Below are 922,746 nucleotides of genomic sequence, written 5' to 3'. Positions count from 1 at the left end.
CAGCGTCTTCGTCGTACACGGCCTCAACGACTGGAACGTGAAGACCGAGCACTTCGCCGGCTGGTGGGACCAGCTCGCCAAGCGCGACGTACCCCGCAAGATCTGGCTGCACCAGGGCGGGCACGGCGGCCCCGGCAGCAGCGCCTCGGTGACCCTGCCCAGCGGGCAGACCTGGACGTACAAGCAGACCGAGAACCGCTGGTTCGACTACTGGCTGTGGAACGTGCGCAACGGCATCATGGACGAGCCGACCGCCGTGCTCCAGCGCGAGGACCGGGCCTACACCACGTACGCCAACTGGCCCGACCCCGCCGTCCGTGAGGTGGGCCTGCGGTTCGCCGCCACCGACGCCACCACCCCGGGTGCCCTCACCACCGGTAAGCCGCCGAAGGCCAAGGTCGAGCAGAGCTTCGTCGACCAGGGCCGGACCATCCACCCGGACACCCTGGTGTCCAACCCGGACACCGCGAGCGCGAACCGCCTCGCGTACCGCTCCCCCGAGCTGACGCAGAGCGTACGCATCTCCGGGCGGCCGGAGATGCGACTGCGGATGGCGATCGACAACAAGCCGGACGCGAACCTGACCGCGTACCTGGTCGACTATGGTCCGGCCGGGTCGACCGCCGCGCCGACGGTGGTGACCCGGGGTTGGATGGATCCGCAGAACCGCACCGGCGACGCCCGGACGACGCCGGTCAAGCAGGGCAAGATGTACGACTACCGGTGGACCATGGAACCGAAGGACTACATCTTCCCGGCGGGTCACCGGATCGGCGTGGTCGTGTTCTCCAGCGACCAGGAGTACACCCTGCTGCCGTTGGGCGGCACCGAGTTGCGGGTCGCGCCGAACGACAGCGAACTGCGGCTTCCCGTGGTCGGCGGGCGGACCGTCCTCGGCTTCTGATCCCGTCGCTCACGCACGCGGGTGGGGCAGTCCGAGATGTTGCGGTCTGCCCCACCAGCACGTCAGCCCCACCCCGGCACGCCTGCGCCGCGCCGCGGGCGCGGCGCGGCCAAGATTCGCGCAACTTCCGGGAAGGTGCTGCCTCACGGTGCCACGAGGCAGCAGTTTCGGGGATAGTGCGACATCGCCGAGCATGCGGTCGGATACGCCGACCTTCCGCGTCTCGTCGCGGGTGCCTGCGGCGGCGAGTCCGCGTGATCGACGCAAATGGTGCGATACGGCGCGTGCTGGTCGTGATCCACTCCGTTTCGCCGAACTCGGGGTATCCCCGGCACCCGGACACCGCGATATCGCCGAACCGGAGTGGATCAAGGCGGTGGTGGTCGTTGGCTGGGGCATTTCGCCGGGGCGGGTGCGTGGCAGCGCGGCTGCCGGCGGGGGCGGCCGGGCTCCTAGGCGACGTTCGCGCCGTACGTGAGGTTTGTCCAGGCAGCAGCAGCGGCAGGTCGGGGGCGAGCGCCGAGGTGGTGGCGGGGGTCACCCGGCTGGTGGAATCGGGGACCGGGCGGGGTCGTTTACCTGGCACGCCACCGCGACTGTCGGTCGTTGGTGCAGGGCATCCGCGGGAACACCGGCCGGACCGTCCGGGTTACATCCCCAAGCGCCACGGGCCGGGAGCCCGGCGGAATGATCCGCCGCCCCAGCCGGTTACATCCCTGGCTCGCCGGCCAAGCACCCGGCCGACCACCGGTGGAATGATCCGCCACCCCGGACCGTTGTGGTCTGTCCCGACGCCGACCCCACCGGGTCGCCGGGAACTGAACTTCCCCCGCATGGCCGTCCCCCGTGCGTCGTGCGGTGTCCCCCGATGAAGCAGAGGAGCACGCCATCATGCGTACCGATCTGATTCGTAAGACCGCCCTGACCGCTGCTGGTCTCGCGTTCACCGGTGGTGCCATCGCCGGCCCCGTGACCGCGGCGTATGCGATGTCGGATGCCAAGCCCACCACGCAGACGCAGGATCGTAAGAGTGGTGAGCGGGAGTTGGGTGTGCGCTACGAGGCCCAGCCGAACTTCTACTACTGCGGCCCCGCCGCCGCCCGTAACGCCCTGAGCGTGCAGGGCAAGGACATCAGCGTGGACGCCATGGCCAAGGAGATGGGCACCACCGAGGCCGGCACCAACTCCATCAACGACATCACCCCGGTGCTGAACAAGGAGACCGGCAAGAACGACGCCTACCACTCCGTCGAGATCAGCACCCCGAAGGCCGACGACAAGCAGACCGACAAGCTGCGCGCCGACATCGTCCGCACCGTCGACGACGGCCGGGCCGTGGTCGCCAACATCGCCGGCACCACCACTGACACCGACGGTGGTATCCACTCCTTCGAGGGTGGGCACTACATCAGCGTGGTCGGCTACCGCGACAACGGCGACATCGTCAAGATCGCCGACTCCGCCGACCCGAACACCGCCTCCTACGAGGTCACCGTCGAGCACCTCGCCGACTGGATCGCCACCCGCGGCTACGCCACCAGCTAAGCCGTAGACACACCGAAGGGCCGGACCCCACCACGGGGCCCGGCCCTTCGGCGTCTTTTCCATCAGGTGCCGGACGCATTGACAAGAGTCGACATATGGGTGACGCTGGGACCAAGAGAGCGCTCTCTCTTCTCGGGCTCACCAAGCCACCACCATGTCTGGCCAGGACACACTCCGCTGTCTTCGGCGGCGGCGCCGGAGCTGTCCCTGACCCGTCCTCTCGACAGGAGTCACACGATGGACAGGGCCGCACCCCTCTCCGGCATGCCCCGCCGACTGCGCCTCGCCACGGCGATCGGCGCACTACTGGTGCTCCTCGGCACGTACCTGGTCTCCGCCACCGACCGGGCCGACGCCGCCCCGGCCAGAGCCGACGCCGCACCCGGGCAGGCCGGTGGTGACTTCGGCACCAACGTCATCCGGGTCGCCGAGTTCCCCGCCGACTGCACCTACAGCCACCGACTGCCGGACGACCCGATCATCTTCCCCGGGCTGCCCGGAGCCTCGCACATGCACAGCTTCTTCGGCAGCACGGTGACGAACGCCGGCACCACGCTCCCCGACCTGGTCAACTCCCCCACCACCTGCAACCCGCGAGTGGACGTCTCGTCCTACTGGGTGCCGACCCTGTACCGGGACAACGTGCCGGTGGAGCCGGCGATCGCCACGTTCTACTACCTGGGCGAGGGCGTACGCTCCGACGTCGTCGCGAACACCCAACCGTTCCCGCTGGGGCTGCGTCTGGTCGCCGGCAACGCGAAGGCCACCGGGCCGAACGACAGCATCGCCCGTTGGTCGTGCCTGCACGCCGGGCACGTGCCGCCGTCGAAGGACTTCGTGAACTGCCCGTCCGGCACGATGCTGGAGTCGTACCTGGACTTCCCGCAGTGTTGGAACGGCCGGGACCTGGACTCGCCGGACCACAAGAGCCACCTCGCGTACCCGGTGAACCAGGCCTGCCCGAGCACCCACCCCGTGCACGTGCCGAAGTTGCGGCAGGTGCTGCGCTACCCGGTCACCGGCGACCCGTCGCGGTTCCGGCTGGCTTCCGGGCCGGGCTACACGATGCACGGTGACTTCTTCAACGCGTGGCCGGTGGCGGAGATGGCCCGCCGGGTCCAGGACTGCATCCGCCCCGTCATCAAGTGCGGTCACGACGGCCGACCGATCTGAGCGACAGGTCCGGCGGGCCCGGTGACGCGGGCCCGCCGCCCTGGCGGAAGGAGGTCGGATGCTCCGGTCGACAGCGTCCACGGTGCTCGTCGGCGTCCTGCTCGTCGCCGGCTGCGCCGCCGGGCCACCCGGCCCGTCCCGCACCACCACACCGACCCCGCCACCGGCGGTCACGCCGACATCGACCGAGCCACCGGCGGTCGACCTCGCACCGACCCGGCCACCGGCGACGGTCGCGCCGGCACCGACGGGACCGTTCAGCCCCACCGACATCGCCTGGCTCCAGTTGACGGCGGCGATGGCCGAACGCCTGCTGCCCGTACTCGAACTCGTGCCGGCCCGGACCACGGACCCGGGTTGGCGACATCTGGCCGCTCAGGTCGAGGCCACCGAGCGCGCCGACCTGCACCGGGCTCTCCGGCTGTTGGACGATGCCGGCGCGCCGACGACCAACCCGCACGAGGGTCACGACATGCCGGGCATGGTCACCGCCGAGCAGGTGACCGCACTGCGGGCGGCCACCGGGACACCGTTCCACCGGCTGCTCGCCGGGCACCTGCGCGCGCACCTCACGCAGGCGGCCCGGGTCGCCGTGGCGGAGCAACGCGCCGGGGCCCACCCGGCGGCCACGGCGATGGCCCAGGCCGTGGTCCGGGACGGCAACGCCCACCTCGCGCGGCTCGACCGGCTCGACCCGACGACGTCGGCCGGCGCACCGGCGACCGCGACCGCCCGCTGACCTCCGAAGGCACCACCAGCTCACGCGACCGCAGCCAGCCCGGTGACTCCGACCGCACCACCAGCCCACGCGACTGCGACCAGCCCGGTGACCGGCGACCGGTGCGCTCAGACGGCGTAGCGTGCGGCCAGATCGACGACACGCTGGGCGGCGGCCACCATCGCCCGGTCCGCGAACCGGCCGTCGGGCAGGACCACGGTCCCCGAGTCCCGCAGTTCCGCGTCCGCCACCGCGGCCAGCAGCTCGGCGGCGCGGGCCACCTCCCGCTCGGCCGGACGGAACGCCTCCACGATCACCGGAAGCTGGCGCGGGTGGATCGCCGTGCGGCCGAGGAATCCGAGCCGCCGCCCGACCGCACACGACGCGGCCAGACCGGCGAGGTCCACCACGTCGGCGTACACCGACATCGCCGGTGGGGTCAGACCGGCCGCGCGGGCCGCGACCACCACCCGGCCGCGCGCCCAGAGCAGGCCGTCGTCGTCGCTCACCCCGAGGTCCGAGCGCAGGTCGGCCTCACCGAGGCCGATCGAGGCCACCGCCGGGTGGGCCACGGCGATGGGGTACGCGGACTCCAGCCCGAGCGCCGACTCGATCAGCGGGTGCACTGGTACGTCGACGCGCTCGGCGAGGGCGGTCACCGTCGCGGCCGACTCGACCTTCGGCAGCCGTAGCCCGCTCAACCCGGGCCGGTCGGCCACCGCCGTCAGGTCGGCGTCGACGTCCGGGCCGGTCAGCTCGTTGACCCGGACCTGCACCGGCACCGGGTGCGGGTCGGCGAGGAACTCGGCGACGGCCTCGCGGGCGTACGCCTTGCGCCCGGCGACCACGGCGTCCTCCAGGTCGAGGATGACCGCGTCGGCGCCCGAGGCGACCGCCTTGGCGAACCGGTCCGGGCGGTCGCCGGGCACGTAGAGCCAGCTCAGCAGCATCAGAGCACGCCCCGTTCGCGCAGCGCCGCCAACTCCTCGTCGGTCAGGCCGAGCGCCCCGAACACCGCGTCGGTGTCCTGACCGTGCCGCCGTCCGGCGTGCCGGATCTCGCCCGGCGTGTCGGTGAGCCGGAACGGCACGTTCTGCATCCGCACCTCGCCCAACTCCTCGTCCGGCACTGTGCGTACGGTGCCGAGTGCCGCGTACTGCGGGTCGGCGAGGATGTCGCGTACGTCGTAGACGGGCGCGACGGCCGCCTGTGCCTCCTCGAAGGCGGCCACCACCTCGTCGCGGTCGCGCTGTGCCACCCAGGCGCCCACCGCGGCGTCCAACTCGTCGGCGTGCGCGGCCCGGCCGCTGCCGGTGCCGAACCACGGCTCGTCGACCAGCTCGGGTCGTCCCACCAGCCGCAGTACCCGCTCGGCGATGCTTTGCGCGCTGGTGGAGACCGCCACCCAGCGCCCGTCCGCGCACCGGTAGGTGTTGCGCGGGGCGTTGTTGTTGGACCGGTTGCCCAGCCGGGGCTGGACGTAGCCGATCTGGTCGTACCAGGTGATCTGCGGCCCGAGCATCGCCATGATCGGCTCGATGATGGCGAGGTCCACGACCTGCCCGGTGCCGGTGACGTCCCGGGCGCGCAGGGCGAGCATCACCGCGTACGCGGCGGCGAGCGCGGTCACCGAGTCGGCCAGGCCGAACGGTGGCAGGGTGGGCGGGCCGTCCGGTTCCCCGGTGGCCGCCGCGAAGCCGCTCATCGCCTCGGCGAGTGTGCCGAACCCGGGTCGGCGGGCGTACGGGCCGACCTGTCCGAACCCGCTGATCCGGGTGATGACCAGGCGGGGGTTGACGGCGTGCAGCTCGGCCGGGCCGAGCCCCCACCGCTCCAGGGTGCCCGGGCGGAAGTTCTCCACCAGCACGTCGGCGTCGGCGAGCAGTCGACGCAGCAACGCGGCACCGTCCGGGTCGGACAGGTTCAGGGTGACGGTGCGCTTGTTGCGGCCGAGGACTTTCCACCAGAGCCCCACGCCGTCCCGGGCCGGGCCGTGCCCCCGGGACGGGTCCGGCTTGACCGGGTGCTCCACCTTGATCACGTCGGCGCCGAAGTCGCCGAGGAACGCCGCCGCGAGCGGCCCGGCGAAGAGGGTCGCCAGGTCGACGACCTTCACCCCGTCCAGTGGCGCGGTCACCGGATCACCTCCGTGGTCCCCGGCAGATCCGTGGTCTCGGGCAGATCCGTGGTCTCGGGCAGATCCGTGGTCTCGGGCAGGTCCGTGGTCTCGGGCAGGTCGGCCGCGCAGCGGAAACCGACCTGGTCGGAGCGGGTGAGACCGGCGCCGGTGAGCAGCAACTTCACCGAGACGTCCGCCGGTTGCGGGCCGCCGTCGAGATACCAGTCGGAGCCCTCCGCCCGGTAGGCGGCACCACCCTTGAGGATGGCGAAACGGGTACGACCGTCGGAGTGCTCGCTGTCGGTCAGGTTCCACACCAACGGCTCACCCCTAACGAGCAGCCCCGCCTCGGCGGCGACCTGCCACTCGTCCTCGGTGGGCAGCCGCAGCCCGGCCCACTGGGCGTACGCCCGCGCGTCGGCCAACTCCACCCCGGTCACCGGGGCGTCGGCCGGTCCGCTCCCCGCCGTGAACCGTTCGGGGCGCACCGGGCGGTAGCCGCTGGCGCGCAGGAACTCGGCGTACTCGGAGTGGGTGACCTCGCGGACGGCGATGGCGAACCGGCCGAGTCGCACGCTGCGCCGCAGTGTGCCGGGGTGGTGCAGTCGGGGCGGCAACGGCTTCCACTCGTCGACGTAGGGCGCCTCGCCGTACAGCCCGGTCTCCCGCACCCGGTGCCGGACGACGAGGTCCCGTCGGCCGCCCTCGACGGCGACCATGCCCGGCGGCACCTGCGACCGGGGCGCCCACGGGGTGCGCACGCGTACCGCCTCGCGGGCCGGGAAGGCCGGGTCGCCGGTCGGCGGCTCGTGCTGGTGCGCGGCGGCGACACCGGGCGTCACGGCCGCTATCGCGCCGGCCGGCAGTGGACCGCCCACCGCGAGCCGACCGTCGGCGGTCTCGGTGACGGTCAGCTCGACACCGGTGACCAGGTCGACGAAACGTCGCCCGGCGTCCGGGTCGACGACCAGCCAGGGGCCGTCGTGGTCGGCGCCCCGGTTCACCACGGTCCACAGGGGTCGGTCGTCGTGCGTCCAGCGGGACGCGTACACCTGGCAGTGGCCGGGGTGGTCGGCCAGCGGCACCCAGTCCTCGGCGCGCAGCCACGCGGCGTGGCTGCTCTGCACCCGGCGCATCGCCCGCAGGACCGCCCGGTCCCGCTCGTTCCAGCCGACCCAGACGCCGAAGACGCTCTCCCAGACCAGTACGCCGACGCCGTTGAGCCAGGCGGAGTGCAGCTCGTCGAGGTGGTCGCGGTGCCAGCGCCGGGTGTGGTGCAGCACGTGCCGCCGCTCGAACCACTTGGCCCGCAGCACACCGGGCACCTCGGAGTCGGCGAACCACTGCGCCCACGACATCGCGTGGTCGGCGATGCGGGCCAACGGAACCCGGCTCTCGCCCTCCAGGATCATGCCGGGGCGGACCGCGTCCAGCGCGGCGCGCAGCTCGCCGGCGCCCTCCTTGAGGGTGTCCAGGAAGACCCCGTCGACGCCGAGCTTGCCGGCCAGCGCGGCGACCTCCTCGGCGTCGGTGCCCGCCTCGCGCCGGGTGCCGGTGTCCCACGGGTTGTAGTCGACGAAGACCCGCACCCCCCGTTCCTGGAACGCGCGGACCACCTCGGGCAGCTCCGGCACGTCCCGGTACCAGTCGAACTGGTTACGGTCGTCCAGGCCGATCACCGGGTACGCGTGCCAGAGCACCACCCCGTCGAAACCGCCGAAGTCCCGTCCGGCCGCGTCGAGGAACGCGTCGACGGTGAAGACGCCGCGCTCGTGGTCGTAGAGTGCCTCGTCCCAGAGCCAGGCCAGGCAGACGCTGAAGCAGTCGCCGGTGATCTCGTCGTAGTGCTCGCCGACGTAGCCGATCCGGTCCCGGGCGTCGGCCCGCCAGCGGGTGATCTGCTCCCGCCAGGCCGGCCAGTCCGCCGGGTCACCCGGCGCGGCGAAGATCTTCGCCTCGTCCAGGGTGCTCAGGTCGGCGTGCCCGCCCAACGGCACCTCGGTGGGCCGGTCGATCGGGCGCGGGACGTACGGGTTGAAGCTCACGTGGCACCTCGGTAGGTCGCGTCGTAGAGGGCGTCGATGGCCGGCCGGTCGGGCAGGGCGGTGGACGCCCCGGGCCGCTGGGCGCAGGCCGCGCCCGCGGCGCAGGCCCAGCGCAGGCTCGCCGTGACGGTGTCCTCGCTGACGGCGCCGCCACGCTCGGCCCAGCCCACGGCGAGCGCGCCGGTGAACGCGTCCCCCGAGGCGGTGGTGTCCACCGCGTCGATCTGTGGCGCCGGGACCGCGAGACGCAGGCCGCGCCGGTCGGCGTACGCGGCGCCGCGTGCGCCGAGGGTCAGCACCACCCGGGGCACCAGCTTCAGCAGCGCGTCGAGCAGCACCGGCGGGTCGTCGGAGGAGATCCCGGCGACGACGGCGGCCTCGTGTTCGTTGACCACCAGCACGTCGACCAGGTCGAGCAGTTCGGTGGGCAGCGCCGCGGCCGGGGCGGCGTTCAGCACCACCGTGGTGCCGTCGGCGCGGGCCCACTGTGCCGCCTGGGTCACTGCGGTCAGCGGCACCTCCAGTTGGAGCAGCAGCACGTCCGCCGCCGCGATCGTCGCCCGGTCGTCCGCGTCCAGCTCGGTAAGTGTGCCGTTGGCCCCGGGCGCGACGATGATGAAGTTCTCCGCCGCCCGGTCGACGCCGATCAGCGCGACACCGGAGGGGCCGGCGACGGTCCGCAGACCACGCACGTCCACGCCCGCGCCGACCAGGCTCGTCCGCAGCCGCGTACCGAACTCGTCGTCGCCGACCGCGCCCACGAAGTCGCAGGCCGCACCGGCCCGCGCGGCGGCGACCGCCTGGTTGGCGCCCTTGCCGCCGGGCACAGTCCGGAAGTCCTCGCCGAGCACCGTCTCGCCGGGGCGGGGCAGCCGCGACGCCGTGACCACCAGGTCCAGGTTGCTGCTGCCCACCACCGCCACGCGCGCGCTCATGCCACGCTCCCTTCCGGTCCACGCTGCCGTGCCAGGGCGAGGGTCCGTCGGGCCAGCTCGTCGAAGCCGATCCCGTCGAAGCCGCCGATGCTGCTGGCCAGCCGGTTGCGCAGCGGCGCGATCCAGCGGGCCGGCAGTCCGGACGCGCCGGTGAGGGCACCGGTCACCGCACCGACCGTGGCGCCGGTCGAGTCGGTGTCCCAGCCGCCGCTGACCACCGCCGTGATGGACCGCTCCAGGTCACCCCGGCCGTACGCCAACGCGGCGGCCACCAGCGCGGCGTTGTTGCGCACGTGCACCCAGTGCAGGTGGCCGTGCCGGGCGTACAGCTCGTCCACCACGGCCTCCCAGTCGTCGGCCCCCGCGCCGAGGGCCCGGGCCTCGCGGACCGTGGCCGCGAACCGGCTGCGCGGCGGCAGGACCGACTCGGCGGCGTCCAGCACCTCGTCCACGGTGTCCGCGACCACTGCCGCCGCGGCCAGGGCGGCGGCCCAGATCGCCCCGTGCACCCCGCCCCGGACGTGACTGACCGCCGCGTCGCGCAACGCCAGCTCGGCGGCGTGGTCCGGCCGACCGGGGTTGACCCAGCCGTACACGTCGGTGCGGATCTGCGCCCCGATCCACTCCCGGAACGGGTTGTGCCGGCGGGCGCTGCGCGGCGGCGCGTACCCGAGGAGCAGGTTGCGGTACGCGACCCGCTCGGCGGTGAAGACCCGCCCGCCGGGCAGCCAGTCCAGCCACGCCTGCGCCACGTCGGCGCTGGTGAAGCCCCGGCCGTGCGTCTCCAGCACCCGAAGCGCCAGCAGCGGGTAGTTCAGGTCGTCGTCCTCGGGCATCCCGTCGATGTTCTCGGCGAGGCTGGTCGGCGCGCTGCGCCGGTTCCACGGCCAGCGGGCGGCGACCTCGGCCGGGAGGCCCTTCGCGGTGAACCAGTCGCGCAGCGGCCACCTGTCGGTCGCGACCAGGATCTCCCGGATCCCGTCGCGCGGGATCTTCTCCACCGGCTTGCCGAGCAGGCAGCCGGCCGCGCGGCCCAGCCAGGCGCCGTGCAGCCGGTCGTGGTCCACCTCGGTCGGCAGCGACCAGCCGGTCGGCCAGCCGGCACGCAGCGTGGCCAGGTCGTCCGGCTCGTCGGCGGCGTCGACGCTGGGCAGCGCGTCGGCGGCGTCCAGCAACTCCACCGCGAGCGCCCGCAGCTCCGGCGCCGCCGGGGTCGGCGACGCCCCGCTGACCGGCGGAGTCAGGTCCCCGCCGGCCGCCGCCCAGCGCGCGGCGAGCGCGGTCACGTCGCGTCCCTCGTCCCGGCTGGCCGCCAACTCGTGCGGCAACAGGTCCTCCGGCTGCACCCAGGTGATCCTCACCGGGTCGACTCCCCCGCCAGCGCGGCGAAGCGGTCGGCCCGCCGGGCGAACCGCGCCCGGTCGCGCTCGAAGACCTCACCGGCCACCGCCGCGAGGACCCGGGCGGGCTCCACCAGGTCGGTCTTCGACGCGGTCGCGACCACCTCGGACCACTCCGTCGGCACCGCGTCCGCACCGCCCAGCGCCCCGGCGATGGCCGCGGCCATGGTGGCTGTCGAGTCGGCGTCCCGGCCGTAGTTGACCGACCCGAGCACCGCCGCCCGGAAGTCGCCGCCCGCCACCACGAGCATGCCGAGGGCCACCGGCAGTTCCTCGATGGCGTGCAGGCGGCTGGGCCGCCGTGCACCCAGCCCGGGGCTGCGGTACTCCTCCCCCACCGTGTCGAAGGGGGCGACCGCGGCCCGCAGCGCCGGGATCGCCTGCTTCCAGTCGCGGTGGCCGCGGGCCTCCTTGACCACCGCGTCGACGGCCGCGCGGGTGCCGTCGCGGGCCAGGTCCAGGGCCGCGGCGACGACGTCCTCGACGCCCGCGCCGGGGGCCGCCGCCGCCGCGACCGCTGCCGCGAAGACGGCAGCGGCCTCCCGCCCGTAGCTGTGCTGGTGCGCGCCGGCGATCTCCACCGCCTCGGCGTACGCCCCGGCGGGGTCGCCCGCGTTGACGATGCCGACCGGCGCCATGTACATGGCCGCGCCACAGTTCACGATGTTGCCGACCCCGGCCTCACGCGGGTCCGCGTGGGCGTGGTGCAGACGGGTGACCAGCCACCGCTCGGCAGCGGCGAGCCGGTGGAAGGTCACCCCGTCGCGCTCCAGGTCGGGGATGTACACCACCCGCTCGATCAGGTCGGGAACCAGCAGATCCACCACGTCGTACGCGTCGAGGTGGTCCCGTTTGGCCGCGTACGCGCGGACCAGGGCGTGGGTCATCAACGTGTCGTCGGTGAGGTGCCCGTCGCCCTTGTGGTACGGCGCGAGCGGTCGCGCGGTGGCCCAGTCGGCGTGGTACGGGGGCACGATGCCCTCGACCCAGCCGCCGAAGCGGGCGCGGATCTGCTCCGGCAACGCCGTCTCGGTGGCCCCACCCAGGGCGTCTCCGACCGCGGCGCCGACCAGGCAACCGACCGATGTGTCGAGCAAGAGTGACATGTCGTTACCTCGAAACCTGCTTGCCACCGTCGACCAGCTGAGTGCCGAGCTGGTCGATGGTGATCTTGTTGGCGAAGTACTGCTGGAGGGCCGGGGTGGCGTACTTGGTCTTCCACTCCGGGTAGCCGTCGGCCTGCTGGAACGGGGCGACGGTCAGGTCCTTGGCGCTGGCCGCCGCGACGTCCCAGCCCTGCTTGCCGGCGGTCAGCTTCACCAGCTCCTCGTTGGCCTGCTCGCCGGTCGGCACCAGCCAGTCACCCTTGGCCAGCGCGGCCATGTTGGTCGGGTTCAGGAAGTACTCGAGGAACTGCGCGGCCTGCTTCTTGTGCTTGCTGTCCGCGGAGACCGACAGCGTCTGCGGGTTGGCGGCCTGCTTGGCGGAGAGCCCCTTGAGCGGCGGCAGGGTGACCCACTCGAAGCCGGCCGGCGCCTGCTCGACCATCTGCTGACGCAGCGACACCGAGCCGGGCAGCATCGCGTACTTGCCGCCGAAGAAGCCGGGCAGGGTGTCCGCGCCGCTCATGCCCAGCGCCTCCGGGGAGGCCGACTTGGCGGTGTAGAGCATGTCGTGGATCCGCTTCGGGACCTCCTTCTCCCCGTCACCGACCTTGACCTCGGCGCGCCGGCCGTCGCCGTAGAAGAACTTGCCGTCGTAGTTGAGCGCCAGGTTGAGCACCCGGTTGGTCGGCGACTTCAGCGCCCAGGCCGCGCCGTACTGGCCGGGCTTGGTGAGCTTCTGCGCGTTGGTCTGGAACTCGTCCCAGGTCCATCCGCCGTCGGCCGGTGGCACCGCGACACCGGCGGCGTCGAGCAGCTTCTTGTTGGCGATGACGACCTGCGACTCCAGCAGGAACGGCACACCGGTGACCTTGCCGTCGGTGGTGACGGTGTCCCAGATGCCCTTGTCGATCTGGCCCTTCAGGTCGTCGGAGACCAGGTCGGACAGGTCGGCCAGGTAGCCCTGCTTGCTGAACTCGCCGATCGAGGACGCCTCGTAGTGCACGATGTCCGGCGCGTCGCCCCCCTCGAACGACGTGAGGAGCTGGTCGTGCACCGAGTTCCAGTCACCCTGGACGTACTCCACCTGGATGTCCGGGTGTTCGGCGTTCCACTTGGCGACCAGGTCCTTGTTGACCTGGAGCGACTCCTTCTGCCAGGCGAGGCTGAGGAACCGCAGCTTGGCTGGACCGGACGCGTCCTCGTCGCCGCCGCCGTCGCCGCACGCGGTGAGCGCGCCGAGGCCGACGACCGCGACCGCGGCAGCCGCCGCGAGCCGGCGGAATCGGGTACGGAGCATGGGGTTTACCTCCTTGGTGATGGTGGGTGGGGGACGTCTCAGCCCTTGACCGCGCCGGCGAGCGACCCGGACGAGAGCCGGCGCTGCATGAACGCGAAGAAGATCAGGCTGGGCAGTGTGGCGAGCAGTGAACCGGCGGCCAGTGGTCCCAGTCGGGCGGTGCCCTCGATGCCGACGAACCGGGCCAACGCCACCGGCAGGGTGGCCAACTCCGGGGTCTTGATCAGCACCAGGGCGAAGAAGAACTCGTTCCAGGCCGAGATGAAGGAGAACAGCGCGGTCGCGACCAGGCCCGGGGCGAGCAGCGGGAAGACCACCCGCCGCAGGACCTGCACCCGGCTCGCGCCGTCGACCGACGCGGCCTCCTCCAACTCGCGGGGGATGTTGCGGACGAAGCCCTGCAACATCCACAGCGCGAACGGCAGCGCCCAGACCACGTAGATCAGCACCAGGCCGGCGTGCGTGTTGGCCAGGCCGACCTGCCGCAGCACCAGGAAGATCGGGATGATCAGCAGCACGAACGGGAAGAGCTGGGACAGCAGCACCCAGCCCAGCGCGGCGGTGCCGAGCTTCGAGCGGAACCGGGCCAGCGCGTACGACGCCGGCATGGCGACCAGCACGGTCAGCACCGCCGAGGCGAGCGAGACCTGGAGGCTGTTGAGCGCCGCCCGGCCCAGCTCCTGCTCGGTGAAGGCCTGGACGAAGTTCTGCAGTGTCGGGTTGTCCGGGATCAGCGTCGGGTGCAGGCGGACCAGCTCACGTGGCGGTTTGAGCGCCGTGGAGAGCAGCCAGACCAGCGGGAACCCGAGGAAGATCAGGTAGCCGGCGAGAGCCAGGTACTGCAACGTCCGGCTGGTGCGGCTCGGTTTTCCGAACATGTCAGTTCGCCTCCCTGAGCCGACGACGGAGATAGACGGCGAGCAGCGCGATGATGAGCACGACCATCACGTTGCCGAGCGCGGCGGCGTAGCCGTAGTTGCCGTAGCGGAACGCCTCCTCGTAGGCGAAGAGCATCGGCAGCATCGTCTTGCCGCCCGGCCCACCGGCGGTGAGCACGTAGACCAGGCCGAACGAGTTGAAGTTCCAGATGAAGTCCAGCGAGGTGATGGCCACGATCACCGGCGCCAGGGCGGGCAGCGTGACGTGCCGGAACCGGTGCCAGGTGCTGGCCCCGTCCACCGCCGCCGCCTCGTGCAACTCACGACCCACGCCCTGCAGACCGGCGAGCAGAACGACGGTGGTCTGCGGCATGCCCGCCCAGACCCCGACGATGATCACCGCAGGGAGGGCGGTGCTGAAATCGCCGAGCCAGTTGGTCCGCAGCCCGTCCGCGCCGACGCGGTGGAAGAACTCGTTGATCAGGCCGGCGTCGGGGTGGTAGACGAGCTTCCAGAGGATGCCGACCACCACCGGCGGCATCGCCCACGGCACGACGGCCAGCACCCGGGCCACACCGCGGAACCGCAGTTGCTGGTTGAGCAGCAGGGCCAGCCCGAGGGCGAGCAGGAACTGCAGGACGGTCACCCCGACCGCCCAGAGCAGGCCGATCTTGAACGAGTTCCAGAACAGCTCGTCACCGAGCAGTTCCCGGTAGTTGGCCAGGCCGGTGAAGCTGACCTCGACGTTGCGCCCGGCCCGGGCGTCGGTGAAGCCGAGGTAGATGCCCCGCAGCAGCGGGAACACCGACAGCACCAGGATCGGCAGCAGCGACGGCAGGAGCAGTAGGTAGATGGTGGTGCGGTCGGACCGGAACCGGTTCGGCCGGCGGGCCGGCTCGGCCCGCTCGACGTCCGGCCGTTCGGTCAGGGTGGTCATGCGGTCACCCCTTCGCTGGACGGGTGGGTGGTCGGTGGGGTGCCCGGCGCGGCGGAACGGGGTGCCGGCAGCGACGCGGCGCTGGACGCGCGGACGGTGAGACTGGGTGGCACCTGCTCGCGGCGCGGCGGCAGGGTCGCGTCGGCGATGCGTTGCAGGAGGAGTTCGGCGGCGCGGCGACCACGCTCGGCCGAACCGAGCGAGACGCTGGAGAGCTGGGGGAACATCATCCGGGCCAGTTCGGTGTCGTCCATGCCGACCACCGCGACGTCCTGCGGCACCCGGCGACCGGCGGCCAGCAGGGCGTGCAGCGCACCGACGGCGATCAGGTCGTTGGCGCACACCAGCGCGTCCGGGTCGGTGCGGGCGAGAAGCCGTTCGGTGGCCGCCCGGCCGGCGGCGTACTGGAAGTCACCGACCTCGACCAGTTCCTCGTCGAGCACGATGCCGTGCCCGGCCAGGGCGGTCCGGAACCCGGCGTCACGCGCGGCGCCGGGAACGGTGTCGAGCGGGCCGTTGACGAAGCCGATGCGACGTCGGCCGGTGGCGACGAGATGGTCCACGGCCAGCGCCACACCCTGCCGGGAGTCGGTACGCACGTTGTCCACAGCGGCGTCCGCGCCGAGCTGCCCGACGACCACCACCGGCACCGGGCTGTCCACCAGCGCGGCCAGGTGGTCGTCGGTGACCCGGATCGGCGAGACGATCATCCCGTCCACGTAGCGGTTGGCCAGCCGCCGCAGCAGGGCGGTCTCGTTGTCGATCCGCCCGCCGGTGGCGTGCACCAGCAGTTGCCGTCCGGAGGACGCGACCACCGCCTCGATGGCGCGCATCATCTCCACGTACACCGGGTTGCCGATGTCCTCGACGGCGAGCGCGATCAGGCCGGTGCGCTGCGACTGCAACGAACGGGCGATCGCGTTGGGCACGTAGCCCACCTCGGCCGCCGCCTCGCGGACCTTGCGGATCGTCTCCGGGCTGCCACCGACGCCGTTGAGCACCCGCGAGGCGGACGCGATGGACACGCCGGCGCGGGCGGCGACGGTGTGCACCGTGGGCCGGCCGTCAGCCGGCTCCTGTAAACGTTTACGACCCACGTCCGGCACCTCCACCCGATAGCTGTAAACGTTTCCGGGGAGTCTGCTCCGCCGATGGCGGAGAGGTCAACCCCCCGTTACGAAAACGTTTCCAACCCCCCGGACCAGCAAACCCATCCCTCCCACCCTCCCGCGCTCCCCACCCCGGGACTCCCGCCGTCAGCTCCGGTGATCAAGAGGTTTGCGTCACGACACGCCGGGCGGAATGACGCAAACCTCTTGATCACCGAGGCGGGGGCGGGGGCGCGGGGGGGTGGGGAGGGTGGGGGCGTGGGGGGCAGGGTCAGTTTTCGGCCGGGCCAGCGGGAGCGGAGTCGCCGGTCGTGGCTCGCGACGACGACCGCGCCGGGGCCGGTGCTCAGGGCCTCCTCCAACTCGTCACAGAGCGTCGGCGAGAGGTGGTTGGTGGGCTCGTCCAACAGGAGCAGATCCGGCGGGTCGGCGACGAGCACCGCGAGCGCGAGCCGCCGACGCTGACCCACCGACAGGTCGACGACGGGGCGGTCGAGGTCCGGCGACGCGAGCAGCCCGAGCGACGACAGGGGCACGATCTCGGCCCGTTCCGCCCCGACGACGTCGGCGTAGATGTCGCGGGCCGTCCGCTGTGGACGGTCGAAGACGGTGTCCTGCGTGAGCAGCCCGACGCGCAGATTCGGCCGTCGCCACAGGGTTCCGTCGCCGGGCAGCCGGCCGGCGAGGACGGCGAGCAGAGTCGACTTTCCCGCGCCGTTCGGACCACTGACCAGCAGCCGGTCGCCGGCCGTCACGTCGAGGTGGTCCACCCGCAGTCGACCGGGGACCTCCAGCAACCGGACCGCGACCAACAACCGGACCGCGTCGACCGGCTCGCCGCCGCAGACGTCTCCGGCGAGCACGGGCGCAGGCGCACACGCAGGCACGGACGCAGACTGAGCCGCAGGCAGGGATGCCGACGCGGACGCCGGCGGGTGGAAGCGCAACGGCGCCGGTGGCGCGGCGATCTGGTGCCGTTCCAGCACCTCCAGGCGACGGGCGGCGTCCCGGACCCGGCGGGAGATCTGGTTCTGCACCCGGCCGGCGGTGTGCCCGTACCCCATCTTCTCGCTGTCGCGGGGAGTCCGCCCGTGGGCGACCTGATGCCCGGTCAGCGCGGCGGCCTCGCGCAGTTCGGCGAGCTGCGCCTGCTCCTCGTCGTAGCGGCGGCGCCAGCGCTGCGCCTCGGCCCGCTTGGCGGTGAGGTAGGCGGTGTAGCCGCCGCCGTGCCGAACCGGCCCGTCGACCGCCGGGTCCAGGTCGACGACATCGGTGCAGACCGCGTCCAGGAACGCACGGTCGTGGCTGGCCAGCACGACCACCCCGGGCATGGCCCGCAGTTGGTCCTCGCAGTACGCGGCCGCCGCGTCGTCGAGGTGGTTGGTGGGCTCGTCGAGCAGCAGCGCGCCCGGCCGGCGGATCAGCATCGCGGCGAGGGCGAGGCGGCCACGTTGCCCACCGGAGAGCGCGGCGAGCGTCCGGTCGTGGGGTAGTCCACCGAGGCCGAGGCCGTCGAGCACGCTCCGGGCACGTCGGTCGGCGTCCCAGGCGTCGCGGTCCTGCGCCCGTTCCAGAACCTCGCCGTACGCGGCCAGCAGCCGGTCGTGGTCCTCGCCGTCCTCCGGCGCGGTGGCGAGTGCGGTGCTGATCCGGTCCAGCTCGGCGAGGTCGGCTCGGGCCTCGCGGAGCGCGTCGTCGAGGACCGTGGCGATCGTCGCGGACGGGGTGAAGGGCATCTCCTGGTGCAGGAAGCCGACGTCCGACGGGCGGGTGACGGTGCCGGCGTCGGGCTCGTCGGCACCGGCCAGGATCCGCAGCAGGGTCGTCTTGCCGGTGCCGTTCTCACCGATCAGGCCGATCCGACGGCCGGGCGCCGCGGTCAGCGACACTCCGTCGAGCACCCGGCGGGTGCCGCGGACGCGTACCAGGTCATGGGCGATGAGGGCTGGTCGAACAGACATGGGGACCTCGGGGAAGGGAGATCCGGGGGCACACCCGGGTGGCCCGGCGGGAGCGGGGCATGACGACGAGGGCCGCGGCGACTGCGGCGCGATCACGCGCCGGTCGGCGGCCGGTCCGGGTTCTCACCCGGAGATGTCGTCGTCACCCGCCACGGCTGCTCCGATCTCCGGCGATTCGGCCGCAAGGATAGCCGCCCCTGCCCGGTGCCGCTCGCGCTCAGCCGGTCACCAGCAGCCGGGCGATCGTCGCGGGTTCCGCCAGGTGCGGGAAGTGGCCGCCGGGCAGCACCGTCACCTCGATCTCCGGCAGCGCTTCGGTCAGCCAGGCCAGGTAGGGGGCCCGTGGCTCCGACGAGGCCACCCAGCGGTAGGGGATGTTCCGCTCGCCGATGGAGCGCAGGTCGCGGAACCGGTCGGCGGCGACCTCCTCGTCGGACCCGTGCAGGATCTCGCCCCAGTAGCCCAGCAGCAGGTCCGGCCGGGGATCGGTCGCGGTTGCGACGAGCTCGCGCGCCTCGGCCGGCAACGACTCGATGCCCATCCTGGCCAGCATGCGGTCCCACACCTCCCGCCACTGCGGGCCGCGCAGGGTCGGCTCGGCCTGGCGTACGGCCACACCGAACGGGCCGGGCAGCAGGATCTGGTCCAGGTTCACCACACCGCGTACGGGATAGCGGGCCGCGTACGCCGTGGCGACCACCGCGCCGACCGAGTGCCCCACCACGATCGGCGTGTCGAGACCGGCCCCGGTCACCTGGGCGTGCACGACCTCGGCGACCTCCGTCATCCGGTAGGACGCCCGCCGGGGTGAGTCGCCGTGACCGGGCAGGTCGAGGGCGAGGACCTGCCGGTCCGCATCGATCGCCGCGAGCTCACGCCGGACCGGCCCCCACTGCCGACTGTCGTACGTCAGGCCGTGCAGCAGGACCAGCGGTGGCCGGTCGTCGTCGTTTCCCCGGGTCATGGTCATCGCAGTGGCCTGCCTCGCAGCGAGTCGATGGTGAGGTCGAGGGCCGCCTCCAGGTGGTCGATCTTGCCGGTGGAGAGCAGCAGCAGTACGCCGCCCTGGATGCCGGCCAGCAGCGCCGCCGCCGCGCGGTCGGCGTCCACCTCGGGGGCGATGTCCCCGGTCGACTGCATGTGCCGGACACCCTCGGCGATCTTGTCCTGCCACCGCCACATGAGCCCGGTCACGATCGCCTGCGCTCCCGGCGCGCGTCGTCCGGTCTGACCGAGCAGACCGTTGAGCGGGCACTTCACGCCCTGGGCGAGGTAGCGCTCGATCAGCCGGTTGCGCCAGGCCATCCAGTTCGGCCAGGAGGTCAGGTTGCTGAGCATCGGCTCCTGGTCGGTGAGCACCTGGTCGGCCTCGTGCTGGGCCACCGCGAGCAGCAATTCCTCCTTCCCGTCCGGGAAGTAGTGGAAGAGTTGACCCTTGCTGGTGCCGGTGTGCTCCATCACGTCCTCGAGGCGCACCTCGTCGACGCCGCGCTCGCGGATCTCCGCGGCCGCGCCCGCGACGATCCGCGCCCGGGTCGCCTCGCCCTTGCGGGTCAACGCGCGTGTCATGCGACCTCCGTCACCGGTATCCGTTCCCGACTGCCGGTCCAAGCCTACCCGCGGTTTTGGACTTGCAGGTCCATTTTTGCCGAGCAAAGGTCTGGCAAGCGGTCCGATCGGGGGCCGACACATGATCGGAAGGCGCAACGATGAACCACTACTACCTGCTCGGTCGGTCGGGTCTGCGGGTCAGCCGGCTGGCGCTGGGCACCATGAACTTCGGCGTCGACGGGTTCCATGCCGCGTACGGCAAGACCGAGGAGGAGTCCGAGCCGATCTTCCGCCGGTATCTGGAGTCGGGCGGGAACTTCATCGACACGGCGGACTTCTACACCGCCGGGGAGAGCGAGAAGATCCTCGGTCGGCTGATCGACCGGGCCGGTGTCCGCGAACGACTCGTGCTGACCAGCAAGTTCACCAACACCGTCGACCCGAGCGACCCGAACGCGAGCGGCAACGGCCGTAAGCACATCATGCGGGCCGTGGAGGCGTCGCTGAGCCGACTCGGCACCGACTACATCGACCTGTACCTGCTGCACACCTGGGACCGGATCACCCCGGTCGAGGAGGTCGTGCACACCCTCGACGACCTGGTCCGCACTGGCAAGATCCGCTACGCCGGCCTCTCCGACGTACCCGCCTGGTACGCGGCCCGCGCGCAGAGCTACGCCGAGGCGCACGGACTGGCCCCGCTGATCAACCTGCAACTGCCGTACTCCCTGGTCAACCGGGGCGTCGAGGCGGAGTTCGTGTCGATGGCGCAGAACGTGGGCATGGGGCTCACCGCGTGGAGCCCGATCGCCGGCGGCCTGCTCACCGGCAAGTACCGACGCAGTGGCGACGGCCTGAGCGGGACCGGCCGGCTGACCACTCCCAACGCCGGGGGCCGGGAGATCAGCCCCAGCGACTGGCAGGTCATCGACGCCCTGGAAAGCGTCGCCGCCGAGCTGGGCCGCAGCATGGCACAGGTCGCGATCAACTGGGTCGCCACCCAGCCCGCCGTCGCCTCGGTGATCATCGGGGCGAGCAGCGCCGAGCAGGTCTCCAGCAACTTCGAGGCGCTCGACTTCGAGATCCCGGCCGACGCCCGCCGCCGGCTCGACGAGGCCAGCGCCCCGAACCTCGGGCTGCCGTACGGCATGTTCACCCCGCAGTACCAGTCCTGGGTGGTCAGCCCCGGCCTGACCATCGGCGACAAGCCGGCCGGCTACGCGCCACCGGTGCTCAACGCCGCCGCCCAGCCAGCCGAGTGACATGCCGTTGAGCGGTATACCTCAGAGTCATAAATATGACTCTGAGGTATACCGCTCGTTGGCGCATGCGCCCCCGGGCCGCCGGCCGAGCCAGGGCCAGGACCAGGGCCCACTCACCCAGATCACCGCGACCGCTCCGGCGACGGCATCACCGACCGAGTGACACGTCTGTCGCCGGGGCCGTCGCGCCTTCGTAGAGCGCGACGTACCGCCGTCGCCACTCGTCGCCGTCGGCACCGAGGTTGAGGGTGTTGTGTTCGACGCCCAGCGCCTCGGGCAGGGTGCACACCCGCAGCGGCACCGCGTTCGCGTCGGCGATCCGGCGCGGCACGTCGACTGCCGCGGCGAGGTCCACCACGCCGTCGAGTGGGCTGATCGCCACCGCCACGCTCCGCAACGCGCCCCGTCGAGGCGGACGCGGCAGGGTGCGGGCGATCGTCAGGTACTGGGTGACGGCGGCGAGGGAGTATCCGCGTGACGCGGTCGCGCAGGACGCGACGCCCGTACAGCAGGAGGAGGGGTCGGACCAGGTACGCCGGCGCCTGTCGCGGACTCGGACCGAAGAACGGCGACAGCAGGAGCAGTCGGCGTACGGCGGCGCCGGGCACCTGGGCCAGCCAGGTGGCGAGCACGGCACCGCCGGAGATCCCCACGACGCCCACCTCGTCGCCCAGGGCCGCGGCGATGGCCCAGGCCCGCGCGGCGTACGTCGTCAGCTCCTCGGCCTCGACCCGGTGGTGGGCCTGCCGGTCGACGGTCCCGTGCTGCGGGGCGCGCGGCACCCAGACGTTGTAGCCCCGGTCGAAGAACTCCTGGGCCAGGTCGTCGTACTGCTCCGGCGCGAGGGTGTATCCGTGCAGCAGCAGGACGGCCCGGTCGGTACGCGAGCCGTGGCTGAGCAGACGGCTGCGCGACTCCGGGCGGACCGCCGGGTCCGTCGTCTCGCCCGCGACGTGAGCCTCGGCGGCCTGGACGGCGGTGTCGAAGTCGAGCGGCTGCGCGGGCGCGAGACGGCGGCCCGGACGCCGTACGGGCCAGAGCCAGAGCCCGCCGACGACCACTACGACCAGCGCCAATCCGCCGACGACGAACGCGATGATCTCCGGCATGGGCAGATGGTGGCACTGACGGCGGCCGACGGCGGCCCAGGGGTGCGCCCCGGTGACAGGGCGCACCCCTTTCGGCTATTCCGGGGTGTTCGGCGGTGCGAAGGTGACCCGGGTGCGCAGTTGCCGGAACCCGGTCCGTTCCAGCTCCGCCAGCACCGCCACGCGGTGTGCCGCGACGTCGGCGATGACCTCCCGGGCACCGTCGGCGACGAGCATCCGGACCGCCTCGGCCAGCAGTTCGGGACGGGCCGCCTCGTCGAGCAGGCCGAGATAGGCCAGGAGCGGGTAGCAGGCGTCCCCGGCGGTGCCGGCCAGGCCCACCGGTCGGCCGTCCTCCAGCACGACCCGCCATCCCCGCACCGCGTCCCCGAGCCACCCGAGGGGGTCGGTGGCCAGGTCGACGCCGCCGACCACCCGTGCGATCTCGACGCCGGTCAGCACGTCCGGCTCGGCGACCCGGGCGACCAGGGCGTTGATCTCCGCCGCGTCGGCGGGGGTGCGGAAGTCGTAGCGTCCGGAGGACGCCGGCAGCGGTGTGCCGGTCCAGGAAAACCGGATCCGTTCCTCCCGCTCGACCAGCCCGGCGAGCTGGGCGGCGGCCATCGGTGCACGCACCACCGCCAGCACCTCGGGTCGACGCCGCCAGTGCGCCGGCAGGGCGGCGTAGTACAGACCGGGACCGCCGAGTGCTTCGTGGGCGGCGCGCAACAGCTCCGCCCCCACCTCCGGTTCGGCGTCCAGATCGAACCGGTCCAGCCAGGGGGCGCCGACGCCGCCCGGTGGGAGGAGCCAGGCGGCTCGGGCGACCACCCGGCCGCCGCGCAATGCGATCCAGGTGGTCTCGGGGCGGTAGCCGCCACCGGCGACCCCGTCGGCGTACGCGACCTGGCGCAGTTGGGGCAGCGGGTCGGGCATGGAGTCGAACACGTGTTCCTCGCCCGCGACGAGCGGACGGATGACCAGATCTGTCATGGCGTGGTCCTTCGGGAAACGGACGCCCCGGTCAGATCCGCGCGGACGCCGGAGCGCGGAGGGGGCGCAGAACATCGGACATCGTTCTGACCTCCTCCCGGCTCGACGGCGTGCCGACGACCCTACGGGTGACGGTCGGCGGCCCGCAAGGGACGGTCACAGTGTCGGGTTGCTCTCCGGCGATCCACGCTGGTGGGCTCGCTGGTCGAAGACGGTGATGCCGGCCAGGATCACCGCCACGGTGACCGCCACGGCGACCGGCGGGAGCAGCACCATGGGCAGCGCCCCGACGATCAGCGCTACCACGCCGACGAACAATGCCGGGCAACGCGGCGTGGCGCGGCTGCCCTTCTCCAGGAAGCCGCGCCCGATCAGGAACAGCACCGGGCCACCGAAGACGATGACCACCAGGGCCCAGTCGATCGGCGGGTGGGGATCCTCGATGATCTGCCCGAACCCGACGGCGGTGCAGATGATGCCACCGACGATGAGCAGCAGACTGTAGCTGGCCCACCGGGACAGTTCGATCCCCTCCCCGCTCGGAGACGAGGCGTTCCCAGAACGGGCGTGGTAGAAGTAGATCCGCCAGAACGCGACGACCGCCACGAACGAGGCGACGAGGGTGATGGTCCCGTCTCGGGAGAAGCCCGGGAAGCTGACCGCGGCACCGGCTTCGAGCACCACCTCGGCGAGCGCGATCATGAAGAACTGGTTGTAGCGCTCGGCGAGGTGCGTCTGCGAGACGGTGACGCCCAGGGAGTTGAGCTGCCGTCCGCCCACCCGGGGCAGCGGGTAGGTGATGGCGGCGCCGATCAACTCGATGGCGAGCGCGATGGTCCAGAAGACGCCCCGACCGAGGCCGCCGCTGATGCCACCGCTGATCCAGAGCACACCCGAAGCCGAGTGCCAGGTCAGGATCCGGATCGAGAACCCCTGTACCGGGTGACCCCGCAGGGCGAACGCGAGGAAGAGCGGTCGACCGACCTGGATGATCACGTAGGTGACGGAGAAGACGACGCCGCGTTGCCCGAAGGCCTGCGGCAGGGAGACCGCCAGCACCAGTGTGCCGAACATCGTCGCCAGCAGGAAGGCCTGGAGTTCGGGACGGCGCGGGTCGTAGGTGCTGGACAGCAGCGCGTTGAGTGACCAGATCATCCACATCGCGGCGAAGAAGAGGACCGTCTGGCCCGCCTCGGACAGCAACGTGTGCCGGACGATGGTGAGGTCGTCCGCGACCCGCCCGGCGAGGCGGGCGAGCGCGAAGACGTAGACGATGTCGAACAGCAGCTCCAGGACGGTCGCCGAGTTCGGGCTCCGGGTGTCCCCGAGGCCCCGGAACACGCCACTCGGCGACACGGACGGCGGGACCGCTCAGCCGGCCGGAGCCGCCGACACGGGCACACCGAGGTGACGACGGTGCTCGGTGATCCGCCCCGCTGCCATCGCTCCGGGCCTCCTCACCGACCGGTCCCACCTGACCACCGTGAGTATGTTATCTATCTTCGGCCCGATTTGGCGGCTTATGGCCGGATGGGTGATCGGAGGTGCGGTCAGACCGCTCGGGCGGCGCGGATCGCTGACCGGCTCGTCGGCGTCGCGGTTTCGGCGAAACTGTTATCCAGGTACGGCTGGCGAGTCTCCTGATGTGGGGCGTTGGCGGGATCCTCCCGCCGACGCGGCATCGAGTAGCGATGCGAGCACACGAAGGAGTCGAGACGATGCGCGCAACCGGCCCGGGAGAAGCGGACGCCGCGAGGGGCGGTCGGGGCGTCCACGCGGAACCCCGACGCGGGTCACCCGGCCGCCTTCCGATCGGTGTACGGCGTCTGCTGTGGCCGCTCGCCGTGGCCGCCGTGGTCGCCGTACTGGTCAGTGGTGTGGTCGTCGTGATGCAACCGACCGGGCCGACGCCCGCCCCGGCCGCGACGCAGGCGCTCGACGCCCCGCCGTCCACCGGTCCGGAGCCCGACTCGTCCACCGGGACCACGCCCTCCGCCACGGCGAGCCCGACGGCGGTGAGCCCGTCGGCGACGCCGTCGGTGAAGCCGACGACCGGGCGTCCGGTCGCCCCGGCGGCACCGGCGGTGACCTCGAAGCGCAAGGGCGTCGGGGTGTGGACCTTCGACGGGGTCAGCCAGGCGCTCGCCAACTCCGGCGCGAGTTGGTATTACACCTGGGACGTGAAGCACCAGGGCGTCACCAGCCCGAAGGGCGCCGAGTTCGTCCCGATGATCTGGGGGGCGAAGAGCGTCACCGCCACCAACCTGCAACAGGCCAAGAAGAACGGCAAGTACCTGCTCGGGTTCAACGAGCCGGACCTGAAGGGTCAGGCGGAGATGACCGTGGAGCAGGCGTTGGACCTGTGGCCGCAGTTGCAGGCCACCGGCCTTCCGCTGGGCAGCCCGGCGGTGGCCTGGGGTGGTGACCGGCCGGGCGAGTGGCTCGACCGCTTCATGGCCGGGGCGAAGCAGCGCGGCTACCGCGTCGACTTCATCGCCCTGCACTGGTACGGCGGCGACTTCACCACCGCCAACGCCGTCAACCAGCTCAAGTCGTACCTCCAGGGCGTACACGACCGCTACCGGCTGCCGATCTGGCTCACCGAGTTCGCCCTGATCGACTTCTCCAACGGCGTCCGCTTCCCGACCCAGGCGCAGCAGGCCGCGTTCCTCACCGCGGCGACGAAGATGCTGGGCGGCCTGTCCTGGCTCCAGCGGTACGCGTGGTTCGGCCTGCCCGCCACGGACAAGGACCAGACCGGGCTGTTCCGCACCGGCAGCGAGGCGACCGCCGTCGGCCGTGCCTACCAGGCGGCTCGCTGAGCGCGCCGACACCGCTGGCGCGGCGGCGGTGACGTGACCATACTCAGCCGACATGGAGAAGGTCCGTTCCGAGCTGGGTCGGGACCTGGCGCACGCGCTGCGTACGGGTCCGTTCTCGGCGGCCCTCCACCTCGCCATCGAGGACCGCGGCATGCGGCTGGAGGAGATCCAGGAGAAGCTGTCGGCGGCCGGCGTCAGCGTCAGCCTCACCACGCTGAGCTACTGGCGACGCGGTCGCAGCCGGCCGGAACGCCCGGAGTCGATCAAGGCGGTCCGGCTCCTCGAGGCGATCCTGTCGCTGCCGGCCGAGTCGTTGATCGTCCAACTCGGCCCGCGCCGACCTCGGGGCCGCTGGCTGAGCCAGCCACCCGGGACGATCGAGATCGACCGCCTCTTCAGTGACGGCACCAGCGTCGCCAAGATGGTCGCCGAGGTCGACCGGTGGCTGTACCACGAGCTGACCAGGCTCAGTCTGCACGACCTCTACGTGGTGGGCGATCGACGCCAGGAGATCAGCTTGACCTGCCGGCAGGTGCTGCGGGCCAACACCGACCGGGTCTCGCGGACGGTCGGCATCTTCCGCACCGACGACGTGACCGCCTCGACGCGGATCAATGCCGTCCGCAACTGCCGGCTCGGCCGGGTGCGCTCGGAGCACGGCTCTGGCCTACTCGTCGCGGAGATCATCTTCGACCGGATGCTGGCCCAGGGCGACACCGTGGTGATCGAGTACGAGTTCCTGAGCACCTCGCAGCTGCCGACGGACAACTACTACCGGGGGTTCTCCACCCCGGTCAGCGAATACGTGCTCCAGGTGCAGTTCGACCACGACGCCGTACCGGCCCGCTGTCACCGCTTCGAGCGACGTGGCCTGCACGCGCCCGACCAGGGTGTGTGGGAGGCGTGGATCGGGTCCACCCACGGCGCCCACCTGATCGCCTCGGACGTCCCCCCGGGGATCGTCGGCATGCGCTGGGAATGGGAGTGAGCGGCCCCCGGTCCCGGGGAGCCGCTCACTCCGGTTCTTGTTCTCGTGCTCCGGTCAGCTCGCGCTGATCGTCACGTCGTCGATCACGAAGCTGGTCTGGTACGACCAGTCCTCCACGCCGTTGAACGTCAGCGTGGCGGTCTGCCCGGCGAACTGGCCCACGTTGATTACTTTCTCGACGTACCCGTTGGTCTTGTCCAGGTTGGTGTAGCTGGCCAGGGTCGTGCCGCCGAGCGTGACGGTCAACCGGTCGTAGGCCAGGTTCTCGTACTCGGCGGTGGTGATCCGGATCCAGAACCGCAGCGTCGCGTTGGCGCATCCTGCCGGGATCGTCACCGACTGCGACAGGGTGTCGGTCTGTACCCGGCCGCCACCGTTGAGCCAGGCGTTCCGACTGCCGGAGCGCGCGGGATACTGCGACCAGGCGCCGATCACGTTCGCCGTCGCCGTCCACGGCGAGGTGCCAGTCTCGAAGCCGGGGTTGCCGACGACCTGCGTCGGCGTGCAGCCACCGCCGCCACTGGTGACCGTCCAGGTGAAGGTCGCCTGGGCGGTCCGGCCCGCCGCATCGGTGAGGGTCACCGTCACGTTCGAGGTGCCCGCCGTGGTGGCGCTGCCGGTGATCCGCCCGGTGGACGCGCCGATGGAGAGCCCGGCCGGCAACCCCGAGGCGCTCCAGGTGTACGGGGTGGTACCGCCGCTGCCCTGCACCTGCACGTCGACGGCCTGGCCGACAGCCGAGATGCGGTTACCCGGGTTGGTCACCGACGGGCTGCCCGGGCCGGGGTCGGTGCCACCGATGAACGCGGTGTAGAGCAGGACGTTCGGCGAGCCGCTACCCGGACTGGTGATCTTGCCGGTGGTGCCGTTGTTCACCAGCGCGTTCCGGACCTCGGCAGGTGTCGCGCTGGGGTTGGCGCCCAGGTAAAGTGCCGCCGCACCGGCCGTGTGCGGTGACGCCATCGAGGTGCCCGTCATCGTGGCGCTGCCGTTGTTGCTGGCGTACGACGCCGAGACGATGCTCGTGCCGGGGGCGAAGATGTCCAGGCAGGAGCCGTAGTTGCTGCTGCTGTTGCGCCCGTCGGAGCTGGTGCTGTTGCCGACCGTGATGGCCGCGGTGACCGCCTGGGGGCTGTAGTAGCAGGCGTCGTCCGAGGAGTTGCCGGCTGCCTGCACGAACTGCACACCCGAGTTGATCAGGCTGGTGACGGCGCTGTCCATCGCCTGGCTCGTGCACCGGCTGCCGCAGCCGATGCTGTAGTTGACCACCGCCGGCTTCTGCGCGTTGGCGCGTACCCAGTTGATGCCCGCGATCAGATCGTCGTTCGTGCCGCTGCCCTGGCAGTTCAGCACCCGTACGGCGACCACGCCGGCCTTCTTCGCGATGCCGTACGTGGTGCCCACCGCCGTGCCCGCGACGTGCGTGCCGTGCCCGTGGCAGTCCTGCGGGGTACTGTCGTTGTCCACCATGTCGGTGCCCTGCCGCACGCGGCCGGTGAACTCGTTGTGGTTGGCGTTGATGCCGGTGTCGAGGACGTAGACGGTGACCCCCTGGCCCGGGTTGGCCGGGTAGGTGAAGGTCTGGTTCAACGGCAGGTTGCGCTGGTCGATCCGATCATCCCCCCAGTTCGGCGGGTTGGTCTGGGTGTCCAGTACGCCGATGCGCTGGACCTGCTCGACCGACGCGACGGACGGGTCGGCGGCCAGCCGTTCCGCCTGCTTAACGGACATGTTCACCGAGAAGCCGGGCAGGGCCGACGCGTAGACGTGCCGGGTCTGGCCACCGAAGCGGCCGGTCAGCTCACGGGCCTTGCTGTCGACGGCGGTGGCCACCAACGCGGTGGACCTGAGCGTGACGATGTAGCGGTCGGCCACCGCGTTCGGGCCGTCCGCGTACCTGATGGTGCCGGTCGGCTCAGCCTGGGCGGGCCCACCGACGCCGATGGCCCCGGCCAGCGCCAGAACGAGCGCGAAGCCAGCGGCTGGGAGTCGTTGCAACACGGGTGATCTCCTCCAAGGTGCCGACTCCGCGATCCGCGTCCGGGTGACGCCGAATTCGGAGGGCTGCGCCGAAAGGTAGGAGGAGACGCGGCAGCGCGAACAGCCCGGTTAACAACGATCGATGTTTCGTAACGTCAAAACTGTTTATGGGCTTCGGCGCGTCAACGGCCCGGGTCGACGTGGTCCCGCCATGAGTGCTGCGGCTCGTAACCGAGCACCCGTCGCGCCTTGTCGATGCTGAGCAGGGTCTCGTGCTCGCCGAGATCCTTCCGGATCTCCACACCCGGGTAGACCTCGGCCATCAGACTGGCACTGGACCGGCTCATCACGGTGTCGGCGTTGGCGATGACGAACACGTCGGCGCCGGGCCGGTCGTGGGCGAGCGCGCGCTCGACCGCCTGCGCGCCGTCGCGGGCATCGATGTAGCCCCACAGGTTCCACCGGCGTAGCTGCGGGTCCGCGTCGAACGAGGGGAACGGGGCGTAGTCCTCGACGTCCATCACGTTGGAGAAGCGCAGGCCCACCATGACCAGCTCCGGGTCCCAGCGGCAGAAGTGCCGGGCCATCTCCTCCTCAAGGGCCTTGTTCAGGGAGTACGTCGACTCGGGGCGCGGCGCGTACTCCTCGTCGACGGGCGCGTACGGCGGCGGGGTGTCGAACGGCAGCCCGAGCACCGTCTCGCTGGACGCCCAGACGATCCGCTTGATCCCGGCCGCCCGGGCCGCGGCGAACACGTTGTACGTGGCGGCGGAGTTGTTGGCGAACGTGGTCGCGTTCGACATCAGCCCGGGGGCCGGGACTGCCGCCAGGTGCACGATCGCGTCGACGCCACCCGCGTGTTCGTCGGCGCCCCCGGTGAACGCCTCCACCACCTGCCCGTAGTCGGTCAGGTCGACCAGGAGGAACTCGCCGTTCACGTCGCGGGGGTCGCGGCCACCGGCGCGGTCCACCGCCAGCACGTCGACGCCGACCGCGCGGAGGTGGGCGACCACGGCGCGGCCGAGCTTGCCGGTGGCGCCGGTGACTACGACACGCCTGGGCAGTGCAGGGTTGCTCATGACTCCATCTTCACCGGGGGCGAACGCGGACCCACACGCGGGTATGCGGTACCCCTAGGGTGCAGGCCGGCGACGCCAAGGGACGCCTCCTCATGCGCGACGGCCGCTGGCTCGGCTGACCGCGCGAGGTACCCGCGCGTACCACCATGATCGGGCCTTCGGGTGCGTAACGTGCAGGGGGTAAACGTTGTCGCGACGAGGAGACCTCATGTCCAAGCCACCGCTTCCCGAGGCCGCGGTCGAGATGCTGCGCAAGCCGAACCCGGCCGTCATGACCACGCTTCGCAACGGTGGTCAGCCGGTCTCCGCCGCCACCTGGTACCTGTGGGAGGACGGCCGGATCCTGGTGAACATGGACGAGAGCCGCCGCCGGTTGGAGCACGTCCGCAACGACCCCCGGGTGTCGCTCACCGTCCTGGACGAGGCCGGCTGGTACACCCACGTCAGCATCATCGGGCACGTCGCCGAGCTGCGCGCCGACGAGGACTTCACGGACATCGACCGGTTGGCCAAGCACTACACCGGCAACGCGTACCCCCGGCGTGACCGTGGCCGGGTCAGCGCCCTGATCGAGATCGACCGCTGGCACGGCTGGGGCTCACTGAAGGACAACAGCCAGATCGGCTGACCTCCGCCACCCCCCTGTCGCCGCCGACCGCAGCCGTCGGCGGCGACAGAACACCGGTGGTCAGGGCGTCGGCGTCGCGGCGGACCGGGTGCGGGCGCGGGTCACCAGGTAGCCGAAGGCCGCCGCGGTGAAGAACATGACGATGCCGTAGACGGCCCCCGGGATCGCCATCTGGGTACTGTCGAGCAACGCCGGGCTGAGCGCGATGGTGATGGCCAGGGTGCTGTTGTGGATGCCGATCTCGAACCCGGCGGCCGTCGCGGCGCTCCGGTCGACCCCGGCGAGCCGCGGCACCCCGTACCCGATGGCGAGGCTGAGCAGGTTGAACGCGAGCACGGCCAGGCCGACCGCGACGAAGTAGTCGGCGATGTTCTCCCGTTCGCCGAGCACCGCCCCGGCGATGACGGCGACGAGCACCACGACGGAGAGGACCCGCACCGGGCGGTTCAGCCGTTCGGCGACGTGCGGCATGCGGGCGCGGATCAGCATGCCGATCGCGACCGGGACGAGCACGATGGCGAAGACCTGCACCACCTTGTCGAACTGGAGTCCGAGGCTTCGCCCGTCGGGTAGGAAGTACGCCGCCGACAGGTTGACCAGGATCGGCAGGGTGAACACGGCGAGCACCGAGTTGATGGCGGTCAGGGTGATGTTCAGGGCCACGTGCCCACCGAACAGGTGACTGTAGAGGTTGGCCGTCGTGCCGCCCGGCGAGGCGGCCAGCAGCATCATGCCCACGGCCGACTCCGGTGCCAGGTCGAACGCGAGGACGAGGCAGAAGCAGAGCGCCGGCAGCACCAGCACCTGACACACCAGGGCGATGACGGCGGCTCGCGGGTACTGGGCCACCCGGCGGAAGTCGGCGATGGTCAGTCCGAGACCCAGACCGAGCATGATGACGCCGAGGGCGATGGGCAGTCCGATCAATGTCAGGGCGGAGTCCATGGCACAACATCGTTACCAGCGGGTAACGACGTCACAATCCCCCATGTGGCTGGACGGCTCTTGACCGTGGACGGTGACCGGCTTAACTTCATCAATCAGATAAGTCTCTTTACTATTCTGTTTGATGTCGTGGGAGTGTGCCGATGCGACCATTCCGCCACCGCCGTCTCACCGCCGTCGTCACACTGGCGGCTCTGCTGATCACCGCCGCACCGCCCGCCGCCGCCAGCGCGGGCGACGACAAGCAGCACCGCAGCGGCTACCACCGGGTCGGCTACTTCACCCAGTGGGGCATCTACGGCCGGGCATTCCCGGTGAAGAAGCTCGACACCTCCGGGGCGGCGAGCCGCCTCACCCACATCAACTACGCCTTCGGCAACGTCAGTGAGGACGGCCGCTGCTACGTCGACGGCGGGCCGGGCGAGGGCGACGCCTGGGCCGATTACCAGCGACCGGTTCCCGCCGAGGAGAGCGTCGACGGCGTCGCCGACGCACCGGGTCAGGCCCTCAACGGCAACTTCAACCAGCTCGCCAAGCTCAAGGCCAAGCACCCGAAACTCCAGGTGCTGATCTCGCTCGGTGGCTGGAGCTGGTCGACGTACTTCTCGAACGCCGCCCGCACCGACGCCTCCCGCAAGGCGTTCGTCGCGTCCTGCATCGACCTCTACCTCAAGGGCAACCTTCCGGGCAGCCCGGGCGCCGGGGCCGGCGTCTTCGACGGCATCGACCTCGACTGGGAGTGGCCCAACTGGGACGGTGAGCCGGGCAACGTGATCCGCCCGGAGGACCGGGAGAACTTCACCAAGCTGCTCGCCGAGTTCCGCCGGCAACTCGACGCCCACGGACGCAAGACCCGCACGCACCACCCGCTGACCGCCTTCCTGCCGGCCAACCCCGCGACGATGGACGCCGGCTACGAGGGTCGCAAGATCTTCACGTACCTGGACTTCGCCACCGTGCAGGGGTACGACTTCCACGGCGGCTGGGACGCGAAGACCAACCAACAGTCCGCGCTGCGCGTGCCGACCGGCTCGCCGGACAACCCGGACTTCTCCGTCGAGGTGGCGGTCGACGGGTGGATCGCCCGGGGCGCTCCCCGGGGCAAGCTGGTGCTCGGCATCCCGTACTACGGTCGCGGCTGGACCGGCATCACCGGCGGCGGTAACGGTCTCTTCCAGCCGGCCACCGGGCCCGCGCCGGCCACCTTCGAGGCCGGCAACGAGGACTACAAGAAGCTCAAGACCCTGGCCGGTAACGGGTTCACCGTGCACCGCGACCTGCGCGCCGGGCACGCCTGGCTGTTCGACGGTACGACGTTGTGGACGTACGACGACCCGGCTGTCGTGTTGCAGAAGACGCTCTACATCCGCCGGGCCGGTCTGGGCGGCGCGATGGTCTGGTCGCTCGACGGCGACGACGACAACGCCACGCTGACCAGGACGATCGACCTCGGCCTGACCACCTGGTAGGCGACTCTTCCGGCGGCTCCCTTGATCATGCGGCGAGGACCTGAGTCAGGACCTCCGCTCACGTGCTCAGGGGAGCCGCTCCTCCTGCGTGGTGACCGCGCGCACCGTCGCCTCGACGAACGCGGTCACCTGGTCCATGTCCCGAGCCTGGTGCACGTCCAGCTCGGCCGACCAGCCCGGACGGCCGAGCTGGACCGTCACGTCCTCGCGACGGTGGGCCAGCCAGTCGGCGATCGCCTGCACCAGCACCATGGCGGGGCCCGCGCCGCCGACCGCCACCCGCAGCACATCGGCGCCGTCGGTCGACGTCCCGTCGGCGGGCGTGGTGGTCACCGCCTCGCGGAGCCGGTCATCGGCGCGCAGCCAGGACGTCAGCGAGCGCCGCGCGTCGGCGGAGGAGGAATCTGGATGGACCGAGAGTGTGATCATCTGCGGCAACGTCTCCACCTTCCAGCCAGGCATCGACAACGCTCTCATCCTGCCAGCCCGTCAGCGCGTCGGCATCCCGGCCGGTCGTCGAAGTCGATCAGACCTTGACCATGGTGTCGGCCGGTTCATAGGCTCCGGCCACTGCGAGGCTCTTCCCGAGAAGGGAACCCGAGACATGGCCCCATCGTCGCGTCCGTTCTGGACGGTCCCTCCGAAACGGCTGGCAGGTGCCGCCACCGTCGCGCTCCTGCTCGGCATGGCTCCCCTGGTCAGCGGCACGTCGACAGCGAGCGCCGCCCCACCGTCGCGGTGCGGCAGTGACCCGAACGCCCGGCTGGGCACCGTGCCGAGCCCGGAGTCCGTGCTCGGCTTCCCCCTCGGCACGGGGCAGGAACGGGTCGTCACCAACGACGAGATCCGGACGTACCTCGGGGCCGTCGACAGCGCCTCTGACAGTGAGGATGTAGGAGCGGATCACCCGGCTGGTCTGACTCAGCCTCTGACTGACGTTGGCGTCTTCTAGCGGATTCGTCGGCCTGTCCGGGTGACCCGTTCCTGCACTCACCTGCGGGGCGTTCGTGACCTGATAGGAGCCTGTGCAAGAGGTCCCATCACTGTCCTGTCCGCCCGTCCCGGCGGTGCGTGCCGACCCTGTTCGGTGCAAGCGAGAGGGACGACGGTTTCAGCATGGCAGCCAGGAAGCGTCAGGTCACAGGCGGAGTCGATACCCACGGCAAGACTCATCACGCGGCGGCGGTTGATCAGGCCGGCCGGATTCTGGGTGATCAGGAGTTCCCGGCTACCACCGCCGGCTACCAGCTCCTGCTGGCCTGGCTGCGGGGGTTCGGTGCGGTGGTGAAGGTAGGCGTGGAAGGCACCGGCACCTACGGCGCCGGACTTGCCCGCTTCCTCACCGCTCGTGGCATCGCCCTGGTCGAGGTCGACCGCCCCGATCGGCGGGCCCGCCGCGCCAAAGGTAAGTCCGACCCCTTGGACGCGCTCGCCGCTGCCCGCGCGGCCCTGTCCGGGCAGGCCAACGGCACACCCAAGACCCGCACCGGCCCCGTCGAAGCCATCCGCGCCCTGCGGGTCGCCCGACGCGGAGCGGTCAAGGCCCGCACCGCTGCCCTCAACCAGCTGCACGGGCTGATCGCCTCCGCGCCCGACACGCTGCGCCAAGAACTCAACGGTCCGGCAACGACACTCGTCAACCGATGCGCCGCACTGCCCGTCAACGAGACCCGGCTCACCGACCCTGTGGAAGCCACCAAGGCGGCCCTGGCCGTGATCGCCACCCGGATCCAGACCCTGACCACCGAGATCAACCAGGCCGATCGCCGGCTACGACCCGTCGTCGCCCGCACCGCCCCACACCTGAGCGCCGTCTATGGCGTCGGCCCCGACGTCGCCGGACAGCTCCTGACCACCGCCGGCGACAACCCCGACCGGCTGCGTTCCGACGCCGCCCTGGCCCACCTCTGCGGAGCCGCACCCATCCCCGCCAGCAGCGGACGCACCGATCGGCACCGCCTCAACCGCGGCGGCGATAGAGCCGCCAACTCAGCCCTGCACACCATCGCCCTGGTCCGCATGCGCTACGACCCCCGCACCCGCGCCTACGTCGACAAACGCACCAAACAAGGACTCAACAAAAAAGAGATCATGCGCTGCCTCAAGCGCTACATCGTCCGCGAGGTCCACACCGCCCTCCTCGCCGACTTCACCGCCCTCAACACCCCTTGACTTCTATAGGAGCATCCGGGTCGTCACGGGAGTGATGACCACCAGCGTCCTCGGCCGGCCGCTGCCGTACGCGGTGGTGTCCAACGAGCGCAACGTGCGGCCCGCCGCCCTGCGGAAGATCGCCGACGACGTACGGGACCTGCGCGACCCGCGCCGGACCACCGCGCGGACGGCCGCCCGTACCGCGAAGAACAGCCCGGCCATCGTCTGGGTCACCGCCAACGTGCACGGCGGCGAGAAGAGCGGCACCGACGCGGCGCTCAAGACCCTGTACGAGTTGGCGGCGGGCCTGTCCTGCGAGGTCGCACGGCGCAACGACAACCTGGTCACCATCATCGTCCCCACCCAGAACCCGGACGGCCGGGACGCGACGCGGCGGCAGAACGAGTTCGGCTTCGACCTGAACCGGGACTGGTTCGCCCGCACCCAGCAGGAGACCGACGGCAAGCTCGACCTGCTGCGTCGCTACCCGCCACAGGTGTTCGTCGACGCCCACGAGATGGGCGGCCGGCAGTACTTCTTCCCGCCCAACGCCGACCCGATCCACCACGAGATCGCCGGCGAGGCGGTGGACTGGATCAACCGGATCGGCGAGGCCAACAAGGCCGGCTTCGGTTTCAACGGCGCCTGCGACGACACCGTCATCACCGAGTGCTACTTCAACTACGACACGTACGACATGTTCTTCATGGGGTACGGCGACACCGTGCCGACCACCGGCTTCGGTGCGGCCGGCATGACGTACGAGAAGGGCAGCGCCTCGGCGGTGGCCGACCGCGTGCAGCAGCAGTTCCACACCCAGTGGTCGACGCTGGGCTGGGCCGCCGCCAACAAGCGTGAGGTGCTGGACGGCTACTACGACGTCTGGACCGACGCGCTCGCCCAGGGCCGGGCGGGCACGCTGGAGCCGAACGAGGTGGTGCAGCCCACCAACGAGGTCCAGTTCCCGGTGCCGGACGTCACGATCCGCTCGTACTTCCTGCTGCCCGACCGGCAGCTCGCCGACGTCCGCCGGCTCGTCGAGCGGCTCCGCCGGATGGACGTCGAGGTGTACGAGGTGCGCAAACCGACCCGGGTGCCCACCGCACGGGTCTTCGGCGGGCGCAGCGCCACCGACGTGACGGTGCCCAAGGGGGCGTACTGGATCCCGATGGACCAGCCGCAGAAGCACTGGATCCAGGCCGTCATGGGCGAGGACCCGTACGTGCCGTTCCCGTACTTCTACGACGTGTCGTCCTGGAGCAACCCGCTGCTGATGGGCGTCTCGGCCATCTACACCGGCGACACCGTCAAGCCGAACGCCGAGCTGGTCCGGAAGATCGCCGGTGGTCGCACCGGCCCGGCCTGGCCGTGGGGTTCGTACACGTACCCGCTGGACTCGGCCGCCGCCGCCGAGTTCACCTTCACCCTGCTCGACCGCGGTGTCCCGCTGGTCCGCGACCTGGCGAGCAGCCGGGTCGCCATCCCGACGGCCACCGTCAGCCGGACCGTCGACGAGCTGGCCAGGTCGCTCGGGGTGACGCTCACGCCGGGCGGTCGACCGACCGGCACCCGCCTCGACCTGCCCGACGTCGGGCTCTTCCAGGGCACCGGAATCTCCACCACGTCGGGCTCGCACGGCGAGGCGCGCTACGTGCTCGGCAAGCGGTGGGGGCTCGACCTGAAGCCGGTCACCACCGCCGACATCAACGACAACACCGCCGCGTTCACCGGGCGTACCGTGCTGGTGGTGCCGGACGGCAGCAGCCCCACCGGCGGTCTGACCGCCGCCGGTCAGGCCAACCTGCGCGAGTGGATCGCCCAGGGCCACACCTACGTGGGGCTGCGCAACGAGGGCACCCGGCTGGCTCGCGCGGCTGGGCTCACCTCGACCACCGAGAAGACCAAGCCCGCCGACTACCTGGTGATCGGCTCGCACCTGCGCGTCGACGTGGACGTCTCCAGCCCGGTGGCGTCGGGTCGCCCGGCGGAGGACTTCGAGTTCAACAACAGCGACCCGATCCTCACCCCGAGCACCACCGGGACGAACGTGCTCACCTACCCGACCGGTGACACGTTCTGGGCCAACGGCTACACCGTCGGCGCGGACACCCTCAAGGGCACGGCGGCGGTCGTGGACGAGCCGACCGGGGCCGGTCGGGCGGTGCTGTTCGCGTTCAATCCGCTCTTCCGGGCGTACAACGAGAATGGTCTGCACCTGGTGGCCAACGCGCTGCTCTACCCGGCGGGCGCGACGCCGGACGCCCGGCGCACGGCCGCCGTCGACGCGGCGCGCGCCAGCGCCGCCGCCGCGCCGGTGACACCGGACCTGGGCGGCGGTTGGCGACCGATCACCATCGAGGTCGCGGCGGCGGACCTGCCGCGCGCCCAGGCGATCGTCGAACGCTTCACCACCGACGCGAAGGCGTCCGCGAAGAACGATTCGGCGTACGTCGTGATCCCGAACCCGCGCGGACTCCAGGCCGACGAACACCCGTTCGCGAAGGATCTGGTACGCGCGTTGCGCGACGCGCGGGTGCCGTTGCGGTCGGTGGTGGGCTGACGTAGCTCCGCACGGCGAAGCGCCCGTCCCCAGGTGTGGGGCGGGCGCTTCGGCGTTCTGGTGACTACGACCGCCGGGGAACCTCGGCGACGAACGCCCGCCAGGCCACCGGCCCGAAGACCAACGCCGGCCCCTGCGGATCCTTCGAGTCCCGCACGCCGACGACGCCGGGGAGGTTGTCCGCGACCTCGACGCAGTCGCCACCGCTGGAGCCGCTGCGGGTGGACTTGCGCCACACCGCGTCGATCAGGTCCATGCCGTCACCACTTCCTTCATCAGGTCAGTTGACTGCCGCCGAGGCAGGGCCTCGTTGCGAACGGTCTCCCACTTCGACAGAAGCGTAGCCACGTCATCGTCGTTGTCGATGACCGCCCCGCCGAGCTGGTTCTCCAACTGACCGACCCATTTGCCGTCCGCAGCCCGAGCCAGGATGAACGGACCCGTCAGCCCGGCATGCATGCTCACGTCGACCGGAATGATGTGGATGCTGATGTTCGGTCGTTCAATCATGGCCAACAAATGCGTGATCTGGCCGACCATGATTGCCCGAAAGTCCTCACCCGCCCGTCGCAGCACCTCCTCCCCGATGACCGCAACGAATTGCGGCGCCTTGGGCTGGGTGAGAATCAACTGTCGATCGAGCCGAGCCGCAAGCCCTTTGTCGACCTCTTCATCGCTGAGCGTGTCGTCGCAGCGAATCACCGCTCGGGCGTAGTGCTCGGTCTGAAGCAGGCCGGGGACCAGGGACGGCTGCCACGACCGGAGCTGGGTCGCGACGCGTTCGGCATCCAACCACGGCAGGAACCAGGAGGGCACCCCCAGCTTCGCGACCATGCGCTCGAAGAGGCCGCCGTTCTTGAATGCGCGGTCTGCGCCCTTGATGAAGTCCATCGTCAGTGCCCGGGTCTCGCTCTCCACGGCGCTGACATGGGAGGCGCTGAAACCCGCGCCCCTCCCGAAGGACTCCTGGGTCATCCCGGCGGCCCCTCGGGCGCGGCGGATCTCACCCACGATGAACGCAGCGAGGGGGTGGGGCAGGTCAGCCATTCAACGCTCCCAACCGGAGGATCGACTACTCGCGCCACCACCGGCGCGGCCTGCGTCACCAGCGCGGCTCGCGCCGGTGAAACGCCTTCCGAGCGTAGTCACCTCCACAGCGGAGTGTCACCACCGGCGCGCGCTGTCGTGCTCCAACCAACTGATCGCAGCACCCCATCGCAGATCCGCAGAGATCTTGGACAGTTTCCGTTACGCGCGAACGGAAACTGTCCAAGATCTCGCGAAAACCGCACGCGGAGCCCCACGCGAAACCGAGCGCAGAGCCCGACGCGAAACCGGGCGCAGAGCCCGACGCCAAAACCGGGCGCGGAGCCCGACGCCAAAACCGGGCGCGGAGCCCCGTACGCCGCGCCGGGCGCGGCCCAAGAGCGGTACCGCTCGGCTCGCCGGCGGTTCGACCGTCGGATGACTCGTCTGTGTTATCAGCTCCAAAGCGAGCTGAAAGCGTGGAGAACGGCCGGAGGCCGGCCTGCCACTCCTTCGGCGTCAGCCCTCGGCCGTTCCGCCTTCGAAGGGCGTCACGGTTTGCGGGCGACGCCGCTGTAGCCGGTGCGGGCGACCTGCGGGTCCGCGGTGACCGGTGGCTCGGCGTGCGGCCACATGTTGACCAACCCCGGCGGTTCGAGGAGGAAGTCACCGAAGAAGCGGGAGATGTCCGCGTGGCTCCGCGGTACGAATGGGCTGTTCGCGCGCGCGTAGATCGCCGAGATGCGGGCCATCAGGTCGGGGTGTACGTCGGTGCCGGCGTGCGACAGTGCCAGGTAGCTGCCGGGGGCGAGCGCGTCACGGTAGGTAGTGAGGATCCGCTGTGGATCCTGCTCGTCGGGCACCAGGTGGAGCACGAACATCATCAGCACCGCGACCGGGCTACCGAGGTCGATCGCGTCGCCGATCGCCGGGTGGCCGAGGACCTGCTCCGGGTCGGTCAGGTCGGCCTGGACCACCGACACCGTCTTCGAGTCGGCGAGCAGCGCGCGTCCGTGTGCGCAGACCACCGGGTCGTTGTCGACGTAGACGACCCGCACGTCCGGATCGATGCGGTGCGCGATCTCGTGGACGTTGTCCTGGGTCGGCAGGCCGGACCCGAGGTCCAGGATCTGTCGGATGCCCTTCTCCTCGACGAGGTGTCGAACCGTTCGGGAGATCAGCTCGCGGCCCTGCCGGGCAGCCTCGGGCATCCACGGCGCCACCTGCAACACCATCTCGGCTGCCGCCCGGTCGGCGGCGAAGTTGTCCTTGCCGCCGAGGTAGTAGTCGAACATCCTCGCCGCGTTCGGCCTGTCCGGTTGCAAGCCGGTCCCGGGTTGTGACTGCGTCATGATCGACCACCTCTCCCCCGTCCGGTCCCGCAGCATAACGTCCACCATGGTCGATCACCGGACCCGCGGGTCGGGTGCACCGGCTGGCGCGGTCAACGCGTCAGCCGGTGCGCCCGACGGTCGCGTCAGCCGGTGGCGCACACCGTTCCGTTGAGAGTGAACGCCGTGGGCAGCACGTTCGGCCCGCTGTACGCGCCGACGAACCCGGCGCTCACGCTGCCACCGGCGGCGATCTGCCGGTTGTCGTCGGTGGGCGTGACCCGCACGGCGGTGCCGATTTGTTCCCAGGTGGCGCTCCACCCGCTGCTCACCTGCTGCCAGCCGGTGGGCCAGGTCCAGGTGAGTGTCCAGCCGTCGATCGGGCCGGTGCCGTTGTTGACGATCTCGACGCCGCCGATGTAGCCGTTGCCCCAGTCGTTGGCGGTGGTGAAGCGGACGGTGCACGCGCTGGTGGTCGGGCTGCCGGTGGCGAAGGTGAGCGGCGGTGACGCCCAGGAGACCCGTCCGGCGATGTCGCGGGCCAACACGTTGACCGTGTACCTGCTGCCCGGCACGAGGTTGGCGACAGTGAACGAGGTGGTCGGCGTCTCGCCGAGCTGCTCGCTGACCGCGCCGTTCTGCCGGTACACCTCGTACTTGGCGATCGGGCTGGCGCCCGGGGTGGACGCCGGCCAGGAGATCGTCGCGGCACGGTCGGTGACGCCGCTGACGGTCGGCCGGCCCGGGGCCGAGGGCCGCCCGGCGGTCGCGCCGGCCGGTCGCAACACGAGCGTGGTCAACGAGTACGCCGGCAGCGTCCGGCTGGTCGCGGAGCCGGACTGGCTGGTCGCGATGCCGGTGGCGCCGTTGGTGAGGGTGGACACCGTCGGTGCGACCGCCGACGGGGTGAACCCGGCGTAGTCGATGGTGACCGGGCGGTCGTTGTCCGGGTCCTTGTTGAGCAGCAGCAGCGCGAGGTCGCCGTTGCCCCGCCGGACGGCGTGGGCCGTGACCAGCGGCTCGTCGGTGCCCGCGCGGACGAACTGGTCACCGGTCTTCGCGAAGAGCTTCATCATGGCGAGCCCGTGGTACGGCGCGAACGGTGTGTTCAGTGGCGGCTCGCAGACCGAGCCGTCCTCGCTGCAGGTGCCGCTGGAGAGCATGCCGAAGTCGTTGTAGTCGGTCTGCCCGGCCACCTGCGACACCGCGCCGATCCCGTTGTGCACGTTCCACCAGTGGGCGGTGAAGATGCCGTTCGCCAGGAGCGCGCTGTACGCGTCGGCCAGGAAGAGCGCGGCCGGCTGCGTGTTCCGTCCGGCGTCGACGTTCAGCTCGGTGAAGCTGATGCCGATGCGGTCGGCGTTCGGGCCCGCGTACCGGGTGAGCTGCTGTCGCAGCAGGTAGATCGCGTCGGGCAGGTGATTGGTGCGGGCCAGCGAATCGGCGGCGGAGCCACCCGGGTACCAGTGCACGTCCACGAAATCGATCTTCGGACCGGCGATGGAGAGCACCGTCTGGTTCCACGGACCCGGGTCACTGCCGGCGGTGATGCCGTCCGGCCAGTTGCCCGGCATGGTCAGCACCGCGCCGACCTTGATGCTCGGGTCGACCGCCTTCATCGCGTCGGCGTACTCGACGACCAGCCTCGCGTACTGTGTCGCGCTCTTGTCCGGGTGGTCGTCGGCCTCCCACGCGGACCCGTAGTGGCCGTTGCCGTAGTTCTCGTTGCCGATCGTCCAGTACCGTGCGCCGTAGCGCTTGGTGACGTTCGCGTACCGCACCCAGTCGGCTGCTTCGGCAGGCGTGCCGGTGCCGTAGTTCGCGATGATCATCGGCTGCGCGCCGGCCCGCCGGACGGCCGCCATGAAGGTGTCGAAGTCGGTCCCCGGTGCGACGTAGCCGCCGGGCGCGGTGTGGTCCTTCCAGTGGTAGATGTCGGCGTACGAGCCGCCCGGGTAGCGCATCATCTGCACACCGGCGTCGCGGAGCAGGTCCGACGTCTCGGCGGTGCCGAGGTTCTGGTCCCAGATGGCGTGGTTGACGCCCAGCGCGGTGGCGGGCACGGTGGCCATGCCCGCGCGGGCGTCGACGGTGACGGCGACCGGGTCGGGTGCCGCGCTGGCGGTCGGGGCGTCGACGCCGGACAGCGCGGTCGCGGCGAGCAGCAGACTCGCCAGGAGGGACGCGCGTCTCTTCTGTTGGATGCGCATGGGCTGGGATCCTTTACGGACTGGGGGGACGGCGGACCTCGGTGGTCCGCCGCTCGTGTCACCCGTCCCCCCGGATCCGTACCGGACCCCGGTTGCCCATCGGACGGTCGTCAGCCCCGCGCGCACGTCATGTCATCGACGCACAAGAATGCCATGGGCGGATCGCGGATCTCAAGGGCCGCGGCGTGGTCAGCGCGGGGGCGCGGCGCTGTCGCGGACGATCAACTCGGTGGCGAGTTCGACCCTTGGGCTCTCGGTCTTCTCGCCGCCGGCGAGGCGCAGGACGGTCCGGGCGGCCAGCATGCCCATCTCGGCCAGGGGTTGACGGACGGTGGTCAGCGGCGGGGAGCACCACCGGAGCTCCGGCAGGTCGTCGAAGCCGACCACGCTGACATCGTCGGGCACCCGTAGGCCGCGTTTGCGGACCGCCTCGTAGACGCCCAGTGCCATCTGGTCGCTGGAGGCGAAGATGGCGGTGGGTGGGTCGGGCAGGGCCAGCAACTGCGTACCCGCGCTGAAACCGGACTCGTGGTAGAAGTTGCCCGGTCGGATGAGCGCGTCGTCGACGGGGATGTCGGCGGCGCCGAGCGCGGCCCGGTAGCCGTCCATCCGGGCCCGGCTGCACATCAGGTGCGGTGGGCCGGCGATGAAGCCGATCCGCCGGTGCCCCAGGCTGATCAGGTACTGGTTGGCGCTCAGGCTGCCCGCCCAGTTGGTGGCGCCGATGGTTGGTGACTCCTGCGGGTCCACGCCGGCCGGGTCGATGATGACGACCGGCAGGTGCAGCCGGCGCAACTCGGCCTGCAACGGTGGGTTCACCATCGAGGTCACGAAGATGACGCCCTCGGTGGAGCGCGTCCGCATGTTGTCGAGCCACTGTTTGGCCGAGGAGATGCGCCAGTGGATGGCCGAGACGACGGTGCCGACGCCGCTGGTCTGGCCGACGTCCTCCACCCCGCGGATGATCTCCACGGCCCACGGGCTGTCCAGGTCGTTGAAGACCAGGTCGATGAGGGCCGCGTCGGTACGCCGGGCCGGTGACCGGCGGCGGTAGCCGTGCCGGTTGAGCAGCGCCTCGACGCGCTCCCGGGTGTCGGGAGCGACGTCGGAGCGGCCGTTGATGACCCGAGAGACCGTGGGTACGGAGACACCCGCCAACCGCGCGATCATGGCGATGGTGACGTTTCGGCCGTTCTCCGCGCCCACGGTCCCCCCTCGTCGTGCCGGAAGCTTCAGGTCTGCTCGCGGTGCTGCGATGTCATCCCTTGACGCTGCCGGTCAGGCCGCCGATGAGTTGGCGTTCGGCGACCGCGTAGAAGCCGAGGGCCGGCAGCATGGACAGCACGACATAGGCGAGCACCCGTGCGGTGTCGTCGGCGTACTGACCCTGGAACGCCTGGACCCCGACCGGGAGGGTCCACCAACTCTGGTCGCTGAAGACGACCAGCGGGAGCATGAAGTTGTTCCAGCTGGTGACGATCGCCAGCACCGAGACGGTGGCCAGGGCGGGGCGCGCCATCGGCAGGAGGACCTTCCAGAAGAAGCCGAAGGCGCTGCACCCGTCGAGGACGGCTGCCTCCTCGACCTCGGCCGGGATGGTCCGGAAGAACTGGCGCAGGATGATGATGGTGATCGGCAGCCCGAAGGCGGCCTGGGGCAGGATGACACCGAGCGGGTTGTCCAGCAGGCCGACGCCGCGCAGCAGCACGAACAGCGGCAGGATGGCCACCGCGAACGGGAACATCAGGCCGATCGCGAACAACGTCACCAGGAACTCGCGGCCCCGGAAGGCGTAACGAGCGAAGACGAACGCGGCCATCGCCGCCGCGCCGACGACGATCAGGGTGCTGCTCACGGCGATGAGGAGACTGTTGCCGAGCTGCCGCCAGAACACCCCGTTGCCCAGGATCTCGAAGTAGTTCGGCACCCACGGGTCGGGCCAGCCCAGCGGGTTGGTGGACAACTGGCCGTTGTCCTTGAAACCGCCGAGCACACCGAAGTACACCGGCACGACGATGAGCACGCCGACGGCGATGCAGACGAGGTGCAGCACGACGCTGCGGGTCCGCTGGACGCGACTCGCCGTGGCGGTCATCGCTGGCCTCCCTGGGTGGTGATCGCACCCGCCGTGTCACGACGCAGGACGATGCGTTGGTAGAACAGGGCGAAGACGAGGCTCAGCAGGAACATCACGATGCTGATGGCGCTCGCGTACCCGACCTCGAAGCGACGGAAGCCGAACTGGTACATCGTGACCGCGAGGGTCTCCGAGGAGTGGATCGGCCCACCACCGGTGAGCACCCACACCATGTCGAACAGTTGGATGGTGCCGATGACCGACAGGAAGATGCTGATGCGGATCGTCGGGCCGAGCAGTGGCAGGGTGACGTGTCGGAACGCCTGCCAGCCGGTGGCGCCGTCGGTGACCGCCGCCTCGTGCAGCTCCTTCGGGATGCCCTGCCGCGCCGCCAGGAAGAGCATCATGTAGAGGCCGAAGTACTTCCAGGACACCACCAGGAAGACGGCGTACAGCACGGTGTCCGGGTCGGCGAAGATGGTGCCCGCGTCGGCGCCCAGCCACCGGGCGACCCCCTCGCCCAGCCCTCGGTTGGGTGAGAACACCAGGGTGAACAGGACGGCCGTGGTGACCTCGGAGAGCACGTACGGGGCGAAGAAGATCAGCCGATAGACGGCCCGCCCGCGAAGTGGCTGGTTGAGCAGCATGGCCAGGGCCAGCGCGACGGGCAGCTGCACGACCAGGGACAGCACCACCAGCACCAGGCCACGCCACAGGTCGCCGCGGAACGTCGGGTCGCCGAAGGCACGGGTGTAGTTGTCCAACCCGATGAAGTTCTCCGGCAGGCCGAAGCCGTTCCACTTGAAGAAGCTGGCGTACCCGGCCACCACGATGGGGGCGAGGACCAGCAGCACGAACAGCGCCAGGGCAGGCGCCAGGAACACGGCGAGGACGCCACCCCGGCCCGGCCGGGGCTGGCGGCCACGCTTGCGCGCGGTGCCCGGCCCCGGTGCCGGCGGATCGGTCGCCGTGTCGCCGCGCCTCAGGTCGGACACGGTCGATGGCCTGGTCATTCCTGCTCCACTCGGGTTCTACGGCCGGCTACGAACGGGTGACGGGTCACGATCAGACGGTCTTCGCCACCTGCGTGATGTCCTTGACGATCGCCGCCGGGGACTTCTTGCCGGCGATGATCTCCGCGACGCTGTCGTTGATCTGCTGCCCGAGCGCGGGCGCGTACGCCTGGTCGAGGTAGAGCTGGAAGCCGGTGTTCTTGGCCAGGGCCTCCGCGACGGCCTTGTTGTTGGGGTCGCTGATGGCCGAGGTGGCCTCGGTGACCGTCGGGTTCACCGCGCCGGTCTGCGCGGAGCGCTTCTGGTTCTCGACGCTGAGCAGGAACTTCAGGAAGTCGATGGTGGCGGCCGGCGCGTCCTTACCGACGGCGAAGCCGTTGCCACCGCCGAAGACCTCGGTCGCGGCACCCTTACCGCCGTCCACGGAGGGGAACGGGAAGAAGCCGAGCTTGTCGCCGAGGCCCTTCTTGCTGGTGGAGCTGGACGCCTGCACCGCCGGTGCCCACTGCCCCATCAGTTCCATACCGGCGTTGCCGTTGCCCATGGTGGCGGCCTGACCGTCGGGTGAACCGAACTCCGCGCCGAGGAAGCCCTTCTGGAACGGCTGCAGGTCGACGAGTTCCTTGAGCCGCTCACCCGCGGCGACGAGGTCGGGGGTGTCGAAGTTCTTGCTGTCGACGGCCTTCTGCAGCGCGTCGACACCACCGATGCGCATCGCGAGGTAGGACCAGTAGAAGTGGGCCGGCCACTTGTCCTTGCCGGCCAGCGCGACCGGAGTGATGCCGGCGGCCTTGAGCTTGCGGACCGCGTCGAGCACGCCGGTCCAGGTGGTGGGGGTCTCGGTGATGCCGGCGCGGGTGAAGAGCTCCTTGTTGTACCAGAACCCGACCATGCCGATGTCGAACGGAATGCCGTAGATCTTGCCGTCGATCGTGTACGGCTCCATGGCCGCGGGCAGGATGCCCTTGACCAGGTCCTTGACGTCGTCGGTGAGGTCCTTGACCAGGCCCGCGTCCACCTGCTGCTTCAGCACGCCACCGCCCCAGGACTGGAACAGGTCCGGCGGGTCGCCCGCCTGGGTGGCGGTGGTGAGCTTGGCCTTGAACGCCTCGTTCTCCAGGGGCTGGATGGTGAACGTGACGTTGCTGTGCGCGGACTTGTACTCGTTGGCCATCGCCTGCCAGACCGGGAGCATCGGGTCGGTGTTCTGGATGTGCCACCAGTTGATGGTCTGCGGGGCGTTCGGGTCGCTGGACTCGCCGTCACCGCTACAGGCGCTCAGCAGGTACGCGCCGGCGCCGGCACCGGCGAGGCCGAGCAGCGTTCGGCGGGAAAGGTGCGAGGTCATGATCCATCCCTTCGGTAACTCACGGGGTGCTCGGTTGCCGGCCGGGCCGGCGTGGTGGGAACCTATGGATCTCCGGAACTTTCAAAAGCTTCGCCGGTATTACCGGTCGATGGCGGGCACGCTACGAGCTGTTTCCGCAACGGTCAAGCCCTCTGTCCTATCGCGAAAAGACCGGCTAGCGTAGGCAGGACTTTCAGCGATCCGGGACCGCAAGTTTCCGGAAGTTCCAGACAGCCCGTCCAGAGGAGCCCTTCGTGTCGACCGACATCGCTAACGTGGCGACCGCTACCCGGTCGATCCGCAACCCCGTCCTCGCCGGATTCCACCCGGATCCGTCGATCCTGCGGGTCGACGACGACTACTACCTGGCTACCTCGACCTTCGAGTGGTATCCGGGCGTGCGTGTGCACCATTCGCGTGATCTCGTGAACTGGCGCACTTTGAGCGGGGTCATCACCGACCGCCGCCTGCTCGACCTGCGTGGCTGCGGTGACTCCAACGGCGTGTGGGCACCCGACCTGACCTACCACGACGGTCTGTTCTACCTCGTCTACAGCGACGTGGCCAGCTTCGCCAGCGGTTACTGGGATCCGCAGAACTTCCTGGTCACCGCCGAGGACATCGCCGGCCCCTGGTCGGACCCGGTGAAACTGCACGGGCGTGGCTTCGACGCGGCGCTGTTCCACGACGAGGACGGCACCAGTTGGCTGCTGAGCATGAGCGCGGACTGGCGACCCGGCCGGGACCGCTTCGGCGGCATCGAGATCCAGCAGTACGACCGGGCCGAGCGTCGGCTGGTCGGCAGCCCGCGCATGCTGTTCACCGGCACCGCGGTCGGCCTCACCGAGGGCCCGCACATCTACCGCCACGACGGGTGGTACTGGCTGATCACCGCCGAGGGCGGCACCAGTTGGGAGCACCAGGTCACCGTGGCGCGGTCCCGGGAGCTGTTCGGGCCGTACGAGGTCGATCCGGACGGGCCGCTGCTGACCTCCGTCGGTCGCCCTGACCTGCGGTTGCAGAAGGCCGGTCACGGCAGCCTGGTTCGCACCCAGACCGACGAGTGGTACCTGGCCCACCTGGTGGGCCGCCCCTACTCCCCGCTGGGCAGTTGCGTGCTCGGCCGGGAGACCGCGATCCAGCGGGTCGAGTGGCCGTCGGGTGAGTGGCCGAAGATCGCCGGAGGGGTCCCGGCGGACGAGGTCGTCGCACCCGACCTGCCCGCGCACCCGTGGCCGGCGGAGCCCGAGACCGACCACTTCGACGCCCCCGAGCTGGGCCTGTGCTGGTCGACGCTGCGCCGACCGGCCACCACCGACTGGGTCGACCTGCACGCCCGCCCGTCGTACCTGCGGATCCACGGCGGGCAGTCGCCGGTCGGGCGGCAGGCCCCGAGCCTGGTCGCGCGACGCGTCGAGGCGATGCACTGCTCGCTGGAGACCGTGGTGGAGTTCGACCCCGCCGACCACCGGCAGCTCGCCGGGATCACGGCGTACTACAACACCCTGAACTGGCACCACCTCTACGTGACCCGCGACGACGACGGGCGGACGGTGCTGGAGTTGCTCAGCTCCGACAACGGGAGGCGCACCCCGTACCCGGATCTGACCGTTGACGTCGGCGGCGTCACCCGGGTCGGCCTGCGGGCCGTGTTCGACGGGCCGGTGGTGCGTTTCGACTACGACCTCGGCGCCGGTTGGCAGCCCGCGGGCGTCGACCTGGACGCGACGATCCTGTCCGACGAGCACGCCGCGCTGATCATCGACGGTGAGCCGGCGGCGTGGGGCTTCACCGGGTCGTTCCTCGGCCTGTGGGTGCAGGATCTCGGCGGCGACGGCGCGTACGCCGACTTCGACCTGGCCACCTACCGGGAGCAGTGAGCACGCGGACGGCACCCGGCGGGTGCCGTCCGCGTTCCAGCAGTGCTATTCGACCTGGGCGGCGACGGCGCGGAGTTGGCCGAGGGTGGTGCGGAAGCCGTGGCCCGACGCGGCCGGGTCCTCGGTGACCAGGCCGCTGACCGCCATGGCCTGCGAGCGGGACGCCGCGACCGCGTCGTCACCGGCCCCGGTCACGTCGAACACGCCGAAGTCCCCGCTGAGCGTGCGGAACGTCGGGGCGGCCGGGTCCTCGGCGAGGTAGAGCACCGCGACCTGACCCGGTTCCAGCGCGGACATGTGGGCCATGTCCGGCACGCCTCCGGGCAGGCCGGCGAGCGTGATGTGCGCTCCGGCCCGCACGGTCGATCCGGCGGCCGCGCGCAGCACCTCGTCGACCCGGAAACCGGTCGGCTCGACCTCACCCCGTACCACCAGGTCCGCGGTCTCGGTGAGTTGCCGGACCGTGCCGTACCCGCGCAGCTTGCCCTTGACCGGCGGGGCCGCCGCGTCCATCGGCGCGGCGGCGCTGCTCGCGGCGGGCGCGCCGACCGGGTCGGCGCCGTCAGGGCCGCCGCAGGCGGACAGCGCCGCCACGGCGAGCACGGCGGCGGCCGTGGCCCGGAGCGGCCGGGTACGGCGGGGGTCGACTGCCATGGAGCACTCCTTGCGTCTCGGTGCCGTCCCAGGTCGGTTCGCTCGGGACGCGGCACTGCTGACGACATCTAACTGTGGGGTCCGGGCATCGAGTTCTCGGGTAGCCGTCAACGAGGTGAACATGCCTCGTCACGGACGGCTGACGTCGATTGACGGCCCACCGACGTACTGATATCTGTTAATACAGTTTCCTGTTGCTCGCGGTGCCCGCCGGGGCCGATGGGCCGCGCCGGGCCACCGACCGGCCGGCGGCGCGCCGCCCCTTCCCCGAGGACCCCCATGGTGCACAGAAGAACAGCCGCCTATGTCGCCGGCACCCTGCTGATCGGTGTCGCCGCCGTCGGCTACGGCCTGCCGTCGGCGAGCGCCGCCACCGCCGGCCCGATCACCGGCCTCGCCGGCAAGTGCGTCGACGTGGCCGGCGCCAACTCGGCCAACGGCACGGCCGTCCAGCTCTACGACTGCAACGGCAGCGCGGCCCAGACGTGGACCGTCGGCAACACCGACACCTCGATCCGCGCGCTCGGCAAGTGCCTCGACGTCACCGCCGCGTCGACCGCCAACGGTGCCAAGATCCAGCTGTACGACTGCAACGGCACCGCCGCGCAGAAGTGGACCGCCAGCAACGGCGCTCTCGTCAACTCCGGCTCCGGTAAGTGCCTCGACGTCACCGACCGCAGCACCGCCAACGGCGCCCGGTTGCAGATCTGGACCTGCGGCGGCACCTCCAACCAGCAGTGGACCCTGCCCGGCGGCGGCAGCACCCCGCCGCCCACCACCCCGGCCGGGACCAACCTCGACGACCCGACGAAGAAGGACGTCGCCATGCAGCTCGTCTCGGCGGCGGAGAACTCCTCCCTCGACTGGCGTGCCCAGTTCTCCTACATCGAGGACATCGGCGACGGACGCGGTTACACCGCCGGCATCATCGGCTTCTGCTCCGGCACCGGCGACATGCTCGAACTGGTCCAGGCGTACACGAACACCAAGCCGGGCAACGTGCTGGCCGGCTACCTGCCCGCGCTGCGCGCCGTCAACGGCACCCCCTCGCACTCGGGCCTCGACCCGAACTTCCCCCGCGACTGGCGCACGGCGGCCGACGACTCGGTCTTCCGGGCCGCCCAGGAGGCCGAGCGGGACCGCGTCTACTTCAACCCGTCGGTCCGTGACGGCAAGAACGACCAGGTCCGGGCGCTCGGCCAGTTCGCCTACTACGACGCGGCCGTCATGCACGGGTACGAGGGCATGCGTCAGATCCGCAACCGCGCCCTCGCCCGGGCGAAGCCCCCGGCCCAGGGCGGCGACGAGCGGACCTGGCTCAACGCGTTCCTCGACGAGCGGGTCATCGAGATGAAGAAGGAGGAGGCCCACTCCGACACCTCCCGCGTCGACACCGCCCAGCGGGTGTTCCTCAACAACGGCAACTTCAACCTGAACACGCCGCTGGTCTTCGCCGTCTACGGCGACCAGTTCCGCATCGGTTGACGCACGCACGCTCAGGGCGCCGCTTCGGCGGCGCCCCGAGTCGTGCTCGGGGCCGGGAGCAGTCTTGCCTTGACGCTGACGACAAGGTTTAGCCTGGTCGCGGCAGGCTGGTCGAGGAGGTCTGATGCTGATCGGCGAGCTGGCGGAACGGACCGGCACGAGCACCCGGACGCTGCGTTACTACGAAGCCCACGGGTTGGTACACCCGCAGCGCTCGGCGAACGGATACCGCGTCTACGACGAGGCGGAGCTACGGGTCGTCCAGGAGATCCGCGCGCTGCTCGACGTCGGCTTCGGCCTCGACGACGTCCGTCCGTTCGTCGCCTGCCTGCGGGCGGGCAACGCGTCCGGCGACGTCTGTCCCGATTCCGTGCTGGTGCTGCGACGCAAGCTCGCCGAGGTCGACGACTACCTCGATCGGCTCGGAGCGGTCCGTCAGCAGTTGCACACCCAGCTCACCCACGCCATCGCGCACCGGGAGGACACATGCCCCAGGAAACGAGCGTCAGCTCCCTGATCACCGTCACCGACGACACGTTCGCCGAGCTGGTGCTGACCAGCGACCGGCCCGTCGTGGTCGACTTCTGGGCGGAGTGGTGCCCGCCGTGCAAGATGATCGAGAAGAGTCTCGTCGAGCTGGCGCAGGAGTTCGGCGACCGGATGGTCATCGCCAAGCTCAACTCCGACGACAACCCGCAGGCCACCCGGCGATACGGGGTCATGTCCCTGCCGACGCTGCTGGTGTTCCGTGGGGGCGAGGTCGTCGGTTCGATCGTCGGGTCCCGGCCGAAACTCCACCTGCGGCAGAGCCTGACCATGCACGCCGGCCTGTGACCGTCACCGCCGGCCGAGTGGCAATGGCGACGCACCCACCCCAATCTGTCGATCACCGCACCCGCGATTCCGTCGACCACGTCATCGCCTGACAACACCCCTCAGGGACCTCTGCTCCCCCGCCTGGCGGCGATCGATCTTGATGACTGAAGTTTGTCGTACACCTGTTCTAGTCTCTGGTCATGGTCGAGGAGTTGGCGCAGGCAGACGACGCGGTCGCCGCCTGCGTCGACGCGGCCGCCTGGCCTCTCACCGAGCATGAACTGATCGCCGCGCTCGACGCCGCGCACCGCCTGCAGCAACGCCTCGCCGCCGTCACCCTGACCCTGGTCCGTGAGATCGACGGCCGCGGCACCGCCCGCGCCCACGGCGCCTCCACCACCGCCGTGTGGCTACGCGAACGACTGCGCATGACCGTTCCCGCCGCCCGCCGCCTGGTCGACCTCGCCACCACCCTGGACACCGGCAACCCCGCCATCCGACACGCGCTGGCCGACGGCGCCGTCACCCAGGGGCAGGCGCGGGTCATCGCCGACACGGCCACCACCGTGACGGTGACGGCGGGCGCCGAGGTGGCCGACAAGGCCGTCGGCGTGCTGGTCGAGTGGGCCGGGCAGTTCGACCCCACCCTGCTGCGTCGGATGGGCACCCGCATCCTCGACCACGTCGCCCCCGATCTCGCCGACGCCGCTGCCAAAGCTGCCCTCGCCGCCGAGGACGCCCGCGCCACCCGCGACCGACACCTCACCCTGTCCGAGCAGACCGACGGGCGGCTGCGGCTCACCGGCATCCTCGACGCGGAGGCCGCCGGTCTGCTGCGCGCCGCGATCGACCCACTCAGCGCACCCGCCGGACCCGACGACGCCCGCAGCCCGGGGCAACGCCGCCACGACGCCCTCGCCGACGTCTGCCGACTCGCGCTGCGCACCGGCGAGCTGCCCGACAGCGGCGGCGACCCCACCCAGATCGTCGTGACCACCAGCTTCGACGCGCTGACCCGGCAGCTGGGCGCCGGCGCCCTCGACATCGGCCTCCACCTCACCCCCGACACGGTGCGCCGGCTCGCCTGCGACGCCACCATTCTGCCCGCCGTCCTCGGCGGCGCCGGCCAGGTCCTCGACGTGGGTCGACAACGCCGACTCATCACCGGCCCGCTGCGACGAGCCCTCGTGCTACGCGACGGCGGCTGCGCGTTCCCCGGCTGCGACCGACCACCACGCTGGTGCGCCGCCCACCACATTCGCCACTGGGCCGACGGCGGCCCCACCAACCTCACCAACGCCGTCCTGCTCTGCGGCCACCACCACCGACACGTCCACCACAGCCAGTGGACAGTGCGCCTCGGCGACGATGGGCGGCCCGAGTTCGTGCCACCGGCCTGGCTCGACCCCGACCAGCTTCCCCGCCGCAACCACTACCACCGACGAACGTAGGAGGGCGCGCGACGACTGGCAGCCTGCCGGGTCGACAGACCAGTCCGTCCGGACCAGCGCTGTCGCGGATTCAGGACCCACGGTCAGTGGCTGAAAGTCTGGCGGCCCCAGGGGCCTGCTGCATAAGACTTGGTCGGCCTCCCTTATGAAGAGGCCTATTGCTTCAGGAAGTCAGTCACCGCTCGACGGAAATCGTCCGGTTTCTCGACCCACGGATGGTGGCTGGCTCCGGCGAGGCTCACTCGTCGGCTGTTCACCAACGCGTGGTGCAACGAGTCGACGGCCCAGCGGGGACGAATGTCCTCGGTGCCGCAGATGATCAGCACGGGCAGTTCCAGCGCCCGACACTGCCGGACCATGTCGGAATTGCGGAGTTCCTGCTTGACTTCCCTGTTGAGGGCCTGGTTGCACTCGCGGTTGATGCCCAGCCATGGCGTGGCCATCCTCTCCGCGTGGTCGAGTGCTGTGCGCTGCTCGGCGAAGTCGGCCGACCACTGGAGGACCGCCTGCTCACGTTCCTCCGCAGGCGTACGGGCGTGGGCGCTGAGGGCCTCCCACCGGTCCAGTTGAGGCCCGAGCCGCAGCCTCAGGTTCCGCTTGTAGTGCGGGTGCCAGCCGTTATCGGGGTCGATGCCGGTCCCGGAGACGTAGATCAGATGGCTGACTCGCTCGGGATGTTCGATGGCGTACCGCAACGCGAGGTGTGCGCCCCAGGAGTGACCCAGGAGAGCCGTTCGCGGCCCGGCCACCTGGTCTCGTACCGCGTCGAGGTCGGCGACGAAGCGGTCGAGACGGTACGGTCCGCGCCGCTGCGAGCGTCCGCAGCCGCGCTGGTCCCAGCGGATGATACGAGCGTTCTCGTCGAGCAGCCGGGCTACCGGGCCGAGATAGTCCCACAGGCCTGGGCCGCCGTGACAGAACACCAGCGGCGACCCCGCTCCGGCCTGTTCGACCCACAGGCGGCATCCGTCGTCGCCGCGCACGTCCACGACCGACAGTATGGCGGCTCGGGTGAGGCCGTTTGCCTGCGCGCATCGGTCGGGTCGGAGGTCGGAGCGCATCCCCGCCCGTCGAAATGACTTGACCTCAAGCTCGGGTGAGGTCCTAGCCTGCGATATCGGAGGTAATGCATGAGCATGGAAGTTACCGCGTGGATGTCTCTGCACCACGCGATGAACGCGCAGGACGAGCGTCCGCTGTCCCGCGCGACGTTGAAGCGCATCGCGCGGTTCGCGCGACCACACCGTGGGTTGATCGTCAGGTTCCTGCTGTTGAGTGTGGTGACGGCGGTGCTCACGGTCGCGGCGCCGGTCCTCGCCGGGCGGGTGGTCGACGCGATAGTGGACGGCGCCGACAGCGGTGTCGTGATCCGGCTGGCGGTGCTGATCGCCCTGATCGCGCTCGCCGAGGCCGGCCTGGGTCTGGTGACGCGGTTCCTCTCCGCGAGCATCGGCGAGGGACTGATCGTGCAGCTCCGGACGGCGGTCTTCGACCACGTCCAGCGCATGCCGGTGGCGTTCTTCACCCGCACCCGCACCGGTGCGCTGGTCAGTCGGTTGAACAACGACGTGATCGGCGCGCAGCGGGCCTTCAGCGACACCCTGTCGAGCGTGGTCGGCAACACCGTCACGCTGATCCTGACGTTGGCCGTGATGCTCACCTTCTCGTGGCAGATCACGGTGCTGGCGCTCGTCCTGCTGCCGATCTTCGTGCTTCCCGCCAGGCGGATGGGGTCGAAGCTCGCCCGGTTGCAGCGGGAGGCGGCCGAGCACAACGCGGCCATGAGCACCCGCATGACGGAACGCTTCTCCGCGCCCGGGGCCACGCTGGTCAAGCTGTACGGGCGGCCGACCGAGGAGTCCGCCGAGTTCGCGGCACGGGCCCGACGGGTGCGCGACATCGGCGTGCGTACCGCGATGCTCCAGTGGGTCTTCATCACCGCGCTCACCGTTGTCGGCTCGCTGGCGCTGGCCCTGGTGTACGGGTTGGGCGGCCTCTTCGCCCTACGGGGCAGCCTCGACGCCGGGACCGTGGTCGCCCTCGCACTGCTCCTGTCGCGCCTCTACGCGCCGTTGACGTCGCTGGCCAGCGCCCGGGTCGAGGTGATGAGTGCGCTGGTGAGCTTCGAGCGGGTGTTCGAGGTCCTCGACCTCAAGCCGTTGATCCTCGACAAGGCCGACGCCCGGCCCCTCCCGGACGGGCCGGTCGCCGTGGAGTTCGAGGGCGTACGGTTCGGCTACCCCTCGGCGGACAAGGTGTCGCTGGCGTCCCTGGAGGACGTGGCGAAGCTCGACACGCGCGGCGGCGAGGACGTGCTGCACGGTGTGTCGTTCCGCGCCGAGGCGGGGCAGATGGTCGCGCTCGTCGGTTCCTCCGGGGCGGGCAAGTCGACCATCGCGCAGCTCGTGCCACGCCTGTACGACGTCGAGGACGGAGCGGTGAAACTCGCCGACGTCGACGTGCGCGACCTGTCGTCCGAGTCGATCCGGACGGCGTTGGGTGTGGTGACCCAGGACGGGCACCTCTTCCACGAGAGCATCCGCGCCAACCTGGCGTTCGCCCGCCCGGACGCGACCGAGGACGAGATGTGGGACGTGCTGGGCCGGGCCCGGCTCGACGAGCTGATCCGCTCACTCCCGGACGGGCTCGACACCGTCGTCGGGGAACGCGGTTACCGATTGTCGGGCGGGGAGCGGCAACGGCTCACCATCGCGCGGCTGCTGCTGGCCCGCCCCCGCGTGGTCATCCTCGACGAGGCGACCGCGCATCTCGACTCCACCTCGGAGGCGGCGGTCCAGGACGCTCTCGCCGAAGCCCTGACCGGCCGGACGAGCGTGGTCATCGCACACCGGCTCTCCACCATCCGGGCGGCCGATCAGATTCTCGTCGTCGAGGACGGGCAGATCGTCGAACGAGGGCGGCACAGTGATCTGCTCGCCGCCGGTGGCCGTTACCAGGAGCTGTACCGCACCCAGTTCGCCCAGGACCAGCCATCCGCCCAGGATCAGCCGGCCGTCCAGGAGCAACGCGTCGCCGTCTGAGTCGGCCCCGAACCCTGCCGCCGCCCCGCCCGGAGAAAGCCCGGACGGGCGGCGGCACCAAACGATCAGGCGCCTACCCGCAGGAACCCCGGCCGGGGCGGCACCGGACGATCAGCCGCCCGCCCGAAGGAGACCCGAGCGGGCGGCAGCGGACGATCAGTCGTCGTCGTCCTTGTCGTCCGCTTCGTCGTCCTTGTCATCGTCGTCGTCGACCGGCTCCTGCTCGGCCTTGACCACCGAGCCGTTGTCCCGGTCGACGTCCACCTCGTGCTCGGTGTCGCCCGCGACGATCTCGACGCTCCACACCGGACGGCCGTTCTCGTCCTCGGCCTCGACCTCGACGATCTGACCGCCACCGGCCTTGGCGAGCGCGATCTCACCGGCGCGCTGCTGGTCGACCGCACTGCCCGCCGGAGCGCCGCCCGTGGACGGAGCGCCGCTCGACGGCGTACCCGATGGGGTGCCGGCCGACGGCGTGCCGCTGGCCGACGGCGCGTCCGTGGGCGTCGGCGCGACGGTCGCCGCGGCGAGGGTCGTGCCGCCCGACCGCGAGTCGTTCGCGGCGTTGACGCCCAGCGCGACCCCGGCCGCCGCCAGCACCGCCGACCCGCCGACCGTCGCCAGAAGCAGATTGGTGCGCTTCATCGTGGTTTCCACCTTTCCTCGGTTGTCGACTCCGAGGATCGGCGATACCGGGATAGCACCGCACTGTCCGAACGCTAAGGCCGGGTTAAGCAGGGGAACCAGGCGAGCCAGCGAACCGGGCGGACCATCGACATGAGCCCGGTGCCGAGCTCCCGGGCTTCGCCTGACCGAACGGGTCAGAGCGCCATCCGCATGAAGACGTCGGCGCGGGCGTACGGCGGGAGCGGGACCTGCTCGGGGCTGACGTGCTGGAAACCGGCGGTCTCGTAGAGGTGCACGGCGTTCGGAAGCTTGGTGCTGCTGCCCAGGAACAGGGTGGCCGCGCCGAGCTGGCGGGCGCGTTCGATCGCCGCCTCGATGAGCTGTCGGCCGAGGCCCTTGCCGCGCACCGCCGGGGTCACCGCCATCTTCGACAGTTCGAACACGTCGTCCGAACTGCGGACCACTGCGACACAGCCGATGATCTTCCCGTTGTCGCGGACGATCAGCACGTCGCCGCCCGGTTCGACGATGGCGGCGAACGGGTCGTCGAGCGTCTTGCGGTCCGACTCCTCGATCGTGAAGAAGTGGGAGATCCATTCTTCGTTCAACGTCCGGAATGCCTCCGCCTCCTCGGCGGTGGTCATGGACGTGACGGTCAGCGCGCTCGGGTTCATCGCCCGATTCTGCGGCCGTCCCTGCTCGAACGTCCAATGTTTTGAGCCGCGCGCGCGGGGCGCGCTGACCTGCTCGGCGCGAGGGGCTAGCCGCGGCGGTTGAGTTCCGCCTCCAGCCGCTGGACCAGCGTCTTGCGGTCCTTGCCGGCGCGCTCGTTGCGCAGGGCGGTCTTGAGCTGGCGGGTGTCGAGGCCACGAACGAGCTTGACCGCGTCGGTGACCGACATCTCCGTCATCCGCCCGGCCGTGGTGGCGTCTCGACGCGCCCGTTTGGCCGGCCCGGTGTTGGCCACGTACTGCTTGCCGGTCCGGGACGCTTCGCGCTTCTTGGTGTCGGTCGCGCGCTTCTGGCTCTCCGACATCTCGTCCCAGGCCTTCTTGGGCAGATAACGGCTCGTCGTGCCGCCCTGGCGGGCTCGGGTGTCGCCCTCCTTCGTCTGCCACTTCTCGTTGCCCCAGCGCTGCAGAGCCTTCTGCCGGTCGTCCTTTGGGCCCAGGAAGCCCCCGCCGCGCCTCTTGTACTCCTGCGTGACCAGTTGCGACTTGCGGGCCGACCACTGCCCCGGCCTGCCGCCCTTGTCGGAAGCCTTGATCTCTTCCTTGATCTGCTCTCTGAGCTCGGGTTTCGTATACCGCGCCATGACTGGCAGCTACCCGGCAACGCAGCGGCTATGCCTCCGGCAACGACGCCGGAGGCAACGACGTCGGCGGCCCGAGCCGCAGCAGCACCTGGGTCCCGCCACCCACACCGGCGCGCACGTCGAGGCGACCACCGGCTGACTGCGCGGCGCGGCGGGCGATGTCCAGACCGAGGCCCGTCGAACCGGCAGCGCTCGCGCCCCGCCGGACCGCGCCGGCCGGCATACCCGGACCCTCGTCGGTGACGCTGAGGACCACGTCCCCGGCGTCGCGGGCGAGCCGGACGGCGAACGGCGTGCCGTCGGCCGTGTGCGCGAAGACGTTGCCGAGCAGCGCGTCCACCGCCGCCGTCAGATGGTCGGCGGCCACACCGACCGGGAGGGGGCCGGACGCCAGGTCGAGGGTGACGGCCCGACCGGTGTCCTCGGCCAGCACCGACCAGAACGCGACCCGGTCGGCGACGATCGCGGCGGCGTCCGAGACGGCCGGTTGCGCGGCCGGTGAGTGACGCCACCGGGCCTGCCGGATCAGCCCGGTGACCGCGCGTTCGAGACCGTCGGCCGCGGCGGTGATCCGGGCGGCGTCGTCCGGGTCGCGCAACGACTCCGCTTCCAGCCGCAACGCCGTCAGCGGGGTACGCAACTGGTGCGACAGGTCGGCGACCTGTTCGCGCTCCTGGACCAGGAGCACCTGGATGCGGGTGGCGAGATGGTTGAGCGCGCCGGCCACCTCGCGCAGCTCGGCCGGACCGGCGGGGGTGACCCGGGCGTCCAACTCGGCGTTGGCCAGCCGGTGGGAGACGGCGGAGAGGTCGCTGATCGGGCGGACCAGGGTGCGCGCCAACCGGTCGGCGACCAGCAACCCGATCACGACGAGGATCACGCCGAGCAGCGCCAGTACCAGCCACGCCCTGGTGACCCCGGCGGTCAGTTCGTGCTGCGGCACCGCGATCCGGATCACGCCGGTGCCGTCCGTCCGACCCTGCACGGCGATCACCACCTCACGGCCGTCCGCCGACTCCCCGGTGAGGCTCTGCCCGCGCGCGGCCAGGGCCACCGCCGGGGTACGGGGGGTCTGCGCGCCGAGTACCGTCCCGTCCGGCAGGAAGACGCTCACCGGCCGTCCGGACTCCGCCGCGAGCTGCTCCACGGTGAGCCGGATGGTCGCCGCGTCGGCGGTGCCGACGACCGGCACCAGGCTCTGCGCGTCGGCGGTGGCCCGGACGGTGGCCCGGTCCTCCGCGACGGTACGGACCAGCAACGCCAGCGGCACCAGGAACGCGACGAGGGTGAGCACGCTGACCGCGGCGACCAGCAGCGCGAGACGTGCCCTCACGGCTGCGCCGCCGGCGCTTCGAGGCGGACCCCGACCCCGCGCACGGTGTGCAGGTAGCGCGGCTGCTGGGCGTTCTCCCCCAACTTGCGACGCAACCAGGACAGGTGCACGTCGACGGTCTTGTCCGCGCCGCCGTACGGGATCTGCCAGACCTCAGTGAGCAGCTCACGTTTGGTGACCACCTGGCCGGGGCGGCCGGCCAAATGGTGCAGCAGGTCGAACTCACGGGGGGTCAGCTCGACAGCCACCCCGTCCAGGGTGACCTGCCGGGCCCGGGGGTCCACGCGCAGCCCACCGACCACGAGTGCCGGATCCGGTGCGTCGGCACCCGAGGGGCCCCGGCGCAGCACCGCACGGGCGCGGGCGTCGAGCTGCGCCGCGGTGAACGGCTTGACCACGTAGTCGTCGGCACCCGCGTCGAGCACCCGCACGATCTCGGTCTCGTCGTCGCGGGCGGTGGCCACGATGACCGGCACCGAGCTGACCGCGCGCAGCATCCGCAGCAGTTCGCGCCCGTCCAGGTCGGGCAGGCCCAGGTCGAGCACGACGAGGTCGGGCCGGTCCTCCAGCGCGTCGCGGAGCCCGGCCATCGCGGTCGAGGCCGCGGCCACCGCGTGGCCGCGTTCCCGAAGGGCACGGATCAGCGGGGTACGGATGGTCAGGTCGTCCTCGATCAGCAGCAGGCGGGCCACAGGTGGCAGGCTAACCGCTGCCGCCGCCGACGAGACGCACGTTAACCGTGCCTTAGCCTCCGGATGTGCCGACGACAACGATGGATCGGGGATAGTCGGAGCATGGGCCGTCGTTCGATCCTCGTCGCCACCGGGTGGGTGGCGACCGCCGCCGTGGCGACCCTGATCGGGGTGGGCGCGATCCGGTTGGTGGGCGAGAGCATCACCGGCACGCCGGGTGGGGTGCGCAGCGAGGCCGAGATCGAGCGGGCGCTCGCCGCACCGGAGCCGACGCCCACCGGCACGACGGGCACCGCCCCGACCGCACCGGGCACGAGCGCCGCGCCGAGCGCCGGGGTCCGCCGGGGGTTCGCCACCGACGGCGGCACGGCGGTGGTCGAGTGCGGCACCGGCGGCGTACGCCTCGTGTCCTGGGCGCCGGCGCAGGGCTACCGGGTCCGCGACGTGGACCGGGGGCCGGACGACGACGTCGAGGTCACGTTCGAGGGACCGAACCGGGAGTACGAGTTGAAGGTGCGCTGCATCGGCTCGGAGCCGGTGTCCGTCGCCGACGACTGAATGCCGCCGAGCAATCGGTGTGCGGGCGGCGGGCTACCGGCGTTGCAGGGCGTCCACCAACCTGCGGATCGTCGCGCGTGCGTCCTCGAGATCGCTGAGGCTGAGGCCGGCCCGGTCGACGGCCTCCCGCCGATCGGCGTCTGAGCGTCGCAGTAGGCCGGTGAGCGTGTTCCGGCCCGCTTCGGTGAGTGTCACGAGTGGCGCGCGGCGATGATCGGGGTTGTCGTGCAACTCCACCATCGCGGCACGGGCCAGGTCGTCGACCACCCGCTGCACGCTCTGTCGAGCCAGGCCGAGTCTGCGCGCCGCGCTCGCGACGGTGCGGGAGCCGTCGGAGAGCACGCTCATCACGTGCCATCGCGCGGCGGTTTGCCCCTCTTCGCGGGCGAGCTCCTCACTCGAGCGCCGGGACTCGCCCGCCAGCTCGTACACGTCCGCCATCAGCAGCCGGTACGCGTCGATCCGTTCCCGTTCCGTCATCAACAGCATGGTACCGGCTATTGACAGCCCACTACGCTAACGACAGCATGCTGTCATGATTCTTCGACTGTGGAGCGGATGGACGGGGCCCGCACTTGCTGACGCCTACGAGCGGCTGCTGACGCAGGACATCGCACCCACGATCCTCGCCCGGGGCGTGGACGGGCTTCGCGAGCTTCGGGTGCTGCGTCGCTGCCCGCAGGAGCTGGACCCCACCGAGGGCAGCGAGTTTCTCACCGCCATGACATTCACGGACTTCGCCGCGGTGTCCGCCTTCACCGGCGGAGATCCGTCGACCTCGGTCGTCCCGCCTGCCGCCCGTGAGCTGCTCGCACGCTTCGACCGGCAGTCCCGGCACTATGTCAGCCGAGCGGTGTTCCGCGACGGTGATGGACAGCCGCCAGGCACCGGGTGAGCAGCCTCCCACCTCACCTACCCAGCGGCTGCCCACGGTCGGCGTATGGCGACCATGCGCAGAAGGCGCCAAGCCGCTCGTCGACGCCTGGCAGCCCGCTGCTCACCACCAGCGGCCCGCCGGGGCGGACCACGCGCAGGGCCGCTCCGTGATCAGTTGATGACAAATAGTCGTCAGGGGACCAGCGGAACTACTTTTCATCACATGATCAAGGCGAGTCCGCCCCCACCGCCCAATCGACGGTGGGGGCGGACTCCGGTGGTGGTTCAGCTGGTGTACGCCTCCACCTCCCAGAGCGAGTGGCCGTAGCCGGTGCCCCGGGCAGTGCCGTTGATCCGCAGGTAGCGACCGTTGGCGTTGAGCGCGGTGTGTTCGTCCACCCCGCCGTCGCCGCCGGTCACCGACTTCACTGTGGTCCAGGTGGTGCCGTCGTTCGAGGTCTGGATCTGGTACGCGCTGCTGTACGCCGCCTCCCAGCTCAGCTTGACCCGACCGATGGCGGTGGGGCTGCCGAGGTCGACGCGGATCCACTGCGGGTCGGAGAAGGTGCTCGACCAGCGGGTGGTGAGGTTGCCGTCGACCGCCTGGGCGCCGGTCACGTCGGCTCCCTCGTTGCTGGACGTCGTCGTCGGCTTGTTCAGGAGCAGGTTGCCGGTCGGTCCGGTCGGGCCGCCGGTGCCGCCGTACACCTCGAACTCGAACAGCGAGTAGCCCCAGGCGGTGCCCCGGGTGGTGCCGAGGAGTCGGACGTACCGGCCGGAGCCGGTGAGCCCGGTCAGGTCGTCCACTCCGCCGTCGCCGCCGGTCACCGTGCGGATCGTGGTGAAGGTGACGCCGTCCGCTGAGGTCTGGATCTGGTAGCCGCTGCCGTACGCCGCCTCCCAGGTCAGCTTGACCCGGTTGATCGCGTAGCTGGCACCGAGGTCCACGTCGATCCACTGCGGATCACTGAACGCGCTGCCCCAGCGGGTGCCGGCCACGCCGTCGAACGCGTTGGCCGCGGTGAAGGCGCCCTCGAAGCTGGACGCTCGCGCCGGCTTGCCCCGGGCCAGGTTCGCGCCCGGCTCGGGATCCGGGTCGGGGTCCGGGTCCGGCCCCGGTCCACCGGGGCTGGTGGAGAGGGTGAACTCGTCGATGTCGAAGTACGGGCCGGTGCCCTTGAAGACCAGGAACAGGGTCCGGGTGCCGGTGAGGGCGGTGACCCCTCCGGTGACGGTGGCGAAGGTGGCGTACCCGCCGGTGGGTGTGACGGTGGCCGAACCGACCAGTGGGCCGGTGGGCGAGTCGACCCGCAACTCCAACGTGCCACCGCCGCCGGCCGGTGCGCCGACCCGGGCGCTGAACGACTGGACGCCGGTCAGGTTGTAGGGGCGGAACGAGATCCAGTCGTTGTTGTCGATGTAGCCGACCGCCGCGCCGCCGTGCCCGGCCGCACCTGCCACGATCTGGACGCCGGACGAGTCACCGAAGTGCTCGGCCTGACGTACCCGGGGTTGCAGGACGGCCTGGGTGTGCGTGGTCAGCGCGGGTTGACCACCGCCGCCCAGGTCGGTGTACTCGGCGTCGATGATGCCGAAGATATTCGCCGCGGTGTCATGCTCGCCGTCGGCCGAGGTCTGGATGACACCGGAGCAGCCCTGCACACTGCCGAGCTGGTGCCCGTGCGAGTCGTGGCCGAGGACGTAGTTCACCTTCACCCGGGCGCAGTTGATCGCACCGTCCTGGGCGTCGGTGACGGTGACGGTGAACGGGACCGCGTCCCCGAAGGCGAAGGTCTGCCCGTTCAACGGGGTGTTCACGGTGACCACCGGGGCGCTGTTGCCGACCGTGACCACCACGCTCGCGGTCGCCGTCTTGCCGGTGGTGTCCCGGACCGTCAACGTCGGGCTGCGGGTCCCGTTCGTGGTGTACGTGAAGCTGGGGTTCGCCGCCGTCGAGTCGGTGGTGCCGTTGTTGTCGAAGTCCCAGGCGTAGGTGAACGGGTCCCCGTCCGGGTCGAGCGTGCCGGCCGACGAGAAGGCCACGGTCAGCGGCGCGGTGCCGCTGGTCGGGGTGGCGGACACCTTGGCGACGGGCGCCCGGCCCTCGCGGGCGTACTCGATGCGGTAGAGCGCCGAGTTCGCGTCGCCGTTGAACCAGCCGGTGCCGTAGTCGAGGACGTAGAGCGCGCCGTCGGGGCCGAACTCCATGTCCATGACCTGGGTGCCGGTCCACGGGAACGGGTTGATCTTCAATGGTTGGCCGGTCGAGTCGAGCTTGATGTTCTTGATCCAGCGGCGGCCGAACTCACCGGCGAAGTAGGTCCCGTCGTAGTACTCGGGGAACGCCACGGGCGAGGTGCTGGTGCGGTCGTACCGGTAGACCGGCCCGCCCATCGGCGACAGACCGCCGCCGGTGAACTCGGGCGGCGAGCCGGAGCCGCCGTACGGCAGCCAGGCCGGGATCGCCGGGGGCAACTGGGTGATGCCGGAGTTGTTGGGCGAGTTGTTCACCGGCCCGCCCGCGCAGTCGAACTTCGGCCCGGACGGCCCGGACGGGAAGGTGTAGTCGTTGTAGGCGTCGTTACGGGCGGTGCAGTAGGGCCAGCCGTAGAAGCCGGGCCGGTCGATCCGGGCGAACTCGACGTTGCCCGCCGGTCCCCGGTTGGGGTCGGCGGTGCCCGCGTCCGGACCGTAGTCGCCGAGGTAGACGACGCCGGTGGCCTTGTCCACGCTCATCCGGAACGGGTTGCGGAAACCCATGGCGTAGATCTCCGGACGGGTCCGCGCGGTGCCCGGGGCGAACATGTTGCCGGCCGGGATGGTGTAACCACCGGCCGCGCTCGGCTTGATCCGGAGCACCTTGCCGCGCAGGTCGTTGCTGTTCGCCGAGGTGCGCTGCGCGTCGAACGCCGGGTTGCGCCCGGCGCGCTCGTCGATCGGGGTGAAGCCGGCCGAGTCGAACGGGTTGGTGTCGTCGCCGGTGGACAGGTAGAGGTTGCCCGCCGCGTCGAAGTCCATGTCGCCGCCGACGTGGCAGCACATGCCCCGGCTGGTCGGCACGTTGAGGATCAACGTCTCGCTGGCCAGGTTGATGGTGTTGTCCGCGTTCACGGTGAACCGGGCCAGCCGGTTGACGCCGTCCCAGACCGCGAAGTCGGCCGGGGTGCCGGTGGCCGGCGCACCACCACCGGGGGTGCTCAGTGGTGGGGCGTAGAACGCGTACACCCAGCGGTTGGTGGCGAAGTTGGGGTCGGCCTTGATGCCCTGCAGACCTTCCTCGTCCCCGGTGTAGACCGGCAGGGTGGCGGCGATCTTGGTGTTGCCGTTGGCGTCGGTGTGCCGGATCACGCCGTTGCGGGAGGTGTGCAGCACACCCCGGTCGGGCAGGACGGTGAGACTCATCGGCTCACCGGTCTCGGCCGCGCCCTTGGCCAGCTCCACCTGTTGGAAGCTGCTGGTGACGGTGCCACCGCAGTCGGCGTCGACCTCCCCCGCCGCGGTCCTGATGCCGCCGAGCAGGTGCTGGCGGAAACTCGCCTCGCTGTACGACGCGTCGGTGTGCCCCAGGCCGGTGTACCAGGCCCGACCGCCGGAGTAGTTCTGGCACCAGGAGATCGGGTGGTCGGCTCCCATGCTTCCGCCGGTGTAGGTGGTCTCGTCCAATGTGGCCAGGACGTGCACGTTGCCCCGGGGGTTGGTGCGGTAGTTGTACAGCTCGTCGAACCGGCTCCACCGCTGCGGCAGCCCAGCCGTGGAGGGGTGCACCTGGTCGGCGACCTTGACGGTGACGGTCTGCTCGGCCGGGTGCGAGGCGAAGTACGCCCCGACCAACCCGCCGTACCACGGCCAGTCGTACTCGGTGTCGGAGGCGGAGTGCACGCCGACGTACCCGCCGCCGCCGGTGATGTAGCGCTCGAACGCGGCCTGCTGGGCGGCGTTGAGCACATCCCCGGTGGTGGACAGCCAGATCACCGCGGCGAACCGGTCCAGGTTGGCGTCGGTGAACTGCGCGGCGTCCTCGGTGGCCTCGACGGTGAACCCGTTGGCCGCGCCGAGCTGCTGGATGGCGGCGATGCCGGGGGTGATGGATCCGTGCCGGAACCCGGCGGTCTTGCTGAAGACCAGGACGGTGAACGGTGCGGCGCTGGCCGTGGGTGGCGCGGCGACGATGCCGCCCGCCACGAGGATCGTGCTCAGCGCGAGGCCGAGCCACGATCTCAGGGATCTGCGCACAGTGGGGTCCTTTCGCGGTGCGGGGACGGCGTGCGCCGATCACGCCAGGCGGGTGGTGGGACGAGACATGTGAATGCATCGTTGCGTCCCGGTTGCGGGCGCGTCAAGCACTCTTCCACCATCCGTGAGAGCGTTATCTCCGCAGGTCAGCGACGACCGCGTCAGGCAAGATCGAATAACGCTTTTCGGGGCCGCGATCCGCGCGTGGAGGGCCCCGGAGCCATCGGACCCCTCCACACGGTCGCCCCGTCCGCGTTCAGCGCGAGTAGTACTCGACGACGAGTTGCTCGTCGCAGACGACCGGAACCTCCGACCGCAGCGGGAGCCGGACCAGCCGGACGGTCAGGTCGGACAGGGTGACGTCGAGATAGGGGGCGGGCCGCTCCGGAGCGTGCGCCCCGGCCGCCGCGACGACGAAGGGAGCCTTGCCCCGGCTGCGTTCCGCCACGGCGATGACGTCACCGGGTTGCAACCGCGCGGACGGCCGGTCCACGCGGCGGCCGTTCACGGTGACGTGCTGGTGGGTGACGACCTGGCGCGCCTGGTAGATGGTGCGGGCCAGACCGGCGCGCAACACCAGGGCGTCCAACCGGCTCTCCAACTCGACGATCAGCTCTTCGCCGGTCTTTCCCGGCCGACGCACGGCCCTGTCGAACGCACGCCGCAACTGCCCCTCGTGCAGGTCGTACTGCGCCTTGAGTCGCTGCTTCTCCAGCAGCCGGACCTTGTAGTCGCTGGTGGTGCGCCGAGCACGGCCGTGCTGTCCCGGCGGGAACGGGCGGCGCTCGAAGTAGCGCACACATTTCGGGGTCAGCGCGATGCCCAGGGCACGGGAGCGCTTGACCTTGGGGCGGGTCTGATTCATCCTTCACCTCTCAACTAAGGTAAGGCTAACCTTATTAGGAGATGATCGCCTTGAGCAAGCTCCCGACCAGCACGGCGGACTCCACCGACGACGCGGCCGTGCGACTCCGGTCGATGCTCGTCGCCACCGACTCGCTCACCCTGCGCGTCCCGGGCATCGAGGCGTACGTCGGCGGACGGCACGCCGTGACGGGTGACGGGCGGTTGCGGGTGGAACTACCGGCCCGGAGCCACCTGACCGACCACCTCACGCACCAGCGGGAGACCGTGGCAATGGTCGAGGTGACCGACCTGGCACCCACTCCGGTCCGCGACCGGGTACGTGGGCGCGGCACGCTCACCGGCTGGCTGGTGACCGAGGCGGTCCTGACCGCAGGGGATCAGGAACCGGTGGCGGTCCTCGACCTCGCCACCGCCGAGTTGACGGTCGACGGCCGCTCCACACACGTCGATCCGGACGCGTTCGCGACCGCCCGGCCCGATCCGCTGGCCGCCTCCGAAGCCGACCTGCTGTGCCACCTCGACCACCACCACCCGCAAACCGTCGAGCGGCTGTGCCGCCTGGTACCCGCCCGGCAACTGCAGGGCGTCCGCCGGGTCCGGCCGGTCCGACTGGACCGCCACGGGCTCGTACTCCGGCTGGAACTGACCGCTGGTGACCGGGACGTCCGGCTGAGGTTCCGCACGCCGCTGCGGCATCCGGACCATCTCGGCCTCGAGATCGAGGCACTGCTGCAGCAAGCTCACGGCTGCCGATCCCGACGCGCCCGCTGACGGGCGCCTCCGCAGGGGTTAGGTAAGGCTGCCCTAGGCAAAATATCCTGAGAAAGTGCGAATTGTCCTGTCGGTGCCGGGTACTGGAGTGACCCTGCACCACCGACGGAAGCGAGATCGCCGATGACCGACATGCTGGAGATGCCGCGGGTCCACGAGTGCACAGTCACCGACTGCGGCTACAACCACGACGGCTGCCACGCGTTCGCCATCACCATCGGGCAGCAGAACGCCAACTGCGCCACGTTCATCGACACCTCGGCGAAGGGCGGGCTCGACCGCGTCATCGCCCAGGTCGGGGCCTGCAAGCGCAGCGACTGCCGACACAACGCCGAGTTGGAGTGCCACGCACCGTCCATCCGGGTGGGCCCGGGCCAGGACATCGCCGACTGCCAGACGTACCAACCAGGCTGAGCGCGTATCGACGGGGGCGGCCGTGACGGTCGCCCCCGTCGCGTCCCCGGTCAGCGACCACCCGCGGCCAGTTCGGCGATCATCCCCTCGCAGCTCCGGACGACGACCTGCGCGCCGCGCCGCTGCGCCAGCGGAAGCAGCGGACCCTCGGCCCGGTCCCGCCACCGCCACTGCGCGTCGGAGGCGACCTCCCAGAGCCGCTGCGCGGTCGCCTCGTGCTCGACACCGAGCCGGGCGGCGAGACCCACCCCGTTGCCCCCGACCAGCCGCTGCGCCTCGTCGGCCAACGCCGCGTCGAACCCGAGCCGGGTGTTGCGCAACGCCACCAGCAGGCGCAGCTCCCGGAACTCGTGCGCGCCGGCGAGGATCTGCTCGACCGCGCCGACCAACTCGTCGGACCCCCGGGCCGGCTCGGCCCGCAGCACCGCCTCCACGGCGGCCAGCGCGGACCGGGCCTTCAGCGCGTCACGGCGGTCGATGAAGCAGCGGGTCACCGACTCGCGCAGCTCGGTGAGACCGCTGCGCCGGATCAGCTCGGCGGAGAGCTTCACCCGACTGTCGAACCCACTTCGGACCAACGTGGCCGCGAGCCGGACGCCGAAGATCCCGAACCGGTTCAGCAGTGCGGCGCGCACCTCGGTGTCCAGGTGAACCGGCAACTCGCCTCGGAGGAAACGATCGGTGGAGATCAGGTGGGCGTCCAACTCCGCACGGGGTACGCGGGCCAGGGCCGCCAGCGCCGCGAAGTCCGACTCGCCGAGCATCCTGCCCGCCAGGCCGAGCATCCCACTGCACGCCACGACGTTCACGCTGAGCGCGCTCACCCGCGGATCGCGGTGGTGCCGTCGAGCGAGCTGGCGGGCGGTCAGCAGGCCGTCGATCCGGCCTCCCCCGGTCTCGTCCGCCCGGGACAGCACCATGAGCACGTTGACCGGGGCGGCCTGCCCGACGGCGCCGTCCCGGGCCGCCTCCAGCACCCGCAGGTCGCTGTCGCGTCCGTCGCGGGTCAGGTACAACACCGCGTCCGAGTCCCGCAGCACCCGCTCCAACACCGACGCCCGGCCCTGCTCGACGTCACCGTTGACCGCCGGGGTGTCGATGAGCGTGATCTGCCGCAGCGCCCGCGTGGGCCACTGCACGACGATGTCGCGCAGGTCGCCGGTGTCCCAACCGAGGTCCACCCGCAGCCCGGTCGCCGACTTCACCACCGCCAACTCCTGCGGAGGCTGACCGGCCGGGTACGCGGTGGCGCGTGGCACCGGACCGTCCTCGTACCAGGTGAAGACGCCCTCGGCCCGCTCGACCGGAGCGACCTCCTCCCCCATCAACGCGTTGAGCACCGTCGACTTACCGGCCCGCCACGGGCCCGCCACCGCGATGCGCAGTGGTTGCTCCAACCGGGCCACCTGGTTGCGCAACTGCCCCACCACCCGCGGGTTGTCCTGGTAGAGGCCGATGGCCTGGTGCAGCAGCCCCCAGGCCGCCTCGTCCAACCGCAACCCCACCGTCATGTCTGCGGCTCCAACAGCAGCGGGGCGGACCGAGCGCCGGTCAACTGCTGCGACTGCTCGTAGAGGGCAGCCAGTCGGGTCATCTTCAGCCGGATCTCGCGCTGTCGCTGCTCACGCAGCGAGGCGTCGGTGTCGGCCTCCTGCTTCGCGCTGCGGAACGACTGGACGATGGCCTCCTGCAACTCCTCGGTCAACCCCGTGAAGTGGTCCCGCAGCATCCGTTGCACCTGACGGACGGCGTCGCGGCAGTCCCGGCTGATGCGGACGAAGACGTCGTCGACGTGACGTTGGATGCTGGCCTTGACGGTCGCCTGACGGCGACGGAGCAGCTGCTTGCCCTCGTCGCGGATGCTCTTGCCACCGAAGAGCGCCCCGATGCCCACCGAGACCGGGTTGATCATCGGCATGCCGGCCAGGGTGGTCGCCAGACCGAACATCAGCATGCCGCCGTACGAGCCCTTCATGCCGGTGAACAACTTCTGGCCGGTGGTGAACCTGTCGATCGTCGGCCGTTGCAGCTCCGGTATCCGCTCACCGATGTCGTCCGGCATGGACATCGACCACGGCGGCAGCACGTCGTAGCCGTACCGGTTGAAGTTGGCGGCGACCCGGCGGGCGATCCAGTCGCAGCGCTGGACCAGCCACTCGCGGTTCGCCTCGGCCGCATCGACCAGGCTCCTCTCCAGCCAGTCCTCGAAGGTGTCCCAGGCCACCAGCGGGTCGGCGGTGTCGAACGCCTCGTCCACAGTGCGCAGGATCTCCCGCGTCCGGTCACGAAGGTCGTACTCGATGTCGGAGAGCAGGTCGCCGATCTCGTCGTTCAGGGTGTTCTGCCAACGGGTGGAACACCGGCGCAGCTCGTCGACCTCGCGCTGCGCCGCGTGCAACCGGGAGATGGGCCCGGACTGTTCCTCGGTCTCCTGGGTGGCCAACTCGGCGCGCAGCGGAGCGGCCAACTGCTCCACGACCGTCCGGGCCACCGCCTGCACGGACGCCCGGGCCAGGTGGTCCGCCTTGCCGGCCAGGTCCCGTTGCAGTCGGGCGATCAGCTCGGGAAAGCCGGACTCGGCGTTGAGAGCACGGTCGTCGGCCGCGGCGGCGCGTAGTCGCAGCGCCGCCGACACCGGTATCAGCGTCGCCGGGACGCCGGCCTCGACCAGGTGTCGCCGGTTGCGCTCGGCCACCGCGCGCCAGTCGGCCACCAGGTCGGTCTTGCTCTGCACCACCACCACGTTCGGATGGGACCGCATCACGTGCAGCACCATGTTCAGCTCGGCGACCGACAGTTCCCGGGTGGAGTCGGAGACCAGCAGCACGATGTCCGCGCGGGCCGGAGCAGCGATCGGGGCGAAACCGCCGACACCGGCGACCTCGTCGGTGCCGGGAGTGTCCACCAGCACCATCCCCGCACGGAGCAGGGCGCGTGGCACCCCGATCTCGACGTACGCCGGGCCGCCGCCCGCCCGACGACCGACGGTTCCGGCCACGCCCGCCGCTACCTGGTTGAGTGCCACCGGCGTTCGCTCGACGGTCACCGCGTCGGCGGTGCCGGCGGAACGGCCCGAGGCGGGTGCCGGGGCCTGCGCCACCGCCGCGGACGGGGCGTCGGCGTGCCGCACGACGGTCGGCAGGACGGTTGTGCGGCCGTCACCGACCGGGCAGGCCGGGGCATTGATGATCGCATTGATGAGCTGACTCTTGCCCTGGTTCGGTTCGCCGATGACCAGGACGCGCAGCGTCGGGTCCAGCAGTTGGGCACGCTTCTGCCGCACCGTCTGGAGCAGGTCGGCACGACCGTGTGCACTGCACGTGCGGGCGATCTCGTCCAGCACGTCCAACCAGATCCCGGCCATCACCGCACCAAGTGTGCGGATTTCGGCTCAATTATCAAGAGGGACCGGATGGGGAACCCGAGAGGGCCGGACCGTCCGAGACGGTCCGGCCCCCCGCTCCGACCGGAGATCCGGGTCAGAGCAGACCGCCGGTGATACCCAGCAGCCCGTGATCGGACGAGGCTTGCGAGTCGCCGCCGAGCACACCGTCGGTGACCCCGCCGGTCACGTCACCGACCGTGTCGGTGACACCGGGGAGGATGCTGTCCACCTGGTGCGTCACGCCGCCCACCGTCGACGGCACGTCGAGCGGCGGGACCACGCCGCCGACGACACCGTCGCCGTGCCCGAGGCCCAGCCCACTGAGGGTGTCGTCGACACCGAGGGAGCTGACGACCCCGCCGATCTGACCATGGGTGCCGGAGAGGACACCATCGGTCAGATCGCCGCCGATCAGGTTCGAGTCGGTGACACCGAGCAGACCGCCCGGGTCCCCGACGGTGCCGGTGACGTCCCCGAGGACCGGGTCCGCGATGGCGTCCACCGGCTGCACGACATCGGCGTCGAGGGTGTACGCCACGTCGCCGACACCGGCCAGGTCGGTGTCGAGCCCGTTCGGGCCGACGCCCAGGCCGACGCCCGGCAGCACGGTGATCCCGGCGGCGGCGGTCGACGGGTCGACCGCGATGGCGCCGAGCACGCCGGCCTTGACGTCCACACCGGTGGGCGAACTGGTGACGCTGATCTGCTGCGCCACGCTCTGCAACTGGCCCACCACGTCGGTGGCGTCGGTGACCAGCGGTTCCAGCCCGAGCTGCCCGACGACCGGGGCGATCGGCCCGAGGCCCTGCCCCGGCGCGTAGTCGACGACCAGCGGCACCACGTCCTGCACGTCGGCGGCGGTGATGTCGGTCAGGCCGGCACCCCGCAGCGCACCCTCGGGATCGAGGTCGAAGGCCGACCGCGCGTCGGGGTTCGTCAGCAGGTCGAGCACGAAGTCGTGGAGGGTCTGGTGCGAGTCCATGTGCTGGTTCTCCTCGGATCTGGCGTCGGCGACGTGTCGTACGTCGACAACGACGCTATGGCCGGGGGCACCCCCCGGGCATCGGGGCTCAGCCCGAATCCGGGGCGGTTGAACTAGGGACTTCGCCGCCTCGTACGTTAGGGGGACAGGGGGAAACCGTCCCGGCGAGATTAGGGTCCCGACCAGGGGCTGATCTCTGGTACGAACGTAGGAGCCCGCGGGTTTCGCCGGGGGTGGGTCGTCGGCAGCACCGACGCCATCGCCACCGGCGGCCACCTCACGGGGGGAGAAGAAGCGATGCCGTACGTCCTGGGGATAGACATCGGGAGCACCAACACCGCCGCCGCCGTCGCACGGCTGCACGGCACCACCTGGACCCGTCCCGAGGCCGTTCCGCTGCACGTCGACTCCACTGTCGTACCGTCGGTGCTGTGCCTGTCCGAGGACGGCTCGCTGCACGTCGGCGAGCCCGTGACCGACGACGGCAGCCGCACCACACGCGACTTCGTCCACCGCATCGGCGACGACGTGCCGGTGCTGCTCGGCGGCGAGTCGTGTGCGCCGCAGACCCTCACCGCGGAGCTCGCGGCGTGGGTGGTGGAGCGGGTCCACGCCCAGGAGGGTGGGCCGGCCGAGGCGATCGTGCTCAGCCACCCGGCGGGGTGGCGCCCGTACCGGCGGGAGGTGCTGCATCGGGCCCTGTCCGGCTTCGGCCTGCGCAACGTGACGTTGTTGCCCCGAACGGTCACGGTGGCCGAGAGCCACGCGGCCCGCGGGTTCGCGGGCACCACCGCTGTCGTCTACGCCCTGGGTGGCAACAGCTTCGAGGCCGCGTTGGTGCGTCGCACCTCGCGTGGCACCTACGAGACGTTCGGCACTCCACAGGGGCTCGACTCGCTCGGCGGCGCCGACTTCGACGAGGCGCTGGCCGAGCACACCCGTACCGCGCTGGCCCGGGAGTTGGCCGCCGGCGCACGCCGCGGCACCCAGGCCGCGTTGCGCGGGCTGCGCGCGGAGTGCGACCGGGTCAAGCGGGTGCTGACCGTCGACCTGACGGCGGATGTGGTGCTGGCCCTACCGAACGGCCCGGCCCGGATACCGGTGACCCGGGCCCAGTTCGAAGAGATGATCCGCCCGACGGTGCAGGTCACCGTCGACCTCCTCCTGCGGGCCGTGCGCAGCGCCGACCTGACACCGGAGCAGCTCGACGGCGTCCTGCTGGCGGGTGGTTCGACACGGGTCCCGCTCGTCACCGAGCTGATCAGCGCGGCCCTCCCGGTCCCCGTCGAGGTCGAACCGGACTCCCAGCTGACCGCCGCCACCGGGGCGGCGATGGCCGCCTGTCAGGTGGTGTCGCCGCGCGCCCGTCGACACCCACCGGTACGCGAGGCGGCGCCGGTCAGCGGCGCCGGTCGGGCCACCCTCCCGGCACCCCGCCACCCCCACCACGACACCACCGTTCCGGGTGATCCGCCACCGCGGCCCCCGGTCCGGGTCCTCCCACTGGACCTGCCGAAACCGTCCCGCCTGGCGTTGGCCCGCAGCCGGGGACGCGAAGGATGACCCCAATGATCATGAACGACATCGCCGAATCCGGGTTGACGCTGGACCGGGGGCCGCAGGTCCTGCTGGACACTGTCGCGCAGGATCCGGCCGGGCCGCTCAGCGTCGGCATCGCCGGCCCGGGCGGTCACGGGAAGACCGCGCTGCTGGCGGAGCTGGCACGGGTCCACCGGCGGGCCGGGATCGCCGTCCGCACCGTCGCCCCCCAGCCGGGCGAAGCCGTCGACCCCGACACTGTGGTGCTCGTCGACGACGCGCACCTGCTCGACGACGCACGGGTCGAGGTGCTGCTGCGCCTGGTCGCCACCCGCCGACACCGGCTGGTCGTCGCCCACCGTCCGTGGCCCCGGTCGGCGGCCCTCAGCGAACTGGTCGACGCGTTGCGCCGCGACGGGCAGGCCGTGCTCCTCACGCCGTTCACCCGGGAGCAGACCGCGGCATACCTCGCCCACAGCCCGGATCTGGGCCGCCGTGACGACCTGGTGGACTTCGTCCACACCCAGACCGGCGGCGTACCCCGGGACGTCGAGCGGCTGGCCCGGGGCCTGGCCGGGGCCGACACCCGGACCGGCGCGCTGGTCAACCCACCCCGGTCGGTGGTCGCGGAGTTCGGGCCGGACCTGGACGTGCAGCCGGCCACCGTACGACGGCTGTTGCTCGCCGTCGCAGCGGGCGGGACGCTGCCGGTGAGCATGCTCGGCGCGCTCGTCGACCTGGAGCCGGCGGCGGTGGACGACCTGATCGCCACGACCAGGGCGGCCGGGCTGATCGGTGCCGACGGCCGGCTGGCGCCGATCGTGCGGCGGGCCGTCACGACGCTCAGCCCCACCACCGATCGGGCGGCGGTCTGGCGTCGGCTCACCGAGTTGCAGCTCGCCCGGGGTGGTGCGGTGCTGCCGTTGGTCCGGTCGCTGCTCGCGGTCGGCGCGCTCGGCGACTGCCCGGTCACGACATTGACCGCCGCGGCGAACGAGGCACTGGCCGACGAGCCGGCGTTCGCCGCCGAACTCTTCGCCGCCGCCACGGCGGCCGGGCGACCGGCCGGCGCCGAGCAGGCGCTCGCCGCCGCGCTCGCCGGCAACCTCGACGACGCCCTCCGGCTGGCGGACCGACTGCTGGCCACTGCCGCCCCGCCCGACCGCCGCGGAGCGGCAGTGGTGGCCGCGACCGCCCTGGCCCACCGTGGTCACGTCGGGCGCAGCGTGGAGCTGTACCGGTGGGCGGGCACCGCCTCGGCGACGGCCTTCGCCGCCGTCGGCGCGATCGCCAGCGGAGACCTGGGCGGTCCGGCCGAGCCGCCGACGGGCGACCCCACCGGCGAACCCCCGACCATGCACGCCAGCGCCGCCCGGCTGATGGCCACCGGTGTACGGGACAGCGTGTCCGGCCCGCCGACCGCCGCGCTCTCCGTCCTCGTCCAGGCCGCCGCGCTGCTGGAACCGGACGGGCGGGCGGCGCTCCTACCGGACAGCCCGGCGGCGCTCGCCGCGTTGACCGCTGTGCACTGCGGTGAGCTGGACATCGCCGAGCGGGTGCTGCACCGGGCCCTGGCCGCCGGTGTCGGTGGCCCGCTGATGGCGCGTCGCCACCGGCTGTTGCAGGCGTGGATCCTGATGGTCCGGGGCGACACGCACGCCGCGACCGAACGCCTCGCCACGGTCACGCTCGACGGACGGCAACTGGAGTCCCGGGACCTGCTCTTCGCCGCCGCGATCCGGATGGGCATCAGCCGGCGCAACAGCGACCTCGGTGCTCTCAAGCGTGGCTGGGGGCAGGCGTTGGAGGCGGTGGTCCGGCACCCGGTCGACCTGTTCACCCTGTTGCCGCTGGGTGAGCTGGCCATCGCGGGCGCGCGGCTCGGTGACCTGGCCCGACTGGAGCCGTACCTGCTCCAGGGGCGCGCGTTGCTGGGCCGACTCGGCGATCCCCCACTGTGGAGCGTGCCGCTGCGGTGGAGCGGTCTGCACGCGGCGATCCTGACCGCCGAACCGGCGGTCGCCGACGAACACGTCGCCGCGCTGCTCGCCGCCGCCGACCACAGCCGGTACGCCGCGGTGGTCGCCGCCGCCGCGGAGAGCTGGGTGGAGGTGCTGCGCGGCGACGTCGACCCGATCCGGGTGGAGGCCGCCGCCCGCGGGCTGCACGACACCGGGTTCTGCTGGGACGGCGCGCGCCTCGCCGGTCAGGCGGCCATCCGCACCGCGGACCGCCGGGCGATGACCACACTGCTCGAATGCGCCCGCGCACTCCAGGGACGACCGTCCGGCGGGTCGACACCGGCGACCGGCGCGACCACCGCTCGGGCCACCGGCCCCACCCAACAGGGGCTCAGCGACCGCGAGTACGAGGTCGCCGAGCTGGTGCTGGCCGGGTTGACCTATCGGGAGATCGGCGACCGGCTCTTCATCTCGGCCAAGACGGTGGAGCACCACGTGGCGCGGATGCGTAACCGGCTCAACTGCGCCAACCGCACCGAGCTGCTGGCCCTGCTGCGCACCATGGTCGCCGACCGGGCCAGCGACACGGCGGGGCAGCCGTGGCCACAGCGGGCCGTCCGATGAGGCGCCCGCGCACCTGCCGAGCGAGCGGGGCGGAACGTGACGCGTGACGAGATGCGACTGATCCGGGTCAGACTCGTCGTGCTGGCCGCCGTGCTGGTCTCACTCTGGTCGTACGCGGCCTATGTGGCCGGTCAGGACGCGATGGACCTGCTGCGGGTGCGCGCCCTGGCCGACACCCTGGGCCAACCCGTGGACCGCCTGATCCTGGGCTTGCAGACCGAACGCCGGCTGACGGCCGAGACGGTCACCGGAGCCGCGCCCGTGGCGGCGCCGCTCGTCGGAGCGCGCGAGGGCACCGACCGGGCCACCGCCGAGATCCGCGAGTTCGCCGAGGGCCACGACCTCCGCCTGCTCAGCGCCGGTGACGTCCGGGACCGGGCCGGGGAGCTGGTCCGGCGGCTCGACGGTCTGAGCACGGTCCGCTCCCGGGTGGACGCCGGGCGTCTCGACCCGGCCCAGGCGGTCGACGCGTACGACCAGGTCATCGACGTCGCCTTCCGGGTGTACGGCCCGGAGTGGGGCGCGTACGAGAGCGCGTTGGCCGCCGACACCCGCGCGGTGATCGCGCTGGCCCGCGCCCGGGAGTTGCTCGCCCGGGAGGACACCCTGGTCAGCGCGGCCCTGATCACCGGGCGGCTCGAAGCCGACCAGCGGCGCGGACTGACCGACCTCGTCAGCAGCCAGCGGTACGCACGCGGCGAGGCGGCGGCCGGGTTGCCCGCCGACGGCCAGGGCGAATACCAGCGACTGGTGGGCGGCCCCGACTTCGCGAACCTGCTCGCTCTGGAGGACCTGCTGTTCCGGGGCGACGGCGGCACCGCTCTGACCGGGATCACCGTCCCGGCCTGGCGGGCCGCCGCGGACACCGCGCTCGGCGCGTTGCAGACACTCGTGACGACCACCGCCCGCAGCAGTGCCGAGCGGGCGGCGCCGGGGGCGGCCGCCGTGGTCGCGCGTACCGGCGCGGTGGTGGGGCTCGGCCTCATCGTCGTGGTCGTGCTGCTGCTGGGCTGGGTGAGCACCGTCCGCCGCCTGACCGTCGGCCCGGCCAGGCCGGACGAGGCCCCCGTCCCGGTCCCGCCGTCCGCGCCCGCTGGGACGGCACCGGGTGGCGGCGTCGACGACCTGTTCCTGCGGCTCACCCGGCGCAACCAGGCCCTGCTGCGCGACCAACTCAGCCTGCTGGACGGGATGCAACGCCGGGAGCGGTCCGCCGAGGAGACCAGCGAGCTGTTCCACCTCGACCACCTCACCACCCGGGTCCGGCGCAACGTGGAGAAGCTGATCACCCTCGCCGGTGCGACGCCCGCCCGCCGTTGGCGGCGACCGGTGCCCCTGCTGGACGTGGCGCGCGGCGCGGTCGCCGAGGTGCCGGAGTACCACCGGGTTCTGATCGCGCCGCACTGGCCGTGGTCGCTGGCGGGTCCCGCCGTCACCGACGTCGTCCACCTGCTGTCGGAGCTGATCGAGAACGCGGTCACCCACTCGGCGGCGGACACCACGGTCCGCGTCGCGGGCGAGCACCGACCGCAGGGCTGCGCCGTCCTGGTCATCGACGACGGGCCCGGCCTGGAGGCGTCCGCGCTGGCCGAGGCGAACCACCTGCTCGACGACCCGCCGCCGGACGGCCCTCCCCCGGGTCTCGCGGGCCTGTACGCGGCCGCCGTGCTGGCCGACAGGTGCGGCGCCCACGTCTCGTTGCGTCCCAGCCGACGCGGTGGGACGGCGGCGATCGTGCTCCTCCCGGCCGGGCTGGTCACGTCCCACGGCAACGGCCCTGGTGCGGCCGCCGCAGCGCCCGACCCCACCCACCCGCCCACCCGCGACGCCGCCGATCCGCCCGCCCCGAACGGCGACGGTGCGCTGCCGACACGGGTTCGCCACGCCGGGCCGTCCGGCTTCGAAAACGACAGGACCAGCCTCGACACGGTCGAGATACCGATCGCCAGAACAGCAAGGAGACATCCATGACGTCCGCAGTGGTCACCAACGAGGGTCTGACCGGTGCCCTGGACCGCCTGGTCGACCGAGTGCACGGCGCGGAGTTCGCCGTGGTGCTCTCCCCCGACGGGCTGCCCCTCGGCGGCTCCCGGCAGGTGGGGGCGGAGCTTATCGAGCAGATCTCCGGTGTGGTCGCCGGTCTGATCGGGTTGGGGTTGGCCGCCACCCGGGTCTGCGAGGGAGGTGCGCTACGTCAGGTCGTGGTGCAGATGTCGCGGGCGTTCCTCTTCATCGCCACCATCCCGAACGGCACCATCCTCACCGTGCGGATCGCCGGTGACGACGTCGAGGTCGGCGACATGGCCTACGAGGTGGCGCTGTTCGTCGGGCAGGCCGAGCGGCACCTGCCGATCCGTCTGGGGCCGGCCTCCTCGGTGACGATCGGGGAGACAGGTGCGCAGCACCGGCACCGCTGACGAGGCGTGGTACGACGACGACGCGGGGCCGGTGGCCCGGCCGTACACGATGACCGGCGGGCGCACCGCGCCCACGGGCGGCCAGTTCGACCTGATCGCGCTGGTCGTCGCCCGTCGAGGGGCCACGCCGTCCACGCCACTCTTCCCTGAACAGGCGCGGCTCGTCGAGCTGTGCCACCATCCAGTGTCGGTGGCCGAGGTCGGCGCGGAGCTGGACCTTCCGTTGGGGACCGTCCGGGTGCTGCTCGGCGATCTGCTCACGGCCGGGCTGATCGAGACACACGACCCGCCGATGCTGTCGGAGCTGCCGACCGAGGACCTGCTGGAGGCGATCCTCGTCGGGCTTCGCGGTCTGTGACAGGGCCGGTGCCGGCCGCGATCCGCACGGATCCCGGTCGCGCATCCGGCGACGAACCGAAGGGGAGACAGGTAGTGCCGGCAACACCACCCCAACCACGCCGTACCGTGGCGATCATCCTGCTGGACCGGATCGTGGCTCTCGCCACGGCCACCCGGCGGGTGCTCACCGGTCGGGACGACGTCTCGCGGGCCACCTGGGTGGCCGCTGTCGCGGCGCTCGGGGTGCTGGCCGTGACGGTCGTCTCCGTCGTCGGGCTGCTGCGGACGCCGGAGAAGCTGACGCCGGTGACCCTCGACGCGCCGCCGTCCGCCGAGCAGGTGGGCACCCCGTCGCCGGACACCCCCCGGGCGCAGGCGCAGCCGGCCGCGAGCAGCCCGGCGGTGCCCGCTCCCCCACCGACCGCGTCGGCCACCGCTGTCGCACCGACGGTCGACGCGTCGACCCGACCCACCCCGACCGGTACGACCGCCTCGCCCACGCCCGCCGCCCTGAACGCCGACTTCTCCATCGCGGACAACGCGTTGCTCAGCTACGGCGCGGCCGTGACGATCACCAACCCCGGGTCGGTGGCGGTTCCGCAGTGGACGCTCACCGTGACCCTGCCCCGTGAGACGCTGCGCGTCAGCGCGGTCGAGGGTGCCCGGGCCAGCCGCGACGGCGCGGTGTGGACGTTCGTGCCGGACGGGGGCGCCGGCCAGGTACCGGGCAGCGCGTCGGTCCGGGTGACGTTCCGGGTCAACGGCTCACCGGCCGGTGCCGCCCCCGAGGCGTGCACCATCGACGGGACCGCCTGCACCGGCCTGACGCACTGACGGACCGGGCCGGGGTCGACGGGGGTCGAGAGCGGTACACCGAGCGTTCCGTCGGCGGCAACGCCTCATTGATCATGAGTTCGGGGCCGCTTCGTACCGTTCCGACCATGACTGTCCAACCCGTACCATCGTCGCTCGATCGCACCGGGTCGAGGTCCGGCGCCCTGCGTACCCGGGTCGCCGCCACCGTCGCCGCGCTCGCCGTCACCGGCGCCGCCGGTGCGGTCGCCCTCGCGACCTCGTCGCCCGCCACCGCCGGACCGGGCAGCGTCGTCGTCTCGGAGAACTTCTCGTCGGGGTCGCTGCCCGCTGGTTGGAACGCGGTCGACGGCACCTGGAAGGTCGAGAACGGCCGGCTGTACGGAACCTCCGCCGGCTCCGGCGACAACAACAAGATCACCTTTGGTCGGCACCTGAACGACTTCCGCCTCGAGGCGACGATGCGCTTCGAGACGGTCTCCGCGGCGACCCGGTGGGCCTCGCTCGGCATCGACGTCCCCGCCGACGGCGCGACCCCGTGGTGGATCGCCACCATGCGCAGCGGCACCACCGCCGCCAACGGCCTCGAATTCGCCCAGCGCACCACGGCCAACGCCTGGGTCGTGACGAACACCGCCTCCGCCCCGTACGCCGCCGGCACCGGTCGGGACGTCCGGGTGGCGGTCGAGGTGCACGGCAACCAGGCCCGCTGGATCTTCGACGGCCGGGAGGCGATGCGGACGAACAGTCTCCAGCGCTCCGCCGACGGTGTGCAGGGGCTCTTCGTCAACGGTGCGACGGTGTCGTACGACGACGTCACGGTCACCGAGCTGGCGGCCAACGGCTACCTGCGACCCGAGGGCAGCCCGTTCACTGTGATCGCCCACCGCGGCGCGTCCGCCGCAGCACCGGAGAACACGCTCGTCGCGCAGGAGATCGCCCGTCGCGGCGGTGCGGACTGGATCGAGAACGACGTCCAGCCGAGCAAGGACGGCGTCCCGTTCATCCTGCACGACTCCACCGTCGACCGGACCACCGACGGCACCGGCGCCATCCGGGACCTGACCGCCGCGCAGATCAAGGCGCTCGACGCCGGCTCCTGGTTCGGCCCGCAGTACGTCGGCGAGCGGGTGCCCACCCTCGCCGAGCAGTTGGCGGACCTACGGACCCGGGGCGGCAACCTGCTTCTGGAGATCAAGGGCAAGCACACCCGCGACGAGGTCGCCACCATCATCGAGGTGATCCGCGACGAGCAGATGACGAGCCGGGTCTTCGTCCAGAGCTTCGAGGTCGACGCGCTGCGCTACACCCACGAACTCGCCCCCGAACTGCCGCTGGGTCTGCTTCGCAGCACCCTGGACGCCGACCCGGTGGCCATCGCGAAGGAGCTGCACCTGACCGCGTACAACCCGGACGGCAACGCGTTGCTGGCCAAGCCGGAGGTCGTCGCCCCGCTGCACGCGGCCGGGGTCGCCGTGATGGCCTGGACGATGGACTCAGCCGGCCTGTGGCAGCGGTTGGAGCGGATCGGCACCGACGCGATCATCACCAACCGTGCGGCCGAGCTGGTCGGCTGGAACTCGGCGTTCCTGCAGCGGCCTTCCGTCGACCCGACCGTGGAGATCACCTCGCCGGTCGACGGTGCTCGGCTCGACCGCGCGCAGTCCCCGGTGATCGCGGTCGCCGCGACCAACGCGGACACGCTCACCGTCACGCTCGACGGCAAGAAGTCGGCCGTCGGGCGCAAGCTCGACCCGGCCAGGCTGACCGCGGGTCGGCACACCATCTCCGCCCAGGTGACCGGGCCCGAGGGTGCCGCCACCGCGACGAGCACCTTCACCGTGACGGTGAGCCAGGCCGGTCTCGGCTACCTGATCCTCACCTCCGGAGCCGATCCTGGCGCGGTCACGGCGATGACCACCAAGTTGGTCCACGCCCAGTACGCCGAGCTGGCCACCTACGCCGACCGGCAGGCCGGCAAGCTGGTGCCGGCCGAGATCGCCGGCGTCATCGCCGGTGACGCCCGCACCCTCGCCCTCAGGTAGTCCAGCGAGGTGGTCCCCGCCGTCGGCCCGGACGGCGGGGACCAGCGCTTTTCAGCCGACCGGTCCGGCGATCAGGAAGAGCGCAGCGCGTGCTCCGCCTCAGGCACGCCAGACGGTCTGGGAGCCGGCCAGAGCGGCCTCCTGGTAGGGCGTTCGCGCAGAACCCACGGCGACGACCTCCACCGGCCACTTCTGCCCCAGCGACACCCACAGCGTCGACATCACGCCCGAGTACGTCGACAGCTCGTCCGTGCCCTCGGCCACCTGCAACACGTACGTCCACGCCGCCCCGTCGGGTGCGCCGTCGAGCGGGATACGCCAGGCGCGGTGCAGGCCGAGGCCGTGTCGGCGCGGGGCGTCGGCGGCGAGCAGGGCGTCGGCCGGGGCCGGATCCGGGGCGTCCGCCGGGCCGTCGGGCACGAACCGGTACGACGGTGGCGGCACCTGCGCCACGACGGGCACCTCGGCCAGGTCCGGCCCGTCGGGTTCGCCGAGGAAGGTGCGCATCAGGTCGCGTTCCGCTTCGGTGACGCCGACGCCCTGGTACGCCAGGCTGAGCAGGAGGGTGGCGTCGGCCAGGTCCAGCTCGCCCGCGGCGTACTGCTCCCGGACGGTGCCGAGAACGTCGTCGGAGAGCCGGCCCGCGAGCCGTCGGCACACCTCGGCGACCGCCGCGTACGTCTTCGTGTCCATGGTGTTCATTTCTTCTTGTAGTCGCCGAGCTCGGTCCGCGTGACGTTGCCCTGGTCGTCCTCGACCACTCTGATGATCTTGTTGCCCTTCGGGCCCTCCCAGGTCCAGCTCCCGTCGCCGCCGACGTCGGGATTACTGTATCGGGGCGGGTTGCCCATCGGGATTCCCTGCGGCGCGGGGTTCGGCGCCGGCGGGTTGCTGATCACACCCGGGTCGGTCTTGTCCGGCGGGTAGGCGGTGCGGATCTCCCCGTCGGCGAGCACCGTCGTCTTGACCTGCACGCCGTCGACGACACCGACGTAGTCGTAGGCCCACGCCGGGTTGCCGTCCGCGTCCTTGGTCGGGTACGGCCCCTTGGCCGGCGGCCCCTGCTGCGTCACCCGGTGCGCGGCGTCGAGGATCTTCGCCTCGTCCCAGCTCTTCGGGAACTCCGTCTTGTTGGAGAAGCCGGTGCCCGCGAGGTGACCGCCCTGCCGACCACCGTCGCCCTCGATGATGTGCTTCCGGGACGCGTCGCTGTGGTGGATGCCGCCGGCCGGCGGCGGCGTGGTCGGCGCGGGAGGCGGGGTCGGCTTCGCGGGCTTGGTGGAGCCCGACCCCGGGCCGACACCGGGTGGGTGGCCCTGCTGCGTCGCCTGGCCGGTGGCCTGCTGGGCACTGGTGATGCCCTTCGCGGCGTTGATTCCGCCGTAGCTCTTCGGGGGTTTGCCCGCCCCGCCACCGGCACCCGTGCCGCCGCTGCCGCCGCCGGGTTTTCCGGGCTTCGCCATGGACGCCTTATCCGTTCAGGATGCGGGTGAGGTTGGTCAGGCTGGTGATCAGCGCGCCCACGTACATGAGGATGCGCCCCGCCCACTTGACGACGGCGGCCGTGATCTGCGCGGCGATGACCGGGATCGTGACGACGAAGATGGCCTCGACAGCCCAGACGACCACGCGCGCCACCAGGTCGGCGATGAGGTCGCGCACGATGTCACGGGTGAAGGCCACCAGGTTGCCCGCGCCCTCGGTGGCCGCCGCCAGCGCGGCGGAGACCGCGCCGAGCCCGCCGAGGGCCTCGACGTTGTGGTCCATCAGATTGTGGTACGCCACAGCGGCCTGCCCATACCACTCGGGCAGGTCACCGTCCAGGTGCGACCGCAGGTCGTTGGCCATGCCGTGCAGCTCGGCGGCCATGTTGTTCCAGGTCGCGGCGTGCGAGGCGACCACGTCGGGCATGCCGGTGAGCTTGTCGAGCATGTCCCGCAGCGGCTCGAAGTATTCCATCGCCCAGCCCAGACCGTTGGCCAGCAACGCGCTGAACGGATCCAGCACGGTCACCGCCGCGTCCAGCCCGAACGCGGCGCCCGCGAGCAGGTCGTCGACCCAGCCCTCGCTCCGGATCGCGTCGACCAGGCCCTCGACACTGTCGGCCAGGGAGGCGCCCGTCCAGACCTCGCGGGTGGAGGTGACGTCGGCGACCAGCGACATGTCGGTCATCGCGTAGCCCTCACGGGGTCAACTGCTTCCCGACGTTGGTGATCAGGCCGGCGTTGTCGACGTCGACCGCGTCGTAGTCGTCGGCGGTGCGACGCAGCCCGGTGGCGGCCAGCGTCAGGTTCTCCTCGACGCCGGCGAACAACTCGTCCTGCCGAACGTGTTTGCTCTCCAGGACCCCGGCGATCCACCCGCACAGCAACCCGTACGCCGAGTCGTTCTGCGCGATGTGGGCGCTTGCCGCCTTCACCGCCGCGAAGCGTGCGGCCAACGCGTCGATGTTACGCGCGTGGGCGCGGATCTCCTCCGCGTCGACAGCGAAGCCGTCCTCCATCACCAATCACCGCCAGCTTCGGTGGTCGTCGCCGCGCCCCCCGCACCATGATCATCAGGGCAGGAGTCTAACAAGCACCGTCCATCCGGGTGACCCCGTGCCAGGCCCGCCGAACGGGCTCACCGGTCGGCGATGAGGGGGGCGTAGTCGGCGCGGGTGAGCGGTGCGGCGGACAGGGAACCGTCGGCCCGGGGCACACCGAGGGCTCTGCCGTCGCGCAGGAAGGCCACGGTGGTCACGTCCCCCCGGCTGGTCAGGGTGCACACGATCTGCCCGAAGGCGAGGACCTCGTCACTGCGGCCGGCGTCGTCGGCGGGCGCGTCCACGGACACCAGTGCCGTGCTCCCCGACGCCGAGGTCGTCTGGACCCTGGTGGCCGAGCACGGCTGGAGCGGTTCTCCGTTCGCCACCGGGCCGCACCACTGCCCGCCGTGCAGCTTTCGGCCCCCACCGCGCGGCGGTGACGGGTCGTGCGACGACCACGGTCCCGGCGGCATCCTCGGCATCGACCACCTGGACGACGTGACGGTCATCGCCGCCACCGGCGACATCGACATCGACAGCGGCGACACGCTGCGCACCGCCCTGCGGCACGGGGCCGAGGTGGGCAGGCACGTCGTCGTCGACCTGAGCCGGGTGCACCTCACAGGGGGACCAACGCACCCCCGCCACTCCTAACGTATATCGCATTGGGGGGCTTGCGGCAAGACCCCGTTTATGACGCAAAATCGTCGGCCGAAGCCAGATTCGGCCGAAATGGAAGTCATGAATTGGATTCTTTGCCTACCTCCGTGTTCGACCTCCCCGACTCCCTCTCCCCCAAGGCCGACCCGGCACTCATAGCCCGCGACGAGCAGCACTTCGCGGCCATGGCGGAGAACCTCGCGCAGGTGACCGCCGACCTGACCGACCGCCTCGACACCGCGCGCCGGGCCCCCGGCGGCAAGGGTCGGCAGGCGGTGGACCGGGACGACGAGATCCGCCGGCTGAGCGCCCGTCTGCGGGCGCTCAGCCGCTACGGACTGGACCTGTGCCTCGGCCACGTGGTCGAGGCGGGCAACCCCGATCCGGTGTACGTCGGGCGTCGCGGTCTCACCGACAGCGAGGGGCGACGGTTGCTGCTCGACTGGCGGTCCCCCGCTGCCGAACCGTTCTTCGGCGCGACCCACGCCAACCCGATGGGTCTGGCGAGCCGCCGCCGGTACCGCTGGACGCGTGGCCGGATCAGCGACTACTGGGACGAGGTCTTCACCCCGGACGGGTTCGTGGGACACGCCGCCGCGCTCGACGACCAGTCCGCGTTCATCGCCAGCCTGGGCAGCGCCCGGTCGAGCCGGATGCGCGACGTGCTCAGCACCATCCAGGCCGACCAGGACGCCATCATCCGCGCGGGGTCGGCGGGTGCCCTCGTCGTGGACGGCGGTCCGGGCACCGGGAAGACCGTCGTCGCCCTGCACCGCACCGCCTACCTGCTCTACTCCGACCCGCGTCTCGGTCACCGCCGGGGTGGGGTGCTCTTCGTCGGGCCGCACCAGCCCTACCTGGCGTACGTGGCGGACGTCCTGCCCAGCCTCGGTGAGGAGGACGTGCAGACCTGCACCCTGACCGATCTCGTTCCCGAGGGGGCCACGGCGACCGTCGACACCGATCCGGAGGTGGCCCGGTTGAAGTCCTCCGCCCGCCTGGTCGAGGTGATCGACGCGGCGGTCAGGTTCTACGAGGACCCGCCGGGCACACCGATGACGATCACGACCGAGGACGCAGACATCCGGTTGACCGCCGACGACTGGGCCGACGCGTTCGAGGCGCCGGGGCCGGGCACACCGCACAACGAGGCACGCGACGAGATCTGGGAGGAGCTGCTCACGATCCTCGTCGACAGGTACGACGGCGAGATGCCGGACGACGCGCTGCGGGCCTCACTGCTGCGCGACCAGGCGCTGCGGGCGGCCGTCAACAGTGCCTGGCCGGTGCTCGACCCGGCCGACGTCGTCGGCGACCTGTGGTCGGTGCCCGCGTACCTGCGTCGGTGCGCGCCGTGGCTCAGCCCGGAGGAGGTCCGCACGCTGCAACGTGACGACCCCCGCGCCTGGACCGTGTCCGACCTGCCGTTCCTGGACGCGGCACGGCAACGCCTCGGCGACCCGGAAGGGGCGGGGCGCAAGGGTCGGCGCGACCCAGCCGCCGCCGTGGAACGGGACCACATGGCCCGGGTCGTCGACGAGCTGCTCGCCGCCGACGCCTACGACGACGGTGAGGGCCTGCTGGCGATGCTGCGCCAACCGGACCTGCACGAGGTCCTGGTCGACGACTCGGCGCTGCCGGACACCGACCCGGATCTGCTCGCCGGCCCGTTCGCGCACATCGTCGTGGACGAGGCGCAGGAACTGACCGACGCCCAGTGGCAGATGCTGCTGTCGCGCTGCCCGTCGCGCAGTTTCACGATCGTCGGCGACCGCGCCCAGGCCCGGCACGGGTTCACCGAGTCGTGGGAGGAACGCCTCCGCCGGGTCGGGCTGGACCGGATCACCATGGCCTCGTTGACCATCAACTACCGGACGCCGTCGGAGGTCATGGCGGAGGCCGAGCCGGTCATCCGGGCCGTGCTGCCGGACGCCAACGTGCCGACCTCGATCCGCGGCAACGGGCTGCCCGTCGTTCGGGGGCCGGTGTCGGAGTTGAGGTCGATCCTCGACACCTGGCTCGCCGATCACGCCGACGGGATCGCCTGCGTCGTCGGCGACCCGACGTTCCCGCCGACGTCGCGCGTGCGGTCGCTGAGCCCGGAGCGGGCCAAGGGCCTGGAGTTCGACCTGGTCGTCCTCGTCGACCCGGACTCGTTCGGCACCGGCATCGAAGGGGCTGTCGACCGCTATGTGGCCATGACCCGGGCCACTCAGCGACTCGTGATCCTGACCGGTCGCTGACGCGCTGTCGCTGTCGACGGTGATGCCACCGGGGCATCTTGATGCCTCGGTGGCATCAGGCTCGATCTCGGGTGCGCTCGGTCAGCCCGCGTGTATCGTCGTGCTCTTCGGCCGCCGAGCGCGGCCGGAGGCCACGAAGGCCCCGCTCAACCGCCCTGCAACGACTCCCGCACGTGCCGGCGAGCGTGATGGATCCGGGACTTCAGCGTGCCTACCGGGATGCCCAGTTGCCCGGCGATCTCCTGGTAGTCGAGCTGACACATGTCGCGCAGCACGAGAGCCGTCACCAGCTCCGGCCGATGGGCCTCCAGCCGGTCCAGCGCGTCGAGGAGATCGAGGCGGGATCCGGCGATGACGCTCGTCGTACGGGGATCGACCACGTCGACGGGCAGCGACGCGCTCGGCACCTCGGCGGCGCGTCGCCGCAACGACCGGTAGGTCTGCCGGGCGCAGTTGGCGACCACGGTGTGCAACCAGGTCGAGAACAACGACCGACCCTCGAACCGCTCGATGTGCCGGGCGACCTGCATCAACGCGTCCTGCGCGGCCTCCTCGGCGTCCTGCCGGCAGGGCAGGAAGCGGCCACACTGTTCAAGGACCCGCGGACCGATCGCGGCCAGCAGCTCGTCGAGGGCGGCGCGGTCGCCGGCCGCCGACCGCCGGGCCAGCTCCTCGGTGTCGAATCCGATCCCCACCAGCGCTCCCCCGTTCATGGGCGTCACCGGTGTCCCGGTCGTCGGATAATACGGTCGTGTCCATCCCGCCACAGGTCGGTCGCTACCGCATCGCGCACCCGGTCGGCGCCGGCGCGTTCGCCACCGTCTGGTTGGCGTACGACGACGAGCTGCGGTCGCCGGTGGCGGTGAAGGTGCTCGCCGACAACTGGTCGCAGCGGGCCGACATCCGGGGGCGCTTCCGCCAGGAGGCCCGGTTCATGCGGCAGGTCGACTCGGACCATCTGGTCCGGGTGCTGGACGTCGGTGAGCTGCCCGACGGCCGGCCGTACCTGGTGATGACGTACGCCGCGGGCGGCAGTCTCGCCGACCGACTGGACGACGGGCCGATGCCGGTGCGCGAGGCACTGCGCGTCGCCGCCGACATCGCGCGGGCGGTGGCCGTCCTGCATGACAACGGTGTACTGCACCGCGACCTCAAACCCTCCAACGTCCTGTTCGACACCACCGCGGCCGGGGATCGGGTGCTGGTCGCCGACCTGGGGTTGGCCAAGACCCTCGCGCACGCCTCCGGGTTCACCGTGCTCGCCGGCACTCCCGCCTACATGGCGCCCGAGCAGCTCGTCCCCGGCGGTGGGCTCGACGTGCGCGCCGACGTGTACGCGATCGGCGCCCTGACGCATCACATGCTCACCGGGTCGCCGCCGGGGCGACCGGCGACACCGCGCGCGTCCGCCGCCGTCGAGCGGGTCGTCCGCCGGGCACTGCACCGCGACCCGGACCGCCGTTGGCCGACCGCCGCCGCGTACGCGGAGGCGCTGGAAGGTCTGCTCGCCACGCGGCAGGTCACGGTCCGACCACCCCCGCACCGGGTCCGCCGGTCCGTCGCCGCCGTCGGCGTCGTGGCCGCTGCGCTGGTCATGGCGGGGTCCGCCGACCCTCCCACCGCGCCGCATGGCTGGGCGCGGGTGGGCGACGCGACCGGCACCGTCTCGGTGGCCGTGCCGGACGGCTGGGCGAGGCACCTGCGCGACAGGGGTTGGAACCCTGCGGTGATCGGTCTGACCGAGGTACGCCGTCCGGGCCTGCTCGTCGGGGCGGATCTCACCGAGTGGTCCGACGTCGACAGCGCGGCACCCGGCGTCTTCGTCGGAGTGAGCCGTGCGCTGCCCACCACGGACCGGCCGACGCTGCCCGACCACAGCGAATGCACCGATGCCTCCGGGCGAGCGGTCACCGTCGGCGCCCTCAGCGGAACCGTGCGGCACTGGGCGCGCTGCGGAGGCACCGAGAGGTCCTTCAGCGAGGTCACCCTGGCCGGCGCGGGAGGCTCCTTCGGCGTGTACGTCCAGGTCAAACAGACCGACGGCGTCGACCGCACCGACGAGGTCCTCGACACGCTGCGGCTGGACGATCCGCTGCTCCCGCAAGGCTAGAACCGTTCCCAGTTGCCGGCGTAGTCCATCATGCGCCACCGGCGGGTCTCGGTGCCGCCGTCGAGCTTGCGGACGGTGGCCTCCACGTGGAAATCCACGATCCGGTACGAGACGAACGTCATCACTCGGTCGCCGGACGGGCTCGGGTCGTCCCCCTTGATGACCGGCCGCGCGAACCGCTCCTTGCCGTCGTAGGCGAGTTGGACGGGCACCAGCGCCTGCCGCCGTGCCGCGCCGGGGTTGCCCAGTTCGACGAGGACGAGGGCGTCCTCGGTCGCCGGGGCGTCCGCCGGCTCCTCGCCGATGAAGTCGGCGTACGCGGGGCGCGCGCCTCCGGGCAGGATCCGGCAGGGCACGTCCAGGCCGTTCGAACCGTTGCGGAACCTCACGAACTCGTCGGACTCGCCGCAGAAGTCCAGACTGCGGATCACCGCGTTGGGCCAGTCCGTCCGCCTCATCTCGCTCAGAGAACCGGCCGGTTTGGTGGTGCGGGTGACCGGAGCGCCCGGGGTGGACGTGCGGGTGACCGGAGCGCTCGGAGACGAGCCGGGGGTCGTCGGAGCGCTCGACGCCGACGGGCTCGCGGTGGCCGACGGAGAGCCGGCGGGTGCCGCGTCACCGCCGACCCGTTCGACGGGTGCGCTGCACCCGGCGACGACCATGGGGATGAGCAGCATCCCGGCAAGCAGCTTGGCGCGCATGGTTGGTCCTCTCCTCTGCGGGCTCTGTCACAGGGTTGGATGCACCGGCACGGGCAGTGGTTCACGCGAACGGACACACTGCCCTCCTCCTCAGGTCGTAAACGCAATGCCGTCCTGCGCCAGATGGTTCGGGCCGATCGCTCGAACAGGCTGGGACCAGGCACCGGGTGACGCCGCACGGACCTGCTCCGGACACCCGTTGCGCCTGGGAAGGCACTGCAGACCATGCGCTCTCGCACTGTTCCGCGATCCCGCTCACCCCGACCCGCACGACTGGTCGCCCGACTCGGGGCGGTGCTGACGGCCGTGGTGGTCGTCGCCGTGACCACCGCGGGCTGCGGCGCGTCGCCCGGCGACCCGGCCCCGTCCGCCGGCATCCCGGCCGCTCCGGCCGCCGCGAACGGGACGGACCCCGCGCTGACCGGCGCCGACGTCACCGCCTGGCTTGACGGCCTGCTGCCGGCCGCGCTCGACCGGACCGGCATCGCGGGGGCCACTGTCGCCGTCGTGCACGACGGCACAATCGTCACAACCCGGGGGTACGGGTACGCCGACACCGGTGACGGCGGCACGGGGGCCGTACCCGTCGACCCGGACCGGCACCTCTTCCGGATGGGGTCGGTGTCGAAGCTCGTCACCGCCACCGCCGTCCTGCAACTCGTGCAGGACGGGAAGCTCGACCTCGACGCCGACGTCGAGACGTACCTCGACTTCGACCTTCCGCGCAGCTACGAGCGGGCGGTGACCCTGCGGCACCTGCTGACCCACACCGCCGGCTTCGAGGAGCGGATCGCGGGCCTCATCGGCACCGACGGCGGCACCGTCGACCTGCGCAAGGCCCTGGTGACCGACCCACCGGAGCAGATCTACGAGCCGGGCACCGTCCCGGCGTACTCCAACTACGGCAACGCCCTCGCGGGCTACATCGTCGAACGGGTCAGCGGGACGCGCTTCGAGGAGTACGTCCAGCGCAACGTGCTCGACCGGGCGGGCATGCCGTCGTCGACCTTCGAGCAGCCCCTACCGGCGGCGCTGCGCGACCGGATGTCCGAGGGGTACGACACCTCCACCGCACCCGCCGCGCCGTTCGAGATCGTCGGTACGCCCCCGCCCGGCGCGTTGACCGCGCCGGCGACGGACATGGCGCGGTTCATGCTCGCCCAGCTCGGCGAGCCGGTGGGCTTCGCGCCCCTGCTGGACCGGGCGACCCGGGAGCTGATGCAGCGTCCGGCACTCGACGCGACGGCGCTGGGCACCCTGGCCGACGGGCCCCGGATGACCCTCGGCTTCTTCGAGGAGGACCGCAACGGCCACCGGATCCTCGGCCACGGCGGCGACACCAAGTACTTCCACTCCCACCTGCAGATCTACCCCGACGACCGGGCCGGCATCTTCCTCGCCCTCAACAGCAACGGTTCCGGCGCCCTCGACAGCCACGAGCTTCGTGAGGCGGTCGTACACGGCTTCGCCGACCGCTACTTCCCCGCCCGCACCGGGCAACCGGGCACGGGCGTCGACGCGGCCACCACCGCCCGGCACGCCGAGTCGGCCGCCGGCACGTACGAGTCCTCGCGGGCGATGCGGAGCACCTTCCTGACGGCGATCGGCCTGGTCGGTCGGACGACGGTCAGCGTCGCCGACGGTCACCGCCTGCGGTTCGAGCCGGGTCCGCTGTCGGACTCCCCCGCCCTCTACGAGGAGGTGGCGCCGTGGGTCTGGCAGGAGGTCGGCGGGCAGCGCACCATCGCCATGCGGGCCACCGGCGACCGGGTCGAGGCGATCAGTTTCGACTCCGCGTTCACGTTGTTGCCGGTCGAGCCCGCCCGCGCCTCCGGAGTCGCCATCCCGGTGCTGGCCCTGTCGACCGTCGTGCTGCTCCTCACCGTTTTGGCCTGGCCGGTCGGCGCGATCGTCCGCCGTCGGCTCGGCGGCGCACCTCGCGAGCGGGCCGGGCGTACCGCGCGGATCCTGAGCCGCGTCGCCGTCGCCGGCACGCTGCTCGCGTTCGCCGGTTGGGTGCTCAGCATCGGCAGCATCATGAGCCTGCAGGACGTACCCGGGCCCGCCCTGCGCGGCATCCAGGCGCTGCAACTCGTCGGTCTGCTCGGCGTGCTGCCCGCCGGGGTCCGGTTGGCCGACGACGTCCGACGCCACGTCGGCTGGCGACGGATCGTCGGCAGCGGCCTGATCCTGGTCGCCCTCGTCGGGGCGGGCTGGTTCGCCGTGGAGTTCCGGCTGCTCGCGCCTAGCATCTCCTACTGAACGCCCGACCCGGAACGATCCGGAGCAAGGACGCGAACCGCATGAGCGACCACACCGGCACCGAACCCGGCACACCACGACTGACGAGGTGGCTCGACGGTCGGCTCACCCGACTCGGGGTGACCGGCGTGTTCGCCCGCGACTGCCTGCTGGCGGCGGTCCTGACCGTTCTGACGTTCGTGCTGCTGACGGTGCTGTTCCGGTTCGTGGCACCGGGGGACGGGGTGTCGTTCGACCCGACGCGGGCCTGGCTGGTCATCGCCGTCTGCTGCGCGCAGGCGATGCTGCTGTGCCTGCGTCGGGTCCGGCCACTGCTCTGCCTCGCGCTCGTCGTCGGCCTTCAGCTGCCCATCAACGGCCTCTCCCTGCCGGAGGTGACCATCCGGGGCATCGCGCCGTTCGTCGTGGCGTACACCGTCGGTTCCTCGTTGTCGGTGCGGCGCGCGTTGCCGGCCGTCGGCGTGGCCGTGCTGGCGGAGTCGGTCGGGGCCGCCGTCGTGGTGACCCCCGACCTGCTGACCGGCGTCGCGTACGTCTCGGCGAGCGCCCTGACCTATGCCGGCGCGACGTTCGTCGGCAGCTACGTGGCCACCTACCGGCGCTACGTCGACCTGGTGCGGCTGCGGGCCGACGAGGCGATCCGGGAGCAGCGCACGAAGGTCCAGGCGGCCATCGGCGCGGAGCGCTCCCGGATGGCCCGGGAACTGCACGACGTGGCCGCCCACCACCTGTCCGGTGTGGTCGTGCAGGCGGCGGCGGTGGAGCGGCTGATCGACCGCGACCCGGCGGCCGCGAAGGCGGGGGTGGCGTGGATCCGCAGTCAGGGCAAGGAGACCCTGGACAACCTGCGGCTGGTCGTCGGTGTGCTGCGCGGGCGTCCGGGGCACGAGGACGGCGACGGCGCCACCCCGGTGCCCGGGCTGGACACGCTCGACGAACTGGTCGACACCGCGGGCGGCCTCTCCGGGCCGGTCGAACTCGTCCGGGAGGGGCAGCCACGTGCGGTGTCGCCGATCGCCGACGTGGCGCTCTACCGGATCGCGCAGGAGTCGCTCAGCAACGCCCGTCAGCACGCGCCCGAGGCGCCGGTACGGGTGGCACTCCGCTTCCTGCCCCGCTCGGTGACGCTGGAGGTGGTGAACGAACCGGCCAGCCCACGATCCGGACCGACCACCCGGACCGGCGGCGTCGGCCTGGTGGGCATGCGCGAACGCGCGCAACTGATCGGGGCGTCGTTCGCGGCCGGCCCGACCCCGGCCGGCGGATGGTCGGTCACCACGACGCTGCCGACGAACGGTCCCGTCGCGTCACACTTGAGGGAAGAGGCAACCAATTGATCAGGGTGATGCTCGTCGACGACCAGGCGATCGTCCGCGCCGGCTTCCGGGTGATCCTGGAGGACGCGGGAGACATCGAGGTCGTCGCGGAGGCGTCGAGCGGGTCCGCCGCCGTCGAGCTGGCCCGCCGACTGCAACCGGACGTCATCTGCATGGACGTCCGGATGCCGCACGGCGACGGGCTGAGCGCGACCCGGCAGATCCTCGCCGACGCGTCCGGTACGCCGCCCGCGGTGCTCGTCGTGACGACGTTCGACCTCGACGAGTACGTCTTCGGCGCGCTGGAGTCCGGCGCCAGCGGGTTCATCCTCAAGGACTGCGAACCGGAGGACCTCGTCGAGGCGATCCGTCGACTCGCCGGCGGGTACGGGCTCGTCGACCAGGCCGTCACCCACCGGGTCATCTCGGAGTTCGCGAGACGCACCCCCGCTCCGGCGTCGGACGCCGCGGCGGCACACCAGCTCACCGCGCGGGAGACCGAGATCGTGGAGCTGCTCGCGCAAGGTCTGTCCAATGTCGAGATCGCCGATCGGCTGTTCATCGAGACGAGCACCGTCAAGTCGCACCTCGGGCGCGCCATGGCGAAGATCGGCGTACGGGATCGGTTGCAGACCGTGGTGTGGGCGTACCAGAACGGGGTGGTCCGACGGTGACGGCCGCCGGCGCCTTCCACCTGGCGTCGACAGTGGACACCCGGGGAGTACGATCCCGCTCACACCTCAGTGTGGTGACCTCCAGCTCTCGACCCCTCGATAGGAGCCTGGCATGGCCGGTCCGGACCCCGAACTCGCCGCGAAGCTTCAGCCCGACGTGCCGCACGCGGCGCGGATCTGGAACTACTGGATGGGCGGGAAGGACAACTTCCAGTCCGACCGGGCGGCCGGCGACGCCGTGGCCGAGGTCTACCCGGAGATCGTCGTCATGGCGCAGCAGTCCCGCGTGTTCCTGGTACGGGCCGTCCGGTACCTCGCCGCCGAGGCGGGTATCCGGCAGTTCCTCGACATCGGCACCGGCCTGCCCACCATGCAGAACACCCACGCGGTCGCCCAGGGGATCGCGCCGGACTCCCGGATCGTCTACGTCGACAACGACCCGATGGTGCTGGTGCACGCGCGGGCACTGCTGGCCAACACGACCACCGAGGGTGTCACCACCTACGTGCCCGCCGACTACCACGACCCGGAGAAGATCCTCGCCGAGGCCGCGCAGACGCTCGACTTCGACCAGCCCGTCGCCGTGATGTTCATGGGCGTACTGGGCTACGAGCCCGACCTCGACGTGGTGCGCTCGATCGTCGAGCGGACGATGGCCGCGATGCCGTCCGGCAGCCACCTGGTGCTCTGGGACGGCACCGACACCAGTCCGGAGGTGGTCTCCGGGGCCGAACGGCTGGCGCAGAGCGGCGGCGTCCCGTACATCCTGCGCAGCCCGGCGGACCTCGACACCTGCTTCGCCGGGCTGACCAAGGTGGAGCCCGGCCTGGTGCCGATCCCCCTGTGGCGGCCGGAGGACCCCGACGCCAGCGGTATCGACGCGTACGGCGCCGTGGCCCGCAAGCCCTGACCGCCGCGACTCCGCCCCGCCTCCGCCGTCAGGGCGGGAGCGGGGCGGAGTCGTCTCAGCGGGCGCAGCTCAACGTCAACTCGTCCGGCACCGCACCGGCCGCCACGAGCACACCGAACGTCGTCGACCCGTCCAGCGCCAGCGCCCCGTTGTACGAGGCGTTGCGGACCGTGACGTCGACACCGACGGTCTCGGCCACGCCACCCCAGACCGACTGGACACGCTCGTCACCGGACCACCGCCAGGACACCCGCCACCGGTCCAGTGGTTCACTCCCGGTGTTGCGGACCGTGACCGTGGCGACGAAGCCGCCACCCCAGCGCGCGTCGATGGTCGCCGTCGCGCGGCAGGAGGTCAGCGGAGCGGTCCGCGCCGACCCGATCATGTACGGGTCCCGTCGGCCCTCGACGTCGGTGAACCGGTACCAGTACTCCGTGGCCGGCGCCAGCCGGTCGATGGTGACAGTGCCGTTGCGCTCCGCCGTCCCGGAGGTCGCCGAGGCGACCGGCGCCCGCCACTGCTGGGCGTCCTCGCGGTCGGCGAAGAGGCTGACTGTCATCGGCGGGTCGTAGCCGCAGGGCGGACGGAAGAAGATCCAGTAGGAGATGGTCACGCTCGTGGTGGTGACCCCGCTGACGTTCGCCGTGATCGGCAACGCGGGCGGGCACGCGACCGTCGGCGTGGGCATCGGTGACGTCGTGGTCAAGGGTGTGGCCCCTGTCGGCTCTGTGGCCCCTGTGGCGGCGTTCGCCCCACCCAGGACGGCGAGCGCCACGGTCGTGACGGCGAGGAACATGCGAAGCATCGGAACCTCCGGTGGTTACCGGGCACCGATGACCGAGGTGGTAGCCGGTGCCGCGCTCGGGTCGCCGGTCGCCGACCAGGACCGCCCGGCACGGGTGACTGACCACCTCGTGCGTCCCGTGGACCGGAGAAGGTGTGGTGCGCGCTGGCTCCCGAGCACGACCGAACCACAGCATGTCAGTCGACGAACATCGATGCAAGGCGGTCGCGTCAGCCGCGCGGGAAGGCCGGTGGGGTCATCTCGGCACAGGCTGACGGCACCACGACGCAACCCTCGTGATGGTGTAATGCGTCGGTCCCGCTCGCCCAAGCGAATCAGAGGGTGGCCCCGTGCGCCAACAGCAGCCGACAACCGCCGGAATCGTCGTCGGCATGCTCCTCGCCGCCTTCCTGATCGGCACGCCGGCGCCGGCTCACAGCGCCGGTCCGGCACCGGCGGCGGCGATGCCGCTCACGCAGCACGTCAACCCGTTCATCGGCACCGGTATGAGCAACGCGCCGGAACCCGTGCCCGGCGGCGCCGGTGGCAGCACGGTGCCGGGGCCGGTGCTGCCGTTCGGGATGGTGCAGTTCAGCCCGGACACGCCCCTCGCCTCGCCGTCCGGCTACCGGGACACCGACACCACCGTCGAGGAGTTCAGCCTCACCCACTTCAACGGTGCCGGGTGCGCCAACAACGAGGACATCGGCATCCTGCCGATCACCGGACGGGTGACTACCTCGCCCGGCACCACGTGGACGTCGTACGCCGGGAAGTACAGCAAGGCCAACGAGGTGGCGGCACCGGGGTACTACCGGACCGTCCTGGACAACTACGGCGCGACCCAGGTCGAACTCTCCTCCACCCGCCGGAGCGCGGCGATGCGGCTGACCTATCCGTCATCGGAGAAGAACGCGCAGGTCCTGTTGAACACGAGTCGCAACGCGACCGGTCAACGCAGCGGCTCGATCAACATCACTGGTCGCACGGTGACCGGCACGTTCACCGGTGGCGGTTTCTGCCACTCCACGAAGACGTACCAGATCTTCTACTGGATGGAGTTCGACCGCACCCCGACGGCCTCCGGCACCTGGCTTGACAACACGGTCTCGCCGGGTTCGACCGGGACCAGCGGCGTCCGCTCCGGCGGCTACCTCACGTTCGACGCCACCACGAGCCGGGTCGTCCAGGTGAAGATCGGGATCTCGTTCGTCAGCCTGGCCGGGGCACAGGCCAACCTCGCAGCGGAGCATCCCGGCTTCGCGTTCGACACGGTACGCGCGAACGCCGACAGCGAGTGGAACGCCATCCTCAACCGGGTCCAGGTGGCCGGCGGAAGCGCGGTCGACCTGCAGAAGTTCTACACGGCGCTGTATCACGTGCTGGTCAACCCCAACCTGGCCAGCGACGTCGACGGAAAGTACCGCGGCTTCGACGACCAGATACACAGCGCGAGCCATCCGGTGTACCAGAACTTCTCCGGCTGGGACATCTACCGGTCGTGGGCCGCGCTGATCGCGCTGGTCGCGCCCGTCGAGGCGAGCGACATGGCCAAGTCGATGGTGCTCGCCGGACAGCACGGCGGCCTACTGCCCAAGTGGTCGCAGAACAACAACGAGCACGCCGTGATGATGGGCGATCCGGGCCCGATCGTCGTGTCCAGCATGTACGCGTTCGGTGCCCGGAACTTCGACACCGGGGCGGCGCTGACCCTCATGGACCGCAGTTCGTACGGCGGCACGATGCAGGGAATTCCGCTCCGCGCCCGGCAGGAGGGCTACGTCGCGCGGCAGTACGTCCACGAGAACGCCGCCGACTCGCTGGAGTATTCGGCATCCGACTTCGCCGTCGCGCAGTTCGCCCGCGCGCTGGGCGACACCGCGAGATACAACGCGTACATCCGGCGGTCGCAGTGGTGGCGCAACCTCTACTACCCGCCGTCCGGCTACCTTCAGGACCGCAACGGGGACGGCACCTGGCCAACGCCACTCGATCCGGTCAGCCAGACGGGGTACGCGGAGGGCAACGCGACCCAGTACACGTGGATGGTCCCGCACAACTACCGCGGGCTGATCGAGCTGATGGGCGGCCGGCAGACCGCCGTGCAACGGCTCGACCACCATTTCACACAGCTCAACGGCGGCCTGGGCAGCCCGTACTTCTACATCGGCAACGAACCCGAGCACGGCGTGCCGTGGATCTACCACTTCGCCGGCGTACCCGCCAAGACCAGCGCCGTGGTGCGGCGGGTGGTGACCGAGTCGTTCACCACCGGCACCGGCGGTCTGCCCGGAAACGACGACCTCGGCGCCACGTCGTCCTGGTTCGTGTGGGCGGCGCTCGGCATGTACCCGACGACGCCGGGCAGCGACACGCTGGCCCTGCACGGCCCGTTGTTCCCCTCGATCCTCATCGACCGGCCCACCGGCGACATCCGGATCGACGCCACGAACGCCGGGAAGGACAACCCGTACGTGCAGGGGTTGTCCGTCGACGGGACCGGGACCTCCCGTCCATGGTTGCGGTACGCGGACATCGGCGCCGGAGCGACGCTGAGCTACACGATGGGCGGGAGCCCGTCGAACTGGGGGACGGACCCCGACGACGCGCCGCCGTCGCTCGATGACGGGTTCAGCCCGCCGCCCGCGCCCGACCTCGGCCCGAACCTCGCCGCCGGACGTCTCGCGACCGGATCAACACCCTGCGCGCCTGACGAGGCCCCGGCCATGGCGTTCGACGGCGACCTGGGCACCAAGTGGTGCACCCTCGCGGCCGAACCCAAGGTGCTCCAGGTGGACCTCGGCACGACGCAGGACGTCACCGGGTTCGTGCTGAAGAACGCCGGTCTGGCCGGCGAGTCGACGGACCTGAACACCCAGAAGTACACCATCTCGACCTCGACCGACGGGACGACCTGGTCCACGAAGGTCAACCCGCTCTTCCGGCTGCGGGTGAGTCGCAGCTACTACCCGATCGCCACCACACCGGCACGGCACGTGCGCCTCACCATCACGGAGGCCAACAGTGTCGGGGGCGCCGCCGCCCGCATCCCGGAATTCGAGGTGTACGGAACCGGCGGCGGCCCGACGAACCTGGCGCGCGGTGGCGCGGTCACGGCCGCCCCCTCCTGCACCGCCGACGAAGGTCCGGAAAAGGCGGTCAATGGCACGGTCGACGGCGGTGTGACGGACAAGTGGTGCGCGTCCGGCACGGACAGGTGGCTGAGTGTGGACCTGGGCGCCGCCCGCCCGCTGACCACGATCACCGTGCGGCACGCCGGAGCCGGTGCCGAGACGCCGGCCTGGAACACCCGCGACTACGACCTACGGGTGTCCGAGGACGGTGACACCTGGACGACTGTCGCCCAGGTGCGTGGCAACACGGCGAGCGTGACCCGGCACGGCATCGCGGTCAGCGGCCGCTACGTCCGGCTCGATGTGCTGGTGCCTGCCCAGAACACCGATGCCTCGGCGCGCATCTACGAGCTGGAGGTCTACGGCCTCAGGTGATCGAGTTGTAGACCGGGACCCAGCCCAGGCTCTGCCCGGTGGAGGAGAAAACTTCGATCTTGCGGACCACCGAGCCCGGCGTGCTGGCCGCGACACTGTTGCCGACCCCGATCCCGCCGACGGCGATGAGCTTGCCCTCGGTACGGATCTGGCCCGCGCCGCTGCGCCGGATGATGACAGTGTCGGCCGGGGCCTGGTAGGGGACGGCCGCCTCCACGGCGTTCCACGCCAGCGTGACGTCGACCGAGGCGATGTCCACGAAGATCGCCGGGTGTGACGGGTGCGCCTGACGCAGATGGTTGCCCACCACGACCGCCTTGGTGGAGCCCTGGTGCACGGCGACGCAGCTCACCGCCCGGCTCGCGTTCGGGTTCTCCACCCGGTTGCCGACCACTGTGACGTCCCGGGCGGACAGCACGTTGATGTGGCCGATGCAGTTGGTCGCCACGTTGCCGGTGATCGAGACGCCGACGGCTTGACCCGACCGCGGCAGAGAACCGCGCGCGCTACCGTCGACCTCGATGGCCCGCAGTTGGCAGCCGATCACGGTGTTGTCCGCGACCACCAGGTTCGTCACCTGCTGCGTGTAGACACCGGCCTGGCCACACTCGGTGATGGTGTTGCCGGAGATGACGGTGCGATCGGCGCCGAACCACACGTTGATGCCGTCGTAGTACTTCGACTCCGCGCGCCAGACGCCGCCCCAGTCCTCGGCTTCCTGCGACGACAGCCAGTCCATCGCCACGTGGTTGTCGGTGATCCGCACGTCGTGACCGTTGCTGGCGATGCCGAGCCGGACATCCTCGGTGGTGCAGTTCGTGATGAGGATGTCGTTGGACGTGCCGGGGGTGTTGTCCCACACGCTGATGCCGGTGTGCCGGAACCCGCGCGACACCACGCCGTCGACCACGACGCCGGTCGACGCGGTGATGACCAGACCGCTGTACCAGTACGTGGCGGCGTTGTCGACGAGGTTGAGCCCGAGCACCTTCAGGCGGTGACAGCCCTGGATCTGGAGCACACCGCGGACCTGGTCCTTCACCGTCACCGGGGTGGCGTCGACCAGGACCAGGGTGGCCCCGTAGCCCCGCAACGCGGTGTCGGTCAGCCCGGAGAGCGTCACCCGGTCACTGACCCGGTAGGTCCGGCCTGCCGGAAACACCACGCCCTTGTTCGGCGTGGCCGCCCGGGCGGCGTCGAACGCCGCCTGGATCGCCGCGGTGTCGTCGGTGACCCCGTCGCCAACAGCGCCATGCGCGAGAACGGAGATCCACCCGTCGTCCGTGACGGGTATCGCCGCCTCAGCCGGCTTGGCCACCAACACGGCCCCACCCGCGAGGGTCGTGGCCGCCAGGCCGGCGCGCAGAGCCGTACGTCGTCCCATCAACGTCATGTGATCGCCTCCCGTGAAACGTGCCCAATCACCATCGCCGCGGACCCTATCCGTCTTGTCTCGACCTGTGGGGGCACGCGTTTCCGGGAGGGCGTCCCACCCGGGAGGAGAGGCCGTGCGCAGGCCGGTCGAGCATCGTCCTCCTCCTCTTCGCCGGACGGACACGCACTGGGCGCCCACACCGACGATGATCCATCGTTGTCTATCACTTCGGACGTGGGAGCACACCATGCTCGACAGAAGCAGCAGGACCCGGCGACCCCGGACGACGAGGGCATTGATCGCGGCAGCCGCCACCGCAGCGTTGGCCGCCCCCGTTCTCACCGCGCCGACGCCGGCCGCAGCCGCCGTCAGCCGGGCCGAACTGGCCCTTCGCTGGGCACCGATCCACTACCAGGACGTCGACGCCACCGGGAGCCACGCGCTGGGTGGCCGATCCGACTACATCAGCAGAGTCGACTTCGACGGTGACCTCGACGGTCGCAACAACTGGGACCGGGCCGGCCAGGCGGGCACCACACTCGCCGCCCACGCCTACTACTCGGTGGTGGAGACGAGCACCCACTGGTACATCACGTACCTCTTCTTCCACCCCCGCGACTGGACGGACCACCCGTTCTTCGAGACCGAGCACGAGAACGACGGCGAGGGCGCGCTGTTCGCCATCGAGCGCGACGGCTCCACCTACGGCGTCCTCCGTTCGGCCGTCACCGTCGCGCACAGCGACTTCTTCTCGTACACGCCAGCCGGCAGCACCTGGACCAGTGGCCGGGAGAGCATCGACGGCACCCTGCAGTTCCAGGCGTCACCGCACGACGCGTTCCAGCATCCGGTGACGGCACAGGAGGCTCAGGGCCATGGCCTGAAGGCGTACCCGCAGTACGCCATCAACGGCGACGGGCTCATCTACTACCCGTCGACGGTCGCCGAGACGCCGAGCAGCAGCAACGACCGGGACGTGCGGTATCAGCTGATCGACATCTTCGCCGACGGCGGGCTGTGGGCGCAGCGGTCCAATCCGAGCCTGTTCGCCGGCCTCGGCACGTTCGCCGGCGACACGTCCGGCGACTGCGGCGTCGGCACCTGGAGTTGTTCGACCAACTCGGCGAACGCGCCCTGGGGCTGGGACGACGGCAACGACATCCCGGCGCGCGGGGAGATCGCCGGCGACCCGGCGAAACTGTCCGCGGAGTACTTCACGGTGCCGGCGGGCCTGGCGCGCACCTACACCTACAACCCGTACGCCACCGCGGCGGCGGCACTCGCCGAGGCGGCGAGGACGGCACCGCCGACGATCGACTGACGCCTCCGTCGCCCCGGTGACGGGCATTCCGCACGCTTCACCGGGGCGACGAGGCCACCCGGACCCGGTCGCTCTCGTTGTCGGAGAGGAACAACGCCAGCGCGTGCCCCTGCTCCTCCACGGCCGTGCGGTGGGACCGGCTGAGGTCGGTCAGCGGAACGACGGTCACGGTGCCCGCCTCGACGGTCCAGGTCGCGGCGACCCGGCCGTCGACGAGCACCACGCGTTCGCCGGCCACCGAGAGGAGGCGGTGCGCGTCGTCGATGATCCGGCTGCGGTCGTCGTAGCCGAGGATGGCGTTGTCGAACGCCGGCAGGAACCGCACCGGCGCGGGGGTCTCCGGGTCGGGGCGCGGCGCGTCGGGCAGATCGATCAGCGTCCGGCCACGCTCGTCACGAAAGGTCACCAACTCGTCGCGCATCCCGGCGACGGCGGCGGGCAGACCGGCGAGGCCGCACCAGGCGCGCAGGTCGGCGGTGGCGGCCGGCCCGAACGCGGCCAGATAGCGGCGGACGAGCACCCGCCCGACCGGATCCGACCCCTCCGGGGCCGACGGGTCGACCTCCCGGCCCACCCACGCGGAGAGCAGAACGTGTCGCACACCCCCCTTCGCACGCCACACGCCGCGCGGCGGTAGCTGGACCAACGGGAGGAGCGCGACGGCCATCTCGCCCAACGCCCGTGGCTCCGCCGCCGCCCAGCGCTCGGCGAGCGCCCGCCCGATCTCCGGCATCGAGCGCGGCTCGCCGTCGGCCAGCACCTTTCGGGCCGCTACGGCGAGGTCGTCGAGGTCGACGCCGTTCAGCTCGCCCCGGTAGGCCCCGAGCACCCGTTGGCGCAGCATGGCGTCGTGACGGGACCGCCAGGCCACGGCGTCGTCGGCGACGACCAGGTGGACGGTGCGACGCATCAGGTGGGTGCGCACCACGTGTCGCTCGGTCAGCAGGTGCGACAGCACCGCCGGGTCGAAGGCCTCCAGCCGCGACCAGAGCCCGACGAACGGCTCCTGCGGCTCCTGCGCCTGGAGACCGCCGAGGTGCGCGACGGCGTCGAGGACCGGCATCTCGGCGCGATCGAGGAGCAACTGCCGGGCGAGCGTCGCGCGGTTGAGCGCCCGCGAGTCGAGAACGGTCACTCCGTCATTCTCCGCGCCGGGGCGACAATTTCCGCCCAGGCGGTTCGGCACGACAGGTGCCGACTTGATCAACTGCCGGAGCCGGCGCCTGGGTGCCAAAAACTTTTGTGCGGTTCCTACAACTGAGCGACTGTTGGTTCGGTGGTTGCGCCATAGCGCTGGCCGTCGCCAGCCGGAAAGGTGATCACTGCTGGGAGCCGTCGTCTCGCGGCACGCAGTTCAAGGTCTAGCTAAGGGGTCAGTCGGGTGTTCAACCGTGTCGCCATCGTCAACCGTGGTGAAGCCGCCATGCGGCTCATCCACGCGGTCCGCGAGTTGGCCGCGGAGACCGGCATCCAGCTCGAAACCGTCGCGCTCTACACCGACGTCGACCGCACCGCCACCTTCGTCCGAGAAGCGGACATCGCGTACGACCTCGGTCCGGCGTCCGCCCGCCCGTACCTCAACCTCCAGGTGCTGGAACGCGCCCTGATCGAGACCGGGGCGGACGCCGCCTGGGTCGGCTGGGGTTTCGTCGCCGAGGATCCGGCGTTCGCCGAACTGTGCGAGAAGATCGGCGTCACCTTCGTCGGGCCGAGCCCGGACGCCATGCGCCAACTCGGTGACAAGATCGGCTCCAAGCTGATCGCCGAGGAGGTCGGCGTACCGGTCGCGCCGTGGAGCCGCGGCGCGGTCGAGACCCTGGCCGCCGCCCGGACGGCGGCGGCCGAGATCGGTTACCCGCTGATGCTCAAGGCGACCGCGGGCGGCGGCGGGCGCGGCATCCGGGTGATCCGCAACGAGGCCGAGCTGGACGACGCGTACGAGCGGACCAGCCAGGAGGCGGCGCGGGCGTTCGGCAGCGGCATCGTGTTCCTGGAGCGCCTGGTCACCGGGGCTCGGCACGTCGAGGTCCAGGTGATCGCCGACGGGCAGGGCACCGCCTGGGCGCTCGGCGTCCGCGACTGCTCGGTGCAGCGACGCAACCAGAAGGTCATCGAGGAGTCGGCGTCGCCGGTGCTCGACCCGGCGCAGGCCGCCGAGTTGAAGGCGTCGGCCGAGCGGCTGGCCGTGGCGGTCGGCTACCGCGGCGCGGCGACGGTGGAGTTCCTCTACCACCCCGGGGACCGGCTCTTCGCGTTCCTGGAGGTCAACACCCGCCTCCAGGTGGAGCACCCGATCACCGAGATGACCACCGGGTTCGACCTGGTCAAGGCGCAGCTGCACGTCGCCTCCGGCGGACGGCTGGAAGGCACGCCGCCGGTGGAGCGCGGCCACGCCATCGAGGCCCGGCTGAACGCCGAGGACCCCGACCGTGACTTCGCCCCGTCGCCGGGGCGGATCGCGCGGCTCGACCTTCCCAGCGGCCCCGGCATCCGGGTGGACACCGGCGTCAGCGAGGGCGACACCATCCCCGCCGACTTCGACTCCATGATCGCGAAGATCATCGCGTATGGCCGCGATCGCGACGAGGCGCTCGGCAGGCTGCGGCGGGCCATGGCGAACACCACGGTGATCATCGAGGGCGGCGCGACGAACAAGAGCTTCGTGCTCGACCTGCTCGACCAGCCCGAGGTGATCGACGCGAGCGCGGACACCGGCTGGATCGACCGGGTCCGCGGCGAGGGCCGACTCGTCACCCACCGCCACAGCGCGGTCGCCCTGGCCGCCGCCGCCATCGAGGCGTACGAGGAGGAGGAGCGCGTCGAGCGGCAGCGGCTGCTGTCGACGGCTGCCGGCGGACGCCCCCAGGTGCAGCACGCCAGCGGCCGACCGCTCGACCTCAAGCTGCGCGGCGTCGGCTACCGCACCCGGGTGGCGCGGGTCGGCCCGCACCGGTTCCGGGTCGGTATCGAGGCGGGCGCCGTCGTCCGCACCGCCGATGTCGAACTCGACCGGTTCGACCGGCACACCGGCCAGATCGTCGTCAACGGCATCCGCTACCGCCTGCTCACCGGCACGTACGGGCCGACCCACCTGGTCGAGGTCGACGGTGTGACGCACCGGGTCAGCCGCGACGAGGGTGGCGTCCTGCGCTCCCCGATGCCGGCGCTCGTCGTCGCCACGCCCCTGGAGATCGGTGCCGAGGTCGAGGCGGGCGCGCCGGTGCTGGTGCTGGAAGCGATGAAGATGGAGACGGTGCTGCGGGCGCCGTTCAAGGCGCGGCTCAAGGAGTGCGCCGTCTCGGTGGGCAGCCAGGTGGAGGCGGGTGCGCCGCTGCTGCGCCTGGAGCCGTTGGCGGACGAGGCCGAGGCGGCCACGGACGGCCCGACCGGCGAGACCGTCGAGCTGGACCTGCCGAGCGCCACCGAGGACGTCCCGGCGGACGAGCGCGTCCGGCGCGGTCAGGAGGACCTGCGGGGGCTGCTGCTCGGCTTCGACGTCGACCCGCACGACGACAGTCGGGTGCTCGACGGGTACCTCGCCGCGCGGCGGCAGGCCACCGAAGCGGGTCAGCGGTCCGGGGCCGGTCAGCGGCCGCTCGCCGCCGAACTCGACCTCATCGAGGTGTTCGCCGATCTCGCCGAGTTGAGCCGTAACCGGCCGACCGGTGAGGACGGCGGCGGCGCGCACGTGCACAGCGCCCGGGAGTACTTCCACACGTACCTGCAGAGCCTCGACGTCGAGCGGGCCGGGCTGCCGGACGCCTTCCAGACCAGGCTCGCCAAGGCGCTCGGCCGGTACGGCGTCACCGACCTGGAGCGCTCCCCCGCCCTCGAAGCGGCCGTGTTCCGGATCTTCCTCGCCCAGCAGCGCGCGTCCGCCGAGGCCACCGTCGTCGCGGCCCTGCTGCGCGCCTGGCTGCGGGAGACCCCGCCGGACGAGTCGTTGCGCGAGCCCGCCGGCCTGGCGTTGGAGCGACTGATCGCCGCGACACAGGTGCGTTTCCCCGTGGTCGCCGACCTCGCCCGTGGGGTGGTGTTCGCCTGGTTCGCCCAGCCGCTGCTGCGGCGCAACCGGGCCCGGGTCTACGCCGAGGTCCGCGGGCACCTGCGGCACCTGGACGCGCAGCCGGACGCGGCGGACCGCGCCGAGCGCATCGCCGAGATGGTCCGCAGCACCGAGCCCCTGGTCCGGCTGCTCGGGCAGCGGCTCGTCCGCGACCACCTCGACAACGCGGTGATGCTGGAGGTGCTGACCCGGCGGTACTACGGCAACAAGGCGCTGACCAGCGTGCGTAGCCGGGAGGTCGCGGGCTGCACGTTCGTGGTCGCCGAGCGGGCCGATTCGAGCGTGGTCTCCGCCGCGGTGCGCTTCGACACGTTGGGCAGCGCGTTGCGGGGCCTGGCCGAGCTGGCCGGCGACGGGGAGTCCGTCGACGCCGACATCTACCTCGGTTGGGAGAACCAGCCGGAGGACTTCGACGCGATGGCGGCGGCGCTGGCCGAGGTGATGACCGCGCATCCGCTGCCGCCTCAGGTCCGCCGGGTCACCACCACCGTCGCGGGTCGCGGCGGAGCGGTGATGCACCACCACTTCACCTTCCGCCCCTCCGACAGCGGGTTGACCGAGGACCGGCTGATCCGTGGCCTGCACCCGTACATCGCGCAGCGGATGCAGTTGGAGCGGCTGCACAAGTTCGACCTGACCCGCCTGCCGTCGTCGGACGAGGAGGTCTACCTCTTCCAGTGCGTGGCGCGGGACAACCGGGCCGACGAGCGTCTCGTCGCGTTCGCGCAGGTGCGGGACCTGACCGAGCTTCGTGAGCAGGACGGCCGCCTGGTCGCCCTGCCGACCACCGAGGACGCCATCGCCGCCTGCCTCGACTCGATCCGCCGCGCCCAGTCGCTGCGGCCGTCGAAGACGCGCTTCAACACCAACCGCATCGTGGTCTACGTGTGGCCGCCGAGCGAGCTGACCCGCGAGGAGATGGAGATGATCGCCGGGCGCGTGCGCCCGACGACAGCGGGCGCCGGATTGGAGGAGATCCTGTTCATCGCGCGGCAGCGCGACCGCCGGACCGGCGAACTGACCAAGATCGCCGTACGGATCTCGTTCGACGCCGCGGGCGGGGCGGAGCTGGCCGTCGGTGAGCCGCCGGTCGAGCCGATCGAGCCGCTCGACGAGTACCGGCTCAAGGTGCTGCGCGCGAGCAGCCGCAACACCGTGTACCCGTACGAGTTGACCGGCCGGCTCGGTGACTTCGTCGAGCACGACCTCGACGACGATCACGTGCTGGTGCCGGTGGACCGGCCGAAGGGCCGCAACAGCGCCGCGATCGTCGCCGGGGTGGTCACCACGCCCACCGAGCGGCACCCGCAGGGTGTCACCCGGGTGGTGCTGCTCGGCGACCCGACGAAGTCGCTGGGCGCGCTGTCGGAGCCGGAGTGCCGACGGGTGATCGCCGCCCTGGACCTGGCCGAGCGGATGCGGGTGCCGGTGGAGTGGTGGGCGCTGTCCGCCGGAGCCCGGATCTCGATGACCTCGGGCACCGAGAACATGGACTGGGTGGCCGCCGCGCTCAAGCGGATCGTCGAGTTCACCCAGGCCGGCGGTGAGATCAACATCGTGGTGGCCGGCATCAACGTGGGCGCGCAGCCGTACTGGAACGCCGAGGCCACGATGCTCATGCACACCAAGGGCATCCTGGTGATGACCCCGGACTCGGCCATGGTGCTCACCGGCAAGCAGTCGCTCGACTTCTCCGGTGGTGTGTCCGCCGAGGACAACTTCGGTATCGGTGGCTACGACCGGGTGATGGGCCCGAACGGGCAGGCGCAGTACTGGGCGCCGAACCTGACGGCGGCCCGGGACGTGGTGATGGCGCACTACGACCACGCGTACGTCGCCCCCGGCGAGGACGCGCCCCGGCGGGCGGTCACCGCCGACCCCGCCGACCGGGACATCTCCGACTTCCCGCACGACGTGGCGGGCAGCGCGTTCCGCACCGTCGGGGAGATCTTCTCCATCGAGGCGAACCCGGACCGCAAGAAGCCGTTCGACATCCGTACGGTCATGCGGGCCCTCTCCGACCAGGACCACCCGGTCCTGGAGCGGTGGGCGGGCATGGCGGACGCGGACACCGCCGTCGTGCAGGACGTCCACCTCGGCGGCATTCCGGTCTGCCTGCTCGGCATCGAGTCCCGGTCGGTGCCCCGGCACGGCTTCCCGCCCACCGACGGCCCGGACACCTACACGGCGGGCACGCTGTTCCCCCGCTCGTCGAAGAAGGCCGCCCGGGCGATCAACGCGGCCAGCGGCAACCGGCCGCTCGTCGTGCTGGCGAACCTGTCCGGCTTCGACGGCTCACCGGAGTCGATGCGCAAGCTGCAACTGGAGTACGGCGCCGAGATCGGTCGGGCCATCGTGAACTTCGACGGGCCGATCGTCTTCTGCGTGATCTCGCGTTACCACGGCGGGGCGTTCGTGGTGTTCTCGAAGGCGCTGAACCCGAACATGACGGTGCTCGCGCTGGAGGGCTCGTTCGCCTCGGTGCTCGGTGGCGCACCCGCCGCCGCCGTGGTGTTCTCCGCCGACGTCAACGCCCGCACGGCGGCCGACCCGCGCGTGCGGGACCTGCAGGCCCGCGTCGCGGCCGCCACCGGCACCGAGCGCGCCGCGCTGACCGCGGAACTCGACGAGCTGCGCTCGTCGGTGCGGGCGGAGAAGCTCGGCGAGGTGGCCGCCGAGTTCGACCGGGTGCACGACATCCACCGCGCGGTCGAGGTCGGCTCGGTGGACGCGGTCATCCGCGCCGCCGAGCTGCGTCCGCGCATCATCGAGGCCATCGAGGCCCGCCTGGGCTAGCCGCTCGCGGTACGACGTCAGCGCCACCGGTCGACGGCCGGTGGCGCTGACGCGTGGCGGGGGTCGGTCAGGTGGCGTGCCGCAACAGCTCGTGGAGGTGGGTGACCACCTCGTCGGGGGCGAGGTCCATGGCGTTCTCACCGATGCTGACCTCGAACGAGCACCGGTCCGGATCCGGCGCGGACCGGACCCGGCCGAACAACTCCATCCCGGTGGCGGCGCGCAGGGCGTCGGCTGCCCGCATCGCGGCGTCCGGCCCGATCGGCAGGTGGACGTGGAACAGAGGCGTCTGCGGTGGATCGGGGAACGCGCGGGCCACGCCGTCGGCGTTGATGGCCGCCGCGATCGCCACCGCATGTTCCCGGTGCGCCGGTAGCCGGGGCAGCACCGTGTCCAGCCCGTGCAGACCGGCCAGCGCCAGCGGCCACGCGTCGTAGACGTCCCCACCGAGGCGGCGACGCCACACCCGGGCCTCGGCGATGACGTCGGCCTCGGCGGCGAGCACGGCCCCGCCGGTGCCCTGCAACCCCTTGTAGAGCGAGACGTACACGCTGTCGAACAGGGCGGTGACCTCGGCGAACGGCAGGCGGTAGTAGGTCTGGGCCTCCCAGAGGCGCGCCCCGTCGAGATGGACGGCGGCACCGCGGGAGCGCATCGCCGCGGTCTGCGCGACGAGGTCGTCCCACTCCGGCAGAAGGCCGCCGATGTCCCGCTGGGGCAGCTCCCAGACCGCCGCCGCGAGCGGCTCCGCCACGCTCGACAGGTCGGCCAGCGTCATCAGTCGGTGCCGGTCGCCGACCGGGTGGCAGCGCAACCCGTGCACGACGCTGTATCCCCGGTGCTCCCAGACCTCCAGATGACTCTGCGGGTGGGCGGCGAAGGCCCGGCGACCACGTCGGTCGGCGTGGATCCGCAGCGCGACCTGCTGGGCCATCGTCCCGGACGGGAAGAACAGCGCGTCGGGCTTGCCGAGCACTGACGCCATCCGCCGTTCCAGGACGGCCACCGGCCCGTCCGGCCCGTGCGGAGGTGTGTCGGGGTCGACCTGGGCCAGCATCGACCGCAGCATGTCGTACGGCCGGCGACGCAGATCCGAGTGCAGGAACAGAGAGCGCCTCACATTCATTGCGGCAGTATCCACCTCAGCCGGTTCGGCGCTCCCCGCTCGGGTCCGCGCCGGCCTGCCAGGCCGCGGCGAGATCCTCGCGGGCCCGGGCTACCCGGGACCGGATCGTGCCGACCGGGCACTGGCAGATCTCCGCCGCCTCGGCGTACGACAGGCCGAGCACCTGGGTGGCGACGAACGCCTCACGGCGCTCCCGGGCCAGGCCGGCGATCAGCTGGTGCACTGTCACGCTCTCGTCGGCACCGGCGGTGATCGCCCCGGCCGCCTCGGCCGCCGCCTGCCAGTCCGGCACGGACGCCGTCCTCGGCCGGGCCACCGCCGTACGCACGTGGTCGACGGCGACCCGCCGGGCGATGGTGAACACCCACGTCCGGGCCGACGAGCGGCCGGCGAAGCCGGGTAGGTTGCGGAAGGCCCGCAGGAACGTCTCCTGGGTCAGGTCGTCGGCCTCACCCGGCCCGGCGAGGTGCGACAGGAACCGCCAGACCTGGTCCTGAAGGGCGCGGATGAACGCCGTGGCGGCCTGCCGGTCGCCCTGGCCCGCATCCTGCGCCCACCGGGTGACCTGGGCGTCGTCAACGCCGCCGGTCCGCACAGACCACCGTCCTGTGTGCCACTGGCGCTCCTTCTCGGCCGAGCGGCCGTCGTCGGGACGCCGCCGGTCAGCCGCGCATACTGGTTGTCGCGGGCCGGTCCGGAAAAGTTCCCGAGGCTTGCCCATCGGGGTGGTCCGGGATCCGTTCGGTGCTCTCCCGGGCGGGTGGCACCGGGTCGGGCGTACGCCAGGAGCGCCACAGGTGGCTGTAGGCGCCACCGGCCGCCAGCAACTCGGCGTGCGTACCGTGTTCGGCGACGCGCCCCTGGTCCAGGACGACGACGCGGTCCGCGGTGGCCGCCTGGCTGAGCCGGTGGGCGACGACCAACGTGGTACGCCCCTCGGTGGCCGCCACGGCGGCCCGGTCGAGGTCCCGGGCGCCCGCGCTGCCCGCCTCGGCGGTGGCCTCGTCGAGGACGGCGACGGCGGGGTCGGCGAGTACGAGGCGGGCCAGGGCGAGTTGCTGGGCCTGCGCCGCGGTGAGCTGCCGACCGCCCTCCCCCACCGCGGTCGCCAGACCGTCCGGGAGGGTACGCACCCACCCGGTGGCGCCGACGAGGTCGAGGGCGCCTGTCAACTCGGCGTCGGTGGCGTCCGGGTCGGCCAGGCGCAGGTCCTCGGCGAGCGGCCCGGCGAACACGTGCACCTCCTGGCTGACCAGGGCGATCTCGCGCCGGAGGCGGTGTTCACCGAGGTCGGTCAGCGGCACGCCGCGCAGGCGCACCGCACCCTGGCTGGGCTCGACGATGCCGGCGATGATCCCGGCGAGCGTGCTCTTGCCCGCGCCGCTCGCGCCCACCAACGCCACGCGTTCCCCGGGTGCGAGGCGGAGGTCGATGTCCCGCAGCACGACGGGCCCGTCGTCGTAGCGGTGCTGCGCGACAGCCACCTCCAGCGCCGCCGGTTCGGCGCGATCGGGGCGGGTCGGCTCGGTGCCGACGGGGCGCGCGGTGTTCGGCAGTGTGGTCACCCCGACGAGCCGGGCGAGGCTCGCCCCGGCCTGGAGCACCGAGTCCGATTCGAACAGCAGCAGGCCGATGGGGTTGAAGAGGCGGTGGAAGTAGAGGGCGGCGGTGGTCGCCGCGCCGACGGTGGCCAGGTCCTCGCGGACCAGCAGGAAGCCGACGAGCAGCACGGCGGCCAGCCCCACGAACTCGGCCCTGTTGATGCGCAGCCCGAACCGGGTGAACAGGCCGAAGATCTCCAGCGACAGGTCGCGGGCGACGCCGGAGCGAGCGGCGATCCGCGCGACGTGGGCGTCCTCGGTGCGGTAGGCGCGTACGGTCGCCGCGCCGCGCAGCGCCTCGGCCGTCGCCTGCGTCCGCTCGCCCGTCGCCACCCGCTCCCGGGCGTAGTACGGGACCGACCGTTCGAGGTACCAGCGCAGCGCCAGCGCGTACGCGGGTGCGGCGGCCAGCCCGGCGAGGCCGAGGCGCCAGTCGAGGGCGAAGAGCCCCAGCGCGGTCAGCACGACGGACAGCGTCGCGCCGAGGAAGGCGGGGCCGCTGGTGGCGATCACGTTCGTCACCACTGCCACGTCGTCGCCGGCCCGGGCCACCAGGTCGCCGGTCCCGGCCCGTTCCAGGGCGGCCGACGGCAGGTGCAGGGCACGGTCGAGGACCCGCTCCCGGAGCCGGGCCAGCACGGTCTCGCCGAGGCGTGCGGCGACCGCGGCTCCGGCCGCGGTGAGGAGCCCCGCGAGCACCGCCGCGCCCGCGATCACGCCCGCCCATCGCACGACCTGCGATGTGTCGGTCCCGGCGATCACGTCGTCGACGAGGCGACCGAGCACCCAGGGGGCGACGAGCCCGGTCGCGGACGCGGCGACCAGCAATGTGGCGGCGACGGCGCTGAGCAGCGGCAGGCGGGCCAACTCGGCACGGAGGGCGGCCCAGGTCTGTCGGCCGGTGGCCGTCGGGAGCAGGTGCCGGGGCTCGACGCCACCGTCGGTCGTCGGGTCGGTCATCGCAGGACCTCCTCCCGGTAGCGGGCGTCGTCGGCGAGCAACCGCCCGTGCGGTCCTTCGGCGACGACCCGACCCCTGTCGATCACGGTGACCCGGTGCGTGACGTTCAGCAGGGCCGGGCTGGTGGTGATCAGCACCGTGCCGCGGGTCGCCGCCGCGCGTGCCTCGGCCAGCCCTTCGGCGAGCAGCGCCTCGGTCACCGCGTCGACAGCGGTGGTGGGGTTGTGCAGCACCAGCACCGGCGGGTCGGCGACGAGCGCCCGGGCGAGCCCGATCCGCTGCCGTTGACCGCCGGACAGGTTCGCGCCCCGCTCGGTGAGCCGGCGGTCGAATCCGTCCGGGTGTGCGGTGAGGACGTCCTCGGCGGCGGCAGCCCGCACTGCGGCCCGTAGGACCGTGTCGTCGACCTGGGCGCCGGCGCTGAGGTTGGCGCGCAGGGTGCCCTCGAACAGCGCCACGTCGTGCGGCTCCACCAGGACCACGGCGCGCACGGCGTCGACGTGCAGGTCCTCGGCGGGTACGCCGTCGACGTACAGCGTCCCCCGGTGGTTCGCGCGGGGCACCCGGCCGGCCAGCAGCGCGACGAGCGCCTCGGCGTCGCTCGGGTCGTAGGCGAGCACGCCAAGGATCTCACCAGCGCGGACGTGCAGGCTGACGGTGTCGAGGCCCGCGTGGGAGACCGCGTCGAGGGCGAGCCGGGACGGGCTCGGCTCGGGTGGCCCGGCGTCACCGGGCGCGAGGACCGGTGCCGCGCCGAGGACCCGGGCGACCCGTGCCGCCGACGCCCGGGCGGTGGCGAACAGCTGTACGCAGTACCCGAGGGTCTGCACCGGCTCGGCGATGAACTGGGCGAGCCCGACGACGGCGACGAGTTCGCCGACGGTGAGCCGCCCCTGCAGCGCGAGCCAGCCCGCGACTCCGGCGACCGTCGCGAGGAAGAGGCCGTTGACCGTGGTGGTGAGGCCGAGGTGCAGGCCCTTGGTGGTGGCGGCGCGGAGGGTCACGTCGAGGGCGTGCCGGCTGGCGCCCGCGTACCGTCGGGCGGCGTGGTCCTGCGCGCCGATGCCGCGCAGCACGCGCAGGCCGGTGACCAGGTCGACGGCGAGCGCGGTCGTGGCCGCGAGGGCCTCCTGCTGCGACGTGCTGCGCCGGGTGAGCAGCGGTGCCATCCGCTGGAGGGCGACGACCAGCAGCGGTACGCCGACGAGCACGCCGAGCCCGAGGGGGACGTCGACGACGAGCAGCGCGACGGCCGCCACCACGATCGCGGTGAGCGCCGCGGCGGTGAGCCCAGCGACGCGCACGACCAGCGCGGACAACTCGGCGTCGGAGGCGGTGACGGACAGCAGCTCCCCGTCGCGCATGCCGGAGCGGTGTCCGCGCGGGTCGAGGGCGCTCCGGACGATCTCGACACGTGTCGTGTGCGCCTCGTGTTCGACGGCGGCGTAGGCCAGCCGGGCGCCGGTCCGGTAGGCGAAGGCGAGGGCGGTGAACAGGGCGGCGAGACCGGCGAGGGAGAGCAGCAGCGCGCCGACGTCCCCGGTGGCCACCGCCCGGTCGATGACCACGCCGATGGCGACCGGGACGAGGGCCTCGGTGGCCTGGTGGGCGCAGAGCAGCACGATGCCGAGCACCACCCGGCGGCGCTGTCGGCGCAGGCCGCGGCGCAGCACCACGCTCCCGCTGATCTCGGCGACTGTCATGCTCGGATCGATGGGGGCATGGCGGGGACTCCAGTAGGTGAGGGCAGGCTAACCTAACATGCCCTCGACTACCGCTCCCCCACCGGCGTCCAGACGGGCAGGCCGAGCCGCCGGACGGCTATCGCGACCAGGGCTCGCGGCGGGAGCGAGACGTCGAGCACGAGCACCGACTCGTCCGGCTCGGCCGGTTCCAGCGTGGCGAGCTGGGAGTCGAGCAGGCTCGCCGGCATGTAGTGCCCCTCGCGTCGCGCCATCCGCTCCCGGATGACCTCGGCTGGCCCGTGCAGGTGCACGAAGTCCACCTGCGGCGCGCCCCGGCGGAGCACGTCGCGGTACGACCGTTTCAGGGCCGAGCAGGCCAGCGCCGTCGAGCGTCCCTCGGCCGCGCGGTCGGCGATCCACCCGGCGATGTCGGCCAGCCAGGGCCGGCGGTTGCCGTCGTCCAGGGGTACGCCGGAGCGCATCAGTGCCACGTTCTCCGGGGAGTGGAACTCGTCCGCCTCGACGAACGTCAGCCCGGTCACCGCGCTGATCCCGCGCGCCACAGTGGTCTTGCCGGACCCGGAGACGCCCATCACCACGACGTGCCGGCCACGCGGCTCACCAGTCATGGACCGTGCCGTCCTTGAGTCGGTTGAAGGGCAGGTAGGCCGGCTCGTACGGGAACCGGGCCGCCGCCTCCTCGTCCAACTCCACCCCGAGCCCCGGCTGGTCGCCCGGGTGCAGGTAGCCGTCGGTGAACGTGAACGACTGCCGGAACACCTCGTTGGCCAACGGGGTGTGCTTCATGTACTCCTGGATCCCGAAGTTGTGGATGGCCAGGTCCAGGTGCAGCGCCGCGGCCATGCCCACCGGGGAGATGTCGGTGGGACCGTGGATGCCGGACTTGATCTGGTACTGGGCGGCGAAGTCGAGCAGCTTGCGCATGGCGGTGATGCCGCCGGTGTGGGTGACCGCGGACCGGACGTAGTCGATGAGCTGCTCGCGGATCAGGGTCTGGTAGTCCCAGACCGTGTTGAAGACCTCGCCGATGGCCAGCGGGGTGGTGGTGTGCTGCCGGACCAGCCGCAACGCCTCCTGGTTCTCGGCCGGGGTGCAGTCCTCCAACCAGAACAGGTCGTACGGTTCGAGGGACTTGCCGAGCTTCGCGGCCTGGATCGGGGTCATCCGGTGGTGACCGTCGTGCAGCAGCGGCAGCTCCGGGCCGAACTCGGCACGGACCGCCTCGAACACCGTGGGCAGGTGGCGCAGATACGCGCGGGTGTCCCAGTCCTCCTCGGCGGGCAGTGGGGTGCGCTGCGCGGGTTCGTAGTCGTAGCGCTGGCCGGTGGCGCTGGGCTGCGCGGCCACCCCGTAGACGGCGTTGATCCCCGGCACCGACGTCTGCACCCGGATCGACCGGAAGCCCTCGTCGAGGTGGCGGCGGATCGAGTCGAACAGCTCGGGGATGTCCCGCCCCGACGCGTGCCCGTACGCCATGATGCCGGTGCGGGACGCGCCGCCCAGCAGCTGGTACAGCGGCATGCCGGCGGCCTTGGCCTTGATGTCCCACAGCGCGACGTCGACGGCGGCGATGGCGGCCATGGTGACCGGCCCCCGCCGCCAGTACGCCGAGCGGTAGAGGAACTGCCAGGTGTCCTCGATTCGGTGCGCGTCGCGCCCCATCAGCAGCGGGGCCACGTGGTCGCGCAGGTACGAGGCGACGGACAGCTCACGACCGTTGAGCGTGGCGTCGCCCAGACCGGTGATGCCGTCGTCGGTGGTGATCTTCAGCGTGACGAAGTTCCGGTCGGGGCTGGACACGATGATGTCCGCGGCGACGATCTTCACGGGGCGCCTTTCCGTCAGTGCCGGTCGGGGGGTGGTCTGTGTGGTGGTCACCGGCCATCGGGGGAGGTTACGCCGTCTCCCGCTCGGGATGAAGTCACTGTGGAGCAGAGACCACACCAGATGTTGATCTTGGCAAAACCTCGTCCCTAAGGTCCCTCGGTGTTGCGGCAGCGGCGACTGCCGCGCTGACCGCGAGCGGCGGGCGGACCATACGCTCGTCGGCTCGTCCGGGCTCCTGCCTGCGCACCAACCACGCCGGCTACCCCGGCACCGGGTTCGTGGTTTGCCTGAAGACACCGAACAGTGGGGTACGGTTCACCGCCCCGGTCACCGGCGACTACCTGGTGCGGGTCCGGTACGGCAACGCGATGGCTGCCAGCCAGACCATGACCCTGATCGACATGGCCCTGACCAAGAAGGGCCCGCGGCTCATCACCGTCGACAGCGTCTCCACGGTGGCCTGAGCGCCCTCGTTGCAGATCCCGCCCGGTGCCTGACCGTCGGCCCGCCGCGTCGGGTGGTCGGGGTCGTGACTCGTCTACGGCATCAGGTCGATAGGACGCCCGCGCGATATCCGCTGCTGTCCCGGCTTCGAAGGCGACAGCAGCGACCCCGAGCGGGGCCGCTGCTGTCGCGCTTGACGCATGCCAGGTCTCAGCGCACCACACCCAGGCCGGTGAACGACCTGTCGTACTCGGTGAAGGACTGGTTGGTGTACGGCGCGTAGATCCACGTTCGCAGCGAATTGGCCGCGGTGTCGACCTCGACGAGGCGTACTGGATTGGTGGTGTTGGAGTGGAACGTCTGGAGGAATGAATAGATCTTGTTGCCGTTGACGCCGGTGTCGACCCGGTTGGCGGCGACCCCGACGTGGCCGGAGAAGACGAACCGGATGTTGGCGTACTGCTTGATCAGGTTGTCGAAGAGGTACTGCGGGCTGGTCGCGCCGTAGGAGGCGCTCTGCTCGATGGCGCCGTTGCCGTCGATGTAGTCGTGCGTGACGACGATGACGTTGTGCCGGGGGTTGGCCGCGACGACGTTCCTGGCCCAGTTCACGGCCTCGACCCGAGGCCACAGTTCCAGGGTGAGCACCAGCCACTGCACGCCGCCGGCCTCGAAGGTCGAGTACGAGTTGTCGAGCTTGCCGGCCTCGAACTGCCCCCTCACCGCGCCGTATTGACCAGCAGTGAAGTACCTGTTGAACACCGTGGTATCGCGGACGAGTTCCCTGGTACGGGCGGGGTCGCGGGCCGAGCCGCCGACACCGGTGGCCTGGGTGTCGTGGTTGCCGATCGCCAACGAGTACGGCAGACCAGCGGCCTCGATCGGGCGCATCGCGTCCCGGGCGATCACGTACTGCGAATGGTCCGCGGTGTCCCAGTTGACCACGTCACCGGAGTGCGTCACGTAGCGCAGGTCCAGCGCCGAGCGGTTCTGCACCAGCCAGTTGGTGCGGTTGCGGAATCGGGTGTCACCGCTGTTCAGCACCTCCTGCTGGGTGTCCGGCAGGACGGCGAAGCTGAACTTCGTGTCGGTGACGCCCACGGTCTCCATCCGGGCGTAGCCGATGTGGACATTGCGGTCGCAGGCGTCGGTCCGGAAGTCGTTGACGAGCTGGACCTGCACGGTGTGCTGCCCCGCGCCGACCGCCGCGCCGACCGGATAGGTGCCGTAACTGGTCGCACTCACGATGGTGGTCTGGCCGACGCTGACACCGTCGACAGTCACCCGGACGGTCGGCCAGCCCTGGCAGTTGTCACCGATGGCCCCGATCAGCACCCGACCGGAGCCGCTGACGCTGGTCGTGGCGTAGCTGGTGTTGCCCCAGAGCGAGGCGTGCGTGCCGGAGGCCGGCACCGGGGTACCGGTCGCCGTGCGGATCGCGCCGTCCACGACGGTGAACTGGGACGGCTCGGCGGCGTTCGCCGTACTACCGGTCAGCGCTCCCCCGACGAGGGCGACCACCGTCGTCACCGCCGTCGCGATCAACCTGGACCTGGATCTCCTGAAACGCACCGCTGATCCTCCCCTGCCGACGGAAGCCCGAAGACCGGGCATTCGGAGCGTAGGAACGATCGGGACAACACATGTGAATGCCTTACGACCGCCCCGGGTACGCCGAATGTCTTCTCCGGATCAGTCGGCCGGCCACCGGCGACGTCATCGACCACAGGTCGGGCAGCGCTGAGCGACGGTACGGGCCGGTTCGAGCGCGGGCACGCTGAAAGGCGCCCGTCGACGAGCCGCGACGGCGGCTCCCAGGCTCCCGGCCGCCCCGACGACGACGGCCACGGCGGTCCCGGCGATGACCGCGAGGGTGGAGGGGGCGGAGCCGATCAGGTCACGGGCCATCGCGCTCAGGACGTAGAGGCCGAGGAGACCCACCGGGGCGAGCAGGACGAGGGTGGCCCACAGCCCTCGGGTGTCCCCGCGCAACGAGAGCACCGCCGCGACCAGGACCGCCGTCACCAGCAGCGCCAGCCCCGCATAGCCGTATTCTTCATCACTTGATCATGGGCACGGCAGGTCCCTGTCCTGCCGGGAGGGGCGTCGCCCCGCCCGGGCGGCGGGAGTCGCGGGACCCTAGCGGCGGGAGTCGCCCCGGCGACCCGGGCCGGTGGCGGAGGGGCGGTGGCCGATGCGGGGGGCGCGCACCGCCGACGAGGTGCCAGAGCCGGGCCGAAAGTCCCGGGCGGCAGCGGCCACGGTCTCGTCGGGATCGCGGCTGAGTGCCTCCCGGACGTGCGGTGGGACCATCTCCGAGGTCGCCATCGCCAGTCGGACCTGCACCGAGCGGTCGTCGACCAGACGTTCCAGGTCCTCCTCGTCCAGCTCGAGGGCGCGGACCAGCGCGGCCCGGACGTCGACCACCGGGTCCGCGGCGAGCGCGCTGCGCTGGTCGGCGGTGGTCCGCGGGTTGCGGGCGAGCCCCTTGCGTACGCGGGCGGTGCGATCGGCCAGCAGGGTAGTGATCACGTCGGGGTCGTGGGTGTGGGTGGCGAGCCGTTCGCGCACCTCGGGTGAGGGGTCGTCGGTCAGCTTGGCGGCCAACTCCGGCTCCAGTCGCCGGCTCTCGGCGAGCAGACCGCGTAGCTCCTTGTCCGACGCCTCGGACATGATCCGGCGGATCGACTCGTCACACGCCGGGTTGCCGGCGACCGCCCAGCGCACCCAGCGGTCGGCGTCCTTGACCAGGCGGGTGAGGTTGCCGATCGAGGCGGACGGGTTCCTCGCCACGGCCTCGCGGACCTGGCGATCGTGGTCCCGGGTCAGCGGTCGCAGGGCCTGCGCGGGGGCGTCGGGCCTGGCGGCGACCGTCTTGCGGACCGCTGCCGACGGGTCGGAGGCCAGGTCGATCAGGGTCATCTGCGGCGTGGTGGGGTCCTGCGCGAGGGCGAGCCGAGCGTCGGCGTCGCCACCGATCGGACGGTGGGCGGTGGTGCCGGACCCGCTGTGCCGGTCGGCCGCGCCGACGTCCTGCTGATTCCCCATCGCGCAATCATGTCACGCACCCGGTCCGCCACCGGCGGGCGCGGGTAGCCGCAGGCCGGACATGCCACCGTCCACCGCCAGCGACGTGCCGGTCACCGAGCCGGTCGCGGGCGACGCGAGATAGACGACGGCGGCGGCGACCTCGTCGGCGGTCACCAGGCGGCCGGTCGGCTGACGGGCGGCGAGCCGGCGCTTCTCCGCCGTCGGATCCTCCGCCCCGGCGAGCAGGCGGGCCACCCACGGGGTGTCGACGGTGCCGGGGGCGACACTGTTGACCCGAACCCCCTCGGTGACCAGGTCGGCGGCCATGGCGAGGGTGAGGGCGTGCACGGCGCCCTTCGACGCCGAGTACAGGGCACGTCGGGGCAGGCCGACGGTCGCCGCGATCGAGGAGATGTTGACGATCGCGGCGGACGACGACCGGCGCAGGTACGGCAGGACGACGGCGCTGGCGCGGGCCACGCCGGAGACGTTGACGTCGAGCACCCGGCTCCACTGTTCGTCGTCGTCCTCCTCCACGGTGCCCACCGCCGAGATGCCGGCGTTGTTCACCAGGATGTCGACGCCCCCGAACGCCTCGGCGACCGAGGCGATGGCCGCGCGCAGCGAGGACCGGTCGGCCACGTCGGCCCGTACGCCGTGGATACGAGGGTCCTCGGGCAGGCCGGACACGTCCAGGTCGAGGACACCGACCCGGGCGCCGGCGTCCAGGAAAGCCCGTACGCAGGCGTCCCCGATACCCGAGCCACCGCCGGTCACCACCGCCACGAGGCCGTCACACCGCATGCTTCCCTCCCCTGCCATCAGGCGTTCGCGAGCGTGCTGCGCTGCCGGCCGAGGCCCTCGATCTCGACCTCCATCACGTCGCCGGCGGCCAGGTACGGGAACCGGCCGGAGAGCGCCACCCCCTCCGGGGTGCCGGTGTTGATGACGTCGCCCGGGTCCAGGACCGTGTACTGCGACAGGTGCCAGACCAGGTGAGCCACGTCGAAGATCATGTCTTTGGTGCTGGAATCCTGCCGGGGCTCGCCGTTGACCCAGGAGCGCAGCCGAAGCGCCTGCGGGTCGTCGACCTCGTCGGCGGTGACCAGCCAGGGCCCGAGCGGTTGGAACGTCTCGCAGGACTTGCCCTTCGACCACTGGCCGCCGGAGACGGAGAGTTGGAAGTCGCGCTCGGACACGTCGTTGGAGAGCGCGTACCCGGCGATGTGGTCGAGGGCGTCCGCCGGTGAGGCGAGGTAGCGGGCCCGCCGCCCGATCACCACCGCCAGCTCCACCTCCCAGTCGGTCTTCGTGGAACCGCGCGGGATCAGGACCTCGTCGTACGGTCCGACGACCGTGTTGGGTGCCTTGTAGAAGATGATCGGCGCGGTCGGTGGTTCGGCGCCCGACTCGGCGGCGTGCGCGGCGTAGTTCTGCCCGACGCAGAGCACCACCCCGGGCCGGGCGAGCGGCGCGCCGACCCGCCGGCCGGTCACGTCGATCTCCGGCAGGTCGGTGGCCGCACGGACCCGTTGGACGCCGTCACCGGCGAGGAACTCCCCGTCGATGTCGTCGGTGACCGACGAGAGGTCGAAGTGCCGACCGTCGGCGTACAGCACGGGATGCTCCTGCCCGACGGGCCCGACGCGCATGAACTTCACGAACCAACCTCCAGAGCAAGTACGCCTATTTCCTATAGGATGCTGCCTGTGCTGGTGTACCGGCTCACAGGAGCGCAGTCAAGGGGTTGCTGAGGAGACGAGATGGCCCGGCAGGAGACTCGCGAGGGCCGACTCCGTCCCGCCCGTCGACTCACCCTCGCCGAGGACGTCTACGAGTCGATCAAGACCCTGGTCATGGACCACATCCTGCCGCCCGGCGAGCGGGTCAACATCGACGCTCTCGCCCGGGAGCTGGACGTCTCCCCCACTCCGGTGCGCGAGGCGCTCGCCCGCTTGGAAGCCGACGGACTGGTCCGCAAACGCCCGCTCTCCGGCTACACCACCACGCCGCTGCTGACCCGCGCCGAGTTCGACGACCTGTTCGAGGTCCGGCTGCTGTTGGAGGGGGCCACCGCCGGTCGGGCCGCCGCCCACGCCTGCACCGAGGAGCGGCAGCGGATCGGCGTCGAGGCGGCGGCGAGCATCGACGTGGAGGCCGGCGACGGATACCGCCGACACGCCGCGTTCACCGCGCTGGACGCCAGGTTCCACGACCTGATCGCCGAGGCCTCCGGCAGCCCACTGCTGCGCGACAGCATCACGCGGCTGCACTCCCACCTGCACCTGCACCGGCTGTACTTCCCGGTCACCGGCGCGCCGGACACCAACACCGAGCACCAACGCATCGCCGCCGCCATCGCCGCCGGTGACCCCGACGCCGCCACCGAGGCGATGCGGGCCCACCTGATCGCCGCCCGGGAACGCCACCTGCCCGCCTTCGACCGGCTTCCCGCACCCGGGGCACCCCGCGACCCGGCGTGAACCACCCCCGACCCCGTCCGAGGAGCCGCCGTGCGCATCGCCCTCTTCATCACCTGCGTCAACGACGTCGCGTACCCGGCCACCGGCATCGCGGTCACCCGCATCCTGCGGCGGCTCGGCCACACCGTCGAGTTCCCCGACCGGCAGACCTGTTGCGGGCAGATGCACGCGAACACCGGCTACCGGGCCGAGGCGATGCCGATGGTGCGCAACTACGTCGACGTGTTCGACGGCTACGACGCCGTCGTCGCGCCGTCCGGGTCGTGCACCGCGATGATCCGCGACCAGTACCCGCGCCTGCACCCACCCGCCGTGTCGGTGGCGGCGCGCACCTACGAGTTGTCCGAGCTGCTCGTCGACGTCCTCGGCGTCACCGACGTCGGTGCGGAGTTCCCGGAGACGGTCACCTACCACCCCACCTGCCACGGTCTGCGCATGCTCCGGTTGGGCGACCGGCCGCTGACGCTGCTGCGCCGGGTCCGTGGGATCGACCTCGTGGAGCTGGGCGACGCCGAGGAGTGCTGCGGCTTCGGCGGCACGTTCGCGCTGAAGAACCCCGACGTCTCCACCGCGATGCTCACCGACAAGTGCGCCCGGGTCGGTGAGACCGGCGCGCGGGTGCTCGCCGCCGCCGACAACTCCTGCCTGGCTCACATCGGGGGCGGCCTGGACCGGCACCGCTCCGGCGTACGGGCCATGCACTACGCGGAGATCCTCGCCTCGACGGGGGCGACCTCGTGAACCCCCCGATCGCACCGACCACCGGCGACGGACGCATCCGCACGCCGCTGCCCTTCCCCACCGCGGCCAGACCGGCGGTCGCCGACACACAACTGCGCGCCAACCTGCACCGGGCCACTCGCACCATCCGCGGCAAGCGCTCCCGCGTCGTCGACGAGGTGCCCGACTGGGCGGCGCTGCGCGACGCCGGCGCCGCGATCAAGGCGGACGTCCAACGCCGGTTGCCGGAGCTGTTGGAGCAGTTCGAGGCGTCCGCCACCGCCGCCGGTGCCACCGTGCACTGGGCCCGGGACGCGGCCGAGGCGTGCCGGATCGTCGTCGAGCTGACCCGGGCGGCCGGTGCCGACGAGGTCGTGAAGGTCAAGTCGATGGCGACCCAGGAGATCGAGCTGAACGAGGCCCTGGAGGCGGCCGGGATCGCCGCGTACGAGACCGACCTGGCGGAGCTGATCGTGCAGCTCGGCGACGACACCCCCTCGCACATCCTGGTGCCGGCGATCCACTACAACCGCGCACAGATCCGGGAGATCTTCCAGCGCCGGATGCCGGACGTCCCGGCCGACCTGACCGACGAGCCCTCCGCGCTGGCCGAGGCGGCCCGCGTCCACCTGCGACGACGTTTCCTCTCGGCCCGGGTCGCCGTGTCCGGCGCCAACTTCGCCATCGCCGACACCGGCACGCTCGTCGTCGTGGAGTCCGAGGGCAACGGGCGGATGTGCCTCACCCTCCCGGAGACGCTGATCAGCGTCGTCGGCGTCGAGAAGCTGCTGCCGACCTTCGGTGACCTGGAGGTCTTCCTGCAACTGCTGCCGCGCTCCTCGACCGGCGAGCGGATGAACCCGTACACCTCGATGTGGACCGGCGTCACTCCCGGCGACGGCCCGCAGGACGTGCACGTCGTGCTCGTCGACAATGGCCGGTCCGCGGTGCTGGCCGACCCGGTCGGGCGGCCGGCGTTGTCCTGCATCCGCTGCTCCGCCTGCCTCAACGTCTGCCCGGTGTACGAGCGGGCGGGCGGGCACGCGTACGGGTCGGTGTATCCGGGGCCGATCGGCGCGATCCTGTCGCCCCAGCTGACCGGCGTGGCCGACAACGCCTCCCTGCCGTACGCGTCGACCCTCTGCGGCGCCTGTTACGACGTCTGCCCAGTGAAGATCAATATTCCGGAGATCCTCGTACACCTCCGGCAGGAGGCACCGCACCCACCGGCGGAACGAGCCGCCATGCGCGTCCTGTCCTGGGTGATGCGCAGCCCTCGGCGCTGGGCCGCCGCCCTGCGCCTGGCCCGGACCGGCGCGGGTCCGCTCGGCGCGTACCGCGAGCGGCGCACCGGTGCCCGTACGCTGCGTAAACTGCCCTGGCCCGCCTCGGCGTGGACCCGGTCGCGGGACGTGCCGCTGCCCGCGCCGCAGACCTTCCGTGAATGGTGGAACCAGCAGTGAGCGCACGCGACGAGATCCTGGCGCGGCTCCGCACGGCCCTGGCCGACGACCCGCCGCCGGTGCCGGTGCCCCGCGAGTACCGCCGCGTCGACGACCGCTCCGACCTGGTCGCGGTCCTCGTGGACCGGTTGGAGGACTACCGGGCGGTCGTCCACCACGGCATCGACGCCCTGCCCGGGCTGCTGGCGGAGGTGGGTCGACTCGCCGTCCCCACCGACGTCCCCGCCGACTGGCTGGCCGGGCACACCGGGCAGGTACGCCGCGACGCTCCCCCGCTGTCACCGGCCGAGTTGGACGAGACGGACGCGGTCCTGACCGGTTGCGCCGTGGCGATCGCCGAGTCGGGCACCATCGTTCTCGACGCCGGCCCGGCGCAGGGCCGGCGGGCGCTCACCCTGGTGCCGGACCGGCACATCTGCGTCGTCCGCGCCGACCAGGTCGTCGGGCTCCTGCCGGAGGCGTTGACCCGGCTGGACGCGCGTGCGCCGCTGACCTGGATCTCCGGCCCGTCCGCGACCAGCGACATCGAACTCGACCGGGTCGAGGGTGTGCACGGCCCACGCCGACTGGACGTCGTAGTGGCCTGATCTCAGGAGGACGACACCTGCTCGCCCGACGGGGCGGTCTCGCGCAGCGGGACGCCCCGCAGGTTGAGCAGCATCACGATGCCCACACCGACGACCAACGCGATGTCGGCGACGTTGCCGACGAAGAACCCGGCGTAGTCGATGAAGTCCACCACGTGCCCGCGGGCGAAACCCGGCTCGCGGAAGAGCCGGTCCAGCAGGTGGGTCGTCGCGCCGCCGAGCACCAGGCCCAACGCCACCGCCCACGGACGCGACGTGACCCGCCGCGCCACGACCGTCACCGCGACCACGGCCGCCGCCGCGAAGACCGCGAAGATCCAGGTGTACGCGGACCCGATCGAGAAGGCGGCGCCCGGGTTGTAGACGAGCCGCAGGGACAGCAGGTCACCCACGATGGAGATGGTCTGCCCGTCCGACAGCGCGGACTCGGCCCAGTACTTCGTGGCCTGATCCGAGGCGAGAACCACGGCAGCGATCAACACGACGGCGCGAAACACAGCGGAACCCTAGCCGGTCACTCCCGGCCCCCACCACCGGCGGCCGCTCTGCCCACCGTCGCTCAGGTGGCGGTGAGGAGGTGGATCGCGGCGACCGTGACGAGGCCCGCGCCGACCAGCGTGATGCCGCTCGCGGCGAGGACGGGCGCCACCCGGGTGGCCAGACCGAGGACGGCGTGGGATCGCGCGCCCCGGGTGACCAGTGAGCTACCGGCGACCGCGAGGACCCCGACGCCGAAGAGGACGACGGCCATGCCGAGGCCGAACGTCAGGACCAGCAGCAGGGCGAAGCCGGCGCGACCGATGAACAGCCCGGTCGCCAGCACGAGGAACGCGGCCGGGGACGGGGTCAGCCCGCCGGAGATGCCCAGCAGGAACAGGCCGGGGCGCTTGCCGTGCTCGTGCGTGTGGCTGTGGCTGTGGCCGTGCGTGTGCTCGTGGTTGTGGCCGGCGGCGTGCAGGTGCCGGCGCACCATCCACAGACCGGTGGCCAGGACGATCAGCCCGGCGCCGAGTTGCAGCCAGCTCGTGAGTTCCTGCATCCGGATCACCTCGGACAGGGACAGGAACGTCCACGCCACCCCGATCACCAGGACCGACAGCGTGTGCATGACAGCCACCGAACCGCCCAGCCAGGCGGCGTCCCGGATCCGGCCGCGCGAGCCGGCGAGGTAGGCGGCGGCCAGGCTCTTGCCGTGCCCCGGGGCCACCGCGTGACCCGCACCGGCGGCGAAGGCCAACACGAACGCGAGCGGGGGTACGCCCGGCGAGTGGACGATGTCCTGCAGCCGATCCGAGAGGGACGCGGAGAGGACTGCGGTCGCGGTCATGCCACGGCTCGCCGTCGCAGCCGCCGCCACACCAGCAGCGCGCCAACCGCTACCAGCAGCGCACCACCGCCGACGGCGGCGAGCTGGATGGCGGCACTACGGCCGGTGCTGGCGCTGACGCTAGTCGGCGCACCACCGGCGAGGGTCCAGTCGTGGGAGTCCTCGCCGGAGCCGTACACCGCGCGTTGCCCACCGGGGCCGGTGGCCATCGCCCGGTACGCCGGGTTGAGGTCGGTGAGTATCCGCACCGCGACGGTGACGGTGTCGACCGGCCCCGGGCAGGTGTAGTCGACCGTCGCGCCGGTCCGCGCCAGCGCCTTCAGCGGCGCGACGACGCCGAGGCACTGCCGCCCCCCGTCGGCGACGGTGATCTGCTTGAGCAGGTACGCGGGGAACTGCTCGGACGAGGCGAGCACGGCGGGATCGGTCGTCCGGTAGTCGACGGCACCGTCGAGCAGGACGCGGTCGGCCGGCAGCAGGCCGAGCGAGACGCCGAGCAGGGTGAGGTCGTCGGGGCCGCCGACCCGCCACCGCACCCGCACGACGTCGGGCCGCTGCTCGTCGGGCGTGATGGACACGGTCTGCGGATCACCGAACGGGTGCGCCGCCGCCGGGGACGGCAGGGCCAGGACGGCTGCGGCGACGGAGAGGGCCACCAGCGGGATCACCCTCGCCGCGCTTCGTCGTCGTTGCAGGGACAAGTAATGCTCCAGGGATTGCGCTGACACATCCGCGGCAACCCTGCTGACTTCCGGGAAACGCGCAGGTCCGGGCCGGTGTGTGAGACGAAACGGCGACGTGAACAGTTAGTTGATCAACGCGCTTCGACCGACCCGGGCACTCGGGCCTCGTGTTCATGATGCAGGTAACTCGCAATTGCCAATGAGTTGCAACTGTGCCACCGTGATCATCAACTGTGGCGGCTGCACCTGCACGTCCACGCCCCGTTCCCCACACCACAGGAGAGCTCCGTGACCCGGATCCGTCCGACCTTCCGACGCCTCGCGGCGTCGACCGCAGCGGCCGGGATGCTCGTCCTCGCCGGCTGCGCGGCCCCGACCACCCCGGACAGTGCAGCCGGCGGCGCGACGCTCGTCGTGGCCACCTCCGACGAGCCCGACGCCCTGAACCCGGTGCTCAACTTCGGCGTCGACGGCGCCGCGCTGATCTTCGACGGGCTCGTCGCCCGCGACGCTGACAACCGCCTCGTCCCCGGTCTCGCCGAAGCCCTGCCGACCGTGTCGGCCGATGGGCGCACCGTGACCGCCAAGCTGCGCGACGGCGTGCGGTTCCACGACGGCACCACGCTGAGCGCGCCGGACGTCGTCTTCACGTACCAGGCGGTGCTGGACCCGAAGGTCGACTCCACGCTGCGCTCCGACCTCGACATGGTGGAGTCGGTGACCGCGCCCGACGCGTCCACAGTCGTGTTCACGCTGCGCTACCCGTACGCGCCGTTCCTGCAGCGGCTCACCCTCGGCATCGTGCCGTCGAAGCTGCTCAGCGGGCAGGACATCAACACCACCGGGTTCAACCGCAAGCCGATCGGGACCGGGCCGTACCGGGTCGAGTCCTGGACGCCGGGCGACCGGCTGGTGCTCACCGCCAACGAGCGCTACTTCGGTGGGCGACCGGCGAACAACCGGGTGGTGGTGGCGTTCGTCGCCGACGACAACGTCCGCGCCCAGCGGATGCGGGCCGGCGAGTTCGACGCCGCCGAGTTGCCGCCGAAGCTGGCCTCCGGGTTCGACTCCGACACGGCGTACCGGGTGCAGCGGGTGCCGACCGCCGACTACCGGGGCGTGATGCTGCCGATGGGCAACCCGGTCCTCGCCGACCCGGCGGTCCGCCGGGCGCTGAACGTCGCCGTCGACCGCGCCGCGATGGTGTCCGGCATCCTGGGCGGCGCGGGCGAGCCGGCGTTCGGGCCGGTCCCCCCGACCTCCGAGTTCGCCGAGCCCTCGGTGGTCGGCGCGCCGACCGCCGACCCGACGGCGGCGGGTGCGCTGCTCGACGCGGCCGGCTGGAAGCCCGGCGCGGGCGGGGTACGCGTCAAGGACGGCCGCCCGGCCCGGTTCACGCTGATGTACCCGGCGACCGACACCCTGCGCAAGGACCTGGCCCTGGCGGTCACCGCCGACGCGAAGAAGGTCGGCATCGAAGTCACCCCGGCCGGGCTCACCTGGGACGCCATCGACCCCCGGATGAAATCCGACGCCCTGCTGATGGGCTACGGCACGCCGTACGACCCGGACTTCGTCTCGTACAAGCTGTTCGGCTCCCGGTTCGCGGGGCAGGGCTACTTCAACCCCGGCTCGTACCGCTCGGAGACGGTGGACCGCGCCCTGCAGGAGGGCCGCGACCAGATCGACCCGACCCGCCGCAAGGCCGCGTACGCGCGGTTCCAGAAGCAGCTCAACGCCGACGTGCCGTGGCTGTTCCTCACCTACCTGCGGCACACCTACGTGCTCAAGTCCTCGGTGCGGGGCGTGACCCCCCGGGTCGAGGCGCACGAGCACGGGGTGGCGAACAGCCTGTGGTGGAACATCAACACCTGGACGCGCTCGTGACCCGCCCCGGTCGACTCGCCGGGGCGGGGGCGGTGGTCCGACGCCGGCTCCTGGTCGCCGTGCCGGTGCTCGCCGCGACCAGCATCGGGATGTTCGCCCTCGGCGCCGCATCGCCCGTGGACCCGGCGAAGCAGTACGCGGGCGCGGCGGCCTTCACCGCCAGCGAGGAGAACCTGGCGCAGATCCGCGCCAACTGGGGGGTCGACGACCCGCTGCCGGTGCAGTACCTGCGGTGGATCGGCAATCTGGTCCAGGGCGACCTGGGCTGGTCGACGAGTCGACACGAGCCGGTCGCCTCGGTGCTCTCCGCCCGGGCCGGCTGGACGCTGTTGCTGATCGGTGTGACTCTCGCCCTGGTCCTGGTCGCGAGTCTGCTGCTGGGTGCGCTGGCCGCGTACCGCCGGGGTGGGTTGTTCGACCGGGGCTTGCGGGCGGCGGCCTACGCGGTCGAGTCGATGCCGGTCTTCTGGCTGGGGCTGGCCGCGATCGCGGTGTTCGCGCTGGCGCTCGCCTGGGTGCCGGCCGGCGGTCTCACCGACGTCACCGCGACCGGCACGTCCTGGGCCGACGTGGCGCACCACCTGATCCTGCCGGTGGGAGTGCTGGCCGTGTCCCAGGCGCCGTGGTTCGTGCTGTTCGTCCGCGACGCGGTCGCGGAGAGCATGCGCGACGACCACGTGCTCGCCGCGAAGGCGCGCGGTTTGCCGGGGCGGACGGTGCTGTTCGGGCACGCGCTGCGGACCGCGCTGCTGCCGTTCCTCACGTTGGTCGGCACCCACCTGCCGGAGTTGGTCGGCGGGGCGGTGCTGGTCGAGACGGTCTTCTCGCTCCCCGGCCTCGGCGCCGTCACGGTCGCTGCCGCGCTGGGCAGCGACTTCCCGCTGCTGGCGGCGATCACGCTGGTCACCACCGCGGTGGTGCTGGCCGCGAACCTCACGACCGACCTCGCGTACGCCGCCGCCGACCCGAGGGTGCGACTCGATGGCTGATCTGGCTACCCGACCGCCGCTGCTGCGTTCGGCCCGGTCCCGACTGCGACTGCGACCCGGCCAGACCGGTGTCGCCGTCGCCGGTCTCGTCCTCGTCGTCGCGGTCGTCGGCTCGCTCCTGGCCCCGCTCGTCTGGCCGCTCGACCAGAGCGCGGTGGCCCTGGACCAGACCCGCCTGGCACCGTCCTGGACCCACCTCGCCGGCACCGACGACCTCGGGCGGGACGTGGCGCACCGCGCCGTCTACGGGCTGCGGGTGTCGCTGCTCGTCGGTGCGGTCGCCGCGCTCGTCGCCACCGTCCTCGGCGGCGTCGTCGGCGGAATCGCCGGCACGCTCGGCGGCCGGGTGGACCGGATCCTGATGCGGATCGTGGACACCATCGCCGCGATGCCACACCTGCTGCTGGGCATCTTCATCGTCGCCATGCTGCGGCCCAGCCTCGGCGCGGTGATCGCCTCCGTCGGGCTCACCCACTGGCTATCCACCGCGCGCATCGTCCGGTCCGAGTTGCTCAGCCTTCGTACCCGGCCGTTCGTCGACGCCGCCATCAGCGGAGGGGCCGGTCGGGGCCGGGTCCTGACCCGCCACCTGCTGCCCCACGTGCTGCCCCGGTTGGCGCTGGCCACCACCCTGATGATCCCGCACGCGGTGTGGCACGAGACGGCGCTGTCCTTCCTCGGCCTCGGCCTGCCGCCGCACCTCGCCTCGCTGGGCAACATGATCAACGACGGCCAGGGGTCGCTGCTGACCGGCGCCTGGTGGGCCAGCCTGGCACCGGGCGCGGTCATCGTCGTCGTCACTCTCGCCATCGCGGTCCTCGCCGCCCGCTGGCGTGACCGCCTCGATCCCCGGGTCCGAGCGGAGCTGCACCTGTGACCACCACCGAACGCGTCACCGCCGAAACGCCCGGCCGCACCGCCGTGGGTCGCCCGCTGCTCGCCGTGGACGGCCTCGGCGTCGAGTTCCGGCTGCGCGACACGACGGTGCACGCCGTCACCGATCTCAACCTGACCGTACGGGCCGGTGAACTGCTGGCCGTCGTCGGCGAGTCCGGCTGCGGCAAGTCCGTCCTGGCCCACGCGCTGCTCGGCCTGTTGCCGGGCAACGCCACGATCACCGGCCACGCCGTCCTGCACCACCCGGACGGCGACCCGGTCGACCTGGTCACCTGCGGTCAGCGTCACCTGGCCCGCCGGGTACGCGGCCGCCGGGTCGGGCTGGTCCCGCAGAGCCCGGCCACCGCGCTGAACCCGGTCCGCACCGGACGGCGACTGCTCGCCGAGACGCTGCGGGCGCACGGTCGGGACCGGGCGGACGCCGAGCGGCTCGCCCTCGACGTCGGGCTCGACCCCGCCGACCTGGACCGCTACCCGCACGAACTCTCCGGCGGCATGGCCCAGCGGCTGGTCACCGCCCTCGCCCTGGCACCGGACCCGTCACTGCTCATCGCCGACGAACCCACCACCGGCCTCGACCGGCCGCTGGTGGACCACACCCTCGACCTGCTGCGCCGCCGCTGCGACAACGGCTCGGCAGTCGTGCTCATCACGCACGACCTGGCCGCCGCGCAACGGGTCGCCGACACCGTCGCCGTCATGTACGCCAGCCGCATCGTGGAACACACCGACGCCGACAGGCTCTTCGCCGCGCCCACCCACCCGTACGCCGCGGCGCTCCTCGATGCCCTACCGGACCGCGCCTTCCGGCCGGTGCCGGGCGACCCGCCGATGCTCACCGCGCTGCCTCCGGGCTGCGCGTTCGCGCCCCGCTGCCCGCACCGCACCGACACCTGCGCGAGCCAGCCACCGCTGACGCCGATCGCCGGTGACGGCACTGTCGCCTGCCACCACCCGATCCGCCACGGAGCCGTCACGTGACCAGCCCCCAGCACCTGCTCGCCGACGACGTCACCGTCGGGTACGGCCGTCAGGTCGTCCTCGACGGCGTCACACTGCGGGTCGGCCGGGACGAGACGGTCGGGCTTCGCGGCCCGTCCGGGTGCGGCAAGTCGACACTGGTCCGGGTCCTGGCCCTCCTGCACCGCCCGGACCACGGCCGGGTCAGCATCGACGGCACGGCGGTCCACGGGGTCCGGTACGCCGTGCCAGTCGACCTGCGGACCCGCGTCGCCGTGCTGTTCCAGAGCCCGCGCGCCGCCGCCGACCCCCGGCTGAGCCTGGACGACCTGATCGCCGAACCGCTGCGCGCCGTCCGCACGCCCGAGTCGACGGTCCGGGAGCGGGTGGCCGAACTCGCCGACCTCGTCGGCCTCACCGCCGATCTGCGCAGCCGACGGCCCCACGCGGTGTCCGACGGGCAACTGCAACGCGCCTGCCTCGCCCGGGCCCTCGTCCACCGCCCGGACTACCTGCTCTGCGACGAGGCCACGGCGATGCTGGACGCCTCCACCCAGGCGCACGTCGCCGCCGTCATCCGCGACTACCAGCGGGCCCAGCGGGCCGGTGTCCTGGTCATCAGCCACGACCAGAGCCTGCTGGACCGCTGGGCCGACCGGATCGTCGACCTGGACAGCACGGTGCCGGCCCAGACCTGAAGACGCCGTCGGGCGGGCTGTGCGGACCGTGCGACCCGTCATGATCCGCGCAACTGCCCGGATACTGCTGCCTCCGACGTGCGGGAGGCAGCAACAACCCTGATATTGCGCGGATCTTGGCGACGAGCGCTCGGCGCGGCGTCAGCTAGAGTCTCGCCGTGCTCGCCTGGCTCGTCGACCACCTTCCACTTCGGCTGTGGAGTCCCGGCAACCTGCGCATAGGCGGTCGCCTGCACTTCTGCGTAGGGGATTCATTCGAGCGGACGATTGAGTGGAACGGCACGCATCTCTTCGGTGGTCGACCGTTTGGCGCACAGGCCGTCTTCGACCGCTTCGGATCAGCGGGTTGAGAGCGGACCGGAGCGGATGTGGACCCCCGGTGGGCAACCCAATGGCCAGGAGTACGCGACAACATGCCCGGCGGCACGTCACCCAGGCCCCGAGACCGATCTGTCACGGACTTCTTGCGACGTGAGGTTATTCGGCTTCGATGCCGGCGGCCCGCAAGATCTGCCGGACCCGCTCGCGGGAGTACCCCGTCCGTCTGACCAGATCCACCTGCCGCGCCCCGGCCCGATATTCCGCCGCCATGGCCTGGTGAAGTTCGGCGCGGGCCTGCTCGACCCGGGCGCGGGCATCGGCCTTGATCTGCCGGGCGGCCAGCACGGCCTGTTCTTCCGCCTGGGGTAGCGCATCCTCGGCGGCCTTCAGTCTGCGCATAGCCCCATCGAGATCCACTTGGCCATCTTGACTGCGGGGTTCACCACCGCCACAGCCCCGATGACACGGGACGTGGAGCGCCGGTGCGGGTTCGTGCACGTCTTCCCCACCGGAGCGTTGGCGGCGCAGGACCAGCACCCTCGGTGGTGTGGCCGCGACGGGTGCGACCGGCGCGGGGAACACCGGTCGAACGTCTCGAACGTGGACACCAACCGGCCCGAAGCGTCCATCATCACTGTGGCGTTGGTGCAGACGACCGATGCGGTGACCGAAGCCATGGTGGTGTTGAGTGCGACCGACGGCGTGGCGTCTGACCGGGTGGTGATGTCCATCGGCCAGGACCGCGGCCGGCGCTACCGACTCGGCGGCCTCCTCGACGCGGCAGGACAGGCCCTAAGCCACACCTGTCGTGCTCGGACTGTCCGTCACCGGTCGCCAGGACCGCAGCCACGGACAGTCCGAGCATGTCTCAGCCCTCGTCGGCGCCGTCGAGCAGCGCCCGCCGCAACGCCAGCCGGTGCTCGCGGCGGATCTCCGCTTCCCGGTAGCGACGACGGTCCCCGTCGGTCTCGGGTAGCAGCGGCGGCACTGTCCTCGGCTGTCCGTCGTCGTCGATGGCGACCATGACCAGGTGGGCGGTGGCCACGTCGGTGGGCGGAACGGCCCGGTCCCACCGGTCGGCGGTGACCTTGACCGCGACCTCCATCGAGCTGCGTCCGGCCCAGGTGATCCGGGCGTCGACGTGCACGACGTCGCCGACCCGCACCGCGCGCAGGAACGCCGTCTCGTCGATCGCGGCGGTCACCGCCGGGCCGTCGGAGTGGCGGGCGGCGACCACCCCGGCGACCGAGTCGATGAGGTTGAGGATCCGGCCGCCGTGCACCGTACCCATCAGGTTGGTGTGGTGCTGGTCCATGATCTGCGACAGGGTCAGGTGCGACGCCGACGGCGCTCGGCCGGCGATCGTGGCGGTGTCGTGCACAGCGGTAGTCCGTCCCTCGGGAAACCACACCACCGGTACGCGGACACGCAGACGAGGACCCGCCGACAAACGGCAGGTCACCCGCTCAGCCCACCCGCGAGGCCGACGGCGGCGCACACGGTCGTGTACGCAGCGCAGGCAGGTCTTCGGACTCGCGGGCCGGACCGGTCGTGCCGGTCTCCTACCGGCCGTCGCTTCCCAGGCCGGCGGCCCAGTGCTGTTGACGGCGTTCGTTCCCACTCACCGCTGCGGGGCAGCCCCGGACTTTCACCGGGTTCCCTCTTACGACGCCCCGACGGTCACGACGGGGCGAACCAGCGCCGCCCGCAGCATAGCTGGCCAGGCAAGTCGCGGCACCGGGGGCGCGGCGCGGAGGCAGCGCCGGGGCTTCGTCGCTTTTGCCATGTGAGGAAAAAGATCGCCAGCTCTTGAAAAAAGCCTCACTCGGGTCAGGATATTCAGATGCGTCGTCTCCCTCAGACTCCGGGGCGGGTGCTCTCGGGCGTCCTCGCGCTCCTCCTCGCCTCGGCGGTCGCTCTCCTCGCGTCCGCCCGACCCGCCTCGGCTCACGGGACTCTCGCCATGTCCACGCCGGCGAGTGGGGCCACGGTGAGCGAGCCGTTGACGGCGGTGCAGCTCTTCTTCACCGAGAAGGCCGCGCCCAACGCGTTCTTCACGGTCACCGCCCCGGGCGGCGTCCGGGTCGACAACGGCTGGTCGTACGGGGAGCCGAAGCCGTTGGACCAGCCGGTGCGGGAGTACTTCCTGGTCAACGGGCAGTTCGAGCCACGGGAGTACACGACCGGGTTCCCCGCGATGGTGGCCGTCACCCACCTGCCGGCCAAGGGCCAGTACTCGGTGAGCTACCTGTCGGTCGCCTCGGACGGCGACACCGTGCGGGGGACGCTCACGTTCCGCTACAACGGGCGGGTGACCGCGGCACCCAAGGGGTGGAGCCCGCCGACGACCCAGCCCGACCCGGCGTTGGTGGCCGCCACCGAGCAGCATGGGTCGTCCGGGCAGGCGTCGGCGGTGCCGACCACCTCGGCCCAGCCGGTGATCCCGCCGTCCGGGGCTGCGGCGGCCCCGCCGACCGAATCAGCCGACGAGAGCGGCTCCGGAGCGCTGGCCTGGGCCGGTTGGGCGGCGGCGATCGCGGCGGCCGTCGCGGCGGCCGGTTTCGTCGTCTGGCGTCGTCGGACGGCGTCCACCGGTAGACCCACCGGCCGGGGCCGTACCGCACCGGGAACGTCCGGTCGACGCGGCGGCGGTGCTCGTACCACGAACCGGCCGTCGGCCGGCAAGACCAGCGGGACCAGGGCCGCCGCCGGAAAGACAGCCGCTGCCAAGTCCTCCGCCGGCAGGACGGCCGGCGCGGTGAGCGGTGTCGGTACGAAGCCCACGGGTGGTAAACGGCGACCGGCCACCGTGCCGGCGGCGCGGACGGGCGACGCGGTCGTCACAGCCCGCACGGGCGTCGCCGTCGACCCGACGCCCGCCGACCAGAAGGCGAAGATTCTCACCTCCACCGACCAGGAGGCGAAGGCCCCCTCCACCACCCACCAGGAGGCGAAGGCCCCCTCCACCACCGACCAGAGGGCGACGGTCGCCGCAAGCACCGACGAGGCGTCGACAGTCGAGGCCGGTTCCCGGCCGGGCCCGGACCTCGTCGCCGCGGCACCCGGGTCCCGGTTGAGCAACGGCCATCTGGCGCTGCTCGTCGGCGGGTTGGTGGTCGCCCTGCTGGCCGGGTTCGGGCTGGCCCGCATCGGCACCGGCGACCAGAGCCCCGCCGGCAACGCCCGGAAGCCGGCGGGCGGCCCGCCCGCCTCCGGGCAGGCGGTGTCCGCGACCGACGGCCACCAACACCCGGCGGGCACCGGCCCGCACACGCACCGGGGTGACGGCGCGACGGGCGAGACGCTGGCGACCGGGACGACGGTCAGCGCCGGTGGCTACACCCTGCAACCGCTGGAGCGGTCCCAACCCGCCGGGGTACGCGCCGACTACCGCTTCCGGATCGTCGGGACCGACCGGCAGCCGGCGACCCGCTTCGCGGTCGTCCACGACAAGCCGTTGCACATGATCGTGGTGGGCCGCGACCTGACCGGTTACCAGCACGTACACCCGACGATGGCCGCCGACGGCACCTGGAGTGTCCCCCTGACGCTGGCCCGACCGGGCGGTTATCGCGTCTACGCCGACTTCTCGGTGACCGCGCCCAACGGCGCGCAGGTGCCTCTCGTGCTGGGCGTCGACCACACCGTGCCCGGGGCGCACACCCCCGCCGCGCTGCCGCCTGCGCAGGCACAGGCGACGGCCGGGCCGTACGCGGTGTCGATGAGCGGCACCCCGACGGTGGGGGTGACGGCGCCGATGCAGTTCCAGGTCCAGCGCACCGACGCGGCCGCGCCCGTGCAGTTGGAGCGTTACCTGGGCGCGTACGGGCACCTGGTCGTCGTCCGCGAGGGCGACCTCGGCTACGTGCACGTCCACCCGGAGCAGGAGCTGGTCGACGGGACGGTCCAGTTCTGGCTGACCGCGCCCAGCTCGGGCCGGTACCGGGCCTTCTTCGACTTCCAGGCCGAGGGGAAGGTGCACACCGCCGAGTACACGATCAACGTGCCCTGAGCCCGGAACTTTCTCCCTGCTGCGGCCGACCATTCAGCCAGCAGCAACCATCGGAGGAAGAACACATGCTCAGCACCAGCCCGCTCGGTCGCGCCGCCGCTCGGCCGCCGTCCTCGCCGCCGCGATCCTGGCGGTCGGCACCGCCGGATGCGGATCGTCCGACTCCCCGTCGACCGGGCAGGCGAACCCGTCCGCCTCGACCTCGGCCGACCCGGACGCCGGGGTGCTCGGCATCCGTGACCCGTGGGTGAAGGCGGCCGACAAGGGGATGACGGCGGCCTTCGGGACCCTGGTCAACGACGGCGACACGGATGTCACGGTGACCGGGGCCGCGACCTCGGTGTCGCCGATGGAGCTGCACGAGATGACCATGAAGGACGGCAAGATGGTCATGCAGGCCAAGCAGGGCGGCATCGTGATCAAGGCGAAGAGCACGCACGCGTTGGAGCCCGGCGGTGACCACCTGATGCTGATGAACCTCACCAAGCCGGTGCAGGCCGGCGACGAGTTGACGTTCACCCTGACATTCGCAGACGGTAAGACCCAGCAGTTCACCGCGGTGGCCAAACCGTTCACCGGCGCGCAGGAGAGCTACGCCCCCGGGCACGGCCAGCCCATGCCCGGCACGAGCGCCACGCCGGAGATGAGCATGAGCCCGGCATCGTGACCGACACGTCACCCACCCGGCCGGTGAGCAGGCGCGGCCTGCTCACCGGCGGGGCCCTGGCCGCCGGAGGAGCCCTCGCCGGGGGTGCGGCCATCGCCGCTACCCGCACCGACAGCGGGCAGCCACCGGCCGCCGCCGACACCACGCCGGTGGCGAGCGTCGGCGCGCTGGTCGAGCCGTTCCACGGCGTCCGGCAGGCCGGCGTGACCACCGAACCGCAGGCCCACGCGGCGTTCGTCGCATTCACGCTGCGCCCCGGCACGGACCGGGCCGCGCTGGGCCGGTTGCTGCGGCTGCTCACCGACGACGCCGCCCGCCTCACCCAGGGCAAGCCGGCCCTCGCCGACACCGAGGCTGAACTCGGGCTGCTGCCCGCCCGGCTGACCGTGACCTTCGGCTTCGGGTCCGGCCTCTACCGGGCCGGAGGCGTCGACGACCGTAGGCCGGCCTCGGTGGCCGACCTGCCGCCGTTCCGCGTCGATCGGCTCCAACCGGCCTGGACCGGCGGCGACCTGCTGCTGCAGATCTGCGCCGACGACCCGGTCAGCGTCGCCCACGCCCAACGGGTCCTGATCAAGGACAGCCGACCGTTCGCCACCGTCCGGTGGGTGCAGCAGGGCTTCCGGCGCAGCCCCGGCGTCGAGCCGGGCGGCCACACCCAACGCAACCTGTTCGGTCAGCTCGACGGCACCGCCAACCCCCGACCCGGGATGCCGATGGACTCCGCCGTCTGGGTGCCGGACGGGCCCGCGTGGCTGCGCGACAGCACCACACTCGTCGTACGCCGGATCAGCATGAACATGGAGACCTGGGACCTGCTCGGCCGCACCGACCGGGAACTCGCCGTCGGCCGGCGGCTCGACACCGGCGCACCCCTGACCGGCGTCGCCGAGCACGACGAGCCCGACTTCGCCGCGACCGACGAGCACGGTCTCACCGTCATCCCCGACTTCTCCCACCTGACCCGCGCGCACGTCACCGACGACCGGCTGAAAATCCTGCGTCGGCCGTACAACTACGACGGTGTGCCGACCACCGAGGGCCACGCGGACAGCGGTTTGGTCTTCACGTCGTACCAGGCGGACATCGCCCGGCAGTTCCTGCCGATCCAGCGTCGGCTGGCCGAGCGGGACCTGCTCAACGAGTGGACCACGCCGATCGGGTCGGCGGTCTTCGCCATCCCTCCCGGCTGCCGACCGGGCGGGTGGATCGGCGAGCAGGTGCTCGGATGAGCCCGCGACTCGGCGCGACGGTGCTCGCCGTCCTCGTCGCGTTGCTCGTCCCGGCCGCCCCGGCCTGGGCCCACAACTCGCTGCGGGCGGCCACGCCGGTGCAGCAGTCGACGGTGACCAGCGCACCGACGGAGATCGTGCTCGAATTCATGTCTCGGCTCGACCCCACGTTCACCACCATCGTGCTCACCGACGCCGCCAAGCGGAAGGTCGTCACCGGCGAGCCGGTGGTCGCCGGGGCGAAGAGCACGGTCCAGGTGACCGACACCCTGCCGAACGGGACGTACACGGTGGCCTACCGGGTCGTCTCCGCCGACGGGCACCCGGTGCAGGGGTCGTACCCGTTCACCGTCGCCGACCCCACGTCCAGCGCCGCGCCGGTCGTCGAGCCCGCCGTGTCGACCACACCGTCCACCGCCGCGGCGGTTCGACCCGACGGGGGCCCGAATGGTGGCGTACTCGTCGCGGGTGTGGCACTCGTCGCGGTGGCGGCGGCGCTGCTGTGGCGGCGGGCGGCCCGCCGCCGATCGGATTCGCTGACGCCCTGAGCATCAGTGGGAACCAATCGCTCCCGCTGTCCGACTACCACGTCAGGGCCGGAACCGATGCGACACCACCACCGGGCGACCACGTCAGTACGGGAGACACCCCCAGGGGTTTCTCTCGACTATCCCGATCGGATCACCATGTCTCTCACCGAGTTGTCCGGCGCGGCGACGCCGGAGCCCTCCACCAGCGCCGAAACCCCGGCCCGACCGCTCCGGCGCACGTCGCCGTTCGGGGCGCTGCTGCTGCGGCTGCACTTCTACGCCGGCATCCTCGTCGCGCCCTTCCTGGTGACCGCCGCCCTGACCGGACTGGCGTTCACCATCACCCCGCAACTCGACCAGTTCCTCTACGGCGACCAGTTGACGGTCGCGCAGGTGGGTGACCGTCCCGTCTCCCTGGCCGAGCAGGTCGGGGCCGCCCGCAACGCCCATCCCGAGGGCAGCATCACCGCCGTACAGCCCGGCGAGGGCGACCAGACCACCCGGGTGACGTTCTCCCTGCCGGAACTCGGCGAGAACCAGCACACCGTCTACATCAACCCGTACACCGCCGAGTCGCAGGGGCAGCTCACCACCTGGTTCGGCTCCACCCCCGCCACCACCTGGCTCGACGACCTGCACCGCCACCTGCACCTCGGCGCGGTGGGCGAGCACTACTCCGAGCTGGCCGCGAGCTGGCTCTGGGTGCTCGCCCTCGGCGGGGTGGTCCTGTGGTGGCGTCGCCGCAGCGCCGCCCGCGCCACCGCCCGCCACCTGCTCGTGCCGGACCTGTCCGCCGGCAAGGGTGTACGGCGCACCCGGGGATGGCACGCCACGACCGGCATCTGGCTCACCGTCGGCCTGCTCTTCCTCTCCGCGACCGGGCTGACCTGGTCCCGCTACGCCGGGGCGAACTTCAGCGCGGGCCTCGACGCGCTCGAGGCGCGTACCCCGGTCATCTCCACCAGCCTCGACGGCGCACCGCCCGCCACCGGGGGCGGCCACCACGGCTCCCCGGGCGGCGGCGGGTTGGTCGAGTCGGCGGCCTTCGACCGGGTGGTGACGGCCGCGCGGGGCGCCGGTCTCGACGGTCCGGTCGAGATCGCCCCGGCCGCCGAGCCCGGCTCGGCGTGGACCGTCACCCAGGTCGACAACACCTGGCCGGTCGCGAAGGACCGGGTCGCCGTCGACCCCGCCGGGGGTACGATCACCGCCCGCAGCGACTTCGCCGACTGGCCCCTGCTGGCCAAGCTCAGCGGCCTGGGCATCCAGGCGCACATGGGCATCCTCTTCGGACCGGTCAACCAGATCCTGCTCGCGGCGATCGCCCTCGGGCTGCTCTGCGTCATCGTCTGGGGCTACCGCATGTGGTGGCAGCGGCGTCCCACCCGCACCGACCGACGTGCCCTCGCCGGCACCCCACCGGCCCGTGGTGGCGTCCGTGGTCTGCCGCTCTGGGCACTGCTGATCGGCGTACCGGTGGTGGTGGCGGTCGGCTGGGCACTGCCGTTGTTCGGGCTCACCCTGCTGGCCTTCCTCGTCATCGACGTCGTCGTCGGCGCGGTGTCCCGACGCCGACGACCTGTCGAGGCGCCCACGTCTCCGGCACCCGCCGGTTCCTGATCCACCGGTCCGGCCGCCCGTCCGGCGACGGGCGGCCGGATGCCGTGACCGACCAGGTCGTCAGGACCGGACGGGCGGCCGCGCGAGAACCGGTCACCGCGGTCAGATCACCGTTTGTTTGGTCGCCGGCAGCGCGTCGACCAGGGACTTCTGCACGTTGATCGTGTCGGCGATGACCTCGTGGGGCGTGTTCGCCATCCACTGCATCACCGAGATGTCCTCGAACCGCGGATGCCGGAACATCTCCAGGAACACCAGCGGCTCGTCGCCGGTGTTCTCGATGTAGTGGCCGTAGGCGAAGGGCACGTACCCCACGTCGCCGGCCTGGAAGTCGAACGTCCGGGCGGCGGCCTGCGAGGCGAAGACGCCCATCCGCCCGGTGCCGGAGATGTAGTACTGCCACTCGTCGGTGGTGGGATGCCAGTGCAGCTCGCGCATCCCGCCCGGCTCGACCTCCACCAGGGCGGCGGCGGTGGTCACCGACGCGGCGAAGTTGGTCGAGTCGGTGACCCGGACCGTCCCGCCCCGGAAACGCTGTGGGGTCTGCGCGAGCATCCGGTGCTTGAAGCTTCGCGGGATGTCGCCGGTGGGGCTGACCACCCGGTCCTGTTGCAGCGGCGGCGGCACGTCGCCCTGGAAGATGTACTTCTCCCGCTCGGGCAGGTTCTCCATCTGCTCCGTCGTCCAGCCGAAGTTCTTGGCCAGGACGTGACGGGGCGTGTGGGCGAAGAAGTCACTGAGCAGGAACGTGTTGTTCTCCGAGAACGCGCCGTCGTCGAAGACCAGCAGGAACTGGCAGCCGTCCTCGAGGGCCTGGATGTTGTGCGGGATGCCCTGCGGAAAGAACCACAGGTCGCCCTCCTTCACGTCCTCGATGAAGTTGCGTCCCTCGTGGTCGACGGCGCTGATCCGGCAACTGCCGCTGAGCACGTACGCCCACTCGGACTGCTGATGCCAGTGGATCTCCCGGTACGCGCCCGGCTCCAACCCGAACTGGACGCCGGACAGTTGGGTGGCGATCGGCAGGTCGCGGTTGGTGACCTCACGGGTCCAGCCGCCCTTCTCCACCCGCGTGTGCGCCTGGGAGAACGAGAACTTCAGATTGGGCACCAGCCGGCTGTCCGTGGTCGGTGGCACCAACAGGTCGGGGTTCTGCCGTTCGAGTTCGACGTTGCGGCCCGCGAACGGCGGGGCGCCCTGATCGCCGCGCCGCGGCTGAGGATCGCTGTTCACCATGATCGCTGACTCCCTCACTCGGGTTGATCGGACTGGGCGTGGGAACCGAGTCGTCCCGCCGTCGTAGCCGGGGTGACAGCCCCAGCAGGGCGCGCACCCCGGTCCAGCCGTACTGGGCCGCGATCGCGACCGGAATCGCCGCCGCGGTCGCCACCAGCACCAGACGGGTCCACAGCGGGGCCTGACCACCGGCCCCGGCGAAGAGCACGAACATCAGCAGTACGACGCGGAGCCGGTGCAGGCCGGGACATTCGGTCGAGTGGGCCATACCTTTGATGGTCGGCGGCCGGACGTCGTCGTCGCATCACGTGATCGCGCCATTGCGGCACGCCGAATCCCGGACGCCGTGGGCGAATCAGCGCACTCCCGCCGCTTCGTCGATCTGGGCGCCCGCCCCTGCCGCCGTCGCTAGGCTCGGTCGCAGGACGGCAATTCGACGCGCCGGGTAACAACCGGGGAGAACGCCATTGTCCGGATCACCCTTCGACGCCGGCACGTACCCGGCCGACCACGACGACGCCGAGCGACGACGCCTTCAGGTGTTCGCCACGGCCGATCAGCTGCGACTCGGCGGACGCGGAGCGGCGGCGCTCGACGTCCTGACGGCGGAACTCGCCGGGAACCGGCACGGCGAGCGCCACCGTACCCGTCTGCTCGGTCATCTCACGCGGGCCATGGCGCTGGAGCAGCCCACTGTCGCTCTCGCCGGTCTGCGCGCGGCGCTCGACCGACCGCTGGACGCCCGCAGCCGCAGCACCCTGCTCGCCCTGGTCGCCACGGTCGCCGCCCGGGTGGGCCATCCGGACACCGACGCGATGCTCCGCGACGCGGGGACCGCGCACGCCGCGTCCGGGGACCACTGGTCCGCTCGCCACCTCGCCCTCGGGCGGGCCGCCCGCTCGCTGTCGCACGGCGATCTGCCGGGCGCCCACGCCGTGCTGGCGGCTCTGGACCCGGATTCGCCGGGGGCCCGAGGCGATGCTCCGTCCATCCGGGCCGAACGAATCCTCGTGCAGCTCGGCCTGGGCCGGCACCAGGACGCGTGGACCGCGACCCACCCGACGCCGAACGAATCCGGTTCCCTGTTCAGCAGCGGGCTGATCGCGTTGGACTGCCTGCGGATGGTCGCCGTGGGAGAGCTGCCCGAGGCGGCGGCCCTCGCGGTCACGACGCTCAGCTCCGGCCCGGTGGATCTCAGCCCGCAGGTGCGTGCGCTGTTCGTCGCGGTGATCGGCGAGGTCCGCTACCGCCGTGGTGAGCACGACGACGCCCGCGCCGTCCTCCGCCCGTGCCTCGCGGAGAGCCGCTGGCCCGACAGCGCGCTGTGGACACCCGCCTTCTGCGTCGCCGTCCGCGACAGAAACCTGAGCGTGGCGGCGAACCTGCTCACCCGGGTCGTCGCCGACCTGCACCGGTCGGTGCGGTCGCTCCTGCCCGTGCCGCACTTCGGCCCCCGGCTGGTACGCGCCGCGGTGGCCGCCGGCGACACCCCGGCCTCCCGTCGGGTCACCGAACTGGTCGAGTCGGTAGCCACGCGCACGCCGGTACCGCTGTGGCGCGCACTCGCCGACCAGACCAGAGGGCTGCGCGACAGCGACCCGGACGCACTGCGGGCGGCGGTCGACGGTCTGCGTACCACCGCCGCCTGGCCGGCGCTCGCCGACGCGTTGCTGGACCTGGCGAACAGCCCGGCGGTGCGGGCCGCGCAGGCACGCGACGCCGCGCACGAGGCGGCGGCCCTCTACGCCCGGATCGGGGCTCCGGGCGACCAGGCGACGGCCGACCGCCGGTGCGCCGAGCTCGGCACCACCCCGCGTCACCGGCCGTCGGGTGACGAGGCGGTGCGGACGGGCATCGAGGCGCTCACCCCGGCCGAGGAGCGGGTGGCCGAAATGCTCGCCTCGGGCGCCACGAAGAAGGAGGCGGCCAGAAGCCTCTTCGTCTCCTTCCACACCGTCGACACGCAGCTCCGATCGATCTATCACAAGCTGGGGATCCACAACCGGATGCAGTTGGTACGGGCCTGGGACAGCAGCAGACGGTGATCACCGGCGCGGACCGACCAACATGAAGATCATGTTCATCGGTGCTAACGTCATTGGTCGATGCCTAATCACGTCGTCACACGATCGTCAGGCTCCGCCGGCCGGCACCGCACGCAGAGGTGAGGATGCCTCTCCACTTCGGCCTGCTCGGGCCGCTGACGGTCTCCCGTGACGGCCGGCCGGTCGCCCTCGGCTCGACGAAACAGCAGCTCGTGCTGGCCGCCCTGCTGCTGCGACCGGGTGTGGCGATCTCCGCCAACGAACTGACGGCCATGGTGTGGGGCGGCCAGCCGCCCGCCTCGGCCGCCGCCAACCTACGCGCCTATTTGCGCGGGCTACGCCAGGCGCTCGGCGACGGCACGGGCGTCGACCGCCGGATCCGCACCACGACTGGCGGCTACCTGCTGCGGGTGGAGCCGGGCGAACGCGACCTCGACCGCTTCGACGTCGCGGCGACCCGGGGACGGGCCGCCCTGGCCGCCGGCGACCCGGAGACCGCGCACACCGAGTTGGCCGCCGCGTTGGGAATGTGGCGCGGCCCCGCCCTCGCCGGGCTGCCGTTGCCCCGGCTCCTCGCCGGCCGGGTCGCGCGGATGGAGGAACGTCGGCTGCTCGCCGAGGAGGACCACGCCGCCGCGCGACTCGCGCTCGGCGCGGCAGCCCAGGTGATCCCACGGTTGCGGGCGCTACTCGACCGCCACCCGCTGCGCCAACGCGCCTGGGCCCAGCTCATGACCGGCCTCTACCAGATCGGCGACGTCGCCGGGGCGCTGGCGGCCTTCCAGCAGGCCAGACGGTCGCTGGCCGAGCAGACCGGGATGGACCCCGGCCCTGAGTTGCTGCGGCTGCACGACGACATCCTGCACCACCGACTCGGGCAGCAACCCGCCACGACCGGCCTGGCGGACGAGGCGCAGCCCAGGACGACGGCCCGTCCACAGCAGTTGCCGCTCGCGCTGCCCGGCTTCGTCGGACGCACCGAGGAGCTGGCCGTCCTCGACGCTGCCCTCGGCGTCCGGCCCGAACGGCCGGGGACGGTGGACATCGTCACGATCAGCGGAATGGCCGGCGTGGGCAAGACGACGCTGGCCCTGCACTGGGCCCACCGGGCGGTCGACCGCTTCCCCGACGGGCAGTTGTACGTGAACCTCCGGGGCTACGACGACGCCGACGCGGTGTCCCCCGCCGATGCCCTGGTCGACTTCCTCGACGCGCTCGGCGCACCGATCGGCCGGATCCCGAGCAGCGTCGACGCCAGGGCCGCGCTGTACCGCAGCCTGCTGGCCTCGCGCCGGATGCTCGTCGTGCTCGACAACTCACGAGATGCCGAACAGGTACGCCCGCTGCTGCCCGGCGCGGGCCAGTGCGCGGTCCTGGTGACCAGCCGCGACCAGCTCAGCAGCCTCACCGTGGCCCAGGGCGCCCGACCGGTGACCCTCGAGGTGCTGACGGCAGCCGAGTCGACGAGGCTGCTGCGCAGCCGGCTGGGTGACGACCGGGTCGCCGCGGAGCCGGAGGCGACCACCGAGATGATCGAGTCCACCGGTCGCCTTCCGCTCGCCCTGTCCATCGTGGCGGCCCGGCTGACCGCTCGGCCCACCTTTCCGATCGAGGCCGTCGCGGCCCAGTTGCGCCCTTCCGAATCCCGGCTGGAGCTGCTGGCCGACGGAGACGTCCGCCGGGTCTTCTCCTGGTCCTACCGGGCGCTGAGCACCGAGGCCGCCCGCCTGCTGCGCCTCCTCGGTCTGCATCCGGGGCCCGACCTCACCGCGGACGCCGCCGCCGTGCTGCTGGGCCGACCCCGGGCGGCGGTCACCCCGCTGCTGCAGGAGCTGACCCGTCTGCACCTGCTGACGGAGCACCTGCCCGAACGGTTCGCGCTGCACGACCTGCTCCGCTCGTACGCCGCCGAGCTGGCGCAGGCGTCCGACCGGGCCGAGGAACGGCAGGCCGCCGCCCGCCGGATGTACGACCACTACCTGCACAGCGCGCACCCCGGCGCCATGCTGCTCCAGCCGACCTGGACACCCATCGACACGGAACCTCCGCTGCCGACCAACGTCCACGTGCCGATGCCCGACCGGGTCGCCGCCGCGGCCTGGTTCCACGCCGAGCACCCGGTGCTGCTGCGGGTGCTGCGCCAGGCCGCGGAGACGGGCTTCGAGCGGTACGCCTGGCAGCTCGCCTGGGCCCTGGCCGCGTACCTCGCGCCCCGGGGCATGTTCCAGGAGCAGCTCGCGGCCCAGCAGGCGGCCCTCGCCGCGGCCCAGCGGAGCGGCGACGCCAACGCGCAGGCGCAGGCCCACCGGATGCTCGCCCGCGCGCTCATGCGGCTCGGCGACCAGGAGGCCGCCGAGCACCACGTCCAACGGGCCCTCGAACTGTACGAGCAGCTCGACGACCTGGACAGCCTCGCGCTGATCCTTCGTCAGTACACCGAGCACTGCACCCAGTACGGCCGGCTGGACGAGGCGCTCAAGCACAGTGTCGAGGCGCTGCGCGTCTCGCGGCTCGTCGGCAACCGGTACGCCGAGGCCCGCGCGCTCAACGTCAAGGGCTACCTGCACGCGCTGACCGGGGACTACCACCAGGCGGTCGTCGACTGCGCCGAGGCGCTGGCCGAGCAGGAGGCGATCGACGACCGCGTGGGGCAGGCCGCGACGCTGGACAGCCTCGGCTTCGCGTACCACCGGCTCGGCGACCCGGCCCGGGCCGCGGTCTGTTACGAGCAGTCCGTCAAACGTTTCCAGGAATCCGCGAACACATATCACGAGGGGTTGACGTTGATCCGGCTCGGTGAGGCGCGCGAGGCGATGGCCGACCCGCCCGCCGCCGCGCGGGCCTGGCAGCGGGCGATCCGGATCTACGACGACCTGGGCGACCCGGCGGCCGATGAGGTTCGGCAACTGCTGGCCCGCGTCGACCCGGCCTCGTAACCAGCTCCTATGGCGTCCGGGTGGACTGAAGCTGGTCGCGGATCAGCGCCTCGTAATAGCGTCCGTGTGCGATCAACTCCTCGTGGGTGCCCTGTTCCACCAGCCGCCCCTCCTCCATAACCCCGATCAGGTCGGCGTTGAGCACGGTGCTCAACCGGTGTGCGATGACGATCCTGGTGCAGGACAACGCGGACAGGACCTCGTCCACCCGGCGTTCGGTGACCACGTCCAGGTGACTCGTCGCCTCGTCGAGCAGCAGCAGCGGCGGGTTGTGCACCAGGGCACGCGCGAGGGCCAGTCGTTGCCGTTGGCCGCCGGACAGCCCTCCCCCGCCCTCGGTGAGCCGCGTCTCGTACGCCATCGGCATCGCCATGATCTCGTCGTGGATCTGCGCGCGCTCGGCGGCCAGGACCACCTCGTCGTAGGTCGCCGCCGGGTGTCCGAGAGAGATGTTGTCGCGGACCGACCCGGCGAACAGGGCCGGTTCCTGGGTGACCATGCCGCACCAGCGGCGCAGCTCACGGAAGTCGAGGTCCTGCAGGAGCCGCCCGTCGAAGCGGACCTCGCCCTCGGTGGGCACGTACAGCCCGATGAGCGTCTTGGCGAGTGTCGTCTTGCCCGAACCGGTCCGTCCGACCAGCGCGACCTTCGCTCCGGCGGGGATGGTCAGGTCGATGCCGCGCACGGCCCAGTCGGCGTTGGCGCTGTAGCGCATGCCGACGCCGGTCAGCGTCACCTCGCCGGAGATGCGCCCGGGTGGCTCGGACACCGACCGGTCCTGCTCGGCGGCCTCGTCCATGACGTCCCGGATCCGCTCCAGGTGGGTGCCGACCGTCTGGAGTTGCCGGGCCGTGTTGACCAGGCCCATCAGCGGGGTGAGGACGGCCGCGGCGAGTGCGTTGAGCGCCAGCATGGTGCCCAGCGACATCCGACCGCCGACGACCTGGTGGGCGCCGACCCACAGCAGCAGCAGTGGCGACCCCATCCGGAACGCCCCGAGCACCGCCTCCAGGCCGGTCTCCAGCTGACGGCGATGCAGCGAGGCGAACTGCCGGGTCTGGAACAGCCCCGACCAGCGGCCGAGGACCTGCTGCTCGGCGCCCATCGCCTTCACGGTTTCGGCACCGGCCAACACCTCCACCGCGTAGTTCTGCTCCTCGGCCTGCGCGGCGATGTCGCGGTGCGTGCGCTCCCGCATGGCCCGGTACGTCGCCACGATCGCGGCGAGTTGCAGCAGGCCAAGGCCGAGCACCAGCCAGGCGTAGAGCGGGGTGAACGCCAGGAGCATGCCGATGTAGACGACGACGAACAGGCCGTCCAGGACGAGCGACATGGTCTGGCTGGTGACCAGGTCGCGGATGACGGTGTTGCTGGACATCCGCATCAGCAGGTCACCGCTGCTGCGCAGTTGGAAGTACGAGTACGGGAGCGCGAGCAGGTGGTCGAAGAAGCGTCGCATCATGGTGTCGTCCATGCGGGCGTGCAGCACGTTGAGGGCCACGCCCCGGGCGTAGCTGCCCACCGCCTGGGTGCCCAGCAGCAGGACCATCCCCAGCCCGAGGACCGTCAGGGCGTCGACCTGCCCCTTCCCGATCACCGTGTCGACAGCGAACTTGGTGATCAGTGCCGGCAGCAGAACCGCCAGTTGGAGCAGCAGCGAGACGACCAGGACCAGGCCGAGCAGCGGGCGCGAGAAGGTCAGCATGCTGCGCGCGAACCGCAGCGAGGCCAGTTTTCCGGGACCGGGGCGGCGTTCGAACTCCGCACCCGGGGTGAGTTCGATGGCGATACCGGTGAACCCCTCACCGAACTCGTCGCGGCTCAACCGCCGCCGGCCCATCCCGGGGTCCACGACGACGGCACCGCGCCGGTCCCACCGTTCGAGCACCAGGTAGTGCCGGAAGTTCCAGTGCACGATCGCGGGCAACCGCAGCTGCGGCAGGCCGTCGAGGTCGACGCTGACGCCCCGGGCCCGCATGCCCGTCCGGCGGGCGAGTTGGGCCATCTGCAACGCGGTGGCACCGTCGCGACCGATGCCGAGCTGTGCCCGGCACTCGGCGACGGAGGTCCATCGCCGGTAGGCGCTGAAGACCATGGCGAGGCAGGCGGCACCGCACTCGGTGGCGCTCATCTGCAGCATGATCGGCACCCGACGGTGCGGCCGTAGCCAACTGAGCGTCATCTACAGAACCCCCTCAAGGCCCGGCACCAGCTCCAGCAGGGTGGGGTTGGCGACCACGAGACTGAGGCGGCCGAAACTCCGCGACGCGTTCCCGGACAGCAGGACGACGGTCACCGGCCGGGCCACCTCCGCGGGAATGTTCCACCGTCGCGCGGCGGCGTCGTCGACCACGACCTCGGCCCGGACGACCCGCAGTGTCGTCCGGCCGTCCGCCTGGGCCAGGGTGACAGCCGTGCCCTGCGCCGGCTGCGGGTCGAGACGGCCGGCGAACAGGGAGACCAGATACGACCCGTCGGCGCCGATCACGGCGCCCTCGACGGCCTGCGGCACCCGCATGACCGCCGCGAAGCCCAGGCAGACCACCAACAGCGCGGCCAGCGCGACCAGTGGCCGGCGGGAGGACCGGATCGGGCTGCGCGCCGGGCCGTCGTGCAGGCCACCGCGGTAGCTCGTCAACGCCTGCGGACGGTACGGCCAGACCTGCTCCTCAGCCACGCGCCTCACCATCCGCAGTGGAGTACGGGGGCTCGACCAGCAGGATCGACGGCACCCGCTCCGGCAGTGCCAGACGCAGCAGGTTGTAGCCGATGCCGGCGATGCCACTCATCAGGCCGGGAGTCTCCGCGCCGAGCGGCACCCCGCACAACCAGCCGTCCCCGTCGATGTAGTCGAGGATGCTCGCCGCCACCAACTCGGCCTGCCGGGCGGCGTCCTCGTCACCGCGCACCCGGGCGGCCGCCAGCAGTGCCTCGGTGTTGCCGAGGTCGCCGTGGCAGATGCTGTGGTTGCCGGTGCCCGTGATGACCTCGCCGGTCAGACCGAACCGCAGCATGCCGGTGGCGGCGTCGGCCAGGTCGCGGTCGAGCAGCTCGTGGTCGTCGACGTAGTCGGCGAGGTCGGCGCGGGCGAGCGCGATGCCCGGCCCGCCGTGGCACCACGCGACCATCGAGTACCGTTCCGGCGTGGTGTCCCGCAGGTCCAGCCAGCACATGTGCTCCGGGTCGAAGGCGGAACGCTCGTAGCGCAACGCGCCCTCGACCAGCGGCAGGTGGTCCCGGTTGCCGAGCGCCCGGTCGAGCCGGGCCAGGGCCACCGCGATGCCGGACCCCCCGTGCGAGAAACCGGCGAGTGGACGGCTGGGGTTCACCGCGCCCGCCCAACCCATCCCGTCGCCCACCGGCTCGGCGGTGTCCTCGAGGATCCGGGCGAACGTGCGGGCCGCGTCGAGGAGCTGCTCCGACGGCCGCGCGGCGTGCAACGCCAGCAGCGCGAGGATCGCTCCGGCCGCCCCGCTGATCACGTCGTACGCCTCGTCCTGCGGCGCGAGGTGCAACAGGACGGGCACGACGCGTTCGGCGGCGTCCAACAGGTCGTCGCGCTCCCACAGCGCGCCGAGGTGGCTCAGCGCGTACAGCGGCCCGCCCAGCTCGTTGAAGGCGCCGACGGTGAAGTTCTCCAGGGTCTCCGCCGGGGTCTCGTCGAGCAGGTCGATCTGCCGCACCAGCATCCCCGCAGCGACCTCGGCCGCGCCGCGGAAACGCTGCTCGCCGCCGACCTCGCCGAGATAGCCGAGGAACAACGCGATCCCGGACAGCCCGCTGTACAGGTCGATACCGACCGGGCCGAGCTGCCAGATCCGGTCGGCCACCAGGGTGTGCCCGAGCCAGGCGATCGAGTCCTCCCCGGTGTCCGCGGTCAGCAGCAGCCGGTCGCCGGCGGCGCACGCGGCGGCGACGAACCGGTCCACTCCGGCCGGGACGGTGGCCGCGGTCACCTGGTACTCCGACCACTGACCCTGACTCTCGACCCCCATCGTCAGCGCCGCGAGCGAGCTGCGCAGGATCCAGGTCTGCTGTGCCAGGTGGGCGTCGGAGAGAGCCTCGATGCGGTGCCGCGACCGCTCCAGGCCACTGGTGGGCAACACCCCGGCGACGACCGAGCCGTCTCCGGCGACGAAGTCGTGCGAGGCGGGGGTCGTACTGAAGAAGGGAATGTCGCCGCGGCTGAGCTGCGCCTGCTCGGCTGCGGCGATACGCGCCTCGGCGCCGGGCCACTCCTCCTGCAACCACAGGAAGCTGAAGAAGCGCTCCCGGTCCAGCGCGTTGCGCAGCAGGTCCGGGTGGCGGCTCTCCTGCAACAGCTTGCCGTAGGTGCGGGTGGCGCGCAGGATCACGCGTACCTCGTCGCCGGCGAAGGCCGCCACCGGCCCGTCCGGGGCCAGCAGCTCGTCGCGGTGGCGGTGCAGCAGCCGGTAGGTCTGCTCGAACCCGGCGATGATGTCGGCGCTGAAGTCGAGCGTGTGGTGCGCCCCATCGTCCAGGCTGGGCAGGTTCTGCCCGCCGCCCATCTCGATCCGCTTACGGACCAGGCGCATCTCGTCGGTGCCGGACTCCTCCCAGGTGGCGACCGGGGTGGGCGTGAGCTGACCGGCCGAACCGGCCAGGCCGCTGAAGTCGACACCACCGACCCCGTCGTCGTCCTGGTAGATGATGGGCCGGGGCAGGAGACCGACCTCCAGCACCGATTCCCGCATCGTCCGGAACGACTCCGCCGAGACGCCGATCTGCCGGTCCGCCTGCTCGCCCTGCGGGTGGAAGAGCGCTTCGAGGTCGACGAGCATCGGATGCTCACCGGCGGCGATGATGTTCTCCAGGTGGAAGTCCACGGCCGCGAGGCTGTGCAGCAGGGCGAGGTAACCGCCCTGACGGGTGTAGAAGCGGCGCAGCGCCTCGTGGTCGGTGCACGGTCCGGCGCTAACGAACTCCGACCAGCCGTACTCGCCGCGGTCGAGCACCCACATGGTGCGCAACGGCGGCTGCGCGCCGCGCGTGTTGAGCCAGTCGAGCAGTTGCTGGAAGTGGAGCTCGACCTGCAACCCTCGGGGCTTGTAGACGGCCCGGGCACCGTTGGCGAAGCGGACGAACCCGACCGAGCGTCCGCCCCGGTGCGAGTCACCGGCCCCGAACGACACCTCCGCCACGGTGCCGAGCTGCGCCGGGTCGCCCAGCTTGGTCGTCAACGCGGTCGCGTCGGCGACGAGACGTCGGGCGAACTCGACCCGGGCGTCCACCCAGTTGTCGATCAGGATCGTCGCGTCCCGGGCCAGCACCGGGTATTCCATCAGGATCTCGAGGGCGTACTTCGGGTCGTGCAGGCGTCGGGCGAAGTCCTGGAAGCGTTGCTGCGGGGTCTCCCCCTCCAACTGCCCCTGCATCCGCAGGACGTTGAGCTCCAGCACGAGCACCCGACCGACGAGCAGGTTGATCGCGCCGTACGGCGGCTCCGCGAGTTGGTCGGCGAGCAGGTCGGCGTCGACCTGCGGTCCGGGCGTGCCCGCGCAGGCCGCGTGCACCGCCGCGCGCACCCGGCGTACGCCGTCGTCCACCAGCGGGCGCACCAGCTCGACGAACGCGGCGTGCGGATGCGGATCGTGGTCGTGGTCGTGGTCGTGATCGTGATCGTGGTCTCGGTCGTGGTGCTCGACGGCCTCGCCCGGACGGTACTCCCGCCAGGCCCGCTCGATGGTGCGCACGTAGTCCGGGACGTCGTCGAACCTGCTGCGGACCGTCTCCGGCGTCTCGCCGAGCACAGCGGTCAGGGTGGGCTCGTCGAGGTCGAGGGCGCGCAGCCAGCTCTCGAACAGCTCCGTGTCACCGGCGAAGACCGGCTCGTTCTTCCACCGTTCGAGCCGGAGCCGCCCCCGGTCCTCGTCCACCGAGCCCGTCGGCGCCGCGACGCCGAGCCTCTCCGGCAGCGAGTACGCCAGGTACCAGCAGGGGTTCGAAACGTCCACCGGGTCAGGGCCGGGCTGGTGCGACTGCGTCATCGGGGGTGCTCTCTCTCGCGCAGCGGTCGGGTCTGGCGGGGGACGGTGCCCGGACACCTCGGGCGTCCGGGCACCGCCGATGGAGCGGGTGGATCAGGCGGTGCACAGACCGCAGGTCGACTGCGTCTGGCAGGTGCCACAGGTGGTTCCGCCGCACGTCGCGCCGCAGGAACCGCACGGGGTCTCGCGGGCGGTGAAGCCGCCGCAGCAGCCGAGGGTCCAGAGGCCCTCGGTGCGCGCGCCGGCGATGTGCGCGAGGACGTCGTCGCCGAGCTCGACCACGCCGCACGGGTGCTCCGGCAGCGCCGCCAACTGCTCGGCGGAGAGGCTCGCCCGGTACTCGGGGTCCTTCCAGGCTTGCACGATGTTCATGAAGGGCTCTCCTCAGGGGATTGGGGATGCACTGGCGAGAGGACACAGGTGTGGAGGACGGGCCGTGTCCTCCCGCCGGGTGGATCGGTCAGCCGCAGCAGCCGGCGGTGAACGCCGCGCAGGTGCCGTTGCAGAAGGTGCCGTTGAAGGAGAAGCAGCCGGCGGCCCCGGTGACCACGGTGATCGTGGGAGTCGGGGTCCACGTGCCGCCGTCGGCCCCGTCGAGCTCCTGGTCGTTCAGCTCGACGATGCCGGCCGGGTTCGCCGGCAGGCCGGCACGCTCTTCGGCACTGAGAGACGCCCGGTAGACCGGGTCCTTCCACGCCCTGATGTAGTCCATGTACAACTCCGATCTATAGGTGAAGCGCGATACCTGGATGGGCCTCCACGGGCGGAACCGTAGGACCGCGCTATGGCAGATCGATGGCACCGCGATGGTCGGTCGGCGGTTGCAGCAGCAGCACCGACGGCACGCGTGCCGGATCGGCCCAGCGCAGGAGGGCGTAGCCGATACCGGCCAGGCCGCTCATCAGGCCCGGCGTCTCGACGCCCCGGGGCACGCCGCACCGCCAGTCGCGGTTCTCCACGTCGACCACGGCGGCGACGGCGATCTCCGCGGCCCGCCGGGCCGCGCTGTCGTCACCGAGGACCCGTGCCGCGGCCAGCGCCGCCTCGGCGTTGCCGAGATCCCCGTGACAGATCGAGTGGTTGTGCAGGAGGCTGCCGGGATCGAGGGTCGTCGTGAGCGCACGCCGCAGGTCCTCGCGCAGCGACCCGTCGTCGGTGGCGTAGCCGGACAGCTCGGCCCGTGCCAACGCGACGCCGGCCGCGCCGTGGCACCAGGCGACCATCGGAGCACCCTCGGGCGTGTCCGGTCGAAGGTCGCGCCAGTTGCCGGTCGCCTCGTCGTAGACGGTGCGTTCGTAGCGCAGCGCCGCGTCCACCGGATCGCGATGCTCGGGTGCCCCGTTGTGCCGGTCCCACCTGGCCAGCGCCGTCGCGATACCCGACGCACCGTGGGAGAAGCCCGCCAGCGGCGCCTCGGTGTAGAGCGTGCCGCACCAGCCGACGCCGGGGCCGGCCGGTTGCGCGCCGTCGCGCAGGTGCCGGGCCAGCATTCGGGCACCGTCGAGCAGACCGGGGTCGCGGGTGACCCGGTGCAGCGACAGCAGGGCGAGCAGCCCGCCGGCACTGCCGCTGATGATGTCGTACTCGCGGGAGTCGGCCGCGTGCGCGACCATCGACGCGGCCAGCCCCGCGGCCGTGTCGACCAGGTCCGCGCGGTCCAGGACGGAGGCGAGGTGGCTCAGGGCGTACACCGAACCACCGAGGTGGTCGAAGCCGCCGACGCCGACGGCGGCCTCGGATGGGCCGGTGAGCCAACTCCGCGCCTCACGGAGCATCATCGTCGCCGAGCGGTCGGCGGCCTGCCGGTAGGCCGCGTCGCCGGTGACCTCGGCCAGCCGGGCGAGGAACAACGCGATGCCGCTGATGCCGTTGTAGAGGTCCATGGCGCTCGGTCCGAGCATCCACACCTTGTCGGCGATCAGGCTCAGGCCCAGCCAGGAGATCCGGTCGTCCTCGGTGAGCGCGATCGCCAGCAGGCGGTCGCCGATGACGCGCGCCGCGTCGACGAAGCGCTCGGGCACGATCTCCGACGGCCGGACCGTCGACGGCACGGTCGGTGGTGGGAGCAGCGCGACATTCGGCCGGTTCCGCGTACGCCACCGCGACGGATCACCCATGATCAACGCCGTGAGGGAGGCGTCGATGATCCAGCTCTGCTGGGCCAGGTGGTCCTCGGACATGCCCCGCAGGCGGTCGTGGACGGCCTCCAGCCCGGTGCGCCGCAGTGCGCCGGCCAACACGGTCCCGTCCCCACCGACGAGATCGGTCGACGACGGTGTGGTGACGAAGATCGGGACGTCACCGGCGTACATCTGGGTCAGTTCCGCCGCGATGAGGCGGTCCCGGTGCTCGCGCCCGTCGTGGCCCGCCCACAGGTTCTCGAAGTACCGGTCCCGGTCCAGCGCGTCGTGCAGCAGGTCCGGGTGCTGCGCCTCGGCGAGCAACCGGACGTACGACGCGGTGGCGCGCAGGACCACGCGTACCTCGTCGTGCGCGAACGCGGCCAACGGGCCGGTCGGCGCCACCAGGTCGTCCCGGTGTTCCAGCAGGGTCCGGTAGAGCGTGCGGTATCCGTCGCCGATCTCGGCCGCGAACTCCGTCACGTCCGGACGCCGCTCGGCGAGGGTGGGCAGGTTCCCCGAGCCGGGCATCGTCACCCGTCGCCGGTCCAGGCGCATCTCGTCGGTGCCGAAGCCGTCCCAGACGGTGACGGGTCGGGCGGTCAGTTGGCCACCCGCGCCGGACATCCCACTCATGTCGAACCGGTTGACCTGGTTGCCCTCGGCCCAGAGCACGGGCGAGGGCAGTAGCCCCACGGTGACGACCGACCTGCTCATCAACTCGACCGCGACGCTCTGCAGATAGCCCGCCTGATCGCCGACGCGTCGTTCCCACTGCCAGTTGTGCAGCATCGCCTCCAGGTCGATGAGCATCGGGTGCTCGCCGGAGGCGATGACGTTCTCCAGGTGGAAGTCGGTCGCGCCGAGAGCCTGGAGCAGGGCCAGCAGTGCGCCCTGCCGTCGGTAGAACCGGCCGAGGGCGTCGCGGTCCGCGCAGGGTCCGCTCTCGACGAACTCGGTCCAGCCGTACCCGCCCCGCTCGATCAACCAGAAGGTACGCAGCGTGGGATGCGTACCGCGCTCGTTGAGCCAGGCCAGTAGATGGTGGAAGTGGCCGTCGACGGACAGCCGCCGGGGCTTGTACATCACCTTCGCGCCGGTCGCGAAGCGGACGACCGCCACCGAGCGACCGCCCCGGTGGTTGTCGCCCGCACCGAAGCTCACGTCGGCCAGGTCGCCGAGCGAGTCCGGGCCACCGCAGCGCTCGGCCAGTTCCGCGTAGTCGGCGACGACGCGCTCGGCGAACTCCAGGCGGCTGGCCTCCCAGTCGTCCACGGTCCGCACCAGGTCACGGGCGAGCACCGGGTGGTCGCGCAGGACGCCCAACGCGTGCTGCGGTTGCCGGAGCCGGTGCAGGAAGGTGTGGAAACGCTCGTGCGGGGTGTCGCCGGCCAACTCACCCTGGATGCGCAGGACGTTGAGCTCCAACGCCATCGTCCGGGCCACCAGCATGTTGACGGTGTCCACCGGGCCGCCGCCCAGCCTGGTGATCAGCGCCTCGGCGGTCAGGTGCCGGTGGCTGCCGACCAGCTCGCGCACCCGTGCGGCCAGCCGTTCGAGTGCTTCGGCGATCAGCGGCGCGACGACGACCGCGAACCCGGTGGACTCGTCGGACCCGGCTGAGTGGTCGTGCCCGGCCGCCTCGTCGTGGCCGGCCGCATGGTCGTGACCGGCCGTGTGGTCGGGACCGGCCGTGTGGTCGGGACCGGCCGTGTGGTCCGGGTGTCGGCGCCAGGCGTCGACCAACCGGCGGGCGTAGTCCGGGGCCTCGTCGAACCGGGATCGGACCGTGTCCGGCCGCTCACCCAGGATCCGGACCAGCTCACCCTCGTCGAGGCCGTGCTGCGCCAACCGCTGCGCGAACAGCTCCGGCCGTCTGCTGTGGACGGGCTCGTCCAACCACATCTTCAGCCGGATGCGGCCGAGATCCTCGTCGACGGCGCCCAGCGGCTCCGCGCCGGTCAGCCGCTCCCTCAGGGAGTGACCCAGAAACCATGCGGCATCCCCCGACTGCACCGGGGCAGGGCCGTCGTCCATCTACTTCCGCCTCACTGCGCGGCGTCGCCGCGCTCACGTGGTGGTGGCCGCCCGCGCGCGGGCATGTCCTTCCGCAGGGCCGCCGGGCATCGGGGGCAGGCCCAGGGCTCCGTGCAACATCGAGGTGTACGCGGCGACCAGCGCCGGGGTCGGTTCGACGCCCAACTCGGTGGCCAGACGGGTCCGGAACGCGCTGAAGACATCCATCGCCTCACCCTGCCGACCGGCCTGGTACAGGGCGGCCATCAGCATGATCGTCAGCCGTTCCCGCAGGGGGTACTCCGCCTGCAACGCGACCAGCGCGGGAATGGCCCGACGGCTGTCTCCGAGCCGCAGATGGAGTTCCAGCCGGTGTTCCAGGCAGACGATGCGGCGTTCGAGCAGGTGTTGGCGGCGACTCTGGGCGTACGGCCCGGTCAGGCCGGCCAACGGTTCGCCCGCCCAGTTCCGTTCGGCCTCGGCCAGCAGCTCGGCGGCGCCCGCGAGGTCCCCGGCCCGCTCGGCCGCCGCGGCCCGGTCGACCGCCTCGTCGAAGTCCGCCACGTCGGTACCGGCCGACCCGAGACGCAACCGGTAGCCGATGCGCAGGCTGTCGATCGCCGGGCCGTCGTGGCCGACGCCTGCCGCCTGCAGGGTGCGCCGGAGCCGGTAGATGTACGGCGGGATCACCTTCGCGCCGGTCGGCGGGGTCTGTTCGCCCCAGACGCCCTGCAGGATCGTCGCCGGAGTGACCACCCGGTCCGCGTTGAACAGCAGGATCGCGAACACCGCCTGTTGCCGGACGGGACCGAGATCGAGCAACGTCCTGCCCACCTCGGCGTGCAGTGGGCCCAGGGCGAGGAACCGTACCCGCGTCACGGCATCGCACCGCCCGCACCAGGACTCGTCATCGAGGTCTCCTCCCTATCGGCGGCCGGGGCGACCGCGCACAGGCGACGAGGTACGGCACGTCCACCGACTTCGGCTCTGAGGCCGGGTCCGCCGCATTGATGGAGATCATCGCGTCCGGGGATGGTACGGCCCTCGGCGTACAACCCGTGTACATCGCGCGTACGAACGGTGTGCGAGGTGCGGCGACATGTGCAGACGCCGATGCCGGTGAGTCATCGGGATGACCCACCGGCATCGCGCCGATCGACGGGGAGGAGCCGAAACTTACTCGGGCAGCTTGGCTCCCGACTGTTCGCTGACCATGTACGTCGCGTACCAGTCGGGCCAGTTCTCGTCCCGCTGCCCGGTGCGCTCCTCGTGCTCACCGTGGGCGGCGGCAGCGCGCCGCAGTGCGCCGGCCAGGTCGCTCGCCGAGCCGAACGACGTCAGCCCGCCCTCGATGCGCCCCGGCAGCCTGGTCGTGATCTCCTGCATGAGCCAGGTGTTGCCGTCCGGGTCGCGGAAGATGGCGCGCGAGACGTAGCTGCGCCGCTCCGGGTCCAGCCCGTCGACCGGCCCGTCCGGGGTGACGTGGAAGAGCCCGCCCACCTCGACACCGGCGGCGACCAGGGCGTTGCGGGTCGCTTCGAGGTCGGACACGACCAGGTACGCCATGGCCGAGCCGGGCGCCGCCGGGGTGAGCCCCGGGCCGAACTGTACGGAACATCCGGAGCCGCGCGGCGTCAACTGCACGATGCCGGGCGGTGTCTGGTCGAGCCGCCACCCGAGGCGTCGGTAGAACTCCTTCGCCCTGTCCACATCGGACACCGGAATGACGATCACCTCGACTTTGACGTCGACGTTCTCGATTCCGGCGTCCCCCTGGGCGCTCTTCGGGCTCATCGCGTTCCCCTCCCGGTCGCTGCTGCTGGCTGACTGGTCCTCGTGGCCCTGCGCACCCCGAACAGGGCGATCAGGGCGAGCAGGATGACGGCGACGGAGTATTCGTCGGCGGTCTGCGGCAGGCCACCGGCGTAGACCACGAGGAAGCCGGCGATCACCGTCGGGAGGCCGAACCCGACATAGCAGACGATGTAGAGCAGGGACAGCACGCTGGCGCGTTCGTGCGCCTCCACCAGGGGCGTGATCGTCTTGAGGCTGCCCTGGAAGCCGCCGCCGAAGCCGATGCCGCCGAGCGCGAGGCCGACGAAGAATCCCGGGACGGACTCCGCCATGACCGACACCAACGTCACGACCATGCCCAGGACGAGGGCGACGATCCCGACCAGGATCACCGTCCGGGCGGCGGTGTTGCGCATCAGCAGGACGGCGACCGACCCGAAGACCGCGAAGACGAAGAGGACCAGGCCGCCGACCACGATCGACGTGTTCATGAGGCTGCGCACCAGCGCCGGGCCGAGCGCCCCGAAGAAGCCGGCCAGCGCCCAGACCGCGAACAGCACCGGGACGACGACCAGCAACGGTTCGCGTACGGCGCGCGGCAGTTTGATCTCCGGTCGGAGGCTGCGTCGTGCACCCGCCATCGGCGTGACCGTCTCCGGCATCAGCGCGATCCCGACGAGCTGGATCAGGAGGATCACCAGGAGGACGACGTACACGAGCCGCGTCGGCGCGGGCAGGAAGTCGATCAGCAGCGCCGAGAGCAGGGCGCCGCTCCCGGTGCCGATGCCGGGGGCGATGGAGTTCGCGAGCGTGCCCCGGGCGCGGTCGATGTCGAGCATCCCGGCCCCGACGGCGCCGGTGGCGGCACCGGCCGCGAGACCCTGGAGCAGGCGGGCGACGAGCAGTGTGGGTACGCCGTTGGCGAAGATGAAGACGACGAGCGAGAGCATCTGCACGGCGATCGCCACGGCCAGGACCGGGCGGCGACCCACGTGGTCCGAAAGCTTGCCGAACGTGAGCAGCGACGCCAGCACGGCGAGCGCGTAGACGGCGAACACCACGGTGGTCGTGACCGGTGAGAAGTGCCAGCGCTCCTGGTAGATGCCGTAGAGGGGCGTCGGGGCGGCCGACGCGGCCAGGAACGACACGAGGATCGACGCCAACAGCAGCAGGGAGACCCTCGGCGAGAGTCGGGCCCTCCCGGCGATCGGCATGTCGATGCTCCTCGGGCTGCGCTGACGACGGTGGAACCCGGGGGTTCCGCTGGTGAGCGACGGCCGGGTACCCGCTCTGCGCCGTCACATGCCGACGCGACGGGCCGCCCCCCTGCTCAGCCCTCGGTGTCGGGACCGGTGGCCGGGAGGGCCGTCACGCCATGGCCCAGTGCGCTCCGGAAGGCCCGGTACTGCTCGACGCCGAGCGTGTCGGAGAGTTCCTGCTCGATCTGGCCCACGATGCCGTCGCTGAGGTCGATGAAGTCGCGGCCCCGGTCCGTCGGCACGATCAGCTTCGCCCGGCGGTCGGCGGGGTCGGGCGTACGCCGGACGTATCCCAGCCGCTCCAGCTCGTCGAGGATCGCGCCCATCGTCTGCTTGTTGCGCCCGGCCAGCCGGGCCAGTTCGCCGGGACGGGTGCCCTCGACGTCGAGGTAGGCGAGCACCGCCCCGTGCCGGGGCCGGACGTCGTCGAACCCGTGCTCCGCCGACCGCCGGAAGATCTCCCGCTGAACACGCGCGGAGAGCTGCACGGCCAGGATGCCGAGGTCCGGGTCCTGCTCCTTGAGTGTGCTGCGCTTCATAAAGTGGTCCAATCATTGGACTGTACAAGTTTTGGACTATAACGTGGCGGGCGTCGACCAGCGGCCAGCCCGACCGCGGTCCACCCCACCGGAGGACGACATGACCATTCTGATCACCGGAGCCAACGGCACCGTCTCGCGGGAGGTGCTGCGCGAACTCGCGGGAGCGCAGTCGGTGCGCGCCCTCGTGCGCGACCCCGCCCGCGCTCCCCGACTCGACGGCGTCGACGTCGTCGTCGGCGACCTCGACCGCCCCCGCACGCTCACCCCGGCGTTCGAGGGCGTGACGACGCTCTGGCTGCTGACCCCGATGGGCCCGATGGCACCGAGCCAGAGCATGAACGCGGTGTGGGCCGCCCGGCAGGCCGGAGTGCGGCACATCGTCCGGCTCTCGGCGATCGGCGCCGCGCACGACGCGCCCACCCGCAACGGCCGCCTGCACGCGCTCTCCGACGCCGAGGTGCGGGAGTCCGGCATCCGCTGGACGATCCTGCGCCCGAGTCACTTCATGCAGAACCTGCTCGCCGCCAAGGCCGGTGAACACCTCTACGGGCTCTTCGGCGAGGCCAAGGTCGGCCTGATCGACGCCCGGGACATCGCCGCGGCCGGTGCGGCGATCCTCGCCGCGCCCGAGCGGCACGAGGGCAGGATCTACACGCCCACCGGTCCGGAGAGCATCACCCTGCACCAGGCCGCCGAGGACATCGCCCGCGCCACCCGCAAGCCGGTGCGGTACGTGCCGCAGAGCCCGGACGAGGCGCGCGACGGCCTGCTCCACGCCGGCCTCGACGAGTGGTCGGCGGAGGTCCTCGCCGAGTACCGGGTGGCCTACGGCTCCGGCTGGGGCGACTTCACCAACGACCACGTCGAGCAGGTCGTCGGCCGGGCACCGCGAAGTTTCGCCGAGTTCGCCGACGACCACCGCGAGCACTTCGCCACCGTCTGACCGGCGTCGTTCGGGGAAGGGCCCGCCAGAGCCCTTCCCCGAACCCGGCTACCAGCCGCACCGACGTCATCTCGGCCCGGCCGGCACGCGGCCGTCGCGCCGCCGCTCGTACGGGAGGGGGCCGACGTCCGACCGGCGACCGGGGCGCAACGCCGCGTGCCGCTGCCCGGGACCGGCGCCGTCGCGAGCGGCGAGCGCGTCCGCCACCGCTCCGGTGGCGAACGCGTAGATGGACTTGTGCAACACGTCGATGGCGAGTTCCCCGCGAGGCCAGGTCAGCGGCGGTGCCCCCACACCCGTGGCGTTCTCCAGGATCTGGTCGTTGGCCAGTCGCAGCGCCGTGAACACGCTGGACGCCCAGACGCCCCGCAGCCCGGCCTGGGCCATCACGCTGCGCAGCACGCCGACCACCGCGCCCTGGCCGTAGTGCATCGCCAGGTTCTGCCAGCGGGGTTGCTGCCCGGAGGATTCCGGCAGACCGGCCAGCCGCGCCAGCACCTGGGCCGGCACGTACGAGTCGGGCCGGCCGGTCACCCGCTGCTCCACCTTCTCCGCGACGGTCATCACCGCCGCGCCGGCCAGACCCGCCGCCAACCCCTGCCACACCGCTCGTTTCAGCATGGTGAGGCCGTACCCCTCGGGCGAGCGCCCATACCCGAGGCGTCATCCCGACGGCCTGGTTTGCGACGGTCCGCGACGGGTAGGACGCCCCGACTGCCGCTGGTCGCAGTAGCTTGCACGTCATGGCCACGAGCGTCGACGTGCGTCGAGACCTCGCCGACCTCGCCGACCCAGGTCGCGCCGAGGCGTCGAGGCGATACCTGCAGATGGGCCCCGGCGGCTACGGCGAGGGCGACCGGGCCATCGGCGTCACAGTGCCGGACCAGCGTCGGGTCGCCGCCCGGTACTGGCGCGACCTCTCCCTGGAGGAGACGACCGACCTGCTGCACGGTGAGGTGCACGAGGAGCGGCTGACGTCGCTGCTCATCCTGGTCCGCAAGTTCGCCGAGGGCGACGAGCGGCAACGGGGCGAGATCTTCCGCCTCGTCCTGGCCAACACCGGCCGCCTCAACAACTGGGACCTGGTGGACTCGTCGGCGCCGTACATCGTCGGCCCCTGGCTCGCCGACAAGGAGCGCGACGTCCTGGATCGGCTGGCCGGGTCGAGCCTGGTGTGGGACCGGCGCATCGCCATCATGGCGACCTTCGCCTTCATCCGGGCCGACGACTTCCACTGGACCTTCCACCTCAGCGACCGGCTCCTGAACGACCCGCACGACCTCGTCCGGAAGGCGGTGGGCTGGATGCTGCGCGAGGTGGGCAACCGGGACCGAGCGGCGGAGGAGGAGTTCCTGCTCCGCCGCTACCGCGTCATGCCCCGGGTGATGCTGCGGTACGCGATCGAGAAGTTCGAACCGCAGCGACGCCGGGACTACCTGTCCGGCGCGCTCTAGCCTGCCGGTGGGATCGGGAAGTTGCGGTTGAAGACGTTGTCCGGGTCGTAGGTGGCCTTGATGGCGCGCAGTCGACCCAGGGTGGGCTCGGGCCAGGCGTCCAACAGCCGCGCCGGGTCCGTGTCGGACTCGAAGCTGAGATACATGCCGTCGAGGTGCGGGTACAGCTCGGCCCACAGCTTGTCGAGCTGGGGCCTGCGGTCCTCGACAGTGGCGGCGAGCACCGAGAAGTTCTGGTCCCGGTGCGGGTAGGCGGTCGCGTCGCGGGCGACGTCGTTGACCGCGCCGCCGACGGACCGGAACTGCATGATCATCACATCACCGGAGTTGATCATGTGGGCCATGAGGTCGGCCGCCTCGGGGGTGATGTGGTGCGCCAGGCCGCTTCGGGTGTCCCGCAGCCCCTGACCTCGATGCTGGTTGCCGGGCGGAACGACGATCGCCGGGTACGGCACGAGCTGCGCCTGCTGATCGAGGATCGGGCCGATCTCCAGGAACGGGCTCAGGACGGACTGGGCCGCCTCGACGTCGTCACCGGCGTAGACCAGGGTGACCTGGGCCATCGGCGGGTCACCCCGGCGCCCCGGGAAGAGGGACAGGAAGCTCGTCAGCTCCCGCGGCGCGTCCTCGACGAGTCGACCCCACCGGCGGAGCAACTGCGCGGCGTCGCTCGCGTCGACGACGAGCTGGGCGAAGACGACGGTGTCGACCTCGTACGCCTCCAGTTCGAGGGCGGTGACCACGCCGACGTTGCCGCCCGCGCCCCGGACGGCCCAGAACAGGTCGGGGTGATGCTCGTCGTCCAGGCGCAGCAGGCTGCCGTCCGCGGTGACGATCTCGGCGGCGACGACGTGGTCGATCGTCAGACCGTGCTTACGCGCCAGGTATCCGATGCCGGCGGTGGTGGCGAGACCACCGACGCCCACGTCGCCGTAGTCGCCCGAGCTCATCGCCAGGCCGTACGGAGCGAGTGCCTGGGCCACCTGCCCCCAGCGGGCACCCGGCTCCAACCGGATCCGACGGGTCGTCCGGTCGAGCACCTCCACCCGGTTCATCCTGGACAGGTCGATGACGATCCCGCCGTCGTTCGTCGACCGGCCGCTGATGCCGTGCCCGCCACTGCGCACCGACAACGGGACGTCCTGGGTCCGCGCGTACGACACGGCGTCGGCGACCTCGGCGGCGCTCTCCGGTCGGATCACCAGCGCCGGCGCCCCCTTATAGCTGTAGCTGTGGCGGACACCCTCGTACTCCCGGTCGCCGGGCTCGACGGTCCGGGCGGCCAGCGATGCCGGCAGCGCCGCACGGTCCAGGCCCGGACGACGCTCGGACCGGACGGTGACAGCGCCGGTCCGTCCGGTGTCGGGCCCGTTCGACGTACGCTCCCTGGCGACCGCCTCGCGCAGCGCGGGGGCGATCTCCTGCCCGAGAGCCTGGATCAGTCGCGGGTCGTCGCGGCCGATCAGGAAGGTGCTGAAACCCTCCTCGAGGACCAGCGGGAGGAGTTGGTCGACCCACTGCTCCGGTGGCCCCTGAAGGAAGCCACGACTTCGCGACGACACGTCGACGGTGAACAGGTTGAGCAGCCGCCGGATCTGCCGTGGGTCGCGTCCCGCCGCGACCGCCGCCTCGTCGATGAGCCGGTTGGCGGTCACCCGGTCCGGGGACCGCAGGTACTCCAGCGTCGGCAGCCAGCCGTCCGCCTTCTGACCGGTCAAGGCGAGCATCTTCGGCTGGTACGCGCCGAGCCAGATGTCGATGTCGTGTGCCGGCGCAGGGCCGCGCCGCATGCCGGGGATCGGGTAGTACCTCCCGTCGCGGCGCAGCGGCCCGGGTGCGGTGTCGTCCCACACCCCGCGCAGGACGTCGATCGCCTCGCGCAGCGCCTCGACGCCCTGCCCCGCCGTGAGCCGACGGGCGCCCATGCCCTCGACACCGTCCCAGAACGCGCCCGCGCCGAGCCCCAGCTCGAACCGGCCGTGGGACAACCGGTCCAGGCTCGCCGCGGCCCTGGCCAGGACGGCCGGCGGGCGCAACGGGAGGCTGAGGACGTTCCCCGAGATCCGCAACCGCTGGGTACGGGCGGCGACCCAGCTCAGCAGGGTCCAGGTGTCGAGGTAGTCGGCGTTGTACGGGTGGTCCTGGAAGGTGGCGAGATCCAGGCCCGCCGCCTCGGTCAGCTCGGCGAGCGCCACCACGTGATCCGGGTCCTGGGCCGCGGGTGTCAGGAACGTCCCGAACTGGATTTCGTGACCGTAATCAGGCATCGCGTCAGCATCTCCGTGGTCATGTTGCCAGAATATGATCTGTTCGGCAGATCGTATGTCCCACAACGTAGTTGCCGACCAACGCATTCCGGCCGCGTCGGGGAACGTCGCTTCGATCACCACCTCGCCTGTTAGCGTCCGGTGCATGTCCGCCACCGACCCGTGCGAACTGCCGGCCGACCGCAAGCGCGGTTCGACCTTCGGCTGGTCCCTGGGCGTGGTGCTACGCCGCTGGCACGAGTACGTCGAGGAGGTGCTGGACGACCTGCCGCACGGCAGCCGGGGCTACCACATCCTGGCCGTCGTCGTACACGAGGACGTGCCCACGCAGGGTGCCCTGGCGACCCGCCTGGCCATCGACCGCAGCGTCCTGACCTACGTGATCGACGACCTGGAGAACGCCGGTCTCATCGAACGGAGACTCGACCCCCAGGACCGGCGCGCCCGCCGGGTGGTGGCCACCGACCGGGGGCGTGCGGCACTCGCCGAGGCGGAGCGGCGGGTCGCGCACGCCGAGGACCACGTGCTGGGCGGGCTGCCCGAGGACCAACGCGACACCTTCCGCGACTTCGCCGCCCGCGCCGCCGACGCGATCCACGCCGCCGCGCCGGCGACGGACCCCTGCGTCGCGGTGCGCAGCGTCCTGCCGCCGACCGAGCACGGGGCCGGGTAGCTCGGGCCCCGGCGGTCCACGTGCGGGGCCACGGGTTGACTGGCTCAGCATGCTGGAACCAGAAGCCCTCCTCCCCGTAGCCGCGAGGTCCAGCCATGCGAAAGCCAGTCAAGACCGCTGCCGTCCTGGTCGGACTCGGTGTCGGTGCGGCCGTCGGGCCGTCCCTCGGGACGGCCGCCCTGTGGTCCGGGATAGCGGTGGCCGTGCTCGGGATCGGCCTCTCCCTGGTCGGCGAGAGCGAGCCCGACCTGGTGGCCGACGGCATGGTGGACCGCGACGGGAAGGGCACGAGCGCGGACACCTCGGCCGAATCGCGGAGGCAACTGTATGAACGACCCACCCTCACCGGCCTGGCCCCCCGGGTGGAACAGATCCTCAGGCTCGCCGAGGAGCAGGCGAACGACCACCGCGCCGAAGCGCAACGCGAGTGCGAGGAGATGGTGGCTGCCGCCCGCCAGGAGGCGGAGACCATCCTGAATCGAGCCCACGGCCGGGCCGCCGGGACCACCGGCACCGACCAGGGCCGGGATTCCGGCCCGGCCACCTGAGTCCCTCCCGCGAGGGAGGGCCCTCCCCTGTCGGCGGGAACCGACCGCACCCCGACGCCGCGACGATCTGAAGGCATGACGACATCGGCTCCGATCGTCGGCCGGGCCGGCCACGGCCTGACGTACGCAGTGCTCGGCTGGGCCGTGGCATACGGGGGCGTGCGTCTGACGTGGACGGTGGGCGAGGCACCGGACGCCGGGCGGTTCGGGTCGGACCTGCTCGGCTTCACCGGCTGGCGGTCGGTGGCGATGTGCGTGGCAGCGGGTGTGGTGGCGGTCGCTCTGGACCGGCAGCGCACCTGGCGGCCGGTGCTCGCGGGGGTCGCCTGGACGACTGCCGCGGCACTGGTCGCCGCAGCCGCGATCCTGCTACCCGAGGTGGTGGGTCTCCTGCTGCTCGCCGTCGGCCCGCACGTCGACCCGGTCGGGTTCGCCAGCCGGCTCGGCTGTGTCACCGGGGCGGTCCTGCTCGCGCTGGCCACCGCCCGCTACCAGCGGCGCACCCGAGGCGACTGCCCGGCGTGCTGCCGCACGACCCGCCCCGGACCGCCACGCAGGACCCCCGCGCGGTGGGCACGCTGGGCCGCGTACGCCGCGGTGGTCGGCCTCGTCGCCCGCTTCGCCGCCCAGGCCGTCGTGGGATTCGACGGCCTCACCGAGGACGCCTCGGTGATCGGCCTGGAGGCCGGCCTGGTGCTGGCCGGTGCGCTCCTACCGCTGGCGCTGGTGCACAGGTGGGGCGAGGTCTGGCCGGGCTGGGTACCGCTGCTCGCCGGTCACCGGATTCCCCGCCTGCTGTTGCTGGTGCCCGGCTTCGGTCTCGGGACGGGCATCGTGGCCTACTTCGGCATGGGGCTGGCGCAGGTGGCGACGGGATCGGACAGCGAGTTCTCCGACGCGTTCCTCTGGGCGGCGATGTCGGCGTACTGCGTCATCGGGCTCGGCCTGGTCACCGCGTCCAGCGACTATCACCTGCGCACCCGCCGCGCGTGCGGGACCTGCGGCCGGTAGCCGGTCCCCGGCGAGGTGCCCGCCGACCCGATGGTCGGCGGGCACCTTCCGCACGGAGCAGAGCTACGCCCCGACGCCCCGGACCGCCTCGATGATGGACTCGGCGACCTCGCCGGGCTGGGACATCGTCATCGCGTGGGAGGCTCCGGCGACCTCGCGGGTGCCCCGGGCGCCGGCGCGTTCGGCCATGAAGCGGTGCGCGGCGACCGGGATGTTGCGGTCCGCGTCGCCGAAGACGAACCAACTGGGCAACGACTTCCACGGCGGCTCGGACGTCGAGAGCCCGTCGCTGAGCGCCTGCTCGGTGATCGGCCGCTGGGTCCGCGCCATCAACGCCGCGGTGTCCTCGGAGACGTCCGCGACGAACTGTCGGTGGTAGGCGTCCTGGGCGATGGTCACCTCGTTCCCACCGGTCGCCACCGGCTGGGAGACCAGGGTGTCGGCGAGCGTGCTGCCGGGGAACTTGGCGTTCAGCGACATCGCCGACTCACCCGTGTCGGCGGCGAGCGCATTGACGTAGACCAGGCCGCGCACCATCGGCTCGCCCGCGGCGGCCTCGGTGATGACCATGCCGCCGTACGAGTGGCCGACGAGCACGACCGGCCCGCCGACCGCCCGCACCACGTCCCGGACGTAGGTGGTGTCCCCGGCGAGGCTGCGGAGCGGGTTGGCGGCGGCGACCACGGAGTAGCCGTAGCCCAGCCGCTCGATCACTCCGTTCCAGCTCGCCGATTCGGCGAACGCGCCGTGAACGAGGACGACGGTGATGTTCTGATCTGACACGGCCATCGGCTCCTTGGCGTGAGGGGTGTGCACCCCGTACGGACTGGGTGGGCGCGGCTGATTACCCACCGTGCGCACGGGAAACGTCGGGGCGCGGGCGGCCCTGTTTCTTCACCCCGATGTCACCGACCGATCCCGTCGACGACGTGTTGCTGTTCGTCCGCACGGGTTGGCTCCGACTCGTCGCACTTGTCCTGACCAGGAGCTGATCACGTGCCTTCCTCTCGTCGTACCTTCCTCGCCGGTGGCGCCGCCGCCGGTGTGGGCCTCGCCGTCGCCGGCGGCCTGCCGTCGCTGGCGCAGGCCAGCCCGGGGCGCCCGCACCCGCCGGTCACGTCCGGCCACGTGCCGTTCCCGCCGCTGGTGGACGACCCCAAGGGCGTCCTCGCCCTGCCGGAGGGCTTCAGCTACACGGTGGTCACCCGGACCGGTGTCACCCGGCTGGACCGTGGTCAGGGCATGACCCCGGCCGACCACGACGGCATGGCCGTCTACGACGCCGGCCACGGCCGTTACACCCTGATCCAGAACCACGAGATCGACCCGGGCGCCGAGTTCGGCGTGCCGCACGCCAAGGGGACGGTGTACGACCCGGGCGCCGTCGACGCCGGTGGCTGCACCGTGATCAAGACCGACCGTGCGGGCCGGAACCTCGGTGAGTTCGTCGCCCTCTCCGGCACCATCTCCAACTGCGCCGGCGGACCGACCCCCTGGGGTACCTGGCTGACCTGCGAGGAGACCGAGGACCGCGCCGGTGACGAGTGGGAAGAGGGCGACCGGACCGGCACGTACCAGAAGGACCACGGCTACGTCTTCGAGGTCTGGGCCGACGGCAGCGCGGACCCGCGGCCGATCAAGTGCCTGGGCCGCTACTCCCACGAGGCCCTCGCGATCGACAAGGACCGCACCCACATCTACCTCTCCGAGGACGCCGACGAGCCCAACGGCCTCTTCTACCGCTGGTCGGCGCCGCGCGGCGTCAAGCTCGGCCCCGGCGTGCTGACCCGTCTCGCGCCGAACGCGGGCGTCCTCGCCGCCATGCAGATCATCATGGACGACGGGTCGGTGCTGCCGGACGTCGCCTACCTGACCTCCGCCCAACTGGGCCGCCCCTTCCCCGTCCGGTGGATCGAGGTGCCGGACCGCGACGCGCGGCACACGTCCGTGCGCGAGCAGTTCGCCGACGGCCAGGTCACCCGCGGACGCAAGTTCGAGGGCGTGTGGAGCACCGACGAGGGCGTGTACGTCGTCAACTCCTACGCCTGGGACGAGGGTGACCTGCCGTCCGACGCCGCGCCGCACGACGGCATGGTGTGGTTCTACAACTTCAAGGACCAGACCATCCAGCTGGTCACGTACTTCCCGCACCAGACCTCCTCCGAGGAGGGGACGCCGGTCAAGTACACCGACATCACCTTCGACGGCCCGGACAACGTGACGGTCACCCCGTGGGGGAGCCTGGTGCTCGCCGAGGACGGCAAGGGCGCCTCCCACGTGCTGAGCACCATCCCGGGCGGCCCGACGTACGCGATCGCCCGCAACATGCTCAACGACTCGGAGTTCTGCGGGCCGACCTTCAGCGCCGACGGCAGGGTGCTCTTCGTCAACATGCAGGACCCGGGCCTCACGCTGGCCATCACCGGCCCGTGGGAGAAGTACCTGGGCTGACCGGATCGGGCGGTGGGGTCGGGCGGATCGCCCGGTCCTACCGCCCGCCGGGCTCGTCCTCCGTCCGCATTCCGTGCAGGTCGTAACTGAACTCGCCGGCTTCCAGCCGGGCCCGCAATCCGACCTCCCTGGCCGTCCGGCTCCTCGTCGCGGCGACCACGGCGTCCACGCTCGTCCGCCGCACCACCACGGCCCCGTCGGCGTCGAGCACCACGATGTCCCCCGGCTCGACCGTCGCACCGCCCACCGACACCGGCATGTCGAGCGAGCCCCGCTCGCGTTTGGTGGCTCCGCGCACCCGACACCAGCGGGCCCAGACCGGCAGGCCGAGTGCCCGGAGTTCGTCCACGTCCCGTACCGCCGCGTCGACCAGCACACCGGCCGCGCCGGCGACCTTGGCCTGCGTGGCCAGCAGCTCACCGATCAGCGCGACGGGAGCCGGCTCGGGCATGGTGAGCACCAGCACCTCCCCCGGACGCACGAGCGTCATGGCCTCGTGCACGGCCCGGTTGTCATCCTGGCCACACACGACGGTCCGGGCGGCGCCGGCGACCCGGGAACCCGGCACGACCTGCACGAGGTCCACATCGATCAGGCCACGGCGGCCGGCGGCCTCGTAGACCGTGGCCACCCCCGCAGCGGACAGTGCCTCGATCATCGTGGGGTCGACGTCGGCCGCGTCACGGGCGGAGTTCACAGCGCCGCCACGACATTCGGGATCAACCGTTGGAACGCCTCCGCCTGCCGGATGGCCGCGTCACCGGTGACCCGGCGGGCGTGGTTGCCCCGATGGTCGGCGCGCTGGGTGTAGTACTCGCGCAGGTAGCCCTGAGCCGCCATCGCCGCCATCGCCTCCCGCTTGGCCGGCATCACCTCGGTGATGTCGACGAAGACGGTGGGAACGAACCCGCAGAGTTCCGGCTGGTGGGGTTCGAAGGCCAGGAACTCCGAGGGCGGGGCGGTCCGGAAGCCGCTGGACACTCCGGCGCCCGCGGTGAGCTGCCGGGCGGTCGCCACCGCGGCGTGCGCCGCCGGGTGGTCCGGGTTGAACGGGTCGCGCTCGGGGTGGGTGAGCACCACGTGTGGGACGTACTCGCGCATCAGCGTCGCCAGCCGGTCGATGTCCTCGTCGCGGATCCGGAGCGGGTAGTCGCCCAGGTCGAACGCCTCGAACCGGGCGCCGACCGCGGCGGCGGCTCGTTCCGCCTCGGCGTGCCGCAGTCGTTTGACGTTCTCCACCGTCTGCTGCGGGTCCTTCCACAGCTCACCGGATTCGCCTCGTTCACCGTAGGAGAGCGCCAACACGAGGGCCTCACCGCCGGCCCGCGTGTGCGTCGCGATGGCTCCGGCGGCCCGCCAGACGAAGTCCGCGGAGTGGGCGCCCACCACCAGCATCCGCCGCCCGCTCATACCGGCGTCACCAGCCGGCGCGAGTTGACCACCGCCATGACGTGGATCTCCTCTTCGGTGAAGCCGGCGTCGAACAGGCGGTCGGCGAAGAGCGCCAGACCGTCCTCCACCGGCGGGTTGAACGGTTGCCCCAGATCGCTGGAGAGGACGGAGTGCGCCACGCCGACCGACCGGATGGTGGCGAACAGGTCCGCCCAGTCGACCTTGCCCGAGTGCGGGGTCGTGAAGCAGCGCTCCAGGAGGGCGCCCGCCTCGGCCAGCTCGCGCTGCCGTTCGGGCGTCAGCCGCTGCGAGGTGAACTCGGGGTGGGTGACCACGATCCGGCGTACCCCCTCCTCTCCTGCGGCCCGGACCACGGCGGCGATCTCGGCACCGCTCAGGTGGCCGGTGGCGAGCGTGATGTCGTGCCGGGCGATCACCCGCAGCACCTGGCGTACGCGGTCGAGGACCCGGCCCTCGGCGTCGACGACCTCGACCGGGTCCGGCACGATGCCCTGGCTGTGCAGGTCGGCTTGGAAGGCTCCCCACATCGCCGGTGTGGCACCCGGCAGATCGGTGGCGGTGCTGCGCCGCTGGTTTCCGGAGTCCACCGTCGGCATCCAGACGATCCGCGCACCCTGGCGCGCGGCGACCTCGACCGCGACCGGGTTCATCCCGCCCATCGCGCCGTTGAGGGTGACGGCGCCGAGGACGTCGACGCCGGGCACCACCTTACGAACCACCGCGGCCCGCTCGGCCGTCGCCACGTAGTGGGACTTGAGGACGAAGCCGGCCAGCCCGACCTCGGCGCAGCGGTGTGCCAGGTCGACGTCGTCGATGCGCCGGGCCATCACGTCGGGGGCCACGTGCACGTGCGTGTCGTAGGCGTCGCGGACCACGGCGCGCGCACGGGCGGAGGGAACCGGGTGGTCAGGCATCGCGCTCCTCGATGAGCCCTGGAACCGAGGTCGTGCGGGCGCACTCGGCCGAGCGCGCGGCGGTCACGGGCCGGGAGCCGCCGCGGGTAAGCATATCGGCGATCATTCTGGCTCTGCGGACCCCGCGCAGCCCGCATCCACTGTGGACGGCGGACGGAATTCGTTGCGTGGCAACACCGTCGGCGGATCGGGACTGACGGACGGCACCCGCCTGATCTAAAATCGTCCATCGATGCCGATCCCGCGTCGGCGGGCCGATCCACGGTTGGGCCGACCGTCGCGAGCCCGAAAGCTGGAGGCACCGCATGGGTAAGCGCTTCTACACGCTCGTGGCGGCCTGGCTGACCGTGGCGCTCGCCGCCGGAGGCTGTGGCGGCACCGACGGCGGCGGCGACCCGCCCGACGGCGGCACCGACAAGGTCTCCTACATCACCGCGTTCGGGGCGGTGGGCCGGGACGCCTTCGCCTGGGTCGCCAAGGAGAAGGGCTACTTCGCGGAGGTCGGCATCGAGGTCGACATCAAGGAGGGCGCCGGCAACCAGCAGAACCTGACGGCGCTCAAGTCGGGGCAGGTCCAGTTCGGGGCCCTCGACCTGACCGGTGCCGTCATCCAGGCGGGCAAGGGCGAGTTCACCGACTGGCGGGCTGTCGCCGCCGTGCACCAGCAGACGTTGATCTCGGTGATGACCACCGAGGACACCGACATCACCACCCCGAAGGACCTCCGGGGCAAGACGATGGCGACCGGCACCGGCTCCGTGACCGAGTTGCTCTTCCCGGCGTACGCGCGGCTGGCCGGGCTCGATCCGTCGACGGTGAAGATCGAGGGCGTGCAGCCCACCGCCCTCAACGGGCTCATGGCGAGCCGTCGGGTCGACGCACTGGGCACGTTCCTGCTCAGCCGCGGCGCCCTGCAGACGGCCGCCCGCAAGGACGTCGTGGTCCTGCCCTACAGCGACTACCTGCCGGACCTGTTCGGCAACGCGATCATCACCACTCCGTCGCTCATCAAGGACGACCCCGACCTCGTGCAGCGGTTCACCAAGGCCGCGCTCAAGGGCTTGGCGTACACCATCGAGCACCCGGACGAGGCGGCGACGATCCTCAACAAGGCGAAGCCCACCTACACGGTGGCGGCGGGCAAGGGCGAGATCGAGGCGATGACCCCGCACGTCCGTCCCACCGACGGAGCCCCGATCGGGTTCCTGGACGAGGCGCGGGTGGCGCAGACCATTGCCGTCCTCGAACGCGCCGACCTGATCCCGTCGGGCCTGACGCCGGCGGCCGTCATGGACCCGACCTTCGTCAAGAAGTCGTGACCGGCGACTCCCGGGCACGACGACGCTGGCAGACCCTCGGGCTGCCGGCCCTGGGCGCGGTGCTCGCGACCGGGCTCTGGTGGCTGTCCACCTGGGCCTTCGACATCGAACCGTTCTTCCTGCCGGCACCACCGGACGTCGTCGACGCGTTCCTGCGGCTGCCCGGTCACCTCGCCCAGCAGACCTGGATCACCTTCCTGGAGACGATCATCGGGTTCGGGATCGCCGCGGCGGGCGGGCTCCTGCTCGCCGTCCTGCTCGCCGCGTCGCGGACCGTCGAGCGGATGGTCCTCCCGATGATCGCCGGCATCAACGCGGTGCCGAAGGTGGCGCTCGCGCCGCTGCTCCTGGTCTGGATCGGCTTCGGCTACGAGGCCAAGATCGTGATGGTGGTGCTGCTCTGCTTCTTTCCGATCCTGATCTCGACCATGGCCGGCCTGACCTCGACACCGAACGACCTCGCTGAGCTGGCCCGCTCCCTGTCCGCCTCATGGTGGCAGACCTTCCTCAAGGTCCGACTCCCGTGGGCCCTGCCGCAGATCTTCGTCGGCCTGAAGGTGGCGACCTCACTGGCCATCATCGGCGCGATCATCGGCGAAGTGATCAACCCACAGGCCGGGCTGGGCGCGGTGATCGCCAGCTCCGGTCAGTCCGCCGACACCCCGCTCGCGTTCGCGGCGCTGATCCTGCTCGCCCTCATGGGCGCGCTGCTCTTCTACCTGATGGCCGGGCTCGAACGACTCCTCGTGCCGTGGGCGCGAGCGATCTCCTCCTGAGTCGGAGATCGCTCGCGGCTGCCGAGCCCTCCCCGCGCACTCGCGCCGGTGCGCCACCCTCCTCCTCCCCGCGACCCGAGCCGGGCCGCGTCGTGGTCAGTGCGAGTGCCGGGGCACGTCGCTGCCGCTGCTGCCGACCAGGAAGTCCAGATCCGCGCCCTGGTCGGCCTGCAGGACGTGCTCGCTGTACAGGCGCACCCATCCCCGGTCGGCGACCGGCGGTGGTGGTTGCCAGGCGGCGCGGCGCTGGGCGATCTCCGCGTCGTCGACGAGCAGGTCCAGGGACCGCGTCGCCACGTCGACGCGGACCAGGTCGCCGGTGCGCACCAACGCGAGCGGGCCGCCCACCGACGCCTCCGGGGCCACGTGCAGGATGCAGGTGCCGTACCCGGTGCCGCTCATCCTGGCGTCGGAGATCCGCACCATGTCGGTGATGCCGTCGGCGAGCAGCCGTCGTGGCATGGGGACGTTGCCCACCTCCGGGAACCCGGGATAGCCACGTGGCCCGGCGTTGCGCACCACGATCACCGTGTCCGGGGTGACGTCGAGGTCCGGGTCGTCGGCCGCGACGACGTACTCCTCGATCCGGTCGAAGACGAGCGCCGGCCCGGTGTGCGTGAGCAGGTGGGCGGAGGCCGCGGAGACCTTCAACACCGCCCCGGACGGCGCGAGTGACCCGCGCAGCACCACGGTGCCCGAGCCGGCGGGCTGGAACGGCTCCGCCATGGTGGCGATGACGTCCCGGTTCCAGCACTGCACGCCCTCGACGTTGTCGGCCACGCTCTTTCCGCTGACGGTCACGTGGTCCATGTGCAGCAGCGGAGCGATCTCCGCCATCACCGCCGGGACGCCGCCCGCGTAGGCGAAGTCCTCCATGAGGTACGCCCCGGAGGGCATGAGGTTGACCAGCATGGGCACGTCGGCGGTGAGGGCGTCGAAGTCCTCCAGCGACAGCGGGACACCGAGGCGTCCGGCCACCGCGAGCAGGTGGACGACGGCGTTCGTCGAACCGCCGATCGCGGCGTTGACGCGTACCGCGTTCTCGAACGCCTCCCTGGTGAGCACCGTCGACAACCGTTGGTCCTGCTCGACCATGGCTACGATCCGGCGTCCGGCGGCGTGCGCGAGCGCGTACCGCCGGGAGTCGACAGCCGGCACGGCGGCGGCCCCCGGGAGCTGCACGCCCAACGCCTCGGTCACACAGGCCATCGTGGAGGCGGTCCCCATGGTCATGCAGTGCCCCCGACTGCGGGACATGCCGACCTCCGCCTCCGCGCAGTCGGCCGCGCTCATCCGGCCCGCCCGCATCTCCTCGGTGAAGCGCCAGACGACCGTGCCCGACCCGATGTCCTGCCCCCGGAACTTGCCGTTGAGCATCGGGCCACCGGTCAGCATCAAAGTCGGCAGGTCGACGCTCGCCGCTCCCATCAGCAGGCCGGGGGTGGTCTTGTCGCAGCCGGAGAGCAGGACGACCGCGTCGAGCGGGTTGGCTCGGACCGACTCCTCCAACTCCATCGCCAACAGGTTGCGGTAGAGCATGGTGGTGGGCCGCATGAGGGGTTCACCCAGGCTCATCGCCGGAAACTCCAGCGGCAGGCCGCCGCTCTCCCACACGCCCCGCTTCACCGACTCGGCCAGGTCCCGCAGGTGGGCGTTGCAGGGGGTCAGCTCCGACCAGGTGGTGGCGATGCCGATCACCGGGCGCCCGTCGAAGACGTCGTCCGCGAACCCCTGGTTGCGCATCCAGGACCGATGGATGAACCCGTTGCGGCCCTCCGCACCGAACCACTGCGCGCTGCGCAGCGGTCGATTCGTCGTCGACATCAGCACACTCCTCTGTCATCAGTGCGCGCCGCGGGGGTTCGCGGCGATCGTTGAGCGGGTGGTGCGGTGGCTGGTGTAACTAGCGGAGCCCTCCGACGGACAGTCCGCCGCGCCAGTGTCGTTGCAGGCTGAAGAACGCGATGATCAGCGGAATCACCGACACGAGCGAGCCCAGGATGATGAGGCTCCACAGCGAGGTGCCACCCGCGTTGTTCGCCGACGCGATCCCCTGCCACAGGCCGAGACCGACGGTGACCGGGAAGAGCCGGTTGTCGGAGAGCATCGCCAGGGGCAGGAAGTAGTTGTTCCAGGACGCCACCGCCGACAGGAGCAGCACGGTGACCACCGCGGGCCGCATCATCGGAAGGGCGATCTGGAGGAACGTCCGCACCTCCCCCGCACCGTCCACCCGGGCCGCGTCCAGGAGCTCGTCGGGGACCGCGTCGCGCGCGTAGACGTGCATCAGGTAGACCCCGAACGGGTTGAGCAGCGACGGGAGGATCACCGCCCAGACCGTGTTCGTCAGGCCGAGCTGGGAGAACATGATGAAGGTCGGGATGACCAGCGCGGTGGCGGGGACCATCAACGCACCGAGCACGACGGCGAAGCTGAACCGCCGGGCCGCGAACCGGTACTTGGCGAACCCGTACCCGGCCATCACCGCCAGGATCGTGGCGCCGACACCACCGGCGACGGCGTACAGCGTGGAGTTGAGGATCCACCTGAGGTAGATGCCCCCGTCGTGGGTGAACAGCTGCTTCAGGTTGCCGAGGTAGTCGACCTGGTCGGCGAACCACAGGGTGTTGTCGCCGCCGAACAGGCCGGCCGCGTCCTTGGAGCTGTTGACGATGATCCACCAGAACGGCACGAGGAAATAGATCACCAGGAAGCCGAGGAGGATCTGCATGGGGAGATAGCGCTGCGGCCGACGGGGGCCGGAGCGGGCGCTCGTGGGGGCGGTCATCAGAGGAAACTCCTCCGCTTGCGGGTGAAGAACAGGAAGACGTAGACGCAGATGAAGACGACGCCGCCGAGGGCGAACGAGATCGCCGACCCGTAGTTGAAGTTGGCCAGCGAGAACGCCTGCTCGTACGCGTACATGTTGGGGGTGAAGTCCGTCCTGATCGTGCCCGCGGCGAGGTATCGCAGGATCTGTGGTTCGTTGAAGAACTGCAGGGTGCCGATGAGCGAGAAGACCAGGATCAGGATCAGCGCGGGCGCGATCAACGGGATCTTGATCCGCGTCGCGATCTGCCACCGCCCGGCGCCGTCCATCCGGGCGGCCTCGTAGAGGGTGGGGTCGACGCCCTGCAACGCCGCGTACAAGATGATCATGTAATAGCCGGCCCACTGCCAGGTGACGACGTTGAGCAGGCCATAGAAGATCAGGTCACTGCTCAGGAAGTCCGGGGCGGTGGCGCCGAACAGCCCGAAGATGTCGGTGAGCGGGCCGAAGCCCTTGCTGTAGAGGAACCCCCACATCACGGCTCCGATGACTGTCGGAATCGCGTACGGCAGGAAGATCATCAGGCGGGAGAAGCGAGCGAACAGCGTGGTCACCGCGTCCAGGATGAGCGCCATCGCGAGCGCGAGGACGATCTGGACCGGAATGGAGACGAGCGAGAAGCGGATGACGAACCACGCCCCGGACAGGAAGCTCGGGTCGGTGAACGCCTTCACGTAGTTGTCGAAGAGGACGAAGCTGGTCCCGCCGATCAGCTTCTTCTGGAAGAGACTGAGATACAACGCGTACGCGAGCGGCGCGATGAGGAACGCCAGGAAGACGATCCCGAACGGTCCGACGAAGAGCCAGCCCATCAGGTGCTCGCGGAGGTGTACCTTGCCACGGATCTTGCGTGCCTCGTTGCGAGCACCCGGTGCGCGCTTCTCGGTCAGGAGTGTCATTGTGGTCTCCGGGACGTGGACGCCGAGGGGTCGAGGGTGGGCCGCCCGCCCGCTGACGGCGCGGCCCACCCGTCCGGTCACTGAACGGTGAAGCCTTGTTCCTTGGCGTACTTCGCCACGTCCTCCTGGAGCCGGTCCGCGGCCTGCGATCCGGTGATGGAGCCCTTGATGACCTCGCTGACCTGCTTCGTCATGGCGTCGAGGTAGTACTGACCGAAGGGGGCGTACTGCACGCCCTTGTAGGCGTCGGCGGCGGGGACGTAGACCTCCTTGTTCGCCTGCTGGCCGTCGAAGAACGCCACCTTCAGGTCGATGAAGGCGGGGTCCTTGAGTGCCGTCAGGTTCAGCGGGAAGATGATCTGGTTGGTCCAGCCGTCGGTGAGCGACTCCTTGTCGGCGTAGAGCCCGTAGGCGACCTTCGCCGCCAACTCCGGCTTCTTGGCCTGCTTGGTCACCGAGAACGCCGACCCGCCCCAGTTCACCTGCACCGGGTTGGCCGGGTCCCACTGCGGCAGCGGTGCCACCGCGAACTTGCCGGTGTCCTGGCCCTTGCCGACGCCCGCGCCGGTGAGGTAGCCGGGCGCCCACGCCGCCGAGATGTAGGTCGCGTAGTTGCCATTGATCACGCCGGAGATGTACTCCGGGGTGAACTGGTCCTGCGTCCCGACCAGGCCCTTCTTGACGAGGCCACCCCAGTAGTCCAGCACGTCCTTGGACGCCTGGTCGTTGAGCTTCACGCCGATCGACTTCGGCTGCGCCGGATCGAAGGTGAAGGGTGAGGCGCCCTTCTGGATCTGGAGCGCCATCAGGACCGCCGGGACGTTCGCGCCGAGGTCCCCGAACAGCGGGCCACCGGCGTCCTTCACCTTCTGCGCGGTCTGCTCGTACTCGGCCCAGGTCTTCGGCGGGGTGATCTTGTACTTGTCGAAGATGTCCTTGCGGTAGATCATGCCCATCGGCCCACCGTCGACCGGGACGCCGTAGACCGCGTCACCGACCGACACGTCCTTCCAGGCACCCTCGCTGTAGTTGGCCTTGACCGCGTCGTAGCCGTACTTCTTGATGTCGACGAGCGCGCCCTGGATCTGGAAGGTCGGGATGCGGTCCGCCTCGACCATGATCACGTCCGGTGCGCCGGTGCCCGCCGAGATGGCGGTCTGGAACTTGTCGTACTCGTCACCGCCCTGCCCGACGTTGGTCCAGCAGACCTGCACCTCGTTGTTCTGCTTGTTGAAGTTGTCGACGACGAGTTGGGTGTTGGGGTACCAACCCCACATCGTCACGACCGGCAGTTCCTTCTTCGTGATGGTGTTCGTGCAGTTGCTCGCGTCACTTCCGCCCTCGTCGGAGGAGCACGCGACGAGGCCGGTCCCGACCGCGAGCATGGCAACCGTGGCGAGTATCCGTCTTCTCTTCATTGAGGTGGTTCCCTTCGGGGTGGCGGTGCGGTGGCATCCGTGCGCTGGCGGGCGCCACCGGGGCAGGAATCCTGCTCCCGGTGGCGTCGCCGGCGACGGCTCCTAGCGCTTGAACAGACGCGGCGCCAGGTCGATGAGGTTCTTCTGCCACACGTCCCAGCCGTGCGGCCCGGGGGTCACCCCGTCGAACTCGTAGCGGATACCGAGGTTGTCCAACGTGGTCAGCGACGTCATGAAGCTCGGATACACGAAGTCGGTCTGGTCACCCACGTACAGGCGCAGCATCGTGGTGCCGCTGTTGATCGCCTCCACGTCGACCCCGGTGCCGCTGCCGAACCCGGCCGAGAACGCCGCGACGTAGGCGAACTCACCGGGGTACGACCGCAGCACCCCGAACGCCTGCCCGCCGCCCATCGACAGGCCGGCGAGAGCCTGCTGCGACGACTCGCTGGAGACGTGGTAGCGGGCCCGTGCCGTGGGGACGATGTTCTCCAACAACTCGCGGTTGAAGTCGGACGAGTTGCCGTTGCCCATCACGACCACCATGGGCACCAGGTCGCCGTCGAGGAACTGGTTGTCGAGGATCTGCTTGGCGCGGCCCATCTCGACCCAGTCCGTGTAGTTCTGCCCCCCGCCGTGCTGGAGGTAGAGGACGGGGTACGGCTCGGCGCGGCCCGGGTCGTACCCGGGTGGGGTCCACACCAGCGCCGTGCGGTCCTGGCCCGCCACGGTGCTGGCGTAGGTCATGCTCTCGACCTTTCCGCCCTGGCCGGCGGGGACGTCCGACAGCAGGCGGGCCTCCGGACCCGGGATGAGGAAGGTGCTCCACATCGGTTCGGTGGTCACCTTCGTGGGGTTCGAGGTGTCCTTGAACGGGACCCGGTCGACGATCAACCGGTAGTAGTAGAACCAGGGCTGAAGCGGCCCCACCGTCGCCCGCCACCGGTCACCGTCACGGGCCAGCGGCACGCGCAACCAACTGCCGCCCGGAGCGATGTTCGCCCACACCGTGACGTGCTGGGCGTCGGCGAACTCGGTGGTCGTCTCGAAGGTGACGAAGCCGTCCTCGGTGACGAAGGGCGTCGGGGTGGTGCCCGCCGGCGGCGGGTTGAACTCGCCCTTCAGCTGACCGTGACCGGGGCTCGGCCCGCGGTCCGACACGTGCTGGAACAGCCGCGGCACGAAGTCGACCAGATTCTCCTGCCAGGTGTCCCAGTTCGCGCCACCGTCCGGGTTGACCCCGTCGGACTCGAACCTGACGTCGGCCCGGCCCAACGCCTTCGCCAGCCGGTAGGTGGCGTTGTACGCCGGGTCGGTCACGTTGCCCGTGTAGAGGCGCAGCACCTTGACGGTGCGGTTGACCGCCTTGGCGTCCTTCCGGTCGACGTCCGGCACGGACCGGCCGGAGAACCAGCCGACGTAGCCGAACTGACCCGGCTTGGCCAGCGCTGCCCGCACCGCGAGCGTCGCCCCGTCGGACACGCCGGCGACCGCCTGGTGTGCCGGATCGCGCAGGACCCGGTAGGTGCGGGCGACCGCCCCGCGCAGGTCCTTCAGCTCCTTGTCGCCGGAGTCGTCGGTGATCACGACCACCATCGGTCGCATCGCGCCCGCGGCCGAGAGGTTGTCGAGGATCTGCTTGGTCCGCCCGAGATCGAGCCAGTCGGTGGCCGCCACACCGTCACCCGACCGCAGGTAGAGCGCCGGGTAACCCTTCGGGCCCTTGGCCGCGTAACCGGGTGGTGTCCAGACCACTGCCGACCGCTGCCCGGCCTTGGTCCGGTAGGTCAGCGTCGTGACCTGACCACCGGTGCCGGCCGGCGCGTCGACCAACCAGCGTGCCGAGTCGCCCGCGACGAAGAAGGTGCTCAGCAGCGGGTCGGACGCCACGCGGGTGTCGTTCGTCGGGTCCTTGATGCTCTTGGTGTCGTCGGCGGTGAGCTGGTAGTGGTACAGGCCGGGCTCAAGCGCGCCGAGAACGCCGGACCACACGTCGCCACGGCGGGTCAGGCCGAACTCCGCCGTGGCCGAGGACGGGCCGAAGTTGCCCTCCACCACGACCTGCGACACCGTGCCCAGGTGCTCCTGGACGTAGGCGGCCGGGACGGCGAACGAGGCGTAGCGGTCGGGGGAGACGGTCAGCCACGGGGTCTCCGCCGCGGCGGCCGGTTGCGGTGCGAGCAGGACCGCCGCGACGGCGATGACCCCGGCGGTGAAGGCCGCCGCGAGCCGACGCACGCCCGACCTGCGTAAGCGCCCATGGTACGGTTCGGTTGTCACGCTCCACTCCTCTCTGCGCCGGCAGCGGATGCGACCCGACTGGCCGGCTCGATTCACTGGTGGATCTGGCCGTGGTTCTGCGTCGACACCTCCTTCACCTCATGCCAAGGGCACGCCGGACGTGATCGCTCGGTGTGGCACGGCCTCCGGCACGGCCGGGCGGTCTCGTCGGCGAATGCGCATCACGGTCATCCCGCGCTCTTCGGTGGCGCGGTCGAGTCGCGGACCACGAGGCTGGTCGGCAGCACCATCCGCCGTGGCCCCTCCCACTCGCCGGTCACCAGTGACTTCAGCATGCGCGCGGCTTCGTAGCCGAGCTGGTACATCGACTGGTCCACGGTGGTGAGACCGGGCGCGGTCGACGCCGACTCCGGGATGTTGTCGAACCCGACGACGGACAGGTCCGTCGGGACGGCGATGCCCAGCTCCCGCGCGACCTCCAGGACCTTGAGGGCCATCCCGTCGCTCGCCGCGAAGATCGCCGTCGGCGGGTCGGCCTGTTGCAGGAGGGCCCGCGCCAGCGGCACCGCCGACTCGGGGTTGAAGTCCCCCCGGCCGATCAACGTCGGGTCGACCGGGACGCCGGCGCCGGCCAGCGCGGCCCGGAAGCCCTCCTCGCGGGACCAGGCCGCCTCCAGGCTGGAGCGACCCGCGATGAAGCCGATGCGCCGGTGGCCCAGGGCGAGCAGATGCTCCACGGCGACGGTGGCGCCCGCGAGGTTGTCGGCCATGACCGAGGGCCCGGTGGAGCCCCGCGCCGGGTCGATGGCGACCACCGGCGTGCGGCTCTGCACCTCACCCCACGGCGTCACCACGATGCACCCGTCGGTCAGCGTGCCGGACAGGCGGGTCAGGTGCCGCCGCTCCCAGCCTTCCGAGTAGGACCCGTAGAGGTCGCTGTTGGCGTAGACGATCAGGTCGAAGCCCGAGCGGCTCAGCGCCTTCATCGCCCCCTTGAGCACCTCCGCCGTGTACGACTGGAAGCTGTGGGTCACCAGGCCGAGGACGTTCTTGCGGCTGCGCCGGAGGCTCGTGGCGACGAGACTCGACTCGTAGCCGAGTTGCTCGATCGTCGACCGGACATGGGCCACCGTGTTGGCGCTGACGCCGTAATGCCCGTTGACCACGCGCGAAACGGTCGCGGTGGAAACGCCGGCGACCCGAGCGACATCACTCATTGTCACTGGCGCATTGACCTCGGTCATGCCGCTCCCTCTGGACTGCAATCGTTATCGGTTACGTTTCCAGGGTGTTGCCAACGTAACCGACAAGTATTACGAACACAAGAGCCTTTCATCCTTGCGCGAACCGTCCTACCAGGACGGCCGCGCGGCCGCCCACTGTCCTTTGTCGCCGTCGTGGGCACGCTAACAACGAACCGCCTGCGATGACCGACGGACCGCGTCGGGACGAGGGGGAATCGCCGGCCCAGCGGCACGTATCGAGATTCATCTGTCGCACTCTCCCGACTCTCCGGGTCGGTCGGGCAGGCCGCGAACCTCGGCCGTCCCCGTGAAGACCTTCGGCGTCGGCGACCGGTCCGCGTCCGCGCTGATGACGAACCTGCCGGCCAGAGTGCGGTCCTGCGCCGAGAAGCCCACGTACACCTCTATCTGCCCGGGCTCGACCGTGTAGTCCAGGCGCCGGTCGTAGAAGCCGAGCTGGCCCGTCGGCAGGTCGAACCGCACGGCCACCCGCTGCCCAGCGGCGGCCGAGACCCGGACGAAACCCTTCAACTCGAGTACGGGTCTGGTGACCGACGCCTGCGGATCGCGGACGTAGAGCTGCACGACCTCCTCGCCCGCCCGACGGCCGGCGTTGGTCACCACCACGTCGACACCGACCGAGTCGCCGGCGCGCACCTGCGGGTGTCGCACCGTGGCCTCCTCGACGATGAACGAGGAGTATCCGAGGCCGTGCCCGAAGCAGTATCGGGGCGTCACCGGTGAGTCGACGTAGTCGCCGTGCCAGTGCGACCGGCCGCCGGACACCTTGTGGCCGTAGAAGACGGGGAGCTGGCCCACGCTGCGGGGATACGAGATCGGCAACCGCCCGCTCGGGTTCACCTCACCGAGGAGCACCTCGGCGATCGCCTGCGCCCCGGTCTCGCCGGGCAACCAGGCCATCAGCACCGCCGCAGCGTGCTCGTGCAGGAAGTCGCTGCCGACGGGTCGTCCGGCGACGAGCACCACCACGACCGGGGTGCCGGTGGCCACGACGGCGCGGACCAGGTCCTCCTGGACACCGGGCAGGTCCAGGCTGGAACGGTCCCGGGACTCACCGGTGGTCGCCCGTGGTGTCAGCCCCGAACGGTCCCCCAGGACCAGCACTGCGACATCCGCCGCGGCGGCCACCGCGACCGCCTCGTCGAACCCGTCGGTGGAGGGGTCGAGCACGTCGCACCCCGACGCGTAACGCACCCGGTCCCCCAGGCGGGCCGTGAGTTCGTCGCGCACCGTGGGCACCCCGTCGGTGCTCTCCTCGATCTCCAGATCGTCCGGGATGGTCATCATCTCGCCGAGCAGGCCCCGCCGCTCGCGCGCCTCGGTCAGCGCCTCGATGTGCGCCGCGAACGAGTAGTCGCCCAGCAGGTGCCGGGCGTCGTCGGCGTTCGGCCCGATGAGGGCGACCGATCCGGCCTCCGCGAGCAGCGGCAGGACGCCGTCGTTCTTGAGCAGGACGAGACTGCGGCGGGCGATCTCCAGCGCGACGGTCCGGTGCCGCTGCGCGTTCACCGCGACGGCGACCGCGTCCTCGTCCACGTACGGTGCTTCGAAGAGCCCGAGTTCGAACTTGTGCCGCAGCACGCGTGCGACCGCCTCGTCGAGCCGAGCCTCGCTGACGTCACCGGCGTCCAGCGCCCGCGTGAGGGCTACCGCGTACACGTCCGTGGCCGGAAGCTCGACGTCGACACCGGCACCGAGGGCCAGCGTCGCGGCCTGCTGCTTGTCCTGTGCGAAGTGGTGGTACGAGTGCAGGTCGTTGACGGCGAAGTAGTCGGAAACCACGCTGCCGGTGAAGCCCCACTGCCGGCGGAGGACGTCGGCGAGGAGGTCGTCGTTGGCGTGGCACGGGATCCCGTCCAGCTCGTGGTAGCCGGCCATCACCGACCGCAGGCCGCCCTCGCGGACCGCCGCCTCGAACGGGTACAGGTAGACCTCGCGCAGCAACCGCGGGGGCAGGTGGGCGGGCGCCCAGTTCAGCCCACCCTCGGACGCCCCGTACCCGACGAAGTGCTTGGCCGTCGCGATGACGCCGTCGGTCAGGTCGACGCCCTGGAGGCCCCTGACGAACGCGACGCCCATCCGGGACACCAGATAGGGATCCTCGCCGTAGGTCTCCTCCGTCCGACCCCACCGGGGGTCGCGCACCACGTCCAGGACCGGAGACAGCCCCTGGTGGCCGCCCATGGCGCGCATCTGCGCGCGAACGGCGTCCGCCAACTGCCCGTTCAGCTCCGGAGCCCACGTGCTCGCGACCCCGATCGCCTGCGGGAAGATCGTCGCGTCCCGCGCCATCACTCCCGAACAGACCTCCTCGTGGACGATCGCCGGGATCCCCAGTCGGGTCTCGGTCACCAGGTACCGCTGGATCGCGTTGGCGACCCGCGCCACCTGCGCGGCCTTCAGGCTGGTGGCACCGGCGACGCGGGTCACGTGCCCCAGGCCGTGGCCGAGGATCGGTCGGGCTCGGCGTACGGAGAACCGACCGCCCTCCAGCACCGCGAACGCCCAGGTGCTGCCCAGTTGGGCGATCTTCTCCTCGCGGGTCATCCGCGCCAGCAGGTCGGACACCCGTTCCGAGACGGGCGCCGTCGCGTCGGCGTAGGTCGCCCCGGTCTCCGGCTGCACAGTGGTCATCTGGTCACCCCAATCACCGCCACGGCCTGCCCCGTCCGCCTCGTCGGCCCTGCTCTGCGCTGGCTCGGAACGTGGTGACGGGCGATGGATTCCCAAACGTAAACGTGATCGGTAACGTTTACATCGATCAAGAACGTAATCCGCGATCATCATGTTGTCCAGAGCTCGCAGCGACCCCACCACCCCCGGGTCCGCGTCGCGACGTCCACGTCGACGGCGGGACCCCGCACGAAGGGAGCCAGCCCTGAACGCCCACCTCGACGAAGCGCCGGAGCACTCGACCGGCGCGGACAGTCCACTCCCCTACCGCCTCAGCCTCGACCCACGCCGACGCGTCGCACCGGTGCCCCGCCGGCTCTTCGGCTCGTTCGTGGAGCACCTGGGCCGGTGTGTCTACACCGGCCTCTACGAGCCGGGGCATCCGACGGCCGACGCGGACGGCTTCCGGGGCGACGTTCTCGCACTCGTACGGGAGTTGGGCGTCACCACCGTCCGCTATCCGGGCGGCAACTTCGTCTCCTCCTACCGGTGGGAGGACGGCGTCGGCCCGGTCGACGAACGACCCGCCCGGCTGGACCTCGCCTGGCACAGCCTGGAGACCAACGAGTTCGGGCTGGACGAGTTCATGCGCTGGGTCGGCAAGGCGGACGTCGACCCGATCATGGCGGTCAACCTGGGCACCCGCGGCACCGCCGAGGCCGTCGACCTGCTCGAGTACGCCAACCACCGCGCCGGCAGTCACCTCGCCGACCAACGCCGCGACAACGGCGCTCCCGACCCGTACGGGATCAGGCTGTGGTGCCTCGGTAACGAGATGGACGGCCCGTGGCAGGTGGGCCAACGCAGCGCCACCGAGTACGGGCGTCTCGCGTCGCAGACCGCGAAGGCCATGCGTCGCTTCGACCCCGACCTCGAACTCGTCGCCTGCGGCTCGTCACACCTCGGCATGCCGACCTTCGGCGCCTGGGAACGGGACGTGCTCACCGAGGCGTACGACGACGTCGACCTGATCTCGTTGCACGCCTACTACCAGCCGGTCGGCGACGATCTGGCCAGCTTCCTCGCCTCCGCCGAGGACATGGACCGCTACATCGACGCGGTCACCGCCATCGCCGACTCCGTCGGGGCGATCCGCAGGTCGACCAAGAAGATCATGATCGCGTTCGACGAGTGGAACGTCTGGTACCAGTCCGCGGCTCCGTCCAACCCGCCGAGCGGCGAGGACTGGCCGGTCGCCCCGCGCCTGCTGGAGGACCACTACAGCGTGGCCGACGCCGTCGTGGTCGGCGGTCTGCTGATCAGCCTGCTGCGGCACAGCGACCGGGTGACGGCGGCCTGCCAGGCCCAACTGGTCAACGTGATCGCACCGATCATGACCGAACCGGGCGGCGCGGCCTGGCGACAGACCATCTTCCACCCCTTCGCCCGGACCGCCCGGCATGCCCAGGGTGCGGTGCTCGACGTGCTCCGCGAGGGCAGCACGACGTCCACCGACCGCTTCGGCGAGATCGACGCGGTCGACGCGGTCTCCACCTGGGACGACGACACCGGCGAGATGACGGTCTTCCTCGTCAACCGCGTCACCACCGCCCCGGCCGAGGTGACTGTCGACGTCACCGGAGCCCGGCTGGCCGGCGTCATCGAGTGCGTCACCATCGGCGGCGCCGACCTGCACGCCAAGAACACGGCCGACGGTCCGGACCACGCCGAGCCGCGCCCCAACGGCACGGCACGCGGCGTCGACACCGGCGTCCGGCTGACCCTCCCGCCCGCGTCCTGGACCATGCTGCGGGTCCAGGCCACCGACGTGACCCCCTGACCGGTCGACCGAACCACCCCGGCCGCGTACACCCTGGGTTCACCAGGGGTACGCGGCCGGGGCTTCCCCACCACAGGGAGTTCGGCGTCGCGCCTGGGTCTACCGGGTGTCGACCGGTGGGCTCCCGGGTCCGGCCGTGAGGTGAACGGACACCGGAATCGGGAGATGCCGCTCTGCGAGCGCTAACATCTGGCCCTGCCCAGAAACACAGACACGAAGTGCGATGACGGTCAACGATGTATTTACCGGCCGGGCACGGAACAATTTCGGGCACCTTTCTGCAGCACCGGGGCGGCCGGCGCGCGAATCCATCCGGATCAATTCGCGGGAAATGCTCGCCGACCGACCCGGCGCCACCGGGAAAACGATGCCGCAGCGACCTCTGTCGCGATTATTCGGTGGCCGCTTCCAACCTCCCGTCCACTCGGCGGGGAATGGCGGCGTACTCGTCTCGAAGCTCCTCGGGCAGGACCCACTCCGGGGCGTCCTGCCACGCCAGCGGGCGAAGGAACCGCCGGATCGCCGTGGCGCCCACCGAGGTGTGTACGGCGTTCGTCGACGGCCAGGGCCCTCCGTGGTGCTGGGCCCAGGACACCCGGACACCGGTGGGGTAACCGTCGAAGACGATGCGACCGGCGCGGGCGGCGAACACGTCGACCAGCCGACGCACCACCTCGGCCTCATCGCTCGGTCCACGGTGGACGGCCCCGGTCAGCGACGGCGGGACGGTCACCAGGGCCGCGTCGAGGTCGCTGACGCCGCCATACCTGACCACGATCAGCAGCGGGCCGAAGCACTCGTCGGCGATCTCGGCCGTCAGGTCCGGCAGACCGACCTCCAGGAGCGTCGGCGCGACGGTGAAGCCCTCGCCCGGGTCCACCCGGGGTCGCGCCGAAACCCGGGCCCCGGCCCGTTCGAACGCCGCCGCCTGGGTCTCGTACGCGTCCCGGATGCGCTCGTTCAGCAGGACCGCGCCCCCCGCCGAGCCGACCCGCTCCCGCAGCGCGTCGACCAGCCGGTCACCGGCCGGGTCGGACGGGACGAACGCCAGGCCGGGCTTGGTGCACAGCTGACCGCCGGACGCCGTGAAGGAGGTGAACAGGCCCTCGGCGATCCGGTCGCTCCGGTCCACGGCCGCGCCGGGCAGGATGACGATCGGGTTCACGCTGCTCAGCTCGGCGTAGAGGGGAATCGGATCGGGCCGTTCGTCGATGGCGGCCTGGATGGCACGGGCGGCCCCGACGGAACCCGTCAGGGCGGCGGCGCGGATCGCTGGGTGACGCACCAGCGACCGGCCCGCCTGCTCCCCGTACACGATGCCGACCACGCCCTCGGGGCCACCCAGGTCGCGGATGGCAGACTCGATCGCGTCGGCGGAGGCGTGCGACGTCAGCGGGTGCGACGGGTGGGCCTTCAGGACGGCGGGACAACCCGCGGCGAGCGCGGCGGCGGTATCACCCCCGGCGACCGAGAAGGCGAACGGGAAGTTGCTGGCCCCGAACACGGCGACCGGTCCGAGGGGTACGAGCATCCGGCGCAGGTCCGGACCGGGCCCGAGGGGGGTGTCGGCGGCGTGGTCGATGGCCGCCTCGACGTACGCCCCGTCGCGCACCACGTCGCCGAACATCCGGAACTGGAGTGCCGCCCGGGTGAGTTCCCCGTCGAGCCGCGCGGTGCTGAGCCCGGTCTCCGCCTCGGCGGCCGCGACCAGTTCCGCGCGCCGGGCCTCCAGGGACGCGGCGATGCGGTCGAGCATCTCCGCCCTACCGACTCTGCCCAGCCCGGACAGCCACTGCGCCGCTCGGGACGCCTGGTCGGCGATCACCTCCAACCGGGACTCGTCGGTCTCGCTGAGGTCCGTCGAGCGCCGCCGGCCGTCGCGTGGGTCGACAGTGATGACCACGTTCACAGCAGTCCTCTCCTCACCAGATTGCCCATCAGATCGCGGACGCCGAAGTGCCAGGGCTCGCACTCCTCCGCGTGCCACACCCGGTTGACCAGGGTGCCGAGCGCCGGGCAGCTGATCCGCACCACGTCGTCCACCTTGTGGGTGAAGCCCTCACCGGGGCGGTCCCGGTCTTGGATCGGCGCGAACATGGTGCCGAGCATCAGGGCGGCACCGTCCGGATAGTGGTGGTGCGGGCCGATCAACTGCCGGACCAACTCCTCCGGGTCACGCGACATCCGCGTCATCTCCGAGACCGCCTCCAGCAGGAAGCCGTCCACACCGCTGACCTGCAGGCTGACAGCGAGTTCGCGTACCTGGGCCATCCCGAACCGCTCGTCGAAGAGCCGGATCAGGGGCCCGAGGGCGCAGGAGGCGTTGTTGTCCTTCGCCAGTGGAAGCAGCAACGCCGAACGACCCTCGACGTCCCGCAGGTTCACGTCGTTGCCGAGGGTGGCGCCGACGATCCGCCCGGTGGACGCGACGATGAGGGTGACCTCGGGTTCCGGGTTGTTCCAGGTCGACGCGGCGAGCACCCCGACCGGAACGGCGGTGCCGACGGCGGAGAGGACCTGGCCCTTGGTGAAGATCTCGGCGTCCGGCCCGATCCCCACCTCCAGGTACTGACTCCACATGCCCTCGGCTACCAACAGACTCTTGAGCCGGTCGGCCTCCGCCGAGCCCGGAGCCAGGCTGTGCAGGTCGACGCCGACGTCGGCGAGCATCCGGTGGCGGATGTCCGCCGCGAGCGCGAGGTCTCCACGCGCCCGTTCCTCGATGACGCGTTCGATCATCGAGATGGGGAAGGTCACCCCGGCGGCCTTGAGCACCTGGAGGTCGACCGGGGCGAGCAACCAGGGCCGGGAACGGTCCCGGGTCGCGGCCTCGGTGTTGGCCAGGATCTCCCCGAAGTCGCCGACCGTCGGCCCGTCGAGCCCGGCGACCACCGCGGCGGGGTCGGACAGTTCGCAGATGTCCCGGACGGTCGGGAACCGACGGCTGAGGTCGATGACCATGCCGTCGCGGACGGTCACCGGTGTCGGGCCGTCGACCGACGGATCCCAGACGCGGCCGATGAGGACACTGTCGCCGGCGTCCGGCAGCGCCTCGGCGGCGGTGCCGGACCACCCCGCGCCCGGAGCCGCTCCCCGGGGCCGTGGCACCGTCATGAGCCGCTCTCCAGGTTGAAGAAGGACCGCTCGTCCCGAGGACGGATGTCGTAGACGGCGTCCTCGAACATGCGCAGCGGATGCGGTGTGAACGGATGCTGCTCGATCGCGGCGAGGTCCAGCTCGATGCCCAGCCCGACCCCGGTCGGGATCAGCACGTCGCCGTCGGCGGTCAGCACCAGCCGCTCGTTGGTGATCTCGGGACGCCAGGGGACGTCCGTCGCCATGATCTCCAGGTACCGGAAGTTGGGCAGGGTCGCCCCGAGTTGCAACGTCGCGGCCGTGCTGAGCGGGCCGCTGGGGTTGTGCGGTGCGAACCCGACGTAGCTGGTCGCGGCGAGCGTCGAGATGAAGGCCAGCTCGGCGATCCCGCCGGCGTGCGTCACGTCCGGCTGGACGAAGTCGACAGCCTGGCGGGCCAGCGCCGGAGCGAAACCCTGCCGGCCGTACCACCGCTCCCCCGCCGCGATCGGCACGGGCGACGACCGGCGGATGTCGACCAGGGCGTCGAGGTTGTCCGGCGGGCAGGGCTCCTCGAACCACACCGGGTCGAACTGGGCGATCTCCTTCGCCACCATGACGGCGTGCCGGACGTCGAAGCGCCCGTGCCCCTCCACGAACAGCTCGACGTCACGGCCCACCGCGGCACGTACCGCGTCGATCTGGGCGAGCACCCGGTCCAGTTGCCGGGTGCTGATGGTGAGGTCGTAGTTCTCGAACGGGTCCCACTTGAGGCCGCGGAAACCGGACTCCACGGTCCGACGCGCCGCCGCCGCGTAGTCCTCCGGCGTGACGGCCCCGGAGAACCAGCCGTTCGCGTACGCCCGCACCCGGTCCCTGGTCGCGCCGCCGAGGAGTCGGGAGACCGGAACGCCGAGGTCGCGCGCCGAGATGTCCCACAGGGCCATCTCGAACGAACTCAGCGCGGTCATGACGACCGGTCCGCCGCGCCAGTACCAGTTCCGGGCCAGCTCGTAGAGGTTCTTCGAGATGCTGGTGGGGTCCAGGCCCACGACCGCTTCGGCCAGCTCGGCGATCGCGCCCTGGACGGCCCGTTCCTTGCCTTCCAGGGTGGCCTCACCGAGCCCGACGATCCCCTCGTCGGTGTGCACCCGCACGATGACGAGGTTCGTGCGGTAGAAGTCGACGACCACCGTGTCGACGGAGACGATTTTCATGTTTCGGCTCAACCCTTCACCGCACCGGCGGTCATGCCGGAAACCACGTACTTCTGGACCAGGAGGTAGAACGCGACGGCCGGCAACGTGAACAGGAAGGCTACGGCCATCACCGTCTGGATCGGGGTACCCAGTTCACCGATGAAGTTCGCGATACCGACGGACGCCGGTTGCAGGTCCGGGTTGAAGATGAACGTCACCGCGAAGACGTACTCGTTCCAGGCGTGGAAGAAGGCGATGACCGCGGTCGCCGCGATCGACGGCGCGATCAACGGCACGTTGATGCGGGTCAGGGTGGTGAAGGGCCGCGCGCCGTCGGCGCGGGCCGCCTCCTCCAACTCCTTCGGGATGCCGTCGATCGCGCCCTTGAGGATCAGCGCGACGATCGGCAGGACGAAGGCGGAGTTCACCAGGACGAGGCCGGTCAGCGAGTCGAGCAGGTCGAAGCGGCGGAACAGCGCGAACAACGGCACGACCATGAGCGCCTCGGGGAGCATCTGGGTGAACAGCAGCACGACGGTCAGCGCGGCCTTGCCCCAGAACGAGAACCGGGACAGCGCGTACCCGAGCGGGATCCCCAGACCGACGGAGAGGACCATCGTGCCCAGGGCGATCACCAGGCTGTTCAGCAGCCACCCGGCCGCCTTGCCCTCGGCCAGCGCGTCGACGAACACCCCGAATTGGCCGAGGTCCGGCGTGAGCCGGGGCCGGTCGGCGAAGAGGTCCCCGTTGCTGGACAGCGCCGTGACGAACATCCAGTACAGCGGGAACACCGCGATGCCCAGCACGACGAGTACGGCCACGATCCGCGCGGTGACCCCGAACCGGAAGCGCCTCATCGGACGTCCCCCTTCTCCACAGCACGCGCGACCAGTCGGCTGCCGATGATGACGATGAGCGAGATGACGACGCCGACCATTCCGATGGCCGCCGCCGACCCGAGTTCCTTGGAGTCGAACGCCTGCGAGTAGAGGTCGATGACGAGCGTCTCGGTCGCGCCGACCGGGCCACCCTTGGTCATCAGCCAGATGAGTTCGAAGCGGCGCAGCGACCAGATCGTCATCAGCAGGGCCAGCAGCCCCACGGTCGGCTTGATGACCTGCCAGGTGACGGCACGGAAGGTCGCCCAACGTCCGGCGCCGTCCACGCTGGCGGCCTCGTTGAGTTCCTGGGGTACGGACTGCAGTGCGGAGAGCAGCACCACCGAGGTGAAGGGGAACAGCTGCCAGATGGTCGTCGCGAGCACCGCCGGGAGCGCGTAGCGGGGGCTGTCCAGAATGGCCCCGCCCGGCACGCCGAGGCCCACCGCGTCGAGGAAGCGGTTCACGATCCCGTACTGCGCGTTCAGCATCCAGGTGGCGATGAGGGCGACGGCGATGCCCGGTGCGGCCCAGGGGACGGTCACCAGGGCCCGCGCCACACCACGGCCCCGGAAGTTCCTGTTGAGCAGGAGCGCCACGCCGAGCCCGGCGCCGATGGCGCCGACCACGCAGGCGATGACGTAGACGAAGGTGATCAGCAGGGTTCGGTGGAAGTCGGGGTCACCGAAGATCCGGTTGAAGTTCTCCAGGCCGACCCACTCGCTGCGGGTGGGGTTGAGCAGCCTCGTCCTGGTGAAGCTGAGGTACACCTCCTGGACGAGTGGTACCGCCTGGAAGACGAATATGAACAGCGCGGCGGGCGCCAGGAACAGGTACGGCGTCCACTTGCTGCCCAGTGGGCTGGGGCCACGCCGCGCCCCGGGTCGGCGGGATGTCTTCGGTGCCCCGGTCTGCTCGAGCACGGTCATCGGATTTCGATCCTTCTGGGAGAGGACGCTGCCGGCGCACGGCCCTTCGCGCCGGCAGCGTCGCCTTGTCGACCGGTCAGCGGACCAGCTCGGTCGCCTGCTGCTGGGCGCGGTCCAGCGCCGACTTCAGGTCGGCCTTGCCCTGCAACGCCGCGATCACGTTCTGCACGACCACCTTGCGGATGTCCGGCGTCTTGGCTTCGAAACCCAGGACGATCTGCGGCAGGCTGGTCTCGGTGAGCCCGTCGAACACGGGGAGGAACGGGGTCGCCTTGAGCGACTCGGCGCTGCGCTGCGTGGTGGTGGCGACGCTGCTCGCGCCCAGGATCTCCTGCAGCTTGATTTGGTTCTGCGGCTCCAACGCCCACTTGATGAAGGTGGCCGCCTCGTCCTGGCTCTCGCTCGCCTCGTTGATCACGATCGGTGCCAGGATCGCGCCCTGCTTGCGGACCGGGAACGGGATGGGCGCGACGGTGAAGTTCAGCTTCGCGTTCTGGCCGCGGGTGGCGGTCACGTAGCCACCGTTGTTGAGTTCCATCCCGACCTTGCCCTCGGCGAACATCCGCCGGAAGGTCGCGGCGTCGGCACCACGCGGGATGACGTTGGCGTCGTAGAGGTCCTTGTACGCCTGCAGGCCCTTGAGGTTCTCCGGCGAGTTGATGGTCAGGTTCTTGCCGTCGGACCACGCGCCGCCGAAGCCGTAGACGTAGTTGAAGATGTCCTGCCACACGCCGGCCTCTTCGGCCTCCGTCTGCCGGAACGCCAGGCCGTAGACGTCACCCTTGGTGAGCGACTTCGCCGTGGAGGCGAACTGCTCGTAGGTGGACGGCGGCGTCGGGATCAGGTCCGCGTTGTAGAACATCGCGTAGTTCGACGCCTCGAAGATGAAGCCGTGCCGCACGCCGTCGTGGACCATGAACTGGTCCGGCTGCTTGAGCAGGTCGTACTTGCCGGCGTCGACGAGCTTGTCGAGCGGCGCGACGAGACCGGCGTCCGAGGCGGCCTCGAACTCGGGCATGTCGAAGCGGACCAGGTCCGGCCCCTTGCCACTGCCCATCTGGGTCAGCACCGTCTGGCCGAAGGTCGGGTACGGCACGGCGGCGGCCGACACCTGGACCTTGTCCTGGCTGCTGTTGAACTCGTCGAGCCACTTCGTCAACTGCGGCCCGCGGCCCGGGTCGCCGAAGGTCGACGCGGCGAAGGTCAGTTTGGTGACGCCGTCACTTGAGCCACCGTCGGAGCCGCAGCCGGTCAAGAGGGCGGCAACCAGGCCGAGGGCACATGTCGCACCGGCAACGAATCGAGCGCGTTGATTACCCATAGTTACTCCACTGTTACGCATCAGCGTCGTACCGATTAAATTGCAACGATCGTAGCGCCATGTGCAACGGTGTCAAGTAGCGATTGCGCATCGCGTGAACTATATTGCGCATTACGCAATGGCAGCGACGGCGTACCGCCGCCGCACCGAGGGGAGACAGTGCCTTGGCGCAATCGATTCGCCGCGCGATCGACCTCATCCGTCGATCTGCGGAGCACCCGCTGTCCCTCACCGAGGCGGCGGACGTGCTCGGCGTCCACAAGTCCACGGCCCTGCGGATCCTGCAGACACTGGAGGCCGCCCGCTTCGTACGCCGCACCGGCGCGGGCACCTACGTGCTCGGTAGCGGAGTCATCGAACTGTCCGAACTCGCGCTCGGCTCGATGGACCTACGCCAGTTCGCCGCCGCACACCTGCGGGCGCTGCAACGCGAGACCAGCCACACCGTGCACCTGGCACAGCTGACCGGCGACGAGATCATCTATATCGACAAGGTGGACAGCCCGGCGTTCGACGCCGTCAAACTGCCGTCCCGCGTGGGGCGCGCGGTCTCGATCTACGCCAGCGCCGTCGGTAAGACGATCCTGGCCTACCTGCCGTCGGGGGAGCGCGACCGTCTCCTCTCCCACGTCGTGTTCGAGAAGTTCACCGACACCACCTTCGCCGACCACGGATCGCTCGAAGCCGAACTGGCCCGCATCCGCGAGCAGGGTTGGGCCACCGACAACGGCGAACACGACGCCTACGTCAGATGCGTCGCCGCACCCATCAGGGACTCACGAGGACAGGTCATCGCCGCCGCCTCGATGACCGCCATCGAGGTCATCGCGAGCCTCGACAGGTTGAAGCAGGCCCTTCCCCTCCTACTGGAGACCGCGAACCAGATCTCGTCCGAGCTGGGATACACACAGTCAGCCGACGCGGGTGACGGCGAGCGACTACTCGGCTCACCCCACTGACGCGCCACCGGCCGGAGGTGCTGTCGATCGCTGGCCGACGGTCCGGCCGCGCCTCGCAATCGGGTTGTCCTGGCTCGGCACGCGGGTGACCATGGTCGGTATGGCGGGAAACCGGGTGTGAGATCCCCACTTCAGGGCGGCATGCCACGCAGGGACGCGGTGGTCGGTGCCGTCGTGGAGATCGCCTGCGACGAGTCCGGGTTCTCGGGCACCAACCTGCTGCGCTCGACCGCCCCGGTGATCACGCACGCGAGTGTCGACCTGACCGTCGAGGAGGCCGTCGCGCTCATCACCACACTGCGCTCGGGCTTCCGGTTCTCGCCACACGAGCTGAAGTCCGGGCGGTTCCTGCGCGGCTCGGGTGCGGACGAGGCCCTGGGATGGCTCCGGACGGCGCTGACCGGTCGCGCCCACGTCCACGTGATCGACAAGGAGTTCTTCCTCGTCACCCGGATCGTCGATCTCCTGCTGGCCGAGCCGACGTACGCGGCCGGCACCCGCCTGGCCACTGAGCACCGCCCGGCCGCTCTCGCCCTTCACGACGCCGGACATTCGGCCGGAGGCGACTGGGACGCCTTCCTGACCGCGTTCGTCGACTGTGTCCGGATGAAGCGGAGGCTTCCGGTCGACCACACGGTGCGGCGGTTCTTCGAGGCCCGCGACGCCCTGCTGGAGCGCCACCTCGGACCCGCGGCCGACGACGTCCTGCGCGGGCTCAGCCCGAGCCACGTACGAGCCGTGCTGTCCAGGCTCGACAACGACGACCGGTCCGTCCCGCCACCGCTGGAGCCGCTGCTGCCGGCGCTGGCGGAGACGGTCCTGTCCTGGAGCGGTGGACGGCGGCAGGTGCTGGTGACCCATGACGAGCAGAGTGCCCTGACGGCCGATCGGTTGACCCGCCTGCAGCGGATGTTGGCCGACCGCAGCACCTGGGCGGCAGGGACCGACCCGGCCGGGGCGTTACCGGACGGAGTGTCACCGCTGGCCGGGCTGGTGATGGTCGACTCCCGCGACGACCCGCGCGTCCAGGTCGCGGACCTTCTCGCCGGGGTGGCCCGGCGGATGCCGGGAATCATCGACGACGCCCTGCGCCAGCCGCCTCCGACGCCACCACGCACCGAACGGTGACCCGCGCCGCTCACCCGCGAGCGGCGAAACCGTTCACGGCGGGGCCACACATATCGACGAGAGGTGTAGTCCGCGTTCCCCGGGGGCAAGAACCCGCGCATGGAACGAACGGCGGGAGGCGGGGAGCGACTGCTCGGCCAACGGCACCGGCCCGGGAGATCGACCCGGGAAGCGTTGGCGACACGACGGCCCGCAGACCTCACGCGATGCGCCTGACGCTCAGCCTGCCCGCGGTGGCGCTCGGCGCGGTGGCACTCGGTGCGGCAGTGGGTGCCGACCCCGCCCACGCGTATCAGCCGTCGCCGAGCGGTCTCCGCCCGGCGGATGCCGCCACGTCTCCCACCATGGTCTCGGCGTTGCTGCCGCACGTGGTCGAGTCACCCCTGACCGTCGCCCTACCGCTGCCATCCGCCGTCCCGCTGCCGCTACCGTCCGACATCCCCCTGCCGTTGCCCTCGGCAGTCCCCCTGCCGTCGTCCGTCCGGCTGCCGCTACCGACGGTTCCGCTGCCCTCGACGTCGGTCGAACCCTCCGATGTGACTCCCGAGTTGCCGCCTCGAGCGCCCACGCCGGCTTCGCCCAGCGCCCGCGCGGCGTCCCGCTCGACCTCCCCGACTGCCCGACCGACCCGGTCGTCGTCACCGTCGCCGTCGCCGTCACCGTCACACTTGCCGCCAGCGACGGTGACGCGCGGCGGCTTCCACGACACCGTCGGCGGCCGAACCCGGCCGGGAGGCCGGGCGCGAGCGGCGATGGTCGCCGCCGCGGCGTCGACGCCGGGCCCGCCCGCGCGCCCCGATCCGGGGCCACCGGCATTCGTGTTGGCGCTGGCCACCGCACCGAGCGGCCCCGGCGCCAACGGTGTCGACGCGCCGACGTCGGCTGCCGAACCCCCACCGCCCATCCCGCCTCCCTCCCGAGGGTTCACCGTGGCCGCCGTCGACCTGCGCGCCACGAGCCGGCCGGTGGAGCGCGGGCCGCCACCGCCCCAACGACTCCTGATCACTCAGCCGCGTCCACGACGTTGATCAGGAGAGGTCATGGAAATAGCCGTCATCTGGATCCCCGCGGACATCGAGCCGTCGGAGCCCGCCGTCGCAGTGTGTCTCTCGCACCTTCGGCAACACGACTACCGGTTGAAAGGAATCGTCCGGGCACCCTGGGAGACCGTCGAGCAGAAGATGGTCGATGGTGAAGTGGACGTGGTCGTCATCGCCGACCTCGCCCACCTTCCACCGGACCGGTCACCCCGGATCGAGGTAGCCGGCGCCCCGACGTCGACGTCCGAATCCGACTGACACCGACCATGCGCCCCGTCCACCCGTGGACGGGGCGCATCGCGTCCCGGCACCGGCGAAAGTCCGGCGACATCGGCGGCCGTCCCCGCCAGGATTGTCGGTATGGACGAGGTCGAAGTCGTCGTCGCCCACCGGCAGCGGGCGACGCTCCGCGTCGGCGACGTGTTCCTCAAGGTCGATGGGAACCCGGCGCACGCCGACGTCGAGATACGGGCGATGGCCATGGCACCGATTCCGACCCCGGCGATCCTCTGGCACGAGCCGCCCGTGCTCGCCATCGCCGCCGCGCCCGGCCGGGCGCTCGGCCTCCTCGGCGAACCGTCGCCCGCGTCGCCCGCGGCGTGGGCTGCGGTGGGTGCCGCCGTACGGAGGCTGCACGACGCGCCGCTGCCGCCCTGGCCGGGACGCCGGCTCGACGACGTGGCAGCCGAGCTCGACAGCGAGTGCGCGTGGCTGCTCGCCAACGCCGTGCTGCCCGCCGAGGTGATCCGTCGCAACCGCGAGATCGCCGAGGTCGCGCTGCGGCCGTGGAACCCGGTTTTCGTCCACGGCGATCTGCAGATCACCCACGTGTTCGTCGACGGCGACGAGGTCACCGGCGTCATCGACTGGTCCGAGGCGGCCCCCGGTGATGGCATGTTCGACCTCGCCACCCTGACGCTCGGACACGAGGAACGCCTGGACGACCTGCTTGCCGGCTACGGCGCCGGCGCGGACCGGGAGGTGATCCGCGCCTGGTGGTCACTGCGCAGCCTGGTGGCGTCGCGCTGGCTGATCGGGCACGGCTTCGATCCGGATGCGCCGGGGTGCGAATTCGACGTGCTGAGATCCCGGATGCGGGATCGGTAGAGGAGTCACGTCAGGCCTGTGGGCGGGGTCGCCTCGAACCGCGTCACCCACTATGGTCAGTTCCATTATGAGACTTACTGCTTTCTGGCGCTGGTGGGGCGCCAGCACGACGAGTCACCTCGGCTCGGCGGTCGGCGGGGTGGCCCTGCCGCTGACCGCACTGACCGTCCTGGACGCGTCGGCTTTCGAGATGGGTCTGATCACGGCGGCCGGCTACCTCGCGTACCTTCTGATCAGCCTGCCGGCCGGGGTGGTCGTGCAGCGGGTACCGCTGCGCGGCATGCAGGTGGCGCTGGACCTGGTCCGGGCCCTGGCCGTCGCGTCCGTCCCCCTGGCCTGGTGGTTCGACGCCCTGACGGTGACCCAACTGATCGCGGTCGCCCTGGTCGTGAGCTTCGCCAACGTGCTGTTCGACGTGGCCAACCAGACCTTCCTGCCGGAGATCGTGCCCGCGACGCAGTTGCAGGCGCGCAACAGCCTCAACTCCGGAACGCACGCCGTCACCCAGCTCGGCGGGCCCTCGATGGGCGGCCTCGCGGTGCAGGTGCTGGGTGCCGCGCCGACGCTGTTCGTGGACGCCGTCAGCTACGTGATCTCCGCCGTCCTGCTGCGCACCCTCCCCGCCCGACGGGTGCAGCGACCGGCCGAGCGTCCGCCGATGGTCACGATGATCCGGGAGGGCTGGCACTACGTGCTCCGCCACCCGATCATCGGACCGGCCATGTGGGACGCCACCGCGACGAACTTCGTCAACGGCGCGATGCTCGCGCTCTTCCCGTTCTACCTGGTGCGTGAGCTGCACGCATCGCCGCTGCTGGTCGGGCTGCTCCTCGCCGCCGACGGCCTCGGCACGCTCATCGGCGCCGCGGTGACGACCCGGTTCACGCACCGGGTGGGCACCGCACGCGGCCTGATCATCGCGGCCTTCGTCGGCGTACCCGGCGCGCTCATCATTCCGCTCGGCACCGGCACCGCCGGCTACCTCGCCTTCGCCGCCGGCAACATCATCCTCGCCGTCTCCTCGGTGGTGCTCAGCGTGACCACCCGCACCTACCGGATGATCGCCAGCCCACCGGAACTCCTGTCCCGGGTGATCGCCACCGTCAAGTTCGTCTCCTGGGGCGCCATCCCCCTCGGGGGCCTGCTGGCCGGCATCCTGGCCGGGCCACTCGGTGCTCGTACCACCCTGCTGCTCTTCGGGGCGCTCACCGTGCTGTCCCCGATCATCTACCTGTCGACCCCGATCCGCCGGATGCGCGACCTGCCGCTCGACGCGGCTCCGAAGCCGGTCGAGGCCCCGGTGTGAGCCGCCCGTTCGTCGACACCTCGGTCACGAGCCGTCCGGAGATGCGGTCGGCTGAAGGCCCGGCCAGAACGGCCATTCCTCGAACGCCCGGCACCGCCCGTCCTCGGCGAACCGCATGATCCACAGGTCGCGGTACTCCTGGTCGACCGGGTCGCCGTAGCGGACCTCCTGACGCGACACCGCGGTGTCGCCCTCGACCGCGACGATGTCGGTGGTCATCTGGAACACCTCGTCGGGGCCCTTGCGCTGCTTCTCCCACAGCTGCGCGATGGCCGGCAGGCCGACGACGGGCGTCCAGTACGGCCCCTGCTGGTAGCTCGCATCCTCGGTGAAGAGGGTGACCAGGTCGTTGGTGCCCGGCGTCCGCCACACCCGCTCGTAGGCGGCGAGCCACTCGCTGACGTACTTCCTGTCCATGGACATCACTGTGCCATTCGGCGGACGGCGGACCAGCCGGAACCGACAGGCAGCCCGGAACCGACAAGCCGCAGGTCACCGGGGGCCGACTCCGACGTAAGCTGCTCTGGTGACCGCGACGACGCCCATCGACCCGGTGGCGGCCGAGGTGATGGCCGAACTGGCCGCACTGGAGGACCCCCGCACGCGCGAGGTGAACGCGAAACACGGTGACGATCACGGTGTGCACCTCGGCAAGCTTCGTGCGCTCGCGAAGCGGCTGAAGACGCAACAGGAACTCGCGTGCCGGCTCTGGAAGACCGACGACACCGCGGCGAGACTGCTGTCGATCCTGATCTGCCGCCCCAGGGCGTTCGGGCGTGCCGAGCTGGACACGATGCTGCGCGAGGCACGCGCGCCCAAGGTGCACGACTGGCTCGTGAACTACGTGGTGAAGAAGAGCCCGCACTCCGAGGAGCTGCGCCTGGCCTGGTGTGCTGATCCGGATCCGGTGGTCGCGAGCGCCGGCTGGGCGCTGACCACGGAGCGCGTGACGAAGAAGCCCGAGAGCCTCGACCTCCCGGGACTACTCGACGTCATCGAGAGCGAGATGAGGGACGCGCCGGATCGCCTCCAGTGGGCGATGAACCACTGCCTGGCCCAGATCGGGATCGAACACGCCGCGTACCGCGCCCGCGCGATCGACATCGGCGAACGCCTGGCGGTCCTCAAGGACTACCCGACCTCCCCGGGGTGCACATCCCCGTACGCGCCAGTCTGGATCAACGAAATGGTACGTCGAGCGCACGCCTGAGCAGGGCCTCCTCCGGGTGCACGATGGCGTAGAGCCCCGTCGAGGCCTTGACACACATCGATGTTAACGCGAACATTGGTTCGCCACCTCGACGTAACACCATCGTCATGTCTCCCTCGCCCACTCACGCTTCTTCCTGGCGGGATGCCGTCGGTCGACCGTCCCCGGGTGGCGTCGTTCGGACGCTCACCAACCGCACGGAGGACAGATGTCGCTGCCACTCCCCCGCACCGGTCCGGTCCTCCGCCCAGCAGTTCGTTCCGCGCCAGCCGGCCGCTGCTCCCGCCGGCTACGGTCGGTGGTGGTGGCCGCGCTGGTGGTGCTCGCCGTGACGGCCGGGCTGCCGGTCGGCGGACCGGCGCAGGCCGCACCGGCCGTGAACTACACCAACCCCCTGGTCAACCAGCGGGCCGATCCGCACATCTTCCGGCACACCGACGGCTACTACTACCTGACCGCGACAGTGCCGCAGTACGACCGGATCGTGCTGCGCCGGGCGACCACCCTGCAGGGGCTGGCGACGGCGGCCGAGACGACGATCTGGACCCGGCACACCAGCGGGGAGATGGGCGCCCACATCTGGGCTCCGGAGATCCACTTTATAAACAACAGGTGGTACGTCTACTTCGCCGCGGGACGCACCGACGACGTGTGGCGGATCCGGATGTACGTGCTGGAGAACGCCAACGCGAATCCGCTGAACGGGTCGTGGACCGAACGCGGCCGGATCACGACACCCTGGGACACCTTCAGCCTCGACGCCTCGACCTTCGTCGTCAACGGGGTGCGCTACCTGACCTGGGCACAGCAGGAGCCGGGCATCTCCACCAACTCCAACGTCTACCTCGCCCGGATGGGCGCCAACCCCTGGCAGATCACCGGCACGGTGACCCGGCTCGTCGTGCCGACGTACGACTGGGAGACCCGCGGCTACCGGGTCGCCGAGGGGCCGGCGGTGATCCAGCGCAACGGCCGCGTCTTCCTGACCTACTCGGCCAGCGCCACCGACGCCAACTACTGCCTGGGGATGCTGACCGCCTCCGCCACCGCGAACCTGCTCGACGCCGCCTCGTGGAGCAAGAGCCCCGCCCCGGTGTTCGCCAGCAACGCGGCCACCAGCCAGTACGGCCCCGGCCACAACTCGTTCACCGTCTCCGAGGACGGGCAGAGCGACATCCTCGTCTACCACGACCGCAGCTACCGGGACATCAGCGGCGATCCACTGAACGACCCGAACCGGCGGACCAGACTGCAGAAGCTGTACTGGAACGCGGACGGCACCCCGAACTTCGGCATCCCGGTGCCCGACGGGGCCACCCCGGTCCGGCTGCGGGCACACGACCTGAACGGCAGCTTCGTACGGCACTACGACTACCGGGCCCGCATCGAGCCGAACGTCACCAACCTGGCCGACTCCCAGTTCCGCATCGTCAACGGCCTCGCCGGCGGCGGCTCGGTGTCGTTGGAGTCGACCAACTTCCCCGGCTACTACCTGCGTCACCGGGGCTATGCGCTGTACGTCGAGAGGAGCGACGGGTCGTCGCTCTTCGGCAACGACGCCAGCTTCCAACGGCGACCCGGCCTGGCCGCGAGCGACGGCCTCTCCCTGGAGTCGCAGAACTTCCCCGGGCGGTACGTGCGCCACCGCGACGGGATGCTCTACCTGGAGCCGGTGAGCTCGACAGCCGAGCGTGGCTCCGCCACCTTCCACCTCGAATAGCCACCCACCAGGCAGGAGAACCCATGCCTCTCTTCACCAGAAGGCCGTCCACCGCTGAGCCGGTCCGCCGTGCGGGGCGTACCGGCCTGGTGCTGGCCATGATCACCGCGCTGGTCGGCGCGGCCGCCGCCGTGCTGGTCGCCGCGCCGCCGGCAGCGGCGGCGACCATCGACACCAACGCCTACTACGTCCTGGTCAACCGGCACAGCGGCAAGGTGCTCGACGTCCGGGACACCTCGACGGCGGACGGCGCGGTGATCCAGCAGTGGTCCCGTAACGACGGCGCGTGGCAGCAGTTCCAGTTCGTCTCCTCCGGGAGCGGCTATTACCGCCTCAAGGCCCGGCACAGCGGGAAGGTCGTCGACCTCTGGGAGTGGAACACCGCCGACGGCGCCGAGTACCGGCAGTGGCCCGACACCAACGGCACCAACCAGCAGTTCCAGGTCCTCGACTCGGACGGCGGCTCCGTCCGGCTCATCAACCGCCACTCCGCCAAGGCACTGGAGGTCTGGGAGCGGTCCACCGCCGACGGCGGCCGGGTCAGTCAGTACGCCGACCTCAACGGCCCGAACCAGCAGTGGCAACTGGTCGCGGTGGGCGGCGGCAGCACACCGCCGACCACCGGCTGCGGCAGCGGATCGACGAACGCCGAGGCCGTCCTGAACGGGAGCACCTGGACCGCCCGCAACGGCTCGTCGACCGTCTACTCGGGTTCGGACATGTTGTCGGCCATGCAGGCGGCGGTCAACTCGCTGTCGGCGGGTCGGACGTCGAAGCAGCGGGTGGTGGTGCGCGGCTCCGGGTCGGTGAGCGCGGGTTCGCGGTTGTCGCTGCCGTCGTACACGACCCTGGCGGTGTGCGGCACGATCAACGTGACCGGCTCGGGGTCGGGAGACCAGGCGCCGGTCTACTCGCGCGGCACCACCGACGTCGAGGTGCAGAACCTGACGCTGACCGGGTCGCCGCTGTACGGGATCTTCATGCGCAACGTGAACAACCTGACCCTCGGGCAGATCGACATGCGGCTCTCCTCGGGCCTGGGCATCCGCATCGACAACCACGGTGGGGACCGGGCGGTCAAGGTGCGCAACATCCGCATCGACACCGTCTACGTGTCGGGGACCGGCACCCACGGTGTGGAGACGTACGGGGTGGACGGCCTGACCATCGGCACGGTCACGGCACGGAACACCAGGGACTCCGGCCTGCTGCTCAACGACACGATCAACGCCACGGTGGGCACCGTCGACGCGCAGAACGCCGGGGCCGGCACCGGCTACGCCGCGTTCCGGATGGCCAACCGCAACGGTCGGGTGGGCAGCTCGTACCCGACCAACATCCGGGTCGGGACCGTGATCGCGTCCGGGGGTGGCCGGGGGATCTTCTGTGTGTCCGAGTCCGGTGGCGCGGTCATCGACCGGGTGACCATCTCGAACACGGGGAACAACTCGATCCTGGTGGAGAACTGCTACAACGTCGTCATCGCCGGGGTGTCCGGCACGGTGACGGGTGGCGGCGAGGTGAGGATCGCGTCGCGGACGGAGTTCCCGATCTCCTCCGGCATCCGGTTCCAGAACCTGACCGTCAGCGGCACCAACATCACCCAGAACCCCTGCGGTGGCGCCAACAACACGATCAGCAACGTCACGCGGATCAACTCGACGCTGACCTGGTGTTGACGCCCACCGGCGTGCCGCCCGCCGCGGATCCGCGGCGGGCGGCGCGGGCGGCTGGTGGCCTCAGGAGACGACCACGTCGCGGTAGTAGTAGCGCAGGATCGCCTGGTAGGTCCGGCCCTCGTTGGCGAGGTCACGGGAGCCGTACTGGGACAGCCAGTCCCCGTCCACCCAACCACCGCAGGCGGTGGTCGTCGCGCAGTAGTGCGCCCGCAGGATGTTGCCGCTCCGGTTCAGCCGGGTCGACCAGGTGCGGTCCACCGCGGAGGACGTCGAGGCCTGCGCCGACGACGGCCGGTAGACCTGGTCCCCGGTGTCGTCACGGACGTCGTAGCACTGTCCGCCGGGGGTCTTGCGGGTCGAGTGCAACGCCCAGTACCAGGCGTAGCTCTTGACGGCCACGGCCCCGGCGTCCAGCGAGGCGTTCGGCCAGCTCGTGATCCACTCGTTCGGGAGGACGTTCTTGACGTACGTCTTGAAGTCGACCCGGTCGACGCGGCCGAGCCCGACCCGGTAGACCAGGATGGTGCTCGGCAGCTTGCTGTTGGTGCCGTCGGTGCTGCATCCCGTCGGTCCGCTCAGCAGTTCGTGCGAGGCGTTGTTGTTCTTCAGCGTGGCGTTGAGGTTGCCTTTCGCCCCGGACGCGAAGTCCTGGCTCGCACCGGCGAAGTTGCTGTTGAAGTAGACCCGCACGGTCCTACCGGTCCGGTTCCACACCGACGCGGCGTTGTTCTTCACGCACAGGCCCTTGCCGTTGCCCGCGCCCTTGAAGTCGTAGCAGGTCGGTTGGGTCGTGCCGTAGTCGTCCAGGGAGTCGGTGAAGTCGGAGACCGACCCGGCCTGGTTGCTGTTGTAGTAGTAGCAGAACTCGCCGCTGTCGCAGGTTCCGTCCCGTGCGGCTGCCGCTGCCGGCGAGGCGACACTCAGGATGGAGGTGGACACGGCGAGGACGGCGCCGACGGCGGCGAGGCCCTTGCGGAGATTCACGGTGGCCTACTTCTCGTTGTAGCCCTGGGAGTTCCAGAACGCGGTCGGGTCGGCGTTGTCCAGGGTGGGGTCGCCGACGCTGACGGCCGCGTGGGTCTGCCGGCCGGCCCGGACCTCGACGTGGGTGTGCGCGGCCGAGCTGGAGGACACCCCGTGCCACGACTCGTCGGCGATGATCTGGCCCTTGCTGATGGCGTCGCCCACGCCCACCCCGGACCTCGGCGCGGTGTGCAGGTAGATCACCGTCTTGTTGAGCGAGGAGTTGTAGACGGAGATCGTGGACAGGCCGCCGCTGCCGGTGTTGCCCCGCGCGACGTAGGTGACCGTTCCGGAGACCAGGGCACGCACGTCCGACCCGACGCTGCGGGCGATGTCGATGCCCTCGTGCCGCCCGGGCGTGGTGGTGTACCCGTCGAAGGCGCAGGTGACCACGCCGCCGCTGGCCTGGTACAGGGCGTACGACAGGTTCGTGCGCGTCGACGGCGAGAACTGGTGGGAGGCGTTGTTGTTCTTCAGCGTGGCGTTGAGGTTTCCCTTCGCGCCGGCCGCGAAGTCCTGGTACGAACCGGCGTATCCGCTGTTGTAGTAGACGCGTACGGTCTTGGTGCTGCGGTTCCAGACCGAGGCGGCCTCGTTCTTGATGCACAGGCCCTTGCCGGCGCCGGCGCCCTTGAAGTCGTAGCAGGTGGGCTGCTCGGTGCCGTAGTCGTCGAGCGATCCGGTGAAGTCCGAGATCGATCCGGCGTTGCCGCTGTTGTAGTAGTAGCAGAATTCGCCGCTGTCGCAGACCCCGTCACGGGCCGCCGCCGACGCGGGCGATGCGACGCTGAGGATCGAGGTGGTCGCGGCCAGCGCGACGCCGGCGGCGGCGAGGCTCTTACGGATGTTCATGGTGTCCTCTCGTGGACGGTTCGCGTCGGTTGACGCAGGTGATCGGGTGCGGGTCACTGCCCGCGCTGGTACTGCTCCCAGGTCCTGATCGGGATCCGGGGGCCGTCGTCGGGGCCCTGGTTGGCCAGGCCGTTCAGGCCGAGGTAGTAGTCCCCGACCTGGTGCTGCGCCTGGCTGGACAGGTCCGTGTCGTTGATCGCCGTGGCGTGGATGTGCCACGGCCAGTCGCCCTGACTCGGGTTGCGCACCCAGGCGGCGAAGCCGACCTGGCGGAGGGCTCGGGCCACGGCGGTGCGCTCGGCGGCGGTCATGCCGGTGACCGCGATGTCCACCACACCACCGCCGTCGTGGGTGCCGGCCGAGGTCGGATCACCCCCGGGGTTGTACGAGCCCTGTTCGAGCACCAGGGCGTACCCGAGCAGACGTTGGGCCTCGGCCAGCATCGCCTGCGTACGGGCGTTGACGACGTACCCGTCGCGCTGGACCTTGGCACCCGGGCCGATCGGGTTGCCGACGGTGTACCGGTTCTGCCCGAGCTTGGTCAGCGACGTCCTGCCGGGCAGCCCGTTCGCGGCGAGGCCGGTGTAACCGAGCGACCGCTGGTAGGCGGCGTACGCCGAGATGGTGACGGTGCCGAAGTAGCCGTCGACCCACTGCGCGTCGAGCAGGTTCCGGGCCTGGAGCGCCTGCTCGACGGCGAGCACGGAACTCTTCGCGCCCGGGGTCAGCGTGTCGTCGGCGCGGCGCGGGTCGATCTGGGCGGCCAGGACGGTGGCCTCCATGTTCACCACCGGCAGCGCCGCGGTGGTGACGGCCCGCTGGGCGGTGGCGTCGGGTGTCGCGGCCGATGCGTGGGCCGGGACGCTCGCCGCCACACAGAGCGCGGCGAGCCCGACGGTCAACCAGGGACGGCGCACTGTCGATCCTCCTCGTAGGTGATGAGTCGCGTTGGGACGGACATCACAGTGCGAGGAGGCACCTGCTGTTCGGTACCCCGTTGGCCTGTCAGATTCGTCAGGCCGTCGCCGACCTGGATGAATGCGGTGTTGTCAGCTTGCGGGCGCCCGGGACTGACAGTGCGGGGGTCGCCCCCTGACGCCGCTCGCGGGCGCGCTCAGGCCGTGACGGTGACCATGAAGTACACCGGTCGGCGGGTGGGGAAGAACTCCTGCCCGTTCTCGTCGACCATCTTCCAGCTGACCCAGCACTTCCCGGGACGGCTCGGAGCGGTGACCGGAACGCTGATCATCACCTGCTCACCGGGCGGCGTGTCGCCGATCGCGACCCGTTCCGGCACCTGGCAACCGTCGGCGTCGGCGGTCGGGTTCGTCCGCGCCAGGTAACGGTTGTGCCAGACGACCTTCCCCACGTTCGCGAGGGCCCACACCTTCACGAACGTGGTGTTCACCTTCACTCGCGTGCCGTCGGGGATGGTGACGTCCGCGACGAACTTGCTCGAGTCGCCGGCGATCAACGAGTCCGAGAACGCCGACGACGACGGCGACAGCGACGAGGCCGACGACGCCGACGCGGCAGGGGTGCCCCAGCCGTCGCGCGACGAGAGGTCCCGCAGGGTCACGCCCAGGACGGCGACGATCGCCACCACCATGACCACCGCCGCGGCGGCCAGCCACGGCGAACGGCTCCGGCGCGCTCCGGCCTCCTCCTCGACCGGCGGGTAGTCGCCGATCCGCAGGTCGCTCGCATACTCCGCCGACGACGGGGCGTCACCCGTCATCGATCGCCCGTGGATCGTCGACGGCTCCGGGTCGCCGGCGGTCTCGGCGCCGGTCCCGGTGGGCTCGGCTCCCACGTCGGCCGCCGACGCGGATCCGTCCGACGCGGGGTCGTCGGCCGGGATGCCGTGGGCCGAGGCCGGTCGCTGCGCCTCCTCCCACCTGCGTCGCCACAGGGCCTCGTCCGCCTCACAGGCTCGGACGAACTCCCGGGTGGTCTCCCAGGAGGGGAACCTGGTCCCGGCAGCGGCCTCGTGCAACGTGGTGTGCGAGATCCGGCCCGACCGACCGGCCATCTTGCGGAAGGACGGGTCGCCGGCCGCGGATCGCAGTGCCCGCAACTGTTCGGCGAACCTACCGGCGGCCGATCGGTCCTGGACTCCATCCGTTGCGGCACGCTGGGCCTTCATCCACTCCCCCATGTCAGACGGCGTCGTCAGGCGTTGTCAGAGCGTGTCAGAGGCTACCGAACGGGCGATGGCCGCGATCAATGTGGTGCATCGACGACACCGGGCTCCACGGTCCCGGTGCATTGAAGGAGGTCACCGATGAAGAAGCTCTCCCGACGTGGTGTGCGCATCCTCGCGGCGGTCGGGCTGGCGGTGCCCGCGACGCTGGCGTTCGCCGGACCGGCCCACGCCGAGACCAACCCGCGCTGTGTGGGCTCGGTGCAGATCGGCGCGACCGCGTACGTCACCGTGGGCGGCCAGACCGCCGCTTCGGTCAAGCAGTACAAGGGCTGCGGCAAGAACTACGCGTACACGTACGTGTGGCAGCAGTATCGGGAAACCCACGGCTCGTACCAGGTCTGCACCTCGATCGTGACCGGAAGCACCCTCCGCGACCTGCAGTGTTCGAGCGGCAAGGAGGTCTGGTCCCTGGGCGCCGACACCCTGTCGGTGTGCACCCGGGCGCTCGGCGGGATCTCGGACGTCGCGCAGAAGGAGACCGAGGTGCGCTGCTGACCGCCGTACCACTGCGGGTCGGGTGACCGGCCGAACGCGGCCCGGCGGTCCCCCCGCCGGGCCGCGCGCCGTCCCCCGGTCAGGCGGTGATCACCGGCCAGGCGTACGCGAGCAGGGCGCACGCGGCACCCAGGAGCGCGAGCGAGACACCCCGGGTGGGCAGCGGCAGGGCCGCGAGCACGATCAGGATGACGGCGAGGATGTAGAGAAAGGCCTGGGCGGACATATGGGTCTCCTCGATCAGGGGATCACTGGCGGATGTGGAACTCGCCCGCCGAGATGCCCCCGACCGTGATCGCGGAAACCTGCCGCCGATCCTCAGCAGGTCCACAGTGGTCGGCACGGCATCTGCCGTGCGCCGCCTACGCCCCGAGGAGCAGCGCTTCGGCTCCGACCGGTCGAAACCCGGCCGCCTGGAAGGCGCGCACACTGCGCGAGTTGCCGGCGGCCTGCTGGGACCAGAGCGGCTGACCGTCCGGTACCAGGTGTCGCGCGGCGGTCGCCAGCACCCTCCCCAGGCCCCGGTGGCGACGCTCGTCGTCGACCTCGATCGCCACCTCCCAGCGGCCGGCCACCCCCCGGCCGAGAACGATCACCCCACCATCGGCTGCCCAGAGGCGCACGTCGGTACGGCGGCGACGTGCCCTGGCCTCGCGGGGATGATCGGTGTCGGTGAGTTCGGTGAGCCGCAGGGGCGGGTCCCCGGCGAGGCCGCTCGCCACGGTCAGCAGGTCGATCGTGTCCATCGACCGCCCGGTGCGGTCGAGCAGCGCGGCCAGGAAACGCGGATTCATGGTGGCCGCCAGAGGGTCGCAGGCGACAGCGGCCAACGTACGACGTACCCATCGGGGGTCTTCGTCGGTGAACACCACCGAGTGGCCGGTGAAGGCGATGACTCCGGCGTCGCGGCGACAAGGCTGCGGCACCACGGTGGTCCCGCCGTCCGGCGGCGGGAAGGCGCCGTGCGCCGCCGCCTCCAGGATGTCTGCCAGCGTGCGCTGCATGTGATCTGCTCCTCGGTCCCCGATGCGGCGTCTCGGCTCGGCCGCTTCCGAAGCGGGTCGATGATATGCGGCTCCGCCGCTACGGTCGCGCCGTGCGGTCTCGTCGGCGTTGTCCGGATAATGAGGTCCCGATCGCCTGAGCTGGAGGTCCGCGTGCGAGTCATCCGCATTCTGCCCAACCTTCCGGTGGCCGACGTCAGCACCGCGAAGGGCTTCTACACCGACTTCCTCGGCTTGAGCACCGAGGAGTTCAACCTGGGCTGGGTGGCCCGCTACACGTCGCCCGACTCCGACGTGGCCGTGCAGCTCGTCTCCGGCGACGCGTCCGCGCCCGAAGACTCGGTCATCAGCGCGCAGGTGGACGACGTGGACGGCGCCTACGCGGAGGCGCAGCGACTCGGTTACGAGATCGTGCACCCGCTGACCACCGAGCCGTGGGGCGTGCGCAGGTTCTTCGTCCGCGCCCCGGACGGCAGCGTCATCAACGTCGCGGCGCACCACTCCTGAGGCGGGCCGGACGACCGGGTGGGGCGAAGCCCGAGACGGCCGACGCGTTCGCCCGTCGCCGCCGCACACCCGGCAAGACGATCATTCAGGTCGCGGAGAACCAGTGAGGGTACGCGGTCGGCGGCACCTCAGCCGATCGTCAGCGGGTGGGCCGGGCGACGGCGGCCTTCCCGCTCGGGCGGGACGTGGCTCACCCGCGTGGGGGACGTGACGCGACCCGGCGACCGCGATGGTGGGTTCTGTGACCAGAGGCGCCCGTACAGGTTGGCGAACGGGCCGGGGATCAGCCTGGCTGTCGTACGGCGCTGCGGCGTGGACGGCGGCGTACGCGGTTGTCCACGCCGTATGGGCGAGCCGCGGCGCTCCACGATTCACCGAACCGGGCGAGTCGTTCCTGCCGGAGGGATGGTTTCCGGTGGCGGTCTCGGTGCTCGCGACAGCGACCGTCCTGCTCGTCGGGTCGGGAGCCGACCGTCGTCGCCGGACGGCTCTCCGATGGCTGGTGGCAGCGCTGGGCTGGATATCGGGGGTGTCGCTGCTGCTCTACTCGTTCATGTTCCCGCTGACCCTCCTGATGGTCCTCGGCGGCGTGTTCGGCATGGAGGTCCTGCCGGCCTACACCGTGTGGGGTGTCGGGCTGTTGATCGCCGCAGGCTCGTACTTCGGTCTGACCAAGCCCACCTGCGCCCTCACTTACGGCAAAGCGCCCCGATCCGTCGTCAGGTGCGGGCACGATGAGAGGACCAGGCGGCGCCCCTGAACGCCCCGGCCAAGATCGCCAACGTGTTCGACGGCGGCTGAGTACGCCGGGTCCTCGCGAGGGACTCCGAAAGGGTGCGGGCGGCCGTCAGCCTGTGGGGGCGAGCTGTGCGCGGCGCGTCCGCAGGTGGACACGTTCGGTCTCGTTGGTGACCAGCGCCAGGGCCTGGTCGTACGCGGCTCGGGCTTCGGCGTCACGGCCGAGCCGGGTCAGCAACTCCGCGCGGGTGGCGGGCAACCGGTGGTAGCCGGGAAGGTGCACCTCCTCCAGCGCGGCCAGGGCCGCCGCCGGCCCGTACACCTCGGCGACGGCGACCGCCCGGTTGAGCGCGACGACCGGGGTCGGCGTGAGCGCGAGAAGCTGGTCGTACAGTGCCAGGACCTGCCGCCAGTCGGTGGTGGCGCCGTCGGTGTGCACCGCGTTGATCGCGGCCTGGATCTGGTACGGCCCGGGCCGGTCGACCCGCAGGCATCGGCGGACCAGGTCGTGGCCCTCGGCGATGAGTCTCCGGTCCCACCGGGACCGGTCCTGGTCCGCCAGCAGCACCAGGTCGCCGGTCGGGCCGACCCGGGCCGCACGGCGTGCCTCGGTCAGCAGCAGCAGGGCGAGCAGGCCCAGGACCTCCGGCTCGTCGGGCATCAGCACGGCCAGCTCGCGGGCGAGCCGGATCGCCTCGGTGCACAGGTAGGGTCTGATCAGCGGCCCATCGGTGGCCGTGTAGCCCTCGTTGAACATCAGATAGAGCACGGTGAGCACCGGCGGCAGCCGTTCCGGTAACTCGTGTTCGGTGGGCACCCGGTAGGGGATGGCGGCGTCGCGGATCTTCCTCTTGGCACGCACGATCCGCTGCGCGACTGTCGCTTCCCGAATCAGGTAGGCCCGGGCGATCTCCGCCACCTGTAGACCGCCGAGCAGGCGGAGCGTGAGAGCGGTGCGCGCGTCGGGGGCGAGAGCCGGGTGGCAGCAGGTGAAGATGAGTCGCAGCTGATCGTCGTTCACCGGCCCCACCTCCCGGGGCTCGTCCTGGTGGCTCAGCAGGAGCGCCTGGGCGTGCCGGGCCTCGCGGGTCGACTCCCGGCGAAGCCTGTCCACGGCCCGGTTGCGGGCGGTGGTCACGATCCAGGCGCCGGGGTTGGGCGGCGGGGCGTGCCATTTCTGCACGGCCGTGGCGAAGGCGTCCTGGACCGCCTCCTCGGCGAGGTCGATGTCGCCGAGCACGCGGGTCAGGGTGGCGACGCAGCGCCCGTACTCCGCGCGGTAGATGTCTTCCAGGTCCATGTCGTCACCCGCCTCCTCGTCTGTGGTGCAGCCAACCGGGAGATCTGATCCTCTCGCAGAGGGCTGACGGTCTGCGGCGTGAGGGCCGACGGCTCGCCGGGTTTCGGCGTCCGTCCCTTCCGGGTAGCGCACGGGTCATGAACCGCGATCTCGTCAAGGCTCTGCAGGTTGCTTGGGGCGTGCCGGAATTCCGCGACGGCGTGCGTCACATCGTCGACCTCGACGAGGTGGCGGTGCTGCTGGCCGCGCTGTCCGATCCGGACCACGACCGCGAGGTCGAGCGCAGCCTGGTGGGCCTACTGCGGTCCGGTCTCGACACCACCGAGATCCGGGACGCGGTGCTGCTGTTGTTGGAACGGGACGAGGTACGCCGGCCACTCGTCGCGGCGATGGCCGAACCCCTCGCGGACCGACCGGGTCAGGCTGCCGCCATCGCCTCGGCCGCCGAGGATCCTGCGGCACGGCGCGAGCTGCGGGCGGTGCTGGACAACGCGCGAGCGCGCGAGCTGATCTGGCAGGCTGTCGACGACCAGGTGAACGACGATCGCGTCGGGCTGATCCATCGGGCGGCGGTGCTGTTCCTGCGGCACCGCAGCGTCCGGCGCCTCGTGTGGGCGCTGCGCCGGCACGGTGTGTTGCGCGAGCTACGCCGCCGGGCGGAGGATCCCTCCCCGACCGGCTGAGGGCGGAGTGGACCCTCGAAGACGGTGACCAGGAACGGGGGTGTCCATGACGCCGGAGGTGTCGCCCCGCCGGGCCAGAGCCGTGCTCGCCGCGCTCTCGCTCGGCGCGTTCGCTTTCATCACCACCGAGTTGCTGCCCGTCGGTCTGTTGACGCACATCGCTCCCGATCTCGACCGCAGCCGTTCGCAGGTGGGTCTGCTGGTCAGCGGGTACGCCATCGTGGTCGTGCTGGCCTCGGTGCCGTTGGCCCGGCTCACCCAGCGGATTCCCCGGCGTCACCTGCTCGGCGTCACGATGCTTCTGTTCGCCGCCGGCAACGTCACCGCCGCGCTCGCGCCGACGTACGCCGTCCTCGCCGGCTCCCGTCTCCTGACAGCCCTCGCGCAGGCGCTCTTCTGGTCCGTCGCCACGGCGACGGTGACCGGGCACTTTCCCGTCGCGGTGCGCGGCCGGGTGGTGGCGCTGTTCGCCGCCGGGGCGACACTCGCCCCGGTTCTCGGCGTACCCCTGGGCACCTGGCTCGGGCAGCAGGCCGGGTGGCGGGTGGCGTTCGCGGTGCTGGCCGCGGTCGGTCTTACCACCGCCGCAGCGGTTTGCGTCCTTCTCCCCTCCTATCCCCCGGCCGCCGGTGGCGCGGCGCGGGGGACGGCACCGGACCGGCGACGCTTCATCCTGTTGCTGGCCGCGACCGCGCTCGGCATCGGCGGCTTCATGACCCTGCAGACGTACGTCACACCGTTCCTGCTCGACGTGAGCCGCTTCGCCGACGCGATGCTGGCGCCGTTGCTGTTCGTCTCCGGCGCGGCCGGCGTCGTCGGCACCCTGGCGGCGGCGCGGACCCTGGACCGCTGGCCGATCGTCTCCCTGCTGACGCCGCTGAGCATCGGCACCGCCTCGCTGTTCGGCCTGTACGCGATCGGCGCGCTCCAACCCGGCGTGGCGGCTCTCCTGGCCGGGGTCGGCCTCGGTTACGCCGCGTTCGGCTCCGCCGTGCAGAACCGGATGCTGCACCTGGCTCCGGGTAGCACCGACATCGCGTCGGCCGGTGTCAGTACCGCGTTCAACGCCGGTATCTGCGGCGGCTCGCTACTCGGCGGGGCGCTTCTGTCCACCTCGGGAGCGCGCCCGCTGGCCCTCGTCGGCGGCCTGCTGACGCTTGTCGCTCTCGGGCTGCTCGCCGTCGACGGGCGGCGAGGCCACACCGAGCCGTCGCCGACCACCGCCCGTCCCCCCACCGACCTCGCCGCGCCCCGGCACGCGTAACGGGTCACCGGCGTCGTTTCTCCCGGTCGACGGAGGAGTCGCGACCCCACCCGGTCGCCTCAGCGTCGGCCCACGTCGTGTGCCCACCGGTCGAGACACGGCGACGGCTCAGTGGCCGCGGAACGCCTCCTCCAGCCACCACGACCCCCGCGCGGCGCAGACCTTGGCGTCGACCACGAGTGGCCGGGTACGGGGACCAGCGAGCCACTCGCGTACCGGCCCTAGGTCGTCGACGCCGCGGACGGTCACCCCGTCGCAGCCGTAGCCACGGGCTATCGCGGCCAGGTCGGTGTCGGGGAAGGTGACGGTCTCCAACGGGTGACCGTCCGGGCCGAAGTGGTGCACCTCGGCACCGTACGCAGCGTCGTCGTAGATCACCACGAGGAGAGGCAGCGCGAGCCGGACGGCGGTCACCAGCTCGGTGGCGGACATGACGAACCCGCCGTCGCCGAGCGCGGCGACGGTGAGCCGGTCCGGCCGGGCGACCGCCGCGCCGAGCGCGCCGGCCAGGCCGAGCCCGACCGACTGGAACGCCTGGGTGAAGCAGAACCCGGCCACGTCCGGCACGTCGAGCCACATCGACGGGTAACCCATGAAGTTGCCGGAGTCGACCACCACCGTGCGGTCGGGCGGCAGCAGGTCGTCCAGGGCGGCCGAGAGGGTCCTCGGGTCGATCGTCGCCGCGTCGCCCTCATCCTGGTACGGGACCGTCCGCCACCGGCCGTGGTCGCGGATCCGCCGCGCCAGCTCCGGTGTCCGCCAACCGCTGACGCCCGTCGGGTCTTCGTCGAGCCGGTCGAGCAGCGCCTCGGCGACGGCGGTCACCTCGCCGAGCACCGTCAGGTCGACCGGACGGTTCACCCCGAACGCGGCCGGGTCCTGATCCACCTGGACGACGACGGCGGTGGGCGGGATCAACTCGCCGTGCCGGGTGGTCCACATGTTGAGTGTGCTGCCCCACGCGACCACCAGGTCCGCCGCGCCGATCAGCTCGACGGCGAGCGGGGTGGCGAAGCCGCCGGCCACGTCGAGGTACCACGGATCGCCGGCGAACAGTCCCTTCGCGGCAGCCGACACCGCGAGCAGCGCCCCACACCCGTCGGCGAGCCGGGTCAACGGTTCGCGCGCCGACCGGGCGCCCCGACCCGCGATGAAGACCGGCCGACGAGCGGCCCCGAGCGCGGCCAGCAGCGGCTCGACCTGCGGCGCGGCGGACGGGGTCGACACGACCGCGGGAAGTGGGCCGGACCACGGTTCGACAGCCGCGCCCTGCACCTCCAACGGGAGGCCCAAGACCACCGTCGCACCCCGGGCGGCGGTCCGGTACGCCGCGCCCGCGTCCTCGGCCGCGTGCGTCGTGCGTACCCGATGGAAGTCGGCCCCGACCGCGGCGGCGAGCCCCGGCAGGTCGATGAAGAAGTTCGACCGGGGCGCGGTCGCCTCCGGGGCCAGGACCACCATCGGGGTACGACTCTTCGCGGCCTCGGTGAGACCGGTCAACGCGTTGGTGACACCCGGACCCTGGTGCACCGAGAGCAGGCCGACCGTGCCGGAGGTGCGGGCGTACCCGTCCGCCATGCTCGCCGCGCCCCCCTCGTGGGCCGCCGCCACGAACCGGGCGCCCGCCGCCACCAGCGCGTTGGTGACGTGGAAGTTGCCGCTGCCGACCACCCCGAAGACGTACCGTGCGCCGTGGGCGTGGAGAACCCGCCCGACCACCTCGGCTACCCGCATCGGTGGGCCGGTCCTACCGCTCGACGAGCGCGAGGACCCGGCACGGGCTGCCGGATCCGGAGACGATCGGCAGTGGTCCGGCGATCACCACCGCGCCGGTCGCCGGCAACAGCGCCAGGTTACGGAGCTGGGTCAGGCCGTACTTCTCCTGGCCGAGCAGGAACGAGTGACACGGGAACGGCGGGTCGAACGAGTGCGCGGCGCCCGCGTCGGTGCCGACCGTCTCCACCCCGACCCCCTGGATCGGCGACTCCTCGGCCAGCCAGCGGGCACACTCGACGGAGATGCCCGGGGTACGGCCCGCGTTGGCGTACCGCTGCGGGTCGTCGCCGTACGCGTCCCATCCCGTGCGGTAGAGCAACCAGCCACCGGCGGGCAGCGCACCGTGGTCGGCCTCCCACGCCTTGACGTGCTCGACCTCCAGCAGGAAGTCAGGATCAGCGGCGGCGTCGGCGGTATGGTCGATCACCACCGCCGGGGCGATCAACTGGCTCACCGGGACCTGCGACACGTCCGCGCCCTGCTGACCGGTGACCCAGTGCACCGGGGCGTCGAAGTGGGTGCCGGTGTGCTCACCGGTGGAGAAGTTGTTCCAGTACCAGGCCGGACCACGGTCGTCGTACCGGCTGATCTCGCTGAGCTGGAACGGCCAGGTCTGGCCGAACTGCTCCGGCAGACCCAGGATCGGGGTCTGGTCCGAGAGCGGGGCGGTGAGGTCGACAACCTCGATCCGGCCGCTGGATAGAGCGGCGACAAACTCCTGCAGCACCGTCATGCGGCGACGGTACACCGCCGCTTCCTCCACGATGGACGTCCGAAAGCAGTGTGTCGACGGCGCCAACCGCCGATCCGGGTCGGTGAGTGTCTGCGGACCGTGGGCCACGCGAAATTGCGCGTCGATGTGGGGCCGCTGTCGCTACCGTACGTGGATGAGCGCTACCCAGACGGCCGGGCTGCGGCTGCGGTTCTTCACCGACCCCGAAGAGTTCCTGGCCGCAGCGGACGACTACCTGCGTGCCGATCCGGTCGGCTGCACCATCGTCACCACCCACACGCACCGGCTGTTGGCGCAGCGTAATGCGGGCATCCCGTACTCGAACCGCGACTGGTGGCTGGCGGTCGTCGACGACTCCGGCGCCGTGGTCGGCGCCGGAATGCGCACGACGCCCTACGCCCCCTATCCGCCGTACCTGCTGCCCATGCCCGACGAGGCGGCCGTCGCGCTGGCCCACGCGTTGCACGGGCGCGACGAGGAGGTGCTCGCGGTCAACGGGGCCCTGCCCGCGGCCGACCTGTTCGCCACCGAACTGACCCGGCTCCTCGGGGGTCGAGCCCAGGTCGCGCAGCACATGCGGCTGCACCAACTCGGCGAGCTGACCTGCCCGCCACCCGTGCCCGGCCGTCTGGTGGTCGCGACCGAGGACGACGTGGAACTGGTCACGCGGTGGTACATCGCGTTCACGGGCGACGCCGACGAACAGGCGGGGCGACCGCGCGGCACCAGTGCGCACGATGCGCCGGAGCGCGACGAGCTGCTGCGCCGGCTCCGCGCCGGACGGCTGTGGTTCTGGGTCGACGAGACCGGGCAGCCGGTGCACCTCACCGGCGCCAACCCGCCGTCGTTCGGGGTGGCACGCGTGGGCCCGGTGTACACGCCGCCGAACCAGCGCGGGCGTGGTTGGGCCAGCAACGCGGTCGCCGAGGTTTCCCGGCAGATCCAGGCGGAGGGCGCGCGGGTCTGCCTGTTCACCGACCAGGCCAACCCGACCTCGAACAAGATCTACGCTGCCCTCGGCTACCGACCGGTCGTCGACATGGCCAACCTCGTCATCGTCCGCTGACACCGGGAGGGTGCGGACGATCACTGACCGGGGGTCAGGAGCTCCTCGACGCTGAGCACGAGGCACCCGAACAGGTCGCCGAGGACCGCTCGTTGATGCGCCGTGCGCGGGTCGACGAACACCACGACACCGACGCCAGGGGCCCGACACGGCTGGGCGACCTCACCCGGCGGTGTGATCGTGCCGGACGTCGCCCTGCTTACGGCGTAGGCCTTCAGGGGTGAAGGAGAACGAGTCGGCGAACGTCCCTGGGCGATGACGTACGGCGAGGAGCGTCGGTTCGGGGTGTACGCCGCGTAGCTCCTTTACCGGTTCGATTGCTGCCACGACGTTCCACTGGTGAAAACAGATCAGACCGAGGTCGGGATCAGCCGCGGCGTAGGCAAGCGTCTTGGGGTAGAACACGTTGGTTCCGCCGATCCACAGCCACGGTGGTCCCCACATCTCGATGACGTCGGGCAGGGTGCGATCCTGTGTCACCCACGCGTCGAGGTCCATGCTCATCTGCTGGAACTCCGCGTCCGACAGCACCCGGTCGACGTGGAGCCAGCCAAGGCGGTGGGCTATCTCGGCGTACACGGAGGCTGTGGCATCACGCAACGACTCTTGCGGCAGGACGGTGCGGTAGGCGCCGACGACGCCCGTCGGAGCGAACGAACCTCGTTCGCGTAGCCACTCGAACTCTGCCTGCCAACGGGTCAAGCAATCGTCCACTGCGGCCATGGACTCCAGCGACAGCCGTTCGGCGACCTCGCTACCGCCATACATCCCAGGACGACGCAGCACCGCGTTCACCTGCGCCAGGTGATGCCGACGCGCCGCAGCGAGGACGAGATCCGCCCCGCGACGGCTGGTCATCACCACCAGATCATGACACTTCAGCGAGTTTCCTGGTGGAGTCGGTTGCTGCGGTGTTCAGCGGATGTGGTGCTCGAAGACCACGCGCGGCTCGATCACGTACGTCGCGTCCGCCAGATACTGCACGTGATGCCCGGCGGCGAGGTGACCGGCGTACGCCGTGTTGCCCGCCGCAGCCTGGGCCTGCATGAAGTCGACCATCGCGTGGAGCCTGGCGACCACCGTGTCGATGAGTTCAGCACGTCGGGCGTCGTCGAGCCCGTACTCGTCGCAGAACGTCCGGAGCCGGGTCGCCTGACCCCCCGTGTCGCCGAAACCGTCGGCGTTGCCGGGGGCAGTCATCGGGACCCAGCGGTACGCCGCATAGGCGATGTCCCACAGCCGAGGTCCAGGCTGCGCGTGGTCGAAGTCGATGATGCCGACCACCCGGTCGCCGTCGAGGACGCAGTTGTGGGGAGCGTAGTCGCCGTGGCAGATGACCTCGACGGGTTCGGTGGCAGCGACCTGCCAGCCGTCGCGTGGCGCGCTACGTGCGTACCCGACGGTGGCGTCGTGGTACGCGCGGAGCAGCCGGGCTGCCGTCGTCAGCGCCTTCGCCGAGGCCGCGGCCGGGGTGGCCGGATAGTCGGAGACGTCGCCGGGCAGGAAGTCGAGGACCTCGTAACCGTTACCGGTCACCCGATGGAAGCGAGGCGCGCCGCGGAAGCCCTTCGCGGCCAGGTGTCGCAGCAGGTCGTGCACCTGGGGCGACCACGGTCCGGTGGGCCGTCGTACCGTCTCGCCGAGGCGGACCACCTCGTTGACGCCCCCGCCGGTCAACACCTCCTGATCGGTCACTACCGTCCGCCTCCCGTCCAACGAAGATCCGAGCAACATCCCGGATGTTGCTGCCTCTGCCACCCACGAGACACCAATATCAGGGGTACTGCTCGGATCTTGCGACGACCCGCCCGCCCGACGGCCGCCGTGCCCGGGCGGGGGCGGTCACCGCGTCGCCTCGTTCGGGAGTTGGTGGCGGCGGATCAGGCGCTGCCCGATGAAGGTCCGCCAGACCCGGTCGGCGACCGTGGGTTCGACGATCCAGAGTCGACGCTGCGCCTCGGCGAGGGTCAGCGGCGCGGTGAAGAGATCCAGGAACAGTCGGCTGCTGCGGTTGAGCGCGTACACCTGGCCGTCGGCCCGGCGGAACAGGTGCCGGTCCGCCGGCAGGTCGCCCGGGACGCCGTCCTGGTCGTCGGAGCGCATCCGCCGGTACGCCTCCCAGACCTGCTCGTCGTCACGGTCCACGAAGGTGCCGTTGGCGAGGAACCGGGTGTGCTCGTCGGTGTCGTGCCGGACCCGGTCGTGGGCGAGTACGCCGCGTACCGCCGTGCCGTAGCGGTCGTGGTAGAAGAAGGTGTGCGGGGTGTCGGTGCTGCCCAGCCACGGACGGTGGAAGTGCCCGGGGTTGAGACCGGCCTTGGCCTGGGCGACCTCCTCCTGCGCCGCCTCGGTCACCGGCTCGTCGTACGTCAGCATCCGGACGATGTCGGAGCCCTCCACCGGCCGCACGTTGGTGATGCCGAACCGCTCCGGCTCCTTCGCGACGATGGCGCCCGGGGTCAGCATGAAGTCGCCGAGCCCGCCGAGGGTCCACAGGTCCGGGTTGTCGCGCAGGAACGTGACGCTGTCCAGCGCCTCCTCGCGGGTCTCGGTGGGGAAGCCGGTGAAGCCCATCATCTGTACGCCGATGTTGGCCTTGGTCATCGCGGTCATGGTGCGGCGTACCTGCTCCGGCTTGGTGCCCTTGTCGATCAGGTCGAGGATGCGCTGGTTCCCGGACTCGAAGCCGACCGAGACGGCCACGCAGCCGCTGCGGCGCAACAGTTCGCACCGTTCGTCGGACCAGTACTTCTCCAACCGGATCTCGGCGCCCCAGCGGAAGTCCAACCCCTTCTCGACGGCACGCTCGGCGAACCGCAGGATCGTCGCGGGCGCGAGCACGTCCACCGAGAAGTAGATGAACTTGGCGAACTTCGACAGCTCGGTGACGTCCGCGATCATCGTGTCCACGGTGTCCTGCCGCCACGGGCTGGTGGGTCCGTCGGTGTTCAGGCCGTAGTCGCAGAACGTGCACTTGTTCCAGTAGCAGCCTCGGGTCGGCGAGTAGTAGACGAACCTCTCCGGGCTGAGGTAGAGATCCCAGGGCAGGCCGGAGAAGTCCGGGACGGGCACCTGCGCCAGGCGTTCGTAGCGCAGCGGCAGTTGACGTTGGCGGCCGTACCTGGGGTGCAGGCGGACGTTGGGATGCCCGGCGGGCAGGGTGCCGGTCGCCACCGCGTCCAGGATCTCCGTGTACGCGCTCTCCCCCTCGCCGACCACTATCGCGTCGAAGTCGGCGAGCACCTGGAAGACGTACTCCGGTTTGCTGGCGCACTTCCAGACGTCGGAGATCTCCGTGCCGCCGGCGATGAGGAAGACGTCCGGGCAGGCCTTCCGGACGAGTCGGGCGATCCAGAGCGCGAACGGCAGTTGCCACTGGTAGGTGGCGCTGATCCCGATCACCTGGTTGCCGCCGGCGGCGAGCCGCGGGATCAGCACGTCCTCGTAGTACGGCTGAAAGGGCCGGTTGAGTCTCCCGAGCAGCGCCTCGTCGGTCAGCGCGGCCACCGAGCCGATCGAGATCATCGGCGGTGGGTGCAGCCGGAAGCCTGCGTGGAACTGCCCGGGGAACCCGACCGCGCCGAGGGTGTCCATCCAGGAGATGACGCCCTCGACGGCGTCCTGGTAGTGCCGGTAGTCGTAGAACAGGGTGGGGTCTTGGAGCACCCCGATCGACCGGCGCAGCCGCTCCGGGTCGGGTTCGGGCAGGTTGAGCAGGTTCGCCCGGGCCATCAGCGCGTCCGGACCGCTGAGGTCGTCGACCGAGAGGCGGGACAGCTCCCGTTGCAACCACTCGTACGCCGACGGGGTGTACGAGTGGTGGAACGCCTCGATGTTCGCGTCGATGATCTCTGCCGGCCGGTGCCCCTGCGCGCGGGCGTACGAGTCGAGGTAGTTCAGGGAGTGGTATCCCGAGGTGGGATCGGTCAGTGGGGGGTAGATCAGTGCCGCCTTGACGGTGCCGCTCATCGACTCCTCCTCAGCCGACCCGGGCCGCGGAACCGGCCAGGGTGTCCTCCGGCGCGTGCTGCGCCACCTCCGGCAGCCGGGGAGCGCCGAACGCCTTGACGTACGCCACGAGTGGTTCGGCGGCGTACCGGAACGCCATCAGGTCGACGAAGCCCCGGTCCCATGCCGCCGCCTCCAGCCCGTCGGTGTCGCAGCCCCACAGCGCGGCGAAGCACGCGTCGACGACACCGGTCCGGAAGTGCAGCCGGCCACCCGGTCGACGGTGCCCGGTCTTCCGGGGCAGGGTCTCGTTCAGCGCCGCCGCGGTGGCCGCGACCTGCCGTGCCGCGGCGAGCAGTGCGGGGGTACGCAGCGGCGCCGCGACCATCCACAGCGCCAGGCTGCGGTGTGGGGTGGTGCCGAACGCCCGCACCAACACCCGCAGCACCGCCTCGCGGTCGTCGAGGCCCCGTTCGGAGTCGGTCAGCCAGTCGTGCCCGGTCGGCAGGACGGTGGTCAGTCCTCGCCCACGCGCCACCTCGTACGCGCGTTCCTCGGCGGTCGGGTCGGCGATGTCGACTCCGGCCAGCCCGGCCAGCACCTCCCGTCGGTGCCAGGCGGGCTCCTCGGGGTGCAGCAGCATGAGCACCGCCGCGGCCTCCCGGTCGCTGACCCAGTGCCCGCCGATCGACTCCCCGGCGAAGCGGGATCGCCAGCTGTCCAGGAAGCGGGTGTGCAGGTTGTCGATCGGTTGGTCGCCGCCGTGCGCCGGGGACAGCTCGGGGGCGTCGTCCGCCGCCATCGACAGCAGCAGCCGGGCGTCGGCGCTCTTGGCGTCCCAGGGGTTGCGCCGGTGCCAGGTCACGAAGCGGTCCACCACGGCCGCCAGCTCGGGTGGCGCGGTGCGCTCCAACGCGCGGTACGACCGCCGTCGGAACGGCAACCCCCGAGCGCTGTCCAGCAGCAGCGCGGCCTCGGCGTCGCTGAGCACTCCGGCGGCGACGGCGCGACGCAGCTGGACCCGGAGGTTCACCAGGGGCTCGCTCAGCGTGCGGTGACCCTCCTCGGCGGGCCCGTGCACCACCGCCACCTCGTCGTCGCCGGTGACGACGCCGTCGCGGTAGAGCTGGAACACCTCGCCCACGCCCCGCATCCCGAACGGCCACAGCTCCGCGGCGCGCAGCGCGCCCATGCTCGCGGCGCCGGCCACTGCGACCCCACGGTCGAGCAGGTCGAGGATCTCCCGGTGGCGGACCGGCGGGTGTTGCAGGAAGAACCCGTCGATGACGAGGACCCGGTCGCCGGGGACGACGTCCAGGCGGAGCAGGTCGCCGTGCGCGACGGGCGGCAGCACCACCGCGTCGGGCAGCAACCGGCGGACCTCGTCGATCGGCAGGCTCGGACCGATGAAGACGACGTCAGTCACGGGGCACTCCTGGTCGGGTACTCAGGGCCCGCTCGTCGAACATGCGCAGGCCGGGGGCGAACACCTTGCTCACCGCGATGCCGATGTCGTCGTGCGTCAGGTCGACGCTGAACGGCTCGACGCCGGTGATCCGCTGCACGCGGGACGCCAACTCGCGGAGCACCTCGGTCACGTCGCCGGTGGGCGGGAGGTCCCGGCGGACCGGCTGGACGGGCCGGTCGACGGTCGGGGGCGGCACCGGCGCGGCACCCACGTCGTGGTACGCGGTGGCGTCGATGTCGTCGCGTGCTCCGGAGACCATGACCAGCCGGGACTGGGCTGCCTCCGACATGGCCCGGCCGACGGCGATCTGCGGGTCCACGTGGCAGCCGAAGCCGCCGAAGGTGACCGGCAGGTCCTCCGACCAGATCGAGGCGGCGTAGCAGGGCACACCGATCGCGTTGGTGATGTCGCAGACCTCCACCCAGCAGCCCGCCTGCAGCAACGCGTCGTGCACCGTGCGGGTCATCGGGTTCGTGGCGGTGCCCGGGTCGGCGTAGGTGCGCTCGGCCAACGGGGAGGTGCAGTACGGGGCGATGCAGTCGCGTTCGACGACCTCCAGCAGGGCGTGCAGGCTGGCCTCGGCGAACGTGTTGCCGGTGGCCAGGCCGTTGCTGCTGGGGGTGAACAGCGCGCGGTCCCAGCCCCGTCGGACGGTGAAGTCGAGTTCGATCGTGGCGCGCGGCACCAGGCACTGCGCACCGGTCACCAGCCCACGGCCGGCCACCCAGTCCAACTCGACGGCGGGGGTCAGCGGCGACCGCTCGGCCAGGTGTAGCCACCGAACGTCGTACGGCAGGTCGAGCGCCGCGGCCGGGGACCGCACGACGGTCCCCGGCCGGAGGTTCTCGGCATGCCAGGACTCGATGCTCTCCATGACCGCGCTGACCCGGGACTGCGTCGCCGTGGCGCCGGTGCCGACGCTCACCGCCATGGTGGCTCCGACCGGCCGGTAGGCGACGTGCACCGGTAGGCCGATCTCGTCGAGTCGGGTGATGTCCGCGACCCGGGTGATCCGGAATCGGTCGAGCATCACGCCGACCCGTTCCCAGGTCTGCTCCACGCTCGCCGTCCGGTAGGTGCCGGACCGGAAAGCGATGGTTTCGGTCGTGTCAGTCATCGAGGCTCCCGGCGGTGGTAAGGGAACTCAGAGGATGAGGACCGCGATGATGTTGACGTTGTTGTCGGCGATCGGGGCGACGCCACCGGCGACCGTCTCCAACTCGGCCTCGGTCAGCTCGTTGAGGTCGACCAGCGGCACCTCGGGCACGTGCAGGATGTGCAGGCCCGGCGTGCCGGCCCAGTCGGCGACGATCTGCTCCTTGGTGTAGAGCGTGGCGGGCTGGGCGCGGTCGACCTCGACCCGGGCACCGGGCTCGACCGGCAGGCCGGCCGCCGTGGCGTAGGCGGTCGGGTCGGCGAGGAGGCGTTGCAGTTCCTCGTCGCTGCGCCACACCGCGGTAACCAGCTCCGAATACTTCGTCACGAACCTCGCGCCGAATTCCTGTCCGTCGTTGCTCATCGTTTGGGTCCTCTCCTGGGGAACGCTCCGGGGTGGGCGGTCGATTTCTGTGTGGAGAACGCTAAAAAGATCGAGGTTCGGCAATCAAGCATTTCCTGTCACTGCCACCAGAATGTGCCGCACAGGCCGACCGGCGGCAGACATCGGTGTCAGGTGCAGCAGCACGGGCAGCAGCAGGCGCAGCTGGAGTCCAGGCCGGCGACGACGCTGTCCAACTCGTCCTCCGCCAACTCCGCCTGGGCCACCGGCAGCAGCGACGGCACGAAGAGCACGAAGGCGCCGGTGGTGGCCGCCGACTCCCACGACTCGACCTGCACCTCCAGGTCGGGGTCGGCGTCGGCGACGTCCCGGACCACCCGCACCTGCACGTCCTCGGGCAGCTCCAGCCCGTATCCGGCGAGGAACCCGCGCGGGTCCTCGTCGAGCGCCCGCTCCTTGACCGGGTCGGCCCAGACCTCGGCGACCAACCGGCTGTACGCGGCCACGAAGACCGCTCGATCGACAGGTGTCACACCCCTGCTCCCTTCGATGCTCGGCAGCCGGCGGCGACGCCGCGGCGGCGACCGGCAGCGCGGGATTTCCGGGCCGCCGGTTTCGCTTCATCGTGGGCCACCGGCCGATCCGGTCCGCGTCGCGAGCGGGGATTTCATCGAATGTGGCCGCGAATAGGCCACCCTGCGGCGAAAGCCGGGTAATTGGGATTCAGCGGCGTTCGGCGGATTGCGATTCTAGAGACTGTCATCAGTGTGAACAAGTAGTAATTCCTCGTCTGTTACCACTCGGTGTGCGCACCTAGGCTGCGATCAACGGACCGCCCGTGCTGAGAGCGGTTCGACGGGGTGCCATGTTCCGCCACCGATCGCTGCCGGAGGCCACCGTGACCATCGACCAGGTGACGACGACGCCCGGCGGCCCGGCCGGGTACAGCGTGGAGGAACTCGCCCGCAAGGTCGGGATGTCGCCTCGCAACATCCGCGCGCACCAGGCTCGGCGGCTGCTGCCTCCGCCGGTGCGCCACGGTCGGGCCGCCTACTACGACGACTCCCACGTCCGCCGACTGGACGCGATCCTCGCCCTGCAACGGCAGGGCTTCAACCTGGTCTCCATCGAGGCGATGCTCGGGGTCCGGGCCAGTGACGACGCGCCCGACGGGCTGACCGCGATGCTGCAACGGCTCACCGCCGACCGCCCCGCGCTGGCCCACGCGCTGACCCGCCACGGCGTGATCGGCCGGACCACCGACGGCACCGTCCGCACCGTGCGGCCGCGCCCGCTGCGCGCCGCCCTGGACCTGCATCGGGTACGGGTGGGCACGGTGCCGGCGCTGCAGACCCTCAGTGAGGTGCTGGACAGCCTCCGGCCGGTCGCCGACGAGCTGGTCGCCGCCGTCACCGCCCGACTGCTGGCGCTCGCGCCGGAGCTGGTGCGCAACGGCGCCGGGGCGTCCTGGGCCGACCTCGACCGGGAAACCCTGTTGCTGACCCAGGGTGTGGTCAACGTGCTCACCGAGGCGTTCCGGCTCGCCGCGGAGAACCAGGCCGAGACGCACGTGGCGGAGCTGTTGGAGAACCACCTCGACACGGACGTCTGCCTGGAGGACGGCACGGTCATCGACAACGGCTGAGCCGACGGTCAGCCCGTCGCGGGCTGCCCCTCCGACTGCCGGCTCTGCGCGGCGGCGTCGGACCGGTCCGGCTCGGTCAACAGTTGTCGCCGCGCCAGCCGGTGGAACAGCCCCTCGGGTTGGTCCATCAACTCGTCGTAGGTGCCGCGCTGGACGATCCGCCCCGCGTCGAGGACGACGATGGTGTCCGCGGCACGGACCGTGGACAGCCGGTGGGCGATGACCAACCGGGTCGCGGCCATGCTCGCCGTGCTCCGGGTCACCACCTCCTGGGTCCGGTTGTCCAGGGCGCTGGTCGCCTCGTCGAGGAAGATGATCCGGGGCCGGGGAGCCAGCGCGCGGGCGATCAGCACCCGCTGGCGCTGCCCGACGGAGAGCGTCCCGCCGCCGAAGGGCACCATCGTGCTCATCCCCATCGGCAGGGCCTCCAGATCGTCGGCGAGGCCGGCCATCCGCGCCGCCTCCCAGACCTGGTCGAGCGGGAAGCTGCCGGCTCCGCAGATGTTGTCCCGTACCGAGCCGGCGAAGAGCTGGCCGTCCTGCAGGACCACCCCGCACTGCCGGCGGACCGCGTGCACGTCGAGTTCGGAGAGGTCCTGACCGTCGTAGAGCACCGCACCCTGCTGCTGGCGCTCGAAACCGAGTAGCAGCCGCAGCAGGGTGGACTTTCCGCAGCCGCTCGGTCCGACGATGGCGACGAACTCACCCGGACGGACGTGCAGGTCGATGTCGACGAGCACCGGCGGCTCGTCCGGCTGGTAGGCGAAGGTGACCCGGTGCAGCGCGATCTCGCCACGCAGCTCGCCCGGATCCACCCGGTCCGGCCGCGCCTCGGGGTCGGCGCGCAGGATGTCGTTCAGGCTGCGCAGCCGGGGCACTGCCGCGATCACCTCGACCCCGGCCGACACCAGCACCAGCAGCGCGCCGAGCAGCATCGCGAAGCCGACGTTGAGGATGAAGAAGTCGGCCGGTGCGATCCGGCCGGAGAGCGGCCCCATCAGCACGGCGAACAGGACCAGTTGACCGGCGATCGGCAGCACGGTGGCGAAGGCGACCAGACCCGCCTGGCTCTGCCGGACCCGTTGCAGCGCCGCCCGTGCCGAGGCGGCCACCTCCGACCAGCGGGCGTGGGCACGTGCTTCCGCGGCCGCCACTTTGATCTTGATGATGCCGCCGAGCAACTGGTTGGTCATCGCCGCCGCCCGGTGCTCCGCCGGCAGCGCGGACCGTTGCCGGCGGACGATCAACACGGCGAACGCGCCGAAGGTCAGCAGTGTGACGGCGACGATCCCCGCCCCCCACAGCCCGAGCACGGGCTCGACCACGAGGAGCATGCCGAGGGTCACCGCGACGGTCGCCGCCGCCGAGACGAGTTGCGGCAGCAGCGCGCTCAGCGCCTCACCGACGAACGAGATTCCCAGCATCGAGTTGGCGATCTCACCGCTGCTGCGACCGGTGAAGAACCGGGCCGGCAGGCGCAGGAGGCGGTCCCAGATCGCCAGCTGCGCGCCGGACTGCAACCGGCCGTCCAACCGCAGCAGCCGTAGGTTCTGCACCACTCCGACCAGCCCGGCCACCACCGCGGCGCTGAGCATCAGCGCGACGAAACCGAACAGGCCGTCCACCTCACCCTGGCGGGCCAACTGACCGAGCACCTCGCCGGTGGCCAGCGGCACCCCCAGGCCGAGCAGCGCCACGCAGGCGGCGGCGAACAGCAGACCCCGTACGTCGCGGCCCGCGCCGACGAACCCGGCCCGCAGCAGGTGACGCATCCGGGCGACCGGCGGCAGTGGCGCCTGCACCTGGGTCGCCTCGGTGGCGAACGTCGCCGCCACCGTCGCGCTGATCGGGCTACGCGCGCGGGTGTCCGGGTCGACCTGGTGGTAGCGACCTCGCCGGAACACCAGCGGCACCGCGACCGCGCGCTCCGGGTCGTCACCTGCCCGCCACCCCACCAACGACCCGAGGTCCCGCCGCCACCACCGCTCCGGCAGGCGCACCTCACGCAGGAACAGGCTGGACGCGCTGGACACCGCCCGCACCGCGGCCCGATCGCCCAGCGGCGCGCGACCGCGGTCGGCCGGCTCGTTGATCGGGCTGCCCATCCCCTCGGTGACCACCTCGAGCACCGAGGCCGCCCGCCCGTACCTGTCGAAGCCGGCCTCGACGTCCGGCACCGGAACCGCACCACTCGCGCCGATCACCCCGATCGAGCGGCGGGCCGCCGCGGCGAGCACCGCGGCGTCGACCTGCCGACGCCGCCGCACGGCGCTCAGCAACGCGGCGTCGGCCTCCTCGATCCGGCTCTCCACCATGCGCAGGAGCCGGGCCACGTGCTGGTCGACAGCCGACCGGAGTTGACCGGCGACCAACAGGTCCCAGCTGCCGTGGCTCTCCACCGCGCACGCCGACTCGGCCACCACCCAGTCGCGTTCCGCGATCAGCAGCAGCTCGTGCTCCCCCGACATCTCCACCGGGCCACCGTCGTTGCGGCGCAGCTGCCCGCCGGCGCTGCGCAGCCACCAGGCACCCCCGGTGGAGGTGAGCGCGCTGCCCTGCGCCAGCGAGACGATCTCGCGCCCACTCAGGGTCGACGCCTCCCGGGGCGCCTGCCCGTGGCGCAGCGCGTCGGCGATGGTGACCAACACCAGGTCCACGGCCGCGACCAGCTCCGTAGCCGCGGTCCGCGCCCGATGCGACGGCCCCTCGTCCGCCGGCCGGCCGAGCCGGACGTGCCGCTCCAGCAGGGACAGGTGTCGCTGGGACAACCCGCGCAACTCCGCGCCGGGCAACGGCACCAGGATCAACTGCCACGCACCGATCGCGGTGGACGTCGGCACCAGGCCCCCCGCCGGCAACCGGGCCACATGGTGACGGCGCGACGGGCTCATCCCGGTCCGCCGCACCGCGAACAGGTCGGCCTCCCCGCCGGTCACCAGCCAGCCGGCCACCGGGCCGTCCAGCCGGCAGACCTGGCGTACGCCGTCGGCGCAGAATCCGATCAGGTCGCCGGTCGGGGGCTCCTCCACCGCGCCGCTCATCGGTGTCTCCTCGGCTCGTCGTCGGTCACTGGTCCCGGACCAGTCGCGCGTACGCCCCGTTCCGGGCGACAAGTTGCTCGTGGGTGCCGCGCTCCACCTCCCGACCGCCGTCCAGCACGACGATCAGGTCGCAGTCGCGGACCGTGGACAGGCGGTGGGCGACGATGAGGCAGGTCGCCCCCCGCCGACGCAGATGCGTGTCGATCCGACGTTCGGTCTCGGCGTCCAGCGCGCTGGTGGCCTCGTCGAGCACCAGCACCCGGGGGTTGCGCACGAGCGCACGGGCGATCTCGAGGCGCTGCCGTTGGCCACCCGAGAAGTTGCGGGCGTTCTCCCGTACCGGACTGCCCAGGCCGCCCGGGCGCGCCGCCACCTCGTCGTAGAGGCACGCGTCCGTCAGCGCGGTGACGACGTCCTCGTCGGCGACGGTGAGGTCCCACATGGTGACGTTGTCCCGGACCGTTCCCTCGAACAGCCGTTGGTCCTGGTCCACCATGGCGACGGTGGCCGCCCAGAGGCCGTCGTCGGTGCCCGGACGGTCGAGGCCGTCCACCGTGACCTGGCCGGTCCACGGACGGTAGAGCCCGGCGACCAACCGGCCCACCGTCGACTTGCCGCTGCCCGACCGCCCGACCAGCGCCACCCGGGCGCCGGGCGGCAGGTCCAGACTGAAGTCCTCCAGCAGTGGGCGACCCAGCGGGTTGTAGCCGAAGGTCACCTTCTCGATGCGCAGATGCCCCTCCATCGCCGTCAGCGGTCGGGCAGGTCGATCCCCGGCGGACGGCAGTGGGTAGCGCTCCACGTCGCGGAGCCGGTTGAGGTCGGCGCTCATGTCCTGCAACCGCGAACCCAGCGCGGTCAGGTTGCCCAACGGTCTGTTCATCGCGACGGCCAGGCTCTGCATGGCGACCAGCACGCCCACGGTCATCGCCTCCGCCACGACCTGCCGACTGCCCAACCCGAGCAGCACCGCGGTGGTCCCGGAGGCGAGGAACGCCGGCAGCACGGAGAGCACGGCGGTGGGCACCCCCAGCCGCTGTTGCCGGCTGGCGACGGTGGCGTGCCGCGCCGCGAACCGGGCCACCGCCCGCTCCTCCTCGCCGCCGGCCTTCACCGTCTCGATCAACTGGACCGTGGTGTACACGGTCGTCACCAGCTTGCTGCGGTCCGCCTGGAGTCCGGCGACGGCGGTCGACCGGGTCGAGGCGACGTAGCGCAGCACGCTGACGTTGAGCCCGGCGAGGACCACCGCGCACAGTCCGAGCAGGAGGTCGTACTGGCAGAGCAGAGCCCCGTACGCCAGCACCAGGCCGGTGTCGACGACGGTGGTGGCCGCGCGGCGGGTGAGCACCTCGGCGACCACGTCGTTGCCGCGGACCCGCTGGCCGAGGTCGGCGGCCTGACGCTGGTCGAAGAACGACGGAGGCAGCCGCAACAGATGCCGGAAGAACCGGGCGGCGCTGGCGAGGGCGAGCGCCGTCTCCGCGCGTACGGTCAGGCGTTGCTGGAGCAGGCCGGCCAGGAAGGTCAGCACGGTGGCCACCGCCACCGCCGCCACCAGGCCGGCGAACGCGGCCCGGTCCTCCTGCAACAGCACCCGGTCGACGAAGACCTGGGCCATCACCGGAATGGTCAGACCGACCACGGCGATCAACAGCCCGAGCAGCAGCATCTGTGCGATCGCCGAGCCGGGACCACGCCACCGTTGGGCCAGCGCCCGGACCAGCCGGTAACGGGTGCCGCCCCTGTGGAACTCCGGCCCCGGTTCCATGGTGAGCACGATGCCGGTGAAGGCGCCGTCGAACTCCTCCCAGCTCACCGCCCGGGGGCCGGTCGCCGGGTCGTTGAGAAAGACCTTCTTCCGGCCGAGCCCTTCCAACACCACGAAGTGCTCGAACCGCCAGAACAGCACCGCCGGCAGCGCCACGGTGGCCAGGCCGGCCAGGTCCATCTGGAAGCCCTTGGCGACCATCCCGTAGCGGCGGGCGCCCTTGAGCACGGTGGCCGCGGTCGAGCCGTCCCGGCTCACTCCGCACACCCGACGCAACTCCTCCAGCGGCACGTGCCGGCCGTGGTGGGCGAGCAGGATCCCGAGCGCGGCGGCGCCGCACTCCACCGCCTCCATCTGGATGAGAGTGGGCGTACGGACCCGTCGACGCCGGATCCGGGGCAGCTCCGGCGCGTTCGGGACCGTCGTCGACGGCGCGCTCATCGCCGCAGCAACCAGTCGATCGGGTGTTCCTCGTCCACCGTGAACCAGGCGGTGACCTCGCTGGCCGAGTTGAGCTGGAACGGCGGCGGGGTCTTCGTCCAGCGCAGACCGCCCGGAGCGGCCGGGTCCGGGACCAGGGCGACGGTCACCCGGATCACGCTGCCGTGCGCCAGCAGCCGCCGGACGTCCGGACCGGTGCCCAGGAAGGCCCGTAGCGACGCCTCGGTCTCCGGGAACGCGCCGACGGTGGCCACCTGACCGGCCAGGGTGCCGAACACGTTGCGTGGTGCCGCCGCGGCGGCCACCTCGACGGGTACACCTGGTTGCAGCAGCGGAGCGGCGACGGCCGGCGCGTACACGACGGCCTGCAACGCGTCCCCCGCGGTGTCGAGCCGTTCCAGATCGGCCAGGTGCGTGCCCGGGGTGACGATCTCCCCCTCCGACACCAGCCACACCACGACGTACGCGTCACCCGGCGCGTTCTCCACCACCACCTTGCCGTCCAGCGTGCGCAGGCTGTAGAGCGGAGTGCCCTTGGTGACCCGCTGGTGGGGGGACGCCCAGACCTTGGTGACCTGACCGCTTTCGATCGCGTCGAGGGCGGAGATCCCGTTGGAGTGGATCAGCACCCCGGCCGCCTCGACGGTGCGGGGCACCACGGTGCGTACCGACCAGACGCCCGCGGCGACCACGACGATGACCAGTGCGGCGGTGGCCAGCCAGTGCGGCACGGTGGTCAGCCGGACCGCCCGGTCCAGTTGCTCGGGTGCCTCCAACTGGCGCAGTGCCTGCCGTCGGAACTTCATGGCCGGCCCCCCGTCCCGGGTGGACCGGCGGCGCGGCGCGAGCCGAGCAGGAAGTCCGCCACGCTCGGTTCGACCAGCGGATCGAGCCCGGACAACTCGGCGAAGGCCTGCGAGTCCCCGGCGCCGAGGGCGCACGGCGCCAACTCCATGGCGGTGGCGACGAGGTACATCTGCTGGGTCAGCACTCCCGCGTCCTTGAGGATCATGGCGTAGCTCATCCCTTCGTACTTCCACATCAGCCGCTGGACCCGGGCGGTGACCACCAGGACCGTCTGCGGTGGCCGAGGCATGGCGCCGGCCGCCCGGGCGTACGCCAGCAACCGGTCGGCGGCCGCCCCCCAACCGGCGACCGGCTCGAGCCGGTGCCCGACCGCGTCGTAGTGGTAGAGCCCCGGGTCGAGCCCGTCGCACCGCGCGACCAGCGGATAGATCTCCAGCTCGTAGACCCCGCCGCCACCCGGGTAGGGCCGGTGACCGACCTCCTGACCACCGGCCTCGCCGACGGCGCTGGTGTGCTGCGAGCGGTACAGGAACTCGGCCAGCCGCTCCACCGGCAGCGGCGCTGAGTCGTCGTGTTCGCGCACGCTGCGCCGCTCCGCCACGACCTGACTGAAGGCGGGCTCCACCTTGGCGATCGTGGCCAGATCCGGCAGCGGCAACTCGATCGCGCGAGCCCCGTCGTAGGGACGGCGCAACGGTTGTGGCTCGAACCGCTCCCGCATCCGGTAGGTGCCCCCGACCGGCAGCGCGTGCCGACCGGCCCGGGAGCGGTGGTGCAGACGCAGTTCCTCGGGTGACCAGTAGGCCAGCGGCGCCTCGTCGCACTCCGCCTCGAACTCGGCCTCGGTGACCAGGATCCGGGCGGTGGCCAGCTCGTCGAGCACCCGGCCGGCGGCCGCCGGCCGCACCCCGAGCGTGCGCGCCACCGTGTCCGGTCCGACGCCCGGCACGGCGGCGACCAGGACCGCACCGAGCGCGACGTCGGCGCAGCCGACAGCGAGGGTGCTCAGCGGCGACGTGGCCACCAGCCGACCCCGTTCGTGGGCGAGGGTGGCGAAGCGGGAGAGCCGGTGACGGACCCCGGGTGGGTGCGGGCGGCTCTCCGGCAGGCTGCCCCGCCCGAGTCCGGTGGGCACCAGGTCGAGCAGCGCCCGGTCGTCGACCTGGAGGCGGCGTTCCAGCCAGGAGTGGGCGAGCAACCGGCGCAGGAGCAGCTGCGCGGCCAGCACCCTGCTCTCCCCCTCCAGACCGCTGATCAGCCGACCGACCTCGACGTCGCTGACCCAGTCGGCGGCGAGTTGCAGCAGCAGTGCCCGCCGACCCATGCCCGGTCGTTCCAGGGTGAGCTGGAAGCGGGTCTGCCGCAGGGTCAGTGAACCGTCCTCGCCGAGCCGCAGCTCCGCGTCGCGGCGCAGCCGGTACGACTCCTGAATCAGCGGACCGCCGACGGAGCCGCTCACGACGACCGCCGACCGGCCGGTCCCACCACCGTGGTCATCTGCGCACCCCTCGCTAGAAGAAGACGTTCAGCGGGTTGGCCGCCGTCTCGTCGGCGGCCAGCGGACCCCGGCCGAGCCGGGCCGGCACGTCCCACAGCCGCCCGGGACCGAGCCGACGCCAGAAGTGCCGCAGGCCCGGCACCACGACCTTCACCACCGACAGGTCGACGTCCGGACGGGACTGGTCGACGACGATCACCTCCAGGCCGGCCAGCTCCGCCCGGCGTACGCACTGCCGCACGTCGTCCCCGACGTCCCCGGTGGTCAGCGGCGGGTGGTCGGCGGCGGTGCGGGGCGCTCGGGTGGCGTCCGGGGTCAGCCACCGCTGATCGGCCACCCGTACCGTGCCGAACCAGCGGGCGGTGTCCGGATCGTCGACGCCGTACCGGTTGCGCGCCGAGGTCGGCCCGGGAACGGCGGGCAGGAACTGGTTGACCTCGGTCAACGCCCGGGTCAGGGCGACCCGCGCGTCCAGGTGCGCGCCGAAGCCGACCAGGACGTCCTCCGGCCCGCCGTCGGCCCGCCGGGACACCGCGGCGAACGTGGGTACGCCGAGGTCGGCGGTCAGGTCGAGGGCCCACAGCTCGCGGCCCAGGACGGTGGCGTGATGGTCGACGCAGGCGGCCGTCCACGGGTCGGCGAACGAGGCGAGGTCCACCCCGGGCATCCGTGAACGGTGGTACCACCACAGGGCGACGCTGTCCCGCTCCACGAGTTCGCAGAAGCCCTGCAGGATCGCCTCGGACAGGTTGCCGCCCGCCGCGCAGCCGTTCGAGTCGGCCGAGCACACCCCGAGCCCGGTCAACTCCGGATGCCCGTACCAGCAGTAGGCGGCGGGCAGCTCGCGTGGCGTCCGCCGGGTCAGCGACCAGCCGGTGGTCCAGTCCAGCTCCACCTCGTCAGCCAGCGGGCGGGGGATGCGGTGCAGGTGGCCCAGGTCGCCGTTGAGCCGGTCCCGCTCGGCGTACTGCCGGGGCGAGAACAGCAGCACCTCCCGCAGGTGCACCGCGCGGTCCGGGCCGAGCTGCCGGTACGTCGCCCGGTGCACCGGACGGTCCCCGCGCCACACCCCGCAGTAGCGTTCCACCGCCTCCCCGATCGCGCTCATCCGCGCCTGGAGGTCGGTGCGACCCTTGCCGCCGCTCTGCCCGCGCAGGTTGCGGCGCAACCCGGCGAGCTGGCGGGGCTGGGCGAAGTTGTGCCCGGCCGAGTAGGTGTGGGTGACACCGTTGTCGGTCGTCTCCAACGGGGTCAGTCGACTCACCACCCCCAGGTACCGGCTGACGTGGTGGGCGAGGGCGGCGTACGCCTCGGCCGGATCCCGGGAGCGGGAGTCCTCGGCCCGGCAGGGCTGGACGCCGCTCGGCGGCAGGTCGATCCGTGGTTCGGCCTTGCCGACGAGGTCCGGGTCGCCGCAGGCGGCGCACTGCGGTTGGCGTACGAGTTGGTGGCTCTCCGTGCTCAGGTCCCGGGTGTCCAGGGCGACCATCCGACCGGTGAGGCGGGGGGACGAACCCCGGACGGCGAGCACGGCGAGTTCGGTGGCGAGCAGCCCGGCGGCCGTGGTGGCCAGGCCGGGTAGGACCGCCCGGCCGGGCTGCGGCAGCGGACCGGCCAGGTCCTGCCCGTCGAGGAAGGCGTTGACCTGTTCGTTCTCCTGCCACCGTTGCCGCAGGCAGGCCCAGCAGCCGGTGCGCCCCGGCACCAGGTGCGGGCCGAGGAGGATGACGTTGCCGTGTGGCCGGGCCAGGGTCCACGCACGACCGGCGGCCAGGTGGCGGTCGTTGATCGGCGCCAGTCGGGAATCGAGCATGGACGACGGCAGCACCAGCACCTGAGCGGCGGCCGGATCGTCGTCCGTCTCGTCCGGCCCGACCACCGTGACGGCGAGCCCGAGGGCGCGCAGCGCGTCGGCGGTCTCCGCCACCCGGGGTGCCCCGAGGTCCACGATGGTGACCGCTCCCCGCGCCATCCACCGGTGCCCGGCCTCGGGCGGGACACCCCGGGCGTCCCATCCGGCGGCCTCGGCCGTCGAGGTGCCCGCCGGACCGGACACCAGCAGGCCGTGGTCGCGCAGCCGGGCGAGAGCGGAGGCGACGGCGGTGACCGGGTGCCGGGTGGCCAGCCGGGTCACCACGTCGGCCAACGGCTCGACGCCGTCGAGCTGGTCGGCCAGGTCCGCCGCGACCGGGTCGTCGATGAGCAGGCTGCGGGTCTCCCCCAGCACCACCAGCGGACCGTCGGGCAGGCGTACCTGCGCGTAGTCCGATCGGAAGCGCGGACGCCACATGGTTCCTCCCGAGCCTGGTGGCCGCACCGCCGGCCCCGCCGGCGATCACGACTGCTGCCATCGTCGCGGTCCACCGGTGTCCGATCCGAGTGATGCCACCGGTTTCTGCCGTCGGCGGCGACCGGGGCGGCCGATGGTCGGGTCAGCCGGCGGTGACGGTGAGCGCGGTGTCGTTGAGTCCCAGCACCGACGTGCCGGTGACCTGCGTCGGTACGAGCAGCAGGAACGTCTCCACCCGGTTCACCCGGATCGATTTTCCGCTGATCGTCTGGCGGTGGCCGGTGGCGATCAGATCCGGGCTCTGCGGCACCATCTGGACGGTGGCCGGACCGCCGGGTGCCGGGCGCAGGGTGTCGGTGGCGTGGATCGTCAGGAAGGTCAGCGTGCCGGTCGGCACCGCGACCGCGCAGTCGGACCATTCGGCCCGGTCCATCGTCCGCTGCGCCGCCGCGCCGGCACCGGCGAGCTGCTGGCCGTAGATCTCCCAGCCGCCGGCGAACTGGCCGTCGAGCAACGGACTCGACGCGACGAGGGAACGGTTGCTCGTGGTGGACCCGATGCTGCGGGCGAAGACCTCGGCGGCGAGAGCCCGACGGCTGGTCTCGTCCAATGCCGTACCACCCTGCGTGGCGGGTCGGCCGTCGATGCTCCGCGCGACCACCAGCGAGGGTTGGGTGACCTGGACGTTGTGGCTGAGCTTCCACTGGCCGTCGTCGCCGAGCACGAACTGGCTGACGTCGGTGGGCGCCAGTTCCGCGCCGCTCAGCTTGAGGGTGGCCGTGACCAGGAAGCAGGCCGGGTCTCCGGGCGGCACCGCGAACGCCGGGTTGATGTGCTGGAACGACGGTTGCGGACGCTGGTTGTAGGTGGCCCGGCGGACCGCGGCGATGCTGAGGTCCAGCGAGGGCGGAACCTCCTGGGTCCGCAGCGCCTCGACGTCTCCGGCCACCGAGGCGGCCGAGTCGGCCTGGTCGAAGGCGGTGAGCACCAGCGCCGCCCGCTCCCGACCGAACGTGGCCGGACCCTCGGTCGCGGGGGCGGCCGCGTCCACCGGCTCACCACCACAGCCGGCCAGCACGAGGAGCGCCGTCACGGCGGCGGCCACCGGCACCGGCGCGGCGAGGGTACGCGGGCTCCTGACGGATCTTCTGCCCAGCATCTCGTCCTCCATCCACCACCGGTCGACGGGAATCGCGCCCGATGGAGTCGAGTATGTGAGCGGCTGTCGGGTCCCGCCGGGGGCGGCGCGGCCTCGTGCTGCCCGGCCTCGCGGCGTTGCACCGAACGACGTCATCGGGCCGGGATCGCGGTCACCGATCGGTGTCATCGAGCCGGGCGACCCAGGCGACCAGCCCCGACCGGGAGGCGACACCTGCCTTGCGGTAGATCCGGGTCAGGTGCGCCTCCACCGTGCGGGGGCTGATGTTCAACTGCCGCCCGATCAGTCGGCTGGTGGCTCCGGTCGCCGCCAGCCGGGCGATGTGCCATTCCCGGTCGGTCAGGGCGGCCACCTCGACCGGGCCGACCGGGCGGGCCAGCCGAAGGCCGACCCGTTCCGTCCCGCACCACCCGGCCAGTTCCAGAGCCCGGCGGCGGGCCCGCGCCGCCCGGCCCGCCTGGCCCTCGGCCTCGGCGGCCCGCGCCAGGGAGGCCAGCGCGAGACTGCGCCGCAACGCCATCCCACCGGCGCGGAACAGGTCGGCCGCGCTCTCCAGGTGCCGCAACGCGGCGGACACCTCACCCCGGGCGAGCAGCACCTCGCCGTACGCCGACTCGGCGAAGCCCCGCTGCCCGGCGAGGCCGCTCTGCTCCGCCTCGGTCATCGCCTGTCGCGCCTGCCGCTCGGCCTCGGTCACCTCACCGGCGGCGAGCGCGGCGGCGCAGAGCAGCTCGAACCACATCGGCCGGAGGGTGGTCTGCAGGCGGCTCAGCCGGTTGTCACCGCCGGCCGAGCGCACCAGCTCGGCACAGGTCGCCGGATCACCGGACAGCAGTGCCGCCGTGGCCAGCGCCAGTACGGCGGTACGGCCACACCAGGTGGCGAGGTCGGTGGCGATTCCGACGGCGCTGCGGGCCAGCGCCACCGCCCGGTCGTCGTCGCGGGGGCCACCACGCCAGGCCGTCGCCTCCGCCTCGAACGCCAGGGCGAAGCTGAGCAGGTGATGGCTGCCGATGCGCCGGGCGACGATGCCCGCCTCGGTGGCCAGCCCGATGGCCGTGGTCAGCTGACCGCCGTGGTAGGCGACCTGACTGCGACCGAGCAGCAGTTGGCAGAGCCCGTCGTCGCGGTGCGAGGCCCGCACGAGGGTCAGCCCTCGGTCGAGGTGCCGCGCCGCGTCGGCCTGCCGTTCGAGGTACAACTCGGTCAGCCCGAGCGCGGTGAGGCAGTCGGGGTGGTCGCGGACGTCCCGGTCCGGCAAGGCGTCGACGATCCGGACGCCCGCGTCGAGCAGGCCCCGCGCGTCGTCGAGTGCGCCGTCGTGCACGGCGGCGAGGCTGCGGACGGCGAGCAGGCCGGCCCGGTCGGCGGCGGGGCCGTCGCGGTCTCCGGTGAGCGCGTCGGGCAGACCTACGGCGGGTCGGCGGCCGCCCAGGATGCCGGCGACGCCGATCTCGGTGGCGAGTCGGTAGCCGACACCGGGTGCGGTGTCGGCGGGCAGGGCGGCCAGCTCGCGCCGGCTGATCGCCGCCGCCTCCGGGTAGTTGCCGAGCAGGCGTTCCACTCGCGCCCAGAGCGCGACCGCCTGCGCCCGTCGTCCCTGCGGGTCGGCGGGGAACAGCGGCACGATCTCCTGGAGCAGGGCCCTGCTCTCGGCCAGGTCGCCCGCCTCCCCGGTGATCTGGGCGAGCGCGAGGGCCACGTCTCGGCGACGCTGCGTCGAGCCGGCCGTCGGCCGCAGCGCCCGCAACGCCAACCGCAGCCAGCGGATGGCCAGGTCCGGTGTCTCGCGGCGGATCTCCTGGGCGGCCTGGCAGAGCACGTCGACGCAGCGTTCGGCCCAGCGGCCGTTCGGCAGGGCGAGCAGGCGTTCGGCGTAGCGGGCCTGGTCGGCGGGGGGCGCGCCCAGCTCGACGAGCGCGGTGAGCGCCCGCGCGGAGGCATCGGCCCGCCACGCCGGGTCGGTGTCCTGTGCGACGGCCATCCGCAGCACCGGGTGCCGGAAGGCGAATCGTCCGGTGCCGGGGACGCGGCGGATCAGGTCGAGTCGGACCAACCGCCAGCCGGCCTCCACCGCACGTGGCGTCGGCACCTGCGCGATCGCGGCGAGCAGGTCGGCGGCGAAGGGCGCGTCGACGACCGCTCCGGCCCGCAGACAGGCCAGCTCGACGGGCGGCAGGCCCGACCACTCGCGGCGCAGCACGGCCACCACGGCGTCGGACAACCAGGCGCCCTGCGCCTCCCGGATCGGGTCGGTGTGGTCTGGTGCGGGGCCGCCCGGCAGCGCCGTCAGGTAACCGGGATTGCCGCCGGTCACGTCGTACCGTGCCCGCAGCTCCACCTGGTCGGCGTGTGGGTGCAGAGGCGCCATCTCGGCGAGGCTGAGCGGGCTGAGCTCGATCCGGTCGTGTGAGGCCGGCTCCGCGTCGGCCTGCTCGCGCGAATCCGGTGGCCCGAACGGCATCGGCGTCGCCATCTGCCGCGGGCGGTAGACGAGCACGAGCAGCAGGGGGGCGGGCACCGGGTAGCGCAGGAGGTGGGCGATCAGGCCGGCGGAGGAGGCGTCCGCCCAGTGCAGGTCGTCGAGGACCAGCGTCAGACCGTCCCGCGCCGCCAGGCCGATCAGCCGACGGGCCAGTTGGTTGGTGCGGAACCGTTGGGCGTCCGACGCCCGCGCCGGCCCCGGTGGCGCCGCGCCGGACTCCATCCAGGTCTCCCCGGTGAACCGCCCGAGGCGTAGCCCGCGTCGGTGTGGCTGCCCCGTCGTGAAGGCCTGTCGGAAGACGTGGAAGGGAACCCCTCGTTCGTCCGGCGCGCACGTGCCGACCGCCCACGGAACGGTGGGAACGCATCGTCGCAGTGCCTCGTGGACGAACCGGGTCTTGCCGATGCCCGGCTCACCGACCACCTCGCAAACCATCTGCCGGCCACGACTCAGCGCAGCGGCCTGGGCTCTCTCGATACGCGCCAACTGTGGTTGCCGCCCGACGAAGCGCGGGCCCGTTGACGCATTTTCCAGCCCAGATGTCATCACGCAGATCAAACGCTTTCCGGCGCACTCAAGGGGAATGGTCACTATACCGGAGGGCCATCGAATTTCGAAGATGTCCACTCCCATTCCAACACCCGACGTCGGGGTGCAGGTTATTTGCGAGCTTGCCCCTTGAACCGTAGAAAGGGACCGGTCGGAATCCCCGAAAACCAATAAACCACCCCGGATCCACCGGGCCGGGACACACACGACCAAGTCGAGGTGGGGATAGGAATCCCACGCGGGTCAGGGCGGAATCTCGACCGATCGCGCCCGTCCAGATATCACCAAAACCATGAGCGCCTATGCAAAACGACCGAATCTGCCATGTCCACATCGAGTCCTCGCGCCGGATGCGGCAGCCCTTGGAAGAACCGTCCGCAAGGATTTGTCAACCGCCGAAGGACTTGAATCAGAACGCCTTCTGCCTGCCTCCGACCGACCTTCACGGCACGATGCCGACCCGACCGGCAGCCGATAGGCGACTTGAGAAAAGCGCGTGGCCGAACAACCGGAGCGCCACCCCGGGCAAACCCAGCCCCGCTCGGGATGGCGCCGGCGGCGCGGTGACCGCCACCGTCGCGCGGCGACGTTCACCGGCCCGCGCGTTACGTCAGGCCCCGACCAGTCGGACCAGGAACTGACAGCCCTCAGGGGTGTTGCGTACCTCGACCCGACCGCCGTGCGCCTCCACCAGGCCGTGGACGATGGCCAGACCGAGCCCTCCGGAGGCTCCGCCGTCGCCGGGGCCCGGGGTGCGGGCCGGTTCACCGCGGAAGGCGATGTCGAACACCCGGGGAAGGTCACCCGGCGGGATGCCGCCACAGGTGTCGGCGACCGACAGCCAGGCGTCGTCCTCGTCGCGGCCGGCTTCGATGCGTACCGTGCCGTCCTCCGGGGTGTAGCGCACCGCGTTGAGCAGCAGGTTGGTCACCACGCGCGCCAACTCCGGCTCGCTCGCGGCGACCGTCGGCCACCCCGACTCGCTGGCGACCAGCTTGATCCGGCGGGCGTCGGCCAACGGGAACGTGGTGGCCAGCGCGTCCGACACCACCTCGCCGAGCGGCACCGCCGTCAACGACAACCGCAGCGCCCCCGCGTTGATCCGGGACAGCTCGAACAGGTCGTCGACCAGTCGGGTCATCCGGTCGGTCTCCAGCCGGATCCGTCGGTGGTAGTCCTCGACCGTGTCCGGGTCCCGGACCACCCGGTCCTCCAACGCCTCGGCCATCGCCCGGATGCCGGCGAGCGGCGTACGCAGGTCGTGGGAGACCCAGGCGACCAGGTCACGCCGACCCTTCTCCAGGTGCCGTTCCCGCTCGCGGGCCTGGTCACGCCACACCGCCGCGCGTGCCAGTCGGCGACCGAAGTGCCCGCCGACGGCGAGGCTGACCACCGCAGCCGCCGAAACGGTGATCAGGACGACCTCGAGGTCGTGTGGGGAGAGGAACATCGCCTCCGCGACCGCCATCACCCCGACGGCGACGGCGACCACGGTGGTGACGAGCAGCACGCTGAGGTGCACGGTGATCGACCTGCGCCGCAGTGCGCGGAGCAGGGCCGCGCCGACGAGGCCGATGCCCAGCGCCGCGCCGAGGGCGATCGCGAAGATCAGCAGCAGGTCACGCATGGGCCGGCTCGTAGCGGTAGCCGACGCCCCAGACGGTCACGATCCGCTGCGGATCGGCCGGGTCCGCCTCGATCTTCTCGCGCAGCCGGCGTACGTGCACGGTCACCGTCGAGTGGTCCCCGAAGTTCCATCCCCAGACCTGCTCCAGCAGCTCGGCGCGGCCGAACACCGTGGACGGGTGCCGCATGAGGTGGACGAGCAGGTCGAATTCGCGCAGCGTCAGGGCCAGCTCCCGGCCGGCGAGGTGAGCGGTTCGGGAGGTGGTGTGCACCACCAGGCCGCCGTCGGTGAGCGCCTCCGGCCGTTCGGTCGTCGACCCGCCGGCGGCGCGACGGAGCACCGAACGAACCCGCAGCACCAGTTCCCGGGGGGAGAAGGGCTTGGTCAGGTAGTCGTCCGCGCCGAGCTGCAGACCGAGGATCCGGTCGGACTCGTCTCCGCGGGCGGTCAGCATGACGATCGGCACGCCGTCCGGCCGTACCCGCAGCTGCCGGCACACCTGCAGACCGCTGATCCGGGGCAGCATCAGGTCGAGCACGACCAGGTGCGGCGTCTCCCGCTCCACCGCCGCCAGCGCCTCCTCGCCATCCGCCGCCAGGCTCACCTGGAAGCCGTCGTTCTCCAGGTAACGGCGAATGACGTCACTCACGGTCTGGTCGTCGTCGACCACCAGCACCCGCTGTGTCACGTGCCTCCCCCGTTCCGGCGCGTCCCTTCCATCGACCCAGCGTAGCCACGCGCCGCGGCACGCCCCCACCACGCAGATCTTGTGAGGTTCTTACGGTTGCGCGCGCACCCCGACCGGGGCGTACGCGGGGTCATACGGTGACCGGAATGCGGATCCTTGTCACCGGTGCGGCCGGGTTCATCGGCTCACACGTCGCCGACCTGCTGATCGAACACGGGCACGAGGTGGTGGCCGTCGACGCGCTCCTGCCGGAGGCGCACGGTGCCGTCGCGCCGCCCTGGACCGATCGGCACGGTCTCGTGCTCGGCGACGTACGTGACGTCGACCTGCTGACCCGGCTACTGGCGGGGGTCGACGCGGTCTGCCATCAGGCGGCCATGGTCGGCCACGGCGTCGACCCGGCCGACGCCCCCCGGTACACCGCGCACAACGACCTCGGCACGGCCACCCTCCTGGCGGCGATGCACGCCACCGGGGTACGCCACCTCGTGCTGGCCAGCTCGATGGTGGTCTACGGCGAGGGCCGCTACCACTGCAAGACCCACGGAGTCGTCCGGCCCTCCGGCCGCCGGGCCGCCGACCTTGCCGAGGGCCGGTACGAGCCGACCTGCCCTCGCTGTGACCGGACGCTCTCCCCCGGTCTCATTCCGGAGGACGCGCCGTTGGAGCCGCACAGCACGTACGCCGCCACCAAACTGGCCCAGGAACACCTCGCCGGCGCGTGGGCCCGGCAGACCGGCGGATCGGTCTGGGCCCTGCGCTACCACAACGTGTACGGGCCACGGATGCCCCGCGACACCCCGTACGCCGGGGTCGCGTCGATCTTCCGGTCGGCGCTGGCGGCCGGGCAGCCGCCCCGGGTGCTGGAGGACGGCCGGCAGCGGCGCGACTTCGTGCACGTGACGGACGTCGCCGTGGCGAACCTGCTGGCCCTGACGACACCGGCACCGGATCCTCTGACCCCGGTCAACGTCTGCTCGGGTGAGCCGCACACCGTCGGCGAGTTGGCCCACGAGTTGGCCGCGGCGATGGACGGGCCGCTGCCGGTCACGGTCGGGGGCGGGCGGGCGGCGGACGTGCGGCACGTCGTGGCCGACCCGGCCCGCGCCACCCGGCTGCTCGGTTTCACCGCCCGGATCGGTTTCGCCGCCGGCATCGCCGACTTCACCACCGCCGTGATGAGGGAACCGGCTACGGTCAGGACACCGTCCACAGTAGGTGGTTGACGGCGAGAGCCGTGCCGGCCTGAGCCGCCAACCACCACCGGCGGTGCCCGGCGGGCAGGTGCGCGGTGGCGACCAGCAGCCAGACGGTGAACGGTAGCCAGATCCGCTCGACCTCGGCTTTGCTGAGCCCGGAGAGGTCCGCCGCGAGCACCGCCACCGCCGCCGCGACGGGCAGCCACACCGTGGGGCCCGCGCCGACGGCCCGCTCTCGAAGGGCCGCCGCGAACGACCGATGCGGCGGCCGGGCCGACCCGGCGGGCACCGCCCGCCGGATCGACAGGGACGCCACCGCCCGCCGTAGCGCCGGCCCCACCACCGGGCCGGCCGAGAGCAGCAGGGCGGCCAGGTTGGCCCAGACCCAGTAGCCGTACGGGCGATCCGCCGCCCAGCCCTGGTAGTAACGACGGGTCACCAACTGGTAGCCGTCCGGCCACCAGAAACCGGACGCCGTGAACGCGGCGACGACCACCGCGCCCGCCGTCGCCGCGACCAGGAGGACGGCGAGGCGGTCCCGCGCCCGGAGCAGCACCACGGTCAGCGCGAGCAGCCCGACCAGGACGAAGCCGTACGACAGGTAGAGCGCGAACCCGAGCAGCAACCCGCCGGGCACGGCAGCGGGTCGGCCGCCCACCGCCACCAGCGCCAGCCCGCCCGCGACCACCGCGGCGAAGATCCCGTCCGCCGACACCCCCACCCAGACCGCCCCCGGGAACAGGACCAGGAACGGCCAGACCGCCCGAGCCGCATCCGCTGCCCCGAGTGCCCGCAACGTCACCGGAACCGACACCGACACCGTGGCCCCCAGCAGCACACAGGCGAGCCCGGCGGCGGCCCCGCCGCCCAGGCCGATCCGGTCCAACCCGACGAAGAACAGCAGCGCACCCGGCGGGTGAGCGGCGGTGTGGGTCGACCACGAGTTCGGTTGGAAGTCGAGGATCCGGTCGGCGAAGCCGGACAGCATCAGGCCGACATCCGTCACCCGGGGCACCTCGTGCAGGTACTCGGCCTGCACGGTGAGCCGCTCGGTCACGCCGGCCGACCAGCCGTCCACCAGCGCCAGGGAGAGCGTCCAGAGCACCGAGGCGAGGTAGCCGACGACCAGCAGCCGCGGCCAGCGCGTGTCGGCCGCCCAGCGCGTACCGCGCCAGACGAACAGCGCCCCGACGAGCAGCGCGACCGGGGTGCCGAAGCCCAGATGGGGCCGCCAGGTGGCATAGAGCGGGGCGGCGTCGGCGTGCAGCCGCACGCCCCGGTGGTTGAGCAGTGCGCCGATGCCGACGGCGGCGGCGAGCACTGCCACCTCGACGCCGAGGACGATCAGGTCGGCGTACCGGGATCGTCCCGGCCGGGTCATCATGGTCATGGTGACGGCCGACGATACGACCCGCGACCAGGGCTTCGACAGCCGAACGACGGGGACGTCAGGGACTCGTAAGATCCGTTGCCGCGTAAGCGATTCGTAAGACGGCACGACGGTCCGGGCGGTCCGTCGCGGGCCTAGCGTCGCCGATATGCGCACAACGATCGACGTGGTGCTGCCGTGTCTGGACGAGGCGGCCGCACTGCCTGCCGTACTGAACGGGCTGCCGCCCGGCTACCGCGCCGTCGTGGTCGACAACGGCTCCACGGACGGCTCGCCGGTGATCGCGGCCGAGCACGGGGCCCGGGTCGTCCACGAGCCACGACGCGGCTACGGCGCGGCGGTGCACGCCGGCCTGCTGGCGGCGGACGCCGAGTTGGTCTGCGTACTCGACGCGGACGGCTCGTTCGACCCGGCCGAGTTGCCCAGGCTCGTCGCGGCGGTGCTCGACGGTAGGGCGGATCTCGCCGTCGGGCGGCGTCGGCCGGTCTCGGCGGACGCCTGGCCGTGGCACGCCCGGACCGGAAACGCGTTGGTCGCCGCGCTGCTGCGCCGCCGTGGCGTACCGGTGTACGACGTCAGCCCGATCCGGGTGGCCCACCGGGCGGCGCTGTTGGGACTCGGCGTCGACGACCGCGCGTTCGGCTACCCGTTGGAACTGCTGCTCCGGGCGTCCCGGGCGGGCTGGCGGATCCTCGAACTGGACGTCGCCTACGCTCCCCGGGCCGCCGGCACCAGGTCGAAGGTCTCCGGGTCGGTCCGGGGCATGGTGCGGGCGGCCCGGGACTTCGCCGGAGTGCTCCGCGCCGACGCCGGTGGTGGCCGGTGAACGTCCTGCTCGTGGTCGCCAAGGCACCGGTCCCAGGGCTGGCCAAGACGCGGCTCTGCCCGCCGGCGAGTCCCACCCAGGCCGCCCGGATCGCGGCGGCGGCGTTGTTGGACACCCTCGCGGCGGTGCGCGCCACCCCGTCGACGATCCCCGTGCTGGCGTACACCGGCCGGTTCGCCGATGCCGAGCACGTCGCGGAGCTGACCGCCGCGTTGGCGGGTTGGCATCTCCTTCCGCAGCGCGGTGACACGTTCGCCGACCGTCTCGCGAACGCGCACGCCGACACCGCCGTTGGTTTCCCCGGCCGCCCGGTGCTGCAGATCGGCATGGACACGCCGCAGATCCGCCCGGCCCTGCTCACCAGCGCGCTGGAACGGCTCGCCGACCACGAGGCGGTGTTCGGACCGGCGCTCGACGGCGGATGGTGGGCGCTCGGGCTACGCGACCCGGCGGGCGCGCGGGTGTTACGCGACGTGCCCATGTCGTCCCAGGACACCGGTCGACGGACTCTCGCCGCGCTTCGCGACCACGGCACACACCCGGCGATCCTGCCCGTGCAACGGGACGTCGACGACTGGTCGACCGCGCTGGCGGTCGCCGTCGACCTGCCCGGCACCCGGTTCGCGGACGCCGTCGAGTCGGTCGGTGGCCACCTGACGAGCGGACGCCTCCGGTGACCTCGACGATCACCCGTGACGGTTTCGACCTCGTCTGGGGCGGGCTCGACAGCCGGGCCACCGCCCAGGACGCCTGCGGCCCGCCACCTCCGGCCGACCACTGGCTCGTGCACACCGACGGGCGACGTGACCCGTTGCCGGTGCGGCGCTGGCACGGCCCACCCGAACCGGCGATCACATCCATCGCCGCACGCTGCAGCGGCCCCACGATCGATCTCGGTTGCGGCCCCGGCCGACTGACCAGGGCACTCGCCCAGCAGGGTCTCGTCGCGTTGGGAGTGGACATCTCCGCCGAGGCGGTACGGCTGACCCAGGGCCGAGGGGTGGTCGCCCTGCGACGCGACATCTTCGAACCACTTCCCGGCGAGGGCCGATGGGCACACGCCCTGCTCGTCGACGGCAACATCGGTATCGGCGGTGACCCGGTCCGACTGCTGCGCCGGTGCGGCGCGCTGCTCGCGGCGGACGGAACGCTCGTGGTCGAGGTCGAACCCCCGGGAGCCGGGCTGTGGCAGGGGCAGGCATACGTCCTGTCCGGCTCCACCGGCGACGAAGCGCGACAGGGCCCGACGTTCCGATGGGCGCGGGTCGGGGCGGAGGCGGTGGCCGACGCCGCTACCGCTGCCGGCCTGCGGGTCGCGACGACGTTCCGCCTCGGTCCACGCTGGTTCGCCGAGTTGGTGAGCGCATGACCCGCCGCCCACGCGTCCCCGCCCCCGAGGACTTCACCGCGCCGTCGCACTCACCGCTGGTCGCCGCCCGGCTCGGTCTCTGGCTCGGGGTGGCGTTCGGGCTGTGCTTCGTCACCGGTGTCCTCAGCCACCTCATCCAGCACCCGCCCGGCTGGTTCACCTGGCCGAGCCGCCCGGTCAACCTCTACCGGATCACCCAGGGCACCCATGTGCTCTCCGGGATCGCCGCGATCCCGTTGCTGCTGGCCAAACTGTGGAGCGTCTACCCCCGGCTGTTCGTCCGTCCACCGGTGCGCCACCCGATCCGGCTGTCCGCACACGGCCTGGAACGGATCTCCGTCCTGGTCCTGGTCTGCGCCGCGTTCTTCGAGCTGGTCACCGGCCTGTTCAACGTCGCCCAGTCGTACCCGTGGGGGTTCTTCTTCCCGGCGGCGCACTACGCGGTCGCCTGGCTGCTGGCGGGCGGGGTGCTGCTGCACCTCGCGGTGAAACTGCCGATCGTCCGCGCGGCGCTGAGCTCACCGCTGCGACGCGACGATCGAGACTCGTCCGGACGGCGGGCGTTCCTGCGTACGTCGGCGGGCGTCGCGGGCGTGGCGGTGCTGGCCACCGCCGGGGTGACCGTGCCGTGGTTGCGTCGGGTGTCTCCGCTGGCGTGGCGCTCGGCGGCCGGACCGCAGGGGGTACCGATCAACCGGACGGCGGCGGCCGCCCGCATCACCGTTCCGGCGGACTGGCGGCTGGAGATCGTCTGGGCGGGTGGAAGGGCCGCCTTCTCCCTTACCGAACTGGCCGCCCTGCCCCAACGGACGGCGAACCTGCCGATCGCCTGCGTCGAGGGCTGGAGCGCCTCCGCCGACTGGACCGGCGTACCCGTCGTCGACCTGCTGCGGCTCGTCGGCGCGCCAACCACCCGACCGGTGCGGGTCTCCTCACTGGAGACCGAGGGCCTGTACGCCGCCAGCACCCTCCCGGCGACCCACGTCGCTGACCCGCTCACCCTGCTCGCGCTGAGGATCAACGGTGCGGAGCTGTCCCCGGACCACGGTTACCCCTGCCGCCTCATCGCCCCGAGTCGGCCGGGGGTGCTCCAGACCAAGTGGGTGGCCCGGTTGGAGGTGCTGCGGTGAGAACGGTACGGCTGCTTCTGCTCGTGCTCGGTGTGGCGGCGACGGCGTACGGCGGTTGGCTGCTCCGAGGTCAACTCGACACCACGGTGCCGTGGCTGATCGGCGGGCCGGTGTTGCACGACCTCCTGGTGGCCCCGCTGGTCGGGCTGGCCGGGCTGGCGCTGGGCCGACTGGTGACGAACCGGCGGCGGCGGGCCTGGATCACCGCCGGGCTGGCGGCGAGCGCCACGTTGCTGCTGGTCGCGGTGCCGCTGCTGTGGCGACCGCCATCGGCACCGCCGAACCCGGGCCTACCGGACCGCGACTATCCGCTGGGGCTCACCGCCGGGCTGACCGTCCTCTGGGCCGTCGTCGCGATCGCGCTGGTCGTCGACACCATCGCCGATCACCGCGACCCGGCCCGGCGATCCGAGCAACCCGCAGACCACGCAGAACGGAGAAGTCCCCATGTCTGAACGAGGAGACGGTCGCCCGCCGGTCGGGGTGATCGGCGGGTCCGGATTCTACGAGTTCCTCGACGACGTCGCCGAGGTCGCCGTCGACACTCCGTACGGACCGCCGAGCGACTCCCTCTCCATCGGGAGCCTCGCCGGGCGGACGGTGGCCTTCCTGCCCCGTCACGGTCGTCGGCACACCCTGCCCCCGCACCGCATCAACTACCGGGCCAACCTGTGGGCGTTGCGAGCAGTGGGCGTCCGCCAGGTGCTCGCACCGGGTGCCGTCGGTGGCCTGCGACCGGAGCTGGGCCCCGGCACGCTCGTCGTACCGGATCAACTGGTCGACCGGACCACCGGCCGCGAGCAGACCTACTACGACGGGAGGGTACGCCCGGACGGGCAGGTCCCCCGGGTCGTCCATGTGCCGTTCGCCGACCCCTACTGCCCGGTCGGGCGGGCCACGGTCCTCGACGCCGCCCGCGCCGACGGCTGGCAGCCGGTCGACGGTGGGACGATGGTCGTCATCGAGGGCCCGCGGTTCTCCACCCGCGCCGAATCACTGTGGTACGGCCAGGCGGGCTGGTCGACGGTCGGCATGACCGGTCACCCCGAAGCGGTGCTGGCCCGCGAACTGGCGGTGTGCTACACCGCGCTGTCCCTGGTGACCGACCTCGACTCGGGTGTCGAGGTCGGTCACGGCGTGACCCAGCAGGAGGTGTTCACCGTCTTCGCCGGGAACATCGACCGCCTCCGTGTCCTGCTCGGCGACGCGGTGCAGGCGTTGCCACCGGACCAGGGAGACTGCCCGTGCGGGCACGCTCTGGCGGGTACGGACAGCGGCATCACGCTGCCATGACGCCGGCCGGTTGACGTCGTAAGGGTTCCGAAAGGGTTCGGGACCGGTTCGACCGCGGTGGCCGCCGTACGCTGTGCGGGTGGGTAAATGGATTCTCCGGTCGCGCCTGGCACGGGCCGGTATCGCCGCCGCTGTCGTCGTGGCCGTCTTGGGCCTCTACTGGTTCCAACCGTGGAAGCTGTTCACCGACACGTACGTCGACGACGCGCTGCCCCCCGCCGCGACGACACCGGTGACCTCCGCTCCCGCGTCGGCTCCGGCGTCGGCTTCCCCGAGCACGGCGGCCACACCGGCGGCGAACGAGATCCTGGCCTCCGGCGATTTCGTCACCCACGAGCACGAGACGACCGGCAGCGCCGAGATCCGTCGGCTCGCCGACGGGCGTCACCAGCTCGTCATCCGCGACCTGAACACGTCGAACGGCCCGGACCTGCGGGTGTGGCTGACCGACCAGCCGGTCATCCGAGGCACGGCCGGCTGGAAGGTGTTCGACGACGGGAAGTGGGTCGAGCTGGCCCGGCTCAAGGGCAACAAGGGCAATCAGGTGTACGAGCTACCGGCGTCGGCTGATCCAGCCGACTTCCGCAGCGTCTCCATCTGGTGCAAGCGATTCGCGGTCTCCTTCGGCGCGGCCGATCTCACGACCACCTGACCAGGGCCTATGCCTGCCACTCCTCGGCGGGCGTGTGCGGGACCGGCGCGGGCCGCCGCGCCGTCGTCGTCAGCTCGATCCGCCGGCCCTCGGCTGCCGAGCGGAGCAGGGTGGTCATCGTTTCGAGCACGTGCAACGCGACGTCACCACCGGCCCGCGGCGGACGCTGACCGTCGGCCCGGACCAGGTCGATCAGACCGACGCCGCGCGAGCTTCCGGCGTAACCGGCCTGCGGTTCGAGGACCCGCCAGTCGTCGCCGCCGAGCGCGAAGAGTCGGACGTCCCCGTCGAAGTAGTTCGGGTCGGGTACGGCGAGCGTGCCGGTCTCCCCGTGCACCTCGATCGGAGCGGCGGTCGTCGTGACGCCGTCGAAGCTGGTGGTGATCGTGGACAGAGCGCCGTTGACGTGTTCGAGCACGCCTGTCACGTGGCTGTCCACCTCGACCGGGATCCGCTGACCGGCGCGCGGGCCGGCGCCGATGACGCGTTCGGCGCGCAGGCGGCTGGCGGCTCCGGTCACCGCGCGAACCGGCCCGAGCAGGTGGACGAGCGCGGAGATGTAGTACGGACCCATGTCCAGCAACGGGCCCCCACCCGGGGCGTAGTAGAAGTCGGGGTGGGGATGCCAACGCTCGTGCCCCGCCGTGACCATGACCGCCGAGCCGGACATCGGTCGCCCGATGAGGCCGCCGTCGATCGCCGCACGGGCCGTCTGCGTACCCGTGCCCAGGACGGTGTCCGGCGCACACCCGACGAGGACGCCCGCCGACGCGGCCCGCTCCACGATCGAGCGGCCGTCCTCCAGGGTCACCGCGAGCGGCTTCTCGACGTACACGTTCTTGCCCGCGTCGATCGCGGCGAGCGAGAGGTCGGCGTGGGCGGCGGGGATCGTGAGGTTGAGCACCGTCTGCACGTCCGGGCGGGCGAGCAGGCTCTCGACGCTCACCGCCTCGGCGTCGGGAATCTTGGCTGCGGCCTCGGCCGACCGGGTGGCGTCGAGGTCGGCCAGCGCGACGATGCTCACCGCGGGGTGGTTCGCCAGGGTGTCCAGGTACGCGCGGGAGATGACTCCGAGACCTACGATGCCGACGCGGTGCGAGTCGCCCACAGCATCCCCCTCTCGATCACGGTACGGACGCTCGGGTGCTCCAGCACGTCGACGCTGTGCCCCGGGGTCGTCACCACGACGCGCCCGGCACCCCACTGTCGGGTCCAGATCGCCGGCGACGTGACCGGCCGGTGCCACGGGTGCCACTCCCGCGTGGGGTGGGTGGTGACGGCCAGTACGTCGATCAGGTCGTCGTGCAGCACCCAGTACTGCTCGGTGACCAGGTCGAAGTCCTCGATCCCCGTGGTGACCGGGTGCTCCCGGCCGAGGTCCGTGACGTGCACGGTGTGCGGCAGGAAGTTGTCCTCCGCCGCACCGTGGCGCTCGCACGGCTCCTTGCCCGGGTGCGTCGCGAACTGACCGCCCACCAGGTGCAGGTAGTCCGACGACGCGCGGAACGAGTCGACGATGCCACCGTGCCACCCGGTGAAGCCCGTGCCGGCGACGACCGCGGCGCTCAGGCCCGCCACCTCGGCCGAGGTGATCTGCGACATCGTCACGCACTGCACGACCAGGTCGGTGTCGGCCATCTCGGCCGCGTCGGCGTAGACCTCCGTCGACTCCTCGACCCGTACGGCATAGCCGCTGCCTTCGAGGAAGGGGATGAACAGCTCCGTCGCCTCGACCGGCTGGTGCCCCTCCCATCCGCCTCGAACCACCAGTGCCTTCGGCTGGGTCACCCGCGCTCCCTCCCACGATCCGTCGCCACCGGACTGGCGGTTCCCGCCGCGGCGGGGGGCCACCGACACCGGTGCTTGTCGATCACCGAAACCGTACTAGGTCGGCGGCGGACCCGGCACCGGTCGGGTCGCGGGGCGGTCGCTCAGACGGTCGTACGCGACCACTGCTGGTTGGCGCCGGTGTTACAGGTGTACTGCTTGAGGACCACGCCGTCCGTGGTCGACGCCGCCGGAACGTCCACGCACTTGCCGCTGTGCCGGGCCCGGAGTTGGAAGTAGCCACCGTCGGTGACCATCTGGAACTGCTGGTTGGTGCCGGTGCCGCAGGTGTACTGGATGAGTTCGGCGCCGTCGGCCGTCGACACGTTCACCACGTCGAGGCACTTGCCGCTGTGCCGGCTGACAATGCGCCAGTAGCCGCTGCCGGCGTCCTGGAACTGCCACTGCTGCCACGCGCTGCCGCCGTAGGTGTACTGGCCGACGCGTGCGCCGTTGTCGGTGTTGGGCTGCTGGACGTCCATGGCCTTGCCGCTGTGCCGCACGGTGACCCGGTAGAACGTCCCCGTCGCCGGTGGAGGCGTCGTGGGGTCGGTCCCGACGGTGTCGCCCCACGCGTACCGGATCCGGTCGGCGCCGGAGGTGTTGCGAATGCTCAGGTCGAGGTTCGTGCCGCTGCCACCGAGGGAGAACATCGAGTACCAGTCGTAACCGATGGTGCCCGGCTTGCCGCCGAGGGCGGGCCAGTACGTGCCGCCCATCTGGTTGTCGCGCATGACCTGCGCCATGGCTCGGATGTGGCGGACGAAGTTGTCGGTGCTGTTCGCGTCGGCGTAGTTGCGGCCGTCGTTCATGGGCGCGCCGAACTCGGTCGCGACCGCCCGGGAGGCGCAGTCGCCGAGCCGGGTCTGGATGTGGCTGCGGAAGGCGTCGTAGGTCATCGCGCCGTAGAAGAAGGCGTAGTGGTGGAAGGACAGCAGTGTCGAGGTGAAGCGGGTGTCGTTGCAGATGTCGCGCAGGTCCTGGCTGAAGCCGGTGCCGCCGATGAGCACCCGGCCGGGCACCGCCGAGTAGTGGTAGCTGAGCCAGTTCGCCGCCACGTTGCGCCACTCCGCAGAGCTGTAACCATGCGGCTCGTTCATCGGCTCGAAGTAGACGTTGGCGTTCCCGCCGTACGTGTTGGTCACCGTGGACCACATCGCGTTCCAGGCGGCGAGGTTCGTGATCCTGCCGCCGGAGGCGGCACCGTCCTCCCAGTACGCCAGGATCACCTTGAAGCCCCGCGCGGTGGCCGCGTCGATGGCCCCCCGGTACGCCTCCCACCAGGCCGTCCCCACGGTGTGGGTGTTGATGGGCAGCCGGACGGTGTTGACGCCCATGGTGGCGGACATGTCGTCGTAGAGGGCGTTCGCCTTCGCCCGCACCGTCGCGTTGCTGTCCGACGAGCTGAGGCCCTGCACGACGAGCGGGCCGGTGCTGAAGTTGTCGCCCAGCACCGCCCAGTTCATGCCGCGGAACTGGTTGGTGGCGGCGGTGGCCGGCGACGACGCGACGACGATGACGCCGGCCATCGCGGTCAGCGCGGTCACCACCGTGATCAGCAGCCGGCGCGGTTTCCGCCTACTCCACGACGCGTTCGTATTCATGAGATGTCCAATCGGTGCGGAGGTCGGGCTCAGCTGGTCACCCGGAACGTCGCGTCGGCACGGCTCTGGGCGTCGGTCACCGGATCGAGCCGGAGCAGGTAGCCGTAGTGCCGGATGTGGCGGTCCGGGTGGCTGTAGGACTGGAACGACGTCCAGGAGGAGTCGGCCAGACCGGCGACCTGCCGGAAGGTCGCGTCGGCGGCGAAGGTGGCGCTGCCGTCGTCGGCTTCCAACCGGAAGTCGAACCCGTAGTGCCGCAGGTAGTGGCCCGGGTAGTTGACCGACTGGATGGAGACCGTTCCGGAGCCGGCCAGACCGGGCACGAGCCGCCACTGGCCGTCCTGCGCCGGGCTGACATTCGGGTCGATGCGGGCGTCGTAGTCGGCGTGCCGCACGTACCGGTCCGGGAAGTTGTACGACTGGATGCGGTTGACCGCGGTGTTGGGCCAGCGCGCGAGCACCCGACTCTGCTCGGCCGCGGTCAGGTTGAGGATCGTGCCGTGCCGTTTCTTGGTGCCACCCATGGTGTACGAGCCGGACGCCGGCAGCCGGTAGGCGCCCGGGCTCGACGGGTTGGTGGTCAGCACGGGCAGGTATCCGCGCCCGCTCGAATACTGGTCCAGGTAGAGCACCCACTCGTTGCGGCCGTTGAACGGCATCCACATCGGGCCTTCGACCTGCGCGCCGGTCAGCCCGATGCCGGACAGGTTGCCCAGCGTGGTCCAGGTTCCGAGGATGGAGTTGCTGCCCTCGATGGTGATCTGACCGTCCCGGGACGCCCGCACGTAGCGGTAGGCGCCGACGCCGGCCGGCACCTCGACGATCTGGGTGTCGATGATCTCCTGGTTGCCGGGCCGGTTGATGTACGACTGGGGCGTGGTGATGCTGCGGAAGTTCGACGTGCGGGCGTAGTAGATGCGGTGCTTGGTGGCCCCGTTGAGCGGGACGTTCGTCGCCCAGTAGAGGACGTAGTCGCCGGTGGCCGGGTTCCAGATCGCCTCCGGTGCCCAGGCGTTGCGTCCGTCCGGGATCGCCCCGGCGACGTTCAGCAACCACGGCGTCGACCAGTTGACCAGGTCGGTGGACTCCCACACGACGAGGTTGCGGCTGCCGTTGTTGATGGCGGCCGACCAGTCCTGGCCGCAGCCGATGCACAGGTCCGTGGCGATGATCCAGTACCTGTCGCCGGCGGGCGAACGGACCAGGGCGGGGTCGCGGACACCACGGGTGCCGACCGGGGAACGCAGGACGAGGCCGCCGTTGTTGAGGTCCGTCCAGCGGAGGCCGTCGGCGCTGTGGGCCAGGTAGATCTGCTGGTCTGTCGACGACTCGCCGGTGAAGTGCGCCATCAGGTACCCGACGGTCGGGTCGAGCGCGGCGGCCGGCTTCGGCGTGGCCGCCGACCAGGTGGTGAAGAGCAGGCACGCGGCGACGGCCACCGCACAGAGCCGGGAGAGGGCTCTCGACATGGGTCTGTCTCCTTCGCGCAGGGGCGGTAGGCGATCCGTCATCCGCGAGGAAGCCACGATCCGGGCCCCCTCTACCAGAGGTCATCTATGTTAGCGCTAACAAGATCAATCCGTACGCGGCGCGCTCTTTTCAGCCGTGGACGCGGTGATGTGCTGTCTCGAGCACTGCCGATGCGGCGCTCGCGAGCAGCGGGGGCGGATGTTTTCTGCTCGTTAACGTCGCGTTGCGGACAGTGTTAGCGATAGCATCGACGGGTGTCAAGGAATCGAGGGTCCGGGACCCCCCGCCCCCACGGAGGTGCGCCCGTCCACTCCTGCGCGCCGGCGACACGGCCAGTCGGCGCCGGGTGCGTTCGCCGGCCCGCAACCGGCCGGACACAGCATTGACATACTTCACTGCCTGATCTAGCGTCGGGCCGAATCGATTCGACGACCACCTGGTCCCGCTCGGGCGGCGAGGTCGGTGGCGGGATCGGGTGCCGACGAGCCGGCCGGGCGCCGTGGCACGTCATGTCTCCCCGAGGTGTCGCCCGCGGTGTCGGCAGGGGTCAGCCGGCAACCGCGCGTGCAGTCACCGCGGTCTCTTCCAGCTACATCAATCCGTGCCGAGTGGCGGGAGCCCCAGCATGACAAGACGCAGACCGATCCTTGCCTCACTCGCGACGGCAGCCGTCGTCGTGGCCGCGGGCGCGGCCGCACTGACCGGTGGCCTGAGCACCACCGCGTCGGCCGCGGACGTCGCCCCGGCCGCGGCGACCGCCGGCTGCGGTAAGGCCCCGACGTTGACCAGCGGCCAACGGTCCATCCAGAGCAGCGGCCAGAACCGCAGCTTCATCCTGCGGATCCCGGACAACTACGACCGCAACCACCCGTACCGATTGATCTTCGGTTTCCACTGGAACGGCGGCACCGCCGGCGACGTCGACGGCGGTGGGTCGGACGGGGCTGCCTGGTCCTACTACGGGCTGCGGCAGCAGGCGAACAACAGCACCATCTTCGTCGCCCCCCAGGGCAACGGGAACGGCTGGGCCAACCCCGGCGGCCAGGACGTCACCTTCGTCGACAACATGATCAGCCTGATCGAGGCCGACCTCTGTGTCGACACGACGCAGCGCTTCGCGCTCGGCTTCAGCTACGGCGGAGGCATGAGTTACTCGCTGGCCTGCTCCCGGGCCGGTGTCTTCCGCGCCGTCGCGGTCTACGCCGGCGGGCAGCTCAGCGGTTGCAGCGACGGCAGCCAGCCGATCGCGTACATGGGCATCCACGGCATCGGGGACTCGGTGCTCAACATCTCCGCCGGACGGTCCCTGCGGGACAGGTTCGTCCGCAACAACGGCTGCACCGCCCAGAACCCGCCCGAGCCGAGGTCCGGCAGCCTGACGCACATCACCACCACCTACTCCGGCTGCCGGTCCGGCTACCCGGTGGTGTGGGCCGCCTTCGACGGCGGGCACACCCCCGGCCCGGTGGACGGCGGCGGGGACAGCGGCGCCAGGACCTGGACCAAGGGCGAGGTGTGGCGGTTCTTCACCCAGTTCGGCAGCACCGACCCGACCACCCCACCGACCACGCCGCCGCCGACCACCCCGCCGCCGGGCGGCACGTCGCCGCTGCGCAACGCGTCCTCCGGACGGTGCCTGGACGTCAACGGCGCATCGCAGTCCAACGGCTCGGCGGCGATCATCTGGGACTGCCACGGGCAGAGCAACCAGAGCTGGACGTCGACCTCGGCTCAGGAACTGCGTGTCTTCGGCGGCAAGTGTCTCGACGTGAACGGCGCCGCCACCGCCAACGGCAGCTCGGTGATCATCTGGGACTGCAACGGCCAGTCCAACCAGAAGTGGCGGCTCAACTCCGACGGCTCGATCACCGGAGTCGGTTCGGGCCGCTGCCTGGACACGGTCGGCACCGGCACGGCCAACGGCACCCGCGTCCAGATCTGGGACTGCAACGGCGCGGCCGGCCAACGATGGAGCCGGAGTTGAGTTCGGCGAACGCAGAAGGAGGCTCAACCATGCGACTTCGCAAACCGTCCACCCCCTGGCTGGGGGCGGCCATGGCGGTCATGGTCCTGTTCGCCATCGGGGCGTACGTCCTCACGACCGTCACCTCGGCGGCCGCGGCCACCACCGCCGGCTGCGGCAAGGCACCCGGACTGAGCAGCGGCACCCACACCATCCAGAGCAGTGGGAAGAGCCGCAGCTTCATCCTTCGGCTGCCCGACAGCTACAACAACACCTACGCCCACCGGCTGGCCTTCGGCTTCCACTGGTTGGGCGGCACCGCCACCCAGGTCGCGTCGGGCGGGACCGACGGAGCCGCTTGGGCCTACTACGGCATGCTCTCGCAGTCCGACAACACCACGATCTTCGTCGCCCCGCAGGGCCTCAACAACGGCTGGGGCAACTCCAACGGTGAGGACGTGACCTTCACCGACGACATGATCCGTACGATCGAGAACGCCCTCTGCGTCGACACGACCCAACGTTTCTCGGTCGGGTTCAGCTACGGCGGGGCGATGAGCTATTCCCTGGCCTGCTCCCGGCCCACGGTGTTCCGAGCGGTCGCGGCGATCGCCGCCCCCGGGCCGATCAGCGGATGCAGCGGGGGCACCCAGCCGGTCGCGTACCTGGGGATCCACGGCATCAACGACAACATCCCCAGCGGGCGCTCGCTGCGCGACAGGTTCGTCCGCAACAACGGTTGTGCCGCGCAGAACCCGCCCGAGCCGAGGGCGGGCAGCCTGACCCACATCACCACCGCCTACTCGTGCCAGCCCGGATATCCGGTCCTCTGGGCCGCGTTCGACGGCGGCCACCAGCAAGGCCCGGTGGACGGGTGTGCCGGCTGTGAGAGCGGCGCGCGGAGTTGGGTCAAGCAGGAGGTGTGGCGGTTCTTCAGCCAGTTCGGGTCCACCGTGCCGCCCACCACTCCCCCGCCGACGACGCCGCCGTCGGGCCAGCAGAACGTGATGATCGCGGGTAGCCAGTCCGGCCGGTGCCTCGACATCCCCAACTCCAGCACCAGCAACGGGACCCGCCCGCAACTGTGGGACTGTCACGGCGGCGCCAACCAGCGCTTCACCCACACCACCAACCGCGCCCTGACCGTCTACGGCAACAAGTGCCTGGACGCCAGCGGAGGCGGCAGCAGCAACGGCACGGCAGTCATCATCTGGGACTGCAACGGCCAGGCCAACCAGCAGTGGAACCTGAACTCCAACGGCACCATCACCGGAGCCCAGTCCGGGCTCTGCCTCGACGCCGTCGGCTCCGGCACCACCAACGGGACGCAGTTGCACCTGTGGGCCTGCCACGGCGGGGCCAACCAGCGGTGGAGCACGCGCAGCTAGGGCTTGCCTGCGCCGATCCAGGAGACGCCGCCGCCCGGGTCCTGTCCCGGGCGGCGCGCGTCACCACCCGGTCAGCTAGTACTCCGGAACGGAGACGTGGGCGGTGACGATCCGCCAGCCGACGGGCAGGCGTACCCAGGTCTGGGTCTGCCGCCCGGTCGCGGCGGCGCCGGCGTACCCGAATCGGGTCGTCACGACCGCCAGGTCCGGGCCGAAGGTGGTGATGACGGGGTCCACCAGCCGACGACCGGCCGGCAGTGGTGGCTGGGCGGCCCGCCACTTGCGCTGCTCGTCCAGCCCGTACTGATGGTCGGCGAGGCCGAACCGCACGGTCCGCTCGGAATCCCAGAAGTACCCGCAGATCCGGTCGGCGTCGCCGTCGGCCAGAGCCCGCTCGTAGTCGGCGAAGGCCGCCGTCACCTCGGCGACCACGTCGGTCCGGTCGATGTCCATGCGGTCGTCCCTCCGATCCGTCGGGTCCGGAACTGGTGGGCCCGGTCGGAGCCCTGGCGCCCCGACCGGGCCCGTCGGCTCAGCCGCTCAGGGCCGACGTCCGCTGCTCACCGTCGGATCGGTCAGCGGCCGGGTCAGCTCGATCCTCGTCGTCCTCACCGGGGTCGGGTTCCCGGGGAGCGGGACGGCCGAGCGCGAAGACCGCGCAGATCGCCGCGACGAAGAGGTAGCCGAGCGCGACCTGGCCGTTGGCGTTCCACTCGATCCGCTCGCCGTGGATCAGCCCGACGAACGACAGCAGCGCGCCCGAGCCGGCGAAGATCGCGGCCCGGACGAACCGTTTGTCGATGATGAAGACCACCACCGCGCCGAGTACCAGGCCGGCGAGGATCGCGCCCTGACCGAGCACCAGCAGCCCGTCGTAGACCACGCCGGCACCGTTGAGCGCCTCGTCGCCGACCGCGGCGGCCGTCGTACCGGCCGCTGCCAACGCGTTGTCGATCTGCCCGGTCGCCCAGGCCGCGATGTTCGGGATCAGCGCGGCGACCACCGCGGCGGCGTGCGCCCGGGGCGTCGCCTGGAACGCCTGTGCCCCGATCAGCAGTCCGATGTAGAGCAGGATCGGCACGATGGCCGCCGTCGGGAAGATCGCCCCGAGCAGACCGAACATGCCCAGGAAGCAGAGCACCGCGATCACCACGCCGGTCGCCATCGAGTAGCCGCTGCGTCCACCCGCCGCCTTCCAGCCCGGGTGTCCGACGTAGACCGCCGGTGGGAACGGCGAGCCGAGAGCCGCGCCGATCACCGCGCCCGTGCCGTCGGCGAGCAGCACGCTGCGCAGGTTGTAGTTGTCCCCCGCCGTGGCGGCGCTCTCCACGTTCGTCATTCCCTCGGTGAAGTTGTAGACGCCGAGCGGGATCGCCGTCGCCAACAGCGGTGCCATGTCGGCCAGCCCGGCGGCGAGCAGGTCGATCTTGAAGGAGGGTACGGCGATGGCGATGTCCCGGGCCGCCGCCGTGACGTCCGGCACCGACATCGCTCCGCCGGCCCAGCCGATCGCGGTGCCGAGCAGCAGCGCGGCGAGCCCGATCGGAAAGTTGAACGGCAGCTTCACGTCGGTGAGCAGGCCGATCAGCAGCAGGGCGAAGACGGGCAGGGCGACCCAGGCCAGCCGCCACATCTGCCCGGCCGGGTTCATCGAGATGAACGTGATGGAGATTCCCGCGAGGGTGCCGAGCAGCGCGGCCCGGGGCGCGTACCGGCGGATGTAGGGCCCCACGAACGCGCCGATCAACACGATCACACCGATGATGAAGGCCCACGCCAGCCCGGCCTCCCAGGCGCGCACGGGGTCCTGGGTACGCAGGTAGATCGGAAGCATGATGACGAAGATGACGATGAACATGTGTGGCACGCTCGGCCCGTACGGCAGGGCCGTCACGTCGCTGCGGTTCTCTCGTCGGGCCAACCGGCGGGCCAGGTAGGTGTAGTAGATGTTCCCGGCGACCAGGGCGATGCCGAGCGCCGGCAGGATGGTGCCGAACACCTCCCCCTCGGGGAGGTTCACCACGGCGAGGCAGAGCCCGGTCAGGGTGAGCACGTTGACCAGGACGTTGACGCCGAAGCCGAAGAACGCGTTGGTGTCGCCGCGTACCCAGTAGGGCAGCGGGGCGACTGAGGGTCTGGTGGAGGCCATGACTGCTCCCGGTCAGGAGGAGGGCTGCAACACGGGGGTGGTGGGCAGCGCGGCGCGGACCTGCGCCGAGTCGGCGACCCAGCCGAAGATCCCGCCCTGGGCGGCGATCATGTCGAGCCCCACCCGCTGGAACTCCGGGAAGTAGGACCCGACGCAGTCGGCGAGCACGAGGCACTCGTACCCGCGGTCGTTGGCCTCCCGGACGGTGGTGTGCACGCACACCTCGGTGGTGACCCCGGTGACCAGAAGGCTACGGATGCCCCGCTCGGCGAGCAGGGCGTCCAGGTCGGTGGCGTGGAAGGCGCCCTTGCCCGGCTTGTCGACGACCGGCTCGCCCGGCAGCGGCGTCAGCTCGTCGACGATGTCGTGGCCGTACTCGCCGCGGATCAGGATCCGACCGTTCGGCCCGGGGTCACCGATCCGTTTGCTGGGCGTACCGCGACTCAGCTTGGCCGGCGGGCAGTCGGACAGGTCCGGCAGGTGCCCCTCGCGGGTGTGCACGACGGTCAGGCCCACGGCGCGGGCGTCGGCCAGCAGCGCCGCGAGCGGGGCGATGGTGCGGCGGAGCTGACCGACGTCGTTGCCCAGGCTCTCCCCGAACCCGCCGGGTTCCAGGAAGTCGCGCTGCATGTCGATGACGAGCAACGCCGTGGTCGAGAGGTCGAAGGTGTACGGGGTGGGCCGCGCGGCGGCGATGGTCAACATGTACACCTCACGTGGTCGTGGCGGCGATGACGTCGTCGGAGGTGGTGACGCAACCGAAGACGCCGCCCTGCATGGTGACCATGTGCAGTGCCGCGTCGTGGTTGGCCTTGTCGGTGGCGCCGGTGCAGTCGGAGAGGATCAGGCACTCGTACCCCCGGTCGTTCGCCTCGCGCATGGTGGTGTGCACGCAGACGTCGGTGGTGATGCCGGTGAGGATCAGGTGGGTGATGCCCCGGGTGCGCAGCACCAGGTCGAGGTTGGTGGCGTAGAAGGCGCCCTTGCCCGGCTTGTCGATGACCACCTCGCCGGGGGCCGGTGCGACCTCGGGCACGATCTCCCATCCCGGCTCGCCGCGGACCAGGATCCGACCGGCCGGGCCGGACGAACCGATCTCGGCACCGATGCGCGCCGACCGCCAGCGCTTGTTCGCCGGCAGGTCGGACAACTCCGGGTCGTGTCCCTCCCGGGTGTGCACGACGAGCATCCCGAGTGAACGGGCGTGCTCCAGCAGTCGGGCGGTGGCCGGCAGGCCCGCCCGGGTGAGGCCGATGTCGTAGCCCATCGCATCCACGTAGCCGCCCGGTCCGCAGAAGTCGGTCTGCCAGTCGATGCAGAGCAGTGCGGTGTGCGCGGTGTCCGCCGTACCGTCGTACGGCCACGGGTAGGGGTTGGCCGGTACCGGCCCGATGCTGCCCATCTTCTCGCCTCCTGTCGTTCCTCGCTGGTGCCTGCCGCCCTACCTCCCGGCGGCGGCCTGACGGTGGGCCCGCCACCCACCGGCGGCGCTGATGTCCACGGCCGGCGGGCCGGCGGCGTACGCCTCGCAGAGAAAGCCGAGCACGTCCCGCCCGTCGTGCAGCCGAACCCAGCCGAGCGAGAGCGGAGCCGGCACTCCGGCCAGCAGCTCGCCGACGGCGGCCGACGGCAGACTCCAGAGCTCGACCTCGATCGGCTGACCCTGCGGGTCGGCCGGGGGCACCCGGACCAGGCCGGGCAGCCCCTCACCGTCCGGGGTCTCCATCCGGTAGAGCCGATACAGCGGCGCGGTCCGTGCCGCGCCGACGAGAGTGGCCCCACGCCCGGTCAGTTCACCGTTGCGGGACTCGCCGTTCAGATGTCGGCCGACGACGGCGATCAGCGTCCGCGCCGCGGTCGGCAGCGCGTCGGCCGCCGTCGCAGCCGGCGACGCCTCACCGCCGGCGACGAGCGCGGCGGCGAGGCGGGCCACTGTGAGGTCGCTGAACGCCGGGCCGAGCAGGGTCAGGCTCGCCGGTTGGCCGCCGTCGGTGAAACCGTTGGGTACGGTCACCGCGGCCAGATCGAGCAGGTTGGCGAACTGGGTGTAGCGGCCGAGCATGGCGTTGCGCCCGATGGGATCCTCGGCGATCTCGTCGAGGGTGAACGTGGTGCCGACGGTGGGCACCACCAGCACGTCGATCTCGCGCCAGAGCCGGTCGACCCGGGCGCGCAGTTCGCGGAGCCGGTGCTGACCCCGGAAGGCGTCGACCGCGTCGTAGCGCCACCCGGTCTCCAGCACGGTCCGGGTGACCGGGAGCACCGAGTCGGGGTGCCCCCGCAGGAACTCGCCCAGCCCGACGAGCCGCTCGGCGACCCAGGGCCCCTGGTAGAGCAGGTCCCCCGCCGCGAAGAAGTCGTCGAGTGGCACCGGCCGGGTGGCGGCGACCAGGGTGCTCAGTCGTCGTACGCCGGCGGTGAACCTCTCGTTCTGTCCCTCGTCGCCGAAGAACTCCAGGCCCTCCGCGCGAGGCACCCCGAGGCGGAGCGTCCCCGGCGAGCGGCCACTCGCTCGTTCGGCCGGCAGCGCACGCCCCCACGGGTCGGCCTCCGACACGCCCCGGGCGGCATGCAGCACCTCGACGGCGTCCGCGACGTCCGTGGCGAAGACCGATACGCAGTCCAGTGAGCGGCAGGCCGGGACCACACCGGCCGTGCTGAGCAGTCCCCGGGTGGGCTTGAGGCCGACGATCCCGTTCAGGGCCGCCGGGACTCGGCCGGAGCCGGCGGTGTCGGTACCCAGGGCGAAGCCGACCTGGCCCGAGGCCACCGCGACGGCCGAGCCGGAGCTGGACCCGCCGGAGACGAGCCCGCCGCCGAAGACGCTCTCGCAGCTGCCGTACGGCGAGCGGGCGCCGGTCAGACCGGTGGCGAACTGGTCGAGGTTGGTCTTGCCGACGAGCAGGGCACCGGCGTCGAGCAGTCGGCGAACCACCGGCGCGTCCTCCGCGGCACGGTACGCGAAGTCGGGGCAGCCGGCTGTGGTGACCATACCGGCGACGTCGATGTTGTCCTTGACCGCGAAGGGGATCCCGTACAGCGGCAGGTCGGCCGGGTCGCGGTGGCGGGTCAGCCACGCGGCGTGGGCCCGTAGGTCGTCGGCGGTGACGGTGCTGATCCAGACCGGCCCGCCGTCTCGGCCGGAGAGCCCGGCCAGGACACGTTCGACCTGTTCGACGGGGGTCGTCGCGCCGCTCAGGTACGCCGACCGCAGGACCGAAAAGGGACCAACGGGCTCTGACATACTGTCGATTGTCGACAGTCCTGTTACGAACAGCGGCGCGATTGGTAACGAGCCCGTGTCGGGCCGACCGTGGTGGCTAGCCGAGGTACGAGCGCGCGCCGTGCGCGGAGAGCACGGCCAGCACCTCCTCCGGGTCTCCCCCCGCGACGGCCTCGAACAACCGCTCGTGCCGGTGGACGCCGTCCAGCGGCTGCGCCAACTCGGCCTCCCGACGCAGGTTGATCGCCATGTAGAGCTGCAACTTCACCAGAATCGAGTCGTACACCATGGACAGCTGACGGTTGTCGGCGAGCGCCACCAACGCGACGTGGAACGCGCGGTGCGATTCGGCGACCTCCATCCGATCGCCGAGGCGGACCGCCTCCCCCATCCGGTCCAGAGCGGCCCGCAGGCCGACCAGGTCGCTCTCCCGGCCCACCGGGATTCCCGCGCGCACCGCGAAACGCTCCAACACGTCCCGCAGCTCGTACAGCTCCCGCACGTCCCGCTCGGAGAGCGTGGCGACGCGGACCCCGCGCCGTGGCACGTGCTCGACCAGCCCTCGCTGGGCCAGCAGCCGCAGCGCCTCGCGCAACGGCGCCCGGCTGATCCCCAACCGCCGGGTCAGCTGCTCCTCCACGAGGCGTTCACCCGGGTCACTCCTGCCGCTGAGGATCTCGCGGGTGAGCCGGGTGACGGCGAGGTCCACCAGGCTGACACTTTCCAGCTCACCATCCATCGGCGATGCGGCCACGTCGTTCACCCCGCCGAGTCTGCCACCTGCCGCACGACGACCGACGCGGACGCGGTCCCCTCGGTCCGGCGCGGAACCAGCGAGTCGTCGCACCCGAGGTTGGCTGAACCGTTTCCGGTCGCCAGGGCGGCCCGGCCGGTGGTGCGGCCGCCGCGCCCACGGAGGGCGCGGCGGGCCCATGATCAAGTGATGAAAGCAGCTCCCCCGGCCCTCCCGGACCCACTTCTCATCATTTGATCATCGTGCGTCGCCGGTGGCCGCCTGACCGACCCCGGCAGCAGCGGCCCCGGCGAGCGCGACCAGGACAGCGCAGCACTGACGCTGGTCGATGTTGCCAGAACGCCTTCAGACGTGTTGGAATGGCTCATATCGCCGCAGCGCGGGGGCAACCGCGCTGGGAACGGCAAGCACGGGAGCATCGCAGTGCCGGCAGCGCGCCGCCTGGGCAGGCGCTCGCCTGCCGCATCGCCGGGCCATCTCACGACGACGGGCGTCCTGCCGACCGGCGGCCTCGCCCGCCGCGCGTGTCCCCCGGTACGCGTCCCCGGCGGCCGAAGCGCCACCTGCCCCGCCCGCCGGGGGCGTCCGAATCGGCCTGCCAGCACGGCAGAACCGGCGACGAGGTGAGAAGCGGTAATGATTTCCCGAGAGAGTTTCGCTGGGTGGTACCGACACCGCCTGGTGTGGGTTGCGGTGATCCTGCTGGTGACGTCGGCCGGTGCGGCCGTACTGGTCAACCGCTTCGGCTCGGAGGCGGAGCCGGCGGATCTACAGGCGCAGATCGTGGCCCGGATGCGGACGACGCTCGAACGCGTGGACCCGGGGCAGCACAACCACGCCGGGCACGGCGCGCAGCAGGTGGCCGCCGGGGAGGAGAAGCCGCCGGTGATCTGCGGCGTGCGCGTCTACGGCTACGAGCCGGCCGAGGTGACCACGCTCGCCGAGGTGCAGACGGTCTACGGCTTCCACCTCTGCGGGATTGCCGAGCGCAAGCGCCCCTGGGACGTGGCCGTCAAACTCGCCGGTCCGGTGATCATGGACATGTCCACCGAGCCGCCGGGCATCCAGGTGGTCGAGGCGACCGAGGACGTCAGGTTCATCGACCGTCTGCGGCAGATGTTCCCGGCCAAGTACGCCGCGTTGGCGCAGGAGGAGGCGCTGACCGCCGCGGAGATGGCCGACCAGCGTCGCCGGTACGACGCCGCAGCCGGGCTGTGACCGCACCGGGCAGGGGGTCGCTCCCGCACCCGACGGGCCCTCGGATGCGAGGCCGCCAGGCAGCGCGTTGACCATCCGCGCCACCGGGCGCGCCCGGTCCGGGCACCGTGGTCGATGCCGTCACCCCGCGGTCGATGGGCCGCGGCCGCGCCGCAGCGCGCCGTGCGCAGACCCGTCATTGATCCGACGATTGCGGACAGCTCGATCCACATCCGACTATAGACAGATCAACATTGATATTTACATTTATTGATGCAACAGTGGCCTTGGGAGCGTTCCCACCCCCCGCACCAACGAACGGAGGATGAACAGTGCGTTCACACCAGTTAGGTCAATCCGGCGGACCGGCCCGGTCAACCATCCGTCGGTCGCTCCAAGCGCTCGTCCTGCTGTTCGCGATGGTGGTCGGCACGCTGCCGTTCACCGGCGCCGCCCAGGCCCACGGCACGATCATCAACCCGGCGAGTCGGGCCTACCAGTGCTGGAAGACCTGGGGCAACCAGCACATGAACCCGGCCATGCAGCAGCAGGACCCGATGTGTTACCAGGCCTTCCAGTCCAACCCCGACACCATGTGGAACTGGATGAGCCAGCTGCGCGACGGTCTCGCCGGCCAGTTCCAGGCCCGCACCCCGGACGGGCAGCTCTGCAGCAACGGCCTCTCCCGGAACAACTCCCTCAACCAGCTGGGAGCCTGGAAGGCGACCACCGTCAGCAGCAACTTCACGGTGCAGCTGTACGACCAGGCCAGCCATGGGGCTGACTACTTCCGGGTGTACGTCACCAAGCAGGGCTTCAACCCGGCCACGCAGCAGCTCGGCTGGGGCAACCTCGACCTGGTCGCGACGACCGGGCGGTACGCGCCGGCGCAGAACATCTCGTTCAACGTCTCGGCGTCCGGACGCAGCGGGAACCACATCCTGTTCGTGATCTGGAAGGCGTCGCACATGGACCAGACCTACATGTGGTGCAGCGACATCAGGATCGCCTGACCGGCGACACGGCACTGCTCCGGCCCAGGGCGTGAACGCCCTGGGCCGGCGTGTCTCCGGCGGTGACGCGGTGGCCGACAGCCGCCGACAGCCGCCCGACCGACCATCAGCAAGACCGACGCCTGACCACGCTTGAGGAGGTCAGGCGTTCCTGGTCTTCGACAACCGGCGGTCGGACCCGCGACAGGTCATCGCAACAACCCCGAAACTACCGGTTGATATCCCTGGAATTTTCTGCCAGCCTGAAGGCCATCGATGAGTGTGAACGTTAACATGATCGTTTTCGCCGCCGGAGGTGCCTCACCGACCGCAACCCACCCATCTGCCAGGTGGCAGCGCACCACCACCCAGCGAGCCCAGCGCCCGCGACCATTCCCCGCCAGGCCACCGGTCCACTCTCACTACTGGAGGATCACCATGGTTCCCCGGACCCGTCCCACCCGTCGCATCAGAGCACGAACACTCACACTTTCCGGAACTGTCGCGATAGTTGCGGCCCTCGTCGTGTCGCTGCTACCCAACCTCGCCCAGGCCGCCGAGACGACACTCGGTGCGGCCGCGGCCCAGTCCGGCCGGTACTTCGGTGCCGCCGTCGCCGCGAACAAGCTCGGTGACAGCGCCTACACGACGATCCTGAACCGGGAGTTCAACAGCGTCACTCCCGAGAACGAGATGAAGATCGACGCGACCGAGCCGCAGCAGAACAACTTCACCTTCGGCAACGCGGACCGGATCGTGAACCACGCACTCTCCCGTGGTTGGAAGGTCCGCGGCCACACCCTGGCCTGGTATTCGCAGCAGCCCGGCTGGATGCAGAGCATGGAGGGCTCCGCGCTGCGCAGCGCGATGCTCAACCACGTCAGCCGCGTGGCCGGCTACTACCGGGGCAAGATCCACTCCTGGGACGTGGTGAACGAGGCGTTCGAGGACGGCAACAGCGGCGCCCGTCGTAACTCGAACCTCCAGCGCACCGGCAACGACTGGATCGAGGCCGCGTTCCGCGCCGCCGACGCGGCGGACCCGGACGCGAAGCTCTGCTACAACGACTACAACACCGACAACTGGACCTGGGCCAAGACCCAGGCGGTCTACAACATGGTGCGCGACTTCAAGTCCCGTGGCGTGCCGATCGACTGCGTCGGGTTCCAGTCGCACTTCAACGCCAACTCGCCGTACAACAGCAACTACCGCACGACGCTGTCCAGCTTCGCCGCCCTCGGGGTGGACGTGCAGATCACCGAACTGGACATCGAGGGCTCCGGCACGACGCAGGCCAACACCTACCGCAACGTGGTCAACGACTGTCTCGCCGTGGCTCGCTGCAACGGCATCACCGTCTGGGGCGTGCGCGACTGTGACTCGTGGCGTTCCGGCGGCACTCCGCTGCTCTTCGAGTGCAACGGCAACAAGAAGGCCGCCTACACGGCCACCCTGGACGCCCTGAACAGCGCGGGCCCCGGCCCCACCCCCACGCCCACCACGCCGGGCCCCACCCCCACCGTCCCACCGGGCTCGGCCAACGAGATCGTCGGCACCCAGTCCGGCCGGTGCGTCGACGTACCGAACGCGGCGACCACCAACGGCACCCGGGTGCAGCTCTACGACTGCAACAAGCAGACCAACCAGGCCTGGACCTACACCTCGACCAAACAACTCCAGGTGTACGGGAACATGTGCCTCGACGCGGCAGGGTCGGGCAACGGGGCGGCGGTGCAGATCTACAGCTGCCACAGCCAGACCAACCAACAGTGGAACGTCAACTCCAACGGCACCATCAGCGGCGTGCAGTCCGGACGATGCCTGGACGTCTGGAGCACCGCCAACGGCGCCCAGATCCAGCTCTACGACTGCCACGGCCAGACCAACCAACAATTCCGGCTCAACTCCCTCGGCGGCACCACGCCGCCCACCACCACCCCGCCCACCACCACGCCGCCGCCCACCACCACGTGTGACCTCCCGTCGTCGTACCGGTGGTCGTCGACTGGCGCGCTGGCGCAGCCGAGGTCGGGTTGGGTGTCGTTGAAGGACTTCACCGTCGCGCCGTACAACGGCCAGCAGCTCGTCTACGCCACCACCCACGACACCGGCACCACGTGGGGTTCGATGAACTTCGGCCTCTTCAGCAACTACTCCCAGATGGGCTCGGCCAGCCAGAACGCGATGAACAACGCGACCGTGGCGCCGTCGCTGTTCTACTTCGCGCCGCGCAACATCTGGGTGCTCGCCTACCAGTGGGGCGGCCCGGCGTTCTCGTACCGGACCTCCAGCGACCCGACCAACCCGAACGGGTGGTCGTCGCCGCAGACGCTGTTCAGCGGCAGCATCTCCAACTCCAACACCGGCCCGATCGACCAGGCCCTCATCGGCGACGACCAGAACATGTACCTGTTCTTCGCCGGCGACAACGGTCGGATCTACCGGGCCAGCATGCCGATCGGGAACTTCCCCGGCAGCTTCGGCTCCAACTACACCACGATCATGACCGACACCACGAACAACCTGTTCGAGGCCGTCCAGGTCTACAAGCTCCAGGGCCTGAACAAGTACCTCATGATCGTCGAGGCCATCGGCGCGAACGGGCGGTACTTCCGCTCGTTCACCGCCAGCAGCCTGGGTGGCACGTGGACGCCGCAGGCCACCAGCGAGAGCAACCCGTTCGCCGGCAAGGCCAACAGCGGCGCCACCTGGACCAACGACATCAGCCACGGTGAGCTGCTGCGCACCAACGCCGACCAGACCATGACCGTGAACGCCTGCAACCTGCAACTGCTCTACCAGGGTCGTTCCCCCAGCTCCGGCGGCGACTACGGCCTCCTGCCGTACCGCCCGGGTCTGCTGACCCTGCAACGCTGACCATCGGAAAACGCCGGGGGGCGGGCGGGCTCGGCACACGACGAGCCCGCCCGCCCCTCGTTCCCCCACCACCACCCAGGAGGTACCGACAGTGCGACGACCCGTAGACCACCCGCCACCCGCGGGGAACACCCCTGCCGACCGGGTGACACCCGGCCGTCGGGGACGACTGTTCAAGCTCGCCGCGGCCGGGATCGCCGCCGCGGTCGGACTGCTCACCATCACCGTGGCGACCGGCTCGGCGTCGGCGGCCGACAACCCGTACCAGCGCGGCCCGGACCCCACCCGGACCAGCGTCACCGCCGTGAACGGCCCCTTCGCCAACACGTCGGTCAGCGTCCCGACCGGGTACGGCTTCAACGGCGGCCGGATCTACTACCCGACCGACACCAGCCAGGGCACCTTCGGGGCCATCGCGATCTCGCCGGGTTACACGGCGTTGTTCTCCGCCGAACTGGCCTGGATGGGGCCGTGGCTGGCCTCCCACGGGTTCGTGGTGATCGGCATCGAGACCAACAGCCGCAACGACTTCGACACCGCCCGGGGCACCCAGTTGCTCGCCGCACTGGACTACCTCACCCAGCAGAGCCCGGTACGCGACCGGGTCGACCCCACCCGGTTGGCGGTCGCCGGTCACTCCATGGGCGGCGGTGGCGCCCTGAGCGCGGCCATCCGACGCTCGTCGCTCAAGGCGGTGGTCGGAATCGCGCCGTACTCGCCGTCGTCGAACCTGGCCAACGACCGGGTGCCCACAATGATCATCTCCGGACAGGCCGACACGGTGGTCACCCCGTCCTACGCCACCGGCCTGTACAACAGCCTCCCGAGCACCACCGAGAGCGTCTACCTGGAGGTCGCGGGGGCCGATCACGGGTTCATGGTCGGACGGTCGAACCCGGTGATGGTCCGGACCATGCTGCCCTTCGTCAAGATGTTCGTCGACAACGACGCCCGGTACAGCCAGTTCCTCTGCCCGCTGCTGGACAACAGCGGTGTGGTCACCTATCGCAGCACCTGCCCGTTGCTGCCCTCGACGCCGCCCACGCCGACGCCGACCCCCACGGATCCGCCGACGCCGACCCCCACCCCGACCGTCCCACCCGGCTCCGCCAGCCAGATCGTCGGCACCCAGTCCGGCCGGTGCATCGACGTACCCAACGCCTCACGCACCAACGGCACCCGGGTCCACCTCTACGACTGCCACGGCCAGACCAACCAGCAGTGGACCTACACCTCGAACAGACAACTCCAGGTGTACGGGAACATGTGCCTCGACGCGGCAGGGTCGGGCAACGGGGCGGCGGTGCAGATCTACAGCTGCCACAGCCAGACCAACCAACAGTGGAACGTCAATTCCAACGGCACCATCAGCGGTGTGCAGTCCGGACGATGCCTGGACGTCTGGAGCACCGCCAACGGCGCCCAGATCCAGCTCTACGACTGCCACGGCCAGACCAACCAGCAGTTCCGGCTCACCGCGCTCTCGCGATGAGCACGGCGAACTGAAAGGGGCGGGCTCGGCGTGACGCCGGGCCCGCCCCTAGTCCGTCGTCCTCGGCGGGCGCCTAGCCGGCGATCGCGCGGGCGGCGGTGTCGACGAAATCGGCGACCTTGTCGGGTTGGGAGACCGCCACGGCGTGGGACCCGTCGACCTCGACCGTGGTGGATTTGGCCCGGTCGGCCATGAAGCGTTGCAGGTCCGGCGGAATGCCCTTGTCCTGCTTGCTGATCAGGGTCCACGACGGGATGGACTTCCAGGCGGTCTTGGTCACGGATCCCGTCTGGGCGCTCTCCGCGGCGGGCCGCTGCGTGACCGCCATCAACGCGGCGAGGTCGGGGTCGACGTCGGCGGCGAACACCGCCGGGAACTTCTCCTGTTCGATGTACTGCTCCATGGCCATCGACCCGTCGGGGAGGCGGCACGGAACCATCCTGATGGAGGTACCGAGTTCACTCCCGGGATACTTGGAGATCAGGTCGAGCACGCTTTCGCCGACGTCCGGGCTGACGCTGGCGACGTACACCAGAGCCTTCACATTGGCGGCGCCGTCCGCGGCCTCGGTTATCACGATTCCGCCGTAGGAATGAGCGACCATGACGACCGGACCATCGATGTTGTCCACGACGGAACGGACGTAGGCGGCGTCCCCCTGCACGTCACGCAGCGGGTTGGCGAGGGCCATGGCCGGGTAGCCCCGACGCTTGAGGTTGGCGATGACCCCGTTCCAGCTCGACGAATCGGCGAACGCCCCATGGACGAACACAACAGTGGGCAGCATTCGGCATCACCTTTCGGAAGTCCTGCCGCTGACGTCACCGCACGGGTCTAGGCGGCGGGAACGTCGACGGGGTGTTTCACTCGCAGCCCCGTGCCGGCCCGGGATCCGAGCCCCGGAGGGCGGTACAGCACCAATATCCAGCACGGATGAGACCTGCGTCAGCGAAATCCGAAAGCCGCCCGGCGGGCCGCTGACCAGAGGCGGAGCGCTACCCCTGCGACGAACCGTCGGCCGTGGCGGCGCGCATCTCCTTGAGCACGTACGTGGCGGCCTGCTCGACGACGCGAACGCCCGCTTCCTGGCTCGCGTGATGGTCGGAGAGTACGGCGATCAGCCAGTCGTGGCGTGCCTCGACGATCCGTCCGATGCTGTTGACGATCCAGCGACCGCCGTCGACATCGGCGGTGTCCCAGCCGTTCTTGACGTAGACGGACCGGTTGCCCGGCTCCCCGGCGGCGGTGACCCCCCATCGCTGCTCGGGGATCACCTTCTTCATCAGACCCAGGACGAAGGTACGGTCCTGCGGGGTCAACGGTCCCGTCGGCGACGTCAACGCGGCCAGCAGACGGAGCTGGTCGGCAGCAGTGGTCGTGGTGAGGCCCCAGTGCGAATTGGGCTTGGTCTCCCGCAGACCGAGTGCGCGGTTCGCGGCGGTGAGTCCGCGCGAGCCGTCGATCCGCTGCCACAGCGCCACCGCCGCATCGTTGTCACTGGACATGATCATGTCTTCGGCCAACCGCCTGGTGCCGGAACTCAGGGCCTTGCCCGCCGGTTTCTGCCTCAGCAGCAGGGCCGCGAGGATGTCGACCTTCACGATGCTGGCCGTCTCGAACCGTTTGACGCCGGCCGTCACCGCCGCCGTTCCCTGCCGATCCAGTGCCGCCACCGCCAGGTGACCGTCGTACCGCTCCACGTAGGTCTCGATGCGCTTCCTCGCCTCGGCGACCAGGTCGACGGCGGGTGTCGTGGGAATCGGCCGGGCCGGAGACGGACCGTGCGACGGGCCGGCTCCCCCGCCGTCGAGAGCGCGGGTGGCACCGAAGGCGGCCGTCGCAACACCCGCCAGAGACATGGTGACCGCGGAGACCACCCAGCGGCGTGTCAGCTGTCGACCCTCCCGCTCAGCCAAGACGGGCCACCGCCTTCGCCGCGATCGAGTCCACCGTGGCCCGGCTGCCCGGATCCGGAAGGCTGACCGTCGAGACCGTCTCGCCTCGTTTCAGCATCACGAAGTACCTCACGCTGTGCGGGATGCCGGCACGCTCGATCCGGCCTCGGATGAGAAGACCTTCGCCCCCCAGGTAGTGCGGGTCGACGACGGCGAAGGAGACCTGCGACCCGTGCACCGGGTAGCTCGCGCACCGCAGCAGAACCCGACGGACGTCGTCGACGTTCCGCTCGGCCCACCCGGGTTCGTACGTCTCCACCACGTGATGGGCGGGTGACGAGCCGTCAGACGGCTGGTAGTAGCGCTCCACCGCGGCGCGGCGGTGGGATTTCGCCGGGTAGTCGGCGCTCCGGTAGTCGGGGCAGTCGACCTGCTCCCACGGCCAGGGCGGCAGACCGCTACGGGCCTCGTCCTCGTGCCAGCCCGAACCCAGGTCGGCCGCGCGCAGCAGGGTGCCCGGACCGCTCGGCTCCGCGTCGACGGCGCGCCGCTCGTCGGGGCCGACGCCGGGCTCCGGCCGATGGCACCCGGCGGCCATCACCACCAACGCCGACAGGACCACCGGCAGGACAGCGAACGAACCGCTGCCTCTGCCGCGAATCCGGCCTCGGCACGTCCTGCCGCTCCACACCGACACCGAACCTCCCCGACGCAGACAGTTAACGCCGGGGTCCGCCACGCCCCGACCGCAGACAGGACCGGTCAATGCCGCTCCTCGGCGAACAGCTCGGAACGGCTCTCGCCGAGCAGTTCGCGCAGGCGGCCCAGGGAGCGCATGCTCTGGCTCTTGACGACGGCGATGGAGACGCCCACCACCTCGGCGGTCGTCTCCACGCTCAGGTCGTCCCAGTAACGCAGGACGATGATCGCTCGATCCCGCAGCGGCAGGGTGGCGACCGCGTCCAGCAACGTCATCCGCAGCTCGGTCGGATGTTCCTCGCCCCGATCGGGCGGCACCGACATCGCCAACTCGCGGCTGGAGCGGCGCCGCTGCTGGTCGATCATGCAGCGCAGCAGTACCTTGCGGGCGTACGCGTGGGGGTCGTCGGCCCGGCGGACCCGCTTCCAGTTGGCGTACACCTTGGCCAGCGTCGTCTGGGTGAGGTCCTGGGCGAGGTGCCAGTCGCGGCACATCAGAAACGCGGCGTCGCGCAGGCGACCAGCGGCCGCCTGCGCGAACTCCACGAAGTCCTCGTCAGCCATTCGACCGGGCCAGCGAAGCGAAGTTCTTGGCGCCGCTTTTGACGAGCTCGGCCGGCAGTCTCGTCCCCCAGGTCGGGTTCGCGGCGATCGCGATCGCCTCGTCCACGGAGAGGGCGGGCGGTGCCGGCGAGGTGCCCTTGCCCTCCCAGAACAGGCAGGTGGAGATCAGCACATCGACCTGGAGGCCATCGCGGTGGTAGACGGTGACCATCTCGTTCTGCACGCAGTTGTCGGGAACCTCGGTCAGCTCCACCGTCCCCGGTGCCGGGTTGTCACCGAGGCGGTCCTGGTAGATGGAGAGCCGCAGCATGCCCGGCCCTTCGCCCCGGTCGAGGTGGAGCTGGACGTACGGCATGCCGGGGCCCGCACCGCTGCTCTGCAGGCTCGCGTACCCGCCGGTCTTCCCCTTGGGCAGGAGCCGGGTCAACAGTTCCAGGGCGCCCTCGGGTGTGGCGGTCAGCAGCTCACCGCCCGGCCCCGCCCCGATCCGCACGGTGTCGATCACCGTGGTCGACGGGGTCGGCGACGTCGCCGGGTTGGGGGCTCCTCCCGGCCTTCCACCGGCGTCGTCGACGAACCCGTCCGTGGTCCCCGCCGGGGACGGCGTGGTCGTGTCGACCCGCCCACCCAGCGAACCCACGTTCATTCCATCGGGCGGACCGTCGTCACCTGTCCCGACGCCGAGCGGCCCGCCGACCAGACCGATCACGACCAGCATCACCAACGCCGACCCGCCGGCGCCGACCTGCGCCAGGCGGCGCCGACGGCGCAGTCGGCGGCCCTGCACCACCGACCGCTCCACCAGGTCACCCAACGGTGGGGCGGGGTGGCGGGCCAGATCGTCCCTGAAACGTCCACGGACGTCACCCATGTCCCGTACCCCTCCTCGACCCGGCCGCCCTGCGCGGCGATCCGTCTCCTACCTGACGGGTTGGCGGGCCGATTTGGTTACCGTCTTCCGGCGCGGATTTTCCGCCGCCCCTGCCGGCCGGCACGGCGCTGTCAGCACGTGCGCGGCCACCTTCGGAGAGTCACATCTCCGCTGCCGGCAGTGCCGCTGCGCGACCGGCCGGTGACGGCGGGAGACCTCGGTGGAGCTTTCTGCGTCGGCGTCACCATCGCGCAGTCGCACGGATCACAATGTGTAGGGCCTCCTAGGAGGTTAGGTTGTTGCCGCGGAGGTGGTCCAACTCGGCGAGGTACATCGCCTGCATGTGGTCGTAGTGCCGGACGAGCAGCGTGACCTCGTCGACGCTGTAGCCCTCGATGAGCCGCTCAGTCCACTCGGCGAAGCGCTCGTACGGTCGCTTCAACTCGGCGGCCCGCTCCGGCCGCAGGGTGACGATCACCCGCCGCCGGTCCGCCGGATCGCGCTCGGCCGTCACGTAGCCCGCCTGCTGGAGCCGACGGAGCATGCTGGTCACCGCCCCGGTGGTGAGGTTGGTCCGCTCGGCGACCTGCCCCGCCGTGGCGGATCCGGCGTCCGCCAGGTAGTCCAGGCACTCCAGGTCGCTCACGGTGAGGCCCAGCCGCTCCGCGACGGCGTACCGGAACACCATCGACAGCCGCGACATCTCCCGCCCGGCGTGCATGAGGTCGGCGATGGCGGACGCACGGGTCGGGTCGTCGGACATGCCGGCAATCATGCCTCCGGCACGGTCACCCGGTGCAGCCGAGGTAACACGCGGGTCAGCACCCAGTGCGGTGCGGCCGCTCCCCCGGTGAGGCGGCGCATCAGCCCGGCGGCGGTGTCGACGGCGCGGAAGGCGTAGGGCACCATCTCGTCCTGGTAGTCGGCGATCGCCTGCTCCACCGGCGTGCCGTTCGCCCGCGCCTGGACCAGCCTGCGGCCGAGCAGGGCGGCGTCGCGGAGCGCCGTGTTGCCGCCGTGAGCGCCGAACGGCGGCATGACGTGCACGGCGTCGCCCATCATCGTCGCCCGGGGCACCGCCCACCGGCGCGGACGCCGGCCGGCGGCGAAGAGGTTGAGCACCGTGGCGTCCAGTTCGGCCGTGGCGACCAGCCGCCGGACGACCGGGTGGAAGTCCGCACTCATCCGGGCGGCCAGTCGCCACAGCGCCAGCAGGTCTCCGCGTACGCCGGTGGGCACCTCCTCCTGCCGGAGCAGCAGTCCCCACATGACGTAGTCGTAGCCGGTGGGCGCGTAGCTGCCCGGGGCCAGGCGCGCGAACGCCTCCTGCGGGCTCTCGCCGAACCGCATGGGGGTGAAGAAGAAGGCGCGGCCCGGCTGGTCGGCGATGGCCAGGACCCCACTGGTCCGCAACGCGTCCGGGATGACGCTCTCGCCGTTGCGCAGCAGGGGCGACCGGCCGTAGATGCCCGCCATCGGGGTGTTCGCCGGGTCCGCGTCCGGCATGAGCTGCGCGCGTAGCGCCGAGCCGACGCCGTCCGCGCCCACGACGACGGTCGCCCCGGCGGCCCCGCCGTCGGAGAACCGCAGTCGGAGCTTTGACGGGCCGCCGCCGTCCACCGCGACGGCCTCCTTGCCGTAGTGGATGCGCCCGTTCAGCCCGGACTGCAGGATCGACCGCAGGGTCAGCCGGTCGACCTGACGGGTCGCGTTTGGCTCGTCCTTGAAGGTGATGGTGAAGGCGTCCCGCAGTCGGCTGTCGGTGAAGCGGAGGTGCCCGCCGGGTTCGTCGCCGGTGGCCAGCGCCAGGTTGTACAGCTGGCGGGGCAGGCTCTCGCGCAGCGCCGCCAGCCCGTACCGGTCGAGGATGATCCGGTAGCCCTGTCGCCGGACGAAGGGGCCCGGGTCCCGTTCGTAGACGTGCACCTCGATGCCGGCGCGCATCAGGTACTGGGCGAGGCAGAGGCCGGAGAGGCCGGCACCGGCGATCGCCACCGAGAAGTCCGTCGATAGCCGCATGCATTTATCTTAATGACTAAGATGATTTGGGCAAGGGCACCGACGCACGTCGCCCGACCGGCGTGAGCCTCCCGCTTCATCGCTCCGTTGCCGGCGTAGCATCGGCCGTTCGCGCGCCACATCTCGTGGATGTCACCGCCGGTAACGCCAGCCCGGCCCGACCGCCGCGCACGCCGCCTTCGCTCCGCGCCCGCCCCCTGCTCAGCGGGGTCCCGCCCGCCGGACCCACCCACCAGGCCCGCCCCCTTTGCTCTGCACCCATCCAGGCACCACGCACGTTCCGTAACCGTCGCCTCAATGGGTGCAGAGCAAAGGGCGAAGCAAGGGTCCTGCGCCTGACGGCGGCAGCAATGCCGGTCGGCTCCCCGCGGACCTCGTCCCCAGGACTCGCGGCGACTCCACAATCGATAATGCCGGCGTGCCTGATGAGTTGGTTCGCAGACTGGTCGAGGCCAAGCGACGGGAAGAAGAGATCGACTGGTCCGACCCGCACGCCGCCGGGATCGCCTCAGAGGAGGTCGCGGCCGCCGAGCGTGCTCTCGCAGCAGCCCGCGACGAGCAGTACGCCGAAGTGATCGACATCGGCTTCCTGACCCGGCGTCTCAGTGCCCGGTGCTATGCGCCGTCAACCCGACCGGAGTCGCTGCCAGACGGCTGTCCTCGGTAGTGCTCGTCGAACGAGGCCGGATCCGTGGTCAGGGGTGGAAGGCGGCGAGGATCAGAGCCGCGTAGCGACGCCAGACGGCCGGATCGCGTTCGTCCAAGGCGATGAGTTGGCGGACCACGCCGCACAGCACGACGCGCACGTCCGGGGTGCCGACGTCGGAGCGGATCGGCCCCGATGCCTTCGCCGCCTGGAGCAGCCGGCCGATCAGGTCGACGAGTTCCGCGGCGGGCAGCAGACGGCCTTCGAAGAAGACCGCCGCCAGGCCGCGGTCGCGGGCGAGATGGTCGAGCAGGTCCGGCACGTAGTCGAGCAACGCCCGGTAGGCGTCGTCGGCGGCAAGGGCGGCCAGGGTACGCGCGTGCAGCGAGCGGAAGCTCTCCTGCGCGACCGCCAGCACCAGCTCATCCTTGGTCGGGTAACTACGGTAGACGGTGGCCCGCCCGACCCCGGCGCGCGCCGCCACCTCGGGCACTGTGACGTCCAGGCCGCGTTCTGCGAACAGGTCACGGGCCGCCGCGACGACCCGCTCGTGGTTGCGCAGCGCGTCCGCGCGCCGAAGAGCGTTCACCCTCGGTCTGCTTCGGGCAGAGGCAGCCCCGGCCCCGGGTCGACGTCGAAGCCGCTCTCGTGGACCCGCTGGAACCGACCGTCCTCGGCCAGCGTGGCGAAGTAGTACATCTCCCGGTGGACGACCGTTCCGTCGGTCATGGTCATCGTGTACCGGTGCCGCTCGGCGTAGTTCAGGCCGTCGTACAGCTCGTCGAGCACGGTCACCGCGCCCTCGGCGACTCTGCTGCGGATCCCGGCGACCATCTCCGCGAACTCGGCGCGGTCGCGCGTCCGACCGTCGCCGGTGTGCACGAGGTCGGGGGCGTAGTACCTGTCCAGGGCCTCTTCCAGGCTGAGGCGGGGCTCGAAGGCCACGTCGCGGATGGCGTCGCTGATGCGTACGGGTGTCATCGGGTTGTCCTCTCGATTTTCCGGACTCCCGAGTCCGGATAGCCCGACAGTACCGGACTCAGGAGTCCGCTACCAGTGAGGGGTAGGCTCGACCTCACATCCACGTGAGGTAAGACGGGAGGCAGGAATGAGCACCACCATCCGGATCGGTGAGCTCGCGGCCCGTACCGGGGTCAGCGTGCGATCCCTGCGCTACTACGAGGAGCAGGGTCTGCTCGCCAGCCTGCGCAGCCCGAGCGGTCACCGCCGCTACGTCGAGGGCCAGGTCGAGCGGATCATCCTCATTCAGCGGCTCTTCTCCGCCGGCCTGAACAGTCGCACCATCGTCGACCTCCTGCCCTGCGTCGAGTCCCCGAGTACGGCCACCTCCGAGGCGGCCTTCGAGCGGATGCGCCAGGAGCGGGACCGGATCGATCGGCACATCGAAGACCTGATCAAGACCCGCGCGGTCCTCGACGAGCTGATCATCGCCAACCGCGCTTACCGTAGGGAACTCGCCAGCGCATGAGCCGGTGCGGCCGACTCGGGCGGAGAACGATGCCGATCAGGGTGCCCGGCCGCCTCGTCCATGCGTTCCAGGTATAGCTTCGGTGGATGGACATCGTCGCCGCGTGTCGGGCCTTCGTCGCCGTCAGCGGCCACGGCAGCTTCACCTCGGGCGCCGCGGCGGTGGGAATACCCCAGTCCGTGGCCAGCCGCCGCATCGCCGCCCTGGAGGAGCACTTCGGGTCGCGGCTGTTCGACCGGAGCTCCCGCGCGGTCCGGTTGACCCCGTTCGGGCAGGACATGCTGCCGACGGCGCGACGCCTCGTCGACCTCGCCGACGCGATGGCCGACGACGCCGAGCGGGCCCGGTTGCGGCCGCTGCGGGTCGCCGTACCCGAGATCTGCCCGCCGCACCGCCTCGCCGCCCTGGTGGTCGCGGCCCGACGGCAGCGAGTCCAGTTGGAGGTACGGCCGGCCGGTCCGCAGGAGCGCGAACGGCTCTGCCAGACCCTCGAGGTCGATACCGCGATCGTGGCGGTTCCGGAGGCGACCGCACTCTGGCGGGTGCCGCTCGGGCTGGCCGCCCGGACTCCCTTCCCGGCGCCGACGGTGTTCCTGGAGACGCTACGCACCGGCCGAGCCCGCACCCAGGCACGCCGCCGGATCCTGATCCAGCCCGAGGACGACGTCGCGCACCTGCGGGATCCGCTGACCCGCGCCGGCCAGTCGGCCGGCCTGGCACCGGCCCAGGTGGCGATCGCGCCGTCCCTCGTCGACGCCGCGGCGGCGGCCCTCGGCTCCCCCGACCTCCTCCTGTGCTCCCGCCAGCAGGCCGAGGACTTCGCCCTGCACTGGTGCCCCCTCGCCGGCCCGCGGCTCCTGCGGGGTTACGACGTCGCCGCCGGCGCACGCGAGGACCTCGACCAGCTCCGCACCGTCCTGTACACGGACGTCGCACGATCCCTGGGTGCCGCCGGGGACGCGCAGCCGGTGACCGACCGAGAGGAGCCACGGAATGAGCGCCACCGCCGTCGTCCGCAGCGCACGTGACCTGCTCGACGAGGCGGGACTGCGCGGCGCCTTCCTCGTCCGCGACCTCGACAACGGCCAGGAGATCGGCTTCGACGCCGACACCCCGTACCCGTCGGCGTCGCTGGTCAAGGTGCCGCTGGCGGTCGCCGTCCTGGAACGGGTCGCGCGCGGGGAACTCGACCCGGCGACACCTGTCGACCTCGTGCCCGGTCGGATCACCACGCCCGGCCCGACCGGGCTCAGCCGCTTCCGCCATCCCGCCCGGATCTCCGTGGACGACCTGCTCTACCTGAGCACCTCCGTCAGCGACGGGGTCGCCGCCGACGCCCTGTTCGACCTCGTCCCGCCGACCGCGGTCGCCGCCGAGCTGCGGCGACTGCGGATCGAGGGCATCTCCGTGCGGCACCGGGTCGCCGACCTCGCCGAGACCCCGGCGGAACGCCTCGGCCCCGACGAGGTGCACCTGGCCCACTCCCTCGCCATCGGCGCGGCGACCCCCGGTCAGGGCCATCCGGTCGCCCAACTCGACGTCACCCGTGCCAACGCCGGGTCGGCGCGAGCCTTCGTCGACCTGCTACACGCCCTCTGGCGGCCCTCGGCGATCAACGAGAGCACCGCCGCCCGCGTACGCGCTCTGTTGGCGGACAACCTGCACCGGCAGCGGCTCGCCCCCGACTTCACCTCCGACGCGTCCCGTTGGTCGTCCAAGACCGGCACCCTGCTGCACCTGCGCCACGAGATCGGGGTGGTGGATCATGCTGACGGGCAGTCGTACGCGATCGCCGCGCTCACCGCCTCCCGGGTGCCAGCCGTCGCGCAGCCCGGCAGCGAGGCGACGATGGCCCAGGTCGCCCGGAACCTGCACGACCACCTGCGGACGGGCACCCTGCCCTGGTGGGGTTAGGGCGTGTGTCAAAGCCCCTGGCCGGCCTGCGGCGGGCCCAGACGACGCCCGGCTGCGTTGAAGATGGGCCCGGATACAACACCGGTATCCGAGCCCATCTCCGCCTTGCCGGATCGCCGCCTGGACTCCGCCTCGGCTCGACCGAGGACTTTGACACACGCCTAGGGCCGCAGGCGCCGCTCACGCAGCCAGACCAGCACCACCATGGCGATGTTGACGGCGCCGAGGATCAACAGGGCCGCGTCACCGGAGTCGGTGGACCGGTCGATCGCGTAGGGCTCCCCGTCCGCCATCACCGTGTTGACGATCCCGAACAGAACGTTGTTGGCGACGTGGAAGGCGACCGGCGCCTCGATGCCGCGACTGACGACGGCCATCAGGCCGGTGCTGACACCGATGACCGTGTAGTAGCCGAACAGCCAGGGGTCGGCCGACCCGTGGACCACGGCGAAGCCGAGGCCGGAGACGACAAGCCCGACGACCAGGGCCGGGCGCACCGCGCGTACCCAGGACGCGGCGGCGGGCAGCACGGCGCTCCGGAACATCAACTCCTCGCCGGCGGACTGGATCGGGGTAGTCAGGACGGTGACCGCCAGCACGCCGATCGTCGTGCCGGTGACACCGAAGGCGGTCCAGCCCGGGGAGTCCGGCGCGACCAGCGCCACGACACCGATCCCGGCACCCACCAGCAGCGCCGCTCCGATCAGGTAATGGGCCAGGCGGCGGGCGTCGAAGGCCCGGGGGAAGCTGATCAGGCTCCGCCACGGCACCTTGGCGATCCACACCAGGAGCAGGATCGCCAGGACGCCCGCCGCGCCGATGCTGATGTTGACGGCCACCAACTTCAACGGCGTGAGCGTGGCCGACATCGGGTCGTCGCTGCCCTCGATGACGCCCACGACCTGGTAGAGCAGCACCTGCAGGAGCAGCATCACCAGCGGCGGCACGAGGATGACCACGAGCGGCTTCCACCAGCTCATGCGCAGGTGGGCGCCGAAGGGCCGGGAGCTGTCGACGGCCGGCCCGGATCGCTCCGACGTCGTACGGCGCGAGCCTCTCGCGTCAGAGGCGCCTGGGCGCTCCGCCCCTACCCAGGGTCCGTCGGATCGTGGCGCGCTCATCGGGGATTCCTCTCGACGCTGCTGGACGCCCCATTCCAGCGCGGACCGCGTCCGACGTGCAGTGCCACCGCGTCACCACTCCACCGTGACATTTCGAGGTACGCGTCCCGACCGCCTCACCCGGCGAGAGCCGCCGGCGCGGGCGGGAAGCCGACGCGCGGCTTGCCGTGCATCGCCGCCGCCAGGGTCTCGTAGACCGGCGGATTGATGCCGTCGCGCTGCTGGTGCCGCATCTTCACGGTGGTCTGCGGCCAGTCCGGGTCGGTCAGGATCCCGGCCACCGCGTACTGCTTCGTCATCGCCACCATGGAGGCGTAGTTCTCCGCGTCGGTGGTGCCGGTCTTACCGGCGACCGGAGCGTCCACCGCGGCCTTCACCTGCGCGGCCGTGCGACTGCCGCCGCACCGGCTGGTCGCGGAGTCGTCACCGACCGGGCAGCGGGCGACGTCGACCCTACGTAGCGGCATTCTGGGCGACCTCGATCCACGTCGTGCAGCAGGCGAGCTGGTGTCGGCCCGCCCTCGGGGGGCGGGCCGGCAAGCCGTCACATCGCGGCGATCACGATCTCGGTCGCTCGGGCGATCAGGGCGTTGTCGTAGTCGGCGTCCTTCTGGTCGCGGCTGGACAGCACCGCGAGGACGATCGGCGCGCGGTCCGGAGGCCAGATCACTGCGATGTCGTTGCGGGTGCCGTAGCCACCGGCGCCGGTCTTGTCCCCCACGGTCCAGCCGTCGGGCACACCGGCGCGGATCAGCTCGGCGCCGGTCGTGTTGCCCTTCAACCAACCGGTGAGGATGTCGCGGTCCGCCGGTTCGAGGGCGTCTTCCACGGCGTACGCCCGCAGGTCCTCGGCCAGGGCCGCCGCGGTGCTGGTGTCCCGCCGGTCACCCGGCCTCGCCTCGTTGAGTTCGGTCTCGTACCGCGCCGGATCGGTGACCTCGTCCCCCACCTCGCGCAGTTCCTTCTCGAACTTCTGCGGCCCACCGAGCTGACGCAGAAGCAGGTTCCCGGCGGTGTTGTCGCTGTACCGCACGGCCGCGTCGGCGATCGCGCGCAGCGTCATGCCCTCGGCGACGTGCTGCTCCGTGATCGGCGAGTAGGTCACCAGGTCGTCCGCCGAGTACCGCACCACCCGGTCCAACTCGGCGTCGGTGGTCCCGTCGAGGACCTCGGCGGCGGCCAACGCCTTGAACGTCGAGGCGTACGCGAACCGCTCGTCGGCCCGGTACCGCACCGTGCCACCGGTGCCGGTGTCGATCGCGTAGACCCCCAGCCGCGCGTCGAAGTCCTCCTCCAGTCGCCGGAACTCATGGTCCCGGTCGGTGGCGGTGGGCACGGTGACCGTTACCGCACCGTCTCTCGGCCCCTGTTCGGCGGCATCGGCGGGGCCGCACGCGGCCAGGGACACCGCCGCCATCGCGGCCACCAGACGGTGTGTCGCAAAATTCATCATCGCTCCTTGTCGGTGCCGTCGGTCCGGCGCGGGCGGCACCGGTCGGACAGGACTCGACAGTGGCAGGGATCCGGCATGCGGTCGAAGACGGACCTGGCGGTGTTCATGCTGATTCGGCATCGCCGAGGGAGCGTGTCGAGTTCGACCGCCGCGTTGGTGTGGGATGGACGCGCCCGCGAGGAGAGGCCGGGCCGGTCACAGCCAGTCGTGTTCGCGGGCGTAGCGGGCCGCTTCGTGGCGGGTCCGGGTCTGGGTCTTGCGCATCGCGTTGGAGAGGTAGTTGCGGACGGTGCCGGGCGCGAGATGCAGGCGTGCGGCGATGTCGGCGACCGAGTAGCCCTCACCGGTGACCCGCAGCACGTCGGCCTCACGGTCGGTGAGGGGGTTGTCCTCGGTGACGGCGAGCGCGGACACGTCCGGGTCGATCCAGCGTTTGCCCGCGTGCAGGGTGGCGATGACGGAGGAGATGTGCGCCGGCTCGGCGGACTTGCTGACGAAGCCCTGGACACCGAGCTTCAACGCCTTACGCAGCACGCCGGGGCGGGCGTGCCGGGTCAGCATGAGGACCACCTGCTCCGGGCGCGTACGCCGGATCTCGGCGACCGCGCCCAGGCCGTCCACGCCCGGCATCTCCAGGTCGATGACCAACACGTCGGGCTCGTGCCGCACGGTGGCCTCGACGGCCGTCCGGCCGTCCTGCGCCTCGGCGAGAACGGTGATGTCGCCCTCCATCGGCAGCAGCGCGGCCAGGGCCGTACGCAGCAGCGCCTCGTCGTCGGCGAGCACGATCGTGGTCATCGACCGGCACCCCGGTCCGCGCCGGCGCGCACGACGGGGAACGTCGCCGCCGTCCGAAAGCGTCCCTGCTGCTGTTCCACGGTCAGCTCCCCTCCGTCGCCGGCCACCCGTTGCCGGAGTGCCGCCAGCCCCCGCAGCTCGGGGGGCGAGGTGGCGGTCACGCCGTCGTTGACGATGGTGATGCTCGATTCGGAGAGCGTGATCTGCACCTGGGTGGCCTGCGCGTGCCGCAGGATGTTGGTCGTGGTCTCGCGAAGCACCTGACCGAGCAGTTCGCCGACGCGGGCGTCGACCTCGGCCTCCCGGGTCACCCGCACCCGGATGCCGGCGGCCTCGAACAGGTTCTTCGCGTTCTCGATCTCCGCGGTGAGGTTGAGTCGCCGTTGCGCGTACGCCAGTTCCTTGGTCTGCGCGATGGTGTCGCTGACCAGCGCGTACGTCTCCCGCAGTTCCTTCTCCGCGCGGGCGCTGTCGCGCAGCAGCAGCCGCTGCGCCAGGGCGATCTTCAGCTTCACCACGTGCAGGGTGTGGCCCTGGATGTCGTGCAGGTCGCTGGCGAAGCGGACGCGTTCGCGGATCACCGCGAGTTCCGCTTCCCGCTCCCGGGTCTGTTCGAGTTCGCGGATGAGGTCGAAGAACCGCTCGCCCAGGATGGTGAAGACCGTCACGATGACGGTGAGGACGGTCGGGATGAGAACGTAGGTGACCAGGACGTGACCGATGTCGTCCCGCTGCACCAGCAGCCGCGCCGCGCCGACGGCGGCGACGTAGGCGAAGAGCCCGGTCAGCGCCAGTCTCCGGTGCCGCCGGACCTCGCGCATGGCGAGCGAACCCACCGCGCAGAACCCCCAGTAGGCGTTGGGGCTGCCGGTCACCAGGACCCCCAGCGGCCACACCGCTCCCGCCACGACCAGGCAGGGCAGCGCCACCCGGGCCAGGTCGTTGGCCGTCCACCGTTCGAAGGCCACCAGGGCCGCCACGGCTCCCGGCGCCAGGACGACGACGTGCCACCAGGTACGCGCGTCGGTGTGGACCAGGACGACCGCGGCGAACACCACCGGCGGCAGTGACGTGGCGAGGTTGAGCCGGCGCAGCCTTCCCTGCGTCGACTCGGTGAAGCGCGGCGGCCTGGCGGTCACCAGACCAGTATCGGGCAGCCGGAGGCGGCGACCAGTGACACCGCGTCACATGGGGTGGTGACATGGCGCCACTGACGGAACGGCCGCGCCCGCGCTGTCATTGGTGCATGTCCACCACACCAGTCATCGAAGTCGAACGGCTGAACCTCACCTACGGCGACTTCCACGCCGTGAAGGACCTCTCCTTCGAGGTACGGCCCGGAGAGCTCTACGCGCTGCTGGGCACCAACGGCGCCGGGAAGACCTCGACCCTGGAGGTCGTCGAGGGGCACCGGAAGCCGACGTCGGGCACGGTACGCGTCTTCGGGCACAGCCCCGCCGACCGCCGGGCGGTACGTCCCCGGATGGGCGTGATGCTCCAGGAGAGCGGATTCTCCCCTGACCTCACCGTGCGGGAGTCCGTCGGCCTGGTCGGCCGGCTCACCCGACGTGCCGACGACGTCGACCGGGTGCTCGACGTGGTCGACCTCACCGGTCGTGCCGGCCGCAAGGTGGCCCAGCTGTCCGGCGGGGAGAAGCGGCGGCTGGACTTCGCCACCGCGGTCTACGGCACCCCGGAGCTGATCTTCCTGGACGAGCCGACGACCGGCCTCGACATCCAGTCCCGCGACGCCGTCTGGGCGACCGTGGACCGGCTGCGGGAGAACGGTTCCACGATCGTGCTCACCACGCACTACCTGGAGGAGGCGCAGCAGCGCGCCGACCGGATCGGGCTCATGCACGAGGGCACCCTGCACCGCGAGGGCACCGTCTCCGAGCTGACCCGCACCCTGCCCGGCGTGATCCGCTTCTCCCTCGCCGCGCCGGTCCCGCCGCTACCGCTGCAGGCGGTCGTCGACGCCGACGGGAAGGTCACCGTCGAGTCCTTCGAACTGCAGAAGGACCTGCACCTCCTGCTCGGCTGGGCGCAAGACCACGCCGTGGAACTGCGCGACCTGGCGGCGGGACCGACCCGGCTCGACGACGTGTTCCGCGCCATCAACAGTTGATTCGTTCTTCCGAGAGGCCCGTCACCGTGTTGTCCATCGCGTCCAGCGAACTGATCCAGATCTTCCGCAACCGGCTGGTGCTGATCACCAGCCTCATCATCCCGGCGGCGGTGTCCGCGTTCTTCGTCCGTCAGCACGAGACCTACGCCGCCATCGGGAGCCTCGGGTACATCGCCGCGATCGTGCTGTTCACCGTGGCCGCCTTCGGGCTCTACGCCACGGCCGTCACCACCCTGGCGTCCCGCCGTCAGAACCTCTTCCTCAAGCGGCTGCGGTCCACCGCCGAAGGTGACGCCGGCATCCTCGCCGGTCTGCTGCTGCCCGTACTCCTGCTGACCGTGGTGCAGGTGTCCGCGATCCTGATCGCCCTGGCCGTGGTCGCCGGCGGGCCGGACAACGTCGCCCTGCTGGTGGTGGCGGTCCTCGCGACCGTGGCCATGATGATCGGGTTGGCGCTGGCCACGGCCGGGCTGACGAACTCCCCCGAGCACGCCCAGGTCACCACCCTGCCCGTCACCCTCGGTGTGATCGCCGTGGCCAGCTGGGTCGGCATCTCCGGCACCGAGAACCTCGCCTGGCTCAAGCGACTGCTGCCCGGCGGAGCGGCCACCGAGCTGACGATGAACGCCTGGAACGGCGGCGTCGCCGTGATCGACTCCCTGCTCCTGCTCGCGCCCACGCTGGGCTGGGTCGTCATCGCCGTCGCCCTCGCCACCCGACTCTTCCGCTGGGAGCCCCGCCGATGACCACCGAACCCCGGTCGGACGCCCCGACCCTCGTCGAAGACCTCCTCCTGCTCCTGTTCCAACCCGCATCCGGGACCATCGCCGGCGAGAACACCCTCTTCTACGTCCTCGGCGGCGCCGTCCTCGCGGACCTCGCCCTCGGCGAGCACCTGACCACGACGGACCGGCAGCGGGTCAGCAGCGTCGCCGGTCACCCGCCGTCGGACGACCTCCTGCGCCGGGCGTGGGACTACCTCGCCGAGAAACCCCGAGGGGTGCAGACGGCACTGGCCGCGATCGGTCCCACCCTGCGAGAGCCGGTTCTGCAGCGGCTCGTCGCGCGGGGCGACATCGACCAGGAGCCCCGTAAGGTGCTCGGCCTGTTCCGGACGACGGCGCTGCGCGACGGCCGGACCGAACGCCGCTCCCGCCTGCTCGCCGACGTCCGGCGGGTCCTCGTGGACGGTGCGGAGCCGCAGGCCCGGGTCGCCGCGCTCGCGGCGCTGCTCTCGGCGAGCGGGACCCTCCCGCAGTTCCACCGCGAGATCCCGTGGACGTCACCGGTGATCAGCCGAGCCAAGGAGCTCGAGCGGGGCGACTGGGGCGCCGAGGCAGCGGGGGCAGCCGTGACCCGCACCGTGACCGCCACCGTCGTCAACAGCGCCGTCGTGGCCATCTCCGTGCTTCCCCGGGGCTGAGGCCCTGGTGCACAGGAACCGGCCAGGACATCCGTCCGACGTGGATCCCGTACCGCAGAGGAGGCCCGCGTGACCGCACCGCCGCACCCGCCGCGTCGTCCACGACGACGATGGCTCCGGATCGTCTCCGGCATCTTCGTCACCGTCGTGGCCGCCGTCAGCGTCGGCGTCGCCGGTCTTCAACTCGGCCTGCCCTGGCAGCTGGGCGAGGGCGACCGCAACCACGTCTACAACGGCGCTGCGGGGTCGCAGCGCTACCAAGTCCACGTTCCGCCCCAACAGGACGAAAAAGCCGGGTTGCCGGTCGTCATGGCGATCCACGGCTGCGCGATGACCGGCTACGGGTGGAACTCCATGAAGTCCACGACGCAGTTCAACCGCCTGGCCGACCGGGAGGGCTTCATCGTCGTCTATCCCACGCAACTGATCTCCCGCAACGTGATCGCCTGCTGGAACTCCGCCGATCCCCGGGACCAACAGCGGCACACCGGCGAACCCGCGCTGCTCGCCGGTGTCGCCCGCCAGGTGGTCGAGGAGTACGACGCGGATCCCGCGCGGGTGCACGTGGCCGGAGCCTCGTCGGGCGCGGGGACAGCCGTCATCCTCGCCGCGACCCACCCCGACGTCTTCGCCACGGTGACCTCGGTGGCCGGCGGAGAGTACGGCCTCAACCAGGTCGACCCGGACGACCCGGACGCGACGCCACCGCTGGACACGGCACGTCAGGCCTGGGCCCAGATGGGTGAGCGGGCTCGCCGGGTGCCGTTGCTGATCATCCAGGGTGAGCGGGACGAGGTCGTGCCGCCCCTGGTCGCCACCCGCCTCGTCGCCCACTGGACCGCGGTCGGCGATCTCGTCGACGACGGGCTGCCCAACGGAAGCCTCGCCCCGACCGAGGAGACCGTGTCCGTGCCGGCCACCGAGGGACGGCACGCGTACACGCACTCGACGATCACGGCACCGGACGGTTCGTCGGTCGTCGAGGCGTACCGCGTCCAGGACATGGGGCACGCGTGGCCGGGCCCGGACGGCGACGGCCGCTACACCGATCACGCCGGCCCCGACGCCAGCGCGATCGTGTGGGAGTTCGCCGAGCGCCACCCGATGCGATGAGGCCGGCCACCGGGGCTACCGCGCGGCCGTCCCGGGCGGTGCCGCGGGGCGGCTGATGGCGGCCTCGACCGCGGTGCCGATGCGCGTCAACGTTGCCAGCTCGTGCGGTTCGAGTTGGTCGATCAGGTATTCCCGAACCGCCGCGACGTGCCCCGGCGCCGCAGCCACGACCGCCTGGTAGCCGACGTCGGTGAGCACGGCGTTGGTGCGTCTGCCGGGGCCGGGGACCCGGGCCCGGGCGAGCAGCCCGCGCCTCTCCAGCCGCTCGACGACGTGTGACAGGCGGGACAGCGACGCGGCCGTACGAGCGGCGAGGCGGCTCATCTGCATGGTGCGCTCCGGTTCCTCGGAGAGAACCGAGAGCACCATGTACTCGAAGAAGGTCAGCTGGGACTCGCGTTGCATCCGTGCGTCCAGGGCGGCCGGCAGGCTGATCATGATCGCCGAGTTGGCCAGCCACGCCGCCCGCTCGTCGTCGCTCAACCACCGGGATTCGGCAACGGGGCCGCTGGGCCTTTCCGCCTCCTTCTTCGTCATGTGGATCACAATACAAGCTATTTGTTGACGCTTCAAGTTGAAGGGAGTAGAACTTGAAGCGTCAAGTTTGCCTGAGCGTGCCTCCTCGGCGGCACGAACCGGCCGCCGATCCACGGAAGGACCACCTGATGCACACCACCTCGCTGGGCGGCCTCGAGGTCTCCCGCATCGGCCTCGGTGCCATGGGAATGTCGGCCTACTACACCGGCGCCGGCCACGACGAAGCCGGGTCGATCCGCACCATCCAGCGCGCTCTGGACCTCGGCGTCACGCACCTGGACACCGCCGAGGTGTACGGGCCGTACGTCAACGAGGAGGTGGTGGGTCGCGCGATCAGGGGCCGCCGGGACGAGGTGGCCCTGGCCACCAAGTTCGGTCTCGTCTCGCACACCGGCAGACCGGGTCCGGACAGCAGTCCGGCCACCATCCGCGCCGCTGTGGACGGTTCGCTGCGACGACTCGGCACCGACCACATCGACCTCTACTACCAGCACCGGGTGGACCGCCAGACCCCCATCGAGGAGACGGTGGGAGCGTTGCGCGACCTCGTCACCGCGGGCAAGGTGCGCTACATCGGCCTCTCCGAGGCGTCCGCGACGACGATCCGGCGGGCCCACGCGGTCCATCCGGTAGCCGCCGTCCAGACGGAATACTCGCTGTGGACTCGCGACCCCGAGGCGGACGTGCTGCCCACGCTGCGGGAACTCGGCATCGGCCTGGTGCCCTACTCGCCGCTCGGGCACGGCTTCCTCACCGGCGACATCCGCTCGCTCGACGGCCTGGACGCAGACGACTGGCGGCGTACCAACCCCCGGTTCATCGGTGACAACCTCACGCGCAACCTGCGCATCGTCGACGAGGTCCGCGACATCGCCGGCGAGGCCGGTGCGACTCCCGCGCAGGTCGCCCTGGCCTGGCTCCTCGCGCAGGGCGAAGGCATAGCGCCTATTCCGGGCACCCGGCGTGTCGACCGGCTGGAGGAGAACTGCGCCGCAGACGGGACCCGACTCACCGCCGGCCAGATCGCCCGGCTGGACGACCTGACGCCGGCGTCCGGCGAGCGCCACGCCGAGCCCGACATGGACGCGATCGACGATTGAGAACGCAGAACACCACGCAGCGGCCGGTCCCGGTCGCACCTCATCGAACGGAGCCGCACGTCATGCAGAACAAGGTGATTCGGGTCGGCATCATCGGCGCGGACACGAAGGCGAGCTGGGCCGGCGCATCGCACATCCCCGCGCTGGCAGCACAGCCGCAGTTCGTCCTGGCCGCCGTAGCAACCCGTCGCGAGGAGAGTGCTCGCGCGGCCGCGAAAGCCTTCGGCGCGGAACGCTGGTACGCCGACCCGCTCGACCTCATCAACGATCCGTCGATCGACCTCGTCACCGTGGCCGTCAAGGTCCCGGCCCACCGCGACCTCGTGCTTCCAGCCCTCGCCGCGAACAAGGCGGTGTATTCCGAGTCACCACTGGGAGCCAGCGTCGCGCAGACCGAGGAGATGGCCGAAGCCGCCGGAGGGCTGCACACCGCGATCGGCCTCCAGGGCCGGCTCAACCCCTCGGTGCGCCGAGCGGCGGAGATCATCGAGGCCGGGCGCCTCGGGCGGCTGTTGTCGGCGCGAGTAGCCGCGACGACCTTCGGGAACGGCCCCGAGTCGGTGAGCGCGTACGAGTACTTCGACAAGGCCGCGGCGGGCGCCGGCTTCCTGACGATCGCGGCGGGTCACGTCCTGGACGTGGTCGAGGCTGTCCTCGGCGACATCACCGAGATCGACGCGCGCACGGAGATCCTGTGGCCGGAGGTGAAGCTGGTGGACACCGGCGCCGTCACCACCCGGGAGGTGCCGGACCACCTCGACGCCATCGTCAAGACCTCGTCGGGCCCCAGCGTGGGGGTGCAGATCCTGGCCGGCGTACCCCCGACGGACGCCGCTTTCAGTCTGGAGGTCCGCGGCTCGGACGGCTGGCTGAGACTGACCGGCAACCACCCTGCGGGCGTTCAGGTCGGCGACCTCACGCTGTCGTCGAGCGTCGACTTCACCGCGCCCGACCGTCCCGTCGCCACCGGCACCGGCCCGACCGCCGCGGAGATCTGGAACGGCGCTTCCATCAACGTGGGCGAGGTGTACGCCAGCCTGGCACGCGACATCGCCAACGGCACCCACCACACCCCGGGCTTCGGGCACGCCGCCCACAACAGCCGATTGGTCGCCGCAGTCGAGCGCGCCGCCCGAACCGGCACCCGCCAGTAGCGGTTCCGGGAGTGGGGGTCGAGCACGTGCCGCCGCACCGAGCGCACGTGCGCGGGCACGGCGAGCTCACGGTGGAGCAGTTCCGCAGACGGATGGGTGACCGGTCCCCCATCTGGACCATGATCGGTGTCGCGGCTCGGGCCGCGCCGAAGATGCGCGTCGAGATCCGGGTGACCGCCGTCGTCGGCCGCTCCTGACCGCACCGAAGACCCCAACGGGTGGCCTGCCCTCCCTCCTCAGGTGAGGAGGGCAGGCCACCCTGCGACGTGCTCGCGGTCGGGAAGCAGGCCCCCTCCGCGTGGCCGCGCACCTGCCGCAACGGTCAGTGACCCCGGCCCCGGTCGAGGAAGCACGACAGCAGGTGCCGGAACTCGTGCGGGTGCTCGATCGCCGGCACGTGCCCGCATCGGCCGAACACGTGCAGACGGACGTCGGCCAGGTGCTCCAGCAGGGGCTGGGCTGCCGTCCCGAGCGGGGTGACTCGGTCCTGGGCGCCGTGCACGAGCAGCACGGGCGCGCGGATCGCGGCCAGCGTCCGCGCCGAGAGGGTGAGGTCGTCGTTCCAACGGGTCCGGGGCGGCGGGAACAACGAGGCGAACGCGGCCTCCCCCGCTCGCATCGCGGTCGCCCGGGCGTCGACGGCCGCATCGGTGACGAGCGCCTGGTCGAGGACGAGGCGACTCAGCATGTCTCGTGCCCCGAGCGGGCCGGCGGGGGCGGCCCAGATCGCGTCGAGGTCGGCGGAGAGCGGTGCCCCGGGGGCGCCCATCGTGGAGACCGCCACGACACGGGTGACCTGCTGGGGGCGCGCCGCGGCCAACGCCAGCGCGACGGCACCGCCCATCGAGTGACCCACCACGGCGTAGCGCTGCACACCGAGGGCGTCCATCAGGCCGGCGGCCTGCTCCGTCCACAGCCGTAGCCCACCCCTGGAGCCCGCCGGGACCGGTGTGCGGCCGAACCCCGCCTGGTCGGGAGCCACCAGGCGCCAGGACGGGCCGAGCGCCTGCGCGGTCGCCGCCCAGGCTCCGGACCCGGTCGTGCCGGGTCCGGAGCCGTGCAGCATCAGCACCGCCGGCCCGGTGCCGCACTCCAGGACGTGGACGGGGGAACCGTCGACCACGACGGTCCGACGTGTCGTCACCGGGGCAGACCAGCTGCGCTCATGCCGATGCGGGACTGACGGACTTCGAGAAGACCTCCATCATCGCCCGGCCGAACTGCGGCATGTCGGGCCAGCCCCGGCAGGAGACGAGGTTGCCGTCCACGACGTCGGGAGCGTCGATGACCGTCGCGCCCGCGTTCTCCATGTCACCGGTGATGGGCGGGAAGCACGCCGTCTTCCGGCCCTTGAGCAGCCCGTAGACCGCCGGCACCTGCGCGCCGTGGCACACCAGCGCGATGGGGAGGTTGCGCGCGAAGAAGTGCTCGGTGATGCGCCTGACGTCGGCGTCGACCCGAATCCACTCCGGAGCACGTCCGCCGGGGATGATCAGGGCGTCGTAGCGTTCGACGTCGACGTCGGCCCAGGGCACGTCGACCGGCAGCTTCCGGCCGTTCTTCTCCACGTAGGCGTCGGAGTTGGGGTCGAACTCGTGGATGACCAGTTGCACGTCACGCATCGTCCGGGACGAGACGTCGACGTCCCAGCCGCCCTCCTGCACGCGGTAGTAGGGATACATGGTGTCGAGTTCTTCGGCGGCGTCGCCGGTCAGGAGCAGCGCTCTGGGCACCTGCTTCTCCTCGCATCTGGGACGGGTGGGAGGATTCGATCAGATCCGATCTGATCCGATCGCGTTAGCATCGCTCGACCCGGCCGACCCGTCAAGCCTCTACCGCCACTCCATTCACCTCGGTGACCTCATCGAACAATCGGCGGAAACGTTCGCCGGAGCGCAGGATGTGCCGGCGCATCGCGTAGGCGGCGGCGTCGGGGTCACGCGCGGCGATCGCCGCCACCACGTCCTCGTGCTCGGCCATGGCCAGGTGGGTGACCTGGGTGTCGTGGTGCAGCCGGAAGAGGTGCACGTGGCTGTGCAGGCGCGCGAGCGCCTCCCGGATGACCTGGTTCTCCGCGCTCAGGGCGACGAGATCGTGGAAAGCGGCGTCGCGCAGCCCGAAGGCACCGTACGCCGCGGGCCCGCTGCCCCCCTCCAACTCCGCCATCTCCTCCAGCATCCGCCGCAGACCGGCCACCTGCTCGACGGATGCGCGTTCGGCGGATCGGCGTGCCGCTGCCGGTTCGAGGAGCAGGCGGACCTCGAGCATGTCCTCGAACCGGTGCCGGGTGATCTGGGGAGGGATGCGGTAGCCGGCGTGCGGCACACGCACGACCAGACCCTCGGCCTCCATGCGGTTCAGGGCGTCCCGGATCGGCGTCTGCGAGACCCCGAGCTCTCGCGCCAGGACGTCGATCGTGACGCGGGAGCCCGGTTCGATCCGTAGCGACATCAGCTGTCCGAGCAGCGTGTCGTACACCTCGTCGGCAAGCCGGCCGCCGGCTCTCGCCGGCGACGTCCCGTTCGTCACGGCCCTCCGGCCCCGCGGGGTCATCGCTTCGTCGTCCATTGAGACCTGAGGTCCTCTCTTACGCCTTCGGGAACCTGTTGACATCAGTCACCACACTGCGACATGCTGACGCCCCCACCGGATCGTATAGGAAAAGCGACCGGCGTCCGCCATCCTGCACCATCGCGGAAGCTCCCGCCATCGCCCCACTTCGATCACGTGCAGCTCCATGATCATGCTCGACACGCTGCTCGGTCCCGCACCTGGCAGCGGGGACCACGGGTCTTCCCGGCAGCGGGAGGACCCGGCACATCGCGGCGCACCCGTGACGCCGCTGCGCGGGTCATTCCCGCGCCGGCCCGGCGGCACACCCGAACAACCAGCAACTGCTCGGCGAAGCACATAGCGAGGCCTAGAAGTCCGAACCCAGAAGGCAGGCTTGACGATGCGATATCTGAAGCGAACAGGACGGACATCCCTTCGCGGTCGAAAGGTCCAACTCGCGACGGCAGCCATGCTGCTGGTGGCCACGACCGTGACCGCGTGTGGCGACAGCAAGGACGACGGCGGGAAGGCCAGCGCCCCGAAGGCACCGGCGACCGTCCCGGAGCTCACCAAGGACCCGCTGACCCTCAGCTTCATCTGGTTCGACTGGCCGCCCGCCAAGGCGCTGGAGGACTTCGCGAACGCGGAGTACAAGAAGGAGCGGCCGAACACCACCATCAAGGTCAACACCGTGCCGAACGCGAACTGGCACGACGCGATGTTCACCCAGTTCGCCGCGCGCAAGACCGACTTCGACATCGCGATCCTGGACTCGCAGCACATCGGCGAAGCGGTGACGAACGGCAACATCCTCGACCTCACCGACTTCGTCAAGAGCAACATCGAGGTCGCCGCCTACGACCCGTACCTCCTGGCGGCCTACGGCCAGTTCCCGCAGGCGGAGACCGGCAAGCGCGACGAGAACGCCAGCCTGTACGGGCTGCCGCTGCTCGGCGACACCTGGACGATGATCTACCGCAAGGACCTGATCGGCGACAAGCCACCGCAGACCTGGGACGAGATGATCTCAGTCGCCGCGAAGTGCCAGACGGACAACCCCGGCGTCAGCGGCCTGGCCTTCCACCAGGCCAACGGCTCCGACGCCGCGGCCGTCACCTACAACACGGTCAACGGCGTCTACGGCGGCAACCTCTGGGACGCCAAGACGCGCAAGATCGACGGCGTTCTCAACGACGCCGCCGGCCAGGAGGCGATGGACGTCCTGGTCAACAAGATGAAGCCGCTGACCGCCAAGGGCTCCGGCAACTGGTTCATCGACGAGGTGAACGCGGCGGTCGCCCAGGGCAAGGCGTGCATCGCGTTCAACTGGATCGCCGCGAGCGGCGGTCTGCTCGATCCGAAGCAGTCGACGCTCGGCACCACCCGGGAGCAGATCCTCGACAAGCTGGGCTTCGCCACCCTGCCGAGCCAGAAGACGAACCTGGTCCCGCTCGGCGGCATGGGAATGCACGTGTCGGCCTACTCCGCCAGCGCGAACCAGGCCGAGGCCCTCAACTTCATGAAGTGGTTCGAGCAGGCCGACATCCAGAAGAAGTGGGCCGCGGCCGGTGGGGTGCCGTCGCGTACGGACGCGATCCAGTCACCCGAGTTCCTCAACGCCGGGCCGTTCAACAAGGTGTACGCCGACTCGGTGCCCCGGATGCGGGACATGTGGAACGTGCCCGAGTACGCGCGTCTGGTCGACATCGAGAACACCAACGTCAACGCGGCTCTCAACGGCGCGAAGAAGCCGAAGGAAGCGCTCGACGACATCGCCAAGGAGCAGCAGGCGGTGCTCGACTCCAGCAACCGCAAGGGTGGCGGCGGGCTGTGAAAGACCCCGTACCTGTGGAAACCGATCAGCTCGGGCGGGTGGCGTCGGCGACGTCACCCGCGCCGGGTCGGTCCCTGCGGCTGAGTGACCGCTGGCTCGCCGTGCTCTTCATCTCCCCCGCACTGCTGCTGTTGCTCGGCATGTCGGTGTTCCCGCTGCTGTGGTCGCTGTACCTGTCCTTCACCGACTACTCGGCCACCCGTGGCGGGCCCGCCGAGTTCATCGGGTTCGGGAACTACACCGCCATCCTGACGTCGGCGCAGGTCCACCAGCGGGCCCTGACGACGCTGATCTACGTGATCGGCGCGGTCGGCCTGCAGACCGTGCTCGGCTTCACCATCGCCTACCTGATCTCCCGGCGGACGCACGGGCGCGGAGTGTTGACCACGCTCTTCCTCATTCCGATGATGCTGTCGCCGGTCGTGGTCGGGCTGTTCTGGCGCTTCATGCTCGACGCGCAGTTCGGCGTGGTCAACAGCATGCTCGGCTCGCTCGGCCTGGGCCAGGTGGAGTGGCTCACCCGGCAGCGGACGGCGTTGGTGTCCCTGATCGTGGTCGACACCTGGCAGTGGACGCCGTTCATCATGCTCATCGCGCTGGCCGGCCTCAGTGCGGTGCCCAAGTACCTGTACGAGGCCGCCTCGATCGACCGGGCGTCGGAGTGGTTCAAGTTCCGCACGATCACCCTTCCGCTGGTGTGGCCGCTGCTCCTCATCGCCGTGATGTTCCGGGGCATCGAGGCCTTCCGGTTGTTCGACCTCGTCTACATCCTGACCAACGGCGGCCCGGGTGTCTCCACCGAGACGTTGTCGTTCCACGTCTACAAGGTCGCGTTCCTGGGCTTCAACACCGGTACCGCCTCGGCGTACGGAATCCTCATGATCCTCGTCGTCATCGTCCTCACGCAGCTCTACCTGCGCTACCTGAACAAGCTCAAGGAGGGCTGATGGCCGTCTCCGTCGACGAGGCCGTGTCCACAGGTCCTACCCGGGACCACACGCCCCCCGCACGCCGCCTGGGCGGCCGGGGCCGCTCCGGGGTGGAGGTCGCGCTGCTGGTCCTGCTGGCGGTGGTGATGCTCTTTCCGGTGCTGTGGATGATCGAGACGTCCATCAAGGAGAACCGGGACGTCTACGCCATCCCCGCCAAGTTCTTCGGCTTCACGGTCACCCTCGAGCATTTCAAGGACGTGTTCGTCGCACCCGGCGGCGGTCGCTCGGCGCTTTCCGTCGCGTTCCTCAACTCCGCCGTGGTCGCCGGGGTCTCCACGGTGTTGGCCACCGTCCTGGGCGTCCCGGCGGCCTGGGCCTACTCACGCTTCGCCGTGAAGGCCAAGAAGGACCAGTTGTTCTTCATCCTCTCCACCCGCTTCATGCCGCCCGTGGTGGTGGTGATCCCGATCTTCCTGATGTACCGCCAGGTCGGGCTCATCGACAGCAAACTCGGCCTGATCCTCATCTACGCCGCGTTCAACGTCCCGTTCACGATCTGGATGATGAAGGGCTTCGTCGACGAGGTGCCCGCGGAGTACGAGGACGCCGCCATGCTCGACGGCTACACCCGCCTCCAGGCGTTCTGGCGGTTCACCCTTCCCCTGCTCGTGCCCGGCATCGCCGCGACGGCGGTGTTCGCCCTCATCTTCTCGTGGAACGAGTTCGTGTTCGCCATCTTCCTCACCTCAAGCGACGGCGTGCGGACGGCGCCACCCGCCATCGCCGGGCTCATCGGGGGCACCACCACGGACTGGGGCCTCGTCGCCGCCGCCTCCGTGGTGTTCGCCCTGCCGGTGCTCGTCTTCGCCTATCTGGTCCGCAAACACCTCATCGCCGGTGTGACGCTCGGGGCGGTGCGACGCTGATGGCGGGCATCGAGGTGACCGCGCTGCACAAGCGCTACCCGGACGGGACGGTCGCGGTCGAGCACGTGGACCTGTCCATCGGCGACGGCGAGCTGTTCGTGATGCTCGGCCCCTCCGGGTGCGGCAAGACGACCACCCTGCGGGCCATCGCCGGCCTGGAGCGGCAGACGTCGGGCGACATCCGCATCGGTGACACGCTGGTCAACGACCTGCCGCCCGCCGAGCGCGACATCGCCATGGTGTTCCAGTTCTACGCCCTCTACCCGCACCTGAAGACCCGCGACAACCTGGCGTTCCCGCTGCGGGCCGAGGGACTGCCCAAGGCGGAGGTGCAGGAGCGGGTCGCCGAGGCCGCCCGGCTGATGCGGCTCGGTCCGCTGCTGGACCGGCGACCGCGCCAACTCTCCGGCGGGGAGCAGCAGCGCGTCGCGCTCGCTCGCGCCCTGGTGCGACGACCCCGCGCATTCCTGATGGACGAACCCCTCACCAACCTGGACGCGGAGCTGAGGGCGGACATGCGCACCGAGATCAAGCACCTGCAGGGAGAGTTGGGGGCGACGATGGTCTACGTCACCCACGACCAGATCGAGGCGATGTCGCTCGGTCACCGGATCGCCATCCTCAACAAGGGCCGCGTCGAGCAGATCGGCACCCCGCTGGAGGTCTACGACCGCCCGGCGAGCCTCTTCTGCGCCGCGTTCATCGGCTCCCCGCCGATGAACCTCATCGACGTCGAGGTGGCCGACGGGAAGCTGCGGGGGCAGGGCGGGCTGGTCCTCACCCCGCCGCCGGGCCTTTCGCGCGACCGCCGCCTGGTGGCGGGCGTCCGGCCGGAGTCGCTGGAGGTCACCGCACCCGGGGCGGAGCGCTCGGTCGCTGCCCGGGTGGTCTCGGCGGAGTGGCTGGGCGACGAGATCATCTATGTGGTCGACCACGGCGGCGGGCGCGACCTTCGGGTTCGGATGCCACCGACGGTCCGGTTCACCGCTGACGCATCGGTCGGACTACGGCACACCGGCGGCACCCCGGTGGTCTACGACGTGAGCACGGAAGAGCTGGTGGCCTGATGGGAACCGTGGCAGTGCAGGGGCTGTGCAAGTCCTTCGGCAAGGTCCAGGCCCTGGACGGGGTGACGCTTGACGTGCCGGACGGCTCGTTCTTCGTCGTGCTCGGGCCCTCCGGGGCAGGCAAGACGACGACCCTGCGCGCGATCGCCGGCCTGGAGAAGCTCGACGCCGGGTCGGTGCACCTCGACGGGCGGGATGCGACAGCTGACACCCCGGCCGCACGTGACCTGGCCATGGTCTTCCAGAACTACGCGCTCTATCCGCGGCACACGGTGTACGAGAACATCGCGTCGCCGCTGCGGGCCCGCCGCTGTTCGTCGACCGAGATCGCCGCCGCCGTCGAGCGGATGTCGAAGCTGCTGCACATCGAACGTCTGCTGCAGCGTCGCCCCGCGCAGTTGTCGGGCGGTGAGATGCAGCGCGTCGCCCTGGCCCGGGCGCTGGTCCGCAGTCCGCGGGCGTTCCTCATGGACGAGCCGCTGACCAACCTCGACCTCAAGCTCCGCGTCGAGATGCGCACCGAGCTCACCCGCATCCACCGCAGCCTCGGCGCGACCTTCGTCTACGTGACGAACGACCAGGTCGAGGCGCTGTCCATGGCCGACCAGGTGGCGATCCTCAAGGAGGGGACCGTGCAACAGGTCGGAACACCGACCGAGGTGTACGAGCGTCCCGCCAACCAGTGGGTCGCGGGATTCGTCGGGAGCCCGCCGATCAGCCTGCTCGCCTGCCGCGCCGAGGGAGATCGTCTGGTCGGTGCGGAGGGCTGGACACTGCCGCGGCCCCGGTGGACCACGGCTGAGGACGGTCGTGCGCTGCTGCTGGGTCTGCGCGCGGAGGACCTGTCCGTCGAGCAGCGGGGGGACGCGTCGTTGCCGGGAGAGCTCTACGGGCTCGAACCGCTCGGTGACCGCACGGTGGTCGACGTCCGGGTGGGGACGACGATCCTCAAGGTCAAGGCACGACCCACAGTCACCGGTACGCCGGGCGAACGGCTGCAGGTCACCGTCGACCTGGACCGCGCGCACCTCTTCGACGCGGACACCGGGTTGTCGCTGTCCGAGGCTGGGCGGTAGCCGCGCCGGGCGGTGACGGTGCGCTGCGCCCGCAGGTGGCCCGAGAAGACGGTCGGTGGGCGGGGCGTCGTCCTGCCCATCACCGAGAAGATCGCAGGAGGCGACGCAATGAGTGACCCGATGGACGTCCTGCCCCCCGAGTACCGGCGGCTCCGGATCGGCGACGCCTGGCGCGACGCCGCGAGCGGCGCCACCTTCGCCGTCGAGGACCCGGGGACCGGCAAGACCATCGCCGAGGTGGCGGACGCCGACGTCGTCGACGGGCTCGCCGCCCTGGACGCGGCGAGCACGGCGATGCCGGGGTGGGCGGCGACCCCGCCACGGAGACGGTCGGAGTTGTTGACCGCGACGTACCGGGCGCTGACCGAGCGATCCGAGGAGATCGCCCGGCTGATCACGCTCGAGATGGGAAAGCCGCTCGCCGAGGCGCGGGGCGAGGTCGCCTACGGCGCCGAGTTCTTCCGCTGGTTCGCCGAGGAGGCGGTACGTGTCGAGGGGCGCTACAGCACCGCCCCCGCCGGTGGATACCGCATCCTCACCGTGCCGAAGCCGGTCGGGCCGTGCGTCTTCGTGACGCCCTGGAACTTCCCGTTGGCGATGGGTGCCCGCAAGATCGCTCCCGCGCTGGCCGCGGGCTGCACGACGATCACCAAGCCGGCGGGCCAGACGCCACTCACCATGCTGCTCCTGGCCCGCATCATGGAGGAGGTCGGCGTCCCCCCGGGTGTCGTCAACGTGGTCACCACCAAGCGTTCCGGCGACGTGGTCTCCGCACTGCTCGCCGACGCTCGGACCCGCAAGCTCTCGTTCACCGGGTCGACCGAGGTCGGGCGCGTGCTGCTCCGGCAGGCCGCGGACACCGTACTGCGTACCTCGATGGAACTGGGCGGCAACGCGGCCCTGATCGTGTGTGCGGACGCCGACCTGGACGTCGCGGTCGACGGCGCCATGGTGGCCAAGATGCGCAACATCGGGGAGTCCTGCATCGCGGCCAACCGGATCTACGTCGAGGAACCGGTGCGCGAGGAGTTCACGGCGCGCTTCGCCGAGCGGATGGCCGCGCTGTCGGTGGGCCACGGTCTCGACGACGGCGTGGACGTCGGGGCGTTGATCGACGAGGCCTCGGTCACCACGATCGGCGAACTCGTCGCCGACGCGGTCGATCGCGGCGCCCGGGTCCTGGTGGGCGGCGAACGTCCGGACGGGCCGGGCCACTTCTACCCGCCCACCGTCCTCGTCGACGTGCCCGACGACGCGCGGATGCTGCGGGCGGAGATCTTCGGCCCGGTGGCGCCGATCATCCCGTTCACGTCCGACGACGAGGTGCTGGCGAAGGCCAACGACACCGAGCACGGCCTGGTCGGCTACGTCTTCACCCGTGACCTGCAGCGGGCGATCCGGTTCACCGAGGGGCTGGAGACGGGGATGGTCGGCGTCAACCGTGGCCTGATCTCGGACCCGTCAGCTCCGTTCGGCGGCGTGAAGCAGTCCGGGATCGGCAAGGAGGGGTCGCACGAGGGGATCCTCGAATACCTCGACCTCACCTACGCGGCGATCGACCTACCGTGACCGGCCTGCCGCTCCGAGCACCCGCCCACCACATCGCCGCCGACGTTCCGAAAGAGGCACCGACATGCTTGAGACCGTCCGCGGACCACGCCAACTGATCGTGGGCGAAGGGGTCTCGCAGAACATCCCGCGAGTGGTGGCCGAGAGTGGCTCACGGGTCCTCATCGTGACCGACAAGGTTCTTCTGGGGCAGCCGGGCGTGGCCGAGATCGTGGCCGCCGTGCGGGAGAAGGTCGACGTCGTCGGGGTGTTCTCCGACGCGACTCCGGACGTGCCACTCACCGACGTCGCCCTGGCCGTCTCGGCCGCCGCCGAGGTGGACGCCGACGTGATCCTCGCCGTCGGGGGTGGCACGGTGATCGACCTGGCCAAGATCGTCGGGGTCATCCGGCGCCACGGCGGGACGCCGCGCGACTTCTACGGCGAGTCGAGGGTGCCGGGCCCGACGATTCCGCTCGTCGCGGTCCCGACGACGTCCGGCACCGGCTCCGAGCTCACACCCGTCTCGGTGTTGACCGACCCGGACCGCGAGCTGAAGGTGGGGGTCTCCAGCGTCCACATCGTGCCCGACTTCGCGATCGTCGACCCCGAACTCACGTACACCTGCCCCGCGACGGTCACCGCCCACTCCGGCATCGACGCGTTCTGTCACGCGGTGGAGAGCTACACCGCGCGACCCCGGGCCCACGGCCCGCGCGACCCGGTGGAGCAGGTGTTCCTCGGCCGCAACCCGATCACCGACCACTACGCGCTCCTGGCCGCGGAGCGGATCGCCCGTAGCCTACGTCGGGCTGTCGCCGACGGCGGCGACACGGAGGCACGCGCGGACATGTCCTACGGGTCCATGCTCGCCGGGCTCGCCTTCTCCCACGCGGGCAACGCGGCCCCACACGCCCTCCAGTACCCCATCGGCGCAGCCACGCACACGCCGCACGGCCTGGGCGTCGGGCTGCTCCTGCCGTACGCGCTGGACGCGGCCAGGGACGCCATCGCCGACCGGTTGGCCATCCTCGCCGGAGTGTGCGGGCTCGACGTCGGCGACGCCTCGGACGCCGAGGCCGCGGACGCGTTCCTCACCTGGCTCGACGGGCTCCTCGTCGACATCGGCATCCCGCCCACCCTGGCGGACATCGGCGTGGCACGCGCCGACCTCCCGCGCTTCGCGGAGATGGCCAGTGGCGTCACCCGCCTGATCCAGAACCACCCGGGCCCGACCGACACCGCCAGCCTGACCGCGATCCTCGAGGCGGCCTGGACCGGGGACCGGACCCGACACGTCCCGACCGCGAGCCGGGGTCGGTGACCGGCGCGCGGTGACGCTTCGGCGTACCTCCGCGATGTCGGCCACTACAGTGGCCCCTCATGACCACACGTCCGCCTCTCGCCGAGCAATTCGACCTGCAGCCGCATCCCGAAGGCGGATGGTTCAGGGAGACCTACCGGTCCGCTGTCACGTTCGAGCCTGATGGCTACCCGGGCAGCCGGGCCACCGCGACGGCGATCCTCTTCCTTCTCGAGCCGGGTGAGTCGTCGGCCTGGCACACCGTGCGGTCGGACGAGATGTGGTTCTGGCATTCGGGTGGGCCGCTGGCGCTGACCGTGGGAAGGGACAGTCGGCCGATGATCCTGAGTGCCGAGCGCCCGCAGATCCTGGTCCCGGCGGGCGAGTGGCAGTCGGCGAAACCGGCGGGCGACGAGCACGTCCTCGTCAGTTGCGTGGTGACTCCCGGCTTCGACTTCGCCGACTTCACCATGCCGTGAGGACCCTCCAGGGCGTCCGCCGGGCCCTTCTGTCTCAGTCGCTTACGCCTGCCGGTCGGCCCGGCCGTGCACCGAATCTCCCGGTGTGAGCAACCCTGTTGCCTAACGTGGTAGCTAACAGCGTTAGCCAGGTGAGACGGAGCGAGCCATGAGCACGACCATCAGCACCACGATCGACATCGCCGCCAGTCCGCAAACCGTGTGGGAGGTCCTCACCGACTTCGCCGCCTACCCGGACTGGAACCCGTTCATGCGCCGCATCGAGGGCACCCCTCAGGTCGGCACCAAGCTCGTCGTGCACCTGAGCCCACCCGGGGGAGGCGGCATGACCTTCAAGCCCACCGTTCTGGTTGCTGACCCGGGCCAGGAACTGCGCTGGCTCGGCAAGCTCGGCTTCGGTGGACTGTTCGACGGGGAACACTCGTTCGTCCTCACCGCCAACGCCGACGGGACCACCCACCTGGTCCACGGCGAACGCTTCTCGGGAATCCTCGTCGCCCTGTTCAAGGGCACACTGAAGAACACACACGCCGGGTTCGATGCCTTCAACGACGCACTCAAGCAGCGTGTCGAGTCGGCCCACCCCCCTCGATGACGGCGGTCACGCCGGACCTGCTCCTGAAGGATCCGATCCTCGACCTGCCTGCTGAGCTTCGGGCACCGCGGGCGTCCACAGAAGGGGGCATCGACGCATTTCGTTGACCCGACGGCACCCCCGTAGTTAGCGTTAACACGCCCGAAACCCGTCCCGGTCAAGGAGGATCCATTGAGACTGCGACAGCGGAGACCACGCCTCGGGCCGAGTCGGAAGGGTAGCGGTGTCGCGGTCCTGGCACTCGGTGCGCTCCTCTCGGTCTCGTTCGCGGCGACGCCCTCGTACGCTGCGGAGGAGCAGCTCGACGAGGGCCTGGTGCACCACTTCGCCCTCGACGAGACCAGTGGGACGACGTTGGTCAACTCGGGTAGCGCGGGCGCGGCGGCGAACGCCACGCTCGTCAATCCCGAGAAGGCGACCTTGACCGGCGAAGGGGTCAGATTCAACCCCGACTCCTACGAGGGCGCCCTCGACGGCGCTTACGTGGCGCTGCCGAACGACATCACCGCCGGCATGTCCAACCTCACGGTCGACTACGACGTGTGGGTCGACCCGGCGAACGTCGGCGAGCACCAGATGTGGGGTTTCGGCCGTAAGTCCGGCTCGTGCGACGTCGACACCGGCGCCGAGGGCTCCATCTTCGCGTCGAACACCCAGCGGTTCCGCGTCGCGGTGGGTCCGGCGAACCTCCAGCAGAACCGGGTCCGCATGCGCGAGGGAGCGTGGACCCATGTCACCTACACCCAGTCACTGAACTCGGACGGAACGAGCTGGACCGGCCGGCTCTACCTCGACGGTGTGCCGCACGCGACGTCGACGAACCTGACCACGGCGCCGTCGGTGAACGCCGCGGGGACCAACTGCAACTTCCTCGGCCGCTCGCAGACATCGGGCCACTACTCGTTCCGCGGAACGATCCGCGACTTCCGGGTGTACGACCGGGCGGTCGGTCTCGACGAGACACTCACCCTGGCGGAGAAGACCGTCTCCGACGGCGTTCGCGCCGACGCCGCGGCCATCGACCTCGGCCGGACCAGTGCGGTGGTACGCGACATCGTCCTGCCCAAGGTGGGCTCCGTGGCCGGCTCGGCGATCACCTGGACGAGTTCGGACCCGTCGGTCGTCGAGGTCGACACCCCGCCGGCCGTCCCCAGCGCACGCAAGGTCGCGGTGACCGGCAGGATCACCCGGCCCGCGCAGGGGCAGCCGGACGCGACAGCCACGCTCACGGCGACCGTCCGCAAGGGCGCCCAGGAGGTCACCACACGGGAGATCCCCGTGGTGGTGAAGGCCGAGTTCGACGATGCGCAGTCGGTCGACCGGGACGCCTTCGACCTGACCCTGGATGCCACCGACGACGTACGCGGAAACCTCGACCTCACCGCCGAGGGCGAGTTCGGATCCACGATCACCTGGAAGTCGACCACCCGCCTCATCACCCCGACGGGTGAGGTCACCCGCCCGGCCTTCGGCCGCGCTGATGTCGCCGCCACCCTGACGGCGACCGTCACCAAGGGCAAGGCGTCGCAGAAGAAGTCGTTCCCGGTGACCATCGCCGCCATGCCGCGTTCGGAAGAGTACGAGCGGTACTTCATGGGGTACTTCAAGGGAGAGGGCATCGCCGACGGCGAGCAGATCATGTTCGCCACATCCAACGGCAACACCGCTCTGGACTGGACCGGTCTGACCGGAGGACGGCCGTCCCTCATCTCCCAACTGGGCGACCAGGGGCTTCGCGACCCGCACATCGTCCGCTCCCCCGACGGCGACACGTTCTACATGATCGCCACCGACCTGAACTGGTACGACCAGGGCGGGTACGCCATCAACGACACCCAGTACATCGAGGTGTTCGAGTCGCACGACCTGGTGAACTGGACCCCTCAGCGGCACGTGAAGGTCGCGCCCGACAACGCGGGCAACGCCTTCGCACCGGAGTCGCTGTGGGTCGAGGAACTCGGCGCGTACGTCGTGTTCTGGGCCCAGTCGCTGTGGGACGACCCGGTGAACCGCACCGGTCAGGGGAACGCGCAGATGTGGTACGCCACGACGCGAGACTTCAAGACGTTCTCCGCTCCCCAGGTCTGGCAGGATCCCGCCCCGCTGTCGCGCATCGACACGACCGCGATCCGGGTCGGCGACCACTACTACCGGGTGACCAAGAACGAGGCCGGCAACCAGGGCTCGGACATCTTCTCGGAGAAGCACACCGACTTCCTGGACAGCGACATCGACAACTGGACGCTGGTCGCGCCGGCTCTGGGCCGCACGACCTGGGTCGCCAACCAGGGGTACGAGGGGCCGGTCATCTTCGAGGCCAACCCCGGTGACACCGCCTGCCCCGGCCAGTTCTACCTCTGGGGCGACCGGTACACGAACGGTGGGGGGTACCAGGCCGCCTGTCACGAGAACATCGAGGCTCCGACGTGGAACGCCAAGGCGATCACGATGACCAACGCGGGTGTCGTCCGTCCGCGTCACGGCACCGTGATCCCGCTGACCGTTCGCGAGTGGAACGACATCCGCGGTATCCCGAACAGTGATGTCACCACCACCACCGAGGTGGCCGTCGAGCCGTACGCGAGGGGGGCCCAGACGACCAGGGCCACCGTGACGGTCGCGGCAGCGGACGGGTTCGAGACCGGCGGTCAGGTACGGGTCAGCGTCGGCTCGTGGTCGAAGCTCGCCTACCTGAACGACGGCGCGGCGACCGTCACGCTGCCGACGGGTCTGCCCGCGGGTGCCCGGACGGTGACGGCCGAATACCTCGGCTTCGACTACCTGAAGGCGTCGGAGGGTACGGCGTCGTTCGAGGTGCCCTCCGGCCCGGCCGCCGTCAAGGTCAAGGCGAAGGCCTCGCCGGCGTCGGTCGTCCGCGGGGACACGTTCAGGTTGACCGTGACCGTCGGGCCGGCGGGCGGGCGGAAGCACGCTCCGACCCCGACCGGCGAAGTCACCGTCACCTTCGGCGGCACCGCGCACGTCGTGCCACTGGCACACGGTAAGGCGGTCGTCGAACTGCAGACCGCCGATCTGCGGCCGGGGGCCTACCGGGTCCACGTCGCCTACTCCGGCAACCCGACCTACCGGCCCCACGCCGCCGACTACCAGACGTTGACGGTACGGAAGGCGGGATAGGCACCCGAGGAGACGCGTGGCAGTAGTGGGCGGGCGAGATCGATCTCGCCCGCCCACTGTGTCAGTGAGGCGGCGTCGGCGGCCCCGGCTCGTCAGGGCAGGCTGCGGCGCAGGATGTAGTTGAGGCCGAACTCCGTCTCGGTGGAGCGGACGTCGACGTAGCCGAGCCGACGGTAGAAGTCGTGCCCGGTGATGCTCGCTCCGGTCTCCATGTGGTCGTAGCCGTCGATCGCCGCCAGCGCCTCGACGTGGCGCATGAGGAGCCGCCCGATGCCGCGACCGGCGACCCGTGGGTGCACGAACATGGTGTAGACCTTGTCGCCGTCGCGGGAGACGGTGCCGACGATCCCGTCTTCCTCTGCGACGAACATCTGCCGTCGGATCGCGAGTTCCCTGATGCGTTGCTCGGTGAAGTGGTCGCACATCCGCTCGATGACCTCGCTCGGATAGTCGCGACTGTTGACCTCACGCAGGCAGCGTTCGATGAGGCCCGCCACAGCCGGGGCATCGGCGCTGTCGAACGGTCTGATCGTCGCCATCGATCCATCCTGCCTGCGGTCGGCGTCGTCGGCGGATGTGTGCCGAACAACGTCACGTCCACCCGTTACCTGTGCACCGCCAGGGCGGTCAGCGGCAGATGAGGATGCCTACCCGTTCAGCTCAGGCAGCGTCGAACCATGGCTTGCCGGCCGCCCAGTGCCGAACCCACCCGACGAACCCCGACGCCCCGGTGGTGTGGCCGAACTCCGCCCCGAAGGGCATCGCCCCCTCGCCGCTGATGTTCCAGATGTGCCCGCGATGCGGTCCGGTCACGACGAGATGCCAGTACATCCCGCAGCCGTCTGTGCCGAGCACGACCGAGCCGTGGTCGAAGACGGCATCGAACAGCGGCTCGATCTCCTCCGACGGGCGGGTGTCCTCCTCCCACAGCCACGCCTGAGTCAGCGGAAACGGAGCCGCCAACTCGCGCACCGGGCGGTCGTCACCCCAGTCATCGGGCATCTCGGCCACCCCGAGAAGACCGAAGTCCGGTGGCCCGGAGAACGACCCGTCGGTGATCTCCGCGACGAAGGTCCGGTACGGCTCCGGCAGCACGATCCCGTGCTCCGCTTCGAAGGCGTACACGCCTGGCCAACCCAGGGCCGACTCACCGGCGTCGTCCACCAGGAAGACGGCGCGAAGGTCGGCGAGATCGGAGTCGGTGTTCGCGTTCATGACGCGTAGTCGTACCACGATGGATCCGGCGGTGCGCGGTAGGCCCGGCCCGACCGCCGGCACAGGTGGCCCACCAGCGCGGACAGTGGCCGAATCGGGCTGCCGGTACTACTGGCCGACATCACCAGTAGTGGCTGGGAGAGCGCGATTCGGCAAGCCGACGATGTCAGCCGGCTCATCGACCACATCGAAGCGGGCACATTCGAGTTCACTTTCGAGGATTAGCGGACGTCGGCGGGGGGTGTGTTCGCCATCGACGGAACCCGCAACGGCAGCCTCGATGCCGTCCACGACATCCGCCGCAGTGGCTTCGGCACCATCTGCCCATCCTGTGCTCCGACCACGGACGGATCCGCAAGTGACGTTCCAGCGGCTAGAGCGCGGAGATGGCGGTGAGGGCTCGTTCTTGCCGAGCTAGCGCGCGTATCACGTTCAGGGATCCGTGTCGCCAGGCCGCGAGGCTGCTCAGCAGCTGGATCGTCGCTTCAGTCGCTGTCGCCGGCATCGGTGGCGTCGGCAAGCCGAGGCTGACTGCCAGGTCGTCGGTGTGTACGACCAGCTCCATGACCCGGGTCAGCAGGAAGTCATCGACCTTCAGGCCCCAGTCGCCGAGGTCCACGATGCGGTCGGGTGATTGCGCTGCCACAGTGGCGCGCAACTCGGCTATCGCGGCATCGACCGCGTCCGCCAGCTCCCTGGGGGTCGTCACTGCAGCTGTCTGCTCGCTGCGGCGCCGGATGTCGATGTTGTCGGCACTATCCACGCCTGAGGTCACCCAGGCGTTGCCGGTGAAGTGCTCCAACACCGGGATCGCCGATTCTCCTGCCGGCGCGGCGAGGAACGTCACGGTCTGAGTGACCTGGTTGGCCAGATGGCGGGCGAGGCCAGCGGTGGAGAAGTCCGGCAGTGCGCTCGGCGAGGACCATCGGGCGGTCAGCATCGGATCGCGCAGCAGGGCCGTCGCGGCCTCGGCGGCGCCCAGGAACGCGGGTCGGATCATCGAGTGCACGATATGCGCGCACAGGAAGCCTTGTCACCTCCGCACCCGTCGGCGAGGAGCGGCTCACGGTGCGAGTGCGTGGTCATCACCGGCAGATCAGGATGGCGGCTTGCGCTGGCGGCCGGGGAACATGGAGGCCATGGGGCACAGGTCCGCCAGGTGGGCATGGTCGAAGGTCAGCACGATTCACGGTGTCCGTGATGGGGACGCTGTCACCTGTGCCGGCGTGATCTTCTCCTACCGGTACCGGCTCTACGCGCCCTCCGACAGGCTCTACGAGCGCTGCGTCGGCCTGGCGTGGTGCTCGAGCTGCCGCGAGTACTCCGCTGCCACGGTGTTCGTGCCGCGGAACGAGGATCTCTGGGAGCCGCTTGCCGAGCTGCCGACGCCCGAGCGTGAGAGGCTGGTTCGCAGCGAGGTGAAGCTGCTCGACCACCTCGATCGCCTCGTCCGGCGAGGAATCCGACCGGCAGACCAGCCGTGAGCGAGCCGGGCGCATACCGGGTCGGAGGCTGCGCGGTCGTCCGGCAGACGCAAGGTGCTGACGTTCTCCTGTGGTTACGCTTTCGGGTCCCAGTCCGCGAGCCGCTCCATCGGCTCGGTGTCGCCGGTGGTCGCCAGGTCGTCCAGCGGAAGGCGCTCGTAGAAGTAGAGGACCAGGTCGCTTGCGGTGCCCCGCATCGCCATGTCACCCGGCTCCGCGTCGGCGGCGAGGTCGTCGCAGCGGACACCCTCGGCGTTGAAGGTCAGACGCCATCCGTCGGACGAACACGTCGGCGGCCGGTCGGAGCGCGGGCTGTCGCGGACCTGGATCCTGCTCCCCTCGGGGGCGGTCTCGACCGCACCCGCTAAGGGGGCCGATCAGTGACTGTGTCGCAGACCCGTGCCTGGTCGCCCGACCGGCTGGCGAGCATCGCTGTGACGGCCTGCCGGCATCGCGTGCCACCGATCTCGGCGTACGAACCGCTAACTACGTAATTCTCGCCGATGGTGAGCCCTCGCCGTCTTGGCACGATCGCTTCTGCCGGGTGTGGATCGATCAGCTCGCTCATGCCCGGCGTTCCGATCGTCAGTGACCGCAGGAGGGCTTCACGATGGAGAACATGACGGACGCCGACGAGGCCGGCATCGTGTCGGCACCGGTGGTCAGCCGCCACAGCGTCACGGTGACCGCGTCGATGGACACCGTGTGGCGGATCCTCCCGGACATCGAGCGCACCGCCGAAGGGGCGACCGCCTCATGAAGAACAGTATGGTTGCCGCCGCGACGGCAGTGGTCGTGGCCGGCCTCGTGGGTGCCGCAGGTGCACCGGCTGGGGCCGAGGCCAGGCGCGATGGCGGCTCCGACCGCGCGACGGTGCGATGTGCGGGAAGGACCGTCGACACCACGGCGAAGATTCGCTACCGGACTGAGACGACGATCGACGCTCCGCTACGGACCATCTGGAACATCCAGACCGACGTGGAACGCTGGCCGTCGTGGCAGAGGCCGGTCCTCTCCAGCAAGCGGCTCGATCGCGGTCCACTGCGTCCCGGTTCATCGTTTCGATGGTCGACCTCGGTGCCCGAGACCGCGTTGAATCCCGCCACGACCCTCGTCGTCACGTCCACCGTCCGTCAGCTACAGCACCAGAAGTGCCTTCGGTGGGACGGCCCGGCGATCGGTGCGGGGCTGCGCATCGACGAGGGCGTTCACGTGTGGACGTTCACCGAGGTCGACGGTCGGGTTCTGGTGCGTACCGAGGAGACGTGGCGCGGTGACCAGGTGGAGCAGGACGTCGACTTCTCGACCGCGGCTCTCGCCGACGGTCTGAAGACGTGGCTGACGGAGCTGAAGACGCGGGCCGAACGGGAGTGTGAGCGGTCCCGGCGCTGACGCGATTCGACGGCCCCGCCGGTCTCGTGCCGCCGGGGCCGTTCGTCGCTCGGTCGGCCCGGCTTCGGTTGGTCGGCCCGATCGATGGTTTCGACAGCAGTGCACCGATCGGGTCGACCGCCACCGGGTCCGAAGTGGCACGCTTCTACGCGCGCAACTCGAACAGTTCGAGCTGGATGCCGTCTGGGTCACGTAGATAGAGGATCTTGGTTCCGGCCAGCGCCCCCGCTTCGACACCGTCGCCGTCCTGGAGCACGACCGGATCGGCGTTGACGTGCACGCCCCGCTCCACCAGGTCGCGGTGCGCCGCGTCGAGGTCGTCGACCTCGAAACACAGGTGCATCACCCCGACGTCGCAGTTGCGCCCGGTGAAGGGCCTCGGCTGCGGGTTGTCGTACTGGATGAGTTCCAAAAGCACGTTGTCACCGGCCAGCGCGAACGACGCTCGCATGGACGCGCTCTCGACCTCGACAACCGCACCGATCGCCGGGTTCGTCGCCGAGATCGTCACGCCATTCGGCGCGATGCCGAGGACGTCCTCGTACCACCGCACCGACCGCGCCAGATCACTGACCGGCACTCCGATGTGATTCATCCTGGTCACTCTGCTCATGATCCCCATCCTCAGGGGCAGCGCCACCACCGTGGAAGGCACAGATCTTCCGCGTACCGCTGGTACCACCCAGCTCTTCCGACATCGATGGCGGATCATGTTATTCATGAATGACCTCGGAGCGGCGCTGCGGGCCTGGCGGGATCGCACGGACCCGGCCGCGGTCGGTCTCACGAACGTCTCACCTCGCCGCGTCGCCGGGCTACGACGTGGCGAGCTGGCAGCACTGGCCGGTATCTCCCCCGAATACGTGGCACGCCTCGAACAGGGCCGGGCCGCCACACCATCGGCGCAGGTGTGCACCTCCCTGGCCCGCGCGCTACGACTCTCCGACGACGAGGAGGCGCACCTGATGCGCCTTGCCGGCTTCGCCGCGGCCCCGGACCGGATCCCCCGCCTGATCCCCAGCAGCCTGCACCGCGTCATCGACCACCTCGGCGACACCCCCGTCGCCGTCTACGACGCCGTCTGGCGGCTGCTGCACTGCAACCGGCTGTTCGCGGCCGTCTTCGGCGACCCCGCGGGCGCCACCGCCGACGACCGCAACGCCCTGATCGTCCAGTTCGAATCCCGAAACCCCCGAGTCCGTCAGACCGACACCGAGCGTGCCTACTTCGAGCAGTCGCTGGTGGCCGATCTACGCGCCACCAGCGCCCGCTATCCGAACGACCCCGACGTGGCGGCACTGGTCACGCGCATGGCCGGGAACGACAGGTTCTGCCACCTGTGGGCCCTCCGCGCGGTGGCCCATCACGAGAGCGCGCACAAGACCGCCGTACATCCGGACGTGGGCGCCATCCCACTGGACGCCAACGTCCTGACCACCCAGAACACCGACCTGCGCCTCGTCGTCCTCACTCCTCGGCCCGACACCGCCGCTCGCGAGCGGCTGGATCGACTGGTGTGACGACGCTGATCCGCGCCGAATCAGGGGTGTCCTAGAGCGCTGACCGGCACAGCCGACCCCAGTGCCGGGTCACGAGCCTCATCCACCTCAGCGCCCGGTCCGGCGTTGCTACCCGGTCACCGGCGGCCCGCGCCACTCCCGGCGAGGGCTGTCTCGCTAACGCAGACCTCTCTGCTGCCGGCGGGGGCCGACCCGGTCGCTTCCCCGGCCGGTCCGTCCTGGTGTGCGGCGAGTGGGGCGAGAGCATCGGGGTCGACGTCGACAGACCCCGCCTGCCGCGCTCCTGGCGGAGACACGAGCAGGCGGGGTCTGTCGTGGGCGACTATGCGGGCCGGGCACCCCGCCGCTGGGCAGGTCCGTCCGTCAGCACGAGTGGAACCACTTGTGGGAGTCGTAGTCGTTGTCGTTCATCCCGGCGTCGTACGTCTCGCCGGGTTGAACGCAGATGGACGGGCTCACGTAGTCGACGTCGTAGTAGACCCACACGTTGTCGGGAACTGTGGTACTCGATCGGGCGTTGTTGAAGACGGAGTCGGCGTCGTCGTGCATGCCATAGTCGCCCCACCTCGGGTAGCTCCCATACCAGTAGGCCCAGGGGCCGGTGAACCGGTCCTCGGCCCAGGCGCAAAAGGCGCTTCGGGGGCAGTCGCCCAAGTCGGCGCCGGCGCTGGTCGGGGCTGCCACCAGGGCCGCCGCCATGATGGGCAGCCCGATGACGATGTTCCTCAGAGCCTTGATCATCAAATTGTCCTTTCGGCTTCTCTCCGGTCGGTGCTGCGGTGCTAGGCGTTGGCCAGGGTCTTCCTGGCCCGGGGAACGGCTTCCCGCTCGAATGACCTCAGTGCGTCGAGCTCGCGTGCGAACCTCCTCTCGATCTCCGGTCGGTACCTCCGCTCAAGAGCATCGATGGTCTGGGAGAGTCCGGAGGAGGTCGCGCACTCGGCCTCAGCCTCGGCCGCATCGACCTCCCGTTCCCGGGCCTGCTCGCCGACGGACTCCGGAGCCTCGGCAGCGACGATTTCGCGCAGTTCACGCGGGGACGACGCGGCATACCCACGCTGGCGCACACACGAGGCCCAGACGGAGAGCCCGGTTCGGTATTCAAGGGCTCCGGTCACCTTGCCGGCGACGTAGCTGCCGACGTGATCAGCGATCCGCCGCACCCGGTACCAGCCGGCCAGGTCCCGGTAAAGGGTGAGTCGCGCATCGGCGGTGCAGCCGTTGTCGGGCGCGGACATCCGGCCGAGGTCGGGAAGGTCCACGGTGAGCTCACGTCCGGACCCCAGAAGCGTCCGCTGCCAGTCCCGCTGCCGTTCAGTCGACAGCTTCTCCAGGTTGACGGAGTTGGCATCCTGGTCCCAGGCGCCGGGTCTGCCGAGCAGGGCGCCGTACCCGTGCTCACGGGCCCAACCGACATCGTCGAGCACGTAGCGGAAGTCCTGCCCGGCCGACGAGGGCGGCGGCTGTTCGGTGTACGTGAAGCCGTGCCGGGCCATGCAGCGGGCGATCAGCCGCTCCGAGGCCCGATGGAGCAGCTCGTCATCGGTGGCGTCCACTGGTCGACCGCCGGAGGTCGGGGCGTTGACGGCAGCACCTGTTCCGGTGCTGACGACCGCCCACGCGGCCATGACGCTGAGGGCGATGCCGGCGGCGATGCGGATGAGCGTCGGGCCGCGCCGCCTCGTACCGCTGTCCGGGGTACGGGTCGCACCGCCCGGAGGCCCGGGATCATGCTGGGGCTGTCGAGTCATGCGAGTACTCCTGGGTGCCGGTGTCGCCGACGCGTTCGCGTTCGCCGAGCCAGAATCGTGGTAGCCGGCTTCACATCCGCTTCAGAAGCGCTTCACCGCTGCTCAGGTCGAGGTCGGTTGCTCAACCGGTGCGCCCGTCGCGCTGCCGGTACGACCACACGTCGGTCCCGGTAGCCGTCCGCGCCAGGATTTCGGCACGGCTGCCGAGGAATCCGGACATGTTCGAGCAGGAGCCGTCCCGGAGCGCTGGTGCACCACGAGGATCGATGCATGACAGATGCAGGGTTTCCACGAAGGGCGAGGTCGGTCGGTCCGTGGGCGACCTCGTCGGCGTTCGTCGCCGTGGTGAGTGTCGTCCCGGCGCTCGCGCTGGTCAGGCCCAGGACGGAGTCTTCCGGACCCGGCATCGCCACGGTGGCCGGCAACCGGCGAGTCCGCGGGGAGCGGCTGTGGCCGCGCTGACGGTGGGTGTTCTGGGGCCACTTCTGGTCGATCTCGACGGTAGGTCGGTGCCGCTGACCATGAATCGTCTGCGATGCCTGCTGGTCGGGTTGGCGTTGTCGCCAGAACGATCGGTGCCGGTCGAGCAGCTCACGGCCATCGTCTGGAATGGCGATCTTCCGGCTCACCCTCGGCGGAGTCTGCAGACCTATGTGGCGAGGTTGCGTGCCGTTCTCGGGGCGGACCGCATCAGGACCGAACCCGCTGGGTACGCGCTGAAAGTCCCCGCCGATGGGGTGGACGCGTTGCGGTTCGAAGGGGTCCTCTCCGAGTCGACCCGCACCCCGGATGTCGCCAGGGAGCGGGCACTGTTGGACAAGGCACTGGGGTTGTGGCGGGGCGAGCCGTTCCAGGGCGTCGACTCCGAGTGGTTGACGCGTACCGAGTATCCACGGTTGCTCGAGCGGCATCTGGCGGCTGTCGAACGCCTCGTAGACATCGATCTCGAGGACGGTCGGTACCACGAGTCGCTGTTGGCAGTCGAGGGGTTGATCGCGCGGCATCCGCTGCGTGAGTCGTTGTGGCTGCGCCTCCTGAAGGCCTTGCACCGGCTGGGCCGGCCGGCCGAGGCGCTGCAACGTTACGAGCAGGTCAGGCGGCGGATCGCCGAGGAGCTCGGGGTGGACCCGTCAGCCGAGTTGCAGAAGGCCTACACCGATCTGCTCAACGGAGGACGAGGGGTGTTCACGGTCGGTTTCGGGTCAGGACCCGGATCCGCCGAGGCCACGAGCAGGCAGTTGCCGCGGCTGAACCTGATGGACCCGCGGTCCTCGTCGAGTTCGGCGGGCACCTTGCGCCCCCTGTGTGAGACCAGTTGCCTGAGGTAGCGGAGGAACGGTCGGTGACGACGCGTGCGGTCGAGTAGAGCATCTGATGCCTTTCCGGCAGTCGTGACGCAGGAGTTGGTGGGTGCACCGATCAGGCAGCGACGACCGCGTCGGCCGGGCGGCTGTCCCGGGTCGGGCTCTCCTGGTCGGAAGAGCCACGGAGCGCCGCCTCGACCCGGCGGTTGCTGGTCATGGTCGACGTGACGGCGGTCATGGCGAGGAGGAGACCGCCGGCGGCGTAGAGCGGAGTGCGTACGTCGAAGGTGGTGGCCAGCCAGCCGCCGAGGAACGCCCCGAACGGGGCGGCGCACATGGCCAGCATGCGGGAGGTGGAGGTGACACGGCCCATCAGGGGGGCTGGGACGATCGCCTGCCGCAGGGAGGGTGCGAGAACCATCGTTGCGCCCATGCCGGTTCCACAGACCGCGAGCGCCAACCCCGCCACGTACGGGTTCGGGGCCGCGGCCAGGCCCAGGACGGCAAGCCCTTCGGCGGCGGCTGTGCAGGTCAGTGCGGTGCCGGTGCCGAGTCGCCGGCCGAGGTGTGCGGCGATGCCCGCACCGAGCAGGCCGCCGGTGGCTTCTGCCGTGAGGAGCAGGCCGAAGCCGTAGGTGTCGATGCCGAGACGGTCGTGCGCGAAGAGGGCGAGGACGGTCCCCACCGCGACGAAGGCGACGTTCCCGACCGCCGGGCGCAACGCGAGCCCGAGCAGCAACCGGTCCCGGAAGACGTACGAGGCTCCGGCCCGCGCCTGCCGAAGCAGCGACTCGCGGGCCTCCGGCACGGGCCGGGACACGGCGGGCAACGACCGTACGAGCAGTGCGGAAAGCGCGAACGACACCGCGTCGGCGAGCAGCGGAACCGCCCGCCCGAGCGCGAGCAGCGCACTGCCCGCGGGCGGCCCCGCGAAGCCGGACATGGCGGTCTGGGCCCCGCGGAGTCGAGAGTTCGCTCGCTCCAGGAGTGCGGGGTCGCGGCCGAGCAGATCCGGCAGATAGGCGGTGGCGGCGGTGTCGAAGAGGAGTCCGCCGAGGCCGAGCAGAAAGGCGACGGCCGCGAGCACCGGAATGCTCAGTACGTCGAACGCGGCTGCCGCCGCCGGTATCAGGAGCGACACCGCACGTGCCGCGTCCGTGACCCACATCGTGCGCCGGCGGTCCCAACGGTCCACCAGCGCACCGCCGAGCACCCCGAACAGCAGCCACGGCAGTGTCCCGGCGGCCGTGACGACGGCGAGCGCCATCGGATCCCGCGTCACCATCAACGCGAGCAGCGGCAGCGCGGCGTGCGACACCCCGTCGCCGAGCGAGGACACCGTCTGCGCAGCCCACAGGCGCCGGAATCCGACCGGCAACCGTCGCGGGTCTGAGGTCATCCGGCACCTCCCTCGACCCGCTGGCGCGGTGCCGGGTGGAACAGGGCGATCGGCGCCGGTCCCCGCACCCCCCGCGTCCGTACCACAGTCACGACGCCGGCCCGTTCGAGCAGCCGTACGCGACAGCCGGCACTCCCCCGCTCATCGGCGGCGCGCCGAACCAGCGCGAGAGCGCGTCTCGCAACGTCGCCCCGGCGGTGGCGGTGGGTTCGTCGAGCGTCGCGGCCCAGGCGACGTGCGCGTCGGGGCGGATCAGGAGGGCGTCTGCTGGCCGGGTATCCGTCTTCGCGGTACGGATGTCGACGCGATCGATCCAGTCTCCGGCGATCTGACGCAGCTCGGGGCGGTCGGCAAGGTCGAGCAGGACGGGCCGTGCGGTGTGCATGAGCTCCGCGACGCTGGTGACGCCCCGCTCGGTGTACAGGGTGAGGTCGGGTGCGAAGGTGCCGGCCAAGGGGTGGTGTCCGGCACCCGGCATCGGGTAGCGGATGTCGGCATGAGCGACGAGTGCTCCCATCCGGCGCAGCGCCGGCTCGTCGACGACCAGTTCCTGGAAGACCTGCCGGAGCGCTTCGGCGGCCGGGTCGTGTCCGCGCCTCATGGCCGCCTGGGCTCGGGTCTGCAGCCGTGCGCGTGCGCCGGCGAGGTGACGCTCGTCGTGGTACGTGTCCAGCAGGCCGGCCGGCGCCCAGCCGTTTATGTCGGCGCCCAGCTTCCAGGCGAGGTTGACCGTGTCGAGCATGCCGACGGTGAGTGCCGTACCGGTGGCGGGGAACAGGTGGGCTGCGTCGCCGGCCAGCAGGATCCGCCCGTGGCGGTATCGTTCGGCCTGCCGATCCTTGAACGTGTAGCGCGACAGCCGGATCGGTTCCCCCAGCGGGAGGTCCGCGCCGAGCACACGTCGAGCACTCTCCGCGAGTTCGGTCAGGGTCAGCGGTTCGTCGTCGTCGTACTCGGTGGTTTCGTCCTCGGTGATCTGCACGAACAGGACGCCGGAGGTGATCGCGAACGCGAACACACCGCGGTCCGTCCGCGTGAACCCCGCGCGGATCCGGCCCAGCCCGGGAACGTCGATGTCGCCGTTGTCGAGCACCGTCACCGAGTCGGGCACGGTGACCTGGCCCAGCCTGTTGACCTCCGGGAAGGTCACGCCGGGGAACGCGATCCCCGCGAGGTCGCGGATCCGGCTGCGCCCACCGTCGCAACCGACCAGATACCGAGCGGTGACCCGAGCGGGCCCGTCCGGTCCACGCACGTCTGCGGTCACCGTGGCCTGGTCCTGGGTCACCCCGACCACGTCGTGTCCGCGGCGGACCTCGGCGCCGAGTTCCCGCGCGCGTTCCTCGAGCAGTCGCTCGACCTCCCGCTGCGGGATCGGCATCGCCCGCATCGGCGGGTCCGCCAGGTGTGTGAAGTCCAGGTGCATGGTGCCGAACGGGAATCGAGGGGCCACCTGAGGATCGCTGCTGGCCTCCTCGAATCGCTGCAGAATTCCGCGGTGGCGCAGCAGGTCCAGGATCCGCCCGCCGAGGCCGTTGGCCTTCGGGATGTCTCGCGGCTGTGGGTGGCGCTCCAGCACCACCGTTCGGGCTCCGGCCAGGCGCAATTCCCCGGCCAACATCAAGCCCGCCGGACCGGCGCCCACGATGATTACGTCAGTCTCCATCACTCGTCATTCCCCTCTGATTTCTCTTCGCCCTTGGCACCGCCGTCGCGGCAGGTGCCGGTGTCAGCGGTCCTCTCGCTGAGTTGTTCCACCTGGCCGGCACGTAGCTGTAGGTGCGTGGCGGCGAACCGAGCCCGCATCCGGCGGTCGTGGGTGACGACGACCACCGCGCCCGGGTAGTCGACCAGCGCCTGCTCCAACTCCTCGACCAGAGCAGGGCTGAGGTGATTGGTCGGCTCGTCCAGGAGCAGCAGGTCGACCGGCTTGCTGACCAGACGGGCAACCTCGAGCCTGCGGAGTTGGCCGTACGACAGTTCTCTCACCCGCAACCGCAGGTCAGTCGGCCGAAACAGGCCCAGCGACAGCAGTTCGTCCGGGTCACCGGCCGGCCCGCCGGCGAACGCTTCCAACACGGTCAGGTGCGGCGGCCACGGCGTCATCTGCTGCCGCAGGTGACCGATCCGGCCCTGTGTCCGTACCGTTCCAGCGTCCGGGCACAGTTCTCCCGCCAGGACCCGGATGAGGGTGGACTTGCCCGCCCCGTTGGGCCCGGTGACCAGAAGCCGGTCCGTGCCGCCGATCCGCAGTGACGGCACGTACAGCCGGTCGGTGACGCGAACCTCGGTGAGCTCGGCAACCGTCTCCGGGGCGTCGTTGTCGACGCCGGTGATGCCGGCCGAGAACACCAGCGGGTCGGGTGGCGGCGCGACCGGATTCGCCGTGAGACGCTCGATGCGCTCCTTGGCGTTGCGGATGCGTCCCATCGCACCGTGATCACGGCCGCGGGCACGGAAGGCGCCGTGCCCGAACTTCGCCATCGGTGCCTTGCGCGGGATCGCTCCCAGACGGAACGCGTTGGCGGAAGCGAGCTTACGGTTACGGACCAGCTGATGGCGCCAGTCTTCGTACTCCTGTAGGCGACGGCGGCGTTCGGCGGCCGTGGCGACCACGTACCCGTCGTAGCCGTCGCCGTGGCGTTTCACAGTGCCCTGACCGACGTCCAGGATCGTGTCGGTGACCCGGCTGAGGAACTCCCGGTCATGGGTCACCGCGAGCAGCGTGCCGCGGTGCTGCCGGAGGCGCGCCTCCAGCCAGCCCACGGCCTGATCATCGAGGTCGTTGGTCGGCTCATCGAGTAAGAGCAACTCCGGCTGGGAGGCCAGCGTGGCGGCCAGCGCGAGTCGGGAACGCTCCCCACCGGACAGGGTGCCGAGCGCCCGCGTACGGTCCAGATTCGGCAGGCCGAGCCGGTGCAACGCCTTCTCGACCCGGGTGTCCGCCCCGTACCCGCCCCGTGCTTCGTAACGGGAGACCAGCCCGGCGTAGTGCTCCAGGCCGGCGACGAGTTCAGCCCTCGACAGACCACTCAGCCGGGCCTCGGCGTTCATGATCAGCGACTCGATCTCTCGGAGGTCGGCCAGAGAGAGGTCGATCGCGTCCTGGACCGAGGCACGTGGCGGCAGCGCCAGCGATTGGGCCAGGTAGCCGACACCGCCCGGGGCGATCACCGTCAGTTCCCCGTTGTCGGGTCGGTCCACCCCGGCGATCAGGCGTAACAGGGTCGACTTCCCGGCGCCGTTGTCGCCGATGATGCCGACCTTCTCACCCGGTTTGACGCTGAAGGACACCCCGGCCAACACGATGCGCTCGTCGTAGCGGCGGATGATGTGGTGCAGCGAGAGTTGCGACGTGAGCAAGACGGCCCCTGATCTGGCTGATTGACACGGACATGCCGGTGACGGCCGTTCGGCCGCGACGGCCAGGTGCCGAGCGCGGGCGCTCTCGACCCGTTACGGCGCCGCCTCGTCGGGCTCGTTCGCCGAGGTCCATGCCCGTGGACTTCTCCGCGAGTACGTGTCCGACCAGGCCGGTTACCGAGGTCAGGGCGATGGGCCCAGCGGCGGCGATCACCGGGTGGGTCTCGGCTCCCGACCGGGACGGCGGACGCCAGGGGGCGGATAGGATGTTTCATGACAAACCTCTCTTCACGGCACGAGTCGACCCGGGTGCGCCGCTGGATTTGGAGTCAGGGCCGCCGGTTACGGCAGGGTGAGTTCGTAGCGGAGACGCCGCCCGAGAGGGCGGAAGCCGAGGTGTCGACGCAGGGCGCGCAGGCCGGCCTCGTCGTGACCGGTTCGGGTTTCGATCTCCTCGACATGTGGGTGGATCGCGCGCAGTCGCGTGAGCAGAGCGGCGTTGACCCACAGTCCCAGCCCCCGTCCGCGATGACCGACGAGCACGGCCGGGCCGTACTGGCGGGCGCGACTCTGCGGCAGTGCACCCGTCATCGCCAGGACATAGGCGACCACGCCGCCGTCCGCCTCGGCGGCGCTCACCACCGCCTCACCGGGCCGGCTCGGATGCCGGAGCAGTTGCTCGACGCTGGTCGCGCCGCACGGATCCCCGGTCCAGTGACGCAGTCGGTATCCGGGGTGCTCGACGTCGACCAACTCACCCAGCCAGGCTTGGTGGACATCGCAGTAGGTGAGCAGATCGTGGCTCCTGGATCCGGTGCGCCGGAATCCGTGCCGCTCACAGAACGACTGCGCGGCGGAACCCGGGCCGGCCTCCATGATCAACCGCTGCCCCACGGCGTACGCACCGACGGCGGCCAGCAGCCGCGAACCGATCCCTCGACGACGCCACTGCGGCTGCACGTACAGGTTCAGCTCGAGAGCGCCCGGCCGCAGGGCGGTCGGCGGTGGCGGTTCGTACTCGAACGGCATGACCGGACGTAGATCGGCGACCCCGGCCACCGAACCGGGCGACGTCACCGCGTGCCAGCGTGGGGTCCCGAGATGATCCGGCGCCGCCACGACGTCGATCACGCTTTCGCTCATGCGTCCACCATCGCCCGGCCGCCCCGGCCGAACAACGCAGAAGATCGCATCGCCGCATTAGCCACTGGTGATCGATCGACGACCGAATCTGCGAAGGCCGGCGGTCCGAGCACGCTCGTGCAGCCCGCTCCCGTCGCGGCCGTAGACTGCCCAGTTCGAGGTCGTGATGATCGGAGATAGGGCCATCTGGTGGAACTGCGCGATATCGAGATCTTTCTGACGCTGACCGAAGAGCTTCACTTCGGTCGCACGGCCGAGCGTCTGCACGTGTCCCAGTCGCGGGTCAGTCAGTCGATCAAACAGCAGGAACGCCGGATCGGCGGGGGCCTCTTCGAGCGTACGAGTCGTGCCGTTCGGCTCACCCCACTCGGCGAGCGGTTACGCGACCGCCTGCGCGCCGGTTACCGCGAGATCATCTCCGGCATCGAGGAGGCCACCGCTACCGCCCGCGGCCAGGCCGGCACGCTGACCATCGGCACGATGGCCACCCACTACCAGTCGGTCGAGGCCGTCCTCGATCTGTTCCGGCAGCGGCACCCGCAGTGCGAGCTGCGCCTGCGCGAGGTACTGCCGACCGATCCGCTCGGGCCGCTGCGGGCCGGTTCGGTCGACATCGGGATTGTCTGGCTACCCATCCGTGAGCCTGACCTCACGGTCGGGCCGGTCCTGCACCGCGAGGAGCTGGTGTTGGCGGTGGCCGCCGGTCATCCGCTGGCCGGTCAGGGCAGCGTCGAGCTGGAGGACCTCGGCGATCATCCGGTGGTCTACCCCGAGGGACCCATTCCCGACTACGTGTGGGAGGCGCACACCCCGTCCACCACCCCGGCCGGGCGGCCCGTCCGGCGCGGACTGGGCATCGTCACCCTCGAGGAGGCCTTCCGCGCGATCGCCAGCGGTAGCGTCGTGTCTCCGATCGGATCGGACGTGGCATCCACCCGGCAGCGAGGCGACATCACCTTCCTGCCCATCACCGACGGACCGGTGCTGCACTACGCGCCGGTGTGGCGCAACGGCGGAGAGAACGCGCTGATACGCGCCTTCGTTCAAGCCGTCACCGAGGTGCGGCGAACGACGTAGCCGCTGTGGGCGGTCCCAGGCTTGCACCGGGTCACACCGCCCCGGCGGCCCACCATCCATCACCAGGTTGACAGACGTCCCCCCACCGCACACTGAGGGAAGGTCATGACGAGCAGGTTCACCGAGCTGACCTTTGACTGCCGCGATCCGGCGAGACTCGCGGCCTTCTGGTGCGAGGTCCTGGACCTCAAGGTGATCGACCGGACCGAGGGCAAGGTCGAGATCGGCTCCTGGGTGCCGACCGTCGAGGATGTCCGGGCCCGTCAGATGCCGCCCACTCTGCTGTTCATCCGGGTACCTGAGGGCAGGACGGTGAAAAACCGACTTCACCTCGACATCAGCCCGATCGACGGCAGCACCGAGGACGAGGTGACCAGATTGCTCGACCTCGGCGCTACCAAGACGGATGTGGGCCAGGGGGAAGGCCGAAGTTGGGTGGTCATGGCGGACCCCGAGGGCAATGAGTTCTGCGTCCTGCGCACGCTGGCACCGCAGACCTAGACTGCCATCGGACATCCTCACCCTGCGACGTAGGGAGTGCCCTCCGTTAAGCCGAAGACGCTGAGGGTCTGTCCGTCGCGGGGTGGTCGGCGGCGGTGCCGCCTCGATCGGCACCGCCGGCCACACGTTCAGCCAGTCGAATGGGGCCGACGACGTGCCGCCACCTCATGCGGTGCCGGACGGGCGTTCGCCGACCCTCTCGGCGATCGCCCGGCCCAGCTCCGCCGTCGTGCCGGTGCCGTGTAGGTCGGGGGTCAGTGGTGCCTGTTCGGGCCCGTACGCCAGGACGTCCTCGACCGCGCCGAGCAGGTGGGCGGCGGCCTCCGGGTGACCGAGGTGTTCCAGCATCATCGAGCCGCACCAGATCTGGCCGATCGGGTTGGCGATGCCTTTGCCGGCGATGTCGGGTGCGGAGCCGTGCACAGGCTCGAACAGGCTCGGATGCTCACGTTCAGGGTTGATGTTGGCGCTCGGTGCGATGCCGAGTGTGCCGGTGCAGGCCGGGCCGAGGTCGGAGAGGATGTCGCCGAACAGGTTGCTGGCCACGACCACGTCGAACCACTCCGGATGGAGGACGAACTGCGCCGCGAGCGCGTCGATGTGGAACTTGTCGAGGCGGACGTCGGGGAACCGCTCGCCCATCGCGGCCACCCGCTCGTCCCAGTACGGCATGGAGATGGAGATGCCGTTGCTCTTGGTGGCGGACGTCAGGTGCCGTTTCGGGCGACGGTCGGCCTGCTCGAAGGCGAAGCGCAGGACGCGGTCGACGCCGACGCGGGTCATGATCGTCTCCTGTAGGACGGTTTCCCGGTCGGTGCCCTCGAAGATCCGTCCACCCACGCTGGAGTACTCGCCCTCGGTGTTCTCCCGGACGACGACGAAGTCGATGTCGCCGGGGAGCCGGCCGGCCAGGGGGCTGCGGACGCCGGGCATGAGCCGGCAGGGGCGCAGGTTCACGTACTGGTCGAAGACCCGCCGGAACTGCAGGAGGCTGCCCCAGAGCGAGACATGGTCGGGTACGACCTCCGGCCAGCCCACCGCGCCGAAGTAGATGGCGTCGTAGCCACGCAGCGTCTGTTCCCAGTCGGGCGGCAGCATCGCGCCGTGCCGCTGCCAGTAGTCGGCGCTGGCGAAGTCGAAGCTGTCGAAGGTGAGCGTCAGGTCGAAACGACGTGCCGTGGCGTGCAGCGCGTCGAGGCCGGCCGGGACGACCTCCTTACCGATGCCGTCACCGGGAATGACGGCGATCCGGTGGGTGGTCACGGCGCCTCCCGAAGCGCTGCGAGACCGCCCTGTGAGTCCTCGAGTGCGATGCGCTCCGCGGCGGCGGAGTCGCCCGCGCGTAGCGCCCGGACCAGGGCCCGGTGGCTGCCGTATCGCTCCAGACCGAACGTGTCGTCCTCCGCCACCCGTTGCAGGAGCAGCTCGCGGCGCTGCGGGCGGGAGAACACGCGGCTCTGCTCGAGCATCCGGACCAGCACCGGGTTGTGCGCGCAGGCACTGACCGTGTCGTTGAACTGCTGCATGGTGTCGAGCAGTTCGGTGAGGTGCCGCTCGACCGGCCCGCCCTGCGCGGACCGCTCCTTGAGGAGGATCAGCAGGTCGTCGGCGCGGTCGAGAATGGCGTCGAGCGCGTCGAGCTGCTCGGCGGTGGCGTGTCGGGCGGCGAAGCGGGCGACGAGGCCACGCAGGCCGACCTCCACCTCCGCGAGGTCGTCGATGGCGGCGTCGCGGATGGCGGCGACCAGCACGGTACGCGGCCCGATCCGCTCGATCAGCCCGTCGAGCTCCAGCCGGCGCAGGGCCTCGCGGACCGGTGTGGGGCTGACCGCGAGCCGCTCGGCCATGCCGCGCTCGGTCACCTTCTCTCCCGGCGCGAGTTCGCCGGTGGCGATCGCGGTGCGAACTTGTCGGTACGCCTGATCGGCGAGCGTCCCGGCTGTCGTCATGACCGCACTCTAGCGCATGACATAGCAACTTCGTTTGCAACTGTTGACGAGTTTGCTACAGCAATTTAACGTGACCGGGGACACAAGGAGGTGGACGTGTGTCCAACCGACGGATCACGTTCTTCATCGCCCTCGCACTCTTCGCCCAGGAGTCGACCTGGAACTTCTATGACAATCAGGTGCCCGTCCTGCTGCGCGAGCACGTGACGAGCACGGCGCTCGTGGGCGCGCTGATGGGGATGGACAACCTGCTGGGAATCTTCGTCCAGCCCTGGATCGGCAACCGGTCCGACAACACCCGGACCCGGTGGGGGCGGCGGATCCCGTACCTCGCGGTGGGCATGCCCCTGGCCGCGCTGGTCTTCGTCCTCCTGCCGTGGACCACGTCGCTGACCACGCTGGTGGTGGTGATGTTCTGTTACGCGCTGATCGCCAACACCACCCGACCGCTGGCGGAGTCGTTGGTGCCCGATTTCCTGCCCCCGCAACGACGCAGCCGGGCGAACGCCGTCGTGAAGATCGCGACCGCACTGACCATCATCGTCGCGTCGCTGATCAGCCTGCTCGTGGTGGACGAGCATCCGAGGGCAGCCTTCGTCATCCCGTCGGTGATCATGTTGGCCGCCACGTTCGTGCTGCTGGCCAACGTGCGCGACAGCCGGTCGGCGGCCTACCGGGCCGCGGTGGCCGAGGAGTCCTCCGCCGGTCCCGCCGCGGTCAGCCAACCGCTGCGGCAGATCGTCGCCGGCCTGTTCACCGACCAGGATCGCCGCCGGCTCCTGCTGCTGCTGACCGTCCTGCTCTTCGGCGGGGCATGGTTCGCCTCGCGGTCGCTGATCACCCCGTACGGCATGGAGGCGCTGGGCCTGAGCCGCGGCGACGCGGGCGGGCTCACCCTGCCCAGCGGCATCGTCTACGTGGCCGCCGCCTATCCGGCCGCGCTGCTGGCCGAGCGCTTCGGACGGCTGCGGATCATCCTCGTGGGCATCGGCGTCTTCGCCGTCGCGCTGGCGGCCGGCGCCGTCGTGCAGACCGCCACCGGCACTGTCGTCGCGTTCTGTGTTGCCTCGGCCGGCGCCGCCGCGTTCACGATCAACGCGGCGGTGGCGCTGTGGAACCTGGCGCCGTCCAGCCGGGTGTTCGGCGCCTACACCGGCCTGTACGCGGTCACCTGGTACCTGGGTGGCTTCGGCGGCCCCGCCCTGGTCGGCGCGGTGATCGACCTGGTCGGCTGGGACGGGATGCTGCTCTACATCGCCGTGCTCGCCGTACTCGCCGTGCTCGTCGTCGTACGTCTCGAACGCCTGCACCGTGTGCACCGGGCCGACCGGGCCGTCACCCTCACCGGAAGCGAATGATGCCGACCATCCTCATCACCACCGACTACCTCGCCCCGGGCGACGAGGTGGACGCCTACCTGACCGGGCTCGGCTTCACGACGCGGCACGACCCCATGCGGGGACCACGCCGGCCGGAGCAGCTGATCGCGGCCCTGGCCGGCGTCGAGGGGGCGCTGATCGCCAACGAGCCGATGACCGCGGAGGTGCTGCGCCAGGCATCGGACCTGCGCGCCGTCGTGCGTACCGGAGTCGGGTACGACTCCGTCGACGTGGCCGCCGCCGGTCGGCTCGGGATCAGCGTGAGCAACCTGCCCGGGATCAACGCCAACGCGGTGGCCGAGTACACCATGGGGTTGCTGCTCGCCCAGGCCCGGTGCCTGGTGCCGATGGCCGCCGGGGTGGCCGCCGGCGGCTGGCCCCGCACCGACGGCCACGAGCTGCGCGGCAAGACGCTCGGCCTGATCGGGCGGGGCGCGGTGGCCCAGCAGGTGGCGCCGCTGGCCGCCGCCTTCGGTATGACGGTGCTGTGCACCGGCAGCCTGCCCGCGCCGGTCACCCGGGTGACGCTCGACGAGTTGCTGCGCGACGCCGACTTCGTGTCGGTCCACACCGCACTGACCCCGCTCACGCGCCATCTCATCGACACCGCCGCGTTGGCCCGGATGAAGCCGGGCGCGCACCTGATCAACACTGCACGCGGGCCGCTCGTGGACGAGGCCGCCCTGGTCGAGGCGGTCCGGTCCGGCCGGCTGGCGGGCGCAGCCCTCGACGTGGTGGACGTGGAGCCGCTGCCCGCCGACAGCGTCCTGCGCGGCGTGGCGGGCATCACTGTCTACTCGCACATGGCCGGGCAGACTGCCGAGGCCCGGCTGGCCGCGGGGATGGAGGGCGCCAGGGAACTCGTCGCCGCCCTCGACGGCCGGCCCGCCCACTCGCTCACCGAATCGAAGGAGCCGGCATGACCACCAGGACAGCGGACGCGGACGTGATGGTGATCGGCGCGGGCCTCGCCGGACTGGTGGCCACCGCCGAACTCGTCACCGCCGGCCGATCCGTCCTGCTGCTCGACCAGGAGCCTGAGCAGAGCCTCGGCGGCCAGGCGTTCTGGTCGTTCGGCGGGCTGTTCCTGGTCGACTCGCCCGAGCAGCGCCGGATGGGCATCCGCGACTCGACCGAACTCGCCTGGCAGGACTGGCTAGGCAGCGCCGGGTTCGACCGTCCCGAGGACGCGTGGCCACGGCGCTGGGCCGAGGCGTACGTCGACTTCGCCGCCGGCGAGAAACGCGCGTGGCTGCGGGGCCTCGGCGTCAAGATGTTCCCCATCGTCGGCTGGGCCGAGCGCGGCGGCTACGACGCCACCGGACACGGCAACTCGGTGCCCCGCTTCCACGTCACCTGGGGTACCGGGCCGGGGCTGCTCGAACCGTTCATCGCGATCGTGCGGGAGGCCGCGGGACGCGGCCTCGTCCGGTTCGCCTTCCGGCACCGGGTCGACGCGCTGACCGTCAGCGACGGCGCGGTGGTGGGCGCCACGGGCCGGGTCCTGGAGCCCAGCGACGCCGCCCGCGGCGTCGCCAGCTCGCGGGAAGCGATCGGCGACTTCGACTACACCGCGCAGGCCGTCATCGTCACCTCCGGCGGCATCGGCGGCAACCACGACCTGGTCCGCCGCAACTGGCCCACACGGCTCGGCACTCCGCCCACCCACATGATCAGCGGCGTGCCCGCCCATGTGGACGGCCGCATGTTGACCATCACGCAGGACGCCGGCGGCGCCGTGATCAACCCCGACCGGATGTGGCACTACGTCGAGGGCATCCAGAACTGGAACCCGATCTGGGAGGCGCACGGCATCCGGATTCTGCCCGGGCCGTCCTCCGTCTGGCTCGATGCGCGCGGACGACGACTGCCGGTGCCGCTCTACCCCGGATTCGACACCCTCGGCACGCTCGCCCACCTGCGCACCACCGGCCACGACCACAGCTGGTTCATTCTCACCCAGAAGATCATCGAGAAGGAGTTCGCGCTCTCCGGCTCGGAGCAGAACCCGGACCTGACCGGTCGCAGCGTCAAACAGGTGCTCGGGCGCCTCCGTGCCGGCGCGCCGGCACCGGTGGAGGCGTTCAAGCGACACGGCGCCGACTTCGTCGTGGCCGACCGGCTGCACGAGCTGGTGAAGGGCATGAACGCGCTCACCGACGAGCCCCTGCTGGACCCGCTCGACATCCAGCGCACGATCGAGGCCCGCGACCGGGAACTGACCAACAGCTTCACCAAGGACATGCAGATCGCCGCCATCCGCAACTTCCGGAACTACCGGGGCGACCGGCTCATGCGGACCGCGGCGCCGCACCGGATCCTCGACCCGAAGGCCGGGCCGCTGATCGCCGTGCGCCTGCATGTGCTCACCCGCAAGACCCTGGGCGGCCTGCACACCGACCTCGACGGTCGGGTGCTGGACGGCGCCGACCAGCCGGTGCCCGGGCTCTACGCCGCCGGCGAGGCCAGCGGGTTCGGCGGTGGCGGCATGCACGGCTACCGCGCGCTGGAAGGCACCTTCCTGGGCGGCTGTCTCTTCTCCGGCCGCCAGGCCGGCCGCGCCGTGGCCACCACCGTCGGATGACCGGCTCGTACCCGCGAAATGAGGAAACCGTGACCCGCGACTGCGTACGCATTCTCGTGCCCTCCGGCATGCTCGGCTCGGGATTCCCGCCCGAGATCGTCGACCGTGGACTGGAACTCGGCGCCGATGTCATCGCCCTGGACGGAGGGTCCACCGACTCCGGCCCGTACTATCTGGGCACCGGCACCGCCAAGACCACCGCCGCGGCCGTGGCCCGCGACCTGCGCCTGCTGCTCCGGGCGGCGGCGAAGGCGCGCATTCCGCTGATCGTCGGGTCGTGCGGCACCAGCGGCACCGACTCCGGCGTGGACTGGGTCGCCGGGATCGCCCGTGGCATCCTGGCCGAGGAAGGGCTGGACCTGCGGGTGGCCACCATCTACAGCGAGCAGCGGGCCACCGACCTCAAGGACCATCTCGACAAGGGGCGAATCCACCCGCTTCCGCCGGCCGGCGACCTCGACCCGGCGACGTTGGACAGCTGCCGGCACATCGTCGCGATGATGGGCCACGAGCCGATCGCCGAGGCGCTGGCGGGCGGGGCCGACGTGGTACTGGCCGGGCGGGCCACCGACACCGCCCTGGCCGCCGCCTTCCCGCTGATGGCCGGCATGCCCGCCGGCCCGACCTGGCACGCTGCCAAGATCATCGAGTGTGGCGCGCAGTGCACCACGAACCCGCGCTCCAGCGGGGTCTTCGCCACCATCGACGCCACCGGCTTCACGATCGAGCCGCTCGACCCGGCCGTCGCCTGCACGCCCACCTCGGTCGCGGCGCACATGCTCTACGAGACCGCCGACCCGTTCTCGATGCGGGAACCGGCCGGCACGCTGATGGTCGCCGACGCCACCTACCGGGCCCTGGACGAGCGGCGGGTACGGGTGGAGGGCTCCCGGTTCGAGCCGGCCCCGTACACGAACAAGCTCGAGGGGGCGCGGATCACCGGCTATGAGACGATGTCGTTCACCGCCATCCGCGACCCGCACATCCTCGGCCAGATCACCACCTGGGCCGAGCTGCTGCGCCGGGTCACCGCGGATCGGGTCGCCCAGACGCTCGGGCTCAGCGCCGACGACTACGCCTTCGACATCCGCCTGTACGGCTACGACGCCGTGCTGGAGGCGAAGGACCCGGACACCCGGACACCCCGCGAGGTGGGCGTGATGCTCCTGGTCAGCGCCGCGGATCAGCAGACGGCCACCGCCGTCGCGAAGATCGCCAATCCGCTCATGCTGCACCTGCCCACGCCCGACATGGACTACCTGCCCAGCCTCGCGTTCCCCTACTCCCCCGCCGAGACCGAGCGCGGGGCGGCGTACGAGTTCGTCCTCAACCACGTCGTCGACGTGGACTCGCCCACCAGCCTCTTCCGCATCCACCTCCCGGAGGACAGCGATGTCCGGTAACGCCCACCCCCGCACCGTCGCCGACCTCGCGCTGGAGGTTCGGTCGAAGAACGCCGGCCCGTTCTGGGTGACGATGGAGCTGTTCATGCGCGACACCGCCGGGTACGCCGTGGTGGCCGACCCGGGCTTCCTGGACGCGCCGCTGATCGCCCGCCTCTACGGCGTACCGGCCGACGCCATCCGCATCTTCCGGATACCGGCGCTGAACGTCGTCAAGATTTCGTTCCCGCGCCCGGTCGCGCAGGGCAGCCTGCGCGACCGTGACATCCACGCCGGGCAGCACCACGTGCCCCTGGCCATGCTCCCGCTGCCGGAGTCGCTTTGAGACCGGTGCCGACCGGGTCAGCGGGAGCCTCCCGAGAAGCTCGCTGATCCCGCTTCACGGGCTGGGCTCAGGTACAGGACGGACTCTGCGGGCGCTGGTCGTGAGCCGCTCGGCGAGCGCGGTGACGAGCCCGCGGAGTTCGTCCGGCCGCTCGATGACGAACGGCCGGTCGAGCGCCGCGAGCACCGGGGGCAGCCAGTCGAGCCGCTCCGCCCGCAGTTCGACGCGCAGCCAGCCCTCCGTGTCGAGATCTGCGTCTGCCGCCTCCACGCTCGCGATGCTGGCCGGAAGTCGGGTACGGATCTGCTCCACCGTCGCCTGGATCCGCAGGGTCACTTCATACCGGTACGGCGCCTTGGCGAGCGCCGAAAGGACGCGCTGCGCCGGATCGGGTCCGACGGGTGGCTCGAAGGAGCCGGGAAGGGCCCTCGCGTCCGTGATCCGATCAAGCCGCAACGTCCGGTCCTCGCCGATCCCAGGGTCCGCACCCGTGACGTACCACCGGCCCGAATGGGCGACGAGGCCGTACGGGTGCAGCGTCCGTGCACTGCGCCGGCCGTCGGCACTGGTGTATCTGATCGACAACGGCTGGTGATGGCGCACCGCATCGGCGACAGTGAGGAGAACCCCAGTCTGCGGGGCGCCGAATTCGCCGGGCGGAGCCGTGAAGGCGAGGGCCTCGAGCACGGTGCCGAGTCTGCGGGCGAGGCGCTCGGGCAGTACCCGACGGATCTTGGCCGCTGCCGTCTCACTCGCCGTGTCGGACGTCGTCGCCAGCCCTGTCCTGCGACCCGCGACCAGGCCGAGCAGCACGGCGAGGGCTTCGTCGTCGCTGAGCATGAGCGGCGGCATGCGGTACCCGGGCGCGAGTCGGTACCCGCCGTGACGACCGCGTACCGACTCGACGGGCACGTCGAGGTCGATCAGGTGACCCACGTACCGCCGCACGGTGCGCTCGTCGACGCCCAGACGGTGGGCGAGTTCGGCCATCGTCCGGATGCCGCCTGACTGCAGGAGCTCCAACAGGGTAAGGACCTGAGCGGTAGGTCGAGCCACCTGCCGAAGTTACCGCGAATACTGGACCGATTCTGTCCGGTATTCGTTCTAGCGTGGCCGTGCCACCTGGCTCCACCCGATCTAGGAGATCACATGAACCTCGTCTCGGTCCGGATCATCACTGGTGATGTCGCACGCCTCGTCGACTTCTACGAACGGGTCACGGGAGTGCAGGCGGACTGGGCCACCGAGGACTTCGCTGAGCTGCGGACCGCCTCCGGCACTCTCGCGATCGGCAGCACTCGCACCGTCGCACTGTTCGCGCCCGGGTCCGCTCAACCGGCGGACAACCGCAGCCTGATCATCGAGTTCCTCGTCGACGACGTGGACAGCGTGCATCAGAACCTGACCAGCGTCGTCGAAGACTTCGTCAACGAGCCCACCACGCTGCCCTGGGGCAACCGGTCACTGCTGTTCCGTGACCCCGACGGCAACCTCGTCAACGTCTTCACTCCGGTCACCCCGGCCGCCATCGAAAAATTCGCGCGCTGAGGCCTCGGCCTCCGGCTTGCGGCCGGCTTCCGTACCCGGCCACCAGCTCAGGAACCGGGCGTAGGCGTCGGTTCCGCCTACGCCCGGGGAGCTTTCAATCCTTACGCCTGCTCGATGTCCGAGAACAGCCCCTTGAACGGGACCTGCGTTCCCACGAGGGTGCCGAAGACATCAGCGGCAACGGTTGTCGCGACGGCAGCGGAGGCGTCTTCGTAGCTGTCGAAGTAGAGGTCGAGCGTCCGGTACGCGGGGGTGGCGGTGCCATCCTCCTTCGGCCACACCTTCGCGGACTCGAGTCGCCGCAACTTCGGGAACGTCGCCGCGGCAGCCTTCACGTCCGCGTAGGCCCGCTCGAAGTCGTCCGGGCTCGCAGGGTTGTCGATGATGATTGTGATCTTGGTGGGCATGAGACTCTCCTCGAAGTTAAGACGGAACTAGTGCTGCGGATCTGAATTCAGCGGCCGTAGGTCTCCAACAGCCGCAGCCACACCTCACTGACGGTCGGGTAGGCCGGAACCGCGTGCCACAGCCGGTCGAGCGGGACCTCGCCGACGATCGCGATGGTCGCGGCATGGATCAGTTCCGCGACGTCCGGGCCTGCCAGAGTGAAGCCGACGATCACCTTTCGGTCCTCGTCGACGACCATGCGGGCGTGTCCCCGGTAGCCATCGGCGTGCAGGGAGGCTCCGGCGACGGCCCCGAGGTCGTAGTCCACGACGCGGGTCCGCAGCCCAGCCGCCTCGGCCGCAGCCGCGGTCAGGCCCACCGACGCGATCTCCGGGTCGGTGAAGACCACCTGCGGAACCGCACGTTCGTCGGCCGTCGCCACGTGCCGGCCCCACCGGCCGTCCTCGACCTTCTCGCCCTTCGCCCGGGCCACGATCACGTCGCCCACCGCCCGCGCCTGGTACTTGCCCTGATGGGTCAGCAGCACCCGCCGGTTCAGATCGCCCGCCGCATAGAGCCACTCACCGCCGCCGACGACGCGCAGGGTGTCGTCGACCGCCAGCCAGGCACCCGGCGCCAGCCCGACCCGGTCGAGGCCGATGTCCTGAGTGTTGGGTGTGCGACCGACCGCCACCAGCACCTCGTCGGCCTCGACCCGCTCGCCGGAGGCGGTCCTGATGTGGACGGCTCCGCTGTCGTCGCGATGGACGGCGACGGCCTCCGCGCCGAGGCGTACCGACACGCCGGCTTCGCGCAACGACTCCGTGACCAGTTCGCCGGCGAACGGCTCGGCCGACGGCAACACACCATCGCGAGCCAGCACCGTCACCGACGACCCGAGTGCGGCGAACGCGGTCGCCATCTCGGCCGCCACCACGCCACCGCCGATGATGGCGAGCCGACGGGGAACCGAACTGGCCGAAGCGGCCTCGCGGCTGGACCACGGCGCCGCCTCGCGCAGCCCCGGGATATCCGGCAACAGGGCGCTGCTGCCGGTCGCGACGACCACCGCGTGCCGCGCGGTCAGCGTCGTCGTGACACCGTCGACGCCGGTCACCTCGACGACGCGGGCGGAAGTGATCCGACCCTGACCGCGGTGCAGCGCGATGCCTGCCGACGCCAGCCAGGACACCTGACCGTCGTCCTGCCAATGGGACGCGAAGGAGTCCCGCCGGCCCAGCACCGCAGCCGCGTCCAGGTCTCCCGTCACCGCCTCTCGCGCACCCGGCAGTTGCCGAGCCGCCCGCAACGCGGACGCGCTGCGCAGCAACGCCTTGGTCGGCATGCAGGCCCAGTACGAGCACTCACCGCCGACCAACTCCCGCTCGACGATCGCGGCGGTCAGCCCGCCCTGCACGACCCGATCGGCCACGTTCTCCCCGACCGGACCGGCACCGATCACGACGACGTCGTACTCGATGGTTGTCATGTCAGTTGCCCTTCGCGGTACGGCCGAGGCGGATCGCCGCGATGAGGAAGAAGATGGCGCCGGGAATGGCGTAGCCGGCCGCGTTGGTCAGCGACGGGTCGGCCGCGGAAGCACCGGCGATGAAGGACGCGCCGGCCAGCGTCGAGATGCCGCCGCTGATGATCATCGGCCACTGCCCGCCCATCTTCCGACGGGTGACGCCCACGACCAACTGAACCAGACCAGCCACGACCGCCCATGCGCCCCACACTCGCAGGACAGCGGGCACACCGGACGCGCCTGCGACACCGACACCGACGGCCGTGACCAGGCTTACCGCGATGTTCACGTACAGCAGGCTCGGCGAGCCGGTGGCCCGCGACGAACGGAGGTCGTAGATGGCGGCGCCAACGTCGAACAACGGGTAGAGGACGAACAGCGCCACCGCGAGCGGACCGATCTCCTTGGCGGTGGCGATCGTCACGCCGGCCCAGACGATGGCGAAGGCGAAGCGGACGAAGTACAGCCGCCGCAGCGCGGAGGCCGTCTGGGAGATACCGGGCGAAGCAGCAATGGTGGTCACGGGTGACCTTTCAGCGGAGGGATTGGGGAGAACGATCGTTCTGTCTTGTCCAGCATGACAGACGCACGCCGCATCGTCAAGACCGAACGTTCTACTCCTGCCGTGGCCATGCATCTCCACGCAACGCCTCTACTGACGGTCACGAGCGCCAGCCGACCGAATCCAGGCCCTGGTACGCCAGTCAGCAGAGTCGGTGGCCTCGGCCCTGCAGTGGCCCGGCGTGGCCGAGGGCCCAGCCTGCGGTGGTGAGGTCGCCGACGGGGTGGGAGTCGGTGCCGCTGGTGGTGCCGGAAGCCTGCTGTCCGGGCGCACGGTCGAGCGCGGCAGCCCTCGTGGACCGCCGGTCGGCACCGACTGGCCTTGATCGTCTCCACATCGCCGAGGTGGGGGTGACACCGTGCGGGGATGCCGCCATATCGGCGACATGGAGTGGATCAAGCACCCGGTGGCGGCGTCCCGGCACGCCCATTCCGTCGATCATGAGGTTGACGGGTCCGACGGAGATCGAACCGCCCGCCAACCTCATGATCGACGGGGATGTCGGGGTGATCGACTCGGATTTAGGTCGGCTTGGTACCGACGCTCTCGGCTGGGGCGCTGCGGAAGCGGCCAGGTGCCTGCCCATGGGCGCGAGTGAAGGCGCGGCTGAAGGCCGGCACCGAGAGGTAGCCCACAGAGGCGGCGACCGCCTCGACCGATCCAGAGCCGCTCCGCAGGCGGGCGGCGGCGAGGTCCATCCGCCACTGGGTCAGGTAGGCGACCGGGCTCTGGCCGATGGCGGCCGGGAAACGCCGGGCAAGCGTCGCCCGCGACACCGCGAGGGTGGCGGCCAGCTTCGCGGTCGTCCAAGGGTGCGCGGGATCAGCGTGGAGGTGCTGGAGGGCTCGATGGACGATCGGGTCGGTCAGCATGCCGAGCCAGGTGCCGCGCTGGTCGCCGGGCCGGCCGGGCAGCCATGCGCGTAGCAACTGGATCAGCATGATGTCGACGAGGCCGTCGAGCACCGCTGTGCCGGCGAACCGGGGGTGGGCCAGCTCCCGGGTGAGAAGGCGAACTATGTCGCCGACCCCTTCGGTGCCGTCGCCACCGGGGATGTGCAGCAGGTCCGGCAGGGTAGGGAGAACCTGGGTCCGCGCGGTGTGGTCGCAGTCGTAGAAGATGGTGACCAAGCGCGTCCGGACGGGTGGCGTGCCGAGCCGGATCACCCTGCCGGGCTCTGGGACTTCGAATTCCGCCGTGGGAGCGCCGTACTCATCGGCCGAGTCACTGAGGCGATGTTCGAGGCCGGCCCCCAGCAGTACGACATCGCCGGCTGCCAGCTCGACCGGCTCGCGCCCAGGGACCGTGACCCGCGCGCGTCCGGTGATGGCCACGTGCAGGGCCGCACCGGGAAAGTCGTCCAGGGCCATCGCCCAGCGCCCGCCCGCCTCGATCTGGGCACCGAGGCTCCCACGGACGCCGGACATTCGTAACACCTCGCTGACCACATCCATTCGTTGAGACTACCGCCCACGACCTTCAGTGAGGCAAGCGGCAACTTTTCTGAGCTTCTGCGGCATCGACTGATGCATAACGTGATGCATACAGTGCAGGTGAAGAATTGTTGAGCAGAAGGAGACAACGATGCGACTGCACGGAGCGACCGCCCTCATCACTGGAGCCGGCAGCGGCCTCGGCCGGGAGCTGGCCGCGGACCTGCTACGGCGGGGCGCGAACGTCTACGCAACCGCCCGTCGGCCCGAGCTGATCACCCTGGACGGTGTGCGGACTCTCGAGCTCGACATCACCGATCCCGCTTCCGTCGCCGCAGCCGCAGCCGTCGCCGCCGACGTCGACCTGCTGATCAACAATGCCGGCGTCTCCTTCGGCGCCCCGCTCGTGTACGGGGACCTCGACCAGATCCGGCGGACCTTCGACACCCACCTCTGGGGCACGCTGACCGTGATCCGGGCGTTCGCCCCGGTACTCGCCGCCAACGGCGGCGGCGGCATCCTGAACATGCTGTCCGCGGTGGGGTGGGCGCCGTTCCCCGGCAACCTCGCCTATTCGACGGCCAAGGCGGCGCAGTGGGGACTGACCAACGCCGTCCGGCTCGAACTCGCCGAGCAGGGCACTCTGGTCAGCGGGGTGGTGCTGGGGCCGACGGCAACCGAGGCGATGACATCCTTCGCGGCCCGGATGGACGGCGGTGACGCGTTGCTCAGCCTCATGAACGCTCCGGCCGACATCGCCCGCATCGCTCTCGACGGCCTCGAGGCGGGAAAGACCGAGATCATCGCGGACACCGCGAGTGCGACCACCAAGGCGTCGCTGATGGGCGAGCCGCAGGCCTTCGGCTTGGGGATGCTGACGACCCGCTGACGCGCACCCGACCAAGCCCAACGTTGCCCCAGCTTCGACCTCACGGCCGGATTTGCCTACAGCTATTAGGTAATTGCATAATGGTCTTAGGCAAGCAGGGGGCGTGATGGACAGACCAGGACTGACGCCGGAGCGTCTGACCCGAGCGGGGGCGGAACTGGCCGACGAGGTCGGCTTCGACCAGGTCACCGTCTCGGCGCTCGCTCGGCGGTTCGACGTCAAGGTCCCGAGCCTGTACTCGCACCTGAAGAACTCGCAGGACCTCAGAATGCGCATCGCGCTGTTCGCGCTGAACGAACTCGCCGACCGCGTCGCCGATGCCGTCGCCGGTCGGGCCGGCAGGGACGCTCTAGCCGCGTTCGCTGACGCCTACCGCGACTACGCCAGGGAGCACCCGGGCCGCTATGCCGCCGCCCGACTCCGGCTCGATCCGGAAACGGCGGCCGCCAGTGCCGGTGTCCGGCACGCGCAGATGGCTCGGGCGATCTTGCGGGGCTACGGGTTGGACGAGCCGGACGCGACTCATGCGGTCCGGATGCTGGGCAGCGTCTTCCACGGCTACGTCAGCTTGGAGCTAGCCGGTGGTTTCGAACACAGCGCTCCCGACGCGCTGGAATCCTGGGAATGGATCGTGGATTCGCTCGACGCGGTGTTACGCAACCGCAGCACTCGCTGACCCGACGACGGCCGCACCACCGCCAGCGGTTCGTAGCGCGGAGCGCAGACGGACATCGAGATCTCGATCGAGAGGCTTGAGGCAATGCCGACCGAACACCAGTGGATCACCACCTCGGTCACCGCGGACCTCCTGCGTGGCCTTGTCGACCTGGAGGCGACCGCGCGCGGTCTACTGCCTCATCGGCTGACCGCCCAGGCGCGCCGGCAGATCCCCGACGACCAACTGGCCATGGCCGAGGCCCAGCCCTCCGGCGTGCGACTGGCTTTCCGCACCCGGGCCACCACCATCGAACTGGACACGCTGCCCACCAAGCGGGTCTACCAAGGCTTCCCGCCCCCGCCGGACGGCGTCTACGACCTGCTGGTCAACGGCCGCCTGGCCGCACAGGCCTCGGTGCCCGACGGCAACGTCCGGACGGTCACCGACATGTTCACTCAAACCTCTGTGCTGGCCGAAGGGCCGTCCGGCACAGCCCGCTTCGCGGGTCTGCCGGAGGGTGCGAAGGACATCGAGATCTGGCTTCCGCACACGGAGATCACCGAGTTGATCGCGCTGCGCACCGACGCGCCCGTCGAGCACACCCCGCCCAGCGGACACCGGACGTGGCTGCACCACGGCAGTTCCATCAGCCACGGCTCGAACGCCGGTCATCCCACCGCCATCTGGCCTGCCCTGGCCGCGGCCGAGGGCGGCGTGGAGCTGGTCAACCTGGGGTTCGGCGGGAGCGCGTTGCTCGACCCGTTCACCGCCCGCGCCATGCGGGACATCCCTGCGGACCTGATCAGTGTCAAGATCGGCATCAACATCGTCAACAGCGACGTGATGCGACTACGCGCCTTCACCCCTGCGGTCCACGGCTTCCTCGACACTGTCCGCGAAGGGCACCCGACCACACCACTGCTGGTCGTGTCCGCCATCCTGTGCCCGGTTCAAGAGGACACGCCCGGCCCTCTCGCGCCGGACTTCGAGGGCGGGACTCTGCGGTTCAAGGCCACGGGCGATCCGGCCGAGCGCCGCGCCGGCCGGCTGACCCTCAACGTCATCCGTGACGAACTCGCCCGGATCGTCGAACAGCGCTCGGCCGATGACCCGAACCTGCACTACCTCGACGGACGCGACCTGTACGGCGAGGCGGACTACGCCGAACTCCCACTTCCCGACGAGGTGCATCCCGACCCGGCCGGACATCGCCGTATCGCCGACAACTTCGCGCGGCTCGCGTTCGGTGACGGCGGTCCCTTCGCCACCAAGACCGGCTGACCCCCTGGGGTACGCCGCGCAGCGACGGTCCAACCGATCCAGTCCGGCCCCTGAAGAACGACAGCGGCCTGGCCGATGGTCGTCGCTCCGGCGTACCCATCCCGCTGGAGGAAGCGTCCCCGGCACCACGCGAGGTTCTGACAAACCCCTGCGTCACCCCGCCATCGAGTACCGGAACCGGGCGTGGCTGGCCGCATCGGCCCACAATCGAGCCCTGGGACAACTGATCATCGCCCCCGCGAGACCTGGGCAGCCGATTCAGGCCACGGGTAGCCATTCGAGCGACGTCGTCATCTCGGCGAGGATCTCCGGCACCGGAGCCACGCCGATGCCGATGCCGTCGGGCACGGCGAGGTGTCCGTCGTCCAGGACGAACGGCTCGGTCAGATCCGTTCGGTAGTAACGGCCGGAGGCGGAGGTGTCCCCCGGCAAGGTGAAGTTCGGCAACGCCGCGAGCGCCACGTTGGCCGCTCGACCGATACCGGTCTCGAGCATGCCGCCGCACCACACCGGTACACCATGGGCCGCGCAGACGTCGTGAATGCGTCTGGCCTCGAGATAGCCACCGACCCGACCCGGCTTGACGTTGACGATCCGGCACGCGCCGAGGCGGATCGCATCCGCGGCGGCCCGCGCCGAGACGATCGACTCATCGAGGCAGATGGGGGTACGCACCTGCCGCGCCAGCGTCGCGTGACCCAGGATGTCCTCCTCGTCGAGCGGCTGCTCGATCAGCAACAGCCCGAACGGGTCGAGCGCGGCCAGCAGCGCGACATCCCCGAGCGTGTACGCGGTGTTCGCGTCGACCTGCAGGAGTACGTCGTCGCCGAAGCGTTCCCGCACCGCGCGGACCGGCTCGACGTCCCAGCCGGGCTGGATCTTCAGCTTGATCCGGAGGTAGCCCTCGTCGAGGTAGCCCTCCACATCGGACAAGAGTCTGTCGACCGAGTCCATGATGCCGACCGAGACGCCGGCGGGAACCCTGTCCCGCACCGCACCGAGCTCACGAGCCAGGCTCCGGCGACCGGCCCGCAGTTCCGCGTCGAGCACCGCCGTCTCCAACGCCGCCTTCGCCATGCGGTGTCCCTTGAACCGATGCAGCGTCGGGCCGACAGCCGTCGCGTCGGCAGGTGGCCGGTCAGCGAGGGCGGGGATCAGATACCGACGCAGGACATCCGCGGCGGCCTCGACGTATTCGCTGGAGTAGAGCGGGTCGGCCATCGCCACGCACTCTCCCCAGCCTTCCGCCTCGTCCGTGACCGCGCGAACCAACAGGATGTCTCGGTCGTGTTCGACGCCGAACGAGGTCCGAAACGGTGCCACCAACGGCATGCGGACACGGCGCAACTCGATGCCGGTGAGTTTCATCCATCTCTCCTCGTCGCACTGTCACGCGTCAGCAGGTACCACCCTGCCCGGTCGAATCCGAGGACCGTCGCGTCTTCGGCCAGCAATGAGCCCAGGACCTCCCGCAGTGCCCGGCGCCACTGGCGGGCGGTTGCCGGGTCGGTCACCCGTAGCTTCTCGATGTCCTCAGGGGTGGCCACGAGCACGTCGTCGCCGGTGATGCTGCCGATCACCGGCGCACCGTCGGCATCCCGGTCGAGGGCCACCGCCGCACCGGCTCGCCGCCGTGCCGCGGCGTCCCATCGGCGTACGCTGCCAGCCGACGCCTGCCGTACCTCAGGCTCGGTGAGATTCCAGTGCAGAAGCAGGCGATCGGTGTCGTCGTCGCCGTTGATCCGGTCATGCATGCTGCCGTAGAAGTTCGTCAGGTAACGCGTCGGCGTCGCCGCCAGCTTCACCAGATTGAAGTACGCGTTACGGCCGACGAGCGGATCGAACGTCCACGCGATCGTGGTCGCGCCCTGCTGCAGCGCCCAGGCCCGCTGGTGCAGCTTGAGAGCGTGTCCCACCCCGCGGCCCAGGACGGTGGCCGAGACTCCGGCGATGTGACTGTGCAGTTCGCGGCGCTCCGGGGCGGCGAAGAAGCCCACGCACGCCCCGACGAGCTCACTGCCGTCGAACGCGCCGGCCACGTAGTTGCCCGCCAGGCTGAGAGCGCGCAGAAGCTCGGGCGTCGTCGGTGGATTGTCCGGAGCCGGTTGCCAGATGCTGATCAGCAGCCGATGCACGGCGCGCAGGTCGTCGAGCTCGGTCAGTACCGCGACGCGGACCCGGGCCGCCGCCGCGGAGGCCGAGGCGTCCTCCCCGGGGGTGCTGGTCAGCGCAACGGCCGCACTCACGGCTGCTCCAGTAGTGCCCTGGTGAGCGCGGCCACCAACGCCGCCCGGTGCGGGATCTCCGCGACCACGACGTGCTCGGAGTCGGCGTGGGCCCCGCCGCCCACCGCTCCGAGCCCGTCCAGCGTGGGCGTGCCCACGCCGGCGGTGAGATTCCCGTCCGACGCGCCCCCGACGGCGGCCCGCCCCGGGACCGGCAGACCGAGGTCGCGCGCCGCTGCTGCAGCCCGTTCGTACAGCGCCTCGGACGCCGAAGACGGCAGCGGAGGTCGGTTCGGCCCGCCCTCGACGTTCAGCCGGGTGCCCGGAACGACCGGCTGTAGCTTCCGCAGGGCGAGATCGACCCGTCGCTGCTCGTCGATGTCATGCACGCGCACGTCCACGACGAACGTACCGTTCGCCGGAACGGTGTTGCCCGCGCTTCCGGCGGACATCGTGGTCGGCACCACGCTCGTACCTCGGCTCGGATCGGCCAGGGCGAGAACGGCGAGGATCTGGTGGGCGACCTCGACCCCGGCGTTGATACCGCGTTCCGGTTCCAGGCCGGCGTGCGCGGCGAGTCCCTCGACGTGCACGACGTAGCGGGACATGCCCTTGCGGGCGGTCTTGAGAGCGCCACGGGCGGCGGAAGCCTCCAACACCAGAGCTGCGGCGGCTCCCGCCGCCTCCTGTTCGATGAGTGATCGGGAGCTGGGCGATCCCAGCTCCTCGTCGCCGGTCACGAGAAGCGTCACGCCGTCACGGTCGTCCAGCTCGGCAACCGCATGCAGTGCCTGGACGATGCCGACCTTCATGTCGAAGCACCCCGGACCGCGCAGGATCCCGTCCGTCACCTCGTACGGTCGGTCTCGAAGGGAACCGATCGGCCAGACCGTGTCGTGGTGACCCAGCAGCAGCACCGTCGGCGGCCCGGAACCGAAGCGCCACCGCAGGTGGGTGTGCCCGTCGAGAACGATCCTCTCCGGTGGCACGCCGAGCCGCCGCTGCCCGACGGCAGCCAGGACGTCGGCGCTTCGGGCCACGGCGGCGAGGTCGGCCGATGGCGACTCGCACTCGACCAGCTCCGCGATGTCCTCCAGCATGTGCGGCAGACGACGGGTGAGGCGTTCCCGCAGGCTCATCTCACGTCACCTTCGGCGTGGCGCGGACGCCGAGATGCAGGTACCGCTCCCCCGTGGGCAGCCGGTAGAACGTCACCGGCGTCCAGGAGTCCCGGTCCGGCAGACGGATCGCGAACAGATCCGGGCCGACCGCGATCAGAGCCAGTTCCTGGACGGGATCGGGCGTCAGCTCGGCGAGCGGGCCGGTCACGGTCATCCGCAGCACCGGGCCGTCCGCACCGTCGAGAACCTCCAGCCGAGTGCTCGCTCGCTCGTACGTGCCCAGGTGCGGTGTCACGTCCACCGACACCGGCTCGGCGGGCGGCGTGAACGGTGGTGGCATCGTCACACCGGCGATGTCGGCGAAGATCTCCCGGTACAGGTCGCGGTAGAGGTCCCCGGCGCTCCCACCGTTGGTCAGCAGCGCCACCGCCGTGTTCTGCTCCGGCAGCAACCGCAGAAAAGCCGACTGCCCGATGGTGTTGCCGTCGTGGCCGATGAGCCGCCGCCCGTCCCAGCCGAAGCGGATCCAGCCCAGACCCCACGAGTCGCCGAGGGTGTACCGGTCGGGCAGGTCGACCTCGTGTGCCGCCATCGCGGCGGTGCTGCGCTCGCTGAGCACGCGGGTGCCGTCCTCCGCCACACCCCCGGTGAGGTGCATCCGGGCGAAGCGCAGCAGGTCCGCGACACTGGCGTTGATGAGGCCGGCCGGCCCGAGCGCACGCGGGAGCATCCACTGCGCGACCCGTTCCGGGCCCTCGGCGCTGTCGGTGTGCCCGCACGCCGTCCGTTCCAACAGGGCCTCCTCGGGCAGCGTGCTGGTACGCGCCAACCCGAGCGGCTCGGTAAGCCGGGTCCGGACAGCGGCGTCCCAGGTCATCCCGGTGAGCTTCTCGATGACGAGGCCGGCCAGCACGAACCCGGAGTTGCAGTACGACCAGGTGGCACCGAGCGGGTGGTTCTGCGCCTCGTCGCGCAGCGCCGCCACGTACTTCTGCAGACAATCGTCGCCGCGGCCGGTGTCGGTGAAGACGTCGCCGTCGATGCCGCTGGTGTGCGCGAGCAGGTGACGCATCGTCACCGCGGCGGCCACCGTCGGGTCCGACAGGGCGAGTTCCGGCAGCACCCGGACCACCGGCTCGTCGAGATCGAGTAGCCCCTCATCCACCAACTGCATCGCGAGGGTCGCGGTCCACACCTTGCTGACGGAGCCGATCTGGAACACCGAATCGGTGGTCGTCTCGACCCCGGTGTTCACATTGAGAACGCCGTACGCGGCCTCGACGAGTTCGTCCGGTCCGTCCGGGCGCAGTCGCAGGATGCCGAGCGTGGCGCCGGGAACGCGGTGTTGTTCGGCGAGCGCGGCCAGCCGACGCTGCCAGAGTTCAACGTTGATGTCCGTCGACCTTTCTTTCCGGGTGGCGGTGCGGCCAGTCGGCGACACCACGGCACTCTCCTGGCGTCGGGGACCTCTGGTACGAAGCTTGCCGGTCACCGCGATCGCTGTCTTGGTGCGACGGCACGAGACGGGCACGCCGCTCTCGTCCGGACGACCAAGATCGGCTGTCAGAGACCGAACACGCGCAGCTGGAGCATCACGCCGAAGCGTGCGTGCGGATCGGTCAGATCCAGGCCGCCCAGCTCGGCGAGGCGCCGCAGCCGGTACCGGAAGGTGTTGGGATGCACGTGCAACGCCGCTGCCGCCGCGACCACGTCACCGAACGCGTCCAGCCAGGCCGACAGCGTCTCGACGAGGCTGGACTGGTGCTCCGCGTCGTACGCGATCAACCGCGCCACCACGCCGCTGGGTGCGTCCCCACGGGCCGCGATGGCGTCGCCCATGTCGAGCAGCAGCGACTCGGTGTACACGTCGGCGAGGTGAGCGACCCGGCGCGAACCGCCCCGCCCGGCGCACAGCACGCGAAGCGCCCGGTCCGCGCTGGTGCGGGCGGCGGGCAGGTCGGTGGGTGTGTTCGCCACCGGGCTCACACCGGCCATCGCCGGCAGTCGGGTGCCGATCCGATCGAGGAACCCGGAGGCCACCCGGGCCGCCTGCTTCGCCGGCGCGTCGCGGCCGACCGGCAACAGCCCGTACGTCACATCGCCGAGCAGGGCGACCGCACTGGCTGGATGCACCGTGCCCAGATGCATCGCCAGCGCGTCTCCGAGGCGTTGGCGTTGCGCGACGACCCCGGATCGGTCATCGACGCCCGAGGTGATCCGCTCGGTCGGCGCGAGCGCGAGCACCACCAGCGGCTGATCGGTGAGCCCCAGCCGGGCCAGGGCCTCCCGAGCGCCCGAGCCTCCCTCCAGCGCCGTGCTGACCAGGTCGGTCCGCAACCGCCGTGCGACGTCCGCGCCGGCCCGTAGCCGCAGCAGGTGCAGGGCGACCAGTTTCGCCGCGTCGCTGAAGGCCCGGGACCGGTCCGGGCTCAGCGGCTTGCGTACGGCTGCCCAGATGGAGCCGAGGAACTCGTCGCCCGCGCGGACCGCCACGGCGACGCGCGGCACCAGGAAGGTGGGCAGGCTGGGCAGCGGTGCCACGAACACCGGTTGTTCGCTGTGGCGCACGTCGTGGATGACTCCGGATTCGGTCAACAGTCGGGCGTACCGTTCCGGCACCTGCCGACCGAGGATCGTCTCCACCCGGGACTCGTCGGCCTCCTCCTGACGCCCGGAGAACGCCAGCACCCGGGAGTCCGGGTCCTCGATGGTGACCGGCGCATCGACCAGGGCCGCGACCGCGTTGGCCACCGCGAACAGATCCCCGGAGGGCATCCCGCCGAGAGTCTCCGGTCCGGCGTCGCCGACGTCGCCCTGACCGAGCATGGACCGCAGCAGGGCGGTGAGCTGCGCCCAGGATGCGCCGCGGGTCAGCGCGAGCAGCGCCACCCCGGACTCCTGGGAGGCTGATCGCAGGCTGTCGGAGTCGGCCAGGGGACCCCGGACCACGAGACCGGCGGCGCCGTGCGTGCCGAGCGCACGCAGCAGGTCGGCGATCTCGTGGACTTCCCGCAGGCCGACGCCGAGCACCAGGGCGTGCGGCGGCAGAACGACCTCGTCCAACGGGTCGTGGATCGAGACGCCGCCGATCGGTGCGCCGGTGTGCGAGTCGCCGTGGACCAGATCGAGCAACGTGGCGCCGAGGTCGTCGAGGATCCGGCCCAGGCTCGCCCGAGGCTGCATCGAGTGACCGCCGTCCTGTCTCGGCCGGGGCCTACACCCCGGCGTGTGGAATCGCGGCGAGCAGGTCGCGGGTGTACGGGTCCCGCGGATCCGTCAGCACGTCGTCCACCGGGCCGTACTCGACGATCCGGCCCTGGTGCATGACCGCCACGAAGTCGCTGACGTAGCGCACCACCGCGAGGTTGTGCGAGATGAACAGCATTGTCAACCGCATCCGCCGCTGCAGGTCCCGGACCATGTTGAGCACGGCACCCTGAATGGAGACGTCCAGCGCGGAGGTGATCTCGTCGGCCACCAGGACCTCGGGTTGCCCGGCGAGCGCCCGCGCGAGCGCGACCCGCTGCCGTTGACCGCCGGACAGTTGATCCGGGCCGGCGGTGGACATCTCGGGCGGCAGGTCGACGAGGCCGAGCAGCCGCGCGACCTCGGCACGGCGCTGCGCCGTGGTGCTGCCGCGGGGCACGGCCTCGGCGATCGACGCGCCGATCGCCATCCGGGGATCGAGTGCGGAGTACGGGTCCTGGAAGACCATCTGCAGCGGACGTCGTCCGCGCGCCCGAACCGCGTCCAGCGGTTGCCCGTCGAGCAGGATCCGGCCGCCGGTGACGGGCGTCAGCCCGGCCGCGGCGCGGGCCAGTGTGGACTTGCCCGAGCCGGACTCGCCGACCAGGCCGACGACCGCTCCGGCCGGCACCGTCAGGTTCACACTGTCGACCGCCACCGTCCCGCGTCGGCGGGTGCCGAACCGTACGGTGACGTCCTCGAAGACAAGCTCGGGCACGTCGGCCTCACCCGATCCGGGGTGTGGCGCGGGCGCCGAAGTGAACGTAGCGTTCCCCGCTCTCGATCTGGTAGAACGTGGCGGCCATCCAGTTGCCGGTCGTCGGGTCCTGGCAGACGAACAGGTCCGGAGCGACCGCGACCATGCGGTAGTCGACGTTCTGGTCCTTGAGCACCTCCGCGAGCGGCCCGGTCACGGATACCCGCAGGATCGGGCCGTCCCCGCCGGTGAGCACCTCCTGCCGGATGCTGGCCCGCTCGTAGAGCCCCGCGTACGGGGTCACGTCCATCGCCACCGGCTCGTCCGGTGGTCCGAGTGGGTGCGGCACGGCCACGTCGGCGATCTCGGCGAAGATCTCCCGGTACAGCTCCTCGTACAGTTTCGAAGCGTTACCGCCGTTGGTGAGCAGTGCCACGGCGATATCGCGCTCGGGCAGCAGGCGCAGGAAGGCGGCCTGGCCGATGGTGTTGCCGTCGTGACCGATGACCCGGTGGCCGTCCCAGGCCGTCCGCTCCCAGCCGAGCCCCCAGGAGTCACCGACAGTGTGCTTGTCGGGCAGTTCCACCTGGTGGGCGGCCATCGCGGTGGTCGCGGCGGCGCTGAGCACCGCGGTGCCGGCGGCGGATCTGCCACCGTTCAGATGCATGCGGGCGAAGCGGAGGACGTCGGCGACGGTGGCGGTGACGCCGCCGGCCGGGCCGGCGGATCGGGGGATGCCCCACTGCGACGCCGGTTCCGGCTTCCCGTCGGTGCCGGGCAGATGGCCGACCGCCGTACGGAACAGCAGCGCCTCCTCCGGCAACGTGACGGTGTGTGTCAGCCCGAGCGGTCGGAACAGCAGCTCCCGCAGTGCCGCGTCCCAGGTGTCGCCGGTCAGCTTCTCGATCACCCTGCCGGCCAGCGAGTACCCCGAGTTCGAGTACGACCAGGTGGCGCCGAGCGGGTGGGTCAGGGCGGCGTCGCCCAGCAGTGCGACGTACTTCTCGAGGCAGTCGTCGCCGCGGCCGGTGTCGGTGAAGATGTCACCGTCGATGCCGCTGGTGTGCGTCAGCAGATGGCGCATGGTCAGCTTCCCGGTCACGTCGGCGTCGCGGAGCAGCAGCTCCGGGAGCACGTCGACCAGCGGCGCGTCGAGATCCAGCAGCCCGTCGTCGACCAGCCGCATGACCACGGTCGCGGTCCACACCTTGGTGATCGACCCGATCTGGAACAGCGAGTCGGTGGTGGCGGCCACGCCGGTCGCCCGGTTCAGGACACCGTAGGCGGCTTCGGTGACGGTGTCACCGTGCAGGATGCCCACGGCGGCGCCGGGGACGCCGTGACGTTCTGCGATGGTGGCGAGCCGCTGTTCGAGGTTCATCTCAGGTCTCCTTCCGAAACGGTGACGGGTGCCACCGCCGGTGCGAGATCGGCGTGCCAGCACGCGACGCGGTGCGCGGTGCCGTACTCGGCCAGTGGCGGGTTCTGCTCGTGGCACTGTTCGGTGGCCAGCGGGCAGCGGGGGGCGAACGGGCAGCCGGCGGCTGGTCGGCGCGGATCAGCCGGGCGGCCGGGGATCACGGCGAGTGGTTGTTCCCGGTCGGTCTCCATGGTGGGCACGGCGGCGGCCAGTGCCCGGGTGTACGGGTGCCGCGCGTCGTGGAGCAGCGCCGCGCTGGGCAGATCCTCGACGATGTGACCGGCATACATGACCAGCACCCGCACGCACACCTCGGCGACGACGGTGATGTCGTGGCTGATGAACAGGAGGGCGGCCTGGTTGCCGCCGCGCACCTCGGCCAGGAGTTCCAGCACCTGCCGTTGCACTGTCACGTCGAGCGCCGTGGTCGGCTCGTCGGCGATGATCAACGAGGGCTGGGCCATGATGCCCATGCCGATCATCGCCCGCTGGCGCATGCCGCCGGACAACTCGTGCGGCAGTTGCCGGGCGCGCCGGGCAGCCGCGGGAATGCGTACGGCATCGAGCCGCTCCACCGCCCGGTCCCAGGCCCTGCGTCGGTTCATCCGCTGGTGCCGTTCGGCCACCTCGGCGAGCTGACGGCCGATTCGCTGGATCGGGTTCAACGACGTCATCGGGTCCTGGAAGACCATCGCGAGCGAGGTGCCGAGCAGGCCGCGCACCGAGCGGGAGTCTGCGGCCCGCAGGTCGGTGCCGAGGAAGTCGAGCCGGTCGGCCCGCACCAGGCCCGGACTCTCCACGAGCCGGGCGATCGCCAGCGCGGTCAGGCTCTTGCCGGAACCGGATTCGCCGACGATGCCGACCGACTCACCCCGTCGTAGTGTCATGCTGACTCCGCGTACGGGAGTGACGAACCCCTCGTCGGCCGGGAAGGAGACGCTGAGGTTCTCCACGGCCAGCACCGTCGGTTCCCCCATCGGTACGACGGGAGCCGGTTCCGACCCGGGTGACCGCCGGAGACCGTGCCGGGCGTCCTGCGAGCTGAGCGCCCGAGCCGCGACCTCCCCGGCGAGGTTGAACGCCAACGCCGCGACGACGACGGCGAGCCCTGCCGCGAGCGCCCCCGCGGGATGGATGTAGATCTGTGTCAGGCCCTCGCCGAGCAGCCGTCCCCAGTCGTAGGACGGTGCCTGCACACCCAGCCCGAGGAACGACAGGCCGGCGAACGCCAGCAGCGCGCCGCCGGCGGCCGAGGTGGCGGTGACCACGAGGGGCTCGGCGATGTTGGGCAGCACGTGCCGGAAGAGGATCCGGACCCGGCCCACTCCGGCGATGCGGGCGGCGGCGATGAAGTCGCGCCCGGAGACAGCCGCGGCGAGCGTCTGGGTGAGCCGGGCGAAGCCCGGTGCGGTCGCGAACCCGATGGCCAGTACCGCGCCCTTCGCCCCGACCCCGAAGATCACCGCGAAGAACAGCGCCAGCAGCAGATTCGGGAACGCCACCGCGATGTTGACGAGCGTGCCGATCCAGCGTCCGAACCGCTTTCCGGCCAGCGCTGTGGCCGCGCCGAACAGCAGGCCGATGGCCACGCCGATGCCGGTGGCGGCGAGCGCCAGGCCGACTGACAGCCGGGTCGCCACCAGCACCCGGGCCAGGATGTCCCGGCCGAGCAGGTCGGTTCCGGCCGGGTGCCGGGCGGACGGACCCTGCAGGATCTCCGCCGGCACCACCGTGTGCGCGCGGGCGTGCCACAGCGGGTACGCCAGCACGGTGAGGCCGAGCACCACCGTCAACAGCACCACGGCGAGGATGCCCAGCGGACTGCGCAGCACCGCTACCCACCGTCGCGCCGTCGCTCCCGCCATGGTTCAGCCCTCCCGGATCGCGGAGCGCGGGTCGAGCACGGCGAGGACCACGTCGACGGCGAGGTTGACCAGCAGCACACCGGCCCCGTAGACGAGGACCACGCCCTGCACGGTCGGATAGTCCTTGGCGAGGATGGACGCGACGATCGTGCCACCCAGCCCCGGCCACGCGAAGATGTTCTCCACCAGCACGGTCCCGGCCACCAGTGAACCCAACAGGAGGCCGCCGATGGTCAGGGCAGCGGTCAGCGCATTCGGCAGCGCGTGCCGCAGGTAGAGCAGCCACGGTGGCAACCGCTTCGCCCGGGCGGTGCGGATGTAGTCGGCGCGCAGCACTGTCAGCAGTTCCACGCGGATGATGCGGGCCAGCACGAACGCCGGCCCGACGGCCAGTGCCACCACGGGCAGCACGTAGGAGCCGACCCCGGATCGTCCGGCCACCGGCGCCCAGCCGAGCTGCACGCCGAACACGAACACCAGGCCGACCGCCAGGAGGAACTCCGGGATGGTGGCGGCCACGATGCCGGCCGACGTGAAGAGCCCGTCGGCCGCGCGACGCCCACTTCGGGCCAGCACCGCCATCACCAGTCCCAGCGGTATCGCGACGAGCAGCGCCACGGAGAACGCCAGCGCCGCCATGGTGACGGTGGAGCCGATCCGGTCCCCGATGACGTCGGCGACCGGCAGGCCCGAGGTCATCGACGTCCCCAGGTCCCCGGTGATCAGACGGCCGAGGAAGTGCGCGTACTGCAGCGCGAGCGGATCGTCCAGGCCCATCTGCGCGCGCCGCTGCTCGACCAGTGCGCTCGGAGCGGTGGGGCCCAACGCGGCTCGGACCGGGTCGCCGGGCAGCGCATGGATCATGAGGAACGCGGCGCTCACCAGGACCCACAGCGACAGCAGCAGTCTTCCGGAGCGGCGCAGCGCGAACCGGATCCACTGGTTCTCGGCCAGGGCGGTCACGGTCGTCGCGGTCACGCTGGTGATCCTCAGCCGAGCATCCGGATGGACGCCGGGTCGACGTCGCCCGTGGAGAGGTCCAACTGCGATCCCCGGGCGTACACCGGCACGTTGGAGTTGGCGAACGGCACCAGGTCGAGGTGTTGCAGCAGGGCCTTCTCCGCCGCGGCCCACTGATCGCATCCACCGTCACCGGGGGTCTTGGCGGCGGCGGTCACCGCGGCCACGTAGGCGTCGTTGCGGACACTGGCGAAGTTGCTGCCGTTCGGGGGCGTGGGCCCGGAGAAGAACGGCACCAGCTGACTGGGCAGCGACACGCCGATCGGGAACATCGCCACGTCCCAGGCGAACTGGCCGGACGCGATCTGGCCGATCTGCGTCTCGGTCACCGACGTCAGTTCCACCTGTACGCCGACGGCGGCCCACTGTTGCTGCACGAGCTCGGCGGCGGCCTGCGCACCCGGACCGGACGACGTGTCGAACGCGACGGTCAGCTTGACGGGCTTGCCGTTCGTGGCCGCCGCCACGGCCGTCTTCGCGCCGTCGGCGTCGAATGTCGGAAGGTTACCGGTGACGGTGTCCTGCTTGCAGGGGCTGGTGGCGGGGACGACCAGCCCGGTCGGTGGGCCGCCGCGCCCGCTCACGAACACCTGCCGAAGCTGAGCGAGGTCGAGGGCCTGCACCAGCGCTCGGCGCAGGTCCAGTGCCGCGGTGGGCAGGCCGGGCTTCTGGTTGAACCACATCTCGCCGGTCGGTGCCATGATGTCGCGCTTGAGGTACGCGGCGCCCTGCAACCGCTGGCCGTCCGGCCCGGTGAAGCGGGCCGCGTTCACCTCACCGGAGAGCATCAGGTTGGCGGTGGTGGCCTCGTTCGCGACGACCCGCAGGACCACCTTGTCGGGCAGTCCGGCCTGGTCCGCCTTGAAATCGCCGGGCCCCCACGCGTATTCCTTGCGCCGGGTCAGCGTGTAGTGGTCGTCGGGAACCGCCTCGGTGAGCGTGAACATGCCGGAGCCCAGCGCGTTCTGCTTGAGCTTGGCGCGGTCCTTGAGCCCGCCGTCGCAGACGATCGGCAGGCCGCCCAGATTGCGGTCCAGGAACGCGTCCGGGGCGGGCACCGTCACGGCGACGGTTCCGGCGCTGTCGTCCGGCGTGGCCTTGGCGCCGGCCGGGACGTATGTGCCGATCCGCGTCGAGGCGTTCTTGACATCGCCGACGAAGTTGATGTTCGCGGCCACGGTGCTCGCGGTCAGCGGGCTGCCGTCGGAGCAGGTGATGTTCTTGCGCAACGTGAACGTCGCCGTGGTGCCCGTCGACTCCCACGACGCGGCGAGACCGGGCAGCAACCGTCCGTCCGGAGCGAACCCGAGCAGCGAGTCGTACAGGAATCGGCCGACCTGGCCGGTGACCGACAGAGAGGTGAAATGTGGATCGAGGTTGCCGGGGTCGCCAGGCAGCGCCATGACGAAGGTCTTGCCGTTGACCAGGTCGGTTCCGCCGCTGTCACCGGAACCGCCACCACACGCACTCATCGTCAGAACGGCCGCGCCGAGCACCGCCGTCAACCCAAGAGCCTTCATCGCGCCGCCTCCACCCACCTACGTGTGCGGCAAGACTGCCGAGCGCCGCGACCGGTTGTCTTCGGTGCTCCCGACAACACGGCGCCTGCCGATTCGTCGTCGGCGACGACATCGACCGCTACCCGACGAGGTGGTGGAAGGGTGGACAGGAATCCACGCCCGGTCTCGTCGCACCGCACGAAGACACCTGTGGTCTCCGGCGGCACGATGGCTCGAGGCAGGCGAGCCACCGGGGTCAGCCGTGACCCCGGCCGACGTCGCCGAACAGCCGACGGTGAGGAGCTGATTACATGTCCGTGGTCGACGCCGCTCTGCGTGCCATGCCGGTGATCGACGGGCACAACGACCTGCCGTTGGCGTTGCGGGCCCGGACCGGCTATCGGGTGACCGGCCTGCGTGAGCGGCCCGAGTTGCAGACCGATCTGAACCGGCTGCGCGCCGGTGGGGTGGGCGGGCAGTTCTGGTCCGTGTACGTACCGTCTGACCTCAGTGAACCGGACGCGGTCGTGGCGACGATGGAGCAGGTCGACGCCGTGTACCGCCTGACCGCCGAGTATCCGGAGGAGCTGGCGATCGCGTATTCGGCCCGCGACGTGGAGCGGGCCCTGAGCGCCGGCCGGATCGCCTCCCTGATCGGCATCGAGGGCGGACACAGCCTGGCCTCCTCGCTCGGGGTGCTGCGCTCGTTCGCCCGGCTGGGTGTGCGTTACGTGACCCTGACCCACAACGACAACACCTCCTGGGCGGACTCCGCGACCGACCGACCCGGCGTCGGGGGCCTGAACGACGAGGGCCGGGCGATCGTCGCCGAGATGCAGCGCATCGGGGTGCTCGTCGACCTGTCGCACGTGGCGGAAACGACGATGCACGCGGCCCTGGCCGTCGCCACCGCTCCGGTGATCTTCAGCCACTCGTCGGCCAGGCAGCTCACCGGACACAGCCGCAACGTGCCCGACGACGTCCTCGTCCGACTGCGGGACAACGGCGGCGTGTGCATGCTCTGCTTCGCTCCGCCGTTCGTCTCCGACCAGGTCGCCGAGTGGCTCGCGGCGGCGACCGAGCAGTGGCAACGGCTGGGCCTGCCGCCGGCCACGGACGAATGGACACGCGCGCCGCGCCCCGGCGAACACCTGCCGTCGTCCCTTCCCGCCGCACCCGCGACGTCTGCCTTCGGACTGCCCGGCGTCCCGGCCGACGCCCCTGAACCCTTCCGGGCCTGGCTGACCGCGCATCCCCGACCGGAAGCCACCATCGCCCAGGTCGCCGACCACGTCGACCACGTCCGCGAGGTCACCGGGATCGACCACGTCGGGCTCGGGGGCGACTACGACGGTTGCGATCGCCAGCCGATCGGCCTCGAGGACGTGTCCGGCTACCCGCGGCTGCTGAATGAACTCGGGCAGCGCGGCTGGTCACAGGCCGACCTGGAGAAGCTGACCGGCCGGAACATCCTCCGGGTCCTTCAGGCGGCCGAGGACGCCGCCGACGAGATCCTCTGGCCCCGCTCCCCCGCCGGCTGAGGCACCGGGTCGCGACGACCCGCTGAGTCGCCAGCCGGACCAGCGCAGAGTCTGTTCAGATCTGCCAGGGCTCGCGCTGTGCGGCGGCAGATCGGCCGGCGCACCGGCGCGAGCGGAGGACGCGTACGCCGGCACCCGACCGCTCCGTAGAGTATTTCCGCAGTGGTCACGTCAGATGACGTCGGGAGCCGAGGGGACGTGGTGATTCGGATGCTCGTCGGCGTCGTCGTACACCCGACCAGGCCGCAGGCCGCCGAGACGGCGGACATGGTGTCGCGGATCTGCGCCGAGCACGGCGCTACGGCGCGGACCCTGGACGTCTGGCGGGACGAGCAGAGCCCCGCCGACGTGCTGGCCGACCTTCCGCAACGACCGCAGCTCGTCGTCACCATCGGCGGCGACGGCACTCTCCTGCGCGGACTGGCCGTCGCGGTCGAGGCCGACGCACCCGTTCTCGGCGTGAAGGCCGGACGGGTCGGCTTCCTCACCCCGTTCGCCGCGACGGACCTGCCGAGGGTGCTGGGCGCCGCCCTGACCGGCCGCGCGACCATCCAGCAACGGATGCTGCTCACCCTGCGGGCGTCGCGTCCGCTGCAGGTCCCACCGGAGCTTCGGACCCTGCTGCGCTACGGCCGCGGCCCCGCGCCCGCCCCGCCCATTCCCCGGCCGAGCACGCCCGACCAGGTGGGCTGGGGTGTCCCGCTGGGCCTCAACGGCCTCAACGACGTCGTGTTCGAAAAGCTCGGCCGGGACCGGCAGACCAGCGTGGCGGTGTACCTGTCCGGGCGGCTGTTCGCCACCTACTCCGCCGACGGCGTCATGGTCGCCTCACCGACGGGCTCCACCGCCTACTCCTTCGCCGCAGGCGGACCGGTCCTGTCACCGCGCCTCAACGCCCTCGTCTTCACCCCGGTCGCCCCGCACATGGCGTTCAACCGAAGCATGGTCACCGCCCCGGACGAGCCCGTCGGTGTCCAGGTGCTGCCTCGCTCGGGTCAGGTCACCGTCGTCGTCGACGGACGCGTACACGGAATCCTCGACCCCGGTGACTGGGTCGCCGTCTACCCCGCCCGACGCCGCGCGAAGCTCATCGTCGGCGACGTCGACGACTTCTTCGGCCGACTCCGGGACCAGTTCTCACTCGCCGATGCCCCCGCGGCCCGCGCCGACACCGACAGCCGGCCCCCACTGCTGATCTACCGGCCGGACCTACCGATACCGGAGGACCTCAAACACCTGCACCTGCCGGCAGAGGGGTCTGATGCCGGCTGAGCCGCACGTCCCAAGCCGCCAGAGGCGGTAGTGGAAAAACGACCGTCCGAACAACGGAATGACGGTGCGGGCCGCCTCTGGGCGGCCCGCACCGTCACCGAACGCCGGGCACGTCACGCCCGTCTGCCGGATCGCTGCTGGGTGGGATTTCCCGGCCTACAGGTCGACCTTCGTCACGCGGGAGGATTCGTACGTCGTGGAGGCCGGGGGGAGGCCGGGCACGGTGGAGACGTCCTTGACCAGCATGCCGGTCGTGGCGTCGATGGTCAGCACCTCGCTGCCCTCGCCGCCGAACACCTCGGGGCCGGCGGTGATGGTCAGCGTGGCCTTGCCGTGGGTGGTCGAGTTCTCGACGCTGACCGCGGAGATGGTGGACAGCAGGCGCAGCACACCGGCCCGGACCTGCGTGTTGCCGTTGCCAGCGGACAGCGCTTGGGTGCTGTACGTCCACAGGGCGTTGTCGAAGTGCCGCTCAACGGCCTGAGGGCTGTATGGTTTCGGCTCGGCGTTGCCGCCCTTCTGCTTGATGATGACCTGGACGTCCGCCTGCTGCTTGTCCCACACGGCCTTCTGCGCTGCGGGGTCGAGGCCCACCAGCGGGTCCTTGGCTGCCTTGAGCATCCGGGTCCGGCCGTCGGCCGGGCTGCTGTCCGCCGCGGCGACGGCTGCCTTGAGGAGCGGAGCATAGCCGCCGTCCGTCATCTGGTCCTGGTGACGGGCGATCGCACGCTTGATGTCCTGCACGCTGTTGCCCGTATAGATCGCGTGACCGTCGGTGTACAGCGTGTAGACGACCTGCATGGTCTTGGTGCCGTGGATCTGCGTCGCCTTCACCAGCCACGCGTCGCCCGCCGCCGGGGTGACCGTCGTGATGGACCCGGCCAGGGTCATCAGCGGCGCGCGCTCGGCCGACCCGTCGACGGTGGTCGAGCCCGGGGTGGCGGCTGACGAATCCTTACCGGCCTTGCCGGCCTCCATGCCTCCCGGCGCCGACGAGCTGAGCGCCACAGCGACGACCGCCGCCGCGGCGGCAACCCCCACCCCGGCGCCGATGCCCAGTCGACCCGCGATACCGATCCCGCGGCGTTGAGGCGCCGGGCTGGATTCGTGGTCCCGCGTGGTTGTCGTCGTTGTCGTCGTTTCCATTGTTGAAGACGTCTCCATAGTCGTGTCCTCCGCTGATGTCGCGCCGAGCAGCCGCACGGTTCCGGGGTCGGCCATCGCCGCCCGCAGCACCGCCCGTGCCCGCTGATACGCCTCCGGGCGTAGTGGTTCTGCGCTGCCCAAGGCACCGATCAGATCGAGCTCGTCGGTCATCGGTGTCTCTCCTTCGCGCTGTTGCGGTCCTTCAGAAGCGCGGACACCCCCGGGGCGTCGCGTAATGCCGTCCTGGCCTGGCTCAGCAGCCGCCGCGCGGTGCCGGCCGGTATGCCGAGTGCCCGCGCGGCGTCGGCTGCGGTCAGGTCCTCCCAGGCGACGAGCCTCAGGACCTCCCGCTCCTCGGGTTTGAGCCGTGTCAGGGCCGACCGGAGTACCGCCCGGGCGTCCACGCCGAGGTCCACCGCCGACCACGGATCCCATCCAGTGGCCACGTCCGGCACATCGGCGACCAGGTCCTCGGCCGGCCGGGACCGCCAGTAACGCCGTAGGCGATTCAGCGCCACCCCGTACAGCCACGGCCGCGCATCGTTGTACGACCGGTCGTACGATCGCCGCGACTCGAACGCCGCAACCCAGACCTCGCCCAGGAGGTCCTCAGCCGCATCCCGCCCCACCCGGCGAACGAGGTACGAACCGACGGCGGCCTCGTGACGCTCGACCACCTCCACGAAGGCGTCGACATCGCCACCCAGTGACCGGCCGATCAAATCCGCATCCGAAGCCATGGCCCTCCTCGGCAAAGTCCGCGCTTCACCCTGACATTGCCGATCAGCCGGGAAAGTGTTCAGGCGCGGAGGTCCGAGCCCGAGGGTCGCAGAGCGTTACGGCCCCGGTATGGATCGGAAACAGTGCCGGGCAAGCATCGGACTGGTGAGCGCATCGTCTGCGATCGATACGCACTGCCCCTACTGCGCCATGCAGTGTGGGGTGTCCCTGACGATCGGCGACGGGCCGCCTCTGCTGGCGCCCACCGAATTCCCGGTCAACAGGGGCGGTCTGTGCGCCAAGGGATGGACGGCTGCCGACCTTCTCGACCACGGCGACCGGCTACTGAGCCCTCTCGTCCGTAAGGATCCCGGCGATCGCACCAGCCCGTTGCGACCGGCGGATTGGGACGAGGCGCTCGACCGTATCGTCGACGCCATCCGTACCAGCCAACACCGGTACGGCCCCGACAGCGTCGGGGCCTTCGGTGGCGGCGGGCTGACCAACGAGAAGGCGTACGCGTTGGGCAAGTTCGTCAGGGTGGCGCTGCGCTCGGCGTCGATCGACTACAACGGCCGGTTCTGCATGTCGTCCGCGGCGACCGCTTCGAACCGCTCGCTCGGGATCGACCGTGGCCTGCCGTTCCCTCTGGCCGACATCGCCCAGGCGCAGGCCGTGCTGTTGGTCGGCGCGAATCCGGCCGATGTGCTACCGCCGTCCATGCAGTACTTCGACGCCGGACGAGCCGCCGGCGCACGGCACATCGTCGTCGACCCCCGCCGTACGACCACCGCGGGAGGAGCTGACCTCCACCTGCAGCCACTGCCGGGCACGGACCTCGCACTGGCGAACGGGCTGCTGCACGTCGCGATTCGCGAGGGCCTGGTCGACGAGACGTACGTGCGCGACCGCACGAGCGGCTTCGACGCGGTCCGGGCCACCGTTGCGGCGTACTGGCCGGACCGGGTGGAGCGGATGACCGGCGTACCGGAACGGGACCTGCGGGAGACGGTACGGCTGCTGGCGGCCGCCACGTCGGCGATGGTGCTCACCGCCCGCGGCGCCGAGCAGCACAGCAACGGCACTGACACGGCGCAGGCGTACCTCAATCTGGCCCTCGCCCTGGGCCTGCCCGGGCGGCCCTTCTCCGGCTACGGCACGATCACCGGGCAGGGTAACGGGCAGGGTGGGCGCGAGCATGGGCAGAAGGCCGACCAACTGCCCGGCTACCGGCGCCTGGACGACCCTGCGGCGCGAGCCCACGTCGCGGCCGTCTGGGGCATCGACCCGGACGAGCTGCCCCGGCCGGGCCGGTCGGCCTGGGAGATGCTCGACCGGCTCGGGACCGACGACGGGGTACGCGTGCTGCTCGTGCTGGCCAGCAACATCGCCGTGTCGGCGCCGCACGCCAACCGGGTGAGCGACCGGCTGCAGGCGCTGGACCTGCTCGTCGTCTCCGACATCTTCCTCTCCGAGACCGCAGCCATGGCCGACGTGGTGCTGCCCACGACACAGTGGGCGGAGGAGGACGGCACGATGACGAATCTGGAGGGACGCGTCATCCGCCGCAAGCGGGTCATGTCACCGCCGCCGCAGGTCCGCACTGACCTGCGGATGCTCGCCGACCTCGCCGGCCGGCTCGGCCGCGGCCGCTACTTCGACGACGATCCGCGCCGCGTCTTCGACGAGTTGCGCCGAGCCAGCGCCGGCGGGACAGCCGACTACGCCGGCATCAGCTACGAACGCATCGAGGCTGAGCAGGGGGTGTTCTGGCCATGCCCGAGCGAGGACCATCCGGGTACGCCGCGGCTGTTCACCGACCGGTTCCCGACCACCGATGGGCGGGCGAGGTTCTTCCGGGTGGAGCACCGCGATCCGGCGGAACCGCCCGACGCCGACTACCCGTATGTGCTGACCACCGGCCGCAACATGCAGCAGTACCAGAGCGGCAACCAGACCCGCCGGGTCGGTGCCCTGACCATGGCGCTGCCCGACGCTCGGGCGGAGCTGCACCCGGACCTCGCCCACCGGCACGGCATCGCCGACAACGACGTGGTGGAACTGCGCAGCCGACGCGGGCGGGCCTTCTTCCGGGCGCGCCTCACCGACGGCATCCGCCGCGACACCGTTTTCGCACCGTTCCACTGGGGTGGCAGCTCCGCCGTGAACGCGCTGACCGACCCGGCGCTGGACCGCCATTCGCGGATGCCGGCCTTCAAGGCCTGCGCGGTGTCGATCGCGCGCGCAGGCGGCCCGGACGACGCCGACCTGCTGACCACCCGACCGCCCAACCCAGCGCCTCAATGATCAAGGGAGCATCGCTGTGCACACCACTCCCCGTTTCCTGCAAGGCGTCTACAGCTTCGAGGGCAAGGGCCTCGACCGGCCCGGCCTCGTCGACGGCACGCTCAGCTACGTGGTGCCGGGCGGCGTCGTGGCCCAGCCGGTCTATTTCCGCGGCGGCAATGCCAGTGCTGAGCTGATCTGTGTCCTGCTCGTGCGCGACGGCCAACCGATGCGGTACTTCCCGATCGGCGCCAAGTCCGACGTCCACGTGCCGCTGCGGGTGGTCGAGGACCTCGACGCCGGCACCAGTATCGAGGTGCACGTGGCGGCGCCCGCCGGGGTGTCCGGCACCGTTATCGTCGATCTGGGTCTGGTCGAGGTCTGATGGACGCCGTCGACCAGCGCCGACGCCTCGTCGTGGTGGGTAACGGGATGGCCGGCGCCCGCACGGTCGAGGAGATCCTCGAACGCGGCGGGGGCGACCGGTTCGCCATCACGATGTTCGGCGAGGAGCCGTACGGCAACTACAACCGCATCCTGCTCTCCAACGTGCTCGCCGGGGCCGACGACGAGGCGGGCATCTTCCTCAACGACATGTCCTGGTACGCCGAGAACGGCATCACCCTGCACGCCGGCACCCGGGTCACCCGCATCGACCGCTTCGCCCGACGGATCTACGCGGACGACGGCACCGCGACGCCGTACGACAAGCTGATCATCGCCACCGGCAGCCGGGCGTTCGTCCCGCCGATTGCCGGCATCCACCGCCCTGGGCGCGGCTACCACCAGGGCGTGTTCGCGTTCCGCACCATCGACGACACCCGCAACATGGTCCGGTACGCCCGCGAGCACGAGCGCGCGGTGGTGATCGGCGGCGGCCTGCTCGGTCTGGAGGCCGCGCGTGGCCTGCAGAATCATCTGCCCCACGTGACCCTGGTACACGCCGCCGGCCATCTGATGAACGCCCAGTTGAACGCCCAGGCGGGCGCCATCCTGCGGCGCAGCATCGAGCGACTCGGCATCGAGGTCGTCCTCGGCGCGCACACCACCGAGGTGCTCGGCAAGCACGCCGTGACCGGGGTCAAACTCAAGGACGGCCGGACCATCGCCTGCGACGTCGTCGTCGTGGCCGCCGGCATCCGGGCGAACGCCGAGCTTGCCGCGACCAGCGGCCTGCCGGTGGAGCGGGGCATCGTCGTGGACGACCAGATGCGCGTGCAGGACGAGGTCGACATCTACTCGGTCGGCGAGTGTGCCCAACACCGCGGCGAGACGTACGGCCTGGTGGCTCCGCTGTGGGAGCAGGCGCGGGTGCTCGCCGACCACATCACCGGAACGAACCCGAACGCGGCGTACCACGGCTCTCGACTGGCCACGAAGCTCAAGGTGGCGGGCGTGGACGTCGCGTCGATGGGCCTGAAGGAGGCGGAACGCGACGACGACGAGACGATCGTCTTCGCCGAGCCGCGCAAGGGCGTCTACAAGAGCATCGTCATCCGCGACGACCGGCTTGTCGGCGCGACTCTCCTCGGCGACGTGAAGAAGGTCGCGTTCCTCGTGCAGGCCTTCGACCGTGGGCTCGCCCTGCCGAAGGAGCGGGTCGAGATGTTGTTCGACCTCGGCGCGCCGTCGGCCGACGTGAGTGCCGCGGAGCTCGGCGACGACGTGCAGGTGTGCAACTGCAACGGCGTCACCAAGCGGGCGTTGGTCGGCACCGTGCGGGGCGGCGTGAAGACGCTCACCGGTGTCATGGACGCCACCCGTGCCGGCAAGGGCTGCGGCTCGTGCAAGGGCCTGGTCGCCCAGATCGTCGAGTGGGCCGCTGACGGCAAGGTCGAGGACGACCCGGCCGCGAGTTGGTACGTCCCCGGTGTGCCGATGCCCAAGTCGGAGCTGATGGCGGTGATCCGCGAACACGGCCTGAAATCCGTCTCCGCGGTGTTCGCCACCCTCGTGCCCGGCGGCGCGGAGGACGCCAAGAGCAAGATGGGCCTGGCCTCGTTGTTGAAGATGATGTGGGGCGACGAGTACGTCGACGAGCGCGACGCCCGCTTCATCAACGACCGGGTGCACGCCAACATCCAGCGAGACGGCACCTTCTCGGTCGTCCCCCAGATCAAGGGCGGCGTGACCACACCGGCGCAGCTCAGGCGGATCGCCGAGGTGGCCGAGAAGTACTCCGTACCGCTGGTCAAGATCACCGGGGGCCAGCGCCTCGACCTGCTCGGCATCCGCAAGGAGGACCTGCCCGGGGTGTGGGCGGACCTCGACATGCCGTCCGGGTACGCCTACGGCAAGAGCTTCCGTACGGTGAAGACCTGCGTCGGCTCCGACTTCTGCCGCTTCGGCGTCGGCGACTCCACCGCTCTCGGCATCGCGATCGAGGATCGGTTCAAGGGCATCGAGGGCCCCGGCAAGATGAAGCTCGCCGTCACCGGCTGCCCCCGCAACTGCGCCGAGGCGTACGTCAAGGATCTCGGTGTCGTCGCCATCGACGGCGGCAGGTGGGAGATCTACGTCGGCGGGGCCGCCGGCGCCCACGTACGCAAGGGGGACCTGCTCGCCGTCGTCGACTCGCCCGACGAGGTCATCACGCTGACCGGCCGGTTCCTGCAGTACTACCGGGAGAGCGCGAACTGGTTGGAACGCACGTACGCGTGGGTGCCCCGGCTCGGCATCGACCACATCCGGGCCGTGGTCGTCGACGACAGCGACGGCATCGCGGCGCGGCTCGATGCGACCATGGACGCCTCCGTCGCCGCCTACCGCGACCCGTGGCTGGAGCGGCGCGACCCGGTCACTCCAGGGCAGTTCCGCACTTCCCTGCCGTTGGCGGTCCTGCCCCAGGTGCCGGTCCGCGAAGCCGTACCGGTCTCCGTTCCGGGGCCGGTGGTGCCGTCGATCGGCTCCGCCGTATCGGGGCCGGGCCCGGTGACGGACGGCTCGGCCGGCAACGGGCACGGCGGCAAGGGGCACGGCGGCAGCGGCCACCAGGGCGACGGCGCCGGCTCGGCATCCGCGAGGCGGCCGTGATGGCCAAGCTCGTCGCCGTGGAACACCGGCTCGGGCCGGTCGACGAGATCCCCCACGGGGAGGGGCGTGCCTACGCCGTGGGGGCCGAGATGATCGCCGTCTTCCGGCTGCGTGACGGCAGCCTGCGCGCGGTGTCGGCGCTCTGCCCGCACGCCGGCGGGCCGCTCGCGGACGGCCTGGTGGATACGAAAGTCGTCGTCTGCCCTCTGCACCAGAACACCTTCGAGCTGGCGACCGGCTGTTCGACCACCGGGCAGTCCCCACTCACTGTGTACCCGGTCCGTGCCGACGCCGACGGACGCCTGGTGGTGGGCCTGCCGCCCACCTGATGAGCGAATCGATCACGGTGTCGAGCCGACCGACGACTTTCCTTGGGAGGAACCATGACCACGGCGGTAACCGGCAACATCGAGCAGGACCGGCGCAGCCTGACCCTCCGCGGACACTGGATCGACGACTGGCGACCCGAGGACCCCCTCTTCTGGGAACGCCGGGGGTCCCGTATCGCCCGACGCAATCTGATCTTCTCCATCTACTCCGAACACATCGGCTTCTCCATCTGGACGATGTGGTCGGTACTGGTGCTGTTCCTCGGGCCGCAGTACGGCATCGACCCGGCCGGGAAATTCCTGCTCACCGCCGTGCCCGCACTGGTCGGGTCGGTACTGCGGATCCCGTACACCCTCGCCGTGGCCCGGTTCGGCGGCCGCAACTGGACGATCATCAGTGCGGCGCTGCTGCTGATCCCGAGCCTGCTCGGCGCGCTCCTGATCCAGCCCGGCGTCTCGTACTCGACGCTGATGCTCATCGCCGCGCTGGCCGGCGTCGGTGGCGGGAACTTCGCCTCCTCGATGGCGAACATCAACGCCTTCTACCCAGACCGGCTCAAGGGCTGGGCGCTCGGCATCAACGCCGGCGGCGGCAACCTCGGCGTCGCCGCGGTCCAACTCGTCGGCCTGTTCGTGCTGGCAGTCCTGGGGGCGGACAATCCCGGCATCGTCGCCGGCATCTACGTTCCGGCGATCGTGCTGGCCGCACTCGGATCCGCGCTGTTCATGGACAACCTCACCCACGCCCGCAACGAGAAGCGGGCCATGCGCGACGTCACCCGCGAACCGCACACCTGGATCATGTCTCTGCTCTACATCGGCACGTTCGGGTCGTTCATCGGCTTCGGGTTCGCCTTCGGCCAGGTGCTCCAGGTGCAGTTCGCCGACACCTTCGACACCCCGGTGAAGGCCGCATACCTGACGTTCCTCGGACCGCTGCTCGGCTCGCTCATCCGTCCCGTGGGCGGTGTCCTGGCCGACCGGCTCGGCGGGGCCCGGGTCACCTTCGTGAACTTCGTGGCGATGGCGGTCGGCGCGTCGATCGTCCTGCTCGCCTCCCAGCAACGCTCGCTGCCGTTGTACCTGGTCGGCTTCATCGCACTCTTCGTGTTCAGCGGCGTCGGCAACGGCTCGACGTACAAGATGATCCCGGCGATCTTCCGGGCCAAGTGCGGTGTGCAGGTGACCGCCGCCGGCGCGGCCGACCCGCACGACCGGGCGGCGGAGCACGAGGCACGGCGCCTCTCCGGCGCGCTCATCGGCGTCGCCGGTGCCATCGGCGCGTTCGGCGGAGTCCTCGTCAATCTGGCCTTCCGGCAGTCGTTCCTCACCTACCAGACCGCGGATGCGGCCTACATCGCCTTCATCGTCTTCTACGCGATCTGCTTCGTCATCACCTGGTTCGTGTACCTACGCCCGTCGTCCGCTCGACTCGAGGGCGTCTGACAGCAGTGACCGCGGCCACAGCGCGGGCCGGCCGACACACGTGGGCGCCGGGCTTGCGGACTCCTCCGCTCCGGACGCCCTACGCCGATGACCCGACCCGTACCGGCCGGCGGACCCGGGCCGGCGGGCGGGCAGAGCCCTGCGGTCGACCTTGCCGTTGGCGGTGGCGGGCAACTCGGGCAGCACGACGTGGCGCAGCGGCACCATGTGGTCGGGAAGCAGCTCGGCCAGCGCTCGTCGCATCGACGCTGATCATTCCGGCCGCCGACCGCAGCGCTGTCACGCTGGTTCGGGAGCCGGCCCCGGCCTCCACGACCTGACGCCGCCGAGGCCGAGGGCGCCCTCCAACCGCAGGTTTCCCGGAGGGTTCGATGCGCAGATGCGCCGGCCACGGGCTCGGCGGTCCGGATTCAACGCGAACGCAGGTCTGCGGTCAACGGCCCCACTCAGTCACCGGAGATCCAGAGATATCCGCGTGCCCGGGTCGCCTCCTCGATGAGCGTCCCCAGTGCCTGCACGTCGACCCGGAGCTCCGGTCTGCGGCTCGCGATCTCGTCCAGCTCCGCGGTCAGCTGCGGCAGCTGGATCAGGTTGATCATGGTGTCGCCGTAGGAATCGATCCTCGACACCAGGTGGTGCCGCTCCCGGTCGCTCGCCGCCACCAGGCGTTGCAGCGAGGAGCCCGCTTCCACGCCGGCATAGCGTCGCTCGTGCACCTGGTTCTCGACATACACCCCGAACCCCACCGCCGCGCCTCCTCCACGAAATGGCCGGCCAGGGCATGGCACACCCCGGCCGGCCAACCTTACGGTCGTCGGCGCTCAGTCCTTGCAGGGAATCGGGTACATCGTTCGCACGCCGCCCCACCTGTCCTGAACCACCATGTAACAACTCGTGATCTGTGCGCCACTGTCCTTCGACGTCCGACCGACCGGCTGGTCGGCCTTCGCCTCACGCTCGTAGTGGCCGTCCTTGTTCGGTCCGTTGCACGGGCACTTGTTCGCCTCGTCGACGAGATCGTCGAGATCCACCGTGTTGTCGAAGACGCCCTTGCTGTCCTCGACCTTCGGCCCGCCCTGCACGTGCTTCTCCTTGACGTACTTCTCGGAGGACTCGTCGAGCATCGCCGGGACGCAGTTGGCGTTGTGCACCAGCAGCGGCGTGTTGCCGGCCGCCACGTAGTAGGTGTGCATGTCGGCCACGGTGAGGTTGAAGACGGTGGTCACCTCGTCCCGCGCCGCCAGCGCGGTGATCGTGACCGGCTTGCCGGCCCCGTTCTCCACGGTCGAGCCGGCCACCAGGTCACCGGCGTTGACCCACGCCTTCGAGGCCGGTACCCAGAACGGGTGGCCGTCGGTGGCGGTGATGACGGTCGGTGCCGTGTCGGCGTCGTGGTCCTGGTCGACGGATATGTCGATCAGATGTTTGACGCCGGTGCCACGGATCAGTGTGGTCACCGTCCGGACCCCGGTGCGCCCGGCGATCGGATCGGTGGCCACCACCTTTTCGCCGGCCTCGACGTCCTCGATGTCCCGGAAGCGCCCGTTGGCGAGCAGCACGCGGGTGCCGGCCACGAAGCTGTTGCAGTCCACCGCCGGTCGTCGGAGCTTGTCGAGGATCTTCTGGACGTTACGGAACCGGTCTGAGTTCTTCCACGCCTTGGCCCCGGTCGCCAGCCAGCCCGCGACCGGGATGGCCGAGCCCAGCGACAGCAGGCCGCCGAGCCAGTCGCCGCGGCCGAACGACACCGCCGCGTCGATGCCGTCGCAGACCTCGCCCGCGCCCGGGATCAGACCGCAGGCCATCAGGGTGAACTGCAGGATGTCGAGGAGGATGTCCTTGTTCTCCGCGACGAACTGCTTGAGGTCGCCCAACATCGAGCACCCGGTGATGTCCTTGTTGGCCGGCGCGGCGCACTTGGCCGGGTTGATCAGGGCGTCGGCGAAGTCCTTGAAGACCGTCAGGCACTCCTTGGACAGGTTCGACGGGTCCAGCGACAGACAGCCCCACGTCTTGTGGGCGTCGGCCGCGGTGCCCTCCCCACCCGGACCGCTGCCGGGCACGGTGCTGCGCCGGTCCTTCTCGGCCTGCTTGAGGCGCTCGGCGTAGAGGTCGGACGCTTCCTTCGCGGCCCGGGCCGCCGCGGCGGCGTCCGCCCCGGCCGCGTCGGCGGCCGCGCGGGCGTCCCGCTTGGCCGCCAGCGCCGCGGCGGCGTCGTTGCGCGCACGCTGCGCGGCCGCGGTCGCGGTGGCTGCTGACCGGGAGGCCGCGGCGGCGCTGGCCTGGGCCCGGTTGGACGCGTCGCGGGCGGTCACGGCCGACTGCGCCGCCTGGTCGGCCGACCGCTTGGCGTCCTGGGCCGAAGCCTGGGCCTGGTTGGAGAAGGTGATCGCCTGGGCCGCGGCTGCGTCCGCGCGGGCCTTGGCCGCGTTCGCCTCGCTGGCGTAGCCCTGCGCCCGCTTGGCCGCCTCCATCGCCCGGTTGGCGTCCTCGACCGACTTCTGCGCGTACTGCTGGGCCTCGGCGATCAGCTTGTGCACGGTCTGGATGTGCGCCGCCTGCTCGAGGTCACGCTGGGCCGCGTCGTACCGGCCGCTGGCCAGGAAGTACGACAGGTACGAGGCCGGGCCGTTCAGGGCCACCTCGCCGGCCGCCTTGACCTCGGGACCGCCGGCGTCGATCACGCGGTAGATCTCGATGCGGTCATCGGCAGCCCGGGCCGGGTATTGCCCCGTGCGGATGAACTGGTGCAACTGGGCCGAGGTGCCGGCCAGCGCCGCGTTGGCCGCCGCGGTCAGGTTCGGCCCGGCGCCGGGGAGCATCGCGTAGACCGTCTGGCGGTCCTTGGTCACCTTGCCGGCGTAGTTGCGCGTCCGCAGGAACGTCTCCACGGCCGCGTCGTCGCCGCCGAGCGCGGTCTGCGCCGCGGTCTTCTCGTTGCCGTCGGGCAGCGTGTCGATCAGCCGCCAGGTCCGGGCCCGGTCGTCCTGCCCGACCGCGGCCCGCCGGCCCTCGGTCAGCCAGAGCAGGACCTCGGCGTCGGTGCCGGCCAGGGCGTCTTGGGCCGCGTCCTTGGTCCACTCGCCACCGGTGGTGAGCAGCGCGACGGCCGCCCGGCGACCCCGGTCGACCGCCACCGCAGGCGAGGTGCCGGCTGCGGTCGCTTCGTTGAGCAGGGCCCGGGTGGCCGCGTCGACGCGGTCCTCCTCGGCTGTGTCCCACAGCAGCGAGCGGTTCCAGGCGTTCAGCTCACCGCCCTCGGCGATGGCCTCCTGCTCGGCCAGCAGCGCGTCCTGGGCGGCATGGATGCCCTGCTCTTTCCACTCGGCCAGGCGGTCCACGTCCTCCTGCCGGGCCAGCGCCTCGAGCTCCACCGCCTGGTTGGCCGCGTTCACCGCGACGTTCGCGGCGTCCACCGCGGCCGCCGCGTGCGTGGCCGCCTCGGCCGCGGACAGCTGACCGCGTTCGGCCGCGTCGGCCGCCGCGATCGCCTGCGTGACGGCGTTGTCGGCGTGCTGCGCGGCCGACTTGGCGTACGCGAACGCCTCCTCGGAAGCCTCCCGCGCCTGCCGCGCGAGGGCCTCGGCCCGATCGGCCGCCCGGTCCGCGGTCGCCGCCGCGCGGCGCGCCTGCGCGGCCGCGTTGCGGGCCCGCTGCGCCTGCTGCTGCGACACCCCCGACTGCCGGCTCGCCTGGTCCGCGGCGACACCCGCGGCATCCGCGTTCTGGCTGGCCAGTTTGGCCGACGCCGACGCGGCGCCGGCCTGGGCCAGGGCCCGGTCCCGCTCCGCGCGGACCTGCTCCAGCTCCTTCGCCTTGGCCGCCGCGTCGCGGGCGGCCTCGGCCGCCTCGCGGGCCAGCCGGGCGTCGCCGGCGTTCAGCCGAGCCGCCGAGGCGGCCCGCTGCGCCTTGGCCGCCGCCTGCGCGGTCAGCGCGGCCGCGGTGGTCGCCTTGCGGGACGCGTCGGCGGCCACCCTGGCCGCGCGCATCGCCGCGTTCGAGGCCGCGATCGCCTCCCGCGCCGCGCTGGCCGCGCCCTCCGCCGCGTCCGCGGCCCGGCCGGCCGCGGCCGACGCCTTCTTCGCGTCACCGCCGGCCGCGCGCGCCTCGGCCTCGGCCGCCTGCGCCGCCTTCTTGGCCTCGGCGGCCGCGTTGCCGGCCCGGGTCGACGACTCCTCGGCCAGGTTGGCCTCGCGCGACGTGGTCTCGCCGGCCTGCTTGGCCTGCTCGGTGAGACTCTTGATGGACGCCAGCTCGGCGTCACGGGCCCGGGCCACGAACTGACCCCAGCGCAGGAACTCCCGCAGATCCTCGGGGGTGCCGTTGAGCGCCGTCGACGCGGCCGCGTTGAGCACCGGGCCGCTGGCGTTGGGGGCGCCGGTCAGCATGCGGGTCGCCGCCAGCCGGTCGTCGGCGTGCTCGGCGGCGTCCAGGCCGTCGGACAGGAACGACGCCACCGTCTCGGTGCCGCCCTCGATCGCACGCTGGGCCGCAGCTCGCACCGTGGGACCACCGGACTCGATCAGGCGGTATGCCCGCAGGCGCTCGTCCGCGTTCCAGGCCGAGGTCCAGCCACCCTGCACGAAGGACTCGATCTCAGACGGGGAGCCGTTCAGCACGTTGAGCGCGGCGGCCCGCATCGACGGGCCGTCCATGGCGGCCAGCGACTGCGCGGCGGCCCGCTGGTCGGCCTGCTGGGCCGCGGTGAAGCCGGTGTCGTAGTAGGTGCGCAGGTCCTGGTCGGTCCCCAGCAGCGCGGTCTCGGCGGCCCGGCGGATCGACGGCGTACCCTTGATCGCGTCGAGCACGACGACGCCGCGGATGGCGGTGATCGACATGTCGGTCGAGGCCGCCTGGGCGGCCACGCCGGAGCCGGCGGTCTGGACGATCAGAGCGAGGACGACGAACGCCCATAGGGCGCGCAGCCCCAAGCGAAAACGCGCAGCAGAAGCCGCAGGCATTATTCCCCCGTAGATAGGTCGAAAATCGACTGCAGCGGCAGGATAGCGGCAGTCATGGATTCCCGTCCGCCCCGCACTGGCCGGCCTCGATCGCTCCGTCGTGAATCACTCGCCGGTTACGCGGTGGCTGGGGTCATGTACCTGAGCACTGGGCCGTTACGACGACACGGCACGAGAACGGCCAGCACCGACGATGCGGCCATCATCGCTCCATGAGGATGGACCAGCTGCGCTCAGGGATGTCTCGTAACCCTGGCGTCTGTCTGTTGAGGATGGTCGGGAGGGATGCCTGGGTGTAGGTGATCACCGGAGCGCACCCCGCGTGAATCCTCCCGCTCACCGTCGCCGGCGACCCACCGGTCCGGCCGTCATCTCGCGGATCGTCGCCTCGGTCGGTGGCCGCGCTCTCGACATCTCGACCGGCGGGTTGCTGGACACGATCTCGGAGGCCGGCCGCCTACGGCTACCGACGCGTGGACGCCGGCCCTCGTCCGAACGCCGCGGCTTGGGCGCTGGGTCGCCGGCTTGGCCGTCCACGCCCGGCATCCCAGGTCGATGACCAGCGCCGTCGACCACCCGGCCGGGCCGCTCCCGAAGCTCAGGGTTGTTTTCCCCTTCGGGGGGTACGCCGTTCCGCCACGCGGGTGCCGTCGGATCAGCCGAGCGGGATGTGTGGCCGCGGACGCGCCGGGGGCCGGTACGGGATGGATCAGCGAGAGGTGGGCGGGCGCGCCGGGGATGTCGGTGTGGTGGAGCTCCGGGTGCACGGAGTGTCCGCCATCGGCCCGGCTGAGCTGCTGGAGCGGCCGCACGTGCGCCAGGTGGCGGGCGACCACCGGGGTGGCTTCTACCGGCCCCGACCCGAATGTCGCGAGGGTGGCGAGGCGGACGGGGTGACGCTGGAGGCCTACCGCTGGAACAATCTGCCGGCCGGCAACGCGGTGCGAACGCTGTCGATGGTGATCCTGCTGCCCTTCATGCTGATCAACCTCGCCATCTGGATGCGTCCGACGGGAGCCGGCTCCGACCCGGTGATCAAGGCCCTGTGCCGGTTGCTGGCGCTCACCCTGACCGCGATGTACGTGCTGAGCATCGTCGGGATCGCGCTGGACGTGATCGCCTGGAAGTGCATGTCCTCGCCGGAGTGCCTGGCCGGACGGAGTTGGCTCTCCTGGCTCGGAGGACGCCCGGCCGGACTGCGACTTGCGGTGCTCGCACTCGCGCCGGTAGCGGCGATCGCCCTGGTGTGGGGGATCACCGCCCGCCCGGCACTCCCGCCCCACGTTCCCCGTTCGGCCGACCCGCTCACTTCGGCGCACCGGCTCACCGCCGTCGGCCGGTGGGACACCGAGCCGCTGGTCGGTCGGTTGCGCTCCATTCACGTCGCGGCGGCGTTCGCCACGCTGGACCTCAGTCTGCTCGGCGCGCGGGCGGCACAGGGTCGGTCGATCGTCACTGTCGCGCTGGCGGCAGTGGGCGTACTTCTGCTGACCGCGTGTGCGGTTCTGCTCTGCACTCCGCCCCGGTCCGCGCCGACGGAACGGCGGCTCGACCGGCTGGTCGGCGTGCTGCGCACCATCGCGCTCGGCCTGACCGCGCTGGTCTGGATCTACGTTCTGACCAGTTCGGCTCCCTGGCCGGAGAGGAACGGACTGCCCGGCTACGACCTGACCGTCGTCGGGTTGTTCATCGGTCAGATGATGCTGCTGGTCGTCCTGGGAGTGGCGTTGTTCTGGCACCGGGACCGACAGCCGGATGTCGCCTTCTCGCTCGGGCTCGGCGCCCTGGCGGCCTCCGTCGCCGCGATCAGTCTGGCGCTCACGTTCTCCGCAGAACTGGTCTACCGGGTCGCCGACATCCTGAACCGAGACGCACCGACCGCGGAGGCCTCGATCACCAGCCCTCCGCGGGCCTGCGTCTGGGCGATTCTCGGCTTCTCGCTGGCGGTGCTGGTGACACTGGCCGCCGCCGGCGTGAAGGCGCTGGCGTCCCGGCCGGGACGGATCCGCGCCGCGTCGGCAATCGTCGCCCGTGACTTCCCCGACGCCCCCGCCGATGCCACGCCCCGACTGCGCCAGGTGTGCAAGACCATCGCCCGTGCCCGGTTCACCGAGAAGCTGGTGCCGCTCGCGGTGTTCTACGCCTGCCTTGCCGGGATCGGCATCGCAGCGGTCACGCTCGGCCTGATGCCGACACCTCCAGACGAACTGATCCAACGCTACGTGGGCCTACCGGCCGGCTTCGTCAACTTCAGCATCGGTGCGGGCAGTTACCTGATCGCCGCCCTCTTCCTCGGCCTGATCATCGGCGGGATCTTCGCCTACCGCACCCCCGGGTTCCGCCGGTACGTGGGCGTGCTGTGGGACCTGGGGACCTTCTGGCCCAGGGCCGCGCACCCGTTCGCGCCACCCTGCTACGCCGAACGGGCCCTTCCCGAACTGACCTGCCGGATCACCCACCTCGTCGACTCCGGCAACGCGGTGGTGCTCACCGGGCACAGCCACGGCTCCGTCCTGCTCGCCGCGACAGTGCTCCAACTGCCACCACGGGTCACCGACCGGATCGCCCTGCTGACCCACGGCTCGCCGCTGCGCCGGTTGTACGCCCGACTCTTCCCCGCCTACCTCAACGACGAGGTCATCCGCGAGATCGCCGAACGGGTCGACTGGCGGTGGGTCAATCTGTGGCGCGACACCGACCCGATCGGCGGCCGCGTCCTCCCACCCCAGCAGCCCGGCGCGTTCGACCGAACGCCGCCGGTGGACCGACGGCTACGCGACCCAGCCGACATCACCGCTGCGCCCGGAGACATCTTTCCGCCACCGATCAGGGGACACAGCCCCTGCGAGGCCGACCGGGTGTTCGACGAAGCCGTGCGTGACCTCGCCGAACGCCTCCTTTGAGCGAGCGGTCGCGAGCAGGCCCGCTCGCCGTCGTCGCCTCGACGATCAGCTGCGAGCGCCCCTGACTCGAGTCGAGAACCCGTCCCGGGTGCTGGGTGGTCGGTGGGTGGGGACGGCGCGGGACCGCCGCCGACCACGGGGAACGAGGTCGGCGGCGGTCCGGCGATGAAGCGTTGCGCCAGGTCAGCCGGCGAGCTGTCGGCGTACCGTGTCGGCGTCCATCAGGTACCACATGTTCTTGAACCTGCCGTCCTGCACCTCGTAGAAGGCGGTCTCGGCGAATTCCACAGACGCCCCGGTGGGTGCCAGGCCGTTCCACTGTGCGATCGGCGTGCCCGTGTCGATCAGGCGGGCGGCCACCCGGTTTCCCTCGATGAGGAGGTCCTTGACCTCCCAGTGGAAGTCCGGCACGGCGTCGGTGTGCTTGTGGAACTCGGCGACCATGTCGTCGCGCTTGACCGGGTTGCCGTTGAGGATCACCTCATCGTGGGCGAACTCGGCCATGCGGTGGAACTCGCGCTTGTTCGCCAGCTCGATGTACCGCAGGTAGAAGTCACGCAGTTCCTCTACGGTCATGGTCGTATCGGAAGTCTTCGTGTCGGAGCTCATATTCCTGTGTCCGTTTCTTCTCGGTGTCGGCCCAGGAGCCTGTCGACTCGGGTTGATCATTCGGCCCGATCGGACCCCCGGCTTTTTGTACCGCTCGGTTGTCAGCAACCGTAACAGGTTTTGTATCGATCGGTAGGTGAGTCACGTCACCATTTGTACCGAGCGGTATAGTTGGCTCATGAGCACCGAGAATCCGAGCATCGGACGCCCGCGGGCATTCGACGAGCAGACGGTCCTCGACCGCGCCACCGAGGTCTTCTGGCGGCACGGCTACGAGGGCGCGTCGATGACCGCCCTCACCACGGCGATGGGCATCAACCGACCGAGCCTGTACGCCACGTTCGGCAGCAAGGAGCAGTTGTTCGAGCGCGCCTTCGCCCACTACCGCGAAACCCAGCTGGCCAAGGTCCGCGCCGCTCTCGAACAACCCACCGCGTACGCCGCCATCGAGGCTTTCCTGCGCTCCAGCGCCGACGGCCTCACCGACACCGACCACCCACTGGGCTGCCTCTCCATCCAGGGGGGCCTGGCCTGCTCACCAGCCAACGCCCGAGTTTCCGAGGTCTTGGCCGCCGGCCGGGCCGCCAACGAGGACGCCGTCGCACAACGGCTGTCCCGTGCGATGCGGGAAGGAGACCTCCCCCCCGACGTCGACCACCGGGCACTGGCACGATTCGCGGTTGCGCTGAGCGAAGGACTCGCCGTGCACGCCGCAGCCGGCACCAGCCGGGAAGACCTCCAAGCCTCCGTCACCATCGCCATGCGAGCCCTCGCCCCACGCCGCCCCTGACCGAGCCGCTCGATGACCAGCAACAGGACGGTCGGAGCAAGCGCTACACCGCCTGACCCGGACGGACGCCGGACACCGCGTCGAGGAACCAGCGGACCAACCCGAGGTGATCGGCAAACCCGCCGGCACAGCTCGATCCGGCAGGCCGGACACAGATCCAGCCGCGTATCAGAGCCCTGCTTGGATGCCCGGCCGTCGACCAGATTGGCGGTGGGGATGCCCCGCGAACACTGGCTGTGGCGGCGATCGAGGTGCGGTGCGGGTGCACCTGCTCATCGAGACCCGATCGGTCAGGTGGGATCGGCAAGGCGGCGCGCGGCGGCGACGACGTCCGCGCGCCGCTGCGCGATCTCGTCCCGGCGTTCGGCCGCCGTGCCGGTGACCATGCGTGCGACCTGCGGCATCACCGTCCAGTAGGCAGCGATCGCGAGAAGGATGACGTGGAGTACCTCCGGAGCGAACGCCGACGTCACGCGACCGGCCGCCTGCCCCGCTTCGATGGTGGCCGACCTGCGCTGGTACGCATTGCGCCGGTGATCCTCGTCGGGAACCTCGCCGGTGTGCGACAGCGCTTCCCACATGAGGAGGCGGACGAACTCCGGGTGCTCGCGACTGTAGTCGTAGAGCCGCCCGGCGAACTCACCGACGGCGTCGGGATCTGTCGCGTCAAGTGGTACGGCCTCCGCGGTCGCCGCGAACCGCTCCCGCAGCACCACGGCGAACAGTTGAGACTTGCTGCCGTAGTAGTTGTAGACGCGCTCCTTGTTGACGCCGGCCCGCTTGGCGATCCGCTCGATCGTCGTGCCGTCCGGGCCGTGGGCGACGAACTCCACGGTTGCGGCTTCGAAGATCTTGCGCTTGGTTCCCTCGACGTCCTTGACCACAGGCCGATCCTCGCTGTCGTCCAACGCAAACGTTGCCTTCTGGCCGTCACGCTACTACAGTCGGAACAACGCCAACGTTGGCGTTGTTATGTGCTCGTGGAGGCAAGCCCGTCTCCGTTCCGGCCCAGGAGGGAGAGCACCTCATGCCCCCACAGGTGGAGGTCCGCCGCCGTCACGGTCTCTCCGGGGGTGCCACCTTTCTATTCGCTCTCGCCGCAGGCGCGGCCGTCGGTAATCTCTACTGGTCACAGCCTGTCCTCGGCGTCATCGCCGACGGCTTCGGCATCACGGTGGAAACGGCCGGCCTCCTCGTCACCGTGACGCAGATCGGCTACGCGGTCGGCGTGTTCTTTCTCGTACCGCTCGGCGACATCATCGATCGCAAGGTGATGATCCCGGCATTCATGCTGCTCTCAGCGGTCATGCTCGGCGTCAGCGCATTCGCTCCCAGCTTCCCGGTGCTGCTGGTCACCCTCGCACTGGTCGGCGCGAGCACCGTGTCCGGGCAACTGCTCGCACCGCTGGCGGGCGATCTCGCGACCGACGAGCAGCGCGGACGTGCGGTCAGCGCCGTGGTGTCCGGTGTGCTACTCGGCATCCTGGTCGCCCGAGCCGTCAGCGGCATCGTGACCGATCTCATCGGCTGGCGGGCGCTGTACGCAGTCGTCGCCGCCGGCATGCTCGTCCTGGCGATCGCGACGTATCGGCATCTGCCGCAGCTCGAACCACGCGCCCGCCTCTGCTACGGCACCCTCCTGGCCTCCGCGGTCCGCACCTACCTGACGAATGCGACCGCCCGCTGGCTCGGGCTTATCGGCGCTGCCGCGATGGCCACGTTCACGCTGTACTGGACCGGTCTGACCCTCCTGCTCTCGGGTGAGCCGTTCGACCTGTCGACTACGCAGATCGGCCTGCTCGGCCTTGTCGCGGTCGCGGGCGCCATCGCGGCCCAGCAGGTCGGGCGTCTCTACGACCGCGGCCTGGCAACACCGACGATCGGCATCGGCCTCGCCGTGGCGACCGTCGCCTTCGTGATCTCGGGCCTCGCCCCGTACTCGATCGTTGCCGTCATCGTCTCGACCGCGCTGTACTCCATCGGCGTGCAGCCCGTGCTGGCCCTGCTCCAGACCCGCGTGATGTCCATCGACCCGGCTGCACGCAGCCGCTTCAACACGATGTTCGTCGTCGGGAACTTCATCGGCGGCACCATCGGATCCGCGCTCGCCGCCGCTCTGTGGACCCTCGGCGGCTGGCCCGTCATCATGCTCGCCGCCAGCCTCCTCCTGCTGCCCGCGCTGCTCATCTGGACCACGCAGCGCGGGAGGTCCTTGGCCGCATGACAGCGAAGGAGAGTCGATCGCCACCTCGACGCCACACCTTCTCGCACCAGCCCTGCACATTCGACAGTCCGGCAACCGCTCAAGGAGACACCATGACCACCGACTCGACCCCTCCCAGCTCCACCGGCCAGCCGGACCGTTTGCTGGTCCGCAGTGCGGTGGACCGGTTTTTCGCCGCGCGGCTCGCCGGAGCCTCGCCTGAGGAGTTGGCCGAACACTTCCACGAGAACGTCGACTGGTACATCCAGGGTGACACCAAGACCGTGCCCTGGATCGGCCGCAAAACCGGCCGGGCCGGAATCGTCGAACACTTCACCCAGCTCGCGCAGAACGTCAGGGCCGAGGCATTCGAGATCGACACGACCATGGCGCACGGCAACCGCGCCGTCGTACTGGGCACCTTCCGCGCCCGGATGGTCGCCACCGAGCGCGTCGTCGACAGCGAGTACGTCTTCGACATCGCAGTCGACGACACCGGCCTGATCACCCGCTACCACATGCTCGAGGACAGCTGGGCCATCTCGGAAGCCAACCGGTCCTAGCCGATTCGTTCCGACCCGCTGACATCTGGGCCGGGGGGTGGAGGCGGACCTCGTCCCCACCCCCCCGGCCCGTGATTCCTCGGCCTGCCGATCGCCCTCTGCGGACGCGCCACGCGGGGTGTACGTGTTCACGCGGGCCTGTCTCGCTAAGGGTGTTTCCGGCGATCTTGGTTAGTAGGTTTCAGCGGCTGGGAAGCGGTCGCTGAAGGTGATGGCGAAGGCGTTCAGGGCGGGTTTCCAGCGCATCGTCCATCGGGTTCTGCCTGCTCCGGTGGGGTCCAACGATCGGGTCACCAGGTACAGACACTTCAACGCGGCCTGTTCGTTGGGGAAGTGGCCGCGGGCTTTCACGGCCCGGCGGTAGCGGGCGTTGAGCGACTCGATCGCGTTGGTCGAGCAGATCACCCGCCGGATTTCGACGTCGTAGTCGAGGAACGGGATGAACTCCGCCCACGCGTTGTCCCACAAGCGGATCACCGCCGGATACCGGCCGCCCCACTTCTCGGCCAGGTCCTCGAACGCCGCCCGGGCCGCGGTGGCGTTGACAGCGGTGTAGATCGGCTTGATGTCGTGCTTGAGCGCGTCCCAGTACTTGCGGGAGGTGAGCCGGAACGTGTTACGGATCAGATGGATGATGCACGTCTGCACGATCGTAGCCGGCCACACGTTCGTCACCACCTCCGGCAGGCCCTTCAGGCCGTCGCAGACGAGGAAGAACACGTCCTTCACGCCCCGGTTACGCAGGTCGGTCAGCACACTCATCCAGAACTTCGCACCCTCACCACCCGAGCCGGCCCACAACCCGAGGATGTCCTTCTCCCCGTCGAGCGTGACCCCGATCGCGGCGTAGAAGGGCCGGTTGGCGACCTGCCCGTCGCGGACCTTGACCACGATCGCGTCGATGAACACGGCGGCGTAGATCTCATCCAGGGGCCGGTGCGACCAGTCGGTCATCTCCTCGATCACCTTGTCGGTGATCCGCGAGATCGTCTCCTTCGACACCGAAGCCCCGTAGATCTCCGCGAAATGCGCCGAGATCTCCCCCGTGGTCAAACCCTTGGCATACAACGACAACACGACTTCGTCGACCCCGGACAGGCGCCGCTGCCTCTTCCGGACGATCTGCGGCTCGAACGTGCCGGCCCGGTCCCGCGGCACGTCGATCTGCACCGGCCCCGACGCGTCGGTCAACACCGTCTTCGCCCTGGTGCCGTTGCGGACGTTGCCCGACTCCACCCCAGCCGACTCATGTTTCTCATAGCCGAGGTGCTCGGTCATCTCCTCGTTCAACGCGGTCTCCAGGACCGTCTTGGTCAACTGCTTGAGCAACCCGTCCGGGCCGGTCAACGACAGCCCTTGCTCCTTCGCGGCCCGGACCAGCTCCGCAGCGGCCTTCGCCTCCGCCGACGGCTCCGCCCGCTTCTTACGTCCGCTCTGGTCGTTCAGTGTCGCGGTCATCACGGCACCCTCCTCACCAGGCACAACGCCCGATGGGTCAGGCCGGAAACACCGTTAGATCCACAGACCCGTTCACGCCGCCGGGTCACAAGCAGAAGCACGGGGTTGGACAGTGCGTACTGCTGGTATCCGTTGTATCGGCGCGAGGGCTCATCGAGCAGGCCGATCCGATGGTAGTGCCGGACCGCGTTAACCGTGGTGCGGCGGGCTCCCGGGTGCTCCAGGCCACGTCAGTTCCTCCCCCCTTGTACGTTTGCTGCCCCACGCTCGCGCAGGGGGCGGCGTTCGCGTCGGTGAACGCCCTCACGTAGTGAGGGCCGGTAGAACCTGGGTACCAACGGCGGGCCGGAGAATTCGACTGGGGTACCAGGGTGGGGGCTGCGCCCGGACCTAGCGTGGTGAGCATGATTCAGGTACGCGAAGTAACCAAGCGATACGGCCCGAAGACGGTCGTCGACCAACTGTCGTTCACCGCGAAGCCCGGACAGGTCACCGGCTTCCTCGGCCCCAACGGCGCCGGCAAGTCGACGACCATGCGGATGATCGTCGGTCTCGACGCGCCGACCTCGGGTGACGTGCTGGTCAACGGCAAGCCCTACGCGTCGTCGACAGCGCCATTGCGCGAGATCGGCGTGTTGCTCGAAGCCAAGGCCGTGCACCCGGGGCGCACTGCGGTCAGCCACCTGCTGGCCATGGCTCGCACGAACGGCATTCCGCGCTCCCGCGTCGACCAGGTGCTCGACCTGGTCGGTCTCTCGGCCGTCGCCCACAAGCGGGTCGGCGCCTTCTCCCTCGGCATGGGCCAGCGGCTCGGCATCGCCGCGGCGCTGCTCGGCGACCCGGCCGTGGTGATGCTCGACGAGCCGGTCAACGGCCTCGACCCCGAGGGTGTCCTCTGGGTGCGCAACCTGCTCACCGGCCTGGCCGCCGAGGGCCGCACCGTGATGCTCTCGTCGCACCTGATGAGCGAGGTCTCGCTGATCGCGGACCACCTGGTAATCATCGGGCAGGGCAGGCTGCTGGCCGACACCACCGTGGCCGATTTCGTGACCGCCGAAGGCGTCCGGGTCGTCACCGCGGACCCGGATGCGCTGCGCACCCTGATCGCAGGTCCAGGTGTCACGGTCACCTCGACCGGTGCCGAGGAGTTGCTGGTAGAGGGCACCTCCGCCCGCAAGATCGGCCTGGCCGCGGCCAGGCGCGGCATCCCGCTGTTCGAACTCACCCCGCAGAACACCTCGCTGGAAGAGGCGTTCATGGAACTGACCCGCAACGCTGTCGAATATGAGGCCTCCCGATGAAGATCACCCCTGGCGGCGTCATCGCCGCCGAATGGACCAAGTTCTCCTCACTGCGCTCCACCTGGATCACCACCGGCATCTCCGTCTTCCTCCTGATCGCCTTCGGCATGATCGCTTCGGCTTCCTTCTCGGGCGACGGCATGACGGCGATCGACCTGGCCCTGTCCGGCAGCGTCCTGGCCGCCTTGTCCGTCGGCGTGCTCGGCGCACTGCTGGGAGCGAGTGAGTACACCACCGGCATGATCCGGGCGACCCTGACCGCAGTGCCACGCCGGTTGCCGGTGCTGTGGTCGAAAAGCCTCGTGGCGGGGTCGGCGGCCTTCGTCACAATGACAGCTGGCGCCTTCGCCGCTTTCGCAGCGGGATCGGCCGTACTCAACGACAAGATCAGCGGCCTGCGTCTCGGCGACGACGGCGTGCTGCGGGCCCTGCTCGGCGCCGGCCTCTATCTCGGCCTGGTCGCGGTGCTCGGCGTCGCGCTCGGCATGCTCGTCCGCTCCAGCGCCGGAGCCATCGCGATCCTGGCCGGTCTGCTGCTGATCGTCCCCAGTCTGGCCCCGCTGCTGCCAGACTCGATCTCCGAGGCCATCACCCCATACCTGCCCAGCAACGCCGGCGGCGCCGTGATGGCACTGACCCACGGCGAGGGCACCCTGGCCCCATGGGCCGGCCTGGCCGTCTTCGCCGGGTACGTGGCCGTGACGCTCGCCGCCGCCGTCTATCGGCTCAAGAAGACCGACGCGTAAGGGAGACTCGGGCGATGAGCACGCAGGGATGGCTCGTGGACCGGCAGGCACGGCTGCGGGCGTTCGACCGGCGCCACCCGTGGGTCACGGACACTCTGGTAGCCGTTCCGATCGTGCTCTTCAGCATCCCGAACATCATCGAGAAGCCCCTGTCGGCGACCATCGCGACAGTGGTGCTCCTGCCACCGCTCTACTGGCGGCGGCGGTACCCGTTCCCGGCGTTCCTGGCCACCGTAGCCACCGACCTGCTCCTGAGCGGGCTGGGCATCGGCGTCGGCGCCGGGGTGATCCTGCTGGTGATGCTCTTCGGGGTGGCCTCCCGAGGGGCCTGGCGGTCGCTGGCCTGGGCCTCCGCGATCACCGTGGTCCAGCTACTCGCGGAGATCTACCTGTTCGGGTCGGTCACCGAGAACCGCACCCTCACGTCGTTGCTGGCCCTCGGGGCGACAGTGGCGGCGATCGCGTCCGGCGTCGCGGTGCGCACCCGCCGGGCGTACCTCATCGCCCTGGAGGACCGCGCCGCCCGCCTCGAGATCGAACGGGACCAGCAGGCTCGCCTGGCCGTCGCTGAGGAGCGGGCCCGGGTGGCCCGCGAGATGCACGACATCGTCGGCCATCACGTGTCGGTGATCGTCGGCCTCGCCGACGGCAGCGCCGCCCTCGCCAGATCGCGGCAGGAGCAGACCGCCGAGCCGCTCCGGCTGATCGGCGAAACCGGCCGCCAGGCGCTCGCGGAGCTGCGCCGGGTGCTGGGCGTGCTGCGCGGGGAGGCCAGCGATCCGCAGCTGAGGCCGCAGCCCGGCATCGACGATCTCGACCGGCTGCTGCCGAGCGTGCGGGCGGCCGGGCTGCCAGTCACCTACTCGACCTCGGGTGAGCTGCACACCCTCGGCCGGGGCGTGCAGCTCGCGGTCTACCGCATCGTCCAGGAAGCGCTCACCAACACCCTCAAACATGCCGGACGGGGCGCGACCGCTGACGTGAGTCTCAGTGTGTCCGAAGGCGAGGTACGGGTCCGCGTACGCGACAACGGCCGTGGCGCCCCCGCCGCCCCCAGCCACGGTCTGCTCGGCATGCGTGAACGCGGGGCCATGTACGGCGGGGTGGTGACCGCCGGTCCGGCTGGGAACGGCTGGGTCGTCGATGTCGTCCTCAAGGAGCCAGCATGACAACGGTGTTGATCGCCGACGACCAGCCGCTGCAGCGCATGGGTTTCAAGATGCTGCTCGACGGCACCCCCGGCATCACCGTTGTGGGTGAGGCCCCCACCGGCGCCGAGGCAGTGCGGAAAGTCGATCAGACCCGGCCCGATGTGGTCCTGATGGACGTACGCATGCCCGGCATGGACGGCATCGAGGCCACCCGCCGCATAACCGCTGCCGGATCGCGCACCCGCGTGCTGATCCTGACCACATTCGACCTGGACGAATACGTTTATGCCGGGCTGCGGGCCGGAGCGAGCGGCTTCCTGCTCAAGGACGCACGCCCGGAGGAGCTCATCGCGGCCATCCGGGCCGTGGCCGGTGGCGACTCGGTGGTCGCCCCCAGCCTGACTCGCAAGCTGATGGACGCCTACCTTCAGGAGCCGGTGCCGAGCACACCTACGGACCCTCGCCTGAACACACTGAGCGAGCGGGAGCGCGAGGTGCTCGAGGCGATCGGCCAGGGCGCCACCAACACGGAGATCGCCGAACGCTTCACGCTGACCGAGTCGACCGTGAAGAAGCACGTCGGACGGGTCCTGTTCAAGATCGGTGCCCGCGACCGGATCCAGGCGGTGATCTTCGCGTACGACAACGGCCTGGTCCACCCTCACTGACGGACGGAGGGACAGGAGTTTTCCCATCGACCCGGTCTCCCGGCACCACCGCCGCACATTGCCGATCTTCACCCTGTCGCCAGCAGGGCATCCAACGCGCTCATGACCTGACGGGTGGTCACACCGGGCGAGGCCCGGACCGCTGGCTGCAGCCGCTCGTGTTCGCGGGAGTAGCGGACCGCCTCGTGGCCGGTCCGGGTCTGCGTCTTGTCCCGTGTCAACGGCTCGTACGCCGCAACGCCGGCCCGTTGGCGGAAAGAAACTCCCGCAGCGTACGCGCCGGCCTTCCGGCGACGTGTGCGACGGTGTCGGTCACCTCGGCGAAGCCGCCGGCGCGTACGCGTTCGAACGTCAGCACGTTGAGGTCGCGCTCGAAGCCCTCGGTCCCGGCTACGGCCTCGTCGACGGTCAGGTCCCGGTGAATCACGGGGTGCCCCGCCGCAGCGGAGAGCAACTCCGCAGTGCGCGGCAACGACAATGCCTCCGGGCCGGAGAGCTGGTACGTCCGACCGGCGTGACCATCCTCGACGAGCGCCCGCTCGGCGACCGCGGCGATGTCGCGCGCATCGATCCAGGAGATCTCGGCGCCGCCACCAGGGAACGGCAACTCGCCCGCGTCGGCGATCTGACTCTGGTAGAAGCGCGGGTCGGTGAAGACCTGCATGAACCAGCCCGGCCGCAGGACCGTCCAGGGGCGGCCACTGTCGCGTACCACGCGCTCGACGCTCGGTGCCCAGCCGGCAGGGTAGTCGGAGCCCGGGTGGTCGCCGTCCCTGTCGGACAGCAGGACCACCTGGGTCCGCGGCGAAGTCCCAGCCAGCAGTTCCCCGATGAGTGCCGGCGCGTCCGCGCGATCTGGCCGGACCACGTACACGGCGTCGACGCCGTCGGTCGCCGCCGTCCACCCCGAAGGCTCATCCCAGGAGAAGGCGATGGGATGGACGCCGTCGATGCCGACGCTGGACGGATCACTGCTGCCGCCGAGCACCTCGACGCCCTGCCGTGCCACGAGCAACTCAGCCAGCGGTAGGCCCGTCTTGCCGCGGACCCCGGTCACCAGCACCCGAGTCACGTCGCCCCCGGTCGAGTCACCTGCCGCATCATGAACTTCCTTTGATTCAGTGGCTGAGGCCGCTCGTACCAGCGTACGACCGGATGGCCCGGGCAGGCGGACTCAGTGCCGCACAGGCGGTGGCGAACCACCCACCGACGGCGTCGCTGCCGCGGCACTCTGGCCCGCGACCAGTTGTGCCGGAAAGGGCACGCGAGTGCGGCAGCTTAACGTTCACGTGTTCCCAGTGGTTCTCCTTCGGTGATGTGCCCGTAGGGATATTCCGAACGACTACCATCCCTCTATCGCGTGACGAGCGATGTGGACGCGTTACGTCGGCCCACAGTTCGGCGGCCAGGTAGGAGCCGCCGGCCTGCCCACCCCGAGCCCGCCCGTGGCCGGCCGGCCTGTGGGCCGGCACACCATTGCCTTGACCGTGTTCCTGGAACACAGGTTGCACTGGGTGGAGATCCCACCGTCGTACGAACAGGGAGAGCCACATGAGCGTGGAGTTTCTGCACCCCGAAGGATTGCTCAAGCAGACCGACTACTCGCCGGTCGCCGTGGGAACCGGAACCCGGACGATCCTGCTGGCCGGACAGGCCGGCGTCACCCCCGACTTCAAACCCGCCGCACCGGATCTGGCCGGCCAGGTCGAGGCCGCACTGCGCAACATCATCATCGGTGTACGGGGCGCCGGCGGGGACGCCGGCGATCTGGCTCGGCTGACCTTTTACATCGTCGACTGGTCCGCGGACAAGTGGGACGACGTGCTGGCCGGCATCACCCGCGTCCAGCAGGACGAGGGACTGCCGAACCCGGCCCCGCCCATCACCATCATCGGCATCCAGGCCCTGTTCACGCCCGACTTCGTGGTCGAGATCGAGGCCACCGCCATCCTCAACTGAAACGTGACGTCGAGAATGATGAGCTGCGACGCATAGGCGAAGCCACCGAACCTCAGATCGGCTCGGGCCGCGCCGACGGCAGTTCAGCCTGTACGTCACGATCTGGGTCGTCCGAGCTCTCGGTGGTGCTCAGCCGGCGCGGCGCAGGGCAATGGATTGGATCAGGGTCGAGCGCAGACCGGGCAGCTCCCGGTCGACCTGGTCGTTCAGCTCGCTCACGGCAGCTTTGTGCCCCCACAGGTCGCGCCATCCGAACACCGTGCTCACGTTGCCGTCGATCGCCAGGGCGGCCAGCACGGCCTCGCCGACGGGCGGCGGCACGAGTCCGGGTTCGCGTTGCGCGGCCAGGCGTACCCGGTCGCGGAGCGCCCGCACCCAGCCGGGGTCGGTCAGCGTGATCTGCTTCGCCGGGATGATGCCCAGAACCCGGCGCTGCTCGACGGTGACGACCCCAGCCGCGACGAGCTGCGCCTGAACGAATTGCTCGGCCTCCTGCCACCGCTGTTCCAGCAAGTCGAACCAGCCGCGCGGCCGATCCGCCGGGACATCGGCGAGCACCTGGGCCAGGAAGGGGTCGAGGGCGGTCGTGGTGGTCGCATTCCCGCGCTCCACCTTGCCGGCGTTGTCGCGCAGCAGACCGGTCAGGCGCAGCTCAGCCACCGCGGAGCAGCGGAGCAGCGATCCTCGGACGGCCTCGCTGTCGTCGTCGAGCCGGCCCTTCTCCGGCTGATGGCTCAGGAGGTAGAGCTGGTGCGGCAGGGGCAAGGTCGGCATGCACCCAGTGGAAACGGTGTTCCCGCAACAAGGTCAACCGGCCGGGAAACATCATCCCCACATGGCGGACCCGTCGTGGCTCGTGCAGCGACTCACCGCGTTCGACGGCATCTGACAGTGCCTCACGCCTCCTCCTCGACGTCCGTCTCAGGCGCCGGAGGCAGGAGTTTCTGCGCGAGGACGCTGGCCCGCCCGAGCACGTCGACCTGAGCGGCGTTGTACAGCGCGACCACCGCCTCGACGACCGTCTGCCGGATGACCTGTTCGCCGGCCGACACATGCGAAGCGGGATCGCTCAACCAGGGATAGTCGATGATGTGTTTCGCGAGAATCGGTGCGAGCCTTCCCGCCAGGTCCCGGCGGGTTGCCTCGTCAGCGTCGGCCGGCAACCCGTCGAACTCCTGATCGACGGGGCCGTTGTCGGCCTCCACCATGGTCCGCAGGTCCTGCATCGCGGCGTCGTCGTACAGCTTTGAATAGATGTGCAACATCGAGGTGTCGGCCGAGGTCAGCCGGGCCGCGACGACTCCGAAGCCGGCCGGCGCGTCGGCCAGCGCGCCGTCACGCAGGATGGCGGCGATGTCGGAACGGGCCTGGCGCAACCGGTCCAGTTCGGCGGCCAACTCGGCGTCGACCCGACGCAGCACGTCGGACCCCGGGCCGCCGTCGGCGACGAGCTCGTCGATCTGGGCGAGAGGCACACCGAGGCCGACGAGCCGCCGCACGCGCAGCAGACAGACGAGATGGTGGACGCCGTACTGCTTGTAGCCGTTGGACCGGCGCTCCGGCTCCTCGAGCAGGCCGAGGCGGTGGTAGTGCCGGATCGTGTTCACCGTCGTGCCGGCTAGCTCGGCCAACTCGCGGGTGCTCCAGGCCATGTCGGCCCCTTCCTGATCGCGACCGGGCGGCAATCGGCGTGGCCGGTAGCTGAGGTCGTATCTTCACCCGCAGCCGACACCATGTCGTAACCACAGTCAAGGTGACCACGATCAGAGCGACGAGAGGGCTGCTTCCGATCAGTCACCTGCTCTCAGGGCACTGAGCACGGCCGTCACCTCGGGGCGTGACGCCGCCGGTCGCCGGACCCCGGCGGTGATGCGTCGGGTCAGCGGCGGGCTCAGCGGTCGGGTCACCACCCGGTATCGCGGGTCCACCGCCAGCTTCGGCAGCATGGTGATCGAGTGGCCGTTCTCCACGTGCTGCAGCGCCAGCATGTAGTTGTTGAACCGACAGATCACCACGGGCTCGAAACCGGCCTCCCGACACAGCCGGGTGGACAGCTCGGACATGTACGAGCCGGCGACGTCGAACGTCCAGCGCTGCTGCGCGCACGCCTCCAGTGCGACCGACTCGGCGCTGGTCAGCGGATGCTCCGGGGGCAGCACGAGCACGATCGGGTCGGTGGCGAGCGGCACCAGGTGGATCTCCGGGGAGAGCTCGGCGCCGGCGAAGTCGGCCGTCGTGATGATCAGGTCGACGTCGCCGCGGCGCAGGGCCGGCATGCTCTCGTGCGGCTCCAGCTCCAGCAACACCACGCTCACGTCCGGGTGTCGGGCCGCGAGACGGACAAGCGCCGGTTCGGCGAGGGCTTGCACCGCACTCTGGAACGCGGCCACGGTGACCGTGCCGGCCGGCTCGTCGGCGAGGCGGCGCAGCTCCGCCTCGGCCGCGTCCATCGCTGCGAGGATCTCCCGAGCCCGGCCGGCGAGCAACATTCCGGCCGCAGTGAGCCGCACCCGCCGCCCGGTGCGTTCCAGCAGCGCCGTCCGGGTCTCCCGTTCCAGCGTGGCCAGCTGCTGCGACACCGCCGACGGGCTCAGGTTGCCGCGCTGCGCAACGCCCCGGACGGTGCCGTAGGTCGCCAGGTCGGCGAGCAGGCGCAGCCGCCACGGATTCAGTGTCATGACCGCCGACTGTACGGCCTTGCTTAACAGCGACAGCGGAAATGTGCGATGGACGTGTCTGTCCGGGCTGCCTAGCGTCGGTCCATGGCTGATTCCTTCTGGTCCGACGCCGATCGTCACCTGGTCCGCTACATCGGCGCAGGCGGTTTCGTACGTGAGATCATCGACCGTGCCGAGGGCAGCTTCGTCTTCACCGCCGACGGCCGCCGCCTGCTCGACTTCACGTCGGGGCAGATGAGCGCGATCCTCGGCCACTCTCACCCGGCCGTCGTAGCCACGATCCAGCGGCAGGCGGCCACTCTCGACCACCTGTTCAGTGGCATGCTGAGCCGGCCCGTGGTCGAGCTGGCACGCCGCCTCGCCGGCTCGCTGCCCGCGCCGCTGGACAAGGTCCTGCTGCTCACCACCGGCGCGGAGTCCAACGAGGCGGCGATCCGGATGGCGAAGCTGGTCACCGGCCGGCACGAAATCATCTCGTTCGCCCGGTCCTGGCACGGGATGACGCAGGCGGCGGCGAGCGCCACCTACAGCTCGGGCCGCAAGGGGTACGGGCCCGCGGCGCCCGGCAACTTCGCCATCCCCACGCCGAACGCGTACCGGCCCGACTTCACCTCACCCAACGGCGAGCTGGACTGGCGGCGTCAGCTGGAGTTCGCGTTCGAGCTGTTCGACGCCCAGTCGGTGGGCAGCCTGGCGGCGTGCATCGTCGAGCCGATCCTCAGCTCCGGCGGAGTGATCGACCTGCCGCCGGGATACCTCCTGGCCCTGCGCGACAAGGTGCACGAGCGGGGCGGGCTGTTGATCCTCGACGAGGCGCAGACCGGTCTGTGCCGCACCGGAGAGTGGTACGCGTTCCAGCGTGACGGCGTCGTGCCGGACATCCTGACCCTGTCCAAGACGCTCGGCGCCGGCCTGCCGCTGGCCGCCGTGGTGACCAGCCCGGAGATCGAGCAGACCGCACACGAGCGCGGCTTCCTCTTCTTCACCACGCACGTCTCGGACCCGCTGGTGGCCGCGGTCGGCAACACGGTCCTGGACGTGCTGGAGGCCGACCGGCTCGACGAACAGGCGGCGCAACTGGGCTCGTACCTGCGGAAGGGCCTTCAGGAGATCAGCCAGCGGCACCCGGTAGTCGGCGACGTGCGCGGCCGCGGGCTGTTGGTCGGGCTCGAGCTGGTCAGCGACCGGGAGTCGAAACGACCGGCCGACGCTCTGGGCGCCGCAGTGACAGGGCGTTGCCTGGAGCTGGGCCTGCACATGAACGTGGTGCAGCTGCCGGGCATGGGCGGCGTCTTCCGCATCGCGCCAGCGCTCACCTCCAGCCACGCGGAGCTGGACCTGGGCCTGGAAATCCTCGACCATGCACTCGCCGACGTGACGCCGCAGTTCAGACCCTGATACCAGCCGGTGATCATGTTGCCGGTTGATCGAATGACCTACCTGCCCGATCACGACGCCGACGTCACGGCCCGGGAAGAGCTTGCCGATATCGGGAGCCGGACGGCGGCTACGGATCCCGGCGACCTGTCGGCTGTTCTGGGGTCGCCGCTGACCCTGCGGTGCGAGCATCGAGGTGGCGTCTCACCGTGATCGCTGTCCGTTGGATCTCAGGAAGCAACCCTATGCGTACACCGACCGACCCTGACTCCCCACCGCGGCTGATCGAGGTGGAGGAGTTCTTCTCGGACCCGGCCTTCGCCAACCCCTCGATCTCGCCGGACGGAACGCGGATCGCCTACCTCGCGCCGGCCCACGGCCGGCGGAACGTGTGGGTACGAGGGATCGATCAGGGGCATGAGGACGCGGTCTGCCTCACCCACGATGCGAGGCGTGGCATCACGACCTACTACTGGCCCGGTGACTCGCGCTGGCTGCTCTACCTGCAGGACACCGATGGCAACGAGGACTGGCATCTGTACCGGGTGGACCTCGAAACGCCCGATCAGGACGCGGTCGACCTGACTCCGCTTTCGCCGGGTTCGCGGGTGTTCGGAGCCGACCCGCTGCCCTCCCATCCCGGCAGCGTGCTGGTCGCGATGAACAAGCGCCCCTTCGCCATCGACCTGTTCCGGATCGATGTCGCTAGCGGCGAGACGATTCTGCACCATGAACAGGCCGACCCGACCGAGAGCGTTCTGCTGGACCAGACCGGCGCACCGGCGTTCGCGTCCCGGCTCGCCGAGGACGGAGCTGTCGAGCTCTACGCGATCGACCGTGCAGGGACCGAGCGTCGACTGCTACGCCGCCTCGGCGGGGCCGAGTATCCCGTCGGTGTGCAACCACAAGTGGTGACCGCCGACGGATCGGGCCTGCTGATCGGCGCCTACACCGACTCCGACGACCTGCGCCTGATCCGCTTGGACGCCAAGACCGGTGACGAGACTCTCGTGGCCGCCGTTCCCGGGCACAGCCTCGACATCCTCGGCACGATGGCGCCGGGCGTCCTGCCGCCCACGGTGTTCACCAGCCGCCGCACGGGTGAGGTCATCGCGGCCCGGTTCGTCGACGCCAAGCCGCGCATCGAGGTGGTGGACGACCATTTCGCCGAGGTCTACGACGAATTGTCGAAGCTCAGTGACGGAGTTCTCGGCACCCTGTCCTCGGACGACTCCGAACAACGGTGGGTCGCCACCTTCGTCCATGACCGCGACCCGGCGGTCACCTGGTTCTACGACCACGCCACGCACGAGAGCCGGGTCCTGTTCCGCCCCTATCCGCATCTGGATCCGTCCGACCTCGCCGCGATGAGCCCGGTCACGTTCGCCGCGCGGGACGGTCTGCCCCTGAACGGCTTCCTGACGCTGCCGACCGGGGTCGCGCCGGAAGGGCTGGCTCTGGTCCTCCTCGTGCACGGCGGACCCTGGCTGCACGACACCTGGGGCTACAACCCACAGGTCCAACTCCTGGCGAATCGTGGCTACGCCGTGCTGCAGGTCAATTTTCGCGGCTCCACAGGCTACGGAAAACGACACACCACTGCTGCGATCGGGGAATTCGCCCGAGCCATGCACACCGACCTGATCGATGCCGTCGACTGGGCCGTTGCGCGGGGCTATGCCGACCCGGGGCGGATCGGCATCATGGGCGGCTCCTACGGCGGTTACGCCGCACTGGTCGGAACGGCGCTGGCTCCCGGCTACTTCGCCGCGGCGGTCGACTACGTCGGGGTCTCCGACCTCGCCAACTTCCTGCGGACCCTGCCTCCCTTCACCCGGCCGTACAACGTCAACAGCTGGTACGCCTACGTGGGTGACCCCGATGATCCCGCGGCTGAGGCGGACATGCTCTCGCGGTCACCCATCACCATGATCGACCGAATCGTCACGCCCCTGCTGGTCGCCCAGGGTGCCAATGACGCCCGAGTGGTCCAGTCCGAGTCCGACAACGTCGTCGCACCACTTCGCGAGCGCGGCGTCCCGATCGAATACCTGCTTGCGGCCGACGAGGGCCACGGCTTCGACAACCCTGAGAACCAGATTCGGCTGCACCAGGCGATCGAGCGTCATTTCGTCCGTTATCTGGGCACCGGCCGAGCTTGCCACTGACAGCGGGCCGTTCGCCGACGAGGCGAGCAGCGTGGTTCCCGGCTTGACCCTGTTGTCGGCACACATGATCGGCTGTCGACTCGTGGTTGACCGACAGCCTATGGAGGAATCCGTGAAACCTGTCCGCACGGTCGTGGGGTCGGCCGTTGTTCTGATCGCCGTCTCCACGCTGATCGGTACGTTGGTGAGCGCCCACGCGGCCGAGAAGCCTGCGGTGGCGACCGCGACCGACCCGGTCACCCACGAGGAGAACGAGCGGGTGCCAGAGGGTGCGGCCTGGACCCAGCACTACTTCCCGTCCTCGGACCGGTCAGGCGTCGAGTTGCACGCCGACGTTCTGCTGCCCGAGAACCTGCCGTTGGGGAAGAAGGTGCCCGTCATCCTGTCCGTCGGCCCGTACTTCGGGCACGCGGGGGAAACCTCCCCGGAGGATCACGAGCACACCGGTCCGTCGGCCCGCTTCTCCGACCTCATCGAGGGCGGCCGACTGCTCGAGCGGGGCTACGCCCTCGTCATGGTTGATCTGCGGGGCTATGGTGGCTCGACCGGTTGTTTCGACTGGAACGGCCCGGGCGAGCAGGCCGACGTCCGCGCGGCGATCGACTGGGCAGCCGGCCGGCCGTGGTCGAGCGGCGCCGTCGGGATGTACGGCAAGTCGTACGACGCGATCACCGGCCTCATCGGCAACGCGCTCGATCAGCCGGCGCTCAAGGCCGTCGTCGCGCAGGAACCGGCCTGGAACCCCTACCATGCCGCCCACACCAACGACATTCCGCGACTGAATTCGTTGCTGCTGCAGGGTTCCTACCCGGCGATCGCCCAGATGCCGCCGATGCCGGACGACGACGCCAGGTACAAGGCCAACGCCGTGTACGAGGCGACGCATCCGCAGTGCGCCGACTCCTACACCGCCGGGCTGCTGGTCAACGAGCAGGACTCGGCGCATTGGAGGGCACGCGACCTGCCCCGACTGGCCCGAGGCAGCGACACACCGCTGTTCCTCACCCAAGGCTTCATCGAGGACAACACCAAACCCGAGGATTTGCAGCGGTATCTGGCCGGCCACCGCGGGCCGAAGCGGGCCTGGCTGGGGCAGTGGGACCACGTACGCGGCAACGACCGGGACGAGAGCGGGCGGTTGAAGATGGGCCGCGACGGCTGGTTCGACGAGGTGATGTCCTTCTACGACCAGTACCTCAAGGGCATCGCACCGGCCACGACGTATCCGGCGTTCGCGATCCAGGACAGCACCGGCGAGTGGCGCGCCCAGGACCGCTGGCCGGGCGCCGTCGAAACGGCCCGGATCGATCTGGGCGGCGGCACGTACGTCGATGACGGCGGCGCTGACGCGTACACCGCGCTGGTCGAAGCCGGCCACCCGGTGCCGCCGCCGCCCGTTCCGGTCCCGGGCGAGGGCGGCGACGGTGGTGCGGGCGCGTTGGAGCCGACCATTCCCAAGCAGCTGGCCGCAGTGCAGCTCAAGCGTATCCAGCAGGGTCGCCCGACCTCGGCGTACTACAAGTTCTCCGCCCCGGTGGCCCGAGCGACCCGTCTGGTCGGCACGCCCGAGATCACCGTCGCCGCTCGAGGCCGGGGCAACATCATGGTCAAGCTGTACGATGTCGCCCCCGGCGGCACGGCCGTGATCATCAACGAGAACGTGGCGGTGCTCGACCCTGCGCGCACCCGCTTCGAACTCAAGTCGACCGACTGGACGCTGGCCCCCGGCCACGTGCTGGGGGTCGAGATCGGGGCTGTGCAGACCGGTTCCTGGTACGACCTGCCGTCCGGCGAGATGATCAAGGTCGGGGACGCCCGGCTGACTCTGCCCTTGGGCAATCCGGCCCGCGACGAGACCATCCAGGGAGGTCCCGCCCCCTTCACGGCGACGTATCGGGAGCGTCACCAGGTGAACGTGACCGCCGTCGGGCGACCGTCGTTCACCGTGCCGAGCCTCCGCTGATCTCACTCTCCGTGCGCGGCGGTGTCTCTTCGGTCCATCGGGACGCCGCCGCGCCTGGTCTTCCGGCGTCGGCATCGTCGGCCGCAGCGCACGAGGGGTCCTGCCGCCGAGGGCATGCCGGGAGGGCATGGTGCTATCGGCTCGAAGCATTGGACGGCCCGAAATCGGCGCAGTGTCATGGGATCCGTAGCCGGGCAACGGAGGGACATCATGGCGGGAAAAGCAGTCGTCACGGGCGGCACGGGGGGCATCGGCTTCCACGTGGCCATGCAGTTGCAGCAATCGGGCTTCGCCGTCACCGTCGTCGGCCGAGACCAGACCCATGGGGAGGAAGCGGTTCAGGCTCTGGGCGCTGACGCTCGCTTCATCCAGGCCGACCTGTCCTCCTTGAAACAGGTCCGGGAACTGGGCGCTCGCCTAGCCGCGGAAGGTCCCTTGCAATTGCTGGTGAACAACGTCGGTGGCATGTGGTCGCGGCGCTGGGTGACCGTCGACGGGATCGAAGCCAGCTTCGCGGTCAACCACCTCACTCCGGTCGTGCTGACCCGGGAGCTGCTGGACGCGCTTCGAGCCGGCGCGCCCAGCCGGGTCGTCGACGTCACCTCTTCGTCCATCACCGTCGCGGCGGTCGCCGGCGAGCTGACTTTCGAGGAGGTGGAGCAGGATGGGGAATACTTCGGCATGGCGGTCGCCGGCCGGGCCAAGCTCGCCCACCTCGCCCACAACCAGGACCTGGCCGAGGCGTTGCGGGGCAGTGGTGTCACCGTGCTCGCGGCCGATCCTCTTGGCCCGGCCGCGGCGGCGACACCGAATGCCGCGGAGATGACACCGGAAATCCTGCCGCCGCCGGTTCGTCACCTGTGGGATCAGATCCAGGCGGGGCTTCGCCCGGCGTCCGACGTTGCGCGACCGATCGTTGTCGCGGCGACCGACCCGGCCCTTGCAGGCGCGGCCGGCGTGGTCATCGGCCCCGACGCGGCACCCTCGGACGAGCTGCTCACGTACCTGAGCTCGGAGGCCTCCGCCTCCGCCCGCGCGCTGACGCGGCGGGTGCTGGCCGAGGTCGAAGGCTCGTGAGGCAGCCGGGCGCCGCACTCTGAGCCAGTGGTAGTTCGACAGCTGCCGGGCGACGACGGGGGCGTACTTCTGGCCGCGGCCCTTGATTGATCATTCATCTCGTCCAGGGAAGAAGATCGGGATCAAGGGCTGCGGCCGCTCGCCTCATCGCCGCTGGGCACTGCCGGCCCCGGCGACCTGGCGATGCTCAATCGCTCACGGAGGCCGACAACGTCACCGGAGCGGACCTGCGCCAGTCGTCACTCACCTGTGCGGTGTGCCGGACAAAGCGGGCGACGTCGCGCGAGGTCGCGTCCCGCGACCAAACGATGCGCAATTCGCTCGGAGAGATGTCGGCCACCGGGACCACGCTGATGCCGGTCAGCACCATCTCCGGCAACAGATCGGCGGCGAGGAATCCGACGGCGCTGCCGAGCCGGATGACGCCACCGTACTGAGCCGCGTCCGACACGGTCGGGCCCGCCCGCCAATCGTGCCGCACCAGGTCGGTTGCCGTCCAGAAGGCGGTCTGTTCCGGGGTGTGGCCCGCCCACAGCGGGATCGTCTCGCCGGCGAGCTCGGCCCGTTCGATCATCCGCCGGGTCGCGAGGGGATGAGCGTCCGGCAGCAGCGCGACTCGCGGGTCGCTGCGGATCAGGTCGCTGTCGAGGCCGGAGAAATCGTCCGGTGAACGGACCAGGGTCGCAGCCGTTCTGCCGTCGCGAACCTCGTCCACGTGCTCACTGGCGTTCACGACCGCACCCCTGGCCTCGAGATGATCGCCGCGCGCCGAGTTGTAGGACGTGACGAGGTGCTCGAGGGTGCCGACGTCGCAGCCGCGTGCGGTGAGTCGAAGATGCGGCCTGTCCATGCCCGACGGGCCGTTGCGAGAAAGGGCTGCGCGGGCCGCCTCGTCCAAGGCTCGGGCGTCGTCGCGAAACGTCCGGCCGGCGGCGGTCAGGACCGCCCCTTGACGCCCACGCTCGAACAGGGCCGTGCCGACAACCTCCTCGAGGTCGCGGATCGCCCGGGACAGAGCCGGCTGGGTCATGCCCAGCCGTGCGGCGGCGCCGGTGAAGGTGCCCGCCTCCGCCACAGCCAGCATGTAGCGGAAATGCCTCAACTCGATGCTCCGGTCCATGACGCCAGCATGACACCGGCGTCCATGCCTGGTAGGCATGGGTCGATTGCGCGAGGGCATTGAACGACCCGGAGTCGTCGCCGTGTGACGGACTCGGAGTCGTCGCCGTGTGACGGACCCGGCGAAGCGCGGGGACCTTGCCGTCGCCACTCCAGCATGCGGCACCTGAGGGCCACGATCAGTGACACCACGTCACATGCGGCGATGACACCGTGCCACTGACGGGAAGGTGGCGCCCGCGGTGTCATGGGTGCATGTCCACCGCACCCGTCATCGACGTCGAACGGCTGAACCTCACATACGGCGACGTCCACGCCGTCAGGGACCACTTCTTCCCCGTGTTGGGCGGAGAACCCGCGTGACCTCGGCGCCGCCCCCACCTGCAGGATCTCGACCTGGCCTTGACCCTGTGCCTGGAACAGGGTGTTGCGTCGGCACATGGACGACGATCCGGCAGCTAGCTCGTACCGGCATGCCGCGTCCTCTCTCCAGGCGCAGGGAGAAGGCGGCGCGACTGACATGACCCGACATAGTCATCCGCTATCTTGAGGGCCGATTCATGTTTCGATTCCCACACCCCGCGACCGCGGTCGCCACGGCGGCACTCATGCTGCTCGCCGCCTGCACATCCGCTTCCCCTCCACCCGGTGCCAGCGCTACCGCCGACCTCAGCGCCTACCACGGTCAGAAACTCACCTGGGTCACATGCAAGGACACCGCGAGAACCGGTGCGGACGCCAAGCTGTTCGCGAACCCGGCGCTCGAGTGCGGATCGGTCGAGGTCCCGCTCGACTACCAGAAGCCGAAAGGCGACAGGGCACAGATCGCGCTGACCCGCCTGCCCGCCGCGGGCAAGGCCGAGGGCTCAGTACTGGTCAACCCGGGCGGGCCCGGAGGGTCCGGCACCAGCTTCATCGCGACCCTGCTGCCGCTGTGGCAGGCCAGCGCCGTCGCCAAGCGCTTCGACATCGTCGGCTTCGATCCGCGCGGGATCGGGTCGTCGACCCCGGCTTTCGACTGCTACACCGACGAAGAGTACGACGCGGGCGACGTGCCGCGCTTCGGCGCGGTGTACGACGTCAAGAGCGCCGAGGAGGCGGCCGAGGTCGCCAAGCGCTGCGCGGACGGGTCCGGAGGCGTCGCGAACCTGGTCAACGCCGGGTCCACCAACGTCGTGCGCGACATGGAGATCCTGCGAAACGTACTCGGTGACGACAAGCTCACCTATCTCGGCTACAGCTACGGCTCTGAACTCGGCGCCATGTACGCCAAGACCTATCCCGAGAAGGTACGCGCCATCGTGCTCGACGGGGCCGTCTCGCCCGACTTGACGGCCCGCGAATTCCGCCTCTCCCAATTCGCCGGCCTACAGGCACGGTTCAACGACCTCGCCGCACTCTGCGCAGAGTCGGCTGACTGCGTACTCGGCACCGACCCCGCGGCTGCGAACGACCGCCTGCACGAGATCGTCCAGCCGCTCGTCGACAAACCAGCGACCGTCGACGGCCGGAACGTGAGCGTCTGGGACGTCTACCTCGGTATCAGCATCGGACTGTACGCCGAGAGGAAGTGGCCCGATGTCATTTCTGCCCTGACCGCGCTCAAGGCAGGAAACGCGGAGAAGATGCTCGTCCTGCGCGACACCTTCTACGGCCGCACGCCGGACGGTGCCTACAGCCAGGACAATGACACGAACATCGCCGTTCGCTGCATGGACTGGCCTCGCCTGACGCCGCAGGAGCAGACCGCGTTGGCCCGCCAGGTCGCACCCATGTTCGACATCGACGTGTTCACGGCGCAGAACTACCACAGCGAATGCGAGGCGTGGCCCGCGCCGCCGACACGCGACGAGCCCTGGCTCGCCGAGGTTGCAGGCCAACCCAAGACGCTCGTCGTGTCGGTCACCGGCGATCCGGCGACCCCGCACAAGGGCGGCATCGCGATGGCGGAAGCGCTGGGCGCAAGCCTGCTCACAGTCGACGGCAAACAGCACGGTGCTTACCTGCTCGGCGGTAGCAGTTGCGTCGACGACGTGGTCAGCGATTATCTGCTCGACCTGAAGGTCCCTCCCACCGACGCCCGTTGCAGCCTGTGACACGCTCGCGTCCGGCGTGCGTGTCACCGTGTCACCGTGACATTTCGAGGTACGCGTCCCGACTGCCTCAGTGGGCGGCCCCGACTACCAGCCATCGATCTGCGCGCGCACCGGGGCGGCGATGCGGGCCAGCGCGGCAGCGAGGTGGCGTTGCTGTGCGGTGGTCAGCGGGTCGAACACCAACTGCCTGACCCGCTCGACGTGCGCCGGGGCGCTGTCCGCGACCTTCATCAGGCCGGCGTCTGTCAGCGTCGCGAGGGTGTAACGGCCGTTCTCCGGGTCGGGGCGCCGGGTGATCCACCCGTGCCGCTCGAAACGAACCATCACCTTGGACAGCCGCGGTAGCGTGCTGTTGCATTGCAGCGCCAGATCGCTGAGCCGCATCGTGCCCGTCTCGGTCATCGACAGCCGCGCCAGGACGCTGTACTCGAAGTTCGATATGCCCTCGTCCCGCTGTAGCTGACGATCCAGCAGCGTAGGAAGAGCGATAACCACGGTGAGCAGGTCCTGCCACAGCTTCTGCTGCTCGTCGTCGAGCCATTGAGCGGTGCCGGTCATGACGCGCAGCTTACTTGACCGGGCAACTCCCATTCCCAGCGTGAAACTTCGGCCTGATTGCTGCGGGCTGTCGGTCAGGTCCATCCGTCAACGGTGCTCACCGCGGTGTAACGGACGTCATGAACCGACCTGTTGACTTGCCCAGGCAAGTCAACGAGACTGGGTTTAACTTGCCCAGGCAAGTTAGGAGAATCCCACCGCAGTTGCCTCGTCAAGTGCGACGGTGCCCAGGCGGCGCCCAGAAGCGGTTCTCCCGTTCGCCACAGACCGCACCCCACGAACGCCATCAGGAGAGTGCCGTGAAGGTCATTCGATACCACGAGTTCGGCAGCATCGAGGTACTGCGCCACGAGGAGGTACAACGTCCAGTGCCCGACGCCGGCCAGGTACTGGTCAAAGTGGCCGCTACCTCGTTCAACCCCGTCGACGACCACGTCCGGCTCGGTGTGCTCGCCGAGATGATCCCCACCCCGCTACCGATCACCCCGGGACTGGACGTCGCCGGCACCGTCGCCGAACTCGGCGCCGACGTGCACGGACTGCAGGTCGGTGATCAGGTCGTCGCCATGCTCCCCCTCGACATGCACGGAGGGGCTGCCGAGTACGCGGTCGTAGCAGCGGACCTGGTGGCCGTCGCTCCCCGCACCGTCGCTCTGACCGAGGCCGCCGCACTACCCCTGACCGGGCTGGCCGCCCGCCAAGCGGTCATCGAACTCGCCGGCGTGCAGGCCGGCGAGACCGTTCTCGTCAACGGCGCAGGCGGAGCGGTCGGCGGCATCGTGGTTCAGCTCGCCGTCGGCGCGAACGCGAGGGTCACCGCCGTAGACGGAGACCACCATGCTGACCGCCTGCGCAGCTACGGCGCCGACAAGGTCGTCGGTCCATTGGATCTCGACGCGGGCCCGGCAGCCATCGGTGGGCCCTTCGACGTCGTGGTGAACCACGTACGTCTGGCCCCCGAGGACCTGGCGAAGCTGACCGCCTACGTGGCCGACGGTGGGATCGTCGTCAGCTCCGCCGGCCCCGTGCCAGCCGATGAGGCCCGTTCCGTGAGCACGGCCAGCGTATGGGTCAGTCCCAACGCCTCCCACCTGGCCGATCTCGTCTCCCGAGTAGACAACGGCCTGCTCCGGCTGCACATCGCCGACCGCCGCCCCCTGGAGGAACTGCCAACCGTGCACCAGGACGCGAGCACCGGCAAGCTGCTCGGCAAGACAATCATCATCGTCGACTGACGATCCACCACGTCTCCGCCCATCCGGGAATGCTCTCTGGTGGGCGAGGCCGATGCGCCGACCGCGAACGCCGCGGGATTTTGCGGTCAACCGCGCGGCGCTCGGTCCGCAGGAGCGTCGCGACGCCGAGCTGCACGGCTCAGCGGCGCGGGGATGGTGCCGTCAGTACGAGTCGTGGCCGCCGCAGTCGCAGCCGCAGCCTTGGATGTGCGGCGGTGGAGCGTGAGAGTCATGACCAGCACGACCAACGCTCCGACGATCAGCCCGAGGATCGCGCTGGCCACCGTGTTGACGAGCCAGCCGACGAGCCCGCCGAGAACACCCGTGGCGTCGTGGGCGGCGACCTCCACGTGGTGCACGGCGTCGTACAGGAAGTGCAGGTTCAGCTCGTTCGTGCCCAGCAGCAGGATGTGCCCGCCCACCCACAGCATCGCCGCGGTGCCGACCACCGTCAGCACGGTGAGAACCGTCGGCATCGCCCGCACCAGACCGCGGCCGAACGTGGCGACGGCGCCGGAACGTTGCGACAGGCGCAGCCCGGCGTCGTCCATCTTCACGATCAGGGCCACCACGCCGTAAACCAGGACGGTTATGACGACGGCGACGACAGCCAGGATCGCCAGGCGGGACCAGAACGGCTCATCGATCACCTCGTTGAGGCTGATGACCATGATCTCCGCCGAGAGGATCAGGTCGGTTCGTACCGCCCCGGACACCAGTGTCGTCTCGTCCTGCACCGTCTCCTCGCCCGCGCCGGAGGCATCGCGATGGGCGATCTTGGCCCACACCTTCTCCGCGCCTTCGTAACAGAGGTAGGCGCCGCCGAGCATGAGGATCGGAGTGAGCAGCCAGGGCACGAACTGACTGAGCAGCAGCACCGCCGGCAGGATGATGAGGAACTTGTTGCGCAGCGACCCCATGGCGATGCGCTTGATGATCGGCAACTCGCGCTCGGCCGCCAGGCTCCGCACGTACTGCGGCGTGACGGCAGCATCGTCGACGACGACGCCCGCAGCCTTGGCGCCGGCCTTCGCGGCGGCCGCCCCGACGTCATCGATCGACGCGGCAGCGGCCCGGGCCAGCACCGCCACGTCATCCAGCAGGGCTACGAGTCCACCGGCCAAGGGAGGGTCCTTCCAGGGTTGCGCAGAGTTCGAACCGGCCTATTCTCGCTCAGGTCCCGGTGCGCGGCACGCCACCGCCCGGTCGTATTTCGGGCGAGAACTCAAGGTGCGCGGCTATCGCGCCCGGCCGACGACCCGCCACCACCGCGCCCGGGTCATCACCTGGCGCCAGCCCAGGCCGAACCCGTCCGCCGCAGTCACCGTCAGCCAGGGTCGGCGTAGATGGCGAGGGTGGTGTGTCGTCACAAGAGGTCGCCCCGCCGGGATGACGGACTCCAGAATCAACGCCGGTGAAGTCGGATCAGTCCTCGCGGGCGATGTCGATGCGGAGGGCGACTGGTGTGCCATCGACGTCCACGTCCAGGTGGGCAGGGAAGAAGCCGTCACCGACTGAGGTCATCGCCATCAGGATGTCCCTGGATCACGCCGACCTCGTGTTCAGAGGCCCTAACCAGACCCATCACCTGCCAGTGATGCGAGTGCGGGCGGAAGTCGAACGCGAATCTCGGTCCGCCGGGCTCCTTTCTCCGCGTCTCGATGGCCAGCCCTCGCTGGTATGCCTCCGCGATCGGCAGATCCACCCACCCGTACTCGACGTCGGCAGTGTCACCGAGCCGGGGCGCGCCGAACTCGGCAGCGACCTCTTCCTGGTCGCGACCCCAGAGGACCAGGTCGGCCAGCCCGTCCAACGGCCTGACGTGCTCCCACGAGCTCAGCGCGTCCGCGCCGGCGAACACGAACCGCGCATTGTCGACCCCCAGCTCACCGAACACCCAAGAGTCGGCCACCGGCGCGTCACCGAACTCGATCCGCATGGACTGCCAGCCGTATTCGCCGGGGACGGCGGTGACACGCAGCGGGCGATCAGCCGGCACCTCGATCGGCAGCACCGGAACCCCCAGGACGACGAATCCGGGTTCCCGGGCCGTGACCGCGTGCCGGACGCGTTCCCGGTGCGGGACCTGCTGCTCGAACGCGCGCAGGCTTGCGCCGTGTCCATGCTCGCGCAGTGTTCGTCGAACGTGGCGGTGAACTCGGCGACCGCGTGGGCGGGGATGTCGTACAGCCGGGTTCCGGTCTGCCGGTCGAAGGAGTCCGCCGCGGCCTCGGCGTCCGGCCCCACGATCGCGAAGTCGGTTGCCGGGCGCTCCTCGTCGTCCGGCACCCGGTCGCCGGACCACAGTTCGAGGTAACCACCGTCCATGATCACCAACTGCCCGGATGGACACGTCACCTCGCCGAGCACCACTTCGACCGCCATGATCATGGAGTGTAGGTTCGGCGTATGAGCATCAGTGTCATGTGGCGCCTCATGACACTTCAGGCCAGGAGTTCGCGGGCCAGGGCCTCCGTCCACCAGCACTCGACTCGATCGGGTTGCCAGCCGCGTTCGCCGGTCAGTGTGGTGTAGACGTCGATGTTGCAGATCGCCGCATAGATGTCGACGGCCGACCGCATGTCCAGTCCTTGGCGGAGAACGCCGCCCGGCCACGACGAGAACACCTGGATCCTGGTCTCGTCCCCCCGCTGACGGCCGTCGCGGTAGACGTTCGCCAGGGCAGGCTCGGTGCGGCCCGCCTCGCGTACGAGCGCGATGATGTCACCGGCACGCTCGAAGAGCCGCCGGTCGTAGCCGGCCATCGCCGCGAGCTGCCGCACCGGATCGTTCTCGGCCTCTTCCAGTTCGGCGAGCGACTGCGATGGAGTTGCGGCGATGTCTGCCGCGTCGGCCAGGGCCTGGATCAGCCCGGTCTTGTTTCCGTACACCGCGTAGACGGTCGGCACCGAGACCCCTGCCTCCCGTGCCACGTCACGTACCGTGGTCGCCGCCCAGCCGCGGGAGACGAACAGTCGACGAGCGGCGCCGGCGATCTCACCCCTCGTCTCTGCCGCTTGCGCCACCCGGCGCAGTGATTCGTACTTCCGCCTGCCTGTCTCCGCGGTCAATGGCTTGCCCCCTTCACCTTTCGGGACTTATATTGGATATATGTTGCGTAAACTCGGCGTCGCAAGCACCTGGACGTTCTCGCGGATCGCCGGACTCGCCGGACTCGGCTTCGCCATCCTGATCGCCTCCACCAACGCCTTCCTGGTGCCGGCCGGCCTGCCCCACACCGGCGCCGAGACCAACGACGTCGTCCAGTTTTTCACCACCCGACAGGACACCGTCGGCCTCGCGTCAGCACTCGCCCCGATCGCCTGGGTGCTGGCCACACTGTTCGGCGCCGGTGCGGTCGCCGTGGTGTGGCGTTCCGAGCAAGGCACCGCCTGGTCCCTGGTCGGGTTCGCCGGGGTGATCATGCAGAACATCACCTTCACCGGCGTGATGGCCACCCGGCTCGCGCTGGCGTCGACGACCGCGCAGGACAGCAGCACGATCGCCGGACTCTGGGCACTACACAACGCGCTGTTCGTCTTCAACGGCACCTTCCTGGCACTGGCCATGACCGGCCTGTCGATCAGCGGCCGACGCGCCGGCCTGATCCGCCGCTGGCACAGCGGGATCGGGTTGCTTGCCGCCGCACTCCAGTTCGGCTCGGCCGTGCTGAGCCCTCTGGCCATCGACGACCCCGGTACGGTCGGTCTCCTCGGCCTTGTCGGCTGGCTGATCTGGGTCGTGTGGGTGGTCGCCTACGGCATCACCCTGATCCGCCCGACATCCGTTCCCACCAGGCGAGCCGTGGCATCGGCCGGCGGCAGCCATCCTGGGAGCAGCAGAGCAGCGGCAGATCCGCGCGTACGCGAATCGCGGCTGGTAGCCAGTGATGAGTGAGCAGCTTGCCACGGTGCTGTCGATCGATCGGTCGAGCCCCGACTCGCCTCACCCTGCGGAGTCCGGCGTCGCTCGCCGCGCCCTCGAAGCGAAGGACCCGAGCTTGACGGATAGGTCGACCATCTGCTTATGTTGATGACGTGACTAGGCCCTCCGCGCCGATGCGCGAACCCACATATTTCATCCTCGCCGCGTTGCAGGACGAACCGTTGCACGGCTACGCCATCGTCAAGCGCGCGCAGGAGTTGTCCGGCGGGCGAGTGCGGTTGACGACCGGCACGCTGTACGCCGCGCTGGACCGGCTCACCGGCGAGGAGATGGTGCGGGTGGCCGAGGAGACGGTGGTCAACGGTCGCGCCCGTCGCACATATGAGCTGACCGAGCGTGGGTTGTCCGCACTGCGCGAGGAGGCGGCGCGGATGGTCGCTGCAGCTCGGGTCGTTCGAGACCGCTCCGTACGGTCGACGGCCGCGACGGCTCGGACGGCGCCAGCATGACCGGCCTGGAGCGCCGCTACCGGTGGCTGTTGCGCGCGTACCCTCGGGCCTACCGGCAGTACCGTGCCGACGAAATGCTGGAAACGCTGCTGGTCGCAGGCGAGACGGACCGGAGGCACCCGAGGCTTCGGGAGTCCCTCGCACTCGTGGTGGGAGGCCTGCGGGCCCGCACCGGCGTAGACCAGCTCCGATCCCGGGACACCTTGCGATACTCCGCCCTGCGATCGACCGCACTGTCCCTGCTCATATGCGGCGTTGCCCTTACGGCCCTGCCCCTCACGTGGCGCTTATGGCTGCTGTTGCCGGGTAATTCCGCCGGCTTTCTGCATGAAAAAAGCTCGGTCACGCCCGCATTGCTGCTTCTCGCGCTGGCCGCCACAGTGTGGGCTCGCTACCGCCTCGCACTTCCCATAACCATCGGCGCCTTCGGCTGGGAAATCTGGTACTCCGCAGCGAATGACCTGAGGTACGCGGTAGAGCCATGGGCAAGGTACGACGCCACCTTGGGGCTCCGGACAGGCCTCTACCTGATCATGCAGATTTCTACGTGGGTTTGCTTGTTAGCCGTGTTGATAACGGTGCCACTACTTCGAGCGCGCCAACCACGGGTCACGAGACCATGGACCTGGCTTGTCGGCGCCACGATGTTTATAACGGTCATAACACCCAATCCGCTCAACGGCTGGACAGACGGTCTGACCCTACCGGTCATCATGGCCGCCGGGCTGGTGGCGGCCCTCGTGGGCGCGGCGTTTGATGTGCGGGTGTCGATCGCGGCCAGCGCGGTCCTTCTGGCGCTCATGCTGCCTATGCTGGCCTATCAGCCGACCAACTGGACGCTCTACGGTTGGACCTCAAGCCCGCAAAACTTGCTACTCGAAGCCGTGGTCGGAGTTTTCGCGATCAACGTCACGGTCAGCAGAATGGCCGCCCGCCGGCAAGTCACACTCTGACGGTGTAGTGGCTCTACGAAGATCCAAGACGAAGGGTCACCGGGCGACCGTCCCACGCCGTCGCCAAATTCGTGACCGTTGGATACGGCGGCCAACACGGCGACAATCGCACCGGCGTGGCGGCACGTGACGAGGCGCACGCGCATGACGCGCACTCGCGCGGCAGGGATCGATATGGGCATTGCCGACTACGGGGCCGATGGGCCGTACCCGCGCTTCGCCCATCGCGCCGGTCCGGTGCGCGGGGAAGGCAGCCATCAATGCTCGCCTCGGCCCGGTACCCTCGGGCCTTGTGATATCCGACCTGGCGGACGTCGTAGCGGCATGCGGGTCCGCGATCGCGGTTGTCGTGACAGTCGTATTCGCGGTACGCCAACTGCGCTCGGCGCAGACCGCCAACCAGACCCTGGTTGCGATCGAGCTACTGACCCGAGACCGATCCAGCGACGAGTTCACACGCGCGGAGGACTTCGTCCTCAACGAGCTTGCCAGCCGACACCCGCCACCCGGTATCAGCGTCAGCGCCCTACCGGTCGAGGCCCGCCACCACGTGGTCCGACTGTCTCTCTACTACAACGGTCTGGGCCAGATGCTGGCGTTCGAGGCGGTCGATCCAAGGCTTTTGATGGGCACTGTCAGCTACCGCTCCCGGCAGGCGTGGCGCATCCTGGAGCCCTACATCCTCGCGGAGCGGGCCGAGCGCGGCGAGACGTACCTGTCCCATTTCGAGCACCTCGTCCACACGGCCACGCACAACCCGTGGGCCACGGCCGTACGCAAGTTCGACCTGAAGCACTTCACCAGCTACCCCGCCGACCTCGGCATGAACGACAGTGCGACGAAAGCGAAATCACGCGAGCACGAGATCGCCTAGCCTCGGCCCTTCGGTAAGCGCTGGGTCTGTGGATCTAACGGTGTTTCCGGCCTGACCTGCCGGGCGTTGTGCCTGGTGAGGAGGGTGCCGTGATGACAGCGGCGGCGAGTCGGCGCGGGGCCGCCGGCACCCGGGCAGCGGCGCACGGGGTCGGCAGGGGCCACGGTGGAGCACTCGCCGAACCAGCGGCACGAGCGCACCGCGACCGGATCAGCCGGCACCGAGCGCGACCACAGCCGGTCGAAGGCGGCCCGGGAGGGGCGGGTAAACCGCCAGGGTACGGCCTGATCCTCGGTCACCCTCCTCCCCCGCGCTCGTCGGCTGCCGGCAGCACATGCCGTACAGCCGGCAGAGAGGTGTCCAGATGGCCGTTGCGAGAACTTCCTGATCGGCGGCGCCGATGGGTGGCGGGTTGGCCATCGCGGTAGCGCAGCAGCGCATCGGTCACGGCGACGGCGCGGGCGTGATCGACTGTCGAGCATCGGTGTGATGGGCTGCCGGCGTTGCGCGCCGCCCTTCTCGCGTAGCCGGATGAGCGCGTAGTCGGCGTCCAGGTCGGTCAGGCACCTGCCCGGGAATCGACCTGGGGCACCTGGTGGAGGAGATACACCGAGTGGCAGGCCGGCCTCACCGACACCCTGGCCCGGATCCACCTGCCTGCCACCGCAGAAGCGGTCAGTCCGACCGAGGGGTGTACTGCGACCACAGGAGGGAAGCGGCGCCGCCAGCGCTGAGGTCTTCCCAGATTGCCTCCCTGTCGAACTCGCCGTCGACGATAAGCCCGGGGCGCAGTGCGTCCGCATAGGTGGCGACAGGATGCGACCCGACGAAGGCGCTGGGTTCGCCGACGGCGACGCCGTCCAGCGACCGACGAAAATCCATGACGAAGGCGTCGAGTACCAACGCGATCGGGGTGTGCGTACGACCGTGGACAACGAGCCGGCCGCCGGGGTCGCCGCAGTCGCCGAGTACGCCCTCGTCTGCCACCAAATTCCCGCTGATGACCACTTCCGGCCCTGCGGTGACTCCGCCGAGCGTCACCGCCCGGGCCTCCACATCGCCACAGACCAGGAAGAACGAGGAGCGGTCGTCGGTCACCCAGGTCAGCTCGCTGACGTGAGTCAGGTTGCCGTCGATGATGACGTGGTACGGCGGCCGGGTGAAGTCGAATGCCGACATCAGGTCCCCGTCGACCGTCCAATCGCCCTCGAACAGCCGAATCTCCTGCTGGTCGGCAGGGTCGGCGTAGGGATAACCAACATGTACGGACAACGAGAACCGCCGCTCGGCCTCACCGGGATCGATCAACCGGTACGCCTCGTAGTCCCACTCCATGCGCGGCACCCTATCCCCGATGATGCGCGCCGGCATGGCCCGCTCGGGGGTGCCGGCCGACGTGCGGGCCGGTGCCGGGTTCAGCGTTTCAGGTTCACGCGTGGCACGACGCTCGGCGCCGCCAGCCGGCTGACGTTCCAGGCGGCGATGACGACGGCGATGACGAGCGACATTGCTGCGGCGCACCCGTTGTCATGACTGGAGCGAACGCAGCATCAGTGACAGGTAGCGCTGAGAATCCGCTGCGGCGTCGGGGCCGGCGGCCAGGACGACGCCGTGGTGGGCGGCGATCAGTAGCCGGAAGTCGGCGACGGTCAGATCGGCCCGGACGGTCCCGGCCGCCTGCGCCTGTTCCAGGAGCCGGGCGATGACGCGTTCGGTCTCCTGCCGCTCGTGGTCGAGCCCGTGCCCGGCGACCACCGCATCGACGTACGCCCTGGTGAAACCCCGGTCCCGCAACTGGTACGCGCAGAGCGTTCGGATCAGCTCCCGCAGCGCACGCGCCGGATCGGGGTCACGCAGGGCTGCGGCGTGCATGGTCGCGCAGTCGTTCCACTGATCGGCGTAAGCGTCGGCGATGAGGCGGTCGCGGGTGGGGAAACGCCGGTAGACGGTGGCGACGGACACGCCGGCATCGCGCGCGATCCGAGCCACCGTGACGTCCGCACCCTTCTCGGCGAAGGCGCGCCGTGCCGCGGCCAGGATCCGCTGTCGCTTCTCCTCGGCGTCCCAGCGCATCGGACGAGCGTACGCGCGCAGCCCTCCCCGGCGGGCGGAAGTGCGGCAACCGGACGTTGTCTTCTCTCACTGCGTTGCGGCTCGGCCAACCGGGGCCGGATGGTCGGTCCGGTCGCCCGATACGAGGAGCAGGAGACAAAAGTTGAGAACGATGGATGGCACTACCAGTCTTGTCACCGGCGCGAGCCGGGGCATCGGTCGCGCGATCGCCAAGCGTCTCGCCGGGGACGGATCACTGGTCGCAGTGCACTACGGCACGGACGGGTCGGGTGCCGAGGAAACCGTTGCGCAGATCACCGAGGCGGGCGGCGCGGCGTTCGCGGTCGGCGCGCGGCTTGGCGTCGCCGGTGACGCGGATCGGCTCTGGGCGGGTGTGGAGGCCGGTCTGGCCGAGCGTGGCGTACGGCCTGGCGTCGACGTGCTGGTGAACAACGCGGCGATCGGCGGGGCCACGCCGACGTTGGCCACCGCGCGGCCGGACGATTTCGACGAGTTGTTCGCGATCAACGTCAAGGCGCCGTTCTTCGTGGTTCAGCATGGCGTGGACCGGCTTCGGGACGGCGGCCGGATCGTCAACGTCTCGTCGGTCGCCACCCGGATCGCGATACCGGACACGCTTGTGTACGCCATGACGAAGGGCGCGATCAACACGTTCAGCGTCACGTTGGCGCAGGAACTCGGCGCCCGGGGTATCACGGTGAACGCGGTGATGCCCGGCACCACCGCCACCGAGGTCAACGCGGCGTGGTTCGACGCCCAGCCGGCGCTCCGCGAGGCCGTGACCGGCCTGTCGGCCCTGCGCCGTGTTGGAGAACCGGAGGATGTCGCGGAGGTGGTCGCCTTCCTCGCCTCTCCGGCGGCCCGCTGGGTGACGGGCCAGGTGATCGACGCCTCCGGAGGGGCCCATCTCGGCTTCTCCGTCGGCCAGGGGCCACCGGAGACAGTGTGACTGCTTCAGCTACGGCGTGGGTCGGGCCGGCGGAGGCCGTCCCGTTATCGTCGTGGCATGCCCCGCGAGACCATTGATTCTGTTGCTCGCTCCCGCGCCATCACCGCAGCGGCGGTTCTGCAGCAACTGGTCGATCTACGTGCCTACCCGCACCGGCACCTTGCCGTGGCCGCCAATGCCCTCGGCGGGGCCGGCATCAGTCAGGCACTCGCCGCCGCCGACTACCTCAGCCACATGGGGTGGGAACTCATTGATGTGACGGAGGTGGGGAGCAGCAGGACGCTGCACGCGATCATGCGACGCAGGTGAGTCAGCGGATGTCAGGCCCCATCGGCACGTCAGCGGTTGACCTGACTGCCTAGCCTGAAGGCATAGGCGAACTTCCACATCATGCTTGTACGGGAGGAAAGCAGAGTGGACGCATCTCCGACAACAATCGTCACCACGCCCCACACGACCACCACGATCGTCGCCATCGCCTCCGACGACACCTACGCACACGTCTACTCCGACGTACGGCACATGATCGAGGATGGGTTCGGTGATACCGACACCCGTCGAGGGCCCCTGGAATTCTTCAACGCGGCAGGCTCACAACTGGTGCCGGTGTTCGGACCGACCTGGCAACTGGTCGACCTACAAGATAGCCGTGACGCGCCCGACGCCGACCGACTGCGCCAGCGTCTCGCGGCCGTATTGGATCACGTCGCGGCATACCTCAGGAAGCATCCCGAGTTCGTCGAGGCAAGCGGGCTGACCCTCGATGAGGCACTTCTGCAGTTACCCCGACCGGCGGAGCAGGATCTCGCCCACGTTCTGGCCCTCTTCCCGCACGACCTCGACGACGGCAAGACCGTCCAGCCGCTCAGTCGAGGAGGCTGGTTCCACAACAGCCTTCACGCCGCCGGCTGGACGCACTGAGCGCGACCACGGCGCCTCCGCCAGCTGCGCGGACGCGCTTCCACTGTGATCCGCTCGCAAGCCTTCAAAGATCGTCGGGCCACCAGTGTGGGTCAAGGCTTTTGCCGTGGCCTCGCGGGCATCGTCCGTAGCCAGTACTGGAGACGTTCCAATGGTGGTAGCAGTACGGAGCGTCGCACTGGCCGCAGAATCCGGCGTCGTCGTAGAAGCCCGCGGAGGCGACGGCGGCGTACCGGTACGGCTGGGTGAAGGCGTCAGCGATTCGTTGTGCCTCTGCCAGGTCCACCGGCCTGCCGGATCCGTTGCCCGCCACGATCCCGGAGAACAGCAGCCACCACTGCTGGCCGTCGCGGCGCTCTCGTGCAGCGGTGTAGGCGTCGCGCTGCTGCGGTGACCAGCGCTGCCAGTCCGCCGGCCGGCTAGCGGGTGCGACGAGTTCGACGTGTGCTGCCGGTCGCCCACACACCGCGCACGATGGTTCCGCTACGAAGGCCTGAAGCATGACTCATCCTCTCCCTTGTCAGGCAACGGCAGCCAGCTCGTGTCGTACTCGATTCTGGCCAGGTCAACTCCGCAAGGCCGAGCGGATCCCGCTCACCGTCCCGGCATTCACGTCAGGGCGTCACCGAAGACGTCGGCGCGGCGATGCGACCTCGCCGTGGATTGGCGACGTGTCGAGGACACGCGGTGGGCGGGGTCAACCTCCCCGCCCACCGCGTGTCGCGATCGATCAGTGCGCTGCCGTGGCCGCCGACTCCGATGGGCTGGCCCCGGTCGGCGTCGCCGACCTGGGCTATGGCGGCCAGCCGAGCAGTCGAGCGCCGAGAACGGCTGTCTGCAGTGTGAAGCGTTGGGTCGGCTCGCCGGGGTGGTAGCCGGTCAGGTCCCGGATGCGCTCGAGTCGGTAGGTGATCGCGCGGACAGACAGGTGCAGCTGCCGGGCGGCCGCGGTCTGGTTGCCCTGGTTTTCGAAGAGCACGGTCAGGGTCTCCAGGTACGATTCGGCACCGCCCCGAGCCGTGGTCAGTGGCCCGAGGACCGTGGTCACCAGGTCGGTGATGGCGTCCCGGTCACGCAACAGCACCGGGAACACCAGCAGGTCGGCGGCATTGAGTATGGGCGTGGTGAAGCCGAGCCGGACGGCGTAGTCGAGGGTGTGGCGGGCCTCGTCGAGAGACGTGGCCAGGCCGTGCACCCCCGGGTGGGTGCGGCCGACGGCGATCTGCCAGTTCCCAGCGCCGAGTTCGGTCAGGAGCAGGTGGGCGAGTTCGGCCGCGATGCCGCGTAGGCCGCCGGCGCTGATGCAGACCACGTCGCCGTCGCGAAGGGTGGTGAGGGTGTTGCCCTCGCCGAACCTGGAGGCCAGCGCGGCATCGATGCGGTGCGCGATGCCGGGAGTCAGGCCGGCCGCACGGGCGATGAGGACGGTGTGGGTGGCCGACAGGCGGATGCCGTAACGGTGTGCGCGCTCGGCCAGACCGCCCGGGTCGGCGCGGCCGGTGAGTAGGTCGTTGACGAAATCGGCACGATCGTTGTCGTGGCGATCCAGTTCGGCACGGTTCTGCCGGTTGTAGCCGTCGATAGCTGCGGTGAGCAGCGCACGGGCGGTGTCCAACAGAGCCCCGGCGCGGGAGTGCACGGCGGCGGCCGCGTCGGCCGGCTCGGCCGGGGTGGCGCTCCAGCGGGCATTCGTGGCATCCAGCAGAGCGATAACGAGCTCGCGTAGCGTCAACCCCTCATCTGCTGCGCGGGCACCCAGGTTGATCGCTGCCTGACGCCGGGCACTGGCCGCGACGTACAGCAGATCCTGGCAGTTGGCCACCAGCCAATTGGCGTCGTTCACGGGCTGTTCCTCGTCGGCGTGCTGATGGCGGCCGGTGCACGGCGGCCGACAGCCTCAGGTCTACACACCGATATCGCGGCGATCGAACACGGTGACTCCGGCGATCGTGGTTGCGGCGCCGAGGAGCACGAGGGTGAGAAGCTCGGTCGGGTGCCAGCCGGTGTGCAGCGGGTCGGTGCCGATGAAGTAGTGGAACGGTGAGAGCCAGCGCACCCAGTGCCACCCGTCGAGCATGCCGCCGATGGCGTTGGCCATGTAGGTGGCCACGGCAAGGCCGCCGGTGATCGCGAGGACGGCGGCCCGTCTTCCGGTGGCGGCGCCAACGAGGAAGGCGACGCCGGCGAAGCTCCACACCAGGGCGACCAGGCCGGCGGACGCGGCGGCGACGTTGGACAGAGCGATGTCCATGCCGATCCAGGGAACGATGATCATCAACAGCAGCCCGGGGATGGCGGCGATCCCGGTGACCGCGCTCCCGGAGGCGGCCACCCGTTGCCAGGCGAAAGCGGCGCGCGAAACCGGGTTCGCCAGCATCAACTCCATGCCACCGTCCTCCTCCGGTCGAGCGATCGTGCGGGCCGCCAGCGTGATGGCGCACATCAGGACCAGCAGGGGGCCGACCAGGCTGAAGATGGTCGCCTGCAGATAGCCGGCCGGTGACAGCATGTCCGCGATGCCGAGGAAGTCCAACATGCCCTGGGGCAGCGCGTCCTGCTTCAGCTCCGCGGCTCCCTGGAACTGGCTGTAGAACGAGGTGTAGATGGCGGTGAAAGCGGCGACGCCGCCGGCCCACCCGATCAATGCCAGGCGGTCGTCCCGCCAGGTCTTACGCACCAGCGCGGGAAGCATCGCCGGCTCCTTCCCCGTGGTAGTAGAACGACAGGAACGTCTCTTCCAGGTCGGGTTCGGCCGACAACATGTCCACGACATCGTGACGAGCCGCCGCCTTGATCAGCGGGTCGATACGGCCGTCGACAGTGCATTTCAGCACCGGCCCGGACACCACCACGTCACTGACTCCGGGCAGGACGCTGAACTCCGCCGGGTCCACAGGGTCATCGAAATGAATCTCGACGGCACGGACCGCCCGCTTTCCCAGCGACTCAACCCGCTCGACCGCGGCCAACTGGCCGTCCCGCACAATGGCGACCCGGTCGGCCGCCTGCTGCACCTCGGCGAGCACGTGAGAGGACATGAAGACGGTCTGCCCAGCACCACTGGCGTCGCGGACCATGGCCAGGAACTCCTGCTGCATGAGTGGATCCAGCCCACTGGTCGGCTCATCCAGGACCAGCACCGCCGGCCGATGCATGAACGCCTGCACCAACCCGACCTTCTGTTTGTTGCCCTTACTCATCGTCCGTACCGATCGCGAGAGGTCCAGCTCGAGCCGCTCCGCGAGGTCGGTCACCTGCGACCAGGGCACGCCACCGCGAGCCGCGGCGAAGAACCGCAGCAGGTCTTCCGCCTTGTCCCGCCCGGAAAACACAAGCTCGCCGGGCAGGTAGCCGATCTGACGGTGCAAGGCGGCCTTGTCCCTGCGCGGATCGAGCCCGAGCACAGTGGCGTATCCGCGAGTGGGACGCAGGAAGTCCAACAGCAGCCGGATCGTGGTGGTCTTACCTGCACCGTTCGGACCAAGGAATCCCACCACCTCCCCGGTGCGAACCTCCAGGCTGAGCCCCTCGATGCCGCGGCGCTGACCGTAGAACTTGGTCAGGTCCTCGGTGAGGAGGGCGATGTCGCTTGTCATACCCCCATCGTCGTCGGCATTCCTGTCCGGCATCCAGGTCAGCGTCCGGCTGACATGACGCCGAGACCGTTGCCGAACATCGGAAGCGGTAACCCGTTCGTCAGCCCCGGCCGCCGCCACGCCGCGACCGCCGGGATTGCCCCCGAGTCAGGTGCGCCGGCAGGTCATGCCGTGCGGGCGTCTGGAGGGGTCCGAGGGACCCTTGCCGCACACGTCGTCCACGACGACGGCCCAGGTGTCGCGCGCTGATGGGAGGACGTCGTAGAAGTCACCGAGGACCTCGGCGGTGCCACCGGCGCCGCGGCGGGACCGCACGGCTATGTCGACGCCGGGCACATGTGGCAGATGCGGGGGCAGGAGGCTGGTCGATCGGCTCCAGGGTGCGACATCGGTCATGGCCCGAGCGTCACGCCAAGCCCGATCCGCTGAACTGCGAAACCTCAACCTTTCGGCTAGGGATTCGGGGCCTGTTCATCTACCTCTGCTCATACGGTTGGCGCCGACCAGCGGAGCCCGGCCGGTGCGATGCGGAGGAACCAGCATGACGATCACCACCGACCGGCCCGCGCCGACGAGCACCCGCACCGAGGAGACCGCGGCCGCCACGACGTTGCTCCTCGCGATGGCGTCGACGCCCGTCGGTCACCCGTCGCGGGACGCCCTTCGGGACCGGGCGATCGAGGCGTGGCTGCCGCTGGCCAACCATCTCCCGCCGCTACAGCGGGCGCGGCGAACCCACCGGAGACCTGACACAGACCGCGGCGTTGGGCCTGATCAAGGCAGTGGACAAGTTCGACCCGTCGCGCGGGGTGGACTTCGCCGGGTACGCGATCCCCACCATCGTCGGGGAACTCAAGCGTCACTTCCGGGACCGCACCTGGGACATCCGGGTGCCCCGCCGCCTGCAGGAGATGCGCCTGGCGATCTCGGACGCCAACAACGCCCTGCTGCAGACGCTGGGGCGTTCGCCGACCGTCGCCGACATCGCCGCGCACCTCAAGCTCACCGAGGAAGAGGTCCTCGAAGGCCTCGAAGGCGCCCGCGCGTACAACGCCATATCGTTGTCCACCCCCGTCGGCGACGGCGAACGCGGCACCGAACTGGGCGAGATGCTGGGCGGCGACGACACCGAGCTCGCCAAGGCCGAACTACGGGTGACCCTCGGTCCCGCGCTGGCCACGCTCGACGAGCGGGAGCAGAAGATCCTCACCCTGCGCTTCTACGGCAACCAGACCCAGAGTGAGATCGCCGACCAGGTCGGCGTCTCGCAGATGCACGTGTCGCGCCTGCTGGCTCGCGCACTCGTCAAGCTACGAGCGCAGATGAGCGACATCGCCTACTGATCGCCGGACCTACCGGCGTGCGGCCGCAGGTAGCGGCGGACCCGATCACAACCTGGCCACTGGGAAGGACCTTCACCGTCGGTCAGGGGAGGGCGATCGGAAGCGGGACGCCTTCGTGTCCCCGCCCGCAGGCGCAGCCGGCCGGGTCGGGTAGCGTCGGCACCGATTGATACAGCACCTCGCGTAGTCGCTCGACGTTCTTGCCGAAGATGCGCAGCACCTCGGCGTGACTGACGGCGCCGGCCGCGTCGAGCCCCGCGTCGAGGTCGGTCACCAGTGCGACGGGGGTGTAGCACAGCTCCAGCTCACGTGCGAGAACCGCTTCCGGGTGCCCGGTCATGTTGATCAACTGCCAGCCCTGGCGGGCGTACCACTGCGACTCCGCGCGGGTGGAGAAGCGAGGGCCCTGCACGACGACCATCGTCGCGCCGACCACCGGTTCGAGTCCGAGGCTGCGGGCGGCGGCGGCGACCGTCGCACGCCCGTTGGCGCAGTACGGGTCGGCGAACGAGACGTGGACGGCACCGTCGTCGAAGTAGCTGGCGGATCGGCCGCTGGTCCGGTCGACCAACTGGTCCGGGAGGACGAGCGTGCCGGGTGCCAGCACCGGGGTCAGCGACCCGACCGCGCACGGTGCCAGGACCTGGCGTACGCCGAGCGTTCGGAGTGCCCAGAGGTTGGCCCGGTAGTTGATCCGGTGCGGTGGGAACCGGTGGTCGGCGCCGTGCCGGGGCAGGAAAGCCACCGTACGACCGTGGACCTCACCGACGGTGACCGCCTCGGACGGGCGGCCGTACGGGGTCGACACCTCGATCGACGTGCCCCCGTCCACCAACTGGTAGAGGCCGCTGCCACCGATCACGCCCACCTCGGCACGGGGCAGCGTGGTTGACCCGGACATACTCTGTTGCCTCCGTCGGGACGGTGACGCTATCGACCTGCTCAACGCGCCAGCCCCACGCGCCGTCGCCATTGGATTCGTCGAGCCGCGTACGAGATGCCGCTGAGCAGAAACAGCGCGCCGGTGATCACCAGCCACCGGCAGAGATATGGCTGTTGGTCCTGACCGGTGGCGTCGAGATAGGTCGCCCGTCCCTGTCGCAGAATGCCGGGGAGATAGACGAGGAACAGCAGTCCGGCGGCGAGTGCCGGCACCCGAACGTGATTCAGCGGAGACGGAGGGGCTGACCCATCCCCCGCCGCCGACGCCCGGAGACGCGAACCGGCCACGCCGGCTCTGCGCCGACGCCCGACAGCAGATTTCAGTGCCCGGTCGGCCGACGCGTAGATCGGAAAGAGCACGAGATCGTGGGCGATCGCCGCGCCGACGAACCAGAGCAGCATCCGGCCGGCCGACGGCTCTCCGGCGAGTCGAAGTACGACCCACCCGGCGAGCGCGAAGCAGGCGATCATGACAACCAGGTGCCGCAGGGACGACCCGTAGCCCACCCGGAACCGGGCGACCGGATCAGCCATCGGTACCCGTCCGGAAGCTGATCTCGGCGACCCACTTCGTGTTGTGCACCCCGGGCAGGGCGGGCACGATCACCCGGGCCGGGAAGCCGTGGTCGGTCGAGAGGTCGGCGCCGTTGACCCGCAGCGCGAGCAGGGAGTCACCGTCGAGCACCTGATTGGCCTGCAGGATCGCCTGATTGAACTGGCCGGCCTTCTCCAGTGACCGCACCTGCGCCGACGCCGGGGCAGAGACGTCGACCAGTGCGGCGAGGTCACGCAGTCGCACGCCGGACCAGGTCTGCAACGTGGACCAGCCCTCCACACAGGCGATCGGTAGGCGCGCGGTGTGCTGGTCCATGGCCAGCAGCCGGGGTCGGTCGAGGGTGACCGTACGATCGCCGCTCCGCAGGGTCAACCGCCATCGTTGCCCGGTCTCGTCCGGGTTGATGTTCGCCGCGGCGGCGGTGCGGTTGACCGGAAAGCCGTTCGGTCCGCTGCCGGGCTGCCGTCCTCGCGGTAACAACAGTGCGGTGCGCCGCAGAGGGCCGTCGAGCACCTGCCCGATGGTGAGGGCGCCGAGCAGCAGGGAGAGGCCACCGACCAGAGCCAGCGCGCCACGTCTGCTCACCGTCGGTGCTGCGGGTGTGGTGGGTACGAGATCGTCCGGATCGGGCGCCTCGGGCCGCGTGTCGGCAACCGGGGTGCGCAACGCTGCCCGGAAGGGCTGGGCCCGACGACGATCACCGGACGCCGGACCGGCCCGTAGCGCGCTGCGCATCCGGGGCAGCTTCAGCGCCACGTGGGCCACGAAGGCCCCGATGAAGACCCAGGCCCCGAAGTAGTGCGCCGTGTAGAAGTCGAAGCCGAAGAGGTACGCGTACTGGATGTTGAGCAGGCCGGTTGCGATCTCGAAGAGGATGCCGCCGACCAGCAGCAGCAGCGACAGCCGCTCCAACACCTGGGCCAGGGATCGAGCCGGCGGCCAGACGAAGAGCTTCGGGATCACCGACCAGAGCTTCGCCAGCACCACCGGAATCAGGATGATGCCGAGCGTCACGTGCAGTCCCTGGGTGACCCGGAACAGCCAGGACGGCCGGGTCGGCCAGTCGAACGGCGGCAGCCGCAGCCAGCCCACCTCGCGGGGGAACGCTTGGTCGAACTGTGGGCTGTAGGCGGCGTAGTCGAGCAACCCGCTGATGATCACCAACGGCAACCCGACGAGGAGTACGGCGCCGTACACCGCGGTGAGCCACGGTCCTCGTAGCGGGCTTCGCCACCGGTCCCCGCGCAGACCGGGGATCGGTGGGGGGTGCCGTTCGAGGGCGTTCCACCACCGCTGGGGGAACCCCGTCCGCCGGTCCGTCAGACCCATACCTGGACGTTAGACGGGCCCGAGCCATGATTCGGCGGATACGGGATTACCGGTCGGGTGGCGGACGGGTGAACCGGCTCCGCGCCTGGCGGGTCCGGTCTACGGTCACCGGGATGCGGGTACTGCTCACCGGCGCGGCCGGTTTCATCGGATCGCAGGTCGCCGACCTGCTCGCCGACGGCGGCCACGACATGGTGGCGCTCGATGCGCTGCTCCCCCAGGCGCACGGCGGGGCACTGCCGGAATGGTCCCGACGGCACGACCCGGTGATCGGTGACATCCAGGATGCCCGCCTCCTGGACCGACTGCTGTCCGGCGTGGACGCGGTGTGTCACCAGGCGGCAATGGTGGGGCATGGGCTGGACCCGTCCGATGCCCCCGACTACGTCAGTCACAACGACTACGGCACGGCGGTGCTGCTCGCCGCGATGCACCGGGCCGGCGTGACCCGGCTGGTGTTGGCCAGCTCGATGGTCGTCTACGGCGAGGGTCAGTACGACTGTGCGCGGCACGGCAGGGTACGGCCGACCTCCCGCAGCATCGTCGACCTTGCCGCCGGCCGGTACGAGCCGATCTGCCCGGAGTGCGGGAGCGAACTGTCGCCGGTGCTGGTACCGGAGGACGCGCCGTTGGAGCCGCAGAGCACGTACGCGGCCAGCAAACTCGCCCAGGAACACCTGGCCGCGGCCTGGGCGAGGCAGACCGGCGGTGGTGTCTGGGCGTTGCGCTACCACAACGTCTACGGTCCCCGGATGCCCCGGGACACCCCGTACGCGGGGGTGGCGTCGATCTTCCGGTCGGCGCTGGCGGCGGGACTACCGCCGAGAGTGCTGGAGGACGGCCGGCAGCGACGCGACTTCGTCCACGTCACCGACGTCGCCCGAGCGAATCTGCTGGCGTTGACCGCACCACCGCCGAAGGGCCTGGTGGCGGTCAACGTGTGCTCCGGCGAACCGCGAACAGTCGGAGAGCTGGCGACCACCCTGGCCACCGCGATGGCCGGGCCGACACCCCTGATCGTCGGCGGCGGCCGGGCGGCCGATGTGCGGCATGTGGTCGCCGACCCTCGGCGGGCGGCACAACTGCTCGGCTACACCGCCCGGGTGCGGTTCGCCGAGGGGGTGGCCGCCTTCGCCACCGACCCGCTACGCGAACCGGCCGCACTGGTTTCCTGACACCGTCGCCCTGCTGGCCTCGGTTCAGGAGACCGTCCAGAGCAGGTGGTTGACCGCGAGGGCCACGAGCACCTGCCCGGCCAGCCACCACCGGTGGGTACGTGGTGGCAGGTGGACGGCGGCCACCATCAGCCAGACCACGAACGGCAACCAGATCCGTTCCACCTCCGCCTTACTGAGCCCGGACAGGTCGGCGGCGCCAACCGCGAGCGCCGCGGCCAACGGAAGCAGCACCGTCGGCCCCGCCGCCCGCACGCCGCCCGGCCACCCCGTGACGGAGTCCCGCGCCGTCCACACCATCCGCGCAGACCGTGCGGCCACCAGCGCCGCCTGGCGCAACGCCGGCCCGAGGACCGGGCCGGCGCAGAGCAGCAGCGCCGCCAGGTTCGCCCACACCCAGTAGCCGTACGGGCGGTCCGCCGCCCAGCCCTGGTGGTAGCGCTGCACGACGAGGTGGTAGCCGTCCAGCCACCAGAAACCGGCAAGCGTGAACAGGGCCACCACCGCAGCGGCCCCTGCGGATGCCGCCAGGAGCGCCGGCCACCGGTCCCGGGGCCGCAGCGCCACCACAGCAAGGGCCAGGACACCAACCAGCACGAAGCCGTACGACAGGTAGAGGGCGAAGCCAAGGAACAGACCCCCGGCCACGGCGGCGACGATGGGGCGCACCGCCAGCAGGGCCAGCCCTGCCGCGACCGCACCGGTGAAGATGCCGTCGGCCGAGACGCCCATCCAGATGGCGCCGGGCAGCAGCACCAGGAACGGCAGCACCCTTCGCGCCGACTCCACCGCTCCGAGCGCCCGCAGCGTGACCGGCACCGACACGGTCACCGTCGCCCCGACCAGTACGCAGACCAGGGCGCCCGCGGTAGGGCCGCCGAGGCCGATCCGGTCCAACCCGACGAACACCAGCAGCGCCCCCGGCGGATGCCCGGCGGTGTGGGTGGACCACGAGTACGGCTGAAAGTCGAGGATCCGGGCACTGAAACCGGCCAGCATCGCGGTGATGTCGGTGATCGCCGGCACCTCGTGCAGGTATTCGGCCTGCGGAGTGAGTCGCTCGGTGAAGCCGGCGGACCAGCCGTCCACCAGCGCCAGCGACATCGTCCAGGTGACCGCCGCGACGTAGGCCACTACCAGCAGCCGACTCCAGGCGGCGGTGCGGGACCAGCGGACGCCCCAGCCGAGCACGCCGGCGGCGACCAGCAGCGCGGCCGGGGTGCCCAACCCCACGTGCGGACGCCAGGTGGCGTAGAGCGGTGCTGCGTCCGCGTGCAGTCCGACACCGCGAGCGTTGAGCAGCATGCCCACCGCCACCGCGACGGCCAGCAACGCCACCTCGACACCGAGCACGACCAGATCGCCGTCGAGGCGTCGCCGGGCGGCCTGCTCCGGCGCCCGGTCCACGGACGGGCTCGTTCTCATGACGACCGTAGGGTACGTCGCCCACCAGCCCTACCTTGCCAAAACGGCCAGGAGTCATCGTCAGGTAGAGACGTCTGGCCGACCTTGATGGCATAAGTCCATATTCGCCTGTTAGGCGTCGCTCGAGGTCCTAGCGTTCTCGGTATGCCTGCACCGATCGACGTGGTGTTGCCGTGTCTGGACGAAGCCGCGGCGTTGCCCGGCGTACTCACCGCCCTGCCCAGCGGTTACCGGGCGATCGTCGTGGACAACGGATCCACGGACGGCTCGCCGGAGGTCGCCGCCCGCCACGGCGCCCGCGTGGTGCACGAGGCACGCCGGGGATACGGCGCCGCAGTCCACGCCGGGTTGGAGGCCGCCGACGCCGAACTGGTCTGCGTGCTCGACGCCGACGGCTCCTTCGACCCCACCGAGCTGCCCACGCTGGCCGCGCCGGTGACCGACGGCTCGGCTGACCTCGTGGTCGGTCGCCGCCGGCCAGTCGCCGCCGGTGTCTGGCCGTGGCACGCCCGAGCCGGCACCGCCCTGGTAGCAGCATTGCTGCGACACCGCGGCATACCATTGCGCGACCTCAGCCCGATCCGGGTCGCCCGCCGCGAGGCGCTGCTCGGCCTCGGAATCGCCGACCGCGCCTTCGGATACCCGCTGGAGCTGCTCATCCGGGCCGCGGCCGCCGGCTGGCGCATCCAGGAGATCGATGTGCGGTACTCGCACCGCGCCGCCGGCACCCGGTCGAAGGTCTCCGGTTCGGTACGTGGCACCCTGCGCGCGACCCGAGACTTCGCCGAAGTCCTTCGCACTGTTGACGGTCCCCGATGACGGTCTTGCTGGTGGCGGCGAAGGCACCCGTGCCCGGAACGGTGAAGACCCGCCTCTGCCCACCAGCCAGCCCCCGCCAGGCTGCCCACATAGCCGCGGCGGCGCTACTGGACACCCTGGACACCGTCCGCGCCACACCCGGCGTGACACCCGTGCTCGCCCTCCACGGTCAGCTGGCCGACGCCGAGGAGGCCGACGAGCTGGCCCTCGCGCTCGCCGGCTGGCAGATTCTGCCTCAGCGGGGCACCGACCTCGGCGACCGCCTGGTCAACGCCCACGCCGACGTGGCCGACGCCTACCCGGGCCAGCCGGTACTCCAGATCGGCATGGACACCCCGCAGCTGACCCCGGCCCGGCTCGACGCAGCCGTCCAGGGCCTCGCCTTCAGCGACGCGCTGCTCGGCCCCGCCGTCGACGGCGGATGGTGGGCGCTCGGGCTGCACGACCCACGACACGCCACCGTACTGCGGGAGGTGCCGATGTCCAGCGCGCTGACCGGGCACCACACTCAGGCGGCCCTACGTTCGCGGGGACTGCACGTGGAGCCGCTACCGGTGCTGCGAGACGTCGACGACTGGGCCGACGCCGTGGCGGTGGCCTCCCTGACTCCCGACGATTCGTCCGCCTGGCGGGGGAATGCGACTCCCCCGGGTTGCCCGACCACCGAAAGGCCGTACCAGCACTCCCGGTATCGGATGACCGCCGCGACGGAGGGCCGATCGGACCGGCACGGACCGGCGGGCCGTTTCGCACGCACGGTCGCGTCCGTTCAGCACGACCTGGCATCGGGGATCCCGTGGTGACCCGCAGCGTCCGGGCCAGGCCGTCGGAGGCGTTCGGCAGCGCGCTTCGCCAGCACAGCGACGCCCACTGGTTGGTGCACGACGACAACGGCTCGCGTCGCCGCCTGCCGGTACGCCGTTGGCACGGGCCAGCCGAGCCGACGATGGACGACGTCCTCGGTCGGTGCGTCGGCCCGACCCTCGACCTGGGCTGCGGTCCGGGGCGACTCACCTCGGCGCTCAGCCGCGCTGGGGTGACCGCGGTCGGGGTCGACATCTCGGCGCAGGCGGTCCGGTTGACCCGCGCCCGGGGCGCGGTCGCCCTACGGGCAGACCTGTTCGCACCGCTGCCCGCCGAGGGGCGTTGGGCACACGTGCTCCTGATCGACGGAAACATCGGCATCGGCGGCGACCCCCGCGTCCTGCTCGCTCGATGTCGTGACCTGCTGCGTCCCGGCGGCACCGTGCTCGTGGAACTCGAACCGCCCGGTCCCGGGCTGTGGATGGGTCGGGCCCGGCTGGCCGTTGAGGGCGCCGAGGGTGGGTGGCACGTCGGGCCACCGTTCCGGTGGGCCCGGCTCGACACGGTGGCGGTCACCGGGGCGGCGTCCGCCGCCGGGCTGGTCGTGCGGGACCTGTTCCGTCGTGACCGGCGCTGGTTCGCGGAACTGACCGCGACAGCGCCGACGCACGGTTACAGAATCTGACCCGGTCACGCTCGGCAGAGGCTGGCTCGCTCCTCCAACGCGCACCGCGTCGCAGACCTGGACACCGTGCGGGCCCTGTCGGACGAGTCGCCCGCGCTCGTGCCGGTCGACGGGACCCGCTCCAGCCCGGGACCGCTGGCACAGACCGCGATCGAGGTGGCACTCTCAGCCGGCCGGCGAGGAGCCCTGAGCCGGCGAGGAGCAGTCAGCTCATCTTCATCATCTTGCTCGCTGCGGCTATCACGTCGTCCATGGAGTTGACCGAAGCGGTCCGCTATTGCGCCACCGGGCCGCGGCCTCCTCCACTCGATCGCATTGACGGACCACCCCCTCTCCATCCGAGAGGCGTGGCCCTGCCATCAGTGTGTCAGTCGAGGCGGAAGCTCGCGAAGGCCAGTCGCTGGAAGGGCTCGGTGGCGCTCCACTGGCTGTCCCGGGTGATCCAGGACAGGCTGTAGGCGCGGGTCTTACTCTCGTTGACCAGCAGCCGGCGGGCGTGCAAGCGCTCGCCGCCCGGCTGGTCGCAGGTGTACTCCCATTCCGCGGCACCACCCGGGCGGATGACCGGCCCGATGCTGATCTTCTGGTAGCCCGGTAGCGCCCCGGTCTTCCGCACGTCGCGCTCCGCTGCCTCCCACCGGGTCGAGGGTATGGAGGAGGCTGTGGCGGCGGTGTCGACGGCGATGGCACGTACCTCGGCGGGGTCGCGGAGGCAGACCGTCCCGCCCTCGGTGTGCCGGGTCCATCCCACGGGCACCGCCATCAGGAAGCCGGCGGGGTCCTGGTGCCACGCCCACCCGTCCGGCAGGGCGTACGGCAGCGGCGCGGTCGGCTCCTGTAGGGGCTCGGCCTCGCTGGAGGCGGCATCGTCCAGGCAGAGGTGGGCGGGCGGGGCCGCCTCGGTCGGCTCCACCGCGCCGGCCGCCGCACCGCCCGGGGTGGCATCCGCTGCGCCGTCCCGGCCGCCCAGACCGCCGATCACGGCGCCGGCTGCCGCGACGACGACGGCCACGACCGCCAACAGGCCCGCCACGGCGCCGGCGAACGCCCAGCCGGTCGTGCGGTCCCGCTTGGCCGATGGCGTCACCGGAATGACAGTGGTGTCGATCGCGTCCTGCGTGATCGGGTGCACCGGTGCGACGGTCGCTGGTGGTCGGCGACGTAGGGTGGCGGGCACGCGCCGCCAGCGGGCCGGCCGGGGCGTCGGGACCGGATCGATGGGAACTGTTGCCGCGGCCACCTGCTCGAGGTGGTCCGGGCCTCCTGCGCGGACAGGCGCTGACGGGGGTTGCGCAGCAGGAGCCCGGTGATCGCGGGTTCGAGCGGCAGGACGCTCATCCGGTCGGGCGCCTCGGTGGCGAGGGCGGCGAGGGTGGCCAGGGTCGAGGGCCGGTGCCACGGTCGGCGGCCCTCCGCTGCCAGATAGAGCGTCGCGCCGAGGGCCCACAGGTCGCTGGCAGGGGTGGATCTGCCGTCGCGGGCGCGTTCCGGCGCGACGTACTGGATCGTCGACAGGTTCGGCGCGGTGACGGTCGCCGGGCTGCGGCTGTCGAAGATCGAGAGGCCGAACCCGCCGAGCATGACCCGGCCGTCGTCGGCGAGTAGCACGTTCTGCGGGCTCAGTTCCCCGTGCACGACTCCGGTCGCATGGGCGGCGCTCAGTGCGGCGAGGACGTGTAGGCCGATCCGCGCCACCTCGGCGGCTGCGAGCGGGCCGTCGGCGGCGACCACCTCGGACAGCGGCCGGGAGGGTACGTGCTCCATGACGAGCCACAGGTAGCCGTCGGCGCTCAGCACGTCCCACATCCCCACGACGCCGGGATGATCCAGGCCGGCCAGTCCACGAACCTCGTCGAGCGTGCGCTCCCGCAACCGGGACCGTTCGGCGTCGCTCGCCCACCCCGGCACGGCGATCTGCTTGAGCGCGACGTGCCGGTCGAGCACCTCGTCGCGCGCCAGCCAGACGGGTCCCGAGGTCGCAACGTCCCCGATCGGCAGGAGCCGGCGATACCGGCCGGCGAGCAGCTCGTCATCCATGTGAGTGATTCGGAGCGGTTCACCGGTTGGATGGGTCGGTGACGAGAAGCACACCGACTGTCCCGGCGGACGGTGTTGGGCAGCCGACGGGCCGGGCCGGCCGCCGCTGTGACGGCGGCCGGCCCATCCCGGCTCAGCTCAGCGCGACAGTACCCACGATCCCCGTGGGGGTGGCCGAGCCGCCGACGGGCTCGTTGGACACCCCGAACGTGTCCGCCTCGCCGACCGGACCGATGACAGTCGTCGACGCCCTGTCCCCCTCGGCGAGCTGTCCCACCTTGCGGGGCTCGCTGCCCCGGATGAGCCACAACTCGTAGATCCGCCCGGAACCGGGCGCGGGCAGGTCACGCAGCAGCACCACACCACGGTCGCGGCCACGGGACACCACCACGGTCGCGGCACCACCGGGCTGTAGCGACCGTTCGAACACCCGGGCGTCCGGGGCGTCCAGGACGGCGGCGATCTGCCGAGCCTGCTCGCTGCTGGCCTGCTCGTCACTGATCCGATCGTTGCTGACCGTCCAGGTGATCGCACTCGCACCACCGGCCACGAGAACCGCTGCCGCGGCGGCCACGGTGAGCTGTCGCCACCTGCCCGCCTGCCGTGTGCCGCTGGCGCCCGCCACGTTTGCGCGCAGCTGCGGGGTTCGGGCCGCCTGGGCAAGGGTCCGCTCTCGCAACCCCGGCGGGGGCGACTCGATGACAGTGTCGTCGGCGAGGCGCACGACGGTCTCCCGCAACTCGGCCACCTCGACGCGGCACGGCTCGCACTCGACCAGGTGCCGCTCGAACGCGGCCCTCTCGACGTCGTCGACCGCATCCAGGACGTACGCACCAACGAGGGTGTGCACATCGGCGCTCATGCCCGACCCTCCATCTCGATGCCCAGGCAGTCGCGCATCCGGATCAGTCCGTCGCGCATCCGCGTCTTCACCGTCGGCAACGGTGTCTGCAACTTCTCGGCCACCTCCCGGTAGGTGTGACCGCCGTAGTAGGCCAGCGTCACCGACTCCCGCTGCACCGGCGTCAACCGGCCCAGGCACCGACGCACCTGCTCCCGCTCCAACCGGGCCGTGACATCCTCGACCACCTCGTCGTACGGGACGTGTGTCTCGGTCGCGGCGACCTGCTGGGTACGGTTGGTGCGGGCCTGTTCGGAACGCACCCGGTCCACCGCCCGGCGGTGCGCCATCGTGAGGATCCACGCCGAGGCCGAGCCACGGCCGGCGTCGAAGCGGCCGGCGGTGCGCCACACCTCGACCATCACCTCCTGCGTCACCTCCTCCGCCTGCGCCGGATCGCGTACCACCCGCCGGGCCAGCCCGAGGACCCGACCCGCCATGCCGTCGTACAGCGTCGCGAAGGCGGCTTCGTCGCCTCGTGCCACCCGTGAGAGCAGCTCGTCGGCCGTGGGCTGGCTCGCCGTGTCCTGCGGCACGGATCGCAAGCGCCGTGCCTGTTCCGGTTCACCGCTCATGGCAGGTCCTTCGCTGTGCGGGCGACGCGTCGACGCGCCACGGGAGGCGGGCGGCGCGCATCAGGCGGGATGGGCGTGAGCGAGGCGCGCGTACACGATGACGTTGTCGCGGTAGTGCTGCGTAGCGTCATCGAACTCCCCGCCGCAGGTGATCAGACGCAGCGCGGCGTTGTTTGTCGCTCCGTAGACCTCGTCGGTGGGAAATTGGTCCTTGGGATACTGCTCGACCTTCGTCACGGTGAACATCGCGGTACTGCCGTCCTGCCGGTCGACAGTGACCTCGGCCCCGACCTTCACCCTAGCCAGGTCGAAGAACGTACCCCGGTGGCCCTTCCAGTCGACGTGGCCGGCCAGCACCGCCGGGCCGAGCGCCCCGGGCGTCGGCGCCCTGGTGAACCAGCCCACGTCGGTGGCGTTGTCCGGCACCTGCATCGCACCGTCCGCCTGCAGGCCGAGGGCGACGATGGCGGCGGTGGACTTCAGCGACGGGATCGACACCCGCACGGGCGGTGAGCTGGCCATCAGCGGCCCCGAGGTCAACTCGCCCGGCCTGGTGGGCGGTACGGCCGACGCGTTGGCGGCTGGTGCCGCCGCGGACGCGTCAGGTCGTGGTGGGTCGTCACCCCGGTTGGCGACCGCGACCCCGACTGTCAGGGCCGCCGTCGCGGTGAGGATGCCGGCCGCCGCCAGGAGCGCGTGGCGCCCCCGGCGGCGGCCGGCCGACACTGGTACATCGCCGGTGTCTGTCACGATCGCCCCCGGCTCAGCGCTCGACGGCGAGCCGGCGGCGCGCGACGACCGCACCGGCGGCGCCGAGCAGCGCGAGGCCACCCACGGTGTAGATCATCATCGGGGATCCACCGGAGGTGCTGCCGTCGCCGGTGGCGACACCCCCAGCGGGTACGGAGCCAGCCGCTGCGCCACTGACCATGCCGCACGTCGCGGGGTCGGTGGCCTCGGCGGGGATCCCGTTGACCCCGATCGACTTGGCGAACGTCGACTCCCCGAGCGCTTCCATGTCGTACGTGCCGTTCTTGTTGGCGTCGATGCCGTGCTGCACGACGTGCAGGTCCTTCAGGTGCTCGATGGTGCCCTTGGGCAGCTCGGCAGCCGGGATGGTGCGCTCGTAGCTGAGGTTGCCCTTCGCGTCGGCCTTCGGCATCCGGTCCACGGCCAGGCCACTGGCCTTGGTCGTGTCGCCGGTGGTGGTCAACGAGATGAAGATGTCGCCATACATCTTCAGGCCCTCTTCGGTGCTGACGTAGCCGTTGCCGTTGGTGTCGGCGGACTTGTCCGGGCAGTGGAAGTCCATGCCGTTGGCCGCGCCGTGCACGTGCTGGGCGTGCGGCGAGTTCGGCGTCATCCCCTTCGACCGGATCATCACCTTCAGGTCACCGCCGCTCGTCGCGGTCAACGTCGCCGTCCCGGTGGCACCGGTCTCGTTGAGATCCTGCAACTGGACCTGCACGCTCTCGTCGGCGTGCGCGACACCCGGAAACGCGAGGACCAGCGCAGCCGCGGGCACGGCAAGCAGGGCTCGGGACAATCTCACAACAAATCTCCGTCTCCGCCGGGGTACGGCGTCGATGCTCAGGTGCTGTCGGGAGGGATTCGTGCCCCGGTCACCACCGGATTGGTCCCGGCCCGAATTCTTTTCCGGCCCGGGCAGCAAGCCGTCGGACGGACCAGTTCAGGTGACGGTCATGGTCGTGCTGTGCCAGCCGGTCGCGCCGTCGGGGAAGGGCGCGGCCCGTTGATCGGTCTGGGTGGCGTCGGTGGCCCACCCGCGTTGCACCCAGTACGGGTCGAACGCGTCGAACGTGCTCACCGTCATCGAGGTGAGCCACTTGCAGGCGCCGACGTAGCCATAGAGACCGGGAGCCAGCATGCGGACGGGGAAGCCGTGGTCCAGCGGCAGGGGTTCGCCGTTCATGGCCACGGCCAGAAGCGCGTCGCGGGCAGTCGAGGATCGCGTCGAGTGGCGTACCGATGGTCATGCCCTCGACGGAACGGCTCACCAGCTGGTTCTGCCCGGCGTGGATGCCCGCCTCGCGCAGCAGCGGGGCCAGAGGAATCCCGGCCCAACGGGCGGTGCCGATGTACGGGCCACCGACCTCGTTGGAGACACAGTTGAGGGTGATGTCCCGCTCCACGAGACCACGGGCGAGCAGCTCCTCGAATATCCAGCTACGGGGTCTGTCGACCGCCCCGTCCATGGTCAGCCGCCAGGTCTTCAGGTCGACCTGCGGGACGGTGAGGGCGGTGTCGACCCGGTAGAAGTCCCGGTTGGCGGTGACGAACGCCGCGACCCCGTCCACCCCGGCGGACACACCGGCGGGTAGCGGCGGCGCGGGACGTACCGGCGGCGGAAGGCGGACGGCGGCGCGGGACCGGGCACCTACCGCGTTACCGCGACCGACAGCCCTGGCCCACGGCGGCCGTGGCACCGGCGGTCAACGCTGTCCCGGCCGCCGGGGCCAGGAACTGGCGGCGATTGAGCAGCCGCGGTCGGCGCGACGCGCTGACCGGGACCGTCCCACGCAGCTATCGAAACGCATCGCACCCGTTGTCAGAGTCACACTTCGAGCACAGCCACCTGACTTTGCTTTGAAGAAGTCAGCGGGATACGGTCCTGACTTAGAACTTGTGAAGTCAGGTGGGTCGGCGAGAGGTGTCACCCGTGCGCCTGAACGGGCGCGACGTCCGCCCCGGCCGCCGCCAGCACAGAGGAGTCTCTGGTCATGTCAGCAGCCATGCGTTCCGGTCTCGCCGAGACTCAATTCGTCGAGACGCCTGACGGGCGGATCGCCTATCGTCGCTTCGGCCGGCAGGAAGGCGTGCCGCTGGTACTGGCCATGCGTTTCCGCGGCACCATGGACCACTGGGATCCCGCCCTTTTGGACGCTCTCGCCGCACACCACGACGTCATCGTGTTCGACAATGTCGGCACGGCGGCCAGCACAGGCGAGGCACCGGACTCTGTCGACGGGCTCGCCCGTGGCCTTCTCGGCTTCGTCGAGGCGCTCGGCTTCGACCGGGTCGACCTGCTGGGCTGGTCGATGGGCGGCTACGTGGTGCAGGCCGCCGCACTACAACAACCCGAGCGGATCCGCCGGCTCGTCGTCGCGGGCAGTGGACCCGGCACCGCCCCCGGCGTCGAACGGATGACGCCCGAGATCATGCGGATCGCCACGAAGTCGACAAACGACGACGAGGACTTCCTGCGCCTGTTCTTCCCAACCGACGCTGCCGCCCGGCACCGTGGGCTCGCGTCGCTACGCCGGCTCGACGCGCGCCTTGACACGTCCGGCGCCGTTGTGGCGGCCGACACCGTACGCCGGCAGCTCGCCGTGATCCAAGGGGTCGGGACGACGATTTGGGATCGGCTGGACCAGCTCACACAGCCCGTCCTACTCGCCACCGGAGTTCAGGACGTGATGATCTCCGCATATGGCAACTTCCTGATGGCGCAGCGGCTCCCCAACGCCCGCCTGCTGATCTACGGCGACGCCGGCCACGGCTTCCTGTTCCAGCACGCCGAGGAGTTCGCCGACGACGTGCACCGTTTCCTGAGCCGGCAGTGAGCAACCACACCAGCTTGCCCTCCCGCAGGCAGGGCGCGCCCCCTCGGCCAGAAGACGTGCGTGGGACGGGCGGCCTCAGCGTTCCGCTGGGGTGCCGGACGGCGCCGCGGCATCCACCGGCGGGATGTCGTCGACCACCTTGCGGTTGAGGCTGACCTGCGCCATGCCGGTGCCGCCGACGCGGATGTCGTCGTACGCCTGCAGTTGGCGGTTGGCGCCGAGGTAGAGCACCGACATGGCCAGGGGCGTGGGTTCGTCGCCTTCGAGCCCGCGCAGTCCCGCTCCGCCGGTGGAACCCTGCACCGCCAACCGGGTGCCGACCTCGCCCGCGGGCGGAAGCGTGGTCACGGCACGCTGGTGTGTGTGGCCGGCCAGGACCAGTGGCACGGACCCGTTGAGCCCCGGCGCGGATGCCGGGTCGTGCACCAGCGCGATGTCCACCGGCACGTCGAGGGCCCGGATCGTCCGGGCGAGCTGCTCACCCGAGCCCTCGACCGTGGCCGCGGGCTCGTCCCAGGGTCTCGTCTCCGACTCCTGCTTGTCGGGCGTGAACCGAGGGTCCCCGATGCCGGCGATCGTCAGCCCGGCGACTGTCGTGGCGGAGTCGTTCAGCACCACCGCGTTCGGTTGGCTGGCCACCGCCGCCGCGGTGCGGGGCGAGTCGTGGTTGCCCCGGATGTAGACGTAGGGCACCTCGAGCTGGCCGATCATGGAGACGTAGGAGGTTTCGGGCTCGCTGCCCCAGTCGGTGATGTCGCCGGTGTCGATCACCACATCGATGTCGTACTGCTCGACCACGGTCCGGATGACCGGCCAGGCGGCGGGGTTGAGGTGCAGATCCGAGACGTGCAGGATCCGGGTCGAATTCGGGGCCGCTTCGTAGATGGGCAGGGTCGACACGGTGGTGTAGAGCTTGCCGACGTTCCCGACCAGGCGTTGCAGTTGCTCGGCGTAGCGGTTGTAGTCGTCGGCGATCCGTTGGGCGTCGCCGATCAGCGTCGGGGCGTTGACCAGCAGGCCCTCGTAGCGAGGCTCGGCCAACGCCTGTGGTCGGACCGTCAGGGCGGCTCCACCGAGGGTGCCGCCGGTGACGAGCAGGGCGAGACCACCGGACCACGCGGCGCGGCGCACCGACCGGAACGCCAACCCGGCGAGCAGCATGGATGCCAGTACGGACACACCGAGCGTACGAAGTCCGAGGCGGACCACGGCGTCCCGGAGGTCCTGGGGCGCCGCGTCGCCGGCCCGGGCGAGGCCGGCGGGGTCGTCGAGCAGAGCCTCGGTGCGGCGTTGGTCGAGTGAGTCGAGGCGGGCGGTCAGTCGCAGCGGACCGTCGTGACTGTCGAGGAAGAGCGAACCCAGCGGTGGGACGGCGATCTCGGTGCCGCCGTCCATGGACGGGGTGAGCTGGAAAGCGACCCGGAACGGTCCGACGTCACCGGACCCTCTGGCACCCAGCAAGGTGCCGATCGTGATGCCCGTCATGGTGACGGCGACAAGCGTCGCCGCCGTCAGGGCCCGGCCACCCCATCTGGAGCGCACGAGCGTCAGCGGGCGAGCGACCACGCGCCGCAGGCGTTCGGCGGCGGCACGGCGACGGGGAGACGCGGCATCCGGGGGCGGAGTCACGAGCGAGATCCGATCTGTGGGGTCAGCGAGGGGTCATTCCGTCGCAACAGCCTGCGGGTCGTCCTCCGCGCCCAACAGGCCGAGCAGACCCGCGGCGAAGAGTTGCCGTCGAACGAAGGGCGAGAGGTTCTGCAGCCGCAGGGTGCCGTCTCGCACCGCGATGGCCCGCTGGCAGGCTACGAGGGTGCCCATGCCCGAGGAGTCGATGAAGGTCAGGTCAGCGAAGTCGAGGAGGACCTCACGCACCGAATCGGACGTCAGGGCCGCGATCACCGCGTCGTGCACGAGGCCCGTGGTCGCCATGTCGATCTCTCCGTGCAGCCGGAGCCGAACCACGGGACCGTCGTGCGTCGTGTCGATGGACAAGTCCACACCCACTCCCCTCTGATCGACCCTCGACAAATCCCTGGAACATGCATGGATGCAACAAACGGTCGCCGGTCAGCGTACTTGGCGCTGGAGGCTCCCGCCAAGATCACCAAGCTGCCGGGGTCTACCCGCGGCCCGCCGGTGGCGTCGGCTGGCGCTCGGCCAGCAGGAGGGCGATGTCGTCGTGTGGCTCGCCACCCACGTGCCGGTGCACTGCCTCCCAGACGGCGGCGAGGCAGTCGTTCACCGAAGACTTGGAGAGGCACTCCCGCACGGCGGACATCGGGAAGAAGCGCCCCTTGTCGTCGCGCGCCTCGATCAGGCCGTCGGTGTGCAGCAGCAGCCGGTCACCCACCTCCCAACGATGGGTGACCTCCGCCGACCGTCGGCCGCCCAAGCCGAGTGGCCGATCCGGTGCGGAGACCTGGAGTTCCTCGAGGCACCCGGAACGTCTCCGGAGGATCGGTGCCGGGTGACCGCAGTTGACCGAACGGATCTCAGCGCCACGAATCTCTACCAGGACGGCGGTGACGAACGTCGCGCCTCGAGCCGGGATCGGCTCACGACCGACCAGGCCGTCGAGGTCGCGCGCCACCTGCGTCAGGTCCGGTCGGATGATCGCCGACTGTCGGAACGCCCCGGCAACCGCCGACGCCAGCCGCACCGCGTCGAGCCCCTTGCCGCAGACGTCACCGACGATGATCCGCAGCCGGTGCGGATCGACGACCACCACCTCGTACAGGTCACCGCCCACGCCGGCCTCCTCGTAGGCCGAGACGTACCGGGCGGCCAGGTCGACCCCGGCCGCTCGCCGGGGTGGCTCCCGCAGGATCGCGGCCTGGGTGGTCCGCACGATCTCGGCCATTCGACGCAGCCGTTCTTCCCGCCCTGCGCGGGCCCGGGCGACATATACCGCCATCAGGCTGACCGCGATGACGACAGCTACCCGCAACAGGTGGTCGAGGCTGCCCAGCATCCCGCTGGGCAGCCCGGCGAGCACCGCCGCCGTGGTGGCGCTCGCCGACACCACGGCGGTGCGGCGCACGGTTTCCACGGCAGCGGCCAGCAGTGGAGCGAGTGCCAGAAAGCCGATGAGTACGGCGTGGGTGCCCGCTGCGGCGTCAACCAGCAGGACCACCGCGATGAACCCGAGGGCCAGCCGCAATCCGGGCCAGCGGGTCCACCACCGCGTCGACGAACCGTCCGCGATGGTGGCCGCGGCGGCCGACCTGTCCACGCTGCGATCAGTCATCGGTCGCATGGGCACCCTGGGGATCGACGTCCGCCGTCGAGGCCGGCGGACCGAGCTGCCGACGCAGCGCCGCAATCTCGGCGCGCAGCGCCGCGATGTCCGCGACGGTGGCGGTGGCGGTCGTCTCCTGCGCCGAGACCCGTTCGACGATCCAGGTGGCAAGTGAGCCGGTGACGAAACCGATCAGGCCGATACCGCCGATCATGAGCCCCAGCGCGACGAGGCGGCCCGTGCCGGTGACCGGGTAGTGGTCGCCGTAGCCGACAGTGGTGATCGTCACCGTCGCCCACCACAGCGCGTCATCGAACGAGGAGATGTTGCCGCCGGATGCGGACCGCTCGACGTCCAGCACCGCCAGCGCGGAAACCAACACGAGCAACACGGTGGTCGCGCCCACGTAGACGGCGAGCCGGCCGCGGGCCCAGGACTCCGCCTTGCGGCTGAGGTTCAGCACCACGGTGATCAGACGCAGGGCGCGCAGCGGACGCAACACGGGGAGGACCAGGACGGCGAGGTCGAACAGGTGATCACGCAGGAACCGGCGTCGACGGCCAGCCAGGGTCAGTCGTGCCGCGAAGTCGATCCAGAACGTCAACCAGATGAGGACGGCCGTCGCCTCACACACCCGTTGCCAGGAACCAGGCAGGCCAGGCCACAGGATCGGTACCGCGTAGACGACGAGGAACATGACCGACAGAGCGGTCAGGGGCAGCGTGGTGAGCCGCTCCCACCTGGCGGCCCGGTCGACGGGCCCTGTCTGAGTCATCACCAACTCCGGTTCACCCGACGAAGATGCCTGCATCCGTGCAATCATTTCCGGGTGAAACTGTACGTGGAGGGCGCTCCTGCGTCGACCGAGGAGCACGACGTGCTGGTCGACAGCTTGTCCGCGCTGAGTCGCACCCTGGTGGGGATCACCGCTCGAACGCTGAACGCACTGGACGCCGAGGTGACCCTGTCGCAGTACCGGACGCTTGTCATCCTGGCGTCCGCCGCCCCGCTGCGCACCGTGGATCTGGCGTCATCGCTGGGAGTGCACCCGTCGACCGCGACAAGGACCTGCAACCGTCTGGTGCAGCGGGCACTGGTGGCCCGACGTCATCGGCCCGAGGACCGGCGGGTCGCCTGGTTGACCCTGACCGAGGCCGGCAAGAGGCTCGTGGGCGATGTCATGCGACACCGGACCGCCGAGATCCGACGGCTCCTGAAGGCGACCGACGTCGCAGATCCACAGACAGCCGCAGACCTGATCAACGGGCTGGTGGTAGCAGCCGGAGAGCCGACGGAGGAGTCGTGGTGGCAGCGCTGGGAGCAGTCTGGGCCGTCATGACAACCGGGGGCGGCCGTGTCCAGGGGAACGGCCGCGCCAACCGGCATCGCGCCGGCCACGGCCCGGACCGGGACGGCCCGCTGCCGCGGCGTCGGCGACCTCAGTCCAATACGCCGGCCTTCCTCGTCAGGCCGCCGTCAGGCCACCGTCGATCGCCAGCGCTGCCCCGGTCACGAACCTGGCCTCATCACTGAGCAGGAACGCGACGAAGGCCGCGATCTCGTCCGGCTGGGCGACCCGTCCTACCGGGTGCCACGCCCCCGCCGCGCGGATCGCCTCCTCCGGGTCCGTGCCCAGGTTGTTCCGCAGTAGAGGGGTATCGACGCCGCCGGTGACCAGCGCGTTGATCCGCACACCGCTGGCCGCCACGTCCAACGCCGCGGATCGGGTGAGCCCCACCACGCCGTGCTTGGCGGCACTGTAGGAGGCCATGCCGGCCGCGCCGGTCACGCCGAGGTTGGACGCGTTGTTGACGATCGCGCCACCGCCGGTCGACCGCAGCGCGGGGATCTGGTATTTGAGACCGTAGAAGACGCTGCTGAGGTTGAGCGACAGGTCGGCCTGCCAGGCCTCGCCGTCGATGTCGGCCAGCGGGCCGACCGCGGTGGCGGCCCCGACGTTGTTGAACGCGGCATCGAGTCGCGCGTACCGCTCGACCGTCTGGCGAACAAGTGCTGCCACCTCGGTCTCCACCGTCACGTCGGTGGGCACGAAGTGGGCGTCCCGGCCGGTGGAACGCAGCTCTGCGGCGAACGCCTCGCCCACGTCCTTACCTCGTGCGGCCAGCACCACCTTCGCGCCCTCGGCAGAGACCCGCTCGGCGACGGCCCGACCCATGCCGGACGTCGCGCCGGTGATCAGGACGACCTTGTCTGCGAAACGTGTGGACACTGCTGCTCCTGTTGGATGCTTGTCAGGGATGAAGGATGTCGAACAGGTCAGAAGGTGAGGACCAGGCGTCCGCGGACGCCGCCCGCCTCGAAACGCCGATGGGCCTCGGCCGCTTCGGCGGCGGGCAGGGTGTCGGCCAGGCGCGGGGTGAGCACATCCGCCTCCGCGAGGCGGCGGATCTCGTCGAGTTTGCCGGTCCGTCCCGCGTAGTCGGGGACGAACGGCGCGACCATCGTGATTCCGCGCAGGTCGTCGGTCCGGTAGCCGCCGGGCTCTCCCGCGCTGCGGAACCGGGCGAAGCGGCCGCCATCGCGGACGGCGGCAAGCAGGTCCGGGCCGAGCAACGCCACGTCGGCGATCGCGTCGACCCCGTGTGGGTGGCGGGCCAGGATCGCCTCGGTCACCCCCGGTCCGCGGGCGACGACCTCTGCCGCCCCGAGCGAGCGGACCAGCGGCTCGTCGGCGGGCGCGGCGTCGGCGATCACGACCAGCCCGAGGTGGGTGGCCAACTGCACCAGATAGCCGCCGAGAATCCCGGCAGCCCCGGTCACGGCGAGCACCGAGCCCGGAGGGAGGGCCAGCTGGTCAAGCGCGAGCAACGCGGTGAGCCCGTTCATCGGCAGCGTGGCCGCGGCCGGATGGTCGACACCCGCCGGCGCGGGAACCACCCACCCTGCTGGCAGCACCTTGTACTCGGCGTAACCGCCCGCTGCCGTCCCGATCGGCTGCACCATCGCCATCACCGGTGTACCGATGCCGAGCGGGGTCTCGGTGCCCGGGCCGATCTCGTCGACCACTCCCGCAATCTCCATGCCGGGCACGTACGGTCCCGGCACCCCGGCGAGCGCTTGCGCGTGCACACCGGCTCGCACCAGCGTGTCCGCCGGGTTCACCGCGGCGGCGTGCACGCGTACCCGAACCTCGCCGGGCCCGGCGTGCGGTTCCGGCAGGTCGATGACGCGCAGCACGTCCGGCCCGCCGAACTCGTGGAACCCAACCGTACGCACGGCGCAAACCCCCTCATGTCTGGTTCCTCACATACACCTGGTACCGAATGAGTACCGGTATGCGAGTCTGCTCGCGGCACCGCGCGTCGACAAGAGGGCACTTTGACCTGCCCAGGTATCACCGGGTGAACCACATCCCGCACCGCGACCGCGAGGGCTAACCGATAACCTGGTATCGCTCGTATACTGGCCGACATGGCAACGTCCGGCACCACGCTCACCCCGGCCAGCGCACCCGACCAAGACCCTGCCGCCGACTGCGAGCAGCGTCGCGCCCTGATCCGCGACGTGCTCGAACGGATCGGCGACAAGTGGTCCGTGGTCGTCATCTGCCAACTGGGTCACGGCACCCGACGATTCAACGAGCTGCGTCGACAGAGCGACCCCATCACCCAGCGGATGCTCAGCGCGACGCTGCGCGGGTTGGAGCGGGACGGGTTGGTGACCCGTACCGTGCACGACAGCAAACCGCCGCGCGTCGACTACACGCTCACCCCTCGCGGCCTCAGCCTCCTCGACATCGTCCGAGGTCTGGCGAGTTGGGCAGAGGGAAACGTCACCGACATCCTGGCCTCCCGGGCGTTCTTCGACGCCCGGTAGGTCGGCGACCCCGCGCCCGGGCGGCCACGGGCGTTCGACGATCGCGTCCGCCGCCGCCCGCGACGACGATCCGGCGGACCCGCTCGGAAGCCTGGGTCTCAGCGGCCGCTGGCTCTGCCGCTCAGGACGGCGACCAGGGTACGGTCGGCTGGAGCACGGCCTCCTGCAACGCCACCGTGCGCAGTCGCGTGACCTGCTGGTACGCGGGATCAGCGACCATCGCGCAGAACGCCTGCCGGCTCGGGTACCGGACCAACAGCACGGCGTCCCAGGCCTGGCCGTCCTCGGCCACGAGCGCCGGACCGCCTGCACCGGCATAGATGACCTTGCCGCCGTAGCGAGGCAGGAACGTATCCCGCAGCTCGGCCGCGTAGCTCGCGTACGAACTCCGCCCCCCGTCGGCGAAGCGCAGCAGGTTGAGCATGACCACTGGCGCCTCTGGATCCTCCGTCAGGAAGTCCCGCAGGTCCTCGCCGCTCGGATCGACCGCCACGCTGTCTCCTCGGCTCGACTGCCGGAATCATAGTGTGGCGACGAAGACCGGTCACCCCCCCGCGACTCCCGCGGCAGGTCCGTCTGCCGCGACGGCCGTACGGGACGCGCCGACCGAACCGTCGGACCGGGGGCTGGCGGAAGGTTCGTCATCGGCGGGTGGGGACGCCGAGCCGGTGCTCGACGACGGGTCGGTGCTCGACGACGGGTCGGTGCTCGACGACGGGTCGGTGCTCGACGACGGGTCCGCGGACGGCGACGGTGTGGGCGTGCGGCCGGGCTGTGTCGTCGGAGGTGGGCTCTGCGGCGAGGGCGTGGCCGCACTCGCCTCCGTTGTCGGCGGCGGGTCACCCGCTGGCGCGCCAGTGAGCGACGGGACCGCGGTGGTGGACCGCGTACCAGACGCCCCTCTGGTCGGTCGGCTCTCGCCGCCCGACTCGGCGCCGGGCTCGGAGGGCCCGTCGTTGTCCATCACGGGCGACGCGATCTGGTTGACCACCTGGTCGCACGCAAGCCCGTTGACCGAGAAGGCGGCGGGCGCGGTGAGGTCACCGTCCTCGGTCGTGCCGCGCAGCGCCGTGGACAACGTGGCCCCGGGCGGCAACTGTGTCGTCGGGGTGAACGTCACCTGGCGGCGGTCCTGGTCCCAGGAGACGCCGTCGACGAGGAGACGCTGACCGGTGGGCAGCATGAAGGCCAGTGACCAGTCCCGCAGCCACCGGGTACCGGTGTTGGTGACGGTCAGGTCGGCCTGGAACGTACCGTCCGAGAGGTGACGCGCCGTGTACCGAGCGGCACACCGTCCGGGCTCCGCGTCGGCGTCGGCGCTGTCGGCGGCGTCACGGAGCCCGGACACACCCGGCAGTTGACCGACGACCACCGCAGCGAGCAGGACCGCCGGCACACCGACGGCAACCCTGGAACCGAGCCGGCGCAGCCGGCCACTCGCCGCCGGCCGGTCGCCAGCACCGGGAGTCGGCGCCAGCGAATCGCCGTTAAGTCGGCACGTCGACCCGCTGACCACCGCCGGGTCGGCAGGCGGGCCAGCGGGTCGCACCACCTGGACGCCGGCGGCGGCACGCAGACCATCGGCCACCTCGGCGGCCGCCGGCCGGCGTTCCGCCTCCGTGGCCAGGCAACGCCGCAGCAGGTCCGCCGCCGCGGCCGACAGCTCCGGCACGGGTGGAAGCTCGACGCCGTCGCGGCCGCGCCGCAGGTCGGCGGGGCTCCGGCCGGTGACGCAGACGGCCAGCATCAGCGCCAGGGCGAAGACGTCACCGGCCGGCGACGCGGGAGCCCCGGCGGCCTGCTCCGGCGCCAGGTAGGCAGGCGTACCCCAGATCCTTCCCGCGTCGTCGGCCGGCGCCTGACCGATCGCCGCCGCGATACCCAGGTCGACGACCTTGATCCGGCGCGGACCGAGCATCACGTTGGCGGGCTTCACGTCGCGATGGACGAGCCCGTGCGTATGCGCGATGGCGAGGGCGTCCGCCACTGCGGCACCGATCCGGGCAGCCTCAGGCAACGACATCGCGCCGGAGCGCTCGAGGCGGGCGGCGAGGGTTTCGCCGTGAACGAACTCCATCACCAGGAACGGCGCACGTCTCCTGCCGCTCCGTTGCTCGCCGTAGTCGTAGACGGCGGCGATGTGCGAATGGTCGAGCATCGCCGCGGCGAGCGCCTCGGCACGCAGCCGCTCCCGCGCCGCCGGGTCGTCCAGCAACTCGGGCGAGAGCATCTTCACCGCGACAGTACGTTGGAGCCGCAGGTCGAACCCACGCCAGACAACTGCCATGCCGCCGCGACCGACAGTTTCGTCAAGCCGGTAGCGCTGCTGCAGGAGTCGCACGTGTCCGCCTCTCCCGGTCGTCGTCCGGCGTCGGCACCCGCTCACGGTCGGCGACGTTCCTGCCGTCCGGTCGGTCCGACCTCCCTTCGACGCTCGGGCCTACCCGCGCCATCCTGGGCCAAAACGCCCTGCTCAGCGGGTATCTCGTCAGCAGCGGAGATTGTCACACGACTGTCACGTGATCGCCGTCGTACTGCCATCTCTCCTGGGAACTTCGAAGGTGCCGCCCTCAGGAGAGGAGGAAGACGATGGACAGGTGGCACGACCGGAACCGCACGGCGCTGGCGACTCTCCTCCTGGCGACTCTGCTCGCCACGGGATGTGATCACCCCGCCGCGGCGCCGCAGCCCAGTCCCGAGCCCAGGCCAACGGCCCCGGCCGGCACGGTCGCGCGGGCGGAGATAGGCGATCACCTCACCATGACCGCCACCGTCGACCGGGTCATCACCAAGACCGCTTTCGTCGTACGCGACGCGGACCTGACCGACGGGACGCTGCTCGTGCTGTCGGAAAGTCCGTCCGAACTGGCTACGCCGCAGTTGGTCAGCGTGCGAGGCACGGTGGCGTCGTTCTCCCACCGCGCCCTCGCGGACCGCTACCGCCTCGGGCCCGCCGGACCGTACCGGGCGTTCGAAGGGGGCCGGGCGCTCGTGGCGCAGGAGGTGGCGGTCTGGGACTGAGCGTCCCGGCGTGGCGGGTCCGCTGCGCGACGAGAGCTCAACGCGGGCTGATCAGTGTGATGTAGTCGGCGCGCACGAGGGCTTGGTTGGACAGTGAGCCGTCGGCGCGGGGTACGGCCAGAGGCTTGCCGTCGCGGAGAAACGTCACCGAGGTGACGTCGTCACGGTTGGTGAGAGTACAGACGATCTGACCGAACGCGAGGATCTCATCACTACGCCCGGCATCGCTGCCCGGTTCGTCGACCACGACCTGAGCCTGGGTGCCCGTCACTGTCACACCGGCGGCGTTGACCGCGCCCGGCAGGGCGCTGGTGAGGTTCTTGTCGCGTTCGGCGGTGGTGGGCCCGCCGAGCAGATCTCGTAGTTGCTCCTGGACGGTGGCGGGACGGTCGGCTCGTCGCGGCACCGGGATGATCCGGTTGTCGCGGACCAAGCAGAGTGTCTCGGTTGCGGGGCCCGCCGGCGCGCTGGCTTCGCTGGGTGTCGGTCCCTGGAACGGGCCCGGCGGTGGTTGGACGGTACGTGGTGCGTCCTCGGCCGGGATGCCACAGCCGGCCAGCAGCGCGACGAACGCCACGACGACGACATGGCGACGGTTCATGTCAGGCCGCCCATCAGTGTGACGCGGAAGCGGGCGCCGCCGCCGGGGCGGTCGGCGACAGTGACATGGCCGTTGTGCGCGGCGGCGTGCTGGGCGACCAGAGCCAGCCCGAGGCCGGTGCCGTCGCCGGCGCCACGGGTGTGCGCGGCCCGACCGCGGACGAAGCGTTCAAAGATCATCTCGCGGTCCTCGACCGGCACGCCCGGTCCTTCGTCGTCGACCTCGATCACGGCGGCGCTGCCGTCGTGAGTCAGCAGGACAGAGGTCGGGCCGCCGCCGTAGGTGACCGCGTTGTCGAGCAGATTCGCCAGGATCTGCGCGACTCGTCGCCTGTCGATCCGCCAGGTCGCGGGCGTGGCGGGCGCGAGGTGAACGATCGAGTCCGGCAGGTCGAGGGCGTGACAGGCGTCGCAGGCCAACGCCGCCACGTCCACCGAGGCACGGTCGGCGGGCTGGTCGCTGCGCGCCAGATCGATCAGGTCGTTGACCAGCCGCTGGAACCGGTCGATCTCGTCGGCGACGAGCCCGGCAGCGAGAGCGGTTCGCTCGTCCTGGTGTTCCCGGCGACGGGCCAGGACGCTGGCGGCCGCGGCCAGGGTCTGCAACGGCGAGCGCAGCTCGTGGCTCACGTCCGCGGCGAAGCGGCGGTCGCGTTCGATGCGGTGGGCGAGCCGGTCGACCATCTGGTTGAACGACGACGACAACCGGGTCAGGTCGGGGTCCACGGCCGGATCGAGGCGGGCGGTGAAGTCACCGGCGGCGATCTTCTCGGCGGCGTCGGCGACCGCCGTCAGCGGTCGCAGGCCGTGCCGGGTGGCGTACGACCCGAGGGCCGCGCCGGACCCGGCCACCACGATGGCAACGCTGGTCAAGGCGAGAGCCAGCACCTGGAACGTCTGCTCCAGTTCGAGCAGCGAGTTGACCTCGAAGTACGTCGCTGTCGCGGACAGGGGCACCCCGACCACCAACGCGGTCTGGCCGTTGACGCGGACACGCTGCAGCGCGGGCCGGCCAGCGGCGACGACGTCGCGTAGCTCGGCGGGAATGGCGGTGGTGGTGTCCGGGTCGGCGGTGCGGGCGTACCACTCGCCGTCCAGGTTCAGCACCGGCCGACGGCTGCCACCGGTGTCCAGCGACCGGAGCACCTCCACGACGTCGGGCGTGTCGGTGTCCAGCCCGGCGCGGACCACCGCGGCGTCGAAATAAGCCGCCCGGAGGGCAGTGCGTTCCCGCTCGCCGATCAGGGATCGGCGGGTCAGCTCGTACGAGACGAGAGCCATCGACGCCGAGAGCAGGAGCGCGCCCACGGCGAACGCGACGGTGACCCGGGTACGGAGGCCGAGCCGTCTCATCGCTGCAACTTGTAGCCCAGACCCCGCAGGGTCACCAGGTGCTCCGGGTTCGCCGGATCCGGCTCGATCTTCTGCCGCAGCCGGCCGACATGCACGTCGACGAGCCGCTCGTCGCCGTTGTCGTAGCCCCAGACGCGGCTGAGCAACTGCTGGCGGGACAGCACCCGGCCCGCGTGCTCGGCCAGCTCGCACAGCAGCCGGAACTCGGTGCGGGTGACCGCGACGGGTCGACCCGCGCGGCGGACCTCGCCCGCGTCGGGGCTGATCTCCAGTTCACCGAAGGCGAGCACCGGCACCGGTTCCGGTACCTGCCCTGCGCCGGTATTCCGGGCACGGCGGTGCAGGGCCCGCAGTCGGGCGGTCAGCTCCTTGATCGCCACCGGCTTGACGACGTAGTCGTCGGCGCCGGCCTCCAGGGCGGCCACGATGTCGTGGGTGTCGTCGCGGGCGCTGACCACCACGATCGGCACGTCGTCGTTTCGGCGGATCTGCCGGATGCACTCGAAGCCGTCCAGGCCGGGCAGCATCAGGTCGACCAGCACGTAGTCGGCGGGAGCACGGCGCTGCGCGCGCAGGCCCTCCTCCGCGGTGGCCGCACCGACGGCCTCGTAACCCTCGTCCTCGAGTGCGAGCAGCAACGCCAGGCGGATCCGGTCGTCGTCCTCGATCAACAGTACGGCCGTCATACCCGGCATCATCCCCAGACCGCCGCCCGGTGGCCAACCCTGACGGCCGGACGACGGATTTGTCACGTAACTGTCATACGTCCGCGCGGTGACCGCCACGTGCCCACGGCACGGTGGGAGGCGACTGGAACCACAAGGAGGAGGGCACACCTGTGACGGGGCCACTGGCGTCTACGCCGTGCACACTACCCCTGGTCGAGGTGGGCGTCAGCGAGCTCAATCGGGACTGCCTGCCGGCGGCCGGAGCGGTTTTCGACCGGGTGCTGGCTCTGCAGCCCCGGCGGATCGTCATCGACCTGTCGCAGTGCCGGCACATCGACGCTGCCGCAATCGGCCTGCTGCTCGAGGTGCACCGGAGGCTGGCGCGCGCCGACGGCATCCTCGCCGTCCGTGACCCGAATCCCCGCATCGCGCGCATCTTGCGCGACGCCCGTCTCGACCGGGTCCTGCAGCTCGTCAGCAGTCCACCGTCGTGTGGATCCGTCCCACCAGCCGAGGGACATCGGTCCGACTCGGCACAGCCCACGCTTGTCGCTCATGGTCGCGCGTCGGTGCACAGCCCGCACTGGACGGACTGACGGCAATGGCCGGCATCGGCACGGCGTCCGTCACCGCATCGACGACAGCGGCATCGTCTACGCCGGAACCCCTGAAACGCGGGCTTGCCGAGCATGGGCCCGACTCCCGGAGGAAACCAGAATGACGGTCGTCCCGGACGAACACCTGATGACACTGATCTGTGACGCTTGCGGCGATTCCGTCCAGGCCAGCGCGTGCGTGCTCCCCGACGCCGAGGTCGTTTGGACCCTGATATCGGAGCAGGGCTGGAGCGGGTCCCCCTTCGCTACCGGCCCGCACCGCTGTCCGCACTGCAGCCTGCTGCCAGTCTCCGGCGGCGGTACGACGCGGCGCGACGACCACGGTCCGGGAGGCATCCTCGGCATCGACCATCTGGACGACGTGACGATCGTCGTCGCCACCGGCGACATCGATCTCGACACCGGTGACACCCTACGCGCGGCCCTATGCCACGCGGCCGACATGGGCGGACACGTAGTGGTCGACCTCGCCCGGGTGCACGTCATCGACTCCACCGGTCTCGGGCTCCTCGTCCGCGCCCACCGTGACGCCCGCGACCGTGGCGCCACGCTGTCACTGGCTGCGCCGTCGCGGTTCATCCGCACGGTCCTGCACACCATGCGCCTGGAGGCGGCGTTCCCCGTCTTCGACAGCCGTGACGAGGCCCTCGCGCAGCTGTCCCGGAAAACGACTGCCGATTCGGCGGCCACCCCGGCCATCGCGTCCGCTCGTTCCGGGCGGTAGACCCCCAACGCTGAGCTGGAGAGCCGTGATGCCGCTGTGGCCCTGGCGATACCAGCCGTGGATCCCGCACCACCGACAGCCACCAGGAGTTCCATGTACATGCACTGGCCGACACCCGGCGAGAACTGGTTCGGCGACGACTCGGACCAATCCCGACCGGACGTCGAGGACCTGCGGATCGAGGCACTTGTCGCCCAACGTCTGAGCGGCGACTGGACCACGCGGCAGCAACAGATCACCGTCGCCGTGCAGAACCGGGTCGTCGTCCTGACGGGTCTGGTGCACGACGCGAACGCGCGGCAGGTGGCAAGCGAGCTCACCTGGGACACGCCTGGCGTCTTCGATGTCTGCAACACTCTGCGGCTCACCGGGCAGCGGCGCGGCCGCCGGTAGGCACGGACCTAGAGCCAGCCGAGCGCCGAGTACGGCCGCCTGAAGGCCGGAGCGTTGCGTGGGCTCCCCGGGATGTAACCGGTGAGGTCGCGAATGCGGTCGAGACCGTAGCTAAGCGCTCTACCGCCCTGCGGCGCTACTGCGCGTTCGCCTGACCGTCATCAGCCTTCTCGGTGCCGTCCGAGGCGACGGTCGCCGCTGGGTCGCCGGTGGGCTGACGCGAGACCGTCACCCGCCGGCGCACCCGGCGCACGTGACGTAGCCGGCGCAGCGCGTCGTGCCAGTTTGGCGTGTCGCCGGTGTCGTCGAAAGCCTGCGCGACCACGACATCGGTCGAGGAGTGCGCCAGGATCGAGATGACGATCGTCAACGCGACCAGGTGGAAGATCTCGTCCGCCGCGGGGATGCCGGACTCGATCACCAGCAGGCCGTAGACGACCGAGGCGAAGCCCTTGGGCCCGAACCACATGGTCGCTGCCTGTTCCCGAAGGCTCAGCCCGGAGCGCAGGAAGGAGATCCACAGGGCGACCGGCCGGGCGACCACGATGGCCAGCACGGCGAAGACCCAGCCGGTCCAGGAGATGTCGCCGAGGAAATCGACCGAGATCAGGGCCCCGAAGACCAGCAGTGCGCCCAGCTTGAGCAGTTCGGCGATGTTCTCTCCGAAGTGCTCGAACGCCGCGCGTTCCCGGGGCCCGAAGGTCGCCACGGTGATGCCGGCGGCGAACGCGGCGAGGAACAGATTGCCGTGGGTGGCCTTGCCGAGAGCCAGCACCAGCAGCCCGATCGCGACCCCGTTCAGCGGCGCGTACGCCGCCGAGGCGGCGAAGAAGCGGGTACGCTCCAGCGCGAGCGCCGCCAGCGGCACCAGCACACCGATCGCCAGGCCGACGGCCAGTTCGGTGGTCAATCTGCCCAGGTGCAGGTCATCGGAGCCGGCCGCTACCGCGAGCAGCACCACCACGAACGGCAGGGCAAGTCCGTCGTTCACCCCGGACTCGACGTTGAGGAGATGCCGCAACCGTGCGGGCACCTTGTCGTTGCCGACCAACGCGGCCGCGAACACCGGGTCCGTGGGCGCCAGGATCGCCCCCACCAGGAGGGCCTCCGCCCAACCCAGGCCGGCCACGTAGTGCGCCAACGCCGCGGTCACCAGCAACGTCAGGGGCAGACCCCAACCCAGCGCCCTGCCGGGCAGTCTCCACGCGCTGCGCAGGTCCGGCCAGCCGACGCGCATCCCGTCGGTGAACAGCACCGCGAAGAGAGCCAGCTCGGCCAGTTGCGCCACGATCGGTGAATCGGCCTCCAGGTGCAGCACACCGGTGGTGCCCTCACCGAGGACGAACCCGGCGACCAGGAACAACGCCGCCGTGGACAGGATCGTCCGATGCGCGAGCGCCGACACCAGCACGGCGGCGAGCAGGACAGCGGCAAAGCAGAGGAGCAGCACGACAACCTCCGACGCACAGGGCGCAACCCGTGCCGATCAGACTTACCGGTGTCCCAAGATCCCGTAGATGATAATGGTCGACCGGAGCTACCGCTCTGTGTGGACGACGTCGGACAGGCTGCTGCCGTCACCGACCTGGTTGCGCGGAATCACGCTCAGGCTTCCGTCTGTCTCCAACACCACGGCAGCGAGACCGGTCAGGTCACCGTACCCCTGGCTGCGGGCGGCCTGCCGGATCTCGCTGTCGGTCACCCGGGCCTGGCGCATGGCCTGCGCGCGCAGGTGTCCGTCGTACAGCAGCATCGTCGGACGGGCCTTGAGCAGTCGCTGCGATGCGGGCCAGCGCACCGCGAGCAGGGCGACGACGTACTGCAACGCCACCAGCAACGCCAGGGCGAGGACCCCCTCGATTAGGGACACGTCCCGGGACAGCAGGATCGTCGCCAGCGTGGAACCCAGTGCCACCGTAACCACAAGGTCGAACGCGTTGAGCTTGGACAGCGTCCGCTTCCCGGAGACCCGCAGGATCATCACGAGCGCCGGGTAGACGAATGCGGCAACGACCAGCACACGCAGCAGATCACCGGGATTCCTCGACACCATCACCAACTCGTACCCCTGGGGTGGTTCTTCAAGCGACGCTCTGCACCCGGCACGATTCACCGGGCCAGTTGCCGGGTAGGTGCCGATATGAATGGTCGCCGTCCGTCGACCCGACGCAGCCGGGCGCCGCTGGTCGTTCTGGCCCGCCGGGTCAGGAATCTGGTGGCCGGGAGTCGCAGCCGCGCCGACCGAGCGGCGCGGCTGCGGATGCGCCAACTGGAGATCATTTTGTTGATCGCGGCGCAGGCCGGCCTGGCAGCGGCGCTGTCACGGTGGTTCGCCTACAGCGTCCTGGGCAATCCGAACCCGGTGTTCGCGCCGACGGCCGCGGTCGGCACGATCGCCGCGGCGATCGGCCAGCGCGGGCGTCGCACCCTGGAGCTGTTGATCGGGGTGGGCCTGGGTATCGCCATCGGCGACGGCCTGGTCTCACTCATCGGCACCGGCCCGTGGCAGACGGGCGTCATCGTCGCTCTGGCCATCGCCGTTGCGCTCGGCCTGGCCGGACGGGGCGGCACCGTGGTGAGCCAGGTGGGTGGTACGGCGGTGCTGATCGCCACGCTCTCTTCCAGCCAACAGAACCTGGAACTGCCCAGGGTCGTCGACGCGGTGACCGGGAGCCTGGTGATGTCGTGCTTCGGCGGCCGGATGACGGCCGCCGAAACACGCCTCGATCGAGGTTCGCCGGGATCTCAGCGTCCGGCCGGGGGCGTGGGGTACGGCGGGGCGATCCCACTCGGATTGAAGAACGGCGCGTAGCCGTAATACCAGTACACGTCCTCGTAGTAGCCCGTGTTCTCGACGACCTCCGGGTCGTACGTCGGGGCCTGCTCGATCTTCTCCCGGGTCAGCTCGACGCGCACGGTGTCCTCGGTGACGTCGCCGACAGCCTCGACCGGCAGGAAGGTGGCCGTCGCGCCGATGCCGAGAATGCCCCCGTGCTCGACACGCAGGAACCGCACTCTGCGCTCGTCGCGATCGATCAGCAGCTCGTCGACCTTGCCCAGGTCGCCGCCGTCGGCGTCGACGACCCGCCGCCCACGCACATCCTGCTCGGCATCCGCGATCGTCTGCCCGGAGTCGGCGAGCTTGACCAGAATCGCCGCCGTCGTTTCGTGTGGCATGAACTGCTCCTTTCGTAGCGCCTGATCCTTATGCGCTACCCACGCCACACCCCGATCTATACGACGAAACGATGACGTTTGCCGCCCGGTCTTGTGACGGCTGGGCACACCTTGGCCGCACGAGGTGAAACACGAGCGTGGGTACTCTCGATGGAGTACTGCCATCCGGCACTGCTGGTCAGCTGAGGGGGATCATGCCCGATCACATCGACGTCGCCCGCCTGCGCGAGGTGCTGGACGGGCCGTGGGCGAAGGTGCGCGACGCGCACCGGGAGCACCTCGACGAGCGCTTCCTGCCGGTGTACGGCGAGACCGGTGACCAGGCGCGGGAGCGGATCACCCGGTTGCTCGGCGAACTCCCCACCGGGCTGGGTATGGCATCGGCCTTTCCGACGGAGTACGGCGGCAGCGCCGACGTCGGCGGCTCGATCGTCGCCAGCGAGATGTTGGCGCAGGTCGACCTGTCGCTGATGGTCAAGGCGGGCGTGCAGTGGGGCCTGTTCGGCGGCGCTGTCGCAGCCCTCGGCACCCAGCGGCACCACGACGCCTATCTCCGGGACATCGTCTCGGGCACCATCTTCGGCTGCTTCGCCATGACCGAGACCGGGCACGGCTCCGATGTCCAGCAGCTGCGCACCACCTGCACGTACGACCCGCGGACGCAGACCTTCGACCTGCACACCCCGCACGAGGCGGCCCGCAAGGACTACATCGGCAACGCCGCCCGGGACGGACGGATGGCGGTGGTCTTCGCGCAGTTGATCACGAACGGCCAGCGGCACGGCGTACACGCCTGGTTGGTGCCCATCCGCGACGCGCAGGGCAACCCGATGCCCGGCGTGCGCATCGGCGACGCCGGGCCCAAGGCGGGCCTGCTCGGCGTGGACAACGGGCGGCTCACCTTCGACCACGTAGCGGTGCCGCGGGAGATGTTGCTCGACCGCTACGGGCAGGTCGACGAGGAAGGGACGTACTCCAGCCCGATCGAGAACGACTCCCGGCGCTTCTTCACCATGCTCGGCACCCTGGTCCGCGGTCGGGTGAGCGTCGGCGGCGCCGCGTCGGCGGCCACGAAGTCGGCGCTGACCATCGCGGTGCGCTACGGCGACATCCGCCGGCAGTTCGGCACGCCCGACGGCGGCCGGGAGGTGCTGCTCAACGACTACCTGGCCCATCAGCGCAAGCTGCTGCCCGCCCTGGCGACCACGTACGCGCTGCATTTCGCGCAGACCGAGTTGATCGCAGCGCTCGGCGAGGTGCAGGGCGGTGACGAGCCGGTCGACGACCGCCGCCAACGGGAACTGGAGTCCCGGGCGGCCGCCCTCAAGGCCGCGCAGACCTGGCACGCGACCCGCACCATCCAGATGTGCCGGGAGGCCTGCGGCGGCGCCGGCTACCTCGCCGAGAACCGCCTGCCCAGCCTCAAGGCCGACACCGACGTCTTCACCACCTTCGAGGGCGACAACACGGTGCTGTCGCAGCTGGTGGCCAAGGGGCTGCTCACCGGCTACCGGGACGAGTTCGGCTCACTGGACGGCTGGGGACGCGCCTCCTTCGCCGCCGAACAGGTCCGCGAGATGGTGCTCGAACGCACCGCCGCGCGGTCGCTCATCGAACGGCTCGTCAGCGCCGTGCCCGGCCGCGACGAGGAGATCGCCGTCACCGACCGCGGCTGGCAGCTCAAGGCGTTCGAGGACCGCGAGAGGCACCTCCTCGACGGCGCGGTCCGTCGCCTGCGCAACGGGGCCGCCACGAAGAAGGACCATCCCTTCGACATCTTCAACGACGTCCAGGACCACGTCCTGAGCGTCGCCACCGCGCACACCGACCGGATCACCCTGGAGGCGTTCGTCGCGGGCATCGCCGACACCGCCGACCCGGCGGTCCGGGCGCTGCTCTCCCGGGTCTGCGACCTGTACGCGCTCAGCGTCATCGAGACCAACAAGGGCTGGTTCCTGGAGCACGGCCGGCTCACACCGGCCCGGTCGAAGGCGATCACCGCCGTGGTTAACGGCCTGCTCAAAGAGCTGCGCCCGCACCTGCGCACACTCGTGGACGGCTTCGCCATCCCGGACACCTGGCTGCACTGCGCAATGCTGAACGAGGAACCGGTCCGGCAGGACACGATGGCCACCCAGGACGCCGCCCGAGATGGGCAGCTACCGACATAGTCGGTTTCAGCCGGGCGCGGGCGGGAAGGCAGGGCGTGGACGGTGGCGGACTGACGATCTGACCGGAGGCCATCGATGCCTGCCACGGACGGGCAGCTGGGCCTCCCGCCGGCCGTGTTGCGTGACTACGCACTGCTCGCCGACGGCTATCGCGGCGCTCTGATCGGCCCGGACGGTGATGTGGGCTGGCTCTGCGCGCCCGGTTGGTCCGACCCCTCGCTGTTCTCGGCGCTGCTCGGCGGTCACGGTCGTTTCCTGGTGACCCCGACGGCGCGCTTCGTCTGGGGTGGCCACTACGAGCCCGCGTCGTTGATCTGGCGCAGCAGGTGGGTCACCGAGCACGGGATCACCGAGTCTCGGGAGGCGCTGGCCTTCCCCGGCGAGGCGAACCGGCTCGTGTTGCTGCGGCAGATCCGCGCGTCGGACCGGCCGGCCCGGGTCCGGGTGGAGCTGGATCCGCGCGCCGACTTCGGGCGGCAACCGGTGCGTGAGGCCACCCGCCAGGACGACGTGTGGGTGGCCCGCAGCGGCGCGCTGTACCTGCGGTTGCACGGCTTCGCGGGGCTGAGCGTCACCACCGACGGGTTCCTCGCCGGTGAGCTGCTCGTGCCCGCCCGCGGCCGACACGATCTGGTGCTGGAGGTGTCGAGCGCACCCCTGGACCAGCTCCGCGAGGACCCTGGGGAGCTGTGGCGAATCACCGAGCACCACTGGCGGTCGACGGTGCCGGAGTTGGCCGGGCCCGCGCGACGGGACGCCACCCTCGCCTACGCGGTGTTGCGTGGCCTGACCCGCCCCGGCGGTGGCATGGTCGCCGCCAGCACGACAGCTCTGCCCGAACGGGCGCTGGCAGGGCGCAACTACGACTACCGGTACGCCTGGATCCGTGACCAGTCCTTCGCGGGCCAGGCGGCGGCCCTGGTCGGCCGGTACGACCTGCTCGACGACGCGGTCGCGTTCCTCACCGAGCGGGTGCTGGCCGACGGGGACGCGCTGGCCCCGGCGTACACGGTGAACGGCCAGCCGGTGCCGCCCGAGCAGCGGCTCGAGCACCTGCCGGGATATCCCGGCGCCGGGGTCAGGGTCGGCAACTGGGTACGCGGGCAGTTCCAGCTCGACGCGTTCGGGGAGGTGCTGCTGGTCTTCGCGGCGGCACAGCGGCTCGACCGGCTGAACGGCGACGCGTACCGGGCGATGCGGCTGGCCGCATCGGTGATCGAGCGGCGCTGGTCGCAACCGGACTCGGGCATCTGGGAACTGCCCGCCCGGCAGTGGACGCACTCCAAGCTGACCTGCGTCGCCGGATTACGCGGGGTGGCGCGCGGCGGCGCGGGTGACCTGGCCGGACACTGGTCGGCGCTGGCGGACCGGATCCTCGCCGACGCCGCCGCGCACGGTCTCACGCCGGACGGACGCTGGCAGCGCGCCTACGACGATCCGCGCGTCGACGCCGCCCTGTTGCTGCCCGGCATCCGTGGTGCCCTGGCCGCCGACGATCCGCGTACCGAACGGACCCGGCAAGCCGTGCTGGCGGAGCTGACGCAGGACGGCTACCTGTACCGTTTCCGGCCCGACCGGCGACCGCTCGGTGACGCGGAGGGCGCGTTCCTGCTCTGCGGGTTCATGGCTGCCCTGGCCGCCTGGCAGGCCGGGGACGCGGTGGGCGCCAACCGGTGGTTCGAACGCAACCGGGCCGCGTGCGGGCCGCCCGGGCTGTACACCGAGGAGTACGACGTCGGGCAGCGACAGTTGCGCGGCAACCTGCCGCAGGGATTCGTGCACGCGCTGATGCTGGAAACGGCGGTGACCCTCGGTCAGGTCGTTCCCGACGGTGCGCCGCCGCACGCCCGCTGCGGCTGGCCGGCGCCCTCGCCTACCTGATCGCGGCTCGCCGGGTGGCGACTGGGACCAGTCAGCGCCGGCGTACGGCGACCACGCCCGCGACGACCCCGGCCAGCCCGGCAGCGACCATCCGGCGGTGCCGCGACAGCCACGCCTGAGGGCTGCGGCCGTGCGAACGACCGGCGAAGTCACCCCGTACGCCGTAGTCACGCCCGCCCGGGCCGTCCAACGGATGCCACAGGTTGTTCGGCTGGTCGGGGTCGGCGGGCCTGCCCGTCTGCTGTGAGCGGTAGCCGGTCCGGGCCAGATAACGGTCCAGCAGCCCCGGCGCGACCCGGTTGCCGAGGATGGTCAGCACCGTGGAGGTGCCCACCCAGTACTCCCGCCGGTGGGGCCGGTCGGCAGCGCCCACGATCGCCCGGGCGGCCACCTCCGGTCGGTAGATGGGAGGCACCGGTTGGGCGTGCCGAGGCAACCGGGACAACAGCCAGTCGAACTGGGGCGTGTTCACCGCGGGTAGCTGCACCATCGTCACCCGCACCCCGCTGCGCTCGTGCAACAGTTCGCAGCGCAGCGACTCGGTGAAGCCGACGATGGCGTGTTTCGCCCCGCAGTACGCGGCCTGCAGAGGGATCCCCCGGTACGCCAACGCGGACCCCACCTGCACGATCGTGCCCCGGTTCCGTGGGGTCATGTGCGACAGGGCGACGCGGGTGCCGTGTACGTACCCCAGGTAGGTGACCTCCATGGCCCGCCGAAACTCCTCCGGGAGGGTCTGCTGAAACGGTGCGAAGACGGAGCTGAAGGCATCGTTGATCCACAGATCGATCGGTCCCAGCTCGGACTCGACACGCCGACCGGCGGCGACCACCTGCTCGTAGTCGGCCATGTCGACCTCGATCGGCAACGGTCGACCGCCAGCCGCACGCACCTCCTCGGCGGCGGCATCCAACCCGGCCCGTCCCCGCGCCAGCAACGCGATGGCGATCCCCCGTCGGGCGAGCAGCCGCACCGTGGCCCGCCCGACTCCAGCGCTCGCCCCGGTCACCACCGCCACCCGCACGTGCTGTCCCCGACCCATGTCGCCTCCCGGCCGCCTCGCGTATCCGTGTGCTGTACCCGCCGCTGTGCGTCCCAGACGTGCACGCCCCGGTCCGTCAGCAGCCTGCGAACCGGGTCGTACTGGATCCGCTAGCGGCCGGATCCGACGATCAGCGCCAGTCCGGTCTCCGGATCCACCCGCTTGCTCAGTTCGGGGGCGACCTCGGTGATGATCACCTCCAACGTCGGCCACACCCGGGCGGACAGCAGATGCCCGCCGACCGTGCTGCCGTCCGCGCGGCCGAGCACGGCGTGCACGTGCAGCGCCGGCTCGCCGTCGCGGGCAGCCACGTCGCCCGGCAGGGAGAGCACCTCCACCTGTTCCCGGACCGGAATGCGCCGGTAGTCGCCGGCCTGCCGGTCGAACCAGCCGACGTCGGCCTCCCGGAAGCCACCTACGGCGGTCACCCGGCCGGCGCGCAGCTCGTGTCGGCGCAGGGCGCCACCGATGACGGTCACCGGCTCGTCGCCGTCGTCGCAGACCACGACCAGCACCCGGCCGGTCGGATGGCGCAGTTCCTGGGTCCTCATCGGTCTCCTCAGTCCGTTGCCACGATGACGCCAACGACCGCCCAGGTGGCGGCGACCGCGGCGTCGGTCAGGGCGGCGGGTCTCTGCCTGCGGTCGGCGGCGGCCAGGACGAGCGCGGTGGCGCAGTGCAGTCCGTCGACCACCCCGCCGGCGGCGAACACACCCCTCGTCGGGCGCCAGAGAGTCACCGCGCTCTGCACGACGTGGCGGGCGCCGAGCACCCGTAGCGTCACCACGGCCGCGGTGCTGATCGGACCCACCGGACGTAGCAGCGCGCCCGGCGCGAGCAGCAGCAGACCGCCCCACGCCAGCCGAGCTGTGATCGCCACGTCTCGCGGCGGCAGCCAGGATCCTCGGTCGGCCATCTCACGCCACCCGGTATTGCCGAGCCCGGCCTCCGGATCGACTACGGCGCCGGCCAGGTCGCCGACCGTACCCACCGCCACGTCGCTGACCTTGCCGCGGTTCATCCTCCACCCTTCTTCCTGATTGGCTGCGCGGTCGTACCCGGCGATCAACCACCAAAACGCCCCGACCGGCTACACGGCCAGCTCCACCAGCAGCCCGGATGGCCAGTCAGCCAGCACCGGACCGAGCGCCACGTTCAGCACGTCGAGGCTCAGCCCGTCCCGGTCCGCAGCCCGCTCGGCATCATCAGCCCGCCCGGCATGGACATCCCGTCAGGGCCATCGTGATCGTGCCGCCCCGACCCGCCGCTGTCCGGCGGCGTACCAGCGGCGGCCGGGCATGGCGGTGACGCCGTGCACCACGACGCTGAGCGCGACGACGAGGCTGCCGGCGGTCCAGAGCATCGGGTCCCGCGCGCCCTCGTCGGCGCTGAAGGCCAGGTAGAACAGCGCGGACACGCCGATCGGGCCGAACCAGCCGAGGAAGACGAGGTCCCGCCATGGCAACCCGAGCGGTGTCTTCAGCGCCAGCACCACCGGCAGGCGCCGCAACAGCAGCACCGCGACGGCAAAGAGCGCCAGTCGCCAGCCGGCGTCGAGCCAGTCGCGCCAGGGCAGCTCGACGCCGAGGAGGAAGAACAGCGGCAGGACCAAGTAGCGGGTGAGCGAGTCGTCCAACTTCTGCTCGGCGATCCGTGGCTGGTCGCCGATGACACGGTTGTAGGCCAGCCCGGTGACGAACGCGGCGAGGACGCCGTCGGTGTCGAGCACCCGCGCGACCCCGAGCGCGGCGATGCCGAGCAACACCGCGAAGACCACGAGCGATCCCTGGTCGAGGGTTTCCCGGCGGCTGGCCGCGCGGATGGCGCGACCGGCCAGCCAGCCGAGCAGGACGCCGACGGCGACCGCGCCGAGCACGCCCCACACCGCCGCCGTCACCTCGTCGGTCCACGGCTGCGCGCCGACGGCCGCCAGGGCGAGGACGACGAGGGGGAACGCGAGCCCGTCGTTGCCGCCGGACTCGCCGCTGATCACCTGCCGCAGTCGTTCGGGCAGTTGACGTTCGGCCGGGCCGCCGGAGACGATGCCGGAGGCCAGCACCGGGTCGGTCGGGGTCACGCAACTGCCCAGCAGCGCGGCCAGGCCCAGCGGCACGCCGAGAAGCAGCCAGGACAGCCCGGTGCTGAGCAGGGCCATGCCGATCATGCCGGCGGAGAGCAGCACGAGGACCGGGCGCAGCACGGCCCGGTAGGCGGCGAGGGGGAAGCGCAGCGCGACGGCCATCAGCGACACGGCCAGCAGCGCCCGACTCACCTCACGGTTCAGCTCGGCGCCCAGCCGGTCACCGAGATCGACCAGGCCGAACACCGGGCCCGACAGCACCCCCAAGGCGAGCGCCAGCAGCGGCTCGGACAGCACGGTCCGGCGGATGGCGCTGGACCAGAACGCGAGCAGGACACCGAGTCCTCCGACGAGGGCGTACGCGAGCAGCAGCGGACTCATGTGCGGCCCTTACCTGTCGTACGATCGCGCATGCTGGCTCCCCCGCTCAGCACACCTTTCTTGGCACCCCAAGCCGTGAGCACGTACCCCGGCAAAGGGCCCGCACACGGCGGTGCCGCGGCTTTCCGGCGGTCGTACCGCAAGTGGCGGTTTCCTGAACCCGGCCCGGGTAGTCTCCCGCAGCGTGAGCGAGGATCCGGGCCGTGACAGCCTCGAGGACGACGCGCGGCTCAACGGACTCGCCCGCCGGCTGGACAAGCCGATGGGCGTGCTGGGGTTGCTCTTCCTCCTGCTCGTTCTCGCGCAGGCGGTCGTCCACGACGAACCGCTGAGCACCACGCTCACCGTCACCAGCTGGATCCTGTGGGCGGTCTTCGTCGCCGAGTTCACGCTCCGCGCCTGGCTCGCCCGCCACCACGCTCGCGAGTTCTGGAAACACAACTGGTGGCAACTGATCTTCCTGGCGGTGCCGTTCCTGCGGTTCCTGCGGGCGGCGAGCGCGCTGCGGGCGGCCCGAGGGGGCGGGGTCGTCGCCGCCGCCATCCGCGGATCCCGCTCAGCCGGCCGCCTGCTCACCGACCGGCTGGCCTGGCTCGCGGTGGTGACCCTGGCGGTCATCCTCGCGGCCGGACAACTGCTCACGGTCTCCAATTCCTACGGCAGCCTGCCCCGAGCCCTGCACGACGCGGCCCTCACCACCATCACCGGTGAGCCGCTGCGCGCCGACGACACGTTCGCGCAGATCCTGGAACTGGTGCTCGCCGCGTACTCGGTGGCGGTGTTCGGGACCCTGGCCGGCGCGCTCGGGGCGTTCTTTCTCGGCCGCGAACGGACCGAGGACGCACGCCGCCAGCCGGACGAGTGAGCTGAACGATCAGTACACCCACACCCGGGTCTTCTTCGGCAGCACGTCCTGCGCCCACAGCCAGTCCATCGCCGACAACGTCACCCGCACACAACCGTGCGACGCCGGATACGGCGGGACGCTGGGGTAGCCGTGGATGGCGATCCCCTGCTCCTGGAAGTACTTCGGCCGGTACAGCCGGCCGAGCGGACCGTCGCGCCACCCGTCGACCTGCCAGTCGACTGTCCACCTGCCGCGCGGGGTGTCCGCCAGATACGTCTTGCCTTCGTGCTCGTAGTGCTCGAACGTGCCGGTCGAGGTGTTGAACACCCGGCTCACCTCGCCGTCGTCGACGATCATCAGCAACTGCCGGTCCAGGTCCACCTCAGCGAGGTGACCGTCGGTGCTGCGGGCGTCCGGACGCTTGCCGTTGTCGAGCGCGGCGCGGGTCCTCGGCCCGACGACCCCGTCCGGCCGGAGACCGGCGGCCTTCTGCAGCGCGTAGACGGCCTGCTCGGTGAGCAGGCCAAAGCTGCCGTCGGGCTCACCGACCCAGTATCCGAGCCGGTCCAGCCGCTCCTGCAACGCCTGCACCGCGTCGCCCGTGTCGCCGCGACGCAGGACGTCCCGCACCCCGGCTTTCGGGGTGCGCGACGGCGTCGGGCTGGACGGGGGCGATGCCGTGGTAGGCGTGGGCCTGGGCGCCGCACCGGTCGTCGAGGCACTCGGTGTCAGCGGCGACGGCGTCGTCGTCACCGCGTGGCTCGGGCCGGACGAGGTCGGCGTCGGCTGCCGGCCGTCGCCGCAGCCGGCTACGAGCAGCAGAACGGCGGCGGACGTGACGCGTACCGTGATGTCGCGACAATTCATGATCAGCGTGCCGGAGTCCCGACCCAGTCCCTTCGCGCGTCCAGTCGTGCTCTTTTCCCAGGTAAACAGACCCTGTGTCAGGTATGCGGGAGGCGCGCACGGGGGATTACGGCGGGATGAGCCCTGTGCCGCGTACCCTCCGATCCCGGCTGGCGGCAGCGTGGTCGAGTTTCTGGCTGGTGCCGGCGGCCTTCGCCTTCGGGGCCGTGCTGCTGGCCCTCGGCCTGTCGGTCGCCGAGCTGCGACTGGGCTTGCCGACCGACGGGTTCCTACCCAGCAGCGTCGCCGGCGCCCGGTCGCTGCTGTCGTCGATCATCACTGCGATGATCTCGTTCACCGCGCTGGTCTTCTCCATCACCGTGGTGGCCGTGCAACTCGCCAGCAGTCAGTACTCGCCCCGGGTGCTGCGGACGTTCCTGCAGGACCGGATCACGCAGGCGGCGCTGGGCACCTTCCTGGCGACCGCGCTGTTCGCCATGGTGGTGCTGGCGGCGCTGCCGGCCGGCGCCGACACCCGGCTGCCGGAACTCTCGCTCGCCGTGGCGATGGCGCTCGTCCTGGCCAGCAGCGGGCTGTTCGTCTACTACCTGCACCACGTCACCACGGTCATGCGGGTCTCGCACATCATCGCCGCCGTCGGCGCCCAGTGCCGCCGGGTGATCGAAGAGCAGTACCCGGTCGGCCCGAGCCTCGCACCCATCACCGCGCTGACCCCGCCGGTGCAGGTCATCAACGCGATGCGACCCGGCGCCGTCGAACACGTCGACCTCGGCCGGCTCTCCGCGCTGGCCCGCGACCACGACTGCGCCCTGTCGGTCCTGCCCGCGCCGGGCGACTTCGTCGTGGCGGGGCAACCGCTGGTCACGGTTCATCCGCTGCCCGGCGGCCCCCTCCCCACGACCGTGCCGGACGCGCGGGCGTGCGTCGCGGTGAGCCTCGGCGTCGAGCGGACCCTCGGCCAGGACGTCGAGTTCGGATTCCGGCAACTGACCGACATCGCCGAGCGGGCGCTGTCGCCGGGCATCAACGACACCACCACCGCGGTCCGCAGCGTGCAGGAGATGCACGACCTGCTGCGTCGGCTCGCCGGACGGCCCGGTCACCGTCTGCTCGTCGACGACCCGGACGGCACCCCACGCGTACGGGCACGGTCACAGACGTTCGACGGCTTCCTCGCGGTCGCGGTCGATGACGTCCGGCGAGCGGGACACGAACAGCCCCGGATCGACCGGCTCCTGGACCATGTGCTCGCAGATCTGCGCTCAGTGGCGCTACCGGAACATCTGCCCGACATCGACCGGAGGATCGAGACGCGGCAGAAGTGAGTCGACAACAGACCGCCGATCCCGCGACACTGCACCGAAACTCTCGCGCATCACCGGTGAACGTTGATTGGCGGCCCCGGATGTCGATCCGGGGCCGCCATGGTGATGCGGTTCAGGTCAGGCCGCGACGCGACTGCACTTCGCCGCCATGGTGATGTTGTCCTGGCGGTTACCGGCGGTCACCGCGGGTAGTGGTGAATATTGCTGGCGGTGGTGCCGTCCACGGACGTGGCCGGGAGAGTCGCCGGGGCGTGGCCCTTCTCCACCCAGTCGACCAGAGCGTTGAGGTCGGCGCCCGGGTTGACCAGCGGACCGGTGCTGAACAGCGGCGTCCCGCAGTGGTCCACGCCGGGCAGCAAGAAGAGGCGGTAGAAGTTGTTGACGCGCTTGTTGCCGCCGAGGGTGTCGTTGACGTGCATGCGGTAGTCGACCGTGCCCTGGGTCGGGATCAGCTGGTCCGACTGGCCGTGCCAGGTGAGCAGCTTGCCGCCAGCCTCGGCGAACCTCGACAGGTTCGGGTTGTTGTTGGCGATGATGCTGTCGTACTGCTTGGTCGCCGAGGTGAAGAGCTGCGTGAACGTCTTGTAGGTCAGCTTGCTGCTGTCGTACGACGGGTTCTTCGTCACGAAGTACTTGGCCCACTGGTCGGGCACCTGGAAGGGCGCGCCGGGGTTGGCGATGTAGTTGAACGCGGAGCCCTTGTTCTGGCCGTACCAGAGCTTCTTGCCGGATGGTGAGACCGGGCCGGCCCAGATCTTGTTGACCGCGTCGGCGACCGCCTTGGTGATGGTGATCTCCTCGCCTTCGCAGACGACCTTCTTGCCGACCAGGCGGCGGGCGTCCCATTTGCAGTCCTGCGGGTCGTCGATGACGCCGTCCTTGACGCCGTCCGAAGTGTCGCAGGCCGCGACCGCAGCGGTGTTGAAGGCGGCCAGTTCGCACTGCGATGGGGCGACCTTCTCTTCGTTGTAGACGGCCTGCGACCATAGCGTGGCGATCTCGAAACGGTTCCACTCGATCGCCGGCGCGTTGGCCAGGATGCCCTGGAAGTCCGTCGGGTAGTTCTGTGCCTCCGCATAACCTTGCCGACCGCCGGTCGAGCAGCCGGTGAAGTACGAGTACTTCACCGGGCGGTGGTAAAACCTGTTGGCCACGTCCTTGCCGATGACCGCCATGTCGTGCACCGAGCGGGACGCGAAGTTGGTGAGCAGGCCGGTGTTGATTTCTCCGTCGGCGGTGAGCCCCCAGCTCGCGTCGAGACCGGTCTTGACGCCAGCGTCGGTGGCCGCGCCCACGTATCCGCCCTTGACCGCGCTGATCAGCGGGACGCTCAGATCGCTGAGGTCGCCGGCCGAGTAAGCGCTGCCGCCAGTGCCCTGGAAACGGCCGTTCCAGTTCTTGGCATTCTGGGGGAGCGAAACCTTGATGGTGACGGTGTCATTCGCGCCCGGGTGGGTTACCACGACGTTGATGTCGCACCAGTCAGGCACGGCGTAGATAGGCGGGTTCTGCGGAAGCCCCGGGACCGAGGGGAACGTGAAGTCGCCGCCGGCCCTGGCGACGGCCTTGACCGACACGACGGCGGTGCCAGACGGCGCGGAGACCGGAACGGCGGTGCAGGTGGTACCCGCAGGCGTGCCTCCGTCGGGGGTGGCGGCGTTGACAGCCACGGGTGTGAGGGAGGCCGCTAGCGGGACCGCCATGGCCATCACCATCATCAAGCGTCGTTTCATACAGATAGCCTCACCGAATCTGGACGACGTGACCCCAGGGTGAGGCACTGGTGGGCACCCTGGCCCCGGGCGCCCCTGGGGCCTTGTGCCGGCCTGCGGCATAGCCGGCTTTCCGTGGCCGAGTGCCTGGCCCGCGTCGATCAGGTAAGACGCGACCCCCGACAGCTCGTTGAGCACGCACGTCATGAGCCGTTGTTCGCCCGCTTCACAATCAGCTTCACCATGGCGCGCCGCTCACCGAGTGGAACTTTGAGGGCACCGGGGCCAATTGGTGCCTGCCGTCGGTCGGCCCAAGGGAGCGGCCGTGCCACGCCCCCCGCAGCGCGGAGCGTGCGGTCAGCCACCGGTGGCGGCGCTGCGGGCTTCGATGGCTTTGAGTGTGTCTTTCAACGCCTTCCTGAGCACGCCCTTGCCGACCGAGCCCAGCACAAGGCCGGTCAAGCGGCCCTTGAAGTTCTTGCCAACACGGACCACCACGACATCCAGGACCGTCGTCCCGTCCGGCTGCGGCCGCATCGTGTAGGTGTGGCCCGACTGGCCTCCCCAGATATTGGAATCCGTCGTCGTCATCGTGACACGGTGCGGGTTCGACCAGTCGTAGCGCAGCCGCTCCCAGATACCGCCTGAGCCTTCGGTGACGTCAGCCCAGCCAGGACCCTGGCCGTGCACCTTCAGATATTCGTCGGCGCTGTTGCCGAATACTTCCGATCGGCCTGGCCCGAAGTCGGTGAGTGCGGCAAGAACCTGCTCCGGGGTCGCGGTTGTCTTTTCAACGAAGTGAATCAGAGACATTGTCTTCTCCTGGAGTCTCCCGACTGACGTCCTTCCAGACTCTCCGACCGCGGAGCCGGGCGAGCCCGTGTCGTACCCTGGTTCTCCGCCTCAGCACCCTGGTTGCGCCCAGGGACTCGTCCTTGGGTGATCGCGGGTGGCGCGCTGGCTGCTCGGCAGGCGGGTGATCGCTCGCCCGCCGGCGTTCGACCGTGCCGCGAGCCTGGCCCCCGGTACCGGTGCAGCCGCGACGGCGGCACCGACCCTGGTCAGGGTCACGCGGGCGCGCAGGGCACCAATGCGATCTCACCGGAAAGTCACGCTGGGTCAGTCCGTAGCCCAGTCTCTGGATGCCACGTCGCGTGCTGGCCGGCCCGCCCGCTACGTCCATCCGCGGTGTAGTAATTTCGGTTGGGGGACAACGTGCCGAGTGACAACATGGGTTTTGAACTGCTCGGCCGGCACCGTGAGCGCGACCTGCTCGATCGGCTGATGCGCGACGTCCGGGCCGGCCAGAGCCGAGTGCTGGTGCTGCGCGGCGAGGCCGGGGTGGGCAAGACCGCGCTGCTGGACTACGCGACCGAGCGGACACCGACCGATCGCGTCGTACGCGTCTCGGGCGTCGAGGCGGAGAACGACTTGGCGTACTCGGCGCTTCAACTGCTGTGCGTTCCACTGCTGAAACACCGGGATCGGCTTCCCGAACCGCAGCGAAACGCGCTCGACACCGCGTTCGGCCTCCAGGTAGGTCGTCCGCCGGAAGGGCTGCTCGTCGGTCTCGCCGTGCTCGGCCTGCTCGCCGAGGCAGCGGCCGAGCAACCCCTGGTCTGTGTCGTCGACGACGCGCAGTGGCTGGACCGCATGTCCGAGACCATCCTCACCTTCGTCGCCCGCCGTCTGGACGCGGAGTCGGTGGCGTTGCTCTTCGCCGTGCGTAGCCCCACCGATGAGCACCTGCTCGGCGGCCTACCGGAACTACGCGTCGACGGCCTGCCCGACGCTGACGCGCGCGCGTTGCTGGACTCGGTGCTACCGGGTCTGGTCGACTGCCGGGTTCGAGATCGGATCATTGCCGAGACCCGCGGCAACCCGCTTGCGCTTGTCGAGCTGCCCCGCGAAGTGTCCCTGGCGGAGCTGGCGTTCGGATTTGGTGGGCGCAGCGGAACGCCGCTGACCGGCCGCATGGAGAACGGCTTCCAGCGGCGTATCGCGGCGCTGCCAGCCGACAGCCAGCTGCTGCTGCTGACCATCGCGGTGGAGCCGGTTGGTGACGTTGCGCTGCTCTGGCGTGCTCTGCACCTGCTGGGTGTCGGTCCTGCCGCGGCGGCACCGGCGGAGGCATCCGGCCTGGTCGAGCTGGGCGCCCGGGTACGGCTGCGCCACCCGCTGGTGCGCTCGGCGAGCCGGCGTTCGGCCGAGCCCGCCGAACTGCGCGCGGTGCACCGGGCGCTGGCCGACGTCACCGACCCGCAGCAGGACCCGGACCGACGCGCCTGGCACCGGGCGCATGCCGCAGTGGGGCCGGACGAGGAGGTCGCCGGTGAGCTGGAACGATCGGCTGGGCGAGCGCTGGCCCGGGGCGGTCGGGCTGCGGCCGCCGCCTTTCTCGAACGGGCCGCCGAGCTCACCGCCGATCCCACCTCCCGCGGCCGACGGGTCCTGGCCGCAGCGCAGGCCCGATTCGCCTCCGGCGCCACCGAGCAGGTAGCCAGCCTGCTGGCCGCCGCAGAGCTGAGCTTCTTGGACCCGGCGCAGCTCGCTGAGCTGGAGCGCCTGCGCGCCAGGGTCGCGTTCGCTCGCAACTCCGGCCGGGCGGCGGTACCGCCACTACTCGAGGCCGCCCGCCGGCTCGAGGCGCTGGACCCGGCGGCGGCCCGGGAAACCTATCTCTCGGCGATCGGCGCGGCGTTGAACGCCGGACGTTTCGGCGGCGACGACCTGCGGCTCGTTTCCCGAGCCGCCCGACGAGTGCCTGACGGTTCGGAGCCGGCCGGCCTGCTCCTGGCGGCCTTCACCACGTGGAGCCTGGATGGGCAGGCCGCAGCCGCGCCGCTCTTCGCCCGGGCGCTACACGCGGTCACCGTGGAGACCGACGTGGACCTGGCCTGGCTGGTCGGCCTGGTTCTGCACCAGGTTTGGGACGACGTCGCGTTCCTGACGCTCACCGAACAGGCGGTCAGCTTCGCCCGGGAGACCGGGCGGCTGTCGCTGCTGCCCACCGCGCTGACGTTCCGGGCCACCGCGCTGATCTTCACCGGGAGGTTCATCGACGCGTCCGATCTCCTCGAGGAGGCCGAGGCCCTCACGGACGCGGCAGGGCCGTCGCCACACCCGGCCACCGCAGTCATCCTGGCGGCCTACCGGGGCCGGGAGGAAGCGGCTACCGAGCTGATAGACGCGTTGGCGGCAGAGGCCGGCAGGGGCGGCATGGGCTGGTTGCTCAGCGTCGCCGGCTACAGCAAGGCAGTGCTGTTCAACGGGCTCGGCAACTACCAAGCCGCGCTGGACGCCGTGCAATGGGCCACCGAGCAGGAAGACCTAGCCGTTCAGCAGTGGGCGCTCGCCGAGCTGGTCGAGGCCGCCGTCCGCTCGGGTGCGCACGCCGTCGCGGCGCAGGCACGCGACCGCCTGGCCGAACGGACCCGTCCAGCGGCGACGGCTTGGGCCATCGGCACGCAGGCCCTCGCGGACGCGCTCGTAGGTTCGGACGCGGAAGCGGACGAACGCTACCGAGAGGCGATCGACCGGCTCGCCACCACGCAGCTCGGTCTGCAACTGGCGCGGGCGCGTTTGTTGTACGGGGAGTGGCTGCGCCGGTCGAACCGCCGAGGCGATGCGCGAGCTCAACTGAGATTGTCGTACGAGGCATTCACCGTGATGGGCGCGGAGGCGTTCGCCCACCGGGCGGGCCGGGAACTGGCCGCCACCGGCGAAACGGTCCGCAAGCGCACCGTGGGTACACCAGAGGAGTTGACCCCGCAGGAGACGCAGATCGCTCGGCTGGTCGCAGCCGGCCGGACGAACCGGGAGATCGGCGCCACGCTGTTCCTGAGCGCTCGCACGGTCGAGTGGCACCTCCGCAAGATCTTCGCCAAGCTTGGCATCAGCTCCCGCCGTGAGCTGCGCGCGGCAGTCGACTCCAGCTCGCCTGGACCATGATGCAGAGCGCTGACCCTGTGCGCGGACGAGGATCGATTCCCCGACGTCTCCCACGGAGTTCGACGCCGCCCTCGCCGGAGTCGGCTCGCTCCCCGGTCCGATCAAGATCGGGAGAGTCGCTCGCATCGACTGTACCGGTCCCGCAGGACTGCTACGAGGGGTAGCTGACCAGCCGCCACTGCGCGTCGAAGGCGGCAAGGCTCTCGGAACGCGCCCAGTCCAGGCCCGCCCACACGGCCGCCGACGGGGAAAACTGGATGATATGCCCGCCGCCCTGCGCGCGCGTGGCGGGCAACGTGGCTCGGGTGAGATGGACGACGCCGCAGAAGTTGGCGTCGATCTGCGCCCGGGATTCGTCCTCCGGCATACCCTCGATGGACGCGACGTCGGCGTAGCCGGCGTCGTTGACCAGCACGTCCAGCCGCCCGAAGGTATCCAGGGTGGCGGTGACCGCCGCGCGAGCCGCGGCTGGGTCGGTGACGTCAAGAGCGACCGTTCGCACGCGTTCGCGGTAGGTCTGGACGAGATCGTCGAGTTGCTCGGGTCGGCGAGCGGTGGCGACGACCCGGTCGCCGGCGGCCAGAACGGTCTCGGCGAGTTGCCGTCCCGGCCCGCGGGAACTGCCTGTGATCAGCCAACTCTTAGTCATGATGGGCCTTCGGTTGAACTCGTTGGTGCGAGCGGGTCGCCGTAGCGGTCACCGCGGACGCGCGTCGGGGCGAAGACTCCGCCGAGGTACATGACGTCGTCGCGGCTCAGCGGCACCGAGGTGGCAGCGGCGTTCTGCCGGACGTAGTCGATGTGCTTGGCACCGGGGATCGGGGCGACATCGTGCGGCTGTGCCAGTAGCCAGGCGAGCGCCACCTGTCCTGGCGTGTGGCCGCGGGCCGACGCGAACGCGCTGAGTGTCTCGACCAGGGTCGCGTTCGACGCGAGGTTGTCGCCTTGAAACTTGGGCAGGGTGGAACGAAAGTCCCGATCATCGAAGGTCGTGCCGGGGCCGAACCGGCCGGCCAGCATACCGCGGCCCAGTGGGCTGTACGGCACGAGCGTGATGCCCAACCGCCGACACTCCGGCAGGACCTCGGTCTCGACGCCGCGCTCCCACAGCGAGTACTCGCTCTGCAGTGCGGCGATCGGATGCGTCGCGGCGGCCCGGCGCAGGATGTCCGGGCTCACCTCGCTGATTCCGATGGCACGCACCTTGCCGGCGCTGATCAACTCGCCCATCGCGCCGATGGTGTCCTCGATCGGCACGCTCGGGTCGAGCCGGTGGTAGTAGTACAGGTCGATCGTGTCGGTGTCGAGCCGCCGCAGGCTGGCCTCGACGGCCTGTCGGACGTACTCCGGTCGGCCGTCGAAGTAGCTGCGGCCCTCGGCGGTCGGGCGGGCCGAGAACTTCGTCGCCAGCACGACCTTGTCGCGCCGGCCGCCGGACAGCGCCCGGCCGAGCAGACGCTCGTTGTGGCCGAAGCCGGCCACCGGCGCTCCCGGCCTGGCGCTGCTGGCGCCGTAGTAGTCCGATGTGTCGAAGAAGTCGACGCCGATGTCGACCGCAGCGCGGATGGTGCCGATGGACGTGTCGTCGTCGGCGGCGCCGTAGAACTGCGACATTCCCATCAGCCCGAGCCCGATCGGACGCACCGACAGCGGTGAACCGCCAAGCCGCACGCGGGCGTGGGTCACCATGTTGCCCTCCTTGTCTGTTCCTCTCGTGGCGAACGCCGGCCGCCGCTCCACGCAGGTGCCTCGCGCACCGATCAGGCTGGGCGGCGGCCGGTGGAGGCCGCAGGTCAGAAGGCGCTGCGGACAGTGCCTCCGTCGACGCGGATCGTGGCGCCGCTGATGTACTCGGCGTACGGGCTGCACAGGTAGGCGACTGCCCCGGCGATCTCGTCGGGTCGGCCGTAGCGCACCCGGTCGTTGGGCACGATCTCCCGCACCGAGTTGTACTCGATCTCCTCCCAGGTCTGCCCCCAGCCACGCTCCGGCGAGAGCTTGGTGAGGAAATCCTGGACGGCCGGGACGAGAATCGCGCCGGGCGCCACGACGTTGGAGGTGACCCGGGTGCCGGTCAGGTCGCGGGCGAGGGAGACAGCGAGGTTGTGTCGGGCGGCCAGCGAGGCGTTGTAGTGCGGGTGGTTGTTGAACGGCTGCACGCCCAGCCCTCCACCAATGGTGACGACCCGCCCGTAGTCTCGCTCCCGCATTGCCGGCACGAGATGTTGGATCATCCGCACGCCCGACACGACGTTGATGTTGTAGGTGTCCAGCCAGATGTCGGGACTGGCCGCCGACCAGTCGAGGTGCGCGTAGGAGCCGGCGTTGTTGACCAGAATGTCCACGACGCCACCGGCCAGAGCACTCTCGGCGGCCTGGTCGGCACCGGCGTCGGTGGCGAGGTCTCCTACCACGAATGACGCTGTGCCGCCGTTGCTCTTGATCGATTCGGCGAGCGCCTGCGCACGTTCGGCGTTGCGACCGTGGATGACGACCTCCGCACCCTCGGCCGCGAGGAGCCGAGCGGTGGCCTCACCCAACCCAGACGTCGACCCGGTGACCAACGCGCGCCGCCCCGTCAGTTGCAGATCCATGGGAACTCCCTTAACCGCAGTGGCTATGTCTACACACGTAGACTACGGCATTAAGTTGCCGCCTGTAGACTTGCACGGTATGAGACATCCCACGACCAGGCGGCGCAATGCCGGGAATACCCGGCAGGCGATCCTCGATTCGGCGATCACGGCGTTCACCAGGCACGGCTACGACGGAGTAGGCGTGCGGGAGATCGCGGCGAACGCCGGAGTGACGGCGATGCTCGTGAACCGCTATTTCGGCTCGAAGGAAGGACTGTTCGCCGAGGTCGTCGATGTCTCATTCGCTGAGCCGACCATGGTGCCGCGGGATCCCGTCGATCTCGCAGCCGAGGTGGCACACGCCCTTGTCGCTCGCACCGCACCGGACGCCGAGCACCTCGGGCCGTTCGAGCTGATGCTCAAGTCAGCAGCCAACCCCCGAGCCGCCGAGATCATCCGGGCCGGCATCGAGAAACACGTCGGCGCCCGACTCGCCGACGCCCTTCACGGCCCTCAACCGCATGAACGGGCCGAGCTCGGACTGGCCCTACTCGCCGGCGTGTGGCTGATGCGCCGGATCATCGGCACTCGGGCGCTGCGCGACGCCGACCCACAACTGCTGACAGCACACGTCACCCCCATGCTTGGAGCGGTTGCCGAGCCGCCGGCCTGACCCCGCCCGCGGCCCCTCAGGCGAACGCGAGCGGTCCCCGGCCTGACCTCCTCGCTCGCCCCTGACCGGCGACGCGGCGATGCCGGGGCCGTCCGGCGCATCCGGGTCACGCGAGCACCGCAGGGCAGTCACGGCCATCCGGGCCGGTAGCGGTCCGCAAGGCCCGCAGGATCTGCGGCTCGTCGTCGACCACGAGAACCCGGGTCATCCGAGCGGCCCTCCGAGGTGGCCGGCACGGCAACGGGCAGCCGCAACCGGGTCATCCTCGGCTCGGGGCGGCGACGCCTGTGGTGCTGCCGGCCCGATGCGGCGACCGACCGTCCCGAGCGCCCCAGGAGGGCAGGATCGGCGGCAGGTCGGACAGCAGCGCCGACGACGCGCGCGGCGCCGCGGCGCTGATTCCGTCGTCGGCATGGTGACGCCCGTACTGGTCGGGCAGGTCGCCCCAGCCCCGGTGAGGCCGGGGCGGCTGTGACGGCTGCGACGCCACTGCGCTGGGCTCGGGGCGCCGGACGGTGCACAGGTGCGTCCAGTCCTCGCCCAGGTCGAAGACGTACGCGAAGGCCGCGTCGTCGCTCAACACGTCCAGCCGGGTACGGCGGCCGTCGCGGGTGCCGGGGAAGGCCGGCCCGTCCCGCCAGCTCGAGAAGCTCACGTCCTCACCACCGGGCAGGACGAACATGCGCAGGTGCGCCAGGTCCCAACGACCGAAGGCGACGTCGATCGCCTCGGCCAACTCGGCGAAGGTGTGCCCTCGGTGGGCCGTGAAGACCCGGCCGGGGCGCGGCCACCAGTCCCGGCCGCGCCCGGTCACCAGTTCCACACAGACGGAGAGGAATCCGTCGGTGGCGTGCGGCAACGTCTCGCCGCTCGGAGCATCGAGGGCGCTGGTGGGACGGCGATCACGCTCCACGGGAGCCACCGAACGGGGCGTCCGGCGGCGAGACCACCGACTCGGGTCCGTAGGTGAACGGCCGCACTCCCGCCTCCCGGGCAGGTTCGTCGTCGGTCGAGCCCTGGATGGACCGCATGAACCGGTAGCCGCTGCCGAGCGCGCCGGCGAAGCCGATCACCACCGCGTACGTCCAGGCGTCGGCGGTGGCGGTCAGGTCGCCGAACTGGTTGGCGAGGAAGCCGACGTAGGTAGCCATCCCGAGCGCGGTGACCGCGGCCACGGCGCGCCAGTCCGCCACCACCGACGCGAAGACGCCGGCCGCGACGGCCATCACGAGCATCCGACCCGGCGGCTCCGTCTGCGGGAAGACCGCAGCCGCGAGCAACGCCGCGGTGATCATCACTGCCCAGCCTGCCGCGACACTGACACCGGTCGGTGTCGGTTGGCGGCCGGTCGGGGCCGACGGATCCGAATCGACTGTCACCACGCGCCTCCTGCGACGGTGAGGACCCGTGTCTCGTGCCCTCGTCGCCATGTCACCCCCGGAGGCGGGGCACCGTCGACGATTTTCACGCAGCCGGTACGACCCGGGCCCAACTTTTGACGCCGCCGTGACGGCGACCGCGGACGTGGACCACATCGCTTCCGGCGGCTGCCGCCGCACCGTGAAGACGGCATAGAAATCGGTCGGCGGCCCGTCAAGGATGCGTATGCGAGTCCGCTGCGCCCGCCATCGGCGACGCATCCTGGGCCCCATGCAGGACGCTTCGACCTCGGTCACCCCAGGTGGCCACGACATCGCTCCCACCAGCGACGATCCAAGGCCCCGCCCCACCTCCGGGCGGCGCACACGCGGCTCCGACGCCGCCGTCCCCGGCCGCGACCGGTTGTCCGTGCTGGGCGGGCTGGCTGCCCTGTCACTGGACGCGATGGCATCGGTCTCCTACGGCCCCGAAGCGATCGTGCTGGTCCTCGCCGCCGCCGGAGGTGTCGGGCTCGGCTTCACGCTGCCGGTCACCCTGGCGATCGCCGGACTACTCGCGGTGCTCGTCTTCTCCTACCGACAGGTGATCGCCGCCTTCCCCGACGGCGGCGGCGCGTACGCGGTGGCCAAGCGGCACCTGTCGCGGCGTACCAGCCTGGTGGCGGCGGCCTCGCTGGTGGTGGACTACGTGCTCAACGTGGCCGTCTCCGTCGCCGCCGGGGTGGCGGCGCTGACCTCGGCGTTCCCGGCGCTGCTGCCGTACCCGGTGCAGCTGTGCCTGGTCGTCCTCGCGCTGATCACCCTGGTGAACCTGCGGGGCATCGCCACCAGTGCCCGGGTGTTCATCCTGCCCACCGCCGTGTTCGTCGGCGCCATCCTCACGGTGATCGTCGTGGGGCTGCTGCGCGACACACCGGCCGCCGTCACCGAGGCGCGACCGGCGGCCGGCCCGTTGCAGGCGGTGGGGGCGCTGCTGCTGCTCAAGGCGTTCGCGAACGGCTGCGCCGCGCTGACCGGTGTGGAGGCCATCGCCAACGCGGTCCCGTCGTTCCGGGAGCCGGCCGTACGCCGGGCGCAGCGCGCGGAGGTCGCGCTCGGCGCGCTGCTCGGGATCATGCTGATCGGCCTGGCCACCCTGATCAGCCGCCTGCAGATCCACCCCGTCGAGGGGGTCACCGTGCTGGCCCAGCTCACCGACGCCGCGCTCGGGCACGGGTTCGGCTTCTACCTGGTGCAGTTGGCCACGATGGTGCTCCTGGCGCTCGCCGCCAACACCTCCTTCGGCGGGCTGCCCGTGCTGGCGAAACTGCTCGCCCAGGACAACTACCTCCCGCACGTCTTCGCGCTGCGCGCCCGCCGCCAGGTCTACCGCTACGGTGTGCTGGCGCTCTCCGCCGTCTCCGCCGTGCTCCTCGTCGCCGCCGACGGGCAGATGAACACCCTCGTGCCACTGTTCGCCATCGGCGTGTTCGTCGGCTTCACCATCGCCCAGTACGGCATGGTCCGGCACTGGCTGATCGAGCGCGGGCCGGGCTGGCAGTGGAAGATCACGCTCAACGGCTTCGGTGCCCTGCTGACCCTCGCCGCCGCCATCGTCACCACCGCGAGCAAGCTCACCGAGGGCGCCTGGCTCATCGCCGTGGCGCTGCCCCTGCTGGTGCTCGCGTTCGAGCGGGTGCACCGCGCGTACCAACGCTTCGGCAGCACCCTGCAACTCGGACGGACCCCGGCGGCCCCACGGCCCGGACCGTCGATCGTGGTCGTCCCGGTGGCCGGTGTTTCCGAGCTGACCCGCCGGGCCCTGGACGCCGCCCTCTCCCTCGGCGACGAGATCACCGCCGTGCACGTCACACACGCCGACGAACCCACGGCCGGCGAGCGGGTCCGCGCCGAGTGGGAGACCTGGCACCCGCACGTGCCGCTGGCCGTCGTCGAGTCCACCGACCGGGACCTCGGCCGGCCCTTCGCCGAACACCTGCGCCGGCACCACGCGGGGCGGCACGTCTTCGTCATCATCCCCGAGGTGGACCCGGCCCGGCGGTGGGAACGGATCCTGCGCAACAACCGCGGCACGGTCCTCGAACACGCCGTACGCCGGCACACCGACGCCATCGTCTGCCGGATGCGGTTCCCGGTGCCGGCCGCCTTTCTCCCGACCGACCAGCCGGACCCGGAGTTCGTGTCGTGAGGTACCGCACGCGCGCCTCGATCCGCGCGTCTACCGGCGTACCCGCAGATTGAGGTCGACCGGGTTCAGCGCGAGCGGCGTGCGGACCTCGCCGCGGTCCCGGGTCAGCCTCGCCCGTGACTGCGACGCGGCCCCACGTGCGACGTCGGATGCCGTTCAGGCGGCAACAACCAGGCGATCGCGGCGAACGAGACGATGAGCAGGGCGTCGGCCAGATAGGCGACCGTGTCGATGCGGGGAATGCGGCTGAGCGGGAAGGCGAGTGCGCCGGCGCACAGCAGGGCCGCCGGCCACCGGGGTACGAGGTGGGTGCGGGCGAGCGCGATGCCGAGAGCGAACAGGCTCAGCGGCATCACCGGGCCGGGTATCCACAGCAGCAGGTTCGCGGCGAACGGGTGCGCGGCGAGCGCGGCGAGGGACGCATCGGCGGACTGGTCGAAGATGTCCTCGAAGACGCCCTGGAAACCGAACGCCGCGCCACCCATCGCGCCATACAGGAAAACCGGCAGCGCGACGGCGGCGTACCGGGGCGCGCGCGGCCGGACCGCGTCGAGCAGGCCGATGAGTCCGTAGGTCCAGACCACCATGGCGAGCACGAGGACCGCTCCGCCGGTGGCGCCGTAGCGGCCGTCGGTCCAGAGGTAGGTGGCGAGCGCCGAACCGGTGGGTCCCAGCACGAGTGCGATGCGGTAGGCGATGTCCATGGCCCGATCCTGTGCGCCGGTCGGGCCGGCCGAATCGGTCCCGGGTCGGATCCCGGTGTACGCGGATGTTGCGCCCGCCCCGGAGTTTCACCCGATGCCCGGCAGCACCAACCCTGACTCGTACGCCATGATCACGAGGTTGACGCGGTCCCGCGCGCCGACCTTGGCCAACAGCCGGCTGATGTGGGTGCGGGCCGTGGCCGGGGTGATTCCCAACGCGTCGGCGATGTCGCCGTTGTCACGGCCCGCGACCACCAGGTCGAACACCTGCCGCTCCCGCGTCGTCAGTCGGGCCAGGTCGAGGCGCCCGCCCTCGGGTGACGGCGAGCGGGCGAAGGCGGCGATGAGCCGGCGGGTGACGGCGGGTGCCAGCATGCCGTCGCCGCGACCGACAGCGCGCAGACCGTCGACGAGCTGATCCGGGTCGAGGTCCTTCAGGGCGAAGCCACTGGCGCCCAGGCGCAACGCCCGGAACACGTACTCGTCCAGGTCGTACGTGGTCAGGACGACCACCCGGACGCCGGCCGTCACCGGGTCGGCGAGGATCTGCCGGGTCGCCTCCAAGCCGTCCAGCTCGGGCATACGGATGTCCATCAGCACCAGGTCGGGCCGGTGTTGACGGGCCAACCGCACCGCCTCGACGCCGGTGGCGGCCTCCGCGACCACCGTCAGGTCCGGCTCGTCGAGGACGACCCGCAGCCCGGACCGGACCAATTGGTGGTCGTCGGCGATGACGATGCTGGTCATCGGGGAAGCATCGCCCAGACCCGGAACCCACCACCAGGACGCCGCCCGGCGCTGAATCGTCCACCGAGCACCGTCGCGCGTTCCCGCATTCCAGCGATTCCGTGCCCGCCGGAGGGCCGACCCTCGCTGCCTGCTGCGCCGCCGCCCCGGTCGAGCACCTCGATTTCGAGATGGCGGGGCAGATACCGCAGCCGGACCTCAGCCTCCGTCACGTCCGCGTGCCGGCGGACGTTGGTGAGTGCCTCCTGCGCGATCCGGTACGCCGCGGCGTCCACGTCGGGCGGCAGCGCGGCGGTCGCGCCGGACACCGTCATCGTCACCGTGAGCCCGGTCCGAGCACCCAACGCGCGGATCGCCTCCTGGGGATCGGCGGTGTCGACGCGGATGGCACCCAGCACAGCCCTGATGTCCCGCAGCGCGTCCCCGGCCACCTCGCGAACCGACTCCAGGGCGGGATACGCGATGTCCGGTCGGCTGTCGCGCTTGCGCAGGGCCGCCCCCGCCTGGACGCGGATCGCGGTCAGTTGATGCGCCAGCGTGTCGTGCAGGTCCCGGGCTATCCGCAGGCGCTCCTGGGCTACGGCGCGCTCGGCGTACGCGTGCCGCTGCGCGCGGCGCGACCGAGCCAGCTCACCGAGCCCGACCGCGGCGACCAGGACGGCCGTGACCGCCACCAGGTCCTCACCCTCCGGTGCCCGGCCGGCGGCGACATCGGCGGTCAGCACCACCCCGATCGCGAGGGGAACCGCAGCGAGCGCGATCGTCCGCCGGTTGGCTGCGGCCGCCCCGTAGAGCGCCACGACGAACGGCACGGGCTCCGGGCCCAGGGGGTAACCGAGTACGTAGTAGGTGGTCGCGGCGGTGGCGGTGATAGCGAGCACGAATGCCGGTCGGCTGCGACGCCAGTACAGCGTGCCCGTGGCGGCGAGGAGTATCGCGGCACCGGGGACCCAGCCCGGAGCGGACGGGTCACCGCCGGCGGCCTGCGCACCGCCGACGACCACAGCCGCCACCACGACCAGCATCGCCACCCGCTGACCGTAACGCGCACCCGCCGATCTGAACCATGGCCCCGCGCATGCCGGTGACGCTTCGCCGCGCGATGCAGGGACAGCCGCAGGGTCCGGTCGATCCGTGGCGTGGCGACGTGGTGTGACCGCTGGCCGGTCATCTGAGCGGACGGTGCGAGCGCCACCGGTGGCCGGTGGCGCTCGCGGGTCACCCTGCTGGGCGGGTCGCACGTCCTCAACGGGCCAGACCTCCGGCATCGAACCACGCCAGGCCGACGGCGGCTTCATCCCGGCCGCCGAAGTGACCGCCGACCTCGCTCTGCGGGTGTTCGACACCAACGTGTTCGGGCCCATCCGGATGCTGCACGCGTTCCTCCCCCTGCTGCAGCGCTCCGCCGCGCCGGCCGTGGTCAACGTCGGCAGCGGCGCGTCACTGATGCGCGAACTCAGCAACCCCGAAAGCCCGGCCCACTTCTATCCCGACATCACCTATCCCGCATCCAAGGCAGCCGTCAGCATGCTGACCGTCCAATACGCCAAGGCGTACCCGGGCATCCGGATCAACGCCGTGGACCCCGGCTTCACCGCCACCGACCTCAACTTCCACGCCGGCCACCAGACCATCGAGCAGGGCGCCGAAATCATCGTACGGATGGCCCAGATCGGACCAGACGGTCCCAGCGGCGGATTCTTCGACGCCCGGGGCGTCATCCCCTGGTGACCCACGCAACAACGGGGAAGAAGCCCGAACCGCAGTCGGCGTGGTGTTCGATCGCCAACCCGAACCACTCGGCGTCCGGCGTCTCGACCTCGTGCAGAAAGCTGATCCGGGCGAGATCCTCAGGAGGGCGTCAATGACCCGGCCACTGATCGCACGGTCCACGATTGCGCCATCAAGTTAACGCGTGAACCGGAATCGAGGTCGCATCTAGTTAACACGTCAACCAGCGATAGGGTGGCGTACATGACGGAGCCGCGATGGTTGAGCAACCGGGAGCAGCGGGCCTGGCGCGGCCTGATGGACGTGGAGCACGCCCTGTCCGCCTTCATCGACCGGCAACTGCGCACGCGCTGCGGCCTCTCCCACGCCGACTACCAAGTGTTGGCCCACCTGTCGGAGGCTCCGCAGGGGCGGCTGCGATCCTTCGAACTCGGAGATCTGCTGCACTGGGAGAAGAGCCGACTCTCCCAGCACCTCACCCGCATGCAGGGACGCGGCCTGGTCACCAGGGAGCGCGCACAGACCGATCAACGCGGTGCGGTCGTCGCGATCACCCCCGAGGGCACCGAATTGATCTCCGTCGCGGCGCGCCAACACGTCTCCGACGCACGGGACGCCGTCATCGACCAACTCTCGCCGGACGAAGTGCGCACTCTTGCCACGATCACCGACAAGATTCGGGCCCGACTGACGGCATTGGAGCAGGCAACCCGCCCGACGACCGAAAACTAGAGACCCCGGACCGAGAAGCCGGCCCCGAGCGAAGTCGGGGCCGGCTTTCCGCATACCCGGTCGTCGCACCCCACCGGGCGCGGTTCGACAGCCGCTCCCGACCCCGATGGAGGCGCGGCTCACAGGCCGAGGTGACGGCAGATGGTTGATGTGTTAACCAGTCTCGACCTACAGTGTGGTTGACACGTTAACCAAACGGAGGCTGACATGACGCAGACCGGCTCGAACGACAACCGGCGGCTCGACCGGCTCGACCAGCGGGCATTGGAGATCCTGTTCACCGAGGCTCGCACCGCCAACACGTTCGCGGACACTCCGGTGACCGACGCCGAGTTGACAGAGATCTGGGAGCTGGCGCGCTGGGCGCCGACCTCGGCCAACACCCAACCGCTGCGGGTGCTCTACCTACGTCAGGGCGACAGCCGCGAGCGCCTCGTGAAGCACATGAACGAGGGCAACCGCGCCAAGACGCTCTCAGCTCCGGGAGTGGCCGTGCTCGCCCGAGACACCCGGTTCCACGAGCACATCCCCGCCGTCCTGCCGTACAAGCCGCAGCTGAAGGACGTCTTCGACGCGGACGACACCAAGCGGCAGGACACCGCGACGTTCAACGCCACCTTGCAGGCCGGCTACTTCATCCTCGCCGTCCGCGCCCGGGGCCTGGCCGCTGGACCGATGGGCGGCTTCGACGCCGCCGGGATCGACGCCGAATTCTTCCCCGGCGGCCGGTTCCGGTCGATCCTGGTGGTCAACATCGGCCACCCCGGCAAGGACCCCTGGTACGCGCGCCTGCCGCGGCTGGACCACGCGGACGTGGTGCGATGGGCCTGAGCGGCGCTCGCCCACGCCTCGCACCGGTTGCCGAGACTCGATCGGTGACCGGTGCGTCGGGTGCATTCAGTTCGCCGGGATACCGGCCCGGTGCGCCAACAGACCCGCCTGGGTCCGGTTGTCGCAGCCGAGCTTCTCCAACAGTCGGGAAACGTACCCCTTGACCGTCGCCTCGGACAGGCACAGTCGTCGGGCGATCTGCTGGTTGGAGCGGCCGGCGCCGAGACAGCCGAGGACCTCGACCTCCCGGGGGGTGAGCGCGGCGACCAGTTCCCGCACCCGCTCCCCGTCGTGCCGATTCGACACCAGCCGCTGGGTCGCCGTCGGGGACAGCACCGTGTGCCCGGCGGCGGCGACCCGCACCAGGATGACGAGGTCCTCCGGCGCCGTGGACTTGAGCAGGAAACCGACGGCACCCGCCCGCATCGCCCGCAGCACGTACTCGTCGAGGTCGAACGTCGTCAGCGCGACGATCCTCGGTGGCGCCGAGGACCGGGTGAGGTGCTCGATGGCGGTGAGCCCGTCGACGCCCGGCATCCGCAGGTCCATCAGGACCAGGTCCGGCCGGTAGCGGGTCACCGCCTCCACGGCCTCCGCCCCGTCGTACGCCTCGCCGACGACCTCGACGTCCGGTGCTGCTTCGAGAATCGTCCGCAGGTAGGCGCAGACCATCCGTTCGTCGTCGACGAGCAGGACCCGGATCATCGCGGCACGCTCGTCGGCACGTACCCGGGCAGGGTCGCCCGCACCGCGAAGCCGCCCTCCGGGGTCGCCGCCGCGGTCAGGGTGCCGCCCAGCACGTCGACCCGACTCCGCAGGCCGGCCAGGCCGGCACCCTCGCCGGCGGCGGCGAGGTCCGGGTCGGGGGCACGGTCGGGCCGGTCGTTCGTCACTGTCGCGCGGACCAGATCCGGCTGGTACCGGACCGTCACTGTCACCTGCGAGCCTGGAGCGTGCTTGTGCACGTTGGTCAGGGATTCCTGCACCACCCGGAAGAGGGTGCGCCGCATGGCCGGTGCCAGCGCCGACCGGTCACCCTCCTCGTCGAGACGGACCGTCAGACCGACCGCGCGCGAGTCGGTCACGAGATCGTTCAGGTCGCCCTCCGCAGACGGCTCCTGCGCTGCGGCGCGGGTCGTCGACTGGTCGCCGTGCCGCAGCACGCCGAGCAGGTCGCGCAGCTCGGCCAGCGCCTGGCAGCCCGTCGTCCGCAGCTCCTCGGCGGCGCTGCGAACGGCGGGGTCCGTGGTGCTGGTGCCCAGCGCCCCGGCGTGCAGCACCATGAGGTTGATCCGGTGAGTCACCACATCGTGCATCTCGCCGGCGATCCGCAGCCGCTCGTCGATGCGGGCCTGCTCGGCGAGGAGCAGCCGCTCCTGCTCAGCGCGTTCGGCACGGTCGAGCAGCTCCGCGACGAGCCTCCGGCGGGCACTCACGTAGAGGCCGAGCAGGGCCGAGATGGCCAACAGTCCGGGCCCGCTGAACGGGTCGTCGACCGTCCAGAGCCGCGCGCCGAGCAGCCAGCACACCCCGAGCGTCGCGATCACCGCCCAGGACCGCCGGCGGTCATGACCGTAGACGATCACCGCGTACGGCGCGAGGAAGACCGCCGACGCCGGCACCAGCAGGCTGACGCCGGCGATGACCAGGGCCATCGGGTACGGCCGACGCCGGCGCAGCAACAGGGTGACCGCCGCGACGACCTGCACCGCCGCGTAGACCCAGACAGGGGCCGGGAGATGCCTCGACCCGGCGCTCGGGAAAGCGACCTCACGGGCCACGCCGGCCGCCGCCGCGACGACGACCAGCAGCACGTCGACGACGAGTGGCGGCACCCTTCGGCGGTCCACCGCGCTCATGCGTTGCAGGTTAGCCGGGCCGGCCGGGATCGGCGCGGCGAGCAACACGGGTAGCGACGAAGGGACCGGGGGACGCGACGAAGGTAGGTTGCGGAGGCGACCTCCGGGCCTGCCTCGACCGGGTACGACTGCGGTGGCATTGCCGGATGGCACATTCGATTGATCCGGTGGCGCAACCGGCCGGGTCCCACCGCATCGACGAACTTGACGCGCTGCGTGGGCTCGCGCTCCTCGGCATCGTCATGTTCAACATCGTCCAGATGACCCACCTGACCCGGGTTTCCGGACCGGCCGACGAGCACGTCGGCGCGTACGTCTGGGAGCTGCTCTTCGTGCAGCGACCGTTTCCCATCTTCTCGCTGCTCTTCGGGATCAGTTTCTCGCTCTTCCTGCGTACGGCGGCCCGGCGCACCGACCGCCCCCGGCTGGTGCTGCTGCGCCGGCTGCTCTGGCTGGGTCTCTTCGGCGCGCTGCACACCCTGATCCAGCCCGGCGAGGTGTTGAAGTTCTACGCCGCGTTCGGGCTGGTCGTGCTCCTGCCGGCGTCGTACCTGTCCCGCCGCTGGGCGCTCGGGCTGGGCATCGTGTCGACCCTCGCCGCCGCGCTGACCTTCAACGGTGTCTTCATCATCCCGGGCCTTTTCCTGCTCGGCCTGGCGATCGCGGAGTACGGCATCCCGGACACGCTGCCGTCGCGCGGCCGGCAACTCGCCGTCGCCCTCGCCGTCGCGGTGCCGGTCGCCGCGGTGATGGGCTGGTTGCAGTTCCGGGCCGGCGTCGGTGCGACCGCCAACTACCGGATCCTGCCGGCCGGTCTCGCGTTCGCCTTCCTCTTCACCGTCGGGTTCCTGCTGCTGATGCGAACCGCCCTGCGACGGCCGCTCGGCGCGCTGCTGTCCCCGCTCGGTCGGGTGGCGCTCACCAACTACGTCGCCGCGTCGTTCCTGATCGTGGCCGGTGACGTGCTGCTCGACATCGGATCCCGGCCTCCGTACGGCGCCGTGGTCGCACTCGGCCTGGCGATCGGGGTAGTGCAGGCGATCTTCAGCGTGCTGTGGCTGCGTTCCTTCCTCTACGGTCCGCTCGAATGGCTCTGGCGGTGCCTCACCTGGTGGCAGCGGGTGCCGATCCGCCGCGCCTGATGGACGAACCTGCCACGGTGCGGCTGGGCGGGTTGTTTGTGCGATCCGGACGGCGTACCCGCCCAACGCATCGCCCCTGTCGGGATCGGTGCCGCGATGGTGGCGACGACGTCGGCACCATCGCCCGAGCCCGAGCGGTACCCGCGTCGACCGGTATGTCACAGCCGTGGAACGGGTCCTCCGCTGCCGGCGATGCCGACCTCGCAGGGCTCCTGACGGCCACGACCAGCGTTCCGGACCGGTCGTGGTCGGCCCCAAAGTGGCTCTGCTCGCTGCCTGCTGGCCAACGCTGCCGCATTGTCCTTCATTCGAGCTGCCACCCGACCGGACGCACTGCGCAAACGAAGAGGGCAGCGCGCCGGTCGACGGCGGCACGAGCGCCGACAGGAGAACGACCGACCCGGGCCAGCAAAGCCCGGGCCGGTCGTCGCGGTGTGCGGGATCAGCGGCCGGTGAACCGGCTGTCCACAAAGACGAGCGCGTCGCCGACGGCCCGCTCGGTGCCACCACTGGGCTGGTTGACCAGCGTCCCCTCGACCGACATGGTGGTCGACCCGCCACCGTCGAGGTTGATCGCGTCGTGCAGGCCGAGCGCGGCAGCGACGGCGGCGGTCTCGTCCATCGTGGTGCCGACGCTGGTCGTCATGCGGCCGTCGATCGTCGCGAGCACGATCTTGCCGTCGACGGTCGTGCCGGCGATGGTACGCGGGTTGCGCGCGAAGAAGCTGTCCGAGGGCGAACCGGCCGGCACCACGACCTGCCCGTCAGCCAGGAGCCGGTAGCGTCCGGTCACCCCGAACGTCCCCGCACGCAGCGGAAGCTTCTTACCCGACTCGTCCAGCACGGTGGTCGTCTGCTTGACGCAGCCCTTCGCCACGGAGAGCAGTGCCACACTGTCGCGACCCGTCGCCTGCAGGGACGTCTGATCCGCAGTCAGCGTCGTTCCCCGGGTCGTCGCGGTCCGCACGACGCAGCCCTGTCCGTCGAGAACCACCTCGACCCCGGCGCCGGACGGCGTGGCGTCGGCGAACTCCGGCGTGAACCGAGCCACGTCACCGGCCAGGGTGCATTGCGTCTGCTGGGCCAGCTCGGCGCAGCCAGCCGGAACGACCGGAGGGTGGTTGATGAACTCCAGCGGGAGGGTGACCTTCGTCCGCGTGTTCTGGATGCTGCCGGTCCAATGAAGGTGACCCATCAGGACCTTGTTACTTCTGGCGTCCACCACCAGATTGGCCTCAGCCGGCTCACCGGTGGGTTCGCTGAGCAGCTTACCGCCGAACACTCCCAAACCCACCGGGTCGCCGGGGTACTGGGCGCTACCGGTGAACGTGAAGAAGGAGGCATTGACTCCGGCCAGGGCACCGGCGGAGCGGACGAGGTCGGTGGTCTTCTCCACGTTGGCCAGGTCCGGGCCGTAGGTGGCCGCCAGGTGTCCGCGGCTCGTCGACGGGTCGATCGTCAGGACGTTGACCACCCACGGCCCACGGGTGGTGGTGGTGATCTGGTCGCTCGGTGCCGGCTCGGTGCCGCGGACGATCCTGGTCAGGGTGACGCCGCGGGTGAGTGCCTGGCTACTCCGGCTCTCCGCGAGGTCGGCGTCGCCGAGGGGCAGGCTAGCGGCGTCGGGTGCGGCATGTGCCGCGGGCGCGACGCCGAACCCGAGCACCGCCGTGACGACGGCGGCGACGGCCCCGACTCGCCGGAGTCGGGGGACGAACGAGGTGTGAATGGTCATGATCGCATCATCGGTGGCGGAATGAACCGGTTGGCCCATCGATCCTGAAAGGCGAGCAAACTGTCGGTTACCAGGGACACGTCGCGCTCGGCCTAGGTCCCGAGCACACGCACTGTCCGGTCATGGGCGGGAAGCGTGGTGCCAGCCCGCTAGCTCCCACGACCCTCTAGCTAGAGGCTCCACGCGTCACCCGGCTCGAGGTGTCCGGTGAGCGGGACCAGCAGACCTCCTGGTAGCTCATTCGCGCCGCACACGCACAGGTTGAGGGCCCCAAATCGACCGCGTCACTGGTGTCGTAGACGGTGCGGAACCGGGGTACGCGATGGTGCCGGCAGGTCAGTCGGATGGCTCGGCCAGCCGCTGCATCCGGTTCCAACCGGACCAGCCGCGCTCGCGCAGCAGCTCCCGCAGCCGCCGTACCCGTGGGTCGGACTCGACGGCGAGCGCATCGATCAGATCGTGCGGGAGATGGTCGTCGTCCTCCCCCTCGGAAGTGACCTCCCCGGCGGCGTACGCCTGCTCCGCCAGGCAGGCCATGATGTCGGCGGCCTCCGCCAGCCGCGGGTCGTCCTCCTCGTTCCCGTCGAAGATCTCCGAGAGCACCCGGTAGAGCCGGACGACGGTGGGATCGTCGAGAGCGGCGATCTTGCCGGGCATCCACTCGACGATGCGGTCGGGCCAGCGCGCCGCGACCAGAATCCAGCCGTCCCGTTCGGCCTCCACCATCCGCTGCGACGCTCCGATGCTCCGCAGCCGATCGAGATATGCGACCACCTCCGGTGGAAGCGCCAGGCCGTGACCGGCGGTCAGCTGCGCGATGTGTGTGCGACTGGCCTCCAGCCGTTGGATCTCCGCGCGCAGCTGGTCGTCGATGGTCCGGATCGCCTCGGCGAAGGCCGCTGGGTCGGCTTCGAGCATCCGACCGATCTGCGACAGCGGCACGCCGGCGTCGGCGAGCGTGCGGATCTTGATGAGCGATACGACTGCCGTCGCCCCGTACCGCCGGTAGCCGGACGCGTCGCGCTCCGGCTCCGGCAGCAGCCCGATCTGGTGGTAGTGCCGGACCGCCCGCACCGTGACACCGGCATAGGCGGCCAGTTGACCGATCGTCAGCATTCTCTGATCCTGCCCGCAGGTGGTGCGGCCCTGGTCGGCATCGTCAGGAGATCTTGCGCCGATAGGTGAGGTTGGCGAACAGATAGGCGACGACGAGGATGCCTGCGCACCAGGCGAGGGCGATCCAGATGTCGGCGCCGACCGGCTGTTGGGTGAACAGGTCCCGGATCGCGTTGACGATGGAGGTCACCGGCTGGTGCTCGGCGAAGGCGCGTACCGGACCGGGCATCGACTCGGTGGGGACGAAGGCGGAGCTGACGAACGGCAGGAAGATGAGCGGATAGGAGAACGCGCCCGCGCCGTCCGGCGTCTTCGCGGTCAGGCCGGGAATCACCGCGACCCAGGTCAGGGCCAGGGTCAGCAGGACCAGGATGCCGCCGACCGCGAGCCACTCCCCCACGTTCGCCCCCGTGCGGAAGCCCATGATCAGGCCGACACCGATGACGACGGCGAGCGAGATCAGGTTGGCGACCAACGAGGTCAGCACGTGCGCCCACAACACCGACGAGCGGGCGATCGGCATGGACTGGAAGCGTTCGAAGATGCCGCCTTTCATGTCCATGAAGAGCCGGAACGCCGTGTAGGAGATGCCCGAGGCGATCGTGATGATCAGGATGCCGGGCAGCAGGTAGTTGACGTACGAGTCGGAGCCGGTCTCGATCGCGCCGCCGAACACGTAGACGAAGAGCAGCAGGAACGCGATCGGCATGATCGCGGTGGTGATGATGGTGTCCGGGCTGCGGGCGATGTGGCGCAGCGAGCGTCCCAGGAGAACCACGGTGTCGCCGATGAAGTGCTTGTTCATCACTGTTCCTTGTTCGTTCGGGCGCCGACGAGGGTGAGGAAGACGTCCTCGAGGCTGGGCTGCTTCTCGACGTACTCGATCTTGGCGGCTGGGAGGAGTTGCTTGAGCTCGTCGAGGGTGCCGTTCACGATGATCCGGCCCTCGTGCAGGATCGCGATCCGATCGGCGAGGTGCTCAGCCTCGTCGAGGTACTGGGTGGTGAGCAGCACCGTGGTTCCGCCCTTGGCGAGTTCCTTGACGGCCTGCCACACCTCGATGCGTGCCTCCGGGTCCAGCCCGGTCGTCGGCTCGTCAAGAAAGATCACCGGCGGGCTACCGATGAGGCTCATCGCGATGTCCAGACGACGCCGCATGCCACCGGAGTACGTCGCCACCCGCCGGCTGCCCGCCTCGGCCAGCGAGAAGCGCCGCAACAGGTCGTCCGCGATCGCGTCCGGGCCGTTGAGGTGCCTGAGCTTGGCGACCAGGATGAGGTTCTCCCGCCCGGTGAGGATCTCGTCGACCGCCGCGAACTGCCCGGTGAGGCTGATCGACTCGCGTACCTCAGCAGCCTGGGTTCCGACGTCGAAGCCGTTGACCCGGGCGGTCCCCGCGTCGGCCTTGAGCAGCGTGGAGAGGATCTTCACCACGGTTGTCTTACCGGCGCCGTTCGAGCCGAGTAGGGCGAAAATGCTGCCCCGCGCCACGTCGAGGTCCACGCCGCGCAGGACCGTCACCTGCTTGAACGACTTCTCCAGGCCGTGCACGCGGATCGCGGGGGGTTGCTCGACCTGAGTTGTTGTTGGCGAATTGCTCATGGCAGCCAGGATGAAGGGTTGACGCAGCGTCAGGGTCAAGCCCACGACGCGGGATTCTGTCGGTCTCCACCGTGATGCGCGTCCGAGGGCTTTGGCGGGACGCGGGTCAGGTCGCGTCCGCCGCGCAGCAGGAGCAGCCGGGGCGGCAGCCTGCGCGCCCGGGCCGAACTCGCGCAGGAGGTCTCGGGCGCGGCCGACGGGGTCGGGGCCGACCACCGCCGACTACGCCGGGCGGTGGTCCGCGCCCAGCGCGCCGAGCTTGAGCGACTGCACGGGGCCGGGGTGTCCAGCGAGGCGACCCGCCGAGAGGTCCAGCGCCAACTCGATCTGGAAGACGCGCGTTACCGCGAGGAGTCCCTGCCCTGAGGTCCCCTGCCCTGGCTCGACCCCGCACGCTCCCGGCGTACCCGCAGATCCGGGTCGCCCGGGTGGCGCGTGAGCGGCGCACGGACCCCGCCGCGGTCCCGGGCCGGCCTCGCCGAGGACCGCGACGCGGCCAGACGTGCGACGGCGCGACGCTCTGTCCGAGCGTCGCGCCGTCGACTGGTCGGTTCGTCGAACCCGATGGGCAGCGGTGGTCAGCGAAGCCTACGGAAGGCCCGCACCGCCCCCTCCGGTTCGTCGACGCTGACCACGAAGGCGCGGCCGGAGGTTAGCTCCAGCCGGAGCGCGGGTCCGGTGCGGATCACCGCCGCCCGCCCCCAGCCGCCCGGCCACGGGCACCACCAGACGGTCCACGGCCGGGCCGACCCGTGGACAACGGACATCCGACGAATCTGGCGCAGCGGCACCGTCGCGCTGGGACCCGGCAGCAGAGGGTGCCGGACCGCCACCTGGTAGGTGTTGACGTGCACGGACAGTCGCGCCATCGCCAGCGCCCACAGGCCGGCGACACCGGCGGCGGCCAGCAGGACGACGGCCGCCGCCACCGCCGTCACACCGACGGCAGGCTCCGACGTCGCGGCCATCGACGTGCAGCCCACGGCACCCGCCAGCAATGCCGGGACCGCAAGGACCGGGACGAGTGCTGGCCAACCGCCGGCAACTCCACCCCTCCACTCCCGGCCGGCAGGCCCACCCCAGCCACCGGCCACGAGCCCGCCCCGGTTCGGCGCGGACCCGACCGGCAGGGTCGCCCGGGAGCCAGGCCGAGTCGGACCCGTCCGCGGTTCCCGGGAAAGCACGTGTTCGACCGGCGGGTACGGAGCGCTGAACGGCATCCGGGTCACGGCCGGCTCCGGCCAGGCGTGCGCCTGCGACGCCGTGGTGCGCCCGGATGTGCTGCCGAGCACGCCGTTCGCGCCGGCACCACGCATCCGCATCGACCTTCGGGGACGCGATCCGGTTCACGCCGCACGGCTGGACACCTCCAGGTCGAGCGACCGCCCGGTCAGCCGCCACAGCCGCTGCACCGCTGACGGGTTGGCGGCGAGCGGCGCCGGCACTGCGGGCAGGCTGCCCTCGTAGTAGCCGCCGTTCACGGGACTCTCCATGTACACCGCGTGCAACACCGCGTCGGCCCCGTCGGCCACCGGCGCGCCGCTGCGGCTGTACGTCGACATCAGTCGGGTGCGGACCACGCCGGGGTGGACACTGACGGCTGTCAGGTCCACACCGCCGTGCCGGGCCAGCCCCGTGGCGAGCATGGTCATGCCGAGCTTGCTCTGCGCGTAGGCGGGCACCGCCGCGTACCGGGCGGTGCGATTGAGGTCGGCCCAGTCGAGGTTGCCCATGCGATGCAGGCTCGACGACAGGTTCACCACCCGGGCGCCGGGGCGACGGGTGAGGGCCGGCGTCAGCAGCCGGGTCAGCAGATAGTGCGCACCATAGTTGACCTGCCAGGACATCTCGTTGCCGTCGACAGTCTCGGCACGCCGGGCACCGCCCACCAGGGCGGCGTTGTTGACCAGCAGATCCAGTCCGCCGGGGATGCGTGACACGACGTCGGCCAGGTCGCGGACCGTCGCCAGGTCGGCGAAGTCGGCGACCACCGTCTTCACCCGTGCCGGGTCGGTCCCGTCCCGAACGAGGCCGTCGAGGGCGTCGCTTGCGTCGACAGCGGTCCGCCCGTGCAGCAGCACATGCCAGCCGTCGACGGCCAGACGCCGGGCGACCTCCCGGCCGATGCCGGTGGTGGCCCCGGTGACGAGGGCGGTCCTGGTGGTCTCGGGCATGACAATTCCTCTCGGACGGGTAAGGGGCTCAACTGCTGGGGCGTTCGGCATGGCCGGCCTCCTCGCTGCTGCATCGTCGGGACATCTGGCTCCTCGCTCAGATCCGGCCGGTACGGCCCGGATGCGAGCGCATGGAGTCAGCGCGCTCGATCGCGGCGAGGCACGCGTCGGCCAACTCGTGGGCGGTCAGGTCGTACATGGCGTGCGGATCGATCCGTAGTGCGCTCAGGCTCCCGTCGCTGCGCATGGTGACCTCCACGTATCTGCGGGGGTCGGTGACAGTGAGGGCGCCGGCGACGGTGTCGTCGTACATGGGCTGCGTCCTTGGAATGGGGTGCACGCGGCGGGCCGGGACCGAACCGGTCACCGGCCCGCCGCGTGACGGAGGGGAAAACGGGGTCAGCGGCGTCCGTGACCGGGATGCGGAGGGCGGTCCTGCCCCGCCGCCGGGACCACACCGACCGCCCACCGAACCGGTGGAGGCGCGTACACGCCCGCGGGGATGCGCCACGTCGACCTGGCCACCGTCGTCCTTCTCCATGAGGCCGGGGTTCTTCCACCCCGGCTGGCACCAGCAGACGCCCTGCCGAGGGTCGGGCGCAACGATCTTCACGCGGCTTGTACGCCTGCTGCTCCCGTTTTCACGCCGACCTCACGCCCGACGCCCCAGAGCACCGCACGACTCTCGGTAGGCGTGAGGTCGGTCGCGGTGTCGGTATGGAACTCGCCGCAGACGCCGCACGGTCTGTGCGGGCCCGTGCGGTGACGTCCGCGAGATCCTGGCGCTCTCGTGACGAAATCACGACGCCGCCCAGGCGGACCGAGAGCCATACTGCGAAGATCCCACGGTGGACATGCTGCACGTGCGGGTCTTCTCGCCAGCCGAGGTAACGCCGCGCCTGACGCAGACCCTCGACGCCGACGACGGCGTCACCCATATCGCGGTACTGCCCGGGGCAGCGCGCTCTCCAGCCGGTGACGTCGTCCACTTCGACGTCGTCCGGGAGGGCGCCTCCGCAGTCCTCGACCGACTCCGCGGGCTCGGGCTGGACCGATCCGGCGCCATCGTCATCGAAAACGTCGAGGCCGCGCTCTCGGAATCGGCGCGCCGGGCCTCCCACCGTGTCCCCGGGCTCGGCGTCGACGCGGTCGTGTGGCACGAGATCGAGCAGAAGACCGGCGAGGAAACCCGACTGTCCGTCGCGTTCCTCGCCTTCATGATCCTGGCCACCGTCATCGCGAGCATCGGAGTGCTGCTCGACCAGCCGATCCTCATCGTCGGCTCGATGGTCGTCGGCCCGGAGTTCGGGCCCCTCGCCGCCCTGTGCGTCGGTCTCGTCCAACGCCGCTACCACCTCGTGCGCCGGTCGACGTGGGCACTGCTGGCCGGCTTCACCACCGCGATGGCGATAACGGTGCTGACCACCTGGCTGCTCACCAGCCTCGGCCTCATCGACAAGTCGATGCTCCTCGACGAACGCCCACTGACCGACTTCATCTGGCGCCCGGACGCCCTGTCCTGGGTCGTCGGCTTCCTCGCCGGCATCGCCGGGATGCTGTCACTGACCTCGGCCAAAGCCGGCACCCTGGTCGGCGTGCTGATCTCGGTGACGACCATCCCCGCCGCAGCCAACGCCGCCGTCGCGCTCGCCTACGGGGTCGGTCACGAAGCCGCCGGGTCCGCCCTCCAACTGCTGATCAATCTGGCCGCCATCGTCAGCGCCGGACTCCTCACGCTCCTGGTCCAGTACGTAGCCGGGCGACGCACGGCGCGCCGCCGCAACGAGCCGGCGACCGCACGCCACGGGTCACCGCCGACTACTGAGCCCCGTGCTCGGCGGTGAGGAGTGTGCTGGACGGAGGCAGCACACACACCCCGGCAAGGACCCCTGGTACGCGCGCCTGCCGCGGCTGGACCACGCGGACGTGGTGCGATGGGCGTGAGCGGCGCGCGCCCACGCCTCGCACCGGTTGCCGACGGCCGATCGGTGACCGGTGCGTCGGGTGCTCTCAGTTCGCCGGGATGCCGGCCCGGTGCGCCAACAGACCCTCTTCTCGCCGGCGTGTCGTCTCCTTGATGACCTTGGCGCCGGTCTCTGGCCCCCTGATCCCCCTGATCCTGGGCGGTGACCGTTGGCGAACCTGTCGGCGGCAGCGTCACCCATGTTGATCACGCGACGCCTGGCGTCGACCCCCCGGCACACCGTGGGTCCGTGCGCTGGTCGCCGATCGCCCAGCAGGCGCCACCTTGCCTTTGAGTGTTCGGTGAGAGTGTGGTTTTCCGCACCCTGGCCATTGAGGTCGGCCTGTTGGGGCCGGTGGTTGGCCTCATGGTCCGGGCCGTGGTGAGTTCATAGCGTTGTCGGCATGATCCGTTTGTGGCACGCGTCGATGCATGCTGGCCTGTTGGCACGGGAATCTGATCCGCCGCAGGGTGGACTGGTCGGTTTGGTGACTGGTCTGATGGAGCGGTTCGGCGCTCCGGGGGCGGGCTTGGCGGTCGCGTTGGAGAACCTGTTCCCGCCGATCCCGACCGAGGTCATCCTGCCGCTGGCCGGATTCACGGCCAGTCAGGGCAGGATGAGTCGCTTCGCCGCGGTCATCTGGACCACGATTGGTTCGGTGCTGGGGGCGGCGGTGCTGTACTGCCTCGGCGTCGCGCTCGGGCGGGACCGGGTCCGCGTAATCGCGGCTCGGTTGCCGCAACCGTACGGGTGGGGAACACGCGTCGGGGCGTACGGGCCGTCCGGGACCGACGATCCGGCCTCAGTCGTACGCAGCAGCGTGTACGGAATTCCGCGCCGGTCGGAGAATCGCCGATGACCCCGGGTGTGGTGAACCCCGCACCGACGGGGCACCGCCGACCGCATACCGTCCGTACGTCGTTCACCAGCCGGGTGGGCCGGTGGAGCGCGAACCATCCCTGGCTCGCGATCGCCGCCTGGCTGTGTTTCGTGCTGGCCAGCCTGGTCGGTGGCAGCCTGGTCGGCACGGTGCAGGCCACCGCGCAGGACAGCCTGCACGGAGAACTGGCCCGTGCGGACCGCATCGAGCGGGCCGGCGAGTTCCCGGAGGCTCCGGCAGCCGAGAGTGTCCTGATCACGGCGCGAACCGGCGAACTGGATCCCGAACGTGCGCAGGCTGTCGCGGTCGAGCTGTCGGCGCGGATGCGCGGGCTGCCCGAGGTGGCGAGGGTGGCTGATCCGGTTACCTCCCTCGATCGGGACGCCGTGCTGGTCGAGGTCGAGATGACCGGTTCGGCGAACGACGCGGACACGCGGGTAGGACCGCTGTTGGAGGTGACGACGCGGGCGCAGCAGGCGTATCCCGACCTGTGGGTGGAACAGGTGGGTTCGGCGTCCCTGGCTAAGGCGTTGACCGAGACGCTGGCGGCGGATTTCGTCAAGGCAGAGTTGATCAGCGTTCCGGTGGCGCTGGTGATCCTGCTGTTCAGCTTTGGTGCGTTGATCGCCGCCGGGGTGCCGGTCGTGCTGGCGTTGTCGGCCGTCGCCGGTGCCATGGGGCTGGCGCAGATCGCCTCGCATGTCTTCCCGGCCGGGGAACTGGTCAGCAGCATCATCCTGCTGATCGGCATGGCGGTCGGCGTCGACTACTCCCTGTTCTACCTGCGCCGTGAGCGGGAGGAACGCGCCCGCGGTCGTGACCATCGCAGCGCGGTCGAAGTCGCGGCCGCCACCTCGGGGCACGCGGTGATGGTCTCCGGCGTCGCCGTCATGGTCGCCATGGCCAGCCTGTTCCTGGTCGGCGACAACACGTTCAGTTCGATGGCAACCGGCTCGATCCTGGTCGTCGGGGTCGCGGTGATCGGGTCTCTCACCGTGCTACCCGCGATCCTGGTCACCCTCGGACGTTGGGTGGATCGACCACGAGTGCCCCTCCTCGGTCGGCGAATCCAGCGGGCGGAACGCAGCCGCTTCTGGGCGGCGGTGCTGCGGCCGGCCTTGCGGGCACCGCTCGTGACGTTCGTGCTCTCCGCCGGAGTACTGGTCGTCGTCGCCGTCCCCGCGTTGCAGATGAATCTCAAGCGGCCGACCGTCACCGACCTGCCCCGCTCGATCCCGATCCTGCGCAGCTACGACCGCTTGGCCGAGGCGTTCCCGAGCAACGACCTGGGCAGCGGCCACGTCGTCGCGATCCGCACCGAGGCCGCCGCCCGACCCTCGGTGGAGCGGGAGATCTCCGAGCTTTCCAGCCGGATCACCGGGGATAGTCGGTTCGCACAGGACCGTCCCCCGACCGTGCGCCGATCCGCCGACGGCACTGTCTTCCTGGCCACCGTCCACGTGGCGGGCACCAGCGACAGCAGCGAGGCGACCCAGTCGCTGCGACGGCTGCGCACCGAACTGCTGCCGCAGACGGTCGGCACGGTCCCAGACACGGAGTGGGCGGTGGCCGGCCGTACCGCGAGCGACGCCGACTTCCGCGACCAGATGGCGGCGGCACTCCCGCCGGTTGTCGCGTTCGTGTTCGGCATGACATTCCTGATCATGCTCGTCACGTTCCGGTCGGTGGTGGTGGCGTTGACGTCGATCCTGCTCAACACGATCTCCGTAGCCGCCTCGTACGGACTGTTGGTGCTGGTGTTCCAGCACACCTGGGCGGAAGACCTGCTCGGGTTCACCTCCAACGGTGCGGTCGTGTCGTGGCTGCCGTTGATGCTGTTCGTCATCCTCTTCGGGCTCTCGATGGACTACCACGTGTTCGTCGTGAGCCGCATCCGCGAGGCGGTCCAGCGGGGCGTACCGACCCGGCAGGCGATCGAGCAGGGAATCGTCTCGTCAGCGTCGACGGTCAGCAGCGCCGCGATCATCATGGTCGCCGTCTTCTGCATCTTCGCCACCCTGTCGATCGTCGAGTTCAAACAACTCGGCGTGGGGCTCGCCGCCGCGATCCTGATCGACGCCACGGTCATCCGCGCGGTCGTCCTGCCGTCCCTCATGCGGCTGCTCGGCGAAGCGAACTGGTGGGCCCCGCGATTCCTCGCCGGCCGCCGTCCGGCCCACGTCACCCGACACGACAGCGACCCCGACTCCGACACGCAGGTCATCCTGATGACCGGCGACCGATAGCCAGGCGGGGTGGACAGCCGGACACCCACACGGTGTTCGCGACCCAGGCCGCCATCTTCCCGAACGACATGGATCTGAAATGTCACGAGCAATGGAGAGGAGGGCGTGCTGGCAGAAGGCGCCGACGTCGGACCTGCACACACCGAACCGAAAGGAGGACGGGCACACGCACCCGAAAGGGCGCGGCGGCCCTGACCACGAATGACCACTTGGGACCCCACAGCGGCAGGCGTGCTCCGACTGCCCTCCGGCCGGCTCGTCCGCGGCCGGGCACTCAGACGCCCGCTCCCGCAGGGCATGCAGCCCACTTTCGCGCTCTACCTTCTCGGCCGCCAGCCGACGCCCGTGGCGTGGGAGCATCGATGGCTGCGCTGGCCCGACTTCCGGCTGCCAGCCGACCGTGCGACAACCGCCGACGCGCTGCACGAGGCATGGACCCGCGCCGAATACGATCGCGTCGAGATCGCCTGCGGGGGCGGAAAGGGACGCACCGGCACCGCCCTCGCCTGCCTCGCCGTGATCGACGGAGTACCCAACGACCAGGCAGTCGCCTACGTCCGGCAGCACTACGCTCCGGGTGCCGTCGAGACCCCCTGGCAGCGCCGCTTCGTCTCCCGGTTCCGATAGCCACTCACGAGAACTGGTTCTGGCTCCGGCCCGCGTGTTTGGCTCCGGCCCGCGCGGGTCAGCCAGCCGGCGCCAGGCGACCCGTCCGACCAGGGCCTGTCCTGCCGATCTTGAATCGACTGGTCGGGGGACGCACCGAGGGGATTATCAGGCGTGACCGGTGCTGACGTGGTGCTGAGAGCCGAGGAGTTGCGGCGGAGCACCCTGCCCCGGCCCGCTGACGACCTGGCGGCAATCTGCTCAGTCCGACCTCTTCGATCAGCGGCCCGTCCAGCAGCTGAGCTCCATGCCATCCTCGACCGGGAAGTCGATGCTGACGTAGCCGTTGCCCGGGTCTCGGACGTAGGTCACGTAGTCGCTCATCGACCCGAACGTGGAGTCGTCGCCGACGACCAGGGCGCCCGTGGCGAGCCGGTCCTCGATCAGGCGCAGGACGGGCAGGCACATCTCCTTCCAGCCGTCGAGCAGCGCCAGGCCGATCGGGCCGCCGACCGCGCCGAGGGTGGTCAGCGCGTCTCCCTCGAGCACTGTCACGAGGTCGCTGAACCCGGCCGCCTCGATAGTGGCGCGGGCCGCCTTGACCTTGGTCGCGCTGAGCTCGGTCGTGGTGACGTGCCCGATCCCGTTGTCGCGCACGGCTGCGGCGAGGTAGAGCGTCGAGATTCCGTACGAGGTGCCGAACTCGACCACCGTCTGCGGTCGGGCCGCGCGGACCAGGGCGTAGAGCAGGTCGCCGCCGCGAGCCGAGATCGGCATGTAGACGTCTTCGAGTAGGTCGGAGCGTTCCTGGGGGGTGACCGTGGGTGCGGGTCGGCCCGGCGAGCGCTCATCGTCGCGCTCGGCCTCGGTGAACAGCCGGGTGATCAGGTCGCGGACGGCGGGGTCGTGCAGTGTCGTCGTCATGAAAGGTAGAGTAGACGCAACGTTGCGTCTAGTAAAGACTCGGATCTTGTAACGTCTCGGAAGACTTGGACTCCTCACGGGAAAGACGTCTCACAGGAAGGAGCGCCTGATGCATCGCGGCAACCGGCACGGCCGGAGCGAGGCGGCCCGCGAGGCCGTGCTCCAGGCGGCGGACGACCTCGTCGCCGAGATCGGCTACGCCAAGGTCACCATCGAGGGCATCGCATCCCGGGCCGGCGTCGCCAAGCAGACGATCTACCGGTGGTGGCGTTCCAAGACCGACATCCTGATCGACGCATTCACCGCCGACAGCGCCCAGGAGCTCACGCTGCCCGACACCGGCGCCTTCCGCACCGACCTGCGCGCCCACCTCGACGAGCTGGTCCGCTTCCTCGAGGTGTCCGACTCGGGCGCGGCGTTCCGGGCCCTGGTCGGTCAAGCCCAGCATGATCCGGAGCTGGCCGCCCGGCTGCGCGCGGAGGTTCTGCCGCAGCTGCGCGCCCGCGACCGAGTGCCGTTCGACCGGGCAGCGGCACGGGGCGAACTGCACGCCGACGCCGACGTCGACCTCCTCATCGACCAGGCGATCGGGCCGATCCACTTCCGGGTGCTCGTGACGGGTGAACCTGTGACACCCGCACTGCTGGACGCGCTGGTCACCAGGGCGGGCCAGGGACAGCCAGGGGCACCACCCGGCCAGGAACCGTCACCTCTGGGGACACTCTGACCAGTCCGCCAACCGCCCATCCGACTGTCACAGATGTCCGGACGCTTACGCACGGCCGAGTCCCACCGCACTGAGGCCCGCTCGACGGCATCACGGTGCGCCTCGAGTATGAGCCTGAAGGCGCCGCACTTCACTCGGCATGTGCGGACGCCGCCCTACCGCCTTCGCAGGGCGCCGACGACGCTGACACCTGACCCAGCACTTCGAGCTGATCTCGGCGGCGCTCGAGGCGGGCAAGATGGTCTACAGCGAGTGGCCGCTCGCCAACGGCCTGGCCGAGGCCGAGCGCCTCGCCGAGCTGGCCCTCGGGGCCGGCGTCCGTACCGTGGTCGGGCTTCAGGGACGCTACGCCCCCGAGGTCCAGTACGCCCGTGACCTGATCCGGGACGGATACGTCGGCGAGGTGCTCGGCACCACCCTGGTCGGCTCCGGCATGGTGTGGGGCGGAGTGGCCAACCGCAGCCAGGCCTACTGGTTCGACAACACCAACGGCGCCAGCCCGCTCACCTCGGCCACGCTGCACGCCCTCGACCCGGTGCACTTCGTCCTCGGCGAGTTCGACAAGGTCGCGGCCAACCTCGTGGTGGCGCGCAAGGAGACGACGATCGCCGAGGACGGCACCCGGATCCCCGTCACGGTGGCCGATCAGGTCGCCCTGATCGGCACGCTCACCTCCGGCGCGGCCGTCTCGGTCTTCTACCGAGGCGGCGCATCGCGCGGCGAGAACCTCCGGTGGGAGATCAACGGCAGCGACGGCGACCTCGTCCTGACCTCGGACTGGGGCAACATGCAGGTCGCCCAGCTCACCCTCGCCGGTGGCCGCGGCGCGGACGCCACCGCCACCACCATCGAAGTCCCCGCGTCCTACTCGGACGGGATCCCCGCGGATCTGGCCGGGACCCCTGCCGCAAGCGTCGCGCGGCTCTACGCGCAGTTGGCCCGCGACCTGGCCGACGACGCCCACACCGTGCCCGACTTCGCACACGCCCTCAACCCGCACCGCCTCATCGACGCCGCCGAGCGCTCGTCGGCCACCGGCATCGCTCAATCCCTGTAAAGACCAACCGTCGGCCGGCGCCCCGGGGCGCCGGCCGCCTCCAAATCTGGAGCCAATGACATGAGAGCGATCGGACTGCTACGGCACGGCGGACCGGACGTACTGGAGGTCGTCGGACGGCCCACCCCGCACGCTGGACCGGGCGAGGTCCGGATCCGGGTACGCGCCGCGGCCGTCAACCCCACCGACACCCTGATCCGGGCCGGCGTCACGCCCATCCGGCAACGCGGAAACGAGCCGGTCATCCCGGCCTGGGCGTGGCCGGCACCATCGACCAGATCAGTCCCGGCACCGACACCCGCCTCGCCATCGGCGACCGGGTGATGGCGATGGTCAACCCCACCCGCCCGGCCGGCGGCGGCTATGCCGAGTGGGTCGTACTTCCCGAGTCGGTCGTCCCGGCACCGGTCGGGGCGAGTCACGCCGAGGCGAGCACCCTCCCGATGAACGGGCTCACCGCCCTGCACGCCCTTGACCAGCTGCGACTGCCCCCGGGCAGCACGCTCGCCGTCACCGGCGCGGCCGGGGCGGTCGGCGGCTACGCCGTACAACTGAATACTGCGGCGTCACGGCAGCATCGTCGACGACGACGCCCGCAGCCTTGGCGCCGGCCTTCGCGGCGGCCGCCCCGACGTCATCGATCGACGCGGCAGCGGCCCGGGCCAGCACCGCCACGTCATCCAGCAGGGCTACGAGTCCACCGGCCAAGGCAGGGGTCCTTCCAGGGTTGCGCAGAGTTCGAACCGGCCCATTCTCGCCCAGGTCCCCGTGCGAGGCACGCCACCGCCCGGTCGCATATCGGGCCGAAGCTCGAGGTGAGCGGGTAACGTGCCCGGCCGACGACCCGCCACCACCGCGCCCGGGTCATCACCTGGCGCCAGCTCATGCCTGGCAGACGACATGGAGCGGTGTCGACTACATCGCAGAGCCGGAGAGCACTGCGCAGGAAACAGGACGCCGCAGCGACTCTGATCTGGGAAGACGTAAGCCGCAGGTAGGGGTGGGTGGAGTTTGGGCGCCGTTCGATGCTGTTGGCTGCAATTCAAGGGCTGTTCAGGGCACCCCGCTCCTGCCAACCTGCTCCCCAACCGGCTCGCACCGGGCCGCCGAAGCCGATCGAGCGCTTCGCACGGCGCACTGGTCACGCTCGGACTGGTCTCATGTTCCGACTGCCCGGCGCTCCTCGGGCGGGCGCGCCGGGCCCACCGCTGGTCCGGCGGTGGTTGGTTGAGTTGAGCGCCGGGATTGGCGACATCAGCCAGATTGATCCGGTGGGTCAATTGGTTCGATGAGGTTCCATGCGTCGTACATCTGGCCGGACGGGAAGAGGCTGTCGAGATAGCGGCTCGCGGGGCCATGTCGATCGTCTTCGGGCAACCAGACCGACTCACACTCGGCACACAGGAGGAACGACCATCCGTCGCTTCGGACTCGGTACCAGATCTGCCAGTCCTGTCCACAGGCGGGACAGGCCAGACGTTGGCTCTCGTGACTCATGGCACCGACTTGGGGTCGCGTCGGCATTTCGCCGGGTTGGCGATGGGATACGCGGTGACAACTCGATCGATGTCCCTGACCACTAGGCAGATATGCCGTTCGCCGGCGGTGCCGATCTGTCGTCCCATGGAGATCGCCCACCACGAATCGCCTCGGTCATCAATTTCGATCAACATGTTGCCGTCACGTCTATTCCATGCCTCGTCTACGATTTTGAGGATCTCACTAGGCTCGGCCAGGAACACCGTGTGGAACGACTTCGCGGGATTGGGATAAGCGTGGTCGAGCACATGGAGGATGTAATGGCCGTGCTTGCTGCCCGGCCCGTAGTTCAGCCCTGCTGGCGTCCGGTACCAGTTTGCACCGAGGTCCGTCAGTCGCAAGAAGCAGCTGTCGTTCTGTACAAGGACGGGTGCCAGGTTCGCGCCGGTGTGATGGGCGTCGTCGGCGGCGGTGAAGTTGTGGACAAGGGCCTTTGTCGCCCGAGGCGCGACCCTGTCCGCCTGAACCCAGCTGCCGGAGCTTGTGCGTAGCCACTGGCCCGCAGGCAGTTCAGCGGTGGCGGCTCGCGGCTGATGATCCGGCATCCAGAACGGGCGGGTGTCAGCAGCGATGATTCGACTTGGCCGGTCGTTGTCGAGTTGTCCGAATCCACCGGAGGCGGCGTTGACCTCGGGACCGCTGCAACCTCGGATCCAATTGAGCATCATCAGACGCACGCGGGCTTGGTTGGTCTCCCACAGGCCCGTCTCCGCACGCTTGGCGTTCTGGGTCGCGATGTACAGCGCTCTGATGTTCCGGAAGCCAACGTCGACCAACTTACCGATACCCATGATGACCAGGGCCTCCAGCGCCGCCTGGCCAAGGTTGAGCAGGGTGCCGGCGAGTGACTGATCGCCATTGATGAGACGGTGGAGGTTGAGGCCGACGTCGGCCAGGGTGAGAAGCGTTCCCGCCACCGCTCCGCAGACGAGCGTGGCCAGGCATGCGCCAGCGGCGATGATCCCGAGCGGGACGAGAGTCGCGGTCAGACCCTTGATCGACTCCGTGAGGAAGAACAGCGGCTCCATCGCCCCGAAGTTGGGGTTGTGTACCCGGTCGAGGCAGTTGTCGTAAAGCCGACTACCCTCCGGATGCACACCGCAGAGGGACTCGTTGGTGTAACCGCGGGTGGCCAGTTCGACCGGATCAGCGATGACATTCCGTGCGCAGTTCCGAAACCACGACCCTTCCTCGTCACGCAGTAGACGCTCGATCGTCAGGGCCGGCCCGGAGGCCCAGGCCGTGTGGCAATGCGCGATCTCGGCATGCTTCTCCCTGTCATACGCGTCGTAAGCCTCGCGGGCAGCGGCTACCGCGGCTTCGGCATCCATGCCGGCCCTGACCGCTGACGCGTAGGCGCGAGTGGCTGCGGCGTTCGCCTCCGCGGCGTACTTGACGGCGGTGTGATGCGAGGTGATCGCCCAGGTGGCAGACCGGATGGCGCTTCGGGCGGAGGAGTTGGCCCTGGTGGCCGCGTCCTTGGCGGTGGCGACGGCGGTGGCGGCCTTCTCCACTGACTGCGCCGCCTGGTTGGCATAGCCGTTTGCTCGGGTGGCGTATTCGGCGGCTCTGGTTGCCGAGGCGATCGCCCGGTTGGCGTACTCTGCGGCCTTTTCGGCGTCGCCACGCGCCTGCGCTGCTGATGCCTGTGCTTCAAAGGCGTTCTGTACGGCGGTTTCGGCGATCTGGTTGATTTGTTCGACGAGTCCGCCGGCCACCGCGACGTGCACCGCGCTGTCGTGGTCTCGTTCCGCAGCGAGGTACTGGCCGGTGCTGAGGAACTGCCGCAGTCCCGGCGGCGGCCCATCCAAGGCGATCTGGGCGGCAGCCTTGATCTCCGGCCCGCTGGCAGGGTGAGCGAGGATGTTGTTGACGCGTACCCGTTCGCCGATCGCAGCAGCGGTGTACTGGCCGGTGTCGAGAAAGTCCCGCAGAGCGGGCAGGGTCTCGGCGTCCAACGCCTCCTGTGCCCGTTGCATCAGAACCACGTCGCCGGTCCCGCGGGCCGACTCGAGGATCTGGTTGACCGCCGTCCGGTCTCGGGCGTAACGGCCGGGGTAGTTCTGGGTGCGCAGGAACTGCGTCACCGTCGCGTCACTTCCCGCCAACGCGGTGAGTGCCGCTGCCGAGAGCGCCGCGTTGTCGCTGACCGCGAGATTCATCACGACTTGGCGGTCATCCCTGCCGGCGGCTCTCGTGATGGTGGTGCGAACGAACTCAAGCACCTGCTCGTCGCTGCTCTCGAGGGCCGCTAAGGCGGCCTCCCGGGTCCAGGTACCCCTGGCACTGGCCAAGGCGAGCGCGACTCGGCGCCCGGCAGTCGCCGCCACTTCAGGAGGTGTAGCCGGGTTCTGCGCCTCTGCGATCAGTCGGTTGGTCTCCGCGTCGCGCTGGGCCGCCTGCTCGACATCCCAGTCGATCGCGCGTTGCTGGTTCTCGTACTCCGCATTGGCAGCTCTCGCGAACTCCAGCCCCTGACCGCTCGCCACCGCGAGCCGTTCGGCATCAGCCTCCCGGGCCGCCTCGAACACAGTGAATGCGTGGATGCTGGTGTCCACCGCAGCCTGTGCCGCTGCGGTCGCGGCGATGGCGTATTCGGTGGCCCGGCGTGCTGCTTCGGCGGCCTCACCGGCGTGTTCGGCCGCCTCGATCGCAGCCCTGGCGGCGGCTCGGGCGTTCCCTGCCGCCTGACGGGCCGCGTCCCTCGCCGCGAACGTGGAACTGATCGCGACCCTGAGGTACCTCTCGGCCGCTTGCGCCGCACGCGCCGCACGATCGGCGTTGGCCCGTGCCCGCTGTGCCGCCGCGATCGCGGCGGACGCGTCCGCGCCTGCACTGCCCGCGTGCCGAGCGGCCTCGTCGTTGGCGTCGGCGGCCTGTCGAGCGTGGTTGGCTGCCGACTTCGCGGCCTCGATTGCAGCCAGGCCCTGCTCGATCGCCTGGCCCGCTTCGTGAGCCTTGTCCGCGAGGCTGTCGGCCTCCTGCGCGATCCGATTCGCCGTGTCTGCGGCTCGTCGTGCGTCCGCAGCCTTCGTCTCGTCCCGCGCTGCATCGGCGGCTGATCTGTATGCCCTCGCAGCCGCCTGACCAGCACGGGACGCCGCCGACGCGGCTCGGGACGCAGCCGAGGCGGCGGCACGGGCAGCCCTGCTCGCCGCAGCCGCAGCCTGCACCGCCACCTTCGCCGCCTGTGCCGCCTTCTCCGCGGCCACCGCAGCGCGCTTCGCGTGCGCTGCCGCCTGCGTCATGTTGTTCCGAGCAGCCGCCGTCGCCTGGGCGGCCTCGCCAGCCGCTCGACGGGCCGCATCGGCGGCAGCCTTCGCCCGTGCCGCCTCCTGATTGGCATGTTGGGTTTCCTGTGCGGCGAGTTCTCCGGCGGCCTGGGCCTGGGCAACAAGCCCGACCAATGTCCCGGTTTCCTCGTCGCGCGCCGACGCGACCGCCCAGCCGTACTCCAGGAACGCTTCCAGGGCCTCCGGAGTGCCGTGGTCCAAGGCCCGCTGCGCGGCGGATTGGACCTGTGGTCCGCCGGTGGACATTGCCTGGTTGACCCGCAGCCGTTGGTCGGTCAGCCACTGCACCTGCCAGCCGGAGTTGAGAAAGTCCCGCAGCACGGTCGGGTCCTCGGAGTCCAGTGCCTGCTGGGCCACCTGGCGAAGTTGAGGCCCGGCGTCGACCATCATTCGATTGACCGACACCCGTAGGTCAATGTTCGACGGCCCCTGCCATCCCTCAGCCAGGAAGGTCGTGATCGCCGCCGGATTACCAGCCTCGGCCGCGACCAGCGCCTGATTCGCCGCATCCCGCACGGACGGGCCGGCCTCTCCGATGACACCGGCGATCGCGTCCCGCTCATCAGTTGCCTGGGCCGACTGCCAGCCGTCGTCGAGGAAGTCGCGAATTTGGTCGTCGGAGCCAACGAGCGCAGTTTCGGCGGCCAATCGCACCTGGGCGCCGCCGGATCGCCATGCGGCGACCACCATCGACCGATTGGGACTGGTTGGCTCCTCTTCGGCCGCAGCGGTCGCCGGGGTGGCCTGCAGGAGTCCTGCTAGCACTGTCACCGCGGTGAGCATGGCGATCGGAGCACGCCTACCGACGTGTCGGAGTCGCCGGCCCAGGAACACCTCAGATGGCAACTTCACTGCGACTCCGATCCCCGTGGGCAAGTGTCTCGATGCGGCTGAGGCCGCGGTTCGGCAGCGTCGATTCGGCAGTGAGGGCCCTAGTGGACCTTCGTGGCGTGCGGTCATGGAGGAAGGAATGCGAGAAGTGGCTTAGCCAGCCGCCGTCATCCACTGCAATACGGCGTGCCGGAGCCACGAGGAGGCCTTGACGGGCCCGGGTACCACGATGGGGGACCGACGACCGTAGTCACGCGCCAGCATCAATGGGAATCCATTGACGTTCGTCGCCTGATCTTCTCGGCAGTCGGATAGCTGCAGCAGTCGATGACTGACCCACCCGGGCGTATCGTCAGGAACGTTGGCGACCGTTGCGGCACAGGCGTCGATCGACGCGGCCTGCATGGAGAACGCCATGAGCAGACCCTGCGCACCGAATAAAGTGGGCCATGTGATTTCCCCCGTCAGGAATCATCGCCACGAACGACAGGCCACCCGTCCGGCACGATAGGCATTGACCTGCTGTTATCATAGTTTTCGGCCGTCCTGCGACCGAGGAGCGCCCCCAGCGTAGGTGAACATGCTCGTGGGACGCAACCGTTCCCTACAGTCAAGAAATTGACGTCGGTAACCCCCGCCTTGGCCTTGACCACCCTCTGCCGGATGCGCGCGGGATCGACACAGCACGATGGCCGGTCGGCGGGACATCTGCACCACGGCTGTTCACCGGGCCGTTCGCCGGGAGCGAGGACTACCCTTGTCCACATCGATCCCAAACCACGGCCGCGTTGTCTGAAAATCCCGCGTTCGTGTAGAAAACCCCCACTTGGGATGGATCGAAAGATGCCAGGAGCAAAGCCGTATCCGCGGGAGTTGCGGGAGCGGCGGTGCGGGCGAAGGAGGAGCAGGAGGGGTACGTCTCGCACTCGATCCGCTCGTGCCACACCTTGAGCGGAGCGTTGCACTGGCGACGCTCGCCTTCCCAAGCCTGGACGTGATCCCATCGCCTGGCGGACGTTGCCCGTCGCCGGGGAGGTGCTGCGCCTGGACGACTACCGCCTTACCACGACGGAGTGGGTGACGAGCTTCCCGCACAGGGCAGGCTTCGAGGTGTCCGCTGTCCAGCCTGGCCACCCTCGACATTCAAGTGATGGAGCCGGAGCAAAGAACCCCGGGGCCGCTGAAGGTGGGCAAGCATGATGTCCGTCGAGGCATTGGGCCAGGGCCGGCCGAAACGATTGCTTGGAGCAGGCCGCCCACTCCGCGCGGGCCTGGCCCGATGCGGCCTTTTCCTAACTGGGCGGCCCCGTCGAACACGCCTCCCTCCCGACGCAGTCGCGCCATTCGACGGAGCAGCGACATCTTGCGCGCTTGACATATTGACTGCACTAATCTTGACGCCTTTTGACGCGGAGAGTTACCTTCCGTGAGCCAACCTCATCTCAGGAGGCTCGCTTCATACACGGGGGAGTTTGCGTAGCCATGGTCGGATTACGGCGATGGGCGGCAATTGCTGCCGCCACAACGGTCTCAGCTTCAGTCTGCATCTTCGGCACAGGCGGGTCGGCCACTGCTGCTGCCCTGCCCGCACCGTCTCTCGTGGACGACTCGCTTTATCCCGGCGCCGACGAGATCCTCGCCGAGCAGAACGTCCGACTGATCGCCGGCGACGGCCATATCATTCTGGCCGACTGTGCGAGCCCGCCGACAGGCGACATCGGCCTGCTGAAGATCTATACCACCGACGAGACGATCGGCGCCGACGGAATCGGCCGGGCCTGCTTCAAGGTCACCGCGACGGGTGGCTGGCTCACCCTCGCGGTGCCCGGCGTATACGAGATCCGCGGCGACGGCCAACGACCCAACACCGGTCACGAGATGACCGCCGATCTGGTCGCGGATGACGGCGAGGAGATCTCCGTCGAGGTTGATCCGGACGGTTCCACCCAGGTCGGCCTGGGCGCCGACCCGGAAGCGTCACCGACGATGCTGGTGCAACTTCGCGCCGGCGACGGCATGGCACCGGTGAGCGGCGCCCAAGCCGCCGTCGGAAAGATCACGACTCTCGATCGGCAATGCACCGCTACCCTCGTCTCGCCCCGCTGGTTGCTGACCGCCGCGAGCTGCTTCGCCGACAACCCGGTCGCGCCGGTCGTGAACGAAGCGAAGGCACCTGAAGGAAGCCGGGCGGTGTTGCCCGGCAAGGGCGTCGTCGCCGTCGACTGGGTCAGCCCCCAACCCGGCCGCGACGTGGCTTTGGCCCGCCTGGTCACCGCCGTGGACGGCGTGACTCCATTGACAGTCGCCACCGTGCCTGCGATCCCGGGTGTATCAGTGCCGGCGGTCGGCTTCGGGCAGACCGCGACCGATCGACTGACGGACACACAGCGCATCGCGAACGTCACGTTCTCCGCGACCACCGCAACCACGCTGTCCGCACCCACCGGTCCGCAGATCTGCCAGGGCATGGCCGGCGCACCGGTCCTGGTCGGCGGCAAGGTCGCCGCAGTGCTCAGCCAGGCCGGCCAGGAGGGCTGTCTAGACGTCACTGGCGCCGGCTCCGCAGTCACCGGCGCCCGGGTCGATGACCTGCCCACCTGGGTCAGCGCCATCACCACCACCTACCCTGGTGCGGCGCACACCTGGACGCTGACCGATATGCCGGCTGACGCCACCAACGGCACCCAAGTCCTGACCGTCGGCGACAGCGTCCACAACGGCACTCCGATGCCGCTGACCGCGACCGCCGGCGCCACGTGGACGACCGGCGACTCGACGACCCCCGCCGTCGCCCTCGACGGCGTCTCCGGCTCGTTGGCCTCCACACAGCCCGCGGTGTCGAAGCTGGCGAGCTTCACCCTCAGCATGCGGGTGAAGCTCGATGCCTTCGGGGGCACGGTCATCTCCCAGGACAGCGGCTATGCCAACCACCCCGCCTACCGGCTGTGGCCGGAAGCCAGCGACCGGTCGTGGCGGTTCTCCGTACTCGACGGCATCCTGACTAGGAACGGCCCGCCCACCTGGAGCACGGTGAGCACGGCACCGGAGACCTCCCGGCTCGGCACGTGGACCCATATCGCGGTGCACTACGAACGCGCCACCCGGCGGTTGCTCCTGAAGATCGACGGTGTCCCGGCTGCCAGCGCTACCTATTCCGCCGAACCCAGCCCCAAGAACCCCTACCCGCCGGACGCCAACGGCAGCTTCCGCGTCGGCGCGGTCAAGAACAACGGCGTCGTCGGAGGCTTCCTCGACGGCACCATCTCCGCCGTACAGACCTCGACGAACGCGGTCATGCCAGCGGGCCCGGCGATCGACTGCGATCCGCAGGTCACGCTCTACGGTGTCAACGCCGACAACCGGCTGACCTATACGCTGATCGAGCCTTACACCCGGACGGTCGTCCGGCGCCTGACATCGAACGCGCCCCTCGGCTTCGCGCCGCTCGCGATCGCCACTCTCAACGACAACACGGTGCTGATGACCAGCCCAGCCGGCCCGCTCTACCGGGTGGACATCACCAACAACACCACCGGACTCACCTTCGGCGCTCCGGTGGCAATCGGCTCCCGCTGGACGGGCTTCACCCAGCTCACCTACCACGGCTCCTACCTGCACGGGGTGACCGCCGCCGGATCTCTGCAGCGTTACACGATCTACCCGGACAAGCCCGTGAGCGGCGACATCACCGGTTCGATGACGATCGGCACCGGCTTCACGCTGAACACCCTCGCCGCCAGCGCCAACCAGCACATCATCGGAACGAAGACCACGGACGGCACGCTGCACAATTACCTGATCAATGGCGTCAACTCGTTCTACGATTGGCCGCTCGGTCACACGTGGTCGAACCTGAGCCACCTGCTTTCACCCGGCAGTGGCCTCTACTACGCCCGGGACAAGGACACCGGCAAGGTGACCGTCTACTTCGACAAGAACCCAGAGAACGATTCCGGCAGCGACATCACCGAGCTCGGACCGCTCGTCGACCCGGTCGGCTGGACGCAGACGAAATTGTCCGCTGCCCCCGGCTGCGGCCGACCCATGCAACTGCCGGAGTAGTCAATGAGGCTGCCGAGTTAAGCGCGAGCAGGGGGACGCGGGCGAGCGCGCATCCCCCTGCTCCTGTCCCGACCCAGCGGTGGTCACCGCCTGGATCGCCCAAACCCAGGCCGAACGCGCCCGCGCGGAAGGCCGAACTACGCGCCATCGCGGGTTCCATCCCGCGCCGGATGAGCCGAGCAGAGATCACCGCCCTGGTGACCGCACTCGGCGACATCACCACCGTGCTCCGTGACGCCGATCCGGCCGACAAGGCCGAGGTCTACCGGCAACTCGGTCTCCGGCTGAACTACCAGGCTGAAACGCAAACGGTGCGCGCTGCAGTCGATCTCAGCGCGCACCGTGGGGCAATGGTTTGTGTCCGAGGGGGGATTCGAACTCTTGCACGTATCATCGGTGCTCCATTTCGGGTGCACATGATCATAGATCACGGCACGTTCAGAGTTGGCTCAACCTCGCGCGCCTATTACCGGGCGTGAGCATGAATCGAAGTCGGGCCGCGTATGGTCCAACCTTGCCAGCCAGCTGGCTGGGTTATCGACTGACCGAAATGAACGTGCAGGCATCAAGCTTGAGCCCCACCGCAGGGGTCCTGGTGAGTTTCAGTCGACCGGCGTTGACGGCAAACCGTGCCGCTCGCGTTCTTCGGTGGCGAGCGCACCAGGTTCACCGCCTTTGTCGAACTCTAAATCTGACCACAACCGCGCACAGCGCCAGAGCATCCGGCACCGACCAACGCGATGCAACGAGGTGTTCCCGCAACGCGCAGATCTGCGCTCGCACCGCCAGGGCGAGGGTCTGGATCTGGATGAGTCGCCAGACCGCTGCGGTGTCGGAGCTGAGGTAGACGGCCACGGCCGTCAGATCCGCCTCTCCTGCCGTCGCACGTCGCTGACGCTGAACAGGAACGGCAGGTTCCCGGAGCAACTCTCCCCGACGGCACCAACTGGTCCATGTCCGAGGCGAACAACCGCAGATAAGGATTCTGAGTAAGTGCCGCGCTTTACGGTCACGTCGTCGAGCAGATCCACCGCTTCTACGGCCACACCGCGAGCCTGCCTGCCGAGCCCAGCGCGGCCTGAGGCCCGGCCCTTGAGGACCGACGTTCGGAAAGTCACGTTAGGCGGGGTCACGCGGTCATCAAGGCCCGCCGGAATTTTCCGGACCGAGAGCAACGCCAGCGCTGGTCAAGGACGTAACGGAGATCCAAGTACCCGGACGTTCGTACGGTGCCCGGATCAGGCTGGCGTTGCTCCTGGCCGGAAGCTACCGGCGGGCCGACTACCGGTCGCGGGTCGGCGGGAGGCCTCCGCCCGGGCAGGTGACCTTCCGGCCACGTCTCAACGTCGGGATGGACTCGGGACCTCATTCGGAGGAGCGGGCGTTCACTGGCCGCGCCGGCGGCCGCCCCAGCCGGCAAGGAGGAGACCGACGATACCCAGGACCACATGGCCAGCCAGTTGAGTGCCGAAGCCGCCGGGTGCCCAGCCGAGCAAGCCGGCGTTGTCGTGGTCCACGAGTTGGCGAACTGTGCCTTGAGCTCCGTAGACCAGCAGAATCATGCCGATGACCAGCGTGGTTGTTCTCATGGCAGAGCCCTCCCCTGCATTTGGTACGATTGAACCAAATCTTGATGGTGCGATCGTACCAAATTGATGGGAGCGTCGAATGCCTCGCCAGGTCGACCATGAGGCACGGCGCCGCCACATCGCTGCTGCGGTATGGCGGCTGGCCGCGTCTGGAGGGCTCGAAGATGCGACGATCCGGCGCGTCGCGGCGGAGGCGGGAGTGCCCGCCCGGCAGGTGCAGTACTACTTCGGCACCCGCGAGGACCTGCTACTCGGCGCTCTCGAGCTCCTCAACCGCGACGGTGAGGCGGAAGCTCAGGAACGAGTCGCCGCACTGGGCCCCCAGCCGGAGCCTCGTAGTGTGTTGCGCAGCGTCCTGCTCGAACTTCTCCCGCTGGACGAGAGCCGCCGACAACGGCATCTGGTGCACATGGCGTACTTCGTTCGGCTCATGACCGTGGACGCACTACGCGATCGGATCCGCGATGCGCCGCCGAAGCTGGAGGACCTGATCGCCATGCTCCTGCCGGAGGGACGGCGCGACGAAGCGGACTTCCTGCTGGCGGGAACGACCGGCTTACAGGGCCAAGTGCTGCTCGGGCAGCTGAGCGCGGAACGGGCGGTCGAGCTGATCGATCACCAGCTCGACCGGCTCTTCGCGCCGATGGAGTGACCTGCGGACCAATGCGTCTCTGAACACCGCGCTGAACAAGCGCCCCGGCTGCCGGGGAAGCCCGCTCCAGCGGCCCAGGGCCGGAGGGAGGCCATGACCGGGCGGCCAGCCACACCGCACACGCCAACGCCTACGTCACTTCGAACGCGCCGTCGGGCAGGTTCACCGCTTCTACGGCCGCACCGCGAGCCTGTCCGCCGAACCCGGCGCGGCCTGAGACACCCCGCCCGCAACGTCAGAGAACAACCCCGGCTTGACACCTGCGCAGATCGGACGTCTTACTCCCGCTGAACCGGCACGGCCCACCGCACGCCCAGCCCACCTCATATTGACGCCCATCAACGGCGTTCGTACGATGACGCGAATCGATTCGCTAGCCCGCCACAGTGCGGCACGCAGGCGAAGCAGGGGCATCACGTTAGGTCGCGCGTCGTGACGGAAAGTGAGTTCGGTGTATGAGCCTCTCCGAACGTCCCATCGGGCGGAGGCAACTGCTCGCCACCACGGCACTGTCGGCCGGCGCTGTCGCGTTCGCCGACGGGGCGGCGCCCGGACGGGCTTCCGCAGCCGTCCCGACACAGGTCACGCTCCCGGAGCGGGGCATCTACGACACGGTGGCGGCGACCGCGTGGACCGATGGTCTCCTGACCGGCAACGGCGAGTACGGCGCGGTGCTCTACGGTACGCCGACGCTGGAGAAGGTGATTTTCAACCATCACCGGTTCGTGTTGCCGAACGGCTCCCGGGGCGTGCTGCCGCCGGTGAACTCGGGGCAGCTCTCCCGTGCCCGTGACCAGGCTCTGTCCGGGAACTACACCGGGGCCACGACGACCTTCGTCAACGGCTGGGCGCTGCGGTGGACGCAGACCTACCACCCTGGCCACGAGTTGCAGATCAGCACGCCGGCGATGACGACGGTCAACGACTACGCCCGGATCACCGACTTCGCCACCGGCGAGGTCAGCCACACCTGGACCGACGGGTCGGGCACCTGGCGGCGTCGCGTCTTCGCCTCACGCGCAGACCGGGTCGTCGTCCACGAGCTGCTGCCGGCGCTCGGACAGACGCTGGACGCGACCCTGCGCGTCAACACCGGGTTGGACGGCCTGCCGGGCAACGTGCGCTACACGGTCTCCGCGACGGTCGTCGGGGGCTCAGGGTACCTGGACGTGCGCGGCACGTATCCGTCCGGCGGCGCGTACGGGTTCGAAGGGGTCACCCGCGTCGTAGCCAGCGGCAGCCAGGCGTCGGTCACGGTGAGCGGTTCGGCTCTCGTGGTGTCCCGGGCCACCAAGATTCTGCTGCTGACCAAGCTCGACCGGTATGAGACGGCCGCCGGTTGGGACGGGCAGCCGTTGCAGGCCGCGCTGGCAATGCTGCCCGCCGACTACGCCACCCTGCAGGGCCGACACGTCCCAACCCATCAGGCGATGTACGGCCGCTCTGGCATCGACCTGGGCGTCTCCGCCGCCGATCGACAACTGTCCACCAGTCAGCTGATCGCCCGCCAGAGGACCAGCCCCACCATCGTCGACATCGCGCTGTTGGAGCGCCTGTACGACTCGGGCCGGTATCACTTCGTCAGCTCCAGCGGGGTCCTGCCGCCACGCCTGACCGGGATCTGGACCGGCACCTGGACCGGGGCCTGGGCTGACGACTTCACCACCGACGCCAACATCAACCTCCAGGTAGCGGCCGGGAACATTCTCGACTTCGGTGACGCGATGCAGGGGTACCGGACGCTGGTCCTCGGACAGTTGGCCCACTGGCGGGAGAATGCCCGCCGGCTTTACGGCGCGCGCGGCTTCTTGGCCCCGAGCCGCACCGACGGCGAGTACGGCTACATGCTGCACTTCGACAGTGGCTTTCCCGGGCACTGCTGGACGGGCGGCGCGGACTGGCTGCTGTACCCGCTGCTCGAGTACTACCAGACCACCGGGGACGTCGCCTTCCTGCGCGACCACCTCGGTCCCGCCCTGATCGAGCTGGCTCTCTTCTACGAGGACTTCCTCACCCGTACCGACTCGGCCGGCAAGGTGGTCTTCGTCCCGTCCTTCTCCATGGAGAACCGGCCGGCCAGCACGGGCCAGCTCCTCGCGATCAACGCCACCGGCGACATCATGGCCGGTCGACACGCGTTGACAGCTGCCGTCGACGCAGCCAACACGCTCGGCGTCGAGCAGGGTGCCGGACAGGGCGTGCAACGTTGGACCGCGCTGCTGGCCAGGCTCCCCGCCTATACCGTCAACGGCGACGGCGCGCTGGCAGAATGGTCCTGGCCCGGACTGACCGACAACTACAACCACCGACACGCCCATCATCTGTACGGTGCCTGGCCGCTGCACGAGATCAACCCGGAGGACCGGCCCGATCTCGTCCGCACCGCCCGCCGGGCGCTGGACCTGCGCGGCGACGAGAACCTCTCGGCCCACGGAAGCCTGCACCGGGCCCTGGCCCGGGCCCGCCTCAAGGATGGGCCCGGCGTGTACGCCAACCTGCTCAAAATCCTCGGCCGGAACATGGTGTTCCGGTCCCTGATGACCTCCCACAACCCGAATCTGAGCATCTACAACGCTGACGCCGCCAACGCTATCCCCGCGGTGCTCGCCGAGTCGCTGGTCTACACCCGGCCGGGCGTCCTGGAGTTGTTGCCCGCGCTACCGGACCAACTCCCCCGGGGCACCATCACGGGCGTCCGTGGCCGCAACCGGATCCTGATCCAGGAGCTCACCTGGGACACCAGCGCCCGCACCGCTACCGTCACCCTGAACTCGGCGATCGCCCAAGAGATCAGCCTGATCTGCCGCCGGGGCATCGCCTCCGTCACCGCCACCCCCGCGGTCACCGTCACCTCCTCCACCCTCGGCAACCACGCCCGGCGCGTCGCGCTGCCCGCCGCCACCACGATCCAGATCACCGTGGGTCTGTCGACAAACGCCCCCGCCGGAAAGTACCGGCTCGTCAACCGGAGCAGCGGCAAGGTGCTTGACGTCAACGGCGGGTCCACCGCCGACGGCGCGCGCATCATCCAGTGGACGTGGACCGGCGCCACCAACCAACAGTGGACCCTGGAACCCAACCCGGACGGGTCCTACCGCATCCGCAGCGTCAGCAGCGGCAAAGTGCTGCACAGCGCCAGCGGCTCTGCGCAGGGCGCGGCGCTGACCCAGTCGACCGACACCAACAGCGACAACCAGTGGTGGAAACTCGTGCCCGCCAGCACCAGCGGCTACCACCGGCTGGTCAACGTACGCAACGGCTGGTGCGCCGACGTGTCCGGCGCCTCGACGGCCGACGGAGGAAGCGTGATCCAGTGGCCGGTCACCAGCACCGGAGGCAACCAGGAATGGCAACTCGTCGCCCTGTAGACCCAGGCAGCCGCACCGACCGATCACGCCGTCCGCGTCATCCTCACCAAAACCCGCCACACCGTTCGACAGGTCTGGAACGAGCAACGCACCGACGAGGTACCGCCCTACGTCGACGACGTGGCGATGGGCGGCGACGCCGGGTACTGCGGCCGCTTTCCCCACGAGTACGCCCTCGCCAACCAGGTCCTCCATTTCCGCAACGTGTGCCTGCGGCTGCCCGTAGTCGGGGTGTCACTGTCACTCGGACAACCGGGAATGGGGTGAGCGTTCGGCCAACACGCCCGGGGTCCGGCGCGAACTGCCGCCGGGCACTGAATTTCGTAAATCAGAGCAGGTCGGCTGAGGACGGCACAGCAGCGGCCGTAAACGCCGGAGCAGCTCGGAAACGTGCACGCCGGGCCGCCCGCCGGAATGCCCCGAGCACCGCCGGCCCGGCGAGGGTGACGAGGACAGCGGTGGTGACCGCTCGTCCGGTGTCCCAGCCCAGTGAGGTGACGGTGAAGAAGGTCAGGTACCGGTGGAGTTGGTCCAGCATCGGCAGGCCCGGTTGGTAGGCGATCGAGCTGGTCGGGTCGAGCGAGAACGGCCAGAACGACAGGTTCAGCATGAAGCCGAAGAAGTACCCGCTGACGGCGGCGTAGGCGGCGAGCAGGGCGATCTCCGCCCGTCCCCGGAGCCTGGGCAGCAGGCCGGCGAACATGCCGACCCAGGCGCAGCCGAACATCTGGTAGGGCATCCAGGGTCCGACTCCCCCGGTGAGCAGGGCGGAGGCGAACAGTGACGTGCAGCCGAGCGCGAATCCGAAGCCGGGCCCGAAGACCCGACCGGCGAGGACGAGGATGAAGAAGACCGTCTCGATGCCGGCCGTGCCCGCGCCGAGTGGTCGCAGGGCCGCGTTGATCGCGGACAGCACGCCCAGCATGGCGAGGGCCTTCGCGTCGATTCTGCCGTCGGCGATCTCGGCGAAGATGACGGCGAGGACGAGGAGCAGCAGCACCCCGAACATCAGCGGCGGGGTCTGGGTGGAGCCGAAGGTGCCGGGTGCGACGACGAACGGCCAGAGGAACGCGACGAAGCCGAGGAACGACGCCATGGTGATCGCGAGCACGGCACGGCCGGGCACGCGGACGGCGACGGTCAGCGTGCTCACGCGCGTACCTCCGGATCGTCGAGGGCGGCGGCGACCTGCCCCACCGTCAGGTACGGCAGCGGCGCGAGGATCTTCGCGACCTGCGGGGCGAACGTGGGTGACGCGGTGAGCACGGTCGGGACCGGGCCGTCGGCGACGACCTCACCGTCGGCCATGACCACGACCCGGTCGGCGGTGGCGGCGGCGAACTCGACGTCGTGGGTGGCCACGACGACGGCGCGGCCCTGCCCGGCGAGGTCGTCGAGGGTACGGGTCAGCGCGGCTTTGGCCTGGTAGTCCAGCCCTCGGGTGGGTTCGTCGAGGAGCAGCACGCCGGGGGTGACGGCGAGTTGGATGGCCAGGACCAGGGCGAGTTGTTGCCCGGCGGACAGGTCTCGGGGGTGATTGTCGCCGTCGATGCCGGCGGCGATGGCGTCGAGGAGACGCCGCGCGGTGCCCGGTTCGGCGCCGTCGCGGTCGGCCTGGTCGAGTTCGGCGTCGACGGTGTCCAGGTAGAGCAGGTCGGTGGCGGTCTGCGGGACGAGGCCGACGAGTCGGCGGGCTTGGCTGGCGCTGACCCGTCCCGGATCGAGGGTGCCGTGTCGAGTCTCAGGGACGGCGATGCTGCCGCCGTCCCGGCGACCAGAACCCTGCAGCGCCCAGAGCAGCGACGACTTTCCGGATCCGTTGCGGCCCATCAGCGCGGTGATCTCACCGCTTACCAGGGTCAGGTCGACGCCGCGGACCGCGACGACCGGTCCGTGGCGGACGATCACGCCGGCCGCCGTCAGGGCGTTGCGGGCGTCGGCGTGGGAGTGTCGGTGTGGTCGCGGCGGCGTCGGGGGTAACCGGTCGCGCAGGGCACTCGCGTGCCGTCGGGCGTCGCGCACCGACAATGGCAACGGTGACCAGCCGGCCCGGCGGCCGAGGTCGACCACAGGTGGCGCGACGGTGGTGCCGGCGATGAGGGTGGCCGGGTCGCCGTGGCGGACGGTGCCGTCGCGGGCGACGTGGATGAGCCGGTCGGCGTACGGCAGGACGCGCTCCAGGCGGTGCTCGGCCAGCACGACGGTGACGCCGAGGTCGTGGACCAGTCGGGTGATGGTGGCGAGGACGTCGTCTGCGCCGGTCGGGTCGAGCGCGGAGGTGGGCTCGTCGAGGACGAGCACCCGTGGATGGGCGGTCAGCGCGGCGCCAATGGCTACCCGCTGCTGCTGACCGCCGGACAGCTCGTGCAGGCCCCGGTGGCGCAGGTCAGCCAGGCCCAGCAGGTCGAGGGTCTCCTCCACCCGGGTCCGCATGACCGCCGGGTCGAGGGCGAGCTGCTCCATCCCGTACGCCAGTTCCTCCTCGACGGTGTCGGTGACGAACCCGGCGACCGGGTCCTGCCCGACGACACCGACCAGGTCGGCGAACTCGCGTGGCGGGTGGTGGGCGGTGTCCCGGCCGGCGACGCGGACGCTGCCCTGCAGGGTGCCGCCGGTGAAGTGCGGTACGAGGCCGTTGATCGCGGCGAGCAGTGTCGACTTTCCCGCGCCGGTGTGTCCGACGACCAGACACAGCTCCCCCTCGTCGATGTCGAGGTCGACGTCGCGCAGTGTGGGGCGGGACGCGCCGTCGTAGGTGACGGTGACACGCTCGAAGCGGATCATGATGGTGCTCCTGCGATGTCGGCGGCACGTCGTTCGGCGGCGGGCTCGGGTCGGTGCGGGCGCGGTGGTGTCGGTGCGGCGATCGCCGCGAGGGCGGCGACGAGGATCGCGGCGGCCGGTAGGGCGGGCAGGCTGGGCCAGTGCAGCGGATAGAGGGTCGGGTTGAGCGCGGCGGGGTCGTAGCCGGTGCCGGCGCTGAGCACGACAGCGGTGACGACGCCGCAGCCGGCGACCGTCCACTCGGGCCACTGCCACGGGTCGGGCCGGTAGCGGCTGCGCGACACCCGACGCCCGCCGAGGGCGAGCCCGGCCACGCAGAGCACCACGCCGCCGCCGAGGCCACCGAGCCCGACCGGGCGGGGCACGCCCGGGTCGAGTAGTCCGTACGCGCCGACGCACAGGCCCGCCATGCCGGTGAGCATGAGGACGCCGGTGAGCCGTCGCGAGGCGGGTGTGGCGGTGCCGACCCGGCCGTAGCCGCGCGCGTCCATGGCGGCGGCCAGCCGCAGCGACCGGTCCAGGGCGTCGTGCAGGACCGGCATCAGGATGGCCCGTGCGGCGCCGAGGCCCCTGGCCCGTCCGGCGCGTAACCGGCGGGCACGCGCGACCCGTTGGACGCTCTCCACCAGTTGTGGTGCGACGCTCAGCGAGACGGTGACGGCGACACCCAGCTCGTACAGCGCGCCGGGGAGGACCCGCAGCGCGCGTTTGGGGTTGGCGAGGCTGTTGGCGGCGCCGATGCAGCACAGCAGGCAGGCCAACCGGAGCCCGTCCACGGCCGCGGACAGGGTTGCCTCCAGGGAGACCGGGCCGCCGATCTGGATGCCCGCGTACCAGTCGGGGGTGGGCAGGTGCGGCAGCCGGAACAGGATGTGGTCCTCGGAAGTGATACCGGAGGCGAAGACCGTCCGGAACACCACCCGGATCGCGATGATGATCAGCGCGAGGTAGAGGTAGTAGCGGAACGCCCGCGCCCACGGGGCGTCGGTACGGCGGACGGTGACGACGAACCCGAGCACCGCGAAGATCAGCAGCAGCAACAGCGGGTTACTGGTACGGCTCGCGGCGGTCGCCAGGGCGAGCGCCCACAGCCACCAGGCCACCGGGTGCAGGGGGCGGGGCAGCCGGGCGACCGCGAGGCGGTGCAGAAGTCCCGTGCGGGTCGGGGGCATCGCTTCAGGTGCGGCGTCGCCGCCAGCCGAGGACACCGCCGACCAAGACGAGGACGGCCAGCAGGCCGACGGTGATCAGCGCTGGCAGCGCCGAGCCGGTGTCCTCGCGGGCGGCCGTCGCGGTGGGTGCCGCGTCGAGGATGCGCGGCCCGTCCGGGGTGGCGGCCGGCGGCCCGGACGGCACTCCCGCTGTGGGGGATGTCGTCGGGCTGGCCAGAGGCGTCGGCGTACCGCCCATCGGGACCGACGCCGGTGCTCCCGTCGGTGGTAGGCCGGGCGGGGGTGGGCCGACGCCGGGGTCACCCGGCGTCGGCGGGTTGCCGGCGGCCGGTGGGTTCCCACCGGCGGGCTGCGCCGGGGTGGGTGCACCTGCGGGCGGCGCGGTGGTGGCGACGCCGATCGGCGTGCTGTTGCGGGCGCGCACGCTGTCCGGGCTGACCGTGGGCCGCCCCTGGGTTCCGCCGATGTCGGTCGCTCCGAAGATCCACAGGTCGACGCTGCCGGGCTTGGGCTTGTAGCTCATCGCGCCGAGCTGGCTGTAGACCCAGGTGTTCTGCCCTGGGTCGGCGTGCCAGTACGACCAGTACGCGCTGGCCGGTGGGGTGAGCGCGCACTTCTCGTCGGCCGGGGTGGGGTACTGCGTTCCGCCCTGGTGACCCGCGTAGCCGATGCGGCAGATGAACGCGGGCCCGTCGTGCTGGGTTCCGGTGGTGCGCCAACCGCCCTGGTTGAGCAGTTGGTAACCGGTGGTCGGGGTGGTGCCGCAGGACCGCAGCAGCGGGCCGCCCCACCGGCTGAAGTCGACAGCGAGGATCACCCCGGACGAGGTGGTGCACTGCCCGATCGGCAGGGGCGCGGCCAGCGTCGGCGTAGGTGCCACCACCGGCGCGGCGACGATCGTCAGGGCAGCGATCGACCGGAGCCACCGGCGGGCGGTCACGATCCACCGCCGGCGTCGGACACCGCGCGGCGACGGGCGGCGACCAGCAACAGGACGCCGCCGACGACGAGCACCAGCGCCAGCAGGGCGATGGTCACGATGGACACGCCGGTGCGGGGCAGGTTGCCCCACGAGTGCCCGGCGGTGCCCGTCGTCGACGGGGTCGCACCGGGTGTCGCCGGCGGCGAGGCCGACTGACTGGCGCTCGGCGTCGGCGTGGGCGTGGGCGTGGGCGTGGGCGAGCCGGACGGGTCCGGACCCGGCAGCTCGTGCACGTCCCGGGTCAGGGCGGCGAACGAGATGCCGGTGGCACCACCGACGACCTGGGTGGAGGCGCGGACGTCCGATCCCGCCTGACCACCGGCCGCGACGGTGAACCCTCCGTCGTCGTTCTGCTGGGCCGCCAGGAACGCCAGCGCCTTGTCGACCTGGCCGGCGTAGCTGCTGCCGCGCAGGGTGAGGCCCTGGATGGCGAGCGCGGTGGAGTTGGTGGAGTCACCGGCTGCGCCGGGGAACCCGCCGTGCTCCTTCTGCGTTGAGGCGATCCAGGCCAGCGCCTTGTCGACGGCGGTGGCCGCCGCCGGGTCGTCGGTCAGTGAGGCGAGGGCCATCGCGGCCATCGCGGTGCTGTCGACGTCCTTGTCGGTGTCCGCCGCCGGGATGAGGCTGGGGAACGACCCGTCGGCGCGCTGCAGTCCCCTGAGGAACTCCACCGGCTTGGCGGCGGCCTCGCCCTGTCCCGCGCGCAACTGCGCGATGATGCCGAGCGACTGGCCGAAGACCGAGGTGGCGTACCGGTAGTTGCCGGCCCCGGCGCAGCCGGTCGATGCGTCGGCCTTGGCGCAGGTCACGTCACCCAGCGCGGCGATCAGGTCGTGTCCGCCGAACGAGCGTGGGTCGTAGCCGGTGACCTGGGCCAGCAACGCCACCTTGCCGATCGCGCCGCCGACGGCGTAGTCGGTGCCGACGCCCAACCACATGTCGACGGTGAAGCCGTTGTCGCCGACCGCGCCGCCACCGCGCAGGAACTCGACGATCGCCCGCAGCTTGGCGTCGTCCCCACCGGTTGCGGCCAGGGCGTAGGCACCGTCGATGCTCAACCCGAAGTCGGGGAAACCGGGGAACGACTCGTAGTACCTGCCGTCGATCAGGTTGCTCGGCGCGACGAGGTAGGACACTCCCTTGGTCAGATCGGGCCGCGGCCCGGCCGGCGGTGGCGACGCACCCAGGGTGGCCAGGTTCTTACCGGCCAAGGCGAGCGCGGCGGCGGCGGTGGCGGGCAGGTCCGCGTCCGGGTTGCTCGGGTCGGGGCTGAGCCCACCGCCGGGGACGATCCGGCTGACCAGCAGGCCGGTGGCGGCGGCGGCCCGGTCGGCGAGACCGAGGACGGCGAGGGCCTGCGCGGCGTGCCCGGTCGGATAGGTCTCGCTGTAGCCCGCTCCGGTCCACGGCTGGTAACCGCCGTCGGGCTCCTGCGCCGCGGCCAGGAATGCCTTGGCCGAAGCGAGCGCCGCGTCGTGCCCGCCGAGCGTGTGCAGCGCCAGGACGGCGAGCGTCGTGGCCGCGAGGTCCGGGTCACAGGCGTCGGTGGGGCTGCGCCACAGACCGGCGAAGGCCCCGGTCGTGCACTGCTGCTCGGTCAGTCGGCTGACGGTCGCGGCCGGCGGGGTGACGCCGGCCCGCTTGAGCGCGAGCAGGGCGGTCGCGTGGGTCAGGGGATCGCTCGACCCGACGAAGTCACCGACGGCGGCGCAGCCGGCGTCGACGTCGGCCGCGGTGCACACCCGGTCGGTGAGCGTGGCGATCAGATCCCGGTCGCCGAACGCGCGTGGATCGCCGCCGGTGCTGGTGAGCAGGAGCGCGAGGTTGGCGACGTTGGCGATGTGGGGTGCGGCGGTGGCACCGTTCGGGAAGATAGCGGCATCGACGTGCGCCCGCAGGTAGTCGACGACCTTGCCGAGGGTCTGGTCCTGCCCCCCGGTCCCGGCCAGGGCGGTGGCGACGGCGATGGTCCGGTAGTAGTCGACGAACCCGTTGTCGACGTGGTCGCCGTCGGCGAGCTGCCCCACCAGGTAACTCGCCACCGCCTTGACCTGCGCTTCCGTCGGTGGCGTCGGCGCTGGCGTCGAGGTCGGGGTCGCCGTCGGAGTCGCAGTGGCGGTCGGAGTGGGGCCGCTCGCGCGTACCGACGCGGGGGTGAAGCTCGGCGCTCCCGTGGTGCCCCCGATGTCGGTGCCACCGAAGACCCACGCTTCGACCTCACCCGGGCCGGGGCGCTGGGCCATGGCGCCGAGAGGGCTGTAGGTCCAGTGGTCCTGCCCGGCTGGGGCGATCCAGTAGGACCAGTAGGCCGACGCGGGCGGGGTCAACTGGCACGCCTCATCGGCCGGCGTCGGGTGTTCGGCACCTGACGCGAAGTCGGGCGACCCGATCCGGCAGATGAAACCGGGGCCGTCGTGGTCGGTGCCGGTGGTGGTGAAACCCGCCTCGTGCAGCAGGTCCAGCCCGGTGGTCGGGGTGGCGTCGCAGCCGCGCAGCAGCGGCCCACCCCACGCGCCGAAGTCGACAGCGACGATCGCGCCCTGGGTCGGGGTGCAGGAATCCAGCGGGTCGGCGAGCGCGGCGCGGGTCGGCACCACCAGCGCCACCGCGCCGAGCACCGCTGCGGCGACGGCCGCCAACCACGCCGCGGGAACACGCGACGTTCGACTGACCAGTGGGGACATGGCGACTCTCTCGGGGGCTAGCGGCGCAGGCGCGGACGCGGACCCCGAGGACAAACCCCGGAAACCTGGCTCCGCGCCGTGTACCTCGACGGCGCTGCGGTGCACTATCCAGCCAGGTAATCCGACTCGTCCCGGTAACGGGACCTACGGCTGCGGGCCAGCGCCGGACTTTGACCGGCTTCCCCTGACTGCTGGATCGCCGCCATCGGACCACAGCCGCCACCACCCCGTCAACGCGAAGACGTGTCATGAACCTAACAGCGCGCGGTAGGGGTCTCCTCCCATACCGTGACCGCGTCATCGCGTGGGGGAACCCGGTGGGAATCCGGGGCTGACGCGCAACGGTGAGGACGGTTCGCCCCGTCCCGAGCCCGACCACCCACGTGGTGACGCAGCACCTGCGGTACCCGTCCCACGCGTCCTGCGGCCGGCCCGCCCCGCTCCCGCCGGCGCGCGCCGGGCTCCGGGTCGAGGCAGCCGTGCCCCGTACCCCCAAGGAGCCCTGATGTCCTCGCGCCTTTCCTCCGGCAGCCGCCGCAGACGCCTCGCGGCCGTTCCCGCCGCCGCGCTGATCGCCACGGTCGTGGCAGTCACGGGCGGTGCCGCACCGGCCGCCGCGACCTCGACCGCCGCGCAGATCGCCACCGCCAAGACCAACGGCGTCGCCTACCTGCGGACCCTGCAGGCCGCCGACGGCAGCTACGCCAGCGGTGGACTGTCGAACGAGTGGGCGTTCAGCGCGTTCGCGCCCGCCGGGGTCGCGGCCGTGGACGTCTACCCCTCCGGCGACACGACCAAGAACGCCCGCACCGTCTACCGCAACCAACTCTCGGCCGCGTCCTGGCCGAGCAGCACGCCGGTGGTCACCGACTACGAGCGTGGGGTCCTGAATGCCTACGCCGCCGGCATCGACCCCGCCCGGGTCTCCCCCACCCGTAACCTGATCGCCGACACCATCGCCTACTGGCAGACCGGCTCGGCCGGCTACTACGGCCCGCCGGCCAACTTCAACGGCACCGTCTTCGGCACTCTCGCCCTGGCCGGCGCGAAGACCCAGGCCGGCGCCGCCCGCGTACCGCAGGCACTGCTCAACCTCTCGATCACCCGCATCCGCAACAATCAGCACAACGACGGCGGCTGGACCTTCAGCCAGGCCGAGGGCAACCCCACCCAACTCGCCACCGCCAGCGACATCGACATGACCGGCGCGGCGATGGCCGCGCTCTGCGCCGCCGGAGTCCCCAACACCGACACCGACGTCGTGCAGGCCAAGAACTTCCTCAAGAGCAAGCTCGTCAACGCCTCAGGCGCGTTCAGCTCGATGTTCGGCGTCAACACCGACTCCAACGCCTGGGCCGTCTCCGGGCTCAACGCCTGCGGCATCCCGAACCAGGGCACCGACTTCACCACCACCGCCGGTAAGACCCCGATCGACTTCCTCCGGGCGCAGCAGTTGACCGGCGGCGGATTCAAGTACCTGCCCACCAACACCACCCCGTCGGCGTACGCCTCCATCGACGCGGTGCGCGCCCTCGCCGGTGCCGGCTACACCGCCGCTCCCCCGGTCCCGGTCACCGCCGGGGCGCCCACCTGGGTCGCGGCGAGCGGGTTCACGGCGGGCGCCGCCACCCGGCTCGCTGTGATCATCGACAACGGCAGCGGCAGCATCAAACCGTGCGCGGTCACGCTGACCCCGACCGCCGCCACCACCACCCTCGGCGCCGTGCTGGACGCCGCCGTCGGCGCGGCCACCCCGAGCGGCTGCGTCACCTCCCTTCTTCCCACCAGTGGCACCGGCACCGTGACCACGATCAACGGCCTGGCCAACAGCGGCTCGTCCACCTGGAAGGTGTCCCGCGACGGCAGCACCCTGGCCACCGCGACCCGCGGCACGACAGTGACCGTCGGCGACACGATCTACCTCCGCTACGGCGTCTGATCGCCGTCAGTGGGATGGTCAGCGGCGTCACGGCATGACCACTTCGTTGATCAATTAGCCGATCGGGTCGACCATCAGGCGACGTGACATCGCGGGCCGCAGGCCGAGGTCCTGGTCATCAGCCACGACCAGAGCCTGCGGCGCCGCTGGGCCGACCGGATCGTCGGCCTCACCGGTACAGCGCGCACACACCCCTGTTGCTTCCCGCTCCGGCACCCCGGAGCGGGACGACACAGCGAGCAGATTCTCCAAGCGGGCAACACGACGTTGAACGTCTCGCAACTGCTGGCGAAGCTGGTGCGCCTGACTCTCGCTGGCACCGAGCTGCCGACGGGCGGTCTCAAGTCGTTGGAAGTCAGCCACGGCCAACACCGCCATCTGCTGGCCGTCCACTGTCAGGACACGGTGCTCGATCTTCCGGCGCATCGGGCCTCCCCGAGGTGGGCGGTAGAAGCTGCTGTTGTCCGCTGGGTTCCGCCGACGGGCGGAACCCAGCGGACCGTCATGCAGGCGGGGACTGGGCGGTCTCGGCCAAGAGCAACGACAGCTCCCGGACCAGATCGTCCATCGACTGGCCGCTCTGCGCCTTCACCAAACCCAGAGCGAGATCGGCCAACAGGTAGAAACCGAGGGTACGGGCCTGCTCGGAACTGAACGCCGACATCAACGCCTCCGCACCGGGGAGGTCACCGCGATGCTTGGCGGCGATGACCCCGGCGGCGCGTTGGACGATCTCGGCCGCCTCGGGGGTGTACCCGCTCACGCCGGGATCAGATCTTCGGGGTGGCGGCGCGGGCGGCGTCGAAACGGGAGATGACGTCGGTCCAGTTGACCAGGTTCCACAGCCGGTCCACGTAGTCCGGGCGCACGTTGCGGTACTGCAGGTAGTAGGCGTGCTCCCAGGCGTCGAACACCAGGATCGGGGTGGACCCCTGCCCGACGTTGCCGTGGTGGTCGTAGACCTGCTCCACGATCAGCCGCTGGCTCAGCGGCTCCCACGCCAGCACGCCCCAGCCGGAACCCTGCACACCCTTGGTCGCCGCGGACAGTTGACCGGCGAACCCGTCGAAGGAGCCGAAGTGCTCGTCGATCGCCGCCGCCAGCTCACCGTCGGGGCGGTCACCGCCGTCCGGGGACAGGTTGTTCCAGAAGATCGAGTGCAGGACGTGCCCGGACAGGTTGAACGCGTACGTCTTCTCCAGGCCGACCAGGGTTGCGTAGTCGCCCTTGTCGCGGGCCTCGGCGAGCCGGTCGAGCCCGTCGTTGGCGCCCTTGACGTATGCGGCGTGGTGCTTGTCGTGGTGCAGCTCCAGGATCTCGCCGGACATGGCGGGCTCGAGTGCGCCGTAGTCGTAGGGCAGGTCGGGCAGGTTGTACACGGCCATGGAGTACGTCCTCTCAATGCTGCCTCATTATGGCTGTTGCCACTATCTTGCAACAAGAGCCGAGAGTGGGGACGCGACTGCCCGGATCGGAAGGTCTGCGTCGTTAGCACCCGTCGGATCAGGGCCTTGACGGCGAGCCCCACCCGTGGGAACACTGTCCGTCACAACTTCATACCTGTGTGCTGACGGGGGAAGTCCGGTCGAAGTCCGGCGCTGGCCCGCAACGGTAGGCGGCGACAAACGTAGTGACGCCGCGAGCCCGATTACCCGCCAGTCCGCGTGACCAGCCTCCCCACCCGTCGTGGCCCACGGGTCGGAGCCGCCCGAACCGGAGTCGGGTCGTCTCGGACCATCGGAGCCCGGAAAGGCGTCGCTTCATGGTCAACCGCCCCCTCCGGCACCGCGCCCGCAGTCGTAGCCGCTGCGCTGGCCGTGCTCACGCTGTCACTGACAGCCGTACCGGCCGCCGCCACGGCGTCGCCGCCCACCCTCAACAAGGTCGATGCCGCCGCCGAATGGCACTGCTGCTCGCGGCGGCCGTCGTCAGCGTCGGCCTGGTCGCCGTCGACCCGGTGCCACGTGCCGCGCACGCGGCGGCGTGCGCCCCGGGTGCGGGCGTCACGGTGGTGGTCGACCTCACTGCGTTCGGCCTCGGTGTCCAGACCGGTTGCCGGCTCGGTGATCCGCCGACCGGCCTGGCCGCGTTGCAGGGAGCCGGCTTCGCCGTGACGGGTACCCAACGGTGGGGTCTTGCCTTCGTCTGCCGGATCAACGGCTATCCCACAGCCGCCGCCGAGCCGTGCGTCAACACGCCGCCCGCCACCGCGTACTGGTCGTACTGGCACGCCGTACCCGGCGGTACCTGGTCCTACAGCACCCTCGGCGCGAGCAGCTACAACCCCGCCCAGGGCACCGTCGAAGGATGGCGCTTCGGCTCCGGGCAGGCTCCGTCCATCTCCCCGCCGTAGTCGGCCTTGGCCGGGAGTCCGGGCACGACCGGACTCCCGGCCCGTCCAACTCTGGGCGACAGGGAGAATCCGCCTGCGACAGCGGCACCGGGGATCAGCTTCCGGCCGTACGATGGTCGGCAGTGCTGGTTCGCCGCACCGCCTCGGTGTGGCGTCGTAAGAGGGAACCCGGTGGGAAACCGGGACTGCCCCGCAGCGGTGAGTGGGAACGACCGCCGTCACACGCACTGGACGCGTGAGCGTCTGGGAAGCGACGGCCAGTAGGAGATCGGGTCGCCCCGGTCACGCCCACGAGTCCGAAGACCTGCCCGCACCGCGTACGCGTCCGCGTGCGCCGCCGTCGGCCTCTCGGGAGGGTCAGGGCGAGGCCCGGCCGTCGTCCGCGCCCTGCCGTGTCCCTCCAGTGTGGTCGGTGGTCGACCTCGAGGGAAGGACACCTGTTCCGTGACCACACCGTTCGGGCTGAGCACCGTGCTCGGCTATCCCCGCATCGGTCCGCACCGCGAACTCAAGCACGCCGTCGAGTCCTACTGGGCGGGCCGGATCGACGCGACCACCCTTCAAGAGACTGCCGCCAGCCTCCGCGCCGATGTGTGGCGCACGCTGCGCGACGCCGGCCTGGACGCGATCCCGTCGAACACGTTCTCGTTCTATGACCAGGTGCTCGACACCACCGTTCTGGTCGACGCGGTCCCGGACCGGTTCCGCCGCCTCGGTCTCGGCGACCTGGACACCTACTTCGCCATGGCGCGTGGCACGGAGCGGGAGCCGGCGCTGGAGCTGACGAAGTGGTTCGACACCAACTACCACTACCTGGTGCCGGAGGTCGGCCCAGGCACAGCGTTCACCGCTCGGACGGACAAGGCGGTGCGGGAGTACGGCGAGGCGAAGGCGCTCGGCGTCACCACCAGGCCGGTGCTGGTCGGACCGGCGACCTACCTCCTGCTGTCCAAGGCCACCGACGACGCGCCGGAAGGGTTCCGGCCCTTCGACCGGCTCGACGACCTGATCGCTGTCTACGAGGACATCCTCGGCGTCTTGGCCGGTGCCGGGGTCGAATGGGTGCAGCTCGACGAGCCCGCGTACGCCGCCGACCGCACCCCGCAGGAGATCGCCGCGCTGCGCGCCGCGTACCGCCGGCTCGGCGTTGTGAAGCACCGGCCGCGGTTGTTCGTCGCGTCGTACTTCGGTGACCTCGGCGACGCGTTGCCGGCACTGCTGGGCACCCCGGTCGAGGCGGTCGGCATCGATCTGGTCGCCGGGCCGGGCAACCTGAACCGCCTCGCCGCCGCCGGCCCGCTACGCGGGAAGACGATCGTCGCCGGGCTGGTGGACGGGCGCAACATCTGGCGTACCGACCTTCGCACCGCCACCGCGACCGGTGCCGTACTGACCGCCCTGGCCGACCATGTCGCGGTGTCGACGTCCTGTTCGTTGCTGCACGTGCCGGTGGACCTCGCCGCCGAACCTGACCTGGACCCGGACCTGCGTGTCCGGCTCGCGTTCGCCAGGCAGAAGGTCGACGAGGTCGTCGCTCTCGGACGCGCCCTGCGCGACGGTGTCGGCGCCCTTCCCCCTGCCCTGCCCGTGACCCCGGCGGCCTGGCGCAACGACGCAGTCCGAGCCCGACTGGACGCGCTGCGTCCCGAGCACCTACGGCGCGGGCCGTACGCGCAGCGGGCCGCCACCCAGCAGGCCCGGCTGAACCTCCCACCCCTGCCCACCACCACCATCGGATCCTTCCCGCAGACCACGGAGCTGCGGCAGGCCCGCGCGGCGCACCGGGCCGGTCGGCTCGACGACAGCGGCTACGCCGAGCGGATGCGCGCCGAGGTCGCCCACGTCATCGCCGTGCAGGAACGACTCGGGCTGGACGTGCTGGTGCACGGCGAGCCGGAACGCAACGACATGGTGCAGTACTTCGGTGAGCAGCTCGACGGGTTCGCCGCCACGGTCAACGGGTGGGTGCAGTCGTACGGCTCCCGGTGCGTACGCCCTCCGATCATCTACGGCGACGTCACCCGGACCGGGCCGATGACCGTCGTTTGGTCCACCTACGCGCAGTCGCTGACGAACCGACCGGTCAAGGGCATGCTCACCGGACCCGTGACGATCCTGGCCTGGTCGTTCGTCCGCACCGACCAACCCCTCGCCGACACCGCCAACCAGGTCGCTCTCGCGCTGCGCGACGAGGCCCGCGACCTGGAAGCCGCTGGCATCCGCATCATCCAGGTCGACGAACCCGCCCTGCGGGAGACACTGCCGCTGCGTCGGGCCGAGCAGCGCGCGTACCTGGACTGGGCGGTCGGGGCGTTCCGGCTCGCCACCAGCGGAGTCGCCGACGCCACCCAGATCCACACCCACCTGTGCTACTCCGAGTTCGGCGAGGTCCTGCCCGCGATCGACGCTCTCGACGCGGACGTCACCAGCATCGAGGCGTCCCGGTCGAAGATGGAGATCCTCGACGATCTGCGCACGACCGGCTATGAACGGGGTGTCGGCCCCGGGGTGTACGACATCCACTCACCCCGCGTACCAGAGCAGGCGGAGGTCACCGACGCGCTACGCCGCGCCGTCGCGGCGGTGCCCGCTGACCGACTCTGGGTCAACCCCGACTGCGGCCTGAAGACCCGCGGCTACCCGGAGGTCGAGCAGGCCCTGACCCGTCTGGTCAGCGGCGCCGGCGAGGTCCGCAGCACGCTCACCTGAGCGCACGGTGGGGCGGCGTGCCGTCGCCCCACCGTGCGTTGCGGCAACGCGCATCCGATGCCCGCGTCGGCCGCTCGGCAGCGTCAACCTGCGCTAACGGGTATCTGCAGAGCGCGGGAATCCGGGCGGCCGTCGAGGATGGCGGCGAGGATCTCCGCGCCGTCGACGACCCTCGGGCCTGGGCGGTTGAAGTAGGCGGGTCCGTCGACCACCCACACCTGGCCCCGACGAACCGCAGGCAGGTCCGCCCAGCCGGGTTGCCCGGCTGCCACGGACAGCTCGTCGACGGTCCGTTCGGGGGTGAACCCACACGGCCCGAACACCACCACGTCCGGGGCCAGGTCGGCGACCACCGACCACGGGTGTGGGGTGCTGTGCGCCCCCGGACCGAGCAGCAGCGACCGCCCGCCCGCGGCGGCGATCTGCTCGGGCACCCAGTGCCCGCCCGGCATCAACGGGTCGAGCCACTCGACGAACAGCACCGTCGGCGCGCCGGTCCCCGGGCCGGGCAGCGCGGCGAGACGACGTTCGGCGTCCGCCCGGATCTCCGCCGCCCTGCCCGCGGTGTCGGTCAGGGCGGCCACGGCGTCGACGGTGTCCAGTATCCCGCCGATCGTCCTCGCCTCCAGCGACACCACCCTGGTATCCAGGTCGATCAGCCGAACCGCGTCGTTGACCCGCGCGTAGGAGACCGCACACACATCGCACAGGTCCTGGGTCAGGATCAGATCCGGCTTCAGGTCCTCGAGCATCGTGACGTCGAGCTGGTACAACGACGATCCTCGGTGCGCGTCGCCAGCGATCGCCGCCGAGATCTCCCGGCTCGTCAGCGCCTCGGGCAGAGACGTCGCCGTCACCATCGGAACGCCGGCCAGGTCACCCGGCGGCCAGTCACACTCGTGCGTGCGCCCGACCAGATGCCCGGTCAGGCCGAGCATGGCTACGATGTCGGTGGCCGCCGGCAGCAGTGAGACGATCCGCACGTCCGCCTGCCTACCAGGCATGACCAAGCCGCGTCCACTCCGCCAGCGCAAGTTGCCCCCTGCACGTGTCCAACGCCCTGCGGCAGATCCCGTGATCGCGTCACGGCCAGCGGACGCCGGTCAACGTGCGGGCACCTGGTCGTCGGGTCGATCGAACTCCGGTTGAACCTTCCCCGCTCAGGCCGGTGCCGGGCCTTCTCAAGTCGACGGGCCGCCAGGTACAGGATCGACTTTTCTTGATCGAGGGTTGGTCGACACTTCTTGTGGCTACGGGAACTCGCGTCTGTCGTCGCCCGACTGATACTCGACGGACGCGGTGTCAGACCGGAACGGGGTGTGTGATGGCGGCTGAGCGGTGGTGGGCTCCGACGGGTGTCGCGACGGCGGCGATGGCCACGTCGATGACGGCGCTGTACGCGACATCGGCGCTGGCCCCGTTCCTGGTTGCCGACCTGGGTCTGTCCCGCACGGCGGTGGGCGCCTTGGTGACGGTGTCGTTCGCGGTCGCGGCGGGGGTGTCGCTCATCGCCGGGCACCTGATCGACCTGGGCGGAGCGCGGCGAGGACTCCTGGCGTTGTGTGTGGCCGTGCTGGTGGCCCTGCTCGGCGCGTCCGTGGCACCCGGCTACGGCTGGCTTCTGGTGGCGGTGGCAGTGGCGGGCTTGGGGCAGGCACTGGCCAACCCTGCGACGAATGTGCTGGTCGCCGGGGCGGTTCCGCCGCAGCGTCGGGGTAGCGCCATCGGGGTGAAGCAGGCGGGGGTACAGCTGGCGGCGTTCGCCTGCGGACTTGTCCTGCCGGCGGTGGCAACTCTGGCCGACTGGCGGGTGGCGTTGCGGGTGTCGGCGTTGGTGCCGTTGGCGACGGTGATCGCGGTGTGGTGGTGGGTTCCGGCCGCCGCGCGCCGGGCGACGGCGGGCTCGTGGTGGCGGCTGTCGGCACCGACCGGTTGGTTGACCTGGCTGGTCGCGTTCTCTCTGCTGCTGGGCACCGGGCTGGCGGCGGTGAACACCTACCTTCCGCTCTACGCGACGCAGCGGCTGGGCCTGGGCACGGGTGTGGGTGGGGCTCTGCTCGCCGCGTTCGGGGTGACGGGTCTGCTGGCCCGGGTCTGGTGGGGCCGGTGGGCTGACCGGAGCGCGGAGGTGGCCGTTGCCCTGGTGTGGCTGGCTGCCGCGGCAGTCGTCGGGGTCCTGCTGGTGCTTTCGGCTGATCATCTTTGGGCGGGCCTGGTCTGGGTCGGCGCGGTGGTGGTGGGCGGATCGGCGACGGCGGCGAACGCGCTGTCGATGCTGATGGTGCTACGCCACGGAAAGGCTCTGGGGCAGGCGTCAGGGCTGGTGTCGGTGGGTTTCTTCGGCGGCTTCGTCGTCGGACCAACCACCGTCGGCTGGTGTGCTGACGCCGGCGGGTGGGGGGCGGCGTGGCTGGTGGTCGCGGCGGTGTTCGTCGGCACGGCGATGCTCGCGATGCGGGTGCGGTCGGCCAGCGCCCAGCCGAAGGTCGCGGCGTGAACGACGGCGACCTGCGCGGAGCGTTGGAGGCGCTGCTGCGGCGGGTGACGGTCGTCGCCGCGCAGGTGGGCGATCGATTCCCGCTGTACGCGGATCCGGTCTCCGGTGACTGGGTGTCGACGCGTCGCGGCTCGTGGACAGGTGGTTTCTGGGTCGGGTGGTGGTGGCTCAGGGCCGCCGTTTCCGGGCTGCCCGCGGACCAGAACGTCGCTCAGCAATGGACGCTCCGACTGGCACCTCGGGCGGCCGACGACACGGTGACCAGGGGGATGACCTTCTGGTACGGCGCGGGTCAGGGCCACCGGCTGTGCGGGGACGTGCTCGCCGGGCGGGTCGCCCGCGACGGGGCGGCCGCGCTGGCCGACAGCTTCGACCCTCGGCTGGGGTTGATGCCGGTGGGTGGTGCGTTCGGCGCGGATCCGACCCCACGGGCGGGCGTGGACGCGTTGGCGGGGACCGTGGCGCTGCTCGCGATGGCCGCTGACGCGGGCGCACGGGACCTGGACGGCCTGGCCCGCACCCATGCCGAACGGCATGTCGAGCTGCTGGTGGGCGTTGACGGCGGCATTCGCCCGGAGGCAGTCCTTCGTCCCGATGGCACAGCGGCCGGCGGGGGTGACCTTTCGGCTGGTTGGGCGCGGGGGCAGGCGTGGGGTGTGTTGGGCTTGGCGGTGGCCGCGCGGCGGTGGGGCGGCGGATTCACCGATGCGGGTTGCCGGGCGGCGAGCTGGTGGCTTGCGCGGTTCGGGCAGCAGGTGCCGGTTGCGGTGCTCGGTCGACCTGGATCGCCGGTGGACACCTCGGCGGCGGTGATCGCTGCGGCCGGTTTGCTCACCCTGTCCGAGGTGACCGCCGACGATGCCTGGGGCGCGGCGGCCCGTGCGATCGTGAGCGACGTGGTGGGTCATCACCTCGATGGTGAGGGAGTGCTGCGCGACGGGTGCTACGACCTTGCTGGCGGTGTCGCGGTCCGGCACGAGCTGGTCTGGGGCAGCTACTTCCTGGCTGCCGTCCTTGCCGTGCTGACCGGCGGGGTGCGGGAGCATCCCTGGTAGAGGTCAGTGCCCTCGACGCAGCAGGCGGCGGGCCACGGTGGTGATGTGCAGCTCGTCGGGGCCGTCGAGGATTCGGGCCGCGCGAGCGGTGCGGGCCAGCATCGGCAGCGGGGTGTCGTCGGTGAGCCCTTCGGCGCCGTGCACCTGGATGGCCCGGTCGACGATGGCGCACAGGGCGCGGGCGGTGACCACCTTGGCGGTGCCGACGGCGATGCGGGTGTCGCCACCGTTGGTGAGCGCGTCGACGGCGGCGTGGGTGAGGGCACGGGCGGCGGCGAGGTCGGCGTGGCTGTCGAAGACGATGCGGTGCAGGAGTTGCTGCTCGGCAAGGGGGCCACCGTGGGCGTGGCGGGTGGTCATCCGGGTCAGCATGAGGTCGTGGGCGCGTTGGGCCTGGCCGAGCCAGCGTAGGCAACGCAAGGTCCGGCCGAGTGCGAGTCGCTCCCCGATGATGCGTAGCCCGTGGCCGGGCTCGCCGAGGAGATGGTCGGCGGGCACACGAACGTCGTCGAGAGAGATCTCGTACTGGCCGCCGGCGCCGAGGACGGGCAGTTCCCGCACGATGCGGTAGCCGGCAGCGTCGGTGGGCACCACCAGCAGGGAGAAGGCTTCCCTGTTGTCGGCCTGTAGTGCGGTGCGGCAGACGACGGTGGTGAAGGCGGCGGTGGCGGCGCGGGAGGTGAACCATTTGCGGCCGGTGATCCGCCAGGTGTCGCCGTCTCGGGTGGCGGTGGTGCCCAGGGCGGACGGGTCCGAGCCGGCGACGCCGGGTTCAGTCATGGCGAAACTCGGTCCACCCGCGCCGCTGATCATCGGCAGCAGGTGGCGGTGCCGGACCGTCGCGGTGGCGTGCCGGTCGAGCATCAGCGCGTCGAGCAGCAGGTCCGAGCCGAGCGCGGTGGGCCCGAAGTCGGATCGTCCCTCCACCTCGGCCAGCGGCGCGTAGGCGGCGAGGTCGAGACCGTATCCGCCGAGGTGCGCCGGGAGCGGCAGGGCCCACAGTCCGGCCCCGCGCGCGTCAGCGTGCAGTGCCGTCATGGCCTGCACGGCGGGCGAGCCACCGGCGAGCAGGAGCGGCTCGACGGGGATGACCCGATCCGCTATGAACGCACTGACGCTGGCGGCCAGCTCGGTGCGGGCCGCCGCTTGGTCGGTCATCGACAAACTCCCGAAGATCGTGGGAACTACCTCGATGTGTGTCACGACTATTGAGGTATGCGGGCGATCAACGTAGCGCATGCCGGTGACGCCGGTGCGTAGCGATCTTGTGGTGGACGGGCAGGTCGACGCCTTGCCGCTCACCGGGACACGCGTTCGCGGCGATGCTGTGACAGCGGCGGACGCGATCGTCGTCGAGCACCTGTCCCTGCTGGGCGCGAGCCACGTCGGCGGTGGTCCGCTACGGGTCGACGCCATCGATGTGCACACCGATTGGCAGGACCTCACCGGCCGCCGGTTGGACGAGGTGACCGCCCAGGCTGCCCTGGGGCTGATGGCCGTGCACGGTCGGGCCAGCGGAAGCCCCGCACGCATCGGGGTGCCCTATGTGTCCACTGTGGCCGGCGTGGTTGCGGCGCAGGGTGCGTTGGCCGCTCTGCTGGCCGGATCACGCGGGCAGCGCACCGGGTCGGTGCGGGTGAGCGTGGCCGGGGCTGCGATGCTCACGGTGTCGCAGTACCTCGCGGCCGGGAGCGCTGAGGACGGCGACGACACCGGCGAGGTGAGCGAGCCCGGTGTGCCACCGCCGTTCACCGCCCTCGACGGGGTCGTCTTCGAGGTGGAGACCCTGGATCCGGAGCCGTGGCGCCGATGGTGGACCTCGCTTGGCGCGGCGCCCGGCGACGTGGCGCGAGGTTGGCGGGCCTTCGTCCTGCGCTACGCCACCGCCGCCGCGCCGATCCCACCCGCTCTGCACGAGATCACCCGGCGGACACCATTCGTCGATTTGTGTGTGAGCGCGCAGGCTGCCGGCGTGGCCGTGCAGGAGGTCCGCGGGCTCGCGGCCCGCCGCGCGGACGTCGACGCGGAGGGCCGGTTCGGTACGCCCTGGAAGATCAGTGCCGGCCTTCCCGCGGCTGACCTGCCGGAGTTGCCGGCCGGACGGCTTCCGCTTCACGGGCTGCGGGTGGTCGAGGCCGGCCGTCGCATCCAGGGGCCTCTCGCCGGTCACGTGCTGCGTCTGCTCGGCGCGGAGGTGACCCGGGTGGAGCCGGCCGGCGGCGACCCGCTGCGCGGGATGCCGCCGATGGTCGGTGACTGCTCGGCCCGCTTCCTGGCCCTCAATCGCGGCAAGCGGATCGTCGAGGTGGATCTACGCTCGGCCTCCGGCCGCTCGACAGTGCGGAACCTGGTCGACGGCGCGCACGTCTTCCTGCACAACTGGGCGCCCGGCAAGGCCGCCGAGTTCGGCCTCGACTCCGCCGATTTCACCGCGAGCAACCCCGGCCTGGTGTACGCGTACGCCTCAGGCTGGGGTGACGCACGCGGGGCGGACGCGCCGCCGGGCACCGACTTCGTCGCTCAGGCGTACACCGGGCTCGGCGAACAACTGCGGCCGGCCGGGGAGCCGCGCGCCGGTTCGTTGATGACGCTGTTGGACGTCCTGGGCGGGCTGGTCTGCGCCGAAGGTGTGCTGGCGGCGCTCGTCGCCCGTCAGCGAGACCGCCGCGGGCAGCGGGTGGACACCTCGTTGCTGTCAGCGGCCGGGGTCCTGCAGGCGCCTCTGCCCACGGTCCAGCCGACGTGGACGCGGTGGGACATGCCGGTGTCGGTCACCGACGGGCACATCGTGCTCGCCGTCGGCAGCGACCCCGTGGTCGCGGAAGCCACCCTCGGTGACCCGGGCACGCTCACCACCGATCAGGCGGTGAGCCGTCTCGCGGCGGTGGGGGTGTCGGCGGTGCGGGTGTGCCCTGACCCGGGTGAGCTGGCCGACGACCCGGCAACGACCGGTCTGATCGAGATCGACGGGTGCGCCTTCGTCCGCCCACCGTGGAGGTTCACGTCATGACCGTGCTGCCCGTGCGCGACCTGGTCCCCGCTGCGCTGCGTGACTGGTGGGCCCGCACCGGTCACTACCCCGGCCGCACCCTGTACGACCTGTTCGCCGAGCACGCCGTCGCGCACCCGGACCGGGTGGCGGTGATCGACGACGACGGCGAGATCACGTACGCGCAACTACAGGCCACGACGCTGCGGCTGGCCGGCGCGTTGCGACGTGACGGTGTGGCGCCCGGTGAGGTGATCGCGGTGCAGCTGCCCAACGGGTGGCGGCCGGTCGCGGTGGACCTGGCCGCTGCGGCGATCGGCGCGGTCGTCCTGCCGTACCCCGTCGGGCGGGGCCGCCGCGACACGCTCACCCTGCTGCGCCGCTCCCGGGCCGCCGTCGCGGTCGTCGCGCACAAGGTCGGTGACCACCACTACGCCGACACCCTGGCGACACTGCGACCGGAGCTGCCGGACCTGCGGACCGTGCTGGTGGCCGGCCTCGACGGTCCGGACAGCCTGGAGGGCTGGCTGGCCGACGGGGCGCCGCTGGCGACACCGGTGGCCACCTCGGCGTCGGCGCCCGCGCGGATCCTCGTCTCCTCCGGTTCCGAGGCCGCCCCGAAGATGATCGTCTACTCGCACGACGCCCTGGCTGGCGGACGTGGTGCCTTCATCGCCGCCCTGCATCAGAGTGACGAGCCGATGCGCAACCTGTTCCTGGTGCCCCTCGCCTCGTCCTTCGGCTCCTCGGGCAGCGCGGTGACGATCGCCCGACACGGTGGCACCCTGCTCGTGCAGTCCCGCTTCGACGCCGGTCGCGCCCTGGAGCTGATCGACACGCACCAACCGTCGCTGGTGTTCGGGGTGCCGACGATGTTCACGATGATGCTCGACCACCCCCGCCTGGCCACGACGAGCACCGCGTCGCTGCGGGCGGTGGTGGCCGGCGGGTCACGGGTCGACCCGGCCACCGTGCAGTCCTGCCGGGACCGCTTCGACGCGGCGTTCGTCAACTGCTACGGCTCCGCCGACGGGGTCAACTGCACCACCGACCCCCTCGACCCGCCGGCCGCGGTGCACGACGCGGTGGGTCGACCCAACCCGGCGGTGGCAACCGTACGGGTCGTCGGCGACGACGACACCGACGTCGCGCCCGGCGAGGTCGGCGAGATCTGGGGCCTCGGGCCCATGAGCCCGCTCTGTTACGTCGACCCGGAGTTCGACGAGCGGTACCGGGTCGAGGGCGGGTGGGTGCGCACCGGTGATCTCGGCCGCGTCGACGCCGACGGGTTCCTGCATGTCGTGGGCCGGCGCAACGAGATCATCATCCGGGGTGGACGCAACCTGTCCCCCGTCGAGGTGGAGCTGCTCATCGCCCAACACCCCGCGGTGCGGCAGGTCGCCTGCGTCGGCGTCCCCGACCGGCTGATGGGTGAACGGATGGCGGCCTGCATCGCCGTCCGCGACGGCGCCGACGCCCCGACGCTCACCGAGTTGGCCGGCTACCTCACTGACACGCACGGGCTGGAGCACGCCAAGCTGCCCGAGCGCCTCGCCGTGCTCGACACGCTGCCCCTGTCCGCCGCAGGCAAGGTCGACAAGCGGTGGCTGCGTGAGCGACTCATCGGGCAGGACGAGTGACCGCCGCCGTCAGCTTCACGGGGGTCACCTGCCGCTACGGGCGGCGTACCGCGGTCGACGCGGTCGACCTCGACGTGGCCGCCGGTGAACACGTGGCCCTGACCGGAGCGAACGGTTCCGGCAAGACGACCCTGCTGCGGGCCGCGCTCGGCCTGCACCCCACCACCGGCGGCACGGTCACCGTGGGCGGGGAATCGGCCCGCAGCGGTGTCGAATGGGCGCGACGACGCCGGGACGTGGCCTGGGTGCCGCAGCGCCTCGCGCCGGGCCGCTTCCCGCTGCTGGTCGACGAGCTCCTCGACAGCGGCGGGCATCCCGACGCCGCCCGCGAGGCAGCCGACCAACTCGACGTCGGCGGGCTCGGCCACCGACCGCTGCACACCCTCTCCGGCGGGCAGTTGCAGCGCGTGTTCCTGGCCCGGGCGCTCGGCGCGGTCGCCGCCGGGGCCCGGGCCCTGTTCGCCGACGAACCCACCGCCGCGTTGGACTTCGACGGCCAGGAGCAGGTCGCCACCCTGCTGGCGAAGCTTCCGATCACGGTGATCGTGGTGTCGCACGACCGGGCGATGACCCGCGCCTGTGACCGGGTGGCCGAGATGGCCGCCGGGAAGCTGCGGGTGATCTGAGCCGTGGACGGCTTCCTCGATCTGCTCGCCCTGCCGGCCGTGCAGCGCTCGGCGATCGGCCTGCTGATCGCCGCCGTCGGCCTGCCGATCGTCGGGGTGTTCATCATCGGTCTGGACATCATCGCCGTGCGGTTCGCGATGATGCACGTGGCGCTGCTCGGTATCGCCGTCGGGCTGCTCGCCGGCCTCGACCCCGTGCTCTGCGGGCTCGTCGCGTGCGCTCTGGCCGGCGCCGGTGTCGCACCCCTCGCCCGCCGGCCGACCGGCCTGCCCGGGGCGATGGGTCTGCTGATGACCTTCGCGATCGCCGCCGCCCTGCTCGTGCTGTCGGTGTCCGGGGTCAACGCCACCGGCGCGTTCGAGTTGCTCTGGGGGTCGATCCTGGCCACCCGCGAGATCGACCTGATCATCCTGGGCGCGCTGACCGTCGTGGTGCACGTCCTGTTCTGGCGGTGGCGCCGGCAACTCGCGTTGCTGCTGTTCGACCGCGAGGTGGCACTCTGCTCCGGTGTCGCCGCCGGGCCGCTGCTGCTGGCGCTGCTCGTCGTCGTCGCCGTGTCGATCGGCGCGTCGATCCGGTTGACCGGGGCGCTGCTGGTCGACGCGCTGACCATCCTCCCCGCGCTGGGCGCCCGCAACCTCGGCCGGTCGTTGCGGTCGATGGTGCTCTGGGCGGTGGCCCTCGGTGTGGTCGGCAACACCGCCGGGTTCGCCGTCGCCCTGCTGATCGATCAGCCACCGGGTCCCGTCCTCGTCCTGGTGGCGGGGGCGTTGACCCTGCTCACCTACCTGATTCCTGAAGGAGCACGTGATGCGATTGTTCCGGGCCGCCGCGCTGAGCGCGGTGGCGACCCTGTCCCTGCTGGCCAGCGGGTGTGGCAGCACTGACGATCCGGCACCGGGCACCAGCGCGACGCCAGGAGCGAAGGGACCGAAGGTGGTCGCCTCCACCAGTTGGGTCGGCGGGTTGGCCAAGGCCGCCGGGGCCGCCGACATCACCGTTGTCGCCCCGGCCAACGTGCAGCACCCACCGGACTACGACCCCAAGCCCAGCGACCTCGCCGCCGTCGCCGGCGCCGACTACATCCTGTACGCGGAGTTCGACGGCTTCGCCGCCAAGTTGAAAGACGCCGCGGGCGGGTCCGGCAAGCTCGTCCCCGTGCAGTTGGAGAACACCCCCGGCAAGATCACCTCGGAGGTGACCCGGTTGGCCGGCCTGTTCGGCACCGCCGACGCGGCGACCGCCTGGAACTCCACCTTCACCACGGAGTACGCGAAGCTGTCCGCTCAGGCGAAGTCCGCGCTACCCAGTCCGGCGCCGACCGCGGTGTCGCACCTGTTCATGGCGTACTGGGCCGAGTTCGCCGGGATCACCGTGGCGGGCACGTACGGCCCGCAGCCGGTGAGCCCGAGTCAGCTCGCCGACCTGACCGCGAAGAAGCCGGCTCTGGTGCTGGCCAACGCCCACCTGCCCGGCGCCAATCCCGACATTCCCGGTGCCACCCGCGTCGACATCGTCAACTATCCCGGCTCCGACCTGGACCTCCTCGGGGTTTTCAAGACCAACACTGAACGACTGACCGCGGCGCTCAAACCCTGAGCGACGCGGTTGGTCCGGCCGGTGGGGGTGCGGCGGTCGCACCCCCACCGGCCCCTGCCGTAGGAGACCTGATGATCCCCGTGCTCGTCGTCGGCGGCGGCCCGGTCGGGCTGAGCCTGGCGATCCGCCTTGGACAGCTCGGTGTCCCGGCCACCCTGGTCGAGCAGCACCCGGACACCGCCGTTTTCCCCAAGGGCAGGGCCCTGAGCATCCGCAGCATGGAGATCTTCCGCTCGTGGGAGCTGGAGAAGGACATCACCGCTGCCGGCCTGCCGCGCGAACACCTGGCCTTCTACACGGGCCGCACCCTCACCGACCCGTCCGGCACCCGCATCGTCACCGGCCCCGGCGCTCGACCGCCGGTGCCCAGCCCCACCTACACGCTGCTCTGCTCGCAGGACCGCCTCGAACCGCTGCTGCGCGCGCACGCGCAACGGCTTCAGCCCGACCGGATCCGATTCGGCACCGAACTCGTAGATCTCGTCGTGGATCCCGACGGTGTCACGGTGGGGTTGCGCAGCGGTGGTCGCGGTGACCGGCTGCGCGCGCGGTATCTCGTCGCCGCGGACGGCGCCCGCAGCGGGATTCGTCAGCGGCTCGACATCGCCATGGCCGGCCCGTCCGGTGTTTCCCGCAACCTGAACATCCTCTTCGACGCCGACCTCGGCCAGCACATCGCCGACCGGCCGTGCGCCGTCTACACGATCACCCAACCCGGCCTGCACGGTGCGTTCCTCGCCGTCGACAACCAGCATCGGTGGCTGTTCAACCTCGTCGCCGACGGTGACGACGTTGACCTCGACAGTCTCGACGACGCCGCCTGCATCGGGCTGATCCGCGCCGCCGCCGGCCTGCCCGACCTGACGGTCACCGTGGTCGGCCGTCAGGTGTGGCACGCCGCGGCGCAGGTCGCCGATCGCTTCCGGCACGGCCCGGTCTTCCTGGCCGGCGACGCCGCCCACGTCACCACCCCGTACGGGGGTTTCGGCATGAACTGCGGCATCGCCGACGCCGACAACCTGGCCTGGAAACTCGCCGCCGTCCACCACGGCTGGGCTGACCCGGCGCTGCTCGACACCTACGACCCCGAACGCCGACCGGTCGCACTCGCCAGCGCCGCCGAGAGCCACCTGCGCCTGGTCGACACCATCGACGCGCAGCGCACCGGTGCGCCCCCGCGAGGACGGCCCAGCGAAGGACTCGTGCTCGGATACCACTACACCTCCGCCGCTGTCATCAGTGACGGCACGGACCCACCCCCGGGGAATCCGGTCGCCGACTACGTCCCCACCGGCCGGCCGGGTCACCGCCTCCCCCACGTCTGGCTCGACCAGGGGGAAACCCTGTCCACCCTCGATCTGGTAGCCGGCGAGGGTTTCACCCTGCTCGCCGGACCGGCGGCGGCCTGGGCCCCGACCGCGGTCCAGCAGGCGCGGCACGCCGGCGTTCCACTGACCGTGCACGTCCTCGACGACGCGCTGTCGCAACCCACCCGGGCGGACTTCCTCGGTCGCTGCGGACTGCGCGACGATGGAGCTCTGCTGCTGCGACCCGACGCCCATGTCGCCTGGCGCACCCCTGGCACGCCCCGTGACGGCATCCACGAGATGATGGACCGCGTGCGACAGCCGGCGCCGCGACCTGGGCTACGCCACCCTCGGCCAGCAGAAGGAGTTGCGTGATGCCACACGTCCCCGCTCGGATCGCCCTCGCGCTGCTCGTGGGAGCGGTGATCGCGTTGGCGCCGGGCGGCCCGGCGCAGGCCCACGTCTCGGTGAGCCCCGCCCAGGCCCCACCGGGCGGATTCACCACCCTGACGTTCCGGGTGCCCAACGAACGCGCCGAGGCGGCGACGACGAGCGTACGCATCGTGATGCCCGAGACCACGCCGATCACCTCGGCGGCGGTGCACAAGCTCGCCGGTTGGCGCGCGACTGTCGAGGACGGTCCTCTCGCCACGCCGGTCAAGGTCGGCTCAGCGACCGTCACCGAGGCGATCACCTCGGTGACCTGGACGGCGGCGACTGCCGAGGACGCCATCGACGGCACCCAGTTCCAGGAGTTCAGCGTCTCCGTGGGCCCGTTGCCGACCACCGGCGACCGGGTCGTTTTCAAGGCCCTTCAGACGTACGCCGACGGCGTGGTCTCGCGGTGGATCGAGGAGCCGACGCCGGGTGGCCCCGAGCCGGACAACCCCGCCATCGTTCTCCGCCTGGACGAGGCGGCGGCCACCGGCGTCGACGAACACGGCATGCCGGTTGCGGGCGCCCCGACGACGGCGGCCGTGGCCGACCGGCCAGCGGGCGTGGCGCTGGCCGTCGCCGTGGCCGGTGTCGTCCTCGGTGCGGCAGCGCTGCTGCTGGGTCTGCTCAATCGGACCCTCGGCCGACGGATCCGGTAACCCGCCAACGCAATCACTGATAGTCGGTCGGTACCTCTGCCGGGTTCCCGCTCGAGGAGGGATAGTCACCGACCGACAAAGCCGGGTCGGGGTCCGCGAAGCCGAGCCGGTCGGCTCTAGCGTGGTCAGCGACGACCGACGAGTGGAGGCACCCGTGGCAGCCGACGGCCTGGTACACGTGCTCACCCTGTGCGGCAACTGCAACTGCGGATGCCCCGAGCTGTACATCGACCCCGACGCGCCAGCCGAGCAGCGAGTCGTCATCACCGACGACTTCGGCAACGCGATCCGGCTCAGCGGCGGCCAGCTCAGCGACATCGTCGGCCTCGCCCGGGCGGGCGCCCTGGACGACGTGACCACCGCCTAGATTGGCGTCCGACACGGTCAACACCCGATGCTGGGCGGTGAGTCACCGCCCCTCGGGTGTCCTCGGCGACCGGTGGTCGGCGGGTCCCCGTCGGGTCGTGCGCGACCCGATCTCCGGTAACCCGTGGCTCACCGGGTGGTGGCCGACCCGGACGGCATGTGCGTCCACCGCCCGTTTCTTGACGCCCACGTTGTGGAGGCCGCCCTCGCCACCCGAGAGTGCGACGTCCAGCGCGGCTGGTTACGTCGAGAGACTCTGCTGGTTCTCGACGAGATGTCGCGGGAATGAGCACGATCCACTGAACCGCATCGACATTTCCCGCGTACCATGATGCGGAGCCGGGACATGCCACCGCAGGATCATCCGCGGTGTGCCACCCATGGTCGACACCAGGGCAGGGTGCCGACTCCGTCTCTCACCGCACGTCGTGCGGATCCGGCTGATTCGGAAGAGGTCATCGTGCAATCCACGTACCAGGTTCGGGGTATGACCTGTGGGCACTGCGCCCAGTCCATCACCGCCGAGCTCAGCGCACTGCCGGGCGTCGAGAACGTCGATGTCGATCTCGGCGCGGGCAACGTCACCGTTCACAGCGCCGAGACCCTGGCGCTGGCCGACGTCGAACGGGCGGTGGACGAGGCCGGCTTCGAGCTGGCCGGCGCACTCGCATGACCACCACCGTCGATCCGCTGCTCACCTCGCTCGCGATCGGGGGCATGACCTGCGCGGCCTGCGCCAACCGCATCGAGCGCAAGCTCAATCGGATCGACGGCGTACGGGCCACTGTCAACTTCGCCACCGCCACCGCCACGGTCGAGCACATCCCGGCTGTGCCGGTGCCGGATCTGGTGGCCACGGTGACCGCGATGGGCTACACCGCCCGGCCGCCAGCGCCCCCGACAGAGGCCGATGACGGCGAAGACCCGACGACCACCACCCGGCAACGGTTGCTTGTCGCGGCCGCGCTCGCCGTTCCGGTGCTGACGCTGTCGATGACACCGGCCATCCAGTTCCCGTACTGGCAGTGGGTCGTCGCCGCACTGACGGCACCGATCGTCGGTTGGGCGGGTCGGCCGTTTCATCGGGCGGCGCTGGCCAACGCCCGCCAGGGCGCCGCCACGATGGACACGCTGGTCTCCCTCGGCGCACTGGTCTCCTACCTGTGGAGCCTGTGGGCGCTGCTGGGCACACCCGCCGGACGACCGGACCTACGGATGAGCCTGTCCTGGTTCTCCGGGCACGACCATGCGCTGTACTTCGAGGTCGGCGCGGCCCTGGTGACGTTCCTGCTGGCCGGTCGCTGGATCGAGGCCCGGGGTCGTCACCGGGCCGGCTCGGCCGTACGCGCACTGGCCGAGTTGGGCGCGAAGGACGTCGCCGTCCTCGACACCAACGGCGCCGAACTGCGTACCCCGATCAGCGACCTACGCGTCGGCGACCTGTTCGTGGTGCGTCCCGGCGAGAAGATCGCCACCGACGGCGTGGTCGAGACCGGCGTCAGCGCGGTCGACGTCGCCTTCCTCACCGGAGAGAGCGTTCCGGTCGAGGTGGGCCCGGGTTCAGCGGTGACCGGGGCCACCGTGAACACCGGAGGTCGACTCGTCGTGCGGGCGAGCCGGGTCGGCGGCGACACCCGGCTCGCGCAGATCACCCGACTGGTGACCGAAGCCCAGGCGGGCAAAGCCCGGATTCAGCGCCTCGCTGACGAGGTCGCGGGGGTCTTCGTCCCGTTCGTGTTGGTGATCGCCCTGGCCACCTTCGCCGGGTGGCTGGTCCTGGCCCCCACTTCGACGGCGGTCGGGGTGGCCGTGGCGGTGCTGATCGTCGCCTGTCCGTGTGCTCTCGGCCTGGCCACACCCACCGCCCTGCTCGTCGGCACCGGTCGCGGCGCGCAACTGGGCATCTTGATCCGTGGAGTGGCGGCGCTGGAATCGGCCCGCCGCATCGACACCATCGTGCTCGACAAGACCGGCACCCTGACCACCGGCCGGATGCGGGTCACCGGCGTGCATCCCGTCTCGGGTGTACGCCGAGACGACCTGCTGCGCGTGACCGCCGCCATCGAAACGAACTCCGAGCACCCGATCGCCCACGCCATCGTGATCGCCGCCGGGGCCGAACTCGGGCCGGACCTGCCGCAGGTCGACGATTTCCACGCCGAGGCGGGGCTCGGGGCCCGGGGCACCGTCGACCGGGTCCGCATCACCGTCGGAAACACCCGGCTCCTGGCGCTCGACGGCGTCGACGTCGCCGAGGTGACCGACACTGTGGACACGGTCGTCTACGTGGCCTGGGGCGGGCAGCTGCGGGGGTGGATCACCGTGGCGGACACGGTGCGGGAGTCCGCCGGGCCCACCGTGCGGCGGCTGCGCGCGCTCGGGCTGCGACCGGTCCTGTTGACCGGCGACACCGCCGCCGCGGCGGGCAATGTGGCCGCGCAGGTAGGACTCACGGAGACCATTGCCGGGGTCACCCCCGAGGTGAAAGCTGCCACGGTACGGCGGTTGCGCGACGAGGGCGCGACGGTGGCCATGGTCGGCGATGGCATCAACGACGCGGCCGCGCTCGCCGAAGCCGACCTGGGAATGGCGATCGCGACCGGCAGCGACATCGCCATCGAGGCCAGTGACGTAACGATCGTCCGCGCTCACGCGGGCACCGTGGACCTGACCGCAGTGGTCGACGCGCTGACCCTGGCCCGGGCGACCCTGCGCACCATCAAGATCAACCTGTTCTGGGCGTTCGCCTACAACAGCCTGATGATCCCGCTGGCCGCCGTCGGACTGGTCACCCCGATGCTCGCCGCCGCCGCGATGGCCTGCTCCAGCGTGCTCGTCGTCCTCAACAGCCTGCGCCTGTTCCGCTGGCGACCGACGAACCCGGGGTCCGGCGAGACGCTGGAGCAGCAAGCGACGACAACCGCCACACATTGATCCACTGAACGAGTTCGTCCGTATCGATAAGGGCAGCGGTGACGTAGGCTCATCCGGAACCTACGACAACGTCGTCAACCCCTGATCGGGTCGTGATTTTCAGCACGCCGGCACAACCGGGAACCGGAGGTACCAGGTGATCGATGACGACGCGGAGATCACCGCCTGGGCTCTCGCGGCGGGCCGGGGCGACCAGGAAGCGGCCACCCGCTTCGTCCGGGCAACGCAGCAGCACGTCTGGCGGTTCGTCGCCAACCTGGTCAGCCCTGCCGAGGCCGACGACCTGACCCAGGAGACGTATCTGCGGGCGATGCGCTCGTTGCCGTCATTCGCCGCGCGCTCGTCGGCACGGACCTGGCTGCTCGGTATCGCCCGCAAGGTCACGGTAGATCACATCCGCGCGGTGACGAGGCGTCCGCGCACCACCCACCTGCTGGACTGGCACGACGCCGCGGACGTGCGGGGCAGCACCTTCGACGGTGCGGTCGTGCTCGATGATCTCCTGTCCTCGTTGGCGCCGGACCGACGCGAAGCGTTCGTGGCGACCCAGATCCTCGGCCTGTCCTACGCCGAGACCGCCGAGGTGTGCGGGTGCCCGGTCGGCACCATCCGCTCCCGGGTGGCCCGCGCCCGGGAGGACCTGGTCGTCGCGGTCAACGCGAACCCTCTGCCGGTGCGGCGACAGCAGGGCAGGGCCGCCAGCTGACAGCAACCAGCGCGACGACGCCACATCGCCGATTGTCCTGGGAACCAGGGCCCCCACTCGACCGACTACCGGTACATGGGGTGCGAGCAGTGGCGTGAGATCCTGTCGGCGCAGTTGGACGGCGAGGAGACCCCCGCCGAACAAGCCCGGGCGGAGGCTCATCTCGACGGTTGCGCGGCCTGCCGTCGGTGGTACGACCAAGCCGCGGCGGTGACCCGGCGCACTCGCGTCAGGCTGAGCGCGCCCGTGCCCGACCTCAGCCACGTCATCCTGGCCACACTTCCCACCCCTCGACGAGAGCGATACCGCCTCGTGCTGGCCCTGCGGGCCGGGCTTGCTCTCATCGGCGCTCTTCAGCTGGTGCTGGGCTTGGCGCAGATCGGTCGCGGCCCGTCCGCCACGCACGCTCACGACCCGATCGGCACCCTGGGCTCTGGGCACCTGTGGCATGAGGCCGCCGCCTGGAACATCGCCGTCGGCGCCGGCTTCCTCTTCGTGGCGGCCCGGCGTACGCCCCCCACCGGGCTGTTGCCGACACTGAGTGCCTTCGTCGGCACCCTGTTGCTGCTCTCGGTCAATGACCTGATGACCGGTCGGGTAGAGCCCTCTCGGCTGGTCAGCCACGGCTTCCTGCTCGCCGGGTATCTGATCGTCGTCGCGTTGTCGCGGACCAGGCGGCGCCTTGACGGGCCGCCGACGCAGGGCCGGACCGATCGCCCCGCCTGGCACCTCGCCGCCGGCGACGAGCCACCGGCCAGCCCGCCAGGGCTGCGACTGGCACCACCGCATCCGGGCACCGCACAGGTCCGCGACCGGCCAGCGGCCTGACCTGCCCGAACTCGCCACCACTACGCCGGGGTGTTCGTCGCAGCGGCCACGAGCGGGTGACGGCGATTACTTGCCGGCCCGGAACTTTCGGGCTGCGGCGACCGACCAACGAAGCAGCAACAACCATCGGAGGATGAATTCATGCGCACCACCAGTCCCTTCGGATCGCGCCGACGCGCGGCCGTCATCCTGCCCACCGTCGCTGCACTCGTGGCGTTCGGTGCCGCCGGGTGCGGTTCGTCCGACTCGTCGTCGGCCGCTGAGTCGGGCCCCTCGGTGTCGGCGAGCGCCCCCTCCGGCGTGGTCACGATCCGTGACCCGTGGGTGAAGGCGGCCGACAAGGGGATGACGGCGGCCTTCGGGACCCTGGTCAACGACGGCGACACGGATGTCACGGTGACCGGGGCCGCGACCTCGGTGTCGCCGATGGAGTTGCACGAGATGACCATGAAGGACGGCAAGATGGTCATGCAGGCCAAGCAGGGCGGCATCGTGATCAAGGCGAAGAGCACGCACGCGTTGGAGCCCGGCGGTGACCACCTGATGCTGATGAACCTCACCAAGCCGGTGCAGGCCGGCGACGAGTTGACGTTCACCCTGACATTCGCAGACGGTAAGACCCAGCAGTTCACCGCGGTGGCCAAACCGTTCACCGGCGCGCAGGAGAGCTACGCCCCCGGGCACGGCCAGCCCATGCCCGGCACGAGCGCCACGCCGGAGATGAGCATGAGCCCGGCATCGTGACCGACACGTCACCCACCCGGCCGGTGAGCAGGCGCGGCCTGCTCACCGGCGGGGCCCTGGCCGCCGGAGGAGCCCTCGCCGGGGGTGCGGCCATCGCCGCTACCCGCACCGACAGCGGGCAGCCACCGGCCGCCGCCGACACCACGCCGGTGGCGAGCGTCGGCGCGCTGGTCGAGCCGTTCCACGGCGTCCGGCAGGCCGGCGTGACCACCGAACCGCAGGCCCACGCGGCGTTCGTCGCATTCACGCTGCGCCCCGGCACGGACCGGGCCGCGCTGGGCCGGTTGCTGCGGCTGCTCACCGACGACGCCGCCCGCCTCACCCAGGGCAAGCCGGCCCTCGCCGACACCGAGGCTGAACTCGGGCTGCTGCCCGCCCGGCTGACCGTGACCTTCGGCTTCGGGTCCGGCCTCTACCGGGCCGGAGGCGTCGACGACCGTAGGCCGGCCTCGGTGGCCGACCTGCCGCCGTTCCGCGTCGATCGGCTCCAACCGGCCTGGACCGGCGGCGACCTGCTGCTGCAGATCTGCGCCGACGACCCGGTCAGCGTCGCCCACGCCCAACGGGTCCTGATCAAGGACAGCCGACCGTTCGCCACCGTCCGGTGGGTGCAGCAGGGCTTCCGGCGCAGCCCCGGCGTCGAGCCGGGCGGCCACACCCAACGCAACCTGTTCGGTCAGCTCGACGGCACCGCCAACCCCCGACCCGGGATGCCGATGGACTCCGCCGTCTGGGTGCCGGACGGGCCCGCGTGGCTGCGCGACAGCACCACACTCGTCGTACGCCGGATCAGCATGAACATGGAGACCTGGGACCTGCTCGGCCGCAACGACCGGGAACTCGCCGTCGGCCGGCGGCTCGACACCGGCGCACCCCTGACCGGCGTCGCCGAGCACGACGAGCCCGACTTCGCCGCGACCGACGAGCACGGTCTCACCGTCATCCCCGACTTCTCCCACCTGACCCGCGCCCACGTCACCGACGACCGGCTGAAAATCCTGCGTCGGCCCTACAACTACGACGGGATCCCGAACAGTGAAGGCCACGCCGACGCCGGCCTGATCTTCACCTCGTACCAGGCCGACATCGCCCGACAGTTCCTGCCGATCCAACGCCGGCTGGCCGAGCGGGACCTGCTCAACGAATGGACCACCCCGATCGGGTCGGCGGTCTTCGCCATCCCACCCGGCTGCCAACCAGGAGGATGGGTTGGGGAGCAGGTGCTCGGATGAAACGCGCCGACTGGAGTTCCGTCGTGACCGCACCGTCGTTCCGGCCCACCGTTGTCCGGCTCGGCGCAGCGGTGCTCGCCCTCGTCGTGGCACTGCTGATTCCGGCCAGCCCGGCGTGGGCGCACAACACGCTGCGGTCGGCAGCGCCGGTCCAGGAGTCGACGTTGGCCAGCGCGCCGACCGAGATCGTGCTCGAATTCGTTGAGCGGCTCGACCCGACGTTCACCACCATCGTGCTCACCGACGCCGCCAAACGGAAGATCCCCACCGGCGACCCGGTCGTCGGCGGTGCCAAGGGGTCGGTCCAGCTCACCGGGGCGTTACCCAATGGCACGTATACCGTCGCCTACCGGGTGGTCTCCACCGACGGGCACCCGGTGCAGGGGTCGTACCCGTTCACCGTGGCCGACCCGAATTCCAGCGCCGCGCCGATCGTCAGCACGCCGACCGACGCTGCGCCCGCGGCTTCCTCGGTAGAACCCGGCGGCGGCCCGAATGTCGGCATCCTCGTCGCCGGCGCCGTACTCGCCGTCCTCGTCGTCGTGGGCGCCGGGTTGCTGTGGCGGCGGGCGAGGCGTCAGTGACCGGACCGCTCTTCCGGGGGCGCGTCACTTCATCACTTCACAGGTCAAGGTCCACACGTGTCCCACACCGATTCCCGGCCGTCCGCCGCCGACGATCGCGGTAACGCCCAGACCACCGTCGCGACGTCAGCGGGGTCGGCCGCCGTCCCCGCCGGACCGTCCCGATCCAATGCTTACCGCGTCGGATCCGCCGCGTTCGGCTGGTGGAGCATCGCCGCCATCTGCGCGTCCGGGGTCGCTGTGCTGCTGCTCGGTCTCCGGGTCGGCGGTGCCCTCACCGCCGCGATACCCGGCCTGCCGGACGCGGGACCAGCCACGACCTTGGCGCTTCCGTTCATCCGGCTGCTCTGCGACGGCCTCGCCACCGGCACCGTCGGCATGCTGGTGACCGCCGCGTTCCTACTGCCCGGCGACGGACGCAGTGTCTCGCCCCACGGTTACCTGCTTCTGCGGCGAGCGAGCCTGGCCGCGCTGGGGTGGGCGATCGCCGCGCTGACGCTGATGGTGCTGACGGTCTCCGACCTGCTGGGCCAACCTCTGGAAACACTCAAGCCCGCGACGGTCGTCAGCTTCGCCACCACGATCGCCCAAGGGCAGTCGCTGCTGCTGCAGGCCGGGCTGGCGCTGACCGTGGCGCTGCTGGCGCGCGCCGGGGTGTCCCGAGGGCTCGCCGCGACGGTCACGATCCTGGCGCTGGTGGCGGTGCTCCCTCCGGCTTTCACCGGTCACGCCGCCGGGGCGGGAAACCATCAGATCGCGGTGACCAGCCTGGCTCTGCACATCCTCGCCGCCACGGTGTGGGTCGGCGGGCTCGCCGCCCTGTTGATGGTGCGGCGCAGCCGACTGCTGACCGACGCCGCCGTCCGGTACAGCCGCCTCGCGCTGGGTTGCTTCGTCGCCGTCACGGTGAGCGGAGCAGCTAACGCCGCCGTCCGTCTCGGCGCTGTGGAGCAGCTCTGGCAGTCCCGCTACGGCTGGCTGGTCCTCGGCAAGCTCGCCGCCCTGCTGATCCTCGGCGCGCTCGGCGCGGCACACCGCTCGCGTACCCTCCCCGCGCTGCGGGCCGGAAGGCGCTGGGCGTTCGGTCGACTGGCCGCCGGGGAACTGATCGTGTTCGCCGCGACCGTGGGGTTGGCGGTGGCGCTGTCGCGCAGTCCCACCCCGGTAGCCACCTCCGGCGTCGACGCCGATCCGATCACCGAACTGCTCGGGTTCCCGATGCCCGCCGCACCCACTGCGGGCAACCTGCTCGGGCAGCCGCTACCGGACATGTTCTTCCTGACCCTGTGCGTCCTCGGCATCGGTGGATATCTGATCGGCGTGCGACGCATGCATGCCGCAGGGCACGGTTGGCCGGTCGCCCGCACGGCAAGCTGGGTGGCCGGGATGCTGCTGCTGGCGGCGGTCACCAACCTCGGCGTCGCCCGTTACGCCTACGTGCTGTTCAGCGCGCACATGGCCCAGCACATGGTGCTGTCCATGCTGGTGCCGATCCTGCTGGTCGGCGGCGCACCGGTCACCCTCGCCCTGCGCGCCCTGCGCCGACCAAACGATCCGCAGGTACGCGGTGCCCGGGAGTGGCTGCTGATCCTGGTGCACAGCCGCGTCACGAAACTGCTCACGCACCCGCTCGTCGCGCTCGGCATCTACACCGCAAGCCTGTTCGGCCTCTACTTCAGCGACCTGCTCGGCGTCCTGATGCGCTCCCACCTCGGACACCTGGCGATGCTCACCCATTTCGTGGTCGCCGGCTACCTGCTGTTCTGGGTGCTCATCGGCGTCGACCCCGGCCGCCGACGCCTCCCCCATCCGCTGCTGGTGGTCATCCACCTGGCGTCGATGATGGCGCACGGTTTCTTCGGCCTGGTCCTCATGCAGACCACCACCGTCATCGCCCCCGACTGGTACATCGCCGTGCACCCCACCTGGGCGTCGTCGCTGCTGACCGACCAGAAGCTCGGCGCCGGCATCGCCTGGGCCTTCGGAGAGTTACCCGCCGTCGTCGTGATGATCGTTCTGATTCGCCAGTGGATCCGCGCCGACCAACGCGAACAGGCCCGCCTCGACCGGGCGGCCGACCGGGCCGACGCCACCGGCGAGGAGGACGACCTCGCCCGCTACAACGCGTTCCTCGCCGCGGCCGGGCAAGCCAGCAGTGACCCACCGCGTTTGGGCGGGCCCGAGCAACGCTGACTCCGACACCCATCGTGGTCAGCCACAACCCTGGGAACCATCGGGGCTGTGCGGCCGACTACCTCCCGGGCCGGAGCTGACACGACGACCCACCGGGGCAACCACGCCAGCAGGAGTAACACCCGCAGGTGGGTGTTACATGCCAAATTTCGATCGGAAGAACATGTCTCTCACCGCGTTGTCCGGCTCACCGACGCCGAAACCCACCACGACCGACGACACACCGGCCCGCCCGACCCGGCGCGCGTCACCGATCGGTGCGCTGCTGCTCCGGCTGCACTTCTACGCCGGCATTCTCGTCGCCCCGTTCCTGGTGGTCGCCGCACTGACCGGGCTGGCTTACACCACCACCCCACAGTTGGACAAGATCCTCTACAGCGACCAGTTGACCGTCGCGCAGGTGGGTGACCGTCCGCTACCACTGGCCGACCAGGTCGGAGCCGCGCGAAACGCCCACCCCGACGGCAGTGTCGCCTCCGTACAGCCCGGCGACGGCGACCAGAGCACCCGGGTGACGTTCTCCCTGCCGGAACTCGGCGAGAAGCAGCACACCGTCTACGTCGACCCGTACACCGCGCAGGTCCAGGGCCAACTGACCACCTGGTTCGGCTCCACCCCGGCCACGACCTGGCTCGACGACCTGCACCGTAACCTGCACCTGGGCGTGGTGGGCCGGCACTACTCCGAACTGGCCGCGAGTTGGCTCTGGGTGCTCGCGCTCGGCGGGGTCATCCTTTGGTGGCGTCGCCGCAGCGCCAACCGCGCGACCGCGCGGCACCTGCTCGTGCCGGACCTGGCCGCCGGGAAAGGCGTCCGCCGCACGCGAGGTTGGCACGCCACCACCGGCATCTGGCTCACCGTCGGCCTGCTCTTCCTCTCGGCCACCGGGCTGACCTGGTCCCGCTACGCCGGGGCGAACTTCGGCGCGGGCCTCGACGCGCTCAGCGCACGCGCACCGGAGATCTCGACCAGCCTCACCGCCGAGCCCGCCGTTCCGGCTGAGAGCGGGGGCGGCCACGAGCACGGTCCGGCCGGGGCAGGCGGCGTGGTCGAGTCGGCTGCCTTCGACCGCGTCGCGGCGGCCGCCCGTACGGCCGGTCTGGCCGGTCCGGTGGAGATCGCTCCGGCGGTGGAGCCGGGCTCGGCCTGGACCGTCACACAGGTCGACAACACCTGGCCGGTCGCCAAGGACCGCGTCGCCGTCGACCCCTCCGGCGGGCAGGTCACCGCTCGCAGCGATTTCGCCGACTGGCCCCTGCTGGCCAAGCTCAGCGGCCTGGGCATCCAGGCGCACATGGGCATCCTCTTCGGACCGGTCAACCAGATCCTGCTCGCCGCGCTCGCCCTCGGCCTGCTCTGCGTCATCGTCTGGGGCTACCGCATGTGGTGGCAGCGCCGCCCCACCCGCGCCGACCGGCGCGCTCTCGCCGGCACCCCACCGGCCCGTGGAGGTGCCCGACGCCTGCCACTCTGGGCGCTGCTGATCGGTGTACCGGTGACCGCGGCGATTGGTTGGGCGCTCCCGTTGTTCGGTCTCACGCTGCTCGCGTTCCTCGTCATCGACGTCGTCGCTGGCGCGGTGTCCCGACGCCACCGGACTGCCGCGACACCCATCTCCACGACGCCAGCCGGTAGTTGAGGCACTGACGGGGTTCGGCCGCCCGTCCGCCGAACCCTTCCCTCGACCGTCTGCGCGTCTGTTCTCGGGAACCAGCGGGGTCGCCAACGCGACTATCCCACCAGCGGCGGGCGCATGCCGTGCCGAGGCTGCGGCGAGAGGTAACGCATGACGGGGGTACACATCCTGTCGGTGGGTCTGGCCGTGACGGTCTGCCTGCTCCTGAGAGCTTTCCGGCCCGCGCCCCGGCTACCTGGGCACACCTCCGGCGAGGAACCCGAGGTGGCGTCGTCCCCCGGCGAGCGCGCGGAGCCGGACCAGGCCTCGACCGGCCCTGCCCTCTGCCACCCCGACCCTCGGCAACCGGCGGGTTGTCGGCGGCGGGTGGCCGCACCAGCGACCACGGTGGCCGCAGCGGCACGCCGGCACGGACGGCGACGTGGCCCGGGTCTGCGGCTGAGTCACCAACCCGCCGACGGCACCACCGGGACGGTGCAGAACCTTGGGCATGTCCTCAGCTGCGCGCCTCGTGCCCACGAGCGTCCCAGCGCGCTCGATGGACCGCGCCGGCACCGGCGATGGCCGGGCGTGCTTGCGGTGACCACCCTCACGGCGACGCTGCTCGCTGCGGTGACCGCGCCGGCGGTAACCGCTCGGGCCGCCCGCGACCGTTCCTTCTGCCCCCAGCGGCAATCGGTGCTGATCAGCGGTGACGGCCACACCTTGCGCGCATGGCTACAGGGCGAGGCGGCTAATACCCTGCTGCACCTCTGTTGGACCAATGGCGGTGACCCGACCGACGAGATCCACGGCTGGGCGGCCACCGCTCAGGACACCGCCGCTCCCGGGTTGCGGGCTGATGTCGAGGTTCTGGCACTGACCGCTCATACCGCGATCGGCCATGTGGCCCTCACCCCCGGGCACACCTGGCGGCTGTCGTTCGCGCTCGACGCGACGTCTGGCACCCTGCCGACCCTGTCCACGACGATCCGAATCTGACCGGGTGTCGACGAACCGGAACTCCAGCAGGGTCTGGAACGACCAACGATTGAGCACCTGCCCGTCAAACAAGGCCAGCGTGACGAAGACCTGGGTGGAGGACGCACGGATGTCCAAGAAACGCAGCCGCACCAACAGGCCGACCGCCGCTGGCGGCCGGGCCGGCGGTTCCGGACCGGCCGGCAGCCGGAAGGCAGCCGACAAGGCCGCCAAGGCGATGCGCGCCCCACGCGTGAGCACCAACAGCAGGATCACTTTCGGGCTGTTGGCGATCGTGCTCGTCGGCCTCGCCGGGCTCTTCGTCTACGTGCAGAACAGCAGTGACAAAGCTCAGCAGGCAGCTGGCGACCGGGTGGTGAGGGCAGACAGCCACCGGCTCACCACCGCCGGGGACGGCAAGGTCACCATGGTCGAGTTCCTCGATTTCGAGTGCCCGTCCTGCGGGCAGGCGTTCCCCGGCGTGGAAAAACTCCGCCAGGAGTACGCGGGCAAGATCACCTACGTGGTCCGGAACTTCCCGCTGTCCCAGCACGCCAACGCACAGAACGCCGCCCGCGCCGCCGAGGCCGCAGCCCGACAGGACAAGTTCGAGCAGATGTACGTCAAGCTGTTCGAGACCCAGTCCACCTGGGGCGGCCAGCAGCAGGACCAGTCGGCGATTTTCGAGGGCTACGCGCAGCAGCTCGGCTTGGACCTGGCGAAGTTCCGCGCCGACCGGGACAGCCAGGCGACTGCGGCCCGCATCCGTGACGACCAGAGCGACGGCACCGCCGCCGGCGTGCAGAGCACCCCGTCGTTCTTCGTCAACGGCCAGCGCTTCGATGGCCAGCCCACGTACGCCGGGCTCAAGGCCGCCGTCGACGCTGCCCTTGCCGGATGAGTCGGCAGCTCACGACCACCGCCGAAGCAGTGGTCGTCCGGCCAGATCCGGCGGAGCCGTTCGCCGCGCGGATCATCGGCTGGGTGCTGGCGGTCGGCGGTGCTATCGGCGCCGCCGCAGCGCTGACCCTCACCATCGAGAAGATCAACCTGCTGACCGATCCGAGCTATCGACCCAGTTGCAGCATCAACCCGATCCTGTCCTGCGGCTCGGTGATGGCCACACCGCAGGCGGCCGCTTTCGGCTTCCCCAACCCGCTGATCGGCATCGTCGGGTTCAGCGTGGTGACCACCATCGGGGTAGCGGTCCTGGCCGGCGCCCGACTACCGCGTTGGTTCTGGCTCGGTCTGCAGCTCGGTGCGACGTTCGGCGTGGGCTTCGTGCACTGGCTGATCTTTCAGAGCCTGTACCGCATCGGCGCGCTGTGTCCGTACTGCATGGTGGTCTGGATCGTCACCATCGCCATCTTCTGGTACGTCACCCTGCACAACGTCCATCAGGAACAGATGTTCGCCTCGCGAGGGGCGGCTCTGCTCCGATACCACACGGTCGTCCTCACCGCCTGGTACGTCGTCATCGTGGCGCTCATCGGTGAGCAGTTCTGGTTTTACTGGCGCACCCTGTTGACCTGAGCACGGATGGCTCGCCGTCCTGCGTCAGGCCGCGACCGGACCATGCTGACCGCCGACCGAACCCTTTGCTGATCCGGCAAATATCTTTGTCTCACGACCAGCGCCAGCACATTCTCTCAGGGTGACGAACATCGAACGCCCTTCGCTGGACCAGACCCCCGAGCAATTCTGGCAAGGGCTCCACCAGCAACTGCTCGGCAGTGCGTGGATCCCTCGGGTGAACCCGGTGCTGGCCGCCGTCGCCGCGGACCTGACCCCCGGCACCGCGCTCGACCTAGGGTGCGGGCCGGGAGGCGACACCCTCTGGCTCGCCCACCAGGGCTGGCAGGTCATCGCGGTCGACATCGCGAACGCGGCGCTGCAGCGCGTCGCGGCCCAGGCCGCCGAGCAAGAGCTGACAGCCCGGGTACGCACCGAGCGCCACGACCTGTCAGTCAGCCTCCCAGAAGGCACCTGGGATCTGATCACCGCCCATTACCTGCACTCGCTCTTCGAGTTTCCCCGTGCCCGGATCCTGCACGACCTTGCGGCGCGGATCAACCTCGGCGGCACGCTCCTGATCGCCGATCACGCATCCGTGACACCGTGGTCATGGGACCGACAAGCCACGTTCCCGACACCGGAGGAGACCCTGGCCGACCTGGCGCTGAATCCGTCCCACTGGCAGACCATCACCTGCGAGGCCCGCACCCGCACCGCGACCGGCCCGAACGGCGAGTCCGCCGAGGTGACCGACAACGTGATCGTTCTGCGCCGCCGCTGATCGAACCGGCGGCAGCGAAGCGAGAAATTTCAAGTCCAACGCGACCGAGACACCCCCAACCGCATCAACACCCAGACTCAACACCAGAGCGATATGAGGCCGGCACTCGGCCCAGGTCAGTGCCTCATCGGGTCCAGACCGTGCCACGCGCTTGGTATTCAAGGGCCTCTTCGACCTGGACAGCGACGTCCGCGTTCAGCTCGCGCGCGATGAGGTCCACGAGGGCCTCGACGAGCTGTTCGTCGGGCTGGCGGGGACGCGGTCGGCCGGGACTCACCTAGGCCCCCGCCAGGGCGGACACAGCGGTGTCAGCGCAGGAAGAAGCCACACCCGGCGGCTGCGTGCACAGATGCAACGTACCGGTTCTCGTCCCCACGCGAGGGGAGTTGATCTCGCGTGGATATCCACGAGAAGTGGTGTCCGAGGGGGGAGCTGAACACATATTTAGAGCATCCACGCTTAGCGTGGGTGTTCATGCATTTAGCCTACCAGCTCACGACTCTGGACGTATAGGACCGAAGCTTCAGGGACCCGCTCACTCCGTCGTCGATTGACCGAGATGTACGTGTAGCTGACAAGTTCCAATTCCGCTTTTATTCCTGCTGACCGTTCAGTCGATGGGCGACGGCAGGCCGTATCGTGCGCGTTCGTCAACGCTGAGCGCACGAGGTTCACTGCCTCCGTCCAAAGTCGACGCGGGGTCAGCGCATGCTTCCCAACTCATTATCGTGCCGTCGTCGTAGGTGACGATGAGGGCGTCTTGCCATGACAGGCTGCGCACTACCCCACGAGGTATGACAAGTACGCCGAGCGGCCGTCCCTCTTGAGCGCGCCAGATGTAGAGCATGTAGTCATCGCTGATGGTTGCGAGGCGTTGCCCGTCGGTTGCCCAGCTGAGGTGTCCGACGTTGCCCGTATGGCCGAGACAGCGTGACCCGACTTGCTCCTGCGCTACGTCCCAGATCTCGACGTGGTTGCCGACGGAGGCGGCGAGGCTTGTGGAGTCATCCGACCAGGCCAGGGCTGCTACCTCGTCGGGCCCTTCGGTTCGCCATTGGTGAACGAGGGTGTAGTCGTCTGCTCGCCACAAGCTCACGTTGTGTTCGCCGGCGATTGCGGCTATGAGGCTTGAGTCCGGGGACCAGGCAATCGTTCCGGTGCTGTCTTCGCCTCCGTCGAGAACTGCTAGGCGCTGCGCTCTGGCCACGTCCCACACCGAGAGGGCGGGTCGGGTTCTGTCGAAGAAGCAATGCGTATGGACAGCCAGCCGTGAGCCGTCGCCGGACCAGGCGAGTCCATAAACCCACGGAAGCGGCACCAACGTCGGCTTGTGTTTCGGAGTTTTTCGGGGGCGAGCGCCCCACTGCACCCGGAGGGCACCGGATCGCGCGTCCCACACCGTGACCTGCTCTTGCATCCCGGTGGCGACCAGATCACCTAGTGGCGAGAAGCGATTGACAGGCAATCATCGTCTCCGAGCCTCAGCGCCGGCGTAACCTTGCCCGCTTCGATGATCTCTGGCATCGTTCCGAGCCGCCTTACAGCGGCTCGTTTGAGGTCCGGAGACCACGAGATTCTCTGCAGGCTTCCGGTGGGCAGGCGGCGAAAGCTTCGTCCGGTGACGTCCCAGATCTCGACATAGTGAAATGAGGTTCCTAAGCCTATTCGCTTGCCGTCGGAGGACCAGGCGATCGCGCTGATCTGGTGAGGGCGTGCCCGCCGCTCAACTGTCCGGCCGGTGCCGACGTCGATCAACGCCACGCGGTCACGGTGGCGTGTTCGACGCACGGAGCAAGCGATGACGTCCTCGACGGGTGACCATGCCATGGCTTCGGTCATGCCGGGTGGTGCACTTTCGGCGGCTTGGCCGGTGTCGGTGTCGTAGATCCACAGCGTGCGGGCCTTCGGTGCGAGGATGTCGGTGCGGCGCATTGTGAATGCCGGATCGGCTGAGACGGCGAGTCGGATGCCGTCGGGTGCCCAGCACAGCACCGGGCGCGACCACGCTACCTGTTGTCGCAGGACCTCCGACGCGTGCTCGTCGATGCTGACCACGAGCAGCAGGTCGTCTGAGGCGATGGCCAGCCGGTCACCCTGCGGAGACCATGCGGTGGCGCGAACGTGTGTGGCCGGGATGCTGGTGACAAACTGTGGGACTTCATCGTTCAAGCGGTAGACGTCGACGGTTCGGTAGTCGAACTGTCCCGCGAAGCGGACATCGTCGTACCACGAGAATGAGTCGAACGACACTGGAAGACTTCCCTTTCGGCTGCCCAGGTTGCGGCCGTCTGCGACGCGCCACAGCATGGCGCCTCGATCATGCTCGGTGAGGGCGAGGGCGCCGCTGGCATTCAGCAGGGTGTGCCCGCACGCTTTCATGTCAACGGCGAAGGCGACTCCGTTAAGGCGACCCGCATCGTCCCAGGTGCAAACGCGCCCCGTCTTGTCGGCGGTGCGCAAGGCCCCACTGTCTGGCAACCAGACCGCGGAGGTGACGCTGGTGGTGTGCCCGATGGTGAGGTGCTGTATTCGCGACCTGGCGGTCAGGGCCCAGCGCGTAATCGTCGCTGCCGGGGTGGGTGGCAACTCGTTTAGCGCGGTGTGGGCCAGTGCCACGGCCAGTTCGGGGTCCTGCCGTCGCACCTGTTGCGCCAACTCGGCGATCCGCTCGGACTGTCGGACGCGGTCCTGGTGATCGAACGCTTGGGAGGCGTCGAGCAGGCGTCGGGCTGTGGTGGAGAGGGGCACCTCGGCTGCGAGCGCGAGAGCATCGGCGAGCGTTCGGCCGCGCAAGAGGTCGTCTGTGTGTGGGTCCGCTTGCCAGGCTGTCGCGCGATGCTCGAGCCGGGTGATGCGGCGCAGGCGCTCCTCGCTGGTGCTGATCAGAGACGCGAGTCGTCGCCACTGGCGGAACAGGGCGTCGTGGGTCAATTCGAGGCAGGTACCGTCCTCGACGTCGATGATCAGACGGGCTGCCCTGAACTCCTCGAGGATGCTCGCTGCGGTGGTATCGAGGTCGGATCGTTGGATCGTTTTTCGTACGGTTTCCTTACCTTCCATAACGATGCCGCGCAGCAGAGCAGAGTCGACGGCGCGCTGGGGGTACCGCTCGGTGAGAGATTCGTAGATCTGCTCCGCGTGAGCTGCGATGGCGCCACCCACCTCCCCCGCCTGTTCGTACTGAGCCACCGTGATGTGTTGGCGATCGGACTGCAGGTGCAGGCGTTGCAGCAGGTGGCTGAGCAGGGGAAGCGCGTCACCGACCGTGGCGTCGGCGGTCATGCGGTCGATGAGGTCGTCCTCGAACGTGAGTCCTGCAGCTCGGGCAGGCCCCGCGATGGCCTGTCGGATGCGGGCCGGATCCAGCAGACCGATGGCCACCGGCCGGGAGATGAAGCCGGCCTGCTGATCGGTGAGCCGGCGGCGGAACTCGGGCCGGACCGCCACCAGCATGCGCAGCTCCGGCAGCACCGCCAGCGTTCGGGTAAGCAAGGTCCACCACTGGGCCCGGTCATGCTCACCGGTCATCGTGTACAGATCTTCGGCCTGATCGACAACGAGCAGTACAGGGCCGCGGGCTGCGACGAGGAAGCTTGGCACAACCTGGGGTGGGGCTTCCGGAGAGGCTGCTTCTTCGCGCAGCAGTCGCGCCGCCTCCAGCACAGCCTCCGGGCCATCCGCTAAAGCCGCGGCGAGGCTCATAAACGGGTCAGCGGCCGGACGTAGCGGACCCACCACGGTCCACCGCCGCGGTAGTCGAGCGAGAACCCCGCGCGGATCAGCGAGGATTTACCCACTCCCGACGGGCCGACGATCGTGACGATCCGGGTCGGCGGCGCCGGCCCGGAGCGCTCCAGTCGGTGTAGTACGTCCCTTGCTTCGCGGTCGCGGCCAAAGAAGACACCCGCGCGCTCCGCCGTGAACGGCGCGAGGCCGGGGTACGGGCTTTCCGCCCCACGCCACGTGACCGCTGTCCGGCGATGGACAAAGAAACGCCAGCCGAGCCACAGGACGACGCAGAGCGGAAGCCACAGGTAGGCGTAGTCAAGGACAAACCGCCGCGGCCCACGCCAGCTGTCCGTTCGCGCCGTCACGATGTTGATAGCCAGACCGACGGCAATCGTGCCCAGCAGGGCACCGGACTCGCGACGGTACTCCCTTAGGGCCTGTGTCGAAGTCCGTGCCAGGGCTTGAGTTGTTGGGTGAGGATCTTCGCGTGTCGGTGTTCGAGATGTAGCGAGGTCTCCGGTATCTGGTTCAGCGACCAAGCAGAACCCGAACACCGGAGACCTCGTGGACACCCTAGCGGTGGCGAGGCGGCACGACCTGACCGACGCAGAGTGGGCGGCGCTGGAGCCGCTGCTGCCTGTGGGGCGTAGGCCAGGTCGGCCGTCGACATGGACGAAACGGCAGCTCATTGATGGGATCCGGTGGCGGACACGGGTCGGTGCCCCGTGGCGGGACGTTCCGGAGTGCTACGGATCCTGGGCCGCGGCGTACGGGCTGTTCCGGCGTTGGCAGCGTGACGGGACCTGGGCGAAGATCCTGACCGTGTTGCAGGCCCTGGCTGACTCGGCCGGACGTGTGGTCTGGGACGTGTCGGTGGACTCGACGGTCTCCCGCGCGCATCAGCACGCCGCCGGGGCGCGTAAAAGGGGGATCTTCAGGCCGAGCCGCCGGGCGGGGTCACGGTTGAGCCGATCGATCACGCGCTCGGTCGGTCGCGGGGTGGGCTGACCACGAAGCTGCACCTGGCCTGCGAGCAGGGGCAGAAGCCGTTGTCGATCGTGTTGACCGCTGGGCAGCGCGGGGACAGCCCGCAGTTCATGGCCGTGCTCGACGGGATCCGAGTGCCCCGTCTCGGCGCCGGCCGGCCAGGACCCGCCCGGACCGGGTCCTGGCCGACAAGGCGTACACGTCGAAGGCCAACCGCCGCTACCTGCGCCGACGCGGCATCACCGCGACCATCCCCTCGAAAGCCGACCAAGACGCCAACCGACGCAAGAAGGGGTCCAAGGGCGGCCGGCCACCGGCCTTCGATCCCGAGCGATACAAGCAGCGTCACGCCGTGGAGTGCGGCATCAACCGGCTCAAACGCAACCGGGCCGTAGCGACCCGCTTCGACAAACTCGCCGTCCGCTACGAAGCCACCGTGCACATCGCCGCGATCAACGAGTGGCTGTGACCGACTTCGACACAGGCCCTAGTGCCCGCCCCACGTGGTCATCGCACTACGAGAAGCCACTGCTCGCCAGTGCTTGGCGGATAGCCGACAGAGACACCAACCATGCCGGGACTGGGCTCACACCCTTGACGTGACTGTGCCTGGATCTCGATCAGCGGCATCGCGCAGCCGATGGATCGCACTCTGACATGCTGCTCTCCCTGTGGCTGACCGAGGCACTCACCGTCGCGGCTTCCTCATGTCGTGATGAGTTGCCACGGCTTGCCGAGGGCGACGCGACGGAAGGCGTCGATCTCGCGCAGATGGGCATCGGGCAGCGGCGTACGTAACGGGGGCTGCCGTTCAGGATGTGCCGGCAGACGCCAGGGCTTGTTCTAGGCGGCCTCTAGCAACTATTCGACGATACCCACATGCTTAAGCACCTGCCGCAGTGCTGGGTCCGTGTCAGTATGGCCGCGTTCCAGGCTCTTGACTGTCACGGTCGAGCCGTCTGGGGTGCTGTCGACGTGAAATGTCTCCCAGCTGCGGCACACGGGACAGCGGCGTCGAAGCAGGAAGGGGCGCAGTAGATGCAGTCGCCCGTCCTCGTTCGCTAGTGCTCTGACCACAAACGTTGGCGGTGTTGGTGACACGCCGGCCTGAGTGAAGGGCTGGGCCGGCGTGAGGCCGTCAGGCTGTCGGGGTGGCAGAGCCGGTTCGGGTACGTCGATTAAGTGATCAAGAGGGTCAACGGCTGCAGCGTCTGGTGCGTCGGGGCACCGGCTCGGTCGTGCGGCTGCGCCGAGCGATGGTCGTGCTCGCCTCAGCTGGCGGCAACAGTGTGCCGGTCATTGCCCGGCTCGTGCAGGCCGACGAAGACTCCGTTCGGCAGGTGATCCACCGGTTCAACGAGATGGGGATGGCCAGCCTGGACCCTCAGTGGGCGGGTGGCCGTCCCCGCCGGATCAGTAGCGACGACGAGGCGTTCATCGTCGCGACGGCCAACACCCGTCCCGCCAAGCTGGGACGGCCGTTCACCTGCTGGAGCGTGCGCAAGCTCGCCGAATACCTCGCTGACAACCCCGATCGGAAGGTGATCATCGGGCGGGAACGGCTACGGCAGGTGCTGCGCCGCCACCAGATCACCTTCCAACGCACGAAGACGTGGAAGGAGTCCACGGACCCCCAGCGGGAGCAGAAGCTGGCCCGTATCGAGCATGTGATTGAGCACTTCCCGCACCGCACGTTCGCGTTCGATGAGTTCGGGCCGCTGACGATCCGCCCGCACGGTGGCGTCGGCTGGCAGCCGAAAAGCCGCCCACGCAGGCTCCCGGCGAACTACCACAAGCTGCACGGCGTGCGGCAGTTCCACGGCTGCTACTCGATCGGCGACGACACCCTCTGGGGTGTGGTCCGCACCCAGAAATCGGCGGCGAACACCCTCGCCGCACTCAAGTCGATCCGGGCCGCCCGCCCTGACGGCGCCCCGATCTACATCATCTTGGACAACCTGTCCGCCCATAAGGGCTTCGCGATCCGACGGTGGGCGGCCCGGAACAAGGTCGAGTTGTGTTTCACCCCGACCTACGCCTCCTGGGCCAACCCGATCGAGGCGCACTTCGGGCCGCTGCGCACCTTCGTTATCGCCGGCTCCGACCACCCCAACCACACCGTCCTGGCCCGCGGCCTGCACGCCTACCTGCGCTGGCGCAACGCCAACGCCCGCCACCCCGACGTCATGGCCGCCCAACGCCGCCACCGCGCCCGCATCCGCAGCGAACGACACCGCCGCTGGGGCCAACCCGCCAGCCGAGCCGCATGACCATCCCGGCCAACGTTTGTGGTCAGAGCACTAGGTACAGGCTGCCGACCTCCAGATCACTGTTTGCATAAGGTCGCTGTTGACCCGGCACCAGCGCGTTGTCGCCCGTGAGCTCCTGGTAATCCACCTGGGCGGTTCTCTGCAGTGTGTCCCAGCGAACGCTTGTGACTTGTACCAGGGGTAGGTCCGCAAGGACCGACGCGTGTTCCAGCAGGGTCGTCAGATCAGCATGCGCTTCCTCGATGGCGGACGGAAGGTCAATGGCGTCGACACGTCGGAGATGAGACTTGGCGTTGCGTCGTCCGGCCAGGCGCTGGAGGGCAGACGCCGCCTCCGGAGTGGAGAAAATACGGCTGAAGTCATTGAGCGGGTCTCCGTCGGGGGTGCGCCGGAACGCCTTGCTCTCTGCTGCCTCCTTTAGGATGGCAGCCCAGTCCCCGAAGCCGGGCCCGTTGCTTCCTCCCCTTGACAGCCTCCTCCGGATGCCGTCGACCGCGCCCAGGCGAAGACCTGCATCGCGAGATAGCGACAGGACAGCGAGCGCGGTGTAACACAGCAACACCTCAGCGGTCTCCAGAATGGCTTCGTAGGCCGCCTCATGGGCACCCCTGGAGAGGTGGACCTGCATCTCGCTCCACCGGTAGGCGATCGGGTGCGGATAGCGGGTGCGCACCCGATGGCTGAAGTCGTCCAGCAACGTCGCTGCGTCCACCCGCATGCGCAGCTGCCGCCCAGACTCCAGGATGCGACGCCTCGCGGTGATGGCGCTTTCATCCTCGAAAACGGATGCGAGCAACGCCTCAGACTCGCACCTCCAGCTCTCCAACTGTGATCTTGCGGCTTCAAGCCCCTCGATCGTCACGGCCAGCGCCGCATCGGGCTGCGGGATGGGCAGATCTCCCAGAACCGACGGGGCGAGACTGGCGACCGAGAGTCCGACGGCCCACGCACGGACGAGCGGCGAACGGAGGAACAGAACAGCAACGAGGCGCTGCGGACCTCCCAGGCGCCCGTCGGCGCGAAGCGTCACCACGCTGTCGTCCGCGGCCAAGGGCAAGTCATCGGCGGCCACTTCCGCGACGACCAGATTGCCTCGCGCATGTGGTGAGAACCTTCGCCGAAGCAGAAGATCTCCCGCTCGCAATTGCCGATCCGGGGGAACCATGGCCCACCTGGAGGAGTCGTCGGGGCCAGCTAACGTGCCGTCGTGCCTCAGGTCTCGCCCCGCCACGACCCGCACAGTTTCATCCTGCCGCTGATCACGAAGCAAATGGCGATCCGAATGCAGATGAAGAGCCGGTGCCGGAATCTCGAACAGATCCTTCAGAGGGACTGTCGCGCCCCACACGTTCAGTTTCGACCAGCGAGCGGTGGTGACGGGATGGTGCAGTTCCATGGAAAGGCTTTCACCTGGCTCCGGAGGGCTGGGCAGGACGTAGCCGAACTTTCCCGTGCCGTTAGCACGGCCGACGAGCCCGCGGAAGTCGCTCTCCACCGCCTTCTCGTCCTCGTGCCTTGGAAACCTGAAGAGCTTGAGGGGCTGACCTGCCAGCGAGCGCGGTCGCCAGAACACCGCAGCCGTGTCGAACAGCTCATGCACTCCGGCGAATATGGCTGATGCGAAGATAACTACGCACGGCTGCCAGGAGTGACCAACGATTTCGCGGAACCTCCGGCAGCCGGGAGAGGTGAGAGCGCTGGTCGGCAGCAAGGCCGCCAGCAAGGCGGCGCTACCCTCCGGCCGGATTCCGGCTACGGCGATCTCGTGAATTGACCGCAAGGAACCTTCCGCGGCAGCCGCCGAAGGTCCGGATACTCGTTCCCACGGCGGAATCAAGAGCACTGGGGCCGTCCGGAGCATGCTGGTCGCGATGTCCGGTAGTCCGCCTGGGGATCCGGCGGAGTACGACCGCCACTCATGGTTCAGACGTATGGCCATCTGGTCGTTCGTAGTCACTACAACCGGATCGGTGTCCGCTAACGCACCAAAGGCCATCTCCAGCAGCCGACGGAAAGTGTCGTGCCTCTGCGGGTAAGGGGTCGTACCGTCGGTCACGGTGGACATGATATTCGCGCGCTGCCAGACCGGATGCCCCTGACTGCGGCCGCGACGGTCCGACCTGCCAGCCGGTGTCTGACCCCGGCGAGTCCTCCGTTAAACGAGTTGCCGCCCCGGTGTCGACACCGTCCGACAGCTCATGCCCACGTGAACCGAGAGGATCTTCGATCTCCTGTGGTTGGCAGTGCGCGAGCACCCATGGGTCGGTGCCCGGCTCAGGAGATGAGCGCCGGCCTGCCTCCGCCGCCCAACTTCCATCGCCGATTTGACGCGCGCCGTGAGCCGCGACCTCCACTACCGACACCTCCAGGAGGGGGTGCGCTGTCGTACCTCCCCAGTAACATGACCGGTCGTCACGCGTAGCCGCCCGGACTGAGAGGGGCCATAGGTGTTCATCTCTGCGGCCTACATCCGTTTTTTTCGCTCGTTCAACTTTGACTATCTACGGAAGGCACACCGTGAGTTCGAGCCCCATCCGTGGGATGTGCTTGAACCCGACGGGCTGCAGTATCCGTTCGTCAAGGTGTCGCTGGAGCGCGACGTCAGCACTGTGGTGGGAGCGAACGAGTCGGGTAAGAGCCAGTTGCTGACGGCGATCAAGCACGGGCTCACCGGGAAGGGGATTGAGCGGGGCGACTTCTGCCGATACTCCCAGTTTTTTGCTGTGAAGAAGGCGATGGCGTTCCCCGACTTCGGGCTCGAGTTCAAGCACCTGGGTCCCACCGACCTGGAGACGCTGGCGAAGGCATGCAAGACGAAGCTCGACGACGGCACCGAGACTTTCTGGATGTTCCGGATCGGTGGGAAGGACCCCGTCGTGTACGTCCGGCAGGGCGACGACTGGGCCAAATATCCCGTCAAAGACAAGAAGCTCCTCGACGCACTCCTCCCGCAGCCGTTCGAGATCGACGCGACAGTCGCGCTGCCACAGAGTGTTCCGATCAAGTATCTGGCTGACGCCGAGCGTTCTTTGCGGACCAGTCCCCGAAAGACCCGTCTGGACTTTGTGAACCAAATTCTGGAGAACGGGCCGTCCTGGTTCGGCTCGGCCGAAGGCGTCTCGGCGGCCACACCGACGCTCATCAGCGCGTTTTCCACCGCGAACACCCAGGATGCCGAGCACGACAAGCAGCTCGCTCTCGCCGACGACCTGTTGCTCAAGGTCGCTGGAATCGATCGGACCGCCTTCCAGGAACTCCTCAACGCTGTCGAGGAAGGCAAGGACGGCTTCGCGAACGGCATCGTGGAGCGGATCAACCGTGGGCTCTCCGGAGCGCTGAATTTCCCGAAGTGGTGGTCACAGGACCTGCACTTCCAACTCTTGGTGACCCTACGCGACCAAGACCTGGTGTTTACCATCCGCGACCGGACTGGCACGGAATACTCCGCAGACGAGCGCAGCGGGGGCTTGAAGTACTTCCTGAGCTATTTCGTGCAGTACCTCTCGCACGAACCACCCAAGTCAGGCGCTCGCGAAGTGCTTCTGATGGACGAACCGGACGCCTACCTGTCCAGCACAGGACAACAGGACCTGCTGCGAATCTTCGAGGACTTCGCCCACCCGCAGGACCCGACCCGCACGGCCTGCCAGGTCGTCTACGTCACGCACTCCCCGTTCCTCATTGACAAGAACCATGGTGATCGGATCCGCGTCCTGGAGAAAGGTGAAGGCGACGAGGGCACCCGCGTGGTGCGCAACGCGGCTCGTAACCATTACGAACCGCTGCGCTCGGCGTTCGGCGGGTTCGTGGCGGAGACCACGTTCATCAGCAACTGCAACTTGATGCTGGAGGGCATGTCTGACCAGGTCATGCTGGCCGGCATGTCGGCGCGGCTGCGCCGACAGAGGACCGCGTCGACGGACAGCCTCGATCTCAACGCCGTGACGCTCGTACCGGCCGGGTCCGCGCCGCACATCCCCTACCTGGTGTACCTAGCGCGGGGCCGTGACGTGGACCGACCCGCCGTGATCGTCTTGCTCGACAGCGACGCCTCCGGAGACCAAGCGGTGAAGGCACTTAAGAAGGGCCCCAACGGCAAACCGGTGATCGATGCCAGGTATGTCCTGCAGCTGGGTGATCTCCCAACCGATGCTCTGGTCAGCACCCTCCCGGCTGGCGTAGTCGCCATTGAGGACCTCATTCCACTGCCGATCTGCATCGAAGCCGTCAAACGCTACGCCAACGAGTTCCTCGACCCCACCGAGGCAGCCAAGATCGGCACCCTCAAGCCGAAAGACGTGAACTTCGAGGGCTGTTCGGGCACCCACGACGCGCTGGAGCAGGCCGCCACGGCGAAGCTCCCGGGATTCCATTTAGACAAAGTTGGCTTCGCCCGTAGCGTTCTTCAGGCAGTGCGTGAAGACAGCACTCTCACTGCCGCGGCCGAGGTTCTGGACGCAAACTTCCGGGTCCTGTTCCGTGAGCTCGGTCGCAGACAGCGCCAGGCCATGCGGGAGATCACCACCGAGAAGACCAGCGCCAAGATCAAACGCATTAAGCGGTCGTTCCTGCTGGACCATCCCACCACCGCCGACAGGGCACAGGCCACGCTGCTGCTCGAGGAGGCCGAAGCCGCCCTTGACAACTCCGTCGATGCCGAGGAACTGAAGAGTCATATCCGGACGATGCGACGCGACTTCGAACTCGACGAGGACCCGACCGAGCCAATCAACGACTTCGGTGCCTTCCGGGACGCGCTTGAGGCACTCGTGTACCGAGAGGTCAATGAGGTCCAAGAACCGTAGGATGCGAGCACCGCGATGAAGGATCCGGCGGTGAGCATCGACATCACGTGGAGGCGCGGCGACGGCGCCGCGTCGGTCAGCACCGTTGCCGAACTCGACGCCACGCTGGACACGATCACCCACGCCCACACCGAGCAGCTGCCCTACTGCGTCACCCTCGTCGCTCCCGGCGGAGGCGAGTTTCCCGTCATGCTCGACATCTGCGTCGGGCACCCCGATCGGTCGTTCGCCTATCACGTCGCCGCCGACGGCAGCAGCGCTTGGGGATACCAGCCAGGCCTCGAACCCGGGCCCGCGTTCACCTTCGACTACGCCGGCACGCCCACCGACGCGTGGCCCGAACGCACCCGCCTCACCGACGCGACCGCCCGGCAAGCGGCACGACAGTTCCTCACCAGCGGCGGGCAACGACCCCACGCGCTGGCCTGGGAAACCGCCGAATAGCTCCAAGCGTGGACGGCTCCAAGACAAGGTGCCGCGACCAAGGTAGGGCGTCGCTCGCGGGGCCGCGCCGCGTGCGATGCACCCCGGAGCCCGCCTCACCCGGAGCACCGCACGCGGCTGTCCGGCCCTTACTCGGACAGCGGCTGCTGATCGCCACCGGTCGGCGCGCCCGCACCGACGGCCTCGACCTGGCCGCCGCCGGGGTGACCACCGACGAGCGCGGTTTGGTCATGGTCGACGAGGCGCAGGGCGCCTCCAACCCTCGCGTATATGCGGCGGGGGAGGTGACTGGCGCGCCGCAGTACATCTACGTCGCCGCTGCGGCCGGCCGCGCGGTGGCGGTCAACGCCCTGGCAGCAGACGGGAGCCGGCCGGCTCGGGTGGACTACAGCGGCCTGCCGTCCGTGGTGTTCACCCGCCCGCAGCTGGCCTCCGCCGGCCCCACCGAAGCCGAGGCGCTGGCCCTCGGCCACGACTGCATGTGCCGGGTGCTCGGGCTGGCGGACGTGCCCCGGGCGCTGGTCAACCGGGACACCCGCGGCGCGGTCAAACTCGTCGCCGACGCCGGCACCGGACGGCTGCTCGGCGTACACGCCCTCGCCGAAGGCGCAGGGGAGCTGATGCTTGCGGCCACCTACGCCATCCGGGCCGGCATGACCGTCGACGACATCGCCGACACCTGGGCTCCTTACCTGACGATGGCCGAGAGCCTTCGCATCGCCGCTGGGCTCTTCCGCAACGAGCTACCCACCTCCTGCTGTGCCTGACAGCCACCAGCACACCAGCACCCCATGGTCGGCCCGATCCCGCACGCACCTACCCGGAGGAGACCCGAATGCTGAGCCACGTGGACCACGCCCGCCAACTGCTGCCGTCCGGGCTGACCGGGCTGGCCGGTGTTGCGGGCGCCGCGTGCTGCGCCATCCCGCTGCTGCTGGCCGCCGGAGTCCTGTCCGGCGCTGGCTGGGCGATCGCCGGCCGGTGGATGCCCGGCATGGTCATCGTCCTGACCGCACTGGCTGCTGCCGCATGGTGGTGGGCCAGCCGACAGCGACACCACAGCGGCCGCGACGGCCAGACGGACCTTGCTTGCTGCACGACCGCAGCTCGTCGGATTCCGTGAGACCGCCCCTGGCCCTCAACGTCTGAAGCCCTGCGACACCCCTCGGCTACAGGTAGCGGCACACCTGCTCGGGTGGGCAGGTGTCCGGGTCCGCGTTGGTGGCAGAGCCGTGGAGCTGGGCGACGGTGGCGCGGAGCGCGTGCAGGTCGGCGAGCTGGGCGTCGATGGCGTCGAGCTGTCCGGCGAGCAGTTGACGTACGTGCCCGCAGGGGGCATGGCCGGTGTCGCGGACGGTGAGGACGTCGCGGATCTGGGCGAGGGTGAGTCCGGCGGCACGGCCGCGACGGATGAAGTCGAGCCGGGCAACCGCGTCGTCGCCGTAGTCGCGGTAGCCGGCACGGGTACGTGCGGCGGGTGGCAGCAGGCCGCTGGCTTCGTAGAAGCGCAGCGTCTTGGCCGTGGTGCCGGTTGCCTCGGCCAGTTCCCCGATCCGCATTCGGTGACCTCCTGTCATCACGCCTTGACCTTCCCCTACACTGGAAGGTCCAGTCTGCTACGGGTAGCACCATGTCGGCCACGGGGTGGCATTTTGCCCATCGAGGCTGCCTGCTGGGAGGAGACTGTGATGACCGCAGCAGATGCTGAAGGAACCAAGGCTGGCGCGCTGGACCAGCTCCTGGCGGAATACGTCAAGATCATGCCGGTGCTTGATCCGGCGCAGGCTCGCATCGCGGTCGGGCTGTGGCGGCTGCTCGCCGAAGGCACGCCGGTCACCGTCGCAGCGCTGGCCGAGCGACTCGACCTGCCGGAAGAGCAGGTGATCGCCGCTATCAATGGCGTGCTGGCCGGCACTCGCCTCCAGGACGACCAGGGCAGGATCATCGCCTTCTGGGGCCTGTCGCTGCCCGACGTGCCGTCCCCGCACCGACTGACCGTCGACGGGCAGATGTTGTACGCCTGGTGCGCGCCGGACACCCTGTGGCTGCCGCGGGTGCTGGGCAAGGCCATCGACGTGCAGTCGTCGCTGGAGACGACCGGGCAGACGATCTCCCTGCGTATGGGACCGAACGGCATCGAGGGCATCTCCGTCGACGGCGCTGTCGTGTCCTTCGTGCGAGCTGCCGGCAATAGTGTGGGCGACACGGCTCCCGCAGTGCTGTCCAGCTACTGCCACCACCAGCTGTTCTTCCCCTCCGAGCGGGCGGCACGTCATTGGGTTGAGGCCCAAGGACGCGACGACATCGCCGTTTTCCCTGTCGACCAGGCCGTGGGTGGCGCGGGCCGCTTCGTCGAAGCCCTCGTCGGCTCGGCTCTGCCTCGTGGGGTGAACGTTGAACTCCGTTCCGTTGCGGAGTGCCCGAATCTTGCCCCGGCTCGGGAGGAGCTGCACGCCGCGCTGGCCGACCTTGGGCTGCCTGCGGTGGTCACGGAGGTGGTGGGCGACTATCCGTCGCCGTCGATCCTGGTCAACGGCGTGGACGTTATGGGCGGCACCGGCGACGGGCCGGCGGCCTGTCGCCTGGATCTCCCCACCGGCGAGCGCATCCGCGCTGCGCTGAGCCAGGCAATGGGTGCCGAATCCGCTCCCGCCGCGACTGACCAGAACCTGGTCGATTGCTGCACCCAGCCGGGCAACGCCATCCAGACCGACCGGCCTCGCCGTGCCGAGCGGCTGCCCAACGGACTGCGGCAGGTGTATCAGGCGATCCTCCGCGACTTCGCCGCCACCGGGGCCGCCCCCACCCATGTTGCCATCGGCTCGGCCGCCGAGGCGGTCGGCCTGGACTCGACCGTCGCGGTGCGAGAACTCGCGGCGAACGACCTTGTCGCAGTCGACGGCCGCGGACGCCTGGTCGCCGCCTACCCATTCTCGCCGACCCCGACCCCGCATGTGGTGTCGCTGGGTAACGTCGACGTGTTCGCGATGTGCGCGATCGACGCGTTGGGGATGCCGTTCATGCTCAGCACCGACGCGGTCATCACCTCAACCGACCCATACACCGGACAGCCGATCCAGGTGACCATCACCGGAGGTGCGGCCACGTACCAACCGTCGGAGGCGGTGGTGGTGTACGCGGCGAGCGGGGCGACCGGCCGCTCGGTGGACACCTGCTGCTCCACCATCAACTTCTTCGCCTCAGCCGAGAACGCGCAGGCGTGGCTGGCGGCGCATCCCACGCTGGCCGCCACCGTCCTCGACCAAGGCACCGCCGTCGTACTCGGCCGCGACATCTTCGAGTCGCTGCTGAGCTGACCAGGGTCGACAAACTCTCGCCACAACCGAGCGCGCCACAGGTGAACATCAACCGGCCAGCACCAGTACATAGGCGTTGGCCATCCACTGCAGCCCGTCGGTGCCGACTGACAGTTCCCGGCGATTGTCGGCAGCGCGACGTTCACAGGCCGCTGGCGGCGACGAGGTTGTCGAACCGTTGAGTGATCGCCTCGGAGTGCCAGGGTCTGCCGTCGAGGCTGACGAAGAACAACCCGGTGTCGGAACAGTCCGAGCCGCTGACCAGTTCCCACCCGTTGCGGCGAGCGCGGTAGGCGCGAAGCACGGTGACCGTGTCCTCGGCGAGGGGGATGACGCGTTCGCAGGCGCGTGATTTGACCGGATTGGTGATTGGTTTGTAGCCGACGCTGATGCGTTGCTCGGCAGAGTTGACCTGACAGCCGGGTGTCGATCATCACCGCTGTCGCCCGCAGGCCAGCGGCCTCTCGCGCAATCGGCCGCTCGCGGCCGTCACCGGCGGGGCTGGCCGCCCTTGCCTGCGCGGCGTGCTGCGCCATCCTGCTGTTCATCACTGCAAGGGTGCTGACCGGCGCGAACGCGGCCCTGCTGGATCAGACCCAGCTCGCCCGTCGCGGCCGGAGTGGCCGTGGCCGCGCTGGGCACGTGGTGGCTACCCAGCGCCGCAGCACCCACCGGGCTGCCGATACGAGCGGCTCGACCAGCGGGTGTGGCGGCGGTCCTGCGGCTGCTGAACCGAATGATGGCGTCGGTCCCACGTCGCGCCTGCCACCCGAGACCCGTCCGGGTCCTAGGTTCGATCACCTCAGGTCTGGGCGATGGGTTGTGGCCCAGCGGTTTTCGCTCGAGTGGTCATGCCGATGGCGGCGAGTGCGCAGCAGGTGGAGGTGGCGGCGAGCAGCGGTGTGTATCCACCGGCGGTGTGCAGGAGGACGGCGGCTGCCAGGGGTGCGGTGGCTTTGGCGATGGTGACGGGGGCGGCGAGGCGTCCGGCGATGGTGGCGTAGGCGGTGGTGCCGTAGCGGTCGGCGAGGAGGGCTGGGGTGGCGAGGCTGGTGATGCCGAAGCCGAGCCCGAAGCCGACGACGGTGATGACAGCGCCGGTGCGGGTGTCGGCGAGTAGGGGCATGGTGAGGATGGCGGCGGCTTGGGTGGCGAAGACGGCGGCCACGATCGTAGTGACGCGTAGGTGTCGGCGGGCGGCGGTGAGGACGAGCCGTCCGGTGACCGACAGGACGCCGAGCAGGCCGGTGGCGGTGGCGGCGAAGGTGGCGGGGTGGCCGCGGCTGATCAGGTAGCCGACGAGGTGGACGGTCATGGTGCTGGTGGCCGCGCCCTGCGCGATGAACGTTGCGGTCAGGATCCAGAATCGGGCGTCGCGCATCGCGGCCTTCACGATCGCGCGCCGCTGCGCGTGGGCCGGCGGGCTGGGGTCAGCAGGTGTCGGCGCCGCCGATGGTGTGCGGGGTCGGCGGATGGTGAGTGCGTGCAGGGGCACGGTGACCAGGCCGTGGATGACGGCGAGGACGAGCAGCGCGCCGCGCCAGCCGAGGTGCGCGGCCAGCAGGCCGGTCAGGGGCATGAAGATGGTGCTGGCGAAGCCGGCCACGATCGTGACGGCCAGCAGGGCTGTGGCGCGCCGGTCGGGGGTGAACCAGGCGATGATGACGGCGAAGGCTGGCTCGTAGAGCACCATCGCGCCGGTGATCCCGATGCCGATCATGACGGTGTAGAGCTGGCCGATGGTCTGCACCTGGGACCAGGCCACGAGTAGGGCGGTGGCGGCGATCGACCCGATGGTCATCAGCGCGCGCCCGCCGTGGTGGTCGAGCCATCTGCCGACCGGGATGGCCATGAGCGCGCCGGCGAGGACGGAGACGGTGAGCGCGCCGGTGACGGCGGTGGTGGAGGCGCCGAGGGTGGCGGCCATGGGGCGCAGCAGCACCGGGTAGGCGTAGTAGAGGGTGCCGTAGCCGACGGTGGAGGTGATGGCCAGGGCGGCGACGATTCGCCAACCGTGGGCGTGGTGCCCGCCGACCGTGGGGTCGGCGGGCACCGTCGCGGTGGTGGGCATCAGCTGCAGCAGCCGCCGGCCTGAGCGGTGGCGGGAGCGGCGTCGAGGGTGACCAGATTCAACGGTGTGGACAGCAGCCCGCCGGAGATACCGGTGGCGAGCCCGCGCGCCGCTGGCTCGGCGGTGGGCGCCGGGCCGCAGCAACTGTCGCCGGTGGCGGTGTCGGCGGGGTTGCTGTTGCAGACGCCGGTTTCGGGCAGGTCGAGCTGGACGTCGCGGGCGGCGGCCCAGTCGCCAGCGAGGGCGGCAACGACGGAACGGACCTGCTCGTAGCCGGTGGCCATGAGGAACGTCGGCGCCCGGCCGTAGGCCTTCATACCGACGGCGTAGTAGCCGACCTCCGGGTGGGTGAGTTCGTTCACTCCGTGCGGGGGCACGGTGCCGCAGGAGTGCTCGTTCGGGTCGATCAGCGGTGCGAGGGCGCGGGTGGCGCCCATGATCGGGTCGAGGTCCAGGCGCAGCTCGGCGGCGATCGAGTGGTCCGGGCGGAAGCCGGTGGCCGCGACGATCCGGTCCACGGTGACCGATTCCTCGCCGCCGTCGGCGTGGCGCACCACCACACTGACCCGGCCGTCTGTCGGGGTGAGTGCATGCACGGAGAAGCCGGTGAACAGCCGGATCCGGCCGGCGTCGACGTGCGCGCGCAGCCGTGAGCCCAGGGCACCTCGGGCGGGCAGCGCGTCGGCGTCTCCGCCGCCGTAGGTGCGCGAAGGCGACGTCGTCCGGATCGCCCAGGTCACCTCGGTGCCCGGCGCGGACTCGGCCAGCTCGGCCAGGGACAGCAGCGTGTTCGCGGCGGAGTGACCGGCCCCGACGACAAGGGTGTGCCGGCCGGCGAAACGGTCCCGGGCCGCGCCGAGAACATCGGGCAACGCGTGCTCCACGAACGCCGCGACAGTGGACTCACCGCGGGCCGGCAAGCCGGACGCGCCCAGAACGTTCGGGGTGCCCCAGGTTCCGGAGGCGTCGATCACGGCTCGGGCGAGCAGCTCGTCGCCGTCGGCGAGGCGGATCAGGAACGGCGTGGACTCACGGCCCGTCGTGCGCAGCCGGTCCAGGCCCAGGCGGCTGATCGCCTCGACCCGGGCGCCGTAGCGCAGGTGCGGCTTGAGCTGCGGCAGCTGCGCGAGGGGCTGAAGGTAGTCGCCGGCCAGCTCCGCTCCGGTCGGCAGGGCCTCCAGGTCGGGGGCGACCCAACCCGCCTCGTCGAGCAGGCGGCGGGCGGCCGGGTCAATGTTGTACCGCCACGGGGAGAACACCCGCACGTGACCCCACTGCCGCACGGCGGCGCCAGGGGTGTCGCCGGCTTCGAGGACCGTGAAGGCGATGCCCCGCTCATGCAGGTGCGCGGCGGCGGCCAAGCCCACCGGGCCCGCGCCGATGACCACGACGGGTAGCTCGTTCATAGTGCTCATCGATCAAACTCCTCTGTGTAGATAACTGTCGAATCATGGAGGTAAACGGGACCCACTGATGCGGGGTCGGGGTTGGTCAGGTGACGACGGGACTGCGCCGCTCGAGCAGAACGACGTCGCGCCAGCGGCCGTGATGGCGACCGACCCGCTCGCGCACACCGATGACCCGGAAGCCGGCCCGCTCGTGCAGGGTGAGGCTGGCGGCGTTGTCAGGGAACACTCCAGACTGGATGGTCCAGATGCCAGCAGCTTCGGTGGAGGCGATCAGCGTGTCCAGCAGCAGCCGGGCGACGCCGCGACCCTGCGCGGCGGGGTCGACGTAGACGGAGTGCTCGACCACCCCGGCATAGACCGCGCGGGTCGAGGTGGGTGCGACCGCGATCCAACCGCGCACCGTGTCATCCGCGTCGACGGCAACGAAGCGGTGCGCGGGTAGCTTCGCCGCGTCGAACACCGGCCAGGTCGGCGCGGTCGTCTCGAAGCTGGCGTCGCCGGCATCGAGCCCCGACTGGTAGATAGCCAGGACCCGCTCGGCGTCGTCATTCCGCAGGGGGCGCACGGTGATGTCGGCCATCAGCAGGCTCCGTTCGGACTGGGGGCGGGTCGACCCATGACCACGTCCGCGGCAGAGGGGAAGCAGTCGACGCAGGCGTCGTTGATCCGGTAGTGCCGGGCGGTGCCGACCGGCTCGACGAGGACGAATCGCACCTCGGTAAGGATCTTCAGGTGCTGCGAGACGGTGGACTGCGCCAGGCCGATCGCGGCAACGATCTCCCCCACGCTCATCGCCTGAGCCTGGCGGGCCAGGTACTCCACGATCTGCACCCGGGTCGGGTCCGCGAGGGCCCGAAACCACGACGCGTATGTCTGCGCCGTCGTCCGATCGAGTAGCTCGGCCACCCCCATCACCCCATCATCGTTCATCGCCGATAGACGATTGAGCTTACCAACCGCGAGCGGCGGTCATCGGCCGAAGCTCGCGTGGGCGGCCCGTGCGGCGTCGAAGCGGCGCTGAGCACGCTGCTCAGCGGTGCTGACCTCGGCACAGGAGTCGCAAAATCGGACACCGGTCGCGGATGCCCTCGGTCGGCGCGTTGTGAGCCTGAACATGATCTCCTCCATCCCCCACTGTCTTGACGTCCGTCAAAACAGAGAGTTGCACATTGATTAGAGGGATGTCAACCTAGAGGAATGTCGAAGCAAGCTGCGTCTCTCACCCTCGCCGACGTGACCGCCGAGGCGTTCTGCTGCCAGCCCCTGGCGCAGCACCGTGTGCCGGCCGAGACCGCCGCGGTGCTTGCGCCAGCGTTCAAGGCCCTCGGCGACCCGGTCCGCCTGCAGCTGATGTCGATGATCGCCTCCGCCGACAACGGCGAGGCGTGCGTGTGTGACCTCACCCCCGCCTTCAACCTCAGCGGCCCGACCATCTCGCATCACCTCAAGAGCCTGCGCGAGGCCGGCCTCGTGGACTCCGAGCGGCGCGGCACGTGGGTGTACTACCGGGCCCGACCGGCGGTTCTGCGCCAGCTCGCGGCGCTGCTCACCGTCGAACCGGTGACCGTTTCATAGCCGGCCGGCGGCGCCACGATCCGCCGGACTCGCCGCCAGCCAAGGCGGCGACGACGTGGGACGCGTCGCGTCCGACGCCGCGCAGGGTGTTCGACGAGAACGACCGCTGGAACTCCAACCCGAGGTACACCAGTCCCCGGTGGGTCGTCGAGACGCCGGCCACGTGGCGGGGAATCCCGTCATCCAGGGCTCCGAGCGGGGTGAGGTAGTCGAGGTTCGGTCGGTAGCCGGTCGCGAAGAGCACCGCGTCGACCGGCTCGTGCGTACCGTCCGCCCAGATGACGCCGTACTACCGCGCCGACCGCGACGGCGCCGTCGCGGCGCTGACCGAGCTGCAGTCGTACCTGATGACCTGCTGCTGACCGCCAACTCCCCGGCGGACGACGTCAACCCCGCCTCCAGCCGATCGGCCTCGACGCCAGCCGCCTTCAAGATCATCCACCCAAAGTCCCCGAGCATCAGCCTCTAGCCGCCCTCCGGCCTTTCGGCACACCCAAGCACGCTCCACCGGCCCGTGCCTCGACGCCGCTTGACAGCAACGTGATTAGTCAGTGATAGTTGAGTCAATGACTACTGAGCTTGCTTCTCTCCAGGCGCGCGCCCGGATCCACGCCGCGCTCGGCGACCCGGCGCGCCTGGCGATCGTCGACGCGCTCACCCTGGGCGACGCCTCCCCCGGCGAGATCGCCCACGACCTCCAGATGCCGACGAACCTGGTCGCCCACCACGTCAAGGTCCTCAGCGAAGCCGGCCTCGTCGTCCGCGGCCGATCCGAGGGAGACCGCCGCCGCACCTACCTGCAGCTGCAGCCCGAGGCCCTGGCCGCGTTGACGCCAGCGCCGATGGCTGGCGTGGGGCGGGTGGTGTTCGTCTGCACCCGCAACTCGGCACGCTCGCAGCTCGCCGCCGCCCTCTGGTCGGAGCGCACCCACACCTGCGCGGCGTCGGCCGGAACGCAGCCGGCAGAGCGGGTTCACCCGCGCGCCGTCGCCGTGGCCCACCGCCACGGGCTGCATCTGGACGCGACCGGCACCGCGCACGTCGCGGACATCGTGCGTGACGACGACCTGCTCATCGCCGTCTGCGACAACGCCCACGAGGAACTCACCGGCCCGGTCCGGCCCCGGCTGCACTGGTCGGTGCCCGACCCGGTCCGCGCCGACACCGACGACGCATTCGAGGCCGCGTTCGCCGACCTCGCCGCCCGCATCGACCGCGTCGCCCCCATCGTCACCTCCACCATGAGGTCGCCAGGCCGTCATGACTGACACCAGCCCCCTGCGCGATGACCGAGCGCAAACCGGCGCCCAACCACAGCGCATGAGAAAGAGGCCGCGCCACGGTGGGGCGGGCCAGACGTATCGGAGCCTGGTGAATCCGTCGCGTCGGCCGGCCATTACCGCCTGCTCGACCACAACAGCGACCCCCGCCCGCACCCTGCCGGCGACTCCTGACCCGGCGCCGGTCAACCGGCCCCGCAACCCGTACTGCAAGGAAGGCTCCTGATGTCCGACAAGCCCAGCGTCCTGTTTGTCTGCGTGCACAACGCCGGCCGCTCCCAGATGGCCGCCGGTTGGCTGCGCCACCTCGCCGGCGACACCGTCGAAGTCCGCTCCGCCGGCTCCGCCCCCGCAGACACCGTCAACCCCGCCGCCGTCGAAGCCATGCGCGAGGTCGGCATCGACATCACCGACCAGACGCCAAAGCTGCTCGAATACGCCACCGCAGAGTCCTCGGACGTCATCGTGACCATGGGCTGCGGTGACGCCTGCCCGGTCTTCCCCGGCAAGCGCTACGAGGACTGGAAACTCGAAGACCCCGCCGGCAAGGGCGTCGAATCCGTGCGCCCCATCCGCGACGAGATCCGTACCCGGGTGGAGAAGCTCCTCGGCGAGCTGCGCACCGCCGCCTGACCCTGTCACCATCCCCGCCCGCCGACCCCCGCCGCTGGCGGACGACTCCCCCCGAGCAGGAGCTCTCCGTGTCCGACTCGCACCGCCTGATCATCATCGGCTCCGGACCCGCCGGATACACCGCAGCCCTCTACGCCGCCCGCGCCAACCTCACGCCGCTGGTCATCGAGGGCAGCCAGTCCGGCGGCGCGCTGATGACCACCACCGAGGTGGAGAACTTCCCCGGCTTCCCCGACGGGATCACCGGCCCCGACCTGATGGACACCATCCGCAAGCAGGCCGACCGCTTCGGCGCCCAATTCGTCACCGACGACGTCACCCGCGTCGACCTCACCGGCCCCACCAAGACCGTGTGGATCGGCGAGAAGGCCTACCGGACCACGGCGGTCATCCTGGCCACCGGTTCCGCCTGGCGGCCCCTCGGCGTCCCCGGCGAGGCCGAACTCCTCGGCCACGGCGTGTCCGCCTGCGCCACCTGCGACGGGTTCTTCTTCCGGGACCAGGACATCGCCGTCATCGGCGGCGGCGACACCGCCATGGAAGAAGCCACCTTCCTCACCCGCTTCGCCCGCAGCGTCACCATCGTGCACCGCCGCGACACCTTCCGCGCCAGCCAGATCATGGCCGACCGCGCGTTGAGCAACACCAAGATCCGGGTGGCGTGGAACGGCGTCGTCGAAGAGATCCTCGGCCAGGACGGCGCCGTCGTCGGCGCCCGACTGCGCGATGTCCACACCGGCGAGACCCGCGTCCTGGACGTCACGGGCGTGTTCGTCGCCATCGGCCACGACCCCCGCAGCGAACTCTTCCGCGGCCAGGTGAACCTCGACGACGACGGCTACGTCGCGGTCGATTCCCCCGGTACCCGCACCAACCTGCCCGGCGTCTTCGCCGCCGGCGACCTCGTCGACCACACCTACCGCCAGGCGATCACCGCCGCCGGCACCGGCTGCGCCGCCGCCCTCGACGCTGAGCGGTACCTCGCCGCCCAGTCCTGAGCCGACCCCGGTTCGCCGGTGCCGGCGGCCATCCAACCCTCGAAGGGAGAAACGTGACGCGTCTGCTCGTCATCGGCGGCAGCGACGCCGGCATCAGCGCCGGCCTGCGCGCCCGCGAACTCGACCCCACCGCCGAGGTGACGCTCCTTGTCGCCGACGCCTACCCGAACTTCAGCATCTGCGGCATCCCGTACCACGTGTCCGGTGACGTCCCCGACTGGCGCAGCCTCGCCCACCGCAGCAGCGACGACCTGGACAAGGCCGGCCTGCGGGTGCGGCTCAATCACCGTGCCACCGCCATCGACGCGGGCGCGCACACGGTCGCCGCGACCACCCCGGACGGCACCACCACGACCCTGGACTACGACCGGCTCGTCATCGGCACCGGGGCCGTCGCGGTACGCCCCCCGATCGCCGGCCTCGACACGCTCGGGCCGGGCGACGGCGTCCACACGCTGCACACCATGGGTGACACCTTCGCCCTGCTGCAATCGGTGCAGCAGCGCCGGGCACGCTCGGCCGTCATCGTCGGCGCCGGCTACATCGGCCTGGAAATGGCCGAAGCGCTCACCACCCGCGGCCTGCAGGTCACCCTCATCGAGCAGGTCAACCAGGTCATGCCCACCATCGACCCGGAACTGGCCCAACCCCTCGCCGAACACCTGCGCGACCAAGGCGTGACGGTGCGGTGCGGCACCAGGGTTCACGCCGTCACCGCCGACGGCGACCGGCTGCGTGTCGACACCGATGCCGCGACCTACGAGGCTGACATCGTCCTCGTCGTCACCGGAGTCCGCCCGGACACCGACCTCGCCGCCGCGGCGGGTGTCACCCTCGGTGTGCACGGTGCGATCGCGGTCGACCGACAGATGCGCACGAACCTGCCCGATGTCTTCGCCGCCGGCGACTGTGTGCACACCTACCACCGGCTCCTCGACCGGAATGTGTATCTGCCGCTGGGCAGCACCGCCCACAAGCAAGGCCGGGTCGCCGGCACGAACGCGCTCGGTGGGCAGGCGGTCTTCGCCGGGTCGCTGGGCACGCAGGCCGTGAAGGTCTTCGACCTCGTCGCCGCCGGCACCGGGCTGCGTGACGACAACGCCCGCCAGGCTGGCTACGACCCGGTGACTGTGGCCACCATTGCCGACGATCACAAGGCGTATTACCCAGGTGCGACACCCATCCGGGCCCGTGTCACCGCCGACCGCCGCACCGGCAAGCTCCTCGGCGCGCAACTACTGGGCTCACGCGGCGCCGAAATCGCCAAACGTATCGACACCTACGCCACCGCCATCTCCTACGGCGCCAGCGTCACCGACATCGCCGCGCTCGACCTGTCGTACACCCCGCCGTTGGGCAGCCCGTGGGACGCCGTGCAGCTCGCCACGACGCGATGGCAGCGGGAGGTCATCGAACGTCGGTAGCCGCGGGCTGCTTCGCTCGCGGTAACCGGTTGGCTGTGGACCGCCAGGAGGCGACGATGGGGTGGTGAGCCGTAGTCTCTTCGATCCGGTGTTGCCCATCGAGCGCACGAGCCGGCGCTTCCGGGATGTGCGGGCGAGCCGCAGCTTCACCGCGGCGCGGCGGCTGATGGACGAGCTGTTCACCGACTTCCGCGATGTCGACGGTAGCTTCGTCCGGGAGTTTCAGACGACAGGGTTTTCCCCGCGGGTGTTCGAGTTGGCGCTATTCGCTTACCTACGCGAGCAGGAATACGACCTCGACCGCAGCAGTCCGACAGTTGATTTCCTCGTCACCGGCGAATCGCCGGTCGCGATCGAGGCGTGTACGTCGAACCCAACGCAGGGTCGCGAGGATGTCACCCTGCCCGCCAGCGGGTGGCCGTCGATTCCCGACAACCTGCCGGCAGAGGAACGGGAGTTCATCTTCCAGAGCGGCAAGGCGCTGCGCCGAAAGTTGCTCAAGCGCGACGCTGCCGGCCGGGCCTACTGGGACCTCCCGCAGGTCAGTGGGGTTCCGTTCGTCATCGCCCTCCAGTCGTTCCACAACCTCAGCGCCCTGTTTCACTCCGTTGGCCTGCTGTCGCAGTACCTCTACGGCTCCCGTGACGTTGTCAGCTACGACGCCGATGGCGCACTGCAGCTGACACCCGAACAGATCGGCCAGCACGTGTACGCGGGCAAGAGCATCCCCAGCGGCCTGTTCGCCCTGCCCGAAGCGGCCAACCTGTCCGCCGTGCTGTTCAGCAACAGCAGCACCATGTCGCTGTTCAACCGCATGGGCACCGAGCGGGGGTACGGTCCGTCCGACGTCGCCATGATCCGCGTCGGCACGATCGCGGATCCCGATCCCCACGCCACGAAACCGCGCCTCTTCGGTCAACTGGTCCGTCCCGAGCAGCCCGAGCAACGAGAGACCTTCGGCGAAGGGCTGCATGTGCTGCACAACCCGTGGGCACAGACCCCGCTGCGGACCGGCGTCCTTCGCGGGGTCACCGAGCACCAACGGCTCGACGACGGCCGGGTTCTCACCACCACGGCGCGGTTGAGTCCGTTCACCTCACAAACGTTGATCTTCGAAGGCGCCGGCGCCCAGAAGCACGCCCTGCGCCAGTTGGCCCGATTCCTCAGCACCGACACGAGCGGTTCCGCCGAAAGGCGTTGACCGCGCAGGTGATCCGACCTTCGCCAGCGTGTCCGCTTGCAGCCTGCACCAGCCTGGGTCAGGACACGATCGGCAGGAGCCGCCGCTTCGGCAGGAGGTGCTTAACGGGTTCCAACTGGCCGGGATTGAGGGAGTACCAGACCCAGCTGCCGCGCTTGTTGCGGTTCAGCACGCCCGCCTCGACCAGGATCTTGAGGTGGTGACTGATCGCAGGCTGGGTCATGTCGAACGCCTCGGTTAGGTCACACACGCAAGCCTCACCGCTCGGCGCGACCTCGATGATCGACAGGATCTGCAGCCGGGTGGGGTCGGAGAGGGCTTTGAACAGCCGGGCGAACTGTTCGGCGTCGACGCGCGGTAGCGGCGGCCCCACCGGGGCGGGCGCGCACGCTGGCGCAACGGCCGGGGCGGTGGCGGCGGAAGGCATGATCCGAGTCTAGGAAGTGCTGCTCAGGGGCCGAATGACCGGTAGGTGAACAGCAAGTGACGCCGATCACGAGCCTGCTACGGCGGATCGAGACGGTATCCCATTCCGCGTACGGAAACGATGATCGAGGGTTTCCGCAGGTTATCGCCGAGCCGGCGCCGCAGGCGCCGAATGTGCACGTTCAGGGTGTTGGACGCCTCGCCTTCGCCGCTCCAGAGCAGCCGGTTGATCTGGTGTCGGGTGACGACCCGGCGGGCGTGCAGCATGAGCAGGTGCAGCAGTTCGAACTCCCGCATAGGCAGTTCTATCCGGCTGCCGCCCAGTCGGACCTCGTGTGCGGCCGGGTCTAGCCGCAGCGCACCGGCCTCGACGGCGACCTGGAAGTCCGCCGCGGTGTCCGGGGAGATCGCGCGCAGCATCGGCAGAATCTCCGTGACTCGATACGGTCGGGCGACGCAGGCGGTGGCGCCTGCGGCGAGGGCGAGGCTGCCCTCCATGCCATCGTGCTCTCCCACCCCGACGAGGGTGGGAATGCAGGCGCGGGTGTGCAGGGCACGCGCGATGGCCGAGCCGCGCATGGGCGGCACGTCGGTGGCGGTGAGGACGGCGTCGGGCAGCAGCGCGCCGGCCTGCAGCAGGGCGTCGGCCGGGTCACCGGTGACGACGACGTCGATCTGCCGCTCCTGCAACTGCTCGGCGAGGGCGTTGGCCGTGCTGGTGTCGGGGTCGAGGACCAGGAGCAGGAATCGGGTCCTGGTGGTCTGCGGTGTCATGGGTTGGCACCGCGGCGTCTCGATGGCATCGGGCTGCATTGTTGGCCTTCGCTGACGTGATTGGGCGGGTCAGCCGAATCGGCCGGTGATGTATTCCTCGGTGCGCTTCTGGGCAGGGTTGGTGAAGATCTTGTTGGTGGTGTCGTACTCGATGAGCCGGCCGTGTCGCTCGCCCTGCTCATCAACCTCGGCGGTGAAGAACGCGGTGCGGTGCGAGACCCGGGCGGCCTGCTGCATGTTGTGGGTCACGATGACGATGGTGTAGTCGCGGCTCAGCTCGAACATCAAGTCTTCGATCTTGCTGGTGGCGATCGGGTCGAGAGCCGAGCACGGCTCGTCCATCAGGATGACCTCGGGGCTTACCGCGATGGTGCGGGCGATGCACAGCCGTTGCTGCTGCCCACCGGACAGGGCGAGCGCCGACTGCTTCAGCTTGTCCTTGACCTCGTCCCACAGGGCGGCGCGGCGCAGGGCCTTCTCCACCAGGTCGTCCATGTTGGACACCTTCATGCCCGTGACGCGGGGACCGTAGGCGATGTTGTCGTAGATCGACTTGGGGAACGGGTTGGGTTTCTGGAACACCATGCCGATACGGCGGCGGACCTCGATGGGGTCGACCTCGCGGGCGTAGAGGTCTTCGCCGTGGTAGGTGACCCGCCCGGCGACGCGGGCGTCGGGGATGAGGTCGTTCATCCGGTTGAGCGAGCGCAGCACGGTGGACTTGCCGCACCCGGAGGGGCCGATCAGGGCGGTGATCTGGTGCCGGCCGATGGCCATATCGACGCCTCGGACGGCCTGGTAGTCGCCGTAGAAGATGCTGACGTCCTCCAGGCGCAGGACCTGGTCGTCGCCGCCGCGGGGTGCTTCTTCGTTGCGGTTGGCGGGGTTGACCAGCGCCACCGGGGGTGGCGGTGCGGGGCGGGTGCTGCTCACGGTGTCGGTCACGTGGGGGGCCTTTCGGTTCGGATCGCTCACAGTGGGGGTGGCCTACTACCAGCGCTTCTGGAACTTGTTGCGGATGAGGATCGCGGCGGAGTTCAGCGCGAGGAGGATGACCAGCAGCAGCACGATCGCCGCGGCGGCGAGCTCCTGGAACTCGGCCTGCGGCTCCTTGATCAGGTTGTAGATCTGGATGGGCAGGGTGGTGTACGTCGACAGGAGGCTGTCGGGGTTGAACCGGATGAAGGTGACCGCGCCGAGCAGGATCAGCGGGGCCGCCTCCCCCAGGGCTCGCGACAGGGCGAGGATCGCGCCGGTGGACATGCCGGGGACGGCGGCGGGTAGGACCTGCCGCCAGGTGGTCTGCCATCTGGTCGCGCCGAGGGCGTAGGAGGCTTGCCGGATCGAGCGGGGTACCGCGCGCAGCGCTTCCCGGCTGGCGATGATGACGACCGGCAGGACGAGCAGGGACAGCACGATCGCGGCGGTGATGACGGTGAACCCGAGACCGATCACCCGGGCGATCAGTCCGAGGCCGAGGATGCCGAACACGATCGACGGAACCCCGGCGAGGTTCTGGATGTTGAGTTCCAGCAGCCGGTTGTACCAGCGGGTGTTGTCGGCGTACTCCTCCAGATAGATCGCCGAGGCGATGCCGATCGGCAGGCACATCGCGGCGGTCAGGCCGATGACCCAGAGCGTGCCGGTGATCGCCGACTGGACGCCGGCGCGGGCGGCCCGGGAGGCGGCGCCGGTGGGCATTTCCTGCCACAGGCGTGGGTCGAGCCGATTCCAGCCCTTGATGACCGCGAAGGCGATCAACGCGACCAGGAACGCGAACGCGACCAGCAGGCAGAACTGCAACGCGAGCTTGAACAGCACCTCGCCTGGGCGGGATCGCCGCTGGCTCAGCGACGGCCGGTGGCGCGCGCTCGCCGCGTGGGAGGCAGGTGGCGTGGACGTCGCACTCATTCGTACACCTCCCGGAACTTGCGGACCAGCCGGATGGACAGGGCGTTGAGGGCGAAGGTGAACAGGAACAACGTGGTGCCCACCGCGAAGATCGTCAGGTAGTCGAGGGAGTTCACTGGCAGGTCGCCTTGGGCGGCGCCGGCGATGTAGCTCGTCATGGTCGCGGCGCCGTCGATGGGCGACCACGGGATGCCCGCTGTTTTCAACCCGGCGGCGATGGTCACGATCATCGTCTCCCCGAGTGCCCGGGACACCCCCAGCACGATCGCGGCGACGATCCCCGACAACGCCCCGGGCACGACGACGCGGGTGGCGACCTGCATCTTCGTGGATGCCAGGGCGTAGGCGCCTTCGCGCAGGCTGTGCGGCACGGCGCTCATCGCGTCCTCGGCCAGGCTGGCCACGGTGGGCACGATCATGATGCCCATGGCGATGCCGGCGACCAGGAGGTTCTGGAACTCCGGTTTGTCGTCGCTGGGCCACAGGTCGATCAGGATGGGGTTGAGGAAGGTCAGGGCGAAGAACCCGTACACCACGGTCGGGATGCCGGCGAGGACCTCGAGGATCGGCTTGAGGAGCTTGCGGGTGCTGGGTCGGGCGTACTCGGACAGGTAGATCGCCGCCCCAATGCCCAGCGGCACCGCGATGACTGTCGCGATGAGCGTCACCCAGAGCGTGCCGACCAGCAGGGGCAGCACCCCGTACTGCTTGATCGAGAACAGCGGGGTCCACTGCGTGCCGGTGACGAACTCGATGATGCTGACCTCGCCGAAGAACTCCACGGTGGGAAACAGCAGCGAGACGATGATGCCGATGGTCGTCGCGATGGAGACCACCGCGGCGAGGACGAGAAACCCTTCGATGATGCGTTCGCCGGGCCGGCGGCGTCCCCGCCGCACAGAGGCGGCGGGGACGGGGGCTCCGGGGGTGATGACCGCCACGAGCCCGCTCAGCCCTTCGTCAGGGTCGCGAACTCGGACTTCAGGGTCTCCTTCTGGGCAGCGGTCAGCGGCACGTACTTGGCTTCCTTGACGACCTCATCGATGCTCTTGATGTAGAAGTCGACGAAGGCCTTGACCTGCTCCTTGGCGATGCCCTTGTCGGAGACGTAGATGAACAGCGGCCGGGACAGCGGCTTGTAGCTGCCGTCCTGCGCGGTGGCCACGCTCGGCTCGACGCAACCGGCGCCACCGTCCACCTTGAGAAGCTTCAGCTTGTTCGCGTTCTCCTCGTAGTAGGTGAACCCGAAGTAACCCAGCCCGCCCTTGGAGCCGCTCACCCCCTGCACGGTGACGTTGTCGTCCTCGGTCGGGGTGTAGTCGGTGCGGTGCGCCTTCTCCTTACCGTTGATCGCGGCGGTCCAGTAGTCGAAGGTGCCGGAGTCGGTGCCCGCGCCGAACAGCTTGAGCGGCTCGTTCGGGAACTTCGGGTCGACCTGGTTCCAGTTGTTGACCTTCGAGCCGGGCTCCCAGATCGCCTTGAGCTGCGGCACCGTCAGGCAGTCAGCAAAGGTGTTGTCCTTGCTGGCCACCACCGACAGCGCGTCGTTGGCCACGATCAGCTCGACGAACTTGACGCCGTTCTTCTCGCACTCGGCCTTCTCGGTGTCCTTGATCGGGCGAGAGGCATCAGAGATGTCGGTCTCGCCGTTGCAGAACTTCTTGAACCCACCCCCGGTGCCGGAGATGCCCACCGTGACGTTCACCTTGGCCTGCTCGTCGGCGAACAGCTCGGCCGCGGCCTTGCTCAGCGGACCGACCGTGCTCGACCCGTCGACCTTCACGTCGCCGGACAGCTCAGCCGCGGCACCGGTCCCGGTGCCACCATCGTTGTCGCCGCCACAGGCAGCCAGACCGACCGTCAGGACCAGCGCGACTGACGCCAGGCCCAGCCCACGCACCGTCTTGATCACAATTCGTCCTCTTCAGACAGGCCGGCGAGGTATCGCCGGTGCTCGTTCGGGGTCGGCTACCTTCCACCGACGAGCTCATAAAAGATTGCTTATGTGATCGCACATCGTCGACTAGGTGAACGAGAGCTGAACATAAGCGAGTGTTTATTTCCCCTTGCCAGGAGGCCTGAGGCTCCGCATCGATTCCCTTGTCGTTCACTTTTCGTTCACTCGCGCCGTGTGCGGATGGCGCCCAAGAGCGCTGACCTTCGGGGGTGGACGCGCACGGGCGCGCATGGCGGGCGCCCGGACCATCACGGTCCGGGCGCCCGCTTAGGTGAGGGGTTCAGGCGCCGATCTGCCGCCCGTCGGCGTGCCAGACGCTGATCACGGCTGGACGGGCGTAGTCGCCATCTGGCCAGGTGGAGGCGGGGTTGTCCATGCTCGCACCATCGATTTCGCCGGGGTGCTGGATGGAGACGAACGCGGTGCGATTGTCCTCACTCAGGGACGCGGACGCTTGCTCCGCACCGACCGGGACGGTGAGGAACTGCTTCACGTGTCCGCGTTCGGGGCCGTCGAGGGGCACGGCGAACAGGCCGTCGTTGGAGCCGAGCGCGTTGCCGTCGGTGGAGACCCACAGGTTGCCGTGGGCGTCGAAGTCGAGGTTGTCGGGGCAGGAAATTGGGCTGACCTTGGTCTTGTCGTAACCGGCGAAGTACGTCGACGGATCGGCCGGATCGCCGCACACGATCGGAATCGCCCAGGTGAACGTGGTCGACGCGTTGTCGCCGCCGTCCTCAGTGATCTCCAGGATGTGGCCGTGTCGGTTGTTCGATCGGGGGTTGACCTCGTCAGCGGCCGGTTGCCCGGCAGCACCACGGCGGGTGTTGTTGGTCAACGCGGCGTACACCTTGCCGGTGCGCAGGTTCGGCGCCACATCCTCGGGGCGGTCCATCTTCGTGGCACCGACCGCGTCGGCGGCCAGTCGGGTGTAGATGAGGACCTGCTCGACGCTCATGCCGGGGACCAGGGACTGCCGGCCCCGGGCGAGGGGGATCCACCGTCCGGTGCCGTTGAACGCCCCGTCGGCGGGCAACGTGCCCGAGCCGTCGATCTCCGGCCCGGAGGTGAAACCGAAGGATGCGGCGTACAACGTCCCCGACTCCAGCAGGGTCATGTTGTGTGCCCGGTCGAAGGGCTTGTCGCCCCGGCGCATCTTCTTGTCCGAGACGAACTTGTACAGGTAGTCGAACCGCTCGTCGTCGCCCATGTAGGCCACGACCCGCCCGTCGCGGGAGAGGATGATCTCCGCACCCTCGTGCTTGAACCGACCCAGCGCCGTGTGTTTGCGCGGGGCGGAGTGCGGGTCATGCGGGTCGAGTTCCAGGATCCAACCGAACCGGTTGGCCTCGTTCGGGTGGGCGCTCAGGTCGAACCGGGCGTCGGCACGCTCCCACTTGCGCGACCCCGACGGGTAGCGGTTGACGGTGTCGATGCCGTAGCGGGTCAGGGCAGGCTTGGCCCCGGCGGGGACGGCGTCGCCGCCGACGAAGTACTGGTTGAAGTTCTCCTCCCCGGACAGGATCGTGCCCCACGGGGTGAGCCCGCCGGCACAGTTGTTCAACGAGCCGAGCACCGTGGTGCCGGATGGGTCGGCCGTGGTACGTAGCAACGCCGAGCCGGCAGCGGGGCCGGTGAAGCGCATCGGCGTGCTGGCGGTCACCCGCCGGTTCCAACGCCGTGTCCCGCGGGCCACCGGCGCCCACCGCCCGGTGTCACCAACCCGCTCGATCTCCACCACACTGAGCCCGTGGGCGGCCATCGCCACCCTGACCTGCTCCACCGTCAGCGCCTCCGGGGTGGTGTAGCCGGGGAACATCAGGTTCTCGTTGGTGTACTCGTGGTTGACCACCAGCAGCGCCCGGCGGCCATGCCGGTCCAGCGGCAGGGTCACGAGCCAGTCGTTGTTGTAGCCGAACTGCTTGGCCTGCGCCGCGGCGCTCTGCCGATCGGCCCGGAAGGCCGGCGCTCCCGGCACGACCGGGTCGCCCCACCGGAGGATGACCGCGTTGTCGTAGCCGTTGGGCACGACGACGGTGTCCAGGGTGTTGGGCGGGATTGGCTTGAACGTCAGCCCTGCGTTGTTGATCGGTGGGCGGGGCCCGGTATGGCCCGCCGGGGCCACGGCCTCCGCCGGCGCGGCATCGGTGGCCAGAGCAGCGGCGCCGACGCCGATGACCAGGGCGCCGAGGGAACCGGCGCGCAGCAGGCCGCGACGAGACACCTCAGCGTTGACCACGTCAGCAAAGTACGGATTGTCCGAGTTATTGGGTGCCGGGTGCGAGCAGGCGTTCCCGCAGCGGTACAGGCAGGTCATCGAACTGCGACCGCCGTGACCGGGCAGTAGCGGCAGCAAACGAGGTGGACGGGGCGAGGCCGTCATCGGTCCTCCCAGGGAAGATCGGAGCTACGGACACCTGCGGACGCTAGGAAGGTCAGATAGACCGCCAGCGAACTCCGAGGCGACGAACCAACCTCCAGCGGATGAACGCGACATGGACATCAAATTTCACGATCGCGAATCGTTCACTCAGCACCGCCCGCAGCTTGACGATCGAATCCATATCAGCCAGGATTTAATTCAATGAGAGTTGATACGGATGAAGCTCAGCTCACGGCACTCCGGGCGATGGCTGACCCGCTGCGTTGGCGGGTCATGCAGGCACTGGCGCGGGAGCAGCTGTGCGTGTGCCACCTGGTCGAAGACCTGGGGGTCACCCAGCCGCTGATCAGCCACCACCTGCGGGCACTGCGCCAGGCAGGTCTGGTGGAGACCGAACGTCACCGCTACTGGACCTACTACCGGCTCCGCCCCGAAGCAGTCCGCGCACTCGGCCAGGGCATCACCGCCCTCGCCGACCAAGCGCCCACCGGCGCCGAGGGCAGACGGCCCTGCGGCCCGGACGCACCCCCCCAGGAACCAACAGAGGAACCAGGTACATGACGACACTGGCCACACCGGCGAGCACCACACCGCGGCTCTCGACGCTGGACCGGCTCCTGCCGCTATGGATCGGCGCCGCCATGGTCGCCGGACTACTCCTGGGCCGGCTGATCCCCGGGCTCGACGACGCCCTCGACCACGTCAAGATCGGCGGGATCTCCGTACCCATCGCCCTCGGTCTGCTGATCATGATGTACCCGGTCCTGGCCAAAGTCCGCTACGACCGCCTCGACACCGTCACCTCCGACCGGCGCCTGCTGATCTCCTCCCTAGTGATCAACTGGCTCATCGGCCCCGCCGTCATGTTCGCCCTGGCCTGGCTGCTCCTGCCCGACCAACCCGCGTACCGCACCGGCCTGATCATCGTCGGTCTCGCCCGCTGCATCGCCATGGTCATCATCTGGAACGACCTCGCCTGCGGCGACCGCGAAGCCGCCGCCGTCCTGGTCGCCCTCAACTCCGTCTTCCAGGTCCTCGCCTTCGGCCTGCTCGGCTGGTTCTACCTCACCGTCCTGCCCGGCTGGCTCGGCCTGGAGCAGGCCGGACTGTCCGTCTCCGGATGGGACATCGCCGGCAGCGTCCTGGTCTTCCTCGGCATCCCCCTCGCCGCGGGCTACCTCACCCGCAAACTCGGCGAACGCGCCAAGGGCCGCGACTGGTACGAGGCGAAATTCCTGCCCCGCATCGGGCCGGTCGCCCTGTACGGACTGCTGTTCACCATCGTGCTGCTCTTCGCCCTGCAGGGGGACGCCATCACCGCCCAACCCTGGGACGTCGCCCGCATCGCGCTCCCCCTACTCGCCTACTTCGCGATCATGTGGTTCGGCTCGTTCGCCATCGGCCGGGCGATCGGCCTGAACTACGAACGCACCACCACGCTCGCCTTCACCGCCGCCGGCAACAACTTCGAACTCGCCATCGCCGTCGCGATCGGCGTGTTCGGCGTCACCAGCGGCCAGGCCCTCGCCGGAGTCGTCGGACCACTGATCGAGGTACCGGTCCTGGTCGCCCTCGTCTACGTCAGCCTCGCCGCCCGCCGCCGGTTCTTCCCCACCCAGGTCACCCATGCCTAGCCGAGCGCAGGCAGTTGCCGGCAGCGGCCCTGCCGCGATCAGCCCACCTCACCCACCAGCGGTTGCACCCTAAGGACAACGTGATGGACGGGCCGTTCGACGGAATGAACACTCGGGATGTCGACTACGTGCTCGGGCAGATCGCCAAGCGGCTCTCCAGCCGGTTCACCGGCGTATTCGGCCCCGAGACCGTCGAACGGTACGTCTTCGAGTCCTACATGTACCTACACCGCACCGTCCGCCTCCAGACCCACCTGCCAGCCCTGACGGAGAACTTCGCCACCGAACGACTCACCGCCCTGGCGCAGGTCGACGGCACCATCGACAAACCAGTACCCGAGGTGCTGTTCCTCTGCGCCTACAACGCCGGCCGTTCCCAACTCGCCACCGCGCTCGCCGACCGGTACGCGCAAGGCAGGGTGCACGTGCGGTGCGCGGGTTCGCACCCAGCGGGCGGGCTGGACCACAACGTCGTCGAGGCGCTCGACGAGTGGGGCATCGACATCGGCCGGGCGTACCCCAAGCCCCTGACGCCGGACGTCCTCGGCGCGAGTGACGTGATCGTGACCATGGGCTGCGGAGACGCCTGCCCAGTCCTCGCCGGCAAGCGTTACCTCGACTGGGACATCCCCGACCCCGCCGGAAGGGACCTGCCCTTCGTTCGGACCGTCCGCGACGACATCGACGCCCGCGTGCGAGCGCTGATCGACGAACTCACCCTCACCGCGAAGTGATCCCGGCGATCGAGCGGCGCCTGGCAAGACCGCAACTCCGCCTTCCCCTACGTGATTGCGTCCTGCCAGCCGAGGCCGTCTCTATGGGCGGAGCCGGGCGGCGATTTCGGCGACCGTGGCCTTTGCCGTACGGCCAGCGCCAACCAACGTGGCGGACGCGGGCCCGGTCCAGTCGCCGTACCCCAGCAGGTACAGCCGGGGTTCGGCTACCGACCGCGTGCCGTCGGTAGCCACTTCATCCTGTTCAAGGGGCGGCAGCAGCGGCGCGAGGTGGTTGAGGTTCGGCCGGAACCCAGTGCACCAGATGACCGCGTCACATGGCTGCTCGGTGCCGTCCGCCCACCACACGCCGCGCGCGGTCAGCCGCGCGATCATCGCGCGGGCGTGCAGCACGCCGCGATCGCGGGCGTCGCGGACGCTGGGCACCATCACGATGTCCCCCAGATCGCTCACCCCGCCACCGGCGACGCCGGAGGCCTTGCGGGCGGCCAGATCGAACAGCACCCGGCCGTCGACGTCGTCCGGCATGAACCGTGGCGGGCACCGGGTGACCCAGGTGACCTCGGCGACCCGCGACACGTCGGCCAGGATCTGCGCCCCGGAGTTGCCCCCACCGACGATGACGACCCGTTGCCCGCGGAATTCCCCGGGCGAAGTGTAGTCCACGGTATGCAGCTGCCGCCCACCGAACTCCCTCCGGCCAGGGACGTCCGGCAGGTACGGACACTGCCACGTCCCCGTCGCGGAGATGACGTACCGGGCCGACCAGGTGCCGGCGTCGGTCTGCACCGCCAAGTGCTCACCCGCCGCCCGCACCTCACGCACCCGGACCGGCCGACGCACCGCGAGGCCGTAGCGCTGCTCGTAGGCCCGCAGGTAATCCACGACGTGCCCGGCGCTCGGGAACTCCTCACCGTCCTGACTTGGCATACCCCACCCCGGCAGCGGGCTGTACGGCGCCGGGGAGAACAACCGCAACGAGTCCCAGCCATGCCGCCACGCACCACCCGGCTGCGACTGGGCATCAAGGATGACGTAATCCAGGCCGGCACGGCGCAGGTAATAGCCCGCCGCTAGGCCGGCCTGCCCGCCCCCGACGACCACCACATCACACGATCCGGGCATTCCCGGCACCTCCCTCGCTCCGCCGATCATCATGCCGACACGGCCCGAACCGGCTTCGACGAATCCCTCTTGAGAGGCTCACCGTGATCAAGGCCTCGTTGCACCGGTCCGTCGGGGGTGTTGCTGCAACGATGCATGACGTGGGAACTGCGGAAACGATGCCTGCCATCTCGCCCCTTGCGGGCGAGCCGATCAAACGTGCCGACGCCGAGCGGCTCGCGGGAGTGCTGAAGGCATTCGCCGACCCGGCCCGACTGCGACTGCTCAGCCTGATCCAGTCGTCTCCCGAGGGCGAGGCGTCCGTCAGTGACCTCACGGCACCGCTCGGGCTCTCCCAGCCGACCGTGAGTCATCACCTTCGGATCCTCACCGAGGCTGGCCTGCTCGAACGCGACAAGCGCGGCGTCTGGGCGTACTACCGGCTGGTGCCCTCGGCGATCACCGCGATCGCTGAACTGCTGACGCCGCCCCGCAAACGAGCGACGAAGAAGACCCGCTGAGCGACACCGTCGAAGACTGCCGCCACGCCCGCTGACTCGCCTACCCGGCGCACGGTGACCGTGCGCGTCTGGAGATACGCGGCACCTGATGGCGGTCGAGGGTCACACACAGAAAGAAGCGCTGGCAGCTGCTACTGCGCCTCTACGACCGGCGAACAGGTGCCCACAGCGGGCCCAACCGCCGCGTCACGACCCGGGGTACAGCGGTCTGCCATCCGGGCAGATGTACAGGCTGGCGCTGTTGTGCAGGCCCGTCCCGCCGCCAGCCTCGGGCGGCCTGTTGCAGACGCTGACCCCGTAGGTGCTCGCAAAGCGCACCTGTAGGTGTGGAGGATGGTTGTAAGCCTGCCTGATCCCGGCAGGTTTCGGCGATAAGTGGTCGTAGCCGCGATACAACAGGTCACCACAGGTTCGCCGGCCACGCGGCCTTGTCCGCAGTCGATACGATCAGCGGCGTGGCTGTCACCCCGGCGTCTACCGAAGTTCCGGTAGGTGCCGGCGAGCCACATCGATTTGTCATCTGCGGCGATGACACCCTGGCCTACCGCTTGGCCGACGAACTTATCAACCGGCACAAGCTGGCCGTCACGGTAATCATGCCTTCCCGGGCATCCACCTATGGACGCCGGATCGGCAAGCTGAACGGTGTCAGCATCATCGAGTCAGAACAGCCGGACACCGACGCCTACCGGTCGGCAAAGCTCGAAGAGGCAGACGCCCTGGCCCTTGTTGGGCGCAACGATATCGCGAACATCGAGGCAGCCCTGCAGGCGCACGGCATCAACCCAGGCCTGCGGATTGTCGTACGGATGTTCAACACGAGCCTGAGTGAGGGCATCGCCCAACTGCCGTACTGCACGGTGCTGTCGGATGGAGCGCTGGCGGCGCCGGCGTTCGTGGCGGCAGCCGTGGGCGAGGCTACGCCCAGCGAAGGGCTGCGCGGCGGCGCCCTGGTCGTCGCACGCCGAGATGAAGTATCCGAACGTGAGATCCTGTGTGGTCTGGCGATCAGCGAGGGGCGCGACGGCGCCGACCTCCTGCCAGCGGAACAAGACGCAGCCGACCTGGTTCTCGCCTTCGCCGTACCCAGGAAACCGGCAGCACTGACCCCTCGACCTCGGCTCACTCATCGCCATCCCGTCGGGGCGATCCTCGGACGGGTGTGGCGAAGGCTGCGGTTCGTGTTGGCGGGTTTTGTGGGCCTACTGGTCGCCGGGGCCGTGATTCTGGCGCTGCAGCATCCGGACGGCTCCTGGTGGGAGGCGATCTACGCAGCTACTCTCGCCGCCTTCGGTGGAGCCGACGCTGAGCCGCGTGCCACCGCGCTGGAACAGGTGACACTACTCGTCCTGACGATCGTCAGTATCGCACTGATCCCACTGTTGACCGGCGCCGTCGTCGACGCCGTCGTCAAGGCCCGCCTTGAGGTCCTCGACGGCGCAGTGCCAAAGCGGATAGCGGAACACGTTGTGGTGGTGGGGTTGGGAGGCGTCGGCAGTTATGTGATCGAAGGGCTACACGCTCTCGGCGTCGACGTCGTCGCCATCGACAAATCAGCCGACGCGCGTGGTGTACAGGTCGCCAGGGAACTGGGCATACCGTTGATCATCGGCGATGCGAGCAAGCGCGACACACTGCTGGCCGCGTCGGTGCCCACCAGCCGTGCGTTGGTGGTCATCACGTCCGACGACTCCGTTAACCTGGAGACGGCGTTGATCGGCCGGTCCGTCCACCCCGACCTGCGGGTGGTCCTGAGACTTTTCGACGGCGATTTCGCCGAACAAGTGCAACGAGCTTTCGATCTCACCATTTCGCGTAGCGTCAGCTACCTGGCGGTGCCGTTCTTCGCGGCGCGCCTGCTCGGCCACAACCTTGAGGCGATACCGATCGACCGACGGGTCCTGCTGATGGCTGACCTCGTCGTGGCGCCGTATTCGGTTATGGAGAAACAGACCGTTGGTGACCTACGGCGCCCCGGCGAAGCCTGGCTGCTCGAAGTGACCAACACACTCGGCGCTCGCCTGCCGTCTTCGCTGCCCCCCGGTCGCCGCTTACGACGCGGGGAGAGACTGCTGATGGTGGCGACCCGAGCCGGATTGGCCAGATTGATGCAGGAGACGTCGCCACCGCCGGACACCGCGCCTCGGCCTCCCATAATTCCTCACGACTCTCCCCCGCATCACCGATCGACTCCGCACCCCCGCGACGAGAACGATTCGGACGGGGAGCGCGGAGGTACCAGTGGGCCCGGACGGTCTACCACCACGGATTCCGGCTGACCAGTACTGGTCGACCCGGAGGCGCCGTTGCGACAACCTGTCCCCAAGGGCGTAGGGCAAACTCTCCTACGACTTCTGTTCGTGTGCGTGCACAACGTCGGCCGCTCTCAGATGGCCCCGGCTAGCTGCGGCCGCTTCCGGCAGTCTTGCTCGGAGACGGATGGGGTTCCGCTGGCCGGCAGGCGCGACGCTCGTCGACCGGCTGACCTTGACGGCAGCTGGCACGTTGTCGCTGCTGCAGAACGGTGCGGCCGGTGAGAGCAGCGGACGGGGTTACGGGCCGAGCCAGCGGTCCAGGTAGGCGAGCAGCCCCGTCAGGTCGGTGCCACCAGCCCGGTAGCCGATGTGTCCGTCGGGACGGACCAGCATCACGCCATGAACGCCGGGGCCGAACCCCAACCGTCGCAACGCCTGAGCATCGGACGTGGCGGCCGCTGCGGTGGCGTCGGGCTCGGTCAACCGGTGCACGGTGAGCTGATCCCGGGCCAGGCCGACGGTGTCGCCGGCAGGCCAGGTAGCGGCAGGCCCGCACAGCAGCAGGTGCCATCCGGGCGTGGAGGTGAGCCGATGCAGCGTGCTGGCGTCTGCGGTGCCGGGCAGCGGGGCATCGGGCAGCCGGTCGCCAGATCGTGGACCGGTGCGCGATGGGCGCGGCCCTTCCACCGACAGTGGGCTGTTCCGGTAGGTGATGCCCAGCTGCGACACCGTCCGGAAGGCGGAGGCCCGCACGAACCGGGACGCGAGCATGACCGGGATGAGGGCGGGGGCGATCCGGGTCCGAGCGAACCGGACGGCCGGGTTGGTGGACGTCGCGACGGTGAACGCCCGGTCGCTGAAGCGCAGCACCATCCTGCCGACGGGCGCCCGTTCCGTCTCGTAGGTATCCAGCAGCGCCGAGTCAGCGTTGTTCCGCAGGGCCTGGGCGAGTTTCCAGCCGAGGTTGACGGCGTCCTGGATGCCGGTGTTCATGCCCTGCGCGCCGGCGGGGCTGTGGATGTGCGCGGCGTCGCCGGCCAGGAACACCGACCCGGCCCGGTAGTGGGTGGCGGCGCGGTGGTGCAGCCGGAAGTTGGTCATCCAGACGGGATCACGCAGGCGCACCGTCGCGTCGGTGTACGTGTCGGCGAGTTCCTGCACCTCGTCGAGGGTGACCGGGGCGTCTGGTGAGGCCACCTCGGCGGGTGGCCGCATGACCAGCAGCCGCCAGGTGGTCGGGTGGCCGAGGGGGAAGAAGAACAGCATTCCCCGCTCGGACAAGAAGACGTGCGCCGTCCCCGTGTCGAGGCCGTCGGCCTCCAGGTCAGCCAGGACGAACGTCTGCGGATACGCAGCGCCCTCGAAGCCGATTCCAGCGAGGTGCCGCACAGCGCTGTGCGCGCCGTCGCAACCCACCACGTACCGGACCGCCACCCGCTCCGCCCGGCCGTCTCCGTGCCGCAGCGTCACCACCGCACCGTCGACGGCACGGTCCAGCCCCACCAGCTCGACACCCCGTTCGATGTCAAGCCCCACCGCCGCGAGGTGCTCACCCAGGACGCGCTCGGTCTCCGCCTGCGACAGGAACAGCAGATACGGATACGCGGTGCCGGACAGACCCAAGTCAAACAGCGGCACGGTACGCGCCCGCCCCCGTGCGTGCAGACACAGCCGCACCGCGCGGTTCCCGACGGCCACCATCTCGTCAGTCACCCCGAGACTGGCGAGGACCTCCAGAGTGCGGGGCTGAATCGCCAGGGCACGGGACTCCTGCACCCGGTCGAGAGATCGATCCACCACCCGGACCTGCACACCCAAGGCGGCCAACTGCCCGGCCATAGCCAGTCCGGTTGGCCCCGCCCCGACCACCAAAACCTCGACGGCGCTCACCGGACCTCGACCCGGCACGAGCCGACGACCCCGGCCGGTGTCTCCAGTAGGCCGGCTGAAGTCTCGAACGCCAGTATATCCACGATGTCGACCACCCAGATCCCTCGGCGCGACGCGCGACTGACCCGCCTCGACCCCACGCTAACCCCGTATCGCCAACTGCATAAGCCGGTCACCTGGTGTGACACGACGACTGGGGTTAGCGGTTAAGGCACTGCCGCCGTTTCTACCAGTCGCCGCTCCATGTCTGCCGGCGTCGAGGGACGCAGGCGCGGATAACAAACGGCCGAAAGGTCGGCCCCGGCGCGGTCATCCTGGCCGGCGCTGCGGCGAAGACGACCAGATGACACGCTTCTGCCGGTGGTGTCGGTTGGCCCGTCACCGGCCCGCCGCTCGATCCTGATCCGGTGGGTACTTCTGTTCGTCGCGGCGACCATCACCGACAACGTGATCGAGGCGGTCATCGCCATCAGCGCCGGGACGATGGCGTCCTCGACCGCAGTGATCGGGTTCGGGCTCGACTCCGTCATCGAGGTGGCCTCCGCCGCCGCCGTGGCCTGGCAGTTCTCCGGACCGGACCACGAACGCCGCGAACACGCCGCGCTGCGCGTCATCGCGCTGTCCTTCTCCGCCCTCGCCGCGGACGTGTCCGTTGAATCGCCGCGCTTGGCCTTGCATCCGGTACCTAGGTACAGGCTTACCGTCATGGGTATGAGCAGCGATAACCAGGCATGGGTGCCCGAGGCGTGCACCCTGCCGAGCGTGCAACGGCCGCTGCGGCTGGCCGAGTTCGACGACCTGTTCACCACCGCCCTGCGAGAGCAGCAACGGCTGTCCCCCACCCACCTGCGGTGGCGCCTCGACCCGAGCACCGAGGCGACCGCCCGGGACCTGACCGACCGGGAAAGCTCCTGCTGCTCGTTCTTCACCTTCACCATCACCGGCGACGACACCGGCACCCTGCGCCTCGACGTGCAGGTGCCGGCCGCGCACGTCGACGTCCTCGACGCGCTCGCGCACCGGGCCGCCGCCAGGATGACGACATGAGCGGACTGCGCAGCAGCCAGGTCGCCGCCGCGGCCGGAGTGAATCCGCAGACCCTGCGCTACTACGAGCGCCGCGGACTGCTCGCCGAACCGGACCGCAGCTTGGGCGGACATCGCCTCTATCCCGCCGAAGCGGTCACCGTGCTGAGGGTGATCAAAGCGGCGCAGGGGCTCGGGTTCACCCTCGACGAGGTCGCCGACCTGCTCGACGCGGGCCAACACCGTCACGGCCGCCACCCCGACGCCGGCCTGCAAAACCGCGCCCGAGCAAAGCTCGCCGAGGTCGAGGCGAAGATCGCCGACCTGCAGGTCATCGCCAGCACACTGTGCGCCGCGGTGGACGCCGGCTGCGACGACCTCGTCGCGTGCGCCGGACAGCCGTGCTGCCCCATCCCCTTCGCCACCATCGCCGTCAGAGGAGTCCCCGATGCCGAAGACCGTTGACCAGAATGCTGCCCGAACCCGCCGCGGGCTCCCCTTCGGCCTGACCGGCCTCGCGGGGCTCGCTTGCGCGGCGTGCTGCGCCATCCCGCTGCTGCTCGCCGCCGGGATCGTCTCCGGCGCCGGCTGGGCCGCCGCCGGCTCGTGGATGCCCGGCATCGCCGTGACTCTCGCCGCCCTCGCCGGCGGCGCCTGGTGGTGGGCGACCCGCCGCACTCACCGCGGCGGCTGCGTCGGCGGGAGCGGCTGCGGCTGCTCGACCGGTCACCGGCGTGATCGTGGGCCACCGGCAGCCCGCTACGGTCCACCGATGACCGTCGTCCGCTCCATCCTGCTGTTCATCGTCGCCGCCCTGTTCGAGATCGGCGGGGCGTGGCTGATCTGGCAGGGCTGGCGCGAGCACCGCGGCCTGTGGTGGATCGCCGCCGGAGTCATCGCCCTCGGCGCGTACGGATTCGTCGCCACCTTCCAACCCGACCCGAACTTCGGGCGCATCCTCGCCGCCTACGGCGGCGTGTTCGTCGCCGGCTCCCTCGCCTGGGGCGTCATCGTCGACAAGTTCCGACCCGACCGGTGGGACATCATCGGCGCCGGCATCTGCCTGATCGGCGTCGCCCTGATCATGTACGCGCCCCGGTCCGCAGGCGGCTCCTGATCAGGGCATAAGCGGACGCCGGAAATTTCAGCAGGCGTTCCTCACAACGCGCCCGCGCGTCCCCTTTTCTTGCGTGAGAGAGAAGGGAAACAGCAGGTCACTAACCTGAGGTTGAGAAGGTGCGTGGCGCGGGATGTTAGCGCTCGAACTGGTCAAGTCAGCTGGATCGGCGCCCCGACAGGCTACGCCGGCGCCCATGGACACCCTCGGTGTTCGATGGCCAGCGGGTGTGGCTGACCCTCGGGCTGCGAGGGCGGTGGCGACATCCTGGACGACGCGGGCGGGCTCGCCGACACTGCCGTGAGAGCGTCGTCCTCGAAGGCAAACGACCGGCGCGCCTGCTTCGGGCGCGCCCCATCGTGACTATCAGCTCCATCAGCCGGTGCCCGCGGTCGAGTCCACCCCGACGGACTCGGTAGCGCCATCGCCTACTCGATCGGGCATGAAGAGCATGGCCGCGGCGGCGCCGAGCGCGGCGACGGCGGCGCAGGCGATGAGGACGTAGATCATGGCGTCGACATAGGCGCGGTCCGCGGCGTCGGCGAGCGCCGGTAGGGCCAGACGGTTCGCGACGGCCATCGTCCCGGCGATCGAGTGTGTCGCGGCGTCGACGGCTGACGCCGGCAGGCCGGTGGTGTCGATGCGGTCGCGGTAGGTGGCGGACAGCAGGCTGCCGAGCAGGGCAACGCCGAGGGCCCCGCCGGTCTGGCGCATGGTCATGGTGATGGCGATGCCGGCGCCGGAGCGTTCGGGTGGCATGACCGCCAGCACCGCGTCCATGGCCGGGGCGAGGATGGCGCCGATGCCCAAGCCGACGATCGCGTACCAGGTCGCGATGAACCCGTAGCTGCTGGCGGCGTTGGTCAATGCGCCGATGAGCAGTCCGACGGTGGTGACGACGAGCCCGGCGACGATCGGCGCGCGGTGACCGGTACGGGTGGTGAGGCGGGTGGCGATGCCGGCGCCGGTGACGAGGCCGACGATGAGGGGCAGCAGTCGCAGCCCGGTGTCGAGGGCGTCGAAGCCGAGGACGAACTGCAGGTGCTGGGGTGCGACGAACAGCAGTCCGAACAGGGCGAAGCTGGCGAGGGTGGCGGTGATGGAGCCCCACCGGAATTGCCGGTCGCGGAACAGCCGTAGGTCGATCAAGGGCTGCGGGTTGTGCAGTTCCCACCAGGTGAATGTGGTGAGCAGCGTCGCGGCGGCGATCAGCGCGGCGATGACGGTGGGCGCGGTCCAGCCTTGTTCGGGGGCTTCGATGACGGCGTAGACGAACGCGACCAGCCCGACGGTGGACAGGACGGCGCCGGCGGGGTCTGGGCGCGGTGGGTTGGGGTCGCGGGACTCGGGTAGGAACACGGCGACGGTGATGGCGGCGACGGCGACGATGGGCAGGTTGATCAGGAAGATGGTGCCCCACCAGAAGTGCTCGATCAGGTAGCCGCCGATGATCGGGCCGAGCGGGATGCCGACGCCCATGCCGGAGACGAGCACGGATACCGCGCGGGCGCGGTCGGCGCCGGTGAACAGGGCGGTGAGGGAGGCGAGGGTGGTCGGCATGATGAGTGCGGCGCCGACGCCGAGTCCGGCGCGGGCGGCGATGACCTGGGTGGTGGTGTCGGCCCAGGCGGCGGCGACGGACGCGGCGGCGAAGACGGCCAGTCCGAGGAGCAGGCCGCGGCGGCGGCCGTAGCGGTCGGTGAGCGCGCCGAAGGGCAGCAGCAGGCCGGCGAAGAGCAGGACGTAGGCGTTGACCATCCATTGCAGTGCGCTGGTGTCGGCGGTGAGGTCGGTGGCGATGGTGGGTAGGGCGACGTTGAGGATGGTGATGTCGAAGCCGATGGCGACGACGGCGATGGTCAGTCCGGCCAGTGCCCAGCGGTGTCGCCGCCCGTTTGTCGCGGTCATGAGTGGCTGCCCTTCGGTCAGGGGTGGTTGAGGGCGTGCAGGTTCTGCCGGCCGTTGTCGGGCGGTCGGCTGTAGGTGATGCGTCTCGGTTAGGGGTGGGTGGGGTGTTCGTGGTCGGCGTGGCTGGCCGGTTCGAGTTGGAAGGTGCTGTGTTCGACGTCGAAGTGCCCGGCCAGGCAGGTTTGCAGGGCGTCGAGGAGTTGGGGGGCGTGGCCGTCGTGGAAGCAGGAGTCGTCGACCACGACGTGCGCGGTGAGGACGGGCAGTCCTGAGGTGACGGTGTGGACGTGCAGGTCGTGCACGCTAAGGACGTGGTCGACGTCGGTGATGTGCTGGCGGATCTGTTCGAGGTCGGCCTCGGCGGGGGCGGCTTCGAGCAGGATGTTGACCGCGTCGCGCAGCAGCCGCAGCGCGCGGGGGGCGATGACGAGGCCGATGAGCAGGGACACCATCGCGTCGGCGCGAGTGAAGCCGGTCAGCGCGATGACCGCGGCGGCGGCGAGGACGCCGACGGACGTGGCGGTGTCGGTGGCGACCTCGAGGAACGCGCCGCGCATGTTCAGGCTCGCGTCGCGGGCACGGTAGAGCAACGCCACCCCGACGAGGTTGCCGACCAGACCGATCGCGGCGAAGACGGCCATGCCACCGGGTTGCACGTCGACCGGTTCGAACAGCCGCCGGACGCCTTCGACGAAGACGTAGACGCCCATCCCGGCCAGGATCAGGCCGTTGACGGCGGCGGCGAGGATCTCCGCGCGCGCCCAGCCGAACGTGCGTCGTCCGGTGGCCGGGCGGGCGGCGAGCATGGCCGCGCCGAGTGCGAGGGCGACACCGCTGGCGTCAGCGAGGACGTGCCCGGCGTCGGCGAGTAGCGCGAGGCTGCCGGTGATGACCGCGCCGACGACTTCGACGGCGAAGATCACCACCGACACTAGGAGCACGCCGGCCAAGGCGCGGCGGTGCTGCCCGGTCGCCGTCACCTGATGGCCGTGGTCGTGCCCCATCAGTGATCCTCCTGCAGCCTGTTCGCGGTGTCGTCAGCGCCGCACCTGTCGATCATCCCAAGAATCATGCTCACATGCGCATACTAAGATGAGTCGATCGGGCGTCGTCAAGACTCGCGAGCAAATAGTTCAGCATTTTATTTATTCAGTCGCTGATGTATGGTCGTGGAGTGGAGACGCTCACGCATGGGCAGGTTCTGGCCCGCTTCGGTCACGCCCTGTCCGACCCGGTTCGCGCCCGGCTCCTGCTCGCGCTGCGCGACGGGCCCGGCTATCCGGCAGAACTCGCCGACCTGCTGTCCACGAGTCGGCAGAACCTGTCCAACCATCTGGCGTGCCTGCGGGGCTGCGGCCTGGTCGTCGCAGTGCCAGAGGGCCGCCGTAGCCGCTACGAACTGGCTGACGCGCGCCTCGCGCACGCCCTCGGGGACCTGCTCGGCCTGGTATTGGCCGTCGATCCGGCCGCCTGCCCGGCCGCCGAGTCCGAGGGGTGCTGCTGATGGGAACGCCCCTACCGCTCGTGGCGCTCGGCCCGTCGCCGGGCCGCCGCTCGACCCTGATCCGGCGGGTGCGCCTGCTCGTCGCCGCGACGATCACCTACAACGTGATCGAGGCGGTCATCGCCATCAGTGCCGGGAGGATGGCCTCCTCGACCGCGCTGATCGGGTTCGGGCTCGACTCCGTCATCGAGGTGGCCTCCGCCGCCGCCGTGGCCTGGCAGTTCTCCGGCCCCGACCACCAACGTCGGGAACGCGCCGCGCTGCGGATCATCGCGCTGTCGTTCTTCGCCCTCGCCGCGTACGTGTCCGTCGAGTCGGTGCGCGCGCTCGTCGGCGCCGACCGCGCGGAGCACTCCACGATCGGCCTGGTCCTGGCCGCGGTGTCCCTGGCGGTGATGCCGGTCCTGTCGGCCGCGCAACGCCGCGCGGGACGCGAACTCGGGTCGGCCTCGGCCGTCGCGGACTCCAAGCAGACGCTGCTGTGTACGTACCTCTCTGCGGTGTTGTTGGTCGGGTTGGCGGTCAACTCGCTGTTCGGCTGGTGGTGGGCCGACCCCGCCGCCGCGCTGGTTATCGCCGCGGTCGCGGTGAAGGAAGGCCGCGAAGCCTGGCGCGGTGACAGCTGCTGCGCTCCTGGCGCTGCCCTGCGCTCCCCCGTCGCGGGCGACGACGCCAACGGCTGCGACGACGGGTGCTGCACCACCGACAACCGCTGAACGGGGTGCTGCGGGCGCGGGAGCATCCTTCGACTCAGCGCAGCTTCCCTGCGGCAAGCCGGAAAGCAGCGGACGGGTTAGACGAGGGTGATCCAGTAGTCCCAGAAGCGGTTGAGGATCGCGATCAGGATGATCGCGTACCAGGCGGTGAGGATGAGGCTGTGATAGCTGGCAGCCGCGGCGGCGATCCGCTGCACGGGCCCGGGAAGCGCACCGCCGTGATCGCGCAGGGTGCGCAGGGTGACGTACAGGAAGATCGGGATGGTGACGGCCCAAACAAGCATGCAGTACGGGCACAGGGCGCCGATGACGTAGAGGCTCTGGTAGATCAGCCAGTGCACGAAGACCACGCCGAACGTCACGCCGGCCTGTAGTCCCAGCCAGAACCAGCCGGGCAGTCGCACCCCGGCCAGCAGGACGACGCCGATCGTGGTGAGCGCGGCGAACCCCGCGATGCCGATCAGGGGGTTGGGGATCCCGAAGGCCTCGGCCTGGGGTGTGGTCATGACCGAGCCGCAGGACAGGATGGGGTTGATGCTGCAGCTGGGCACGTAGTCCGAGTCGGCGAGCAGGTTGATTTTCTCGACGATGAGGATCGTGGCGGCGAGCATCCCGACAACGCCGCCGACGGCGCAGATCCAGGCGGTGACCCGGGACAGAAACCCCTGCTCGGGTGAGGTCGGGTCGGCGGTCGGTTCGACGGTGGTGGCGCTCATTCGGCCAGCGCGGCGTCGATGGCTGCGACGAGGTCGTCCTGGCCGCGCAGGTCGGTCAGTTGCCGGCCGTTGAGGAAGAACGTCGGAGTGCCCTGCACGCCGGCGGATTCGCCGTCGGTCTTGTCCTTGGTGACCCGCGCGGCAGTGGCGGGGTCGTCGAGATCGCGCTGGAAGCGCGCCATGTCCAGGCCGAGGGTACGGGCGTACCCGAGGAACACCTCCGTCTGTGCCTGCTCCTTGTGACTCCAACTGGTCTGGTTCTCGAACAGGTGGACGTACATGTCGGAGAAGCGGCCCTGGTTGGCGGCGGCCTGCGCGGTGCGCGCGGCCAGATCCGCGTTCGGGTGGCTCGGGATCGGAAAGTACCTGACCACGACGGTGATGCGGTCCTGATAGGTGGCGAGGATCTGCTTGACCGCCGGGTACGCGGCGGCGCAGGACTCGCACTCGAAGTCGAGGAACTCCACCAGAGTCACCTTGCCGTCCGCTGCGGTGGACAGTCGATGGCTGTCCTCGCGCACCAGCACTGTCGACTCGATCGCGCCAGTGTCAGTGGTCGCAGCAGGCGGCTGATCGGGACGGTTGACGGCCAGTAGACCGGCGATCACAAGCACCACCACCGCGATCAACGCCAAGCTCAAGCGAGTGTTCCTCGTCATTTCCCGTCCTCGTCCGCCGAGTGAACGACACCGTCAGCCCGCCGCGAAGCGGTGCGGCTCTGAGCCGGACCATACAGACACCGCTGTACCGACTTGCTGTCAGTTTCCTGAGCACGGCGTCGGTGCCGGTGAATGGGCCGCGCACGTCAGTACAGCCACCAGTGTATCGTCGCTTTGTCGGGCCGATGTGGCGTCGTTGAACCTTTCGGCCGTCGCATCCGAACCATCTCTTGTGCGTACCCGTTCCGCGGTCCTACTCGGGGTGGTCCTGGCCTGCCTCGGCGTCGCGCTAGCCCCGCCACGTCCCGCAGCCGCCCATGCCGCCCTCGTCGCCACCACGCCCGTGCGGGACGAGGTGATCGGCTACGCGCCGCGGGAGGTGGTAGTGACCTTCACCGAGGCAGTGTCTCCTGTCGCCGGACGGGTCCAGGTCCTGGCACCCGATGGCAGGAAGATCAACACTGGTGAGCCGGTGGTCAGCGGTGCGACCATGCGGATCCCGGTGCGCGTGCCGGACAAGCCGCTTGGCACCTACCTGGTGAGCTACCGAGTGGTGTCCGCCGACAGCCACCCGATCGCCGGCAGCTTCGCCTACTCAGCGGGGGCGCCGTCGGCGACGCCGCCGCAACCGGCCGCAGACGGGTCGGAACGCTCCGGGACGGCGCTGGTGGCGGCGGCGAAGTACACCGGCTATCTGGGGCTCGTACTGGCGGTCGGCCCGGTGCTGCTGCTGACGACGATGTGGCCGCGTCGGCGCTCACGCCGCGCGGCGACGATCCTGGCCTTCGTCGGGCTCGGCCTCATCGCCGCAGGTGATGCCGGCACCTGGGTGGGGCAGGCCGCCGAGATGGTGGGGGCGTCGCCAGGTGAGCTGTCTTCCGGTGACCTGCGGGCGGTGGCGGCAAGTGACGTCGGCGTTGTTCTCGGGGCGCGCCTGGCGCTGGTCGCCGTCGCCGTCGCCGTGTTACCCGCCGTCGTGCGGGGCAGCGCGAGCCGCTGGTGGCGGTTGGGGCTGGCAGCGATGGGGGTGATGGGGCTGGCCACCTGGCCGCTGGCCGGGCATCCGGTGGCCTCGCCGGTGCCGCCGGTGAGCGTCGCGGTGGGTGTCGCTCACGTGGCCGCCATGACCGTATGGCTGGGTGGCCTGCTCACCCTGACGGTGTTCCTGCTGCGGCACACCCACGAACGGGTCCTGGCGCGGATCCTGCCGGCCTGGTCGCGGTGGGCGACTCTCGCGGTCTGCTGGCTGGTCGTCACCGGCCTCATTCAGGCCGCCATCGAGCTTGGCCGGCCTGCGGCGCTGCTCGGCACGACCTACGGCCGTCTGCTCTGCGCCAAGGCGGGATTGCTGGTGGCGGTCCTCGCCGTGGCCGCCTGGCAGCGACAGATGGTGCGGCGACGAGTCGCGGCCAGCCGTCCGAGATGGGTCACCCGCGCCGCCGGCGTTGAACTGGCGGCGACGGCCGTGGTCCTGGGGCTCAGTGCGATGCTGGTCCAGACCCCGCCGGGGCGTACCGCCGACACCAACGCCGCACGAGTCGCGCGTAACAGCGTCGCGCAGACCCTGACCAGCGAGCTGTACACCCTGCAGTTCGACGTCTATCCCGCCCGAATCGGCACGCCCAGCACTCTGCACGCCTACCTCTACACGGCGCAGGCCCGCGCGCTGCCCGCGGCCGAGTGGACGATCACCCTCGCCCTGCCGGCCGCCGGGATCGAACCGATCACCGTGAAGGTGGATGCGCCGGAACCGAACCACGCCAGTGCCACCCTCACCTTCCCGACCTCCGGAAACTGGACCCTGAAGTTCACCGCGCGCACGACCGACGTTGACCAGGCAACCGTCACCGCCACCGTTCCCGTCGCCTGAGCCCACCTACCGGTCGGCGTACCACAGCCAACGCTGCCGGCAGTGCCACAGCGACCCGGCCACTCCACCCCCACTCCCTGCCGCCAGGGGTTTGTCCTCCTTCGGGGTTCTTGGAGGCTTTCCGACACCCGCTCACCTTCTCATTCCTAGGGTGCGGGTATGGGCGACGAGGCGACGGGCGAAACGCGCGGAACGGTGTACGGACGCCCCCGGGGCCGCGCTCAACGACGGATTGCGGCAACCGTCTCGATGGCGGTGACCGGCCTGGTGGCGTTGATCGGGGCGGGGATGATCGTCGCCGCCGTCAATAACCCCGCCCCACAGCCACCCCCGCAGCCCTCGGCTGCGGCCGCGCCCCCGGCAACGGCGCCACTGTCACAGGGCTCGGCGTCCGAATCCGACGGCGCGCCGTCGCGGATCGGCCTACCCGCGTCCGCGCCGACAACGATCACCATCAGCCGCATCGGCGTGCGGGCGAACATCCTTGCCCTCGGCGTCAACGACGACGGCACCGTGCAAGTACCGCCGCTGGAGCAGGCGATGGACGCCGGCTGGTACAAGCTCGGGGTCAGCCCGGGCGAGGTCGGCAACGCGGCGATCATGGGACACGTCGACTCAGAGAAGATCGGGCCGGGGGTGTTCTTCCGCCTCGGTGAGCTCCTGCCCGGCGACACCATCACGGTGAGCCGCGCCGACCGCAGCGAGGCGACCTTCCGGGTCGATGGGGTGAAGTCCTATCCGAAGGAGGCCTTCCCCACCGCGCTGGTGTACGGGCCGTCGGACACCGCGAGCCTACGGGTCATCACCTGCGGCGGGACGTTCGACAAGGAAAAGGGCAGCTACCCCGACAACGTCATCGTCTTCGCCACCCTGATCGGGTCCCGACAGGCCTGACAGCGGACACGACGATGGGGCCAGCCCGTGTCGAGCCAGCCCCATCGAGAATCGTTGTTACGTCAGGCGGAGTAGCCGCGCGAGGCGATCCAGTCGGCCAGCTTGTCGGTGCTGATCCAATACTGGCCCTCCTCCGACCACGAGTCACCGATCTTCACGGTGTTCCCGCCGTCGCGGTAGCCGGTCACGGCGACGTAGTGCCCGCCCTCGTAGGAGTGCGCGTGGCCGTCAGCGTCGACGCCGGTGCCGATGATGTTGGCCACGACGGGTCGCTTGTCGTCCACGGCGCGGACGACGTCGGCGCGCAGCCGCTCGGTCTCAGCCTTGCTGGCCTTCTCGCCGGGGATCTCGACGGTGCGGTAGTCCTTACCGCTGACGTCCTTGAGTACCCGGGTGGTCTCCACCGCGGAGTTGGTGCCCGCCTCGGTGGTGCCCAGCTTCTTCGCAAGCTCGTCCTGGCTCAGGTCCTTGTCCAGCGCGGACAGGGCCATCTTCGTCGCGGCCGGCGCGCAGTAGAAGTAGGTCTCCTGGAAGCCGTACGTGAAGTTCAACTCCTTGCCGCTGTCGCGCGTCTGCGCCACGGAGACCGGCTTGTCTGCCGAGGCCGGCGCGGCGTTTGCCACGGTCGCTGGGCCGGCGACCGCGCCACCGGCCATGGCCAGACCGGCGACAGCCAGCGCAGTCTTGCGGATGAGGGGAGCCTGGGTGAGGTCCGGCAGCCAACGGGTCATGGTGGTCATCGTTCTCACCTCTTGTCCGGGGTCGGGTGCTGCGGGCCGGTGGGAGCCGGCGGCCGCACCTGGGGTCCCGAGCGGGGGTGCTCGGGGCATTGGGTGGCATAACCGTGGCCGGCCGGCCGGCATTCCGCCCCGGGCAGCCCGCCCGGTGCGCAGAAAACTGGATGAACGGGACACCGATCGGCGGACCGGCACGCGCCGAACTCGCGGCGGATTCCTGAACTATGGGGCGGATTCGGCCAGATAGCGTCATCTGACGGCTTATCCCTGTCCGAGTCGACGTTGTCTGCGTCCGGCGGCGGCGCGTCGAGTGGCCCTGACAAGCAGGCGGCGGAGTTCGGCGCATCCGGACGAGGCGGAATCCGCGCGCCGTCTCGGCCAGCACGTCCGTCGCGCCGCCGCCGGCGGCGGGGGTGATGCGCGCCTGCCGCCGCAGCTGCAACGCACCGCCCGCCCGGGCCGGGTAGTGGAGCGGGCAACGTGGCCGGGTCGGTTCGCTCCCCGGCGGCACCGCAGAGGACCCGATACTACGATGGGTAGTAGTGGCATGAGACAATCAGGTTCCGCATTGAGCAGAACCTGATGGAGGGCGGCATGCCGAAAATGGTGGAACCGGCTGCCACGCCGGGTACGGCTCCCGGAGCCAGGTGACATGGGCGAACAGTTCGCGTCCATCGCCGCGTCCGGGCCCCTCCTGGCCGCAATGGCCGTAGCGGCAGCGGCCGGCCTGGTCAGTTTCCTGTCTCCGTGTGTCCTGCCGCTGGTACCGGGCTACCTGTCCTACGTCACCGGCCTGGCCGGCACCGACCTGGACGCCGCCGCGCAGCCCGCCCCGCACCCAACGGCCGGCGGCGTTGCCATCGCGACCCGGCGCCGCGCCCGCGGTCGCGTCGTGGCCGGCACACTCGGGTTCATCGCCGGGTTCGCCGTCGTGTTCGTCACCGTGGCGGTGGCTTTCAACGCCGCTGGCCGGGCCCTGGTGACCAACGCCCGCACCATCGAGATCGCCGCCGGCGCGCTCACCGTACTGCTCGGCGCCGGATACCTCGGGGCATTTCCACTGCTGCAACGGCAGGTCCGCGCCACCCGACTGCCCTCAGCCGGGTTAGCAAGCGCACCGGTGCTCGGCGCGACGTTCGGCCTGTCCTGGACGCCGTGCGTGTCCCCCACTCTCGGTGCGGTGCTCGGCCTCGCTGCGGTGGAATCCACCACCACCACCCGGGCCACCGTCCTCGCGCTGGCCTACTGCTTCGGCCTGGGCCTGCCGTTCCTGCTCGTCGGCCTCGGTCTGCGCCGCGCGCTGACACTGACCCGCGTCGTGCGCCGTCACCATCGCTGGGTCACCCGCGTCGGCGGAGCGCTATTGGTCGCGATTGGGCTCGCGCTGCTCACCGGCGCGTGGACCGACCTGATGATCTGGCTTCGGGCAACGGTCGGGCCAGGCCAGATAGGCATCTAACTCCGATGCTCCCTGGGCATTCCGGCACATGCACGGCCGTCAGCCTGACCCCCGGCCGGCCAGCGCGGACGGCGAGCCGGCCACGACCACAGCGGGCGAAGGTCGGGACGACCCAGGCGGGGCCGTCGGCGCCGCGGCGAACGCCAACCTCGCGTTGTGGATCAGGAACAGCCACAACGGAGCTAGCCGAACCCCGTCGCCTCAACGACTGCCGTGACAAACAGGTCCGAGCCGGCAATGACGGCGGCGATACCCGCCGCCGTTACATGCCGCACTCACACCGGGTCGAACCGGTGCTGGCCTCAGTCGTCATCCTCGTTTTCCTCGACCAGCTCGCCCTCCCACGCCTCACGGCCCTCGTGGATGGCGAACGCGGCGATGACGAACCCGGCCACCGGGTCCAACCACGCGGCGCCGGTGAGCGCGTACAGGCCCAGCCCGAGCAGGGTGGAGATGCTCAGCAGAACGCAAATCTTCGTCTCGGCGGCGTCGGCCAGGATCAGTTGGTCCCCGCCGAGCTGCATTGCCACCCGCTTTTTCGCCGCGGCGAGCACCGGCATGATCACCACTGACGCGGCCAGCAGTACGAGCCCGACGATCGAGGAGTCCGGCTCTTTCCCGCCGATGAGGCTGCGCACTCCCTCGATCACCACGTACGCGGCCAGGACGAAGAACGTCACCGCGACGGCCTTGAGCGTGCGGCGCTCCTTGGCCTCGTCGGCTTCACCGTGGCGCAGCCGCGCCGCCAGACGCAAACCCACCAGCACGGACGCGGCGGACTCGATGCCGGAGTCCAGACCGAACCCGACCAGCGACACCAGCCCGGTGAGCAGCCCGACGGTGATCGCCACGGAACCCTCGACGACGTTGTAGGCGACCGTGAACTGCGCCAGGCGTAGCCCGCGGCGGGTGAGCCGTTCGGTCTCGGCCGGGGTCAGTTCGGTCGACAGCGCGCTCATCGGCCGTCCTGCGTCGTGCAGCCGTACGTCGGGCACAGCGCCACGGCCTCCCCGCTGGTGGCGAGCAGCTTCTCGGCAGCGCGCAGCAGGTCCAGCAGTTCCGGTCGGGCCAGGGCGTAGAACATCTGCCGCCCTTCCGGGCGTGCTGTCGCCAGACCGCAGTCGCGCAGGCAGGCCAGATGCGCCGACACCGTCGACTGCGCCAGACCGAGTTTCCCGGTCAGGTCCACCACCCGCAGTTCCCCGTCAGCGAGCAGCCGCAGGATCGCCAACCGGGTCGGGTCTGCCAGGCCGCGAAACAGTGCCGCCGCCGGCGCTAGGTCATCGGTGAGCCGGGTCGAGACCCGCCCCCCATTTTTCATCGTCACAACGCGATGATAGCGGCCCAGGCCGTTCATCGGTAGAGTCCGGTGACATCGTCGATGACGGGTGGAATGGGGATCGGCATGTTGATGAACCGGATCGAGTCAGCACTGATCAACTCCGCGCCACGGCGATGGCTGCAACGCTGGTACGAAACACCGTGGTTGCTGCACCTCGGCGGCCCACTGCCCGCTGGCGCCCGAACCCTGGAAATCGGCTGTGGTCCCGGATACGGCACCCAGCTCATCCTCGACCGCTTCGGCGCCGCGCACGTCGACGCCCTCGACCTCGACCCCGCCATGATCAACCGCGCCCGGCGGCGCCTGGCCCGCTACGGCGATCGGGTCCGCCTGCACCGCGGCGACGCCGCCGACCTGCGCACCACACTCGGTGCCGGTGACGCCAGCTACGACGCAGTCTTCGACTTCGCGATCATCCACCACATCCCCGACTGGCGCGCGGCGCTGGTTGAGATCGCCCGCGTACTGCGTCCCGGCGGCACCTTCTACTTCGACGAAGTCACCGCCCACGCCCTCGCTCGACCCACCTACCGGCTCCTGTTCGACCACCCCACGCACGACCGGTTCACCGCCGGACAATTCACCACCGCCTGCCACGAGGTCGGCCTCCACGTCGACCCGCGATCCTTCACCCGCATCCGCGGCGACTACCTCATCGGCGCGGCCCGGCGCGCTTGAACCCGCGCCGCCTCGTCGTCGACCGCGCTGAAAGCTACGGCGCCGCCCATGAGCCGCCGTCACGATGGCCGGCGGCGCCTCCGGTGAACCGTTTCGGCAGCGTTCCCCACGTCAGGAAACTACGTCGAGCACCACGAGGCGGGCCGGCAGTCGGCGGCTTATCACGAGGCCGCCCTACCGGGCGGTTTGCGGTGGGTCCGTTCCGCCCGTCGGCGGTACCAGGCGGCGGCTAGGACGGCCAGCGCCGCGCCGACCATGATCGCTTCCGGTGCGGGGCCGAGTCGGGTGGCCAGAGTGCGGGCAGAGGCGAGGCGGACCTCGCGAACCAGCACCGCGGAGGTGTTCATCGCGGTGGCGTCGATCGCGGTGCCGTCGGGCTCGACGAACGCGGAGATGCCGACGGTGGAGGCCATCAGCGCGGGACGGGCGTGTTCGACCGCCCGCAGGCGGACCATCGCCAGTTGCTGACTGGCCTGCGCGTGGTTGAAGGTGGCGTTGTTCGTCTGCACAGCCAGCAACTGCGCGCCCCGGCTCACGCCGTCGCGCACGAGAGCGTCGTAGGCGACCTCGAAGCAGATGACGTCACCGACCGGTACACCGCCGATGTCCAACGGCCCCGGGTCGCTGCCCGCGACGAAGTCAGCCCGCACCCGATCCACGAGCGGGGTGACCCGACGTATCAAGCTCCGCATCGGCACATATTCCGCGAACGGGACCGGGTGACGCTTGACGTAGATGCCGGTCGGACCGTCGGCGGCGGTCCACACCAGCCCGGCGTTGCGGACCGTGCCGGGGCGCGGTCCTTGCAGGACGGCCCCGACCAGGATCGGGGCGTCGATCGTCCGCGCCGCTTCGGTGATGCGGGTGGCCGCGTCGGCGTTCGTCAACGGGTCAATGTCGGAGGCATTTTCCGGCCACACCACCAGGTTGGGCCGTGGTCTGCGGCCAGCCCGCACGTCGTCGGCAAGATCCAGGGTGGCATCGACGTGGTTGTCCAGCACGGCACGGCGTTGCGCGTTGAAGTCCAGACCCATCCGCGGCACGTTGCCCTGCACCACCGCCACGACCACCGACCGTCCGTTGGCGGCCGGCGTCGGCACCACCTCGCCGAGCAGCAACACGACGCTCGCGGCACCGACCAGCGCGGCGACGCGTCCCGCCGGCCAACGCGAGGTAACGATCAGCCGCCACAATGCCATCGCGACCAGCCCGCCCGCGGTGGCCACGACGAACGTGACAAGCGGCGCCCCGCCGAGCGCGGCCCAGCGCAGCGTCGGCGCCTCGGCCTGGCTGAACGCCAGGCGTCCCCACGGGAACCCTCCAAACGGAATCCGCGAACGAAGGGCTTCCTGCGCCGTCCACAGCAGGCCCGTCACCAATGGCCACGCCCACGGTTGACGGTCGACGAGCCCGCTGGTGTATGCGGCAGCGCACCCCAGCGCCGCCAAGAACAGCGCCTGCAGGCTGGCCAGCAGCAGCCAGGGCCACCAACCGATCTGCAACCCGGTGAAACTCAACAGCGGCACGAAGAACGTCATGCCCGTCGCGACGCCCAACCCCGCAGCCGCCGCTACCCGTTGCCGGCGCACCGACACGGCCAACAGCGCCACGCCGAGAGGCGCAGCCCACCAATGGCCGTACGGCGGGAAAGCAATCCACAGGGTGAAGCCCGCGGCGACCGCTGCGACCAGCGCGACCGGCCCGGACAAACGCGGACCGTTCGAGCGGGCCGCCTCGAGGCGGTACCAGCGCACGTGCCCGAGGCGTTGGCCGCTGGGATCAGGAAGCCGGGTGGCGGTGGTCGCCCGTTCGTCTGTAGCGGAGGTGTGAGGTCGGGCGGTTCCCGATGGCGGGGCGACAACTTTGGGGGGCATGTCAGTCGGTGGGCGCATCGCTGGCGGCGCTGGCGTGCAGCCGGTTACGCAGCGTTTCCAGGGCGGTGATCTCGGCCTGCTGTCCGGCACGCATCCGTGTTGCGAGGTCGCGAACCTCCGGACGGGGTTCGGCGGACAGGATCGCGTCGACCATAGTGATCCCGCCCCGGTGGTGGCGGACCATCAGATCGGCGAACCTGATGTTCAGGTTGCCGCCGGTGCTCTCGCGTAGCTGGCTGATCTCGGCCTTGCTGGCCAAGCCCGGCATCGTGCCTGCCGGTGCCGGCTGCCCGTCCCCGTGGTCCATGCTGGCCATGTCGCGCATCCAGGTCATGGCCGGTTGACTGCCCGTCGGTGGTAGACCCCACTGGGTCAGCCAGGTCCGCATGATGCCGATCTGCGCCTGCTGGGTCAGGGCGATATCCATGGCGAGGGTCGCAACCTCGGGATCATCGGTACGGGCGTGCACGATCATCGCCATCTCCACCGCCTGCGCGTGGTGCGTCGCCATGTCTCGGGCGAACCCGGCGTCGGCAGACGCATCGTCTGGTGTTCTCAGGGCGGGGGCGAGCAGCCCCACCGCCAGTCCCAGAGCGAACACGACAAGGGCCGCGCCGGCGAGCGGCCACCAGCGTCGTGGTGGATCCGGCTGCGGTGACGGGGGCGCCTGAGGGTCGCTCATCGCTGCTCCTGCTGGCCCGGCTGGCCCTGCTGGCCCGGCTGACCCTGCTGGGGCAGTTCGCGGGGCGTCGTGCCGGTGGCGGTGATCCCACCGGAGCAGGTCGCGCCCTGCTCCGGTCCGGCGTTGAGCCGGGCGGACCGGATGAACTCGTCGATCTGCTCGTCATCGGCGGAGGGGACGGTGAGGCGGTAACCCCACGCCTGCAGCGAGATCGGCGCGTCGAGCGCGTCGTGAGGGCTGAGCATCATGTAGTCGACGCCGCGGACTCGCTCGGCCAGGCGCTGCACCTGCTCGGCGGGGAGGTCGGGCCGGTAGGTGATCCACACCGCGCCGTGTTCCATGCTGTGGGTGGCGTGCTCGGCGGCGATCGGCGCGTCGTAGACGTCGCCGGTGCAGTTCTGCCAGGCGGTGTTGTGGCTGCCGCCGACCGAGGGAGTCACCTCGTAGGTCAGTGGCCCGCTCTTGTGTTCGCTGGTCAACCATGCCGGCTTCTGCGAGGCGTAGTCCGTGACGCCAGCTAGGGCGGTCAGGCGGTCGGCCCACGGTCGGGTGCCTTGCCAGGTGCTGATTGCGGCGTAGCCGATGATGGACACGACCAGGACGCTGACAGCCGTCACGACGGCGATCGCCCCCCAGGGCCGGCCGGGGTGGACCGGGAGAACCTTTGGGCGGCGGGTGCGGGCTGAGGACTTTGAGGACTTTGAGGACTTTGAGGACTTTGAGGACTTTGAGCGTTTCATCGCGGTGTCTCTCCGAAGGTGTCGTGGGGTACGAAGGGGGCGGTAGCCGAGGTGTGAGAGGTCGTCGGTTGGCGGCGTCGCGGCCGGAGCCGCTGGCAGGAAGCCAGGCTTGCCGGTGGGAATGCAACGGCTGTGGGGGATACGGCTGGGTGCGGCGAGGTGCTCCGGCACGAGCGACCCGGAGACGACGCTGCTGTCGTGGTGGGACCGGGGTACGTGCCTGCACCATTCACGGGTCCGAACCAGGTTTGCCGGGGGCGACTAGGACCCAATGACGCGGGGTCCAGACGTGTAGATCGGCGCGCGGCGCGCGGCTTCCCGTCGCCGATCCGGTGCGACGGGCTCAGCCGTGTGACCGTGGGCGTGTCGCCGGTGTCGGGCGGTCTACGTTCGCCAGAGGGCGAGCTGCGCCAGGCGGGGACACAGGTAGGTGCCCACCTGGGGGGTACCGACCCGGGGGGCGGGGGTCGGGGTGAGGCGGAAGGTCACCGGTGCGACCGACGGCATGACGGTGACCGTTACCGGCGCGGTGCTCGACGACAGGGCCGGGCACGCCTGCTCGGCATGACCGCGACGCTCCGCAGGACAGTCACGGCCGTCGTGGGCGGCACTCGCGCCGCCGGCCGTCACGGACGGCGCGTGGCCCGCGGTATCGGAGATGTCCGTGCTGGGATGGGCGAGGACAAGCCCGACGAGGACGACCACGAGCAGGCAGAGCCGCCGACTGAGCCGGGCGGCTCGCCGCGTCGTTGGTGACTCCCACCGTGTCATCGTGGGAGATCCTAGCCGCCGTGTTCGAGGCCGGTGCGGGCGTTGCGGCCGATGCCGACGCTGGCGGCTCCGCCTTCCGGTGTGACCCGGGCACCGATCGGCGCCCGCAGACCGATGACCTCGACGACGCCTGGGAGCTGGTGCGAGGGTGCGTCTGTCACAGCTGGCGGCGGCGCTGCCGGACGTAGAGCGCGCCGCCTACGGCGGCGAGGACTGCCAGCAGAACCCCGGCACCTATCCAGAGCCCACCATTGCCCGCGGCCGGCTCGTCGCTGGCCGCAGGGAACGCGGTGACGGCGGCGTCGGTGGCGGGGGCGTCGGTGGCGGGGGCGTCGGTGGCGGCGCTACTGGGCGCCGCGCTCGGGGTGGCAGAGGCCGTGGTGGGCGCCGCGCTGGCCGGCGGCGCCGCGGCGGCGAGCTTGACGGTGGGCGCGGGGTTGGCGGGTTCGGGATTCCCGGCACTGGGGACCTCGATCCACCTGTCGACGCGACCGTCGCTGTAGGTCTGCAGGACCTTGAACGACACCTGCGGGGCGTTCGGCAGTTGCCGTACCCGCACCTGGTGCTCGGCGTCCGTACCGACGGGCACGGCCGGTCCGCCGACGGTGTAGCTGTCGGCCGCCTTGCTGCTCAACTTCCACCCCTTGGGGGCTTTGAGCAGAGTGACGTCCGGGGCGGTGATGCCGTCGGGCAGAAACACCTGCACCGATTTGACGCCGGCGTCGTCGGATTCGGCCTCGGCGTTGACCGTCACGACGGCGTTGCTCGCGCCTGCTCGGGCCGGGCTGACCTTGACGCCGGTGTGCGCGGAAGCCGGCGTGCCGATGGCCACCGCGCAAGCGGCTCCGGCGAGCATCGTGACTGCGAGAGCGAAGTACCGACGCCTCATGACTGTCCTCGTCCTTCGGTTGCTCGAGCTGATCTTCGATGGTTTCTGGGTGCTGTTTGCTGGTAGTCGCTTGCGCGCGTCCGCCAGTTCCCGCGGTGACCGAACCTGCTTCACCGCGGCGATCGCCTCCTAGCCAGTTGCACGTGGTTACCCGCGGACTTGGCGGTCGCGTTCGGCAAGGTCGGCCAGCATGCGGTTGTAGGCGGCCAGTTCACCGTCCTCACGCCCCTCCGCCTCCGCGCGGTCGGCGGCGCGGTCACGGCGGCGGGCTTCGCGCTCGTCGGCACGGATCCACTGCCGCACCAGTGCGCCCATGACGATGATCGTGGGTAGCTCACCGAAGGACCAGGCGATACCCCCGGCGGTGCGCTGATCCGCTAAGGGGGTGGGCCCCCACGGCCGGGCCAGCGCTGTCCACCAGTCAGCGGCCAGCAGGGTGGTGGACTGCATGAGCGCGACGCCGAGGAACGCGTGCAGCACCATGCTGATCAGCACCAGCACCAGTTTCAGTGGGTGCGGGACGCGGCGCGGGGCCGGGTCGATCCCGATGACCACCCAGAAGAACAGATACCCGACGACGAGGAAGTGTCCGACCATGGCCAGGTGCGCGGCGTGCGAGCGCACCGCCAGCTCGTACAGGCCGGTGAAGTACAGCACGTACAGGCTGACGACGTAGAGGGTCAGCGCCACCACCGGGTGGGTCACCGCCCGGGAGATCCGCGAGTGCAGGGCGCTCTGCAGCCACTCGCGGGGTCCCGGCCAGCGTGGGTCCGTCGACGGGGGCAGGGCCCGCAGGGCGAGCGTGAGCGGTCCGGCGAGCACGAGCAGGATCGGCGCCACCATCATCAACAGCAGGTGCTGGGCCATGTGGATGGAGAACAGCACCGGGCCGTAGCGGGCCAGCCCGCTGGAGGTGGCCACGACGATCACGGCGCAGCCGGCCAGCCAGGTCACAGTGCGGGCTACCGGCCAGGTGTCACCGCGGCGGTGCAGCCGCCAAACCCCAGCCACATACAGTCCGGCGGCGAGCACTGCGGCAGCGATGATCAGCGGCTCCGGCAGCCACGCGCTCGCCAGCGTGCCGATGGTCATCGGTGCTGGCATCGGGAAGCCTAGGAGGCTGGTGACCGGGTCTTCCTCACCGCCGCCCACGGGAGTGGGGGTGCGCGACAGCGCGACGGCAGTGCCGACGGCGGCGGCGAACAGCAGCGTCTCCACACCAGCGACCCGCAGGAACGGCAGCCGCCGCCCGGCGTTCAGCGCGGGGATCGCGCGGCGGCGGTGCACCAGGCCCGCGACCGCGATGGCGGCCAGCGCGGCGGTCTTGACCAGCAGGAGCTGCCCGTAACGGGTGTCGACAAGGTCGGTCAGGGCGGTGAGGCGAACCGAGGCCGACAGCAGCCCGGAGGCACCGACGGCGACCAGGCAGGCCAGCGCCAGCGGGGAGAACCGGCGGACCGCGACGGCGAGGTCGGCGGTCGCGCCGCGGGCGGTGATGGCGAGGGCGAACAGGCCACCGGCCCACACGGTCACCGACAGCACGTGCAGCAGCAGCCCGGACACCGCGAGCTGGTGGTTGCTCGCCGAAGCGGCGTGGCCGGTGAACACCGGTGGGATGACCGCCGCGAGGGCCAGCGGTAGAGCTACCACCGCGCCACTGGGTCGTAGGCTCCTGACCGCAATGATCATCACGACCAGGGACAGTGTGCCGCTAAGCGCCAATGCTTGGCCCAGCGGCACGGTGGTCGCGAAGTTGAGCACCGCGCGGACCGAGAGGACCTGGGACGCGGGCAGGCCGAACAGGTCAACCAGGGTGTAGCAGAGCGCCACCGCCGCCGCGACCGACCACAGGCCGGCGCTGATCGCCGCAGCGCGCAGCCGCCGGTAGCCCAGCGCGGACAGGCTCCCGCCGTCCTCTTGAGGGGACAGCAGTAGGACGGCGAGCAGCAACCCGACCGTGGTGACCGCGCCGACCTGCATCCCGAGACGCGCCGTCGGCAGCAACCAGGCGGTGGTGGCGCCGGGGTCGGGCAGCCCTGGCGCGGTCTGAGCGACCGCGCCGCCACCCCAGCGCAACAGCGCCGCGCCGAATCCGGCAGCGACGAGCACTCCCCCAACCGGTACCAGGACCGGCCGGCGTAGGACAGCTGCGAGGTTCATCGCCGCCCTACCCGTCGCCGCCACACCAGCAGCCCCAGCCCGGCCGCGAGCGCGGCCAGCAGCGCCACGACGACTCCGATACCCAGGCCGCTGCCGTCATCGTCGCTGGCGGTGCCGGCAGCGGGCGACGGTACGGCCGCCGGCGGGGCGGAGTCCGGGGTGGGGGCCTGCGGCCCGGCGGAGGCGGCAACCGAAGGGCTGGTGACCGACGACGTGGTAACGGTGAAGGTGTACGAGCCCTGCACCGGGTGCCCGTCGACGGAAACCACCCGGTACGCCACCGTATATGTGCCCGCGGCCAAGCCCGAGGCCAGTGGCTGCGTGGCGCGAACCCCGGACACTGTTGGCTTACCGGCGGTCACCGGCTGCTTGTCAGCGTTGGTGACTGCGATCGTGGTGAACTGCGGGTCGAGGCGTTCGGCGAAGGCCAGGTTCACGCGTTCGGGCGCTGATGCGACCTGGGCGTCTCGCGTTGGGCTGGATTCCCGCAGCGCGTTATGCGCCCACGCCGGTGCGGCGGGCACCAGCAGGACTGCGATCGTGGCACACAGCGCCACCCCGAAGCGGCCGAGAGCTCCGAAAGGTTGTGGGCGATTCACCGAAACTCCCTGGATTGCCGATAGTTCGTCAGGTAGTCGTCGCCACCTGCCGGATAGTTCCTCATGAAATGTCACCATTCGCTGCCGTCGCAGACGCCGTCGGCTCCGGCTGGCTCGGCCTGAAGGGTGGCGTGTGCGATGGAGAAGCGGTCGTGCAGCAGCTTGCGGGAGCCGGACAGCACCTCGGCCAAGCCGGCGCCGCGCTTAAGGATCAGATGGGCTGAGGCGACATCCATCCCGGAGGTCAACGTCCACACGTGCAGGTCGTGCACGTCGGCAACCCCGTCGACCGCGCGCAGCGCCTCGCGCACGGCGACGACGTCCAGGTGCGGCGGAGCGGCCTGCACGAGCACCCGTACGGCGGCCCGGCCGAGCGTGTAGGTCCGCGGGAGGATGAACAGGCCCACCGCCACGGCGATGATCGGGTCGGCGTACCACCAGTCGGTGAGCGCGATCACGGCTGCGGCGACGATCACACCGACCGAGGTGAACAGGTCTCCGAGGACTTCCAGGTAGGCGCCGCGCACGTTCAGGCTCTCCTGGGAACCGGAGCGCAGCAAGAGGAACGCCACGATGTTGGCGAGCAGGCCGGCGACGGCCACCGCCAGCATCGGCCCGGCGAGGACCTGTGGCGGTTGGGCGAAGCGGCGGACCGCCTCGATGAGGACGTAGATCGCGACCCCGAACAGCAGCACCGCGTTGGCCAGGGCGGCGAGGACCTCGGTCCGGTACAACCCGAAGGTGCGCTGCCCGTCGCGGGAGGCCCGGCTCGCCGCGGTGATCGCGGCCAGGGCCATACCGATGCCGAGCACGTCGGTGAACATGTGCCCGGCGTCGGAGAGCAGCGCCAGGGAACCGGTCAGCCATGCCGCGACCGCCTCGATCAGCATGAAAGCCAGCAGCAGGGCGAACGCGGCCCAGAGCCGCCCTTTGTGCTTTTCGCCCGCCCGCATCACCTGCTGGCCGTGGTCGTGTCCCGCGCCCATCGCCCCGTCCCTTCCCGATTCTTGTCCGCGCGCCAACATATGCGGACATTGCAATAGCTGCAAACGTGCGGTGTTCCTGGCCGCGCTTCCGGTCGGGCCGCTGGTGAGCCGGCGCTCCGACCAACCGGACCGGACCCGGGCTGGGGGGTCGCGGCACCGGGCCAGGTCACTTCGGTGCTGGTGGCGTTTGACCTATCGAGTCGGGGTCGGGCCCGCCACTTTGGGCGCGGCCGGCTGCGTGAAGTTGGCGCAGGCGTCGCACCGCTGTCACCGCCTCGTCGCCGTCGATGACCTGCACCGCGAACAGGGGCAGTGGCTCGCCGTTGGTCAGCTCCAGTGACGCCCACAGTGCCCTGCGGTCGAAACGCACCCGGTCCACCAGGGCCCAGGCGACGGTGTGGTCACCGAGCAGATTGCGCACCCGGACATATTCGGCGTCCACCTCCACCCGCAGCCGCCACGGCACCAGGGCCAGCGCGGCGAAGAACACACCCGTGCCGGCCACCGCCCACCTGTCGGCCGGGAACAGGGTCCCGCCGTTGGAGGTCGTGCCGCTGAGCGTCAGTCCCGCGAACGCGTTGATCGCGAGGATCACGGCGGCGGCGGCGAGGCTGATCCACCTGAGCCGGCGCGGCCGCAGCACTACCACCTCATCCGGTAGTGCCTCTGCCCGACGCTGGTGTCCGCGCGGCGCTATGTCTCGCATGTGCCCTCCGAAGTCGTTGCGTTCACACCGGTGATGCGGGTGTCGTTGCCCGCCCGTGGCTCGCGGGTTAAGGCGGCTCCCGGCTGCGCCGCGCGCGCCGAGGGATCCGGCGGTGACAAGCGCCGCGACGGCGCGGAGTCGTCTTCCACGCGTAGGCGAAGCTGCCACCGTGATCCCGCCTGCCGCCGGGACGGCAGCGGCCCGTCGCCGTGGCACCCGTGCCGCGTCAGGAGCAGGGTGATGGCGTAGCCGGCGAGCAGGACCGAGTGGTTTGTCAGGCGCTGCACCGCCACCGTCGAGGTGAGCATGTCGTTGACCGACAGCAGGACGAGCGTGGCGACAAAGGCTGTCAGCAGGGGCACCATGTCCGCCGCCGCGGATCGTCGCACCGCGACGACCACGAACCCGGCGCCGACAGCGATGTTCCAGGCCGCGGACTCGTGCCACAGATGTTGCCCGCCGGGCAGGTGCCCATCAGCGGCGCCCCGGCCGACCTGCGCGAGCCCCAGCATCACCTGCACCGCCCCGAGCGTTCCCAGCGCCGCGCGTAGCACTGCCACCATTCGTCGCCGCGCCGGCCCGTTCCTGCGGCGCTGTGCTGCTTGGGACACGGGCAGGGACGCCAGGAGCACGGTCAGCTCGGGAGGGGGACCCACCAGTCGGATCCGGGCCCGCCGGCTGATGTCCGCCGCCCGGTCGTGCCAACGCCGGCAGTTCGGACACGCATCGAGGTGCCTGCCCACAGCAGCCCCCTGCGGGCCGGTCTCCTCGCCGTCGAGCTGCGCCGACAGGATCTCGCGCCACCGCTCACACCACATGATCGGGTGGTCGCCCCCCGGTCCGGTGCGGTTCCGGCGCACCCGCACATCCATTCGATGCGCGCTGTCGGTGGCGTCACGCCGAACGATGCCCTGACTCGTGTCGGTCACACCGACTGCGTGCCGGGGCCCGCGCACGTCGGCGATCACAGCGTGCCCGGCAGCGCCACCGCCGTCGGGTAGAGGAGCTGTCGGCCGAAACCGGCCGGCCGCCTGCGGCGGCGGGGTCAGCGGTCGTCGAAGCCGGGATAGTCCGACAGGCGCCGGCGCGGGTCGGCATTGAGCCACCGCAGTCTGTGCATGTACGCGGCGGCGGCCGGGTCGTCTTCGTCCTGGCGGGCGGCCTCGACGGTCGGCGTCAGCTGCGGCACCGGGCCCGCGTCGGTGTCGCCCCGGCGAAACAACCAGGACTGCCCGACGCTGACCGTCGGCGCCGTGGTGGGCGGCCCCGATGAGCCGGCGACGCGGCTCAGACGCTCGCGCACCACCCGGGTCCAGAAGAACACACCGAAGGCGGCGAACAGTGGCCACTGCAACGCGTACCCGAGACTGCGCCCGTCGCCTCGGAGCGCATGCTCCCACTGCCACCAGCCCAACCGTAGGCACACCGCAGCGATCACACCGATGACCAGGTGCCCGAGCAGCCACCACGGTCTGAGCCAAGCCGACATGTCGCCACGATAGCTGCCTAAACCGGCCCACCGGCAACTCACCCCAATGAGTGATGACATACCGTGGCCTGGTGAAGGTATTCCCCGTTGCCCTGGACTCGGGCCAGACCGCCAGCCTGCGCCTGGATGCCACGACAGTGTTCATCACCGTCAGTGCGTCGCGGTGGCGGCGCCTGCTGCGCTTCTCTGCCGGGTCGGTGTTGCTCGGGCTGGGCCTCGCGGCGGTCGCCAACGGCGTCACCCACGCCGTCAACGAACGCGTGGGTCTCGGGCTGGTAGTCGGAGCCGTGGCTCTCGTCGTCGCCGGGGCACTGGGCGCCGCGGCCGCAGGGGCTCTCATCTGGCGCGCCGAGCGACTCCCGACGGACAGCCTGAGTGCCGACGAGGTGAGCTTCGCCCGCAGTGACGCCACCGACGGTCGGGTCACCGTGACCGTCGAGCGCGCCGACGGCGCCACCCGCCACTTCAGCGCGACCGGCACGGCCGGCCCGCGTACGGCGCAACTGTTCGCGCGGATGCTCGCCGTGGCGGCCTCGACCGACAAAACCACTGCCTCGACCCCGTAAAGCCTGCGTCCCGGCACTACCGCCACCGTGGCCGGCCAGCACCAGCGCGACCTTCGGCAATGCCTGTCTGGGAGCGCGCGTCGCCGCTCTCGCGCGGCAACCCAGCTCCGCCGCGCAGCGTTCACCCTGGTCGACATGCGTCACGTACCCGCGTAGGAGTGCAGCCCGGAAATAACCAGGTTCACCGCGAAGAGGTTGAAGACCATCGTCGCCCACCCGGCCACCGCGAGCCACGCCCCGGTTGTGGGCCGCACGCTGGCCGTGGCCTGCGCGTGCAGATAGGCGGCGTATACCACCCAGGAGATGAACGCCCACGTCTCCTTCGGGTCCCACCCCCAGTAGCGGCCCCACGAAGCTTCCGCCCACACCGCGCCAGCCATCACCGCGAACGTCCACACCAGGAACCCGGTCGCGTGCAAGCGGAACGACATCCGCCGCAGCGGCTGCAGCGCCGGCAACCGCATGGCAAGGGTGTCACGCAAATCTGTCGGCCGACCGGCGCCTCGGGCGTCGTAGCGGGCCCGCAGCAGCAGTGCCACCGCGGCCAGGAACCCGAGCAGGAACAGCCCAGAGGCGATCGCGGCGGCGCTGACGTGCACCGCCAGCCACATCGACTGCAACGCCGGCACCAGCGGACCCGCCGGCGTATAGACGCGCAGGCCCGCCACGCCCAGCAGAATCACCGCGCCCACCGCCACGTACAGGCCCAGCGGCCGAACCTCCCGACGGCGGGCGGCCAGCGCCAGCCAGGCGACCGTGCCGACCAGCGTGAGCGCGACGATGAACTCGTACATGTTGCCCCACGGCACCCGCCCCGCAGCTACCGCCCGCGCCACCAGGCAGCCGGCCTGCGCGAGCGCCGCCACCACCATGGCCATCACCGCACCCAATCCAGCCCGGCGATGGTTCTCCAAGCGCGCTGGGGTTGGTGCCTCGGGACGTAACGGCATTGAGGACGTTCCGGCCGCGACGAGGGCCGGCCGGCGCGACCGGTCTGTGCCACGCAGGGCGTGTGCGGTGGCGAACGCGATCACCGCGGCCAGGTACGCCACGACGGAAACAACGAACAGTTGGTTCGACAGTGCAGCCATGAGCCTTCCAGACGAATCCGTGGAAGATGTCCGCCGCGCTCCCTGCGGCGCGGCTTTCACGCGCCGCAGGGAGCAGTGGCGGTAGGGGTCAGAGAATGTCGAGGCGGGCGGGATAACCGGCAGCTGCCAGAGTCGCCGCCAGCACCGATGCCGTGACAACAGCTGGGTCGGCGTCGACAACAGCCCGGCCGGCGACAACGGACACATGTGCCCGGTGCACACCCGGCAGCGCTTCCAGAATGCGCCGCACCGCGCTTTCCGCGCGGTCGCAACACAACCCGCGGACACTGAGCATGTAGGTGACGGTTTCGTTCATGAGGTCCTCTGGCACGACGTGACAGCCGTACCGCCGCCGCCGGCCGAGAGCGCATGAACCTCGTCGGCCGTAGGCGCCAGCAGAACGGCACCGACGGGGACATCGACGACGTAGCCGCCCTGTCGGCCGAACCACCCCGCACCCGGGTGTATCAGCTGGCGGAACCGCCGATGGGCAACCTCAGGCCTGAATCACGTTCGCAGTACGCACAGCAGCGTCAGGGCAAAGCCACCCACGAACCGTCCCCGAGGGCGCCCGGTCCGGTCCCGACCTGCGGCACCTCGAACGACCCGCCGCCCCAGGGCACCCAACACGATGACGCCGGCAGCGACCATCATGATCAGGCACGCCGTGACAGCACTGTCCGTGCCATCCATAGGTCCGTGGTGCCCGTGCACCAGCACTGGAGCAGGCATAGCTGACGCGTCGACGAGGGCTACGGCCGTGTCGCCGGCATGAGCGAGCGCCTGCGTCACAGCGGCCGCCGGAGACGCCGCCACGGAGCGGGGTCCGTCCGATCCGCTGGCGCACTGCAGGGCGTGCAGCACGACAAACACCGCGACCATGACCACCACCGCCACGATGCGGGACCTCGCCCGCGTCGCCTCAGTTGGCCCGGCCCACCTCATGACCGCAGACTACGTCACCCCATTGCCGGCCGGAACAGTGGAGCAGGGTGCCGCGAGGTCACGATCCCAGGCCTTGATTCCCGCCACCGAGACACGAACGGATCAGCGTCCCTGCCGGCTTGATGGCCCCGGCCTGCCCAGGACCGGACCAACGATCCTTGCCGCAGTGCGACGTATCCGGTGGTTGTGAGATGCCAGGCGATGGATAGGATCCTCGGCGATGACAGGGGCAAGGACAGCGGACTCGGGCTGGGCGCCGCCCCGGCAGCCGCGCTGTCTAGTTCTACTGGCCATTGCCGTTCTCGCCCTGATGGTGCTTCATCCCAGCATGGTGTCGAGCGGCAGGCCGGATCACGCGGTCGTTCCTGCTGTCGCCGCGGCCTTCACACCGCCGCATCCTGGCGGCGGCTGCCCACAGCGCGGCGACGGGCATGACGTCCAGTCCTGCCAACCGGTCATGACCTCCCCGACCACGATGAGCGTTGGCCAGCCGGACGCCCTCGTCGCGGTACCGGCCACACCCTCAGCAGTCGCCCGCGCCGTAGCCACGGTCGTGGTGGCAACGCATCTGCGGCCTCGTCTCGCCGCGCTGTCCATCAGCCGGACGTAGACACCGGTTTCCCCCAAAGCTCTGTCCGCACGCGCCGATCGGCCGTGCCGACCCGGGCCGGCCGTCCGACGGCTGCCCGGTCCCTTCTGCTTGGAGACCGCCGTGCTCGTTGATCGTCGTCCCCTGCCCACCCCTTCGCACGCTCTCTCACCCCGGCCGATTGAGACCGACGGTGAGGGCAACCGGCGTCAGTCGCCTCTTCGCGACCGAGACATTGCCGCACGCGTCACCCGGCCCAGGACGAGGCGGCGCCGCGCTGCCACATGGTGTGCCCACTTGAGCGTCATCATCGCTGTCATCGCTGCGCTGGGCGTTGCGACTGCCGCAGGCGCGGCGCCATCAAACCCCAGCCCGTCCGGGCACCAGCAGGGTGCCCCTCTGCTGCGTGACGTCCTCGAATCCACCGCCCGGGGGTTCGCCAGCGCGAAGAACGCACTGGACAAATCCCGCAAACGCCAGTTGGTCCTCACCCTCGAGATCGCCCAGATTCAGGGCCAACTCGACACGCTGACACCCCAGGTCAGCCGAATCGCCGTCCAGTCCTACCGGCAGGGGCGGCTCGGGCCAGTCGCGGCGCTTCTCACCACCGCCTCCCCGGACTCCTTCGTCGCTCGAGCGACGATGCTGGAGGACATCAACCGTGTGAACGCCAGAAAGATCACGGCCCTGACCGACGCACGCGCGAAGCTCGCTGAGGCGAAGGCTGCCATCGATGGTGAGGTGAGACAGCAGCAACGACAAGCCGCGGCGATGGCCAAGCAAAAGCAGGCTGCCGAGAAGCAGCTCGCTCTCCTGCGCGGCCCGGGGCTGGCCGACGGGCTCGTCGCCGCGACCTCCCCGGTGGCCAAACCCGCCCCCGGCTTCGACGGCGGCAGCTGGCCCGCCGAGGCGTGCACCAAGCCCGACCCCACGACCTCCGGATGCGTCACCAGTCGCACCCTGCACGCCTACACAGAGGTCAAGCGAGCTGGGTTCACCCGGTTCGTCGGCTGTCACCGCTCTGGCGGGCCCTACGAGCACCCCAAGGGCCGAGCGTGTGACTGGTCGCTGCAGAGCCGCGGGTTCAGCCCGGCCCAGACACAGGACCAGAAGATGTACGGCAACAATCTCACCGCCTTCCTGGTGCGCAACGCCGAACGCCTCGGGATCTACTACGTCATCTGGTACCGGCAGATATGGATGCCCGCCACGGGCTGGAAGTCGTACAGCGGCCCGTCCGACCACACCGACCACGTCCACATGTCCATGCTGTGACGCGGCCCTGTCACGGCCCTGACGAAGGGGGCGTTCTCGAGTGATGTGGGACATGGGGGGCCGGCTCGCCTCAGGCGGTCCGGCCCCCGCGTCGTCAGGCGGGACCGGGTCAGTCGCCGGTGACGGACGGGGCCGGGGCCGGCGACCCGCCGGCCACGGCACCCGGGTGCGGCACGGGGGCCAGGGCTGGGCGGAGCCCGGCCGGTACGGGCAGAGCGCTGCCCTTGACGAACTCGTCCCAGCTGACATTCCAGGCAGTCCAGCCGTTACCCGGCTGCAACCGCACCTCAGTGCCCTTGAACGTGATCAGGTCCCCGACCTGGGTGACGTTCATCAGCCAGTCTGCGGCGGCAGCGGAGACATTGGTGCAGCCGTGCGACACGTTGGTCTTACCCTGATCCCCCTCGGACCACGGGGCCCCGTGGATGAACTCGCCGCCATTGGTCAACCGCTGGGCGTCCTCGACGTCGACGACGTAGCCCCCGTTTGGCTCACCGCGGGTGTCAAACGTCGCGTACTGATGCTTTTCCATGATCACCATGTTGCCGCTGGACGTCGGCGTGCTCGGCTTGCCGAGGCTGACCGGGATCTTGCGGATCAATTTCCCATCCCGCTTGACGGACATCTGCTTGGTCGCGTTGTCGACTTCCAGGGACACCTGCCGGCCGATCGTGGAGGTCGCATTCCGGTCGGCGTCACCGACCGCGTCCTTACCGATCGGCAAGCCCTGCAAGCCGGCACGGACGCTGATCGTCGTGCCCGGTCGCCAGAAATCGGGTGCCCGATAATAAGCCTGACTGCCGTCGTCAAGCCACGACCAGGTTCCCGGCTGCGGCGGATTGGTCCTGACGAACAGCCGGCGTTGCACATCCGCTCTGGCCTCTTTTGGAATAGGCGGGTCGAATGCGACGGTTACCGGCATGGCGGTGCCGTAGGTCCTGTTGTGAGCGAAATAGAGGGTGCTGGCGATCGCCGGTTTGGTGGATGTCGGCGTCGTCGTGAAGGTCGTCGTCCGGGTGGTGGTCTTCCCGGCGTCGCCGGTCGCGGTGACCTCAGCCGTGTAGGTGCGCTGGGGCTGCAACGGCTTGCTCGGCACCCAGGCGGAGCCGTCCTCCCGGGGCTCCGCCGTGACCTGTACACCCTTGTCGTCGGTGATGCGAACGGCGCTGATCCGCCCACCCTTCACGGTTGTGCCCACCTCGGCGCTGAGCGGCACATCCCGAGCGCGGTCGGAAGGTGTGAGGGTCAGCTCGGGCGGCACAGCCCGCCCTTGAACCGGTCCACCGCCAGATTTGCGCTCGGTGGTGCATCCGCCGAGGACCAACGGTGTCGCTGCGATGGTTACCGCGAACAGCGTCAATCGCTGCCTCAACTTCATGATGCCCCCCGGTTTCTGACTCTGGTTCGTCACATTCTCCCAACGTGCCCTCGCCAGCAGGCCAACTTGCACTATTCAGGTGTCCGAAGTTGTGGGGCAGCAGCTGCCCGACTTCGCCGGGTCGGCTAGACCCGTTCCAGTTCGATCGTTGTAGCTGTTTCGGCCAGTCCGTGAGAATCGACCTGTTCTGGCACGGCAAGCACGGCCACGGCGCACATGGATTTCCGCCGCTCGCGCAACCGCGATGATGACGGTCAGTTTCTGGCTCTGACGGGCTATCCCCGCCGATCCGTGAAGCCGTGCGTCAGTCGTCGGCGGGGCGTAGGTGCACGCGGCGCAGGAGTTGGGTTGAGCGACCGCGATGGTTCAGGCGGACATCAAACGGGCGGAGGCCAGGACCACCCCGGCGGACTCGACGGCGACGTCGGCGCCCGCGCCGATCGCGATTCCACCGTCGGCGCCGGCCAGTGCAGGGGCGTCGATCTCGCCATGCCTCTACTCGCCGACACGCGCACCGGGGCGATCATCACCGTCGTCGGGCTTCAGCATCAGCAGCCTCGCCACCCCCGGCCCCGCTGACCGACCGGTACGGCACCGCCGCCTACGCCACCATCGCCGGGAGGCTCACCGCCCCCGTCACCATCGCCAAAGCCGCCGCGCCCCTCGCCGCCGCCACACTCCTGCACACCGCCGGGTACACACCACTGCTCACCGCCGTTGCCGGATGCTGCGCCTTCGCCGCCACCGGCACTCTTGGTGAACTCTGCTGCTGCCAACGGAAAGCTCGCAGCTCGCTCCAGGGCGGCGCGCGGATCGGCGTCCACATGACACGGCCCCGTCGCTGGTCGATCCGGCGACGATGCGGCGGCACAGCCTTTCACACGTACGACACAGGCGCGGAACCAGAACGTAGCCAACTTTTGCTATCTGAGGAAAAAGATCACGACGTCTTGAAAAAAGCCTCGCAGTGACGAGGATATTCAGATGCGTCGTCTCCCTCAGACTCCGGTGCGGATGGTTTCGGGCCTGCTCGCGCTCGTCCTCGCCTCGGCGGTCGCTCTCCTCGCGTCCGCTCAACCCGCGGCAGCACACGGAACCCTCGCGATGTCCACACCGGCGGCCGACGCCACGGTGAGCGAGCCGATGACGTCGGTGCAGTTGTTCTTCACGGAGAAAGCCGCAGCCAACGCGTACTTCACGGTAACCGCGCCCGGTGGCAGCCGGGTCGACAACGGCTGGACCTACGGCGAGCCGAAGCCACTGGACAAACCGGTTCGGGAGTACTTCCTGGTCGACGGCAAGTTCGAGCCACGCGAGTACACGACCGGATTCCCGGCGGTGGTAGCCCTCGCACATCTGCCCGCCACCGGCCAGTACTCGGTGAGCTACCTGTCGATCTCCTCGGACGGTGACACGGTGCGGGGCACGATGACCTTCCGCTACAGCGGGCGCGCGACGGCGGCGCCGCGGGGGTGGAGCCCGCCGACGAACCAACCGGACCCGACGCTGTTGGCCGCCACCGAGCAACACAAGACGTCAGGGCAATCGTCGGCGGTACCGACCACACCAGCCGAAGCGACGACCGCACCGGCGGCGGCTCCCCCGGTCGCGTCGACTGACGAAGATGGCCCCGGAGCGATGGCCTGGACGGGCTGGGCGGTGGCGGCCGTGGCAGCGCTCGCGGCCTTCATCGGATGGCGTCGCCGCCCGGCTCCCGTGGGCAGGTCATCCGGCCGGGCCCGCACGTCGACGTCCGCCTCCAAGCGGCGCAGCCCCGATAACAGGCCCGCCCCGGGCAAGACCGGGACAACCAAAGGTGTCAGCGCCGATCGTGGAGCCGGCGCGCCCGCCGGTGGCGGGAAGCGGCGACCGAACGCGGTGCCCGCGGGACGCAAGGGCGACGCGGTCGTGAATGCTCGGACGGCGGTAGCGGTCGAAGCGACGCCGACCGATCGGGAGGTGCACGCCTCCGCCGGCCCCAGCGGTGAGTCGCGGCCGATTTTAGGGTCCGATCTGGATGCCGGCGCCGAGGTCCAGGGGTCCCGGTTGAGCAACACCCATCTGGCGATGCTCGTGGGTGGGCTGGTGCTGGCTCTGTTGGCCGGGTTCGGGCTGGCGCGAATCGGCACCGACACCGAGTCGCCGGCCGGCACCGCGCGGCAACCAGCCGCCGGGGCGCTCTCCGCAGGACAGGGCGAGTCCGCAGGTGACGGGCACCAACACGCGCCAGGAATCGGGCCGCACACCCACCCGGGTGACGGCGGGGGCCAGATAATCGTGAGCGGGACGACGGTCAGCTCCGCCGGGTACACCCTGCAACCGCTGGAGCGATCCCAGCCGGCAAGTGCACGCACGGACTACCGGTTCCGGATCGTCGGGACCGACCGGCAGCCGGCGACACGCTTCGCGGTCGTCCACGACAAGCCCCTGCACATGATCGTGGTGGGCCGGGATCTGAGCGGCTACCAGCATCTGCATCCGACGATGGCACCCGACGGCACCTGGAGCGTCCCGCTTACGCTGACCCGGCCCGGCGGCTACCGCATCTACACCGACTTCTCCGTCACCGCGGCCAACGACACGCAGGTCCCCCTCGTGCTGGGCGTCGACCACACCGTACCCGGCGCGCACACCCCGACCGCGCTGCCGGCGGCGCAGACACAGGCGGTGGCCGGGCCCTACGCGGTGTCAATGAACGGCACTCCGACGGTGGGGGCGACAGCGCCGATGCAATTCCAGATCAACCGTGTCGACACAAGCGCACCCGCGAAACTGGAGCGGTACCTGGGCGCGTACGGGCACCTGGTCGTCGTCCGCGAGGGCGACCTCGGCTACGTACATGTCCACCCCGAGCAGGAGTTGGTCGACGGGGCGGTCAAGTTCTGGCTGACCGCACCGAGTGCAGGCCGGTACCGAGCGTTCTTTGACTTCCAGGTCGACGGCAAGGTACACAACGCCGAGTACACGATCAACCTGCCCTGAGCCGGGAGGCTGCCCGGTAGCCGTCACCCCTCACTCACAAGGGCCTTCCGATTTGGGTGCGACGGCCAGTGGGTGGGGTTGGCCCGTGAGGGCGGCGAGGGCGGTGAGGTCGGCTTTGATGTAGGTGGTGGTGGCGGGTCCGCGGCTGTCGGTGTGCCCGGCGTAGACGCGGGCCACGTCGTAGCCGAAGTGCCGTTCCACCCAGGTGAGGGTGGTGTGGCGCAGCCAATGGCTGGCATCCCTGGACGGCGACCCACGGCAACTGCCGGCCGATGCGTTTCCACAGCAGGTCGTAGCGCTGGTAGGGGGCGGGTTGGCCGTTGCGGTAGCGCAGCAGCGCGTCAGTCGGTGCGACGGCGCCACGTGCTCGGGCGTTGTCGTTCAGCCGGCTGGCGAGCACGGGTGTTACGGGTTGCCAGCGCTGGGTCCGGCCCTTCTCACGCAAACGGATGAGCCCTCGGTCGGTGTCGCAGTCGATCAGACGCAGCGCAAGGGCGCCGCCGCGTCGGCAGGCGGTTTCGCTGTGCAGCCGCAGCAGTAGCGCGTCGAGGATGATCTCGTTGCCGCCGGTGCGGACGACCTGGTTGAGCTCCTACAGCTCTTGGGGGTGAGGGCGCGCGGCAATCGTGTTAGCAGGGCACAATCCCTACAGCATCCTAGGGGGCTGGGCTACAGGTGCCTTGGTTTGTGCTGGTCGCCGAGGGGTGCTGTACGACGACCCAGGCTTCCCCACCTACGGTCGGGTCAGTCAGCGCGGCCTTCGAGCGTCTCCCCTCTCGGGCTAGACGCAAGCAAAGGGTGCGGCTCGCCGGAAAGCGCCACGAGTGCCTGTGCCACCTCGAAGATGTCCGCCCGCACATAAGTGCTAGTCGTAGAGGCGTCAGCCCTCCCCGCGTGGCCCGCGTAGGCCTGCGCGACGGCGTATCCGAATCGTCGCTCGACCCATGTGAGCGTTGTATGGCGCAACCAGTGCGTGCTGATCTGGTGCGTCCTAACCCAAGGCAGATGTTTGCCCAGGCGCTGCCACAAGTAGTCGTGACGGCGGTGGGTGATCGGCGCACCGTTTCGGTACCTGAGCACACTGTCCTGCGGATGGTTGCAGCCGCGATCGAGAGCGTGCTGGCGAAGACGGCTGGCCAATGTTGGCGAGACGGGCTGCCATCGCACTGTCTCACCCTTCTCCTGCAACTGAACAACACACTGGTCAAAGTCGATGTCTCCGAGGCGAAGAGCGAGTCCGCCCCCACGCCTACAGGCAGTCTCGATGTGGAGACGCAACAGCAGGCTATCTAGATCAGGGTCGTTACCGGTTGTAGCAGCCACACCGTTGATCAACTCCAATTGGTCATCCGACAGCGCTCGGCGAGTGCTGGCTAGCCGCCGCGGCTTCGGCACTCGCCTGGCAGGGTTGTCTGACTCGGCTAGAAGTCCGTCGGCTACCGCCCGGGCATAAAGACACCTAAGCGAGGAGATGAGATGTTCGGCCGCTGTCCGGCCGCCGCGAGAGTTGCGGCGAATCACCACCTGTCCCTTGATCCGTTCAGCGAGCTGCCTAATCTCAAGCGGACTCACCTCGTCGAGACGTCTGTCGCCCCAAACATTCTGCACTTTCTGCCAATATGTCCAATAAACGCGCCGGGTGCCAGCCGTGACCGACTCGGATACGAGATTTATGTACTCAGCGAACGTAGGCATCACACGGGGCGCGGCCTTAACAGTTAAAAGTTGCTCTGGCGTCACGCCTAAGCGAGCCAAGAGCAGACGTGCTGCCCTCAGATCCTCACCCTCGGCACCCAAGCCATCCGTCACCATCGTCGCAGCTCTGCCTCGCCGGCATATCGTTCTACCATCAACTCCAGGGCGCTCATAGTGAAGATCACGAGAGAGCAGCGATCTGGATGGGCCAGAGCAAGAACCCGGTCACCTCCCGCCATGCCGCAGCTTCGCCTCACTGACGATGGAAGCAGAAGATGACCCTCGCTTGTCAATCTTGAACGTCCATTACGTTGTTCGGTTACAACAACAGTGCCGTTCTGATGGACAATCTCGAGCGAACGGCCCGCAATCCACCCGAGCGACCGCAATACAGCACGATCCGCCAGACGACCACTAGCGTCGAGCGGCGTTATCACACAAAGCCCTGCAGCTGGCCGCGCACGTCTCACAAGGGGTGGGAGTGGCATTCCCGGGGACGATGCTATGGTCTGCTGATCGTGTCGCTCCGACCCAGATCGGCGGGCGTTTACTTTTATAACTGATGATTCAACGCCGTCAATCAGCTTCTTGTACACTTAAATCACCCCCTGAACATCGGCGCGGCGGGTCAAGCTGCCGGGATCTACCTGCTGGGTGCACAGAACCTCGTTCTACACGAAGCCAGAGCCAGCAAATCACTACCTTCTTCCCCACTCCGCCAACCCGTCAAAGCGGCGGCTCGATTCGCAGGGCGGGCTCGCTGGCGCTCGAAGGTGCCGCAGGCAGTGCAGGACTCGCGGATATGAGATTCTGCTGCTACCGATATTAGTTTGTGGGCCAATTGGACTTCAAGAGAATGAGCTATGGATAGCCGTTCCGTCACGCCCCGCTCTGCTCAATGTCAACGCCGGCTGAACTTTGACCCCTCTGTTCCGGCCGAATTTTGACCCCCTCGCTGGTTGTTGATGTTCAGTCGTTGGTCTTGGTGGCTGCGGGAACGCGGCCGAGGTCGCGGTCTTTAAGCCGGTAGCTGTCGCCCTTCATCGAGATGACCTCGGCGTGGTGGACGAGGCGGTCGATCATGGCTGCGGCGACGACGTCGTCGCCGAACACTTCGCCCCAGCGGCCGAAGGGCTTGTTGCTGGTGACGATCAGCGAGGCTCGTTCGTAGCGGTTGGAGACGAGCTGGAAGAACAGGTTCGCCGCTTCGGCTTCGAAGGGGATGTAGCCGACCTCGTCGACGATCAGCAGCGGGATCCGGCCGAGCTTCACGAGCTCGTCTTGCAGTCGGCCGGCGTGGTGGGCGTCGGCGAGGCGGGACACCCATTGGGCGGCGGTGGCGAACGCGACCCGGTGTCCGGCCTGGCAGGCCCGGATCCCCAGGCCGATGGACAGGTGGGTCTTGCCGGTGCCGGGCGGGCCCAGGAAGACGACGTTCTCCTTCGACGCCACGAAGTCGAGGGTGCCCAGGTGGGCGATCGTCTCCCGCTTCAGAGAGCGTTGGTGCTCGAAGTCGAACTCCTCCAGGCTCTTGCGGGCGGGGAACCTGGCTGCCCGGATACGTCCCTCGCCGCCGTGTGCTTCGCGGGCGGCGACTTCGCGTTGCAGGCAGGCGGCGAGGAACTCCTCGTGCGTCCATGACTCGGCCCGGGCCCGCTCCGCCAGGCGTTCGACGGAGGCAGCGAGGGACGGCGCCTTGAGGGCGCGGGTGAGGAACGCGATCTCCGAGGCGACGTTGCGGCTGGTCTTGGCGGCCATCACGCAGCCACCTCGACGTCCAGGCCGAACATGCGGTCGTAGTCGCTCAACGGCCGGCGTTCGACCTGGGCGTCGACCGCGGTCGTCGGCTTGTGTTGGGCAGCGACGCGCAGGTCGGCGGCGGCTTGCCGGTGGGCAGGGTCGGTGATGCTCTGATGGCTTGCCCAGCAGCGGTCATGTCGGGCCACGGGCCGGCCGTCGGAGACCACCGTCACGTGGTCGCAGTCGGCGGTGACCTCAACCCGCCTGCCGACCACGGATGGGTGCACCGAGTAGTCGTTGCCGTCCAAGCGGACGTAGTGATCGCGGGGCAGCCGGGTGGCCTGGCGCCAGCCGACCACCGGCGCGACCGGTGGCAGTGACAGCATCGCGGCCCGGTCGGCGTCCCACCGGTCCAGCGGGCGGCAGCCCAGCATCCGGTGTTGGCGGTTGTTCGCCCCCACCAGCCAGTCGGTGAGCTGGGTGTTGAAGTCGCCGGGCGAGGCGAAACGGCGTCCGGGCAGGAACGAGGTTTCCAGATAGCCATTGGCCCGCTCGACCAGGCCCTTGGCCTCCGGGTCCGCCGGTCGGCACTGAATCACCTTGATGCCGAGGGTGCCGCGGAAGGCGTTCATCGCCTCGGTCAGCTGCGGCCTGCCAGCCCGCCACTGCCCGACGGCGGACTCGTTGTCCCACACCAACGCCTTGGGCACCCGTCCCCAGCCGGAGATCAGCGTCCAGTGCCCGACCAGCAAGTCCGGTGACTGCCGGGTCGGGATCATCACCGCTGACAGCCACCGCGAATACCCGGACACCATCACCAGCACCGGCGGCCGGCCGACCTGCCCGAAGCCCAACGGCACGTCCGCCGGCGGGAACCACAGATCACACTGCGCCAACTCGCCCGGCAGATACTCCGTCCGCTGGGCCGGGTCCGGGCGGCGGAACAACGGCCGCAACTGCTGCACCCGATCGGCGAACACCGTCTTGCCGCGGGCCCACCCAACCCGCTCCATGATCACCGTCGTCGGCATGTCCGGGAACTCCGCCAACAACGCCCGGATCTGCGGCTCGACCGCGTCCACGATCGAGCCCTTCGCCGCCCGCTGATAGCGAGGCGGCTCATGACTGGCCAAGGCCTTACGCACCGTGTTCCGCGAGACCCCCAGCCGGCGACAGATGGCCTTGATCGCCATCCGCTCCGCCCGGTGCAACCGACGGATCTCCGCCCAGTCCTCCACGCTCAGCACCTCCCGATGCTTCCGGAAGGGGTCAAAATTCAGCCGGAACCACGGGGTCAGTTTTCAGGCGGAGCCGACACTCAACTCGCCAGGGTGATGCGCCGGACGCAGCTGCCGGTCGCCCCCAGCATGAAGAAGCATTGGGGCGGGCGTGGTGCTCGCCAGTCTCTACCTGTTGTTGATCTGCGCTGTCGCCGTGGTCGGTGCTGCCCACCCTGACCCCGCGCGAAGGGCTGACGCTCAGAAGGTTTTGAGCGGCTGTTGAAGTGGCACCGTAGGTAGCGGGTTGAGCAGAGCGCCGGGCGGGTGGCGCTCGGCGCTCTGCTCAACGGAGCGCGCGGGCTGGACTACGGGGCGCGCCTCGAGGTAGGCACCTCGGAGGGGCTAGCACCTCCATCGACCAGGCATTATCGGCTGGGGCGTTAGGCGGTGCCCTGATCGATTTGCACGATCGCTGCCTCGTCGACGGCGAGGGCGGCGTAGCTGACGGCGGTTAGTTCCACCGACAGGTCCCACAGCAGCCGCGCGGCGGTGACATCACGAGAGTCGTAGCTGGATTGGTCAAGGCCGGCTGGACCGCGTGTGTGCCACATGCGAGTCGGACCCACATAGCCCCCGGAGCGCACGTCGCCGCTGGCGGCGTGCAGGGTTGGGCGCGCCCCGTCCTCCGGTGGCTGCGCCACGATTGCCGCGAGCAGTCGTAGCCACGCAGTCATCCCGAGGCGATGTCCCGAGAGCCTAGATGCTTTGTGGAGCAGTTGTGTTGCCGACCAGCCGGGGTGGCAGGCGATGCTACGCGCAGCAGAACCAGCGACAGTTAGACGTCGGTGGAGTTCGTACGCATAGATGAGGTTCGCTAGCTTGCTTGCGGCATAGGCACGGTGCGGCCTGTATTTGATTGGGTTCGGCCAATCTAGCGGGTCGAGTCGCGCCGCGTGGTGAGCGATGCTGCTGACGCTCACGATCCTCCCTGCTGGTGCGGCGAGTAGTCTGTCCAACAGCAGTCCAGTGAAGGCGAAGTGGCCCAGGTAGTTGACGCCGAAGTGGGTTTCGAATCCATCCAGCGTGGCCCATTGGGGTACGCCCATCACTGCCGCGTTGTTGACGAGTATGTCTAGCCGTGGATAGGTGTGGGCAATCTGTTCGGCGGCGCTTCTGACTGATCGTAGGCTTCCGAGGTCTAGTGCGACCTCGTCGATGACGGCGCCCGGTAGTTCGTTGCGGATGGCGTCTGCGGCCTGGCGCATGCGGCCTGGATGTCGGCAGGCCAGGACTACCGTCGCGCCCATCGCTGCTAGTTGGCGGGCGGTCTGGTAGCCCAGTCCCGTGTTTGCTCCGGTCACTACGGCGATCTTTCCTTGAAGGTTCGCCGGTGCCCGTGTGACGTCGCCGGCTGCCGGGCGGGCAGCCCGGGGCGCTGGCCCCGGGACCGCCCGCCCGTCGCCGACTGTTCGGGGTCGTTGCTGCCCGTTCAGGACGGCTGTTGGGTCGGTCACCAGTCACCGACCGCCTGGGCGCCGTAGTACCTGCCGAGGTTGACCGAGATCCAGACGTTGAAACGGGTTCCGTCCTTGACGTTGGTTGCCAAGTTCCTCCACTGTCCGGGAGGCACGTAGGTCCAGCCGTTCGCGCACGTTGCCCGGCCTGAGAAGACAACGCATGCGTGGAACGGAGCGCCGTCGGAGCGTCCATTGCCAGTATTTTTCACCTGGATGTCGCGGCACTGGGTGGTGGTGCGGTACGTGCCTCCGTACGGGGCCGAGGCGACTTCGACGCCGTCGAACGCCATGAAGGGATCGGACAGGCCGAACCTGGCGCTGTAGGGCGCGCTGCGGCATCCGCTGGCCGCTTGCGCGGCTGCCGCCGACACCGTGAGCGTGGCTGCCATGGCGATCAGGCCGACTGCCGCGGCAATGCCACGTCGGATCTTGTTGCGTGTGGGCCGGCGGTCGTTGTCGGACCTCGGCTGGATTACTGCTGTCATTGCTCCTCCTGGGCAGAAAGCGGACAAACGACAGCGGCCGTGGAGGGAGCGGCGCGCTGGTGGTCGGGTTCGGCGGCGGTCGCCGCTGAACCCGAGTGGGGGCATAGGGAGCCGGCCGCGGCAGGGAGCGCGGCTGCGGCGGGATCCGGATAGAGGGCGGGTCGGAGTGTCGAGGTGCTGTAGTAGCGCCCCCAGCTCGGATCCTGTGGGGTCATCGGGTAGCTGTTAAGCCAGGTCCAATCGCCAACCACGACGCGTCCGGCGGCCTCTTCGCGGCGCACGAACCGGGTGAAGTGCTCGCTCTCGCGGTGATGGTCGGTGATCGTGACGCTGGCGCGGTCATAGCTGTAGAGGACCGCTTCCTGGAGTACGAGCAACGCCTTGTCATGACGTAGCCGGTCGTCGTCGGCGAGCTGCAGGCCATCGATGACGGCGGGGATCTGGTGGTACCTCTCGGCGTCAGCGAGGTTGCGGGCTGCGATCTCCGAGGACATGAAGACGCCGGAGAACGGGGCGGGGTACTGCACGCCGCCGATGGAGAGCAGCATGTGGCTGATGACGGGCACCGCCGGCCACCTCAGCCCGAGTTCACCGATCCATCGGTGCTGCGGGTGGTGGATCGGGACTTCGCGGATCGCGGCCTGGTCGACGGGGAGCGCGTGCAGCCGGCCGGTGTCGGTGGCGATGATCCAGGGCAGAACGTCGAACGGGCCGCGCTCGGGCGGACCGGCCCAGCCCAGGGCGGTCGCCAGTCGCGTAAGGTTGAGGTTCGCGGGGTCGCCGAGGATCGTGCCACTGTTAGGCCAAGCGGCGTACTGGACGAGCTGCGGGTTGATGATCCGGACCAGCGCGGGGCCTTCTTGCGGTACGGGCGGGAGGACGGTCATGACGGACCGGACACGTCCGCCATTTGTCGCTCGATGTAGGTGGTTGGTCAACGCTTGGCGCACGGCGTTGGCATCGCTGGCGTGCCGACAGTCGTGAACTTGCAGGCTCTGCCAGCGCAGCCGGCCAATGCAGCGGGCGGAGTTGCGCCATGCCACTCGGGCGCCGTAGGTCAGTTCTTGCGTGGTGTGTCGCCAGGTGCCGGTCGCGGTGATCTCGGCGCGGACGTCGCGCCACCGGCGGGTGAGTCCGGGCTGCCCGGTCTCGTGGTGCAGCAAGCGCAGGAATTCGTACGCCTCAGTGAGCAGGTCACTCTGCGGGGACGCGTCTGGGCTCGTCGTGGTGTTCATGTGTCGGCTCCGGCGGAGGTGTCGCCGTCGCGCCGAGGGCAGTGCCTGAACACGGGTTCATGGCGGGTGCCAGCTAGGTAGGAGGTGCCCTGCGTGTAGCCGGTGCCGGGTTGACCCGGGCCGAGCATCCGCACGGCGAGGCGGTAGTGCGTCTGGCGCCACTGTCGTAGGGCGGCGGCGAAGTTGCGCATGGCGGCAGCCATCACCGGTGACTCGGCCGCATACCCGCCCCTTTGAGCGAGGACGTCGAGGGCGTCGTCGAGGCTCAGGTGGCCGCCCTCGATTTCGGATCGCACCTCGGGCACCGACAGGTAGGCCGGCGAGTTGAGTCGCTCGGGATCGGGAAGGCGGCACAGAGACTCCAGCATCTTGTATGAGCGCGATTGGATGGCGCTCGCGCCTTCGGTGTAGCGCCGGAACCGGTGGAACGCCTCGGGTTGCAGGGTCGCCATCAGCGACCACAGTGGGGCGCTCTCCCGCAGCAGAGCCGCCGCGGCGGACAGGCGGGCTGCGGCCAGTTGCATGCGGCCGTCCTGAACGTTGGCGATGGCGGCCCGCAGGTCCGCCGCGAGGAGCGCGAAGGATGCCTCGAAGCCTTGCAGGACCCGGATGAACATCCACTCGTCATGGATGATCCAGACCGGCAGCATGCTGACCTGCGTCGACCACCGTTCGTTGGTGCTGATGTCCCGGTCGACGGCCGCGATCACTTGGCGGGCGATGGTGGTGTGCTCGCCGCTGTCTACCGCGTTGGTCAGTCGCAGCCGGCGCAGGGCGGGCATCGCCGCGCGCAGCGCGTGGCGCAGGCGCTTGGCCACCAGTGGCGCGCCGGGGCGTAGTTGCGGCAGCGGTACCGGGGCGCCGCTGATGGCTTGGAGTTCGAAGGCCATCAGGTCGGTCAAGAGGTGGACGTGCAGCCGATCGCGGCGGGTCAATAACCGCAGCTCGTCCGCCGGCGGTTCGTCGGCGCCGATGATCGGCAGCAGGTTCAATGCCAGGTACGTCCGGTAGTCGTATCGGCGGTCGACCTTGTCGAGCGCGGTGTCCAGGAACGCGGACAGTTGAGCTCGGCGCGCGCCGCGGACCTCGGGCAGCCGCTCGCGGGCGGCAGTCAGCAGCCGGGTCCACTCCTCGGGTACAAAGGTTTTGCCGTGGTACTGGTAGGCGTTCACCACGGTCGTGAAGGGGAACCGGGCGGTGGATGGTCGCCGTTGTTCCAGCCACAGACGCAGCGGCTCAGGCCGGCTCATCGTGGTGCTCCGGTCTGCTGCCGACTGCGGGACCTCGTTCGGTAGGACTCGATTGCCGCGCAGAGGGCATCGATGTCGTCGAGGGTGGTGTAGGCGTGCATAGCCAAGCGGACGACGCCGGTGCGAGGTGCGACGGTGATGTCGCGGTGCGCCAACCACGCCGTCATCGCCTCGGCGTGCGGCTCCACGACGGCCAGGTGAGCGCCCTGCTCGTCCGCCGTGCTGGCTAGGCGAACCGTCTCTCCCTGCCCAGCCAGGCGGACAGCAGCGACAGCGATCAGACGTTGTGTGTGCTGGCGGACCGCGACGAGGTCGAGTCGGTTGATCATGTCGAGACCGGCGACGGCGGCGTAGGTCGCGGCGGCCGAGGGTGTGCCCGTCTCGAAGCGACGGGCGTGCGGTGGAAAGTCCAACGTCAGCGGGTCGAATGCCTGCGGAGCGATTCGACCGAACCTGCCGGTCAGTGTCGGCGCCGGCCCCAAGGGGTCGCGAACGTACATGAGGGCTAAGCCGGGCAGGCCGAGCAAGTATTTGCCCGTGCCGGCAACGAGGTAGTCGCAGCCCAACTCGTTGACGTCTACCGGCATGACGCCGACGGCCTGATAGGCGTCGACGAACAGCGCGGCGCCGACGGCATGTGCCGCCTCGGCGATGCGAGTCACGTCAAGGCGGGTTGCGTCACGGTAGGTCACGGCAGGCACCGACACCAGCGCCGTTCGGGCCGTGATGGCCGCGAGGTAATCGCTCGTGGCGGCTTGGCCGGTGGCACTACCGCACCAACGGACCTTCGCCCCGCGGGCCTGCTGGGCCAGCCACACGTGAGCGACGCCCGGGTACTCCGCAGTCGTGGTAACCAGCGCGCGGCGACGACGCCATCGCATTCCCGCGCTGGCTTGATACGCGGCGATGCTGGCGTTGGGTACGACGGCGACCTGATCGATGTCGGCGCCAATCAGTGTGGCGAAAGCCCGCCGGGCCTGCCACAGCTGCTCCTCGCATACGGTCCAGAACCCTGGCCGGCCGAGGTCGTCGCGCATCTGGTTCAGGGATTGATCCATGCCGGTGCTGAGCGGTGCGACGCTGCACGCCGCCAGATGCACGTTGTGCGCTAACGTCGGGAAACGCTGCCGCAACTCGACGAGCGGGTTGGCAGGGAGGGCGCTCATTAGCCCACCTGCCTGCTGGCGCGGCCACGAGGGCTGGCCTCAGTCAGATCCGAACGCGCCTCCCACAGCGTGGGGAACCGGCGGTGGGAGATCAGCCGCATCAGGCTGTCGACGGGCGTGTCTCGGGTACCGAGAACGCCGTGACCGATGATCCGCGTGGCGACGCTGTAGTGCTCGGTGCGCCACAGCGCAATCCGCTCGTCCAACTCCACCAGCGCTTCCGCCACCCGGTACAGCGGATCCGACGGCTGACCCTGATACAGGTCGAGCGGCGTGAGCCCCCGGGAGGACAGGACGCGACTAAAGGCGATGTCCAACTCCGTCGTCGCCGACCGGACCAGACGCCATCCGGGTGACTCGAAGCCCGAACCAGTGCCCAGGGCGCTCCGGATCACCGCGAAGTGCGCGGGATGAAGGTGCCGCAGCATCTGCAGCTGCTCGGTGATCAGGTGCAAGCCGAGCGCAGCGCGGCGCAGCAGGAGTTCAGCCGCGCCGGGCTGATCCACCGCCAGGTGGTCAAGGGACCGGGCAAGCTGCGACTGCGTGAGCTTGAGCAGCAACTCGCTGCTCTGATGCACGACCTGAAACAGCAGCTCGTCGGGGTGCACCCACTCGCGAGGGCCGCGTTGCAGGGCGAGCAGGTCATCGGTGCGCATGTAGCGGGCGTAGTCGGTCGTCCCGGTACCGGGGAGCACGGCCGGCAAAGGTGTCGTGGCCACAGTCGGTCCTCCGAAACAGTGATCGGGTGAACGGCAACAGGTCGACGAGCAGCGCGCAGAGGCGCTTCGGGCGGCGGGAGCTCAGCCGTGTAGGCCGGACAGGGCGGCACTCGCGACCCGTGTCAGGCGATCCACCAGATCGCCTGGCATGGCGGCGCCGGGACGCAGCGGGGCAGCGCCGAGGGTCAGGTACAGGTTGTTGTCGTAGACCACGACGTGTGTGCCGGTCAGCTCATCGGTGTAGCTGTAGGCGCCAGCACCCAGACCAGCGATGTCGCTCATCGGGCCGCTGTCCTGTTGGACGCCGCGCAGTCCCTCGTACATGATGTGGCCCGAGGCCGGGCCGCCGACCGTAGCCAGCAGCGTCACCACGGCCCCTCCGGGCGACTTTCCAAGGGCCATTGCGCACGTCATGTTGGCGGTAGCGCCAACCTGCCGTACCTCGTCCTGCTGGTAACCGGGCTCGCCGAAGACTTCCCGCAGCGGCGCAGGGTCCAGCACCTCACAGGCCTTATCGATTCGACGGTAAATCACTCCACCCGCCGCCGAAGAAGCCGACAAGCCAGCACCCGCGGTGGTGGACGGGCTGCCGGGGACGGAGGTCGTTGCCGGCGTCGGCTCGGATTGGGCGCAGGCACCAAGAGTGAGCATCGTCATCGTCGCCAGCCAGATTCCGGCAAGACGGCGGAGTTGGCGTCGTCGAGAGCGACGGCTCGTCGCTTGCGAGAGGGCTAAGTTCCAACGCAGATCCATAATGCGCAGCGCACCTATCCGGGGGGTGCAGGAATAGCCAGTTCGCACAGTTGCGCGAACGGTTGACGATGGCCCCTCCCCCCGTTTCGGGGACCATGCCAAGCACGTCAAATTCAGCACGCGATGGGGGCCGTGTCCACATATGCGGCCACCCCTAGCCGATTCTCAACGCAGCCGTCAGCTCCGACAACACCGCCTTGTGCTGCGGAAATGGGTCGCAAACGCGATCGGCTACATCAACAGGATCTAGTTCGATCCGCCTCGCTCCGCTAGCGTTCCGAATCGGCTAGAACACAGCCGAACAAACGCGCCCATCTTCCACACGGGCGCCATCAACGGGGGAGCATTCTGTGAGACACCAACAGGTCCGCAACGTTCAACGCTTCGCTTTCGTCCTGGCCGGACTACTCGCCGGAGGCGTCGCACTGGCTGCGCCTGCCTCGGCGGAGCCCACCCCGGCCAGCACCACCTCCGCAGTGGCCCCAGCCAGGCCGAAGCCGGACCGGTCCAATGCCGATACCGAGCCGCCGCCACCTGACCCCACCGCGAGCCAGGAGCCCAGGCCGACCGAGCCACCGCCTGATCGGGAGCCAACCACTCCCCCGCCCGACCCTGAGCCCACCACACCACCCCCCGGGCCCGAGCCGAGCAAGCCGCCAACGAAGTCGCCGCCGGCACCAAAACCGACCCGCAGCTCTCCTGCGTCATCGACGGGCCCGACCGACGGCGAAGACTCGACGGCGCGGTATGACAAACCGGGGAGAGACACGAACTCCGCTGACGGGCCATCTGGTCCGTCGCTGCCCGTTACGGGCTCGGCCGTTGCCCCGATCGTAGGAATCGGGGCAACGGCCCTGGTCGCCGGCATCGGTTTGGTCGCAGCCGGTCGTCGCCGACGAACCGACTGACCGCCGGGAACACCGAACTTCCGTATCCGAGCGTCCACGCGATTCAGGAGGGTAACCAGTGACAGAGCAGCACCCGGACCAGGCGATCTGGCCGACAGCACAGGATGACGTGCCGGCTGACGCGCCTGGCCGGGCGCCAGCCCTGACACCGACATCTCCTCCACCAGGAGCCGATAGCATTGGTGGCGTCGCCGCAGCAAGCGCACGCTCGCACACGTCAGCAAACGCGACACTCGAGTCCGAAACCAGGCGAAGGTTGCGACGACCGGTACTCGTTGTAGCCGCCGCCCTCGCGGTTCTCGGAGCTGTTGTCATCACTCTGGGTCGCGGGCTATGGACCGGTTCACCGCAGCCGCAGACTCCGGCCACAGCTCATCCTGAGCATCCGGCAACCCGTGGTGATCTCTTTACTCAGCGCCAAGCCGTCGTGAATAAGGGCCGGTTCCCGTCACCGGTGGTTGCTGAGTTCGCGGCCCCCTGGCTGGGCGACGTGAGCGATTGCATCGCCGACACCAGCACCGGCGGCCCTCAGGCCGGCACCGGAGAGCAGAGCCGCACCCGTTGCGCTGCCGGCATCGTCACCACCTACTGGATCTCCTACCGCACGATCGCCGACCGAGACGCCGCGCAGGCGAGATACGCCGCCCAGGCCGCCAACGCCCCACAACTCACTCCCGGCGCCACCCCACCCACTACCCGCAGCACCAGCTCGCACGACGCCTACTACATCGAGTACGCATACAAGGTTCCTTCCGGCCCGCAAGCCGGACACAGCATCGCAGCAATCTGGTGGAGCGATGCCAACAAGCCAATCGCCGGAGTCTTCCTGGCCTACTGGACTGAGGGCCTCGGTTCAACATGGACCCCGCTGCGCGACCTCTGGAGCCGGGCCATCTGAGCGTCAGGACGGTGCCGCGGTCCGGTGCGCAAGCGGCCACCGCCCAGCCGCGATCTCCGCCAGCGCTCGATGCAACCCACCGACCGGCACAACCGCCTCCGCTGCCGCACCCGGCACAGGCAGTAGCACCTGAAGGCAGCTTTGGCAGAGAGATCCTTCACCCCAGACCGCAGAGGCCCGGCGACTATAAGGCCCCCGGGAATGCTCTAGCCGGCCCCGAACGACAGCAAGCACCGTCGCAGGTACACCCACCATCGCAAGCAAGCTCATAACAAAGCCGGCTGCCGCCCTCTCGTCCGCAGAGCCCGCTGTGGCGCCGAAGGCGAGGAAGAACAGCAGGACCGCACACACCGCGGACACCGCCCACGGCAGCCGAGACGACCTCGGCTGCGCAGGCGGTCGAACCTGATGCCCCAACGTGCTCGCCGACACCGTGACGCTGCGCCCAACCGCTACGAAGCCGCGGGCGCCATACGTGGTGCGGGTCCGCGCCACTCGTATCCCAGCCGCGTAGATGGCAGGTAACGGTCGCCGGCTGTTGAGCTGCCCGCAGTTGGGGCATCCCGAACCATGACTCATGAAGGCGATTATGACCGAAGCCACCGACACCTGGCCTAGCTCATCGCGTCGACGAGGGACGGGAGAGCGCCAAGCCTCAAATCCCCGCCGGTCGCGGCTCCCTCGTCACCACGTCATCGACCGGACAGCTTCGGTCCCACGGAGGCACCTCGACCAATACCGGTACCTGGCTGGTCACACCGGCACTTCCGGCGATCAGACGTCAGCGCGTAGCGACGGCTCCGTGCATCGGCGACCGAGTCGGTGCAGTGGCGTAGGGGTCAGGCCCACTCAACTCTGGACGCCAATCGCTGAGCGGCACCAGTCCGGGTGCCATAATGGTGAAGTCACCAAACAGGGCGCCGAGCTGCGCGTCCGTTCGGAGTGTAATTTCGGTGGCCGCCTGCGCTTTGAACACACTCTTTGCCGTGGAGACGGTTGTCTCGTCATAGGCGTCGGTCACGTCTGCGGCGCTCAGGTGCGAAATGACCATCGCGCTTCCGGGAGCAAGCTGGTCTCGGATGGGTGCGATAACGGCATCTATCCGATTGTCGGGCACTTGCTGGAGCACCGCGCAGTAGAGCACTGCGACTGGCCTGTTCAGGTCAATCACCGTTGCCAGGTCACTGTCGGTGAGGGTGTCCAGTAGAAGCTCAGGCTGGGTGAAGTCGCCTTCCAGCGCGCGGTGCGGGCCGCCCATCAGGATTTCATTGGATGCGACGACCGCGACGGGGTCGATGTCGACGTAGAGCACCCGGCTGTCTGGAGCGATTGCTTGCGCGACCTCGTGAACGTTACCTTGAGTAGGAATGCCCGAGCCTAGGTCGAGGAATTGCCGGATGCCGGTCTCGGCCAGCACATGTACGGCTCGGCGCAGGAACAGGCGATTCGACCAGGCAATATCCCGAGCCTCTGGGACGGCCTGCAGGAGCTGATGCGCGGCCGCCCGATCAGCGGGAAAGTTCCTCTCACCACCGAGAAGGTAGTCGTAGATACGGGCGACGGTGGCGCGACCGAAGTCGACGCTGCCGGCAGCTGTCCGCTGGTCAGTCAAGATTTCTCCTACTTTCGATTCGCGGGCACTGCCGCCGCGCTATTGGAATCCCTTGCCAGCAGCTCGTCGAGCGCGTCGGACACTAAGGCCAGCCGCTGCGCATCGGCCTCAATATCCGGATGTGAAACAAGCGATTCCTGCGGCTCCAGACCGGGCTCATCCTGCAGTTCCGGTCCGGCTTTTGCCGGTGAATTGAGCCTCCGCATGGCGGCTAGAATTGCCGCCGCCTCGCCAGCCGCAGCAGCCCGGTCGAAGCTGTAGCCGGCGCCTGCCGCACTTCGCTTCGCCTCAGCAATGACTCCTGCGTCCAGCGGGCCGAGCGCTTGTAGGCCGTCGGCAATCTCTACGCATCGCCGATATAAGTGCTGCCCGGCGCTCAGCAGTACACCTTTGGCCCGCTCGGGTCTACGAGGAGGGTCAAGCGCGATAGTAGGCGTTGCCTGGAAGAGGACGTACCACAGTGGATGTAGTCGCCGATACAGGCGACGTCGTCGGGGCAGCGCTCGCACCGCATCAGCGAATTTCCATGCGGATGAAAATACGAGACTGATGCACACTAGCGGCAACGCTAACGTGATTAGCGCCTGCGACACGATCGGTTCAGACCACGGGGGATCGATGCCTCGCAGCTTCAAGGCAATGAAGAGACCTTTGTGCACTACGTATCCGGCACCGAAAGTGGCGCCAATCGCGAGCAGCCTCATACTCACACGCAGCCGTCGCTCGGCGAACTTCGCGTAGCGGATCGACATTCGCAAAATGTCGCCAATTGCCACAGCTAGGCAAATCAAATAACCCAGCATATAAACGCCGATTTCCGGCAGTTCCGCATACCTCTCCGCGAAATGCAGAGGTTCGGATACAGGGACGTCGGCCGCCGCAAACATGGCTACCATCAGACAAAGTACGGCGGTAAGCAGCACCAACCGGACCCGGAGCCGGCGCGGAGCCTTCTCCGGGTCACCGAGGTATAGAAACAAGATCTGCACCGCAGCAGCCACTACCAGAACGGAGCCGTTCTCCAGGATCTTCGTGACGTTCGGTATACCGGTGGCTTGATCGACTGCGGCATACACCGGCGCCCAGCCCACGATGACGGCCACTGCGCAGCCAAGGCAGATTGCCACGCTCGCCTGAATTTTGGGATCATCAGGGTCTCGCCTCAGCGCTCCGAGCTTGATCAGAAACGCCGCCATAGCGAGCACCGCTGTGACTATATGACCGATCGCCACCAGCATGTTGGGCCCCGTTTAGTCCGTCAAAGCCGCAGCGATGCGATACACCACTGCGGCGGCGTCTTCGTGAAGGCCAGCGACGTTGACAACATCCCCTAGGCCATCCAACCGCGCCCCGAGGTATGTCGCGACCACCTCAGCGTCTCGCTCCTGCTGCTGGTCATAGGTCCTTGGCGATCGAGCCATGACAGAGTCGACGCCCTCGACGCTGAACACTTCAGCCATGACCCCGCCGGCCCCGTCTATTACAGGACTGCCTATGTGATCCAGTGCCATATGCATGAGCTCGTGCAGGAGGGTCTGCACCTCCAAGACCATGGACGTCGCCCTGCTGTAGAGGACGTAGTCCGTTTCGGGCGTCGCCACCCACAGGCCGCACGGCAGGGTCGAGGTCTGAGATGTCATCGCGACCAGCTGGATCGGCCGGTCTCGTGCAGCCTCCAGTGCCGCGATCAAGGACTGGACCGTCAACGGCACGGGCAGCTCAACCGCCACCCGACGGAGCAACCACTCAGCCCGGCGCTCTTGCCGCCGCCACATACCTTCACCTCCTGAGGCGGGCACGCCGAGGCACACCGCGCGCCGAGCAGCGCCCCGGCCCCACTAAGTGGCCGCTCAGTGACTACGCTCAAGAGCCGACCACAATAGTGGCGAGACGCTAAGGGGGCAGCATAGCCACCAACACGCTCCGGAGGCACCCCCTCTACCGCTTGCAGCCATGGAACTTCCACAAACCAGTGTCCTGAAGCATCGCCAAACGGGGCGAATCGCACCTCGCCCGCCCCGCTGAGATGAGGGCGCGTCCACGGAGAGGCCTACTCCTTGAACGTAACGATCGACCTGCCCCAGCGCCCCAACCTCACCGACAGAGTGGCGCGCGTAGCGACAGAGTTGTTCGCTCCGACCGTTCTCACGGGTGCTATGCCGATCGTCATCGGGATCCAAAGTGCAGCCACCGCTCGCCTCGGACTCGCCTGGGGCCTGATGGCTGCGCTGTTCTGCTCGGTCTTTCCGAGGTGCGTCGTCTGGCTCGGTGTCCGTCGGGGTCAGCTCACCGACCGGCACGTCGGGCTCAGAGAGCAGCGCCGAGCACCAATGGTGTGGGGTTTGTTGTCGGTCCTGGGCGGACTTGCGGTATTGATTGGCTTCGGCGCGCCCCGTCCGTTGACGGCCTTGGTCGTCGCGACGTTCGCCATCGGACTGACCTTGACCGCGGTCAACCTTGTCTGGAAGATCAGCGTGCACGCAGCAGTCGCCGCTGGTTCGGCCGCCGTGCTGGTGAGCGTGTTTGGTCCACCGCTGCTGCTTCTCGCTGTCCCGGTTGTTGCCCTTATCGGCTGGTCCCGCATCCGGCTGCGCGACCACACGCCTGCTCAGGTGTTGGCTGGCACCGGCGCGGGCCTGGTCATCTCGATGCCGATATTCCTGGTGCTGGCTTGACCGACGGCGCGTCCACGCCGACCAGGAGCGTTGCCGTTTAGTTCAGGCGTGTCAGGTGGAACCGGGTCGACCGCCGCGACGCGGCGGGGGGTTCCGCCGCGCCTCCAAAGCGGCAACCTGCTCAACAATCGCCCGCAAGGTAGCCCTTGGCATGCCGGGAGGTAGGTTTCGCGCCAGGACTGTGATCTGAGCGAGGTCAGGGTCCGCCTCGGGAGCCGAAGCATGGTCCGCAGGCTCGGCCGAGTCGAAAAAGTAACTCGGACTAACACCCCAGAAGTCAGCCAGACGCTGGATGTTCTTCATGGTGGGGTTGTCCCGCTCGCCGCTCAAAAGATAGTTCAAATAGGACACCGACAGGCCGGTGGCGGCGGAGACCTCCTCCGGCGTGAACTTCTTCTCCGTGTCCTTCTTCAGGCGTTCGTCGAACAGAGCTTGGAGTCGACCCGCGAACGTGGAGCCTCCAGACCCTGGCCCAGCCGAAGGGTGCGACCCTGGTCCACCCCCAGAGTCCGTCATGGTCACTCCCCAGCTCCTCGACGCGCCACTATCGTGGACAAAGTGAATTTTCGACCACAACAGTTGCGGAGCCGTACCGCCCGGTGCGAAGCTTGCCGGGCACGGCCACTGATGTGGCAGTGACACGGTATCGGACAACCATAGTGTTACAACAGGTGTCCGTTGTTTCGACACCTGGCGGAACCGGCGATGCCGGATCGGAGACGGGCAGCGCATCTAAAAGCGAGATCGGGGGGATGCGCGATGCGCGCCAGAGAGCCTGCGCCAGGCAGAAGTCCGCGGGGCGCATGCCTCCGCGGTTGCCGTCACGCGGCACCCCTGCGTCGAAGCGAGCTGGCGTCAGTGGCCTCGGAGCAGCAGACTTCGGGGCCACTGCCGATCCTGGCCGACGCTCCTGGCAGCGACTTGCAACAGCACCACACGTGGCACAGGGGGAGTCGCGCTCCTTCCCAGTACGTTGTCCCCGCAGACCGTCGCGCTGAGCGGCTTCACCTGAGCATTGGACGGCCGTCTTCACATCGCCGGCGACCGTCGCTGGGGCTCTGGTTACACACTGACTGTGATGCCAGGAGGCCCACATGATCTGGGCACGGGGCCGTATCGCACGTCGCCTGCGGAATGCCGGGCTGCCGCCTCCGCCCGCTCCATACACCGTCGATGCATGGTGCGAGGCTATCGCCCACGGCCGAGGCCGCCCGATCCACCTTCGCGGCGAACGCCTCGGCATGGACCTCCCCTCTGCGTTTCTCATCAAGCTCGAGCACGCAGACATCATCATTGTTGACTCGGCCCTACCGATGCTGCCTCGGACGCAAGGCATCCTGCACGAGCTGGCTCACCTTGTCCTCAACCACAGTGGCGACGCCCTGCATGCCGAGGTCGACCCAGCCGTTGAGGCTGAAGCGGAGCTGGCGGCGGACCTGCTCTTCCAGCGGCTGTCCAATGCTGCGACGGTCGCCTGCGGGGCAATGACCTCCAGCACCGCCAACTCGATCCGTAGCCAGCGGCGGTGGTGGCCAACGAGTTGGTGGACCGATCGCCAGATGGACTGGCAGGTCAACCAGCTGTGGATGACCCTACGAGCGGGCATGCCCGAGGCCGCAATCATTACCACCACTACTACTGAGAAGGTCCCGGTAGAAATTGGCGGCAGCCGCCAGCGATACCGGCGGGTCGTTGAAGTGCACGAGGCATTGCGGTTGCTGCGCCCGTGGTACTCGCGGCAGGTACACGACAGCGCGACCCAGCGTGCCCAGCGCTATCAACTGGATGCCACCAGCACGGCTGCGGTGGTTGAGGCGGCTCAGGTGGCAGTGGCGCTACGGCGCCATCAAACAGAGCCGCCCTCGGACGATGTTCCACGGTTACCTCAGCGACGGCTTGCCGCATACGACATTCGCGCGGAGGCCCGCCGCCTGGCGCTGGTGGGTCTTGCGCTACATGACTCCCCCCTCGTCGCTGCGGAACTCGCTCGCTGGAGCCCGGTGGCCTACGGCTCGCGGCCCGAGGAACCTGGGTCCACGGCCTTCGATAGTTTCCCGATCACCCCGCTGAACAGGGCTGTGACTCGAAACGGCTGGGCCGGCGCGGCGTAGACGGAGCGGCAGGACCTGCGCTCCAGCGGCGTCCAAACCTGACGGCTGCCAGAGGGCCGCGTGATCCCTGATCTGGGAGGGGAACATCTCGCCGCCGAAATGCGGGCCGCTTCCGAGGGCGCAACCGAGAGCAGCTAGTTCGCGTCGCTCGTCGTCGCTGACGATGCCCGGTGCGATGACTGCTAGGTCGAGATCGATCGCTAGGTCAACGGCCGCGCGGATTACCGACCGCGCGGGGCGCCAACCCGCGTCCAGCGCGTAGGCCGGGTGCACTCGGAGAAAGTGCCACGGTGCCGCGTTCAGCGATTCAATGCTCCGTGTGCTACTGCCGTAGTCCTCTAACAGCAGCCGGACACCCAAATGACGGAGTTGCTCCGAGGCATCGCCGGGAGGCAGATCCGCTGGCTGGCCTAGTGCGAGCACGAGCGAGGAGCCTGCCGGGCTGCCTTGCAGCGCCTCTCGCAACCCATCGACGAACCGGGGTGTCACGGCGCGGGCGGGGATCGGCACGACCAGCGCAGCGTGCGGGAGCGCGTTCCGCCACGTCGCGGCGGCGGCTATCGATCGGGTCAGCACGGTTCTCGCGAAACCCTCCAACGCGTCTTGGTCGTCAAGGAGTTGGTACGCATACCCGTCGGCGGCAAGCACGTCATAGCGCGAGTACAGCCAACGGGGCACGGACTGAACCATCGTGATGCTGCCGCCGGCCAGATCAACGATAGGTTCGAAGGAGATCGACATGCGTGCGCCTTCGAGCTCTCGTGCGAGCGGAACGCTCTGAATCGGGCCAGCCTGATACGTGACCAAACGGTCTTGGCCTTGCCGGATGGCCCACCACATCACCCGCTCCGCCGCGTCGAGAAGAGCGTTGGCTTCTTCGGGGGCGCCTGAGGTCATGCCTGCGCTCACCCGGACCGTCAGCAGCGAGCCTCCGATGTGGATGGGCCGGCGCAGGGTTGCCACGGCGTAGCACGCCCGCTGGTAGGCGCCCATATCTGTCGTAGCCCACATCACGAGTGCGAACTCCGCGTCGCCAACCCGGGCGACCTCCGACGCGTCTCTCGATGCGCGACTGAGCCGTGTCGCCAGCTCGTTCAGCAGGACGAGAGCGCTATCGCGACCAACCGCGTCAGCCAGGAACTCGTAGTTCTCTAGCCGGATTGCCACCACGTGACAGGTGTCGGCAGCCTTCTCAGCAACCCGGGTGAGCAGCGTCGCCCGGTTCGGCATGCCGGTGTCGCGGTCATGATGCGCCTCGTGCCTCATCAAGGCGTAGGCATGCGCGATGTCCAGGCTCGTCGACAGCGTCGCCGAAAACGCCCGCAGGGTCGAGCGCTCGCGAGCGGACAACCTGTCGCGAGGACCCCGGAGGTACAGTCTCAGCGTGCCTTGCAGGCCCGTCGTCTTGGCGCCAATCTCGTGCGCGATCGGCAGCGGGGGGCCGGCGGCGTACACAGGGACTTCTGCCGCCGGACCGTCGAACACCACCGCCGCGTCGCGATCGGCACGAACCAACCGCCCGCTGCCCGCAATCTCGATGTCCGCCGCCTGAGCACCGAAGAGCTTCACCGCCCCGGCAGCCGCGGTCCGGATCACGACATCGATGTCCCGGCTGGCCAAGGCATCGCTCAGCACAGCGAGGTGCTCCCACGCGCGCCGTTCCTCGCGGATCCGAAGGCGATGTGTCAGCACCAAGTGCAGGACTAGCATCGCGGCGGGCAAAGCTATCAATGCCCGCATATCGAGGCCGGTGAGAACCGAAACCACGCCTGCCGTGCCGACTTCAGCGAAGCCCACGATCAGTCGTGTACGCCACATGTAGCGCAGAACCGTCAGGACGGGACGTCCAGTAGCCAGCGTCGCTGCGGCCGTCGTGACTATTTCCTGTAGAGCTAGCACCGCGATCCCTGCGACAAGGAATCCAAGTACGTAGATTTGCCAACGGGAAGTTGCCAGCCCCGAGTCCTCGAATCTCGGTCGTATACCGAAGGCGTGCATAGTTACGGCGGCCAGCACAGCAGCTACGACATCCATGCTGGCGTTGTGAATAGCTTTATGGACGCCGGCGGAACGAGGGTATCGCGTGATCATTCGAGCCACCGTGACGCCTACAGCTGCGCAAAGAATCACCCACGGCACAGGCAAGACCGATGCGCACAACAGGCTCGCCGTCGGCGTCAGCGTGATTCGAAAAGGAATACGGGGCGGCACAGGCGCCGAAAAAATGGCACCGACAGCCATCACGGCCGCGCCCATTACTAGGTACACTAAGTAATACGGCGTCGGTTGACGTAGGTTTATCGTCGCCCACAGAACGCTTGAGAGCGCCGCCGCAAAGACTGTGATCGTCAGCAGTACCAGCGCTCGCTCGCGTCGTCGGGATGACATCAATCATTCCCCCGTATTCATCAACTCCAGCCCTCTCTGGAACAGATAGACCACATTAACAGGTCGAGCCCACCTTAGTCCCACTCAACGCCCTTGCGCATGGCTGAACCCCCTCTCTCACGGCTTTATAACGGGTTGGAACATATGACCGCCCTAGGCCATTATCAACTGCAAAGAGTCGTTTTCGTCACCTATCGCGCACTGGGACGCATCGACGTAACGAAAAGCAACGCTTGGAAACTCGGGAGTGAGCGTTGATGGCTCAGCGCTACCTTCCAGCCACAATCTGTTCGTCACCACTCCTGAATCCAACAGCCGCGTCACTCCGCGCCACAGCCGAACGACACAGAGGCATGGACGTGGGATCCAGGAGGGGATCGGTCCGCCGCTTGGGCAACGACCGGGGCGATGCGCGGGCCAGGTTGCCCGCGGTGGTTCGTGGGTGTGGCCGGCGGCGGGTCGGGGGACGGCCCGCCGCCGGCCACGTAGGTCGCCGCTCTGCTTGTTTGGCAGGGACGACCGGCTTAGGTGACTGGCGGTTGCGGGGGTTTGCGGGCGGTGGTGGAGGCGAATTGGTAGGCGCGCACGAGGACGCTCGGGTCGCCCATCAGCTCGCCAAATCGCTCCAGATCCTCGGGAGATAGGCCCTCGCTGAGGAGATAGTCGGCCAGCTGGGTCGCGTGCTCGGCGTAGAGCTGGCAGCCGGCGGTGCCGCCGGCCCACGTGTCGGCGAGCCATCGGGTGTGGACCCTCTCGAAGCCGTTGCCGAGCAGCAGTGAAGCGCTGCTGTGGCCCCAGTTCAGGTCGACGCCTTGGACGGTGAGACCGTCGAGGATGGTGCGGATGACGTGGTTGATGAACACGCTGTCGGCGTCGGTGGGCGCGTATACGGCAACCGGGGCGGTGACGATGTCGACGAGGGCGAGGTGTCCGCCGGGCCGGAGCGCGGTGATCAAGTTGTGGAGGAGCTGCTGGCGGTTCGGTAGGTGCGCCAGGACGCAGCGGGCGACGACGACGTGGAGGCTAGCTGTCTGAACCGGCAGCTGTTGGGTGCGCAGGTCCCGCTGGAAGACGTCAAGCACACCGGTGGGGTCGAGGGTCGGTAGGTCGGCGTCGACGGAGATGACCTTCCCGCTGCGGCCGACACGGTCACACAGGTGCCTCGCGGTCGAGCCGGTGCCGCCGCCCACGTCAAGGACGGTCTGCCCCGTCATGAGGTCTATGCGGGTCAATTCGGCGAGGATGATCGGGTCCACCATCTCCTGCAACGGGCCCATCTCACGGGGGCGTTGGTGCGGGACGGGTAGCACTTCGGGCGAATGAACGGCCACTGTTTACCTCCTCGTGGCGTGGGTCGTGGCATGTCAAACAGCTGGGACGGCGGGCCCAGGCCAGCTGGATCTCGGATGGGCTTGCGGCGATCGCGGCGGTGGCTTTGTTGATCGCGTGGTGGGGTTCCCAGTAGCGGTCAGGCGAGTGGGTGTGGGTGAGGTAGAGGCGGTAGAAGCCGACTTGCCACCCGATCGGTGCGCGGACGGCACCTTCGTAGGCGAGGACCTCGCCGGTGGTGGCGTGCAGGATCAGCAGATCGCGGCTGTCCTGATCGGCCGCCGTGATGCCAATGCCGCTGCGACCTGCACGATCGGTCACCCGCGAGTAGAAGGTAAATCCGCGGATGTGGTCGAGAGCAATGAGCGCGGTGGTGCGTCCGGCTTGTCGAGGGCTGTGCCAGCAAGCGAGCAGGGCAAGTCCTCGGAGCGCGGCCTGGGGGTCGGTGTGATCGGGAGAGCCCACAAGGAGGTCTCGGAAGCCGCTCTCGCTGTCGGCGAACGGATCACCGGGGCTGAGCCGGAGGTTGTCACCCGGCAGCCAGTAGTCCGAGGTGACCTCTACGGTCCCGCGTGGGTACGTCGTCGTGAGTGCCGCACCGGATCGGTCGTCGGCGTGCCACTGAACGACGTCTCGCAGAGCGGGGGGAAAGTCCGGCGAACTCCACTGGCGGTAGTGGACAACGTTGAACGTGCCCGCCGAGAGATCGCAGCTACTTTCGGATGGGCGGTTGATCAGGTCGCGGAGGCGAGTCGCCGGCGGGTGAGGGAACCACAATCGGGTCTGCCCTGCGATCTCCATGTCATTGGCCATCTCCTTCAGCTCGGCAGGAGTGGCGTTGCGGGGTGTTCCGCACTGCCCCGCGTGGTCACGGGTTGATCCGGCCGGTCGGGTGGCGCAGTCCGGCACCGGGCTGGTGGCCAGGAGCAGGACGCTGACCCCGACGGCGGCGCGGACGAGCGGCGCTGGGCGCCCGGAGGGCCGCTGGCAACGCGTGATCATGGCAGGGTGTCTTCCTTCTCCGGGGCCGCCGGTCTGTGCTGGGCGATGGATCGTTGGGCCCAGTGGGCGTACTCGCAGGGGGCGGGTTTGAGCTGGTGGTAGTCGGTGCGGCAGCCGTGGCAAAAGCCGTCGACGTCACGGTGGGCGGCCAGTACCGCGCGAGCAGCGTCGAGGAAATCGCGTGCCTGCCCGGGCGCGGCCAGACGGCGGACGTTGGGCCGGTCGCCGTGGGGGATGCTCATGGTGGGCTGTGCGGCAGAGGCGGAAGTGAGGGTTCCTTGTCGATCCACTCCGGGTCGGCGTTATGCAGGCGGGCCACGCTGGCGGGGCTGGCGCACATGGTGAAAAGGGTGTGGCCACCGCGGTTGCTGAAACCGACGGCGGTCCCATCGGGCAGCGCAAGCCCCCAGCCCACGATCGTCGGTCGGCCCTCGTCGTCGGGATAGTCGAGAAGCGCGAAGCGGCTCGGGGCCGACGTCATATCAAGGTCCTCAGTGTCCATGCGCGGCTCCTGACGGGGTGACGCCGAGCAGTTCGCCGAGGCGGCGACCAAAAGGCTCGACCGGGTAGGTGGTGACGGTGGTCAGTGCGACCTGCCCGTGATCGAGGACGACAACGTGGTCGGCGAGAGGCAGGGCGAACGTGAGATTCTGCTCGGCGATCACGACGCCGACACCCTGGGCGGCGATCGCGCTGATCGCGGTAGCGATCTGCCGCACGACGGCGGGCGCGAGGCCCTCGGACGGCTCGTCCAGGAGCAGCACGCGGGGGCGGGTCAGCAGGGCTCGCGCGAGCGCGAGCATCTGTTGTTCGCCGCCGGACAGGTGCGCGGCGTGGTGCTTGAGGCGTGCCCGCAGCGCGGGTAGAAGGGCGAGGACGTCTTCTCGGCTCCAGGGGTGGCCGGTGTCGCCGCCCCGACGGGATGCCGCCCGCGCGACGGTGAGGTGCTCGTCGACGGTCAAGTTGAACAACCGCCGGCCCTGCGGCACGAGGCTCAGCCGGGCCTGGGCGATCCGGTGCACGTCGGCGGGTAGCGGGCGTCCGCCGAGCGTGATGGTGGTGGGCCGCATCGGCGGTACGAGTCCGGCTAGGGCGTTGAGCACGGTGGTCTTGCCGGCGCCGTTGCGACCCAGCAGCGCCAGAATCTGCCCCTCTGATAGGTCAAGGTCGACGTCCTGTACTGCGGGCGCGCCCTGGTAGCCGGCCCGTAGTCCGCGAACACGCAGCAGCGGTCGCCGCCCGTTGCCGTCGGGTTTGGCTGCGGTCGGGGCTGGCGCGTCGCTGGCGGGGGTGGTGCTGAGGTAGGCGGCCTGGACGGCAGGATCAGCGCGGATCGCGTCCGGGGTGCCCGTGGCGACGTGGTGGCCGTGGTGCAGGACGGTGACGGTGTCCGCGACCTCCCAGACGAGCTCAAGGTGGTGATCGATCAGCAGAACCGTGACCTCCGGGGGAAGCGCCCGGATGGTCTGCACGAGCTGCGCGACGTCGCCAGGGTCGAGACCGGCCGACGGTTCGTCGAGCAGCAGCAGCCGCGGCGTGGTGGCGAGCGCGACCACCAGCTCCAGGTGCCGACGCACTCCGTACGGCAGGGTCCCGGCAGGCTGGTGGGCGTATTTGGCGAGTCCGGCCGTGTGAAGGACCGCGTGCGCGTGGTCGGTGAAAGCGCCGCATCGGATGCGACCGGACCGGGCGCTGGGCGGGGTGCGGCGGCCGATGGCCAGGGCGACGTTGGCGGCGGCGGAGAGCCGATCGAACACCGCCGGGTGTTGGAAGGTGCGGCCGATGCCCCGGCGGGCGCGGGCCGCCGGGCCGAGGCGGGTCACGTCATGACCATTGAGGAGGACCCGGCCGCTGGTCGGGCGCACGCTGCCGGCGATGATCCCGAACAGGGTGCTTTTGCCCGCTCCGTTGGCGCCGATGACGGCGTGCCGGGCCCCGGCGGGCAGGGTGAGGCTGACGTCGTGCAGGGCCTGCAGTCCGCCGTAGCGGCGGCCCACCGCGTCAAGGCGCAGGATTGTCACGACCACCACCGCCGGGAACCTGCCAGGACAGCGATCAGCGGTGGGGGTGCCGCGGTCTTGGGTCGCGGAAGGCGGGTTTTGCGGCCTCCGCTGAATTCGAAGGACGACCCGGTCGGGTAAGGACATTGCTGTGTCTTCGGGTGAATGCTCACGACGGTGTCCCTCCGATGGGTGTGGGGCGCAGGCGTGTGGCGAGGTACCCGGCGATTGGGCGGCCGTAGGCGACGGCGAGGAACAAGGCGCCGAGCAGGGCGGGGGCGTGGCCGCCGGTGGCGCCGCCGATCAGGTCGCGGGCGGCGACCACGGCGATCGCCCCTGCGACGGCGCCGGTCATGGTGCCGGTGCCGATCGCGGCGGCCAGGAGTGCGACGGCGGCGATCTCGAAGCCCAGGTCGGCGGGCGATACGTACCGGTTGACCGCGACGAGGAGCGCCCCGCCGGCTCCCGCGAGCGCGCCGGCCGCGGTGTACCCGGCGGCGAGCTCGACGGTGACGTGGTGGCCGAGGGCGGCCATGCGGGTTTCGTGGTCGGCGCAGCCGCGCAGGATCAGGGCGAGGCGGGAGCGCATCAGCACCGCCACGGCCGCGGCGAGCAGGCTGAAGCAGCCCAGCGTGTACCAGTAGACGTATCCGGCGCCGGTCAGCGGCGCGGTGCCGGGCCAGACGGTGACCGGTGGGGTGTGTATGCCTTCGTCGCCGCCGGTGACGGTGCTCCACTGCCCGGCGGTGGTCGCGGCGAGGCTCTGCACCGCGAAGGTCACCATCAAGAATGCGGTAGCGCGGGCCCGCAGCACCAGCGGAGCCGTCGCGGCAGCCGTGATCGCCCCCGCTACCGCTGCGGCGGCGAGCTGCACGGGCCCGAGGGTGAGGCCCGCCTCAGCGAGCAGTGCCGCGGTGTAGGCGCCGACCCCGAGGTAGGCGGCCTGGCCGAACGACGGCAGGCCGGCAACACCGACGAGGAGTTGGGTGCTCATTGCCAGCACCGCGAGGACCAGCGCCGTGCTGGCCAGAGACACGGTGTACGCGTCGGTCAGAGCGGGCAGCAGCAGCGCACCGAGGCCGACGCACACGGCGAGACCTGCCCGGACCCAGGGTCGCCGGCGGTCGGCGGCCGGCGGTGTCGTCTGATGTGCCGGCGCCGTAGCGCTGGCGGCAGCGGTGTCGGTGGTCATGCTTGCCTCACGACGGTCGGTGCCGCGACCTGGCCGCGAATCACGAGGACGGCGAACAGCGCACCGAACAGGGCGAACGGGGCCAGGGCAGGCGCGGCGAGCACGCCGAGGGTTTGCACCTGACCAACCAGCAGCGCCGCCGCGAGAGTCGCGGGGATCGAGCCAGCGCCGCCCAGGACGACGACGATCAGCGACAACACCAGCACGCTGGTGTCGACCCCGGGGGCGGGGCCGAGCAGGGGCGCACCAAGCACCCCGGCGATGACAGCGAGCGCACCGCCGACGGCGAGGGCGCCCACCCGCACCCGGCCTGTTTGGATACCGGTGGCGGCTGCCATCCCCGGGTCGGAGACGGTGGCCCGCAGCATTAGACCCGCCGTGGTGCGCCGGACCGCCCAGTGCAGGGTGACTGCCGCCGCGGCGGCGACGGCGATGAACACGAGCCGGTAGACCGGGTAGCCGCGTCCGAGGATGTCGACGCGGCCGGCGAGGACCATCGGCGGGTCGGCGGGCAGCGACGTCGCACCGAATACGCTGGTGAACCCGTCTGCGGCGAGGAACGCGATGCCGAGCGTGGCGAGGGCTTGGTCGAGGTGTCCCCGCCCGGCCAGCGGGCGTAGCGCCGCAGCCAAGGCAGCACCGCCGACGGCACCTGCTGCTATGCCGGCGGCGAGGGCGACGAGGAGGCCGAGCATGCTGCCGTCGGTGAGCAGGTAGGCGAGGTAGGCGCCGAGGAGGTAGAGCGTGCCGTGGGCCATGTTGAGTACGTCCATTACGCCGAAGACCAGCGCCAGGCCGGCGGCCACGACGAACAGCAGCAGCCCGAAGGCCACTCCGTCCAGCGCGGTCACCGCGTACGTTGCTACCTGCCCCACGGCACGCCCCCCTTTCTCCTCACGTGGTCTGGCTCAGTCCTCGGCCCGGCGGCCGACGCTGGTGACCATCGGGTACGACCACGCGAGGGTTCCCGGGTCGTCCATTCCGTCGCGCAGCGTCCGTAGCTGCTCGACGCTCACCCCGCGCGCGAGCAACGCGGACTCCATCTGGCGGCTGTTGCTGGCGTGCAGCAGGCAGCCGGCTTCACCGCCGGTCCATAGCCGGTTGTGCACCTCGGCCTCGACGTCGACCAAGCCGGCGTCGCGCATGGCCACCGGCGCCCGATGCGCCCAGCTGGCGGAGGCGCCGTTGTCGACGGCCAGGCCCACCAGCGCCGTCTGAAACGCCACGAACGCCTCCGCGAGGCCGGCCGGGCCGCGCAGCAGCATCTCGTCGAGGTGGGTGCAGTCCCAGTCAGAGACCACCAGCACCCCGCCGGGCCGGAGCGCCGCGACAGCTCGCCGCAACACCTGCTCGCGCTGGGGCAGGTGCATCAGCAGCAGCCGGGCGTGCACGAGGTCGTACGCGCCGTCGCCGAGGTCGAGGGTGGTGACGTCTCCGGTGCGCACGTCGATCAGCTCGTGGGTGGCCACGTGTCGGGGGTCGGCGTCGACGGCGACGACCCGCCCGGCGGGGCTGACCTGGTCGGCGAGCCACCGGGCGACGCTGCCAGCGCCGGTGCCCAGGTCGAGGCACCGCCACCCGGATTCCACCCCGCTGCGGGCGAGTACGTCGGTGGAGTGCACGTCGAGGATCTCGGCGAGCAACTTCACCTGCCGGGCGGCGTCGGTGCTGGCGTTGTCAAAGGTGTACCGGCCGTCGACGGCCGTGGTGTCGGTGTCGGATGCTGCGGTCATCAGATGGCTCCTAGCTGCCGAGGGTGGTCAGGTTCTGCACGACGACGTTGGCGCGGGCGCGGCCGTCGTTCTCGACTCTGCGCAGGTACCAGGGCTGGATTGGGCTGTGGTTGGTGCCGAAGCGCCACTGGCCGCGCGGGCTGTCGATGGCGCCGAGCTGTCCGATCGCCGTGTTGATCGACTGGCTGGTTGGCTTCTTGCCAGCGGCGGCGATGGCTTGGTCGAGGACGAGCGCGGCGTCGTAGCCGGTGAGGTTGTAGAGGTTCGGTGCGGCCTGGTGCCTCTGCTGGTAGGCCGGCGCGAACGCCCGGTTTGCGGCGTTGTCGAGGTTCGCGGCGTAGTTCAGCACCGTCTGCACCCCGTCAGCGGCAGCCCCTTCAGCCGCGAGGACGCTGCCCTCGGTAAGGAACCCCGCCGCGTATAGCGGGATTTTGCCCTTGAGCCCGGCCTGCGCGTACTGCTGCACGAACTGGACGGCGGCGGTCCCGGCGTAGAAGCAGTAGACCGCTTTTGCGTCCGTGTCGGCGATCTTGTTGAGGTACGGCAGGAAGTTCGTCGTGGCCGGCCACGGCGTCCAGGCCGGCTTACCTCCATCGTTGGCGAGCTTCCCGCCGGCCTTCGTGAAGGCGTCGACGAACCCGCCGATCTGGTCGTAGCCACCCTGATAGTCCGGGCCGATCACGTAGACCGGCCCTGGCACCGCAGTACGCACGTGCCCGGCGATTGCCTCCCCGGTCTCTCGCGACAGCCACGAGGTGTGCCAGATGTAGGCGACGTTGGTCAGCGTCGACGGCCGCCCACCGGTGCCAACGAACGGGATCTTTTTCTCGGTGACCAGCGTTTTGATGGACTCGACGGCGTCGGCGCTGCCGGTTCCGGCGATGACGGCGACCTTGTCCTTGTCGAGTAGCTTGCGGGCGGCGTTGAGCGCGGACTGCTTGCCCTCGGCCTCGTCGGCGGTGATGACCTGCACCGGGTGGCCGCCGAGCTTCCCGCCGTGGGTGTCGAGGTAGAGCTGCCAACCCTTGGCCAGGTCATCGCCGATGGCCTTGTACGGGCCGGACTGCGGCAACATCAGACCGATGCGAATCGTGTCGCCGGTGGCGCTGCCGTTGTCGAGGCTTGAGCCGGAACAACCGGCCAGCGCGGCGAGCATGCTCACCGCGGTGATGGTGGCGAGCAGACGGGTGGGGTGTCGTCGGCGGTTCACGGGGCTCCTCATCGGGGTTGGGGATGGGTGTCGACGCGGGCACGTCGCAGGGCGATGACGTGCTCGACCAGGACGATGAGCGTCTGGCGGACCTGCGCGCGGTCGCGGGCGTCGCCGTGCAGCAGCGGGACCGTGTCCGGCACGTTGAGCGCCTGGCGCAGCTCCCCGTCGCCGAATCGGGGCGCCCCGGGGAACGTGTTGATCGCGACGGCGTACGGCAATTGCTGCTCGTCGAAGTAGTCGATGGCGGCGTAGCAGTCATCGAGGCGGCGGGTGTCGCTCAGGACGATCGCGCCGAGGGCACCTCTGCACACTTCGTCCCACATGAACCAGAACCGGTCCTGACCGGGAGTGCCGAACAGGTAGAGGATCAGCGATTCGTCGATGGTGATCCGGCCGAAGTCCATCGCGACGGTCGTCGTTGTCTTGCCCGGCACGGCGGCGGTGTCGTCCACCCCCACACTGGCGGTCGTCATGACCGCCTCGGTGCGCAGGGGCGTGATCTCGGAGATCGCGCCGACGAAGGTGGTCTTACCGGCACCGAACCCGCCAGCCACCACGATCTTCGCGGAGCTGACCCGCCGCTCGCCGCTCGCCATGGGCTGCTCGGCATTGGTGATGGACGGCGACGGGTGGTGAAGCTGAACCGTTCCCACCGGTTGTTGGGGACCCGTCATGCCTGCGGCGTGGGTCGCTGGTCCGGCGTCAGCGCGCCACCGACCCGGTTGATCAACATGGCCATCTCGTAGACGACCTGGCCCATGTCCGCGTCGCTGTTGGCCAGCACGGTCAGCACCGAGCCGTCACTAATCGACATAATGGCTACCCGACCCTCGACCATGTCGACGACCGTCTGCTCCACCGTGCCACCCATCAGAAGCTTGGCCATTCCGTTGGTCAGGCTGGCCAGGCCGGCGGTGCAGGCGGCGAGCTGGTCGGCGTTGTCTTCCGATAGCTTCGCGCTCTTGGCGATCAGCAGCCCGTCGGTGGACACCGCGATGGCGTGTGCGATTCCCGGGGTGGCGCACAGGTGGTCGAGGAGAAAGCCCCACTGGTCTTGCCTCGGCGGGTGAATCATCGGGCGTGTCATCGGGGAGGCTCCTCCGAAAGTGAGTGATGAGTACGTCGCCCGGCAGCGCCGAGCGCTTGATCGACCGCCGCCATCCGGCGACGCATCGCGTCAGGGTCACGTGGCTGCGGGAGCGTCCGACGGGTTTGCGCAGGGATGGTCGGGATGACCCTGCGGCCCGGCCGACGTACCGGTAGTCCACGCAAGGTCACCTCACCTTCGGGCTGACGTGAGGCGGCGACTGCGGCCTCCGCGGCTACTCGCCACTGCTCAGGCACCGTCGGTCTGGCCCCGGTCGAAGCGTCCTCAGCCCTGGCGAACCAGGAATGATCCGGATCACGCAGCACCTGCTCAAAGATCGCCAACGGCGGTGGTGGCCCTGCCGCTGGTGTCGCTGTTGAGGGCGGCGTCGCGAACATGGGAGGCCAGGCCGGGGGCGGGGGTCCTCCGACCGGCGGCACCGAGCGAGTCGACACCGCGGGAAGCTCTCTGGTGCGTTCGTCGATCACGGCAAGTGGTAGTGCTGGCGATACCGCCGGCCTTTCCGCCGCTGATCTGCCGAAGTGATGCGATGGAACGGTGACGTCGACGCTGGTGCCCTTATCGTGTTCCGATCGGATCTCGACCTTGATTCCGAGACGCTCAGCGATTCGGCCAACCACCGGCAGGCCCATCTGCTCAGTCGTCGTGCTGTCCATCCGATGCGGATACGCCAAGCGATCCCGGGCCGCCTGCAGGGCCGCCTCGCGCATCCCGATGCCAACATCACGTACCTGGATGTGCAGGAGATCTCCGAGACGGCAGCCCTCCACCATGACCGGTGTGTCCGGCGGGGAGTACCGGGCAGCGTTGTCGATCAACTCGGCGATCAGGTGCATCAGCTCTTCGGCCACATCCCGACCCACCACCACGTCGCCGTCAACAAACCCGAGGTGCACCCTCTTGTAGTCGTCGACCTCCCCGCCGGCGGCGCGCAACAGATCCGGCAGCGCAAGAGCTTCGGGTCGCGAACGGCCAGCGCGACCGCCAGCGAGAACCTGCAGGTTGGCCACCATCCGACGGATCAGCGTCGCGACGTGATCAAGATCGAACAACTTCTTCAACCGATCCGGGTCTTCCTCGTCACGCTCCAAGGCGTCCAGGCTGACCATCATCCGATCAGCGCGTGACTGCAGCCGACGCGCCAGCGACAGGATGAACGCCCCCACGGTTCCGCGAAGCGCCGCCTGCTCGCCCGCGATTCGTACCGCTTCTCGAACGACAGTGTTGAATGCATCGGTGACTTCGCCCACCTCGTCAGTCCCATGCACAGGGATCGGCGCAGCTGCTTCAGCCATCAACCGCTCGACCGTGGTCGGCTCAAGCTCGCTGCGGTTGAGTTCGGCGACCATCCGCGGCAACCGATCCGCCGCGACCGCAATGGCGCCCGCCCGCAACCCATGCAAGGAACCAGTCATCGACCGGGTGACCCACCACCCAACCGCCACCATCAATCCCATGCACGCGAGCACAGCCCCCGACAGCGTGAGAATGCTGCGTCGCTGCTCATCGCGCTGGCGGGTCACCGAAGTCAGCAACTCGGCGTTGAGGTCCTGCTCGGCGGAATGAAGAAGATCCATGCGGGAGCCCACGACTGCCGCCCAGCCGGAGGCACTGGCACCCAGGCGCAGCGGTGCGCCCGGTGCCGCACGCACGACCAGGCCCTGCAAACGCTCGGCCTGGAGCACCTCTTTACCGCTCAGGCGGGCGTTAACCCGGGCTTGCCACCGCGCTGGTGCGAGAGTGCGAAACGCAGTCATTGCCTCGACGAAGCCGACGTCCGCGCTGACGATCTCCTGCTGACCCGCCGACGTCAGCTGCCCTGCGCCCACCGACCGCACGACAGCGACCTGCATCAAACCCAGCGACTCGATCGCCTGAGACAAGGCGGAACCAGCCCGAAGGTCGTTGCCCGTCTCCGAGTCGACGCCCACCTGCGATAGCCCCTGCCGGTAGGCAACGAGGTCGGCCACCACCGCGCGGTATCGGAACACGACCAAGCTACTGATCGCGTCTGGCCCGGCCTGTACCTGCTGGCGCAACGACCCCAGACTCGCCAACTGATCCTCGATCCGCCGCAGCGGCTCCTGCAGGCTTTGGGGTGCCCGCACACCCTGCCGCGCTGCGCCGAACTCCTGGGCAATGAGGTCCGTCAGCCGAGCCTGCCGGCGATAGTCCTCCACCGCTGGCGCATTGCTGCCACGCGCGAAGACCAAGGCCGCGGCAACCCGCTCACGCTGCAGCTGCGCGACGAACTGACTCGCTGTCCCGCCCAACGCCACGAGCTGCCGCGCCTGCTCGGCCTGCGACGCGGCCGAGGCTGCACCCGCCGCCGAAACACCCGTCAGCGCGAGAGTCGCCATAACGGGGAGAGCAAGCAGCAGTGCCAGCTTTGTACGGATCCTTCTGTCTCGCAGCCTCATTGCGGGCAGGCCGGAAGCCATCGGTGCTGGAGAGGCTGATCGCCTCACAGCGTCTCCTTAGATAGTGGGCGGGACGGAGCTACGCGCCGCTGCGTCACGAGACGACTAGCCCTTGAGCTGCCAGGATTCGGCTGCAGAGTCCGCGCGGGATGCGTCCGAGATTTGGGACCGGCGGCGCTTAAGGTCGAGGAGCCACACTGGGCAGCTCTTCGTGAAGATCCTCTGACGCACGGAGAGTGCCGGGAACACCGCGATGCACCGGTCTTGCATTGGTCTTGTCCCAACGGTGGGACCCGCTCATCGCGGGCATGACACCCGCGGTCATTAGCCAGGTTCCACGTCGAGCAGGGCGAATTGCGGGAAGTCGTGTAGGAGCGGGGCTGCGCCCCTGTACGGCATCATGCTCGGTGGATGCCGGGCGAGGGGTGACCGTCACCCGGACGGCGTACGCGAGCGCCGGCCGTCCACCGATGAGCGGCGCGGCGCGTCAGGAGCAGGTGTCGCCACCCGCGGTTCGACCGAGCGACGTGCCCCCGCGGCCGTCGTAAGGCTCTGCCTGCTCGTTAGCGCTCGGTGCCTGGCCGCCCCGCGCAGGAGAGAACGGAGGACCTTCGATCGACCGGCCCCAGAAAGCCGCATGCTGCTGCGATTGACGCTTGCAAAATATGAAATACCCAGAAAGATGGCTCCAGTGTGGGCAAGGTGCCGAGTAGCCGTCTCGCTGGGGTGAGCGCTGAGGCACGACCTTAGGCGTCGTTCGATGGGAGGCGGCTGCCGTGAACCGGGTGGTGGCGCGATGGTCCGGGCTGGAAGCCAAGGCACTACGCGAAGCAATGCGGATGAGCATTCGCGAGTTCGCCGGGCACCTCGGCGTCAACGTCAACTCTGTCACAGCCTGGGAGAAACGAGGCGCACTCGCGCAGTTGCGGTTCGAGACGCAGCAGCTGCTCGACACCACCCTCGCTAACCTTGACGACGATGGGCATCGTCGTTTCCACCTGATGCTCAACGAAGTTAACGCGACCTCGGCAACCTCGAATGAGGTCTTGCCTGATAGCCGAGCTGCCGACCGGCATACTGCGGACGATGACGGCGGGCAGGATCAACAGGGTCTTGGCCACCGGTCGGTGCAACGCACCGTCGCGCTATTGAGCGCACTGACGGCCGGAAGAGGCCAGCTAGCATTCGTTCCCGCGGACGGCGTAGCAGACCGACTGCGGCAGTTCCTTGAATCCACCGCCCGAGTGTTCGTCGTCAAGGGCCCTCCCGGCAGCGGCAAGACGACGATGGTTAGCCACCTTACTGCCGAGCTTGGTGACGAGATTGACAGCCAAATCCATACGGTGGATTCTTGGCCGCTCGGGCAACTCGAACTGCCGTCCCAGATCCTTCGTTACGCGTCCGCGCCTGCCGGAGATGATCCGTTACTGACTCTCGAACAGCAGACAGCCGGCCTGAACCGGGTTCTCCTGGTGGCAATTGACGGGATTTGTTCACGTGAGCAGTTGCACGAGATTGGCCGACAGTTAGACAGGATTCTGCGTCACATCACCGACCTAAATCTGCGATTCGTTCTTGTGGTGCGCACGCCTCCGGATCTGGAGTTGACGGGCCACCCAGTGCTGGCCGCATCCGTCTATGAGCCCGACCTTGCTGACCGCGGAGCCTCCTGCCGAATAATGCCGTGGAGCCCAGAGCAAGCTCGGCGCGTGTGGGATGGCGCACTTCAACCGGGCCAGCCGGTATTCACGGACCTACCGAATTCGTTGCAGAAACTAGCGACGCTGCCCCTCTACCTGACTTTGCTGCGCTCGGCCGACATGGCGGATCTGGGCGTTCCGTCAACAGCATTCCGTTTGGTCGGACATTGCGTTCAGAATATTCTTCGCCGCTCAAATGTGGACCCAGCACTAGCGACCGATATGCTTTCCGATCTCGCCCTCCGCCAGTCGGACGTGTTGCTGCCGCAGGCAATGATGGGGACGGCTTCGCCGCACAGAAGCGGAAATAGGACGATTCCCTCGGGCGACCTGCCGCCCCTTGTAATCGTAACTTCTGATGGCCCTCGCTTCGCCCACGATGTAATCGGTGAATACTTTGCTGCAGACCGCATCGCCGAATTAGTTGCTAGGCAAGGTCGCTCGGTCGCCAGCGTGAGCGCACTTAACGACCTCGCCGAGCAATCAATTGCATCCGCCAATGCGCGTGGCATATTCGACTTCGTCGTCGCCTGCATCGACGAACGCGAACCTGATCTCGCGGCGGCAATCGCGCTATCTCCGACCATCTCGGTCGACACTGCTCTTCCCCTCATGCTGCGAGTTGCCACACCGACCATGAGGCTCGCCCAAGTGCTGCAATCATCCGCGAACCGTTGCAATCAGCCTAATGCTCTGGAGCTGACCCGCGCGCTGCTGTCAACCTCCGCCTTGGCGGGGGCGCTCGACGAGACCTACAGCGAGTGGGCTATTTCTGTGCTGCGCACCTTCGGCACAGAGATCTGGCCCGACATGTTGCCGCACCTTGAACAGACAGTGGACGCCGCCATGGCAACCCAACTGTTGAAGACTGCGGACCTCGAACGCGGCGAGGAGGCCACCTTCTTTGCCCGACACGCAATGCTGTTCCACGGCATCTCGTCGGATCAGTGGCTAGAGGCTCTCGTCTCGCATGCCGATTGGCGGGTCCGCGCAGCACTAGCGGACGGCGTACTCGATGAATCGAGTCTCCATTACAGACTCGCAATAGCGCCCCTCATTCAGCGACTGGTAGCAGACGAGGACTACAAGGTACGAGCTGTAGTTGCGAAAGGGATTGCCCGGGCAGACTTGTCGAATTGGAAGCAGGAAATCCAAGCCCTAGCCGCTGATGCCAACTGGCACGTCCGGGCCAGCCTGCTTCACGGGTTGCTCAGCAACCCGAATGGGCTGGAGGCAAGTCAAGGTTTGGTCGCCGGACTGCTGGCCGAGGACGCGCGGTGGCGCGGGGCCCCGGCTGATGCAGCCAGACTTCGACACCGACTACTCCTACTGAGCGACATCGCGGCTGCGGACAGATCCATTCACCGTTCCAGGGCCCTGTTTGGGCTTCTACGAGAAGTCCGGACCAACTGGACGGCATTGCCGCAGACGACAGTCGAACGACTGCTGGAAGATGGTCGCAAAAGTCCGGAATGGATGGTCCGACGCGAGGCCGCGGCGTTTCGTCCGCCCGGGCGGACGCAGAGTGGCAACGCTGGCTCCGCACCAAGGATGGCACGAAGGGAGGATTTTCGCCGGCTACGCGGCAAGCACGCTGTACAAGTTGCGCTCGACCTGCACGACCTTGATCACGCGCTCGATGTAGCCAAAGCTCTCGCCGCCGCTGGTGTGCAGTTGATCGAGGTTGGGGACCCCCTGATAAAGCAGGCAGGGGTTCGAGCGATCGAAGAGGTCAAACGTGTTGTTGGAACGACGAGCGTAGTCGCCGAGATGATGTCGGCGGACTGGGGTCGCGACCAGGTTGAACAGGCCGCTGAAGCCGGCGCAGACGTAGTGCTCCTAATCGGACCCGCGACGACTGCTAGCGTATCTGCCGCGGTCGAGGCAGGACGGCGCCTTGACACCCCGATCATGCTCGACATCCCTACGCTGCACGCATCACAACAGTGGGTGGGAGACATGGAACGCGCGGGGGTGGACGGCTTCACCATCACCTCAAACATTGACATCGGCATCGGTGTCGGCCACCCACTTGCCCGTGCGCGGGCGGTACGTAGCTGGACGCGATTGCCCGTCGGCGTCTCAGGCGGGTTCAGCGTCACTGACCTGCCCGTCCTCGCCAGTCAGGACTGGGACGTCCTGATCGTCGGCCGCAGCATCACGGAAGCAATCCGGCCGAGATCGGCCATCGACCAGCTTTTAAAGACCCTCGACACGCAGCAAGGAAGACGACCGCATGCGGATCACCGCTCTTAACAATGACCTTACCGATGACGTCCTAAGGCTGATGGATTTAGGCGCGCCTTACGTAAAGGCACGCACACCATCCGACTACTGGCTCTACGCCAAACTTTTCGCCTCAACCTGCCCGGTGGCGGTTGTGGACAACATGGTCGTCGGCGCACTGATTGCAATGCGGAGTCAGGATGACCCGAGCGAGATCTACATCCAAGATGTGATGACGCATCCGGAATACCGACGCCGGGGCGTCGCCGCCGCGCTCATTTCTGTAGTACAAACGCGGGCCCAGCAATGGGAATGCCGCCGTATATATCTGACATCTGAGCCAGAAAATCTAGCCGCATACCGGACGTGGCGGTCGTTGGGATTCGCCAATGTGGCCGGCGAGTATACCGTGAAGGGCGTGCAGGTAATCAAAGACTTCAAGGGCCCAGGGAAGGACCGTGCCGTCTTCGACATGACACTGCCATAGTTTGCGCAGCGTATACCGCTCGTACTCAGGATGCCCTCGGGAGCGGGTATCAACTGGGACATCACTGGGACGCTACGTGCTTCCGCGGTGGCGAGGGTAAGTGCAACCTTGAATCGCAGCGCCGATCCGTTACAGGCAGTCCGCACGACGCGGCGCGACGAGAAGCGCGTCCGGGCTGACCGCTAGACCCGTCGGAGGTGTCACGGTGATCCACCCCGAGGTTCGCATTAGGACCACCCCTGCCTTGGTAGGTCAACCTGACTACGGCGCGACCGGCGATCTGCAGTGACGGGTCGTAGCCGCCCGCCCATGCTGGCGGAGCGCCTCGCCTGCTTCCGTTGTGAGACCGCGATGGCGGTAAGGATTAACGAACCCTTCCGCTGGTACACCTGCAGATGTCCCCGACGGATCGCCGTGGACGATCTTGATTGCATCGTGCTCGGCTTGGCCTACGAACATCGCCGCCGAGTCAGCGATCGCGAGTTCCTCACATTGGACGAAGAGCCAGCGATGATCGCGAGGATTGTCGCCAGGGTCTATGTCGGACCGGATTGGTCGCGTCCGACAGTTGAATGGACGCCCGTCGGTTCGAGGCTGCCTGTAGTCAATGAAGTGGCGCTGACGCAGCCGACTCAAGGGCGCGTGAGCTAGCCAATCACCAGGGCGATCGGCTTGGTGTCAACCTGAGATTGAGCGACTGGCGACCCATCAACCGATGGAAGGGGGCTCGATTCGCTACGTCGGGCGTTACCCATACACGCACTCGGCCCTAGAGCCAGGCTGCATGAGAACCATGAGATTGGAGCGCTGAATTGACGCATACGGCCGACTCGTCGGATGCCCTGGCCCGGATCACGAGCACCCGAGATGCCCTCGTTGACCGGCTCATCGCAGACGGAATGATCGCCTCGCCGGCCGTGGAGGCGGCGTTCCGGACGGTGCCTCGACATGCGTTCGTTCCGGCCGGCACCCCACTCGATGTCGTCTACGCCGTCGATCAGTCTGTAATTACAAAGACGGATGAGAACGGGGTGCACCTGTCCTCGGTCAGCGCCGCGTACATCCAGGCCCGCATGATCGAGCAAGCCGGCATCGGGCCCGGCATGAGTGTTCTGGAGATTGGTTCGGGCGGCTACAACGCGGCGCTGCTGGCCGAGGTGGTCGGGGAAGATGGCCACGTCGTCAGCGTGGACATCGACGCGGACATCACTCACCGTGCCACAACCCTGCTGCGCGAGACGGGTTATGACCGCCGGGTCCTGGTAGTGCAGGCCGACGCGGTGCACGGCGTGCCCGGTGAGGACGTTTTCGACCGGATCCTCGTAACGGTTGGCGCCTGGGATATCGCTCCCGCTTGGATCAATAGCCTAGCCCCGGACGGGGTGATCGTGGTGCCGCTGCGGATGAACGGCGTCACCCGGACGATCGCCTTCCGGCGCGACGGCGACCACTTGACTAGCACTTCGACTGAGGTGGCAGGGTTCGTGCCCCTACAGGGCGACGGTGCCCGGCCCGAGCGAATCTTCCGACTGCCCGACCGGCTAGGCCGATTCGTCAGCTTGCGCTTCGACGTCGGCGCGCCCGCCGACCTTCGTCAGCTGGACCGTGTGCTGAACGCCGAACGCACGGCGGTCTGGTCGGGGGTCACGGTCGGGCACAGCGAGTCCTTCGCGGATCTACATCTGTGGCTGGCCGCGTTCCTGCCCGGCTTCTGCCTGCTGGCGGCGGACGACGGTACCGAGCTGGCTGGCGAGCGGCGCTGGTTCCCGTTCGGTGTCGTGCGCGGTGACTCGTTCGCCTATCTGGCGTGGCGCCCGACCGATGACGAGTCGGGGGCCGAGCTGGGTGCCCGCGCATTCGGGGCGCACGGCAGGGACGCCGCAGCCGCCATGACCGAGCAGATGCAGGCGTGGGACCAGCGGGCCCGACGAAGGCCGAGTCCCACGTTCGCGTACTGGCCGGCCGGCACCAGCCCCGGCCCGACGGCGGGCGACATCGCGGCGCTGGCGAAAACGTACGGGCAGCTCACGATCTCCTGGCCGGCGGCGAGCTAACCGCCCTCGGCCGGGTGAACCACCCCCAGTCCGACCTACCCCGAGGAGCGTGCAAACGATGACCCAGGTACTGGAACTCGAACGCACGGACGCCGCCAGCGCAACCGACGACGACTTCGTCCTCGACATGCGGGTCGTGGAGTCCACGACCCCGCTGGTGATCATGATGTGCAGCACGAGCGACGGCTGCGGCAGCAGCTGCAGCACGAGCGCCTGCACGACCAAGTCCTGCGACCCGGTCTGATCCGGGACTGATCCCCGCTGAAGCCGTCGGTGCCCCGCGTCGGGGCGCCGACGGTGCGGTCCGTGAGGAGGCGTACGCCGTGCCAGCTCAGCCAATTTTCCGCACTGCTGGCGTAATCATGGTGCGGGCCACGACGGATCCCGGTGACCTGGACGTGCCTTCTCAGCTTGACTTGGCTAACGACACCGCGGTCCTGCACGACGGCGTGGCGTGGCTGTTGAAGACGTGGTCACGCGCTGACGTCCGTGATGCCCTCGGCCTGGCAAGCCCCGACCTGGCGAGGCAGCTCGATCGAATGAGCGAGCGTCCTGACAGGGTGACCGTCAAGGTTGTTCGCCGGGCCGTCATCTCCCTCGCCGGTTACCTGCTGCGATGGCAGCGCCGGACCACGCCCTTCGGTCTGTTCGCCGGCGTCACGATGGCCGACACCGGATCGTGTAGTGCGGCGGTGGGGCGACGGCACCGCACGGTGGCGCGGGTCGACAGTGAGTGGCTTTCGGGCCTGATTGGTCGGCTGGAGCAACACCCGCAGTTGCGCGGTCGGCTCCACGTGATCGCGGACAACACTGGCGTCAATCGTGACGGGCGGTTCATCACGGCTCGCCGGGCCGACATGGGCGGTGGCAAGGCGGTTCCGATGCGCGACGTCTCCATTCGCTCCACAGCGCCGGTTAAGGCTGCGCTGGCCGTTGCCGCCGATCCCGTGCAGTATGACGATCTTGCTGCGGAGTTGGCCGAGCGGTTTCCGGCGGCCCGGCCCGAACAGATCACCACCGTTCTGGACAAACTGCTGGTGCAGGGCTCGCTCATCAGTGCTCTGCGTCCACCAATGACGGTCGTCGACGGCCTCGCACACGTGATCGAGACAGCGGTTGCCGGTGGCGGCGAGCAGTTCGGCGACATAGCCGCACTGCTGAATGAACTCAAGACGGTGCGGCACCTGATCCATCAACACAACGGGATCGACGACCCGGTGCAGGCGTGCGCAGCACGGGCCTCGATCGCCGAGCGAATGCGCGGGATCGTAGCCGGCAGCCAGCACGCGCTGGCCGTCGACACCCGCCTCGACGCCCAGATCCGTCTGCCCGAGCGGGTGGTAACGGAAGCTGTTGCGGCCGCGAATGTGCTGTTGCGGGTCAGCACGAAGCCATTCGGGTCGACCGCGTGGCAGGACTATCGCTCGCGATTCCGGGCCCGCTACGGCCAAGGCGCGCTCGTGCCAGTGCGGGATTTGCTCGCCGACTCCGGCCTCGGCTACCCCACCGGCTACCTGGGCGCGCCCCGCGCGCATCCGAGCTGGCGGAGCGTCAACGAGCGCGACGCGGCATTCCTAGCCTTGGTTCAGCGGGCCGCGCTCGACGGCCGTGACGAGATCCTCTTGACCGATGCGGATGTCGAGGCGCTGACCGTGGGCGAGCCGGCCGACGTGATACCGCCGGCACGCATCGAGCTCGGCGTGGCGGTGCACGCCGCGTCACTCGAAGCGCTCGACCGCGGTGACTTCCGGCTGCGTTTCGCCGCAGCGCCCGGTTCACCGACGAGCATGATAGGCCGCTTCATCTGCCTATTCGACGAGCATCAGCAGGCCCAGCTCAACGCCGCCTGCGCCCCAATCTCGCCGAGCGGCGACACCGTAGCGGTGCAGCTGTCATTCCCGCCGCGCCGCCCGCACAACGAGAACGTCACCCGGGTTCCGCAGCTCCTGCCCGATATTGTCGCGCTCGCCGAGCATCCCACCGGCAATCCGATCAGCCTCGACGACCTGGCCGTCACCGCCGACGCCGACCAGATGTACTTGGTGCAGGCCTCCACCGGCCGACGCGTGATTCCGCACATTCCGCACGCCCTCGACACCATCGTGCAGAGCCCTCCGCTGGCGCGGTTCCTCGCCGAGGTCGCCGATGCGCGCACCGCAGTGTTCGGGCCGCTTGACGTCGGCGCCGCCCGCACGCTGCCGTACCTGCCAAGTGTCCGGTATGGCCGCACGGTCCTAGCCGCCGCACGTTGGCTTCTCACCACCAGAGACCTGCCTGGCAAAACCGGCCAGGGGTGGGAGCCCTCGTTGGGCGCATGGCGTCGGCACTGGCGCGTCCCGGCCCGCGTCGTGCTCTGCCACGGGGAGTTCCGCCAGCCCTTGAATCTCGATCACCGACTCGACCGGGCCCTGCTGTGCAGCCGTCTCCACCAGGCAGGCCGGGTGGAGTTGCAGCAAGACGCTCGGCCTGAAGACGACGGGTGGATCGGTCGCCCCACCGAGCTGCTAATCCCGATGCTTGCGGCAGCGCCGCCCCGCCGCCCGCTCCCCCACCTGGCGCCGCCTGGTCAGCTTCGGCTTCCCGGCAGCACAGCAGTGGTGCAGGCGCGGTTGGCCGGGAATCCGGCTCGCTTCGACGACATCATCCGACACCTTCCGGCGTTCACCGCCACGCTTCACAGCGAGGTACACCGGTGGTGGATCCGCCGCCAACGCGATTTGGTTCGCATCGACGCCGACCAGCACCTCATCATCGTGCTCCGGCTGACCGCGCCCGAGCACCACCCGGCCGTCACCGCAGCACTGGCCGAGTTCGCCGCCGAGCTGTCAGCCCGCGCTCTCCCAGGGCATTTGTCGCTCGTGCCGCATCAGGACCACCCCGGCCGTTACGGCTGCGACGACGCGCTCACCGCCGCCGAGGACGTGTTCCACGCCGACACCGCCTGCGTCATCGCCCAGATGACAGCAGCCGACGACCTGGGCATCCCGGCGCAGGCGCTAGCCGCCGCGTCCATGGCCCGACTCGCCGCCGCATTCGCCACTGACGAGACCGCGGGATATCGGACGCTGCTGCGGTGCCTGCCCCAGCAGACTGGCGCACTCAACCGAACACTGCACGAGCACACACTTTGCTTGGCCGACCTGTCCACCGGCACGCACTCTTCACCCTTGTTGGGCGCTGCTCAGGAGGCGGTCGTCGACGCCTGGCAGACCCGTGACGGCGCCCTACGCCGCTACTTTCACACCCTCGCCGCGCAACGCGACCCGGCAGACATCCTGCCGACCCTGCTGCGCGACCATCACATCCGCGCGCTCGGCGTCGATCCCACCTTCGAGCAGACAACCAACCGGCTGGCCCGCGCCGCTGCCCTACGCACCCTGTCCCGAACCGATTAGCGATGACCAGGCCCGAGACGAACAACACGAGCGCCGCCGGCACCGGGCCGCTGATGCTGGACGGCGCGGATGCCGCCCGCCAGTCACTGGCCACCGGAGCAGCGGGAATCGCGCTGCTGCACCTCGAACGTGCCCTCATCGGCTCCGGATCCTGGCCAGACGCGCACTCCCGCATCCGAGAGGCGGCAACCGGAGCGCTCGACGGTGGTCAACACACAGGCTTGTACTACGGCACCCCGGCCATCGCCTTTCTCCTAAACTGCGCCGCCAAGGCAGACAGCCGCTACGCAGCGAGCGCGGCAACCCTCGACCAGCACGTCACCCACCTCACCCAGCGCCGCCTCACCACCGCCACCGCCCGCATAAAGCACGGCGTGGCCGCTTCGCTCCGCGAGTACGACCTGTTCTACGGCCTCACCGGCATCGGCGCTCTCCTGATGCAGCGACTGCCGGCCAGCGACACCCTCGCCGACCTTCTGCGCTACCTGACTGTGCTGGTCCGGCCGTACCAGCATGACGACTTCGTGCTGCCAGGCTGGTGGGCCGCACACGACCCGGACCCGACCCTGCCCACCCCAGGCGGTCACGCCAACCTCGGCATGGCGCACGGTGCGGCGGGCATCCTCGCGCTGCTCGCCCTCGCCATGCGCCACGGCCACGTCGTGGAAGATCACGCCGAAGCCATCGACCAGCTCACCCGCTGGTTCGATCGGTGGCGCCAGCACGACGCAGAAGGCAGCACATGGTGGCCACAATGGCTCACTCTCGAAAATCTGCGCACCGGCCGCGCCAGCCAGCCCAAGCCCGGCCGGCCATCCTGGTGTTACGGCACACCCGGCATCGCCCGCGCGCTCCAGCTGGCCGCGATCGCCACCGATGATCCGACGCGCCGCGCGGACGCCGAGAACGCCCTCGCAGCCTGCCTCACCGATAGTCACGTCGATCGGCTCACCGACCTGGGACTGTGCCACGGCCTCGCCGGCCTCTACGCAACCGCACAGCAAGCTACTGCTGACGCCCAGAGCCCAGCTCTCAAACAACGGCTACCCGCCTTGGCCTCGGCCATACAAACGGCCGCCCACAACCGGGACCAGGACGGCGATGCCGGCCTGCTGACCGGCCACGCCGGCATCCATCTGGCCGCCGAGACCGCGCGGCACGGCACCACGAACTCTGGATGGGGCACATGCCTGCTGATCGTGTGACCATCACGCCGCTTGCCGCCAGCGTGCTCACCGTGCTTGCCGGCGCCCCGCTAGAGACAGTCGCGGCGACCGCGGCCATCGATCCTGCCGACCTCGCTGATGCAGTCGACGCCTACCACGGCGCCGGTCGCGCCGCGCTTGAGGAACACGCCGACAGCCACTGGTACCAGGTACGCGTCGAATTCCCCGATTGGCAGACCGCAGAGACGGTGGGCGCCACAGCTCTCGGACCCCGACTTGACCATCTCATGGACCTGGGCGCGTGCGACGGGTGGTGGTTCCTGCGCAAACATCCCTGCTGGCGTATCCGCCTCATGCACGCCCGGATCGACGACGTGAACCAGGTCCTCAACGACCTCACTGCCACCGGCGCAGTCGCTCGATGGTGGCCAAGCCGGTACGAGCCGGAGACCACTGCCTTCGGCGGAGCACCCGGCATCCAGACCGTGCACGACCTGTTCTGCGCCGACAGCCGCGGCGTCCTCACCTACCTACGCCAACCGCAACCAGCCCTCGGGCGGCGCGAACTATCCCTTCTCCTACTCGGCGGGCTCTTGCACGCCGCCGAGCTGGATTGGTTCGAACGCGGCGACGTGTTCGCCCGAGTCGCCCAGATGCGCCCTATCGGCAACACCGGCGACAGCCGACTCGCCGCACTCACAGGCAGCGTTCGCGGTCTCCTCGCCGTAGCCCCCGACATTGACAACCCCCTGTTCAGAGCCGGCGGTGCTGTCCCGTTCGCAGCACCATGGCATGACGCATACACCGCCGCAGGTCGCGAACTCGCAACCGCCGCCACAGCCGGAACCCTCACCCGCGGTCTACGAGCGGTCGTCAGCCACATCGTGATCTTTCATTGGAACCGGCTCGGCCTGCCCGCCCGCACCCAAGGCATTCTCGCCCGCGCCGCGCTCGAAGCGTTCCTACCCCGGAGCTAACCATGGACACCACCGTCGTCCCCACCATCCGCGCCGCCGTCCGCCGGTTCCCCCTCCTCGGGCGGCCTCGGCCCGCGTGCCCCGCCCTGTCCGACCGCGTCACCGAAGTCGCCGAGATCGCCGCTGCGGCAGGCGCACAAGGCGAGAACGCAATGGCCGAAGCGGCCCACGCTCTGAACAAGGCAGCGCTGATCGCCAGTGACTGCGGCTTGCCCGACCTGGCCCGCAAATGGTGCTGGAAACACATCAACGTCTACCGGCGGCTGAACACGCTCACCGCGTTGCAGGCCAGCTACCTACTCGAACCCGTGCTCAACCTCGCCCGCCTGCAAATCCGCGCCCACGACGGTCAGCCCGCGCTGCACCTGCTCCACGCGATGCACCAAGCCGTCACCACCGGCGCCAACCTGCTCATTGACGGACACACCCTGCCGCTGACCAACCTGGCCGGCACCCGCGAAGAACTCGGAAAGCTGCGCCAGTGGACATGGCTGCAATACCTCAGCGAAGGCATCCGCATCCACGCCCTCTCCGGCCGATGGGACGATGCCGTCACGCATGCCAACAGCCTTAACGGCGTCGGACAACACCTCATGGATGGACGGCAAGCCGCCATCATCGCTCAACTCCTCGGTGGGAAAGCCGAAACCGCCGGCACCCTCCTCGGCGACAGCACCATCATTCAGCCATGGGAACAGCAGGTCCGCTCCTGCCTGGCCGTCATGTGCGCGGCACCGGGAGCAGGTCACCCCCGGATGTCCACCATGGCCGAGCTGTTCCTCGCACACGAACCCGTCCCCGGCTACGCGGTCTACCGAGCCCGATGGGGCCTCACCGTTGCGACGCTCGCGAGCACGCATGACGAACCCACGGCCCAACACGTTCTCAATCAGGTGGCGACCGAGGTCCTCGAAGCCCACGATGGATACGCAGCCCGGGAGGTCTTCGGCCATCGGACTGCCCTGCAGATCAAGAATCCACTTAATCAAGGACTCTCCCGCATCGTGACGGCCGCCCAACTGGGGGCGGGCACGATGTCTGAGATCATCCTCCGAAAGCTAAGCCGCGAAGTACAACGGGCAGAAGGCATGCTCGCTGGCGCCTTGGACGTGGAGGAACAGTCGATCGTAGGGTAGATGCATAGCCTTGGGACCGCGCACTACCCGGACCACTCGGAAATGCGACCATGACGGAATGACGATAATCGACTCATTTACTTTATCCTTGGCGACATTAAGGAGCGTTACGTGCGCGTAATTTGGATCAATGGCGCCTTCGGTGCCGGGAAAACGACCCTGTCGCAGCAGTTGACTACGGAGGATCCCCGGCTACTGATGTTCGATGCGGAGTTGCCTGGGTTCATGGTCCGCGAGATCGTGCCGCTGCCCGCGAGCGGCGATTTCCAGGATTTGCGCGTGTGGCGTCGTAGCGTGGCCGATACGGCATTAGCGCTGCTGGAGGAGTATGGACGCCCGCTCGTGGTGCCGATGACCGTAGTGGTGCCCTCGTACCTTGAGGAGATTTTCGGCCGGCTGCGCCCCCACGGCGTGCGCGTGGAGCACTTCTTTATCAACGTGCCGGTCGGCGTGCTACAGGCGCGTATTGAGGCGCAGTCGATTTGGCCGGATGACCCGGTTCGTGATGCGGAAGTTCGTACGTGGCGGCTGGATCAGGTGGCTCGGTGCGCTGCCGCTGTTGGCTTGTTGCCGGCTGGCACGGTGGTGCTGGATGGTGAACTGCCGGTGGCGGAGTTGGCATCACAGGTGTTAGCACGATCGGCTGAATCGTGATCATTCTGAGGCACGCCAATCGCCCCGTCAGGCAGGGACGATTGGCGTGCGGGCTTCCCTACAATGGCCTGATCCCGCTGGCAGCGGGATCTGGCTTCCCGAGTCCGCCTAAAGGACGTCTCGTAACTCGCTGAAGGTGTTGCCCCGTCGGGGCTGGCCGTTCAGCCGGTGAGGATGATGTTGTGGAGATGGGCGATGCCGGAGGCAGCGTCGGTCAATGTGTGGGCGGCGCGGCGGTAGTCGCGGAGGATCTTGAAGCACTTCATCCTGGCCAGGGTGTGTTCGTCCTGTGCTCGGACGGTGCGGTGTTGTCTGTTCAGGTCGGCTTTCCAGTCGGGTAGCTCGCTGCCGTCGGCGGGCTTGCGGTACGGGATGATCACCTCGGGGTTGCCGCGGTAGGCGCCGTCGGCCATGACCGGCCGTCCGGCCAGTTTCTGGTCGATGCCGGAGGTGCGGTAGACGATGGTGTCGTTGCGGTTGCCGGGTTGTGGGTCGCCGAGGGCCACCACGAGGCGGGTGTGGGCGTCGATGGCGACCTGCAGGTTCGTCGAGTAGCGGTAGTTCTTGCTCGGGGCGGCCAGGCGGTGATCCCGGGTCGGGATGAGGGTGCCGTCGACGATCGCGATCTGGTCGACCCGGCGCCGGCGCACCGGGGCCAGTGCGAGGAGCGGGCCGAGGGTGTCGATGACCCGGTGAGCGGCGGAGTGCGACACCCCGAACAACGGCCCGATCTGGCGCATCGTCAGGTTCGTGCGCCAGTACGCGGCGACCAGCAGCACCCGATCCGGCAGGTCGAGAGCCCACTGCCGGCCTGGCCGGCCGTCGGCGATCGCGTCACCGCCACGCTCGGCGACCAGGCGGACCAGCCGGCGGAACTGGGCGGGCTGCAGCCCAGTGAACGGAAAGATCCACTCCGGGTGCCCCGCGGTGATCACCTGCACCCAGACATCCTCGATGATCGTCCTCAACAGACAGACGCCGGGGTTACGAGACGTCCCTTAGAGCGTGTGATGGATCAAACTCGGCATGGGTACCGCAACTTCCGTGATGGTGAAGGCACTGAGTGCCAGTTGGGTGATGTGGTCGAGATTAGGGCAGGCGACAGGTAGGTGTAGCTCTACCAGGCGGGCACCTGCGGTGATGCGGTCGCCGACGCGGGCGTGGAGGCGGAGCCCGACGGTGTGGTCGATGGTCTGGTTGAGTCGGGTTCGTCCGGCGCCGAGGTGCTGGGCGAGGCTTCCGAGGACGGCTGCGTCGACGTGGCTCACCCAGCCGGATGTGGAGGCTGTGAGCGTCTCGATGCGGGCTGCGTGAGGCAGCCGCTCGGGGTGATCGATGAGATCGACGTCGCCGCCGTGGTGGCCGACCCATCGGCGGAAGGAAGCCAGGGCCCGGCCGTCGCCGAGGGCCGCGACCATGTTGGCGCGGATGTCGGTGAGGTGCCGGTCTGGCCATGCGTGCGCGGCAAGCAGACCGCCGAGGTGCAGGACGAGGGGGACCAGGTCCGGGACGGGCTCTCCCTTCAGGGCGGCGATGGCTTCGGCGACTTCCAGGGTGTTGCCGACGGCGCGGCCAAGGGGTTGGTCCATGTTGCTGACGACGGCGCGGGTGGGAAGGTCTGCCTGCTGGCCGATGGCGACCATCATCCTGGCGAGACCGAGAGCATCTTCCAATCGGTGTAGCAATGCCCCAGAACCGGTCTTGACGTCCAGCACGACCGCGGACGCGCCGGCGGCGATCTTCTTGCTCATGATCGACGCGGCGATCAGGGGCAGGGATTCCACGGTGCCGGTGACGTCTCGTAGCCGGTAGAGAGCCTGGTCGCCGGGGGCAAGGTCTGCGGCGTGGCCGGTCATCGCGAGGCCGACGGTGTGCAGGGCGTGGCGGAACTGCGTGGGCGATTGCGGCAATCGCAGCCCGGGGATTGCTTCGAGTTTGTCGATGGTCCCGCCGGCATGCCCGAGGCCCCGTCCGCTCATTTTGGCGACCGGGATTCCGAGGGAGGCTAGCAGCGGGGCCAGGACGAGGGTCGTCTTGTCGCCGACGCCGCCGGTGGAGTGTTTGTCCGCGACGAACGTCGTCGCGCCTAGGTGGAGGCGTGCAGGCCCAATGAGTGCCTGGGTCAGAGCGCTGGTCTCGGCAGGGTCCATCCCTCGGCAGGCGACGGCCATCAACCAGGCCGCCATCTGGTAGTCCGCGATGTCGCCGGCGAGATAGCTCTCGACGATTCCCGTGATGTCCGTGTCGGTGAGCCGGTCACCTCGCCGCTTGCGGTTGATCACCGTGAGCGGATCGATGCGGCTCCCGGTGGCGGTCATCGGGCACCTGCCGGCGCGGGCAGAGACGGGCCGAAGATCGTGGCCACGAGATCGGCAGCTCGACGGTACGACGACGCGTCGGGGGCAAGCTGGTGGACGCTGGTTCGGGCTTGGCGTAGCGCGGCGACGTCGGCGGCGATGGCAGTGGCGGTGCGGGTGGAACGGATCGCGGCGGTCATCAGCGCGGCGAGGTAGGGCATGTCGGCAGCGTCGAGGCCGACGGTGACCGTCTCGGCGGTGCCGAGGCGCAGCGCGGGTTTACCGGCCAGGCCGGGCAGGTCGTCGAGGACATTGACGCGAATTCCAGCGTCGTCCAGCTGCGCGGCGGCGGTGGGGGCGTCGATCCCGGCCGGGGTGGTGTCCAACCAGAGTTGGTGGCATCCGGTGTAGCCGAGTTCGGCGGCTTGTGGCGGTAGCCCGGCCGCCGCTAGAGCGGCGCCGAGTGCCTGCGCCGCGGCGACGACCGTGCGGGCGTAGCCGGGGCCGTCGGTGAGGATGAACTCGGCCAGCGCGATACCGAGGCTGCACACTCCGGCCAGGTGATGCGAGGAGATCATGTCGTACTGGGCGGCGCCGACTGCGGTGGCAACGCCGGCATCGTTGGTGGCCAGGAAAGCCTTGGGCGGTCCGGGGAAGGTCTTGTGGGTCGAGCCGCCGAAGCTGTGGGCTCCTTCGGCCAGGGGGTTGGGCAGCAGGCCGCCGAGGACCAGGCCCATGGTGTGCGAGACGTCGGCATGGACCCGGGCGGCGGAGGATCCGGCGCGCACCGCGGCGCAGGCGGCAGCGATGTTTAGAGGGAACAATCCGTGGGAGATGTCGAGGTAGACCAGAGCCGGCTGATGCCGGATGACCATCTCGGTCAACGCTTCCAGGTCAAGGTGGTACGGGTCCGGGCCGCCGATCTGCAGACACCGCAGGCCGAGTCGTTTGGCGAGCGCCGCGGTGGCGTAGTGCCCACCCTGCCGAGGGTCGACGGTGATCACCGTCGACCCGGGGGACGCGAGCGCCGACAGTAGAAGGGTCATCGCGTGCAGCCCAGACAGCGGCCGGACGTTGACGTGGGCGGCGCCGGTCAGGTGCCGCAACAAGGGCACCGCGAGGTGCGTCTCGACGTGCCCGGCCGCACGGCCGGCGGGAAACCGCCGAGCGCCGTCGTCACCGTCAGCGAAGAAGTACCGATTGGCCGCGTCCGTCAGGTACGCCACCCTAGCCAGGGCGGAGCTGCTGTTCTCCGACGGGATCAGGGTAATAGTGCGCTGGGCGCGATCCTGCTGCACCGCGAGGTCCCGCAGAGCGCCATCAAGAAGTTGCGTCACGTCCATGCGTTGGTCTCCGATCTCAACGACCGGTCAGGTCGGTCGTGAACAGCGCCCGCAGCAGCGTGCGCGGCTGGTCGGGGTGGTCGGTGTAGGGGGCGCGGCCGTGGCAGATGCGGGAGTTGGCGAACACAAGGCCCTGTCCGGCGGACATGGTGAACTGCAGGTAGTAGGGGGAACCGGGCTGAGCCAGCTCGTCGAGGCGGACGAGGGCTCGGTCGAGGCCGCCCGGGTCGTCGATCGCGGAGGGCAGCCACCGGTCGGTGTGGGTGCGGGCGTAGCGGGTCAGCAGCTGCCCGTCGATCACGGCGAACGCCGGTCCGGTGGTGCTGTCGTCGCAGCCGTTCACGGTTGCCGTGCGCGCCAGGACGCCCGGCGCCATCAACGCGGCAGCGGCTGCCGGGTCGGACTCGGCGAGATCAAGGAAGGCGGCGGTGGCGTTGAACAGCCGGGATTCACCGCCGGTGGCAGCAGGGCGCACGCAGAGCAGCAGCGAGGTGCGGACCTCGCCAAGCTCTTGCAGGGTGCCGTCGACGTGCCAGCCCTGCCCAACAGTGGAGGTGGCCGGATGTGTCGGCGCGTCGGCCCCGACGCCGGCAGCGCTTAGTCGCGAGACTCCGCTCGCGGCGACTTGCACGGTGCCGGGCCGGCGGTACAGCGGGGGCACGAACGGCTCACCCAGCCCGAGGCGGTCGGCCAAGGCGAGCAGGTCGTCCTGCCGCGGCGGGCGGTCGGCCTCGACGAGCGTGAACCCGGCGATGGCGACCCGCGCGGTCACGGTGGCGAGAAGGTCGGGCCTGGTCGTATCCCAGGCCGGCAGTCGCAGCGGGGTCCGGTCCCGTGCGGGGTCGAAGGCCGGTACCCCGGCGCGGACGGTCGCGTCACCGATAAGTCGACGCAGTGCGAGGCTGGTGATGGCGGGCATGTGTTCTCCCTCAGATCGGGTTGAGCGGCGCGGCGATCAATGTGGGTCGGCGGCGCAGGAGTTGCGCGACGGCGGTCTGCTGGCGGGTGCCGCCAGCATCCGGAGCGCGGCGCCCAGCGCCGAGGAAGGCCAACAGGTTTCCGATGTTGGCGTGGTAGGTGTGTGCGGGACGGGCCCGATCAATCGCGTCTCGACACCGCTGGTAGATGTCTGCGTCGAAGACGAGGCTGGTCAGCGCAGCAGCTACGGCATCGGTATCGCGGGTGTCGACTGCCAGGCCGACGCCCCATTGGGTGACCCAGTCCCCGGAGGCACCGCCGGCGTCCACGACGACCGGCAGTCGATACAGCAGGGCGTCGCGCAGCCGCAACCTCAGGCAGGTGTAGTTTTCGGCGCCGTCGCGGCCCAAACAGACCAGGACATTGCTGGCCTTGATGACCCCGTCGCGGGCGGTGTGGGGCAGCGGGGCGCGCGGATAGTCGATCAGGCTGTGCAGGTCAAGGCGGGTCACGGCGTCACGCAGCCGGTCGACTTCGGCGATGCCTTGTTCAGCGGGCGGGGCGTAGAGGAATCGCAGCCGCGCGGGCTGGCCAGCGGCGCGCATTCGGGCGAGGGCTTCAGCCACGACGACGGTGTCGTAGTAGTCCCAGACCCCGCCGGACCACACCAGCTCCGCAGGGTCCGCCGCGACCGGGGCTGCGTCGGCGAACGCGGCAGCCTCGGCGCTGAACCCGACCGGAAGGAGAGTGATGAGGTGGTTCATGGCGCGGGACCGAGCGTGGTGATCGGGGCCGAGGCGCCCGATCGCGGCGAGGGTGCCCAGCATGCTCGCCCGTTCGACCGATGAGCGGACCAGGAAGTGGTCACAGGTCCAGGTCTGCAGCAGGAACCGTTCCAGCAGATCGTCATAGACGCCCTGCGGGTCGGTAGCCCCCGCAACCTGGGTGTAGTCAAGGTGCTCGATCGGCGCGGCGTTCTCGCAGAGCAGGATCTTGCCGAGCTGATGAGCATGCAGCAGCACCCGCTGATCCGGCAGATCGGTGGTCAACACCGCGTCCGTTTGCTCGACCAGCTGCGGCCAGGTGTCCTCCTCGAACGCCTCCACTCGTAGTCCCGGCCGCCGCCAGGTCGGATCCGACCCGGGCGGGCACGCCACGACGACCTGGATACCTTCGTCGGCTAACGCCACCGCGAGTTCCCACAATCGCAGCCCGACCCCGCCCATGCCGTCCCCCACCGGGTACGGGCCGGTGAACATCGTCAATCGCATGGCACGTCCTTCCCGTGGCGTCGCCACATGTCGCGCACCGCTGGCCAAGTTCCACAGTCAACGAACGGCGGCACCACGATGACCGGCGCCGCATGCAGAGGGCCCCGAGCGAAGTCGGCGTCAGCCAGCAGGTGCCGCTCGGCGAGGTCAAGCTGATCGAGCACCGGACCGGCGACCTCCCGGCGAAATCCGAAGGCGAACCAAACCGCGTTGTGTCCGCCCGCCGCCTCAAGACCGGGCTTGTCGGCCATCCGCTGCACCCGTCCCATGCCGCCCTGGGAGGGGTCACGGTCGATCGTCAGCGCGCCGTCGGCCGCGATGCGCTGCGGGTCGTCGCACCACGACGCGAGAAAGCAGGCGCTCGTCGCGCGTAGCAGCCGGTCGGCGTCGGCGACCGGGCTGCGGTCAGGCATCTCCTGCAAACGCTGGTCCGGGAGCAACACCACCGTGCGGGCACCCAGGAACGGCAGAGCCACGCGCACCGCCGCGGATAGCCCGCTGGTGTCCGCTCCCTGGCGCACCGCGGCCACCGGTACCTGCGGATACCGTCGGTGCAGATGCGCGATGGTCGGCTCGCGGTCGGCTGCGGTCACCAACAGCACCCGGACATCCAGACCGGCAATCAGGTCTACAACCTGATCCAAGAGCACCCGACCATCCGGAGTGGGCAGCAGCTCCTTCGGAAACGGCAGACCGAGCCGACTCCCCCGTCCAGCGCACGGCACCACCACCGACAACGGGCCGCTCACGAGCCGACCACCGCGCTGTCAGTGACCGCCTCGGCCACTGCGGCGGCGATCCTGTCGCCCTGCGCCGGGGACAGGACCAGCGGCGGCGCGATCGCGACCACCGCGCCCTGCTGCCGCACCAGGACCCCGTCGCGTTGACAGCCGGCAGTTACCGCCGCAGCCCGCTGCGCGCTGTCGAGCTGCACCCCGACCAACAGCCCTACCCCACGAACATCCCGTACCACGCTGGCCGGAGCGAGAGCAGCCTGGAGTTGCCGCTGCAGCGTCTGCCCGACGATCGCCGCATGCTCCACCAGGTTGTGGTCATCGATAACTCGCAGCACCGCCAACGCGGCAGCAGCAGCCATTGCGTGGCCGCTCGTGGTGTGGCCATGGCGCAATCCTCCGATCAGCGGGTCCCCGGCGAACACCTCGAAAACCCGCTGCCTCGCCGTCACCGCTGCCAAGGGGGCGTAACCGCCAGTCAGACCCTTCGCCGTCGTGACCAGGTCCGGCACCACGCCTGCGCCTTGGTGCGCGAACCACGCACCGGTCCGGCCGAAGCCCGTCATCACCTCATCGACGATCAGCAACACGCCGTGCGCGTCGCAGATCTGCCGCGCGGCGGCCAGGTATCCGTGCGGCAACGGCACGATCCCACCGACACCAAGCACCGGCTCCACCATGAACGCCGCCACCGCGTCGGACCCGACCCGCGTGATCGTCTCCTCCAACGCCTCAGGCCCTGGCCCCGCGCACACCTCGTGCTCCCGCCCCGCCGCGCAGTCCTGGCACCGAGGCGTCGCGACGCTGGCGAACCCTCCAGGCAGCGGTCCCACGCCGGCTCGGGTGGTTGGCAGGCGCGTCATCGCTACCGCGGCCACCGTCGTCCCGTGGTAGCCGTCGGCGAGCGAAAGCACTATTTGTCGCCTCGGCTGGCCCCGGAGGGCGTGGTATCCGCGGGCGATCTTCACCGCAGTCTCGGTCGCCTCGGATCCCGAGTTCACGAAGAAGGTGCGGGTCAGTGGCTTCCCGAGGAGCTCTGCCAGGCGGGCGGCGAGTAACACTGCCGGCGGCGTCGAGGCAGCTCCCAGGCCGTAGGTCATCAGGTTGGCAGCCTGCTCAGCGATGGCCTGCACCACCTCCGGCCTCCCATAGCCGAGTGTGGCGTTGAACAAGCCCGCCCGCGCGTCGAGAAACCGCCGCCCGCTCACGTCGGTGACCTCACAGCCGCTACCGGAGACCAGCATCAAGGCATCCGACGGGCGCTCCGACGGGCTCCACGGATGCCACAGGTAAGCCGATTCAAGCTGCGCTAGCAACGCCGGATCACCGACAGCAGCCGTGACGACGCTCGACGCTCGATCCCGCTTCATCGAACACCTCCGCCGTCTCGCACTGATGTCCGTCGAAGCCCTTCCGGGCGGACGCGGCCGTAAAGATCCATGACCGAACTCGCGAAAATTCCACGAGGATCGCTCGCGGACTGCTGCGACATGGAAAGCGTCAAGGGTTCCTCCCGAGAAACGGTGCGACGACGACCCCACGGTCACGCCTGCGACAACCACGTCACCACGGTTGGTCAGACAGCCATAGACGGTCGGGTAGCGAACCTCGTGGACATCAGCGGCAAGGTGTGAGAGTTGTGAATCCAACACGTGGTGGGCGCCGTTCTGCGGCACGCTGACCCCAGCGCATTCACCCCTTTCGAGATGAAGCGGAGAACCGTGATGGCTTCGGAGACAACCCCTGTCGATGGAGCCCTGTGCCGCGCTCTGAGCGCTGCTGACCTGTCCGCCCGGGCGCTGATCCGGGAAGTCAACTGGCACCTGACCGCCGTGGGACACGAGGCACTCCATCCCACCGCCGCGTACAGCTGGCTTAAAGGGTCAACTCCCGCGTCCCCGGCCGTCCGCTACGCCGTGGCGGTGGTCCTCACCCGCGTAACCGGCATCGCCCACCGCCCCACCGACCTGTGGCCGGAGACAACCGATCCGGTCCCCCTCCTGCGCGCGACCGACGACCTGGTGGGACCGCGCGGACTACGCCGGCTCCTCGACATCGCCGCGGCCTGGACCGCCCTCAGCGGCGCCCATCAGGGTGCCGTCCAGCCCAGCACCGGACCACTGCTGATCACCAGCGCACTCGACGCCACCGCCGGACCGCCGGCGGAGCGTCTCCGTCACCCCGCCGCCGACCGGATCGAACACGTCCTGCCGGCCATGGCCGGGCACCTGGAAAGCACCCTGGCTGATCTACGCCGCCTCGACGACCAGACCGGCGGCGGCGCGGTGTCGCACCGGTGGGTCCGCAACGCGCTCGCGGGCGTCCTGGACCTGCTACGCAACGCCCAGTACAGCGACGACGTCGGGCGGCGACTCCTACGCACCGCAGGCGGACTCGCGCAACTCGCCGGATGGATGTGCCACGACTCCAACCTCACCGGCCCCGCCCAGCGATACCACCTGCTCGCATTACGTCTGGCCAAGGCATCGGACTCGGCCGAAGCCGTCGCAAATAACCTCGGAATGCTCGCCTATCAGATGGTCCCCGCCAACCCCGCTGAAGCGGTGCGGCTGGCCACCGCAGCGACCGACGCCGCCCGATCATGCGCCACTGCCGTACGCGCCCGGGCGTTAGGTCGGCTCGCTACCGCGCACGCCGCCGCCGGTGACCTTCACGCCTACCAGACCGCCGCCGACGCCTGCCGCACCATGTTGCACCGCGCCAGACCCGAGGACACCCCCGCAGACCTCTACTACTACACCCCCCGGCAGCAGGCCGCCGAGCACGGGCACGCCCTGGTGCTGCTCGCCGCCACCTACCCGCCGCACGCTCGTCGCCTACTCATCCAGGCCACCGACATGCTGACTCCACTGGCCATGACGGACACCGACGAGACCTACCGGCGTTCGGCGCTCCTGCACGGCATCCACCTCGCCCGAGCGCACCTACTCGCCCACGACCGACCCACGGCCACGGCGACCATCGACTCACTCGCCCAGCGGGTGCCCGGCGTCCAGTCGGTCCGCTGCCGGTCGATGCTCGCCGACCTTAGAGGCACCGCCCACCGTCACCTACCGACAGCTACCCGCGAAGCGGTGGACAAGGCACTCTCGACAGCATGACCCACTCCTCAGAGGCGAACGCTCAAGTCACCGCCCCGGGGCCACCTCACCTACGTCCGCGGCCCTACACCGATCCCGACGCGCAGTCCTTGCTGTACCACCTGCACACCGAACAGCTAGCCCTCTACGGATTTGCCGACCGGATCGACGACACACCAGCTGACGACTTCGACCCACCCGCTGGTCTGTTCCTCGTCGCCTACGTCGACCGGCAACCCGTCGCCTGTGGTGGCTGGCGCCGGATCACCCCCGATCAGGCCGAGGTCAAGCGCATGTTCGTTCACCCCGACCTGCGCGGCCTCGGCCTGGGAAAGCGCCTACTGCGGCAGCTCGAACAAGACGTCCTAGCAGCCGGCCTCCGCGCCGTTCGGCTAGAGACCGGCCGGCACAACCACCACGCTCTGCGGCTCTACACCGCCGCCGGGTACGAGATAACCGCACCCTATGTCCCTGGGCGAGACCCAGCGATCAACCGGGCGCTCTGGAAAAGACTCGAGCCCCCGGCTCACCGACACCGCTGAACATCCGGGCTGCCGCGGCGCTGGCGTAATCCCACGGAGGTTAGAACTGACACTGACACCGGCAGTTCGAAGCCACAGCGAGGCTGTTCGCCCTCCAAGCCATCGGCTGAGACGCTGCCCCGAGGGAAGACAGCCCCGTCCCGCAACGACACCTACCCGCCTCGCGATAGGAAGAACCGCCATGGACCACGCGGCCCTCACTGGCAGCTCCGAGACGATCCTCATCAGGATCCGCGGGAACTCCGGCGCCGGGAAGACCACCATCGCCACGGCGTTGCGGCGCCGGCACGGCCGCGGATGCGCCATGGTCGGCCAAGACCACCTCCGACGGATCCTGCTCAGAGAACGCGACAAGCCAGGTGGTCTCGCACCCACGCTCATCGCGCAGAACGTTCGCTTTTGCCTCGATCACGGCTACCACGTGATCCTGGAAGGGATCATGCACACCGCCCGCTACCGGAGCATGCTCACCGAGCTGCGCGACGGGCACCGCGGACGAACGCTCTTCGTCTACCTCGACGTGTCGCTGCCAGAGACCCTGCGGCGCCACGAAACGCGTCCCATGGCGGCGGAAGTGTCGCCGGAAAACCTGCGCAGCTGGTACACCCCGCGCGACGTCCTCGGCTGGCCCGATGAACTCGTCCTCCCCGAGACCACCACCCTGGAGCAAGCGATCGAGCGCATCGCCACCACCGCCGGCCTGCCGTTGACCGGTCGCGACAACGACCTGCTCCCGGCCGTCCCATGACTGCACCACCGAGAGCAACCCCAGACGGTCTCGTGGCGGACGGGGCGGATGACGTGTTCGCGGCGCTGATCGCCCGTGCCGCTGCCGCACGGGTGGGCACCGGCCGCGTTGTGCACCGCACCGACAAGGCCGTCGTCGCCACCGGCCGCCGCGACGGCCAACCAGTGATCGTGAAGCTACTGACCACCGACGACCCGTACTGGGCAGGCCGACGCCAGCACGAGCTGCGCATGTACGAGCTGTTCACCGATCAGCCGCCCCCCGTGCGCGTGCCGCAGATCCTGTACGCCGACGCCCACCTCACCGTCCTGACGCGGCTACCTGGGCAGCGCCTGGACGACCAACGCCACCTCACTCGCGACGTCAGCCCGGGCACCGCACAGCTGGTCCTGGACACCCTCGACACCCTCTCCGACTGGACGCCAGCGCCGCCACTGCCGCAACCTGTCGACTACCACGGCCGCACCGACGCCGAACACGCCGCCGGACTCCTCGACGACGCCGACCAGCACGCCCTGCACACCCTCGTCGACCAGCTCGGCCCGGACCGGGTCACCGCACACGGCGACCCCCTACCCGCGAACCTGCTTCTCGACCGCGAGCACTGCGCCCTCATCGACTTCGAGCACACCGGCAGCTACCTACCCGGCTACGACCTCGCGCTGCTGCACATCGTCGCCGCTGCGGCCAGCCCGACCCTCACTGCCGCGATCGCCGAACACGTGCACACCGCCGACATCACCACCGCCTACTCCGTCAACCTGCTCCTGCTGACCTGCCGAGAGATCCGCCTCCACACTGTGCTGCCAGCAGGCGACTCGACCACGTCCCGGCTCGCGTGCCTGCGACAGCTACTCAGTCAGGCACGCCGCCACGTTCAGGCGCTGATGCGATGGGCTTGAATCGGACGACCGCCAGCACGCGGGCCCACCGCGGCCCCGCGGGCGGCTCACAGGCACCTCCTCCGTTGAGCCGTGACTTCCACCGCCTGTGGGCTCCCCTACTCGGTGAGCCACGTGGGATCCCCGCGACGGCGCCATCTACCGACAACGGCGCGTGGACGAACCGCACAGCCACAACCGCACCGAGAGGTGGGCGCCGAACCAGATGCCACCCATCGAACCTTGTCGTAAAGCGACGGTACGGTTACTCCTGGCAGTTTGTTGTGGTGGAGGGAGCTTGCTCGTGGTCAAACGCAGCGGCCGATCTCGGCGCAGGGAACCGATTCGCCGGCCGATTCCAGCAACACGACTGTCCGCCTCGGCGGACAGGGTCACCGACCTGACCGGGCAGCACCTGGTCGACGGCTGGCCGGTGACCGAGCAGGTGCGAGTGCGGCTGGCCCGCGGCGCGGATATGGCCGCAGTGCGTCGGCTCACCGCGCTGGCCGGTGTCCGTCTCGAGGACGAGGTCGCCGACGACATGGACGCCGGTGTCGGCGGGGCCGCGTTGCGGGCCGGCTTGGACGGTGGTCCGGACACGTACATGCGATACATGGCCGAGAAGTTCACCGGCCCGCAGGCCATGGATCCGAGGAGGCTGCTGCCGCCGGCGACGCTGGTGCTGGTGGCCGAGCACGACCAGCGCGGCGTTGTCGGAGCGGTGGTCGCGTACCCGCCGGGCGGTGTGCTCAAGCAGCTGGTCGAGCATCAACGGCGGGCAGGGTTGGGCAGTCAGCAGCTGTTTCAGCTGGTCATGGCTGGCGTGATGTGGATGGTGCGGATCAAGGCGATCGCGGTCGACGAGACGATGCGCGGCCGCGGGATCGGCAGTGCGTTGCTGCATCGCTGCCAGCGGATTTACGCGCATTGCGGCTACATGATCACGTATGGGCAGATGGCCGACAGGCCGGAGCTGGAGCGGTTCTACCGCAGCCACGGCTTCGACGTGCTGGAGCGTGACAGCGGGTTCGACCCGTGGGTGGTCCTCGGGGTTCACGCCGAGATCCGCCCCGACCCGGGTGAACGCACGTTCGTCCGGCATCAGAAGGCCAGCGCGAATCGGCGGCCCGGTCGGGTGCCGGCACCACGACACACCAGCAGGACGCCGTTCGACCCGGGCACCCTGGCCCTGCATGACGATCACCTGCCGACACTGCTGACGCAGGGCTCTGGCGAGTTGCTCGCCATCCAGTTCCTGCCCCTGCTCTGGATCAAGATGGCCGAGGGGCAGCGCGCCAACGCCTGCATCGACGCGTGTACGCAGCTGCGGTACGCCTACCAACAGTTCGGGATCGCCGCCGAGATCCTGCCGGTCGGTGTGGTGATCCACGACCCGGACGGCGGTCGTACCCGGTACGCGACCGACGAGCCGAGCTGGTACGACGACACCACCATGGTCGGGCACACCATCCTGCTACTGCCCGAACACGACAGACTGGTGGATCCGACCATCGAGCAGGTACCAGAGGTCCGGGCACTGCGACAAGGTCCGGTCATCGGGCGGCTTCCTGAGCCGAACCGGCAGGCACTGCGTGACGGCGAGACCAGCTTCGCCGTCCAACGCGGTGACCTGCTCATCGAGTACCAGCCAGTCCGGCCCGAGCACCGGGATCGACTGCTGAGCGGGCCGCTGCTCGCCCGTAACGACGTCCAGTATCGGCGCGGCGCCGTCAACCTAGCCGCAATGGCCGTACAGGCGTTCCGCGATGCAGGAGCCGCCGACCGTATCCGGCAGACCACCGCCTTCCCCCGCCTAACGGCGCTGCTCGATGCCATCCGCGACGCTCCGATCCGCGTCGACGAAATCACCAGCGATGTGCTAATTCACCTGCCCGGCGGACCCGTCCAGCTCGACCAAGTCCCGGTCCCCCGTTCGGCGTAAGGGAATGACGGCAGCCCCACGACTGCGAGTGGCTTAATCGCTATGCTGCTCCACGCATAACGGCACGCCTGGGTAATGGGCGGTCACCGCGACTGCGTCGCGGTGACCGTCCCAGACGCCGACGCATTCCCCGTCATCCAGTCGCTTCCGCAAAAACTGCCAGTGCTCGAGACCCCACTTCCGTAGCAGCCGCACAGGAGGTTACTGTTCAGTACACATGATGCACAATTTGGGAAGGATGAGGCGGTGGCTAAGCAAATAATTCATCAGCTGGTCGACGACTTGGACGGCGGCAGCGCCGACGAAACCATCAGGTTCGCCCTCGACGGCGTTCAGTACGAGATCGACCTGTCGGCCGCGAATGCAGCGAAGCTGCGCGACGCCTTCTCGCCGTACATGGCCCACGGCCTTAAGGTGGGACGAGGCGGCCTCGCACGGTCCGCGCAAGCCACCCGCAGCGCGGCGGGTGTGGGCAGCTCACGAGGTGCCCGTACGGGCGGAGTCGCGAACCGGGATCAGAACAAGGCGATCAGGGACTGGGCCAAGAGGGTCGGCAAGGACATTTCGGATCGAGGCCGGATCCCTCACGGAATTGTCGCCGAGTACCACGCGACGGCCGGACGCTGATCACCTATTCAACGCTGCATTGACTTCCCGTCCTGGGCTGGCGGGGCGGAAGGCACCGGCACATCTGCAGGTGGGGCGCGGCGGCGCCTGACCTCGCCGCCCGCCCGCCTCACCGTGCTGCACGAGGTGCCACTTGACTCGCGGCGGCATCGATTTCTAGGGCGGCGTGCCACCTTGCTGTTCGCGCCACCGCCCTGCGGAGTGGGCGCGCAAGAGACGATCGACCATCGCTGCGGCCTCGTCTTTCGAGTCGTACGTCCAGCGCAGCATCTGCCCGGTTTCACTGTCTCCGGTACGAGCTACCACCTTCCATCGCGTCTGACGGATCAGCCAGACATCGCGCCGAGTCAGGCGTCCCCAGACGCCGTTCCACCACCGCCTCACTACCTCCTCCGCCACCGGATCGTACATGCGTTCGATGGCCGGACGTCAGATGAGCGGTTGGTCGGTGGCGGCCTCGCCGATTGCCCGTTTTGCCGGTAAGGCCCGGAGGCCTCGACCGGCACCGAAGGGTGACTCAGCACTGAGCCGGGCAAGGACGCCGGCGCAATTCGGTCAGCCGGCTGTGACGTGCGAGCACATGCTGCGGGGTCGGTAGTCGCCGGGCGCGTCTTGACCGGCAGCGGGCCACAAACGCGCGGACTTCCGGCAGGCTGCCCAAGAGTGTGCCAGGCCAAGCCGGGATGCTCGGTCGGCAGCGCCGCCAGGCCGGCGCGGGCGAGGCCCCGCCGTTAGTAGCGGGGCAGCGAAAGTGGCTGCTCGACCCATCCGAGGCGGCAGGGTCGGCAGAGCCGTAATCGACCTCGAACACCAAGTCGTTCCCGGCCTCCAGAAGCGGCAGCCCGTCGGGCAAGGCGCCCTCGGGTGCGCTCAGGCGTCATCGCCGGGGTATTCCCAAACGCCGATTACGGTGCGGCGTGTGCCGGCGTCAAGCATGGCCTGACTGCGGTGCCGCCCGTTAATGTACGGACCGCCCTCGCCGCGCAGCGGCTGGATCGGATCGGTGAAGAGACTCGCCGCCGCCTCCATCGTCCACTCGTCGAGGCGATGCTCGTCGCTTAGCGTCCGCAACGCGTCAAGCAGGCGGTACAGCAGGTCGTCCTCGCCGTCGTCATCCGTGGGCCTGGCCTCGACGCGGGCCAGTGCGCGGATCGCGGCTTCGGAAGCGGCACCCCAGTCACCGTCGTGATAGGAGCAGCATCCGCGGCCGCGGCGCCTCGGTGCCACTTGGCGGCCGACACGCCGCCACCACGGCGCTCCCGAAGGCATGCAGGGCGGTTCGCCGTGCAGATCGGGCCGGGGAAGGCCGACCACTGCGGCGACTGCGTACCGCATCCGGCCCTCCTGCGGCCGCGCTGGCTCGATGTAGCCGTCTCCGCGCGACACGTCGACCGGACCACCGATCAGCACGCGCAGCTCCGCCTCGCTCAGCCGCGGCCCCCACCTCGGCGCACCCACCGTGTGGGGGCCTACGGCGGTAAATCCATAGTGCACCAGTCCAAGGTCCATGCTATCGAGCAGCTGATGCGCGATAAAGATCGGCGGATCCTGCTCATCCGGGCAGTGCCGCTGCCAGACCGCCGCGACGAACCGCTCCGCCCCGTTCATCAAAGCCGCGCCCTCGCGGTCAGTCTGCGTCGCCACCACGACCGGTCGCACATCGTTCCCCGCGAATATCTGGAGCCGGAAGCTTGAGTTCCCCACCCGGAACATGTGATCGTCGACCGTACGGTCGCGGACACCCGCTTGCTCGCGCAGCAGCGGCAGGTCACGTATCGGACCCTCAGGCACCTCCGCTTGATTCATGTCCATAACGGTAAGCCGTCCCCTCGACGATCGGTCTCCATGCCAGCGCAGTCCGTGGGAACGTTCCACGGGCAGGCATATCAGCTCCGGCGAGCGCACCGCTGGTGCCACACCTTGCGATCGCAGATCGGTTGAAGTCCCGTTTCTGAGCGCATCGCGCGTAAGGCTGTCTACCGGTGCCTGCTCTGGTGAGCAACGCGCCGGGCAAGGGGTGCGCCGAGACAGAGTCCCGAGCGCGTACCTTGCTGGCTGTCCGGCCGGGCACCGGCGCGTGCGAGAGGGGCGACGATGAGCGAAAACGAAACCGTAACCATCGCGGGAGTGCCGGTGCGCTACCACGACGAGTACGAGCTAAGCGTAGAGAACGACTACGAGCAGATCCATCAAGACCATAAGCACGACAACGAGCACCTAGAAGGGCTCGACCGCGAGCCGGGCACCACTACCGCGCTGTACGCCGTGGCCAGTGCTCGCTACCTGGCGGAAAAGGCCGGGACGTTGAGCGACGTGCTGCGCGAGCCGTACGCGCTGCGGACCACTCGGGACGTCGACGCGGTGGTGGCAGCGCTCGGGCAGCACATCGATGCCCTCGCTGGCGTCGCCGAGGGGCTGGGCGTATGGCTCGACGCCGCGCATCAGCGCGGCGAACTCGGCGGCGAGCCGGACGCCGCACGAGCAGAGTTGAACGAGGCAGCGGTCCTTCTGCGAGACGCCAAGCTGCCTTTGCACAGGGTGGCTGCGCCGGATGACCGTAGTCCTGCGCTCGATATGGACACCCTGATCTTGGGGGTCATAGAGCAACTACGATCCCGTGGTATCGAGGTTACCGACGTGCACGTCTTCGAATCGGAGACCCGTTGGGGGTTGGGAAGAGACCGACACCTGTCCCTGAGCAGCGAGGCCAGCTGGCAACTACTCTTTCCGACCGAGAGCGGGTCAAGTTGGAAGCCTGTCTCATTCGGGCTGTACTGCTGGTACGCGCACCCGGAGCAGATCGCCGAACTGGTCGCCAAGACTCTGGCCGACGCGGAGGTTTGACGGAGGAACACAGCCTGGGCATACACGGGAACATCTGCAGTCCCCCGCCTACTTAGGCAGGTCAGGCCACCATCAGTCGGCACCGATAGAACGGCGCTGCTCGCACGGGGGAACGAGCAGCGCCGTCCCATCGACGATACTTCACCCCCCGAAGAACCGCTGCCCTCCAACGAAGCGACCAGTCCCATGCAAAGACGCCCCGACAGCCCCAGCACTCGGGCTCCCCACGGCGGTCAACCAGGCATGTCGTCGAACCTCTAGCGTGCGTCACGCCAACCGGACTCCGACGGAGTGGCCGCGTCTCGGTTGGGGCTGGTCATCCGCTCCCTGAGCCGCCTCCTGTCCGGTCGTCCTTTCCCATGACGGTCGTCGGCCGACTGCTACCATCGGAACCTCTTCGGCCTCACACCGCGTTCGCGGCGTGAGGTTGGGAACGTTGGTTGTTTCACGCGGCCGGGGGGTTGCCACTTCGTTCGTTCGCGGACGTTGTTCCCCCGGCCGTTCCAGCCGCTGGCCACTCGCGGGCAGGAACAGACATGGAGATCCGGTACATCGGTGGCCGACCACACACCGACATTGCCGGCGCAGCCGAGCTGACCCGCCGGTCCGAGGCGACCGTCCGACTCAAGACATCGCCGAAGCAGCGAGAGCAGGGTTCCGGCTGGCCCGCGCCGGTTAAGCAGGACAAGAAGTCATGGTTTCCCGTCGATGAGCTGGAAAACGTCCGAGACATCCTCCTGCCGCAGATCGTCGAGGCGGGGCAAGCACGCGTTCACTGCGTCGACCTCGTCGGCGATCCAGAAGAACTGATCTCCGCGACCGAGTTTCGGAAGATCCTCGGCATCAGCCAAGGGACATGGGACTACTACGTCGGCCTCAGCAGGGCGGCGTGGGACCGCGGCGAGGATGGCTACCTTCCCCGGTTTGACGTCGAAGAGCCGGCACCCGCACAGGGGATGATCCGATACTGGAAACGCCGCCGAGTGCAGGCGTGGATCAACAGTAGGACGGGGAAGGTTCAGCGCCCCGAGGGGTGCGAAGTAAGCCAGCCCCCAGGGCAGCAATCGCCGGCGTCCGCCCCTACTTCCCGCCACTAGCCCCAGACGCAGCCCTCGCCGTCGCTGCGGCTGGAATCGGCCTCCGGCCGATGGCCTCCCGCCGGGTCAGCGTCCCGCCGCTGAACCGCGGCGCCTCGCCGGCGAGGCAGGCTCCGGGATGAATCAGAGCAGCGCCGATTCCTCCCGGCGGCCTGCCCCAAGGGGCACCATGTTCGGGGGTGAGCCGCAAGCCCACACCCCAGGCTTGCCCCTCACCCCCGAACATGGTGGATCGAAGATCAGGCCGCCGGGAAGAATCTTCAACATCGCGCACGGATGCGCGAGAAGCGCCCCAATGCACCCGCACGAATAACACAGACCATGGCAACCATGTATCATTAAATACATCGGCCATGGCGACCCGCCGCGCCGAATTCGCCCACTAGAAAGGCGACCCATGTCGCTCCTGCACGTCCAGTTTCCACGTCGCCAGCCCGAGGCGCACCGCACCGACTGCAGCAAACCCCGCACTAAGCGCTATCGGCGGCCAGCCGTCATTCAGGACGCCTATGACGTCGCCACGCGCCGCGACCTCATTCTCGCTCTTCACCCGGAGACAGAGCCCACCGATTGGCACCAGCACCTCGACTCCATTGACCTCACCTGCTGGTGCATGTGCGCCGTACGAAGCGAGCCCTACACGAAAGCGCAGTTGATGACACTGGGGCGTCACCACCTCCACAACAGCCTGTCTGACGCGCTACGCAACCTCGACCTCAGCCAGATGCGCAGCGGCAAGCTGGCGGAGCTAGCCGCAGATGCCAACGACACCACACTCATCGAAGCTCTTGAGGCTATCCATGCGGCAACCGCCACCCTGCGGCAGGCGCAGATGCAACTCATCCCAGACCCCTCACGAGCCCTCCCATCGCCCGCCGCTGGGTCAACGGAGAGCGATGCCCTAGCCGCCCAAAAGACCCTTCGGGAGAACGGTTCCGACTAGACGCACGGCATTGCGTCATGTATCATTAAATACATGAGGGAGGGGCGGCAACCCCCGACCGAATGCCAACGATTCCGGACCGAAGGAAATCACCGTGAGCGGAACGCTCGGCACCATTCCCCTGACCGCCCGACACGCCAGCGTGGCAGATTTGACCGCCATCCTCAACGAGCAGCACAGCCACAAGCTCGACATCGTCGCCGGCACCGGGATGCTGCGCGCCGAAGCCGGCCAACTGCGCATCACGGGCGCAGAGCCGATCCTCACCGACACCGGCGTCACCCCCGCCGATGGGCTGTACCTGCCCACCGAAATCGGCGATGCCGGACTCGGCGAAAAGCTCGGCATCCCCACCGCCTACCTGCGCAAGACCCGCGCCCAGGCCCTGCACCTCTACGACGGCAACGTCAACGGCTGGCTTGATCTCCAGCACGGGAAGCGATACCTCGCCCGCTGCCTGTCCGACGGCAACGGCGGCGGAATCCTGCGCGCCTTCCTCAGCGACGGGTACAAGATCATTGACCACCTCGACGTTTTGATGTCGGTGTTGTCCGGCATCCGCGAGTCCGGGTTGCGGGTGGAACTCGCGTGCGACCTGAGCGAGCGGCGCATGGTCGTCCGGGTCCACTCCGAGGCCATCAAGTCCCTCGCCCCCACCCTGCTACGCAACTACCGCAGCCCTTTCAACGGGGCGACTGGCGCGGACAACCCGACCGTCTTCGCCGGGCTCGTCTTCACCAACAGCGAAACCGGCTCCGGCGCGATGACCGTCACCCCGCGCATCGTCGTCCAGGTCTGCGACAACGGCGTCACCATTACCAAGGACGCGCTTCGCGCCGTGCACCTCGGCGCGAAGATGGACGAGGGCACGATCCGGTGGAGCAACGACACCCACGAGGCAAACCTCAGTCTCATCGGCAAGCAGGCCCGCGACGCCGTGCGCCGCTTCCTCGACGTCCGCTACGTCCGCCGGAAGATCGAGGAAATCGAGGAAACGGCAGGCCGGCGAATCCCCGACCCCGACCACACCATTCGGGTCGTCGGACAGAAGCTGCGTTTCACCGAGGATGAGCAGCGGCTGATCCTGAACCACTTCATCGACGGCGGGGACCGCACCGCCGGCGGGATGCTGCACGCGGTCACCAGCGCGGCGCAGACGCTCAGCGACCCCGATGCCGCGTTCGACATGGAGAGCGTCGGCGTACGTGCCATGGAGATCGCGGCCACGGTCTGACCGGTCCGCCGGGTGCCGCCCGCCGGCACCCGGCCCCCGGCCGCACCAGCTCATCGACGGCCCGCGCCAACCCCGGCCGTGCTCTCGACTGCGCATGTCCGACGCGTGCCGCCCCGTGACGTCATTCCACCGTCAATGGAGAAATCATGCCCCTGTTCATCGGGCTGCCTCACGGCGTGTCACTACCCCGCAACCTCGCCGAGCCCGACGCCCGGCACGTTGTATCCGTTCTCGCCCGCACATTCCAATGGACCGGCCCCCTGTTCGGCCGCGCGGAGGTCGAGGCTTACCTCCACGCTCAGGCAGAAGACCCCGCCAGCCTCCCTGCACTAACCGACGACGACTGGCAGCGCGTGCAGGCAACTGCCGCGTGGAAGAGCCTCCTTCCCGCTGCCCGCCGCGCGATCTCCACGGCGGACATCATCGGTCGCGCCCTTCGGCAAGCCGGCCGGTGTTGCGCTGACTGCGACACCCCCATTTCCGGTCCGCCGACCGCCAATTGGGGACTGTGCCCGATCTGTTTGAACCGCGCGGAGATCACCGACCTACAGCGTCGCCCGTGCCCAGCAGGCGACGGGGCGAGCCCGCACCGCTGGGATGACAGCACCTGCACCGGGTGCAGCATGCCGTCCCCGCCCAACCGCCCGCACCTCACCGCGCTACCTACAGCGGCCTGACCGATCGAGCACCGTTCCTTGACAACTCCACAGCGCTCGGCGCGCAGCCCGCCGCCGCTACCAGCAACAACCCCCATAAGCCCCGGCGCGCTCTGGACGGCAACCCCAGACGCGACCGGACAACCAACACACCCACAACCCGAAGGGAGCACGAACCGTGCTTACGGAAACCGCACCCGCACAGCAGCTCGACCCGCCGGCTGAGATCGAGGCCCCGAGTGGCCCCCAGGAGGCCGCACCCCTCACCGAAGCCGCCGAAACGCCCGCTACCCATGTAGGCGTCGAGGACACTGACGAGTCCGAGGAAGCCCCCGCCCTGCCTGGCCGGCACTGCATGGTCCGGGTCAAGAACATCCAGCCGAACCCCGGTAACGCCCGCGATGATGCGCAGGCCCTGCCCGGCATCGTGCAGAACCTGCACCAGGACGGCGTTCGCGGTCTTCTCTCACCCCTCATCGTCGTCCCGCTCGGACCCGACGAGGACGGCCCGTATCTGATCATCGACGGCGAGCAGCGCTACTGGTCCGCCGTCGAGGCAGACCAGGAATGGATCCCGGTCATCGTGCGCGAGGACCTTGCCGCCAACCGCGAGCAAATCATCAGCATGCTCCGGCAGGTTCACCGCACGGACCTCACCGCCACCCAGCAGGCCCGAGCCATCGAACAACTCGCCCTCGACGGCATGAACGACAAGGACATCGCCGAGCGCACCGGCTACCAACCGGAGCAAATCAGGGCCGGTCGGCAACTCGCCACCCTGGACAAGCGCACCGCCGAGCGCACCCACACCCTCGGGCTGGACCTCACCCAGGTTGCCGCGCTCGCGGAGTTCGCAGACGACCCCGACCGTGTCGAGACCCTGCTAAAGGAGGCCGAAGAAGGCCCATTCGCGTTCGCCCGTGCGGTAGAGCAGCATCGCGGCACCCGCGCCGCCATCGCCGCAGAGGCGGCCCGCCGCGCCGAACTCGTCACCGCCGGGGTGACGCTGCTGGCCGAACACCCTCGGTACAACGACCCCAAGATCAAGGAGGTTTCCGACCTGCGCGACGCCGAGGGCAACCGCGTCGACGCCGAGGCGCACAGCGACTGCCCCGGACACGCTGTGCGGCTGTTCCTCGCCTACGACGACCGACTGAGGGAGACGAACTACTGCACCGACTGGCGCAAGTACGGCCATACCCTCCCCGCCCACGCCATGACCTCCACTCGCAGCGGTCCCATGACTGAGGAGGAAAAGGCAGAACGGCGACGGGTCATCGAGAACAACAAGGCCATGGAAATCGCCAACACCGTCCGCCGCGAATGGCTGGCCACGTTCCTGACCGCCAAGACCCCGCCCAAGGGCACGGCGAAGCTGATCGCGGAGATGCTGGCCGACTCCGGTTACGTCCTCTCCACCTGGATCAACGGAGGCCGGAAAATGCTCGACGACCTGTTGTCGCCGGGCAAGGCCAGGCGGCCCGGCACGAAGCGCGTTCCCGCCCGGGGCGTCAGCGACGGCCGCTACTCCGTCATCTCACTCGCTGCCATCGCCGCCGCCAACGAAAGCGGCATCACCCGATCCTCGTGGCGGGCACCCGACCCGACGGTCGGCAAGTGGTTGCAGTGGTGCGTCGCTAACGGCTTCCAGGTCGGCGAGGTCGAACAACTCATCATCGACGCCACCGCCAACCACACGAAGCAGCGCGCCGGCCTCAGCGTCGTCGCCACCCCAGAGCCCGACGAACTGCTGATCGGCGACGACGCCGACACCATTGACAGCAGCAGCGCGGACGGACCGGACGAGGGGCCGACCCACGCCATCCGGGACGACAGCGACGAGCCCTCGGGTTCCGAGCTGGAAAGCACGCTCGCCGCCTAAGCCTGCCGGTCGGGGGCCACACCGGGCCCCCGACCGGCACGGCCACCAACACCGCAACGGCCATGCCCCGCCTCTGGTCGTTGTCCGGCCAGCACCGCTAGACCTCACGCGCGGTGCCGGAGCCGCGTGCCCCTTCCGGTTGCCGGACCCAGCTTTCGGCCTCGGTCCGCGCCGGTCCCGACCGTTGCTCCCGCAGGCACCGGCCGCCCCGGCCGCTCGCTACGCTCGCAACCAGCCGCAACGGCCTGCCAGCTTCGCCGTCCGCCCTCCCGAGGCCGCTGGGCCATCGAGCAGAGCCGCCCTACAACCGCCGCCCGTGCCTGGACACCAGCGCGTCAACCGGGTATAGTAATAGTTGTTCGGATGAGGAGGCGAACCCTCACCGGAGCCCACACACCTGCCCCAGGGAGCCGGACATGCCGCCCACCCCCCTCACCGACTCCGAGCGTGCGACGGCACGTCACCTGCCGCTATGCGGTCACTGGCAGTGCGCCGCAACACGGCCTCAGCCACTCGACGCACGGGCGGACGTGGTGCTGATCCGCGACTGCGCCGGCCGACAGCACCTGTTCCGCGACGGTACCGACAACGGCTTGGTCCTCACAGTTGAGGGCGACCAGTGGTCGCTGACCCGCGAGCGGCACGCCCACGTCACCTCGGCCGACGGCGAGCGCTGGGAACTGATTGCCGAGTCGACCCCCGTGTGCGTCGGGGGCTGGCAGGCACCGCGACGCGAGTACGTAGCGCGGCACCTGTCGAGCGGGCGGATCGTCGCGCGCTGGGACACCCAGTACGGACTACTCGCCAGGACCGCCCGCCGATACCTTCACGTCGCCGCTCGCGCGCCAGCGAGCCAGTGACGCCGCCGGCCTACCGTCACCAGACCCCGCGACACCACCGCTCGCACCGCCGCACGTCGGCGGGCAGGGCAACGGCCGGGGGGTTAGTTTGGCGAACTCCCCCCGGCCGCCTGGTGCCGACGCCACACAGGCCCCCAAAGGCCCATACGCCGAACACGTGCCGCCCATCCTACGACACCCGCCACCGTCCACCGGAGCAGGAAAAGTGATCAACGCACGCGTCGGGCGGCTCGCGCAGCCCCTACGGCGACCCAACCGGCCGATACGGCATCATCGGCGCATGGCCACCCGCAATCCCGACGACAGCAGCCGCGTAGGCCGCGCCGAGGCCGCAGCGATGCTTGGCATCTCGCTTAGCCACCTGGACCGGCTCTACGGCGAGCGGGCCACCAACGGCTTCCCCGAACGCGTCGACGGCACCAAATGGCTCACCGAAAGCATCACCTCCTACCAGCTGCCGCGAGATCGGGCCCGACGCGCCGCGAGCGCCGCCGTAGACCGCAGCGGCGATCCGGACGAGCTCGTGAACAGCACCACCGTCGCGCGCATGCTCGGCTACCAAAGCGCCGATTCACTGCGAGGAGAAAACCGAATCTGGCCGCTCCTACTTGAACGCGTGGACGACGAATCCCTCACGGCCACCGGCCGTAAGCGCCGGCGTTGGAAGCGCCGCACCGTGTGGGACATCGCCGACAGCCGCACCGGGCAAGGCGCACCCCACACCGGTCGCCCTCGCGCCACACCCCAGGGCCACCCCGACCGCTCCGGTGATCCCGATGAACTCGTCGGCGCCCCGAGGCCGCACGCGTCCTCGGATACAACAGCCCAAACGCCCTGCCCGACGACGTGCTTCGCCAAGCCGACGAAGACAACGTCGGCCCCAGAGGCCGCCACCGCCGCAGATGGAAGCGCGCGACGCTGTGGGCGATCCTTGATCAAGCAGAGCAGCGCCGGTAGCTGTCCCACTAGAACTCGAATCCGCCAACACCCACGCGACTCGTCGGGTGCTGCCGGGTTTCAGGCCCGGTCCTAGCGGACCGGAAACCGGAAGCGGCCTGCGGCCGCACTGCTCAAAACCCCTTCTCCTTCGGTGGGGGCCGAACAGGCTAGCGACGTGCTCGCTCCGGTCAAGTCCGGCCGCGGCTCGCAAAACATCATGCACACCCCGCATGATCTTTTACTCGAAACCCCGCGCCCGGACTTGACCTCCACTGTGCGCGCCACGGGTCGAGTGAACTCGCCCCCACCGCCGGAAGAAGTGGGGGGACGCACCACGGCCGCACCACGCACGGTGGTCGGCGTACCCGCCGGCACCCACTTTCCAAGATCATAAAATCCGATGTCCGAACAGGCCAAACAGGGTAGCCACGGAACGCAAGAGCGGGTAAAGTAATAGTTGTTCGGAGGGGACGGCGAACCCCCACCGCACACCACACAAACCCCCAACCAAGGAGACGCATGGGTATCCATGACCGCCCCCTGCCGATGGCTGACCGGTACGGGTGCAGAATCTGCGGCCGATCCCTAACTGCCGTTACCACCAGGGACGAGGTGTTTTTCCTCCATCCCGGCCGCAGCTTCGAGGACCACGATCCGGACCCCGTCCCGCTCGCGCAACTTGCCAATTGGCAGCCCGTTTGTGACTTCTGCTCCGCACCGCATCCCGTGGCAACCTTCGCCTTCGAAAACGTCGACCTATCGGTATCAACGGGCCGCGCCGACGCGCAGTTGCACAACTTCGGCAACAAGTGGGACGCGTGCGAGACGTGCGCGCGCCTGGTCGAAAAGCGGAACCCCGAAGGTCTCACCCAACGCGCCTACAAGCGCTTTAGCCGCCGAGACGGAACCATTTCGGTGCAAGTCCTGCGCTCCATGCACCGGGCGTTGTTCACCGCGACACCCATCACGCCCGCCCGGCAGCCGATGACAGCGGCCGACAGCACCACTCATCGCGGCAGCACCGGCAGCGCCGACACGGTCCCCGCTCCTGAGGTTCGATCGCTCCGCCCGCAGATGCTGCCCAAGGTGCGAGACAGGCTCGTGCGCTTTTGGCGGAACGCCGGCCCGGCGCACCTACTTGACGCGCTCGCCCGAGGCGAGACGTACAAGGTCCCCGGACACATGCTGCCTGGCGCTCCCCTGGACGCGCCAGCCGTCATCGTCGACCGCCACAATCCCGAACTGCTGCGGCAGCATTGCGCCCTCATGGCCAACCACGCCGAGAACGCGCGCATCTTCTGGATCGACCCCGACTTCACCGCCCTGGCCGCGCACGCGGCACGCGACCTCCCCGACGTTCGCATCGAGCAGATCGAGATGCCCGCCCCTGACGGACTGCTCATCTGGCACACGCCCGTATACCAGCCCACCGAGCCGATTACCGGCCTCGTGGTGCCGGTCGTCGCCGCACAATGGGGGCCGGTCCCCGGTGGCCTCTGGGTCACGTTCTACGGCCCCGCCGACGGCCTCATGCAAGGCCAGCGGCTCACCGAGCCCGAATTGCAGAAGTTCCGCGAAGATATCGGCTGGCTAGTCCCCGTGAGCACCGGCGTAGGGCTGCGTTTCGGGCAGCCCTACGCGCCCGCCAGCGAACAGACCCGCCTCATGCTGTGCTCCCTGATCGCCACGTGGATCCTCACCACACAGCCCGACGCGGAGATCACCGACGAGCCCGCCGACAAGGCGACCCGCAAGGCGTACCAACGCGCCAACCGACCCGCCCCACTCGTACGACTCGTGCGACTGCGCCGCAAGCAGCAGGCACGACGCGACACCACCGACGACACACCAACGCGCGTCTACACCCACCGATGGTGGGTCAAAGGGTTCTACCGGGAACAGCCCTACGGACCCGGCCGCGCACTACGCCGCCGCACCTACGTACGCCCCCACATCAAGGGGCCGGACGACGCGCCGCTCATCCTGAACCAACAGGTACACGTGCTCGGCAACCCCAGGAACCAGAACGAGCAGTGACAGCGCCCGGGGGAGTCGCCGCACGCGACTCCCCCGCTCGCCCCACTCTTGTCAGGCTTCCCAAGTAGACAACCTACACGGAACCGGGTATAGTAATAGTTGTTCGGGTGGGACGGCGAACCCCACCAGGACAACCACCAAACCCCAAGGAGATTTCTCGTGAGTAGGCATCAGCTCGACGCCCTCCCCGACCGGGACGGCTACATCGCGGTTGTGGGGTGGGATCGCCCGCTACGCAGCTACTTCGCCCAGGTGATCAATGAGGGCGAGCTGAACGAGGACAACCCCGACTACATGCCGCTGTGGCTCGGGGTGGAAACGCGCATCACCGACCCTGCCACCATCATCGAGGCAGTGCGCCCTTACGCCGTCATCCCCGACACCCTGCGCGCCGACCTTGAGGCGGATCGCGTCTGGGAGGGAACCCGAGAGCAGCCGGGATCGGCACACACGCTGCCAGCGATTCCCGGACCGGCCCCGCTCGAAGCGACGGGCACCCTGATTTACCTAAGCGGCGGCGGAACCCCGGCAAGCTGCGACCTTCGGGTGTTTCGCACCGGCATCTTCTCGGTCGCGGTTGTCGTCACCACAACCAACCCCGGGCGGACGCGGGCCACGGACGACGCCGCCACGATCCACGCCCTGCTACTCATCACCTTCAGCGGGCAACACGTCGAGCACATCGAGCACACACCGGACGAGACCGGCGGGGTCTTTCACGCGTTCAGCGTCGCCTACGACGGCACCACGACCCGCACGGCGGTCCCGCTCGACAACATGTCGCGCCGCTTCGGCGCGGACATCACCGGATAGGCCGGGCGACGCCCACCCCCAGCCCATTCGTCGGTGCCGGCCGGGCACACCGGCCGGCACCACCACAGCCAGAAAGACTGCTCATGCCCGAGATCCCCATCCCCGTTCGGCTGCGACACCGCCCCACCGTCGGCGGCCTGGTCGTACCGTGGATCACCGTTCAGATGCCCGACGGCCGTTACCGCTTCGGAGCGATCGACGCCGCCCGGCTACAAGCCGCCTTCATCGACCAACTCTGCCAGATCTGCGGTGAGCAGATGGTCCGGCTGTGCGTCTTCGCCATGCGGACCATCGACTTTGAACGGCTCATCAGCACCGAACCCGCCATGCACCCCGAGTGCGCTCACTACAGCGTGACCGCGTGCCCCATGATCGCGGGCCACATGACCCACTACCGCGCCCAGGCGTCGGACGCCGCCACATCTGGCGGCGACCCGCACGGGGCTCGCCCCGGACACAGAGCCCACGAATGGCGCTTACTGTGGACGACCGGCTATCGCACGACTTTGGACCCCCGGACCCGGACCCCTGCGGCCGAAATACCCATTGAACTCTTGCAGCGGGTACAGCGGATCAGGCCGCCCGCCCCGGACCTGTAGCTAAGGTCGCCTGACGGCGGACCGCACTGGGCCGCCGTCGGGTGCTGCCGGGTTTCAGGCCCGGTCCTAGCGGACCGGAAACCGGAAGCGGCCTCCGGCCGCACTGCTCAAAACCCCTTCTCCTTCGGTGGGGGCCGAACAGGCTAGCGACGTGCTCGCTCCGGTCAAGTCCGGCCGCGGCTCGCAAAACATCATGCACACCCCGCATGATCTTTTACTCGAAACCCCGCGCCCGGACTTGACCTCCACTGTGCGCGCCACGGGTCGAGTGAACTCGCCCCCACCGCCGGAAGAAGTGGGGGGACGCACCACGGCCGCACCACGCACGGTGGTCGGCGTACCCGCCGGCACCCACTTTCCAAGATCATAAAATCCGATGTCCGAACAGGCCAAACAGGGTAGCCACGGAACGCAAGAGCGGGTAAAGTAATAGTTGTTCGGAGGGGACGGCGAACCCCCACCGCACACCACACAAACCCCCAACCAAGGAGACGCATGAGCACCGCATCCACGCTCCTGCTCGCAACCACCACCGCGTCGTGCATCGCGCTTCTCGCGCGCAACAGGAAGCTCCGCACCGATCTCGTCACCGCCCGCTACGAGGCCCACCACGACGCCCTGACCGGACTGCCGAACCGCCGCGCCCTGCTCCTGCACCTGGACTACCTGCTCGCCGACCGAACCCGCCCGGTAGCCGTGGCCCTTCTCGACCTCAACCGCTTCAAGGAGATCAACGACGAGCACGGCCACACCGCCGGGGACCTCGTGCTCTGCCGGGTAGCAGACACCCTGACAGCACTCAACCTCTCACGGGCAATGGTCGGGCGGATGGGAGGCGACGAGTTCATGATCATCACCGATGACGGCATGTACACCGCCCGAAACAACGCCGAGGCCGCCACCCGGGCGCTCGACGCGGCAACCGTCACTCTCGGCGCAACACAGTTCGGCTGCTATGCGAGCCTCGGGCTCGCCCTCGCGGACCACAACGACGTCACCGCCGTCGACCTGATCCGGCGGGCAGACGCCGCCATGTACGCAGCCAAGCGACGCGGCGGAGGCGTCAAGGAGTGGCACCAGAACATCGGCGCGACCGTCACGGCAACGCTCCCGATGCAACGCCGCCGCTACCGCTTCTAGCCCACCCCGGGTGGCCCGGAACCCTGGACAGTTCCGGGCCACCCAGATAGACACAACACCCGGAACCGGGTATAGTAATAGCTGTTCGACAGGGACGGCGAACCCCTAACGGACACCCACCAAACCCCATGCGAGGAGTCCCACGATGCCCACGCTGACTGCTCCCACCGTCGCGCTCCCGGCCCTTCCCGCCGACCCCCACACGCGACACGTCCTGAACCTGCTCGACGCGGCCCGCCGCCGCATGGCACAGGTCATCACCTTTCTGCAGCTGTGCGAGCACGCCCCAGCGTGGCCCACGACACCCACCCACAGCACCGCCGCCGCCATCGAACTACGCGCGGCCACCGTCGCCCTGATCAAGTACGCCCGCCGACACCACTGCGACGCCTGCAACGCCGGCCGAATGCGCGCCACGCTGCGACTGGCAGCCCTGCTGCTCGACCTGTGGCAGAACGGCAAGCACCACGTACAGCGCCCCGACGTGTACCCCGCCGGGCTCGTCAATCGCGCTGGACGGCTGTTCGGAGACACCTCCGTATGGGTCACCACCGGCGACCCCGGCCGCCTACTCGGCCAACACGTCTGACCCGCGCGGATCGCCCGGCCGCCGGCAAGGCGGCCGGGCCACCCCACCCCAGACGTCACCGACGCGCATCGAGCGCGCCACCGCCGGCTGCCGCACCCGCCCCTCACCCCACGTCGCATCGCCATTGGAAGGCAAAACCTTGAGTTCCCTCAGCCGCGCCGAACAGATCACCATCGCCCACGTCTGCCAGGACTGGGCCACCGCCTACGCCGCCGCCCCAGTGAACCTGCCCAAGAGCCTCACCGTTCGCTACCTCACCGACCACCACCTTCAAGCCCTCACCGCGCGCCACGGCCGAAAAATGATCTCGCAGGCCGTCGCCTCCCACCTCGACGCCCACCCCGAAGACCTCACCGCCCCCCGCATCAGCCACCGGGAACGCCGTACCCGCCAAGCCGAACGCGACGCCAACGCCGCCCGCTACCTGAAATGCGCCTACCACCACCACGTCGCCGCCGAGCCCTACGAAGCGCTTGCGCTCATCGACCGGGCGGAGCTGGCCTCACCCACCTATAAGGACTTCAGTCAGTACCGGCGAGCCGTACAGAAAAAGACGCCGCCCTTCTCCTGTACCGACCTCACCGGCACGAACCTGCGCCACCGCGCCCTGCTGCCACTGGCCAACCCACACCCCGGGCCGCCCGTCATGCACCACGGCATCCACATCGAAGAATGGGTCTACCCCGGGCGCCTCGTAATCGACGGCAATTGGCCCGCCGCCATCCCCGAGCACTGCACCGCCACCGACGACGAACTCACCGACTGGATCGCCAACAGAACGGTTCTCGTCTGCACCGGGTGCGGACTCGACTGCACCTAACCACAGCACCCGCAACGCTGGCCGGTCCGAATGGAACCCGGACCGGCCAGCCTCCCCCACTCACGACGCAACATCGCCAGAACGTCTACCAACGCAACGCCCGGCCTCCGACGAAGCAGCCGGGCCACCACACCCCAGACGTCACCGACGCGCATCGAGCGCGCCGCCGCCGGCTGCCGCACCCGTCACCCACTGCCGCACCCCGCAGCGCACACCCACGCACCACACGAGAGGCACCAGCATGAGACTGACCCGCCCCGAACTCGTCATCATCGCCCACACCTGCGACGACTGGGCACCCAACTACTTCCACAGCCCAATCCACGACGGCAAGGACGCGGCCGTCCGCTACATCGCCGACCACCACCTTGACGCATTGACCACCAAATACGGGCGGCCCAAAATCTGGGAAGCCGTTGCCGCTCACCTCGACGCCAACCCCGACACGCTTACCGCGCCACGCACCACCATCGCCGAACGGAGCGCCCGCGAAGACGCCCGCAATACCCGCGCAAACAACTACCTCAGCGCGGCACTGCACCACCACCAGGCCGCCGAGCCCTACGAAGCGCTCGCGCTCATCGACCGCGCGGAACTGGCATCGCCCACCTTCAAAGACTTCACCCAATACCGGCGAGCCGTCCACAAGAAGCTGCCACCCGCAATCCCGACCGACCTCACCGGCACCGGCCTACGCCACCGCGCCCTACTGCCACTGGCCGGCCCACACCCCGGGCCGCCCGTCAGGTACCACGGCAGCCAGACCAGGGGATGGGTTTACCCCGGCCACTTGGTCATCGAAGGTGACTGGCCCGCCGCCATCCCCGAACACTGCACCGCCACCGACGACAAACTCATGGAATGGGTAGGCGAAGGAACAGTTCTCGTCTGCACCGGATGCGGACTCGACTGGACCTAACCCACGGCACCCACAACGCCGGCCGGTTCGGGCTAGAGCCCGGACCGGCCAGCCCCACCAACTCAGGGCAGAGCGCCGCGCGAGACATCACCGGCGGAAGCCGGCCCGGCATTTCCGGGCACCGGGACAGCCATACGCCGACGACGAGGCACCACCTCGCCCAACTCATTGATCCGAGCCCTCACCGCAGCGCCATCCGCGCCACGCCGATACGCCCGCACCCGCGCCACGTCCACCCCGGTCAAGTCCGCCGCCAGGCCGTCATCGCGCAGCACCGTCGCCAGGACCGCCACCGCCAACCCGTGCGCCGCAGCAGCCGTCCCGACTTCCTGATCCAGCCGCGCGACGACCTCACGCCGACGCCGCTGCGCATCCTGCACCGCCCCGGCAGCCTGCTCGACCGCCCGCACCGCCCGCAGCTCCAACTCCTGCCGCCGCCGCAGCGCCAAGGTCGCGTCATTCCCCGTTTTACTCGCCATTCCCCGACCGTAGCGACCACTCCCGGCAGCTCACCAGATCACGCGCCACACCAATTCGTCTATTCGTTCGATGCTGGCCGCAGTTCATCATCTTCCCCGGCCAACCGTTCATCCTCAGCCACGCACTCTGCGGCCTGCCTAAACAGCTACCGCTTCGTTTCTTGCTCACTTACGGGGGACACACCCCCTTGCATTCTCCACCGCCGTTCGAATAGTTGATCTTTTACGGTCGAGTCATGTTGTCCGTCACGCGCATCTCGCCCGGCGACGGCTACCGCTACGTGATGGAGCAGGTGGCCGCTGGCCGCCATGACCTGCGACCACTGGGAGATGGAGGGCCAACGCCCTACTACGTCAACCACACCGCGCGGGGAGAGAGCCCCGGCTGGTGGGCCGGCGACGGCGCCGCCGTCCTTGGCGTCGCCGGCTGGGTCAACGAGCGGCAAATGCGGTACCTCATCGGCCAAGGACGTCACCCGCTCGCCGGTTATCGGCTCGGACAAAAATGGCGGATCTACACGCCGATGACCGACGAATACCGCGAGAAGGCCGTCCAGCGGGCGCTGGCGCACCTGCCCGCCGATGCCACAGTGGAGCAGCGCGACAAGGTATGGCACGACATCATGCACGCGCCCGAGCGGCGGGCCGTATCCGCATACGACGTCACCGTCTCCCCTGTTAAATCCGTATCGCTGCTGTGGGCGTTCGGCGACGACGCGGTCAAACAGGACGTCGTGGCCGCGCACCACGCCGGGGTGCGGTCGCTCCTCGATCACCTCCAGCGCCATGGTGCGTTCGCCCGCGCCGGCGCGGGCGGCGTCCGCCAACTCGACACTGCGGGGCTGGCGGCGCTGGTCTTCGACCACCGCATGAGCCGCGAGCGCGACCCGCAGCTGCACTCGCACGTCGTCGTCTCCAGCAAGGTCCAGACGGTCACCGCGGACGGCGACCCACAGTGGCTGGCCCTCGACGGCAAGGCCTTCTACCGCGCGACCACCGCAGGCCGCGTTGCCTACGAACGCGCGGTGGAAGTCGAACTTCACCGCCGCCTCGGGGTTAGCTTCGCCGCCCGTGATGACTCCGGGATCCGCGAGATCGTCGGTTTCAGCGAGGCGTCGCTGCGCCACTACGGCAAGCGGCGGGGCGCGATCACCGAGGAGATGAACCGCCGCACCGACAGACAAGCTCCGGCGACACGATCAGTGGCCGCGCAGTGGCGTCGCCGCGCGCAGGACGCGACGTTGCGGACCCGCCGCCCGCACAAGGGCGCCGAGTCCACCCACCAGGCCGTGCAGCGTTGGCAGGCCGAGGACCGCGCGACGCGACTCGACACCGCCGGGCAGGTACGCCTCGTCCTCACCGGCGCCGCCCGGGATAACACCGCCGTTACCGCGCGGCGGGTCGTTCGCCGCGCGTACCGGCTACATCCGGACGGCGTCGACGAAGCAGCGCTCCGTGCGGTCGCCGCGCAGCTCGGTGTCCCCGCCGCCGATCACGACCGCATCATCGACGCGGCCGTGCGCGCCGACGTGCGCCTCGCTCTCGCTCGCGCGGTGCGCAGCCTCGGTCGCGAGCGGGCCGTGTTCGGGCGCGAGCACCTCGAACTGGCCATCGGCCGAGTCCTCGATATCACCCCCGGCCAGTCACCACAGGCCGACTGGCAACGGGTGCAAACGCTCGCCGGCCAGGCGGTCGCCGAAGGTCTGGCCGGGCTGCGCGTTCTCACACCGCCAGCGCTCGTGCAGTGGGGGCCGAGCCTGCTGCGCGGCAGCGACCGGCACAGCGAATACACCCGTCACCGCGACCTGCAGATGACCACCCACACGGTCCTCGCCGCCGAGAAGGAAGTCCTCACCTACGCCGGCCGCCGCGGAGCCATCCCCGCACCAGCGGCAGCGATCACCTCCGCTACAGCGGCCCTGCGGTTGTCTCCTGAGCAGGAGGCGGCGCTGCGCTGGCTCGTCGGCGACGACCGGCGGGTCACCGGCGTCGTCGGGCCCGCCGGCACCGGTAAGACCTACCTGCAACGGGCCGTCGTCACCGCCGCCCGCGACAGCGGTGTGCCGGTGCTGGGCCTCACCGTCGGACAGTCCGCAGCCCAGCTGCTCGCCGACGCCACCGCCGCGCCCGGGCAGGTGCTGCGGACCGAGAACATCGCCCGGTGGCTGCACGCCCAACACCGGCCGCCACCCGGCACCAGCGCCGCAGACTGGCAGTTCCGCCGTGGGCAATGGGTCATCATCGACGAGGCATCACAGGTCTCCAGCCACGACCTCGCCCGCCTCGTCACCCACCTCGACAAGGTCAACGGGAAACTCATCCTCGTCGGTGACCCCGAGCAGATCTCCGCGATCGGGCCCGGCGGTTTGTTCCGCTACCTCGACGGCCTCGGCGCCACCACTCACCTCTCCCAGGTCCGCCGGTTCACCCAACCGTGGGAAGGGGAAGCGTCGCTGCGGCTGCGCGGCGGCGACCTCACCGTCCTCGCCGAATACGACCGCCGGGGCCGGATCGTCGGCGGTCACCGCCAGCACCTCATCGGCCAGATGCTCGACCGGTGGGCCGCCGACACCACCACCGAGCACCGCAGCGTGATGCTCGTCGAAACGGCCGATGAAGCCGCCGACATCGCCCGCCGGGCCCGCGACATCCTCATCCACGCCGGCCTCGTCCAGGCCGGGCCCACGGTGCGGCTGCGCGACGGCAACCACGCCAGCGTCGGCGACATCATCGTCACCCGCCGAAACGACCGGCGCATCAGCGCCGGCACCACCTACGTCGCGAACCGCGACCAGTGGCGCGTCGACGCCATCACCCGCGCCGGACAGGTGCAGGTCACCAACCTCCGCACCACCGCGACCGCACTGCTGCCCGCCGCGTACACCGCGCAGCACGTCCAGCTCGCCTACGCCCTCACCGTCGACTCCGTCGAAGGCCAGACCGTGCACACCGCCCGCGGGCTCGTCGACGACAACACCTCGCTAGCCCGCCTCTACGTCATGCTCACCCGCGGAACCACCCTCAATGAGGCGTACGTCGTCACCGACGACCACCCCCGCGAAGGCACCCCACCACAGCCGCCCACCGCCCGCGTCGCGGTCCTCGCCGACATCATGCGCCGCGCCACACCCGACCGCTCCGCCACCGAGACCGAACAGCACCTCTGGGCCGATGTCGACGCGCTGCACGCCTGGACGCCGATCTACGACGACCTGTCCGCCCGCGCCCGCATCCCCGAATACCTCGCCATCGTCCGGCAGATCAGCGGACGGCAGCTGGCCGAACGGCTCGCCCGGGACCTCGCGCTGCCCGCGCTGATCGCCCGCCTCACCACCCTGCGCGAAGCCGGCCACGACCCCACCGACGTGCTGCGCCGCGCCATCCGACCCCGCGAAATTAACTCCGCCGACGACATCGCCGCGGTGCTGTCCTGGCGCATCGACCGCATCATCGGCCGCGCCACCGCCGACCCCACCATCGCCACCACACCGGCCCTCGCCGCGACGTACACCGAGCGCATGCCCGCCGACCTCACCGGCGACATCGGAGACGCCCTGCGCCAGGTCGCCGGCATCTGCGACCGCCGCGTCCGCGCCCTGGCCGACCTCGCCGCCGAGCAGCAGCCCGCCTGGGCCCGCGCCCTGGGCGACGTCCCCGACGATCCAGCGGGCCGCGACCAGTGGCGTACCCGCGCTGAGGTCGTTGTCACCTACCGCGACCGGTACAAACTCACCAGCGCGCACCCCATCGGCCCCGAACCCTCCAGCGGTGACATCGCCCGGTGGAACGCCTGGCACCGCGCCCGCGTCGTTCTCGGCGCCGCCACCCTCGCCGGCCGCCTCACCACCACCGACGACCCAGAGCTCGCACGACTGATCACCGCGCAGCGCACCGCCGACGACGCGGCGCCGCCGTACGTCGCCGACCAGCTGCGCGACACGCACCTCACCCTCACCGACGTCGAGCAGCGCCACCACGACCTCGCGCTCCTCCTCACCGCCGTCGACGCCGCCGGCCAGCGCGCCACCGCCCACGCCCAACAGCTGCGCCCCCGCTGGTGGCAACGCGGGCCATCGCGCACCCGGATCCTCACCGCCCAACGCGAAACCCAACAGCGGATCGACGCCGCCACCGGCCGGGCCGCCAGTCTGCGCGCAACGCTGACCAGCCTGCGCGAGGTCATCGACCAGCGCCAGGCGCGGGTCACCGACCTCGAATCCCGGCACCGCACGTGGAGCCGCTGGTACACCAGCGCCCTGCCCACCCGCTACGCCGGACTCGCCGCCGCAGCCGAACAAGCCCGCCGCACCACGAGCCGCCGCACCACCCTGGCCGACGCCATCGCCACCACCACCGCGCGAGTCCGGGCCATCGACGAAACCCGGCCGCAGCCGCACACCACACCCATCACCGGGGGCCTACCCCAGCACGCCACCGCCGCCCGGGACCGCACCACCACCCGCGACCTGGGCACCACAGAAGGAGCGGAGATTGACTAATGGCCACTCACCCCACCGCGTTCGTCGACGAGTCCTGGTTCCAACAACGCAACTCACCTGGCGCCTACCTGATGGCCGCCGTCATCATCGACCACGACAGCGTTCCCGCAGCCGAGACCGCCGCGAAAGAAGCCGCCGGCATCCACGACGGCTACCACTCCTCCGTGCTGTACCACCGCGGACACGTCGGCGTGATCGAAGCGATGCTCGACGTCGTCGCAGACCACGCCGGATGGTCCGTCGTCTCCGCCCAAGTACCCATCGACCCCGGCAACAGGGCCGCCGTACCGAACAACCCACGCCACGTACACGCACACCTGGAAGGCCAACGCGAACACGCCCGACAACTCAGCATGGAACGTCTCCTGCGCCACCTCAACGGCCAACGAGTCCGCGACGTGTACCTCGAAACCAGGGGCAGTCCCGCAGAGTGGCGCGACGCTCGGGAAACCGGCAGCCGGCTGCCCAGCATCGACCGCAACGACATCCGGGCATACCGTCGGCTCCTCGACCAGGGAGCCATCAGCCATCGCATGCGACTCATCCACGTCGAAGGTCGCAACGACCCTGGACTCTGGATGGCTGACGCCGTCGCGTGGTCCGCAGGCCGCGCCATCCGCACCGACGAACCGCAATGGTGGAACCGGATAGCCGACGTCGCCACCATTCTCGAAGCGAGCACCGGCACTGAACTTCGCCTCAACGCGAGTGGGGCCGCTCCACCAGAAGGCGAACGCGACCCCCACAACCTGAGCCAAAGAGCCCAGACCATGTCCTCACCCGTATTGTACTCCGCTTCGCCAGCCGATCACCAGGTCGGCGCCATCCTCACAAGCCTCATGAACCAGGCCGAACACGCGCGAATGCCGTCTACGACTCAGCTCACCCGCGAAGTCCTCGGCTACGTGCAGCGGATCGCCGAACGTGTCGAGCGGTTGACCGAAACCGTCAACACCATCATCCCGCCACCGGCTGGCGAGGCAGCCCCACGGGGCGGAGCACCTCAACCCCGTAGCGCCGATCACGAGGACCCCAGCCCACAACACTCTCGCGAAGTCGATGATTAACGGCCGCTGCGGACCATGCCGAACGGATCGCTGACGGCTTGGTTCCCAGGCCGGGCCGATCCCGGGAGCTGGCGAGACTTACTCTGTCGTGATGAGGGTGATCATCAATCCGGACTGGCACCTAATCGGGGTCGTCGACATCACCGAACCGGGCTCCTACGAGATCCTCTTGCAGAACAACGGCGCGGGTGTCGGCGTCCGTCTGGTCGGTTCTGCAACAGACAAGCCGGACCCGATGGTCGTCGACGCCGAAGGAGTCGCGCATCCCTGCACCCCGTGTAGCTGCTGTGGCGACTGTGGTTGCGGCGGCAGTTACGGCGGACGGGCAACCTGCGTTCGCTGCAAGCAGTACGCCCGGTGGGCTGCCGAGACGCGACCGCTACTTGAACGATACCTGGAGGTAGTCGGCCGCATAGACGCCTTCGTTGAGACGAACGGCCGGACCCACATCGTGGGCTGCAGTTCCTTGAAGAACACTATCGACAACGCGGCGAGAGCTTTGGATGCGGGCTGCACCCACCGTCAGGAGTGGAACGCCCGAGTGCCAAAGGTCGTCGGTCCGAAGGCGCCCCGGCGCAGGCGCTGCGCGGTGTGCTGCCCTGACGTCGTCGTGCCGACCAGCGTAGGTCCCGTGCGTGGAGCAAAGGGGCAGTTTGTAGCACAGCAAGCGCCCCCAGCCGGCTGACCGCCGCGGTAGGTCCCGAGGCTCGCCAGCGCAGAAGGGACGGCGCGAGGAGACCGGAAGTACCGACCGAGAGCCGCTTGTTTGCGCGAAGGCCTCGCACCTCGGTCCACCGCGCGCTTCGCGGGCCAGCTGCTCGGAGCGCGCCACGTGGGCTGGCAATCCGGCTCGGATATGCGCGGACGACCATGATGGAGCCTATGCCGCCGAGGACACTGCACCCGTCGTGGCCGCCCGCTGTCATCGAGGGCGTCGCCGATGTCTTGGCCAGCACCGGTTGGCCGGGCCTAACCAACGGTGAGATCAACAAATTGCTGGCGATGCTCGACATTGCCGACCTTGAAGCGCCCAACAAGCGGACCCGGCTGTGGGCGGCGCTGCACAACCAGCAACTGCGTGATCGCGCCAGCAACTGCGTCATCCGGTTCATCACCGAAGCCATGGCACTCGGCCGACATCTACAGGACCAACCCCGCTTTGATGCGTTGCGTGATGGCCTCGCCGCACCGCTGTCATTGGTCGGGCTGCGCGTCAACGAGCAGGGCAAAGTAGCGCGCGCGGCCGGCACCGCCACAACGCTCAACGAGGTCGCCGAGCTGGCCGGAAGGCTGCGGGCCGAATTGCGCCGACGCGGCGTGCATACGCAGGTCGTGCGCTACTGCGAAGAGGAGTTGCTACGCCAGTCTCTCTTCCACGCCGTGTTCGAGGCAACCAAGGGCGTCAGCGACCGGCTTCGGCAGATGACCGGGCTCACTGCCGACGGCGCCGACTTGGTCGACCAGTGTTTTGGCTCCCGATCGGGGATACCCCTGGTTCAAATCAACGCTTACAGCACTGACTCGCAGGCCAGCGAGCACCGCGGATTCGCCAACCTGCTCAAAGGCACCTTCGGCATGTTCCGCAACCCGCCGGCGCACACCCCCCGGGCCACCGCTGGATGGGCACTGACCGAGCCGGACGCGCTGGACCTGTTCTCACTGCTGTCGCTGATCCATCGGCGCCTCGACAACGCGCAGATCACGCCTCGGCCCTGACCATGTCAACTCAACGGCGGCAGCCGGAATATCTTCTTTCTGCCTCCCGACGCACCTCTGGGCCGTGAACCGGCTTGACGGCCGGCTAAGCGCTGTCTCGTAATGACTGCCGCCTGTTCGATCAGATGCGAAGAGGCGATGGTTGGTGTCGCGTCCACGCAAGCCCTGCGGGCGTCCGGACCACCTTGCGAGTGATCCTGCGAGTGTCCGACTTACCTTGCGAGCGTGCGCCGAGGCCCATGGGTCGGGGTGGGTAGGCAGCCTGCTGCCCGGCATGTCGGGCGTGACCCGACTAGTTGGAAGCAACTACCGGGATTGGCGCTCGACGTGCACACCTGCGCTCGGTGACAGCATGCTTGCCCACACTCGCGCGGGTTCTCCTCGCACGAGCTGTGCAACACCGCCCTCTCGTCACGCGCTAGGTGGTAGGCCGAACCGCCCGCGTACGCTGTCTGTGGGCCCTGGCGGCCCGCCTGAGTGACAGGGTGGCCGAGAAGGTGTGACGTTGAGCGATAACCTGGAGCAGTTAGGTCCGACCGGCTTTCAAGACCTCGCGGCCAGCCTTGCAGTTGCTTCCTTCGGGCCAGGTGTTCAGGTTATGGGCGCCGGCCGGGACGGCGGGCGGGACCTGTACCACCGGGGTTCGCTCATTTGGAAGCCGATGCAGGACGAGCCTGGCGAGGTGTGGGAGGGGTACACGGTCCTGCAGGTGAAGCACAAGGCCGCCCTGTCCGCCAACCACCAGGAGAATGCGGCCTGGCTGTGGGGTCAGGTTCGTGAGGAGCTGAAGGCTTGGGCTGATCCCGAGGGAGATCGCGATCCTGTCCCCGACTTCTTGATCATCATCACGAACGTGGTGCTGACGCCGTTTCCCGGGGTCGGCGGCCACGACGCGTTGCACACGAGCATTACGAGTTACATAAAGGGCTTCGAGGACGACACTCGCGATATCGACTCGGAGGCCACGAAGGATCGGCTCGATCGACTCGCGCGGCTTAGGCGCATCAACAAGGTGCGGGTCTGGGATCGCAACCAGATTCAGGCATTGCTCAAGCTGCACCCGGGCGTCCGTGAAGCCTTCCCAGGATTCCTCACCGCCGGTGACGTCTTTGCCGCGTTGGCGCAGTTCACCGACAACATTCCGTTAAGGGACCTTGAATCGGGGCTCCGGGAGCACGCCAAGACGACGCTCATGGGCGAGGGCTTCATCTACTTCGACGAGGCGGGCAGCGGCGACGGCCAAGGGATCCCCGTTCACAACGTGGCCATCGACTTGCCTGTCACCTTCGCCGGCGGCACGAGACAGACGAGCGTGGTGAAGTACGTGCTCGACCGCGCAGAACATGTCCTTACTCCCGGCATTACCACGCAGGCAGCGCCTCGGCACTTAATCGTCACCGGCGCGCCCGGCAACGGCAAGACGACGATTTCCAAGTTCCTCGTCCAGGTGTTCCGCGCAGCCATGCTCAAGGGCTCCGAAGACCTAAGCGAGGGCCATCGAGAGGTCATCAGCGGCACCGCCGAAGCCCTAAACCGCTTCGGCCGTGAGATGCCGAAGAACCGGCGCTGGCCGATGCGCATCGATCTGGCGAGGTACGCCCAGGAAGGAGGGCTCGGCGACGACTCGACCCTGCTGCGATGGATCGCGCACAAGGTTTCGCACCGGTCCGACACGGGCGACGTGACACCGTGGGCGCTGAAGAAGTGGATGCAGAGGTGGCCCTGGCTGCTCGTACTGGACGGACTAGACGAAGTTACTGAACCTTCGGTGCGCAGGCGGCTGATCGAGCGGGTCACCGAGTTCGTCAACATGGCTGAGGCTGACAAGAGCGATGTGCTGGTCGTCCTGACTACTCGCCCAGTCGGTTACACCGAGAACATCGCGCCCGCGCACTTCGAGCGAGTTGATCTGGATTACCTCGACCTTGGTGAAGCCGTACGCTACGGCGAGCTTGCGACAAGAGTCAGGCTCCGCACTGACCTCGACCGCATCGACAGGGTGCTCAGGCGCTTGCACAACGCGGCGGAAGACGAGGCCCTGCAACATCTGCTGCGGACCCCACTCCAAGTCCTGATGCTGACCATCATCATCGATGGCGCCGGTCAGCTCGCGCCCGACCGCTACAGCCTCTTCCGGGGCTACTACGACGCCGTCTTCAGGCGAGAACGCGACAAGCCCGCTGGACTTCACAAGATGCTGCAGGAGCATGGCCAGCAAATTCAGCAACTGCATGAACGGGTTGGCTTCGAGCTGCAGGTGCGCGCCGAGACGGGCGACCGCTCCTACGCCACCCTTACACGAACAGAGCTGCGGCAGATCGCGTGGCAGGTCCTAGACGAGGCCGGGTTCAAGCCATCAGGCAAGGACGCCCCCCTGCTGGACAAGATCTTCGACGCTGCCACCAAGCGACTGGTCCTGATCGCGCCACGCGGCACGGATGGCTACGGCTTCGATGTCAGGTCGCTGCAAGAACTCATGGCAGCAATGCACCTGACAACGGGGCCACTTGACGGCGTACTTCAACGCCTCCGAGTCTCGGCCGCCAGCCCTTACTGGCGAAACACGTGGCTGTTCGCGGCGGGTCAGCTCTTCTCCACACCGCAGCCGCATCAGCACGACGCCCTGGTCCGCCTCGTCGAGGCCATCGACGAGGATGCCGACTATCGGCTGAGCCGGGCGGTGCCGATCGGCCCGCGGCTCGCCCTTGACATCATCGACGACGGCATGGCTCGCTCCTATCCAAAGTGGCGCGACCGGCTCGTTGCGCACGGCATGAAGGTTCTGACAGAGCCTGATCCGCCAGACCTGCCCTCGATCGCCAAGTGTCTGGTGCGCTTCGCCAACACCGGTGACGACCAACGCGCCGCGGTGGCACAGGGATTGCGAGACGCACTGGCTGGGACGCGGATGGCGCGGGACACAACGGCCGCACTGCAACATCTGGTGCCAGCGATCGTTGACGAGGTCCACGCGCACAGCAACGTGCGAGGCCTTGCCGGTGTGAGGAAACACCCAGACGCAGTGCTCGCGCCCGAGCCCGCGAGGGGCTGGGAGGACTTCGAGGTCGAACTCGCCACGAACCCGTGTACCGGTGACGAAGACCGCCTACTCCACGCCGGCGCCGCCGTGCTTCGTTACATCACCGCCAACGCAGCCCGCGATGAGGAGGCCGCCACCCTCCAGCGAGCGCTGGAGATAGGGCAAGTCGCGGCGGGGCTCACAGCGGCCCTGGCGCACGTAATCGGCCATGAGCAGGTGCTTCTCGAGAACCTTCGAGACGGCGTAATTCCGGGTGTACACCGTCGCCTCATCGGGGAGCAGCTGCGCTCGATGACGACCGAGAATCCTTAGGTAACGCTGTTCGCACGGCTATTGAACGGATGGGCTAATCGGCCGAGCGGCCAGCCATGCCGACCGGGGTAGCTGTTGCACGGGCAGTGTCCAAATTGCTAACCAATCAGGCGAGCGGCTGCGTGAGCACCTCGACGCCGGCAGCCTGGGCCCAACTGGTTACGGTTGGACGGATCTGCTGATGCCAGTAAGGAAGGCGGATCCCGCCATCGGCGGTCACCTGCCCTACCTCGGGGGCACCAAACGCCTGGAACAGCTCGCTGGCGAGTCGGTGCGTTGCCGCGACCAATCCCGGGCCGTCCGCGCAGAGATCGTCGATCTCGGCGACCGTGTCAGCCCACGCGCCGCTCGCGATCTCGCCGCCAATCCGGTCTGCTGGGAAACCGAGAGTGTCGGCAATCGCTGTCGGAGCGTTCGGCGTGATGGCGGCTCGGACGGTGGCGAGGCCGCCGGCAGCAGCCCTATCGCGTGCATGACGAGCCAGGAACTGCAGTCCCGCAGCAATGCCAAGGGTGAGCCACTGGTCATCGACGAGACGGGCGGTCACGTCCCCGAAGCCAGACGGCGTGCTGTCCACCCCGCTGGCGAAGACGCCGCTGCCGTTTCCGTGAAGCTCGCACGCGCCACGCGAGATCAGCTTGTTGGGCTCGTACTTCGTCATGGCTACAAGGCGCCGACGCCGCACAGTCGACCGGATGAAGTGGCGCACTCCGATGCCGAAGGCGCTGTGGGTGGTATTGAGGTTGCTCAGCTCGAACGCCCTCAACGCCGCGGTGTCGATGGTGAAGGCTCCCGGCATGTCAGGAACGAGGGTCACGACCACGAACGTCTCGTCCTGCGAGAGGCTTGCGGTGAGTGCGGCTTCAACCCGGGCGGCTTCGTCGGTGCGGTCCGCGAACCCGGCGAAACGTGCGCGGTATGCCTCTGCCACCAGCGCTTCGGACAGCCAAATCCGTTGGGTCCCGATCCGCTTGGGGTAGAGCAGCGAGTTGTTCTGCATGTACGCATGAGGGGCGGTCGCCGTCCTGGCGACCCAGATGACGAGGAAGCCAATGCCGGCCCGCTCGGGGTCCTCAACCGCGATGATGTCGAATGTCGGCGTCGGCTGAATGTTGGCGACGACGGTCTGGTGAAGGCGAAGGCGCTCGGAGTCGCTGATGTCAACCCCGACGTCCTTCTTGGCGCGGCCCTGGTCGTCTTCCTCCATGCCCAGAACGATCAACCCGCCGTTGGCATTGGCCAGCCCGCCGACGTCACCGCACAACTCCTTCCGGTCCTTGTCTCGACTGCTGTACGTGTCCCGCTTAAAGTCCAGGTCGGGGCTCTCCGCGGCGGCGGGGATGAGACCTTTCACCTGTTGATAGGTCAGGGTTCCATCGATCGGTCCACCGAGGAGCTGTTCGAGCCTGCGGTTTCGCAGCGTTGGCATGTGTTTGATCGTGAACCGTCCTGCAGCCGAGAAGCAAATGGCAGATCAGCAACATCGCCGCCGGGGCCCGATCGGCCTGGGGCTTCCCGCCCGGACGCTTCACACTGGCCAGGCTGCGACAGTCGATTGCCGTTTGCTGGCCACGCCGAGTGGCAGGCGCTGGGCCGAAACGCGCGATAATGGCCGGCATCATGAGCCCACGACGAGGCGGGGAAGCCGACAAATTAGGCAACCGGTACGAAACTGCCTGGACGGTTCGCCATCTGCTGCAGGTGCTAGGTGGGAACGGCGAGTCGCTGACCGTCGAGGACTCCGGCGACCTGGCCAAGAGCGTCGAGTTCACCTACCGGCGGACCGGTGCCGTCGAGGTGCACCAGGTCAAAAGGCAAAACGGCGTCGCGAACGGCTGGACTGTCCGGTCCCTACTCGGCATGGGCATCTGGAATCACGCCCGCTACCACGTCGGGGCAGGCCGGGAGTTTCACTTAGTCTCGACTGTTCCAGCGCGTGTGGCGCAGGAGTTGTGCGACAACGCCCGCAGCGCCAGCGATGTGCGAAGTTTCGTCGATCACTGGCTGCCTAACCAGAACCTTGAAGAGGCCTTCTCCCTTCTGGCGTCGATGGACGTCCTCGGCACCGACGAGCGGGCCTGGCGAGTCCTGCGCGGTACCTGGATCGAATGCCACGGCGAGCAGGACGTGGCTGAGTTCAACGGGCTGCTGGCCGGGCAACTCCTGGACGGTGCGGCTGGCGCTCTCGCAGCCGTGGGGCTCGGCGACTTGGTCCTCCATCACCTTGGTCGAGAGCTGACCGCGCCACTTATCGAGGAGCATCTCTGGAAATACGGCCTGAGGCGTGCCTCCACGCGGCGCAAAGAGACCGTCGAGCGGCGCACGTGGCGTTTGGTACCCGTGGGTGACTGCCCCCCGGAGCAGGTTGGTGTCCACCCTGCCGCCGCGAGCGGTGCTCACCACCACGGGCAGCCCCCGTACGGGACGCGGGAGCACGACAATCTGTTGCGCGCCCAGGTGCGCCAGGCAGCCGTGGCCGGTGGCATGGTGGTCGTCGTCGGTGGCTCCTCGACGGGTAAGTCGCGGAGCCTGTTCGAGGCTGTCCGGTCGGAGCTTGCCGACTGGCGCATTCTTCTGCCGGACGACGCGGAGGCAGTCCGCGGCGCTAGCGCGCAAGTCTCGGCTCATACGGTGGTATGGCTCGACGACACACCCGCGGTGCGGTTCCTGGGGCCGGACGGGCTCACTGCCGCCGACCTAAGGGATGTCTCGTAACTGGGTGAAGGTGTTGCCCTGGACCGGGCCGGTGGTCAGCCGGTCAGGATGATGTTGTGGAGGTTGGCGATGCCGGAAGCGGCTTCGGCCAATGTGTGGCCGGCGCGGCGGTAGTCGCGCAGGATCTTGAAGTTCTTCATCCTGGCCAGGGCGTGTTCTACCCCTGCTCGAACCGTGCGGTGTTCGACGTTGAGGGCTTCCTTCCAGTCCGGCAGGGAACTGCCGTCGGAGGGCTTGCGGTACGGCATGATCACCTCCGGGTTGCCCCGGTAGCCGCCGTCGGCCATCACCGGCCGCCCGTCCAACGTCTCGGCGATGCCCGAGGTGCGGTAGACGATCGTGTCGTTGCGGTTGCCCGGCTGCGGGTCGCCGACGGCGATGACCAGGCGGGTGGAGGCGTCGATGGCGACCTGCAGGTTCGTCGAGTACCGGTAGTTCTTGCTCCGGGCGGCCAGCCGGTGATCGCGGGTCGGGACCAGAGTCCCGTCGACGATCGCGATCTGCTCGACCGGTCGCTTGCGCACCGGCGCCAGGGCCAACAGCGGCGCGAGGGTGTCGATGACCCGATGCGCCGCGGAGTGCGACACCCCGAACAGCGGACCGATCTGGCGCATCGTCAGGTTCGTGCGCCAGTACGCGGCGACGAGCAACACCCGATCGGCGAGGTCAAGAGCCCACTGCCGGCCCGGCCGGCCATCGGCGATGCCCTCACCGCCACGCTCGGCGACCAGCCGGACCAGCTTGCGGAACTGAGCGGGCTGCAACCCGGTGAACGGAAAGATCCACTCCGAGCGAGCTGCCGTGATCACCTGCACCCCGGCATCCTGCCCGACCATCCTCAACGGACAGACGCCAGGGTTACGAGACATCCCTTAGCCGCGCTCATCGAAGGTGAATATTCAGAACCCCTGGTGATCGTTTATCTGGCTTGGCCCGACGCTTACCAGCGGATGACTACCGTCCCTCAGGCGGTGAAGGGTGCGACCGATGACCCGGCGCGTGGCACACGGGAAGCGCTGTCTCTCGCGGTGCAACCACCGATACGAGTGCCAGACGACTTCACCCCGTCGGAGCGGCGCAATCTGACGAGCGTAGCCAACATGAGCGGCGACCGGCGGCTCCATGATGCTCTCAACGACCGGCGGTACGGCGTGGCCCAGCATCTGGCCGGTGTGCCAGACGTAATGGACCTCTGGAAGGACGGTGCGACCGTGCAGCCGTACGGCGCAGCACTGATCACCGCGGCTGTCGACCTCCGCGCCCTGAGGATCCAGGAACCGCTCACCGCCGAGCTGCTCGCCGCAGCTGCTCCGCTCTACCTCACGAGCCGGCAGTACGCCGAGGCGCCGGCGACTTGGTTCGACGACGGGCTTGCGTACGCAACCCGCCCGTTGCGCGGCCTGGTCCGGGCGCTAGAGCCAGTGCCGGGCTCCGAGATCGGCACTATCGCCGGATACGATGTGGCCCACTACCTGCAGCAGCACGGCGCCATTGGGCGTGACTACACGACGGTGCCCACAGGGCTGTGGAATGTCCTCGCCGCCCACGTCACCGACCTAGACGATCTGGCCCGCCTCGGCCGCCGTGCCCACCAAATCGGGTGCGCTGAGCAGGCCCGGCCGCTGCTGACCCGAGTGTTCGATCACAGCGAAGATGCCCGATGGCGTCTTGTCAGCATGCTCGTTAACGAGCAACGGTACGACCTACTGAGGGAACATGCCGCAGCCGGGTGCGCTGAGGCCCACTACGCGCTCGCCGAGTACGCAGTCGAAGAGAACCGCTTCGACGACGTCTTGGAGCATTGGCGTGCAGCGGAAACGACCGGGCTTCAGTGGTGGGACCTGGCTGAGCAGCTGCTTGATCGCGAGCAGGAGGATGTGCTCCGGAGGCTCTACGAGTTAGCGGATCCGGCAGGCCAATTCTTCTACCTGCGGCGGCTGGGGTACCAGGGCCAGGAAGCAACGCTGGGCGATCTCGCCGCTGCGGGAGACCAGGAAGCGCAGTGCGAACTGGCGCACCTGCTGGCAAGCTTGGGACGGGTGGACGAAGCTCTGGAAGAGTTCGAGGCGCTGTTCGACTCGGAGGACAGCGAGTTGGTTGACGAGGCCGTACGCGCCTGGGGTTCGCTGCACGCCGCTCACGGCCGCGAGGCCGAGTTGCGGGACTGGGCCGCCGAGGACGCAGACGATGGGTTGCCCATGCTGTTCTTGGCTAGGCTGTTGGCCCAACAGGAACGCCTAGACGAACTCCGTGAGGCGGCGGGCGGAGGTGTCACCGTCGTGTGGCAGTACACCGCTCTGCTCCGGCGCCTCAACTGCGAGCAGGAGCTTCGCGACCTGGCACAGCGGGGGTGTCAGGAGGCCAGCAAGGACCTGGCGGAACTCTTGCTGTCGGCAGGGCGCGAGGACGACCTGCGCGCCATGGCAGCTGCCGGGGACCGCTCGGCCCGCAAGAGCCTCATCCAGTTGTGGGGCTCGCTTGGTCGCGAGCACGAACTGCGAGAGCTCGTCGTGACCGGTGACGGGCACGCGCGGGGTGAACTGACGACGCTTCTCTCCCGACTCGGGCGTCAAGAGGAGCTCAGGCGGTTGGCGGCAGCAGGAGATATGTATGCGAGCAGCTACCTCCCCGGGAGGAACTACTCGATGGAGTTCTCGGACTTGGCCTGATTGTCTGGCTGGTTCCTCCAGTACGAAACGTTACCGCCAGCACGGTCACGTCATCTGCTCCGATGGCGAATCCGACTCAAGGCATCCCGGCGGCGTCGTCCGCCTCCGGCAAGCTCCCAAATACGCAGTTCGTCCAGGGGCAGGCCGTGGCGGCTACTCGTCAGCGGACTGGTACCGCTTCACCGCATCTGAGAATCCATCCGACGGCAGCGCCGCGAGATCAACCGCGTCCGACAATCTAGGCAGACGGACCCATCCCACGTCTGACACGCGGATACCCACGAATGTCAGCGTCCAAGCATGCCCCCTGCCACCCCCCTTGTTCTTGATCTTCCGCGTGTACGCCGCCCGGAGCAGAGCCGCGTCCCGAACCGCATCAACCCGCGCCTGGAACCCGCCATCAGGCCGCTGCCCAACCTCAAGGCGAGCATCCCAACCAACCTCCATCACCCTCTCCATAAACACGTGCGCAGCCTGCGGCGCCGATGACGGCTCCACAGACTCGGGCGGCCGAGGCACCACCTCTGGTCGCACGCCTTGGCGGCCCCGCACCACCGCCAGCGCCTCCGCATAGCCGTCCGGATGCCGCCGTTTCAACTCCCCACGGGCCGACTCGACCAACGGGCGCGTCACTGTGTCCTGCCACACCGCCACCCGCTGACGGAGCCTGCGCGCCAGCGTCTTCTGCTCCAACCACCGCTGCTGCACATGCGCCAAGAACCGGAACTGGTTAATACGGCGATACGCCGCGTCGCTGTCCAATCCGGCCACCGTCAAATCCACATCAGCGATCGTCGCCATCGGCCGCGGCGGCAGGCCCAGCTGGGCAACGGAGATGTCCGCCAGTCGGGCAAGGGACGCACCCCACCGGTCAAGCAGCAGCGGATGGCACAGCTCCACCTCCTCCGGGTCGCGCTGCACGTCAGCGGCAACCACCCGGTCGAAGTCCTCGTCCGTCATGTGCTCTAACTGCTGGGCGCGGTCAGTGATAGCCGGAACGTGGGGCGCCGCAGGGCCAGCGGTGAGAAGCCACCGCGTCAACGCCGCCGTGTCAGCCGCGGGGGCGCGTCCCAAGTCGGCGGCTACGCCTATGCCAGCGGCCAGCTCGGTGATAATTTGCCCGTATTCGGCCAGATGTTCCCGGACCAGAAGTTTCATCGCCGCCCGGACCTCCCGGTGTTCCGCGGGCAGCTCGACCGGCCGGTGGCGAGCCGCGTGCCGCTTCGCGTAGCTCCGCACGGCGTGAAGCCGGGTGCGGACCGCGGCGAGGGCTTGCGTGTTTCTAACTGCGCGGGTCGAGTGGGGGCCGTCTTCGTAGCGGGCCCTCAGTACGGCTATTTGGAGGCTGGCCTCTGCGCCGATCAGAGCGTCGACCCAGTCGTCTTGCCATTCGGGTTTTTCCAAGACTCGGCGGAGCTGCTTCGGAATGTGCCGGCGGGTGGCTTCGGCGACCACGCATGTGCAGAACGTTTCGTAGTCGCTAGTGAGAAGCGCGGTGATCTGCTCATCGGTGGTGTCGGTGGGGAGTGCGGCGATGTCGCGAGGGCGCAGCTTCGTCAAAGTTGCCTCCGATCGGATCGGGCAGGTCAGCCGTGCTCAGCGGGCGCAGCGTTGCGGGGGAATAGCAGGAACACGTTCCGATCCTCGATCCGGCCCGGCGCCGCGCACTGGCGGACTGGTGTGCCCGTCTCCCACCTACGCCGAAGCGTCGAAACCTAGTCGGCCCATTGGGGATTGGGCATGTCCGGCAGCCACGCCGTCACAGTTGCAGTGCTGGCAGGGCTGTTGGGGTCGCGGGACGGGACCCATGACGTGTCGGTGGTGTCAACGAATCGGCCGAACCCGCCCACGATGTGCACAGCCAGGCTGCGGGTGTTCGGGTCGACCGCAGATAACGTCAGGCCGTCAACGTCGGCATCCGAGTCAAGACCGTCGGGCATGGCCAGCAGTGAGGCTGCGCGGCCGTTCGGCCGGAAGTTGAGGATGATCCCGCCGTCGCCGGCCACGGCGGCGATGGCGTCCGTGCAGGTGCTCAGGTGCAGTGATTCGACGGCCCGCTCCTGTGGGAGCCCGTGCAGCCACTCGTCAGGGCCGACAGAGCGGGCACTTTTGCGGAAGCCCCAATGGTCGGCGTCGGCGGTGAAGTCATCTGCGGTCGTGATCATTCGGTCCTCCGGTCAGTTCGGATCCGTCGGTCGGGAAACGCCTTGACGGCTACTCGTCGCCATCCTCGGACGGATCCCGCTGAATCTGGATGCGGTTCTCACTGAACCGCGCCCAGTCAGGGATGAGCCGGAAGCGGGCATGCTCCGCGACCTTTTCCGGGTCGACAGGGGTGACATCGCGGCCGGTACCGCGAATCATGCGGAACTCGCCGTGCTATAACAGCTGCGGCAGCGTCTCTCGCACCCGCTGGGGTGACTCCTCGGTGATGTCGGCGAGTCGCTGAATCGAGGTAAGGATCTCGTCGGGATAGTCCAGGTCTTCGCACAGGTAGCGGAGGATTGCCTGTTCGATGTGCTCATGGTCAGCTTCCCAGCGCATCCGCCTGAACTTGGCGGCCTCCGCCTCGGGGACCGGCAGCAGCTCGTCAGGGCCGGGCACATCGGTGTTGAGGCGCCACCGCTCGACGTTGTCTTCGGTGGTGTGGGTGCACAAGCCAATGTTGGCGAGCAGGTCGAAAAGTTCGCGGAGGGTCGCCGGGATCTGCCGTCCGCTGTGGGTGATGGTCTGTTCGAAGAGACGCTTCGACTCGGCGTCCATCTCCTGCTGTTCCGGGCTGGGTTCGTCGTCGTCGGTGTAGTCCCACGACCAGGCGAGGGGGGCGTCGAGTCCGCCGAACATCAGGTTGTTTTCGTGGCCGATGGTGAGGGTGGTGAGGTGGTCGAGGCTGCCGTCGATGTCTTGGGCGGTGGCGGTGGACAGGATGATGTTGATGGCTAGCGCTTGGCGGGGCAGAAACCAGATCCAGCCGCTGTCTGCGAAGTCGAGGTGAGTGGCGACGTGTTCAGTGCGCTCAGTGCTGGTCATGGATGCATCCTCCAATGACGGCCGCGGATTCGGCGTAGCCGCCGCGGTCGTGTCGCCCCCCGTGCTAAGTATTGTCTGGCGACAGGGTCGATGGCATGTGCTGTGGCGGTTGCTACCCAATTACTGCGGGGTCGTTTGGTCGGAGAGCAGGTATCGGTCCCAGGCGGCGACCCGGCCTCAGCACGCCTCCATCGGGGCGACTTGTAGCCCGGCCCCACCTGGGGCCGGGCGAGCCGAGGGCCCGATCAACGGCACGCTCGCTCCCAGGATCGGAGCATCGTGCGGCACAGTGGCAGTGACGATGTCGTTGACGAATTGGTCGATCTGGGTACGGCTGACCCCTGGCATGCAGATCACGTGGCTCCACCCACCGCTCGTCGGAAGCGGCCACCGTTTCAGGACCGCCGACGGCGGGGTGCGCAGGACGACCGTCATGGCCTCGGGGTTGCGCCAGCTCGGCCAGCCGATTTCTCGCAGGCGGCGGCAGGTGTAGGCGGCCAGCTCGCGGCCGTCGTACGTTCGTGCTCGCAGCCCTTCCCGGCCGTAGCGGCGTATGGCGCTCCACATCATGACGGCGGCGTGGCCATTGCGGGAGCCGGTGATAGTGCCGTCGGCGCAGCCGGTGTAGGCAACGAGTTGATCCAGGTGAGCGGTGTGGCGTCGCGGGGCTATGACCGCGCTGCAGGGCAGCGGTGTCCCGAGGAATTTGTGGCCGCTGACGCAGATGCTGTCGGCGCCGTCAGCGAAGTCGAATCCGGGTGGGTCGTCGGCGAGTGCTAGCGGGATACCTGCCAGCGCGGCATCGCTGTGGATGTAGCGCTGGGTAATGCCGATGCGGTCGAGTGCCGCGCGGATCTGTCCCACGTCATCGATCGCTTCGGTCATGGTGGTGCCGATGTTGGCGACGACGATGACGGGCCGGTCGCGGTGCCATCGCACGAGCCGAACGAACTGGTCATAGTCGATCTCGCCGTTGGGCTGGCTGTCGACGACGACCGTGGTCATGCCGAGCAGATGTGCGGCCTTGGGGACGCTGTAGTGGGCGGCGGTCGAGTGGTAGACGATGCCGTCGGGGTACCGGCTGCGGGCAAGGTACAGGGCGTAGAGGTTGCTTTCGCTGCCGCCGCTGGTGATGTAACCCCACCAGCGCTCGGGTGCGCGGAACAGGCCGGCGAGGAAGGCGAGCACTTCGCGTTCGAGGTCTTTGCTGTGGTTGGGGTGGGTCGGGTCGGCGTCAGGATCGCCGACGTTGTTGAGCAGATGCGCGAACAGCGGCGCCACGTTGCGGTAGTCAATGTCGACGGCGGCGGGGAAACCGATATTCGTGGCTTGCGCGGCGTTGAGCTGGCGCAGGAGGGCGTCGAGTCGAGGATCTTGGGCAGGTCCGTTGAGGGGGTTTGCTGTCATTGTTCGCTCCCGTCGAGGCCAAGAATTCAAGGTGCGGGTTGTCGCGTAGGGGTGCTGGGTGATGTCGTGGGGCGTCTGTCAGAGGCGGCATCTCCAGGCCACCGCAGTGGCTATTGCCGGCAGCGCTGCCGTCGCGGCAAGCGCGGCGGGTAGCCCGAGCGGGTGCCACAGGGCCGCGCAGCCTGCTGACCCGAGCGCTCCTCCAATGAAAAAGATGAGATTGAGCAGGCCTACAGCGCCGGCTCGGGCCGGAGGGGCTGTGTGCGCCGAGACGGCCGCGGTCAGGGTCATCTGGGCGATGGCGAAGGCTGCGAAGCCGGCCGTGGCCGCGCAGGTCAGCACCACAGGCCGCTGGTCGACGGCGGCGAGCAACACGGTGGCGCTGAACAGTGCCGCAGCGCCGGCCAGTACCCGCTGCGGCGGCAGTGTGCGTATCGCGGCGGCGGCGAGGCGGGCCATCAGCGCCGCTGCGACTGCGCCGGGTAGGAGCAGCAGGCCGACGCCCTGGGCGCTGTAGCCGAGGCGGGTCAGCATCTGCGGTACGGCGTAGACTAAGGCGAACAGCCCGCCGTACACGCCGGCTCCGACGAGGCCCGCGAGGCAGAACCGTCGGCTCCCTACGACGGCCGCCGGTAGGAACCCGACACGGTGGCGCCTGCTGTGGACAATTAGCAGGATTGCGAGCGCGCAGGTGCCGGCCAGCAGGGCGATGACGGCGGGTTGTGGGATGTGCAGGGTGGCGGATTGGATCGTCAGCAGCAGCCCGGCTGCGACGAGCACCAGCAGGCCCGCACCCGCCCCGTCGACCCGCCCTGGGATGCGTCGGCGGTGGGTCAGCGGCCAGCACAAGGGCAGCGCCACCAGCGACAGCGCGGGCAGCACCAGTGCTGCTCGCCACGACGCGGAGGTGACGAGCGCACCGGCCAACGGCGCGGTCGCCGAGTACAGGGCCATCATCGCGCCGAGTCGCGCCAACACCATCGGCCGCTGCGGGCCAGGTTGGTTGGCGGCGAGCGTGAGGGCGGTCGCGGTCATCGTCCCGGACCCGGCGGCGATCATTGCGCGACCGGCGACGGCGGCGATGAGGGTGGGCGCGGTCGCGCAGACGATCGTGCCGACGGCGAGCAAAGCAGCCCCGAGGGTGAGTACGCGGCGGGGGCCCCAGATGTCGGTGGCTCGTCCGGCCACGGCGGCGCCGATGCCGAGTCCGAGAGCGTGGATGGTCAGGATCCACACGGCCGCCGATGGAGTGGCGTGCAGTCCGGCGGCGGCGGCCGGGAGCGCTACAGCTGCGGCGCTGACTCCGTAGATGGCGGGCCCGTACAGGGCGCCGAGGCGCCAGCCCAGTCCTGCTGGTGCGGGCGTGGTTGGCGCAGCGGTCACAGTCACGAGGCGGCTCCTTTGCCGGTCGTTCGGGCAGTAGAAGGGCGGCGGTCGCCGGTCAGGGAAGTGCCGGCGACCGCCGCCGGTCATGACCGCCGGACGCGCGGGCGGCTTCGGATGGGCGCAGCGTTGTGTGCGCCTGAGGCGAGGCGATCGTGGAGTTGCCGGGAGTTTCCGGCTAGCACCTGGATCCGCTCGGACGTCGCCCGGACGGCGGGCTTCGCCCGTGTTGCAGGGACCGGCGGTGCGGGTGGCCGGGGGTGTCGCCGGTGCCAGGCCCATGCTGCGGCTGCCACGACCACCGGGAGGATCACCAAACGCCCACCGAACGCTGCGACCGCGCCAACGACGACCGCCGCTGCGGCTGCGCCCGTGCGAATCACCGCAGACGAGAGCAGTCTTACGGCGGCGGCGAGTCCCAACAGGGTGACCGATGCCATGACCACGGAGAACGCGCGCATCAGCAGGTCGACGTCAACCAGCGATGGCGCCCCCAGCGCTGCGGCTCCGACCGCCGCTGCGGCGCTCGCTTGCAGCCCCAGGCTGCGCCTCGGCACCCCGGCGACACCGTTGGCGGCAAGCCACCTGGGTAGTGCGCCGTCGCGGCCCAGCGCCGCACCGGCGCGCGATGCGGCAGCGATGAACGTGAAAAGCGCGCCGAAGGTCAACAGCAGCGCGCACAGGGCGGTGACCGCCATCGCGCCCGGCCCGGCTGCGGGATCAAGCAACAGGATCAGGGGCACCTCGGTATCTCCACCGGAAGCGCCGAGGACCCCGACGGTGCAGATCGCGAGACCGGCGTAGAGCAGGGCGATGATGCTCAGGCTCGCGGCGGCGACGACCGGCAGCTGCTTGCGGGGGCGCGTGAACTCTCCCGCCAAGTTGGCGGCGGCTTCCCAGCCGCACACGGCGACGAACAGCACCGCTGCGGCGCTGCCGATTCCGGCGAGGCCCTGCGGGGCGAATGGTTCGAACCGGCTGGCTGCGACATGTGGCAGCGACACGGCGACGACCGTTGCGAGGAGCGCGAAGAGCCCGCCGGTGAGCGCAAGGTGCACGCGGCCGGACACGTGCAACCCGAACAGGTTCATCACGTATGCCAACCCCAGGACACCAGCGGAGACCCACCCGGCCGCAGCAGGTCCCCAGCCCAGGGCGGTGGCGGCGTAACGGCCGCCGGCGAGAGCCCCGGCGACCATGCCGAGCGGCACCGCTGCGTAGAACCACCACCCGACGACGGTGCCCACGGCAGGTCCGAACGCCCGCCGGGTGAACGTCGCCACCCCGCCCGTGTCGGGATAACGCATGCCGAGGGCGGCGAACGCCGCCGCGATCGGCACCGACACGGCCAGCATGGCAGCCCAGGCCAGCAGCGACGCCGGTCCGGCCGCGTGCATGGCCAGCGCCGGGAGAATCAGGACGCCGGGCCCGAGCACCGCCCCGACGTACAGGGTGGTGCCACGCGCTACACCGATGCGCCCGGTCACCGGGACGCGCCCGGGTCGTCGGTGGCATCGCGTTGCCTGCCGCGGGTCGCGAGGACCCGAAGCGCCCGTGCCAGGTTGTCCCCAGTCGGCAGGCCCGGCCCGTGGAACAGGCGAGCCTGTTCGGCTTCCACGAGTCGTTGTACTCGGCGCGCGAGGTCCAGGCCGTTCTGGGTCGGGCGCAGGACCACCCGCCGCCGGTCGTCTTCCATGAGGTCGCGCCGGACGAGTCCTCGGTCGACGAGCGAGACGAGAGTGTTCGTCAGGGTGGCTTTGGCGATGCCGATCTCGGCGGCGGCGGTGCGGGTTTCCACCGCCCGCCGGGCGCAGACCAGCACGAGCACGTCGTAGGTGGTCCAGGTCATGCCCTCGTCCCGCAGGACGGCCCGCTCCAGGTGAGCCCGCAGGACGTTGGCGGTGCGGAACAGCTGCGCCAGTGGCCCTGGTCGCGGCGGCGGCATGCGTGGCGTGTTGGCTGCCGGCCGGTAGATGCCGGCGACGCGGCGCGGTCGCCGGTCCGTGGCGGCGCTCATTCGAGCCACCTGCGCCGCGCGGGACGTCGGTTGGGTTTGCGGTTGCGGCGCTGGCCCACCTGTCCGCCGCGGTCGTGCGGCGGTGGCGGCTCTGGGGCCCGTCGGCGCGGACGCTGTTCTTCTTCGTGCTCCTCGTGCATGTCTTTCCCCCCGTGCTCTTGCTGGTGCGTTACCTGCCGTCTGCTGCCTGCGCCTCACCTCCTTCGCCGAGCGCGGCGCCGCGTTGGCGCATGAACGGGACCGGGTCGGTGGAGTTGGAGTTGTCCAGGTCGCACCGCGGGCCCGCGCACACGTCCTGGTGGGTTTGGAAGTGCAGGTGCGGGCCGGACGAGTGGCCGCTCGTGCCGACCAGGCCCAGTTGCTGGCCTGCCTGCACGGCGTCGCCTTCACTGACATCAGGGCGGCGAACCATGTGGCAGTAGCGGGTGCCGTACCCGTCGGCGTGCACCAGATCGACGTACCAACCGCAGCCTTTGGTGCTGGGGCTGCCGTCGACGTCGCAGTTGCCGGTGCTTGGGTCGCAGCCCGCCCACAGCACTCTTCCGGCGCTCGCGGCGCGGATGACCGTGTTGCGGTCGACGCTCAGGTCGACTCCGGCATGTAGTCGGCCGGAGCGTGGCCCGTAGCCGCTGCCGACAGCGGCGCGCAGCGGTGCCGTCCAACCGGACGCCGCCACGCTTACCGGGCGGTCCGGGCAGACGGCGAGGCTCGCTCCCGGTAGGTCGGTGATCGTGGCGACGCCGGCTAGGGCGGCGACGACCTGCTCTGCGTCGTGCTCGTACTGGCCGTACTTGTCGGGGAACGCGGAAACCTGCACGCGTTGCGCGGCGACGGTCAGCGGCATGGCCTCCCATCCGTCAAGGCGCCGCAGCTTGTCGTAGAACTTCGTCGAGGCGTAGACGGGGTCGAGGATCTGCGCCGGGTTGCCCCATCCCTGGCTCGGGCGCTGTTGGAACAGTCCGAGCGAGTCGCGGTCCCCGTCGCGCAGGTTGCGCAGGCTGGACTCGACCATCGCCGTGGCCACCGCGATGACCCATCCCCGGGCCGGCACACCGAGATCCCGACCCACGGCGACGATCTGCGCGCCATTACCGACCTGCTCGGCGTTCCACCGCCCGACCGCCGACACCGCAGCGTCTCCCGTGACCGCTGGGGCGGACGGCCGGTCGGCCGCTGTGCAGGCCGTGGCTGGCGCGTCGTCGGTGAGCACCACCGCCACCGGCAGCCCACACAGCAGCAGGACGGCGACGAGCACGGCCGCGACCCCGATCCGCCAGCGGTTCACCGGGCCGCAGCCTCCTCGCGCGGGCCAAGCGTGGCGACTAGCCACCGTCCGCTGCTGCGCACGCAGATCACTCGCAGCTTTCCGGCGTCGGTGGTGACGTCGACGTCGACCCGATCGGTCGTGGCCGCGACGGCACGCCCTGGACCGGTGACCCGGGTGGCGGGAACGTTGGTTGGCTGCACCGTGGCGAGCAGTTCCGCGTACGCCGGGATCGCGTAGGGACGCACACCGGCCAGCCACCGGTGAGCAGGAAGGTCCGGGCGCGCCCAGGCCCGTGTGAACTCGACGGCGGCGCTGACGGCTGCGGGATCGGTCGTCGCTGTCGTGGTGGGAAGGACCCCGTCGGGATCCGCGGCGAGGGACGCGGCCGGCACCGGAGGTGCCGGGACCGTGTGGGTGCCGGCGGCCGACCCCGACCCGCCGTCGGAGGGCGCGGATTGCGGGCCGCCGCAAGTGGCGAGCAGCACGATGCTCACCCCTGCGGTGGCCGTCCTGAGGGCGCGGTGCCGCGTCACGGCTGCTCCTGGGGTGGGGCTGGGGCCATGTCGGCGCCGAGGGCGGTGTTGAGCCGCTGCCCCAGCAGTCGCACCCGGTGGTGGACGTCCACGAGCTGCGCCCGCACGCTCGGGCGGCGGCCGGCGCTGTCGACGACCATGTCGATGTCGTGGCGTAGTTGCGCCAAGCCGGCGTCGATGCGGGCGAGCGGAGCGGCGACGGTGGCCCGGGCGGCGGTGCTCAGTCGTCGACGTCGCGGTTGTAGTCGCCGTCGAGGTGCCCGTCGCTGGCCCAGTCCAGCTCCGTGTTCCGGCGCGTCATCTCGTCGAGTTCCGTCCATTGCTGCCTGTCCTCCTGGTGGTCGTCGCGCCAGCTGTGACGCTCGTCGTGGATTGCGGCGATGTAGTTGCGCAGTTGGTCAATGCCGGTGCGGAGTCCGGTGAGCGCGGCTTCGAAGCGCTGCCAGTCCCAGACGCTGGTGACCTCGGCGGGTTGGGTCATGTCGTCCCTCCTGCTCTCGGTGCCGGCGCCGCACGCTGCCGGGCGTTGACGTCGTCGGTGACAGCCCGCTCGGCGTCTCGTGGCCACGGCGGCGACCAGACGGTGTCGGTGCTGCGGGGTGTGTGCTGGCCGTGGCGGCAGCGGGTGGTATCCCAGCCCTGCCAGCGATGCCGGGCCCGGTGCAGCGCCTCGTGCCAGCGCACCGGTGCATCCGGGTCGGCCTTGCGGGAGTAGGCGTGGTGCCACGACACGGCCAGCGCCGTCAGCTCCTCCACCAGGGCGGGGTGCGCTGGCCAGCACGCCCCGAGGTCTTGGGCGAGGCCGTAGCGGTCGACGAGCCACTGCGTCCAGGCGATCAGCCACGCCCACAGTTCCCGTGCCGCGTCGCGGTCCAGGTCGCGCCAGCAGTGACGCGCCGGCGCCCACCGCGTGTCGTCGTCGATCGCGTCGACGCGCTCGCCGAGTGCCACGTGCGCCTCGGCGAGGCGTTCCACGCTGACGCGCAGCGCGTCGACAAGCCCAGCAATCTCGGCGATCGCCCGCTGCTCGCCCGACGCCTGCTCCGGGATCTCGAACAGGAACCCGCGGTCGGTCATCAGCTTCGCCGCCCTTCGAGTCGGGCGTTGAACGCGGCTTTCGCGGCGTGGAAGCGGTCCGCGTCGGGGCGCTCCCACCACGCTGGTTGTACGACCTCAACCGGGGGCATGTTGCCGAGCAGCACCAGGGCGTGGCCGGTGGGCAGGGTCCGCAGCTCGGCGAGGTCGAGCAGGTTCTCCCGTCGGGTGTTCTCCTGCACGCTGGCGCGCCCGCCGCCCCAGGACGCGGCCGATGACAGCTCCTGCACCTGGCCGAGCAGCGACTGCGCGTCCTTAAGCGCCGACACGTCCTGGGTGCCGCCCATCACGAAGCGGGCGTTCGCGCCGTCGCGTAGGGCCTGCCCACCGTCGCGGCCCCACCGCTCCTCCAGTTGGTGGGTGTTCTGGCAGGAGATCGACAGGGCGATGCCGGCGCCGCCGCCCTCCGAGGCCAGCGCGGGCAGCGACGGCAGCGGCGCGATGTTGGTGATCTCGTCGCCGATTAGGTACAGGCACGGCTCCACCCGACCGCCCGGTGCGACGAACGAGCGTTGCAGGGTGCGGTAGATGATGTCCTCGGCGATGGCAGCGAACAGCGGGGCGACCAGGGCCTGCCCGCTGCGGGTGCCAACCAGGTAGAGGGTGCCGGACTCATCCAGCCACTGCTCCGGCTGGAACTGCTCGCCGCGCGGCGGTGAGCAGGCGCGCAGGATGCGCGGGTTGCTGAACGGGTCCAGGGCGCCGAAGACCACCGACTGGATGGCGTCGCGGCTGCGGCCGGTGGACTCGCGGTGAAAGGCCAACCTGTCCGCCCACACCGTCTGCTGGTGATGGCGCAGGATCCGCTCGGCGCGGGAGTCGGCGGGGTTGGCCGCCCAGCTCGCCACGTCGGTCATCGTGGTCGTTTCCTCAAGGGCGGCGGCGTGCAAGAAACCGCGGATGATTGACGCGGCCTGGTCCTGAAAATATTGACCGTTCTCGACGTCGCCCTTGAGGCCGGCGCCGGCGGCGAAGCCCTTCGCGCGCAGCGCCGCGATGTCCGGGTCGTGCGCTCCCTCGATCGGCGACCACCGCAGCCGCGGCAGTCCGGGGACCTGGCCCTGCGGTTCGAAGATCCACGTCGGGCCGACCTCGGCGCGTAGGTCGTAGGTGACGGCGGCGACGTCGAGTCGGGTGGAGGTGGAGATGACCGCGCCGCGGGCGTCCGCGACCCGCGGCACGATGTACCGCGACGTCTTGTTGGCGAACCGCGCCGCGCCGGCCAAGAGCTCGGTGTACTCGTTGGCCAGGTACAGCGGCTCCCCGGTCAGCGCGTGGTGCCCGAGAAACCGTGCCACCTCCAGCGGGTCCTGACGGCGTCGGGTTTTCGCCTGCACGGTCTCGGGGCGGTCGTTCGCCCGGATGGTCAGGCCGGGCCGAAGGACATCGACGCGGCGCAGCACCGCCGACGCGGTCACCACCCGGTCGAGGTCCTTGCGGTGGGCGAACCCTCGCCGCTGCACCCGCCGCTGCGCGAAGCGGACCGCCGGCATGCCGAGGCCGACGAAGGCGCCGATGAACAGGCCGCACCACAGCACGTACAGCAGGGCGGTGGGGGGCAGGTCGGCGCGGGCCGTGGTCGGCCACGCCGCGGCGGGGTCCCCGCCGGTGACGATCATCCGTACGGCGATGCCGGGCGCGTCGGCTGGTGAGGTGTCCGGCCAGGTCGCGTGGGTGAGCACTCCGCCGACCTGCCCGGCCAGCCACAGCGTGAAGGTGCCCAAGAGCATGCCGAACACGGCGATGCCGAGCAGCGTCAGCCGGGCGAGGATGTCGGCGCGGGCCACGCCGCGCTTGGGCAGGCGGTGTCCGGGAGACATGAGCGAGCCGGCCATCACCGCACCTGCCCGATCGCGGCGGACTCCCGCGTCTCGTACTCCGCGTCGGTCAACGGCCGCCGGCCCTGATCCGGGGTGTGCCGCATCCGGCTGTCCGTATCCACCATCGGCTGTTCGATGGTGGAAAGCTGGTGCTTGACGACGTAGGAGCGCAGCCCGATCTTCCACAGCCCGACACCACGGCGCAGATGCAGCAGTAGGTCGGTTTCCGTGTCGGTGGTGCCGAGAAATTCGCGGGCGGCGTCCAGCGAGCCTGGCGCCTGCCGGTAGGACACCCGCACGCCGGTGTCCTCGATGAGCCCGCGGGCGATGCGGACCTGCTCGGAGTCGGCACTGCCACTGGCCGCCAAGTCCGAGAAGCGGTGAAACGCCAGGATGATTTCCGTGCCCAAGGCCCGGGCCAGCTTCATCTGCTCGCGCATCCGCCGCACCAGCCCGAGGTGACGCGCGACCAGCGCGAACTCGTCATACAGGCACATTCGGGGTGGGGCGTCGGGGCGGGTAAGCTCTGCCTCCAGCCACGACTGAGCGCAGGTCATCGCCATCGCCGTCATCTGATCCGAGGTCCGCACGTCCCGCAGGTCGAGGATCGCTCCGGGTTGGTCGAAGTCAACCGTCAGCGTCGCAGCGGCGGGGGCATCGAAGATGCCACCCAGAGCGCCGGAGATCAGCCGTTCCAGGGCCAGCCTGACGCGTCGGCTGTCGGCGGCGAACTGGTCGATGTCGTAGTTCATTCCAGCGAGGCGGTGGGCCCACGCCTGCGGGTCGCCCATCGCCGCGAGCACCAACGACAGGGTCGGGGTGTCCAACCGCTCGGCGCTGGTGCCGTCGTCGCTGCGGGTCACGGCGTCGAGGGCGTACTCGATCAGCGAGCGCTCCGCCTCGCTGAGGGCACCGCCGAGTTGGATCTCCAGCAGCCCTTCGAGCAGAAGCAGCCGTCGGGCCCGCTGGATCTGCAGCCACTCCGGCTCGCCCTGCCCTGGCTGGCGGCGAATGCCGGCGAGAGGGTTCATCACCACACCGGCGCCGGGGCCGACGCGCACCGGCCGGATCCCGGCAGCCTGGGCGAGAGCGTCGTACTCGCCCTTGACGTCGACAATGTAGAACCGGGTGCCGAACGGGATCCCTCTGAATGCGATCGTCTTGAGCAGCGACGACTTCGCGCTGCGAATCTCCCCCGTGACCACCATGTTCGGTGCGCCGAGCACACCCGCCCGGTACAACTCCCGCATCGAGAACACGAACCCGGAGTGGGAGTACACCTCCTGCCCGATCAGCGGCCCATCCACCCCGAGGCCGGGGTCGGCGACGAACGGGTACACGCTGCACAGCTGCGCGCTGGTGGTGACCAGCGGCGGCAGCCGCATCTGCCAGTACGCCCGCCCGGCAGCCGGGCCGAACTCGCCCCGCCGGTCGACCGCCGGCGGGCCGAGCAGCCGGTCGGTCATCCGCCGCAGCGTCCGCTTCTCCCGCGCCAAATTCGCTTCCGCGTCCGCCAAATCCCTCCGGGCTGCGGAATGGGCGATTCGCTGGCTGAGCGATCCTTCGCGCTGCACTCGTCGGCTGGTCATGCAGCCCACCCCCGGATCGGCTTGAGACCGCGGGCAAGGGGCAGCGCCCCGGCCACGAAGCCTTGGTCCTGCTCGCCGTAGAGCACGACCGCCTGGCACCCGGTGCGGCCCAGGACCCGCTTGATCGCGCGCACGTCGTGGCGCAGCTGCTCCTCGCTGTCGGCGGTGACGGTGACGAGGATCGAGTAGCGGTAGCGCACGTGTCCCGCGGCCTGCTCCCGGTCGACCTGCTCCACCGAGCGGGCCTCTTCGTCCTCCCGCGCGGTGCGCACCAGGCGTAGTTTGCGTTTGGTGACCTCGTCGCCCGCACGGGCGACCTTGTCGCGACGGGTCGCCAGCTGGGCGAGTTGCGCGGGCACCGGCTCGGCGACGACCGTGACCGCCCGCCGCCCAACGGTGCGCGTGTATAAGGCGGTGATCCAGGTCATGGCCACCGGCTGGCGCGGCATCTCGAACACCCACAGGGTTTGAGAGACGCCCGAGTCGTGACGGTAGGACGACCATCCGATGTTCTCGGCGGCGACCGGTCCGCCCATGTGAGGCGCCACCCCGGCCTGCGTACCGGCACGCATGTCGACGTGCGGTTGGTCCTGCGGGTCGAACTGCGTGCGCAGCACCGCCGCGTACGCCCGAGGGGTCAACCAGCCGCCGGTGTCAACCCCCGACTCCCGCACCGAGGCGTCGATGCCGGCGAGTTTGTCCAGGATCACCGTGGCGATGGCCGCGTCGGTGCCGCCCGCGTCGGCGATCTCCGCCGACAGTCGCTTGAGGTCGAACACCACCGCGAGGTACACCTCGTGGCGCTGGGTGGACGGCGCCGCAGCTGCCGTCAGCTCCGCCAACGACTCATACGCCGTGCTGCTGATGTCCACCGCCCGCTGGACCAGGTAACGCTGGGCCCGGTTGCCGGTGTCCGGGACCGCGCGGGCGGTCAGCGACCAGCGCACCAGGCCGCTGTCGGCGTACTCGCTTCCCAACAGGTTCAGCACGTCCGCCCACGAGGCCAGCCGCTGCTGCTGCACGGACGTGTCGGCGAGGACGAGGTTGCTGCCGGCGCAGATCAGCGCCGCGGTGACGGTGCCCTCGCGGCGGTGGTGCAGCAGCCCCACTTCGGTCAGCCCATCCGCGGCGAGAGCTGGCACCCACCGGTAGCCGGCGGCCGGACCGGGCAAATGAAGGTGCTCAGCGCCGGGTGATGCGGCGAACGCGCCGCCGCGGTAGCGGTCCTGTCGGGCCGCACGCTGCACCAGCGCCCCCACGACGATCGGCGTCCACTCGGTGACGCGCCGGCCGCGCAGCCGCAGCAGGCCCACCGTGATCAGCAGCAGCGACAGCAGCAGCATTGCGCCGGCTGCGCCCTGCCGGCCGACGGTGAGCAGGTTCGCGGCGATGACCAGGCAGATCACCCCGGCCACCGCCGTGCCGATCTGGCCCCAGGAGAATCCCAGGACCGAGCCGCGCGTGGACCGTGGCGGGAACTGAAAGTGCGTCACCGTGGCTCCTTCTCGCTAGACCGGGATGATGGGGACCTCGGCGGCGCCCCCCGCTGCCGCGCCCCCGGCGCGGCTCCCACCGGCGGCTTCCCCGCCGGCCGTGCCGCTGCTGTTCGACTGACCGCCGCTGCCAGGCGCGTCGGCTTGCGGCCCGGCGCCCGGCCCGGCCCCACCGGGACCGCCAAGTCCGGCACCACCACCAGCCGCGTCTCCGCCGCTCGCGGGAGAGGGCAGGTTCTTCTGCGCCGCGCCGGGGGTTACCGGGAGGGATGCCTGTTCCCCCGTCGCGTCCCCGGGCGTGGTGAGCTGTCCTCGGGCAACGTCGCCCTGCGCCGTACGGGAGTCCTGCTCGACACCGTCGGCTTCTTGCCGGTTCTCGTCGCCGCCCTGGCCTTGGCCCTGTCCGGGTTCGCCGCTCGGCTCGCCCACCTTGCCGCTGTCGCCGCGGCCTTCGAGAGCGCCCACGGCATCCGGGATCGCCCCGGCGCGGACGCCGGGGATACCCGGCCCGGACGCGGGACTCGTGGGGATCGCGTCGGAGTTGCCCTGCATCAGCGACGTCGCATCACCCCCGCCGCCACTGCCGCCGTTGAGCGGGTCGGTGAGCCGGCGGGCGGCGGCGTCCATCCCGACTGCGCCCGCCGCGGAGGTCAGGAAGCCTCGGGCGTCGACGTCGGCGAGGTAGCCGTCCCACATGCTCGTCAGCCGCAGCAGAATCCACGGCGCGAGGACCATCAAGATGATGATGAACATGCCCCGCAGCACGTTCACGACGTTGTCGCTCTCATACGTGGTGCGGGTCCCGTAGATCCACAGCGCGGCAATGAAGAACTTGCTGGCCGCGAGCGCGTTGCAGGTCCAAAACCACTTCCGGCCCCACGAGCGGGTCTCGGCCATCACCTGCCCGGTCATCGCCATCGCCCCGAACAGCGCCGCGCCAGCGGCCAACAGCGAGCGAAAGAGCAGCATCAGAAACACCAGCACCAGACCGACGAAGCTGATCACCGCCACCACGAAGGCCAGCAACACGGTGCCGGTGTCCGCCGTCAGAGTGTTCAAAGCGTCAACCCACATGGACGGCTGCCAGTCCCGCTGCTGGTTGCGCTGAATCAGCGCGATGGTCGCCTCGTCCCACGCGGCCATCAGGGTGAACGCGATGCCACCGGCGAACGCGATGCCGAACATCGCCCTGACCAGCCCGCCGAGACTCGACAACGGCCCTGGGCCGCTGAGCCGCATGCCGTTGATCGCGGTGGACAGGATGAAGACCAGCAGCACCATGATGATCAAAACGCCGCTGATGTCGTTGTAGACGTCGTAGAACGGCTCGTCAGCCACGGCCGAGCTCTGCTCGAACACGACTTCGGCCAGCTTGCTCAGCGCCCACGCGAACCCCGCCACCGCGACGTCCGCCAGGCCCTCAAAGCCCGACCGGGCGGCGTCCTTGACCTGCGTGCCGACTCGGCACGCCACGTCCAGCGTCGGGCAGTCCTCCGACGGGTTCAGCGAGGAGTTCAGCAGCAGCGACGCGCGCAGCGCCTCACACCGTTTCTCCTTGGCAGTCCACCGGGCGGCGTTGATCGGCTCCTCGCTCGCACGCTCGGCGAACCGTTCACACCGCACCGGCTGACGACCACCGGCCGGAAGGCGGTCGTCGAGGACCGAATGCGTCCGGTCCGGCGGCGGAGTCTCGAGCGTCACGGACACCGCATCGCAGCGTTCCTGGTCAACTGCGCTGGTCGCCTTGCTGCACACCGTGACCCAGCCGTCGCCGGACTGCCACTGCACCCACGGCAGACACCAGGCCACCTGCGGACCCGGCTCATCCAGGCCCCCCGGTCGCGGCAGCTGGCCGTTCGAGGCGGGAGCGGGACAGGGAGTGCTCGACGCCGACGGCTCTGGTGTCGGCGCCGCTGCTGCGGACCCCGGCATGACCAACCCGCCCACAACGGCGGCGGCCACGGCGACGGCACCGACACGGCGCAGCCAGCTCAGCAGAAGGGTCATGTCGGTCACACCGTTCCCGGCACCCATGACTGGGCGCTCAGCACCTCAAGCATCGGCTGGGTGTCGCGCGGTCCCCCATCATGTTGGGCCCCGCGCATTTCAGGCGGCGGCACCGGCGTCGACCGCTGAGCGGCGCTCACCCTCCAGCGGCCCTGCTCCCAGCGGACAGTGACGTTCTGGACGTACCAGCCGCCGGCGAGTCCCGCCTGCGGCCCCGCGACGATCCCATCGGTCACCGCGCCGCTGAGCACGCACAGCAGCACCCGCACCGGCACCTCACCGCCGTCCGGCACCACCACGGTGAGGTCGTCGCCCGGCACCCACACCCGAGCCACCACGACCTGCGAGATCACCGCCCCGGCGTCCCGCTCCGAGCCCGCGCCGACGATGTCGGCCACCGCCGGCATGGACCCCGGGCTCGCAATCAACTCGACGACCGACTGCCGCTCCCCAGCCGGGCGGACGGCGGCGGCGGCCAGCGACGTCAGGTACGCCGCCGCGGCGTCACCCGCACCGCGCGGCGTGCTCGGGAAACCAACCGGAACTCCTTGCCGCAACCGGCCGGCGTATTCCTCTGTCGTCACCTGCTGCTGGGCACTCGCGCGGCCGGTGGCGAAGGTACCCGCCAACGCGACCAAGACGACCGCGACGACGGCGGGGACCGACCCGAACCCGCGCCGGCCGGTGGCCGGCTTGAACGCTGACATCGACATCCGAGTCGCCTAGATCTCGGTGAGCAGGAAAGAGATGATCGTCGTGGTCGAGCCGATGACGATCGCTACCAAACCCGCCTTCCACATCATGCTTTTACCGCGATCGGAGATGATGTGCGCGCCGAAGATCGGCCCGACCCCAAACGCGATGGCTCCGGCAGCCAGGCCAGCGACAGCCGACACGACACCGAGGAACAGTGCGGCGTTCGCCAAGGTGTAGAACAGGTCCGATCGCGGGACCGCCGCCGGGTCTGGATTGATCCGGCCGAAGTCGAAGCCGCTGCCAGACGGCGTCGGCGTAGGACCTGGTGCCGCCAGAAACGCCGCCGCCTCGGGCGCTCGCACAGCCAACGCCGCTGCCATCCAATGCAGAATCATCACCGCGTTCCCCCCGTTTGATGCCGTCAGCTAGACGGCGGACTACCTGCCTGCTGGCCGAGGTCAACCGGACACCGGTCGATCACGGCCGCGGCGATGTCGATCAACGCCGAGCGCGTCAGCTTGCTCACCGAGCGGTGATCCACCGGGTCCGGTCGCGCAAGCACCGGGTCATAGGGCACTCGCACCAGATGGCCCGCGGCCTGCCGCGCCAACTGCTCGATCGCCCGTACCTCACGCGCCGTTGTGTGCGAGGTCGCCATCACGACCACCACCGCCCCGTCCGCCACGTCGGTCAGGCGGACGGCCCGTAGGTGCGCCAGCAGGCGCATGGTGTGCTGCAACGAATCGACCGAGGCCCGCGCAACGAGCACCGGCACGGTCGCCCAGCCCAGGGCCCGCCAGGTCGGCGTGTTGTCCGCTGCCGGCAGATCCAGCAGCGCGAGGGCATAGACCTCCCGCAGATGCCCCACCACGCCGAACATCTCCGACCACGTCGGAGGGCGCCGCTGCGCGGTCATCTTGCTTTCACCGACCAGAGCCCGAAGCCCAGTTGCGCCCACCTGCATCAGCGGCTCGGCCACCGCCGGTTCCGCAAGCCTCTCGGCCGCGAGCGTCGCGTCCCACACCGTCGCTGAACTGCCGCGAGGCGCACGATGCCCCAGCCCACCCCACGCTCGGCCGGTGGCGTCCACTGCCACGATCGGGGCTGGGCTGGCAAGTGCCAGGATTCCACCGAGAGCCGCCGTGAGCGTCGAACGGCCAGTACCGCCGTCTGCGGAGGACACGCAGACCAGCGGGCAGCCGGCACGTAATGCCGCCGCGCGCAGCCACAGCGTCTCCACTCGGCTACCCGCGCCGAACTCCCGGGGAATTTCCCGCAGTCCGGTCGTTGGGCTTGTTTCCCACCAGGGCCCCGCGGCCTCTCGGGCTTGCGTGGACTCTTCTTCAGTCGAGGGCCGTGCTGGCGGGACGGGTGCAGCCCGTCCCGCCAGCTCCCCCCGCCCACTGGCACCGGGAACCTCCGCAGAAGTTTCGGCGCCAGCGGGCCGGCCGGCCTGCCCATTTGCTGCGTCCACGTCCGCCTCCCCCAAGGCTTGTCGAACAGCACAGGCCGACGCCGGCTTGACCCGACGCGGGCCAGTCCCCCGTTACTGTCACGACCTGAACGTTGACCACACGAGCAGGCCAGCAGAGACCCCGTTGCCGCGCGGCTTCGCGGCCCCTGCAGAACGAATCGGGGCCTCAGACCCCCTCCAACGAGGCCAACCGATGCGCTACCGTCTACCTACATAGATTTGGCTTGACGGCCAAATCTATGTGGCTTCGGCACAGAGAGCTAAGCACACATCACACGGAAGTTCCACATATAGTTGGGATCCGACCACTTATAGTTGGAGTCTGGTGCCATGGGGGGACCAAGCGAGCAGCCACAACGTGGCACAAGCTCGGCGCTAGTCAGAGACAGACTTCGAGAGCTGTACGCGCGCAAGCGTCCGGCGGGCAGGGGGCCCTACACCGACGCCGAAGTAGCTCAGGCCCTCACCGCCAAGGGCCACCGCATCTCCGAAGAGACGCTGCGGAGACTCCGGACTGCTGAACACTCCAACCCCACGGCCTCGACGTTGACAGCGCTCGCCGAGTTCTTCGACGTCAACCCAGGTCACTTCCTCGACCCCTCGCAGGACGACGCAGAGGTCCACGACCCGGGGGTACAGGTGATGATGCGCTCCATCAAAGATCTCTCGCCCGAAGGACGCGAAGGCATCGCCGCAATCATCCAGAACGTCCTGAAGATGGAGCGAGCCGCGCAGGACAGCCGCGACCGAACACCGACGGAGCCCGACCGAAGGGCTGGCTGACTGAGGTACTCATAGTGGAGGCCAGCGCGACCGACTTGCCTGGTCAACGTGACGAACTTGCGTACGGGCGCGTTACGATCCGCTCGTGACCGATTCGGACGAGCCGATCCGCGTACCCGTGTTGTTCCAGCTGGGCTGGTTCCGCTGGCTGCCGCTGTCCGCGATGGACCTTGAGGAGATCCTGCACCGCTTTCCGGGCACCGATCGCCAGGAGGTGGTTCTGGCGCAACGGGTGTGGAACGCCCGCCGGACCGGCGCGGATCTGGACCGCACCCTCGCGCCCGACGTTCTTGGAGACAGCCTGCCGTCCGCGCCGGCATGGCCGGACCCCACCGGACCGACCGGCGATCCCGACGATGAGCAGGCGTACCAGGACGAGCTCGCCGATCATCAGCAGCGCGTCAACGAGTACGACGAGGTGACCAACCGACTCGGCATTCCCCCGGTCCGGACGGCGGAGCAGGTGCTAGATCTGATGATCCAGCTCCGCCTCGTCGAAGTTGACACGACCGATGGGAACGAAGTGTTGCGGCTCGCCGCGAACCCTCCGCTGCCCACGGAGGTCCTGCCGCTGAGCCCCGAGCAGCGCGCGATGGAGGACAAGGGGCGATGGTCGTCGCGGTACGGAAGGCTGGCGCAACGAGTGCTGCGACTGTTCGTCGACGAGCCGAGCGGCGATCTCAGCCGGGTAACGATGGCGACATCGCTTGACCGGCTCGCCGCAGCGACCGACTCCGATCCGGAGGACGTCCGTCACGCGGTCCAGGCGCTGGTAGAGGAAGGAGATTTCTCCGCCCATCGGCAGGGCGCCCCGATCGACGCCGAGCGACTCGTTCCTCACCAGCGATTCGATCTGGTCGTCGACCCAGACCGCTTCTACACCGACCGGATCTCGGTTCAACTCACCCGGCCCGTCGAGCGCTCGGACTACTGACGGCAACGGGCCCGACCGGCGGGATACCCGGCCTCCGGGTCCGCAACGGGGTCCCGTGCCGGCGCTGGTCGCAGGCAACCGCGAAAGTAGGCCGATAGTCACGTTGCGCCGCGCCGGTCGGCGACACCGCGAGCTGAAGCCCGAGCAGGTTATCGTCAGCGTCAGCCGTCCCAAAAGGAGCTCCTGACTTGCTTTCCGCCGCGCGGCCTAGACGAGCTGCACGACGCGTTCGGTTGGTGGACGCGTGCCGACGACGAGTCACGGAGCGGCGTCACGAGCGAGCGACGGCACTCACGGGAGCTGAGGACTTGGGCGCTGGTACCGAATCCAGCCGACCGTGGCTCGGCGGCCTGCGGCGCGCCGCCGAGCCACGGGGGCGAATCCGTCCATGGACGGGACTTGCAAATCAATAACCGCCCAGGCCAAAACGACAGCCACGGCCGACCGCACCGCCGTCGGCAAACAGCGACGCCGACCTGACGGCCGCCCTCACCCACGGATGAACCCGCACCGACAGGGCTCAACTCGCTGAGTTCGGGAAGGAAAGCCGGGGCTTCTGGAGCACAGGAGCGCTCTGCGTCCTCGTGTTCGCGGCGACGATACGGACGGTCACATCGCCGGCGTCTTGGACTGGGGCTGGAGGCCGCCCGCTGCATCCGCAGACAGACTTGAGCGCGACCTCCTGGCCGAGAAGTCACTAGCCACCGGGTGGTAACCCGAGCAAGCCGGCTTAATCCCACGTGTTGGGGTCGACGTACGTATCGGTCTTTCTCAGGTAGGGCACCGCACGGGTCCACTCGCCGAGGAGATTGGCGAATCCGTCATCGTCGGTAGCCCAGACCTCACCCAATCCCACGGGCCCGGAGTCTGAGCTCGACTCGACCACCACCATGGGAACGACCGGGTCGCTGGCCCACTTGCTGCGCTGCTTCTGCGCTGGCCGCACGTACAGGACCCTCGAATGGACCTCATCAGGCTGCGGAAAGACCAAGTGCGCTTCAAGTGGGTCGTCGACCGCCCTGGCTCTACCGCCACTGGCGATACATGCCGCGACGAGTTGCTCTATGCGTACCAACTGCTCGCGGGCGCCCCACCGGCGCGCTGGACTTGTTTCGAACATCCATGCCTGCACGATCCACCCGGCCGCGCCGTCTGGTAGCGGTCCAACCTCTCCGTTGCGCAACGACCGAGTCACCTCGCACATCTGCCATATCCGCGAGAACGCAAGCTCCGGATCGCCCCCGGTCGGCAGTAACCGCAGCGCCTCGCCCCGTTCCGCCGCGTCGGCGGCGATCTCGTCCGCGATCGTCAGTCGCTGGGTCCGTGGCAATGCACCGAACACCTCGGGCAGTTCTCCGGCGAGCAGCTCGGCGAGATCCTTGTAGCTCCACGCCTCCGCGTGGCGGTTACCCTCGTCGGCCATCAGCGCCACCGGGTCAATCGCGACCTCCGAGTCCCGCAGCGCCTTTACGAGGCGATCGATCGCCTCCTCAATGGCCGGATGAGTATCGAGGAATGCCGCAGCGTCCCATGCGTCCTCAGAAAGCCGCGTGAGGACACTGGCGAGGCGGGCTGCACGTTGCGGGTCGTCTACGGTGGTGATCTTGCAGCTTTGGTCGCACTCCTCGCCGGACCATGTCGCGATCACAGTGGTCCGGGGACCGGTGGGCAGAACGCTGTAGCTGGTCATTGCCAAGCTCCTAACGGGGTACAGAAAGCCGCCAGGAACCCGCGCATCACCGCGATCGATCCTGGCGAACTGAGAATGATTTCCGGTAACCCCGCAGCACGACCGCAGCGCCGATCCGTACAGTCAGCATCACATGCCCGACCACTCAGGGGCAACTGGCAGTCAAGCGCGAGGCCAGCAGGAACCACGGTTAGTGTCGCGGCGCGACATGAATGCTTATGTCGAACACACAGCCGTCGTGCCACGCTTCGGCCTCTACCCCGCAAGTTTGGTGAGCCGTCGACGGCTACGGTCCGGCGGATCGGCCGATCGGCCGATCGGCGGAAGAGGGCATCGATGCTGGGGCCGGGAAGCGATGCGTGAAGGCCGGGGGTAGGGCACGACGAGCGGGGCGGCCTTCCCGGGCTTGGACTTCGGAAACGACAGTCACCCCTCAGGCCTCAGGAGACCCGTCGGCCTGACGCCCGGACATCTGTAGCCAGCCGCTACCGCCCTGCCCTGCTGCGTCTGCCTTGAGCACGCTGTCTTCTCAATGGAGACCAGCCAGGTACGGCCGGCGATGCTGTGCGTCCGGAATACATCGACGGTCGCGTCCACGTCGTCGCAGTGGCTGCACCGGCCGCCTACTGCCGGTGCAGACCACCTGACAGCTGTCAGGTGGTCTGCACCGGCTCGGAGCTGAGCGCGGATACACCCGGCACGGTCGGCCGGGCGCACCCACTCGCTCGCGTCAGGCTAGAGGATGAGGCTCGCCCGTGAGAGCCGCCAAGGCGACGGCAACCTCGTGGAGGCTCGCGCGAACGTACGTGGTGGTGGTGCCGGCGTCGCTGCCACCACCGGAATGCCCCGCGTACTCGCGGGCCACAGCGTAGCCAAAATTCCGCTCAACCCACGTCAGCGTCGTGTGTCGCAGCCAGTGCGTACTGATTTGCTGGACATACACCCACTGCAGATGCTCGCCGATCCGCACCCACAGGTGGTCGTAGCGGCGGTACGTGATGGGCTGCCCGTTGCGGTACCGCAGCAATTGACCTGCCCCCGTCGCGTGCCGATCCTCGGCATGCGACCGCAGGTGCCTCATGAGGGTTGGCGACACCGGCTGCCACCGCACCGTGTCGCCCTTCTCCCGCAGGAGGATTAGGCACTGTTCCGGGTCCAGGTCGACCGGCCGAAGTGCCAGCGCGCCACCCCGGCGACATGCCGTCTCGGTGTGTAGCCGGAGCAGGAGGCTGTCCAATGCCGGATCATCACCTGTACTGGCGACGACGGCATTGATTTCTGCCAAGCGTGTGTCGGCTACTGCTCGCCTCGTGCTGGGCAGGCGCCGTGGCTTGGCTACCTTAAGAGCGGGGTTATCCGCCGCAGCGATGTGTCCGTCAGCGACCGCCCGCCGGTAGAGGCACCGCAGCGCGGCGATCAGGTGCTCTGCGGCACTTCGCCCACCTCGTGCGTTTCGCCGAGCTACCACGTGCGTCTTTACGTACTCCGCAAGCTGCTCGATCTCCGACGGGGTGGGTTCATTGAGTCGCCTCTGCCCCCACTGCTCCAAGACCCGCTTCCAATACGATCCGTAGGCACGCCGGGTTCCATCGCTGACCGCCGCCGACACGATTGGTACGTAATCTGCGAACGTCGGCGCCTGCGGACGCTTCGTCGCCGCCTCAATGAGGTCAGCGGGCGAGATGCCCATCCTCGCGAGCAACAACCGAGCGGCATCCAGTTCGGCCTGGCTCGCCGTGTCACTCATGCTGTTCACCGCCGAGAGCAGCAGTGTGTATCTGAGCGACCACCGCGTCCAAGGCCGCGGGTGGATGCACGACAAGCACGCCACCATCGGGGTCCGCCGCCAGCAGCAACCGGTCGCCCGGCTTGAGACCGCACCATTTTCGGACGGCTGCCGGCAGATGTAGATGACCTTGACCCGTCAGGGTAAAGACGCCCTGCGGGTCCAGTCGGACGACGATGAGCCCGGCGCTCTCGTGGATATGAAGGCGGGTACCGCAGGCCCATCCGAGAGCGCGGACGATCATACGATCAGCGATCCGGCCACTGACATCGATGGCAGCCAGGCCGTAGACCGTCGAGCCTGCCCGGGGTGTGGGAAGGTCGGGCAGGGGCAATGGAGGGCGCCGCAGCGCCGCCCCCAGCCGACGGTCCGTCCCCTGACTCCGCGCGGGAGGCGTCAACGGCGGGATCAGAGGGGCCACGGTCACATCAGCCACGGCGATCACCGCCGCGCGTCGCATCCGTCGAGGCTGTCGCGAAGATGCGATCCGCGTGGTCAAGCGAGCTTGACCACCAGTACGTCAAGTACAGCAGGGATGCTTCAAATCTGTGTCCGAGGGGGGACTTGAACCCCCACGCCCTATACGGGCACTAGCACCTCAAGCTAGCGCGTCTGCCATTCCGCCACCCGGACCTACACGTTCAGCCTACCTTGCCGACCGGATGATCTTTCCATCCGATGTCGGTACGGCGGGCCGCACGGGGAGTTACTGTACACGCCGCTCGTGGATCATGCACATCGCCTTCCGGCGTCCCGGTCTGGGCGCTCTCGCCACTGCTCAGGCGGCTTCACCGGGCCGCACCGACACGGCGGTCACGCGTGTCCGGGTAGCGTCCGGCGGCCCTCTGGCGGCAGCATTGCCACGTGTCCCATCCCTCCCCCCTCGCAGCCGTCCAGCATCGGGCCCTCGCCCTGCGTTCCGCTGGCGATCTCAGCGCCGCCCGGCAGCTGCTCGCGGAGGCTGTCGAGTCCCCTCCCGCGCCGTACGCTGGCGATCATCCCGAGGTGCTGCACACCGCGCATCTGCTGGCGCGGTTGCACCGGGAGGCGGATGATCCGCTCGGCGCCCGCCGGGTGTTGGAGGAGGCGTTCGCAGCGGGTGAGCGGCGGTGGGAGCACTCCGACCCGGGGCTGCTCACCATCGCCTTCGAACTCGCCGAGGTGGCCGAGGAACTGGGCAACCGGCACGAGGCCCGCCGCAACTACACCCGGGTCGCCACCGCCGGGCCCGCGGTGCTCGGTGAGCACCACCCGACGGTCCGCGCCGCCCGCGACTACCTCGGCCTGCCCGCGTCGGCCCCGAGCGGGCCGCCCAACCCACCGCCCACGCCCGCTCCGGAGCCGGTCAGTGCGCCGCCCGTCTCCGGTGTCCGGTCGGCGCTGTCCGGGCCGACGCTGTCCCTGGCGACCCTCGCCGCGATGCGTCCCTCCGGTCTCAAACCGGCGACCGCCGCCTCACCCTGGGCTCCGCCGCAACCGCCGGCCCCACCCCAGCAAACCCCTCCAGGGGTACGCGCACCCGGCGCACCCGGCAACGCCGTCGCCCCGGCGTCAGCGCCTCCGACGCAGCCCATCCACCGGACGCCCACCTCGGTCCCGCCGACGCACACTGTCCCGCAGGCACCTCCCTCGGCCACGCCACCGCGACCCGCCCAGCCACCGCGCCCCGCCCAGCCGACCCCGACCCCGCCAGCACAACCCGCCCCGCCGACACCTACCCCGCCGGTGCAGCCAGGGCCACCCCCGGCGGCAAGCCATTCGCCCGGGCGGGCGATGGAGAGCCAGTCGCCCGGGCCGAGGGTCGAGAGCCAGCGTCCCCGGCTGAGTACCGGTGCCCGACCGCTCATGCCGAAGGCCGGAGGCCAACCGGCCGCACCGACTGCCGACGGCCGGTTACCCAGGCCCGGGGCCGAACGCCAGCCGGTGCCGTCATCCGAGCAGGGGCCGCCACACCGACCACCGGTCGGGCCTCTCGCCGCGCCGCGCCAGCGTGTCGGCGATGACCACCCGCCCGTCGACGCCGCCGCACACCACCCGGCCGCCCCACCGGCTCCGACACCCGCACCCCGCTGGGACGAGCCCACGATCCAGGTACGGCAGATCGAGCCGCTGCTCGCCGAGGAGGCGGCCCGAACGGGAGTCAGGCCAATCGGACCGGTCGACGCAGCCGATGTCGAGGCGACGTCGCCGGGCAGCCCGTCGCCGACCAGGAGCCACCCGGGGCCGACACGGCCGGTCGGCGGAGCACCAGCCCACCCGGTCAACGCGCCGCCGACCCACCCCGTCTCCGCCCCTCCGACGAGCGCACCGCCCATTCCCCGGCAACCGGTCGCCGGGCCCCCGCAGAGCGCGCCCTCCGTCTCCGCACCATTCAACACCGCACCGCCCAACGCCGCACCACCCGATCCCGCGCCGCCCAACGCCGCGTCTTCCGTACCCCCGTGGGGGTTGACCGCGCCGCCGTGGAGCCAGAGTGGCCCGCCGCCACTGCCGAACACCGGCGCCGAGGTCGCTGGGGTCGCTGAGCCGCCCCGGGCGGACGCCGAACCCGCCGGTGGGGACGGTGAGTCCGGGCTGGACATCTTCGACGCCGCGGTGGTGCCGACGCAGCGGGCCCGGGCCTCGGCGTCCGACGCGACCGAGGTGCTCCCGGCCGTCGCGGCGAGCAGTGGTCCGCCCGGCGGTCACGCCGACCCGGGCCAGCCGTTCGCCGTCCAGGCCGGATCGGTCGCCACGCCGTCGACGCCGACTCCGGTGGAGTGGTCGGCGCAGGGCAGCGCCGCGACGCCGGGCGTGCCGCAGCCGTTCACGCAGCACCAGCAGGACGGGCAGCACCAGCAGGACGGGCAGTCGACCCCGGCAGACCTGGCCCACCACCCGACGCAGAGCCACCACCAGGACCACCACGCCACCCCGGAGCACCACCCGGTTCAGGCTCACTACCCGGTGCGGGAGCACGAGCAGGGCCAGGCGTTGTACCCGGGCCAGCAGTACCAGCCGATGCCGGACGCGTACCGGCCGGCGTACGCCGACGAGGACGGCTCGGCGGGCCGTAACCGGGCGACGCTGATCGGCGCGGTGGTGGCGGCCGGGGTCGCCCTTGTGGCGGTGGCCGGACTGGGCGCGGTGGTGCTGACCCGCGACGATCCGCCGCCGGGCGGGGCCGCGCCGACGACTGCGGCACCGACGGCCGTGGTGCCGACGGCGGCCGGGCCGCCTCCGGGTGATCTGAAACTGCGGGACGACTCGACCACGATCACGCTGACCTGGACGGATCCGTCCGGCGGTGCGGTGCCGTTCATGGTCGCCGCCGGACGGGCCGGGCAGGCACTGGGGGTGATGGCCACCGTGGACCCGGGCCGCACCAGTTATACGGTCAACGGGTTGAACTCCCGAGTGGATCACTGCTTCACCGTGTTGGCTGTCTACTCGACGGACAGCTTCGCGACCTCGGGCCAGGTCTGCACCGCGCGGGAGCGCACCGCCTCGCCGAGTGGAAGGCCCTCGGGCCGACCGTCGCCAAGCTGACCCGGAACGTGAGCCGGGCCGAGCCGGAACGTGAGCCGAACCGATTCGGAGCGTGCACCGGGCTGAGCTGGGCGTCCACAACGCACACGCTCGGTATCCACAGGGGTGACCGTGCGGGTTCCCCCGCCACCAGCAGCGCCATATGATGGCACCCGGCTCAGGGGAGGGGTCGCCGCGCGGCGCGCCACCTGCCACGACTCATTGGAGGCAGCCGGCTGTGGCCAGCATCGACGACGCCGTACGGACCGACGCCCCCCGCTCCCGGTCCCGGCTTCGCGGTGGGCTGGTGACCGTCGGCACGGTGGCCGCTCTGCTGGCCGCCATGGGGTTGACGGTTCTCGGGCTGGGTGCGGCCGACAACGCGGTGGCCAACTACGACGCGAGTTCCTGGCTGTGGAGCACGGCGCGCAGCGAGCTGGCCCGGGTCAACGGGGTGACCGCCCGGGTGGACACCCGCACCGAGATCCCCGGCGCCAACCGTCACCCGATGCAGGTCACCCAGACCGACCGGCTGCTGATCCTGCGTGACCTGCAGACCGGGCAGGTCAGCTCCCTGGACCTGGCGACCCTGCAGCTCACCGCGACCACCAAGACGACCCCCGGCCTCGGCGTGAGCGTCGCCCTGCACGAGGACGCGGCGTTCGTCGTCGACGCCGTGCAGGGCATCGTGCGGCAGCTCGACCCGCGGTCGTTGGCCCCGGTCGGCGAGCCGGTCCGCTATCCCCCGGGCATCGCCGGTGGCACCTTCGACGGCGAGGGTCGGCTCTGGATCGCGGTGCCCAGCCAGGGCACCGTCTCGGCGATCACCGCCGCGAAGCTGCCGTCCGCGCCGGCCTCGGCCGCGCCCGACGGTGGCGGGATCAGCCCGGAGCGGGTCGAGTCGTACGACGTGGCCGAGGCGAGCCACGAGCTGGTGGTCTCCACCCTGGACGACGGTGTGGCGGTGCTCGACCGCACGGCCGGCAAGCTGGTGCGCGTGCAGCGCGGCAAGGTGCACCCGACGCCGTTGACGCTGTCCGGTCCGGCGGCACTGCCCGCACGCACCAGCGGCCCCCGCATCCCGGTCACCGTTCCCGCCGAACGGCGGGTGCTGGTGGTGGGCGACGGCGGGGAGGAGAAGGCGTTCACGGTGCCGGGTGAGGGGGATCGGCTCAGCGCGGCGGTGGCCTGGGCGGACCGGTTCTACTGCGCCGACGAGTCCACCGGCACGATCTACGCCTTCGACGGGGGCGGGCAGCTGGTCGAGACCATCGGCGGGCGGGCGAACGGGCCGCTGGAGCTGGAGGTCCGGGAGAACCACCTGTTCATCAACTCCCCCGACGCGGCGACCGCCCGGGTGGTGGACGACAAGCACCAGGTGCGTGAGGTCGACAAGTACGCCAACGACGTTCTCGGCGGCGACCCGCCGCCGGTCGCCCCGCCACCGCCCCCGCCGAAGAAGCCCCGGGTGGGTAAGCCGAGCGCTCCGCGCAGCGTGACCGCCTCCGCCGGCAACGCGCAGGCCCGGGTGAGCTGGCGGCCGGCTGCCGCCAACGGCGCCGAGATCATGAAGTACGTGGTGGAGGGTGCCGGCCAGCGGGTGGAGGTGGGCGCGAACCAGCGTGCGGTGGAGATCAAGGGTCTGACCAACGGCGAGACGTACCGGTTCGCCGTGCACGCCGTCAACGCCAAGGGCGACGGTCCGCCACGCACCAGCAACCCGGTGACCCCGACCGCCGCGGTGCCCGACCCGCCGGCGAGCGTCACCGCCCAGGAGCGGCCGGACGGCACGGTGCTGGTGAAGTGGCCGGCCGCGAACGGGCAGGGCAACACCATCGCGAGGTACGCGGTGACGGCTACCTCGGCGGGGACGAACGCCCCGGCCGGCGAGTCGACGAAGACGGAGCTGGTGGTGCCGGCCGGTGAGCTGGAGTACGGCACCCAGTACGCGTTCACGGTGGTGGCGGTCAACAGCAAGGGCGCCGGGTCGGCGGCCTCGCCGGTGAGCAACACGGTGGTGCCGTTCGCAGCGCCGGGTCGTCCGCTCAACCTGCGGGCCGGCACCGTCGCCAACCAGCCGGGCGCGGTGACCGTGCAGTGGGCGCCGGCCGAGGCCAACGGTCGGCCGGTGACGAAGTACCTGGTGGACGTCGGTGGGCGCACCAGCGAGGTGACCGACACCCGCACGACGGTCACCGGGCTGGGCAACGGCCAGAACGTCACGGTGAAGGTGAAGGCGGTCAACGAGGCGGGGCCGGGCCCGGAGGCCACCGCCACCGCGCGTACGGTCGCCGAGCCCCGGGTCACGGTGACCGGTTCGTCGGCGACGGCCACCGGGGCGACGGTGACGTTCACAGTGGACGCCGGTGGCGGTCAGGCGACCTGTTCGCTGAGCACGACGGGTGAGCCGGCGAAGGCCGGGGCGTGTTCCAGCATCACGATGACGGGCCTGACGCCGGGCACCAACTACACGTTCACGGTGACCGCGAGCAACGCCGCCGGTAAGGGCACGGCGACGAGGGCCCAGAAGACGCAGCCGCTGTACGGGATCGCGACCTGCCGTAACGGCGCGTCCGGGCCCGAGTCGACCTACTGCGACCGGGACCGGGATGGCCGCAACGGCAACGAGATCTTCTCGGTCGCGCGGCAGGACAACGACAAGCAGGTGGGCTGGGCGAAGCCGGGCACCAGGCTGCAGGCGTACTGCAAGAAGTCGGGCGAAGAGGTCTACGCCTACATCTACAACAACGAGAAGCGCAGCACCTGGTGGGTGCAGGTCAACTTCGAGGGGAAGAACTACATCCCCTGGGCCTGGCTCAACCTGGAGGGCGGCGACACCATCAACGTCCTGCCCACCTGCTGATCCACCAGCGAGGAGCACCACCGACCGTGAACACCCACGAGCCACTCACCCAGCCGGAGGTGCAGGGCTTCGCGGCCCTGGCCGCCCGGCTGGCCGAGAACGTCAACGCGGTGGTGCTCGGCAAGCCGCAGGTGGTGCGGCTGGCGCTGACCGCGCTGTTCGCGCAGGGTCACGTGCTACTGGAGGACGTGCCGGGGGTCGGTAAGACGACCCTGGCCCGGGCCATCGCCGCCACGGTGAAGGGTGAGTGGCGGCGCATCCAGTTCACCCCCGACCTGCTCCCGTCGGACGTGTCCGGCGTGACGATCTTCAACCAGGCGACCCGGGACTTCGAGTTCCATCCGGGGCCGGTCTTCGCCAACATCGTCATCGCCGACGAGATCAACCGGGCGTCGCCGAAGACCCAGTCGGCGCTGCTGGAGGTGATGGAGGAACGCACCGTCACGGTGGACGGGGTCCGGCACCCGGTGCCGTCGCCGTTCCTGGTGGTCGCCACCCAGAACCCGGTGGAGATGGACGGCACGTACCGGCTGCCCGAGGCACAGTTGGACCGGTTCCTGGTGAAGCTGTCCGTCGGCTACCCGGACGAGGCGGTCGAGGTCGAGGTGCTGCGCGGCGCGACGGTGCGCTCCCCCGAGGCGCTCGCCCCGGTCACCGACACCGCCACCGTCGGGGAGATGGTCCGGATGGCCCGCCGGGTGCACATCGCCGAGCCGCTCTACGCGTACGCGGTCCGGCTGGCCGCCGCGACCCGCGCCCACCCGCAGGTACGCGTCGGGGTCAGCCCTCGGGGTGTGATCGCGTTGACCCGGGCGGCGTGCGCGTACGCGCTGATCGACGGGCGAGGTTGGATCATGCCGGAGGACCTGAAGGCGCTCTCCGAGGCGGTGTTCGCGCACCGGCTGCTGCTCACCCCGGAAGCCCAGGTGCGTGGGTTGACCGCCGCGGAGGTGCTGCGCCAGGCCATCGCCTCGGTGCCGGTGCCGCTGCCGTCGGGGCAACCCGCTCCGGTGCAGGGCTGACCGGCAGCAGCGGATGGGGATCACCGCCCGTGGGATCGGGCTGCTCGTCGCCGCCGTCGTGCTGCTGGGGGCGGGTCTCCGGTTCGCGTACCCCGAGTTGACGCTGCTCGGCGCGGCGGCCGGCGCGGCGGTGGGCTACGCGGCACTGGTCGCGGCCTGGCGGCCCCGGTTGACGGTCACCCGGCACGCCGACCCGGACCGGGTGGCGCGCGGCGAGTCGGCGAGCATGACGGTGACAGTGCGCAACTCGGGCCGGCTGCGGTCGGCGAACCTGCTGGCCGAGGACCGGTGCGGCGAACGCGTCGTACCGGTTCCGGTGCTGCGTCTGCGACCGGGGCGGGACACCGAGGTCCGCTACGACGTGCCGACCCACCGACGTGGGGTGGTCGCGGTCGGGCCGCTGCGGGTGACCCGACGCGACCCGCTGGGTCTGGTGGCGTCGGCCCGCCCGTACGGCGCGGTGGTGCCGGTCTGGGTGTACCCCCGGATCCACCCGCTGACGGCGGTGCCCACCGGCGCGGGGCGCAGCCTCGACGGCCGGGTGGACGGGGTGCCGCACGGGTCGATCACGTTCGACTCGCTGCGGGAGTACGTGGTCGGCGACGAGCTGCGCCGAGTGCACTGGCGGACCAGCGCCCGGGTGGGTGAGCTGATGGTGCGGGAGAACGTCGACACCAGTCTGCCGCGTCTGGTCGTCCTGCTGGACAACCGTGTCGCCGCGCACCCGCAGCGCGTCGACGGGGTGGCGGAGTCGTTCGAGTCGGCGTGCGAGGCGGCGGCGTCGGTGGTCACCGCCGCACACCGCGCGGACCTGCCGGTGGTGTTGCTGTTCGTGGCCGCCGAAGCGGCGACGCCCGGCGGGGAGGCGGACTCCGGGGCCGCCCTCGGACCGCTGGACCGGCTGGCCGCCGCCGAACTGTCCACCGACGACGACGCGGTACGCGCGGCCACGACCCGACTGCGACAGGACCGGCTCGGCGACACGTTGATCTTCCTGACCGGGCCGGGTGGCCGAGGTGAGCTGGGGCATGTCGGCGCGCTGCGCGGCGCGTACCCCTCGGTGGTGGTCGGGGTGTTCGGCGCGGCCGAGCCGACGCCACCAGGCGCCGCCGGTCTGGTGGTGGTCGACGCGGCGGACGGCGCACGGTTCGCCGCCGAGTGGGACGGGGTACGCCGGTGGTGACGCACGTGGTGCGGGTGCTGCGGGCGGCCGTCGTCCCGGCGGCGTTGATCGGGTTGACGGTGCTCGCCGGGGTGGCGCTGGGCCGGGTGTACGCGGGTGACCTGCTGACCTGGCTGGTGGGCGGCGCGGCGGCCGGTTCGGTGCTGGTCAGTGTCGCCGCCCGCCGGTTGCCGTCCTGGCTGGTGGCGCCGGTGTCGGTGGCCGCGATGGCCGGCTGGACACTGTGGTCGCTGCGGCTCGCCGCCGACCACGCCGAGCTTCCCGGGAGCCTGCTGGAGGTCACCGCGGACGCCGCGCGCAACGGCATTCCCCGGCTGCTCACCGCGATGATTCCGGTGGAGCCCGCACCGGACACGGTGCTGGTGCCCGTCGTCGCCGCCTGGTTGGCCGGGTTGGCGGGTGCGGAGGTGGCGCTGCGCGCCGGCCGGGTGCTGCTGGGGTACCTGCCCGCGGCGGGGCTCTACGCCGCCGCCCTCTACGCGGTCGGCCCGAACGCCGAGCCGGCGGTCGGGACGACGGTGGCGTTCGTCGCGGTCGCGGCGGTCGGCCTGGCGGCACCCGGCACCGCGCCGCCGGTCGGCGGCGATCCGGCCGCCGACCTGGCACCTCGGATACGCGCGGCGGTGCGACTCCGGCTGGCCGCCGGTGCGACGCTCGGTGTGGCGGTGGTGGTCGGGTCGGTCGCGCTCCTCGGTCCCGTGGTCGCCGGTCAGGTGGACGGTCGACCGGTGGACCCGCGCCGGTACGTGGAGCCACCGCAGGTGCAGTCGCTCGACGAGAACCCGTTGATCCGGATCTCCGGTTGGGCGCTGCGTCCGGAGCAGAAACTCCTCGAGGTGAGCACGGAACGCGACGGCACCCCGCCCGACGCCGCGCCGCCGGACGGCGAGCCGGAACCCGATGGCGTGCGGATCCGGTTGGCGGTGCTCAGCGACTACGACGGGGTGACCTGGCGGGTCGGGGCGACGTACCGCAACGCCGGCCGGATCCTGCCGGCCGCCACACCTCCTGAGGACAGCACCGTCGGGACGGTCCGCCAGCAGATCACCGTGGCGGAGTTGAGCGGTCGACTTCTCCCGGCCGTGGCGACGCCTCGGGAGGTCAGCGGCGCGCGGGTGGCGTACGACCCGGCGACCGGGACGCTGATCCGGCCGGAGGGGTTGACGCCGGGGCTGCGCTACGAGGTGACCTCCGCCGAGGCGCATCCGGATTCGAACCTGTTGGGCACCGCCAACGTGCCCGCCGGTGACGAGGTGGCGCGGGTGTTGCGGGTCGCCGACGGGGTCCCCGACCCGATGCGCCGGTTGGCCGGGCAGCTCGCCGAGGAGAACGGCGCTCCGTACGCGCGGGCGTTGGCGATCGAGCAGTTCCTGGCCGAGCACTACCGGCTGGTGGCGGACGCGCCGAGCGGGCACGCGTACCCGAATCTGGGTTTCTTCCTCTTCGGGCCCCGCGACGGTGGTGGTCAGGAGGGTACGTCCGAGCAGTTCGCGGCGGCGTTCGCGGTGCTCGGCCGGCTCTCCGGGCTGCCGACCCGGGTGGTGGTGGGTTTCCGGGCCGGTGCGCAGGGGCCGGTGCTGGCCGGGGACGCGTACGCCTGGCCGGAGGTGCTCTTCGACGGGTTGGGTTGGGTGCCGTTCGACCCGCTGCCACGCCCGAACAACGAGCCGAGGCCGGTGGAGGAGGATTTCCGGCCGACGCCGGACGATCCGCCGCCGTCGGAGGCCCCGGCGCCCACCGTGGAGCCGACCGCGTCGCCGGAGCCGGTGGCCGCCCCGGACGGGCCACCCGGACGCGGTGGGTTGTCCACGCCGGTGCTCGTCGCCGGGGGCAGCGGCGGCCTGGTGCTGCTGGTGGGGGCGCTCCTGCTCGCCCTGTTGGCGATGCGTCGCTCGCTGACCCGGAGTCGGCTCGTCCAGGGTGATCCCGGCCGGCGTATCGCCGGGGCCTGGCAGGAGGTCACCGACGCGCTGCGCCTGGCCGGTCGACCGGTCAGCGACGACCTGGCCGCCACCGAGGTGGCCGGGCACGCCCGCCGGGCCCTGGCCGACGCCCAGGCCGACGCGACCGGCGGCCACCGCGGCGGCAGCGGCAGTGGCGGCGGCGGCGGCGGCGGTCCAACCGCAGGCGGCCCGACCGGTGGCGGCCCGACCGACAGTGGCGTAGCCAGCGGCGGCCTCACCCCCGGCCGCCCGACCAGCGAAGGGTCCACTGTCGACGAGCTGGCGGCCCTGCTCAATCAGGTGGGCTTCGCCCCCGGTGCTGCGACTCCGGACCAGGCGGCGCGGGCCGCCGAGGTGGCCACCGCCTATGTGGCGACCCTGCGCGCCGCCCGCCCCTGGTGGCGGCGCCTGCTCTGGTCCGTCCACCCGTCCCCCCTCCGCCGCGCCCGCCGATCCCCCCGCTGACCCCCGCCCACCGCACCCACCCGGTCCACCCACCCCCCCGATCCCCTCGGTGATCAAGAGGTTTGCGTCACCGGCGGGCGTCTTTCTGACGCAAACCTCTTGATCAACCCAGGCGGTGGTCCGCCGGGGGTCGGCGGGGGCGGGTGGCGCGGCGGCCGTAGTCGGCGGCTACGGCGATGACGAGGGGCCCCCAGGCGAGCATCGGCGCGTAGTAGCGCAGCACCTCCCAGGTCGGTGCCGGACGCGCCGGCTCGTCGCGGCCTATTCCCACCCACCCGCGCTCCACGAAGTGGAACCTGCTGTTCAGGAACAGGTAGACGCAGATGGCGACCAGCAGCGCACCGCCGATCAGCGCGACCAGCACGACCGGGCGTGCCGGAACGAGACGGCCGCCGAGCAGTGGCACCCAGCGCGGAAGTCGCTGTCCCCAGCGATGCACCAGGCCGAGGGTCGACAGCGCCAGCCCCATCGACAGGACGGACAGGAAGATCATGTACCACGAGGTGACGGCATCGTCGGTGACCAGCAGGGACAGTCGCCAGAGCGCGGACGGCAGGACGCACAGCGGGACGGCGTAGGCGGCCCAGACGGCCCAGCGTGGCGGGTCGGCGGCCCAGGTGCGGTGGGAGTCGGTGGTCATGAGCGCTCCAATCGTGGACGGACCGAGCCGGGCAGGGAATCCGCCGGCTCCGGAGGCAGACGCGGCCGGGTGGCGAGGGCGTAACCGGTGGTCGTGACGCCGAGCGACACTCCCCAGCCGAGGAACACCAGCAGGGTGGCGCTGGTCGCCCAGCTCTCCCCCACCTCCGACCACTGCAGGTCTCCGGTGCGTAGCTGGTCGACGAACACCGCGACGCTCAGCACGCCGTAGGTGACCAACGCGAGCGCCACCACCCCGGCCGGGATCACCGCCAGTAGCCGGGGAACCCGCCGACCGCCCAACCCCGGCACCCAGCGTGGAAACTGCTGCCCCCACCGCTGCACCAGCCCGAGGACGAGCAGGCCGGCGAGCGGCGGGACGAGGGTGATCGCGAGGCCGGTCTCCGTCGAGAGATCCAGCTGGATCTCGTCCAGCTTCCGCTCGGAGATGCCGAACGGGACGCCGAGCACCCAGAGCCCGTGCGGCACGGCCCAGCCGACCACGGGCAGGGCGACAGCGGCGTACGCCCAGCGGCGCGTCCACCTCGGCACCGGCTGGTAGCCGGCAGGCGCTGGGCCGGGCCGGGGACCGGAGGCGTTCGCCAGCCCGGCGAACAGGACGCCACCGGCTGCCAGCGCGAGCCGGGCGCCGAGGTCACGCCAGTCCGAGGGGCGTCCCGTCAACGCCGCCGGAACCTCGAAGAGCAGGTGCAGCGGGAACGCGACGACCAGCAGCAGCGCGCTCGCCGCCCAACTCGCGGCGGACGCGGCGCGGCCCGGAGCCCGGATCGCGAAGCCGATGACCACCGCGAGCGCCACACCGACACCGACCGCGCCCCAACCCGCCCAGAACGGCAGCGTCCGCACCCGGTCCGCGCCGCATCCACCGGCCGGGTCGACCAGGGCGGTGCGGTCGCAGGCGGTGTACGCCCACCGGCCGCCCGCGATCCAGTACAGCCGCAGGGCCAACTCCCCCACGACGAAGACGGCACCGGCCACCGCCCAGCGTCTCGCCGCGCCGGGGTCGACGGATCGACTGACACGACCGGACGCCGGTGACCCCACACCCACATGCATGGATCAATGCTCTGCGGCGACGCCGCGCCACTCCTCCCCGACGTCGGGGGTCTCGCTCCCGCCGTCGGGGGATGGCCGCACGCGCCGCATCCGGCGTGCGACGCTCGTCGGGCTTGACCTTGACGCTGCGTCAACCCTCCATGCCGGCGGCCATGAGCATTCCGCCGACAACCAGACCGGCCCCGGAACCCGCGATCCGGACCAGAGCCCCGACCCGACCGGACCGACGCCCGACCGCGTCAGGCGGTCAGGCGACGGATGAGTTTGCGCATGCCGGCCTGCCAACCGTCCGGGTCCTCGGCGCGGCGGCGGGCGTAGTCGGCGACCTCCGGGTGCGGCAGGATCAGGAAGCGTTCCTCGGCCAACCCGGCGATGGCCGCGTCGGCGACCTGGTCCGGGGTGAGCACCGCACCGGACGCGGTGATCACCCGAGCGCCGAGGTGACCCTCGGCGATCCCGTCGGCGAGCATCGGGGTGTCCACGCCCTGCGGGCAGAGCGCGCTGACCCGGATGCCGCGGTCCCGGTAGGTGATGGCCAGCCACTCGGCGAACCCCACCGAGGCGTGCTTCGTCGCGGTGTACGCGGCGTCGCCCACCGCCGTCAGCACCCCCGCCGCCGAGCAGGTGTGCAGCAGGTGGCCGCCGCCCCGGGCGAGCATCCCGGGCAGCACCGCACGGGCCGAGTAGACGTGGGCGAGCACGTTGACCCGCCAGGCCCGGTCCCAGGCGGCGTCGTCGACCTCCACTCCCCCACCGGTGGTCACGCCCGCGTTGGCGCAGAACAGGTCGATCCGGCCGTACCGTGTCTCGGTGTCGGCGACCAGCTCGCGGACCTGGTCCTCGTCGGTGACGTCGAGGGCGGTGGCGTGCGCGACCGGGCCGATGCCCTCGGCCACCGCGTGGGCCGCCTCGGCGTCCAGGTCGGCGACCACCACCGCGGCGGCCCCCTCGGCGACGAACCGGCGCGACAGCGCGGCTCCGATCCCACCGGCGCCACCGGTGACCACCACGATCCGGTCGGTGAGGTTCACGCGGACGCTCCTTGCGGATCGACGCCCAACTGGGCGATGAGGGTGAGCAGCGCGGCCGCGCCGCCGGCGGTCACCTCCGGGGTGGGCAGCAGCGCGACGACCGGCACGTCCACGCCGGCGTCGACGTAGCGGCGCACCTGGGCGCGGCACCGCTCGGGCGTGCCGTGCAGCACCAGGGCGTCGACCACCTCGTCCGGCACCGCGGCACCGGCCCCCCGCCGGTCACCGGCGGCCCAGGCCTCCCACATCGGCGCGAGCGTCTCGCCGCGCCCGAGCCAGCGGTGGAACTCGGCGTACGCCGGAACGGTCAGGTAGCCGGTGATCAGGCGCCGGCCCAGCGCCCGGGCGTAGGTGGCGTCCTCGGTGGGGCACACGAAGATGCGCGCGGCGACCTCGAACCCGGGACGCCGCTCGCCCAGCTCGGCGAGGGCACGCGGCACGTCGTCGGCGCTGAGCCAGTTGAGGATGACCCCGTCGGCCTCAGCGCCGGCCAGCCGGAGCATCCCCGGGCGCAGTGCGGCGAGCAGGATCGGCGGCGGCACCGCCGGCGGCCGTTCCAGCGTGAACCGGCGGACGGTGAAGGTGTCGTAGACCTCGTCGACGGTGTCGCCGCGCAGCGCGGCGCGCAGGAAGCGCAGGACGTCGCGGGTGCGACGGAACGGCTCGTCGAACCGGACCGCGTTCCAGTCCCGGACCAGCACCGGTGAGGATGCCCCGATGCCGAGCGAGAACCGGCCCGGCGCGGCCTCGGCCAACGCCGCCGCGCTCATCGCCAGCAGCCCCGGCCCTCTGGTGAAGACCGGTGTGATCGCGGTGCCGAGCCGCAGCCGGGGCTGCCAGGCGGCGGCGAGCGCCAGCGGGGTGAACGCGTCGGTCCCGGCCACCTCCGACGACCACACGTCGGTGAACCCGGCCTGGTCGAGCGCCGCGTAGGCCGCGTCGTGGTGCGCCAGCGCGATCCCGCCCAGCGGCACCGTCATGCCCCATCGATTCGTCACCGATCGATCGTGCCCGTTGACGGGGCACGCGAGCAAGATCCCCGTACTGGGCAGAATCGCCGGTTTCCGGCGGTGCGTGCCGCCGCAGGGTGCTACGACTTCGAGGTGGACCGGACCGACGGCGCAGGCCGCTGACCATGGGTTCCAGGGCAGCGGGCGGCCTGGAGCCGGTCCCTGCGGCGACCGCTCCCGGCCGGGCCACCTTCCTCGAACTCTTCTTCGATCTGGTGTACGTCTTCGCGCTCACCCGGATCTCGGCGCGCGCGTTCGAGGACCTGACCGAGGAGTCGGGCCGGAAGCACGTCTGGGAGGCGGTCACCGGCAGCGGCAAGACCCTGCTGTTGCTGCTCGCGCTCTGGGCGGTCTGGCAGGGCACCGCGTGGACGACCAGCCGGTACGACCCCTACCGGGTGCCGTTGCAGACCGTGGTGATCACCGCGTTGGTGTGCAGCATGGTGATGGGGGTCGCGATCCCCCGGGCGTTCAGCGAGACGGCGCTGATGTTCGCGGTGGCGTACGTGATCGCGCAGGTGACCCGGCCGGTGATCCTGTCGTTCGCGCTGGGCGCACACCCGTACCGCCGGTTGAAGGTCCGCATGGCGATCGTCTTCGCCCTCACCGGGGTGCTGTGGATCAGCGGCGCGATGCTGAGCACCAACCTGCAGGTGACGTTCTGGACGGCGGCGCTGCTGATCGAGTACCTGGCCGCCCGCTGTGGCTGGCCGGTGCCGGGGCTGGGCCGCTCGAGAATCTCCAAGTGGGAGATCGCCGGCGAGCACCTGGCCGAGCGGTACCAGCAGTTCTTCCTCGTCGCGCTGGGCGAGACGATCCTGGTGGCCGGTTTCGCGTACAGCAAGGGCCCGTACGAGGCAGGGCACGCGTGGGCGTTCGCGCTGGCACTGGCCACCTCGATCATGCTGTGGCGGATCTACGTGCAGCGGGCCGGGCGGATCCTGGGCGAGGCGGTGACGAAGGCTCGGCACCCCGCCAGCATCGGCCGTTCCGCTGCCGACACCCACCTGGTGATGGTGATCGGTCTCGCTTCCACGGCGATCGGATACGAGCTGATCATCGAAGAACCGCTGGAGCGGATCCCCGGGCCGTGGCTGGTCATGGTGCTCGCCGGTCCGATCCTGTTCCTGGCCGGGCGGTCCCGCCTGGAGTACGAGGTGTTCGCACGGGTCTCCCCGTCCCGGTGGATCGCCCTCCTGGTGCTGCTGGCGTCGGCGGTGCCGCTGTGGCACCTGCCCGGGGTGGCCGCGACAGCGGTCGGGGCGTCGGTGCTGGCCGCGGTCGTGGTCGCCGACGCCCTTCGGGCGCGCGGCGCCCCACCGGAGCCCGCCTCGCCGCCGTTCTGAGGCGACGACGTACGGCGATGTCCTGCCGACGCGACCGGTTAATCTCGGCCGGTGACCTTCTCGCTCGTCGCCCGCTCCGCCGACGGCCGTCTACACGGCGTCGCCGTCGCCAGCAGGTTCCTCGCCGCCGGGGCGGTGGTGCCGGCCGCCGCCGCCGAGGTCGGCGCTCTGGCCACCCAGGCGCACGCCAACCTCGCCTACCGCCCGCAGGGCCTCGCCCTGCTCCGCACCGGCGTGGCCGCCGCCGACGTCGTGGCCGGGCTGGTCGCCGCCGACCCCGAGCGGGAGCACCGCCAACTCGGCGTCGTGGGGGCCGACGGTCCGGGTGCCGGCTGGACCGGGCCGTCCTGCATTCCGTGGGCCGGCGGGCGGACCGGCGACGGTTGGGCGGCGCAGGGCAACGTGCTCACCGGCCCGGAGGTCGTCGACGCGCTCGGCGAGGCGTGGCTCGCCGGGGCGGGGTTGCCGTTCGCCGAGCGGCTGGTGGCCGCGCTGCGGGCCGGCGACGAGGCCGGCGGTGACCGGCGGGGTCGGCAGAGCGCCGGGCTGCTGGTGGTCGAGCGCGGCGGCGGGTACGGCGGCACCAGCGACGTGGCCGTCGACCTTCGGGTGGACGACCACCCGGATCCGGTCGCCGAGCTGAGCCGGCTGCTCGCCGTGCACACCATGCTGTTCGGTCGGCCGGACCCGGCCACCCTGCTCGACCTGGCCGGGGCGGTCGCCGAGGAGGTCACCGCGTTGCTCAGGGCGCTGGGCCACCCGGTGGCCGACGACGGGCCGGAGGCGGCGTTGATCTCCTGGGCGGGGCTGGAGAACCTGGAGGAGCGGTTGGTGCCGGGCCGGATCGACCCGGTCGTCCTGACGCACCTGCGCGGCGTCGCCAGGCACGTTCCCGCACCCCGATCCGCGAGCTGACCGGCTCCCGACGAGCCGCGACCAGCGCCGACGACGATCCGACACCGGCGGCCACCGAGCCAGACCGTCGGCTGGCTCGGCGGCCACGGATCCGGAGCCGTCGGCTCGGCTCGGCAGCGATGGAGCCAGGGCCGTCGGAGAGGCTCAGCGGCCGAAGGCGAGCGGGCGGAACCCGGCCGCGTCGAGCGCGGCCCGTTCCGGGGCGGTCAGCGCCGCCCGGCCGGTGGTCTTGCGGATCAGGGTCACCCGGTCCCAGCCCAGACCGACCGGTGTGGGGTGCCCGCCGGTGAGCAGGTCGGCGATCACCTCGGCCGCCGGGGCGGTGAGCCACGGCGACCGGCCCAGAGCGGCTGCCAGGTCCAGACCGTGAACGCCCACCTCGACGACCCGGGTACGCAGGAACTCGGTGAGGAGCATCGCGTCCCCGTGGCGGGTCCGCACCACCCGGCCGGGCGGCGCGGCGGCCACCGCCGCCTCGGTGGCCCGCCACGCCCGCTCCACCTCGGCCGCCAAGGTCACCCGGTCCACCTGGAGCGCGTCGCGCCGCCCGCCGGCGATCCGGTCGGCGTCCACCTGCGGGGTGAACTTCGCCCGGGAGAAGTAACCGGCGGCGTCCACCTCGGCGCGGGGTGGGGCCGACGCGGCGAGCATGTCGGCCAGCCGGCCCACTCCGGTACGGATGTGGGCGATCAACTCCCGGACGGTCCACGGCGGGCAGTCGGTGGGACGGTCGAGGTCGGCGTCGACCAGGTCGGCCAGGACCTCGGTGAGGCGTACGCACTCGGCGGAGAACGCCGCACGGACCGGATCCATCGTCCGGCTCAGCCCTTGACCCGGGGCACGAGCCGGTGCACGACGGTGAGCACCAGCGCCATCACCACCGCCATCGTGCCGGCGATCCCGGCGGCGCTGCCGGCGTACCCGACGAACAGCGGCCAGCGGCTCAACTCCTGTGGCCCGGTGCCGCGCAACTCGATCAGCCAGGCCAGGGCCAGCCCACAGGCGACCAGGGCGACCACGCCGCCCACCCCGAGCACCAGCGCGGCGACCCGGTGCGCGTCGCCGGGGGCGATCTCGGCCTGCTCTCGTTGGGTGACCAGCAGGAGCAGCCCGGCCAACGCCGCCCACACACCCACCACCAGGTACGCGGCGACCGCGTCACTGGGTCGGTGCCAACCGGCGGAGAGGGTGGCGACCCCGGCGGCGGCGGCGTAACCGGCGCCGATGAAGGCGCCGGCCGCCCGCACCTTGCGTGGCAGGACGAGCATCAGCGCGACCGCCACCGACGCGGCCACTGTGGTGTGCCCGCTGGGCAGACTGTTGCCCACCCCGGCGCGCTCCGGGTCGAGGCCGAAGTCGGGGCGGCCCAGCCCGTACTTCAACAGCTGGGTGGTGACGTTCGCCCCGGCGATCAGCAGGGTCGCGGTGATGGCGAGGGCGATCCGCCCTCGGATCAGCGCGATGAAGCCGATCATCGCGGTGGCGGCCAGCAAAGAGACCACCGACATCGCGTTGAGGATCCGGTCGACGGGGCCGTCGATGGTGTCGTGCCCGATCCGGTTGCCCGTCAACGCGACGGTGTCCACCCACTGACCGACCTCGGTGTGCACGGCCACCCGCCACACGGCGAGGAAGGCAGCCGCCTGGACAAGGGCCAGTACGACCAACCAGACCGCGGTCCAACCCCGTGCCGTCGCGCGCATCCGCACACCGTAGCGGCCGATGTCGGCCAGCCGATCGGTGGCCCGCCGCGCGCCGACGGTTAGGTTGTGCCGGAGGCGAGGAGGCGGCGGTGGGCGGAGCACCGATGGGCGACGGCGGTCAGGCCACACCCGGCCCGGACCAGCAGGCGAACGCCGGTTCGGGCCCGGGAGAGTCGACGCGGGCCGAGTCGCTGGCCGATCTCCTGGGCGGGCGGCGGGGCGCCGTCGACGCCACCCTGCCGCCGCTGGCGTTCGCGATCGGCTGGCTGCTGGGCGGCGAGTCGCTGTGGGGTGGGGTCGGCGCGGCGTTGGCCGTGGGCGGAGTGGTGGCCGGTGTACGGCTGCGCCGCGGCGACCGACCGCGCTCGGTGCTCATCGGGTTGCTGGCGGTCTGCGTCGCGGCGTTGATCGCGGTACGTACCGGCCGGGCCGAGAACTTCTTTCTGCTCCAGGTGCTCTCGAATGCCGCCAGCGCGCTCGCCTGGGCGGTCAGCATCCTGGTGCGGTGGCCGCTGCTCGGGGTGCTGGTCGGCGCGGTGCTGGGCCAACGCGCCCGGTGGCGGCGCGACCCGGCGCTGCTGCGCGGGTACGGGCGGGCCAGTTGGGTGTGGACGGCGACCTACGTGCTGCGGCTCGTGGTGTTCGTTCCGCTCTACCTGGGTGGGCAGGTGCTCGCGCTGGTGGTGGCCCGGGTGGCCCTGACCTGGCCGCTGGTCGCGGCGGCGCTGGCGCTGAGCTGGGTGGTGCTGCGCCGGTCGCTGCCCGCCGGGCACCCGGGTCTGCGTCATCCGGTCGTCCCGGGCCCGGCCGGGCCGCCGCGCTGACCCGAACGGGGCGCACGGCGGCGACGGATCCCGGGCAAGAAAGAGGAGAGGCCGCCACGGGGGGAGCGGCCTCTCCGGTGACGTACGTTACTCCGTCGTGGACTTCGGCGTGATCCCGTGACGGCCCGAATTTCTGGGCTTTTTCGCGACTGGCTCCAGTCCGGGCGGTGGGGTGGGCCAGCCGATCCGCTGCGTCGGCCAGATGGCCGGCCCACCCCGGCCTGACCGTGGGTGTCAGGCCGTTCCTCGGTCGGGGTCCGTCGTTCCCCGGACCCCGACCGAATCCCGGGGTGGGCGGTCCACGCCACCCACCCCGGGTCGCTCAGCCGTTCGGGAACAGGCTGCCGTAGTCGGCGTACGCCATGGCGACGTCAGCCTGTGCCCAGAACCGGTGGTAGTTGAACTCGGGCTCCGGACCACCGTCCAGGTACGCCTGCACCTTGGGCCAGTCCGGGTCGTTCTTGTAGAAGGACCGGATGTCGAGGAAGCTCTTGCCGGCGGCGATGGCGTCACCGTTCGGCATCGTCCCGGTCCACCCCGGCGGGACGTAGAGGCCCTGCCCGGTGGACGCGTTGTAGACGTCGTCGAAGCGCCGGTAGTCGCCACGCTTCTCGGTGGTGGAGACACCCTTGGCGTCACTGGCGGCCGACAGCGCGTCGAGCAGCCCCTTGGCGGTGGTCTTGGCCGCCTCGTTGCCCGACTTGGCCGCGTACGCGATCAGGATCCGGGCGTAGGCGGCGGTGACACCGACGTCCTGGCCCTTGGAGATCACCTCGACGTGCAGGTTGGTGTTGGGCTGCGGGTTGCTCGGGTTCCAGGTGGTCGGCTGACCGGTCCACGCCATGTCCGACGGGATCGACCAGTTGGTGCCGAGCGTGGTGTTCGCGATCGCCCACGGCACCCACTTGTCCAGCAGCGCCTTGGCCTTCGCGTTGCCGGTCTGCAGGTACAGCTCGGCGATGCGCTGCATCGACCAGGTCTGCATGCCGAACCACTGGTTCGACGGCGGGTCGTTGTAGACCGGGTCGACGTCGTAGAACATGCCGTAGAAGGTGCTGGTGCCCGACGGCGGCTGTGCGTAGCTGCCGTCCCAGCTGTTGGTGGCACCGCCGGCGATGCCGCCCTCGGCGGACTGCAGCCAGGTGTAGAACTCCAGCTGCCGCTCGAAGCTCTTGGTCCAGTCGCTGGCGGCGGTCGGCGACTTCGGCGCCAGCTCCGGGGTGTTGGTCAGCGCCCAGGCCGCGAACGGGTTCTGGTAGCCGAAGTGGCTGTGGCTGGAGCCGATCCGCCAGGACCAGTTCTGGCTGGTGTCGTACGCGCCACCCCAGGCGTAGTACCAGGACAGCAGGTAGTGCGCCGAATCCCGGCCGCTGCCGGCGGGGCAGGTGCTCGCCCCGACGCAGTTGCCGATCTTCTTGAAGTACTTGTCGAACATCGCGTACCGCAGGTAGTCGCCCATCTTGGCGGCCTTGGTGATGGTCGCCGCGACGTCGGCCTGCTTGTTCTGCGCCTTGGCCCAGGTCAGCGCCCAGTACGCGGCCTGCACGGCGCGGGCGTCGGCGTCCGGGGCGTTGGTGTACTTCCACTGCTTGGCGGGGGCGCCGGTGTCCTTGACGAACAGGTCGAGGTAGCCGTACTGGCCGCCGTGCTCGAACGTGTCGCAGGACGGCTGCGGGATGGTCTCCCACACCGACTCCTGGGTGCCCCGCTGGAAGGTGTTGATGTAGGCGGGCTTGGTGGTGCCGTCACCGCAGCGGCCGAAGCCGTAGGTGTTGTCGACGTCCATCAGCCAGTGCATGCCGTAGATGTCGCCGGTGCCGTAGGTGGACTGCAGCTCCGAGCGGAGCGGGTCCTGCCCGACGGAGACGTTCGGGTTCAGCGCCGAGGGGTACTGGCTGGGCAGGTTGTACTCCGCGGCGTACTGCGGGGTGCCCGCAGACCCCGCAGTGGGCTGGTCTGAATGATTCGGAATTATATATTTTTCCATCACCGTCCAGGCGTTGTTGAACGGGGCCCAGTTCTGGGTGACCTTGCCGTAGTAGGCCTCCAGCCACAGCCAGAAGCTGAACGCCTCCGACGTGGTCTCGTGGCCGTGGTCGGGCGCCTCCACGATCAGCGTCTCCACCGAGTGGTACGGCACGCCCTCGGGGCTGAAGTAACCGGAGTTCTTGATCTTGCCGTACTGCTCGAGGAACTTCGCGATGTAGGTGTTGTCGCCGCCCGGGGTGTCGTTGTCGATCTCGGTGGCGGTGACCGCCAGCGAGGCGAGACCCGTGGCGGAGGCGGTGATGGTGGCGGCACCACCGGCGGTGTCGGCGTCCTCGGCCGCGGCGACCGTGACGGTGACCCCGGTGTTCCAGTTGCTCGACGTCAGCGTGGCGCTGGTCGGCGAGACCGTGATGTCGGCGTCGCCGGTGCGGGTGAGGGTGACCGGCACGCTCGCCGTCGGCGCGGCGCTGAGCTTCAGGTTGAAGGTGGCGGTACCACCCTCGGCGACGCTCACCGCGGACGGGGTGGCCACCAGCGTCGGGCCGGTGGCGGCGCCGACGGTGAACGCCTTCTCGTCGACCCCGATGCCGTTGGCGTTGTCGTACGCCTTGGCCTGCACGGTGTAGCTGCCGGCCGGCAGGTCCTCCTGCGTGTAGGAGTACGGCGCGGAGGTGTCGGTGTTGATCAGCAGGCCGTTGCGGTAGAACTCGACCTTGCTGATCGTCCCGTCCGGGTCACTGGCGGTGGCGGTCAACGGCACGTCGGCCGGCGCGGTGAACGGGCCGCTCGGCAGGCCGAGCGAGACCGTCGGCGGCTGGTTGGCCGGGGTGCCGTTGCAGGGGGTGCCGTTCAGGGTGAACGAGGTTGGCTTGGGGTTGCTCCCCGAGTGCGCGCCGTTGAAACCGATCGTGGTGGAGGCCCCGGTGCCGAGGTTGCCGTTGTACGACTCGTTCGTCGCGGTGACCTCGCTGCCGGTCTGGCTGTATCTGGCCGACCAGCCCTGGGTGACCCGCTGGCCGCTGTTCGGGAAGGTCCACTTGAGCGTCCAGTTGCTGATCGGGTCGCCCAGGTTCTTGATGGTGACGTTGGCGGTGAAGCCGGTGTTCCAGTCGTTGGTCGCGTAGACCACGTCGCAGGCGGGGGCGGCCTGCGCGGCGCCGGCAGGCAGGGTCACCCCGCCGACGGCGAGCAACGCGGCGGCGGCGATCGCCACGCGACGGCGTATTGCCAGTTGTCTCATGTGCGCGGTGTCTCCTCGGGCGAGGCCGGGATGGTCCCGGCGGGGCGCCTGCCCGCGAGGGTGGTGGTCCGCGGGGAGTCAAGGCGCCGGGATGGTGGTCTCCCCCGGGCCCGGCCGGGGTGGGTCGGTGCGGCCTGCACGGGAGGGGGTCCCGCCGGCTGCGGTGGGGTGACCGTGACCGGAGGTGATGCCGCCGGCTGCCCTCGGTGGACCCGCACTCACGCGATCTGGCTCCTGCCGCGCTGAATCGACAGTGTGCCATGGAAGCGCTCCCACAACAAGCCGGATCGGCTCCTTGTTTCGATCTTGTTTTGGGTCTTTCACAAAGGCGTGACGGGCGTTACAGTCGCAACATCGGTCGATGGGAGCGCTTCCATCGACAAGGTTCCAACTAGAAGATCGCCGGCGCTGCCTCCGGGCAGGGTCGGGGAACCCGACCGATGGTCGACGACGGGCCAGCCCGGACGCCGTCGTCAACCATCGTCCCGCCACATGGAGGGAGGTGGAACCAGAGCCACTCGCGTGGCCCGGCTCCCGCGCGACACGCATGACAGGACCCAAATTCCGCGTGCGTGTGTGCAGTTACGGTGGGGACGGGGGTTGCCCTCCCCCGTCCCCACACTAAACCCCCGTACACGATAGGAAAAGAGGCCGACGGGACAGGCGCGGTGCGCCGCCCGGACGGCCTCGTTCGCTGCTCGGGGCCATACCCGCCACCACCCCGCCAGCCCCGGCCGTCAGGACGGACGGATGACCGGCAGGCCGCGTCTGCCCTATCATGGGAGCGCTCCCGAATCTTCGGCGGTGGCCCCGTATCCATGAGGAGAATCCATGTCGATACCTAATGGGCCCGCCAGCCCGCTCCGCTTCCCGGAGGACTTCGGCTGGGGCGCGGCAACCTCCGCGTACCAGATCGAGGGCGCCGCCAAGGAGGACGGGCGCGGCGAATCGGTCTGGGACACCTTCAGCCGCGTCCCGGGGCGCACCCGCAACGGCGACACCGGCGACGTGGCCATCGACCACTATCACCGCTACGCCGAGGACCTCGACCTCATGCGCGACCTCGGCCTGCGCAGCTACCGCTTCTCCATCTCCTGGCCCCGGATCCAGCCCGACGGCACCGGCACGCCCAACCAACGCGGGCTCGACTTCTACCGCCGCCTCCTCGACGGCCTCCACGAACGCGGCATCACCCCGATGGCCACCCTGTTCCACTGGGATCTCCCCCAGGCACTGCAGGACGCCGGCGGCTGGGAGTCCCGCGACACCGCCCACCGCTTCGCCGACTACGCCGACCTGGTCTTCCGCGCTCTCGGCGACCGGGTGCCGGCCTGGCTCACCGTCAACGAACCCAAGACCGTCGTGCAGAACGGCTACCTCACCGGCCACCACGCCCCCGGCCGGCAGGACCCGGACGCCGCCTACCTGGTCGCCCACCACCTGCAGCTCGCGCACGGGCTCGCCGTCGCCGCACTGCGCGCCGGTGGCAGCGACAGCCGGATCGGTCCGGCGCTCAACCTGCACCCCTGCTACGCCGCCGACGACTCCCCGCAGGCCGCCGCGGCCGCCCACCTCTACGACGGCTACGAGAACCGCCTCTACCTCGACTCGATCCTCCGGGGGAGCTATCCCGAAGACGTGCTGGCCGACCTGGGCCCGGGCAGCCGGATGGTCCAGGGCATCCGCGACGGTGACCTGGCGATCATCTCCGCGCCCGTCGACCTGCTGGCCGTGCAGTACTACACGCCGATCTACGTCACCGCCGACGGCGGCACCGCACACCGCTGGGTGACCTCGGAGGCCGCCTGGCAGCAGATCTACCCCGAGGGGCTGTACGACCTGCTGACCCGGGTCACCCGCGACTACGGCCCGATCCCACTCACCATCACCGAGAACGGGCTGCCCACACCGGACACCCTGGCCGCGGACGACACCGTCCAGGACACGGGCCGGATCAGCTTCCTGCGCGACCACCTCGCCGCCGCACACCGGGCCATCGCCGACGGCGTGCCACTGGAGAGCTTCCACGTCTGGTCGCTGCTCGACAACTTCGAGTGGGACGCCGGATACGACCAGCGCTGGGGTCTGGTCTACGTGGACTACGCGACCCAGCGACGGGTGCCCAAGAGCAGCGCCGCGTGGTACCGCTCCGTCATCGCCGACGGCGGCTTCTGAGCGCGCGGCCACCCGGACGGCCGGGCCCGGACGGCTCGGATGAGCCGGTGACCGTCCGGGCCCCGGCCGACGCACTCAGCGGGGCAACGCCTGCTGCAACTCCGCCCGCAGCGCCGGGGTGAGCATCTCCCCCGCCTGCTTGGCCAACCGGGCCATCTCGTAGCCCACCACGCCGATGTCCGCGTCACCGGCGGCCAACGTGGCCAGGATCGAGCCGTCGCGGATCTGCATCACCAGGAAGTACCCGCGGCCCATCTCGACCACCGTCTGCTTGACGACATCCCCGTCGAACATCTGGGCCGCTCCGGCGGTGATGCTCATCAACCCGGAGGTGACCGCCGCGAGCTTGTCCGCGTTGTCGCGCGGCAGGTGATCGGAGATCGCCACCAACAGCCCGTCGGAGGAGACCACCACCGCGTGCGCCACGCCCGGCACCCGCTCCGCGAACGCGCTCACCAGCCAGCTCAGGTCACGCGCCTCCTGGCTCAACGTCGTCACTGTCGTCGTCCCCCTTCGTCGTGCCCCCCGGACGGTGGCACGGGTATCTCGGTGGTGTCCTCGGCCTCGGCGCGCCGCACCCCGCTGTAGAGCCGGGAGAGCATGCCGCCGACCGCCTCCGGGTCCGGGTCGGTGCGGGTCGGTGGCGCCGTCGGCTGCGCCGATCTGGTGACCGCGCTCAACTGTGCCATCGGCACGCGCACCGGAAGACCCCGCTCGTTCGTGCCGGCCGTGACCGGGACGGCCGGTGGCATCCCCGACGCGGGCACGATCGGCGCGGACGGGCCGGGGCCCTGCCGCGACCACCAACCCCCGCCGTCGTCACGCCCGGCCGGGGTCAACACGTCCTCGGCGCGCAGCGGCACCGGTCGGGTCTGCCGCGGCACGGCCGCGGCCGGTGGCCGACCGGCGACCGGCAGGTCCCGTGCCGCGATGCCCGGCCCGGTGACGTGGGCCTCGGCGACGGCCGAGGGCTGGCGGACCACGCCGCGGGCGGCGCCCGTCGCCAGCATGCGGGCCGGCGCGGGCAGATCCGCCTGCACCGCGCCCGCCGGGGCGAGCAAAGCCGCGGGCAACGCCAGCCGGGCGACCAGACCGCCCTGGTGGTCGTCCAACCTGACCCGTACGCCCAGCCGTGCGGCCAGGTGGCTGACCACGAAGTGGCCCATCCGCTCCACCGTCGCGACGTCCGCGGCCGGAGGGCTGGCCAGCACCGCGTTCGCCTCGGTCAGCGCGGTCGGGCTCATGCCCAGGCCACGGTCGGCGATCTCGACCAGGGCGGTCGCGGCGTCGACCCGCGCGGTCACCACCACCGTCGTGTCCGGACGCGAGAAGGCCGTCGCGTTCTCCAGCAACTCCGCCAGCATGTGCACCAGTTCGCCGACGGCGTGCCCGACCACGTACACGTCGGCCACCGCGTCGATCCGGACCCGCTGGTACTGCTCGATCTCGGCGGCGGCGGCCAGCAGCACCGCGCCGAGGCCGACCGGCCGGTTCCAGCGGCGGGTGGAGTCCGTGCCCGCGAGCACCAGCAGGCTCTCGTCGTTACGGCGCATCCGGGCGGCCAGGTGGTCGAGCTTGAACAGGTTCTCCAGCTGGTCCGGGTCGCTCTCCTCGCGCTCCAGGTCGTCCAGCAGTTCGAGCTGGCGCTCCACGAGCACCTGGCTGCGGCGGGCCAGGTTGACGAACATGGCGTTGACGTTGCGCCGCATGAGCGCCTGCTCGACGGCGACCGTGACGGCGCTACGGTGCACCGCCACGAACGCCTCGGCCAGCTCACCGATCTCGTCGAGCGAGCGGACCACCGCCGGCGCGACATCGATGCCCGGCACGCCGCCGGTGACGGTCTTCAGACGGTCCAACGCGTCCGGCAGCTCGACCTGCGCGATCCGGAGCGCCTGGCTCCGCAGCAACCGCATCGACCGCGCGACCGAGCGGCCGACGAGCAACGAGATCAGCAGGGCGACCAGCAGGACCGCCACCACCCCGCCGGCCACCAGCAGGGTGGTCCTCAACTGCTCGCTGCTGGCGTCGTCGGCCTGCCGCACGGCGTCGTCCAGCACACCCGCCTCGAGCTGGCGCAGCAGCTCCTGGCGCTGCTGGCTGGCCGCCCACCACTGCTCCGAGGGCAGCACCTCCGGCGACGCGTTACCGGCCGGAAGGCTGCGCTCCTCCAACTGGGTGGCGACGAGGAACGTCGGGCTCACCGACGTCTCGTCGTACCGGCGGACCTGGTCGGACGTGGCAGCCACCCGGAACGCGCTGAGCGCGGTCAACTGCTGGCCACGCAGATCGCTGAGGATCACCCGGTCCTCGGTGCCGTACGCGCCGGCGCGTCCGGCGGCGTAGAGCTGCGCCCGCACCCGGGAGGAGAGTTCCTTCACCCGGGCCATCTGGACGTAGCGCAACACCGCGTCGTTCAACGCCGGCCGACCCTGACCAGGGGTCGGTTCGGCGAGCAGGTCGAGCAACGCGTTGACGGCCCGGTGGTAGTTGCTGAGGATGGTCTCGTTGCTGAGCACCGCCGGTGGGATCGCCGGGCGGATGTCGATCACCTGGTCGTACGCCTCCAGCGCCTCGGAGAAGGCGACCCGCCAGGACGCGTCGGCGTCGGCCAGCGGCTCCGCCGCCCGGCTCAGCTCCGCGACGGCCCGGTCGGTGGCCGTCTGCAACGGCTTCAGGTTGGCCGTCGCGGCCGACCGGTCACCGCCCCTGCGCAACTCGCTCAACTCGCCCGCCGAGCGGTCGCGTTCCTGCTGAAGCTGATGCACCGCCGCGGTGACCTGCCGGCCGATGCCGACCTGACGCGAGAAGTCGTTGAGCGCGGTCGTCCGTCCCACCAGGTCACTGGTCTGCACGCCGGCGAGCAGCAGGAACGCCATCGACGGGACCACCAGCACCGTGGCGAGCTTCGTGCTCATCCGCCAGTCGCGCAGCCGGAACGGCGACCGTCGCCGGTGCGCCACCACCCGGACATCGAAGCGGCGCCGGCGATGGTTCGAAACCGCGCCGTTCGCCGGCTCGGGACCTGCCGCCACCCTGCCTCCTCCGTGCTACCGCGTCCGCCGCGGTCCGGGGAGCGCAGTCCATCCAACCAGGCTTGGTTGGACTGTCAACGGTTTGGGCTGAGCGGTGGTTCAGGAAGGATACTGCGGGTGGGATCGTCCTGCCGTGGTCGGTAGTACCAGCTCGTCCGTCCGGCCGATGTCGGCGAGGTCGATCGCATCGCCGAACCGGCCGAGCGCCACCAGTGCCGCACCGGTGGCCCCGATCTCCGGGTTGCGTTGGTGCGACACCGGTCGTGGTGCGAGCGCGGCGGCGAAGGACTGCCGCCACCACGTCGACGCCGCCACCGCGCCCCCACCGAGCACCACACCCACCGGTTTGTCGATCGTGGACTCCAGCACCGCCAGATCCTCGGCGACCAGCTCACACACCCCCTGCATCAGACCGGCCAGGATGTCCACCGCGGTGGTGCTGAAGCTCAGGCCGCGCAGCTCACCGGTGCCCGCCGGGGCCAGGCCGGGCGCCCGGTCGCCGCCGAAACGGGGGTCGGCCGATCGGCCACCGCCGATCGGCACCAGCGCCAGCGCCGCGTCCAGCTCCGCACCCCGGGGCAACCGCAACTCCCGGTCCGCCCAGGCGAACAGGTTGCCACCGCAGGCGTACGCCGCCCCGGTCACCACGTGGTCGTGGTCGACGCGGTAACGCCAGAGCCGTTCGGGAAGCCGGGGCATCGGGTCGCCGGCCGGGATCCGCTGCATCAGCCGTACGGCCGCGGAGGTGCCCACCGTGACGGCGGCCCGGCTCGGGTCGACACAGCCCGACCCGACGTTCGAGGCGCCGCCGTCACCGACCGGGGGTGACCAGCGCGCCCGGGCCAGCTGCGGCCAACGGCCGGCCAGGTCGGCCCGGAGCCGACCGTGCCAGTCCAGCGCGCCGAGGTGCGGCAGGTCCTGCGCCCGCGCCCCGGCCAGCATGAGCGCCTCCTCGTCCCAGCGCAGGGTGCGCAGGTCCAGCAGACCGGTCCCGGACGCCTGGGAGATCGACATGGGAGCCGAGTCGAGCAGCTCGCCCAGCACATACTCCGGCAGGCCCACGAACCGGGCGATCGGCGTACCGGCCTGCTCGCGTAACCAGGGCAGCCGCATCGACCAGTACGAGCGGTGCCACCAGCAGCCGGTGCGCTGGTGGAAGGTGTCCGGGTCGGCCGGCCCCGCCGTACCGCCGACCGGCGCGGGCCGGGTGTCCAGCCAGGTGATCACCGGGCCCATCGGCGCGCCGTCGCGGGCCAACGGGAGCACCGAGTGCCACTGCGCGGAGACCGCCACCAGGTCGACGTCGCGCAGGTGCCCCGCCTCGGCCAACTCGTCCAGGCATTCGACGAGCGAGGCGAGATAGTCGGGAGCGGACAGGGTGCCGGTCCCGTCGTCGCCGATCGTGAGTTCAACCTTGCGCCGGGCGAGGGCACCGGACAGCGGACGCGTGTTCCCGTCCAGCACCAGCCCGCGAACCGAGGAGGTGCCGAGATCGAGCGCGAGAATGTTCATCGCCGGTCAAGTTACCCGGTGCGAACCGGGCGACGGGCGCGTAAGGTGGATCACATGCTCGCGCAACCGACCAGTTGGTGGCCCGCCGACCCGGCGGCCACCTCCCGCGCGTAGCTCCAACCACGCGGCCGCCCTCCAGGCGGCTGCCGGATCTCCCGGCCGGATGACCGCCACAACGGCGGCGCCGAGCCCGACGGAGACTCCGATGACCCACCTGACCGACCTGCTCACCGCCATCGTCGGCGGTGCCGACCCCGGCCCCTTCGCCCTGCTACGCCGCGAGGGCGCGGACGAGCTGGAACTGTTCACCGGCACCGTCGACACCGTCGAACGGCTCGCGGACATCCCGCTGACGCCGGGTACGTCCGGGGCGCAGACGTTGGCACTGGTGCCGTACCGGCAGATCTCCGAACGCGGCTTCGCCTGCGTCGACGACGGCGCCCCGCTGGAGTGCCTCCGGATCCGCGACCATCGACGGATCACGCTGGCCGACGCCCTGGCCGCGCTGCCCGACGAGCAGGTCCGCACCGCCGACGCCGCGTTCGACATCACCGACGAGGACTACTCGCGCACCGTGCACCAGGTGCTCGCCGAGGAGATCGGCCGGGGTGAGGGCGCGAACTTCGTCATCCACCGCACCATGCACGCCACCGTGCAGGGTCCACCGCTGGTGGCGGCGCTCGCCGCGCTGCGCCGGCTGCTGGTCGCCGAGCGCGGCGCGTACTGGACGTTCGTGGTGCACACCGGCACCCGGACATTGGTGGGCGCGAGTCCGGAGCGGCACGTCAGCGTCGACGACGGGCTGGTGATGATGAACCCGATCAGCGGCACCTTCCGGCGTGCCGGCGACACGCCGGACCGGGAGGCGCTGCTGCGTTTCCTCGCCGACCCCAAGGAGGTCGAGGAGCTGTACATGGTGCTCGACGAGGAGCTGAAGATGATGGCCACGGTCGCCGAGCACGGCGGCCAGGTGATCGGCCCGTACCTGAAGGAGATGTCGCACCTGGCGCACACCGAGTACCTGCTCGCCGGGCAGAGCACCCGCGACGTCCGGGACGTGCTGCGCGAGACGATGTTCGCTCCGACCGTCACGGGCAGCCCGATGGAGAACGCCTGCCGGGTGATCGCCCGACACGAGCGCCGGGGCCGGGGCTACTACTCCGGGGTGCTGGCGCTGGTCGGCCACGACGAGGCCGGCCGCCAGACCCTCGACGCGCCGATCCTGATCCGTACCGCCGAGATCTCCCCCGCCGGGCGGCTGCGGGTGCCGGTGGGCGCCACCCTGGTCCGACACTCGACGGCGGCCGGTGAGGTGGCCGAGACGCACGCCAAGGCCGCCGGTGTGCTGGCCGCCCTCGGCCTCGGGCCGGCGGCGCCCGACCGGGGGGACGAGCCGGTCGCGCGGCTGGCCGACGACCCGGCGGTACGCGACGCGCTGGCCAGCCGCAACGCGCCGCTGGCCCGGTTCTGGCTGGACCAGCGGGCACCGGACGCTCCCAAGCTCCCCGGGCTGGTGGGTCGTCGCGCGTTGATCGTGGACGCCGAGGACACGTTCACCGGGATGCTGGCCCACCAGTTGGGCGCGTTGGGTCTCGCGGTGACCACCCGACCGTGGCACGCGAGCGGCTCGGTCGACGGGTACGACCTGGTGGTCGCCGGCCCCGGGCCGGGTGACCCGGGTAGCCCGGACGAGCCGAAGATGACGGCGGTACGGGAGCTGCTGGGCGGCCTGCTGGCGGCCGGTCGGCCGACCCTCGCGGTCTGCCTCGGCCACCAGGTGCTGTCCGGGCTGCTGGGGCTGCCGCTGCACCGCAGGGACGCGCCCTATCAGGGGTTGCAGCGAGAGGTGCCGCTGTTCGGCAGGACCCGTCGGGTCGGGTTCTACTCGACGTTCACGGCCCGGGCGGAAGCCGATCGGCTGGAGACCGCGTACGGGCCGGTGGAGTTGGCCCGGGACCCGGGCGACGGGGCCGTGCACGCGCTGCGGGGGCGCGGCTTCGCCGGGGTGCAGTTCCACCCCGAGTCGGTGCTGAGCCCGGACGGGCTGGCTGTGCTGACCGAGCTGTTGAGTGACCTGCTGCCGGCACCGCGGGCGGACGAGCTGTCCGCGACGGGCGGACGCGCATAGTCGTTCCGCCTCGGGGTAGGGCTGGATCGACCGGTGGCGTGGACGGGCCGAGAGCCCCCGCCCGCGCCACCGGTCGCTTCCGCGGTCAGCTGCCCAGGCCCGCCTTCAACGCGGCCCCGAGCTGCACCGCCCGCCGGGCGGTGAGCGCGCAGGCGCCCAGCGCCACGGCGTCCGGGGCGATCTCGCCGTTGTTGCTCGTGTGCGAGGGGCCGTAGGGGTTGCCGGCGATGAACTGGCTGGTGTCGGTGTAGCCGGGGGTCACCACCACACCGCCCCAGTGGTAGAAGACGTTGAACAGCGAGGTCAACGTGGTCTCCTGCCCGCCGTGCGAGGTGGCCGTCGAGGTGAAGGCGGAGTAGACCTTGTTGGCCAGCGCGCCCTGGGCCCAGAGCGGGCCGGTGGTGTCGATGAACTGCTTCAGCTGGGCGGCGATCAGGCCGTAGCGGGTCGGCGCGCCGAGGATCACCACGTCGGCCCAGGCCAGATCGTCGATCATCGCCTCGGGCACGTCCTGGGTCTCCAGGTGGTGGGCCTGCCAGCCGGAGTTGGAGCGGATCGCCTCGTCCGGCGCCAGCTCGCGCACCTTACGCAGCCGCACGTCGGCGCCGGCGTCCCCGGCGGCCTCGCACACGGCCTGCGCCATCTGGTACGTGATGCCGGTCGCGCTGTAGTAGATCACCGCTACCTTGGTCTGGGCAGCCATCAGATGTTTCCCCTAACTCGTCTCGGGTCAGCTCCCGCGACTACCCGATGAGCGCGCTCTCTAACGCCAGCGCGCGAGGGTTCTCACCGATCGATCCGCCGGGCTCAAGTTTTCCGCAACTTCCGGGTGGTTACGGCCCTGCGTCCCACGCGGGCGGCGATCCTGATGTCACCGGTGCCGGCGGGAACGAGCCGCCGCCCCGCACCGGGCACCTGAACGGGGGATCGCGCTCCGCCGGCAACGGCGCTGGCGTAGCGCGATCAGGGGTCGTCGGATGTACCGGGGCGCGGTGGACCCCGCAGTCGGTGGACCCGGCACCCGGTGGACCCGGCACTCAGTGGACCAGGGCCGCCATCAGCCGCTCCAGCTCGGCCGCCGGGTCGGCGGTGAGCCCGGTGTGCACCGGCCCGGCCTGGATCATCGTGCTGCGGGGTGCCACCAGCCAGTGGAACCGCTCACCGAGTCGCATCCGCGTCGCCGGCCCGTCGCCGGAGCAGGTCCGGTCCCAGGAGCCGAGCGCGGCGGCCACCGCGGGCAGGTCGACGTCGGAGGCCAGGGCGCGGACCCGGTCGGCGTCCAGGTGGGTGCGCGCCCCCAGGAAGTCGCGCTGCTGGCAGTAGAGCAGCACCCCGACGTTGATCTGCTCGCCGCGCTCGATGCGGGGCACCAGCCGGATCAGCGCGTACTCGAAGGGGTGCCTCATGCCGCGCTCCCCGGTGGCAGCCAGTCGGCGGTGCGGGCGACCCGGGCGGACAGGTGGTCGCGGTAGGCGGCCCGCGCCTCGTCGGCCGTCTCGAAGTCGGCGGCCGTCAGCCACTCGTCGGGCACCAGGGCCAGCACGTCGGTCAGCAGTTCGGTGGTGACCCGCGGGGCCAGTTCGGCGTCGGCCTCGGCGAGGCCGTCGGCGTACGGGGCGAGCACGTGGTCCTCGGCTCCCCGGTAGGCGCGGTGCACGGCGGTTCCGGCGCGCGGCCAGTTGTGGTGGAAGTAGAGCGAGGCACCGTGGTCGATGAGCCACAGCTCCCGGTGCCACACCAGCAGGTTGGGGTTGCGCCAGCTCCGGTCGACGTTCTCCACGTACGCGTCGAACCAGAGCACCCGCGACGCCAGCGCCGCGTCGACGGGATGCGCCACCGGGTCGAAGCCGAGCGCCCCGGGCAGGAAGTCCATGCCCAGGTTTGCGCCGCCGCTGTTCCGCAGCAGCTCCTGCACCTCCTGGTCGGGCTCGGCGCGGCCGATGACCGGGTCGATGTCGAGCACCACCAGCGGCGGCACCCGCAGCTCCAGGCGGCGGGCCAACTCACCGCAGATCACCTCGGCGACCAGCGCCTTGGGCCCCTGCCCGGCACCCCGGAACTTCGCCACGTACGTGCCGAGGTCGTCGGCCTCCACCAAGCCCGGCAACGAGCCACCCTCGCGTAGCGGGGTGACGTAGCGGATCGCGGTGACCTGGCGGAGCACGTCGCCAACCCTACTGTGATCTCCGACGGTGGGTCACCGTGGTTGCTGGAGTCCGCGCAGGAGCAGGTCGACGAGCCGACGGGGGTCGTACTCCGGGTCGTTGTCGCGGCCGATGCAGAGGTTGCCGATGCCCCGCATCAGCTCGTAGGGGCCGGTGCCGGGGGTGATCTCACCCGAGGCGACCGAGGCGTCGAGCAGTTGCGCGCAGACCGGCACGAGCTGGTCGACGAAGTAGGTGTGCAGCGCGTCGAAGCCGCCGGTGTCCGATCGCAGCGCGTTGGCCAGGCCGTGCTTCGTCACCAGGAAGTCGATGAAGAGGTCGACCCACTGCCGGAGTGCGGCCAGGGGCGAGGCGGCGTTCGCCAGCAGGGTGGAGCCGGCCTCGGCGCAGGCCTCGACCTGGTGGCGGTAGACGGCGACGACGAGGTCCGCCCGGGTCGGGAAGTGCCGGTAGATCGTGCCGATGCCGACCCCGGCCCGGGCCGCGATCTCCCGGATCGGCGCTTCGACACCGGAGGTGACGAACACCGCGGCGGCGGCGGCAAGGAGTGCCTGCTGGTTACGCAGCGCGTCGGCCCGTCTGCCACGGGTCGGCACCTGCGGGGACTGGCTCGTCGCCGACACCGGCTCTCCTCCACCCATACGATCAGAAAACGGATCAACGCTCCGCATGGTAGTGGAACAGCGATCCAATTCGACTGTAGCCGAAGCAGGCGGTTCCCTGCCCGGCACCGACCGTGCCGGTGCCGCGTCAGCACCCGGAAGGCTCCTCGCCGCGCCGGGTCGAGGCGGCGACGCCGTCGGCCGGGTCGAGTCGAGGTAGGTCCAGCGGGGCCAGCGGCACTCCCTGGCCCCGCTCACCGGGCCGGTGTCAGTCGAGCTTGTCGCGCAGCTTGTCGACCTGGGTCTGTAGGCGGTCCACCGCGTTCTCGTTGTTGACGAACGTGGTGATCCCCGCAGCCAGCCCCAGCCCGATCAGCACCGCCAGGATGCTGAGCACCAGGCCGCCGATCGACACACCACGTCCGGTGACCCCGGGTCGGCGCGCCATCTTGAGGCCGACGATGCCGAGGATGATCCCGATGATGCCGAGCACCAGCCCCAGCCAGGCGAGGATCGCCGTCAACACACTGAACAGACCGGCCACACCGAAGACCAGGGCGAAGGTGGCGGCCGCGCTGGTCTTGGCACCGGTGGACGCTCGATGGGCCCGGGACCCGGCCGATTGGCTTGCGGCAGTCATGAGGCTCCCCTCCGTACGCGCGGCGCGCGCACTTCCGGGTGACCGCCTTCCCACCACGGGGGTCGTTATGCCAGCTCACCGAGGGTGCGCTGGCATAACGACCTATCGCCCGCGTGTCAGACCTCAGGACGTGAAGGGGTACCGCAGTTCGAGGATCGTGGCGTCGCCCCGGCCCTGCCCGACGCCGACCGGCTGCCACTCCGCGGGAACGACCTCCTCGACCTCCACCACGGTGGGGTCGTCCTTCACCTCGACCTTCGCCGCGATCGTGCGGGTGCTGTCGCCACGGACGAAGTAGACCTGGGGGATCTCCATGGTGAGCAGACCCGTGGAGCCGGTGGCCTTGAAGCAGAAGTTGGTGCCTGCCGGCAGGGTGAGGTCGTTGCTCTGCACCAGGATCAGGTCCGCCGGTGGGTTGTTGGGAGCCGATCCACAGCTGACCAACGTGATGTGCCCGTCACCCTTGATCAGCTTGATGCCCCGCTGAGCCAGCACCTGCGCGGCCCCCGGGTAGGAGTAGTCCTCGACGATCGAGGGCGGCGTGTCCTCGGCCGCGGACGGAAGTTGACTGACGACCACCGCCGCTGCGCTGGCCAGCACGACAGCGGCAGCACCGGCGACAGTTGTTTTCCAGGAAGGAGTCTGCATTGATCGTTCACCCCGTGTGAAGTCACCTGAGACCAGTCGCCCGCACGGTCCGGTGTGGATCGACGTGGCGGCACCGCTGCGGCACCAGGATGGTGACAGCGGAAATCGTCCCACATCTACGTCTCGCCGTGGGGGCGGCGATGTCGGCCGGTTGTCATACGCTGGCCGTCGACCCGGGGAAGGAGCCTGATGAGCAGGGATCTCACGGCGTCCGAGGCGCTCGGCCTACGGATGACGAGCCTGCTGCTGCGCCCGCACCCGAGCATCCGACCCGGCGGCGTCGCCGACGTGGTGCGGTGGTTCGGTGCGATGCAGGCGCAGGATCTGGCGAGCGGCCTGTGGTCGTTGGGCGCACGCCTGCCCGGGCAGAGCGTCGCCGACGTGCAGGCGGCGTTGGAGCGGCGCGAGGCCCTGCGCACCTGGCCGATGCGGGGCACCGTGCACCTCGTCCCGCCCGCCGACGCCCGCTGGATGCTGGAGCTGACCGGCGTACGCTCGCTCTCCGGCTCGGCGACCCGGCGCGCGCGGCTCGGTCTCACCGAGGCCGACGAGGGCCGCGCGATGGACGTGCTCGGCGCGGCGCTGACCGGCGGCGGGCGGCTCACCCGCGCCCAGTGCCTCGCCACCCTGCGCGAGGCGGGCATCGGCACCGACGGACAACGCGGTTACCACCTGCTGTGGACCGCGAGCGTGCGCGGGGTGACCTGCGTGGCACCCGACGTCGGCACCGACCAGACCTTCGCCCTGCTCGACGAGTGGGCGCCCGAGTCACGCCGGCTGGACCGGGACGAGGCGCTGGCAGTGCTCGCTCACCGCTACGTGCGGGGGCACGGGCCGGTCACCGCCCGCGAGTTCGCCGGGTGGAGTGGCCTCACGCTGACCGACGCGCGGCGCGGCCTGGCCGCCGCCGAGAGCGCGCTGAGCACCGTACGGGTCGACGGCGAGCCGATGCACGTCGACGCGGCGCTGGCCGACCTGCGGGACATCGCGCCGGACGACGTGCTCGCGCTGCCCGGCTTCGACGAGTACCTGCTCGGCTACCGGGATCGCGCACTGATGCTCGACCCGGTCGACCAGCAGGCCGTCGTGCCGGGCAACAACGGCATCTTCCAAGCCACCGTGGTCCGCGCCGGGCGGGTCGTCGGTGTGTGGAAGCGCAAGGTCGGCCGCTCGGCCGTCACCGTGGCGGTCCGACCGCTCACGTCACTCGACGCGGCGGCGCGGGCCCGGGTGGAGCAGGCGCTGGGGCGGTACGCGGACTTCCTCGGGCTGCCACCGCGCTTCGACTGGCTGGCCTGACCGGCCGACGTCAACCCTGGTCGGCCCGTTGCGGACGGGCGGTGCGAAGCAGGTCGACGATCCGGGCCACCCGGGGGTCCGAACGGATCTCCGCGACGGTCGCCGGCAGCGGCAGCCGCCAGTTCGGGTACTCGTCCACGGTGCCCGGCATGTTGGGCTGACGCACCTCGCCCAGCACGTCGTAGAGGGAGACGCCGAGCAGCCGGGTGGGGCTCGCCGCGAGCGCCGCGTGCATGGCCACCACCACGTCGTCGTCGGATGTCGCCTCCGGGTCGGGCAGCAGATCCTCCGCCCGCAGCATGTCCAGCAAACGCTTCCGGTCCGTGGCGGCCCGGGCCTGCTCCACCGCCACGTCGGTGCCGAGCAGCTTCAACTCGTCGCGCACCCGTACGTGCTCACCGGTCAGGAAGCCCGGCGCGGTCGGCAGGTCGTGCGTCGAGATCGTGGCCAGCGCGTTGCGCGGCCAACGAGCGGGCGGGACGAACGCGCCATCGTCGTCGCGGGCGAACCACAGCACCGTCGAGCCGAGCATGTTGCGCCCGCGCAGCCCCCGGGTCACCGCCGGTTGGACGGTGCCGAGGTCCTCACCGACCACCACCGCATCGGCCCGGTGCGCCTCCAGCGCGAGGATGCCGAGCATCGCCTCGGCGTCGTAACGCACGTAGGTGCCCTCCGCCGCCCCGGCGCCCGGCGGCACCCACCACAGCCGCCACAGGCCCGCGACGTGGTCGACCCGCAGGCCACCCGCGTGCCGCAGGGTCCGGCGCAGCATGTCCCGGTAGGCGGCGTACCCGGTGGCGGCGAGCCGGTCCGGGCGCCACGCGGCGAGCCCCCAGTCCTGGCCGAGCTGGTTGAAGTCGTCCGGCGGGGCCCCGACCCGCACCCCCTGGGCCAGGACGTCGGCGAGCTGCCACCCGTCCGCGCCGCCGGGGTCGATGCCGACGGCCAGGTCGTGCACCACCCCGACCGGCATCCCGGCCGCCCGGGCCGCCGCCGTGACGGTGTCGAGCTGCTCGTCGCACAGGTGCTGCAGCCAGGCGTGGAAGGCGACCCGGTCGGCGAGCTGCCGACGCTGCTCGGCGACCGCCGGGGAGTCCGGGTGGTGCAGCGCCTCCGGCCAGGCACGCCAGTCGTTGCCGTGCCGCTCGGCGAGCGCGCACCAGGTGGCGAAGCTGGTCAGCGCCGGGTCCGCGGCCAGGTCGACCGACTGGGCGTACGGGTGCAGCAGCTCCAGGGCGTGCCGCTTGGCGGCCCACACCCGGTCGTAGTCGATCAGCTCGCCACGGTCGGGGCGCAGGGCGTCCACCACCGCCCGGGTCGCCGGGTCGGCCGCCCGGTACGCGGCGGTGTCACCGACCCGCAGGTAGAGCGGGTTGACGAAGCGTCGGCTGGCGGGCGAGTAGGGCGAGGCGGCGACCGGATGCGCGGGCCCGACGGCATGCAGCGGATTGAGCAGCACCAGCCCCGCACCCGTGTCACCGGCCCAGCCGGTGAGGTCGGCGAGGTCGCCGAGGTCACCCATGCCCCAGGAGCGTTCCGAGGTCAGCGCGTAGAGCTGGAGCATCCAGCCCCAGGTGCGTGGGGGCACCGGCAGGCGGCGGGGCACCACCACCAGCGTCGCCTCCCGGTCGGCGCAGGCCAACCGGTGCCAGCCCAGCGGCAGGTCCCCCGGCAGCTCGCCGTCGACGGCGCGACGACCGCCGTCCTCAAGGGTCACCACGCCCGGGCCGGGCAGCGCCCGGGTCGTGCCGTGGGTCAGCACCACTGTCGGCGGCAACGCGCCCCGGTCGACGGCGCGGGCGGCGGCCAGCGCGTCCGCGATGGCCGCCGGGCTGGTGGCGTCCACACCGAGCAGGCCGAGCACACCCACCACGGTCTCCGGTGCGACAGCGACGCGGCGGTGCCGCCAGTCCTCGTACCAGGTGGACACGCCGTGCGCAGTGGCCAGCGCGGCCAGTCGTCGGTTCATCCCGTCCCCCGCCTCACGACGCGACCTCCGACCACCTTCCCACGACTAGGCCGGCGGCGCAGGACACGACGAGGGCCGGCGGGCGAACCCGCCGGCCCGTCACCCTGCGGGCGTTCAGTCGCCGAGTGCGCCGGCCGCCCGCCCCTCGTGCAGGGTCAGGTTCCGCCCGGAGGTCGGGTCGAACAGGTGAATCTTCTCCAGGTTGAACCAGACTCGCCGCGACTGCCCCTCGGCGACAGCGGACTCCGCGGACAGCCGGGTCACCAGGTTGCCCCCGGCGCCGGCGAAGTCGGCGGCACCGGCGTCGGCGGCCAACTCCTCCAACTCGGCGGCGCTGGCCTTCTCTCCCTCGACGGTGAAGTAGACGTACTTGTCCGAGCCCATCGACTCGACGATGTCGACCGGCGCCTCGAACTCCATGCCCCGGCGGCGGGTGTCGTCGTCGACCAGTTCGGCGTCCTCGAAGTGCTCGGGGCGGATGCCGAGGATCAGCTCGCGGGGCGCGTCGGCCGACTCCAACTCCCGGCGGACCCGGTCGCCGAGCGGCACGTCACCCAGCGCGGTACGCAGACCGCCGTCCTCCACGGCGGCGTGCAGGAAGTTCATCGACGGCGAGCCGATGAACCCGGCCACGAAGAGGTTGCGCGGGTGGTCGTACAGCTCCTGCGGTGAACCGACCTGCTGCACCGCACCACCCCGCATGATCACCACGCGGTCGCCGAGGGTCATCGCCTCGGTCTGGTCGTGGGTGACGTAGACGGTGGTGGTGCCGAGCTGCTTCTGCAACCGGGACACCACGGTACGCATCTGCACCCGCAGCTTGGCGTCGAGGTTGGACAGCGGCTCGTCCATCAGGAACGCCTTCGGCTGGCGGACGATCGCCCGGCCCATCGCCACCCGTTGGCGTTGACCACCGGACAGGTTGGCCGGCTTGCGGTCCAGCAGTGCGGTCAGCTCCAGCACCTTGGCCGCCTCGTCGACCTTGGAGTTGATGGCCTCCTTGTCCAGCTTCGCCAGCCGCAGCGGGAACGCCATGTTCTCCCGCACCGTCATGTTCGGGTAGAGCGCGTACGACTGGAACACCATGGCGATGTCCCGGTCCCGGGGAGCCTTGTCGTTGACCCGCTGCCCGCCGATGCGCAGCTCGCCGGAGCTGATGTCCTCCAACCCGGCGATCATGTTGAGGGTGGTGGACTTTCCGCAGCCGGAGGGGCCGACCAGGATCACGAACTCACCGTCGGCGATCTCCAGGTCGACGTCCCGCACGGCGACCGTCCCGTCCGGGAAGTTCTTGCTCACCTTGTCCAGCACGATGTCAGCCATGACTACTCACCTATCCCTTGACCGCGCCGGAGGTCAGACCGGACACGATGCGACGCTGGAAGAAGAGGACGAAGAGAATGATCGGTACGGTGATCACCACGGCGGCGGCGCAGATCGCCCCGGTGGGGTCCTCGAACTGCGACGCGCCGGTGAAGAACGACAGCGCGGCCGGCACCGTGCGGGAGCGCTCGGTGGAGGTCAGCGAGATGGCGAACAGGAAGTCGTTCCAGCAGAAGATGAAGACCAGGATCGCGGTGGTGAACAACCCGGGCGCGGCCAGTGGCGCGATCACCCGCCGGAACGCCTGGGCCTGGGTCGCGCCGTCCATCTTCGCGGCCTTCTCCAGGTCCCACGGGATCTGCTTGAAGAACGCCGACAGGGTGTAGATCGCCAGCGGCAGCGCGAAGGTGATGTACGGCAGGATCAGCCCGGGCCAGGTGTCGAAGATCCCCAACTGTCGTTCGATCTCGAACAGCGGCGACACCAGTGACACCTGCGGGAACATCGCGATCAGCAACGAGATGCCGACCAGCAACCGCTTGCCGGGAAAGTCCAGCCGACTGATCGCGTACGCGGCCATCGCCCCGAGCACCACCGCGATCAGCGTGGCGATCAGCGCGATGCCGATGGAGTTGACGAGCGCCCGGACGAACTGGTCGGTGTCGAAGATCGTCCGGTAGTTGTCGAGCGTCCACTCCCGGGGGATGAAGTTCCCGTCGGTGAGGGTGGCCGGCGTCTTGAACGAGAGCGACGCGATCCACAGCACCGGGACGAGTGCGAAGACGACGACGAGGACGTCGAGCAGACCCCAGCGCAGCTTTGCCTTACCAGTGGTTTCGACGGCCATGTCAGCGCCTCTCCCCGTCGTCGCTGCCGGGGGCAGCGGTGCCGAACAGCTTCACGAAGACGAACGCGATGATCGCCACGGTGATGAAGATCAGTACCGACATCGTCGAGCCGATGCCGAGGTTGAGACCCCGCAGCAGGTTGTTGTAGGCGAGCATCGACACCGACGACGTCTCGTTGCCTCCGGCGGTGAGCACGTAGATGTTGTCGAAGACCCGGAACGCGTCCAGGGTGCGGAAGAGCAACGCGACCAGGATCGCCGGCTTCATCACCGGCAGCATCACCTTGGTGAACTTCTGCCAGGCGGTCGCGCCGTCGGTGGAGGCAGCCTTCAGCAAATCCTCCGGCACCAGCGCCAGCCCGGCCATCAGCAGCAGCGCCATGAACGGGGTGGTCTTCCAGATCTCCGCGAGCATGATGATCGCCAGCGAGCTGGCCCGCTCGGTCAGCGGTGCGCCGTCGCTGAACAGGTCGGCCAGGTAGCCGGTGCCGGGCGTCCAGGCGTACCGCCAGGAGAACGCGGCGACCACGGTGACGATCCCGTACGGGATGAGCGCCGAGGTCCGGACCAGGCCGCGCCCGATCAGGGTGCGGTGCATGATGATCGCCAGGCCCATACCGAGCACCAGTTCGACGGCCACGGTGACCACGGTGATCAGCGTGGTCACCCCGAACGCGGTCCACCAGAACTCGTTGGTGAGCACGGTGACGTAGTTCTCCAACCCGACGAACTCCCGCTGGTCGGGGAAGCGCAGGTCGAAGCGCTGCAACGACAGCCAGACCGAGTAGAGGATCGGGTACGCGGTCACCAGGATCATGACCAGCGCGGCCGGCGCACAGAGCAGCCAGCCGAGCCTGCGTTCGGCCTTCTTGTTCTCGCTCAGCGGCGGCTTGCGGCGGCCCCCGCGTTGGGTGGGCACGGTGGGTGTCGTGGTCTTCTCGACGGTGTCCGCGCTCACGGGAGCACCCCCTTCGACTCGAGGGCGTCGGCGATGGCGCCGCGCAACTCGTCGGCGGTCTGCTGCGGACGGATCCCGGACGGCGGCGACAGGATCGCCGACATCACCGTGGAGATGCTCTGGTACGCGGGGGTCAGGGGCCGCGTCGCCGGGTCCTTCAGCTCCTCCAGGATGGTGTCCTTCATCGGGTACGCCTCGGTCATCTCCGGGTCGTCGAAGACCGCCTCGATGGTGGGCGGCACGCCGTCGTTGATGGCGGAGAACTTCTGGTGTTCGGCGCTGCGGATGCACCGGGCCGCCTCGAAGGACAGCTCCGGGTGCTCGGAGTAGGAGCTGACCGCCAGGTTGACCCCACCGATGGTGACCTTGCTGGGCGTGCCTTCGTCGACGCTGGGGATGCGCGCCCAGCCGACCTGCTCGGCCAGCTCCGGGTCGGCCTCCTGCAGCGCCGGGTAGACGAACGGCCAGTTCACCTGGAACGCGCCCGCGCCGGACTGGAACTCCAGCCGGACCGGGTCCTCGGTGGCGTTGCTGAACGACGGCGAGGTCACGCCCGACGTGGCGAAACGCTTCAGCTGGTCCAACGCCCGGACCGCGCCCTCGTCCATCACGGCCTTGGTGCCGTCGTCGTCGAGGATCTTCCCGCCGGCGCTCTCGGCCAGGGTGTTGTAGAGGACGACCAGGCCCTCGTACTGCGCGCCCATGGTGAGCACCTGGTACGGCTTGCCCTGCTCCTTGAGCTGCTGGGCCGCGCTGATCATCTGGTCCCAGGTGGTCGGCGGCTGCGGCACCAGGTCCTTGCGGTACCAGAGCAGCTGGACGTTGGTGTTCTTCGGGGCCGCGTACAGCCTGTCCTCGTAGCGGGCGGTCTCCAGCGGCCCGGCGAGGGTGCCCTGCTCGGCCTCGGCCTTGTCCTGGCCGGTCCACTCCCGGATCCACTTGGCGCTGGCGAACTCCTGGGTCCAGGTCACGTCCAGGCCGAGCACGTCCATGCCGGTGTCCTCGGCGGCCAGCCGCCGCACCATCTGCACCCGCTGGTCGTCGGCCTGCCGGGGCAGCACCCGGTAGGCGATCTCGTACCGCCCCTGGGCCTGCGCGTTGCAGTCGTCGACGACCTTCTGCAGGTTCTGCTCCGGCGGGTAGTACAAGTTGATCGTCGGCGTACCGCCACCACCGTCGTCACTGCCGCACGCGGCCAGCGGTGCGACCAGCGCCAGCGCGGCGGCCGCCGCCCCGAGCCGAACAACCGGCCGGCGTCGGTGTCGAGCCGCTTCGGGGTCCGTCATCGCCCTCCCCCTCTCTTCGGCGAAACCGGGGAGGGGCATCCGTGCCCCGGCGCACGGCGAGCCGTCCAAGCCCGTGAAGTGCGGAAACACGACGGCTCAGATGCTCCGTGCGGCTACACTGCCCCACCTGCGAAGTCGCGAAACCTGGCTAGCCCAAGCGGCAAGTCCCGCACGATCTACGCGCGGGCCGCTCGGCCGGGTCCAGCGGAGGACACGAGTGTCAAACCCGCACGAGGTGATTGAGGACGGGGTGCGGTTCGGGGTGCCGGTGGTGGCAGCGGCCGAAGCGCTGACCATGGCGACAGGCAAGGACCTGGCCCTGCTGCACAGGCTTCTGGCCCTGCCCGCCTGCGCCCTGTTGCCGGAGCGCACGGAAGACTTTCCGGAGCTGACCTTCTGGCAGCGCAAGACCCAGCGCTTCGACCTGGCTGCCGCCGCCGTGGCGGGTCTCATCCACGACGCCGCCGTGCTCACCGGTGAAGGCCCCGGCTACTCCGGCGGGCTGCCGCTGATCCCCTTTCCGGGATGAATGACGCCGGCCTCGCCTGACTGAGGTCAGGTGCGGGCCCTGGCCCAGGAGAGGAAGCGCTCGGTCATCCGGGCCGGCGGGTGGTCGGGGTGGAGTTGGGTGAGCTGGGTCGTCGCCTCGTGCATCAGCGTGCCGAGGTAGACCAGCAGGGCGGTGCGGCTGTCCCGGTACTCGGTGAGCAGCGCGAGTTTCGCGGGCTGGCAGGGCCACTCCCGGCCACAGTTGCGGCACCGCCACAGCGGGCGCATGGCGACGTGCGGGACGGGCGGACGGACCACCATCACAGCCACCGCGTCGCGTGGAAGGTCGCGCAGGGCCAGGGTTGCCCGCACACCTCGCAGTTCCACTCGGGAGCAACGCCCAGGTGCCCCTGTGCGTAGTTCCGCACGTTCAGGAACATCGTCACCACCTCCACTCGCCTCGCCGCTCCGGCGGCCACCTCACCAGCAGTGACAGCTTGGCCACCACACGACTACCGTCGATACGCACTCGGGTGATCCGCGCAGCTCAGCGACCCAGGCGAGCAACGGCGGCGGACACACCGACGCGGGGTGAGCAGAGATTGGGGAATCGATGGGGACCGTCACCGACTACGTGTTGGAGGAGCTTCGCCTTCTCCGGGCCACGCTCGGGCTCAGTCAGGACGACTTCGGTCGGGGCATCGGCTATTCGGGCTCGCACGTCAGCTCGGTGGAGACCGGTGGACGGCCTCCGACGAAGGAGTACATGCGGGCGGTCGACACCCACCACGAGACCGGCGACCGATTCCAGCGGATGCTGGACCGGTTGGGCCGGCTGGACGCCGAACCGGCCTGGCTCCGCGAGTGGATCGAGTTCGAGCGGGAGGCGACCACGCTGCGCTGGTTCGAGCTGTCGTACGTGCCGGGCCTGTTGCAGACCGAGCGGTACGCCCGCGCCACGCTGGCGGGTGGGCGGTTCGACGCCGAGGACGTCGACCGGATCGTCGCGTCAAGGTTGGAGCGGCAGGCGATCCTGCACCGCCCGCGCCCGCCACAGCTCATCGCCGTGCTGGACGAGGCGGTGCTCCGGCGGCCGGTGCTCGACCAGCCGGGCCTGATGGTCGAGCAGTGCGAGCACCTGGCGAAGCTGGCGGCAGCGGAGCATATCCAGGTGCACGTCGTCCCGGCGGATGCTGGGATGTACCTCGGGATGGGCGGTCAGTTCATCATCGCCGAGATGCCGGACGGCGAACGGGTTACTTACGCCGACAACCAGCTCACCGCGCAGATCGTCGACGCATCGCCCGACGTCGCTAAGCTGGCGAAGACGTGGGAGATCGTGCGCAACGAGGCGCTCCCCCGCCGGCAGAGCATCGAGCTGATCAGGGAAGTGGCGAACTCATGGACATTCTGAACCCGCAGTGGCGCAAGTCGACCAGGTCCGGCGGCAACGGCGGGGCCTGTGTCGAGGTCGCCGACAACCTGCCGACCGTGGTGCTGGTGCGCGACACCAAGGACCGCGACGGCGGCACCCTGCACGTCGACCCGGCAGCCTGGAAGGCGTTCATCGGGTACGCCAAACGACACTGACCGCCCCCCGCCCGGGTCGATCATGGTTGTTGTGGTGCCTGATTTGGGGTTATCCGGGGAGTTTGTCACCCACCACAACGCCTTAATCGACGAAACGTCGCGCGGGCGGCTGGCGACACAGATCCGCCTGACCAGGCATGCTGGAGCGATGATCGCGCGCTTCAAGGACCTCTGTCTGGACGCCGCCGACGCGCTCACCCTGGGCGGCTTCTGGGCCCGCATGCTCGACGGCGACGTGGCCGACGCCGGTGACGGCGACACCCGGGTGGACCCCCGTACAGCCCGCTCCGACGCCGAGTCGATCTGGGTGAACCGGGTGCCCGAGCCGAGGGTCGGCCGGACCCGCGTACACCTGGATCTGCGGTTGGCCGACGCGGACCCGGCGGCGCTGCTCGCGGACGGCGCCCGACTGGTCGGCGAACCGGCCGGTGACGCCGACCGGTGGGTGCTGGCCGACCCGGAGGGCAACGAGTTCTGCGCGCTCCCCGCCGGTGCGGGCACCCGGCCCGGTCCGGCCCGCCTGGTGGTGGACGCGATCGACCCGACCGCGCAGGCGACCTGGTGGGCCGGTGTGCTCGGCGGGGCCGTCGAGTCCGGGCCGACCGCGGCGTCGCTGCTCGGGGCCGCCGGTCTGCCCTGGGAGAGCTGGGTGTTCGCCGGGGTCACCGAGCCCAAGACGGTCAAGAACCGCCTGCACTGGGACGTCGAGCTGGTCGACCCCGAGCCGGGCGCGCTGGTCAGCGCCGGTGCGACGGTGCTGGCCGAGCCGACCGACCGCAGCCGCTGGTGGGTGCTGGCCGATCCCGAGGGCAACGAGTTCTGCGCCTTCGCACCGCGCACTACCGGGTGAACGACCGACTACCCAGCGCGGGCATCGTCGACTAGCGTTTTCCTAGCGCCGCAGCCAGCGCGTTCGCCGCCGCCGTCGACACGCCTCGGCCGACCCCAACCTGCCCGATCGGTTGGTAATCGCGGGAACGTCGCACCCCCGCTCCCCCGGTTCGGCAGGATCGTCCCAACGAGGAGGTGCCGTCGTGCAGGACACCCGCGCTCTCGCCCTCACATTCGAGGTGAGCGGCCTGCCCCCGGTCAAGACCGAAGCGTTGTCCATCTTCGCCGCCGGGCATCGCCAGGCGACGAGGGTCCGCACCCTGCTCCAGGCCGCTCTCACCGCGGCCCAGCGCACCGGCTGGACGCCGCTGCCCGGGCCGGTCGAGGTCGACCTGGTCCTGCGCTGCCCACCCGGGCACCGTACGGCCGACGCCAGCACCCTGCTCGGCGGCGTCTGCGCGGTGTTGCAGGACAAGAAGCGGGTGTCGTCCATCGGCCTCAGCCACCTCGGCGTCCTGGTGGACGTCGCCCTCTACGACGACGACCGGCAGATCCGCCGGCTGTCGTACCACGAGGAGCCGGCGGAGGACTTCTCATACCAGGTGCGGGTCGCCGCCGTACCGAACGGGGTTTGACCGACGCCCGCGGTGGGGTACCGCGGACGCCGACGAAGGGAGCACCGATGTCGGAGCCACATGTCACGCTCGACCCGCGCGGGCTCGACCCGGTGCAGCAGAAGCTGCGCGGCCCGCTGGAGGAACAGCTGACCTCGGCGCTTCAGGCCGCCACCGATCGGGTCCGCGCGGACTACGCCGGCGAGCCGGTCGAGCAGGTCTGCCAGCGCCTGTTGGAGGAGACCCGCTCCGGGTTGCATCCCGACATCGCGGCCGGGTTCAACCCGGACATGGACGAGTTCTGCCGGGTGGCGGTGGCGATCGTCCGACGTGAGGCGTCCTGAGTCGGCGACAGATCGTGGTGGTCAGGGCCGGGTCCGCAACTACCCGGCCCTGACCGTGGCGTCCGGCTGCGGTCACTCAGCTCCGCGGTGCCCACCCTCCGGACGCCTGACGCGTCCCGGCAAAACCCCAGAGCCAGAAGACGCCGGCCCAGGCTAGGGGGGGCTCCGAGGGGCGAACAAGCCGAAGCGGGCCGCCGACGGCATGACTGATCCCACGCTGAAAAAGCGGCATGTCGCCGTAACGGGACCCTGGTCGTCGGCGCTGTTCGGGTCGCCGCTGTTCTGTTCGCCTGTGGTCGTCAGAAGTGACGGAGCAGGTCGGGGAACGCGGCCAGCCGCAGGACGCCGTCGTCGGTCGGGTCCAGCTCTTCCTCCTCCAGCACCCAGGTGTTCTCGTTCGGGATGAACACCGCGTTCAGCCCGGCCGCCCGCGCCGGCAGGATGTCGGACTTCGGGGAGTTGCCGATCATCCAGGCGGTGGACGGGTCGAAGCCGTGCTCCCGGACCAGCCACCGGTACGTGTCGGCGTTCTTCTCGGGCACGATGTGCGCGGCCTGGAAGTGGTGCAGCACCCCGCAGGCGTCCAGCTTGCGTTGCTGCTCCTCCCGGTCGCCCTTGGTCAGCAACAGCAGCTCGTGCCGGCTGGCCAGGTCGTCGAGCGCCTCGGCCACACCGGGCATCAGCTCCACCCGGTGTTCCACGAGCGCCACCGCCAACCGGTCGATCTCCTGGCGCTCGGCCTCGGTGGCCGGCCGGGCGCGCAACCGTTCCAGACACTCCCCCAGGCTGCGCAGGAACACCTTGCTGCCGTACCCGTGCGCCACCGCGTTGGCCCGCTCGATGTCGTCCAGGACGGCCCGCAACGCGGCCCGGTCCAGGGTGGGGTGGTCCAGCCAGGACAGGAAGTCGTCGATCACCCGCTCGAAGACGACGTTGTTCTCCCACAGGGTGTCGTCCGCATCGAAGATCAACACCTTCGCCTGCCGCCGCGCTGCCGTGCCGTCCGCCGTCATGCCACCCCTCGCGATCACGCTGATGCGGTGCGGAACTCTAGGTCATGTCGCCCGTCACCCCCACCGAGTTCCTGCTCGCCGGGTAGGGCCACCGCAGCAGTCGTTCGGCGATCAGCGCCTCCCGCTCCTCCTGACCCTCGGGCCGGAGCCGACCACCACGGGTGAGCATCACCACGCCGTGCAGCAGGCTCCACCCCACCTCGGCGAGGGTGTCCAGGTCCCGACCCTCGGCCAGGGGTTTCAGAGCCGCCCTCAGCTCCGCGAAGACCGCCCGCGGCGCGGCCGGCACACCATCCACGCCGAGCGCCAGGTCGGGGGTCAGCGCGAGCATCGCGTCATAGACCTCCGGGTTGGTGTACGCGAAGTCGAGGTATGCGGTCGCGACCGCCGGCCAGACCCCTTCGGGGCTGCCCACGGTCTCCGCGTGCACCTCGGCGAGGTCGGCGGCCAGGTCGGCGAAGGCGCACACCGCGACGGCGGCAATCAGCGCCTCCAGATCCGGGAAGTGCCGATAGATCTCGCCCATGTCGATCTCGGTGCGTTCGGCGAGTCGTCGGGTGGTCACACCCGCCCAGCCCTCCGTCTCGGCCAACTCTCGCGCGACCGTGACGATGAGGTCACGCCGGTCCTGTTCAGCGGCCTTCTCGGCAGGTCCGGGCACGCCCACGAGCGTAAGCCCGGACCCCTCCGGTAGCCGCCTGGTGACGGATTGGTGACTGTTGTGGTGGGTGCGCCCCCCTCCCCCCACGTGCCACAGCGGCCCCTGGCTCGTTAGGCGAGGAGATCACCGCGACGGGAGGGCACGTGCTCGTTCGGCGACACCGGCTGGTGACGAGCCGATGAGGAGCACCCCCGACGGACTGTTGCGCAGCGAAGCCACCCGCCAGCGGGCCACCTTCCTGGAACTCTTCCTCGACCTGGTCTTCGTCTTCGCCCTCACCCGGATCTCCGCACGGCTGATCGCCGACTTCACCGACGGCCAACGCGACGTGTACGCGGGTCTCGGCCAGGCCCTGCTGCTGTTCCTGGCGCTGTGGGCGGTCTGGTCGGTGACGGTCTGGTCGACGAGTTGGCTGGACCCGGACGCTCCGATCGTCCAGACCGTCATCATCATGACGTTGGTCGGTGCCATGACGATGGCCGTCGCGGTGCCGAACGGCTTCGGCGCACGGGCCTCACTCTTCGCCATCACCCTGGTGACCCTCCAGATCGGCCGAGTGGTGTTCTTCTACCTCGCCGGGCACGGCCGACCGGACCCCCGACAGTCGATCCGGATCATGTTCTGGTTCGGCTTGAGCGCACCGCTCTGGGTCGTCGGCGGGCTGGTCGACAGCGGCACGATCCGCGGGGCGCTCTGGACCCTCGCCGTGCTGATCGACTACACCGGGCTGTTCCTCGGCTGGCCGACCCCCCGACTCGGCGCGCAACGACTCGGCGTCCAGATGATCGCGGCCGAGCACCTGGCCGAGCGGTACCAACAGTTCCTCCTCATCGCTCTCGGCGAGGCGATCTTCGTCATCGGGCTCGCCTTCAGCGGCAGCGAGTTCCACAGCGACCAGACGGGTGGGTTCGTCCTGGCGTTGGCGAGCACCGTCCTGCTCTGGCGGATCTACTTCCACGTGGCGGGCGGGATGCTGGGCACGGCCGTCGACCGCTCCCGCAATCCGGCCCGGCTCGCGACCGACATGGCGTTCGCCCACATGGTCATGATCGCGGGGATCGTCCTCACCGGCGTCGGCTACGAACTGTTCATCACCGAACCGCGCGGGCACCTCCCGGCGGTCTGGCTCATCGCCATCCTCGGCGGTCCGGCGCTCTTCCTCGCCGGACGGTCGGCCCTCGAACACCAGGTGTTCGCCCGGGTCTCCCGCTCCCGACTGGCCGGCCTCCTCATCCTCGGCCTGTTGGTGCCGGTGGCTGCGCACCTCGAACCGCTCACCGCCGGGGCGGCCGCCGCCGTGGTGCTGCTCGGCGTCGCGGGGGCGGACGCACGACGCTCCCGCCGGCACCCACCGGAGACACCGACACCGCCGTTCTAGACAACGATCTTCAGCGGGACAGGGTCGTCTCCCGCCGCATGTGCGACAGCTTCTCCGGATTACGTACGGCGTAGAGCGCGCTGACCAGACCGTCGTCGATACGCAACGCGACCACCGTGTCGATCTCGCCGTCGAACCGGAGCACCAGCGCCGGGTAGCCATTGACCTGGGCTGGCCGCAACGACATGGCGGCGGCCCTGGCCTCCGTGCCGGCCAGCAGCCGGGCCACCTTGTCGGCCCCGACGACCGGCCGCAGCACCGCCTGCTTGATCCCGCCGCCATCGCCCAGGAACACGGCGTCCGGAGCGAGAACGTCGAGCAGGCCCTGCACGTCGCCGGTCTCCACGGCCCGTCGGAACGCGTCGAGCGCGCGCCGCGTCTCGGCCGCGGAGACCGTCCCGCGAGGTCTACGCGCGGCGACGTGCGTCCGCGCCCGATGGGCGATCTGGCGGACGGCCGCCGCACTCTTGTCGACCGCTTCGGCGATCTCGTCGTAGCCGAGGTCGAACACCTCACGCAGGACGAACACCGCCCGCTCGGTCGGCGCGAGCGTCTCCAGCACCAGCAGCATCGCCATCGAGACGCTCTCGGCGAGTTCGACGTCGTCGGCGACGTCGGGCGCGGTCAGCAACGGCTCGGGCAACCAGGAGCCGACGTACGACTCCCTGCGCCGCCCGACCGTCCGCAGCCGGTTCAGCGACTGCCGGGTGGTGATCCGGACCAGGTACGCGCGCTGGTCCCGCACCGCCGCGAGATCCGCGTCCGCCCACCGCAGCCAGGTCTCCTGAAGTACGTCCTCAGCGTCGGCGGCCGAGCCGAGCATCTCGTAGGCGACGGTGAAGAGCAGGTTCCGGTGGGCGACGAACGCGTCGACGGCGGGGCCCGCCCGGCCGTCCTCGCTCATGGCCTCGCTCCCCAGGTCCGGAATGTGCCTACCACATCTGGCTCCAGTCTCGTCGATCCCGATGGCATCGCCCACCAGACACCGCTCCCGCGCCGTCTGTGACACCGGCCGACAGTGGGTCGCGTCACCCGGCGCCCCTGTCACAGCGAGCGGGTCGGCGGTGTCTCGTGGTCGACCAAGACGGAGGGAACCTCATGAACCTGGCACTGTGGATCGCGGCCGGACTGCTGGCCGCGGTCGCCCTGCTCGGCGGCGTCACCAAGACGTTCGTACCCAAGGAGAAGTTGGCGGCTACCAACGGCGGCGGGTGGACCGCCGACGCCGGCGTGGGCTTCGTCAAGACTCTCGGGATCCTCGAAATCCTGGCCGCGGTCGGCCTGATCCTGCCTGCCGTGCTCGACATCGCACCGGTGCTGGTCCCGGTCACCGCCCTCTGCTGGGTCCTGCTGATGGTCGGCGCCGTGATCACCCACCTGCGCCACGACGAGGCGAAGTTCATCGTGCTGAACCTGCTCTACCTCGCGGTGGCCGCCTTCGTCGCCTGGGGTCGCCTCTGGCCCGAGCCCTTCCGAGGCTGACCGGATGCCATGATCTGTCGATGTCCCCATGGGAGGTCGTCACGCGTGTCGTGGTGCCGGTGCTCCTCGTCGTCTGGGCCGGATTCATGTTCGTCGGCGTGTTCTCCGACCGGCCCGAGACGTTCTCCCGGCCGCGCGGCTGGCAGTGGGCATGGGTGGGTCTGTGGCTGATGACGGCCGGCGAGGCGGCGTTCGGTGACGATCGACCATGGGTCGAGCGGGCGTGGAAGGGTGTCGTCGCACTGCTCCTCGCCCTGGCCGTCGCCGTCGCGGCAGTCCGCCGTCGCCGATGGAAAGCCCGGCAGGCGAAGGCAGACGGCTGACGTGCCCCGGCGGCTCGGGAATCAGCGGTCCGACAGCGCCTTGATGCCGTGGGTCTTGAGCAGCGCGGGCATCGGGTCGGCGAGATGGCGACGGCGGGGCCGCCAGATGCGGCCCACCTTCGTCGACGCGTTGGGCCCCGGCACGTCGTACGGGCCGCCTCGGGGACACACCTCCAGAATGCTGCCCCACATCCCCGCGTCCACCCAGCCCATCCGCTCGATCTCCGTCCACGCGTATGAGCGGCGGAGGCCCTGACGATCGCGAATCAGCAGCCCGACGTCGTCCGCGAGCACCGCGTTCTGCCAGCGGGTGAACGCGAGGATGACCGACGCGACACCGAACAGCAGCGCCGTCCAGTTGAGCACATCGAAGAGCACCCCGACCACGATCATCGCGGCCAGGAACGCTCCCGGTATCGCCACGGCGGGCCAGACCCGCGACTGCCCGAGAACGACCGTCTCGCCCACCGGCCGCGCCGACTCCCCCATGGACACTCACGTTAGTGAACGCACCACACGACGGCACCTTGAGCCCAGCGTCCAGCCGCACCACCGACCCGCCTCGCAAGATCCGCACACTTCCACTGAGTTAGTCCCCTCGCCCCTCGCCCCGCGCCCCTCGCCCCTCGCCCCGCGCCCCGCGCCCCGCGCCCCGCGCCCCGGCATGATCGTGCTCGATCCGGGATGTAGTGGCCTCCTGCTCCGGTCGACACCACTACAACAAGGATCGAGCGCGATCATGCCGCTCTCCAGCCGCAAGATCCGCGCACTTTCGGTGATGTTGCTGTCTCACGGACGTCGGAGGCAGCAACATCACCGATGTTGCGCGGATCTTGAGCGGGGTCGGGCCCGGGGGCAGGCCCGGGCAAGGGCAGGCCTGGGCAAGGGCAGGGCGTCAGCGGCGCAACGTGAGGATCAGGTCGGCGACCAGGGCGGTCCAGCCGGTCTGGTGCCAGGCACCCAACCCGGCCCCGTTGTCGCCGTGGAAATACTCGGGGAAGGCGACCAGATCCCGCCAGTCCGGGTGGGTCTGGAAGAGCTGGCACGCGCCGTAGATCGGCCGGCGACCCCAGTCGTCCTGCGTGAACAACGCGATCAGCCGGGCGGAGAGGTCGTCGGCGATCTCGTCCAGGGTGCGCTTCACGCCGGAGCGGGTCGGGTACTCCACCTGCAGGTCGTCGCCGAAGAACGCCGCGTAGTCGCGTAGCGCGCTGATCAGCAGGAAGTTCGTCGGCATCCAGATCGGCCCACGCCAGTTCGAGTTACCCCCGAACAGGCCGCTGGTCGACTCGGCCGGCTCGTAGCCGACGGAGAACTCCTGCCCGCCGAGGGTGACCGAGAACGGTTTGTCCAGGTGCGCGCGGGACAGCGTACGCAGGCCGAAGTCGGAGAGGAACTCGTCGGGGTCGAGCATCCGGGCGAGGAGCCGGACCACCTGTTCCGGGCCGACCATGGAGAGCAGCCGCTGCTGCCGGCCGTCCGGGCCCAGGCGGCGGGTGCCGATCACCTGGGCGTACTCCGGACGGTTGGTGAGGAACCAGCGCAACCGGGCGCCCAACTCCGGTAGGCGGTGCAGGGTCTTCGCGGTGAGCCGGGTGGTGGCGGCCAACGGCAGCAGCCCGACCACGGAACGGACCTTCAGCGGCACCTTCGTGCCGTCGGCGAGGCGCAGTACGTCGTAGAAGAACGCGTCCTCGTCGTCCCACAGCCCCTGCTCGTACGCGGCGGCGGCGATGTACGCGAAGTGCTCGAAGAACTTGGTGGCGGTGTCCACCCAGGTCCGGTCGTGTTCGGCGAGCACGATGGCCATGTCCAGCAGGTTGAGCGCGTACATGCCCATCCAGCCGGTGCCGTCGGACTGCTCCAGCACACCGGCCACCGGCAGCGCCGCCGAGCGGTCGAAGGGCCCCACGTTGTCCAGTCCGAGGAAGCCGCCCTCGAAGACGTTGTTGCCGCCGGTGTCCTTCCGGTTGACCCACCAGGTGAAGTTGAGCAGCAACTTGTGCATCACCCGGGCCAGGAACTCGTAGTCCCGCCCGCCGTCGATCTCGAACACCTTCAGCGCCGCCCAGGCGTGCACCGGCGGGTTCACGTCACCGAACGCCCACTCGTACGCCGGGATCTGCCCGTTGGGGTGCAGGTACCACTCGCGGAGCAGGAGCAGCAGTTGCTCCTTGGCGAAGCCCGGGTCGACCCGGGCGATGCTCACGCAGTGGAAGGCCAGGTCCCAGGCCGCGTACCACGGATATTCCCAGGGGTCGGGCATGGAGATGACGTCGAAGCTGGTCATGTGCCACCAGGCGCTGTTGCGCCCGTGGCGGCGACCGGCCGGTGGGGTGGAGCCGGGGTCGCCGTCGAGCCAGCGTTTGACGTCGAAGTGGTAGAACTGCTTGCCCCACATCAGCCCGGCGATGGCCTGCCGGGCCACCAGCGCCTCGTCGGGGGTGGCGGCCGGTGGGATGATCCCGGCGAAGAACCGGTTCGCCTCGGCCCGCCGCGCCCACACCACGGCCTCGAAGCCGGCGCTGAGGTCGGCCGGGGGCGGCGGCGCGGCGGCCGGGGGCGACGCGGTGCGGGTCAGTCGCAGCCGGATCTGGCGCTGCCCGCCGGCCGGGACGTCGAGCACGTAGTGCAGCGCGCCCTTGGTGCCCTCCCGGTCGGGGTTGACGGTGGCCGCGCCGTTGACGACGTGGTCGTTGATGCCGTCCTTGGGATACTTCGAGCGCCCGGGTAGGCCCCAGAGACGTTCGGCGTTGGTGTCGTTGTCGCAGAGCAGCGGCACCGGGCCACCGTCGCCCTCCAGCAGCAGTTGGCCGAGCACCCGGTGTTCGCCGACGAGCCGGGTGCCCTGACCGGTGATGCGGGGGATCCGGTCACCGCCGGGCAGGCCCCACGCCCAGGTGTTGCGGAACCACAGGGTCGGCAGCACGTGCAGGGTCGCCGCCCGGTCGCCCCGGTTGGCGACGGTCACCACCATGCAGAGGTCGGTGGGGGACGCCTTGGCGTAGTCGACGGTCACCGCCCAGTACCTGTCGTCGTCGAAGATCCCGGTGTCCACCAGCTCGTACTCGGTGTCGTCGCGGCCGCGCAACGCGTTCACCGCGACGAGTTCGTCGTACGGGAAGGCGGCCTGGGGGTAGTGGTAGCGCCAGCGCATCCAGGAGTGCGTCGGGGTGCTGTCGAGGTACCACCAGTACTCCTTGGCGTCCTCGCCGTGGTTGCCGCTGTCGCCGCCGAGGCCGAACATCCGCTCCTTGAGGATCGGGTCCTTGCCGTTCCAGAGCGCGAGGGCGAAGGCGAAGGTCTGCCGGTCGTCACAGACGCCGGCCATTCCGTCTTCGTTCCACCGGTAGGCTCTGGACCGCGCGTGGTCGTGCGGGAAGTAGTCCCAGGCCGTACCGTGCTCGCTGTAGTCCTCCCGTACCGTCCCCCACGCCCGTTCGGACAGATAGGGACCCCATGCACGCCAGTCCTGCTCCCCCGAGTCGGCCTGGGCGAGCCGGAGCTGCTCAGCGTCGGGTGGCGAGGCGTCGGAGGACGATCGGTCAGTGATCACGTGCACATCTTTGACGTCGCCGCGGTACTTGACCACAGCGGCCATTCTCGTCGTGGCGTGTTACACCCCGTCGCAGGTGGAGGAAAGTTGATCGACATGCGCTTCGGCCCCCAGGTCTGCGGCGATCTGACCAGCGCCACGAGCCGGGAGTGGCTGGTCCCCGACGGTCTCGGCGGATATGCGATGGGCACTGTCGGCGGGCTCCGGACGCGCCGGTACCACGGTCTGCTGGTGGTTCCCGGCGAAACTCCGGCGTCCCGTCAAGTGGGACTGGTCAGCCTCGACCCGGCGGTCACACTGCCGTCCGGCGCGCGGGTGCGCCTCGGCGCGCACGAGTGGTCCTCCGGTGACGTGGACCCGCGTGGTTTCGAGTTGTTGGAGCGCTTCGACCTGGTCGACGGGCTGCCCCGGTGGCGCTGGCGGATCGGTGGCGTGGTGATCGAGCGGGAGGTGGCCATGCTGCCCGGCCGTTCCTGCGTGTCGGTGGTGCACCGGTTGGTCGCCGGCGGGCCCGTCCGGCTGGAGCTGTCGGCGGCCTGCACCTGGCGTGACGCGCACGGCGAACGGCGGGCCGACGGCCCGGTTCCGCAGGTCGAGGCGGTGGCCGACGGCGCGGTGGTGGAGGGCGCGTACCGGCTGGCCGGGCCGGGCTGGTCACCCGAGGGGCAGTGGTGGCTGGGCGTACACCACCGGGAGGAGGCCGACCGGGGCCTGAACCCGGACGAGGACCTGTGGTACGCGGGGCGGTTCGCCGGCACCCTGGAACGCCCCGGCGACACGGTGTCGGTGCGGGCGTGGGCGGGTCGACTCGACGAGGAGCCGCCACCGGCCACCGAGATCGTCGAGACGGCCCGACGGCGCAACCGGCGGGTGGTGGCGGCGGCGAAGCCGGCGGACCCGGTCGAGGCGACGCTCACGCTGGCCGCGGACGCGTTCGTGGTCCGCCCCGGCGGGCGGGCCGTCGACGTGGTGGCCGGGTACCCGTGGTTCGGGGCCTGGTCCCGGGACACGATGATCTCCTACGAGGGGTTGTTCCTCTGCACGGCTCGCGCCGACGAGGGGCGGGAGCTGCTGCGGGCGTACGCGGCGACGTTGTCCGAGGGGATGCTCGCCAACACGGCCGACACCGGCCGGGTGGAGTACAACACCGTCGACGGCACGCTCTGGTTCCTGCACGCGGTGAGTCGGCACGTCACCGTCACGGGTGACACCGACCTGGGTGACGAGCTGCTGCCCGCGTTGCGGTCGGTGGTCGACGCCCACGTGGCCGGCACCCGGTACGGCATCTCCGTCGACCCGGCCGACGGGTTGCTCAACCAGGGTGCCCCCGGCACCGCGCTGACCTGGATGGACGCCCGCGTGTACGGGGTGCCGGTCACCCCGCGTACCGGCAAGCCGGTCGAGGTCAACGCGTTGTGGATCAACGGGTTGGCCGGGTTCGCGGAGTTGGCCGAGTTGGCCGGGCAGGACGCGGACGAGCTGTGGCGACGGCACGGCCAGGCCGTCGCCTCGTTCCGGGACCGGTTCCCCGCGCCCACCGGTTGGCTGCACGACGTGCTGGACGCGCCCGCGCCGGCGTACCCGCTGGGCGGGGCCGCCCTGCACGACGACGACGCGCTGCGCCCCAACCAACTGCTGGCCTGGTCGCTGCCGTACGCGCCGATGGAGCCGGACGAGACGACGTTGCGGCGCATCGGTGACGGGCTGCTCACCCCGCTCGGGCCACGCAGCCTCGCCCCCGATTCGACGGAGTTCGTGGGCCGCCACCGGGGTGGTCCCGCCGAACGCGACGGCGGCTACCACCAGGGCACGGTCTGGCCGTGGCTGCTCGGGCCGTACGTGGACGCCTGCCGCCGGGGCAAGATGTCGGTCGATGACGTTTTCGTTGGTATCGAGGCCCATCTGACCGAATATGGGCTAGGCTCGGTAAGCGAGACGGCCGACGGTCTCGCGCCGCACTCCGCGACCGGCTGCCCATTCCAGGCGTGGTCGGTGGCCGAGTTGCTGCGAGTGCGCCGAAAGGGCCAGTAGCGCTTTACACGACCGCAACGGCGGTGTCTCCGCTGGTTATCTCGGTCCCGGCAGGATTGGCCCCGATCCAGACGCGACGGCGACACCGGCTCCGGTGTCGGTCGGCGCGCGCCCGGGGACAACTCAAAGGGGGCCGCATGTCACCCGACGCCCACGTGATCGACATCCACCCCGCCCGGCGACTGCGGGTGTTGATGCTCTCCTGGGAGTACCCGCCGGTGCTCGTCGGCGGTCTCGGTCGGCACGTGCACGCCCTGTCGGTCGCCCTGGCCGCCGCCGGTCACGAGGTCACCGTCGTCACCCGCCACGCCGAGGGCGCACCCCTGGAGGAGTACGCCGACGGCGTGCGCATCCTGCGTGCCCCCGAGGACCCGGTCGCCTTCCCCCTCGCCACCGGTTCCCTGCTGGCCTGGACCATGGCCTTCAACCACACCCTCACCCGCACCGCGCTGCGCGCCACCGAGGCCGGTTCGTACGACGTCATCCACGCCCACGACTGGCTGGTCGCGCACACCGCCATCACCGTGGCCGAGCACCTGGACCTGCCCCTGGTCACCACCATCCACGCCACCGAGGCCGGCCGGCACCAGGGCTGGCTGCCGGAGGAGATGAACCGCACCATCCACGGCGTGGAGCACTGGCTCAGCGGCTCCTCCATCCGGGTGATCACCTGCTCGGGTTACATGCGGGAGCAGGTGACGACGCTGTTCGACGTGCCGGCGGCGCAGGTGGACGTGGTGCCCAACGGGGTCGACGACCGTGCCTGGCGGGCCCGCCCTCGGGCGGTCGCGTCGGCCCGCGCGCGATTCGCCGGAGACGGCCCGCTGGTCGGGTACGCCGGGCGACTGGTCTACGAGAAGGGCGTCCAGCACCTGGTGCACGCGGTGCCCCGGCTGCGCAAGGAGCACCCGGGGCTGCGCGTGGTGATCGCCGGGGACGGCCCCTACCGCGCCGACCTGGAGGCCGAGGCCCGGCGGCTGGCGCTCAGTTCGACGGTACGGTTCACCGGCTTCCTCGACTCCACCCAACTGCCGGCGATGCTCGGGGCCACCGACGCGACGGTGGTGCCCAGCCTCTACGAGCCGTTCGGCATGGTGGCGCTGGAGGCGGCGGCCGCCGGTGCGCCCCTCGCGGTGGCCCGTACCGGCGGGCTCGCCGAGATCGTCGAGCCCGGCGTCACCGGGGTGACGTTCCCGCACAGCGACCCGGACGCCCTCGCCGGGGCGGTCGGTCAACTGCTCGGTGACGAGATCTTCGCCCGGCGGGTGGCGCGCCGGGCCCGTACCATGGTCGGCCAGCGGTACGGCTGGGCGAGCATCGCCGCCCGTACCGCCGCGAGTTACACCGCAGCCCGACGCGAACACGGCCCGACACAGGCCCGCCGGGCCGCCGCCCGACTGGCCGGTGGGAAACCCCGGATCGCGATTCCGGAGGGCAATCTGCTCGCCCGCCTCGACCCCGCCGCGTGCTGAGATACGTCAGACGAGCTATAGGTGGCTTCCGATCCGCTGGTTAGGGTGTAGCCCGGACAGCGGCTGAGGAGGAGTGTGCGCAGGTGCTGATCGCTGGTCGGTACCGGCTGCTCGACCTGGTCGGTCGCGGGGGAATGGGGCGGGTGTGGCGCGCCCACGACGAGATGCTGCACCGTGAGGTCGCGGTCAAGGAGATCGTCCCCCCGAGTTGGCTGGCCGACCACGAGCGGGACGAGCTGCGCTCGCGCACCCTGCGGGAGGCGCGCGCCGCCGCCCGGCTCAGCCACCCCGCCGTGGTCCGGCTCTACGACGTCGTCCCGGTCGAGGGCAGCCCGTGGATCGTGATGGAGTACGTCCCGTCGCGCACCCTGCAGGACGTACTGGACGCGGAAGGGCCGTTGGAGCCGGCCCGGGCGGCCCGGATCGGGCTGGCGGTGCTCGACGCGTTGCACGCCGCGCACACCGCCGGGGTGCTGCACCGCGACATCAAACCGCAGAACGTCCTCGTGGCGCACGACGGGCGGGTGATGCTCACCGACTTCGGGCTGGCCACCTTCGACGGTGGTGACGGTGCGATGACCCGCCCCGGCATGGTCCTCGGGTCCCCGCAGTACGTCGCCCCCGAACGCGCCGCCGAGGGGGTGTCCACGGTCGCCGCCGACCTGTGGTCGCTCGGCGCGACACTGCACGCCGCGGTGGAGGGCCGCTCCCCGTACGCCCGCAGCACGGCGATGGCGACCCTGAGCGCACTGGCCGCCGGGCCACCGGACCCGGCACCGCACGCCGGGCGGCTAGCGCCGGTGCTCGACGGGTTGCTGCGCCGCGACCCGCGCGACCGCCTCGACCACGACACGGCCCGCCGGTTGCTCACCGCCGCGGCGACCGGCCGTCCCGAACCACCGCCCGTGTCCGACCCACAGTCGTCGCCGGACCGGCCCACGCCGGGCCTGGTGCGGGTGCCCGCCGTCGCGCTGGGCGGCGACGAGCAGGACCCCACCGTTCCGCTGCCCGATCCGCCCGCCGACCCGAGCCCCCACCCGGGCGACCCGACCACCCACGCGCCGACCTCGGAGCGTGCGGGCGGAAGGCGTACCACCGCTCGGTTGGCGTTGGTCGGCGTAGCGCTGCTGGTGGCCGCCGCGGTCGGCGTCGGCACCGCGCTGGCCCTCACCGACGACAAGCCCGGCGACACCGGCGGATGGTCCTCGCAACAGCCGCAGAACGGTCCGCCCGACGGTGGCGGCCCGGGCGGACCCTTCGACCCCGGCCCCGATCGGCCCGGCCCCCCACCCGGTGGCCGGAACGTCCCTCCGCCGCCGTTCGCGTGTGTCCGTCCGCATGTCGTCGGTACGCCGGTGCGGGCCGGCACGGCGACCCCGGGCGAGTCGTTCCGGCCGCCGCCCGGCTGGGTCTGGCACGCCGACAGCAGCGGCTTCCGGGTCTCCGTACCGGCGACCTGGTACTACTCCCGCGACGGTGGGGTGGCCTGCTTCCAGGACCCGGCGACCGGCCGGGCCTTCAGCGTCGCCGGGGGCGACAGCGCCGACCCGCTGGCCCGGCTGCGCGCGGCGCGCGACACGGCGATCTCGGCGGGGGCCCTTCCGGGGTACGACGAGATCCGGCTCGCCGCGACCGACGACGGGCCGGAGTGGGAGTGCCGCTGGATGGCACCCTTCGGTGGCCTGTGGCTGCACGCTCGGCACCAGGTCGTCGATGGCGGCCGCTGGACCGTCGGCTGGATCACCCACGACGAGGACTGGGCCGGGGCCGCAGCCGACGGGGAGAACCTCCGAAAGAGTTTCCGACCACCCCCCTGACCTGCACCGTATGGTCATGATCCGGACTACCGTCCGGCGTGGATCGAGGCCGCTCAGCGGATGAGAAATGCCGCCACGGTGGCTATCGTGTAACTCGGGGTGACCGAGGGGGAGCGACCGTGCAGCAGTTGCTGATCGCGGGTCGGTACCGGCTGCTCGACCTGGTCGGCACCGGCGGAATGGGCCGGGTGTGGCTTGCTCGCGACGAGATGCTGCATCGTGACGTGGCGGTGAAGGAGGTCGTGCCGCCGTCCTGGCTGGCCGAGTCCGAACGCGAGGAGCTACGGCTGCGGACCCTGCGCGAGGCCCGCACCGCCGCCCGGCTCAACCACCCCAACGTGGTCCGCATCTACGACGTCGTGCACGACCGGGAGAGCCCCTGGATCGTGATGGAGTACGTCCCGTCCCGGTCGGTGCAGCAGATCATCGGCGCCGAGGGGCCGCTGAGCCCGCAGCGCACCGCGCGGATCGGGCTGGCGGTGCTCGCCGCGTTGCGGGCCGCCCACACCGCCGGGGTGCTGCACCGCGACGTGAAGCCCCACAACGTGCTGGTCGCCGACGACGGTCGGGTGGTGCTCACCGACTTCGGGTTGGCCACCTTCGACGGTGGCGAAGGGGCGATGACCGGGCCCGGCACGGTGCTCGGCTCACCACAGTTCGTGGCCCCGGAACGGGCCCGCGACGGGGTGTCGGATCAGCGCACCGACCTGTGGTCGTTGGGCGCGACGCTCTACGCGACGGTCGAGGGGCAGTCACCGTACGCCCGGTCCAGCGCGATGGCGACGCTGAGCGCGCTGGCCACCGAGCCGCCGGACCCGATGCGCCGGGCCGGGCCGCTGCGTCCTGTCCTCGTCGGCCTGTTGCAGCGCGATCCGTGGCGGCGGTTGACCGCCGCCGAGGCGGAGTCGCTGCTGCACCAGGCGGCGGCGCAGCACGACCAGCCCGCCGGGCCACCGCTGTCCTCGGCGGTGGTGGCGGTACGCAGCGCGGGTCGCGTCCAGGCACCCGCCCCGGTGGACGTGCCCGGCTACCTCGACCCCGCGACGACGGCCCGGCCCACGAGTCACCCCCGCCGAGCACGGCGGCGCCTGCTCGCCCTGGGGGGTGCGGCCATCGCGCTGCTCGTCGCCGGAGGTGTCGCGGTCGCCCTGGTCAACCGCCACGACGACCGGACGCCACCGTCCGGCTCCGGTGGAGGCGTGGCCACCCCCCGACCGGCCGCGTTCGCCTGTGCGGCACCTCCACCGGCGCCGCCCACGTCGACTCCGGTGGCCTCGGTCGCGCCACCCGCCGAGGCCCGGTACCGGCTGCGCGAAGGCTGGACCTGGCACGACGACCCGACCGGTTTCCGGATCGCCGCACCGGTCGGTTGGGCGCGCTGGACCGAGGGGTCGGCGACCTGCTTCCGGGAGCCGGGCGGGGCCCGGGTGCTCAGTGTCGAGTCGGGGCCGGCGCGACCCGACCCGGTGGCGTACTGGAGGGATGAGGAGGCGCGACTCACCAGCGGCGACGGGCTGCTGCCGGCGTACCGCAAGGTGGACATCTCCGCGATGGACATCTTCGAGGGCGGCGCCGTCTGGGAGTGCGGCTGGGAGAACGCCGCCGGTGAGCAGGTGCACAGCTTCCGGTTGCTGGCCAACACCTCGGCCGCGCGTTCCTACACCGTCTCGTGGTTGACAAAAGAGTTCGACTGGCAGGTCAACGCGGCATACTTGCCGATGATCCGGCAGAGCTTCACCCCCGCCCTCTGACAGTGTCCGATGTGGACCTTCCGGGTGATGCCCCTGCGACGTCCACGCTGACTACAGTGGCGTAGTTTTGGGCGCTCAAGATCCCTGGGGAGGGTGAGCCGAGATGATGGGTCCGCAGCACGCGCTGTCCGGCGCGGCGGTGTGGTTGGCCGGGTCCTGGGCGTTGCAGCAGTTCGCCGACTACCACCAGTCGCCGCTCGCGTTGGCGGTGGGCACCGCTGTGTGCGCCGGTGGCGCGCTCTTTCCGGATCTCGACATGTCGGGCAAGGTGACCAAGAACCAGGGTGGGGCCACCGTCGCCCGTACCTTCGGGGTCTTCTCGCTCTTCGCCGCCGAGGTGATGGAGAAGATCTCGCTCGGGGTCTACTACGCCACCAAGCTCAGCAAGGACCCGCGCCGCAACAACGGGCACCGGACGCTGACCCACACGCTGCCGTTCACGGTGCTGGTGGGCTGGGGCACGACAGCGCTCTGCGCCGCGTACGGCAAGTGGGCGGTCATCACCATCCTGTTCTTCATGTTCGGCCTCGCACTACGCGGACTGTTCGACGAGTGGGCGGAGCGCGCCGGCTGGGTCATCATCACCCTCGCCTCGGCCGGGGCGGCCTGGTTCACCTTCGCCAACCTCCCCGGTGGTCGCGGTTATCCGCTGATCGGCACGGCGCTGGGGGTGGGTTGCTTCGTGCACATCCTCGGCGACATGATCACCCGAGCCGGGGTGCCGATCCTCTGGCCGATCCCGATCAAGCGCCGCATGTGGACGATGATCGGCCTGCCGAACAAGATCGCCCTGCGGGTCGGCAGCAAGGCCGAGGTGGTCGGCATGCGCATCGCCCTGACCGTCATCTCGGCGCTCGCGACCCTCGGCCTGGTCGCGCCGTCGGTCCTGAGCCGGTTCGACATCGAGATATGACCGACCCGGCGGCGGAGCTGCCACCGGCCGAGGACGAGCGCGTGCCCGAGTTCTGGCGCGCGCTCGGCCTGCCCGGTCTCGCCGACGTGCACGTGCACTTCCTGCCGCCGCGCCTGCTGCGCCGCATCTGGGAGTACTTCGACGCGGCCGGGCCGCTGGTCGGCATCGAGTGGCCGATCCGCTACCGGTGGAGCGACGCCGAGCGGGTCGCGCACCTGCGCCGCCTCGGGGTGCGGGCGTTCAGCGCGTTGGCGTACGCGCACCGGCCGGCCATGGCGGCAGACCTCAACCGGTGGACGCTGGACTTCGCCCGCACCACCCCGGGTTGCCTCCCCTCGGCCACCTTCTTCCCCGAACCGGACGTCGCCGAGTACGTGGAGGCGGCCCTGACCGACGGGGCCCGACTGTTCAAGGTGCACCTGCAGGTCGGCGGCTTCTCGCCCACCGACCCCGCACTGGACCAGGTGTGGGGGACGCTGTCCGACGCGGGCGTACCGGTCGTGGTGCACGCCGGGCACGCCCCGGTGGGGACCGCGCACACCGGCCCGGACCCGTTCACCGCACTGCTCGCCCGCCACCCCCGGCTGAGCGCGGTGGTCGCACACCTCGGCGCCCCGGACTACCGGGCCTTCCTGGACCTCGCCGAGACGTACGAGCGGGTTCGGTTGGACACCACGATGGCCCTCACGCCGTTCTTCGAGCAGGTCGTTCCCTTCCCCGCCGAGGAACGGCCCAGGTTGCGTGAGTTGGGGCTGGCCGGCAAGGTGCTGCTGGGCAGCGACTTCCCCAACATCCCCTACCCGTACGCCGACCAACTGACCGGCCTGGCGCGACTCGACCTGGGCGACGACTGGCTGCGCGCGGTCTGCTGGGACAACGCCGCCGCGCTGTTCAACCTGCCCTGACCTCCCGCCCCGCCCCGCCGCGCCCCGCCCCGCCGCGCCGCACCCCGCCCCGCCGCGCCCCGCCCCGCCGCACCCCGCCCCGCCGCGCCCCGCCCTGCCGCGCCCTGCGCCCTGGCGCGCAGGCGCCCTGCCCCGCCCCGCGCTGCCCCGCGCCCTGCCGCGCCCCGCGCCGCCGCGCCCCACCGCCCCGCGCCGCCGCGCCCCACCGCCCCGCGCCGCCGCGCCCCACCGCCCCGCGCCGCCGCGCCCCACCGCCCCGCGCCGCCGCGCCCCACCGCCCCGCGCCCCGCACCCGCGCTGGGCGACAGGCGAGGAAGATCCGCGCAACATCCGGGATGTTGCTGCCTCCGGCGTGCGGGAGACAGCAACATCCCGGATGTTGCTGCCTGCGAGCACCGTGCCTGCGCGCCTCGCGCCTCGCGCCTCGCGCCTCGCAGCCGGGTCGGCGCCGCGCGGGGTGGGGCGGGGCGGGGCGCGGGGCGGGGCGCGGGGCGGGGTGGCGCGGCGCGGGGTGCCAGCGGCGGGCCGCATTCTTTTCGACATCTCCTATTGACGTCTCCGTAACAGGTGGCCTAGCGTCCTGTCGAACCGCTTAGTCGAAACGCTTCGACGCCGTGTCGGGAGCGATCCCACGCCTGGCCCAGGGAGGTGCGCGGATGGCCACCATGCACGATGTCGCCCGCCTCGCGCAGGTCTCGGTCAGCACCGTCTCGTACGTGCTCACCGGCACCCGGCCCATCTCGCAGGCCACCCGCGACAAGGTGCTCGCCGCGATGGCGGAGCTGGACTACCAGCCCAACGCGCTGGCGCGCGGCCTGGCCAGCCGGCGGAGCCGGGTCCTCGGTCTGCTGATGCCGATGGACGAGCGCGGGCTCGGCGCCACCGAGACGGCTTTCGTCACCGGTGCCGCCGCGGCGGCCAGCGACGCCGGCTACCACCTGGTGCTCTCCCCGGTCGGCGGCGGTGACCTCGACGACCTGCGGCGGCTGGCCAGTCAGCGGATGCTCGACGGGGTCGTGCTGATGGAGGTCCAACTGGTCGACGAGCGGGTCACCGTGCTCCAGGAGACCGGGGTTCCGCTGGTGTTGATCGGCCGCACCGCCGACACGAGCACCCTCTCCTACGTCGACATCGACTTCGACCAGACCGTGCGGGAGGCCGTCGCGCACCTGGTCGACCTGGGGCACCGGCGGATCGTCTACGTCAACCACTCGGCCGCGACCCTGGCCAGCGGTTACGGGCCCGCGTTGCGTACCCGGGATGCCTTCGTCGCGGCGATGACCGCACACGGCCTCGACCCGGTGATGATCGCGGCCGAAGACAGCGCGGCGGGCGGGCGGGCCGCGTTGGCCGACGCGTTCGCGCAGGCGCCGGAGCTGACCGCCGTGCTGGCCATGAACGAGACCGCGATCTTCGGCATCCTCGGTGAGCTGACCGGCCGTGGGTTGTCGGTGCCCGGCGACGTCTCGGTCGTCTCGATGGTCACCTCGCCGCAGGTGGCCGAACTGGCCACCCCGGCGCTGACCGCGATGACGTCGCCGGGGTCGGCGCTCGGTCGGATGGCGATCGAGGCGTTGGTGCGCCATGTGGACGGCCCCGCCGAGCGCCAGACGGACGGCTCGGCCGTCGAGCACCACCAGCAACTGCTGCCCTGCGTGTTGGAGGTCCGGGGGTCGACCGCCGCGCCACGAAGCCGCCGCCCACGAAGCCGCCCACCAGTGGGGGCTGATCAGTAAACGGCCCGCCGCCGCGCTGCAACGCGACGACGGGCCTCGTGAAGTACCGGCTAGATACTCAACGAGGAGGATGCTAATGCAGCGATTCCACCGGCTCGTCGCCGCGCTCGCCCTGGCGGCGACGGCGACGACCACCGTGGCCGCCTGCGGTGGTGGTGACGACGCGGACGACAGCGACGCGAAGGTCCTCAAGCTCTGGCACTACGAGAGCGAGAACAGCGCGATGGGGGTCGGCTGGGACAAGGCGATCGAGATCTTCAAGTCCGAACATCCGGGTGTCGAGGTGCGCTTCGAGCGCAAGGCGTTCGAGCAGATCCAGCAGAACGCCGGCATGATCATCAACTCGTCCGAGGGCCCGGACATCATGGAGTACAACAAGGGCAACGCGACGGCCGGTCTGCTCTCCTCCCAGGGTCTGCTCACCGACCTGAGCGCCGAGGCGGACAAACGCGGGTGGGCCGGCAAGCTCAGCCCCAGCCTGCAGACCACCGCCCGCTACAGCGACAAGGGCGTGATGGGCTCGGGCAAGTGGTTCGGCGTCCCGAACTACGGCGAGTACGTCACCGTCTACTACAACAAGGACCTGTTCCAGGCCAACGGCGTCGCGGTCCCGACCAGCATGGCCGAGATGACCGCCGCGATGGACACCTTCGTCGGCAAGGGCGTCACCCCGTTGGGCATGGCCGGTGCCGAGTACCCGGCCGGGCAGCTGTTCTACCAGCTGGCCCTCTCCAAGGGCGACCGGCGGTTCGTCGACGACTACCAGCTCTACAAGAACCCGGTCGACTTCAAGGCCGACCCGCTGAGGTACGGCGCGGAGACCTTCGCCGACTGGGTGCGAAAGGGCTACGTCGCCAAGGACTCGGCCAGCCTCAAGGCCGAGGACATGGGCACCGCCTTCATCGCCGGCAAGGTTCCGATGATCGTCTCGGGCAGCTGGTGGTACGGCCGGTTCAAGACCGAGATGAAGGCCGACTGGGACACCTTCCTCTTCCCGGGCAACACGCTGCAGGCCGGCTCCTCCGGCAACCTCTGGGTCGTCCCGGAGAACAGCAAGGCCAAGAGCCTGGCGTACGACTTCATCGACATCACCCTGCGTCCGGAGGTCCAGGACCTGATCGGCAACAACGGTGGTGTCCCGGTCGCCGCCGACGCGTCGAAGATCACCGACCCGAAGGACCGCAAGCTGATCGAGGACTTCAACACGGTCAGCAAGTCCGACGGGCTCGCCTTCTACCCGGACTGGCCGGTCCCCGGCTACTACGACGTGCTGGTCTCCGGCTTCCAGGCCCTGATCAACGGTTCGAAGTCGCCTGACCAGGTTCTCGACACGATCGCCAAGCCGTACGCCGATGGCGTCAAGGAGATCACCGGCAAGTGACACGGCGAGCGGCGGGCGTGCGCGGCACCACCGACGCGCCCGCCCGCCCCGCCGGGGAAGGATCTTCCATGGCAGTCTCCGAGACCGTCGCCGCCACACCACCGGCCGCGACGACCACCCCGCCCGCGCCCAGCCGCCGACGACGCGGACGCGACGCGGCGTACTGGCTCTATCTGCTCCCCGGAGCGGCGCTCTTCGTCCTGGTCATCGGCGCACCGCTGGTCGGCACGGTCTACCTGTCGCTGACCAAGTGGTCGGGTGTCGGCGACCCCCGGTGGGTCGGCCTGGACAACTACCGGCAGCTGTTCCAGGACGAGGTGTTCTGGGCGTCGTTCCGCAACACCGTCGCGATGATCGTCGCGATGGTGGTGGTGCCCACGGTGCTCGGGCTGCTGCTCGCGGCGGTGCTCTTCGACGTCATCGGCCGCCGGTTCAAGCCCCGCACCGCCGCCGCGCTGCGGGCCGCGTTCTACCTGCCGCAGGTGCTGCCCGTGGTGGTGGCGGGCATCGTCTGGGGTTGGATCCTCCGCCCGGACGGCGCGTTCAACAGCCTGCTCGACGCGGTGGGTCTCGGCGCGTTACGCCACGACTGGCTCGGCGACCCGGACACGGCCCTCCCGGCCGTGATGGCGGTGATGATCTGGGTGCAGATCGGCTACCCGGTGGTCGTCTTCATGGCGGCGCTGCAACGGGTCGACCCCGAGCTGTACGAGGCGGCCGAGGTCGACGGCGCGAACTGGCTGCACCGGTTCCGGGCGATCACCCTCCCGCAGATCCGGCCGGAGACCTTCGTGGTGGCGCTGACCTGCACCATCGCCGCGCTGAAGGTGTTCGGGCCGATCTTCGCCCTGACCCGGGGCGGCCCGGAGAACGCCACGAACGTGCCGTCCTACTTCGCGTACTACACGTTCTTCAAGAAGCTCCAGGTCGGCTACGGCTCGGCGATCTCCACGGTGCTGACGCTGATCATCATCGTGGTGGCCGTGGTCTTCATCTGGATGCAGGCTCGCAGCGAACGCCGGGACCGGGGGGTCTGAGATGGCCATCATGATCACCAAAGCCCCGGCGGGCCGCCCCGTCCGCGACCGGCACCACCGCGGCGCGAGTCGCTGGGTGGTGCTCGCCCTGGTCACCCTCGGCGCGCTGGTCATGCTGGTGCCGTTCGCGTTCATGCTGCTCAACGCGTTCAAGTCGCCCGGTGACTACTCGTCGGCCGGGCCGTTGAGCTGGCCGACGGAGTTCTACACCAAGGGTCTGCGGACCTACTGGACCGCCGTCGACTTCCCGCTCAAACTGTGGAACTCGGCGCTCATCGCCGGCTCCGTGGCGGTACTCGGCGTCGCCGTGTCGCTGCTCAACGCGTACGCCCTGGGTATCGGCCGGGTCCGTGGCCGGCTCTGGATCGTCGGTCTCTTCCTGCTGGCCAACATGCTGCCGCAGGAGGCGCTGATCTACCCGCTGTACTACGTGGCCAAGGCGGTCGGGCTCTACAACACCCGACTCGCGGTGATCATCATCTTCACCGTGATCCAGAGCGCGTTCGGCACCTACCTGCTCGCCTCGGTGCTGGGCACGTTCCCGCGCTCGCTGCTCGAAGCCGCCGCGCTGGACGGCGCCGGCAAGTGGACGGTGCTGTGGCGGGTGGTCTTCCCCAACCTGCGGCCCACCCTCGCGGTGCTGCTCATCTTCTTCTTCATCTGGACGTGGAACGAGTTCCTCATCCCGCTGGTCATGCTCATCGACAACCAGACGCAGACCATCCCGGTCGCGCTCGCGTCGTTGCAGGGCGACCGGCTGATGGACGCTCCGACCACCAACGCCGGCTCGCTGATCAGCCTGGTGCCGGCCGTCCTCTTCTTCCTCATCTTCCAGCGCACTCTGGCGCGCGGCATCACGGCAGGAGCCGAGAAGTGAAGTTCACCGACGGGTACTGGCAACTGCGCCCCGGTGTCAGCGTCCTGCGCCCCGGCACGGTCGAGTCGGTCGAACCGGATGAGCGCGGGTTCACCGTCTTCGCACCGACCGGCCGGATCACCGGACGCGGCGACACCCTCAACCGGCCCCTGGTCACCGTCCGGTTCTTCTCCCCCGCCCCCGGCGTCGTCGGGGTGACCATCGCCCACCACACGGGCGGGCTGCCCCGGGAGCCGCACTTCGGGCTGAGCACCGACGACACGCATCCGGTCGCCGTCGACGTCAGCGGGCTCAGCGCGACGCTGACCACCGGTGAGCTGACCGCGCGGGTCGCGCTCGTCGACGGGTGGCGGGTCGACTTCCGGCACGGTGACCGGCTGCTCACCGCGTCCACCGAACGCAGCGTCGGCCTGGTCACCGACGCCGAGGGCCGGCAGCACGTACACGAGCGGCTCGCGTTGGGTGTCGGCGAGACGGTGTACGGGTTGGGCGAGCGCTTCGGCCCGTTCGTGAAGAACGGGCAGACCGTCGACATCTGGAACGCCGACGGCGGCACCGCCAGCGACCAGGCTTACAAGAACGTGCCGTTCTACCTCAGCAGCGCCGGCTACGGGGTGTTCGTGGACCACCCGGAGCACGTGTCGTTCGAGGTCGGCTCCGAGATCGTCACGCAGACCCAGTTCAGCGTCGAGGGGCAGTCGCTCACCTACTACGTGATCGACGGGCCCACCCCGAAGGACGTGCTGCGTCGCTACACGGCGCTCACCGGCCGCCCGGCCCGCATCCCCGCCTGGTCGTACGGGTTGTGGCTGTCGACCTCCTTCACCACCTCGTACGACGAGAAGACGGTCACCGAGTTCGTCGACGGGATGGCCGAGCGCGGGCTGCCGCTGTCGGTGTTCCACTTCGACTGCTTCTGGATGCGCCAGTTCCACTGGGTCGACTTCATCTGGGACCCGGCGACGTTCCCGGACCCGGAGGGGATGCTGCGCCGGCTGCGCGAGCGCGACCTGAAGGTGTGCGTCTGGATCAACCCGTACATCGCGCAGCGTTCCTACCTCTTCGAGGAGGGGCGGCAGGCCGGCTATCTGGTCCGCAGGCCCGACGGGTCGGTCTGGCAGTGGGACAAGTGGCAGGCCGGGATGGCGCTGGTCGACTTCACCAACCCGGACGCGGTCCGCTGGTTCACCGGCAAGCTCAAGGTGCTGCTCGACATGGGCGTCGACTGCTTCAAGACCGACTTCGGCGAGCGCATCCCGACCGACGTGGTGTGGCACGACGGTTCGGACCCGCAGCGGATGCACAACTACTACTCCTACCTCTACAACAAGGCGGTCTTCGAGCTGCTGGAGGCGGAGCGGGGCAAGGGTGAGGCGGTGCTGTTCGCCCGCTCGGCCACGACCGGTGGGCAGCAGTTCCCGGTGCACTGGGGCGGCGACTGCGAGGCGACGTTCGCCGCGATGGCCGAGTCGCTGCGCGGCGGGCTGTCGCTGGCGTCGTCCGGCTTCGGTTACTGGAGCCACGACATCGGCGGCTTCGAGGGCACCCCCGATCCGGTGGTGTTCAAGCGGTGGGTCGCCTTCGGGTTGCTCTCCTCGCACTCGCGGCTGCACGGCTCGGGGTCGTACCGGGTGCCGTGGGCGTTCGACGACGAGGCCGTCGACGTGCTGCGGCACTTCACCCAGCTCAAACTCCGCCTGATGCCGTACCTGGCGGCCGCCGCCCAGGAGGCACACCGCGACGGTACGCCGATGATGCGGCCGATGTTCGTGGAGTTCCCGGACGACCCGGCCACCGCGTACCTGGACCGGCAGTACATGCTCGGCCCCGACGTGCTGGTCGCCCCGGTGCTCAGCGCCGACGGCGACGTCACCTACTACGTGCCGGCCGGTACCTGGACGCACCTGGTCAGCGGCGCGCAGGTCACCGGCCCGGCGTGGGTCACCGAGAAGCACGCCTTCGACAGCCTGCCCGTGCTGGCCCGGCCCGGCGCCGTCATCCCGTTCGGCGCACGCGACGACCGACCGGACTACGAGTGGGCCGACGACGTGCGGCTACGGCTGTACGCACCGGGCGAGGGGCAGCGGACCCGGGTACGGGTACCGTCACCCGGGCACGGGCCGGGCGCCGAGTTCGACGTGCGCTACGAGGACGGGACGGCCAGTGCCGCACTGGTCGCCGGTGCCTCGACGGGCTACATCTGCGAGATCCAGGGGACTGAACGATGACGCAACACCACTTCCCGGAGAGCTTCGTCTGGGGGTCGGCGACGGCGGCGTACCAGATCGAGGGCGCCGCCCGCGAGGACGGGCGCGGGCCGTCGATCTGGGACACCTACAGCCACACACCGGGCCGGACGCTCAACGGCGACACCGGCGACGTGGCCGCCGACCACTACCACCGGTGGGCCGAGGACCTCGGACACATCGCCGACCTCGGGCTCGACGCGTACCGGTTCTCCATCGCCTGGCCGCGGGTGCAGCCGGGCGGCTCCGGCCGGTTCAACCAGGCGGGTATCGACTTCTACTCCCGGCTGGTGGACGGGCTGCTGGAGCGCGGCGTCCGCCCGGTGGCGACCATGTACCACTGGGACCTGCCGCAGGAGTTGGAGGACGCGGGCGGCTGGGCGGCCCGGGAGACCGCGCTGCGCTTCCAGGAGTACGCGGCGGGCATCGTCGGCGCGCTGGGCGACCGGGTGCACACCTGGACGACGCTGAACGAGCCGTGGTGCTCGGCGTACCTCGGCTACGCCTCCGGCGTGCACGCGCCCGGCCGGACCGAGCCGGCGGCGGCGCTGGCCGCCGTGCACCACCTGAACCTCGCGCACGGCCTGGCCGGGCGGGTGGTCCGGGAGCTGGCCCCGGCCGCCGAGCTGTCGGTGACGCTGAACCTGCACGTCATCCGGGGGGCGTCCGACTCCGCCGCCGACCAGGACGCGGTACGCCGGATCGACGCGTTGGCCAACCGGGCGTTCCTCGGGCCGATGCTCGACGGGGCGTACCCGGCCGATCTGCTGGCCGACACCGCGTCGGTGACCGACTGGTCGTTCGTCCACGACGGCGACGAGAAGCAGATCGCGGTGCCGCTGGACGTGCTCGGGGTCAACTACTACTCCAGCACCCTCGTCCGCGCCTGGGACGGGGTGTCGGCCCGCTCCGACGCCGACGGGCACGGCGCCTCGACCTCGACGCCGTGGGTCGCCGCCGACGACGTCGACTTCCTGCCGCAACCCGGCCCGTACACGGCGATGGGGTGGAACATCGACCCGCCGGCCCTGACCGAGCTGCTGCTGCGCCTGCACCGCGAGTACCCGAACCAGCCGATGATGATCACCGAGAACGGCGCAGCGTTCGACGACGAGGTGTCGGCCGACGGCCGGATCCACGACGACCGGCGGATCGACTACCTGCGCCGACACATCGGCGCGATGGGCGACGCCCGGGCGCAGGGCGCCGACGTACGCGGCTACTTCGTCTGGTCACTGCTGGACAACTTCGAGTGGGGCTACGGCTACGACCGCCGGTTCGGCATCATCCGGGTCGACTACGACACCCAGGTCCGCACCTGGAAGGACAGCGCCCACTGGTACCAGCGCCTCGCCGCCACCGGCGAACTGCCGGACGCCTGACGGGCGAACGAACCGCGACGGGCTGGATGCGTTCGGCGGTTGCCGAGCACATCCAGCCCGTCGATCGTCAACGGCTCACCGGCCGCTCGTCATCACGAGGCAGCGGTCGGTAGTCCAGCGAGGTAGCGGGCCGGAAGCACGGTGAGCGGCGCGTCCGCGTACCCGCTCGCGACAATCTCGTCCCACGAGTGGAAGTACTTCTTGGCGCCACCGACGATCAGGTAGACGTCTCCCTGCGGGTTGGTCACCATCGTGCCGTCACGGGGAACGTCGGAAACACCAGCCAGGTGCCGAGTGGGCAGAACAGTTCGGGGCCCGCCGTAACCGGTGTCGGTCACCTCCTGCGGGTGGCTGAACCAGATCTTCGCCCCACCGGCGAACACGTAGACGTTGCCCTGCGGGTCGGACACCAGGGTGCCGTCCCGCGGAGTGGTGGGAACGGTGTCGAGGTAGCGGGTGGGCACCATCGTCGGCGACACCCCGCCGTAACCGGTGTCGGCAATCTCCTGCGGAGTGCTGAACCAGATCCTCGCACCGCCCGCAATCACGTAGATGCCATGCTGCGGAGCAGACACCACGGTGCCGTTGCGCGGGGCGCTCGGCAGCAGCCCGAACGTGCCGTTCGGCACGTCGGTCCAGGTGGTGGCGTAGCCGGTGGCCCTGATCTCGGCGATGTTGTCGAACCAGATGGGCGATCCCCCGGCGATGACGGAGATCGCGCCGGCCGCTTCGCGGTAGAGCGAGCCGTCGGCGATCGGGAAGTCGACGATGCTCCTCCGGACCCAGTCGGCGAGATCGTCGACACGGATCTCGACGGCGCCCTGCCGGGTCTGGGTCTCACCGATGCAGCCGGCCTGCCATGACGAACCGTTGATCGCCACCAACTGAGGACCGGATTCGAGCTCCCGGAAGGCCGGCCCCCCGCCGTCGCCCTTGCAGACGGTCGCGTTCGCCGGATTACGGCCCTTGATGTCGAAGGTCGTCGCCGTCTGGTCGGCCCACCATCCCACAGTGAACTGAGCCGTGTGCATCCGGTCGGGCGCCCACTCGGTCGCGGTCCGGCCGTAGCCCGCGACGCGGAGCACCTGCCCGTATCGCGGCTCGGCCGAGGCGAGCCTGATCGGCGTGATGCCATCGGTCGGAATCACCAGCCGGGCGAGCACCACGTTTCGATCCGGATGGGGCACCAGCCTGTCGACGGCGGAAACCGTACCGGCGGACGTGCTCAGGCTCGCGCGGCCGACGGTCGCCGTGGTGGACCGTGGCGGTGGCCCCGCGGTCACACCGGACGATCCGAAGCAGCTCTTTGCGGTGATCACCCATTGCGGCGCGACCAGCGCCCCGGAACAGCTGGTGCCATCCGCCTGGCCTGGATTTCCGATGGTCAGTTTGGCGACGAAACGGTATGTGCCGTCAGCGGCTGTGACGCCGACAGCCGACTGCGCCGGCAGCCCTGACGACGTCAAACCCGCCGCCACCAGGACGAGCGAAAGACCCGCCCGCCAACCGACTTTGACAAATCTCATGCATCGCCTCTCTGGCACGAACCCGGATCGGCTGTCTGAGGACAGCCACGCGCGCACAGGCAAGCGACAACGGCGATGTCACATCAACCCCCGTGGAAGCGAGACCGCGCAGCCTCAGGCTAGTGGGCGGCAGCTCCCGACACCAGATCGAATTGGCGGAACGCGATTTCGACCGGTCCAGGGGGAAAGCGTCGTTTGATCAGTCGAGCGAGACTCGCACCTAGACCCCCACGCGCTGCGGCGGGACGGTGAGCCCGTACAGCTCCATCAGTTCCGGCGTGTCGACCCGGCTGCCGTCGGCCACCGAGTCGCAGGCGATGTCGACGATCTGGTCCTTGTGCGCCAACAGGTACGGCCGCGCGCCGACGTCGGCGCTGGCCAGCGTGGCGATGCCGGGCCAGTGGCGGCGACCGAAGAGCATCGGGTACCCGCGCAACCCGTCGTAGGTGGCACAGACCAGCACGTCCGGGTACGGCAACGCGGCCACCCGGCTGACCGCCGCGGCGGTCAGACCCGGCATGTCGACCGGGACCACCACCACCGCCTCGATCCCCTCGTCGTCCATGGCGGCCAGGCCGGCCCGGATGGACGAGCCGACTCCGGTGCCCCACGCCTTGTTGATGACGACGGTGGCCCTGCTCAGGTCGGCGGCCTCCTGGACCTGTTCCGCGGCGGCGCCCAGCACGACCACGATCTGCTCGCAGCCCGCCTCGGTCATCGTGTCGATCATCTGATTGACCAGGGGCTTGTCCCCTTGGCACAGCAGTGCCTCCGGACCACCGATCCGTCGTCCCCCACCCGCTGCGATGATCATTCCTGCGATCCGGTTCAGCTGCGCCCCCTCAAGCATGGGAGCGACCGCTACCGATCCGCCCCCTCCTACGGACACTGCAACGAGGACGGCCAGCGGGGGGTGGCGGGGCGAAAAGGAGAAATAGCACAACCGTTACGCATCGGAGCACCTGCGACGGTGGGCGGGCGGCTTGATCGACTCCAGGTCGCCGATATGGCGGTATCCGGGCGGCAGATTGCCACCACATCGCCGAAGTGGAGTCGATCAAAGCGTCCGCGGGAGGGTCGGCGCCGGCGGTCAGGCCGCGTCGGCGTAGCAGTCGACGACCGACAGGTCCAGCGGAAACCGCACCGGCGTCGCACCGAAGAGCAGCGCCGAGGCCCGCTCGCCGGACCGCGTGACGGCGTCGGCGACCGCCGCCGCCTGCTCGGCGGGAGCGTGCACGATGACCTCGTCGTGCTGGAAGAAGACCAGCTCGGCGTCGGTGCCGGACAACTCCGTCCGCAGCGTGGCCAGCAACGTGGAGGCCCACTCGGCGGCGGTGGCCTGGATGACGAAGTTGCGGGTGAAACGACCCCGGGACCGGGCGGCACGAGCCCGTGGGCTCTGCGGATCGGCCGCCCCCTCCGGGTCGGCTGACGCGTCGTCGAGATCGCCGAACCCGGCCGAGCCGGGCGGACACGTCCGCCCCAGCCACGATCGCACCAGCCCACCGGTCTCACCGGTGCGCGCCGCCGCCTCGACGTAGCCGAACGCGGTCGGGTAACTGCGCTTCAGCACCGCCAGGGCGGGCACCGCGGCACCTCCGGTCTGCCCGTACATCGCGCCGAGCAGGGCCACCTTGGCCTTCGCCCGGTCGCCACCGAACGAATCCCGGGCCAACGCGGCGTAGAGGTCGCCGGCCCCACCGGCCGCCGCCAGCCGCGCGTCGCCGGAGACCGCTGCCAGCACCCGGGGCTCCAACTGGCCGGCGTCGGCGACCACCAGCCGCCAGCCCGGATCGGCCACCACCGCCCGGCGGATCACTTTCGGGATCTGCAACGCGCCACCGCCCCGGGTGGCCCACCGGCCGGAGACGACCCCGCCCGGCACGTACTCCGGTTGGAACCGGCCTCCCTGCACCCACTGCTCACGCCAGGCCCAGCCGTGCGCCGTCCAGATCCGGTAGAGCTCCTTGTATTCCAGCACCAGCGGCACCGCCGGATGGTCGACACCGCGCAGCACCCAGGCCCGGGTGTTGGGCAGCTCCACCCCGGCCCGGGCGAACGCCTTCAGCAGCTCCGCCGGGGAGTCGGCGTGCAGGTGGCGTACGCCGAGGGCGTCGGCGATCCGGGCGGCCAACTCGGCGAGGCGGCGTGGCGGGCCACCGACCGGAGACGGGTCACCCAGCAGCTCGTGCAGGATCTCGTCGTGCACGTCGGCCCGCCAGGGCAGCCCGGCGACGCCCATCTCCACCGCGATCAACGCACCGGCGGACTCGGCGGCCACCAGCAACCGGAACCGGCCCGGGTGCTCGGCCCTGCCGACGCGGGCGAGCTGGTCGGCGTACACCTGGGTCAGTGCCTCGATGCCCGGCCCCGGCGGGCCCGGCATCGTGTCGAAGAGCGCGCCCTGGCCGTGCCCGGGTGGCGCGGGGGCGCGCGGCGGCGGGTCGGGCGGCACCGCCGCGCCGGTCAGCCGGGCCCAGGCGGCGGCCAGCGAACGGGGCTCGCCCCAGCGGCCCGCGTGACCGAGCAGCAACGCCTCGGTCAACTCCACGTCGTGGCACCTGTCGACCCGGACGCCGGCGCGCAGCAACGCCGGGTAGACCGACGCGGAGCCGGACCAGACCCAGCGCGGGTGCCCGGCGGCCTCCCGCGCGGCGACGGCGGCCGCCAGATCGGTGACGACCTCGGTCGGGCCGGCCGGGCGACCGGCGGGGTCGAGCGGACGGAGCACTCCGCCGCCCCGCTCATCAGCCACCACCGCTACCAGCACGAACGTGATTCTGCCTCTCCCCTGCGACAGGAACGGAGGCGCACCTCACGCGTTTCGGGTCGGTGGGGTGTCGGGCCCGGTCGGTAGCGTGAGCTGGTGCCTCCGCAGATCCCGCACCCCGATCCAGGCACTCCCGACACCCGCGGCCCGATGCGATACCTGTGGTGGCTCACCCGCCGCCAACCCTGGCGGGTGCTTCGTGGCAGCCTGCTCGGCACGGCCTGGATGGTCGGGCTCTCGGCCCGGCCCTACCTGATCGCCCGCGCCGTGGACGACGGTCTGCGCGCCCGCGACACCCGGGCGCTGGTGTTCTGGGTCGCGGCGATCGTCGTCGCGGGGGTTGCTCTGTCGTTCCTCGGCACCATGCGGCACCGCACGATGACCTTCATCCGGGAGGACGCCAAGGCCCGCTCCGCCGAGGTCCTGCTGCGCCACCTGTCCCGGATCGGCGCGGTGCTCCCCCGCCGGGTCGCCTCCGGCGAGGTGTCCACCATCGGCGGCTCCGACATCGACTGGACGGCGCAGGTGCTGACGCTGACCGGGCCGGGCGTCGGAGCGGTGGTCGCCTTCGGGGTCATCGCCGTGGTGCTCTGGTCGATCTCGCCGATGCTCGCGCTCTGCGTCCTGGTCGGGGTGCCGGCGGTCGGGCTGGTCGTCGGGCCGCTGCTGCGCCGCCTCGAACAGGCGGAGTCGGTCTACCGCCGCCAGCAGGGCGCACTCACCGCCCGGTCCGGGGACATCGTGGCCGGGCTGCGGGTGCTCGCCGGGGTGGGCGGTCGGGGCCTGTTCGCCGGCCGGTACGCGGCCCGGTCCCAGGAGCTGCGCGTCGAGGGCTACCGGGTGGGCGCGGTCATCAGCTGGATCGACGCGGCGACGGTGGCCATCCCCGGGCTGTTCCTGGCGGCGGTGGTGTGGCTGACGGCTCGGATGGCGGTGACGGGTGACGTCTCGATCGGGGAGCTGGTCGCCGTCTACGGCTACGTGGCGACCCTGATCGTGCCGGTCTGGTTCCTGTTGGAGGGCAGTCACCAGCTGATCCGGGGGCGGGTCGCCGCCCGACGGATCACCGGCCTGCTCACGGTGGCCCCGGACGACGTCGGCGGCCCGGGCCGTCGGTGGTCGGGCTCGGTGCCCGAGGCACGCCGGCCGGAAGCCCTGGCGGCGCCGGTCGGCCCGGCCGACCTGCACGACCCGGTGACCGGGTTGACCGTCCGCGCCGGCCGGCTGACCGGAGTGGCGGCCGACGACCCGGCGGCGGCCGTGGCACTGGCCGACCGGCTCGGCCGGTACGTCGTCAGTGACACCACCTGGGGTGGGGTGCCGCTGGCCGGGGTCGCCCTGGACGAGGTCCGCTCCCGGGTCCTGGTCGCCGACCACGACTCGTACCTCTTCGCCGGGACACTGCGCGACATCCTGCGCGGCGGGGCCGAGGACGGTGACGACCGGGTCGGGGCGGCGGTGCGGACCGCCTCCGCCGAGGACGTGGTCGATGCCCTGCCGGCCGGGCTGGACACCCCGATCGACTCCCGGGCCCGGACCCTCTCCGGCGGTCAGCGGCAACGGGTCCGCCTGGCGCGTGCCCTCCGCACCGAACCGGAGGTGCTGATCCTCGTCGACCCGACGTCGGCGGTGGACGCGCACACCGAGGCGCGGATCGCCGAACGGTTGCGGGTCGCGCGGGCCGGGCGGACGACGGTGTTGATCGCCACGTCACCGCTGTTGCTCGGCCGGGCCGACCTGGTCGCGCACCTGAGCGGCGGCCGGATCACCGCCACCGGCAGCCACGCCGACCTGCTGGACTCCGACGCCGACTACCGGCACCTGGTGGCCCGGGGCAGCGACGAGCCCGAACCCGTCGACACCGAGGAGGCGTACCGGTGAGCCGGCTTCCGGTGGCCGACCGCGGCACGGTACGCCGGGCGTTACGGGACATGATCAGCCGGCACCGGCGTGCGGTCGGGGTCGTGCTGGCGCTGCACGGCGCCGCCGCGGTCGCCGGGCTCGCCCCACCGTGGCTGCTGGGCACCATCGTCGACCGGGTCACCGCGGGCGCGGGGGTGGCCACCGTGGACCGGCTGGCGCTGGCCATCGCCGGCTGCGTCGTGGTCAGCGCGCTGCTCTCCCGGTACGCGCAGTACGCCGGTCACCGCTTCGGTGAGCGCGCCGTCGCGGAGCTGCGCGAGGAGTTCGTCTCCCGGACTCTCGGGCTGCCGGTCTCGGTGGTGGAGCGCGCCGGCTCGGGGGATCTGGCCACCCGCAGCTCGGTCGACGTGGCGACGGTCGGGACCACCGTCCGGGACGTGGTGCCCACCATCGTCATCGCCTCGGTGCAGTTGATGCTGCTGTTCGGCGCGGTCTTCCTGCTGCATCCGCTGCTCGGGCTGGCCGCGCTGGCCGGGCTCCCGTCGATCGTGGCGGTGACCCGCTGGTACCTGCGCCGGGCCGGCTCCGCGTACCTCACCGAGGGTGCGGCGGCAGCCGAGTTGACCGAGACGCTCACCACGACCGCCGAGGGTGCCCGCACGGTGGAGGCGCTGCGGCTCACCGACGACCGGATCCGGCACGGCACCGACCGGATCAGCCGGGTGTGGCAGGCCCGGCGGGCCACCCTCGCCCTGCGTACGGTGTTCTTCTCGGTCGTCGAGGCCAGCTACCCGCTGCCGATCGCGCTGGTGCTGCTCGTCGGCGGTTACCTGCTCTCCCGGGACGTGGTGTCGCTCGGCGCGGTGGTCGCCGCCGCGCTCTACCTGCAACAGGCGATCGACCCGTTGGACCGGCTGTTGCAGTGGACGGAGCAGGCGCAGCGGGGCTTCGCGTCGTACGCGCGGGTGCTCGGGGTCGGCCTGGTCCCGGCGGAGCCGCCGGGCCGGACGGCCACGTCGCGGGGTGAACGGCTCGTCGTGCGCGGGGCGCGGTTCTCCTACTCCGGCGGGCCGGACGTGCTGCACGGCATCGACCTGGAGGTGCAGCCCGGCGAGCGGCTGGCCGTCGTCGGCCCGTCGGGGGCCGGCAAGTCCACCCTGGCCCGGCTGCTGGCCGGGATCGACGCGCCCCGACAGGGCGTGGTCAGCATCGGTGGCTGCCCGGTCACCGACCTCGACCCGGCCGAGCGTCGCCGCCGGATCGCCCTGGTCACCCAGGAGCACCACGTCTTCATCGGCTCGGTACGGGACAATCTGGCGTTCGCCGCGCCGGACGCCTCGGACGAGCAGATGCGGGCGGCGCTCGGCACCGTGGGCGCCGACTGGTTCGCCGATTTGCCGGAGGGTCTGGACGCCACGCTCGGCGACGGCGCGCGCCAGCTCGGCGCGGCGGAGGCCCAGCAACTCGCGCTGGCTCGGCTGGTGCTGGCCGACCCGCACACGCTGATCCTCGACGAGGCGACCGCCGCGCTCGATCCGACCACGGCCCGTCGTACCGAGCGGGCACTCGCCGCCGTGCTGGTCGGGCGGACCGTCATCGCGATCGCGCACCGGCTCAACACCGCGCACGACGCCGACCGGGTGGCCGTGCTGGCGGACGGCCGGATCACCGAGATCGGCAGTCACGACGACCTGGTCGCGGCCGGCGGGGCGTACGCCGACCTGTGGCGCTCCTGGCACACCCCGGCCGACGAGCACCGAAGATGACGTCAGGGGCCCCTCGCCGGTGAGGGGCCCCTGACGCGCGGTCGGTGGTTACTTGCCGACGCCCGCGGTGAGGCCGGACTGCACCTGCCGCTGGAAGATGATGTAGACCACGAGCACCGGAAGCATCGCCATGGTCACCCCGGCGAACAGGCCGGACCAGTCGGACTTGTAGCCCTGGTTGACCGACAGCTCGATCAGGCCCTGGGCGATCACCTGGTTCTTCGGCTCCCCGGCGACCGACTGCATGAGCAGGGTCGGCAGGTACCACTGGTTCCACTGACCCAGCACGTTGAAGATGCCGATGCTGATCAGACCGGGCTTCGACATCGGCAGCATGACGCTGAAGAAGAGTCGGCTGTGCGATGCGCCGTCGACCATGGCCGCCTCGGCGATGGTGTTGGGCAGCGTCCGGAAGAACGAGTGCATGAAGAAGACGGTGAACGACAGCGACCAGGCCACGTAGACCAGGATCAGCATGAGGTGCTTGTTCGGGCCCAGCAGCGGGAAGTGGACGCTGGTGTTGTAGACGCCCTTGAACAGCGGCACCGCGGCCAGGTAGATCGGCAGGGTCAGGCCGGAGAGGAACACGTAGTAGATCAGCCGGTTGCCCCGGAACTCGTAGCGGGCCAGCGCGTACGCGGCCATCGAGCCCAGCAGCATGGTCAGGGTGACGCTGCCGGCCAACACCAGCACGGTGTTGAGGAAGAACGACCCGAGGTGCCCCGCGCCCCAGGCTCGGCTGAAGTTGTCCCAGTTGAGCTTGGCCGGGATCAGGGACAGCGGTTGACGGATGACCTCCGAGTCGGTTTTGAGCGCCGACATCACCACCCACAGCAGCGGGTAGATCACCATCACGGCCCACACCAGCAGGAAGAGGTGGGAGAAGCCGTTGAAGAACTTGCCGCCGATCCCGTCCGAGGTGGACCTGCCGCCCTTCCCACCGTCGGGTGCGGTGTCCGGGCTCTGGTCGGGCCGGGTCAGACCATCGTGCGTCGCGGTGCTCATCGTCCAGCCTCCTCAGTACTCGATACGGTCGCGACGGGTGATCCTGAGCTGCGCCGCGGCGAGCAGGATCGTGAAGATCGCCAGGGCGACACCCATCGCGCAGGCGTAACCGAACTGGCCCTTCTGGAACGCGGTGAAGTTGAGCACCGACGCGAAGATCTCACTGGCGTGGTTCGGGCCGCCCTGGCTGGGCGTCATGACGAAGACCAGGGCGTACATGTCCAGTGCGATGAAGCCCAGGTAGACCCAGGCGACCGAGACGGTATCCCGCAGCAGGGGCAGCGTGATCTTGAAGAAGGTGTGGAACCGGCTGGCCCCGTCGAGGAGGGCCGCCTCGTAGATGTCCTTCGGGATGGACTGCATCGCCGCCGAGAAGAGCACCATGTAGAAGCCGGCGCCGCTCCAGACCGCGATCAGCAGCAACCACCAGAGCACCGCCGGCACGCCGAGGAAGGGCTCCGGGTCGGCGGTGAAGGCGATCGGGTTGTCCGCGTCGACCAGACCGATCTTGATCAACAGGCCGTTGATCAGGCCCTGGCCGTCGCTGCGGTAGATCTGCTGCCACATGACGGCGATGACCACCAGCGACAGCACCTGCGGGAAGAAGAAGATGATTTTGTAGACCCCGGAGCCGAACACCCCTCGGATGCCGGCCCTGTCCTCGCGTCCGCCCACATTGAGCAGGAACGCGAGGAACAGGGCCAGCGCGATGGTGAACAGCGGCACGGTGATCAGGAAGAAGACGTTGTGCCAGAAGGCCTTCCTGATCAACTCATCCGACAACAGCCGGACGTAGTTGTCCAGACCGACGAAGTTCTGGGTGTCCGAGTAACCACCCCAGTCGGTCAACGAGTATCCCGCCGCCTGCACGAAGGGCCACACCACGTAGAAGAGGTACAGCGCAAGCGGCAAGGCCAGGAAACCCGTGACGAAACGCGCAACACCGTGCCGCATGGTCACTCACTTCTCTAGCTGATCAGGGCCTGTCAGGCGGTACGGGTCTGCTTCTTGACGGAGGAGTCCTTCGCGACCTTGTCCGCGGCCGCCTGCATCTTGTCGACGAACTGCTGCGCGGTGAGACGCCCCGCCATCAGCTCCTCGGACAGGTTCTGGCTCTCCTTGTCCAGGTCGGCGTAGAAGTCCGGGAACTTGACCGAGATCAGGTCCGTGCTGCCGCTCTTCATCAGCGTGTTGGCCGAGGCCAGCGCGGTGTCCTGGACGTTGTCGCCGGAGCCCTTGGTCGAGGCGAGCGACTTGGTCAGCTCCGCGAACTTCGCCGAGCCGGCCTTGGAGAGGATGGCCCGCAGGAACTCCTTCGCGGCCGCCTTGTTCGGCGCCTTGCTCGGCACCACGAAGCCCTCGCCGGACGAGGCGAAGACATCCTTGGCGGCCTTGTCACCCGGCTTGGACCAGTAGTCCGACAGGGTCATCTCGAAGCCCGGCGGGATGGTCGCCGACATCTCGTTCTTCAGCCAGGTGCCGACCTGGATGAAGGCGGCCTTGCCGTCGAGCCAGGCCTGCTGCGACTGGGTGTGGTCGAGCTTGCCCGGCAGCAGCAGCTTGTCCTTGACCAGCTTCTCCCACGGCTCCAGCGCCGCGACGATGCCGTCGGCCTTCCAGGCGTTGTCCTTCAGGTTGTCGATGTCGATGATCGGCTGCTTGCCGACGGCCTTCCAGATGCTGGCGAAGAGCGCCCAGCGCGGGTAGTAACCGTGGGCGGCGTCGTGCACGTACGGCGCCATGCCCTTGGCCTTGATCTTCGGCGCGAGGGCGAAGAAGTCGTCCCAGGTCGTCGGCGCCTGCCAGCCCTCACGCTTGAACAGGGCCGCGTTGTACCAGTTGCCCCAGACCGTGTAGGCCACGTTCACCACGTAGAACTTGCCGTTCTGGGTGCCGTCGGTGACCGTGCCCGGCAGCAGCGTGTCGGCGACCGTGCCCTCGCTGTCCCACGCGGGGGCGGTGAGCAGGTCGTCGAGCGGCTCGATCGCACCCTCGTTGATCAGCGTGCTGCGATCCATGATGTCCGCGCCCGAGTTCATCACCAGGTCGCTCGGCTGGGTCGCCATCTTCGGCTGTTCTTCGGTCTTGATCTTCTGGGTGGAGCTCATGTTGACGGTGATGTTCGGGTGCTTGGCGTTGAAGAGGACCTTGTCCTCCTTGGCCCACTGGTCGCCCAGACCGCCGTTGAAGACGACCACCTTGACGGCACTGCCGTCCTTGACGCCGAACGGGTTGTCCTTGCTCTTCGCGGCACCGCTGTCCTCGGACTTGGACGGCTCGCTGCCGGCACAGGCACTCAACAGGCCCGCCGCCGGAACGGCGAGCAGACCGGCCGCCGCGGCGCGCTGCAGCAGGGTCCGACGGTTCAGGTCACCGATGTTCTCGGGGGTATCCGACATCTTCGACTCTCCTTGTGGTGTCGGGTCAGGCGGTTCGCCGGAGACGCCCGGCGTACCGCGACTCGAGGGCGAGGTTGTGCTCGTCCCCGCCGGGGACGTTGGCGGAGAGGTAGATAGGGGGTACCTCCCCGGCCTGGTGGAACCGTCGTACGACCTCAGCGGTCAACAGCTGCGCCAGCAGCGCCGTGGTGACCGAGGAGACCGCACAGACCGCGCCGCCGCCCTCGAGCGGCAGCAGTGCATCGCCGTACGGCGCGCCGTTGTCCAGCACGACGTCGGCGAGGTCGGCGAGCCGATGCCCGGACGGGTGCCGTGGGGCGACCCGCGCGGTGTGCTCGACCGAGGTGACCGCGATCAACGGGTGACCGCGCTCGGTGACCAGCGCCGCAAGCTCGACCACCGAGCCGTTGATGCCGGATTGGGACGCCACCACGAACACGTCCCGCGGCTGGGGAGCCGCGAGCGCGTAGATCTGGTGGGCGATGGAGGGGTCGCGTTCCAGCTTGGGATCGGCGAGTACGTCACGCGGGGCGTCACCGTGCATCACCAGGTCCCGTACCGACAGCCGGTTGGTGGGGACCAAGCCGCCGGCCCGGGCCACCAACTCGGCGGCGAACGCCTCGGAGTGCCCGGCCCCGAACGCCTGGAGCACGCCACCGTCGCGCAGGCTGTCGGCGATCAGGTCGGCGGCCCGGGTGATCCCGTCGGCCTCCGAGTCGAGCAGGCGGTCGAGCACCGGGCGGACCGCGTCCGCGTACCCCTGGGCGCTGATCATGAGAGGCTTCCCTTCGCTGCCTTGTGCCCGTCGACGGCCTGCGCGGTACGCCGGAAGGCCGCGTGCGCGCGGTCGTGCGTCCGTTGGGCGACGGCGATGTAGAGCAGGTCGAGCACGACGAGCTGCGGGTGCCGGGCGGAGAGTGCGTCCGGTCGGAACGTCGTCGCCTGGCTGGCGGTGAGCAGCACGATGTCGGCCAGCTCGGCCAAGGGTGAGCGGGGGAAACCGGTGAGCGCGAGCGTGGTGGCGCCCCGGCTGCCCGCCTCGGCGAGCATCTCGATCGTCTCCCGGGTCTGCCCGGTGTGCGAGATGCCGAGCGCCACGTCCCCGGAGCGCAGCAACGCGGCGCTGGCCAGGCCCTCGTGCACGTCGTTCCACGCCCACGCGGCCACGCCGATGCGGTGCAGGCTGAACTGCATCTCCTCGCCGACCAGCGCGCTGCCGCTGGCACCGAAGATGTTCACCCGGTTGGCGCCCGCGATGGCCACCGCGGCCCGCTCCACCTCGGCGAGGTCGAGCAGGGTGGCCGTGTCGTGCATGGCGCGGGTGTCGGCGGCCATGATCTGGTCGAGCACCCGGGCGAGCGGGTCACTCGGCTGGATCTCGCGTCCGATGTCGACGGTCCAGCCGGCCGAGCGGGCCCGACCGGTCTCGGAGGCGATGCCCAACCGCAGGTCGGCGTACCCTTCGAAGCCCATCGCCCGGCAGAAGCGGGTGATGGTCGCCGGTGAGGTCCCGCTGCGCTCGGCCAGTTCCACGATCGTGGACCGGGCGGCGGCCTCCGGGTCGCTGAGCACGTGCTCGGCGACCCGGCGGAGCGCGCCGGTCAGCTCGCCGAGCCCGTTGCGGACGCGGGCCAGCACCCCGCCGGAGGTGGAACTCCGTCGGTCGACCACGTCGGCGTCGACCACCGCGGTCCCCGCGGCGGTGTCCACCTCGTGATCAACCATGGGTCGCCTCACCTTTCCGAAAAGACTGTTAACTGTTAGTGGTAAAAGTTCTTACTGAAGGCCCCTCCGTGTCAAGACTGTGGGCGAAGTTTTCAAACTGTTACCTGGCGCACGGCCCGTCGCGCCCGCCAGACCTTGCCCTCCACGACGGCGCCGACCAGCATGAACAGACCCGATCGCCGTCCAGCGCAAGGAGACCGTGCCGATGTCCGACACCGTCGTGGTCGGCCTCGACGTCGGCGGTACGTCCACCCGGGCGACCGCCCTGACCCTCACCGGCCGACGCGTCGGCAGCGGTCGCGCCGGCGGCGGCAACCCGACCAGCCACGGCGCGGAACGCGCCGCCGTCGAACTGCTGACCGCGCTCCGCGCCGCACTCGTCGACCTCGACCCGGCCCGGGTGGTCGCCGGCACCATCGGGCTGGCCGGAGCGGGCCGACTGCTCGCCGACCCCGCCGGACGAGCCGCCTTCGACCGGGCCTGGCGCGACGCCGGTCTGCGCTGCCCGTACGCAGTGCACGGCGACGCCCTGGTCGCCTACGCCTCCGGCACCGCCGCCCCGGACGGAACCGTCCTCATCGCCGGCACCGGGGCGATCACCGCGCAGGTCAGCGACCTGCGCCTCGACCGGATCGCCGACGGTCACGGCTGGCTGCTCGGCGACGCGGGGTCCGGCTTCTGGCTCGGCCGCGAGGCGGTCCGCCGACTGCTCGCCGACCTGGATTCCGGCCACACCCTCGGCCCGCTGACCACCGCGGCGCTCACCGAACTGCTCGGCAGCGCGGAGGTGGCCGCCCGACCCCGGACCACTGTGGACGCCGCCATCCAGGCCGTGACCCAGCGAGCCCCCGTCGACCTGGCCCGGCTCGCACCGCTCGTCGTCGACGCCGCCACCAACGGCGACCCGGTGGCCACCACACTGATCACCGAGGCCGCCGCGCACCTGGCCGACAGCGTGGGCCGCATCCGCCCGGCCGGCGCGGTGACACCTGTCGTGCTCGGCGGCGGACTGCTCACCGCGGACACCCCGCTGGCCACCGCCGTCCGGGTGGAGATCGCCCGACAGTGGCCGGACGCCCCCCTGCGCACCGCCGGTGACGGGGCGGTCGCCGCAGCCTGGCTGGCCGCCCGCGAACTCCCCGAGGTCACCGACCCGGGCGCCCTACACGCCCACCTCTTCCCGACCACCTGACCGCCCACCCCACGCCCGCCCGCCGGGCCAAGCCAGGCCGGGCCAGGCCGCACCAGCACAGACATCGCCGGGCCGGAGCGGGTTGGACCAGGCGCGTCGGATCGGAGCGGGGCGGGAGGCGCGGTGGGCGAACCGGTGCGCACTCCCGATCAAGATCGTGCTCGAACCACGCCGGCCCGCCGCCGCACGCCCAAGATCCGCGCACTTTCGGTGAAACTGCTGCCTCGACCCGGCATGAGGCAGCAGTTTCACCGAAGTTGCGCGGATCTTGGGCACGGGACGCGCGGGCACGGAACGCGCGGGCACGGAACGCGCGGGCACGGAACGCGCGGGCACGGAACGCGCGGGCACGAGTCGCGAGGGGCGCGGGCGAGGGGGCAGGGGCGGCGGACGGTGGGTGGGCGGCGGGCGGGGCGGGAACGGACCCCTACTTGAGCTGCCCTGCGGTGAGGCCCGCCTGCACCTGGCGCTGGAATGCCACATAGACCGCGAGGACCGGCAGCACCGCGATGCTCAGCCCGGCGAAGAGCCGCGCGTAGTCGCCCGCGTAGCCCTGGCTCACCGACAGCGCGAAGAGCCCCTGCGCCAGCATCCACTTGGAGTCGTCGCCCTGCATGAGTACCTGCGGCAGCAGGAACTGGTTCCAGTGGCTGAGGAAGTTGAAGATCGCGACACTGATCAATCCCGGACGCGCCATCGGCAGCATCACCCGGAAGAAGAGCCGGAAGTGCCCGCAGCCGTCGACCATCGCGGCTTCGGCCACCGTGGTCGGCAGGGTCCGGAAGAACGCGGTCAGGAAGAACACCGTGAACGGCAGCGAATAGGCCGCGTACACCAGGATCAGCCCTTTCCAGGTGCCGAAGAGGCCGGCGTTGCGGACCACGAAGAAGAGCGGCACCAGGGCGAGGAAGACCGGGAACATCAGGCCGCCGACGAACAGGTAGTAGACGACCTGGCGGCCGCGGAACTCGTAGCGGGCGAAGACGTACGCGGCGGTCGCGCCCATCAGCATGGTGAGGGCGACCGAGCCGCTGACCACCACCAGGCTGTTGAGGAAGTACCGGCCGATGTGTGCTCCGGTCCAGGCCCGCGCCCAGTTGTCCAGGTGCAACGTCGCCGGGAGCCCCCAGGGGTCGGCCAGGATCTCACCGTTCGTCTTGAACGAGCTGACGAACATCCACACCAGCGGGAGTACGGTGAGCAGGCCCCAGAGCAGCAGGAAGCCGTGCGAGAGGGTGTTGCCGAAGCCGAGTTCCCGGCGCACCGGACGGTCCCGACCGACGGTCGGCGCGGGCACGGGTGTGGTGGGCTGATCAAGAGTGGTCACGAGTACTCGATCCGATCGCGCCGGCCGACCCGCAGCGACAGCACCGCCACCGTGAGGGTCAGGAAGAACATCACCACGCCGATCGCCGAGGCGTAGCCGAACTTGGTCTCGCTGCCGAAGGCGGTGTCGTACATCCGTACGCCGATCACGTCGGTGGAGAAGTTCGGGCCTCCGTTGGTCATCAACTGCACGAGGATGAACCCGTCCAGGGCGAAGATGGCCAGATAGACCCAGGCGACCTGGATGGTGTCCCAGAGCAGCGGCAGCGTGACCCGGCGCAGTGTGGTGAACCGGGACGCGCCGTCGAGCAGCACCGCCTCGTAGATCTCCTTCGGCACCGCCGACATCGCGGCCCCGAACAGCACCACGTAGAAGCCGACGTTGCTCCAGACCATCACCGCCAGGACGCACCAGAACGCGGTCGCCGGGTCACCGAGCCAGGTCGGCGCGGGCAGCCCCACCGCGCGCACGAGCCCGCTGAGCAGCCCCTGGTTGGGGTGGTACACCTCCTTCCACAGCAGCGCGATGATCACCACGGAGAGCACCTGTGGGAAGAAGTACACGGTGCGGTAGAGCGCCCCGCCGCGTACCCCGGTCACGCCGGCGCGGCCCTTGCGGCCGCCGAGGGCGAGCATGCTGGCGAAGAAGAGCCCGAGCACGATGGTCAGCACCGGCACCAGGCCCAGCAGGATCGCGTTGTTCTTCAGCGCGTTCCACACGTAGCCGTCGTGCCACAGCGTCCTGAAGTTCGCCAGCCCGACCGGGTTGGCCTCGGCGGAGTAGCCGAGCCAGTCGGTGGTGGAGATCTGGAACGCCTGCAGGTACGGCGAGACGACGAAGAACACGTACAGCAGCACCGGTGGCACCAGGAACACGACGATCAGCGGCCACTTGCCATGTCTCACGAGGAGGACCTCTCCGTTGGGGTACGGCCGGTGGGGTGGACCTCTCCCCCACCGGCCGGTCGGGCTGTCAGGCCGCTCGCTTGTACTTCTTGATCGAGCTGTCCTGGGCGATCGAGTCGGCGCCCTTCTGACACTGGTCGAGGAACTGCGCGGGGCTCGTCCGGCCGCTGAAGAACTCGCCGCACGCGGCGTCGACGAGGTTGCGCTCCAACTTGCGGTAGTAGTTGTTGTAGACCCAGTTGAAGCCGTTGGCGCCGGACGCGTCGAGGGCCTTGACCACGCTGTTCAGCCCGTACGGCAGCTCGACGCCCTCGGTGGCACCGGCGACCACGGTGAGGCTGGCGACCTTCTTCGTGAAGTCCTGGGCGCCCTTCTTGGAGAGCATGGTCCGGAAGTACTCCAGGCCACCGGCGAGGTTGCGGGCCTTGGCGGGCACCATGAACGGTTCACCGGCGGTGCCCCGGATCGCCTCGAACGGCAGCTTGTCACCGCTGCCCAGGCTCGGCGTCGGCGCGATGGTCATGTTGAAACCGGCCGGGGTGACGTCCTTCTGCTCGCTTTCCAACCAGGAGCCGCAGGAGATGAACGCGGCCTTGCCCTGGCACCAGGCGGTCTGCGACTGCTTGTGATCCAAACCGGACGAGCCGTCCAGGATGTACCGGTCCTTGACGATCTGGTACCAGGCGTCCGCGGCGGCCCGCATCGACTCGGACCTCCAGGCGTTCGGTTCCAGGTTGTCGATGGCTGTCGCCACCGACGGGCCGCCGAGCTTGATCGCGGTGGCGATCACCGGCCAGCTCATGTAGCGCGGGTGCAGACCGGCATACGTCCACGGGGCGACGCCCGCGGCCTTGATCTCCTTGCACAGCGCGATGTGCTGGTCCCAGGTCTTCGCGTACTCCCAGGAGCGGTCGGTGAACAGCTTGTTGGAGTACCAGATGCCGTAGGCGGTGTAGGTGTAGTTGAGGACCAGGAACTTACCGTCGTACGAGCCGACCTCGACTGCGCCGGGCAGCAGCGTGTCCCGGACCGTCTTGCCGGGGACGTCGAGGCTCGGCGCGGCGAGCAGCTCACCGAGGTCGGCCACCGCGTTCTGGCTGACCAGGCCGTTGAAGTCGATCTGGCTCGCGCCCGAGTTGTTGACCACGTCCGGCGGGGTGCCGTCGACGAAGCGGGGCTGGAGGGTCTTGCTGATCTCCTGCGTGGCGGTGTGCTTGACCTTCGCCTTCGGGTACTTCGCGGTGTACATGGCCTCGTGGGCCTTGGCGTACTCCTCACCGAACCCGCCGCCGAAGATCACCACTTCGAGTGGGGCGTCCTCCTTCACGCCGAGGGGGTTCTCGGCGCTCTTGGTGCCCTGATAGGTGTCGGCGCCGTTCTTGTCACCGCCGCCGCTGGTGGCGCAGCCGGTCAGTAGCGCGGCGGCGGGGGTGGCCAGCACGCCGGCGGCGGCGGTACGCCGCAGGATGTCACGCCTGTTCATCGGTTCTCCTCGGGTCGGGTCGGGCGGGCCGCCGGTGTTCAGGGGGAGGCGACCGCCACGCGAGGCGCGTTGGTTCTCTTCAGTTCATGCTCTGTTGCTGAAGAATTTCTACGACAGCCGGGCCCGGACTTCAAGTCCTGACGGTCGAACCGTTATCGCCACCAGCGACCGTCGCGTCGCCTAACCTGGGGCGATGCGCCGCCTGCGCCAGCTAGCCGAGCGCACCCCGGCCGACCGGGAGCGGTACGTCGACCTGCTCCGCGCACTCGCCATCACGATGGTCATTATCGGACACTGGGTCGTCACGGTCATCGAGCGTGACGCCGACGGACGGGTCACCGCGCACTCCGCGCTCGGTGATCTGCGCTGGGCGTACCCGCTGACCTGGCTGGTGCAGGTGATGCCCCTCTTCTTCCTGGTCGGGGGCTACGCCAACGCGGCCTCGCTGACCCGGTTGCGGGCGCGCGGTGGCGACGCCGCCGACTGGCTGCTCGACCGCAGCGCCCGACTGGTCCGCCCCACCAGCACGCTGCTGCTGGTGCTCACCGCCGCAGCGGCGGTCGCCTGGCTGCGCGGCGCCGACCCGACCCGGACCCGCGAGGTGTTCTGGTTCGCCACCATCCCACTCTGGTTCCTGGTCGCCTACCTGGTGGTGGTCACGCTCACCCCACCGATGTACGCGCTGCACCGCCGCTTCGGCCTGACGGTCCCACTGGTGCTGGTCGCCCTGGTCGGCCTCGGCGACCTCGGCCGGCTGACCGGTCCGGAAGGACTGAGCTACGGCAACTACCTCTTCGGCTGGCTGGCCGTCCACCAGCTCGGCTTCGCCTGGCACGACACCCACGCCGCACCGCCGCCCGACGGCCGGACCGCGCCACCGCCCGCCGCCGGGCCGACCGCCCCACCAGCCGCGACGGCCGACGCCGCGCCGAAACCCGAACGCCCGACGGTACGCCGACGACGGCTGCCCACCTCCCGCCGAGCCGGCCTGGCCTTCCTGACCGTCGGGCTGGGTACGGTGCTGCTGCTCACCGTGCTCGGTCCGTGGCCGGTGGCCATGCTCAAGGTGCCCGACGAACGGCTCGACAACGCGGCACCGCCCAGCCTCGCGCTGCTGGCCGTCGCCGCCGGCCAACTGGGCGTGATCCTGCTGCTCCGCGGCCCGGCGGAACGGCTGCTGCGCCGCACCGGCCCCTGGCAGGTGGTGATCGGTGTCAACCTGGTGGTGCTGACCGTCTTCCTCTGGCACCTGACCGCCGCGGTCCTGCTGATCGGATTGCTCGACGCGACCGGAACGTTGCCCACCCCGGCGGTCGACTCGGCCGGTTGGTGGGCGTGGCGGGTGCCGTGGCTGCTGCTGCTCACCGCCGTCCTGGCGGTGCTGGTCGCCGTCTTCGGACCGGTCGAGGCACGCAGTGGCCGACACCGCACCGCTCGTCGGGCAGGTCGGGGCACACCCGCCCAGGCGGCGGCGACCGTCGCCGGCTACGCCGCCGTGGTGGCCGCGCTGCTGGTCAACAGCACGACACCGCAGCACGCCCCGGAGCCGCTCGGCACACCGGTCGGGGTGTTGCTGGCATACGCGGCCGGAGCGGGTGCGCTGCGACTGCTCAGGTCCGGGTTCGGAACCCGACGTTGACACCGCCCGGCCGGGGGCGAGGAAGGCATCGGCGACGTGTCCCCGGCAGCCTCGCCCCGCGTACCCCGTCGGGGGTCCGGTGTCCCGGGCGGGGGCGCGGCGGCAGGTGCAGCGCGGCGGCGACCACCGCGAAGGCCGCCCAACCGGCACCCAGCGCCACGAGCGGGGAGACGTCCTGGAGGTAGTGATACGCGGTGAGGAACCCGACGAGCGCGAGGCTGTTGCGGGCGAAGTGTCGACTGAACTCGACCAACTGACGGCGGGCCTCGACCGCGACAAGCACACCCGAGTAGGGGAAGGTCACCACCATGCCGCGCAGCACGGCACCGAGGAGCGTGGTGAGGACCGCCCCGACGAAGATCACCACTAGCTTGAGCAGCGCCGGCAGCCCGTGGCGTCGGGCATCGGCGGTGGCCGGTGCGTCAGCGGCGGCCGGTGCGTCAGCGGCGGCCGGTGCGTCAGCGGCGGCCGGTGCGTCAGCGGCGGCCGGTGCGTCAGCGGCGGCCGGTGCGTCAGCGGCGGCCGGTGCGTCAGCGGGGGCGGCGGCCGGTGCGTCAGCGGGGGCGGCGGCCGGTGCGTCAGCGGGGGCGGCGGCCGGTGCGTCAGCGGGGGCGGTCCGCGCGCGGGCGCGACGGTGGAGCAGCAGCATCGTCGCCGCCCAGAGCACGAGCGTGCCGGCGAGGGCGGCCTCGAACGGGATGCCGACGGCCAGCAGGCCGGCGCTGAGCGCGACGTAGACGACGATCCCCGCGCCGTCGGCGAGCAGGATCGGCCAGCGCAGCCCCCGGTGGGTGACCGCGACGGTGACGAAGAAGAGGTTGAGCCCGAGCACACCGAGCAGTTGCGCGCCCTCCACCCGGTGGCCGCTGCTGACCAGGGCGAGCGTCATCGGCAACGGCAGGCTGTAGACCAGCGCTCGGAGCCGGACGGAGCGGATCAGGCTGACCGCCCAGACCACTGCCGTCAGCAGCAGGACCCCACTCCACGTCATCGCGTCCGCCCTCGCCCCGGGTGCCGTCAGTCCTGGAAGGTCGCGGCGCTCGCGCAGAGGTCGAACACGCGGGTGAGCCGGGCGACGTCCGCCCGGTTGACGGAGAACTGGTTCTCGCCGATCTCACCGTGGGCGGTCATCCGGGCCTCCCAACAGCTCGACAGGTCCCACAGCGTCAGGTTGACGTGCAGGTGGGGGCTGACCACACCGAGGGGCAGGAGACCCACCCGGGCTCCGGCCGCGCGCTGCTTCTCCACCAGAGCGGACAGCTCGTCGGTCAGGTTCGCGTAGACGAAGACCCGGGTGACCTGGACACCGCGTCGCAGGGCCTCCACGTTGGCCTCCCAGTAGCGCTGCCCGATCTCACTGCGCCACCAGCTCAACTCACCACTCACCCGGGGCATCACGTTGGTCAGGCCGTCCAACCGGTGCTGGCAGGTGCGGGTGGCACCGGCCAGGTCCTCGTCCTCGTCGCCCCGCCGGATGATCCGGCCGTACGCGAGTTGTTCGGCCTCCGCCCGGAACTGCTCGTAGCGCCGCTGCGCCTCCACCGCCACCCGGGTCCCCGCGTGCTGCTCGGTCGCGTCCCGGATGGCCCCGGCCAACTCCGTCGTGGTGTGCGCGAGCCAGGGCGGACCGTCCAGCAGGGTACGCAGGTGAAACCGGCGCTCCGCGCGGGCCAGCGAGTCCACCAACAGCGAGATGGTGATACCCATCAGGCCGGCCAGCAGCGACTCCACGCCGGAGGCGGCGTTGCTGAGGTCGAGCGCGATGCTGAGGGTGATCGACAGTGTGATGCCGACCAGGGCCACCGGGTCGGTGTGCGCCACCAGGCGGAGGAACCCGCCGGAGGTGCCGCCTCGTCGGCGTGGACGGGCCACGTCACGGGTCATCGAAGTCCCCCAATCAGCCGCTGCGACCAGCGTAAACACCGGCTACAACCGCCCCTGACACCGCGACGGGGGACCGTGTGCGGCGGATCAGGTGAGCGCGTGGTGCAGCGCCCGCATCGACCGGATGGCCGACCGGACCTCCTGCAGAATCGCGAAGGTCTCCGCCGGTTGAACCCACCGGTCCGTGAAATTGGCGAAGCCGACCGTCTCCACGCCGCAGCCGTACCCGAGGCCCAGGATCCGGACCGCGTCACAGTGCTGAAACGGAACGAAGATGTCGGTGGTGACCAGCAGCAACCGCGCGCCGGCTGGTGCCTGCCCGGTCAACTCCGCCCAGCCGATCAGTGTGTCCGCGGTATTGGCCCGCTCACCGGGTCGGCTCGACGGTGCGGCGAGGACGTGCAGCGGAGGCTGTGTCCCCGGGTAGGACCTGATCCACCACGGCTCGCCGGTCGTGGTCCTGCCGATCCGCTGATCGGCGCGCGGCGGCGAGTCGAAGACGTGCCGCAACGCCTCGTCGACCGCATCGCCCTCGGTCACACACTCGCCCAGCCCGAGTTGACGGGCCAGGTCGTTCTGGTCGTGCAGGAGGCGTAGGCTGCCGAGCCCGGTGACCGAGCCGGCACCGACACCGCTGCGCAGGATCGTGGCTGCCAGATGGGCGCGGGCCATCATCGTGCGTACGCCACCGCCGAGCACCAGCACATGGTCGTACCGCCGCCCCGACGGCGTGGACCGGTCGGCCAGCCCCAGCGCCCCGGCCGCCGACCGGATCCGGGCGTCGGCCGCCGGGTCGAAGCGCTCCCCCACCGCCTCGTGGCGTTCGAGGTTTCCCGCGCGGTAGTCCCAACGCTCAGCCGAGATCTTCTCCAGCGCCGCCAGCCGATCGCCGAGCGGGGCGTCCGGCAGCGGCCCGTAGCGGAACTCCCGCAGCAGGGCGGTCATCGCCGGCGAGTCGACCCAGGAGGCGATGGCCCGAGCCAGTTCGGCGCGGTTGTCACCGCCCGCGACGGTGGTCGGCAGTGGCACCGGGGGAAGCGCAACGGCCGTCACGCGGTCAGGCTCCCGGCGAGCGCGTGGTGCAACCGCCGCATCGACAGGATCCCGGACCGGATCTCCTGCAGGTACCGGTCGGGGCCGGTGGCCCCGGACGCCATCGGAACGCTGGCCCGCGCCGGGTCGAACCCGACGGTGTCGATACCACAGCCGTATCGCATCGCCAGTATCCGGATCGCGTCGTTGTGCTGAAACGGCACGTAGATCGAGGAGGTGACGACGAGGATGCGGTCGGTCGGCTGAAGGCTGGACCGCCGGGCCCAGAAGTCGTACGTGTCCGGTGTGTTGGCCCGCCGCTGCGCAGGCTCGCTCGACGGCGCCGCCAGCACATGCACCTCCGGGCAACCGGCGGCACGGTACGTGCGCACCTGCCAGGACTCGTGCGTCACGGCGCCGCCGGACGACTCGGTGAGCGCAGGCTCCGCGAGCCCGAACCCCAGCCGTACGCCGACGTCCATCGCGTCCACCTCGTAGCGGCTGTCGGCAAGGCCGGGTAACGACGTCTCCGCCTCGGTCAACTGGCGAAAACTGCCGAGCGCCGACACCGCACCGACCGCGACCGCGGCGTCCCGAACAAGGCGGGCGGCGTACTCGGTTCGTTGTAGACAGGCCCGCCCGAGGCCACCCAGGATCAGCAGGTGGTCGTACGTCGATCGCGGTGGCCGATCGGCGTCGACCAGACGTAGCGCCGTCGCGGCCGCCTGGATGAGTTCGGCCTGAGCGGGAGTGAAGCTGGGTGCCTTCACCTGGTCACGCTCGACGTTGCCGTGCTTGCGGAAGTCCCAGTGCTCGTCGGAGAAGGCGTCCAGCCACGTCAGCAGATCACCGACCGTCGCCGACGGGAGAGTGCCACCGTACTCGCCGACGAGAGCACGCATCGGTGCCGAGGAGATCCAGCCGTGAATCTCGGCGGCTACCGCCTCCGGGCGGAAGTTCGGCTCACAGGTCGGCAGGGCAACAGCGGGAAAGCTGGCCATGCGTCTCCTTCACAGGGATCACGACGCGGGCGGAAGTGGTGACGACGTCCCGTATACGCATGCTAGACGAGAGTGACGTCGGTCGGTCAAGGTCGACGCGGGCCATCGGCGATCGTCCGACCTGGACCGACACCGAGAAGCGTCGGTACGGGGCTTCGAAGATCACGTCAGAATGAGCAGTTGACGAGATCACACTCGGGGCCCAGACGAATGCCGAAGCACGCTTCGACACCTTCCCGGATGTGGGCCGCGAATTTCATGACTTCCGACGTTGTGGCGCCACCCCGATTGGTGACAGCAAGCGCGTGGCGGCTGGACAGAGCCACCGTCCCGTTACCCCAGTCATGACCGAAGCCTCGGGGAAACCCGGCTCGCTCGATCAACCAAGCGGCCGGCAATTTCGTGCCCTTGGCGTCGGGGTAGCGCGGGCAGTCCCGGACGCTGTCCGGCACCTCGGCGAGAACGGGGTTGATGAAGAACGAACCGACGCTCCAGGTATCGTGATCCTCCGGGTCAAGGATCATGCCCCTGCCGCGACGCAGGGCCAGAACGGCCTCCCGCACGTCAGCCGGCGCTGCCGTGCCTCCGACCTCGATCCCCAACCTCGCAGCGAGTTCGGCGTACCCGATCGGCTTTGACTGGTCACTCCGGCGCAGGCGGTACGTCACGTCCACCACGACCCACCGGTCGCTGTGCTTGAAGACGGACTGCCGGTGGCTGCCGAACCCACAGCGGTCCGGAGTCCACCGTTCCAGGGCACCGGTCTGCCGGTCGTACACGGACAGCCACGCCAGCACGTCCGAGGTCACCGTGCCGAACGCGCCGACGTTCTGCACCGGTGTGCCTCCCACCAGGCCGGGGATGCCGGAGAGCGCCTCCAAGCCGGCAAGCCCTTCGGCGACCGTCGTCCGCACCAGGTGGTCCCATTCGACGCCGGCGGCGGCGGTGACCACCTCGCCGTCGATGTCGAACTCCGAGGACGCCGTCTTGATCACCGTGCCGTCCCAACCGACGTCACCCACGATCAGATTCGATCCGCCACCCATCACCAGCAGCGGGTCTCCTGCGGCGGTGGTCTCGTGCAGAAGGTCGACAACCTCCGGGATCGTCTCCGGGGTGTGCAGGCGACCTATCGGGCCGCCGACCCGCATCGTGGTCAGGTCAGCAAAGGTGGTTGTCACAGCGCCAGCCTACTGATCGCCCAATGCCGGCCGTCAATGATCACGGTGGTCAGGCGACGACGCTCAGGCCCCGGGTCGCGGTCGAAGCCGTCGTACCGCCAACTGAACCGCGCGTTCGCAGATGGATCGCCGATCGTCGGCCGAAGTCCGCCGCAGCCGTAGGCCCGCCAGGATGGTCACCGGCCAGGTCCCGATGTCGGCCGGTTGCCGCCCGTTGACCTCAAGGAAAAGCTCCACGTCATGCTCGTTCGACGTGCGTTCGAGGTGTTCCTGCACGGCGGCGAGGAGGGCGTCGGCGAGGGCGAGTGCCGCCACCCGCCCGTCGCTGACGTCGACGCTGTCCCCCGCTGCCGACAAGATCCGATCCTGCAACGTCTTGGCGTCCATCGCTGCCATTCGGTACAGGTCATCGGGGGACATCGGCCTGTCCGTTTCCTCGATCACAGCTGGCACATCCCGTCGGACCGGGCCCCCGGAGCGCAATGCCACGACGGCCGGTCATGAATGATCGTGAGGCAAACGGTACGGGTGCGGGTTGGCGCATGTGGTGATGTCGTCCCGTCAGGTCAGAACGGCAGTATTGAACCGGCACGTGCCCTTCAGTGCAACAGCATGGTCGGGATTCCGTCAACGATCCGGCCGAGGTCCGCTAGCGATTCATCCTTCCCGTTCGAAGGACGGCGAGTGTCGCGTCGTCGTGTCGCTTCACCCGACCTCGCCCCGGCCGGGTCAGCAGTCCTGGGCGGTTCGATTCATATTCTCGGACCGTGTCGATGACAGCTCGCGGCCCGGAGCGCTCGGCCAACTGGAACACGTCGGTCCAGCTGAGCCCGAAGAACTCGGTGAGCCGCGAGACCCCGTCAGTACAGACCAACATCCGACGCAGCCCGTCCAGGGCGACGCTGCCCGTCACCGCCTCGGTGGCGGCGGCCGGGTCGGTCGACGCCACCCAGAAGCCTCCCGGCCGGTTGCGAAGCCGCGCCACGGTGTGCCGGTCGTAGGCGGGCAGGCCGTCGGTACGGTCGTCGTGGACGACGGTGATGCCGGTCCGGTCCTCGAACACCACCGACGAATCGCACAACACCAGGTAGTCCACCTGACCGCTCCGCTCCCGCAGGATCGCCACGGTAGACGAGGGGCTGTTCGGGTTCGACAGGTCACACCGGCCCTGGTGACGGCCGCGCAGTCGGCCGATCGCCTCCGCCAGGGAGTCGTCGAGTGGTGCCGTCGGCGCCCGCGTCAACGCCTCCACGAGACAGGCGCCCAGTTCCCGGACCAGCCAGATCGGATCATGGACGCAACCGGTGTCCAGATCAGGGAGCTGGGTGACACCGTCCAGGACGACGGCGAAGGTGGCCGACACGACCACGTGATCCTCGTTGGGTCGGCCCGGACCAGGCTCACTGGCGAAGACGAAGTCCATGGATCCTCAAACCGGTTCTCAGGAGACTTTCCGAGGACAGCGAACGGTTGTCGCGGGCGGATCATTGTTTTCGCGGGCGGATCAGCAGCAGGGCCGACGCCGTCACCACGGTGGCACCGGCAGCAGCCAGCAGAGCCGACCACGTCGAAGGAGCCGGCTCGTCCCGCGCCTGCCACCAGCCGATACTGGCCATCAGCCAACCGAGGGCGGCCCCGAAGACGGAGCCACCTGCCACGAGCCAGCGGCGCCGAGGCACCGACGTACCCGGGCGCGGCCAGTGTAGAACCGCGGCGGGAAGCAGCAGTGCCAGGATTCCCAAAACGCAGATCAACGGCGCCACCAGCGGCCCGGCCAGGGGTACCTGGTACTGGAGGCTCTGGATCGCGGCCAGCCCCATCAGCAGGCTGCCCAGAATCGACGCCTGGATGAGCGTCAACACCTCCTGCCGGCGACGGTGTCGCTCGTCCACCACGGCTGCCGCGAGACGGTTGAGCTGGTCGGCCTTGCGCCATGTGGCATCGACGTAGGTCAGCTCGATGCGCAGTTGGTCCGCCAGCCACGCCGCACGCGTCCGGTCCTGTTCCACAGCCGCGTTCGGGCGGCGACCTACCGCGTGGCCGAGGGCCGCCTCCATGTTGTCGCGGATGCCGCGTACCGTCTCCGCCATCTTGCTGACATCGGCCGTGGCCGCGATCAATCCGCTTCCCTCGGCCTGGACGGTGGCCAACTCCAGCGCGGCGGCACGCAGTTGCCGGTCGGACGGGTCGGTCACCCGCAGCAGCTCCGCGAGGGTCTCGCACGCGCGGTCAGTCCTTCTGATCGCGGCACGTAAACCTGGAACAGCCGCCTCCAGAACCTTCTCCTGGTGCCGGAGTTCGGCACCGCAGAGCACGTATCGGGTCAGCGGCGGCAGGGCCCGGCCGTCGCTCAGCCACGTCAGCCGGTCCAGCTCGGCTTCGTCGGCGAGGTCGGCCAGGACGAGGTAACGGCTGTGCGCGTACCCTTCGTCGGCCGGTAGGACCCACATCAGCAGGCTGTCGGCGATGCGGCTCCAGGTCGCCGCCCAGCCCGGCCCCGGATGTGGGCCGGGCAGGAGCAGCTCCAACCGCCGCGCCCACCGGGCCTCCCCTACCCGCCGTCCGAACCAGTTGACGCGGCGGTGATCGAGAAGCCCGAGATAGACCATGGTCGTGCTGAGTTCCGCGCCGGAGACCGGTGGGACTGCCGACGCCCACCGATCGCGCAACTCCTGCCAGCCGACGCCGTCGTCATTCGGTGCGAGCAGCACGCTCACGCCGACGACGTCACGGCACCGGAATGCCAGGGCCTCGTAGAACGCCTCCGGAACCACCCGCTGCCGCGCGGCCAGCACGCGCAGTTCCGGGGTCGCGGGACCGTAGTCGTCGGGTAGGTCGGCCGGGTACGGCGCGATCGGTTCGGTCAGGTCGAGCCGCACCAGGCCACGCCAGAGACCTGTCACCGCGTCGGCTGTCAGGGCGGGAGTCGACTCCTCCGCAGAGCCGCTGGCCGCATTGACCGCGAACAACGTGTGGACGATGAGGGCTGGTCTACGCGGAGTCATCGGCGCGTCGCTCCTGACGAGGTACGTGACCGACCTTGTGCAACAACTGGACGGCGTGTTCCCGGATCAACTGCGGGGCAGGCTTCTCCGTTTTCTCGGACAGCGAATCTCGCAAGCCCCTCCTCGTGCGTTGATATCTCTCCAGCAACCTGTACAGCTCATTCCTGCCCTGCGTCCAATCCTCGTCGGCGAAGCCGCGCGACTGATCCAGGAGCGCGAGAGCACGCTCGACCCGCCGCCAGTCGGATTCTTCGAACTCGCTGTCGATGATCTTCGTCATCAGGTACGTCAGATCTTCGCGATCCACCTCGTCCATGGTCAATTACTTCAGCAGAAGCCCGGCCCCAGTCAAGGGATCGACGTATCGGAATCCTGACTGCCGATCACCCCGGCCGCACGATTGACGGTGGATCGACGTGACCGAATAATCGGCCGATGGCCACTGACGGTGGGCTCTCTTCCGCGGTCCGGCGGGTACTTGCCCGCGATGACGTGATGATGCTCGCTCGGGACGCCGAGGTGGCCGTCGACATCATGCGCGAGGGAATGCCGGAAGAACACGTGTTTCGGCAGGAGAGCGAACTGTTCTCCGAGGCTCTGAAGACGTACTGCGACACCGCCCGGAACGCGACCGACGACCGATTCTCGTCGGCGACCTTTCTGGACTCGCTGGACAGCGCCGGGACGATCGTTCGGCTCTGTGCCCTGCTCAGAGTTCCCCTGCGGACCCCCAAAGGTGTCGACGTCGCCACTCTGCACGAGCAGGCGCTCGCCCGGCTGGAGGCCGATTCCGAGACGCTGGCCGGCGTCGATCTCGACAAGGACCTGTACCGAGGACGGACGATCCGGTACCGGGCGGCCCGTGATCGCCGGATCCGGGGCGACCGCCACGGCGCGATGACCCTCGCCGACCGGCCCGACAGCGAATTCGTCGGAAGCGGCGCCGACATCTTCCGCGCTTATTTTCATTACGAGTTGGCGGCCGGACACCTCCTCGAGAACGAGGGCGCGCAGGTCCGGCGACTACTGCGCGAGTCGGAGTCGCGGGGGTACTGGAAGGCAGTCCAGGACAGCCAGTTCGTCAGCCGTCACCGTATCGACTACGCCTACGCCCTTGGCGCCTGGGCGGAGGGCGACCGCGATGACGCGACCAAGCGGCTCGCCCGCGCTCATCGCCATCTCCGCAGGACCGGCGGGCGGGCACCCCAGTACGACATCGAAGACCTGCTGCTGTCGATGACACGTGCGGAGTTGCTCATCGACGAGGATCAGCTGCCGCTCGCAGCCGTCAATCAGGCGATCGACCATCTGGACGACGCGCTGCACACCATCGAGGGGATCCGCGACCGGTGGCGGGTGATTTCCCGCTCCGGCAGCCCGCTGGCTGCGGCGATCCGCCGCGTCTACGGCGACATCGCCCGTGCCGCCGCCATGCTGCCGGGCCGTCAGGCAGCCGAGCTCGGGCTACGGGTGAGTCTCTCGGCCAAGCAGTCGGGCTTCGCCTCTCGGGTGCGGGCCGACCGGTTCGACGTCGAGACCAACTGGCGCACCTGGCGAACCGGTCGGCGACTGCGCACGCTGCTGGACCAGGTGGTCGAGGCCGAATCCGGACAGCAACTCGGCGCGGCCGACGCGGAGAACGAGAAACTTCTCCAGGAACTACGGCAACGCATCGAGCATGCGGTCTCACCGCTGCTCGCGGACGCCGTCGTGCCCGTGCCGGTGAACGTCGCGCGGTTGATCGATGCGGTGGGCGACCGTTACGCGCTCGACTACGTCGGCCTCCCGGACACCGTCACCGCCGAAACCTCGTGGTTCCGGACGCTCATCGAGCCGACCGGCGTCATCTCCTTCGGCCGGCTCCAGGTGGGCGACGTCCTCTCGGCGTTCATCACCGCGATCAGTGCGCCGACGGTCAGTCTGGCCGACGCCCTGGCCGGTGGCGTCGACTGGCAGGCGCTCGGCGAGCAACTCCTACCACCGCAGCTGCGTGACGTCCTGCAACTGACCGAAGAGCCTGTCCCGTTGGTGATCTCGGCGCACTCCGCGCTCAGCCTGATGCCGTGGGCGGCACTTCGGGTCGACCCACACACGCACCTGGTGGAGCGAGCGATCCTCACCCAGACGCCGGTGCTCACCTTCCTCTCCGGTCCGACCGCTGCGACCGCTGCCGGGCCCGCCCTGATCCAGTTGGTCGGGGATCGTGCCGGGGGCAGCCGCGAGCTCGGCATCGAAAGAGAGGGTGCCGCCTGGGGTCTGGCCCCACCCGAGCGTGGGAGCCTTCCGCTCAGCGAGTGCGAGCTCGAGCCGGGCGCACCGCCGGTCGAGGTGCCCGGCACGCTCGCCTCCGCACTGTCCGAGCGGAGCGGCCGCTGGCGCTACGTCCACATCGCCTCCCACGGTGAGGGCGTGGGCCTCGGCCAGACCCTGCTGCTGCCGGACGCACCCATCAGCGCCGGCCGGGCGCTGATGCTGCGCTGGCCGCAGTCCCTGCTCATCGCGTCGTGTCAGGTCGGTCGGCTGGTGAATGTCGAACACGCCGAACCACTGAACTTCGTGATGGCGACGCTCGCCGGCGGAGCGGAACAGGTCGTGGCGTGTATCGACGACGTCGCGGACTACTCAGCCAGCAAGACGGCCGCCGCGATGGTTCGCGAGAGCCGTACGAACGGCACCCGGCTCGACGTCGCCCTCCGCGAGGTCCAACTGGAGTGGGTGAGGCGCCGCTGGCCGGACCTCGCCTGGATCCTGTTCGCCGCCTACGCGCGTTGACCCGACGTCGGCTCGGAGCCAGGGCTGAGCGTCGTCAGTAGTCCCGCAAGGCGCGCTCCACCCGTTCGCGGCGGCCCTCCTCCTGGGCATAGCGATCGAGGACGAACCACCGCTGCCGCCATTCCCGGTAGCCCTCCGACACGCCGCGCTCGGCACGGCTGGCCCGGACGCCCCGCAGGAACGCGGGCATCGTCACGCTGCCGATCGCGTTGGCATTGCCGCGGATCTTTCCCGCGCCGTCCTCTTCGGCGAGCCAGGCCGAGATCTCCTCGGCCGCTTCGGCGTCGAGCGGGTCGCACCGCAGGAAATCCGCGAAGTCGAGAGAGGTGGGCAGGTCGATACCGGGGAGTACCAGCGCGGCGTTGAGCCGAAGCTGGGCGACTGACCGTCGATGGTCGGCGATCAGCGGCACCGCCTGGTCGTTGTCGTCCAGGACGGGCCTCTCGATAGCCTGGTACGCCTTGACGAAGCGCCGGATGGTCGCCTCGCGCATCTCCTTCCAACTCTCGTAGTCGGAACCCGGCTCCAGGGCGAGTTCTTCCATCTCGTACGTCAGCGGCAGCAGGTGCAGGGCCGCCCGAGCGGTCATGATGCCGGGGTTGCGGAAGGCTGTGCGCAGTGCCAGTCGATCCCGACCCACCCGCTTGACCAGCCCGTAGGCGCGCTCGATCTCGGCGGCCTTGTCGAGCGACTGCTCGCCGATGACGACACCGACGGACAGCTGCTGGTACAGGATCTCGACCCAGTGCTCCTCGTCGTCCGCGGTCCACTGGCGCTTCTGCGGGTCCTTCTCCAGTTCGTCCAGCCAACGACCGATGAAACGCTCCGCCGTGCGGCAGGCGGTGCCCGTCTCGGCCAGCACCAACTGGAGGAAGATCTCCTCAAGGCCCAGCAACTCCCGTTCGCGCCCGGGTGCACGACCATGACTCTCGACATAGTGGTCGCGCCGCTCGCGCGCCTCCCGGTGCCGCAGGAACGCGACGTTGTAACCCTGTGGCGTGTCCCGCTTGGACGCGACCAGCGCGTCGGCTCGGATCGCCCCCAGTGCCCGGGGTGCGAAATGCGGCCAGGGCAGGATACGAGCCACTTCGGCCAATCGCTCGATGAGGTGGGCAGCCCGTTGGTTGACCTCGACACCCGCTTTGGTACGCCGCGCCCAGCGGACAATCTGCCAACTCGCCTCGTAGATCATCCATCCGATCAACCACAGACGTTCACGCAGCTCATCAGGCGGTTCGACGGAGTCTTCAATCGACTCGGACGATCGGTGTTTGGCATACCACTCGCGGTACTCCGCCACCTCGCGCTCGATCTCCTCGATCAGCGTCTCTTCGGCGGCGCGACGGTCCACCTCGGGATCCTCCACGCCATCGGATTCGGCGCGCAGGGCATGGCAGATCGATTCCGATTCTTCGACGGTCCACATGAGTGAAAGGACTCCCCTTCGCAGCGATTGATCAATGATGATCTGCGATGCGTTTCGGGGTCAGGTTAGATAGGCGCCGGTGTGGTCACCATCAACCTTTCAGGTCGATGGACACGACTGAGGAGGCCGACGCTTATCGCTTCTTGGAAGTCTCGGGCCAATCCCGCCGCGACCCCGATTCGAGCTGTCGGATATCGGTATACGCTCAGCTACCCATAACCGATTGCTCAGGAACGCCACGGCTGATAGGGATCGGGCTGTACCGGACCTACGGGGCAGCGCCGCCCCGTGTCCGGGGCTGACCCGCCCGCCTCAAGCAGCGCCGATCAGCGGACCGCGGTCTCCTCGATCGCCTCGAGGAACGCCTCCGAGCGGTGCTCGAAGTTGCGGTATCGACCGTAGCTGGGCGCGGCGGGTGACAGCAGCACCACACCGTCGGCCGGCGTGAGCTTGCGCGCCTGGCGTACCGCCGCCGTGAGGTCCTCGACGATCTCGCAGCGCACCCCGGGCAGGCCGGCGAGCGTCTGGATGATGCGTGGGCCGCTGTCCGGGATGCCGATGACGGTGAGATCCCGCTCGGCCAGGTGGTCGCGGAGCGGGCCGTAGTCCACCCCTCGGTCGTTGCCGCCCAGGATCACCGTCAAGGGCCGACCGTCGTACGCGTCGATGGCGTGCATCGCCGCGTACGGGCTGGTGGCGAGGGTGTCGTCGACGAAGGTGAGGCCGGACGGGTCGGGTATCTCGGTGAGCCGGTGTGCCAGACCCTGGAATTCGGCGATCGCCACGGCAAGGGTGTCCTTGCGTGCGACGACGTCGACGTCGAGCGCCTCGAGCACGGCCAGTGCCACGCACAGGTTGCTCTCGTTGTGCCGGCCGACCAACGGCAGCACCGCGCGCGGGAAGAGCGGCTGGCCGCCCAGGTGGAACCAGGGCGTCCCGTCCGGGCCGACGTCGACGTGGGTGGTGTCGGGTAGACCGGCCCGGACGACCGGACGGTCACCCAACTCCGCCGCCAGCCGCGGGTCCGCGCCGTTGACCACCACGGTCGCCGGGTCGTGTGCGATCAGGTTGAGCTTGTCCCGGTAGTACTCCCGCTCACCGCCGTGCGCGTCCAGGTGTTCGGGGAACAGGGCGGTCACCACGGCGACGTGCGGGGACTCGGTGAGGTCGCTGCACTGGTAACTCGACAGTTCCAGCACGTAGAGGTCCGCCTCCGGCAGCTCCAGCGTCGGTACGCCGATGTTGCCGCCGAACAGGTTCGGCCGCTCCACCGCGTTGAGCAGGTGGCTGGTCAGGCTCGACGTGGTGCTCTTGCCCTTGCTGCCGGTGACGCCGACGGTGCGGGCCGCGTGATCCGCCATCCACAGGGCGGTGCCCTGCGTGACGGGAATGCCACGTCGGCGCAGTTCGGCCATCCAGGGGTGGGTCTGCGGCACACCGGGCGAACGGATCACCACGTCTGCCGCGACCAGCCGGGCGAGCCCTTCCTCGCCGGTCACCAGTGGCGCGGCCTGGGCGACCGCCCCCTCCCACGGCAGCGACAGGAAGTTCGTCCGGTCGTCGACGGCCACCAGGCTCGCCGGGCCGTGCGCGGCGACGGCGGTGACGGCAGCCACGCCCTCACGACCCGTACCCCAGACGGCCACGGAGCGTCCGCGCAGGTCAGCCAGGTGCACCTGTGATCTCCTTGCTCGTGAGCGGTTGAGCTCGGACTAGTATGACCTGTGCCTAACGGACAACTGCGGCGGATGGACGCCTTCACCTTCCCGTCCTACTCGATCGACTTCGCCACTGGCGAGGTGTTGTTCGACTACGCCCTGACCGGCCCAGCCGGTGAGCAGCGATTCACCGAGGTGATCACCCTTCCGCTGCCGGCGGAGCCGCCCTCGGACGACACGGTGGCGACTCTCAACCGGGTGTTGGAGGTGCTGCACCTCGTCGCCGGCGTCAGCTACTACAAGGCGGCCGCGCCGCCCCGGCTGGTGCTGCCGACGCCGCTGGGTGCGGCCGTCGTCGACTACGTCACGGCCGTCTACACCAAGGGCCTCGCGGAGTACGCGTACCGCAACCAGCTGCCGCACGTGCTCCAGCTGCGCCCGGAGGTGCCGGCCGGCTCGCCGGACTCCCCCCGGGTGTACGACGACTCCGACCGTCGCCCGCTCTCGGCGGTCGGTGGTGGCAAGGACTCGATCGTCAGCCTGGAGGCGCTTCGTCGCGCCGAGCTGGACCCGGTGCCGTTCTCGGTCAACCCGAACCACGTGATCGTGGCGGTCAACGAGGCGTCCGGGCTGACCCCGCTGACGGCCCGGCGGCGGATCGACCCGGTGTTGTTCGACCTGAACAAGGCCGGCGCCCTGAACGGGCACATCCCGGTCACGGCGATCAACTCGCTGATCGCGGTGGCCACCGCCGTGCTGCACGGGCTGGGCCCGGTGGTGATGTCCAACGAGCGTTCGGCGTCCGACCCGAACCTGGTCTGGGACGGCCACGAGATCAACCACCAGTGGTCCAAGGGTGTCGAGGCGGAGGGGTTGCTGCGCGCGGCGTTGGCCGAGCACGCCGGCCTGACCGACCCGTACTTCTCGCTGCTGCGGTCGCTGTCGGAGCTGCACATCGCCCGGCTGTTCGCCGAGATCACCCGGTACGACGACGTGGTGACCAGTTGCAACGCCGCGTTCAAGCTGCACGACCCGAGCGAGCGCTGGTGCCGCGACTGCCCGAAGTGCCGGTTCGTCTTCCTGGCCATGGCGCCGTTCATGTCCCGGGAGCGGGTCACGCACATCTTCGGCGGTGACCTGCTCGCCGACCCGGAGCAGATCCCCGGTTACCGGGAGCTGCTGGGTGTGGACGGGCACAAGCCGTTCGAGTGCGTGGGTGAGGTCGAGGAGTCGGTGGTGGCGCTCGGCCTGCTCGCCGAGCAGGACCAGTGGCGCGACGCCCCGGTGATCCGAGCCCTGGTCGACGCGGTCCCCGCGACAGCCTGGTCCGCGGTGGCGTCAACGGACGTCTTCACCCCCGGCGGCCCGAACCACATCCCCCCAACCTACGCAAAAACCCTGAACCTCTAACCCCACCCCCACACCCCAACCCCCGGCCCCACCCGGGCCCCACCTCGGTGATCAAGAGGTTTGCGTCACGAACGGCGCGATTCCTGACGCAAACCTCTTGATCAACACGAGAGGGCGCCGGGACGGAGGCGCGCGCGGGGTCGGATGTTAGGGGGTTCGGACTGCTTCCAGGGCCAGGAGGGCCACGTGTAGGGAGAGGCTGGCCTCTACCGAATCCAGGTCCACGTCGAGAATGCGGGCGATGCGGGCCAGGCGTTCGTAGAACGCGGGCCGGGACAGGTGGGCGGCGGCGGCGCCCGCGGTCTTGTTGCGACCCTGTTCGAGGTACGCGCGCAGCGTGTCCAGCAACTGCTCCCGGGGGTGCCGGGCGTCGTACTCCAGCAGTGCGCCGAGTTCGCGTTCCACGAAGGTCTGCAGTCGGGGCTCGTCGCGCAGCAGGTGCAGCAGCCCGGCCAGCCCGACGTGCGGCAGCCGGAAGATCGGCAGGTCCCGCCGGTCCCGGCGAGCCGCCTCGGCGATCTGCCGTGCCTCGACCAGCGAGCGTCGGGCCTCCCGGGGAGTCGCCACCCCGGATCCGGCGGCCACGATCACCGCGCCCGCCCCGACACCCCGGGACGCCTCGACTCCCGGTGTCGCCCGGGTCGCGCCGGAGTCGAGGCGTACCCGGCGAAGTGCGGTCGCGAACGCGGACAGCGCGCGGTCCTCGGCGGCCGGGTCGGTCAGGGCCAGCAGCGCGCCCACCGAGTTGTCGTCGACGGCGCTGGTCAGCGCGGTCAGCTTCGCCTCCCGAAGCGCCTGACCGACCGCCTCGGACAGGTCCCGCAGCCGGGCCTGACCGGCCTCCGGGCCGTTCTCCCCGACCGGGTCCTCGGACCGGTGCCGGACCATCACGCCGACCAGGTGTCGGCGGTCGAGCACCACCCCGAGCGCCTTGGCGCGCAGTGCGACCTCGTCCACCGGCCGGGAGTGGTCGAGCAGCGCGGTGAGCAGGGTGCGGTGGATCTGCCGTTCCAGCCCCTCGGCGTCGCGACGGATCAGCCGGCCCAGCGCGAGGGTGGACGCGGCCCGTTCGATGAGGATGGTGAGCCGCGTCGGTGGATCGTCGCTGGGTTCGTCGCCGCTGGCCGGCCATCGCAGCAGCAGCCGCCCCCAGTCCTGACCTCGCGCCCCGACGGCGGTGACCAGCCAACCGCTGTCCCTGTCGTACGCGGTGCGCCCGGTCAGCCGGATCCGCCGGGAGTGTTGCTCCCAGCCGTCGAGCAGCAGTTCGGCGTTCTCGCCCGCCGGGTCGTACCCGAGCACCTGCCGGGACAGGTTCTCCAGGACCACCGGGCAGCCGGACAGCTCGGCGGCCTGCCGGATGACCTCGGCGGCGTCGGCACCCTCGACGGACAGGTCGTTGAAGCGCTGGTGGATCTCCTCGGTGGCCCGCAGCTCGGTGAGCTGCGCGTCGACGATCAGCGCGTGCACCGCCTCGGTGATCCGCACGAACGGGGTGGCCCGGCGCAGCTCCACCAGGGGCAGGCCCCGTCGTTCGGCGGCGGCGACCATCACCCGGGGCACCCCGCTGAGGTAGCGGCGGCCCAGCTCGACGACGAGCCCGGAGACGCCGACGTCCGCGAGGTCGCCGATGAACGCGCGCAGGCCCGCGTCGTCGCCGGGGAGACCGATGCCGGTGGTGAGCACCAGCTCGCCGCCGCCGAGCAGGGTGGCGATGTCCGGCACCTCGGCGATGTGTATCCACCGGACCGGCCGGTCCAGCCCCGCGTCTCCGGCGACCACGCGCGGTGCGCCGTGGCGGACGGGGTCCAGGGCGAGGACCTCACGGACGGTAGGAAACACGGCCGCCACGGTACCGTCTGTGACGCCGGATCTCGAACAGCGGCCGGCGGCGCGAGCCGGGGCGGCGGCCTGGGCTGCCCCGGCGTGGCGGCGTGGTGGGACGGGCTCAGTCGACGCCGAACTCCATCGCGGCGCGGTCGAGCGCCGCGTCCTCGGCCGAGGCGACCCCCCGGGAGGCGATGGCTTCCGCGCCGCCCTCCGGCATCGCACCGATCAGCCCGGTCGAGGCGGCCTGGGCGGCGCCGATCACCCGCTGCGGGGCCGCACCGCCGCCGACCATGCCCAGGGAGGCGTACTGCTCCAGCTTCGCCCGCGAGTCGGCGATGTCCAGGTTGCGCATGGTGAGCTGGCCGATCCGGTCGGACGGGCCGAACGCCGAGTCCTCGGTACGCTCCATCGACAGCTTGTCCGGGTGGTAGCTGAACGCCGGGCCGGTGGTGTCCAGGATCGAGTAGTCCTCGCCCCGGCGCAGCCGCAGCGTCACCTCGCCGGTGACGGCGGTGCCGACCCAGCGCTGCAACGACTCGCGCAGCATCAGCGCCTGCGGGTCCAACCAGCGGCCCTCGTACATGAGCCGGCCGAGGCGGCGACCCTCGTTGTGGTAGTTGGCCAGGGTGTCCTCGTTGTGGATGGCGTTGACCAGCCGCTCGTACGCGTAGTGCAGCAGCGCCATGCCGGGCGCCTCGTAGATGCCCCGGCTCTTGGCCTCGATGATCCGGTTCTCGATCTGGTCGGACATGCCCAGGCCGTGCCGGCCGCCGATGGCGTTGGCCTCCAGCACCAGGTCGACGGCGCTGCCGAACTCCTTGCCGTTGATCGTCACCGGGCGGCCCTGGTCGAAGCCGACGGTGACGTCCTCGGTCGGGATCTCCACCGACGGGTCCCAGAAACGGACACCCATGATCGGGTTGACCGTCTCGATGCCGGTGTCGAGGTGCTCCAGGGTCTTCGCCTCGTGCGTGGCGCCCCAGATGTTGGCGTCGGTGGAGTAGGCCTTCTCGGTGCTGTCCCGGTAGGGCAGGCCGCGCTCCTGCAGCCACTCCGACATCTCCTTACGCCCACCCAGCTCGGTGACGAAGGCGGTGTCGAGCCACGGCTTGTAGATCCGCAGCATCGGGTTGGCCAGCAGGCCGTACCGGTAGAACCGCTCGATGTCGTTGCCCTTGAACGTCGAGCCGTCGCCCCAGATCTGGACATCGTCGGAGATCATCGCCCGCACCAGCAGCGTCCCGGTGACGGCCCGGCCCAGCGGGGTCGTGTTGAAGTACGCCCGCCCGCCGGAACGGATGTGGAAGGCGCCGCAGGTCAACGCCGCGAGGCCCTCCTCGACCAGGGCGGCGCGGCAGTCGACCAGGCGGCCCAACTCGGCGCCGTAGCTGAGCGCGCGACCGGGCACCGAGGCGATGTCGGGCTCGTCGTACTGGCCGATGTCGGCGGTGTAGGCGCAGGGGATCGCGCCCTTGTCGCGCATCCACGCGACGGCGACAGAGGTGTCGAGGCCGCCGGAGAAGGCGATGCCGACACGTTCGCCGGTGGGCAGGGAGGTGAGAACCTTGGACACGGGGAAAATTATGCAACAGAACGTATGGCCATGCAAGTCGAAGCGGTTACTCGCTGTCGCCCGGCGGGTCGTCGCGGCCCAGTTCCCAGAACGCCACCGCCGCCGCGGCGGCGACGTTCAACGAGTCCACCCCGCGCCGCATCGGGAGGACCACCCGCACGTCGCTGGCCGCCTGGGCCGCCGCGGTCAGACCGGGCCCCTCGGCTCCGAGCAGCAACGCCGCCCGCTCGCGCTGCGCCGGGGTCAACCGCTGCATGGGTACGGCGTCCGGCGCGGGCGTCATGGCGAGCACCGTGAAGCCGGCCTCCCGCACCAGGTCCAGGCCCGCCGGCCAGTGGTCGAGCTTGGCGTACGGCACCGCGAACACCTCCCCCATGCTGACCCGCACACTGCGCCGGTACAGCGGGTCGGCGCAGGTCGGCGACAGCAGCACCGCGTCGATGCCGAGCGCGGCCGCCCCCCGGAAGATCGCCCCAAGGTTGGTGTGGTTGTTGACGTCCTCCAGGATCACGACCCGGTGCGCGGCGGCGAGCACCTCGGCCGCCGTCGGCAGCGACCGGCGGTGGAACGACGCCAACACCCCCCGGTGTACGTGGAAGCCGGTGGCCCGTTGCAGCACGTCGGGCGTCGCGGCGTAGACCGGCGCGTCACCGGTGTCCAGGTCGGCGAGCTGGTCGACCCGCTTGGCGTCGACCAGGTACGACCGGGCCGGGTAGCCCGCGCGCAGCGCGCGGCGCAGCACCAGCTCCCCCTCGGCGATGAACAGTCCGTGCGGCGGTTCCCAGCGGGTGCGCAGCTCGACGTCGGTGAGCGCCCGGTAGTCGGCGATCCGGTCGTCGTCGGGGTCGGTGATCTGGTGGACAGGCACCCGACGATTCTGCCGGACGCCGCGCCCCGCACCCCGGCGCCGGTAACGCGAGGTGTTTTGTCCGGAAGAGAACGGGAAGGACCGGCACAGTAGGGATCCGACGGGAAGGACCAGCCAGGTGAGCACGGACCACACATCACCGTACGAGGCCGGCGCTCTGCCCCGGCACCCGACCGTCGCCGACCACATCGTGTCGCGGCTGTTCAGCTGGGGTGTGCGCCGCTACTTCGGCTACCCCGGCGACGGCATCAACGGCATGACGTCCGCTCTGCAACGCACCGACGGGCGCGCCCAGTTCATCCAGGTACGCCACGAGGAGACCGCCGGGTTCGCCGCCTCCGCGCACGTCAAGTACGGCGGTGGGCCGCTGGGCTGCGCCCTGGTCACCAGTGGCCCCGGTGCCATCCACCTGCTCAACGGGCTGTACGACGCGAAGCTCGACCACCAGCCGGTGATCGCCCTGGTCGGGCACACGGCGACGACCGCCGAGGGCGGCGGCTACTACCAGGAGGTCGACCTGCTCGCCCTCTACAAGGACGTGGCCGCCGCGTTCCTGGCCCAGCTCGACAATCCCGCCCAGGTTCGGCACCTGGTCGACCGGGCGTGCCGCACCGCCCTGGCCCGGCGTACCGTCACCGCCCTGATCCTCCCCCTCGACATCCAGGACGAGCCGGCCGTGGTGGACCCGCCGCACGCGCACGGCTACTACCAGACCAGCAACGCGCCGAGCAGCACACCGACGGTGCCGCCGGAGGCGGACGTACGCCGGGCGGCCGACGTGCTGCGCGGCGGGCAGCGGGTGGCGATGCTGGTCGGGCAGGGCGCCCTCGGGGCGCGTGACGAGGTCCGCGAGATCGCCGACCGGCTCGGTGCCGGTGTGGCCACCGCCCTGCTCGGCTTCACCGCCGTCGACCACCGCGAACCGTGGGTGACCGGGGCGATCGGACTGCTCGGCACCCGACCGAGCTGGCAGCTCATGACCGGCTGCGACCGGTTGCTGATCGTGGGCAGCAACATGCCGTACTCGGAGTTCTACCCGAAACCCGGGCAGGCCCGCGCGGTGCAGATCGACCTGGACGGCACCCAGCTCGGGCTGCGGTACCCGACCGAGGTGAACCTGACCGGCGACGCCCGCCCCACCCTGCGGGCACTCCTGGACGAGCTGGGCCCCGGCCCCGCACCGACCGCCTGGCGGACGGAGATCGCCGAGGCGACCTCGGCGTGGTGGCGGGTGCAACACGACCTGGCCGAGCAGGCCGCCGACCCGGTCAACCCGCAGTTGCTCTTCCACACCCTCAACCAGCGGCTGCCCGACGACGTGCTGCTCGCCGTCGACTGCGGCACCACCACCGCCTGGTACGCCCGACACATCCAGGTCCGCCCCGGGATGCTGGCCAGCCTGTCCGGCACGTTGTTGTCCATGGGCGGCGCCATGCCGTACGCGCTGAGCGCCAAGTTCGCCCACCCGGACCGGCCGCTGGTCGCGCTGATCGGCGACGGCGCCATGCAGATGAACGGGGTCAACGAGCTGATCACCGTGGCCAAGTACTGGCGCAGTTGGGCCGACCCCCGGTTCGTGGTGCTGGTGCTCAACAACCGGGACCTGGCGTTCGTCAGTTGGGAACAGCGCTCGTCGGAGGGGACGCCGATGTTCCCGGACAGCCAACAGTTGCCGGACATCGCCTACCACCAGTGGGCGGAGGTGCTCGGGCTGCGCGGTGAGCTGGTCGACGCGCCGGAGCAGGTGCCCGACGTGTGGGACCGGGCCCTGTCCGCCGACCGGCCGGTGGTGATCAACGCGCTGGTCGACCCGGCCGAGCTGATGCTGCCGCCGCACTTCACCGCCGAGCAGGCCCGCAAGACCGCGGCTGCGGTACTCCGCGGCGACACCGACTGGGCCGGGATCATCCGGCGCGGCCTCCCCGCCACCCTGGCCAGCTACCGCCCCCGCCGCCGGGAACGCTGAACACGACCCGCTCCGGATGCTCCGACCACGTCGGACGGACGCGCACATCGAAGGATTGCCGGAGATCAATCACGGGTACCAGCGTCTCTGCTCACCCACGGGGGGTGGCACGAGGGAGCTGACGATGAGATCGACAACAATCGGACGAAGCATGGCCGTTGTGCTGGCGGCGGCGTTGCTGACCGGCTGCGGGGGCGGCGACGCCGGCGGACAGCCACAGTCGACTGCCCCCGCCGACAACGGCGTCGCGGCACTGGCGCCGAACGAGGCGCTGCAGCGGGCCACGACGGCGGTGAAGAACGCCAAGTCGTACCACCTCGTCGGGGACATCGTCGACGACGGCCAGAAGATGACCCTCGATCTGAAGGTGACCGGCAGCGACCTGGGTGGTCGGGTCTCCACCGACGAGGGCACCATCGAGCTGCTGTCGACGGGCGGTCAGCAGTACATCCGGCCGGACGAGACGTTCTGGACGAAGAACACCGGCGCCAAGGCATCCGGCGAGATCGTGAAGATGATGGGTGACAAGTGGGCCAAGGTCTCGACCAAGGACGACCTCTCCCAACTGTTCGACATCGCCGACGTCGACGAACTGCTCAAGCCGGACGGCACCCTGACCAAGGGTGAGGCCAAGGAGTTCGACGGCGTCAAGACCATCGGGCTGCTCGACGGCGACAACAGCGGCACGCTCTACATCGCCACGACCGGTGAGCCGTACCCGATCCGCCTGGAGGGCGGCCAGGACGCGGACGGTCAGGTCACGTTCAGCGAGTTCGGTGCGACCTTCGACGACGTGAAGGCTCCGGCAGAGGACCAGGTGATCGACTTCGAGCAGTTGAAGAGCAGGACCTAGACGACGTACGGCCGGCGCCTCCCCACCTCGCGGTGGGGAGGCGCCGTCGCGTCGGACGTCAGCCCCGCCGGTCGAGCCAGCGTTGCAGCGCCGAGCGGGGGTCCTGGGTGGGCTGCTGCGTACGGTCCGGCACCGCGGGGCGTTCCACCGGGCGGCGCGGCTCGCCGGCCAGCTCCTTGCTGGGCGCTGCGAACGCCTTCTCCGGCTGCCCCTTGACGGCGGTGGCGATGACCCGGGCGACCGCGTCGATCACCTTGGTCTGCACCGCGGAGCCCACCGAGTCGGCCGGGTCGTCCGGGTTCGCGGCGATGCCGGCGACCGCGACCTGCGGGGTGAAACCGACGAACGTCTCGGTGGAGTTCTGCTCCGAGCTGCCCGTCTTACCCGCCACCGGCCGGCCGTCGAGGATGTCGTTCACCCCGGTCGCGGTGCCACCGTTGCACTGCCCGAACGCGGACTGCTGACCCACCGGGCAGCGAGCGGCGTCGGTCGCGGCACGGGCCACGTCCGGGTCGAGGACCCGCTTGCAGGACGGCTGACCGACCGGCACCTTCGTGCCGTCCGCACCGGTCACCGAGACCACCGGCACCGGCGTGCAGTAGGTGCCCTCGGCGGCCACCGTGGCGTACGCGTTGGCCAGGTCCAACGGGGTGGTGGCGGCCACGCCGAGGGTGAACGAACCCCAGTTCTTGGCGTTGTCCTCGGCGAAGGCGGCGTCCGAGTCGGCCCGGAAGGTGATGCCGAGCCGCTGCGCCATCTCGACCACCTTGTCCTGGCCGACCTGCTCGGCCAGCCAGACGAAGTAGGTGTTCACCGAGCGGCCGAAGCCGTCCCACATCATCCGGTACCCGTCCATCCAGTCCGGGTTGGCGTTCGCCGGGCACCAGCGGCCGTCGCAACTTCCCGGGCCCTCGGCGGCGTACCGGGTGGGCAGCTTGGCGGGCGCGTCGAAGCCGGTGGAGAGGGTACGGCCCGACTCCAACGCGGCGAGCATGGTGAACAGCTTGAACGTCGAACCCGCCTGGTACCCGTCGACGCTGGCTCCGCCGGAGATCAACGGGTTGACGGTGTTCGGGTGGTTCGCCTGCCCGTCCGGGTTGTCGGCCAGGCTGTAGTGCCGGTTGACCGCCATCGCCAGCACCTGCCCGGTGCCCGGCTGGACCGCCGCGATGGGCAGGGCGCGCTTGTTGTCGTACCCGTAGACCTTGGTGGCCTGCTGCTGCGCGGTGGCCTGGATCTTCGGGTCCAGCGTGGTGACCACGGTGTAGCCACCCGAGCGCAGGGCCTGCTCGCGCTCCGCGACCGTGGCACCGAACGCCGGCTGGCTCCGCCACCACTGACGCAGGTAGTCGCAGAAGAATCCCCAGTCGTCGTGGCCCTGGGAGACGGCGGTGCAGCCGTTGGGCTGGGCGGTCGGGTGCAGGGCCAGCGGCTCCGCCTTGGCCTGGGCGGCCTGGGCGGCGGTGATCGCACCGGTGGCGACCATCGAGTCCAGCACGTACGACCGGCGGGCCAGCGCCTCGTTCTTGTCGCCGTCGATCGGGCTGTACGCGTCCGGGGACTGCACCAGACCGGCGAGCAGCGCCGACTCGGCGAGGGTGAGCTGGGCCGGCGGCTTACCGAAGTAGCGCTGGCTGGCCGCCGCGATCCCGTACGCGCCGGAGCCGAAGTAGGCGATGTTCAGGTACCGGTCGAGGATCTCGTCCTTGCCGAGGCTCTTGTCCAGCGCGCTCGCGTACTTGATCTCCTGGATCTTGCGCCCGATGGTGGGATCGGTGGCGGCGGCGCGCTCCTCGGCCGTGCGGGTGGGGTCGGTCTTGAGCACGTTACGGACGTACTGCATGGTCAGCGTCGAGCCACCCTGCTCGGTGCCGCCGCCCTTGACGTTGGCCACCAGCGCCCGGGCGAGGCCGCGCAGGTCAGCGCCACCGTGGTCGTAGAAGCGCCGGTCCTCGGCCGCGACGATGGCCTGCCGCATCACCGGGGCGATGTCCGCCAGCGGCACGTCGGTGCGGTTCACGTCGTAGAACGTGGTGATCAGCGTCTTGCCGTCGTTGGCGTACAGGTACGAGCGCTGCGGGGTGGCCGGGGTCTTCAGCGAGGCCGGCAACGCGGCGTACGAGCCGAGGGCGGCACGGGCGCTCAACCCGAGCAGCAGGTTGCCCGGGAGCGCGGCGACTGCCAGGACGAGCCCGGCCAACACACCGGCGAGCAGCACGGTGAACAGCCGCGACAGCGGCGAGCGGGAGGCGGCCATGCTCCCCAGGATTGCCACAAAAAACGCCAACCGACCAGCCCCAGGGGCCGATTGTCACCAACTTCACGGCCCCCCACCAGCCAATCCCCAGCTCGCTGGCTGCCCTCCCCGCCCCCGCTCCCCGCCGCTCCCCGACGGTCCCCGCTCCGCTCCCCGCCGGTCCGCTCCGCTCCGGTGATCATGGGGTTAGCGGGGAGTTTGATCACGGAATCGCCCGTCAACCTCATGATCACCGGGGCTGGAAGGGGGCCGGGTGGAGGGGTGGCCGAGGGCCGGGGTGGAGGGGTGGCAGGCGCTTAGGGGTTGGGGGTACTGAGGCTGGCGGTGGCGGCGTCTCGGGCGGTTTCCCGGGGCATCAGGCGGCCGGAGCGGTAGCCGATGCCGATGCCGGCGATCAGCACGAAGATCGCGCCGAACGTCTGCAGTGAACCGATCAGGGCGCCACCGAGGCCGAGCAGCGGCGCGGCGATGATCAACATGGCGCCGTCGCCGAGGCTGAAGGTGCCCGAGCGGGCGACCGCCCAGCCGGTGAGGAACCAGCCCACGCTGTAGAAGGTCGCGCCGAGCAGGACCAGCGACCGTGCGGTGGTGCCGAAGACCGGCGTCTGTTCGGCGAGGCCGGCGAAGGGCAGCATCAGCACGGTGCCGGCGATGCTGACCAGCAGCCCGGCGGCGGCCACCCGGCGGCTGCGGGTCGCGGCGAGCAGCCCGGTGAGGGCCAGCAACGCGAGCAGGCCGAGCCAGACGGCGGCCACCCACCCGATGAGGTACACGGCCCGGCCGTCGGCCGGATAGGGGTCGTTGCCCACCCCGCCGTCGCTGGCCATCGCCACCGCGCCGTAGAGGATGGCGTACGCGGGCAGCAGCCACACGGCGGCCCGCGCGAACTTCCGCACCGACCAGGCCCAACTGGCGTTCGTGGCCGGAGCGCCCGGGGTCGGCTCGCCGACGAAGGGCAGTACGCCGAAACCGCCGCCGCTGCGGCGGGAGCCCAGCGGGGCGACCGGGTCGTGCGCGCCGGGCACCGGGGCCGAGGACCACATCCGATTCGCCGGATCCTTCATGCGTCACCTCGCTCGTCCACGAGCGGTGCGAGACGCGCCGGGGCGCCCCGATTGCCTGGTCACCACCCGTCCTAGGACCGATCGTGGCAGGCGTCGGAGCGCCCCATGAGCATTTCTCGTATTAACGCCGGATTGCCGGCCTGTGTACCGGGATCAGCCGCGCTCGCGCTCGTCGGCCGGGTCCTCGACCAGGCTCAGCGGAGACACGGGTTCCGGCGCGGGCAGCCCCTGCGGCTTGTTCCCGCCGGTGGCCTGCGCCTCGGCGACGCGTACCTCGTCGTGGATCTGCTGGGCCGCCGCGGCTGCGGCCTCGGCGGCCTCCGCGGCCTCGCGCTCCACCTGGCTCGCGTGGTCCGCGGCCTCCGGAGCCGGCAGGTCCCCCACCATCTGGCTCAACCCACCGAGGGCGCCACCCATCCCCTCCAGGGCCTTGGTCAGCTCGGCCGGGACGATCCAGACCTTGTTGGCACTGCCCTGGGCGATCTGCGGGAGGGCCTGCAGGTACTGGTAGGCGAGCACCTTCTGGCTCGGGTTCGCCTGATGGATCGCGTCGAAGACCGTGCGGATCGCCTTCGCCTGACCCTCGGCCTGCAGGATGCGGGCCTGCCGGTCACCGTCGGCGCGCAGCACCGCCGACTGCTTCTCACCCTCGGCGGTGAGGATCTGCGACTGCTTGTGCCCCTCGGCGGTCAGGATCGCCGCCCGGCGGTCCCGCTCGGCGCGCATCTGCTTCTCCATCGAGTCGCGGATGCTGGCCGGCGGCTCGATCGCCTTGATCTCCACGCGGGTCACCTTGATGCCCCAGCGGCCGGTGGTCTCGTCCAGCACACCCGACAGGTGGCGGTTGATCTCGTCGCGGCTGGTCAGCGCCCGCTCCAGGTCCAGCGAACCGATCACGTTACGCAGCGTCGTGACGGTGAGCTGCTCGATGGCCTGCAGGAAGCTGGAGATCTCGTAGGTCGCCCGGACCGAGTCGACCACCTTGAAGTAGAGGACCGTGTCGATCGACACCACCAGGTTGTCCGAGGTGATCACCGGCTGCGGCGGGAAGCTGACCACCTGCTCCCGCATGTCGACCTTGGTCCGGACCGCGTCGATGAACGGCACCAGCAGGTTGAGGCCGGGGCTGAGGGTGCGCTTGTACTTACCGAGCCGTTCCACCACGTCCTGGCGCTGCTGCGGCACGATCCGCACCGCCTTCGCCAGCGTTATCACGGCGATCAACGCCACCGCGATGATCAGCACCCCAATGACTGTCATCCCGTTCACCCTCTCGCTTCCGGCAGCTCGCCGGGGGAAGAAACATCGTCCTGCCAGACCAGGGCGGTCGCGCCCCGGACCTTTATCACCCGAACCCGTTGACCGGGGTCGTGAACCTGCGTCGTGTCGTACGACCGGGCGGTCCACAGCTCGCCGTCGATCTTGACGAGACCGTGCTCGGCGTCCACCCGTTCCAGCACCAACGCCGTGGAGCCCTCGATCGCCTCCACGCCGAACGGCTGCTCGCCGCTGTCCAGCGCGGAACGTTGGTGCCGCCGGATGACCGGCCGGGCCACCACCAGGCTCAACGCCGACACCACGGCGAAGACCAGCGCCTGCACCGCCACCGGCGCGCCCAGAGCGGCGGCCCCGGCGGCGGCGAACGCACCGACCCCGAACATGATCAGAAATAGCGTCGTCGTGAAGATCTCGGCGACCGCCAGCAACACACCCAATACGATCCACACCACCGCGTCCACCCCACGATCGTGACACGCAAATGCACGCGCGGCCTCCCCGCGAAGATCAGTAGGCTCGGCGAGGCCCTCTCTGACCCTGAGCCGGGCGCCCGACCCGACCCGAGGAGACCCCGTTGCCCCTGCTGCCCGAGACCGCCCGACAGATCGACGACCAGGTCGCCCAGGCACAGCGCGACGGGCACGCCCCGTCGCTGGTGGTGGGCGTCGTCCGCGACGGCACCCTGACGCACCTGGCCACCGCCGGCGAGCACCCCCGCCCGGACGTCGACCTGCAGTACCGGCTGGGCTCGATCAGCAAGACGATGACCGCGACCCTGATCATGCAGCTGCGCGACGCGGGCCGGCTCACCGTCGACGACCCGCTGGAGAAGCACCTACCAGGCACCGGCCTCGGCACGCTCACACTGCGCCAACTCCTCGGGCACGCCAGCGGCCTGCAACGCGAACCCGACGGTGACTGGTGGGAGCGGACCGAGGGCGTCGACCTGCCCACCCTGCTCGCCGGGGTCACCGCCGACAAGATCGCCTACCCGCCGCACGCCACGTACCACTACTCCAACCTGGCGTACGGGCTGCTCGGCGGGGTGCTCGAACGGCTCACCGGCACGCCCTGGATCGACCTGCTCGACCAACGCATCCTCACGCCGCTGGGCATGGGTCGCACCACGTACGACGCGACCGAACCGTACGCGCGCGGCTACGTCGTCCACCCCTGGCACGACACTCTGCGCGAGGAACCGCGCACCGACACCGGCGCGATGGCCCCCGCCGGGCAGCTCTGGTCCACGATCGAGGACCTGGGCCGGTGGGCCGCGTTCCTGGCCGACCCCGACCCGTCGGTGCTGGCCGCCGACACCCTGACCGAGATGTGCTCCCCCGTCGTCATCAGCGACCACGAGGCCTGGACCCACGGGCACGGCCTCGGCCTGGAGCTGTTCCGGGAAGGCAACCGGGTGTACGTCGGACACGGCGGATCGATGCCCGGCTACGGCGCCTCGCTGGCCGTGCACCGACCCAGCCGTACCGCCGTGGTCGGCCTGGTCAACGCGTACACCCTGCGGAACGTGCACCTCGGCGCGCTCGGGCGGCGGCTGCTCACCCTGGTGTTGGACACCGAACCCGCGCCGGTCGCCCCCTGGCGTCCGGCCACCACCCCGCCGCCCGCCGAACTCGCCGAGCTGACCGGCCGCTGGTGGTGGATGGGCACCACCATCGAGGTGTACGCGGACACCGACGGCGCCCTGCGCGCCGGCCCGGTCGGCGCACCGAACCTCCGCTTCGTCGCCGAAGGCCCGGACCGCTGGCGCGGTCGAGCCGGTGGGCAGGACGGCGAGATCCTCACCGTGCACCGCGACGAGCAGGGCCGGGCGGTCGCGCTGGACGTCGCCACCTTCGTCTACACCCGCACTCCCGACCAGGAGCCCTGAGAACACGCCGCCCAGCCCGCGCCTTGCCGCGCCCGCGCCGCCTGCGATCCGAGCCACGCTCGACCCGCGTCGGGCCCGCCCCTGCGCCCACGCGCGCCCTGCGCCCACGCCCGCCCTGCGCCCACGCCCGCCCCGAGCCCGACCCGAGCCGAGCCCCGACCCGACCCGACCCGACCCCCGACCCGCCCGCCCTGAGCCCGCCCACGCCCGCCCCGCCCCGCCCGCAAGATCCGCACAACATCAGGGATGTTGCTGCCTCCGGACGCGATGAGACAGCAACATCAGGGAAACTGCGCGGATCTTGGGGACGGGCGGGCGGGGCGGGCGGGGCCCGGGGGACGGGCGGGTCCGGGGGGACGGGCGGGGCGGGCGGGGCGCGCGGCGGGGCGGGCGGGTCCGGGGGGACGGGCGGGGCGGGGGCAGCGGGGCGGGGGCGAGGCTCGGGACGGCCGGGGCGGGCGGGGGCAGCGGGTCAGGCTGGTTCGGTGACGAAGTCGATGAGGCGTTCCATGGCGTTGATCAGCGGGGTTTCCACGTCGGCGAAGCTGTTCACCCGGGACAGGATGTGCCGCCACATGTCGGCGGGCTCGGCGACCCCGAGGGCCGCGCAGACTCCCTCTTTCCACGGTCGCCCCGGCGGCACCACCGGCCACGCCGCGATGCCCAGCGCCGCCGGTTTGACCGCCTGCCACACGTCGACGTAGGGATGGCCGGTCACCAGCACGTACGGCGAGGTCACCCGGGCCACGATGCGGCTCTCCTTGCTGCCCGGCACCAGGTGGTCGACGAGCACGCCGAGCCGTCGGGTGGGGGCGGGGCCGAAGTCGCGTACGTCGGCGTCGAGGTCGTCGATGCCGTCCAACGGCTCCACGACGACACCCTCGATGCGCAGGTCATCGCCCCAGATCCGCTCGACCAGCGCGGCGTCGTGGATGCCCTCCACCCAGATCCGGCTCGCCTTGGCGACCTGGGCCCGGACGTCGTCCACCGCCACCGAGCCGGACGCCGTGCGTCGACGCGCCGCCGGTACCGGCGCGCGGGCGGGGCGGCGCAGGGTCACCGGGCGACCGTCGAGCAGGAACGCCGCGGGCAGCAGCGGGAAGTTGCGCCGTTTGCCGTGCCGGTCCTCCAACACCACCGCGCCGGCTTCGAAACCGACCACCGCACCGCAGAACCCCGAGTCGGCGTCCTCCACCACGAGGTCCGGTTCGGCGTCCACCTCGGGGGTGACCTTTCGCCGCCGCCAGTCCCCCGCCAACACGTCCTCGCCGTATCGCCCCGCCATGTCGATCACGCTAACGTCCCGACCCCCACCCCACCTCCCGACACACCGCCCCCAGCCTCCTCACCGAACGCCGCCCCGCCCGGCAGCCACCCGTCCCGATGCCCTCCGCACAGCCACGGCCTCGTCGATCACGGAGTTGTGGTGCTCCACGAACGCTTGCCACAGCCGGATATCGCCCACCAGAACTGCATGATCGACGTGGACAGGGGCGGACGGGGGCGGGACCGGGGCGGGCGAGGGGTGGGCGAGGGTGGGGGTGGGGCACGGCCGGGGAATGGGGTGAAGGGAGCAGTTCGGGGCAGGGCGGGCGGCCAGAGCGGCAGTCGAGACACAGCCGGTGGTGACCACGTACCCTTTCGGCATGTCCACCCCCGCAACGGGCGCGGCCACACTCGCGCCGCGCCGGTCGAGCCGGTTCGTTGCCTGGGTGCGCGCGTGGCGCGCCGGGTTGGTGCCGTACGACGAAGTCGCCGACGCCATCGCCGGTGACGAGGAGCACCTCGTCGCGGACGCCCCCGGCACCTGGACCGACGTCCCGCTGGGTGCCGCGCTGCCCACCCTGGCCAAGCTCTCCCCGGACGAGATCCGCCTGGTGCTGCCCGCGCCGGGCGACCCTCGGGGGTTGCCTGGTCCCGGCGACTTCGCGGGTGCGGCGCTGGTCGCGGGCGAGGCGGTGGTGGCCGGTGCACTCGGCTTGATCCCGGAGGTCCGCTCGCACACCTCCGGCTCGGGGGACTGTTTCGAGACGGTGCTGTGGCGGGTGTACCCGCTGCCCGCCAACGCCCCCGCCGCATCACTCTCGTTGCCCGGCGCCGCCGAGGCCGAGGCCGAGTTGGCCGCCGCGCTCGCCGAGACGACCGCCGCGTTGACCCGTCTCGACGTGGCTCAGTGGCGGCCCGAGTTGGCCGGGGCGCTGGCCGCGCTGCGCCGCCCCGACGGCGCCACCGACCTGCCGCCGGGCTTCGACCCGCGGGCCCGCCGGCTCTTCGCCCGGGCCGCGGTGCTCGACCGGGTGCTCGCGCTGGCCGGGCACGCCGCTCCCGGGGGCGCGATCAACAACTACGAGGCCCAGCAGCGCGACGCCGCGCTTCGTCCGCTCACCGCGGCCTGCCGGCAGGCGCTGGTGGCCGCCTGCAACGCCCCCCTACGCCCCTGACCGATCACCCCCGCGCCACACCACGAGGGCCTGCGCCACGCCCCCGGTCCGACGCGCCCGCCGCCGGCCCGACACGCCCGCCGCCGGTCCGACACGCCCGCGCGCCGGCCATGATCGCGCTCGAACATGGATGTAGGGGCCTCCGGCACAGCTCGTGACCACTACATCCTGGATAGAGCGCGATCATCGCGGGGAGCGCGATCATCGCGGCAGCGCACGCCAGCTCGGACAGCGCGCGGCAGCGCGGACAGCGCACGGCAGCGCGGACAGCGCACGGCAGCTCGGACAGCGCACGCCAGCTCGGACAGCGCACGCCAGCTCGGACAGCGCACGCCAGCTCGGACAGCGCGCGGCAGCGCGGACAGCGCCAGCAGGGCCGTGCGGTCAGATCTCGTCGAGCAGGTCCGCGACGGAGTTGACGATCCGGGAGGGGCGGTACGGGTAGCGCTCCGCCTCGGTGCGGCTGCTGATCCCGGTCAGCACCAGGATGGTCTCCAGCCCGGCCTCCAGGCCGCAGAGGATGTCGGTGTCCATCCGGTCACCGATCATCGCGGTGCTCTCCGAGTGCGCGTTGATGGTGTTGAGCGCGGAGCGCATCATCATCGGGTTGGGCTTGCCGACGAAGTACGGCTCCACCCCGGTGGCCTTGGAGATCATGGCGGCGACCGAGCCGGCGGCGGGTAGGGCGCCCTCCACGGAGGGGCCGGTCACGTCGGGGTTGGTGCAGATGAACCGGGCGCCGTCGTTGATCAGGCGGACCGCCTTGGTGATCGCCTCGAAGCTGTAGGTGCGGGTCTCGCCGAGCACCACGTAGTCCGGGGCGAAGTCGGTGAGCACGTAGCCGACCGCGTGCAGCGCGGTGGTCAACCCGGCCTCACCGATGACGTACGCGGTGCCGCCCGGCCGCTGGTCGGCGAGGAACTGGCCGGTGGCGAGCGCGGACGACCAGATCGACTCCTCCGGCACGTCCAGCCCCATCCGGCTGAGCCGGGCGGTCAGGTCGCGCGGGGTGTAGATGGAGTTGTTGGTCAGCACCAGGAACGGCTTGCCGGAGGCGCGCATCCGGTTGATGAACTCCGGCGCGCCGGGCACCGGCTGGCCCTCGTGCACCAGCACACCGTCCATGTCGGTCAGCCAACTCTGTACGGGCTTACGGTCATGCATCGGTGCCCCCAGCAGGTGTCGGACGGCGGGTCGGTACACAGCAGACGGTCGGGCAGGTGTCCCACATCGGCAGTTCGCCGAGGCGGCGGCGCAGGTGTGTGCCGTCCGGATCGGTCCGTTCGGTGACCAGCTCCCGCACCATGCTCACGAAGCGCGGGTCGACGCCGGGGGTGGCGGCCCGGACGAAGTCCAGGCCGAGTTGCTTGGCCGTCTCCAGTGCCTCGGTGTCCAGGTCCCACACCACTTCGAGGTGGTCGGAGACGAACCCGATCGGGCTGACCACCACGCCGGTGGTGCCCCCCTGGGCGAGGGTGGCCAGGTGGTCGTTGACGTCCGGTTCCAGCCACGGCACCTGTGGTGGCCCGGAGCGGCTCTGCCAGACCAGGTCGTACTCCAGGTCCGGTGCGGCGGCCTGGGCCACGAGTCGGGCGGTCTCGCGGAGCTGCGCCTCGTACCGGCCGCCGTGCGGGCCGGCGTTGGCCGCCATGGAGGTGGGGATGGAGTGGGCGGTGAAGACCAGCCGGGTGGTGTCCCGCTTGGCCGGGTCGAGCCGACCCAGGGCCGCCCGGACCGCGTCGACGTGTGGCTCGACGAAGCCGGGGTGGTCCCAGAACTGGCGCAGCTTCTCGATCACCGGGGCGTCCGGGCCGACGGCGGCCCGGGCGGCGGCGATGTCCTCCTGGTACTGCCGGCAGGACGAGTAGCCGCCGTAGGCGCTGGTGACGAAGGCCAGGGCGCGGGTGATCCCGTCGTCGCGCATCCGGGTGACGGTGTCGGCGAGCATCGGGTCCCAGTTGCGGTTGCCCCAGTAGACCGGCAGGTCGAGGCCGTTGGCGGCGAAGTCGGCGCGGATGGCGGCCAGCAGGTCCCGGTTCTGCTGGTTGATCGGGGACACCCCACCGAAGTGCTGGTAGTGCTCGGCGACCTCGGCCAGCCGCTCGGGCGGCACGCCTCGGCCGCGGGTCACGTTCTGCAGGAACGGCATCACGTCCTCGGGCCGTTCCGGCCCGCCGAAGGACACCAGCACCACCGCGTCGTACGACATGGGGTCATTCTTGCCGGTCGGCCGGGACGGCCGGGCGACGCCCCCTGGTCCGGATGCGTAGATCACGCGAGCGGTGACCAGGAAGCGCCGCTGGGCGGCGTCAGGCGCCGATGGCGTGGTAGCCGCCGTCGACGTGCACGATCTCGCCGGTGGTCGCCGGGAACCAGTCGGAGAGCAGCGCCAGGCACGCCCTCGCGGCGGGCTCCTGGTCGGTGAGGCTCCAACCCAGCGGGGCGCGTTCGGTCCAGGCTTCCTCGAACTGGTCGAAGCCGGGGATCGACTTCGCGGCGATGGTGCGCAGCGGCCCGGCGGCGACCAGGTTGCTACGGATGCCCTGCTTGCCCAGGTGCAGCGCCAGGTAACGGGACGCCGACTCCAGACCGGCCTTGGCGACGCCCATCCAGTCGTAGACCGGCCACGCCTTCGTCGCGTCGAAGGTCAGGCCGACCACCGCGCCGCCGGGCGACATCAGCGGCAGCGCCGCCATCGCGAGGGACTTGTACGAGAAGGTGGAGACGTGCAGGGCGGTCGCCACGTCCTCCCAGGGCGCGTCGAGGAAGCCGCCGCCGAGGCAGCTCTGCGGGGCGAAGCCGATCGAGTGCACGACACCGTCGAGGCCGTCGACGTGTTCGCGGACCCGGTCGGCGAGGCTGGCCAGGTGCTCGGCGTTGGTGACGTCCACCTCGATCACGGGGGCCGGTTCGGGCAGCCGCTTGGCGATCCGCTCGACCAGGGAGAGCCGACCGAAGCCGGTGAGGACGACCTGCGCGCCGTTCTCCTGGGCGAGCTTCGCCACCGAGAAGGCGATCGAGGCGTCGGTGATGACACCGGTGACGAGCAGCCGCTTACCGGCGAGCAGTCCGGACATCCGGGGGTTCCTCCGTACGTAGATGGGGGTCAGTGGCCCATGCCGAGGCCGCCGTCGACCGGGATCACGGCGCCGGAGACGTACCCGGCGCTGTCGGATGCCAGCCAGGTGACCACCCCGGCGACCTCGTCCGGGCTGGCCATCCGACCGGCCGGGATCGACTTGCGGATCTCCGCCTTGCGGTCCTCGGACAGGCCGGACGTCATGTCGGTGTCGATGAAGCCGGGTGCCACCACGTTCGCGGTGATGTTGCGGCTGCCCAGTTCCCGGGTGATCGAGCGGGCCACGCCGACCAGACCGGCCTTGCTGGCGGCGTAGTTGACCTGCCCGGCACCGCCGGCGAGACCGACGACCGACGAGATGAAGATCATACGGCCCCACTTGGCGCGGAGCATCTTGCCGGAGGCGCGCTTGGCGACCCGGAAGGCGCCGGTGAGGTTGGTGTCCACCACACCGGTGAACTGCTCCTCGGTCATCCGCAGCAGCAGCGTGTCGGCGGTCATGCCGGCGTTGGCGACCAGCACCTCGACCGGGCCCAGCTCGGCCTCGACGGCGTCGAACGCGGCGTCGACGGAGGCGGCGTCGGTGACGTCGGCGCGTACGCCGAACAGCCCCTCGGGTGCGTCGCCGCTGCGGTGGGTGACCGCCACCCGGTCGCCCTGCTTGGCGAAGGCCTGCGCGACGGCCAGGCCGATCCCCCGGTTGCCGCCGGTCACCAGCACGGTACGGGCCACTGTTCCCCCTTGCTCAGCCGATCTCGGTCGCAGGCGAGCCTAGGCGTTACCCGCAGGTAAGCGCTAACGGGAGTCGCGCGTCACACCGGGGTACGACATCGGGATCAACCCCTGGTGGCACGCCCTGCGGCGGGGTCGACCCGTAGCCTCCGGGTGGTGAACCGGCGACCGATCTCCCTGGCCCTCGATGGCCTCGGGCAGACCCTGTGGGGCCGGGACGCCCCGCCCGGTCGGCCGCTGCCGGCCCGGTGGCCCACGCTGGCCCCGTACGCCGCCCCGGTCGGCCTGCTCGCCGCGCTCGGCCTATTCCTGATCACGCTGACCGTGGAGACCGAGTGGGGCCTGCCGACGCCGATCGCGGTGCTGTTCGCGGCGATGACCGTGGCGCCGCTGCTGGCGCTGCCCCGGCGTCCGCTGCTGGCCTGGCGGCTGATGGTGCTGGCCCTGCTGATCTGCACGTTCGACGCCCCAGCGGATCAGGACTGGCCGTGGACCCCGCCGCTGGCGCTCGGCTCGATCGCGGTGCTGGCGGTGGTCGTCGCGCGGGTCGACCGTCCGGTGCTGGCCTGGGTGGTGCTGATCAGCACGGTCCCGGTGCTCACCATGGTGCACCCGGACAACCGGGTCCCCGTCCTGCTGCTACTGGGCGCGTTGGCGATCGTCGGTGACCTGGTCCGCCGCAACCGGCTGTCCCGGCACGAGCTGGCCGCGCAGACCGAGCGCAACGAGCGGGAGCAGGAGCGCCGGGCGGTGCTGGAGGAACGCACCAGGATCGCCCGGGAGCTGCACGACGTGGTGGCCCACCACATGTCGTTGATCGCGGTGCAGGCGGAGACGGCCCCGTACCGGCTGACGGACGTGCCGGCCCCGACGGCTGCCGAGTTCGTCGCCATCGCCGCCTCGGCCCGCGACGCGCTGACCGACATGCGGCGACTGTTGGGGGTGCTGCGCAGCGAGACGACCGGGCCGGAGACCGCACCGCAGCCGGACCTGAGCGACCTGGGCGCGATGGTCGACGCGGCCCGCCGGGCCGGGCTGCCGGTCACCCTGGACGCCGGGCCGGCGGACGACGGGCGGGTGCCCGCGCCGGTCGGGCTGGCCGCGTACCGCATCGTGCAGGAGGGCCTGGCCAACGCGGCCCGGCACGCGACCGGCGCCGCGGTGCGGGTCACCGTCCGCGTCGGTCCTTCCCGCCTGGAGGTACGCGTCGAGAACTCCCCGGCCGACGCCCGGCCGACCGTCGACGGTGGTCCCGGGCACGGCCTGACCGGTATGCGGGAGCGGGCCACCTCGCTGGGCGGTACGTTCACCGCCGGGCCGCTACCGGACGGGGGTTACGCGGTGGCGGCCGAGTTGCCGTACGACGCGGAGGGCGCGGACCGATGATCCGGGTGCTGATCGCCGACGACCAGGCGATGGTCCGACAGGGCTTCGGTGCGCTGCTCGCCGCCCAACCGGACCTGTTGGTGGTGGGTGACGCCGCCGACGGCGAGCAGGCCGTCAGCGCCGCCCGCCACCTCGACCCGGACGTGGTGCTGATGGACGTGCGGATGCCGGTCATGGACGGGCTGGCCGCCACCCGCATGTTGCTCGGCGACCGCTCGGCGCAGCGACCCCGGGTGCTCATCCTCACCACGTTCGACCTGGACGACTACGTGTACGAGGCGCTGCGCGCCGGGGCCAGCGGGTTCCTGCTCAAGGACGCCCCGGCCGCCGACCTGGTGCAGGCGGTGCGGGTGGTGGCGGCCGGGGACGCGCTGCTCGCCCCGGCGGTCACCCGCCGGTTGATCGCCGAGTTCGCCGCCCGCCCGGAGCGCCGCCGTCCGCGCCCCACCGACCTGGCCGGGCTCACTCCCCGCGAGACCGAGGTGCTGCGGTTGATCGCCCGGGGCCGCAACAACACGGAGATCGCCGCCGACCTGGTGGTGGCCGAGCAGACCGTGAAGACACACGTCGGGCGGATCCTGGCGAAGCTGGGGCTGCGCGACCGCGTCCAGGCGGTGGTGCTGGCGTACGAGACGGGTCTGGTGGCCGCCGGGGAGTAGCCCCGTGGAGCCAGTCCACAGACGGCTCCCCGGGATGACGATCGAGCGCCGACCGCTCACGCACTCTCCCTCCGGACGACATTCCGGAGGGAGAAGTGATGCGACGACGAGGTGCCGGTCGGGTGGCGGTGGCCGCGCTGCTGGGCGTGAACCTGGTCCTGCCGACCCGACCCGAACCGGTGGCGGCGGCGGGGTTCGTCGAGGCGTACCCCGTCATGGCGGCGGCGATGCTCGCGGCCGGCCCCCCGTACGCGGACTGGGCGGCCGACGGACGCCGGTTCCTGACGTTCGACACGCGTGGCGACGGCCGTGCGGTGGAGGTGTTCGGCGATCTGGTCGGCGCGGACCGGATCGCGGTGCTGGTGCCGGGGGTGGGCAGCACCCTCGCCGACTTCGACCGGGGGTTGGGCGGGGTGGCTCGCCGGGCGCCGGCGGTGCAGGCCGGGCAGCTCTACCGGGAGCTGCGGGCGATCGACCCGACGGCGCGGGTGGCGGTGCTGGCCTGGCTGGGTTACGACCCGCCGGACGGGGTGCTGACCGCAGCCGGTGCTGGCAGCGCCCGGCGCGGTGCGCGCGGGTTGGTCGTGTTGCTGCGGGAGTTGGCCGCTCGACGTCCGGCGGCGACGATCACCTTGGTCGGGCACAGCTACGGGGCGCTGGTGGTGTCGTTGGCGGCGGTCGACGCCCCCGCCCAGGTGACCGACGTGGTCAGTCTCGGCGGTGTCGGCGCCGGAGTGCAGCACGCCGCCGATCTGCCCGGTCGGCGGCGGTTCTGGGCGGCGGAGGCGTCGAGCGACTGGATCCGCCGGGTGCCGCCGGTGCGACTGCTCGGCCTGGGTTTCGGCCGTCGTCCCGGCGACGAGGCGTTCGGCGCGCGCCCGCTGCCGGTGGTCGGGGTGGCCGGGCACGACGGCTACCTCGTGTCGGGCAGCGCCACGCTGGTCGCGGTGGCGACGGTGGTGCTCGGCGGCTCCGACGCGGTGGCGCTCGGCGGCTCCGACTCGGTGGCGCTCGGCGGCTCCGACGCCGGGAGTGGGGACGCCCGGTGAACCGGGACCGTGCCGTCGACGCGTTACGGGCGTACGCGATCGGCGGGGTGGTGCTGGGGCACTGGCTGGTCACCGGGTTGGTGCTGACCTGCGACGGCGGGCTGCACCAGGCCAGCCCACTGACCGCCCTGCCCGGTCTGGCCCCGGTGACCTGGGTGTTGCAGACGCTCGGGCTGTTCTTCTTCACCGCCGGTTTCGGGTCGACCCGGTCGTTGGCGAGCCATCGGGGACGGGCGGGCGGTCGGCTGGCCCGTCGGCTGCGCCGGCTGCTACTGCCGACGGTGGCGCTGCTCGGGGTGGGCGCTGCGGTGTTGCTCGCCGCCACCGTCGCCGGTACCCCGGACGACACCCTCGCGGTGGCGCTCCGACTCGCGATCAGTCCACTGTGGTTCCTGGTGCCACTGGTGTTCCTGGTCGCGGCGACCAGCCCGCTGCGCGCCGCCGTACGCCGCTGGGGGGTGGCCCGGACCGTCGCACCGGCGGTGGCGGTGGTCGCGGCGGTCGACCTGGCCGTGCGCCTGTCACCGGCCGGGACCGACCTGCCGCCGCTCACCGTCCTGGCGGCGTGGTCGGTGCCGTACCTGTTGGGGGTGGCGCACGCCGACGGGCGGTTGGGCGGCCGACGGACGGCCGGCACGCTGGCGGCCGGTGGGGCTGTCGCGCTCGCGGCGTTGCTGGCGCTGGGCTATCCGGCGAGCGCGGTCGGCGTGCCCGGGGCCGGGGTGTCCAACCTGAACCCGCCGTCGCTGCTGGCGGTGGCACTGGCGGTCACCCAGGTCGGACTGGGCCTGCTGGCTCGGCCGGCACTGGAACGGCTGCTGACCCGACCGCTACCGGGCCGTGCGGTGGCCGAGGTGAACCGGTACGCGGTCCGGATCTACCTGTGGCATCAGCCGATCCTGGTGACGGTGACCGCGCTCACCGCCCGCGGCGGGCTGGCCCTGCCGGGGCTGCACACCGCGCCGGACGGCCCGGGCTGGGTGCTGGCCCGTTTCGGCTGGCTGCCACTGCTGGCCGCGGTGCTGGTCACGGTGGTGCGGACGGGTCGACCACGGCCGCCGCGACGACCGGGCGGTGGAGGGGTTGCCGACCGGTCGGCCGAGTACGCCCCGGCGGTGTCCCCGGTGTACGATCATCGACGTTCCGGCCCGCCCGACCCGCAGGAGGTGATCGCTGTGCGAGATAGCGATCCTCCTAGTCGTGGCCGGGCCGATGGTCAGTCCCGCTGAGCCACGACTCAGTCTGGTGAGCTGACCCCGCTTCGCTCCCGACACACCTCGGTCCACGCCGAGGTGTGTGTGCCGCGCCGCCCGACTCCGGGCGGTCGCCGGGAGCCGCCCGGTCACGACTTCGTGTGCGCGTCCCCACCCCCTGCGGTCCGCCCCCGCATCGCGGACCGTCCTGCCGCCACCCGGAGCCGTCCATGAGCCGCTACGTCGCCCCGCTGGGCTTCACCCTCGCCGCCGTCTGGGTGGCAGTCGTCTTCGTCCTGGCCGGCGGCGGTCACTGACCGTCCTCGGCACTCGTTCCGGTTGCCGGCGGCCGTCGTCCGCCCCGTCGGCCGGCGGCGGCGCTGTCCGCCGCCGGCCCACCGCTTCCCGCATCCGGCCCACCGCTCAGAGCATCCGCGACGACCGCTCACAGCATCCGCGACGACCAGAGCAGACTGAGCGCGCCCGCGCAGAGCGCCAACAGCAACGCGATCCCCGCGTACCACTGGGTCACCTCGCGCGGCTCGGTGCGGAACCCGATCGAGCTGCCCATGTCCTGGTAGACCTGCTTCAGCTCGCTCACCGACGCCGCCTCGTAGAAGTAGCCCTCGGTGGTCTCGGCGAGGTCGGCGAGCGCCAACCGGTCCACCGGCACCCGCTGCAACTGCCCGCCGATGTCGACCTGACCGGTGTCGGTACCGAACGCGATGGTGGAGACCGGGACGTTGGCCGCCTGCGCGGCCGCCGCCGCCTCCTCCACCGCCCGCCCGGAGGTGCGGAAACCATCGGAGAGCAGCACGATCCGGGCCGGCGGGATGCCCGCCGCGCCGTCCGCCGGCACCGACCGGATCGCCTCCAGGCAGGTGAACACGGCCTCACCGGTGGCGGTCGCCTCGGCCAACACCAGCCCGTCGATGGCACTGGTCACCGCGTCCCGGTCCTTGCCCGGCGGCACCAGAACGTTGGCCGCCTTGGCGAACGACACCAGGCCCAGGTTGTAGCTCTCCGGCAGCTCGCCGACGAACTGCTTGGCCGCCTCCTGGGCCGCCTCCAGCCGATTCGGCGCCACGTCGTCGGCCTGCATGGACAACGACACGTCGATCGCGAGCATCACGGTGGCCCGCTCCAACGGCTCCTTGGTGTCCACCGCGGGCCGGGCCAACGCGCTGGCCAGCACCAGCAGGCAGAGCAGGAACGCGGTCGCCGGAACGTGCCGACGCCAGCCCAGCCCCTTCGGCGCCACCGTACGCAGCAGGTCCACGTTCGTGAACCGCATCGCGTACGCCCGGCGGTGCAGCTGCCGCCAGAGGTAGAACCCGGCGAGTGCCAACACCGGCAGCACGGCCAGCAGCCACCACGGTTGCATGAAACGGATCATCGTGTCGTCCCCCTGGTGCGGGCGTGCCGCTGCGCGGCCACGAATCGCACCATGTCCAGCAGCCAGTCTCGGTCGGTACGCAGACGCAGGTGGGCCGCACCGGCGCCGCGCAGGGCGGCGGCGATCGTGGCGCGTTGGGCGGCGGCGGCGTCGGCGTAGCGCTGCCGTAGCCGAGGGTCGGCGGTCTGCACCTCGTACAGCTCCCCGCTCTCCGGGTCGACCACCGGCAGCACTCCCACGTCGGGCAGCTCCAGCTCGCGCGGGTCGACCACCTCGATCGCCAGCACGTCGTGGCGGACCCGCAGTTTGCGCAACGGCCGGGCCCACTGCTCGGCCGGCGCGAGGAAGTCCGAGACCACCACGACCACCCCGCGTCGTCGGGGCGGGCGGTTGAGCATCTCGATCAGGGCGCCCAGGTCACCGCGGCCGGGTCGGATGGTGGCGCCGGCGACGGTACGCAGGAGGCCCTGCGCCTCCTTGCGCCCCGAGCGGGCCGGCAGCCGGGTGAGCACTCCGGGGCCGGCCGGCGGCGCTGCGCCCCGCCATCGTCGGGTCGGAACGGGAGCGCCGCCACCGGTGCCGATCACCGCGCCGATCCGGTTGCCACCGCGTACGGTCAGGTGGGTGATGGCAGCCGCGGCGGCGACCACCACCTCCCGTTTCAGCCACTGCCCGGTGCCGAAGTCCAGGCTGGCCGAGAGGTCCAGCGCCAGCCACGTCTCCAGCTCCCGGTCGGCCACCGTACGCCGCACGTGCGGGGTCGTGGTGCGGGCGGTGACCGGCCAGTCCATCCGGCGTACGTCGTCGCCGGGGCGGTACTCCCGGGACTCCCCCGCCTCGCTGCCCGGCCCGGGGAGCAGGCCGGCGTAGTCGCCCTGGAGCAGGCCGTCGAGTTTGCGGGTGACCAGCAGTTGAAGCCGGGACAGCACGGCCTCGCTGCGGTCGGCGAGGGGGGCGGGACGAGGGGTGGGTGAGGTCACGGGCGCTGCCCGGGCCAGCCGGCGCCCGGCGGGGGCACGCTCGACGTCGGGGTGGCCTGCTGCCGGGGCGCGACAGCCGGCAGGGGGATCGTCGACATCACCCGGTGCACGATGTGGTCGGCGGGCACGTCGTCGGCGAGGGCGTCGTAGCTGAGCACCAACCGGTGCCGCAGGATGTCCGGTGCGATGTCCTGCACGTCCTGCGGCAACGCGTAGTCGCGCCCCCGCAGCAGCGCCAACGCGCGGGTGGCCCGGACCAGGCCCAGTGAGGCGCGCGGGCTGGCCCCGTACTGGATCAGTTGGGCGACGTCGGGCATGCCGTGCTCGGCCGGGGCGCGGGTGGCCAACACCAACCGGACCGCGTAGTCGACGAGCGCGTTGTGCACGAAGACCTGGTCGGCCTTGCGTTGCAGGGCGATCAGCTCCGGGGTGTCGAACACCGCGACCGGCTCCGGCGGTGCCACGCCCATCCGGTAGACGATCTCCCGTTCCTCCGCGTCGGTCGGGTAACCCACCACGATCTTCATGAGGAACCGGTCGCGCTGCGCCTCCGGCAGCGGGTAGACCCCCTCCTGCTCGATCGGGTTCTGGGTGGCCATCACCAGGAACGGGTCGGGCACCCGGTGGCTCTCCCCACCGATGGACACCTGCCGTTCGCTCATCACCTCCAGCAGCGCGGACTGCACCTTCGCCGGAGCCCTGTTGATCTCGTCGGCGAGCAGGAAGTTGACGAAGACCGGCCCCAGCTCGACGTCGAACTTCTCGCTCGACTGCCGGTAGATGCGGGTGCCCATGATGTCGGCCGGCACCAGGTCCGGAGTGAACTGCACCCGGGCGAAGGACCCGCCGACGACCTTGGCGAGGGTCTCCACGGCGAGGGTCTTGGCGACCCCGGGCACCCCTTCGAGCAGGCAGTGACCACGGGCGAGCAGCGCGACGAACATCCGCTCCACCATCCGGTCCTGCCCGACGATCACGCGTTTGATCTCGAACAGCGCTTTCTCCAGCAGGGTGGCGTCCTGCGCGGGTGTGGTCACCGGCGCGGGCGTCTGTGGTGCCGCCCCGTTCGGCGTCGGGGCGTCGGGCATGGTCGGCTGGGCCACCGGTCCTCCACAGCATCAATCGGTCGTCGCGGCTGGTGCGGTATCAAGACTCGCATGCCTTGCTGAGTGTCGAGGTGGGGAGAAGCCGATTTTCGCCGCGCCGTCCCCGGCGGCCGGACCGCGCCGTCCCCGACGGCCGAACCGCGAAACGCGGGTGTGCACGGATCGGCCCGCCGCGTGTACGATTCATCCCGTCGCCGGGCGGCTCCCCCCGTGGTCGCCCGGCGCTCAAACTCTCCGTCCCGCCGCCCTAGACTGGCCGGGATGAGCATGCCCTCCCCCGCCGACGAGGCCCTGGTCTGCTCGGCCCGGGGCTGCCGGGCCGACGCCGTCTGGGCCCTGAAGTGGAACAACCCCCGGCTGCACGACGCCGACCGGCGCAAGACCTGGCTGGCCTGCGCCGAACACCGGAGCAGCCTCGGTGACTTCCTGGACGCTCGCGGCTTCCTACGTGCCGTCACTCCGGTGCCCGGATCGCCTACGCTCGACACGTGAGCGGCGACCCACCGGCTTCCCCCGGCCCCACCTCCCCGACCTGGCCGCCCACCCCGGCCTCCGCACCACCGGGCGTCGAGCCGCCGCCCGGCGCGTTTCCGGCACCCGGCACGCTCGGCCCGGAGCCCGCCGCACCCGACGTCTCGTCACCGGCGCCGCTGCCACCGGGTGCGCTGCCACCCGGTCACCGTCCGGCGCCCGCCGCCGACCAGCGGGCCCCCGACCTGCCCGCACCCGGCCTCCTGCCGGCCGCCCCCGACGCGCCCGGCCCGTCCGGTCCTGTGCCGGGGCGGGGGCCGTTGGAGCCCTGGCCGAGCACTGTCGACTGGCAGCCGATCTCCACCGACCTGATCTGGGTGGAGTTGATCCGGCTGGCGATCGTGGTCGCTGTCGGGCTGGCGGTGACGGCCGTGGGCTGGGCGCTGAGCGGCCACTGGCTGTTCGGGTTGGCCGTCGCCGTCGTCGCCCTGCTCGGTGGGTGGCGCGCCATCGCGATCGTCCGCGCCGTGCGGGCCTGGGGGTACGCGGAGCGGGAGAACGACCTGCTGGTCCGGCACGGGCTCCTGGTCCGGCGGCTCTCCATCGTTCCGTACTCGCGAATGCAGTTCGTCGACGTCAGCGCCGGGCCGTTGGAGCGCGCCTTCGACCTGGCCACCGTGCAGCTGCACACGGCCGCGGCGGCCAGCGACGCCCGGGTGCCCGGGCTGCGGCCCACAGAGGCGTCCCGGCTACGCGACCGGCTCACCGCGCTCGGCGAAGACCGGGCGGAGGGCCTGTGAGCGCGAGGAGTGAGCCGGGTTTGCAAGCCCCGCAGTCGCGAACGAAGAACGGCCCTGTGAGCGCGAGGAGTGAGCCGGGTTTGCGAGCCCCGCAGTCGCGAACGAAGAACGGCCCTGTGAGCGCGAGGAGTGAGCCGGGTTCGCGAGGGCCGGCCCGATGAGCGAGGGGCCCGCCGAGCCGAGCACCGTGCCACCCGCCGTCCCGACACCGCACGACTCGGTGCCGCCGGGCGCATGGCAGGCACCGGCGGAGGGCGGCGCCGGCGAGCCCCGGCAACGTCTGCACCCGCTCAGCCCTGTCCTGCACGGCGCCAAGTCACTGGTCGTAGTGATCGCCGGGTTGTCCTGGTCGACGCTGTCCCGGGTGGGCTTCGGCTGGTTCGCCGCCATGGTGGCGGTGCTGGCGCTCGGCGCGACAGTGCTGTCGGTGGTGAGCTGGTACAACACCGGCTACCACGTGGTGGGCCGCGAGCTTCGGGTGTACGAGGGGCTGCTCTGGCGGCGTACCCGGGCCATCCCGTTGGAGCGCCTGCAGGCCGTGGAGGTGGTCCGGCCGCTGCTCGCCCAGCTCACCGGCCTGGCCGAGCTGCGGCTGGAGGTGGTCGGTGGCGGTAAGACGGAGGCGCCCCTGGCGTACCTCGGGGTGGCCGACGCGGCCCGGCTGCGCGCTCGGCTGCTGGAGCTGGCGGGGCGGGTGGCGCAGGTCCCCGCACCGGAGCACGCGACGTCCGCGGCGGTCCCGGGAGCACCGGCGCCGACGGTGGCCGCGCCGGGCCGACCACTGCACGCGGTACGCAACCAGAGCCTGCTGACCAGCCAACTGCTCACGCCGCAGGCGTTCCTGCTGCCGTTCGGTGTGGCGTTCGTCGTGATCCAGTTCCTCACCGCCGGGTCGTGGTCCTTCGTCGCGGTGGCGAGCACGCTGACCGCGATGGCCGGTGTGCTGCTGCAACCGGTGCGCCGGGTGCTCGACGACTGGAACTTCCGGCTGGCCCGCGACGGCGGCACGTTGCGGGTGCACAACGGCCTACTGGAGACCCGTTCGCAGACCGTGCCGCTGGCCCGGGTGCAGTCCGTACGGGCCACCTGGCCGCTGCTGTGGCGGGTCAACGGTTGGCTGCGGTTGCGCCTGGAGGTGGCCGGGTTCTCCGTCGCGGAGGCCGACGACCGCAACCGACCCGACCGCCTGCTACCGGTCGGTGACCTGCCGACCGCGACGATGATCGTCGCCGAGGTGCTTCCCGGGGTACGCCTCGACACCATGACGCTGAGCCCTCCGCCGCCCCGGACCCGGTGGCTGCACCCGTTGGGCCGACGCGCGCTCGGTGCGGGGCTGTTCGATGAGGTGTTCGCCACCCGCTCCGGGCGGCTCACCCGCCAGTTGGTGATCGTGCCGTACGCCCGTATCCAGAGCGTGCGGGTGGTGCAGGGGCCGATCCAGCGCCGCCTCGGGTTGGCCTCCGTGCACGTGGACACCGCGGGCGGCTCCAGCGCCACCGCCCAGGACCGCGACCTGACCGAAGCCTGGGCCCTGGCCGCCGACCTGACCCACAGAGCCCACCAAGCCCGCCACCGCCCCTAACTCGAACCCCCCACGCCCCGCTCGTGTTGATCAAGAGGTTTGCGTCACCGCACCCGCGATTCCTGACGCAAAGCTCTTGATCAACAGGGGCGGGCCGCCGAGGGCGGGGTCACCGGGAGGGGTGAGCACGCCCGGGGGTTAGTGGTCGGCGGGGATTTGGGGGTCTGGGCTGGTGGGGGTGGTTTGTTTGCGGGGGGACGGGGGTTCGCCGGTCGGTGTTTCGGGGGTGGTGGCGGGGGGTTCGGGGGGCGGTTGGGTTCGGGTCTTCGGGTGACGGACCCGCCACGCGGCCCAGCCACGCTCGGCCAGGCCGACCACCAGGAAGGTCAACCCCACGTACGCCCAGCCGACCAGCACGTCGATCACGTAGTGCTCGCCCGAGTAGACCAGGGTGAAGGTCATCGCCAGCGGGTACGCGAGCAGCAGCGGCCACCAGCGGCGGCGGGTGCTGGTCAGGAAGAACAGCACCACGAACAGCGCCCACGCGGTGTGCAGCGACGGCATCGCGGCGACCGGGTTGGAGGCGATCTGACCGGCGTTGAGGACGTTGCCGGCCCCGTGCATGCCGAACGCCTTCCAGCCGCGGGTGGAGATCCGGGCGACCTCGGTGAGCAGCCCGTTCTGCGCGGCCCACCAGGGCGGGGCGGCCGGGTAGAGGAAGTAGGTGACCAGGCCGGCGGCGCAGAGGAAACCCCAGCGCCGCATGTACGCGGCCCAGCGGTGCCGGTCACGCAGCCACAGCACCGCGGCGGCGGCGAGCGCCACCACGAAGTGGGAGAAGTACACCCAGCTCGCCGCGACGTCCCACCAGTGCACCTGCGGGTGGTAGAGGTGCTGCTGCAACCAGACGGTCGGCACCTCCCCGCCGGTGGCCCAGCCGAACATGAACCGGTCGGCGACGATCAACTCCATCGCGTGCGGGGTGGCCCCGTTGTCGGCGAACCCCCGGGAGAGGTTGTAGACGACGAACAGCAGCACCACCGGCACCCAGTCCCGGGCGAAGCGCAGGTGGCTGCGCCACGGTCGCTCGCTGTTCCAGGCGATCGTCGCCGCCCAGATCCAGACGAAGGCGTACGCGGGGTCGGTGGGCAACCCGATGGCCAGCCACGCGACGACGAAGGCGACCGCCCAGACGGTCATGGCGACGACGCGCCGACGACCACCGTCCGGGGACGCGGGTGGGTCGGTCCGGGCGGGGGGCTGGGGGTCAGTCACGACGGCCATCGCCGTCAAGGTTAACGACGGGTACGGCATCGACCGACGGGGACCACCCGGCGCGCCCGCGCACAGGTGGGAGACGGTGGGTGTCGGGATCGCCGGGCGCGTGCTCGACGGGCCCGGCGAGCACCTAGGCTGACGACCATGCAGGAGCAGCCCGAGCCGGCCTTCGCGCCGGGTCTGACCGCCCAGGTCGAGTTGACAGTCACCGACGCGGACACCGCCCAGGCGGTGGGTTCGGGGGACGTACCGGTGCTGGGCACTCCCCGGGTGCTCGCGCTCGCCGAGGCGGCCACCGTCGCGGCGACGGCGACCGGGATGCCGCCCGGGTTCACGACGGTGGGCACCCGGGTCGAGGTGGAGCACCTGGCGCCGACCATTGTCGGCCGGACGGTCCGGGCGCAGGCCCTGCTGGCGACCGTCGACGGTCGTCGGCTGTCGTTCGAGGTCACGGTCAGCGACGGTGACCAGACGGTGGCCCGGGGCCGGGTCGACCGGATCATGGTGGACCGGCAACGCTTCGTGGAACGCGCCGGGCGGGCCTCGTGAACGCCGGGTTCGTCGAGGTCGCCGACCGGGTGCACCTGCTGCGCGAGCCGATGCTGCGGGTCAACGTCACCCTGGTGGTGGGCGACGACGAGGCCCTGCTGGTGGACACGCTCTCGTCGGCCGCGCAGGCCGCCGACCTGGCCGCCGCCGTCCGGGCGGTCACCGACCGGCCGTTGACGCTCGTCAACACCCACCACCACTACGACCACTGCTTCGGCAACGCCGTCCTGGCCGGTGCGCCACCCCGCCCGGTGTACGCGCACGAGCTGGCCGCCGCGGCCCTGCGCGACGAGCCGGAGCGGCTGCGCCGGGAGGCGTACGAGGAGGTGCGGACGGAGCACCCGACGCTCGCCGCCGAGCTGGCCGACACTCCGCTGCTCGCCCCGACGCACCCGGTGCAGACGGAGACGACGCTCGACCTGGGTGGCCGGCGGGTGCTGCTGCGGCACCCGGGCCGGGGGCACACCGAGGCCGACCTGGTGGTGCACGTGCCGGACGCCGACGTGCTGGTCGCCGGGGACCTGGTGGAGCAGAGCGGCCCGCCCGCCTTCGAGGACTCGTACCCCCTGCGGTGGCCGGACGCCGTCGCGGACCTGTTGCGGCTGACCACCGCGCGCACGGTGGTCATTCCGGGTCACGGTGACCCGGTGGACGTCGATTTCGTCCGCGCCCAGCACACCGAGCTGGCCAGGTTGGCCTGGCTGATCCGGGCCGCGCACACCGGCAGCGCCCCGCCGGAGCGGGTGGCCGCCGAGGCGCCCTTCGGTGCGCGCGCCGCCCTGATCGCCGCCAGGCGCGGTTACCTGGAACTCAACGGCGAGGGCTGACCCTCGTCCCGCGGCGCGCCCGACCCGGCTACGCCGGGGTACGCCGCCACTGCTGCTGGTTGCCGGTGTTGCACGTCCACTGCACGACGCGGGCACCGTCGGTGGTGGCGGCGTTGAGCACGTCCAGGCACTTGCCGCTGTGCCGGGCGACGAGCTGCACGTAGCCGGTGCCGAGGTCCTGTACGCGCCACTGTTGGTTGGTGCCGCCGTTGCAGGTCCACTGGGTCACCCGGATCCCGTCGGCGGTGGCGCCCGCGCCGCCGTACACGTCGAGGCACTTGCCGCTGTGCACGCTGACCACGGTCTGGTAGCCCCCGCCCGCGTCCTGGAACCGCCACCGCTGGTTGGGCTGGCCGTTCGCGGCCCACTGGACCACGTCGGCGCCGTCGGTGGTCGCGTTGTTGGACACGTCCAGCAGCTTGCCGCTGTGCCGTGCCGTGAGGGTGGAGGTGGTGGGCACCGGCACCGTGGTCTCCGGCGCGAGCCGGTACAGCCCGGCGCCGTGGGCCGGGAGGGTACGGGTGAAGGTCCCGCTCGCCGTGCCGAGGGCCGCACCGGACCACAGGTCCGTCACGGTGGCCGACCCGATGCCCAGGTCGGCCAGGTTGACAGTCACCGGGGCGGCGCTGTTCTCCCGGTTGAACAGGGCGACGTACCGGTGGTCGCCGCCCGGCACGTCGGCGGTCCACACCTGCCGGGTGCCACCGGTGAGCTGGCGGTTGTCGGTGCTGTTCTGGTCGACGGCCAACACCGCCGCGTTGGTCATCAACGCCAGCTCGGAGGCGCGGTTCTCGACCAGGTTGCCGCCCCACATCAACGGCGCGCGGTTGATCACCCAGAGCGACATCAGGGTGCGCTGTTCGTCCGCGGTCAGGTTGGAGTAGCGCGGCGAGCCGACCGGCCCGTACTTGGAGAGCCGACCGATCGGGATCATGTCCGGGTCGGGCCAGGCGCCGGTGGCACGGTACGGGGTCCAGTTGCGGAGTTGGTCGAAGAGGGCGTCCACGGACGACCAGTTGTCCCACAGATCGTTGACGATGCGCCACATGTGCGCGTTGTTCTGCACGTGCCCGCCGCCGGCCAGCGGGGTCGCCCCGGGCGACAGACTCAACACCATCGGACGGCCGCTGCGCTGGATGGCGGTGCGGTATCCCTCGACCTCGGCCTGCCGGTACGTCGGCGCGGCGATGTCGTCGACCTTCACGAAGTCGACACCCCAGGAGGCCAGCAGCTGGAACACCGAGTCCAGGTAGGTCTGCGCGCAGGGGTTGGACATGTTCAGGCCCCACATGAGGTTGAGCCAGGCCGCGGTGGTGGTGTTGTTGATCTGGTTGGCGCGGCAGGTGGTCCCGAGGATCGGGACGTTGTCGGCGACGGCCTGGCGGGGGATGCCGCGCATCAGGTGGACGCCGAACTTCAGCCCTTTCGCGTGGACGTAGTCGGCGAGGGGCTTGAACCCGTTGTCACCGGCGGCGGAGGGGAAGCGGGTGGTGTCCGGCAGCAGCCGTCCGTTGGCGTCCATCCGGAGCCGGGGTTGCAGGTTGGCGTCCTGGTTGGGGCTGTTGTTGTGCTGGCCGGGGTAGTACCAGGCCCAGTCGATCACGACGTACTGCCAGCCGAACTGCCGCAGGTTGGTGGCCATGTAGTCGGCGTTGGCCCGGACGTCGGCCTCGGTGACCCGCCAGTTGAACGAGTCGTAGCTGTTCCAGCCCATCGGTGGGGTGTCGGCCACGTCGTTGTCCCAGGCGAGCGCCCGTTGTGGCGGGCTGACGAAGATGCCGGCCGCGGCCACCAGAAGCATGATCAGCATGGCCGCGAGGGGGCGGAACGACGGAGGTACCAGGACTGGTGACATCGAAGCCTCCGGCGAGAAGCGCAGGGATGTTTCCATCGCAAGATGTCGATGTTAACGTTCACATGGTGAGGGCGTCAACACGACGCCGACGACTCAACCCCGGCTTCCGAAGCGACGTTCCACATCGGCGCGCGTGGGCATGGCGGTTGCGCCACCCGGCGACTCGCAGACCAGACCGGCGACCCGCAGCGCGAAACCCACCCGCTCGACCCAACCGTCCGGGGTGACCGGCTCACCGCCGACGAGCAGATCGGCGATCAACGCGGCCATCACCGAGTCACCCGCGCCGGTGGCGTCGATCGCGTCGACCTTCGGGGCCGGCACCCGGACCGGGTCGGCATCGGCGGCGGCCAGCACCGCACCGGCCGCACCGAGCGTCACCACCACCGTGGAGGCGCCCAGCTCGCGCAGGTACGCGGCGACCCCCTCGACCGGCTCACCCGGGTAGAGCAGTCCGGCGTCGGCGGCACTCAGCTTGACCAGGTGCGCTCCGGCGGCGAACTCGGCCACCACCTCGCGCAGCCCCTCCAGAGCGGTGGGCCCGTCCAGCAGCCGGGGACGCACGTTCGGGTCGAAGACCCGCAGACCGGTGGCGAGCGACCAGGCACGTCGGGCGGCGGCGAGTGTGCCGGGCCGCAGGAGCACGATCGAGCCGCAGTAGAGGACGTCCGCGCCCTCCATCAGCGCGAGATCCAGGTCGTCGGGGCCGAGCAGCCCGTAGGAGGCCGGCTCGCCGTAGAAACGGAAGTCCGGTTCCGGTCCGGCGTACGTGACCACCGCGAGCGTGGTCGGCGCCGGCACCGTGACCGCGCCGGCCAGCCCGACGTCGGCTGCGCTCAGGAAGGCGCGGATCCGATCGGCCAGCACGTCGTCGCCGAGCGAACCGACGAACTGTGCCTCGCCTCCGAGCCGGGCCACGCCGACGGCGACGTTGAGCGGCCCTCCGCCGATCGCCTGCCGGTAGACCCGCTCACCGTCGCGCTCACCGTCGAGCAGGTCGACCAGCGCCTCGCCGAGCACCACCGCGTATCCCATGCCGGGTCTCCCGTCCTCGCCAACCGCCACCGACCGTCGTACGCCGAGCCGACCGCCGTGGCACCAGGCTGGCACAGTGCGCCGCCCGACGGGCCCCGAAGCCGCCGCAACCGCTACCCCGGCTGGTGGATCGGCCCGTCGAGCGCCGCGAGAGGGCGGCCGGTGCCGCCCCACCGGGCCGCGACGATCTGCGCGGCCACGCTCACCGCGGTCTCCTCCGGGGTACGCCCACCGAGGTCCAGCCCGATCGGGGAGGCGAGCCGGACGAGCTGCGCCGCGCTGAGCCCCGCCTCGCGCAGCAGCTTGAGCCGGTCGTCGTGGGTGCGTCGAGAGCCCATCGCGCCGACGTACGCCAGTGGGTGCCGCAGCGCCACCTCCAGCAACGGCACGTCGAACCTCGGGTCGTGGGTGAGGACGCACACCACGGTCCGTTCGTCGATCCGACCGGCGTCCACCTCCGTACGCAGGTAGCGGTGCGGCCACTGCACGACCACCTCGTCCGCCTCGGGGAAGCGCCGAGCGGTGGCGAAGACCGGCCGGGCGTCGCAGACGGTGACCCGGTAGCCGAGGAACGCGCCGATCCGGGCCACGGCGGCGGCGAAGTCGATGGCCCCGAAGACGATCATGCGGGGCGCTGTGGCGTACGCGGCCACGAAGAGGCTGACGCCGCTGCCGCGGCGCTGCCCGTGGTAGCCGTACCGGAGCATCCCGCTGCGCCCGGCGGCGAGCAGCCCGCGGGCGTCGGCACCGGCCGCGTCGTCGAGCCGGTCGTCGCCGAGCGAGCCGATCGACAGCTGACCGGTCAGCACGAGCCGCCGGCCCAGCCGCCCGGCCGGGTCGACCGGCACCGCGCCCGGCGGGTCACCGGCGTCGGCCGCCACGCAGGTGACCACCGCCGCCGGTCGGCCGTCGCGGCGGGCGGCGGCGACCACGTCCAGCCCCGGCCGGGCGTCGGCGTCGACGCGTTCCACGAACACGTCCAGGGTGCCCCCACAGGTCAGGCCCACGGCGTACGCGTCGTCGTCGCTGACCCCGTACCGGATCAGCTCGGCTGCGCCGGTGTCGAGCACGCGACGGGCCCGCTCGTAGAGGTCCGCCTCGACGCAGCCCCCGGAGACGCTGCCGGTGACCGTGCCGTCGGCTGCGACGAGCATCGTCGCGCCGGGCGGCTGCGGCGCGGAGTGCCAGGTGGCCACGACGGTGGCGAGGGCGACCGGCTCGCCACCGCGGCAACGGCGGTGCGCCTCGTCGAACACGTCCGGCACCCGCCGCCACCTCTCGGTTTACCGCTCCCCCAGGCAGGATATGGCGTCCACCGACGGGCGACGGGTCATTTCATCCATCGAGGAACGACTATTGCGCTGGGCGGCGCGGCGTGGTGGGATGACGCGTACCGGGCGGTGCGAGGGCTGTCGCGTCGCCGGTTGCCGGGTTCGTTTGGCGCGAGGGCACCGGTCCAGGGCAGGACCGACGATGGCGCACGTCCACCGGCCGATTCTTCGCCGGGACCGTCGCCGTGATCGTCGCACCGCTCACCGAAGCGGGCGATCAAGCCACATCCCCACCCGATTGCAGCGGGGCGTCGCTGGCGGCGCGCCTCGCGAGTCAGGAGAACCTGTGAACCGTTCCCGTACGGCCGCGTTGCTCATCGCGTCCGTGACACTCGCGCTGGGCGCTGTCGCCCTGGCGTCCAGTCCGCAGCCTGCCGAGGCGCACGGCGCGGCGATGACGCCCGGCAGCCGCACCTACCTGTGCTGGCAGGACGGCCTCAGCACGACCGGTGAGATCCGGCCGACCAACCCCGCGTGCTCCGCCGCAGTCGCGACGAGTGGCGCGAACTCGCTCTACAACTGGTTCAGCGTGCTCCGCTCCGACGCCGGGGGCCGGACCACCGGCTTCATCCCGGACGGCCAGCTGTGCAGCGGTGGTGCCACCGGCTTCCGCGGCTACGACCTGCCGCGTACCGACTGGCCGCTCACCCACCTGACCGCCGGGGCGCGGTTGGACTTCAAGTACAGCAACTGGGCCCACCACCCGGGCACGTTCTACTTCTACATCACGAAGAACAGCTGGAGCCCGAACCGGGCGCTGGCCTGGAGTGACCTGGAGGAGCAGCCGTTCCTCACGGTGACCAACCCGCCGCAGCGCGGAGCTGTCGGCACCAACGACGGGCACTACTACTTCAGTGGCAACCTGCCGTCGGGCAAGAGCGGCCAGCACATCATCTACTCGCGCTGGGTGCGATCGGACTCGCAGGAGAACTTCTTCGGCTGCTCCGACGTGGTCTTCGACGGTGGCAACGGCCAGGTGACCGGCATCCGGGGCGGCACGACGTCGCCGACCCCGACCACGCCGACGCCGGGGCCGACCGACCCGCCGCCGACGACCACCCCGCCGCCGGCCGGTGGCGCCTGCACGGCCGGCTATAAGGTGACCGGCTCCTGGCAGGGCGGCTTCCAGGGCGAGGTCACGATCACGAACAACGGCAGTTCGGCGTTGTCCGGCTGGACCGCCAGCTGGACCTGGCCCAACGGGCAGTCGATCAGCCAGATCTGGGGTGCCACCCAGACGACGTCCGGCTCGTCGGTGACGGCGACGAACGTCGCCTACAACGGCACTGTCGCACCGTCGGGCACCGCGACGTTCGGCTTCTTGGGCAGCTCCACAGGAACCAACGGCGTCCCCGCGGTGACCTGCGCCGCCCGCTGAGCCCTTCGCCGTGAATAGTTGATCAAGAGGTTTGCGTCATCCGGAGCCGTTCCGATGACGCAAACCTCTTGATCGACGAGGTGGAACGGTGGGTCAGCGGACCATGGAGCCCACGACCGGCTTGGTCAGCAGGGCCGACTGGTTGCGCTGGATGCCCGGGTCGAGCGTCTTCGACACGAAGATGGCGTGCCAGATGCAGAAGATCAACACCGTCCACACCTTGCGGGAGTGGTCGGCCTCCTCCCGCTTGTGCTCGTCGAGCAGTCGCAGCGCGTACGACAGGTCGAGCAGGTCACCCGCGCCCGAGGTGCTCAGCACGTGCCGGGCCCACTCGTACATCTCACCGCGCAGCCAGACCCGGGTCGGGGTCGGGAAGCCCAACTTCTTCCGGTTGACGATGGCCGGCGGCACGACACCCTGCAACGCCTGACGCATCGCGTACTTGGTGGCGTCGGAGCGCGGCGGCAGCTTCAGGTCGACCGGGATCTTCGCCGCGACGTCGAAGACCTCACGGTCGAGGAACGGCACCCGCACCTCCAGCGAGTGCGACATCGAGATCCGGTCGGCCTTCACCAGGATGTCGCCGCGCAACCAGGTGTAGAGGTCGACGTACTGCATCTTGGTGACGTCGTCCAGCTCGGTGCACTCCGCGTAGATCGGGGCGGTAACGTCGGTGTAGCGCACCGAGGGGTCGTAGCGCCGCATCAGGTGCTGCTTCTCCTCCTCGGTGAACATCCGCGCGTTGCCGTAGTAGCGCTCCTCGATCGGGGTGGTGCCGCGCTCCAGGAAGCTCTTGCCCTTGACCCCCTGCGGGATCGCCTTGGAGACCGCGCGCAGGCCCTTCTGCACCCCGCCGGGCAGACCGTTGACGGTGCCCAACGACAGCGGCTCCCGGTAGATCGTGTAGCCGCCGAAGAACTCGTCCGCGCCCTCGCCGGACAGCACCACTGTGACGTGCTCGGCGGCCTTCTTCGCCACGAAGTAGAGCGGCACCAGCGCCGGGTCGGCCACCGGGTCGTCCAGGTGCCAGACGATCTTCGGCAGCGCGTCGATCATGTCCTGCGGACCGATCTTGGTGGGGATCGTGGTGACGTCCAGGTGCCGCGCCGACTCCTGGGCGACGTCGATCTCCGAATAGCCCGGCACGTCGTAGCCGACCGTGAAGGTGAGGATGTTCGGGTTGAACTCGCGGGCCAGCGCCACCACCGCCGTGGAGTCGATGCCGCTGGACAGGAACGAGCCGACCGGCACGTCGGAGCGCATGTGCATGCGCACGCTCTCCCGCAGCGTCTCCCGGATCTCGTGGTAGAGCTTCTGCTCGTCGTCGACCGGCGCCGGCCGGAACACCGGCCGGTACCACCGGCGTACGTCGATCCGCCCGCCCGGGGTCCAGGTCAGGTACTCCCCCGAGCCGATCCGACTGATGCCCTTGTGCAGGGTGCCCGGCTCGGGGACGTACTGCAGGGTCAGGTAGTGGCTCAGGTTGGCCGGGTCGACACCCGCGTCGCCCTGGTAGTTGCTGTGCGCGAACGGCAGCAGCGCCTTCTTCTCCGACGCCAGGTAGAGACCGTCGGCGGTCTCCAGGTAGTGCATGGGCTTGATGCCGAAGTAGTCCCGGGCACCGAAGGCGCGCCGCTCCTGCCGGTCCCAGATGACGAAGGCGAACATGCCCCGCAGCCGGGTGAGCACCTGCTCGCCCCAGAAGTGGTAGCCCGCCACGATCACCTCGCCGTCACCGGCGGTGGCGAACTGCGCGCCGAAGTTCCTGATCAGCTCCTCGCGCAGCTCGATGTAGTTGTAGATCTCACCGTTGAAGGTGAGCAGGTAACGACCGTTCGCGTAGGGCAGCGGTTCGTGGCTCGACGCGACGTCGATGATCGCCAGCCGCTTGTGGGCGAACACGCCGTCCGCGTACCGGCCGGAAGCGTCGCCGACCACCTCGACCCCGGTCTCGTCGGGGCCGCGGTGGTGCAGGCATTCCAACGCTCCGGCGATGTGGTCGCGATGCGCGGCGGCATTACCGTTCGCGCTGAAGAAGGCCAGAAGTCCGCACATGATGGCCATCTTTCCACGCGCGTTGTCGGCCCGTCGCAGGCGTCCGTCGATCGGCCCGCTCCCGGCGGGCGGCACCGCGAACCGGACGCGCGGTACCGTCGGGACCAGCAACGAAGCGGAGGGAGCGGCGCAATGACCGAGGGACGCACCGACGGTACGACGACGGACGGTACGGAATCACACGATCCGGACTTCCCGGAGGCGTTCCTGTCCTTCATGCGGCAGGGCTGGCGGGACACCGCGCTGCCCGTGACGCCTCGCCCGGAGACGCCGAACTACGCGAAGCGGCGCGCCGCGCTCTCGGCGGCCTTCCCCGGCGAGACACTCGTCATCCCCACCGGCACCGACAAGGTCCGGGCCAACGACACCGACTACCCGTTCCGGCCCGGTAGCGACTTCGCCTACCTGACCGGCGACCACGACGCGGACAGCGTGCTCGTGCTGCGACCGAACGGCTCGGGCCACGACGCGACGCTGTACATGCGACCCCGGTCGTCCCGGGAGACCGACGAGTTCTTCCGCAGCCGCAACGGCGAGCTGTGGGTCGGTCGGCGGCACACCCTCGCCGAGAAGTCGACCGAGCTGGGCCTGCCCACCGCCGACCTGACCGGCCTGGAGGCGACCCTCGCCGACCTCGCGCCGGGGCGTACCCGCGTGTTGCGTGGTTTCGACGCCCAGGTGGACGCGGCCGTGCGCCAGTACGACGGCGCCCGCGCCGAGGGTCAGCCGGCCCGCGACCGGGAGCTGGCCATCGCCATCTCGGAGATGAAGCTGGTCAAGGACGAGTGGGAGATCGGCCAACTCCAGGACGCGATCGACGCCACCGTGCGCGGATTCGAGGACGTGGCCCGGATCCTCCCGGCCGACCGCGCGGTCTCCGAGCGGCTCCTGGAAGGTGTCTTCGCGCTGCGGGCGCGCCATGACGGCAACGACGTCGGGTACGGCTCGATCGTCGGCGCCGGCGAACACGCCACGATCCTGCACTGGGTGCACAACAACGGCACCACCCGGCCGGGTGACCTGCTGCTGATGGACATGGGCGTCGAGGGCCGCAACCTCTACACCGCCGACGTCACCCGCGTGCTGCCGGTGAGCGGCCGGTTCACCGCCCTGCAACGCCAGGTCTACGACATCGTGTACGCCTCGCAGCAGGCCGGCATCGACGCCATCCGCCCCGGCGTGAAGTTCAAGGACGTCCACCTGACCTGCATGCGGGTTCTCGCCGAGGGCCTGTCCGACCTGGGTCTGCTGCCGGTGAGCGTGGACGAGGCGATGGACGAGAAGTCGACCGTCTACCGGCGCTGGACGCTGCACGGGTTCGGTCACATGCTCGGCATCGACGTGCACGACTGCTCGAACGCCCGCAAGGAGACGTACCGCGACGGCGCTCTGGGCGAGGGCTACGTGCTCACCGTCGAGCCGGGGCTGTACTTCCAGCCCGAGGACGAGCTGGTCCCCGCCGAGCTGCGCGGCGTCGGCATCCGGATCGAGGACGACGTGCTGGTCACCGCGACCGGCGCGACGAACCTGTCGGCCGGGCTGCCCCGCACCTCCGACGAGGTGGAGACCTGGTTGGCCGAGCAGCGCGAGGCCGGCCCCCGCCTGCCCGGCTGACCGCGCCACCAGCACCTCACCCTCGGGCCGCGACGACTCACCGTCGCGGCCCGACCCGTCTCCAGCCCGCCCCGCCGCGCCCCGCCCCCGCCGCGCCCCGCTCCGCCAGGCCCCGCCCCGCCCCGCCGCGCCCCGCCAGGCCCCGCCCCGCCGCGCCCCGCCCCGCCCCGCCACGCCCCGCCGCGCTCCGCCAGGCCCGGCACGAGGCCCGGCGCCTGATCCACTCCATATCGCCGAAGTGGCGGTATCCGGCCGCGGGGACAGCGCGATATCGGCGACGTGGAGTGGATCACGCCGCGACTCGTGGGTGAGGCTGCGCTTTCCGTCGGCGTTTGCGCTGCTCACGCCCCCTTTCAACCACCCCGAACCGGTTGCCCGACGTCAACCGACCTGAGCCGAATGCGGGGTTATCTCGGATACGTCCGCATCGCGAAGATGGTTCTCATACGGTGGGGATCAGAGGCTACAACCCATTTGTAGCTGGTCGTGGCGCCCCAGGCGGTGCGACCCCGTCTGGTAGCAGGAAAGGGCGGAAGGCTCTGATGTCCAACGACGTAACGAGTACCGACGGCGGGGCCTCGACAGCTCCGCCGACACGACGAAGGCGGGCGCTGTGGGTCGCCGGCGTGGCCGGGCTGACCGGTGTGGTCGGTCTGGCGGCCCTCGGTGGCGTGGCCGCCCGGGACGACAAGCCCAAATCCGACCAGGTCTCGGACGCGCAGCCGTCGACCGACCGGCAGAACGTCAGTGACGCCGGCGGCGCGGACGAGGGTGGCTCGAAGACCGACGGTCGGGACGACGAGTGGAGCGGCGACGACTGGAGCGGCTTCGACGACCGGTCCGGCAAGGACGACAAGCGCGACGAGAAGGACCGCACCAAGCAGGTCCCGTGCGACAGCGACAAGCTGATCCAGGCCATCACGTTCGCGAACAACGACCGCGGCGGCGTACTGGAACTGGCGAAGGGCTGCACCTACACCCTGACCCGCAACCAGGACGGCAACGGCCTGCCGGTGATCACCCAGCCCATCACCCTCAAGGGCGAGCACACCACGATCGGCCGGGAGGCCACCGCGGACTACTTCCGCATCCTCAACGTCGGCCCCGGCGGGCACCTCACCCTCAAGGGCCTGAGCATCAGGGGCGGGCAGACCCTCGAAGCCGCGATCACCGCCGACCCGGCGGCGGTCTGGGCGCCGTACTCCTCGATGGTCCGCTCCACGGTGACCAGCACGACAGCCAAGCCGGCCGCAGCACCGGCGGCGAAGCCGGCAGCGGCGGCCAAGCCGGAGGCAGCGGCCAAGCCGAAGGCCGCCGCCAAGCCGAAGGCCGCCGCCAAGGCCACGCCGACGGCGCCGAAGGCCAAGGCGTCGAAAGCCACGGCGGCGGCAACCACGGCAGCGGCCGAGCCGAAGGCAACCGCCAAGGCCCAGGCGGCAGCGGCGACCAAGGCAACCCCGCTAGCCGCGCCGGCGGTGACCCCGTTGGTGGAGGAGCCCGGGTTCACCGACGGCGCCGGGGTGCTGGTTCAGCCCGGTGGACGTGCGGAGATCCTGGACAGCGAGTTGCTCTACAACCAGTCCGGTGGCAACGGCGGCGGGCTGGCCAACTTCGGCAGCACCAGACTGAGCAAGACGACGGTGGCCCACAACACCGCCTTCTTCTTCGGCGGCGGCATCTTCAACGCCGGGGTGCTCCAGGTGGACGAGTCGAAGATCACTGACAACACCGGCATCATCGGCGGCGGCGGCATCTCCAACGGGGCGGCCCGGATCTTCACCGACGATGTCGACGGCGGCTCGGTCTGGGTCTACAAGAGCGAGGTCACCGACAACGAGACGCTCGGCTTCGGCGGTGGCGTCCTGGACATCGAGGGCACCACGACCCTGCACGACACGAAGGTCAGCGACAACACCGCGGTCCTCGCCGGTGGCGGCGTGGCGGTGGCCGACAGCCGGCTCACGCTCAAGCACGCGACGGTGGTCAAGAACAGCACCGCCGGCGTGGGCGGTGGCCTGGCGGTCGCCTTCGACAGCGTCGCGACGATCGAGGACAGCGCCATCAAGGACAACACCGCGGGATTCTTCGGCGCCGGCCTCTTCAACGAGGACAGCGTCACCACGTTGCGCGACAGCGAGGTGACGGGCAACCGGGCCATCGGTCCGCTGGCCAGCGGCGGCGGTATCTACAACACGGATGGCGGCGAGATCACCCTCCGCCGGACGAAGGTGACGCACAACTTCGCCACCCTTCCGCCCGGCGGCATCTCCAACGGCCTCGGCAGCTTCGTCCGGTTGGACGAAGAGTCCGCGGTGTCCGCCAACCGCCCCACCAACTGCCTGAACGTTCCCGGTTGCTTCTGACCGGAACGGATGGCTGATCCACATAGAGGGTGCGCCCCTCCGAGCCGGTCACGGCACGGAGGGGCGTACCCATTTGGGCAGCTCAGGGGCCCTACGGGGGCGCCGTCCCCAACAAGCCCTCCCGGCCGGTCCGCGCCGAAGATGAACCGAATGTGGGGTTCTCTCGGATAAGCCCACGAGGCGAGGAACCTTCTCATACGGTGGTTTTGGGAGCTACAACCGATTTGTAGCAGGGGACGCCCGTCTGACGGCGGCGACCCTGTCTGGTACGAGGAGAGGGCAGAGAGCTCCGATGTCCAACTACCTAACGAACAACGAAGCCTCCGGGCGGGCGACGGCCAAGCGCCGCCGCAAGCTCTGGCTCGCCAGTGGCGTGGCCGGTTTGACGGGCGTGATCAGTCTCGCGGCGGTGGGCGTCGCGGGCAGCGCCGGAGCGGTCGGCCTGAACTGGAACACCGCGCAGGTCAGCAAGGACGGCGACCAGCGGGGTGACGAGTCGCGCGACTGGGACAAGGACAAGGACGACAAGGACCGGGACAAGGACAAGGACCGGGACAAGGACCACGAGCGCGGGAAGGAGGTGCCCTGCGACACCGACAAGCTGATCCAGGCGATCATCTTCGCCAACAGCAAGCACGGCGGTGTGCTGGAGCTGGCCAAGGGCTGCACCTACAACCTGACCCGCAACGACTACCAGGGCAACGGCCTGCCGGTGATCACCGAGCGCATCACCCTGAAGGGTGAGCACACCACGATCTCCCGGGAGGCCACGGCGGACTACTTCCGCATCCTGAACGTCGGCAGCGGCGGTCACCTCACCATCAAGGGCCTGACCATCAAGGGTGGCCAGACCCTCGAACTGTTCAACAGCGTCCAGCCGGCCGAGGTCTGGGCGTCGTACTCGGACTCCGAGGCGATCGCGGCGCAGGTGAAGGCGGGCACGCCGCTGAACGAGGCGCTCACCGCCCGGCAGGCCAACCCGAAGGCCGGCCTCAAGGCCGCGCCGAAGGTCACGGCCAAGGCCGCGCCGGCTGCCAAGGGCGGCGTCGTCACGCCGCTCGTCGAGCAGCCGGAGGCTACCGACGGTGCCGGCATCCTGGTCCAGCCGGGTGGCACCGCCGAGATCCTGGAGTCCGAGGTCGTCCTGAACCAGTCGGGCGGCAACGGTGGTGGTGTGGCCAACTTCGGCACCACGAAGATCTGGCACAGCACCGTGACCCGTAACACCGCCTTCTTCTTCGGTGGTGGTGTCTTCAACGCCGGCCTGCTCAAGGTCGAGGAGTCGAAGATCAAGGACAACACGGCCATCATCGGTGGTGGCGGTATCTCCAACGGCGCCGCGGAGATCTTCGCCGACGACGTCGACGGCGGAACGGTCGAGCTCAAGAAGGCCGAGATCACCGACAACGAGACGCTCGGCTTCGGCGGTGGCTACCTCGACATCGAGGGCAACACCACGGCGTACGAGACGAAGTTCGTCTCGAACACCGCGGTCCTCGCCGGTGGTGGTATCGCCGCGGCGGACAGCCAGTTGAACCTGCACCACGTCTCGGTGGAGAAGAACAGCACCGCCGGTGTCGGTGGCGGTGTGGCCATCGCCTTCGACAGCGTGGCCACGTTCGAGAAGAGCAGCATCAAGGACAACACCGCCGGGTTCTTCGGCGGCGGGCTCTTCAACGCCTTCAGCGTCACCACGCTGCGGGACAGCGAGGTCGTCGGCAACCGGGCCATCGGGCCGATCGGGGTCGGCGGCGGCATCTTCAACATCTTCGGCGAGGTCAACCTGTCGAAGACGAAGGTCGCCCACAACTTCTCCACCTTCGCTCCGGGCGGTGTCTTCAGCTTCTTCGGGAACGTGAACGTGGACGACAAGTCCGCGATCACCGCCAACCGCCCGACCAACTGCCTGGCCATCCCGGGCGGGACCATCGAGAACTGCTTCGCCTGATCACCCTTCGGGTGACGAGATAGCAGAGCACCAACGAGCCGGCCCCCTTCCGCACCAGCGGGAGGGGGCCGGTTCCGTGTCACCTCTGGACGAAGACCGCCACGCTGCGCGCCGGGACGGTGAACGTCCCGGCGGACCGGTCGAACGAGGCCGTACGCAGCACCGGGTCGGCCGAGTCGACGAGCACCGGGTGCAGTGCCACGTCCGCCCCACGCAGACCGGTCAGCGTCTGCGTGGCCGTCTTCGGGGTGGCGTTGAAGACGACGGTGATCGACGTCCACTGTCCGCCCAGCCCGCGCACGTCCAACGTCATGGTCAGCACGCCCGGCGTCTCCTGCGCCCCGGACAGCGGGAACGCCACCCGTCGCTGGACCTGCTCGGCGGTGGCCAGCCCGAACACCGGCGACGACGCCCGGATGCGCAGCAGCTCGGCGTACCGGGCGTCGGTGGTGTCGATCGCCGCGCAGTCGGGCACCAACGTCGGGTCCGCCAGCAGCGGCTTCGCGTACGGCCACTTGTCCTCGTTGTCCGCCGCGGGTGGTAGGCCGGCACCGAACCCGTTGCCCCGTTCACAGCCCCACCGGATCTGGTTGAACCAGTCACCGGAGTTGTACGAGTTGCGGTCCAGCGACTTCGACCGCAACCGTTCGGTGCCGGTGGTGACGAACCCGGTGCCCTGACTGAGCACCACGGTGCCGAGCGCCAGCACCTGCATCCGGGCACGGTCGGTCGCCGAGGTGGCCTGCGGCAGTTTGTACGCCAGCGCGTCGTACAGGATCTCGTTGTCGTGCGCGTCGACGTAGGTGACCGCCTCCCCCGGTGCGGCGGTGTAGCCGGCCGGGGAGCCGTTGTAGTCCACCTGCGCCCCGGTGACCTGCCGTCCGGCGGTGTCGGTGAAGCGGTAGTCGCGCAGGTTGCCGGTCAGACCCACCTTGATCAGGTCGTGGGCGCGCAGCAGGCGCGCCTTCTGCTCGGCCGGCGACCCGTTGACCTCGTCGCCGTTCGGGTCGGTGTAGAGCCCGGAGGCGAAGCCCTGGGCGCGCGGGTTGCTGTCGAACGGTCCACCGCCGCGAACCGCGTCGCGGAGCCGGTCGTTGAAGGTGCCGATGCCGGTGCCGGCCATGTTCGCCTGGGTGGCCTGGACGAAGCGCGCGTCGTCGGCGACCTCGCCGAAGTTCCAGCCCTCCCCGTAGAGCAGGATCGACCTGCCGTCCACCCCGTCGCGGGCGACGGTCAGCCGGTCCAGTGCTCGGCGTACGGCCAGGATGTTCGCCTTCGGGTGGTGACCCATCAGGTCGAACCGGAAACCGTCCACCTTGTACTGCCGGGCCCAGGTGACCAGCGAGTCGATGACCAGTTTGCCCATCATGGCGTGCTCGGGAGCGGTGTTGGCGCAGCAGGTGGAGTCGGCCACCGTACCGTCGTCCAGCAGCCGGTGGTAGTAGCCGGGCACGACCTGGTCGAGCACCGACTTCGCGTCGGTGCCGGCCGCCGCCGTGTGGTTGTAGACCACGTCCATGACCACCCGCAGACCCGCGCCGTTCAGCCCGGCGACCATCCGCCGGAACTCGATGGTCCGCGCCGCACCGGTCGGGTCGACGGCGTAACCGCCCTCGGGCACCGTGTAGTGCAGCGGGTCGTACCCCCAGTTGTAGCCGTCGGTATCGGCGACCGCCGCCACGCACTTCTGCTGCTCCGCGGAGTCCGGCGGGAGCGCCGCCAGGTCGCAGGTCGGCTGCCGCTGGTCGGCCCGCTTCTCCGGGATCGTCGCGAAGTCGAAGGCCGGCAGCAGGTGCAGGTGGGTGACGCCCGCGTCGCCGAGTGCCTTCAGGTGGGTCATCCCGGCGGTTCTCGGGTCGGTGAAGGCGAGGAACGTCCCCCGACGCTCGGCCGGCACGGTCTCGTCGGCGATGGAGAAGTCCCGTACCGACAGCTCGGATACCTGCGCCTTCGCCGGTGGCACCGGTGGAGGTTTGCGCAGCGTCCGCCAGCCCGGCGGGGCCAGCGCCGCGTCGTTCAGGTCGACCAGCAGGCTGTGCGTGGAGTCCGCGGCGAGGGCCACCGAGTACGGGTCGGTCACCGACGCCCTGACCATCTTCTGCGCCGCCGGCTGCCACGCCCGCACCTGGTAGCGGTAGTACCTGCCGGTCCAGCTCCGGTCGCCACGCGCGGACCAGACGCCGGTACGGTCGTCGCGGCGCATCGGCACCGCCTTCGGTGTGGCGGTCGGCGAGTCGAACAGCTGCACCGTCACGGTCCGCGCGGTCGGCGCCCACACCGCGAGGCTCGGCGTCCGGCCGTCGAAGCTCGGACCGAGGGTGGCGTCGGTGGCCCGGGAGTACACGTCGTCGAGCACGCCGGGGATCTGCACGCCGGTCGCCGCGAGCAGGGCCCCCGAGGCGTCGCGTTCGGTCACCAGCACCTGCCCCCGCAGCGCCGCCGGGACCTCGGCCAGGTCGCGCCGGTCCAGCGTGAAGCTGCGGTACGACCACAGGTGCGGAAACGCCGTGCGCTGGGCCTCGGTGAGCCCGTTGCGCTGCGCCCGCAACGGCAGGGTGGTGTACGCCCCGGTCAACTCCCCGTCGGCCACACCGATCCCGCCCTCGGGTGCGACGACCAGCGCGTACGTCTTGCCGTCGGTCGGCGGGGTCTGCCACGCCACTGTGGACCTGTCGATCCAGTGCGCCTTCTGCCGGGTGATGTCGGTGTCCCCGCTGGCGCGGGTCGGCGTCGGCGGCAGCAACCGGCCCGGTGTGGCGGCGAGCAGCCACACCTCCCGGCCCGCGCTGGTGAAGTCGAGCCGCTGGTCGTCGGGCAGGTCCTTGGTGTCGCCCTGGTGGATGATGTAGTTCAGCCCGGTCGCACCGGCCGCCAGCGGCACCCGGAACACCGCCCCGAACGCGTCAGTCCTGATGGGTTTCAGTGGCGCGGACCAGTCGGTCGGGTCGGCCGCGCCGTCCCACACGTGCAGACCCCAGCCGTCGTGGTCGCCGTCGGCCCTCCGGTAGTGGATCACCGCGGTGTCCTCCTCGGCCGGCGGGTCCGGTTCACCGGTGGCCGCCTGCCGAGTCGGGTAGACCGTCGGGTCGCCCTGCTTGAGCCAGACCTCCCCGGTGGCGGTGACGTCGATGCTGCGGTCCTGGGCGACGTCCTTGTTTCCGTCCTCGTCGACCACCACGAAACCCACCGACGTCGCGCCCGGCTTGAGCTTCACCCAGGCGAACCGGCCGTAGGAGTCCTCCCCGGCGAACGGCTGCCCCTCGGGCCACTCGGTGGCGTACGCCGGGTCGACGTCACCCCACGCGTACAACCCCCAGTCGTCGTACCCGCCGGTGGGGCGCTGGTAGTGCACCACCGCCCACTCCCGGGACCCGCCCTGCGGCGGCGTGCCGACGGTGGCGGTGGACCGAGCGGTCGCGGTGCGACCCCGACCGTCGCGGACCACCGCCTTGTACTCGACCCGGGTGCCGCCGGCCAGGCCGGTCAGGTCGTGCTGCACCGTGTACGGTGCGCGGTCGGCGCTGCCCAGCAACGTCCACCGACCGCCCGCGACCCGGGCAGCGACGGTGACCGTGGAGAGCGGGTCACCGGTCACCTGGGCGGTCACCGCAACCCGGGTGGCGACCGGCGCGTCCGGGGTGGTGAGAGAGATGCGCGGCGCGGCGGTCGGCCGTGCGACGGGGGTGCCCGCCCGGTGCACCACAGCCGACAGCGCCGGCACGGTGAGGGTCAGCCTGCCGTCGGCGTTCGCCGTGGCACGGCCGGTGTCGCCGTAGATGCCGGTGAAGGTGGCGCCGGCCGACCAGGTGTCCACGGTGACAGTCTGCGCGGTGTCGGCGTTGTTCACCGCCACCACGTACTCGATCCGGTCGGAGGGGGCGACCCGGGAGGCGGCGAAGACACCCGGGCCGTCGGCGGCGTACCGGCTGACCTGCACACCGTCGCGCAGCGCCGGGTGGGCCTGGCGCAACCGCCCCAGCTCGGCGATGGTCCGGTACAGCGGGTGGCCGGTGTCGAACTGGTCGGCGGCATGGGTGCGGTCGGTGCCGAGCAGGTCGTCGTCGAGGTAGTCGGGCACCTTCGAGGCGAACATGTCCTGCCGGGCGTCCTTGTCCCCGCCGGGCCCGGTGAAGCCCTGCTCGTCACCGGAGTAGACCACCGGTTGGCCACGCGTCAGGAACATCAACTGGTGTGCGAGCTGGTCCCGGCGCAGATGACTGGCCGGGTCGGTGCCACCGGCGGCGACGAACGACCCGATCCGGCCCATGTCGTGGTTGCCCAGGAAGGTGGGCAGCCGTCCCGCGTCGGTGTTCCGGGCGGCGTAGAGGTCGTCGCGGGCGTACACGTCGGCGAGCGCCTTCGCCGAGCCCGCACCGGCTGTGTAACCCCGGGCGGCCTCCTGGAACGCGAAGTCGAGGGTCGCCGGCAGCCCGCCCTGCCGGACATAGCGGGAGCTGATCTCCGGGTCGGCGCTGTACACCTCGCCGAACATGAAGAAGTCCTTCTTGCCGGCCTTCTCGGCGGCCCGCTCGATGCCCTGGCTGAACTGCGGCCAGAAGTCCATGTTGACGTGCTTCACGGTGTCCAGCCGGAACCCGTCAACGCCGGTGGCGCCGATCCAGTCCCCGTACGCCTCGGTCATCCCCCGGACCACCTCGGGCCGCTCGGTCCACAGGTCGTCGAGACCGAAGAAGTCGCCGTACTCGCTGTTCTCACCCGCGAAGGTGGAGTCACCCCGGTTGTGATACATGGTGACGTCGTTCAGCCAGGCCGGGACCTTGACGGTGGCGTCCGTCGGCTCGTCGAACGTCGGCGTGTATGGGAACGACGTTTCGTCGACCGGCGGGAACGCCCGGCTGCCGTCGGCGTGGTTACGGTCCTCGAACGCCTGCCCCCGCACGTCGGTGTACGGCGAGGCCGCCTTGTCGACGTACGCGTAGGAGCCCTCGGCGTACTTGATGACGTCGGCGGTGTGATTGACGATCACGTCGAGGTAGATCTTGATGCCGCGCTGGTGGGCGAGCCGGACCAGCCGCTTCATCTCCGCCATCGTGCCGAAGTGCGGGTCGACCTGGGTGAAGTCGGTGATCCAGTAACCGTGGTAGCCGGCCGAGATGTCATCGCCGGAGCCCTGCACCGGTCGGTTCTTGAAGATCGGGGCGAGCCAGATGGCGGTGGTGCCCAACCCCTGGATGTAGTCCAGCCTGTCGATGACACCCTTGAGGTCACCGCCGTGGTAGAAGCCCTTGTCGGTCGGGTCGAGCCCGGTCCGCAGCCGGTCACCGGTCAGGCCACCCCGGTCGTTGCGGGGGTCTCCGTTGGCGAACCGGTCCGGCAGGACGAAGTAGAACTGTTCGGCCCGCGCGGAGCCGCCACCGGCCTTCACCAGCGCCTCGGCGGTGGGTTCGCTGGTCCACTGGGTGGCGCCGCCGACCGGGACGGCCCCGGAGGGGCGAGGGGCCGCGGTGGCGGCCGGGGGCACGGCGACCGAGGTGCCGACGAGCGTCACGGTGAGCAGGGAGACGAGGGCCAGGGTGGTGCGCGGTACCGGCGGCTGTTTCATCGACGCCTTCCTCTGGTCGCTGAATGGCCGCACGCTAACCCTTGCCGAAACATTCTGCAATGCCTTGCAAACATGGTCGTAACCGAGCATGTTCTTGCGGAAGTGCCGTTCAGAAGCCGGCGCAGCGCACCCCGTCGACAGTGCACGACCGCGGCGTGCTGAACGCCCGCTCCATGTGGAACCGCAACGACACCGACCCGCCGGGCCGCACGTCCACCCCGCTGACGTACGTGAAACCGTCGTCGAACTGCCGGACCGTCCCCTGTGGCACACCCTCCACCCAGGCGGTCACCAGCCGCCCACCGGAGAACTCCAGCCGGACCGTCCAGCCACGGCTCTGGGCGGACGCGTTGACCATCGCCACCTCGCCGATGAAGCCACCGTCGAAGCTCTGCACCACCCGGTACCGCCCACTGACCGCCGGCTGACCCTGCGGCGCACGACTCGGCGACCGCGTCACCACCGGCTGACCGGGCGGGCTGACCGGAGGGGCGACCGACGGCGACGGCGAACCAGTCACGGCACCCGGCGGCAACCCGCTCGCGCGCCCGGACAACCCCGGCATCACCGGCGCCGGCGAGGCCACCGGCGTGGGTCGACTCGGCGCCGCCTCCGCCGACGGCAGCGGCAACGCCGGAGGGGCCGACGCACCGTCCGGTGCCGGGCTACGCCCCCGGTACGCACTCAGGGTCATGACGAGCAGGACGACCATCACGACCACCCCAGCGCCCACCACGACCCAGGGCGACGACACGATCGCGGCCGGGCCGGGCGTCAGTCGCGGGGCGCGACGCATGCCGGACATGTACCTCCCTCAGCGGACCGTCCGGGCAGCGTAGCGATCGGCGGCCGCACCGGAAAGCGCCGGGACCGCTTGACGTCCGCTCAGCCGAGCCGACAGTCGACCCCGTTGATGGTGCACCGCTCCGGCCGCTGCGCGGACTCACCCCACCCCACGCGCAACCGCACCGTCCGCGAACCACCCGGCTCCAGCGAACGGGTCCCCCGCAACACGAACTCGCCGTTCCCGCGACCCCGCACCGAAATCCCCGAGTCGTCGCTGAGGCGCAACGCCCACAGGTCGTCGTCGAACGTCAACTCCACCGACCAGTCCACCGACCGGCTCGACTCGTTCGCGATCGACAACACCGCCGCGTCCCCGTCCCAGCCGTCCGTGCCGACCTGGTAGCGGGCGGTGACCGTCGCACCCGCCGAGGACGCCGACACCAGCGGAGCGCTCGTCCGTCCCGGCGTCGGAGCGCCGGTCACGGTGGGCCGTGGCGACGGCGTCCGACTGCTGCGCGACGGCCGCGGCGACACCGAGCGCCGCTCCACACCGGCCGGAGTCGGCCCACCCGTCGCCGACGCGGCAGCCGGCACGGTCGGCACGAACACCGGAGGGGCACCCTGCGGTACGGCCTCCCGCTCCCTGGTCCGGAAGGACAGCAGCGCCACCACCAGCAGCACCACCAGCGCGCACACACCGCACAGCACCACGATCCACGGCACCGACGCCAACAGTCGAGCCGCCCGTGACCCTGCCGCGCCATCCGGCCGCACCGCCATCAGGTCTCCCCTCGTCCCCACCGACGCGACAGCGTAGCCAGCACCGCTCCGCGCGGAAACCGGGCGGGTACGGATCGGGCCGACCAGCCGACGCCCAACGGAAAACGGTCCGACCCGGCGGACGGTCCCGCTCGATCAGGCCGTCCGGACGACGGTGCAGATCACCGGCCCCTCGTCCGAGATCCGCAGCAGGTAGCGGTACCGCTCCCCCGGCACCGCCTGCCCCTGACTGTCCAGGAACTCCCACTCCACCGCGACCATCGTCAACAGCGCGGACACCGCCTGCACATCCTCGATCCGGGCGTGCGCCGCGATCAGCTCCCGGTCCTGGTAGTCCGGTGCGGCCCCCACGAAGGACAACGCCACAGCCGCCGGGGACGTGAAGGAGAAGCTGTAGGTGTCGGCCACCACCAGACCCGGAAGGGCGTAACAGCCCGCGATCGCCGGCAGGTCGCCGGACGTCAGCGCCGCGCCGTACCGGTCGAAGAAGTCGGCCAGCGTGTCGAGATCCGTGGAGGCGTTCACGGCCACAGCAATTGCCGGTCACCGCCCAGGTCAAACCTCAGCGCGCCGGCACCCGCACCTCGATCTCCGAGCCCAGCTGGGCACCGGCGGCCAGACCCAGGTCGTCACCGCTCCAGAACCGTCCCGGGTCGTACCAGTTAGGACGCCGGCCCGCCGGCAGCAACCCCATCGCCTCGTAGGTCACCGCGACCACCTCGGCGCAGTACGCCGTCTCCAGCGCCCGGTCCCGCTCCCCCGTCGAGCCGGCCGGGGTCGATCGGAGTGCGGGGCGGCCGGGGCGCGGCAGCGTCGGCACCCGGCCACGCACCCACCGCCACGCCAACTGAGCGGTAGACGGGAACGGGGTGCCGTCCAACCGCGCGATCGTCCGCAGTACCGCCCGTTCCATCTCCCCGTCGGCCGGCGGATCGAGCTGCCGCAGCCAGGCCCGCTGCCCATACCTGTTGGCCCAGACGCAGACCGCGTCCCGCAAGTCGTGCAACTGGACGCCACGCTGGTGCGTACCCGACCACAGATCCGGCAACGACCTGCCCAACTCCGCATGCCACATCAACGGCGGCATGTCGTCCAGCACCACCGCCATGCCAACATGGTTGACCGGGCTGTTGGTGGTGAACTGGATCGCCCGGTCCGGCACGCTGCGACCCCGAAACACCCACACGTCGCCGGTGCGGGTCAACTCGACGGCCTCATCCAGGCTGATGCTCATGAGGGACTAGCCTAGGCCGATGGCGCAACGAATGCGGTGGTGGAAGGTTCTCGGGTTGGCCGGCCTCGCCGGCGTCGCAGCCTCCGGCGTGGTCATCGCGCGGGCCGAACGACGCCGACGCGCGTACACCCCCGAGGAGATCCGGCAGCGACTGCTGGAGCGGCACGCCCAGGCCGGCGACGCCGCGAAGCCCGCCGACCCCGCCTGACCACCCGCCGCGACGCTCCCGGATGGACGGTGGCCCCCTGCCGCCCACCCCTGATCGCCCTCGACGGGACGCACGGGCCGGAACGCACAGGTCGGGACGGGACGGCGGCGGCCTCGGGCCGAGGCATGAGACATATCGGTGAAGTCGGGCAAAACGCCCGCACGGCGCAGGGGGGTTCGGAGCGCTCGAGGCGTTCGTTGGGTGCGTAGACCGTACGTCGGCGTTCCTTTGGCCTTGATCCACTCGGTTTCGCTGATGTTGGGGTATCCCTGGCGCTGGGATACCACGATTTCGGCGAACCGGAGTGGATCAAGGCGGGTGCGCGGTCGTCGGCTGTGAGGTTCGGCCGGTGTGTGGGGTTTGTCCGGTGGTCGGGGTCACCGGAGCGGCGGAATCCGGGCCGGTGCGGGGTCGTTATACCTGGCACGGTCGCGATGCGGGGTCGTTGCATCTGGCACGGCCGGCGATGCGGGTCGTTGCGGCTGGCACGCTGCGGCGGCTTTCGGGTCGCTGATGCGCGGCAGCCGTCGGGAACACCCGGCAGGCCGCCCCGGTTACACCTCCGAGCACGACCGGCCGGGAGCCCGACGGAATGATCCGCCACCCCAGCCGGTTGCACCGTCTCCCGATGCCGGCCCCCCAGGGCCGCCGGGAACTTTCCCCCTTGTACGTGCGGCACGTCCACCCCCCGGGCGTGCCGTGCCATCACCCCCGATGCAGAGGAGCACGCCATCATGCGTACCGATCTGATCCGGAAGACTGCTCTGACCGCTGCTGGTCTGGCGTTCACCGGTGGTGCGATCGCCGGTCCCGTCACGACCGCGTTCGCGGCCCCGAGTACCGCGAAGCCGAGCGCCCAGACCCAGACCGATCGCAAGAACCACGGTGAGCGGGAGTTGGGTGTGCGCTACGAGGCGCAGCCGAACTTCTACTACTGCGGCCCGGCCGCCACCCGTAACGCGTTGAGTGTGCAGGGTAAGGACATCAACGTCGACGCGATGGCCAAGGAGATGGGCACCACCGAGGCCGGCACGAACTCGATCAACGACATCACCCCGGTGCTGAACAAGGAGACCGGTAAGAACGCCTACCGGTCGGTGGAGATCTCCAGCCCGGACGCTGATGCGAAGCAGACCGACCAGCTGCGCGCCGACATCGTCCGCACGGTCGACGACGGCCGGGCCGTGGTCGCCAACATCGCCGGCACCAGCACCGACACCACCGGCACCACCCACTCCTACGAGGGTGGGCACTACATCAGCGTCGTCGGCTACCGCGACAACGGCGACACCGTCACCATCGCCGACTCCGCCGACCCCACCCAGGCCTCCTACCAGATCACCGTCGAGCACCTCGCCGACTGGATCGCCACCCGCGGCTACGCCACCAGCTAAGCCACCACCAACACACGAAGGGACGGACCCCCCACGGGGCCCGGCCCTTCGCCGTGCTCGATTCAGGTGTCCGCGCGTACCACCTCGGCGTCTGGCGTCGGTTCGACGGCCTCGACCCGGTGGGCTCGCGAGCGGCCCGGCCTGGGTCCGCAACAGTGCCGCGAACCCTCCCGGGCGACTTGTCCGGCAGGTGCCGCCGCGGCACGGGCGGACAGGCGGCCGGGTTGCACAACTAGCAAGACGGACGTACGGTTTTGTTGAGCGCGGAATCGGCGGTAAGTGTCACCTAACCTCGGCGGCACCCCGACCGGTGCGACAGACTGCTCAGGACTACTCACGGTCGCTGGTGTGAAGGAGTACGACGTGGCGAGCCTCGACACCTTCGGTGCGAAGACCCAGCTACGCGTCGGAGACGCGAGCTACGAGATTTTCAGGATCGACAAGGTGGACGGCCACGCTCGGCTGCCGTACAGCCTGAAGATCCTGCTGGAGAACCTGCTGCGGACCGAGGACGGCGCGAACATCACCGCCGACCACATCCGTCAGCTCGGCGGATGGGACCCCACCGCCGCCCCGAGCGTGGAGATCCAGTTCACCCCGGCGCGGGTGCTCATGCAGGACTTCACCGGCGTGCCCTGCGTGGTCGACCTGGCCACCATGCGCGAGGCCGTGCGCGACCTGGGCGGCGACGCCACCAAGGTCAACCCCCTCGCCCCGGCCGAGCTGGTCATCGACCACTCGGTGATCGCCGACCTGTTCGGCCGCGAGGACGCGTTCGCCCGCAACGTCGAGCTGGAGTACGAGCGCAACAAGGAGCGCTACCAGTTCCTGCGCTGGGGCCAGACCGCGTTCAACGAGTTCAAGGTCGTCCCGCCGGGCACCGGCATCGTGCACCAGGTCAACATCGAGTACCTGGCCCGCACGATCATGGCGCGCGCAGAGGCGTCTGGAGTCATGCAGGCGTACCCGGACACCGTGGTCGGCACCGACTCGCACACCACCATGGTCAACGGCCTGGGCGTGCTGGGCTGGGGCGTCGGCGGCATCGAGGCCGAGGCCGCGATGCTCGGCCAGCCGGTCAGCATGCTGATCCCCCGCGTGGTGGGCTTCAAGCTCTCCGGCGAGATGCCGGCCGGCACCACCGCCACCGACCTGGTGCTGACCATCACCGAGATGCTGCGCAAGCACGGTGTGGTCGGCAAGTTCGTCGAGTTCTACGGCCCCGGCGTCAGCGCCGTGCCGCTGGCCAACCGGGCCACCATCGGCAACATGTCCCCCGAGTACGGCTCCACCGTGGCGATCTTCCCGATCGACGCGGAGACGGTCCGCTACCTGGAGCTGACCGGCCGCGACGCCGCTCAGGTCGCGCTCGTCGAGGCGTACGCCAAGGAGCAGGGCCTCTGGCACGACCCGGACGCCGAGCCGGAGTACTCGGAGCGCCTGGAGCTGGACCTCAGCACCATCGAGCCGTCGCTCGCCGGCCCGAAGCGCCCGCAGGACCGGGTGCCGCTGGGCAGCGCGAAGACGCTGTTCCGCTCCGCGTTGACCGACTACGTCGCCGACGACTCCGCCGGTGAGCGGGACCTGAAGCCGAGCGTGGCCCGTGAGGAGCTGCCGCGCGGCGCGAACGGCCCGGCCGACGAGGCCAGCGCCGAGTCCTTCCCGGCCAGCGACCCGCCGGCCAACGAGTTCAGCGACCCGGCCGACGAGCCGCGCGATTTGGAGACGGCCGCCGCCGGAGCGGGCGGGCGGGCCACCAACCCGGTCCGGGTCACCGGCACCGACGGTGTCGAGTACGAGCTGGACCACGGCGCCGTGGTGATCGCCGCGATCACCTCCTGCACCAACACGTCCAACCCGCAGGTGATGATCGGTGCCGCCCTGCTGGCCCGCAACGCCGTCGACAAGGGCCTGACCCGCAAGCCGTGGGTGAAGACCACCCTGGCGCCCGGCTCGAAGGTCGTCATGGACTACTACGAGCGGGCCGGCCTCACGCCGTACCTGGACAAGCTCGGCTTCAACCTGGTCGGCTACGGCTGCACCACCTGCATCGGCAACTCGGGCCCGCTGCCCGAGGAGGTGTCCGCCGCGGTCAACGAGCACGACCTGTCGGTCGTCTCGGTGCTCTCCGGCAACCGCAACTTCGAGGGCCGGATCAACCCGGACGTCAAGATGAACTACCTGGCGTCCCCGCCGCTGGTGGTCGCCTACGCCCTGGCCGGCACGATGGACATCGACCTGGCCAACGAGCCGATCGGTGAGGACACCGAGGGCAACCCGGTCTACCTGCGGGAGATCTGGCCGAACAGCGCCGAGATCCAGGACGTCATCGCCCAGGCGATCGGCGCCACCGGGTTCAGCGCCGCGTACGCCGACGTCTTCGCCGGTGACGAGCGGTGGCAGTCGCTGCCCACTCCGACCGGTGACACCTTCGCCTGGGAGAACGACTCCACCTACGTGCGTAAGCCCCCGTACTTCGAGGGCATGCAGCAGGAGCCGACCCCGGTCGTCGACATCGCCGGTGCCCGGGTGCTGGCCAAGCTGGGTGACTCGGTGACCACCGACCACATCTCGCCGGCCGGCGCGATCAAGGCCGACTCCCCGGCCGGCAGTTACCTCGCCGAGCACGGTGTGCCCCGCCACGAGTTCAACTCGTACGGGTCCCGCCGGGGCAACCACGAGGTGATGATCCGGGGCACCTTCGCCAACATCCGGCTGCGCAACCAGTTGGTGCCCGGGGTGGAGGGCGGCTTCACCGTCAACCACCTCACCGGCGAGCAGACCTCGATCTACGACGCCTCGGTCGCCTATCAGGAGGCCGGCGTCCCGCTGGTCGTGCTGGCCGGCAAGGAGTACGGCTCGGGCTCGTCGCGAGACTGGGCGGCCAAGGGCACGATGCTGCTGGGCGTCCGTGCGGTCATCGCCGAGTCGTACGAGCGGATCCACCGCTCCAACCTGATCGGCATGGGCGTGCTGCCGTTGCAGTTCCCGGTGGACGTCACCGCCGAGTCGCTGGGGCTCACCGGCACCGAGACGTTCACCATCACCGGGGTGACCGCGCTCAACGACGGCGAGACCCCGCGCACCGTGCAGGTCAGCACCGACACCGGCGTGGAGTTCGACGCCGTGGTGCGGATCGACACCCCCGGTGAGGCGGACTACTACCGGCACGGCGGCATCCTGCAGTTCGTGCTGCGCCGCATGATCGCCAACTGACGTACCGACGTCGCCAGGCTCCCTCCCGCCCTCGGCGGGAGGGAGCCTGCGTCGTTCCCGGGTCGCTCCTCGTATCAGGCCCTGCCGCGGGCTAACCTCTTAGCTAAGGAGGTGCCACGGTGGCCGGTGAAGCTGCGGCGCAGTTCAACATCCACGATGCGAAGACGAACCTGTCACGCATCATCGAACGGGTCGAGCACGGCGAGGAAATCGTGATCAGCCGGGCTGGCAACCCGGTCGCCAAGGTCATTCCTCTTCGTCGTACCACACGCACCGGTCGCGGGTCTCTGCGCGGTGCGCTGGATCTGACCGGTGACTGGGATTCCGACGAGATCAACGACGAGATCACCCGCGACTTCGGGCTGCCCGGATGAGGCTCCTGCTCGACACGCACGTGGTGCTCTGGTGGCTGACCGACGACCCGGTCCTCGCCACGGACATCAAGGACCGCATCGACACCGAACCCGACGTGTACCTGAGCCCGGTCACGCTGTGGGAGGTCGCGATCAAGCAGTCGCTTGGCAAGCTGCCCGGCCCGGCCGATCTGACCGAACGGATCCGTGACGCCGAACTGCGGGAACTCCCGATCCGCCACGATCACGCCATCGCGGCTGGTCGACTGCCGCTGATCCACCGGGATCCCTTCGACCGGATGCTTGTCGCGCAGGCCCTGCACGAAGGGCTGACCCTGGTCACCAGGGACGACCGCATCCAGAAGTACGACGTACCGATCCTGGTGGCGTGACATCCACCCGCTGGCGGGTGGGGTCGCCGGCGTCGAGGTGGCCGACAACCTCGCGGGCGTCATCGGCGTACGCGACTCCAAGGACCCGGCCGGTCCGGCGCTCGCCTTCGACCCGGCGGCCTGGTCCCGATTCCTGGAGTCGGCCAAGCGCGGCTGACCGCACCGTCCTATCGGGCGAGTTCGGCCGCCCGGTCCAGCAGCGCACGGCGCTCGGCGGTCGAGCCCACCGTCGCCGCCGCCTCCCGGAACAGTCCGGCGGCCCGACGTCGGTCGCCCTGCCGGGCCACCAGGTCGGCCTCCACCGCCACCGCGAGCGGATAGCCGTCCAGCCCTCCCCCGGCCCGCGCCGCGCCCAGCAGAGCCAACCCGACGGTCGGCCCGTACGCGTACCCGTGCGCGACAGCGCGGTTGAGCGCGACCACCGGGGAGGGCCGGAGGTCGGCCAGCGCGTCGTAGGCCCGCGCGATGGTCGGCCAGTCGGTGTCGTCGGCCGACGCGGCGGTGGCGTGGCAGGCGGCGATCCGGGCCTGCCACGCGTACGGCCCGTCGTGGCGTACCCGATGGAGGGCTTCCAGGCCCTCGGCGACGGCGGCCCGGTCCCACAGTGAGCGGTCCTGCCGCTCCAGGGTGAGCAGGTTGCCGGCGGCGTCGCGGCGGCCGTCCCGGCGGGAGTGCTGGAACAGGACCAACGCCAGTAGCGCGGCCACCTCGGACTGCTCCGGCATCAGCCGGTCGAGCAGCCGGGCCAGTCGGACCGCCTCGTCGGCGAAGGCCGGTTCGCCGTCGGCGACGTAGCCTCGGGTGAACAGCAGGTACAGCACCGCGAGGACGCCGGGCAACCGCTCGGTCAACGCCGGCCCGGCCGGTACCCGGTACGGGATCCCGGCCTGCGCGATGCGCGTGCGGGCCCGGGTCAACCGCCGGGTCATCGTCGACTCGGTGACCAGCAGAAGCCGGGCGATGGCGGCGGTCGGCACCCCGCAGACGGTACGCAGCGTCAGCGCCACCCGGGCCTCGAAGGCGAGGGCCGGATGGCAGCAGGTGAAGATGAGCCGTAGCCGGTCGTCCACCACGTCCTCCCCCACCTCGGGCTCGGGCTGCGCGTCAGGGGGCGTGAGCAGGGCGAGGTCGTGCAGCTTGCGGCGTTCCACTGTGGCCCGCCGCAGCGCGTCGATCGCCCGGTTGCGGGCCACCGTCATGAGCCAGCCGCCCGGGTTGTCCGGCACACCGTCGACGGGCCAGCGCTCCAGGGCGACGGTCACCGACTCCTGGGCGCAGTCCTCGGCCAACGCCCAGTCCCCGGTCACTCTGATCAGGGTCGCGACGATCCGGGGGTACGCCTCGACGCCGGCGGCCGCGACGGCTTCCGCCGCCGCGCCGACCGGTGCCCCCGTGCGCACCGTCCGGCGCTGCGATGTGGGCACCGTCAGTCGGGCAGGTCCGCGAACGGACGCAGTTCCAGTCGCCCCGCACGGGCCATCGGGTGGGTGCGGGCCACCTCGATCGCCTCGTCCAGGTCAGCGCACTCGATCAGGTCGAAGCCGACGATCACCTCGGCGGTCTCCGCGAACGGCCCCTCGGAGACGAGCAGTTCACCGTCGCGCACCCGGACGGTGGTGGCCGCGCTGGTCGGCGCCAGCACGTCGCCGGTCAGGCGGCGGCCACGAGAGTCGTTCTCCGCCACCCACTTGTGGATGTCGGGCAGTTCGGTGGGGTCGGTGTCCGGCTCGCTGTCGCTGCACACGAACATCATGTATTTCATCTGGTCGCTCCCTGGTCTCTCGGGGTGTCGCCAGCATGACGATCGGCCGACGGCGTTCCGGACACCCTCCCCCGAAAAACGTCGGTCAGTCTCCGCTGGCGGCGCGGCGACGGGCCTCGCGGGTCTTCATGGCGTGCTCCATCAGCGTGACGAGCACCTCCTTGCTGGACTCGCGCTGCCGGGCGTCGCAGAGCAGCACCGGCACCCCCGGGTCCAGGTTCAGCGCGGCCTGCACCTCGTCGAGCCGGTACTGCCGGGCGTCGGCGAAGCAGTTCACCGCCACCACGAACGGCGTACCCCGGCCCTCGAAGTAGTCGATCGACGGGAAGCAGTCGGCGAGCCGGCGGGTGTCGGCCAGCACCACGGCACCGATCGCGCCCAACGCCAACTCGTCCCAGACGAACCAGAACCGGTCCTGCCCGGGCGTGCCGAACAGGTACAGCACCAGGTCTTCGCTGATGGTGATCCGGCCGAAGTCCATGGCCACGGTGGTCGTGGACTTGCCCTCCACTCCGGAGAGGTCGTCGATGCCGACACCGGACTCGGTCAGCACCTCCTCGGTGCGCAGGGGCCGGGTCTCGCTGACCGCACCGACCATGGTCGTCTTGCCCACGCCGAAGCCGCCGGCGACCAGGATCTTGATCGCGGTGGGCAGTGTCGTCGCTCCGGCCGGCCGGTCAGAGTGCCCGTAGTCCATTGATTACCGCCTCGAAGATGCTGTTGTCGGGAAGACCGGCCGTGGTCTGCGGCTCGCGGACCCGCACCAGGCTGCGGGCCGCCAGGTCACCGAGGAGCACCCGGATGGTGCCCACCGGCAGGTCGAGATGAGCGGCGATCTCGGCGACGGACTGTATGCGCTGGCACAAGCCGACGATCGCCACGTGCTCCGGACCGAGACCGATCTCCGGCGTGACCTCGGCTTGGGTCGCGGTGACCAGGGAGATCAGGTCGAAGGTGCCGGTGACCGGGCGGGCTCGCCCGCGCGTCACCGCGTACGGGCGTACGACCGGACCCGCGTGGTCATCCACCCACTGATGGTCTGCGGACTCCCCCTGGACCGTCATCGCCGCTACCTCTCGTCGACCGACTGCTCAGTTGCCCGGGAAGGAGACGCGACGTACTTGCCGACGCGGGTGACCAGCATCGCCATCTCGTAGGCGATCAGGCCCACGTCGGCGTCCTCGCTGGCCAGGACCGCCAGGCAGGCGTTGCGCCCGGCCGCCGTGACGAACAGGAACGACGACTGCATCTCGATGATGGTCTGCTGCACCTGCCCGCCGCCGAAGCGCTTCCCGGCGCCTCGGGCCAGGCTCTGGATGCCGGCCGCCATCGCCGCCAGGTGCTCACCGTCGTCCCGGCTCAGCCCTTGGGAGGAGGCCATCAACAGCCCGTCGCTGGAGAGCGCGACCGCATGCTCGGCCTGCTTCACCCGGCCCACCAGATCGTCCAGCAACCACGTCAGGTCGGCACTCGAAGCCGTCTTCTGCGCCACTTCGTCGTCCTCTTCTCGCCCGGCTGTTGCGCCGTGTTCGTCTAGGGCTGACCGTCACGCTGTGCGGGGGATTCCCGCACTTGGACAGCGGTCAGGGGGCTTGGGGGTCCTCGTCGCTCGGCTCGGGCGTCGCCGTCGTCGGGGCGCCGGACGGGCCACCGAGCAGCCGTGCCGCGTCGGTGCGGCCACGACGGGTGCCGGTCTGGTAGGAGCTCATCATCCGGCGCACCTGCTCCGGCTGGCGCACCACATCCTCGTCGTCACTCTCCGACTCCGCTGGGTCGTCCCGTAGCTCGGGAACGATGTTCGCCTGTCGGACCCGGACCGGGAGACCGGAGTCGGTTCGCGCCGCCTCGGCCTGGTCGGGCGTCGGGGCGTCGCCGCCGGTGGCGACCGGAGGGCCGTCGTCGGCCGTGACGGGTGCTTCCACGCGCTCCGCCCCTCGGGTGCGGTCGACAGCGGGCAGGCCGGTGGGAACCGTGGGTGCTTCCAGCGCCGGCACGGTCGGACCACGCCGGGCCCGGACGGGCAGTTCGGGCGTCGCGGTCGTCCGCTGCCGGGTGGGCAGGGCGGTGTCGCCCTCGTCGGCCGACGTCGCCGGGTCGGCACCGTCCGACGTGGGCGCTGCCGGGACGACCGCTTCCGGTACGTCCGACGCGGTCGCTGGCGTCGCGGCGAGCGCGACGGGTGCGAGGGCCGTCGACCGGCCGGTGTCGGCGGAGTTCGTCGACGGCGTCGGAGCGGCCGAGCCGGTCCGCATCGAGCCGGAGTCCTCCGGGTTGGGACCGTCCTCGGTGACCAGTTCGAGCGGGATCAGCACGACCGCCGTGGTTCCGCCGTACGCCGACTCCTTCAACCGCACCCGCACACCGTGCCGCTCGGTCAGCCGGCTCACCACGTAGAGGCCGAGGCGGGAGGCGTTGGCGAGGTTCAGCTCGGACTGGTCGACGATCCGGTGGTTCGCCGCGGCCAGGTCCTCCTCGCTCATGCCGAGGCCCCGGTCCTCGATCTCGATGGCGAACCCGTTGGCCACCGACTGGCCACGGACCTCGACGGTGGTGTGCGGCGGGGAGAAGGACAGGCCGTTCTCGATCAGCTCGGCGAGCAGGTGGATCACGTCGCCGACCGCCCGGCCGGCGAGGGAGACCTCACCGAGCGGCAGCACGTTGACGCGGGTGTAGTCCTCCACCTCGGCCACGGCGCCACGTACCACGTCGACCATCGGGACGTTGCGCCGCCAGGCCCGACCGGGGGTGGAGCCGGAGAGGACGATCAGGTTCTCCGCGTTACGCCGCATCCGGGTGGCCAGGTGGTCGACGCGGAACAGGTCCTCCAACTCCTCCGCGTCGTGCTCACGGCGCTCCATCGCGTCCAGCAGGGTGAGCTGGCGGTGTACGAGTGCCTGGGTGCGGCGGGCCAGGCTGAGGAAGACCTCGCGGACGTTGCGACGCAGGTCGGCCTGCTCGACGGCGGTCCGCAGAGCGGTCTCCTGGACGGCGTTGAACGCCTTTCCGACCTGGCCGATCTCGTCGGTGCCGAATTCCAGCGGCGGTGCCTCGGTGGCCACGTCGACCTCCTCGCCGCGGCCGAGCCGATCGACCACGCGTGGCAGCCGCTCGTCGGCGAGCTGCCAGGCGGCCTCCCGCAGCCGGCCCAACTGGCGTAGCAGGGCGCGAGCAGTGGTGATCGAGACGACGACGGAGGCGATGACGGCGAGCAGACCCAGACCGGCGGCGAGCACCAGCCGGATGACCACCCAGACCGCCACCGGCGTGGCGCGCTTCACCAGAGCGTCACCACCGGCCAGGACGACGGCTTCCTGCTCCTTGAGGGAGGGATCGATCGCGGCCTGCCAGTCGCCGGCCTCGACCGGCAGCGGCGCGTTGGGGCGACCGGCGGTGACCATCCGGTCTTCGAGGGCGCGGAGGCGGGTGAAGGCCTGCCCCTCGGTCATCTGGACGTAGCGCTCACGGTCGGCGTCCGGCAGCTCGGCCAACGCCTCGGCGACCAGGAACCGTTGCGCGCCGACCAGGTGGGCGAACTGGGTGTACTCCGGGGCGCTGACCCGACCGGCGGCGGCCATCCCGGCGAAGAGCGCGTCCTCCTGCGACATCAGCTCCCGTACCCGCACGAGCCGGGTGAGGTTGACGGTGTCCTGGGCGATCTGCTCGTCGTCCAGTTGACCCATCGCCGCGTACACCCGGAACAGCGAGTCGAGGACCCCGGTGTACGCCGCGGCCGCGCCGGCCCGGTCCACGGAGCCGGAGACGACGGCCGCACGCATCTCGCCGAGCCCGTCCAGTCGGGCGACCATCTCGTCGATCCGACCGATCAGTTCGTCGCTCGACGCGAACCGGGCCCGCCAACTGCGGGCCGACTCGGCGAAGGTGGTCGCGCTCTTCTCGCTGCGTTCGTGCTGCGCCTGCAACTCCTGTGCCAGGCCCTGATCGCGGCGGCCGAGGTAGGCCACCGACATCCGACGCTCCCGTTGAAGCTCGGTGAGCAGTGACTCACTCGGTTGCGCGACCTGCGAGTCGAGCGTCTGCGCACCGAGCACGTTGAAGCCGTCGCGCAGGGTCACCCAGGCCGCGAACGCCCAGAGCGCGGCGAGCGAGACCAGCAGGGCCACAATCTTGGTGCGCAAACTTGCACTGCGGGAAGCCATCCCACCCGTCCCTCGACCGTTTCGATTGGCTGAACGAGCCCAGCCCCCGGCCCGGCGCACGCTAGCAGTGTCCGGAATTTCACTCAAGCGGTGCAGACCAACGGCTATCCGGGATATGGGCGGATCCGCCCAGCCGCGCCGCAGCCGAAACCCGGGCAGCCGCCACCGTCGCTCGGACTATCACCGCCGGATGATAAAGGTCCTTGTCATGCCACAGTGGATGATCGGTACGCTCATCCTGCATTGTGGACAGACGGTGGGCGGCGGCGACGCCCGCGGCACGGATCGTGGATGACGGCGGCGCGGCCAGCAACACGAGCAGCCCGTAGGCGGTCTCCTCCGCCGTGCCACACCAGCGCCCCCACGAACCGTCGGCCCGCTGGGTGTCGAGCACCCACGAGACGGCCCGCCGCACTGCGTGGTGTGCCGACGGCCCGCCGTACTCCCGGAGCGCCAGCGTGACGCAGTAGGTGGCGTAATACGGCGAGGCGTGCCACCGGTCCGACCATCGACCGTCGGGTTCCTGC

802 protein-coding genes, 1 tRNA gene, 10 pseudogenes and 5 riboswitches (2 of these 818 running past the window's edge) are annotated in these 922,746 nt (G+C 70.4%); of the genes and pseudogenes, 359 read left to right on the top strand and 454 right to left on the bottom strand.

Annotated features, from left to right (window positions below; genetic code table 11):
• The 4 genes from O7617_RS26130 to O7617_RS26115 form a co-directional block, all read left to right on the top strand.
• Positions 1–904, top strand: partial view of a Xaa-Pro dipeptidyl-peptidase gene (locus O7617_RS26130; protein WP_282258772.1) — the 3' end only. Its footprint begins 980 nt before the window's first position; 904 of the gene's 1,884 nt are visible here — the last part of the coding sequence; its start codon lies off the left edge, out of view; it ends in the stop codon at positions 902–904.
• A gap of 891 nt (positions 905–1,795) precedes the next feature.
• The gene (locus tag O7617_RS26125) at positions 1,796–2,449 is read left to right on the top strand and encodes a C39 family peptidase (RefSeq protein WP_282257804.1); all 654 of its coding nucleotides are present in this window, start codon (positions 1,796–1,798) and stop codon (positions 2,447–2,449) included.
• Between the two features lie 237 nt (positions 2,450–2,686).
• Positions 2,687–3,622, top strand: coding sequence for a DUF1996 domain-containing protein (locus O7617_RS26120; RefSeq protein ID WP_282258771.1), 936 nt, complete (start codon positions 2,687–2,689; stop codon positions 3,620–3,622).
• A 58-nt stretch (positions 3,623–3,680) separates the two neighbouring features.
• Complete coding sequence (locus O7617_RS26115; RefSeq protein ID WP_282258770.1) at positions 3,681–4,361, top strand: DUF305 domain-containing protein; 681 nt, start codon at positions 3,681–3,683, stop codon at positions 4,359–4,361.
• A 107-nt stretch (positions 4,362–4,468) separates the two neighbouring features.
• On the opposite strand, the gene O7617_RS26110 is transcribed toward O7617_RS26115, so the two are convergent.
• The 13 genes from O7617_RS26110 to O7617_RS26050 form a co-directional block, all read right to left on the bottom strand.
• On the bottom strand, positions 4,469–5,290 hold the full coding sequence (locus O7617_RS26110) for a CoA ester lyase (protein WP_282258769.1): 822 nt from the start codon (positions 5,288–5,290) through the stop codon (positions 4,469–4,471).
• The gene (locus tag O7617_RS26105) at positions 5,290–6,477 is read right to left on the bottom strand and encodes a CoA transferase (RefSeq protein ID WP_282258768.1); all 1,188 of its coding nucleotides are present in this window, start codon (positions 6,475–6,477) and stop codon (positions 5,290–5,292) included. The genes O7617_RS26110 and O7617_RS26105 overlap by 1 nt, the downstream gene beginning before the upstream one ends.
• On the bottom strand, positions 6,474–8,504 hold the full coding sequence (locus O7617_RS26100) for an SUMF1/EgtB/PvdO family nonheme iron enzyme (RefSeq protein ID WP_282258767.1): 2,031 nt from the start codon (positions 8,502–8,504) through the stop codon (positions 6,474–6,476). The genes O7617_RS26105 and O7617_RS26100 overlap by 4 nt, the downstream gene beginning before the upstream one ends.
• Positions 8,501–9,439, bottom strand: a complete 939-nt coding sequence (locus O7617_RS26095) for a ribokinase (protein ID WP_282258766.1) — start codon at positions 9,437–9,439, stop codon at positions 8,501–8,503. Before O7617_RS26095 ends, O7617_RS26100 begins: the two co-directional genes overlap by 4 nt.
• On the bottom strand, positions 9,436–10,800 hold the full coding sequence (locus O7617_RS26090; RefSeq protein ID WP_282258765.1) for an ADP-ribosylglycohydrolase family protein: 1,365 nt from the start codon (positions 10,798–10,800) through the stop codon (positions 9,436–9,438). Before O7617_RS26090 ends, O7617_RS26095 begins: the two co-directional genes overlap by 4 nt.
• Positions 10,797–11,945, bottom strand: a complete 1,149-nt coding sequence (locus O7617_RS26085; RefSeq protein WP_282258764.1) for an ADP-ribosylglycohydrolase family protein — start codon at positions 11,943–11,945, stop codon at positions 10,797–10,799. The genes O7617_RS26090 and O7617_RS26085 overlap by 4 nt, the downstream gene beginning before the upstream one ends.
• 4 nt (positions 11,946–11,949) lie before the next feature.
• On the bottom strand, positions 11,950–13,242 hold the full coding sequence (locus O7617_RS26080; protein WP_282258763.1) for a sugar ABC transporter substrate-binding protein: 1,293 nt from the start codon (positions 13,240–13,242) through the stop codon (positions 11,950–11,952).
• Between the two features lie 38 nt (positions 13,243–13,280).
• Positions 13,281–14,120 carry a carbohydrate ABC transporter permease gene (locus O7617_RS26075; protein ID WP_282258762.1) on the bottom strand — a complete coding sequence of 280 codons (840 nt, stop codon included), beginning with the start codon at positions 14,118–14,120 and terminating at the stop codon, positions 13,281–13,283.
• 1 nt (position 14,121) lies between these two features.
• Entirely contained in the window at positions 14,122–15,057 is a 936-nt protein-coding gene (locus O7617_RS26070) for a sugar ABC transporter permease (RefSeq protein WP_278140039.1), read from the bottom strand.
• A complete protein-coding gene (locus O7617_RS26065) occupies positions 15,054–16,154 on the bottom strand; it encodes a LacI family DNA-binding transcriptional regulator (protein ID WP_282258761.1) in 1,101 nt (366 codons plus the stop codon). Before O7617_RS26065 ends, O7617_RS26070 begins: the two co-directional genes overlap by 4 nt.
• 77 nt (positions 16,155–16,231) lie before the next feature.
• Positions 16,232–18,127 carry an ABC-F family ATP-binding cassette domain-containing protein gene (locus O7617_RS26060; RefSeq protein WP_282258760.1) on the bottom strand — a complete coding sequence of 632 codons (1,896 nt, stop codon included), beginning with the start codon at positions 18,125–18,127 and terminating at the stop codon, positions 16,232–16,234.
• A 217-nt stretch (positions 18,128–18,344) separates the two neighbouring features.
• On the bottom strand, positions 18,345–19,097 hold the full coding sequence (locus O7617_RS26055; protein ID WP_282258759.1) for an alpha/beta fold hydrolase: 753 nt from the start codon (positions 19,095–19,097) through the stop codon (positions 18,345–18,347).
• A complete protein-coding gene (locus O7617_RS26050) occupies positions 19,094–19,696 on the bottom strand; it encodes a TetR/AcrR family transcriptional regulator (RefSeq protein ID WP_282258758.1) in 603 nt (200 codons plus the stop codon). Before O7617_RS26050 ends, O7617_RS26055 begins: the two co-directional genes overlap by 4 nt.
• 140 nt (positions 19,697–19,836) lie before the next feature.
• Here O7617_RS26050 and O7617_RS26045 point away from each other — a divergent pair, with 140 nt between their 5' ends.
• Entirely contained in the window at positions 19,837–20,940 is a 1,104-nt protein-coding gene (locus tag O7617_RS26045; protein ID WP_282258757.1) for an aldo/keto reductase, read from the top strand.
• Between the two features lie 122 nt (positions 20,941–21,062).
• Here O7617_RS26045 and O7617_RS26040 read toward each other — a convergent pair whose 3' ends face one another.
• The 3 genes from O7617_RS26040 to O7617_RS26030 all read right to left on the bottom strand — a co-directional run bounded on the left by O7617_RS26040 (position 21,063) and on the right by O7617_RS26030 (position 24,377).
• The gene (locus O7617_RS26040) at positions 21,063–22,049 is read right to left on the bottom strand and encodes an alpha/beta fold hydrolase (RefSeq protein WP_282258756.1); all 987 of its coding nucleotides are present in this window, start codon (positions 22,047–22,049) and stop codon (positions 21,063–21,065) included.
• Between the two features lie 75 nt (positions 22,050–22,124).
• Positions 22,125–23,021 (bottom strand): acetyltransferase, encoded by an 897-nt coding sequence (locus O7617_RS26035; RefSeq protein ID WP_282258755.1) that lies wholly within the window; start codon positions 23,019–23,021, stop codon positions 22,125–22,127.
• A gap of 156 nt (positions 23,022–23,177) precedes the next feature.
• Positions 23,178–24,377, bottom strand: a complete 1,200-nt coding sequence (locus O7617_RS26030; RefSeq protein ID WP_282258754.1) for a low temperature requirement protein A — start codon at positions 24,375–24,377, stop codon at positions 23,178–23,180.
• Between the two features lie 362 nt (positions 24,378–24,739).
• Here O7617_RS26030 and O7617_RS26025 point away from each other — a divergent pair, with 362 nt between their 5' ends.
• Complete coding sequence (locus O7617_RS26025) at positions 24,740–25,843, top strand: glycosyl hydrolase (protein ID WP_282258753.1); 1,104 nt, start codon at positions 24,740–24,742, stop codon at positions 25,841–25,843.
• Between the two features lie 52 nt (positions 25,844–25,895).
• Positions 25,896–26,831: a hypothetical protein gene (locus O7617_RS26020; RefSeq protein WP_282258752.1), complete on the top strand. Its 936-nt coding sequence runs from the start codon at positions 25,896–25,898 to the stop codon at positions 26,829–26,831.
• A 54-nt stretch (positions 26,832–26,885) separates the two neighbouring features.
• On the opposite strand, the gene O7617_RS26015 is transcribed toward O7617_RS26020, so the two are convergent.
• Complete coding sequence (locus O7617_RS26015) at positions 26,886–28,832, bottom strand: S8 family peptidase (protein WP_282258751.1); 1,947 nt, start codon at positions 28,830–28,832, stop codon at positions 26,886–26,888.
• A gap of 161 nt (positions 28,833–28,993) precedes the next feature.
• Positions 28,994–29,890, bottom strand: coding sequence for an NAD(P)-dependent oxidoreductase (locus O7617_RS26010; RefSeq protein WP_282258750.1), 897 nt, complete (start codon positions 29,888–29,890; stop codon positions 28,994–28,996).
• 208 nt (positions 29,891–30,098) lie between these two features.
• Here O7617_RS26010 and O7617_RS26005 point away from each other — a divergent pair, with 208 nt between their 5' ends.
• Positions 30,099–30,518, top strand: a complete 420-nt coding sequence (locus tag O7617_RS26005) for a PPOX class F420-dependent oxidoreductase (protein ID WP_269679464.1) — start codon at positions 30,099–30,101, stop codon at positions 30,516–30,518.
• A 60-nt stretch (positions 30,519–30,578) separates the two neighbouring features.
• On the opposite strand, the gene O7617_RS26000 is transcribed toward O7617_RS26005, so the two are convergent.
• A complete protein-coding gene (locus tag O7617_RS26000) occupies positions 30,579–31,463 on the bottom strand; it encodes a bile acid:sodium symporter family protein (protein WP_282258749.1) in 885 nt (294 codons plus the stop codon).
• 143 nt (positions 31,464–31,606) lie between these two features.
• Here O7617_RS26000 and O7617_RS25995 point away from each other — a divergent pair, with 143 nt between their 5' ends.
• Positions 31,607–32,932: a glycoside hydrolase family 18 protein gene (locus O7617_RS25995; protein WP_282258748.1), complete on the top strand. Its 1,326-nt coding sequence runs from the start codon at positions 31,607–31,609 to the stop codon at positions 32,930–32,932.
• A gap of 66 nt (positions 32,933–32,998) precedes the next feature.
• Here the strand turns inward: O7617_RS25995 and O7617_RS25990 are convergent, their stop codons facing one another.
• The gene (locus O7617_RS25990) at positions 32,999–33,394 is read right to left on the bottom strand and encodes a hypothetical protein (protein WP_282264874.1); all 396 of its coding nucleotides are present in this window, start codon (positions 33,392–33,394) and stop codon (positions 32,999–33,001) included.
• A 142-nt stretch (positions 33,395–33,536) separates the two neighbouring features.
• Here O7617_RS25990 and O7617_RS25985 point away from each other — a divergent pair, with 142 nt between their 5' ends.
• The 3 genes from O7617_RS25985 to O7617_RS25975 all read left to right on the top strand — a co-directional run bounded on the left by O7617_RS25985 (position 33,537) and on the right by O7617_RS25975 (position 37,646).
• Positions 33,537–33,884 carry a hypothetical protein gene (locus tag O7617_RS25985; RefSeq protein ID WP_282258747.1) on the top strand — a complete coding sequence of 116 codons (348 nt, stop codon included), beginning with the start codon at positions 33,537–33,539 and terminating at the stop codon, positions 33,882–33,884.
• Between the two features lie 164 nt (positions 33,885–34,048).
• Complete coding sequence (locus O7617_RS25980) at positions 34,049–35,104, top strand: IS110 family transposase (protein ID WP_282257763.1); 1,056 nt, start codon at positions 34,049–34,051, stop codon at positions 35,102–35,104.
• A 34-nt stretch (positions 35,105–35,138) separates the two neighbouring features.
• On the top strand, positions 35,139–37,646 hold the full coding sequence (locus tag O7617_RS25975) for a M14 family zinc carboxypeptidase (RefSeq protein WP_282258746.1): 2,508 nt from the start codon (positions 35,139–35,141) through the stop codon (positions 37,644–37,646).
• Positions 37,647–37,710: 64 nt separating this feature from the next.
• Here O7617_RS25975 and O7617_RS25970 read toward each other — a convergent pair whose 3' ends face one another.
• From O7617_RS25970 to O7617_RS25935, 8 genes are all read right to left on the bottom strand, one after another.
• Complete coding sequence (locus tag O7617_RS25970; RefSeq protein WP_282258745.1) at positions 37,711–37,902, bottom strand: DUF397 domain-containing protein; 192 nt, start codon at positions 37,900–37,902, stop codon at positions 37,711–37,713.
• Complete coding sequence (locus tag O7617_RS25965; RefSeq protein ID WP_282258744.1) at positions 37,893–38,693, bottom strand: helix-turn-helix transcriptional regulator; 801 nt, start codon at positions 38,691–38,693, stop codon at positions 37,893–37,895. The genes O7617_RS25970 and O7617_RS25965 overlap by 10 nt, the downstream gene beginning before the upstream one ends.
• Positions 38,694–39,223: 530 nt before the next feature.
• On the bottom strand, positions 39,224–40,024 hold the full coding sequence (locus O7617_RS25960) for an SAM-dependent methyltransferase (RefSeq protein ID WP_282258743.1): 801 nt from the start codon (positions 40,022–40,024) through the stop codon (positions 39,224–39,226).
• Between the two features lie 125 nt (positions 40,025–40,149).
• Positions 40,150–42,213 carry a cellulose binding domain-containing protein gene (locus tag O7617_RS25955; RefSeq protein WP_282258742.1) on the bottom strand — a complete coding sequence of 688 codons (2,064 nt, stop codon included), beginning with the start codon at positions 42,211–42,213 and terminating at the stop codon, positions 40,150–40,152.
• Between the two features lie 189 nt (positions 42,214–42,402).
• Positions 42,403–43,419, bottom strand: a complete 1,017-nt coding sequence (locus tag O7617_RS25950) for a LacI family DNA-binding transcriptional regulator (RefSeq protein WP_282258741.1) — start codon at positions 43,417–43,419, stop codon at positions 42,403–42,405.
• A gap of 52 nt (positions 43,420–43,471) precedes the next feature.
• Positions 43,472–44,308, bottom strand: coding sequence for a carbohydrate ABC transporter permease (locus O7617_RS25945; protein WP_282258740.1), 837 nt, complete (start codon positions 44,306–44,308; stop codon positions 43,472–43,474).
• Positions 44,305–45,303: a sugar ABC transporter permease gene (locus O7617_RS25940; RefSeq protein ID WP_282258739.1), complete on the bottom strand. Its 999-nt coding sequence runs from the start codon at positions 45,301–45,303 to the stop codon at positions 44,305–44,307. Before O7617_RS25940 ends, O7617_RS25945 begins: the two co-directional genes overlap by 4 nt.
• Positions 45,304–45,355: 52 nt before the next feature.
• Entirely contained in the window at positions 45,356–46,651 is a 1,296-nt protein-coding gene (locus O7617_RS25935) for an extracellular solute-binding protein (RefSeq protein WP_282258738.1), read from the bottom strand.
• A gap of 254 nt (positions 46,652–46,905) precedes the next feature.
• Between O7617_RS25935 and O7617_RS25930 the strand changes: the two genes are divergently transcribed.
• A complete protein-coding gene (locus O7617_RS25930; RefSeq protein ID WP_282258737.1) occupies positions 46,906–48,531 on the top strand; it encodes a glycoside hydrolase family 43 protein in 1,626 nt (541 codons plus the stop codon).
• Between the two features lie 45 nt (positions 48,532–48,576).
• On the opposite strand, the gene O7617_RS25925 is transcribed toward O7617_RS25930, so the two are convergent.
• A complete protein-coding gene (locus O7617_RS25925; protein WP_282258736.1) occupies positions 48,577–49,185 on the bottom strand; it encodes a hypothetical protein in 609 nt (202 codons plus the stop codon).
• 279 nt (positions 49,186–49,464) lie between these two features.
• Between O7617_RS25925 and O7617_RS25920 the strand changes: the two genes are divergently transcribed.
• The 4 genes from O7617_RS25920 (at position 49,465) to O7617_RS25905 (ending at position 52,937) form a co-directional block, all read left to right on the top strand.
• Complete coding sequence (locus O7617_RS25920; RefSeq protein ID WP_282258735.1) at positions 49,465–50,670, top strand: chitosanase; 1,206 nt, start codon at positions 49,465–49,467, stop codon at positions 50,668–50,670.
• Positions 50,671–50,794: 124 nt separating this feature from the next.
• A complete protein-coding gene (locus O7617_RS25915; protein WP_282258734.1) occupies positions 50,795–51,187 on the top strand; it encodes a MerR family transcriptional regulator in 393 nt (130 codons plus the stop codon).
• A complete protein-coding gene (gene trxA / locus O7617_RS25910; RefSeq protein ID WP_282258733.1) occupies positions 51,157–51,504 on the top strand; it encodes a thioredoxin in 348 nt (115 codons plus the stop codon). The genes O7617_RS25915 and trxA overlap by 31 nt, the downstream gene beginning before the upstream one ends.
• A gap of 182 nt (positions 51,505–51,686) precedes the next feature.
• On the top strand, positions 51,687–52,937 hold the full coding sequence (locus O7617_RS25905) for an HNH endonuclease signature motif containing protein (RefSeq protein WP_282258732.1): 1,251 nt from the start codon (positions 51,687–51,689) through the stop codon (positions 52,935–52,937).
• A 155-nt stretch (positions 52,938–53,092) separates the two neighbouring features.
• Here O7617_RS25905 and O7617_RS25900 read toward each other — a convergent pair whose 3' ends face one another.
• Positions 53,093–53,926 (bottom strand): alpha/beta hydrolase, encoded by an 834-nt coding sequence (locus tag O7617_RS25900; protein ID WP_282258731.1) that lies wholly within the window; start codon positions 53,924–53,926, stop codon positions 53,093–53,095.
• 165 nt (positions 53,927–54,091) lie between these two features.
• Here O7617_RS25900 and O7617_RS25895 point away from each other — a divergent pair, with 165 nt between their 5' ends.
• Positions 54,092–55,978, top strand: a complete 1,887-nt coding sequence (locus O7617_RS25895) for an ABC transporter ATP-binding protein (RefSeq protein ID WP_282264873.1) — start codon at positions 54,092–54,094, stop codon at positions 55,976–55,978.
• A 156-nt stretch (positions 55,979–56,134) separates the two neighbouring features.
• Here the strand turns inward: O7617_RS25895 and O7617_RS25890 are convergent, their stop codons facing one another.
• The 5 genes from O7617_RS25890 to O7617_RS25870 form a co-directional block, all read right to left on the bottom strand.
• Positions 56,135–56,623, bottom strand: coding sequence for a PepSY domain-containing protein (locus O7617_RS25890; RefSeq protein WP_282258730.1), 489 nt, complete (start codon positions 56,621–56,623; stop codon positions 56,135–56,137).
• A 176-nt stretch (positions 56,624–56,799) separates the two neighbouring features.
• The gene (locus tag O7617_RS25885) at positions 56,800–57,279 is read right to left on the bottom strand and encodes a GNAT family N-acetyltransferase (RefSeq protein WP_282258729.1); all 480 of its coding nucleotides are present in this window, start codon (positions 57,277–57,279) and stop codon (positions 56,800–56,802) included.
• An 86-nt stretch (positions 57,280–57,365) separates the two neighbouring features.
• Positions 57,366–57,920: a DUF5872 domain-containing protein gene (locus tag O7617_RS25880; protein WP_282258728.1), complete on the bottom strand. Its 555-nt coding sequence runs from the start codon at positions 57,918–57,920 to the stop codon at positions 57,366–57,368.
• Positions 57,921–57,948: 28 nt separating this feature from the next.
• Positions 57,949–59,253, bottom strand: coding sequence for a HAMP domain-containing sensor histidine kinase (locus O7617_RS25875; protein ID WP_282258727.1), 1,305 nt, complete (start codon positions 59,251–59,253; stop codon positions 57,949–57,951).
• Positions 59,250–59,945 (bottom strand): response regulator transcription factor, encoded by a 696-nt coding sequence (locus tag O7617_RS25870; protein ID WP_282258726.1) that lies wholly within the window; start codon positions 59,943–59,945, stop codon positions 59,250–59,252. Before O7617_RS25870 ends, O7617_RS25875 begins: the two co-directional genes overlap by 4 nt.
• Positions 59,946–60,047: 102 nt before the next feature.
• On the opposite strand from O7617_RS25870, the gene O7617_RS25865 reads away from it, so the two are divergent.
• Positions 60,048–60,503, top strand: a complete 456-nt coding sequence (locus O7617_RS25865; protein WP_282258725.1) for a septum formation initiator — start codon at positions 60,048–60,050, stop codon at positions 60,501–60,503.
• Positions 60,504–60,536: 33 nt separating this feature from the next.
• Here the strand turns inward: O7617_RS25865 and O7617_RS25860 are convergent, their stop codons facing one another.
• The gene (locus O7617_RS25860; protein WP_282258724.1) at positions 60,537–60,983 is read right to left on the bottom strand and encodes a MarR family winged helix-turn-helix transcriptional regulator; all 447 of its coding nucleotides are present in this window, start codon (positions 60,981–60,983) and stop codon (positions 60,537–60,539) included.
• 55 nt (positions 60,984–61,038) lie between these two features.
• On the opposite strand from O7617_RS25860, the gene O7617_RS25855 reads away from it, so the two are divergent.
• Positions 61,039–61,398 (top strand): hypothetical protein, encoded by a 360-nt coding sequence (locus O7617_RS25855; protein ID WP_282258723.1) that lies wholly within the window; start codon positions 61,039–61,041, stop codon positions 61,396–61,398.
• Positions 61,399–61,664: 266 nt separating this feature from the next.
• On the opposite strand, the gene O7617_RS25850 is transcribed toward O7617_RS25855, so the two are convergent.
• Together O7617_RS25850 and rpsD are read right to left on the bottom strand one after the other, a co-directional pair.
• Positions 61,665–65,612 carry a ThuA domain-containing protein gene (locus O7617_RS25850; RefSeq protein ID WP_282258722.1) on the bottom strand — a complete coding sequence of 1,316 codons (3,948 nt, stop codon included), beginning with the start codon at positions 65,610–65,612 and terminating at the stop codon, positions 61,665–61,667.
• 256 nt (positions 65,613–65,868) lie between these two features.
• A complete protein-coding gene (gene rpsD / locus O7617_RS25845; RefSeq protein WP_282258721.1) occupies positions 65,869–66,477 on the bottom strand; it encodes a 30S ribosomal protein S4 in 609 nt (202 codons plus the stop codon).
• A gap of 113 nt (positions 66,478–66,590) precedes the next feature.
• Between rpsD and O7617_RS25840 the strand changes: the two genes are divergently transcribed.
• Both O7617_RS25840 and O7617_RS25835 read left to right on the top strand, forming a co-directional pair.
• A complete protein-coding gene (locus O7617_RS25840; protein WP_282264872.1) occupies positions 66,591–67,250 on the top strand; it encodes a DUF2470 domain-containing protein in 660 nt (219 codons plus the stop codon).
• A gap of 123 nt (positions 67,251–67,373) precedes the next feature.
• Positions 67,374–67,664: a DUF1540 domain-containing protein gene (locus O7617_RS25835; RefSeq protein ID WP_282258720.1), complete on the top strand. Its 291-nt coding sequence runs from the start codon at positions 67,374–67,376 to the stop codon at positions 67,662–67,664.
• Positions 67,665–67,714: 50 nt separating this feature from the next.
• Here the strand turns inward: O7617_RS25835 and O7617_RS25830 are convergent, their stop codons facing one another.
• The 3 genes from O7617_RS25830 to O7617_RS25820 form a co-directional block, all read right to left on the bottom strand.
• Positions 67,715–69,175, bottom strand: coding sequence for a GTPase (locus O7617_RS25830; RefSeq protein WP_282258719.1), 1,461 nt, complete (start codon positions 69,173–69,175; stop codon positions 67,715–67,717).
• Complete coding sequence (locus O7617_RS25825; protein ID WP_282264871.1) at positions 69,172–71,028, bottom strand: dynamin family protein; 1,857 nt, start codon at positions 71,026–71,028, stop codon at positions 69,172–69,174. Before O7617_RS25825 ends, O7617_RS25830 begins: the two co-directional genes overlap by 4 nt.
• Before the next feature lie 115 nt (positions 71,029–71,143).
• Positions 71,144–72,031, bottom strand: a complete 888-nt coding sequence (locus O7617_RS25820) for an IniB N-terminal domain-containing protein (RefSeq protein WP_282258718.1) — start codon at positions 72,029–72,031, stop codon at positions 71,144–71,146.
• Between the two features lie 297 nt (positions 72,032–72,328).
• Between O7617_RS25820 and O7617_RS25815 the strand changes: the two genes are divergently transcribed.
• From O7617_RS25815 to O7617_RS25785, 7 genes are all read left to right on the top strand, one after another.
• Entirely contained in the window at positions 72,329–73,594 is a 1,266-nt protein-coding gene (locus tag O7617_RS25815) for an Hsp70 family protein (RefSeq protein WP_282258717.1), read from the top strand.
• A gap of 5 nt (positions 73,595–73,599) precedes the next feature.
• Positions 73,600–76,155: a LuxR C-terminal-related transcriptional regulator gene (locus tag O7617_RS25810; protein ID WP_282258716.1), complete on the top strand. Its 2,556-nt coding sequence runs from the start codon at positions 73,600–73,602 to the stop codon at positions 76,153–76,155.
• A 36-nt stretch (positions 76,156–76,191) separates the two neighbouring features.
• Positions 76,192–78,126 carry an ATP-binding protein gene (locus O7617_RS25805; protein ID WP_282258715.1) on the top strand — a complete coding sequence of 645 codons (1,935 nt, stop codon included), beginning with the start codon at positions 76,192–76,194 and terminating at the stop codon, positions 78,124–78,126.
• Positions 78,123–78,572 (top strand): roadblock/LC7 domain-containing protein, encoded by a 450-nt coding sequence (locus O7617_RS25800; RefSeq protein ID WP_282258714.1) that lies wholly within the window; start codon positions 78,123–78,125, stop codon positions 78,570–78,572. The genes O7617_RS25805 and O7617_RS25800 overlap by 4 nt, the downstream gene beginning before the upstream one ends.
• Positions 78,550–78,930 (top strand): DUF742 domain-containing protein, encoded by a 381-nt coding sequence (locus O7617_RS25795; RefSeq protein ID WP_282258713.1) that lies wholly within the window; start codon positions 78,550–78,552, stop codon positions 78,928–78,930. Before O7617_RS25800 ends, O7617_RS25795 begins: the two co-directional genes overlap by 23 nt.
• A 74-nt stretch (positions 78,931–79,004) precedes the next feature.
• A complete protein-coding gene (locus O7617_RS25790) occupies positions 79,005–79,745 on the top strand; it encodes a cellulose binding domain-containing protein (protein ID WP_282258712.1) in 741 nt (246 codons plus the stop codon).
• Between the two features lie 107 nt (positions 79,746–79,852).
• Positions 79,853–81,769 carry a glycerophosphodiester phosphodiesterase family protein gene (locus tag O7617_RS25785; RefSeq protein WP_282258711.1) on the top strand — a complete coding sequence of 639 codons (1,917 nt, stop codon included), beginning with the start codon at positions 79,853–79,855 and terminating at the stop codon, positions 81,767–81,769.
• A 99-nt stretch (positions 81,770–81,868) separates the two neighbouring features.
• On the opposite strand, the gene O7617_RS25780 is transcribed toward O7617_RS25785, so the two are convergent.
• The 5 genes and pseudogenes from O7617_RS25780 to O7617_RS25760 form a co-directional block, all read right to left on the bottom strand.
• Positions 81,869–82,471, bottom strand: coding sequence for a hypothetical protein (locus tag O7617_RS25780; protein WP_282258710.1), 603 nt, complete (start codon positions 82,469–82,471; stop codon positions 81,869–81,871).
• A complete protein-coding gene (locus tag O7617_RS25775) occupies positions 82,468–83,232 on the bottom strand; it encodes an EndoU domain-containing protein (protein ID WP_282258709.1) in 765 nt (254 codons plus the stop codon). The genes O7617_RS25780 and O7617_RS25775 overlap by 4 nt, the downstream gene beginning before the upstream one ends.
• 7 nt (positions 83,233–83,239) lie before the next feature.
• Positions 83,240–83,941 carry a hypothetical protein gene (locus O7617_RS25770; protein WP_282258708.1) on the bottom strand — a complete coding sequence of 234 codons (702 nt, stop codon included), beginning with the start codon at positions 83,939–83,941 and terminating at the stop codon, positions 83,240–83,242.
• 10 nt (positions 83,942–83,951) lie between these two features.
• Positions 83,952–84,272, bottom strand: a complete 321-nt coding sequence (locus tag O7617_RS25765; RefSeq protein ID WP_282258707.1) for a type VII secretion target — start codon at positions 84,270–84,272, stop codon at positions 83,952–83,954.
• 119 nt (positions 84,273–84,391) lie between these two features.
• A pseudogene (locus O7617_RS25760) lies at positions 84,392–84,583 on the bottom strand (hypothetical protein); the annotation flags it as partial.
• 28 nt (positions 84,584–84,611) lie between these two features.
• On the opposite strand from O7617_RS25760, the gene O7617_RS25755 reads away from it, so the two are divergent.
• Entirely contained in the window at positions 84,612–84,950 is a 339-nt protein-coding gene (locus tag O7617_RS25755) for a hypothetical protein (RefSeq protein WP_282264942.1), read from the top strand.
• A 113-nt stretch (positions 84,951–85,063) separates the two neighbouring features.
• Positions 85,064–87,199, top strand: coding sequence for an RNA polymerase recycling motor ATPase HelR (gene helR, locus O7617_RS25750; protein WP_282258706.1), 2,136 nt, complete (start codon positions 85,064–85,066; stop codon positions 87,197–87,199).
• Positions 87,200–87,345: 146 nt separating this feature from the next.
• Here the strand turns inward: helR and O7617_RS25745 are convergent, their stop codons facing one another.
• The gene (locus O7617_RS25745) at positions 87,346–87,894 is read right to left on the bottom strand and encodes an RNA polymerase sigma factor (RefSeq protein ID WP_282258705.1); all 549 of its coding nucleotides are present in this window, start codon (positions 87,892–87,894) and stop codon (positions 87,346–87,348) included.
• A 56-nt stretch (positions 87,895–87,950) separates the two neighbouring features.
• Between O7617_RS25745 and O7617_RS25740 the strand changes: the two genes are divergently transcribed.
• Positions 87,951–89,309 carry a serine/threonine-protein kinase gene (locus tag O7617_RS25740; RefSeq protein ID WP_282258704.1) on the top strand — a complete coding sequence of 453 codons (1,359 nt, stop codon included), beginning with the start codon at positions 87,951–87,953 and terminating at the stop codon, positions 89,307–89,309.
• Here O7617_RS25740 and O7617_RS25735 read toward each other — a convergent pair.
• Positions 89,306–90,010 (bottom strand): hypothetical protein, encoded by a 705-nt coding sequence (locus tag O7617_RS25735; protein WP_282258703.1) that lies wholly within the window; start codon positions 90,008–90,010, stop codon positions 89,306–89,308. The two genes, O7617_RS25740 and O7617_RS25735, sit on opposite strands and share 4 nt — an antisense overlap.
• A gap of 225 nt (positions 90,011–90,235) precedes the next feature.
• Here O7617_RS25735 and O7617_RS25730 point away from each other — a divergent pair, with 225 nt between their 5' ends.
• The 4 genes from O7617_RS25730 to O7617_RS25715 all read left to right on the top strand — a co-directional run bounded on the left by O7617_RS25730 (position 90,236) and on the right by O7617_RS25715 (position 95,172).
• Positions 90,236–92,272 (top strand): serine hydrolase domain-containing protein, encoded by a 2,037-nt coding sequence (locus tag O7617_RS25730; RefSeq protein ID WP_282258702.1) that lies wholly within the window; start codon positions 90,236–90,238, stop codon positions 92,270–92,272.
• A 41-nt stretch (positions 92,273–92,313) separates the two neighbouring features.
• Entirely contained in the window at positions 92,314–93,609 is a 1,296-nt protein-coding gene (locus O7617_RS25725) for a histidine kinase (protein ID WP_282258701.1), read from the top strand.
• Between the two features lie 8 nt (positions 93,610–93,617).
• The gene (locus tag O7617_RS25720; RefSeq protein ID WP_282258700.1) at positions 93,618–94,262 is read left to right on the top strand and encodes a response regulator transcription factor; all 645 of its coding nucleotides are present in this window, start codon (positions 93,618–93,620) and stop codon (positions 94,260–94,262) included.
• A 112-nt stretch (positions 94,263–94,374) separates the two neighbouring features.
• Positions 94,375–95,172 (top strand): SAM-dependent methyltransferase, encoded by a 798-nt coding sequence (locus tag O7617_RS25715; RefSeq protein ID WP_282258699.1) that lies wholly within the window; start codon positions 94,375–94,377, stop codon positions 95,170–95,172.
• Positions 95,173–95,227: 55 nt separating this feature from the next.
• Here O7617_RS25715 and O7617_RS25710 read toward each other — a convergent pair whose 3' ends face one another.
• Positions 95,228–95,860 (bottom strand): cellulose binding domain-containing protein, encoded by a 633-nt coding sequence (locus tag O7617_RS25710; RefSeq protein WP_282258698.1) that lies wholly within the window; start codon positions 95,858–95,860, stop codon positions 95,228–95,230.
• Positions 95,861–96,306: 446 nt separating this feature from the next.
• On the opposite strand from O7617_RS25710, the gene O7617_RS25705 reads away from it, so the two are divergent.
• Positions 96,307–99,465, top strand: coding sequence for a GH92 family glycosyl hydrolase (locus tag O7617_RS25705; RefSeq protein WP_282258697.1), 3,159 nt, complete (start codon positions 96,307–96,309; stop codon positions 99,463–99,465).
• Here O7617_RS25705 and O7617_RS25700 read toward each other — a convergent pair.
• On the bottom strand, positions 99,458–100,858 hold the full coding sequence (locus O7617_RS25700) for a right-handed parallel beta-helix repeat-containing protein (RefSeq protein ID WP_282258696.1): 1,401 nt from the start codon (positions 100,856–100,858) through the stop codon (positions 99,458–99,460). The genes O7617_RS25705 and O7617_RS25700 overlap by 8 nt on opposite strands.
• Before the next feature lie 229 nt (positions 100,859–101,087).
• Here O7617_RS25700 and O7617_RS25695 point away from each other — a divergent pair, with 229 nt between their 5' ends.
• Positions 101,088–102,161 (top strand): hypothetical protein, encoded by a 1,074-nt coding sequence (locus tag O7617_RS25695; RefSeq protein WP_282258695.1) that lies wholly within the window; start codon positions 101,088–101,090, stop codon positions 102,159–102,161.
• Between the two features lie 37 nt (positions 102,162–102,198).
• On the opposite strand, the gene O7617_RS25690 is transcribed toward O7617_RS25695, so the two are convergent.
• Complete coding sequence (locus O7617_RS25690) at positions 102,199–103,296, bottom strand: winged helix DNA-binding domain-containing protein (protein WP_282258694.1); 1,098 nt, start codon at positions 103,294–103,296, stop codon at positions 102,199–102,201.
• Between the two features lie 246 nt (positions 103,297–103,542).
• On the opposite strand from O7617_RS25690, the gene O7617_RS25685 reads away from it, so the two are divergent.
• Positions 103,543–109,023 (top strand): carboxyl transferase domain-containing protein, encoded by a 5,481-nt coding sequence (locus tag O7617_RS25685; protein ID WP_282258693.1) that lies wholly within the window; start codon positions 103,543–103,545, stop codon positions 109,021–109,023.
• 67 nt (positions 109,024–109,090) lie between these two features.
• Here O7617_RS25685 and O7617_RS25680 read toward each other — a convergent pair whose 3' ends face one another.
• From O7617_RS25680 to manD, 6 genes are all read right to left on the bottom strand, one after another.
• Complete coding sequence (locus tag O7617_RS25680; protein WP_282258692.1) at positions 109,091–110,149, bottom strand: beta-eliminating lyase-related protein; 1,059 nt, start codon at positions 110,147–110,149, stop codon at positions 109,091–109,093.
• Positions 110,150–110,165: 16 nt separating this feature from the next.
• Positions 110,166–110,744: a sigma-70 family RNA polymerase sigma factor gene (locus tag O7617_RS25675; protein WP_282258691.1), complete on the bottom strand. Its 579-nt coding sequence runs from the start codon at positions 110,742–110,744 to the stop codon at positions 110,166–110,168.
• A gap of 67 nt (positions 110,745–110,811) precedes the next feature.
• Positions 110,812–112,710: an ABC transporter ATP-binding protein gene (locus tag O7617_RS25670; RefSeq protein ID WP_282258690.1), complete on the bottom strand. Its 1,899-nt coding sequence runs from the start codon at positions 112,708–112,710 to the stop codon at positions 110,812–110,814.
• A complete protein-coding gene (locus O7617_RS25665; protein ID WP_282258689.1) occupies positions 112,707–114,413 on the bottom strand; it encodes an ABC transporter ATP-binding protein in 1,707 nt (568 codons plus the stop codon). The genes O7617_RS25670 and O7617_RS25665 overlap by 4 nt, the downstream gene beginning before the upstream one ends.
• 68 nt (positions 114,414–114,481) lie before the next feature.
• A complete protein-coding gene (locus tag O7617_RS25660) occupies positions 114,482–115,024 on the bottom strand; it encodes a gluconokinase (protein ID WP_282258688.1) in 543 nt (180 codons plus the stop codon).
• The gene (gene manD / locus O7617_RS25655; protein ID WP_278146666.1) at positions 115,014–116,243 is read right to left on the bottom strand and encodes a D-mannonate dehydratase ManD; all 1,230 of its coding nucleotides are present in this window, start codon (positions 116,241–116,243) and stop codon (positions 115,014–115,016) included. Before manD ends, O7617_RS25660 begins: the two co-directional genes overlap by 11 nt.
• 278 nt (positions 116,244–116,521) lie before the next feature.
• Here manD and O7617_RS25650 point away from each other — a divergent pair, with 278 nt between their 5' ends.
• Positions 116,522–116,707: a hypothetical protein gene (locus O7617_RS25650; RefSeq protein WP_282258687.1), complete on the top strand. Its 186-nt coding sequence runs from the start codon at positions 116,522–116,524 to the stop codon at positions 116,705–116,707.
• A gap of 190 nt (positions 116,708–116,897) precedes the next feature.
• On the opposite strand, the gene O7617_RS25645 is transcribed toward O7617_RS25650, so the two are convergent.
• The 5 genes from O7617_RS25645 to O7617_RS25625 all read right to left on the bottom strand — a co-directional run bounded on the left by O7617_RS25645 (position 116,898) and on the right by O7617_RS25625 (position 121,378).
• A complete protein-coding gene (locus O7617_RS25645) occupies positions 116,898–118,259 on the bottom strand; it encodes a carbohydrate-binding domain-containing protein (RefSeq protein ID WP_282258686.1) in 1,362 nt (453 codons plus the stop codon).
• A gap of 144 nt (positions 118,260–118,403) precedes the next feature.
• A complete protein-coding gene (locus tag O7617_RS25640) occupies positions 118,404–118,712 on the bottom strand; it encodes a hypothetical protein (RefSeq protein ID WP_282258685.1) in 309 nt (102 codons plus the stop codon).
• A gap of 114 nt (positions 118,713–118,826) precedes the next feature.
• Positions 118,827–119,735: a hypothetical protein gene (locus tag O7617_RS25635; RefSeq protein WP_282258684.1), complete on the bottom strand. Its 909-nt coding sequence runs from the start codon at positions 119,733–119,735 to the stop codon at positions 118,827–118,829.
• A 12-nt stretch (positions 119,736–119,747) separates the two neighbouring features.
• Positions 119,748–120,521: an SDR family oxidoreductase gene (locus tag O7617_RS25630; protein ID WP_282258683.1), complete on the bottom strand. Its 774-nt coding sequence runs from the start codon at positions 120,519–120,521 to the stop codon at positions 119,748–119,750.
• A 17-nt stretch (positions 120,522–120,538) separates the two neighbouring features.
• Positions 120,539–121,378, bottom strand: a complete 840-nt coding sequence (locus O7617_RS25625) for a fumarylacetoacetate hydrolase family protein (RefSeq protein ID WP_282258682.1) — start codon at positions 121,376–121,378, stop codon at positions 120,539–120,541.
• Positions 121,379–121,480: 102 nt separating this feature from the next.
• Between O7617_RS25625 and O7617_RS25620 the strand changes: the two genes are divergently transcribed.
• From O7617_RS25620 to O7617_RS25605, 4 genes are read left to right on the top strand one after another with little or no spacing between them, the layout of a single operon-like run.
• Complete coding sequence (locus O7617_RS25620; protein WP_282258681.1) at positions 121,481–122,200, top strand: GntR family transcriptional regulator; 720 nt, start codon at positions 121,481–121,483, stop codon at positions 122,198–122,200.
• A 30-nt stretch (positions 122,201–122,230) separates the two neighbouring features.
• Complete coding sequence (locus O7617_RS25615) at positions 122,231–122,941, top strand: (Fe-S)-binding protein (RefSeq protein WP_282258680.1); 711 nt, start codon at positions 122,231–122,233, stop codon at positions 122,939–122,941.
• Complete coding sequence (locus O7617_RS25610; RefSeq protein WP_282258679.1) at positions 122,938–124,383, top strand: lactate utilization protein B; 1,446 nt, start codon at positions 122,938–122,940, stop codon at positions 124,381–124,383. Before O7617_RS25615 ends, O7617_RS25610 begins: the two co-directional genes overlap by 4 nt.
• Entirely contained in the window at positions 124,380–124,970 is a 591-nt protein-coding gene (locus tag O7617_RS25605) for an LUD domain-containing protein (protein WP_282258678.1), read from the top strand. The genes O7617_RS25610 and O7617_RS25605 overlap by 4 nt, the downstream gene beginning before the upstream one ends.
• 2 nt (positions 124,971–124,972) lie before the next feature.
• On the opposite strand, the gene O7617_RS25600 is transcribed toward O7617_RS25605, so the two are convergent.
• The 3 genes from O7617_RS25600 to O7617_RS25590 all read right to left on the bottom strand — a co-directional run bounded on the left by O7617_RS25600 (position 124,973) and on the right by O7617_RS25590 (position 126,953).
• Positions 124,973–125,467, bottom strand: coding sequence for a signal peptidase II (locus O7617_RS25600; protein WP_282258677.1), 495 nt, complete (start codon positions 125,465–125,467; stop codon positions 124,973–124,975).
• Between the two features lie 62 nt (positions 125,468–125,529).
• Positions 125,530–126,297 (bottom strand): sulfite exporter TauE/SafE family protein, encoded by a 768-nt coding sequence (locus O7617_RS25595; protein WP_282258676.1) that lies wholly within the window; start codon positions 126,295–126,297, stop codon positions 125,530–125,532.
• Positions 126,294–126,953, bottom strand: coding sequence for a hypothetical protein (locus O7617_RS25590; RefSeq protein WP_282258675.1), 660 nt, complete (start codon positions 126,951–126,953; stop codon positions 126,294–126,296). The genes O7617_RS25595 and O7617_RS25590 overlap by 4 nt, the downstream gene beginning before the upstream one ends.
• Before the next feature lie 315 nt (positions 126,954–127,268).
• Between O7617_RS25590 and O7617_RS25585 the strand changes: the two genes are divergently transcribed.
• From O7617_RS25585 to O7617_RS25565, 5 genes are read left to right on the top strand one after another with little or no spacing between them, the layout of a single operon-like run.
• The gene (locus tag O7617_RS25585; protein ID WP_282258674.1) at positions 127,269–128,867 is read left to right on the top strand and encodes an ABC transporter substrate-binding protein; all 1,599 of its coding nucleotides are present in this window, start codon (positions 127,269–127,271) and stop codon (positions 128,865–128,867) included.
• On the top strand, positions 128,837–129,856 hold the full coding sequence (locus O7617_RS25580; RefSeq protein ID WP_282258673.1) for an ABC transporter permease: 1,020 nt from the start codon (positions 128,837–128,839) through the stop codon (positions 129,854–129,856). Before O7617_RS25585 ends, O7617_RS25580 begins: the two co-directional genes overlap by 31 nt.
• Positions 129,849–130,733: an ABC transporter permease gene (locus O7617_RS25575; protein WP_282258672.1), complete on the top strand. Its 885-nt coding sequence runs from the start codon at positions 129,849–129,851 to the stop codon at positions 130,731–130,733. Before O7617_RS25580 ends, O7617_RS25575 begins: the two co-directional genes overlap by 8 nt.
• A complete protein-coding gene (locus O7617_RS25570) occupies positions 130,730–131,734 on the top strand; it encodes an ABC transporter ATP-binding protein (RefSeq protein ID WP_282258671.1) in 1,005 nt (334 codons plus the stop codon). The genes O7617_RS25575 and O7617_RS25570 overlap by 4 nt, the downstream gene beginning before the upstream one ends.
• Positions 131,731–132,411 (top strand): ATP-binding cassette domain-containing protein, encoded by a 681-nt coding sequence (locus O7617_RS25565; protein WP_282258670.1) that lies wholly within the window; start codon positions 131,731–131,733, stop codon positions 132,409–132,411. Before O7617_RS25570 ends, O7617_RS25565 begins: the two co-directional genes overlap by 4 nt.
• 477 nt (positions 132,412–132,888) lie before the next feature.
• Here O7617_RS25565 and O7617_RS25560 read toward each other — a convergent pair whose 3' ends face one another.
• Both O7617_RS25560 and O7617_RS25555 read right to left on the bottom strand, forming a co-directional pair.
• Entirely contained in the window at positions 132,889–133,149 is a 261-nt protein-coding gene (locus O7617_RS25560; RefSeq protein ID WP_282258669.1) for a hypothetical protein, read from the bottom strand.
• A gap of 451 nt (positions 133,150–133,600) precedes the next feature.
• Positions 133,601–134,113, bottom strand: a complete 513-nt coding sequence (locus O7617_RS25555; protein WP_282258668.1) for an acyl-CoA thioesterase — start codon at positions 134,111–134,113, stop codon at positions 133,601–133,603.
• 119 nt (positions 134,114–134,232) lie between these two features.
• A riboswitch (cobalamin riboswitch) is annotated at positions 134,233–134,447 on the bottom strand.
• Between the two features lie 128 nt (positions 134,448–134,575).
• Between O7617_RS25555 and O7617_RS25550 the strand changes: the two genes are divergently transcribed.
• From O7617_RS25550 to O7617_RS25530, 5 genes are all read left to right on the top strand, one after another.
• Entirely contained in the window at positions 134,576–136,744 is a 2,169-nt protein-coding gene (locus tag O7617_RS25550) for a copper resistance protein CopC (RefSeq protein WP_282258667.1), read from the top strand.
• A 124-nt stretch (positions 136,745–136,868) separates the two neighbouring features.
• Positions 136,869–137,411, top strand: a complete 543-nt coding sequence (locus O7617_RS25545) for a copper chaperone PCu(A)C (RefSeq protein ID WP_282264870.1) — start codon at positions 136,869–136,871, stop codon at positions 137,409–137,411.
• Positions 137,408–138,643, top strand: a complete 1,236-nt coding sequence (locus O7617_RS25540; RefSeq protein WP_282258666.1) for a Dyp-type peroxidase — start codon at positions 137,408–137,410, stop codon at positions 138,641–138,643. Before O7617_RS25545 ends, O7617_RS25540 begins: the two co-directional genes overlap by 4 nt.
• Positions 138,640–139,191: a copper resistance CopC family protein gene (locus tag O7617_RS25535; RefSeq protein ID WP_282258665.1), complete on the top strand. Its 552-nt coding sequence runs from the start codon at positions 138,640–138,642 to the stop codon at positions 139,189–139,191. The genes O7617_RS25540 and O7617_RS25535 overlap by 4 nt, the downstream gene beginning before the upstream one ends.
• A gap of 138 nt (positions 139,192–139,329) precedes the next feature.
• Positions 139,330–140,793 (top strand): PepSY domain-containing protein, encoded by a 1,464-nt coding sequence (locus O7617_RS25530; protein WP_282258664.1) that lies wholly within the window; start codon positions 139,330–139,332, stop codon positions 140,791–140,793.
• Between the two features lie 102 nt (positions 140,794–140,895).
• On the opposite strand, the gene O7617_RS25525 is transcribed toward O7617_RS25530, so the two are convergent.
• Complete coding sequence (locus O7617_RS25525) at positions 140,896–142,029, bottom strand: oxalate decarboxylase family bicupin (RefSeq protein WP_282258663.1); 1,134 nt, start codon at positions 142,027–142,029, stop codon at positions 140,896–140,898.
• A gap of 476 nt (positions 142,030–142,505) precedes the next feature.
• Positions 142,506–142,691 (bottom strand): hypothetical protein, encoded by a 186-nt coding sequence (locus O7617_RS25520; RefSeq protein ID WP_282258662.1) that lies wholly within the window; start codon positions 142,689–142,691, stop codon positions 142,506–142,508.
• Between the two features lie 12 nt (positions 142,692–142,703).
• Between O7617_RS25520 and O7617_RS25515 the strand changes: the two genes are divergently transcribed.
• Together O7617_RS25515 and O7617_RS25510 are read left to right on the top strand one after the other, a co-directional pair.
• Positions 142,704–144,074, top strand: a complete 1,371-nt coding sequence (locus O7617_RS25515; RefSeq protein ID WP_282258661.1) for a helix-turn-helix transcriptional regulator — start codon at positions 142,704–142,706, stop codon at positions 144,072–144,074.
• 125 nt (positions 144,075–144,199) lie between these two features.
• Positions 144,200–147,010 (top strand): BTAD domain-containing putative transcriptional regulator, encoded by a 2,811-nt coding sequence (locus tag O7617_RS25510; protein ID WP_282258660.1) that lies wholly within the window; start codon positions 144,200–144,202, stop codon positions 147,008–147,010.
• A gap of 7 nt (positions 147,011–147,017) precedes the next feature.
• Here the strand turns inward: O7617_RS25510 and O7617_RS25505 are convergent, their stop codons facing one another.
• The 10 genes from O7617_RS25505 to O7617_RS25460 all read right to left on the bottom strand — a co-directional run bounded on the left by O7617_RS25505 (position 147,018) and on the right by O7617_RS25460 (position 160,746).
• On the bottom strand, positions 147,018–149,192 hold the full coding sequence (locus O7617_RS25505; protein ID WP_282258659.1) for a peptidase domain-containing ABC transporter: 2,175 nt from the start codon (positions 149,190–149,192) through the stop codon (positions 147,018–147,020).
• On the bottom strand, positions 149,193–149,687 hold the full coding sequence (locus O7617_RS25500; RefSeq protein WP_282258658.1) for a hypothetical protein: 495 nt from the start codon (positions 149,685–149,687) through the stop codon (positions 149,193–149,195).
• Complete coding sequence (locus O7617_RS25495) at positions 149,680–153,018, bottom strand: type 2 lanthipeptide synthetase LanM family protein (protein ID WP_282258657.1); 3,339 nt, start codon at positions 153,016–153,018, stop codon at positions 149,680–149,682. The genes O7617_RS25500 and O7617_RS25495 overlap by 8 nt, the downstream gene beginning before the upstream one ends.
• Before the next feature lie 93 nt (positions 153,019–153,111).
• The gene (locus O7617_RS25490) at positions 153,112–153,390 is read right to left on the bottom strand and encodes a mersacidin/lichenicidin family type 2 lantibiotic (protein ID WP_091399738.1); all 279 of its coding nucleotides are present in this window, start codon (positions 153,388–153,390) and stop codon (positions 153,112–153,114) included.
• A gap of 88 nt (positions 153,391–153,478) precedes the next feature.
• Complete coding sequence (locus O7617_RS25485) at positions 153,479–153,730, bottom strand: mersacidin/lichenicidin family type 2 lantibiotic (RefSeq protein WP_282258654.1); 252 nt, start codon at positions 153,728–153,730, stop codon at positions 153,479–153,481.
• A 70-nt stretch (positions 153,731–153,800) separates the two neighbouring features.
• Positions 153,801–157,175, bottom strand: coding sequence for a type 2 lanthipeptide synthetase LanM family protein (locus tag O7617_RS25480; protein ID WP_282258653.1), 3,375 nt, complete (start codon positions 157,173–157,175; stop codon positions 153,801–153,803).
• A gap of 33 nt (positions 157,176–157,208) precedes the next feature.
• Positions 157,209–158,033 carry a BTAD domain-containing putative transcriptional regulator gene (locus O7617_RS25475; RefSeq protein ID WP_282258652.1) on the bottom strand — a complete coding sequence of 275 codons (825 nt, stop codon included), beginning with the start codon at positions 158,031–158,033 and terminating at the stop codon, positions 157,209–157,211.
• 297 nt (positions 158,034–158,330) lie between these two features.
• Entirely contained in the window at positions 158,331–158,948 is a 618-nt protein-coding gene (locus O7617_RS25470) for a VOC family protein (RefSeq protein ID WP_282258651.1), read from the bottom strand.
• Positions 158,945–160,162 carry an MFS transporter gene (locus tag O7617_RS25465; protein ID WP_282258650.1) on the bottom strand — a complete coding sequence of 406 codons (1,218 nt, stop codon included), beginning with the start codon at positions 160,160–160,162 and terminating at the stop codon, positions 158,945–158,947. The genes O7617_RS25470 and O7617_RS25465 overlap by 4 nt, the downstream gene beginning before the upstream one ends.
• A 116-nt stretch (positions 160,163–160,278) precedes the next feature.
• Positions 160,279–160,746, bottom strand: coding sequence for a MarR family transcriptional regulator (locus tag O7617_RS25460; protein WP_282258649.1), 468 nt, complete (start codon positions 160,744–160,746; stop codon positions 160,279–160,281).
• Between the two features lie 100 nt (positions 160,747–160,846).
• On the opposite strand from O7617_RS25460, the gene O7617_RS25455 reads away from it, so the two are divergent.
• Entirely contained in the window at positions 160,847–161,692 is an 846-nt protein-coding gene (locus tag O7617_RS25455; RefSeq protein WP_282258648.1) for an NAD(P)H-binding protein, read from the top strand.
• 66 nt (positions 161,693–161,758) lie between these two features.
• On the opposite strand, the gene O7617_RS25450 is transcribed toward O7617_RS25455, so the two are convergent.
• Complete coding sequence (locus O7617_RS25450; protein ID WP_282258647.1) at positions 161,759–162,313, bottom strand: hypothetical protein; 555 nt, start codon at positions 162,311–162,313, stop codon at positions 161,759–161,761.
• A 122-nt stretch (positions 162,314–162,435) separates the two neighbouring features.
• Between O7617_RS25450 and O7617_RS25445 the strand changes: the two genes are divergently transcribed.
• Positions 162,436–163,146 (top strand): DNA alkylation repair protein, encoded by a 711-nt coding sequence (locus O7617_RS25445; RefSeq protein WP_282258646.1) that lies wholly within the window; start codon positions 162,436–162,438, stop codon positions 163,144–163,146.
• Here O7617_RS25445 and O7617_RS25440 read toward each other — a convergent pair.
• Positions 163,143–165,413, bottom strand: a complete 2,271-nt coding sequence (locus tag O7617_RS25440) for an LLM class flavin-dependent oxidoreductase (protein WP_282258645.1) — start codon at positions 165,411–165,413, stop codon at positions 163,143–163,145. The genes O7617_RS25445 and O7617_RS25440 overlap by 4 nt on opposite strands.
• A 145-nt stretch (positions 165,414–165,558) precedes the next feature.
• Here O7617_RS25440 and O7617_RS25435 point away from each other — a divergent pair, with 145 nt between their 5' ends.
• The 3 genes and pseudogenes from O7617_RS25435 (at position 165,559) to O7617_RS25425 (ending at position 167,645) form a co-directional block, all read left to right on the top strand.
• Positions 165,559–166,086: a MarR family transcriptional regulator gene (locus tag O7617_RS25435; RefSeq protein ID WP_282258644.1), complete on the top strand. Its 528-nt coding sequence runs from the start codon at positions 165,559–165,561 to the stop codon at positions 166,084–166,086.
• Positions 166,087–166,391: 305 nt separating this feature from the next.
• Positions 166,392–166,571 (top strand): annotated as a pseudogene (locus O7617_RS25430) (cell division protein DivIVA); the annotation flags it as partial.
• Positions 166,572–166,709: 138 nt separating this feature from the next.
• Entirely contained in the window at positions 166,710–167,645 is a 936-nt protein-coding gene (locus tag O7617_RS25425) for a hypothetical protein (protein WP_282258643.1), read from the top strand.
• 63 nt (positions 167,646–167,708) lie between these two features.
• Here O7617_RS25425 and O7617_RS25420 read toward each other — a convergent pair whose 3' ends face one another.
• Positions 167,709–168,434: an alpha/beta hydrolase gene (locus O7617_RS25420; protein WP_282258642.1), complete on the bottom strand. Its 726-nt coding sequence runs from the start codon at positions 168,432–168,434 to the stop codon at positions 167,709–167,711.
• Between the two features lie 207 nt (positions 168,435–168,641).
• Here O7617_RS25420 and O7617_RS25415 point away from each other — a divergent pair, with 207 nt between their 5' ends.
• Positions 168,642–170,096, top strand: a complete 1,455-nt coding sequence (locus tag O7617_RS25415) for an alkaline phosphatase PhoX (protein WP_282258641.1) — start codon at positions 168,642–168,644, stop codon at positions 170,094–170,096.
• Positions 170,097–170,133: 37 nt separating this feature from the next.
• Here O7617_RS25415 and O7617_RS25410 read toward each other — a convergent pair whose 3' ends face one another.
• The 3 genes from O7617_RS25410 to O7617_RS25400 are packed head-to-tail and all read right to left on the bottom strand — an operon-like array spanning position 170,134 to position 172,423.
• Positions 170,134–170,793 (bottom strand): 4-carboxy-4-hydroxy-2-oxoadipate aldolase/oxaloacetate decarboxylase, encoded by a 660-nt coding sequence (locus tag O7617_RS25410; protein WP_282258640.1) that lies wholly within the window; start codon positions 170,791–170,793, stop codon positions 170,134–170,136.
• Positions 170,790–171,506, bottom strand: coding sequence for a PIG-L deacetylase family protein (locus O7617_RS25405; protein WP_282258639.1), 717 nt, complete (start codon positions 171,504–171,506; stop codon positions 170,790–170,792). Before O7617_RS25405 ends, O7617_RS25410 begins: the two co-directional genes overlap by 4 nt.
• Positions 171,503–172,423 carry a DUF6282 family protein gene (locus O7617_RS25400; protein WP_282258638.1) on the bottom strand — a complete coding sequence of 307 codons (921 nt, stop codon included), beginning with the start codon at positions 172,421–172,423 and terminating at the stop codon, positions 171,503–171,505. The genes O7617_RS25405 and O7617_RS25400 overlap by 4 nt, the downstream gene beginning before the upstream one ends.
• Before the next feature lie 305 nt (positions 172,424–172,728).
• Here O7617_RS25400 and O7617_RS25395 point away from each other — a divergent pair, with 305 nt between their 5' ends.
• Both O7617_RS25395 and O7617_RS25390 read left to right on the top strand, forming a co-directional pair.
• The gene (locus O7617_RS25395; RefSeq protein WP_282258637.1) at positions 172,729–173,742 is read left to right on the top strand and encodes an ABC transporter substrate-binding protein; all 1,014 of its coding nucleotides are present in this window, start codon (positions 172,729–172,731) and stop codon (positions 173,740–173,742) included.
• Positions 173,739–174,518: an ABC transporter permease gene (locus tag O7617_RS25390; RefSeq protein WP_282258636.1), complete on the top strand. Its 780-nt coding sequence runs from the start codon at positions 173,739–173,741 to the stop codon at positions 174,516–174,518. The genes O7617_RS25395 and O7617_RS25390 overlap by 4 nt, the downstream gene beginning before the upstream one ends.
• A gap of 96 nt (positions 174,519–174,614) precedes the next feature.
• Here the strand turns inward: O7617_RS25390 and O7617_RS25385 are convergent, their stop codons facing one another.
• The 7 genes from O7617_RS25385 to O7617_RS25355 all read right to left on the bottom strand — a co-directional run bounded on the left by O7617_RS25385 (position 174,615) and on the right by O7617_RS25355 (position 185,805).
• Positions 174,615–176,342, bottom strand: a complete 1,728-nt coding sequence (locus O7617_RS25385) for an IlvD/Edd family dehydratase (RefSeq protein WP_282258634.1) — start codon at positions 176,340–176,342, stop codon at positions 174,615–174,617.
• 79 nt (positions 176,343–176,421) lie between these two features.
• The gene (locus O7617_RS25380) at positions 176,422–177,306 is read right to left on the bottom strand and encodes a carbohydrate ABC transporter permease (protein WP_282258633.1); all 885 of its coding nucleotides are present in this window, start codon (positions 177,304–177,306) and stop codon (positions 176,422–176,424) included.
• A complete protein-coding gene (locus tag O7617_RS25375; RefSeq protein WP_282258632.1) occupies positions 177,306–178,247 on the bottom strand; it encodes a sugar ABC transporter permease in 942 nt (313 codons plus the stop codon). The genes O7617_RS25380 and O7617_RS25375 overlap by 1 nt, the downstream gene beginning before the upstream one ends.
• A gap of 77 nt (positions 178,248–178,324) precedes the next feature.
• Positions 178,325–179,665 (bottom strand): extracellular solute-binding protein, encoded by a 1,341-nt coding sequence (locus O7617_RS25370; protein WP_282258631.1) that lies wholly within the window; start codon positions 179,663–179,665, stop codon positions 178,325–178,327.
• A 102-nt stretch (positions 179,666–179,767) separates the two neighbouring features.
• Positions 179,768–181,903: an alpha/beta hydrolase-fold protein gene (locus tag O7617_RS25365; RefSeq protein WP_282258630.1), complete on the bottom strand. Its 2,136-nt coding sequence runs from the start codon at positions 181,901–181,903 to the stop codon at positions 179,768–179,770.
• A gap of 230 nt (positions 181,904–182,133) precedes the next feature.
• The gene (locus O7617_RS25360) at positions 182,134–183,123 is read right to left on the bottom strand and encodes a LacI family DNA-binding transcriptional regulator (RefSeq protein ID WP_282264869.1); all 990 of its coding nucleotides are present in this window, start codon (positions 183,121–183,123) and stop codon (positions 182,134–182,136) included.
• A gap of 270 nt (positions 183,124–183,393) precedes the next feature.
• Positions 183,394–185,805 carry a glycoside hydrolase family 3 N-terminal domain-containing protein gene (locus O7617_RS25355; RefSeq protein WP_282258629.1) on the bottom strand — a complete coding sequence of 804 codons (2,412 nt, stop codon included), beginning with the start codon at positions 185,803–185,805 and terminating at the stop codon, positions 183,394–183,396.
• A gap of 343 nt (positions 185,806–186,148) precedes the next feature.
• On the opposite strand from O7617_RS25355, the gene O7617_RS25350 reads away from it, so the two are divergent.
• On the top strand, positions 186,149–187,624 hold the full coding sequence (locus O7617_RS25350) for an alpha-N-arabinofuranosidase (protein ID WP_282258628.1): 1,476 nt from the start codon (positions 186,149–186,151) through the stop codon (positions 187,622–187,624).
• 391 nt (positions 187,625–188,015) lie between these two features.
• Here O7617_RS25350 and O7617_RS25345 read toward each other — a convergent pair whose 3' ends face one another.
• From O7617_RS25345 to O7617_RS25320, 6 genes are all read right to left on the bottom strand, one after another.
• Complete coding sequence (locus O7617_RS25345; RefSeq protein WP_282258626.1) at positions 188,016–189,533, bottom strand: aldehyde dehydrogenase family protein; 1,518 nt, start codon at positions 189,531–189,533, stop codon at positions 188,016–188,018.
• Positions 189,530–190,738 carry a fumarylacetoacetate hydrolase family protein gene (locus O7617_RS25340; protein WP_282258624.1) on the bottom strand — a complete coding sequence of 403 codons (1,209 nt, stop codon included), beginning with the start codon at positions 190,736–190,738 and terminating at the stop codon, positions 189,530–189,532. The genes O7617_RS25345 and O7617_RS25340 overlap by 4 nt, the downstream gene beginning before the upstream one ends.
• The gene (locus O7617_RS25335) at positions 190,735–191,916 is read right to left on the bottom strand and encodes a mandelate racemase/muconate lactonizing enzyme family protein (protein WP_282258622.1); all 1,182 of its coding nucleotides are present in this window, start codon (positions 191,914–191,916) and stop codon (positions 190,735–190,737) included. Before O7617_RS25335 ends, O7617_RS25340 begins: the two co-directional genes overlap by 4 nt.
• Positions 191,917–191,924: 8 nt before the next feature.
• Positions 191,925–192,755: a carbohydrate ABC transporter permease gene (locus O7617_RS25330; RefSeq protein WP_282258621.1), complete on the bottom strand. Its 831-nt coding sequence runs from the start codon at positions 192,753–192,755 to the stop codon at positions 191,925–191,927.
• Positions 192,752–193,705 (bottom strand): sugar ABC transporter permease, encoded by a 954-nt coding sequence (locus tag O7617_RS25325; protein WP_282258620.1) that lies wholly within the window; start codon positions 193,703–193,705, stop codon positions 192,752–192,754. Before O7617_RS25325 ends, O7617_RS25330 begins: the two co-directional genes overlap by 4 nt.
• Before the next feature lie 76 nt (positions 193,706–193,781).
• On the bottom strand, positions 193,782–195,026 hold the full coding sequence (locus tag O7617_RS25320) for a sugar ABC transporter substrate-binding protein (protein ID WP_282258619.1): 1,245 nt from the start codon (positions 195,024–195,026) through the stop codon (positions 193,782–193,784).
• A gap of 164 nt (positions 195,027–195,190) precedes the next feature.
• Here O7617_RS25320 and O7617_RS25315 point away from each other — a divergent pair, with 164 nt between their 5' ends.
• Together O7617_RS25315 and O7617_RS25310 are read left to right on the top strand one after the other, a co-directional pair.
• Entirely contained in the window at positions 195,191–195,985 is a 795-nt protein-coding gene (locus O7617_RS25315) for an IclR family transcriptional regulator (RefSeq protein ID WP_282258618.1), read from the top strand.
• Between the two features lie 141 nt (positions 195,986–196,126).
• Positions 196,127–197,113, top strand: coding sequence for a hypothetical protein (locus O7617_RS25310; RefSeq protein ID WP_282258617.1), 987 nt, complete (start codon positions 196,127–196,129; stop codon positions 197,111–197,113).
• A 292-nt stretch (positions 197,114–197,405) separates the two neighbouring features.
• Here the strand turns inward: O7617_RS25310 and O7617_RS25305 are convergent, their stop codons facing one another.
• Positions 197,406–198,017, bottom strand: a complete 612-nt coding sequence (locus O7617_RS25305; RefSeq protein ID WP_282258615.1) for a hypothetical protein — start codon at positions 198,015–198,017, stop codon at positions 197,406–197,408.
• A gap of 136 nt (positions 198,018–198,153) precedes the next feature.
• On the opposite strand from O7617_RS25305, the gene O7617_RS25300 reads away from it, so the two are divergent.
• From O7617_RS25300 to O7617_RS25290, 3 genes are all read left to right on the top strand, one after another.
• Positions 198,154–198,411, top strand: a complete 258-nt coding sequence (locus tag O7617_RS25300) for a hypothetical protein (protein WP_282258613.1) — start codon at positions 198,154–198,156, stop codon at positions 198,409–198,411.
• A gap of 102 nt (positions 198,412–198,513) precedes the next feature.
• Positions 198,514–199,260, top strand: coding sequence for a phosphotransferase (locus O7617_RS25295; RefSeq protein ID WP_282258612.1), 747 nt, complete (start codon positions 198,514–198,516; stop codon positions 199,258–199,260).
• Positions 199,261–199,327: 67 nt separating this feature from the next.
• On the top strand, positions 199,328–200,566 hold the full coding sequence (locus tag O7617_RS25290) for an MFS transporter (RefSeq protein ID WP_282258611.1): 1,239 nt from the start codon (positions 199,328–199,330) through the stop codon (positions 200,564–200,566).
• A gap of 24 nt (positions 200,567–200,590) precedes the next feature.
• Here O7617_RS25290 and O7617_RS25285 read toward each other — a convergent pair whose 3' ends face one another.
• Complete coding sequence (locus tag O7617_RS25285; protein WP_282258610.1) at positions 200,591–200,983, bottom strand: nuclear transport factor 2 family protein; 393 nt, start codon at positions 200,981–200,983, stop codon at positions 200,591–200,593.
• A gap of 151 nt (positions 200,984–201,134) precedes the next feature.
• Here O7617_RS25285 and O7617_RS25280 point away from each other — a divergent pair, with 151 nt between their 5' ends.
• From O7617_RS25280 to O7617_RS25270, 3 genes are all read left to right on the top strand, one after another.
• Positions 201,135–201,776, top strand: a complete 642-nt coding sequence (locus tag O7617_RS25280) for a DNA alkylation repair protein (RefSeq protein WP_348774203.1) — start codon at positions 201,135–201,137, stop codon at positions 201,774–201,776.
• A 208-nt stretch (positions 201,777–201,984) separates the two neighbouring features.
• A complete protein-coding gene (locus tag O7617_RS25275) occupies positions 201,985–203,496 on the top strand; it encodes a family 43 glycosylhydrolase (RefSeq protein WP_282258607.1) in 1,512 nt (503 codons plus the stop codon).
• 23 nt (positions 203,497–203,519) lie between these two features.
• Positions 203,520–205,175, top strand: coding sequence for an RICIN domain-containing protein (locus O7617_RS25270; protein WP_282258605.1), 1,656 nt, complete (start codon positions 203,520–203,522; stop codon positions 205,173–205,175).
• A gap of 60 nt (positions 205,176–205,235) precedes the next feature.
• On the opposite strand, the gene O7617_RS25265 is transcribed toward O7617_RS25270, so the two are convergent.
• From O7617_RS25265 to O7617_RS25250, 4 genes are all read right to left on the bottom strand, one after another.
• On the bottom strand, positions 205,236–206,159 hold the full coding sequence (locus O7617_RS25265) for a SpoIID/LytB domain-containing protein (protein ID WP_282258604.1): 924 nt from the start codon (positions 206,157–206,159) through the stop codon (positions 205,236–205,238).
• A gap of 6 nt (positions 206,160–206,165) precedes the next feature.
• Positions 206,166–207,050: a peptidase inhibitor family I36 protein gene (locus O7617_RS25260; protein ID WP_282258603.1), complete on the bottom strand. Its 885-nt coding sequence runs from the start codon at positions 207,048–207,050 to the stop codon at positions 206,166–206,168.
• Positions 207,051–207,103: 53 nt separating this feature from the next.
• On the bottom strand, positions 207,104–207,967 hold the full coding sequence (locus O7617_RS25255) for a peptidoglycan-binding protein (protein WP_282258602.1): 864 nt from the start codon (positions 207,965–207,967) through the stop codon (positions 207,104–207,106).
• 197 nt (positions 207,968–208,164) lie between these two features.
• Positions 208,165–209,196, bottom strand: coding sequence for an NBR1-Ig-like domain-containing protein (locus O7617_RS25250; protein ID WP_282258600.1), 1,032 nt, complete (start codon positions 209,194–209,196; stop codon positions 208,165–208,167).
• A gap of 138 nt (positions 209,197–209,334) precedes the next feature.
• Here O7617_RS25250 and O7617_RS25245 point away from each other — a divergent pair, with 138 nt between their 5' ends.
• Positions 209,335–209,751 (top strand): hypothetical protein, encoded by a 417-nt coding sequence (locus tag O7617_RS25245; protein WP_282258599.1) that lies wholly within the window; start codon positions 209,335–209,337, stop codon positions 209,749–209,751.
• A 79-nt stretch (positions 209,752–209,830) separates the two neighbouring features.
• Here the strand turns inward: O7617_RS25245 and O7617_RS25240 are convergent, their stop codons facing one another.
• Positions 209,831–209,977 carry a hypothetical protein gene (locus O7617_RS25240; RefSeq protein ID WP_282258597.1) on the bottom strand — a complete coding sequence of 49 codons (147 nt, stop codon included), beginning with the start codon at positions 209,975–209,977 and terminating at the stop codon, positions 209,831–209,833.
• 136 nt (positions 209,978–210,113) lie between these two features.
• Positions 210,114–210,755, bottom strand: coding sequence for a GNAT family N-acetyltransferase (locus O7617_RS25235; protein ID WP_282258596.1), 642 nt, complete (start codon positions 210,753–210,755; stop codon positions 210,114–210,116).
• A gap of 153 nt (positions 210,756–210,908) precedes the next feature.
• Here O7617_RS25235 and O7617_RS25230 point away from each other — a divergent pair, with 153 nt between their 5' ends.
• Together O7617_RS25230 and O7617_RS25225 are read left to right on the top strand one after the other, a co-directional pair.
• Positions 210,909–211,262 (top strand): VOC family protein, encoded by a 354-nt coding sequence (locus tag O7617_RS25230; protein WP_282258595.1) that lies wholly within the window; start codon positions 210,909–210,911, stop codon positions 211,260–211,262.
• Positions 211,263–211,677: 415 nt separating this feature from the next.
• Positions 211,678–212,022: a hypothetical protein gene (locus O7617_RS25225; RefSeq protein WP_282258594.1), complete on the top strand. Its 345-nt coding sequence runs from the start codon at positions 211,678–211,680 to the stop codon at positions 212,020–212,022.
• Positions 212,023–212,109: 87 nt separating this feature from the next.
• Here O7617_RS25225 and O7617_RS25220 read toward each other — a convergent pair whose 3' ends face one another.
• Positions 212,110–213,300 (bottom strand): RNA polymerase sigma factor, encoded by a 1,191-nt coding sequence (locus O7617_RS25220; RefSeq protein ID WP_282258593.1) that lies wholly within the window; start codon positions 213,298–213,300, stop codon positions 212,110–212,112.
• A 137-nt stretch (positions 213,301–213,437) separates the two neighbouring features.
• Between O7617_RS25220 and O7617_RS25215 the strand changes: the two genes are divergently transcribed.
• Together O7617_RS25215 and O7617_RS25210 are read left to right on the top strand one after the other, a co-directional pair.
• On the top strand, positions 213,438–213,983 hold the full coding sequence (locus O7617_RS25215; RefSeq protein WP_282258592.1) for a hypothetical protein: 546 nt from the start codon (positions 213,438–213,440) through the stop codon (positions 213,981–213,983).
• Positions 213,984–214,029: 46 nt separating this feature from the next.
• A complete protein-coding gene (locus tag O7617_RS25210) occupies positions 214,030–215,247 on the top strand; it encodes an MFS transporter (protein WP_282264868.1) in 1,218 nt (405 codons plus the stop codon).
• A 108-nt stretch (positions 215,248–215,355) separates the two neighbouring features.
• Here the strand turns inward: O7617_RS25210 and O7617_RS25205 are convergent, their stop codons facing one another.
• Together O7617_RS25205 and O7617_RS25200 are read right to left on the bottom strand one after the other, a co-directional pair.
• Positions 215,356–216,981, bottom strand: coding sequence for a thiamine pyrophosphate-binding protein (locus O7617_RS25205; protein ID WP_282258591.1), 1,626 nt, complete (start codon positions 216,979–216,981; stop codon positions 215,356–215,358).
• Between the two features lie 13 nt (positions 216,982–216,994).
• Complete coding sequence (locus tag O7617_RS25200) at positions 216,995–217,756, bottom strand: cyclase family protein (protein ID WP_282258590.1); 762 nt, start codon at positions 217,754–217,756, stop codon at positions 216,995–216,997.
• A gap of 154 nt (positions 217,757–217,910) precedes the next feature.
• Here O7617_RS25200 and O7617_RS25195 point away from each other — a divergent pair, with 154 nt between their 5' ends.
• Positions 217,911–218,822, top strand: coding sequence for a GNAT family N-acetyltransferase (locus O7617_RS25195; protein WP_282258589.1), 912 nt, complete (start codon positions 217,911–217,913; stop codon positions 218,820–218,822).
• Between the two features lie 162 nt (positions 218,823–218,984).
• Here O7617_RS25195 and O7617_RS25190 read toward each other — a convergent pair whose 3' ends face one another.
• The 7 genes from O7617_RS25190 to O7617_RS25160 form a co-directional block, all read right to left on the bottom strand.
• A complete protein-coding gene (locus O7617_RS25190; RefSeq protein ID WP_282258588.1) occupies positions 218,985–219,686 on the bottom strand; it encodes a hypothetical protein in 702 nt (233 codons plus the stop codon).
• 51 nt (positions 219,687–219,737) lie between these two features.
• A complete protein-coding gene (locus O7617_RS25185) occupies positions 219,738–220,517 on the bottom strand; it encodes an aminoglycoside phosphotransferase family protein (RefSeq protein ID WP_282258587.1) in 780 nt (259 codons plus the stop codon).
• 147 nt (positions 220,518–220,664) lie between these two features.
• Positions 220,665–222,791 (bottom strand): radical SAM protein, encoded by a 2,127-nt coding sequence (locus O7617_RS25180; RefSeq protein ID WP_282258586.1) that lies wholly within the window; start codon positions 222,789–222,791, stop codon positions 220,665–220,667.
• 10 nt (positions 222,792–222,801) lie between these two features.
• Positions 222,802–224,196 carry a TfuA-like protein gene (locus O7617_RS25175; RefSeq protein WP_282258584.1) on the bottom strand — a complete coding sequence of 465 codons (1,395 nt, stop codon included), beginning with the start codon at positions 224,194–224,196 and terminating at the stop codon, positions 222,802–222,804.
• The gene (locus O7617_RS25170) at positions 224,189–225,355 is read right to left on the bottom strand and encodes a YcaO-like family protein (protein ID WP_282258583.1); all 1,167 of its coding nucleotides are present in this window, start codon (positions 225,353–225,355) and stop codon (positions 224,189–224,191) included. The genes O7617_RS25175 and O7617_RS25170 overlap by 8 nt, the downstream gene beginning before the upstream one ends.
• Before the next feature lie 27 nt (positions 225,356–225,382).
• Positions 225,383–225,757 carry a class IIb bacteriocin, lactobin A/cerein 7B family gene (locus O7617_RS25165; protein ID WP_278140219.1) on the bottom strand — a complete coding sequence of 125 codons (375 nt, stop codon included), beginning with the start codon at positions 225,755–225,757 and terminating at the stop codon, positions 225,383–225,385.
• Between the two features lie 149 nt (positions 225,758–225,906).
• Positions 225,907–226,269, bottom strand: a complete 363-nt coding sequence (locus O7617_RS25160; RefSeq protein ID WP_282258581.1) for a hypothetical protein — start codon at positions 226,267–226,269, stop codon at positions 225,907–225,909.
• Between the two features lie 332 nt (positions 226,270–226,601).
• Between O7617_RS25160 and O7617_RS25155 the strand changes: the two genes are divergently transcribed.
• Positions 226,602–227,381, top strand: a complete 780-nt coding sequence (locus tag O7617_RS25155) for a MerR family transcriptional regulator (protein WP_282258580.1) — start codon at positions 226,602–226,604, stop codon at positions 227,379–227,381.
• An 8-nt stretch (positions 227,382–227,389) separates the two neighbouring features.
• Here O7617_RS25155 and O7617_RS25150 read toward each other — a convergent pair whose 3' ends face one another.
• From O7617_RS25150 to O7617_RS25110, 9 genes are all read right to left on the bottom strand, one after another.
• On the bottom strand, positions 227,390–230,422 hold the full coding sequence (locus O7617_RS25150; RefSeq protein ID WP_282258579.1) for an ATP-binding cassette domain-containing protein: 3,033 nt from the start codon (positions 230,420–230,422) through the stop codon (positions 227,390–227,392).
• Between the two features lie 25 nt (positions 230,423–230,447).
• The gene (locus tag O7617_RS25145; protein WP_282258578.1) at positions 230,448–232,634 is read right to left on the bottom strand and encodes an NHLP family bacteriocin export ABC transporter peptidase/permease/ATPase subunit; all 2,187 of its coding nucleotides are present in this window, start codon (positions 232,632–232,634) and stop codon (positions 230,448–230,450) included.
• Complete coding sequence (locus O7617_RS25140) at positions 232,631–233,440, bottom strand: hypothetical protein (protein WP_282258577.1); 810 nt, start codon at positions 233,438–233,440, stop codon at positions 232,631–232,633. Before O7617_RS25140 ends, O7617_RS25145 begins: the two co-directional genes overlap by 4 nt.
• Positions 233,437–234,900 carry a SagB family peptide dehydrogenase gene (locus tag O7617_RS25135; RefSeq protein WP_282258576.1) on the bottom strand — a complete coding sequence of 488 codons (1,464 nt, stop codon included), beginning with the start codon at positions 234,898–234,900 and terminating at the stop codon, positions 233,437–233,439. The genes O7617_RS25140 and O7617_RS25135 overlap by 4 nt, the downstream gene beginning before the upstream one ends.
• A gap of 52 nt (positions 234,901–234,952) precedes the next feature.
• Positions 234,953–237,229, bottom strand: coding sequence for a TOMM precursor leader peptide-binding protein (locus O7617_RS25130; RefSeq protein WP_282258575.1), 2,277 nt, complete (start codon positions 237,227–237,229; stop codon positions 234,953–234,955).
• A 142-nt stretch (positions 237,230–237,371) separates the two neighbouring features.
• Positions 237,372–238,388, bottom strand: a complete 1,017-nt coding sequence (locus O7617_RS25125; RefSeq protein ID WP_282258574.1) for a hypothetical protein — start codon at positions 238,386–238,388, stop codon at positions 237,372–237,374.
• A gap of 151 nt (positions 238,389–238,539) precedes the next feature.
• Entirely contained in the window at positions 238,540–241,419 is a 2,880-nt protein-coding gene (locus O7617_RS25120) for a LuxR family transcriptional regulator (protein ID WP_282258573.1), read from the bottom strand.
• A 613-nt stretch (positions 241,420–242,032) separates the two neighbouring features.
• Entirely contained in the window at positions 242,033–243,049 is a 1,017-nt protein-coding gene (locus O7617_RS25115; RefSeq protein ID WP_282258572.1) for a HAMP domain-containing sensor histidine kinase, read from the bottom strand.
• On the bottom strand, positions 243,042–243,737 hold the full coding sequence (locus O7617_RS25110; protein ID WP_282258571.1) for a response regulator transcription factor: 696 nt from the start codon (positions 243,735–243,737) through the stop codon (positions 243,042–243,044). The genes O7617_RS25115 and O7617_RS25110 overlap by 8 nt, the downstream gene beginning before the upstream one ends.
• 146 nt (positions 243,738–243,883) lie before the next feature.
• Between O7617_RS25110 and O7617_RS25105 the strand changes: the two genes are divergently transcribed.
• Positions 243,884–244,963 (top strand): NAD-dependent epimerase/dehydratase family protein, encoded by a 1,080-nt coding sequence (locus tag O7617_RS25105; protein ID WP_282258570.1) that lies wholly within the window; start codon positions 243,884–243,886, stop codon positions 244,961–244,963.
• Here the strand turns inward: O7617_RS25105 and O7617_RS25100 are convergent.
• The gene (locus O7617_RS25100; RefSeq protein ID WP_282258568.1) at positions 244,935–246,326 is read right to left on the bottom strand and encodes a hypothetical protein; all 1,392 of its coding nucleotides are present in this window, start codon (positions 246,324–246,326) and stop codon (positions 244,935–244,937) included. The two genes, O7617_RS25105 and O7617_RS25100, sit on opposite strands and share 29 nt — an antisense overlap.
• Before the next feature lie 148 nt (positions 246,327–246,474).
• Here O7617_RS25100 and O7617_RS25095 point away from each other — a divergent pair, with 148 nt between their 5' ends.
• From O7617_RS25095 to O7617_RS25065, 7 genes are all read left to right on the top strand, one after another.
• A complete protein-coding gene (locus O7617_RS25095; protein ID WP_282258566.1) occupies positions 246,475–247,152 on the top strand; it encodes a glycosyltransferase family 2 protein in 678 nt (225 codons plus the stop codon).
• Positions 247,149–247,829 (top strand): DUF2064 domain-containing protein, encoded by a 681-nt coding sequence (locus O7617_RS25090; protein WP_282258565.1) that lies wholly within the window; start codon positions 247,149–247,151, stop codon positions 247,827–247,829. Before O7617_RS25095 ends, O7617_RS25090 begins: the two co-directional genes overlap by 4 nt.
• Positions 247,830–247,963: 134 nt before the next feature.
• Positions 247,964–248,521, top strand: a complete 558-nt coding sequence (locus O7617_RS25085) for a methyltransferase domain-containing protein (protein WP_282264867.1) — start codon at positions 247,964–247,966, stop codon at positions 248,519–248,521.
• Positions 248,518–249,651: a molybdopterin-dependent oxidoreductase gene (locus O7617_RS25080; RefSeq protein WP_282258564.1), complete on the top strand. Its 1,134-nt coding sequence runs from the start codon at positions 248,518–248,520 to the stop codon at positions 249,649–249,651. Before O7617_RS25085 ends, O7617_RS25080 begins: the two co-directional genes overlap by 4 nt.
• Complete coding sequence (locus O7617_RS25075) at positions 249,648–250,106, top strand: hypothetical protein (protein WP_282258563.1); 459 nt, start codon at positions 249,648–249,650, stop codon at positions 250,104–250,106. Before O7617_RS25080 ends, O7617_RS25075 begins: the two co-directional genes overlap by 4 nt.
• Entirely contained in the window at positions 250,099–250,944 is an 846-nt protein-coding gene (locus O7617_RS25070; RefSeq protein ID WP_282258562.1) for an S-methyl-5'-thioadenosine phosphorylase, read from the top strand. Before O7617_RS25075 ends, O7617_RS25070 begins: the two co-directional genes overlap by 8 nt.
• 91 nt (positions 250,945–251,035) lie before the next feature.
• On the top strand, positions 251,036–251,596 hold the full coding sequence (locus O7617_RS25065) for a DM13 domain-containing protein (RefSeq protein WP_282264866.1): 561 nt from the start codon (positions 251,036–251,038) through the stop codon (positions 251,594–251,596).
• Between the two features lie 7 nt (positions 251,597–251,603).
• On the opposite strand, the gene O7617_RS25060 is transcribed toward O7617_RS25065, so the two are convergent.
• The 4 genes from O7617_RS25060 to O7617_RS25045 all read right to left on the bottom strand — a co-directional run bounded on the left by O7617_RS25060 (position 251,604) and on the right by O7617_RS25045 (position 256,496).
• Positions 251,604–252,704 (bottom strand): Gfo/Idh/MocA family oxidoreductase, encoded by a 1,101-nt coding sequence (locus O7617_RS25060; protein ID WP_282258561.1) that lies wholly within the window; start codon positions 252,702–252,704, stop codon positions 251,604–251,606.
• The gene (locus O7617_RS25055) at positions 252,674–253,384 is read right to left on the bottom strand and encodes a ThuA domain-containing protein (RefSeq protein ID WP_282258560.1); all 711 of its coding nucleotides are present in this window, start codon (positions 253,382–253,384) and stop codon (positions 252,674–252,676) included. Before O7617_RS25055 ends, O7617_RS25060 begins: the two co-directional genes overlap by 31 nt.
• Before the next feature lie 143 nt (positions 253,385–253,527).
• The gene (locus O7617_RS25050) at positions 253,528–255,027 is read right to left on the bottom strand and encodes an RICIN domain-containing protein (RefSeq protein ID WP_282258558.1); all 1,500 of its coding nucleotides are present in this window, start codon (positions 255,025–255,027) and stop codon (positions 253,528–253,530) included.
• Positions 255,028–255,056: 29 nt separating this feature from the next.
• Positions 255,057–256,496, bottom strand: a complete 1,440-nt coding sequence (locus O7617_RS25045; RefSeq protein ID WP_282258556.1) for a glycoside hydrolase family 43 protein — start codon at positions 256,494–256,496, stop codon at positions 255,057–255,059.
• Positions 256,497–257,122: 626 nt separating this feature from the next.
• Between O7617_RS25045 and O7617_RS25040 the strand changes: the two genes are divergently transcribed.
• Both O7617_RS25040 and O7617_RS25035 read left to right on the top strand, forming a co-directional pair.
• On the top strand, positions 257,123–258,481 hold the full coding sequence (locus O7617_RS25040; RefSeq protein WP_282258554.1) for an RICIN domain-containing protein: 1,359 nt from the start codon (positions 257,123–257,125) through the stop codon (positions 258,479–258,481).
• Between the two features lie 29 nt (positions 258,482–258,510).
• Positions 258,511–259,848: a ricin-type beta-trefoil lectin domain protein gene (locus O7617_RS25035; protein WP_282258552.1), complete on the top strand. Its 1,338-nt coding sequence runs from the start codon at positions 258,511–258,513 to the stop codon at positions 259,846–259,848.
• 75 nt (positions 259,849–259,923) lie between these two features.
• Here the strand turns inward: O7617_RS25035 and O7617_RS25030 are convergent, their stop codons facing one another.
• The 6 genes from O7617_RS25030 to O7617_RS25005 all read right to left on the bottom strand — a co-directional run bounded on the left by O7617_RS25030 (position 259,924) and on the right by O7617_RS25005 (position 265,983).
• Positions 259,924–260,301: an AtzH-like domain-containing protein gene (locus tag O7617_RS25030; protein WP_282258550.1), complete on the bottom strand. Its 378-nt coding sequence runs from the start codon at positions 260,299–260,301 to the stop codon at positions 259,924–259,926.
• A 79-nt stretch (positions 260,302–260,380) separates the two neighbouring features.
• The gene (locus O7617_RS25025) at positions 260,381–261,997 is read right to left on the bottom strand and encodes a regulator (protein ID WP_282258548.1); all 1,617 of its coding nucleotides are present in this window, start codon (positions 261,995–261,997) and stop codon (positions 260,381–260,383) included.
• Positions 261,998–262,009: 12 nt separating this feature from the next.
• On the bottom strand, positions 262,010–262,702 hold the full coding sequence (locus O7617_RS25020; protein WP_282258546.1) for a cysteine hydrolase: 693 nt from the start codon (positions 262,700–262,702) through the stop codon (positions 262,010–262,012).
• A gap of 7 nt (positions 262,703–262,709) precedes the next feature.
• Entirely contained in the window at positions 262,710–263,399 is a 690-nt protein-coding gene (locus tag O7617_RS25015) for an isochorismatase family cysteine hydrolase (RefSeq protein WP_282258544.1), read from the bottom strand.
• Positions 263,400–263,438: 39 nt separating this feature from the next.
• Positions 263,439–265,241, bottom strand: a complete 1,803-nt coding sequence (gene atzF / locus O7617_RS25010; RefSeq protein ID WP_282258541.1) for an allophanate hydrolase — start codon at positions 265,239–265,241, stop codon at positions 263,439–263,441.
• A gap of 76 nt (positions 265,242–265,317) precedes the next feature.
• Positions 265,318–265,983 carry a GntR family transcriptional regulator gene (locus O7617_RS25005; RefSeq protein WP_282258539.1) on the bottom strand — a complete coding sequence of 222 codons (666 nt, stop codon included), beginning with the start codon at positions 265,981–265,983 and terminating at the stop codon, positions 265,318–265,320.
• A 627-nt stretch (positions 265,984–266,610) separates the two neighbouring features.
• Between O7617_RS25005 and O7617_RS25000 the strand changes: the two genes are divergently transcribed.
• The 4 genes from O7617_RS25000 to O7617_RS24985 all read left to right on the top strand — a co-directional run bounded on the left by O7617_RS25000 (position 266,611) and on the right by O7617_RS24985 (position 272,532).
• A complete protein-coding gene (locus O7617_RS25000; protein WP_282258537.1) occupies positions 266,611–267,192 on the top strand; it encodes a hypothetical protein in 582 nt (193 codons plus the stop codon).
• A gap of 398 nt (positions 267,193–267,590) precedes the next feature.
• Positions 267,591–268,184, top strand: coding sequence for a lytic polysaccharide monooxygenase (locus O7617_RS24995; RefSeq protein ID WP_145780103.1), 594 nt, complete (start codon positions 267,591–267,593; stop codon positions 268,182–268,184).
• A 510-nt stretch (positions 268,185–268,694) separates the two neighbouring features.
• Positions 268,695–271,040, top strand: a complete 2,346-nt coding sequence (locus tag O7617_RS24990; RefSeq protein WP_282264865.1) for a non-reducing end alpha-L-arabinofuranosidase family hydrolase — start codon at positions 268,695–268,697, stop codon at positions 271,038–271,040.
• Positions 271,041–271,131: 91 nt separating this feature from the next.
• A complete protein-coding gene (locus O7617_RS24985; RefSeq protein ID WP_282258532.1) occupies positions 271,132–272,532 on the top strand; it encodes a ricin-type beta-trefoil lectin domain protein in 1,401 nt (466 codons plus the stop codon).
• Between the two features lie 73 nt (positions 272,533–272,605).
• On the opposite strand, the gene O7617_RS24980 is transcribed toward O7617_RS24985, so the two are convergent.
• The 7 genes from O7617_RS24980 to O7617_RS24950 all read right to left on the bottom strand — a co-directional run bounded on the left by O7617_RS24980 (position 272,606) and on the right by O7617_RS24950 (position 278,580).
• Positions 272,606–273,319 (bottom strand): alpha/beta hydrolase, encoded by a 714-nt coding sequence (locus O7617_RS24980; protein WP_282258530.1) that lies wholly within the window; start codon positions 273,317–273,319, stop codon positions 272,606–272,608.
• Positions 273,320–273,527: 208 nt separating this feature from the next.
• On the bottom strand, positions 273,528–274,448 hold the full coding sequence (locus O7617_RS24975; protein ID WP_282258528.1) for a serine hydrolase: 921 nt from the start codon (positions 274,446–274,448) through the stop codon (positions 273,528–273,530).
• Complete coding sequence (locus O7617_RS24970) at positions 274,441–275,124, bottom strand: hypothetical protein (protein WP_282258526.1); 684 nt, start codon at positions 275,122–275,124, stop codon at positions 274,441–274,443. The genes O7617_RS24975 and O7617_RS24970 overlap by 8 nt, the downstream gene beginning before the upstream one ends.
• Before the next feature lie 65 nt (positions 275,125–275,189).
• Positions 275,190–275,690, bottom strand: a complete 501-nt coding sequence (locus O7617_RS24965; RefSeq protein ID WP_282258524.1) for a SigE family RNA polymerase sigma factor — start codon at positions 275,688–275,690, stop codon at positions 275,190–275,192.
• On the bottom strand, positions 275,683–276,561 hold the full coding sequence (locus O7617_RS24960; RefSeq protein ID WP_282258522.1) for a hypothetical protein: 879 nt from the start codon (positions 276,559–276,561) through the stop codon (positions 275,683–275,685). Before O7617_RS24960 ends, O7617_RS24965 begins: the two co-directional genes overlap by 8 nt.
• Positions 276,562–276,844: 283 nt before the next feature.
• The gene (locus O7617_RS24955; protein WP_282258520.1) at positions 276,845–277,324 is read right to left on the bottom strand and encodes a MarR family transcriptional regulator; all 480 of its coding nucleotides are present in this window, start codon (positions 277,322–277,324) and stop codon (positions 276,845–276,847) included.
• Between the two features lie 8 nt (positions 277,325–277,332).
• Positions 277,333–278,580 (bottom strand): NAD(P)/FAD-dependent oxidoreductase, encoded by a 1,248-nt coding sequence (locus O7617_RS24950; protein WP_282258518.1) that lies wholly within the window; start codon positions 278,578–278,580, stop codon positions 277,333–277,335.
• 418 nt (positions 278,581–278,998) lie between these two features.
• Here O7617_RS24950 and O7617_RS24945 point away from each other — a divergent pair, with 418 nt between their 5' ends.
• Positions 278,999–279,247: a hypothetical protein gene (locus O7617_RS24945; RefSeq protein WP_282258516.1), complete on the top strand. Its 249-nt coding sequence runs from the start codon at positions 278,999–279,001 to the stop codon at positions 279,245–279,247.
• Positions 279,248–279,275: 28 nt separating this feature from the next.
• Here O7617_RS24945 and O7617_RS24940 read toward each other — a convergent pair whose 3' ends face one another.
• Both O7617_RS24940 and O7617_RS24935 read right to left on the bottom strand, forming a co-directional pair.
• Positions 279,276–279,815 (bottom strand): TetR/AcrR family transcriptional regulator, encoded by a 540-nt coding sequence (locus O7617_RS24940; protein WP_282258514.1) that lies wholly within the window; start codon positions 279,813–279,815, stop codon positions 279,276–279,278.
• The gene (locus O7617_RS24935) at positions 279,812–280,207 is read right to left on the bottom strand and encodes a hypothetical protein (protein ID WP_282258512.1); all 396 of its coding nucleotides are present in this window, start codon (positions 280,205–280,207) and stop codon (positions 279,812–279,814) included. The genes O7617_RS24940 and O7617_RS24935 overlap by 4 nt, the downstream gene beginning before the upstream one ends.
• Before the next feature lie 139 nt (positions 280,208–280,346).
• Here O7617_RS24935 and O7617_RS24930 point away from each other — a divergent pair, with 139 nt between their 5' ends.
• From O7617_RS24930 to O7617_RS24920, 3 genes are all read left to right on the top strand, one after another.
• Entirely contained in the window at positions 280,347–280,715 is a 369-nt protein-coding gene (locus O7617_RS24930) for a MerR family transcriptional regulator (protein WP_282264864.1), read from the top strand.
• 86 nt (positions 280,716–280,801) lie between these two features.
• A complete protein-coding gene (locus tag O7617_RS24925) occupies positions 280,802–281,743 on the top strand; it encodes a LysR family transcriptional regulator (protein ID WP_282258510.1) in 942 nt (313 codons plus the stop codon).
• Positions 281,709–282,629: a serine hydrolase gene (locus O7617_RS24920; RefSeq protein WP_282258508.1), complete on the top strand. Its 921-nt coding sequence runs from the start codon at positions 281,709–281,711 to the stop codon at positions 282,627–282,629. The genes O7617_RS24925 and O7617_RS24920 overlap by 35 nt, the downstream gene beginning before the upstream one ends.
• A 161-nt stretch (positions 282,630–282,790) precedes the next feature.
• Here O7617_RS24920 and O7617_RS24915 read toward each other — a convergent pair whose 3' ends face one another.
• The 5 genes and pseudogenes from O7617_RS24915 to O7617_RS24895 form a co-directional block, all read right to left on the bottom strand.
• On the bottom strand, positions 282,791–283,609 hold the full coding sequence (locus O7617_RS24915) for a CPBP family intramembrane glutamic endopeptidase (RefSeq protein WP_282258506.1): 819 nt from the start codon (positions 283,607–283,609) through the stop codon (positions 282,791–282,793).
• 278 nt (positions 283,610–283,887) lie between these two features.
• Positions 283,888–284,202: pseudogene (locus O7617_RS24910) on the bottom strand (glycosyl transferase); the annotation flags it as partial.
• A 92-nt stretch (positions 284,203–284,294) separates the two neighbouring features.
• Positions 284,295–285,200 (bottom strand): class A beta-lactamase, encoded by a 906-nt coding sequence (bla, locus tag O7617_RS24905; RefSeq protein ID WP_282258505.1) that lies wholly within the window; start codon positions 285,198–285,200, stop codon positions 284,295–284,297.
• 198 nt (positions 285,201–285,398) lie between these two features.
• Positions 285,399–286,001 (bottom strand): response regulator transcription factor, encoded by a 603-nt coding sequence (locus tag O7617_RS24900; protein ID WP_282258502.1) that lies wholly within the window; start codon positions 285,999–286,001, stop codon positions 285,399–285,401.
• Positions 285,998–287,140, bottom strand: a complete 1,143-nt coding sequence (locus O7617_RS24895) for a histidine kinase (RefSeq protein WP_282258500.1) — start codon at positions 287,138–287,140, stop codon at positions 285,998–286,000. Before O7617_RS24895 ends, O7617_RS24900 begins: the two co-directional genes overlap by 4 nt.
• Before the next feature lie 107 nt (positions 287,141–287,247).
• Between O7617_RS24895 and O7617_RS24890 the strand changes: the two genes are divergently transcribed.
• The 4 genes from O7617_RS24890 (at position 287,248) to O7617_RS24875 (ending at position 290,665) form a co-directional block, all read left to right on the top strand.
• Positions 287,248–288,129, top strand: a complete 882-nt coding sequence (locus tag O7617_RS24890; RefSeq protein WP_282258498.1) for an ABC transporter ATP-binding protein — start codon at positions 287,248–287,250, stop codon at positions 288,127–288,129.
• Between the two features lie 26 nt (positions 288,130–288,155).
• Entirely contained in the window at positions 288,156–288,875 is a 720-nt protein-coding gene (locus O7617_RS24885; protein ID WP_282258496.1) for a hypothetical protein, read from the top strand.
• Positions 288,872–289,552, top strand: a complete 681-nt coding sequence (locus O7617_RS24880; protein ID WP_282258494.1) for a GPP34 family phosphoprotein — start codon at positions 288,872–288,874, stop codon at positions 289,550–289,552. The genes O7617_RS24885 and O7617_RS24880 overlap by 4 nt, the downstream gene beginning before the upstream one ends.
• A 69-nt stretch (positions 289,553–289,621) precedes the next feature.
• Positions 289,622–290,665: a PHB depolymerase family esterase gene (locus O7617_RS24875; protein ID WP_282258493.1), complete on the top strand. Its 1,044-nt coding sequence runs from the start codon at positions 289,622–289,624 to the stop codon at positions 290,663–290,665.
• A gap of 15 nt (positions 290,666–290,680) precedes the next feature.
• Here O7617_RS24875 and O7617_RS24870 read toward each other — a convergent pair whose 3' ends face one another.
• On the bottom strand, positions 290,681–291,202 hold the full coding sequence (locus tag O7617_RS24870) for a MarR family winged helix-turn-helix transcriptional regulator (protein ID WP_282258492.1): 522 nt from the start codon (positions 291,200–291,202) through the stop codon (positions 290,681–290,683).
• Between the two features lie 128 nt (positions 291,203–291,330).
• On the opposite strand from O7617_RS24870, the gene O7617_RS24865 reads away from it, so the two are divergent.
• The 3 genes from O7617_RS24865 to O7617_RS24855 all read left to right on the top strand — a co-directional run bounded on the left by O7617_RS24865 (position 291,331) and on the right by O7617_RS24855 (position 293,653).
• Positions 291,331–292,302, top strand: coding sequence for an aldo/keto reductase (locus tag O7617_RS24865; protein WP_282258491.1), 972 nt, complete (start codon positions 291,331–291,333; stop codon positions 292,300–292,302).
• Positions 292,303–292,364: 62 nt separating this feature from the next.
• Entirely contained in the window at positions 292,365–293,456 is a 1,092-nt protein-coding gene (locus O7617_RS24860; protein ID WP_282258490.1) for a Gfo/Idh/MocA family oxidoreductase, read from the top strand.
• A gap of 11 nt (positions 293,457–293,467) precedes the next feature.
• Positions 293,468–293,653, top strand: a complete 186-nt coding sequence (locus O7617_RS24855) for a hypothetical protein (protein WP_282258489.1) — start codon at positions 293,468–293,470, stop codon at positions 293,651–293,653.
• 125 nt (positions 293,654–293,778) lie between these two features.
• On the opposite strand, the gene O7617_RS24850 is transcribed toward O7617_RS24855, so the two are convergent.
• The 3 genes from O7617_RS24850 to O7617_RS24840 all read right to left on the bottom strand — a co-directional run bounded on the left by O7617_RS24850 (position 293,779) and on the right by O7617_RS24840 (position 295,985).
• Positions 293,779–294,600 carry an alpha/beta hydrolase gene (locus O7617_RS24850; protein ID WP_282258488.1) on the bottom strand — a complete coding sequence of 274 codons (822 nt, stop codon included), beginning with the start codon at positions 294,598–294,600 and terminating at the stop codon, positions 293,779–293,781.
• Between the two features lie 19 nt (positions 294,601–294,619).
• On the bottom strand, positions 294,620–295,189 hold the full coding sequence (locus tag O7617_RS24845) for a DJ-1/PfpI family protein (RefSeq protein WP_282258486.1): 570 nt from the start codon (positions 295,187–295,189) through the stop codon (positions 294,620–294,622).
• Positions 295,190–295,280: 91 nt separating this feature from the next.
• The gene (locus O7617_RS24840) at positions 295,281–295,985 is read right to left on the bottom strand and encodes a GntR family transcriptional regulator (RefSeq protein WP_282258484.1); all 705 of its coding nucleotides are present in this window, start codon (positions 295,983–295,985) and stop codon (positions 295,281–295,283) included.
• 493 nt (positions 295,986–296,478) lie between these two features.
• On the opposite strand from O7617_RS24840, the gene O7617_RS24835 reads away from it, so the two are divergent.
• The 10 genes from O7617_RS24835 to O7617_RS24790 all read left to right on the top strand — a co-directional run bounded on the left by O7617_RS24835 (position 296,479) and on the right by O7617_RS24790 (position 308,907).
• Entirely contained in the window at positions 296,479–297,843 is a 1,365-nt protein-coding gene (locus tag O7617_RS24835; protein WP_282258482.1) for an extracellular solute-binding protein, read from the top strand.
• A gap of 14 nt (positions 297,844–297,857) precedes the next feature.
• The gene (locus O7617_RS24830; protein WP_282258480.1) at positions 297,858–298,790 is read left to right on the top strand and encodes a sugar ABC transporter permease; all 933 of its coding nucleotides are present in this window, start codon (positions 297,858–297,860) and stop codon (positions 298,788–298,790) included.
• On the top strand, positions 298,790–299,701 hold the full coding sequence (locus O7617_RS24825; RefSeq protein WP_282258478.1) for a carbohydrate ABC transporter permease: 912 nt from the start codon (positions 298,790–298,792) through the stop codon (positions 299,699–299,701). The genes O7617_RS24830 and O7617_RS24825 overlap by 1 nt, the downstream gene beginning before the upstream one ends.
• Complete coding sequence (locus O7617_RS24820) at positions 299,701–300,768, top strand: ATP-binding cassette domain-containing protein (protein ID WP_282258477.1); 1,068 nt, start codon at positions 299,701–299,703, stop codon at positions 300,766–300,768. Before O7617_RS24825 ends, O7617_RS24820 begins: the two co-directional genes overlap by 1 nt.
• Positions 300,768–301,844, top strand: a complete 1,077-nt coding sequence (locus O7617_RS24815) for an ABC transporter ATP-binding protein (RefSeq protein ID WP_282258475.1) — start codon at positions 300,768–300,770, stop codon at positions 301,842–301,844. Before O7617_RS24820 ends, O7617_RS24815 begins: the two co-directional genes overlap by 1 nt.
• Before the next feature lie 108 nt (positions 301,845–301,952).
• Complete coding sequence (locus O7617_RS24810; protein WP_282258473.1) at positions 301,953–303,413, top strand: NAD-dependent succinate-semialdehyde dehydrogenase; 1,461 nt, start codon at positions 301,953–301,955, stop codon at positions 303,411–303,413.
• A 64-nt stretch (positions 303,414–303,477) separates the two neighbouring features.
• Positions 303,478–304,716 (top strand): iron-containing alcohol dehydrogenase, encoded by a 1,239-nt coding sequence (locus tag O7617_RS24805; protein WP_282258471.1) that lies wholly within the window; start codon positions 303,478–303,480, stop codon positions 304,714–304,716.
• A gap of 59 nt (positions 304,717–304,775) precedes the next feature.
• Positions 304,776–305,174, top strand: coding sequence for a cupin domain-containing protein (locus O7617_RS24800; protein ID WP_282258470.1), 399 nt, complete (start codon positions 304,776–304,778; stop codon positions 305,172–305,174).
• A 148-nt stretch (positions 305,175–305,322) separates the two neighbouring features.
• A complete protein-coding gene (locus tag O7617_RS24795) occupies positions 305,323–305,769 on the top strand; it encodes an SRPBCC domain-containing protein (RefSeq protein ID WP_282258469.1) in 447 nt (148 codons plus the stop codon).
• Positions 305,770–305,940: 171 nt separating this feature from the next.
• Positions 305,941–308,907, top strand: coding sequence for an immunoglobulin-like domain-containing protein (locus O7617_RS24790; protein WP_282258468.1), 2,967 nt, complete (start codon positions 305,941–305,943; stop codon positions 308,905–308,907).
• A gap of 92 nt (positions 308,908–308,999) precedes the next feature.
• Here O7617_RS24790 and O7617_RS24785 read toward each other — a convergent pair whose 3' ends face one another.
• The 3 genes from O7617_RS24785 to O7617_RS24775 form a co-directional block, all read right to left on the bottom strand.
• Positions 309,000–309,446 (bottom strand): GNAT family N-acetyltransferase, encoded by a 447-nt coding sequence (locus O7617_RS24785; RefSeq protein ID WP_282258467.1) that lies wholly within the window; start codon positions 309,444–309,446, stop codon positions 309,000–309,002.
• Positions 309,447–309,567: 121 nt separating this feature from the next.
• Positions 309,568–310,122: an SMI1/KNR4 family protein gene (locus O7617_RS24780; RefSeq protein ID WP_282258465.1), complete on the bottom strand. Its 555-nt coding sequence runs from the start codon at positions 310,120–310,122 to the stop codon at positions 309,568–309,570.
• A 373-nt stretch (positions 310,123–310,495) separates the two neighbouring features.
• The gene (locus O7617_RS24775; protein WP_282258464.1) at positions 310,496–311,122 is read right to left on the bottom strand and encodes a maleylpyruvate isomerase N-terminal domain-containing protein; all 627 of its coding nucleotides are present in this window, start codon (positions 311,120–311,122) and stop codon (positions 310,496–310,498) included.
• A gap of 226 nt (positions 311,123–311,348) precedes the next feature.
• Here O7617_RS24775 and O7617_RS24770 point away from each other — a divergent pair, with 226 nt between their 5' ends.
• Positions 311,349–311,606: a hypothetical protein gene (locus tag O7617_RS24770; RefSeq protein WP_282258463.1), complete on the top strand. Its 258-nt coding sequence runs from the start codon at positions 311,349–311,351 to the stop codon at positions 311,604–311,606.
• A gap of 74 nt (positions 311,607–311,680) precedes the next feature.
• On the opposite strand, the gene O7617_RS24765 is transcribed toward O7617_RS24770, so the two are convergent.
• On the bottom strand, positions 311,681–311,803 hold the full coding sequence (locus tag O7617_RS24765) for a hypothetical protein (RefSeq protein ID WP_282258462.1): 123 nt from the start codon (positions 311,801–311,803) through the stop codon (positions 311,681–311,683).
• Between the two features lie 413 nt (positions 311,804–312,216).
• Here O7617_RS24765 and O7617_RS24760 point away from each other — a divergent pair, with 413 nt between their 5' ends.
• Entirely contained in the window at positions 312,217–312,366 is a 150-nt protein-coding gene (locus tag O7617_RS24760; protein WP_282258461.1) for a hypothetical protein, read from the top strand.
• Positions 312,363–312,998, top strand: a complete 636-nt coding sequence (locus tag O7617_RS24755; RefSeq protein ID WP_348774153.1) for an SRPBCC family protein — start codon at positions 312,363–312,365, stop codon at positions 312,996–312,998. Before O7617_RS24760 ends, O7617_RS24755 begins: the two co-directional genes overlap by 4 nt.
• Positions 312,999–313,143: 145 nt before the next feature.
• Here O7617_RS24755 and O7617_RS24750 read toward each other — a convergent pair whose 3' ends face one another.
• Positions 313,144–313,593 carry a VOC family protein gene (locus O7617_RS24750; RefSeq protein WP_282258460.1) on the bottom strand — a complete coding sequence of 150 codons (450 nt, stop codon included), beginning with the start codon at positions 313,591–313,593 and terminating at the stop codon, positions 313,144–313,146.
• A 124-nt stretch (positions 313,594–313,717) separates the two neighbouring features.
• Between O7617_RS24750 and O7617_RS24745 the strand changes: the two genes are divergently transcribed.
• Entirely contained in the window at positions 313,718–314,518 is an 801-nt protein-coding gene (locus O7617_RS24745; RefSeq protein ID WP_282258459.1) for a helix-turn-helix transcriptional regulator, read from the top strand.
• Positions 314,519–314,881: 363 nt separating this feature from the next.
• On the opposite strand, the gene O7617_RS24740 is transcribed toward O7617_RS24745, so the two are convergent.
• Both O7617_RS24740 and O7617_RS24735 read right to left on the bottom strand, forming a co-directional pair.
• Positions 314,882–315,259: a peptidase inhibitor family I36 protein gene (locus O7617_RS24740; protein WP_282258458.1), complete on the bottom strand. Its 378-nt coding sequence runs from the start codon at positions 315,257–315,259 to the stop codon at positions 314,882–314,884.
• 41 nt (positions 315,260–315,300) lie between these two features.
• Entirely contained in the window at positions 315,301–316,269 is a 969-nt protein-coding gene (locus O7617_RS24735) for a hypothetical protein (protein WP_282258457.1), read from the bottom strand.
• 449 nt (positions 316,270–316,718) lie between these two features.
• Here O7617_RS24735 and O7617_RS24730 point away from each other — a divergent pair, with 449 nt between their 5' ends.
• Positions 316,719–317,597: a BTAD domain-containing putative transcriptional regulator gene (locus O7617_RS24730; protein ID WP_282258455.1), complete on the top strand. Its 879-nt coding sequence runs from the start codon at positions 316,719–316,721 to the stop codon at positions 317,595–317,597.
• Positions 317,598–317,688: 91 nt separating this feature from the next.
• On the opposite strand, the gene O7617_RS24725 is transcribed toward O7617_RS24730, so the two are convergent.
• The 4 genes from O7617_RS24725 to O7617_RS24710 all read right to left on the bottom strand — a co-directional run bounded on the left by O7617_RS24725 (position 317,689) and on the right by O7617_RS24710 (position 323,478).
• The gene (locus O7617_RS24725) at positions 317,689–318,972 is read right to left on the bottom strand and encodes an MFS transporter (RefSeq protein ID WP_282258454.1); all 1,284 of its coding nucleotides are present in this window, start codon (positions 318,970–318,972) and stop codon (positions 317,689–317,691) included.
• An 88-nt stretch (positions 318,973–319,060) separates the two neighbouring features.
• Positions 319,061–320,638, bottom strand: coding sequence for an FAD-dependent monooxygenase (locus O7617_RS24720; RefSeq protein WP_282258453.1), 1,578 nt, complete (start codon positions 320,636–320,638; stop codon positions 319,061–319,063).
• Positions 320,638–322,335, bottom strand: coding sequence for a TlrC/CarA/OleB/SrmB family ABC-F type ribosomal protection protein (locus O7617_RS24715; RefSeq protein ID WP_282258452.1), 1,698 nt, complete (start codon positions 322,333–322,335; stop codon positions 320,638–320,640). The genes O7617_RS24720 and O7617_RS24715 overlap by 1 nt, the downstream gene beginning before the upstream one ends.
• A 342-nt stretch (positions 322,336–322,677) precedes the next feature.
• On the bottom strand, positions 322,678–323,478 hold the full coding sequence (locus O7617_RS24710) for a GNAT family N-acetyltransferase (RefSeq protein ID WP_282258450.1): 801 nt from the start codon (positions 323,476–323,478) through the stop codon (positions 322,678–322,680).
• A gap of 189 nt (positions 323,479–323,667) precedes the next feature.
• On the opposite strand from O7617_RS24710, the gene O7617_RS24705 reads away from it, so the two are divergent.
• Positions 323,668–324,555, top strand: coding sequence for a LysR family transcriptional regulator (locus O7617_RS24705; RefSeq protein WP_282258448.1), 888 nt, complete (start codon positions 323,668–323,670; stop codon positions 324,553–324,555).
• Between the two features lie 105 nt (positions 324,556–324,660).
• Complete coding sequence (locus O7617_RS24700) at positions 324,661–325,056, top strand: VOC family protein (protein ID WP_282258446.1); 396 nt, start codon at positions 324,661–324,663, stop codon at positions 325,054–325,056.
• Positions 325,057–325,221: 165 nt separating this feature from the next.
• Here O7617_RS24700 and O7617_RS24695 read toward each other — a convergent pair whose 3' ends face one another.
• Together O7617_RS24695 and O7617_RS24690 are read right to left on the bottom strand one after the other, a co-directional pair.
• Positions 325,222–326,319 (bottom strand): tartrate dehydrogenase, encoded by a 1,098-nt coding sequence (locus O7617_RS24695; RefSeq protein ID WP_282258445.1) that lies wholly within the window; start codon positions 326,317–326,319, stop codon positions 325,222–325,224.
• A complete protein-coding gene (locus O7617_RS24690; RefSeq protein ID WP_282258444.1) occupies positions 326,316–327,005 on the bottom strand; it encodes a GntR family transcriptional regulator in 690 nt (229 codons plus the stop codon). Before O7617_RS24690 ends, O7617_RS24695 begins: the two co-directional genes overlap by 4 nt.
• A gap of 98 nt (positions 327,006–327,103) precedes the next feature.
• On the opposite strand from O7617_RS24690, the gene O7617_RS24685 reads away from it, so the two are divergent.
• Genes O7617_RS24685 through O7617_RS24665 form a run of 5 tightly spaced genes read left to right on the top strand, consistent with a single transcriptional unit; the run spans position 327,104 to position 332,696 of the window.
• A complete protein-coding gene (locus O7617_RS24685; RefSeq protein WP_282258443.1) occupies positions 327,104–328,363 on the top strand; it encodes an MFS transporter in 1,260 nt (419 codons plus the stop codon).
• Positions 328,360–329,307, top strand: a complete 948-nt coding sequence (locus O7617_RS24680; RefSeq protein ID WP_282258442.1) for a phosphoglycerate dehydrogenase — start codon at positions 328,360–328,362, stop codon at positions 329,305–329,307. Before O7617_RS24685 ends, O7617_RS24680 begins: the two co-directional genes overlap by 4 nt.
• A complete protein-coding gene (locus tag O7617_RS24675; RefSeq protein WP_282258440.1) occupies positions 329,304–330,968 on the top strand; it encodes an FAD-binding dehydrogenase in 1,665 nt (554 codons plus the stop codon). Before O7617_RS24680 ends, O7617_RS24675 begins: the two co-directional genes overlap by 4 nt.
• Positions 330,969–330,997: 29 nt before the next feature.
• Complete coding sequence (locus tag O7617_RS24670) at positions 330,998–332,371, top strand: acyclic terpene utilization AtuA family protein (RefSeq protein ID WP_282258438.1); 1,374 nt, start codon at positions 330,998–331,000, stop codon at positions 332,369–332,371.
• Positions 332,361–332,696 (top strand): DUF4387 domain-containing protein, encoded by a 336-nt coding sequence (locus O7617_RS24665; protein ID WP_282258434.1) that lies wholly within the window; start codon positions 332,361–332,363, stop codon positions 332,694–332,696. The genes O7617_RS24670 and O7617_RS24665 overlap by 11 nt, the downstream gene beginning before the upstream one ends.
• Before the next feature lie 54 nt (positions 332,697–332,750).
• On the opposite strand, the gene O7617_RS24660 is transcribed toward O7617_RS24665, so the two are convergent.
• The gene (locus O7617_RS24660) at positions 332,751–333,752 is read right to left on the bottom strand and encodes a YafY family protein (RefSeq protein ID WP_282258432.1); all 1,002 of its coding nucleotides are present in this window, start codon (positions 333,750–333,752) and stop codon (positions 332,751–332,753) included.
• A 93-nt stretch (positions 333,753–333,845) separates the two neighbouring features.
• On the opposite strand from O7617_RS24660, the gene O7617_RS24655 reads away from it, so the two are divergent.
• On the top strand, positions 333,846–334,244 hold the full coding sequence (locus O7617_RS24655) for a VOC family protein (protein WP_282258430.1): 399 nt from the start codon (positions 333,846–333,848) through the stop codon (positions 334,242–334,244).
• A gap of 101 nt (positions 334,245–334,345) precedes the next feature.
• Here O7617_RS24655 and O7617_RS24650 read toward each other — a convergent pair whose 3' ends face one another.
• From O7617_RS24650 to O7617_RS24635, 4 genes are all read right to left on the bottom strand, one after another.
• On the bottom strand, positions 334,346–334,651 hold the full coding sequence (locus tag O7617_RS24650) for a hypothetical protein (RefSeq protein ID WP_282258428.1): 306 nt from the start codon (positions 334,649–334,651) through the stop codon (positions 334,346–334,348).
• A 47-nt stretch (positions 334,652–334,698) separates the two neighbouring features.
• On the bottom strand, positions 334,699–336,120 hold the full coding sequence (locus O7617_RS24645; RefSeq protein ID WP_282258426.1) for an NAD(P)/FAD-dependent oxidoreductase: 1,422 nt from the start codon (positions 336,118–336,120) through the stop codon (positions 334,699–334,701).
• A gap of 1 nt (position 336,121) precedes the next feature.
• Complete coding sequence (locus O7617_RS24640) at positions 336,122–336,682, bottom strand: hypothetical protein (RefSeq protein WP_282258424.1); 561 nt, start codon at positions 336,680–336,682, stop codon at positions 336,122–336,124.
• Positions 336,683–337,242: 560 nt separating this feature from the next.
• A complete protein-coding gene (locus O7617_RS24635; protein WP_282258423.1) occupies positions 337,243–338,175 on the bottom strand; it encodes an AraC family transcriptional regulator in 933 nt (310 codons plus the stop codon).
• Positions 338,176–338,305: 130 nt separating this feature from the next.
• On the opposite strand from O7617_RS24635, the gene O7617_RS24630 reads away from it, so the two are divergent.
• The 3 genes from O7617_RS24630 (at position 338,306) to O7617_RS24620 (ending at position 340,982) form a co-directional block, all read left to right on the top strand.
• A complete protein-coding gene (locus O7617_RS24630) occupies positions 338,306–339,043 on the top strand; it encodes an SDR family NAD(P)-dependent oxidoreductase (protein ID WP_282258422.1) in 738 nt (245 codons plus the stop codon).
• 106 nt (positions 339,044–339,149) lie between these two features.
• Positions 339,150–339,719, top strand: a complete 570-nt coding sequence (locus tag O7617_RS24625) for a TetR/AcrR family transcriptional regulator (protein WP_282258421.1) — start codon at positions 339,150–339,152, stop codon at positions 339,717–339,719.
• Positions 339,720–339,803: 84 nt separating this feature from the next.
• The gene (locus O7617_RS24620; RefSeq protein WP_282258420.1) at positions 339,804–340,982 is read left to right on the top strand and encodes a GDSL-type esterase/lipase family protein; all 1,179 of its coding nucleotides are present in this window, start codon (positions 339,804–339,806) and stop codon (positions 340,980–340,982) included.
• Between the two features lie 258 nt (positions 340,983–341,240).
• Here the strand turns inward: O7617_RS24620 and menC are convergent, their stop codons facing one another.
• The 10 genes from menC to O7617_RS24570 form a co-directional block, all read right to left on the bottom strand.
• Positions 341,241–342,350, bottom strand: a complete 1,110-nt coding sequence (gene menC / locus O7617_RS24615; protein WP_282258419.1) for an o-succinylbenzoate synthase — start codon at positions 342,348–342,350, stop codon at positions 341,241–341,243.
• Entirely contained in the window at positions 342,347–343,228 is an 882-nt protein-coding gene (locus O7617_RS24610) for a GNAT family N-acetyltransferase (protein WP_282258418.1), read from the bottom strand. The genes menC and O7617_RS24610 overlap by 4 nt, the downstream gene beginning before the upstream one ends.
• Positions 343,225–344,346 carry a M20/M25/M40 family metallo-hydrolase gene (locus O7617_RS24605; protein WP_282258417.1) on the bottom strand — a complete coding sequence of 374 codons (1,122 nt, stop codon included), beginning with the start codon at positions 344,344–344,346 and terminating at the stop codon, positions 343,225–343,227. Before O7617_RS24605 ends, O7617_RS24610 begins: the two co-directional genes overlap by 4 nt.
• A 1-nt stretch (position 344,347) precedes the next feature.
• Complete coding sequence (locus tag O7617_RS24600; protein WP_282258416.1) at positions 344,348–345,772, bottom strand: serine hydrolase domain-containing protein; 1,425 nt, start codon at positions 345,770–345,772, stop codon at positions 344,348–344,350.
• A 119-nt stretch (positions 345,773–345,891) separates the two neighbouring features.
• Positions 345,892–347,511, bottom strand: coding sequence for a helix-turn-helix domain-containing protein (locus tag O7617_RS24595; RefSeq protein WP_282258415.1), 1,620 nt, complete (start codon positions 347,509–347,511; stop codon positions 345,892–345,894).
• A gap of 31 nt (positions 347,512–347,542) precedes the next feature.
• Positions 347,543–348,292: an ATP-binding cassette domain-containing protein gene (locus O7617_RS24590; protein WP_282258413.1), complete on the bottom strand. Its 750-nt coding sequence runs from the start codon at positions 348,290–348,292 to the stop codon at positions 347,543–347,545.
• A 7-nt stretch (positions 348,293–348,299) separates the two neighbouring features.
• Positions 348,300–349,652 (bottom strand): serine hydrolase domain-containing protein, encoded by a 1,353-nt coding sequence (locus O7617_RS24585; RefSeq protein ID WP_282258412.1) that lies wholly within the window; start codon positions 349,650–349,652, stop codon positions 348,300–348,302.
• On the bottom strand, positions 349,649–351,523 hold the full coding sequence (locus tag O7617_RS24580) for a dipeptide/oligopeptide/nickel ABC transporter permease/ATP-binding protein (protein WP_282258411.1): 1,875 nt from the start codon (positions 351,521–351,523) through the stop codon (positions 349,649–349,651). The genes O7617_RS24585 and O7617_RS24580 overlap by 4 nt, the downstream gene beginning before the upstream one ends.
• 36 nt (positions 351,524–351,559) lie before the next feature.
• On the bottom strand, positions 351,560–352,534 hold the full coding sequence (locus O7617_RS24575; RefSeq protein ID WP_282258410.1) for an ABC transporter permease: 975 nt from the start codon (positions 352,532–352,534) through the stop codon (positions 351,560–351,562).
• An 11-nt stretch (positions 352,535–352,545) separates the two neighbouring features.
• Positions 352,546–354,096, bottom strand: a complete 1,551-nt coding sequence (locus O7617_RS24570; protein WP_282258409.1) for an ABC transporter substrate-binding protein — start codon at positions 354,094–354,096, stop codon at positions 352,546–352,548.
• Positions 354,097–354,386: 290 nt separating this feature from the next.
• On the opposite strand from O7617_RS24570, the gene O7617_RS24565 reads away from it, so the two are divergent.
• Both O7617_RS24565 and O7617_RS24560 read left to right on the top strand, forming a co-directional pair.
• Positions 354,387–355,616, top strand: coding sequence for a dipeptidase (locus O7617_RS24565; RefSeq protein ID WP_282258407.1), 1,230 nt, complete (start codon positions 354,387–354,389; stop codon positions 355,614–355,616).
• Between the two features lie 210 nt (positions 355,617–355,826).
• The gene (locus O7617_RS24560; RefSeq protein ID WP_282264862.1) at positions 355,827–356,888 is read left to right on the top strand and encodes an NAD(+)/NADH kinase; all 1,062 of its coding nucleotides are present in this window, start codon (positions 355,827–355,829) and stop codon (positions 356,886–356,888) included.
• Between the two features lie 156 nt (positions 356,889–357,044).
• On the opposite strand, the gene O7617_RS24555 is transcribed toward O7617_RS24560, so the two are convergent.
• Together O7617_RS24555 and O7617_RS24550 are read right to left on the bottom strand one after the other, a co-directional pair.
• Entirely contained in the window at positions 357,045–358,205 is a 1,161-nt protein-coding gene (locus O7617_RS24555) for a hypothetical protein (protein ID WP_282258405.1), read from the bottom strand.
• Positions 358,202–358,774 carry a sigma-70 family RNA polymerase sigma factor gene (locus O7617_RS24550; protein ID WP_282258402.1) on the bottom strand — a complete coding sequence of 191 codons (573 nt, stop codon included), beginning with the start codon at positions 358,772–358,774 and terminating at the stop codon, positions 358,202–358,204. Before O7617_RS24550 ends, O7617_RS24555 begins: the two co-directional genes overlap by 4 nt.
• Positions 358,775–358,919: 145 nt before the next feature.
• Here O7617_RS24550 and O7617_RS24545 point away from each other — a divergent pair, with 145 nt between their 5' ends.
• Genes O7617_RS24545 through O7617_RS24525 form a run of 5 tightly spaced genes read left to right on the top strand, consistent with a single transcriptional unit; the run spans position 358,920 to position 365,848 of the window.
• The gene (locus O7617_RS24545; RefSeq protein ID WP_282258401.1) at positions 358,920–361,061 is read left to right on the top strand and encodes a molybdopterin oxidoreductase family protein; all 2,142 of its coding nucleotides are present in this window, start codon (positions 358,920–358,922) and stop codon (positions 361,059–361,061) included.
• 16 nt (positions 361,062–361,077) lie between these two features.
• Entirely contained in the window at positions 361,078–361,425 is a 348-nt protein-coding gene (locus O7617_RS24540) for a molybdopterin oxidoreductase (RefSeq protein ID WP_282258400.1), read from the top strand.
• Positions 361,425–364,073, top strand: a complete 2,649-nt coding sequence (gene nirB, locus O7617_RS24535) for a nitrite reductase large subunit NirB (RefSeq protein WP_282258398.1) — start codon at positions 361,425–361,427, stop codon at positions 364,071–364,073. Before O7617_RS24540 ends, nirB begins: the two co-directional genes overlap by 1 nt.
• Complete coding sequence (locus O7617_RS24530; protein ID WP_282258396.1) at positions 364,073–364,402, top strand: Rieske (2Fe-2S) protein; 330 nt, start codon at positions 364,073–364,075, stop codon at positions 364,400–364,402. The genes nirB and O7617_RS24530 overlap by 1 nt, the downstream gene beginning before the upstream one ends.
• A gap of 54 nt (positions 364,403–364,456) precedes the next feature.
• The gene (locus O7617_RS24525) at positions 364,457–365,848 is read left to right on the top strand and encodes a nitrate/nitrite transporter (protein ID WP_282258394.1); all 1,392 of its coding nucleotides are present in this window, start codon (positions 364,457–364,459) and stop codon (positions 365,846–365,848) included.
• Between the two features lie 446 nt (positions 365,849–366,294).
• Here the strand turns inward: O7617_RS24525 and O7617_RS24520 are convergent, their stop codons facing one another.
• Together O7617_RS24520 and O7617_RS24515 are read right to left on the bottom strand one after the other, a co-directional pair.
• The gene (locus O7617_RS24520) at positions 366,295–366,594 is read right to left on the bottom strand and encodes a hypothetical protein (protein ID WP_282258392.1); all 300 of its coding nucleotides are present in this window, start codon (positions 366,592–366,594) and stop codon (positions 366,295–366,297) included.
• A 75-nt stretch (positions 366,595–366,669) separates the two neighbouring features.
• Entirely contained in the window at positions 366,670–370,779 is a 4,110-nt protein-coding gene (locus O7617_RS24515; protein WP_282258390.1) for a polymorphic toxin-type HINT domain-containing protein, read from the bottom strand.
• A gap of 791 nt (positions 370,780–371,570) precedes the next feature.
• Here O7617_RS24515 and O7617_RS24510 point away from each other — a divergent pair.
• Entirely contained in the window at positions 371,571–373,712 is a 2,142-nt protein-coding gene (locus tag O7617_RS24510) for a hypothetical protein (RefSeq protein ID WP_282258388.1), read from the top strand.
• 183 nt (positions 373,713–373,895) lie between these two features.
• On the opposite strand, the gene O7617_RS24505 is transcribed toward O7617_RS24510, so the two are convergent.
• Complete coding sequence (locus O7617_RS24505) at positions 373,896–374,288, bottom strand: ester cyclase (protein ID WP_282258387.1); 393 nt, start codon at positions 374,286–374,288, stop codon at positions 373,896–373,898.
• Between the two features lie 211 nt (positions 374,289–374,499).
• Between O7617_RS24505 and O7617_RS24500 the strand changes: the two genes are divergently transcribed.
• The gene (locus O7617_RS24500; protein WP_282258386.1) at positions 374,500–375,111 is read left to right on the top strand and encodes a TetR/AcrR family transcriptional regulator; all 612 of its coding nucleotides are present in this window, start codon (positions 374,500–374,502) and stop codon (positions 375,109–375,111) included.
• 290 nt (positions 375,112–375,401) lie between these two features.
• Here O7617_RS24500 and O7617_RS24495 read toward each other — a convergent pair whose 3' ends face one another.
• Complete coding sequence (locus tag O7617_RS24495) at positions 375,402–375,995, bottom strand: TetR family transcriptional regulator (protein WP_282258385.1); 594 nt, start codon at positions 375,993–375,995, stop codon at positions 375,402–375,404.
• Between the two features lie 143 nt (positions 375,996–376,138).
• On the opposite strand from O7617_RS24495, the gene O7617_RS24490 reads away from it, so the two are divergent.
• Both O7617_RS24490 and O7617_RS24485 read left to right on the top strand, forming a co-directional pair.
• Positions 376,139–377,335, top strand: coding sequence for an MFS transporter (locus tag O7617_RS24490; RefSeq protein ID WP_282258384.1), 1,197 nt, complete (start codon positions 376,139–376,141; stop codon positions 377,333–377,335).
• 92 nt (positions 377,336–377,427) lie between these two features.
• Positions 377,428–377,877 (top strand): nuclear transport factor 2 family protein, encoded by a 450-nt coding sequence (locus O7617_RS24485; RefSeq protein WP_282258382.1) that lies wholly within the window; start codon positions 377,428–377,430, stop codon positions 377,875–377,877.
• A 171-nt stretch (positions 377,878–378,048) separates the two neighbouring features.
• Here the strand turns inward: O7617_RS24485 and O7617_RS24480 are convergent, their stop codons facing one another.
• Positions 378,049–379,335: an IS256 family transposase gene (locus O7617_RS24480; RefSeq protein ID WP_282258381.1), complete on the bottom strand. Its 1,287-nt coding sequence runs from the start codon at positions 379,333–379,335 to the stop codon at positions 378,049–378,051.
• A gap of 404 nt (positions 379,336–379,739) precedes the next feature.
• On the opposite strand from O7617_RS24480, the gene O7617_RS24475 reads away from it, so the two are divergent.
• From O7617_RS24475 to O7617_RS24460, 4 genes are read left to right on the top strand one after another with little or no spacing between them, the layout of a single operon-like run.
• Complete coding sequence (locus tag O7617_RS24475; RefSeq protein ID WP_282258380.1) at positions 379,740–380,636, top strand: ABC transporter ATP-binding protein; 897 nt, start codon at positions 379,740–379,742, stop codon at positions 380,634–380,636.
• Positions 380,633–381,382, top strand: a complete 750-nt coding sequence (locus O7617_RS24470) for an ABC transporter permease (protein WP_282258379.1) — start codon at positions 380,633–380,635, stop codon at positions 381,380–381,382. Before O7617_RS24475 ends, O7617_RS24470 begins: the two co-directional genes overlap by 4 nt.
• Before the next feature lie 14 nt (positions 381,383–381,396).
• The gene (locus O7617_RS24465) at positions 381,397–382,551 is read left to right on the top strand and encodes a sensor histidine kinase (protein WP_282258378.1); all 1,155 of its coding nucleotides are present in this window, start codon (positions 381,397–381,399) and stop codon (positions 382,549–382,551) included.
• Positions 382,548–383,201 (top strand): response regulator transcription factor, encoded by a 654-nt coding sequence (locus O7617_RS24460; protein WP_282258376.1) that lies wholly within the window; start codon positions 382,548–382,550, stop codon positions 383,199–383,201. Before O7617_RS24465 ends, O7617_RS24460 begins: the two co-directional genes overlap by 4 nt.
• 217 nt (positions 383,202–383,418) lie before the next feature.
• Here O7617_RS24460 and O7617_RS24455 read toward each other — a convergent pair whose 3' ends face one another.
• A complete protein-coding gene (locus O7617_RS24455; RefSeq protein WP_282258374.1) occupies positions 383,419–384,273 on the bottom strand; it encodes a hypothetical protein in 855 nt (284 codons plus the stop codon).
• 479 nt (positions 384,274–384,752) lie between these two features.
• On the opposite strand from O7617_RS24455, the gene O7617_RS24450 reads away from it, so the two are divergent.
• Positions 384,753–385,160: a RidA family protein gene (locus O7617_RS24450; protein ID WP_282258372.1), complete on the top strand. Its 408-nt coding sequence runs from the start codon at positions 384,753–384,755 to the stop codon at positions 385,158–385,160.
• A gap of 129 nt (positions 385,161–385,289) precedes the next feature.
• Here O7617_RS24450 and O7617_RS24445 read toward each other — a convergent pair whose 3' ends face one another.
• From O7617_RS24445 to O7617_RS24435, 3 genes are all read right to left on the bottom strand, one after another.
• Complete coding sequence (locus O7617_RS24445) at positions 385,290–385,934, bottom strand: GPP34 family phosphoprotein (protein ID WP_282258370.1); 645 nt, start codon at positions 385,932–385,934, stop codon at positions 385,290–385,292.
• A gap of 122 nt (positions 385,935–386,056) precedes the next feature.
• A complete protein-coding gene (locus O7617_RS24440; protein ID WP_282258369.1) occupies positions 386,057–386,812 on the bottom strand; it encodes a MerR family transcriptional regulator in 756 nt (251 codons plus the stop codon).
• Between the two features lie 138 nt (positions 386,813–386,950).
• Positions 386,951–387,838, bottom strand: a complete 888-nt coding sequence (locus O7617_RS24435) for a LysR family transcriptional regulator (protein WP_282258367.1) — start codon at positions 387,836–387,838, stop codon at positions 386,951–386,953.
• An 84-nt stretch (positions 387,839–387,922) separates the two neighbouring features.
• Here O7617_RS24435 and O7617_RS24430 point away from each other — a divergent pair, with 84 nt between their 5' ends.
• From O7617_RS24430 to O7617_RS24415, 4 genes are all read left to right on the top strand, one after another.
• Positions 387,923–389,236: an aspartate aminotransferase family protein gene (locus O7617_RS24430; RefSeq protein WP_282258365.1), complete on the top strand. Its 1,314-nt coding sequence runs from the start codon at positions 387,923–387,925 to the stop codon at positions 389,234–389,236.
• A gap of 224 nt (positions 389,237–389,460) precedes the next feature.
• Complete coding sequence (locus tag O7617_RS24425; RefSeq protein ID WP_282258364.1) at positions 389,461–391,383, top strand: S9 family peptidase; 1,923 nt, start codon at positions 389,461–389,463, stop codon at positions 391,381–391,383.
• Positions 391,384–391,495: 112 nt separating this feature from the next.
• On the top strand, positions 391,496–393,346 hold the full coding sequence (locus O7617_RS24420) for a CocE/NonD family hydrolase (protein WP_282258363.1): 1,851 nt from the start codon (positions 391,496–391,498) through the stop codon (positions 393,344–393,346).
• A gap of 210 nt (positions 393,347–393,556) precedes the next feature.
• Positions 393,557–394,423, top strand: a complete 867-nt coding sequence (locus O7617_RS24415; RefSeq protein WP_282258362.1) for an SDR family NAD(P)-dependent oxidoreductase — start codon at positions 393,557–393,559, stop codon at positions 394,421–394,423.
• 187 nt (positions 394,424–394,610) lie between these two features.
• Here the strand turns inward: O7617_RS24415 and O7617_RS24410 are convergent, their stop codons facing one another.
• A complete protein-coding gene (locus O7617_RS24410) occupies positions 394,611–395,543 on the bottom strand; it encodes a LysR family transcriptional regulator (protein ID WP_282258361.1) in 933 nt (310 codons plus the stop codon).
• Positions 395,544–396,150: 607 nt separating this feature from the next.
• Here O7617_RS24410 and O7617_RS24405 point away from each other — a divergent pair.
• A complete protein-coding gene (locus O7617_RS24405) occupies positions 396,151–397,638 on the top strand; it encodes an alpha/beta hydrolase (protein WP_282258360.1) in 1,488 nt (495 codons plus the stop codon).
• A gap of 84 nt (positions 397,639–397,722) precedes the next feature.
• Here the strand turns inward: O7617_RS24405 and O7617_RS24400 are convergent, their stop codons facing one another.
• A complete protein-coding gene (locus O7617_RS24400; RefSeq protein WP_282258359.1) occupies positions 397,723–398,280 on the bottom strand; it encodes a MarR family transcriptional regulator in 558 nt (185 codons plus the stop codon).
• A 215-nt stretch (positions 398,281–398,495) separates the two neighbouring features.
• Between O7617_RS24400 and O7617_RS24395 the strand changes: the two genes are divergently transcribed.
• On the top strand, positions 398,496–399,431 hold the full coding sequence (locus O7617_RS24395) for an NADP-dependent oxidoreductase (protein WP_282258358.1): 936 nt from the start codon (positions 398,496–398,498) through the stop codon (positions 399,429–399,431).
• An 86-nt stretch (positions 399,432–399,517) separates the two neighbouring features.
• Here O7617_RS24395 and O7617_RS24390 read toward each other — a convergent pair whose 3' ends face one another.
• From O7617_RS24390 to O7617_RS24380, 3 genes are all read right to left on the bottom strand, one after another.
• A complete protein-coding gene (locus O7617_RS24390; protein ID WP_282258357.1) occupies positions 399,518–400,555 on the bottom strand; it encodes a DUF808 domain-containing protein in 1,038 nt (345 codons plus the stop codon).
• 383 nt (positions 400,556–400,938) lie between these two features.
• On the bottom strand, positions 400,939–401,445 hold the full coding sequence (locus tag O7617_RS24385; RefSeq protein ID WP_282258356.1) for a hypothetical protein: 507 nt from the start codon (positions 401,443–401,445) through the stop codon (positions 400,939–400,941).
• Positions 401,446–401,875: 430 nt separating this feature from the next.
• Positions 401,876–402,364, bottom strand: coding sequence for a hypothetical protein (locus O7617_RS24380; protein WP_282258355.1), 489 nt, complete (start codon positions 402,362–402,364; stop codon positions 401,876–401,878).
• 10 nt (positions 402,365–402,374) lie between these two features.
• Between O7617_RS24380 and O7617_RS24375 the strand changes: the two genes are divergently transcribed.
• The 4 genes from O7617_RS24375 (at position 402,375) to O7617_RS24360 (ending at position 405,652) form a co-directional block, all read left to right on the top strand.
• A complete protein-coding gene (locus O7617_RS24375; RefSeq protein ID WP_282258354.1) occupies positions 402,375–403,328 on the top strand; it encodes a hypothetical protein in 954 nt (317 codons plus the stop codon).
• A gap of 140 nt (positions 403,329–403,468) precedes the next feature.
• Positions 403,469–403,825, top strand: a complete 357-nt coding sequence (locus tag O7617_RS24370; RefSeq protein ID WP_282258353.1) for a PadR family transcriptional regulator — start codon at positions 403,469–403,471, stop codon at positions 403,823–403,825.
• The gene (locus O7617_RS24365; protein ID WP_282258352.1) at positions 403,822–404,778 is read left to right on the top strand and encodes a hypothetical protein; all 957 of its coding nucleotides are present in this window, start codon (positions 403,822–403,824) and stop codon (positions 404,776–404,778) included. The genes O7617_RS24370 and O7617_RS24365 overlap by 4 nt, the downstream gene beginning before the upstream one ends.
• Positions 404,779–405,127: 349 nt before the next feature.
• Positions 405,128–405,652: a hypothetical protein gene (locus O7617_RS24360; protein ID WP_282258351.1), complete on the top strand. Its 525-nt coding sequence runs from the start codon at positions 405,128–405,130 to the stop codon at positions 405,650–405,652.
• Between the two features lie 675 nt (positions 405,653–406,327).
• Here O7617_RS24360 and O7617_RS24355 read toward each other — a convergent pair.
• Positions 406,328–407,173 carry a hypothetical protein gene (locus O7617_RS24355; RefSeq protein ID WP_282258350.1) on the bottom strand — a complete coding sequence of 282 codons (846 nt, stop codon included), beginning with the start codon at positions 407,171–407,173 and terminating at the stop codon, positions 406,328–406,330.
• Between the two features lie 6 nt (positions 407,174–407,179).
• Positions 407,180–407,725, bottom strand: a complete 546-nt coding sequence (locus O7617_RS24350; protein ID WP_282258349.1) for a TetR/AcrR family transcriptional regulator — start codon at positions 407,723–407,725, stop codon at positions 407,180–407,182.
• Positions 407,726–407,876: 151 nt separating this feature from the next.
• On the opposite strand from O7617_RS24350, the gene O7617_RS24345 reads away from it, so the two are divergent.
• From O7617_RS24345 to O7617_RS24335, 3 genes are all read left to right on the top strand, one after another.
• Positions 407,877–408,674 (top strand): SDR family oxidoreductase, encoded by a 798-nt coding sequence (locus O7617_RS24345; RefSeq protein WP_282264861.1) that lies wholly within the window; start codon positions 407,877–407,879, stop codon positions 408,672–408,674.
• Positions 408,675–408,731: 57 nt separating this feature from the next.
• Positions 408,732–408,983: a transcriptional regulator gene (locus O7617_RS24340; RefSeq protein WP_282258348.1), complete on the top strand. Its 252-nt coding sequence runs from the start codon at positions 408,732–408,734 to the stop codon at positions 408,981–408,983.
• Positions 408,984–409,088: 105 nt separating this feature from the next.
• Positions 409,089–409,595 (top strand): hypothetical protein, encoded by a 507-nt coding sequence (locus O7617_RS24335; protein WP_282258347.1) that lies wholly within the window; start codon positions 409,089–409,091, stop codon positions 409,593–409,595.
• A 64-nt stretch (positions 409,596–409,659) separates the two neighbouring features.
• Here O7617_RS24335 and O7617_RS24330 read toward each other — a convergent pair whose 3' ends face one another.
• The 6 genes from O7617_RS24330 to O7617_RS24305 all read right to left on the bottom strand — a co-directional run bounded on the left by O7617_RS24330 (position 409,660) and on the right by O7617_RS24305 (position 413,797).
• On the bottom strand, positions 409,660–410,097 hold the full coding sequence (locus O7617_RS24330) for a hypothetical protein (RefSeq protein ID WP_282258346.1): 438 nt from the start codon (positions 410,095–410,097) through the stop codon (positions 409,660–409,662).
• A 291-nt stretch (positions 410,098–410,388) separates the two neighbouring features.
• Entirely contained in the window at positions 410,389–411,438 is a 1,050-nt protein-coding gene (locus O7617_RS24325) for a helix-turn-helix domain-containing protein (RefSeq protein WP_282258345.1), read from the bottom strand.
• A 60-nt stretch (positions 411,439–411,498) separates the two neighbouring features.
• Positions 411,499–412,287 carry an ABC transporter permease subunit gene (locus O7617_RS24320; protein WP_282258344.1) on the bottom strand — a complete coding sequence of 263 codons (789 nt, stop codon included), beginning with the start codon at positions 412,285–412,287 and terminating at the stop codon, positions 411,499–411,501.
• Positions 412,265–413,191 (bottom strand): ABC transporter ATP-binding protein, encoded by a 927-nt coding sequence (locus O7617_RS24315; protein ID WP_282258343.1) that lies wholly within the window; start codon positions 413,189–413,191, stop codon positions 412,265–412,267. Before O7617_RS24315 ends, O7617_RS24320 begins: the two co-directional genes overlap by 23 nt.
• A 147-nt stretch (positions 413,192–413,338) precedes the next feature.
• Positions 413,339–413,587, bottom strand: coding sequence for a hypothetical protein (locus O7617_RS24310; protein WP_282258342.1), 249 nt, complete (start codon positions 413,585–413,587; stop codon positions 413,339–413,341).
• A gap of 75 nt (positions 413,588–413,662) precedes the next feature.
• Positions 413,663–413,797 (bottom strand): hypothetical protein, encoded by a 135-nt coding sequence (locus O7617_RS24305; protein WP_282264941.1) that lies wholly within the window; start codon positions 413,795–413,797, stop codon positions 413,663–413,665.
• Here O7617_RS24305 and O7617_RS24300 point away from each other — a divergent pair.
• A pseudogene (locus tag O7617_RS24300) lies at positions 413,733–414,534 on the top strand (SigB/SigF/SigG family RNA polymerase sigma factor). The gene O7617_RS24305 and the pseudogene O7617_RS24300 overlap by 65 nt on opposite strands.
• Before the next feature lie 82 nt (positions 414,535–414,616).
• On the opposite strand, the gene O7617_RS24295 reads toward O7617_RS24300, so the two are convergent.
• From O7617_RS24295 to O7617_RS24285, 3 genes are read right to left on the bottom strand one after another with little or no spacing between them, the layout of a single operon-like run.
• Entirely contained in the window at positions 414,617–415,435 is an 819-nt protein-coding gene (locus O7617_RS24295) for an S-methyl-5'-thioadenosine phosphorylase (RefSeq protein ID WP_282258341.1), read from the bottom strand.
• A gap of 41 nt (positions 415,436–415,476) precedes the next feature.
• On the bottom strand, positions 415,477–416,010 hold the full coding sequence (locus O7617_RS24290) for a hypothetical protein (RefSeq protein ID WP_282258340.1): 534 nt from the start codon (positions 416,008–416,010) through the stop codon (positions 415,477–415,479).
• Positions 416,003–417,361 (bottom strand): molybdopterin-dependent oxidoreductase, encoded by a 1,359-nt coding sequence (locus tag O7617_RS24285; protein ID WP_282258339.1) that lies wholly within the window; start codon positions 417,359–417,361, stop codon positions 416,003–416,005. The genes O7617_RS24290 and O7617_RS24285 overlap by 8 nt, the downstream gene beginning before the upstream one ends.
• 113 nt (positions 417,362–417,474) lie before the next feature.
• On the opposite strand from O7617_RS24285, the gene O7617_RS24280 reads away from it, so the two are divergent.
• Entirely contained in the window at positions 417,475–418,536 is a 1,062-nt protein-coding gene (locus tag O7617_RS24280) for an NAD-dependent epimerase/dehydratase family protein (protein WP_282258338.1), read from the top strand.
• A gap of 24 nt (positions 418,537–418,560) precedes the next feature.
• Here O7617_RS24280 and O7617_RS24275 read toward each other — a convergent pair whose 3' ends face one another.
• Positions 418,561–419,841 carry a hypothetical protein gene (locus tag O7617_RS24275; RefSeq protein WP_348774202.1) on the bottom strand — a complete coding sequence of 427 codons (1,281 nt, stop codon included), beginning with the start codon at positions 419,839–419,841 and terminating at the stop codon, positions 418,561–418,563.
• A gap of 264 nt (positions 419,842–420,105) precedes the next feature.
• Here O7617_RS24275 and O7617_RS24270 point away from each other — a divergent pair, with 264 nt between their 5' ends.
• The 3 genes and pseudogenes from O7617_RS24270 to O7617_RS24260 all read left to right on the top strand — a co-directional run bounded on the left by O7617_RS24270 (position 420,106) and on the right by O7617_RS24260 (position 422,269).
• A complete protein-coding gene (locus O7617_RS24270) occupies positions 420,106–420,780 on the top strand; it encodes a glycosyltransferase family 2 protein (RefSeq protein ID WP_282258336.1) in 675 nt (224 codons plus the stop codon).
• Positions 420,777–421,379: pseudogene (locus O7617_RS24265) on the top strand (DUF2064 domain-containing protein); the annotation flags it as partial. The gene O7617_RS24270 and the pseudogene O7617_RS24265, both read left to right, overlap by 4 nt.
• 275 nt (positions 421,380–421,654) lie before the next feature.
• Positions 421,655–422,269, top strand: a complete 615-nt coding sequence (locus O7617_RS24260) for a class I SAM-dependent methyltransferase (protein ID WP_282264860.1) — start codon at positions 421,655–421,657, stop codon at positions 422,267–422,269.
• Between the two features lie 367 nt (positions 422,270–422,636).
• Here the strand turns inward: O7617_RS24260 and O7617_RS24255 are convergent, their stop codons facing one another.
• From O7617_RS24255 to O7617_RS24220, 8 genes and pseudogenes are all read right to left on the bottom strand, one after another.
• Positions 422,637–423,401 (bottom strand): hypothetical protein, encoded by a 765-nt coding sequence (locus tag O7617_RS24255; RefSeq protein ID WP_282258334.1) that lies wholly within the window; start codon positions 423,399–423,401, stop codon positions 422,637–422,639.
• On the bottom strand, positions 423,353–424,306 hold the full coding sequence (locus O7617_RS24250; RefSeq protein WP_282258333.1) for a serine/threonine-protein kinase: 954 nt from the start codon (positions 424,304–424,306) through the stop codon (positions 423,353–423,355). The genes O7617_RS24255 and O7617_RS24250 overlap by 49 nt, the downstream gene beginning before the upstream one ends.
• A gap of 133 nt (positions 424,307–424,439) precedes the next feature.
• Positions 424,440–425,168: an anti-sigma factor gene (locus O7617_RS24245; RefSeq protein WP_282258332.1), complete on the bottom strand. Its 729-nt coding sequence runs from the start codon at positions 425,166–425,168 to the stop codon at positions 424,440–424,442.
• On the bottom strand, positions 425,165–425,782 hold the full coding sequence (gene sigK / locus O7617_RS24240; RefSeq protein WP_282258331.1) for an ECF RNA polymerase sigma factor SigK: 618 nt from the start codon (positions 425,780–425,782) through the stop codon (positions 425,165–425,167). The genes O7617_RS24245 and sigK overlap by 4 nt, the downstream gene beginning before the upstream one ends.
• A 60-nt stretch (positions 425,783–425,842) precedes the next feature.
• Positions 425,843–426,532 carry a class F sortase gene (locus tag O7617_RS24235; protein ID WP_282258330.1) on the bottom strand — a complete coding sequence of 230 codons (690 nt, stop codon included), beginning with the start codon at positions 426,530–426,532 and terminating at the stop codon, positions 425,843–425,845.
• 13 nt (positions 426,533–426,545) lie between these two features.
• Positions 426,546–427,334: a hypothetical protein gene (locus O7617_RS24230; RefSeq protein WP_282258329.1), complete on the bottom strand. Its 789-nt coding sequence runs from the start codon at positions 427,332–427,334 to the stop codon at positions 426,546–426,548.
• A 138-nt stretch (positions 427,335–427,472) separates the two neighbouring features.
• Complete coding sequence (locus O7617_RS24225) at positions 427,473–427,715, bottom strand: molybdopterin-dependent oxidoreductase (RefSeq protein ID WP_282258328.1); 243 nt, start codon at positions 427,713–427,715, stop codon at positions 427,473–427,475.
• A 109-nt stretch (positions 427,716–427,824) separates the two neighbouring features.
• Positions 427,825–427,998: pseudogene (locus tag O7617_RS24220) on the bottom strand (molybdopterin-dependent oxidoreductase); the annotation flags it as partial.
• Between the two features lie 537 nt (positions 427,999–428,535).
• On the opposite strand from O7617_RS24220, the gene O7617_RS24215 reads away from it, so the two are divergent.
• Entirely contained in the window at positions 428,536–429,366 is an 831-nt protein-coding gene (locus O7617_RS24215) for an alpha/beta hydrolase (RefSeq protein WP_282258327.1), read from the top strand.
• A 75-nt stretch (positions 429,367–429,441) separates the two neighbouring features.
• Here the strand turns inward: O7617_RS24215 and O7617_RS24210 are convergent, their stop codons facing one another.
• The 4 genes from O7617_RS24210 to O7617_RS24195 form a co-directional block, all read right to left on the bottom strand.
• Positions 429,442–430,917 (bottom strand): metallophosphoesterase, encoded by a 1,476-nt coding sequence (locus O7617_RS24210; RefSeq protein WP_282264859.1) that lies wholly within the window; start codon positions 430,915–430,917, stop codon positions 429,442–429,444.
• Positions 430,918–431,028: 111 nt separating this feature from the next.
• Positions 431,029–431,367 carry an STAS domain-containing protein gene (locus O7617_RS24205; RefSeq protein ID WP_282258326.1) on the bottom strand — a complete coding sequence of 113 codons (339 nt, stop codon included), beginning with the start codon at positions 431,365–431,367 and terminating at the stop codon, positions 431,029–431,031.
• A 121-nt stretch (positions 431,368–431,488) separates the two neighbouring features.
• On the bottom strand, positions 431,489–432,616 hold the full coding sequence (locus O7617_RS24200; protein ID WP_282258325.1) for a PP2C family protein-serine/threonine phosphatase: 1,128 nt from the start codon (positions 432,614–432,616) through the stop codon (positions 431,489–431,491).
• Positions 432,609–433,382 (bottom strand): potassium channel family protein, encoded by a 774-nt coding sequence (locus O7617_RS24195; RefSeq protein ID WP_282258324.1) that lies wholly within the window; start codon positions 433,380–433,382, stop codon positions 432,609–432,611. The genes O7617_RS24200 and O7617_RS24195 overlap by 8 nt, the downstream gene beginning before the upstream one ends.
• A 54-nt stretch (positions 433,383–433,436) precedes the next feature.
• Between O7617_RS24195 and O7617_RS24190 the strand changes: the two genes are divergently transcribed.
• Positions 433,437–433,946, top strand: coding sequence for a MarR family transcriptional regulator (locus O7617_RS24190; protein WP_282258323.1), 510 nt, complete (start codon positions 433,437–433,439; stop codon positions 433,944–433,946).
• A gap of 126 nt (positions 433,947–434,072) precedes the next feature.
• On the opposite strand, the gene O7617_RS24185 is transcribed toward O7617_RS24190, so the two are convergent.
• Positions 434,073–434,837, bottom strand: a complete 765-nt coding sequence (locus O7617_RS24185; RefSeq protein ID WP_282258322.1) for an SDR family oxidoreductase — start codon at positions 434,835–434,837, stop codon at positions 434,073–434,075.
• A gap of 47 nt (positions 434,838–434,884) precedes the next feature.
• Positions 434,885–435,844, bottom strand: coding sequence for an NADP-dependent oxidoreductase (locus tag O7617_RS24180; RefSeq protein WP_282258321.1), 960 nt, complete (start codon positions 435,842–435,844; stop codon positions 434,885–434,887).
• A gap of 195 nt (positions 435,845–436,039) precedes the next feature.
• Between O7617_RS24180 and O7617_RS24175 the strand changes: the two genes are divergently transcribed.
• A complete protein-coding gene (locus tag O7617_RS24175) occupies positions 436,040–436,444 on the top strand; it encodes a helix-turn-helix domain-containing protein (protein WP_282258320.1) in 405 nt (134 codons plus the stop codon).
• Between the two features lie 121 nt (positions 436,445–436,565).
• On the opposite strand, the gene O7617_RS24170 is transcribed toward O7617_RS24175, so the two are convergent.
• Both O7617_RS24170 and O7617_RS24165 read right to left on the bottom strand, forming a co-directional pair.
• Positions 436,566–436,937, bottom strand: coding sequence for a DUF1330 domain-containing protein (locus O7617_RS24170; RefSeq protein ID WP_282258319.1), 372 nt, complete (start codon positions 436,935–436,937; stop codon positions 436,566–436,568).
• A 51-nt stretch (positions 436,938–436,988) separates the two neighbouring features.
• The gene (locus tag O7617_RS24165) at positions 436,989–438,785 is read right to left on the bottom strand and encodes a serine/threonine-protein kinase (protein WP_282258318.1); all 1,797 of its coding nucleotides are present in this window, start codon (positions 438,783–438,785) and stop codon (positions 436,989–436,991) included.
• 419 nt (positions 438,786–439,204) lie between these two features.
• On the opposite strand from O7617_RS24165, the gene O7617_RS24160 reads away from it, so the two are divergent.
• Positions 439,205–439,465 carry a hypothetical protein gene (locus tag O7617_RS24160; RefSeq protein WP_282258317.1) on the top strand — a complete coding sequence of 87 codons (261 nt, stop codon included), beginning with the start codon at positions 439,205–439,207 and terminating at the stop codon, positions 439,463–439,465.
• A gap of 37 nt (positions 439,466–439,502) precedes the next feature.
• Here O7617_RS24160 and O7617_RS24155 read toward each other — a convergent pair whose 3' ends face one another.
• From O7617_RS24155 to O7617_RS24145, 3 genes are read right to left on the bottom strand one after another with little or no spacing between them, the layout of a single operon-like run.
• A complete protein-coding gene (locus O7617_RS24155; RefSeq protein WP_282258316.1) occupies positions 439,503–440,066 on the bottom strand; it encodes a GerMN domain-containing protein in 564 nt (187 codons plus the stop codon).
• On the bottom strand, positions 440,063–441,418 hold the full coding sequence (locus tag O7617_RS24150; protein WP_282258315.1) for a HAMP domain-containing sensor histidine kinase: 1,356 nt from the start codon (positions 441,416–441,418) through the stop codon (positions 440,063–440,065). The genes O7617_RS24155 and O7617_RS24150 overlap by 4 nt, the downstream gene beginning before the upstream one ends.
• Positions 441,415–442,104: a response regulator transcription factor gene (locus tag O7617_RS24145; protein ID WP_282258314.1), complete on the bottom strand. Its 690-nt coding sequence runs from the start codon at positions 442,102–442,104 to the stop codon at positions 441,415–441,417. Before O7617_RS24145 ends, O7617_RS24150 begins: the two co-directional genes overlap by 4 nt.
• A gap of 200 nt (positions 442,105–442,304) precedes the next feature.
• On the opposite strand from O7617_RS24145, the gene O7617_RS24140 reads away from it, so the two are divergent.
• From O7617_RS24140 to O7617_RS24130, 3 genes are all read left to right on the top strand, one after another.
• Positions 442,305–442,682 carry an STAS domain-containing protein gene (locus O7617_RS24140; RefSeq protein WP_282258313.1) on the top strand — a complete coding sequence of 126 codons (378 nt, stop codon included), beginning with the start codon at positions 442,305–442,307 and terminating at the stop codon, positions 442,680–442,682.
• Between the two features lie 121 nt (positions 442,683–442,803).
• Positions 442,804–443,427, top strand: coding sequence for an STAS domain-containing protein (locus O7617_RS24135; RefSeq protein ID WP_282258312.1), 624 nt, complete (start codon positions 442,804–442,806; stop codon positions 443,425–443,427).
• A 93-nt stretch (positions 443,428–443,520) separates the two neighbouring features.
• Complete coding sequence (locus O7617_RS24130; protein WP_282258311.1) at positions 443,521–443,820, top strand: BON domain-containing protein; 300 nt, start codon at positions 443,521–443,523, stop codon at positions 443,818–443,820.
• Between the two features lie 136 nt (positions 443,821–443,956).
• Here O7617_RS24130 and O7617_RS24125 read toward each other — a convergent pair whose 3' ends face one another.
• Both O7617_RS24125 and O7617_RS24120 read right to left on the bottom strand, forming a co-directional pair.
• Positions 443,957–445,270: a cation:proton antiporter gene (locus O7617_RS24125; RefSeq protein ID WP_282258310.1), complete on the bottom strand. Its 1,314-nt coding sequence runs from the start codon at positions 445,268–445,270 to the stop codon at positions 443,957–443,959.
• An 87-nt stretch (positions 445,271–445,357) separates the two neighbouring features.
• Positions 445,358–445,873, bottom strand: a complete 516-nt coding sequence (locus tag O7617_RS24120; RefSeq protein ID WP_282258309.1) for a YetF domain-containing protein — start codon at positions 445,871–445,873, stop codon at positions 445,358–445,360.
• A gap of 207 nt (positions 445,874–446,080) precedes the next feature.
• Between O7617_RS24120 and O7617_RS24115 the strand changes: the two genes are divergently transcribed.
• Positions 446,081–446,632 (top strand): FUSC family protein, encoded by a 552-nt coding sequence (locus tag O7617_RS24115; RefSeq protein ID WP_282258308.1) that lies wholly within the window; start codon positions 446,081–446,083, stop codon positions 446,630–446,632.
• On the opposite strand, the gene O7617_RS24110 is transcribed toward O7617_RS24115, so the two are convergent.
• Positions 446,566–446,997 carry a PRC-barrel domain-containing protein gene (locus tag O7617_RS24110; protein ID WP_282258307.1) on the bottom strand — a complete coding sequence of 144 codons (432 nt, stop codon included), beginning with the start codon at positions 446,995–446,997 and terminating at the stop codon, positions 446,566–446,568. The two genes, O7617_RS24115 and O7617_RS24110, sit on opposite strands and share 67 nt — an antisense overlap.
• A gap of 194 nt (positions 446,998–447,191) precedes the next feature.
• Here O7617_RS24110 and O7617_RS24105 point away from each other — a divergent pair, with 194 nt between their 5' ends.
• Entirely contained in the window at positions 447,192–449,168 is a 1,977-nt protein-coding gene (locus O7617_RS24105; RefSeq protein ID WP_282258306.1) for an acyl-CoA dehydrogenase, read from the top strand.
• Between the two features lie 75 nt (positions 449,169–449,243).
• On the top strand, positions 449,244–451,049 hold the full coding sequence (locus tag O7617_RS24100) for a glycoside hydrolase family 15 protein (protein ID WP_282258305.1): 1,806 nt from the start codon (positions 449,244–449,246) through the stop codon (positions 451,047–451,049).
• A gap of 31 nt (positions 451,050–451,080) precedes the next feature.
• Here the strand turns inward: O7617_RS24100 and O7617_RS24095 are convergent, their stop codons facing one another.
• From O7617_RS24095 to O7617_RS24080, 4 genes are all read right to left on the bottom strand, one after another.
• Positions 451,081–452,091 (bottom strand): SDR family oxidoreductase, encoded by a 1,011-nt coding sequence (locus O7617_RS24095; RefSeq protein ID WP_282258304.1) that lies wholly within the window; start codon positions 452,089–452,091, stop codon positions 451,081–451,083.
• 110 nt (positions 452,092–452,201) lie between these two features.
• A complete protein-coding gene (locus O7617_RS24090) occupies positions 452,202–452,642 on the bottom strand; it encodes a PPC domain-containing DNA-binding protein (RefSeq protein ID WP_282258303.1) in 441 nt (146 codons plus the stop codon).
• Between the two features lie 8 nt (positions 452,643–452,650).
• Complete coding sequence (locus O7617_RS24085) at positions 452,651–453,112, bottom strand: hypothetical protein (RefSeq protein ID WP_282258302.1); 462 nt, start codon at positions 453,110–453,112, stop codon at positions 452,651–452,653.
• A gap of 210 nt (positions 453,113–453,322) precedes the next feature.
• Entirely contained in the window at positions 453,323–454,552 is a 1,230-nt protein-coding gene (locus O7617_RS24080) for a cation:proton antiporter (protein WP_282258301.1), read from the bottom strand.
• Positions 454,553–454,736: 184 nt separating this feature from the next.
• On the opposite strand from O7617_RS24080, the gene O7617_RS24075 reads away from it, so the two are divergent.
• Positions 454,737–455,417 (top strand): hypothetical protein, encoded by a 681-nt coding sequence (locus O7617_RS24075; protein ID WP_282258300.1) that lies wholly within the window; start codon positions 454,737–454,739, stop codon positions 455,415–455,417.
• A gap of 9 nt (positions 455,418–455,426) precedes the next feature.
• Here O7617_RS24075 and O7617_RS24070 read toward each other — a convergent pair whose 3' ends face one another.
• Positions 455,427–456,266 carry a L,D-transpeptidase family protein gene (locus O7617_RS24070; protein ID WP_282258299.1) on the bottom strand — a complete coding sequence of 280 codons (840 nt, stop codon included), beginning with the start codon at positions 456,264–456,266 and terminating at the stop codon, positions 455,427–455,429.
• Positions 456,267–456,382: 116 nt separating this feature from the next.
• On the opposite strand from O7617_RS24070, the gene O7617_RS24065 reads away from it, so the two are divergent.
• Positions 456,383–457,591, top strand: a complete 1,209-nt coding sequence (locus O7617_RS24065) for a DUF2254 domain-containing protein (RefSeq protein ID WP_282258298.1) — start codon at positions 456,383–456,385, stop codon at positions 457,589–457,591.
• A gap of 179 nt (positions 457,592–457,770) precedes the next feature.
• On the opposite strand, the gene O7617_RS24060 is transcribed toward O7617_RS24065, so the two are convergent.
• Together O7617_RS24060 and O7617_RS24055 are read right to left on the bottom strand one after the other, a co-directional pair.
• On the bottom strand, positions 457,771–459,501 hold the full coding sequence (locus O7617_RS24060; RefSeq protein ID WP_282258297.1) for a tannase/feruloyl esterase family alpha/beta hydrolase: 1,731 nt from the start codon (positions 459,499–459,501) through the stop codon (positions 457,771–457,773).
• Between the two features lie 159 nt (positions 459,502–459,660).
• The gene (locus O7617_RS24055; RefSeq protein ID WP_282258296.1) at positions 459,661–460,116 is read right to left on the bottom strand and encodes an SRPBCC family protein; all 456 of its coding nucleotides are present in this window, start codon (positions 460,114–460,116) and stop codon (positions 459,661–459,663) included.
• Between the two features lie 417 nt (positions 460,117–460,533).
• Here O7617_RS24055 and O7617_RS24050 point away from each other — a divergent pair, with 417 nt between their 5' ends.
• Complete coding sequence (locus O7617_RS24050; protein ID WP_282258295.1) at positions 460,534–463,254, top strand: LuxR family transcriptional regulator; 2,721 nt, start codon at positions 460,534–460,536, stop codon at positions 463,252–463,254.
• Between the two features lie 151 nt (positions 463,255–463,405).
• Here O7617_RS24050 and O7617_RS24045 read toward each other — a convergent pair whose 3' ends face one another.
• From O7617_RS24045 to O7617_RS24035, 3 genes are all read right to left on the bottom strand, one after another.
• Positions 463,406–463,903 (bottom strand): SDR family NAD(P)-dependent oxidoreductase, encoded by a 498-nt coding sequence (locus tag O7617_RS24045; protein ID WP_282258294.1) that lies wholly within the window; start codon positions 463,901–463,903, stop codon positions 463,406–463,408.
• Complete coding sequence (locus O7617_RS24040) at positions 463,900–464,943, bottom strand: aldo/keto reductase (protein WP_282258293.1); 1,044 nt, start codon at positions 464,941–464,943, stop codon at positions 463,900–463,902. Before O7617_RS24040 ends, O7617_RS24045 begins: the two co-directional genes overlap by 4 nt.
• 104 nt (positions 464,944–465,047) lie before the next feature.
• On the bottom strand, positions 465,048–465,848 hold the full coding sequence (locus O7617_RS24035) for an SDR family oxidoreductase (RefSeq protein ID WP_282258291.1): 801 nt from the start codon (positions 465,846–465,848) through the stop codon (positions 465,048–465,050).
• Here O7617_RS24035 and O7617_RS24030 point away from each other — a divergent pair.
• Positions 465,742–466,503: a TetR/AcrR family transcriptional regulator gene (locus O7617_RS24030; RefSeq protein ID WP_348774152.1), complete on the top strand. Its 762-nt coding sequence runs from the start codon at positions 465,742–465,744 to the stop codon at positions 466,501–466,503. The genes O7617_RS24035 and O7617_RS24030 overlap by 107 nt on opposite strands.
• Positions 466,504–466,762: 259 nt before the next feature.
• Here the strand turns inward: O7617_RS24030 and O7617_RS24025 are convergent, their stop codons facing one another.
• Together O7617_RS24025 and O7617_RS24020 are read right to left on the bottom strand one after the other, a co-directional pair.
• Positions 466,763–467,416: a hypothetical protein gene (locus O7617_RS24025; RefSeq protein WP_282258290.1), complete on the bottom strand. Its 654-nt coding sequence runs from the start codon at positions 467,414–467,416 to the stop codon at positions 466,763–466,765.
• The gene (locus tag O7617_RS24020; RefSeq protein WP_282258289.1) at positions 467,406–467,882 is read right to left on the bottom strand and encodes a hypothetical protein; all 477 of its coding nucleotides are present in this window, start codon (positions 467,880–467,882) and stop codon (positions 467,406–467,408) included. The genes O7617_RS24025 and O7617_RS24020 overlap by 11 nt, the downstream gene beginning before the upstream one ends.
• Positions 467,883–468,153: 271 nt before the next feature.
• Here O7617_RS24020 and O7617_RS24015 point away from each other — a divergent pair, with 271 nt between their 5' ends.
• Positions 468,154–470,070 (top strand): APC family permease, encoded by a 1,917-nt coding sequence (locus O7617_RS24015; protein ID WP_282258288.1) that lies wholly within the window; start codon positions 468,154–468,156, stop codon positions 470,068–470,070.
• 104 nt (positions 470,071–470,174) lie between these two features.
• Here O7617_RS24015 and O7617_RS24010 read toward each other — a convergent pair whose 3' ends face one another.
• The 3 genes from O7617_RS24010 to O7617_RS24000 all read right to left on the bottom strand — a co-directional run bounded on the left by O7617_RS24010 (position 470,175) and on the right by O7617_RS24000 (position 472,546).
• Positions 470,175–470,774, bottom strand: a complete 600-nt coding sequence (locus O7617_RS24010; RefSeq protein ID WP_282258287.1) for a hypothetical protein — start codon at positions 470,772–470,774, stop codon at positions 470,175–470,177.
• A gap of 87 nt (positions 470,775–470,861) precedes the next feature.
• A complete protein-coding gene (locus tag O7617_RS24005; RefSeq protein ID WP_282258286.1) occupies positions 470,862–471,521 on the bottom strand; it encodes a response regulator transcription factor in 660 nt (219 codons plus the stop codon).
• Complete coding sequence (locus tag O7617_RS24000) at positions 471,518–472,546, bottom strand: sensor histidine kinase (RefSeq protein WP_282264857.1); 1,029 nt, start codon at positions 472,544–472,546, stop codon at positions 471,518–471,520. Before O7617_RS24000 ends, O7617_RS24005 begins: the two co-directional genes overlap by 4 nt.
• 157 nt (positions 472,547–472,703) lie before the next feature.
• On the opposite strand from O7617_RS24000, the gene O7617_RS23995 reads away from it, so the two are divergent.
• The 3 genes from O7617_RS23995 to O7617_RS23985 all read left to right on the top strand — a co-directional run bounded on the left by O7617_RS23995 (position 472,704) and on the right by O7617_RS23985 (position 474,815).
• Positions 472,704–473,252: an SDR family NAD(P)-dependent oxidoreductase gene (locus O7617_RS23995; protein WP_282258285.1), complete on the top strand. Its 549-nt coding sequence runs from the start codon at positions 472,704–472,706 to the stop codon at positions 473,250–473,252.
• A gap of 243 nt (positions 473,253–473,495) precedes the next feature.
• Positions 473,496–473,984: a MarR family winged helix-turn-helix transcriptional regulator gene (locus O7617_RS23990; protein WP_282258284.1), complete on the top strand. Its 489-nt coding sequence runs from the start codon at positions 473,496–473,498 to the stop codon at positions 473,982–473,984.
• 207 nt (positions 473,985–474,191) lie between these two features.
• Complete coding sequence (locus O7617_RS23985) at positions 474,192–474,815, top strand: malonic semialdehyde reductase (protein WP_282258283.1); 624 nt, start codon at positions 474,192–474,194, stop codon at positions 474,813–474,815.
• A gap of 66 nt (positions 474,816–474,881) precedes the next feature.
• Here the strand turns inward: O7617_RS23985 and O7617_RS23980 are convergent, their stop codons facing one another.
• Positions 474,882–475,520, bottom strand: coding sequence for a response regulator transcription factor (locus O7617_RS23980; RefSeq protein ID WP_282258282.1), 639 nt, complete (start codon positions 475,518–475,520; stop codon positions 474,882–474,884).
• A complete protein-coding gene (locus tag O7617_RS23975) occupies positions 475,517–476,674 on the bottom strand; it encodes a histidine kinase (RefSeq protein ID WP_282258281.1) in 1,158 nt (385 codons plus the stop codon). Before O7617_RS23975 ends, O7617_RS23980 begins: the two co-directional genes overlap by 4 nt.
• A 146-nt stretch (positions 476,675–476,820) precedes the next feature.
• On the opposite strand from O7617_RS23975, the gene O7617_RS23970 reads away from it, so the two are divergent.
• A complete protein-coding gene (locus tag O7617_RS23970) occupies positions 476,821–477,816 on the top strand; it encodes a DUF418 domain-containing protein (RefSeq protein WP_282258280.1) in 996 nt (331 codons plus the stop codon).
• 442 nt (positions 477,817–478,258) lie between these two features.
• On the opposite strand, the gene O7617_RS23965 is transcribed toward O7617_RS23970, so the two are convergent.
• The 7 genes from O7617_RS23965 to O7617_RS23935 form a co-directional block, all read right to left on the bottom strand.
• Positions 478,259–479,551 carry a phosphodiester glycosidase family protein gene (locus tag O7617_RS23965; RefSeq protein ID WP_282258279.1) on the bottom strand — a complete coding sequence of 431 codons (1,293 nt, stop codon included), beginning with the start codon at positions 479,549–479,551 and terminating at the stop codon, positions 478,259–478,261.
• Positions 479,552–479,887: 336 nt separating this feature from the next.
• The gene (locus O7617_RS23960) at positions 479,888–480,667 is read right to left on the bottom strand and encodes a MerR family transcriptional regulator (protein ID WP_282258278.1); all 780 of its coding nucleotides are present in this window, start codon (positions 480,665–480,667) and stop codon (positions 479,888–479,890) included.
• Positions 480,668–480,710: 43 nt separating this feature from the next.
• Positions 480,711–481,472, bottom strand: coding sequence for an ABC transporter permease (locus O7617_RS23955; protein ID WP_282258277.1), 762 nt, complete (start codon positions 481,470–481,472; stop codon positions 480,711–480,713).
• Entirely contained in the window at positions 481,472–482,269 is a 798-nt protein-coding gene (locus tag O7617_RS23950; protein ID WP_282258276.1) for an ATP-binding cassette domain-containing protein, read from the bottom strand. Before O7617_RS23950 ends, O7617_RS23955 begins: the two co-directional genes overlap by 1 nt.
• Positions 482,270–482,847: 578 nt before the next feature.
• On the bottom strand, positions 482,848–483,237 hold the full coding sequence (locus O7617_RS23945) for a hypothetical protein (protein WP_282258275.1): 390 nt from the start codon (positions 483,235–483,237) through the stop codon (positions 482,848–482,850).
• A gap of 378 nt (positions 483,238–483,615) precedes the next feature.
• On the bottom strand, positions 483,616–484,443 hold the full coding sequence (locus O7617_RS23940) for an SDR family NAD(P)-dependent oxidoreductase (RefSeq protein WP_282258274.1): 828 nt from the start codon (positions 484,441–484,443) through the stop codon (positions 483,616–483,618).
• A 97-nt stretch (positions 484,444–484,540) separates the two neighbouring features.
• Positions 484,541–484,756, bottom strand: coding sequence for a hypothetical protein (locus O7617_RS23935; protein ID WP_282258273.1), 216 nt, complete (start codon positions 484,754–484,756; stop codon positions 484,541–484,543).
• Positions 484,757–485,297: 541 nt separating this feature from the next.
• Between O7617_RS23935 and O7617_RS23930 the strand changes: the two genes are divergently transcribed.
• From O7617_RS23930 to O7617_RS23915, 4 genes and pseudogenes are all read left to right on the top strand, one after another.
• Entirely contained in the window at positions 485,298–486,287 is a 990-nt protein-coding gene (locus O7617_RS23930) for a DUF389 domain-containing protein (RefSeq protein WP_282264856.1), read from the top strand.
• Positions 486,288–486,810: 523 nt separating this feature from the next.
• A pseudogene (locus tag O7617_RS23925) lies at positions 486,811–487,146 on the top strand (DedA family protein); the annotation flags it as partial.
• Between the two features lie 116 nt (positions 487,147–487,262).
• The gene (locus O7617_RS23920) at positions 487,263–489,533 is read left to right on the top strand and encodes an MMPL family transporter (RefSeq protein ID WP_282258272.1); all 2,271 of its coding nucleotides are present in this window, start codon (positions 487,263–487,265) and stop codon (positions 489,531–489,533) included.
• A gap of 297 nt (positions 489,534–489,830) precedes the next feature.
• Positions 489,831–490,160 (top strand): protein-tyrosine phosphatase family protein, encoded by a 330-nt coding sequence (locus O7617_RS23915; RefSeq protein WP_348774151.1) that lies wholly within the window; start codon positions 489,831–489,833, stop codon positions 490,158–490,160.
• 258 nt (positions 490,161–490,418) lie between these two features.
• On the opposite strand, the gene O7617_RS23910 is transcribed toward O7617_RS23915, so the two are convergent.
• Positions 490,419–491,063 (bottom strand): class I SAM-dependent methyltransferase, encoded by a 645-nt coding sequence (locus tag O7617_RS23910; protein WP_282258270.1) that lies wholly within the window; start codon positions 491,061–491,063, stop codon positions 490,419–490,421.
• 109 nt (positions 491,064–491,172) lie between these two features.
• On the opposite strand from O7617_RS23910, the gene O7617_RS23905 reads away from it, so the two are divergent.
• The 3 genes from O7617_RS23905 to O7617_RS23895 all read left to right on the top strand — a co-directional run bounded on the left by O7617_RS23905 (position 491,173) and on the right by O7617_RS23895 (position 493,171).
• Positions 491,173–491,790 carry a TetR/AcrR family transcriptional regulator gene (locus O7617_RS23905; protein WP_282258269.1) on the top strand — a complete coding sequence of 206 codons (618 nt, stop codon included), beginning with the start codon at positions 491,173–491,175 and terminating at the stop codon, positions 491,788–491,790.
• 190 nt (positions 491,791–491,980) lie between these two features.
• On the top strand, positions 491,981–492,847 hold the full coding sequence (locus O7617_RS23900) for a Gfo/Idh/MocA family oxidoreductase (RefSeq protein WP_348774201.1): 867 nt from the start codon (positions 491,981–491,983) through the stop codon (positions 492,845–492,847).
• 60 nt (positions 492,848–492,907) lie between these two features.
• Entirely contained in the window at positions 492,908–493,171 is a 264-nt protein-coding gene (locus O7617_RS23895) for a hypothetical protein (RefSeq protein WP_282258267.1), read from the top strand.
• A gap of 186 nt (positions 493,172–493,357) precedes the next feature.
• On the opposite strand, the gene O7617_RS23890 is transcribed toward O7617_RS23895, so the two are convergent.
• The 3 genes from O7617_RS23890 to O7617_RS23880 all read right to left on the bottom strand — a co-directional run bounded on the left by O7617_RS23890 (position 493,358) and on the right by O7617_RS23880 (position 498,927).
• Positions 493,358–493,555, bottom strand: coding sequence for a DUF808 family protein (locus O7617_RS23890; protein WP_282258265.1), 198 nt, complete (start codon positions 493,553–493,555; stop codon positions 493,358–493,360).
• Positions 493,556–494,340: 785 nt separating this feature from the next.
• Positions 494,341–498,369, bottom strand: a complete 4,029-nt coding sequence (locus O7617_RS23885; protein ID WP_282258263.1) for a hypothetical protein — start codon at positions 498,367–498,369, stop codon at positions 494,341–494,343.
• 294 nt (positions 498,370–498,663) lie between these two features.
• Entirely contained in the window at positions 498,664–498,927 is a 264-nt protein-coding gene (locus tag O7617_RS23880; RefSeq protein WP_282258262.1) for a hypothetical protein, read from the bottom strand.
• Between the two features lie 987 nt (positions 498,928–499,914).
• Here O7617_RS23880 and O7617_RS23875 point away from each other — a divergent pair.
• Both O7617_RS23875 and O7617_RS23870 read left to right on the top strand, forming a co-directional pair.
• The gene (locus tag O7617_RS23875) at positions 499,915–502,572 is read left to right on the top strand and encodes a trypsin-like serine protease (protein ID WP_282258261.1); all 2,658 of its coding nucleotides are present in this window, start codon (positions 499,915–499,917) and stop codon (positions 502,570–502,572) included.
• Positions 502,573–502,742: 170 nt separating this feature from the next.
• Complete coding sequence (locus O7617_RS23870; RefSeq protein WP_282258260.1) at positions 502,743–503,051, top strand: hypothetical protein; 309 nt, start codon at positions 502,743–502,745, stop codon at positions 503,049–503,051.
• 906 nt (positions 503,052–503,957) lie between these two features.
• Here O7617_RS23870 and O7617_RS23865 read toward each other — a convergent pair.
• Positions 503,958–504,161, bottom strand: a complete 204-nt coding sequence (locus tag O7617_RS23865; protein ID WP_282258259.1) for a hypothetical protein — start codon at positions 504,159–504,161, stop codon at positions 503,958–503,960.
• 79 nt (positions 504,162–504,240) lie between these two features.
• Here O7617_RS23865 and O7617_RS23860 point away from each other — a divergent pair, with 79 nt between their 5' ends.
• Together O7617_RS23860 and O7617_RS23855 are read left to right on the top strand one after the other, a co-directional pair.
• Positions 504,241–504,813 carry a TetR/AcrR family transcriptional regulator gene (locus O7617_RS23860; RefSeq protein ID WP_282258258.1) on the top strand — a complete coding sequence of 191 codons (573 nt, stop codon included), beginning with the start codon at positions 504,241–504,243 and terminating at the stop codon, positions 504,811–504,813.
• A 455-nt stretch (positions 504,814–505,268) separates the two neighbouring features.
• Positions 505,269–508,181, top strand: a complete 2,913-nt coding sequence (locus O7617_RS23855) for an RICIN domain-containing protein (RefSeq protein WP_282258257.1) — start codon at positions 505,269–505,271, stop codon at positions 508,179–508,181.
• A gap of 328 nt (positions 508,182–508,509) precedes the next feature.
• Here the strand turns inward: O7617_RS23855 and O7617_RS23850 are convergent, their stop codons facing one another.
• The 5 genes from O7617_RS23850 to O7617_RS23830 are packed head-to-tail and all read right to left on the bottom strand — an operon-like array spanning position 508,510 to position 515,803.
• Positions 508,510–509,334, bottom strand: a complete 825-nt coding sequence (locus tag O7617_RS23850) for an ECF transporter S component (protein ID WP_282258256.1) — start codon at positions 509,332–509,334, stop codon at positions 508,510–508,512.
• On the bottom strand, positions 509,331–510,965 hold the full coding sequence (locus tag O7617_RS23845) for an ABC transporter ATP-binding protein (RefSeq protein ID WP_282258255.1): 1,635 nt from the start codon (positions 510,963–510,965) through the stop codon (positions 509,331–509,333). The genes O7617_RS23850 and O7617_RS23845 overlap by 4 nt, the downstream gene beginning before the upstream one ends.
• The gene (locus O7617_RS23840; protein ID WP_282258254.1) at positions 510,962–512,137 is read right to left on the bottom strand and encodes a CbiQ family ECF transporter T component; all 1,176 of its coding nucleotides are present in this window, start codon (positions 512,135–512,137) and stop codon (positions 510,962–510,964) included. The genes O7617_RS23845 and O7617_RS23840 overlap by 4 nt, the downstream gene beginning before the upstream one ends.
• Positions 512,138–512,141: 4 nt before the next feature.
• Positions 512,142–513,077 (bottom strand): LPXTG cell wall anchor domain-containing protein, encoded by a 936-nt coding sequence (locus O7617_RS23835; RefSeq protein WP_282258253.1) that lies wholly within the window; start codon positions 513,075–513,077, stop codon positions 512,142–512,144.
• Positions 513,074–515,803 (bottom strand): prenyltransferase/squalene oxidase repeat-containing protein, encoded by a 2,730-nt coding sequence (locus O7617_RS23830; RefSeq protein ID WP_282258252.1) that lies wholly within the window; start codon positions 515,801–515,803, stop codon positions 513,074–513,076. The genes O7617_RS23835 and O7617_RS23830 overlap by 4 nt, the downstream gene beginning before the upstream one ends.
• Before the next feature lie 93 nt (positions 515,804–515,896).
• Positions 515,897–516,038: riboswitch (cobalamin riboswitch) on the bottom strand.
• Positions 516,039–516,080: 42 nt separating this feature from the next.
• Positions 516,081–516,205, top strand: a riboswitch (cobalamin riboswitch).
• 103 nt (positions 516,206–516,308) lie between these two features.
• On the opposite strand from O7617_RS23830, the gene O7617_RS23825 reads away from it, so the two are divergent.
• A complete protein-coding gene (locus O7617_RS23825; protein WP_282258251.1) occupies positions 516,309–517,742 on the top strand; it encodes a hypothetical protein in 1,434 nt (477 codons plus the stop codon).
• A gap of 54 nt (positions 517,743–517,796) precedes the next feature.
• Here O7617_RS23825 and O7617_RS23820 read toward each other — a convergent pair whose 3' ends face one another.
• From O7617_RS23820 to O7617_RS23810, 3 genes are all read right to left on the bottom strand, one after another.
• Entirely contained in the window at positions 517,797–518,168 is a 372-nt protein-coding gene (locus O7617_RS23820) for a hypothetical protein (protein ID WP_282258250.1), read from the bottom strand.
• Between the two features lie 76 nt (positions 518,169–518,244).
• Positions 518,245–518,505 (bottom strand): superoxide dismutase, encoded by a 261-nt coding sequence (locus O7617_RS23815; RefSeq protein WP_282258249.1) that lies wholly within the window; start codon positions 518,503–518,505, stop codon positions 518,245–518,247.
• Between the two features lie 7 nt (positions 518,506–518,512).
• The gene (locus O7617_RS23810; protein WP_282258248.1) at positions 518,513–519,127 is read right to left on the bottom strand and encodes a superoxide dismutase; all 615 of its coding nucleotides are present in this window, start codon (positions 519,125–519,127) and stop codon (positions 518,513–518,515) included.
• 141 nt (positions 519,128–519,268) lie between these two features.
• Positions 519,269–519,417, top strand: a riboswitch (cobalamin riboswitch).
• A gap of 225 nt (positions 519,418–519,642) precedes the next feature.
• Here O7617_RS23810 and O7617_RS23805 point away from each other — a divergent pair.
• Both O7617_RS23805 and metE read left to right on the top strand, forming a co-directional pair.
• Positions 519,643–520,095, top strand: a complete 453-nt coding sequence (locus O7617_RS23805) for a hypothetical protein (RefSeq protein WP_282258247.1) — start codon at positions 519,643–519,645, stop codon at positions 520,093–520,095.
• A 109-nt stretch (positions 520,096–520,204) separates the two neighbouring features.
• A riboswitch (cobalamin riboswitch) is annotated at positions 520,205–520,422 on the top strand.
• A gap of 117 nt (positions 520,423–520,539) precedes the next feature.
• Positions 520,540–522,804 (top strand): 5-methyltetrahydropteroyltriglutamate--homocysteine S-methyltransferase, encoded by a 2,265-nt coding sequence (gene metE / locus O7617_RS23800; protein WP_282258246.1) that lies wholly within the window; start codon positions 520,540–520,542, stop codon positions 522,802–522,804.
• 83 nt (positions 522,805–522,887) lie between these two features.
• On the opposite strand, the gene O7617_RS23795 is transcribed toward metE, so the two are convergent.
• A complete protein-coding gene (locus O7617_RS23795) occupies positions 522,888–523,787 on the bottom strand; it encodes an ABC transporter substrate-binding protein (RefSeq protein ID WP_282258245.1) in 900 nt (299 codons plus the stop codon).
• Between the two features lie 341 nt (positions 523,788–524,128).
• On the opposite strand from O7617_RS23795, the gene O7617_RS23790 reads away from it, so the two are divergent.
• Together O7617_RS23790 and O7617_RS23785 are read left to right on the top strand one after the other, a co-directional pair.
• Positions 524,129–525,301 carry an MFS transporter gene (locus O7617_RS23790; protein WP_282258244.1) on the top strand — a complete coding sequence of 391 codons (1,173 nt, stop codon included), beginning with the start codon at positions 524,129–524,131 and terminating at the stop codon, positions 525,299–525,301.
• On the top strand, positions 525,298–526,356 hold the full coding sequence (locus O7617_RS23785) for a hypothetical protein (protein WP_282258243.1): 1,059 nt from the start codon (positions 525,298–525,300) through the stop codon (positions 526,354–526,356). Before O7617_RS23790 ends, O7617_RS23785 begins: the two co-directional genes overlap by 4 nt.
• A 3-nt stretch (positions 526,357–526,359) precedes the next feature.
• On the opposite strand, the gene O7617_RS23780 is transcribed toward O7617_RS23785, so the two are convergent.
• Positions 526,360–527,514 (bottom strand): acyl-CoA dehydrogenase family protein, encoded by a 1,155-nt coding sequence (locus O7617_RS23780; protein WP_282258242.1) that lies wholly within the window; start codon positions 527,512–527,514, stop codon positions 526,360–526,362.
• A 94-nt stretch (positions 527,515–527,608) separates the two neighbouring features.
• Between O7617_RS23780 and O7617_RS23775 the strand changes: the two genes are divergently transcribed.
• The 21 genes from O7617_RS23775 (at position 527,609) to O7617_RS23675 (ending at position 550,091) form a co-directional block, all read left to right on the top strand.
• Complete coding sequence (locus O7617_RS23775) at positions 527,609–529,366, top strand: CoA transferase (protein WP_282258241.1); 1,758 nt, start codon at positions 527,609–527,611, stop codon at positions 529,364–529,366.
• Positions 529,363–530,985, top strand: coding sequence for a class I adenylate-forming enzyme family protein (locus O7617_RS23770; RefSeq protein ID WP_282258240.1), 1,623 nt, complete (start codon positions 529,363–529,365; stop codon positions 530,983–530,985). The genes O7617_RS23775 and O7617_RS23770 overlap by 4 nt, the downstream gene beginning before the upstream one ends.
• On the top strand, positions 530,982–531,611 hold the full coding sequence (locus tag O7617_RS23765; protein WP_282258239.1) for an ATP-binding cassette domain-containing protein: 630 nt from the start codon (positions 530,982–530,984) through the stop codon (positions 531,609–531,611). The genes O7617_RS23770 and O7617_RS23765 overlap by 4 nt, the downstream gene beginning before the upstream one ends.
• A gap of 3 nt (positions 531,612–531,614) precedes the next feature.
• On the top strand, positions 531,615–532,499 hold the full coding sequence (locus tag O7617_RS23760; RefSeq protein WP_282258238.1) for a metal ABC transporter permease: 885 nt from the start codon (positions 531,615–531,617) through the stop codon (positions 532,497–532,499).
• Positions 532,423–533,211 carry a zinc ABC transporter substrate-binding protein gene (locus O7617_RS23755; RefSeq protein WP_282258237.1) on the top strand — a complete coding sequence of 263 codons (789 nt, stop codon included), beginning with the start codon at positions 532,423–532,425 and terminating at the stop codon, positions 533,209–533,211. The genes O7617_RS23760 and O7617_RS23755 overlap by 77 nt, the downstream gene beginning before the upstream one ends.
• A gap of 71 nt (positions 533,212–533,282) precedes the next feature.
• Positions 533,283–534,893 (top strand): FAD-dependent monooxygenase, encoded by a 1,611-nt coding sequence (locus O7617_RS23750; protein WP_282258236.1) that lies wholly within the window; start codon positions 533,283–533,285, stop codon positions 534,891–534,893.
• The gene (locus O7617_RS23745) at positions 534,893–535,612 is read left to right on the top strand and encodes a YcnI family protein (protein WP_282258235.1); all 720 of its coding nucleotides are present in this window, start codon (positions 534,893–534,895) and stop codon (positions 535,610–535,612) included. The genes O7617_RS23750 and O7617_RS23745 overlap by 1 nt, the downstream gene beginning before the upstream one ends.
• A gap of 154 nt (positions 535,613–535,766) precedes the next feature.
• Entirely contained in the window at positions 535,767–535,979 is a 213-nt protein-coding gene (locus O7617_RS23740) for a hypothetical protein (RefSeq protein WP_282258234.1), read from the top strand.
• A 456-nt stretch (positions 535,980–536,435) separates the two neighbouring features.
• A complete protein-coding gene (locus O7617_RS23735) occupies positions 536,436–536,651 on the top strand; it encodes a heavy-metal-associated domain-containing protein (protein ID WP_282264855.1) in 216 nt (71 codons plus the stop codon).
• On the top strand, positions 536,648–538,912 hold the full coding sequence (locus O7617_RS23730) for a heavy metal translocating P-type ATPase (protein ID WP_282258233.1): 2,265 nt from the start codon (positions 536,648–536,650) through the stop codon (positions 538,910–538,912). Before O7617_RS23735 ends, O7617_RS23730 begins: the two co-directional genes overlap by 4 nt.
• 139 nt (positions 538,913–539,051) lie before the next feature.
• Positions 539,052–539,618, top strand: coding sequence for a sigma-70 family RNA polymerase sigma factor (locus O7617_RS23725; protein WP_282264854.1), 567 nt, complete (start codon positions 539,052–539,054; stop codon positions 539,616–539,618).
• Between the two features lie 75 nt (positions 539,619–539,693).
• Complete coding sequence (locus O7617_RS23720) at positions 539,694–540,446, top strand: zf-HC2 domain-containing protein (RefSeq protein WP_282258232.1); 753 nt, start codon at positions 539,694–539,696, stop codon at positions 540,444–540,446.
• 141 nt (positions 540,447–540,587) lie between these two features.
• Positions 540,588–541,190 carry a copper chaperone PCu(A)C gene (locus O7617_RS23715; protein WP_282258231.1) on the top strand — a complete coding sequence of 201 codons (603 nt, stop codon included), beginning with the start codon at positions 540,588–540,590 and terminating at the stop codon, positions 541,188–541,190.
• Positions 541,187–542,422, top strand: a complete 1,236-nt coding sequence (locus O7617_RS23710; protein WP_282258230.1) for a Dyp-type peroxidase — start codon at positions 541,187–541,189, stop codon at positions 542,420–542,422. Before O7617_RS23715 ends, O7617_RS23710 begins: the two co-directional genes overlap by 4 nt.
• Positions 542,419–543,006, top strand: a complete 588-nt coding sequence (locus O7617_RS23705) for a copper resistance CopC family protein (protein ID WP_282258229.1) — start codon at positions 542,419–542,421, stop codon at positions 543,004–543,006. The genes O7617_RS23710 and O7617_RS23705 overlap by 4 nt, the downstream gene beginning before the upstream one ends.
• A gap of 57 nt (positions 543,007–543,063) precedes the next feature.
• Positions 543,064–545,199, top strand: coding sequence for a cytochrome c oxidase assembly protein (locus O7617_RS23700; RefSeq protein WP_282258228.1), 2,136 nt, complete (start codon positions 543,064–543,066; stop codon positions 545,197–545,199).
• 163 nt (positions 545,200–545,362) lie between these two features.
• Positions 545,363–546,838 (top strand): PepSY domain-containing protein, encoded by a 1,476-nt coding sequence (locus tag O7617_RS23695; protein ID WP_282264853.1) that lies wholly within the window; start codon positions 545,363–545,365, stop codon positions 546,836–546,838.
• A gap of 471 nt (positions 546,839–547,309) precedes the next feature.
• Complete coding sequence (locus O7617_RS23690; protein WP_282258227.1) at positions 547,310–547,816, top strand: hypothetical protein; 507 nt, start codon at positions 547,310–547,312, stop codon at positions 547,814–547,816.
• Positions 547,817–547,925: 109 nt separating this feature from the next.
• Complete coding sequence (locus O7617_RS23685) at positions 547,926–548,696, top strand: thioredoxin domain-containing protein (RefSeq protein ID WP_282258226.1); 771 nt, start codon at positions 547,926–547,928, stop codon at positions 548,694–548,696.
• Positions 548,693–549,328, top strand: coding sequence for a vitamin K epoxide reductase family protein (locus O7617_RS23680; protein ID WP_282258224.1), 636 nt, complete (start codon positions 548,693–548,695; stop codon positions 549,326–549,328). Before O7617_RS23685 ends, O7617_RS23680 begins: the two co-directional genes overlap by 4 nt.
• Before the next feature lie 226 nt (positions 549,329–549,554).
• A complete protein-coding gene (locus O7617_RS23675; RefSeq protein WP_282258222.1) occupies positions 549,555–550,091 on the top strand; it encodes a class I SAM-dependent methyltransferase in 537 nt (178 codons plus the stop codon).
• Between the two features lie 610 nt (positions 550,092–550,701).
• Here O7617_RS23675 and O7617_RS23670 read toward each other — a convergent pair.
• The 3 genes from O7617_RS23670 to O7617_RS23660 are packed head-to-tail and all read right to left on the bottom strand — an operon-like array spanning position 550,702 to position 554,185.
• Entirely contained in the window at positions 550,702–551,508 is an 807-nt protein-coding gene (locus O7617_RS23670) for a hypothetical protein (RefSeq protein ID WP_282264852.1), read from the bottom strand.
• A gap of 20 nt (positions 551,509–551,528) precedes the next feature.
• Positions 551,529–553,826 (bottom strand): NACHT domain-containing protein, encoded by a 2,298-nt coding sequence (locus O7617_RS23665; protein ID WP_348774150.1) that lies wholly within the window; start codon positions 553,824–553,826, stop codon positions 551,529–551,531.
• Entirely contained in the window at positions 553,790–554,185 is a 396-nt protein-coding gene (locus tag O7617_RS23660) for an AAA family ATPase (RefSeq protein ID WP_282258219.1), read from the bottom strand. The genes O7617_RS23665 and O7617_RS23660 overlap by 37 nt, the downstream gene beginning before the upstream one ends.
• 199 nt (positions 554,186–554,384) lie before the next feature.
• Here O7617_RS23660 and O7617_RS23655 point away from each other — a divergent pair.
• The 3 genes and pseudogenes from O7617_RS23655 (at position 554,385) to O7617_RS23645 (ending at position 557,077) form a co-directional block, all read left to right on the top strand.
• Positions 554,385–555,276, top strand: a pseudogene (locus tag O7617_RS23655) (IS5 family transposase).
• A 188-nt stretch (positions 555,277–555,464) separates the two neighbouring features.
• Positions 555,465–555,605, top strand: a complete 141-nt coding sequence (locus O7617_RS23650; RefSeq protein WP_282258218.1) for a hypothetical protein — start codon at positions 555,465–555,467, stop codon at positions 555,603–555,605.
• 353 nt (positions 555,606–555,958) lie between these two features.
• Positions 555,959–557,077 (top strand): IS630 family transposase, encoded by a 1,119-nt coding sequence (locus O7617_RS23645; protein ID WP_282258217.1) that lies wholly within the window; start codon positions 555,959–555,961, stop codon positions 557,075–557,077.
• Between the two features lie 22 nt (positions 557,078–557,099).
• Here O7617_RS23645 and O7617_RS23640 read toward each other — a convergent pair whose 3' ends face one another.
• On the bottom strand, positions 557,100–558,677 hold the full coding sequence (locus O7617_RS23640; protein WP_282258215.1) for a hypothetical protein: 1,578 nt from the start codon (positions 558,675–558,677) through the stop codon (positions 557,100–557,102).
• Between the two features lie 847 nt (positions 558,678–559,524).
• Here O7617_RS23640 and O7617_RS23635 point away from each other — a divergent pair.
• The 4 genes from O7617_RS23635 (at position 559,525) to O7617_RS23620 (ending at position 563,449) form a co-directional block, all read left to right on the top strand.
• Positions 559,525–561,882 carry an AAA family ATPase gene (locus O7617_RS23635; protein WP_282258213.1) on the top strand — a complete coding sequence of 786 codons (2,358 nt, stop codon included), beginning with the start codon at positions 559,525–559,527 and terminating at the stop codon, positions 561,880–561,882.
• 30 nt (positions 561,883–561,912) lie between these two features.
• Complete coding sequence (locus O7617_RS23630; RefSeq protein ID WP_282258211.1) at positions 561,913–562,326, top strand: Imm1 family immunity protein; 414 nt, start codon at positions 561,913–561,915, stop codon at positions 562,324–562,326.
• Between the two features lie 71 nt (positions 562,327–562,397).
• A complete protein-coding gene (locus tag O7617_RS23625; protein ID WP_282258210.1) occupies positions 562,398–563,093 on the top strand; it encodes an FAD-dependent oxidoreductase in 696 nt (231 codons plus the stop codon).
• A 68-nt stretch (positions 563,094–563,161) separates the two neighbouring features.
• Positions 563,162–563,449 (top strand): hypothetical protein, encoded by a 288-nt coding sequence (locus O7617_RS23620; protein ID WP_282258208.1) that lies wholly within the window; start codon positions 563,162–563,164, stop codon positions 563,447–563,449.
• A gap of 46 nt (positions 563,450–563,495) precedes the next feature.
• Here O7617_RS23620 and O7617_RS23615 read toward each other — a convergent pair whose 3' ends face one another.
• Positions 563,496–563,885 carry a heavy metal-responsive transcriptional regulator gene (locus tag O7617_RS23615; protein ID WP_282258207.1) on the bottom strand — a complete coding sequence of 130 codons (390 nt, stop codon included), beginning with the start codon at positions 563,883–563,885 and terminating at the stop codon, positions 563,496–563,498.
• A 24-nt stretch (positions 563,886–563,909) separates the two neighbouring features.
• On the opposite strand from O7617_RS23615, the gene merB reads away from it, so the two are divergent.
• A complete protein-coding gene (gene merB, locus O7617_RS23610; protein ID WP_282258206.1) occupies positions 563,910–565,643 on the top strand; it encodes an organomercurial lyase in 1,734 nt (577 codons plus the stop codon).
• Positions 565,644–565,785: 142 nt separating this feature from the next.
• Here the strand turns inward: merB and O7617_RS23605 are convergent, their stop codons facing one another.
• From O7617_RS23605 to O7617_RS23585, 5 genes are all read right to left on the bottom strand, one after another.
• Positions 565,786–565,947: a hypothetical protein gene (locus O7617_RS23605; protein WP_282258204.1), complete on the bottom strand. Its 162-nt coding sequence runs from the start codon at positions 565,945–565,947 to the stop codon at positions 565,786–565,788.
• A 498-nt stretch (positions 565,948–566,445) separates the two neighbouring features.
• Positions 566,446–567,714 (bottom strand): MFS transporter, encoded by a 1,269-nt coding sequence (locus O7617_RS23600; protein ID WP_282258202.1) that lies wholly within the window; start codon positions 567,712–567,714, stop codon positions 566,446–566,448.
• Positions 567,714–569,129 carry an FAD-dependent oxidoreductase gene (locus O7617_RS23595; protein WP_282258201.1) on the bottom strand — a complete coding sequence of 472 codons (1,416 nt, stop codon included), beginning with the start codon at positions 569,127–569,129 and terminating at the stop codon, positions 567,714–567,716. The genes O7617_RS23600 and O7617_RS23595 overlap by 1 nt, the downstream gene beginning before the upstream one ends.
• Before the next feature lie 76 nt (positions 569,130–569,205).
• On the bottom strand, positions 569,206–569,703 hold the full coding sequence (locus O7617_RS23590; RefSeq protein WP_282258200.1) for a GNAT family N-acetyltransferase: 498 nt from the start codon (positions 569,701–569,703) through the stop codon (positions 569,206–569,208).
• Positions 569,703–570,035 carry a metalloregulator ArsR/SmtB family transcription factor gene (locus O7617_RS23585; protein ID WP_282264851.1) on the bottom strand — a complete coding sequence of 111 codons (333 nt, stop codon included), beginning with the start codon at positions 570,033–570,035 and terminating at the stop codon, positions 569,703–569,705. Before O7617_RS23585 ends, O7617_RS23590 begins: the two co-directional genes overlap by 1 nt.
• 285 nt (positions 570,036–570,320) lie before the next feature.
• On the opposite strand from O7617_RS23585, the gene O7617_RS23580 reads away from it, so the two are divergent.
• From O7617_RS23580 to O7617_RS23555, 6 genes are all read left to right on the top strand, one after another.
• On the top strand, positions 570,321–570,698 hold the full coding sequence (locus tag O7617_RS23580; RefSeq protein ID WP_282258199.1) for a metalloregulator ArsR/SmtB family transcription factor: 378 nt from the start codon (positions 570,321–570,323) through the stop codon (positions 570,696–570,698).
• Between the two features lie 566 nt (positions 570,699–571,264).
• Positions 571,265–571,966, top strand: coding sequence for a helix-turn-helix domain-containing protein (locus tag O7617_RS23575; RefSeq protein ID WP_282258198.1), 702 nt, complete (start codon positions 571,265–571,267; stop codon positions 571,964–571,966).
• Between the two features lie 237 nt (positions 571,967–572,203).
• Positions 572,204–572,611, top strand: coding sequence for an arsenate reductase ArsC (locus O7617_RS23570; protein ID WP_282258197.1), 408 nt, complete (start codon positions 572,204–572,206; stop codon positions 572,609–572,611).
• A gap of 68 nt (positions 572,612–572,679) precedes the next feature.
• Entirely contained in the window at positions 572,680–573,609 is a 930-nt protein-coding gene (trxB, locus tag O7617_RS23565) for a thioredoxin-disulfide reductase (protein WP_282258196.1), read from the top strand.
• A gap of 53 nt (positions 573,610–573,662) precedes the next feature.
• On the top strand, positions 573,663–575,033 hold the full coding sequence (locus O7617_RS23560) for an FAD-dependent oxidoreductase (protein ID WP_282258195.1): 1,371 nt from the start codon (positions 573,663–573,665) through the stop codon (positions 575,031–575,033).
• Positions 575,034–575,097: 64 nt separating this feature from the next.
• Positions 575,098–576,234, top strand: coding sequence for a hypothetical protein (locus tag O7617_RS23555; protein WP_282258194.1), 1,137 nt, complete (start codon positions 575,098–575,100; stop codon positions 576,232–576,234).
• A 58-nt stretch (positions 576,235–576,292) separates the two neighbouring features.
• Here the strand turns inward: O7617_RS23555 and O7617_RS23550 are convergent, their stop codons facing one another.
• From O7617_RS23550 to O7617_RS23520, 7 genes are all read right to left on the bottom strand, one after another.
• Positions 576,293–576,661 (bottom strand): metalloregulator ArsR/SmtB family transcription factor, encoded by a 369-nt coding sequence (locus O7617_RS23550; RefSeq protein ID WP_282258193.1) that lies wholly within the window; start codon positions 576,659–576,661, stop codon positions 576,293–576,295.
• Positions 576,662–576,738: 77 nt separating this feature from the next.
• Complete coding sequence (locus tag O7617_RS23545) at positions 576,739–577,434, bottom strand: response regulator transcription factor (RefSeq protein ID WP_282258191.1); 696 nt, start codon at positions 577,432–577,434, stop codon at positions 576,739–576,741.
• A 69-nt stretch (positions 577,435–577,503) separates the two neighbouring features.
• The gene (pstB, locus tag O7617_RS23540; RefSeq protein ID WP_348774200.1) at positions 577,504–578,334 is read right to left on the bottom strand and encodes a phosphate ABC transporter ATP-binding protein PstB; all 831 of its coding nucleotides are present in this window, start codon (positions 578,332–578,334) and stop codon (positions 577,504–577,506) included.
• A 90-nt stretch (positions 578,335–578,424) separates the two neighbouring features.
• Positions 578,425–579,345, bottom strand: a complete 921-nt coding sequence (pstA, locus tag O7617_RS23535; RefSeq protein ID WP_282258190.1) for a phosphate ABC transporter permease PstA — start codon at positions 579,343–579,345, stop codon at positions 578,425–578,427.
• Positions 579,342–580,286: a phosphate ABC transporter permease subunit PstC gene (gene pstC / locus O7617_RS23530; RefSeq protein WP_282258189.1), complete on the bottom strand. Its 945-nt coding sequence runs from the start codon at positions 580,284–580,286 to the stop codon at positions 579,342–579,344. The genes pstA and pstC overlap by 4 nt, the downstream gene beginning before the upstream one ends.
• Before the next feature lie 8 nt (positions 580,287–580,294).
• Positions 580,295–581,257, bottom strand: coding sequence for a PstS family phosphate ABC transporter substrate-binding protein (locus O7617_RS23525; RefSeq protein WP_348774149.1), 963 nt, complete (start codon positions 581,255–581,257; stop codon positions 580,295–580,297).
• Between the two features lie 325 nt (positions 581,258–581,582).
• Positions 581,583–583,682, bottom strand: coding sequence for a PhoX family phosphatase (locus O7617_RS23520; RefSeq protein ID WP_282258187.1), 2,100 nt, complete (start codon positions 583,680–583,682; stop codon positions 581,583–581,585).
• 201 nt (positions 583,683–583,883) lie between these two features.
• Here O7617_RS23520 and O7617_RS23515 point away from each other — a divergent pair, with 201 nt between their 5' ends.
• The 3 genes from O7617_RS23515 to O7617_RS23505 all read left to right on the top strand — a co-directional run bounded on the left by O7617_RS23515 (position 583,884) and on the right by O7617_RS23505 (position 586,050).
• Positions 583,884–584,243 carry a metalloregulator ArsR/SmtB family transcription factor gene (locus tag O7617_RS23515; RefSeq protein ID WP_282258186.1) on the top strand — a complete coding sequence of 120 codons (360 nt, stop codon included), beginning with the start codon at positions 583,884–583,886 and terminating at the stop codon, positions 584,241–584,243.
• Positions 584,240–585,316: an ACR3 family arsenite efflux transporter gene (arsB, locus tag O7617_RS23510; RefSeq protein ID WP_282258185.1), complete on the top strand. Its 1,077-nt coding sequence runs from the start codon at positions 584,240–584,242 to the stop codon at positions 585,314–585,316. The genes O7617_RS23515 and arsB overlap by 4 nt, the downstream gene beginning before the upstream one ends.
• An 83-nt stretch (positions 585,317–585,399) precedes the next feature.
• Entirely contained in the window at positions 585,400–586,050 is a 651-nt protein-coding gene (locus O7617_RS23505; protein ID WP_282258184.1) for an arsenate reductase ArsC, read from the top strand.
• Between the two features lie 81 nt (positions 586,051–586,131).
• Here the strand turns inward: O7617_RS23505 and O7617_RS23500 are convergent, their stop codons facing one another.
• Positions 586,132–587,175: an ArsO family NAD(P)H-dependent flavin-containing monooxygenase gene (locus tag O7617_RS23500; protein ID WP_282258181.1), complete on the bottom strand. Its 1,044-nt coding sequence runs from the start codon at positions 587,173–587,175 to the stop codon at positions 586,132–586,134.
• Between the two features lie 131 nt (positions 587,176–587,306).
• On the opposite strand from O7617_RS23500, the gene O7617_RS23495 reads away from it, so the two are divergent.
• Both O7617_RS23495 and O7617_RS23490 read left to right on the top strand, forming a co-directional pair.
• Complete coding sequence (locus O7617_RS23495; protein ID WP_282258179.1) at positions 587,307–587,675, top strand: metalloregulator ArsR/SmtB family transcription factor; 369 nt, start codon at positions 587,307–587,309, stop codon at positions 587,673–587,675.
• A 455-nt stretch (positions 587,676–588,130) separates the two neighbouring features.
• Entirely contained in the window at positions 588,131–589,954 is a 1,824-nt protein-coding gene (locus O7617_RS23490; protein ID WP_282258178.1) for an NAD-binding protein, read from the top strand.
• Positions 589,955–590,227: 273 nt separating this feature from the next.
• On the opposite strand, the gene O7617_RS23485 is transcribed toward O7617_RS23490, so the two are convergent.
• On the bottom strand, positions 590,228–591,799 hold the full coding sequence (locus tag O7617_RS23485; protein ID WP_282264849.1) for an FAD-dependent monooxygenase: 1,572 nt from the start codon (positions 591,797–591,799) through the stop codon (positions 590,228–590,230).
• Positions 591,800–592,144: 345 nt separating this feature from the next.
• On the opposite strand from O7617_RS23485, the pseudogene O7617_RS23480 reads away from it, so the two are divergent.
• From O7617_RS23480 to O7617_RS23465, 4 genes and pseudogenes are all read left to right on the top strand, one after another.
• Positions 592,145–592,486 (top strand): annotated as a pseudogene (locus O7617_RS23480) (cobalt transporter); the annotation flags it as partial.
• Between the two features lie 45 nt (positions 592,487–592,531).
• A complete protein-coding gene (locus tag O7617_RS23475; protein WP_282258177.1) occupies positions 592,532–592,867 on the top strand; it encodes a hypothetical protein in 336 nt (111 codons plus the stop codon).
• Complete coding sequence (locus O7617_RS23470; protein WP_282258176.1) at positions 592,864–593,310, top strand: MerR family transcriptional regulator; 447 nt, start codon at positions 592,864–592,866, stop codon at positions 593,308–593,310. The genes O7617_RS23475 and O7617_RS23470 overlap by 4 nt, the downstream gene beginning before the upstream one ends.
• Before the next feature lie 307 nt (positions 593,311–593,617).
• A complete protein-coding gene (locus O7617_RS23465; RefSeq protein WP_282264848.1) occupies positions 593,618–593,962 on the top strand; it encodes a YnfA family protein in 345 nt (114 codons plus the stop codon).
• 375 nt (positions 593,963–594,337) lie between these two features.
• Here O7617_RS23465 and O7617_RS23460 read toward each other — a convergent pair whose 3' ends face one another.
• Positions 594,338–595,870 carry an MFS transporter gene (locus O7617_RS23460; protein WP_282258175.1) on the bottom strand — a complete coding sequence of 511 codons (1,533 nt, stop codon included), beginning with the start codon at positions 595,868–595,870 and terminating at the stop codon, positions 594,338–594,340.
• An 89-nt stretch (positions 595,871–595,959) separates the two neighbouring features.
• Complete coding sequence (locus tag O7617_RS23455; RefSeq protein WP_282258174.1) at positions 595,960–596,874, bottom strand: cation diffusion facilitator family transporter; 915 nt, start codon at positions 596,872–596,874, stop codon at positions 595,960–595,962.
• Positions 596,875–597,029: 155 nt separating this feature from the next.
• Between O7617_RS23455 and O7617_RS23450 the strand changes: the two genes are divergently transcribed.
• Both O7617_RS23450 and O7617_RS23445 read left to right on the top strand, forming a co-directional pair.
• Positions 597,030–597,374, top strand: coding sequence for a metalloregulator ArsR/SmtB family transcription factor (locus tag O7617_RS23450; RefSeq protein ID WP_282258173.1), 345 nt, complete (start codon positions 597,030–597,032; stop codon positions 597,372–597,374).
• Positions 597,374–598,090: a cation transporter gene (locus O7617_RS23445; protein ID WP_282258172.1), complete on the top strand. Its 717-nt coding sequence runs from the start codon at positions 597,374–597,376 to the stop codon at positions 598,088–598,090. The genes O7617_RS23450 and O7617_RS23445 overlap by 1 nt, the downstream gene beginning before the upstream one ends.
• A 77-nt stretch (positions 598,091–598,167) precedes the next feature.
• Here O7617_RS23445 and O7617_RS23440 read toward each other — a convergent pair whose 3' ends face one another.
• Positions 598,168–598,806, bottom strand: coding sequence for a vitamin K epoxide reductase family protein (locus O7617_RS23440; protein WP_282258171.1), 639 nt, complete (start codon positions 598,804–598,806; stop codon positions 598,168–598,170).
• Positions 598,803–599,465, bottom strand: a complete 663-nt coding sequence (locus O7617_RS23435; protein ID WP_282258169.1) for a thioredoxin domain-containing protein — start codon at positions 599,463–599,465, stop codon at positions 598,803–598,805. Before O7617_RS23435 ends, O7617_RS23440 begins: the two co-directional genes overlap by 4 nt.
• 232 nt (positions 599,466–599,697) lie before the next feature.
• On the opposite strand from O7617_RS23435, the gene O7617_RS23430 reads away from it, so the two are divergent.
• Together O7617_RS23430 and O7617_RS23425 are read left to right on the top strand one after the other, a co-directional pair.
• Positions 599,698–601,335 (top strand): copper resistance protein CopC, encoded by a 1,638-nt coding sequence (locus O7617_RS23430; RefSeq protein ID WP_282258167.1) that lies wholly within the window; start codon positions 599,698–599,700, stop codon positions 601,333–601,335.
• Positions 601,336–601,584: 249 nt separating this feature from the next.
• A complete protein-coding gene (locus O7617_RS23425) occupies positions 601,585–602,229 on the top strand; it encodes a class F sortase (protein WP_282258165.1) in 645 nt (214 codons plus the stop codon).
• Between the two features lie 62 nt (positions 602,230–602,291).
• On the opposite strand, the gene O7617_RS23420 is transcribed toward O7617_RS23425, so the two are convergent.
• Complete coding sequence (locus tag O7617_RS23420) at positions 602,292–602,969, bottom strand: C39 family peptidase (protein WP_282258163.1); 678 nt, start codon at positions 602,967–602,969, stop codon at positions 602,292–602,294.
• Positions 602,970–603,618: 649 nt separating this feature from the next.
• Between O7617_RS23420 and O7617_RS23415 the strand changes: the two genes are divergently transcribed.
• On the top strand, positions 603,619–604,425 hold the full coding sequence (locus O7617_RS23415) for a cytochrome c biogenesis protein CcdA (protein WP_282258161.1): 807 nt from the start codon (positions 603,619–603,621) through the stop codon (positions 604,423–604,425).
• A 302-nt stretch (positions 604,426–604,727) separates the two neighbouring features.
• On the opposite strand, the gene O7617_RS23410 is transcribed toward O7617_RS23415, so the two are convergent.
• Complete coding sequence (locus tag O7617_RS23410) at positions 604,728–605,384, bottom strand: cation transporter (RefSeq protein ID WP_282258159.1); 657 nt, start codon at positions 605,382–605,384, stop codon at positions 604,728–604,730.
• Positions 605,381–605,746 carry a metalloregulator ArsR/SmtB family transcription factor gene (locus tag O7617_RS23405; protein ID WP_282264847.1) on the bottom strand — a complete coding sequence of 122 codons (366 nt, stop codon included), beginning with the start codon at positions 605,744–605,746 and terminating at the stop codon, positions 605,381–605,383. The genes O7617_RS23410 and O7617_RS23405 overlap by 4 nt, the downstream gene beginning before the upstream one ends.
• A gap of 84 nt (positions 605,747–605,830) precedes the next feature.
• On the opposite strand from O7617_RS23405, the gene O7617_RS23400 reads away from it, so the two are divergent.
• A complete protein-coding gene (locus O7617_RS23400) occupies positions 605,831–606,445 on the top strand; it encodes a class I SAM-dependent methyltransferase (RefSeq protein WP_282258157.1) in 615 nt (204 codons plus the stop codon).
• Positions 606,446–606,606: 161 nt separating this feature from the next.
• On the opposite strand, the gene lnt is transcribed toward O7617_RS23400, so the two are convergent.
• The 11 genes from lnt to O7617_RS23345 form a co-directional block, all read right to left on the bottom strand.
• Entirely contained in the window at positions 606,607–608,199 is a 1,593-nt protein-coding gene (gene lnt / locus O7617_RS23395) for an apolipoprotein N-acyltransferase (RefSeq protein ID WP_282258156.1), read from the bottom strand.
• A gap of 121 nt (positions 608,200–608,320) precedes the next feature.
• Entirely contained in the window at positions 608,321–609,001 is a 681-nt protein-coding gene (locus tag O7617_RS23390; protein ID WP_282258155.1) for a DUF305 domain-containing protein, read from the bottom strand.
• Positions 608,998–609,618 carry a DUF3105 domain-containing protein gene (locus tag O7617_RS23385; RefSeq protein ID WP_282258154.1) on the bottom strand — a complete coding sequence of 207 codons (621 nt, stop codon included), beginning with the start codon at positions 609,616–609,618 and terminating at the stop codon, positions 608,998–609,000. Before O7617_RS23385 ends, O7617_RS23390 begins: the two co-directional genes overlap by 4 nt.
• 507 nt (positions 609,619–610,125) lie before the next feature.
• The gene (locus tag O7617_RS23380; protein WP_282258153.1) at positions 610,126–610,512 is read right to left on the bottom strand and encodes a hypothetical protein; all 387 of its coding nucleotides are present in this window, start codon (positions 610,510–610,512) and stop codon (positions 610,126–610,128) included.
• A gap of 157 nt (positions 610,513–610,669) precedes the next feature.
• A complete protein-coding gene (locus tag O7617_RS23375; RefSeq protein ID WP_282258152.1) occupies positions 610,670–611,401 on the bottom strand; it encodes a DUF1775 domain-containing protein in 732 nt (243 codons plus the stop codon).
• A gap of 147 nt (positions 611,402–611,548) precedes the next feature.
• A complete protein-coding gene (locus O7617_RS23370) occupies positions 611,549–613,561 on the bottom strand; it encodes a cytochrome c oxidase assembly protein (RefSeq protein ID WP_282258151.1) in 2,013 nt (670 codons plus the stop codon).
• Positions 613,558–614,238: a copper resistance CopC family protein gene (locus O7617_RS23365; RefSeq protein ID WP_282258149.1), complete on the bottom strand. Its 681-nt coding sequence runs from the start codon at positions 614,236–614,238 to the stop codon at positions 613,558–613,560. Before O7617_RS23365 ends, O7617_RS23370 begins: the two co-directional genes overlap by 4 nt.
• Entirely contained in the window at positions 614,232–615,146 is a 915-nt protein-coding gene (locus O7617_RS23360; protein WP_282258147.1) for a cation diffusion facilitator family transporter, read from the bottom strand. Before O7617_RS23360 ends, O7617_RS23365 begins: the two co-directional genes overlap by 7 nt.
• A 166-nt stretch (positions 615,147–615,312) precedes the next feature.
• On the bottom strand, positions 615,313–615,789 hold the full coding sequence (locus O7617_RS23355; protein WP_282258145.1) for a PH domain-containing protein: 477 nt from the start codon (positions 615,787–615,789) through the stop codon (positions 615,313–615,315).
• Positions 615,790–615,839: 50 nt separating this feature from the next.
• On the bottom strand, positions 615,840–616,781 hold the full coding sequence (locus O7617_RS23350) for a zf-HC2 domain-containing protein (RefSeq protein WP_282258144.1): 942 nt from the start codon (positions 616,779–616,781) through the stop codon (positions 615,840–615,842).
• Between the two features lie 116 nt (positions 616,782–616,897).
• Complete coding sequence (locus tag O7617_RS23345; protein ID WP_282258143.1) at positions 616,898–617,341, bottom strand: hypothetical protein; 444 nt, start codon at positions 617,339–617,341, stop codon at positions 616,898–616,900.
• 71 nt (positions 617,342–617,412) lie between these two features.
• Between O7617_RS23345 and O7617_RS23340 the strand changes: the two genes are divergently transcribed.
• Positions 617,413–617,907, top strand: coding sequence for a hypothetical protein (locus tag O7617_RS23340; RefSeq protein WP_282258142.1), 495 nt, complete (start codon positions 617,413–617,415; stop codon positions 617,905–617,907).
• Positions 617,908–618,047: 140 nt separating this feature from the next.
• On the opposite strand, the gene ccsB is transcribed toward O7617_RS23340, so the two are convergent.
• Both ccsB and O7617_RS23330 read right to left on the bottom strand, forming a co-directional pair.
• Positions 618,048–618,998 carry a c-type cytochrome biogenesis protein CcsB gene (gene ccsB, locus O7617_RS23335; RefSeq protein WP_282258141.1) on the bottom strand — a complete coding sequence of 317 codons (951 nt, stop codon included), beginning with the start codon at positions 618,996–618,998 and terminating at the stop codon, positions 618,048–618,050.
• A gap of 88 nt (positions 618,999–619,086) precedes the next feature.
• On the bottom strand, positions 619,087–619,314 hold the full coding sequence (locus O7617_RS23330) for a heavy metal-associated domain-containing protein (RefSeq protein ID WP_282258140.1): 228 nt from the start codon (positions 619,312–619,314) through the stop codon (positions 619,087–619,089).
• Positions 619,315–620,829: 1,515 nt separating this feature from the next.
• On the opposite strand from O7617_RS23330, the gene O7617_RS23325 reads away from it, so the two are divergent.
• On the top strand, positions 620,830–621,807 hold the full coding sequence (locus O7617_RS23325) for a hypothetical protein (protein ID WP_282258139.1): 978 nt from the start codon (positions 620,830–620,832) through the stop codon (positions 621,805–621,807).
• Between the two features lie 109 nt (positions 621,808–621,916).
• Here the strand turns inward: O7617_RS23325 and O7617_RS23320 are convergent, their stop codons facing one another.
• A complete protein-coding gene (locus O7617_RS23320; RefSeq protein ID WP_282258137.1) occupies positions 621,917–623,185 on the bottom strand; it encodes an Ig-like domain-containing protein in 1,269 nt (422 codons plus the stop codon).
• A gap of 348 nt (positions 623,186–623,533) precedes the next feature.
• Here O7617_RS23320 and O7617_RS23315 point away from each other — a divergent pair, with 348 nt between their 5' ends.
• Positions 623,534–623,764, top strand: coding sequence for a hypothetical protein (locus tag O7617_RS23315; protein ID WP_282258136.1), 231 nt, complete (start codon positions 623,534–623,536; stop codon positions 623,762–623,764).
• A 405-nt stretch (positions 623,765–624,169) separates the two neighbouring features.
• A complete protein-coding gene (locus O7617_RS23310; protein ID WP_282258135.1) occupies positions 624,170–626,167 on the top strand; it encodes a copper resistance protein CopC in 1,998 nt (665 codons plus the stop codon).
• Positions 626,168–626,197: 30 nt separating this feature from the next.
• On the opposite strand, the gene O7617_RS23305 is transcribed toward O7617_RS23310, so the two are convergent.
• The 11 genes from O7617_RS23305 to O7617_RS23255 all read right to left on the bottom strand — a co-directional run bounded on the left by O7617_RS23305 (position 626,198) and on the right by O7617_RS23255 (position 637,851).
• Positions 626,198–626,368 (bottom strand): hypothetical protein, encoded by a 171-nt coding sequence (locus O7617_RS23305; protein WP_282258133.1) that lies wholly within the window; start codon positions 626,366–626,368, stop codon positions 626,198–626,200.
• Between the two features lie 543 nt (positions 626,369–626,911).
• Complete coding sequence (locus tag O7617_RS23300) at positions 626,912–627,862, bottom strand: site-specific integrase (RefSeq protein WP_282264846.1); 951 nt, start codon at positions 627,860–627,862, stop codon at positions 626,912–626,914.
• 969 nt (positions 627,863–628,831) lie between these two features.
• Positions 628,832–629,620 (bottom strand): IS21-like element helper ATPase IstB, encoded by a 789-nt coding sequence (gene istB, locus O7617_RS23295; RefSeq protein WP_013730719.1) that lies wholly within the window; start codon positions 629,618–629,620, stop codon positions 628,832–628,834.
• Complete coding sequence (gene istA / locus O7617_RS23290; RefSeq protein ID WP_282258131.1) at positions 629,620–630,849, bottom strand: IS21 family transposase; 1,230 nt, start codon at positions 630,847–630,849, stop codon at positions 629,620–629,622. The genes istB and istA overlap by 1 nt, the downstream gene beginning before the upstream one ends.
• A 413-nt stretch (positions 630,850–631,262) precedes the next feature.
• Complete coding sequence (locus tag O7617_RS23285; RefSeq protein ID WP_282258130.1) at positions 631,263–632,336, bottom strand: oxidoreductase; 1,074 nt, start codon at positions 632,334–632,336, stop codon at positions 631,263–631,265.
• Positions 632,333–632,824, bottom strand: a complete 492-nt coding sequence (locus tag O7617_RS23280) for a hypothetical protein (protein ID WP_282258128.1) — start codon at positions 632,822–632,824, stop codon at positions 632,333–632,335. Before O7617_RS23280 ends, O7617_RS23285 begins: the two co-directional genes overlap by 4 nt.
• Positions 632,821–634,059 (bottom strand): nitric oxide synthase oxygenase, encoded by a 1,239-nt coding sequence (locus tag O7617_RS23275; RefSeq protein WP_282258127.1) that lies wholly within the window; start codon positions 634,057–634,059, stop codon positions 632,821–632,823. Before O7617_RS23275 ends, O7617_RS23280 begins: the two co-directional genes overlap by 4 nt.
• Positions 634,056–635,309, bottom strand: coding sequence for a hypothetical protein (locus tag O7617_RS23270; RefSeq protein ID WP_282258126.1), 1,254 nt, complete (start codon positions 635,307–635,309; stop codon positions 634,056–634,058). The genes O7617_RS23275 and O7617_RS23270 overlap by 4 nt, the downstream gene beginning before the upstream one ends.
• Positions 635,306–636,475 carry an aminotransferase class V-fold PLP-dependent enzyme gene (locus O7617_RS23265; protein ID WP_282258125.1) on the bottom strand — a complete coding sequence of 390 codons (1,170 nt, stop codon included), beginning with the start codon at positions 636,473–636,475 and terminating at the stop codon, positions 635,306–635,308. The genes O7617_RS23270 and O7617_RS23265 overlap by 4 nt, the downstream gene beginning before the upstream one ends.
• Positions 636,475–637,194, bottom strand: a complete 720-nt coding sequence (locus tag O7617_RS23260) for a tryptophan 2,3-dioxygenase family protein (protein WP_282258124.1) — start codon at positions 637,192–637,194, stop codon at positions 636,475–636,477. Before O7617_RS23260 ends, O7617_RS23265 begins: the two co-directional genes overlap by 1 nt.
• An 81-nt stretch (positions 637,195–637,275) precedes the next feature.
• Complete coding sequence (locus O7617_RS23255) at positions 637,276–637,851, bottom strand: hypothetical protein (RefSeq protein ID WP_282258123.1); 576 nt, start codon at positions 637,849–637,851, stop codon at positions 637,276–637,278.
• A 1,494-nt stretch (positions 637,852–639,345) separates the two neighbouring features.
• Here O7617_RS23255 and O7617_RS23250 point away from each other — a divergent pair.
• Entirely contained in the window at positions 639,346–639,753 is a 408-nt protein-coding gene (locus tag O7617_RS23250; RefSeq protein WP_282258122.1) for a hypothetical protein, read from the top strand.
• A gap of 781 nt (positions 639,754–640,534) precedes the next feature.
• Here O7617_RS23250 and O7617_RS23245 read toward each other — a convergent pair.
• From O7617_RS23245 to O7617_RS23235, 3 genes are read right to left on the bottom strand one after another with little or no spacing between them, the layout of a single operon-like run.
• Positions 640,535–641,365, bottom strand: coding sequence for an SAM-dependent methyltransferase (locus tag O7617_RS23245; RefSeq protein ID WP_282258121.1), 831 nt, complete (start codon positions 641,363–641,365; stop codon positions 640,535–640,537).
• A gap of 8 nt (positions 641,366–641,373) precedes the next feature.
• Complete coding sequence (locus O7617_RS23240) at positions 641,374–642,603, bottom strand: MAB_1171c family putative transporter (RefSeq protein ID WP_282258119.1); 1,230 nt, start codon at positions 642,601–642,603, stop codon at positions 641,374–641,376.
• Positions 642,604–642,615: 12 nt separating this feature from the next.
• Complete coding sequence (locus O7617_RS23235; RefSeq protein ID WP_282258117.1) at positions 642,616–643,095, bottom strand: hypothetical protein; 480 nt, start codon at positions 643,093–643,095, stop codon at positions 642,616–642,618.
• A 327-nt stretch (positions 643,096–643,422) separates the two neighbouring features.
• Here O7617_RS23235 and O7617_RS23230 point away from each other — a divergent pair, with 327 nt between their 5' ends.
• Positions 643,423–644,040 carry a phosphoesterase PA-phosphatase gene (locus O7617_RS23230; protein ID WP_282258115.1) on the top strand — a complete coding sequence of 206 codons (618 nt, stop codon included), beginning with the start codon at positions 643,423–643,425 and terminating at the stop codon, positions 644,038–644,040.
• A 51-nt stretch (positions 644,041–644,091) separates the two neighbouring features.
• Here O7617_RS23230 and O7617_RS23225 read toward each other — a convergent pair whose 3' ends face one another.
• On the bottom strand, positions 644,092–644,556 hold the full coding sequence (locus O7617_RS23225) for a helix-turn-helix transcriptional regulator (RefSeq protein WP_282264845.1): 465 nt from the start codon (positions 644,554–644,556) through the stop codon (positions 644,092–644,094).
• Positions 644,557–645,134: 578 nt separating this feature from the next.
• Here O7617_RS23225 and O7617_RS23220 point away from each other — a divergent pair.
• Positions 645,135–645,983 (top strand): annotated as a pseudogene (locus O7617_RS23220) (DUF6545 domain-containing protein); the annotation flags it as partial.
• 9 nt (positions 645,984–645,992) lie between these two features.
• Here O7617_RS23220 and O7617_RS33490 read toward each other — a convergent pair.
• The 13 genes from O7617_RS33490 to O7617_RS23155 all read right to left on the bottom strand — a co-directional run bounded on the left by O7617_RS33490 (position 645,993) and on the right by O7617_RS23155 (position 660,476).
• On the bottom strand, positions 645,993–648,539 hold the full coding sequence (locus tag O7617_RS33490) for an EAL domain-containing protein (RefSeq protein ID WP_348774148.1): 2,547 nt from the start codon (positions 648,537–648,539) through the stop codon (positions 645,993–645,995).
• Between the two features lie 524 nt (positions 648,540–649,063).
• Positions 649,064–649,798, bottom strand: a complete 735-nt coding sequence (locus tag O7617_RS23210; protein ID WP_282264844.1) for a methyltransferase domain-containing protein — start codon at positions 649,796–649,798, stop codon at positions 649,064–649,066.
• Positions 649,799–649,817: 19 nt separating this feature from the next.
• Positions 649,818–650,681 carry a hypothetical protein gene (locus O7617_RS23205; protein WP_282258113.1) on the bottom strand — a complete coding sequence of 288 codons (864 nt, stop codon included), beginning with the start codon at positions 650,679–650,681 and terminating at the stop codon, positions 649,818–649,820.
• A 185-nt stretch (positions 650,682–650,866) separates the two neighbouring features.
• Positions 650,867–651,112, bottom strand: a complete 246-nt coding sequence (locus O7617_RS23200; protein WP_282258112.1) for a hypothetical protein — start codon at positions 651,110–651,112, stop codon at positions 650,867–650,869.
• Positions 651,109–651,372, bottom strand: coding sequence for a hypothetical protein (locus tag O7617_RS23195; protein ID WP_282258111.1), 264 nt, complete (start codon positions 651,370–651,372; stop codon positions 651,109–651,111). Before O7617_RS23195 ends, O7617_RS23200 begins: the two co-directional genes overlap by 4 nt.
• On the bottom strand, positions 651,362–652,900 hold the full coding sequence (locus O7617_RS23190; RefSeq protein WP_282258110.1) for an ATP-binding cassette domain-containing protein: 1,539 nt from the start codon (positions 652,898–652,900) through the stop codon (positions 651,362–651,364). The genes O7617_RS23195 and O7617_RS23190 overlap by 11 nt, the downstream gene beginning before the upstream one ends.
• A gap of 139 nt (positions 652,901–653,039) precedes the next feature.
• Positions 653,040–654,062, bottom strand: coding sequence for a branched-chain amino acid ABC transporter permease (locus tag O7617_RS23185; RefSeq protein WP_282258109.1), 1,023 nt, complete (start codon positions 654,060–654,062; stop codon positions 653,040–653,042).
• On the bottom strand, positions 654,059–654,937 hold the full coding sequence (locus O7617_RS23180; protein WP_282258108.1) for a branched-chain amino acid ABC transporter permease: 879 nt from the start codon (positions 654,935–654,937) through the stop codon (positions 654,059–654,061). The genes O7617_RS23185 and O7617_RS23180 overlap by 4 nt, the downstream gene beginning before the upstream one ends.
• Before the next feature lie 33 nt (positions 654,938–654,970).
• Entirely contained in the window at positions 654,971–655,795 is an 825-nt protein-coding gene (locus O7617_RS23175; protein WP_282258107.1) for a class I SAM-dependent methyltransferase, read from the bottom strand.
• Between the two features lie 10 nt (positions 655,796–655,805).
• Positions 655,806–657,005 (bottom strand): ABC transporter substrate-binding protein, encoded by a 1,200-nt coding sequence (locus tag O7617_RS23170; protein ID WP_282258106.1) that lies wholly within the window; start codon positions 657,003–657,005, stop codon positions 655,806–655,808.
• Between the two features lie 8 nt (positions 657,006–657,013).
• On the bottom strand, positions 657,014–657,604 hold the full coding sequence (locus tag O7617_RS23165) for an ATP/GTP-binding protein (protein ID WP_282258105.1): 591 nt from the start codon (positions 657,602–657,604) through the stop codon (positions 657,014–657,016).
• Positions 657,605–657,678: 74 nt separating this feature from the next.
• Positions 657,679–658,095: a roadblock/LC7 domain-containing protein gene (locus tag O7617_RS23160; RefSeq protein WP_348774147.1), complete on the bottom strand. Its 417-nt coding sequence runs from the start codon at positions 658,093–658,095 to the stop codon at positions 657,679–657,681.
• The gene (locus O7617_RS23155; protein ID WP_282258104.1) at positions 658,092–660,476 is read right to left on the bottom strand and encodes a sensor histidine kinase; all 2,385 of its coding nucleotides are present in this window, start codon (positions 660,474–660,476) and stop codon (positions 658,092–658,094) included. The genes O7617_RS23160 and O7617_RS23155 overlap by 4 nt, the downstream gene beginning before the upstream one ends.
• 836 nt (positions 660,477–661,312) lie before the next feature.
• Between O7617_RS23155 and O7617_RS23150 the strand changes: the two genes are divergently transcribed.
• The 10 genes from O7617_RS23150 (at position 661,313) to O7617_RS23105 (ending at position 674,331) form a co-directional block, all read left to right on the top strand.
• On the top strand, positions 661,313–664,492 hold the full coding sequence (locus O7617_RS23150) for an orotidine 5'-phosphate decarboxylase / HUMPS family protein (protein WP_282258102.1): 3,180 nt from the start codon (positions 661,313–661,315) through the stop codon (positions 664,490–664,492).
• Positions 664,473–664,949, top strand: a complete 477-nt coding sequence (locus tag O7617_RS23145) for a GNAT family N-acetyltransferase (RefSeq protein WP_282258100.1) — start codon at positions 664,473–664,475, stop codon at positions 664,947–664,949. The genes O7617_RS23150 and O7617_RS23145 overlap by 20 nt, the downstream gene beginning before the upstream one ends.
• A gap of 414 nt (positions 664,950–665,363) precedes the next feature.
• The gene (locus O7617_RS23140) at positions 665,364–665,600 is read left to right on the top strand and encodes a hypothetical protein (protein ID WP_282258099.1); all 237 of its coding nucleotides are present in this window, start codon (positions 665,364–665,366) and stop codon (positions 665,598–665,600) included.
• Between the two features lie 161 nt (positions 665,601–665,761).
• Positions 665,762–667,003 carry a methyltransferase, FxLD system gene (fxlM, locus tag O7617_RS23135; RefSeq protein WP_282258098.1) on the top strand — a complete coding sequence of 414 codons (1,242 nt, stop codon included), beginning with the start codon at positions 665,762–665,764 and terminating at the stop codon, positions 667,001–667,003.
• Positions 667,004–667,061: 58 nt separating this feature from the next.
• A complete protein-coding gene (locus tag O7617_RS23130; protein ID WP_282258097.1) occupies positions 667,062–667,247 on the top strand; it encodes an FxLD family lanthipeptide in 186 nt (61 codons plus the stop codon).
• Between the two features lie 79 nt (positions 667,248–667,326).
• On the top strand, positions 667,327–670,398 hold the full coding sequence (locus tag O7617_RS23125) for a lantibiotic dehydratase (protein WP_282258096.1): 3,072 nt from the start codon (positions 667,327–667,329) through the stop codon (positions 670,396–670,398).
• Between the two features lie 2 nt (positions 670,399–670,400).
• Complete coding sequence (locus O7617_RS23120; RefSeq protein ID WP_282258095.1) at positions 670,401–671,603, top strand: lanthionine synthetase C family protein; 1,203 nt, start codon at positions 670,401–670,403, stop codon at positions 671,601–671,603.
• On the top strand, positions 671,600–672,541 hold the full coding sequence (locus tag O7617_RS23115) for a thiopeptide-type bacteriocin biosynthesis protein (protein ID WP_282258094.1): 942 nt from the start codon (positions 671,600–671,602) through the stop codon (positions 672,539–672,541). Before O7617_RS23120 ends, O7617_RS23115 begins: the two co-directional genes overlap by 4 nt.
• Positions 672,542–672,543: 2 nt before the next feature.
• A complete protein-coding gene (locus O7617_RS23110; RefSeq protein ID WP_282258093.1) occupies positions 672,544–673,677 on the top strand; it encodes a hypothetical protein in 1,134 nt (377 codons plus the stop codon).
• 111 nt (positions 673,678–673,788) lie between these two features.
• A complete protein-coding gene (locus tag O7617_RS23105; protein WP_282258092.1) occupies positions 673,789–674,331 on the top strand; it encodes an AAA family ATPase in 543 nt (180 codons plus the stop codon).
• A gap of 161 nt (positions 674,332–674,492) precedes the next feature.
• Here the strand turns inward: O7617_RS23105 and O7617_RS23100 are convergent, their stop codons facing one another.
• From O7617_RS23100 to O7617_RS23070, 7 genes are read right to left on the bottom strand one after another with little or no spacing between them, the layout of a single operon-like run.
• Entirely contained in the window at positions 674,493–675,272 is a 780-nt protein-coding gene (locus O7617_RS23100; protein WP_282258091.1) for a transposase family protein, read from the bottom strand.
• A gap of 57 nt (positions 675,273–675,329) precedes the next feature.
• On the bottom strand, positions 675,330–676,649 hold the full coding sequence (locus tag O7617_RS23095) for a thymidine phosphorylase (RefSeq protein ID WP_282258089.1): 1,320 nt from the start codon (positions 676,647–676,649) through the stop codon (positions 675,330–675,332).
• Entirely contained in the window at positions 676,646–677,971 is a 1,326-nt protein-coding gene (locus O7617_RS23090; RefSeq protein ID WP_282258087.1) for a hypothetical protein, read from the bottom strand. The genes O7617_RS23095 and O7617_RS23090 overlap by 4 nt, the downstream gene beginning before the upstream one ends.
• Positions 677,972–677,987: 16 nt before the next feature.
• Positions 677,988–678,890: a TauD/TfdA family dioxygenase gene (locus O7617_RS23085; RefSeq protein ID WP_282258086.1), complete on the bottom strand. Its 903-nt coding sequence runs from the start codon at positions 678,888–678,890 to the stop codon at positions 677,988–677,990.
• Between the two features lie 10 nt (positions 678,891–678,900).
• Positions 678,901–680,148, bottom strand: a complete 1,248-nt coding sequence (locus O7617_RS23080; RefSeq protein ID WP_282258085.1) for a hypothetical protein — start codon at positions 680,146–680,148, stop codon at positions 678,901–678,903.
• 2 nt (positions 680,149–680,150) lie between these two features.
• Positions 680,151–680,909 (bottom strand): NTP transferase domain-containing protein, encoded by a 759-nt coding sequence (locus tag O7617_RS23075; protein ID WP_282258084.1) that lies wholly within the window; start codon positions 680,907–680,909, stop codon positions 680,151–680,153.
• Positions 680,906–682,264: an aminotransferase class III-fold pyridoxal phosphate-dependent enzyme gene (locus O7617_RS23070; protein WP_282258082.1), complete on the bottom strand. Its 1,359-nt coding sequence runs from the start codon at positions 682,262–682,264 to the stop codon at positions 680,906–680,908. Before O7617_RS23070 ends, O7617_RS23075 begins: the two co-directional genes overlap by 4 nt.
• A 354-nt stretch (positions 682,265–682,618) precedes the next feature.
• Between O7617_RS23070 and O7617_RS23065 the strand changes: the two genes are divergently transcribed.
• From O7617_RS23065 to O7617_RS23040, 6 genes are all read left to right on the top strand, one after another.
• Positions 682,619–684,016, top strand: coding sequence for a hypothetical protein (locus O7617_RS23065; protein ID WP_282258081.1), 1,398 nt, complete (start codon positions 682,619–682,621; stop codon positions 684,014–684,016).
• An 89-nt stretch (positions 684,017–684,105) separates the two neighbouring features.
• Positions 684,106–684,537, top strand: a complete 432-nt coding sequence (locus tag O7617_RS23060; protein WP_282258080.1) for a GNAT family N-acetyltransferase — start codon at positions 684,106–684,108, stop codon at positions 684,535–684,537.
• A 181-nt stretch (positions 684,538–684,718) separates the two neighbouring features.
• Positions 684,719–685,285: a kinase gene (locus O7617_RS23055; protein ID WP_282258079.1), complete on the top strand. Its 567-nt coding sequence runs from the start codon at positions 684,719–684,721 to the stop codon at positions 685,283–685,285.
• A 32-nt stretch (positions 685,286–685,317) separates the two neighbouring features.
• Positions 685,318–686,187 carry a phosphotransferase gene (locus O7617_RS23050; protein WP_282258078.1) on the top strand — a complete coding sequence of 290 codons (870 nt, stop codon included), beginning with the start codon at positions 685,318–685,320 and terminating at the stop codon, positions 686,185–686,187.
• Between the two features lie 154 nt (positions 686,188–686,341).
• Positions 686,342–688,108, top strand: a complete 1,767-nt coding sequence (locus O7617_RS23045) for a GNAT family N-acetyltransferase (RefSeq protein ID WP_282258077.1) — start codon at positions 686,342–686,344, stop codon at positions 688,106–688,108.
• Positions 688,109–688,354: 246 nt separating this feature from the next.
• A complete protein-coding gene (locus O7617_RS23040) occupies positions 688,355–688,735 on the top strand; it encodes an Lsr2 family protein (RefSeq protein ID WP_282258076.1) in 381 nt (126 codons plus the stop codon).
• An 870-nt stretch (positions 688,736–689,605) separates the two neighbouring features.
• Here the strand turns inward: O7617_RS23040 and O7617_RS23035 are convergent.
• Positions 689,606–690,541 carry a hypothetical protein gene (locus O7617_RS23035; RefSeq protein ID WP_282258075.1) on the bottom strand — a complete coding sequence of 312 codons (936 nt, stop codon included), beginning with the start codon at positions 690,539–690,541 and terminating at the stop codon, positions 689,606–689,608.
• Positions 690,542–690,829: 288 nt separating this feature from the next.
• On the opposite strand from O7617_RS23035, the gene O7617_RS23030 reads away from it, so the two are divergent.
• The 14 genes from O7617_RS23030 to O7617_RS22965 all read left to right on the top strand — a co-directional run bounded on the left by O7617_RS23030 (position 690,830) and on the right by O7617_RS22965 (position 706,107).
• Positions 690,830–691,579 carry a hypothetical protein gene (locus O7617_RS23030; RefSeq protein ID WP_282258074.1) on the top strand — a complete coding sequence of 250 codons (750 nt, stop codon included), beginning with the start codon at positions 690,830–690,832 and terminating at the stop codon, positions 691,577–691,579.
• Between the two features lie 536 nt (positions 691,580–692,115).
• Positions 692,116–692,676 (top strand): hypothetical protein, encoded by a 561-nt coding sequence (locus O7617_RS23025; protein ID WP_282258073.1) that lies wholly within the window; start codon positions 692,116–692,118, stop codon positions 692,674–692,676.
• Between the two features lie 397 nt (positions 692,677–693,073).
• Positions 693,074–693,619: a hypothetical protein gene (locus O7617_RS23020; protein WP_282258071.1), complete on the top strand. Its 546-nt coding sequence runs from the start codon at positions 693,074–693,076 to the stop codon at positions 693,617–693,619.
• A gap of 142 nt (positions 693,620–693,761) precedes the next feature.
• A complete protein-coding gene (locus O7617_RS23015; protein WP_282264842.1) occupies positions 693,762–694,853 on the top strand; it encodes a DUF932 domain-containing protein in 1,092 nt (363 codons plus the stop codon).
• A gap of 834 nt (positions 694,854–695,687) precedes the next feature.
• Positions 695,688–697,391 carry a ParB N-terminal domain-containing protein gene (locus O7617_RS23010; protein ID WP_282258069.1) on the top strand — a complete coding sequence of 568 codons (1,704 nt, stop codon included), beginning with the start codon at positions 695,688–695,690 and terminating at the stop codon, positions 697,389–697,391.
• A 416-nt stretch (positions 697,392–697,807) separates the two neighbouring features.
• Positions 697,808–698,251 (top strand): hypothetical protein, encoded by a 444-nt coding sequence (locus O7617_RS23005; RefSeq protein ID WP_282258067.1) that lies wholly within the window; start codon positions 697,808–697,810, stop codon positions 698,249–698,251.
• Positions 698,252–698,531: 280 nt separating this feature from the next.
• Positions 698,532–699,284, top strand: a complete 753-nt coding sequence (locus O7617_RS23000) for a hypothetical protein (RefSeq protein WP_282258066.1) — start codon at positions 698,532–698,534, stop codon at positions 699,282–699,284.
• 425 nt (positions 699,285–699,709) lie between these two features.
• The gene (locus O7617_RS22995; RefSeq protein WP_282258065.1) at positions 699,710–701,227 is read left to right on the top strand and encodes a hypothetical protein; all 1,518 of its coding nucleotides are present in this window, start codon (positions 699,710–699,712) and stop codon (positions 701,225–701,227) included.
• Positions 701,228–701,386: 159 nt separating this feature from the next.
• On the top strand, positions 701,387–702,040 hold the full coding sequence (locus O7617_RS22990; RefSeq protein ID WP_282258064.1) for a hypothetical protein: 654 nt from the start codon (positions 701,387–701,389) through the stop codon (positions 702,038–702,040).
• 83 nt (positions 702,041–702,123) lie between these two features.
• The gene (locus O7617_RS22985) at positions 702,124–702,639 is read left to right on the top strand and encodes a hypothetical protein (protein WP_282258063.1); all 516 of its coding nucleotides are present in this window, start codon (positions 702,124–702,126) and stop codon (positions 702,637–702,639) included.
• A gap of 495 nt (positions 702,640–703,134) precedes the next feature.
• Positions 703,135–703,779 carry a GGDEF domain-containing protein gene (locus tag O7617_RS22980; protein WP_282258062.1) on the top strand — a complete coding sequence of 215 codons (645 nt, stop codon included), beginning with the start codon at positions 703,135–703,137 and terminating at the stop codon, positions 703,777–703,779.
• Positions 703,780–703,924: 145 nt separating this feature from the next.
• Positions 703,925–704,368 carry a hypothetical protein gene (locus O7617_RS22975; RefSeq protein ID WP_282258061.1) on the top strand — a complete coding sequence of 148 codons (444 nt, stop codon included), beginning with the start codon at positions 703,925–703,927 and terminating at the stop codon, positions 704,366–704,368.
• Positions 704,369–704,492: 124 nt separating this feature from the next.
• Positions 704,493–705,188 (top strand): hypothetical protein, encoded by a 696-nt coding sequence (locus O7617_RS22970; protein WP_282258059.1) that lies wholly within the window; start codon positions 704,493–704,495, stop codon positions 705,186–705,188.
• A 241-nt stretch (positions 705,189–705,429) separates the two neighbouring features.
• Positions 705,430–706,107: a hypothetical protein gene (locus O7617_RS22965; protein ID WP_282258058.1), complete on the top strand. Its 678-nt coding sequence runs from the start codon at positions 705,430–705,432 to the stop codon at positions 706,105–706,107.
• A gap of 62 nt (positions 706,108–706,169) precedes the next feature.
• Here the strand turns inward: O7617_RS22965 and O7617_RS22960 are convergent, their stop codons facing one another.
• Entirely contained in the window at positions 706,170–706,586 is a 417-nt protein-coding gene (locus O7617_RS22960) for a hypothetical protein (protein WP_282258057.1), read from the bottom strand.
• Positions 706,587–706,822: 236 nt separating this feature from the next.
• On the opposite strand from O7617_RS22960, the gene mobF reads away from it, so the two are divergent.
• The 5 genes from mobF (at position 706,823) to O7617_RS22935 (ending at position 717,220) form a co-directional block, all read left to right on the top strand.
• On the top strand, positions 706,823–711,085 hold the full coding sequence (gene mobF / locus O7617_RS22955; protein ID WP_282258056.1) for a MobF family relaxase: 4,263 nt from the start codon (positions 706,823–706,825) through the stop codon (positions 711,083–711,085).
• Complete coding sequence (locus O7617_RS22950) at positions 711,085–712,152, top strand: hypothetical protein (RefSeq protein ID WP_282258055.1); 1,068 nt, start codon at positions 711,085–711,087, stop codon at positions 712,150–712,152. Before mobF ends, O7617_RS22950 begins: the two co-directional genes overlap by 1 nt.
• A gap of 91 nt (positions 712,153–712,243) precedes the next feature.
• Complete coding sequence (locus O7617_RS22945; RefSeq protein ID WP_282258054.1) at positions 712,244–712,837, top strand: hypothetical protein; 594 nt, start codon at positions 712,244–712,246, stop codon at positions 712,835–712,837.
• Positions 712,838–713,034: 197 nt separating this feature from the next.
• Positions 713,035–713,868 (top strand): TIGR02391 family protein, encoded by an 834-nt coding sequence (locus O7617_RS22940; protein WP_282258053.1) that lies wholly within the window; start codon positions 713,035–713,037, stop codon positions 713,866–713,868.
• 505 nt (positions 713,869–714,373) lie between these two features.
• Positions 714,374–717,220: a hypothetical protein gene (locus tag O7617_RS22935; protein ID WP_282258051.1), complete on the top strand. Its 2,847-nt coding sequence runs from the start codon at positions 714,374–714,376 to the stop codon at positions 717,218–717,220.
• A gap of 106 nt (positions 717,221–717,326) precedes the next feature.
• On the opposite strand, the gene O7617_RS22930 is transcribed toward O7617_RS22935, so the two are convergent.
• On the bottom strand, positions 717,327–718,649 hold the full coding sequence (locus tag O7617_RS22930; RefSeq protein ID WP_282258050.1) for an ATP-binding protein: 1,323 nt from the start codon (positions 718,647–718,649) through the stop codon (positions 717,327–717,329).
• Between the two features lie 179 nt (positions 718,650–718,828).
• Between O7617_RS22930 and O7617_RS22925 the strand changes: the two genes are divergently transcribed.
• Positions 718,829–719,935: a hypothetical protein gene (locus tag O7617_RS22925; protein ID WP_282258048.1), complete on the top strand. Its 1,107-nt coding sequence runs from the start codon at positions 718,829–718,831 to the stop codon at positions 719,933–719,935.
• A gap of 35 nt (positions 719,936–719,970) precedes the next feature.
• Here the strand turns inward: O7617_RS22925 and O7617_RS22920 are convergent, their stop codons facing one another.
• The gene (locus tag O7617_RS22920; protein ID WP_282258046.1) at positions 719,971–720,750 is read right to left on the bottom strand and encodes a transposase family protein; all 780 of its coding nucleotides are present in this window, start codon (positions 720,748–720,750) and stop codon (positions 719,971–719,973) included.
• A gap of 96 nt (positions 720,751–720,846) precedes the next feature.
• On the opposite strand from O7617_RS22920, the gene O7617_RS22915 reads away from it, so the two are divergent.
• Entirely contained in the window at positions 720,847–722,604 is a 1,758-nt protein-coding gene (locus O7617_RS22915; RefSeq protein ID WP_282258045.1) for a hypothetical protein, read from the top strand.
• Between the two features lie 153 nt (positions 722,605–722,757).
• Here the strand turns inward: O7617_RS22915 and O7617_RS22910 are convergent, their stop codons facing one another.
• From O7617_RS22910 to O7617_RS22815, 20 genes are all read right to left on the bottom strand, one after another.
• Complete coding sequence (locus O7617_RS22910) at positions 722,758–724,164, bottom strand: hypothetical protein (protein ID WP_282258040.1); 1,407 nt, start codon at positions 724,162–724,164, stop codon at positions 722,758–722,760.
• 155 nt (positions 724,165–724,319) lie between these two features.
• Complete coding sequence (locus O7617_RS22905; protein ID WP_282258039.1) at positions 724,320–724,769, bottom strand: hypothetical protein; 450 nt, start codon at positions 724,767–724,769, stop codon at positions 724,320–724,322.
• A gap of 49 nt (positions 724,770–724,818) precedes the next feature.
• Positions 724,819–724,968 (bottom strand): hypothetical protein, encoded by a 150-nt coding sequence (locus tag O7617_RS22900; RefSeq protein WP_282258037.1) that lies wholly within the window; start codon positions 724,966–724,968, stop codon positions 724,819–724,821.
• Between the two features lie 15 nt (positions 724,969–724,983).
• Complete coding sequence (locus tag O7617_RS22895) at positions 724,984–725,634, bottom strand: DUF6042 family protein (RefSeq protein ID WP_282258036.1); 651 nt, start codon at positions 725,632–725,634, stop codon at positions 724,984–724,986.
• Between the two features lie 177 nt (positions 725,635–725,811).
• Entirely contained in the window at positions 725,812–727,041 is a 1,230-nt protein-coding gene (locus O7617_RS22890; RefSeq protein WP_282258035.1) for a histidine decarboxylase, read from the bottom strand.
• Positions 727,042–727,119: 78 nt separating this feature from the next.
• A complete protein-coding gene (locus tag O7617_RS22885) occupies positions 727,120–728,430 on the bottom strand; it encodes an MFS transporter (protein WP_282258034.1) in 1,311 nt (436 codons plus the stop codon).
• Between the two features lie 80 nt (positions 728,431–728,510).
• Positions 728,511–729,911 (bottom strand): amino acid permease, encoded by a 1,401-nt coding sequence (locus O7617_RS22880; RefSeq protein WP_282258033.1) that lies wholly within the window; start codon positions 729,909–729,911, stop codon positions 728,511–728,513.
• Entirely contained in the window at positions 729,908–730,441 is a 534-nt protein-coding gene (locus tag O7617_RS22875; protein ID WP_282258032.1) for a MarR family transcriptional regulator, read from the bottom strand. The genes O7617_RS22880 and O7617_RS22875 overlap by 4 nt, the downstream gene beginning before the upstream one ends.
• A 169-nt stretch (positions 730,442–730,610) precedes the next feature.
• Positions 730,611–731,726 carry a M23 family metallopeptidase gene (locus O7617_RS22870; protein ID WP_282258030.1) on the bottom strand — a complete coding sequence of 372 codons (1,116 nt, stop codon included), beginning with the start codon at positions 731,724–731,726 and terminating at the stop codon, positions 730,611–730,613.
• Positions 731,723–732,241, bottom strand: coding sequence for a hypothetical protein (locus tag O7617_RS22865; protein WP_282258029.1), 519 nt, complete (start codon positions 732,239–732,241; stop codon positions 731,723–731,725). Before O7617_RS22865 ends, O7617_RS22870 begins: the two co-directional genes overlap by 4 nt.
• On the bottom strand, positions 732,238–732,408 hold the full coding sequence (locus tag O7617_RS22860) for a hypothetical protein (protein WP_282258028.1): 171 nt from the start codon (positions 732,406–732,408) through the stop codon (positions 732,238–732,240). The genes O7617_RS22865 and O7617_RS22860 overlap by 4 nt, the downstream gene beginning before the upstream one ends.
• A 53-nt stretch (positions 732,409–732,461) precedes the next feature.
• Positions 732,462–732,722 (bottom strand): hypothetical protein, encoded by a 261-nt coding sequence (locus O7617_RS22855; protein WP_282258027.1) that lies wholly within the window; start codon positions 732,720–732,722, stop codon positions 732,462–732,464.
• The gene (locus tag O7617_RS22850) at positions 732,719–733,318 is read right to left on the bottom strand and encodes a hypothetical protein (RefSeq protein ID WP_282258026.1); all 600 of its coding nucleotides are present in this window, start codon (positions 733,316–733,318) and stop codon (positions 732,719–732,721) included. Before O7617_RS22850 ends, O7617_RS22855 begins: the two co-directional genes overlap by 4 nt.
• Positions 733,318–735,171, bottom strand: coding sequence for a TraM recognition domain-containing protein (locus O7617_RS22845; RefSeq protein ID WP_282258024.1), 1,854 nt, complete (start codon positions 735,169–735,171; stop codon positions 733,318–733,320). The genes O7617_RS22850 and O7617_RS22845 overlap by 1 nt, the downstream gene beginning before the upstream one ends.
• Positions 735,171–736,622, bottom strand: coding sequence for a hypothetical protein (locus O7617_RS22840; RefSeq protein ID WP_282258022.1), 1,452 nt, complete (start codon positions 736,620–736,622; stop codon positions 735,171–735,173). Before O7617_RS22840 ends, O7617_RS22845 begins: the two co-directional genes overlap by 1 nt.
• Positions 736,623–736,741: 119 nt before the next feature.
• Entirely contained in the window at positions 736,742–738,238 is a 1,497-nt protein-coding gene (locus tag O7617_RS22835; protein WP_282258021.1) for an SCO6880 family protein, read from the bottom strand.
• Positions 738,239–738,253: 15 nt separating this feature from the next.
• Entirely contained in the window at positions 738,254–740,245 is a 1,992-nt protein-coding gene (locus tag O7617_RS22830; RefSeq protein ID WP_282258020.1) for a hypothetical protein, read from the bottom strand.
• 5 nt (positions 740,246–740,250) lie between these two features.
• Complete coding sequence (locus O7617_RS22825; protein ID WP_282258019.1) at positions 740,251–740,958, bottom strand: hypothetical protein; 708 nt, start codon at positions 740,956–740,958, stop codon at positions 740,251–740,253.
• Positions 740,959–740,967: 9 nt separating this feature from the next.
• The gene (locus O7617_RS22820) at positions 740,968–741,336 is read right to left on the bottom strand and encodes a hypothetical protein (RefSeq protein ID WP_282258018.1); all 369 of its coding nucleotides are present in this window, start codon (positions 741,334–741,336) and stop codon (positions 740,968–740,970) included.
• A 26-nt stretch (positions 741,337–741,362) separates the two neighbouring features.
• Positions 741,363–742,181 (bottom strand): hypothetical protein, encoded by an 819-nt coding sequence (locus tag O7617_RS22815; protein ID WP_282258017.1) that lies wholly within the window; start codon positions 742,179–742,181, stop codon positions 741,363–741,365.
• A 564-nt stretch (positions 742,182–742,745) separates the two neighbouring features.
• On the opposite strand from O7617_RS22815, the gene O7617_RS22810 reads away from it, so the two are divergent.
• Positions 742,746–743,198 carry a helix-turn-helix transcriptional regulator gene (locus O7617_RS22810; RefSeq protein WP_282258016.1) on the top strand — a complete coding sequence of 151 codons (453 nt, stop codon included), beginning with the start codon at positions 742,746–742,748 and terminating at the stop codon, positions 743,196–743,198.
• An 85-nt stretch (positions 743,199–743,283) separates the two neighbouring features.
• Positions 743,284–744,132 (top strand): DUF6042 family protein, encoded by an 849-nt coding sequence (locus O7617_RS22805; protein WP_282258015.1) that lies wholly within the window; start codon positions 743,284–743,286, stop codon positions 744,130–744,132.
• A gap of 730 nt (positions 744,133–744,862) precedes the next feature.
• Here O7617_RS22805 and O7617_RS22800 read toward each other — a convergent pair.
• The 4 genes from O7617_RS22800 to O7617_RS22785 form a co-directional block, all read right to left on the bottom strand.
• Entirely contained in the window at positions 744,863–745,822 is a 960-nt protein-coding gene (locus O7617_RS22800) for a hypothetical protein (RefSeq protein ID WP_282258014.1), read from the bottom strand.
• 730 nt (positions 745,823–746,552) lie between these two features.
• Positions 746,553–747,569 (bottom strand): site-specific integrase, encoded by a 1,017-nt coding sequence (locus O7617_RS22795; protein ID WP_282258013.1) that lies wholly within the window; start codon positions 747,567–747,569, stop codon positions 746,553–746,555.
• Positions 747,562–748,068, bottom strand: coding sequence for an AbrB/MazE/SpoVT family DNA-binding domain-containing protein (locus tag O7617_RS22790; protein WP_282258012.1), 507 nt, complete (start codon positions 748,066–748,068; stop codon positions 747,562–747,564). Before O7617_RS22790 ends, O7617_RS22795 begins: the two co-directional genes overlap by 8 nt.
• An 89-nt stretch (positions 748,069–748,157) precedes the next feature.
• A tRNA-Leu gene (locus O7617_RS22785) sits at positions 748,158–748,241 on the bottom strand.
• Positions 748,242–748,472: 231 nt separating this feature from the next.
• Here O7617_RS22785 and O7617_RS33485 point away from each other — a divergent pair.
• From O7617_RS33485 to O7617_RS22760, 5 genes are all read left to right on the top strand, one after another.
• Positions 748,473–751,136, top strand: a complete 2,664-nt coding sequence (locus tag O7617_RS33485; RefSeq protein WP_348774146.1) for a hypothetical protein — start codon at positions 748,473–748,475, stop codon at positions 751,134–751,136.
• Positions 751,137–751,353: 217 nt separating this feature from the next.
• Positions 751,354–753,978, top strand: coding sequence for a fibronectin type III domain-containing protein (locus O7617_RS22775; RefSeq protein ID WP_282258011.1), 2,625 nt, complete (start codon positions 751,354–751,356; stop codon positions 753,976–753,978).
• A 26-nt stretch (positions 753,979–754,004) separates the two neighbouring features.
• The gene (locus tag O7617_RS22770) at positions 754,005–755,000 is read left to right on the top strand and encodes a MoxR family ATPase (RefSeq protein WP_282258010.1); all 996 of its coding nucleotides are present in this window, start codon (positions 754,005–754,007) and stop codon (positions 754,998–755,000) included.
• A 13-nt stretch (positions 755,001–755,013) separates the two neighbouring features.
• A complete protein-coding gene (locus O7617_RS22765) occupies positions 755,014–756,183 on the top strand; it encodes a DUF58 domain-containing protein (RefSeq protein ID WP_282258009.1) in 1,170 nt (389 codons plus the stop codon).
• Positions 756,177–758,591, top strand: a complete 2,415-nt coding sequence (locus tag O7617_RS22760) for a transglutaminase domain-containing protein (protein WP_282258008.1) — start codon at positions 756,177–756,179, stop codon at positions 758,589–758,591. Before O7617_RS22765 ends, O7617_RS22760 begins: the two co-directional genes overlap by 7 nt.
• 103 nt (positions 758,592–758,694) lie before the next feature.
• Here the strand turns inward: O7617_RS22760 and O7617_RS22755 are convergent, their stop codons facing one another.
• The 4 genes from O7617_RS22755 to O7617_RS22740 all read right to left on the bottom strand — a co-directional run bounded on the left by O7617_RS22755 (position 758,695) and on the right by O7617_RS22740 (position 762,318).
• On the bottom strand, positions 758,695–759,231 hold the full coding sequence (locus tag O7617_RS22755) for a hypothetical protein (RefSeq protein ID WP_282258006.1): 537 nt from the start codon (positions 759,229–759,231) through the stop codon (positions 758,695–758,697).
• On the bottom strand, positions 759,228–760,307 hold the full coding sequence (locus O7617_RS22750) for a hypothetical protein (protein WP_282258004.1): 1,080 nt from the start codon (positions 760,305–760,307) through the stop codon (positions 759,228–759,230). The genes O7617_RS22755 and O7617_RS22750 overlap by 4 nt, the downstream gene beginning before the upstream one ends.
• A 239-nt stretch (positions 760,308–760,546) precedes the next feature.
• Entirely contained in the window at positions 760,547–761,338 is a 792-nt protein-coding gene (locus O7617_RS22745) for an SDR family oxidoreductase (RefSeq protein WP_282258002.1), read from the bottom strand.
• The gene (locus O7617_RS22740) at positions 761,335–762,318 is read right to left on the bottom strand and encodes an LLM class F420-dependent oxidoreductase (protein ID WP_282264841.1); all 984 of its coding nucleotides are present in this window, start codon (positions 762,316–762,318) and stop codon (positions 761,335–761,337) included. The genes O7617_RS22745 and O7617_RS22740 overlap by 4 nt, the downstream gene beginning before the upstream one ends.
• A gap of 155 nt (positions 762,319–762,473) precedes the next feature.
• Between O7617_RS22740 and O7617_RS22735 the strand changes: the two genes are divergently transcribed.
• Both O7617_RS22735 and O7617_RS22730 read left to right on the top strand, forming a co-directional pair.
• Complete coding sequence (locus O7617_RS22735; RefSeq protein WP_282258000.1) at positions 762,474–763,694, top strand: low temperature requirement protein A; 1,221 nt, start codon at positions 762,474–762,476, stop codon at positions 763,692–763,694.
• A gap of 51 nt (positions 763,695–763,745) precedes the next feature.
• Positions 763,746–764,609 carry a DUF1028 domain-containing protein gene (locus tag O7617_RS22730; RefSeq protein ID WP_282257997.1) on the top strand — a complete coding sequence of 288 codons (864 nt, stop codon included), beginning with the start codon at positions 763,746–763,748 and terminating at the stop codon, positions 764,607–764,609.
• A gap of 144 nt (positions 764,610–764,753) precedes the next feature.
• On the opposite strand, the gene O7617_RS22725 is transcribed toward O7617_RS22730, so the two are convergent.
• Positions 764,754–765,422, bottom strand: coding sequence for a maleylpyruvate isomerase N-terminal domain-containing protein (locus tag O7617_RS22725; protein ID WP_282257995.1), 669 nt, complete (start codon positions 765,420–765,422; stop codon positions 764,754–764,756).
• 8 nt (positions 765,423–765,430) lie between these two features.
• Entirely contained in the window at positions 765,431–766,318 is an 888-nt protein-coding gene (locus tag O7617_RS22720) for a phosphatase PAP2 family protein (RefSeq protein WP_282264840.1), read from the bottom strand.
• Positions 766,319–766,401: 83 nt separating this feature from the next.
• Here O7617_RS22720 and O7617_RS22715 point away from each other — a divergent pair, with 83 nt between their 5' ends.
• The gene (locus tag O7617_RS22715; protein ID WP_282257993.1) at positions 766,402–767,136 is read left to right on the top strand and encodes a DUF3159 domain-containing protein; all 735 of its coding nucleotides are present in this window, start codon (positions 766,402–766,404) and stop codon (positions 767,134–767,136) included.
• Positions 767,137–767,458: 322 nt separating this feature from the next.
• Here the strand turns inward: O7617_RS22715 and O7617_RS22710 are convergent, their stop codons facing one another.
• Entirely contained in the window at positions 767,459–770,365 is a 2,907-nt protein-coding gene (locus O7617_RS22710) for a glycoside hydrolase family 48 protein (protein WP_282257991.1), read from the bottom strand.
• 831 nt (positions 770,366–771,196) lie between these two features.
• On the opposite strand from O7617_RS22710, the gene O7617_RS22705 reads away from it, so the two are divergent.
• Positions 771,197–772,540, top strand: a complete 1,344-nt coding sequence (locus O7617_RS22705; protein WP_282257989.1) for a GH1 family beta-glucosidase — start codon at positions 771,197–771,199, stop codon at positions 772,538–772,540.
• A 75-nt stretch (positions 772,541–772,615) separates the two neighbouring features.
• Here O7617_RS22705 and O7617_RS22700 read toward each other — a convergent pair whose 3' ends face one another.
• The 3 genes from O7617_RS22700 to O7617_RS22690 all read right to left on the bottom strand — a co-directional run bounded on the left by O7617_RS22700 (position 772,616) and on the right by O7617_RS22690 (position 777,087).
• Entirely contained in the window at positions 772,616–773,029 is a 414-nt protein-coding gene (locus O7617_RS22700) for a roadblock/LC7 domain-containing protein (protein WP_203148617.1), read from the bottom strand.
• 5 nt (positions 773,030–773,034) lie between these two features.
• Positions 773,035–775,575, bottom strand: a complete 2,541-nt coding sequence (locus tag O7617_RS22695; protein WP_282257987.1) for a nitrate- and nitrite sensing domain-containing protein — start codon at positions 775,573–775,575, stop codon at positions 773,035–773,037.
• A gap of 99 nt (positions 775,576–775,674) precedes the next feature.
• Positions 775,675–777,087 carry an FGGY family carbohydrate kinase gene (locus tag O7617_RS22690; protein ID WP_282257986.1) on the bottom strand — a complete coding sequence of 471 codons (1,413 nt, stop codon included), beginning with the start codon at positions 777,085–777,087 and terminating at the stop codon, positions 775,675–775,677.
• Between the two features lie 205 nt (positions 777,088–777,292).
• Here O7617_RS22690 and O7617_RS22685 point away from each other — a divergent pair, with 205 nt between their 5' ends.
• Positions 777,293–779,215: a chorismate-binding protein gene (locus O7617_RS22685; RefSeq protein WP_282257984.1), complete on the top strand. Its 1,923-nt coding sequence runs from the start codon at positions 777,293–777,295 to the stop codon at positions 779,213–779,215.
• An 85-nt stretch (positions 779,216–779,300) separates the two neighbouring features.
• Here O7617_RS22685 and wrbA read toward each other — a convergent pair whose 3' ends face one another.
• The 6 genes from wrbA to O7617_RS22655 all read right to left on the bottom strand — a co-directional run bounded on the left by wrbA (position 779,301) and on the right by O7617_RS22655 (position 783,270).
• Entirely contained in the window at positions 779,301–779,918 is a 618-nt protein-coding gene (gene wrbA / locus O7617_RS22680) for an NAD(P)H:quinone oxidoreductase (RefSeq protein WP_282257982.1), read from the bottom strand.
• Between the two features lie 334 nt (positions 779,919–780,252).
• Complete coding sequence (locus tag O7617_RS22675; protein ID WP_282257981.1) at positions 780,253–780,621, bottom strand: DUF3037 domain-containing protein; 369 nt, start codon at positions 780,619–780,621, stop codon at positions 780,253–780,255.
• Positions 780,618–781,379: a HipA family kinase gene (locus O7617_RS22670; protein ID WP_282257980.1), complete on the bottom strand. Its 762-nt coding sequence runs from the start codon at positions 781,377–781,379 to the stop codon at positions 780,618–780,620. The genes O7617_RS22675 and O7617_RS22670 overlap by 4 nt, the downstream gene beginning before the upstream one ends.
• Positions 781,380–781,412: 33 nt before the next feature.
• Positions 781,413–782,021, bottom strand: coding sequence for a TetR/AcrR family transcriptional regulator (locus O7617_RS22665; RefSeq protein ID WP_282257979.1), 609 nt, complete (start codon positions 782,019–782,021; stop codon positions 781,413–781,415).
• A 229-nt stretch (positions 782,022–782,250) separates the two neighbouring features.
• Positions 782,251–782,622 (bottom strand): hypothetical protein, encoded by a 372-nt coding sequence (locus O7617_RS22660; protein WP_282257978.1) that lies wholly within the window; start codon positions 782,620–782,622, stop codon positions 782,251–782,253.
• A gap of 123 nt (positions 782,623–782,745) precedes the next feature.
• The gene (locus tag O7617_RS22655; protein WP_282257977.1) at positions 782,746–783,270 is read right to left on the bottom strand and encodes a hypothetical protein; all 525 of its coding nucleotides are present in this window, start codon (positions 783,268–783,270) and stop codon (positions 782,746–782,748) included.
• 189 nt (positions 783,271–783,459) lie between these two features.
• Here O7617_RS22655 and O7617_RS22650 point away from each other — a divergent pair, with 189 nt between their 5' ends.
• Complete coding sequence (locus O7617_RS22650) at positions 783,460–784,569, top strand: winged helix DNA-binding domain-containing protein (RefSeq protein ID WP_282257976.1); 1,110 nt, start codon at positions 783,460–783,462, stop codon at positions 784,567–784,569.
• A 10-nt stretch (positions 784,570–784,579) separates the two neighbouring features.
• Here the strand turns inward: O7617_RS22650 and malQ are convergent, their stop codons facing one another.
• From malQ to O7617_RS22625, 5 genes are all read right to left on the bottom strand, one after another.
• Positions 784,580–786,538, bottom strand: coding sequence for a 4-alpha-glucanotransferase (gene malQ, locus O7617_RS22645; protein ID WP_282257975.1), 1,959 nt, complete (start codon positions 786,536–786,538; stop codon positions 784,580–784,582).
• Between the two features lie 114 nt (positions 786,539–786,652).
• Positions 786,653–787,861, bottom strand: a complete 1,209-nt coding sequence (ugpC, locus tag O7617_RS22640) for a sn-glycerol-3-phosphate ABC transporter ATP-binding protein UgpC (RefSeq protein ID WP_282257974.1) — start codon at positions 787,859–787,861, stop codon at positions 786,653–786,655.
• 10 nt (positions 787,862–787,871) lie between these two features.
• Positions 787,872–788,708 carry a carbohydrate ABC transporter permease gene (locus tag O7617_RS22635; protein WP_282257973.1) on the bottom strand — a complete coding sequence of 279 codons (837 nt, stop codon included), beginning with the start codon at positions 788,706–788,708 and terminating at the stop codon, positions 787,872–787,874.
• Between the two features lies 1 nt (position 788,709).
• Positions 788,710–789,627, bottom strand: coding sequence for a sugar ABC transporter permease (locus tag O7617_RS22630; protein ID WP_348774199.1), 918 nt, complete (start codon positions 789,625–789,627; stop codon positions 788,710–788,712).
• A 35-nt stretch (positions 789,628–789,662) separates the two neighbouring features.
• Positions 789,663–790,952 (bottom strand): ABC transporter substrate-binding protein, encoded by a 1,290-nt coding sequence (locus tag O7617_RS22625; protein ID WP_282257971.1) that lies wholly within the window; start codon positions 790,950–790,952, stop codon positions 789,663–789,665.
• 217 nt (positions 790,953–791,169) lie between these two features.
• Between O7617_RS22625 and O7617_RS22620 the strand changes: the two genes are divergently transcribed.
• Positions 791,170–791,481, top strand: a complete 312-nt coding sequence (locus O7617_RS22620; protein WP_282257970.1) for a hypothetical protein — start codon at positions 791,170–791,172, stop codon at positions 791,479–791,481.
• A 26-nt stretch (positions 791,482–791,507) separates the two neighbouring features.
• Here O7617_RS22620 and O7617_RS22615 read toward each other — a convergent pair whose 3' ends face one another.
• Complete coding sequence (locus tag O7617_RS22615; RefSeq protein ID WP_282257969.1) at positions 791,508–791,813, bottom strand: flavin reductase; 306 nt, start codon at positions 791,811–791,813, stop codon at positions 791,508–791,510.
• Between the two features lie 241 nt (positions 791,814–792,054).
• Between O7617_RS22615 and O7617_RS22610 the strand changes: the two genes are divergently transcribed.
• The 5 genes from O7617_RS22610 to O7617_RS22590 all read left to right on the top strand — a co-directional run bounded on the left by O7617_RS22610 (position 792,055) and on the right by O7617_RS22590 (position 794,820).
• Positions 792,055–792,855 carry a helix-turn-helix transcriptional regulator gene (locus O7617_RS22610; protein ID WP_282257968.1) on the top strand — a complete coding sequence of 267 codons (801 nt, stop codon included), beginning with the start codon at positions 792,055–792,057 and terminating at the stop codon, positions 792,853–792,855.
• The gene (locus O7617_RS22605; protein ID WP_282257967.1) at positions 792,843–793,031 is read left to right on the top strand and encodes a DUF397 domain-containing protein; all 189 of its coding nucleotides are present in this window, start codon (positions 792,843–792,845) and stop codon (positions 793,029–793,031) included. The genes O7617_RS22610 and O7617_RS22605 overlap by 13 nt, the downstream gene beginning before the upstream one ends.
• 148 nt (positions 793,032–793,179) lie before the next feature.
• On the top strand, positions 793,180–793,881 hold the full coding sequence (locus tag O7617_RS22600) for a VOC family protein (protein WP_282257965.1): 702 nt from the start codon (positions 793,180–793,182) through the stop codon (positions 793,879–793,881).
• A gap of 184 nt (positions 793,882–794,065) precedes the next feature.
• Complete coding sequence (locus O7617_RS22595) at positions 794,066–794,497, top strand: hypothetical protein (protein WP_282257964.1); 432 nt, start codon at positions 794,066–794,068, stop codon at positions 794,495–794,497.
• 47 nt (positions 794,498–794,544) lie between these two features.
• Positions 794,545–794,820, top strand: a complete 276-nt coding sequence (locus O7617_RS22590; RefSeq protein WP_269683309.1) for a hypothetical protein — start codon at positions 794,545–794,547, stop codon at positions 794,818–794,820.
• A 299-nt stretch (positions 794,821–795,119) separates the two neighbouring features.
• On the opposite strand, the gene O7617_RS22585 is transcribed toward O7617_RS22590, so the two are convergent.
• Together O7617_RS22585 and O7617_RS22580 are read right to left on the bottom strand one after the other, a co-directional pair.
• Entirely contained in the window at positions 795,120–795,833 is a 714-nt protein-coding gene (locus O7617_RS22585; RefSeq protein WP_282257963.1) for an HAD family hydrolase, read from the bottom strand.
• Between the two features lie 37 nt (positions 795,834–795,870).
• The gene (locus O7617_RS22580; RefSeq protein WP_282257962.1) at positions 795,871–796,494 is read right to left on the bottom strand and encodes a TetR/AcrR family transcriptional regulator; all 624 of its coding nucleotides are present in this window, start codon (positions 796,492–796,494) and stop codon (positions 795,871–795,873) included.
• A gap of 178 nt (positions 796,495–796,672) precedes the next feature.
• On the opposite strand from O7617_RS22580, the gene O7617_RS22575 reads away from it, so the two are divergent.
• Positions 796,673–797,872, top strand: a complete 1,200-nt coding sequence (locus O7617_RS22575) for a low temperature requirement protein A (protein WP_282257961.1) — start codon at positions 796,673–796,675, stop codon at positions 797,870–797,872.
• A gap of 10 nt (positions 797,873–797,882) precedes the next feature.
• On the opposite strand, the gene O7617_RS22570 is transcribed toward O7617_RS22575, so the two are convergent.
• Entirely contained in the window at positions 797,883–798,776 is an 894-nt protein-coding gene (locus tag O7617_RS22570; RefSeq protein ID WP_282257960.1) for an RNA polymerase sigma-70 factor, read from the bottom strand.
• Positions 798,777–798,970: 194 nt separating this feature from the next.
• On the opposite strand from O7617_RS22570, the gene O7617_RS22565 reads away from it, so the two are divergent.
• Positions 798,971–799,354 carry a DoxX family protein gene (locus tag O7617_RS22565; RefSeq protein WP_282257959.1) on the top strand — a complete coding sequence of 128 codons (384 nt, stop codon included), beginning with the start codon at positions 798,971–798,973 and terminating at the stop codon, positions 799,352–799,354.
• A 20-nt stretch (positions 799,355–799,374) separates the two neighbouring features.
• Positions 799,375–799,677, top strand: a complete 303-nt coding sequence (locus O7617_RS22560) for a hypothetical protein (RefSeq protein ID WP_282257958.1) — start codon at positions 799,375–799,377, stop codon at positions 799,675–799,677.
• Positions 799,678–799,698: 21 nt separating this feature from the next.
• Here O7617_RS22560 and O7617_RS22555 read toward each other — a convergent pair whose 3' ends face one another.
• Positions 799,699–800,166 carry a hypothetical protein gene (locus tag O7617_RS22555; RefSeq protein WP_282257957.1) on the bottom strand — a complete coding sequence of 156 codons (468 nt, stop codon included), beginning with the start codon at positions 800,164–800,166 and terminating at the stop codon, positions 799,699–799,701.
• 406 nt (positions 800,167–800,572) lie between these two features.
• The gene (locus tag O7617_RS22550) at positions 800,573–803,278 is read right to left on the bottom strand and encodes a glucosidase (RefSeq protein WP_282257956.1); all 2,706 of its coding nucleotides are present in this window, start codon (positions 803,276–803,278) and stop codon (positions 800,573–800,575) included.
• A 42-nt stretch (positions 803,279–803,320) separates the two neighbouring features.
• Between O7617_RS22550 and O7617_RS22545 the strand changes: the two genes are divergently transcribed.
• The 12 genes from O7617_RS22545 (at position 803,321) to O7617_RS22490 (ending at position 820,781) form a co-directional block, all read left to right on the top strand.
• The gene (locus tag O7617_RS22545; protein ID WP_282257955.1) at positions 803,321–805,264 is read left to right on the top strand and encodes an amylo-alpha-1,6-glucosidase; all 1,944 of its coding nucleotides are present in this window, start codon (positions 803,321–803,323) and stop codon (positions 805,262–805,264) included.
• 137 nt (positions 805,265–805,401) lie between these two features.
• On the top strand, positions 805,402–806,736 hold the full coding sequence (locus O7617_RS22540) for a glycosyltransferase family 4 protein (RefSeq protein ID WP_282257954.1): 1,335 nt from the start codon (positions 805,402–805,404) through the stop codon (positions 806,734–806,736).
• A gap of 83 nt (positions 806,737–806,819) precedes the next feature.
• On the top strand, positions 806,820–808,553 hold the full coding sequence (locus O7617_RS22535; RefSeq protein WP_282257953.1) for a serine/threonine-protein kinase: 1,734 nt from the start codon (positions 806,820–806,822) through the stop codon (positions 808,551–808,553).
• A gap of 119 nt (positions 808,554–808,672) precedes the next feature.
• Positions 808,673–810,304 (top strand): serine/threonine-protein kinase, encoded by a 1,632-nt coding sequence (locus O7617_RS22530; protein ID WP_282257952.1) that lies wholly within the window; start codon positions 808,673–808,675, stop codon positions 810,302–810,304.
• Between the two features lie 103 nt (positions 810,305–810,407).
• Positions 810,408–811,217 (top strand): metal-dependent hydrolase, encoded by an 810-nt coding sequence (locus tag O7617_RS22525; RefSeq protein ID WP_269683294.1) that lies wholly within the window; start codon positions 810,408–810,410, stop codon positions 811,215–811,217.
• Positions 811,214–812,122: an amidohydrolase family protein gene (locus tag O7617_RS22520; protein WP_282257951.1), complete on the top strand. Its 909-nt coding sequence runs from the start codon at positions 811,214–811,216 to the stop codon at positions 812,120–812,122. Before O7617_RS22525 ends, O7617_RS22520 begins: the two co-directional genes overlap by 4 nt.
• A 656-nt stretch (positions 812,123–812,778) precedes the next feature.
• Positions 812,779–813,858 carry a LacI family DNA-binding transcriptional regulator gene (locus O7617_RS22515; RefSeq protein WP_282257950.1) on the top strand — a complete coding sequence of 360 codons (1,080 nt, stop codon included), beginning with the start codon at positions 812,779–812,781 and terminating at the stop codon, positions 813,856–813,858.
• Positions 813,859–813,934: 76 nt separating this feature from the next.
• The gene (locus tag O7617_RS22510) at positions 813,935–815,239 is read left to right on the top strand and encodes an extracellular solute-binding protein (protein ID WP_282257948.1); all 1,305 of its coding nucleotides are present in this window, start codon (positions 813,935–813,937) and stop codon (positions 815,237–815,239) included.
• Positions 815,240–815,307: 68 nt separating this feature from the next.
• Entirely contained in the window at positions 815,308–816,276 is a 969-nt protein-coding gene (locus O7617_RS22505) for a sugar ABC transporter permease (protein ID WP_282257947.1), read from the top strand.
• Positions 816,277–816,286: 10 nt separating this feature from the next.
• On the top strand, positions 816,287–817,153 hold the full coding sequence (locus tag O7617_RS22500; protein WP_348774145.1) for a carbohydrate ABC transporter permease: 867 nt from the start codon (positions 816,287–816,289) through the stop codon (positions 817,151–817,153).
• On the top strand, positions 817,150–819,381 hold the full coding sequence (gene yicI, locus O7617_RS22495; RefSeq protein WP_282257945.1) for an alpha-xylosidase: 2,232 nt from the start codon (positions 817,150–817,152) through the stop codon (positions 819,379–819,381). The genes O7617_RS22500 and yicI overlap by 4 nt, the downstream gene beginning before the upstream one ends.
• Positions 819,378–820,781 carry a GH1 family beta-glucosidase gene (locus O7617_RS22490; RefSeq protein ID WP_282257944.1) on the top strand — a complete coding sequence of 468 codons (1,404 nt, stop codon included), beginning with the start codon at positions 819,378–819,380 and terminating at the stop codon, positions 820,779–820,781. The genes yicI and O7617_RS22490 overlap by 4 nt, the downstream gene beginning before the upstream one ends.
• A 92-nt stretch (positions 820,782–820,873) precedes the next feature.
• Here O7617_RS22490 and O7617_RS22485 read toward each other — a convergent pair whose 3' ends face one another.
• The 3 genes from O7617_RS22485 to O7617_RS22475 all read right to left on the bottom strand — a co-directional run bounded on the left by O7617_RS22485 (position 820,874) and on the right by O7617_RS22475 (position 825,107).
• Positions 820,874–822,307: a S1 family peptidase gene (locus O7617_RS22485; RefSeq protein WP_282257943.1), complete on the bottom strand. Its 1,434-nt coding sequence runs from the start codon at positions 822,305–822,307 to the stop codon at positions 820,874–820,876.
• A 220-nt stretch (positions 822,308–822,527) separates the two neighbouring features.
• Complete coding sequence (locus tag O7617_RS22480) at positions 822,528–823,121, bottom strand: NTP transferase domain-containing protein (protein WP_282257941.1); 594 nt, start codon at positions 823,119–823,121, stop codon at positions 822,528–822,530.
• Positions 823,122–823,397: 276 nt separating this feature from the next.
• On the bottom strand, positions 823,398–825,107 hold the full coding sequence (locus O7617_RS22475) for a bifunctional 3'-5' exonuclease/DNA polymerase (RefSeq protein WP_282264839.1): 1,710 nt from the start codon (positions 825,105–825,107) through the stop codon (positions 823,398–823,400).
• A 120-nt stretch (positions 825,108–825,227) separates the two neighbouring features.
• On the opposite strand from O7617_RS22475, the gene O7617_RS22470 reads away from it, so the two are divergent.
• Positions 825,228–826,958, top strand: coding sequence for an ABC transporter ATP-binding protein (locus O7617_RS22470; protein WP_282264838.1), 1,731 nt, complete (start codon positions 825,228–825,230; stop codon positions 826,956–826,958).
• Between the two features lie 50 nt (positions 826,959–827,008).
• A complete protein-coding gene (locus tag O7617_RS22465; protein ID WP_282264837.1) occupies positions 827,009–828,706 on the top strand; it encodes an ABC transporter ATP-binding protein in 1,698 nt (565 codons plus the stop codon).
• A 48-nt stretch (positions 828,707–828,754) separates the two neighbouring features.
• On the opposite strand, the gene O7617_RS22460 is transcribed toward O7617_RS22465, so the two are convergent.
• From O7617_RS22460 to O7617_RS22440, 5 genes are read right to left on the bottom strand one after another with little or no spacing between them, the layout of a single operon-like run.
• Positions 828,755–829,711: a carbohydrate ABC transporter permease gene (locus O7617_RS22460; protein ID WP_348774144.1), complete on the bottom strand. Its 957-nt coding sequence runs from the start codon at positions 829,709–829,711 to the stop codon at positions 828,755–828,757.
• Positions 829,712–829,723: 12 nt separating this feature from the next.
• On the bottom strand, positions 829,724–830,665 hold the full coding sequence (locus O7617_RS22455; RefSeq protein WP_282257940.1) for a sugar ABC transporter permease: 942 nt from the start codon (positions 830,663–830,665) through the stop codon (positions 829,724–829,726).
• A 32-nt stretch (positions 830,666–830,697) separates the two neighbouring features.
• Positions 830,698–832,110, bottom strand: coding sequence for an N-acetylglucosamine/diacetylchitobiose ABC transporter substrate-binding protein (ngcE, locus tag O7617_RS22450; protein WP_282257939.1), 1,413 nt, complete (start codon positions 832,108–832,110; stop codon positions 830,698–830,700).
• A gap of 25 nt (positions 832,111–832,135) precedes the next feature.
• The gene (locus O7617_RS22445) at positions 832,136–832,885 is read right to left on the bottom strand and encodes an SIS domain-containing protein (protein WP_091403970.1); all 750 of its coding nucleotides are present in this window, start codon (positions 832,883–832,885) and stop codon (positions 832,136–832,138) included.
• Positions 832,882–833,835 (bottom strand): MurR/RpiR family transcriptional regulator, encoded by a 954-nt coding sequence (locus O7617_RS22440; RefSeq protein WP_282257938.1) that lies wholly within the window; start codon positions 833,833–833,835, stop codon positions 832,882–832,884. The genes O7617_RS22445 and O7617_RS22440 overlap by 4 nt, the downstream gene beginning before the upstream one ends.
• 205 nt (positions 833,836–834,040) lie before the next feature.
• Here O7617_RS22440 and O7617_RS22435 point away from each other — a divergent pair, with 205 nt between their 5' ends.
• The gene (locus tag O7617_RS22435; protein ID WP_282257937.1) at positions 834,041–835,027 is read left to right on the top strand and encodes a BadF/BadG/BcrA/BcrD ATPase family protein; all 987 of its coding nucleotides are present in this window, start codon (positions 834,041–834,043) and stop codon (positions 835,025–835,027) included.
• A gap of 427 nt (positions 835,028–835,454) precedes the next feature.
• On the opposite strand, the gene O7617_RS22430 is transcribed toward O7617_RS22435, so the two are convergent.
• From O7617_RS22430 to ngcE (O7617_RS22420), 3 genes are all read right to left on the bottom strand, one after another.
• Positions 835,455–836,354, bottom strand: a complete 900-nt coding sequence (locus O7617_RS22430; protein WP_282257936.1) for a carbohydrate ABC transporter permease — start codon at positions 836,352–836,354, stop codon at positions 835,455–835,457.
• Positions 836,351–837,259, bottom strand: a complete 909-nt coding sequence (locus O7617_RS22425; protein WP_282257935.1) for a sugar ABC transporter permease — start codon at positions 837,257–837,259, stop codon at positions 836,351–836,353. Before O7617_RS22425 ends, O7617_RS22430 begins: the two co-directional genes overlap by 4 nt.
• Positions 837,260–837,326: 67 nt before the next feature.
• A complete protein-coding gene (gene ngcE / locus O7617_RS22420; RefSeq protein ID WP_282257934.1) occupies positions 837,327–838,742 on the bottom strand; it encodes an N-acetylglucosamine/diacetylchitobiose ABC transporter substrate-binding protein in 1,416 nt (471 codons plus the stop codon).
• A 193-nt stretch (positions 838,743–838,935) separates the two neighbouring features.
• Between ngcE (O7617_RS22420) and O7617_RS22415 the strand changes: the two genes are divergently transcribed.
• Positions 838,936–840,381 (top strand): acyltransferase, encoded by a 1,446-nt coding sequence (locus tag O7617_RS22415; RefSeq protein WP_282257933.1) that lies wholly within the window; start codon positions 838,936–838,938, stop codon positions 840,379–840,381.
• Here the strand turns inward: O7617_RS22415 and O7617_RS22410 are convergent.
• The 8 genes from O7617_RS22410 to O7617_RS22375 form a co-directional block, all read right to left on the bottom strand.
• Complete coding sequence (locus tag O7617_RS22410; protein ID WP_282257932.1) at positions 840,353–841,372, bottom strand: hypothetical protein; 1,020 nt, start codon at positions 841,370–841,372, stop codon at positions 840,353–840,355. The genes O7617_RS22415 and O7617_RS22410 overlap by 29 nt on opposite strands.
• A 26-nt stretch (positions 841,373–841,398) precedes the next feature.
• Complete coding sequence (locus O7617_RS22405; RefSeq protein ID WP_282257931.1) at positions 841,399–842,265, bottom strand: hypothetical protein; 867 nt, start codon at positions 842,263–842,265, stop codon at positions 841,399–841,401.
• Positions 842,266–842,352: 87 nt separating this feature from the next.
• Entirely contained in the window at positions 842,353–843,318 is a 966-nt protein-coding gene (locus tag O7617_RS22400) for a hypothetical protein (protein WP_282257930.1), read from the bottom strand.
• On the bottom strand, positions 843,315–844,298 hold the full coding sequence (locus O7617_RS22395; RefSeq protein ID WP_282257929.1) for a hypothetical protein: 984 nt from the start codon (positions 844,296–844,298) through the stop codon (positions 843,315–843,317). The genes O7617_RS22400 and O7617_RS22395 overlap by 4 nt, the downstream gene beginning before the upstream one ends.
• Positions 844,299–844,465: 167 nt before the next feature.
• On the bottom strand, positions 844,466–845,479 hold the full coding sequence (locus O7617_RS22390) for a UDP-N-acetylmuramate dehydrogenase (RefSeq protein WP_282257928.1): 1,014 nt from the start codon (positions 845,477–845,479) through the stop codon (positions 844,466–844,468).
• A gap of 63 nt (positions 845,480–845,542) precedes the next feature.
• Positions 845,543–845,875, bottom strand: a complete 333-nt coding sequence (locus tag O7617_RS22385) for a hypothetical protein (protein WP_282257927.1) — start codon at positions 845,873–845,875, stop codon at positions 845,543–845,545.
• A gap of 253 nt (positions 845,876–846,128) precedes the next feature.
• Positions 846,129–846,902: a protein phosphatase 2C domain-containing protein gene (locus O7617_RS22380; protein ID WP_282257925.1), complete on the bottom strand. Its 774-nt coding sequence runs from the start codon at positions 846,900–846,902 to the stop codon at positions 846,129–846,131.
• A gap of 61 nt (positions 846,903–846,963) precedes the next feature.
• Complete coding sequence (locus O7617_RS22375) at positions 846,964–848,484, bottom strand: CATRA conflict system CASPASE/TPR repeat-associated protein (protein WP_282257923.1); 1,521 nt, start codon at positions 848,482–848,484, stop codon at positions 846,964–846,966.
• 25 nt (positions 848,485–848,509) lie between these two features.
• On the opposite strand from O7617_RS22375, the gene O7617_RS22370 reads away from it, so the two are divergent.
• Positions 848,510–848,860, top strand: a complete 351-nt coding sequence (locus O7617_RS22370) for a hypothetical protein (RefSeq protein WP_282257922.1) — start codon at positions 848,510–848,512, stop codon at positions 848,858–848,860.
• 59 nt (positions 848,861–848,919) lie between these two features.
• Positions 848,920–851,256: a CHAT domain-containing protein gene (locus O7617_RS22365; protein WP_282257920.1), complete on the top strand. Its 2,337-nt coding sequence runs from the start codon at positions 848,920–848,922 to the stop codon at positions 851,254–851,256.
• 34 nt (positions 851,257–851,290) lie between these two features.
• Here the strand turns inward: O7617_RS22365 and O7617_RS22360 are convergent, their stop codons facing one another.
• Together O7617_RS22360 and murD are read right to left on the bottom strand one after the other, a co-directional pair.
• Positions 851,291–852,682, bottom strand: coding sequence for a hypothetical protein (locus tag O7617_RS22360; RefSeq protein ID WP_282257918.1), 1,392 nt, complete (start codon positions 852,680–852,682; stop codon positions 851,291–851,293).
• A gap of 326 nt (positions 852,683–853,008) precedes the next feature.
• Positions 853,009–854,358, bottom strand: a complete 1,350-nt coding sequence (gene murD / locus O7617_RS22355; RefSeq protein ID WP_282257917.1) for a UDP-N-acetylmuramoyl-L-alanine--D-glutamate ligase — start codon at positions 854,356–854,358, stop codon at positions 853,009–853,011.
• Between the two features lie 48 nt (positions 854,359–854,406).
• On the opposite strand from murD, the gene O7617_RS22350 reads away from it, so the two are divergent.
• On the top strand, positions 854,407–855,750 hold the full coding sequence (locus O7617_RS22350; RefSeq protein WP_282257916.1) for a hypothetical protein: 1,344 nt from the start codon (positions 854,407–854,409) through the stop codon (positions 855,748–855,750).
• 147 nt (positions 855,751–855,897) lie between these two features.
• On the opposite strand, the gene O7617_RS22345 is transcribed toward O7617_RS22350, so the two are convergent.
• The 3 genes from O7617_RS22345 to O7617_RS22335 all read right to left on the bottom strand — a co-directional run bounded on the left by O7617_RS22345 (position 855,898) and on the right by O7617_RS22335 (position 860,111).
• Positions 855,898–857,601: a PucR family transcriptional regulator gene (locus tag O7617_RS22345; RefSeq protein ID WP_282257915.1), complete on the bottom strand. Its 1,704-nt coding sequence runs from the start codon at positions 857,599–857,601 to the stop codon at positions 855,898–855,900.
• A 97-nt stretch (positions 857,602–857,698) separates the two neighbouring features.
• Positions 857,699–859,153, bottom strand: a complete 1,455-nt coding sequence (gene argG, locus O7617_RS22340) for an argininosuccinate synthase (RefSeq protein ID WP_282257914.1) — start codon at positions 859,151–859,153, stop codon at positions 857,699–857,701.
• A 46-nt stretch (positions 859,154–859,199) separates the two neighbouring features.
• Positions 859,200–860,111 (bottom strand): RNA methyltransferase, encoded by a 912-nt coding sequence (locus tag O7617_RS22335; RefSeq protein ID WP_282264836.1) that lies wholly within the window; start codon positions 860,109–860,111, stop codon positions 859,200–859,202.
• Between the two features lie 28 nt (positions 860,112–860,139).
• Between O7617_RS22335 and O7617_RS22330 the strand changes: the two genes are divergently transcribed.
• Both O7617_RS22330 and O7617_RS22325 read left to right on the top strand, forming a co-directional pair.
• On the top strand, positions 860,140–861,987 hold the full coding sequence (locus O7617_RS22330; RefSeq protein WP_282257913.1) for a thiamine pyrophosphate-requiring protein: 1,848 nt from the start codon (positions 860,140–860,142) through the stop codon (positions 861,985–861,987).
• Positions 861,988–862,138: 151 nt separating this feature from the next.
• On the top strand, positions 862,139–862,840 hold the full coding sequence (locus O7617_RS22325; protein WP_282257912.1) for a hypothetical protein: 702 nt from the start codon (positions 862,139–862,141) through the stop codon (positions 862,838–862,840).
• A gap of 58 nt (positions 862,841–862,898) precedes the next feature.
• Here the strand turns inward: O7617_RS22325 and O7617_RS22320 are convergent, their stop codons facing one another.
• From O7617_RS22320 to O7617_RS22305, 4 genes are all read right to left on the bottom strand, one after another.
• A complete protein-coding gene (locus O7617_RS22320; RefSeq protein ID WP_282257911.1) occupies positions 862,899–865,097 on the bottom strand; it encodes a transglycosylase domain-containing protein in 2,199 nt (732 codons plus the stop codon).
• Between the two features lie 296 nt (positions 865,098–865,393).
• Positions 865,394–866,161 (bottom strand): hypothetical protein, encoded by a 768-nt coding sequence (locus O7617_RS22315; protein WP_282257910.1) that lies wholly within the window; start codon positions 866,159–866,161, stop codon positions 865,394–865,396.
• A 153-nt stretch (positions 866,162–866,314) separates the two neighbouring features.
• Positions 866,315–867,421, bottom strand: coding sequence for an SPFH domain-containing protein (locus O7617_RS22310; RefSeq protein WP_278147034.1), 1,107 nt, complete (start codon positions 867,419–867,421; stop codon positions 866,315–866,317).
• 5 nt (positions 867,422–867,426) lie between these two features.
• Entirely contained in the window at positions 867,427–867,900 is a 474-nt protein-coding gene (locus tag O7617_RS22305) for an NfeD family protein (protein ID WP_088988621.1), read from the bottom strand.
• A 113-nt stretch (positions 867,901–868,013) separates the two neighbouring features.
• On the opposite strand from O7617_RS22305, the gene O7617_RS22300 reads away from it, so the two are divergent.
• On the top strand, positions 868,014–869,327 hold the full coding sequence (locus O7617_RS22300; RefSeq protein WP_282257906.1) for a serine hydrolase domain-containing protein: 1,314 nt from the start codon (positions 868,014–868,016) through the stop codon (positions 869,325–869,327).
• Positions 869,328–869,799: 472 nt separating this feature from the next.
• Here O7617_RS22300 and O7617_RS22295 read toward each other — a convergent pair whose 3' ends face one another.
• Entirely contained in the window at positions 869,800–870,612 is an 813-nt protein-coding gene (locus O7617_RS22295) for a DUF3097 domain-containing protein (protein WP_282257905.1), read from the bottom strand.
• A gap of 361 nt (positions 870,613–870,973) precedes the next feature.
• On the opposite strand from O7617_RS22295, the gene O7617_RS22290 reads away from it, so the two are divergent.
• The gene (locus O7617_RS22290) at positions 870,974–871,768 is read left to right on the top strand and encodes a hypothetical protein (RefSeq protein ID WP_282257903.1); all 795 of its coding nucleotides are present in this window, start codon (positions 870,974–870,976) and stop codon (positions 871,766–871,768) included.
• A gap of 384 nt (positions 871,769–872,152) precedes the next feature.
• On the opposite strand, the gene O7617_RS22285 is transcribed toward O7617_RS22290, so the two are convergent.
• The 4 genes from O7617_RS22285 to fabG all read right to left on the bottom strand — a co-directional run bounded on the left by O7617_RS22285 (position 872,153) and on the right by fabG (position 875,579).
• Positions 872,153–872,932 carry an HAD-IIA family hydrolase gene (locus O7617_RS22285; protein WP_088988620.1) on the bottom strand — a complete coding sequence of 260 codons (780 nt, stop codon included), beginning with the start codon at positions 872,930–872,932 and terminating at the stop codon, positions 872,153–872,155.
• Positions 872,925–873,977: a ferrochelatase gene (locus O7617_RS22280; RefSeq protein WP_282257899.1), complete on the bottom strand. Its 1,053-nt coding sequence runs from the start codon at positions 873,975–873,977 to the stop codon at positions 872,925–872,927. The genes O7617_RS22285 and O7617_RS22280 overlap by 8 nt, the downstream gene beginning before the upstream one ends.
• Positions 873,978–874,077: 100 nt before the next feature.
• Positions 874,078–874,845, bottom strand: a complete 768-nt coding sequence (gene fabI, locus O7617_RS22275) for an enoyl-ACP reductase FabI (RefSeq protein ID WP_282257898.1) — start codon at positions 874,843–874,845, stop codon at positions 874,078–874,080.
• Between the two features lie 29 nt (positions 874,846–874,874).
• Positions 874,875–875,579 (bottom strand): 3-oxoacyl-ACP reductase FabG, encoded by a 705-nt coding sequence (gene fabG, locus O7617_RS22270; RefSeq protein WP_088988617.1) that lies wholly within the window; start codon positions 875,577–875,579, stop codon positions 874,875–874,877.
• Positions 875,580–875,735: 156 nt separating this feature from the next.
• Here fabG and O7617_RS22265 point away from each other — a divergent pair, with 156 nt between their 5' ends.
• The 5 genes from O7617_RS22265 (at position 875,736) to O7617_RS22245 (ending at position 880,183) form a co-directional block, all read left to right on the top strand.
• Positions 875,736–876,965 (top strand): histidine kinase, encoded by a 1,230-nt coding sequence (locus O7617_RS22265; protein ID WP_282257896.1) that lies wholly within the window; start codon positions 875,736–875,738, stop codon positions 876,963–876,965.
• Entirely contained in the window at positions 876,962–877,624 is a 663-nt protein-coding gene (locus O7617_RS22260; protein ID WP_282257895.1) for a response regulator transcription factor, read from the top strand. Before O7617_RS22265 ends, O7617_RS22260 begins: the two co-directional genes overlap by 4 nt.
• Positions 877,625–877,722: 98 nt before the next feature.
• Positions 877,723–878,673 (top strand): alpha/beta hydrolase, encoded by a 951-nt coding sequence (locus O7617_RS22255; protein ID WP_282257894.1) that lies wholly within the window; start codon positions 877,723–877,725, stop codon positions 878,671–878,673.
• Positions 878,670–879,902 (top strand): acyltransferase family protein, encoded by a 1,233-nt coding sequence (locus O7617_RS22250; RefSeq protein ID WP_282257893.1) that lies wholly within the window; start codon positions 878,670–878,672, stop codon positions 879,900–879,902. Before O7617_RS22255 ends, O7617_RS22250 begins: the two co-directional genes overlap by 4 nt.
• Positions 879,903–880,027: 125 nt before the next feature.
• Complete coding sequence (locus O7617_RS22245) at positions 880,028–880,183, top strand: hypothetical protein (protein WP_167393634.1); 156 nt, start codon at positions 880,028–880,030, stop codon at positions 880,181–880,183.
• 128 nt (positions 880,184–880,311) lie between these two features.
• Here the strand turns inward: O7617_RS22245 and O7617_RS22240 are convergent, their stop codons facing one another.
• Genes O7617_RS22240 through O7617_RS22230 form a run of 3 tightly spaced genes read right to left on the bottom strand, consistent with a single transcriptional unit; the run spans position 880,312 to position 883,345 of the window.
• Positions 880,312–881,262 (bottom strand): VWA domain-containing protein, encoded by a 951-nt coding sequence (locus tag O7617_RS22240; protein WP_282257889.1) that lies wholly within the window; start codon positions 881,260–881,262, stop codon positions 880,312–880,314.
• Positions 881,259–882,260 carry a DUF58 domain-containing protein gene (locus tag O7617_RS22235; RefSeq protein ID WP_282264835.1) on the bottom strand — a complete coding sequence of 334 codons (1,002 nt, stop codon included), beginning with the start codon at positions 882,258–882,260 and terminating at the stop codon, positions 881,259–881,261. The genes O7617_RS22240 and O7617_RS22235 overlap by 4 nt, the downstream gene beginning before the upstream one ends.
• The gene (locus O7617_RS22230) at positions 882,239–883,345 is read right to left on the bottom strand and encodes a MoxR family ATPase (protein WP_282257887.1); all 1,107 of its coding nucleotides are present in this window, start codon (positions 883,343–883,345) and stop codon (positions 882,239–882,241) included. The genes O7617_RS22235 and O7617_RS22230 overlap by 22 nt, the downstream gene beginning before the upstream one ends.
• Positions 883,346–883,609: 264 nt before the next feature.
• On the opposite strand from O7617_RS22230, the gene O7617_RS22225 reads away from it, so the two are divergent.
• From O7617_RS22225 to O7617_RS22215, 3 genes are all read left to right on the top strand, one after another.
• Positions 883,610–883,840 (top strand): hypothetical protein, encoded by a 231-nt coding sequence (locus O7617_RS22225; protein ID WP_282257886.1) that lies wholly within the window; start codon positions 883,610–883,612, stop codon positions 883,838–883,840.
• A gap of 242 nt (positions 883,841–884,082) precedes the next feature.
• Positions 884,083–884,619: a PH domain-containing protein gene (locus O7617_RS22220; protein WP_282264834.1), complete on the top strand. Its 537-nt coding sequence runs from the start codon at positions 884,083–884,085 to the stop codon at positions 884,617–884,619.
• Positions 884,620–884,776: 157 nt separating this feature from the next.
• Complete coding sequence (locus tag O7617_RS22215) at positions 884,777–886,201, top strand: PH domain-containing protein (protein ID WP_282257885.1); 1,425 nt, start codon at positions 884,777–884,779, stop codon at positions 886,199–886,201.
• 138 nt (positions 886,202–886,339) lie between these two features.
• Here O7617_RS22215 and O7617_RS22210 read toward each other — a convergent pair whose 3' ends face one another.
• The gene (locus tag O7617_RS22210; RefSeq protein WP_282257883.1) at positions 886,340–887,425 is read right to left on the bottom strand and encodes a phosphatase PAP2 family protein; all 1,086 of its coding nucleotides are present in this window, start codon (positions 887,423–887,425) and stop codon (positions 886,340–886,342) included.
• A gap of 138 nt (positions 887,426–887,563) precedes the next feature.
• Here O7617_RS22210 and O7617_RS22205 point away from each other — a divergent pair, with 138 nt between their 5' ends.
• Positions 887,564–887,968: a hotdog domain-containing protein gene (locus O7617_RS22205; RefSeq protein WP_282257881.1), complete on the top strand. Its 405-nt coding sequence runs from the start codon at positions 887,564–887,566 to the stop codon at positions 887,966–887,968.
• Positions 887,965–888,795, top strand: coding sequence for an MBL fold metallo-hydrolase (locus O7617_RS22200; RefSeq protein ID WP_282257880.1), 831 nt, complete (start codon positions 887,965–887,967; stop codon positions 888,793–888,795). The genes O7617_RS22205 and O7617_RS22200 overlap by 4 nt, the downstream gene beginning before the upstream one ends.
• A 28-nt stretch (positions 888,796–888,823) precedes the next feature.
• On the opposite strand, the gene O7617_RS22195 is transcribed toward O7617_RS22200, so the two are convergent.
• The 3 genes from O7617_RS22195 to O7617_RS22185 all read right to left on the bottom strand — a co-directional run bounded on the left by O7617_RS22195 (position 888,824) and on the right by O7617_RS22185 (position 892,950).
• The gene (locus O7617_RS22195) at positions 888,824–890,605 is read right to left on the bottom strand and encodes an RICIN domain-containing protein (protein WP_282257879.1); all 1,782 of its coding nucleotides are present in this window, start codon (positions 890,603–890,605) and stop codon (positions 888,824–888,826) included.
• Positions 890,606–890,743: 138 nt separating this feature from the next.
• Entirely contained in the window at positions 890,744–891,685 is a 942-nt protein-coding gene (locus O7617_RS22190; RefSeq protein ID WP_282257877.1) for a carbohydrate kinase, read from the bottom strand.
• 113 nt (positions 891,686–891,798) lie between these two features.
• A complete protein-coding gene (locus O7617_RS22185) occupies positions 891,799–892,950 on the bottom strand; it encodes an XdhC/CoxI family protein (RefSeq protein ID WP_282257876.1) in 1,152 nt (383 codons plus the stop codon).
• A 352-nt stretch (positions 892,951–893,302) separates the two neighbouring features.
• Here O7617_RS22185 and O7617_RS22180 point away from each other — a divergent pair, with 352 nt between their 5' ends.
• Positions 893,303–894,394 (top strand): lytic polysaccharide monooxygenase, encoded by a 1,092-nt coding sequence (locus tag O7617_RS22180; protein WP_282257875.1) that lies wholly within the window; start codon positions 893,303–893,305, stop codon positions 894,392–894,394.
• A gap of 93 nt (positions 894,395–894,487) precedes the next feature.
• Here O7617_RS22180 and asnB read toward each other — a convergent pair whose 3' ends face one another.
• Positions 894,488–896,449 carry an asparagine synthase (glutamine-hydrolyzing) gene (gene asnB, locus O7617_RS22175; protein WP_282257874.1) on the bottom strand — a complete coding sequence of 654 codons (1,962 nt, stop codon included), beginning with the start codon at positions 896,447–896,449 and terminating at the stop codon, positions 894,488–894,490.
• 132 nt (positions 896,450–896,581) lie between these two features.
• On the opposite strand from asnB, the gene O7617_RS22170 reads away from it, so the two are divergent.
• The 3 genes from O7617_RS22170 (at position 896,582) to O7617_RS22160 (ending at position 902,374) form a co-directional block, all read left to right on the top strand.
• Positions 896,582–898,063, top strand: coding sequence for an aminopeptidase P family protein (locus O7617_RS22170; RefSeq protein WP_282257873.1), 1,482 nt, complete (start codon positions 896,582–896,584; stop codon positions 898,061–898,063).
• Between the two features lie 542 nt (positions 898,064–898,605).
• Positions 898,606–900,426, top strand: coding sequence for a right-handed parallel beta-helix repeat-containing protein (locus O7617_RS22165; protein WP_282257872.1), 1,821 nt, complete (start codon positions 898,606–898,608; stop codon positions 900,424–900,426).
• Between the two features lie 292 nt (positions 900,427–900,718).
• Entirely contained in the window at positions 900,719–902,374 is a 1,656-nt protein-coding gene (locus O7617_RS22160) for a hypothetical protein (protein ID WP_282257871.1), read from the top strand.
• A gap of 79 nt (positions 902,375–902,453) precedes the next feature.
• Here the strand turns inward: O7617_RS22160 and pulA are convergent, their stop codons facing one another.
• From pulA to O7617_RS22135, 5 genes are all read right to left on the bottom strand, one after another.
• Positions 902,454–907,937 carry a pullulanase-type alpha-1,6-glucosidase gene (gene pulA, locus O7617_RS22155; RefSeq protein WP_282257870.1) on the bottom strand — a complete coding sequence of 1,828 codons (5,484 nt, stop codon included), beginning with the start codon at positions 907,935–907,937 and terminating at the stop codon, positions 902,454–902,456.
• Between the two features lie 109 nt (positions 907,938–908,046).
• Entirely contained in the window at positions 908,047–908,742 is a 696-nt protein-coding gene (locus O7617_RS22150; RefSeq protein WP_282257869.1) for a cellulose binding domain-containing protein, read from the bottom strand.
• An 80-nt stretch (positions 908,743–908,822) separates the two neighbouring features.
• Positions 908,823–909,503: a hypothetical protein gene (locus tag O7617_RS22145; protein WP_282257868.1), complete on the bottom strand. Its 681-nt coding sequence runs from the start codon at positions 909,501–909,503 to the stop codon at positions 908,823–908,825.
• A gap of 135 nt (positions 909,504–909,638) precedes the next feature.
• Positions 909,639–910,028 (bottom strand): hypothetical protein, encoded by a 390-nt coding sequence (locus O7617_RS22140; RefSeq protein WP_282257867.1) that lies wholly within the window; start codon positions 910,026–910,028, stop codon positions 909,639–909,641.
• A 37-nt stretch (positions 910,029–910,065) separates the two neighbouring features.
• A complete protein-coding gene (locus tag O7617_RS22135) occupies positions 910,066–910,737 on the bottom strand; it encodes a hypothetical protein (RefSeq protein ID WP_282257866.1) in 672 nt (223 codons plus the stop codon).
• 19 nt (positions 910,738–910,756) lie between these two features.
• On the opposite strand from O7617_RS22135, the gene O7617_RS22130 reads away from it, so the two are divergent.
• The 6 genes from O7617_RS22130 to O7617_RS22105 all read left to right on the top strand — a co-directional run bounded on the left by O7617_RS22130 (position 910,757) and on the right by O7617_RS22105 (position 916,457).
• The gene (locus tag O7617_RS22130; protein ID WP_282257865.1) at positions 910,757–910,945 is read left to right on the top strand and encodes a hypothetical protein; all 189 of its coding nucleotides are present in this window, start codon (positions 910,757–910,759) and stop codon (positions 910,943–910,945) included.
• Positions 910,946–911,679: 734 nt separating this feature from the next.
• Positions 911,680–912,339 carry a C39 family peptidase gene (locus O7617_RS22125; protein ID WP_282257864.1) on the top strand — a complete coding sequence of 220 codons (660 nt, stop codon included), beginning with the start codon at positions 911,680–911,682 and terminating at the stop codon, positions 912,337–912,339.
• Positions 912,340–912,687: 348 nt separating this feature from the next.
• Complete coding sequence (locus O7617_RS22120) at positions 912,688–915,555, top strand: aconitate hydratase (RefSeq protein WP_282257863.1); 2,868 nt, start codon at positions 912,688–912,690, stop codon at positions 915,553–915,555.
• A gap of 119 nt (positions 915,556–915,674) precedes the next feature.
• A complete protein-coding gene (locus tag O7617_RS22115) occupies positions 915,675–915,929 on the top strand; it encodes a type II toxin-antitoxin system prevent-host-death family antitoxin (RefSeq protein ID WP_278140619.1) in 255 nt (84 codons plus the stop codon).
• Entirely contained in the window at positions 915,926–916,300 is a 375-nt protein-coding gene (locus tag O7617_RS22110; protein WP_282257861.1) for a type II toxin-antitoxin system VapC family toxin, read from the top strand. The genes O7617_RS22115 and O7617_RS22110 overlap by 4 nt, the downstream gene beginning before the upstream one ends.
• A 1-nt stretch (position 916,301) precedes the next feature.
• The gene (locus O7617_RS22105; protein WP_282264833.1) at positions 916,302–916,457 is read left to right on the top strand and encodes a DUF397 domain-containing protein; all 156 of its coding nucleotides are present in this window, start codon (positions 916,302–916,304) and stop codon (positions 916,455–916,457) included.
• Between the two features lie 10 nt (positions 916,458–916,467).
• Here the strand turns inward: O7617_RS22105 and O7617_RS22100 are convergent, their stop codons facing one another.
• From O7617_RS22100 to O7617_RS22070, 7 genes are all read right to left on the bottom strand, one after another.
• The gene (locus O7617_RS22100) at positions 916,468–917,700 is read right to left on the bottom strand and encodes a sigma-70 family RNA polymerase sigma factor (protein ID WP_282257860.1); all 1,233 of its coding nucleotides are present in this window, start codon (positions 917,698–917,700) and stop codon (positions 916,468–916,470) included.
• A gap of 26 nt (positions 917,701–917,726) precedes the next feature.
• Entirely contained in the window at positions 917,727–918,062 is a 336-nt protein-coding gene (locus tag O7617_RS22095) for a YciI family protein (protein WP_282257859.1), read from the bottom strand.
• 85 nt (positions 918,063–918,147) lie between these two features.
• On the bottom strand, positions 918,148–918,759 hold the full coding sequence (locus tag O7617_RS22090; protein ID WP_282257858.1) for an ATP/GTP-binding protein: 612 nt from the start codon (positions 918,757–918,759) through the stop codon (positions 918,148–918,150).
• A complete protein-coding gene (locus O7617_RS22085; protein ID WP_145779890.1) occupies positions 918,740–919,126 on the bottom strand; it encodes a DUF742 domain-containing protein in 387 nt (128 codons plus the stop codon). Before O7617_RS22085 ends, O7617_RS22090 begins: the two co-directional genes overlap by 20 nt.
• A gap of 5 nt (positions 919,127–919,131) precedes the next feature.
• Positions 919,132–919,554: a roadblock/LC7 domain-containing protein gene (locus tag O7617_RS22080; RefSeq protein ID WP_282257857.1), complete on the bottom strand. Its 423-nt coding sequence runs from the start codon at positions 919,552–919,554 to the stop codon at positions 919,132–919,134.
• A gap of 91 nt (positions 919,555–919,645) precedes the next feature.
• Complete coding sequence (locus tag O7617_RS22075) at positions 919,646–922,219, bottom strand: nitrate- and nitrite sensing domain-containing protein (protein WP_282257856.1); 2,574 nt, start codon at positions 922,217–922,219, stop codon at positions 919,646–919,648.
• A gap of 79 nt (positions 922,220–922,298) precedes the next feature.
• A protein-coding gene (locus O7617_RS22070; RefSeq protein WP_282257855.1) for a prenyltransferase/squalene oxidase repeat-containing protein crosses the window boundary here: on the bottom strand, positions 922,299–922,746 show its 3' portion. Its footprint extends 1,166 nt past the window's final position; 448 of the gene's 1,614 nt are visible here — the last part of the coding sequence; its start codon lies off the right edge, out of view; its stop codon occupies positions 922,299–922,301.

This window comes from Micromonospora sp. WMMD1155, assembly GCF_029581275.1.
Classification (GTDB): domain Bacteria; phylum Actinomycetota; class Actinomycetes; order Mycobacteriales; family Micromonosporaceae; genus Micromonospora.
The sequence above is the reverse complement of the archived record's forward strand: the minus strand, read 5'-3'. Positions and strand labels throughout refer to the sequence as shown.

Coding starts and splice junctions, on each gene's coding strand:
- O7617_RS23330 (WP_282258140.1), bottom strand. CDS start 619,314: ATGAACGAAACCGTCACCTACATGCTCAGTGTCCGCGGGTTGTGTTGC.
- O7617_RS25120 (WP_282258573.1), bottom strand. CDS start 241,419: ATGACATCTGGGCTGGAAAATGCGTCAACGGGCCCGCGCTTCGTCGGG.
- O7617_RS23120 (WP_282258095.1), top strand. CDS start 670,401: ATGACCAGGCCCGAGACGAACAACACGAGCGCCGCCGGCACCGGGCCG.
- O7617_RS23805 (WP_282258247.1), top strand. CDS start 519,643: ATGGCACTGCTGCTCGCGGCGGCCGTCGTCAGCGTCGGCCTGGTCGCC.
- O7617_RS24445 (WP_282258370.1), bottom strand. CDS start 385,934: ATGCCGACCTTGCCCCTGCCGCACCAGCTCTACCTCCTGAGCCATCAG.
- O7617_RS22940 (WP_282258053.1), top strand. CDS start 713,035: ATGCCGCCGAGGACACTGCACCCGTCGTGGCCGCCCGCTGTCATCGAG.
- O7617_RS25880 (WP_282258728.1), bottom strand. CDS start 57,920: ATGGCGCGGTATACGAAACCCGAGCTCAGAGAGCAGATCAAGGAAGAG.
- O7617_RS22650 (WP_282257976.1), top strand. CDS start 783,460: ATGAGCAGGGATCTCACGGCGTCCGAGGCGCTCGGCCTACGGATGACG.
- O7617_RS23615 (WP_282258207.1), bottom strand. CDS start 563,885: ATGCGGATCGGGGAACTGGCCGAGGCAACCGGCACCACGGCCAAGACG.
- O7617_RS24720 (WP_282258453.1), bottom strand. CDS start 320,638: ATGGAGACTGACGTAATCATCGTGGGCGCCGGTCCGGCGGGCTTGATG.
- O7617_RS22725 (WP_282257995.1), bottom strand. CDS start 765,422: ATGGATCCGGTCCGTGCGGCGTTCTCCGCCGAGTGCGTACGCCTCACC.
- O7617_RS24915 (WP_282258506.1), bottom strand. CDS start 283,609: ATGAGCTGGTGGAAGCCGCTCGTGGTCATCCTCGTGCCGCCGCTGGTG.
- O7617_RS25320 (WP_282258619.1), bottom strand. CDS start 195,026: ATGGGTAATCAACGCGCTCGATTCGTTGCCGGTGCGACATGTGCCCTC.
- O7617_RS25470 (WP_282258651.1), bottom strand. CDS start 158,948: ATGAGCCCGAAGAGCGCCCAGGGGGACGCCGGAATCGAGAACGTCGAC.
- O7617_RS25840 (WP_282264872.1), top strand. CDS start 66,591: ATGCTCGTCGCCACCGACTCGCTCACCCTGCGCGTCCCGGGCATCGAG.
- O7617_RS22095 (WP_282257859.1), bottom strand. CDS start 918,062: ATGAAATACATGATGTTCGTGTGCAGCGACAGCGAGCCGGACACCGAC.
- O7617_RS25960 (WP_282258743.1), bottom strand. CDS start 40,024: ATGACGCAGTCACAACCCGGGACCGGCTTGCAACCGGACAGGCCGAAC.
- O7617_RS24560 (WP_282264862.1), top strand. CDS start 355,827: ATGCTCGTCGGCGTCGTCGTACACCCGACCAGGCCGCAGGCCGCCGAG.
- O7617_RS23580 (WP_282258199.1), top strand. CDS start 570,321: ATGTCGAAGCAAGCTGCGTCTCTCACCCTCGCCGACGTGACCGCCGAG.
- O7617_RS23870 (WP_282258260.1), top strand. CDS start 502,743: ATGAGCCGAGCAGAGATCACCGCCCTGGTGACCGCACTCGGCGACATC.
- O7617_RS23415 (WP_282258161.1), top strand. CDS start 603,619: ATGGGCGAACAGTTCGCGTCCATCGCCGCGTCCGGGCCCCTCCTGGCC.
- O7617_RS22460 (WP_348774144.1), bottom strand. CDS start 829,711: ATGAGCACCGCGACGCACGATGGTCTGACCCGGCCCGACCAGAGCCCG.
- O7617_RS24690 (WP_282258444.1), bottom strand. CDS start 327,005: ATGACGACAGCCGGGACGCTCGCCGATCAGGCGTACCGACAAGTTCGC.
- O7617_RS25905 (WP_282258732.1), top strand. CDS start 51,687: ATGGTCGAGGAGTTGGCGCAGGCAGACGACGCGGTCGCCGCCTGCGTC.
- O7617_RS25280 (WP_348774203.1), top strand. CDS start 201,135: ATGGCCGAACTGGCCGCACTGGAGGACCCCCGCACGCGCGAGGTGAAC.
- arsB (WP_282258185.1), top strand. CDS start 584,240: ATGACGACACTGGCCACACCGGCGAGCACCACACCGCGGCTCTCGACG.
- O7617_RS25490 (WP_091399738.1), bottom strand. CDS start 153,390: ATGAACATCGTGCAAGCCTGGAAGGACCCCGAGTACCGGGCGAGCCTC.
- O7617_RS24050 (WP_282258295.1), top strand. CDS start 460,534: ATGGGTTTTGAACTGCTCGGCCGGCACCGTGAGCGCGACCTGCTCGAT.
- O7617_RS26110 (WP_282258769.1), bottom strand. CDS start 5,290: ATGCTGCTGAGCTGGCTCTACGTGCCCGGCGACCGCCCGGACCGGTTC.
- O7617_RS25295 (WP_282258612.1), top strand. CDS start 198,514: ATGGACGAGGTCGAAGTCGTCGTCGCCCACCGGCAGCGGGCGACGCTC.
- O7617_RS23280 (WP_282258128.1), bottom strand. CDS start 632,824: ATGACAGCAGTAATCCAGCCGAGGTCCGACAACGACCGCCGGCCCACA.
- O7617_RS23945 (WP_282258275.1), bottom strand. CDS start 483,237: ATGGCCGCGACGTCGGAGCCTGCCGTCGGTGTGACGGCGGTGGCGGCG.
- O7617_RS24435 (WP_282258367.1), bottom strand. CDS start 387,838: ATGACACTGAATCCGTGGCGGCTGCGCCTGCTCGCCGACCTGGCGACC.
- O7617_RS22525 (WP_269683294.1), top strand. CDS start 810,408: ATGATGGGTCCGCAGCACGCGCTGTCCGGCGCGGCGGTGTGGTTGGCC.
- O7617_RS25525 (WP_282258663.1), bottom strand. CDS start 142,029: ATGGTGAACAGCGATCCTCAGCCGCGGCGCGGCGATCAGGGCGCCCCG.
- O7617_RS25290 (WP_282258611.1), top strand. CDS start 199,328: ATGAGACTTACTGCTTTCTGGCGCTGGTGGGGCGCCAGCACGACGAGT.
- O7617_RS23200 (WP_282258112.1), bottom strand. CDS start 651,112: ATGAGCATCCCCCACGGCGACCGGCCCAACGTCCGCCGTCTGGCCGCG.
- O7617_RS24135 (WP_282258312.1), top strand. CDS start 442,804: ATGACGGTCGTCCCGGACGAACACCTGATGACACTGATCTGTGACGCT.
- O7617_RS25025 (WP_282258548.1), bottom strand. CDS start 261,997: ATGGCCTCCACCAGACCCTCAGTCGCCCCGCTGCCCTACTGGGTACGC.
- O7617_RS22975 (WP_282258061.1), top strand. CDS start 703,925: ATGCCCACGCTGACTGCTCCCACCGTCGCGCTCCCGGCCCTTCCCGCC.
- O7617_RS23420 (WP_282258163.1), bottom strand. CDS start 602,969: ATGACCACCATGACCCGTTGGCTGCCGGACCTCACCCAGGCTCCCCTC.
- O7617_RS24505 (WP_282258387.1), bottom strand. CDS start 374,288: ATGACCGTAGAGGAACTGCGTGACTTCTACCTGCGGTACATCGAGCTG.
- O7617_RS24430 (WP_282258365.1), top strand. CDS start 387,923: ATGGCTGATTCCTTCTGGTCCGACGCCGATCGTCACCTGGTCCGCTAC.
- O7617_RS26095 (WP_282258766.1), bottom strand. CDS start 9,439: ATGAGCGCGCGCGTGGCGGTGGTGGGCAGCAGCAACCTGGACCTGGTG.
- O7617_RS33490 (WP_348774148.1), bottom strand. CDS start 648,539: ATGTCATCCCGACGACGCGAGCGAGCGCTGGTACTGCTGACGATCACA.
- O7617_RS23745 (WP_282258235.1), top strand. CDS start 534,893: ATGCCACACGTCCCCGCTCGGATCGCCCTCGCGCTGCTCGTGGGAGCG.
- O7617_RS23860 (WP_282258258.1), top strand. CDS start 504,241: ATGCCTCGCCAGGTCGACCATGAGGCACGGCGCCGCCACATCGCTGCT.
- O7617_RS25710 (WP_282258698.1), bottom strand. CDS start 95,860: ATGCCCACGCCGACGGTCGCGTGCCCGCCCGCGTTGCCGATCACGGCG.
- O7617_RS24960 (WP_282258522.1), bottom strand. CDS start 276,561: ATGGGTGACGTCCGTGGACGTTTCAGGGACGATCTGGCCCGCCACCCC.
- O7617_RS24795 (WP_282258469.1), top strand. CDS start 305,323: ATGAGCACGACCATCAGCACCACGATCGACATCGCCGCCAGTCCGCAA.
- O7617_RS22930 (WP_282258050.1), bottom strand. CDS start 718,649: ATGCCAACGCTGCGAAACCGCAGGCTCGAACAGCTCCTCGGTGGACCG.
- O7617_RS23095 (WP_282258089.1), bottom strand. CDS start 676,649: ATGACCGCCACCGGGAGCCGCATCGATCCGCTCACGGTGATCAACCGC.
- O7617_RS25990 (WP_282264874.1), bottom strand. CDS start 33,394: ATGCCTGGCTGGAAGGTGGAGACGTTGCCGCAGATGATCACACTCTCG.
- O7617_RS25770 (WP_282258708.1), bottom strand. CDS start 83,941: ATGACCGACATGTCGCTGGTCGCCGACGTCACCTCCACCCGCGAGGTC.
- O7617_RS26060 (WP_282258760.1), bottom strand. CDS start 18,127: ATGTCTGTTCGACCAGCCCTCATCGCCCATGACCTGGTACGCGTCCGC.
- O7617_RS24245 (WP_282258332.1), bottom strand. CDS start 425,168: ATGAGCGCCGATGTGCACACCCTCGTTGGTGCGTACGTCCTGGATGCG.
- O7617_RS23370 (WP_282258151.1), bottom strand. CDS start 613,561: ATGAACCTCGCAGCTGTCCTACGCCGGCCGGTCCTGGTACCGGTTGGG.
- O7617_RS26045 (WP_282258757.1), top strand. CDS start 19,837: ATGAACCACTACTACCTGCTCGGTCGGTCGGGTCTGCGGGTCAGCCGG.
- O7617_RS23005 (WP_282258067.1), top strand. CDS start 697,808: ATGCCGCCCACCCCCCTCACCGACTCCGAGCGTGCGACGGCACGTCAC.
- O7617_RS23080 (WP_282258085.1), bottom strand. CDS start 680,148: ATGTTCACCGGCCCGTACCCGGTGGGGGACGGCATGGGCGGGGTCGGG.
- O7617_RS24345 (WP_282264861.1), top strand. CDS start 407,877: ATGGATGGCACTACCAGTCTTGTCACCGGCGCGAGCCGGGGCATCGGT.
- O7617_RS25660 (WP_282258688.1), bottom strand. CDS start 115,024: ATGACTGGTGAGCCGCGTGGCCGGCACGTCGTGGTGATGGGCGTCTCC.
- O7617_RS25420 (WP_282258642.1), bottom strand. CDS start 168,434: ATGGCCGTGTCAGATCAGAACATCACCGTCGTCCTCGTTCACGGCGCG.
- O7617_RS25435 (WP_282258644.1), top strand. CDS start 165,559: ATGTCCGCCACCGACCCGTGCGAACTGCCGGCCGACCGCAAGCGCGGT.
- O7617_RS22075 (WP_282257856.1), bottom strand. CDS start 922,219: ATGGCTTCCCGCAGTGCAAGTTTGCGCACCAAGATTGTGGCCCTGCTG.
- O7617_RS25050 (WP_282258558.1), bottom strand. CDS start 255,027: ATGAATACGAACGCGTCGTGGAGTAGGCGGAAACCGCGCCGGCTGCTG.
- O7617_RS24815 (WP_282258475.1), top strand. CDS start 300,768: ATGGGAACCGTGGCAGTGCAGGGGCTGTGCAAGTCCTTCGGCAAGGTC.
- O7617_RS24865 (WP_282258491.1), top strand. CDS start 291,331: ATGCACACCACCTCGCTGGGCGGCCTCGAGGTCTCCCGCATCGGCCTC.
- O7617_RS24810 (WP_282258473.1), top strand. CDS start 301,953: ATGAGTGACCCGATGGACGTCCTGCCCCCCGAGTACCGGCGGCTCCGG.
- O7617_RS23965 (WP_282258279.1), bottom strand. CDS start 479,551: ATGACCATTCACACCTCGTTCGTCCCCCGACTCCGGCGAGTCGGGGCC.
- O7617_RS24080 (WP_282258301.1), bottom strand. CDS start 454,552: ATGAGTCCGCTGCTGCTCGCGTACGCCCTCGTCGGAGGACTCGGTGTC.
- O7617_RS24950 (WP_282258518.1), bottom strand. CDS start 278,580: ATGCGGCTATCGACGGACTTCTCGGTGGCGATCGCCGGTGCCGGCCTC.
- O7617_RS24635 (WP_282258423.1), bottom strand. CDS start 338,175: ATGGATGTGGTCAGCGAGGTGTTACGAATGTCCGGCGTCCGTGGGAGC.
- O7617_RS24490 (WP_282258384.1), top strand. CDS start 376,139: ATGCCCCCACAGGTGGAGGTCCGCCGCCGTCACGGTCTCTCCGGGGGT.
- O7617_RS22890 (WP_282258035.1), bottom strand. CDS start 727,041: ATGACAGCAAACCCCCTCAACGGACCTGCCCAAGATCCTCGACTCGAC.
- O7617_RS23505 (WP_282258184.1), top strand. CDS start 585,400: ATGGACGGGCCGTTCGACGGAATGAACACTCGGGATGTCGACTACGTG.
- O7617_RS23275 (WP_282258127.1), bottom strand. CDS start 634,059: ATGAACACCACGACGAGCCCAGACGCGTCCCCGCAGAGTGACCTGCTC.
- O7617_RS22560 (WP_282257958.1), top strand. CDS start 799,375: ATGTCCCCATGGGAGGTCGTCACGCGTGTCGTGGTGCCGGTGCTCCTC.
- pstA (WP_282258190.1), bottom strand. CDS start 579,345: ATGAGTGCGACGTCCACGCCACCTGCCTCCCACGCGGCGAGCGCGCGC.
- O7617_RS25670 (WP_282258690.1), bottom strand. CDS start 112,710: ATGACCGACCCGACGACCGACGGTGGCGTCGAGCCCCGGCACCTGCTC.
- O7617_RS22145 (WP_282257868.1), bottom strand. CDS start 909,503: ATGGCGGTGCGGCCGGATGGCGCGGCAGGGTCACGGGCGGCTCGACTG.
- O7617_RS24890 (WP_282258498.1), top strand. CDS start 287,248: ATGTCCACCACACCAGTCATCGAAGTCGAACGGCTGAACCTCACCTAC.
- O7617_RS24820 (WP_282258477.1), top strand. CDS start 299,701: ATGGCGGGCATCGAGGTGACCGCGCTGCACAAGCGCTACCCGGACGGG.
- O7617_RS23410 (WP_282258159.1), bottom strand. CDS start 605,384: ATGAGCGCGCTGTCGACCGAACTGACCCCGGCCGAGACCGAACGGCTC.
- O7617_RS22325 (WP_282257912.1), top strand. CDS start 862,139: ATGGCCGTTGTGCTGGCGGCGGCGTTGCTGACCGGCTGCGGGGGCGGC.
- O7617_RS24250 (WP_282258333.1), bottom strand. CDS start 424,306: ATGGATGACGAGCTGCTCGCCGGCCGGTATCGCCGGCTCCTGCCGATC.
- O7617_RS23270 (WP_282258126.1), bottom strand. CDS start 635,309: ATGAGCCGGCCTGAGCCGCTGCGTCTGTGGCTGGAACAACGGCGACCA.
- O7617_RS22150 (WP_282257869.1), bottom strand. CDS start 908,742: ATGTCCGGCATGCGTCGCGCCCCGCGACTGACGCCCGGCCCGGCCGCG.
- O7617_RS24035 (WP_282258291.1), bottom strand. CDS start 465,848: ATGGATCTGCAACTGACGGGGCGGCGCGCGTTGGTCACCGGGTCGACG.
- O7617_RS22435 (WP_282257937.1), top strand. CDS start 834,041: ATGTCCGACACCGTCGTGGTCGGCCTCGACGTCGGCGGTACGTCCACC.
- O7617_RS22925 (WP_282258048.1), top strand. CDS start 718,829: ATGGCCGGCATCATGAGCCCACGACGAGGCGGGGAAGCCGACAAATTA.
- O7617_RS25310 (WP_282258617.1), top strand. CDS start 196,127: ATGCCACGCAGGGACGCGGTGGTCGGTGCCGTCGTGGAGATCGCCTGC.
- O7617_RS23920 (WP_282258272.1), top strand. CDS start 487,263: ATGACCCCGGGTGTGGTGAACCCCGCACCGACGGGGCACCGCCGACCG.
- O7617_RS25855 (WP_282258723.1), top strand. CDS start 61,039: ATGATTCTTCGACTGTGGAGCGGATGGACGGGGCCCGCACTTGCTGAC.
- O7617_RS23475 (WP_282258177.1), top strand. CDS start 592,532: ATGAGCAGCGATAACCAGGCATGGGTGCCCGAGGCGTGCACCCTGCCG.
- O7617_RS23025 (WP_282258073.1), top strand. CDS start 692,116: ATGGAGATCCGGTACATCGGTGGCCGACCACACACCGACATTGCCGGC.
- O7617_RS24480 (WP_282258381.1), bottom strand. CDS start 379,335: ATGACCGCGACACTGAACGACCAGAGCGGACGTAAGAAGCGGGCGGAG.
- fabI (WP_282257898.1), bottom strand. CDS start 874,845: ATGTCCGGACTGCTCGCCGGTAAGCGGCTGCTCGTCACCGGTGTCATC.
- O7617_RS25700 (WP_282258696.1), bottom strand. CDS start 100,858: ATGACGTTGATGGGACGACGTACGGCTCTGCGCGCCGGCCTGGCGGCC.
- O7617_RS22445 (WP_091403970.1), bottom strand. CDS start 832,885: ATGATCAGCGCCCAGGGGTACGCGGACGCGGTCCGCCCGGTGCTCGAC.
- O7617_RS23435 (WP_282258169.1), bottom strand. CDS start 599,465: ATGACGAGGAACACTCGCTTGAGCTTGGCGTTGATCGCGGTGGTGGTG.
- O7617_RS25165 (WP_278140219.1), bottom strand. CDS start 225,757: ATGAGCAACGACGGACAGGAATTCGGCGCGAGGTTCGTGACGAAGTAT.
- O7617_RS23000 (WP_282258066.1), top strand. CDS start 698,532: ATGGCCACCCGCAATCCCGACGACAGCAGCCGCGTAGGCCGCGCCGAG.
- O7617_RS25395 (WP_282258637.1), top strand. CDS start 172,729: ATGGGTAAGCGCTTCTACACGCTCGTGGCGGCCTGGCTGACCGTGGCG.
- O7617_RS23255 (WP_282258123.1), bottom strand. CDS start 637,851: ATGACGATGCTCACTCTTGGTGCCTGCGCCCAATCCGAGCCGACGCCG.
- O7617_RS25925 (WP_282258736.1), bottom strand. CDS start 49,185: ATGGCAGTCGACCCCCGCCGTACCCGGCCGCTCCGGGCCACGGCCGCC.
- O7617_RS24440 (WP_282258369.1), bottom strand. CDS start 386,812: ATGGCCTGGAGCACCCGCGAGTTGGCCGAGCTAGCCGGCACGACGGTG.
- O7617_RS24175 (WP_282258320.1), top strand. CDS start 436,040: ATGGCAACGTCCGGCACCACGCTCACCCCGGCCAGCGCACCCGACCAA.
- O7617_RS24055 (WP_282258296.1), bottom strand. CDS start 460,116: ATGTCTCTGATTCACTTCGTTGAAAAGACAACCGCGACCCCGGAGCAG.
- O7617_RS25015 (WP_282258544.1), bottom strand. CDS start 263,399: ATGGGCAGCATCGGGCCGGTACCGGCCAACCCCTACCCGTGGCCGTAC.
- O7617_RS24665 (WP_282258434.1), top strand. CDS start 332,361: ATGTCCGGTAACGCCCACCCCCGCACCGTCGCCGACCTCGCGCTGGAG.
- O7617_RS24155 (WP_282258316.1), bottom strand. CDS start 440,066: ATGAACCGTCGCCATGTCGTCGTCGTGGCGTTCGTCGCGCTGCTGGCC.
- O7617_RS23990 (WP_282258284.1), top strand. CDS start 473,496: ATGACGGAGCCGCGATGGTTGAGCAACCGGGAGCAGCGGGCCTGGCGC.
- O7617_RS22130 (WP_282257865.1), top strand. CDS start 910,757: ATGGCGCAACGAATGCGGTGGTGGAAGGTTCTCGGGTTGGCCGGCCTC.
- O7617_RS26115 (WP_282258770.1), top strand. CDS start 3,681: ATGCTCCGGTCGACAGCGTCCACGGTGCTCGTCGGCGTCCTGCTCGTC.
- O7617_RS24570 (WP_282258409.1), bottom strand. CDS start 354,096: ATGAAGGCTCTTGGGTTGACGGCGGTGCTCGGCGCGGCCGTTCTGACG.
- O7617_RS25830 (WP_282258719.1), bottom strand. CDS start 69,175: ATGACGGTGGGGTTGCGGTTGGACGAGGCGGCCTGGGGGCTGCTGCAC.
- O7617_RS24130 (WP_282258311.1), top strand. CDS start 443,521: ATGTACATGCACTGGCCGACACCCGGCGAGAACTGGTTCGGCGACGAC.
- ngcE (WP_282257934.1), bottom strand. CDS start 838,742: ATGAACAGGCGTGACATCCTGCGGCGTACCGCCGCCGCCGGCGTGCTG.
- O7617_RS22800 (WP_282258014.1), bottom strand. CDS start 745,822: ATGACCAGCTACAGCGTTCTGCCCACCGGTCCCCGGACCACTGTGATC.
- O7617_RS25505 (WP_282258659.1), bottom strand. CDS start 149,192: ATGACGCTCAGTTGGCTACGGCCGCACCGTCGGGTGCCGATCATGCTG.
- O7617_RS22950 (WP_282258055.1), top strand. CDS start 711,085: ATGGCCACTCACCCCACCGCGTTCGTCGACGAGTCCTGGTTCCAACAA.
- O7617_RS23445 (WP_282258172.1), top strand. CDS start 597,374: ATGGGAACGCCCCTACCGCTCGTGGCGCTCGGCCCGTCGCCGGGCCGC.
- O7617_RS25725 (WP_282258701.1), top strand. CDS start 92,314: ATGAGCGACCACACCGGCACCGAACCCGGCACACCACGACTGACGAGG.
- O7617_RS22280 (WP_282257899.1), bottom strand. CDS start 873,977: ATGTCGTACGACGCGGTGGTGCTGGTGTCCTTCGGCGGGCCGGAACGG.
- O7617_RS25150 (WP_282258579.1), bottom strand. CDS start 230,422: ATGAGCGGCGCGGTGGAGGAGCCCCCGACCGGCGACCTGATCGGATTC.
- O7617_RS24475 (WP_282258380.1), top strand. CDS start 379,740: ATGATTCAGGTACGCGAAGTAACCAAGCGATACGGCCCGAAGACGGTC.
- O7617_RS23770 (WP_282258240.1), top strand. CDS start 529,363: ATGACCGTGCTGCCCGTGCGCGACCTGGTCCCCGCTGCGCTGCGTGAC.
- O7617_RS23130 (WP_282258097.1), top strand. CDS start 667,062: ATGACCCAGGTACTGGAACTCGAACGCACGGACGCCGCCAGCGCAACC.
- O7617_RS22500 (WP_348774145.1), top strand. CDS start 816,287: ATGATCACCAAAGCCCCGGCGGGCCGCCCCGTCCGCGACCGGCACCAC.
- O7617_RS25520 (WP_282258662.1), bottom strand. CDS start 142,691: ATGACCGAGCAGACGGGTACGGTGGCGCTCGCCGTGCCGGTTCCCGGC.
- O7617_RS25680 (WP_282258692.1), bottom strand. CDS start 110,149: ATGAATGTGAGGCGCTCTCTGTTCCTGCACTCGGATCTGCGTCGCCGG.
- O7617_RS23855 (WP_282258257.1), top strand. CDS start 505,269: ATGAGCCTCTCCGAACGTCCCATCGGGCGGAGGCAACTGCTCGCCACC.
- O7617_RS23830 (WP_282258252.1), bottom strand. CDS start 515,803: ATGTCCCCACTGGTCAGTCGAACGTCGCGTGTTCCCGCGGCGTGGTTG.
- O7617_RS22210 (WP_282257883.1), bottom strand. CDS start 887,425: ATGGCCGTCGTGACTGACCCCCAGCCCCCCGCCCGGACCGACCCACCC.
- O7617_RS23550 (WP_282258193.1), bottom strand. CDS start 576,661: ATGCCTTCCGCCGCCACCGCCCCGGCCGTTGCGCCAGCGTGCGCGCCC.
- O7617_RS22840 (WP_282258022.1), bottom strand. CDS start 736,622: ATGACCGACCGGCTGCTCGGCCCGCCGGCGGTCGACCGGCGGGGCGAG.
- O7617_RS24315 (WP_282258343.1), bottom strand. CDS start 413,191: ATGACAAGCGACATCGCCCTCCTCACCGAGGACCTGACCAAGTTCTAC.
- O7617_RS23960 (WP_282258278.1), bottom strand. CDS start 480,667: ATGCTGACGATCGGTCAACTGGCCGCCTATGCCGGTGTCACGGTGCGG.
- O7617_RS22170 (WP_282257873.1), top strand. CDS start 896,582: ATGACCGAGGGACGCACCGACGGTACGACGACGGACGGTACGGAATCA.
- O7617_RS25550 (WP_282258667.1), top strand. CDS start 134,576: ATGCGTCGTCTCCCTCAGACTCCGGGGCGGGTGCTCTCGGGCGTCCTC.
- O7617_RS23685 (WP_282258226.1), top strand. CDS start 547,926: ATGTCCAAGAAACGCAGCCGCACCAACAGGCCGACCGCCGCTGGCGGC.
- O7617_RS23185 (WP_282258109.1), bottom strand. CDS start 654,062: ATGACCACCGACACCGCTGCCGCCAGCGCTACGGCGCCGGCACATCAG.
- O7617_RS24010 (WP_282258287.1), bottom strand. CDS start 470,774: ATGGACATCGCCTACCGCATCGCACTCGTGCTGGGACCCACCGGTTCG.
- O7617_RS22520 (WP_282257951.1), top strand. CDS start 811,214: ATGACCGACCCGGCGGCGGAGCTGCCACCGGCCGAGGACGAGCGCGTG.
- mobF (WP_282258056.1), top strand. CDS start 706,823: ATGTTGTCCGTCACGCGCATCTCGCCCGGCGACGGCTACCGCTACGTG.
- O7617_RS25885 (WP_282258729.1), bottom strand. CDS start 57,279: ATGAACCCGAGCGCGCTGACCGTCACGTCCATGACCACCGCCGAGGAG.
- O7617_RS24295 (WP_282258341.1), bottom strand. CDS start 415,435: ATGTCCGGGTCAACCACGCTGCCCCGTGCCGAGGTGGGCGTGATCGGT.
- O7617_RS23975 (WP_282258281.1), bottom strand. CDS start 476,674: ATGAGCGCGGTGGACCGCCGAAGGGTGCCGCCACTCGTCGTCGACGTG.
- O7617_RS22470 (WP_282264838.1), top strand. CDS start 825,228: ATGCGATACCTGTGGTGGCTCACCCGCCGCCAACCCTGGCGGGTGCTT.
- O7617_RS22740 (WP_282264841.1), bottom strand. CDS start 762,318: ATGACGGTGCCGCTGGGCGGGATCGCGCTGGCGCACCACGACGCGGCC.
- O7617_RS24350 (WP_282258349.1), bottom strand. CDS start 407,725: ATGCGCTGGGACGCCGAGGAGAAGCGACAGCGGATCCTGGCCGCGGCA.
- O7617_RS24485 (WP_282258382.1), top strand. CDS start 377,428: ATGACCACCGACTCGACCCCTCCCAGCTCCACCGGCCAGCCGGACCGT.
- O7617_RS23165 (WP_282258105.1), bottom strand. CDS start 657,604: ATGGCGAGCGGCGAGCGGCGGGTCAGCTCCGCGAAGATCGTGGTGGCT.
- O7617_RS24045 (WP_282258294.1), bottom strand. CDS start 463,903: ATGACTAAGAGTTGGCTGATCACAGGCAGTTCCCGCGGGCCGGGACGG.
- O7617_RS22415 (WP_282257933.1), top strand. CDS start 838,936: ATGCGCCGCCTGCGCCAGCTAGCCGAGCGCACCCCGGCCGACCGGGAG.
- O7617_RS24700 (WP_282258446.1), top strand. CDS start 324,661: ATGACGAGCAGGTTCACCGAGCTGACCTTTGACTGCCGCGATCCGGCG.
- O7617_RS25040 (WP_282258554.1), top strand. CDS start 257,123: ATGACAAGACGCAGACCGATCCTTGCCTCACTCGCGACGGCAGCCGTC.
- O7617_RS25210 (WP_282264868.1), top strand. CDS start 214,030: ATGACGCCGGAGGTGTCGCCCCGCCGGGCCAGAGCCGTGCTCGCCGCG.
- O7617_RS22240 (WP_282257889.1), bottom strand. CDS start 881,262: ATGATCCGTTTCATGCAACCGTGGTGGCTGCTGGCCGTGCTGCCGGTG.
- O7617_RS22490 (WP_282257944.1), top strand. CDS start 819,378: ATGACGCAACACCACTTCCCGGAGAGCTTCGTCTGGGGGTCGGCGACG.
- O7617_RS23205 (WP_282258113.1), bottom strand. CDS start 650,681: ATGGCCAATGACATGGAGATCGCAGGGCAGACCCGATTGTGGTTCCCT.
- O7617_RS25620 (WP_282258681.1), top strand. CDS start 121,481: ATGGCCCGGCAGGAGACTCGCGAGGGCCGACTCCGTCCCGCCCGTCGA.
- O7617_RS24625 (WP_282258421.1), top strand. CDS start 339,150: ATGGACAGACCAGGACTGACGCCGGAGCGTCTGACCCGAGCGGGGGCG.
- O7617_RS23515 (WP_282258186.1), top strand. CDS start 583,884: ATGAGAGTTGATACGGATGAAGCTCAGCTCACGGCACTCCGGGCGATG.
- O7617_RS24270 (WP_282258336.1), top strand. CDS start 420,106: ATGCCTGCACCGATCGACGTGGTGTTGCCGTGTCTGGACGAAGCCGCG.
- O7617_RS23950 (WP_282258276.1), bottom strand. CDS start 482,269: ATGAGCAATTCGCCAACAACAACTCAGGTCGAGCAACCCCCCGCGATC.
- O7617_RS22765 (WP_282258009.1), top strand. CDS start 755,014: ATGGGGATCACCGCCCGTGGGATCGGGCTGCTCGTCGCCGCCGTCGTG.
- O7617_RS22295 (WP_282257905.1), bottom strand. CDS start 870,612: ATGGCGGGGCGATACGGCGAGGACGTGTTGGCGGGGGACTGGCGGCGG.
- O7617_RS24765 (WP_282258462.1), bottom strand. CDS start 311,803: ATGCGGGGCACCGCAAGCGACCTGGTCCTCTACTTCTACGAGCGCCTT.
- O7617_RS23450 (WP_282258173.1), top strand. CDS start 597,030: ATGTATGGTCGTGGAGTGGAGACGCTCACGCATGGGCAGGTTCTGGCC.
- O7617_RS22750 (WP_282258004.1), bottom strand. CDS start 760,307: ATGCATGTGGGTGTGGGGTCACCGGCGTCCGGTCGTGTCAGTCGATCC.
- O7617_RS22660 (WP_282257978.1), bottom strand. CDS start 782,622: ATGACTGCCGCAAGCCAATCGGCCGGGTCCCGGGCCCATCGAGCGTCC.
- O7617_RS24710 (WP_282258450.1), bottom strand. CDS start 323,478: ATGAGCGAAAGCGTGATCGACGTCGTGGCGGCGCCGGATCATCTCGGG.
- O7617_RS24340 (WP_282258348.1), top strand. CDS start 408,732: ATGCCCCGCGAGACCATTGATTCTGTTGCTCGCTCCCGCGCCATCACC.
- O7617_RS25385 (WP_282258634.1), bottom strand. CDS start 176,342: ATGTCGACGACGAATCGACCGCTGCGCAGCGCGCAGTGGTTCGGTGCG.
- O7617_RS22590 (WP_269683309.1), top strand. CDS start 794,545: ATGTCGGAGCCACATGTCACGCTCGACCCGCGCGGGCTCGACCCGGTG.
- O7617_RS23575 (WP_282258198.1), top strand. CDS start 571,265: ATGACTACTGAGCTTGCTTCTCTCCAGGCGCGCGCCCGGATCCACGCC.
- O7617_RS24105 (WP_282258306.1), top strand. CDS start 447,192: ATGCCCGATCACATCGACGTCGCCCGCCTGCGCGAGGTGCTGGACGGG.
- O7617_RS24965 (WP_282258524.1), bottom strand. CDS start 275,690: ATGGCTGACGAGGACTTCGTGGAGTTCGCGCAGGCGGCCGCTGGTCGC.
- O7617_RS25260 (WP_282258603.1), bottom strand. CDS start 207,050: ATGAACATCCGTAAGAGCCTCGCCGCCGCCGGCGTCGCGCTGGCCGCG.
- O7617_RS26050 (WP_282258758.1), bottom strand. CDS start 19,696: ATGACACGCGCGTTGACCCGCAAGGGCGAGGCGACCCGGGCGCGGATC.
- O7617_RS24995 (WP_145780103.1), top strand. CDS start 267,591: ATGGTGGTCGGCACGCTGCCGTTCACCGGCGCCGCCCAGGCCCACGGC.
- O7617_RS24415 (WP_282258362.1), top strand. CDS start 393,557: ATGGCGGGAAAAGCAGTCGTCACGGGCGGCACGGGGGGCATCGGCTTC.
- O7617_RS25665 (WP_282258689.1), bottom strand. CDS start 114,413: ATGACAGTCGCCGAGATCAGCGGGAGCGTGGTGCTGCGCCGCGGCCTG.
- O7617_RS26040 (WP_282258756.1), bottom strand. CDS start 22,049: ATGCCGGAGATCATCGCGTTCGTCGTCGGCGGATTGGCGCTGGTCGTA.
- O7617_RS25825 (WP_282264871.1), bottom strand. CDS start 71,028: ATGGCCGGGATCTGGTTGGACGTGCTGGACGAGATCGCCCGCACGTGC.
- O7617_RS23465 (WP_282264848.1), top strand. CDS start 593,618: ATGACCGTCGTCCGCTCCATCCTGCTGTTCATCGTCGCCGCCCTGTTC.
- O7617_RS24655 (WP_282258430.1), top strand. CDS start 333,846: ATGAACCTCGTCTCGGTCCGGATCATCACTGGTGATGTCGCACGCCTC.
- O7617_RS24110 (WP_282258307.1), bottom strand. CDS start 446,997: ATGCCACACGAAACGACGGCGGCGATTCTGGTCAAGCTCGCCGACTCC.
- O7617_RS25480 (WP_282258653.1), bottom strand. CDS start 157,175: ATGGACGACGGCCCTGCCCCGGTGCAGTCGGGGGATGCCGCATGGTTT.
- O7617_RS22205 (WP_282257881.1), top strand. CDS start 887,564: ATGCAGGAGCAGCCCGAGCCGGCCTTCGCGCCGGGTCTGACCGCCCAG.
- O7617_RS25095 (WP_282258566.1), top strand. CDS start 246,475: ATGCGCACAACGATCGACGTGGTGCTGCCGTGTCTGGACGAGGCGGCC.
- O7617_RS25515 (WP_282258661.1), top strand. CDS start 142,704: ATGGCGCTGGAGCAGCCCACTGTCGCTCTCGCCGGTCTGCGCGCGGCG.
- O7617_RS22565 (WP_282257959.1), top strand. CDS start 798,971: ATGAACCTGGCACTGTGGATCGCGGCCGGACTGCTGGCCGCGGTCGCC.
- O7617_RS24470 (WP_282258379.1), top strand. CDS start 380,633: ATGAAGATCACCCCTGGCGGCGTCATCGCCGCCGAATGGACCAAGTTC.
- O7617_RS23380 (WP_282258153.1), bottom strand. CDS start 610,512: ATGACACGGTGGGAGTCACCAACGACGCGGCGAGCCGCCCGGCTCAGT.
- O7617_RS23600 (WP_282258202.1), bottom strand. CDS start 567,714: ATGCCCACCACCGCGACGGTGCCCGCCGACCCCACGGTCGGCGGGCAC.
- O7617_RS25370 (WP_282258631.1), bottom strand. CDS start 179,665: ATGAAGAGAAGACGGATACTCGCCACGGTTGCCATGCTCGCGGTCGGG.
- O7617_RS25250 (WP_282258600.1), bottom strand. CDS start 209,196: ATGAAGGCCCAGCGTGCCGCAACGGATGGAGTCCAGGACCGATCGGCC.
- O7617_RS25935 (WP_282258738.1), bottom strand. CDS start 46,651: ATGACCTCGCACCTTTCCCGCCGAACGCTGCTCGGCCTCGCCGGTGCC.
- O7617_RS24675 (WP_282258440.1), top strand. CDS start 329,304: ATGACCACCAGGACAGCGGACGCGGACGTGATGGTGATCGGCGCGGGC.
- O7617_RS24785 (WP_282258467.1), bottom strand. CDS start 309,446: ATGGCGACGATCAGACCGTTCGACAGCGCCGATGCCCCGGCTGTGGCG.
- O7617_RS23840 (WP_282258254.1), bottom strand. CDS start 512,137: ATGCCCCCGACCCGCACGGGACTTCTGCACCGCCTCGCGGTCGCCCGG.
- O7617_RS24755 (WP_348774153.1), top strand. CDS start 312,363: ATGAAGAACAGTATGGTTGCCGCCGCGACGGCAGTGGTCGTGGCCGGC.
- O7617_RS23980 (WP_282258282.1), bottom strand. CDS start 475,520: ATGATCCGGGTCCTGCTCGTCGACGACGAACGGATGGTCTGCGCCTAC.
- O7617_RS23210 (WP_282264844.1), bottom strand. CDS start 649,798: ATGGTGGACCCGATCATCCTCGCCGAATTGACCCGCATAGACCTCATG.
- O7617_RS24585 (WP_282258412.1), bottom strand. CDS start 349,652: ATGAACCTCGAACAGCGGCTCGCCACCATCGCAGAACGTCACGGCGTC.
- O7617_RS25985 (WP_282258747.1), top strand. CDS start 33,537: ATGGCCCCATCGTCGCGTCCGTTCTGGACGGTCCCTCCGAAACGGCTG.
- O7617_RS24745 (WP_282258459.1), top strand. CDS start 313,718: ATGAATGACCTCGGAGCGGCGCTGCGGGCCTGGCGGGATCGCACGGAC.
- O7617_RS24900 (WP_282258502.1), bottom strand. CDS start 286,001: ATGACCACGATCGTGCTCGCCGACGACGAGGCGCTGCTGCGTACGGCC.
- O7617_RS22255 (WP_282257894.1), top strand. CDS start 877,723: ATGCGACGACGAGGTGCCGGTCGGGTGGCGGTGGCCGCGCTGCTGGGC.
- O7617_RS25765 (WP_282258707.1), bottom strand. CDS start 84,272: ATGGAGGACGGCTTCGCTGTCGACGCGGAGGAGATCCGCGCCCACGCG.
- O7617_RS25595 (WP_282258676.1), bottom strand. CDS start 126,297: ATGACCGCGACCGCAGTCCTCTCCGCGTCCCTCTCGGATCGGCTGCAG.
- O7617_RS22790 (WP_282258012.1), bottom strand. CDS start 748,068: ATGCGACGCGCGGCGGTGATCGCCGTGGCTGATGTGACCGTGGCCCCT.
- O7617_RS23905 (WP_282258269.1), top strand. CDS start 491,173: ATGCATCGCGGCAACCGGCACGGCCGGAGCGAGGCGGCCCGCGAGGCC.
- O7617_RS25180 (WP_282258586.1), bottom strand. CDS start 222,791: ATGAGCGGCACCGTCAAGGCGGCACTGATCTACCCCCCACTGACCGAT.
- O7617_RS25945 (WP_282258740.1), bottom strand. CDS start 44,308: ATGACCGCCACGGCGAGTCGCGTCCAGCGGACCCGCAGCGTCGTGCTG.
- O7617_RS22405 (WP_282257931.1), bottom strand. CDS start 842,265: ATGACCCGTGACGTGGCCCGTCCACGCCGACGAGGCGGCACCTCCGGC.
- O7617_RS25800 (WP_282258714.1), top strand. CDS start 78,123: ATGACGTCCGCAGTGGTCACCAACGAGGGTCTGACCGGTGCCCTGGAC.
- O7617_RS26025 (WP_282258753.1), top strand. CDS start 24,740: ATGCGCGCAACCGGCCCGGGAGAAGCGGACGCCGCGAGGGGCGGTCGG.
- O7617_RS25125 (WP_282258574.1), bottom strand. CDS start 238,388: ATGCTGGGCAGAAGATCCGTCAGGAGCCCGCGTACCCTCGCCGCGCCG.
- O7617_RS26010 (WP_282258750.1), bottom strand. CDS start 29,890: ATGAGCAACCCTGCACTGCCCAGGCGTGTCGTAGTCACCGGCGCCACC.
- O7617_RS24835 (WP_282258482.1), top strand. CDS start 296,479: ATGCTGCTGGTGGCCACGACCGTGACCGCGTGTGGCGACAGCAAGGAC.
- O7617_RS23175 (WP_282258107.1), bottom strand. CDS start 655,795: ATGACCGCAGCATCCGACACCGACACCACGGCCGTCGACGGCCGGTAC.
- O7617_RS25000 (WP_282258537.1), top strand. CDS start 266,611: ATGATTTCCCGAGAGAGTTTCGCTGGGTGGTACCGACACCGCCTGGTG.
- O7617_RS24095 (WP_282258304.1), bottom strand. CDS start 452,091: ATGGGTCGGGGACAGCACGTGCGGGTGGCGGTGGTGACCGGGGCGAGC.
- O7617_RS24115 (WP_282258308.1), top strand. CDS start 446,081: ATGCGCCAACTGGAGATCATTTTGTTGATCGCGGCGCAGGCCGGCCTG.
- O7617_RS22855 (WP_282258027.1), bottom strand. CDS start 732,722: ATGACCCAACCCGCCGAGGTCACCAGCGTCTGGGACTGGCAGCGCTTC.
- O7617_RS25955 (WP_282258742.1), bottom strand. CDS start 42,213: ATGCGCATCCAACAGAAGAGACGCGCGTCCCTCCTGGCGAGTCTGCTG.
- O7617_RS23750 (WP_282258236.1), top strand. CDS start 533,283: ATGATCCCCGTGCTCGTCGTCGGCGGCGGCCCGGTCGGGCTGAGCCTG.
- O7617_RS22365 (WP_282257920.1), top strand. CDS start 848,920: ATGGCCACTGACGGTGGGCTCTCTTCCGCGGTCCGGCGGGTACTTGCC.
- O7617_RS23895 (WP_282258267.1), top strand. CDS start 492,908: ATGAGAGCGATCGGACTGCTACGGCACGGCGGACCGGACGTACTGGAG.
- O7617_RS22965 (WP_282258058.1), top strand. CDS start 705,430: ATGAGACTGACCCGCCCCGAACTCGTCATCATCGCCCACACCTGCGAC.
- O7617_RS23970 (WP_282258280.1), top strand. CDS start 476,821: ATGGCACATTCGATTGATCCGGTGGCGCAACCGGCCGGGTCCCACCGC.
- O7617_RS22465 (WP_282264837.1), top strand. CDS start 827,009: ATGATCAGCCGGCACCGGCGTGCGGTCGGGGTCGTGCTGGCGCTGCAC.
- O7617_RS23720 (WP_282258232.1), top strand. CDS start 539,694: ATGGGGTGCGAGCAGTGGCGTGAGATCCTGTCGGCGCAGTTGGACGGC.
- O7617_RS22795 (WP_282258013.1), bottom strand. CDS start 747,569: ATGAGTGACACGGCGAGCCAGGCCGAACTGGATGCCGCTCGGTTGTTG.
- O7617_RS24880 (WP_282258494.1), top strand. CDS start 288,872: ATGACCACCGAACCCCGGTCGGACGCCCCGACCCTCGTCGAAGACCTC.
- O7617_RS24955 (WP_282258520.1), bottom strand. CDS start 277,324: ATGTCCGACGACCCGACCCGTGCGTCCGCCATCGCCGACCTCATGCAC.
- O7617_RS22555 (WP_282257957.1), bottom strand. CDS start 800,166: ATGGGGGAGTCGGCGCGGCCGGTGGGCGAGACGGTCGTTCTCGGGCAG.
- O7617_RS22710 (WP_282257991.1), bottom strand. CDS start 770,365: ATGAGACAACTGGCAATACGCCGTCGCGTGGCGATCGCCGCCGCCGCG.
- O7617_RS23930 (WP_282264856.1), top strand. CDS start 485,298: ATGCTGCACGTGCGGGTCTTCTCGCCAGCCGAGGTAACGCCGCGCCTG.
- O7617_RS26020 (WP_282258752.1), top strand. CDS start 25,896: ATGGAGAAGGTCCGTTCCGAGCTGGGTCGGGACCTGGCGCACGCGCTG.
- O7617_RS25865 (WP_282258725.1), top strand. CDS start 60,048: ATGGGCCGTCGTTCGATCCTCGTCGCCACCGGGTGGGTGGCGACCGCC.
- O7617_RS24410 (WP_282258361.1), bottom strand. CDS start 395,543: ATGGACCGGAGCATCGAGTTGAGGCATTTCCGCTACATGCTGGCTGTG.
- O7617_RS22110 (WP_282257861.1), top strand. CDS start 915,926: ATGAGGCTCCTGCTCGACACGCACGTGGTGCTCTGGTGGCTGACCGAC.
- O7617_RS25895 (WP_282264873.1), top strand. CDS start 54,092: ATGTCTCTGCACCACGCGATGAACGCGCAGGACGAGCGTCCGCTGTCC.
- O7617_RS25305 (WP_282258615.1), bottom strand. CDS start 198,017: ATGGGCGGTGGGGGTTCGGCAGCCGACGTCGGCGCGTCGACACCGTTG.
- O7617_RS25220 (WP_282258593.1), bottom strand. CDS start 213,300: ATGGACCTGGAAGACATCTACCGCGCGGAGTACGGGCGCTGCGTCGCC.
- sigK (WP_282258331.1), bottom strand. CDS start 425,782: ATGAGCGGTGAACCGGAACAGGCACGGCGCTTGCGATCCGTGCCGCAG.
- O7617_RS22285 (WP_088988620.1), bottom strand. CDS start 872,932: ATGCATGACCGTAAGCCCGTACAGAGTTGGCTGACCGACATGGACGGT.
- O7617_RS22820 (WP_282258018.1), bottom strand. CDS start 741,336: ATGATTCTGCATTGGATGGCAGCGGCGTTGGCTGTGCGAGCGCCCGAG.
- O7617_RS23360 (WP_282258147.1), bottom strand. CDS start 615,146: ATGGGCGCGGGACACGACCACGGCCAGCAGGTGATGCGGGCGGGCGAA.
- O7617_RS25920 (WP_282258735.1), top strand. CDS start 49,465: ATGGTGCACAGAAGAACAGCCGCCTATGTCGCCGGCACCCTGCTGATC.
- O7617_RS22165 (WP_282257872.1), top strand. CDS start 898,606: ATGTCCAACGACGTAACGAGTACCGACGGCGGGGCCTCGACAGCTCCG.
- O7617_RS22440 (WP_282257938.1), bottom strand. CDS start 833,835: ATGGTTGATCACGAGGTGGACACCGCCGCGGGGACCGCGGTGGTCGAC.
- O7617_RS24310 (WP_282258342.1), bottom strand. CDS start 413,587: ATGACCGATGTCGCACCCTGGAGCCGATCGACCAGCCTCCTGCCCCCG.
- O7617_RS24005 (WP_282258286.1), bottom strand. CDS start 471,521: ATGACCAGCATCGTCATCGCCGACGACCACCAATTGGTCCGGTCCGGG.
- O7617_RS25965 (WP_282258744.1), bottom strand. CDS start 38,693: ATGGCTGACCTGCCCCACCCCCTCGCTGCGTTCATCGTGGGTGAGATC.
- O7617_RS24500 (WP_282258386.1), top strand. CDS start 374,500: ATGAGCACCGAGAATCCGAGCATCGGACGCCCGCGGGCATTCGACGAG.
- O7617_RS22675 (WP_282257981.1), bottom strand. CDS start 780,621: ATGAGGCACCCCTTCGAGTACGCGCTGATCCGGCTGGTGCCCCGCATC.
- O7617_RS23715 (WP_282258231.1), top strand. CDS start 540,588: ATGCGCACCACCAGTCCCTTCGGATCGCGCCGACGCGCGGCCGTCATC.
- O7617_RS26000 (WP_282258749.1), bottom strand. CDS start 31,463: ATGGACTCCGCCCTGACATTGATCGGACTGCCCATCGCCCTCGGCGTC.
- O7617_RS25485 (WP_282258654.1), bottom strand. CDS start 153,730: ATGGACTACATCAGGGCGTGGAAGGACCCGGTCTACCGGGCGTCTCTC.
- O7617_RS24925 (WP_282258510.1), top strand. CDS start 280,802: ATGGACATCGTCGCCGCGTGTCGGGCCTTCGTCGCCGTCAGCGGCCAC.
- O7617_RS22980 (WP_282258062.1), top strand. CDS start 703,135: ATGAGCACCGCATCCACGCTCCTGCTCGCAACCACCACCGCGTCGTGC.
- O7617_RS23020 (WP_282258071.1), top strand. CDS start 693,074: ATGTCGCTCCTGCACGTCCAGTTTCCACGTCGCCAGCCCGAGGCGCAC.
- O7617_RS25575 (WP_282258672.1), top strand. CDS start 129,849: ATGGCTGATCTGGCTACCCGACCGCCGCTGCTGCGTTCGGCCCGGTCC.
- O7617_RS24870 (WP_282258492.1), bottom strand. CDS start 291,202: ATGACGAAGAAGGAGGCGGAAAGGCCCAGCGGCCCCGTTGCCGAATCC.
- O7617_RS24805 (WP_282258471.1), top strand. CDS start 303,478: ATGCTTGAGACCGTCCGCGGACCACGCCAACTGATCGTGGGCGAAGGG.
- O7617_RS24525 (WP_282258394.1), top strand. CDS start 364,457: ATGACCACGGCGGTAACCGGCAACATCGAGCAGGACCGGCGCAGCCTG.
- O7617_RS25170 (WP_282258583.1), bottom strand. CDS start 225,355: ATGACTGACACGACCGAAACCATCGCTTTCCGGTCCGGCACCTACCGG.
- O7617_RS23405 (WP_282264847.1), bottom strand. CDS start 605,746: ATGAAAAATGGGGGGCGGGTCTCGACCCGGCTCACCGATGACCTAGCG.
- O7617_RS23500 (WP_282258181.1), bottom strand. CDS start 587,175: ATGCCCGGATCGTGTGATGTGGTGGTCGTCGGGGGCGGGCAGGCCGGC.
- O7617_RS25140 (WP_282258577.1), bottom strand. CDS start 233,440: ATGAAGTTCCGACGGCAGGCACTGCGCCAGTTGGAGGCACCCGAGCAA.
- O7617_RS22875 (WP_282258032.1), bottom strand. CDS start 730,441: ATGAGCGCCGCCACGGACCGGCGACCGCGCCGCGTCGCCGGCATCTAC.
- O7617_RS25820 (WP_282258718.1), bottom strand. CDS start 72,031: ATGGACTCGCACCAGACCCTCCACGACTTCGTGCTCGACCTGCTGACG.
- O7617_RS23910 (WP_282258270.1), bottom strand. CDS start 491,063: ATGACGACGACACTGCACGACCCCGCCGTCCGCGACCTGATCACCCGG.
- O7617_RS24090 (WP_282258303.1), bottom strand. CDS start 452,642: ATGAGGACCCAGGAACTGCGCCATCCGACCGGCCGGGTGCTGGTCGTG.
- O7617_RS24800 (WP_282258470.1), top strand. CDS start 304,776: ATGACCACACGTCCGCCTCTCGCCGAGCAATTCGACCTGCAGCCGCAT.
- O7617_RS24330 (WP_282258346.1), bottom strand. CDS start 410,097: ATGCTTCAGGCCTTCGTAGCGGAACCATCGTGCGCGGTGTGTGGGCGA.
- O7617_RS22845 (WP_282258024.1), bottom strand. CDS start 735,171: ATGGCCGGCTCGCTCATGTCTCCCGGACACCGCCTGCCCAAGCGCGGC.
- O7617_RS22385 (WP_282257927.1), bottom strand. CDS start 845,875: ATGGCAGCGATGGACGCCAAGACGTTGCAGGATCGGATCTTGTCGGCA.
- O7617_RS22605 (WP_282257967.1), top strand. CDS start 792,843: ATGGACATTCTGAACCCGCAGTGGCGCAAGTCGACCAGGTCCGGCGGC.
- O7617_RS22290 (WP_282257903.1), top strand. CDS start 870,974: ATGTCCACCCCCGCAACGGGCGCGGCCACACTCGCGCCGCGCCGGTCG.
- bla (WP_282258505.1), bottom strand. CDS start 285,200: ATGAATTTTGCGACACACCGTCTGGTGGCCGCGATGGCGGCGGTGTCC.
- O7617_RS22665 (WP_282257979.1), bottom strand. CDS start 782,021: ATGGGTGGAGGAGAGCCGGTGTCGGCGACGAGCCAGTCCCCGCAGGTG.
- O7617_RS25400 (WP_282258638.1), bottom strand. CDS start 172,423: ATGCCTGACCACCCGGTTCCCTCCGCCCGTGCGCGCGCCGTGGTCCGC.
- O7617_RS23265 (WP_282258125.1), bottom strand. CDS start 636,475: ATGAGCGCCCTCCCTGCCAACCCGCTCGTCGAGTTGCGGCAGCGTTTC.
- O7617_RS22825 (WP_282258019.1), bottom strand. CDS start 740,958: ATGTCGATGTCAGCGTTCAAGCCGGCCACCGGCCGGCGCGGGTTCGGG.
- O7617_RS22215 (WP_282257885.1), top strand. CDS start 884,777: ATGAGCGAGGGGCCCGCCGAGCCGAGCACCGTGCCACCCGCCGTCCCG.
- O7617_RS22540 (WP_282257954.1), top strand. CDS start 805,402: ATGTCACCCGACGCCCACGTGATCGACATCCACCCCGCCCGGCGACTG.
- O7617_RS23545 (WP_282258191.1), bottom strand. CDS start 577,434: ATGACACCGCAGACCACCAGGACCCGATTCCTGCTCCTGGTCCTCGAC.
- O7617_RS22635 (WP_282257973.1), bottom strand. CDS start 788,708: ATGGCCGTCGAAACCACTGGTAAGGCAAAGCTGCGCTGGGGTCTGCTC.
- O7617_RS23225 (WP_282264845.1), bottom strand. CDS start 644,556: ATGACGGACTCTGGGGGTGGACCAGGGTCGCACCCTTCGGCTGGGCCA.
- O7617_RS24555 (WP_282258405.1), bottom strand. CDS start 358,205: ATGACCGACGAGCTCGATCTGATCGGTGCCTTGGGCAGCGCAGAACCA.
- O7617_RS24030 (WP_348774152.1), top strand. CDS start 465,742: ATGACGACCTCCGCACCCTCGGCCGCGAGGAGCCGAGCGGTGGCCTCA.
- O7617_RS25195 (WP_282258589.1), top strand. CDS start 217,911: ATGAGCGCTACCCAGACGGCCGGGCTGCGGCTGCGGTTCTTCACCGAC.
- O7617_RS26080 (WP_282258763.1), bottom strand. CDS start 13,242: ATGCTCCGTACCCGATTCCGCCGGCTCGCGGCGGCTGCCGCGGTCGCG.
- O7617_RS25450 (WP_282258647.1), bottom strand. CDS start 162,313: ATGCTGAAACGAGCGGTGTGGCAGGGGTTGGCGGCGGGTCTGGCCGGC.
- O7617_RS23085 (WP_282258086.1), bottom strand. CDS start 678,890: ATGCCCGCCATCACCAGCCTCGCACTGCGTCGACTTATCGGTGACGCG.
- O7617_RS23585 (WP_282264851.1), bottom strand. CDS start 570,035: ATGGGGGTGGCCGAGCTACTCGATCGGACGACGGCGCAGACATACGCG.
- O7617_RS24425 (WP_282258364.1), top strand. CDS start 389,461: ATGCGTACACCGACCGACCCTGACTCCCCACCGCGGCTGATCGAGGTG.
- O7617_RS24775 (WP_282258464.1), bottom strand. CDS start 311,122: ATGATCCGACCCGCGTTCCTGGGCGCCGCCGAGGCCGCGACGGCCCTG.
- O7617_RS23955 (WP_282258277.1), bottom strand. CDS start 481,472: ATGAACAAGCACTTCATCGGCGACACCGTGGTTCTCCTGGGACGCTCG.
- O7617_RS25890 (WP_282258730.1), bottom strand. CDS start 56,623: ATGAAGCGCACCAATCTGCTTCTGGCGACGGTCGGCGGGTCGGCGGTG.
- O7617_RS25510 (WP_282258660.1), top strand. CDS start 144,200: ATGCCTCTCCACTTCGGCCTGCTCGGGCCGCTGACGGTCTCCCGTGAC.
- O7617_RS22455 (WP_282257940.1), bottom strand. CDS start 830,665: ATGCGGCACGGTGTTGCGCGTTTCGTCACGGGTTTCCTGGCCTTGCCG.
- istB (WP_013730719.1), bottom strand. CDS start 629,620: ATGGCCGCCAAGACCAGCCGCAACGTCGCCTCGGAGATCGCGTTCCTC.
- O7617_RS23780 (WP_282258242.1), bottom strand. CDS start 527,514: ATGACCGACCAAGCGGCGGCCCGCACCGAGCTGGCCGCCAGCGTCAGT.
- O7617_RS23425 (WP_282258165.1), top strand. CDS start 601,585: ATGGCGGTGACCGGCCTGGTGGCGTTGATCGGGGCGGGGATGATCGTC.
- O7617_RS24750 (WP_282258460.1), bottom strand. CDS start 313,593: ATGAATCACATCGGAGTGCCGGTCAGTGATCTGGCGCGGTCGGTGCGG.
- O7617_RS25785 (WP_282258711.1), top strand. CDS start 79,853: ATGACTGTCCAACCCGTACCATCGTCGCTCGATCGCACCGGGTCGAGG.
- O7617_RS26035 (WP_282258755.1), bottom strand. CDS start 23,021: ATGACAGATCTGGTCATCCGTCCGCTCGTCGCGGGCGAGGAACACGTG.
- O7617_RS23300 (WP_282264846.1), bottom strand. CDS start 627,862: ATGCCTACGTTCGCTGAGTACATAAATCTCGTATCCGAGTCGGTCACG.
- O7617_RS25730 (WP_282258702.1), top strand. CDS start 90,236: ATGCGCTCTCGCACTGTTCCGCGATCCCGCTCACCCCGACCCGCACGA.
- O7617_RS22510 (WP_282257948.1), top strand. CDS start 813,935: ATGCAGCGATTCCACCGGCTCGTCGCCGCGCTCGCCCTGGCGGCGACG.
- O7617_RS24290 (WP_282258340.1), bottom strand. CDS start 416,010: ATGGCTGATCCGGTCGCCCGGTTCCGGGTGGGCTACGGGTCGTCCCTG.
- O7617_RS25995 (WP_282258748.1), top strand. CDS start 31,607: ATGCGACCATTCCGCCACCGCCGTCTCACCGCCGTCGTCACACTGGCG.
- O7617_RS22985 (WP_282258063.1), top strand. CDS start 702,124: ATGCCCGAGATCCCCATCCCCGTTCGGCTGCGACACCGCCCCACCGTC.
- O7617_RS24920 (WP_282258508.1), top strand. CDS start 281,709: ATGAGCGCCACCGCCGTCGTCCGCAGCGCACGTGACCTGCTCGACGAG.
- O7617_RS23400 (WP_282258157.1), top strand. CDS start 605,831: ATGTTGATGAACCGGATCGAGTCAGCACTGATCAACTCCGCGCCACGG.
- O7617_RS24285 (WP_282258339.1), bottom strand. CDS start 417,361: ATGGGTCTGACGGACCGGCGGACGGGGTTCCCCCAGCGGTGGTGGAAC.
- O7617_RS22505 (WP_282257947.1), top strand. CDS start 815,308: ATGGCAGTCTCCGAGACCGTCGCCGCCACACCACCGGCCGCGACGACC.
- O7617_RS22190 (WP_282257877.1), bottom strand. CDS start 891,685: ATGGGATACGCGGTGGTGCTCGGCGAGGCGCTGGTCGACCTGCTCGAC.
- O7617_RS25020 (WP_282258546.1), bottom strand. CDS start 262,702: ATGTTGACCATCGCCGCCGCGCGGCCCACCCCGTACACCTTCGACCTC.
- O7617_RS25100 (WP_282258568.1), bottom strand. CDS start 246,326: ATGACCATGATGACCCGGCCGGGACGATCCCGGTACGCCGACCTGATC.
- O7617_RS25715 (WP_282258699.1), top strand. CDS start 94,375: ATGGCCGGTCCGGACCCCGAACTCGCCGCGAAGCTTCAGCCCGACGTG.
- O7617_RS25215 (WP_282258592.1), top strand. CDS start 213,438: ATGAACCGCGATCTCGTCAAGGCTCTGCAGGTTGCTTGGGGCGTGCCG.
- ugpC (WP_282257974.1), bottom strand. CDS start 787,861: ATGGCTGACATCGTGCTGGACAAGGTGAGCAAGAACTTCCCGGACGGG.
- O7617_RS26120 (WP_282258771.1), top strand. CDS start 2,687: ATGGACAGGGCCGCACCCCTCTCCGGCATGCCCCGCCGACTGCGCCTC.
- O7617_RS24365 (WP_282258352.1), top strand. CDS start 403,822: ATGACCGGCCTGGAGCGCCGCTACCGGTGGCTGTTGCGCGCGTACCCT.
- O7617_RS23070 (WP_282258082.1), bottom strand. CDS start 682,264: ATGAAGCGGGATCGAGCGTCGAGCGTCGTCACGGCTGCTGTCGGTGAT.
- O7617_RS25465 (WP_282258650.1), bottom strand. CDS start 160,162: ATGCCGATCGCCGGGAGGGCCCGACTCTCGCCGAGGGTCTCCCTGCTG.
- O7617_RS24825 (WP_282258478.1), top strand. CDS start 298,790: ATGGCCGTCTCCGTCGACGAGGCCGTGTCCACAGGTCCTACCCGGGAC.
- O7617_RS22310 (WP_278147034.1), bottom strand. CDS start 867,421: ATGACAGTCATTGGGGTGCTGATCATCGCGGTGGCGTTGATCGCCGTG.
- O7617_RS25355 (WP_282258629.1), bottom strand. CDS start 185,805: ATGACCACTGTGCAGCCGGAGACCGGGGCGACCTACGCCGACGCGACG.
- O7617_RS23985 (WP_282258283.1), top strand. CDS start 474,192: ATGACGCAGACCGGCTCGAACGACAACCGGCGGCTCGACCGGCTCGAC.
- ccsB (WP_282258141.1), bottom strand. CDS start 618,998: ATGGCTGCACTGTCGAACCAACTGTTCGTTGTTTCCGTCGTGGCGTAC.
- O7617_RS22735 (WP_282258000.1), top strand. CDS start 762,474: ATGGGTTCCAGGGCAGCGGGCGGCCTGGAGCCGGTCCCTGCGGCGACC.
- O7617_RS23885 (WP_282258263.1), bottom strand. CDS start 498,369: ATGGTGGTCGCCGCATGGCGATCCGGCGGCGCCCAGGTGCGATTGGCC.
- O7617_RS24605 (WP_282258417.1), bottom strand. CDS start 344,346: ATGAGCCTGCGGGAACGCCTCACCCGTCGTCTGCCGCACATGCTGGAG.
- O7617_RS25495 (WP_282258657.1), bottom strand. CDS start 153,018: ATGACGCAGTCGCACCAGCCCGGCCCTGACCCGGTGGACGTTTCGAAC.
- O7617_RS24460 (WP_282258376.1), top strand. CDS start 382,548: ATGACAACGGTGTTGATCGCCGACGACCAGCCGCTGCAGCGCATGGGT.
- O7617_RS22225 (WP_282257886.1), top strand. CDS start 883,610: ATGAGCATGCCCTCCCCCGCCGACGAGGCCCTGGTCTGCTCGGCCCGG.
- O7617_RS23460 (WP_282258175.1), bottom strand. CDS start 595,870: ATGACCGCGACAAACGGGCGGCGACACCGCTGGGCACTGGCCGGACTG.
- O7617_RS25080 (WP_282258564.1), top strand. CDS start 248,518: ATGACCCGCCGCCCACGCGTCCCCGCCCCCGAGGACTTCACCGCGCCG.
- O7617_RS23440 (WP_282258171.1), bottom strand. CDS start 598,806: ATGAGCGCCACCACCGTCGAACCGACCGCCGACCCGACCTCACCCGAG.
- O7617_RS25245 (WP_282258599.1), top strand. CDS start 209,335: ATGAAGAAGCTCTCCCGACGTGGTGTGCGCATCCTCGCGGCGGTCGGG.
- O7617_RS23915 (WP_348774151.1), top strand. CDS start 489,831: ATGCAGCCCACTTTCGCGCTCTACCTTCTCGGCCGCCAGCCGACGCCC.
- O7617_RS25105 (WP_282258570.1), top strand. CDS start 243,884: ATGCGGATCCTTGTCACCGGTGCGGCCGGGTTCATCGGCTCACACGTC.
- O7617_RS25460 (WP_282258649.1), bottom strand. CDS start 160,746: ATGAAGCGCAGCACACTCAAGGAGCAGGACCCGGACCTCGGCATCCTG.
- O7617_RS24860 (WP_282258490.1), top strand. CDS start 292,365: ATGCAGAACAAGGTGATTCGGGTCGGCATCATCGGCGCGGACACGAAG.
- O7617_RS22625 (WP_282257971.1), bottom strand. CDS start 790,952: ATGACGGACCCCGAAGCGGCTCGACACCGACGCCGGCCGGTTGTTCGG.
- O7617_RS25445 (WP_282258646.1), top strand. CDS start 162,436: ATGGCCACGAGCGTCGACGTGCGTCGAGACCTCGCCGACCTCGCCGAC.
- O7617_RS25285 (WP_282258610.1), bottom strand. CDS start 200,983: ATGGACAGGAAGTACGTCAGCGAGTGGCTCGCCGCCTACGAGCGGGTG.
- O7617_RS24650 (WP_282258428.1), bottom strand. CDS start 334,651: ATGCCCACCAAGATCACAATCATCATCGACAACCCTGCGAGCCCGGAC.
- O7617_RS24565 (WP_282258407.1), top strand. CDS start 354,387: ATGTCCGTGGTCGACGCCGCTCTGCGTGCCATGCCGGTGATCGACGGG.
- O7617_RS22085 (WP_145779890.1), bottom strand. CDS start 919,126: ATGACGGTCCAGGGGGAGTCCGCAGACCATCAGTGGGTGGATGACCAC.
- O7617_RS22315 (WP_282257910.1), bottom strand. CDS start 866,161: ATGAAGGATCCGGCGAATCGGATGTGGTCCTCGGCCCCGGTGCCCGGC.
- menC (WP_282258419.1), bottom strand. CDS start 342,350: ATGAAACTCACCGGCATCGAGTTGCGCCGTGTCCGCATGCCGTTGGTG.
- O7617_RS24450 (WP_282258372.1), top strand. CDS start 384,753: ATGAGCGTGGAGTTTCTGCACCCCGAAGGATTGCTCAAGCAGACCGAC.
- O7617_RS23470 (WP_282258176.1), top strand. CDS start 592,864: ATGAGCGGACTGCGCAGCAGCCAGGTCGCCGCCGCGGCCGGAGTGAAT.
- O7617_RS25835 (WP_282258720.1), top strand. CDS start 67,374: ATGACCGACATGCTGGAGATGCCGCGGGTCCACGAGTGCACAGTCACC.
- O7617_RS23620 (WP_282258208.1), top strand. CDS start 563,162: ATGCTGAGCCACGTGGACCACGCCCGCCAACTGCTGCCGTCCGGGCTG.
- O7617_RS23160 (WP_348774147.1), bottom strand. CDS start 658,095: ATGACACGCCCGATGATTCACCCGCCGAGGCAAGACCAGTGGGGCTTT.
- O7617_RS25200 (WP_282258590.1), bottom strand. CDS start 217,756: ATGACGGTGCTGCAGGAGTTTGTCGCCGCTCTATCCAGCGGCCGGATC.
- O7617_RS23520 (WP_282258187.1), bottom strand. CDS start 583,682: ATGACGGCCTCGCCCCGTCCACCTCGTTTGCTGCCGCTACTGCCCGGT.
- O7617_RS22690 (WP_282257986.1), bottom strand. CDS start 777,087: ATGAACATTCTCGCGCTCGATCTCGGCACCTCCTCGGTTCGCGGGCTG.
- O7617_RS26005 (WP_269679464.1), top strand. CDS start 30,099: ATGTCCAAGCCACCGCTTCCCGAGGCCGCGGTCGAGATGCTGCGCAAG.
- O7617_RS22575 (WP_282257961.1), top strand. CDS start 796,673: ATGAGGAGCACCCCCGACGGACTGTTGCGCAGCGAAGCCACCCGCCAG.
- O7617_RS25530 (WP_282258664.1), top strand. CDS start 139,330: ATGTCTCTCACCGAGTTGTCCGGCGCGGCGACGCCGGAGCCCTCCACC.
- O7617_RS24275 (WP_348774202.1), bottom strand. CDS start 419,841: ATGCTGCTCAACGCTCGCGGTGTCGGACTGCACGCGGACGCAGCACCG.
- O7617_RS22610 (WP_282257968.1), top strand. CDS start 792,055: ATGGGGACCGTCACCGACTACGTGTTGGAGGAGCTTCGCCTTCTCCGG.
- O7617_RS25695 (WP_282258695.1), top strand. CDS start 101,088: ATGCTCGACAGAAGCAGCAGGACCCGGCGACCCCGGACGACGAGGGCA.
- O7617_RS22755 (WP_282258006.1), bottom strand. CDS start 759,231: ATGACCACCGACTCCCACCGCACCTGGGCCGCCGACCCGCCACGCTGG.
- O7617_RS23365 (WP_282258149.1), bottom strand. CDS start 614,238: ATGGTGACATTTCATGAGGAACTATCCGGCAGGTGGCGACGACTACCT.
- O7617_RS22705 (WP_282257989.1), top strand. CDS start 771,197: ATGTCGATACCTAATGGGCCCGCCAGCCCGCTCCGCTTCCCGGAGGAC.
- O7617_RS23695 (WP_282264853.1), top strand. CDS start 545,363: ATGTCTCTCACCGCGTTGTCCGGCTCACCGACGCCGAAACCCACCACG.
- O7617_RS25235 (WP_282258596.1), bottom strand. CDS start 210,755: ATGCAGCGCACGCTGGCAGACATCCTGGAGGCGGCGGCGCACGGCGCC.
- O7617_RS24550 (WP_282258402.1), bottom strand. CDS start 358,774: ATGGCTTCGGATGCGGATTTGATCGGCCGGTCACTGGGTGGCGATGTC.
- O7617_RS24145 (WP_282258314.1), bottom strand. CDS start 442,104: ATGACGGCCGTACTGTTGATCGAGGACGACGACCGGATCCGCCTGGCG.
- rpsD (WP_282258721.1), bottom strand. CDS start 66,477: ATGAATCAGACCCGCCCCAAGGTCAAGCGCTCCCGTGCCCTGGGCATC.
- O7617_RS24530 (WP_282258396.1), top strand. CDS start 364,073: ATGGCCAAGCTCGTCGCCGTGGAACACCGGCTCGGGCCGGTCGACGAG.
- O7617_RS25775 (WP_282258709.1), bottom strand. CDS start 83,232: ATGGCGAAGCCCGGAAAACCCGGCGGCGGCAGCGGCGGCACGGGTGCC.
- O7617_RS22410 (WP_282257932.1), bottom strand. CDS start 841,372: ATGACGTGGAGTGGGGTCCTGCTGCTGACGGCAGTGGTCTGGGCGGTC.
- O7617_RS26055 (WP_282258759.1), bottom strand. CDS start 19,097: ATGACCATGACCCGGGGAAACGACGACGACCGGCCACCGCTGGTCCTG.
- O7617_RS25635 (WP_282258684.1), bottom strand. CDS start 119,735: ATGGGGAATCAGCAGGACGTCGGCGCGGCCGACCGGCACAGCGGGTCC.
- O7617_RS26125 (WP_282257804.1), top strand. CDS start 1,796: ATGCGTACCGATCTGATTCGTAAGACCGCCCTGACCGCTGCTGGTCTC.
- O7617_RS24200 (WP_282258325.1), bottom strand. CDS start 432,616: ATGACTGATCGCAGCGTGGACAGGTCGGCCGCCGCGGCCACCATCGCG.
- O7617_RS25455 (WP_282258648.1), top strand. CDS start 160,847: ATGACCATTCTGATCACCGGAGCCAACGGCACCGTCTCGCGGGAGGTG.
- O7617_RS22850 (WP_282258026.1), bottom strand. CDS start 733,318: ATGACCGACCGCGGGTTCCTGTTCGAGATCCCGGAGCAGGCGTCGGGC.
- asnB (WP_282257874.1), bottom strand. CDS start 896,449: ATGTGCGGACTTCTGGCCTTCTTCAGCGCGAACGGTAATGCCGCCGCG.
- O7617_RS22395 (WP_282257929.1), bottom strand. CDS start 844,298: ATGGCCAGCTTTCCCGCTGTTGCCCTGCCGACCTGTGAGCCGAACTTC.
- O7617_RS22195 (WP_282257879.1), bottom strand. CDS start 890,605: ATGCTGATCATGCTTCTGGTGGCCGCGGCCGGCATCTTCGTCAGCCCG.
- O7617_RS22830 (WP_282258020.1), bottom strand. CDS start 740,245: ATGACCCTTCTGCTGAGCTGGCTGCGCCGTGTCGGTGCCGTCGCCGTG.
- O7617_RS24725 (WP_282258454.1), bottom strand. CDS start 318,972: ATGACCTCAGACCCGCGACGGTTGCCGGTCGGATTCCGGCGCCTGTGG.
- trxA (WP_282258733.1), top strand. CDS start 51,157: ATGCCCCAGGAAACGAGCGTCAGCTCCCTGATCACCGTCACCGACGAC.
- O7617_RS24015 (WP_282258288.1), top strand. CDS start 468,154: ATGCAGGACGCTTCGACCTCGGTCACCCCAGGTGGCCACGACATCGCT.
- O7617_RS25815 (WP_282258717.1), top strand. CDS start 72,329: ATGCCGTACGTCCTGGGGATAGACATCGGGAGCACCAACACCGCCGCC.
- O7617_RS25145 (WP_282258578.1), bottom strand. CDS start 232,634: ATGAGCGCGCCGTCGACGACGGTCCCGAACGCGCCGGAGCTGCCCCGG.
- O7617_RS23110 (WP_282258093.1), top strand. CDS start 672,544: ATGGACACCACCGTCGTCCCCACCATCCGCGCCGCCGTCCGCCGGTTC.
- O7617_RS25970 (WP_282258745.1), bottom strand. CDS start 37,902: ATGGACCTGATCGACGCGGTGTGGCGCAAGTCCACCCGCAGCGGCTCC.
- atzF (WP_282258541.1), bottom strand. CDS start 265,241: ATGTCAGAGCCCGTTGGTCCCTTTTCGGTCCTGCGGTCGGCGTACCTG.
- O7617_RS22090 (WP_282257858.1), bottom strand. CDS start 918,759: ATGGACTACGGGCACTCTGACCGGCCGGCCGGAGCGACGACACTGCCC.
- O7617_RS23375 (WP_282258152.1), bottom strand. CDS start 611,401: ATGAGGCGTCGGTACTTCGCTCTCGCAGTCACGATGCTCGCCGGAGCC.
- O7617_RS23940 (WP_282258274.1), bottom strand. CDS start 484,443: ATGCCCGAGACCACCAGGACCGCCCTCGTCACCGGGGCCACCACCGGC.
- O7617_RS23865 (WP_282258259.1), bottom strand. CDS start 504,161: ATGAGAACAACCACGCTGGTCATCGGCATGATTCTGCTGGTCTACGGA.
- O7617_RS24680 (WP_282258442.1), top strand. CDS start 328,360: ATGATGCCGACCATCCTCATCACCACCGACTACCTCGCCCCGGGCGAC.
- O7617_RS23820 (WP_282258250.1), bottom strand. CDS start 518,168: ATGCGCCGGAAGATCGAGCACCGTGTCCTGACAGTGGACGGCCAGCAG.
- O7617_RS25130 (WP_282258575.1), bottom strand. CDS start 237,229: ATGTGGCGTCCGCGCTTCCGATCGGACTACGCGCAGGTACGCCTGCCC.
- O7617_RS25205 (WP_282258591.1), bottom strand. CDS start 216,981: ATGCGGGTAGCCGAGGTGGTCGGGCGGGTTCTCCACGCCCACGGCGCA.
- O7617_RS24630 (WP_282258422.1), top strand. CDS start 338,306: ATGCGACTGCACGGAGCGACCGCCCTCATCACTGGAGCCGGCAGCGGC.
- O7617_RS22810 (WP_282258016.1), top strand. CDS start 742,746: ATGGGGGGACCAAGCGAGCAGCCACAACGTGGCACAAGCTCGGCGCTA.
- O7617_RS24760 (WP_282258461.1), top strand. CDS start 312,217: ATGGAGAACATGACGGACGCCGACGAGGCCGGCATCGTGTCGGCACCG.
- O7617_RS23755 (WP_282258237.1), top strand. CDS start 532,423: ATGCGATTGTTCCGGGCCGCCGCGCTGAGCGCGGTGGCGACCCTGTCC.
- O7617_RS24040 (WP_282258293.1), bottom strand. CDS start 464,943: ATGGTGACCCACGCCCGCGTGCGGCTTGGCGGTTCACCGCTGTCGGTG.
- O7617_RS25425 (WP_282258643.1), top strand. CDS start 166,710: ATGACGACATCGGCTCCGATCGTCGGCCGGGCCGGCCACGGCCTGACG.
- O7617_RS23845 (WP_282258255.1), bottom strand. CDS start 510,965: ATGATCCGCTTCGAGCGTGTCACCGTCACCTACGACGGCGCGTCCCGC.
- O7617_RS22485 (WP_282257943.1), bottom strand. CDS start 822,307: ATGAGATTTGTCAAAGTCGGTTGGCGGGCGGGTCTTTCGCTCGTCCTG.
- O7617_RS24740 (WP_282258458.1), bottom strand. CDS start 315,259: ATGATCAAGGCTCTGAGGAACATCGTCATCGGGCTGCCCATCATGGCG.
- O7617_RS25940 (WP_282258739.1), bottom strand. CDS start 45,303: ATGACCAGGCCATCGACCGTGTCCGACCTGAGGCGCGGCGACACGGCG.
- O7617_RS23035 (WP_282258075.1), bottom strand. CDS start 690,541: ATGAATCAAGCGGAGGTGCCTGAGGGTCCGATACGTGACCTGCCGCTG.
- O7617_RS23195 (WP_282258111.1), bottom strand. CDS start 651,372: ATGGACACTGAGGACCTTGATATGACGTCGGCCCCGAGCCGCTTCGCG.
- O7617_RS23310 (WP_282258135.1), top strand. CDS start 624,170: ATGCGTCGTCTCCCTCAGACTCCGGTGCGGATGGTTTCGGGCCTGCTC.
- O7617_RS24980 (WP_282258530.1), bottom strand. CDS start 273,319: ATGCTGCCCACTGTTGTGTTCGTCCATGGGGCGTTCGCCGATTCGTCG.
- O7617_RS25330 (WP_282258621.1), bottom strand. CDS start 192,755: ATGAGGCGCTTCCGGTTCGGGGTCACCGCGCGGATCGTGGCCGTACTC.
- wrbA (WP_282257982.1), bottom strand. CDS start 779,918: ATGGCTGCCCAGACCAAGGTAGCGGTGATCTACTACAGCGCGACCGGC.
- O7617_RS22160 (WP_282257871.1), top strand. CDS start 900,719: ATGTCCAACTACCTAACGAACAACGAAGCCTCCGGGCGGGCGACGGCC.
- O7617_RS25975 (WP_282258746.1), top strand. CDS start 35,139: ATGACCACCAGCGTCCTCGGCCGGCCGCTGCCGTACGCGGTGGTGTCC.
- O7617_RS22570 (WP_282257960.1), bottom strand. CDS start 798,776: ATGAGCGAGGACGGCCGGGCGGGCCCCGCCGTCGACGCGTTCGTCGCC.
- O7617_RS23650 (WP_282258218.1), top strand. CDS start 555,465: ATGCTGCTCTCCCTGTGGCTGACCGAGGCACTCACCGTCGCGGCTTCC.
- O7617_RS23090 (WP_282258087.1), bottom strand. CDS start 677,971: ATGGACGTGACGCAACTTCTTGATGGCGCTCTGCGGGACCTCGCGGTG.
- O7617_RS22515 (WP_282257950.1), top strand. CDS start 812,779: ATGGCCACCATGCACGATGTCGCCCGCCTCGCGCAGGTCTCGGTCAGC.
- O7617_RS23680 (WP_282258224.1), top strand. CDS start 548,693: ATGAGTCGGCAGCTCACGACCACCGCCGAAGCAGTGGTCGTCCGGCCA.
- O7617_RS25810 (WP_282258716.1), top strand. CDS start 73,600: ATGATCATGAACGACATCGCCGAATCCGGGTTGACGCTGGACCGGGGG.
- O7617_RS25780 (WP_282258710.1), bottom strand. CDS start 82,471: ATGAACACCATGGACACGAAGACGTACGCGGCGGTCGCCGAGGTGTGC.
- O7617_RS24065 (WP_282258298.1), top strand. CDS start 456,383: ATGAGCCCTGTGCCGCGTACCCTCCGATCCCGGCTGGCGGCAGCGTGG.
- O7617_RS23155 (WP_282258104.1), bottom strand. CDS start 660,476: ATGGCGACTCTCGCGCTGACGGGTGTTTCGGCGGCGGGTGCAGCCTCG.
- O7617_RS23495 (WP_282258179.1), top strand. CDS start 587,307: ATGCATGACGTGGGAACTGCGGAAACGATGCCTGCCATCTCGCCCCTT.
- O7617_RS24400 (WP_282258359.1), bottom strand. CDS start 398,280: ATGGACCTGACCGACAGCCCGCAGCAATCAGGCCGAAGTTTCACGCTG.
- O7617_RS24645 (WP_282258426.1), bottom strand. CDS start 336,120: ATGACAACCATCGAGTACGACGTCGTCGTGATCGGTGCCGGTCCGGTC.
- O7617_RS23590 (WP_282258200.1), bottom strand. CDS start 569,703: ATGGCCGACATCACCGTGCGCCCCCTGCGGAATGACGACGCCGAGCGG.
- O7617_RS26075 (WP_282258762.1), bottom strand. CDS start 14,120: ATGTTCGGAAAACCGAGCCGCACCAGCCGGACGTTGCAGTACCTGGCT.
- O7617_RS25300 (WP_282258613.1), top strand. CDS start 198,154: ATGGAAATAGCCGTCATCTGGATCCCCGCGGACATCGAGCCGTCGGAG.
- O7617_RS22320 (WP_282257911.1), bottom strand. CDS start 865,097: ATGGCCGCCTCCCGCTCGCCGCTGTCGCGGCTGTTCACCGTGCTGCTC.
- malQ (WP_282257975.1), bottom strand. CDS start 786,538: ATGAACCGACGACTGGCCGCGCTGGCCACTGCGCACGGCGTGTCCACC.
- O7617_RS25915 (WP_282258734.1), top strand. CDS start 50,795: ATGCTGATCGGCGAGCTGGCGGAACGGACCGGCACGAGCACCCGGACG.
- O7617_RS24195 (WP_282258324.1), bottom strand. CDS start 433,382: ATGACTCAGACAGGGCCCGTCGACCGGGCCGCCAGGTGGGAGCGGCTC.
- O7617_RS23880 (WP_282258262.1), bottom strand. CDS start 498,927: ATGGCGTTCTCCATGCAGGCCGCGTCGATCGACGCCTGTGCCGCAACG.
- O7617_RS23390 (WP_282258155.1), bottom strand. CDS start 609,001: ATGAGCGACCCTCAGGCGCCCCCGTCACCGCAGCCGGATCCACCACGA.
- O7617_RS23570 (WP_282258197.1), top strand. CDS start 572,204: ATGTCCGACAAGCCCAGCGTCCTGTTTGTCTGCGTGCACAACGCCGGC.
- O7617_RS25155 (WP_282258580.1), top strand. CDS start 226,602: ATGTTCCGCCACCGATCGCTGCCGGAGGCCACCGTGACCATCGACCAG.
- nirB (WP_282258398.1), top strand. CDS start 361,425: ATGGACGCCGTCGACCAGCGCCGACGCCTCGTCGTGGTGGGTAACGGG.
- O7617_RS22655 (WP_282257977.1), bottom strand. CDS start 783,270: ATGCAGACTCCTTCCTGGAAAACAACTGTCGCCGGTGCTGCCGCTGTC.
- O7617_RS22125 (WP_282257864.1), top strand. CDS start 911,680: ATGCGTACCGATCTGATCCGGAAGACTGCTCTGACCGCTGCTGGTCTG.
- O7617_RS22945 (WP_282258054.1), top strand. CDS start 712,244: ATGAGGGTGATCATCAATCCGGACTGGCACCTAATCGGGGTCGTCGAC.
- O7617_RS23670 (WP_282264852.1), bottom strand. CDS start 551,508: ATGCAAGAGCAGGTCACGGTGTGGGACGCGCGATCCGGTGCCCTCCGG.
- O7617_RS23030 (WP_282258074.1), top strand. CDS start 690,830: ATGAGCGAAAACGAAACCGTAACCATCGCGGGAGTGCCGGTGCGCTAC.
- O7617_RS23810 (WP_282258248.1), bottom strand. CDS start 519,127: ATGGCCGTGTACAACCTGCCCGACCTGCCCTACGACTACGGCGCACTC.
- O7617_RS25720 (WP_282258700.1), top strand. CDS start 93,618: ATGCTCGTCGACGACCAGGCGATCGTCCGCGCCGGCTTCCGGGTGATC.
- O7617_RS23825 (WP_282258251.1), top strand. CDS start 516,309: ATGTCCTCGCGCCTTTCCTCCGGCAGCCGCCGCAGACGCCTCGCGGCC.
- O7617_RS22995 (WP_282258065.1), top strand. CDS start 699,710: ATGGGTATCCATGACCGCCCCCTGCCGATGGCTGACCGGTACGGGTGC.
- O7617_RS22900 (WP_282258037.1), bottom strand. CDS start 724,968: ATGATTCGCGGTACCGGCCGCGATGTCACCCCTGTCGACCCGGAAAAG.
- O7617_RS24160 (WP_282258317.1), top strand. CDS start 439,205: ATGACCGCCACCGTCGACCGGGTCATCACCAAGACCGCTTTCGTCGTA.
- O7617_RS26070 (WP_278140039.1), bottom strand. CDS start 15,057: ATGACCACCCTGACCGAACGGCCGGACGTCGAGCGGGCCGAGCCGGCC.
- O7617_RS22960 (WP_282258057.1), bottom strand. CDS start 706,586: ATGGCGAGTAAAACGGGGAATGACGCGACCTTGGCGCTGCGGCGGCGG.
- O7617_RS23730 (WP_282258233.1), top strand. CDS start 536,648: ATGACCACCACCGTCGATCCGCTGCTCACCTCGCTCGCGATCGGGGGC.
- O7617_RS24735 (WP_282258457.1), bottom strand. CDS start 316,269: ATGACTCGACAGCCCCAGCATGATCCCGGGCCTCCGGGCGGTGCGACC.
- O7617_RS25035 (WP_282258552.1), top strand. CDS start 258,511: ATGCGACTTCGCAAACCGTCCACCCCCTGGCTGGGGGCGGCCATGGCG.
- O7617_RS25630 (WP_282258683.1), bottom strand. CDS start 120,521: ATGCGGTGTGACGGCCTCGTGGCGGTGGTGACCGGCGGTGGCTCGGGT.
- O7617_RS25240 (WP_282258597.1), bottom strand. CDS start 209,977: ATGTCCGCCCAGGCCTTTCTCTACATCCTCGCCGTCATCCTGATCGTG.
- ngcE (WP_282257939.1), bottom strand. CDS start 832,110: ATGTCGGATACCCCCGAGAACATCGGTGACCTGAACCGTCGGACCCTG.
- O7617_RS25070 (WP_282258562.1), top strand. CDS start 250,099: ATGTCTGAACGAGGAGACGGTCGCCCGCCGGTCGGGGTGATCGGCGGG.
- O7617_RS25335 (WP_282258622.1), bottom strand. CDS start 191,916: ATGAAAATCGTCTCCGTCGACACGGTGGTCGTCGACTTCTACCGCACG.
- O7617_RS25380 (WP_282258633.1), bottom strand. CDS start 177,306: ATGACCGCCCCCACGAGCGCCCGCTCCGGCCCCCGTCGGCCGCAGCGC.
- O7617_RS22480 (WP_282257941.1), bottom strand. CDS start 823,121: ATGATCATCGCAGCGGGTGGGGGACGACGGATCGGTGGTCCGGAGGCA.
- O7617_RS25405 (WP_282258639.1), bottom strand. CDS start 171,506: ATGAGCGGGCGGCGGATGCTGGTGGTGGGCGCCCACTCCGCGGACTTC.
- O7617_RS24780 (WP_282258465.1), bottom strand. CDS start 310,122: ATGAACGCGAACACCGACTCCGATCTCGCCGACCTTCGCGCCGTCTTC.
- O7617_RS24465 (WP_282258378.1), top strand. CDS start 381,397: ATGAGCACGCAGGGATGGCTCGTGGACCGGCAGGCACGGCTGCGGGCG.
- O7617_RS24935 (WP_282258512.1), bottom strand. CDS start 280,207: ATGACACCCGTACGCATCAGCGACGCCATCCGCGACGTGGCCTTCGAG.
- O7617_RS23145 (WP_282258100.1), top strand. CDS start 664,473: ATGCGGATCACCGCTCTTAACAATGACCTTACCGATGACGTCCTAAGG.
- O7617_RS23065 (WP_282258081.1), top strand. CDS start 682,619: ATGGCTTCGGAGACAACCCCTGTCGATGGAGCCCTGTGCCGCGCTCTG.
- O7617_RS25115 (WP_282258572.1), bottom strand. CDS start 243,049: ATGCGTGACCTGCTGCTGATCTTCGCGATCGCCCTCGGCGCGGCGCTG.
- O7617_RS22905 (WP_282258039.1), bottom strand. CDS start 724,769: ATGATCACGACCGCAGATGACTTCACCGCCGACGCCGACCATTGGGGC.
- O7617_RS23935 (WP_282258273.1), bottom strand. CDS start 484,756: ATGTACGACGACACCGTCGCCGGCGCCCTCACTGTCACCGACCCCCGC.
- O7617_RS24100 (WP_282258305.1), top strand. CDS start 449,244: ATGCCTGCCACGGACGGGCAGCTGGGCCTCCCGCCGGCCGTGTTGCGT.
- O7617_RS22600 (WP_282257965.1), top strand. CDS start 793,180: ATGATCGCGCGCTTCAAGGACCTCTGTCTGGACGCCGCCGACGCGCTC.
- O7617_RS25030 (WP_282258550.1), bottom strand. CDS start 260,301: ATGGACATCGACCGGACCGACGTGGTCGCCGAGGTGACGGCGGCCTTC.
- O7617_RS25360 (WP_282264869.1), bottom strand. CDS start 183,123: ATGAGTGATGTCGCTCGGGTCGCCGGCGTTTCCACCGCGACCGTTTCG.
- O7617_RS22260 (WP_282257895.1), top strand. CDS start 876,962: ATGATCCGGGTGCTGATCGCCGACGACCAGGCGATGGTCCGACAGGGC.
- O7617_RS22895 (WP_282258036.1), bottom strand. CDS start 725,634: ATGACCAGCACTGAGCGCACTGAACACGTCGCCACTCACCTCGACTTC.
- O7617_RS23705 (WP_282258229.1), top strand. CDS start 542,419: ATGAAACGCGCCGACTGGAGTTCCGTCGTGACCGCACCGTCGTTCCGG.
- O7617_RS23595 (WP_282258201.1), bottom strand. CDS start 569,129: ATGAGCACTATGAACGAGCTACCCGTCGTGGTCATCGGCGCGGGCCCG.
- O7617_RS23240 (WP_282258119.1), bottom strand. CDS start 642,603: ATGCTGGTGGCGATCGGTCATATAGTCACAGCGGTGCTCGCTATGGCG.
- O7617_RS25045 (WP_282258556.1), bottom strand. CDS start 256,496: ATGTCGAGAGCCCTCTCCCGGCTCTGTGCGGTGGCCGTCGCCGCGTGC.
- O7617_RS22585 (WP_282257963.1), bottom strand. CDS start 795,833: ATGACGGCGGACGGCACGGCAGCGCGGCGGCAGGCGAAGGTGTTGATC.
- O7617_RS23055 (WP_282258079.1), top strand. CDS start 684,719: ATGGACCACGCGGCCCTCACTGGCAGCTCCGAGACGATCCTCATCAGG.
- O7617_RS25340 (WP_282258624.1), bottom strand. CDS start 190,738: ATGACGGTGCCACGGCCCCGGGGAGCGGCTCCGGGCGCGGGGTGGTCC.
- O7617_RS25275 (WP_282258607.1), top strand. CDS start 201,985: ATGTCGCTGCCACTCCCCCGCACCGGTCCGGTCCTCCGCCCAGCAGTT.
- O7617_RS24320 (WP_282258344.1), bottom strand. CDS start 412,287: ATGCTTCCCGCGCTGGTGCGTAAGACCTGGCGGGACGACCGCCTGGCA.
- O7617_RS24620 (WP_282258420.1), top strand. CDS start 339,804: ATGCCGACCGAACACCAGTGGATCACCACCTCGGTCACCGCGGACCTC.
- O7617_RS25325 (WP_282258620.1), bottom strand. CDS start 193,705: ATGACCGTGCTCGAGCAGACCGGGGCACCGAAGACATCCCGCCGACCC.
- O7617_RS24120 (WP_282258309.1), bottom strand. CDS start 445,873: ATGGTGTCGAGGAATCCCGGTGATCTGCTGCGTGTGCTGGTCGTTGCC.
- O7617_RS23320 (WP_282258137.1), bottom strand. CDS start 623,185: ATGAAGTTGAGGCAGCGATTGACGCTGTTCGCGGTAACCATCGCAGCG.
- O7617_RS22380 (WP_282257925.1), bottom strand. CDS start 846,902: ATGGACTTCGTCTTCGCCAGTGAGCCTGGTCCGGGCCGACCCAACGAG.
- O7617_RS24405 (WP_282258360.1), top strand. CDS start 396,151: ATGCTGCTCGCCGCCTGCACATCCGCTTCCCCTCCACCCGGTGCCAGC.
- O7617_RS26085 (WP_282258764.1), bottom strand. CDS start 11,945: ATGTCACTCTTGCTCGACACATCGGTCGGTTGCCTGGTCGGCGCCGCG.
- O7617_RS25980 (WP_282257763.1), top strand. CDS start 34,049: ATGGCAGCCAGGAAGCGTCAGGTCACAGGCGGAGTCGATACCCACGGC.
- O7617_RS22375 (WP_282257923.1), bottom strand. CDS start 848,484: ATGACTCCGCGTAGACCAGCCCTCATCGTCCACACGTTGTTCGCGGTC.
- O7617_RS25860 (WP_282258724.1), bottom strand. CDS start 60,983: ATGACGGAACGGGAACGGATCGACGCGTACCGGCTGCTGATGGCGGAC.
- O7617_RS25440 (WP_282258645.1), bottom strand. CDS start 165,413: ATGCCTGATTACGGTCACGAAATCCAGTTCGGGACGTTCCTGACACCC.
- O7617_RS24225 (WP_282258328.1), bottom strand. CDS start 427,715: ATGAACGGCGAACCCCTGCCGCTGGACCACGGCTTCCCCGTCCGCATG.
- O7617_RS25375 (WP_282258632.1), bottom strand. CDS start 178,247: ATGACACTCCTGACCGAGAAGCGCGCACCGGGTGCTCGCAACGAGGCA.
- pulA (WP_282257870.1), bottom strand. CDS start 907,937: ATGAAACAGCCGCCGGTACCGCGCACCACCCTGGCCCTCGTCTCCCTG.
- O7617_RS22135 (WP_282257866.1), bottom strand. CDS start 910,737: ATGAGCATCAGCCTGGATGAGGCCGTCGAGTTGACCCGCACCGGCGAC.
- O7617_RS22360 (WP_282257918.1), bottom strand. CDS start 852,682: ATGTGGACCGTCGAAGAATCGGAATCGATCTGCCATGCCCTGCGCGCC.
- O7617_RS25735 (WP_282258703.1), bottom strand. CDS start 90,010: ATGCGCGCCAAGCTGCTTGCCGGGATGCTGCTCATCCCCATGGTCGTC.
- O7617_RS24150 (WP_282258315.1), bottom strand. CDS start 441,418: ATGAGACGGCTCGGCCTCCGTACCCGGGTCACCGTCGCGTTCGCCGTG.
- O7617_RS24280 (WP_282258338.1), top strand. CDS start 417,475: ATGCGGGTACTGCTCACCGGCGCGGCCGGTTTCATCGGATCGCAGGTC.
- O7617_RS23345 (WP_282258143.1), bottom strand. CDS start 617,341: ATGTCGGCTTGGCTCAGACCGTGGTGGCTGCTCGGGCACCTGGTCATC.
- O7617_RS22550 (WP_282257956.1), bottom strand. CDS start 803,278: ATGGCCGCTGTGGTCAAGTACCGCGGCGACGTCAAAGATGTGCACGTG.
- O7617_RS24215 (WP_282258327.1), top strand. CDS start 428,536: ATGCGTTCCGGTCTCGCCGAGACTCAATTCGTCGAGACGCCTGACGGG.
- O7617_RS24000 (WP_282264857.1), bottom strand. CDS start 472,546: ATGCTGGTCGTGGTGGCGGCTGTGGTCGTCGGCGGTGCGCAGGCCGCC.
- O7617_RS22685 (WP_282257984.1), top strand. CDS start 777,293: ATGACCCACCTGACCGACCTGCTCACCGCCATCGTCGGCGGTGCCGAC.
- O7617_RS24070 (WP_282258299.1), bottom strand. CDS start 456,266: ATGAATTGTCGCGACATCACGGTACGCGTCACGTCCGCCGCCGTTCTG.
- O7617_RS24595 (WP_282258415.1), bottom strand. CDS start 347,511: ATGCAGCCTCGGGCGAGCCTGGGCCGGATCCTCGACGACCTCGGCGCC.
- O7617_RS23455 (WP_282258174.1), bottom strand. CDS start 596,874: ATGGGGCACGACCACGGCCATCAGGTGACGGCGACCGGGCAGCACCGC.
- O7617_RS24085 (WP_282258302.1), bottom strand. CDS start 453,112: ATGAACCGCGGCAAGGTCAGCGACGTGGCGGTGGGTACGGTCGGCGAC.
- O7617_RS25270 (WP_282258605.1), top strand. CDS start 203,520: ATGCCTCTCTTCACCAGAAGGCCGTCCACCGCTGAGCCGGTCCGCCGT.
- O7617_RS25535 (WP_282258665.1), top strand. CDS start 138,640: ATGAGCCCGCGACTCGGCGCGACGGTGCTCGCCGTCCTCGTCGCGTTG.
- O7617_RS23790 (WP_282258244.1), top strand. CDS start 524,129: ATGGCGGCTGAGCGGTGGTGGGCTCCGACGGGTGTCGCGACGGCGGCG.